884 protein-coding genes, 2 tRNA genes, 6 pseudogenes, 4 riboswitches and 3 other annotated features (1 of these 899 only partly in view) are annotated in these 922,746 nt (G+C 47.6%); of the genes and pseudogenes, 553 read left to right on the forward strand and 339 right to left on the reverse strand.

The features are described 5' to 3' along the window. Positions 1–278: 278 nt before the first annotated feature. Positions 279–351, reverse strand: a tRNA-Val gene (locus tag ACEN86_RS07975). Between the two features lie 125 nt (positions 352–476). Between ACEN86_RS07975 and ACEN86_RS07980 the strand changes: the two genes are divergently transcribed. The 3 genes from ACEN86_RS07980 to ACEN86_RS07990 all read left to right on the forward strand — a co-directional run bounded on the left by ACEN86_RS07980 (position 477) and on the right by ACEN86_RS07990 (position 1,541). Continuing rightward, positions 477–707: a hypothetical protein gene (locus ACEN86_RS07980; protein ID WP_495633758.1), complete on the forward strand. Its 231-nt coding sequence runs from the start codon at positions 477–479 to the stop codon at positions 705–707. Positions 708–785: 78 nt separating this feature from the next. Continuing rightward, positions 786–1,229 carry a GNAT family N-acetyltransferase gene (locus ACEN86_RS07985; RefSeq protein WP_495633759.1) on the forward strand — a complete coding sequence of 148 codons (444 nt, stop codon included), beginning with the start codon at positions 786–788 and terminating at the stop codon, positions 1,227–1,229. Positions 1,230–1,301: 72 nt separating this feature from the next. Beyond that, the gene (locus ACEN86_RS07990) at positions 1,302–1,541 is read left to right on the forward strand and encodes a DUF3892 domain-containing protein (RefSeq protein WP_495633760.1); all 240 of its coding nucleotides are present in this window, start codon (positions 1,302–1,304) and stop codon (positions 1,539–1,541) included. Between the two features lie 126 nt (positions 1,542–1,667). Here ACEN86_RS07990 and ACEN86_RS07995 read toward each other — a convergent pair whose 3' ends face one another. Then, positions 1,668–2,402, reverse strand: a complete 735-nt coding sequence (locus tag ACEN86_RS07995) for an MBL fold metallo-hydrolase (protein ID WP_495633761.1) — start codon at positions 2,400–2,402, stop codon at positions 1,668–1,670. A 142-nt stretch (positions 2,403–2,544) separates the two neighbouring features. On the opposite strand from ACEN86_RS07995, the gene ACEN86_RS08000 reads away from it, so the two are divergent. Together ACEN86_RS08000 and ACEN86_RS08005 are read left to right on the forward strand one after the other, a co-directional pair. Next, positions 2,545–3,102: a stalk domain-containing protein gene (locus tag ACEN86_RS08000; protein WP_495633762.1), complete on the forward strand. Its 558-nt coding sequence runs from the start codon at positions 2,545–2,547 to the stop codon at positions 3,100–3,102. A 102-nt stretch (positions 3,103–3,204) separates the two neighbouring features. Further along, complete coding sequence (locus tag ACEN86_RS08005; RefSeq protein WP_495633763.1) at positions 3,205–3,528, forward strand: DUF1292 domain-containing protein; 324 nt, start codon at positions 3,205–3,207, stop codon at positions 3,526–3,528. Positions 3,529–3,660: 132 nt separating this feature from the next. Here ACEN86_RS08005 and ACEN86_RS08010 read toward each other — a convergent pair whose 3' ends face one another. Beyond that, a complete protein-coding gene (locus ACEN86_RS08010; RefSeq protein ID WP_495633764.1) occupies positions 3,661–5,133 on the reverse strand; it encodes an aminotransferase class I/II-fold pyridoxal phosphate-dependent enzyme in 1,473 nt (490 codons plus the stop codon). 168 nt (positions 5,134–5,301) lie between these two features. Here ACEN86_RS08010 and ACEN86_RS08015 point away from each other — a divergent pair, with 168 nt between their 5' ends. Next, on the forward strand, positions 5,302–6,588 hold the full coding sequence (locus ACEN86_RS08015; protein WP_495633765.1) for an MFS transporter: 1,287 nt from the start codon (positions 5,302–5,304) through the stop codon (positions 6,586–6,588). A gap of 74 nt (positions 6,589–6,662) precedes the next feature. Here the strand turns inward: ACEN86_RS08015 and ACEN86_RS08020 are convergent, their stop codons facing one another. Further along, a complete protein-coding gene (locus tag ACEN86_RS08020; protein ID WP_495633766.1) occupies positions 6,663–7,286 on the reverse strand; it encodes a DUF1054 domain-containing protein in 624 nt (207 codons plus the stop codon). 275 nt (positions 7,287–7,561) lie between these two features. Between ACEN86_RS08020 and ACEN86_RS08025 the strand changes: the two genes are divergently transcribed. From ACEN86_RS08025 to ptsP, 6 genes are all read left to right on the forward strand, one after another. After that, the gene (locus ACEN86_RS08025; RefSeq protein ID WP_495633767.1) at positions 7,562–8,158 is read left to right on the forward strand and encodes a YkzI domain-containing protein; all 597 of its coding nucleotides are present in this window, start codon (positions 7,562–7,564) and stop codon (positions 8,156–8,158) included. A 174-nt stretch (positions 8,159–8,332) separates the two neighbouring features. Continuing rightward, complete coding sequence (gene gnd / locus ACEN86_RS08030; RefSeq protein WP_495633768.1) at positions 8,333–9,739, forward strand: NADP-dependent phosphogluconate dehydrogenase; 1,407 nt, start codon at positions 8,333–8,335, stop codon at positions 9,737–9,739. A gap of 140 nt (positions 9,740–9,879) precedes the next feature. Further along, positions 9,880–10,395 (forward strand): shikimate kinase, encoded by a 516-nt coding sequence (locus ACEN86_RS08035; RefSeq protein ID WP_495633769.1) that lies wholly within the window; start codon positions 9,880–9,882, stop codon positions 10,393–10,395. A 78-nt stretch (positions 10,396–10,473) separates the two neighbouring features. Further along, positions 10,474–11,769: a 3-phosphoshikimate 1-carboxyvinyltransferase gene (aroA, locus tag ACEN86_RS08040; protein ID WP_495633770.1), complete on the forward strand. Its 1,296-nt coding sequence runs from the start codon at positions 10,474–10,476 to the stop codon at positions 11,767–11,769. A 41-nt stretch (positions 11,770–11,810) separates the two neighbouring features. Then, positions 11,811–12,242 (forward strand): CoA-binding protein, encoded by a 432-nt coding sequence (locus tag ACEN86_RS08045; protein WP_495633771.1) that lies wholly within the window; start codon positions 11,811–11,813, stop codon positions 12,240–12,242. Positions 12,243–12,395: 153 nt separating this feature from the next. After that, positions 12,396–14,156 carry a phosphoenolpyruvate--protein phosphotransferase gene (gene ptsP, locus ACEN86_RS08050; protein WP_495633772.1) on the forward strand — a complete coding sequence of 587 codons (1,761 nt, stop codon included), beginning with the start codon at positions 12,396–12,398 and terminating at the stop codon, positions 14,154–14,156. A 79-nt stretch (positions 14,157–14,235) separates the two neighbouring features. Here ptsP and ACEN86_RS08055 read toward each other — a convergent pair whose 3' ends face one another. Next, the gene (locus tag ACEN86_RS08055) at positions 14,236–14,766 is read right to left on the reverse strand and encodes a type 1 glutamine amidotransferase domain-containing protein (protein WP_495633773.1); all 531 of its coding nucleotides are present in this window, start codon (positions 14,764–14,766) and stop codon (positions 14,236–14,238) included. Between the two features lie 147 nt (positions 14,767–14,913). Between ACEN86_RS08055 and ACEN86_RS08060 the strand changes: the two genes are divergently transcribed. From ACEN86_RS08060 to ACEN86_RS08070, 3 genes are all read left to right on the forward strand, one after another. Continuing rightward, entirely contained in the window at positions 14,914–15,351 is a 438-nt protein-coding gene (locus ACEN86_RS08060; protein WP_495633774.1) for a hypothetical protein, read from the forward strand. Between the two features lie 441 nt (positions 15,352–15,792). Further along, positions 15,793–16,809, forward strand: coding sequence for a catabolite control protein A (gene ccpA / locus ACEN86_RS08065; RefSeq protein ID WP_495633775.1), 1,017 nt, complete (start codon positions 15,793–15,795; stop codon positions 16,807–16,809). Positions 16,810–16,896: 87 nt separating this feature from the next. Then, a complete protein-coding gene (locus ACEN86_RS08070) occupies positions 16,897–17,598 on the forward strand; it encodes a 5'-methylthioadenosine/adenosylhomocysteine nucleosidase (RefSeq protein WP_495633776.1) in 702 nt (233 codons plus the stop codon). Positions 17,599–17,620: 22 nt separating this feature from the next. Here the strand turns inward: ACEN86_RS08070 and ACEN86_RS08075 are convergent, their stop codons facing one another. Both ACEN86_RS08075 and ACEN86_RS08080 read right to left on the reverse strand, forming a co-directional pair. Further along, on the reverse strand, positions 17,621–18,799 hold the full coding sequence (locus ACEN86_RS08075; protein WP_495633777.1) for an acetoin utilization protein AcuC: 1,179 nt from the start codon (positions 18,797–18,799) through the stop codon (positions 17,621–17,623). A gap of 28 nt (positions 18,800–18,827) precedes the next feature. Continuing rightward, positions 18,828–19,460 (reverse strand): GNAT family N-acetyltransferase, encoded by a 633-nt coding sequence (locus ACEN86_RS08080; protein ID WP_495633778.1) that lies wholly within the window; start codon positions 19,458–19,460, stop codon positions 18,828–18,830. A gap of 268 nt (positions 19,461–19,728) precedes the next feature. On the opposite strand from ACEN86_RS08080, the gene acsA reads away from it, so the two are divergent. Continuing rightward, positions 19,729–21,453 (forward strand): acetate--CoA ligase, encoded by a 1,725-nt coding sequence (gene acsA / locus ACEN86_RS08085; RefSeq protein WP_495633779.1) that lies wholly within the window; start codon positions 19,729–19,731, stop codon positions 21,451–21,453. 126 nt (positions 21,454–21,579) lie between these two features. On the opposite strand, the gene ACEN86_RS08090 is transcribed toward acsA, so the two are convergent. Continuing rightward, complete coding sequence (locus tag ACEN86_RS08090; RefSeq protein ID WP_495633780.1) at positions 21,580–24,711, reverse strand: transglycosylase domain-containing protein; 3,132 nt, start codon at positions 24,709–24,711, stop codon at positions 21,580–21,582. A gap of 166 nt (positions 24,712–24,877) precedes the next feature. Further along, positions 24,878–25,131: a binding site (T-box leader), on the forward strand. A gap of 59 nt (positions 25,132–25,190) precedes the next feature. Between ACEN86_RS08090 and tyrS the strand changes: the two genes are divergently transcribed. After that, complete coding sequence (gene tyrS, locus ACEN86_RS08095) at positions 25,191–26,444, forward strand: tyrosine--tRNA ligase (RefSeq protein ID WP_495633781.1); 1,254 nt, start codon at positions 25,191–25,193, stop codon at positions 26,442–26,444. A gap of 113 nt (positions 26,445–26,557) precedes the next feature. On the opposite strand, the gene rpsD is transcribed toward tyrS, so the two are convergent. Beyond that, the gene (gene rpsD, locus ACEN86_RS08100) at positions 26,558–27,157 is read right to left on the reverse strand and encodes a 30S ribosomal protein S4 (protein WP_495633782.1); all 600 of its coding nucleotides are present in this window, start codon (positions 27,155–27,157) and stop codon (positions 26,558–26,560) included. Between the two features lie 449 nt (positions 27,158–27,606). On the opposite strand from rpsD, the gene ACEN86_RS08105 reads away from it, so the two are divergent. The 5 genes from ACEN86_RS08105 (at position 27,607) to ACEN86_RS08125 (ending at position 32,581) form a co-directional block, all read left to right on the forward strand. Further along, positions 27,607–29,595, forward strand: a complete 1,989-nt coding sequence (locus ACEN86_RS08105; RefSeq protein WP_495633783.1) for a sensor domain-containing diguanylate cyclase — start codon at positions 27,607–27,609, stop codon at positions 29,593–29,595. A 138-nt stretch (positions 29,596–29,733) separates the two neighbouring features. After that, complete coding sequence (locus ACEN86_RS08110) at positions 29,734–30,564, forward strand: hypothetical protein (protein ID WP_495633784.1); 831 nt, start codon at positions 29,734–29,736, stop codon at positions 30,562–30,564. A 101-nt stretch (positions 30,565–30,665) separates the two neighbouring features. Then, positions 30,666–31,781 carry an aminopeptidase gene (locus ACEN86_RS08115; protein ID WP_495633785.1) on the forward strand — a complete coding sequence of 372 codons (1,116 nt, stop codon included), beginning with the start codon at positions 30,666–30,668 and terminating at the stop codon, positions 31,779–31,781. An 80-nt stretch (positions 31,782–31,861) separates the two neighbouring features. Then, on the forward strand, positions 31,862–32,107 hold the full coding sequence (locus tag ACEN86_RS08120) for an HPr family phosphocarrier protein (protein ID WP_495633786.1): 246 nt from the start codon (positions 31,862–31,864) through the stop codon (positions 32,105–32,107). Between the two features lie 186 nt (positions 32,108–32,293). Beyond that, positions 32,294–32,581 carry an Fpa/YlaN family protein gene (locus ACEN86_RS08125; RefSeq protein WP_251378214.1) on the forward strand — a complete coding sequence of 96 codons (288 nt, stop codon included), beginning with the start codon at positions 32,294–32,296 and terminating at the stop codon, positions 32,579–32,581. 99 nt (positions 32,582–32,680) lie between these two features. Here the strand turns inward: ACEN86_RS08125 and cax are convergent, their stop codons facing one another. Further along, on the reverse strand, positions 32,681–33,751 hold the full coding sequence (gene cax, locus ACEN86_RS08130) for a calcium/proton exchanger (RefSeq protein ID WP_495633787.1): 1,071 nt from the start codon (positions 33,749–33,751) through the stop codon (positions 32,681–32,683). A gap of 218 nt (positions 33,752–33,969) precedes the next feature. Between cax and ACEN86_RS08135 the strand changes: the two genes are divergently transcribed. Next, positions 33,970–34,332: an Asp23/Gls24 family envelope stress response protein gene (locus ACEN86_RS08135; protein ID WP_495633788.1), complete on the forward strand. Its 363-nt coding sequence runs from the start codon at positions 33,970–33,972 to the stop codon at positions 34,330–34,332. A gap of 100 nt (positions 34,333–34,432) precedes the next feature. Here the strand turns inward: ACEN86_RS08135 and ftsW are convergent, their stop codons facing one another. After that, positions 34,433–35,674, reverse strand: coding sequence for a putative lipid II flippase FtsW (gene ftsW / locus ACEN86_RS08140; protein WP_495633789.1), 1,242 nt, complete (start codon positions 35,672–35,674; stop codon positions 34,433–34,435). A gap of 10 nt (positions 35,675–35,684) precedes the next feature. Further along, positions 35,685–36,026 carry a YugN family protein gene (locus ACEN86_RS08145; protein ID WP_495633790.1) on the reverse strand — a complete coding sequence of 114 codons (342 nt, stop codon included), beginning with the start codon at positions 36,024–36,026 and terminating at the stop codon, positions 35,685–35,687. Positions 36,027–36,167: 141 nt separating this feature from the next. On the opposite strand from ACEN86_RS08145, the gene ACEN86_RS08150 reads away from it, so the two are divergent. From ACEN86_RS08150 to ACEN86_RS08185, 8 genes are all read left to right on the forward strand, one after another. Beyond that, complete coding sequence (locus tag ACEN86_RS08150) at positions 36,168–37,379, forward strand: M20 metallopeptidase family protein (RefSeq protein ID WP_495633791.1); 1,212 nt, start codon at positions 36,168–36,170, stop codon at positions 37,377–37,379. A gap of 121 nt (positions 37,380–37,500) precedes the next feature. Continuing rightward, positions 37,501–39,210: a DNA repair helicase XPB gene (locus ACEN86_RS08155; protein ID WP_495633792.1), complete on the forward strand. Its 1,710-nt coding sequence runs from the start codon at positions 37,501–37,503 to the stop codon at positions 39,208–39,210. A gap of 2 nt (positions 39,211–39,212) precedes the next feature. Next, positions 39,213–41,150, forward strand: a complete 1,938-nt coding sequence (locus ACEN86_RS08160; RefSeq protein ID WP_495634251.1) for a helicase-associated domain-containing protein — start codon at positions 39,213–39,215, stop codon at positions 41,148–41,150. Between the two features lie 81 nt (positions 41,151–41,231). Next, complete coding sequence (locus ACEN86_RS08165) at positions 41,232–41,672, forward strand: YlbF/YmcA family competence regulator (protein ID WP_495633793.1); 441 nt, start codon at positions 41,232–41,234, stop codon at positions 41,670–41,672. 30 nt (positions 41,673–41,702) lie between these two features. Then, positions 41,703–41,966, forward strand: coding sequence for a YlbG family protein (locus ACEN86_RS08170; RefSeq protein WP_127197957.1), 264 nt, complete (start codon positions 41,703–41,705; stop codon positions 41,964–41,966). 484 nt (positions 41,967–42,450) lie between these two features. Continuing rightward, on the forward strand, positions 42,451–42,888 hold the full coding sequence (locus ACEN86_RS08175) for a hypothetical protein (protein WP_495633794.1): 438 nt from the start codon (positions 42,451–42,453) through the stop codon (positions 42,886–42,888). 113 nt (positions 42,889–43,001) lie between these two features. Then, entirely contained in the window at positions 43,002–43,907 is a 906-nt protein-coding gene (locus ACEN86_RS08180; RefSeq protein WP_495633795.1) for a selenium metabolism-associated LysR family transcriptional regulator, read from the forward strand. Between the two features lie 32 nt (positions 43,908–43,939). After that, on the forward strand, positions 43,940–44,803 hold the full coding sequence (locus ACEN86_RS08185) for a PHP domain-containing protein (RefSeq protein WP_495633796.1): 864 nt from the start codon (positions 43,940–43,942) through the stop codon (positions 44,801–44,803). Positions 44,804–44,890: 87 nt separating this feature from the next. On the opposite strand, the gene ACEN86_RS08190 is transcribed toward ACEN86_RS08185, so the two are convergent. Continuing rightward, entirely contained in the window at positions 44,891–46,654 is a 1,764-nt protein-coding gene (locus ACEN86_RS08190) for an Rqc2 family fibronectin-binding protein (RefSeq protein WP_495633797.1), read from the reverse strand. A gap of 180 nt (positions 46,655–46,834) precedes the next feature. Here ACEN86_RS08190 and ACEN86_RS08195 point away from each other — a divergent pair, with 180 nt between their 5' ends. The 18 genes from ACEN86_RS08195 (at position 46,835) to spoVM (ending at position 68,773) form a co-directional block, all read left to right on the forward strand. Continuing rightward, the gene (locus ACEN86_RS08195; RefSeq protein ID WP_495633798.1) at positions 46,835–49,630 is read left to right on the forward strand and encodes a calcium-translocating P-type ATPase, SERCA-type; all 2,796 of its coding nucleotides are present in this window, start codon (positions 46,835–46,837) and stop codon (positions 49,628–49,630) included. Positions 49,631–49,696: 66 nt separating this feature from the next. Next, the gene (dapF, locus tag ACEN86_RS08200) at positions 49,697–50,533 is read left to right on the forward strand and encodes a diaminopimelate epimerase (RefSeq protein ID WP_495633799.1); all 837 of its coding nucleotides are present in this window, start codon (positions 49,697–49,699) and stop codon (positions 50,531–50,533) included. 172 nt (positions 50,534–50,705) lie between these two features. Continuing rightward, positions 50,706–52,601 (forward strand): bifunctional homocysteine S-methyltransferase/methylenetetrahydrofolate reductase, encoded by a 1,896-nt coding sequence (locus ACEN86_RS08205; RefSeq protein WP_495633800.1) that lies wholly within the window; start codon positions 50,706–50,708, stop codon positions 52,599–52,601. Between the two features lie 35 nt (positions 52,602–52,636). Then, the gene (locus ACEN86_RS08210) at positions 52,637–53,524 is read left to right on the forward strand and encodes a YicC/YloC family endoribonuclease (protein WP_495633801.1); all 888 of its coding nucleotides are present in this window, start codon (positions 52,637–52,639) and stop codon (positions 53,522–53,524) included. Positions 53,525–53,578: 54 nt separating this feature from the next. After that, a complete protein-coding gene (gene remA / locus ACEN86_RS08215; RefSeq protein WP_005548256.1) occupies positions 53,579–53,839 on the forward strand; it encodes an extracellular matrix/biofilm regulator RemA in 261 nt (86 codons plus the stop codon). A 13-nt stretch (positions 53,840–53,852) separates the two neighbouring features. Next, a complete protein-coding gene (gene gmk / locus ACEN86_RS08220; protein WP_495633802.1) occupies positions 53,853–54,425 on the forward strand; it encodes a guanylate kinase in 573 nt (190 codons plus the stop codon). A gap of 54 nt (positions 54,426–54,479) precedes the next feature. Next, a complete protein-coding gene (gene rpoZ, locus ACEN86_RS08225) occupies positions 54,480–54,710 on the forward strand; it encodes a DNA-directed RNA polymerase subunit omega (RefSeq protein ID WP_495633803.1) in 231 nt (76 codons plus the stop codon). Between the two features lie 77 nt (positions 54,711–54,787). Then, entirely contained in the window at positions 54,788–56,008 is a 1,221-nt protein-coding gene (gene coaBC / locus ACEN86_RS08230; RefSeq protein ID WP_495633804.1) for a bifunctional phosphopantothenoylcysteine decarboxylase/phosphopantothenate--cysteine ligase CoaBC, read from the forward strand. Continuing rightward, positions 56,008–58,566, forward strand: a complete 2,559-nt coding sequence (gene priA / locus ACEN86_RS08235) for a primosomal protein N' (protein ID WP_495633805.1) — start codon at positions 56,008–56,010, stop codon at positions 58,564–58,566. The genes coaBC and priA overlap by 1 nt, the downstream gene beginning before the upstream one ends. A 1,238-nt stretch (positions 58,567–59,804) precedes the next feature. Next, positions 59,805–60,365 carry a peptide deformylase gene (gene def, locus ACEN86_RS08240; protein ID WP_495633806.1) on the forward strand — a complete coding sequence of 187 codons (561 nt, stop codon included), beginning with the start codon at positions 59,805–59,807 and terminating at the stop codon, positions 60,363–60,365. 8 nt (positions 60,366–60,373) lie between these two features. Then, positions 60,374–61,315, forward strand: a complete 942-nt coding sequence (gene fmt, locus ACEN86_RS08245) for a methionyl-tRNA formyltransferase (protein WP_495633807.1) — start codon at positions 60,374–60,376, stop codon at positions 61,313–61,315. Next, the gene (gene rsmB, locus ACEN86_RS08250; RefSeq protein WP_495633808.1) at positions 61,312–62,763 is read left to right on the forward strand and encodes a 16S rRNA (cytosine(967)-C(5))-methyltransferase RsmB; all 1,452 of its coding nucleotides are present in this window, start codon (positions 61,312–61,314) and stop codon (positions 62,761–62,763) included. Before fmt ends, rsmB begins: the two co-directional genes overlap by 4 nt. Positions 62,764–62,892: 129 nt before the next feature. After that, positions 62,893–63,939: a dual-specificity RNA methyltransferase RlmN gene (gene rlmN / locus ACEN86_RS08255; protein WP_495633809.1), complete on the forward strand. Its 1,047-nt coding sequence runs from the start codon at positions 62,893–62,895 to the stop codon at positions 63,937–63,939. Between the two features lie 6 nt (positions 63,940–63,945). Beyond that, the gene (locus tag ACEN86_RS08260) at positions 63,946–64,719 is read left to right on the forward strand and encodes a Stp1/IreP family PP2C-type Ser/Thr phosphatase (RefSeq protein WP_495633810.1); all 774 of its coding nucleotides are present in this window, start codon (positions 63,946–63,948) and stop codon (positions 64,717–64,719) included. Beyond that, on the forward strand, positions 64,716–66,923 hold the full coding sequence (pknB, locus tag ACEN86_RS08265; RefSeq protein WP_495633811.1) for a Stk1 family PASTA domain-containing Ser/Thr kinase: 2,208 nt from the start codon (positions 64,716–64,718) through the stop codon (positions 66,921–66,923). The genes ACEN86_RS08260 and pknB overlap by 4 nt, the downstream gene beginning before the upstream one ends. Before the next feature lie 22 nt (positions 66,924–66,945). Further along, positions 66,946–67,848 carry a ribosome small subunit-dependent GTPase A gene (rsgA, locus tag ACEN86_RS08270; protein WP_495633812.1) on the forward strand — a complete coding sequence of 301 codons (903 nt, stop codon included), beginning with the start codon at positions 66,946–66,948 and terminating at the stop codon, positions 67,846–67,848. Positions 67,849–67,852: 4 nt separating this feature from the next. Next, positions 67,853–68,512, forward strand: coding sequence for a ribulose-phosphate 3-epimerase (gene rpe, locus ACEN86_RS08275; RefSeq protein ID WP_495633813.1), 660 nt, complete (start codon positions 67,853–67,855; stop codon positions 68,510–68,512). 180 nt (positions 68,513–68,692) lie between these two features. Beyond that, a complete protein-coding gene (gene spoVM, locus ACEN86_RS08280) occupies positions 68,693–68,773 on the forward strand; it encodes a stage V sporulation protein SpoVM (RefSeq protein ID WP_036621610.1) in 81 nt (26 codons plus the stop codon). Positions 68,774–68,837: 64 nt separating this feature from the next. Here spoVM and rpmB read toward each other — a convergent pair whose 3' ends face one another. Next, a complete protein-coding gene (gene rpmB, locus ACEN86_RS08285; RefSeq protein WP_082926854.1) occupies positions 68,838–69,026 on the reverse strand; it encodes a 50S ribosomal protein L28 in 189 nt (62 codons plus the stop codon). 193 nt (positions 69,027–69,219) lie between these two features. Between rpmB and ACEN86_RS08290 the strand changes: the two genes are divergently transcribed. The 19 genes from ACEN86_RS08290 to ACEN86_RS08380 all read left to right on the forward strand — a co-directional run bounded on the left by ACEN86_RS08290 (position 69,220) and on the right by ACEN86_RS08380 (position 90,355). Then, positions 69,220–69,579, forward strand: a complete 360-nt coding sequence (locus tag ACEN86_RS08290) for an Asp23/Gls24 family envelope stress response protein (RefSeq protein ID WP_127197937.1) — start codon at positions 69,220–69,222, stop codon at positions 69,577–69,579. 15 nt (positions 69,580–69,594) lie between these two features. Then, on the forward strand, positions 69,595–71,376 hold the full coding sequence (locus ACEN86_RS08295; RefSeq protein WP_495633814.1) for a DAK2 domain-containing protein: 1,782 nt from the start codon (positions 69,595–69,597) through the stop codon (positions 71,374–71,376). A 51-nt stretch (positions 71,377–71,427) separates the two neighbouring features. Further along, positions 71,428–72,294 carry a DegV family protein gene (locus ACEN86_RS08300; protein WP_495633815.1) on the forward strand — a complete coding sequence of 289 codons (867 nt, stop codon included), beginning with the start codon at positions 71,428–71,430 and terminating at the stop codon, positions 72,292–72,294. Positions 72,295–72,309: 15 nt separating this feature from the next. Then, a complete protein-coding gene (gene recG, locus ACEN86_RS08305) occupies positions 72,310–74,355 on the forward strand; it encodes an ATP-dependent DNA helicase RecG (RefSeq protein ID WP_495633816.1) in 2,046 nt (681 codons plus the stop codon). Positions 74,356–74,608: 253 nt separating this feature from the next. Further along, entirely contained in the window at positions 74,609–74,896 is a 288-nt protein-coding gene (locus ACEN86_RS08310) for a stage VI sporulation protein F (protein WP_495633817.1), read from the forward strand. Positions 74,897–75,091: 195 nt separating this feature from the next. Further along, on the forward strand, positions 75,092–75,274 hold the full coding sequence (locus tag ACEN86_RS08315) for a hypothetical protein (protein WP_495633818.1): 183 nt from the start codon (positions 75,092–75,094) through the stop codon (positions 75,272–75,274). Positions 75,275–75,381: 107 nt separating this feature from the next. After that, positions 75,382–76,128, forward strand: a complete 747-nt coding sequence (gene map, locus ACEN86_RS08320) for a type I methionyl aminopeptidase (RefSeq protein ID WP_495633819.1) — start codon at positions 75,382–75,384, stop codon at positions 76,126–76,128. 214 nt (positions 76,129–76,342) lie between these two features. Further along, the gene (locus ACEN86_RS08325) at positions 76,343–76,720 is read left to right on the forward strand and encodes a YhjD family protein (RefSeq protein WP_495633820.1); all 378 of its coding nucleotides are present in this window, start codon (positions 76,343–76,345) and stop codon (positions 76,718–76,720) included. Between the two features lie 20 nt (positions 76,721–76,740). Beyond that, entirely contained in the window at positions 76,741–77,982 is a 1,242-nt protein-coding gene (locus tag ACEN86_RS08330; protein WP_495634252.1) for a DNA polymerase IV, read from the forward strand. Between the two features lie 92 nt (positions 77,983–78,074). Further along, on the forward strand, positions 78,075–79,274 hold the full coding sequence (locus tag ACEN86_RS08335; protein WP_495633821.1) for an SGNH/GDSL hydrolase family protein: 1,200 nt from the start codon (positions 78,075–78,077) through the stop codon (positions 79,272–79,274). A gap of 955 nt (positions 79,275–80,229) precedes the next feature. Beyond that, complete coding sequence (locus ACEN86_RS08340; protein WP_495633822.1) at positions 80,230–82,446, forward strand: hypothetical protein; 2,217 nt, start codon at positions 80,230–80,232, stop codon at positions 82,444–82,446. A gap of 40 nt (positions 82,447–82,486) precedes the next feature. Further along, a complete protein-coding gene (locus ACEN86_RS08345; RefSeq protein WP_495633823.1) occupies positions 82,487–83,680 on the forward strand; it encodes a HEAT repeat domain-containing protein in 1,194 nt (397 codons plus the stop codon). A 43-nt stretch (positions 83,681–83,723) separates the two neighbouring features. Then, a complete protein-coding gene (locus tag ACEN86_RS08350) occupies positions 83,724–85,106 on the forward strand; it encodes a glycosyltransferase family 2 protein (protein WP_495633824.1) in 1,383 nt (460 codons plus the stop codon). A gap of 89 nt (positions 85,107–85,195) precedes the next feature. After that, a complete protein-coding gene (locus ACEN86_RS08355) occupies positions 85,196–86,002 on the forward strand; it encodes a response regulator (protein ID WP_495633825.1) in 807 nt (268 codons plus the stop codon). A 62-nt stretch (positions 86,003–86,064) separates the two neighbouring features. After that, positions 86,065–87,429: a nucleotide sugar dehydrogenase gene (locus tag ACEN86_RS08360; protein ID WP_495633826.1), complete on the forward strand. Its 1,365-nt coding sequence runs from the start codon at positions 86,065–86,067 to the stop codon at positions 87,427–87,429. A gap of 54 nt (positions 87,430–87,483) precedes the next feature. After that, complete coding sequence (locus ACEN86_RS08365; RefSeq protein WP_495633827.1) at positions 87,484–88,395, forward strand: hypothetical protein; 912 nt, start codon at positions 87,484–87,486, stop codon at positions 88,393–88,395. Between the two features lie 60 nt (positions 88,396–88,455). Beyond that, positions 88,456–88,872 (forward strand): MerR family transcriptional regulator, encoded by a 417-nt coding sequence (locus ACEN86_RS08370; protein WP_495633828.1) that lies wholly within the window; start codon positions 88,456–88,458, stop codon positions 88,870–88,872. 58 nt (positions 88,873–88,930) lie between these two features. Beyond that, positions 88,931–89,842 (forward strand): alpha/beta hydrolase, encoded by a 912-nt coding sequence (locus ACEN86_RS08375; protein WP_495633829.1) that lies wholly within the window; start codon positions 88,931–88,933, stop codon positions 89,840–89,842. Between the two features lie 15 nt (positions 89,843–89,857). Beyond that, positions 89,858–90,355 carry a Crp/Fnr family transcriptional regulator gene (locus tag ACEN86_RS08380; RefSeq protein ID WP_495633830.1) on the forward strand — a complete coding sequence of 166 codons (498 nt, stop codon included), beginning with the start codon at positions 89,858–89,860 and terminating at the stop codon, positions 90,353–90,355. Between the two features lie 150 nt (positions 90,356–90,505). Here the strand turns inward: ACEN86_RS08380 and hmpA are convergent, their stop codons facing one another. Beyond that, positions 90,506–91,705 carry an NO-inducible flavohemoprotein gene (gene hmpA, locus ACEN86_RS08385; protein ID WP_495633831.1) on the reverse strand — a complete coding sequence of 400 codons (1,200 nt, stop codon included), beginning with the start codon at positions 91,703–91,705 and terminating at the stop codon, positions 90,506–90,508. 497 nt (positions 91,706–92,202) lie between these two features. On the opposite strand from hmpA, the gene ACEN86_RS08390 reads away from it, so the two are divergent. Next, the gene (locus ACEN86_RS08390; RefSeq protein ID WP_495633832.1) at positions 92,203–92,865 is read left to right on the forward strand and encodes a YitT family protein; all 663 of its coding nucleotides are present in this window, start codon (positions 92,203–92,205) and stop codon (positions 92,863–92,865) included. A gap of 93 nt (positions 92,866–92,958) precedes the next feature. Here ACEN86_RS08390 and ACEN86_RS08395 read toward each other — a convergent pair whose 3' ends face one another. From ACEN86_RS08395 to ACEN86_RS08405, 3 genes are all read right to left on the reverse strand, one after another. Further along, positions 92,959–93,141, reverse strand: coding sequence for a DUF2188 domain-containing protein (locus ACEN86_RS08395; protein WP_495633833.1), 183 nt, complete (start codon positions 93,139–93,141; stop codon positions 92,959–92,961). A 63-nt stretch (positions 93,142–93,204) separates the two neighbouring features. After that, a complete protein-coding gene (gene msrA / locus ACEN86_RS08400) occupies positions 93,205–94,173 on the reverse strand; it encodes a peptide-methionine (S)-S-oxide reductase MsrA (protein ID WP_495633834.1) in 969 nt (322 codons plus the stop codon). 46 nt (positions 94,174–94,219) lie between these two features. Further along, entirely contained in the window at positions 94,220–94,828 is a 609-nt protein-coding gene (locus ACEN86_RS08405; RefSeq protein WP_495633835.1) for a TVP38/TMEM64 family protein, read from the reverse strand. A gap of 371 nt (positions 94,829–95,199) precedes the next feature. On the opposite strand from ACEN86_RS08405, the gene ACEN86_RS08410 reads away from it, so the two are divergent. After that, positions 95,200–95,892 (forward strand): TerC family protein, encoded by a 693-nt coding sequence (locus ACEN86_RS08410; protein ID WP_495633836.1) that lies wholly within the window; start codon positions 95,200–95,202, stop codon positions 95,890–95,892. Between the two features lie 57 nt (positions 95,893–95,949). Here the strand turns inward: ACEN86_RS08410 and ACEN86_RS08415 are convergent, their stop codons facing one another. Then, positions 95,950–96,774: an AraC family transcriptional regulator gene (locus ACEN86_RS08415; protein WP_495633837.1), complete on the reverse strand. Its 825-nt coding sequence runs from the start codon at positions 96,772–96,774 to the stop codon at positions 95,950–95,952. A gap of 186 nt (positions 96,775–96,960) precedes the next feature. Between ACEN86_RS08415 and ACEN86_RS08420 the strand changes: the two genes are divergently transcribed. The 8 genes from ACEN86_RS08420 (at position 96,961) to ACEN86_RS08455 (ending at position 105,205) form a co-directional block, all read left to right on the forward strand. After that, complete coding sequence (locus tag ACEN86_RS08420) at positions 96,961–98,052, forward strand: Gfo/Idh/MocA family protein (RefSeq protein ID WP_495633838.1); 1,092 nt, start codon at positions 96,961–96,963, stop codon at positions 98,050–98,052. A gap of 13 nt (positions 98,053–98,065) precedes the next feature. Continuing rightward, the gene (locus ACEN86_RS08425) at positions 98,066–99,148 is read left to right on the forward strand and encodes a Gfo/Idh/MocA family protein (RefSeq protein ID WP_495633839.1); all 1,083 of its coding nucleotides are present in this window, start codon (positions 98,066–98,068) and stop codon (positions 99,146–99,148) included. Positions 99,149–99,169: 21 nt separating this feature from the next. Continuing rightward, positions 99,170–100,138 carry a sugar phosphate isomerase/epimerase family protein gene (locus tag ACEN86_RS08430; RefSeq protein WP_495633840.1) on the forward strand — a complete coding sequence of 323 codons (969 nt, stop codon included), beginning with the start codon at positions 99,170–99,172 and terminating at the stop codon, positions 100,136–100,138. 268 nt (positions 100,139–100,406) lie between these two features. Continuing rightward, complete coding sequence (locus ACEN86_RS08435; RefSeq protein WP_495633841.1) at positions 100,407–100,721, forward strand: winged helix-turn-helix transcriptional regulator; 315 nt, start codon at positions 100,407–100,409, stop codon at positions 100,719–100,721. 55 nt (positions 100,722–100,776) lie between these two features. Continuing rightward, the gene (locus tag ACEN86_RS08440) at positions 100,777–101,343 is read left to right on the forward strand and encodes an FAD-dependent oxidoreductase (protein ID WP_495633842.1); all 567 of its coding nucleotides are present in this window, start codon (positions 100,777–100,779) and stop codon (positions 101,341–101,343) included. A 184-nt stretch (positions 101,344–101,527) separates the two neighbouring features. Continuing rightward, a complete protein-coding gene (ric, locus tag ACEN86_RS08445) occupies positions 101,528–102,229 on the forward strand; it encodes an iron-sulfur cluster repair di-iron protein (RefSeq protein WP_495633843.1) in 702 nt (233 codons plus the stop codon). Positions 102,230–102,389: 160 nt separating this feature from the next. Further along, positions 102,390–104,831, forward strand: coding sequence for a nitrite reductase large subunit NirB (nirB, locus tag ACEN86_RS08450; protein WP_495633844.1), 2,442 nt, complete (start codon positions 102,390–102,392; stop codon positions 104,829–104,831). A gap of 29 nt (positions 104,832–104,860) precedes the next feature. Then, entirely contained in the window at positions 104,861–105,205 is a 345-nt protein-coding gene (locus ACEN86_RS08455; protein ID WP_495633845.1) for a nitrite reductase (NAD(P)H) small subunit, read from the forward strand. A gap of 73 nt (positions 105,206–105,278) precedes the next feature. Here ACEN86_RS08455 and ACEN86_RS08460 read toward each other — a convergent pair whose 3' ends face one another. From ACEN86_RS08460 to ACEN86_RS08470, 3 genes are all read right to left on the reverse strand, one after another. Further along, positions 105,279–106,682 (reverse strand): HAMP domain-containing sensor histidine kinase, encoded by a 1,404-nt coding sequence (locus tag ACEN86_RS08460; protein WP_495633846.1) that lies wholly within the window; start codon positions 106,680–106,682, stop codon positions 105,279–105,281. Beyond that, positions 106,679–107,395: a response regulator transcription factor gene (locus ACEN86_RS08465; protein WP_495633847.1), complete on the reverse strand. Its 717-nt coding sequence runs from the start codon at positions 107,393–107,395 to the stop codon at positions 106,679–106,681. The genes ACEN86_RS08460 and ACEN86_RS08465 overlap by 4 nt, the downstream gene beginning before the upstream one ends. 188 nt (positions 107,396–107,583) lie before the next feature. Continuing rightward, a complete protein-coding gene (locus ACEN86_RS08470) occupies positions 107,584–108,300 on the reverse strand; it encodes a Crp/Fnr family transcriptional regulator (RefSeq protein ID WP_495633848.1) in 717 nt (238 codons plus the stop codon). 337 nt (positions 108,301–108,637) lie between these two features. Between ACEN86_RS08470 and adhE the strand changes: the two genes are divergently transcribed. From adhE to ACEN86_RS08520, 10 genes are all read left to right on the forward strand, one after another. After that, the gene (adhE, locus tag ACEN86_RS08475; RefSeq protein WP_495633849.1) at positions 108,638–111,250 is read left to right on the forward strand and encodes a bifunctional acetaldehyde-CoA/alcohol dehydrogenase; all 2,613 of its coding nucleotides are present in this window, start codon (positions 108,638–108,640) and stop codon (positions 111,248–111,250) included. A gap of 265 nt (positions 111,251–111,515) precedes the next feature. Next, a complete protein-coding gene (pflB, locus tag ACEN86_RS08480; RefSeq protein WP_495633850.1) occupies positions 111,516–113,777 on the forward strand; it encodes a formate C-acetyltransferase in 2,262 nt (753 codons plus the stop codon). 79 nt (positions 113,778–113,856) lie between these two features. Then, positions 113,857–114,597, forward strand: a complete 741-nt coding sequence (gene pflA / locus ACEN86_RS08485) for a pyruvate formate-lyase-activating protein (RefSeq protein WP_495633851.1) — start codon at positions 113,857–113,859, stop codon at positions 114,595–114,597. Between the two features lie 210 nt (positions 114,598–114,807). Continuing rightward, complete coding sequence (locus ACEN86_RS08490; protein ID WP_495633852.1) at positions 114,808–115,257, forward strand: Fur family transcriptional regulator; 450 nt, start codon at positions 114,808–114,810, stop codon at positions 115,255–115,257. 5 nt (positions 115,258–115,262) lie between these two features. After that, positions 115,263–115,517 (forward strand): membrane protein insertion efficiency factor YidD, encoded by a 255-nt coding sequence (yidD, locus tag ACEN86_RS08495; RefSeq protein WP_495633853.1) that lies wholly within the window; start codon positions 115,263–115,265, stop codon positions 115,515–115,517. A 41-nt stretch (positions 115,518–115,558) separates the two neighbouring features. Further along, positions 115,559–115,813 (forward strand) — a binding site (T-box leader). Positions 115,814–115,907: 94 nt separating this feature from the next. Further along, entirely contained in the window at positions 115,908–117,938 is a 2,031-nt protein-coding gene (metG, locus tag ACEN86_RS08500) for a methionine--tRNA ligase (RefSeq protein WP_495633854.1), read from the forward strand. A 144-nt stretch (positions 117,939–118,082) separates the two neighbouring features. Continuing rightward, positions 118,083–119,057, forward strand: coding sequence for a metal ABC transporter substrate-binding protein (locus tag ACEN86_RS08505; RefSeq protein ID WP_495633855.1), 975 nt, complete (start codon positions 118,083–118,085; stop codon positions 119,055–119,057). Positions 119,058–119,093: 36 nt separating this feature from the next. After that, positions 119,094–119,852, forward strand: coding sequence for a metal ABC transporter ATP-binding protein (locus ACEN86_RS08510; RefSeq protein WP_495633856.1), 759 nt, complete (start codon positions 119,094–119,096; stop codon positions 119,850–119,852). A 22-nt stretch (positions 119,853–119,874) separates the two neighbouring features. Continuing rightward, complete coding sequence (locus ACEN86_RS08515) at positions 119,875–120,678, forward strand: metal ABC transporter permease (RefSeq protein WP_495633857.1); 804 nt, start codon at positions 119,875–119,877, stop codon at positions 120,676–120,678. A 26-nt stretch (positions 120,679–120,704) separates the two neighbouring features. Continuing rightward, positions 120,705–121,418 carry a cytochrome c biogenesis CcdA family protein gene (locus ACEN86_RS08520; RefSeq protein WP_495633858.1) on the forward strand — a complete coding sequence of 238 codons (714 nt, stop codon included), beginning with the start codon at positions 120,705–120,707 and terminating at the stop codon, positions 121,416–121,418. On the opposite strand, the gene splB is transcribed toward ACEN86_RS08520, so the two are convergent. Further along, a complete protein-coding gene (splB, locus tag ACEN86_RS08525; RefSeq protein WP_495633859.1) occupies positions 121,415–122,488 on the reverse strand; it encodes a spore photoproduct lyase in 1,074 nt (357 codons plus the stop codon). The genes ACEN86_RS08520 and splB overlap by 4 nt on opposite strands. 203 nt (positions 122,489–122,691) lie before the next feature. On the opposite strand from splB, the gene mntR reads away from it, so the two are divergent. The 3 genes from mntR to ACEN86_RS08540 all read left to right on the forward strand — a co-directional run bounded on the left by mntR (position 122,692) and on the right by ACEN86_RS08540 (position 125,950). Next, entirely contained in the window at positions 122,692–123,117 is a 426-nt protein-coding gene (mntR, locus tag ACEN86_RS08530) for a transcriptional regulator MntR (protein ID WP_251378286.1), read from the forward strand. A gap of 128 nt (positions 123,118–123,245) precedes the next feature. After that, a complete protein-coding gene (locus tag ACEN86_RS08535; RefSeq protein ID WP_495633860.1) occupies positions 123,246–124,865 on the forward strand; it encodes a family 10 glycosylhydrolase in 1,620 nt (539 codons plus the stop codon). A gap of 119 nt (positions 124,866–124,984) precedes the next feature. Further along, positions 124,985–125,950, forward strand: a complete 966-nt coding sequence (locus ACEN86_RS08540) for a patatin-like phospholipase family protein (protein ID WP_495633861.1) — start codon at positions 124,985–124,987, stop codon at positions 125,948–125,950. A 4-nt stretch (positions 125,951–125,954) separates the two neighbouring features. On the opposite strand, the gene ACEN86_RS08545 is transcribed toward ACEN86_RS08540, so the two are convergent. Continuing rightward, positions 125,955–126,281: a hypothetical protein gene (locus ACEN86_RS08545; protein WP_495633862.1), complete on the reverse strand. Its 327-nt coding sequence runs from the start codon at positions 126,279–126,281 to the stop codon at positions 125,955–125,957. A 7-nt stretch (positions 126,282–126,288) separates the two neighbouring features. After that, positions 126,289–127,284 (reverse strand): DUF1385 domain-containing protein, encoded by a 996-nt coding sequence (locus ACEN86_RS08550; RefSeq protein WP_495633863.1) that lies wholly within the window; start codon positions 127,282–127,284, stop codon positions 126,289–126,291. A 192-nt stretch (positions 127,285–127,476) separates the two neighbouring features. Here ACEN86_RS08550 and ACEN86_RS08555 point away from each other — a divergent pair, with 192 nt between their 5' ends. The 32 genes from ACEN86_RS08555 to ACEN86_RS08710 all read left to right on the forward strand — a co-directional run bounded on the left by ACEN86_RS08555 (position 127,477) and on the right by ACEN86_RS08710 (position 154,344). After that, complete coding sequence (locus tag ACEN86_RS08555; RefSeq protein ID WP_495633864.1) at positions 127,477–128,004, forward strand: YqhR family membrane protein; 528 nt, start codon at positions 127,477–127,479, stop codon at positions 128,002–128,004. A gap of 53 nt (positions 128,005–128,057) precedes the next feature. Continuing rightward, a complete protein-coding gene (aroQ, locus tag ACEN86_RS08560) occupies positions 128,058–128,501 on the forward strand; it encodes a type II 3-dehydroquinate dehydratase (protein ID WP_495633865.1) in 444 nt (147 codons plus the stop codon). Between the two features lie 13 nt (positions 128,502–128,514). Beyond that, entirely contained in the window at positions 128,515–129,585 is a 1,071-nt protein-coding gene (locus ACEN86_RS08565; RefSeq protein ID WP_495633866.1) for a M24 family metallopeptidase, read from the forward strand. Between the two features lie 54 nt (positions 129,586–129,639). Next, positions 129,640–130,197, forward strand: coding sequence for an elongation factor P (gene efp, locus ACEN86_RS08570; protein WP_495633867.1), 558 nt, complete (start codon positions 129,640–129,642; stop codon positions 130,195–130,197). A gap of 183 nt (positions 130,198–130,380) precedes the next feature. Continuing rightward, complete coding sequence (locus ACEN86_RS08575) at positions 130,381–131,634, forward strand: aspartate kinase (protein WP_495633868.1); 1,254 nt, start codon at positions 130,381–130,383, stop codon at positions 131,632–131,634. A 148-nt stretch (positions 131,635–131,782) separates the two neighbouring features. Beyond that, positions 131,783–132,049 carry a YqhV family protein gene (locus ACEN86_RS08580; protein WP_495633869.1) on the forward strand — a complete coding sequence of 89 codons (267 nt, stop codon included), beginning with the start codon at positions 131,783–131,785 and terminating at the stop codon, positions 132,047–132,049. 96 nt (positions 132,050–132,145) lie between these two features. After that, positions 132,146–133,144, forward strand: a complete 999-nt coding sequence (gene spoIIIAA / locus ACEN86_RS08585; RefSeq protein WP_495633870.1) for a stage III sporulation protein AA — start codon at positions 132,146–132,148, stop codon at positions 133,142–133,144. Continuing rightward, positions 133,137–133,655, forward strand: coding sequence for a stage III sporulation protein SpoIIIAB (gene spoIIIAB, locus ACEN86_RS08590; RefSeq protein ID WP_495633871.1), 519 nt, complete (start codon positions 133,137–133,139; stop codon positions 133,653–133,655). The genes spoIIIAA and spoIIIAB overlap by 8 nt, the downstream gene beginning before the upstream one ends. A 58-nt stretch (positions 133,656–133,713) precedes the next feature. Next, positions 133,714–133,917 (forward strand): stage III sporulation protein AC, encoded by a 204-nt coding sequence (gene spoIIIAC / locus ACEN86_RS08595; RefSeq protein WP_068616922.1) that lies wholly within the window; start codon positions 133,714–133,716, stop codon positions 133,915–133,917. A gap of 11 nt (positions 133,918–133,928) precedes the next feature. Then, entirely contained in the window at positions 133,929–134,318 is a 390-nt protein-coding gene (gene spoIIIAD / locus ACEN86_RS08600) for a stage III sporulation protein AD (protein WP_495633872.1), read from the forward strand. Between the two features lie 21 nt (positions 134,319–134,339). Beyond that, complete coding sequence (gene spoIIIAE / locus ACEN86_RS08605; protein ID WP_495633873.1) at positions 134,340–135,530, forward strand: stage III sporulation protein AE; 1,191 nt, start codon at positions 134,340–134,342, stop codon at positions 135,528–135,530. Positions 135,531–135,556: 26 nt separating this feature from the next. Continuing rightward, a complete protein-coding gene (gene spoIIIAF / locus ACEN86_RS08610; protein ID WP_495633874.1) occupies positions 135,557–136,303 on the forward strand; it encodes a stage III sporulation protein AF in 747 nt (248 codons plus the stop codon). A 14-nt stretch (positions 136,304–136,317) separates the two neighbouring features. Then, the gene (gene spoIIIAG / locus ACEN86_RS08615; protein ID WP_495633875.1) at positions 136,318–136,965 is read left to right on the forward strand and encodes a stage III sporulation protein AG; all 648 of its coding nucleotides are present in this window, start codon (positions 136,318–136,320) and stop codon (positions 136,963–136,965) included. 31 nt (positions 136,966–136,996) lie between these two features. Next, on the forward strand, positions 136,997–137,752 hold the full coding sequence (locus ACEN86_RS08620; RefSeq protein WP_495633876.1) for a SpoIIIAH-like family protein: 756 nt from the start codon (positions 136,997–136,999) through the stop codon (positions 137,750–137,752). A 180-nt stretch (positions 137,753–137,932) separates the two neighbouring features. Then, complete coding sequence (gene accB, locus ACEN86_RS08625; protein ID WP_495633877.1) at positions 137,933–138,436, forward strand: acetyl-CoA carboxylase biotin carboxyl carrier protein; 504 nt, start codon at positions 137,933–137,935, stop codon at positions 138,434–138,436. A gap of 57 nt (positions 138,437–138,493) precedes the next feature. Then, positions 138,494–139,837: an acetyl-CoA carboxylase biotin carboxylase subunit gene (accC, locus tag ACEN86_RS08630; protein ID WP_495633878.1), complete on the forward strand. Its 1,344-nt coding sequence runs from the start codon at positions 138,494–138,496 to the stop codon at positions 139,835–139,837. A gap of 114 nt (positions 139,838–139,951) precedes the next feature. Then, a complete protein-coding gene (locus ACEN86_RS08635) occupies positions 139,952–140,359 on the forward strand; it encodes an Asp23/Gls24 family envelope stress response protein (RefSeq protein WP_495633879.1) in 408 nt (135 codons plus the stop codon). A gap of 71 nt (positions 140,360–140,430) precedes the next feature. After that, complete coding sequence (gene amaP, locus ACEN86_RS08640) at positions 140,431–140,970, forward strand: alkaline shock response membrane anchor protein AmaP (protein ID WP_495633880.1); 540 nt, start codon at positions 140,431–140,433, stop codon at positions 140,968–140,970. 14 nt (positions 140,971–140,984) lie between these two features. After that, positions 140,985–141,218: a DUF2273 domain-containing protein gene (locus ACEN86_RS08645; RefSeq protein ID WP_495633881.1), complete on the forward strand. Its 234-nt coding sequence runs from the start codon at positions 140,985–140,987 to the stop codon at positions 141,216–141,218. Positions 141,219–141,425: 207 nt separating this feature from the next. Then, entirely contained in the window at positions 141,426–141,872 is a 447-nt protein-coding gene (gene nusB / locus ACEN86_RS08650; RefSeq protein WP_495633882.1) for a transcription antitermination factor NusB, read from the forward strand. Between the two features lie 32 nt (positions 141,873–141,904). Next, a complete protein-coding gene (folD, locus tag ACEN86_RS08655; protein WP_495633883.1) occupies positions 141,905–142,762 on the forward strand; it encodes a bifunctional methylenetetrahydrofolate dehydrogenase/methenyltetrahydrofolate cyclohydrolase FolD in 858 nt (285 codons plus the stop codon). Positions 142,763–142,842: 80 nt separating this feature from the next. Beyond that, positions 142,843–144,168: an exodeoxyribonuclease VII large subunit gene (gene xseA, locus ACEN86_RS08660; protein ID WP_495634253.1), complete on the forward strand. Its 1,326-nt coding sequence runs from the start codon at positions 142,843–142,845 to the stop codon at positions 144,166–144,168. Next, entirely contained in the window at positions 144,146–144,397 is a 252-nt protein-coding gene (xseB, locus tag ACEN86_RS08665; RefSeq protein ID WP_495633884.1) for an exodeoxyribonuclease VII small subunit, read from the forward strand. The genes xseA and xseB overlap by 23 nt, the downstream gene beginning before the upstream one ends. Before the next feature lie 22 nt (positions 144,398–144,419). Continuing rightward, entirely contained in the window at positions 144,420–145,295 is an 876-nt protein-coding gene (locus ACEN86_RS08670; RefSeq protein ID WP_495634254.1) for a polyprenyl synthetase family protein, read from the forward strand. A 142-nt stretch (positions 145,296–145,437) separates the two neighbouring features. After that, positions 145,438–147,348: a 1-deoxy-D-xylulose-5-phosphate synthase gene (dxs, locus tag ACEN86_RS08675; protein WP_495633885.1), complete on the forward strand. Its 1,911-nt coding sequence runs from the start codon at positions 145,438–145,440 to the stop codon at positions 147,346–147,348. 39 nt (positions 147,349–147,387) lie between these two features. After that, positions 147,388–148,230, forward strand: coding sequence for a TlyA family RNA methyltransferase (locus ACEN86_RS08680; protein ID WP_495633886.1), 843 nt, complete (start codon positions 147,388–147,390; stop codon positions 148,228–148,230). 168 nt (positions 148,231–148,398) lie between these two features. After that, the gene (locus ACEN86_RS08685; RefSeq protein WP_495633887.1) at positions 148,399–148,854 is read left to right on the forward strand and encodes a hypothetical protein; all 456 of its coding nucleotides are present in this window, start codon (positions 148,399–148,401) and stop codon (positions 148,852–148,854) included. 29 nt (positions 148,855–148,883) lie between these two features. Beyond that, positions 148,884–149,333, forward strand: coding sequence for a transcriptional regulator AhrC/ArgR (gene ahrC / locus ACEN86_RS08690; protein WP_495633888.1), 450 nt, complete (start codon positions 148,884–148,886; stop codon positions 149,331–149,333). A gap of 22 nt (positions 149,334–149,355) precedes the next feature. Beyond that, entirely contained in the window at positions 149,356–151,074 is a 1,719-nt protein-coding gene (gene recN / locus ACEN86_RS08695; protein ID WP_495633889.1) for a DNA repair protein RecN, read from the forward strand. Positions 151,075–151,193: 119 nt separating this feature from the next. Continuing rightward, positions 151,194–152,537 (forward strand): SpoIVB peptidase, encoded by a 1,344-nt coding sequence (gene spoIVB, locus ACEN86_RS08700; RefSeq protein ID WP_495633890.1) that lies wholly within the window; start codon positions 151,194–151,196, stop codon positions 152,535–152,537. A 199-nt stretch (positions 152,538–152,736) separates the two neighbouring features. After that, the gene (gene spo0A / locus ACEN86_RS08705; RefSeq protein WP_495633891.1) at positions 152,737–153,552 is read left to right on the forward strand and encodes a sporulation transcription factor Spo0A; all 816 of its coding nucleotides are present in this window, start codon (positions 152,737–152,739) and stop codon (positions 153,550–153,552) included. A 261-nt stretch (positions 153,553–153,813) separates the two neighbouring features. Then, positions 153,814–154,344 carry a GNAT family N-acetyltransferase gene (locus ACEN86_RS08710; protein ID WP_495633892.1) on the forward strand — a complete coding sequence of 177 codons (531 nt, stop codon included), beginning with the start codon at positions 153,814–153,816 and terminating at the stop codon, positions 154,342–154,344. A 122-nt stretch (positions 154,345–154,466) separates the two neighbouring features. Here ACEN86_RS08710 and ACEN86_RS08715 read toward each other — a convergent pair whose 3' ends face one another. Next, positions 154,467–155,813, reverse strand: coding sequence for a GH1 family beta-glucosidase (locus ACEN86_RS08715; protein ID WP_495633893.1), 1,347 nt, complete (start codon positions 155,811–155,813; stop codon positions 154,467–154,469). A gap of 335 nt (positions 155,814–156,148) precedes the next feature. On the opposite strand from ACEN86_RS08715, the gene ACEN86_RS08720 reads away from it, so the two are divergent. Genes ACEN86_RS08720 through ACEN86_RS08730 form a run of 3 tightly spaced genes read left to right on the forward strand, consistent with a single transcriptional unit; the run spans position 156,149 to position 157,499 of the window. Further along, a complete protein-coding gene (locus ACEN86_RS08720) occupies positions 156,149–156,526 on the forward strand; it encodes a hypothetical protein (RefSeq protein WP_495633894.1) in 378 nt (125 codons plus the stop codon). A gap of 35 nt (positions 156,527–156,561) precedes the next feature. After that, on the forward strand, positions 156,562–156,744 hold the full coding sequence (locus ACEN86_RS08725) for a hypothetical protein (RefSeq protein WP_495633895.1): 183 nt from the start codon (positions 156,562–156,564) through the stop codon (positions 156,742–156,744). 26 nt (positions 156,745–156,770) lie between these two features. Next, complete coding sequence (locus ACEN86_RS08730; RefSeq protein WP_495633896.1) at positions 156,771–157,499, forward strand: SAM-dependent methyltransferase; 729 nt, start codon at positions 156,771–156,773, stop codon at positions 157,497–157,499. A gap of 68 nt (positions 157,500–157,567) precedes the next feature. On the opposite strand, the gene ACEN86_RS08735 is transcribed toward ACEN86_RS08730, so the two are convergent. After that, a complete protein-coding gene (locus ACEN86_RS08735) occupies positions 157,568–157,870 on the reverse strand; it encodes a DUF2627 domain-containing protein (RefSeq protein ID WP_495634255.1) in 303 nt (100 codons plus the stop codon). Between the two features lie 222 nt (positions 157,871–158,092). Here ACEN86_RS08735 and lpdA (ACEN86_RS08740) point away from each other — a divergent pair, with 222 nt between their 5' ends. The 5 genes from lpdA (ACEN86_RS08740) (at position 158,093) to lipB (ending at position 163,825) form a co-directional block, all read left to right on the forward strand. Further along, positions 158,093–159,511 carry a dihydrolipoyl dehydrogenase gene (gene lpdA / locus ACEN86_RS08740; RefSeq protein ID WP_495633897.1) on the forward strand — a complete coding sequence of 473 codons (1,419 nt, stop codon included), beginning with the start codon at positions 158,093–158,095 and terminating at the stop codon, positions 159,509–159,511. A 122-nt stretch (positions 159,512–159,633) separates the two neighbouring features. After that, the gene (locus ACEN86_RS08745; protein ID WP_495633898.1) at positions 159,634–160,662 is read left to right on the forward strand and encodes a thiamine pyrophosphate-dependent dehydrogenase E1 component subunit alpha; all 1,029 of its coding nucleotides are present in this window, start codon (positions 159,634–159,636) and stop codon (positions 160,660–160,662) included. Then, positions 160,662–161,648 (forward strand): alpha-ketoacid dehydrogenase subunit beta, encoded by a 987-nt coding sequence (locus ACEN86_RS08750; RefSeq protein WP_495633899.1) that lies wholly within the window; start codon positions 160,662–160,664, stop codon positions 161,646–161,648. Before ACEN86_RS08745 ends, ACEN86_RS08750 begins: the two co-directional genes overlap by 1 nt. 56 nt (positions 161,649–161,704) lie before the next feature. Beyond that, on the forward strand, positions 161,705–163,099 hold the full coding sequence (locus ACEN86_RS08755) for a dihydrolipoamide acetyltransferase family protein (RefSeq protein WP_495633900.1): 1,395 nt from the start codon (positions 161,705–161,707) through the stop codon (positions 163,097–163,099). A gap of 42 nt (positions 163,100–163,141) precedes the next feature. Next, a complete protein-coding gene (lipB, locus tag ACEN86_RS08760; protein ID WP_495633901.1) occupies positions 163,142–163,825 on the forward strand; it encodes a lipoyl(octanoyl) transferase LipB in 684 nt (227 codons plus the stop codon). On the opposite strand, the gene prli42 is transcribed toward lipB, so the two are convergent. Then, on the reverse strand, positions 163,826–163,924 hold the full coding sequence (gene prli42 / locus ACEN86_RS08765; protein ID WP_127197843.1) for a stressosome-associated protein Prli42: 99 nt from the start codon (positions 163,922–163,924) through the stop codon (positions 163,826–163,828). Between the two features lie 82 nt (positions 163,925–164,006). Between prli42 and ACEN86_RS08770 the strand changes: the two genes are divergently transcribed. After that, positions 164,007–165,131: a M20/M25/M40 family metallo-hydrolase gene (locus ACEN86_RS08770; protein ID WP_495633902.1), complete on the forward strand. Its 1,125-nt coding sequence runs from the start codon at positions 164,007–164,009 to the stop codon at positions 165,129–165,131. 90 nt (positions 165,132–165,221) lie between these two features. Here the strand turns inward: ACEN86_RS08770 and ACEN86_RS08775 are convergent, their stop codons facing one another. Then, positions 165,222–166,418 carry a tetratricopeptide repeat protein gene (locus ACEN86_RS08775; protein ID WP_495633903.1) on the reverse strand — a complete coding sequence of 399 codons (1,197 nt, stop codon included), beginning with the start codon at positions 166,416–166,418 and terminating at the stop codon, positions 165,222–165,224. Positions 166,419–166,495: 77 nt separating this feature from the next. Beyond that, entirely contained in the window at positions 166,496–166,639 is a 144-nt protein-coding gene (mciZ, locus tag ACEN86_RS08780) for a Z-ring formation inhibitor MciZ (protein ID WP_495633904.1), read from the reverse strand. A gap of 97 nt (positions 166,640–166,736) precedes the next feature. Between mciZ and ACEN86_RS08785 the strand changes: the two genes are divergently transcribed. From ACEN86_RS08785 to ACEN86_RS08860, 16 genes are all read left to right on the forward strand, one after another. After that, positions 166,737–167,306 (forward strand): NUDIX hydrolase, encoded by a 570-nt coding sequence (locus ACEN86_RS08785; RefSeq protein ID WP_495633905.1) that lies wholly within the window; start codon positions 166,737–166,739, stop codon positions 167,304–167,306. After that, positions 167,299–168,489: an endonuclease Q family protein gene (locus ACEN86_RS08790; protein WP_495633906.1), complete on the forward strand. Its 1,191-nt coding sequence runs from the start codon at positions 167,299–167,301 to the stop codon at positions 168,487–168,489. The genes ACEN86_RS08785 and ACEN86_RS08790 overlap by 8 nt, the downstream gene beginning before the upstream one ends. 74 nt (positions 168,490–168,563) lie before the next feature. Continuing rightward, positions 168,564–169,220 carry a stage II sporulation protein M gene (gene spoIIM / locus ACEN86_RS08795; RefSeq protein WP_495633907.1) on the forward strand — a complete coding sequence of 219 codons (657 nt, stop codon included), beginning with the start codon at positions 168,564–168,566 and terminating at the stop codon, positions 169,218–169,220. 94 nt (positions 169,221–169,314) lie between these two features. Beyond that, positions 169,315–169,794 carry a ferric iron uptake transcriptional regulator gene (gene fur / locus ACEN86_RS08800; RefSeq protein WP_495633908.1) on the forward strand — a complete coding sequence of 160 codons (480 nt, stop codon included), beginning with the start codon at positions 169,315–169,317 and terminating at the stop codon, positions 169,792–169,794. A gap of 187 nt (positions 169,795–169,981) precedes the next feature. Next, positions 169,982–170,218, forward strand: coding sequence for a DUF4227 family protein (locus ACEN86_RS08805; protein ID WP_495633909.1), 237 nt, complete (start codon positions 169,982–169,984; stop codon positions 170,216–170,218). A gap of 18 nt (positions 170,219–170,236) precedes the next feature. Then, positions 170,237–171,148 carry a site-specific tyrosine recombinase XerD gene (xerD, locus tag ACEN86_RS08810; protein ID WP_495633910.1) on the forward strand — a complete coding sequence of 304 codons (912 nt, stop codon included), beginning with the start codon at positions 170,237–170,239 and terminating at the stop codon, positions 171,146–171,148. A gap of 39 nt (positions 171,149–171,187) precedes the next feature. Continuing rightward, positions 171,188–172,012, forward strand: coding sequence for a purine-nucleoside phosphorylase (locus tag ACEN86_RS08815; RefSeq protein WP_495633911.1), 825 nt, complete (start codon positions 171,188–171,190; stop codon positions 172,010–172,012). 157 nt (positions 172,013–172,169) lie between these two features. Beyond that, the gene (locus ACEN86_RS08820) at positions 172,170–173,351 is read left to right on the forward strand and encodes a D-alanyl-D-alanine carboxypeptidase family protein (protein ID WP_495633912.1); all 1,182 of its coding nucleotides are present in this window, start codon (positions 172,170–172,172) and stop codon (positions 173,349–173,351) included. Positions 173,352–173,443: 92 nt separating this feature from the next. After that, on the forward strand, positions 173,444–173,797 hold the full coding sequence (gene spoIIAA / locus ACEN86_RS08825; protein ID WP_495633913.1) for an anti-sigma F factor antagonist: 354 nt from the start codon (positions 173,444–173,446) through the stop codon (positions 173,795–173,797). Beyond that, entirely contained in the window at positions 173,794–174,237 is a 444-nt protein-coding gene (gene spoIIAB / locus ACEN86_RS08830; protein ID WP_495633914.1) for an anti-sigma F factor, read from the forward strand. Before spoIIAA ends, spoIIAB begins: the two co-directional genes overlap by 4 nt. 11 nt (positions 174,238–174,248) lie before the next feature. After that, positions 174,249–175,004 carry an RNA polymerase sporulation sigma factor SigF gene (sigF, locus tag ACEN86_RS08835; protein WP_495633915.1) on the forward strand — a complete coding sequence of 252 codons (756 nt, stop codon included), beginning with the start codon at positions 174,249–174,251 and terminating at the stop codon, positions 175,002–175,004. 154 nt (positions 175,005–175,158) lie between these two features. Further along, positions 175,159–175,797 carry a stage V sporulation protein AA gene (locus ACEN86_RS08840; RefSeq protein ID WP_495633916.1) on the forward strand — a complete coding sequence of 213 codons (639 nt, stop codon included), beginning with the start codon at positions 175,159–175,161 and terminating at the stop codon, positions 175,795–175,797. Then, positions 175,794–176,222, forward strand: a complete 429-nt coding sequence (locus tag ACEN86_RS08845; protein WP_495633917.1) for a stage V sporulation protein AB — start codon at positions 175,794–175,796, stop codon at positions 176,220–176,222. Before ACEN86_RS08840 ends, ACEN86_RS08845 begins: the two co-directional genes overlap by 4 nt. A gap of 41 nt (positions 176,223–176,263) precedes the next feature. Then, the gene (locus tag ACEN86_RS08850; protein WP_495634256.1) at positions 176,264–177,886 is read left to right on the forward strand and encodes a spore germination protein; all 1,623 of its coding nucleotides are present in this window, start codon (positions 176,264–176,266) and stop codon (positions 177,884–177,886) included. Positions 177,887–177,995: 109 nt separating this feature from the next. Further along, positions 177,996–179,327: a diaminopimelate decarboxylase gene (gene lysA, locus ACEN86_RS08855; protein ID WP_495633918.1), complete on the forward strand. Its 1,332-nt coding sequence runs from the start codon at positions 177,996–177,998 to the stop codon at positions 179,325–179,327. A 112-nt stretch (positions 179,328–179,439) separates the two neighbouring features. Continuing rightward, a complete protein-coding gene (locus ACEN86_RS08860; protein ID WP_495633919.1) occupies positions 179,440–179,871 on the forward strand; it encodes a peptidylprolyl isomerase in 432 nt (143 codons plus the stop codon). A gap of 71 nt (positions 179,872–179,942) precedes the next feature. On the opposite strand, the gene tlp is transcribed toward ACEN86_RS08860, so the two are convergent. Then, positions 179,943–180,173, reverse strand: coding sequence for a small acid-soluble spore protein Tlp (tlp, locus tag ACEN86_RS08865; RefSeq protein ID WP_495633920.1), 231 nt, complete (start codon positions 180,171–180,173; stop codon positions 179,943–179,945). Positions 180,174–180,343: 170 nt separating this feature from the next. After that, a riboswitch (FMN riboswitch) is annotated at positions 180,344–180,496 on the forward strand. A gap of 273 nt (positions 180,497–180,769) precedes the next feature. Here tlp and ribD point away from each other — a divergent pair. The 17 genes from ribD (at position 180,770) to ACEN86_RS08950 (ending at position 196,563) form a co-directional block, all read left to right on the forward strand. Beyond that, positions 180,770–181,870: a bifunctional diaminohydroxyphosphoribosylaminopyrimidine deaminase/5-amino-6-(5-phosphoribosylamino)uracil reductase RibD gene (ribD, locus tag ACEN86_RS08870; protein WP_495634257.1), complete on the forward strand. Its 1,101-nt coding sequence runs from the start codon at positions 180,770–180,772 to the stop codon at positions 181,868–181,870. A gap of 107 nt (positions 181,871–181,977) precedes the next feature. Beyond that, positions 181,978–182,649 (forward strand): riboflavin synthase, encoded by a 672-nt coding sequence (gene ribE, locus ACEN86_RS08875; RefSeq protein WP_495633921.1) that lies wholly within the window; start codon positions 181,978–181,980, stop codon positions 182,647–182,649. 66 nt (positions 182,650–182,715) lie between these two features. Further along, positions 182,716–183,954 carry a bifunctional 3,4-dihydroxy-2-butanone-4-phosphate synthase/GTP cyclohydrolase II gene (locus ACEN86_RS08880; protein WP_495633922.1) on the forward strand — a complete coding sequence of 413 codons (1,239 nt, stop codon included), beginning with the start codon at positions 182,716–182,718 and terminating at the stop codon, positions 183,952–183,954. A 34-nt stretch (positions 183,955–183,988) separates the two neighbouring features. Continuing rightward, positions 183,989–184,456 carry a 6,7-dimethyl-8-ribityllumazine synthase gene (gene ribH / locus ACEN86_RS08885; protein ID WP_495633923.1) on the forward strand — a complete coding sequence of 156 codons (468 nt, stop codon included), beginning with the start codon at positions 183,989–183,991 and terminating at the stop codon, positions 184,454–184,456. 68 nt (positions 184,457–184,524) lie between these two features. After that, on the forward strand, positions 184,525–185,316 hold the full coding sequence (locus ACEN86_RS08890; RefSeq protein ID WP_495633924.1) for a segregation and condensation protein A: 792 nt from the start codon (positions 184,525–184,527) through the stop codon (positions 185,314–185,316). Further along, positions 185,285–185,890, forward strand: coding sequence for an SMC-Scp complex subunit ScpB (gene scpB / locus ACEN86_RS08895; RefSeq protein ID WP_495633925.1), 606 nt, complete (start codon positions 185,285–185,287; stop codon positions 185,888–185,890). The genes ACEN86_RS08890 and scpB overlap by 32 nt, the downstream gene beginning before the upstream one ends. Before the next feature lie 150 nt (positions 185,891–186,040). Next, positions 186,041–186,724 carry a DUF2953 domain-containing protein gene (locus ACEN86_RS08900; RefSeq protein WP_495633926.1) on the forward strand — a complete coding sequence of 228 codons (684 nt, stop codon included), beginning with the start codon at positions 186,041–186,043 and terminating at the stop codon, positions 186,722–186,724. After that, positions 186,697–187,230, forward strand: coding sequence for a GerW family sporulation protein (ytfJ, locus tag ACEN86_RS08905; protein ID WP_495633927.1), 534 nt, complete (start codon positions 186,697–186,699; stop codon positions 187,228–187,230). Before ACEN86_RS08900 ends, ytfJ begins: the two co-directional genes overlap by 28 nt. Positions 187,231–187,374: 144 nt before the next feature. Beyond that, positions 187,375–188,472 (forward strand): D-alanyl-D-alanine carboxypeptidase family protein, encoded by a 1,098-nt coding sequence (locus ACEN86_RS08910; RefSeq protein ID WP_495633928.1) that lies wholly within the window; start codon positions 187,375–187,377, stop codon positions 188,470–188,472. 40 nt (positions 188,473–188,512) lie between these two features. Then, positions 188,513–189,157 carry a nucleoside recognition domain-containing protein gene (locus ACEN86_RS08915; protein WP_495633929.1) on the forward strand — a complete coding sequence of 215 codons (645 nt, stop codon included), beginning with the start codon at positions 188,513–188,515 and terminating at the stop codon, positions 189,155–189,157. 51 nt (positions 189,158–189,208) lie between these two features. After that, positions 189,209–189,697 (forward strand): spore maturation protein, encoded by a 489-nt coding sequence (locus tag ACEN86_RS08920; protein ID WP_495634258.1) that lies wholly within the window; start codon positions 189,209–189,211, stop codon positions 189,695–189,697. Between the two features lie 114 nt (positions 189,698–189,811). Continuing rightward, positions 189,812–190,558, forward strand: coding sequence for a pseudouridine synthase (locus ACEN86_RS08925; protein ID WP_495633930.1), 747 nt, complete (start codon positions 189,812–189,814; stop codon positions 190,556–190,558). A 182-nt stretch (positions 190,559–190,740) separates the two neighbouring features. Further along, positions 190,741–191,265, forward strand: coding sequence for a redoxin domain-containing protein (locus ACEN86_RS08930; RefSeq protein ID WP_495633931.1), 525 nt, complete (start codon positions 190,741–190,743; stop codon positions 191,263–191,265). Between the two features lie 22 nt (positions 191,266–191,287). Next, positions 191,288–192,961, forward strand: a complete 1,674-nt coding sequence (gene resB, locus ACEN86_RS08935) for a cytochrome c biogenesis protein ResB (protein ID WP_495633932.1) — start codon at positions 191,288–191,290, stop codon at positions 192,959–192,961. Next, entirely contained in the window at positions 192,958–194,229 is a 1,272-nt protein-coding gene (gene ccsA / locus ACEN86_RS08940; RefSeq protein WP_495633933.1) for a cytochrome c biogenesis protein CcsA, read from the forward strand. Before resB ends, ccsA begins: the two co-directional genes overlap by 4 nt. Before the next feature lie 165 nt (positions 194,230–194,394). Continuing rightward, complete coding sequence (locus ACEN86_RS08945; RefSeq protein ID WP_127197807.1) at positions 194,395–195,111, forward strand: response regulator transcription factor; 717 nt, start codon at positions 194,395–194,397, stop codon at positions 195,109–195,111. Further along, positions 195,112–196,563 (forward strand): ATP-binding protein, encoded by a 1,452-nt coding sequence (locus tag ACEN86_RS08950; RefSeq protein ID WP_495633934.1) that lies wholly within the window; start codon positions 195,112–195,114, stop codon positions 196,561–196,563. It begins immediately after the preceding gene. Positions 196,564–196,706: 143 nt separating this feature from the next. On the opposite strand, the gene serA is transcribed toward ACEN86_RS08950, so the two are convergent. Beyond that, positions 196,707–198,299 (reverse strand): phosphoglycerate dehydrogenase, encoded by a 1,593-nt coding sequence (gene serA / locus ACEN86_RS08955; RefSeq protein WP_495633935.1) that lies wholly within the window; start codon positions 198,297–198,299, stop codon positions 196,707–196,709. Positions 198,300–198,483: 184 nt separating this feature from the next. Beyond that, positions 198,484–198,713, reverse strand: a binding site (T-box leader). A gap of 139 nt (positions 198,714–198,852) precedes the next feature. Here serA and ACEN86_RS08960 point away from each other — a divergent pair. Both ACEN86_RS08960 and ACEN86_RS08965 read left to right on the forward strand, forming a co-directional pair. Next, the gene (locus ACEN86_RS08960; protein ID WP_495633936.1) at positions 198,853–199,446 is read left to right on the forward strand and encodes a CPBP family intramembrane glutamic endopeptidase; all 594 of its coding nucleotides are present in this window, start codon (positions 198,853–198,855) and stop codon (positions 199,444–199,446) included. Further along, positions 199,443–199,832 carry a hypothetical protein gene (locus ACEN86_RS08965; protein WP_495633937.1) on the forward strand — a complete coding sequence of 130 codons (390 nt, stop codon included), beginning with the start codon at positions 199,443–199,445 and terminating at the stop codon, positions 199,830–199,832. The genes ACEN86_RS08960 and ACEN86_RS08965 overlap by 4 nt, the downstream gene beginning before the upstream one ends. 131 nt (positions 199,833–199,963) lie before the next feature. On the opposite strand, the gene ACEN86_RS08970 is transcribed toward ACEN86_RS08965, so the two are convergent. Beyond that, positions 199,964–200,872 (reverse strand): polysaccharide deacetylase family protein, encoded by a 909-nt coding sequence (locus ACEN86_RS08970; RefSeq protein WP_495633938.1) that lies wholly within the window; start codon positions 200,870–200,872, stop codon positions 199,964–199,966. 93 nt (positions 200,873–200,965) lie between these two features. Here ACEN86_RS08970 and ACEN86_RS08975 point away from each other — a divergent pair, with 93 nt between their 5' ends. From ACEN86_RS08975 to ACEN86_RS09240, 54 genes are all read left to right on the forward strand, one after another. Next, complete coding sequence (locus ACEN86_RS08975; RefSeq protein WP_495633939.1) at positions 200,966–201,301, forward strand: hypothetical protein; 336 nt, start codon at positions 200,966–200,968, stop codon at positions 201,299–201,301. 247 nt (positions 201,302–201,548) lie between these two features. Further along, positions 201,549–202,163 carry a genetic competence negative regulator gene (locus tag ACEN86_RS08980; protein WP_495633940.1) on the forward strand — a complete coding sequence of 205 codons (615 nt, stop codon included), beginning with the start codon at positions 201,549–201,551 and terminating at the stop codon, positions 202,161–202,163. A gap of 100 nt (positions 202,164–202,263) precedes the next feature. Beyond that, positions 202,264–202,953 carry a glutamic-type intramembrane protease PrsW gene (prsW, locus tag ACEN86_RS08985; RefSeq protein ID WP_495633941.1) on the forward strand — a complete coding sequence of 230 codons (690 nt, stop codon included), beginning with the start codon at positions 202,264–202,266 and terminating at the stop codon, positions 202,951–202,953. A 312-nt stretch (positions 202,954–203,265) separates the two neighbouring features. Next, complete coding sequence (gene ypeB / locus ACEN86_RS08990; protein ID WP_495633942.1) at positions 203,266–204,627, forward strand: germination protein YpeB; 1,362 nt, start codon at positions 203,266–203,268, stop codon at positions 204,625–204,627. 121 nt (positions 204,628–204,748) lie between these two features. Beyond that, positions 204,749–205,402: a flagellar brake protein gene (locus ACEN86_RS08995; protein WP_495633943.1), complete on the forward strand. Its 654-nt coding sequence runs from the start codon at positions 204,749–204,751 to the stop codon at positions 205,400–205,402. 71 nt (positions 205,403–205,473) lie between these two features. Next, complete coding sequence (locus ACEN86_RS09000) at positions 205,474–205,719, forward strand: hypothetical protein (RefSeq protein WP_495633944.1); 246 nt, start codon at positions 205,474–205,476, stop codon at positions 205,717–205,719. A gap of 97 nt (positions 205,720–205,816) precedes the next feature. Further along, on the forward strand, positions 205,817–206,524 hold the full coding sequence (gene cmk / locus ACEN86_RS09005) for a (d)CMP kinase (protein WP_495633945.1): 708 nt from the start codon (positions 205,817–205,819) through the stop codon (positions 206,522–206,524). After that, positions 206,521–207,102: a lysophospholipid acyltransferase family protein gene (locus ACEN86_RS09010; protein ID WP_495633946.1), complete on the forward strand. Its 582-nt coding sequence runs from the start codon at positions 206,521–206,523 to the stop codon at positions 207,100–207,102. The genes cmk and ACEN86_RS09010 overlap by 4 nt, the downstream gene beginning before the upstream one ends. A 132-nt stretch (positions 207,103–207,234) precedes the next feature. After that, positions 207,235–208,482, forward strand: coding sequence for a 30S ribosomal protein S1 (rpsA, locus tag ACEN86_RS09015; RefSeq protein ID WP_495633947.1), 1,248 nt, complete (start codon positions 207,235–207,237; stop codon positions 208,480–208,482). A gap of 250 nt (positions 208,483–208,732) precedes the next feature. After that, complete coding sequence (der, locus tag ACEN86_RS09020; protein WP_495633948.1) at positions 208,733–210,055, forward strand: ribosome biogenesis GTPase Der; 1,323 nt, start codon at positions 208,733–208,735, stop codon at positions 210,053–210,055. A gap of 11 nt (positions 210,056–210,066) precedes the next feature. Further along, positions 210,067–210,681: a glycerol-3-phosphate 1-O-acyltransferase PlsY gene (gene plsY, locus ACEN86_RS09025; protein ID WP_495633949.1), complete on the forward strand. Its 615-nt coding sequence runs from the start codon at positions 210,067–210,069 to the stop codon at positions 210,679–210,681. Next, on the forward strand, positions 210,674–211,714 hold the full coding sequence (locus ACEN86_RS09030) for an NAD(P)H-dependent glycerol-3-phosphate dehydrogenase (protein WP_495633950.1): 1,041 nt from the start codon (positions 210,674–210,676) through the stop codon (positions 211,712–211,714). Before plsY ends, ACEN86_RS09030 begins: the two co-directional genes overlap by 8 nt. Positions 211,715–211,784: 70 nt before the next feature. After that, positions 211,785–212,060 (forward strand): stage VI sporulation protein F, encoded by a 276-nt coding sequence (locus ACEN86_RS09035; RefSeq protein ID WP_433946421.1) that lies wholly within the window; start codon positions 211,785–211,787, stop codon positions 212,058–212,060. A gap of 105 nt (positions 212,061–212,165) precedes the next feature. Further along, positions 212,166–212,384 carry a DUF2768 family protein gene (locus ACEN86_RS09040; RefSeq protein WP_495633951.1) on the forward strand — a complete coding sequence of 73 codons (219 nt, stop codon included), beginning with the start codon at positions 212,166–212,168 and terminating at the stop codon, positions 212,382–212,384. 37 nt (positions 212,385–212,421) lie between these two features. After that, on the forward strand, positions 212,422–213,036 hold the full coding sequence (locus ACEN86_RS09045) for a nucleotidyltransferase family protein (RefSeq protein WP_495633952.1): 615 nt from the start codon (positions 212,422–212,424) through the stop codon (positions 213,034–213,036). Further along, positions 213,026–213,379: a 2Fe-2S iron-sulfur cluster-binding protein gene (locus tag ACEN86_RS09050; RefSeq protein ID WP_495633953.1), complete on the forward strand. Its 354-nt coding sequence runs from the start codon at positions 213,026–213,028 to the stop codon at positions 213,377–213,379. The genes ACEN86_RS09045 and ACEN86_RS09050 overlap by 11 nt, the downstream gene beginning before the upstream one ends. 39 nt (positions 213,380–213,418) lie before the next feature. Continuing rightward, entirely contained in the window at positions 213,419–214,162 is a 744-nt protein-coding gene (locus tag ACEN86_RS09055) for a YphF family lipoprotein (protein WP_495633954.1), read from the forward strand. A 383-nt stretch (positions 214,163–214,545) separates the two neighbouring features. Beyond that, positions 214,546–216,024, forward strand: a complete 1,479-nt coding sequence (spoIVA, locus tag ACEN86_RS09060; protein WP_495634259.1) for a stage IV sporulation protein A — start codon at positions 214,546–214,548, stop codon at positions 216,022–216,024. 214 nt (positions 216,025–216,238) lie between these two features. Beyond that, a complete protein-coding gene (locus ACEN86_RS09065) occupies positions 216,239–216,511 on the forward strand; it encodes an HU family DNA-binding protein (protein ID WP_068617082.1) in 273 nt (90 codons plus the stop codon). A 101-nt stretch (positions 216,512–216,612) separates the two neighbouring features. Continuing rightward, positions 216,613–216,843, forward strand: a complete 231-nt coding sequence (mtrB, locus tag ACEN86_RS09070; RefSeq protein ID WP_127197787.1) for a trp RNA-binding attenuation protein MtrB — start codon at positions 216,613–216,615, stop codon at positions 216,841–216,843. A 156-nt stretch (positions 216,844–216,999) separates the two neighbouring features. After that, positions 217,000–217,533: a hypothetical protein gene (locus tag ACEN86_RS09075; RefSeq protein ID WP_495633955.1), complete on the forward strand. Its 534-nt coding sequence runs from the start codon at positions 217,000–217,002 to the stop codon at positions 217,531–217,533. 123 nt (positions 217,534–217,656) lie between these two features. Then, positions 217,657–218,421, forward strand: a complete 765-nt coding sequence (locus ACEN86_RS09080) for a heptaprenyl diphosphate synthase component 1 (RefSeq protein ID WP_495633956.1) — start codon at positions 217,657–217,659, stop codon at positions 218,419–218,421. Between the two features lie 23 nt (positions 218,422–218,444). Next, positions 218,445–219,170, forward strand: a complete 726-nt coding sequence (locus tag ACEN86_RS09085; RefSeq protein ID WP_495633957.1) for a demethylmenaquinone methyltransferase — start codon at positions 218,445–218,447, stop codon at positions 219,168–219,170. Next, a complete protein-coding gene (locus ACEN86_RS09090; RefSeq protein WP_495633958.1) occupies positions 219,163–220,032 on the forward strand; it encodes a UbiA-like polyprenyltransferase in 870 nt (289 codons plus the stop codon). Before ACEN86_RS09085 ends, ACEN86_RS09090 begins: the two co-directional genes overlap by 8 nt. Further along, entirely contained in the window at positions 220,029–220,703 is a 675-nt protein-coding gene (locus ACEN86_RS09095; protein ID WP_495633959.1) for a UbiX family flavin prenyltransferase, read from the forward strand. The genes ACEN86_RS09090 and ACEN86_RS09095 overlap by 4 nt, the downstream gene beginning before the upstream one ends. Then, positions 220,663–221,526, forward strand: coding sequence for a menaquinone biosynthesis protein (locus ACEN86_RS09100; protein WP_495633960.1), 864 nt, complete (start codon positions 220,663–220,665; stop codon positions 221,524–221,526). Before ACEN86_RS09095 ends, ACEN86_RS09100 begins: the two co-directional genes overlap by 41 nt. Then, a complete protein-coding gene (locus ACEN86_RS09105) occupies positions 221,523–222,497 on the forward strand; it encodes a polyprenyl synthetase family protein (RefSeq protein ID WP_495633961.1) in 975 nt (324 codons plus the stop codon). The genes ACEN86_RS09100 and ACEN86_RS09105 overlap by 4 nt, the downstream gene beginning before the upstream one ends. Positions 222,498–222,596: 99 nt before the next feature. Then, positions 222,597–223,040 carry a nucleoside-diphosphate kinase gene (gene ndk / locus ACEN86_RS09110; protein WP_495633962.1) on the forward strand — a complete coding sequence of 148 codons (444 nt, stop codon included), beginning with the start codon at positions 222,597–222,599 and terminating at the stop codon, positions 223,038–223,040. After that, entirely contained in the window at positions 223,031–223,864 is an 834-nt protein-coding gene (locus ACEN86_RS09115) for a CheR family methyltransferase (protein ID WP_495633963.1), read from the forward strand. Before ndk ends, ACEN86_RS09115 begins: the two co-directional genes overlap by 10 nt. Positions 223,865–223,936: 72 nt before the next feature. Beyond that, positions 223,937–224,113 (forward strand): hypothetical protein, encoded by a 177-nt coding sequence (locus ACEN86_RS09120; protein ID WP_495633964.1) that lies wholly within the window; start codon positions 223,937–223,939, stop codon positions 224,111–224,113. 182 nt (positions 224,114–224,295) lie between these two features. Beyond that, a complete protein-coding gene (gene aroC, locus ACEN86_RS09125; protein ID WP_495633965.1) occupies positions 224,296–225,465 on the forward strand; it encodes a chorismate synthase in 1,170 nt (389 codons plus the stop codon). Further along, on the forward strand, positions 225,465–226,559 hold the full coding sequence (aroB, locus tag ACEN86_RS09130) for a 3-dehydroquinate synthase (protein ID WP_495633966.1): 1,095 nt from the start codon (positions 225,465–225,467) through the stop codon (positions 226,557–226,559). The genes aroC and aroB overlap by 1 nt, the downstream gene beginning before the upstream one ends. A 3-nt stretch (positions 226,560–226,562) precedes the next feature. Next, entirely contained in the window at positions 226,563–226,937 is a 375-nt protein-coding gene (gene aroH / locus ACEN86_RS09135; RefSeq protein WP_495633967.1) for a chorismate mutase, read from the forward strand. 355 nt (positions 226,938–227,292) lie between these two features. Beyond that, positions 227,293–228,846: an anthranilate synthase component I gene (trpE, locus tag ACEN86_RS09140; protein ID WP_495633968.1), complete on the forward strand. Its 1,554-nt coding sequence runs from the start codon at positions 227,293–227,295 to the stop codon at positions 228,844–228,846. Positions 228,847–228,868: 22 nt separating this feature from the next. Beyond that, on the forward strand, positions 228,869–229,909 hold the full coding sequence (trpD, locus tag ACEN86_RS09145) for an anthranilate phosphoribosyltransferase (RefSeq protein WP_495633969.1): 1,041 nt from the start codon (positions 228,869–228,871) through the stop codon (positions 229,907–229,909). Further along, positions 229,899–230,714, forward strand: a complete 816-nt coding sequence (trpC, locus tag ACEN86_RS09150) for an indole-3-glycerol phosphate synthase TrpC (protein ID WP_495633970.1) — start codon at positions 229,899–229,901, stop codon at positions 230,712–230,714. Before trpD (ACEN86_RS09145) ends, trpC (ACEN86_RS09150) begins: the two co-directional genes overlap by 11 nt. Next, entirely contained in the window at positions 230,707–231,369 is a 663-nt protein-coding gene (locus ACEN86_RS09155) for a phosphoribosylanthranilate isomerase (RefSeq protein WP_495633971.1), read from the forward strand. Before trpC (ACEN86_RS09150) ends, ACEN86_RS09155 begins: the two co-directional genes overlap by 8 nt. Next, positions 231,370–232,566 (forward strand): tryptophan synthase subunit beta, encoded by a 1,197-nt coding sequence (gene trpB / locus ACEN86_RS09160; protein WP_495633972.1) that lies wholly within the window; start codon positions 231,370–231,372, stop codon positions 232,564–232,566. Further along, the gene (trpA, locus tag ACEN86_RS09165; protein ID WP_495633973.1) at positions 232,563–233,369 is read left to right on the forward strand and encodes a tryptophan synthase subunit alpha; all 807 of its coding nucleotides are present in this window, start codon (positions 232,563–232,565) and stop codon (positions 233,367–233,369) included. The genes trpB (ACEN86_RS09160) and trpA (ACEN86_RS09165) overlap by 4 nt, the downstream gene beginning before the upstream one ends. Positions 233,370–233,438: 69 nt before the next feature. Then, positions 233,439–234,545, forward strand: coding sequence for a histidinol-phosphate transaminase (gene hisC / locus ACEN86_RS09170; RefSeq protein ID WP_495633974.1), 1,107 nt, complete (start codon positions 233,439–233,441; stop codon positions 234,543–234,545). Between the two features lie 80 nt (positions 234,546–234,625). Further along, a complete protein-coding gene (locus tag ACEN86_RS09175) occupies positions 234,626–235,720 on the forward strand; it encodes a prephenate dehydrogenase (RefSeq protein WP_495633975.1) in 1,095 nt (364 codons plus the stop codon). A 428-nt stretch (positions 235,721–236,148) separates the two neighbouring features. Then, positions 236,149–236,832, forward strand: coding sequence for an MOSC domain-containing protein (locus tag ACEN86_RS09180; protein ID WP_495633976.1), 684 nt, complete (start codon positions 236,149–236,151; stop codon positions 236,830–236,832). A 270-nt stretch (positions 236,833–237,102) separates the two neighbouring features. Beyond that, complete coding sequence (locus ACEN86_RS09185; protein WP_495633977.1) at positions 237,103–237,696, forward strand: RNA polymerase sigma factor; 594 nt, start codon at positions 237,103–237,105, stop codon at positions 237,694–237,696. Continuing rightward, complete coding sequence (locus ACEN86_RS09190; protein WP_495633978.1) at positions 237,693–238,295, forward strand: zf-HC2 domain-containing protein; 603 nt, start codon at positions 237,693–237,695, stop codon at positions 238,293–238,295. The genes ACEN86_RS09185 and ACEN86_RS09190 overlap by 4 nt, the downstream gene beginning before the upstream one ends. 111 nt (positions 238,296–238,406) lie before the next feature. Next, positions 238,407–238,994, forward strand: a complete 588-nt coding sequence (locus tag ACEN86_RS09195) for a histidine phosphatase family protein (RefSeq protein WP_495633979.1) — start codon at positions 238,407–238,409, stop codon at positions 238,992–238,994. 90 nt (positions 238,995–239,084) lie between these two features. Beyond that, entirely contained in the window at positions 239,085–240,188 is a 1,104-nt protein-coding gene (locus ACEN86_RS09200; RefSeq protein WP_495633980.1) for a hypothetical protein, read from the forward strand. A gap of 68 nt (positions 240,189–240,256) precedes the next feature. Next, positions 240,257–240,763, forward strand: coding sequence for a gamma carbonic anhydrase family protein (locus tag ACEN86_RS09205; protein ID WP_495633981.1), 507 nt, complete (start codon positions 240,257–240,259; stop codon positions 240,761–240,763). A gap of 21 nt (positions 240,764–240,784) precedes the next feature. Continuing rightward, positions 240,785–240,967, forward strand: a complete 183-nt coding sequence (locus ACEN86_RS09210) for an IDEAL domain-containing protein (RefSeq protein WP_495633982.1) — start codon at positions 240,785–240,787, stop codon at positions 240,965–240,967. 99 nt (positions 240,968–241,066) lie between these two features. Continuing rightward, positions 241,067–241,498, forward strand: coding sequence for a DUF2487 family protein (locus tag ACEN86_RS09215; RefSeq protein WP_495633983.1), 432 nt, complete (start codon positions 241,067–241,069; stop codon positions 241,496–241,498). Between the two features lie 175 nt (positions 241,499–241,673). Next, positions 241,674–242,219 (forward strand): QcrA and Rieske domain-containing protein, encoded by a 546-nt coding sequence (locus tag ACEN86_RS09220; protein ID WP_495633984.1) that lies wholly within the window; start codon positions 241,674–241,676, stop codon positions 242,217–242,219. A 16-nt stretch (positions 242,220–242,235) separates the two neighbouring features. Beyond that, positions 242,236–242,907 (forward strand): menaquinol-cytochrome c reductase cytochrome b subunit, encoded by a 672-nt coding sequence (qcrB, locus tag ACEN86_RS09225; protein WP_068617160.1) that lies wholly within the window; start codon positions 242,236–242,238, stop codon positions 242,905–242,907. A gap of 29 nt (positions 242,908–242,936) precedes the next feature. Then, a complete protein-coding gene (locus ACEN86_RS09230; RefSeq protein ID WP_495633985.1) occupies positions 242,937–243,827 on the forward strand; it encodes a c-type cytochrome in 891 nt (296 codons plus the stop codon). Positions 243,828–243,933: 106 nt separating this feature from the next. Continuing rightward, positions 243,934–244,569 carry a DUF1405 domain-containing protein gene (locus ACEN86_RS09235; protein WP_495633986.1) on the forward strand — a complete coding sequence of 212 codons (636 nt, stop codon included), beginning with the start codon at positions 243,934–243,936 and terminating at the stop codon, positions 244,567–244,569. 59 nt (positions 244,570–244,628) lie between these two features. Continuing rightward, positions 244,629–245,492 carry a sporulation protein YpjB gene (locus ACEN86_RS09240; RefSeq protein ID WP_495633987.1) on the forward strand — a complete coding sequence of 288 codons (864 nt, stop codon included), beginning with the start codon at positions 244,629–244,631 and terminating at the stop codon, positions 245,490–245,492. A gap of 64 nt (positions 245,493–245,556) precedes the next feature. On the opposite strand, the gene ACEN86_RS09245 is transcribed toward ACEN86_RS09240, so the two are convergent. After that, positions 245,557–246,426 (reverse strand): YitT family protein, encoded by an 870-nt coding sequence (locus ACEN86_RS09245; protein ID WP_495633988.1) that lies wholly within the window; start codon positions 246,424–246,426, stop codon positions 245,557–245,559. 150 nt (positions 246,427–246,576) lie between these two features. On the opposite strand from ACEN86_RS09245, the gene ACEN86_RS09250 reads away from it, so the two are divergent. From ACEN86_RS09250 to ACEN86_RS09365, 24 genes are all read left to right on the forward strand, one after another. Continuing rightward, positions 246,577–246,906, forward strand: a complete 330-nt coding sequence (locus ACEN86_RS09250; RefSeq protein ID WP_495633989.1) for a nucleotide pyrophosphohydrolase — start codon at positions 246,577–246,579, stop codon at positions 246,904–246,906. An 86-nt stretch (positions 246,907–246,992) separates the two neighbouring features. Then, positions 246,993–247,796 (forward strand): 4-hydroxy-tetrahydrodipicolinate reductase, encoded by an 804-nt coding sequence (dapB, locus tag ACEN86_RS09255; RefSeq protein WP_495633990.1) that lies wholly within the window; start codon positions 246,993–246,995, stop codon positions 247,794–247,796. A gap of 17 nt (positions 247,797–247,813) precedes the next feature. Continuing rightward, on the forward strand, positions 247,814–248,236 hold the full coding sequence (locus ACEN86_RS09260; RefSeq protein WP_185897133.1) for a methylglyoxal synthase: 423 nt from the start codon (positions 247,814–247,816) through the stop codon (positions 248,234–248,236). After that, complete coding sequence (gene bshB1 / locus ACEN86_RS09265; protein WP_495633991.1) at positions 248,233–248,922, forward strand: bacillithiol biosynthesis deacetylase BshB1; 690 nt, start codon at positions 248,233–248,235, stop codon at positions 248,920–248,922. The genes ACEN86_RS09260 and bshB1 overlap by 4 nt, the downstream gene beginning before the upstream one ends. Positions 248,923–248,995: 73 nt before the next feature. Continuing rightward, on the forward strand, positions 248,996–250,156 hold the full coding sequence (bshA, locus tag ACEN86_RS09270) for an N-acetyl-alpha-D-glucosaminyl L-malate synthase BshA (RefSeq protein WP_495633992.1): 1,161 nt from the start codon (positions 248,996–248,998) through the stop codon (positions 250,154–250,156). Between the two features lie 66 nt (positions 250,157–250,222). Beyond that, positions 250,223–251,539 carry a CCA tRNA nucleotidyltransferase gene (locus ACEN86_RS09275; RefSeq protein ID WP_495633993.1) on the forward strand — a complete coding sequence of 439 codons (1,317 nt, stop codon included), beginning with the start codon at positions 250,223–250,225 and terminating at the stop codon, positions 251,537–251,539. Positions 251,540–251,552: 13 nt separating this feature from the next. Further along, on the forward strand, positions 251,553–252,500 hold the full coding sequence (locus tag ACEN86_RS09280) for a biotin--[acetyl-CoA-carboxylase] ligase (protein ID WP_495634260.1): 948 nt from the start codon (positions 251,553–251,555) through the stop codon (positions 252,498–252,500). A 291-nt stretch (positions 252,501–252,791) separates the two neighbouring features. Beyond that, positions 252,792–253,628, forward strand: coding sequence for a 3-methyl-2-oxobutanoate hydroxymethyltransferase (gene panB / locus ACEN86_RS09285; RefSeq protein ID WP_495634261.1), 837 nt, complete (start codon positions 252,792–252,794; stop codon positions 253,626–253,628). Continuing rightward, the gene (panC, locus tag ACEN86_RS09290) at positions 253,625–254,530 is read left to right on the forward strand and encodes a pantoate--beta-alanine ligase (protein WP_495633994.1); all 906 of its coding nucleotides are present in this window, start codon (positions 253,625–253,627) and stop codon (positions 254,528–254,530) included. Before panB ends, panC begins: the two co-directional genes overlap by 4 nt. After that, entirely contained in the window at positions 254,523–254,906 is a 384-nt protein-coding gene (gene panD / locus ACEN86_RS09295; RefSeq protein ID WP_127197749.1) for an aspartate 1-decarboxylase, read from the forward strand. Before panC ends, panD begins: the two co-directional genes overlap by 8 nt. 110 nt (positions 254,907–255,016) lie before the next feature. Further along, complete coding sequence (locus ACEN86_RS09300) at positions 255,017–255,649, forward strand: tetratricopeptide repeat protein (RefSeq protein WP_495633995.1); 633 nt, start codon at positions 255,017–255,019, stop codon at positions 255,647–255,649. 176 nt (positions 255,650–255,825) lie between these two features. Further along, the gene (dinG, locus tag ACEN86_RS09305; protein ID WP_495634262.1) at positions 255,826–258,678 is read left to right on the forward strand and encodes an ATP-dependent DNA helicase DinG; all 2,853 of its coding nucleotides are present in this window, start codon (positions 255,826–255,828) and stop codon (positions 258,676–258,678) included. Between the two features lie 35 nt (positions 258,679–258,713). Further along, entirely contained in the window at positions 258,714–259,364 is a 651-nt protein-coding gene (locus ACEN86_RS09310) for a redox-sensing transcriptional repressor Rex (protein ID WP_495633996.1), read from the forward strand. Continuing rightward, positions 259,354–260,652 carry an amidohydrolase gene (locus ACEN86_RS09315; protein WP_495633997.1) on the forward strand — a complete coding sequence of 433 codons (1,299 nt, stop codon included), beginning with the start codon at positions 259,354–259,356 and terminating at the stop codon, positions 260,650–260,652. The genes ACEN86_RS09310 and ACEN86_RS09315 overlap by 11 nt, the downstream gene beginning before the upstream one ends. A 33-nt stretch (positions 260,653–260,685) precedes the next feature. Further along, positions 260,686–261,183, forward strand: coding sequence for a cell wall elongation regulator TseB-like domain-containing protein (locus tag ACEN86_RS09320; protein ID WP_495633998.1), 498 nt, complete (start codon positions 260,686–260,688; stop codon positions 261,181–261,183). Positions 261,184–261,451: 268 nt separating this feature from the next. Then, positions 261,452–261,985 (forward strand): hypothetical protein, encoded by a 534-nt coding sequence (locus tag ACEN86_RS09325; RefSeq protein ID WP_495633999.1) that lies wholly within the window; start codon positions 261,452–261,454, stop codon positions 261,983–261,985. Then, positions 261,978–263,480 (forward strand): AAA family ATPase, encoded by a 1,503-nt coding sequence (locus ACEN86_RS09330; protein ID WP_495634000.1) that lies wholly within the window; start codon positions 261,978–261,980, stop codon positions 263,478–263,480. The genes ACEN86_RS09325 and ACEN86_RS09330 overlap by 8 nt, the downstream gene beginning before the upstream one ends. A gap of 141 nt (positions 263,481–263,621) precedes the next feature. After that, positions 263,622–264,494 carry a 3-hydroxyacyl-CoA dehydrogenase family protein gene (locus tag ACEN86_RS09335; protein ID WP_495634001.1) on the forward strand — a complete coding sequence of 291 codons (873 nt, stop codon included), beginning with the start codon at positions 263,622–263,624 and terminating at the stop codon, positions 264,492–264,494. Then, positions 264,491–265,705, forward strand: a complete 1,215-nt coding sequence (locus ACEN86_RS09340) for an acetate/propionate family kinase (RefSeq protein ID WP_495634002.1) — start codon at positions 264,491–264,493, stop codon at positions 265,703–265,705. Before ACEN86_RS09335 ends, ACEN86_RS09340 begins: the two co-directional genes overlap by 4 nt. A 29-nt stretch (positions 265,706–265,734) precedes the next feature. Then, positions 265,735–267,030 carry an asparagine--tRNA ligase gene (gene asnS / locus ACEN86_RS09345; RefSeq protein ID WP_495634003.1) on the forward strand — a complete coding sequence of 432 codons (1,296 nt, stop codon included), beginning with the start codon at positions 265,735–265,737 and terminating at the stop codon, positions 267,028–267,030. Positions 267,031–267,080: 50 nt separating this feature from the next. Further along, positions 267,081–267,773 (forward strand): DnaD domain protein, encoded by a 693-nt coding sequence (locus tag ACEN86_RS09350; protein ID WP_495634004.1) that lies wholly within the window; start codon positions 267,081–267,083, stop codon positions 267,771–267,773. A 346-nt stretch (positions 267,774–268,119) separates the two neighbouring features. Beyond that, positions 268,120–268,638: an RNA polymerase sigma factor gene (locus tag ACEN86_RS09355; protein WP_495634263.1), complete on the forward strand. Its 519-nt coding sequence runs from the start codon at positions 268,120–268,122 to the stop codon at positions 268,636–268,638. Beyond that, positions 268,635–269,093, forward strand: coding sequence for a hypothetical protein (locus ACEN86_RS09360; RefSeq protein ID WP_495634005.1), 459 nt, complete (start codon positions 268,635–268,637; stop codon positions 269,091–269,093). Before ACEN86_RS09355 ends, ACEN86_RS09360 begins: the two co-directional genes overlap by 4 nt. A 154-nt stretch (positions 269,094–269,247) precedes the next feature. Continuing rightward, complete coding sequence (locus ACEN86_RS09365; protein WP_495634006.1) at positions 269,248–270,222, forward strand: hypothetical protein; 975 nt, start codon at positions 269,248–269,250, stop codon at positions 270,220–270,222. A 460-nt stretch (positions 270,223–270,682) separates the two neighbouring features. Here the strand turns inward: ACEN86_RS09365 and mtnB are convergent, their stop codons facing one another. The 7 genes from mtnB to ACEN86_RS09400 all read right to left on the reverse strand — a co-directional run bounded on the left by mtnB (position 270,683) and on the right by ACEN86_RS09400 (position 278,002). Further along, complete coding sequence (gene mtnB / locus ACEN86_RS09370; protein WP_495634007.1) at positions 270,683–271,327, reverse strand: methylthioribulose 1-phosphate dehydratase; 645 nt, start codon at positions 271,325–271,327, stop codon at positions 270,683–270,685. Further along, the gene (locus tag ACEN86_RS09375) at positions 271,324–272,001 is read right to left on the reverse strand and encodes a 2-hydroxy-3-keto-5-methylthiopentenyl-1-phosphate phosphatase (protein WP_495634008.1); all 678 of its coding nucleotides are present in this window, start codon (positions 271,999–272,001) and stop codon (positions 271,324–271,326) included. Before ACEN86_RS09375 ends, mtnB begins: the two co-directional genes overlap by 4 nt. After that, positions 271,998–273,209 (reverse strand): 2,3-diketo-5-methylthiopentyl-1-phosphate enolase, encoded by a 1,212-nt coding sequence (locus ACEN86_RS09380; protein ID WP_495634009.1) that lies wholly within the window; start codon positions 273,207–273,209, stop codon positions 271,998–272,000. The genes ACEN86_RS09375 and ACEN86_RS09380 overlap by 4 nt, the downstream gene beginning before the upstream one ends. Further along, complete coding sequence (gene proC / locus ACEN86_RS09385) at positions 273,206–274,084, reverse strand: pyrroline-5-carboxylate reductase (protein ID WP_495634010.1); 879 nt, start codon at positions 274,082–274,084, stop codon at positions 273,206–273,208. Before proC ends, ACEN86_RS09380 begins: the two co-directional genes overlap by 4 nt. A gap of 14 nt (positions 274,085–274,098) precedes the next feature. Beyond that, entirely contained in the window at positions 274,099–275,346 is a 1,248-nt protein-coding gene (locus ACEN86_RS09390) for a glutamate-5-semialdehyde dehydrogenase (RefSeq protein WP_495634011.1), read from the reverse strand. A 19-nt stretch (positions 275,347–275,365) separates the two neighbouring features. After that, positions 275,366–276,469: a glutamate 5-kinase gene (proB, locus tag ACEN86_RS09395; protein WP_495634012.1), complete on the reverse strand. Its 1,104-nt coding sequence runs from the start codon at positions 276,467–276,469 to the stop codon at positions 275,366–275,368. A gap of 342 nt (positions 276,470–276,811) precedes the next feature. After that, positions 276,812–278,002 (reverse strand): pyridoxal phosphate-dependent aminotransferase, encoded by a 1,191-nt coding sequence (locus tag ACEN86_RS09400; RefSeq protein ID WP_495634013.1) that lies wholly within the window; start codon positions 278,000–278,002, stop codon positions 276,812–276,814. Between the two features lie 177 nt (positions 278,003–278,179). On the opposite strand from ACEN86_RS09400, the gene ACEN86_RS09405 reads away from it, so the two are divergent. Then, positions 278,180–279,001, forward strand: coding sequence for a carbon-nitrogen family hydrolase (locus ACEN86_RS09405; RefSeq protein WP_495634014.1), 822 nt, complete (start codon positions 278,180–278,182; stop codon positions 278,999–279,001). 36 nt (positions 279,002–279,037) lie between these two features. Here ACEN86_RS09405 and ACEN86_RS09410 read toward each other — a convergent pair whose 3' ends face one another. After that, entirely contained in the window at positions 279,038–279,955 is a 918-nt protein-coding gene (locus ACEN86_RS09410; RefSeq protein WP_495634015.1) for a LysR family transcriptional regulator, read from the reverse strand. 219 nt (positions 279,956–280,174) lie between these two features. On the opposite strand from ACEN86_RS09410, the gene leuC reads away from it, so the two are divergent. From leuC to ACEN86_RS09490, 16 genes are all read left to right on the forward strand, one after another. Continuing rightward, positions 280,175–281,599, forward strand: a complete 1,425-nt coding sequence (gene leuC / locus ACEN86_RS09415; protein WP_495634264.1) for a 3-isopropylmalate dehydratase large subunit — start codon at positions 280,175–280,177, stop codon at positions 281,597–281,599. A gap of 32 nt (positions 281,600–281,631) precedes the next feature. Continuing rightward, positions 281,632–282,234 carry a 3-isopropylmalate dehydratase small subunit gene (gene leuD / locus ACEN86_RS09420; RefSeq protein WP_127197726.1) on the forward strand — a complete coding sequence of 201 codons (603 nt, stop codon included), beginning with the start codon at positions 281,632–281,634 and terminating at the stop codon, positions 282,232–282,234. 227 nt (positions 282,235–282,461) lie between these two features. Next, positions 282,462–283,352, forward strand: coding sequence for an NUDIX hydrolase (locus ACEN86_RS09425; protein WP_495634016.1), 891 nt, complete (start codon positions 282,462–282,464; stop codon positions 283,350–283,352). 30 nt (positions 283,353–283,382) lie between these two features. Next, positions 283,383–284,162: an SMI1/KNR4 family protein gene (locus tag ACEN86_RS09430; RefSeq protein WP_495634017.1), complete on the forward strand. Its 780-nt coding sequence runs from the start codon at positions 283,383–283,385 to the stop codon at positions 284,160–284,162. Positions 284,163–284,361: 199 nt separating this feature from the next. Next, a complete protein-coding gene (locus tag ACEN86_RS09435; RefSeq protein WP_495634018.1) occupies positions 284,362–285,888 on the forward strand; it encodes an N-acetylmuramoyl-L-alanine amidase family protein in 1,527 nt (508 codons plus the stop codon). A gap of 29 nt (positions 285,889–285,917) precedes the next feature. Then, positions 285,918–286,532, forward strand: a complete 615-nt coding sequence (locus tag ACEN86_RS09440) for a GerMN domain-containing protein (protein WP_495634019.1) — start codon at positions 285,918–285,920, stop codon at positions 286,530–286,532. A 333-nt stretch (positions 286,533–286,865) separates the two neighbouring features. Further along, positions 286,866–288,239: an N-acetylmuramoyl-L-alanine amidase family protein gene (locus tag ACEN86_RS09445; RefSeq protein ID WP_495634020.1), complete on the forward strand. Its 1,374-nt coding sequence runs from the start codon at positions 286,866–286,868 to the stop codon at positions 288,237–288,239. 25 nt (positions 288,240–288,264) lie between these two features. Then, positions 288,265–288,903 (forward strand): GerMN domain-containing protein, encoded by a 639-nt coding sequence (locus ACEN86_RS09450; protein WP_495634021.1) that lies wholly within the window; start codon positions 288,265–288,267, stop codon positions 288,901–288,903. 71 nt (positions 288,904–288,974) lie between these two features. Continuing rightward, positions 288,975–291,716 (forward strand): S-layer homology domain-containing protein, encoded by a 2,742-nt coding sequence (locus ACEN86_RS09455; RefSeq protein WP_495634022.1) that lies wholly within the window; start codon positions 288,975–288,977, stop codon positions 291,714–291,716. A gap of 78 nt (positions 291,717–291,794) precedes the next feature. Further along, on the forward strand, positions 291,795–292,475 hold the full coding sequence (gene nth / locus ACEN86_RS09460; protein WP_495634023.1) for an endonuclease III: 681 nt from the start codon (positions 291,795–291,797) through the stop codon (positions 292,473–292,475). A 25-nt stretch (positions 292,476–292,500) separates the two neighbouring features. Continuing rightward, on the forward strand, positions 292,501–292,782 hold the full coding sequence (locus tag ACEN86_RS09465) for an NAD/NADP transhydrogenase alpha subunit (RefSeq protein WP_127197719.1): 282 nt from the start codon (positions 292,501–292,503) through the stop codon (positions 292,780–292,782). Between the two features lie 189 nt (positions 292,783–292,971). Beyond that, complete coding sequence (locus ACEN86_RS09470; RefSeq protein WP_495634024.1) at positions 292,972–296,598, forward strand: dynamin family protein; 3,627 nt, start codon at positions 292,972–292,974, stop codon at positions 296,596–296,598. 165 nt (positions 296,599–296,763) lie between these two features. Continuing rightward, positions 296,764–298,536 carry an ABC transporter ATP-binding protein gene (locus tag ACEN86_RS09475; protein WP_495634025.1) on the forward strand — a complete coding sequence of 591 codons (1,773 nt, stop codon included), beginning with the start codon at positions 296,764–296,766 and terminating at the stop codon, positions 298,534–298,536. After that, a complete protein-coding gene (locus ACEN86_RS09480) occupies positions 298,533–300,377 on the forward strand; it encodes an ABC transporter ATP-binding protein (RefSeq protein WP_495634026.1) in 1,845 nt (614 codons plus the stop codon). Before ACEN86_RS09475 ends, ACEN86_RS09480 begins: the two co-directional genes overlap by 4 nt. Before the next feature lie 162 nt (positions 300,378–300,539). Then, positions 300,540–301,721 carry a formate-dependent phosphoribosylglycinamide formyltransferase gene (gene purT / locus ACEN86_RS09485; protein ID WP_495634027.1) on the forward strand — a complete coding sequence of 394 codons (1,182 nt, stop codon included), beginning with the start codon at positions 300,540–300,542 and terminating at the stop codon, positions 301,719–301,721. Further along, entirely contained in the window at positions 301,718–302,173 is a 456-nt protein-coding gene (locus ACEN86_RS09490) for a GNAT family N-acetyltransferase (RefSeq protein ID WP_495634028.1), read from the forward strand. The genes purT and ACEN86_RS09490 overlap by 4 nt, the downstream gene beginning before the upstream one ends. 131 nt (positions 302,174–302,304) lie before the next feature. On the opposite strand, the gene ACEN86_RS09495 is transcribed toward ACEN86_RS09490, so the two are convergent. Beyond that, on the reverse strand, positions 302,305–303,006 hold the full coding sequence (locus ACEN86_RS09495) for a hypothetical protein (protein ID WP_495634029.1): 702 nt from the start codon (positions 303,004–303,006) through the stop codon (positions 302,305–302,307). Between the two features lie 292 nt (positions 303,007–303,298). On the opposite strand from ACEN86_RS09495, the gene ACEN86_RS09500 reads away from it, so the two are divergent. The 8 genes from ACEN86_RS09500 (at position 303,299) to ACEN86_RS09535 (ending at position 313,297) form a co-directional block, all read left to right on the forward strand. After that, positions 303,299–304,957, forward strand: coding sequence for a response regulator (locus ACEN86_RS09500; protein WP_495634030.1), 1,659 nt, complete (start codon positions 303,299–303,301; stop codon positions 304,955–304,957). Continuing rightward, positions 304,954–306,741, forward strand: coding sequence for a histidine kinase (locus tag ACEN86_RS09505; RefSeq protein ID WP_495634031.1), 1,788 nt, complete (start codon positions 304,954–304,956; stop codon positions 306,739–306,741). Before ACEN86_RS09500 ends, ACEN86_RS09505 begins: the two co-directional genes overlap by 4 nt. Beyond that, the gene (locus ACEN86_RS09510; protein ID WP_495634032.1) at positions 306,738–307,718 is read left to right on the forward strand and encodes a substrate-binding domain-containing protein; all 981 of its coding nucleotides are present in this window, start codon (positions 306,738–306,740) and stop codon (positions 307,716–307,718) included. Before ACEN86_RS09505 ends, ACEN86_RS09510 begins: the two co-directional genes overlap by 4 nt. 91 nt (positions 307,719–307,809) lie before the next feature. After that, positions 307,810–308,631: an MBL fold metallo-hydrolase gene (locus ACEN86_RS09515; RefSeq protein ID WP_495634033.1), complete on the forward strand. Its 822-nt coding sequence runs from the start codon at positions 307,810–307,812 to the stop codon at positions 308,629–308,631. Between the two features lie 242 nt (positions 308,632–308,873). Continuing rightward, positions 308,874–309,896 (forward strand): galactose ABC transporter substrate-binding protein, encoded by a 1,023-nt coding sequence (locus ACEN86_RS09520; protein ID WP_495634034.1) that lies wholly within the window; start codon positions 308,874–308,876, stop codon positions 309,894–309,896. Positions 309,897–310,034: 138 nt separating this feature from the next. Then, positions 310,035–311,546, forward strand: coding sequence for a sugar ABC transporter ATP-binding protein (locus ACEN86_RS09525; protein WP_495634035.1), 1,512 nt, complete (start codon positions 310,035–310,037; stop codon positions 311,544–311,546). Between the two features lie 26 nt (positions 311,547–311,572). Continuing rightward, on the forward strand, positions 311,573–312,583 hold the full coding sequence (mglC, locus tag ACEN86_RS09530; RefSeq protein WP_495634036.1) for a galactose/methyl galactoside ABC transporter permease MglC: 1,011 nt from the start codon (positions 311,573–311,575) through the stop codon (positions 312,581–312,583). A gap of 174 nt (positions 312,584–312,757) precedes the next feature. Then, positions 312,758–313,297, forward strand: a complete 540-nt coding sequence (locus tag ACEN86_RS09535) for a CAP domain-containing protein (RefSeq protein WP_495634037.1) — start codon at positions 312,758–312,760, stop codon at positions 313,295–313,297. 159 nt (positions 313,298–313,456) lie between these two features. On the opposite strand, the gene ACEN86_RS09540 is transcribed toward ACEN86_RS09535, so the two are convergent. After that, positions 313,457–313,529 (reverse strand) — tRNA-Lys (locus ACEN86_RS09540). A 167-nt stretch (positions 313,530–313,696) separates the two neighbouring features. On the opposite strand from ACEN86_RS09540, the gene ACEN86_RS09545 reads away from it, so the two are divergent. The 6 genes from ACEN86_RS09545 (at position 313,697) to ACEN86_RS09570 (ending at position 321,787) form a co-directional block, all read left to right on the forward strand. After that, entirely contained in the window at positions 313,697–314,509 is an 813-nt protein-coding gene (locus tag ACEN86_RS09545; RefSeq protein WP_495634038.1) for a GDSL-type esterase/lipase family protein, read from the forward strand. Positions 314,510–314,534: 25 nt separating this feature from the next. Continuing rightward, positions 314,535–315,518, forward strand: coding sequence for an ABC transporter ATP-binding protein (locus ACEN86_RS09550; RefSeq protein WP_495634039.1), 984 nt, complete (start codon positions 314,535–314,537; stop codon positions 315,516–315,518). Next, positions 315,511–316,500, forward strand: a complete 990-nt coding sequence (locus ACEN86_RS09555) for an ABC transporter permease (RefSeq protein WP_495634040.1) — start codon at positions 315,511–315,513, stop codon at positions 316,498–316,500. The genes ACEN86_RS09550 and ACEN86_RS09555 overlap by 8 nt, the downstream gene beginning before the upstream one ends. A gap of 169 nt (positions 316,501–316,669) precedes the next feature. Further along, complete coding sequence (parE, locus tag ACEN86_RS09560; RefSeq protein WP_495634041.1) at positions 316,670–318,649, forward strand: DNA topoisomerase IV subunit B; 1,980 nt, start codon at positions 316,670–316,672, stop codon at positions 318,647–318,649. A gap of 11 nt (positions 318,650–318,660) precedes the next feature. Continuing rightward, a complete protein-coding gene (gene gyrA / locus ACEN86_RS09565; protein WP_495634042.1) occupies positions 318,661–321,096 on the forward strand; it encodes a DNA gyrase subunit A in 2,436 nt (811 codons plus the stop codon). Between the two features lie 253 nt (positions 321,097–321,349). Further along, complete coding sequence (locus ACEN86_RS09570) at positions 321,350–321,787, forward strand: MarR family winged helix-turn-helix transcriptional regulator (RefSeq protein WP_495634043.1); 438 nt, start codon at positions 321,350–321,352, stop codon at positions 321,785–321,787. Between the two features lie 62 nt (positions 321,788–321,849). Here ACEN86_RS09570 and ACEN86_RS09575 read toward each other — a convergent pair whose 3' ends face one another. Genes ACEN86_RS09575 through ACEN86_RS09585 form a run of 3 tightly spaced genes read right to left on the reverse strand, consistent with a single transcriptional unit; the run spans position 321,850 to position 324,369 of the window. Then, a complete protein-coding gene (locus tag ACEN86_RS09575) occupies positions 321,850–322,575 on the reverse strand; it encodes an RluA family pseudouridine synthase (protein ID WP_495634044.1) in 726 nt (241 codons plus the stop codon). 6 nt (positions 322,576–322,581) lie between these two features. Beyond that, the gene (locus ACEN86_RS09580; RefSeq protein ID WP_495634045.1) at positions 322,582–323,445 is read right to left on the reverse strand and encodes a class I SAM-dependent methyltransferase; all 864 of its coding nucleotides are present in this window, start codon (positions 323,443–323,445) and stop codon (positions 322,582–322,584) included. Between the two features lie 36 nt (positions 323,446–323,481). Further along, positions 323,482–324,369: a GNAT family N-acetyltransferase gene (locus tag ACEN86_RS09585; protein ID WP_495634046.1), complete on the reverse strand. Its 888-nt coding sequence runs from the start codon at positions 324,367–324,369 to the stop codon at positions 323,482–323,484. Between the two features lie 169 nt (positions 324,370–324,538). On the opposite strand from ACEN86_RS09585, the gene ACEN86_RS09590 reads away from it, so the two are divergent. The 4 genes from ACEN86_RS09590 (at position 324,539) to ACEN86_RS09605 (ending at position 328,536) form a co-directional block, all read left to right on the forward strand. Next, on the forward strand, positions 324,539–325,318 hold the full coding sequence (locus tag ACEN86_RS09590) for an ABC transporter ATP-binding protein (RefSeq protein ID WP_495634047.1): 780 nt from the start codon (positions 324,539–324,541) through the stop codon (positions 325,316–325,318). A 105-nt stretch (positions 325,319–325,423) separates the two neighbouring features. Then, complete coding sequence (locus tag ACEN86_RS09595; RefSeq protein ID WP_495634048.1) at positions 325,424–326,260, forward strand: prohibitin family protein; 837 nt, start codon at positions 325,424–325,426, stop codon at positions 326,258–326,260. Positions 326,261–326,453: 193 nt separating this feature from the next. After that, positions 326,454–326,825, forward strand: a complete 372-nt coding sequence (locus tag ACEN86_RS09600) for a hypothetical protein (RefSeq protein WP_495634049.1) — start codon at positions 326,454–326,456, stop codon at positions 326,823–326,825. Between the two features lie 274 nt (positions 326,826–327,099). Beyond that, positions 327,100–328,536 carry a M14 family zinc carboxypeptidase gene (locus tag ACEN86_RS09605; protein WP_495634050.1) on the forward strand — a complete coding sequence of 479 codons (1,437 nt, stop codon included), beginning with the start codon at positions 327,100–327,102 and terminating at the stop codon, positions 328,534–328,536. Positions 328,537–328,636: 100 nt separating this feature from the next. On the opposite strand, the gene ACEN86_RS09610 is transcribed toward ACEN86_RS09605, so the two are convergent. Next, on the reverse strand, positions 328,637–328,960 hold the full coding sequence (locus ACEN86_RS09610) for a hypothetical protein (protein ID WP_495634051.1): 324 nt from the start codon (positions 328,958–328,960) through the stop codon (positions 328,637–328,639). A gap of 78 nt (positions 328,961–329,038) precedes the next feature. Further along, positions 329,039–329,461: a MarR family winged helix-turn-helix transcriptional regulator gene (locus ACEN86_RS09615; RefSeq protein ID WP_495634052.1), complete on the reverse strand. Its 423-nt coding sequence runs from the start codon at positions 329,459–329,461 to the stop codon at positions 329,039–329,041. A gap of 158 nt (positions 329,462–329,619) precedes the next feature. Here ACEN86_RS09615 and ACEN86_RS09620 point away from each other — a divergent pair, with 158 nt between their 5' ends. After that, the gene (locus ACEN86_RS09620) at positions 329,620–331,065 is read left to right on the forward strand and encodes an MFS transporter (RefSeq protein ID WP_495634265.1); all 1,446 of its coding nucleotides are present in this window, start codon (positions 329,620–329,622) and stop codon (positions 331,063–331,065) included. A 108-nt stretch (positions 331,066–331,173) separates the two neighbouring features. Here ACEN86_RS09620 and ACEN86_RS09625 read toward each other — a convergent pair whose 3' ends face one another. Both ACEN86_RS09625 and ACEN86_RS09630 read right to left on the reverse strand, forming a co-directional pair. Further along, positions 331,174–332,694 carry a solute symporter family protein gene (locus ACEN86_RS09625; RefSeq protein ID WP_495634053.1) on the reverse strand — a complete coding sequence of 507 codons (1,521 nt, stop codon included), beginning with the start codon at positions 332,692–332,694 and terminating at the stop codon, positions 331,174–331,176. Then, positions 332,691–333,005, reverse strand: a complete 315-nt coding sequence (locus ACEN86_RS09630; protein WP_495634054.1) for a DUF485 domain-containing protein — start codon at positions 333,003–333,005, stop codon at positions 332,691–332,693. The genes ACEN86_RS09625 and ACEN86_RS09630 overlap by 4 nt, the downstream gene beginning before the upstream one ends. 204 nt (positions 333,006–333,209) lie before the next feature. Here ACEN86_RS09630 and ACEN86_RS09635 point away from each other — a divergent pair, with 204 nt between their 5' ends. The 10 genes from ACEN86_RS09635 to ACEN86_RS09680 all read left to right on the forward strand — a co-directional run bounded on the left by ACEN86_RS09635 (position 333,210) and on the right by ACEN86_RS09680 (position 343,723). Continuing rightward, positions 333,210–333,887, forward strand: a complete 678-nt coding sequence (locus ACEN86_RS09635; protein WP_495634055.1) for a response regulator transcription factor — start codon at positions 333,210–333,212, stop codon at positions 333,885–333,887. Further along, the gene (locus ACEN86_RS09640) at positions 333,884–335,260 is read left to right on the forward strand and encodes a sensor histidine kinase (RefSeq protein ID WP_495634056.1); all 1,377 of its coding nucleotides are present in this window, start codon (positions 333,884–333,886) and stop codon (positions 335,258–335,260) included. Before ACEN86_RS09635 ends, ACEN86_RS09640 begins: the two co-directional genes overlap by 4 nt. A 64-nt stretch (positions 335,261–335,324) precedes the next feature. Next, on the forward strand, positions 335,325–336,443 hold the full coding sequence (locus ACEN86_RS09645) for an ABC transporter permease (protein WP_495634057.1): 1,119 nt from the start codon (positions 335,325–335,327) through the stop codon (positions 336,441–336,443). After that, positions 336,440–337,138: an ABC transporter ATP-binding protein gene (locus ACEN86_RS09650; protein WP_495634058.1), complete on the forward strand. Its 699-nt coding sequence runs from the start codon at positions 336,440–336,442 to the stop codon at positions 337,136–337,138. Before ACEN86_RS09645 ends, ACEN86_RS09650 begins: the two co-directional genes overlap by 4 nt. Before the next feature lie 370 nt (positions 337,139–337,508). Continuing rightward, positions 337,509–338,564 (forward strand): CotH kinase family protein, encoded by a 1,056-nt coding sequence (locus tag ACEN86_RS09655; protein ID WP_495634059.1) that lies wholly within the window; start codon positions 337,509–337,511, stop codon positions 338,562–338,564. Between the two features lie 137 nt (positions 338,565–338,701). Beyond that, positions 338,702–339,025 (forward strand): DUF4190 domain-containing protein, encoded by a 324-nt coding sequence (locus tag ACEN86_RS09660; protein ID WP_495634060.1) that lies wholly within the window; start codon positions 338,702–338,704, stop codon positions 339,023–339,025. Positions 339,026–339,155: 130 nt separating this feature from the next. Further along, positions 339,156–339,593 carry a LytTR family DNA-binding domain-containing protein gene (locus tag ACEN86_RS09665; protein ID WP_495634061.1) on the forward strand — a complete coding sequence of 146 codons (438 nt, stop codon included), beginning with the start codon at positions 339,156–339,158 and terminating at the stop codon, positions 339,591–339,593. A 14-nt stretch (positions 339,594–339,607) separates the two neighbouring features. After that, the gene (locus tag ACEN86_RS09670) at positions 339,608–340,057 is read left to right on the forward strand and encodes a DUF3021 family protein (protein WP_495634062.1); all 450 of its coding nucleotides are present in this window, start codon (positions 339,608–339,610) and stop codon (positions 340,055–340,057) included. Positions 340,058–340,200: 143 nt separating this feature from the next. Beyond that, positions 340,201–341,529, forward strand: coding sequence for an alpha/beta hydrolase family protein (locus ACEN86_RS09675; protein ID WP_495634063.1), 1,329 nt, complete (start codon positions 340,201–340,203; stop codon positions 341,527–341,529). 112 nt (positions 341,530–341,641) lie between these two features. Continuing rightward, complete coding sequence (locus tag ACEN86_RS09680; RefSeq protein WP_495634064.1) at positions 341,642–343,723, forward strand: thioredoxin domain-containing protein; 2,082 nt, start codon at positions 341,642–341,644, stop codon at positions 343,721–343,723. 261 nt (positions 343,724–343,984) lie between these two features. Here the strand turns inward: ACEN86_RS09680 and ACEN86_RS09685 are convergent, their stop codons facing one another. Together ACEN86_RS09685 and ACEN86_RS09690 are read right to left on the reverse strand one after the other, a co-directional pair. Then, positions 343,985–344,551: a beta-class carbonic anhydrase gene (locus ACEN86_RS09685; protein WP_495634065.1), complete on the reverse strand. Its 567-nt coding sequence runs from the start codon at positions 344,549–344,551 to the stop codon at positions 343,985–343,987. 28 nt (positions 344,552–344,579) lie between these two features. Continuing rightward, positions 344,580–344,903: an iron-sulfur cluster biosynthesis family protein gene (locus ACEN86_RS09690; protein WP_495634066.1), complete on the reverse strand. Its 324-nt coding sequence runs from the start codon at positions 344,901–344,903 to the stop codon at positions 344,580–344,582. Between the two features lie 117 nt (positions 344,904–345,020). Between ACEN86_RS09690 and ACEN86_RS09695 the strand changes: the two genes are divergently transcribed. The 20 genes from ACEN86_RS09695 to glnA all read left to right on the forward strand — a co-directional run bounded on the left by ACEN86_RS09695 (position 345,021) and on the right by glnA (position 369,529). Further along, entirely contained in the window at positions 345,021–346,538 is a 1,518-nt protein-coding gene (locus ACEN86_RS09695; protein ID WP_495634067.1) for a carboxypeptidase M32, read from the forward strand. A gap of 201 nt (positions 346,539–346,739) precedes the next feature. Next, positions 346,740–347,744, forward strand: a complete 1,005-nt coding sequence (locus ACEN86_RS09700) for an ABC transporter substrate-binding protein (protein WP_495634068.1) — start codon at positions 346,740–346,742, stop codon at positions 347,742–347,744. A 19-nt stretch (positions 347,745–347,763) separates the two neighbouring features. After that, complete coding sequence (locus ACEN86_RS09705) at positions 347,764–348,546, forward strand: ABC transporter ATP-binding protein (RefSeq protein WP_495634266.1); 783 nt, start codon at positions 347,764–347,766, stop codon at positions 348,544–348,546. Position 348,547: 1 nt separating this feature from the next. After that, a complete protein-coding gene (locus ACEN86_RS09710) occupies positions 348,548–349,402 on the forward strand; it encodes an ABC transporter permease (protein WP_495634069.1) in 855 nt (284 codons plus the stop codon). A 133-nt stretch (positions 349,403–349,535) separates the two neighbouring features. Further along, entirely contained in the window at positions 349,536–350,507 is a 972-nt protein-coding gene (locus tag ACEN86_RS09715) for an aromatic acid exporter family protein (protein WP_495634070.1), read from the forward strand. A gap of 133 nt (positions 350,508–350,640) precedes the next feature. Further along, positions 350,641–351,189: an outer spore coat protein CotE gene (cotE, locus tag ACEN86_RS09720; protein WP_495634071.1), complete on the forward strand. Its 549-nt coding sequence runs from the start codon at positions 350,641–350,643 to the stop codon at positions 351,187–351,189. A gap of 142 nt (positions 351,190–351,331) precedes the next feature. Beyond that, complete coding sequence (locus ACEN86_RS09725; RefSeq protein WP_495634072.1) at positions 351,332–352,711, forward strand: putative amidoligase domain-containing protein; 1,380 nt, start codon at positions 351,332–351,334, stop codon at positions 352,709–352,711. Between the two features lie 59 nt (positions 352,712–352,770). Continuing rightward, entirely contained in the window at positions 352,771–355,557 is a 2,787-nt protein-coding gene (gene mutS, locus ACEN86_RS09730; RefSeq protein WP_495634073.1) for a DNA mismatch repair protein MutS, read from the forward strand. 28 nt (positions 355,558–355,585) lie between these two features. Then, positions 355,586–357,706, forward strand: coding sequence for a DNA mismatch repair endonuclease MutL (mutL, locus tag ACEN86_RS09735; protein WP_495634074.1), 2,121 nt, complete (start codon positions 355,586–355,588; stop codon positions 357,704–357,706). Between the two features lie 14 nt (positions 357,707–357,720). Next, positions 357,721–358,500, forward strand: coding sequence for a class I SAM-dependent methyltransferase (locus tag ACEN86_RS09740; RefSeq protein ID WP_495634075.1), 780 nt, complete (start codon positions 357,721–357,723; stop codon positions 358,498–358,500). Next, a complete protein-coding gene (miaA, locus tag ACEN86_RS09745) occupies positions 358,490–359,464 on the forward strand; it encodes a tRNA (adenosine(37)-N6)-dimethylallyltransferase MiaA (RefSeq protein ID WP_495634076.1) in 975 nt (324 codons plus the stop codon). The genes ACEN86_RS09740 and miaA overlap by 11 nt, the downstream gene beginning before the upstream one ends. Positions 359,465–359,489: 25 nt before the next feature. Next, positions 359,490–359,729 (forward strand): RNA chaperone Hfq, encoded by a 240-nt coding sequence (gene hfq, locus ACEN86_RS09750; RefSeq protein WP_495634077.1) that lies wholly within the window; start codon positions 359,490–359,492, stop codon positions 359,727–359,729. Positions 359,730–359,870: 141 nt separating this feature from the next. Then, positions 359,871–362,582 carry a transglycosylase domain-containing protein gene (locus ACEN86_RS09755; RefSeq protein ID WP_495634078.1) on the forward strand — a complete coding sequence of 904 codons (2,712 nt, stop codon included), beginning with the start codon at positions 359,871–359,873 and terminating at the stop codon, positions 362,580–362,582. A 159-nt stretch (positions 362,583–362,741) separates the two neighbouring features. After that, entirely contained in the window at positions 362,742–363,302 is a 561-nt protein-coding gene (locus ACEN86_RS09760) for a ribonuclease FAU-1 family protein (protein WP_495634079.1), read from the forward strand. After that, the gene (locus tag ACEN86_RS09765; protein WP_495634080.1) at positions 363,283–363,906 is read left to right on the forward strand and encodes a YdcF family protein; all 624 of its coding nucleotides are present in this window, start codon (positions 363,283–363,285) and stop codon (positions 363,904–363,906) included. Before ACEN86_RS09760 ends, ACEN86_RS09765 begins: the two co-directional genes overlap by 20 nt. A gap of 123 nt (positions 363,907–364,029) precedes the next feature. After that, positions 364,030–365,019, forward strand: coding sequence for an AAA family ATPase (locus ACEN86_RS09770; protein WP_495634081.1), 990 nt, complete (start codon positions 364,030–364,032; stop codon positions 365,017–365,019). Positions 365,020–365,061: 42 nt separating this feature from the next. Further along, complete coding sequence (gene hflX, locus ACEN86_RS09775; RefSeq protein WP_495634082.1) at positions 365,062–366,354, forward strand: GTPase HflX; 1,293 nt, start codon at positions 365,062–365,064, stop codon at positions 366,352–366,354. 57 nt (positions 366,355–366,411) lie between these two features. After that, complete coding sequence (locus tag ACEN86_RS09780; protein ID WP_495634083.1) at positions 366,412–367,665, forward strand: methionine gamma-lyase family protein; 1,254 nt, start codon at positions 366,412–366,414, stop codon at positions 367,663–367,665. An 82-nt stretch (positions 367,666–367,747) separates the two neighbouring features. Beyond that, the gene (locus tag ACEN86_RS09785; RefSeq protein WP_127197664.1) at positions 367,748–368,161 is read left to right on the forward strand and encodes a MerR family transcriptional regulator; all 414 of its coding nucleotides are present in this window, start codon (positions 367,748–367,750) and stop codon (positions 368,159–368,161) included. Between the two features lie 39 nt (positions 368,162–368,200). Further along, a complete protein-coding gene (glnA, locus tag ACEN86_RS09790) occupies positions 368,201–369,529 on the forward strand; it encodes a type I glutamate--ammonia ligase (RefSeq protein WP_127197663.1) in 1,329 nt (442 codons plus the stop codon). Between the two features lie 42 nt (positions 369,530–369,571). On the opposite strand, the gene ACEN86_RS09795 is transcribed toward glnA, so the two are convergent. Continuing rightward, the gene (locus ACEN86_RS09795) at positions 369,572–369,775 is read right to left on the reverse strand and encodes a DUF6199 family natural product biosynthesis protein (protein WP_495634084.1); all 204 of its coding nucleotides are present in this window, start codon (positions 369,773–369,775) and stop codon (positions 369,572–369,574) included. Positions 369,776–369,865: 90 nt separating this feature from the next. Further along, the gene (locus ACEN86_RS09800; RefSeq protein ID WP_495634085.1) at positions 369,866–370,444 is read right to left on the reverse strand and encodes a nucleotidyltransferase family protein; all 579 of its coding nucleotides are present in this window, start codon (positions 370,442–370,444) and stop codon (positions 369,866–369,868) included. 146 nt (positions 370,445–370,590) lie between these two features. Between ACEN86_RS09800 and lepB the strand changes: the two genes are divergently transcribed. After that, positions 370,591–371,145, forward strand: coding sequence for a signal peptidase I (lepB, locus tag ACEN86_RS09805; protein WP_495634086.1), 555 nt, complete (start codon positions 370,591–370,593; stop codon positions 371,143–371,145). 76 nt (positions 371,146–371,221) lie between these two features. Here the strand turns inward: lepB and lexA are convergent, their stop codons facing one another. Beyond that, positions 371,222–371,848 (reverse strand): transcriptional repressor LexA, encoded by a 627-nt coding sequence (lexA, locus tag ACEN86_RS09810; RefSeq protein ID WP_127197658.1) that lies wholly within the window; start codon positions 371,846–371,848, stop codon positions 371,222–371,224. Positions 371,849–372,035: 187 nt separating this feature from the next. Here lexA and yneA point away from each other — a divergent pair, with 187 nt between their 5' ends. The 6 genes from yneA (at position 372,036) to ACEN86_RS09840 (ending at position 375,549) form a co-directional block, all read left to right on the forward strand. Further along, positions 372,036–372,401, forward strand: a complete 366-nt coding sequence (gene yneA, locus ACEN86_RS09815; protein WP_495634087.1) for a cell division suppressor protein YneA — start codon at positions 372,036–372,038, stop codon at positions 372,399–372,401. Between the two features lie 125 nt (positions 372,402–372,526). Beyond that, on the forward strand, positions 372,527–372,700 hold the full coding sequence (locus ACEN86_RS09820) for a DUF896 domain-containing protein (protein ID WP_127197656.1): 174 nt from the start codon (positions 372,527–372,529) through the stop codon (positions 372,698–372,700). 93 nt (positions 372,701–372,793) lie between these two features. After that, entirely contained in the window at positions 372,794–373,786 is a 993-nt protein-coding gene (locus ACEN86_RS09825) for an aldo/keto reductase (RefSeq protein ID WP_495634088.1), read from the forward strand. 30 nt (positions 373,787–373,816) lie between these two features. Continuing rightward, the gene (locus ACEN86_RS09830; protein WP_495634089.1) at positions 373,817–374,332 is read left to right on the forward strand and encodes a hypothetical protein; all 516 of its coding nucleotides are present in this window, start codon (positions 373,817–373,819) and stop codon (positions 374,330–374,332) included. A 15-nt stretch (positions 374,333–374,347) separates the two neighbouring features. Beyond that, positions 374,348–375,154: an HAD family hydrolase gene (locus ACEN86_RS09835; RefSeq protein WP_495634090.1), complete on the forward strand. Its 807-nt coding sequence runs from the start codon at positions 374,348–374,350 to the stop codon at positions 375,152–375,154. Next, positions 375,151–375,549, forward strand: a complete 399-nt coding sequence (locus ACEN86_RS09840; RefSeq protein WP_495634091.1) for a FixH family protein — start codon at positions 375,151–375,153, stop codon at positions 375,547–375,549. The genes ACEN86_RS09835 and ACEN86_RS09840 overlap by 4 nt, the downstream gene beginning before the upstream one ends. 94 nt (positions 375,550–375,643) lie before the next feature. Here ACEN86_RS09840 and ACEN86_RS09845 read toward each other — a convergent pair whose 3' ends face one another. Next, positions 375,644–376,186 (reverse strand): acireductone dioxygenase, encoded by a 543-nt coding sequence (locus tag ACEN86_RS09845; RefSeq protein ID WP_495634092.1) that lies wholly within the window; start codon positions 376,184–376,186, stop codon positions 375,644–375,646. A 192-nt stretch (positions 376,187–376,378) separates the two neighbouring features. Here ACEN86_RS09845 and metH point away from each other — a divergent pair, with 192 nt between their 5' ends. The 24 genes from metH (at position 376,379) to ACEN86_RS09965 (ending at position 402,251) form a co-directional block, all read left to right on the forward strand. Then, positions 376,379–379,819 (forward strand): methionine synthase, encoded by a 3,441-nt coding sequence (gene metH, locus ACEN86_RS09850; protein ID WP_495634093.1) that lies wholly within the window; start codon positions 376,379–376,381, stop codon positions 379,817–379,819. Between the two features lie 97 nt (positions 379,820–379,916). Continuing rightward, the gene (gene rnz, locus ACEN86_RS09855; protein ID WP_495634267.1) at positions 379,917–380,849 is read left to right on the forward strand and encodes a ribonuclease Z; all 933 of its coding nucleotides are present in this window, start codon (positions 379,917–379,919) and stop codon (positions 380,847–380,849) included. A gap of 221 nt (positions 380,850–381,070) precedes the next feature. After that, entirely contained in the window at positions 381,071–381,862 is a 792-nt protein-coding gene (locus tag ACEN86_RS09860) for a TIGR01457 family HAD-type hydrolase (RefSeq protein WP_495634094.1), read from the forward strand. A 28-nt stretch (positions 381,863–381,890) separates the two neighbouring features. After that, positions 381,891–382,706: an Fpg/Nei family DNA glycosylase gene (locus tag ACEN86_RS09865; RefSeq protein WP_495634095.1), complete on the forward strand. Its 816-nt coding sequence runs from the start codon at positions 381,891–381,893 to the stop codon at positions 382,704–382,706. Further along, positions 382,696–383,550 (forward strand): deoxyribonuclease IV, encoded by an 855-nt coding sequence (locus tag ACEN86_RS09870; protein WP_495634096.1) that lies wholly within the window; start codon positions 382,696–382,698, stop codon positions 383,548–383,550. Before ACEN86_RS09865 ends, ACEN86_RS09870 begins: the two co-directional genes overlap by 11 nt. Before the next feature lie 33 nt (positions 383,551–383,583). Continuing rightward, on the forward strand, positions 383,584–383,934 hold the full coding sequence (locus ACEN86_RS09875; RefSeq protein ID WP_495634097.1) for a cyclic-phosphate processing receiver domain-containing protein: 351 nt from the start codon (positions 383,584–383,586) through the stop codon (positions 383,932–383,934). Between the two features lie 51 nt (positions 383,935–383,985). After that, on the forward strand, positions 383,986–385,050 hold the full coding sequence (locus tag ACEN86_RS09880; RefSeq protein WP_495634098.1) for an SAM-dependent methyltransferase: 1,065 nt from the start codon (positions 383,986–383,988) through the stop codon (positions 385,048–385,050). 187 nt (positions 385,051–385,237) lie between these two features. Then, positions 385,238–386,752 (forward strand): protein kinase domain-containing protein, encoded by a 1,515-nt coding sequence (locus ACEN86_RS09885; RefSeq protein WP_495634099.1) that lies wholly within the window; start codon positions 385,238–385,240, stop codon positions 386,750–386,752. Beyond that, positions 386,752–387,672, forward strand: a complete 921-nt coding sequence (locus tag ACEN86_RS09890) for an SAF domain-containing protein (RefSeq protein ID WP_495634100.1) — start codon at positions 386,752–386,754, stop codon at positions 387,670–387,672. Before ACEN86_RS09885 ends, ACEN86_RS09890 begins: the two co-directional genes overlap by 1 nt. An 18-nt stretch (positions 387,673–387,690) precedes the next feature. Further along, entirely contained in the window at positions 387,691–388,404 is a 714-nt protein-coding gene (locus ACEN86_RS09895) for a hypothetical protein (RefSeq protein WP_495634101.1), read from the forward strand. Next, positions 388,401–389,228 (forward strand): hypothetical protein, encoded by an 828-nt coding sequence (locus ACEN86_RS09900; RefSeq protein WP_495634102.1) that lies wholly within the window; start codon positions 388,401–388,403, stop codon positions 389,226–389,228. Before ACEN86_RS09895 ends, ACEN86_RS09900 begins: the two co-directional genes overlap by 4 nt. Then, on the forward strand, positions 389,229–391,016 hold the full coding sequence (locus ACEN86_RS09905) for a pilus assembly protein CpaF (RefSeq protein WP_495634103.1): 1,788 nt from the start codon (positions 389,229–389,231) through the stop codon (positions 391,014–391,016). After that, positions 391,006–393,090: a hypothetical protein gene (locus ACEN86_RS09910; protein WP_495634104.1), complete on the forward strand. Its 2,085-nt coding sequence runs from the start codon at positions 391,006–391,008 to the stop codon at positions 393,088–393,090. The genes ACEN86_RS09905 and ACEN86_RS09910 overlap by 11 nt, the downstream gene beginning before the upstream one ends. A 23-nt stretch (positions 393,091–393,113) precedes the next feature. Then, positions 393,114–393,599 carry an ABC transporter permease gene (locus ACEN86_RS09915; protein WP_495634105.1) on the forward strand — a complete coding sequence of 162 codons (486 nt, stop codon included), beginning with the start codon at positions 393,114–393,116 and terminating at the stop codon, positions 393,597–393,599. Then, the gene (locus ACEN86_RS09920) at positions 393,599–393,994 is read left to right on the forward strand and encodes a hypothetical protein (RefSeq protein WP_495634106.1); all 396 of its coding nucleotides are present in this window, start codon (positions 393,599–393,601) and stop codon (positions 393,992–393,994) included. Before ACEN86_RS09915 ends, ACEN86_RS09920 begins: the two co-directional genes overlap by 1 nt. Before the next feature lie 11 nt (positions 393,995–394,005). Further along, on the forward strand, positions 394,006–394,557 hold the full coding sequence (locus ACEN86_RS09925; RefSeq protein WP_495634107.1) for a hypothetical protein: 552 nt from the start codon (positions 394,006–394,008) through the stop codon (positions 394,555–394,557). Then, positions 394,544–395,533: a hypothetical protein gene (locus tag ACEN86_RS09930; RefSeq protein WP_495634108.1), complete on the forward strand. Its 990-nt coding sequence runs from the start codon at positions 394,544–394,546 to the stop codon at positions 395,531–395,533. The genes ACEN86_RS09925 and ACEN86_RS09930 overlap by 14 nt, the downstream gene beginning before the upstream one ends. 178 nt (positions 395,534–395,711) lie before the next feature. After that, on the forward strand, positions 395,712–397,265 hold the full coding sequence (locus tag ACEN86_RS09935) for an ABC-F family ATP-binding cassette domain-containing protein (protein WP_495634109.1): 1,554 nt from the start codon (positions 395,712–395,714) through the stop codon (positions 397,263–397,265). A gap of 103 nt (positions 397,266–397,368) precedes the next feature. Further along, positions 397,369–397,475, forward strand: a riboswitch (TPP riboswitch). A 170-nt stretch (positions 397,476–397,645) separates the two neighbouring features. Next, on the forward strand, positions 397,646–398,254 hold the full coding sequence (locus tag ACEN86_RS09940) for a thiamine phosphate synthase (protein ID WP_495634110.1): 609 nt from the start codon (positions 397,646–397,648) through the stop codon (positions 398,252–398,254). A 57-nt stretch (positions 398,255–398,311) separates the two neighbouring features. Continuing rightward, the gene (thiO, locus tag ACEN86_RS09945) at positions 398,312–399,442 is read left to right on the forward strand and encodes a glycine oxidase ThiO (protein ID WP_495634111.1); all 1,131 of its coding nucleotides are present in this window, start codon (positions 398,312–398,314) and stop codon (positions 399,440–399,442) included. Further along, positions 399,439–399,645: a sulfur carrier protein ThiS gene (thiS, locus tag ACEN86_RS09950; protein ID WP_495634112.1), complete on the forward strand. Its 207-nt coding sequence runs from the start codon at positions 399,439–399,441 to the stop codon at positions 399,643–399,645. Before thiO ends, thiS begins: the two co-directional genes overlap by 4 nt. 3 nt (positions 399,646–399,648) lie before the next feature. Next, positions 399,649–400,416, forward strand: coding sequence for a thiazole synthase (locus tag ACEN86_RS09955; protein ID WP_495634113.1), 768 nt, complete (start codon positions 399,649–399,651; stop codon positions 400,414–400,416). After that, positions 400,413–401,444, forward strand: a complete 1,032-nt coding sequence (locus tag ACEN86_RS09960) for a thiazole biosynthesis adenylyltransferase ThiF (protein ID WP_495634114.1) — start codon at positions 400,413–400,415, stop codon at positions 401,442–401,444. Before ACEN86_RS09955 ends, ACEN86_RS09960 begins: the two co-directional genes overlap by 4 nt. Before the next feature lie 87 nt (positions 401,445–401,531). Continuing rightward, positions 401,532–402,251 carry a response regulator transcription factor gene (locus ACEN86_RS09965; protein WP_495634115.1) on the forward strand — a complete coding sequence of 240 codons (720 nt, stop codon included), beginning with the start codon at positions 401,532–401,534 and terminating at the stop codon, positions 402,249–402,251. A 45-nt stretch (positions 402,252–402,296) separates the two neighbouring features. Here the strand turns inward: ACEN86_RS09965 and ACEN86_RS09970 are convergent, their stop codons facing one another. After that, positions 402,297–402,821 (reverse strand): C40 family peptidase, encoded by a 525-nt coding sequence (locus ACEN86_RS09970; protein WP_495634116.1) that lies wholly within the window; start codon positions 402,819–402,821, stop codon positions 402,297–402,299. Positions 402,822–403,104: 283 nt separating this feature from the next. Next, on the reverse strand, positions 403,105–403,746 hold the full coding sequence (locus ACEN86_RS09975; RefSeq protein ID WP_495634268.1) for a thiamine diphosphokinase: 642 nt from the start codon (positions 403,744–403,746) through the stop codon (positions 403,105–403,107). 135 nt (positions 403,747–403,881) lie between these two features. Between ACEN86_RS09975 and ACEN86_RS09980 the strand changes: the two genes are divergently transcribed. Further along, positions 403,882–404,517, forward strand: a complete 636-nt coding sequence (locus ACEN86_RS09980; RefSeq protein WP_495634117.1) for a trimeric intracellular cation channel family protein — start codon at positions 403,882–403,884, stop codon at positions 404,515–404,517. Positions 404,518–404,608: 91 nt separating this feature from the next. Here the strand turns inward: ACEN86_RS09980 and ACEN86_RS09985 are convergent, their stop codons facing one another. Then, positions 404,609–405,337 carry an alpha/beta hydrolase gene (locus ACEN86_RS09985; RefSeq protein ID WP_495634118.1) on the reverse strand — a complete coding sequence of 243 codons (729 nt, stop codon included), beginning with the start codon at positions 405,335–405,337 and terminating at the stop codon, positions 404,609–404,611. A 255-nt stretch (positions 405,338–405,592) separates the two neighbouring features. On the opposite strand from ACEN86_RS09985, the gene pdhA reads away from it, so the two are divergent. The 8 genes from pdhA to ACEN86_RS10025 all read left to right on the forward strand — a co-directional run bounded on the left by pdhA (position 405,593) and on the right by ACEN86_RS10025 (position 416,158). Continuing rightward, positions 405,593–406,660 carry a pyruvate dehydrogenase (acetyl-transferring) E1 component subunit alpha gene (pdhA, locus tag ACEN86_RS09990; protein ID WP_495634119.1) on the forward strand — a complete coding sequence of 356 codons (1,068 nt, stop codon included), beginning with the start codon at positions 405,593–405,595 and terminating at the stop codon, positions 406,658–406,660. A 137-nt stretch (positions 406,661–406,797) separates the two neighbouring features. Next, positions 406,798–407,778: an alpha-ketoacid dehydrogenase subunit beta gene (locus tag ACEN86_RS09995; RefSeq protein WP_495634120.1), complete on the forward strand. Its 981-nt coding sequence runs from the start codon at positions 406,798–406,800 to the stop codon at positions 407,776–407,778. Between the two features lie 30 nt (positions 407,779–407,808). Beyond that, the gene (locus ACEN86_RS10000) at positions 407,809–409,131 is read left to right on the forward strand and encodes a dihydrolipoamide acetyltransferase family protein (protein WP_495634121.1); all 1,323 of its coding nucleotides are present in this window, start codon (positions 407,809–407,811) and stop codon (positions 409,129–409,131) included. Positions 409,132–409,134: 3 nt separating this feature from the next. Continuing rightward, positions 409,135–410,550 (forward strand): dihydrolipoyl dehydrogenase, encoded by a 1,416-nt coding sequence (gene lpdA, locus ACEN86_RS10005; RefSeq protein ID WP_495634122.1) that lies wholly within the window; start codon positions 409,135–409,137, stop codon positions 410,548–410,550. Positions 410,551–410,712: 162 nt separating this feature from the next. Further along, on the forward strand, positions 410,713–411,507 hold the full coding sequence (gene thyA, locus ACEN86_RS10010; RefSeq protein ID WP_495634123.1) for a thymidylate synthase: 795 nt from the start codon (positions 410,713–410,715) through the stop codon (positions 411,505–411,507). Between the two features lie 59 nt (positions 411,508–411,566). Next, positions 411,567–412,067 (forward strand): dihydrofolate reductase, encoded by a 501-nt coding sequence (locus ACEN86_RS10015; RefSeq protein WP_495634124.1) that lies wholly within the window; start codon positions 411,567–411,569, stop codon positions 412,065–412,067. 210 nt (positions 412,068–412,277) lie between these two features. Then, positions 412,278–413,765, forward strand: coding sequence for a glutamate synthase subunit beta (locus ACEN86_RS10020; protein WP_495634125.1), 1,488 nt, complete (start codon positions 412,278–412,280; stop codon positions 413,763–413,765). A gap of 137 nt (positions 413,766–413,902) precedes the next feature. Beyond that, entirely contained in the window at positions 413,903–416,158 is a 2,256-nt protein-coding gene (locus ACEN86_RS10025; protein WP_495634126.1) for a type IA DNA topoisomerase, read from the forward strand. Positions 416,159–416,180: 22 nt separating this feature from the next. Here ACEN86_RS10025 and ACEN86_RS10030 read toward each other — a convergent pair whose 3' ends face one another. Together ACEN86_RS10030 and ACEN86_RS10035 are read right to left on the reverse strand one after the other, a co-directional pair. Continuing rightward, positions 416,181–416,948 (reverse strand): HAD family hydrolase, encoded by a 768-nt coding sequence (locus ACEN86_RS10030; RefSeq protein ID WP_495634127.1) that lies wholly within the window; start codon positions 416,946–416,948, stop codon positions 416,181–416,183. A gap of 62 nt (positions 416,949–417,010) precedes the next feature. Beyond that, positions 417,011–417,928, reverse strand: coding sequence for a helix-turn-helix domain-containing protein (locus ACEN86_RS10035; RefSeq protein ID WP_495634128.1), 918 nt, complete (start codon positions 417,926–417,928; stop codon positions 417,011–417,013). 179 nt (positions 417,929–418,107) lie between these two features. On the opposite strand from ACEN86_RS10035, the gene ACEN86_RS10040 reads away from it, so the two are divergent. From ACEN86_RS10040 to ACEN86_RS10060, 5 genes are read left to right on the forward strand one after another with little or no spacing between them, the layout of a single operon-like run. After that, positions 418,108–418,833, forward strand: coding sequence for a phosphonate ABC transporter ATP-binding protein (locus ACEN86_RS10040; RefSeq protein ID WP_495634129.1), 726 nt, complete (start codon positions 418,108–418,110; stop codon positions 418,831–418,833). After that, positions 418,834–420,117: a hypothetical protein gene (locus ACEN86_RS10045; protein ID WP_495634130.1), complete on the forward strand. Its 1,284-nt coding sequence runs from the start codon at positions 418,834–418,836 to the stop codon at positions 420,115–420,117. A gap of 34 nt (positions 420,118–420,151) precedes the next feature. Further along, positions 420,152–420,850 carry a response regulator transcription factor gene (locus ACEN86_RS10050; protein ID WP_495634131.1) on the forward strand — a complete coding sequence of 233 codons (699 nt, stop codon included), beginning with the start codon at positions 420,152–420,154 and terminating at the stop codon, positions 420,848–420,850. Further along, positions 420,847–422,265 (forward strand): sensor histidine kinase, encoded by a 1,419-nt coding sequence (locus ACEN86_RS10055; RefSeq protein ID WP_495634132.1) that lies wholly within the window; start codon positions 420,847–420,849, stop codon positions 422,263–422,265. The genes ACEN86_RS10050 and ACEN86_RS10055 overlap by 4 nt, the downstream gene beginning before the upstream one ends. A gap of 47 nt (positions 422,266–422,312) precedes the next feature. Then, entirely contained in the window at positions 422,313–423,407 is a 1,095-nt protein-coding gene (locus ACEN86_RS10060) for a GNAT family N-acetyltransferase (RefSeq protein WP_495634133.1), read from the forward strand. A gap of 121 nt (positions 423,408–423,528) precedes the next feature. Here ACEN86_RS10060 and ACEN86_RS10065 read toward each other — a convergent pair whose 3' ends face one another. Continuing rightward, entirely contained in the window at positions 423,529–424,749 is a 1,221-nt protein-coding gene (locus ACEN86_RS10065; protein WP_495634134.1) for a glucose-1-phosphate adenylyltransferase, read from the reverse strand. 188 nt (positions 424,750–424,937) lie between these two features. On the opposite strand from ACEN86_RS10065, the gene glgB reads away from it, so the two are divergent. The 5 genes from glgB (at position 424,938) to ACEN86_RS10090 (ending at position 431,380) form a co-directional block, all read left to right on the forward strand. Next, positions 424,938–426,935 (forward strand): 1,4-alpha-glucan branching protein GlgB, encoded by a 1,998-nt coding sequence (glgB, locus tag ACEN86_RS10070; protein ID WP_495634135.1) that lies wholly within the window; start codon positions 424,938–424,940, stop codon positions 426,933–426,935. Further along, positions 426,932–428,362 carry a glycogen synthase GlgA gene (glgA, locus tag ACEN86_RS10075; protein ID WP_495634136.1) on the forward strand — a complete coding sequence of 477 codons (1,431 nt, stop codon included), beginning with the start codon at positions 426,932–426,934 and terminating at the stop codon, positions 428,360–428,362. The genes glgB and glgA overlap by 4 nt, the downstream gene beginning before the upstream one ends. A 207-nt stretch (positions 428,363–428,569) precedes the next feature. Next, the gene (locus ACEN86_RS10080; RefSeq protein ID WP_495634269.1) at positions 428,570–430,012 is read left to right on the forward strand and encodes an ABC transporter substrate-binding protein/permease; all 1,443 of its coding nucleotides are present in this window, start codon (positions 428,570–428,572) and stop codon (positions 430,010–430,012) included. Continuing rightward, the gene (locus tag ACEN86_RS10085) at positions 429,999–430,721 is read left to right on the forward strand and encodes an amino acid ABC transporter ATP-binding protein (protein ID WP_495634137.1); all 723 of its coding nucleotides are present in this window, start codon (positions 429,999–430,001) and stop codon (positions 430,719–430,721) included. The genes ACEN86_RS10080 and ACEN86_RS10085 overlap by 14 nt, the downstream gene beginning before the upstream one ends. A 212-nt stretch (positions 430,722–430,933) precedes the next feature. Beyond that, the gene (locus ACEN86_RS10090; RefSeq protein WP_495634138.1) at positions 430,934–431,380 is read left to right on the forward strand and encodes an OsmC family protein; all 447 of its coding nucleotides are present in this window, start codon (positions 430,934–430,936) and stop codon (positions 431,378–431,380) included. 116 nt (positions 431,381–431,496) lie between these two features. Here the strand turns inward: ACEN86_RS10090 and ACEN86_RS10095 are convergent, their stop codons facing one another. Continuing rightward, on the reverse strand, positions 431,497–432,150 hold the full coding sequence (locus ACEN86_RS10095) for a glycosyltransferase (protein ID WP_495634139.1): 654 nt from the start codon (positions 432,148–432,150) through the stop codon (positions 431,497–431,499). Between the two features lie 169 nt (positions 432,151–432,319). After that, positions 432,320–432,495, forward strand: a riboswitch (cyclic di-AMP (ydaO/yuaA leader). Between the two features lie 7 nt (positions 432,496–432,502). Between ACEN86_RS10095 and ACEN86_RS10100 the strand changes: the two genes are divergently transcribed. Next, positions 432,503–433,198 (forward strand): 3D domain-containing protein, encoded by a 696-nt coding sequence (locus ACEN86_RS10100; RefSeq protein ID WP_495634140.1) that lies wholly within the window; start codon positions 432,503–432,505, stop codon positions 433,196–433,198. 57 nt (positions 433,199–433,255) lie between these two features. Here the strand turns inward: ACEN86_RS10100 and ACEN86_RS10105 are convergent, their stop codons facing one another. Beyond that, entirely contained in the window at positions 433,256–434,050 is a 795-nt protein-coding gene (locus ACEN86_RS10105; protein WP_495634141.1) for a polysaccharide deacetylase family protein, read from the reverse strand. Positions 434,051–434,196: 146 nt separating this feature from the next. Here ACEN86_RS10105 and ACEN86_RS10110 point away from each other — a divergent pair, with 146 nt between their 5' ends. From ACEN86_RS10110 to mobB, 8 genes are all read left to right on the forward strand, one after another. After that, a complete protein-coding gene (locus ACEN86_RS10110; protein WP_495634142.1) occupies positions 434,197–434,892 on the forward strand; it encodes a dihydroorotate dehydrogenase electron transfer subunit in 696 nt (231 codons plus the stop codon). Then, on the forward strand, positions 434,885–435,817 hold the full coding sequence (locus ACEN86_RS10115; RefSeq protein WP_495634143.1) for a dihydroorotate dehydrogenase: 933 nt from the start codon (positions 434,885–434,887) through the stop codon (positions 435,815–435,817). The genes ACEN86_RS10110 and ACEN86_RS10115 overlap by 8 nt, the downstream gene beginning before the upstream one ends. Beyond that, complete coding sequence (gene lpdD, locus ACEN86_RS10120) at positions 435,817–436,167, forward strand: prenylated flavin chaperone LpdD (protein ID WP_495634144.1); 351 nt, start codon at positions 435,817–435,819, stop codon at positions 436,165–436,167. The genes ACEN86_RS10115 and lpdD overlap by 1 nt, the downstream gene beginning before the upstream one ends. A gap of 103 nt (positions 436,168–436,270) precedes the next feature. Further along, positions 436,271–436,936: a PspA/IM30 family protein gene (locus ACEN86_RS10125; protein ID WP_495634145.1), complete on the forward strand. Its 666-nt coding sequence runs from the start codon at positions 436,271–436,273 to the stop codon at positions 436,934–436,936. A gap of 109 nt (positions 436,937–437,045) precedes the next feature. Then, positions 437,046–437,552 carry a DUF4178 domain-containing protein gene (locus ACEN86_RS10130; RefSeq protein WP_495634146.1) on the forward strand — a complete coding sequence of 169 codons (507 nt, stop codon included), beginning with the start codon at positions 437,046–437,048 and terminating at the stop codon, positions 437,550–437,552. 11 nt (positions 437,553–437,563) lie between these two features. Then, the gene (locus ACEN86_RS10135; protein WP_495634147.1) at positions 437,564–438,298 is read left to right on the forward strand and encodes a DUF4247 domain-containing protein; all 735 of its coding nucleotides are present in this window, start codon (positions 437,564–437,566) and stop codon (positions 438,296–438,298) included. Positions 438,299–438,440: 142 nt separating this feature from the next. Continuing rightward, positions 438,441–439,712, forward strand: a complete 1,272-nt coding sequence (locus ACEN86_RS10140; protein WP_495634148.1) for a molybdopterin molybdotransferase MoeA — start codon at positions 438,441–438,443, stop codon at positions 439,710–439,712. After that, positions 439,709–440,239, forward strand: coding sequence for a molybdopterin-guanine dinucleotide biosynthesis protein B (mobB, locus tag ACEN86_RS10145; protein WP_495634149.1), 531 nt, complete (start codon positions 439,709–439,711; stop codon positions 440,237–440,239). The genes ACEN86_RS10140 and mobB overlap by 4 nt, the downstream gene beginning before the upstream one ends. A 35-nt stretch (positions 440,240–440,274) precedes the next feature. Here the strand turns inward: mobB and xerS are convergent, their stop codons facing one another. Further along, entirely contained in the window at positions 440,275–441,357 is a 1,083-nt protein-coding gene (xerS, locus tag ACEN86_RS10150) for a tyrosine recombinase XerS (RefSeq protein ID WP_495634150.1), read from the reverse strand. 113 nt (positions 441,358–441,470) lie between these two features. Between xerS and ACEN86_RS10155 the strand changes: the two genes are divergently transcribed. From ACEN86_RS10155 to ACEN86_RS10180, 6 genes are all read left to right on the forward strand, one after another. Continuing rightward, entirely contained in the window at positions 441,471–441,965 is a 495-nt protein-coding gene (locus ACEN86_RS10155) for a GNAT family N-acetyltransferase (protein ID WP_495634151.1), read from the forward strand. Between the two features lie 239 nt (positions 441,966–442,204). Continuing rightward, positions 442,205–443,677: an alpha/beta hydrolase family protein gene (locus ACEN86_RS10160; RefSeq protein ID WP_495634152.1), complete on the forward strand. Its 1,473-nt coding sequence runs from the start codon at positions 442,205–442,207 to the stop codon at positions 443,675–443,677. A 337-nt stretch (positions 443,678–444,014) separates the two neighbouring features. Next, a complete protein-coding gene (locus ACEN86_RS10165; protein ID WP_495634153.1) occupies positions 444,015–445,007 on the forward strand; it encodes an aldo/keto reductase in 993 nt (330 codons plus the stop codon). Positions 445,008–445,333: 326 nt separating this feature from the next. Then, positions 445,334–446,254 carry a tyrosine-type recombinase/integrase gene (locus ACEN86_RS10170; protein WP_495634154.1) on the forward strand — a complete coding sequence of 307 codons (921 nt, stop codon included), beginning with the start codon at positions 445,334–445,336 and terminating at the stop codon, positions 446,252–446,254. 65 nt (positions 446,255–446,319) lie between these two features. Beyond that, on the forward strand, positions 446,320–447,411 hold the full coding sequence (locus ACEN86_RS10175) for a DUF3900 domain-containing protein (RefSeq protein WP_495634155.1): 1,092 nt from the start codon (positions 446,320–446,322) through the stop codon (positions 447,409–447,411). An 821-nt stretch (positions 447,412–448,232) separates the two neighbouring features. Continuing rightward, positions 448,233–449,783, forward strand: coding sequence for a 2-isopropylmalate synthase (locus tag ACEN86_RS10180; RefSeq protein ID WP_495634270.1), 1,551 nt, complete (start codon positions 448,233–448,235; stop codon positions 449,781–449,783). A gap of 138 nt (positions 449,784–449,921) precedes the next feature. Here the strand turns inward: ACEN86_RS10180 and ACEN86_RS10185 are convergent, their stop codons facing one another. Continuing rightward, the gene (locus tag ACEN86_RS10185) at positions 449,922–450,851 is read right to left on the reverse strand and encodes an L-lactate dehydrogenase (protein ID WP_495634156.1); all 930 of its coding nucleotides are present in this window, start codon (positions 450,849–450,851) and stop codon (positions 449,922–449,924) included. Positions 450,852–451,174: 323 nt separating this feature from the next. Between ACEN86_RS10185 and ACEN86_RS10190 the strand changes: the two genes are divergently transcribed. From ACEN86_RS10190 to ACEN86_RS10200, 3 genes are all read left to right on the forward strand, one after another. Beyond that, entirely contained in the window at positions 451,175–452,155 is a 981-nt protein-coding gene (locus ACEN86_RS10190) for a polysaccharide deacetylase family protein (protein WP_495634157.1), read from the forward strand. A gap of 71 nt (positions 452,156–452,226) precedes the next feature. Next, a complete protein-coding gene (locus ACEN86_RS10195; RefSeq protein WP_495634158.1) occupies positions 452,227–453,507 on the forward strand; it encodes a VPS10 domain-containing protein in 1,281 nt (426 codons plus the stop codon). A gap of 133 nt (positions 453,508–453,640) precedes the next feature. Beyond that, positions 453,641–454,069, forward strand: coding sequence for a DUF2500 domain-containing protein (locus ACEN86_RS10200; protein ID WP_495634159.1), 429 nt, complete (start codon positions 453,641–453,643; stop codon positions 454,067–454,069). Between the two features lie 131 nt (positions 454,070–454,200). On the opposite strand, the gene ACEN86_RS10205 is transcribed toward ACEN86_RS10200, so the two are convergent. Continuing rightward, a complete protein-coding gene (locus tag ACEN86_RS10205; RefSeq protein WP_495634160.1) occupies positions 454,201–455,526 on the reverse strand; it encodes an FAD-dependent oxidoreductase in 1,326 nt (441 codons plus the stop codon). A 293-nt stretch (positions 455,527–455,819) separates the two neighbouring features. Here ACEN86_RS10205 and ACEN86_RS10210 point away from each other — a divergent pair, with 293 nt between their 5' ends. The 3 genes from ACEN86_RS10210 to ACEN86_RS10220 all read left to right on the forward strand — a co-directional run bounded on the left by ACEN86_RS10210 (position 455,820) and on the right by ACEN86_RS10220 (position 458,401). Further along, entirely contained in the window at positions 455,820–456,242 is a 423-nt protein-coding gene (locus ACEN86_RS10210; protein ID WP_495634161.1) for a cell wall hydrolase, read from the forward strand. 34 nt (positions 456,243–456,276) lie between these two features. After that, positions 456,277–456,801: a spore coat protein GerQ gene (gene gerQ / locus ACEN86_RS10215; RefSeq protein WP_495634162.1), complete on the forward strand. Its 525-nt coding sequence runs from the start codon at positions 456,277–456,279 to the stop codon at positions 456,799–456,801. 298 nt (positions 456,802–457,099) lie between these two features. Beyond that, positions 457,100–458,401 (forward strand): hemolysin family protein, encoded by a 1,302-nt coding sequence (locus ACEN86_RS10220; RefSeq protein WP_495634271.1) that lies wholly within the window; start codon positions 457,100–457,102, stop codon positions 458,399–458,401. A gap of 102 nt (positions 458,402–458,503) precedes the next feature. On the opposite strand, the gene ACEN86_RS10225 is transcribed toward ACEN86_RS10220, so the two are convergent. The 3 genes from ACEN86_RS10225 to ACEN86_RS10235 all read right to left on the reverse strand — a co-directional run bounded on the left by ACEN86_RS10225 (position 458,504) and on the right by ACEN86_RS10235 (position 460,412). Next, positions 458,504–459,049 (reverse strand): hypothetical protein, encoded by a 546-nt coding sequence (locus ACEN86_RS10225; protein ID WP_495634163.1) that lies wholly within the window; start codon positions 459,047–459,049, stop codon positions 458,504–458,506. Then, positions 459,012–459,614 carry an RNA polymerase sigma factor gene (locus ACEN86_RS10230; protein ID WP_495634164.1) on the reverse strand — a complete coding sequence of 201 codons (603 nt, stop codon included), beginning with the start codon at positions 459,612–459,614 and terminating at the stop codon, positions 459,012–459,014. The genes ACEN86_RS10225 and ACEN86_RS10230 overlap by 38 nt, the downstream gene beginning before the upstream one ends. Positions 459,615–459,833: 219 nt before the next feature. After that, on the reverse strand, positions 459,834–460,412 hold the full coding sequence (locus ACEN86_RS10235; protein WP_495634165.1) for a TraR/DksA C4-type zinc finger protein: 579 nt from the start codon (positions 460,410–460,412) through the stop codon (positions 459,834–459,836). A gap of 304 nt (positions 460,413–460,716) precedes the next feature. Here ACEN86_RS10235 and ACEN86_RS10240 point away from each other — a divergent pair, with 304 nt between their 5' ends. The 7 genes from ACEN86_RS10240 to ACEN86_RS10270 all read left to right on the forward strand — a co-directional run bounded on the left by ACEN86_RS10240 (position 460,717) and on the right by ACEN86_RS10270 (position 467,333). Then, complete coding sequence (locus tag ACEN86_RS10240; protein ID WP_495634272.1) at positions 460,717–461,766, forward strand: ABC transporter substrate-binding protein; 1,050 nt, start codon at positions 460,717–460,719, stop codon at positions 461,764–461,766. A 94-nt stretch (positions 461,767–461,860) separates the two neighbouring features. Then, the gene (locus ACEN86_RS10245) at positions 461,861–462,709 is read left to right on the forward strand and encodes an ABC transporter permease (protein WP_495634166.1); all 849 of its coding nucleotides are present in this window, start codon (positions 461,861–461,863) and stop codon (positions 462,707–462,709) included. Then, positions 462,706–463,524, forward strand: coding sequence for an ABC transporter permease (locus tag ACEN86_RS10250; protein ID WP_495634167.1), 819 nt, complete (start codon positions 462,706–462,708; stop codon positions 463,522–463,524). The genes ACEN86_RS10245 and ACEN86_RS10250 overlap by 4 nt, the downstream gene beginning before the upstream one ends. Next, positions 463,524–464,600 carry an ABC transporter ATP-binding protein gene (locus ACEN86_RS10255; protein ID WP_495634168.1) on the forward strand — a complete coding sequence of 359 codons (1,077 nt, stop codon included), beginning with the start codon at positions 463,524–463,526 and terminating at the stop codon, positions 464,598–464,600. Before ACEN86_RS10250 ends, ACEN86_RS10255 begins: the two co-directional genes overlap by 1 nt. Positions 464,601–464,603: 3 nt before the next feature. Continuing rightward, the gene (locus ACEN86_RS10260) at positions 464,604–465,434 is read left to right on the forward strand and encodes a DeoR/GlpR family DNA-binding transcription regulator (protein WP_495634169.1); all 831 of its coding nucleotides are present in this window, start codon (positions 464,604–464,606) and stop codon (positions 465,432–465,434) included. Between the two features lie 4 nt (positions 465,435–465,438). Then, the gene (locus ACEN86_RS10265) at positions 465,439–466,272 is read left to right on the forward strand and encodes an alkaline phosphatase family protein (protein WP_495634170.1); all 834 of its coding nucleotides are present in this window, start codon (positions 465,439–465,441) and stop codon (positions 466,270–466,272) included. Between the two features lie 65 nt (positions 466,273–466,337). Beyond that, entirely contained in the window at positions 466,338–467,333 is a 996-nt protein-coding gene (locus ACEN86_RS10270) for a histidinol-phosphatase HisJ family protein (RefSeq protein ID WP_495630548.1), read from the forward strand. Positions 467,334–467,407: 74 nt separating this feature from the next. Here ACEN86_RS10270 and ACEN86_RS10275 read toward each other — a convergent pair whose 3' ends face one another. Both ACEN86_RS10275 and ACEN86_RS10280 read right to left on the reverse strand, forming a co-directional pair. After that, the gene (locus ACEN86_RS10275) at positions 467,408–468,640 is read right to left on the reverse strand and encodes an aminopeptidase (protein WP_495630549.1); all 1,233 of its coding nucleotides are present in this window, start codon (positions 468,638–468,640) and stop codon (positions 467,408–467,410) included. A gap of 98 nt (positions 468,641–468,738) precedes the next feature. Then, on the reverse strand, positions 468,739–469,272 hold the full coding sequence (locus tag ACEN86_RS10280) for a PadR family transcriptional regulator (protein ID WP_495630550.1): 534 nt from the start codon (positions 469,270–469,272) through the stop codon (positions 468,739–468,741). A gap of 416 nt (positions 469,273–469,688) precedes the next feature. Between ACEN86_RS10280 and ACEN86_RS10285 the strand changes: the two genes are divergently transcribed. The 3 genes from ACEN86_RS10285 (at position 469,689) to ACEN86_RS10295 (ending at position 473,178) form a co-directional block, all read left to right on the forward strand. After that, positions 469,689–469,937 (forward strand): hypothetical protein, encoded by a 249-nt coding sequence (locus ACEN86_RS10285; protein WP_495634273.1) that lies wholly within the window; start codon positions 469,689–469,691, stop codon positions 469,935–469,937. Positions 469,938–469,977: 40 nt separating this feature from the next. Next, on the forward strand, positions 469,978–471,060 hold the full coding sequence (locus ACEN86_RS10290; RefSeq protein ID WP_495630551.1) for an AI-2E family transporter: 1,083 nt from the start codon (positions 469,978–469,980) through the stop codon (positions 471,058–471,060). Between the two features lie 228 nt (positions 471,061–471,288). Further along, positions 471,289–473,178, forward strand: a complete 1,890-nt coding sequence (locus ACEN86_RS10295) for a hypothetical protein (RefSeq protein WP_495630552.1) — start codon at positions 471,289–471,291, stop codon at positions 473,176–473,178. A gap of 75 nt (positions 473,179–473,253) precedes the next feature. Here the strand turns inward: ACEN86_RS10295 and ACEN86_RS10300 are convergent, their stop codons facing one another. Then, positions 473,254–474,333 (reverse strand): permease, encoded by a 1,080-nt coding sequence (locus tag ACEN86_RS10300; protein ID WP_495630553.1) that lies wholly within the window; start codon positions 474,331–474,333, stop codon positions 473,254–473,256. A gap of 179 nt (positions 474,334–474,512) precedes the next feature. On the opposite strand from ACEN86_RS10300, the gene selD reads away from it, so the two are divergent. The 14 genes from selD to ACEN86_RS10370 all read left to right on the forward strand — a co-directional run bounded on the left by selD (position 474,513) and on the right by ACEN86_RS10370 (position 488,553). Further along, positions 474,513–475,565 (forward strand): selenide, water dikinase SelD, encoded by a 1,053-nt coding sequence (gene selD / locus ACEN86_RS10305; protein WP_495630554.1) that lies wholly within the window; start codon positions 474,513–474,515, stop codon positions 475,563–475,565. Positions 475,566–475,597: 32 nt separating this feature from the next. Beyond that, on the forward strand, positions 475,598–476,635 hold the full coding sequence (gene mnmH / locus ACEN86_RS10310) for a tRNA 2-selenouridine(34) synthase MnmH (RefSeq protein WP_495630555.1): 1,038 nt from the start codon (positions 475,598–475,600) through the stop codon (positions 476,633–476,635). Between the two features lie 172 nt (positions 476,636–476,807). Then, complete coding sequence (locus ACEN86_RS10315) at positions 476,808–478,067, forward strand: M48 family metallopeptidase (protein ID WP_495630556.1); 1,260 nt, start codon at positions 476,808–476,810, stop codon at positions 478,065–478,067. Between the two features lie 294 nt (positions 478,068–478,361). Continuing rightward, positions 478,362–478,913: a sulfurtransferase TusA family protein gene (locus ACEN86_RS10320; RefSeq protein ID WP_495634274.1), complete on the forward strand. Its 552-nt coding sequence runs from the start codon at positions 478,362–478,364 to the stop codon at positions 478,911–478,913. A gap of 33 nt (positions 478,914–478,946) precedes the next feature. Next, entirely contained in the window at positions 478,947–479,342 is a 396-nt protein-coding gene (locus ACEN86_RS10325) for a DsrE/DsrF/DrsH-like family protein (protein WP_495630557.1), read from the forward strand. Positions 479,343–479,360: 18 nt separating this feature from the next. Continuing rightward, a complete protein-coding gene (locus tag ACEN86_RS10330) occupies positions 479,361–480,509 on the forward strand; it encodes an MBL fold metallo-hydrolase (RefSeq protein ID WP_495630558.1) in 1,149 nt (382 codons plus the stop codon). Positions 480,510–480,524: 15 nt separating this feature from the next. Further along, positions 480,525–480,755, forward strand: a complete 231-nt coding sequence (locus tag ACEN86_RS10335) for a sulfurtransferase TusA family protein (RefSeq protein WP_495630559.1) — start codon at positions 480,525–480,527, stop codon at positions 480,753–480,755. Positions 480,756–480,809: 54 nt separating this feature from the next. Beyond that, positions 480,810–481,598 (forward strand): sulfite exporter TauE/SafE family protein, encoded by a 789-nt coding sequence (locus ACEN86_RS10340; protein ID WP_495630560.1) that lies wholly within the window; start codon positions 480,810–480,812, stop codon positions 481,596–481,598. A 77-nt stretch (positions 481,599–481,675) separates the two neighbouring features. Continuing rightward, complete coding sequence (locus ACEN86_RS10345; protein WP_495630561.1) at positions 481,676–481,993, forward strand: rhodanese-like domain-containing protein; 318 nt, start codon at positions 481,676–481,678, stop codon at positions 481,991–481,993. Positions 481,994–482,024: 31 nt separating this feature from the next. Next, the gene (locus tag ACEN86_RS10350) at positions 482,025–482,396 is read left to right on the forward strand and encodes a rhodanese-like domain-containing protein (protein ID WP_495630562.1); all 372 of its coding nucleotides are present in this window, start codon (positions 482,025–482,027) and stop codon (positions 482,394–482,396) included. A 28-nt stretch (positions 482,397–482,424) separates the two neighbouring features. Continuing rightward, entirely contained in the window at positions 482,425–484,080 is a 1,656-nt protein-coding gene (locus ACEN86_RS10355; protein WP_495630563.1) for an FAD-dependent oxidoreductase, read from the forward strand. Between the two features lie 207 nt (positions 484,081–484,287). Continuing rightward, positions 484,288–486,342 carry a molybdopterin oxidoreductase family protein gene (locus ACEN86_RS10360; protein ID WP_495630564.1) on the forward strand — a complete coding sequence of 685 codons (2,055 nt, stop codon included), beginning with the start codon at positions 484,288–484,290 and terminating at the stop codon, positions 486,340–486,342. A 116-nt stretch (positions 486,343–486,458) separates the two neighbouring features. After that, the gene (locus tag ACEN86_RS10365; RefSeq protein WP_495630565.1) at positions 486,459–487,172 is read left to right on the forward strand and encodes a response regulator transcription factor; all 714 of its coding nucleotides are present in this window, start codon (positions 486,459–486,461) and stop codon (positions 487,170–487,172) included. After that, positions 487,162–488,553: a sensor histidine kinase gene (locus ACEN86_RS10370; protein WP_495630566.1), complete on the forward strand. Its 1,392-nt coding sequence runs from the start codon at positions 487,162–487,164 to the stop codon at positions 488,551–488,553. The genes ACEN86_RS10365 and ACEN86_RS10370 overlap by 11 nt, the downstream gene beginning before the upstream one ends. Here the strand turns inward: ACEN86_RS10370 and ACEN86_RS10375 are convergent. Then, entirely contained in the window at positions 488,550–489,044 is a 495-nt protein-coding gene (locus ACEN86_RS10375) for a DUF6803 family protein (protein ID WP_495630567.1), read from the reverse strand. The genes ACEN86_RS10370 and ACEN86_RS10375 overlap by 4 nt on opposite strands. Positions 489,045–489,270: 226 nt before the next feature. On the opposite strand from ACEN86_RS10375, the gene ACEN86_RS10380 reads away from it, so the two are divergent. Continuing rightward, positions 489,271–490,857 carry a stalk domain-containing protein gene (locus tag ACEN86_RS10380; RefSeq protein WP_495630568.1) on the forward strand — a complete coding sequence of 529 codons (1,587 nt, stop codon included), beginning with the start codon at positions 489,271–489,273 and terminating at the stop codon, positions 490,855–490,857. On the opposite strand, the gene dapA is transcribed toward ACEN86_RS10380, so the two are convergent. Next, on the reverse strand, positions 490,836–491,732 hold the full coding sequence (gene dapA / locus ACEN86_RS10385; protein ID WP_495630569.1) for a 4-hydroxy-tetrahydrodipicolinate synthase: 897 nt from the start codon (positions 491,730–491,732) through the stop codon (positions 490,836–490,838). The two genes, ACEN86_RS10380 and dapA, sit on opposite strands and share 22 nt — an antisense overlap. A 113-nt stretch (positions 491,733–491,845) precedes the next feature. Here dapA and ACEN86_RS10390 point away from each other — a divergent pair, with 113 nt between their 5' ends. The 10 genes from ACEN86_RS10390 (at position 491,846) to ACEN86_RS10435 (ending at position 501,274) form a co-directional block, all read left to right on the forward strand. After that, entirely contained in the window at positions 491,846–492,745 is a 900-nt protein-coding gene (locus tag ACEN86_RS10390) for a LysR family transcriptional regulator (protein WP_495630570.1), read from the forward strand. A gap of 96 nt (positions 492,746–492,841) precedes the next feature. Then, complete coding sequence (locus ACEN86_RS10395; protein ID WP_495630571.1) at positions 492,842–493,375, forward strand: DinB family protein; 534 nt, start codon at positions 492,842–492,844, stop codon at positions 493,373–493,375. Positions 493,376–493,425: 50 nt separating this feature from the next. Continuing rightward, the gene (locus tag ACEN86_RS10400) at positions 493,426–493,974 is read left to right on the forward strand and encodes a GNAT family N-acetyltransferase (protein ID WP_495630572.1); all 549 of its coding nucleotides are present in this window, start codon (positions 493,426–493,428) and stop codon (positions 493,972–493,974) included. Between the two features lie 594 nt (positions 493,975–494,568). Further along, the gene (locus ACEN86_RS10405) at positions 494,569–495,099 is read left to right on the forward strand and encodes a dihydrofolate reductase family protein (protein ID WP_495630573.1); all 531 of its coding nucleotides are present in this window, start codon (positions 494,569–494,571) and stop codon (positions 495,097–495,099) included. Positions 495,100–495,406: 307 nt separating this feature from the next. Further along, positions 495,407–495,889 (forward strand): hypothetical protein, encoded by a 483-nt coding sequence (locus tag ACEN86_RS10410; protein WP_495630574.1) that lies wholly within the window; start codon positions 495,407–495,409, stop codon positions 495,887–495,889. 231 nt (positions 495,890–496,120) lie between these two features. After that, a complete protein-coding gene (locus tag ACEN86_RS10415; RefSeq protein ID WP_495630575.1) occupies positions 496,121–496,606 on the forward strand; it encodes an NUDIX domain-containing protein in 486 nt (161 codons plus the stop codon). Between the two features lie 578 nt (positions 496,607–497,184). Further along, positions 497,185–497,730 (forward strand): DNA topology modulation protein, encoded by a 546-nt coding sequence (locus tag ACEN86_RS10420; RefSeq protein WP_495630576.1) that lies wholly within the window; start codon positions 497,185–497,187, stop codon positions 497,728–497,730. Positions 497,731–498,004: 274 nt separating this feature from the next. Beyond that, entirely contained in the window at positions 498,005–498,631 is a 627-nt protein-coding gene (locus tag ACEN86_RS10425) for a hypothetical protein (protein WP_495630577.1), read from the forward strand. A 299-nt stretch (positions 498,632–498,930) separates the two neighbouring features. Continuing rightward, positions 498,931–499,284 carry a YrdB family protein gene (locus ACEN86_RS10430; protein ID WP_495630578.1) on the forward strand — a complete coding sequence of 118 codons (354 nt, stop codon included), beginning with the start codon at positions 498,931–498,933 and terminating at the stop codon, positions 499,282–499,284. A gap of 73 nt (positions 499,285–499,357) precedes the next feature. Continuing rightward, complete coding sequence (locus ACEN86_RS10435) at positions 499,358–501,274, forward strand: phosphoinositide-specific phospholipase C-related protein (RefSeq protein WP_495630579.1); 1,917 nt, start codon at positions 499,358–499,360, stop codon at positions 501,272–501,274. A gap of 61 nt (positions 501,275–501,335) precedes the next feature. Here the strand turns inward: ACEN86_RS10435 and ACEN86_RS10440 are convergent, their stop codons facing one another. After that, positions 501,336–504,467, reverse strand: a complete 3,132-nt coding sequence (locus ACEN86_RS10440) for an Ig-like domain-containing protein (RefSeq protein ID WP_495630580.1) — start codon at positions 504,465–504,467, stop codon at positions 501,336–501,338. 279 nt (positions 504,468–504,746) lie between these two features. On the opposite strand from ACEN86_RS10440, the gene ACEN86_RS10445 reads away from it, so the two are divergent. The 8 genes from ACEN86_RS10445 (at position 504,747) to ACEN86_RS10480 (ending at position 510,017) form a co-directional block, all read left to right on the forward strand. Continuing rightward, the gene (locus tag ACEN86_RS10445) at positions 504,747–505,055 is read left to right on the forward strand and encodes a PadR family transcriptional regulator (RefSeq protein ID WP_495634275.1); all 309 of its coding nucleotides are present in this window, start codon (positions 504,747–504,749) and stop codon (positions 505,053–505,055) included. Beyond that, positions 505,052–505,399, forward strand: a complete 348-nt coding sequence (locus tag ACEN86_RS10450; RefSeq protein ID WP_495630581.1) for a DUF1048 domain-containing protein — start codon at positions 505,052–505,054, stop codon at positions 505,397–505,399. Before ACEN86_RS10445 ends, ACEN86_RS10450 begins: the two co-directional genes overlap by 4 nt. A 13-nt stretch (positions 505,400–505,412) precedes the next feature. Further along, entirely contained in the window at positions 505,413–505,763 is a 351-nt protein-coding gene (locus ACEN86_RS10455; RefSeq protein WP_495630582.1) for a DUF1048 domain-containing protein, read from the forward strand. Between the two features lie 15 nt (positions 505,764–505,778). Continuing rightward, positions 505,779–506,537, forward strand: coding sequence for an ABC transporter ATP-binding protein (locus tag ACEN86_RS10460; protein WP_495630583.1), 759 nt, complete (start codon positions 505,779–505,781; stop codon positions 506,535–506,537). A gap of 2 nt (positions 506,538–506,539) precedes the next feature. After that, positions 506,540–507,307: an ABC transporter permease gene (locus ACEN86_RS10465; protein ID WP_495630584.1), complete on the forward strand. Its 768-nt coding sequence runs from the start codon at positions 506,540–506,542 to the stop codon at positions 507,305–507,307. Positions 507,308–507,466: 159 nt separating this feature from the next. Further along, positions 507,467–507,874, forward strand: a complete 408-nt coding sequence (locus ACEN86_RS10470) for an SRPBCC family protein (RefSeq protein ID WP_495630585.1) — start codon at positions 507,467–507,469, stop codon at positions 507,872–507,874. Between the two features lie 14 nt (positions 507,875–507,888). Continuing rightward, the gene (locus ACEN86_RS10475) at positions 507,889–508,341 is read left to right on the forward strand and encodes a MarR family winged helix-turn-helix transcriptional regulator (protein WP_495630586.1); all 453 of its coding nucleotides are present in this window, start codon (positions 507,889–507,891) and stop codon (positions 508,339–508,341) included. A gap of 173 nt (positions 508,342–508,514) precedes the next feature. Beyond that, the gene (locus ACEN86_RS10480) at positions 508,515–510,017 is read left to right on the forward strand and encodes an alpha/beta hydrolase family protein (protein WP_495630587.1); all 1,503 of its coding nucleotides are present in this window, start codon (positions 508,515–508,517) and stop codon (positions 510,015–510,017) included. An 82-nt stretch (positions 510,018–510,099) separates the two neighbouring features. Here the strand turns inward: ACEN86_RS10480 and ACEN86_RS10485 are convergent, their stop codons facing one another. The 3 genes from ACEN86_RS10485 to ACEN86_RS10495 form a co-directional block, all read right to left on the reverse strand. Continuing rightward, a complete protein-coding gene (locus ACEN86_RS10485; RefSeq protein WP_495630588.1) occupies positions 510,100–510,651 on the reverse strand; it encodes a PspA/IM30 family protein in 552 nt (183 codons plus the stop codon). Positions 510,652–510,677: 26 nt separating this feature from the next. Next, positions 510,678–511,772 (reverse strand): hypothetical protein, encoded by a 1,095-nt coding sequence (locus ACEN86_RS10490; RefSeq protein WP_495630589.1) that lies wholly within the window; start codon positions 511,770–511,772, stop codon positions 510,678–510,680. A 142-nt stretch (positions 511,773–511,914) separates the two neighbouring features. After that, complete coding sequence (locus tag ACEN86_RS10495; RefSeq protein ID WP_495630590.1) at positions 511,915–512,610, reverse strand: L,D-transpeptidase family protein; 696 nt, start codon at positions 512,608–512,610, stop codon at positions 511,915–511,917. A 206-nt stretch (positions 512,611–512,816) separates the two neighbouring features. Between ACEN86_RS10495 and ACEN86_RS10500 the strand changes: the two genes are divergently transcribed. From ACEN86_RS10500 to ACEN86_RS10590, 19 genes are all read left to right on the forward strand, one after another. Further along, on the forward strand, positions 512,817–513,344 hold the full coding sequence (locus tag ACEN86_RS10500) for a hypothetical protein (protein WP_495630591.1): 528 nt from the start codon (positions 512,817–512,819) through the stop codon (positions 513,342–513,344). 337 nt (positions 513,345–513,681) lie between these two features. Further along, a complete protein-coding gene (locus ACEN86_RS10505; RefSeq protein ID WP_495630592.1) occupies positions 513,682–513,855 on the forward strand; it encodes a lysine biosynthesis protein LysW in 174 nt (57 codons plus the stop codon). Positions 513,856–513,865: 10 nt separating this feature from the next. Continuing rightward, positions 513,866–514,759: a RimK family alpha-L-glutamate ligase gene (locus tag ACEN86_RS10510; protein ID WP_495630593.1), complete on the forward strand. Its 894-nt coding sequence runs from the start codon at positions 513,866–513,868 to the stop codon at positions 514,757–514,759. A gap of 23 nt (positions 514,760–514,782) precedes the next feature. Next, positions 514,783–515,445, forward strand: coding sequence for a degT/DnrJ/EryC1/StrS aminotransferase (locus tag ACEN86_RS10515; protein WP_495630594.1), 663 nt, complete (start codon positions 514,783–514,785; stop codon positions 515,443–515,445). Further along, positions 515,442–515,714: a hypothetical protein gene (locus tag ACEN86_RS10520; protein WP_495630595.1), complete on the forward strand. Its 273-nt coding sequence runs from the start codon at positions 515,442–515,444 to the stop codon at positions 515,712–515,714. The genes ACEN86_RS10515 and ACEN86_RS10520 overlap by 4 nt, the downstream gene beginning before the upstream one ends. Then, the gene (locus ACEN86_RS10525) at positions 515,660–516,763 is read left to right on the forward strand and encodes a DegT/DnrJ/EryC1/StrS aminotransferase family protein (protein ID WP_495630596.1); all 1,104 of its coding nucleotides are present in this window, start codon (positions 515,660–515,662) and stop codon (positions 516,761–516,763) included. The genes ACEN86_RS10520 and ACEN86_RS10525 overlap by 55 nt, the downstream gene beginning before the upstream one ends. Further along, positions 516,760–517,809, forward strand: coding sequence for an N-acetyl-gamma-glutamyl-phosphate reductase (argC, locus tag ACEN86_RS10530; protein ID WP_495630597.1), 1,050 nt, complete (start codon positions 516,760–516,762; stop codon positions 517,807–517,809). Before ACEN86_RS10525 ends, argC begins: the two co-directional genes overlap by 4 nt. Continuing rightward, positions 517,809–519,656 (forward strand): M20/M25/M40 family metallo-hydrolase, encoded by a 1,848-nt coding sequence (locus ACEN86_RS10535; protein ID WP_495630598.1) that lies wholly within the window; start codon positions 517,809–517,811, stop codon positions 519,654–519,656. Before argC ends, ACEN86_RS10535 begins: the two co-directional genes overlap by 1 nt. Continuing rightward, complete coding sequence (locus ACEN86_RS10540) at positions 519,657–520,466, forward strand: thiamine pyrophosphate-binding protein (RefSeq protein WP_495630599.1); 810 nt, start codon at positions 519,657–519,659, stop codon at positions 520,464–520,466. Continuing rightward, a complete protein-coding gene (locus ACEN86_RS10545; RefSeq protein ID WP_495630600.1) occupies positions 520,463–521,404 on the forward strand; it encodes a transketolase family protein in 942 nt (313 codons plus the stop codon). The genes ACEN86_RS10540 and ACEN86_RS10545 overlap by 4 nt, the downstream gene beginning before the upstream one ends. Beyond that, on the forward strand, positions 521,394–521,912 hold the full coding sequence (locus tag ACEN86_RS10550; protein WP_495630601.1) for an MFS transporter: 519 nt from the start codon (positions 521,394–521,396) through the stop codon (positions 521,910–521,912). The genes ACEN86_RS10545 and ACEN86_RS10550 overlap by 11 nt, the downstream gene beginning before the upstream one ends. After that, on the forward strand, positions 521,906–522,607 hold the full coding sequence (locus ACEN86_RS10555; RefSeq protein ID WP_495630602.1) for an MFS transporter: 702 nt from the start codon (positions 521,906–521,908) through the stop codon (positions 522,605–522,607). The genes ACEN86_RS10550 and ACEN86_RS10555 overlap by 7 nt, the downstream gene beginning before the upstream one ends. Positions 522,608–522,643: 36 nt before the next feature. Then, on the forward strand, positions 522,644–523,897 hold the full coding sequence (locus ACEN86_RS10560) for an ATP-grasp domain-containing protein (protein WP_495630603.1): 1,254 nt from the start codon (positions 522,644–522,646) through the stop codon (positions 523,895–523,897). Positions 523,898–523,951: 54 nt separating this feature from the next. Then, positions 523,952–524,515, forward strand: coding sequence for a flavodoxin family protein (locus ACEN86_RS10565; RefSeq protein ID WP_495630604.1), 564 nt, complete (start codon positions 523,952–523,954; stop codon positions 524,513–524,515). Between the two features lie 209 nt (positions 524,516–524,724). After that, a complete protein-coding gene (locus tag ACEN86_RS10570) occupies positions 524,725–525,300 on the forward strand; it encodes a dihydrofolate reductase family protein (RefSeq protein ID WP_495630605.1) in 576 nt (191 codons plus the stop codon). Between the two features lie 188 nt (positions 525,301–525,488). Further along, on the forward strand, positions 525,489–525,797 hold the full coding sequence (locus tag ACEN86_RS10575; RefSeq protein ID WP_495630606.1) for a hypothetical protein: 309 nt from the start codon (positions 525,489–525,491) through the stop codon (positions 525,795–525,797). Positions 525,798–525,940: 143 nt separating this feature from the next. Then, positions 525,941–526,093: a hypothetical protein gene (locus ACEN86_RS10580; RefSeq protein WP_495630607.1), complete on the forward strand. Its 153-nt coding sequence runs from the start codon at positions 525,941–525,943 to the stop codon at positions 526,091–526,093. Between the two features lie 199 nt (positions 526,094–526,292). Further along, positions 526,293–527,249, forward strand: a complete 957-nt coding sequence (locus ACEN86_RS10585) for a sigma-70 family RNA polymerase sigma factor (RefSeq protein WP_495630608.1) — start codon at positions 526,293–526,295, stop codon at positions 527,247–527,249. A gap of 76 nt (positions 527,250–527,325) precedes the next feature. Beyond that, positions 527,326–527,751 carry an SRPBCC family protein gene (locus ACEN86_RS10590; RefSeq protein WP_495630609.1) on the forward strand — a complete coding sequence of 142 codons (426 nt, stop codon included), beginning with the start codon at positions 527,326–527,328 and terminating at the stop codon, positions 527,749–527,751. A gap of 78 nt (positions 527,752–527,829) precedes the next feature. On the opposite strand, the gene ACEN86_RS10595 is transcribed toward ACEN86_RS10590, so the two are convergent. After that, a complete protein-coding gene (locus ACEN86_RS10595) occupies positions 527,830–528,246 on the reverse strand; it encodes a VOC family protein (protein ID WP_495630610.1) in 417 nt (138 codons plus the stop codon). A gap of 262 nt (positions 528,247–528,508) precedes the next feature. Between ACEN86_RS10595 and ACEN86_RS10600 the strand changes: the two genes are divergently transcribed. Together ACEN86_RS10600 and ACEN86_RS10605 are read left to right on the forward strand one after the other, a co-directional pair. Continuing rightward, positions 528,509–528,748 carry a glutaredoxin family protein gene (locus ACEN86_RS10600; RefSeq protein ID WP_495630611.1) on the forward strand — a complete coding sequence of 80 codons (240 nt, stop codon included), beginning with the start codon at positions 528,509–528,511 and terminating at the stop codon, positions 528,746–528,748. A gap of 88 nt (positions 528,749–528,836) precedes the next feature. Further along, a complete protein-coding gene (locus tag ACEN86_RS10605; protein ID WP_495630612.1) occupies positions 528,837–529,436 on the forward strand; it encodes a MarR family winged helix-turn-helix transcriptional regulator in 600 nt (199 codons plus the stop codon). An 8-nt stretch (positions 529,437–529,444) separates the two neighbouring features. On the opposite strand, the gene ACEN86_RS10610 is transcribed toward ACEN86_RS10605, so the two are convergent. Next, positions 529,445–530,335, reverse strand: coding sequence for a LysR family transcriptional regulator (locus ACEN86_RS10610; protein ID WP_495630613.1), 891 nt, complete (start codon positions 530,333–530,335; stop codon positions 529,445–529,447). A 378-nt stretch (positions 530,336–530,713) separates the two neighbouring features. Here ACEN86_RS10610 and ACEN86_RS10615 point away from each other — a divergent pair, with 378 nt between their 5' ends. The 11 genes from ACEN86_RS10615 (at position 530,714) to ACEN86_RS10665 (ending at position 539,553) form a co-directional block, all read left to right on the forward strand. Then, positions 530,714–530,986: a hypothetical protein gene (locus ACEN86_RS10615; protein WP_495630614.1), complete on the forward strand. Its 273-nt coding sequence runs from the start codon at positions 530,714–530,716 to the stop codon at positions 530,984–530,986. 35 nt (positions 530,987–531,021) lie between these two features. Beyond that, positions 531,022–531,735 carry a response regulator transcription factor gene (locus ACEN86_RS10620; RefSeq protein ID WP_495630615.1) on the forward strand — a complete coding sequence of 238 codons (714 nt, stop codon included), beginning with the start codon at positions 531,022–531,024 and terminating at the stop codon, positions 531,733–531,735. After that, positions 531,732–532,775 carry a sensor histidine kinase gene (locus tag ACEN86_RS10625; RefSeq protein ID WP_495630616.1) on the forward strand — a complete coding sequence of 348 codons (1,044 nt, stop codon included), beginning with the start codon at positions 531,732–531,734 and terminating at the stop codon, positions 532,773–532,775. The genes ACEN86_RS10620 and ACEN86_RS10625 overlap by 4 nt, the downstream gene beginning before the upstream one ends. An 89-nt stretch (positions 532,776–532,864) precedes the next feature. Further along, the gene (locus tag ACEN86_RS10630) at positions 532,865–533,056 is read left to right on the forward strand and encodes a nickel-dependent hydrogenase large subunit (RefSeq protein ID WP_495630617.1); all 192 of its coding nucleotides are present in this window, start codon (positions 532,865–532,867) and stop codon (positions 533,054–533,056) included. Positions 533,057–533,307: 251 nt separating this feature from the next. Further along, on the forward strand, positions 533,308–535,749 hold the full coding sequence (gene nirB, locus ACEN86_RS10635; protein ID WP_495630618.1) for a nitrite reductase large subunit NirB: 2,442 nt from the start codon (positions 533,308–533,310) through the stop codon (positions 535,747–535,749). A gap of 24 nt (positions 535,750–535,773) precedes the next feature. Beyond that, on the forward strand, positions 535,774–536,139 hold the full coding sequence (locus ACEN86_RS10640; RefSeq protein WP_495630619.1) for a nitrite reductase (NAD(P)H) small subunit: 366 nt from the start codon (positions 535,774–535,776) through the stop codon (positions 536,137–536,139). Continuing rightward, entirely contained in the window at positions 536,132–536,965 is an 834-nt protein-coding gene (locus ACEN86_RS10645; protein ID WP_495630620.1) for a uroporphyrinogen-III synthase, read from the forward strand. The genes ACEN86_RS10640 and ACEN86_RS10645 overlap by 8 nt, the downstream gene beginning before the upstream one ends. Positions 536,966–537,058: 93 nt before the next feature. Beyond that, positions 537,059–537,778 (forward strand): hypothetical protein, encoded by a 720-nt coding sequence (locus ACEN86_RS10650; RefSeq protein ID WP_495630621.1) that lies wholly within the window; start codon positions 537,059–537,061, stop codon positions 537,776–537,778. A gap of 298 nt (positions 537,779–538,076) precedes the next feature. Next, the gene (locus ACEN86_RS10655) at positions 538,077–538,514 is read left to right on the forward strand and encodes a GNAT family N-acetyltransferase (RefSeq protein ID WP_495630622.1); all 438 of its coding nucleotides are present in this window, start codon (positions 538,077–538,079) and stop codon (positions 538,512–538,514) included. Positions 538,515–538,674: 160 nt separating this feature from the next. Next, the gene (locus ACEN86_RS10660; RefSeq protein WP_495630623.1) at positions 538,675–538,965 is read left to right on the forward strand and encodes a hypothetical protein; all 291 of its coding nucleotides are present in this window, start codon (positions 538,675–538,677) and stop codon (positions 538,963–538,965) included. A gap of 138 nt (positions 538,966–539,103) precedes the next feature. Next, positions 539,104–539,553, forward strand: coding sequence for a DUF4345 domain-containing protein (locus tag ACEN86_RS10665; RefSeq protein WP_495630624.1), 450 nt, complete (start codon positions 539,104–539,106; stop codon positions 539,551–539,553). Positions 539,554–539,602: 49 nt separating this feature from the next. Here ACEN86_RS10665 and ACEN86_RS10670 read toward each other — a convergent pair whose 3' ends face one another. Then, positions 539,603–540,193, reverse strand: coding sequence for a TetR/AcrR family transcriptional regulator (locus ACEN86_RS10670; protein ID WP_495630625.1), 591 nt, complete (start codon positions 540,191–540,193; stop codon positions 539,603–539,605). Positions 540,194–540,383: 190 nt separating this feature from the next. On the opposite strand from ACEN86_RS10670, the gene ACEN86_RS10675 reads away from it, so the two are divergent. From ACEN86_RS10675 to ACEN86_RS10685, 3 genes and pseudogenes are all read left to right on the forward strand, one after another. Further along, complete coding sequence (locus ACEN86_RS10675) at positions 540,384–541,046, forward strand: nitroreductase family protein (RefSeq protein ID WP_495630626.1); 663 nt, start codon at positions 540,384–540,386, stop codon at positions 541,044–541,046. Between the two features lie 243 nt (positions 541,047–541,289). After that, a pseudogene (locus tag ACEN86_RS10680) lies at positions 541,290–541,793 on the forward strand (MIP/aquaporin family protein). 120 nt (positions 541,794–541,913) lie between these two features. Continuing rightward, positions 541,914–542,279 carry a GNAT family N-acetyltransferase gene (locus ACEN86_RS10685; RefSeq protein ID WP_495630627.1) on the forward strand — a complete coding sequence of 122 codons (366 nt, stop codon included), beginning with the start codon at positions 541,914–541,916 and terminating at the stop codon, positions 542,277–542,279. A 153-nt stretch (positions 542,280–542,432) separates the two neighbouring features. Here ACEN86_RS10685 and ACEN86_RS10690 read toward each other — a convergent pair whose 3' ends face one another. After that, complete coding sequence (locus ACEN86_RS10690; protein WP_495630628.1) at positions 542,433–543,143, reverse strand: alpha/beta hydrolase; 711 nt, start codon at positions 543,141–543,143, stop codon at positions 542,433–542,435. 256 nt (positions 543,144–543,399) lie between these two features. On the opposite strand from ACEN86_RS10690, the gene ACEN86_RS10695 reads away from it, so the two are divergent. After that, a complete protein-coding gene (locus ACEN86_RS10695) occupies positions 543,400–544,074 on the forward strand; it encodes an SOS response-associated peptidase (protein WP_495630629.1) in 675 nt (224 codons plus the stop codon). 70 nt (positions 544,075–544,144) lie between these two features. On the opposite strand, the gene ACEN86_RS10700 is transcribed toward ACEN86_RS10695, so the two are convergent. Genes ACEN86_RS10700 through ACEN86_RS10725 form a run of 6 tightly spaced genes read right to left on the reverse strand, consistent with a single transcriptional unit; the run spans position 544,145 to position 550,367 of the window. Further along, on the reverse strand, positions 544,145–545,533 hold the full coding sequence (locus ACEN86_RS10700) for an MATE family efflux transporter (protein WP_495630630.1): 1,389 nt from the start codon (positions 545,531–545,533) through the stop codon (positions 544,145–544,147). Continuing rightward, positions 545,533–546,357, reverse strand: a complete 825-nt coding sequence (locus ACEN86_RS10705; protein ID WP_495630631.1) for a sugar phosphate isomerase/epimerase family protein — start codon at positions 546,355–546,357, stop codon at positions 545,533–545,535. Before ACEN86_RS10705 ends, ACEN86_RS10700 begins: the two co-directional genes overlap by 1 nt. Before the next feature lie 51 nt (positions 546,358–546,408). Next, entirely contained in the window at positions 546,409–547,464 is a 1,056-nt protein-coding gene (locus ACEN86_RS10710; protein ID WP_495630632.1) for an oxidoreductase, read from the reverse strand. Positions 547,465–547,499: 35 nt separating this feature from the next. Next, on the reverse strand, positions 547,500–548,429 hold the full coding sequence (locus ACEN86_RS10715) for an AraC family transcriptional regulator (protein ID WP_495630633.1): 930 nt from the start codon (positions 548,427–548,429) through the stop codon (positions 547,500–547,502). 17 nt (positions 548,430–548,446) lie between these two features. Beyond that, positions 548,447–549,214, reverse strand: a complete 768-nt coding sequence (locus ACEN86_RS10720) for a sugar phosphate isomerase/epimerase family protein (RefSeq protein WP_495630634.1) — start codon at positions 549,212–549,214, stop codon at positions 548,447–548,449. Between the two features lie 43 nt (positions 549,215–549,257). Further along, positions 549,258–550,367 carry a Gfo/Idh/MocA family protein gene (locus ACEN86_RS10725; RefSeq protein ID WP_495630635.1) on the reverse strand — a complete coding sequence of 370 codons (1,110 nt, stop codon included), beginning with the start codon at positions 550,365–550,367 and terminating at the stop codon, positions 549,258–549,260. A gap of 227 nt (positions 550,368–550,594) precedes the next feature. On the opposite strand from ACEN86_RS10725, the gene ACEN86_RS10730 reads away from it, so the two are divergent. Then, positions 550,595–550,966 carry a hypothetical protein gene (locus ACEN86_RS10730; RefSeq protein ID WP_495630636.1) on the forward strand — a complete coding sequence of 124 codons (372 nt, stop codon included), beginning with the start codon at positions 550,595–550,597 and terminating at the stop codon, positions 550,964–550,966. A 25-nt stretch (positions 550,967–550,991) separates the two neighbouring features. Here the strand turns inward: ACEN86_RS10730 and ACEN86_RS10735 are convergent, their stop codons facing one another. The 8 genes from ACEN86_RS10735 to ACEN86_RS10770 all read right to left on the reverse strand — a co-directional run bounded on the left by ACEN86_RS10735 (position 550,992) and on the right by ACEN86_RS10770 (position 561,502). Continuing rightward, positions 550,992–551,432 (reverse strand): helix-hairpin-helix domain-containing protein, encoded by a 441-nt coding sequence (locus ACEN86_RS10735; RefSeq protein ID WP_495630637.1) that lies wholly within the window; start codon positions 551,430–551,432, stop codon positions 550,992–550,994. Between the two features lie 162 nt (positions 551,433–551,594). Then, positions 551,595–551,822 carry a sulfurtransferase-like selenium metabolism protein YedF gene (yedF, locus tag ACEN86_RS10740; protein ID WP_495630638.1) on the reverse strand — a complete coding sequence of 76 codons (228 nt, stop codon included), beginning with the start codon at positions 551,820–551,822 and terminating at the stop codon, positions 551,595–551,597. After that, the gene (yedE, locus tag ACEN86_RS10745; RefSeq protein WP_495630639.1) at positions 551,812–553,020 is read right to left on the reverse strand and encodes a selenium metabolism membrane protein YedE/FdhT; all 1,209 of its coding nucleotides are present in this window, start codon (positions 553,018–553,020) and stop codon (positions 551,812–551,814) included. The genes yedF and yedE overlap by 11 nt, the downstream gene beginning before the upstream one ends. Positions 553,021–553,150: 130 nt before the next feature. Then, positions 553,151–554,629 carry an Lsa family ABC-F type ribosomal protection protein gene (locus ACEN86_RS10750; RefSeq protein WP_495630640.1) on the reverse strand — a complete coding sequence of 493 codons (1,479 nt, stop codon included), beginning with the start codon at positions 554,627–554,629 and terminating at the stop codon, positions 553,151–553,153. Between the two features lie 345 nt (positions 554,630–554,974). Beyond that, positions 554,975–557,572 (reverse strand): phosphoenolpyruvate synthase, encoded by a 2,598-nt coding sequence (gene ppsA / locus ACEN86_RS10755; protein WP_495630641.1) that lies wholly within the window; start codon positions 557,570–557,572, stop codon positions 554,975–554,977. 288 nt (positions 557,573–557,860) lie between these two features. Then, on the reverse strand, positions 557,861–559,363 hold the full coding sequence (locus ACEN86_RS10760; RefSeq protein WP_495630642.1) for a malate:quinone oxidoreductase: 1,503 nt from the start codon (positions 559,361–559,363) through the stop codon (positions 557,861–557,863). Positions 559,364–559,627: 264 nt separating this feature from the next. Then, positions 559,628–560,296, reverse strand: a complete 669-nt coding sequence (locus tag ACEN86_RS10765; RefSeq protein ID WP_495634276.1) for a response regulator transcription factor — start codon at positions 560,294–560,296, stop codon at positions 559,628–559,630. 36 nt (positions 560,297–560,332) lie between these two features. Further along, positions 560,333–561,502 (reverse strand): sensor histidine kinase, encoded by a 1,170-nt coding sequence (locus ACEN86_RS10770; protein ID WP_495630643.1) that lies wholly within the window; start codon positions 561,500–561,502, stop codon positions 560,333–560,335. A 201-nt stretch (positions 561,503–561,703) separates the two neighbouring features. On the opposite strand from ACEN86_RS10770, the gene ACEN86_RS10775 reads away from it, so the two are divergent. The 4 genes from ACEN86_RS10775 to ACEN86_RS10790 are packed head-to-tail and all read left to right on the forward strand — an operon-like array spanning position 561,704 to position 564,802. Then, on the forward strand, positions 561,704–562,636 hold the full coding sequence (locus tag ACEN86_RS10775) for an ABC transporter ATP-binding protein (RefSeq protein ID WP_495630644.1): 933 nt from the start codon (positions 561,704–561,706) through the stop codon (positions 562,634–562,636). Positions 562,637–562,650: 14 nt separating this feature from the next. Beyond that, a complete protein-coding gene (locus ACEN86_RS10780; protein ID WP_495630645.1) occupies positions 562,651–563,484 on the forward strand; it encodes an ABC transporter permease in 834 nt (277 codons plus the stop codon). Between the two features lie 5 nt (positions 563,485–563,489). Continuing rightward, positions 563,490–564,587 (forward strand): ABC transporter permease, encoded by a 1,098-nt coding sequence (locus ACEN86_RS10785; protein WP_495630646.1) that lies wholly within the window; start codon positions 563,490–563,492, stop codon positions 564,585–564,587. Between the two features lie 38 nt (positions 564,588–564,625). Continuing rightward, the gene (locus tag ACEN86_RS10790; RefSeq protein ID WP_495630647.1) at positions 564,626–564,802 is read left to right on the forward strand and encodes a hypothetical protein; all 177 of its coding nucleotides are present in this window, start codon (positions 564,626–564,628) and stop codon (positions 564,800–564,802) included. Positions 564,803–564,991: 189 nt separating this feature from the next. On the opposite strand, the gene ACEN86_RS10795 is transcribed toward ACEN86_RS10790, so the two are convergent. The 4 genes from ACEN86_RS10795 to ACEN86_RS10810 form a co-directional block, all read right to left on the reverse strand. Next, positions 564,992–566,014 (reverse strand): serine hydrolase domain-containing protein, encoded by a 1,023-nt coding sequence (locus ACEN86_RS10795; protein ID WP_495630648.1) that lies wholly within the window; start codon positions 566,012–566,014, stop codon positions 564,992–564,994. A gap of 28 nt (positions 566,015–566,042) precedes the next feature. Then, positions 566,043–566,867 (reverse strand): MerR family transcriptional regulator, encoded by an 825-nt coding sequence (locus ACEN86_RS10800; RefSeq protein ID WP_495630649.1) that lies wholly within the window; start codon positions 566,865–566,867, stop codon positions 566,043–566,045. A gap of 79 nt (positions 566,868–566,946) precedes the next feature. Then, positions 566,947–567,705 carry a polysaccharide deacetylase family protein gene (locus ACEN86_RS10805; protein ID WP_495630650.1) on the reverse strand — a complete coding sequence of 253 codons (759 nt, stop codon included), beginning with the start codon at positions 567,703–567,705 and terminating at the stop codon, positions 566,947–566,949. Positions 567,706–567,829: 124 nt separating this feature from the next. Continuing rightward, on the reverse strand, positions 567,830–569,284 hold the full coding sequence (locus ACEN86_RS10810) for a glycoside hydrolase family 1 protein (protein ID WP_495630651.1): 1,455 nt from the start codon (positions 569,282–569,284) through the stop codon (positions 567,830–567,832). 206 nt (positions 569,285–569,490) lie between these two features. Between ACEN86_RS10810 and ACEN86_RS10815 the strand changes: the two genes are divergently transcribed. Continuing rightward, positions 569,491–571,005 carry a COG4705 family protein gene (locus tag ACEN86_RS10815; RefSeq protein ID WP_495630652.1) on the forward strand — a complete coding sequence of 505 codons (1,515 nt, stop codon included), beginning with the start codon at positions 569,491–569,493 and terminating at the stop codon, positions 571,003–571,005. Between the two features lie 113 nt (positions 571,006–571,118). Here ACEN86_RS10815 and ACEN86_RS10820 read toward each other — a convergent pair whose 3' ends face one another. From ACEN86_RS10820 to ACEN86_RS10830, 3 genes are all read right to left on the reverse strand, one after another. Further along, entirely contained in the window at positions 571,119–572,021 is a 903-nt protein-coding gene (locus ACEN86_RS10820; RefSeq protein WP_495630653.1) for an SDR family oxidoreductase, read from the reverse strand. 96 nt (positions 572,022–572,117) lie between these two features. Beyond that, on the reverse strand, positions 572,118–572,885 hold the full coding sequence (locus ACEN86_RS10825) for a hypothetical protein (protein ID WP_495630654.1): 768 nt from the start codon (positions 572,883–572,885) through the stop codon (positions 572,118–572,120). Between the two features lie 129 nt (positions 572,886–573,014). Next, the gene (locus ACEN86_RS10830) at positions 573,015–574,232 is read right to left on the reverse strand and encodes an MFS transporter (protein ID WP_495630655.1); all 1,218 of its coding nucleotides are present in this window, start codon (positions 574,230–574,232) and stop codon (positions 573,015–573,017) included. Positions 574,233–574,394: 162 nt separating this feature from the next. On the opposite strand from ACEN86_RS10830, the gene ACEN86_RS10835 reads away from it, so the two are divergent. Then, complete coding sequence (locus tag ACEN86_RS10835; protein ID WP_495630656.1) at positions 574,395–575,804, forward strand: amino acid permease; 1,410 nt, start codon at positions 574,395–574,397, stop codon at positions 575,802–575,804. Positions 575,805–575,883: 79 nt separating this feature from the next. Here the strand turns inward: ACEN86_RS10835 and ACEN86_RS10840 are convergent, their stop codons facing one another. The 13 genes and pseudogenes from ACEN86_RS10840 to ACEN86_RS10900 all read right to left on the reverse strand — a co-directional run bounded on the left by ACEN86_RS10840 (position 575,884) and on the right by ACEN86_RS10900 (position 586,937). Beyond that, a complete protein-coding gene (locus ACEN86_RS10840; protein WP_495630657.1) occupies positions 575,884–577,032 on the reverse strand; it encodes an NAD(P)/FAD-dependent oxidoreductase in 1,149 nt (382 codons plus the stop codon). A gap of 26 nt (positions 577,033–577,058) precedes the next feature. Further along, positions 577,059–577,787, reverse strand: coding sequence for a methyltransferase domain-containing protein (locus tag ACEN86_RS10845; protein WP_495630658.1), 729 nt, complete (start codon positions 577,785–577,787; stop codon positions 577,059–577,061). Next, positions 577,774–578,931: a type III polyketide synthase gene (locus ACEN86_RS10850; protein WP_495630659.1), complete on the reverse strand. Its 1,158-nt coding sequence runs from the start codon at positions 578,929–578,931 to the stop codon at positions 577,774–577,776. The genes ACEN86_RS10845 and ACEN86_RS10850 overlap by 14 nt, the downstream gene beginning before the upstream one ends. Positions 578,932–579,144: 213 nt before the next feature. Continuing rightward, entirely contained in the window at positions 579,145–579,273 is a 129-nt protein-coding gene (locus ACEN86_RS10855; protein WP_495630660.1) for a DUF6254 family protein, read from the reverse strand. 105 nt (positions 579,274–579,378) lie between these two features. Continuing rightward, positions 579,379–580,314, reverse strand: coding sequence for a hypothetical protein (locus tag ACEN86_RS10860; RefSeq protein WP_495630661.1), 936 nt, complete (start codon positions 580,312–580,314; stop codon positions 579,379–579,381). A 252-nt stretch (positions 580,315–580,566) separates the two neighbouring features. Next, a complete protein-coding gene (locus ACEN86_RS10865) occupies positions 580,567–581,301 on the reverse strand; it encodes an amino acid ABC transporter ATP-binding protein (RefSeq protein ID WP_495630662.1) in 735 nt (244 codons plus the stop codon). Beyond that, positions 581,294–582,733, reverse strand: coding sequence for an amino acid ABC transporter substrate-binding protein/permease (locus tag ACEN86_RS10870; RefSeq protein ID WP_495634277.1), 1,440 nt, complete (start codon positions 582,731–582,733; stop codon positions 581,294–581,296). The genes ACEN86_RS10865 and ACEN86_RS10870 overlap by 8 nt, the downstream gene beginning before the upstream one ends. A 149-nt stretch (positions 582,734–582,882) precedes the next feature. Continuing rightward, positions 582,883–584,091, reverse strand: a pseudogene (locus tag ACEN86_RS10875) (MFS transporter). 26 nt (positions 584,092–584,117) lie between these two features. Then, entirely contained in the window at positions 584,118–585,146 is a 1,029-nt protein-coding gene (locus tag ACEN86_RS10880; protein WP_495630663.1) for an ROK family transcriptional regulator, read from the reverse strand. 153 nt (positions 585,147–585,299) lie between these two features. Further along, positions 585,300–585,734: a VOC family protein gene (locus ACEN86_RS10885; protein ID WP_495630664.1), complete on the reverse strand. Its 435-nt coding sequence runs from the start codon at positions 585,732–585,734 to the stop codon at positions 585,300–585,302. Positions 585,735–585,841: 107 nt separating this feature from the next. Further along, positions 585,842–586,183 (reverse strand): cupin domain-containing protein, encoded by a 342-nt coding sequence (locus ACEN86_RS10890; RefSeq protein ID WP_495630665.1) that lies wholly within the window; start codon positions 586,181–586,183, stop codon positions 585,842–585,844. 28 nt (positions 586,184–586,211) lie between these two features. Continuing rightward, on the reverse strand, positions 586,212–586,463 hold the full coding sequence (locus ACEN86_RS10895; RefSeq protein ID WP_495630666.1) for an amino acid decarboxylase: 252 nt from the start codon (positions 586,461–586,463) through the stop codon (positions 586,212–586,214). Between the two features lie 24 nt (positions 586,464–586,487). Beyond that, positions 586,488–586,937 carry a V4R domain-containing protein gene (locus ACEN86_RS10900; protein WP_495630667.1) on the reverse strand — a complete coding sequence of 150 codons (450 nt, stop codon included), beginning with the start codon at positions 586,935–586,937 and terminating at the stop codon, positions 586,488–586,490. 181 nt (positions 586,938–587,118) lie between these two features. On the opposite strand from ACEN86_RS10900, the gene ACEN86_RS10905 reads away from it, so the two are divergent. The 5 genes from ACEN86_RS10905 to ACEN86_RS10925 all read left to right on the forward strand — a co-directional run bounded on the left by ACEN86_RS10905 (position 587,119) and on the right by ACEN86_RS10925 (position 592,429). After that, positions 587,119–587,814 carry a Crp/Fnr family transcriptional regulator gene (locus ACEN86_RS10905; RefSeq protein ID WP_495630668.1) on the forward strand — a complete coding sequence of 232 codons (696 nt, stop codon included), beginning with the start codon at positions 587,119–587,121 and terminating at the stop codon, positions 587,812–587,814. A gap of 219 nt (positions 587,815–588,033) precedes the next feature. Further along, complete coding sequence (locus tag ACEN86_RS10910; protein WP_495630669.1) at positions 588,034–589,242, forward strand: MFS transporter; 1,209 nt, start codon at positions 588,034–588,036, stop codon at positions 589,240–589,242. 101 nt (positions 589,243–589,343) lie between these two features. Next, positions 589,344–590,582, forward strand: coding sequence for an aspartate aminotransferase family protein (locus ACEN86_RS10915; RefSeq protein ID WP_495630670.1), 1,239 nt, complete (start codon positions 589,344–589,346; stop codon positions 590,580–590,582). A gap of 20 nt (positions 590,583–590,602) precedes the next feature. Further along, positions 590,603–591,640 carry a zinc-dependent alcohol dehydrogenase gene (locus ACEN86_RS10920; RefSeq protein ID WP_495630671.1) on the forward strand — a complete coding sequence of 346 codons (1,038 nt, stop codon included), beginning with the start codon at positions 590,603–590,605 and terminating at the stop codon, positions 591,638–591,640. Positions 591,641–591,676: 36 nt separating this feature from the next. After that, positions 591,677–592,429, forward strand: coding sequence for an HAD family hydrolase (locus ACEN86_RS10925; RefSeq protein WP_495630672.1), 753 nt, complete (start codon positions 591,677–591,679; stop codon positions 592,427–592,429). 65 nt (positions 592,430–592,494) lie between these two features. Here ACEN86_RS10925 and ACEN86_RS10930 read toward each other — a convergent pair whose 3' ends face one another. Both ACEN86_RS10930 and ACEN86_RS10935 read right to left on the reverse strand, forming a co-directional pair. Next, the gene (locus tag ACEN86_RS10930) at positions 592,495–593,331 is read right to left on the reverse strand and encodes an alpha/beta fold hydrolase (protein WP_495630673.1); all 837 of its coding nucleotides are present in this window, start codon (positions 593,329–593,331) and stop codon (positions 592,495–592,497) included. A gap of 185 nt (positions 593,332–593,516) precedes the next feature. After that, positions 593,517–594,566: an NAD(P)-dependent alcohol dehydrogenase gene (locus ACEN86_RS10935; protein ID WP_495630674.1), complete on the reverse strand. Its 1,050-nt coding sequence runs from the start codon at positions 594,564–594,566 to the stop codon at positions 593,517–593,519. Positions 594,567–595,129: 563 nt separating this feature from the next. Here ACEN86_RS10935 and ACEN86_RS10940 point away from each other — a divergent pair. Then, complete coding sequence (locus ACEN86_RS10940) at positions 595,130–595,573, forward strand: MarR family winged helix-turn-helix transcriptional regulator (RefSeq protein WP_495630675.1); 444 nt, start codon at positions 595,130–595,132, stop codon at positions 595,571–595,573. A gap of 110 nt (positions 595,574–595,683) precedes the next feature. Here the strand turns inward: ACEN86_RS10940 and ACEN86_RS10945 are convergent, their stop codons facing one another. The 27 genes from ACEN86_RS10945 to ACEN86_RS11075 all read right to left on the reverse strand — a co-directional run bounded on the left by ACEN86_RS10945 (position 595,684) and on the right by ACEN86_RS11075 (position 624,548). Next, positions 595,684–596,271, reverse strand: coding sequence for a DUF421 domain-containing protein (locus ACEN86_RS10945; protein ID WP_495630676.1), 588 nt, complete (start codon positions 596,269–596,271; stop codon positions 595,684–595,686). Between the two features lie 88 nt (positions 596,272–596,359). Next, the gene (locus ACEN86_RS10950; protein ID WP_495630677.1) at positions 596,360–597,499 is read right to left on the reverse strand and encodes a toxic anion resistance protein; all 1,140 of its coding nucleotides are present in this window, start codon (positions 597,497–597,499) and stop codon (positions 596,360–596,362) included. A 21-nt stretch (positions 597,500–597,520) separates the two neighbouring features. Next, complete coding sequence (locus ACEN86_RS10955) at positions 597,521–599,209, reverse strand: vWA domain-containing protein (RefSeq protein ID WP_495630678.1); 1,689 nt, start codon at positions 599,207–599,209, stop codon at positions 597,521–597,523. 10 nt (positions 599,210–599,219) lie between these two features. After that, positions 599,220–599,957: a hypothetical protein gene (locus ACEN86_RS10960; RefSeq protein ID WP_495630679.1), complete on the reverse strand. Its 738-nt coding sequence runs from the start codon at positions 599,955–599,957 to the stop codon at positions 599,220–599,222. Between the two features lie 209 nt (positions 599,958–600,166). Then, positions 600,167–601,588: an ATP-grasp domain-containing protein gene (locus ACEN86_RS10965; RefSeq protein WP_495630680.1), complete on the reverse strand. Its 1,422-nt coding sequence runs from the start codon at positions 601,586–601,588 to the stop codon at positions 600,167–600,169. Between the two features lie 60 nt (positions 601,589–601,648). Continuing rightward, entirely contained in the window at positions 601,649–602,908 is a 1,260-nt protein-coding gene (locus ACEN86_RS10970) for an ATP-grasp domain-containing protein (protein WP_495630681.1), read from the reverse strand. 15 nt (positions 602,909–602,923) lie between these two features. After that, positions 602,924–603,868 (reverse strand): DMT family transporter, encoded by a 945-nt coding sequence (locus tag ACEN86_RS10975; RefSeq protein ID WP_495630682.1) that lies wholly within the window; start codon positions 603,866–603,868, stop codon positions 602,924–602,926. A gap of 54 nt (positions 603,869–603,922) precedes the next feature. After that, positions 603,923–605,191: an MDR family MFS transporter gene (locus tag ACEN86_RS10980; RefSeq protein WP_495630683.1), complete on the reverse strand. Its 1,269-nt coding sequence runs from the start codon at positions 605,189–605,191 to the stop codon at positions 603,923–603,925. 14 nt (positions 605,192–605,205) lie between these two features. After that, positions 605,206–605,895 carry a B3/B4 domain-containing protein gene (locus ACEN86_RS10985; RefSeq protein WP_495630684.1) on the reverse strand — a complete coding sequence of 230 codons (690 nt, stop codon included), beginning with the start codon at positions 605,893–605,895 and terminating at the stop codon, positions 605,206–605,208. A 23-nt stretch (positions 605,896–605,918) separates the two neighbouring features. Further along, positions 605,919–606,335 (reverse strand): DUF6917 domain-containing protein, encoded by a 417-nt coding sequence (locus tag ACEN86_RS10990; RefSeq protein ID WP_495630685.1) that lies wholly within the window; start codon positions 606,333–606,335, stop codon positions 605,919–605,921. Next, a complete protein-coding gene (locus ACEN86_RS10995; RefSeq protein ID WP_495630686.1) occupies positions 606,332–607,252 on the reverse strand; it encodes a Gfo/Idh/MocA family protein in 921 nt (306 codons plus the stop codon). Before ACEN86_RS10995 ends, ACEN86_RS10990 begins: the two co-directional genes overlap by 4 nt. Before the next feature lie 28 nt (positions 607,253–607,280). Further along, positions 607,281–608,396, reverse strand: coding sequence for an Ldh family oxidoreductase (locus ACEN86_RS11000; protein ID WP_495630687.1), 1,116 nt, complete (start codon positions 608,394–608,396; stop codon positions 607,281–607,283). Further along, positions 608,389–609,708: a M20/M25/M40 family metallo-hydrolase gene (locus ACEN86_RS11005; protein WP_495630688.1), complete on the reverse strand. Its 1,320-nt coding sequence runs from the start codon at positions 609,706–609,708 to the stop codon at positions 608,389–608,391. Before ACEN86_RS11005 ends, ACEN86_RS11000 begins: the two co-directional genes overlap by 8 nt. Next, the gene (locus ACEN86_RS11010) at positions 609,705–610,583 is read right to left on the reverse strand and encodes a sugar phosphate isomerase/epimerase family protein (RefSeq protein WP_495630689.1); all 879 of its coding nucleotides are present in this window, start codon (positions 610,581–610,583) and stop codon (positions 609,705–609,707) included. Before ACEN86_RS11010 ends, ACEN86_RS11005 begins: the two co-directional genes overlap by 4 nt. Further along, positions 610,576–611,706: a DegT/DnrJ/EryC1/StrS family aminotransferase gene (locus ACEN86_RS11015; protein ID WP_495630690.1), complete on the reverse strand. Its 1,131-nt coding sequence runs from the start codon at positions 611,704–611,706 to the stop codon at positions 610,576–610,578. Before ACEN86_RS11015 ends, ACEN86_RS11010 begins: the two co-directional genes overlap by 8 nt. Then, a complete protein-coding gene (locus tag ACEN86_RS11020) occupies positions 611,706–612,836 on the reverse strand; it encodes a DegT/DnrJ/EryC1/StrS family aminotransferase (RefSeq protein ID WP_495630691.1) in 1,131 nt (376 codons plus the stop codon). The genes ACEN86_RS11015 and ACEN86_RS11020 overlap by 1 nt, the downstream gene beginning before the upstream one ends. A 4-nt stretch (positions 612,837–612,840) precedes the next feature. After that, on the reverse strand, positions 612,841–613,896 hold the full coding sequence (locus tag ACEN86_RS11025) for a Gfo/Idh/MocA family oxidoreductase (protein ID WP_495630692.1): 1,056 nt from the start codon (positions 613,894–613,896) through the stop codon (positions 612,841–612,843). Positions 613,897–613,919: 23 nt separating this feature from the next. After that, the gene (locus ACEN86_RS11030; protein ID WP_495630693.1) at positions 613,920–614,561 is read right to left on the reverse strand and encodes a phosphoribosylanthranilate isomerase; all 642 of its coding nucleotides are present in this window, start codon (positions 614,559–614,561) and stop codon (positions 613,920–613,922) included. A gap of 17 nt (positions 614,562–614,578) precedes the next feature. Then, positions 614,579–615,391, reverse strand: coding sequence for a tryptophan synthase subunit alpha (gene trpA, locus ACEN86_RS11035; protein ID WP_495630694.1), 813 nt, complete (start codon positions 615,389–615,391; stop codon positions 614,579–614,581). Continuing rightward, positions 615,388–616,581, reverse strand: coding sequence for a tryptophan synthase subunit beta (gene trpB / locus ACEN86_RS11040; RefSeq protein WP_495630695.1), 1,194 nt, complete (start codon positions 616,579–616,581; stop codon positions 615,388–615,390). The genes trpA (ACEN86_RS11035) and trpB (ACEN86_RS11040) overlap by 4 nt, the downstream gene beginning before the upstream one ends. Positions 616,582–616,599: 18 nt before the next feature. After that, on the reverse strand, positions 616,600–617,412 hold the full coding sequence (gene trpC, locus ACEN86_RS11045; protein WP_495630696.1) for an indole-3-glycerol phosphate synthase TrpC: 813 nt from the start codon (positions 617,410–617,412) through the stop codon (positions 616,600–616,602). Beyond that, on the reverse strand, positions 617,396–618,451 hold the full coding sequence (gene trpD, locus ACEN86_RS11050) for an anthranilate phosphoribosyltransferase (protein WP_495630697.1): 1,056 nt from the start codon (positions 618,449–618,451) through the stop codon (positions 617,396–617,398). The genes trpC (ACEN86_RS11045) and trpD (ACEN86_RS11050) overlap by 17 nt, the downstream gene beginning before the upstream one ends. Before the next feature lie 60 nt (positions 618,452–618,511). Next, positions 618,512–620,014, reverse strand: coding sequence for a MocR-like pyridoxine biosynthesis transcription factor PdxR (gene pdxR / locus ACEN86_RS11055; protein WP_495630698.1), 1,503 nt, complete (start codon positions 620,012–620,014; stop codon positions 618,512–618,514). A gap of 485 nt (positions 620,015–620,499) precedes the next feature. Then, on the reverse strand, positions 620,500–622,005 hold the full coding sequence (locus ACEN86_RS11060; RefSeq protein WP_495630699.1) for an alpha-glucosidase/alpha-galactosidase: 1,506 nt from the start codon (positions 622,003–622,005) through the stop codon (positions 620,500–620,502). Between the two features lie 141 nt (positions 622,006–622,146). Beyond that, positions 622,147–623,013 carry an AraC family transcriptional regulator gene (locus ACEN86_RS11065; protein ID WP_495630700.1) on the reverse strand — a complete coding sequence of 289 codons (867 nt, stop codon included), beginning with the start codon at positions 623,011–623,013 and terminating at the stop codon, positions 622,147–622,149. 133 nt (positions 623,014–623,146) lie between these two features. Beyond that, positions 623,147–624,169 carry an alcohol dehydrogenase AdhP gene (adhP, locus tag ACEN86_RS11070; RefSeq protein ID WP_495630701.1) on the reverse strand — a complete coding sequence of 341 codons (1,023 nt, stop codon included), beginning with the start codon at positions 624,167–624,169 and terminating at the stop codon, positions 623,147–623,149. Between the two features lie 22 nt (positions 624,170–624,191). Next, positions 624,192–624,548, reverse strand: coding sequence for a group I truncated hemoglobin (locus ACEN86_RS11075; protein WP_495630702.1), 357 nt, complete (start codon positions 624,546–624,548; stop codon positions 624,192–624,194). A 186-nt stretch (positions 624,549–624,734) separates the two neighbouring features. Here ACEN86_RS11075 and ACEN86_RS11080 point away from each other — a divergent pair, with 186 nt between their 5' ends. Continuing rightward, positions 624,735–625,070, forward strand: coding sequence for an ArsR/SmtB family transcription factor (locus ACEN86_RS11080; RefSeq protein ID WP_495630703.1), 336 nt, complete (start codon positions 624,735–624,737; stop codon positions 625,068–625,070). A 143-nt stretch (positions 625,071–625,213) separates the two neighbouring features. Further along, the gene (locus ACEN86_RS11085; RefSeq protein ID WP_495630704.1) at positions 625,214–627,004 is read left to right on the forward strand and encodes a SulP family inorganic anion transporter; all 1,791 of its coding nucleotides are present in this window, start codon (positions 625,214–625,216) and stop codon (positions 627,002–627,004) included. A gap of 6 nt (positions 627,005–627,010) precedes the next feature. Here the strand turns inward: ACEN86_RS11085 and hemG are convergent, their stop codons facing one another. Further along, positions 627,011–628,468: a protoporphyrinogen oxidase gene (hemG, locus tag ACEN86_RS11090; RefSeq protein WP_495630705.1), complete on the reverse strand. Its 1,458-nt coding sequence runs from the start codon at positions 628,466–628,468 to the stop codon at positions 627,011–627,013. Between the two features lie 165 nt (positions 628,469–628,633). On the opposite strand from hemG, the gene ACEN86_RS11095 reads away from it, so the two are divergent. The 4 genes from ACEN86_RS11095 (at position 628,634) to ACEN86_RS11110 (ending at position 632,765) form a co-directional block, all read left to right on the forward strand. Continuing rightward, positions 628,634–628,867 carry a DUF2249 domain-containing protein gene (locus ACEN86_RS11095; RefSeq protein WP_495630706.1) on the forward strand — a complete coding sequence of 78 codons (234 nt, stop codon included), beginning with the start codon at positions 628,634–628,636 and terminating at the stop codon, positions 628,865–628,867. A gap of 15 nt (positions 628,868–628,882) precedes the next feature. After that, complete coding sequence (locus tag ACEN86_RS11100; RefSeq protein WP_495630707.1) at positions 628,883–629,218, forward strand: hypothetical protein; 336 nt, start codon at positions 628,883–628,885, stop codon at positions 629,216–629,218. Positions 629,219–629,254: 36 nt separating this feature from the next. Continuing rightward, entirely contained in the window at positions 629,255–630,259 is a 1,005-nt protein-coding gene (locus tag ACEN86_RS11105; protein ID WP_495630708.1) for a multicopper oxidase domain-containing protein, read from the forward strand. 196 nt (positions 630,260–630,455) lie between these two features. Beyond that, positions 630,456–632,765 (forward strand): nitric-oxide reductase large subunit, encoded by a 2,310-nt coding sequence (locus ACEN86_RS11110; RefSeq protein WP_495630709.1) that lies wholly within the window; start codon positions 630,456–630,458, stop codon positions 632,763–632,765. A 107-nt stretch (positions 632,766–632,872) separates the two neighbouring features. On the opposite strand, the gene ACEN86_RS11115 is transcribed toward ACEN86_RS11110, so the two are convergent. Then, a complete protein-coding gene (locus ACEN86_RS11115; RefSeq protein ID WP_495630710.1) occupies positions 632,873–634,048 on the reverse strand; it encodes a TIGR04053 family radical SAM/SPASM domain-containing protein in 1,176 nt (391 codons plus the stop codon). A gap of 185 nt (positions 634,049–634,233) precedes the next feature. On the opposite strand from ACEN86_RS11115, the gene ACEN86_RS11120 reads away from it, so the two are divergent. From ACEN86_RS11120 to ACEN86_RS11130, 3 genes are read left to right on the forward strand one after another with little or no spacing between them, the layout of a single operon-like run. Further along, positions 634,234–634,647 carry a hypothetical protein gene (locus ACEN86_RS11120; protein ID WP_495630711.1) on the forward strand — a complete coding sequence of 138 codons (414 nt, stop codon included), beginning with the start codon at positions 634,234–634,236 and terminating at the stop codon, positions 634,645–634,647. A 20-nt stretch (positions 634,648–634,667) separates the two neighbouring features. Continuing rightward, on the forward strand, positions 634,668–637,085 hold the full coding sequence (locus tag ACEN86_RS11125; protein ID WP_495630712.1) for a molybdopterin-dependent oxidoreductase: 2,418 nt from the start codon (positions 634,668–634,670) through the stop codon (positions 637,083–637,085). Positions 637,086–637,128: 43 nt separating this feature from the next. Then, positions 637,129–638,814, forward strand: coding sequence for a glycoside hydrolase family 13 protein (locus tag ACEN86_RS11130; RefSeq protein ID WP_495630713.1), 1,686 nt, complete (start codon positions 637,129–637,131; stop codon positions 638,812–638,814). 53 nt (positions 638,815–638,867) lie between these two features. On the opposite strand, the gene ACEN86_RS11135 is transcribed toward ACEN86_RS11130, so the two are convergent. Genes ACEN86_RS11135 through nirB (ACEN86_RS11145) form a run of 3 tightly spaced genes read right to left on the reverse strand, consistent with a single transcriptional unit; the run spans position 638,868 to position 642,508 of the window. After that, on the reverse strand, positions 638,868–639,689 hold the full coding sequence (locus ACEN86_RS11135; protein ID WP_495630714.1) for a formate/nitrite transporter family protein: 822 nt from the start codon (positions 639,687–639,689) through the stop codon (positions 638,868–638,870). A 22-nt stretch (positions 639,690–639,711) separates the two neighbouring features. Then, entirely contained in the window at positions 639,712–640,050 is a 339-nt protein-coding gene (gene nirD / locus ACEN86_RS11140; RefSeq protein WP_495630715.1) for a nitrite reductase small subunit NirD, read from the reverse strand. Positions 640,051–640,087: 37 nt separating this feature from the next. After that, positions 640,088–642,508 carry a nitrite reductase large subunit NirB gene (gene nirB, locus ACEN86_RS11145; protein ID WP_495630716.1) on the reverse strand — a complete coding sequence of 807 codons (2,421 nt, stop codon included), beginning with the start codon at positions 642,506–642,508 and terminating at the stop codon, positions 640,088–640,090. A gap of 225 nt (positions 642,509–642,733) precedes the next feature. Between nirB (ACEN86_RS11145) and cobA the strand changes: the two genes are divergently transcribed. Next, positions 642,734–643,507, forward strand: coding sequence for a uroporphyrinogen-III C-methyltransferase (gene cobA, locus ACEN86_RS11150; protein WP_495630717.1), 774 nt, complete (start codon positions 642,734–642,736; stop codon positions 643,505–643,507). 116 nt (positions 643,508–643,623) lie between these two features. Here the strand turns inward: cobA and ACEN86_RS11155 are convergent, their stop codons facing one another. Next, on the reverse strand, positions 643,624–644,601 hold the full coding sequence (locus tag ACEN86_RS11155; RefSeq protein WP_495630718.1) for a glycoside hydrolase family 5 protein: 978 nt from the start codon (positions 644,599–644,601) through the stop codon (positions 643,624–643,626). A gap of 307 nt (positions 644,602–644,908) precedes the next feature. Between ACEN86_RS11155 and ACEN86_RS11160 the strand changes: the two genes are divergently transcribed. The 4 genes from ACEN86_RS11160 (at position 644,909) to ACEN86_RS11175 (ending at position 649,294) form a co-directional block, all read left to right on the forward strand. Further along, positions 644,909–645,154, forward strand: coding sequence for a hypothetical protein (locus ACEN86_RS11160; RefSeq protein ID WP_495630719.1), 246 nt, complete (start codon positions 644,909–644,911; stop codon positions 645,152–645,154). A 164-nt stretch (positions 645,155–645,318) separates the two neighbouring features. Further along, positions 645,319–646,926, forward strand: coding sequence for a spore germination protein (locus ACEN86_RS11165; protein WP_495630720.1), 1,608 nt, complete (start codon positions 645,319–645,321; stop codon positions 646,924–646,926). Between the two features lie 12 nt (positions 646,927–646,938). Next, positions 646,939–648,168, forward strand: a complete 1,230-nt coding sequence (locus ACEN86_RS11170) for a Ger(x)C family spore germination protein (RefSeq protein WP_495630721.1) — start codon at positions 646,939–646,941, stop codon at positions 648,166–648,168. A gap of 31 nt (positions 648,169–648,199) precedes the next feature. Then, entirely contained in the window at positions 648,200–649,294 is a 1,095-nt protein-coding gene (locus ACEN86_RS11175; protein ID WP_495630722.1) for a GerAB/ArcD/ProY family transporter, read from the forward strand. Between the two features lie 19 nt (positions 649,295–649,313). On the opposite strand, the gene ACEN86_RS11180 is transcribed toward ACEN86_RS11175, so the two are convergent. From ACEN86_RS11180 to ACEN86_RS11200, 5 genes are all read right to left on the reverse strand, one after another. Then, positions 649,314–649,712, reverse strand: a complete 399-nt coding sequence (locus ACEN86_RS11180; protein ID WP_495630723.1) for an NUDIX hydrolase — start codon at positions 649,710–649,712, stop codon at positions 649,314–649,316. Beyond that, positions 649,699–650,178 carry a DMT family transporter gene (locus ACEN86_RS11185; protein ID WP_495630724.1) on the reverse strand — a complete coding sequence of 160 codons (480 nt, stop codon included), beginning with the start codon at positions 650,176–650,178 and terminating at the stop codon, positions 649,699–649,701. Before ACEN86_RS11185 ends, ACEN86_RS11180 begins: the two co-directional genes overlap by 14 nt. Then, a complete protein-coding gene (locus ACEN86_RS11190) occupies positions 650,175–650,891 on the reverse strand; it encodes a Crp/Fnr family transcriptional regulator (protein ID WP_495634278.1) in 717 nt (238 codons plus the stop codon). The genes ACEN86_RS11185 and ACEN86_RS11190 overlap by 4 nt, the downstream gene beginning before the upstream one ends. A gap of 54 nt (positions 650,892–650,945) precedes the next feature. Further along, positions 650,946–651,371: a DMT family transporter gene (locus ACEN86_RS11195; RefSeq protein ID WP_495630725.1), complete on the reverse strand. Its 426-nt coding sequence runs from the start codon at positions 651,369–651,371 to the stop codon at positions 650,946–650,948. 114 nt (positions 651,372–651,485) lie between these two features. Next, positions 651,486–651,629, reverse strand: a complete 144-nt coding sequence (locus ACEN86_RS11200; RefSeq protein ID WP_495630726.1) for a lmo0937 family membrane protein — start codon at positions 651,627–651,629, stop codon at positions 651,486–651,488. A 157-nt stretch (positions 651,630–651,786) separates the two neighbouring features. Here ACEN86_RS11200 and tgl point away from each other — a divergent pair, with 157 nt between their 5' ends. After that, positions 651,787–652,575, forward strand: a complete 789-nt coding sequence (gene tgl / locus ACEN86_RS11205) for a spore coat transglutaminase TGL (RefSeq protein ID WP_495630727.1) — start codon at positions 651,787–651,789, stop codon at positions 652,573–652,575. Positions 652,576–652,605: 30 nt separating this feature from the next. On the opposite strand, the gene ACEN86_RS11210 is transcribed toward tgl, so the two are convergent. Then, positions 652,606–653,166, reverse strand: coding sequence for a YdhK family protein (locus ACEN86_RS11210; protein WP_495630728.1), 561 nt, complete (start codon positions 653,164–653,166; stop codon positions 652,606–652,608). A 175-nt stretch (positions 653,167–653,341) separates the two neighbouring features. Next, the gene (locus ACEN86_RS11215; RefSeq protein ID WP_495630729.1) at positions 653,342–654,622 is read right to left on the reverse strand and encodes an ArnT family glycosyltransferase; all 1,281 of its coding nucleotides are present in this window, start codon (positions 654,620–654,622) and stop codon (positions 653,342–653,344) included. Positions 654,623–654,712: 90 nt separating this feature from the next. On the opposite strand from ACEN86_RS11215, the gene ACEN86_RS11220 reads away from it, so the two are divergent. Continuing rightward, positions 654,713–655,987 (forward strand): CapA family protein, encoded by a 1,275-nt coding sequence (locus tag ACEN86_RS11220; RefSeq protein ID WP_495630730.1) that lies wholly within the window; start codon positions 654,713–654,715, stop codon positions 655,985–655,987. A gap of 3 nt (positions 655,988–655,990) precedes the next feature. On the opposite strand, the gene ACEN86_RS11225 is transcribed toward ACEN86_RS11220, so the two are convergent. Both ACEN86_RS11225 and ACEN86_RS11230 read right to left on the reverse strand, forming a co-directional pair. Then, a complete protein-coding gene (locus ACEN86_RS11225) occupies positions 655,991–656,713 on the reverse strand; it encodes a class I SAM-dependent methyltransferase (RefSeq protein WP_495630731.1) in 723 nt (240 codons plus the stop codon). Between the two features lie 112 nt (positions 656,714–656,825). After that, positions 656,826–656,927, reverse strand: coding sequence for a dihydroorotate dehydrogenase (locus ACEN86_RS11230; RefSeq protein ID WP_127197361.1), 102 nt, complete (start codon positions 656,925–656,927; stop codon positions 656,826–656,828). Positions 656,928–657,031: 104 nt separating this feature from the next. Between ACEN86_RS11230 and ACEN86_RS11235 the strand changes: the two genes are divergently transcribed. Beyond that, positions 657,032–657,730: a nucleotidyltransferase domain-containing protein gene (locus ACEN86_RS11235; RefSeq protein WP_495630732.1), complete on the forward strand. Its 699-nt coding sequence runs from the start codon at positions 657,032–657,034 to the stop codon at positions 657,728–657,730. 6 nt (positions 657,731–657,736) lie between these two features. On the opposite strand, the gene ACEN86_RS11240 is transcribed toward ACEN86_RS11235, so the two are convergent. Together ACEN86_RS11240 and ACEN86_RS11245 are read right to left on the reverse strand one after the other, a co-directional pair. After that, positions 657,737–658,744, reverse strand: a complete 1,008-nt coding sequence (locus ACEN86_RS11240; protein WP_495630733.1) for an LLM class flavin-dependent oxidoreductase — start codon at positions 658,742–658,744, stop codon at positions 657,737–657,739. Between the two features lie 118 nt (positions 658,745–658,862). After that, entirely contained in the window at positions 658,863–659,141 is a 279-nt protein-coding gene (locus ACEN86_RS11245) for a GNAT family N-acetyltransferase (RefSeq protein ID WP_495630734.1), read from the reverse strand. Between the two features lie 175 nt (positions 659,142–659,316). Between ACEN86_RS11245 and ACEN86_RS11250 the strand changes: the two genes are divergently transcribed. Together ACEN86_RS11250 and ACEN86_RS11255 are read left to right on the forward strand one after the other, a co-directional pair. Beyond that, positions 659,317–659,535 (forward strand): hypothetical protein, encoded by a 219-nt coding sequence (locus ACEN86_RS11250; protein WP_495630735.1) that lies wholly within the window; start codon positions 659,317–659,319, stop codon positions 659,533–659,535. 154 nt (positions 659,536–659,689) lie between these two features. Next, positions 659,690–660,337: a cupin domain-containing protein gene (locus ACEN86_RS11255; RefSeq protein WP_495630736.1), complete on the forward strand. Its 648-nt coding sequence runs from the start codon at positions 659,690–659,692 to the stop codon at positions 660,335–660,337. A gap of 14 nt (positions 660,338–660,351) precedes the next feature. Here the strand turns inward: ACEN86_RS11255 and ACEN86_RS11260 are convergent, their stop codons facing one another. The 9 genes from ACEN86_RS11260 to ACEN86_RS11300 all read right to left on the reverse strand — a co-directional run bounded on the left by ACEN86_RS11260 (position 660,352) and on the right by ACEN86_RS11300 (position 670,212). Next, entirely contained in the window at positions 660,352–661,290 is a 939-nt protein-coding gene (locus ACEN86_RS11260) for an ADP-ribosylglycohydrolase family protein (RefSeq protein ID WP_495630737.1), read from the reverse strand. Beyond that, the gene (locus ACEN86_RS11265) at positions 661,287–661,775 is read right to left on the reverse strand and encodes a DinB family protein (protein ID WP_495630738.1); all 489 of its coding nucleotides are present in this window, start codon (positions 661,773–661,775) and stop codon (positions 661,287–661,289) included. The genes ACEN86_RS11260 and ACEN86_RS11265 overlap by 4 nt, the downstream gene beginning before the upstream one ends. 177 nt (positions 661,776–661,952) lie before the next feature. Beyond that, positions 661,953–662,939, reverse strand: a complete 987-nt coding sequence (locus ACEN86_RS11270; RefSeq protein ID WP_495630739.1) for an aldo/keto reductase — start codon at positions 662,937–662,939, stop codon at positions 661,953–661,955. Positions 662,940–663,115: 176 nt separating this feature from the next. After that, positions 663,116–663,370, reverse strand: coding sequence for a YolD-like family protein (locus ACEN86_RS11275; protein WP_495634279.1), 255 nt, complete (start codon positions 663,368–663,370; stop codon positions 663,116–663,118). A gap of 95 nt (positions 663,371–663,465) precedes the next feature. Continuing rightward, a complete protein-coding gene (gene add, locus ACEN86_RS11280) occupies positions 663,466–664,494 on the reverse strand; it encodes an adenosine deaminase (RefSeq protein WP_495630740.1) in 1,029 nt (342 codons plus the stop codon). Positions 664,495–664,667: 173 nt separating this feature from the next. Continuing rightward, positions 664,668–666,389: an assimilatory sulfite reductase (NADPH) hemoprotein subunit gene (gene cysI, locus ACEN86_RS11285; protein WP_495630741.1), complete on the reverse strand. Its 1,722-nt coding sequence runs from the start codon at positions 666,387–666,389 to the stop codon at positions 664,668–664,670. A gap of 36 nt (positions 666,390–666,425) precedes the next feature. Continuing rightward, positions 666,426–668,255 (reverse strand): assimilatory sulfite reductase (NADPH) flavoprotein subunit, encoded by a 1,830-nt coding sequence (locus ACEN86_RS11290; protein WP_495630742.1) that lies wholly within the window; start codon positions 668,253–668,255, stop codon positions 666,426–666,428. 150 nt (positions 668,256–668,405) lie between these two features. Continuing rightward, on the reverse strand, positions 668,406–669,686 hold the full coding sequence (locus tag ACEN86_RS11295) for a copper amine oxidase N-terminal domain-containing protein (RefSeq protein ID WP_495630743.1): 1,281 nt from the start codon (positions 669,684–669,686) through the stop codon (positions 668,406–668,408). Positions 669,687–669,960: 274 nt separating this feature from the next. After that, a complete protein-coding gene (locus ACEN86_RS11300; RefSeq protein ID WP_495630744.1) occupies positions 669,961–670,212 on the reverse strand; it encodes a DUF2164 domain-containing protein in 252 nt (83 codons plus the stop codon). Between the two features lie 154 nt (positions 670,213–670,366). Here ACEN86_RS11300 and ACEN86_RS11305 point away from each other — a divergent pair, with 154 nt between their 5' ends. The 6 genes from ACEN86_RS11305 to ACEN86_RS11330 all read left to right on the forward strand — a co-directional run bounded on the left by ACEN86_RS11305 (position 670,367) and on the right by ACEN86_RS11330 (position 676,681). After that, a complete protein-coding gene (locus tag ACEN86_RS11305; RefSeq protein WP_495630745.1) occupies positions 670,367–671,821 on the forward strand; it encodes a spore germination protein in 1,455 nt (484 codons plus the stop codon). Beyond that, the gene (locus tag ACEN86_RS11310; RefSeq protein ID WP_495630746.1) at positions 671,818–672,957 is read left to right on the forward strand and encodes a Ger(x)C family spore germination protein; all 1,140 of its coding nucleotides are present in this window, start codon (positions 671,818–671,820) and stop codon (positions 672,955–672,957) included. The genes ACEN86_RS11305 and ACEN86_RS11310 overlap by 4 nt, the downstream gene beginning before the upstream one ends. 48 nt (positions 672,958–673,005) lie before the next feature. Next, positions 673,006–673,197, forward strand: coding sequence for a hypothetical protein (locus ACEN86_RS11315; protein WP_495630747.1), 192 nt, complete (start codon positions 673,006–673,008; stop codon positions 673,195–673,197). Positions 673,198–673,222: 25 nt separating this feature from the next. Beyond that, the gene (locus tag ACEN86_RS11320) at positions 673,223–674,317 is read left to right on the forward strand and encodes a GerAB/ArcD/ProY family transporter (protein ID WP_495630748.1); all 1,095 of its coding nucleotides are present in this window, start codon (positions 673,223–673,225) and stop codon (positions 674,315–674,317) included. Between the two features lie 127 nt (positions 674,318–674,444). After that, entirely contained in the window at positions 674,445–675,782 is a 1,338-nt protein-coding gene (locus tag ACEN86_RS11325) for an amino acid permease (RefSeq protein ID WP_495630749.1), read from the forward strand. Positions 675,783–675,943: 161 nt separating this feature from the next. Then, positions 675,944–676,681, forward strand: coding sequence for a spermidine synthase (locus ACEN86_RS11330; protein ID WP_495630750.1), 738 nt, complete (start codon positions 675,944–675,946; stop codon positions 676,679–676,681). On the opposite strand, the gene ACEN86_RS11335 is transcribed toward ACEN86_RS11330, so the two are convergent. Then, complete coding sequence (locus ACEN86_RS11335) at positions 676,682–677,956, reverse strand: erythromycin esterase family protein (protein WP_495630751.1); 1,275 nt, start codon at positions 677,954–677,956, stop codon at positions 676,682–676,684. A 170-nt stretch (positions 677,957–678,126) separates the two neighbouring features. On the opposite strand from ACEN86_RS11335, the gene ACEN86_RS11340 reads away from it, so the two are divergent. Continuing rightward, entirely contained in the window at positions 678,127–678,510 is a 384-nt protein-coding gene (locus tag ACEN86_RS11340) for an SET domain-containing protein (protein WP_495630752.1), read from the forward strand. A 95-nt stretch (positions 678,511–678,605) separates the two neighbouring features. Here ACEN86_RS11340 and ACEN86_RS11345 read toward each other — a convergent pair whose 3' ends face one another. From ACEN86_RS11345 to ACEN86_RS11360, 4 genes are all read right to left on the reverse strand, one after another. Continuing rightward, positions 678,606–679,025 carry an organic hydroperoxide resistance protein gene (locus tag ACEN86_RS11345; protein WP_495630753.1) on the reverse strand — a complete coding sequence of 140 codons (420 nt, stop codon included), beginning with the start codon at positions 679,023–679,025 and terminating at the stop codon, positions 678,606–678,608. Positions 679,026–679,027: 2 nt separating this feature from the next. Beyond that, positions 679,028–679,465, reverse strand: coding sequence for a MarR family winged helix-turn-helix transcriptional regulator (locus ACEN86_RS11350; RefSeq protein ID WP_495630754.1), 438 nt, complete (start codon positions 679,463–679,465; stop codon positions 679,028–679,030). A gap of 251 nt (positions 679,466–679,716) precedes the next feature. Further along, positions 679,717–680,532: a DUF2935 domain-containing protein gene (locus tag ACEN86_RS11355; protein WP_495630755.1), complete on the reverse strand. Its 816-nt coding sequence runs from the start codon at positions 680,530–680,532 to the stop codon at positions 679,717–679,719. Positions 680,533–680,657: 125 nt separating this feature from the next. Continuing rightward, positions 680,658–681,917: an ATP-binding protein gene (locus ACEN86_RS11360; RefSeq protein WP_495630756.1), complete on the reverse strand. Its 1,260-nt coding sequence runs from the start codon at positions 681,915–681,917 to the stop codon at positions 680,658–680,660. A gap of 207 nt (positions 681,918–682,124) precedes the next feature. On the opposite strand from ACEN86_RS11360, the gene ACEN86_RS11365 reads away from it, so the two are divergent. After that, positions 682,125–683,159, forward strand: a complete 1,035-nt coding sequence (locus tag ACEN86_RS11365; RefSeq protein ID WP_495630757.1) for a SepM family pheromone-processing serine protease — start codon at positions 682,125–682,127, stop codon at positions 683,157–683,159. 60 nt (positions 683,160–683,219) lie between these two features. On the opposite strand, the gene ACEN86_RS11370 is transcribed toward ACEN86_RS11365, so the two are convergent. Both ACEN86_RS11370 and ACEN86_RS11375 read right to left on the reverse strand, forming a co-directional pair. Next, positions 683,220–683,594, reverse strand: a complete 375-nt coding sequence (locus tag ACEN86_RS11370; RefSeq protein WP_495630758.1) for a rhodanese-like domain-containing protein — start codon at positions 683,592–683,594, stop codon at positions 683,220–683,222. Between the two features lie 383 nt (positions 683,595–683,977). After that, positions 683,978–684,877 carry a TetR/AcrR family transcriptional regulator gene (locus tag ACEN86_RS11375; protein ID WP_495630759.1) on the reverse strand — a complete coding sequence of 300 codons (900 nt, stop codon included), beginning with the start codon at positions 684,875–684,877 and terminating at the stop codon, positions 683,978–683,980. Positions 684,878–685,013: 136 nt separating this feature from the next. On the opposite strand from ACEN86_RS11375, the gene ACEN86_RS11380 reads away from it, so the two are divergent. Further along, positions 685,014–685,775: an MBL fold metallo-hydrolase gene (locus tag ACEN86_RS11380; protein WP_495630760.1), complete on the forward strand. Its 762-nt coding sequence runs from the start codon at positions 685,014–685,016 to the stop codon at positions 685,773–685,775. Between the two features lie 132 nt (positions 685,776–685,907). Here the strand turns inward: ACEN86_RS11380 and ACEN86_RS11385 are convergent, their stop codons facing one another. From ACEN86_RS11385 to ypfJ, 4 genes are all read right to left on the reverse strand, one after another. Then, a complete protein-coding gene (locus ACEN86_RS11385) occupies positions 685,908–687,110 on the reverse strand; it encodes a nitrate/nitrite transporter (protein WP_495630761.1) in 1,203 nt (400 codons plus the stop codon). A 20-nt stretch (positions 687,111–687,130) separates the two neighbouring features. Then, entirely contained in the window at positions 687,131–689,242 is a 2,112-nt protein-coding gene (gene nasC, locus ACEN86_RS11390; RefSeq protein WP_495630762.1) for an assimilatory nitrate reductase catalytic subunit NasC, read from the reverse strand. Between the two features lie 15 nt (positions 689,243–689,257). Continuing rightward, the gene (nirB, locus tag ACEN86_RS11395) at positions 689,258–691,648 is read right to left on the reverse strand and encodes a nitrite reductase large subunit NirB (RefSeq protein ID WP_495630763.1); all 2,391 of its coding nucleotides are present in this window, start codon (positions 691,646–691,648) and stop codon (positions 689,258–689,260) included. 339 nt (positions 691,649–691,987) lie between these two features. Further along, positions 691,988–692,830: a KPN_02809 family neutral zinc metallopeptidase gene (gene ypfJ / locus ACEN86_RS11400; protein ID WP_495630764.1), complete on the reverse strand. Its 843-nt coding sequence runs from the start codon at positions 692,828–692,830 to the stop codon at positions 691,988–691,990. A 217-nt stretch (positions 692,831–693,047) separates the two neighbouring features. On the opposite strand from ypfJ, the gene ACEN86_RS11405 reads away from it, so the two are divergent. From ACEN86_RS11405 to ACEN86_RS11425, 5 genes are all read left to right on the forward strand, one after another. Next, positions 693,048–693,968 carry an iron-hydroxamate ABC transporter substrate-binding protein gene (locus ACEN86_RS11405; RefSeq protein ID WP_495630765.1) on the forward strand — a complete coding sequence of 307 codons (921 nt, stop codon included), beginning with the start codon at positions 693,048–693,050 and terminating at the stop codon, positions 693,966–693,968. A gap of 6 nt (positions 693,969–693,974) precedes the next feature. Then, positions 693,975–694,985 carry a FecCD family ABC transporter permease gene (locus tag ACEN86_RS11410; RefSeq protein WP_495630766.1) on the forward strand — a complete coding sequence of 337 codons (1,011 nt, stop codon included), beginning with the start codon at positions 693,975–693,977 and terminating at the stop codon, positions 694,983–694,985. Beyond that, complete coding sequence (locus ACEN86_RS11415) at positions 694,982–695,992, forward strand: FecCD family ABC transporter permease (protein ID WP_495630767.1); 1,011 nt, start codon at positions 694,982–694,984, stop codon at positions 695,990–695,992. Before ACEN86_RS11410 ends, ACEN86_RS11415 begins: the two co-directional genes overlap by 4 nt. Before the next feature lie 170 nt (positions 695,993–696,162). Next, positions 696,163–697,038, forward strand: a complete 876-nt coding sequence (locus tag ACEN86_RS11420; RefSeq protein ID WP_495630768.1) for a GRP family sugar transporter — start codon at positions 696,163–696,165, stop codon at positions 697,036–697,038. A gap of 16 nt (positions 697,039–697,054) precedes the next feature. Then, a complete protein-coding gene (locus ACEN86_RS11425; RefSeq protein ID WP_495630769.1) occupies positions 697,055–697,840 on the forward strand; it encodes a glucose-1-dehydrogenase in 786 nt (261 codons plus the stop codon). A gap of 111 nt (positions 697,841–697,951) precedes the next feature. Here the strand turns inward: ACEN86_RS11425 and ACEN86_RS11430 are convergent, their stop codons facing one another. Further along, positions 697,952–698,854 carry a DMT family transporter gene (locus ACEN86_RS11430; RefSeq protein ID WP_495630770.1) on the reverse strand — a complete coding sequence of 301 codons (903 nt, stop codon included), beginning with the start codon at positions 698,852–698,854 and terminating at the stop codon, positions 697,952–697,954. 222 nt (positions 698,855–699,076) lie between these two features. Further along, a riboswitch (cyclic di-AMP (ydaO/yuaA leader) is annotated at positions 699,077–699,208 on the forward strand. 6 nt (positions 699,209–699,214) lie between these two features. Between ACEN86_RS11430 and ACEN86_RS11435 the strand changes: the two genes are divergently transcribed. Next, the gene (locus tag ACEN86_RS11435) at positions 699,215–699,952 is read left to right on the forward strand and encodes a CAP domain-containing protein (RefSeq protein WP_495630771.1); all 738 of its coding nucleotides are present in this window, start codon (positions 699,215–699,217) and stop codon (positions 699,950–699,952) included. A 116-nt stretch (positions 699,953–700,068) separates the two neighbouring features. Here ACEN86_RS11435 and aspA read toward each other — a convergent pair whose 3' ends face one another. From aspA to ACEN86_RS11455, 4 genes are all read right to left on the reverse strand, one after another. Next, entirely contained in the window at positions 700,069–701,505 is a 1,437-nt protein-coding gene (aspA, locus tag ACEN86_RS11440; RefSeq protein WP_495630772.1) for an aspartate ammonia-lyase, read from the reverse strand. Between the two features lie 214 nt (positions 701,506–701,719). Beyond that, on the reverse strand, positions 701,720–702,694 hold the full coding sequence (gene glpX, locus ACEN86_RS11445) for a class II fructose-bisphosphatase (protein WP_495630773.1): 975 nt from the start codon (positions 702,692–702,694) through the stop codon (positions 701,720–701,722). Positions 702,695–702,722: 28 nt separating this feature from the next. Further along, the gene (locus ACEN86_RS11450) at positions 702,723–703,526 is read right to left on the reverse strand and encodes a pyruvate, water dikinase regulatory protein (protein WP_495630774.1); all 804 of its coding nucleotides are present in this window, start codon (positions 703,524–703,526) and stop codon (positions 702,723–702,725) included. Positions 703,527–703,539: 13 nt separating this feature from the next. Continuing rightward, positions 703,540–704,157, reverse strand: a complete 618-nt coding sequence (locus ACEN86_RS11455; RefSeq protein WP_495630775.1) for a helix-turn-helix transcriptional regulator — start codon at positions 704,155–704,157, stop codon at positions 703,540–703,542. A 310-nt stretch (positions 704,158–704,467) separates the two neighbouring features. Between ACEN86_RS11455 and ACEN86_RS11460 the strand changes: the two genes are divergently transcribed. Beyond that, entirely contained in the window at positions 704,468–705,106 is a 639-nt protein-coding gene (locus ACEN86_RS11460; protein ID WP_495630776.1) for a GGDEF domain-containing protein, read from the forward strand. 57 nt (positions 705,107–705,163) lie between these two features. Here the strand turns inward: ACEN86_RS11460 and ACEN86_RS11465 are convergent, their stop codons facing one another. From ACEN86_RS11465 to fdhF, 3 genes are all read right to left on the reverse strand, one after another. Further along, positions 705,164–709,441, reverse strand: a complete 4,278-nt coding sequence (locus ACEN86_RS11465; RefSeq protein WP_495630777.1) for a glycosyl hydrolase 53 family protein — start codon at positions 709,439–709,441, stop codon at positions 705,164–705,166. 226 nt (positions 709,442–709,667) lie between these two features. Next, a complete protein-coding gene (locus ACEN86_RS11470; RefSeq protein ID WP_495630778.1) occupies positions 709,668–710,159 on the reverse strand; it encodes a helical membrane plugin domain-containing protein in 492 nt (163 codons plus the stop codon). Further along, a complete protein-coding gene (gene fdhF, locus ACEN86_RS11475) occupies positions 710,134–713,118 on the reverse strand; it encodes a formate dehydrogenase subunit alpha (RefSeq protein WP_495630779.1) in 2,985 nt (994 codons plus the stop codon). The genes ACEN86_RS11470 and fdhF overlap by 26 nt, the downstream gene beginning before the upstream one ends. Positions 713,119–713,334: 216 nt before the next feature. On the opposite strand from fdhF, the gene ACEN86_RS11480 reads away from it, so the two are divergent. After that, positions 713,335–714,462: an acyltransferase family protein gene (locus tag ACEN86_RS11480; RefSeq protein ID WP_495630780.1), complete on the forward strand. Its 1,128-nt coding sequence runs from the start codon at positions 713,335–713,337 to the stop codon at positions 714,460–714,462. A 90-nt stretch (positions 714,463–714,552) separates the two neighbouring features. Here the strand turns inward: ACEN86_RS11480 and mmsB are convergent, their stop codons facing one another. The 7 genes from mmsB to ACEN86_RS11515 all read right to left on the reverse strand — a co-directional run bounded on the left by mmsB (position 714,553) and on the right by ACEN86_RS11515 (position 722,664). Beyond that, on the reverse strand, positions 714,553–715,716 hold the full coding sequence (mmsB, locus tag ACEN86_RS11485) for a multiple monosaccharide ABC transporter permease (protein WP_495630781.1): 1,164 nt from the start codon (positions 715,714–715,716) through the stop codon (positions 714,553–714,555). Further along, positions 715,691–717,250, reverse strand: coding sequence for a multiple monosaccharide ABC transporter ATP-binding protein (gene mmsA, locus ACEN86_RS11490; protein WP_495630782.1), 1,560 nt, complete (start codon positions 717,248–717,250; stop codon positions 715,691–715,693). The genes mmsB and mmsA overlap by 26 nt, the downstream gene beginning before the upstream one ends. Before the next feature lie 17 nt (positions 717,251–717,267). Continuing rightward, a complete protein-coding gene (gene chvE / locus ACEN86_RS11495; protein WP_495630783.1) occupies positions 717,268–718,350 on the reverse strand; it encodes a multiple monosaccharide ABC transporter substrate-binding protein in 1,083 nt (360 codons plus the stop codon). A gap of 229 nt (positions 718,351–718,579) precedes the next feature. Next, positions 718,580–719,014: a helix-turn-helix transcriptional regulator gene (locus ACEN86_RS11500; RefSeq protein WP_495630784.1), complete on the reverse strand. Its 435-nt coding sequence runs from the start codon at positions 719,012–719,014 to the stop codon at positions 718,580–718,582. An 84-nt stretch (positions 719,015–719,098) separates the two neighbouring features. Further along, on the reverse strand, positions 719,099–719,806 hold the full coding sequence (locus ACEN86_RS11505) for a response regulator (RefSeq protein ID WP_495630785.1): 708 nt from the start codon (positions 719,804–719,806) through the stop codon (positions 719,099–719,101). Further along, positions 719,803–721,632 (reverse strand): cache domain-containing sensor histidine kinase, encoded by a 1,830-nt coding sequence (locus tag ACEN86_RS11510; protein ID WP_495630786.1) that lies wholly within the window; start codon positions 721,630–721,632, stop codon positions 719,803–719,805. The genes ACEN86_RS11505 and ACEN86_RS11510 overlap by 4 nt, the downstream gene beginning before the upstream one ends. A gap of 24 nt (positions 721,633–721,656) precedes the next feature. Then, positions 721,657–722,664: a substrate-binding domain-containing protein gene (locus ACEN86_RS11515; RefSeq protein WP_495630787.1), complete on the reverse strand. Its 1,008-nt coding sequence runs from the start codon at positions 722,662–722,664 to the stop codon at positions 721,657–721,659. 150 nt (positions 722,665–722,814) lie between these two features. Here ACEN86_RS11515 and ACEN86_RS11520 point away from each other — a divergent pair, with 150 nt between their 5' ends. Then, a complete protein-coding gene (locus ACEN86_RS11520; protein WP_495630788.1) occupies positions 722,815–724,809 on the forward strand; it encodes an S-layer homology domain-containing protein in 1,995 nt (664 codons plus the stop codon). 98 nt (positions 724,810–724,907) lie between these two features. Here ACEN86_RS11520 and ACEN86_RS11525 read toward each other — a convergent pair whose 3' ends face one another. From ACEN86_RS11525 to ACEN86_RS11535, 3 genes are all read right to left on the reverse strand, one after another. Then, positions 724,908–725,255: an HNH endonuclease gene (locus ACEN86_RS11525; RefSeq protein WP_495634280.1), complete on the reverse strand. Its 348-nt coding sequence runs from the start codon at positions 725,253–725,255 to the stop codon at positions 724,908–724,910. Beyond that, positions 725,255–725,962, reverse strand: a complete 708-nt coding sequence (locus ACEN86_RS11530) for a hypothetical protein (protein WP_495630789.1) — start codon at positions 725,960–725,962, stop codon at positions 725,255–725,257. The genes ACEN86_RS11525 and ACEN86_RS11530 overlap by 1 nt, the downstream gene beginning before the upstream one ends. A 791-nt stretch (positions 725,963–726,753) precedes the next feature. Further along, positions 726,754–727,677: an AlbA family DNA-binding domain-containing protein gene (locus ACEN86_RS11535; RefSeq protein ID WP_495630790.1), complete on the reverse strand. Its 924-nt coding sequence runs from the start codon at positions 727,675–727,677 to the stop codon at positions 726,754–726,756. Between the two features lie 320 nt (positions 727,678–727,997). Here ACEN86_RS11535 and ACEN86_RS11540 point away from each other — a divergent pair, with 320 nt between their 5' ends. Together ACEN86_RS11540 and ACEN86_RS11545 are read left to right on the forward strand one after the other, a co-directional pair. Further along, complete coding sequence (locus ACEN86_RS11540) at positions 727,998–728,186, forward strand: hypothetical protein (RefSeq protein WP_495630791.1); 189 nt, start codon at positions 727,998–728,000, stop codon at positions 728,184–728,186. Between the two features lie 148 nt (positions 728,187–728,334). Further along, positions 728,335–728,616 carry a YbjQ family protein gene (locus tag ACEN86_RS11545; RefSeq protein ID WP_495630792.1) on the forward strand — a complete coding sequence of 94 codons (282 nt, stop codon included), beginning with the start codon at positions 728,335–728,337 and terminating at the stop codon, positions 728,614–728,616. On the opposite strand, the gene ACEN86_RS11550 is transcribed toward ACEN86_RS11545, so the two are convergent. The 6 genes from ACEN86_RS11550 to ACEN86_RS11575 form a co-directional block, all read right to left on the reverse strand. Beyond that, a complete protein-coding gene (locus ACEN86_RS11550; protein WP_495630793.1) occupies positions 728,613–728,876 on the reverse strand; it encodes a pyrophosphohydrolase domain-containing protein in 264 nt (87 codons plus the stop codon). The two genes, ACEN86_RS11545 and ACEN86_RS11550, sit on opposite strands and share 4 nt — an antisense overlap. Then, positions 728,877–729,089: a hypothetical protein gene (locus ACEN86_RS11555; RefSeq protein WP_495630794.1), complete on the reverse strand. Its 213-nt coding sequence runs from the start codon at positions 729,087–729,089 to the stop codon at positions 728,877–728,879. Between the two features lie 240 nt (positions 729,090–729,329). Next, complete coding sequence (locus ACEN86_RS11560) at positions 729,330–730,241, reverse strand: hypothetical protein (RefSeq protein ID WP_495630795.1); 912 nt, start codon at positions 730,239–730,241, stop codon at positions 729,330–729,332. Positions 730,242–730,393: 152 nt separating this feature from the next. After that, the gene (locus ACEN86_RS11565; protein WP_495630796.1) at positions 730,394–731,383 is read right to left on the reverse strand and encodes an aldo/keto reductase; all 990 of its coding nucleotides are present in this window, start codon (positions 731,381–731,383) and stop codon (positions 730,394–730,396) included. Positions 731,384–731,482: 99 nt separating this feature from the next. Next, on the reverse strand, positions 731,483–732,313 hold the full coding sequence (locus ACEN86_RS11570) for an AraC family transcriptional regulator (RefSeq protein WP_495630797.1): 831 nt from the start codon (positions 732,311–732,313) through the stop codon (positions 731,483–731,485). Positions 732,314–732,494: 181 nt separating this feature from the next. After that, a complete protein-coding gene (locus tag ACEN86_RS11575; protein WP_495630798.1) occupies positions 732,495–735,092 on the reverse strand; it encodes a glycosyl hydrolase in 2,598 nt (865 codons plus the stop codon). 313 nt (positions 735,093–735,405) lie between these two features. Here ACEN86_RS11575 and ACEN86_RS11580 point away from each other — a divergent pair, with 313 nt between their 5' ends. The 5 genes from ACEN86_RS11580 to ACEN86_RS11600 all read left to right on the forward strand — a co-directional run bounded on the left by ACEN86_RS11580 (position 735,406) and on the right by ACEN86_RS11600 (position 741,985). Then, positions 735,406–736,716 carry an ABC transporter substrate-binding protein gene (locus ACEN86_RS11580; protein ID WP_495630799.1) on the forward strand — a complete coding sequence of 437 codons (1,311 nt, stop codon included), beginning with the start codon at positions 735,406–735,408 and terminating at the stop codon, positions 736,714–736,716. A gap of 181 nt (positions 736,717–736,897) precedes the next feature. Next, complete coding sequence (locus ACEN86_RS11585; RefSeq protein ID WP_495630800.1) at positions 736,898–737,791, forward strand: carbohydrate ABC transporter permease; 894 nt, start codon at positions 736,898–736,900, stop codon at positions 737,789–737,791. Positions 737,792–737,793: 2 nt separating this feature from the next. After that, positions 737,794–738,627 carry a carbohydrate ABC transporter permease gene (locus ACEN86_RS11590; protein ID WP_495630801.1) on the forward strand — a complete coding sequence of 278 codons (834 nt, stop codon included), beginning with the start codon at positions 737,794–737,796 and terminating at the stop codon, positions 738,625–738,627. A gap of 29 nt (positions 738,628–738,656) precedes the next feature. Next, positions 738,657–740,474 carry a cache domain-containing sensor histidine kinase gene (locus ACEN86_RS11595; RefSeq protein WP_495630802.1) on the forward strand — a complete coding sequence of 606 codons (1,818 nt, stop codon included), beginning with the start codon at positions 738,657–738,659 and terminating at the stop codon, positions 740,472–740,474. 11 nt (positions 740,475–740,485) lie between these two features. Continuing rightward, positions 740,486–741,985 (forward strand): response regulator, encoded by a 1,500-nt coding sequence (locus tag ACEN86_RS11600; RefSeq protein WP_495630803.1) that lies wholly within the window; start codon positions 740,486–740,488, stop codon positions 741,983–741,985. A gap of 72 nt (positions 741,986–742,057) precedes the next feature. Here ACEN86_RS11600 and ACEN86_RS11605 read toward each other — a convergent pair whose 3' ends face one another. From ACEN86_RS11605 to ACEN86_RS11630, 6 genes are all read right to left on the reverse strand, one after another. Next, positions 742,058–742,744 (reverse strand): response regulator transcription factor, encoded by a 687-nt coding sequence (locus ACEN86_RS11605; RefSeq protein WP_495630804.1) that lies wholly within the window; start codon positions 742,742–742,744, stop codon positions 742,058–742,060. Further along, on the reverse strand, positions 742,741–744,219 hold the full coding sequence (locus tag ACEN86_RS11610) for a sensor histidine kinase (protein WP_495630805.1): 1,479 nt from the start codon (positions 744,217–744,219) through the stop codon (positions 742,741–742,743). The genes ACEN86_RS11605 and ACEN86_RS11610 overlap by 4 nt, the downstream gene beginning before the upstream one ends. A 17-nt stretch (positions 744,220–744,236) precedes the next feature. Further along, positions 744,237–744,983, reverse strand: a complete 747-nt coding sequence (locus ACEN86_RS11615) for an ABC transporter permease (protein ID WP_495630806.1) — start codon at positions 744,981–744,983, stop codon at positions 744,237–744,239. Continuing rightward, a complete protein-coding gene (locus tag ACEN86_RS11620; RefSeq protein WP_495630807.1) occupies positions 744,976–745,713 on the reverse strand; it encodes an ABC transporter ATP-binding protein in 738 nt (245 codons plus the stop codon). Before ACEN86_RS11620 ends, ACEN86_RS11615 begins: the two co-directional genes overlap by 8 nt. A gap of 133 nt (positions 745,714–745,846) precedes the next feature. After that, positions 745,847–746,740 (reverse strand): hypothetical protein, encoded by an 894-nt coding sequence (locus ACEN86_RS11625; RefSeq protein ID WP_495630808.1) that lies wholly within the window; start codon positions 746,738–746,740, stop codon positions 745,847–745,849. 184 nt (positions 746,741–746,924) lie between these two features. Then, positions 746,925–747,065, reverse strand: coding sequence for a hypothetical protein (locus ACEN86_RS11630; protein WP_495630809.1), 141 nt, complete (start codon positions 747,063–747,065; stop codon positions 746,925–746,927). A 165-nt stretch (positions 747,066–747,230) separates the two neighbouring features. On the opposite strand from ACEN86_RS11630, the gene ACEN86_RS11635 reads away from it, so the two are divergent. Then, a complete protein-coding gene (locus ACEN86_RS11635; RefSeq protein WP_495630810.1) occupies positions 747,231–747,632 on the forward strand; it encodes an SRPBCC family protein in 402 nt (133 codons plus the stop codon). Continuing rightward, a complete protein-coding gene (locus tag ACEN86_RS11640; RefSeq protein WP_495630811.1) occupies positions 747,619–747,963 on the forward strand; it encodes an ArsR/SmtB family transcription factor in 345 nt (114 codons plus the stop codon). Before ACEN86_RS11635 ends, ACEN86_RS11640 begins: the two co-directional genes overlap by 14 nt. A gap of 106 nt (positions 747,964–748,069) precedes the next feature. Here ACEN86_RS11640 and ACEN86_RS11645 read toward each other — a convergent pair whose 3' ends face one another. The 5 genes from ACEN86_RS11645 to ACEN86_RS11665 all read right to left on the reverse strand — a co-directional run bounded on the left by ACEN86_RS11645 (position 748,070) and on the right by ACEN86_RS11665 (position 755,993). Then, entirely contained in the window at positions 748,070–748,453 is a 384-nt protein-coding gene (locus tag ACEN86_RS11645) for a nuclear transport factor 2 family protein (protein ID WP_495630812.1), read from the reverse strand. Between the two features lie 149 nt (positions 748,454–748,602). Continuing rightward, positions 748,603–752,115: an S-layer homology domain-containing protein gene (locus ACEN86_RS11650; RefSeq protein ID WP_495630813.1), complete on the reverse strand. Its 3,513-nt coding sequence runs from the start codon at positions 752,113–752,115 to the stop codon at positions 748,603–748,605. Positions 752,116–752,374: 259 nt separating this feature from the next. Further along, positions 752,375–753,664, reverse strand: coding sequence for an ammonium transporter (locus ACEN86_RS11655; RefSeq protein ID WP_495634281.1), 1,290 nt, complete (start codon positions 753,662–753,664; stop codon positions 752,375–752,377). Beyond that, on the reverse strand, positions 753,654–754,070 hold the full coding sequence (locus ACEN86_RS11660) for a hypothetical protein (protein ID WP_495630814.1): 417 nt from the start codon (positions 754,068–754,070) through the stop codon (positions 753,654–753,656). The genes ACEN86_RS11655 and ACEN86_RS11660 overlap by 11 nt, the downstream gene beginning before the upstream one ends. Before the next feature lie 180 nt (positions 754,071–754,250). Beyond that, positions 754,251–755,993, reverse strand: coding sequence for a tetratricopeptide repeat-containing diguanylate cyclase (locus ACEN86_RS11665; protein WP_495630815.1), 1,743 nt, complete (start codon positions 755,991–755,993; stop codon positions 754,251–754,253). 254 nt (positions 755,994–756,247) lie between these two features. Between ACEN86_RS11665 and ACEN86_RS11670 the strand changes: the two genes are divergently transcribed. After that, on the forward strand, positions 756,248–756,478 hold the full coding sequence (locus ACEN86_RS11670; RefSeq protein WP_495630816.1) for a hypothetical protein: 231 nt from the start codon (positions 756,248–756,250) through the stop codon (positions 756,476–756,478). Between the two features lie 105 nt (positions 756,479–756,583). Here ACEN86_RS11670 and ACEN86_RS11675 read toward each other — a convergent pair whose 3' ends face one another. Further along, positions 756,584–758,206: a stalk domain-containing protein gene (locus tag ACEN86_RS11675; RefSeq protein ID WP_495630817.1), complete on the reverse strand. Its 1,623-nt coding sequence runs from the start codon at positions 758,204–758,206 to the stop codon at positions 756,584–756,586. 197 nt (positions 758,207–758,403) lie between these two features. On the opposite strand from ACEN86_RS11675, the gene ACEN86_RS11680 reads away from it, so the two are divergent. Next, positions 758,404–758,964, forward strand: a complete 561-nt coding sequence (locus ACEN86_RS11680; RefSeq protein ID WP_495630818.1) for a DUF1003 domain-containing protein — start codon at positions 758,404–758,406, stop codon at positions 758,962–758,964. A 72-nt stretch (positions 758,965–759,036) separates the two neighbouring features. Here ACEN86_RS11680 and rbsB read toward each other — a convergent pair whose 3' ends face one another. The 12 genes from rbsB to ACEN86_RS11740 form a co-directional block, all read right to left on the reverse strand. After that, positions 759,037–759,951, reverse strand: a complete 915-nt coding sequence (rbsB, locus tag ACEN86_RS11685; protein ID WP_495630819.1) for a ribose ABC transporter substrate-binding protein RbsB — start codon at positions 759,949–759,951, stop codon at positions 759,037–759,039. A 15-nt stretch (positions 759,952–759,966) separates the two neighbouring features. Then, entirely contained in the window at positions 759,967–760,935 is a 969-nt protein-coding gene (rbsC, locus tag ACEN86_RS11690) for a ribose ABC transporter permease RbsC (protein WP_495630820.1), read from the reverse strand. A 1-nt stretch (position 760,936) separates the two neighbouring features. Then, entirely contained in the window at positions 760,937–762,418 is a 1,482-nt protein-coding gene (locus tag ACEN86_RS11695) for a sugar ABC transporter ATP-binding protein (RefSeq protein WP_495630821.1), read from the reverse strand. Between the two features lie 14 nt (positions 762,419–762,432). After that, positions 762,433–762,831: a D-ribose pyranase gene (rbsD, locus tag ACEN86_RS11700; protein WP_495630822.1), complete on the reverse strand. Its 399-nt coding sequence runs from the start codon at positions 762,829–762,831 to the stop codon at positions 762,433–762,435. A 2-nt stretch (positions 762,832–762,833) separates the two neighbouring features. Continuing rightward, complete coding sequence (gene rbsK, locus ACEN86_RS11705) at positions 762,834–763,712, reverse strand: ribokinase (protein ID WP_495630823.1); 879 nt, start codon at positions 763,710–763,712, stop codon at positions 762,834–762,836. 1 nt (position 763,713) lies between these two features. Beyond that, a complete protein-coding gene (locus ACEN86_RS11710) occupies positions 763,714–764,694 on the reverse strand; it encodes a LacI family DNA-binding transcriptional regulator (protein ID WP_495630824.1) in 981 nt (326 codons plus the stop codon). A 220-nt stretch (positions 764,695–764,914) separates the two neighbouring features. Beyond that, positions 764,915–765,982, reverse strand: a complete 1,068-nt coding sequence (locus ACEN86_RS11715) for an ABC transporter permease (protein WP_495630825.1) — start codon at positions 765,980–765,982, stop codon at positions 764,915–764,917. Continuing rightward, positions 765,979–766,854 carry an ABC transporter ATP-binding protein gene (locus ACEN86_RS11720; RefSeq protein ID WP_495630826.1) on the reverse strand — a complete coding sequence of 292 codons (876 nt, stop codon included), beginning with the start codon at positions 766,852–766,854 and terminating at the stop codon, positions 765,979–765,981. Before ACEN86_RS11720 ends, ACEN86_RS11715 begins: the two co-directional genes overlap by 4 nt. Continuing rightward, positions 766,835–767,680 carry a hypothetical protein gene (locus tag ACEN86_RS11725; RefSeq protein ID WP_495630827.1) on the reverse strand — a complete coding sequence of 282 codons (846 nt, stop codon included), beginning with the start codon at positions 767,678–767,680 and terminating at the stop codon, positions 766,835–766,837. Before ACEN86_RS11725 ends, ACEN86_RS11720 begins: the two co-directional genes overlap by 20 nt. Continuing rightward, positions 767,661–768,227: an RNA polymerase sigma factor gene (locus ACEN86_RS11730; protein ID WP_495630828.1), complete on the reverse strand. Its 567-nt coding sequence runs from the start codon at positions 768,225–768,227 to the stop codon at positions 767,661–767,663. Before ACEN86_RS11730 ends, ACEN86_RS11725 begins: the two co-directional genes overlap by 20 nt. A gap of 301 nt (positions 768,228–768,528) precedes the next feature. Continuing rightward, on the reverse strand, positions 768,529–768,999 hold the full coding sequence (locus tag ACEN86_RS11735) for an NUDIX domain-containing protein (protein ID WP_495630829.1): 471 nt from the start codon (positions 768,997–768,999) through the stop codon (positions 768,529–768,531). A 32-nt stretch (positions 769,000–769,031) separates the two neighbouring features. Beyond that, positions 769,032–769,232 carry a DUF4177 domain-containing protein gene (locus ACEN86_RS11740; protein WP_495630830.1) on the reverse strand — a complete coding sequence of 67 codons (201 nt, stop codon included), beginning with the start codon at positions 769,230–769,232 and terminating at the stop codon, positions 769,032–769,034. A gap of 152 nt (positions 769,233–769,384) precedes the next feature. Between ACEN86_RS11740 and ACEN86_RS11745 the strand changes: the two genes are divergently transcribed. After that, positions 769,385–770,431, forward strand: coding sequence for a UCP032817 domain-containing protein (locus ACEN86_RS11745; RefSeq protein ID WP_495630831.1), 1,047 nt, complete (start codon positions 769,385–769,387; stop codon positions 770,429–770,431). A 100-nt stretch (positions 770,432–770,531) separates the two neighbouring features. Here the strand turns inward: ACEN86_RS11745 and treR are convergent, their stop codons facing one another. The 4 genes from treR to ACEN86_RS11765 all read right to left on the reverse strand — a co-directional run bounded on the left by treR (position 770,532) and on the right by ACEN86_RS11765 (position 776,995). Then, positions 770,532–771,248, reverse strand: a complete 717-nt coding sequence (treR, locus tag ACEN86_RS11750; protein ID WP_495630832.1) for a trehalose operon repressor — start codon at positions 771,246–771,248, stop codon at positions 770,532–770,534. 102 nt (positions 771,249–771,350) lie between these two features. After that, entirely contained in the window at positions 771,351–773,303 is a 1,953-nt protein-coding gene (gene treP / locus ACEN86_RS11755; RefSeq protein WP_495630833.1) for a PTS system trehalose-specific EIIBC component, read from the reverse strand. A 39-nt stretch (positions 773,304–773,342) separates the two neighbouring features. After that, positions 773,343–775,034: an alpha,alpha-phosphotrehalase gene (gene treC, locus ACEN86_RS11760; protein ID WP_495634282.1), complete on the reverse strand. Its 1,692-nt coding sequence runs from the start codon at positions 775,032–775,034 to the stop codon at positions 773,343–773,345. A gap of 269 nt (positions 775,035–775,303) precedes the next feature. After that, positions 775,304–776,995 (reverse strand): M20/M25/M40 family metallo-hydrolase, encoded by a 1,692-nt coding sequence (locus ACEN86_RS11765; RefSeq protein WP_495630834.1) that lies wholly within the window; start codon positions 776,993–776,995, stop codon positions 775,304–775,306. Between the two features lie 228 nt (positions 776,996–777,223). On the opposite strand from ACEN86_RS11765, the gene ybaK reads away from it, so the two are divergent. After that, positions 777,224–777,688, forward strand: a complete 465-nt coding sequence (gene ybaK / locus ACEN86_RS11770; RefSeq protein ID WP_495630835.1) for a Cys-tRNA(Pro) deacylase — start codon at positions 777,224–777,226, stop codon at positions 777,686–777,688. Between the two features lie 5 nt (positions 777,689–777,693). On the opposite strand, the gene ACEN86_RS11775 is transcribed toward ybaK, so the two are convergent. Beyond that, complete coding sequence (locus ACEN86_RS11775) at positions 777,694–778,668, reverse strand: phosphotransferase enzyme family protein (protein ID WP_495630836.1); 975 nt, start codon at positions 778,666–778,668, stop codon at positions 777,694–777,696. 304 nt (positions 778,669–778,972) lie between these two features. On the opposite strand from ACEN86_RS11775, the gene katA reads away from it, so the two are divergent. Further along, the gene (gene katA, locus ACEN86_RS11780; protein ID WP_495630837.1) at positions 778,973–780,427 is read left to right on the forward strand and encodes a catalase KatA; all 1,455 of its coding nucleotides are present in this window, start codon (positions 778,973–778,975) and stop codon (positions 780,425–780,427) included. Positions 780,428–780,519: 92 nt separating this feature from the next. On the opposite strand, the gene ACEN86_RS11785 is transcribed toward katA, so the two are convergent. The 6 genes from ACEN86_RS11785 to ACEN86_RS11810 form a co-directional block, all read right to left on the reverse strand. After that, a complete protein-coding gene (locus ACEN86_RS11785) occupies positions 780,520–781,752 on the reverse strand; it encodes an aminopeptidase (RefSeq protein WP_495630838.1) in 1,233 nt (410 codons plus the stop codon). Between the two features lie 108 nt (positions 781,753–781,860). Continuing rightward, positions 781,861–782,388, reverse strand: a complete 528-nt coding sequence (locus tag ACEN86_RS11790) for a methylated-DNA--[protein]-cysteine S-methyltransferase (RefSeq protein WP_495630839.1) — start codon at positions 782,386–782,388, stop codon at positions 781,861–781,863. 4 nt (positions 782,389–782,392) lie between these two features. Continuing rightward, a complete protein-coding gene (locus ACEN86_RS11795) occupies positions 782,393–782,950 on the reverse strand; it encodes a bifunctional transcriptional activator/DNA repair enzyme AdaA (RefSeq protein ID WP_495630840.1) in 558 nt (185 codons plus the stop codon). 177 nt (positions 782,951–783,127) lie between these two features. Continuing rightward, positions 783,128–784,456 (reverse strand): extracellular solute-binding protein, encoded by a 1,329-nt coding sequence (locus ACEN86_RS11800; protein WP_495630841.1) that lies wholly within the window; start codon positions 784,454–784,456, stop codon positions 783,128–783,130. Between the two features lie 115 nt (positions 784,457–784,571). Continuing rightward, positions 784,572–786,236: a response regulator gene (locus tag ACEN86_RS11805; protein WP_495630842.1), complete on the reverse strand. Its 1,665-nt coding sequence runs from the start codon at positions 786,234–786,236 to the stop codon at positions 784,572–784,574. Next, positions 786,211–788,055, reverse strand: a complete 1,845-nt coding sequence (locus tag ACEN86_RS11810; RefSeq protein ID WP_495630843.1) for a sensor histidine kinase — start codon at positions 788,053–788,055, stop codon at positions 786,211–786,213. Before ACEN86_RS11810 ends, ACEN86_RS11805 begins: the two co-directional genes overlap by 26 nt. Before the next feature lie 209 nt (positions 788,056–788,264). Between ACEN86_RS11810 and ACEN86_RS11815 the strand changes: the two genes are divergently transcribed. From ACEN86_RS11815 to ACEN86_RS11825, 3 genes are all read left to right on the forward strand, one after another. Further along, complete coding sequence (locus tag ACEN86_RS11815; protein ID WP_495630844.1) at positions 788,265–789,152, forward strand: carbohydrate ABC transporter permease; 888 nt, start codon at positions 788,265–788,267, stop codon at positions 789,150–789,152. Then, positions 789,152–789,982: a carbohydrate ABC transporter permease gene (locus ACEN86_RS11820; protein WP_495630845.1), complete on the forward strand. Its 831-nt coding sequence runs from the start codon at positions 789,152–789,154 to the stop codon at positions 789,980–789,982. Before ACEN86_RS11815 ends, ACEN86_RS11820 begins: the two co-directional genes overlap by 1 nt. A gap of 94 nt (positions 789,983–790,076) precedes the next feature. After that, positions 790,077–790,208, forward strand: a complete 132-nt coding sequence (locus tag ACEN86_RS11825; protein ID WP_433943017.1) for a DUF4023 family protein — start codon at positions 790,077–790,079, stop codon at positions 790,206–790,208. A 105-nt stretch (positions 790,209–790,313) separates the two neighbouring features. Here ACEN86_RS11825 and ACEN86_RS11830 read toward each other — a convergent pair whose 3' ends face one another. Beyond that, positions 790,314–790,874 (reverse strand): NADPH-dependent FMN reductase, encoded by a 561-nt coding sequence (locus tag ACEN86_RS11830; protein ID WP_495630846.1) that lies wholly within the window; start codon positions 790,872–790,874, stop codon positions 790,314–790,316. Positions 790,875–791,036: 162 nt separating this feature from the next. Here ACEN86_RS11830 and clpP point away from each other — a divergent pair, with 162 nt between their 5' ends. Beyond that, positions 791,037–791,621, forward strand: a complete 585-nt coding sequence (gene clpP, locus ACEN86_RS11835; RefSeq protein ID WP_495634283.1) for an ATP-dependent Clp endopeptidase proteolytic subunit ClpP — start codon at positions 791,037–791,039, stop codon at positions 791,619–791,621. Between the two features lie 126 nt (positions 791,622–791,747). Further along, positions 791,748–792,179 carry a MarR family winged helix-turn-helix transcriptional regulator gene (locus ACEN86_RS11840; RefSeq protein ID WP_495630847.1) on the forward strand — a complete coding sequence of 144 codons (432 nt, stop codon included), beginning with the start codon at positions 791,748–791,750 and terminating at the stop codon, positions 792,177–792,179. Positions 792,180–792,228: 49 nt separating this feature from the next. Here the strand turns inward: ACEN86_RS11840 and ACEN86_RS11845 are convergent, their stop codons facing one another. The 9 genes from ACEN86_RS11845 to ACEN86_RS11885 all read right to left on the reverse strand — a co-directional run bounded on the left by ACEN86_RS11845 (position 792,229) and on the right by ACEN86_RS11885 (position 799,758). After that, positions 792,229–792,900 carry a GNAT family protein gene (locus tag ACEN86_RS11845; RefSeq protein WP_495634284.1) on the reverse strand — a complete coding sequence of 224 codons (672 nt, stop codon included), beginning with the start codon at positions 792,898–792,900 and terminating at the stop codon, positions 792,229–792,231. Positions 792,901–792,905: 5 nt separating this feature from the next. Beyond that, positions 792,906–793,598 carry a GNAT family N-acetyltransferase gene (locus tag ACEN86_RS11850; protein ID WP_495630848.1) on the reverse strand — a complete coding sequence of 231 codons (693 nt, stop codon included), beginning with the start codon at positions 793,596–793,598 and terminating at the stop codon, positions 792,906–792,908. A 44-nt stretch (positions 793,599–793,642) separates the two neighbouring features. Continuing rightward, a complete protein-coding gene (locus ACEN86_RS11855; protein ID WP_495630849.1) occupies positions 793,643–794,500 on the reverse strand; it encodes a carbon-nitrogen hydrolase family protein in 858 nt (285 codons plus the stop codon). 140 nt (positions 794,501–794,640) lie between these two features. Next, the gene (locus tag ACEN86_RS11860) at positions 794,641–794,970 is read right to left on the reverse strand and encodes an AzlD domain-containing protein (protein WP_495630850.1); all 330 of its coding nucleotides are present in this window, start codon (positions 794,968–794,970) and stop codon (positions 794,641–794,643) included. Next, positions 794,961–795,653 (reverse strand): AzlC family ABC transporter permease, encoded by a 693-nt coding sequence (locus ACEN86_RS11865; RefSeq protein WP_495630851.1) that lies wholly within the window; start codon positions 795,651–795,653, stop codon positions 794,961–794,963. Before ACEN86_RS11865 ends, ACEN86_RS11860 begins: the two co-directional genes overlap by 10 nt. A 142-nt stretch (positions 795,654–795,795) precedes the next feature. After that, positions 795,796–796,347: a glutathione peroxidase gene (locus tag ACEN86_RS11870; RefSeq protein WP_495634285.1), complete on the reverse strand. Its 552-nt coding sequence runs from the start codon at positions 796,345–796,347 to the stop codon at positions 795,796–795,798. 225 nt (positions 796,348–796,572) lie between these two features. Further along, positions 796,573–797,463: a carbohydrate ABC transporter permease gene (locus tag ACEN86_RS11875; protein WP_495630852.1), complete on the reverse strand. Its 891-nt coding sequence runs from the start codon at positions 797,461–797,463 to the stop codon at positions 796,573–796,575. Then, positions 797,463–798,392: a carbohydrate ABC transporter permease gene (locus tag ACEN86_RS11880; RefSeq protein ID WP_495630853.1), complete on the reverse strand. Its 930-nt coding sequence runs from the start codon at positions 798,390–798,392 to the stop codon at positions 797,463–797,465. The genes ACEN86_RS11875 and ACEN86_RS11880 overlap by 1 nt, the downstream gene beginning before the upstream one ends. Positions 798,393–798,420: 28 nt before the next feature. Beyond that, positions 798,421–799,758, reverse strand: coding sequence for an ABC transporter substrate-binding protein (locus ACEN86_RS11885; protein ID WP_495630854.1), 1,338 nt, complete (start codon positions 799,756–799,758; stop codon positions 798,421–798,423). A 179-nt stretch (positions 799,759–799,937) separates the two neighbouring features. Here ACEN86_RS11885 and ACEN86_RS11890 point away from each other — a divergent pair, with 179 nt between their 5' ends. Both ACEN86_RS11890 and ACEN86_RS11895 read left to right on the forward strand, forming a co-directional pair. Further along, the gene (locus ACEN86_RS11890; protein WP_495630855.1) at positions 799,938–801,131 is read left to right on the forward strand and encodes an MFS transporter; all 1,194 of its coding nucleotides are present in this window, start codon (positions 799,938–799,940) and stop codon (positions 801,129–801,131) included. Between the two features lie 125 nt (positions 801,132–801,256). Further along, positions 801,257–802,759 carry a methyl-accepting chemotaxis protein gene (locus tag ACEN86_RS11895; RefSeq protein WP_495630856.1) on the forward strand — a complete coding sequence of 501 codons (1,503 nt, stop codon included), beginning with the start codon at positions 801,257–801,259 and terminating at the stop codon, positions 802,757–802,759. A 117-nt stretch (positions 802,760–802,876) separates the two neighbouring features. Here ACEN86_RS11895 and ACEN86_RS11900 read toward each other — a convergent pair whose 3' ends face one another. Then, positions 802,877–803,749, reverse strand: a complete 873-nt coding sequence (locus tag ACEN86_RS11900; RefSeq protein WP_495630857.1) for a LysR family transcriptional regulator — start codon at positions 803,747–803,749, stop codon at positions 802,877–802,879. Between the two features lie 124 nt (positions 803,750–803,873). On the opposite strand from ACEN86_RS11900, the gene ACEN86_RS11905 reads away from it, so the two are divergent. After that, positions 803,874–804,788, forward strand: coding sequence for a DMT family transporter (locus tag ACEN86_RS11905; RefSeq protein WP_495630858.1), 915 nt, complete (start codon positions 803,874–803,876; stop codon positions 804,786–804,788). 131 nt (positions 804,789–804,919) lie between these two features. Here ACEN86_RS11905 and ACEN86_RS11910 read toward each other — a convergent pair whose 3' ends face one another. The 3 genes from ACEN86_RS11910 to ACEN86_RS11920 form a co-directional block, all read right to left on the reverse strand. Beyond that, on the reverse strand, positions 804,920–805,768 hold the full coding sequence (locus tag ACEN86_RS11910; protein ID WP_495630859.1) for a copper amine oxidase N-terminal domain-containing protein: 849 nt from the start codon (positions 805,766–805,768) through the stop codon (positions 804,920–804,922). Positions 805,769–805,797: 29 nt separating this feature from the next. Beyond that, the gene (locus ACEN86_RS11915) at positions 805,798–806,391 is read right to left on the reverse strand and encodes a YdeI/OmpD-associated family protein (RefSeq protein WP_495630860.1); all 594 of its coding nucleotides are present in this window, start codon (positions 806,389–806,391) and stop codon (positions 805,798–805,800) included. 393 nt (positions 806,392–806,784) lie between these two features. Next, on the reverse strand, positions 806,785–807,672 hold the full coding sequence (locus tag ACEN86_RS11920) for a PhzF family phenazine biosynthesis protein (protein WP_495630861.1): 888 nt from the start codon (positions 807,670–807,672) through the stop codon (positions 806,785–806,787). A 141-nt stretch (positions 807,673–807,813) separates the two neighbouring features. Between ACEN86_RS11920 and ACEN86_RS11925 the strand changes: the two genes are divergently transcribed. Next, positions 807,814–808,068: a WGxxGxxG family protein gene (locus ACEN86_RS11925; RefSeq protein WP_495630862.1), complete on the forward strand. Its 255-nt coding sequence runs from the start codon at positions 807,814–807,816 to the stop codon at positions 808,066–808,068. Positions 808,069–808,197: 129 nt separating this feature from the next. On the opposite strand, the gene ACEN86_RS11930 is transcribed toward ACEN86_RS11925, so the two are convergent. The 13 genes and pseudogenes from ACEN86_RS11930 to ku form a co-directional block, all read right to left on the reverse strand. Beyond that, a complete protein-coding gene (locus ACEN86_RS11930) occupies positions 808,198–808,614 on the reverse strand; it encodes an NAD(P)-dependent oxidoreductase (protein WP_495634286.1) in 417 nt (138 codons plus the stop codon). Continuing rightward, positions 808,600–809,085, reverse strand: a pseudogene (locus ACEN86_RS11935) (NAD(P)-dependent oxidoreductase); the annotation flags it as partial. The pseudogene ACEN86_RS11935 and the gene ACEN86_RS11930, both read right to left, overlap by 15 nt. Further along, a complete protein-coding gene (locus ACEN86_RS11940) occupies positions 809,082–810,218 on the reverse strand; it encodes an NADH-dependent flavin oxidoreductase (RefSeq protein WP_495630863.1) in 1,137 nt (378 codons plus the stop codon). The gene ACEN86_RS11940 and the pseudogene ACEN86_RS11935, both read right to left, overlap by 4 nt. A gap of 143 nt (positions 810,219–810,361) precedes the next feature. Beyond that, positions 810,362–810,766, reverse strand: coding sequence for a hypothetical protein (locus ACEN86_RS11945; RefSeq protein ID WP_495630864.1), 405 nt, complete (start codon positions 810,764–810,766; stop codon positions 810,362–810,364). Positions 810,767–811,028: 262 nt separating this feature from the next. Beyond that, positions 811,029–812,033: a diacylglycerol kinase catalytic domain-containing protein gene (locus ACEN86_RS11950; RefSeq protein WP_495630865.1), complete on the reverse strand. Its 1,005-nt coding sequence runs from the start codon at positions 812,031–812,033 to the stop codon at positions 811,029–811,031. Continuing rightward, the gene (locus ACEN86_RS11955) at positions 812,030–813,082 is read right to left on the reverse strand and encodes an SPFH domain-containing protein (RefSeq protein ID WP_495630866.1); all 1,053 of its coding nucleotides are present in this window, start codon (positions 813,080–813,082) and stop codon (positions 812,030–812,032) included. The genes ACEN86_RS11950 and ACEN86_RS11955 overlap by 4 nt, the downstream gene beginning before the upstream one ends. 279 nt (positions 813,083–813,361) lie before the next feature. Beyond that, on the reverse strand, positions 813,362–814,774 hold the full coding sequence (locus ACEN86_RS11960; protein ID WP_495630867.1) for an NAD-dependent malic enzyme: 1,413 nt from the start codon (positions 814,772–814,774) through the stop codon (positions 813,362–813,364). Between the two features lie 128 nt (positions 814,775–814,902). After that, the gene (locus tag ACEN86_RS11965; RefSeq protein ID WP_495630868.1) at positions 814,903–815,991 is read right to left on the reverse strand and encodes a DNA alkylation repair protein; all 1,089 of its coding nucleotides are present in this window, start codon (positions 815,989–815,991) and stop codon (positions 814,903–814,905) included. A 165-nt stretch (positions 815,992–816,156) separates the two neighbouring features. Then, the gene (locus ACEN86_RS11970) at positions 816,157–816,873 is read right to left on the reverse strand and encodes a class I SAM-dependent methyltransferase (protein WP_495630869.1); all 717 of its coding nucleotides are present in this window, start codon (positions 816,871–816,873) and stop codon (positions 816,157–816,159) included. 35 nt (positions 816,874–816,908) lie between these two features. Continuing rightward, complete coding sequence (locus tag ACEN86_RS11975; protein ID WP_495630870.1) at positions 816,909–817,136, reverse strand: DUF2188 domain-containing protein; 228 nt, start codon at positions 817,134–817,136, stop codon at positions 816,909–816,911. A gap of 49 nt (positions 817,137–817,185) precedes the next feature. After that, the gene (gene ligD, locus ACEN86_RS11980; protein ID WP_495630871.1) at positions 817,186–818,070 is read right to left on the reverse strand and encodes a non-homologous end-joining DNA ligase; all 885 of its coding nucleotides are present in this window, start codon (positions 818,068–818,070) and stop codon (positions 817,186–817,188) included. Next, on the reverse strand, positions 818,067–818,972 hold the full coding sequence (locus ACEN86_RS11985) for an ATP-dependent DNA ligase (RefSeq protein WP_495630872.1): 906 nt from the start codon (positions 818,970–818,972) through the stop codon (positions 818,067–818,069). Before ACEN86_RS11985 ends, ligD begins: the two co-directional genes overlap by 4 nt. A 3-nt stretch (positions 818,973–818,975) precedes the next feature. Continuing rightward, the gene (gene ku / locus ACEN86_RS11990; RefSeq protein ID WP_495630873.1) at positions 818,976–819,929 is read right to left on the reverse strand and encodes a non-homologous end joining protein Ku; all 954 of its coding nucleotides are present in this window, start codon (positions 819,927–819,929) and stop codon (positions 818,976–818,978) included. A 130-nt stretch (positions 819,930–820,059) separates the two neighbouring features. Here ku and ACEN86_RS11995 point away from each other — a divergent pair, with 130 nt between their 5' ends. Both ACEN86_RS11995 and trhO read left to right on the forward strand, forming a co-directional pair. After that, positions 820,060–820,668: a D-glycero-alpha-D-manno-heptose-1,7-bisphosphate 7-phosphatase gene (locus ACEN86_RS11995; protein ID WP_495630874.1), complete on the forward strand. Its 609-nt coding sequence runs from the start codon at positions 820,060–820,062 to the stop codon at positions 820,666–820,668. Between the two features lie 146 nt (positions 820,669–820,814). Continuing rightward, positions 820,815–821,708 (forward strand): oxygen-dependent tRNA uridine(34) hydroxylase TrhO, encoded by an 894-nt coding sequence (gene trhO, locus ACEN86_RS12000; RefSeq protein WP_495634287.1) that lies wholly within the window; start codon positions 820,815–820,817, stop codon positions 821,706–821,708. 79 nt (positions 821,709–821,787) lie between these two features. Here trhO and ACEN86_RS12005 read toward each other — a convergent pair whose 3' ends face one another. From ACEN86_RS12005 to yicI, 13 genes are all read right to left on the reverse strand, one after another. Continuing rightward, positions 821,788–822,333, reverse strand: a complete 546-nt coding sequence (locus tag ACEN86_RS12005; protein WP_495630875.1) for a DUF1697 domain-containing protein — start codon at positions 822,331–822,333, stop codon at positions 821,788–821,790. A 55-nt stretch (positions 822,334–822,388) separates the two neighbouring features. After that, on the reverse strand, positions 822,389–823,231 hold the full coding sequence (locus ACEN86_RS12010) for a hypothetical protein (RefSeq protein ID WP_495630876.1): 843 nt from the start codon (positions 823,229–823,231) through the stop codon (positions 822,389–822,391). Between the two features lie 168 nt (positions 823,232–823,399). After that, complete coding sequence (locus tag ACEN86_RS12015) at positions 823,400–827,272, reverse strand: PAS domain S-box protein (RefSeq protein ID WP_495630877.1); 3,873 nt, start codon at positions 827,270–827,272, stop codon at positions 823,400–823,402. 160 nt (positions 827,273–827,432) lie between these two features. Then, positions 827,433–827,810, reverse strand: coding sequence for a hypothetical protein (locus ACEN86_RS12020; RefSeq protein ID WP_495630878.1), 378 nt, complete (start codon positions 827,808–827,810; stop codon positions 827,433–827,435). Next, positions 827,807–829,222, reverse strand: coding sequence for a radical SAM protein (locus tag ACEN86_RS12025; RefSeq protein ID WP_495630879.1), 1,416 nt, complete (start codon positions 829,220–829,222; stop codon positions 827,807–827,809). The genes ACEN86_RS12020 and ACEN86_RS12025 overlap by 4 nt, the downstream gene beginning before the upstream one ends. Before the next feature lie 36 nt (positions 829,223–829,258). Beyond that, the gene (locus tag ACEN86_RS12030) at positions 829,259–830,020 is read right to left on the reverse strand and encodes a prolipoprotein diacylglyceryl transferase (protein ID WP_495630880.1); all 762 of its coding nucleotides are present in this window, start codon (positions 830,018–830,020) and stop codon (positions 829,259–829,261) included. 228 nt (positions 830,021–830,248) lie between these two features. After that, positions 830,249–832,276, reverse strand: coding sequence for a beta-galactosidase (locus ACEN86_RS12035; protein ID WP_495630881.1), 2,028 nt, complete (start codon positions 832,274–832,276; stop codon positions 830,249–830,251). Between the two features lie 15 nt (positions 832,277–832,291). After that, entirely contained in the window at positions 832,292–834,670 is a 2,379-nt protein-coding gene (locus tag ACEN86_RS12040; protein ID WP_495630882.1) for a glycoside hydrolase family 95 protein, read from the reverse strand. A 59-nt stretch (positions 834,671–834,729) separates the two neighbouring features. Beyond that, complete coding sequence (locus ACEN86_RS12045; protein WP_495630883.1) at positions 834,730–836,442, reverse strand: ABC transporter substrate-binding protein; 1,713 nt, start codon at positions 836,440–836,442, stop codon at positions 834,730–834,732. 87 nt (positions 836,443–836,529) lie between these two features. Further along, positions 836,530–837,429: a carbohydrate ABC transporter permease gene (locus ACEN86_RS12050; protein WP_495630884.1), complete on the reverse strand. Its 900-nt coding sequence runs from the start codon at positions 837,427–837,429 to the stop codon at positions 836,530–836,532. A gap of 15 nt (positions 837,430–837,444) precedes the next feature. Further along, complete coding sequence (locus tag ACEN86_RS12055; RefSeq protein ID WP_495630885.1) at positions 837,445–838,434, reverse strand: ABC transporter permease; 990 nt, start codon at positions 838,432–838,434, stop codon at positions 837,445–837,447. Positions 838,435–838,543: 109 nt separating this feature from the next. After that, positions 838,544–840,322 carry a cache domain-containing sensor histidine kinase gene (locus ACEN86_RS12060; protein WP_495630886.1) on the reverse strand — a complete coding sequence of 593 codons (1,779 nt, stop codon included), beginning with the start codon at positions 840,320–840,322 and terminating at the stop codon, positions 838,544–838,546. Positions 840,323–840,412: 90 nt separating this feature from the next. Next, entirely contained in the window at positions 840,413–842,737 is a 2,325-nt protein-coding gene (yicI, locus tag ACEN86_RS12065) for an alpha-xylosidase (protein ID WP_495630887.1), read from the reverse strand. Positions 842,738–842,871: 134 nt separating this feature from the next. On the opposite strand from yicI, the gene ACEN86_RS12070 reads away from it, so the two are divergent. After that, a complete protein-coding gene (locus ACEN86_RS12070; RefSeq protein WP_495630888.1) occupies positions 842,872–843,765 on the forward strand; it encodes a helix-turn-helix transcriptional regulator in 894 nt (297 codons plus the stop codon). 84 nt (positions 843,766–843,849) lie between these two features. Further along, a complete protein-coding gene (locus tag ACEN86_RS12075) occupies positions 843,850–844,785 on the forward strand; it encodes an S-layer homology domain-containing protein (protein ID WP_495630889.1) in 936 nt (311 codons plus the stop codon). Between the two features lie 58 nt (positions 844,786–844,843). Here ACEN86_RS12075 and ACEN86_RS12080 read toward each other — a convergent pair whose 3' ends face one another. Both ACEN86_RS12080 and ACEN86_RS12085 read right to left on the reverse strand, forming a co-directional pair. Further along, positions 844,844–847,669, reverse strand: a complete 2,826-nt coding sequence (locus ACEN86_RS12080; protein ID WP_495630890.1) for a glycoside hydrolase family 3 protein — start codon at positions 847,667–847,669, stop codon at positions 844,844–844,846. Between the two features lie 79 nt (positions 847,670–847,748). Further along, positions 847,749–849,320 carry a response regulator transcription factor gene (locus ACEN86_RS12085; protein ID WP_495630891.1) on the reverse strand — a complete coding sequence of 524 codons (1,572 nt, stop codon included), beginning with the start codon at positions 849,318–849,320 and terminating at the stop codon, positions 847,749–847,751. 323 nt (positions 849,321–849,643) lie between these two features. Here ACEN86_RS12085 and ACEN86_RS12090 point away from each other — a divergent pair, with 323 nt between their 5' ends. Beyond that, complete coding sequence (locus tag ACEN86_RS12090) at positions 849,644–850,948, forward strand: NCS2 family permease (RefSeq protein ID WP_495630892.1); 1,305 nt, start codon at positions 849,644–849,646, stop codon at positions 850,946–850,948. Between the two features lie 135 nt (positions 850,949–851,083). Here the strand turns inward: ACEN86_RS12090 and ACEN86_RS12095 are convergent, their stop codons facing one another. Beyond that, positions 851,084–851,263, reverse strand: coding sequence for a hypothetical protein (locus ACEN86_RS12095; RefSeq protein ID WP_495630893.1), 180 nt, complete (start codon positions 851,261–851,263; stop codon positions 851,084–851,086). Between the two features lie 211 nt (positions 851,264–851,474). Between ACEN86_RS12095 and ACEN86_RS12100 the strand changes: the two genes are divergently transcribed. Then, positions 851,475–851,633, forward strand: coding sequence for a hypothetical protein (locus ACEN86_RS12100; RefSeq protein ID WP_185897071.1), 159 nt, complete (start codon positions 851,475–851,477; stop codon positions 851,631–851,633). A gap of 140 nt (positions 851,634–851,773) precedes the next feature. Here ACEN86_RS12100 and ACEN86_RS12105 read toward each other — a convergent pair whose 3' ends face one another. The 4 genes from ACEN86_RS12105 to ACEN86_RS12120 all read right to left on the reverse strand — a co-directional run bounded on the left by ACEN86_RS12105 (position 851,774) and on the right by ACEN86_RS12120 (position 854,683). Further along, positions 851,774–852,349 carry a hypothetical protein gene (locus tag ACEN86_RS12105; protein ID WP_495630894.1) on the reverse strand — a complete coding sequence of 192 codons (576 nt, stop codon included), beginning with the start codon at positions 852,347–852,349 and terminating at the stop codon, positions 851,774–851,776. Between the two features lie 249 nt (positions 852,350–852,598). Beyond that, positions 852,599–853,141 (reverse strand): hypothetical protein, encoded by a 543-nt coding sequence (locus tag ACEN86_RS12110; RefSeq protein WP_495634288.1) that lies wholly within the window; start codon positions 853,139–853,141, stop codon positions 852,599–852,601. Between the two features lie 24 nt (positions 853,142–853,165). Then, entirely contained in the window at positions 853,166–853,462 is a 297-nt protein-coding gene (locus ACEN86_RS12115) for a DUF6509 family protein (protein ID WP_495634289.1), read from the reverse strand. Positions 853,463–853,723: 261 nt separating this feature from the next. Continuing rightward, positions 853,724–854,683 carry a hypothetical protein gene (locus tag ACEN86_RS12120; protein WP_495630895.1) on the reverse strand — a complete coding sequence of 320 codons (960 nt, stop codon included), beginning with the start codon at positions 854,681–854,683 and terminating at the stop codon, positions 853,724–853,726. Between the two features lie 164 nt (positions 854,684–854,847). On the opposite strand from ACEN86_RS12120, the gene ACEN86_RS12125 reads away from it, so the two are divergent. Further along, entirely contained in the window at positions 854,848–855,780 is a 933-nt protein-coding gene (locus ACEN86_RS12125) for a catalase family peroxidase (RefSeq protein ID WP_495630896.1), read from the forward strand. A 17-nt stretch (positions 855,781–855,797) separates the two neighbouring features. Here the strand turns inward: ACEN86_RS12125 and ACEN86_RS12130 are convergent, their stop codons facing one another. The 6 genes from ACEN86_RS12130 to ACEN86_RS12155 all read right to left on the reverse strand — a co-directional run bounded on the left by ACEN86_RS12130 (position 855,798) and on the right by ACEN86_RS12155 (position 862,203). Then, complete coding sequence (locus tag ACEN86_RS12130) at positions 855,798–856,373, reverse strand: acyl-CoA-like ligand-binding transcription factor (protein ID WP_495630897.1); 576 nt, start codon at positions 856,371–856,373, stop codon at positions 855,798–855,800. A gap of 29 nt (positions 856,374–856,402) precedes the next feature. Continuing rightward, positions 856,403–857,923: a DHA2 family efflux MFS transporter permease subunit gene (locus tag ACEN86_RS12135; RefSeq protein ID WP_495630898.1), complete on the reverse strand. Its 1,521-nt coding sequence runs from the start codon at positions 857,921–857,923 to the stop codon at positions 856,403–856,405. Positions 857,924–858,096: 173 nt separating this feature from the next. After that, entirely contained in the window at positions 858,097–858,882 is a 786-nt protein-coding gene (locus ACEN86_RS12140; RefSeq protein WP_495630899.1) for an ABC transporter permease, read from the reverse strand. A gap of 3 nt (positions 858,883–858,885) precedes the next feature. Continuing rightward, positions 858,886–859,692 carry an ABC transporter permease gene (locus ACEN86_RS12145; protein WP_495630900.1) on the reverse strand — a complete coding sequence of 269 codons (807 nt, stop codon included), beginning with the start codon at positions 859,690–859,692 and terminating at the stop codon, positions 858,886–858,888. Further along, positions 859,685–860,737: an ABC transporter ATP-binding protein gene (locus tag ACEN86_RS12150; RefSeq protein ID WP_495634290.1), complete on the reverse strand. Its 1,053-nt coding sequence runs from the start codon at positions 860,735–860,737 to the stop codon at positions 859,685–859,687. Before ACEN86_RS12150 ends, ACEN86_RS12145 begins: the two co-directional genes overlap by 8 nt. A 200-nt stretch (positions 860,738–860,937) precedes the next feature. Continuing rightward, positions 860,938–862,203: a polysaccharide deacetylase family protein gene (locus ACEN86_RS12155; protein WP_495630901.1), complete on the reverse strand. Its 1,266-nt coding sequence runs from the start codon at positions 862,201–862,203 to the stop codon at positions 860,938–860,940. A gap of 239 nt (positions 862,204–862,442) precedes the next feature. Between ACEN86_RS12155 and ACEN86_RS12160 the strand changes: the two genes are divergently transcribed. Then, positions 862,443–864,269: a glycosyltransferase 87 family protein gene (locus ACEN86_RS12160; protein WP_495630902.1), complete on the forward strand. Its 1,827-nt coding sequence runs from the start codon at positions 862,443–862,445 to the stop codon at positions 864,267–864,269. Positions 864,270–864,541: 272 nt separating this feature from the next. On the opposite strand, the gene ACEN86_RS12165 is transcribed toward ACEN86_RS12160, so the two are convergent. Together ACEN86_RS12165 and ACEN86_RS12170 are read right to left on the reverse strand one after the other, a co-directional pair. Beyond that, entirely contained in the window at positions 864,542–865,213 is a 672-nt protein-coding gene (locus ACEN86_RS12165) for an HAD family hydrolase (protein WP_495630903.1), read from the reverse strand. Between the two features lie 536 nt (positions 865,214–865,749). Beyond that, positions 865,750–865,907 (reverse strand): annotated as a pseudogene (locus ACEN86_RS12170) (aldo/keto reductase); the annotation flags it as partial. Between the two features lie 94 nt (positions 865,908–866,001). Here ACEN86_RS12170 and ACEN86_RS12175 point away from each other — a divergent pair. After that, entirely contained in the window at positions 866,002–866,916 is a 915-nt protein-coding gene (locus ACEN86_RS12175) for an AraC family transcriptional regulator (protein WP_495630904.1), read from the forward strand. A 300-nt stretch (positions 866,917–867,216) separates the two neighbouring features. Here the strand turns inward: ACEN86_RS12175 and ACEN86_RS12180 are convergent, their stop codons facing one another. From ACEN86_RS12180 to ACEN86_RS12260, 17 genes and pseudogenes are all read right to left on the reverse strand, one after another. Further along, on the reverse strand, positions 867,217–868,131 hold the full coding sequence (locus ACEN86_RS12180) for a DUF4367 domain-containing protein (protein ID WP_495630905.1): 915 nt from the start codon (positions 868,129–868,131) through the stop codon (positions 867,217–867,219). After that, the gene (locus tag ACEN86_RS12185; protein WP_495630906.1) at positions 868,103–868,681 is read right to left on the reverse strand and encodes an RNA polymerase sigma factor; all 579 of its coding nucleotides are present in this window, start codon (positions 868,679–868,681) and stop codon (positions 868,103–868,105) included. Before ACEN86_RS12185 ends, ACEN86_RS12180 begins: the two co-directional genes overlap by 29 nt. Positions 868,682–869,128: 447 nt before the next feature. Then, positions 869,129–869,632 carry a hypothetical protein gene (locus ACEN86_RS12190; protein ID WP_495630907.1) on the reverse strand — a complete coding sequence of 168 codons (504 nt, stop codon included), beginning with the start codon at positions 869,630–869,632 and terminating at the stop codon, positions 869,129–869,131. A gap of 135 nt (positions 869,633–869,767) precedes the next feature. Beyond that, a complete protein-coding gene (locus ACEN86_RS12195; protein WP_495630908.1) occupies positions 869,768–869,992 on the reverse strand; it encodes a hypothetical protein in 225 nt (74 codons plus the stop codon). A 156-nt stretch (positions 869,993–870,148) separates the two neighbouring features. Beyond that, positions 870,149–870,598, reverse strand: a complete 450-nt coding sequence (locus ACEN86_RS12200; RefSeq protein WP_495630909.1) for a hypothetical protein — start codon at positions 870,596–870,598, stop codon at positions 870,149–870,151. A gap of 156 nt (positions 870,599–870,754) precedes the next feature. Beyond that, positions 870,755–871,216 (reverse strand): GNAT family N-acetyltransferase, encoded by a 462-nt coding sequence (locus ACEN86_RS12205; protein ID WP_495630910.1) that lies wholly within the window; start codon positions 871,214–871,216, stop codon positions 870,755–870,757. A gap of 69 nt (positions 871,217–871,285) precedes the next feature. Continuing rightward, entirely contained in the window at positions 871,286–872,128 is an 843-nt protein-coding gene (locus ACEN86_RS12210) for a tyrosine-type recombinase/integrase (RefSeq protein ID WP_495630911.1), read from the reverse strand. 99 nt (positions 872,129–872,227) lie between these two features. Further along, the gene (locus ACEN86_RS12215; RefSeq protein ID WP_495630912.1) at positions 872,228–872,857 is read right to left on the reverse strand and encodes a histidine phosphatase family protein; all 630 of its coding nucleotides are present in this window, start codon (positions 872,855–872,857) and stop codon (positions 872,228–872,230) included. A gap of 555 nt (positions 872,858–873,412) precedes the next feature. Continuing rightward, a complete protein-coding gene (locus ACEN86_RS12220) occupies positions 873,413–874,270 on the reverse strand; it encodes an SDR family oxidoreductase (RefSeq protein WP_495630913.1) in 858 nt (285 codons plus the stop codon). After that, positions 874,267–874,773, reverse strand: coding sequence for a hypothetical protein (locus ACEN86_RS12225; RefSeq protein ID WP_495630914.1), 507 nt, complete (start codon positions 874,771–874,773; stop codon positions 874,267–874,269). The genes ACEN86_RS12220 and ACEN86_RS12225 overlap by 4 nt, the downstream gene beginning before the upstream one ends. A gap of 115 nt (positions 874,774–874,888) precedes the next feature. After that, positions 874,889–875,452 carry a MarR family winged helix-turn-helix transcriptional regulator gene (locus ACEN86_RS12230; protein ID WP_495630915.1) on the reverse strand — a complete coding sequence of 188 codons (564 nt, stop codon included), beginning with the start codon at positions 875,450–875,452 and terminating at the stop codon, positions 874,889–874,891. Between the two features lie 300 nt (positions 875,453–875,752). Further along, complete coding sequence (locus ACEN86_RS12235) at positions 875,753–876,181, reverse strand: hypothetical protein (RefSeq protein ID WP_495630916.1); 429 nt, start codon at positions 876,179–876,181, stop codon at positions 875,753–875,755. 231 nt (positions 876,182–876,412) lie between these two features. Next, entirely contained in the window at positions 876,413–876,931 is a 519-nt protein-coding gene (locus ACEN86_RS12240) for a DUF4275 family protein (protein WP_495630917.1), read from the reverse strand. 131 nt (positions 876,932–877,062) lie between these two features. Further along, positions 877,063–877,735, reverse strand: a pseudogene (locus tag ACEN86_RS12245) (HAD family hydrolase). Positions 877,736–877,984: 249 nt separating this feature from the next. After that, positions 877,985–878,905, reverse strand: a complete 921-nt coding sequence (locus tag ACEN86_RS12250) for an NAD-dependent epimerase/dehydratase family protein (RefSeq protein ID WP_495630918.1) — start codon at positions 878,903–878,905, stop codon at positions 877,985–877,987. Positions 878,906–878,956: 51 nt separating this feature from the next. Continuing rightward, on the reverse strand, positions 878,957–879,844 hold the full coding sequence (locus ACEN86_RS12255; protein ID WP_495630919.1) for a MerR family transcriptional regulator: 888 nt from the start codon (positions 879,842–879,844) through the stop codon (positions 878,957–878,959). A gap of 27 nt (positions 879,845–879,871) precedes the next feature. After that, positions 879,872–880,516 carry a TVP38/TMEM64 family protein gene (locus ACEN86_RS12260; RefSeq protein WP_495630920.1) on the reverse strand — a complete coding sequence of 215 codons (645 nt, stop codon included), beginning with the start codon at positions 880,514–880,516 and terminating at the stop codon, positions 879,872–879,874. Between the two features lie 240 nt (positions 880,517–880,756). On the opposite strand from ACEN86_RS12260, the gene ACEN86_RS12265 reads away from it, so the two are divergent. The 3 genes from ACEN86_RS12265 to ACEN86_RS12275 all read left to right on the forward strand — a co-directional run bounded on the left by ACEN86_RS12265 (position 880,757) and on the right by ACEN86_RS12275 (position 883,651). Then, positions 880,757–882,031 (forward strand): MFS transporter, encoded by a 1,275-nt coding sequence (locus ACEN86_RS12265; protein WP_495634291.1) that lies wholly within the window; start codon positions 880,757–880,759, stop codon positions 882,029–882,031. Positions 882,032–882,699: 668 nt separating this feature from the next. After that, entirely contained in the window at positions 882,700–882,876 is a 177-nt protein-coding gene (locus tag ACEN86_RS12270) for a hypothetical protein (protein ID WP_495630921.1), read from the forward strand. Positions 882,877–882,889: 13 nt separating this feature from the next. Then, positions 882,890–883,651: a hypothetical protein gene (locus tag ACEN86_RS12275; protein ID WP_495630922.1), complete on the forward strand. Its 762-nt coding sequence runs from the start codon at positions 882,890–882,892 to the stop codon at positions 883,649–883,651. Between the two features lie 783 nt (positions 883,652–884,434). Here ACEN86_RS12275 and ACEN86_RS12280 read toward each other — a convergent pair. From ACEN86_RS12280 to ACEN86_RS12290, 3 genes are all read right to left on the reverse strand, one after another. Then, entirely contained in the window at positions 884,435–885,328 is an 894-nt protein-coding gene (locus tag ACEN86_RS12280) for a DMT family transporter (RefSeq protein ID WP_495630923.1), read from the reverse strand. A 192-nt stretch (positions 885,329–885,520) separates the two neighbouring features. Continuing rightward, complete coding sequence (locus ACEN86_RS12285; RefSeq protein WP_495630924.1) at positions 885,521–885,757, reverse strand: XRE family transcriptional regulator; 237 nt, start codon at positions 885,755–885,757, stop codon at positions 885,521–885,523. A 97-nt stretch (positions 885,758–885,854) separates the two neighbouring features. Further along, positions 885,855–887,162, reverse strand: a complete 1,308-nt coding sequence (locus ACEN86_RS12290) for an MFS transporter (RefSeq protein WP_495630925.1) — start codon at positions 887,160–887,162, stop codon at positions 885,855–885,857. Positions 887,163–887,354: 192 nt separating this feature from the next. Here ACEN86_RS12290 and ACEN86_RS12295 point away from each other — a divergent pair, with 192 nt between their 5' ends. Both ACEN86_RS12295 and ACEN86_RS12300 read left to right on the forward strand, forming a co-directional pair. Continuing rightward, positions 887,355–888,047, forward strand: a complete 693-nt coding sequence (locus ACEN86_RS12295) for a futalosine hydrolase (protein ID WP_495630926.1) — start codon at positions 887,355–887,357, stop codon at positions 888,045–888,047. Further along, positions 888,044–888,895, forward strand: coding sequence for a 1,4-dihydroxy-6-naphtoate synthase (locus tag ACEN86_RS12300; protein ID WP_495630927.1), 852 nt, complete (start codon positions 888,044–888,046; stop codon positions 888,893–888,895). Before ACEN86_RS12295 ends, ACEN86_RS12300 begins: the two co-directional genes overlap by 4 nt. Before the next feature lie 270 nt (positions 888,896–889,165). Here the strand turns inward: ACEN86_RS12300 and ACEN86_RS12305 are convergent, their stop codons facing one another. The 8 genes from ACEN86_RS12305 to ACEN86_RS12340 all read right to left on the reverse strand — a co-directional run bounded on the left by ACEN86_RS12305 (position 889,166) and on the right by ACEN86_RS12340 (position 899,696). Then, the gene (locus ACEN86_RS12305) at positions 889,166–891,121 is read right to left on the reverse strand and encodes an ATP-dependent DNA helicase (RefSeq protein ID WP_495630928.1); all 1,956 of its coding nucleotides are present in this window, start codon (positions 891,119–891,121) and stop codon (positions 889,166–889,168) included. A gap of 188 nt (positions 891,122–891,309) precedes the next feature. Next, positions 891,310–892,575 carry a DUF445 domain-containing protein gene (locus ACEN86_RS12310; RefSeq protein ID WP_495630929.1) on the reverse strand — a complete coding sequence of 422 codons (1,266 nt, stop codon included), beginning with the start codon at positions 892,573–892,575 and terminating at the stop codon, positions 891,310–891,312. A 177-nt stretch (positions 892,576–892,752) separates the two neighbouring features. Further along, positions 892,753–893,664: a radical SAM/SPASM domain-containing protein gene (locus tag ACEN86_RS12315; protein ID WP_495630930.1), complete on the reverse strand. Its 912-nt coding sequence runs from the start codon at positions 893,662–893,664 to the stop codon at positions 892,753–892,755. A 130-nt stretch (positions 893,665–893,794) separates the two neighbouring features. Then, the gene (locus ACEN86_RS12320; protein WP_495630931.1) at positions 893,795–894,442 is read right to left on the reverse strand and encodes a phosphatase PAP2 family protein; all 648 of its coding nucleotides are present in this window, start codon (positions 894,440–894,442) and stop codon (positions 893,795–893,797) included. Between the two features lie 37 nt (positions 894,443–894,479). Next, positions 894,480–895,271 carry a polysaccharide deacetylase family protein gene (locus tag ACEN86_RS12325; RefSeq protein WP_495630932.1) on the reverse strand — a complete coding sequence of 264 codons (792 nt, stop codon included), beginning with the start codon at positions 895,269–895,271 and terminating at the stop codon, positions 894,480–894,482. 316 nt (positions 895,272–895,587) lie between these two features. Further along, positions 895,588–896,481, reverse strand: a complete 894-nt coding sequence (gene gnd / locus ACEN86_RS12330) for a phosphogluconate dehydrogenase (NAD(+)-dependent, decarboxylating) (protein ID WP_495630933.1) — start codon at positions 896,479–896,481, stop codon at positions 895,588–895,590. A gap of 43 nt (positions 896,482–896,524) precedes the next feature. Further along, entirely contained in the window at positions 896,525–897,976 is a 1,452-nt protein-coding gene (zwf, locus tag ACEN86_RS12335) for a glucose-6-phosphate dehydrogenase (protein ID WP_495630934.1), read from the reverse strand. A gap of 247 nt (positions 897,977–898,223) precedes the next feature. Beyond that, positions 898,224–899,696, reverse strand: coding sequence for a DHA2 family efflux MFS transporter permease subunit (locus ACEN86_RS12340; RefSeq protein WP_495630935.1), 1,473 nt, complete (start codon positions 899,694–899,696; stop codon positions 898,224–898,226). Positions 899,697–899,924: 228 nt separating this feature from the next. Between ACEN86_RS12340 and ACEN86_RS12345 the strand changes: the two genes are divergently transcribed. Further along, positions 899,925–900,551 (forward strand): TetR/AcrR family transcriptional regulator, encoded by a 627-nt coding sequence (locus tag ACEN86_RS12345; protein WP_495630936.1) that lies wholly within the window; start codon positions 899,925–899,927, stop codon positions 900,549–900,551. A gap of 61 nt (positions 900,552–900,612) precedes the next feature. Here ACEN86_RS12345 and ACEN86_RS12350 read toward each other — a convergent pair whose 3' ends face one another. Continuing rightward, complete coding sequence (locus ACEN86_RS12350; RefSeq protein ID WP_495630937.1) at positions 900,613–900,834, reverse strand: hypothetical protein; 222 nt, start codon at positions 900,832–900,834, stop codon at positions 900,613–900,615. Positions 900,835–900,863: 29 nt separating this feature from the next. Continuing rightward, entirely contained in the window at positions 900,864–901,982 is a 1,119-nt protein-coding gene (gene rpoD, locus ACEN86_RS12355) for an RNA polymerase sigma factor RpoD (RefSeq protein WP_495634292.1), read from the reverse strand. A 421-nt stretch (positions 901,983–902,403) separates the two neighbouring features. Here rpoD and ACEN86_RS12360 point away from each other — a divergent pair, with 421 nt between their 5' ends. Both ACEN86_RS12360 and ACEN86_RS12365 read left to right on the forward strand, forming a co-directional pair. Further along, complete coding sequence (locus ACEN86_RS12360; protein ID WP_495630938.1) at positions 902,404–903,426, forward strand: permease; 1,023 nt, start codon at positions 902,404–902,406, stop codon at positions 903,424–903,426. 16 nt (positions 903,427–903,442) lie between these two features. Next, positions 903,443–904,309: a TIGR03943 family putative permease subunit gene (locus tag ACEN86_RS12365; protein ID WP_495630939.1), complete on the forward strand. Its 867-nt coding sequence runs from the start codon at positions 903,443–903,445 to the stop codon at positions 904,307–904,309. Between the two features lie 37 nt (positions 904,310–904,346). Here ACEN86_RS12365 and ACEN86_RS12370 read toward each other — a convergent pair whose 3' ends face one another. The 8 genes and pseudogenes from ACEN86_RS12370 to ACEN86_RS12405 all read right to left on the reverse strand — a co-directional run bounded on the left by ACEN86_RS12370 (position 904,347) and on the right by ACEN86_RS12405 (position 910,813). Continuing rightward, positions 904,347–904,727 (reverse strand): DUF350 domain-containing protein, encoded by a 381-nt coding sequence (locus ACEN86_RS12370; RefSeq protein WP_495634293.1) that lies wholly within the window; start codon positions 904,725–904,727, stop codon positions 904,347–904,349. A 58-nt stretch (positions 904,728–904,785) separates the two neighbouring features. Then, the gene (locus ACEN86_RS12375; RefSeq protein WP_495630940.1) at positions 904,786–906,111 is read right to left on the reverse strand and encodes a glutathionylspermidine synthase family protein; all 1,326 of its coding nucleotides are present in this window, start codon (positions 906,109–906,111) and stop codon (positions 904,786–904,788) included. Positions 906,112–906,117: 6 nt separating this feature from the next. Then, positions 906,118–906,420 (reverse strand): hypothetical protein, encoded by a 303-nt coding sequence (locus ACEN86_RS12380; RefSeq protein ID WP_495630941.1) that lies wholly within the window; start codon positions 906,418–906,420, stop codon positions 906,118–906,120. Next, on the reverse strand, positions 906,420–906,854 hold the full coding sequence (locus ACEN86_RS12385; RefSeq protein WP_495630942.1) for a hypothetical protein: 435 nt from the start codon (positions 906,852–906,854) through the stop codon (positions 906,420–906,422). The genes ACEN86_RS12380 and ACEN86_RS12385 overlap by 1 nt, the downstream gene beginning before the upstream one ends. Positions 906,855–906,922: 68 nt before the next feature. Then, positions 906,923–907,546, reverse strand: a complete 624-nt coding sequence (locus ACEN86_RS12390; RefSeq protein ID WP_495630943.1) for a DUF1796 family putative cysteine peptidase — start codon at positions 907,544–907,546, stop codon at positions 906,923–906,925. Between the two features lie 130 nt (positions 907,547–907,676). Further along, a pseudogene (locus ACEN86_RS12395) lies at positions 907,677–908,573 on the reverse strand (DUF2167 domain-containing protein). A gap of 333 nt (positions 908,574–908,906) precedes the next feature. Then, the gene (locus ACEN86_RS12400; RefSeq protein WP_495630944.1) at positions 908,907–909,809 is read right to left on the reverse strand and encodes a C40 family peptidase; all 903 of its coding nucleotides are present in this window, start codon (positions 909,807–909,809) and stop codon (positions 908,907–908,909) included. A gap of 149 nt (positions 909,810–909,958) precedes the next feature. Next, on the reverse strand, positions 909,959–910,813 hold the full coding sequence (locus ACEN86_RS12405) for a DegV family protein (protein ID WP_495630945.1): 855 nt from the start codon (positions 910,811–910,813) through the stop codon (positions 909,959–909,961). A 287-nt stretch (positions 910,814–911,100) separates the two neighbouring features. Here ACEN86_RS12405 and ACEN86_RS12410 point away from each other — a divergent pair, with 287 nt between their 5' ends. Then, positions 911,101–912,003, forward strand: coding sequence for a hypothetical protein (locus ACEN86_RS12410; protein ID WP_495630946.1), 903 nt, complete (start codon positions 911,101–911,103; stop codon positions 912,001–912,003). Between the two features lie 441 nt (positions 912,004–912,444). After that, positions 912,445–914,556, forward strand: a complete 2,112-nt coding sequence (locus ACEN86_RS12415) for an Ig-like domain-containing protein (RefSeq protein WP_495630947.1) — start codon at positions 912,445–912,447, stop codon at positions 914,554–914,556. Between the two features lie 93 nt (positions 914,557–914,649). Here ACEN86_RS12415 and ACEN86_RS12420 read toward each other — a convergent pair whose 3' ends face one another. From ACEN86_RS12420 to ACEN86_RS12430, 3 genes are all read right to left on the reverse strand, one after another. After that, positions 914,650–915,969, reverse strand: coding sequence for a hemolysin family protein (locus tag ACEN86_RS12420; RefSeq protein ID WP_495630948.1), 1,320 nt, complete (start codon positions 915,967–915,969; stop codon positions 914,650–914,652). 74 nt (positions 915,970–916,043) lie between these two features. After that, complete coding sequence (locus ACEN86_RS12425) at positions 916,044–917,210, reverse strand: hypothetical protein (RefSeq protein WP_495630949.1); 1,167 nt, start codon at positions 917,208–917,210, stop codon at positions 916,044–916,046. Positions 917,211–917,403: 193 nt separating this feature from the next. Beyond that, on the reverse strand, positions 917,404–922,746 hold the 3' portion of the coding sequence (locus tag ACEN86_RS12430) for a HAMP domain-containing protein (RefSeq protein WP_495630950.1). 387 nt of this gene lie beyond the right edge of the window; the window shows 5,343 of its 5,730 coding nt (coding positions 388–5,730); its start codon lies beyond the right edge, outside the window — the gene reads right to left on this strand; the stop codon is at positions 917,404–917,406.

The following is a 922,746-nucleotide window of genomic DNA, read 5'->3' on the forward strand; positions in this document are numbered from 1 at the left end:
TCCTACATATGTAAAAGAAGTGACGTTTGTCTTTAGTTAAGAAGCACAAAGCCGTTTTCGCTCAGGGAACAAGGTATTTAAAATCGGAGAATGGATTGCACCCGATAAATAGAAGGAAATTGATGGGGTTTGAACGCTCAGCACGTCTGGACTGAAAGATCATAATCTTATTTCGCTGTCCAAGCTAGGAGAGTTTGGGGTGAGTTTTGGGTTATTCTGATAGAAATGAAGTTGAGTAGAAAGCAAAGAACCCTTACGCCGTAAGGGTTCTTCAAGTATGATCTGCAGTGGGCTCGAACCACTGACCCCCACCCTGTCAAGATGGTGCTCTCCCAGCTGAGCTAGCAGATCAAAAAATGGATTAGATAAATATTAGCATAGCAGGTTAGATAGCAATTGTCAAACAACAAGCGTATAGTTTTCCACCTGCAGGGGAAGGAATAGGAATTATTACTTCTTCTGGAGGTTGGACAACAATGGAGAATTTTCGGCTAGGTTTAAGGATGGCAATTGCCACCACAACGGTGATCTGCTCACTGGCATTTCTGAACGGCTGCGGCATGGATGAGTCGACAGGACCCGGGAGTGATCGGCAGCTGTTCTCTTTTCCGGTACCTGATGTGCCTGTAACCGAGGATGTCTATAATCCTTCCGTTATCGAGGATGTCTATTCGCCGGGCGGAGAGCAGTTAGAGTCCTGGCGGTAGTAGATATTTTTGTTGTATCCTGATTTTTTGTTATAATGATCCAGCTAGAGATTATTTCATACTAGAAGAGGTGACGTCTTGGCTGCTATCATTATACCGGTACATACCGAAGAGCAGTTGAATCATGGATTGGATATCCGTAAGGAAGTATTTGTGCAGGAACAGCAGGTTCCAGTGGATCTTGAAATAGATGAGTTCGATGTCATTGGTCCCGACTCCCATCATGTTCTGATTGAGTTAAATGGACGATATGCCGCCACGGGCCGGATAACGTATTACAAGGACAATGCTGCCAAGATTCAGCGGGTTGCGGTCCGTCAAGAGTTCCGTTCCCATGGCATCGGACGGGTTCTGATGCTTGCCCTGGAGCAGATGGCGAGAGATCTGGGCTTTGAGAAAGCTGTTCTCGACGGTCAGTGCCAGGCTGAAGGCTTCTATACCAAGCTGGGGTATAAGGTCGTCTCGGAAGAGCCTTTCTATGATGCGGGGATTCTGCATGTACGGATGGAGAAGGAATTGTAATATTCCTCTGAGCTTTTGGTAAAGCTACCTTCTATATAAGTGATTAGAAGAACCTTAAGGAGGAAGCTGACTATGCCAGAGACCAACCGGGAAGTGTTCGTAGCGGTTCAGAAGAATGGCGATGGGGATCTAGCTGCATTCAAAACCTCGACCGGACGCATCCTCTCCTATGAGGAAGCGCTGAAGGAAGTACAAGCAGGCTCAATTGCCGGCGTCAATGCCTTTAAGGGCAGAGATGGGGAGACTTATCTGCGGGGCGACGCGGATGGAGATCCGACCAACAATCTGGATGCGCTGCCTACATTTGAATAGACCGCAAATGCTAAATCAAGAGGCCATCCTATCTAGGACGGCCTCTTGGTGTTTTTAGCGCAGACACTTTTTCTTATTAGCCTCACTTACTGTGAAGCCGTCACTCACGACAAAGCTTCATTCTAATCAAAGATCATAAACCTCATGCTGGCGGAGGAACCCCATTTCCGCTGTCTTGCCTTGGAACTGTTCCATTTCATCCCCATAGTGCATGAGACTGATGAGGGAGCGGGTTGCTGGCGGCAGAGATAGAAGTTCATCCAATGTGGTATGAACAAAGCCTTCACCTGTCAGCTGCACTTCGTGATAAATTTTGCGGCAGCCTCGTTCCGAGATCAGCTTCTTCAGCAATTCCGGTTGAAACTTCATATCGGCACTATAGAAAAATTCCCCATTCAGGTAGAGTGAATAACTTTTCTTGCCTTCAATATGGGGTGTCCGGATAATCTCGACTTGAAGAGAATCATCTATGCTTGTCACTTGGCCTTCCCGCAGCACTCTCACCTCAAAGGCATCCTCTATTCGCTCAATTCCGTCCTGAGCGAGTCCTCCCTTTAGTGTATGCTCCCACAGAGGCTGAACGAGATCCTCGGCAATGTAGAGAACCGGCTTCCGCTGATAGACATATTTCATTTGGAAGGCGAACTCTTCCAGGCCGCCTACGTGATCCGCATGAATATGGGTAATCAACACGGCGTTGATGTCTGCCCACGTCTTGCCGAGCTGATATAAAGAAATGGGTGCCGTTACTCCACAATCTATAAGCAGCGTCTGGTGATGGGTATACAGCAGTGCATTGTTGTTGAAATATTTCTTGGCAAAGGCTCCTCCGGTGCCAAGCATTTGTATTCGCAGACTCATAGGCTCACTCCTTTTTCCTTATCTCTTTCATACTTTATCATGTCTATACCTGGTCGGACAAAATACAATTTTCAGCACCGCAACTTGATTGCAACTTTGAAGTATAAACATATACAACGAGATAATAAGGAGGGTATTTAGGATGAAGTGGAAGAGAGTAGCTGCGCTTGTCATGGCATTTTCCCTCTTGAGCAGTTCATTGATTTATGCCGATGCGGCTGTACAGAAGATTCGATTAATCATTAATGGTCAGGAAATAGATGATGGCGGGTATATGGCAGACGGGAGAGCCTATGTGCCGGTACGTGAATTGAATGGTCTGGTTGATTATGATGATGCGACCAAACGAGTGACCTTCTCTCAGCCGAACGTAGACCTCTTTTTGTTCAAAGGGGATACTCCTTTTGGGAAGGTTAGTGTCGGTAAGCTTAAATTCAATGTCTTTTGCCAAGTGGACAGCCTGAAGATGGATATCAGCTCGGTTAAGGTCACGATTAAGGGACCTGATGGTTCCGAGAGATCGATTCAATCCCAGGATCTGGGTAGAGAACAGAAAGATAACTTCTGGTTCAGGACCAATGACTATACTTATGATTTCAAGACTGCCGGTAAATATACGATAGGCTTTTATCTGAAGCCGAGCAAGAGTAAGGACTATGATCTGGTTAGTGAGAAGGTCATAAATGCAATCGGTAACTAGGCTTTAAGGAGCATATCCAAAATTGACCTCTATGTCTGGAAATGTTACGATACGAGAGTATGCGACAGTAATTAACAAATTAACCCGAAGTGAGGTATATCAATGAGCGATCACAAACATGAGCATGACGAAGCTTGCGGCTGCGGACACGATCACGACCACGATCATGAACATGAGGAGTTCGTGCTCACGTTGACAGACGAGAATGGCCAGGATGTGGAAATGGTTCTGGTTGAAACCTTCGATGTTAGTGAGAAGGTCTATGCTCTTCTGCTTGAACGTAATAATCCGGAAGCTGATGGCATTATTCTCCGTCTAGAAGAAGAAGACGACAAAATGGTGCTCTACAATATCGAAGACGAAGAAGAATGGCGTCTAGTTGAAGAAGCTTACAACGAAATTGTCTCCGCACAGGAAGAAGCTTAATTTATATTGTTGTAAGCCGAAAGCCCCCTACTGGGGGCTTTTTTGATATTCAGCAGAATCACTTTACTAAAAATATACAAAAAAAGGCCAAACTTGAAATCGTCTGGCCTGCACGTTATCCTCTTAATGTACCTAAAATATGGGATCTGCTTCAACAATAACCTTAACTTGGTGGATACTGCGATCTTCCGGACCTTTAACAGGAAGTCCGACATCAACGTGATCCACAATGTAATCAATGTTCTCCTGCGAGATAACCTCTCCTGGAAGCAGGATCGGGATACCCGGCGGGTAGACATAGATGAATTCCGCAATAATTCGCCCTGCCGATTCTTTGAAAGGAATGACCTCGGTATCCGCGTAGAAGGCGTCGCGGGGAATCAGAGAGAGCTGAGGGATCTCAGGTGTTTTTACAACCAGTTCATTGGCTGTGTTCACCGAATATTCGGCCGCCAGCTCACGAAGTGCCACAAGAAGAGTATCTACAGTTTCCTGCGTATCACCTGGAGTGATGAAACACAGAATGTTATACATATCACTTAGTTCGACTTCAATGTTGTAATGCTCACGAAGCCAATTCTCCGTCTCATATCCCGTGATTCCGAGGTGTCTAACATGAATGGTTATCTTGGTAGGATCATGAGCGAAGGTTGCTTCACCGCCAAGAATCTCTTTGCCGAAGCAGTAGAGTCCGTCGATCTTGTTCACTTCTGTTCTGGCATAATCCGCCAGCTTTAGTGTCTCCTCAATCATCTGTCTCCCGTTCAGCATCAGGTTCCGCCGTGCCGTATCCAGGGACGCAAGAAGGATGTAAGAGGTTGAGGTCGTCGTCAGCATACTGATGATTGTCTGTACCCGCTGAGGATTCACATAGCCGTTCTTCACGTTCAGATTCAGAACGGAGCTTTGGGTCATGGAGCCTCCCAGCTTGTGCACGCTGGTTGCGGCCATATCGGCACCGGCCGCCATGGCGGAGATCGGAAGCTCATCATGGAAATGAATGTGAACCCCATGGGCTTCATCGACAAGCACAGGCACATGGAAGCTATGAGCCAGCTCTACGATTTCCTCCAGATGTGCACTTATTCCGAAATAAGTAGGGTTGATGACAAGAACCGCTTTTGCATCCGGATGACGCTTAAGGGCTCTGCGAACTGAAGAAGTGGTTATCCCATGGCTGATCCCCAAATTCTCGTCTTGCGCAGGGGATACGAATACAGGCTTCGCTCCAGCGAAAATTATCGCTGACATCACCGATTTGTGAATGTTGCGCGGAACGATGATCTTGTCGCCAGGGGAGCAGATGGACATGATCATCGTCATGATTGCACCGCTTGTCCCTTGTACGGAGAAATAAGTATAGTCTGCGCCAAAGGCATCGGCCGCCAGCTTCTGGGCTTCCTCGATAACCCCGGTTGGTTGATGTAGATCGTCGAGTGGCGCAATGTTGATAAGATCTATAGAGAACGCATTATCGCCAATAAAATCACGGAATTCAGGGTCCACTCCTGCCCCTTTTTTATGACCGGGGATATGGAACTGGACGGGATTGCTAGCCGCATGTTGCTTCAAAGCCGTAAAAAGCGGCGTACGGTTATGATCCATGTTGAGCCGTCACTGCCTTTCTTGTGTAATATATAAACAAGCTTGAGTATAGCAAATAGGGGCGGGAATGCAAGCCTCGATTGAAGAAGGGTCCGTGTAAATTTGGATCTAAATGGGACAAAATAGATAGAGAGCCGATGTATCGGAAGGTAGGACAAGGAGGTAAGTATGGAACTTACAAAACCAAAAGGAGTTTCTAAAAGGCTGATTACTCCGGTTTTTATTTATTTATGGATCATTATGTTTCTGGTTGAATTTGTTAAAGGGGCTCTTCTTGTCACGATTCTGCCCGTATATATGGGGGATATTCTGCATTTGACCACCTTTGCGATCGGTTTATCTATTTCCATGCAGTATATTGGAGATAATCTGTTCCGGAGTCCTTCGGGCTGGCTGATCGAACGGATTGGATTCAGAATGACCATGGCTATTGGTCTTTCATTAACTTTTATTGCAGTAGGCATTATCGCATTTACTTCGAATACGGCTCTAATCGTTCTGGCTTGTGCTCTGCTTGGAATGGGAACCGCACCTCTTTGGCCTTGCATCATGATGGGCGTGTCGGCGGTCAGCGGGGAGAACAACAACTTTGCTACCGCCATGGGGATTATACAAATGTCCAGTCTCGGTGGCGCCGGGGCTGGCCCGATTGTTATTAATTTCTTTATTGGCGACGGCTCTTACCATAAAGTATTCTGGATTCTTCTGGGCTGTATGGCGCTTGTGCTGGCCGTATCCTTCCTGCTACCGGGTAAAAATAAAGCCAAGCTGGCTGATCCCCATGTGCTTCATCATGAGGGGGAGAGCAAGCTTATGGCAGGCGGAGTCAGGCAGCTAGGCGGTAATCTTCGCAGAACGATTGCCGAGATTAAGAAGAACCTGAATGTAAGCTGGATGCTGTATCCCGCTTTATTCCTGCAATCTTTTGCTATAGGACTTCTGACGCCTGTCATTACGCTGTATGTTCGAACGGTGCTTCATTTAACCCCGGCTAGCTACAGCGCGCTTATGGTGGTTGGGGGAGGGATTACAGTCATAGGTCTCATTCCGATCGGCAAGCTCGCTGACCGTCACGGGACAAAGTGGTTTCTGCATATCGGGTTCCTGCTTGCCGCAGTGTCGATCGGATTGTTCGCCATTAACCGCTCCATCCCCCTGCTGTGGGTCCTTGTAGCCATGATTGGGATAAGCTATGCCTTCATCCTGCCAACTTGGGATACCATGATCTCTCACATGCTTCCGTCTGGTGAGAAGGGGGCGATCTGGGGATTGTTCCTAACGATTCAAGGCTCTGGAATGGTATTTGGCCCGATGGTATCCGGGAAGCTGTGGGATTTATTCGGTCCCGGCTCTCCCTTTATGGCGAGTGCGATCGTTATGGGCATCATGTTCATTCTTCACCTAGCCTTGTCTCGCCAGCATGCCTACAATCAGCTGGAGACGAAGCAATCCTGATTGAGCTTAAAAAGGGGATGTCCCAGGTCAACAGACCATTTGGGACATCCCCTATTTGTTCGTGTAAATGGATCCTAGAAAGATGCTTTGTACAGGGGAAGGAGCTTCTCGAATGTATCCTCCACCTTCGCGATCAGCTTGTCCCCGTCAAGGAGAATCGGGTCGCCCTTATCTATCCGAAGACCGCATAAGATTTCAGATTTCTTGACTGAGCCGAGCTTTGCTGCCATGGCCTTGAAGTCGCTGGCAGTCAGATCTTGATGAAGCTTACCACCCGGATCCATGTGATCCATCGACCAGTAGAATTCACCCGGAACATTTTTTTTCACGCTGGAGGCGTGTTTTTCCAGATATTTGGCGAGAATGAGCTTATTGGGGCTTTCGTATATGACGGCAAAAATAATGAACAGATGCGAAGCGAACATCCCTACCTGGAAATGCGGAAGTGCCTTATAGCCGCGCTTGCTGCTTCCCCAAGCTACCCAGCTGTCATGTGGCGGATTGATCGTTCTCCGCGCATGCTTGGCCACATGTGGGAACATCTCTTCTCCGCATAGTGCTGACAGGTAAGGGCTTAACAGTCCGCCCAGCTCATCCAATTTAGGTCTTAGAACTTTAATTAAAGTCTCCATACGCGGTTCCAGTCCCGGAACGGTGAAGACATCGAAATCTTGGTTGGTGAAGCCGGTAAACGTCATGAGCGGTGCCCCCTGATTATGTATGGATTTGTGCTCACAATACAGTCTGTAAAATGTGCAGCAGCTTGATTATATCAAAATCCTGCCGTACATGCGTCACTCCTTAAGCTTTGCGGGTAAAAATAATCAAATAATCCAAGTTACCGTTACATAAGATGAAGTATAAGATAATGTAAACTGTAACCAGGACGATTGTAATTTCAAGCGTTTCATGCCCTGCAGAGTCTATGCATTCGGAGCAGTTTTGCTTAGCAAAACTTGAAGGAGGGAGTCCCATGAACAAAAGTTACGAAGTAGAATATTGCAATCTCGAACTACGTTTTGAACGTGTTCATATTCAGCAGTTGATCCGCGATTTGATTCAGGATGGCTATTCACTGTATTGGAGTGAAAGTGATTCCATCTTTATTGTCTCCGTCCGAACAGGCCGCAAGCTGACCAAGCTTCGTTTCCAGCGGGTACACCAAAGCTACAAGCTGGTAGGAGATTATATCATTAAGGACGCCAAGCTTGCAGAATGGCTCGAGAAATTAATCGGCGATCTGCGGGGGCATGCGGTGGTCAAGCGATTCAAGGATCGTCAGATTTTGATCGAAAATATTTTGTTCGGCGAAGTGATTCGTCTTGTTGAGGTATCCGGGGTTGAGCAGCGGGTGCTGTACCAGAAGGGTGTCGATCCAAGCTTTGAGAAGATGACGTATATGTATAATTCACAATCCGCTGAGCATGAGATCGAAAGTCTTCAGGGTGAAGTGGACGTAGAGCTCGAACGGCTCTATGAAGCCATGAAGTCCGGGGATGAGAAGGCTGCCGATACCAGTAAAGAAAAGCTGAAGAAACTCCGCCGGGGCCTGATGGAGCTTGAATGGTGATCAGGAGTAAAATAAATACGAAATGACCGAAGCACCTCAAAACATACGATTTGAGGTGCTTTATGCGGCTGCTGCTTTGACACATTAAAGCAACCGGGGGTTCACTTCTTTCCACAAAAGCATTAAAATGATATTATTGTCATAAAATATAGTCTGCAAAGGATGGAGAACCTGATGTCAAAACAACAGATAGGCGTCATCGGTCTTGCGGTGATGGGTAAGAATTTGGCACTGAATATTGAGAGCAGAGGCTTTACTGTATCTGTATTTAACCGTTCCCCCCAGAAGACTCACGAGCTGCTCGAGAATGAAGCCAAGGGCAAAAATCTATTCGGCACTTTCTCAATTGAAGAGTTCGTAGAATCTTTGGAAACACCACGCAAAATTCTTATCATGGTACAAGCTGGTGCAGCTACGGATGCAACGATTGAGCAATTGGTCCCTCACCTGGATCAAGGAGATATCATTATCGATGGAGGTAATGCATACTTCCCGGATACCCAGCGCCGCAGCAAGGAGCTTGAAGCTAAGGGCTTCCGCTTCATCGGTACAGGCGTATCTGGCGGTGAAGAAGGCGCTTTGAACGGACCTGCGATTATGCCGGGTGGACAAGAAAGTGCGTATGAACTGGTTAAGCCGATCCTTACGGCGATTTCTGCCAAAGTTAACGGTGACCCTTGCTGTACATATATTGGACCAGACGGTGCCGGACACTATGTGAAGATGGTTCACAACGGCATTGAGTATGGTGACATGCAGCTGATCGGTGAAGCTTATCATTTGCTCAAAGATACCCTGAACCTTGATGCTAAAGAACTTCATGAAATTTTCACAGAATGGAACAAAGGTGAACTCGACAGCTATCTGATCGAGATCACAGCCGATATCTTCTCCCAGTACGATGAAGAGACGGGCAAGCCTATGGTAGACGTGATTCTTGATGCGGCTGGCCAAAAAGGTACAGGTAAATGGACAAGCCAAAGCGCATTGGATCTTGGTGTGCCGCTGTCCATGATCACGGAATCCGTATTCTCCCGGTTCTTGTCTGCTATGAAAGATGAGCGCGTTGCAGCTAGCAAAATCCTCAGCGGACCAGCCAAGTCATTTGAAGGGGATAAGAAAGAATTTATCGAGAACGTTCGTAAAGCTTTGTTCGCAAGTAAGATTGTCTCTTACGCACAGGGCTTTGCCCAAATGCGTGCAGCTTCTGACGAATACGGCTGGGATTTGAAATACGGAAGCATTGCCATGATCTTCCGCGGCGGCTGCATTATCCGTTCCCAATTCCTGCAGAACATCAAGGATGCTTATGATCGTGATCCTGCTCTGAAGAACCTGCTGCTTGATTCTTACTTCAAGCAAATTGTTGAATCTTATCAGGGTGCATGGCGTCAAGTTATCTCCACTGCAGTTGCTAACGGGATTCCGGTACCAGGCTTCTCCTCCGCATTGTCCTACTATGACAGCTACCGGACAGAGAGACTGCCTGCGAACCTGCTTCAGGCACAGCGCGATTATTTCGGCGCTCACACCTTCAAGCGTGTGGACAAAGAAGGCGTATTCCACCATCAGTGGTTTTAATATAACCTTAATATCTGAGGGGCACCCCGGTCTGGCTTATTGCCTGACGGGGTGTCTTTTTGCTTCCTGAATAATGTGTTATGATATGACAAAGTTATTTTTTTGAGAGTTTTGAAGTGGGAAGATATAAAGTGGGTGACATGTTGAAAGAACCGAAAGACAACATTATTTTAATCGGAATGATGGGCACAGGTAAATCAACCGTAGGTGCACTTCTGGCGGCGGAGACCGGGCATGAACTAATCGATCTGGATCTAGAGATCGAGCGTAAGGCCGGCATGACGATCCCCCAGATTTTTGCTGACAAAGGAGAAGCCTTCTTCCGGGAGCTGGAGAACGCTGTTCTGCGGGAGGTTCTTCAGCAGGAGCATGTTATTCTGGCTACAGGCGGTGGATGTGTGCTTCGGGCCGAGAACTGCAAGGAGATGACGGCCCATGGCTGGGTGGTCTCTCTGAAGGCCGATGCAGAGAGCATTATCAGCCGGGTAGGGGACGATCCGAATCGGCCTTTATTAGCCGGTGGCGTACGTGAACGGGTAACTCGTCTTCTGGAGGAGCGAAGAGGTGCGTATGATTTTGCACATTGTACAGTGGATACAGCGGGGAAATCGGCAGCTGACGTAGCTTCGGAGATTTTAATGCATTACCGCGTCTAAGCTTCGTTCCATGAATTTGATGCAAGACTTTTATACCTGACAACAGCATAATTATACAAAAGGAGAGTACATAGACATATGGACATTATCGTTAGACCGACGCCTCAGCTTCAAGGGGAAATTCAGGCACTTTCTTCAAAAAATTATACTACGAGGTATCTGCTTGTAGCCGCGCTTGCTGAAGGGACCAGTACGATCTATTTCCCTGCACATAGTGAAGACAGTGATGCTATGCGGCGTTGTATCGCCGATTTGGGCGCAGTGATTGAGGAAGACGACGAGAAGATCGTGATCAAGGGCTTTGGTTCTAAGCCAAAGGATGTCAAGGAGCTTAATGTAGGCAATGCCGGAGCGGTGCTTCGGTTTCTTATGGCAGTCACTGCACTTTGCCCAGATGTTACTTTTGTAAATACTTATCCTGATTCGCTGGGCAAACGCCCGCATGATGACTTAATTGATTCCCTAACCCAAATGGGGGTAAAAGTTGAGCATAATGAGGGACGCCTACCTATCCGTATCCAGGGAGGTGCGCCTAAAGGCGGTAAGATTAAGGTGTCCGGGGAAGTCAGCTCCCAATACCTGAGCGCCCTGCTGTTCCTTACTCCGCTGCTTGAAGAAGATAGCGAGATTGAAGTGCTTGGGGACCTCAAGTCCAAAGTGGTTGTTGGACAGACGCTTGACGTGCTTGAGCAGGCGGGGATCCGGATTGAGGCTTCCGAAGATTACGTGCACTTTAAGGTACCTGGACGCCAATCCTACCAAGCTAAGACCTATCAGGTTCAAGGCGATTATCCGGGCTCAGCAGCCATTCTGGCGGCCGCAGCAGTGACAAAGTCCGATGTAACTGTAAAAGGTCTGGAAGAGCACAGCAGACAAGGTGAGCGGGCTGTAGTGGATGTGCTGAGAATGATGGAGGTTCCTTTAACGCACGAGAATGGTATCGTTCATATTCAGGGAAATGGTAAGCTCAAGGCAGTTGAATTTGATGGAGATGCAGCAACAGATGCCGTTCTGGCTATGGTTGCGGCAGCAGTATTTGCCGAAGGGACCTCAAGGTTCTATAATGTGGAGAATCTTCGTTATAAAGAGTGTGACCGGATTACGGACTATCTGGCCGAGCTTAAGAAGGCCGGAGCTCATGTCGAGGAACGCCAGGCTGAAATTATTGTTCACGGCCGTCCTGAAGGTGTAGAGGGAGGCGTAGAGATCAATGCCCATTATGATCACCGGGTGATCATGGCGCTGACGATTGTTGGACTGCGGTCCCAGAAGCCGGTAACCATCAAGGATGCGCATCATGTGGCCAAATCTTACCCGCAATTCTTTGATCATATCTCTGCACTTGGTGCTTCTGTGGAATGGCTAAATTCCTAATATTTATTCAATATCTTGAATAGGATGGGAGGTTATTAGCAATGGCATTTGAGAACCCGAGCCGTCAAGAAATCAAAGGAATTCTGGAGTCTGCTGGTAATATTGCTGTCGTTGGCTTGTCGGACAAAACAGATCGTACTTCCTACATGGTTGCGCATGCGCTCCAGCTCAGAGGTTACCGGATTATACCGGTTAATCCCATGGTAACGGAAGACATTCTTGGCGAGAAGACCTATGCAAGCCTGAAGGATATTCCAGAGCCTGTAGACATTGTAAATGTCTTCCGCCGGAGTGAATTTACTCCGGAAGTGGCTGAGGAAGCCGTAGAGATTGGCGCCAAAGTATTGTGGCTGCAGCTAGGGGTATTCAGCGACGAAGCCAACCAGATTGCTTCTAATAACGGACTTAAAGTGATTATGGACCGGTGCATCAAGGTGGAGGATGCAGTAACTTCACCAGCCCGAAGCCGATAATCTGCAAGAATACGATTGATTCCAGACTGGGCACTCAGGTTGAGTGCCCTTGTTATTTGAGCTTTTTTCTTTGACAAATGTTCAGGTGGGTGTATACCATATCTATATAGAGAGAGGATATCCTATGAGAAGTAGGAATTGAAGGGGGCTCATATGATACAAGGTATCGGTGCTTCGACTGGAGTTGCCATCGGAAGAGCGTTCGTTCTGCCTTCTTGGGAATGGGACGTGCCAGACCGGAGAATGGAGAACATCGATCTCACCAAAGAGTTTGATCGTTTGTATGAAGGTATCAAGACCTCCAAGAACGAGATTGAGATTATCAAGAACGAGATTAAAGAAATGGTGGGTTCTGAGGAATCGGGCATATTTGATGCTCATATCGCTATTTTGGAAGATCCCGTCTTTATGAGTGAAATCCAGGGGATCATTGAACGTCAATACAAGGCTGCCGAAGTTGCCGTGAAGGAAGCCATCGATCATTTTGTGACGATGTTTGATTTGCTGGACGATGAATATATGAAAGAGCGCGCTCTTGACATAAAAGATGTAGGCAACCGGCTTCTCAAGCATCTGCTGGGGACGCCGGACATTACCCTGCCTGCGGATACACAGCCTTATATCCTGGTAGCCAAAGAGCTATCCCCCTCCCAGCTTGTCCACCTGAATCCGAGCAATGTGCTCGGTATGGTAACCATGCTTGGCGGGAAGACCTCCCACTCGGCGATAATGGCCCGGGCACTTGGAATTCCGCTTGTCTCAGGCCTCGAGAATAAGCTGACCCTGCCGATTCAGACAGGAGATCTGCTGATTGTAGATGGTGATGAAGGCTGTCTATTCCTGGAGCCGGATGACGGGCTTGTGAATAAGTACTCCCAGCTTGCAGAGCGGCTCCGCTTACGCAAGGAGCAGCTTCAGCAGCTGGCTTCTGTGGCCGCGGTCACGCAGGACGGTGTTCAGCTCAGATTAGCAGGCAACATCAGCTCGCTGAAGGATTGCGAGATTGCCTTGAAGCACGGCGCCGAGGGTGTAGGCTTGTTCCGGACGGAATTCCTGTATATGAACCGGAGTACGTTCCCGACAGAAGAGGAGCAATTCGATGTATACCGTCAGGTTGCAGAGAGGTCTGGGAACCATGCCGTCGTAATTCGAACCCTGGATATAGGGGGGGACAAGGAGCTGGAGTATTTCTCCATTCCCGAAGAGGAGAATCCGGTTCTTGGATATAGAGGAATAAGAATCAGTCTGGATTGCCCGGAACTCTTCAAAACCCAGCTCTCCGCTATACTGCGGGCCAGTGCCTATGGCCGGATGAAGATACTGTTTCCGATGATTTCATCCGTAGAGGAAGTCGTTGAAGCGAAGCAGGTCCTCCGGGAAGTTATGCATGAATTGGATCTTAAGGGAATAGCCTACGACGCCGAGATTCCGGTCGGGATCATGATTGAAGTTCCGGCTGCAGCAGCTATCGCGGATCTCCTGGCTGAAGAGGTCGACTTCTTCAGTATCGGAACGAATGACCTGGTTCAATATGTACTCGCTGTGGACCGGATGAACGAGCAGATTGCTGAAATGTACCATCCTTACCATCCGGCTATTCTTCGTATGCTTCGCACTACGGCACATGCGGCCCAGGCGGCCGGGATAACGGTCAGTGTATGCGGAGAGATGGCCGGGGATGAGCGTTCGGTGCCGTTATGGATGTACTTGGGCATAAGTGAGTTGAGTATGTCACCACAGTCTCTGCTGCGTGTAAAACATACCATTCTTGGGAGTCATGCGGCCGAGGGGAAAGCTATAGGCGAGCATTGCTTCAAGCTGAGGACCAGTGCTGAGATCGAAGCTCTTCTAGAGCAACATGCAGCAAAGGAAACATTAAATTCAGACGAAGCTCAAAGGTGTCCGCTTAATTAGATTTCTAATGCGAGCTAAGTCACTAAGATGAAATAAAAACCGCCGACGATTATTCGTCAGCGGTTTTTTATTTCTCTGTTTATTGTCTGGCTGCAGCCAGCGCATCACAGAAAGCTGCGCCATACGGCGGAAGATCGGGAGGGCGACGTGCCGAGATAATATGACCGTCTGTCACCACAGGTTCATCCTTCCAATAGGCTCCAGCATTCTCCATATCGTCCCGGATTCCTGGTGTTGAAGTAACGGTAACCCCATTCAGAATCTTCGCTGATATCAGCACCCAGCCTGCATGGCAGATCTGCCCGATAGGTTTCTTGGCTTCGTTCATTTCACGAACGAGCTGCAGCACCTTCGGATACCGGCGAAGCTTGTCTGGCGCCCAGCCACCAGGAACTAGAATGCCATCATAATTCTGGCTTTCCACCTCTTCATAAGCATACTCAGCTCCGGCGGGAACGCCATACTTGCCAATGTATTTTTTGCCTTTCTCGGCACCGACGAGGTGAACCTCAGCCCCTTCCTCTCGAACGCGATATATCGGATACCAGAGCTCTAAATCCTCAAATTCTTCGTCTACTAAAGCGATGATCCTTTTTCCAGTTAGTCTCATATCTAACTCCTCCAGTCGAATTTGAGCATTGACGAAATCCTATTTCAGTTATTTAATTGTATCAAAAACTAAAACTTTTTACACATCACTTACGTTAGTAAGATTAAGACACAAAACTATGAAACAGAATGCAGATGAGGTGATGATGTGCGCAAGTCATGTGATTGCGGACAAGCAATGAGCCTGGATTTCAGAAAAGTTTTCTTTGAAGGGCGAATTGAAATTGAGAATGTACCAATCTTACTATGTGAATCCTGTTCAACTTATGAAGTGCTTCCTGAAGTGAAGTCGCATGTCCTGTCCCTGCTCGGAGAATGGAAGCAGATTGAGGGAAGCCGGGTCATTCATTTCAATGAAATGAATGAAGTTGCGAATCTTTTGTACGATGCTTTGTATACAGCGCCTGTAACCGCTTCAATCGAACACATATTGGAACAAAAGAAAGAAGAACGAATCAATCTTCTCCTCGATATTTATGGATATGCCAAAGAAACAGAAGACGGCATGTGGATGCAAGACATCACTCAGCGGCTATCTCAACTTACTCTGTTTCACACCGCTCGACAAGTTTCCAGAATAAAATGAATTTTTTCACCCCTTTTCAGCTGAATTTTCACGATAATTGGATTTTTTTCGCGTTTTTTGCTAAAATACATAGAGCATGAGGAACGGAAATGGATTCAAACCGTGTGAGAAGCTGAATATAAGACCTTGGCCTTGCCCACAATAACAAATGAAAAAGTGCTTGATCCCAAAGGGGAAGGCCGCCTTGCATACCTCCCATTCCAGTAATACCTCAGTTGCTTTTAGTAGGAAGCTTAAGGGTAGATATCGCGTTATCGATTGCACAAAATAGCGTTTTATCGTATCATAAATTTAATTCATATTATAGAGTAACTAAAGTCAACAGCCCAAATTAACTATTTTACATTACTTTGTGAAGGCCGCTGCTGATTTTAGTTCGTTCGGATACATCGACATCTACAGAATCAGAATGAAAAATTTATTGGCAATGGAGAGAAGAATGTGACGGTTACCATTTATGATGTGGCACGCGAAGCTGGCGTCTCGATGGCCACAGTTTCCCGGGTTGTTAACAACAATCCGAATGTGAAGCCGCAGACCCGGAAGAAAGTATACGAAGCAATCGAACGACTTGGATATCGTCCGAATGCTGTGGCTAGAGGCCTAGCCAGCAAGAAGACAACGACAGTGGGTGTCGTAATTCCTGATATCTCCAACTCGATTTTTGCAGAAATTGCGCGGGGTATTGAAGATATAGCGAATATGTATCACTATAACATTATTCTATGTAACGCAGACAAGAAGAAGGAGAAGGAGATCCGCGTCATTAACACACTGCTGGAGAAGCAGGTGGATGGCCTTCTGTTCATGGGCGGTACAGTGACGGAGGAACATGTACAAGCCTTCCAAACGTCTTCGGTTCCGATTGTTCTGTGTGCTACCAGCGATGAGAACGGAGTAATTCCTTCAGTCGATATTGACCACGAAGCTGCTGCTTTTGATGCGGTAAATACTTTAATCCGTCATGGGCACCGTGAAATTGCCATGATCAGTGGAACACTGCAGGATCCGGCTAACGGTTATGCCAGATTCCAGGGTTACAAGAAAGCGCTTGAATCCGCGGGAATTCCTTACCAGGAAGATCTGGTGAGAATTGGTAACTATCGTTACGAATCCGGTGTAGAAGCCATGAAGTACTTCCTTGGTCTCAAGAAACGTCCAACCGCTGTATTCTCGGCTACAGATGAGATGGCAATTGGAGCGATACATAGCATTCAGGACGAAGGACTTAAAGTACCCGATGATTTCTCAGTGATCAGCGTGGATAACATTCGTATGGCCTCGATGGTACGTCCTCAGCTCACGACTGTTGCTCAGCCGATGTATGATCTTGGAGCTGTAGCTATGCGTCTTCTAACCAAGCTTATGAAGAAAGAGAATGTGGAGAATCCCCGTGTGATTCTGCCTCATGAGACGATCCTGCGTTTGTCCGTGAACCACTTAGAGAACAAGAATTAATACAGAGATATATACAATATATGAAAAAGGTTATCGTAGAAGAAGCTCCTGTACAGGGGCTTCTTTTTGGGAAAGGAGCTTGATCAGATGACAACATTAGGATTATTGGGCGCTATGGATGAGGAAATAGCCCATCTGCTTGCTGATATGGACAATAAGGAGACTGTGCTTTTTAGTGGGATTACTTTTACCAAAGGCAGTTTGTACGGCAAAGAGGTCGTTGTCTGTAAATCGGGAGTAGGTAAAGTCAATGCGGCTGTTACTACACAAGTGCTTATTAACCGTTTTGGGGTAAGTGCGATTCTATTCACCGGGGTGGCAGGCGCAGCGGATCCAGAGCTGAACATAGGAGATATCGTAATCTCCTCCTCCTGTCAGCAGCATGATATGGATGTCACGGCTTTAGGATTTCCTAAAGGGATTATTCCGTTTCAGGAGGTATCCGACTTCCCGGCCGATCAGACTCTAGTAAAGCTGGCTGAAGCCGCATGCTGCAGGGTATGTAAGGATCATAAGTTTATCGTGGGAAGAGTGCTGTCCGGGGATCAATTTGTTGCTGATCACGCGCTCGTGAAATCCCTCTATGAGGACTTAGGCGGAGCTTGTGTGGAGATGGAAGGGGCTGCTGTGGCCCAAGTGAGCCACTTGAACAGCATTCCTTATGTTGTCTTGAGGTCGATGTCCGATAAGGCGGACGGAACCGCGAACGTTAACTTTGAAGAGTTCACGGCGGAAGCGTCTCGCCGTTCTTACGAAATTGTAAGAGATATATTAGAGCATTGGAATTAATGTAAGATCCGTGCCGCTTACCTTATGGCATATCTTGAAGTGCAACCGCGAGCGTCTCGCGGTTTTTTGCTGTGATTTCGTCTCTTCTGGGGATGGCATCCCAGCAGCTCAGATCATCCAGCCATTCGGAAGGCAGGGTTACGGGAGCTTGGGGCTGCCATCTTCCTGTCCATTCAACAGGAAGAGGGGAGAGCGGATGGGTCTTCAGCTGCTTCTTTAGCGGGTGATCGCTCATTTCCAGCCACAATAGACTCCAGGCACGCGGAACCACCTTCCAGATGTCGTAGCCGCCTCCTCCCACGGCCACCCATCTGCCTCCGCAATGGGTATGCGCCAGTTCATGGATCAGTTCAGGCATCTGGTTATAGATATTCATACTGCAGTGCATATGAGATAACGGGTCCATGGCATGGGCGTCACAGCCATGTTGGCTGATAATCAGGTCAGGCTTGAAAAATGCAGCAACACGGCGGATCGACTCCTTAAAACACTCCATCCAGGAGGCATCCTCGGTATAAGGCTCAAGAGGAACGTTCACCGTATATCCATAACCCAGATGCTCTCCGCGTTCGTTCACGAATCCTGTTCCAGGGAATAGATACTTACCTGTCTCGTGAATAGAGTAGGTGCAGACCTCAGGGTCCGAGTAGAAGCTCCACTGCACCCCATCACCATGGTGAACATCCGTATCGATATACAGTACCCGGGCTTTGTACTTCTCCCTAGCATATGAAATGGCTACTGCAGCGTCATTGTACACACAGAAGCCGGCAGCTTTCGCCAGCAAAGCGTGGTGAAGTCCACCACCCAGATGAAGGGCATGTGTGACGGAACCGGACATGACCGCTTCTACGGCCGTTAGCGTGCCTCCGGCTATATAGGACGAAGCTTCATGCATTCCCGCAAAAAAAGGCGTATCCTCATCAAGCAGCCCGTACTGTTCAGCCCGGGACAGCCACTGCGCAGCAGGAGCTTTTACACTAAGAGCCTGAACGGCCTTAATATATTCGAGACTATGTACACGAAGCAGATCCGCTTCGTCAGCTTGACGGGAGGAGAGCTTGGCTTCATCTGGCAGAGCGCCGACGGCGGCCAATAGGTCAATCGTGAGCTGCAGACGAATGGGATGGAAAGGGTGGCTGTCATGGAAATGATAACTTAAATCCTTGTCGTGATGAACGAAGCTTGCTGTTCCAGACATAGCTGAGCAATCCCCCTATCTTCTCCAATTAATACATAAAGCGCTGCTTAAATCTTATCTGATCGAATTGTTCTTTGGATTCGAGCGGCACATTCTTACCAATCCGCACCATTAGACAGTTAGCAGGATGAGAGCAGATTTCCGGATCGTCGGTTGCATACCATACCATATCCACGGTCTGCATCAACCGTTCCATCATTTTGCGGTAAGCCCATACATCAAGCCCGCTCGTCTTCAAATCCCAATGCCAGTAGTATTCGGTCGTAAATACAATGTAGTTCTCCATCTGAGTATCTTCAAATGCGGTACGGATCATTGCGCTCCCGAGGCCGAGTGAACGGTACTCATTCGCTACTTCAATCGCACCGAGCTCTATAAGATCGGGCATCTCACCCTGTGACCAGCGTTCCATTTCATCGGGGTAATGGAAGGTTACATATCCGACAATGAGGTCTCCATCGCGCGCTATAATCATACGTCCTTCAGGAAGGCCTGCAATTTCAACCAAGGCTGCATGCTGCTCTTCCGGTCTGCGGAAAGCGTCAAGTTCCGGATGCATATGGAGCCGCCGAAGTACGTCGGGTGCTACAGGTCCTTCCACCGTAATTTCCTTGGATGGATGAGACAGGATATGGGCGTGGTACATTTTAGGATGTTCCATCGTCGGTCTCCTTTCCTCTTTCCTCTCACTTATAGCAGAAAAATGGAAAATTGAAAAGTGTAGCCGCTTTCTTTTGCCTATGATATAATACCTTTTGACATAAATTCTTCACATTTCCAGACTTGACTTCATGCCTGTCTAAAGCCGAATGTGCCGTTTTTCGACAGCATTCGTGTAAGCGCTATCCAAGACTGAACCTGTTTTCTGTTATTCATGAATTCCAACTTACAATTTCCGGTTTCGAGAGAGGATTAAGGAGGATGAAAAGATGAACCAACTGCAAGGGGAAGTTATTTCAGCGGAGGCCCAATCAACTAATTTGGGCGACTATCAAACAACGTATGAAGGCTTCGATTGGAAGGATGTAGAGAAGGAATTCTCCTGGTACGAGACCGGTAAGCTGAATCTGGCCTATGAAGCCATAGACCGTCATGTAGATGCTGGCCGGGGCGGGAGAACAGCATTACTATACAGCGATGCAACACGTGATGAGGCATTTACTTTTGAAGAGCTTCAGAACTTATCCAACAAATTCGCTAATGTTCTAAGACAGATAGGAATTCACAAAGGCGACCGCGTATTTGTGTTCATGCCGAGAACGCCAGAACTGTACGTAAGTATTCTGGGGACCATCAAGATTGGCGCAGTGGTGGGACCTTTATTCGAGGCCTTCATGGAGACTGCCGTCAAAGATAGGCTTGAGGACAGCGGAGCGGTAGCGATCGTCACCACGCCTTCCTTACTTCCAAGGATTAAGCGAGATGAACTGCCAGAACTCCAGCATGTTATTGTCATAGGGGACGAGGTAGAGCCAGGCGAAGGGATCATTGACTTCAATTCTGCCATGGCGAGCGCATCTTCAGAAGCTGAGATTGAATGGGTTGACCGTGAAGATGGCTTGATCATCCACTATACTTCAGGTTCAACCGGCAAGCCAAAGGGAGTCTATCATGTCCACAACGCCATGATCCAGCATTATTATACCGGCAAGGTTGTGCTTGACCTCCAGGAAGGGGACGTGTATTGGTGTACAGCGGACCCCGGATGGGTAACAGGAACATCTTACGGTATATTTGCACCTTGGCTGAATGGAGCCACGAATGTTATCCGCGGCGGCCGCTTTAGTCCGGCCGATTGGTATGGGACCATCCAGAAGTATGGGGTCACAGTCTGGTATAGTGCGCCTACGGCGTTCCGTATGCTGATGGGGGCAGGCGAGGATGTAATTTCCGGATACGATCTGTCCAGCCTTCGGCACGTTCTCTCGGTGGGAGAACCGCTCAATCCTGAGGTAGTACGTTGGGGACTTAAAGTGTATGGCAAAAGAATTCATGATACCTGGTGGATGACCGAAACCGGCGGACAATTGATATGTAACTATCCTTCACTGCCTATGAAGCCTGGCTCTATGGGACGACCCCTTCCAGGTATCGAAGCGGCAATTATTGATGACATGGGTAACGTGCTTCCGCCTTACCGGATGGGAAACCTCGCGATCAAGACACCTTGGCCATCCATGATGCGTAAGATCTGGAACAACCCGGCTAAATACGAAGAGTATTTCCGTATCCAAGGCTGGTATATCTCGGGGGATTCGGCCTATATGGATGAGGATGGTTACTTCTGGTTCCAGGGCCGGATTGATGATGTAATTAACTCCTCGGGTGAGCGGATTGGACCTTTCGAGGTGGAAAGCAAGCTTGTTGAGCATCCTGCAGTAGCTGAAGCAGGGGTTATTGGCAAGCCGGACCCTACGCGGGGTGAGATTATTAAGGCATTCATCTCCCTTCGTGAAGGTTATGAACCTTCAGAAGAGCTGAAGGCGGATATCGCCAAGTTTGTAAAAATCGGCTTATCTGCTCATGCCGCACCTCGCGAAATTGAATTCAAGGATAAACTGCCCAAGACCCGATCAGGCAAAATCATGCGCCGGGTGCTTAAGGCGTGGGAATTGCAGCTGCCTGTTGGAGATTTATCTACAATTGAGGACTAATATTCACTTAATAGGACGACTGGACTTCGGTTCAGTCGTTTGATTTTGAATAAGTTAATAAAAAAACGGAATCCATCGCGGATTCCGTTTTTTTGTAACTATTTTAAGACTGACCGTGTCTCGGTCTTATTTCTCAATATGGAGCGCTGAGGTGGGTGTGGATTCCCCGGCCGCATTGATCGCTGTTACCCGAATATACCCGTTGATTGGGGAAGCTGTATATTCATACTGATTAGATTGAACGGTTCCGACAAGGGAATATACCCCGTTCTCTTTGTCCGCGTAATACACATTATATCCAGTAACACTCTCTGCTTTAGGATTCGCACTCCAGCTAACTTGAACACCACCGCTGGTTGCTTTGGCGTGCATCCGCTGAGGAGTGGTAGGGGCAGTGGTGACGGGATCAGATCCATCTGTAGTGCCGTTCCCATCGGTAGTACCAGTACCGTCTGTAGTCTCACTTCCGCTGTCAGCGCCTGAATTCGGATCCGGCTTCGGCGGCGTATTGCCCGGTTTCGGAAGTGGGGTTCCCGCCCCTTCCGAGGTGGCTACAGCACTAGGTGAAGACTCATGCCCGCCAACATCAACGGCTGTGACATAGTAAGAATAGTTATGTCCCGAAGATGTCCCATCCGTAAAGCTTGTGTCTGAACCGGCAAGAACTGCACTGCTGTATCGGAACGCGCTGCCATCTAGAGATCTGTACAGCCTATACCCAACGACATCCTTCTCGCTGTTCTTATTGAAGGTAATCGTGTTGTGACTGCCTCCGGCGATCGCCCTCACATTGGAAGGGGCAGCAGGAGCTCTGCCATCATCTTCACGGGGGTCAAGCTTGGTCGGAGCATCCTTGGATGCATCCTTAGGCAGATAGTAGCTGAGATCTCTATGTCCGCCCCTCATTCTGGAGAAGGCATTCTGAAGATCTTCAATCAATTCTTTGATGGGCTTGTCACGCCGCATAACCACTTTCTGCTGCACCATGTCTGAAGGCGTCTCGTCATGAGGAATATAATTCACGCCATCGTACGTAATATATTTGGCTCTCACGAGCACATCATCAGATTTCTTAGGTACATACTTCACATTGAAAATATCGGTGACCATCTTTCCAGCCTGCTGGGTGAGCGCAGTCGGCAGCAGACCGCTGAATCCGGATACGGTCCGTGTGACAATGCCGTCCGGTCTCGTGAATTTCGGTGTCTTGAATAGATCAGGCTTGCTATCACTGACCTCATTCATGACAAGAGCCCAAATGGATTTGGCCCTGGATTTGGCCTCTTTGGTCACGAGTGTATCCTTCTGTTCCTTATATCCCACCCAGACGCCAAGCGTAACATCCGGGGAATAACCCATGAACCAGACATCACCATAGTCTTGTGTGGTTCCTGTCTTGCCGACGACTGGAATCTGGCCGTATTTCTTGAAGTCACGGGCAATGGAATGACCGGTTGACCCGGCAGCCGAGATGACGGTACGCAGCATATCTGTCATCAGGTAGGCTGTCTGCTTGGAGAATACCTGTGTAGGTTCAGCCTTGTGCTGATATACGACATTACCATTTGAATCGGTAATCTTCTCGATCATGTAGGCATCATTAAATACCCCTTGATTCGCAATGGCTCCATATGCATTGGTCAATTCCTCAACAGTTACACCATATTTAAGACCGCCTAGGACACCGGTCTGGGCCTGGTAATCCTGTTTCTGGATAGTAGTAATGCCCAGCTTCTTGGCAAAAGCCCAGGCGTCATTAATTCCAACGGTATAGTTGAACAGCTTGAGCGCAGGGATATTCCGCGATTCATTAAGTGCGGTTCTCGCAGTAACAAGCCCTTTATAACCCCCGCTAGAGTTGACTGGGATGTGATAGCCTTTCTGTCCATCCCGGAATATTACTGGAGAATCATCAATAATGGTAGCAGGCTGGACAAGCCCTTTCTCCAAGGCAGGCAGGTAAGCTGCGATCGGCTTCATGGTGGAGCCTGGCTGTCTGACCATCTGGGTAGCATAGTTCATCTGCTCGGTATAGAAATCCCGGCCTTCGATCATGCCAAGAATACCGCCTGTTCTGTGATCGATCATCATACCGGCAACCTGTTCCAGGCCCTTTGTCTTGCTGTTCGGAGAGAAGTTGGCGCTGTTCTCGGCTACTTTATGCATCGCACTATATACTTTCTTATCAATCGTAGTATAGATGCGGTATCCGCCAGTCATAAGCTGCTGTCTTGCTTCCTCCAGCGTTTGGCTTGGAATCTTGTTCTTATCTAGAGACGGGTCTTTGAGCAGGGCAAGGACCTGTGCACCTTGACGCTCGGTTTCCAGCATAAGATAAGGGTAGGTTGCATAGGCTTTCTCAATATGCGGAGCAAGAGCCTTCTTGATATCAAAGGCCATGGCTTCATCATATTGGCTCTTGGTAATGGTGTTCTCCTCGAGCATACGCTGCAGCACCAGATGCTGACGTTTGACAGCCCGGTTGAAGTTGGACTTATTAAATTCCCCTTTGCCATTAAAAGCGGAGTAAGAAGAGGGGAGCTGAGGCAGGCCAGCCAGGTAGGCGGCTTCAGCAATGTTGAGCTTCTTAAGATCGGCGATTCCGAAGATTCCTCTAGAGGCTGCCTGGATTCCGAATACGTTGTATCCATTCGACCCGTTACCAAAAGGAACCTTGTTCAAGTAAGCGGTTAAAATTTGTTTCTTGTCCAAGAACCGCTCAAGGCGAAGCGCCAGAAGCATTTCTTTTACTTTCCGGTTATCCGTACGGTCCAGATTAAGGAACACCCGCCGGGCCAGCTGCTGGGTTAGCGTACTGCCTCCAGTCTGGCTGCTTTCCCGAAGGAGTCTTTCCTTGACTGCACGGAGAGTTCCCTTCACATCGACACCACTATGGTGCCAGAAGTTGTTATCCTCGATGGAAATCACGGCGTCAATCACAAGCTGGGGGATTTCCTCGTAGGTTACCGGGCGCCGATCCTCTTCAGAACGAAGCTGGCCGATCGGAGTGCCGTCGCGGAAATAGGCGAAGGCTGTAATATTATTAGTGCTTATTTTCTGCTCAATCATTGCCCTTGATCGGACAGGGTCATCCTTGACGTTGGAGGATACGAAGCCAAATAAAGCTCCTCCAACAAACAGAATCCCAGCAAAAGCAACAAAACCCAGCCATAGGAACACTTTCAGGGTTGTCCTGCCCCAATGTTTCCGGCGTTTCGGTTTTTGTTCTCCAGGATCCTTTTCGTGCACTTCTACCATAGGGTATCCTCCTTTTAACAGCAACATTATAGCATAAATGTACCCGTTTGAATCCATTTTTGAGATCCATGCCCTACCCAGAAGCGACTTTGACTCATGAGCTAGCGTTTGACTTCTCAAAAGTATATATGTTATAAGATATACAGTAATATACAAAAGCATATGGATAAAGGCTTTGAAAGATACAGTAGAAGGTGGAAATCTCTCCTCAGAGAATCGGTGGTTGCTGCGAACCGTGAGTGAACCTCCTTTGAATTACAATCTGGAGCCGTCCGGGGGAACACACAGAGGAATGGAGTGTCAGTAGTCCGGTACCGGGTAACCGTTATAGGAATGAAGTGAAAGCCGTAGTGTCTTTTTTTGGAATAGACATGGCTTTAATTAGGGTGGTAACGCGAGCAGCTCCTTCTCGTCCCTTGGGGATAAGATGGAGCTTTTTTTGTGTTCAGATATATTAATGTTAGAGGAGGCAGGACGTCATGAAATGGGAAGAATTATCTCTTGAACAGCAGGCTGAGGTAGAGCGTCAGCTGCAGGTGATTTCACGGGGCGTAGTTGAGATCGTTCCTGAGGAAGAATTGAAGAACAAGATTATGAAGTCTGTGGTAACAGGTGAGCCGTTAAAGGTAAAATTAGGACTCGATCCATCGGCACCCGATCTGCACATTGGACATACGGTCGTTATGCAGAAGCTGCGCCAGTTCCAGCAGCTGGGTCACCAGGTGCAGCTGATCATTGGTGACTTTACCGGCCAGATTGGCGATCCGACCGGCAAATCCGAGACAAGAAAACAGCTGAGCGAGGAAGATGTGAAGCGCAACTCGGAGACTTATTTTAAGCAGGCCTTCAAGATTCTGGATAAGGAAAAGACGAAAATCCATTTCAATTCAGAGTGGCTCGCGCCAATGACCTTTGCTGATGTCGTAAAGCTGGCTGCGAAGCTGACGGTTGCGCGTATGCTTGAACGTGACGACTTCACCAAGCGTTACCAGAGCGGACAGCCTATCAGCGTCCACGAGTTCTTCTATCCTCTGATGCAGGGTATGGACTCAGTTGCTTTGAAGTCAGATATTGAGCTTGGCGGAACGGACCAGAAGTTCAATCTGCTTATGGGACGTACGCTTCAGAAGGAATATGGCGTAGAGCCTCAGGTGGCCATTATGACGCCGATCATCGAGGGGCTTGATGGAGTCCAGAAGATGAGTAAGAGTCTGGGGAATTACATTGGCATCGATGAACAGCCTAACGAAATTTACGGCAAGGTGATGTCTGTACCTGATGAATTGATGCTGAAATATTTCCAGCTGGTAACTGATTTAACGAATGAGGAGCTGGCTGTGCTTGAAGAAGGAATGAAGGAAGGCACGCTGCACCCTCGGGATGCCAAGATGAAGCTTGCTTTTACACTCGTAAGAATGTATCACAATCTGGAGGATGCGGAAGCGGCTCAGGAGCATTTCGTAACCGTGTTCCAGCAGCGTGCGCTGCCAGACGATATACAGACTGTTGAAATTGCAGATAGCGAGCTGGCAAATGGCTCTATTGGCCTGATTAAGTTGCTCACGCTTCTGGGCTTCGCTGCATCCAATGGAGAGGCGAGACGCAGTATACAGCAGGGCTCGGTCAAGTTCAATGAAGACAAGCTGACAGACTTCAATGCAGAGCTTGAAATTAAAGATGGCGATGTAATTCAGGTGGGTAAGCGTAAATTCGCCAAGCTTGCGAGAAAATAGTACAGAGTAAGGAGCCGAGGTTGGCTCCTTTTTTGTATGTACTATTGTAGTTAAACATAAAAAAACCGGCCGAAGTCTTTGCAGACCAGGACCGGTTTGTGTGAGCTTTAATATTAACGGTTGTAGAATTCGACGATTTGTTTCTCATCGATGTCTTGGGAGAGCTCAGAACGCTCTGGAAGACGGATGTACTTACCTTCAAGGGAAGTATCGTTGAACTCAAGGTAAGCTGGAAGATGGTTGCGGTTCTCCAAAGCTTCTTTAACGGAGGAAAGGCCGCGGCTTCTTTCGCGAAGGCTGATTACATCACCCAGGTTCACGAGGTAAGAAGCGATGTTCACTTTCTTGCCGTTAACTGTGATATGGCCGTGGGATACCAATTGACGGGCACCAGCACGGGAGTTAGCAAAGCCAAGACGGTATACAAGGTTGTCCAGACGGGACTCCAGCAAGAACATGAAGTTTTCACCGGCGATACCTTGCATTTTGTGTGCTCTAGAGAAGAGAGTTTTGAACTGCTTCTCGCCCAAGCCGTACATGTGGCGAAGCTTTTGCTTTTCAAGAAGCTGCATTCCGTAGTTGCTTACTTTTCTCCGTTGGTTTGCACCATGTTGACCCGGAGGGAAAGGGCGTTTCAAATCTTTGCCTGTGCCGCTCAGGGAAATGCCGAGACGACGGCTGAGTTTAAATTTAGGACCAGTGTAACGTGCCATTGTATAGTAGACTCCTTCATAAATTAAATTTTAGGTGGGGCTACACTTGCGCCGGTTTTGTTTGTCGGGCGGGGGGATAGAAGAATAATCCGCTCTACTGACCGAAAAGTTCAGCCGCTGTCCAGTCAGCAACAAAAGCCGTGAGGGTGACACAATTTTACGCCCTAAGGTAAGACTCTATCCAGTCTTCATCAACAATAAATATTATATGAAGTTAGTATATAAAGTCAAGGCGAAGTTTTTGTTTGAAAAAGATGGTTTTTGTCGATAGGGCTTTTGCACCAAAAAAACCGGTTCAAAACCATGGAATTTAGGTGCAAAAACCCAATTATAATAGTAGAATACAATTATATATCTTATTCCTAGTATACCCTTAGAAGAAGTTTGTTGTTGAGCATATGTAAAGGTTACCATTAAGCCGTCGATGCGCGGTGCAGAAGGAGCCCCTTATGGCAGAACATCTACGAGAGGACCCGGTGATTAGCAATCTAACTTCCCCATCTCCAGATCTTGACGTTCACTCAAGCGAGATCGCCTGGCTGGAGCAGCTGGATATCACGGCACATGATTTTCCTTATTTGCATCCGCTGCTAAGTTCTGTATTTAAGGACTGGCTTCCTGCAGTGTCTTCATTCCAGGGCGGCGGACAGCTTTCATGGGTGCTTGCGGATTGGGCAGCACAATTCATTTATACCGAAGATGAGGCTGTGCTCGGCAGGTGGAATCAAGGTATGAACGAAGCGATGCGAGCTTGTCTAGACACCGGTAAGACTATTACGCTAAGTCTGTGTGCAGATGCTGCGGCAGAACCCGTTACAGTCGCAGCAGCAATCCCTATTCGTACAAAAAGCAAGGCCGAAATATTCTCAGTAATTGGCTGTGTAATTCAAGGCACTGCCGAAGAGACCAGCTTTGCAGCGCAGATTCTGGGTATGGCAGAACACCATTTTGTATCCTGTTTTTACCGCAGGTTCGAGAATACATTTTTCAAAGATTTCATTGCGATACAAGAACAGGCCAAGCGAGAGACGCTGAGAAGATCCTTCCTGGTCGAGATTGTACAAAGGCTTCATGACAAAATAGATGTTGATGCGGTGCTTAACGAGGTGCTGGACAGTCTTGTCAGGGTATATCCGAATGCACGGCTGGAAATTTTGATGTCCCAGGATCATCATAGTTCGAATTCCAGAGTGAAATCACTGCAGCTGCAGGGGGAGACGAGGCGGCTGTGTGTTCAGGCCTTTATGGAAGGAAGGCTTCTCCGTAACAGCTTCCAGACTGAGGATGGACAAGGATACCTGGAAATTGCAGTCCCGCTTAGCGGCAAGCAGGGTGTCTACGGGGTATTTCATCTATTCATCCCCTCAGAACAATTTGAAGAAGCGGATATCCAATTGGTTGGCATGCTGGCCGATACGGCTGGAACCGCATTCGAGAATGCCAAATTATACGAACAGTCTAATCAGCTCATTCATGAGCTCAGGTTGATTAATGAATTGACTCAGCAGTTAAGTCAGAGTTTGCAGCTGAAAGAAGTGTTCAAATTTGCAACAGAAGAGCTTCTGCATATATTCGGTGCTGAATACTGCTGCATCTCCCAGCTTGATAAAGCCAAAGAGTCCTTTGAAATGGTCTCCACAAACGTTGCTTCACTGACCAAGGAGATCTTCCCCAGAGATTCTGGCTTTTGCGGCTTGGTATACGCAACTAAGGAACCTATTATCCTCTCGGATTACAATAATTACGGAAGAGTATACTCCAAGCTAATGGAGCGGACTGGATCAAACTCCTTGATCGGGGCTCCATTAATGATTCGCGGGGAAGTCAGCGGGGCGATTCTGCTGGCGCACACCCGCCCACATTATTTTTCCTATGAGAATTATAAGCTGCTACAGGTGCTGTCTACTCACATTGGACTGGCTATTGCAAATGCTTCACTGCATGCCGAAGTCCGGCGGATGGCTAATCGGGACATGCTGACTGGATTGTTCGCCCGCCATTATCTGGACGATAAGATATTGGGATTTCAGCGCAGGGATGCCAAGGGCTCGCTGATCGTGGTAGATATAGATAAATTCAAGCAGATTAACGATACCCATGGTCATCAAATCGGAGACCAAATTCTGAAGCAGGTCTCTAATATCATTCAGTCCACCCTTCGCAAGGTTGATATAAGCGCACGGTGGGGCGGAGAAGAGCTGGCGATATACTTGCCGGATACGGAGCTTGAGGAAGGCTATCAGCTGGCCGAGCTCATTCGTGGCCGGATCTCGGCTGAGACGACACCGAGGGTTACTGTCTCGTGCGGCGTATCCAATTGGAATCGGATGGATGAGAAGATTAGCGTAGAGTCATTATTTTACCGGGCTGATATGGCGCTATACCGCTCCAAGAATAACGGCCGGAACCAGACCCAAATTGGCAGGACGGTTCAATAAGTCTATAGATTTGCTGCAAGGACACCCTTCGGGGTGTCTTTTTGTATGATCGCTGGCATCTCTCCCTGTATAAGTTGCTCTTTGTAGGAGAAATTAGGAGTAGCTTAGATATGTCCTTGAATGAGAGAGGTGCGGAGTATGACCAAAAAATCTGTTGTTCGCAAAGCTTCCGTAAGCATTATCGTGATTCTGCTGTGTACTTCCTGTTCTGGTCCGAGGTCCGCGCAGGACTGGTTCGACTTGACCTGGGCAGGACTTGCCGGAAGTGACACGCTTAGCTTCAAGGGTACAACGGTGCTGTTAAGGGCAGATCAGCTCCAGCCGGAGGGTAATGTAGCCTTCTCGGGAGAGCTTCAAAATCATCAGATTCTGACGCTGACTGCGGATTCTCCTGTAAAGCCGGCTGATTCTAATCTCGAGGCGGCAGAGGTCAAATCACGACGAAGCATCGCAAAACTTCAACTGAAAGGAAGAAGGTGGGTTGCTCTGACTGAGAATCAGGGGATGAGTGGATCCCAGCCGCTTACACGGGTTAATCCCCTGGCACAGCTTGAAGAAATTCATGATACCAAGTCTAAGACCATCCGACTCGAGAGTGGAGCGGCCAGAGGAACGAAGGTGCTGAGGGTTGAACTTGCACCGGAGGAAGCCAAGAGACTGCTCCGCAGACAGCTTAGCGATGAGATGAACCTTGTGCTTAACAACTATTCGCGGAATAGCCAGCAGCTGCTGCTGTCTCCCTCTGAGCGGAATGCACTGAACCGGGAAGTCCGGGAATTGTGGGATCAAGGTAACCGCCAGATGTCAACAAAGCTGGATCAGGCTAAGGTCAGCACCGTGTATTACTTGACCATAGACAAGAGATCGGGTCTGCCGAGACGTCTTACCTCCCATAACAAAATTACCTTTCCGGGGAATTCGAACTTGAGCAAGCCAGAGACACTGGTTACCGACTGTACCTTTAAATGAACGGATTCTCTTGTAATGCTGACTTCATATCATCAAAAATGATACAATAGATAAGAATCGACCATCGTTAAATTAATACAGCTATTGAGGGGGAACATGAAATGCGTGATCCAAGAATTGGACAGCTGGCGGCGAACCTGGTAGGGTACTCCGTTAACGTTCAGCCAGGAGAGAATGTGCTTATTGAAATGATAGGTACGGAACGGGATTTATTGAATGCCATTGTTGAAGAAGTAGGTAAAAAAGGCGGAAATGCATTCGTGCAGCTAACAGACAAGACCGTTCAGCGGGCCATGCTTAAATATGGGAACAAAGAGCAGATTCAGACTTGGGCTGAAATTGATCTCAATCGGATGAAGCAAATGCAGTGTTATATCGGAATTCGGGCCGGAGAGAATGTGAATGACCTGGCTGATGTGCCAGAAGAAAAAATGAAATTATACAATTCATTATATTCTCATCCTGTACATAGCGAACAGCGAGTTAAGCATACCAAATGGGTAGTGCTGCGCTATCCTAACGCAAGCATGGCCCAGCTGGCGAATACAAGTACAGAAGCTTTCGAGGACTTCTATTTCTCGGTATGCAATTTGGATTATGCCAAGATGGATCGGGCTCAGGATGCTCTGGCGGAACTTATGAACCGCACGGATCAAGTACGGATTGTGGCGGAAGGCACGGATTTGCAGTTCTCGATCAAAGGCATTGGAGCTATCAAGTGTTCCGGGCAGAACAACATTCCGGATGGCGAAGTTTATACAGCGCCGGTTCGTGATTCCGTAAATGGTACGATCAGCTTTAATACAGCGAGTCTATATAACGGGGTAACGTTCGAGAACATCAAGTTCCGTTTCGAGAATGGGAAAATTGTTGAGGCTTCGAGCAATGATACGGCCCGGATTAATGCCATTCTGGATGCCGATGAAGGTGCCCGATATATCGGCGAATTCGCCATTGGCTTCAACCCTTATATTCTTCATCCGATGAAGGATACGCTCTTTGATGAGAAGATTGCCGGCAGCTTCCACTTTACTCCGGGGCAGGCCTATGAGGTGGCGGATAACGGGAACCGGTCTTCCATCCACTGGGATCTTGTGCAGATCCAGCGTCCGGATTATGGAGGCGGAGAAATTTACTTTGATGGACAGCTGATACGCAAGGATGGACTGTTCGTAATTCCTGAGCTTGGGCCTTTAAATCCGGAGAACTTGAAGTAAGGAGATTTATCCTTGATTGGTAAGCGGATTCAAGGTATCATGAACATATATTAATATACTTAGAAAACGGAGGATATTCCATGGCGAACAACAATGCAGCGGTTGTAGAAATTGCACAAACAGCAGGAAGATTTACTTCTTCAATCGTGCTTCAGGCGGAGAACAAGTATATCGATGTTAAAAGTATTCTAGGTCTGTTCACCACTCTTGTTAGCTCCGAAAGCTATGAGCTCCATGTTCATGGACCAGATGCTGAAGAAGCTAAAGCGGCAGTAGCTGAAGCTTTTGCCAAACATGGTCTTAAGGTTCGCGTAGTCGAAGAATAGACTGGAACCGCATCACTCCTGCCTGATGGCAGGGGTGTTTTTTTATTCGCGGCGTTATGAGGTTTTCTTTGAGCGGGGATTATTTCGTGAGGTTCTTGTATTGGGGTTCATTTTCGTCTAATATTAAGTAAAGTAAATATAAATATGGTTAGACTGATGATTTTGTACACAGGGGGGGAAGATTGCATGACTTCATCTGATTTGCAGGAACAGTTGAATTTGAAAGCGCTGAGTCTTTTGCAAGAAGACGCAGATAAAATAGAGAAGCTCATTGAAGTGCAGATGGAGAATCTGGCAACACGTTATTGCCCTCTATATGAGGAAGTGCTTGATACCCAGATGTTCGGATTCTCGAAAGAGGTAGATTTTGCCGTGCGTGCTGGACTGGTTAATCCTCTCGTGGGCAAACAGATCCTAAGCAAGCTGGAACGCAATTTGGCCGTTCTTTATGAGGCCTTGAATACTAAAGAGTAGGCCTGTCGCAGGATGGGCATACATAGAGTACACAAATAAAGCGTATGATCCGGTCCCAGCCGGTCATACGCTTTTTTTGTGCTTAATTTTCTAACATGTCTATACCAGGTAAAAGGATACACCGAGGATACCATATACAGCCAGCAGTAAAAGTCCTTCATACCAGTTCGTAGAACCATCCTGTGTAATGGACTTGGCAATAAAGACGGATACCCCAATGGCTGCAAGCTCGATGACCGTGAAGACAATATCCATAGGACGCCCCATGAGATGACTGACGAAGATCAGAACTGGGGCTACGAACAGAGCGATCTGCAGACTGCTGCCGATGGCAATCTCAACGGAAGCCCCGATCTTGTTCTTCATCGCCAGCATAATGGCTGCACTGTGTTCAGCTGCATTTCCGACAATAGCTACCACAAAGGCGCCGACGAAGATTTCACTAAGTCCAAATTTCTCGGTAAACGTGTCCAGAGTATGTACCAGCCACTCGCTGACAAAAGCAACCATGACCGTAGCGACAATCAAATATACAATAGATTTGCCCTTCGACCACATTGGAGCGTGCTCATGAGGAAGCTGCTCTTCACTGTCCTCAGTTACATCGGCCAAGTAGTCTTTATGTGTAATCATGGAGAATACAAGCCACAAGAGGTAAGCCACGATTAGAATTCCGGCTACGACTAGGCTGACTACGTTCTTGTCTTCGCTTTGCAGCGCATGTGTATTCAGGAAGATAGCCGGTACGAACAAGGCGATAATTCCCAGAATCATCAGGGAACCATTAAGTCCGGCAAGGGAGACATTGAAATTCTGAATCTTGTATTTCAGTCCGCCTGCAAAAAGGCTGAGTCCAAGCACAAGCAGCAGGTTCCCGATAATAGAACCGGTTATGCTGGCTTTAACGATCTCGAATTGTCCGTTGCTGACCAGGAGAATCCCGATAATCAGCTCGGCCGCATTTCCGAAGGTTGCATTCAGGAACCCTCCAAGACGTTGTCCCGCATAGTGGGAGACGCTTTCTGTGGCCTTTCCAAGGAATCCGGCAACGAAGATGACCGCGATGGCGGAAATAACGAACTGCAAGGTAGGGTTCCAGTCGGCATAATGACCGATGGCGCTAAGTAAGAATGTAAGGATAAGCAAACTCGGAAACCAATACTTTTTCAAAAAAAGACACCTCAACTTTAAGTTATTTGGGATGGGCTTATATGAGTACAAAATCAATATAACCATTATTGTACCCAATATAAACGAGAAATGTGTGGTGCAGCGTAGTTGCTCAATCCGTATTATAAACGGAAGATGGAAGAATGGTCCATAGTTGCATTCAAACCCGGCACCTATTACAATTAGAAATAATTAGATTTTTTGGAGGAGGAATGACCATGACCGAGCAGTTACAGCTTGAATTAGGGACCATTCGAATCTCGGATGATGTAGTGTCCAAAATCGCGGGCATGGCCGCATTGGAAACTCCAGGCATCGCTGCAATGAGCGGAGGACTTTCTGAAGGCTGGGCGAAACGGCTTAGCGGGAAGAATGTGCAGAAGGGGGTCACCGTTGAGGTTGGCCAGCTGGAAGCCGCTATTGACCTGCGGATAATCGTGCTGTATGAGACCCCGATTCACGAGGTGTGCCGCATGCTTCAGCAGAATGTCCGTGTTGCTGTTGAGAGCTTGACAGGTCTTCATGTTGTTGAAGTGAACATCAAGGTCGAGGGTGTGGCCTTCAAAGATGATGAAATGTAGGCTGTAATACGTCCTGGAGGGTTAGGTACATAAATCGCTCAACGACCAACAAAAAAAAGGCTGGCCCAGGCAGATTCTGCTGTGGGTCAGCCTCTTTTGGTTATCGGCTAAAGCTCCTTCTGGCTGGTCTTTCGGACACGGCCTGCTTGACTACTACGGATTTGGTGCGCTCCTGGCTGACAGGCAGACTGGATTGCCGTGATATGCTCAGCACAATCCCCATACTTGCCATCATTACCATCAAGGAAGATCCGCCGTAGCTAATAAACGGAAGGGTGACTCCCGTGATGGGTATAGTATTGGTTACGCCGCCGATATTGATGAAAGCTTGAATCGCAATGAGTCCCATAATGCCAACGCCTACCAAGGTACCAAATGTGTCCGGACATCTCACAGAGACCAGAATACCTCGCCAGATGAAATAAATATAGAACAATAAAAAAAGCAAAGTGCCAATGAATCCGAATTCTTCACCAATGACCGAGAAAATAAAGTCATTGTAAGGATTCGGCAGGTAATGAAGCTTCTGGACGCTTTGACCAAATCCGGTACCGGTAGCTCCGCCATGCCCAATGGCTATCAAGGATTGCACTAGGTTATAGCTTACCCCTTGAGGATCCTGCAGAGGATCCAGGTAGGCTTGAATACGACCCGCCTTATAGTCCTTGGGATTATCATGATCACTGATCTTGTCGAACAAAAACTGGGCTCCAAGCACAATGCTGGCTCCGAGTACAAGCAGAGCAAGTGAGCCAAGGATATGCTTCAAATTGGCGCCGCCGGCAAATACAACAAGGCCCGCCGTCGCGACAAGAATAACGCAGGAACCGAAATCCGGCTGAAGCATAATAAGGCCGGCTACGAAACCAACGATCAGCATCACGGGAATATAGCCGGTGCGCAGATCGCGGAACCGCTCGCCTTTTTTGGAGATCAGGGCTGCCAAGTAGAGGATGATCGTGATCTTGGCCAGCTCGGAAGGCTGAACACCAAACGAGCCGAAACCGAACCAGCTTCTTGCGCCGTTAACATTTTGTCCTATATAAGGGACGAGTAATAGCATAATTAGAGTGACTATGAACACAGGCACAAACAGTTTCTTATATTTAGCATAAGGTATGTTCATAGTAACAAACATGCTCAGCAGTCCCAGTACGCCAAAGATCATCTGTTTCTTGGTGAAGTACATCGCATCGAAATTAAACTTGGGATTGACAATCGCAATGCTGGAGCTGGAGCTGAATACCATGACTAGACCGAATCCCACCATAAGCAGGGTAAGAATAAGTAATTGAAAGTCAGGAGTCCCTTTTCTGGTCTGGGTGGTTTTGTTATCATTCATAGCTCGGGCCTCAAGCCTCGAGCAATTTCTTTAATTCGTTCAGCTTCTGATTCGCATGGCTCAGAACTTGAGACGGAATTGGAGATTCATACTCGAGTCCATGAGGGAAGGTTGCACGGCCCATGTATACAGCTTCGATGGCCAGGACTGTATCCGGGCGCTCCAGCTTGCCGTCCAGGGCGCGAGTATTGATACGAAGAAAGTACTCGCTATTGTTGTCTTCTATTTTATAATCATATGTAGCGCGGTAATATTCCCATTGCCAACGTACAAATCCTACTTTCTCAGCGGATTCATCCAAATAAGCGAGATCACTTTTAATACCGTCCAAACCAGTGTTTTCAAAAATCATTGGGTCATTGTCCTCCCTTAACATACTGTATATTCATTCATGATAGTATGTTTCCCGTAGTTGTGCAAGCACTCTCAAGGCCTTACGCAAAAGACTTTTCGGCAGATGAATCGTGTGTGTTACAATGATTGCAGCGGGTTTATGACACGTGTAAGTGTGAACAAAGAGAAGGATGTGGCTGTAGTGAAAGATTTAGAGCTGTTAAGGTCCTTATTTCCGGATATGGTTAAGACCAGGCGCTTTCTGCATCGGAATCCGGAAGTTTCCTATAAAGAAGAGAAAACATCGGCATATGTCGCAAATATTTTGACGAAGCTGGGTATTGAAGTAAGAACTGGGGTTGGCGGCTACGGAGTAGTCGGTGTGATTAAAGGAAAGCTTCCCGGCAAGACCGTTGCCCTGCGTGCAGATATGGATGCTCTGCCGATCCAGGATGAGAAGGTGTGCGATTATGCGTCTGAGGTGCCGGGTGTTATGCATGCCTGCGGTCATGACGGTCATACAGCAGCGCTGCTTGCGGTAGGGGAGTACTTCTCAAGACGGCTGGACACACTTCAGGGAGAGATCCGATTGATCTTTCAGCCGGCAGAAGAGGTATGCCCTGGTGGAGCAGCGGCCATGATTCAGGATGGAGCCATTGACGGGGCGGATGTGATCTACGGCGTTCACTTATGGACTCCCATTCCTGTCGGCACGGCTGCCAGTGTCTCGGGTCCGCTTATGGCTTCTACCGATGAGTTCTTTATAGATATGAAAGGACAAGGCGGACATGGAGGCATGCCGCATGCAGCGGTTGACAGTGTAGTGGCGGGAGCAGCTCTTGTCATGCAGCTTCAGGCGATTGTCAGCCGATCTGTAGATCCGCTGGACCCTGCGGTCGTTACCATTGGTTCCATACAGGGGGGAACCGTGCAGAATGTAATTGCAGAGCACTGTGTCCTGTCGGGTACCGTCCGATGCTTCAAGGAGGAGACGCGGCACCTGATCCGCAGAAGAATTGAGGAGATGGCCGAGGGAACGGCCAAAGCCTACGGAGCGGAAGCGAGCATCGATTATGTCATGGGATACCCGCCGCTCGTGAATCTTGAAGCGGAAGTGAACCGCTTTTTCCAAGTGGCAGGAAAGGCCTACGGACTTCGCGCCGAAGTGTCTCCGAAGATTATGCCTGCAGAAGATTTTGCCTATTATGTACAGCAAATTCCGGGATGCTTTGTTCTTGTGGGAGCGGGAAATCCCGACAAGGGCGCCTCGTACCCGCACCATCATCCGAAGTTCGATCTGGACGAAGAATCCATGCTGTACGCAGCTGGGCTGCTGGTTACACTGGCCGAATCCTACTTGGGAGAGAACTGACGAATAGGTTTTGGACATTTCTGGATAACCTAATAGATGAAGCAGGAAGCTCGCTTAGCTGCGGGCTTCTTTTTGTCTGGAATAAATACCGAATCCGTAACACGGAAGAAAGGAAGTATGGATGAACGGAAAAGGTGCATGCTTGGTTCTGCGAGATTTCACGGTTCTTCTTGAGAAGGATCACCCTGGCTTTGAAGCGGCAAGACGGGAGCTATCCAGGTTCGCGGAGCTGGTGAAGAGCCCGGCTTCTTTTCATACCTATCGACTTACTCCTCTATCCATGTGGAACGCCGCGGCCCAAGGACTGGAGACGAATGATATCTTGGACCGGATCCGGGCTTTGTCCAAAATGGAAGTTCCAGCCCAAGTTATAAAAGATATTACGCTTTGGTTGTCACGTTACGGGAGATTAAAACTGAGCCAGTCTATGGAACAACCGGAGGTACTCTTATTGCAAAGTAAGTCCCCGGAATTTATCGATGAACTTCTGAAGCTCGATTCTGTACGGAAGTTGAATCTCAGTAGGGTCTCGGGAACCACGCTGACAATTCCGGTTAATAATCGGGGAATGATCAAGCAGGAGCTGACCCGGCTTGGTTACCCGGTACAGGACGAGGCTGGCTATCACAGCGGACAAGCCTTGTCCTTTGATCTACATGCTCAGGTGGCTGCGGGTCATCCGTTCTCCCTTCGGCCCTATCAAATCGAAAGTGTAGCAGCTTTCACCGGAAGCGGTCCCGGTACAGGGGGAGGAAGCGGAGTTCTCGTTCTCCCCTGCGGCGCAGGGAAGACGGTTATTGGGCTCGCCGCCATGGCCAAGCTCCAGTGTGAGACCCTGATTCTTACTTCAAACGTAACTTCAGTCAGGCAGTGGATTGGGGAACTGCGGAACAAGACGACGCTTAATGAAATGGAGATTGGAGAATACTCGGGAGACCGGAAGGAAGTCCGCCCTGTTACGGTCTCAACCTATCAGATATTGGCCCACCGATCCAAGAAGGAGGATGGCTTCAAGCATATGAAGCTGTTCAATGAGCGGGATTGGGGGCTGATTATTTATGACGAGGTTCATCTGCTGCCTGCCCCTGTCTTTCGTGTTACTGCGGAGATCCAGGCTACACGCCGGCTGGGCTTAACGGCGACACTCGTACGAGAGGACGGGTGCGAGAAGGATGTCTTTTCCCTGATTGGTCCAAAACTTTACGAGATGCCTTGGAGAGACCTGGAACAGGAGGGCTGGATAGCTCAGGTGAAATGCTGTGAAATTCGCGTACCCTTAAGCGAATCCCTTCGAATGAAGTATTCATTGGCCGGAGGAAGGCAGAAATTCAGAATAGCGGCGGAGAATCCCGGGAAGTTGATGGTGATACAAGAATTGCTGAAATCCCATGCTGACCGGCAGGTTCTCATTATAGGTCAGTATCTGGGTCAGCTTAAGCATCTATCCGATCAGCTTCAGGCTCCGCTGATTACGGGAAGTATGCCCCAGGAAGAGCGAATGGGACTGTTCCGTGCCTTCCGCAGCGGCGAACTTCCCGTATTAATCGTATCTAAAGTGGCGAATTTTGCGGTTGATCTTCCGGAGGCCTCCGTAGGAATACAGGTGTCAGGAAGCTTCGGCTCCAGACAGGAGGAAGCCCAGCGACTCGGAAGGCTGCTTCGGCCTAAGGCTGAGGATAACCGGGCCTTCTTCTATACCTTAGTCTCAGACAGAACCAGAGAACAGGACTTCTCACGCCGCAGGCAGCTGTTTCTTATTGAACAGGGTTATGAGTACTCGGTACTACCCTCGCAGGCAGATGGCGATTCAGGGAAGGAGGCAGCTCAGTGACCATGCGATCATGCCATTTAAAGTGGGCTGAGGAGCTTGAGGCTTCTGAGCTTGGTAAGCTGACTTTGGGGTTCATAATCCAGAACTATGCTGGACAACCCTTCAAGCTGGAACAGATTGAGAAGCTTGCAAGTGATGGAGTCAGCGGGGCTGAGCTGCGCCTGGGCGTTCTCTCTCTAGTGAAGTCGGGCGTTCTGTGTGCAGTGAAGAAGACTTGGGGGGAGAGGCTGTATTTCATTGACAGCCGTTTGTTCCCAAAGCTTCAGGCGGGTATTCTGGGACCTGTAGATCAGCGGGCGGAGGCGGTGAACCCTGGCTTGGTATCCCTTGACCGCGAAGGCAGGGCGGGAATAGAGATCGATATGTTCCGGGTGCTGGTATGGACCGGGCAGCATGGCCTGCCGATCACGGCCAAGGGCACGATCCATCAGAAGACGGTAACTAGACTTGGCGGGCTGATCCAGCTTGCGGAGGATGACCTCCAGCATATTTCGCTCCAATATCCTCACTGTGATGTCTATCCCACTAATACAGCCGTTGTGCTGGATCTGTTAGCGGGCCTGGGTCTAGTTGAAAAGAGAGGCAGTTGGACAATAAATGAATCTGCTGTGGAGGCTTGGCTCATACTGTCTCCAGTTGCTATGCGGCTTGCTGTGTACAAACAGCTGCTGGACAGGTACCTCCCTGCCGACCCGATTCTGCAGCATTACGTCTATGCTCTTAGCACGGAGTATATTGAAGAAGGAACCTGGTTTCACTTTGAGGAAATTATCGGCTGGATGGAGAAATATCATATACTCGTAAATCCCTTATCCGAGGGGCAGCATAATTTTACGCTGGGATGGCTGGAGATGCTTTGCGGCTTGGGGTTCGTGGATTTGGGCCGCGGAGAGAAAGGACAGGCAGCCTTTCGCTGGAGAGCCAGGCCGAAGATCCCGGAACAGATAGGATCAGCCGGTAACGAAGATAGGGATATCGAGCCATTCACGGCTCCTCTTGAAGGCAGATTGTATGTACAGCCGGACTTCGAAATCCTTGTGCCTTCTGATGTTTCTTATCTGATCAGATGGGAGCTGGAGTTGTGGGCAAAAGGCGTGACTTATGATGCGATGTCTGTGTATAAAATCAGCCGGGAATCGGCCGCGAGCGCCCTTGAACACGGGCGAACCCTGGATGAGCTTGAAGTATTTCTTGAGAAGTGGGCAGCATCGGGTATTCCGGATCCTATTCGGAGCGCGCTTCGGCAATGGGATAAGGAACTCGGCCGAGTCTTCATTGAAGAGCGGGTGCTTCTCCGCTGTTCGGATGAAGAGGCTGCGGAGATCGTGGCCAACTATGACGGAGGGCAGTCAAAGCTGGAGCGAATCGGACCTCTTGATTTCATTGTCCACGGACCGAATTTGAAAGAGATCTATAAGATACTTGAACAGCTTGATCTGGCTCCTCAGAGGCCATTTGATAAGGAATCCGCCGCCAAATATCCAAAGCTTAGACCGGATAGGATGGGCTCTGGCAATTCGTCAGGGGAGAAAGATGCAGCAAGGACGGATCAAGATCATCAAAGCCGCCCTGGAGAATTCAAGGGATGGATATTTAGCGGTGCAGCCATACATATCTATGAGCGGGACAAAGAACCTTTGGTGATCGCCGAGCTATTCCCTGGCTTGGATGAGATTCCGCCGGCTTGGTACAAAGAATTGAGAAGCTATCATGCCTCCACGGCCAAATCTTTAATCCAGCAGGCAATGTTGTGGCAGACCAAAATAAGACTGGGAATAAAAGATAAGGTTACCGAAGCCCTCCCTTTAAGGCTGCTGCACGGGAACCCTTGGCGGGCCGAGGTGCTGCTGCTGCCATCCCTTAAGAAGCAGGAGCTGTCCTGTACGGACTGGGACACCCTGCAGCTTATTTTGCCTGAAGATCCCTATTTTAAAGGTTAAGTCTTCTTATCGAATAGGGTTTATGATATGATTATCCTGTCTACCCCCGGGTAGAACATTCTTAGAATTGGGATGAATTTCATGAGCGTATCAGAGAAGAAGACGGTCGATATGGCCGAGATGCTTACTTACGCCTATGAATTAGGCGATATGATCAATAGCTCTGCCTGTGTTGCTGAATATCTTCATTGGAAGCAGCAGGTCGAGAAAGATACAGAAGTACGGCTTCTGGTTAAGAAGCTGGAGTCGAAGAAGGAACTGTTCGAAGAGACTCAGCGCTTTGGGCATTTCCACCCCAACTATCACGAGGCGATGGGACAGGTTGCCGAAGTGGAGCAGGAGCTCGAACAGATTGAAGCCGTAAGCAGGTTCAAGCAGGCGGAGAAGGAACTTGATGACCTCCTTCACCAGATGTCCGAGACGATTGCTTATGCGGTGTCTGACAGTATCAAAGTGCCAAGTAACGATCCGAGTCCCAAGGGCGGGGGATGCGGCAGCGGCGGCAAGTGCAGCTGCGGATAATTATTGCGGAAGAAAGCGGGGCAGGGCACCATGTTTCAGGAGCGTACAGGCTATATTATATGGGTCAGCGATATGAAGGCGGCAAGAAATCTGGATAAATACGGAAGCGTGCATTATTTGTCGAAGCGTATGCATTACGTGGTGATGTATGTGAATGCAGAACGGGCTGAGGATATTATGAAGAATGTCCGCAAGCTGTCATATGTTCGCAAGATTGAGAGATCTTACCGCAATGAAATCAAGACCGAATATACCAAGGATGTACCGGACAAAACACAATATTACGGCCTGTAAGCGATTAGGCTTACGGTTCGAACTCAACCTTTGCAGAGAGTGTGTCTTATGACACGGTCTCTGCTTTTTTTTGTTACCATCGGTTCAATGAAAAAAATGAAAAAATTGTTTTTTGACTTCATTTTGTCGAAAATGCTATATTTTGTCTAACGTGTTCACCGCGAAGAGGAATAACTCCATGATCTTACGGCATACCCCTTATCTATGCATAATCATTTCTAAGAAATGCAGGACACCACGCAGCCACTAATGACCCTTTTCCCCTATGAAAAAATGAAAAATAGGCATAAACTCTGTTGTATTTCATAGAATTGTAAAAAAAGAAACATAGTAACTGGTTATCCGTACTATAAAGAAAGCGATTTAGCGTATCAGCTTTATTTCGACATACAAGGTTGTAACTTGTGATTTAATAGGATTTCATGTAATATGATGGGTAAATATACTTAGATACAAAGACCTATTTTAGGTAGGGGGTGTAGTAGTGAAAGATAAGATCATGGAGAGATGGAACACGTATGAGGCCTTTTTCGTTCAGCTCGGAGACAAGAAGGTTGCCGATGTCATTATTACCAACCATGCCAATATCAGATATAACGACCGCATTGCCAAGAATCAAAGCTCGTCTGACACCATTGCAGCCTGGATTTGGGAATGTCTCAAGCAGAATCGGATGGTCCCATATTACCGGAAGGAAGAGGATGTCTATTTAATTGATGATGACATTGTTGTCGTCGCAGAGTTCACGGAGCTTCCAGGTGAAGTGGATGTGGCCGGTAATCAGTTACATAAGATGATCGTGGTTACTTTCCTGGGTAAAATGTCGGAAACCATAGAACTTCGTGATCTGAAATCCTATTATTCCTGGCTGCGTCATTCCCGTCGTATGACCTTAATGAAGAACAGCCGTAAGCGTAAATAGCTGCGGGTAGAATAGATGAAGACCTACAAGACACAAGGGATGAGATCCCGGGTGTCTTTTTTTGTGATCCTTGGCATGCTATTGTAGATAGACGAGGAAAGGACGGAGAACACATGGCACTTAACTATCATCAGCTTCACATCTTTTATACGGTAGCGGAAAAAGGGAGCTTCTCAGCTGCGGCGCAGGCTCTGCATATGACCCAGCCTGCCGTTACCATGCAAATCCAGTCGCTTGAAGATTATTTCGGGACGAAGCTGCTAGTACGCTCTACCAAACGAATCGAGCTCTCCGAGGCGGGAAGGGCGCTCATGCCTTATGCAGAACGCGGAATTGATCTGATGCGGGAGACAGAAAGCGCAATGGCCCGCTTCACTCATATGCTGGAAGGCCGGCTGCAGCTCGGAGCCAGTCTTACAATCGGGGAATATGTTCTACCACGCCTGCTAGGCCCATTCGGACAGCAGTATCCCCATATTAATATTGTGCTCAAAGTGATGAATACTGCCGAAATTCTGGAGCAGATTCTGCATCACCAGCTTAGCTTTGGACTAGTGGAAGCGGCTGTACAGCACCCGGATATGGTAATGGAGCCTGTTATGCAGGATGAGCTCAAACTGATTGTACCGGCTGAACATCCGTTAACCCGGCAGAGTGAGGTTCACCTTCAGGAAGTGCTGGATTATCCATTTGTCCTGCGTGAGAAAGGTTCGGGAACCCGGCAGGTGATGGAGGAGGAATTGACCCGCCTTCAAGTTGACCTTGACCTGGTGAAGACGGTAATGGATCTTGGAAGTACAGGAGCAGTGAAATCTGCTGTAGAAGCGGGCTTTGGAATAACCATGCTGTCGCCTTCCTCCGTAAAGCACGAGGTGGCTTTGGGCCTTCTGAAGGTGATCGATATTAAGGATGCGTCCTTTAGACGAAATTTCTATTCCATTCATTTGAAATCTACATTACTGCCTATTTCCGCAGTAACTTTTCTGGACTTCCTTAGGGCACAGAAGCTGCCGCTGTGAAGTCATAACCGTTAATAAGGAGGCGAGTTAACTTGAGTAATATACTTTCGAGTGAACGATACGATCTGCATACCCATACCCGGGCCTCTGACGGCATGAACGCCCCAGCCGAGAATGTTCACTTGGCCAAGCTCAAAGGGCTGGCGGGGCTTGCGATTACCGATCATGACACGGTAGCAGGGATCGTAGAAGCAACTGCGGCCGGTAAGGAAATCGGAGTGCAGGTGATCCCTGGAGTCGAGATAAGCACCCGGGCATCCGGCAAGGATATTCATATACTTGGTTACTATCTTCGTTATGAGGACGAAATACTTCGTTCGAGGCTGGAGAATCTCCGTACTGTGCGCGAGACGCGGAATGAGCAGATTGTTGGGAAGCTGAATGCACTGGGTATTCCGATCACGATGAATGAAGTTATCTCAGGACTCGGCAGGGATCTGGGTCCAGATGACAGTGTCGGCCGACCTCATATTGCGGATGTTCTGGTTCGCAAGGGAATTGTGGCTGATCTTCGCGAAGCCTTCGACAAATATCTGGCCGAAGGAGCCGCCGCCTACATATCACTCCCGCGAGTAGACCCTGTTGAAGCCATCGCTTGGATCAAAGAGGCGGGAGGGGCGGCTGTCATTGCCCATCCGGGACTGTATGGGGATGATGACCTTGTCCGGAAAATTATAGCAGAGGGCCAGCCTGCCGGAATTGAGGTTTATCATTCCGATCACGGACCTGAGGAAGAGGAGCGTTACCTTGCTATGGCCCGTGAATACGGGCTGCTCATGACGGGAGGCTCCGACTATCACGGTGTCCGCCGTGGACAAGTATTCCACGGGGATCTGGGCAGCCGCACGGTAGCGGCGGACGTGCTTGAACAGCTGCGGAGCCGAACTGGCCTGTAAGAGGCCGCTGCAGAGCAACTTTATTTAAACAAAAAAGGTATCCGGCTTATCTGTTTAAGCGCCGGATACCTTTTTTAATTAAGTAGGCTAGCCGTTCTTCACCGCACTCTTCAGACTTTTCACAAGTGCTTCGTCTGGTGTGACGAACAGGGTCTTCTGATGATCGTAAATGACGAATCCCGGCTTGGCCCCGCTTGGCTTGCGGACATGCCGGATCAATGTGCAGTCGACCGGTACGCTGCTGGACTCCTTCGCTTGGCTGAAATAGGCAGCAAGCTGAGCCGCCTCCTCAAGGGTGGACTCCCCAAAGGAAGTACTGCGGATAACTACGTGGGATCCGGGGATATCCTTGGTATGAAGCCAGGTATCATTTGAGTTCGCCAGCTTGTTGGTTACATATTCGTTCTGCAGGTTGTTCTTGCCCACATAGATTTCAATTCCCTCCGAAGAGGTATACACATGAAGTGTCGGACGATCGTTCTTTTTCTTCTTCCGGTTCTTCTTGCTGCGGTCACGCAAGTACCCCTGCTGTATTAACTCATCTCTAATTTCATCAATATCGCTTAAGGAGGCGAACGCGAGCTGTTGAAGCAGCCCCTCAACGTAGGCAATTTCATCATGGGTGATGCGCAGCTGCTCATCAATCACGGCCAGGCTGTTCTTGAATTTGTTGTACTTCTTGAAATAACGCTGGGCATTCTCTGAAGGCGTTAACAGCGGATCGAGCGGGATACGCTCCATGGCTTGATCTTCATCATAGTAATTCACCAGCTCAATCTCCTTGTCGCCCTTCTTGATCTGGTGGAGGGAGGGAAGCAGCAGCTCGCCCCAGATGCGGAAGCGTTCGGCATCCTTGGCTTCATCCAAATCTTCATCCAGCTTGCCCAATTTCTTGATGTTCTTCGTCCGCTCATTCTGAAGAAAGCGGATTAAGTCACTGACCTTCTGTTTAACCGTATCCCGCTCGGCCTTATCCCCATAGTAGTCCTCGAGGCAGGTGCTGATGGAGGAATAATGCTTGGTCTCCCCTTGGATCAGCGTAAGCGGAATGGCGGAGAATATGCTTTTACCTTTGGCATTAAGACCTGTAACAGGTTCGTAACGATGCTCGCGTACCCGGGTCATCAGGCTGTCGAAAGCCTCCCAAAGTGCTTCAATTCTGGCGGAAAGATCACCTGGGTTATGATCAAGCCCCGCACGGTGATGAATCTCCTGCGCAATCAGCGGGCTAAGCCCGCTAAAGGTATTAACGATCCAGCTAGGAACCTGATCCAGGGCAAGATCCGCAGAAGCTGCATGGTACGCCGTCACAAAGGCTTCTTTATCCGCAGTTAGCGGGTTCAGCTTATGCTGCTGCGGAGGCTCGGTATAGCTGAATCCAGGCATAACGACCCGATAACTGCTGATCGAAGGGGTCACATGGTGAATCCCGTCCAGCTGGGTCCCTGTTGCCGGGTCGACAATAATAATATTGCTGTGGCGGCCCATAAGCTCGATAATGATTCGCTTGCTCGAGACGTCCCCAAGTTCATCGCGCTGACGCACATCGATTTGAATCGTACGTTCCAAGCCGCTCTGGGTAATGGATTCAATTACACTGCCCTCACAATGCTTGCGAAGCAGCATACAGAACATGGGTGCTTCCTGTGGATTGAGGAAGGTCTGCTCCGTGAAATGAACCCGCGGATAAGTCGGATTCGCCGATAGAATCAGGCGCCGGGTCTCTCCTTGGGCTCTAAGATTAAAAATAATGTCGTTAGGTGAAGGCTGGTGTATTTTATTAATTCTTCCGCCAACGCAGAGCTGCAGCTCATGCACAATCGCGCGGGTTACAATTCCATCAAGTGCCATATTCGCAGATTCTCCTGTCTATCTTTACGTACTCCTCTACTATGATGCCATAGTTAGGGCAAAAACTTAAGGCCTTCCGGGTGATAATTTGGGACTTGTCTGAATACATTTACCCTAGTACAGGGTGGAAAAGCTCTCACACTGCCAAATATGCGGGAAATACGGGAGGGAAATGCGAGCATGGAACAAAAAAACTGGCACCAGTGGAGTGCCGATGAGCTCTTGGAACGGTTCGCCGTGGAGCAGAATCAGGGCCTTACCGCTGAAGAGGCGCAGCGGCGGCGCGAACAGAGCGGCCCCAATGAGCTGTCTGAGGCCAAGCGCATCTCACCGCTGATCCTTTTTCTGAACCAGTTTAAAGATTTTATGATGCTGGTCCTGATGGGGGCGACGCTGGTATCGGGTCTGCTTGGTGAATATCTGGATGCCGTCACCATTGTGGCGATCATTGTACTCAATGGGGTTCTCGGCTTCATTCAGGAATTTCGGGCGGAAAGATCGCTGCGGGCACTGAAGCAGCTGTCTGCTCCTCATGCAAGAGTACTGCGGGATGGAGCTGTAGAAGATATACCTGCTCGGGAACTAGTGCCTGGTGACATTGTCATGCTGGAGAGCGGAGACCGGATTCCAGCGGATCTGCGCTGGCTCAAGGTGAACAGCTGTGATGTCGAGGAGTCTGCGCTCACCGGGGAATCCCACCCATCGGGCAAGATTATCTCGGTTATTCCATCTGCTGAGGTACCGCTCGGGGATCAGAAGAACCTTGGATTCATGGGAACCATGGTCACCCGCGGTTCGGGAACAGGAGTTGTGATCCGTACAGGTATGGATACGGAGATGGGGAAGATTGCGGATCTGATCCAGAGCACGGAGACTCAGGAGACTCCGCTGCAGCGGCGTCTGGAACAGCTGGGCAAAATCTTGATCATTCTCTCTCTGGGCTTAACGATTCTCGTGGTGCTTGCAGGTATTCTGCATGGACAGCCTGCCGGCAGCATGTTCTTCGCGGGTGTGAGTCTGGCAGTGGCAGCCATCCCGGAAGGTCTGCCCGCGATTGTAACTATTGCTCTGGCACTGGGTGTACAGCGGATGATCAAACGCAAAGCCATCGTACGCAAGCTGCCGTCGGTCGAGACACTGGGCTGTGCCTCGGTCATTTGCTCGGATAAGACGGGAACTTTGACCCAGAACAAGATGACGGTGAAGCAGGTCTGGCTGGAAGGCCGGTCTTACGAGGTTACAGGAGATGGATATGAACCGGCAGGCTATGTGCTTTATCAAGGCAAGCCCGCCGATTTCAAGAAGGAGCCTTCGTTACGGAGACTGCTGCAGATCAGCGCTTTGTGTAATAATGCCGAGATCTATGAATCAGGGTCCGAGGAACAACGGGGCAAGAAGAAGGGGAAAGACGACTCAGGGCCGCAGTGGCAGCTAAAAGGTGACCCTACAGAAGGAGCACTCCTCACCTTGGCATCCAAGGCAGGCTTCTCTCCGCAGTCTCTGAGCGGAATGTACAGCCGGGAGCACGAATTTCCTTTCGACTCTGACCGGAAGCGAATGTCTGTGATTGTGAGCCATCAGGGAGGCAGACTTTCTTACGTCAAGGGAGCCCCTGACATGCTGCTCGACCGCTGCTCTTATATTTTGTGGGAAGGAAATGTAGTGCCGCTTACCGGGACTCTTCGGCAAAAGGTAGCTGCAGCGAACGAGAGCATGGCTCGCTCCGCGCTTCGCGTACTCGGTCTTGCTTACAGGGACTTAAGACCTCACGACAACACTTCCTCTGTTGACCAGGTTGAATCCCAGCTTATCTTTGCCGGACTGACCGGTATGATTGATCCGCCGCGCAAGGAAGTGCGAGAAGCGATCTCCGTCTGCCGCAGAGCAGGTATCAAGACGGTGATGATTACCGGTGACCATGGCCTGACGGCCGAAGCAATCGCGAATGAGCTGGGAATCCTGGTACGCGGAGGTCTCTCGCTGACAGGACAGCAGCTTGCAGCCATGAGCGATGAGCAGCTGGATAAGCAGGTCGACAACGTATATGTATATTCTAGGGTATCGCCCGAGCATAAGCTGCGAATTGTAAAGTCCCTCCAGCGTAAAGGGCACGTCGTGGCGATGACCGGTGACGGGGTCAACGACGCACCGGCAATCAAGGCGGCAGATATCGGGATTGCGATGGGCATTACGGGTACGGATGTATCCAAGGAAGCCTCTTCTCTGATTCTGAATGATGATAATTTCTCGACTATCGTGGCTGCCATTGAAGAAGGTCGTAATATTTATGAGAACATCCGAAAGTTCATCCGCTATTTGCTTGCCTCGAATGTCGGTGAAATTCTGACCATGTTCTTCGCTATGCTGGCCGGTCTGCCGCTGCCGCTGCTGCCGATTCAGATTCTGTGGGTGAACCTGGTCACGGACGGCCTGCCGGCCATGGCCCTGGGGGTCGACCAGCCAGAGAAAGACCTGATGGAGCATAAGCCAAGAGGGGCGAACGAGAATATTTTTGCCCGCAGACTGGGCTGGAAGATTATCAGCCGGGGTATCCTGATCGGGCTATGTACACTGGGCGCCTTCTGGGTGACGCTTCAGGTCGCACCTGACAGTCCGGAGCAGCTAATGCTGGCCCAGTCCGTTGCCTTTGCAACCCTGGTTTTGGCTCAGCTTATCCATGTATTTGACTGCCGGAGCTCCCGGTCGATCTTCCACCGGAACCTCTTCCAGAACAAATATCTGGTGCTCGCGGTCCTGTCCTCGCTGCTCCTCATGCTGGCAGTTTTCTATATTGAACCACTGCAGCCGATCTTCAAGACGGTTGCGCTTGGACCGCGCGAGTGGGCTATTGCCTTCGTAGCCGGCGGTATCCCAACGTTCCTGATGGGGGCTGGCAGCGTGCTGTCGACCAAGAAACCGCGCAAAACCGGGCCGAGCCGTGCGCTGCCGGTGAATAGTACAAATATTCGGGCATAAAATGAATAGCTTTTCCTCTCTCAAAAATATAGACTTGTTGCATAAGAGATAAAGAGAGGGATAGCTATGGAATTTACAAAGATGCATGGACTCGGCAATGACTTTCTGGTCTTTCATGGACACCAGGCTTTGCCGGATAATGTGAGTGAGCTTGCAGTGAAATGGTGTGACCGCTTCTTCGGCGTAGGCGGGGATGGACTGGTATTCATTCTGCCATCGGAGCAAGCGGACTTCCGGATGCGGATTATTAACTCCGACGGCTCCGAAGCCGAGCAGTGCGGGAACGCCATTCGCTGTGTGGCCAAATATGTATATGATCATAAATTAACAGATAAAGAGAATATTACGATTGAGACGCTGGGCGCCGGAGTTCAGCCGGTTAGCTTGAAGGTTGAGAACGGGGTAGTCCAGACGGTTAGAGTGGACATGGGTGAGCCGATTCTCGACGGACTAACAGTTCCAACTACGCTTGAAGGCAATCCGGTTCTGGACCGTCCGATTGAAGCGGATGGACGTGAATTCAATTTCACGGCTGTATCTATGGGTAACCCTCACTGTGTCATCTATGTAGAGGACGCCCCTAATTTCGATCTGGACACCTGGGGGCCGAAGCTGGAAGTTCATCCTTATTTCCCCCGGAAAATCAATGTAGAGTTCGCAACCATCACGTCCCGTGATCGTGTCGAGATGCGCGTATGGGAACGCGGAGCCGGTCCGACACTGGCTTGTGGTACAGGTGCTTGTGCGACTCTGGTATCCTCTGTTCTGAATGGGCTGACTGACCGGGCAGCCTGGATCGGTCTCAAAGGCGGAGATCTCTATATTGAGTGGAATGAGGAAGACAACCACGTCTATATGACCGGGCCTGCGGCTGCGGTATACAAGGGAACTATAGAAGCCTAAGACTCGCTGAGTGCTTTTGGTGTTCAATAAGGCAGCCTTTCTCCTTAGAGAGGCTGCCTTTATTTGTACCTTAGACTTGTGGCGGGTTAACCTTATCATCCTGCCCGATTTATGTTACATTATAGTGAATATTAAGAGGAACCTGTTCCGCTATAGGCTGGAGGATGTTTAAATGAAACCGGAATTTGATTTACGGGCAAGGCTTAATCGGGAAGTTCTGATCGGTGATGGGGCAATGGGCACTTATTTGTACCAGCTCGGATTTCCGGTAGGGATCTCTTTTGAAGAGCTGAATATGATTCGCCCTGAGGTGATCGGGGATATTCATAGACAGTATGCGGATGCAGGAGCACAAGTGATTGAGACGAACACGTTCTCAGCCAATTACTATAAACTTTCCAAATTCGGACTTGAGAGTAAGGTAGAGGAGATCAACCGCGCGGCCGTTCGTATTGCACGTCAGGCAGTGGGGGAGAACAAATATGTAATAGGCACTGTAGGTTCGATCCGCGGCGGCAAACGCATCAATGTATCGAGTAAAGAACTGAAGCATTACTATGAACAGCAAATAACAGCTCTGCTCGAGGAGCAGGTGGATGGCATTTTGCTAGAGACCTTCTTTGATTTGGATGAAATGCGAATCGCTCAAGAAATTGTCCGCAAGAACGGCGATCTGCCTGTAATTTGCCAATTTGCAGTAGATGATATCGGTAGAACGACGGACGGCTATTCCATTGTGGATGCCTTCTCTATCCTCCGTCAGGAAGGTGCCGACGTTCTCGGCTTTAACTGTCATTCCGGTCCTAAAGGAATTATGGGTGTAATGAGCAGACTGAATGGACCGCTTGATGTTCCTCTGTCCGTCTACCCGAATGCGGGTCTTGCTGATTATGTGGATGGCGAATTTATTTACGGGGCTACTCCTGAATACTTCGGAGAGAGCGCCGTTTCCTTCGCAGATCTCGGTGCCCGTCTGATTGGGGGGTGCTGTGGAACAACCCCGGATCATATCGCAGCAATGGCAGCTGCTTTGAAGAATTATATGCCTCAATCTTTGCCGGAGACCTCGGTGCTTTCTCATGAATCGGTGCCTAGAATTGTGGCCGAGCATGTGTTAGAAGAGAGGGAAGTCGCGGGCGGACGTCCGGAGGAACCATCCATTGTAGATCTCGTCAAAGAGCGCCATACCATTATTGTGGAGCTGGATCCGCCCCGTGACCTGGATATTACCAAGTTCATGAAGGGGGCAGCTGCCCTGAAAGAGGTGGGGGTTGATGCCCTTACACTGGCGGATAATTCACTGGCTGTCACTCGTATGAGCAACATGGCTCTTGGCCACTTGGTTCTAACCGAGACAGGACTGCGGCCGCTGATTCATATTGCCTGCCGGGATCGTAATCTCATTGGGACGCAGTCTCACTTGATGGGCTTTGATGCGCTGGGGATCGACCATGTTCTGGCGGTAACCGGAGATCCTGCGAGATTTGGAGATTTGCCTGGGGCAAGCTCCGTGTATGATATGACTTCTTTCGAGATTATTAGGATGATCAAACAGCTTAATGATGGTATTGCCTTCTCAGGCAAGCCGCTTAAGCAAAAAGCGAATTTTGTTGTAGGCGCAGCATTTAATCCGAATGTGAAGCATCTGGATAAGGCCGTTCAACGCCTGGAGAAGAAGATTGCTTCTGGAGCTGACTATATCATGACCCAGCCCGTATATGATGTGAAGCTGATTGCTTCTATTAAAGAAGCAACGGCACATCTGGACGTGCCGATCTTCATCGGGATTATGCCGCTGGCCAGCGGGAAGAATGCAGAATACCTGCACAATGAAGTGCCGGGTATACAGCTGTCTGACTCTGTACGCAGCCGCATGGACGGTCTCCAGGGCGAAGAAGGCCGGCGTGTTGGCGTTGAGATCGCCAAGGAGCTGCTGGATGTAGCGATGGACCATTTTAACGGAATATATTTAATGACCCCATTTATGTTTTATGAGATGACAGCGACCTTGACAAAATACGTAAAAGAGAAGTCGAAAGAGCGCGGGGCCCACTTGTTTCACTCATAATTATCAATTACAATAGTGTAACGGATGTGATGCCGATGTCATTCAGTATGACCGGATTCGGTCAGTCCGCCCAGCATTTTGGCGGCTATGTGATACAATTTGAAATTAAATCAGTCAATCATCGTTATTCCGAGATTGTGCTCCGCATGCCTCGGGAATGGACTTGCTATGAAGATGAATTGAAACGTATTGTACAGCGTCATATCAAGCGGGGACGGATTGATGTCTATATCAACAAGGAGAAGGAAGATGAGTCTTCCAGACCTTTTGTAGTGAACACTTCTGCAGCTAAAGCTTACCTCGATGCGGCCCGTCAGCTTGGAGAACAGCTTGGCGTGGATAGTTCGCTAACCGCCCACCAGCTCCTGACGATGCCTGATGTGCTTGTTAGTGAGGACGTGCTGCCTGCGAGCCTGCATCCTGATGAAGAATGGGAGAAGGTTCTTAAGGCCGGTCTGGAGCAGGCGTTATCTGGGCTGATCAAGATGCGGGAGAAGGAAGGCCAGCACCTGACGAAGGATTTGGAGGAGCGTCTGTCTAAGCTAGAGGAGTTCCATGCCGAGCTTACACGGCTGGCTCCTACGGTGGTTGGAGATTACCGGAACCGGCTGAGGCAGAGGGTCTCCGAGCTTCTTGACGGTACCCTGGATGAACAGCGTTTCAGCATGGAAGTGGCGATTTTTGCTGACCGGTCCAATGTTGATGAAGAGCTGACCCGACTGGGTAGTCATTTTGAGCAGTGTAGAGAGCTGCTTCATACCCGTGAACCGATTGGACGGAAACTGGATTTTCTCATTCAGGAAATGAACCGGGAAGTAAATACGATTGGATCCAAAGCCAATCATTTGGCTCTAGTGAACCGTGTGGTCGAAATGAAAGCGGAGCTGGAGAAAATTCGCGAACAAGCGGCGAATATGGAATGACGAAGATTCGTTTCGGCTTAAATGAGTCAAGTAAATAGGGGGATTAACCTGAAGATGGCGATCAAACTCATTAATATCGGTTTTGGGAATATCGTATCAGCTAATCGGATTATTTCTATTGTTAGTCCGGAATCTGCACCGATCAAGCGGATTATTCAAGAAGCAAGAGATCGGCATATGCTGATCGATGCTACCTATGGACGCCGGACGCGTGCAGTCATTATTACTGACAGTGACCATGTTATCCTTTCGGCTGTTCAGCCGGAGACGGTTGCGCACCGCCTGTCCACGAAAGATGATGACAACGACGAATGATATGGAGAGAACAATGGCAAAAGGGTTACTAATCGTATTGTCCGGCCCATCTGGTGTCGGTAAAGGAACAGTGTGCAGTGCACTCCGCAAGCGGGTTCCGGAACTTGTATATTCCGTATCCGCAACCACGCGTCAACCGAGAATCGGTGAAGAGCACGGAGTGAATTATTTTTTCAAAAGCCGGGAGCAGTTCTTGAGTATGATCGAGAACGATCAGCTGCTGGAGCATGCCCAATATGTGGATAACTTCTACGGCACCCCGCGTGACTTTGTAGAAGAGACCATCAATAGCGGCAAGGATATTATTCTTGAGATCGAAGTTCAGGGTGCGCTTAAAGTGAAAGAGAAATTCCCGGATGGCGTATTTGTATTCCTGCTTCCTCCTTCTCTTGAAGAGCTGAAGGACCGGATTCAAGGACGCGGTACCGAGAATCAGGCGACCATAGATCACCGGATGTCTGTTGCTCTGGACGAAATCAATCTGCTTGAGTATTATGATTACGCAGTGGTTAACGATCAGATTGATCTGGCCTGCAAGAGAATAGAATCTATTATAATCGCCGAACATTGTAAGGTGCGAAAGTAAGACCAATAGTCCGGGCGTAGATACATAATCAGCCCGAAAGAAGAGGTGTCCGTATTGTTATATCCATCGATTGATAAAATGCTGGAGAAAGTAGACAGCAAATATTCCCTAGTAGTTGCAGCCTCACGCAGAGCAAGACAACTGAGAGAGGGAGAAGGTTCTGAACTCAAACAGGCCAAATCCCATAAGCAAGTCGGTGTGGCGCTCGAAGAAATCTATGGTGACTACGTCCGCATCAAGCGGGATGGTCAGGACCTCGCGGAACTCGACAAACTAGACAAATAATGACTGGCCTTCGGGCCTTCCGACAACCGCAAGGTTGTTATTTTTTTCTATATATGTAAGGAGAGCGGGGGATCAGGATGTTAACCGGCAAAAAGATTTTGCTTGGCGTCAGCGGGGGGATAGCCGCGTTCAAAGCAGCTTCACTGTGCAGTAAGCTAGTGCAAAGCGGTGCGGAAGTCAAAGTGATCATGACCGAATCGGCTACAAAATTTATCACGGAGCTTACCCTGCAGGCCTTGTCGCGCGGGCCAGTCTACACGGACACCTTTGATGAGAAGGATCCCGCTGTCATCTCGCATATCGATCTTGCTGACTGGGCTGATCTGGTGCTTGTGGCTCCGGCTACGGCCAATATCATTGCCAAAATGTCAACCGGGATCGCGGATGATATGCTGTCCACGACGCTGTTGGCTACAGAGGCACCGATCATGCTTGCTCCGGCCATGAATGTCCATATGTATCAGCATCCCACTGTGGTTCGTAATCTGGCCGATCTGGCTTCCCGCGGCGTGATGATGGCTGAACCGGGTGAAGGTCTGCTGGCCTGCGGCTACGTAGGCAAAGGGAGAATGGAGGAACCGGAAAGTCTGGTTCGAATTGTGGAGGCTTTTTTTGATAGACAGATGAGACTCTCTTCCAAGCCTTTGAAAGGCCGGAGGGTGATCGTCACAGCTGGAGCTACCGTAGAACGCATTGATCCGGTCAGGTATATTACGAATGATTCCTCGGGCAAAATGGGCTTCGCGATCGCCGCGGCGGCTCGTGACCTGGGTGCAGAGGTTCATTTGATTATGGGGAGTACTCAAGCACCCCCGCCGCAAGGGATTCCCCAGACTCGCGTGGAGTCTGCTCAGGATATGTATAATGCCCTGCAAGAAGTGTGGGAGACTGCTGACATTGTCGTGAAAGCTGCTGCGGTGGCTGACTACCGGCCTAAGGAGCAGTCTGATCAGAAGATCAAGAAAACCGGGGATCATATGTCACTGGAGCTTGTGAAGACGATAGACATTCTGGAAAGTCTGGGCCGGGTGAAGACGACTCAGTTCCTGATTGGTTTTGCGGCTGAGACGAATGATTTGGATAAGTATGCCATGGATAAGCTAAGACGCAAAAATTGTGACCTGCTGGTCGCCAATGATGTGACCCAAGAGGGAGCTGGATTTGGAACAGATACGAATGTAGTCAGTATATTTGACAGCAGCGGACTTGTTGAGGCACTCCCGCTGATGTCGAAAGAAATGGTGGCGCTGCGCATCATGGAGCTGGCTGCGGAACGGTTAGCCGGAGCGTTACATTAATGTATACCATCGCCAAAGTCATTGTAGATGTTCCAAGCAGGGAGACTGACCGGCCTTTTGACTATTTGATACCGGAAAGCATGCGTGACTGGATTGAGGTAGGCAGCCGGGTTGCGGTTCCTTTTGGCCGCCGGACCGTTCAGGGATTCGTGATCTCGCTGGAGCATGAATCCAGCCTGGACAGATCCAGAATGAAAAAGATTCAGGAGTTGCTTGATCATCTTCCGCCGCTTCCGCCGGATCTTGTAGAGCTTGCCGAGTGGATGAGCCGGGAATATGCATGCAGCACGATCTCCTCGCTTCAGGCGATGATTCCATCGGCCCTGAAAGGGAAGGCCGAGCGCTATATCAGCTACGTAGAGCCTGACGAACGTCCAGAAGGTGACTCGGAGGATTCGATGGAGAATGGCGCGGGGACGGAAGGGTTATTCTCCTTGTCGCTGCTGCAGCCTGCGGAAGAAGCGGAAATTATTGAATACGTTAAGGCCGCAGGGCCGGTGACCTTCTCGCATCTCGATGCGCGTTATCCTGGCCGCGGGGCGATGATTAAAGGGCTGATGAAGCGCGGTGTGCTGACGGAGAGCCAGGCGATCAAGGATAAGCTTAGGATCAAAACGGTAAAAACCGTGTCGGCTGCGGTTACAGGTGAAGAAGCAGAGAAAGCATTGGCCTCTTTCACCGCTCAGGCTCGCCGGCAGCGAGAGGTGCTTGCCTTCCTGCTTGAGGTGCAGATTCCGATCGGGATGCAGGAGCTTCTGACCACGCTCGGCGTTACGGCGGGGACGGTCAAGAAGCTGGCGGAGAAAGGCTTCGCTGTGATCGAGGATGTTGAAGTGTTCCGTGATCCTTATAAGGATCGCCGCTTCAAGCCAACTTCGCCGCTGACGTTAACGCCAGAACAGCAGGGGGCTTTTGACCATATCGCCGCTCGCCTGGACAGCCATGAGCACGGAGTATTTCTCCTGCATGGGGTGACAGGCAGCGGAAAGACCGAGGTGTATTTACAGGCGATTCAGCGATGTATTTCCGAGGGTCGGCAGGCGATTGTCCTGGTGCCTGAAATCTCCCTAACACCGCAGATGGTCGAGCGCTTCAAAGGCAGATTTGGCGATAAAGTGGCTGTGCTGCACAGCCGCCTGTCCGGCGGAGAACGCTATGATGAATGGCGCAAAATCCGTGAAGGTAAAGTCGAGGTTGCTGTTGGGGCGCGCTCTGCTGTGTTTGCGCCTTTTCCCAATTTGGGGCTTATTGTCATGGATGAGGAGCATGAAACCTCCTATAAGCAGGAGGAGACGCCTAAGTATCATGCCCGGAATGTGTCTGTCAGACGGGCCCTGCAGCACGATGCTGTGGTGATCCTTGGCTCCGCAACGCCTTCTCTCGAAAGCTATCACGCGGCAAGATCGCAGGCAAGCGATGACTTTGCACCGGTTCTGCTTGAGATGAAGTCGAGACCAGCCGGAAGCGAGCTGCCCACAGTTCGGATTGTGGATATGCGTGAGGAACTCAAGGACGGGAACCGATCTATGTTCAGCCGTGACCTGCACCAAGGCATTATTGCCAGAATGGAGCGGGGAGAACAGACGGTATTGTTCCTGAACCGGCGGGGGTTCTCCACCTTTGTGATGTGCAGGACCTGTGGTTACGTTGCGGGCTGCCCGGAATGTGATATTTCGCTTACTTACCATCAGAAATCCAATAACCTGCGCTGTCACTACTGCGGTTATTCCGAGCCTGCCCCTTCCGTATGTCCGGAGTGCGGCAGTGAGCATATTCGTTATTTTGGAACGGGTACGCAGCGGGTCGAGGGCGAGCTTGCGAAGCTCTTTCCCGGGATTCGGGTGATCCGGATGGATGTCGATACGACGGTAGAGAAGGGGTCGCATGAGAAGCTGCTGAATGCTTTTCGGGAGAAAAAAGCGGATGTGCTGCTTGGCACCCAGATGGTTGCCAAAGGGCTTGATTTTCCTGATGTCACTTTGGTTGGCGTGATTGCTGCGGACAGTTCGCTGAACTTTCCGGACTTCAGGGCGGCGGAGAAGACATTCCAGCTGCTGACTCAGGTGGCGGGACGTGCAGGCAGGCACCACCTCCCAGGAGAGGTGTTCGTCCAGTCCTATACCCCCGATCATTATTCCATTATCCATGCCAGCCGGCATGATTATTTATCTTTTGTACGTGATGAACTGAAGCACCGCAGAACTCTTGGATATCCGCCTTACTGCCGACTTATTCTGGTTACTATGACCCATGAGAGTCTGCAGATTCTTGTGCGGATGGCTGAAAATTTCGTTAGTGATCTTAGAGGGAAGGCCCAGCAGAAAGGCTGGTTCGGCGGACTTGACCGGTTCACCTCCGATGCCTTTGATATTCTAGGTCCGATCGCTTCGCCGATACCGAGAATCAAGAACCGCTACCGCTTCCAGTGTATGGTGAAGTATCGCGGCGGAATCGATGCGGTTCAGCTGGTGCGGGATGTGAGTAATTTGACGCTGGAGCACTTGAAGGATGCTTCCCTGCAAATTAGTATTGATGTGGATCCGCAGATGCTAATGTAAGGGGTTCGAACCCACCCAAACCCTCCCTTCCAAGGGAGGGCCCCAAGGGCTTTGCCCTCTGGACACCCTGCCGAACTAACGTTGGTCTGGAAGAGACGGCGTTATGTGACTTTGGCGGTTGGATCGCTTGCCGTCCCTTCAGGACCCGCTTTCTGGTAGGTGGGGCCTTGTTACCTGGAAAGGTCGCTGTGGAGCGGCTGTAGGGGATGGGGAGTTAATTGGGTGCGGGGAGTTGCTTGAGGTTTCGAACCCACCCAAGCCCTCCCTTCCAAGGGAGGGCCCCAAGGGCTTTGCCCTCTGGACACCCTGCCGAACTAACGTTGGAGTGGGAGAGACGGCGTTATGTGACTTTGGCGGTTGGATCGCTTGCCGTCCCTTCGGGACCCGCTTTCTGGTAGGTGGGGCTTTGTTACCTGAAAAGGTCGCTAAGGAGCGGCTGCAGGAGCTGGGGAATTAATTGGGTGAGGGGAGTCGCTTGAGGTTTAGAACCCACCCAAACCCTCCCTTCCAAGGGAGGGCCCCGAGGGCTCTGCCCTCTGGACACCCTGCCGAGGAACGTTGGAGTGGAAGAGGCGGCGTTATGTGACTTTGGCGGTTGGATCGCTTGCCGTCCCTGCGGGACCCGCTTTCTGGTAGGTGGGACCTTGTTACCTGGAAAGGTCGCTGTGGAGCGGCTGTAGGGGATGGGGAGTTAATTGGGTGCGGGGAGTCGCTTTTCTCCCCTTTGGGGCACGCTTTACTGTTTGCGAATACTACTGTTTAGTGGAGTGTGGCTGCGGGAGCGTTTAACCTTGGGGTGAGCATAGAGCATAGTAGGGAATAGATATTGAGGTTAGAGATCCAGAGAGAAGTTAAGCCGTTGGAATGGCTTATCTCTATGACATGCGCTCAGTACGGAACAAGGACTAGAGTGCTCCGATGTTAAGGTTTTGTGGTGTGCAGACGGACCTAGCGTAGAGGGCGGAATCGTTCTGTAGAAGCGTCAGCGTTCGCCTTTGTCTCTAAATTTCTACCATTGAATATTAGGATAAAGGAAATTTAGAGACAACAGCGATCGGAAGAATGATCCGTCCTCGGAGCGTGCTCCATGATCGGAAGAACGATCCGTCCTCGGAGCGCGCTCCATGGTAGAAGAACACTCCGTCCTCGGAGCGTCACTTCAGCAAGCACTCCGCAACCGGAGTGTCTGCAATCAAGCTTGAGCTATTTTATATAGGATAGATGAAGGATGGTGCGTTATGGCGATTAGAGAGATTGTACTTGAACCGAATGAGGTGCTGCATCAGGTAGCAGAAGAGGTGAAGCAGATTACACCGGCTATCCGCAAGCTGCTGACCGATATGGCCGATACGATGTATGAAGCGGAGGGAGTGGGCCTTGCGGCTCCGCAGGTAGGTGTGCTGAAGCGGATTATTGTTATTGATGTGGGCGATGACAATGGGCTGATCGAGATGATTAACCCGGTGATCGTGGCCTCAGAAGGGGAACAATTTGGACCGGAAGGCTGCCTGAGTATTCCGGGTTACCGCGGGGATGTACGCCGTGCGAATCAAGTGACAGTCAAGGGGTTCGACCGTAAGGGTAAAGAGATTACAATTACAGGGACCGAATTGCTGGCCCGCGCTTTTCAACATGAAATTGATCACCTGAACGGTATTTTATATACAGAGCTGGCTGAGAATTATTATGAGATTCCTCCTGAGGAAGAAGAGGAATTTGAACAAGAGCAAGAACAAGCACAAGCACAGGAACATTTACAGACAACAGAGGCACAGGAACCTAACCAAGAGAAGGAGTGAACGAGCCGATGAATATCGTTTTTATGGGAACTCCTGATTTTGCTGTACCTTCATTGGAGACACTATTATCCGAAGGATACCATGTCGTAGCGGTAGTCACCCAGCCGGATCGTCCTCAGGGCCGGAAAAAAGTTCTCACACCCACGCCCGTCAAGGAAGCCGCACTCCGGCATGGATTGCCGGTCCTCCAGCCGCAGCGGATGCGGAGTCCGGAAGCTGTGGAGGAGCTTGCCGCTTATAAGCCGGATGTGATCGTGACGGCAGCCTATGGGCAGATTCTGCCGAAAGCCGTGCTTGACCTGCCGCAGTATGGCTGCTTGAACGTGCACGGCTCGCTGCTGCCGAAGTACCGCGGCGGAGCGCCGATTCAGCGGTCCATCATCAACGGAGAGAAGGAGACGGGGATCACTCTCATGTATATGGCCGAAGGCCTGGATACGGGAGATATGATCGCGAAGTCTGTGGTACCTATCGAAGACGAGGACACTTCGGGCACGTTATTCCAGAAGCTGAGTCTGGCGGGTGCAGCTCTTCTTAAGGAACAGCTTCCGCTGGTTATTGATGGCCGGGCTGAACGAATTCCGCAAAATGAGGAAGAGTCCACCTACGCCAGAAATCTAACCCGCGAGGATGAGCGAATCCCGTGGTCGGATTCATCACGAGCGATTTATAATCGCGTGCGGGGGTTGGTTCCTTTTGCAGGCGGCTTCACGCTTTGGAACGGCGAGGTATTCAAGGTCTGGGAAGTTGCGAAGCCCCAGGATGGAGCTTCAACTGGCGGAAGCCAGGCTCCCGGGACGGTGCTGGGCTTTACCGGCCAAGGCATCGAGGTCCAGACTGGAGATGGTTCGGTTATTCTGACTAAAGTACAGCCTGCCGGCAAAAAGGCGATGGAAGCGGCTGAGTTTTTGCGCGGCGGGGTTCTTAAGAAAGGCGAGGTTTTCTCTTGAGCAGTTCTAATGGAAACGGCAGTAATGAAAGTTCGTCACAGCAATCTCGCAGTGGAGGCCCTAAATCTAAAGGCCATGTGAATAAAAGCTCGGCCAAACCCTTATCCGCTCGGGAAGTAGCCCTCCAGGTGCTGACGCAGGTGGAAGAGGAGGGAGCTTACAGCAACCTCCAGCTGAATGGCGCACTGCAGAGAAGCGGCCTTTCCGGGCCGGACGCGGGTCTTGCAACTGAGCTCGTATACGGTACAATTTCTCGTTTGTCGACGATTGATTATTTTTTGGATCCCTTTGTATCCAAAGGAATTAAGAAGCTTCAGCCCTGGGTGCGCAATTTGCTCCGGCTGAGCTTCTATCAACTGCACTATTTAGACCGGATTCCATCCCATGCTGCAGTTAACGAAGCGGTGAATATTGCCAAGAAGAAGGGGCATCAGGGCATTTCGGGAATGGTGAATGGCGTTCTTCGTAATGTGTTGCGCCGCAAGGATGAACTGAGGCTGCCTGAAGGACTTTCCCCGCTAAAAAGAATCTCTCTGGAGCACGCCCATCCCGAGTGGATGGTTGGCCGGTGGATCAAGCAGTATGGGGAGCAGGAAGCTGAGGCTATCTGCCGTGCGAATAATGAACCGCCTTCGGTCAGTGTCCGGGTGAACCGGGCGAAGATCAGTAGAGATGAGCTTATAAAAGAGATGCAGGAGCAAGGTCTTGATGCTCAGGCCTCTGCCTTATCAGACGATGGCATTATTGTGCGCAGTGGCGGCAATATGGCGCTCACGGACTGGTACCGGCAGGGGTACCTATCCATTCAGGATGAAAGCTCCATGCTCGTGGCGGCGGCCGTTGACCCCGCGCCGGGAATGCGAATCCTGGATTGCTGCGCAGCTCCCGGCGGCAAGTCTTGTCATATTGCAGAGAAGCTGGATGGAGCAGGGGAGATCATCGCCAACGATGTCCATCCCCATAAGGCGAAGCTTATTGAGGATCAAGCTGCGAGACTTGAGCTGAACACCGTTCGGACAACAACCGGGGATGCTCTGGAACTTGCGGACAAGTACCCGCGTGAATCATTTGACCGGATACTTCTCGATGCTCCATGCTCCGGGCTTGGCGTAATCCGGCGGAAGCCGGATTTGAAATGGGCCAAGCAGCCTGAGGATATCGATGAGATTTCAACGCTACAGCTCAAACTGCTGGATGAGGTGGCAGGTCTGCTAAGGCCAGGAGGAATTCTAGTCTACAGCACCTGTACGGTTGAAAAGAGAGAGAATGAGCGCGTTGTCCAGGCTTTTCTGGGCAGCCACTCCGAGTTTGCAGAAGCGCCGGATTTTCCGGAGGGCTTGAAGCAGCTTGAAGCCTTGAAGCATAGAGAAGGCCCAGGAATCCAAATTCTTCCTCAGGATTATCATTCCGACGGATTTTATATTGCCCGCCTTCGCAAACTAGGTTAATATGTCAGAAGGCTTCTCCCGCTGGAACTTTCCAGCGGGTTTTGCGCTTTAGTCTGAACTGTGTTTATGATAAAATGGGAAGAATGAATATTAATTCGAGTCTAACTTAAATAGAACAGGTGTGTGATCATGAAACCTTTTATATATGATTTTACTTTAGAAGAGCTTCAGGAATGGGCTGTATCCCAAGGAGAGCCGGCTTTCCGCGGAGGACAGATTTTTGATTGGATTTATGTGAAGCGGGTTAATTCTTTTGACGAGATGACGAACTTGTCCAAGAGTCTTCGCGAGAAGCTTAATGAGAACTTCCAGTTCATTACTCTTAATGAAATAACCAAGTTCGAATCCAAGGATGGTACAGTCAAGTTTCTGTTCGGGCTTCATGACGACCATGCCATTGAGACGGTAATTATGAAGCATAATTACGGCAACAGCATCTGTGTAACTACACAGGTCGGCTGCCGTGTAGGTTGTACCTTCTGTGCATCCACACTTGGAGGACTGAAGCGTGACCTCACTGCTGGTGAGATTGTGGCTCAAGTTGTACGGGCCCAGCAGATTCTCGATGAACGCGGTGAACGGGTAAGCAGTATCGTTATAATGGGAACAGGTGAACCGTTCGAGAATTATGAAGCGACGATGAAATTTTTGCGTTTAATGATCCATGAGAAGGGCTTGAATATCGGACAACGGCATATTACTGTATCAACCAGCGGTATTGTGCCTAATATATATCGATTTGCAGATGAAGATACCCAGATTAACCTGGCTATCTCCATTCACGCCCCGAATGATGCGCTTCGCTCGAAGCTCATGCCGGTTAACCGCCGTTTTCCGTTCGATGATGTAATGGAGTCGTTAAGATATTACCAGGCTAAGACAGGGCGCAGAATTACGTTTGAATATGCGCTTATTGGCGGCGTGAATGATAGACCTGAGCATGCGGAAGAGCTTGCCAGTGTCCTGAAGAACATGCTGTGCCACGTCAATTTGATCCCGGTTAACTACGTGCCGGAGCGCAAGTACACTCGAACTTCCAGAAATGACATATTTCAATTCCAGCGCATATTGGCGGACAAGGGAATTAATGTTACGATCCGCCGGGAGCAAGGTCATGATATTGCAGCAGCCTGCGGTCAATTGCGGGCGAAGCATATGGAGTCTGGTGCGAGGTGAGAAGATTTGATAAAAACGGTGTATGTCAGTGATGTGGGACATGTTCGTTCAGTGAACGAAGATTCATCATGGGTAGCTGCTTTGGAACAGGGATTGACTTTGGGGATCGTTGCGGACGGAATGGGGGGCCACCAGGCTGGAGATACCGCCAGCAGGCTTGCGGTGGAGACGATTGTGTCCGATCTTAGGACTCTCTCGAGAACAACTTCCTCCGAGCTTCGCAGAGAAGCTCTCAGGAAGGCTATCCTGCATGCCAATGAAGTGGTATTTCGCACAGCTTCGGAAAGTGTGGAATATCACAACATGGGTACGACCGTTGTGGCCATACTCATGGATCGCCGTGAAGGGATTATCGGACATATTGGGGATAGCCGTGCTTATTTGTTCCGGCAGGGGAACATCACCCAGCTGACAGAAGATCACACCCTGGTTAATGAACTGGTAAAAAGCCGTCAGATCAGTGAAGAGGAAGCGTACAACCATCCACGCAGAAATGTGATTACCCGTGCACTCGGGACAGATGCGCAGGTGGCTGTGGACCTTATTCATGTTGCCCTAAAGGAAGGTGATATTCTTCTTCTCTGCAGTGACGGACTCAGCAGCTATGTCTCCAGACAACAAATGGCTCAGACCGTAGGACTGCCTAACGTATCCTTGAAGGACCGGGCAGACCATCTCCTTCAGCTTGCGCTCGATGCGGGCGGAGAAGATAATATTACTGTAGCTTTATTTGAAATATCAGGCACGGATGGGTCAAGTGTAAAGGAGTGGACAACATGATCGGACACGAATTGGGCGGTCGATATCAAATCATTGAACGAATTGGCGGGGGCGGAATGGCGCTTGTGTACAAAGCGCAGGATATTCTGCTTGGACGCAATGTAGCCATTAAAGTTCTGCGCCAACAATTTGTGCACGATGAAGAATTCATTCGCCGGTTCCGGCGGGAGGCACAGTCCGCCGCATCTTTGTCACATCCGAACGTCGTTAGTATTTATGATGTAGGACAGGAAGATGACATTCATTATATTGTTATGGAGTATATTGAAGGCCAGAATTTAAATGAAATTATAAAGGAACGCGCCCCGCTCCAGGTAGATGAGGCCGTTCGGATAGCTACACAAATCTGTGATGCTCTTGATCATGCACATCATAACCAGATTATTCATCGGGATATTAAGCCTCATAATATATTAATTGGCCGTAATGGAAGAGTAAAGGTTACAGACTTCGGAATTGCCCGGGCTGCTTCCTCGGCGACTATTACCCAAACAGGCTCCGTGGTGGGCTCTGTTCATTATTTCTCGCCAGAGCATGCTAAAGGTGTTGTAACGGGGGAGAAATCGGACTTATACTCACTCGGAATTGTGCTGTACGAGATGCTGACCTCCAAGCTTCCTTTTCTTGGTGAAAGCCCGATCAGTGTAGCTTTGAAGCATCTTCAGGAAGATTTTGAAGAGCCGCGGCTTGTTAACCCGCTTATTCCACAAAGTGTGGAGAACGTTATTCTAAAGTCGATGCGCAAGAACCCGAACGAACGTTATCAATCGGCTAGGGAGATGCTCAGGGATCTGGAGACCTGTCTTCTTCCAGAGAGACGGACGGAGTCCAAGATTATTTTTGATGACATGGATGATGCTGACAAGACACGGGTTATTCCGGCTATTAAGCCTGCTGTTCAGCGGCAGGCAGCTGGAAGAACGTCACGTGTAGAGGAGGATAACCCTTCCCCCAAGCCCCCGGCTGCGAAGAAAAAGGGCTGGGTCAAGCCCGCCTTATGGATTGGGATCACTCTGCTGGTTATCTTGTTCATGCTTGGAGTTGCCTGGTATGTCAATGCGAGTCTTAATAAGCCTAACGTTAAGGTACCCCAGGTCATTAACCTTCAGGAGGATGTGGCGAGAGCGGAACTTGCCAAAGCCGGCCTTACCGTTCAGGAGCCGATTACAAGGCAGTATAAGGAAGGCTTTGCGGCAGGAGTAGTCTATGAGCAGAGCAAGCCTGAAGGTACAGAAGTCAAACAAGGTTCAGCTATCGCCTTGACGGTGAGCGTGGATAAGCCGCTCAAGAAAGTTCCGGATCTTAACGGGCTGTCCTTTGAGGATGCCAGCAAGAAGCTGATCGATGAGTTCCAGATGAAGGTTGATCAGATTACCCGGAAGGACGAGTATAGTGAAGCTGATCCCGGCAAAGTCACAGGTCAAAGTCTTGCTGCAGGTTCAGACTTCGATCCTGCTACAGCTGCGATCGAGCTTACTGTAAGCAAGGGACAAGAGAAGGTTAGTATGCCTGATTTGACCGGGCTTACTCAGCAGCAGGCGGAAGCCAAGCTGGGGGAATATGGATTGAAGCTGGCCAAAGACGGGGTTGTTCAGGAATCGAGCTACAAGGTGGAGCAAGGTCTGGTATTTAATCAGCATCCGTATGCACCCAAGGAGCAGGTATCCCCGGGTGAAGAGATTACGATCTTCGTCAGCTCCGGATATCCGCCTGAGGCGATCAAGTACACTTATAATGTCCCGGTTGCACCTAAGACGGAAGGCAAGAACAGCAAGATTCGCCTAGTGTATACTGATGCACGCGGTGAGAATAGGGAAGCCGGTGTAACAACCATCAAGACCGCTCAGACTATCCCGGTTAACCTTGTGCTTGCACCTACTAAAGATGGGGCTATTCTGATCTATCAGGATGGTAAGTATCTGGATACCTTGCCGGTTTCTTATATTGATGCGAAGCAGGGTACCGTGCCAGTGCCGAGTACACCAATAGGACAGCAGCCTGTGGACACGGCTCCGCCAGATCCACAGCAAGATCCTAACAATACTGGAGATAATACTACTGGAGACTCCGCTTCTATCAACGGGGAATACAGTGGTGTAACAGAGCGCTTTGCTTCGGGATCTGATAAGCAGGTTAAAGAAGCCCGAAAAGCTGCCCAGAAAGCCGAGAAAAAGAAAGATAAGGATCAGGGAAAAGGCAGATAAACATGGAAGTGAGGCTGCATACATGCCTGAGGGCTTAATTGTTAAGGCTTTAAGCGGATATTATTATGTGAAAGAGACAGGCGGTGAACCGGGTGAACCGGTTCAGTGCCGGGGTCGGGGAGTGTTCAAGAAGAGAGGAATTACTCCGTTGGTAGGCGACAGGGTTATTTTTGAGCCTACGGAGAATGGAGAAGGGACGGTTACGGAGATTTTGCCGCGGGTGTCGGAGCTCATTCGTCCGCCCGTTGCGAATGCCCGTCTGGCTGTCCTGCTGTTCTCTCTTCGCGAACCCGATATGAATCTTCAACTGCTGGACAAGTTCCTGGTCCACATTGAGAATGAAGGGCTGCAGACACTGATTTGTCTAACCAAACGTGATCTATTGGATGATTCGGATACAGCTGATGAATTGACCAAACAGGTTAGTGAGCTATACAGTTCCATTGGCTATGAAGTTATCGTCACCAGTTCACATACGGGAGCTGGCACCGAAGAAGTGCTCAAGCGGCTTGCCGGGGAGATTAGTGTCTTCTCCGGGCAATCCGGTGTAGGCAAGTCTTCGCTCCTTAATGCCATGCTGCCAGGTCTTGGTCTGGAGACCAGTGCCATCAGCCTGCGTCTTGGTAGAGGTAAGCATACCACGCGTCATGTTGAGCTTATCGAGCTTGAGAACGGCGGCTATGTTGCGGATACTCCAGGATTTAGCCAGCTGGACTTCCTGGAACTGGGTGTGGAGCAGTTGTCGGAGTGTTTCCGTGAATTCGCTCCCTTTGCTTCGGAATGCAAATTCCGCGGGTGCAGCCATCTTCACGAACCTAGCTGCCAGGTTCGAGCTGCGCTCGGCGAGGGCAAAATTGCTTCCAGCCGATATGAGCACTATGTGCAATTCTATGAAGAAATGAAAGATAAGAAACGGAGGTACTAATCAAGTGATCTACATTGCACCGTCTATTTTATCTGCGGATTTCGCTAAATTGGGTCAGGAAATTGCTGAAGTGGAACAAGCGGGTGCCGAGTGGCTCCATGTGGATGTTATGGATGGGCACTTTGTTCCTAACATTACTTTGGGTCCGCTGGTTGTGGAGGCCATCAAGCCACATACCCGTATGTTTGTAGATGTACACCTTATGATTGAGAATCCGGATGCTTACATACCCGCCTTTGCCAAGGCCGGGGCTGATCTGATTACCGTGCATGCTGAGGCCTGTGTTCATCTGCACCGGGTGATCCATCTCATCAAAGAGCAGGGAGTTAAGGTCGGGGTTGCGATTAACCCGGGCACTCCGGTATCCGTCTTGTCTGAAGTGATTGAAGAGCTTGACCTGGTGCTTGTCATGACCGTGAATCCGGGTTTTGGCGGGCAATCCTTCATTCCAGGTACGGTTCGCAAAATCCGCGAGCTGAACGATATCAAGCAGCAGCAGGGGCTGAAGGACCTGCTTATCGAGGTAGATGGCGGGATTACGGCCCAGACTGCGCCGCTCGTGGTAGAAGCTGGTGCTGAGGTACTGGTGGCTGGAAGTGCGGTATTCGGCCGTTCTGACCGTGCTGGGGCTATTGCCGAAATTCGTAACAGCGTTAAGGCGTAAACGTAAAATGGGGACGACTTATAGCCTGGTTTAAAGGAATAGGGCAGGCGTAAGGCGCATAGAATTGTGTTACATGAGCTAAGGTTCTCATGTAACCTTTTTTTTTGTGAACGGAGCACACATGATGTGGGTTCGAGTCATAGAATAAAGTAAGCATGGGAAGTATGGGGAGGGTGAATAATGAAGTTTTACACATTTAAGTTGCCTAAATTTTTGGGAGGTTTTGTGAAGGCCGTTCTGAATACATTTCATAAGAACTAAAAAAGACATTAAAAAAGCACCTCTTATGAAAAAGGTGCTTTTTGTCTATATGCCTGGTTGAAGATTACACACGGGTAACTTTACCGGATTTCAAAGCGCGAGTGCTGACATAAACGCGTTTTGGTTTACCGTTTACCAGAATGCGGACCTTTTGGACGTTAACGCCCCAAGTACGGCGGTTACGGTTGTTAGCGTGGGATACATGGTTACCTGTGCTAGGCTTTTTGCCTGTTACATAACATTTACGTGACACGAAATTACACCTCCTTGTTCCAATACACCTGCATAAAACAATACTCGAATATCATATCACAGCAAAAAAAGCTTCGTCAACCAATTAGCTAACTTTATTTGAGGGACCACGGTCTTCTTTTATTTATTTCTCCTTCTTCTTATAGTACAATGTTGAATAGTCCATAATATTTTTAAGGGGGGAGTGAAGGATAGTGGCTATTGAACTGAATACCGAATATGGACAAATTGATATCTCGGATGAAGCGGTAGCGGTAATTGCCGGATCAGCCGCCATGGAATGTTATGGACTCGTGGGGATGGCAAGCCGAAAGCAATTTAAAGACGGTATTGCAGAACTGCTTGGACGGGAGAATCTTACCCGCGGAGTAGAAGTGAAACCTGATAACAATAGAATCGTAATCAATCTATATATTATAGTCATTTATGGGATCAAGATATCCGAGGTGGCCCATAACATCCAACAAAGAGTTAAATACGTATTGAACGATATAGTAGGACTTCAAGTTGATGAAGTGAATATTGTAGTCCAGGGCGTACGTGTATCAAGCTAGGAAGGGGATTTCTCATTGAGTAAGCGTTCTCTAAATGGAACAGATTTTTCAGCTATGGTATTGGCCGGAGCTGCTCAGCTTCAGCAGCATGCGGAACACGTGAATTCCCTTAATGTGTTCCCGGTTCCGGATGGGGATACCGGTACAAATATGAATCTTACCATGACTGCTGGCGTGGCGGAGTTAACCCGCAGTGGCGGCACTGGTGGTGTTGGCAGCCGGGCAGCGGTGTTGTCCAAGGGACTTCTGATGGGGGCTCGCGGCAATTCCGGAGTTATCCTGTCCCAGTTATTCCGGGGATTCAGCCGTTATTCGGCATCTTATGAAGAATTGAATACCATTCAATTCGCCTCAGCTCTGCAAAGCGGCGTAGATACAGCTTATAAAGCTGTGGTTAAGCCGGTTGAAGGAACGATTCTTACGGTGGCTAAGGAAGCCGCCAAGCATGCTGTTCATTACGCGCGCCGTACGACGGATATGCTGGAGCTGATGACTGAAGTTTTGGCCAAGGCCAAAGAAGCTCTTGCCCATACACCTGAACAGCTGCCTGTACTGAAACAGGTAGGCGTAGTGGATTCGGGTGGACAGGGTCTTGTATACATTTACCAAGGATTCTTTGATTATCTGTCCAATAACATTCAAGCTGCGGCGCCTATCGTGGAAGCTCGCGGACAAGCATCCGGTTCTGAGGCTCGTACAGAAAGTCATGCGGTCTTCAAGGCTGCTCCTGAAGCGCAGGGATCTGCGCAGTCGCGACTGGAGACAGAAGATATTGAGTTCTTATATGACATGGAATTCTTCATTAACCGCCAGCTTGGAGATGCCAAGGGGGCTATGTTTGACGAGAATCAGTTCCGTAAGGCCTTGGCTGTGAGTGGAGACTCCATCATTGTCATTGCAGACGATGAAGTCATTAAAGTTCACGTCCATTCCAAGGCGCCTGGTGAAGTTCTGAATTTGGCCCTGCGTTATGGCGAGATCACGCAAATTCATATCCTCAATATGAGAGAGCAGCATCGTGATCTGTTATCAGCAGGCATGGATATTGCTCCGGCTCCGGAGGTTTTTGCCGAGATTCCGGCCGAGAAGGCTTGGGTAGCTGAACCGGCTGTCCAACCGGCTGACGAAGTGGCTCCATACGGATTTATCGCGGTGGCTTCAGGCCAGGGAATCGCAGATATTTTTACAAGCCTTGGGGTAGATGCTGTGCTGTCCGGAGGACAGACGATGAATCCAAGCACTGAGGACTTCGTCAATGCGATTAACTCGATCTCTGCCCAGCATGTATTCGTGCTCCCGAATAACTCTAATATCGTTCTCGCCGCGCAGCAGGCCCGTGATCTGCTCGAAGGTGAGCGTAGCGTTACCGTTATACCAAGCAAGAGTATTCCTCAAGGAATCGCTGCGGCGTTCGCCTTCCAGGAGGAAGAGAGCGTGCAGATTAACACAGACAGCATGCTAGCTGCGGTCGGCCATGTGAAGACCGGCCAGGTGACTTATGCGGTGCGTGATACTCATTTTGATGATTTGGAGATTACAGCAGGTCATTATATAGGTATTGAAGATTCCAAAATCGTATCTACGGAAGAAGGTCTACTGCAGACTTGTCAGTCACTGCTTCAAAAGATGCTTGTAAGCGGGGATGAGATTTTGACCATCCTGACTGGTGAAGAAGCAAGTAAGGATGATACCCTGCTGCTGTTGAGCTGGCTGAAGGAGAATTATCCTGATGCTGAGGTGGAAATCCACGAGGGCGGTCAGCCGATCTATTATTATTTATTCTCTGTTGAATCCTGATTTGTATGTGAGGAGAACGTTCAGAGTACGGGGATGGAGGGTATTTCTGAAATGAATCATATTATTATTGTTACCGACAGTACGGCGGATATTCCGCAAAAGACGGTTTCAGAGTACGGCATTCATGTCATCCCGATGACGGTGAACTTCAAGGAACAATCCTTCATAGAAGGGGTTGACATTACGCCAGCCGAATTCTATGACAAGTTAACGAAGTCATCGGAGCTCCCTACAACATCTCAGACGTCTCCTGCCCAGTACGTAAATGTCTATCAAAGTCTGCTGGATCAGCACCCGGGTGCTTCTATTATTTCTATTCATATATCTTCTGGGATGAGCGGCACTTATCAATCCGCACTTTTGGCTAAATCTATGATGGAAGAAGAGGGCGCTGCGGCGGATATCACGATTATTGACTCCCGCTGTGCCTCGTATGGATTCGGGCTTCAGGTGGTTGCGGCTGCAAGGCTTGCAGCCAATGGAGCTTCGGTTCAAGAGATTGTAGATGAGGTGGAGCGGCTCCGTCAGGTTCGCCGATTGTATTTCCTTGTGGATACGCTGGAGTATCTGCAGAAAGGCGGGCGCATTCGCAGGGGTGCGGCTATTATAGGTACTGTCCTGAATGTAAAGCCGATCCTCTCCGTGGATGAGGAAGGCGTAATATATCCGGTAGATAAGGCTCGGGGGCGCAAGAAGGCGGTATCGCGTATCGTGGAGCTGTTCCGGAAGGATTTTGGTGAGCATAAGGATCTGAATATCGCAGTCTGTGACGGGGTTAACCCGGAGACGGCCGAAGATATCGTGCAGGAAATGTCACAGCATTTCACGCTGCATGAAGTGGTGCGAACGGATATTGGCGCAGTGGTAGGAACCCATGTGGGTCCCGGGATTGTAGCGGTATTCGTCTGGCCGGCATAAAGTGAGGGATTGAATATGGATATCAGTACGATATCCGTGAAGCAGGTCAGCGGCGTGAGTGCTCTCAAAGAGGGGGAGCTTCACGCCTTTGGCGTCTTTACGGTACAAGATTTACTTGAGTATTATCCGTTTCGTTATGAGGATTACCGGCTTCGTTCGTTAAGTGAAGTGAAGGATGGGGAGAAGGTAACGGTACAGGGCAAGATCATGGGACTTCCGGTACTTCAGCGGTATGGCAAAAAGTCCAGGCTGACCTGTAAAGTAATGGCGGACGATTGGATGTTCACGGCGACCTGGTTCAATCGGCATTTCCTGAAGGATCAGCTAACCCCCGGGCGGGAAATTACGCTGACAGGCAAATGGGACCAGCGCCGTGCGCAAATGACGGTCTCGGAATCGGAGTTCCCGGATAAGGGCGTGATTCGCAGCGGGAGCTTGCAGCCGGTCTATTCTGTCGGCGGTAACATCACCCAAGCCTGGATGCGCAAGACGGTAGGACAAGCACTGGTCCAGTTCGGGGAGATGATCCCGGAGATTCTGCCGGAGGATCTTATCCGCAAGTATGAGTTAATGCCGCGTAAGCATGCGATTCTTCGCATTCATCAGCCCCAGGATAGTGCCGAAGGACAGGAGGCCCGCAAGCGGATGGTGTATGAAGAGCTCTTCCTCTTCCAGCTGAAGCTTCAAGCTTACCGGGCCATGAATCACGAACGGTTGGATGGCGTTCAGCACACGGCAGACAATGCCACGATCAGAGAGTTCGTGCGAAGTCTTCCATTTGAGCTGACGGATGCGCAGAAGAAAGTGGAGCTGGAGATTTTGAAGGACATGCGCTCTCCCTTCTGTATGAATCGCCTGCTGCAGGGAGACGTTGGCTCGGGCAAGACCGTGATTGCAGCGATTGCTCTCTACGCTGCTGTGAAGTCCGGCTGTCAAGGCGCCTTCATGGTGCCGACGGAAATTCTGGCCGAGCAGCATGTGAGATCGCTCACCAAGCTGTTCGAGCCGTTCGGTATAACTGTAGGTCTTCTTACGGGAAGTGTGACGGGCCGGCGGCGCAAGGACCTGCTCGCCGCCTTGCAGATGGGACTGATCGATGTGGTGGTGGGCACCCATGCCTTGATTCAGGAGGAAGTGTATTTCCGCAGCTTAAGTCTTGTCGTAACCGATGAGCAGCATCGATTTGGTGTGAATCAGCGCAGCATTCTGCGGCGCAAGGGCTTTAATCCGGATGTTCTGACGATGACGGCTACGCCGATTCCGCGGACGCTGGCCATTACGGCATTTGGCGATATGGATGTGTCCACACTGTCCGAGCGGCCTAAAGGAAGAAAACCTATTTCTTCCTATTGGGTCAAGCATGACAAGATGGATCGGGTGCTTGGATTCATCTCGCGCGAGATCGGGCAGGGGCGCCAGGCTTACCTGATCTGCCCGCTGATTGAGGAATCCGAGAAGCTGGATGTGCAAAATGCCATCGACCTCTATGTGTCGATGTCGCAGGCCTTTCCAGACTTCAAGGTGGGACTGCTGCACGGCCGGATGACGGCGGCCGAGAAGGAAGAAGTGATGCGCGAGTTCTACGCGAACGAGGTGCAGCTCCTCGTCTCGACGACCGTAGTCGAGGTCGGTGTAGACGTTCCCAATGCGACGCTGATGATTATTATGGACGCCGACCGGTTCGGCTTGTCCCAGCTTCACCAGCTTCGCGGACGGGTTGGCCGGGGGGAGCACGCATCTTACTGCGTGCTCATCGCAGATCCGAAGTCGGAGGTGGGTCAGGAGCGGATGAAGGTCATGACCGAGACGGACGACGGCTTCGAAGTGGCCCGGCGGGACCTGGAGCTTCGCGGTCCCGGGGACTTCTTCGGCACGAAGCAGAGCGGCGTGCCGGAGTTCCGAATCGCGGACATGGTCAGCGATTTCGCAGTACTAGAGGCGGCGAGGGAGGATGCCGCCTCGCTGGTGGGCGAAGAGGCGTTCTGGACTTCGCCCGTGTACAGCCCGCTGCGGCATTATTTGCAGCGGGAGCAGATCCTGCAGGGCGAGCTGATCGATTAGTGATTGTGTAAGCCTGAACTTGGGAATTATCTATTGGTTAAAAGTGCGAAATGGTTTCCGAGAAACTTTAAGCTTCGCTTTTGTGGCTAGATTTCCATCTTAAATAATTAATCAATTAAATCCGGGAGAGCAGCGACCCTTTTTGATGGCTGATCTTTCTTGTGAATGTACCTTCGGCATTCCATTTTTGTGCACTATATACTCTCCTGCCGTCATATATTAGAACAGTGACGGACGGGAGGTGAGAAGCCGCTTGAATTATCAGCAGTTCGGAATCAGTCCGCAGCTAGTGGATCGGGTTAAGCTCAAGATGAAGAACAAGGCCGTCAAGGATCGGGTGAAGCAGCTAACGGAGAACCTTACCAGGGGAGATTTGCAGGATCCGGCCAAAGTACACAGGCTGGTGAAATCCGCTGCGGTGATCCTGAATGAGAGGCTGTCCGCAGTTCAGGAGCAGCAGATGGTTCAGTTCGTAATCACTCAGAAAATTGACCCGAAAAATACATTTCACTTGATTAAGCTGTGGGGAATGTTCAGGTAGATTGCAAAGCTCCAACACTTCAAGCTAACTTCCGGTCCTGCCGGAGTTAGCTTGTTTTGTTATGGAATTATGGGAAAGCAGGTTAGGATACTCGGATGCAGCTTATCACCAAATAACGAATAGTCTAAACCTTGATCCGGGACAATAAAGCATGAACTACCTACACTAATTGCTGTAAAGGAAGGAGACTTCAGTATGAGCTCAAGTTCAATTCATCCTGACAAAAACTTGATCAATACGGTCAAGGATCTGGAAGCCACACCGGTAACGAGTCAGCAAGCCCAGCAGTTCCAGCAGCAGAAAAATGACAGACGGAAAGAAATGCTCAAAACAGACAATGAAAAGTTCCAAAAAACGGAGCAAAATTCTTATAAGTAAATCAATCTTGGGGGCCCGGTAGATAATGACCGGGCTTGCTTTATCTGTTGTAAGGGAATAAGAGGCCTTATAAGACAGATTATAGAGATGAGAGGGGCCAGCTAACTGTGATTATTCTGAAATCCAGACAAGAAATCGAAGCTATGAGAAGGGCCAGTGAAATTGTGGCCGACTGCCACCGCGAAATTGCAAAGCTGATCGCGCCCGGGATCACTACTTTGGAGATCAATGATTTTGTAGCTAAACATATTATCAAGCTGGGGGGGAAGCAGTTCACCAAAGGATATAACGGATTTCCTGCGGAGACCTGTGCTTCGGTTAATGATGTCATCGCTCATGGATTCCCTGGTCCTACCCCGCTAAAAGAAGGCGATATTGCCAAGATCGACATTGTGGTGGAGTACGATGGCTGGTTCGGCGACTCGGCTTGGTGTTATGAAGTGGGACAGGTCAGCGAGAAAGCGAAGAAGTTAATGCAGATCACCCGTGAAGCCCTGTACCTTGGCATTCGTCAGGCGGTGCCGGGGAATCGTATGGGTGACGTGAATTCTGCCATCCAAACACATGCCGAGAAGAACGGATTCTCTGTTGTCCGGGATCTTCTCGGTCACGGAATCGGGCGTTCCCTGCATGAGGAGCCTCCAATTGAGCATGTGGGCGTTCCCGGAAAAGGAATACGGCTCACGGAGGGTATGGTATTTACGATTGAGCCGATGATTAATGAAGGCACGCACCGCATCAGCATTGATTCTGATGGCTGGACAGCCCGGACGGCCGATGGGAAGCTGTCTGCCCAGTATGAACATACGGTGGCGATTACAGCAGATGGACCGATTATTTTGACAGAACAATAAGTCTAATCCATTCCAGCCTATTCGAGGTGGATTCCCCAGTAATAACCTGTTGTCAAAGCGAATATTTGTTCGTATTATGAATATAATAAGAACAAATGTTCTGATAGTGGGTGAGTAGGATGAGGGTACTCGGATTCAAGAATGAGATTATCCTTAATAAGATTTATGATAGGGCCAGCGTAAATCCGGTCTCAGCGCGAAGAAGGAATGTGTCATGAAGCAGGTTCCTTACCGGACTGAGGAAGAGGCGGGATGGGTGAAGGAATTTCTTTTACTGCCGCTGATTCTCGATTTAATGGAGATGGACTTGAGATTGGTCTTATCAGGTTCGAGTCCCTTCAAGCTGCCTGAGCTTTATGGGGCTGTGCTTCGCGGATTGCAGTCCCGGATTACCCGGGAGCTGGGTCAGATTAGGCAAAAAATGCGTCAGCATGGAATCAAGGTATATGAGCAGCATCGTACTAGGACTGGGCTTGAAGCAAGATATTTGTGCCGAGGCTACCAATATGAATTCTCTATGCTGTGGAGCTTTGCCCGGGCGGAGATCGACAGACGGGTAACCTTTTATCTGGAAGAGGTGGTGTTCAAGTGAAGGCAGCCGAGCGGGTTATTATGCTTGGAGATTGTCAATCCTTTTACGCCAGTGTGGAGAAAGCCGATCATCCTGCTTACAAGGATCTTCCTCTTGTGGTTGCAGGAGACCCGGCCCGGAGGTCGGGAATCATTCTGGCCGCCTGCCCCCTTGCCAAGAGCTACGGAATAACTACAGCGGAGCGGCTGGGAGAGGCGCTTAGTAAATGTCCGGAAGTAGTTGTGGTTAAGCCTCGCATGCAGATGTATATCGACATTTCTCTTAAGATCACAAAAATTTATGAGCAGTATACCGACCTGGTTGAGATCTTCTCCATTGATGAGCAGTTTCTGGATGTGACGGGGAGTCTCAAGATTTTTGGTGATCCTTACACGATTGCGCGGACGATCCAGCAGAAGGTGCTTAACGAGACAGGAGTCTGGGTGCGATTTGGAATCAGCTCCAATAAGATGCTTGCCAAGGCGGCGACAGATATTTGGGCGAAGAAGAACAAGGAAGGCATCTACATTCTGGACCCTTCCAAGCTGGCCGAAACCCTTTGGGAGAAGCCCGTGGATAAAATGTTCGGGGTGGGATCCCGCATGCGGAATCACTTTTTAAACCTCGGGATGTATACGATTGGTGATGTCGCCAGAACGCCGCTGCCCCGGCTCAAGGAGAAGTTCCGCGCCAGGTTCGGCAAGCAAAGCGACATTCAAGCTGAGGTGATGTGGAGAACAGCGAACGGCATGGACGATTCTCCCGTGACACCGGCTACGTTCAATACGCCGCCCAAGTCTGTCGGTCATATGATGACTCTTCCCCAGGATTACACGGATGAAGAACAGATTAATACAGTACTCCTCGAAATTACGGAGGAGGTCTGCAGAGACTGCCGCCGCAAAGGGTACATGGGGCAGGTTGTATCTGTAGGCTGTATGTGCAGTCCTTATGAGACCCGCGCGGGTTTCTCGCGTCAGATGAAGATCCCGGACCCGACGAATGATACGAACACGGTATTTCATGCAGCCAAGGCGTTGTTCTATCGGCATTGGGACCGGATGCCCGTGCGTCAGATCGGAGTCACACTCAGCCAGCTGGCCAATGATGAAGAATACCAACTAACGCTGTTCGACGATCTGGCCAAATCCCAGGCTTTGAACAAGGCTACCGATTTCATCAAGGACAAGTACGGAAGCGCAGCTATTGTAAGAGCCGCATCTCTGACTTCATCGGGGCAGGCGCTTGAAAGATCACGAAAAATTGGAGGCCATTATAAATAAAGCCTCAGAATTGTGTAACATATGGGTTTGATAATATTAGTAATGACATCGAGCTCCTCGTATAATGCAAATAAACACAGAGGAGGAGAACGATGTCAGGACAAAATCAGCGGCAAGGGGAATTTTGGGATCAGGATTATGTAGCGGTTACATTACTTTCGAGCGCAGCCAACTTTATTATGAATGAATCCGTACGCTTTACGCATACATACCGGACCTATCTGCGTCCAAGGGAGACGGGACGGCTGCATATTCGGATATGGCACAGCAACTCGGTGGACTCCACTTGGGATATGGGGCAGGATGCGGTAGGAGGCGAAGCCGGTGGACCATGGAGAATTGAGTCGGCCTTTCTGGGAGACGGAGGACGGGAGAGAGACGGCAGTGCAGATGCCGGGTCACTTGTTCCGCTAACGTTCGGAGGCAGCCGCTCCAAAGAGGTAGCGGCAGGCGAGCAATTTTGGAGCGATGAAGCAATCGTAGATATTGCCGAGGGCCATGATCTGGTATTTACCTGGACGCTGTCCACATCCGGTCCGGGCAAATCCATTCCATATAATGTGGAGGGAATGCTCGCTTCCGCTTACGATGCCGAAGGACATTTGGCAGATCAATCCTCACTCCCGCCTGAGCGGGTATCGGAGCAACTTCTGGTCATGCCCTCCTTTATTGGGTACAAGAAGGAAGGCGCAAGGAAGCTTGTCCTACTTGGCGACTCGATCACCCAGGGAGTACGCACAGAGAAGGATGCTTACGCGTATTGGGCAGCTAGAATTGCCGAAGGCTTGGGACCGGAGTACGGGGTGTGGAATATCGGCTCAGGCTGGGGCCGGGCTTACGATGCGGCTTCTGACGGACCTTGGCTGCACAAGGCCAAGCAAGGGGATGAAGTGCTGATTGTGCTTGGAGTTAACGATATCGATATTGGAAAAAGATCGGCCGAAGAGGTTCTGCGTGATTTGAATACCATAGTTACTGCTCTTAGGGAGAATAGACCTGAAGGGACGATTCTATTAAGCACACTGCCGCCTTTTAACTTTACGGAGAAAAGGGAGATGATTTGGCGTACCGTAAATATAGAAATTCTGAATCATCCTCCCGCAGGTGTGGATCATGTATATGATATGGCCCGTGTGCTGTCACAGTGTGAACCGCAGGATCACCTGATTAAGCCTGAATATATGAGCGGCCCAGAGGATCCTCATCCTAACGGGCTAGCTGGAGCAGCCGTCGCAGAAGACTTTTTAAAGTGGTATGCTGGAATAAATGCAGAGAATACAAGTAAGAAGTAGAGGATTTGACCGGTAATAAGAATCTAATCTGGACTACAGAGGTTACCCTTAGCGGGTAGCCTCTGTTTCTGTCTGTTTAGCAGAATCAAAGGGGGGTATCACCCGCCTAGAAAGGAAAATCGGAAATTATCGATTTTGTCACAAAAGCAAGAAATTAAGGCAAAAAAGTAGTCGTAAAGACATTCTTGACCCACTTTTTGAGCTTGAATGAGAAAGTTCAGTCACATATGACACAGGAGTGAAAATGTCGAATGAAGAAGCATCGTATCGAATGAGGTAGAAAGCGTAATCGCACCTCGAAGGGGAGGGTAAACGGTTTGTTGATCTTTTTTACAGAAAAAAGGAAAAGAGGGAACCTAATCCTAGGAAAAAAGGAGGTCTAAACAGGACTTTGTCCCGGGGTAAGAGGGAGGGAAAAGTTAGCAATTTACCAAAAGACCCGATATAGGTCTACTTGACCCTTTTTTGAAACTGGAAAAAAATGAAAAACGTTGATATAGAGCGATTTTTAAGCTTTTTTCGCTAAGACTTTGGTATCAATTTTGTTACCACTTTGGAAAAGAGTGGAATCTTAACCACAACTTCGATATATCGTTAGCGTTTAATAATACATATAATGATCCTGAGACTCTAGAGCGTGCATGAGAAGTCCGTGCCAAAGCAGGGCTGTGCCAGTAATGATAAGGGAACTCAGGGTCTGTCGCATCAGGAAAAATCATAGTAATTTGGGAGTTTTTGTGTTAGACCGGGTTCGAATATTTTTGTAAGAAATGTTTTGTAATGTCGTGCAACTTTCATGAAAGTCCCGAAAAAAAATGCTCCCATACGCCTAGTTACATTAGGAGTTCACTTGGTTAATCATTAAGGAGTGATGACAGGAGTGGAGGTGTGAAGAGCCATACTATGATAATCGCCTGCATACAAAAAAATAGCGAGGTGAAGGGATTTTATATCGATGTCAAAATTAGCGCGCAAACGAATAATTTTATGGATTACGATTGGAATCATTTTAATTGGAGGGGTAACCTCCCTGGTATTCTTGTATCTTCCTCCATCCCACACAAGCTACGCTACCTCGGACGGAACAGAAATGAAGTTCCAAACTTCGGGAGACAAGTTCATGAGATACGACGGGAAAGGGAACTGGAAGGAAATCTTTGTTAAGGGTGTTAATCTAGGAGCAACGGTACCGGGTCATTTCCCGGGCGAGTTCCCGGCAACAGAAGAGGACTATCTAAGATGGTTCCAGCAAATCCATGATATGGGTGCAAATGTAATTCGGGTCTATACGATCCATAATCCGGTCTTTTATACGTCATTAGTCAAGTTCAATCGCGATAAGGGAGAGAATCCTCTGTATTTCATTCAGGGAGTCTATTCTCAGGAAGAGCAGCTGATTGAATCGAAGGATGCTTACGGTGGAGGGATTCCCAAAGCTTTCGAGCAGGATATCGACCGGGCCGTGAGTGCCGTATACGGGGATTTGGACATACCTGTTAATCCTGGCTTTGCTGGAGGCAAGTATACAACCAACGCAGGCGCTTACTTGATGGCGTGGCATATCGGAACTGAATGGGATCCGGAAATGGTAGAGAATACGAACAAGGTTCATGCTGGACAGGCTCCTTATCAGGGCAAATACTTCAGCGCGACGGATAAAGCTAGTCCGTTTGAGAGCTTCTTGGCCAGTATGCTGGACCATGCAGCAGCCAAAGAGCAAACCTACGGCTGGGAGCATCCAGTAACTTTTACCAACTGGGTAACAACAGATGTGCTAAAGCATCCGGGAGAACCTTTATTCCAAGAGGATCTCGTTAGTGTGGATGCCACACACGTCAAGCCAGTGAATTGGAAAGCTGGTTATTTTGCGGCATACCATGTGTATCCTTATTATCCTGATCTGTTCCACCTGGATAAGACACTGCAGACCATCCCTGATGGCAAGGGTGGATTCAATACTTACAAAGCTTACTTGCGGAAGCTTAAGGCATATTACAAGGATATTCCGATCATGGTTACTGAATACGGTGTTCCTTCATCTGTGGGTATATCTCACTTGGGTCCGGGAGGACGCAACCAAGGTGGGCACAACGAGAAGGAGCAAGGCGAGATTGACGCCTCACTTACTCAGGATATTTATGATGAAGGGTATTCAGGAGCTATCCTGTTCATGTGGCAGGATGAGTGGTTCAAGAAAACATGGAATACCATGCGTTTTGAGCTGCCGGCCGATCGTCGTTCCTACTGGCTTAATGTGCTGACGAATGAGAAGGAGTTCGGCGTCGTAGCCATGGGCTCTGGCAAGTCGGACAAGATTATTATTGACGGCAAGCTGGATGACTGGAACTCACTTCCGAAAGATCAGGTCACAGAGTGGGATAAGACCGCGCCAGGCATCTCTAAAATGAAAGTCACTCATGATGAAGCCTATGTCTACATCGGGCTTGAGCTTGAGAAAAATTTTGACCCGCAGAAGTCTCTGATGTATCTGGGTACAGATACGCAGCCAGGCGGCGATCAGCCTAAGAATGAGCTGCCGAATAAGACGCTCAGCGATGGGCTTGAGAATCTGATTGTCATCGGTAAAGACAATGAGACTCAGGTGAAGGTTGCTCCTTCTTATGACTTCCACCAAAGACTGTACGGAAAGTATGGGTATTGGATGCTTCCTGAGCAGAAAGCTGCGGATAAAGTAGCATTCCAGCCTTGGAAGCTGGCGGTCAGCTTAACCATGACTCCACCGGATACACGTACGGCCCATCCTTTCCAGGATGAGACGGTAGGAATCTTGAAGAGGGGCACCTCCAACCGGAGCAGTGCACAGTTTGACTCCCTGACTTCATGGCAGTACAGCGGTAAGCAGGTAGAGCTTCGTATTCCTTGGATGCTTCTTGGATTTGCGGATCCTAGCTCTCAGCAGGTCATTGACTACTCCCCACTCAAGAAGGGACGCACGTTCTCGACTTTGAAGACAGCGGGAATTACGTTCGTGCCGTGGATTGTAGACCGCGGAACGAAGCAGGTCTCCTGGCCGGGTGGTAATGAGAGCAAGCTGGATCTCAAAAATCAGCCAATCTATAAGTGGAATCCATGGGAGACTGTGGAGTATACAGAACATCTGAAATCAGGTTACAACAACCTGAAGGATGTCTACTCGAAAATGAATAAGTAGTACAGTAAATACGAACTCACAGAGGAGGTCTCATTGCATTATGTTTCAACATGTCACCGTGGCTATCTATTTCGTCTATGCGTGCCTCGGATTGATCGGACTGGGAATTGCAATCCTATTCTATATGAAGCTCAAATATCTGGCGACGCTTAAGAAAACGGAACAGTACCGGCTTAAGCATCAGGATTATTTCAGGTTTATCCAATCCCATTTGCATGAGGACAGCGATCTTCCAGTACTGCCGGGTAAATTGACGGCTCTGGAGAGAAGAGTGATACAAGACAAGTTTGCAGAATGGATCGAACAATTCAAGGGCGAGACTCGGAGCAGACTCGTAGAATTGTGCGAAAAGGCTGGATTTGTTAAAGACGAGCTTGAGCAGCTGGACAGCCTGTTCTTTGGGCGCCGGGTAGAAGCAGCTTACCGATTGGGTAATATGAGGGCCGCAGAAGCGGTTCCTCGCCTGCTTCAAATGCTGAAAAAGCAAGGATACAGCCCGCTGACCATCATTCTGGGACGGGCGATTGCCAAGAGTGCGAAGCAGGAGGAGCAATTGAGAGAAATGCTCGAACTCATGCTGAGACATGGCAAGCCTATTCACAATCTGGCAGCCGATGTGCTGCTGGAGACGGATCTTGATTCCAGTAAGCTGCTTCTGAAGCTGCTTGAGGACGGTAATGCGGATTTTGTAAAAGTGGCCCTCGTTGCCATGTGGGGACAGGCAGTACCGGAAGTTATCCCGGCTCTCGACCGTCTGGTTGGAGCGGAAGAAAAGGACGTCCGGGCCGAAGCCGTCAAGCTGTACCTCAGCTCTAATCCGGTTCTCAAAGATGAGACGATCAAGCAGCTCATGTCGGATAACAACTGGGAAGTCCGCGCAGCTATTGCCAAGTCACTTGGCTCGCTTCATGCAGCGGGAAGCATTCCTCTTCTCAGAAATGCGATGAGAGATGAGAACTGGTGGGTGCGGAATAACAGCGCAGAAAGCTTGGCTAAACTTGGGGAGACCGGGTTTGAGATTCTGTGCGAAACGGCACTTCGAGGTTCAGGTGTAGAGCGGGAGACAGCTCTATATCACATTGAGAAGGTTATGAGTGAAGGTACTGATCATCATGCGGTCGATCAAATGGTATCCTTCAATAAAAAACGTCTGCTCTATGACCGGTATTTCGGTGTTGCCGAGAGAAAACCGGTGCGTCAAGTAGCAGCAGTTGGGGGGGATTACTCTGCTTAGGGATATACTTCTCATTTATGGATTATTCGCGATTTATTATGTAATGACGGTTAACGTACTGTATTTCTCGGTGCTGGCCTTCTCTTTCCGAAACATTATGACGGTATTCCGCAGATCGGCGTATTCGAAATTTAATACGCTCTCCGGATCGGAGCTCGTACCGGCGGTATCCCTGCTGGTACCGGCCTACAATGAAGAAGTCACTGTTATCGAGAACGTAAAGTGTCTGTTGACATTAAATTATCCGAATTACGAGGTCATCGTCATCAATGATGGTTCCAAAGACGATACATTAGGAGTCCTGGTCAAGGAATTCGGTCTTGAGAAAATTCCGAATCCGGAGATGCGAAACGCCATTGACTGCCAGGCGATTACAGGAGTGTACTACAATCCTCAGTATCCCCATCTGTATGTAATTGATAAGCCTAACGGGGGTAAGGCGGATTCCTTGAATGCCGGCATTAATCTGTCGCATTATCCGCTTATCTCCTCCATTGATGCCGATTCCCTTCTGGAGAAGGACGCATTGATCCGGATGGCAAGACAGTACATGGAGAATCCCGAAGAGACAGTGGCTATCGGGGGAGACGTACGTATTGCCAATGGCTGCTTGATTGAGAACGGTCAGGTTAAGGACTTCTCCCTGCCGAACAAGATGTGGCCGATGTTCCAGGCGATTGAATATTTGAAGGCCTTCCTCGGAGGCCGGATTGGCTGGAGCTCGATTAATGGACTTATTATCGTATCCGGTGCATTCGGATTATTCCGCAAAGATTATGTAATCGCCGTAGGGGGTTACCGCGGTGGTTATCCGGGTGAGGATATGAACATTATCATTAAGCTTCACCGTTACATGCTGGAGAACAAGCTGAAATACCGGATTGCATTCTGTCCGGAAGCCGTATGCTGGACTCAAGCGCCGGATACCTACCATATTCTTTCTAACCAGCGTAAGCGCTGGGGACGTGGTAATTTGAAGAACATGATCGAGAACTATGACATGGCCTTCAATCCGAAATATAAGGTTATGGGACTTTTGACCATGCCGTACAACATTATTTTTGAAGCTTTGAACCCTTATTTCAAAATTACCGGTCTGATAGCTCTAGCTGGTTATGTAGCTCTGGATATGACCCAGTGGAAGATTCTGCTGGTGTTCGGACTGATCAACTTCCTAAGTGGATATTTGTTCAGTATCGGTGCGCTGCTGCTCGAAGAGCTTGCGTTCAAACGCTTCACCAAAATATCAGACTTGCTCAAAATGCTATTCTATGGCGCATTTAAATTCTTTGGTTATTCCCAACTGGGTACGCTCTGGCGTATTCAGGGACATATACAGTATCTGCAGAACAACAACTCATGGGGAGCTATGACAAGGCAGAGCTGGAAAGAAGAAAAAAGTGAGGCCCCAAGCAGTGCAGCATAAAAGATTCTGATGCTTCCCACCCCGGGAAGGAAGTGATGCTTACAGACGATCAACTAAAATTCAAACTACTATGAAAGGTGGGAATTGAAATGCCCAATTCGGCCACGCTCCAAAGGGGTATTCAAGAGAACTTATACCAGCACATCGAGGAATGGGTGAGAGGTGCCAAACATGAGGTATGCGGAGTGATATTCCTTCATGCCGAGAACGGTCCTGCTAATTTAGATGCCCAAGTCCGCGGGATCCTGGAAGCTCAGCCTGATCTTTCCTTTGAGGTTTGGAGTGATGACGAGAACAACACCTTGGCAGTAATATTGCCGGGACAAACTCTGGATGCTGTGCATTTTGAAGGCCTGCTATTAAAGCAGCGGCTTCAGGATATCAAAGCGGATTTGGATCCGCGGATTACCTTGGCCAGCTTCCCGGAACAAGGAGAAGCAACTGAAGCAGTCATGAAGCAGATGGCTGAGTCTGCAAGACGCAGCCTGTCGGGAGACATTCATATTTTCACAAGAGAAGAAGCAAAGGCTGCCCGCAGCAGCATTCTTATTGTGGACAATGATCCGACCATTCGTGAATTTCTGCAGATTCGCTTCCAGATGCAGGGTTATGAAACGTATGAGGCCAACGACGGACTCACGGCTCTTAATCTGATTGAGCAAATGAAGCCGGATCTTGTACTTACAGAGCTGAATTTGTATGGAATTGACGGGCTGCCGTACATCCATCATATCCAGAAGCTGAATGTGAACAAGTCGCCGAAGATTGTAGTTCTGACTGAACAAAAAGTAGAGCAGACGATTAGTCAATGCTTCCAAAGTGGAGTTGAAGACTATATTACGAAGCCATTCTCACCGGTAGAGCTGGATGCGAGAATTCGCCGCTGCTTCAATTAAGAGTTTTTTTTAAACTTATAATCCTATAAAAAAACAAATAGATAATTGGAGGCTGAGAGATTGTGAATAAAGAATACCATGACTTATTGGGTGCTATTGAATCGAAGAATGCCGTACTTGGTGTGGTGGGTCTGGGTTATGTAGGTCTACCGCTCGCCGTAGAGATGGTTAAGCAGGGATTCCATGTCATCGGTATTGATCTGGATATCTCCAAGATTGATAAATTATATCGTGGAGAATCTTATATTCACGACATTTCCAATGAGACGTTGGCAGAAGCGATTGCCTCCGGTCGGTTCAAGCCGACTGCAGACTACAGTACCATTCGCCAGATCGACGCGATCAGCATTTGCGTGCCGACGCCGCTCAGTGAGAATCAGGATCCAGATACCTCCTATATTGTGACTGTAGTGGACGAAATCAAGAAGTATATGAAAAAAGGCATTATGATCACCCTGGAAAGTACTACTTATCCGGGAACTACAGAAGAGCTCATTCAACACGAGCTGGAAGCCCTGGGCTATACAGCTGGCGTAGATTTCTTCCTGTGCTTCTCTCCGGAACGTGTGGATCCATCGAATACCCGCTTTAATACATTCAATACGCCGAAGGTTATCGGCGGTACTACTGAAGCCTGCCTTAAACTTGGTGAGGCGCTCTACAGCAAATACGTCCAGACCGTAGTCCCTGTCTCTTCTCCGAAAGTGGCTGAGATGTCCAAGCTGCTTGAGAACACATTCCGCAGCGTCAACATCGCCTTCATTAACGAAATGGCAATGATGTGTGATCGTATGGGTATCGACATTTGGGAAGTTATTGATGCGGCAAAAACAAAACCTTTCGGCTTCATGCCGTTCTATCCGGGCCCAGGCATCGGCGGTCACTGCATTCCGCTTGACCCGATGTACCTATCATGGAAAGCCAAGGGCTTCCGTTTCTACAGTCAATTTATCGAGCTTGCCCAGTCTACTAATGACAACATGCCTTACTATGTTGTGAACAAGACTTCCAAGATTCTGAACGAGTATGCTAAATCGGTCAAGAAATCAAACATTCTTATTCTGGGTATGGCTTATAAGCCAGACATCGCCGATCTTCGTGAGTCCCCGGGACTTGAAGTTTACGAACTGTTCAAAGACAGCGGCGCTTATGTAAGCTATTACGATCCGCATGCTACTACTTTCCGTGACAAGACTGGAAACACAGTTAGCAGCATTGCGTATGACGTGGAACAGCTCAAGAAATACGACTGCATCGTACTTATCACGAATCATAGCGATCTGAATTATAATGAAATTGCAAACTTGGGTGTACCGATTCTGGATACAAGAAATGCATTCAAGGGTTACGCTTACGAGAATGTGTACAAGATTGGTCATTCTGTACAGCAGGTAGTTGAGAAGGAAGAGCCAGCTCTAATTGTCTAAACCGGGTACAGGGTTTCAAGAAATAGGAAGGGGGATCAGACGATCAAGTTATTTATGATGAAGAATAAGGGTTATATCTTCGCTCTCTTGGTCATCATCATGGGTTTGGTCGTGCTTATTCCTTATCTTAACAAGCAGCCATCGGCAGCAGAGACCAAATCCACCTGGCTTTGGAACACGGATTTGATTATCAATCAAGCCGATGACATTGTGAAATTTTCTAAGGAACAGGGCGTTAAGATCATTTTTCTGCAAGTGGGAGAGAAGGTAGCTGCGGATCAATACCGCAGCTTTATCTCCAAAGCCAAGAAGGAAGAGATTGAGGTGCATGCCTTAAATGGCAGACCAGGCTGGGCTCTCCATGATCACAAAGGGGAAGCGGATGAATTCCTGAACTGGGTGAAGGACTATAACGCAAGCTCCAAACCGGAGGAGCAGTTCGCGGGCGTCCAATTCGATGTGGAACCTTATTTGTTAAAACAATGGAAATCCAGTCAGAAGGTTGTGCTTCAGGAATGGATGGGTAATATGAGGTCGTGGAGTCAAAGCGGTAAAGAGGCTGGTCTACAAGTTGGAGCAGCTGTGCCCTTCTGGCTGAACGGGGTAAATAACCCGAACGGAAGCGGCAATCAGCCCATGAGTGAATGGATGATCAGCAAGCTTGATTATTTAGCCATCATGGCCTACCGGGATAAAGCGGACCAAATCTATGATATTTCTGAACATATGCTTTCTGAGGCCGACTCACAGGGCAAAAAAGTATGGGTTGGTGTCGAGGTTGCACAAAGCCAGGAGGGCGAAGGGGTATCCTTTTATGCCCAGTCTGATTCGAAGCTTGATGAGGAGCTGAATAAGCTGGTCGATTTGGGGGACAAGCATAAGTCCTTTGCGGGTGTAGCGGTTCACAGCTATGAAGCTTGGCGAACCCGATTTGATGGGCCGAAGACAGCACTCAGAAATGACTAACTAAGAAGGCAGCCTTAGAGGCTGCCTCTTTTTTGAATAGAGAAGAGGAGGGGATTTGTAATGAACGGATTGTTGCGTGGGCAAGTGGCACGAATGGCCCAGCTGAATATGGAGACGATTCGGTATTATGAAAATTATGGCCTTATTGACACACCTCCCAGAAGTGATTCGGGATATCGTATATATTCGGAAGAGGTTCTTACCCGCCTGACTTTTATCAAGAATGCCAAGGAGTGCGGCTTTACACTCAAAGAAATCAGGAAAGCGCTTAAAGCCGGTAAAGACAGCATTCGCATTGAGGATTTCATAGCTTTGATAGACAGGAAAATGAGCAGCATAGAGACAGAAATAGAAAAGCACATGAACACCATGAATATGTTAGGCCATTTGAGAAGCAATTTGCAGTCCGTACATAAGCATCCGGAGATTCAGCAGGTCCTTTGGACCCTGGGGATTGAGGAAGAAATTCAGGCTTGACCTTGTACCCGGCTACAGGTTCTAGAGTAAGGATATCAAACCTGTAGGAGGCGTAAATATGAAACATACCCATCCAGAGCAGCTTGCCGGCATAAGGGCACATTTAAGACAAATGAGTGATCCGTTACGTCCGTTAGAACAGATAAGACGCGAAATGAGCGAAGCACCAAGCGGGCTTCCATGCATGGAGGGTCTACTTACCGAGCCAGTGAACATAAAGGGTCTACATGGGGAATGGGTAAGCGCGGCGGCAACTCATGAACAGACTGTCGTGCTTTATTTCCATGGAGGCGGATTTGTCGCGGGAATATGTCTCTTTTACCGGGATATTGCTGCAAGGATTTCGCATTACAGTGGAGTTAAAGTATTAGCCTTTGAGTATCGCCTAGCCCCAGAGCACCCTTACCCGGCTGCGAATGAAGATGCTCTAACTGCCTACTACTGGCTTAGGGAACAAGGTTATTCAGCCAGTCAAATTATGTTTGGCGGCGATTCCGTTGGGGCGACCCTGGCCCTGATGACTTTAATCACCCTGCGGGATAGGGGAGAAGATCTCCCTGCAGGAGCATTCCTGTTATCTCCTCATTCCGATCTTGTTCATTTGGACGGAGACTCCTATGTGACTAATGAAGAGAAGGATCCTACCGGCAGTCTGGAAGGGAATCAGCGAATTCTTGCTGCCTACCTCAGCAGCTGGCAGAGTGCGGCTCCAGAAATATTGTCTCCCCTGAGAATGAATCTTGCGGGACTCCCCCCGCTATTTATTCAAGTCGGGAGTATGGAGGTCCTGCTGAGTGATGCGGTAAGGCTGCGCGAGCGGGCTGAACAAGCAGGTGTAGACGTAACGCTTGAGATCTGGGACAATATGTGGAGTGTGTTTCACTTTCTGGCCTATATGCTGCCGGAAGCTGAGCAAGCGATCCAAAATATTGGTATATTTAATAGACAAAGGTTATCAGAATGTTATTGATAAGGGGAGATATGCATGATTTTGCACAAAGGAGAGATCTTGTTTCATCAGGGGGATGATGGAGCTTACTTGTACAAAATCAAGAGCGGCCTTTTTAAAGTAACCCGGCTTCATGAGAACGGGAACATGGTGCTGTTCAATATTTTATATCCAGGAGAGACGGTCCCACATCATTCCTTAATATCACCTAAGGAGACTCACGGAACTGCAATCGCATTGATCCGGAGTGAAGTAGAAGCTATTCCGGCTGACGAATGGTACCGGGAGCTTGAAGAGGATCCTAAGAAGCCGCTTGAGGTAGCCAGTCTGCTTCAGGAGAAGGTCAGATTCATGCAGCAGCGGCTGGATCATCTGACTGTAGGAACACCGGCTGAGCGATTAGAGCTGCTAACACAGTGGATGCATAGCTATTCACATGGGGTGCCATTGACCGATTTCCTGACCCAAGAGGAGATTGGCCAGCTGATTGGAGTACGCCGCGAGACGGTCAACCGTCTTTTGAGAGGACACTAACTATAGCATCAAAAGGCAGCAAAAAAGCTGATCTTAACCTGAATAAGGAGAAGGATCAGCTTTTTGGGTTTATTAGAGAAAAAGATAAAGGAGCATCCCGGGTCCAGAAATATGAAGAGACCGGAATGCTCACAAGTTTAGAAGATAATATTACAAGCTATCTGCTGGACCAAAGAATTCAAAATGCGTCCGTTCAGCCGGAATTCCCCAAGTCTTCAAAGCCTCATTGACTGCTCTCATAAAAGGAACCGGGCCGCAGAAATAGAAATCCGAATTCGGATCGGTTACCTGCTGAAGCCAAGCCAGATCAAGATAACCAATCTTGTCGCAAACCTCATCCTGGCCGGGTGCCTCATAGATTAGATAAGATTTGAGGTTCGTATGCTGCTTGGTTAATTCGGCTATGTGATCTTTCATCGCATGATAGACTCCACTGCGTGCGGCATGAATATATACAACCTCGCGTTCAGGATTATTCTTGAGCAGAGTCTCCAGCATACTAACCATAGGAGTAAGGCCCACACCACCGCTGAGAAGCACGATAGGCGTATCTTGGGTCTGATCGAGCACGAATACGCCCGCTGGCGCACTGATATCTAGAATACTGCCTTCCTCTACAGAGTTGTGTAAATAAGTAGATACGGCTCCTGCAGGTTTATCTGCGGCCGCGTCCTCACGTTTCACAGTGATCCGGTAATACTCTGGATTAGGTGCAGTGGACAGGCTGTAGTGGCGCAGATGGGTAAATTCCTGGCCTTCCGGCTTAACCCGGACGGTGATATATTGTCCAGGCGCGAAAGAGGCGATGGCTTTACCGTCAGTCGGCTTCAGGTAAAAGGAAGTAATCAGCTCGCTCTCGCGTACCTTACGCTCGACCACGAATGGACGAAAGCCATCCCAGCCGCCAGGCTGCTGCTCGGCTTCCTCGTACATTTTCTGCTCGACTCCGATAAAGGCATCCGCAATGACTCCATAAGCACGGCCCCATGCCTCAATAATCTCGTCTGTAGCTGCATCGCCAAGAACAGTCTTAATGGCTGCCAGCAGGTTCTCACCGACAATAGGATAATGCTCTGGCAGAATGCCAAGCGCCCGGTGCTTGTGAGCAATCTGAACTACAACCGGGAGAATCTCTTCCAGCCGATCAATATGAGCTGCCGCTGCATATACGGCGTTGGCCAAAGCGGCGGATTGTTTGCCTTGACGTTGGTTGGCATGATTGAAGATATTAAGCAGCTCAGGATGGTTTCTGAACATCGTCTGATAGAAGGTTTTAGTAATGTCTTGTCCGTGCACTTCGAGAACAGGGACGGTAGATTTGATAATATCGATGGTTTGTTGATCTAGCATTTGACTGTTTCTTCCTTCCCGTAATTGGACTTGAATTCTTACTAAGTATAGAAACTAAGCAAAAGGCATATTGTGATTCTCGTCACACGGAAAGTTGATACTTTGTGAAAATCAATAAAATGCAATGAAATTTATCACATTTGTTTTCAGAAATAATATTGTTTTTACATACAAGCTGTTTAGACATGATTATTGCTGTGGTATAATAAGATTAGTAAGCAGTAACGAAGCGGTCTGTGTAGTCAGAGCTTAGAATCGTTGCTGCAAAATGAACAAGAAAGGATCAGGATACCATGTGTCCCCGAAGGACAATTCCCCAAAGGACGATTTGGAAACGTTGTGATCTCTCTTATACTTAGCTTCTTTCGTGGATCGTCGGTGTACGGCTAATATCCCACGAAAGAAGAGTGTGACAATGCGAAGGACAATGTCCTCTCAGGCCTTCTTCGTAGGGAGTTGCCGTAAGGTTAACCAAACTACGATAAGAGGGATTCTGTATGAGGAAAAAGAAAAGAAGTTTAGTTGATTCGGAACCGTTGTTTATGATGCTGATCGGTACTTTTTTGCTGGCGTTTACGTATTATCATATTAATTTTCAGAACCACCTTTCAGAAGGCGGGTTTGTCGGCCTCTCTCTGCTTGGCAAGTATTTATTCAATTTCCCGCCGGCGGTGACCGCATTGGTACTGGATATCCCGGTATTTATCTTGGCTTTATTCTTGAAAGGACGCAAGTTCCTGACGAATACTTTGATTGCATCCATTGCTTTCTCTGGATTCTACGAGCTGTGTGACCGGTTCTCGCCGTTTCAATTAGATTTGCACAACAACTTGATGGTGGCTGCTGTCTTGTCCGGAGTATTTACCGGAATCGGCGCAGGGGTAGTTCTTCGTGCAGGCGGTGCGACAGGCGGGGATGATATTCTATCTCTGGTTCTAAGCCAACTCACAGGGATCAAGATCGGCACCGTATTTATCATACTGGATGCTGTTGTACTATTAATTTCTCTGGTCTACATGCCCGTACTTGAGACTATGTATACCATTGTTGCCGTATTGATCGCAGGCAAGGTAATTACCTGGACTGTGAATTATGGGAAGAATGCAGAGCCTAAGCTGCGTGTTCCTTACACTGTGAAAGAGAAGACCGTTCGTGTATAAGAGAAGGAGCATTTATCGGCTATCAAGCTGATGAATGCTCTTTTTGTTGATAAAGGAAAGAGGACCCCTATTAAACCCAGAGTCCTCTTTCTATTACTTTTTATGTGAGGGATGATTCTTATCCCATTCTTCTGCTTTGGAGGTCCCGATCGCAATAGCCCGGCCTTCATCGTAGCCTTCATCCAGTAGGGCATTGGCGATCTCCACAGCTTTATTTCTAATTCTTGTGTCCAGATTCTTCATCGAGGGCGGATAGTCATTCTTGCTCCAAGGCATATGAATCACTCCTTAGCTCAGTATAGTATACTAATTACCCTCCTGAAGCTTCTCTAAACCGTATTATGCGTTGAAAAGATAGCGGTACTCGCCATATCCCTGTTCCTCAAGCTCTTCCTTCGGAACAAAACGCAGGGCTGCGGAATTGATGCAGTAGCGAAGGCCATTCTCGCCGGGACCATCATTAAATACATGGCCAAGATGTGAATCGGCTTCCGAGCTTCGTACCTCAGTCCGCACCATGAAGTGGCTCAGGTCGGTCTTCTCTTTCACAGCATAATCACGCAGAGGCCGAGTGAAGCTGGGCCAGCCGCAGCCGGAGTCGTATTTATCCTTGGAGCTGAATAGAGGCTCACCTGATACGATATCTACGTAGATGCCATCCCCGTGATGATTCCAGAATTCATTGGCAAAAGCGGGTTCTGTGCCGTTTTGCCGGGTGACTTTGTACTGAATAGGGGTTAGACGCTGTCTCAGCTCATCCTCATTAACTTGGCCTGCCCAATGTGTCTCGATGAAATCTTGGCGACCGGAGCCTTTGCGATAGCGCTTGTAGTGCAGCGGATTCTTCCGATGATAGCCCTGGTGGTAATCCTCAGCTGGATAGAAAGGCGCAGCCGGGAGGATAGGCGTTACGATAGGCTTATCAAAGCGCCTGCTTTCGGCAAGCTTCTGCTTGCTGGCTTCAGCCAGTTCACGCTGCTCCTCATTGTGGTAGAAAATTGCTGTCCGATAGGAATCGCCCCGGTCATGGAATTGGCCGCCTGCATCGGTGGGATCAATCTGCTGCCAGAACAAGTCCAGTAATTTTTGATAAGGGAAAATCTCAGGGTTGTAAGTAATCTGCACCGCTTCATAATGACCCGTTGTATCAGAGCAGACCTGCTCGTACGTTGGATTCTCCACATGTCCCCCGGTATATCCGGAGACTACGTTCAGTATTCCTGGAAGCTCCTCGAACGGTGACACCATGCACCAGAAGCAGCCTCCCGCAAACGTAGCAAATTGTTTAACCTCGGATGAATTACTCATGTTACGATTCACTCCTTTATATTGTCGGGCTGATGATTATAATCGCTTATTTCGCTCTTGTCATTCTTTTATATCCCCATAGAACAGCACCCGTAAACAGCAGGTAGATGATCATGATCTGAAGCGAGAGAAGGGGGTTACTGACTAATGTGTCGCCGAGAAATGCGTATACGAAAATTCCAGGAAGCTTGCCAATCAGGGAACCAAGAATAAATACGCGAAGTGTAATTGTAGACACCCCGGCATACACATTGACCGCCATCTGGGGAAGCAGGGGAATCACCCTCCACAGGACAACCGATTCAAAAGGATGCTTCTCCACAAACCGTGTGTAGCGTTCAAGTAGCTTGAATTTGGACAACCAAATTCTTGCTTGTTCCCGAAAGGCATAGTGGACAGCAGCATACACAAGAACCCCGGCGGCTGTAGAGCCAATAAGACAGATCAGACCTCCGAGCCAGGCTCCGTACATGTAACCGGCCGCCCCAACGACCAGCTTGTAAGGAATAACGGGGAACAAGGCCAGCAAGGTTGTCATACCAAGCATAGCGGGTATGGGAGGGCGATGGTTGAACCAAGCGGTCAATTCATGTTGATACAATAGTGCGGCAAGGAATAGTGAGATATATACCGCAGCAGCCAGCCATCTACGCATTGCGGCTCCTTTCTCAGGGAAGGAATAACATACTGATATAGAGATATCATACCAAAGTGTGACCAGGTAATCGACCTCTTGTAGGAAATCCATGGATTTGCACTGGCGCCCCGTAGAAGACTTATGCTATAATTCTCTTAAGAAATATGCATGGTTCCCAAAGGGGAGTAGCTACTTACAATAAAGTCGTCATTACGGGATGAAATCCCCGGCTTTATTGACAACGAATTCGTTGTTAGCGAGACCTTTGCCCGGTGCTTGAACTTGGGTGAAGGTCTCTTTTGATGCGTAAAGCGTCGCGGCCCAAGTAAAGCCGTGACGCTTTTTTTGCGTGGACCGGCCATTATAACGAGAGTAAAGGGGAGAAGAGTATGGATTTTATGAGCTTGGATTTCTGGTCCATCTTATTGTCAATTATCTTGATCGATCTGGTTCTGGCCGGGGATAATGCGATTGTAATTGGGCTCGCTGCACGAAATGTACCCAAGGAGGATCAGAGAAAGGTCATTCTGTGGGGGACCGTAGGTGCCATTCTCGTACGTGTCGTCATGACCGTACTGGTTGTGCAGCTTCTTGCGATTCCAGGACTTCGGCTTGCAGGAGGGCTGGCACTGCTCTGGATAGCGTACAAGCTGATTGTGGATGATAAAGGACATGATATTAAGGCTGGCAATAAGGTCTCGGCAGCCATTCGAACGATTATTATTGCCGATACCATGATGGGGCTTGATAACGTGCTTGCTGTGGCAGGAGCGGCCCATGGGGATAATCTGATGGTTATTATAGGCCTGGCCATTTCGGTACCTATTATGGTCTGGGGAAGTACCGTAATTCTGAAGCTGACAGAACGATTCCCGATTGTTATTACTCTGGGGGCTGCCGTACTTGCCTGGACAGCGGCCAAGATGCTGGTGGACGAGCCGCTCATCTCAGCTTGGTTCAACCACGGAGTTGTCAAATATGGATTTGAACTTATTATGATTGCTCTTGTAGTAGGATTAGGTACTTGGGTTAAAAGAAGACAGGAAAGACAGCGTGCGATCCGCAACGTGGTTAGTGGTTAATTATCGCTCAAATAAGACAACACCGCCCTTGAAGGCGGTGTTGTTAGTTTCGTCATCTCAGCTGTTCATATTCTCCCGGCTAGCCAAGCGGAACTGCTTGGGTGACATTCCGAACCGGGACCGAAATACCTTATGGAAATAGTTATAGCTTGGAAAGCCGGAGCTCTCTGCGATATGTTCGAGGGATAAGGGACTGAAGATCACCCGCTCGCGGGCCATATTGAGCCTGACCTCAAGGGTATGCTGCATAATACTTGTTCCAAACGCTGCTTTGAACAAATGGACGGCTCTGGATACGCTAATACCCACATGGGCGGCCACATCTTCCAGCTTGAAAGCGGCGGATGCATTCTCTTCAATATACTGCTTAATCTGATAAGCCAGATAAGTTCGCGGCGTGGGAACCGGGAGCTCCTGCAGCTGTCTGTCAATATCAAGACATAGAATGCGGAGGTAATACTCGGCAATTTCGGGTGACGGATTGGAGATTCTCTGCTGCTCCAGTGTGATTTGGCGGAATATCCCGATAAAGCCCTCGGATAAAGGAACACGGATCTTATTAGGGCGCTTTCGCTGCTTCCACCATTCGTCCATCCACTTGCCTCGAAGGAGGATATAGTAATCTCCACTAAAAAGCGTATGATCTCTCTGCTTATTCTCGAGTGCCTCAATGCGCAGCTCATAAGGTTCTCCAGGCGGGAAGATCAATAGATCTCCTGCCTCTACATTCACAAGCCTTCCCTCACAGCGCGTCCGGCTTCGGCCTTCAGTCTGAATGCGGATTAGGTAATGCTCCAGTCCGCCCACGTCGCTCGAATAGTAGGGCTTGCGGTGCTGGGCATAACCGGCCGCCAATATATGCAAGTTCTCGCTTAAGTTCATGGTATATCTCCCTAACACATTACAAAATAATGACCAGATTGTTCAGGTTTCAATCATATTATTCATTTTACTGCAGCAGAATTAGGAATACCATATTACTTGTTAAATAGTTTGATTCAAAGTGAGGAATGCTCTTGTAAAGATCGTCCTTTTCGTATAACAACAGCACTTAAAGGGGATGAGACCATGAATAAACTTAAGGCAGGAATTATAGGCTGCGGCAATATAAGTCCGGCATATCTCACCTACTTGAGCAAGAGTCCATTTGTCGAGATCACGGCTTGTGCGGATTTAGTCCTGGACAAGGCGCAGGAGAGGGCGAAGCAATTCGGAATTGAAAACGTATACACCGTAGAGGGCATGTTAAACGCCCCAGAAATTGATCTCATCATTAATTTGACTATTCCTGCCTCTCACGGGTCAGTTAATCTCTTGGTACTTGAACATGGGAAGCATGTCTATGTGGAGAAGCCGCTGTGCCTTTCACTGCATGAAGCGAAGAATATTCTTGCGCTCGCTGCGGAGAAGGGACTTCGGGTTGGCAGTGCCCCTGACACATTTCTGGGAGCTGGAATTGAAACCGCGCGGGATGCGATTAACCGTGGCTTGATTGGCCGTCCCGTTGCTGCATCAGCCTTCATGATGGGCTCAGGTCCTGAATCATGGCATCCGAATCCGGATTTCTTTTATGCGGCCGGAGGCGGTCCTATGTTCGATATGGGGCCGTATTACTTAACAGCACTGATAAATCTGCTTGGACCGATCCGGAGAATAAGCGGATCAGCAGGTATCCAGGTAGCGCAGCGGACTGTACATACTGGAGAGAATGCGGGTAAATCGATTTCTGTTCAGACCCCAACCCACTACAGCGGAACTCTTGAATTTGCGGAGGGAGCCATCGGGACGATGATTATGAGCTTTGATATTTCAGGAGGAAGCATGCTTCCGTGGCTTGAAATCTACGGAACGGAAGGATCCCTGCATCTGCCGGACCCGAACTATTTTAATGGCGAGGTGAAGCTGAGAAGATCGGGTAATGATGGATGGGAGATCATACCTTCGTTATTTGAATCTGGAGAGAATGAGAGAGGCCGCGGGGTTGAAGATATGGCGAAAGCGATCCATGAAGGAGTAACGCACCGGGCTAATGGGCATCAAGCCTACCACGTCCTGGAAGCCATGCATGCTTTTGAACGTTCATCACGTGAAGGCAGACATATTCTGCTTGAAAGTACTGCCGATCTAGCTGCCTATTATATGCAGGCGAATAAATATTAAGGAGGATATAATCGTGAGCAAAGTGTTGAAAGTAGCCGTAATCGGCTGTGGAGGTATTGCCAAAGGCAAACATTTGCCGAGTTTGTCCAAACAGAAAGAGGTAGAACTGGTTGCCTTCTGCGATATTTTGGAAGACCGCGCTGTGGAAGCCAAAGAGAAATACGGTAACGAGAACAGTAAGGTCTATACAGACTACAAGAAATTGCTCGAGGAGAGTGGAGCAGAGGTCGTGCATGTATGTACGCCGAATGATTCCCATGCTGAGATCACCATTGCATCCCTGGAATCCGGCCGGCATGTAATGTGTGAGAAGCCCATGGCTAAGACTTCTGATCAGGCAAGAGCGATGCTGGAAGCGGCCAAACGCACAGGCAACAAGCTGTCCATTGCTTACCAGAACCGCTTCCGCAGTGACAGTCAATATCTCAAGAAGCTATGTGAAGACGGTGAGCTTGGAGATATCTATCTGGGTAAGGCGCTTGCCATCCGTCGCCGGGCTGTTCCTACCTGGGGAGTATTTCTCGATGAAGAGAAGCAGGGCGGAGGACCGCTTATTGATATCGGAACCCATGCCCTCGATTTAACCCTCTGGCTGATGGACAACTATGAGCCGAAGAGCGTTACCGGCTCGGTGTTCCATAAGCTTGGCAGCCGCAAAAATGCAGCCAATGCTTTCGGTTCCTGGGATCCGGAACAATTCAAAGTTGAAGATTCCGCGTTTGGATTTATCACGATGAAGAACGGGGCGACCATTATTCTTGAATCCAGCTGGGCTCTCAATGTGCTTGAGATTGGTGAAGCACAGACCATTCTTAGCGGAACAGAAGGCGGCGCTGACATGAAGAATGGTCTTCGTCTCAACGGAGAGAAGAACAGCCGTCTGTGGGAGACCAAGGTAGATCTTAGCTCGGGCGGTGTGGCCTTCTACGAAGGTGAAGAAGAGACAGATGCGTATCTGGAGGCCAAATCCTGGGTAAAGGCGGTTCTCGAAGATCATGAACCGCTTGTGAAGCCTGAACAGGCTCTGGTGGTTACTGAAATTTTGGAAGCAATTTATGAGTCTGCTAGAACAGGAAAGACGGTATATTTTGATTAAATAATAGGAGGGTGACAAGTTATGAAATTAGGCGTATTTCTAGTTTTGTTTGGAGACCGTTCTTTTGAAGAAGCATTGGATTTCGCTGCATCCCAAGGGGTAAAGGCGGTTGAGATTGGAACCGGGGGGAATCCGGGCACCAAGCACTGTAATCCGGATGAATTGCTCGAGAACAAAGCCGCAAGAGATCAGTTCAAGAAAGCTCTCGATTCCAGAGGGATTACCATCAGCGCGCTAAGCTGCCACGGGAACCCGCTTCATCCTCAGAAGGCGCTTGCCAAGGCGGATCACGAAGACTTTCTGAAGACCGTCAAGCTTGCGGAGCTGCTCGAGGTACCAGTGGTGAACACCTTCTCGGGATGCCCTGGCGATCATGAGGATGCGAAGTACCCGAACTGGCCGGTTGCCCCTTGGCCGAACGACTACCAGGAAATTCTGAAATGGCAGTGGGAGAATAAGGTCATTCCTTATTGGACTGAAATGGGGAAATATGCGGCTGAACATAAGGTAAAAGTTGGACTTGAGCTGCATGGTGGATTCTCTGTGCATACCCCTGCTACCCTGCTTCGCCTTCGGGAAGCGGCGGGCGAGGCCATCGGTGCGAATCTTGACCCGAGCCATATGTGGTGGCAGGGCATTGACCCTGTTCAAGCCATTCACATTCTAGGCCGCGAAGGAGCCATTCATCACTTCCACGCCAAGGACACCGTGATTGATCCTATCAATGTGAACAAATACGGCATCACAGATATGCAGTCCTATACCAACATGCTTGATCGCGCTTGGCAGTTCCGTACCGTAGGCTATGGTCATGATATCAAGACATGGGCGGATATTATTAGTGCACTGCGTCTGGTTGGATATGACTATGTAGTCAGCATAGAGCATGAGGACGGTCTGATGTCCATTGAGGAAGGGTTCACCAAGGCGGTACGCAATTTGCAGTCGATCATTATTGAAGACTCCAGTGCGGACATGTGGTGGGTATAACAGCAACAGATCGTTAATTTCTAGTATTCAAGACATAATTAAATAAGTTTAAGACAAATAAGCCAGACTAACTTTCGGAAGCTGCCGGAATAAGTCTTGGCTTTTTTGTTGGTAAACGTTCATTTTGTATACCCTTTCACGTATATATTGTATATAATCAGGTATTATCCTGGTTTTCTTTATAAGCAAAATGTTGTAAAATATATATACTAACTAAACGTAAGTTTTTTCGGTTATACCCTGACCGGATGACGAAGAGGTGATTGATATGGAGGGTCAAGGGAATTTGTGTCCGCGATTTGAAACTGCGTTCTCTTTTCTCGGGAAGAGATGGAACGGTCTGATCATTCAGACCTTAATGAGCGGTCCTAAGCGGTTCAAGGACATTTCTGGGCTTATTCCGTCTATGAGTGATAAGATGCTGTCTGAGCGTATGAAGGATCTGGAGTGTGAAGGTATCGTGGTTCGCCACGTGTATCCAGAGACGCCCGTCCGGATTGAATACGAGTTGACAGACAAAGGAAGAGCACTACAGCCCGTTATGGAGCAGATTCAATCCTGGGCAGAAGCCTGGGTAGAATAAAAAAAGCCAGTGTTCTTCCAAGCTGGCCTGATTATTATAGAAAGCAGGTGCTTTAGTGGCAGAGATCATCATTATTGGAGCCGGACCGGCTGGAGCTAGTGCAGCCTTGTTCCTGGCCAAAGCAGGCAAAGAAACCTTGGTAATTGACAGCAACACCAGTATGACCAAGCGGGCCTGGATTGAGAACCACTATGGCGTCAAAGACATCTCAGGTCCCGATCTTCTTAAGATTGGCCGTGAGCAGGCTGCTAAATTTGGAGCCAAATTTATTGAAGAGAAAGTCTCCGTGGTGGATACCAATGGCGGTAAATCAGTTACGATCAAGACGGAATCGGGCAGAAGCTATGAAGCAGCCCACGTAATTCTTGCTACGGGAGCGCTTACAGATTTGGCTAAGCATATCGGGCTGGAATTAAAGGATGGCATAGAACCGAGAATCAAGACCGTAATTGCTACAGATGGAGCAGGCCGGACAAGTAAGCCTAGAATATGGGCAGCAGGAGTAGCGGCAGGTGTAAGTGTTCATACGATTATTACAGCTGGCGATGGAGCTAAAGTGGCGATTGAAATCCTAAGCGAGCTAAATGGCGAGCGTTATGTGGACCACGATGTGTTGAAATAATATTAATTATTTACCCAAAGGCTTTTTGCAGCTAAATCTGCAGAAAGCCTTTTTATATTTTTACTGTGACGGAAATATGACTTTTTTTACAAATTCTATGTTACTCAAATCACACATGTCTCCCAAAGACTTGAAGTACGATGGATTTAAATAGTCAACTAAATTTATATAGGAGTGGATAGAGATGGGATTGGCTAATCTTGCTTTCAAAGCAGAGGACATGGTTAGAGACATCGTGATACGTTTTCCTAAGTCCAGTGATTATTTTCGCAGCCATCGTATTGACTTCTGCTGTGGTGGGAATCGCCCGTTAAACCAGGCTGTAACGGAAAGAGGACTGAGCACGGAGGAAGTTCTGAAGGATCTCCAAGAGCTGCAAAGTGAGCATCCCCATACCGAAGATCATGATGACTATCCGGCATGGAGTTCGAACGACCTGATCGCTTACATTGTAAATAAACATCATGCATACTTACGTGAAGAGCTTCCGCATATTGAGCAGAACGTGAAGAAGGTGTACCGAGTTCACGGGCAAGAAGGAGATCATTTGGCAGAAATTAATCGGCTGTTTGGACTCTTGAAGACAGATCTCCTTGAACATACAGATAAGGAAGAAGCCCATGTGTTCCCGAAAATGATCAACTGGGAATCTAGCCAAGAATCCGAGACACTGACCAAGCTTCGCTCCTCAATTACCGAGCTTGAGGCGGAACATGATACAGCTGGTGATATTTTGAAGAAGATTCGTGAACTTACACAGGATTTCACCCCTCCTGCTCATGCATGTACAACTTACAGAATGACCTATTCCAGACTCGAAGAATTGGAGTCAATGACCTTCCAGCATGTCCATTTGGAGAATAATATTTTGTTCCCCCGTTACTGAGAAAAGGTGATCTTCCCTAAGTGCACAGTAGAATGTGAAAAATATCACTATTGGTGTGAGGTTTATCACACCTTTGGGATTCGGTTGTAGATATACTTGATTCATCAGAGGGCGAAATCAAAATTAATCATGCCTGAAAAGCTAGAGGAGGCATTTAAATATGAATATAAATAAGAAAAAACTTGTTGTTATAGGTAACGGGATGGCCGGCATCAGTACAGTAGAACAAATTCTGAAGTTAACCACAAATTTTGAAATTACGGTGTTTGGCAGTGAGCCGCACCCTAACTACAACCGGATCATGCTCTCCTATGTACTGGAAGGCAGCAAGACGATCGATGACATTATTCTTAACGATTTGAACTGGTATGCTGATCATGGGATTACCCTTCATACCGGAACAACAGTTACACAAATTGATGAAGCCACAAGAGAAGTTGTTGCTGAAAATGGTCTTCGGGTTCCTTACGATAACGTTATTATTGCGACTGGCTCCAAGCCATTCATTCTGCCAATTCCAGGCAGTGATAAAGAAGGCGTCATCGGTTTCCGTGATATCGAGGATTGCAATCAGATGCTGGAAGCCGCTAAGAATTATAAGAAGGCAGCCGTTATCGGGGGAGGCCTGCTGGGACTTGAAGCTGCCAAAGGTCTTGTCCATCTTGGAATGGAAGTGACTGTAGTCCACCTGATGGATGATCTGATGGAGCGTCAGCTGGACACCACGGCAGCTGCAATGCTGAAAGCCGAGCTTGAACGCCAAGGAATCAAGTTCGCCATGGGAGTGCAGACAACAGAACTGCTTGGTGAGGAACGCGTACAGGGACTGAAATTCAAGGACGGATCGGTGCTTGAGGCTGACTTTGTAGTCATGGCAGTCGGAATCAAACCCAATATTACTGTTGCAGCTGCAAGCGGAATTGATACTAACCGAGGCATTGTTGTAAATGATTATATGCAGACCTCGATGGCTAATGTGTATTCTGTTGGTGAATGTAATGAACATAGAGGGGTATGCTACGGACTTGTTGCTCCGCTATTTGAACAAGGCATGATTCTTGCCAAGCACATTTCGAATGTAGATACAGCAGGTTATGAAGGCTCTGTCGTATCGACAAAGCTGAAGATTTCAGGCGTGGATGTATTCTCGACAGGAGAATTTATTGATGGTCCAGAGCATGTTGTCATTGCACAAAAGGATGAATGGAAGCGGACCTATAAGAAAATTTTGCTTAAAGATAATATCATGGTGGGGGCAGTGCTGTTCGGTGATATTACAGAATCCGCTAACTTGCAGAAGCTGATCAAGCAAAGAACAGAGATGACTGATGAGCTGTACGCTCAACTGATGGGTACTGGCTGCTGTGGCGGCGGAGATGCGAAGAAATCATCTTCTGTAGATACTATGGCTGATGACGAAATTGTATGCGGATGTAACGGGGTAACGAAGAAGGCAATCGTAGATGTGATTACGGAACAGGGCCTGACTACAGTGGATGAGATTAAAGCTTGTACGGGAGCGACACGTTCGTGCGGCGGTTGTAAGCCTGTCGTTGAGCAGATTCTGCAGTTTGTTCTGGGAGACGGGTTCAAGGAGACAGCCAAGCAGGGAATTTGTGGCTGCACAACCCTTAGCCGCGATGAAATCGTAGCCGAGATCAAGACCAAAGGTCTAACCACAACAAAGGAAATTATGCACGTGCTCGACTGGAGCCAGCCTGAGGGCTGCTCGAAGTGCCGGCCGGCTCTGAACTATTATCTGGGCATGATCTATCCGGATACCCATATGGATGAGAAGGAATCACGTTTTGTGAACGAGCGGATGAATGCAAATATCCAGAAGGATGGCACTTATACCGTTGTACCTAGAATGTACGGCGGTGTAACTACCCCAGAAGACCTTAAGAAAATTGCGGATGTGTCGCTTAAATATGATGTTAAAGCTGTTAAAGTTACAGGCGGTCAGCGTCTGGACCTGATCGGAGTGAAGAAGGAAGATCTTCCAAAGGTATGGGAAGAGCTGGATATGCCTTCAGGCTATGCATATGCCAAATCGCTGCGCACAGTTAAGACTTGTGTAGGTTCGCAGTTCTGCCGATTTGGTACACAGGATTCAATGGGGATGGGAGCACTTCTTGAGCGCAAGTTCGAGAGATTGGATTTCCCGGCCAAATTCAAAATGGCGGTCAACGGCTGCCCAAGAAACTGTGCCGAATCGTGCACGAAGGATATTGGTATTGTCGGTAATGATGGAGGATGGGAGATCTTTATCGGTGGTAATGGCGGTATTAAAGCCCGTCTCGCAGATTCGCTGTGCAAAGTGAAGACAGACGAGGAATTAATTGAGATTTGTGGAGCGGTTATGCAGTATTACCGTGAGACTGGCAAATATCTGGAGAGAACATCGGAATGGGTTGAACGGTTAGGTCTTGAACATATCCGTGCCACAGTCGTAGAAGATGAAGCCAACCGTAAAGCGCTGATGGAGCGTATCGAATTTGCGCTTGAGCAGGTAGAAGACCCTTGGAAGAAAGTAATAAATGACGAACGTACCCAAGCTGCTTTATATAATGAGCTGGACCCTACTTTGCTGCACAAATAAGGCTTTTAAATAGAAAGGAGAGAGTAGCCATGGAAGAAAAGCTTGCCTATTACCCTGTGGGAACCGTTAATGATTTTCCCGCTCAAATTGGTCGGGTTGCACATGTTGGAGAACTGGAAGTTGCGGTATTTTTGAGTTCAACTGGAGAGATGTATGCGATTGAGAACAAAAATCCTCATCCTAAGGGAGGGCCATTGGCAGAAGGAATCATCTCTGGAACATATTTATATGATCCGCTGTATGATTGGAAGATAGACCTTAAAACAGGACTTGTGCAGGCACCCGATGTGGGTCAGGCGAGAACCTTTCCCGTCATTGTTAAGGGAGGCATCGTGTTTGTAGGTGCCGTTGCTCTTGAGCCGGCGGCAATTTAACGATTAGATTGATTAAAGGATCCTTTCTATAGAAAGGATCCTTTATTTGTGTGCAACGGCTGTATGCTGGATGTTATCTAAGCGCCTCAGTTCCAGGTCTGGACAGTGTGATCTGAAAAGTGGTTCTTCCAGCCGTACTCAGCAGGGTCAGTTCCCCACCATGCAGTTCTATCGCTTTCTTAGCAATGGAAAGACCCAGCCCTGTCCCTCCATCGCTTGTCCTTGCAGCGTTACCCCGAACAAATGGATCAAAGAGGGTATCTCGAATAGATTCGGGAATTCCAATACCATTGTCACTAACCGTGAGAACAACCTTATCCTGGGCGTGGACAAGCTCAATATCTACCGAGGTTCCTTCCGGATTATATTTCAGAGAATTCGTAAGCAGATTGGATATCGCTCTGCTCATCATGGTAGGGTGGAGCCGGACCATTAGCTCCTCTATAGGGATGGATAGAGTCAGATTGAAATGCTTCTGCTCAAACAGATCGTAGTTCTCTGCGGCAATTTCACGCACCAGTTCGCCCAGATCGGTAACTCTAAACTCGCCTGCCAGTGGATAGTCAGCGGTATCCAGCTTGGATAGTTCGAATAAATCTTCAATAAGGGCCGTCATCAAATTGGCCTTTGCATAGATTAGATTCAGATACTTAAGTCTTTTCTCCTCATTATCAGCAAGGCCCAGCAGCAGTGCGCTGGCATAGCCCTGTATTGTTGTAATCGGCGTCTTCAAGTCATGAGAGATATCGAGAAGCATTCGCTGCTTGCTCTCTTTTAATAGCTCATTGGCTTGTTCGGTCTCTTGAAGATGCTCTGCCATATCGTTAAAGCACTCCTGAATGGTGGTTAGCTCCTCATTGGATCGGAATGCGAGGCGCTGATCGTAATTTCCTTTTCGCATATGCTTAATGGCTGCAGTGATCTGTTCCAGAGGAATGGTAAGGCGGGTGGAAGTCCACCTGCTGTAAAAATATGCGCTAATAACGGACAGGAGAAGGATCCCGTAGAAGCCACTTGTGAACGTAATGTTAATACTATTGGGAGGCTCAAGCAGCTTAAGTTCAGAGTGGCCTTGTTCTCTTGGTACTGCCACAAGACATAACAAGCTTATACCTTGACTGGATTGGAAGGGTGCAATCGAATACAGATACGCTCCTTTCTGACCGGAATACAGCATGGATGCCAGTTCGTCAGAAGAATACTGAGTTCTCTGGTCCTGCTTGTTTCCTTTAACATAGATGACTCTTCGCTGGTTATCCAGAATTTCCACCCAACCTCCGGACTCCTCAATCGGCTTGGAATTGATGGAAGTATAGTCAGCTTTGACAATCAGCGAGGCATCTACAGGATCGTCTGAATATACGCCGGACAAGCCTCCAGTGAATAATTGAACCATTAAATAAATTACCCCGAGCGTTAAAGCAAAGAATAAGTAAGATTTGACCAGCGAGTGAAATAGACGCCCCTTGGTTCTCAAAGGAAATCTTCCTTCTTGGCAAATTTATACCCAAGTCCCCGTATGGTCTTGATATAGACCGGCTGCCTTGGATCCACCTCAATCTTGTCCCGAAGCCTTGAAATATGAACCATCACCGTGTTGTCATCATTCCAGTAAGGATCGCTCCAGACCCTCTCGAACAGCTGCTTCTTCGTAAAAACTCTGCCCGGAGACTCCATAAAGGTCTTAAGCAGCTTGTACTCCGTAGAGGTTAGCTCGACTTCATTGCCATTCAGCGTAAGAACACAAGCCTCCAGGTGCAGATTCAGAGCACCGATTGCAAGATCAGCTGGAGGAGCTGAAGAGACTGGGTGTGCATCGTTGAAATCATAGGCTCTTCGTACCTGGGCTTGAATACGGGCTACAACTTCCAGGGGATTGAAGGGCTTGACTATGAAATCATCTGCTCCAAGGCTAAGTCCCAGAATCTTGTCACTATCCTGGTTCTTGGCAGACAGGAAAATAATCGGCATTTTATATACTGAACGAATCTGCTTCACCAGCTGATAACCGTCCTGGCCGGGCATCATAATATCGATAACCGCAAGGTCGATTTGTACGGATTGTATTATTTCCCAAGCCTGCAGCCCGTCATAGGCCTCCAGCACACGGTAATTATCCCTTTCAAGAAATAACTTCAACAGTTCTACTATATCGGGTTGATCATCAACAATTAATATAGTGGGATTCATGATTATAACCTCCAGAGAGTAAGATGCTCAGCTTCCATATGTATCCTTGTCAGTAATTCTATTCATAGGGGTTAAATCCTGTCCAGCTTAGGGGAATGTAAGTTTAATTTAAGGATTCCACCTTAATGTAGCACAAAAAAAGCAGGCAGGACCGGATTCCGGCGCTGTCTGCTCTTTAATTAACTCTACTAAATGCGGCAAATTTGGTGTGGACACAGCTCGCAGTGGCAAATATCCTGCAGCATGACCAAGTCTTTAATAATAATCAAGCCGTTCTCATATTCAATAGCATCTTTCCTACGCAAATCACTAAGCATCCGGTTAACACTTTCACGTGTGGCTCCAATCATATTGGAAAGATCGGTATGGGTAATCTTTTTGTTAATACGAATGGTATTGCCCTGCTTCTCACCATAAGAGTTGCTTAGACGGATTAGAGTAGAACAGAGAGCACCTGGCTTGCCGTACATCATCAGATCACGGAACTTGGTCTGGGTGAGACGATGGTGAATTCCCATCCATTTCATGAAGTCAATAGCGAAATCAGCATGCTGACAAATGATAATTTCCAGATCACGTTGTTCAATGATTCCAATCTCGCTATCCTCAATTACTTCTGCTGTGAAGCTGTATTTGGAACCAAAGAAGGGATCGGCCTGACCAACAAGGTCGCCGCTTTGATACATATATAGAATAAGTTCCTTGCCTTCATCAGTAGATTTAGTTAGTTTGATTCGTCCCCGCTTGATAAAAAACAGCTTGTCGGCTACATCTCCCTCCCAGAACAAATGAGATCCGGATGGATATAATTTGTCCTTCATCATTACTAGAAGCCGATTGAAATTCTGTTCGGTGAAGCTGCCGGTATTTCCTCGGGTCAAGGTGGTAGTCATATACTCATTCATAACCGATCTCTCCTTAGTCGTCCAATTTATTCATATTCTATATGGAGGGGACTAAAGGTCCGATCCATTTCTATGCCTCAATTATATAGCTAAATTATGCGGTTGAGGGGCCTGAACAGGGCTTAAAAGTGGCGAATAAACGAACATTGTGATTTATTTCACTTTGTTTATTTTTAGTGATATATGTCACAGTATGCGATTTCTCACCATGCTAAGATGAATGCGTAGAGAGAAGGAAGTCAAGCGTAAGGCTTTTAAGATCAAAGCACTTGTGAAAATATTCACGACTGTTTATTTCTTAAACCCCGCTTACCTAAATAATAGGAGGATGAGAGTAATGGCTGTTAAAACCGAAGTAAATGAACCAGTAAAGCCAACCGCTGAAGAACACATCCAGACACTAATCAACAAAGCAAAGAAAGCAACCGATGCCTTCATGAAGATGGATCAGGAACAAATCGATAAGATTGTTCAAGCTATGGCTCTTGCCGGTATGGATAAGCATATGTACCTGGCTAAGCTGGCTATTGAAGAAACAGGACGCGGAGTATATGAAGACAAGATTATTAAGAATATGTTCGCAACCGAATATATCTACCATAGTATCAAGAATAACAAAACTGTAGGTGTGATTGAAGATAATCCATATGACAACTTCCAGAAGATTGCGGAGCCAGTTGGTATTATCATGGGTATTACACCTGTTACGAACCCAACATCAACTACTATTTTTAAAGCTCTGATTGCTATCAAGACTCGTAACCCTATCATTTTCGGATTCCACCCATCTGCACAAGGCTGCTGTACAGAAACTGCACAGATCCTGCTCAAAGCAGCAGTAGAGAACGGCGCTCCTGCAGATTGCATTCAGTGGATTGAAGCTCCTTCCATGGATAAGACAAATGCACTGATGAATCACCCTGATGTTGCCTTGATTCTTGCAACAGGCGGTTCTGCAATGGTTCGCGCAGCATACAGCTGCGGTAAGCCGGCACTTGGTGTAGGCCCTGGTAACGTACCTTGCTTCATTGAGAAGAGTGCGAATATCGACCAAGCGGTGAATGACCTGATCTTGTCCAAGACATTTGACAACGGTATGATTTGTGCTTCTGAGCAAGCTGTCATTATTGAAGAACCTATCTTTGATCAAGTTAAGAAGAAGATGATTGCTAACGGATGCTATTTCGTAAATAAAGAAGAAGCTGCTAAATTGACAGCTGGAGCCATTATCGCTGACAAATGTGCGGTAAATCCTACAATCGTTGGTCAACCTGCTGTGAAGATCGCTGAAATGTGCGGCATTCAAGTTCCAGAAGGAACCAAGATTCTGGTTGCTGAAATTGAAGGGGTAGGTACTAAATACCCGCTATCCGCTGAGAAACTTAGCCCGGTACTCGCTTGCTACAAAGTAAGCAGTGCACAGCAAGGTATCGACCGCGCAGCAGAAGTAGTAGCATTTGGCGGTATGGGTCACTCTTCGGTTATTCACTCGAACAATGAGGAAGTTATTCAGAAGTACTCTGATCGTATGCCAACCTGCCGGATCCTGGTTAACCAACCATCTTCGCAAGGCGGTATCGGTGATATCTACAATACCAACCTTCCATCGCTTACACTTGGCTGCGGTTCGTATGGACGGAATTCAACTTCTTCGAACGTAACAGCAGTGAACTTAATTAACGTGAAAAGGGTGAATCGTCGTACCGTGAATATGCAATGGTTCAAAGTACCTTCCAAAGTCTATTTTGAAAAAGGGGCTACCCAGTACCTCGCCAAAATGCCAGATATTACACGTGTATTGATTGTTACAGACCCAATGATGGTGAAGCTTGGCTATGTTGAGAGAGTAGAACATTACCTGCGTCAACGCGAAACCCCTGTTGCCATTGAAGTGTTCTCACAGGTTGAACCAGATCCATCAACTACTACAGTACAACGTGGTACTGAGCTGATGAATCAATTCCAACCGGACTGCATCATCGCACTCGGTGGTGGATCACCAATGGATGCTGCAAAAGGAATGTGGTTGTTCTACGAATATCCAGACACTGAATTCAACAACCTGAAGCAGAAATTCATGGATATCCGTAAACGGATCTACAAATATCCGCGTCTTGGCCAAAAAGCTCAGTTCGTAGCTATTCCAACAACATCGGGTACAGGTTCGGAAGTAACTTCGTTCGCGGTTATTACTGACAAAGAGAATGGTAATACAAAATATCCACTGGCTGATTACGAGTTAACTCCAGATGTGGCAATCATTGATCCGGAATTCGTATACAGTCTGCCTAAAGTAGCTGTAGCTGACACAGGTATGGACGTACTTACCCATGCGATTGAAGCTTATGTATCTGTTATGGCTAGTGACTATACAGATGGTCTTGCTATCAAAGCTATCCAGCTCGTATTCGAATGGCTCGAGAAATCGGCTCTTACTGGAGATAAATTGGCTCGTGAGAAAATGCATAATGCATCGACTCTTGCCGGTATGGCGTTCGCCAATGCCTTCCTGGGAATCAACCACAGCTTGGCACACAAATGGGGAGGTCAGTACCACACTGCTCACGGCCGTACCAATGCGATCTTGATGCCACACGTAATTCGCTATAACGCTAAGAAACCAACCAAGTTCGCAGCGTTCCCTAAATATACGAACTTTGTAGCTGACCAGCGTTATGCAGAGATCGCCCGCATCCTGGGACTGCCTGCTCGTACAACAGAAGAAGGCGTGAAGAGCCTCATTAACGCTATTCGCGATATGAACAAGAAGCTCGGAATCCCAGAATCGTTCCAAGAGCTTGGCTTTGATCCAAAAGACTTCGAGAGCAGAGTAGACTACCTGGCAGATCGCGCATTCGAAGACCAATGTACAACGGCTAACCCTAAACTGCCGCTTGTTAAAGAACTGGCAGAAGTATATAGAGACGCCTTCTATGGCAGATTTGAGTAAGAAAAGATTAGCTGAATAGCACACTAAAAACAACGTGACAAATATCACCGAAAGAGTGATATTTGTCACATCCTTTTTACGGGGAAACCTCTATGATAAAAGTATAAAGAGTCCCAATGATACAGAGTTCGGGACATAGATGAAGTCACGAGTGGCACCTGGTTGCATAAATTGTGAAAACTATCACAAAAGGCTAAGATGTTTTAACTAAGTGATCTCACATGTTCCTGCTTGCATCAAAATTTATGTGATGGAGGGAAATATCATGTCGGTTATCGAGAGAGAAGTACAAACCGTACAATCCGGATGGAGAAGCTTCAAGAAAGGGAAATGGCAAAAAGAAGTCAATGTACGTAATTTCATTGATGATAACATAAATCCATATCTCGGCCGGGAAGATTTCTTGCAGGGTGCCACACAGAACACTAAGGAACTATGGGACATTGTCTCCGAGTTGACTAAGAAGGAACGGGATAACGGCGGCGTGCTAGATGTTGACGTTAATACCCCATCAACTATTATCTCCCATAAACCGGGTTATCTGGATAAAGAGAAAGAACAAATCGTTGGCGTTCAGACTGATGCTCCGTTCAAGCGTTCTATCCAGCCTTTCGGCGGAATCAGAATGATGATTGATGCTTGTGAGGCTTACGGATTCAAATTGCCTGAAGAAGTCATTAATATCTTTAACGGTATTCGTAAAACGCACAACCAGGGCGTATTTGATGCTTATACTTCTGATATGAGAGCAGCTCGTAAAGCCGGCATCATTACCGGTCTTCCAGATGCTTATGGCCGCGGCCGTATTATCGGTGACTACCGCAGAGTTGCACTGTACGGCGTAGATTTCCTGGTTAATCAGAAGAAGCAAGAACTCAAACAGCTTGAGCTTGATGTGATCGATGAGGATGTTATTCGTCTTCGCGAAGAACTGTCTGAACAAATTCGTGCGCTTGGTGAGCTCAAGGCATTGGCTGAAATGCACGGATTTGACATCTCCAAGCCAGCTAACAATGCTAAAGAAGCGTTCCAATGGGTCTACTTCGGTTACCTGGCAGCTATTAAGGAACAAAATGGTGCCGCTATGTCCCTCGGCCGCGTATCCTCCTTCCTTGATATCTACATTGAACGGGATCTGGCTGAAGGTACATTAACTGAAGAGCAAGCCCAGGAATTGGTTGACCATTTCGTCATGAAGCTTCGTATCGTGAAATTCCTGCGTACGCCTGACTATAATGATCTATTCAGTGGTGACCCTACTTGGGTAACTGAATCTATCGGCGGTATGGCCGTTAACGGACAGACTAGAGTAACTAAGAACAGCTTCCGCTTCCTTCATACGCTTTACAATCTTGGACCAGCTCCAGAACCTAACCTGACTGTATTGTGGTCCGAGAAGCTGCCGGAAGGATTCAAGAAATATTGCGCTAAGGTATCCATCGAGACCAGCTCCATTCAGTATGAAAATGACGATTTAATGCGTCCGATCTATGGCGATGATTATGGAATTGCCTGCTGTGTATCCGCTATGGAGATCGGTAAGCAAATGCAGTTCTTCGGTGCTCGTGCGAACCTGGCCAAAGCTTTGCTGTATGCAATCAATGGGGGTAAGGATGAAAAGTCCGGTGTTCAGGTTGGTCCTGAGTATCCTGCTATTACCGGAGAAGTACTGGATTATGCAGAGGTCATGAAACGGTTCAAGCCAATGATGGAATGGTTGGCTAAGCTTTATATGAATACACTCAACGTTATTCACTATATGCATGATAAATACAGTTATGAACGGATTGAAATGGCGCTGCATGACCGTGATATCCTTCGTACTATGGCTTGCGGTATAGCCGGACTTTCCGTTGCGGCTGACTCTCTGAGTGCTATCAAATATGCTAAAGTTAAACCTATTCGCAACGAGAATGGAATTGCTGTTGACTTTGAGATTGAAGGCGAGTTCCCTTGCTACGGTAACAATGATGATCGGGTTGACCAAATTGCCGTTGAACTGGTTGAACAGTTCATGAGCATGATCCGCAAACACAAAGCTTATCGTAATGCAATGCCAACACAATCTGTTCTTACTATCACATCCAATGTGGTATACGGTAAGAAGACTGGTACTACACCAGACGGACGTAAAGCTGGTGAACCGTTCGCTCCAGGGGCTAACCCAATGCACGGACGTGATAAGAAAGGTGCTCTTGCTTCGCTAAGTTCAGTAGCCAAGTTGCCATATGAACACAGTCTGGACGGTATCTCCAACACCTTCTCCATCGTGCCTAAAGCACTGGGTAAGGAACCTGAGATCCGCAAATCCAATCTCGTATCCATGATGGATGGTTATTTCGGCAGCAATGCACATCACTTGAATGTTAACGTATTTGACCGCGAACAGCTGATGGATGCTATGGACCACCCAGAGAACTACCCACAATTGACCATTCGGGTATCTGGATATGCAGTTAACTTCATTAAGCTGACTCGTGAACAACAGCTCGATGTCATTAACCGTACTTTCCACGGATCAATGTAAGACAGCTAGTCACGTAATCTGATGTAAAATGCAAGACCATAATCAGCTGCAGTTCCTGCAGAAAGGGATGAGACAAATCATGCTCACAGGTCATATTCACTCACTAGAAACTTTCGGAACCGTTGATGGCCCGGGGATACGGTTCGTCCTCTTTATGCAGGGCTGCCTGCTGAAATGCAAATACTGCCATAACCCGGATACTTGGAATCTAACGGGCGGCAAGGATATGCATATGGAAGAGGTGCTTGCCGAGATCGAGCCCTATATTAATTACTACCGTTCTTCTGGCGGCGGATTAACCGTGTCGGGAGGAGAGGCAACGCTGCAAGCCCATTTCGTTGCAGAGCTGTTCCGCGAGGTCAAGCAGCAGTGGGGGCTTCACACTACATTAGATACCAACGGTTATAATGAAGGGGACAAAATTAAAGATCTACTCGATGTAACGGATCTGGTCCTTCTCGATCTGAAGCATATTGACAACGAAAAGCATATTGAGCTTACAGGTAAGCCTAACGACCGGATGCTTCATATGGCAGAATGGTTGTCAGAGCATAACAAGTCAATGTGGATCCGACATGTACTTGTTCCAGGCATTAACGATGATGAGGAAGACTTGCTGCGTTTGGGCCGTTTTATTGGAAAGTTAAATGGTGTCGAGAAATTTGAAATCCTGCCGTATCACCAAATGGGTATCTACAAATGGGAAGCCTTGAATTGGAAGTACCCGCTTGAGAATGTACCGTCTCCTACGGATGAAGAAGTTCAAAGAGCTTATCAATTAGTAGAGGAAGGTCGTACTCAGAGCGCCCTGCAGGTATAGGCTGCAATGTTTCATCAATAGCGTGAGAATTAGTATCCAGGATACTGAGTCTCGCGCTTTTTGGTTGCTTTTGTATTCCTAGACGAGCGAATTAATTTAATTCGTGCTGAATATCCCTGTCCCAGCTGGCTGTACGGCTTCGATTGACTCAGGTATCTTTTTGCGGCATTATGAATGGTAGACAGATTTGTCAGGGCAGGAGGAAAATATATGCTGTCGACAGACGAGATTATTGGAGTTATGTCAAGTCAAGGGCTTCGGATCACGGATCAGAGGAAGACCCTGGCCAAACTATTTGCCGAAACAGAGGGTTATTTGACCCCCAAGGATGTCTATGACTATATGTGCAAAAAATACAGCGGGCTAAGTTTTGACACGGTCTACCGCAATTTGCGTGTCATGGAAGAGCTCGGTGTGATCGAGCAGATCGTCTTTGAAGATGGGCTTAAATTCAGGGGTGGCTGCAGCGAGGTGCACCATCATCATCATATGATATGCCTGCAGTGTGAGAAGACCTATCCAATTCATTTCTGTCCGATGTCACTCGCGGATACACCGGAGCAATTTCAGGTCGTTAAACATAAATTCGAAGTGTTCGGCTATTGTAAGGACTGCCAGGCAGCCAAGCAGGATTCGTATGAGTCCCAGCAGCAGGGATAAGCAATATGGCCATTATGCGTAAAGTTGTCCAGGGACCGATCCATGTCTACCGGAAGTTCATCTCTCCTCTTAAGCCGCCGACCTGCCGCTTCTATCCTAGCTGTTCGGCCTATGCGCTTGAAGCGATAGAGGTTCACGGTGCCTTGAAAGGTTCTTGGCTTGCCGCAAGGCGGATTGCCAAATGCCATCCGTTTCATCCCGGGGGGCTGGACCCGGTTCCACCGCGTTATGAAGATTCCACTGTTCAGGAGAAGACCTGACTTGACAAGCGCATACGAACTTTCATATATTTTAGATATATCAATTTCCTGAGAATGGATAAGTACGAAGCAGCCACCAGTACAGAGAGCCGGATGAAGCTGGGAACCGGTCTGGAGGGACTTTGGAAGATGGTCCGGGAGGAACTTTTTTCGAGCTAGCGGGATGCCTGCAGTGAGGGGAAAGCGCTGATCCAGCGTTAACGGAGCGTCTATATAGACGGTTAATGAGCCCGGGTGCTTAAGCTTTGATCCGGGGAAATTGGGTGGTAACACGTGAGATCTCTCTCGTCCCATTAGGGGACGGGAGTTTTTTGTTTTTTTGCCCTATTGCATGAGACTTTGGAGTGGCCCTGAGAGGCTAAGATTTAAATTCCAGGAGGAGGATCACTGATGTCTGACAAGAAAACTTTTTACCTGACTACCCCAATCTATTATCCAAGCGACAAGCTGCACATTGGCCATGCTTATACTACGGTGGCTGGGGATGCTATGTCCCGCTATAAGCGGCTGCGTGGATATGACGTCCGGTTCTTGACGGGTACGGATGAGCACGGTCAGAAGATCGAACAGAAGGCTCAAGAGAAAGGAATGACTCCCCAGCAGTTTGTCGATGAGATTGTTGCGGGAATTAAGGAACTGTGGAAGAAGCTCGATATTTCTAATGATGATTTCATCCGTACTACAGACGAGAAGCATAAGCAGATCGTTCAGGATATTTTTGACCGCCTGCTTCAGAAGGGGGATATCTACAAAGGGGAGTACGAAGGCTGGTACAGTATTCCGGATGAGACTTACTATACAGAGACCCAATTGGTTGATGTTGTGCGTGACGAGAAGGGGAACATCCAAGGCGCCAAAAGTCCAGACAGCGGACATCCGGTTGAGCTGGTTAAGGAAGAGTGTTATTTCTTCAGAATGAGCAGTTACGCGGATAGATTGCTCAAATATTACGAGGAGAATCCTGATTTCATTCAGCCGGAGTCCCGGAAGAATGAGATGATTAACAACTTTATCAAGCCAGGCCTTGAAGATCTGGCCGTATCCCGCACCACCTTTGAATGGGGAGTTAAAGTCAAGGGTGATCCAAAGCACGTCGTCTACGTGTGGATCGATGCGCTCTCTAACTATATTACTGCTCTGGGCTATGGCACCGACAATCCCGAGCTCTATAATCGCTACTGGCCGGCCGATGTGCATTTGGTAGGCAAGGAAATTGTCCGGTTCCACTCCATCTACTGGCCAATTATGCTGATGGCTCTTGATATTCCACTGCCGAAGAAAGTGTTCGGACACGGCTGGCTGCTGATGAAGGATGGCAAGATGTCCAAGTCGAAGGGGAACGTGGTGGACCCGAATACTCTAATTGACCGCTATGGTCTGGACGCAACGAGATACTATCTGCTTCGTGAGGTGCCATTTGGTTCAGACGGTCAGTTCACACCGGAAAGCTTTGTTGAGCGGATCAACTCAGATTTGGCTAACGATTTGGGTAATCTGCTAAATCGTACTGTAGCTATGGTGAACAAATACTTTGATGGCGTGCTGCCTGCCTATGTTCCTAACGTAACAGCCTATGATCAGGAGCTTACAAATGCTGCAAAGGCTGCGGTAGAGAAGGTAGAAGAAGTTATGGAGAAGCTAGAGTTCTCCATTGCCCTTACTGCGATCGGCCAGTTCGTCAGCCGGACGAACAAGTATATCGATGAGACTCAGCCATGGACATTGGCAAAAGATGAGTCGAAGCGTGATGAGCTTGCTTCGGTAATGGTGCACTTGGTCGAATCTCTGCGCATTGCTTCTATCCTGCTGCAGCCTTTCCTGACCCAGGCTCCAGCGAAGATCTGGGCTCAGCTCGGAATCGCCCAAGGCGAGCTCACTGCCTGGGACAGCGCGAAATCCTACGGATTAATACCTGCCGGTACGAAGCTTGGTCAAGGTGAACCGATCTTCCCGCGTCTGGATCCTGCTGAGGAAGTAGCTTATATTGTTCAAGCCATGGCAGGAAGCACGGCGGCCTTTGCTGAAGCGCAGCAGGCGCAAGCTCCAGCTAGTGGTGCTGCGGATGCCCTTGAAGCAGCTCCTGTTCCTGAGCTTAAGGAAGAGATCAGCATTGATGAGTTCGCGAAGGTTGAGCTGCGGGTGGGCCAGGTGATATCAGCGGAAGCTGTAGCCAAGGCTGATAAGCTGCTCAAGCTTCAGCTTGATCTCGGCTTTGAGCAAAGGCAGGTTGTGTCGGGCATCGCCAAGTTCTATAAGCCGGAAGATCTGGTTGGGCGCAAGGTTATCGTGGTGACTAACCTAAAGCCGGTGAAGCTTCGCGGTGAACTCTCACAGGGGATGATCCTTGCTGCGTCGCAGGGTGATCAGCTGACGCTGGCTACAGTTCCGGACAGCATGCCGAATGGCGCTGTCGTGAAATAGAAAGGTAGATATAAGACCTTCTTCAATATTGAAGAAGGTCTTTTTTTGAGTTAGCTGGGCACACTGGAACTCGGGGTTGACATTCATTTTACCGTGACCCTATAATTTAATTTGTAATTATTACGAATAGGGAAGGCGAATGAAATGAAATTTAATATGGGGCGGGCCTTAATAGGGCTATTATTTATTATTATATTGGCTGGCTGCGGGCGTGGGGGAACGAATCAGCTTGTTGAAGGGAAAGTGAACGTAGTTACGAGCTTTTATCCAATCTATGAATTTGCCTCCGCAATTGGTGGAGAGGATGCTAACGTGATCAACCTGCTGCCTACAGGGGTAGAACCGCATGAATGGACACCTCGGAGCAATGATATCATTACGGCTTCCAAGGCTCAGCTATTCTTCTATAACGGAGCCGGATTGGAAGGGTGGGTACCCAGCTTCCTGAAAGGGCTTAGTCAAGACTCCAAGGTCAAGACCGTGGAGGTCAGCAAAGGTATTTCGCTGATTGAAGCTGAAGCAGGTGCAGAAGACCATGATCACAGTGCTGAAGCTTCAAATGCCGAGGGATCACAAGCTGATGAACCTGCGGCGCATACCGTAGATCCCCATACCTGGGTGAGTCCCAAATCTGCAATGCAGATCGCAAAAAACATCAAGGACAGCTATATTCAAGTCGATCCGGCTCACCAAGCGGGTTATGAATCTCGTTATAAGAAGCTCGCGGATCAGCTGAATAAGCTGGATATGAAGTTCACAAGTGAGCTGGCGAAGACGAACAAGAAGGAAATTGTTGTATCCCATCAAGCATTTGGCTATCTGTGCCGGGATTATGGGTTAACCCAGCATGCGATTATGGGGCTGTCCCCGGATGCGGAACCAAGGGCCCAGGATATTATTGAACTGTCCAAAGTGGTGAAGCAGGAGAATATCAAGTATATTTTCTTCGAGGAGCTCGTATCTGATAAGCTGGCGCGGACCCTGGCAGGGGAGACCGGAGTTCAGACTCTGGTGCTTAACCCGGTTGAAGGACTAACCAAGCAGGAAGAACAGAACAAGGATAATTACTTTACTTTAATGGAGAAAAATTTGCAAAATCTCATTCTGGCTTTACAATAAAGTTAACTATCATATGGAAATGGAAGGCGGCCGGTTATGATTTCGGACAGCGGCACTACTGCACCTTATTGTCATCAAAATATTATCGAAATAGACCAGGTATCGTTCTCATACAGGGATCAGAAGGTGATTAAGGACCTGAGCTTCACGGCCAAGGAAAGAGACTTTGTTGGCGTGATCGGGTCCAACGGGACGGGCAAGACGACCCTGCTCAAAATGATTGTGGGACTGCTAGCCCCATCACAAGGGAGTATTAAGCTGTTCGGCGAACCTATTCAGAAATTCAAGGACTGGGAACGGATTGGGTATGTTCCGCAGAAGAATGCTTTTAATCCGCTGTTCCCGGCTACGGTGCGGGAGGTTGTCCTCTCAGGCTTATACAGCAACCGGAAGATCTTCCGCCGGATGGGAAGAGAGGATCATCAGAAGTGTTCCGATGCTATGGAAGTCATGCGCATAACTGATATTGCACATAAAAGAATTGGTCAGCTCTCGGGCGGGCAGCAGCAGCGTGTATTCCTTGCCCGGGCCTTAATTAATCATCCGGATCTGCTCATCCTCGATGAGCCGACAGTAGGGATTGATGTGCAGACCCAGGCTGATTTCTTCGAGCTGATCTTTCACATGCATGCGCATCATCATATGACCTTCTTGATGGTATCCCATGATATCGAGATGATCGAAGGATATCTGGGGAAGGAGCCGCGCGACCGAAGCGGCGGGATCAAGTTCCATGTTAGACATTCCCATGATACGGACTGTGAAATTCCGGATTTGCAGCATTCGCTTAACTAGCTTCTATAAGGAGATATGAACATTGGAGATATTAACGGTAGATTTTTTCCAGAGAGCACTTGCAGGCGGACTGCTCATCGGAATAACGGCACCCCTTATCGGGATATTCCTCGTCCTGCGGCGTCTGTCCATGATCGGAGATACGCTAGCTCACGTAACCATTGCGGGGGTGGCGCTTGGTTTCCTGATTAATGTGTATCCTATCGCGGTCGGACTCGTCTTCGCCATCGTGGCTTCCTTTGCCATAGAGAAGCTGCGCAAGGCTTATCGGGGCTATGCGGAGCTGTCCATCGCGATCATTATGTCCGGCGGGGTCGCCCTGGCTTCACTGTTCTTCACCCTGGGGATGGGATATAACACCGATGTAGTAAGTTATTTATTCGGCAGCATTTATACCTTGGATACCACGGATCTGTATGTAGTAGGAGCTGTCACCCTAATTGTGGTGATCGGAATCTCGCTGTTCTTCAAAGAATTCTTCCTGCTTACATTTGAAGAGGATGCGGCCGCGGTCAGCGGACTGCCTGTAAAATGGCTTAACCTGCTAATTACTGTGATGACGGCGCTCGTGATCAGTACCGCGATTAAGATTGTTGGCGCTTTGCTGGTGTCCGCACTGATCACCATTCCGGCGGCATGTAGCCTGTTCATTGCAAGAAGCTTTAAGAGCTCTGTGATCTTCTCGGTAGTCATTGCCGAAATTGCTGTTGTAGCCGGATTGATGGTTGCAGGAATCTGGAATCTGGCTCCTGGGGCAACGATTGTTCTGCTCCTGATTGCTATGCTCATCCTAACCCTGCTTGCTAAAAGAGGGTTTACCGCTTAATTGAACTGATACTACAGGAGGAACTTATGCCGGATCTCAATATTTGGGTGGCCTTCGCGGCCGGGATTGCCTCATTCATTTCGCCCTGCTGCCTGCCTTTATATCCTTCTTATCTATCCTATATCACCGGGATGTCGGTACATACCCTGCGTAATGAGCAGGACCGGCCAAACGTCCGGTTCAAGACGATGACCCATACGCTCGCTTTCATATTAGGGTTCTCTGCAGTATTCTATACGCTTGGATTTGGAGCTGGTATGTTCGGGCAGTTCTTCAATGAATACAGAGACCTGATTCGCCAGCTGTCTGCCATCTTGATTATCATTATGGGGTTATTCTTGTTAGGGTTATTCCAGCCGCAATTCCTGATGAAGGAACGCAAGCTGGAGTTCAAATGGAAGCCCGCTGGATACATAGGCTCATTCATTCTGGGGATTGGCTTCTCAGCCGGATGGTCTCCTTGTGTCGGACCGATTCTTATGTCAATTATTGCGTTGTCAGCAAGTGCACCCGGCACATGGCTTGGGCTGATTACGGCCTACTCATTAGGCTTCGCACTGCCCTTCTTCGTATTGGCGTTCTTCATCGGTTCAACGAAGTGGATTGTGCGATATTCAGGTCTGATGATGAAGATTGGCGGCGGCTTGATGGTGCTTATGGGCCTCCTGCTATTCACCAACCGGATGACCTACATCACCATTTGGCTTCAGAGCATCACGCCGGACTGGCTGAAATTTTAGGTGAAATAATCAATCTTGGCATAAGGAAAATGTTCAAAAATTCGCTCTGTGATGAATTCGCGCAGGGCGATTTGCTGTTCATCGGGATATACATATTTATATTGTCCGTAGCGGCCCCATTTCTTCTTGCGCTTCTCCATATCCATTTCCAGCTTGGTTTTGGGGTATCTTTTCTCAATCGTGGCTTTGGCCGTCTTGGTGAAGCGGTGCTGGATCATCTCAAAAGTTAAATCCTTCACCGGCTCTGCCGGCATGGCCTGCGCCAGCCGCTGAAGCAGGTCAGCGTAACCCTGCTCCCAGCCGTCATACCAAATGATTGGGGCTATAATAAAGCCTAATGGGTAACCGGCCTTGGCGATTTTGCCGGCAGCTTCAATTCGTTCTTCAAAGCTGGATGTGGCTGGCTCGAATTGACGAATAACATAATCGGAATTGATGCTGAACCGGACACGGGTATGGCCTCCGTGATTCAGATTCAGAAATGGGTCCACATGATGAAATTTCGTGACAAACCTCAGCCGTCCATACTGCTCCCCAGCCATGAAATTGATAAGCTCGGTTAAAGAACCGGTAATATGCTCAAGACCGACCGGGTCGGAAGTACAGGCCGCTTCAAAACGGGTGATCTCGGGGATGCGTTCGTCAATATACTTTTTGGCGGCCGCAATGATATCCCCAGTGTTCACATAGACCCGGATATAAGGCTTCGCCCCTAAGGTGGTCTGAAGATAGCAGTAATGGCAGTGGCCCATGCAGCCTGTCGAGATGGGGATAGCATATTCTGCGGATGGCTTGGATTGATCGAATGTTAAAGTCTTGCGAACGCCTACAACCAAGGTACGCTTGGCGTTCTTGTACTGCTGCAGCTCCGTATCTCCGGGAAGCCCGGTAATGCGGTTATGAGAAGTTGTCATTTTGAAAGGAATGTTCTGCGACTTGACCCAGTCCATAATTTGAGTGCCTTTGGGATATTCCAGAGCTCCAGGTTCAAAATATACAAAGTCAGGTACAAAAGGCTTGGTATGCATTTTGGGCTGAGCAGGGGGTTCGGCAGTAGTTAAGGCAGCCATCGTAATAACCTCCAGACCTGTTGGGATACAGCTATTGTGTGTGGAACAGCGGATTAAGAATCATGGCAATAATAAGTACATGAGAACATTACCAATGCCTATGCCGTCAGGACTTGCCAAGTCCTCTCCGGAACATGTATCATTACAAGAGCAGGTTTCACGGCACACAGGCCATTGTTGATAAAAAGAAAAGAGGGAATGACATGCCAACGCCCAGCATGGAGGATTATTTGGAGCGCATCTACAAGCTTATTGACGAGAAGGGGTATGCGCGCGTTTCGGATATTGCCGAAGGCTTGGAGGTTCACCCTTCATCCGTAACGAAGATGATCCAGAAGTTGGATAAGGACGATTATTTGATCTATGAGAAGTACAGAGGACTTGTCCTGACGAGCAAAGGCAAGAAAGTGGGCAAGCGTCTGGTTGACCGGCATGAACTGCTGGAAGAGTTTCTCGAAATGATCGGGGTACAGCAGGAGAACATTTATAAGGATGTTGAAGGAATTGAACATCATTTAAGTTGGGATTCTATTACCAGAATTGAAACATTAGTCGAGTTTTTACGTCAAGATAAACAAAGAATACAGCAGCTTCACGCTTTGCATGGTGAAGTGATTAGCGATTCGTGAATGAGGCATCTGTCCTTATAGACAGGTGCCTATTCTTTTTCATGGGAAAGTTCGCTATGGCTGTGTACTTTAGCTTTAGTGCTCTTTGGCATGAAAAAAATTTATGATTTTGGGAGGAAAAGTAGTATATGAAGTTTCGAAATCTGTTGATGCTGTCGCTATTGCTCATACTGAGTCTGTCGTCCCTGTCTCCGTCCGCGTTGGCCAAAGCCTCACAGATCACCCTGCTCCTGAATGGACAGCCCCTTCATAGTGACGTGTCCCCATACTTGAAATCCAACTTTACTATGGTCCCTTTACGAGTAATTAGCGAGGGGCTTGGTGCAAGTGTCGACTGGAACAATGGGACGAGTACGGCAACCATTTCGAAGGGTTCAGAAGTATTGGTGCTTCAAGCAGGCCGGAAGACGGCGAAGGTGAACGGCACAACGATCTCTCTGGACGCCCCTGTACAGGTCGTAAGCGGCCGTACTATGGTTCCTCTAAGGTTTGTTGGGGAGCATCTAGGTCTGCAGGTGAATTGGAATCAGGCGAAGCAGCAGGTTGCCTTAATTACCAAGAATGCCGGGGGCAGCCCAGCTATTCCAGGAACAACGCCGGATCCAACTCCGGGGACTACACCAGGGAATAGTAATTCGGCCCAGATTCGCGGAGCCTGGATTTCCACGGTGTATAATCTGGATTGGCCAAGCACTAAGTCTTATGGTAATGCAGATCAGCAGAAGGCCGAGTATTCGGCGCTGCTGGATAAGCTGCAGGACACGGGGATCAACGCTGTCTTCGTTCAGGTTCGTCCCGCTGCGGATGCAATCTATCCTTCCAAGCTTGTACCCTGGTCTCAGTATTTAACCGGGACGCCAGGCAAGGACCCAGGTTATGATCCGCTGGCCTTTCTGGTAGATGAGACACACAAGCGGGGTATGCAGTTCCACGCCTGGTTCAATCCGTTCCGGGCTAGTATCCTCACGGATGTCAGCAAGCTCCCAGCGAACAGTACGGCGCTGCAGCATCCTGACTGGATTGTGAAGCAGGGCGGGAAGCTGTATATTAATCCGGGTATTCCCGAAGCCCGCCAACAAATTATCGATTCCGTTATGGAAGTGGTGCAGAATTACAATATTGATGGTGTTCATATGGATGACTATTTCTATCCGTCAGGAGAAAGCATCAGTGACCCATTTAATGACAATAGTACTTTTGCGGCTAATAATCCGGATCAGATCAAGAGCAAAGGGGATTGGCGTCGCAGCAATATCAACACCTTTGTAAGAGATCTGGGACAGAGCATCCATAGGGTCAAACCAAGCGTAAGCTTTGGAATAAGCCCCTTTGGGGTATGGCGCAACAAGGCCACTGACATGACGGGTTCGGATACCAAAGCTGGAATCACTGCATATGACAGCATGTATGCCGATGTCCGCACCTGGATTCAGAATGGGTGGATCGATTATGTGGCTCCGCAAATCTACTGGAGTATGTCGTTCACAAATGCCCGTTATGACAAATTGGTGGATTGGTGGTCTCAGGAGGTTCGTGGAACGGGCGTCAAATTGTACATTGGCCACGCTCCATACAAGCTCGGTAGTCCGGAAGTAGGCTGGCAGACGGCCCAGGAGATCATTAACCAATTGGTGTACAACAAGCAGTCAGGAGAAGTGCAGGGAAGCATTTTTTATAGTGCCAAAGATTTGATCAAGAATCCGCTAGGCTTGCTGCCATTATTGAAATCTTATTTTCTTACAAATTAACGGAATTTCATCTGGACTGATGTCATAAACACAGCCCTCATCCTCATACATAAGCAGTAGACCGCCCCTTAACCTTGGGGTGTGGCCACTCTTATGCAGGATGGGGGCTGTTTGGCTGTATGCGGATAAATGGTGTATTCCAAGGCGGAGGGGTCAGAGGCATTTCCCTGGTAGGCGCTGTGCGTGCGGCAGAAATGCACGATTTCAAATTTGTAAGATTGGCTGGAACCTCATCCGGTTCCATTGTTGCGGCTCTATTGGCAGCCGGTTACAGTGCAGAAGAGATGAAGGAGCTCATTCTTGCGACGAATTTTACCAAGTTTCTAAAAAGATCAGCCATATTCAATACCCCGCTAATCGGTCCGGCTACGCGTATTATGTTGAAGAAAGGGTTGTATGCCGGAGAAGCTCTGGAGGACTGGCTCAGAAAGGCGCTACTCGTGAAGAAGGTCAGAACGTTCAAGGATCTGGAGAAGGGAAAGGTGACGATTATAGCTTCCGATATTACAAGCGGCAAAATTCTGATTCTTCCTGACGATTTGCAGAAGCTTGGGATCGATGCGAATCAATTTGATGTGGCTCACGCCGTTAGAATGAGCTGCAGTATTCCCTATTTCTTCGATCCCGTTCTGCTTCGGCTGCCGCCCAAGCTGTCCCGGGGCAAGACGTTCAAGGATCAATTTATTCATATCGTGGACGGAGGCCTGCTCAGCAATCTGCCGCTGTGGCTGTTCGATCAGGACGGGGTAAAAGCGGACGGCGAGATGATTCCAACGGTTGGCTTTCAAATGGTAGGGAAGAATTCGAACCAGCCGCACCGGATCGGAGGGCCTTTCAGCATGCTGCAGGCGTTGTTCGATACTATGTTATCGGCTCATGACGAGCGGTACATTGAACAGGAGAACCGGTATCGGACGGTCAAGGTGCCTATTCTTGGCATAGGGGTAACCCAATTTCATATTACACATGAAGAAAGCCTGCTGCTTCATGAATCCGGCTTCCGTGCGGGAAGCAAGTTCTTCGGTGACTGGAGTACCCAGTATTACGAAGAGGAATTCATAAAGTATTTTCAGCAGGCTTTCTAAGTCTTTAATGATATTTAGGCTGCTGCCCATCCTCATTTTTGCCTTTATTACCCTCGATAACTTGAAAAGGATAATGCTTGCGTTTGGGAGCGGCATCAGAACGGCGCTGGGGCGTCGTTTTTGCTATTTTTGCCATGGTTTTGACTGACGGCTTCACTTTAGGTGACTTCGAACGGTACTTGGCTGGCGGGAATTTATAGAGCAGGAATACGGCAGCAACCAGAACAACAGGGATCAGCCAATTCAGTATTCCGCCTGTAAGCATGCTGTTCGCAATGCCGATTGCTGCAAGTCCGATAAGGACCCAAAATATGAGGGCCTGTTTTCTCATCGATTCATCATCCTTTCACGGGGTCCAGATGGGTACCGAGCATTGAAAGCTCAGTCGAAGCATTCCGTTCCAGTTCAGCATCGAGCTCGCGCATCCGGTTAAAGGAAGCGATGGATACCTCGACTTGTTCATCATTAGGTTCTTTGGTGGTAAGCAGCTGCAGCCACAGTCCAGGGTAGCCAAGGTAGCGAAGCACAGGAATGTCGCGCAAGGAATTTGTAATTTTCAGTAATTCGAACGATACTCCGATAACAAGCGGAAGCAGCAGCAGGCGAATATACACCCGTTCCCATAAGTTATCCCAATGGAAGAAAGAATAAATAACAACACCTACAATTACAGTCAGTACCATGAAGCTGCTGCCACAGCGGTAATGAAGTCTGCTGTATTTCTGCACATTCTTGACCGTGAGTTCTTCACCGGCCTCATAAGCACTAATTACTTTATGCTCAGCCCCATGGTATTGGAACAACCGCTTAATCATCGGGGTTAATGAAATTGCCCATAAATAAGCGAGGAGAAAAATGATTTTGATTACACCTTCGAGCAGTGAATGCACAAATGTGCTGCTGAATACGTTCTGGAACAGGAACTGCTCGATCACCGCCGGCACCACAGTAAGCACCACTTTACCGAATACAAAAGAAATGATACCCATAATCGCAACGCCTAGAATCATCGTTAGCGAGAAGCTGGATTCTTGCTTCGCCTTCTGCTGGGCTCTTTCCTCCGGACTTAGCTCATCATCTGCCAAAGCCTCGGCGGAGTAATTCAGATGCTTTGAACCTTTGGCACTGGCATCGACAATACTCACAATGCCTCGAAGAAGTGGGACTTTACGAAGCCGAGTCACCCATTTCTTGTCTTTCTTGGGGACCTCAAGGAAAGTGATCTCTTGATTCTTCCGGCGGACAGCTGTGACATTCACATGCTTGCCACCGAACATAACGCCCTCAATAACGGCTTGGCCGCCATAGATGGCCGGACTTGATTGTTCAGGCAACAACTTCACCTTCCTAAGCTTAGTATTAGATTTGTCCAAAGGTCACAAATCTGTATGACTTTGTTAAGTCTATTGTATCTAACTTCAGCACTAAATTCTAGTTATTCGGCCTGATTAGCCTTTATCTAATTGCGCATACTACATGGAATGAAAGCGAGGATCAGGTATATTTCAGGAAGGAATGATGCAAGTATGGCGCAGCAGCAAAGAAGAAGTGAGAATACTGGAGTTCGTACAAATCCATGGTGGTTCGCTCTGGAGCTGGGTTTTTTTGCGGGAGTTATATGGGGAGGCGTTCATGGTGTGTTCTATTTCTTTAGATTCACATCGATAATTCCTGGATTTCTGGCGGAGCCCTTCTTCAAGACCACATTTCTCAAGACTCAGCCCGGTTATTATTTGGGATGGTTGTTCTTTATCTTTTTCTCCATCATAGCGGCCTTTCTGTACACCTTCATACTAAGAAAAGTGCGGGGCCCCTGGCTTGGAATGGTCTACGGAATAGCTTGGTGGGCTGTTATTTACTTTGCGGTCGGACCTATGCTGCATATGGTAAAGCCATTTAAACAGCTGCATTTCACTACGCATTTCAGCGAATTCTGCCTGTTCCTTCTATGGGGACTTTTTATAGGGTACACAGCCGCTTTTGAGTACACGGATGAACGCGACAGGGAGCCTAAGAAGCTGATGAGACAGCTCAAAAGTGCTTCTCAAGAATAACCATCCTATGGTAAAATAAGCTTTGGTTATTTTACGAGAGAGGGTGGGGAACGATGAACCGCATTCTGGTGATTAACGGTCCGAATTTGAATTTGCTCGGGGTTCGTGAACCTGGAATCTATGGCTCTTTAAGTCTGGCTTCTATAGAGGAGAATCTAAGTAAGCAGGCTGGGGAATTGGGCATTCAAATTTCGTTCTTCCAATCCAATCACGAAGGGCATATTATCGACCGCATACATTCGGCTATGGGCGAAATGGACGGAATTGTCATCAACCCGGGTGCACTGACCCATTACAGTTATGCGATTCGGGATGCCTTGACTACAGTGAAGATTCCGGTGGTAGAAGTACATATGTCTAACATCCATGCTCGTGAGGAGTTTAGACACAAGTCTGTAGTCGCCCCGGTAGCTGTCGGTCAGATTGCCGGCTTTGGGGATGAAAGTTACTATTTGGGACTTGCTGCACTGAACAGATACCTCGAGGGCAGGAATTAAGGAGACAAATAATATGGCGAACAAACGGGTAATAAAACTCAGGGAATCGCTGCGTCAGAGAAATTTGGAGGCGGTATTTATAACCAGTGCCATTAACCGCCGTTATTTGTCTGGCTTTACGGGTTCCTCAGGATATGTGCTGATCACACATCAGAAGGCATACTTGCTGACGGATTTTCGTTACATGACCCAGGCTCCACAGCAGGCTGCGGGCTTTGAGGTAGTTGAGCATGGAGTATCCGTATCCGAGACCCTGAAAGAGCTTCTTGCTGCTGAGCGGATTAGCGAAGTAGGCTTTGAGCAGGACGATGTTGTGTACTCTGCGTATCGCAAATATGAGCAGGAATTGGCTCCTGTTCAGCTTGTGCCAGTAACGGGCATCGTTGAATTATTAAGGGTCTACAAGGATGTAGAAGAGCTTGCGATCATGAAGCAGGCTGCTGATCTGGCGGATCGCACATTCCATTATATGCTGGAGATTCTTAAGCCGGGCGTGACTGAGCTTGAGATGGCCCTGGAAATGGAATTCTTCATGCGCAAGAACGGCGCGACGTCCTCTTCTTTTGACACCATTATTGCATCAGGTGAGCGTTCAGCCCTTCCGCATGGCGTGGCAAGCGATCGCGTGCTTGGCAACAATGAGTTCGTCAAGATGGATTTCGGAGCACTGCTTAACGGGTATTGTTCCGATATTACACGTACGGTGGTACTCGGCACGCCTACTGCAAGGCACCGTGAAATCTATGACATTGTGCTTGAAGCCCAGCTCCATACGCTAGAGCATCTGCGTCCTGGGATGACGGGGGCAGCGGCTGATGCGCTTGCGCGGGATATCATTACCAAGTACGGGTATGGTGAGCAGTTCGGACATAGTACCGGGCATGGCCTGGGTATGGAGGTTCATGAGTCGCCACGCTTATCGAAGCTTAGCGATACGATTCTTCAGCCGGGAATGGTTGTTACGGTTGAGCCGGGAATATATCTGCCTGGATTCGGCGGCGTAAGAATTGAAGATGATGTCGTGATTACGGAGAACGGAATTCGACGTTTGACGGAATCCACGAAAGACTTTATTGTTATTTAGGATGGCATCAAGCATAATTATTGAAGTACTTGTATAACTTGAGGAGGATTTTCTGTGATTTCAGTCAACGATTTTAAAACAGGCCTTACTGTAGAAGTAGATGGCGATATCTTTACCGTATTGGAGTTCCAACACGTTAAGCCGGGTAAAGGTGCAGCGTTCGTACGCTCCAAGCTGAAGAACCTTCGTAACGGGAACACCGTTGAGAAGACTTTCCGTGCCGGTGAGACGATTGGACGAGCTATGATCGAGAACCGTGAAGTTCAATATCTTTATGCAAGCGGTCAAGAGCATACCTTTATGGATAACGAGACTTATGACCAGTTCTCTCTGGATGCGGACCAGCTGGAATGGGAGCTTAACTTCCTGAAAGAGAACATGAACGTGAAGATCGTCAGCTACCAAGGCGAGATCCTGGGAATTAACCTGCCGACAAGCGTTGAGCTCAAGGTTGTTGAGACTGAGCCAGGCGTTAAAGGCAACACGGCTCAAGGCGCTACGAAGAGTGCTAAAGTTGAAACTGGGCTTAGTGTTCAGGTTCCTCTTTTCATCAACGAAGGCGATGTACTTCTTATCGATACTCGTGAAGGCAAATACATTTCCCGCGCATAGTCTTCTATGCCGCAGACATGATTCCTCCATCCTTCGGATGGGGGAATTTTTGTGCAGGTGCGCAAAAAGATTGACTTCCTAACTGACTTTCGTATTATACTGGTTTAAAGCGTTACTGGATATGGACTACACTATGCCAAACGCCATACTAGGAGTATTTTGATCAATGAGGAGTGAACCAACTTGGCTTTATACGTAATGAAATTCGGAGGGAGCTCTGTAGGCGATACAGAGCGAATGAAACGCGTAGCAAAGCGTATCGCTGAGAAACAAGACGAAGGACATCAGTGCGTTGTCGTCGTGTCGGCTATGGGAGATACAACAGACGACCTGATCGACCAGGCCAAGCTGCTAAATGCAGAACCGCCGGCTAGAGAAATGGATATGCTGATGACGAATGGTGAACAAATTTCAATCGCCATGCTGTCCATCGCGCTTCATGCTATTGGACGGAAGGCTGTTTCCTATACAGGTTGGCAGGCGGGCTTCCGAACTGAAGCGGTATTCGGGAAAGCACGCATCACGGACATTCGTCCGGATAAAGTGAAGCAATCGCTTGACGAAGGCGCGATTGTAGTCGTAGCCGGTTTCCAGGGCATGACGGAAGATGGCGAGATCACGACGTTTGGCCGCGGAGGTTCAGATACTACGGCAGTTGCGCTCGCAGCAGCGATCAATGCCGATGTATGTGAAATTTACACGGATGTGGATGGAATCTATTCTACAGACCCGCGGATTGTGAAATGTGCGCGCAAGCTGAGTGAGATTTCATATGACGAGATGCTAGAGCTCGCCAATCTGGGTGCTGCTGTTCTTCATCCCCGTGCGGTGGAGTATGCGAAGCATCACAAGGTCCGTCTGGTTGTACGTTCAAGCTTTACCCATAATGAAGGCACAGTTGTGAAGGAGGAAGTCAGCATGGAGCAAGGTGTTGTAGTCAGTGGCATTGCTTATGATAAAAATGTGGCGCGAATCAGTATTCTAGGTGTATCTCACGTACCCGGTGTACTGGCCAAAGTATTCGGTTCACTTGCGGAAGCCAAAATTGACGTTGATATTATCGTACAAAGCGGTGTACTGGACGGCAAAGCCGATTTCTCATTTACAGTAGCCCTTTCAGACCGTGAGAAAGCCTTGAATGTCATTGAAGGCCTTCGTGGAGATCTTCCTTTCAGTGAAGTGAACTCCGAAGATAACCTGGTGAAAATTTCAATCGTCGGCGCAGGGATGGTTAGTCACCCGGGCGTTGCGGCTCAAATGTTCGATGTCATCTCCAAAGAGGGAGTTAACATCAAGATGGTAAGCACATCAGAGATCAAAGTCTCTTGTGTCATTGATGGAGATAAGCTTGCTGAGGTTGTTAAGGCGCTTCACACCGCTTACCAGCTCGATACCGAGGAGCAGGTCTTTGTTGGCGGACCGCAAGACCGCAGATAACTCCTGCCTTCATATATGAAGCAGGTAATTGAATATCTTAGTTGGTTATAGAGAAGATTCACTGTTCAGACAGTGAATCTTCTTTTTTTTTCTAAAAAAACAATCAAGTGCATAAAGATAGATAGAGGACAAGAGCAAGGAGGGAATTATGCTTGATAAATTCGTAGCCAGTATGGCAACACTGCGCATCGTATCTGGAACTCTGGAGATTATTGCAGCCATTTTGATGATCAAATTAGGGCGAATTGACAAAGCGCTCGCAGTGAATACAGCCTTGGCTTTTGTAGGACCGACGGTACTGATTGTAACCACTTCACTTGGCCTGATGGGTATGGCTGACAAACTTTCCTGGGGAAAGATTGGCTGGGTGGCCTGCGGAGTCATGTGTCTCTTAATTGGGATTTTGAAAAAATGATAGATTTCCCGTCATACCCGGAAAAGTACAGGCATACACTTGTCATATGTAAAGTTACTAAAAAAGTTCTGAAACACTGAACGTGTGGGGGTAGGCATGAACCCAACTTGGTTATCCGTATTACCTGAACACATCTCAGGCATGCTGCGCCGGATTCCACAAGACCTTCTGACCCATCTGGAGGAGATTCGGATTAGAGAAGGGCGTGCGCTTGAAGTGAATGCCGGCGGGCGGCATTACTTTATCACTGCGGAGGGACAACTCAGCCGGAACCCGGAGGAGGCTTTCAAGCCAGGAAGAGAAGATACCCATCGGCTGCTTGACCAGATTACGAATCATTCCTTGTACACCATGGAGGAAGAGCTTCGAAGAGGATTTATCACAATTCCAGGGGGGCATCGAATCGGGCTTGCGGGTAGAACGGTTCTTAGCGGAGGCAAAGTTGAGCACATTCGGGACATCAGCGGCTTCAATATGCGAATTGCCCGTGAGGTAAAAGGGATCGCCGATGCTGTTCTGCCTCATCTGCTGGACTTCAGGCACAGAAGCGTGAAGCATACGCTGATTCTATCCCCTCCCCAGCAAGGGAAGACCACCTTGCTTCGCGATTTGGCCAGACAGATCAGCTCAGGGGCTTGGGGACATCCGGAAGCCAAATGGCCAGGGATGAAAGTAGGGATTATCGATGAACGCTCCGAGATTGCAGGAAGCCAGCGGGGAGTGCCGAGCTTTGATGTGGGACCGCGTACCGATATCATGGATGCCTGCCCCAAAGCTGAAGGGATCATGATGATGATCAGATCGATGTCACCCGAAGTGATCATTGTGGATGAAATTGGCCGCGCGGAAGATGGAGAGGCACTGGCCGAAGCCCTTCATGCAGGAGTAAGGGTAATCGCTACCGCGCACGGTACTGATGCAGCGGAGCTGCTCCATCGGCCCGCACTTGCGAAGCTGGCCGATCCACCCTTTTTCCAGATGTATGTAATTATTTCCAGAACGGACAAGGGTCTCGTCTATAAACTTCTGGACAGCAAGATGAGATCCTTACAGGTAGACGAAGTACGACGGAGAGGTAGTGACTCTCATGATTAAGATGCTCGGGGCAGTGCTTGTAATTGTCGCTGGTACCATGGCGGGATGGCTGAAAGCCCGGCAATTTGCCAATCGTCCAGACCAAATCCGCCGGTTAATTCAGGCTCTCAAAAGGCTTGAAACGGAGATCACCTATGGCTTTACCCCTTTGCCAGAGGCGCTTAGGCGAATCGGTAAGCAGAATAATGCCCCCATTCGTTCTATTCTGATGAAAGCTGCTGAGGGAATGGACGGACAGGCAGGCATGACCGCCCAGGAAAGTATGCATCAGGCGATCCGGGAGGAATGGGGGCATACCGCCATGAAGCCTGCAGAGCGGGATGTGCTGTACCAGCTTGCCTATTCGCTTGGGACAAGCGACCGAAGAGATCAGCTGAAGCATATTGAGACTGCTGTTCGCCAATTGGAAGCAGAGGAATGTGCCGCGAGAGAGGATCAGGCGAGGTACGAGAAAATGTTCAGAAGCCTGGGACTCCTGACAGCAGCTCTGATCGTCATTCTGATCTACTAGAATCCACTTCCGGGGGCATTGCTCCATCCGCTCTAATTTGATAGCGAGGTGCCTTTTCATGAATTTAGAAGTCAATGCTATATTCCAGATCGCTGGCATCGGCATTATTATTGCAATGATTCATACGGTGCTGAAGCAAATGGGCAAAGAGGACATGGCACACTGGGTGACCTTGATCGGATTTGTGGTTGTGCTGTTTATGGTTATTCGCATGCTGGACAGCCTGTTTCAAGAAATTAAATCGATATTTCTGTTCCAGTAGGAGGTCCGGCTATGGAGATCATCCAGATTGTCGGACTTGGGCTGCTGGCAGCGGTATTGATCCTCGTCATCAAAGAACAGAAGCCGATCTTTGCCTTTCTGATCGCTGCATTTACGGGCATTACGATATTTATGCTTCTAATCGGCAAAATCAGTTCCATTATTGATGTTCTTGAAGAACTGGCCAAAGCCTCCGGTGTGCAGATGATCTATCTCAAGACCATTCTGAAAATTATCGGAATTGCTTATATCGCCGAATTCGGTGCCCAAATTGTTCGCGATGCGGGACAAGAAAGTATCGCCTCAAAAATTGAACTCGCCGGCAAAGTATTAATCATGGTGCTCGCTATCCCAATTATCGGCATTATTATCGAGACCATTATGAAGCTTCTGCCGGTCTAGCAGAAATGGGGACAAGATGCAATGAAGCTCGACGACCTGAATTGGCAAAAGAGAACGCTGATCCTCTTCATACTCGGCTTTATGATCTTCTGGCCGGCGAAGCTGTTCGCACAGTCACAGGACGAAGGCTGGATGAAGCAGCAGGCGTCTGATCTGCCAACGGATCAGGTCGAGACTTACTGGAAGCATCTGATGAAGGATTACGGGGGATTCTTCCCGGACGAGAAGGTTCCTTCTTTCATGGATATGTTGTTGCCTGGAGGACAAGAGTTCAACATGAAGGCGGGACTGTCCGCCCTGCTCAAATACATGTGGCATGAGGTGCTGTACAACGGTCATATTCTGGTTACGATTGTAGTTCTGACCGTATTCAGCTTGATCCTGGAGACGCTGCAAACGGCATTTGAACGAGGAAATGTCAGCAAGGTAGCCTATTCCATCTGTTATATGGTCATTCTTATTCTGGCGATTAACAGCTTTAATGTGGCCATTGGATACGCTTCGGATGCGATCAAAGACATGATCGATTTCATGATGGCCATGGTTCCCCTGCTATTCACGATGCTGGCCTCCATGGGGAACATCGTGACTGTAACCGTCACACATCCACTGGTGGTATTCATGGTGCATACCGTAGGAACACTCGTCCGGACGGTGGTATTTCCGCTGCTGTTCTTCTCCGCGGTGCTTCACATTGTCAGCTCTCTGTCGGACAAGTATAAGCTGACGCAGCTGGCGAATCTCCTACGGACCATCAGCATGAGTCTCTTAGGCGTTCTGCTTACGGTCTTTCTGGGGGTTATCTCGGTAAAAGGAATTACCGGCTCAGTGGCTGATGGAGTCACCCTTAGAGCGGCCAAATACGTAACCGGAAATTTCGTTCCTGTTGTAGGTAAGGTGTTTGCAGATGCCACCGATACGGTCATCTCGGCCTCGCTTCTTGTGAAGAATGCAGTTGGTCTCGTGGGTGTCATCATCATCTTGTTCCTATGTGCTTTTCCAGCTATCAAAATCCTTACTCTTGCGCTGATCTATAATCTGTCTGCCGCCGTCATGCAGCCGCTCGGAGATTCCCCGGTTATTACTTGTCTGGAGACGATCGGCAAGAGCATGATCTATGTATTTGCGGCTATGGCTGCCGTCGGCTTGATGTTCTTTCTGGCCATTACCATCATGCTTACCGCGGGAAATATTACGGTGATGATGCGATAACGATGGACTAAGAAAGGAGGGGTTCCATGACCTGGATTGGCAGTTGGCTGAAGGAAATCATTTTTGTTGTCCTGCTCGCGGGATTTATTGACCTGCTGCTGCCTAACCGCTCGTTCGAGCGATACGTCAGGCTGGTGGTCAGTCTGCTCATTTTGCTAACGCTAATGTCTCCCGTGGTCAAGCTGATCGGCGGTGACCCGGCGCAGAAGCTGCAGACAGCCCTGAATCAAGCCGCCAATGAGTTTGACCCCGGGGCGGTTGGCAGCAGTACCGATCAAATTGTTCAGCAAGGCTTGGCACTTCGCAAGAAACAAGAAGCGCAGTCCCTGAAATGGGCGGGGCAGGAGGTGGCAAAAGAGATGGAGCAGCAGATCGAGAGCCAGACGGGAATCCAGGTGGAACGTGTGGAAGTCACTCTCGCCGTGAACAGACAGGCAGACTCTCAGCAAGAGGATAAGCAGCAGCAAGACGCCGACAAGCCTGTAATCAAACAGGTCGAGGTATTTCTGTCAGAGAATAATCAAACGCCAGCAACCGAAGCATCCCGGCCAAGTGAAGACAAGAATAATTCAGTCATCTCGGTTCCTGTAATCAAGCAGATCGATAAAGTGAACATCAGTGTGAAAGAAGATTCCTCTCAGGAAGCAAAGTCAGGATCGAAGGGGAACCCATCATCTAGAAGCCTGGAGATCATCGATCAACTGACGAAGAACTGGGGAATCGCGAGGACTATGGTCAAAATTCATGAACCTGAAGAGCAAGCCGGACAATAAGGGAGGCGGCGAGTGTGGCAAAATGGTGGAAGAAGCTCGAAGAGTGGCTGGGAGCCGGGCCTGATGGCGTCAAGAAGATAAACGCATTAAGACTGCTGATTATATTGGGACTCATAGGGATCGCTTTTATGCTGTTCAGCTCATTTGTAAATGTGAAAAAGATTGATACCGGCGGAGCAGGGCGTGAACCCCCTGCCCAGAATCCGGCACAGACCACATCAGCAGCCTCCCATCAGGAAGAGAGGGAGAGCGCTTTTGACAATATAGAAGGCAACCTGGAGAACCGAACCAAAGAGATTCTGGAGAAAATCGTAGGGGTAGGCACGGTGGACGTTATGGTCACAGTCGATTCAACAGAAGAGGTCGTAGTTCAGCGGAATATGAAAGATTCCCAGGAGCAGACCGATGAGACAGACGCCGGAGGCGGGAAGCGGCATGTAACCCAGTATACCCGGGATGGGCAGATCGTGACCTACGAGGTGTCGGGAGATTCCAAACCGCTGGTTACCAAGACGATAAAGCCGAAGATCCGCGGCGTGCTAGTTGTTGCACGCGGAGCCGAGAATCAAGTAGTCAAGCAGCTCATTGTAGATGCTGTCGAGAAGGGTCTGAATGTGGCGTCCTACCAAATTTCTGTAGTTCCAAGGAAGGGCACTCAGTAGGGAATTGAAATCATATTAGGAGGTATATTTAATGAAAACGAACAGACAAACAATTTGGCTCGTGTCCATGCTCAGCTTAATGGTGATTCTCTCTGCTTACTATCTTTTTACAGAAGATTCTGCTGTTAAAGCCCCGAAAGTAGCCGAAGGACAGCAGGTATCTGTACAGGATAAGACGGATGCCAAAGATACAGCGCTGACGCCGGCCAAGGATGAAGTCATCGTGACTGATGTGACAGACAGCAGCGACAAAACATCCGCCGCTGATCCAGGTACTGCCGATAATGCCAAGAAGGATATAGCGAAGAAAGATGCCGCTTCAGCCGATAATAAGAGCACAGACAAGACGACTCAGGCCGATAAATCAGCAGCTTCCAGCGATGACCAGCAGAAGGATGCCGAGGTGCTGAAGAAGCTCGAAGCCCAGGGGACAGCAGGCAACGATGCCATTACGAATTATCAGTATCAGAGAGAAGTACAGAATAATAAGCTCAATGACAAGCTCTTACAGACGATTTCCGACCAGACGAAATCAGCAGAGGAAAGTGCTCAGGCCCAAAAAGAATTGACAGCCTTGGAGGATAAAGAATCCAAAATTTCAGATATTGAAGGAAAGCTGCAGCAGCAGTATGCGAATGCAGTCGTGACGGAGAAGGATGATGGGTATACTGTGGTGGTGCTGAGTGACAAGCTTGAGGCCAAGCAAGCGGTGGGTATCGTGGATCTCATGATCAAAGAGCTTGGAGTTACTCAAGATAAAGTAAAAGTGCAGTATGTAACCCAGTAAAAAAGAGTGGATTTTGGTGAAATAACGCGATATACCAGCATTTATGAAGCATATAGCAAGGAGAGCAGCCCAAGAATCTTGGGCTCTTTCTATTTCTTGGACTTGTGATATAATACATAATGCTATGTTCTAAGAAGGCTCAGGCTTGTGTGTTACAAAGCTGAAGGAGTGAAATTGACAATGTTCAAATTAAATGAAATCAAAGAGCTTATTAAATTGGTGGATCAAACTTCGATTCACGAACTTGAAATTGAAAATGAGGGTACAAGACTTGCGATTCGCAAGCCGGGCAAGACTGAAATTGTGCAGGTACAATCTGCAGCAGCTCCCGTTACGCATGTAACTGCGGCGCCGTCAGCCGTTCACATTCAGCCATCGGCAGAGGCTGGAGCGGCAGCTGTGTCTGTTGAGGCTGCCCCGCCAGTGCAGGAGACGAATGCGAATTTACATACGATTGTCTCTCCTATGGTAGGTACATTCTATCGTTCCTCCTCGCCAGAGAAGGCTCCTTATGTCAATGTGGGCGACAAGGTCAGCGACAAGACTACGGTCTGCATTATTGAAGCGATGAAGCTGATGAATGAGCTTGAGGCTGAAGTCAAAGGGGAAATTGTTGAGATCTTGGCCGAGAATGGCCAGCTTGTGGAATATGGACAGCCCCTCTTTATGGTGAAGCCGGAGTAAAGAACGTAAGAAGGCGGTAATTCACGCTATCTTTAGGGTGCCAAGGAGGATGCAGACTTGAAATTTCATAAAATACTTATTGCCAACCGTGGAGAGATTGCGGTTCGTATTATTCGCGCGTGCCGGGAACTGGGTATCCAGTCCGTAGCGGTGTATTCGGAAGCGGACAAGGATTCCCTTCATGTCCGCTTGGCAGATGAAGCCTACTGTATTGGCCCAACTCTGTCCAAAGACAGTTATTTGAATTTTACCAATTTGATGAGTGTGGCCACCCTCACAGAGTGTGACGCCATTCACCCAGGTTATGGTTTTCTTGCCGAGAATGCCGATTTCGCAGAAATCTGTGGTTCCTGCAACATTACATTCATCGGCCCATCTCCGGATGCAATCACCCGAATGGGTGACAAGGCAGTCGCCAAGCAAACGATGATCGAAGCCAATGTCCCGGTTATTCCGGGTTCAGACGGTTTGATCGAGGATATGGATCAGGCTGTAATGGTAGCTCGTGATATCGGCTACCCTGTAATTATCAAGGCAACCGCTGGTGGCGGCGGGAAAGGGATCCGGATCGCTGAAGATGAAGATTCTCTAATCCAGCAAATTACTACTGCCCAGCAGGAAGCCCAGAAGGCATTTGGTAATGCGGGCGTATACCTGGAGAAATATCTTACAGGCATGAAGCACGTAGAGATTCAGATTATTGCCGACAAACACGGTAACGCAGCTTATTTGGGAGAACGGGATTGTTCCGTTCAGCGCCGGAGACAGAAGCTGGTCGAAGAAGCGCCTTGCCCGATTCTTAGTGCTGAGAAGCGTAAGGAGATGGGTGAAGCGGCAGTGAGAGCAGCACAAGCCGTTGACTATTCAGGTGCCGGAACGCTTGAATTCCTTCTTAGTCCTGATGGCCAGTTCTACTTCATGGAGATGAACACCCGGATTCAGGTTGAGCACCCGGTGACCGAGATGGTGACGGGGATCGATCTGATCAAAGAAATGATCTCTGTAGCTGAAGGTAATCCGTTGTCCTTCTCGCAAGAGGAAGTAGTGATCGACGGCTGGTCTATCGAATGCCGTATTAATGCCGAAGATCCAGCGCGTAATTTCATGCCGGCTGCCGGCAAGATTGGCTTCTATCTGGCACCGGGAGGTCCTGGTGTGCGGGTTGACAGCGCTGCTTACCCGGGTTATGTAATTACACCCTTCTACGATTCCATGATTGCCAAATTAATTGTATGGGCACCTACCCGGGAGGAAGCCATTGCCAAGATGAAGCGGGCGTTATCCGAGTTTGCTGTGGAAGGAATCCATACTACGATTCCATTCCATCAGAAGCTGCTGGAGCATCCGACCTTCGTACGCGGGGATTTTGATATTAAATTTCTGGAAGAAAATGAGATTTAATAACTTGGACGTTGTTTGTCATAATGAACCCGAAATGATATAGTATGTATAATAAGTGCGCTTGCCTACTAGTGAGACATCCGCAAACTTATTGAGAGGTGGATGAAGACGACGATGAGTACATTTCCTACTGAATATGAGAAAACCGAAATTGGTGAAATCCAGATTGCTCCTGAAGTCATTGAAGTCATAGCTGGTCTTGCTGCGGTTGAAGTGAATGGTGTTGCGGGCATGAGCGGTGGCTTTGCTGGTGGCATCGCAGAGCTTCTGGGACGCAAGAACCTGTCCAAGGGCGTGAAGGTAGAGGTCGGTCAGCTCGAGGCCGCAGTTGATGTTTCGGTGATTGTGGAGTACGGGAACCGTCTTCCGGAAGTGGCTACCGAAATTCAGCGTAATGTGAAGCGCTCCATTGAGAACATGACCGGGCTTACCGTTGTCGAAGTCAACGTACATATTCATGACGTTATCTTCAAGACAGCTGAGAAGATCGAGGAGTCGGAACTGAGCCACAGGGTGAAATAATGAATGCAGCGATTAACCCCTGACGATCAGCGTCAGGGGTTTACTATAATCTTAAGGTGGGTGCAGTTTCAGTGGCAAAAATCTTGGACAGACTTCTGCTGTTTATTTATAGTTTCAGCATTGGTATTCTATCCGTCATTGCGATTCTTCTCTTTACCGAAGCGATTCCCTTTAATGTAGACAGCAATCAGGTGAGGATGCTGCTGAATGTATCAATTGCGATAGCAGCTGTATTGTTCCTGCTTAGCATCCGGTTCTTCTATATATCGATCCGGCGGGACAGGGCTTCATTGCCTTCGATAGACCAGCGGACAGAATTCGGAGATATCCAAATCTCTGTGGAGACGATAGAGAATCTGTCCCTCAAAGCTGCGTCGCGGGTTAGAGGTATCAAGGATGTGAAGACCAGAATTAAGATTACCGAATCGGGGCTGAGCATTATCATTCGTGCGCTTGTGGACGGGGAGAGCTCGATTCCTTCACTTACAGAAGAAGTGCAAAGGCAGGTTCATGATCACGTTGAGGAAATTACCGGGATTCCGGTATCCTACGTCTCCGTGTATATTGCCAATCTTGTTCAGTCTCCTACGATCAAAAGCCGGGTTGAATAGGGGTGGATATCAGGGTGCTCTGGAAACAAATATGGGAGAGTCACAGAGGACGCATACTGGGTCTTGCGACCGCCCTGTTACTATGTCCAATCTATCTGTTTTTCGGGTTTTGGAATATGTTGTTCTGCGCGCTGCTCTTGTATGTCGGTTATACAATCGGTAAGTATAAAGATCTTGGCCAAGGCTCGTTCATCCCATGGGCGGAGATACGTGATTGGCTTGGTGCGCGCTGGCGTCCTTTTAAATGATTCCTGTGATATGCTTTCTCCGAAAAAAACTGCTGCTATACGGAATGCAACGTAATTCCGTATAATTCTGCTCATTTTTTTGTTGCGGAGAGCATTTCACGGGTTTTTTTCTGTCGTTAGTCATGCAAACTAGGTAAAGAACTAATAATAATCACATCCAGCAATTTTAAGCGGGATGTCCAGAGGTGAACCTCAAGGAGGAAATTAATGAAAAGACGATTAGCTAGAGAAATTGCGGTGCAGAGCCTGTACCAAATGGAAATGAATGATGTAGAAGCAGGTGAAGCTGTAACTATGCTTCTGTCCGAGGCTGGCGGGGAGAACGAAAGTGAAGTAGAGCTAAGTGACATGGGGACACCGGAGTTCGTTCTTGAGTTGGTCAATGGCGTATGGGAGAAGAAAAGCGAAATCGATGTTCTTCTTGGAGATTACCTGAAAGGGTGGCAGATCAGCCGTTTGTCCAGAGTGGACCGTCAAGTTCTGCGCCTGGCTGCTTACGAGATGATCTACCGGGAGGACGCTCCAGCCAAGGTTGTAGTGAATGAAGCCATTGAACTGGCCAAGCACTTTGGAACTACAGAATCCGGCAAGTTCGTAAATGGGGTACTGGGGAAAATGATCCAGGATATTGCCGAGCTAAAAAACAAGCAGTAGTACTATTTTATCTATGGAGAGGGAGAGAGTGTATGACAGCAGCAATTATTAGCGGTAAACAGGTGGCTGAGGAGATTCGTGAAGATCTGCGTAAGGAGATGGAGCGACTGGCGGACAAGGGGTTTAAGCCAGGTCTTGCGGTAGTGATCGTAGGGGAAGATCCAGCATCTCAGGTCTATGTCCGTAATAAAGATAAGGCATGTCATGATCTTGGTTACTATTCTGAAGTTCACAGATTGGAAGAGTCCACTAGTCAGGAAGAGCTGCTGGCTCTGGTAAACAAGCTGAACCATCAGGACAATATCCACGGTATTCTCGTGCAGCTTCCATTACCTAAGCATATTGATGAGAAGTCTGTAATTAATGCCATTTCCGTAGAAAAAGATGTAGATGGGTTCCACCCGGTCAATGTGGGTAATCTGGTTATTGGGGATGACAGTCTTCTTCCTTGCACACCGGCAGGTGTAATTGAACTGATTAAGCGTACAGGTCTTGATATTGCCGGCAAGCATGCTGTAGTCATCGGACGCAGCAACATTGTGGGCAAGCCGGTAGCTCTTCTGCTGCAGCGTGAGAATGCTACGGTGACCATGTGCCATTCCCGCACCGCTAACATGAAGGAGCTTACGCTTCAGGCGGATATTCTGGTTGTCGCTGTCGGCAAGGCTAACTTCATTGATGCTTCTTATGTGAAGCCGGGTGCGGTAGTTATTGACGTTGGAGTGAACCGTCTAGAGAACGGCAAGCTTGCCGGAGATGTAGACTTTGAAAGTGTAAAGGAAGTATCTGGTCCGATTACACCCGTACCAGGCGGAGTAGGTCCTATGACGATTACCATGCTGATGAATAACACCATGATTGCAGCCAAGCGCCTTAGCGGTCTGGAATAATCTATATTTTCTAACTAAAAGGGGGTATCCCCGTGAACCAAAAAATCTTCTCCGTCAAGGAATTGAACCGGTATATCCGGATGAAGCTGGAGTCGGACACACTGCTGTCCGAAGTGTGGATTCGCGGTGAGATCTCGAATTTCACGCATCACTCAAGCGGTCATATGTACTTCACCTTGAAGGATGCGGACAGCCGGATTAAGAGTATTATGTTCGCTTCCCATAACCAGCGGCTGCCGTTCATTCCCAAAGAGGGTTCAAGAGTAATTGCCAGAGGGAATGTATCCGTCTACGAGAGAGACGGGCAGTATCAATTCTATGCGACTCATATGCAGCCTGACGGCATAGGCAGTCTGTATCTGGCTTACGAACAGCTGAAGAAGAAGCTTGAAGACGAAGGGCTGTTTGATCAGTCCCGCAAAAGAACACTACCCCGTTATCCCAAGACGATTGGCGTAATTACGTCTCCTACGGGCGCGGCAGTGCGGGATATTATCATCACCTTGCAGCGGCGTTATCCGCAGGTGCCGATTATCCTGTATCCCGTACTCGTGCAGGGCAAGCAGGCAGCACCCTCAATTGTGAAGGCGCTGAGGATGCTGAACAGCATGGGCGAGGCCGACGTGATCATCGTCGGCCGCGGCGGGGGCTCACTCGAGGAGCTGTGGGCTTTCAACGAGGAGAGTGTTGCCCGGGCTATTTACGAATCGGCCATTCCTGTCATCTCGGCCGTAGGCCATGAGACAGACTTTACGATAGCCGACTTCGTTGCAGATCTGCGCGCAGCCACGCCAACGGCAGCGGCCGAGCTGGCTGTGCCGCATGCCGCCGAGCTGCGGGCGCTGCTCGGCCAGCGCGAGCGGGAGCTTCAGCAGGGGCTGAAGCACCGACTGGCTCGCGCCCGTGAGCGGCTCGCGCGCCTGCAGCGCTCGCCGGTGCTGGTGCATCCGCGGCGCAGCCTGCTCCAGCACGCCGAACGGCTCGACATGCTGAAGCATCGTCTCGCCACCCGCATGCACTCCCGCGCGCTCTTAACCAGCGAGCGGCGCGGCCGTCTGCATGCGAGGCTCCTGCGGTTCCATCCGCAGGAGCAGCTGCAGTACGCGAAGCGGCGTCAAGCGGACGCCGCAAGGCAGCTGCGCCATGGAATGCTGGCGCAGCTCAAGGACAGATCTGCCCGGCTGACGGCCGGAATTCGTCAGCTCGATGCGCTGAGCCCTCTCAAGGTAATGGGCAGGGGATACAGCTTGGTTTATGATGAACAAGGTTCACGCTTAATTAAATCGCTGGATGAGGTCCAACCTGGAGATATGCTGAAGATTAAAGTCACCGATGGTGAACTGGATTGTCAGGTATGGGGGATGCAGCGGGAAGGAGACGATCATGGAACAGGAGAAGGACATTAATTTTGAAGAGGCCATGAGTCAATTGGAAGAGATCGTATCCAAGCTTGAACATGGAGACGTTCCTTTGGAGACGGCAATTGATCTGTTTCAGCGGGGAATGCAGCTGTCCCAGCTCTGCGGTCAGAAGCTGACAGAAGTAGAACGGAAGATCGAGATGATTGTGGAATCGGATGGAGAGATTACGAAGAAGCCTTTTGCAGCTCCAGAAAGCGGGGAATCCGGTGAGTAGTCAGCCTTCTTTTGAATTATATATGGAAGACATCAATAAGCTGGTCACTGGGGGACTTGAGGAATTTATCCCGGGGGACTGGATCGTCCCCTCCTCCCTCTATAAGGCTATGAAGTATTCCCTGATGGCAGGCGGCAAACGTATTCGCCCACTGCTCGTCATTGCTGCGGCGGAGTCGCTGGGGGGAAGCCGTGAAGCGGCACTGCCCGTCGCCTGCGCCGTAGAAATGGTACATACGTATTCGCTGATCCATGATGATCTCCCGGCAATGGACAATGATGATTTCCGAAGAGGCAAGCCTACGAATCATAAGGTGTTCGGAGAAGCTTCAGCGATCTTGGCTGGCGATGGACTTTTGACCCATGCCTTCTACAGCATCGCTCAGGCAAGCCGGAGATACCACGTTCCTGCTGAGGACACGCTGGCCATTGTAGAAGAGTTATCGATCTTCGCTGGGCCTAGAGGGATGGTCGGAGGACAGGCTGCGGATATGGAAGGTGAGCAGGGGATTACGAGTCTGGACCAATTGAAATATATTCATCTTCATAAGACCGGTGACCTCATCGTCTTCTCGCTGAAGGCAGGGGGCCGAATGGCATCTGCTTCTCTGGAGCAGCTTAGAGCACTTGAGACCTTTGGACGAAGCATTGGACTTGCCTTCCAGATTCAGGACGATATTCTGGATCTGATTGGAAATGAGGCGAAATTGGGTAAGAAGACACAAAGTGATGTAGCCATGAATAAAGTGACGTACCCCTATTTTATTGGGCTAGAGGAGTCGAGGGCTGAAGTCGACCGGCTGACGAAGCTTGCCAAGGAAGCTATCGGAGGCGGAACCCTTCCTTATCCGGAGAGACTGCTTCAGATTGCTGATTTCCTGCTTAATCGCGATCATTAAAGGTACGAAATGGGACATTAGGAGCAAGCAGGCAGGCTAGGATTATTGCAGCGCTTACTTTTGTGGTATAATGATCACTATTAGCAGAGGGCAATCTGCACTACACCACGATAAATCCAAATTAAGAAAGCGGGGAAATCATGTGCTGCTTTCACAAATTCATGAACCCAAAGATTTGAAAAAATATTCTGTTGACGAGCTGGACAGCATCGCCTTGGAGATACGCCAATTCCTGATTCAGAAGCTGTCCGTTACGGGTGGGCATCTTGCCCCCAACTTAGGCGTAGTGGAGCTTACGCTTGCGCTGCATTACTGTTATGACAGTCCTGAAGACAAGTTTATTTTTGATGTCGGTCATCAGGCGTATGTTCATAAAATTTTGACCGGGCGGATGGATCAGTTCGATACGCTGCGCAAGTACAAAGGCTTAAGCGGATTTGTGAAGCGTAATGAGAGTGAACATGACGTCTGGGAAGCCGGTCACAGCAGTACTTCACTATCGGCCGCAATGGGAATGGCCTTGGCCCGTGACCTCAAGGGTGAGACCAACAAGGTTGTTGCGATCATCGGGGATGGGGCTCTTACAGGCGGTATGGCTTTTGAAGCGATGAACCATATTGGTCATGAGAAGAAGAATCTGATGGTTGTGCTGAACGACAATGAAATGTCGATTGCTCCGAATGTGGGTGCCATGCATAATTATTTGAGTAAGATTCGCTCCGACCGGACCTATCTGCGTGCTAAGGATGAAGTGGAGCTTCTGCTTAAGAAGATTCCGGCGATTGGCGACAAGCTCGCCAAGACAGCGGCTAATCTTAAGGACAGTCTTAAGTATATGATCATGAACGGTGTACTGTTTGAAGAGCTGGGGTTCACTTACCTGGGCCCTGTGGATGGACATGATATGCCTAAGCTGATCGAAGCATTTAAGCAGGCAGATAATGTTACTGGTCCTGTATTGGTACATGTACTGACCACGAAAGGTAAGGGATATTCACCGGCTGAAGCGGATTCGCACAAGTGGCACGGCGTCTCACAACCTTACAAGATCGAATCCGGTCAGGTACTCAAGGCTGTAGGCAATCCAATGTATACGGAAGTGTTCGGCCAGACTTTGATTGAACTGGCAGAGCAGGATTCACGTATTATTGCGGTTACTCCGGCTATGCCAGGGGGATCTGGTCTTCTGAAGTTCGCTGATCGATTCCCTGGACGGATGATTGATGTGGGCATTGCCGAGCAGCATGCAGCTACGATGTGCGCAGCCTTGGCTATGGAGGGAATGAAGCCCGTGTATGCGGTATATTCCACTTTCATGCAGAGAGCTTATGACCAGATTGTGCACGATATTTGCAGACATAATGCCAACGTTATGTTTGCCATTGACCGTGCGGGCTTTGTCGGCGCAGACGGAGAGACGCATCAGGGCGTGTACGATATTTCTTTTATGCGCCATATTCCTAATATCGTAATGATGATGCCTAAGGATGAGAATGAGCTTCGTCATATGATGAAGACTGCTCTTGAATACAATGATGGACCGATTGCGTATCGCTATCCTCGAACCAATGTGCTTGGAGTGCCCATGGATGTGGAGATGGTTCCTATTCCCATCGGTACCTGGGAGAAGGTTCGGGAAGGGGATGGAGTGGCCATCCTTGCGGTCGGGACAATGGTGCAGGTTGCGGAGGAAGCGGCGGAGCAGCTGAAGCGTGAAGGAATTCAAGCAGCTGTGATTAATGCAAGATTTATTAAGCCGCTGGATGAGACCATGCTGCTGGAGCTTGCCAAGACTCATGGTAAAATGATTGTCATCGAAGAATCCTCCATTGCGGGCGGACTCGGAAGCGCCATCCTTGAATTCTATGCCCAGCAAGGCATTTCAGGCCTGGACATTCGCTTGATGGGCGTTCCGGACAAGTTCATTGAGCATGGAAGCATCAAAGAACAGTGTCAAGAGGTAGGTCTAACCACCGAAGCCTTGATAGAGCAAGTACAAAAGCTGCGGAACGAACATCATTTCGCATTTGGTAAAAAGACGCTGCCTTCCTAGGCAGCTTCTTTGATTAAGTCAAGCATACAGGAGATGAACATGGCGGGTTCGAAGGAACGGATTGATGTCCTGCTGGTGGAGCAAGGTTTTTTTGAAAGCAGGGAGAAGGCAAAGGCAGCCATTATGGCTGGTCTGGTGTATGGGGATACGGAACGAATAGAGAAGGCCGGAACCAAGATTCCCCGTGAGACTCAGCTTACCGTGAAAGGGGCTATACACCCGTACGTCAGCCGCGGAGGCCTCAAGCTGGCTAAAGCAATAAATACGTTCGGGCTTGAAATGAATGGACGAGTTATGCTGGATATCGGTGCGTCGACGGGTGGATTTACGGATTGTGCTCTCCAGAACGGAGCAGCTTATGTCTACGCGATTGATGTAGGTTATAACCAGCTGGATTGGTCGCTTCGTAATCATGAACGTGTCAATGTAAAGGAAAGAATGAATTTCAGATACATGACTCCGGAAGATCTGGATGGTCCGGCTCCGGATTTTGCGAGCATTGATGTATCCTTCATTTCCCTCAAATTAATACTGCCCCCGCTCAAAACACTTCTTCAAAGACCAGCTGATATTGCTGCTTTGATTAAGCCCCAATTCGAGGCGGGAAGAGAGAAGGTTCCTAAGACCGGAGTGGTTCGCGATTCGAAGGTGCATCAGGAGGTGCTCGAGCAGGTGCTTTCTTTTGCGGCAGAGGAGGGCTTTCGGATTAAAGGACTTACGTTCTCCCCGATTACCGGCGGCGAGGGTAATATTGAATTCCTTGTTCATCTTCGCCTTGATGCTGAAGGGGAAGAGGACGAGCAGGAGCTTAAAGTAAATATAGCGGAGCTTGCACACCATGTAGTCCAGGAAGCTTCGAGCACATTTACCTCCCATAAATGAATGAAGCCGCTGAATACAGCGGCTTTTTTTTGGGATTGAAACATTTTTAAGAAATCCTGTATAATGAGAACAGATGTTTTGTTTTTGGTGAGGAACCGTATATTTATGTAGGATAAAAAGGAGCATATCCCGTTCTCGTCGAATTATCTGTTGAGGTGATGGATGGGTATGCAGACAGATGGATTTTTAATGGTTATTATTGTTGCCTTTCTGCTGTTCCTGATCTATAGAAGTGTCCAGTCCTGGCTGCGTAAGCCGGTAGCTCTAAGGCGGGGACTTGAGTTTGAGCTGAATGAAGATATTGAAGATCATCCTGAAGTGCAGTTGTTAAGGGAACACGGATATGAGGTAATTAGCGGCAAGCTGCGGGTTCCTCTTACTTTCATGGTCAATAACGCCAAGCTGAACAGCAGGCTCTTTATTGATTATGTGGCCACCCGGGAGGATGAGCTTTACCTGGTCAGAACCGCCCGTCCTAGACAGCCCATGGATTGGACAGGCAGCGGTGTTCGTAAAGAGCTGCTTCCGTATCTTTTGTTATATCCAGATTGTACGGGTTTATTATATATCGATGCCGAGCATAGTGAAATTAAAGTCATCTTACTGGATTCTGAGGATGAATAAGCCGAATTAGGGCATTTACGGAGGAATTTATGAAGGGTCAAAGACATATCAAGATTCGTGAAATTATTACCGGACAGGAAATTGAAACCCAGGATGAGCTTGTGGAAGCCCTGCGCCAAGCCGGTTATCAAGTAACGCAAGCTACGGTATCAAGGGATATCAAGGAGCTTTTGCTCATTAAAGTACCAATGGATGATGGCAGATACAAGTATTCGCTCCCTATTGATCAAAGAGCTAATCCGGTGCAAAAGCTGAAGCGTTATCTGGTCGACAGCTTTGTTCACATTGATTACACGGGGAACCTGGTGGTTATGAAGTGTCTGCCGGGAACGGCTAATTCCGTAGCCGTCCTAATTGACAATATGGAGTGGCCGGAAATACTCGGCACGATTTGCGGGGATGACACCATTCTGATCATTTGCCGAACGGAAGAGTACAGCAAGTCCATTATCAATCAAATTATGAGTTTTATTCCGTAAAAAAGCGGACGGAGGTGCGCTCATGTTAGTTCACTTGTCAATTAGAAATTTGGCCGTAGTTGAATCCGTTGATGTGACCTTCCATCAAGGGTTTCATGTGCTTACCGGAGAGACGGGTGCTGGTAAATCCATTATAATCGATGCTCTAGGATTTATTGCGGGCGGCCGAGGATCGGCTGATCTGATCCGGTATGGTTGCGACAAGGCGGAGATTGAAGCCTCCTTTGATCTTCAGCCAGCTCACCCGGTGTGGAAGACGCTTGAAGGATTAGGTATTCATGCCGATTCGTCCGAGGAGCTGATCATTCGCAGGGAGATCAGTGCTGCTGGTAAGAGTGTCTCCAGAATTAACGGCCAGATGGTGAATTTGAGTATGCTCCGGGAAATCGGAGACCAATTAATCAACATACACGGTCAGCATGAACACCAGACGCTACTTCGTCCCGAGCGTCATCTTCATCTGCTCGATGCCTTCGGTTCGGATACGCTAGCCCCGCTCAAAGCCAGTTACCAGGCAACTTATTCTTCATTTGTGAAAGTGGAGAAAGAATGGAACGAGCTGCAGAAGTCAAGCCAGCAGACGTTTCAGATGTTGGATATGTATCGATACCAGATTGAGGAAATTTCCGCAGCCAAACTAAAAGTTGGCGAAGATGAATTACTTGCAGAAGAAAAGGTCAAGCTATCCCATAGTGAGAAAATGATGGATTCCATCACGGGTGCATACGATCTTCTGTACGGCTCCCAAGGTCTTGAGGCAGTAGCGAAAGCAATCTCCCGCTTTGAAGATATTGCTGGGTATGACACCAAAGGGATTAGCCCCATCTTGGAACAGCTGCAGTCTGCTTATTATCAGCTTGAGGATGCCTCATTCGCTCTTCGCAGCTACCGGGATGGGATCGAAGTGAATCCTGGACGGTTGGATGAGGTACAGGAGAGGCTTGACTTCATCTCTACCCTGAAACGTAAATATGGCGACAGTATCGATCGTATCCTGGCTTATTATGATCAGATCAAGCAGGAGACCGATACACTTGAGAATAAAGATGAGATTCTGGAACAGCTGCGGGACAGAAGAGAGCAGCTCCTGACGAACCTGCTTGAAGAAGGAGAAGCCCTGAGTCAGGCGCGCCGGCGGTGTGCCGATGAGTTGGCTGTACAGATTGAGAATGAGCTTAAAGACCTTCAAATGGGCCGAACTTCACTTAAAGTCAAATTCGGCAGGCTTGAAGATCCTTCCGGAGTAGAATGGAAAGGTCAGCGCATCCGCCTCAGCCGGCAGGGGCTTGATACAGCCGAGTTCCTGATTTCGCCGAATCCGGGTGAGCCGCTAAGACCGCTCGGCAAGATCGCCTCTGGCGGAGAGCTATCCCGCATGATGCTTGCTCTGAAGAGCATTTTTGCAAGGCATGATGAGGTGCCTGTGCTTATTTTTGACGAGGTGGATACCGGGGTCAGCGGACGTGCAGCACAGTCCATTGCAGAGAAGCTGTACAAGCTTTCAGCGACGTGCCAGGTATTCTCAATCACGCATCTTCCGCAGGTGGCCTGCATGGCCGATAATCAATACCTGATTGAGAAGACGGTTCAGGATGGACGGACCATGACCCAAGTGGAAGCCTTGTCCGAAGAAGGTCGTGTCAAGGAGCTTGCCCGTATGCTCGGCGGAGTCGAGATTACGGAGAAGACCCTCCACCATGCACAGGAGATGCTGGGAATGGCAAGAGACCAGAAGGCTTAGGTTACTTGCCGGAGTAATGATTGACAGTAATAAATGGCCTTCTCGGGGGTATCTTATAGGTACGCAATTGGCGACCACCTTTTCGTCAAGCGAAAGAAGCTAAGGGAGCGTGACAGCCATTGAACCCGAACCTCAGGAAGAGACTGCTCGGCCTTTTATTTACCTTTTTCTTTTGTTTCTTAGGTACGGCAGCAGCAGGAGAGGTCAGCAATCCCCTCATGCCGGACGAACTTAGATTGTTCGAGGGCGAGCTTGCTCGCATCGAATCAGCCCTTCCGGTTCTGGCACAGGTAAGTGTAGATCGGCCGGATGTTGTACAGCTTGGAAGCCATAAGACAGCATCTACGGAACATGTTTCTTTCGGTAAAGGAAAGCCTTTGCTGCTTAGTTCACAATCCGCAGGAGAAGCCCACCTCAGCATGAAATTATTCGGTCAAATTCCTCTACGGACGGTAAAAGTAAATGTCATCCCCGATCTTAAGGTTATCCCGGGCGGACAGACCATTGGCGTAAAGCTGAAATCATCAGGAATTTTGGTTGTAGGACATCATTTGGTTAGCACGTCTGGTAACTCGAAGCAATCCCCTGGAGAAAAGGCTGGACTTCAGCTTGGGGATCGGATTACCCATATGAACGGCATCGAATTGAAAGATGTTAAGGATGTTGCTTCTATCGTTGAACAGGCAGGCAAGCAGAAGAAGCCGCTTGAAGTCACTTACAAGCGCGGGGATCGTATCCACACAACGCAGTTATCCCCTGTTTTTGATGAGCAGGATAAGACCTGGCGTCTTGGACTCTATATTCGTGATTCGGCTGCAGGTGTGGGAACCCTTACTTTTTATGCCCCAGAACAAGGGGTCTATGGAGCTTTGGGACATGTTATTACTGATATGAACACACAGACCCCGATTGTAGTGGGTAGTGGTCAAATTGTTGAGTCCAGTGTAACTTCCATCTCCAAGAGTGAGAACGGCGAGCCAGGGGAGAAGAGAGCACACTTTATTAAAGAAGGCCGCGTATTAGGGAATATAGAGCAGAACACCGATTTCGGTATCTTTGGCAAAATGTCGGTGAATCCGGATCACAGCCTCTATGGTGAGCCTATTCCTGTCGGATTTGCAGAGAACATTAAAGAAGGTCCTGCTGAAATTCTTACGGTTGTGAGCGGCCAGAAGGTGGAAAGATACAGTATTGAAATTGTTCATGTGTCTACTCAGAATGCACCGCAGACTAAGGGAATGGTCATCCGGATTACCGATCCTAGATTGGTGAATAAGACTGGAGGCATTGTTCAGGGGATGAGCGGAAGTCCAATCATTCAGAATGGCAAGCTGATCGGCGCCGTTACTCATGTCTTTGTAAATGATCCTAAATCCGGTTATGGGTGCTTTATTGAATGGATGCTGCAGGATGCTGGTGTAATGGCTAAGCCAGGACAAGCGAGAAATCTTAAGGCGAGTTAGTGCCTTAAGATTTTTTTTGTCGAAAAATAAGTTAATACGTCAGTTGGTGTAATAAATAAATAATTATAATATAGAGATTAAAAAAAATAAAGAAAAATAATTTTCGACGAAGGGATTCAGATCTTTGTGTCGAAACCATATATTAGGACAATAAAGATAAGCGACACCAATACAGAATATTTTAAGGAGGACATAGAAATTGCAAAACATTGAGGTATTGTTGGCTGACGATAATCGGGAATTTACGAATTTACTGGCTGAGTATATTTCTGGACAGGATGACATGACCGTTTCAGGAATCGCTTACAACGGAGAAGAAGCACTTCAGATGATCGAGAACGGTTCTAAGATTCCAGATGTCCTGATTCTTGACATTATTATGCCTCATCTTGATGGACTTGGCGTACTTGAGCGCCTTCGTGATATGAATCTGTCACCTCAACCCAAGGTAATTATGCTCACGGCCTTTGGTCAGGAGAACATTACCCAAAGAGCGGTTCTGCTTGGCGCTTCTTACTATATCCTCAAACCTTTCGATATGGAAGTACTTGCTCAGCGTATCCGCCAGTTGGTGGGGGTTCCTTCCCAAAGTCTTGGCGGTCAGATCTCATCTTCTTCGTCCTCCTTGTTCAAATCTAACGTGGTCCCTATGGCCAAAGGGAAGAACCTGGATGCGAATATTACATCGATCATACATGAAATTGGTGTTCCGGCACATATTAAAGGATATCAATATTTACGTGAAGCTATCACGATGGTGTACAACAACATCGAAATCTTGGGAGCCATTACCAAGACGCTCTATCCGGCAATTGCGGAGAAGTTTAAGACAACCCCTTCCCGGGTTGAACGCGCCATTCGCCACGCGATTGAGGTAGCATGGACACGCGGCAACATCGATTCCATCAGCCACCTGTTCGGCTATACGATCAATATCAGCAAGTCGAAGCCGACCAACAGCGAGTTCATCGCTATGGTAGCCGACAAGCTGAGAATTGAGCACAAGGTTTCTTGAAAGGGTTAGGGGTTGTGAGCGTTAGAATAGGCAGGAGCTTGTAGCATCTGGATATTCTGTGATAATCATTCCTGGAGGCAGCAGCATGGGCTGCAGCCAGGAGTGATTTTTTTATAGAAAATTTCTATAAATTTTTTGCTTAAGTTTATAACCAGCTGAGGCTAAAGCATGTTAAAGTATGTTTAAACCGGAAATAGTGGTAGGTTTAGTGGGATAAATATTTATGTCTACGTCTTACTAGGCATATGGAGGAGGAAAGATATGGCTAACAAGCAGGATCGAGTGATTATCCGTGATGCTGAGGTGGAAGATCAGGCATCGATAGAGAAACTTATGGTAGAAGCATACGGACAGTATGAGCAAAGCATGCCAGAGGATCGATGGAAACCGTATATTCAGTCGATTCGTGAATCTGTATATAAAGATGGCCCAGCAGCGCGAATTGTGGCCGAGTTGAATGGAGAAATTGTAGGAAGTCTGCTTGTATTCTTATCCTCCGAAGCGGCATATGGCCGCCCTGAGCTTCAGATTGAATCCCCAATCATTCGGTTGCTTGCAACTTCTCCGAAAGCTAGGGGGAGAGGGGTGGCAACCCAGTTGATCAGCGAAACGGTACGGCGTGCCAAGCTGTGGGGGGCAGATACCATTCATCTGCATACTTCTGATCTGATGGCACCCGCCATAAGATTGTATGAATTTCTTGGCTTTGAGCGAGCAAGAGACAAGGAAATCCATAATGGGGATATTCTGGTGAAGTGCTACCGGCTTCAGCTGCAGCCGATTGAGGTTTAGCCTACAATCTCGTGATAAGACGATTTATTGTGGGTTTATAGAGTTACCAAATGTATATACACAAAAAGAGCTTCTACACAGAGAAGCTCTTTTTGTGTGTGATTTTAATTCAAAACCAAATATTATACCTCGAAACCATGCGAAGCGATCATCTGTTGATACCAATAATAGCTGTCTTTTGGCGTCCGTGTGTAGGTTGCGAAATCCACATGCACGATACCAAAGGGTTTGCTGTACCCGAAAGCCCATTCGAAGTTATCCATTAGGGACCACAGCATATATCCCTTCACGTTAATGCCTGATTCGATAGCCCGAGAGAGCTGGAATAAATGCTTTTGCAAGTACGCGATACGCTTTGGATCGTGGTGCTTCCCGTCTTCGCTGGCTTCTGATTCATAATATGCCCCATTCTCAGTAATGTAGATCGGGATGGAGCCGTATTCCCGGTTCACCCACTCCAATACGCTTAAGAAGCCTTGAGGATAGATGTTCCAGTCGAAGTCAGTCGTATCAAAACCGCCGGCAACCGGTTCAAATTCCAATATACCGGCATCAGGATTGTTTCTTCCCACACCCCCGGTGTAGTAATTAATACCGAGGAAGTCGATGGGCTGATGAATGGTATCCATATCTCCCTGTTGAATTGGGGGCTCAAAGCCCTTGGATTTGTACCAGTTCAGAACTCTCTCAGGGTAGATTCCCTTGAATACGGGATCGAAGAACCAGTTGTTGAAGTACTCAAGCCGGCGCTGTGCAGCCTCCACATCATGTTCCTGCTGGCTGAATGGCTCGAACCATTCCGTGTTAGGGGCAAAGCCGATTTCTCCTTGAATTCCAAGCGATCTAAAAGATTTAACCGTCTTGCCATGAGCGACTAGAATATGATGCGCAACGTTCAGAGCAAGCTGGAAATCCTTGTTACCGGGAGCATGGTCACCAAGCTCATTGGAGAGGAAGGAGACGCACCAAGGTTCATTAAAGGTAATCCATTTATTGATTTTGCCGTCAAAAGACTTAAACATAGTCTCGGCATAACGTACGAAAGCATCTATTGTGTCACGAGAATCCCAACCGCCGCGTTCCTGCAGAGCTTGAGGAAGATCCCAGTGGTACAAGGTGCACATAGGCTCGATGCCATTAGCTAGCAATTCATCCACTAACCGGTGGTAATAATCCAGTCCGGCTTGGTTAACTTCCCCGTCTCCCTGTGGGAAAATACGCGGCCAGGCCACGGAGAAACGATAGGCTTTGGCGCCCAGCTGTTTAAGCAAAGCGACATCCTCTTGATAGCGGTGATAGCTGTCACACGCTCCTTCGCCTGTATCTCCATTAAATACTTTGCCTGGTGTTCGTGAGAAGACATCCCAGATGGATTCTCCGCGCCCATCTTCTTGGGTTGCTCCCTCAATTTGATAGGATGAGGTTGCGGAGCCCCAGATAAAATCCTGAGGAAAAGATATTTTTGTCATACAAAGCTCTCCCTTCCAGTTAACAAATTAAATAGTAAATTCAATATTGGCAGGCATCGAAACCGATTTCGTAAATTCGCCTGTAAGGCATATTATAATCTATGACCGAGCAATTGCCTACTGAATTTTCAGTTAATATTGCTGCTGAATTACAGATTAATTTGGAGTCGATTACCATAAAAAGGTTACAGACAGTAACTTTTCGGCTAGAAAAGCGTCAATATTGAAGTGGTTTCACAGTAAGACATCTGATAATATAAATCAGTATTATTCTTCACACTGAATAAGCTGACTGAACGTCCGATGTTAGCTGAATGTAAGAAAGGAGCATTACCATGGCTTACCAGGTTACTTACAAAGACAAGGATGATCATACGGAGCAGACAAAAACATACGCCAGCTTCGCCGCTGCGGAGCAGGAAGCTGAACAGCTTGATGCTAACGGACATATGAATGTAATGTTGGAATCGCCCCGTCGAAAATCCGCACTGCCTAACTTAGTAGGCATGATACTTAAAGTCATCGGAGTTTTATTTTTAGTAGGAGGAATTCTGGTCGGTGTGGTTACAGGCCGCGATAACTCTGCGGATGGCTTTGAACTTACGATTGCCATGGAATGGTGGGTACTTGCTGTAATGTGTGCTGCTTTTTTCTACGGTATGGGTGAAATTGTTAATCTACTTGACAGACTCGTAAAGAAAACTAATATTTAATTTAGTGGAGTCTTTTGATTCTGGAGGTCAAATATATGGAGAACACGGATCTTTACCTATCGGAACTAGATAGAAGAGTAAGCGACGAGATAGCTGAGCTGCAAGCTCAAATTGATCAACTGAAGGCCGAGAATGCCCGGCTGCGCACAGCATTGCTTAAGGCTTCAACCAGTCCATCCAAAATGTCTAGCAAGCTAAGGGATGCACTGTATGAATAAATGAATTTTTATGAGGTGAGCTTAAGGTGAGTAGAGATGAGATGAGCAGAGACAGCAAGAAAATGAATTTGGATTTGGACCGCATTGTATTCATAGGCAGGACCTATTCAGAATACCTGGATATGTTCGATCTTCACGAATCGGAGCTTGAGGGACGTACAATTCTCGACTGCCCCGCAGGTGCGTGTTCGTTCACTGCTGAGGGCAGCAGACGCGGATTTGATATTATGGCTGCGGATATTGCCTATCAGTTTGGACCGGATGAACTTGAATTAAAGGGTGTTAAGGATCTTGAACATGCCAAAGTGCGTCTGCAGGAGGCACAAGGAGAGTACATTTGGGATTACTATGGTACCGTAGAGGGCCATCAGAAGCATAGGGAAGAAGCGCTGTCACAAAGCTCTCAACATCGAAGACAGTTCCCGGAGAAATACATGTATGCCGAATTCCCGAAGCTACCTTTTGCGGATCAATCGGTTGACCTGACCTTGTCGGCGCATTTTCTATTTATGTATGCCGATCGGCTTAGCAAGCAGTTCCATGAGGAATCTCTGCTGGAGTTAATGAGAATTACCCGGGAGGAGATTCGCATATTCCCCTTGGTTGATCTTAGCAGCCGACGATATGAAGCTTTGGACGAATTAATCCAGCTGGCCATATCAAAAGGCTGGGTGGCAGAAGAACTGAAGTCGGACTATCAGTTTCAGAAGCATGCAGACCATTATCTCAAACTTACCAAGCGCAAGCTGATGTAAGACAAATATAAGAAGCCTCCAGAGGTTAATCTCCGGAGGCTTTTTGGCGTAGGCAGCGATATGAGTCGTTATGCGGAATGTTCGGTAGAACGATTCTTGTTCTTGGTCTCCTGGAAGCGCGGACCGATATAACCACGTTTGCGGTCACGGAAAAAAATCCAACCGCCGAGGAAGGAGATTCCCGCCAAGAACATGATCAGTCCTTCCGAGAAACTTAGCCAGTCAAACGAAATATGGGTTAGTGTATCATCACCATGCATGTATAAATATTTGAATAAAGCGTCTTTCATAAATAAAAATCCGATCATGGCAATGATTCCTGGAATTACAAGAATCAAGACGGCAATAAACCGGGCGGTGAGAGTTCTCATACTCATGTCTTGGCAACCCTTCTTTGTACATTCAGATTAGATAAAATAACGAATTGAACAGCATACGTCTGTTACTTTTATCATAACTTGTTCCTGCAGTCCTGTCTATTTGAAAGCTCCTCAATTTGCAGCCTTCATTCCATATCGAGTGAAAACGAGGTACAATATTAACCGAAGTATGGTAAAACTGAAGAACCAAGATTATGTTAGTGGAGGTCTCATATGACGATTACGTGCGATGTAGCTATATTGGGAGGCGGAACCGGTGGATATGTAGCGGCGATCCGGGCGGCTCAGCTTGGCAAGGAAGTTGTAATTATTGAACAGGACAAGCTCGGAGGAACCTGCCTTCACCGTGGATGTATTCCAAGCAAAAGTCTGCTGCGAAGCGCCGAACTTTACGCTCAAATGAAGGATAGTGAAAGCTATGGAATCGAGACCAGCGGGGTAACACTGGTGTTTCCCAAAGTTCAGCAGCGCAAACAGGCGATTGTAGACCAGCTGCATGGCGGAGTTAAGTATTTGATGCGCAAAAATAATATAAAAGTGATTGAGGGAACCGGCCGGGTTATCGGCCCATCGATCTTCTCTCCCAAGAGCGGAGCGGTTGCTGTTGAGCTTGCGGATGGGGAGATGGAGACCATTGTTCCCAATCATCTAATCATAGCTACAGGATCAAGACCACGTGTGCTTCCAGGCCTCGAACCGGATAACGGTTATATTCTCAGCAGCGATGAAGCGCTAACTCTAGAGGAGCTGCCGGACTCCATGCTGATTGTTGGAGGCGGAGTGATCGGGGTGGAATGGGCTTCTCTGCTTAACGATTTCGGGGTGGAAGTTACCGTTGTAGAAGCTGCAGACCAGCTGCTGCCTTCCGAAGATGCGGATATTGCCAAAGAACTGCAGAAGCTTCTTGTTAAACGGGGGGTTAAAGTAATAACGGGAACCAAGATTATCCCTGAGTCCGTACAAAAAGGGGATGGAGTTACGATATCGGCCCAGCAGGGGGAACAGACCTTGGAGCTTCATGCAGACCAGCTGCTGCTCTCGATTGGAAGGCAGGCTAATGTGGAGAACATTGGTCTTGAGAATACAGATGTTGGACTGAAGAATGGATTTATTCGAGTAAATGAACATATGCAGACCACCGAGCCGCATATTTATGCGATTGGCGACTGCATTGGAGGCTTGCAGCTGGCTCATGCAGCCAGCCATGAAGGCATTGCCGCTGCCCAGCATTTGGCAGGCGAACCTTCGCATGGATATAACCCGCTGCATATCCCGAGATGTGTATACACTCGTCCCGAGGTTGCGTCTGTTGGGCTTACGGAGGAAGAAGCCAGCTCAAAGGGATATACAGTCAAGACGGGGAAGTTCCCTTTTCAGGCTATTGGCAAAGCCCTCGTCTACGGAGACAAAGACGGCTTCGTCAAGATCATTGCCGATGCGGCAACGAATGATATTCTGGGTGTACATATGATTGGGGCTCATGTTACCGATCTGATCGGTGAAGCAGCTCTAGCCCAAGTGCTGGATGCTACGCCGTGGGAGATAGGCCAAGTGGTTCATGCTCATCCAACCCTCTCTGAGATATTGGGGGAAGCTGCGCTGGCTGTGGATGGACAAGCAGTCGGTATCTAGACATAAGGGAAATGTTTTCTTTTTGCAGAGAAACAGCTTATAATAGAGTTATTCCTAGTCTTAGTACCAGGTTATAAGATGAGGCTTCTACCCAAGTCTCAAATTGAAGGAGGTAACTCCCTGTGAATGCTAAATCTGATGTAAAGACAAAAACAAGACATGAGCAGCTCGGTCTATCCAATGCCGAGGTGATCGATATGTACAGATATATGCTGCTTGCGCGTAAATACGATGAACGCAGCCTGCTGCTTCAGCGTGCAGGCAAAATCAATTTCCACGTATCCGGTATTGGACAGGAGGCGGCGCAGGTAGGTGCCGCTTTTGCCCTTGACCGGGAACGCGATTACTTCCTCCCGTATTACCGGGATTATGGCTTTGTTCTTGCCGCTGGCATGACTCTTCGGGAGTTGATGCTGTCCGTGTTCGCCAAAGCGGAAGATCCTAACAGCGGGGGGCGCCAGATGCCCGGGCACTTTGGCAGCAAGCGTCTTCGGATCGTGACCGGATCAAGTCCTGTAACCACGCAGGTACCGCATGCGGTAGGAATCGCCCTGGCAGCCAAGATGCAAAAGAAAGATATCGTTTCTTTTGTCACATTTGGGGAAGGATCGAGCAATCAGGGGGACTTTCATGAGGGCTGTAACTTTGCAGGTGTTCAGAAGCTGCCAGTCATAATTATGTGTGAGAACAATCAATATGCGATTTCGGTACCGATTCAGAAGCAGCTGGCGGGTAAAGTCAGTGATCGGGCACTGGGATACGGTTTCCCTGGTGTTCAGGTCGATGGTAACGATGCGCTTGAGGTATATCGCGTTGTGAAGGAAGCACGCGAGCGCGCAGTGCGCGGAGAAGGGCCGACTTTGATTGAAGCCATGATGTACCGGTTATCCCCACACTCGACTTCAGATAATGATCTCGCCTACCGTACGAAGGAAGAGGTTGACGAGAATTGGAAGAAGGACGGTCTGCCGAAGATGAAGCAGTATTTGATCGAGTGCGGAATTTGGAGTGAAGAGCAGGATGCCGCGCTTTCCGCAGAAATTGCCCAGCAGCTCAAGGAAGCTATCGATTCGGCTGACAAGGCACCGTTTCCACTTCCGGAGGATACGCTGCTTCACGTGTATGCCGACAACGAAGGAGATGTTCGCTAATGCCGGTTATGGAATATATCGATGCCATTCGCCTCGCCATGAAAGAGGAAATGGAACTGGATGAGAATGTATTTGTGCTGGGGGAGGACGTCGGCCTGAAGGGCGGTGTGTTCACAACGACCAAGGGGCTTCAGGAGCAATTTGGTGAACAGCGTGTGCTCGATACCCCGCTTGCAGAATCCGCCATCGCAGGTGTAGCCATTGGGGCAGCAATGTACGGTATGAAGCCCATTGCAGAAATGCAGTATTCAGACTTTATGCTTCCGGCCACGAACCAGATCATCAGTGAGGCTGCCAAAATCCGTTACCGCTCCAACAACGATTGGAGCTGTCCGCTGGTTGTTCGCGCTCCAATCGGCGGCGGGATCTTCGGGGGGCTGTATCATTCCCAGTGTCCTGAATCGATCTTTTTCGGGACGCCGGGGATTAAGATTATAGCACCTTACTCAGCTTACGATGCTAAGGGACTCTTGAAAGCCGCAGTCAGGGATCCTGACCCGGTTCTCTTCTTCGAGAACAAGAAATGCTACAAGCTGATCAAGGAAGATGTGCCGCTGGACGATTATATTGTGCCGATCGGGAAAGCGAATGTCATTCGTGAAGGCTCGGATATTACGGTAATCGGGTACAGCCTGCCTCTTCACTTTGCGATGCAGGCAGCAGAAGAGCTGGCTGCCGAGCAGGGGATTAGTGCCCATATTGTGGACCTGCGGACCCTTCAGCCGCTTGATCGCGAGGCTATTATCGATGCAGCCCGCAAGACAGGCAAAGTGCTGATTATTCATGAGGATAATAAGACGGGCGGCGTAGGGGCAGAAGTATCGGCGATCATCTCCGAAGAATGTCTGTTCGAGCTTGATGCTCCGATTAAGCGCTTGTGCGGGCCGGATGTACCTGCGATGCCGATCAGCCCTCCGATGGAGAAGTTCTTCATGCTGAGCAAGGATAAAGTCAAAGAGGCCATGCTTGAGTTGGCCTTATATTAATAGACTTTCTGCAGAGCTTAAGTTATCTTAAGCTCTCTAATCATAGGAGTGAGAATATGTCATCGAACAAAACGTGGACGGATGTAGTTATGCCGCAGCTGGCAGAATCACTGGTGTCAGCAACCATCGGCAAATGGTTGAAGAAGCCGGGAGACCCGGTTGAACAATACGAGCCGATCTGTGAAGTGATCACAGACAAGGTCAACGCAGAGCTCCCATCTACCCTGGACGGAGTAATGGGTGAGATTCTGGCGCAGGAAGGTGAGACGATCGAGGTAGGAGCTGTAATCTGCCGGATCGGAGTGGAGAGTGCGGAGCAGGCGCAAGCTGACCCTGTAATCCAGCCTGATGTATCAGGGACTGCAGCAGCTACCACTGCTCAAGCTTCCCAAGCTGATGCTTCCCAGCGCAGCCGCTATTCACCTGCAGTGCAGACCCTGGCCGCTGAGCATGGCCTCAACCTTAGCTTGATTCAGGGAACTGGGATGGGCGGAAGGATTACCCGCAAAGATGTGCTGACCTATATCGAAAGTGGTGTTTCTGGTTCACAGCCGGCTGCTTCGGTACAGAGTATATCGCCATCGCAGCCACAGGTACAGACTCAGCCGCAACAGCCGCAAGCCCAGGTTCCGCAAAGCAACGTGACGGTGGCTCCAATGGTTCAGCAGGCGCAGGTGAATGAGCCAGTGCGTCACTCAGGTATCCATCTGAGCGATACACCCAAGATTCCAACCATTGAAGTGGAAGGCGGACAGGCTGAGCATTACATTGACATCACACCGATTCGCAATACGATTGCAACGAAGATGCGTCAAAGCGTGTCGGAAATCCCGCACGGCTGGATGATGATCGAGGTAGATGTAACGAATCTGGTACAGCTGCGGAACAAGCTCAAGAATGATTTTAAGGCCAAGGAAGGCGTTAATCTGACATATCTGGCTTTTATGATCAAGGCCGTTGTGAATGCAATTAAAGATTATCCGATTATGAACTCGGTCTGGGCGGTAGACAAAATTATCGTGAAACGCGATATTAACATTTCTCTTGCAGTAGGTACGGACGATTCTGTTCTGACTCCAGTGATCAAGAAAGCGGATCAGAAGAACATTGCGGGACTTGCAAGAGAGGTAGAAGAGCTGGCCCGCAAGACACGGGAAGGCAAGCTTAAGCTCGATGATATGCAGGGAGGAACGTTCACGGTGAACAATACCGGTTCATTCGGTTCGATCTTGTCCCAGCCTATTATCAACTACCCGCAAGCTGCCATTCTTACCTTCGAATCCATAGTGAAGAGACCTGTGGTCATTAATGATATGATCGGAGTTCGCTCCATGGCTAACTTCTGTCTGTCGCTCGACCACCGTATTCTGGATGGGGTTATCTGCGGACGTTTCATGCAGCGTGTGAAGGATAATATTGAGGCTTATTCACTGGATACTCAGGTCTATTAATCAGCGCAGCAGATACAATGAATAGAAAAGAGGCGACTCATCATGAACAGAACACTGGAAGTACGCTATATCCCTCTCATGGATTACGGGGAAGCGTGGGAGCTCCAGAAAGAAATCGTGAAGCGTGTCGACCGTGAGGAGCAGCAGGAGACCCTGCTGCTTCTCCAGCATCCGCCGACCTATACGATTGGTTCCCAGCGTCATCCTGAACATTTGCTGCTTAGTCCGGAACAGTTGAAGGAAAAGGGGATTTCCATTTTTGAGATCGACCGGGGCGGAGATATTACATACCATGGTCCGGGACAGCTGGTTGGGTATCCTCTTCTTGTCCTGGATGGATCGAAGGGTCTGGATCTGCATGATTACTTGCGCAGACTGGAACAGGTGATCATCAATTATCTTGCAACCTTTGGAATTGCAGGCAGCCGGAAACCGGAGTATACCGGGGTATGGATAGGGAATGTGAAAATCTGTGCCATCGGGGTTAAGTTCAATAAATGCAGGGGCAAAAGAGGCTTTGTAACAAGCCATGGATTTGCGTTCAATATCAAATCCGGCATTCAGAATGAAGGCTTCCAGGGGATTGTTCCCTGTGGAATCCAGGAATACGGAGTGACCTCACTGGAGGATATTACAGGTAAGGAATTTACAGTTGAACAGACCGCCAAAGACATCGTTCCTTACTTCACTGAGGTATTTGGATACGATGCCGTGTGGTCTGAATAATTAATTATTAAAAAAAGGCTCGAATACCATGAGTAATGTAGATCCAATCATGGCAAAAAGCATGAGGTATATGAAAATTTTCATCCATTTTTTCGGCATATCCTAGACTCCTTTAAAGTATATGTAATGGCTGGTCCCATACCTCATCATTTTAGCGTAAATCGGAAGGAGAAGAAAGTCGATGATCAAGAAAGACCGAGTGATTGACCTGTTTCTTGAGTTGGTACAGATCGACAGTGAGACCATGCAGGAGAGAGCGATCGCGGATGTGCTGACGAAGAAATTCAGGGACCTCGGACTCGAGGTTCTTGAGGACGATTCCGCGGCTGTAACCGGACATGGTGCCGGGAACCTGATTGCTACTCTTAAAGGAACTGAAGGGGTGAAGGCCGAGCCGATTCTATTCACCTGTCATATGGACACCGTCAAGCCAGGCATTGGAATAAAGCCGCAAATAGATAAGGATGGCTGGATCCGCAGTGATGGGACCACAATTCTCGGTTCTGATGATAAGGCAGGAGTGGCAGCCTTGTTAGAATTGATTCAGGTGCTTCAGGAGAATCAAATTCCTCATGGAAATATTCAGTTTGTCATCACTGCCGGAGAGGAATCAGGACTCATGGGTGCCCGTGTGCTCGATGCCAAGCATCTGAATGCCACCTATGGTTTCGCTCTCGACTCCAACGGCGAAGTAGGCGCTATCTGCGTAGCCGCTCCTACACAGGCCAGAATTGAGATGGAAATCTTCGGGAAGTCTGCCCATGCCGGGGTGAATCCGGAGGATGGTATTAGTGCTATCCAGGTGGCCGGTAAAGCAATTGCCCGTATGAAGCTCGGCCGTATTGATCATGAGACGACTGCTAATATTGGTAAATTCGAGGGCGGCGGAGCAACCAACGTGGTTACCGATTATGTGAAGCTCTATGCCGAAGCGCGAAGTATTGTCCACGAGAAAGTGGAGAAGCAGATCGCGGAGATGAAGCATGCTTTGGATTCAGCTTGCCATGATTATGGAGCAAGAGGGGAAATGAAGAGCACGATCATTTACCCTGCATTTAATCATACGGATGAAGCTTTCGTGGTTCAGCTGGCCAAGAGAGCAGCCACTCAATTAGGCCTTTCTGGCCGGACCTTTCATTCCGGCGGCGGTAGTGATGCGAATATCTTTAACGGCCTCCGTATTCCAACCGTGAATCTTGCTGTCGGCTACGAGAATATTCATACGACTTCTGAACGGATCAAAGCAGACGATATCGCCAAGGCGGCTGAGCTGGTGCTCGAAATTGTTAAAGCAGCTTATATCTAGAATTATCCAAATAGCAAACTGAAAGAGACAAGTCATGTTCAATCCGGAACAAGGCTTGTCTCTTATTGTATGCGTACCCATCTTAAAAGATCACAGCAGCCTGACTGAGGGAGGGAGGGACTTGTTGCGAAGCTGGGCGGGATTCCATTCCGTATGCCACTTGGAACGTTCTACGATATACAGGGACTGGGTAATCGTCTCCATATAATGCTGAGCCTTTTGGGTGCCCATAAGATCACGCGAGTTGAGGCGAAGGCGTTCCTCCATCTCCTCATAAGATTTCTTGAGGTAGCATGAAGCTGCCGCGAATCGGTAGGTCGCGGTGAGAGGGTCCTTTTCGATTAGTGACTCGAAGATATGTGCGGCGGAATCGTATACTCCTTCGTCGTATTCAATTTCTGCTTGAATGAACGCGAGATCTTTATGCAGAGGCTCGCTGTAATGGAGCGAGTATTCCGACAATAGACTGTGTAATCTCTTTTTGGCAGATTCCGTGTACCCCTCATAGTACAGCCGGAGTGTAAGCTCATTCTGCAGATATGCATCCTCGCCGGCTATGTTGGTGGCAAGCTCGTGCAATCCCAGAGCCACCGCACGCTTGATTGATTCAGATAGTAACTGTCTATTCTGAGCAGATGTATAATCTTCTTCCCCAAGAATCCAGCGGCACAGCAGAATGTCCATCGCCAGCGGATCGGTAAAAGCCGGTCTGAGCTGAGCCGCATCAACTGCTTTTGATGCATAGTGTATGGCCTGATCGTAGTCTCCGGCCCGAATCAAGCATTCGGTATGCAGCTGCAGCATTCGTTCATTGTTCAGGGAAGGATCGGCTTTCAAGTATGTATAAGCGGTATGAAAAGCTCCTATTCGGCACAGGATTTCAACCAGAATTTCGCTGCGGTTCAGGGAATGCTCCAATTTGCGATTCATTCTTTCGGCGATGATCTCATCACTATAGCCTTGTTCGTGAAGGAGGTCACCCCATTCGGTCAAAGCATCCAGTTCATGTCCTGCAAAAGCAATAGCTTGCTCAAAAGCATAAATGGCTTTCGCATGCTGATTGTTCTGGCGAAGCAGCTTCCCATACTCAGTCCAGCACTCTGCTAGGACTCCGTGTTCGGAAGCCTTGATGTACTCCCGGCCAAAAGCATTTAATAAGCCTTCTTCCAGGCTTGATAATGCTCGAGCTATGTCCCCCCGGTCTCTGTGCTTCAAGCTCTGCTGATATAGAAGGGATAAGGATTTGGATTCGGATCTATCCGAGTCGAATTGACGTTTTTTTTCCACTGGGCAACCCTCCTTTCTTCTTAATAACACAAATAGATATTAAATGTATTCGGATTTTGTCAAAATCGTAAAATAATTTACTTTTTTCGTACATTTACAGCAATAAGGTCCTTCACTGGCGTGGCTGAACCGATATTCTTCTTCCACATGGACAAAAGCACCCGTACCTGCCACGCTTTACCTGAAATATGAAAGCTTGTATCCGCAAAGTAGCTTTTCATGGGCCAATGCTCCTTTTTACAAACGATTTGGTATAATAACACCATATGTTCGCAAGGGACAAGTTATGTTCTTTAAAATCAAAAGGAGGCAAATTCCATGAATAAATCCCCGAATTCTGCATTGAACGAGAAGATCATCTCCACCAAGCCCGTCTTCTCAGGAAAGATCATTTCACTTCAAATTGATACGGTAGAGCTGCCTGACGGAAGCACGGGAGAGCGTGAAGTAATTAAGCATCCAGGCGCGATTGCTGTGCTTGCAGTCCGGGATGGACGTCTCCTGCTCGTGGATCAGTTCCGCACACCGCTTGGTCGGTGTGAGCTTGAGATTCCTGCCGGGAAGCTGGAGAAAGGTGAAGACCCGCTTGAGGCGGCAAAGCGGGAGCTGCAGGAGGAGACCGGCTATACAGCAGGCAAGATCTCGCTGCTTCACTCCTTCTATACCTCTCCAGGTTTTGCTGACGAGATCATCCATTTGTATTTGGCAGAGGATCTGAAGCTGGGCCAATCGGCTCCGGACGAGGATGAATTTCTGGAAGTGCACGAGGCGACGCTGCCGGAAGTGAAGCGGTATATCTCCGAGGGATGGATCTCTGATGCCAAAACCATGCTGGCCGTGTACATTTGGGAGCTCGCCAGTCATACGGGAAGATACGGGCATGAGTGAGACTTCGCTCCAGCGATATTACGCGGATCTGCATATTCATATCGGAAGAACGGAGAAGGGGGAGCCGGTGAAGATCAGCGGAAGCCGGAATCTGACTTTCGCCCAAATCGCCAGTGAAGCCAGCGATCGTAAGGGGATTGACCTTATCGGCATTATTGATTGCCATTCACCGGGTGTTCAGACAGATATCAAGAACAGTCTGGACAAAGGGGATATGAAGGAGATTGACGAAGGCGGTATTTCTTACGGCAGGACTACAATCCTGTTGGGTAGTGAGATTGAAATCCGCGAACCGGGGATGGGAGCGGCCCATCTCCTGGTGTTTTTTCCCCATCTGTACATGATGGAGTCGTTCACGGACTGGCTGTCCAAGAGAATGAAGAATGTCGGGCTGAGCTCGCAAAGACTTCATGCTCCGGCGCTTACTCTTCAGGAGGAAGTGATAGCCCGGGGAGGGATGCTTATCCCTGCTCATATCTTCACTCCGCACAAAAGTATCTATGGGAGCGCCGCTCCCCGGATGTCTGATGTCCTCGACTTATCAGGGGTCAGCGCCGTCGAACTGGGTCTTAGCGCGGATTCGGAGATGGCCGGCTATCTCAGTGAACTCGATGAATTCACTATATTAACCAATTCCGATGCCCACTCGCTGGGCAAGATCGGGCGGGAATATAACGAAATGGCGCTACAGAAGCCGAATTATAGGGAATTCGAGAAAGCACTGGCCAGGGTGGATGGACGGAGAGTAACTGCCAACTATGGTCTTAATCCAAGGCTTGGCAAATATCACCGGTCCTACTGCCGTGGCTGCCAGAGCATCATCGATGAACAGGATATCACCGTACAGCGGTGTTCCTACTGCGGAAGCACCAAGCTGACTCGAGGCGTGCTGGACCGGATTCATTCGATCGCCGATCGGGAAGAGCCGCAAGTGCCTGCACACAGGCCGCCTTACCATTACCAAGTGCCTCTGGAATTCATTCCGGGTCTTGGAAAGGCCAAGCTGGCTAAGCTGCTTGAGGCATTTGGGACTGAAATGAATATTCTGCACCGGGTTCCTCTGGAGGAACTCACCAAGGTGGCGGGTATAGAACTATCCACTGCAATTGGTGAAGCGAGAAGCGGTACTCTGCAGCTCATTGCCGGAGGCGGAGGCACATATGGTAAGGTTCAGAAAGGATAAGAAATTCGCATAGGGCCAACTCCTTGCTCATAGAATAAGAGAGAACTTCTATGGACAAGGAGGGGATCACCCTTATGTTTAGAACCTTCAGCCGCACATTGAAAGACCAGACACCGCTTTATGTGTTTGTCACCGTCCTGTTTTTGATGGGAGTAGTCTTCGGGGCCCTCATGGTTAATGCACTTACGCTGGAACAGCAGCAGGATTTGTCCCGGTATTTGGGTGATTTCTTCACGACCTTTAATCAAGACAGCTCCGGTTCGCCATCGGGACTTTCCTCGTTCTGGAGCATTGCGATACTTAATCTGAAATGGCTCGGGTTAATCTGGATCCTCGGTCTGTCTGTAATTGGACTTCCTGGAATCTTGATCCTGGATTTCTTGAAGGGTGTCTTGATCGGGTTCTCGGTTGGATGCCTGGTCGGACAATTCACCTGGAAGGGTATGCTGTTCGCCCTGATCTCGGTAGCTCCGCATAATCTGGTCCTGATTCCGGTGCTGCTGATCTGCAGCGTGGCTGCCGTAACCTTTTCACTGGGCATCATTAGAAGCCGTGTACTTCTGAAGGGGCACAGTTCCTTGTCGAAGCCGTTTTTGAATTACACGGGACTGGTCCTCGGGCTTTCCCTGCTAATTATTGCTATATCTTCCTTTGAAACCTGGGTTACTCCGGTGATGATGGGATGGGTAGCTCCGATGCTGGAACAGGCTTCAGCCGCCGCGTCGCTCTAGCAAAATGTTTGACTTTGTTAATCTTCAACCCCTATAATGAAAGAAGTGATTTGTGCCAGAAGTGGTTCGGCTTTTTTCCAAGGGGGAGGTTAACATGGAAGAACGGATCGATAAAATTAAGCAGCAGCTGCAATCCCATGGATACAAGCTAACACCCCAACGGGAAGCCACGGTAAGGGTTTTGCTTGAGAATGAAGACGATCATTTGAGCGCGGAAGATGTGTTCATGCTCGTTAAAGATAAAGCTCCGGAAATTGGTCTTGCGACAGTATATCGGACACTTGAACTGCTGAGTGAGCTTCATGTTGTGGAGAAGATTAACTTCGGCGATGGTGTTGCACGTTATGACCTTCGTACGGATACGACCAAGCATCATCATCATCATTTGATCTGTGTTCAGTGCGGTGCCATGGATGAGATCAGAGAAGATTGGCTAGGCCCTTTGGAGGAACGTTTGGAGAAGGAATATAACTTTACGGTTCTTGATCACCGGCTTGATTTCCAGGGGATTTGCTACCGCTGTAAGGACAAAGACAAAGATAAGAACGGGGACGCCGATAAGAAGATTGGTTAACAATCTTGGTGTTACCGGAAGCTCTCTTCGGCCGAATCGGCCGCCGGGGGCTTTTTTTTAGCCTATCTCGCAGGATAGATCACGGGCGTCAACGGAGGACAATCATAATGATCACGACTTGTCTGTATACATATTCTATACCGTCTTTATGGGAAGATGAAATTCGGGTATAGAAAGAGGGAGAGGTATGATCATTTCACTCCGCAAATGGCTGCTGTTCATTAAGCTGGTCATCGTGTTCCTGGCTTTATCGCTGCTATTTTACAAAATGATAGGCTGGTTCGATACATGGATATTTCCTGCTGATAAGTATGGTACACCCCATGGTGCAGCAGTGAAGGCTTTCCGTCATGGGGACGGAAGCTCCGCAGAGGGCGGTTCCCTTATTGAAAGATTGAAAATCTTTTATTGGTATGGGGAGTAGAAGTTAGGAGGAGGCAAGGTGAGGACGCATATCGCTTCTTTTATTGACTATTTACGCGATCATAAGGGGCTGAGGGCTGCAACATTGTCCTCCTATCAGAAGGATTTGGAGCAGTTCACCGATGCGATGCAGGAGCGTGGCCTTGAGGAGGCCGAGCAGGTATCCAAGGTACACTTGACGCTCTACTTCTCTGGATTAAAAGAAGCGGGCAGGGCAGCTGCTTCAGTTACCAGGGCCTCGGTTTCGATAAGGTCGTTCTTTCGCTATTTGACCCGTGAACGGATTCTGGCTCATGATCCATTTCTTCAGATAGACATGCCAAGACATGAGAAGAAGGCTCCGCAGATCCTCACAGAGGCTGAAGTAAGCCAGCTGCTGGACATGCCGGATGCATCTGCACCCGTGGGGCTTCGGGATAAAGCAATGCTTGAACTTTTGTATGGGACCGGGATACGGGTAAGTGAGCTCATACTTCTTGATGTGCATGATATCGATACCTCACTCCGGTTCGTCCGCTGCGGGGGAGATACGGGCAAGGAGAGAATTATACCTTTTGGTGAAGTGACAGCGGCCTGGATAATGAAGTATCTGGACGAAGCCAGGCCGATCCTCACTGAGAAGGAGGAGAAGGCGCTGTTCCCGAATCGGCTCGGCGGGCGCTTCTCGAGGCAGGGATTCTGGAAGACCATCAAGAAGTATGGGAATGAGGCGGGGATCGAGGCGGATATTACTCCTCATACCCTTCGGCATTCTTTTGCGGCCCATTTGCTGGATCATGGGGCTGATCTGAGATCGGTTCAGGAGATGCTCGGACATGCGGATATGTCCTCCACGCAAGTATATATCCGGAAGTCTAAGGAGAACCTGAAGTCTGTCTATCAGAGCTATCACCCCAGAGCGGGAATGCATCAGCAGAATCCGGAGCAATAGACACATGACAACGAATATTTGAAATGGAGAGATAGACTTATGACTACGTTAAACCAGGGAATTATTCAAGAAGCTGCAAATTATATACTGGAGAAAGCAGGGAGCAGACCGGAGGTCGGGCTTATTCTGGGATCTGGGCTTGGCATTCTTGCTGACCATATCGAGAATGCGGTCGTATTGGATTATGCGGATATTCCTCATTTCCCGAGATCTACTGTTGAGGGACATGCAGGTGAGCTGGTACTGGGTACAGTTGGTGGTCGTCAGGTCGTACTAATGAAAGGCCGCTTCCATATGTACGAAGGCTATGGTCCTGAGGTAACTGCATTTCCGGTACGCGTGATGAAAGCACTTGGGGCATCTAAGCTGCTGGTGACCAATGCCGCCGGCGGAGTGAACACCACGTTCAATCCCGGTGATTTGATGCTGATCTCGGATCATCTCAATCTGACTGGACAAAGTCCGCTTACCGGACCGAATGACAACGAACTGGGACCACGCTTCCCGGACATGTCAGAGGCCTACAGCCGGCGTCTACGCGCACTCGCCAAGGAGATTGCCAAGGAGCATGATATCCCGCTGCAGGAAGGGGTCTACGCCGGACTGATCGGTCCTGCCTATGAGACTCCAGCCGAGATTCGGATGCTTCGTACGCTTGGAGCTGACGCTGTCGGGATGTCTACGGTCTCTGAGGTGATTGTGGCCCGTCATGCCGGACTTGAGGTTCTGGGCATCTCTTGCATCAGCAATATGGCCTCAGGAATCCTGGATCAGCCGCTGTCCCACGATGAGGTCATGGAGACTACGGAACGCGTGAAAGAGAAGTTCCTGGGACTTGTAACCTCAATCATACCAAAGCTATAAGAGCAGCAAGTAGTATAATTCATCTCGTACTCAAGAACACAGACCTGACCGGCTTGCCGTATAAGGGTCTGTGTTTTTTTGTTGGCAATAGGAATATTCTGGACATCATCAGACGATACTAGACTATCAGTTAAAGTTCTGAGAGGGGGATATTCCTATGAAAAAGTGGCTCTTGACCTGCACAGCAGCGCTGTTGCTGGCGTCTTCGGCCGTGCCATCCGTTGGATTGGCGAAGGAAAATAGTATATCAAATGACGTATCTGATCTCGCACCCAGTGCTGGCTCTGCCATACTGATGGATGCAGACACAGGAACCGTCCTTTTTGAGAAAAAGAGTCATGAAAAAATGCCTCCAGCCAGTATTACCAAGATCATGACTATGCTTCTGACCATGGAAGCGATCAGTAAGGGGACCTTGAAACTCACCGATAAAGTTCCAACAAGTGAGTATGCGGCGTCGATGGGCGGATCGCAGATTTTCCTGGAGCCGGGTGAACAGATGACAGTGGATGACATGCTCAAAGGCATCGCAATGGCCTCTGGAAATGATGCTTCAGTGGCCATGGCTGAGAAGCTGGCCGGTACCGAGGTAGAGTTCGTCAAGCTGATGAATAAGCGAGCCAAAGAGCTGGGCATGAACGATACGCACTTCATGAACTGCAACGGTCTGCCTACAGACAACCATTATTCCTCCGCTCACGATATCGCAATCATGAGCAGGGAGCTGCTGAAGTATGACCGGATTACCAAGTATACCGGAGCTTATCAGGATTACCTGCGCAAAGACTCGGCGAAGCCCTTCTGGCTGGTCAATACGAATAAGCTGGTGCGCTTCTACAGCGGCGCAGACGGCTTGAAGACGGGATATACCTCTGAAGCCAAGTTCTGTCTCTCCGCTACGGCCCGCAGGGATGGACTCAGACTGGTTGCTGTCGTGCTGGGAGAACCGAATACGAAGACACGCAACAGTGAAGTGGGCAGTATGTTCGACTATGCCTTCTCCCAATATGCGGTTAAGCCTTTATTCAATAAGGGCGATATTATGGGCACAGTCAAGATACAGAAGGGCGATACCAAGGAGCTTCAGCTTGCCGCTTCCCAGCCGTACCGTATTCTTGTGAAGAAGAGTGAAGCTGGTGAGAAGATTACCCACAAACTTCAGATTCCGGCTGAAGTATCGGCTCCAGTGACGAAGGGACAGGTACTCGGCAAGCTGGTCATCTATCAAGGGAACAAGGTGCTGAAAGAGTTCGACCTTAAAGCGTCAACTGATATTAAGAAGGCGGGCTGGTGGACGCTGTTCAAGCGGACAACTTCCAAACTGTTTTTTGTAGATTGATAGGAGTTTTCTTCTAGTTTTGTCGGGGTGCAGGAATCGTTCTCCGAATTGTAGAAATGAGTGTTCATTGTCAGAGAGGAGAGTGAACAGACGTGAATCTTCAAATGGAAATGGAAAAGCACCGCGATACCCTCATCGTCAGACTTAGCGGGGAACTGGATCACCATACGGCTGATTCTGTAAGAATGCAGCTTGATGAGGAGATTGCCCGTGGACGCTGCAGAGATTTGGTGTTCAGCTTAAGAGGTCTGCAGTTCATGGACAGTTCAGGTCTCGGGGTCATCCTGGGAAGGTACAAGCTGATCAAGCAAAAGGGTGGACGAATGGTGATCTGCGACGTAACGCCTTCTGTATTCCGATTGTTCGAGATGTCAGGCTTGTTCAAAATCATGCCTGTTGTTGATAATGAGGGCGCTGCTCTCTCTGAACTGGAGGTAGCCCTATGAGCGAGAACTTTATGAGCCTGCAATTCGCGGCCAAGTCAGAGAATGAATCTTTTGCCCGCGTGACTGTGGCTGCCTTCGTCTCTCAGCTCGATCCAACCATGGATGAAATCACAGACCTGAAGACGGTGGTGTCCGAAGCCGTAACGAACTGCATTATACACGGTTACGACAGTGATCCAAGCGGCATTGTCTATATCAGTGTGGAGCTGGAAGGGGATGTAGTCTCATTGGTCATTGAGGACAAAGGCCGCGGGATCGAGGATATGGAACTGGCCAAGCAGCCTTTATATACCTCAAAGCCTGAGCTCGAACGTTCTGGTATGGGATTCACAATCATGGAGAATTTCATGGATGAATTCGAACTTGTCAGTGAAGTCGGCGGAGGAACCTCCATACGCATGAAGAAGAGGATTGAATCTAAGAAAGCTTTATACAATTAGGGGTTGGGTATATGAATGCCGATGTGAAGCAAACCTCACAGACCTACTTAGATGACGCGGAAGTGAAACGTCTGATTGCACTGAGCCAAACGGGTGATTCTGTTGCCAGAGACACATTAGTGAATTGTAATATTCGTCTTGTGTGGTCCGTCGTACAGCGGTTTATGAATCGGGGATATGAACCCGAAGATTTGTTTCAAATCGGCTGTATCGGCCTGCTCAAGTCGGTCGATAAATTCGATCTGAGTTATGATGTTAAATTCTCCACCTATGCGGTTCCGATGATTATCGGTGAAATCCAGCGTTTCCTGCGCGATGACGGCACTCTCAAGGTCAGCCGTTCACTTAAGGAAATGGCTAATAAAGTCCGCAAGAAGAAGGACGAGCTTGCCAAGGTGCTAAATCGCCTTCCGACGATTAAGGAGGTGGCGGAAGCCCTCGAGGTTACGCCCGAGGAGGTTGTATTCGCCCAGGAAGCGAACAAGCCTCCGACCTCCATTCATGAGACGGTCTTCGAGAATGATGGTGACCCTATTACGCTTATGGACCAGATTGCGGATGAGTCCCAGGACAGGTGGTTTGATAAGCTGGCCCTTCATGAAGCCATTGATGGACTAAGTGAAAGGGAGAGGCTTATCGTCTATCTGAGATACTACCGGGATCAGACTCAATCCGAGGTTGCGAGCAGGCTGGGGATATCACAGGTGCAGGTCTCCAGGCTGGAGAAGAAGATTCTTCAGAATATCCGGGATCAAATTGCCCAGTAAATAAGAGCTGCTTTCGAACGCCAATCGGTGTTCGAAAGCAGCTCTTTTGCATGATTCACGACATAACAGAGAACTCACTGAATCACTCTTTCAGATTAAAAAGTCCTTGTTCTAGGCATACTATGCGCAATTCGGCAGTTAAGGGGTGATCTGGATGAGCAACGATCCCGCTCCCACCGTCTATCTAAGGCTTCGCAAGAATGTCAGGCTTCATGAAGGCAGCATGATTCGTCTGGGTGACATTGCCCAGATTCTAGCTCCCGGCAATTCGGAAGAAATGTTGAAGCAGCTCGTTATGGAAAGACCAGAAAGGCAGGATGGTAACCGCATTATCATAGATATGCTGAAGATCATCGGCAAGATTCAGGCTTGTATACCCGGGTGCGTCGTAGAACACATTGGAGAACCGCATACGCTGGTTGAGATTGTCGGCCAAGAGAAGAAGCCTTCGATCGTGCTGTTTATTATGGTATGGCTGCTTCTCTTCTTCGGCTCTGCACTGACCATAATGAACTTCCATGCTGATGTCAGTATGCAGGAAGTACAGGTTCGAATTGTAGAGATGGTAACGGGTACACGGGACGAGCATCCCTATATATTTCAGGCGGCTTACTCCCTCGGAATAGGGCTCGGGATGATCGTATTCTTCAACCATATTTTCAAAAAGAAATGGAACGAGGAACCTACACCCCTGGAAGTTGAAATGTTCCTGTACCAGGAGAACCTGAATCACTATGTCATTACGGAAGAATATAAGAAGATTCATCAAGATTCAGGGAGGGAGAAGGGATGACGCCAGCACTGTCCTTGTTCCTCTCCATATTCTTGGGTTTGGCCGGAGGAATCGCAGTCGGGGGCGGGGTCATTGCCCTGTTCGTAGTTCTCGATATCATCCCGCGCCTGGCTCAGCTAAGCCGCTCCTACGACAAAGTCCATTGGTACGAAGGGGCCATGGTGAGTGGATCGGTAGTCGGAACAGTGGCCGACTTCTGGAATTTCAAGCTATATCTGCATTCGGAGATCATTAATGGGTGGATCGGGCTTCTGAACGGGATTTTTATCGGGATGCTGGCAGCGGCTTTGACGGAAGTCCTTAATGTGCTGCCCATACTAGCGAAAAGACTTCATATGAGACAATACCTATTTGGTCTGCTGCTGGCCATGGTTTTCGGGAAGGTGGCAGGCTCGTTATTTGAATGGTTCGTATATAACCGGTAGAACGGGCAGGAAGGATGGATCAAATAATGAGTGAACAAGAGATGGACCATCAGCAGGAGGAAATGCAGGGTCCTCCTCCGGAATTTGATCCGGGAGAGGATCCGGATGGAGCAGAATCGGGAGATAAGGATGCCAAAGGCCCCAACAAGGTTGAAGCTGAGCAGTCACGAAATGTCGAGGAGTCTGTCGTCTATTGGCAAAAGTCGGACCGGATCAGCAAGGATCTTAGCACAACCCGAAAAACATTGGTTAAAGTGATTGGGCTGGACGAAAGTTTTGATGTGAATTTCCGCGAAATGACTTATGGTGGACAGAAGACAGGATTGTTCTTTATCACTGGGTTTGCCAAAGACAACATCATGCAGGAAATTATCAAGAGATTAACCTATCTGACCCCGGAGTCCTTGTCCGGTGATACTCTTGAGGATTTCTTCGAATACTATATCCCTCACATTCAGGTCACCAAAGCGAAGAAGATGAGTGAAGTTATTAATAAAGTTATGACGGGAATGAGTGCGCTCTTCATCGATGGCGAAGAAGCCGCAATTGTCATGGATACAAGGTCTTATCCCGCACGCAATCCGGAGGAGCCGTCACTCGAGCGTGTTGTTCGCGGGGCACGAGATGGCTTTACCGAGACACTGCTTACCAATGTGGCGCTGGTAAGGCGTAGACTGAGAGACCCGGGACTGAAATTTGAATATATTCAGGTTGGCAGGAGAACAAGAACCGATATCAGCATAGCTTATATTGACGATATCGTCGACAAGGTTCAGGTCGATGCCATCCGTGAGAAGATCAAAGCTGTGGATATTGACGGTCTGCCTCTGGCGGATAAACAGCTGGAGGAGGCTGCGGTAAATAGTGGATGGAATCCGTATCCGCTAGTCCGGTATTCCGAGCGTCCGGATGTGGTGGCCGCGCATATTATGGAAGGCCGGGTCGTCATCATTGTAGACACCTCGCCGAGCGCGATCATTCTTCCTACCACATTCTTCGATTTGTGCCAGCATGCTGAGGAGAACCGTCAGACGGCTACGATGGGAACTTACTTAAGGTGGGTACGCTTCGCGGGAATATTTGCCTCGCTGTTCTTGCTCCCTTTATGGCTGCTTGTCGTTGTTCATCCGGAGATCAAGCCTGCAGCACTCTCCTTCATTGGACCTCAGACGAACGCAAAGCTGCCTTTGATCGTCCAATTTCTGCTGGTTGAATTTGGTGTCGATCTGATGAGAATGGCCGCTGTTCACACGCCGACCCCGTTGGCGTCCGCGATGGGCCTGATTGCTGCGATACTGATCGGTGATATTGCTGTAAAGACAGGACTGTTCGTGAATGAAGTAGTTCTGTACATGGCTGTGGCCGCCATTGGGATGTTCGCCACTCCAAGCTATGAGCTTGGGCTTGCGAACAGGCTGGTTCGGCTGTTATTGCTGATTGTGGTTGCGTTATTTGGAATCCCGGGGTTTGTCGGCGGGATGACCCTGTTCATTGTTCTGCTTACCATTCGCCGGTCCTATAACTCGTCTTATCTGTGGCCGTTTATACCTTTTAATGCAAAAGCGATGTTTGCCTTTTTGTTCCGCGTACCGGTAAGTTATTCGAAGAAACGTCCTTCTTTCAATAAAACGAGGGACAATACAAGAGTGCCTGACAAAGGCTGAGTGCAAGCCGGATAGATAAAAAACACAAATCAAATACGCAAAAATCCATTATTCGGTTTCTACTTGTTTGTTATACTGAGAAAAATCAAATTAATCGGAGGATTGCGGAATGTTTCTACACGGTACAAGCACAATTAATACTAAAGGCCACCTCGAAATTGGCGGCTGTGATACAGTTGAACTCAAAGAAAAATTTGGCACACCCCTATATATTGTTGACGAGGCGCTCGTTCGTCAGCGCAGCCGCGAATATGTGGAAGCCTTCAAGCAATCCGGACTTTCGTTCCAGGTAGCTTATGCAAGCAAAGCGTTCTGTACCTTGGCGATGTGCCGCCTGGCAGAAGAGGAAGGCCTCTCATTGGACGTAGTGTCCGAAGGAGAGCTCTATACAGCACTCCAAGCCGGCTTCCCGGTGGGCCGGATTCATTTCCACGGCAACAATAAGACCCCAGAAGAGATCCAGATGGCGATATCAGCCGGGATTGGCTGTTTTGTAGTAGATAACTTCACAGAGATTCATCTGCTTAACGCAATCGCCAAGGAGAACGGAGCTAAGGTGAATGTACTGCTTCGTGTTACTCCAGGCGTGGAAGCTCATACGCATGAGTATATTTCTACAGGTCAGACTGATTCCAAATTTGGATTCGACATCGGGAATGGTTCGGCATTTGAAGCCGTGAAGCTGTCCAGTGAACAATCCAACCTCAATCTGCTGGGCGTTCATTCCCATATTGGCTCCCAAATCTTCGAGGTGGAAGGCTTCCAGATGGCAGTTGAGCGGGTTGCTGCATTTGCCAAATCCGTTAAAGAGCAATTGGGAGTGACCTTCCAGGTCGTTAACCTGGGCGGCGGCTTCGGTATCCGTTATATGGAAGGCGATACACCGCTTAAGATTTCCGAGTACGTTAAGGCCATTACCGATGGCGTTAAGGAGCATTTTGCAGGGACTTATGACAAGCTTCCTGAGATCTGGGTTGAACCGGGCCGCAGCATTGTTGGGGATGCGGGTACAACTCTCTACACCGTTGGCACAAGCAAAGATATTCCTGGCGTACGCAAATATGTAGCTGTGGATGGCGGAATGACCGATAACCCGCGCCCTGCGCTGTACGAATCCAAATATGAGGCTATGCTGGCGAACCGTGGTAAAGATCAAGTGGAAGAGACAGTATCGATCGCTGGTAAATGCTGCGAGAGCGGAGATATGCTGATCTGGGACTTGGATCTTCCTAAAGTGAACAGCGGTGATCTTCTGGCTGTCTCCTGCACCGGTGCTTATAACTATGCCATGGCAAGTAATTATAACCGGATTCGTAGACCGGCCGTGGTCTTTGTCAAAGACGGAAGCAGTGATCTTGTAGTTAAGCGGGAATCGCTGAACGATATCGTTGCGAACGATGTTATTCCTGAGCGCATTCAGAAACAGCCTTCTTTTAATTAAGCCAAATAGGCGGGAGCTTCTGCTTCCGCCTTTAACTTTGCACTGGGACAAGTTTCATAGTACACTAATGTACGTTGAGTTGTACCCCATTCTGAAAGGAGATGCTTTACATATGGCAAAACAAGCAAAAATCAAAATGGAAAATGGCGGAGAGATCTTGATTGATCTGTTCGAGAATGACGCTCCAAACACTGTTGCTAACTTTGAGAAGCTGGCAAACTCCGGTTTCTATAACGGACTTACGTTCCACCGTGTAATCCCTGGTTTCGTAGCACAAGGCGGCTGCCCTAATGGAAATGGTACTGGTGGTCCTGGTTATACTATCGACTGTGAGATCAACCCGAACAAGCACGAGCGTGGTGTACTTGCTATGGCTCATGCCGGTAAGAATACAGGCGGAAGTCAGTTCTACATCACTTATGCACCACAGCCGCACCTGGATGGCGTGCATACGGTATTTGGTAAAGTTGTTCAAGGTCTTGAAGTGGTAGATGAACTCAAAGGCCGCGACAAAATGGAAAAAGTAGAAGTGTACGAAGCTTAATTCAAGCTTCTAATACACGTTGAACAGGAGTCCAAATGGACTCCTGTTTGTTGTGCATTCAGGGATAGCGATCAGCGTCCTGAATGCTTGGCTTCATCTTTAACTTCACGCCGGAAGCCGGCGATGCTTTCAAGGCGTCTGTGGTTCTTGGCCTCGATGTCGCTCTTCTCTTCCGAGGTGATTTCATCGGCATGCTCACTCAAATAATCCTGGGCTTCACGAAAATTCTCAATCGTGTCATGGATATGCTGCTGCAGATTTTCCACATTGTCTGAACGATCATCCGGTTTGGGTCTGGTCATGAATAAAGCCTCCTTATAATGAACTTAGTTAAATGTTCAGGTGAACGATTATAGACTTCCCCGTTTCGACGAACGGTACCCCAAGGGAGTTCAAGCATCTGAAGGCAGGAAATGAAAATGTTGCTTTTTTGGCGGAGCATATGTTAACATGACAATCAAGTTTAATAGTGTTAATCCTTCGGGGCAGGGTGAAATTCCCTACCGGCGGTGATGGTGCACTCGTGCACCTTAGTCCGTGACCCGGCGCAGCATGCAGATGCTTCGACGGCTGACCTGGTGTAATTCCAGGACCGACAGTATAGTCTGGATGGGAGAAGGAAGACGCGAACAGCATGATCAGGCTGTGCCTTATTGTGCTGATTTAAGGTATACGTTTATTTGAGCATCCTATTTATCCATGGACGTTCGCTTTTTGCGATGGTCTTGTCCAGCGATATGGCATAGTGGACCGCTCAGATGAAGGGATATGCTTTAATTTCGCTACATAAATCTCTCGTAACCCCATCGGAGTTTATCCGAATGGGGTTTTTTATACTTTGTCTTAGGATAGGCACTCGGATCTGCCTAGGAATGCAAGAATGGAGTTGGTGTCTCAGGTGGAATTCATGAATGATGAGTATTACATGTCTATGGCGCTGGATATGGCCGAGAAGGCACTTGGTCAGACGGGCACAAACCCGGTTGTGGGTGCTGTGGTAGTGAAGAGCGGAGCCATTGTCGGTATCGGCATTCATCTTAAGCAAGGAACGCCTCATGCAGAAGTGCATGCCCTTAATATGGCGGGTGAACATGCTGAAGGAAGTACGGTGTATGTTACTTTGGAGCCCTGCAGTCATTACGGATTAACTCCACCTTGCAGTGAACGTCTTATTAAAGAGAAGGTGGCCCGGGTCGTGATTGCTTGCGAAGATCCTAACCCCAAAGTTGCTGGACGCGGAATTGCCATGCTTCAGGCTCAGGGGATCGATGTTCAGGTGGGTGTGCTTAAGGACAGGGCGATCAGCTTAAATAAGAAATTCATCAAATTCATAACCACAGGTATGCCATACGTTACGATCAAATGTGCCAGTACGCTGGATGGCAAAATTGCCTCCAGGTCGGGCGACAGCAAGTGGATTACCAATGAGGAGTCACGGGCACGGGTCCACGTAATGCGGCATCAGCATCATGGAATTCTGGTTGGAATCGGGACTGTGCTCGCTGATAATCCAGAGCTGACTACCCGGCTGCCTGTTCCAGGGTTGTCGCCGGTCAGAATTATTGTAGATTCTCACCTTAGTATATCTGATCAGGCGAAAGTGATTACGGATAACCTTGCGAAGACCATCATACTTACAACTGCCCAAGCAGATCGTAACCGGATCAAGGAACTTGAGGATAAGGGGATCGAGGTCATGATCTGCGGCGAGGGTCCGAGGGTAGATATGAAGCTGGGTTTACACCATCTAGGCAGAGAGGGCATTTCTTCGATTCTGGTTGAAGGGGGCGGGAGAATTAACGGCAGCTTAATCCAGGAGAAGCTAGTGGATGAAATGGCCTTGTTCTTCGCACCCAAATTGATCGGTGGGCTGGCCTCAACGGGCAATTTTGTCTTTGATGGGTTTGATGAAATGAAAGATGCGGTTACCTTGGAGAACTTGTCCGTTGAAATGATCGGGGACAACGTGCTGATTAAGGGGACTCCGGTATGGAAATAGTAAAAATTGCTAAGCAGGCTGTGCTAAGGAATTATCGGTAGGCAAGTGTAATTTATTTTGGGAGAAGTGCAGCGTAAGGATTACAAGAGCAGTTAGGAGGCACAGGCATGTTCACAGGACTTGTTGAGGAAGTAGGAACTCTGAAGTCTGTTCAGCGCAAGGGAGAGGCCATGGTGCTGGATATACAGGCTTCCGTCATTATGGAAGATCTTAAGCTCGGCGACAGCATCGCGGTCAATGGCGTATGCCTTACAGCCGTGTCTAACCAAGGCAACTCCTTTGCCGTTGATGTGATGCCCGAGACCTATCGTCATACGAACCTGAACCATTTAAAGGTGGGCGCGAAAGTGAATTTGGAGCGGGCCATGGCAGCAGGCGGTAGATTCGGCGGTCATATCGTACAGGGTCATGTCGATGGTACGGGAATAATAACCGGGGTAACAAGGGACCAGAATGCGGTAGTGTATGATATCGCTCCGGCCCAGCGCACTCTATTCAAATATATCATTCCCCAAGGCTCCATAACGGTTGATGGAATCAGTCTTACGGTGGTTAAAGCCTCGCATGAGAAATTCAGCATTTCCATCATTCCGCATACGTTGGCCGAGACAGCCCTCTCCCTTAAGAAGTCAGGGGATAGCGTTAACCTGGAATGTGATGTGCTTGGTAAATATGTCGAGCATCTGCTGAATTATGGGAGCAGAGGCCAGGATGCGGAGTCTAATTCATCCAAACCGGCTATGGGCATGCAGTTTCTTGTTGAGAACGGATTTGCTTGACCTGAAGATATAAGTTCATTACCCGCAACATATAACTGCTGCTTTTATACAAAGGAGTGAGTAACAATGAGTGATATCCAGCTGGATTTAGTTGAAGAAGCCATTCAAGATTTGAAGGATGGAAAAGTGATTATTGTCGTCGATGATGAGGATCGGGAGAACGAAGGGGACTTTATTGCGCTGGCCGAGAAGGCGACACCTGAAGTGATCAACTTCATGATCAGTCAAGGCAGAGGCCTCGTATGTGTACCAATTACCCAGGAACGGGCGGAAGAGCTCGATTTAAGGCCAATGGTGGCGCAAAATACCGATTTTCATGGTACAGCCTTCACAGTCTCGGTAGACCATAAGGATACGACAACAGGGATATCGGCAAAAGAACGCTCGGTTACCATTCAGGGTCTGATGGACCCGAACGCGGGGCCTTCGGACTTTCGTCGCCCGGGCCATATGTTCCCGCTGATCGCCAAGAAAGGCGGAGTACTCCGCCGGGCAGGTCACACGGAAGCCGCAGTCGATCTGGCTGTGCTGTCAGGAGCTTATCCGGCCGGGGTGATCTGTGAGGTTATCAAGGAAGACGGAACCATGGCCAGATTACCCGATCTGATGCAAATTGCCAAGACACACGGGCTAAAGCTCATCAGCATCAAAGATTTGATACATTACCGCAATGAGAAAGAAAGATTGGTTAACCGTGAAGTGGAAGTCCGGATGCCAACTGATTATGGCGTGTTCCGTGCAGTTGCGTATTCCAACGAGGTTGATCAGAAAGAACATGTTGCCTTGGTCAAGGGCACCATTGATAGCAGTAAGCCAGTTTTGGTAAGAGTCCACTCCGAGTGCTTGACAGGCGATGTATTCCATTCCCACCGCTGCGACTGCGGTCCTCAGTTCGAGGCTGCGCTCCGCCAGATTGAAGAGGCGGGCAATGGAGTTCTGCTCTACATGCGTCAAGAAGGCCGTGGGATCGGACTTATCAACAAGCTGAAGGCCTACAAGCTGCAGGAGGAAGGACTCGACACGGTCGATGCCAATATCAAGCTTGGATTTGCTGCCGATCTGCGCGATTACGGGATTGGAGCTCAGATCCTTAAGGACCTTGGTGTTCGGCAGATCAAGCTGATGACCAACAATCCCCGCAAAATTAGAGGGCTTGAAGGGTATGGCCTGCAGGTTGTGGAACGTGTACCCATCCAAATGAAGGAGAATGAGGATAATACGAATTATCTTCATACCAAACAGGCCAAGCTGGGTCATCTTCTTAAATTTGATGATCTGGAACAGAATGAATCCGCAGAGAACTAGAACAATACTTTATAACCAGAAAGGTTGATAAAACATGGGGAACATTTTTGAAGGAAATTTGGTATCAGAAGGTCTTAAGTATGCGATTGTTGTAGGAAGATTTAACGAGTTTATTACCAGCAAGCTGCTTGGAGGAGCCCAGGACGCGCTTAAGCGGCATGGAGTTAAAGATGAGGAAGTTGACGTAGCTTGGGTACCAGGCGCTTTCGAGATTCCATTTGCTGCCCAGAAATTGGCAGAGAGCGGCAAGTACGATGCAGTGATCACGCTGGGAACCGTAATCAGAGGGTCAACCTCCCATTATGACTATGTATGTAATGAGGTGGCCAAGGGTGTGGCTGCGATTGGCTTAAAGACCGGTGTACCGACCATCTTCGGTGTACTAACGACAGAGAGCATTGAGCAGGCGATTGAACGGGCAGGTACCAAGGCGGGGAACAAAGGCTGGGATGCAGCGACCGCAGCAATTGAAATGGCAAACTTGACGAAACAATTAAAATAGTGCTTATTTAGTGTAGTACCATTATAATGGTACTACATTTTTATTTTTATCGGGCGGAGGAGCAACACGTGACAGTACTTTACAAGCTGGAGACTTTTGAAGGACCGCTTGATCTGCTGCTGCATCTTATTGATAAAGCGGAGATCGATATCCATCAAATCTCCATTAGCGAAATTACAGACCAATATTTAGCCTATTTGAACAGCATGCAGGAGCTGGAGCTTGAAATTACTAGCGAATTCCTGGTCATGGCAGCCACGCTGTTATCCATTAAGAGTAAGCAGCTGCTGCCAAAACCGCCCGTGATTGAGATAGAAGAAGATTATGCCTATTATGAGGAAGAAGAAGATCCGCGTGACGAGCTGATTCGCAAGCTCATCGAATACCGGAAGTATAAAGGAATCGCGGAGCATCTGCACGGTAAGGAGTGGGAGAGAAGCCTTATTTTCTCCAAGGAACCGGAAGATCTGTCCCCTTTTATGCCTGAGGTGCTTGAGAACCCGGTAAAAGGACTGCATGCTGCCGACCTGATCGCCGTCTTCCAGAAGGCTATTCGCAAGGCGGTCAAGCGGAGCACCGTGGCCCGAATACAAAGAGATGAGATTTCAGTTAAAGACCGCCTGCGGGAAGTGATATCGGTGCTTGAGCTGCAGGGGAAAGGCGGACGAATCCTATTCTCGAAGCTGCTGCACGAAGAGATGCACAGGCATGAGATTGTCGTTACTTTCCTGGCTGTCCTTGAATTGATGAAAATGAAGCAGATTGTCTGTTATCAGAACAAGCTGTTCGATGATATTGTGATGGAATGGAAAGGGGAAGGAAGCAAGAATGGATTTTCAGAAGATGAAATCGATTATTGAAGGCTTGTTGTTCCTGGCGGGTGATGAAGGACTCACCGTCAAGCAGCTCTCAGAGGTGCTGGATCAACGCAGTGAAGTCATAATCGATGCGCTTAAAGATATGAAGAAATCATTCAAGAAGGCAGGGCGCGGGCTGCAAATTATTTCGATAGCGGGAGGATATCAGCTGGCAACCCTGCCAGATCACGCCCCCTATTTCGAGAAGCTGGCTTACTCACCTTCGCGTTCATCGCTATCCCAGGCGGCGCTGGAGACCTTGTCTATTATCGCCTACCGCCAGCCCATTACCCGTATTGACATTGAAGAGATACGCGGGGTTAAGTCGGAACGGGCTATTCATACCCTGGTGAACAAGGATTTGATTGAGGAGGTCGGCAGAGCCGAGGCTATTGGACGCCCGATCCTCTATGGCACAACAAAAGCATTTCTTGATTATTTTGGCCTGGGAAGTCTAGTGGATCTGCCGGAAATGGATGAATTTGAGAATACCGAGAACCTGGAAGAAGAGACCCAGCTCTTGTTCCAGAAGCTGGAGGAACAACAGCAGCTTACGTTCGATGATGTGGACAAATAATGTTGGTATAATTGTGCTTATATAGTTCTGCTACACACAAGCCGCTCCTGCAGGAGCGGTTCTTTTTTTCCTCAATAAGCGAATATTTCCTTATCTTGGTGCCATACTATACGAAGTTTCTATTTCAGTCACCAGTATGGAGGGTTGCACGTGTGGATTTGGCTTGGAGGGTTGCTGCTCCTGCTGCTGATCTTGATCTTCGCGGCTTTGATCTCCAGAATCAAGCTGACCCTTAATGTGAATAAGCTCGGTAAGGACGATACCATATTAATTGAGGTCTCAGCTCTTTTTGGGTTATTTAAATATCACTACGAAATTCCCATGCTCAAATTCAAGAATCTCAAGCAAGGTTTGCAGGTGAAAGAAAAGAAGGAAGGCAATGTGATGAAGGATCATCACCAAGAAGCTGAGACCCATATCGACAAAGACAAAGTAGATACCTGGGTTGAGAATTGGAAGAGAATGCTTGCGTCTACGCATGATCTTAAGCTGTGGATGAGCCGAACGCTGAGACGGGTTAAGGTAAGGCATCTGGACTGGACCACAGAGCTGGGTCTGTCGGATGCAGTTCATACGGCTCAGTTAACCGGGGCATTATATGGGGTAAAGTACAGCCTGCTTGGGTGGTTGTCCTATAAGCTAAGGCTGCTGGTTCCTCCACAGGTATTTGTTATCCCGATATACGGAACTCAGCCTCATATTTCCACAAAAATGACCTGTATAGCCGAAATTCGCTGTGGATATGCTATGTATGCTGGACTGGTGCTATTAGTACGAGTGTTAAAAGTGAAAGGAGGAGCAAAGAAATGGCAGAACATCCTATTCAAGGGCTGATGCAGACCGCTCTTGAGAACATTAAGGAAATGGTTGATGTAAACACGATTGTAGGTGAGCCGGTCGAGACTCCCGATGGCAGTGTGATTCTACCCATCAGCCGTGTCGGCTTTGGCTTTGCAGCTGGAGGTAGTGATTTCAGTATCGAAGATGGGCATGAGAAATCTGGAACTGCTACAGATGGCAAGGTTCGGCCGTTCGGGGGCGGAAGCGGCGGCGGTGTGTCCATTAACCCGATTGCCTTCCTGGTTGTCGGCAAGCAGGGTGTAAATGTGGTGCCGCTCGACAATCAGACGCATGTCGTAGAGAAATTGATTGACGCGGTACCGAATGTCATTGATAAGATTCAATCCTTGTTCCCTAACTCCAATTCGAGCCAGAACCAGGGAACAAGCGGCTCGGGTATGAGCGGCTTGACCAACCCATCGAATGCTTACCCAACTGGGCAAATGAATATAAGCATAAATGATAATCCGAATACGCAGCACGGGCAATCCTTGCTCTAAGCCGCATAATGAAGTTGCCATGAATCCCTTCCTGCAGCAAGCGGAAGGGATTTTCATGTCCTAGAAAAGGGACATACTGTCTTGTCCCTTTGCATATTATGGTATAAGTATTTGGGCTTATCCCACTCGGAGGAATATAACAACATGCATATACCCAAGTCACTATTCTTAATTACGATATCCATGCTCCTTGCTCTATTCCCATCGTCACCTGCACTGGCAGGTACGCAGGAAGCTCGTAAGCCTATGCCTAATGAACCGTATACCCATGCCAGGGCAGCAGCATTAATCGATGTAACTTCAGGCAGGATGCTCTACAGTACGAGGGGAGAAGAGATTCTGCCTATCGCCAGTCTTACCAAGATTATGACCGCAATCGTAGCGATCGAGCACGGCCGGTTGGATGACAAGGTCGAGGTGGGGAAGAACGCTTTTGCCAAGGAAGGCTCCTCCCTGTACTTAAAGCTGGGCGAACAAATGACGTTAAGCAATCTGCTCTATGGTCTCATGCTTCGTTCCGGCAATGATGCGGCCTCTGCTATTGCTGAGCATGTCGGCGGTTCGGAAGAAGGCTTCGTGTATCTAATGAACGAGAAAGCAAGGCAGCTTGGGCTTACACACTCACATTTCGCCAATCCGCACGGGCTTGATGCCAAGGCGCATTACTCGTCTGCTGGCGATCTGGCCAAGCTCACAGCCTATGCCCTTCACAATTCTGTATTTAGAGAAATTGTCCGAACCAAGGTGAAGACTGCACCGAATCCTAATGAAGCCTGGGAATACAAGTGGGCAAATAAAAATAAAATGCTGCGTTTGTATGACGGAGCTGATGGTGTGAAAACTGGATACACCAAGATCGCCCGCCGGTGTCTTGTTAGTTCCGCTACACGTAACGGCCAGCAGCTTGCTGTAGTCACGCTTAACGATGGGGATGACTGGAATGATCATGCCAAGCTTCTGGATTATGGATTCACGACCTACCCGCTTAAGCGGATTGTGGAGAAGGGAGAACCTGTCCGCCAGAATGGGGATTGGGTGACAGGGTCAAGCTTTAGCTATCCACTGCGGGATGGGGAAGAGCATAAGATCGTGAAAAATCTCAAGTTGATCACACCGAAGCCCGAAGATTTCAAGCTGCGGGCACGAATGGAAATTCTGCTAGAGGATAAGTCTATTGGTTCTGTTCCTGTGTATACAACTGCTGAACCTGAAGATCGTGCTTCCGCAGCAAAGCATAGGTGAAAGGCTAACGATTGGAGTAACACATGGGGGAGGAGTTCAAATGGTTAACAAAATATGGCTTGCGTTTATTTTGATTGGATTTGCTTTTGCCGCGGTCAAGGGGAACATTGGCGTGGTGACCGAAGCGGCTTTTGATGGAGCTACGACCGGTGTGACTGTGTGCTTTGGCTTGATCAGTATCATGGTGTTCTGGTTAGGTATGATGAGACTGGCCGAGGACTCGGGACTGGTCAAGGGCATTTCCAGATTGCTGGGTCCGGTGGTCTCCTTCCTGTTCCCGGATGTTCCGAAGAATCACCCGGCGATGGGGTTCATTCTCTCGAACATGAGTGCGAACCTGCTTGGACTGGGCAATGCTGCAACTCCAATGGGAATTCGGGCCATGCAAGAGCTTCAGACATTGAATCCGGATAAGGAAAAAGCAACACCAGCCATGTGCACGCTGCTCGCGCTGAACACAGCAAGTATCACGCTGATTCCCACCACCTTGATAGCGATCCGGATCAGCTTCGGTTCAGCCAATCCGGCAGAAATTGTAGGGACGACACTTATGGCCACATTCGTAGCCACCCTCGCTGCTATTATGGCTGACCGCTGGTACCGCAGAAGGTATGTGAAAAGCCAGCGTCCGCCTGTCATACCGCCAGCAAATCCGGCCCCGGCCACATTGACCGTGGAGAGGTGAGGAGCCTTGCAAACCTTGATCCATGTATTCTCCAATTGGGCGGTACCGGTCATGATTGCCTTCATTCCTTTGTTTGCGTTCATCCGCAAAGTCCCTGTCTACGAATCATTTGTAGACGGAGCGAAGAGCGGATTCAATACAGCGATTGAAATCATTCCGCATCTTGTTGGTATGATGGTCGCAATCAGCGTGTTCCGCGCCTCGGGCGCCATGGATTTCTTCACCGGATGGATCGCTCCGCTCATGACCAAGCTCGGAGCCCCGGCCGAAGTTCTACCGCTAGGATTTCTACGGCCCTTAACAGGAACAGGCTCGCTTGCATTCACAACGGATCTGATCAAGACATATGGAGCGGATTCGATGATTGGCCGGATCGCTTCGACAATACAGGGGAGCACGGATACGACGTTTTATGTGCTGACTGTATATTTTGGCGCTGTAGGGATTAAGAACGGGATGTATGCCTTGAAGGTGGGGCTGTTCTCCGATGTGATCGGATTTGTCGCCGCGATAGCCGTATGTCTGATTGTATTTGGGTAGTTCTTGCGAAATGATTTTGGCGATCTTCAGCTTCCCCAGCTGCAGCCCTCTTCGGAGGGCTATTGTGATTTTATACCTTAGTGGGTATCATTAGGATGAGGTGACTTATAAGACATGGAAAGATTACAGAAGATATTAGCCCAAGCGGGTGTAGCTTCACGCAGGAAATGCGAGGAGATGATCCTGGCAGGGAAAGTACAGCTTAACGGAGAGACGGTGACGGAGCTCGGCACGAAGGCTGATCCGGCAGTAGATGAGATTACCGTCAACGGCAAGAGAATAGGGATTGAGAAGAAGCTTTATATTGTGTTCAACAAACCAAAAGGTGTGATCACTAGCGCATCCGACCCCAAGGGCCGCAAGATCGTAACTGACTATTTGAAAGGCGTAAATGAACGGGTATTCCCGGTTGGGCGTCTTGATTACGATACAGAAGGACTATTGCTGCTGACCAATGACGGAGACTTTGCCTATCTGCTTACGCATCCGAAGCATCACGTACCGAAGACCTATTTGGCCACTGTCAAAGGAGTTCCGCATGGTACGGATCTGGACAAGCTGAAGAAGGGCGTCATGCTTGAAGACGGAATGACGGCGCCGGCGGAAGTTGATTACTATGACATTGGTGCCGATGAGAAGGAATCCACTATCCGGATTACGATTCATGAGGGTAGAAATCGCCAGGTTAGACGGATGTTCGAATCGATTAATCATCCGGTTCAGCGGCTTAAGAGAATCTCGTTCGGTGAGCTTCACCTTGGGAATATGAAGCGGGGGCTGTATCGTCATTTGACGCCTGCCGAGATAGAAGACCTCAAGCGGAGCGCCAAGAAAGCGGACAAGCAAGGAAAACGTGACTAGACACATAATCTTCAAATAACGAAGCTGAAAATGTGGCAATATTCGTTATAATATTCATAGGATATTCACTGAATGTCCATAAATACAGAATGAACTATGACTAATCTCACATCTTTATCAGGGACATAGAGGTAGTTCAGTCTGTATTTATAATATTGCCATAGAAGGGAAGCTGCTTCGGTATGAAGAAATACAGGCGGCCGGTGCAAATCGTAATTTTGCTCTTCATTGTGATACTGGGTGGCTATGCGATCAGCTCAGCGGTGCTTGGCTCTCATAATACACTGCAGGTTGGCGACAAGGCGCCTTCTTTTTCACTGCTTGGAAGTGACGGCAGTGTTCATCATTTGAAGGATTATGAAGGCAAGGCCATGGTAATTAATTTCTGGGGCTCCTGGTGTAAGCCGTGTGTCAAGGAAATGCCCGCTCTTCAGCAGCAGTGGGAGAAGTGGAAGGACAAAGGAGTCGTGGTTCTCGGAATTAATGCCGGAGAAGACGAGATGACTGTGCAGAATTTTGCGGAAGACCGCGGGGTAACCTTCCCTATTTTACTAGATCCGAATAGTGATGCTGTACGGGATTACAATATCTCGCCTCTTCCTACGACCTTTTTTGTAAGCGCTAAAGGTAATATCACCTCCATTCATCAGGGTGAGCTTGATCTGAAGACTCTGGACAGCCAGATCGGGCAGTTAATCGCGCCATGATTACACAGGAGGGGAGATCAAATTGATAAGCAATACGAAATGTGAGTGCGGACACCAGAACCGTGTGGGTACTGTGCTCTGTGAGGCCTGCGGCAAGCCGCTGATAGAGCTGGGTGAAGCAGGGGAAGTGCTTGAAATGCGCTATGACGGCGCTGCCCGTCGTTCCCAGCGTGCCAATCCGAATTTTATTGATCGAATATGGAACTTTTTCTCTTCTGTCAAAGTTGCTATTTATCTGATTATTCTTACTTTACTCGGGGCCATGCTTGGAACTGTATTTCCGCAAGTCAGCACTTTTATTAATCTGCAGAATCCCGAAGAGTATTACAACAAAACGTATGGAACTCTCGGTGGAATCTACTACAGCCTGGGGCTTGCTGATACGTATAACTCTTGGTGGTTCATTCTGCTTCTGGTTCTGATCGGTTCGTCGCTAGTAATCTGCAGTCTGGACCGTGTGCTTCCGCTATACAAAGCCCTATCCAAACAGAAGATCATGAAGCATATGGAATTCCTGACACGCCAAAGGGTAGTGTACCAAGGTCCTATTCAGGAAAGTGCAGAAGAATGGATCCAGCGGGCAGCTCCGGAACTGAAGAAGAAAGGCTACCGCGTACATAGTGAAGGTACGGCTCTTCTTGCAGAGAAGCAGCGGTTTAGCCGCTGGGGACCTTATGTTATTCATATCGGACTAATTATATTCCTGCTAGCTGTTCTATTTAGAGGATTACCAGGGCTTCATATGGACGAATATGTCAGCTTCCCTGAGGGCGAGGCCAAACGGATACCAGGTACAACCTTTTATCTAAAGAATGAACAATTTACGGTCAATTATTATAGTGAGCAAGAGCTTCCTGAGGAGTTCCGGAACACAGGGAAGATGCTGCCAAAGTTATTCCAGACCAAGGCTGTGCTGTATGAGTGTACAGCGTACTGCAATGACCCTTCCAAAACTCCGGTGCTGAAGGAAGTTGCACGTCATGATATTGAAGTGAATAAGCCGCTTAATTACAAAGGCCTTGTAGCCTATCAGTATGACTTTGATCTGACACCCAAGCTCCGCTCCGTTAAGCCGGTGCTGGTGAACAAAGTGACCGGAGAAGAGTACGGGAAGTTCAAGCTAGATATGATGAATCCGAAGCGGAGCTATACACTTGGACCTTATACCCTGGAGCTCAAGAACAAGTATATGGACTTTATGCTGAACGATGATGGGGAGCCGACATCCAAGTCGCCTAATCCGAACGCCCCGGCCTTTCTGTTCCTGATCAAGGGTCCGGATCTTCCCAAGGAAGGCGCCCAGTTCATTTACTTTCCTAAGCAAATCGACAAAGCGCGCTTCCAGCAGGACCTGATTAATGAGAAGCTGGGCGGGGTTGAAAAGAAGCTGGATCTGGATGTTAAGGCGATGGGCGATGTGGACTTCGCCAAATCTACTAGCTTCCTCAACATACGTATGGATCGAGCGATGCCGTTCGTCTGGGCAGGACTTGCGATTGTCATGCTCGGACTCGTCCTCGGATTCTACTGGACACACCGCCGGATATGGCTGCGGATAGATGACGGTCAGCTTACTTTAGGGGGTCACACCACCAAGAACTTCTTCGGCCTCCGCCGGGAAGTGGTGTCGATCCTGAAGCCACTGGGTGTCGAAGTAGATGAGAAGTCTCTGGATAATGGGAGGAACCAAGAATGAGTACGCAGGATTTATTAGAAGTAAGTAAACAGGCCTTTATGTATTCCTTCTTCCTGTACTGTATAGCCTTTATTGCCTTTGCGATAGCTGTAATCGGGAAAAGCTGGAGAAATCGGGATCCCGTAAGACATGAGCGCAAATGGGGACGCATTTCGTTCTTCATTTCCTCAGTTGGACTGCTGGGACATCTTTTCTACTTTGGAACCCGGTGGGCTGGAGCCGGACGGATTCCTGTCAGCAACATGTACGAATTTATGTCTTTTCTATCCATGATGATTATGGTTGCTTTTACGGTCGTCTTTCTGATCTATCGTAAAACGCTGCTAGGCTTGTTCGCTCTGCCGATCGCGGTCATCGTTATGGCTTATGCGGCCGTATTCCCGGCTGAAGTTCAGCCGCTAATTCCTTCCCTGAAGTCGATTTGGCTGTATATTCACGTTACGCTGGCTGCTACGGGCGAATCATTCTTTGCTGTCGGCTTTGCGGCGGCATTCATGTATCTGCTTCGTACCGTGAATTTTGAGGGTAAGGATAAGGTAGACCGCCGGCAAAAGTGGTGGGTGGAGTTCACCATGTTCTCCATCATCATCGTCATCGGCTTCATAGTCGCTGTCTTTGCCTTCCGGGCTGCAGGATATCAGGCAGTGTTCTCAAGTGAACAGGTTATCACGGATTCAGCAGGTCAAACCACGACGAAGGAGGACAAAGTCGAGTACAATCTTCCTCCGATCGTGGCTCCTTATAACAGCAAGGTCGTGAGTATGCAGAGCTTCGCCGGTCTGGATCAGCCGCTTCTCCATGCTCCATCCTGGGTGGAAGGCGCATCGGCTGGACGCAAGCTGAATACGATTGTGTGGTCCATTATTGGCGGCGCGGTAATCTACATTCTGTTAAGACTGTTGGTCCGCCGCCCGCTCGGTAAGCTCGTGTCCCCTCTTCTAAAGGGACTTGACCCGGACGATCTTGATGAAATCAGTTATCGTGCGATAGCGATCGGTTTCCCGATTTTTACCCTTGGAGCATTAGTGTTCGCTATGATATGGGCCCAACAGGCCTGGGGCCGATTCTGGGGTTGGGACCCGAAGGAAGTCTGGGCACTCATAAGCTGGCTGTACTACAGTGCCTATCTGCATTTGCGTCTATCCAGAGGATTCCAGGGACGTAAAGCCTCCTGGATTGCCGTGCTGGGCTTCCTGGTTATCATGTTCACACTAGTTGGGGTGAACCTGGTTATCGCGGGACTGCACTCCTATGCAGGGACAAATTAATATTTTCTTCTAAATTGAACTAAAGATATTATATACTCAAGTTTGAGTGCTTCTTTCCGGGCACTCACTTGAGGTATACTGTCTTTAGTTCATTCCTTATTTTACAAACTGATTTTGGAATTACTCTTGGAGAGAATAGGTAAGAAGATAAAGGGGTTGTTGTCGATGTCAGATCAATTAAATCGCATTCTGGTGGTAGATGATGAGGAGCGTATCCGCCGTCTGCTCAAGATGTATCTTGAAAAAGAAGGCTACGAGATCGATGAGGCGGAAGACGGTGAGACGGCGCTGCGAAAGGCAAGCACAGGTGATTATGGCCTGATTTTGCTGGACGTGATGCTTCCAGGCATAGATGGGGTAGAGGTATGTAATCGGCTTAGACAGGTCAAATCTACACCTGTATTGATGCTGACCGCAAAAGGGGAGGAAATTAACCGTGTGCAGGGCTTTGAGGTAGGTGCCGACGATTATGTCGTGAAGCCATTCAGCCCGCGCGAGGTGATCTATAGAGTGAAGGCGATCCTGCGCCGATCCTCAGCTACGGCTTATCTGTCCAAGGAGAGTGGGACGAGCAATAATATCGTATTTCCGAACCTGATTATTGAACATGATGCGCACCGGGTGACCGCCAGTGGTCATGAAGTCAGCCTTACGCCAAAAGAGTATGAACTGCTTCATTACCTGGCTGTATCGCCGGATAAAGTATTTTCACGTGAAGAGCTCCTTAAGGATGTGTGGAATTACGAATTCTTCGGTGATCTTCGTACAGTAGATACCCATGTGAAGCGGCTGCGCGAGAAGCTGAACAAGGTATCTCCGGAGTCGGCGGGCATGATCACTACGGTATGGGGAGTCGGCTACAAGCTAGAGGTGGCCAAATAAGTGAAAAGATTCTGGAGGACGCTTGTAGGTAAGCTGTGGATTACGATCATTTGTCTAGTCGGTAGTGTCCTTATGATTCTGGGCCTATTCCTGCTGCCTTACATTGATACCAACTTTACAAATTCCGGGGCTATTAAGAAGCTGTTTACGCTGGTGTCTGTGATTGGGTTCTCAATGACTACGTTCTTTGCGCTAATTCTATTTAACAAGATTACACTTCCTATGCAGCAATTGATCCGGGCTGCTGATTCTGTACGAAAAGGGAAGTATGATACCCGGCTGTCTCTACGCACAAGTGATGAGATCGGAGAACTCGCCAACTCGTTCAACCATATGGCTGAAGAGCTGGAGAATACGATTAGAAGCTTGAATCATGAGAAAGAGCATCTGTCCAGTGTCCTTCGCAGTATGAACGATGCGGTGATTACTATGGATATCGAAGGCTCCGTCATACTTACGAACCCGCCAGGAGATGAGATTATGCAGTCCTGGAGAAGCTTAACAGAAGACGAGGACAGTCTTCCTCATTCCGCTTCTCTTCATCCTGGTCAATGCCGTGTGCCCAAGCCGCTCCTGCCGATGTTCACAAGCGTACTGAGCGATGGGGGAGACCAGAGTGCGAACGTGCATGTCAAGCAGAGTGTCTGGTCTGTTCATATGGCACCTCTGGCCTCGGATGGGGATATAAGAGGGGCTGTCGCCGTTCTGCGAAATGTAACGGAAGAGGTAAGGCTGGAGAAGATGCGGCGTGACTTTGTGGCCAACGTCTCTCATGAGATCCGCACACCCCTCTCCATGATGCAGGGTTATAGTGAGGCTCTGCTGGATGGGATGGCGGCATCCCCTGAGGAAAGTGAAGAGCTTGTGCAGGTCATCCATGATGAGTCCCTGCGCATGGGAAGGCTGGTCAAGGACCTGCTTGATCTGGCCCGTATGGAGGCTGGTCACACCGACATGGTCATGCGGCCGCTTGACGTGAGGGAGCTGCTTGAGCGGATGTATCGCAAATTCTCGGTAAGGGCGAAAGACCGTGAGATTGAGCTGATTCTGCATGATCTGAAGGACAACCTGATTCTGGAGGAAGCGAACGAGGACCGTCTGGAGCAGGTGCTGACCAATCTCCTGGACAATGCTTTCAGGCATACGCCGGGCGGCAAGAGAATTGAGATCAAGGCGGTCCAGGTGATCCACCGCGGTAAGCATGAGCTGCAAGTAGAGATTAAGGATGAGGGCGCGGGAATTCCGCCGGACGACCTGCCTTATATTTTTGAACGATTCTACAAAGCGGATAAAGCTAGGGTTCGAGAGGAATCCGGGGGCACAGGTCTTGGCCTGGCCATCGTGAAGAATATCATTGAAGCTCATCACGGAACGATTACGGCTTTCAGCGAAGTAGGACAGGGGACCACCTTTAAGCTCCTTTTGCCTGTCGAAAGATTGCAGTCTGAATAACATGACTAAGATAAAAAATGATTTTTGTTGAATGCGCAAGATTAATCTTGTTCAACGTGGAACATCACATGGTCTTTCACAAAGTAAAAGAGCTGTCCTTCATAGAAGGACAGCTCTTTTTTTGATGATCAATATCCGGTTGATTATGAAAGAACGATTTCCTGCGCAGCGTTAACTTCAGGTAGCTTGGTCAACTCAGCAAGGACTTCCTTGGACACGGCCTTATCGACAGTAAGAACCATAATAGCTTCACCGCCAACAATCTTGCGTCCAACCTGCATGGCAGCAATATTAACGTCGTTATTGCCGAGGAGAGTGCCTACCTTACCGATAATGCCTGGTTTGTCATTATGGGAAATGTAGATCAGATTTCCTTTTGGCTCAATGTCGACTGGGAACTTGTTGATCTGGACAACACGATCTCCATAACCGGACAACAGAGTACCCGCAACGCGCTGCTCTTCACCGCTTTGCAGCTTGAGAGTCACACTGATCAAGTTCGTGAAGTCTTGAGCTGTAGTCGATTTGGATACGACCACATTGATGTCACGAGCTTTAGCCAAATGCATGGAATTTACGATGTTTACGTCATTTCCGAAATGACGGGACAGAAGTCCTTTAACAATATAGCGGGTCAATGGCTGTGTGTCCACTTCAGACAAGTCACCGGCATAGTTAACAACGATTTCCTTGACAGCTTCGTTGTTAATTTGTGCTGCGATCGTACCCAGCTTCTCACCAAGGCCGAAGTATGGCTGAAGCTTGTTCATCACACTTGGCGCTACTGGAGGCATGTTCACCGCGTTCTTGAAAGGCTCATCTCTCAGAATATGCAGAACCTGTTCAGATACATCAATCGCCACGTTCTCTTGAGCTTCAATTGTAGAAGCACCCAAGTGAGGGGTTACGATGATCTTTGGATTGTTCAGGAATGGGTGATCAGCTTGTGGAGGCTCATGTTCGAATACGTCGAATGCAGCACCTTCCACGATCCCTTGATTAATAGCTTCCACAAGTGCATTCTCATCAATAACGCCGCCACGGGCACAGTTAATGATACGCATACCTTTTTTCATAACTGCAAACTGTGGAGTGGAGATAATGCCGCGTGTTTCCGGAGTAAGCGGAGTGTGCACTGTAATGAAGTCCGCATTGCGCACGATATCGTCAACGCTTGCGAGCTTAACTCCCAGCTTTTCGGCACGCTCTTCAGTAAGGAACGGGTCAAAGCCCAGAATGTCCATACCAAAAGCTTTGGCGCGCTTAGCAACTTCACTACCGATACGACCCATACCCAGAACTCCCAGGGTTTTGTTGCGAAGCTCAACGCCAAGGAAGGATTTACGATCCCAGGTACCGCTGATAGTTTTGGCATAGGCTTGAGGAATGTGTCTGGCAAGAGCCATCATCATGGCAAATGCGTGCTCACTAGTCGTGATGGTATTGCCATCAGGAGCATTAATAACAATAATTCCGCGCTGGGTAGCCGCTTCAAGATTAATGTTGTCTACGCCCACTCCGGCACGTCCAACTACTTTTAGACGCTCACCAGCTGCCATGATTTTCTCAGTTACTGTAGTCTGGCTGCGAACTAGAAGCGCGTCGTATTCGGGAATAATGCGGATTAATTCTTCCTCACTTAGCCCTGTCTTTTTCTCTACTACGACATCTTCTGCGTCAACGAGCTGCTGAATTCCCAAATCACTGATCGGATCCGATACTAACACCTTATACATGTTTGATTTCCTCCTCCAAGTAATTAAATGCGTAATATAGATTGAACTATATCCGACTTTTATTAATTAAAAGGTTCCGTCAATTGACGATTACCTTAAAATACACTCTTTACTCCATTATAGCAGCAACGCAACAAAGGGAAAATATAAATAAAAAACCCTCGATCCGCATACTACTACCGTAGTAAGGGACGAGAGTTGATCGTGGTACCACCCTAATTCACTGCGCCTTTGCAGGAACAGCCTCAGTTGTCTGGTTAAGACAAAATGATAACGGAGTTAATCCGATTACACCTACTATAATTTCAGTGTAATGACTCAGGAGTGCTAAAGTACGCATCTCAGCTGCCGGTTTCCAGCAACCACCGGCTCTCTGTAAGCATTAAAGCGACTTTTTTCCTTCAACGTGTTTGGCGAACTAATTTTTTCATAATGTATCACAGCCTCAGGAAGGGTGTCAATAGTCGAATTGGCACTCCTATGAGCCCGCCTTGAATCTCATGCCGAATTTGGTTATGATTTTTATATTATACTTAAAAGGACAGACACCTTAATGAAAAAATTTAAGTTCGGCAGAGTCAAGATTGAGCCTATTGAGCCGGGGCAGCTTAATGATCGGCTTCTTTTAATTAATTTGTACCTTACTCAGGCTCTCGCCTTAGTGATCGGTCTTATCATTCTCTTTTTCCAGAAACAAAGCCTTGTGAATTTAATGGTATTGCCCAAAGGCCTCAGTTTTATTTATTGGGGGGCGGGGCTTGCAGCCGTCATGTTCGTCATTGACCTGGTCTTATCCAAAGTTATCCCGGAAGAAAGCATGGATGATGGCGGGATCAATGAAATGCTTTTTCGTACAAGGCCGGTGTGGCATATTATCGTCATTGCAGCTCTTGTGGCGATATGTGAAGAGCTTCTTTTTCGCGGTGCCATTCAGCATGCCTTTGGTCCCTACTGGACAAGCATCATTTTTGCTATGATTCATATCAGATATTTGAAGCACTGGATTCCAACGGGCTGGGTATTCCTGAGCAGCTACGGACTGGGTTACATTTACATTCATTCAGGAACGTTATGGGCACCTATATTGTGTCACTTTATCATTGACCTGGTGTCCGGTTTGATCATACGACTGCGGAGGGAAAGATGAACGAGCGCTTGAGCAGAATGGAGCGGTACAGCCGCAAGCAGCACGAGAGAAGAGCGGTTCGGGAACAAGGGTCACATGTATCCAAGGAGAAGAGAGAGGCTAAGACAAGGCTGAGAAGAAGTGAAATCCACCGGGACTCAGCGGGAACAGGGGCACTAACGGCTCCTACCGAGCCCGATTCCGGCTTGGCCCTAACATCTGAAGACCAGATGCTTGAGGATGGAGTTTCAGCGGTAGATATGCCGTCCAGAAGAGAGTTATACCCGTCGCACCGGATTAAATGGACCAAATGGTTTTACAATTCTCTGGTGTTTATTTTTATCGCACTTATGATTCTATTGTTCTTTTGGGGTATGCAGCAATCAACCTGGGGCAAACATCAATAGAACGACAAACGGCAAGTCTCCTAATTACTGGAGGCCTGCCGTTTTTTTGTTTTAGCGTTATCCGGGTTACCTGGCCTATTCAGCCATTTCGAGGCAACAGCACGAGAGTATGTTGATTATTGGTTCAACTTTTATTTGCCCGTATTTGGCAAAGGCTCTGTGGATATGCTTGCGGGATCTACGAAGCTGTAGCCTTTGTCCTCAAGCTTGGTCAACAGCGTGTCGAGTGCGGCAACGGTCCAGGGAAGCTCGTGCATTAGTATGTTCGCACCGGGATGCAGCTGATCGAGCACATTTTTAACTACTTTATCCGGATTGCTGCTCTTGTCCTTGGTCTTCAGTGTCCAGTCAAGCGAACCGTTAGACCACGTCATATAGAGAAGCTTATTATCCCTGGCCACTTTGCGACCGACATCTCCTCCTTCGCCGAATGGAGGGCGGAAGAAGACGGGAGTCTCACCGGTGAGCTCTTTGACGATATTCTGCACATCTTCAATTTGCTTTTTCACCTTGGGTAAGGGCTGAGATTTAAGTGAAATATGATCCCAGCTGTGATTGCCAATGGGCTGTCCCCGATCGTGAATCAGCTTAAGCAATTCGGGGTTTTCTTTAATACGGTAGCCGTTGACGAAGAAGATCGCCTTGGCTTTATGCTTATCAAGCACATCAATTATTCCGTTAATCCACTCTTTGTTCTTGGGCCCGTCGTCGAAAGTCAGAAGCACGACCTTCTTCTCCGTACCTTCGTCATTAGGGACAATATTAAAAATCTTATTCATATGGTACTTAATTTCAGGAACAGCGCTTGTCTGTTCTTTGTTGTCCTCAGTAGGTTCAGCAGTTCCCTTATTGTCGGCCGTATTCTTATCACTCTTTTGTTCTTGTTCGGCCCCTGGGGCTTCCTTAACAGTTCCTGTCTTGGATTGGGTAGAACTGCTGTCCTTTGTACCCGAATTGCTTGGGAGCTGATCTGTTTGTTGTCCACATGCGCTTAGAATCAAGCACGCTGCAGCAATCACTAGAAGTTTTTTGTTCAACAAGGATCTCATCTCGCTTTCTGCATTACAGCCGCATGTATTGACGGCAATTGGCTAACACTACATACGATTCTAACATACAAGGAGGTGTTTAACGTGAATTCTTCCTCATTTATAGGAGGTCTAATTCTTGGAGCGGCAGGGGCTGTCTGGCTAACAAAAAGAAAATCTCACTTGTTAAGCTCATCTGGATCGCCAATCTTGTCCGGTCTCACGAAACAGAAGGATGAAAGCTCCTCCACGGGAGCTGGGACTTCAACTTACGGCTCTCATATGAGCCAGGTGTCTCCCAGTACAGCGTCGACCAGTTCGAATCATACGAAGGAATCCAACTTGAATACCATCAAGAGTATTATCAAAGGGAATCCCGGTCTTCACCGTGAAGTGGAGCAGATTCTGAAAGAGACAGGCACAGTTATACCTGGTTTGTAAACGGCTTTAACCCAAAAGAATCATTTCCGCTGCCTTCACGGCTGAAGGAAATGATTCTTTTTATAAATTTCTAACATTTCATGAATGTAACCAAAATTTAAGGCTTATTTTCTTGAGCTTAATCCTTATATTTACGTGCATTTGAAGAAAATAAATGATAACATACTTACATAGAACCATTTCCAGCACAATATATAAAACAGGTTGATAATCTGTTGATCACACGGCTTGGAGAGGAGGATCCTGTATGAAGATAGAAAGACTGGGCCAGGATAAGATACGGATTTTCCTCACTTTTGACGATCTTAGCGAGAGAGGCATTCAAAAAGAGGACATGTGGCAGGAAATTCCTAAAGTCCATGACCTGTTCACAGAGATGATGGATCAAGCTTACAGTGAAGTAGGCTTCGACGCCTCAGGACCTCTTGCCGTTGAAGTGTTCGCTCTTCCCGCACAGGGAATGGTCGTCATTGTGACACGGGGGAAATATGAGAATCATCAATTTGGTTCACTGCATGAAGATGAAATGCCGGAAGAAATTTACGAAATGGAAGTCACACTCGAACTTAGCGATGCTATTGTATATGCGTTTAGTGATTTTGAAGCATTGATCGAAGCCGCTCATGTTTTGCAGCCAACGATTACCGAAGCCGGCAGATTATTTAACTATAAAGGGAAATGGATTCTACACTTAGAGCCGGAAGATTTGGATGAAGGAAAGCACCCTGCACTTATTGCGGTTCTAGCCGAATATGGGGAAGCGACATCCGTAACTCCTGCGGTACTCGAAGAATACGGTAAGCTTGTGATGGCAGAGAATGCTGTCAATGTAATATGCGAACATTTTAAGCGTCAATCTTAAGGATAACTAAGGATTGCAGATATGCACCTGGAGCGGCGGTTACATGGGAACCGCCGCTTCCATTAGGTAAGGCGGCGATCAACAAAAGGAGGAGAAGCCGTTGCTTTGGTTTGCTATAGGAACTGCAGCGGTGGCTCCAGGGGTCGCGCTGCTTACCTATTTTTATTTAAAGGATAGATACGATTCAGAGCCTCTTCATATGGTAATCAAGATATTTCTGCTAGGATTCCTAATCGTTCTGCCGATTATGATACTGCAGCGCGGAATGACCTATTGGCTCGGGGACAATTCGTTCGTTGAATCTTTTCTCGTCTCTGCAGGTATTGAGGAACTCATCAAATGGTTCGTACTGTACCATATGATCTACAATCATATGGAGTTCGATGAGCCCTATGACGGGATAGTATATGCAACGGCAGTATCCCTGGGATTCGCTACGGTGGAGAATATCATATTCGCCCTGGCACATCAGGCTTCCGTAGGTACACTTCTAGTACGGGCTCTTCTTCCTGTATCCGGACATGCCATGTTCGGCGTCATTATGGGTTACTATTTGGGCAGAGCGAAGTTCTCGGAAGGACGCAGAAGTCACAAATTCCTGTTGTTCTCCCTGCTGCTCCCCGTATTCTGGCATGGGGTATATGACTGGATTCTTAATTACACGACGCAGTATTGGATATGGTACATCATTCCATTGATGGCTTTTCTGTGGTTTGGCGGGATTGGCAAGATGTATCGGGCTAATGACCGATCTCCTTTCCGGCTTACGGAAGCTGGAGGCAGCGATTAATACTGGTAAATATTGGGCACCCTAATCTTAAAGGCGATGTATTCATCCCATTAAGAAAGGGTGCTTTTATTTTATGCGGGTAAAAGTGAAAATTATATGTAAAAATTGCGGGGAACGGTTCGTGTTAAGGGGAAAAAAAGAGAGTGGACGCATTGAGACCGGATTCAAAATGTGTGTCTGTGACAATAAGGATCTGTTCGAGATTCTGGAAGAAACGCTCTGAAATCCAAGTCTTCCGAATTCATGCATAAACCTTCTTTCTTCTTGTCAAACTAATGGCAGTTAATTGAAGAAAGGAGCTCGTGAATCTGTATGTACAAGAGACTTAGTGCTGTTCTGTTCCCCATAAGTGCAATCTTGCTAATCGGGGCTCTCATCTGGGGCTATCAAGAGAACCAGGAGAAAAATTCGATCCTGATCAAGGCGGAGAACCAATATCAGCGTGCCTTTCATGATCTGTCCTATCATGTAGATCGCTTGCATGGGGAGATTGGGAATACGCTGGCCGTTCACTCCGCGTCTACGCCGATGCACCGCAAAGGGCTAATGAATTTATGGCGGATTACCAGTGAGGCGCAAAATGAGATCAACCAGCTGCCGCTGACGCTTTTACACTTTAATAAGACCGAAGAGTTTCTATCCAAGATATCAAAGTTCTCTTACCAGACCGCCAATCGGGATCTGACGAAGCAGCCATTGACTGACAAGGAACTTAAGAATCTGAAGGAACTGTACAAGAACTCTAACGAGATTTCATCTGAAATCCAGAAGGTACAAGGGAAGGTCATCAATAACCATCTGCGCTGGATGGATGTGGAGACCGCTCTTGCCAGCGAACATAGATCTCAGGATAATACGATCATCGACGGATTCAAAACTGTAGACAAAAAGGTTAGTGAGTACCCCGAACTGGACTGGGGCCCTTCCGTACTCAGCATTTACAACAAGCGTTCAGTTAAGAAGCTGAGCGGGGCTCCGACTACCATCGAACAAATCAAGAAAAAAGCTGCTGATTTTGCTGGCTATACCGTGCCTACGAATGTACAGGTTAGTGAGAATGGTAAAGGAACGGAATGGTCCTCATTCACGGCTGTGCTGCCGGGGAAAACAAAGGGCGACCGGATGTCCATCGATTTCACCAAAAATGGCGGACAAGTGATCGCTTACAACTATACTCGTCAAGTAGGAGCCCGCGCTATATCAGATGAAGAAGCTCACCGCAGCGCAGCTCGTTTCCTGGAGAGCAAAGGTTATAAGGGCATGCAGGCTATTGTCTATGATCCCTCGGATAACATAGCTAACCTGACCTATGTAACCAAGCATGATGATATATTGATATACCCAGAGAAGTTGTCCGTGCGCGTAGCCCTAGATAACGGCCAGGTTATTGGCCTGCAGTCCAGTGATTATGTATATGAGCATGAGAACATGCCAAAAGTCACACAGCCCAAGTTAACGTTAGCCCAGGCTCGCAAGTATTTGAATTCGGATCTCAAGGAGACGTATCACCGCAAGGCTCTTATTGAAAATGAGCAGTCTGAACGTGTGGTGACCTATGAGTTCGGAGGGCGGATCAACGGTTCCCAGTATCGGATCTTCATCAATGGAAATACCGGAGCTGAAGAAGCTGTAGAGGAAATTCGCTCTGGGCGTAAAGGAGCTTCGCTCAAATAAGCAATAAACCGGCACTCTTCCTTGTAAGGAGGGGTGCTTTTTTTGTGAACTTATCATTCACGTTCCCTGCCTGCATGCTATAATGTCAAATAGACAAAAATTCAGTGGGCGGGTGAAGAGGTTGCTTCCGAAAATCAATGATCTTGTATATATCCAGGTTGCCTCAGAAATAGAAAAGGAAGATACGATCGAGTATAAATCGCGTATTTCTGAAATCGAAGAAGATTCTTTCCTGATTGAGGTTCCGATTCCTGTTGAAGGCGGGGGGATGAAGAAGCTTTACATGGGGGATGAACTATCGGTTTATTTTATTACGGATGAGGGTGTAAAGAACTACTTCAATACCTACGTGCTAGGATTTGTCAGTGATAATATCAAGCTGGTTCGTATTCGCAAGCCCGATCCGGACTCGATTACAAGAATTCAGCGTCGTCATTTTCTTCGGGTAACCGCTGATCTTGAGGTGGCTGTGAAAACTTCGAATAACATAAGGTTTGTAGCTCGAACTGAAGATATTGGTGGAGGGGGTTTTTCGTTCTATTGCGAACCCCAGTACAGCCTGTTTGAGGGTGAAGTTCTTCACTGCTGGGTCCTTCTTCCTTATAAAAATGGTTCTATAGAACATGTTCCAATCGAGGCCGAGATTGTCCGCACCAAGAAGCTCGAGACGGGAAGGTCTCTTGTTATGCTGAAGTTTGAGAGCATATCTGACATGGAACGCCAGAAGCTGATTAGATACTGCTTTGAACGCCAATTTGATTTCCGCAATCGCTGATTCCGGGTTATGGATGATTTCTCTTTTTTCTGGGCACGGTAAGGCTAAATCCAGAGGAGATGAAGTTATCTATGGCACAGGAAGACAGCAATAATTTCTCACAGGAACAGGAATTTGATGGGTTATTTCTGAAGTTTAGCAACAAAATTCATAATCTGTTAATAAAGCTGCTGATCGCTCTGCTGATCGGCCTTTTTCTATGCCAGTCATTGCTGAGAATCCCGTCTTTCCGGATGATTCTATCGTCTGCTGAACACTATGAAGGTAAGGCCTTGCCGCCCCTGCAAGTGCTGCTTGAAAAATTTACCGACAACTGAACGCTTTTGCATCACCCTATGTTGTGTGGTATAATTTTCACGTCGCAGGCAATGCCTGCTTTTTTATTGAGGCCATTGTTTGAGGAGGAATACCCCGTTGGCAAGTCATAAGTCATACGAGAGCGGGAAAATCAACATCGCCATAGACGGACCTGCTGGGGCCGGCAAAAGCACAATCGCCCGAATGGTGGCAGCAGCGCTTGCTTATGTCTATGTAGACACAGGGGCGATGTACCGGGCAGTTACCTGGTACATGCTTCTCAAAGGAATTGAACCGGAAGAAGAGCAAAAAGTGCTTCAAACGGCTCAAAACATGGTTATTGAATTAAAACCGGGAGTAGATGGCCAGAAAGTGCTGGTTAACGGTGAGGACGTTAGCGACCAAATCCGTTCACTCGCGGTGAATGCCAAGGTGTCCCGATATGCGCAAATCGAGGGGCTGCGCAACCAGCTGGTTTCATTGCAGCGGCAAATGGCTTTGCGCAAAGGCGTCGTCATGGACGGTCGCGATATCGGCACTACAGTACTCCCTGATGCGGAAGTTAAAGTTTTTATGACCGCAAGTGTGCAGGAACGGGCACGGCGCCGTTATAATGAAATTAAAGATACGGCTGCCATCACCTTGGAACAGCTTGAGCTTGATATTGCCGAGCGGGATCGCCTTGATGAACAGCGTGAGATATCGCCGCTTCGTCAGGCGGAAGATGCTGAATTTCTGGATACAACGAACATGAGCCTGTCTGAAGTTACGGACGCAATCATTTCGATGTGCAGATCGTACGGGAAGGAAAGAGGACGGATATGATTTATTACTTAGTTCGCGGGGCGCTTAGGATTATTTACAAGTTTCTGTTCAGGCTTAAAGGAATAGGACTTGAGAATATTCCGAAGGAAGGCGGCGTGCTGCTTTGTTCCAATCATATCAGCAATTTCGATCCGCCTACGGTTGGGATTCTGTTAGACCGCAAAGTTCATTTCATGGCTAAAGCGGAGCTTTTCGAGGTTCCCGTACTCGGATGGCTCATTAAGCAGCTCGGAGCTTTTCCCGTCAAACGTGGAGGCGTGAGCAAAGAATCGATTAAAACCTCTTTGACGCTGCTGCGAAGCGGCAAAGTTATGGGTATTTTCCCTGAGGGAAGGCGTTCGAGCTCGGGGGAGAGCGGAGTGGCCATGAAAGGCGCAGCAAGTTTTGCGCTCCGCAGTGATGCGGCTGTCATTCCGGCTGCCATTATTGGGAATTATAAATTATTTCGCAGAACTAAAGTGATTTATGGTCCACCAGTGGATTTATCCGAATTCCGGGACACTCCGTCTGCGGATTCGCTCGAACTGGCCACTGAGAAGATTATGCACCACATTGCGGAGCTTAAAGCCCGCGGATAAAAGACCCGTATTTACGGGCCAAACCATGCATGAACAGTTGGAAGTTTGGAAAGCTACAATATAATGCATGTTTTGAACCACGCTAGCCGCGGGTTTAAATAAATGGGGTTTTGAATCGAGGAGGGTATTGAGATGTCGGAAGAAATCAAAGATCAGCAAGAGAATGCTGAAGTGACAAATCAAGATGAATTGGAGCAAATCGTGTCCTTGAAAAAAGGTGACACCGTCAAGGGTTCCATCGTTAAAGTTGAGGATAACCAAGCTTACGTAAGCATTGGATATAAATATGACGGCGTCATTCCTATCCGTGAATTATCTTCTGTTCATTTGGATAATGCTTCGGATGCTGTTGAGGTAGGACAAGAAGTTGAAGCTAAAGTGGTTAGCATCGATGACGAGAAAGAAAGACTGGTTCTTTCCAAACGCGCCATCGACAGCGAAAATGCTTGGGAAGTCCTTGCACAGCGCTTCGAGAACAAAGAAACCTTCGAAGTTACGGTTGCCGATGTAGTTAAAGGCGGTATCGTTGCCGATGTTGGAGTTCGCGGATTCATTCCTGCTTCTATGGTTGAGCGCCATTTCGTAGAAGATTTCAGTGACTATAAAGGCCGCACGCTTCGCGTTAAAGTGAAAGAAATTGACCGTGAGAACAATAAGGTTATTCTTTCCGCCAAAGATGTCCTTGATGAAGAGTTCGAGCAAAACAAACAACAAGTGATGGGCAACCTTAAAGAAGGACAATTGATCGACGGTAAAGTACAACGTCTGACTCAATTCGGCGCTTTTGTTGATGTAGGCGGCGTGGATGGACTTGTTCACGTATCCGAAATTGCTTGGAACCATGTTGACAAGCCTGCTGATGTTCTATCCGAAGGTGATGAAGTCAAAGTTAAAGTTCTAAAAGTTGATCCGGAGAAAGGTAAAATCAGCTTGAGTATTAAAGCTGCTGCACCTGGACCTTGGGAGACAGCTGCAGAGCTGTTCAAGACTGGCGACATCGTTAGCGGTGAAGTGAAGCGTCTGGTTACTTTCGGCGCATTTGTTGAAATTGCTCCTGGGGTTGAAGGTTTGGTTCATATTTCCCAAATCTCCCACAAACATATCGGTACACCTCAAGAAGTACTTAAAGAAGGCGAAACTGTCCAAGTTAAGATCCTTGACGTGAACCCTTCCGAGAAGCGGGTTAGCCTGAGCATCAAGGAGACTGAAGAAGCTCCTGCTCAAGAAGCTAAGCCGGAAAGAACGGAAAGAAGAGGCGGCGGTGCTGACCGTGTGAACCGTGAAGATATCAACAACAATCCTAACGTTTCCCTTAGCAATCAAGGTCTTAGCATCACTCTTGGAGAGCGCTTTGGCGATAAGCTGAGCAAACTCAAATAATACATTCTTACCATGAAGAGGAATCGGCGAACTCGTGACGGGTTCGCCGATTTTTTTGTAGCTAAAGCTTAAGTTATCCATGGATTGGTTAGCCAAGCAAGTTATTTTTTGCTATGATGAGTTACGAGTCAAAAAGACAAGGTTTACGATATTGATCTATATGGCAAAACTTCATGTAGTTGAGATGAATTACTTTCAGCTATCGTTATAAAGTTAAGCAGGCCTAAGTAAACATTTAGGAGGAGTTCATATGGCAAGACCCGTTGTGGCTATAGTGGGACGTCCAAATGTGGGAAAATCAACGATTTTCAACCGCATTATAGGCGAACGATTGGCCATTGTGGAAGATAAACCGGGAATTACCCGTGACCGTATTTATGGCATTGGGGAATGGAACGGTAAATCGTTCAGTATTATTGATACCGGAGGTATTGAGCTGGACGGGGAAGACATGATTCTTAAGTCGATTCGCATGCAGGCTGAGCTTGCCATCGAAGAGGCGGATGTCATTATATTTATGTGTGACGCCAAATCAGGCTTAACCCAATCGGACGAGGAAGTAGCTGCTCTTCTATACCGTTCAGGCAAGCCTATTATTCTCGCTGTAAATAAAGTGGATAACTTAAGCCGCGCGGATCACATTTATGAGTTCTACAATCTGGGATTCGGTGATCCTATCGGAGTCTCAGGCAGCCATGGAACGGGCGTTGGGGATTTGCTCGATGCGATTGTGGAGAATCTGCCTGAGCTTCAGGACGAAGAATATGATGAGGATGTCATTCGAGTGGCCCTGATCGGGCGTCCGAATGTGGGTAAATCCTCACTTGTGAACGCGATTCTCGGGGAAGAACGAGTTATTGTCAGTGATGTGGCCGGCACAACCCGCGATGCGATTGATACCCCTTTTGAGAAGGATGGTCAGCGCTACGTCTTGATTGATACAGCGGGGATGAGAAAAAGAGGCAAGGTGTATGAGACTACAGAGAAATACAGCGTAATGCGTGCTATGAAGGCTATTGAACGAGCTGATGTAGTGCTTGTCGTTATTAATGGAGAAGAGGGCATTATCGAGCAGGATAAGCATATTGCCGGTTATGCTTATGAAGCGGGCAGAGCCTCTATCTTCGTTGTTAACAAATGGGATGCTGTAGAGAAGGACGACAAGACGATGCACAACTTTGAGAAGAAGATCCGGGATCACTTCTTGTTCATGACTTACGCCCCTGTTGTCTTCCTGTCTGCGCTCACCAAACAGCGCCTACAGAAGCTGCTTCCTGTTGTTCAGCACGTGGCTGAACAGCACGCCAGACGTGTGCAGACCCATCTGCTGAACGATGTAGTCTCTGATGCGGTTGCCATTAATCCTCCTCCAACGGATAAAGGTCGCAGGATGAGAATTAATTATGTCACTCAAGTGACGGTTAAGCCACCGACCATTGTTGTCTTCGTCAACGATCCGGAGCTCATGCATTTCTCCTATGAGCGATATTTAGAGAACAAAATCCGGGCAGCATTTGACTTTGAAGGCACACCGATTCGGTTGTTTACCCGCCGTAAATCGGATGAAGGTTAGGAGAGAGCAGTGTGAGCTTAACATCTATTATTGCAGTAATTATTAGCTATTTGTTAGGTTCAGTCAGCTTCAGTGTGGTGCTGGCCAGAACTTTGAAAGGCATTGATATCCGCCAGCATGGCAGCGGGAATGCCGGTGCAACCAATACCCTTCGGGTACTTGGCAAGGGCCCGGCAATCCTGGTGCTTGTTCTGGATGTGCTCAAGGGGATCGCTGCAATCTGGCTTGGACGCTGGCTGGGTGACGGTTCCGATTGGGTGCCTGCCATCTGCGGAATTGCCGCCATTATTGGCCACAACTGGCCGATTTATTTCAGATTTCGCGGAGGAAAAGGGATTGCTACGACCATCGGTGTCATGGCGTCCTTAGCTTTCCTTCCTTCGCTAATTGCCGGTTTGATTGCCATCGTTACCATTGTTATTACCCGCTATGTTTCACTTGGTTCTTTGCTGTTTGTCGGTCTGACGCCTATTTTGCTGCTGTTTATGGGACCTGTCGGACCTTATTTCTGGACCAGCCTAATTATTTGTGTCTTTGCTTTCTGGAGACACCGCACGAACATTGTGAAAATTGCGCAGGGTAAGGAGAACAAACTGGGAGCCAAAGGGGGGAGCAGAGTTGTTTAGAAAAGCTGCTGTACTGGTTGCAGGAAGCTGGGGAACAGCTTTGGCTAGCGTTCTAGCCGATAAAGGGATTCAGGTATCACTTTGGACACGGAATGAGAAGCAAATGGATGAAATTAACCAGGAGCATAAGAATGAGCGGTTTTTGCCTGGTATTACTCTTTCGGCCAATATACAAGCTACAACAGATATGAAAGAAGCCGTGAGCGGGGCTCAAGCGGTAATTATGGTAGCGCCGTCTTCTGCGGTACGTGAGGTATCCCGGCAGTTAAAGCAGTATTGGACAGAGGATATGCTGGTCGTTCATGCTACCAAAGGGTTTGAGACAGAGACGCTGAAGCGGATTTCTACCGTAATATCCGAAGAGCTTGGATGCCAGGAAGGACATATAGTTGTCCTATCGGGCCCAAGCCATGCCGAAGAAGTCGTCAAACGCTGTCCAACCACCGTTGTAGTAGCTTCATTGGAAGAGGAACAGGCTAAGCGTGCTCAGGATTTGTTCATGAACAGCTTCTTCCGGGTCTATACCAACAGGGACATGGTTGGAGTAGAGCTTGCCGGAGCTTTGAAGAACATTATTGCTCTCGGAGCAGGGATGTCGGATGGTCTTGGCTTTGGGGATAATGCGAAAGCGGCACTTCTAACTCGGGGTCTTGCAGAAATTACACGAATCGGTGTTGAGATGGGGGCTAATCCGCTCACCTTCTCAGGACTTGCAGGCATTGGAGACTTAGTAGTTACTGCAACAAGTCAGCACAGCCGTAACTGGCGTGCGGGGTCGCTCCTTGGTCAGGGCAAGCCGCTGCCGGAGGTGCTGAATTCCATGGGAATGGTAGTCGAAGGGATACGAACAACGAAGGCTGCCCACACGATGTCTGAGAAATATGGCGTGCAAATGCCGATTGCAACTCAGCTCTATCATGTTTTGTTTGAAGATATGCCGGCAAAGACAGCTGTTGAAGCTTTGATGGGCCGGGATCGCAAGACAGAAATGGAAGTCATGTCCCAGGAAACCTGGGAACAGTGGCATACCTAAATAGAGGCCCACACCTTTTCTGTGCTGTAGTCATACATTAAGTGTGACGACTGCCGGAGGAGGGGAGAACTTGAACAAAAACATTTCTAAAGAAGCTCTGAATGCTATTAACAAGAAGACGGGAAAGCCGATTACGGAAAATGCGGTGAAGAAACTGGCGAGTACGGTTAAGCCTTCTACACTTCAGAGTGAGACGCAGCTGCGGCAACTGATTAAGCAGGTATCTGCTATGGCAAATGTACCCGTATCTGAGGCGACAATTTCTGAAATTGTTGGAGCTGTTAAGAAGAGTGGGATGAACCCTAGCAATATGGAAGCCCTTATGAAGTTAATGCTCAAAAAATAATACAGCCGCACTCCTCAATAGGTTTGAGAGAAGACCCGTGCCCTGGCTAGCAGCCGGCAGGGTCTTTTTAGTGCGCCGTAGCCCTTTTTTGGGGACAATGCTATAATGTTGATCATAATAAAGACACTGGGGGAACGAACACGCATGGATGCAATGACCAAAATGTGGCTTTCGATTGCGGCCATTCTTGTTATGGGACTATCCGTATTCCTGATTACATTTGCACGGGCCAAGACGACAGGCCTGATTAGAGGTTTACTTTCTCTAATTGCTTTTATTATTATGGTTGCAGGTTTTTTGGTAGGAGTTGTGTCCATCACATAGAGGGCAAGCAGGAAGTTCACTAGAAAGAGGTAGAGTGATGGAGGGACTTAAATATGCCCGCATTCCGGAGTTGATTGATGCCCTTCGTCAGTTAGCCAGGGAGTGGGGGAACAGCCGGGAGAGCTGGCTAGTGGGAGGAAGCTGCGGACTCTGGCTGCAGGGTATTGCACTGGAACAGGCACCCCGGGACATTGACGTGTATGCGGACCTAACAGGCGCCCGAGGCCTTCACGAAATTCTGGGGACCCGTTCCACAGATAAGCAGGTTTTGGATGAAAGTGGTATGTATGTCTCTCTCTTAAGCCATTACCAAATGGGCCCGTATGTGCTTGAATTGGTGGGCGGATTTGAGGTGAAGACCGGGGGAAGCCATTATAAGGTTGAGGTGGGAGAGCTGCTCTATGGACAAGCCCCTTCTGTTCGGCTGGATAACGAGTGGCTTAGATTAATGCCGTTAAGTCATGAATTTTTGTTCAATGTGCTGCGTGACAGGCCAGATCGTTACGTTCCGATCGGTAAGGCAATTGTTCTTCACTCGGAAGAACATCTTCCCCTGCTTCGGGTTCTGATCAAGCGCAATACATGGTCGAGGAAGCATCTGGAGCTCATTGCAAGCCAGCTGGGCGAAAGGGGTATTCTTGATGGATTGTGAAATCAGGTTTGAGCCTTCAGGCAAAGTTGTTAAGGCACGCCGCGGCACTTCTGTCCTCTCTGCCGCTCGTCAGGCGCGGATTCACATAGCTACCCGCTGCGGCGGGAATGCCGGATGCTTAATGTGCAAGGTTAACGTGCCCGGTCCGCAGGGGGAAGCCGGACTTTCGGCTCCTACTGATGCCGAGCGGCGTAAGCTTGGTTCTATGATTGATCAGGGAACTAGGCTGGCTTGTCAGGCCAAAGTTACAGGTCCGGTAGTAATTGAACTGCCTGAGGATCCGCTTAAAGCGGCCATACGCAGGCAGCTGGAGAAGCAGCAGGCGGACGATGAATTATGGTAAGTGGGCAACATTCATATTAGCAGATAAGGATGAGTAAGCTTGAACAATAGAACTGTGCAGTTGATCTACCGGTGTGGCGCTGTGATGCTCATGAGCACATTCCTTCTGGGCATATTGGGCGGGTGCATGTACCCAAGGGAGAGCCGTTCTGCTAATCAGGTGTCATACCGCGAGAGCGTGAACCGTCTGCAGCTTGCTGTAGACCAATTTCAGAAAGACCAGGGTATCCTGCCTATTCTGAATGCGGATGAGTCGACTCCCCGGTACGAGAAATTCAGAATCGACCTGGATAAGCTGAACAAAGCGGGATATATCGATGAGATCCCTGCCACGGCTTTTGAACAAGGGGGCTCGGCTTATTTCCTTATCCTTGATGAAGAGACAAAGCCTGTTGTGAAAGTTATGGAACTGACCACGGTACAGAAAGTCAACGATATACAGCGCGCGGTAGATAAGTACAAGAGCAGTCATCAAGGTAAGCTCCCGGTAGGGCAGGAACTGTACCCGGGCATATATTCTGTTGATTTAAAGGCGATTAACAGCGAGTCGCTCGCCTGGACCAGTTTTTACTCTGGGCAGGAATCAGCTTATATACTTGACCCAAGCGGGCAGGTGTACGTAGATTATGCGCTCGATATTATGCAGGCCGTAGAGAAGTCCGGAGTTACACCGGATGCCAACACAGATCTAAGAACCCTGCTTCTGGAGCACTCGTATTTTGTACCTGTCAAATCCTTGCCCTATCACTGGCAGAATAAACAGCCGGTTGCTGTGAGTCAATAAGGACCCGTAAGGGTCTTTTTTTTATGTAAAATCTCCTATATTGACGGAATAAAATTTATAGATTCACATACATATACAGCATGGCGGATTTTCCGGTGATCGTGGTCTAACCCTTTGTACCGGAACATAAATAATGGTTAGGCATTCTTTATATCTGTCATATTTACGCATCTGGTACATATGATGGTACTAGTCCTAAAGCATGTACGAGTTCACGCCGCTTCGTTCCTATCTCTCCAAACAGGCTTCTGGCGGCGGACACAGGTAGGGGCAACAACAGTGCTCTGCCGTTGCAATTTTGAATGACTCAGTGAATAACGAAGCGGATGCTCTCAAAAGGCATTTTTCCTTCGGCGAAATTTGAGGAGGGGATTTCATTGGCACTGGAAAAAGTAGATATTTTCAAGGACATAGCCGAGCGTACCGGAGGTGACATTTACCTGGGTGTCGTTGGAGCTGTTCGCACAGGTAAATCAACCTTTATTAAGAGGTTTGTAGAAACGGTAGTCCTGCCTAACATCACGAATGAAGCTGACCGCGTGCGTGCAATTGATGAGCTTCCGCAAAGCGCAGCGGGGAAGACTATTATGACCACGGAACCCAAATTCGTTCCGAATAACGCAGTTCAAATTAAAGTCGACGAAGGCTTGGAAGTTAATGTAAGGTTGGTTGATTGTGTAGGCTATGCTGTGGAAGGAGCAAAAGGATATGAGGATGAAAATGGTCCCCGTATGATCTCTACTCCTTGGTTCGAAGAGCCAATTCCTTTCCAGGAAGCAGCAGAAATCGGCACTCGTAAAGTAATTCAAGAGCACTCCACGTTAGGTGTGGTGGTTACTACGGACGGAACTATTGCGGATATTCCTCGCTATTCCTATGTAGAGTCCGAGGAACGGGTCATCGCCGAGCTGAAGGAAGTCGGCAAGCCGTTCGTGCTGATCATTAACTCCACCCGGCCGCGCAGTGAAGAGGCTCTTCAGCTTAGGGCCGAACTTGCTGCAAAGTATGACATTCCTGTTCTCACCCTGAGTGCAGCAAATATGACGGAAGAGGATGTAACCGGTGTTCTTCGTGAAGTGCTGTACGAGTTCCCTGTGCATGAGGTTAATGTCAATCTGCCAAGCTGGGTTATGGTTCTGAATGAGAACCACTGGCTGCGCAGCAATTATGAGAATTCCGTTCGCGATACAGTCAAGGATATCCGTCGTCTAAGGGATGTAGACCGGGTCGTTGCCAACTTTCTTGAGTATGACTTCATTGACCGTGCCGGCCTTAGCGGCCTGAATATGGGTCAAGGGGTAGCCGAGATTGATCTCTTCGCCCCGGATGAGTTGTACGATCAAATCCTGACAGACGTGGTAGGTGTAGAAATCCGCGGTAAAGATCATTTGCTTCAGCTTATGCAGGAATTCACCCATGCTAAAAAGGAATACGACCGCTTTGCAGAAGCGCTGGAGATGGTCAAGACCACGGGGTACGGTATTGCTGCTCCTTCGCTCGCTGAAATGGCCCTGGATGAGCCTGAGCTGATCCGCCAAGGCTCCAGATTTGGAGTGAGGCTCAAGGCAACAGCTCCATCCATTCATATGATCCGTGTGGATGTAGAATCCGAGTTCTCACCGATTATCGGTACCGAGAAGCAGAGTGAAGAGCTTGTGCGCTATTTGGTGCAGGACTTCGAGAGCGATCCGATCAAAATCTGGGAATCGGACATTTTCGGAAGATCCCTGCACTCCATTGTAAGAGAAGGAATACAAGGCAAAATAGCCTTGATGCCGGATAACGCCCGCTACAAATTACAGGAAACGCTGGGGAGAATCATCAACGAAGGCTCCGGCGGTTTAATTGCCATTATTTTGTAACCATGAGAATTATGACCGGCCAAGGTCCAACTTGGTCGGTTTTTTTACATGAAAAAGCGCTTGAATCCAGCGAAAACCCTTAAATGCCTTGAAATTCTGCTTTAGGTGTATTACTATAAGTTTGTTCTTCCGAAGATTAACGTATATTTTCGGTCAAAACGGAAACAAAGGATAGCAGAGCAGAAGTTATTCCTTTTCGGGGAGGTGAAACAGGATGAATAAATCTGACTTGATCGCACAGGTGTCTGAATCTACGGAACTGTCCAAAAAGGATGTTACTAAAGCCGTTGACGCGGTATTTGAAGCGATTTCAGAAGCACTCCAAAACGGAGATAAAGTGCAACTGGTAGGCTTCGGTAACTTCGAAGTTCGTGAACGTTCCGCACGTAAAGGACGCAATCCACAAACCGGAGAGGAAATCGAAATCCCTGCGAGCAAAATCCCAGCGTTTAAACCGGGTAAAGCGCTCAAAGACGGAATCAAATAAGATTTCTACATATTTCTTCCGTTACCAAAGACCGTGAGCTTTTGTTCACGGCCTTTTCTTTTGACGAGGGCAAGGCAATTCGAAGTGGGAGGTTCAAAATAGTGGATGAACAAAATGTGAACAATGGGGACTACTTTGTAGTGAAAGCCAAAGAGCAAGGGGTTCAAGTGATTGGACTTACCCGAGGAAGAGATACCCGGTTCCATCATACGGAGAAGCTGGATAAGGGCGAGGTTCTGATTGCCCAGTTCACGGATCATACCTCGGCTGTCAAAGTTCGCGGCAAAGCGATTGTCATGACCAAACACGGTGTAATTGATACGGAAGAATAGACCGCAGGCGCAGCCTGCTTTTTTTCATAGACAAGATTTAAGCTTCAGCAAATGTATAAAGACGTTCTTGTGGGCGTCAAGACTGTATAAAATGAGGTATGGACCCTGATTGTACTTGCCATCAAGGCAGGCACATGAACTGAAAGGGAGGATACCATGAGAAGATGGAAGCCAATTATCGCTGCATGCCTAATATCTTTGACCTTAGCATTTATGATGGCCGTGTTAACAGCCCGCGGAAGCACCTGGAGCGGTAAGCCAGCTTACAGCGTTTTTGCAGATAAGCAAGTGATCGACCTTACGGAAAATAATCTCGTGGATGAACTTTCACGGCTTCCTTTATCGGTACGCTTGTCCAAGGTGAAGCTGGACCAATCTATCCTGTCAGTAGATTTGAAGATTGGGGATGAGAGCTATCAGCCTTCAGTTCTATATCTGAATATGGCTGAGCTGATCCGGTTTTCATTTGAGCGGACGAGTAATGTCTCCCAGCTTTTGATCCGGCTCGTTGCTGAAGACAAGTGGGTAGGAACAAAGCATCTGCTGCTGGGTTCGGATGTCCGCCGGGGGGAGTGGCCGCCTTCGGCACTGGATGACTTGGAGAACTTAGGGGATCATCCGCTACCAGATGAGCTAAAGCAATATTTCCGGTTCACGGTTACAAGCCTATGGAAGAATCGATTTGAGTAGTGATTAGGGCGATTCCCCATGCTTCAGCTTAACTCCGTGCGTGCCGAAACAACATATGCTATAATATATTGGATTGTGACATGTAAATAGACATCGTCAGTATGAGCGGCCCGGAGGACAAGGATGAGAACCTATCGCATACCAGAATTAGCAAAAAAATACGTCGATTACGACATGATAACGACTCACACGGAGCTGCCGCCTTTTGCGAATGCCCGTGTTCGTTTGCTTTACACCTTCTTAAATCATCAAGACAGCTTTACCGACGCAGATGCTGAGAACATAGCCTTAGCCGTATATCTTGTTCAGCTGGGAATGGATACTCATGACCTTATAGATGCCGAACCGGTACGCAAGGAGGAGAGTGGGATGCGCTCCCGCCAGTTAAATGTGCTTGCCGGAGACTACTTCAGCAGCTTGTTCTATGAACTGCTCGCAAGCGCCGGAAGGACAGAACTTATCTCCGAGCTTAGTTCGTCAGTATGTGAAGTTAACCGCAAGAAAGTGAATTTGTATACAAAGCTAATGCAGCGCAGTCTGACTGCAGAGGCCCTCTTCCAAAGCCAGGTTGAACTTAACATGGAGCTTTATCTGCCCTTAAGTTCACTGCTGGATCAGAATTATCAGCATTCATGGCTGAAGCTGCTGCATGAAGTCAGCCGCTGCGAGAACGCGGTGGTTCAATTGAATCATGCGGGAGCGTTTAGTTTCGATGAAGAAGTGAGCGATTCGTCAGCTCAAGACTTAATGACAGCCGAGCTCGAGCAGTCACTGGAACGGATCCAGCGGTTAATCTCGGATTTGCAGGGTGAGAGCCTTCGTGAAGAGCTGGGTGAACTGATTGAGCCTTTTATCAGGGCCCTAAGAATATCGAAGCCTGTTTTATAAGGAAGGGAAAGTGAAAGAAATCAATGGAATCACAATCTCCTAATCAAAAGGAACAATTTGTGCACTCCGTCTTCGAGAGCATTGCTCCGAAATACGATCTTATGAATGACATCCTAAGCTTTCGCAGACATAAGGCGTGGCGCAAATTTACTATGAAAAAAATGGCCATGTCGCCCGGAGACACAGCCGTTGATCTCTGCTGCGGTACATGTGACTGGACGATAAGCATGGCGCAGGAAAGCGGCGGGCAGATCAAGGGTCTTGATTTTAGCGAGAACATGCTTCAGGTGGGAAGGGGCAAGGTTCATGCCCGCGGACTTGATGGAAAGGTTCAGCTGTATCAGGGCAACGCAATGGATCTGCCTTTTGAGACCGGCCAGTTTGACTATGCGACCATCGGATTTGGTCTGAGGAACGTTCCAGACCTGCATCAGGTGCTTCGCGAGATGAAGCGGGTTGTGAAGCCCGGCGGCATGGTCGTCTGTCTTGAATTGTCCAAGCCTACCTGGCAGCCGTTTAAAGGTATATATTATTTCTATTTCAACAGAGTTCTGCCGCTTTTAGGCAAAATGTTCGCTAAACGTTACGAGCAGTATAAATGGCTGCCGGACTCGCTCGTCCAATTCCCGGGACGGCATGAACTGGCTCAAATATTCCGTGACATCGGACTGACTCAGGTGGAAGCCTTTCCTCTGACAGGCGGAATCGCTGCATTACATATCGGAATCAAGGAGACGCCAGATGTTTAAGAAAACTGCTATTTTTCTTCAAATGATTAAATTTGAACATACCGTATTTGCACTTCCTTTTGCGTTTATGGGAGCTCTACTGGGCTCTGTTGCTGTAAATGGTCACCTGCCCAGCTGGGCGCAGATTGGCTGGGTGCTGCTTGCGATGTTTGGAGCAAGAAGTGCCGCCATGGGACTTAACCGCTTGATTGACAGAGTAAGTGACAAGAAGAATCCGCGCACGGCAGGCCGCGCCATTCCTGCTGGGCTGCTTCGGATCAGCGAAGTCGTTGTCTTTATCGCAGTCTCATTTATCTTGTTATTCTGGGCTGCATCACAGCTTAATCCGCTATCCGTCAAGCTGCTTCCTATTGCTGTTTTTATGCTGGTCCTATATTCCTATACCAAACGGTTCACCTGGCTCTGTCATGTTGTGCTAGGGATGACAATCGCCTTAGCGCCGCTCGGAGGCTGGGTAGCCGTAACAGGGACTATTGATGGACCCGCTTTGGTATTTTTTGTGACCATTACATTCTGGGTGGCGGGATTTGATATTATCTACTCTTGCCAAGATATCGAGTTCGACCGAAAGGAAGGGCTGTTCTCGATTCCGGCACGCTTCGGCGTGGCTAATTCACTCAAGATAGCCAGAGCTTTCCATATCATCACCGCACTCGGCTTCGTAGCGCTATTACTTATGACGCACTTGGGCTGGTGGTACATTACCGGAATGGTAATTGCTTATTTAATTCTATTCTACGAGCATACCATCGTCTCACCGAAAGATTTAAGTCGGCTTCAGACTGCATTCTTCCTGATGAATGGGGTTCTGAGCATTGTTGTATTCTCTTTCACACTTATTGATCTGCTGGTGAACCAATGATGAACGTTCACATCGATTCTAAAGCCGTGGAGCTCTATTCTTCCAGGGCTTATGTTGTAGGGATTACCGGGGCTAGCGGGTCTGTGTATGGTGTCAGACTGATCGAGGTGCTTCTTAAATTCGGAGTAACTGTTCATATTGTCGTCTCGAATGCCGGCTGGAGAGTTATTAAAGAGGAGCTCGGATGGAACACTACCAACCGGGAAATTCTTCTTGCAGAGAAGTTCGGCTCATACGCTGGGTCGTATCAGTACCATCCGGTGGCCGACATTGGCGCGTCCATAGCGAGCGGATCATTTCGAGTTGATGGCATGATCATTATGCCTTGCTCTATGGGCACACTGTCCTCGATTGCCCATGGATCGTCAGAGAATCTAATGACCCGGGCTGCAGACGTAATGATGAAGGAATCGCGTACCCTTGTACTTGTGCCGAGAGAGACACCTCTGCATGCCATTCACCTGGAGAATATGCTTACTTTGGCTAGGCTCGGAGTGCGGATGATTCCGGCAATGCCGGCCTTTTATTTCGGTCCGAAGAGTATGGATGATTTGATTAACTTCCTCGTGGGTAAAGTACTAGACAGTCTTAATATAGATCATCGCTTGTTTACGAGATGGGGGGATACAGATGGACAACAGGGAGAACAGAATCCTCATCGGACAGATTGACTACACCAATGTATGGCCGGTCTTTCATCATTTACATCCGGAGCACTTATCGAGAAAGGTGAATATGGTGACAGAGGTGCCTGCTTTACTTAACCGGCGAATGCTGGAAGGAACTCTGGATTTGTCTCCGATTTCATCATTTGCCTACGGACTCGGTCACGAGCAGTTTGTACTGCTGCCCGATTTGTCTGTAAGTGCCAGAAATGCGGTCAATTCGATTTTGTTATTCTCCAGAGAACCTCTTGATCGGGTAATTAACGGAAAGATTGCTTTGACAAATACGTCGGCCACCTCTATAAATCTGCTTAAGATCATTATTGAGAAAGCATACGGCGGCAAGCCTACATATTGGAATAGCGAACCGGATCTTGAGGCGATGATGCAGGAAAGTGATGCGGCCCTTCTTATTGGGGATCACGCGATACGCGCTTCCTGGGTAGATCATGGTTATAGGGTTACTGATTTAGGGGAAGTCTGGAAAAGATGGACGGGTTACGGTATGACTTTCGCTGTGTGGACAGTTCAGCGGACCTTTGCCGAGCATAACGCAGAGCTTCTTAGCGAGATTATCGATGCTTTTGCCTTAAGCAAGCAGCAAAGTCTTGGAGATTTGCGCCCCTTAATTAATCGATCAGTAGATCAAATTGGGGGTACTCCGCACTACTGGCGCCACTATTTCAGCAATCTGTGTTATGATTTCCAGGATGAGCAGCAGGCCGGACTTGCGCTGTATTTCAAATATGCTTATGAAATGGGTCTGTTAAAGACCGAAGTACCTTTAAATATATGGAGTGACAATAAGCTGACACGGGTGAAAGAATGAAACTATTGGATATTTTCGGGACACTAAAGAAAGATATGGATGCGGTGGAGCAGCAGCTGTACCGGAGCATTGACGTGGATCAGGAACTGCTGAAAGAGACCTCGCTTCATCTGCTTCAGGCAGGGGGGAAGAGACTGCGTCCTGTATTCGTGCTGCTTGGAGGCAAATTTGGCAACTACAATCTCGATCGCCTTCAGCATATTGCAGTTCCTCTTGAATTAATTCATTCGGCATCCCTGGTGCACGATGATGTCATTGATGATGCCCACACCCGCCGCGGCAAGCCTACTGTAAAATCAAAATGGGATAACAAGATCGCCATGTACACCGGCGATTATATTTATGCCAAAGCGCTCTCCCTCGTAACTAAACTGGGTAACCCGGAAATCCACCGGATTTTATCTAAAGCTCTGGTCCAAATGTCCATTGGTGAAATGGAGCAAATTCGTGATTTCTTCAATACCGGTCAATCGGTCCGCAATTATCTGCTTCGGATTCGCCGGAAGACAGCTCTCTTGATCGCTGTCAGCTGTCAGCTTGGAGCTATTGCCGCTGATGCACCGATAGAAGTAAGCAGAATGTTGTACAGATATGGCTATAACGTGGGAATGGCTTTTCAGATCCGGGATGATCTGCTGGATTTGAAAGGAACCGAGAAGCAGCTCGGCAAGCCGCCTGGCAGCGATATGAGGCAGGGGAACATCACGCTTCCCGTATTGTTCGCTCTTCAGGAAGAGAGACTGCGTGAACCGCTTTTGCGTGAAATTGCCGCCATTCATGCCGGGGACGGCTCTGCAGATACCTCGCGGGCCATTCGGATGATCCTAGACAGCCAGGGAATTTCCCGTGCCGAATTATTGGCTGACCGGTATATTGAGAAGGCGTTGTCCTCGCTTCAACGGCTCAAAGAGAACAAAGCGAAGAAGCATTTGCAGGACATTGCATATTTCGTCAATAGAAGAGCCTACTAAGCACTTATCACCCTGGCATTATTCTGCTAATATATGGAGTGAGTCCGCTAGATTCGCCTAAATACGAGAGAAAGCGGCGACACAACGGGAGGGTTACCGATGGAACGTACTTTTTTAATGGTTAAACCGGATGGCGTACAGCGCGGCTTGATCGGCCGGATTATTAGCCGTCTGGAAGACAAAGGGTTTAAGCTGGTTGCGGCCAAGCCTGTCCAAATCACACAAGAGCAAGCCAAGAGACATTATGCGGAACACGAAGGAAAGCCTTTTTTTGACAATCTGGTGAGCTTTATTACTTCGGCACCTGTGTTCGCAATGGTCTGGGAAGGCGATGAGATCGTCACCTTGTCACGCATCGTCATTGGCAAGACCAATGTTACGGAAGCACAACCGGGAACGATCCGTGGGGATTATGCCGCCCATACGCCGTCCAATCTCATTCACGGTTCCGATTCAGTCGAGAGTGCTGAACGTGAAATTGCTAATTTCTTTGAACCGCACGAAATACTTAACTATAAGAAGAGTACGGACTCGTGGATCTAAGTCGCAACCCTGCTCAAGTTGACCTGACGGAACAAGAGGGAACAACACCAGATCCCGACTATGTTGGTTTTATTCAAAGCGTGAAGCAGCACACCGGCATTGACCTGTCCCAGTACAAGGAAGCTCAGATGAAACGCAGGTTGACCACCCTAAGAACGAAGAATGGCCATTCAACGTTCAGTTCTTTCTTTGGTGCCATGATGGAGGATAAGAAGCTCTTCTACGAATTTCTCGATAAGATGACGATTAATGTCTCTGAGTTTTGGCGAAATCCGAACCGCTGGGAGGTTCTCAGGGACAAGATCCTGCCTGAACTGACTAAGAGCAAGCCGCGTCTGAAAGTATGGAGTGCGGCCTGTTCTACAGGGGAAGAGCCATACACGATTGCTATGATTCTCTCGGATCTGGGCCTGCTCCAAAGCAGCTATCTACTAGCGTCCGATATCGATGAAGGTGCCCTTGCGAAAGCTAATGAAGGTTTGTATCTGGAGAGATCTTTGAAGGATGTTCCGGAGGAAGTGAACCGCCGATATTTCAAGCCTGAAGGCAGTGCCATGTACCGGGTAGATGACAAGCTGAAGAAAGCGGTAACGTTCAAGAAGCAGAACCTGCTGCTCGATCGTTTCGAAGAAGATTTCGATCTTATCGTATGCCGTAACGTCATGATTTACTTCACCGAAGAAGCGAAGAGTGTCTTATATACAAAGTTCGCGAAGGCCTTACGTCCAGGCGGAATTCTATTCGTAGGAAGTACGGAACAGATTTTCTCGCCGGGCAGATATGGACTGGAAGCAGCAGATACTTTCTTTTACCGGAAAATGTAAAGGAATCACTAGTATATTCATGCGCCTAATCTCCGATACTGGTTATATGAGAATCCAATCGGAGGCAAGGAAATGGACAAAAGAAAAGTAATTCATGCGTACCAGCGCGGATTCCTGACCCTTCAGGAGTGTGCGCAAATCCTTGGTGTGGAGCGAAGACAGGTAGAAAGTCTGCTCGGCAGCAAGAGCGAAGAAGAAGAGAGTAATCAAGCAGACGCCGCCCTTCTCGGCAGAGAAACGGTCGGCTAGATTAGCCAGAATTCGAAACTTCCTGACGCACTGACTCCCATCCCGGGAAGTCGGTGCGTTTTTTGTTTTGGAACTCCTCCCTTGGCTTTCCTTGTCAAAAGCGCAGAACCTATACTATAATGAGCAAAGAATTCTCGGATTTTAGCCAATTACAGTTTAACAGTTTAAAGGGGGAACGCATCATGAGTTTACGTTATTTAACGGCAGGGGAGACGCACGGTCCCCAGCTCACTGCGATTATAGAGGGATTACCGAGCAATTTGGAGATTGACTTCGAGGCACTCAATTTCCAGCTTTTACGTCGCCAGAAGGGTTACGGCCGCGGCCGCCGCATGCAGATCGAGAAAGATACGGCAAAGATTGCCGGCGGGGTTAGACACGGTTACACCACGGGTGCTCCCGTTGCTCTTATTGTAGAGAACAATGACTGGAAGCATTGGCAGAATATCATGAATATTGAACCTATTGAAGGATCGGATGAAGAGAAGCGCCGTGTACACCGCCCAAGACCGGGACATGCAGATTTGAATGGCGGATTGAAATATAACCTGAAAGACCTTAGAAATGTGCTTGAGCGCTCCAGCGCGCGGGAGACTGCGATTCGGGTGGCCTGCGGAGCAATGGCTCGTCAATTACTGGAACATTTCGGCATTAAGATTGCCGGGCAGGTGATTCGGATTGGTGAGATCGAGGCTCCACCTCATAATTTGTCACTGGATGAATTGCGTGAAGCCACAGAGCAATCCTCGGTACGGGTTGTAGACGCCGATACGGAGAAGAAGATGGAAGCCTACATTGATCAGATCAAGCAGGATGGGGACTCCATCGGCGGGATTGTGGAATGTATTGTCGAAGGCGTACCTATCGGCCTCGGTAGCCATGTTCAGTACGACCGCAAGCTCGACGGGCGCATTGCTCAAGCCGTAATGTCGATCAATGCTTTCAAAGGTGTCGAAATTGGAATTGGATTCGAAGCGGGTACGATTCCTGGATCGAAAGTCCATGATGAAATTCTGTACAGCGAGGAACGGGGGTATTACCGTGCAACCAACCGTCTCGGCGGATTTGAGGGCGGAATGACGAACGGGATGCCTCTTGTAGTTCGCGGCGTAATGAAGCCGATTCCTACGCTGTATAAGCCTTTGCAAAGTGTGGATATCGATACGAAGGAACCTTTTACAGCTCAAGTAGAACGTTCCGACGCGTGTGCTGTTCCTGCCGCAAGTGTTGTTCTTGAGAGTGTAGTTGCTTGGGAAGTAGCGAAAGCCTTCCTGGAGAAATTCGGTGGTGACTCTATCGAAGAAATCGAGAGAAACGTACGCAGCTACAACGAGCAATTGGAGAACTACTAATGAGAACGCTTATGGTGGAATTGGGCGAGCGTTCCTACCCCATCTACATCGGAAGCGGTCTACTGAACGATTTGGGGAGCTATCTTCAAAAGCACGGGATTTCAGCCAAGAATACACTTTTGCTTGTTACAGACGATCATATTGCACCTCTATATCTTGAGAAGGTGTTACATATACTTCAGCAAAGCGGGTACCGGGTCGTAACCTCGGTCGTTACCGCTGGGGAGAAGGCCAAATCGTTATCCGTCTTTGAAAATGTAATGACCTCAGCAATTGAAGGCGGGCTTGACCGGAATTCTGCCGTGTTAGCTCTTGGCGGAGGCGTAGTGGGCGACCTGGCCGGATTCGTAGCTGCCAGCTATATGCGCGGAATCCGGTTTGTCCAGATTCCTACTACCATTCTGGCTCATGACAGCAGTGTAGGCGGCAAGGTTGCTGTCAATCACCCGTTAGCCAAAAATATGATTGGCGCTTTCCATCAGCCCGAATTGGTTCTCTATGATGTGGATACGCTGCAGACACTTCCGATCAGGGAAGTAAAGGCGGGTTACTCGGAAATGATCAAGCATGGTCTGATCTGGGATGAGTCATTCGCAGCCTGGTGCCTGAGTCATGCAGAGAGTCTATTGGCTCTGAACCGTGACGATTTGGCTTATGGACTGGAACGTGGCTGCGCGATCAAGGCAGCTGTAGTCTCTGAGGATGAGCGCGAGAATGGGCTCCGCGCGATCCTTAACCTGGGTCATACCATTGGACATGCGATCGAAGCTGTTGGTGGGTATGGCGAGTTTTTACATGGAGAAGCCATTTCTATTGGCATGATCGGTTCAGCTCTCCTGGCCGTGAAGCGTGGAAGAGATCAGTCGATCTACACGCGGACCAAGGAGCTATTCGTCAAGTTCGGATTGCCTACATCACTGCCAAGCCATTTGGATACGGATAGTCTTATTGATGCCCTGCTGCATGATAAGAAATTTAAGGATAACAAGATCGTCTTTGTACTTCCGGTTGCTATAGGCAAAGTGGATATCGTTACTGATATTACCTTGGATGAGGTTCGTGGAGTAATAGAGCAGTTGAAAGAGGAGGCATAACGGATGTATAACCGTGGTATACGGGGAGCTACGACAGTTACCCAAAATGATGAGAATGAGATTCTACGCGAGACCGTCGTGCTGTTAAAAGAAATTGTGGCCCTCAATGAGATTATCCCTGAGGATATTTGCAGCGTGTGGATTACCATGACACAGGATCTTGACGCGACTTTCCCTGCCCGTGCCATTCGGCAGATGAATGGATGGGATCTGGTTCCGCTTATGTGCTCAATCGAAATTCCGGTCAAAGGAAGCCTGCCGCTCTGTATCCGTCTGATGATTCAGGTGAATACAAATAAGAGCCAGCGCGAGATCAAGCATGTCTATCTGAATGAAGCTAAGGCACTTCGTCCAGATCTAACAGCTTCAGGGAATTAACATAGCAGGATCTGATTCTGAAAGTATTGCCAACCCGAAGGTGGCTGGTGTATAGTAAGTATAGTGTAATTCGTGTTATTAGAGCTGAGTAGAGTTGAGTTTGAGATGAGCAGAGTTGAGCTGAGCGAAGTCCTTCGGTAGATGAATCGGCACATGCCTGGTAATGGAAGAGGCAGTGACTAGCGATTCTTGATTGGCCCGGGTGTATTTTCTTGTATGCCAGGTTAATCCTAGTGATTTGGACGACGATAGGTTATTTCACTGTACATTCAAGCTAGCCTCTACTTCGGTAGAGGCTTTTTTATTTATCAAGCTCTATACATTTGATCTATTCATGATAAAGGAGTGAAGGACTATGACAACCCCGCGTATTGAAGAAGTAACCCAAATGGCCTCACAGTATAACCTGATTCCAGTCGTTCGGACGCTGATGGCGGATATGGAGACTCCAATCCGATTGTTCCAGCGGTTCGCACAGCGTGATCGGGCGTTCTTACTTGAAAGTGTAGAGGGCGGGTTACAATGGGCGCGGTACTCTTTTATCGGAACAGATCCCTTCCTAATGATCTCCGCGAAGAAGGGCCAGGTAATCGTAGAGCAGGCTGGAGAACAAAGAGCGCTGCCAGGCAAACCAATTGAGGAATTAAAAGCTATTCTTCGCAGCTACCGCAGCCCTGAGCTGCCAGATATGCCGCCATTTACAGGTGGGGCGATTGGCTTCTTCGGATACGACCTGCTCCAATATTATGAGAAGCTTCCTGCTCATGAGGTAGATGATCTGCAGATGCAGGATATCCAGTTCATGTTCTGCGATCAGGTCATTGTCTTCGACCATGTGAAGCAGCGGATTCTATTGGTAGCCAATCTCCATGTCGCCGATGGAGCAAAGGACGAGGACATAAAGGCAGCTTATGACACAGTTCTCACCAAGCTGGATGAGATGGCCGAGGTGCTTCAGCAGGAGGGGCCAAGCGAGAGTTTCAACCGGCGTCCTTTCCCCGAAGATGTGGAACTTGGCGAAATTGCTTCCAACATGACGAAAGAGCAGTACATCGGTAATGTAAAACAGGCACAGGAGTATATCCGGGCCGGTGATATTTTTCAAGTTGTTCTCTCGCAGAGGTTCCACATTGAGACAGAAGTGTCTCCGCTGCATGTGTACCGTGTCCTTCGTACATTGAATCCATCACCGTATATGTATTATCTCAAAATGGATGACGAGATTATTGTAGGAACCTCTCCGGAGGCTCTGGTGAAGGTAGAGAATGGGCGGGTGGCTACCAGACCTATTGCTGGAACCCGGCCGCGTGGTGCGAACGAGGGTGAAGACCGCGAACTTGCTGAAGAGCTTCTGCAAGACGAGAAGGAGCGTGCCGAGCATTTAATGCTGGTGGATCTTGGACGAAATGACCTTGGACGCGTCTCGGAGTTCGGAACTGTGAAATGTGATTCTTTCATGGAGATTGAGAAGTACTCCCACGTGATGCATATCGTCTCTAGTGTATCGGGGGAGCTTCGTAAAGATAAAGATTTCTTCGATGCTTTCTTATCCTGTCTGCCAGCAGGCACCGTCTCAGGGGCGCCAAAGCTAAGAGCGATGGAAATTATAGCTGAATTTGAACGGGAAGCACGGGGAACGTACGCTGGTGCAATCGGATATCTCGGCTTCTCAGGTAATATGGATTCCTGCATCACCATTCGAACCATTGTCTTCAAGAAAGGGAAAGCATACGTTCAAGCAGGGGCTGGGATCGTATGGGATTCCGTTCCGGAGAAGGAATACGAAGAGACGGTAAATAAAGCGAAGGCCCTTTTAAAGGCGATTCGGACAGCTGAGCACATGTTCCCGGTAACGGCAAGCAGCGACGGAGTTATAAATCAAGATTATCTTTATGAATACACGCCATAAGGACCCAGAGGAGGAGATATAGATGAGCGGATATGAGACACTGCAGACAGGGATTTCACGAGTAATTGCTGGACAGAACTTGGGCCGGGAAGAAGCTCGGGGTATAATGGAAGTGATTATGTCTGGGGTAGCAACGCCTTCACAGATCGGTGGACTTCTAACGGCACTTCGGATGAAGGGTGAGACAGTAGAAGAGATTACAGGATTTGCAGAGGCCATGCGGGGGGTTGGCAGCCGGCTCCATACGGAATCGAGACAGCTTCTGGATACTTGCGGAACCGGCGGTTCCGGAATTCATAAGTTTAACATATCCACTACTTCGGCCATTGTCGCAGCTTCTGTATCCGTCCGGGTCGCGAAGCATGGCAACCGTTCGGCTTCTGGACGTGCAGGAAGCGCGGATGTGCTCGAGGCACTAGGCGTTAATATACATTTGACGGCAGATCAGGCAGAGAAGTGCCTGGATGATATCGGCATTTGTTTTCTATTCGCACAAATCTACCATCCTTCCATGAAGCATGCCGCTGCAACACGTAAAGAATTGGGTGTCAGAACGGTATTTAATATGCTGGGACCTTTGACTAATCCGGCTTCGGCTGATCGTCAGGTGCTAGGCATCTACGACGGAAGCAAGACTGAGGTTATTGCCGAGGTCCTTAGAGAGCTTGGATCAAAACGCGCGCTTGTGGTTACAAGCCACGAAGGCCTGGATGAGATTAGTATTTCCGCACCAACCCGTGTATCTGAATTGAAAAATGGCATGATCCATACCTTCGATCTGCACCCGAATGATCTGGGACTTCAGATGTATCCGCTTGGCGATGTGATCGGCGGAGATCCTCAGGTGAACGCGGATATTATCCGCCGTGTGCTTCAAGGTGAGAAAGGCCCATATCGGGACGTTGTTCTAGCTAATGCTGGAGCATGTATCTATGTCTCGGGTCTTGCGGAGACCATTCAGGACGGGGTCCTTATGGCATCGGAAGCTATCGATTCCGGCAAGGCACAGAACAAACTTGAGCAGCTTATTCAAACGACAGGGGAAATCAGCTATGTATCTTGATCGCATTGTAGCAACTAAACATAAAGAAGTGGCCGAACTTGCCACTAATTTCTCACTATCTTCAGCAGAGCGCACCATTGCAGAACTGCCATCCACGCTCGGTTTCTACCGGGCGCTATCGGAAGGCCGCAAGCGTTCCATGGGACTGATCGCAGAGGTGAAGAAGGCTTCACCTTCGAAGGGACTAATCCGCCCTGACTTTAATCCTGTACAGATTGCGAAGAGCTACGCGGAGGCCGGCACGGATTGTATTTCGGTGCTTACGGACAAAGAGTACTTCCAGGGAAGCGGCGAATATTTGAAAGCGATTCGTCAAGCGGTTCAAGTTCCGCTCCTGCGCAAGGATTTCATTATTGATGAGCGTCAAATCTACGAAGCCAGACTGATGGGTGCAGATGCGGTGCTGTTGATTGCCGCTATTCTGACAGATCAGCAGTTGAAGCAGTTCGAAGCAGCAGCGCATTCGATCGGACTCGATGCACTGGTTGAAGTTCATGATAGAACAGAACTAGAGCGGGTGTTAAATATTGGCCTTTCCAAGCTGATTGGTATCAACAACCGTAATTTGAGAACCTTTGAAGTTAGCTTGGGAACGACTGAAGAACTAATTAATCTGGTTCCGCCAGGAATTACGCTCATCAGCGAGAGCGGTATCTCTACTCCTGAAGATATTCATTACCTTTCCTCGTGCGGAGCCCATGGGGTTCTGGTCGGTGAGACCTTCATGCGTAAGCCTCTAGTGGAGGAAGCTGTCCATGAATTAATGGGTCCTGTGACTAATGGAAGCGGGGCTGTTCATGGCTGAGGCATCGGTAAAAATATGTGGACTTCAGGACGTTGAAGTGCTAAAATCGATGATAAACTTGCCTGTTGAATATATCGGATTTGTGTTTGCTAAGAGCAAGCGGCAGATCACTGCTGATCAGGCTTCAGCGTTGATCCCCATTCTTAAGGAATGGGATAGCCCCGTGAAGCCGGAAAGTGTGGGCGTGTTCGTTAACCCTACAATAGAAGAGCTGGCTGATGTACTAGAGAAAGCGAACTTAAGTATCATTCAGCTGCATGGACAGGAATCACCGGAATTTTGCCGTGAGGTGAAGCAGCGGTTCGGCGTGAAAGTCTTCAAAGTCTTTTCCTTTAAGCAGGACGGGGATGTTGATGGCCTTGGCCCTGAAGCATACCAGGGAGTTCTGGATGGTCTGCTCCTGGATACTTATGATCCTAAGTATGGTGGAGGATCGGGTCAGACCTTTGATTGGAAGCAGATTGAACCCTATCGGAAATGGCCACAGCAGGAAGGGATTCCTCTTATTATAGCGGGTGGATTGAACCCGCAAAATGTTGGCGAACTGATCGAGAATTTCCAGCCTGATGGAGTAGATGTGTCCAGCGGCGTTGAGACCGATGGACTTAAAGATATCGTAAAAATTCAAGCTTTTGTCGAGAGGGTGAAACGCTAAATGGCACAGGTACCAGATGAGAACGGGCGATTCGGCGAATTCGGAGGACGTTATGTTCCCGAGACGCTGATGAACGCTTTAATTGAATTGGAAGAGGCTTACCGGCGTTACTCGCAGGAGCCTGCATTCCAGGAAGAAATCGATTATTTATTGAAGCAATATTCCGGCCGGGAGACTCCTCTGTTCTACGCTGAGCGTTTGACTAAGCATTTGGGCGGAGCCAAGATCTATCTTAAGCGGGAAGATCTCAATCATACAGGGGCTCACAAGATCAACAATGCGATCGGTCAGGGCATTTTGGCCAAACGGATGGGTAAGGGAAAGGTTATTGCTGAGACTGGAGCGGGACAGCACGGGGTTGCTACAGCAACGGTTGCTGCATTGCTTGGACTTGAGTGTAAAGTGTTCATGGGTGAAGAGGATATGAAGCGCCAGCAGCTCAATGTATTTAGGATGAAGCTGCTTGGAGCCGAAGTCGTTCCGGTTCTATCAGGAACCCGAACTCTTAAGGATGCTTGTAATGAAGCTCTTCGTTACTGGGTGAGCCACGTACAAGATACCTTTTATATTCTCGGGTCAGCTACGGGTCCTCATCCGTATCCTATGATGGTGCGTAACTTTCAGCGGATTATCGGGGATGAGACACGGCGTCAAATTCTGGAGTCGGAAGGCAGACTTCCCGATCTTATCGTTGCTGCTGTAGGCGGAGGAAGTAATGCGATTGGGATGTTCTATCCTTTCGTAGAGGATACTTCTGTGAAGCTGCTTGGTGTCGAAGCAGCGGGACACGGTGTGGAGACAGAGTATCATGCTGCAACCATGTCCAAAGGCACCAAAGGGGTCTTCCAAGGCTCGCTAAGCTACCTGCTTCAAGATGCCTTCGGCCAAGTATTGCCTGCACACTCCATTTCTGCTGGACTGGATTATCCGGGAATTGGTCCTGAACATTCATATCTCAAGGATATTGAGCGTGCCCGGTATGCTCCGATTACCGACCAAGAAGCTTTGGATGCACTTCAGCTGCTTAGCCAGACAGAAGGTATTATTCCTGCACTGGAATCAGCCCATGCAGTAGCTCAGGTCATCAAGGAAGCTCCGAAGCTTTCTTCTGATCAGATTGTCGTAATCTGTCTATCCGGCAGAGGCGATAAAGATGTGGAGTCGATCATGAGTTACCTGGGAGGTAATCCGTCATGAACTTAATGGATCAGAAATTTGCCGAACTTAAAGCGGCGGGTCAAACCGCCCTTATTCCTTTTCTTACCGTTGGTGACCCCGATCTGGATACTACTGTAGAATTAATTATTCAAATGGAAGCAGCGGGTGCCGATGTTCTGGAGCTTGGCGTTCCTTACTCGGATCCTCTTGCTGATGGACCTGTGATCCAGCGTGCTTCCGAGCGTGCTCTTACCAGTTCGGTTACAATCGGGACTTGTATCGATATTGCCCTTAAAGCTAGACAGCGCGGAGTAAAGATTCCGTTTGTGCTGTTTACTTACTTTAATCCCGTTCTGCAAATCGGGCTGGAGGCCTTCTTCCAGCAGCTGGCTGAACATGAGATTAGCGGACTGATCATACCGGATCTTCCAATTGAAGAATCAGGGGCAGTACTCACTTTGGCTGATGCTGCTGGAGTTAGCTTGGTGCCGCTTGTGGCACCTACTTCGAATGAGCGGATTTCCCGCATATTAAGCAATGCACGCGGGTTCATTTACTGTGTCTCATCGCTTGGGGTAACGGGTGAACGCAGCTCCTTCCACGAAGGAATAGAGCAGTTTATAAATGATGTTAAGTCTCGCACAGATCTTCCTGTTGCTGTAGGGTTCGGAATTTCCAACCGTGAGCAGGTGGAGCGATTCTCTTCCATCTGTGATGGTGTGGTGGTAGGAAGCGCGATCGTCCGCACTATCGAAGATACGATTCCGCTTCTCAAAGATTCCGAAAGTCGGGAGAAAGGTCTGTTGCAAATTCGTGAATTTGTGGCACAATTGAAAGTCTAGCATTTTCTTAGTTATAGAAATTAATAATAGACGCGACACTTTAGTTAATCAGGAAAGGAAGGGATTCGTATGCAGCCCAAACCGCAGATAGTGAATCTGCCTGTATATCAACCAGGCAAGCCGATCGAAGAAGTGAAGAGGGAATTAGGCCTCGACGAAGTCATTAAGCTGGCTTCTAACGAGAATCCCTATGGGGCTTCCCCTAAAGCTAAGGAAGCCATTCAACAAGAGTTAAGTCAGATCAGCATCTATCCCGATGGCAGTGCTGCTGAACTTACTGAGGTTCTATCGGGTCATCTTGGCGTTAACCGGGATCAGATTATTTTCGGCTGCGGTTCCGATGAAGTAATTGCTCTGATCACCCGGGCGTTCTTATTGCCCGGGGAAGAGAATATTATGGCGGATCAGACCTTCTCGGTATATAAAAGCAATGCGGATATCGAGGGTGCCGTAAGTATCGAAGTTCCGCTTCTTGATGGCACACACGATTTGGACAGTATGCTGAAGGCCGTAAATGATCGTACCAAGATTATCTGGATCTGTAATCCGAACAATCCAACGGGGACGTTGGTCTCACAATCAGCAATTGTTAATTTTCTCAACAAAGTACCGGAACGTGTACTTGTAGTGCTGGATGAAGCCTATGCGGAGTTCGTAACGGATTCTTCTTATCCTGATGGCCTAAGCCTGTTAAGCAAGTATCCGAATCTGATGATTCTTCGGACATTCTCAAAGATCTATGGACTTGCCTCCCTAAGAATCGGATATGGGGTTGGACACCCAAGTGTCGTTAAGCTGATTAATCAGGTTCGTGAACCTTTTAATACATCGAGATTGGCTCAGGCTGCAGCAAAAGCAGCTATAACAGATCATGAATTTATTGATGCCTGCCGTACCAAGAACCGCAGCGGTGTTGAATACTTAACTTCTGAATTTGACCGGCTTGGCCTTGAGTACTTCCCGGCACATGGCAACTTTATATTGGTCAATGTGAAGAAATCCGGCCGCGAGGTGTTCCAGTCTCTCTTAAAGATTGGCGTTATCATTCGTGCTGGCTTCGATAAATATCCGGAGTATATCCGTGTAAGTGTCGGTACTCCAGATGAGAATACTAAATTTATTGCTGCTCTTGAGAAGGTGCTTGCCTTCCAGGAAGAGCCGGTTACTGCGGAATAATCTCCGCAGTATCTTTTGTTTTATTCGAAGCCAGGCGGGTGTACTTGAAGACAAATTAGAGCAAATTGAGTGGGGAACACATGACTATTAAAATTGCAATCTTTGGGGTAGGGCTGATAGGAGGCTCTCTCGCGCTTAGCTTCAAAGGAAAACCGGGGGTTACGGTAGTCGGACACTGCCACACAAGTGAATCCCTGCAGCAGGTTAGGGATAGAGGGGTTGTAGACCAGGCAACTATGTCTATTGAAGAAGCTGCAGCAGACGCTGATTTTATCTTCCTATGTGTACCGGTAAGTCAGCTGGAGCCTTATTTACATAGATTAAGCAGCATGAAGCTGAAGCCCGGATGTATTCTTACCGATGTGGGAAGTACAAAAGCTTCGGTAGCTGCATGTGCTGAAGCCATTACACTTCCAGATGTGTATTTCATCGGAGGACATCCAATGGCTGGATCCGAGAGATCCGGCGTCGCTGCTGCTTCAGCTTTCCTGTTCGAGAATGCCTATTACGTTCTTACCCCTTCACCAAATGTACCGGAAGAAGCCTACAAGCAGCTGGAAGAGCTGCTGGTGTATACCAAGGCGCATATCGTTCGAGTGGAACCGGAGCTTCATGATGAGATTGTTGGAGCTATCAGTCATCTTCCTCATATTATTGCCGTAGCATTGGTGAACCAAGTCTGCGATTATAATGAGCATAATCCGTTATATCGGCAGCTTGCCGCAGGAGGATTTCGGGATATCACCAGAATTGCCTCAAGTGATCCGGTAATCTGGAGAGATATTCTGCTCAGCAACAGAGAGGTACTTCTGACGCTGCTCAAAGACTGGAAGCATCATATGGATGATTTCCTGGAGATGCTTCTTAATGACGACGGCACCGGAATAATGAAGGCTTTTGATAAAGCCAACCGCTTCAGGAGTGAACTGCCGGAACGTCGAAAAGGGGCTATAAGCTCCTTGTATGATCTGTACATAGATGTTCCGGATACCCCGGGTGTCATTGGTCATATAGCCACAGAGCTAGGCATACGGCAGATCAATCTAAGCAATATGCAGATTATCGAGAGTCGCGAGGATGTACCTGGGGTGATGCGCCTGTCTTTCAGACAGGAAGGAGACATGGAGCGGGCAAAGCAGCACCTGTTGACCTTGGGATATACCGTATATTTATAATTGTAATACCGCTGAATTTTCCAAGTGAAAAGCTCAGCGGTGTTTTTGTATTTAGGCAGATGGTAGGGAGAAAAAAAGAAATGTAAGCGTTTATAAAAAGTTGTTGACAGAATGTAAACGTATACAATATAATAAAAGTACAGTATGGTTTCTCTCCACTCCTATCCAATATAATTTGCTCAGGCTAGAGCAAGGCCACTTTCATTTGAAAGTGGTCTTTTTTTTTGCTTAACGGACTTTAGCTATAATTCATGCGGTGACAGTAAAAATCAGACTTCAATTGCGAGGAGGACGGTTGCCTTATATAATTAGGGAGAAACTTACAGTTCGCGAAGTAACCTGACATATACATAGTTGACCTAACATAATTAGCGGCAGCATGGATTTATACACTAATGCGAAATATCAAATTTAAAGAGGTGTGGCTAGTGAATAAAGCGGATATTGTCTCTATTAATGTGGGAACCCCGCAGAACATGCAGTACAACAATAAGGAAGTTTCCAGCGGAATATTTAAAAAAGGAGTTGAAGGTCCTATATTCCTCTCCTATCTGAATCTTGAAGGGGACGGTCAGGCGGATCTGAAGCATCATGGAGGAAGAGATAAGGCTGTGTGTGTGTATCCTCATGAGCATTACCCATACTGGGAAAGCCTGCTTGGGCGGCAGCTTGAGCTAGGAGCATTTGGCGAGAATCTTACTCTGCGTGGTTGGGTTGAGCAGGATATCTGTATCGGAGATATATTCAAGCTTGGGGAAGCGACGGTTCAAATTAGTCAGCCGCGGCAGCCATGCTATAAACTGTCGGCCAGATATGGTGTGTCTGATATTCCGGTACGCATGCAGGATACCGGTTACACCGGCTTCTATCTCAGGGTACTTGAGGAAGGATATGTTCGCCGCCAGGACGGCTTGATCCGACTTACTTCTCACCCTCTAGCTATTAGCTTGAATTTCGCCAACCAGATTATGCACCATGACAAGGAGAATACCCAAGTCATTCGGCAGATCCTTGAGGTGGATGCCTTGTCTTCCAGTTGGCGGTTAACTTTCGAGAAACGATTAGAAGGTCTGGTGAACGATACAACGGAACGGTTAACGGGCCAAAGTTAAATATTCATTGAATAATTTAATGTTATTAAAAGGCCATTTTATATGAAATGGCCCTTTACTTTTCAGCAGCTGGGGAACGGTTTAACAAATTTTTTTAATTCCTACTTGTATGGTATAATATTGCAGGGTTGGCTTAAGAATCATACACATACATTAGGATCACATCTGCATTTTTTGGAATGACCGAAACTTTTTATGTCCTGTTCGGTAATAATATACAGAATCGAACGGGGAAGATGCACATGGATGGGCGAGGAGGATCGCATTCTAATGACGGATTCCCAGATGATTCGAGATATCAAAGAAGGAAATACAGAACTTTATTCAGAACTCATGCGAAGGTATCAACGAAAGATTCTAATATTTATTTATCATATGCTAAAGAGCGCTCAATTGGAGCTTATGGCTGAGGATTTATGCTCGGAGACCTTTTATAAAGCCTTTCGAAGTTTGCATTCATTCAGGGAAGTAGACGCTTCCTTCTCCACATGGCTGTATACTATAGCCCGGAATACAGTGTTAAGCGAACTACGGAAGCAGAAGACGGGGCATGTCTCGCTCGATGAGAGCGGCTATACTCCGGCAGCTCCTCCTGATATTGTTCCTGAACAGGCGATATTACGGAATGAACGGGTGGGCATGGTCAGAGAAGCGATTAATAATCTTCCCGAGAAGCAGCGCAGTGCACTTATACTTAGGGAATATGATCAGCTGGATTATCAGGAGATCTCTTCGATACTCGGACAGAGTGTCAGTGCGATTAAATCCCTGTTATTCCGCGCCCGAAGCAGTGTCAAGAGTCAGCTTGAGCCCTACTTCTATGAACCGATCTATGAGCAATATGAAGGGATGAAAAGCAGATGAATTGTCGTGAAGCCCAAGAAAGTTTTGGCTTGATATGGGACGTATCTGAAGACGACCCCCGGCGTAAAAATCTGGAATGGCACGTACTTGGCTGCGAGAACTGTGCAGTGGAATATGAAATGTGGAAAGAGACCCAGGGCCTTATACATACTATGGAAGTTGATATTCAGCCCGAGCAAGCGGAAAGAATGAACAGAGCTGTGATGGATCGTATTTATGCGGAATCTCCCTGGCTGTTACCTACAGAACCGGGAGGAAGAAAGATTTCTTATGTCATGAGACGGCGTATGGCCATATGGATTGCTGGTTTTCTCGCTATTTTCCTATGCAGTCTTCTCTATTTCATGGTTCCGGGTTCCGAAGAAGCCGCTGCCCCAGCTGCACAAAATTCCGGTCTGCTTCCCATTGCGATTGCTGGCGCTGATACCGTGGTGAACACGGATCATGCGTACAGCATGCCAGATGTGTCCCGGGGGATTATAGATCCCTTGATTGTCAAAATGAGTCCCGTATATCCCGAATACTGGATGCTGCTATCCATGCTGGCTCTTGGGCTCGCCCTCTTCTCTTGGAGAGGACTTAGACGTATACGAAGATAGCAACGCTTGCGGCAAATGCCGCTTTTGCCCGCATATAGGACAAAGGTGGGATTTGCCACTTTTATTACAGGATCCTAACATAGAGTTAAGGCATAAGGAGGTCATTATTTCATGCTGGTTGGATTAATTCGTCATGGTTTAACGGATTGGAATGCACTAGGGAAGATACAGGGTCAGAGTGATATCCCGCTGAATGAGGAAGGCAGAAGGCAGGCAAGACAGCTTGCTGCAAGACTTGCAAGCGAGCCTTACAAGTGGGATTTTGTAATCACAAGCGGTCTTTCCAGGGCTCAGGAGAGTGGAGAGATCATTGCGAAGGAGCTTGGTATTCCGGTCTATGATCCGGATTCAAGACTCATGGAGCGAGCTTTTGGACAAGTGGAAGGAATGACCTCAGAAGAGAGAGAGACGTTATGGGGCATAGACTGGAGGCTTCAGGATCTAGGTCAGGAGAAGGATCACGAGGTTCAGGAGAGAGCGCTTGCCTTTCTGAAGGAGCTAGGCGAACGTTACAGTGACAAGAATGTACTGGTCATCTCACATGGCGGTCTGCTAGCCCAGCTGTTTACTGCGCTATACCAAGATAAATTTACGGAGAGAATCGGAAATCTCTCATTAACCATACTGGAGAAAAATGAACAATCATGGGACGCCAAACTGTATAACTGCCTGAAGCATCTTGAGGAGAACGAACAATAATCCGCGCCAGCGGGTTATTTTTTTGTTTTGGGCCGAATAAAAGTCGGAAACCTTCCCATAATGGTAGTAAAACGGTGAGGCGATGAAACTATGAATCTGGCGGAGATGCTTACTTATGCAGATATCGGGCACCTTAGCAAAATAGCGAATCACTATCAATGCAGCTGTAATGAAAATTCCAAGAATGAGCTGATTCAGTCCATACTGCATCAAGTTGGCAGAAAAGAGTTTGTAGAAGAACATGTGAGTAAGCTTAGTGCCGAGGATTTCCGTTTCCTGAATACGCTACTCTTTGATCATCGTCAGCATTACAGCCTGGAAGAACTCATGGCCTCAGCGCAGCATACCCGGTTCACTGAAGATGCCAAGGGGAAGGAGAATCCCCGGGATATCATAACCAGGTTCAGACAAAGAGGCTGGCTGTTTAACGGCTCTTCACAGAGCACGAAGTACTTGTTTGAGGTACCTGAGGATCTGAAGGCAAGATTCAGGGAGGTGTTAGGGCAGCATTTGAAGGCTGATGTTAGAAGCGGAGCTGAACCTGATGCTGTTCGTGAAGAGCATACCCTGGCTGCGGAAGATTTATATCTTATCCTGTTCTATATCTCCAAGAATGAAATTCCACTGAATCAGGATGGAATCATGTACCGCCGTAATCAGCAACAGCTGATGGAAACCCTGCATGTGAATGAGCCTTTGGTAGGGAAGGGCGGCTGGAGATTTGGCTATGGACGAACATTTAAATTCTATCCGGATCGCCTGTCCATTCTGTATGATTACGCCTACTCTCAAAGACTGATTGAGGAGAGAGATTTTCAGCTTAGACTTACTTCGCTCGGTGAGCTGTTTGTTTTGGAAGAAAAACGTGAGTCTTTGATGCATTTGATACGCTTTTGGTTAAAAACTTACAAAGCAGCAATTCCAAATCTGTTATCCCTGATGTACTGGATTTACCAGTGTACACAGGAGTGGGTAACGGTGACCTCGCTTAGCCAGAGTATGGACAGGCTGATTAAGCCCTACTATTACGATACGGCAGCATCCATCTTCGAGGAGCGTATCTTAAAAATGATGCTCCACCTGGGCTTAGTCAGAATAGGTGAAGATGAAGAGAGGGAGCGTTACGTGCAGATTACTGCTTTTGGCAGGATGGCAGTTCCCAAGCTTCAACAAGGTAACGATGAGCTTGTTTGACAAGAAAGTGTAGGCTTGCTAAGATCACTCCAATTCCAGAATGTATAAGATGGGGCGTGAGTGGATCGATGTATATTTCTTATATGGGGAAAACCCCTTTGGTGGATCCTTCTGTTTATGTAGCTGAAGGTGCGAAGCTGGCAGGAGATGTCCGGATCGGCAAGGATTCTAGTATATGGTTCAACGCGGTCCTTAGAGGGGACCTGGCTCCCATTATTATTGGAGAGCGCAGCAATCTGCAGGATGGTGTTATCGCCCATGTGAATACAGGGCAGCCCCTATTGGTTGCCGATGACGTATCGGTCGGACATGCTGCTATTATTCACGGCTGTACGATAGGCAAAGGCACTTTAATAGGGATGGGGGCTATTTGTTTAAACGGAGCCGAGATCGGCGAATATGCTTTAGTAGGAGCTGGCTCGCTCATCACGGAGAACTGTAAGATTCCACCCTATACTCTTTCTTTAGGTACACCGGCTAAAGTTGTTCGTGAGCTTACGGAAGAGGATTTGCGCAGAATGGCGCGGACTACAGACAGCTATGTGGTGAAAGGAAGAGAATATAGGAGCTCTTAACATTGGCTGGAGGTGCATCCTATGGATCAAATGAAGGTTACTTATGAAGTTATGCTGGGTCTGGCAGCTGAAATGGTGTGGGACGAAGCGTTGAAGAAATATCGGGCAGAGAAACTTCACTTTGAAATTGATTCTGCTTTGGCAAAAGGCGATGAGGAAGCATTCCGCCTCCTAACTGAAGAATTAAGAACACTGGAAAAATAGAAGAAATGCCTAGTGCATTTCTTCTATTTTTTCATGCTGTCCATTTGTTCTCAGCGGACTTTTTCCATGTATAATAGCAATAGAGAGAGGAGAGTAATAATGAAATTTAGTGAGATTAATCCCGCCGAGTGGGAAGAACTAAAGCCCTATCTAGACACCTGCCTCATCCCGGTAACCGGACTCAGAGGGGATGAACAGCCATTTGAAGTCGTATATGCACTTGAGCGGCTGAGAGATGTGATGGATTGGGTGGAAATTCCGTTCAAAGGGAGAGTTGTAACCTATCCCGCTTTCCAATATGGACAGGATGATATCATGGAACAGATTAATGCTGTGTGCGCTAATGTCAAGTCGGCAGGATTCAAATATGTCATCGTGATTTCCGCTGAGGTAGAGCTCGATCCCGAGATTATTTATGAAAGCGATTTAGTCGTTACCAGGGGCCGATTTGAGGCTGCTGACGAACAGGCTCCTTCTGTGGCTGTCATGCAGCAAATTCAGCAACTGTGGTTCAGCGGCCGAGACGTCTAAATGTGACGAAAAACCGACATTTTTACGAAATTGTGACCATAGTGTTAACGAACATGCACTGTAAATTCTTGACGCTCTAGAAAGCCTAATATATTATAATAATGTCCTAGTAATTCGTGTGATTTTTATCATTGAAATGGAGAGAATTGGTTCGGAAAAGGGGGTTGAAGACAGTATGAGCAATCAGCACGACCAGCATGAATCATCACACAAGCCACCTGAGCGAAGAAAAGAAATGTCTCGCAGACAATTTCTAACTTATACGCTGGGAGGAGCAACCGCCTACATGGCAGGTGGAGTAGTACTGCCGATGCTTCGCTTCGCTGTGGATCCTGTTCTACACAAGAAGACTGAAGGTAACTTTGTGAAAGTTGTGGAAGTTAGCAAGATCACCAATGAACCGCAGGAGTTCTCATTCGAACTGCATCAGCAGGATGGATGGTATGCAAGCACGGCATCACTGACCGCTTGGATCCGTAAAGATGAGAGCGGAAATATTTATGCGCTTTCACCAATCTGTAAGCATCTAGGTTGTACAGTTGGCTGGAATAATGACAAAGGCTTCCCTAATGAATACCATTGTCCTTGTCACGGCGCGCAGTACACCAAAGAAGGCAAGAACCTTGCCGTTGCACCAAAACCGCTGGATGAGTACAAGGTTAAGATTGATAAAGATTGGGTTTACCTAGGCGATATCGTTCCCAATACTCGAGCTAAATAAGGAGGCGTAGAGTCACATGTTGAAGAGTGTCTACAACTGGGTTGACGAACGTCTTGATATCACGCCGATTTGGAGAGATGTGGCTGACCACGAAGTACCTGAACACGTGAACCCGGCACATCATTTTTCCGCTTTTGTATACTGTTTCGGCGGCTTGACGTTTTTTATAACGGTCATCCAGATTCTGTCGGGAATGTTCCTGACTATGTATTATGTACCTGATATTATTAACGCATACGCCAGTGTCGAATTCCTCCAGACCAAGGTGGCATTTGGACAGATTGTCCGCGGTATGCACCACTGGGGAGCGAGTCTGGTCATTGTAATGATGTTCTTACATACCTTGCGGGTATTCTTTACAGGCTCCTACAAGGCGCCTCGCGAGATGAACTGGGTTGTGGGAATGCTGATCTTCTTCGTAATGATCGGTCTTGGCCTTACGGGTTACCTGCTTCCATGGGATAACAAATCTTACTTTGCAACCAAAGTTACACTGGAAATTGCGAACTCGGTTCCTGTTCTTGGACCGATCATCAAAGAGCTTCTGCAGGGCGGTACGATTGTAGGTGCGCAGACGCTGACGCGATTCTTCGCTATTCACGTGTTCTTCCTTCCGGCCGTGTTGCTTATCCTTCTGGTTGGACATTTCATTATGATCCGCAGACAGGGAATTTCCGGACCGCTATAAGATATTCTTGAGAGAAGGGAGGCCATTATATGGGTCACGGAGGCAAATCGAACGAAAAAGTCGTATTTGTCGGCGATTCAAGGGTGCGTAAAGGGAATGGTTTTATAACTCCTCCCGATTATACGTCTTACCCGGGGAAGTCCGAAGCATTTATACCTAACTTCCTATTAAAAGAGTGGATGGTCGGCGTAGTGGTTCTTGTAGGCTTCCTGGTTCTTACTATTTCAGAGCCTGCACCACTTGGTTTCCCGGCGAATCCAACCGCATCTGTTATTCCGATGCCAGACTGGTATTTCTTATTCTTGTATCAATACTTGAAGTATCCTTATGCTTCAGGAGATTTCATCGTACTGGGAACACTGGGTGTACCGGGTGTTGCTTTCGGTGGACTTCTGCTTGCACCATTCCTGGATCGCGGGAAGGAGCGCCGCTTCTACCGCAGACCTATCGCTTCTGCCCTCATGCTGCTGTCCCTGGTATCCATCGTATATTTGACGAACTTTGCCTGGACGCACTATAAGCATGAATTGGCTAAGACGGGGATCAAGCCGGAGGAAGAGCGCCGGATTGAGAAAGCCCGCGAAGCGCGCGAGAAGGGGCTTCCAGCACCTTCAAATGCGGTTCAGACCAAAGAGGTTGCGATCGTGGATAAGGATGATGCCGGAATGGAATCATTCAAGAAAGCAACCTGTATTTCGTGTCACGCAGCAGATTTGAAAGGGGCAAGCGGTCCTTCGCTTAGAGGCGTTGGAGATAAGCATGACAAGACAGCCATTTTGACCATCATCAAAGAAGGTAAAAAGGGACCTGACGGCAACATGCCTCCAATGTACGATACAGCCAAGGGCGCTGGACTCAGTGACAAGGATATTGATCATCTGGCTGAATGGCTTTCTAAGCAGAAAGCAGAAGCTAAATAATAATGAAGTATAGGGAACCTGACCGTGGAAGCGGTCAGGTTTTTTTAAGTCTTGTTTTCTATCCTTCATATCCGTTATTCTCAGAATAGATAAAGGAGGATTATAAGTGAATATATCTTACTGGTGGAGCCGAGAATTTCTGACTGGTCGCGGGTTTCTGTGGCTTCTTTTTATTTTTAATCTGCTGGGTACAATCTACGGCTATTACTGGTATGGTCACCAAATCGAATATACCATAGCCCATAATCCGCTTTGGCAGGTTATCTTCGTTCCGGACAGCCCTACGGCAAGTCTGTTCTTCACCCTGTCATTATGTTTCTTGCTTTGGCCCGGACCACTGAAGAAATGGGGGGCGATCCGTGTCCTTATTGAATCGCTGGCCGTTGTCACCAGTGTGAAGTATGGTGTGTGGGCTGTAAGTATCATTTTTGCGGGAGTATATCAGGGGAACATGATTGGCTGGCAGGAATGGATGCTGGTAGCGTCACATACCGCGATGGCCGTAGAGGCCCTGCTCTATGTCCGATTCTATAAATTTGGAGCCGGAATACTGGTTGGAGCTGGTCTATGGACCCTGCTGAATGACATGGTTGATTATACATACGGTGTATTTCCATGGCTGCCTGTTCAGCTGATGGACGACTTGACAAGTGTGCGTAACTTTACAGTGATCCTAACGCTGCTCAGTGTGCTGGCGGGCTGGCTCGCACTTCGTCATCGGGACCGCGCCAGACGTGCCTAATCCCCGGGTTCTAGGCAGGGACAGACTGTCATAGACATGGGGTATAGGAGGGGATGTCCGTGGAAAGAACAAGGTGGGGATGTCTATCTGTATGGCTAGGGTTAATCATCGTGGTTATATGGGTTACGCTGCCTGCAGGCAGGGCTGCTGCTCATCATGATGCTGCCCATACCGCCAGGATGAAAGAGCTTGATAGTGCTTCCGAGGCTCTGTACCGATATATGCAGGATGGAGACGGGGCCAAGGCGCAGCTTGAGATGGACCGAATCGTCAAGATCGTACAGACGCTTTCATTCCAAGGCCTGACTTCCGTTGAAGGGATTCACGCACTTTCTGAGACTATTATTGATACACGTGAGGCTCTTGCCCGCAGTCAATCACAGCCCGAGGAGTGGAGAGCCTCCTCCTCCCGGCTCCGGCTGGCCGTTGACAGCCTGCTGCACAAGGATCAGCCGCTCTGGATCCAGTATTACAAGCTGTTCACGGATGATCTTAGCCAGCTGTCCAAGGCAAGAACCGAAGCGGATGCTGCGGACGTGAAGCGGGCTTTCAATCAGCTCCAGGAGCATTATGAGACCATACGGCCTGCTGCTGTCATACAGCTGGATCCCTCTCTGGTCTCTAGAGCGGATTCATGGATGTCTTACATGGAGAGTCTCTGTAAGGGAAAGGTTGATGACCCCGATGCGCTCCAAGGGGCACTCGGCAATGGAACGGACTTGGTCAATGATCTATTTGGCAAGAAACGGACAGAACCGACTCTGCTTCCGCTTACAGGGACAACAAATCCCTGGCAATGGAGTCTGCTTATTGGGGGTTGGATTATTGTAGCGCTAACCTATACCGGTATCCGCAATTATAATGCCTATCAGGAAGTGAGACCGGCGGCAGGAAGCAAGGGGAGACACACCTGGAGGTTATAGCTTGACATGAACAAAGGGTAAGGTCCACAGTGTGCTTGCGGACCTTACCCTTTTTAGCTACTGGCTAATCTTCTCTAAACCCCTCGCCATGTACATCATGGACATCATTAATAATAATGAACGCTCTTGGATCTACGGACTTGGCAATCAGCGTAAGTCTTCGAATCTCTTGTCTTGCGACTACGCAGTAGGCCATGTGTTTGGCCTGCTTGGAGTAGGCTCCAATGGCGGGAATCAGCGTGACTCCGCGGTCCATGTCCTTCGTGATCAAGTCGGCAATCGCCGGTGCATGGTCACTGATAATAGTGAATGCCTTGGCCGAGTATGCCCCTTCCTGAATGAAATCAATGACCTTGGAAGCTATGAAGACCGCTACCAGCGTATATAGAATCTGTTCCTTCCTGATATAGAGCAGGGAGATGCCGATAATCAGTACGTCAAGCGCAAGAATGACCTGCCCCATACTCCATCCGTATTTCCGGTTGCAGATCCGCGCTATGATATCTGACCCACCCGTTGTGCCGCCGAAGCGAAAGACGAGACCCAGACCGGCTCCGAGGGTTACCCCGGCGTATAGCGACGCAAGTATGTAATCATGTTCTGTAGCAAAAGGCACAATCCAGCCTTTCTTAATCATCTGCTCGAACAGCCAGAGAAAGAAGGTCAGAGACCCAATACCGATGCCGGTAAATACGATTTGCCGGCTCCCTAGGACTTTCCAGCCCAGCAGAAAGAGCGGGATGTTCAAGATCAAGGTGGAAAGTGAAGGGGATATGGAGAACGCATATTTAAGGAGGATGGTAATCCCGGTTACTCCGCCTTCCATAAGTTTGTTGGGAATAATGAAGTAGAGCAGGCCAAATGCATAAATGGCTGTGCCGAGCAGGATCGGCAAAATGGTCTTGGAGACTTGGGTTAATCTGGTGGTAAGCATGCAATCCCTCGCTTGTTGAAAGATGGGGGAGCCTTGGCGTCCCAACCCTTAGTATACCTTTTTCAGCTGCGTTTAAAAAAGGATTTGTTTTCAAAACTTCTTTACGATAACATAGGGGTAAAACCTTCGGGTACCCTAGGGGGGATATAGATGGAGGAAAAATCACTCGCCGAGCTTCAGCGCGAGGTAGATCGGTACATATCCCAGTTCAAAGAAGGCTACTTCAGTCCGCTCGCTATGCTTGCGAGAATGAGTGAAGAGGTTGGCGAACTGGCCAGGGAAGTGAATCATACGTATGGAGAGAAGCCGAAGAAGACGACTGAGGCCGATAACTCCATAGAATATGAGCTGGGTGATATTCTGTTCATCACCATCTGTTTTGCGAATTCACTCGGGATCAACCTGACTGAAGCGCATGACAAGGTTATGCATAAGTTCAATACCCGTGATGCAGACAGGTGGACCCGGGTAGACACCTAATAGCCAGCCGAATCATATGCTGTAGGAACAGCACTGCAACATATATCGATCAATCATCATCCTAGTGGACAGTGAGGAGCATGAAAATGACAACGAAGATTAGAGTGGCTGTGGCAGGAGCTGCAGGCCGTATGGGGAAAGAAGTCGTTAAAATGGTGCTGCAGGACGCCGATCTGGAGCTTGCGGCAGCCATCAACCGATCCGGGGAAGGTACGGATGCGGGGACCTTGGTAGGTCTGCCCGCCTGCGGAATCAAGGTCCAGTCCGATCTGGAGCTTGCGCTGGTCGAAAGTAAAGCACAAGTGCTGGTGGATTTCACTACTCCCCAATTCGCTTATGTGAATACAGAACTTGCGATTCGCCTTGGTGTGGCCCCGGTAGTAGGAACTACGGGATTTACCCCGGAACAGATTGAGGATCTGGACAAGCAGTGTAAAAACAAAGGGATCGGGGGCCTGATCGCCCCGAACTTCTCAATTGGCGCCATCCTTATGATGAAATTCGCTGCACAAGCTGCCAAGCACTTTCCGAACCTCGAGATTATTGAGTATCATGGAGACCAGAAGCTGGATGCGCCATCAGGGACAGCGGTGAAGACGGCAGAATTGATCGCCCAGAACCGGGAAGAGCTTCGCCAAGGTAATCCGAACGAAGAAGAGACCATTGATGGTGCTCGTGGAGGTTACTATAACGGGTTCCGCATTCATAGCGTCCGTCTCCCAGGAGTCTTCGCCCAGCAGGAGGTCATTTTTGGCGGCTTTGGCCAGACCCTGAAGATTCGTCATGATTCCTACGAACGCGCGGGTTATATGCCTGGTGTGGCCCTGGCTGTGAAGAAGGTTATGGAGTATCAAGGCATGGTTTATGGTTTTGAACATTTTATAGACTAAAAAAGGGGTATAACGACATGTTGAATATTGCGTTTATCGCCCACGACCGGAAGAAAGAGGAAATTGTCAACTTCGCTATTGCCTATGAGCACGTATTCGAGGGTAACAATCTATACTCCACCGGTACAACGGGACAACGAATTATGGATAACACCAAACTGAATATACACCGGTTCCTATCTGGTCCTCTCGGTGGTGACCAACAAATCGGAGCCCTCATCGCCCAAAATCAGATGGATCTGGTGATCTTCCTGCGTGATCCCCTGATGGCTCAGCCGCATGAGCCGGATATTACCGCACTGCTTCGCTTGTGTGATGTGCATGGGATACCGGTAGCTACCAACGTAGCCTCAGCCGAAATTATGGCAAGAGCTCTGGACCGTGGAGATTTAAGCTGGCGTGAACTTGTTGAACTTCATCGTCCAAGGTTAGATAAATGAGTGAGAAGCTGGATATCCTGATCTTCGGAGCTCATGCCGATGATGCTGAAATTGGGATGGCAGGAACGATCGCGAAGCATGTTGAAGCTGGGCTGAAAGTCGGAATCTGTGATCTTACGCAGGCCGAGATGTCCTCCAATGGCACACCTGAGCTTCGTATGCAGGAAGCGGAAGCGGCTTCGAGCGTGCTGGGTCTTACTCTTCGAACCAATTTGGGACTGCCGGACCGCGGACTCTATATTACCCCTGAACATGTGGCTGCTTTAACTTCCGTCATCCGCGAATTTGCTCCCCGGGTTGTCTTCGCGCCTTACTGGGAAGATCGACATCCGGATCATGTGCAGTGCAGTAAGCTGGTGGAAGAGGCGGTATTCAATGCCAAGCTGCGCAGAATGTTGCCGGACAAGCCACCTGTTCAGGTGGACGAGCTGTATTTTTATTTCATCAATGACTGGAGAACTCCGGATCTCATCGTAGATGTTACCGGTTATTATGAGACCAAAGAGCAGTCTTTACTCTGTTACAAATCCCAGTTTACACCAGGGAAGGATGGAGTGACCACCCCGCTAACCCAAGGTTACGTGGAACGGGTCAAAGCCAGGGATGCGCTCCTTGGTCAGCGCAAGCTTATACCGTATGCAGAAGGCTTCGCGGTGAAGACGCCTTATAAAGTTCATCTATTTTAACCAAAATAATCATAGGATTTACTGATGGTATGATGAGATTTGAATGACTAACAAAGAAAGAGGTGCCCCTGATATGAGCCAAACCTTAAAAATCGGCATCACCTGCTATCCGACACTTGGTGGATCAGGGGTTGTAGCGACGGAGCTCGGCAAGCTGCTTGCCGAGAAGGGACACGAAGTGCATTTTATATCACATAGTGTTCCTTTCCGGCTAGGGGCTTTTCAGAAAAATATATATTACCACGAAGTAGAAGTGAACGATTATTATGTATTTCGTTATCCTCCTTATGATCTATCCCTGGCGACGAAGATGGCTCATGTAGCGAAGCGTGAGAAGCTTGATATCCTGCATGTCCACTATGCTGTGCCGCATGCGGTGTGCGCCTTTCTGGCCAAGCAGATGGTGGGATCTGACCTCAAGGTTGTAACCACGTTACACGGAACTGATATTACAGTTCTGGCCCAAGACGAGTCGCTGAAGGATCTGATCCGCCTTGCCATCAATGAGAGTGACGCTGTTACCTCGGTGTCCGAGGATTTGATGAGAGAAACTCGTGAAGTGCTGGAGATCTCACGGGATATCGACTTAACCTATAACTTTGTAGATAAACGGATATATTATCCGCGTGAAATAGATTCTTTGCGAAGTGATTTTGCAGAACCGGACGAGAAAATCCTAATGCATATCTCTAACTTTAGACCTGTTAAGAGGGTAGCTGATGTGATAGAGATCTTCTCTATGGTCAGCAAGGAAGTTCCTGCCCGTCTGCTGTTTGTCGGTGAAGGACCAGAGCTGCCGAAGATTCAGTGCAAGATCAAGCAGCTTGGTCTTGAGGACCGGGTCCATTTTCTAGGGAAACAGGATCAAATTGCCCAAGTCATCTCGATGGCCGATGTGCTATTGCTACCTTCGGAGAAGGAAAGCTTTGGTCTCGTTGCACTTGAAGCGATGGCTTGCGGCGTGCCTACGATCGGTTCAGAGGCTGGAGGTATACCTGAACTGGTGTCTCACGGCAAGACTGGATTCCTGGCACCGATTGGGGATACTAGGGCTATGGCCGATTATGCCATCAAGCTGCTAAAGGATGCCAAGCTGGCGGAACAATTATCGGAAGCCTGCTTGGTGCGGGCAAGGACCGAATTCAGCAGCGACCGGATAACCGAAGAATACGAACAAATCTATTACCGGGTACTTGGACGTAAAGTGCCAAAGCTTAAACCGGTATGCAGTTAACTACTCCGGGTGAGAAGGGGGCAACTCCTTTTCCCCGGAGTCTTGTGTGTGAGGAGATGAATAACCTTGGCGAAACAGTGGAATCAGGTTGATCCGCTCATGGTATCAGCAGGCGAAGAGGTGCTCAGGCGTATCGGAGAAGCTGGTTATGAGGCTTATTGGGTGGGCGGCTGTGTGCGGGATGAGGTCATGGGAAGAGCGGTGCATGATATGGATATTGCGACCTCTGCCAGACCTGAAGTGGTCACTCAGCTATTCGAGCGCTGCATTCCTACAGGACTTCAGCATGGTACGGTCACCGTACTCATGGAGAAGATGGCTTTCGAAGTGACAACCTTTCGCAAAGAAACCGAATATGAAGATCACAGGCGTCCGGCTTCGGTTGAGTTCGTGGATGCGGTTCTGGAGGATTTGAAGCGAAGGGATTTCACAATGAATGCCATGGCGATGGATTTAGACGGCCATTTGATTGATCCTTTTCATGGTAGGGAGGATATTAAGGCCGGGTTAATCCGGTGTGTGGGCGAGGCGGATGAAAGGTTTGAGGAAGACGCCCTGAGGATGCTCAGAGCGATTCGCTTTGTTTCGGTATTTGGGTTCGCACCCGTCCTAAGCACTTGGCGGGCAATTATCCAGAACAGGGACAAGATGGAGTATATTGCTATAGAGCGCATACGCGCTGAATTTGAGAAGCTCCTATACGGGCCTGATCCGCTGCGCGGCTTGGAGCTGCTCCGCCGAAGCCGGCTGCTTGAATATTCCAAGCTGCTGTTCAAGCCTGCAGAGGTGTATACTGAAATGCTGAAATGCCTTCACCTGCTTCCGGCCGAACCCGTAGAGCTTCGATTATCTCTTCTGGTTCAGGGACTTGGGATCGAGTCCCAATCTGTTCTCGGCCTATTGAAGCAGTGGACCTTCTCCAATCGGGATGCGGAGCAGGCTACAGCTATAGCCAGATTTGATCAGGAATTAATGGAGCATTTACATACCTTATCCAGCGTGCCCGACCAGGAACATGAGAACATAATACGTCCCTGCTGGATTTCATTACAGTTAACCTTTGGGCAACATACGGCAGGTCTATGGATTTCTAGAATGAGGATATTGCTTAGGTCTTCCAAGACAGTTAGCGGCTCATCTCTGTTCAGCGCGGAGCTGCTTGACCTCCTGGAGGCTTGGCACGTCAGCATACCCGTCCATCAGGTTCGCGAGCTTGTGGTTAAGGGTAATGAAGTCCTTGAGGAGGCTGGCAGACCAGGGGGGCCCTGGCTTGGAGTCTTGATGAAGCAGTTGTTGTACGCTGTGGCATCGGGGGATATACCGAATAACAAGGAAGCTCTCCTTAATGAAGTGAAACGGACGGTGAAATCTATTGAATCCTAAGACAGTTCTGGACATGCTGCTTCAGCATCCGGGTGAGTATATCTCAGGCGAAGAAATAAGCAAACGATTGTCAATCAGCCGTACAGCGGTATGGAAGCAGATTAACAAGCTTCGCGAGCAGGGGTATGAATTTGATGCGGTATCCCGTAAAGGGTACCGGCTGGTTCACAAGCCCGCACGCCTTGACCCCATTACCTTGATGAGTGCAATGAAATCCAATACTTTTGGCAAGCGTCTACAGATCCTGGAGGTCACTACGTCAACGCAGGAGGAAGTGAGAAAGCTGGCTGAGGAGGGTGCGCCGGAAGGTACCCTGGTTATTGCGGAAGAACAGACCGGGGGACGCGGCCGTTTAGGAAGAAAATTCTTTTCTCCTCGTGGAAAAGGAATTTGGATGAGCCTACTGCTTAGACCGGATCAGCCATTATCCTGTGCTCCCCAGCTGACCTTGCTGTGCGCCGTAGCGGTATGCAGAGCCATTAAAGGTGCAACCGGTATAGAAAGTGGTATCAAATGGCCGAATGACCTGCTGATCAAAGGCCGCAAAATATGCGGAATTCTCCTGGAGTCGGTGGCAGAGGATGAACGTATCCGGTACTGTATTGCCGGAATCGGAATCAATGCGAATTTGACCGAGGAGGATTATCCGGAAGAGCTTCGCACCATTGTGACCTCCCTTCAAATGGAGAGCGGGCAGGCTGTGGACCGGTCACTGCTTATTGGGGCGGTCATGTCAGAGCTTGAGCAGCTATACCAGCTGTATCTGGAAGAAGGTTTCTTACCGATTGCTCACCTGTGGGAAGCTCTCTCTGTAACCCTTAACCGGGAGGTAACCCTCAATACTTCAAGAGGTAAGGTAACCGGTTATGCCACTGGCATTGATGAGAACGGGGGACTGATTTTGGAGAATGGTGGAGAAAAGTTCACTATTTTCTCAGGAGATGTGCAACTTGGCGGTTGAAAAGTTAACCCGATCTGATATACTGACCGTACGAGGTGGTATTGGCTGGACCAAACTGCACTCCGTAATTGGTTACACTAAGTAAGACGTATCATGAATCTGGTTGCGTTGGATTCTGCTCTGAGCCGAAGGGACCGAGACAGAAGGGACGAACGATTGTTACTCTTCTATGGATCTATGGACTTTTCGGACTTTTTGGTGCACAGCTGAAAGGTTCTTTTTGCTGTGTGCGCATGCTTCTAATTTTGGGATACCCAAAGGAGATGAAAGTCCGTGCTAAACATTGTAAAGATGAAAAAAATGAAACAGGACGGCGAAAAGCTGACCATGATTACCGCGTACGACTATCCATCTGCAAGACTGGCTGAGGAAGCGGGCGTAGATATGCTGCTTGTAGGTGACTCGCTCGGCAACGTTGTACTCGGATATGAATCAACGGTTCCTGTAACTATAGATGATATGGTGTATCACTCCCGTGCGGTTAAGCGGGGAGCAGGGAATACTTTTATCGTGACGGATATGCCCTTCATGACTTATCATGGCGGCATGGACGAGACGCTTAAGAATGTGAGAAGAATTATGCAGGAAGGCCATGCCCATGCTGTAAAAATGGAGGGCGGGATGGAAATTTGCCTCGCGGTCGAGAGTATTGTCAAATCCGGCGTTCCCGTGCTTGGACATATAGGACTCACACCGCAGTCGGTGAACCAAATCGGGGGCTACCGTATTCAAGGTAAAGATGAGCGGGACGCCCGCCGTCTGATTGAAGATGCGAAGGCGCTCGAGAGAGCGGGTGCATTCGGAGTTGTGCTTGAGCTGGTAACAGAAGAGGTTGCTGCGGAAATCTCCAGGCAGCTTTCCATCCCAACCATTGGTATTGGGGCAGGAAGAGGCTGTGACGGCCAGGTGCTTGTGTATCATGATGTACTTAAGTACGATGCGGATTATCGGGATAAACGGTTCGTGAAGACCTTTGCTGACATTGGTAATGAAATCCGCCGCGGAATTCGTGAATATGTAAATGAAGTGAAGTCAGGTCAGTTCCCTGCGAAAGAGCATGTGTTCCATGCGGATGACAGCGTGGTTGACTCTTTGTACGGCAAAGGAAAGGTGGACGCCCGGCCATGATGGTCATAGATCAAGTTACAGAACTAAGGAAATTTGTGAAGCAGAAGCGGTTCGGCGCTGCCAAGACCGGTCAGGAACTGTCCGTAGGGTTCGTTCCTACAATGGGCTTTCTTCATGAGGGTCATGCCAGCCTGTTGAAGCAGGCCAGACAGCACCATGATCTGGTCGTTCTAAGCATCTTTGTGAATCCGATCCAGTTCGGTCCAAATGAGGACCTGGACCGTTATCCCCGCGATGAGAAGAGAGACTTGGCTCTCGCGGAGCGGGAAGGGGTTGATGTTGTCTTTTTGCCAAGTGTGCAAGAGATGTATCCTCAGCCTACGAAGACCAAGATTGCCGTGTCAGAACTCACCGAGGAACTATGCGGAGCTTCGCGCCCCGGCCATTTCGACGGCGTAACGACGGTAGTGGGAAAGCTGCTTCATATGGTATCTCCGGACAAAGCTTATTTTGGACTTAAAGATGCACAGCAGGTGGCGGTCATCCGGCAAATGGTGGATGATCTGAACTTTGACGTGGAGATCGTACCTTGTCCTATTGTCCGTGAGTCAGACGGGCTTGCCTTAAGCTCCCGGAATGTCTACCTGAAGGAAGAAGAGCGGAAGCAAGCTCTTATTCTGTCTCAGTCCCTGCGAGAAGCGGAGCGGGAGATCACGAGCAACCGAGCCGTTACCTTGTCCCAAATTCGCGAAAATGTTACTCGGAATATTAAGTCTCAGCCCCTGGCTGTTATCGATTATGTGGATATATTAGCATTCCCTTCGCTAACCTCAGTTCAGGAAGATGTATCCGCCCACGCTCTGGATGAAGAAATCTTGATTGCCCTGGCGGTTAAGTTCGGCTCAACGCGTCTGATTGATAATATTCTTCTTAATCCCAAAGGAGTGGTAACACATGTATAGAACGATGATGAAATCCAAAATTCACCGCGCGACCGTAACCGAGGCGAACCTGAACTATGTGGGCAGCATTACCATCGACGAGAACCTGATGGAGCGTGCCGATCTGCTTGAGAATGAGAAAGTTCAAATTGTGAACAATAATAACGGTGCCCGCCTTGAGACTTATGTGATTCCCGGTCCACGCGGAAGCGGTGTGATTTGTCTTAACGGAGCGGCAGCCAGATTGGTCCAGCCGGGGGACACGGTAATTATCATTTCCTATGCGCAGATGTCGCAGGAGGAAGTCCAGCGCCACAAACCTACGGTCCTGTTCGTCGATGAGAATAACCGGCCGGCCGAAACAGCCAGCTATGAGGTACATGCAACCGTTCGTTAATGGCGAACCCATTATTTAAGGTGGTCTCTCCAGAATGAAATCATTCGTCTAAACAAAAAATGAACATAGGGCCGCTGCTTGATTTCATTTTCGTTTAGGGTGGGATGCAGATGATGTTTCAGCATGTGTTTGCGGAAATGAATGATATGTTGGAAGAGATTGCCGAGATGTACCCGGTCGCGAAAGGCAGCCAGAAGCAAGAGCTGGCCAAGAAATGGCAGATGCTGAAGCAGATGAGCGATGGGATTATTGAAGAATGGCTTTCTTTTGAAGAGAAAATGAGTGTGGTACGCAAAAGCTGGGGATTAATGGACTCCGTTCAGCAAGTAGAGCTGCCTGAGATGAAGTCGGGCTCCTTCATTAAAGGACAGGGCTATTACAAGCTGATGATGTACTCCCATGCGGCCAAACATTTCAAGCGTACCACCGAGGAATTTCAGGATAGTCTGCTGGCCCGGATCTACTTGGCTATGTCCTACTTGAATATGAATGATACCCGGGAGGCGGGACGTCAATTTCAGTGGGTGCTGCCGCTAACTGACAACAAGCGGCTAAGATCCATTATTTATAATGCTCTTGGCTGTATCGAGGCCAAGCACAACCAAATGGACAAGGCGCAGGAATATTTTACTTTGGCCCATCATATCGATCCTTCTTTCACCGAGCCCTTGAATAACTTGGATGTGTGTCAACAAAAGCGGGGGTCGCTGCAGTTCGGGTCCCAGCTTGCTTCATTAATGTAATGGATCTTAATTTAATGAACGATGCGACCATTCAAATGGAAATTTTTCGCATCGTTTTTTTTGTATTTTTAGACGGGATGAGCGGTGCGAATATTTGTTTGCATGTCTTAATTTCCAAACCGAGTTTTTTTTGTTATGCTGTTAGAGAGACTGGAATGAAAGGTAATGAGTATATAATGAAATATGCCGTTCTCGATTTTGAAACGACAGGTAACCAGTCCTCTGATGAAATTATTCAAGTTGGGCTTGCTATTATAGATCACGATCGCACGATTGCTCAGGTATATTCCTCTTATGTGAAGCCGGGTGTACCGATTCCTCCTTTTATTACAGGGTTAACTGGGATTACTGAGGAGGATGTCCAGAGTGCTCCCTTGCTCGATGAGGTCATGATGGAAATGGTGCCTCTTCTGGACGATGTGGTTCTTGTCGGACATAATGTGGCTTTTGACTTTAATTTCTTACAGAGTGCTTTGGATCGAACCGGATATTTGCCGTTTACAGGCAGAATTCTCGATACCATGGATTTTCTTAAAATCATGTTTCCTTCACTTACATCCTATCAGCTTGGCTTTGTGTCAGGTGAATTTGAGGTCGTTCACGACCGGCCGCATCAAGCGGATTCCGATGCTTTGGCTACTGCACTTATTTTTGTTAAATGTCTCGAGGAAATTGATGACCTTCCCTTACTTGCTTTGCAGCGGCTGTCTGACCTGTTCTCAGGCGAGGACAGTGATTTGGGATGGTTCTTTGATGCTGCCCTTCAGGAAAGGGAGAAGGAGACGGATGCCTCTACGGATGGCTTCAATTATTATCGGCAGTTCGCTCTTCGTACCGAAGACTGGATAGATATCAAGCCGCCGCGCAGTGAGGATCTGGATAACCCACTGAAAGACAAGACATTCGAGCAGTTCATGGATGAGGTTCGGGCTAATCTGAAGGGCATACTCCCTGGGTATGAAGAGCGGGAAGCCCAGAACATGATGCTTGGAGAAGTCATGAAGGCTTTTGATGAGGATAAGCATCTCCTGATTGAAGCAGGCACAGGCACGGGGAAATCGCTCGGTTACTTGCTGCCGGCGATATATCACAGCGTTAAGTCTGAAGAGAAGGTTATGGTAAGTACGCATACCATTAACCTGCAGGAGCAGCTTCGGGAGAGAGACATTCCTCTTCTTACCGAGGTAGTCCCTTTTGCATTTCGGGCGGCCATCTTCAAAGGACGCGGACATTATTTGTGCCTGCGCAAGTTTGAACATAAAATAAACAAGAGAGATTTTGTGACGCCCAAGGAAGAAGTCATGACGGCTGCGCAGATGATCGTCTGGTTAACCCAGACAGAGACCGGGGATGATGAAGAGCTGAACCAGGGCAATCGGGGAGCGGATTTCTGGGAGACCGTTGCCAGTGAATCGGATTCCTGTCTAGGACGCTCCTGTCCGTGGTTCCGTAAGTGCTTCTATCATAAGGCCAAACATGAGGCTGGAGTTGCGGATGTAGTGATCACGAACCACTCCAAGCTGTTCACGGATGTGAAAGCGGGTCATCAGCTGCTTCCAAGCTATGAGCGCCTTGTCATTGACGAGGCCCATCATCTCGAAGAGGTTGCCGGCAAGCATCTGGGGATGAACATGAAGTACTTTACTGTCGTTCATACCTTGACACGCCTCTTCAAGGACAGCAGGACCGGACAGCTGCCGAATCTTCGATCCCAGCTTCAGAGCAGCGGATCGGAGAAGGCCAGCGAATGGATGAGTGTTATTGATAACCTGTATCCGGAGATTCTTGAGATCAAAGAGAACTGGGACCGCCTAAGCGATCAATTGTTCGGACTTATGCCGGAGCGAAGTGATGCTGCACCCGGGGATCCGGGACAGTTCGTGCTTCGTCTGCTTCCGAACAAGAAGCCCAAGAACTGGGATGCTCTAAGCGAGATAGAGAATCAGATGTATATGACCATGGGAACGGTAATCCGCAAAGGCGAGCGAATGGTGAATGAGCTCAAAGATGAGGATGACAACTACAGCTCAGAGAGCCTGGTGACGGATATCAGTGGTCTGTTTAAGGATTTAGGTGCGGAACGGGATAGTCTTCGCTCATTCATGAAGCTGGACAATGAGGAGACGGTCTACTGGCTAGAGGGCAACGGTCATTACCGCAGCCGTTCACTCCAAATCTATGCGGTCCCCGTCGAGGTTAGTGAACAGCTCAAAGCCCTATTCTTTGACAAGAAGAAGAGTGTCATCATGACCTCAGCTACCTTATCCGTAGATAAGTCGTTCCAGTACATGATCGAGCAGCTGGGTCTTGTGGAAGCTTCCGAGCAGGATCAACTGCTGACCTCACTGCTTCCCTCCCCGTTTAAGTACCGGGAACAGGCTCTGCTGGTCATTCCACGGGATTTCCCTAGCGTGAAGGGCAGTGTGGGGGATGACCATTTCGTCAATACGCTCGTAGCGTCATTAGCGGACTCGGCAGTCGCTACCCAGGGAAGAATGTTGGTCTTGTTCACCTCCTACCGGATGCTGAGACAAGTGTACGACCCTTTGAAAGAGGTTCTATCCGCGCAGGGGATCACGGTCATTGGACAAGGGGTAGACAGCGGGAACCGCACCAAGCTTACGCGAAGATTTCAAGGCCAGCAGGCCTCTGTTCTGCTGGGTACGAGCAGCTTCTGGGAAGGTGTGGACATACCGGGTGAGGCTCTGACAAGTCTTGCTATCGTGCGGCTGCCGTTTCAGCCTCCGAACCATCCTCTGGTGGAAGCGAAGAGCGAACGGCTGCAGCAGCAGAAGAAGAATCCTTTCATGAAGCTGTCCGTCCCGCAAGCGGTAATCCGATTCAAGCAGGGCTTTGGACGGCTCGTACGATCCTCACAGGATCGGGGTATCGTGATTGTATATGATACACGTATCCTGGAGTCTTATTACGGGAAGTATTTCCTGTATTCATTGCCAGGCCCGAAGATGGAGCATATGCCTACCAACCAGATGGTGCCCCGGATTTCGGAATGGCTTAACGACCGGTAATTGACCGGACTCAATCGCATTAGGGGGAAAAAGAAATGAAGTCGGAGAAAATTTCAGATGCGGTGGTACGAAGATTACCCGTATATCTGCGCTTTCTGAATGAACTGAGTCATCGGGAAGTCTCAACCGTCTCATCGCAGGAGCTCGGACAAAAGCTGGATTTGAACCCGGCCCAAATCCGCAAGGATCTTGCTTACTTCGGTGATTTCGGGCGCAAAGGGATTGGATACGATGTCGCCTATCTGATCGAGAAGATTCGCCAAATTCTCAACCTGGACCAGCAGATCAATGTAGCTCTGGTTGGAGCAGGGAATCTGGGCCAGGCCCTGTCCAATTACAATACTTACCTGAAGGATAACATGAAGATTGTAGCGGTATTCGATGCCTCGGAGAAGAAGGTTGGCCAGAAGATTAATTCGTTGACCGTACAGCCGATCGAAGATCTTGGAGCTACCGTCAAGAAGTTCAATATCCGGATTGGAATTATAACTGTTCCAGATTTTGAAGCACAGCGTGTAGCCGATCAGCTTATCGAAGCGGGAATTGAAGCAATCCTTAACTTTGCACCTACAATTCTGAAGGTGCCAGCCGATGTGCGCCTGCACGCCGCTGATTTCACGACGGATCTGCTCAGCCTCGCATATTATTTGGGTGATGGAAAGGAAGTACTGACACATGAGTCGTAAATGGTTAATCGAGAACGGTACTTTTGTCGTCTTGGAACCGGGATGTTCTGTAGTTAAGGGGTATATGTTAATTGAAGATGATCTGATCAAATATGTCGGCGAGTCCCGCCCCGAGATCGAAGAGGGTACAGATACCTTCGACGGCAGCGGCCTGCTGTTCGCCCCAGGGCTTGTTAATACCCATGGTCACGCGGCTATGTCCCTGCTCCGGGGTTACGGAGACGATATGCTGCTCCAGACCTGGCTGCAGGAGAAGATGTGGCCCATGGAAGCGAAGTTTACTTCAAGGGATGTCTACTGGGGGACTGCTCTGTCTGTAGTAGAGATGCTTAAGGGAGGTACTACAACCTTCCTGGATATGTATGATCATATGGATCAAGTGGCTAAAGTTGCCGACGAGTCAGGCATACGCGCCGTACTGATGCGCGGAGCGATTGGGCTGTGCCCGGAAGACGTGCAGCAACAAAAGCTGGAGGAAGCGATCAGGTTCGCTCAGGACTGGCATGGCAAGGCGGATGGACGGATTACGACGATGATGTCCCCGCACTCTCCCTATACTTGTCCTCCTGCATTTATAGAGAAGTTCGTTCAAGCGGCAAATGACCTGGATCTTCCGCTGCATACCCACATGTCTGAAACGGCGGCTGAAGTGCAGCAGAATATCGAGGAGTATGGACTCCGTCCTACGATGCACCTGGAGAAGCTTGGCTTCTTCTCACGTCCTTCAATCATTGCCCACGGTGTTCATTTGAATGACGAGGAAATTGAGATTCTGGCTGGACATCATGTGGCCGTCTCACATAATCCAGGGAGCAATTTGAAACTCGCGAGCGGCGTTGCGCGTGTAGTAGATCTGTTAAAGTCAGGTGTAGTTGTATCGCTGGGTACTGACGGAGCGGCAAGCAATAACAACCTCGACATGTTCGAGGAGATCAGGTTAGCAGCCTTGATACATAAAGGGGTATCGGGTGATCCGACCGCTGTACCGGCAGAAGAAGCGCTTAAGATGGGTACCCTATATGGGGCAAAGTCCGTATACCTTCCGAATACCGGTAAGCTTGCTGAGGGTATGAAAGCCGACTTTATTGCGATCAACACGGATCAAGCTCACTTTATTCCACATACGGATTTCATTTCACATATGGTCTATTCAGCGGGACCAAAAGATGTTGAGCACGTATGGGTGAACGGCAATCAGGTTGTGAAGCATGGCAGCTGTCTGACCATTGATGAAGAACGGGTACGCCGGGAAGCTCAAGCTTGTTTTGAAGGATTGCTCTCCCGCTAAGCGGAGCACTTCTGAGGGAAAGGAAGTGAGCGCATGAGGAAAAAAACGAAACGCATACTCATATCGATACTGCTGGCTCTGCTGATCTTGATAGGAATTCAGCAATACTATGTGTATACCATGAAGGATTACTGGAACGAGAAGGACGCAGCTGTTATAGTGGCCAAGCAGCAGGCTAATCTTGCTTCGCTCACGCGTGCCGACAAATCCGTGTGGGATGAAGTGTGCTGGGTAGTTGAAGGTAAGAACACAGCCGGAGAAGATATTATGGTATGGGTGGTTGATGGAAAGGTGGATCATCAGGAGCTGGCCAAGAATGGGGTCAGTCTGGAACAGATCAAGAGCAGCATCAAGTCGCAGATGCCGGACATTTCCATTGTACGCCTGGTTCCAGGTATTTTTGATCAAGGAACAGGGAAGCAATACGTATATCAATTGTTCTATAAAGAAGCGGATCACTATAATTATAGATTTTATAGATTCAACGATGGACAGGCACTGCCTGAAACCTATACTTTGCCGAATAGATAGGCGTTATGCCTAGTTTCTATACCAAAAAAGACCCTCAACTTAGTTGGAGGTCTTTTTTTGATTTGCGAACAAATATTGAACTTTTGAAGATTTTATCGAGATTTTCAATAATTTTCAAATATTCTCTTAGAAAAAAGTATATATTCTATGATATACTATTGCTTGTACATTTCAGTATATAATGATACGCAAAGAAGCGGAGAAATCCGCTGGTTTTTTAAAAATTTCATTCTATGTATAAGTTTAAAATGATTAAGGGGGATATGTATTGAAATTACGTCTTGTTCCATTGATTACTAGCGTCGTTATCTCCGCAGCAGTTCTTTTTGGTGGGTGGTTCGCTTATAGTCAGTTGGCTGTTGAGGCCCCGCTTAAGAAATTAGTCACTCAGTTTCAAGGTGTTAACAACGTTCAATTTGATATTAACCAGAAACAGGTGGACTTGAAACTTGATTTGGATCCAAAAACAGATTTAAGTGGATTAGTTGAACATTTAACAGTGGATGGCAAGTCCTTATTAGGCAGCCGCAAACTCAAACTTACCGTGGTTGACCATTCCAATCAGGTGCTTGATCAGTGGTGGTCCAAGGCTCTCTTCCCGGTAGCGGAGGCCATGGACAATAAGAAGTATACTGAAATTCCAGCTACATTAGAGAAGCTTAAGGCGGGAACACCTGGGCTAACAGTCAATACAGTAATGGATAATCAAAATATATATGTTTCTCTCTCAGACGGAAAAGCCAGCAAGTTCATCATCCTTCCGCGTGTGCCGGGTGAATTGGGGGTATGGAGTAATGTCTAAATTTATAAAGGAAATCGTCGTAGGAGTTGTCCTTGTCCTTCTCGTATTCCTGGCCTACATCGGAGTTAATATTATTCCCATCATTATTGGACTTGCCATGATAGGTTCCTTGTTCGCAGTGGTCCAGATGAAAGGCGGGATCACTGTAGGTGCATCCCAAGAGCGCAAGCGGAAGAAAGCAGGTCCGGCCAAGCTTACCTTTGAAGAAATTGGCGGCCAGGATAACGCGAAGCAGGAGCTTCGTGAGGCCCTGGATTTCATGGTCAGACATGAGGAGATTCAGAAATTCGGCATTCGCCCGCTGAAAGGGATCCTGCTTACAGGTCCTCCGGGAACAGGTAAGACTTTGATGGCTAAAGCCGCAGCGCATTATACCAAGTCCGTGTTTGTGGCGGCATCCGGCTCTGAATTTGTGGAGATGTATGTCGGTGTCGGTGCAGGACGTATCCGTGAATTGTTCAAGGAAGCTCGGACACGCGCCGCACAGGAGAAGAAAGAGAATGCCATTATTTTCATAGATGAGATCGATGTTATAGGTGGTAAAAGAGAAGGCGGCCAGCAGCGCGAGTACGATCAGACCCTGAATCAGCTTCTGACGGAAATGGACGGTATCTATAACTCGGATGCTCCTCGTATACTGGTCATCGCGGCGACGAACCGCAAAGAGATGCTGGACAGCGCGCTTCTGCGCCCAGGGCGCTTCGACCGTCACATTCAAGTGGAGCTGCCCGACAAGAAAGGCCGCAAGCATATCCTTGAGCTTCATGCCAAGAATAAGCCGCTGAATGCGGATGTCAGCCTGGAGAGACTTGCTGAAGAGACCTACGGCTTCTCTGGAGCCCAGCTGGAGAGCGTAATGAATGAAGGCGCCATCTATGCCATGAGGGAGAACCTTCAGCTTATCGATCAGCGTCACTTGTCCATGGGCGTGGATAAGGTCATGCTGGGTGAGAAGACGGACCGGGAATCTACCGAAGAAGAGAAGCGGAGAGTGGCTGTGCATGAATTGGGACATGCTGTATTGGCTGAAATTGTATCACCAGGCAGTGTGAATCAGGTTGCACTAAGTCCACGCGGGCAAGCATTAGGATATGTTCGGCATAACCCGCAGCAGGAGCAGTATTTATATACCAAGTCCTATCTTGAAGGACAAATTATGGTCGCTCTGGCAGGTGCCGCGGCAGAGGAGATCTATTACGGGGGCAGAAGCACCGGTTCACGTAATGACTTTGAACAGGCTCTGAAGCTGGTACACACCATGATGACTTCGGGCCTTACACGCCTCGGCATTGTCAATATGGATATGGTGACCAAGGAAGTGCTCATGAATGAGAACAGCCGTATTCTGGATGACCTTGCACTCCGCACCAAATCAGCACTGATTGAGCATGCGGCGGTATTCGACAAATCTCTAGAAATTCTAATTCATGAAGAACGTCTCTCCGGAGAGCAATTTCGTTGTCAATTTCGTGACAGCGTCCTGTTACCAGCCTGATTTTTTCAGGTTGGTAATTTTTTTTTACTTTTTATTCGTGCTAAGATATTATTATATGTTGGGTATAAAAAGATGTATTATTCGACATCGAGGGTATAATAAGATGTATGGAGATTAATACAAAGGATGGAGAGAGACACCATGTATTTTAAAAAAATAGGCGTTATCGGTGGCGGTACGATGGGCCAGGGCATTTGCGAAATGCTGGCGGCCAAGGGACTTGAAGTTCTGCTCGTTGAGGAAACCCCGGACAAATTGAACCATGCTTACAGCATGATAGAGACAAGCCTGGATAAGCAGCTTGAGAAGTGGGCAATCACCCAGGCAGAGAAGAAATTGATTCTTTCCCGTATTCAAAAAGTTACACATTTTGCCGAACTTGGATCATGCGATATGGTGATCGAGACGATTTCGGAGGATTTGAATGCGAAGAAAGAAGTGTTCACACAGCTTGATCAAGTCTGCCCAAGCAATATTATTCTTGCAAGTAATACTTCAACACTCAGCCTGACCGAAATTGCCGGAGGCACCATGTATCCGGAACGCGTCATCGGCATGCACTTTATTTATCCCGTATCCCGTATTGACCTCGTTGAAATCATTCGCGGGCTGAAGACTTCGGAAAGTACATTTGATAACACCAAACGTTTCGTGGAAGAGGTTGTTGAGAAGCGCGGCATTATGGTCTATGAATCCCCAGGCTTCGTAACTTCGCGTATCATCTGTATTCTTATTAACGAAGCGCTTCATGTGCTGGGTGAAGGTGTTGCCACGGCGGAAGACATCGACGATTCCATGCGTATCGGGTATCAGTTCCAATATGGGCCGCTCGAAATGGCTGACCGTTTCGGACTTGATTCCGTTCTTGCTGCCCTTGAACGCATGTTCCGTGAATTCGGTGAACTCAAATACCGTCCTTCCTTTGTACTGAAGAAAATGGTCCGTGCCGGGAACCTCGGTGTGAAGACGGGCGAAGGCTTTTTCAAATACGACAAGGATGGTGACCGGATATGAAAGTTCTCGTCATAAATGCGGGAAGTTCTTCTTTGAAATATCAGCTTTACAATATGGAGGATGAGTCAGTCCTTGCGAAGGGTCTTGTGGAGCGGATCGGTATGGATTCCTCTATTCTGACGCATAAACCTACAAACAAAGAGGAAGTTACAGAGGTAAGCGAGATTCTTGAACATACCACTGCAATCCGTAAAGTGCTTGATAAGCTGACGGATAAAGAGCACGGAGTGCTGGACTCGGTTGACGAGATTCAGGCTGTTGGCCACCGCGTCGTTCACGGCGGGGAGACGTTTAAAGGCTCTGCGCTGGTAACGGGTGAGGTTAAGGCTGAGATCCGCAGACTCTTTGATCTGGCTCCGTTACATAATCCTCCGGCTATTATGGGGATTAATGCTGCCGAGAAGAACATGCCTGGCGTTCCGCAGGTTGTAGCCTTTGATACCGCCTTCCATCAGACGATGGAGGAGAAAGTATTCTTGTATCCTATTCCAAGAGTGCTGTACAAGAAGCATCATGTTCGCCGTTACGGGGCGCATGGTACTTCCCACCAATATGTAAGCAAAGCGGCTGCTGCGTATCTGGACCGTCCAATTGAAGACCTCAAGATTATCACCTGCCATATCGGTAATGGTGCGAGTCTGACCGCAGTCAAAGGCGGTGTATCAGTGGATACATCAATGGGTCTAACTCCACTTGAAGGACTTATGATGGGTACACGTAGCGGGGATCTCGATCCTGCAGTCGTTACTTTTGTCATGAACAAAGAAGAGCTTTCAATTAGTGAAGTGAATTCCATGCTTAACAAGCACAGCGGATTGCTAGCAATCTCCGGTGTGAGCAGTGATATGCGTGACATTACGGATGGCATGGAAGCTGGAGAAGCCAACGCTACTCTTGCATTCGAGATGTATGAGTATCGCCTGCGCAAGTATATCGGTGCCTATGCTGCTGCGATGAACGGGGTAGATGTGATCGTGTTCACGGCCGGTGTGGGAGAGAACTCTGTAGTTGTCCGCGAGAAGGTCTGCGAGAATCTGTCCTATCTGGGTGTGGAGATCGATCCTGAGCTGAACAAGATCCGTTCGGGTGAGCCTCGCCGGATTTCATCTGCTAACTCCAAGGTTGAAGTACTTGTAGTGCCAACGAATGAAGAGCTTGTCATTGCCCGGGATACGAACCGAATTGTACAAGAAGCCAAGCAGGCTCAATAATATAGCAGTACTTAGAGGAGAGAGATAACATGGCGGTCAAAACAGTGATTCGTCAAGTAGGTAATCACGTCGGTGAGACAGTAACCATCGGGGCTTGGGTCAATAACAAGCGTTCGAGCGGGAAGATTCAATTTCTTCAGCTTCGAGATGGTACAGGGTACATTCAAGGCGTGGTGGTTAAGAGTGAAGTCTCCGAAGAGATTTGGGACAGAGCCAAGAGCCTGACTCAGGAAAGCTCGCTCTATGTTGAAGGAATTATCCGCGAGGAGCCGCGCAGCGCCTCAGGGTATGAACTGACTGTAACTAATATTGAGATCATTCATCTTACCGAGAACTATCCGATCACCCCTAAGGAGCATGGGGTTGATTTCTTGATGGATCACCGGCATCTATGGCTTCGTTCGTCGAAGCAGCGTGCCATCATGGTTATTCGGGCGGAGATTATCCGTGCAGTTCAGCAGTTCTTTGATGAGAATGGGTTCACTCTGGTGGATCCGCCGATTTTGACACCGACCTCAGCTGAAGGAACAACCAACTTGTTCCACACGAAATATTTTGATGAAGATGCTTATCTGACGCAAAGCGGCCAGCTCTATATGGAAGCTGCAGCTATGGCGCTGGGTAAAGTATACTCATTCGGACCTACCTTCCGTGCGGAGAAGTCCAAGACCCGTCGGCATTTGATCGAGTTCTGGATGATCGAACCGGAGATGGCGTTCACGGATCATGAGGAAAGTCTCAAGGTACAGGAGAACTTTATTTCTTATGTAGTCCAGTCCGTACTCAAGAACTGCCGCGCAGAGCTTGAGGCCGTAGGGCGTGATGTCTCCAAGCTGGAGAACATTCAAGTTCCGTTCCCGCGGATTACCTACGATGAAGCGATAGAATTCCTTAATACACAGGAATTTGATATTCCTTGGGGAGAGGATTTCGGGGCTCCACATGAGACGGCCATTGCTGAACGTTATGACAAACCTGTGTTTATTACCCATTATCCTAAGGATATCAAGGCTTTCTACATGAAGCCTGATCCGAACCGGCCGGATGTAGTACTCTGCGCCGATATGATCGCTCCAGAAGGTTATGGTGAAATTATTGGCGGTTCGCAGCGGATTGATGACCCTGAGCTGATGGAAGAGCGGTTCAAGGAGCACAATCTCTCTACAGAGACTTATCAGTGGTACTTGGACCTTCGTAAGTATGGATCGGTTCCTCACTCCGGATTTGGTCTTGGGCTAGAGCGCACTGTGGCCTGGATATGCGGGCTTGATCATGTGCGTGAGACGATTCCATTCCCGCGTACTCTGTATCGTCTGTATCCGTAAGTTGCAATGAAAGCCTTGCGTTGTTCCTGAATTAAAGAGGTGAATGTTGGATGGGAATGGGCGAAGGTTGGAAGGTGTGGGCAAATGGCATAGCTTACGGGCTGGAAAAGGGTTCAGCCAGTGTTCCGTATGCCCTGTTGGCTCATTACCGAAAGCTTAAACTAAGTGATACCGAAGTTATGCTGTTGATCCAGCTGCTGGCATTCAAGCAGCTGGACCAAATGGATTTTCCGTCAATGGAAGAGCTTGAGCGAAGAATGGGAGCGGCTCCTTCTGTAGTAGCCAGCGCAATTCGCAAGCTGATGAAGGATGGCTGGCTCGCCATTGATGAGGTGACTGACCATTCCGGTCTTCGTTCAGAGCGGTACAATCTGACCGGAATGTATCATAAATTAAGTGTATGTCTAGCAGAAGAAGCCGCAGCGGAACGCCAGAAGGAGCGATTCTCCAAGGTAGAGGAGCCTGCTTCATCGGAGGATCAGCAGCGTAACTTGTTCGTGGTGTTTGAGAAAGAATTTGCACGGCCATTATCACCGATGGAATGTGAGACGATATCGGGCTGGCTGGATCAGGACGGTTATCCTGATGAGTTAATCCGGCTTGCTTTGAAGGAAGCCGTGTTCGCGGGTAAAGTACATTTTCGGTACATTGACCGCATTCTGCTGGAATGGAGCCGCAACCGGGTTAAGACAGCCCAAGATGCGAAAGCCTACACCCAGCGATTCCGCGGTAATGGCAAGTGAGATGGTATACTAGAGGTTGTTCCATCAGCCAGAAGGCTGACAGGAGCAGCCTCTTTTTTACGTGAAGGTAAACGTTGTGAATGTTGCTTCAAGAGACAGGTAGTTGACCTGAGCATACTTCTGAAACTTACGAAAGTGTTGAGAAATGCAGGTTATAAGGAATCGGATTTCCTATTACATACTATATTTCGGCCATTTAATGAGATCCAGAAAACAAGTGATCTCGTTCGTTAATAGATTTTGTATAAAAACTAAAAATTTCTGCAGGGGTTCATCAAGGTAACGACGTCTATTTAGTTGGAAGGAGGGGAGAGCTATAGAAGAGGAGCTTCGGATCAGCCAGATCCTGCAGGGGAACCAGGATGCATTCAAGCAGCTGGTGAATGATTACGGTCCGTACCTTTACCGGATGGCTTACTCGGTTCTTCATGATCAGAAGGCAGCGGAGGACACCGCGCAGGAGACGTTCATCCAAGTCTATAAATCTCTCCCGGAGTACCGGTCTCAAGGATTCAAGACGTGGATTACGAGGATCTGTATCAACAAAGCCATTGACTGTAAGCGAAGGCTGGCAAGGCGCAGGGAAGATGAATGGGAGAGCGAAGTGGTACTCCAGCAGATACCGTCTCAAGATGAGGATACACTTGATCGTCTGGTAAGAAAGGAACGTATTCAGAGCGTGGCACGCCGGATTAATGAACTTCCGGATTCGCATAGGGAGATTGTCACTGCCTTTTATTTGAATGAGCAAAGCTATGAGGAGATTGCCGCAGATCAGAGCATTGCGGTGAAGACGGTGGAGTCCAGGCTTTACCGTGCCAGACATTGGATGAGAGAGCATTGGAAGGAGGAGGATTGGTCATGAGAGAGACGGACATACAGCGCCAGCAAATGTGGAGACAGTACATACTTGGTGAATTAAGCACGAACAAGCAGGTAGAATTGGAACGAATGTTGATTGAAGATGAAGCTGCCTTGATGGAATATATGGAAGCCTTCGAAAGTATAGAGAAGGAGCTTCCGCAGCTGCCGAATACGAATGATTTTACAGACCAAGTGATGAGAGCCCTGCCTTTTACAGATTCCTCAGCAGCTCCATTGCAGCCGATTAAGCCGGATTCCAGGCGGGCTTGGATTAAACATCCGATTACCCACTATACGGTTGCAGCGTCGATTACTCTTCTGCTAATAACCTCGGGATTCTTCGATCAGTTAACTATAAATGTCGATGATATGGTGAAGGAAGACAGTAAGCCCTATAGCGAGCAGTGGATGAACAAAGCAACAAGCTGGCTGGATACATGGAATAATCACAAGTAGGGAGAGGATGAATGAAATGCCGGTAATACGAAATCGGGTCACTGCTTTTTTTATGAACTTTTTGCCTGGACTGGGACATTTATATTGGGGAAAAAAGATTAGATGCTTTTTCTATATGTTGTTCTTCTGCGGATTTTTATTAGGAGGGTTCTCATTGGCTCTTCTAAGCAATCAAGGGGAACCATTTGTCTTTGGAATTGTCTGTGCGGCTATTGTATGGGGAGTAAGTATGTTTGATCTGTTCATTGTGCTGCTCAGGGACTATCCTGTTCAGGGAAACCCTCCAGGTTATGCCCATTCTGCTGAGCTTAGCGGACGGCAGGATGCAGAACGCTTTTTTACAATCCTGCTTTCCTTTGTACCTGGACTGGGTCATTTCTATATGGGACTGATGCAGAGAGGACTCTCTTTTCTGGTTGCCTTCTTCGGGACGATCACGATGCTCATCTTTGTTGCTGGGATTACGAATGACTCGGTTCTGGTCTTCCTGTGTGTCCTGCCTGTGATCTGGCTATATTGCATGTTCGATGCGGTTCAATGTATTCACCGTAAGCTATCAGGAGAAATATTAACAGACCGTACTTTGTTCAGCGATTGGGAGATTAGCCGGGAGAACGGTCGCCGGAGTAAATTCATAGCTACTCTGCTGTCGGTTGTTCCAGGTGTCGGACAAATGTACTTAGGACTTCAAAGACGTGGGATTCAGCTCATGATTCTGTTCCTGGGGACATTCTATATCATCGATGTGATCCGTCTCTCCTTGTTCCTGTTTCTGCTGCCTTTGATCTGGTTCTTCAGCTTCTTTGACGGATTGCAGCTGACCAGCAGATATGGAAGAGAGCCTTTGATTGACAAACCTCTGGTTGAGGGTCTTGGAAATCATAAGCGGCTGCTTGGAACGGTACTGCTTCTACTGGGGCTTTATTATGTCAGTATGAATTTGATTGTGCCTTACTTGGCCTCTCACTATCCGGGGCTTTGGATCGAATCTCGGATCAATAAATATCTTAAACCTTTTATTGTATCCGTAGTACTGATTGGCGGAGGCTTGAAGTTGCTTACTGGAACAAAACGCAGATCATCTGGAGTTCAAGTGGAGAGAAGGAACTTTGATGAAGATCGATTCTAACTCTTATAGTTCAGTGCAAACTCCCTATGTCAGATCTTATGAAATTCAGAGGACGAGTGCTGGAAAATGGCGGGTGGGCACACTTTCGATGGGCCTATCTCTGCTAATGGTGGGGATTGTCATCCTAATCTCGCACGTGTATGGTTATTCAAGCTGGGCAGCAGCTGGAGCGTGGTGGCCGATCTATTTCATTCTGCTCGGAATCGAAATCCTGGCTGACACAAGCTTACTTATTTCTTCTTGGACATTGACTCCTCCAGAATATACAGAATCACCATAACGAGGAGACCTTCAACGAACAGACTATCCGGATAAAAGAATTCCATACCGATCAGTTCCTTTCAATTCAGAATAGGAACTAAAGAAGAGGGGGCACTTGGTGCCTCCTCTTATTAGGTTGTATCGTAATTGTAACACAGCCGAAGTTATATTCCAATAAATGGATATCCTGTGCAGGTGATTACTTGCGAAGAGCCAGACTCCGGTAGATGTGCTCAAAAATAAATTCAAAGGACTCCAAATGACGCTTAGCCTCAAATGCATTCGCTCCCCAAGCATAGATACCGTGATTGCGAAGCACAATTCCCGGGATATCCGGATTCAGAGCTGCCGGAATCAATTCGGCAATTCTAGGAATCTCCGCATAATTTGGAACGACAGGAATTTCGATTCTCGCATTCTCTTCCCAAATTCCAAGTCCTTTAATGAGCTCGATCCCTTGAGCTGGAATAGCTCCTTTATCGCCGTAGCCTTCACTAATGATATTGTTATAAATGGTATGCACATGGAAGATGGCTCCGCATCCGGTGAGGCGATAAATCTCGGCGTGGATTAAAGTCTCCGCACTGGGCTTTAAGCTGGTGACTTCACATGGACGGCCCTGTTGGTCCACGAACAAGAAATCCTCCGGGGTATGCACGGATTTGTCTTTGCCGCTTGAAGTTACAGCGAAATGGAACGATTCAGGTGAGAAGTCACCAACCCGGATGGACAGGTTGCCGCTTGTCCCAGGGAACCAGCCGCGTGCCGCGAACTGTTCCTTCACCTTGTGGAGCTCTTCGAGAGCTCCCAGCTTCTCCTCTAAGGGAATATTCGTGAAACTCATCGTTTAGATTCGCCCTCTCTCTTTTTGAAATCCTCAGTAATCTCTACAAATGTCTCAAAAGGGGTATGCGGTACTCCGAGCTCTACACATTTCTCTGTCAAATGAGATCTGGAATAGATTCGGTCCGCCAGCTTTGCCGCTTCAAAGTCAGTCAGGCTGTCACCAATCAGAATACGTTCATATTGGTCAGCAGGGAACTTGCGCATTACGGTAGTCTTGCACATTCCGCAGTCATTGCTGCAGTGTTCGTCACAGAGGTGCGGCCAGGTAATCTCGATCTTGGCTCCTGTGAAGTCAGAACCGTTACAGTAGATGTGATCGGCAGGGATGTCAAAGGGCGCGAGAAGAGGCTCTAAGAAAAAGTCAATGCCTCCGCTCGTGACATAGAAGGGAATGTTCCTGCTTTTCAGATAGGTCAAGAACTCACCAAAACCCTCTCGTATACCCGCTTGACCAAGTACAAATTCCGTAATCTCCTCGCGTCGGTCAGAAGGAATGAGCGCGAACATGGCACCTACGCCTTCGTGGATCGACAGCTCACCAGCAACAATCCGCTCCATGATCGGTTCATAGCCCTCTGGCTTGAAATGCTTCATAATTGCTACAATATTGTCGCTTAGTGTGATGGTTCCATCGAAATCACAGAAGACAACCGGGTCTAAGTTGTTGGTCATTTCCGGCCTCCCCAGATCTTGAGAGCTTCATGAAGCTCGGGATTGGTCTTGGATGCTTCCTCCAGTGATATGCCTTTCAGACTGGCGTCAATCGCTTGAAGGAATGCTTGCCCGCCGGCCGAAGCTCCGCCCGGATGACCATGAATGCCGCCTCCCGCATTGACAACCACATCATGTCCGAAGTCAGCAAGCAGCTGCGGGACAAGACCCGGATGAATACCTGCTGAAGGAACCGGGAAGCTGGTCTTCTGCGGCAGGTCAGTCCGTGTGAGTTCCGCGCGGATAGCCAGATTCTCTTCCCGCGGCATAACTACGGACCCGTACGGGGAAGGGAAGAGAACCAAATCTGCTCCAGCTGTCCGCATCAGCTTTCCAAGCAGCAGGGAAGCAGCAATTCCATATTGAGGGGATGGATAGAATGCACCTGCCAGGGAAGGGTGAGCTGCGATAGGAATCTGGATATCAGGGTCGCCGCTCAGTTCCTGAAGAACGTCAAGCCCATATGCTAGAGGACTGAACAGCAGGGCAGTCGCCCCTGCGTTAATGGCTTTGAGGGCCTGACTGCGAAGCTGTGAAGTCGGACCGGTCAAGTTCACGGCATACAGCAGCTTTTTACCTGTCGTCCGCTCCGCTTCCTCGGCCGCCTTGCGGCATACCTCAGCTCTCCGCTCGATAGGGGTGAGCGGGTTCTCGAACAGAATCTCGTCATCCTTGATCAGATCTACTCCGCCCAAGGCCTGAGCTAAGAATTGTTCCTTCAGTCCTTCAAGGTCGTAGCCGACGACCGATTTAAAAATGCTCATGAGCAGAGGTCGCTCGGGCGCATTAAGAAGGCTGCGAATGCCCTCTATGCCGAATTTTGGACCCGGAAAGCCGGACAGGAAGTCTTCTGAGAAGCCGAGATCCAGCAATTTGATCTGGCCGTCCATGGAGATTTTGCCAAAGGCCGTGATCAGCAGGGCTGGCAGATCTCTCGTGAAGTTGAGATCCGGGTAGGCAATCGTTACATCAGCATAACGTCCTGCAGCGGATTCTTCATGTTCCTCAATGCTAACGACATGGCCAAGATGCTTGCGCATGCTTTCCTGCTTAAGCTGAGGCAGTTCTGTCCAGCTTCCGACGGTCATGCCAACTGCGATGGATTCTGCTTTGCGGCGGAAGTCTGCTTTAGGGTCATGAATGCGGTAAGTAGCCGTGCAGAAGCTCATGAGAGGGCCTCCTCTACAGCTGCCCCCATTTCACGGGAACGTTCTGCACAGCGCCGAACTGCAGCTTTGACGGTTTCTGTAAATCCGGCTCCTTCAAATACTTCAAGAGCAGCTTGAGTGGAGCCATTAGGTGAGGTGATGGCTTTGCGAAGGAGGGCCGGATCTTCACCTGTCTGGATCATCATGCTCGCAGCTCCGAGTACGGTCTGAACGGTAAGCTCACGGGCCTGCTCAGGGCTTAAGCCGCCTTCGGTTCCGCCAGCAATCATGGCCTCCATCATATAGTAAATATAAGCCGGTCCGCTGCCGGAGATCCCTGTAAGAATATCCATTTGCTCTTCTGGGATCACGCTTACGAGACCCACCGCTTCAAAGATTGAGAGAACCTGCTGGCTTCGCTCAGCCGATACTTCAGATGAGAAAGCAATTCCTGTTGCTCCTAGCCCAATCGAGCTCGACGTGTTAGGCATCGTCCGGGCAACGGGCTGCTTGCGTCCTAACAAGGCTTGAATGGTGTTGATCGAGAGTCCTGCAATGACAGAGATAATAAGCTGGTCTTCAGAGAGGAGGGGGCCAAGCGCCTTCAGCGCTTCGCCGGCATCCTTCGGTTTCATGGCAAGGACTAGGATGGAGGCCCCTTGCAGAAGATCCTTTTTGCTCTGAGCATCTCCAGCAACTCTTACCCCATAAGTGCTACGCAGGAAATCAAGACGTTCCTGGCTGCTCCGGTTGATCATGGAGATTTGCTCCGGCTTGGCTACGGATTTGTCGATAAGGCCCCGGACGATAGCTTCTGCCATTGAGCCAGCTCCATAAAAGGTGATGTTGAACTGATTTGTGCCGGTTCCGGATAAATGACGGGATTGTTCTGACATGCTGTGTTCCTCCTTTATTGACGTATTTGGCCGCTGCCTTGAATGATGTATTTGCTTGAAGTCAGAGCTGGAAGACCCATAGGTCCCCGGGCATGAAGCTTCTGGGTGCTGATGCCGATCTCTGCACCGAAACCAAACTCGAATCCATCGGTGAAGCGGGTAGAGGCGTTATGATAGACCGCAGCCGCATCGACTTCGTTCAGGAAGCGAACCGCATTCTCTTCATTCTCGGTGACGATACACTCGGAGTGCTTGGTGCCATACTTGGAAATGTGCGCCAGGGCCTCATCCAGGTGGGACACCACTTTGATATTAAGAATATAATCGTTATATTCTGTAGCATAATCCTGCTCAGTTGCTTCCTTGGCCCATGGCACGAGCTGCCGGGTTAAGGAACAGCCACGAAGCTCAACCTTAGCTTCCTTGAAGGCTTCTGCCAGCTCACTTAAGTGTGCCGCAGCGAAAGACTCGTGAATAAGCAGAGTCTCCATGGCGTTGCATACGGAAGGACGCTGGACTTTAGCATTGAGTGAGATTTCTTTGGCCATTTGCGGTTCAGCCGATGCGTCGAGATACGTATGGCAGATACCGGCGCCAGTCTCGATAACGGGAACAGTAGCATTTTGGACCACATTTTGAATTAGTGAGCTGCCCCCGCGAGGAATGACAACATCGAGGAGACCGTTCAGCTTCAGCATTTCATCAACCGAAGAGCGGTTAGCATCTTCAATGAGCTGCACGGCATGTGGCGGAATTGCTGTACCGGACAATGCGATATGAATTAGCTCGATGATTTTACGGTTCGAGGAGAGGGCAGCAGAACCGCCGCGCAGAACTACGGCATTTCCTGTCTTCAGGCACAGACCCACAGCATCGACAGTCACATTAGGGCGAGCCTCGTAGATAATGCCGATGACTCCAAGCGGAACCCGCTTCTTCACAATATGAAGACCGTTAGGGCGCTCTATAGTCTCCAAAGTATCGCCGATCGGATCGGGTAGATGAACAATCTGACGAAGTCCTTCGGCAATGCCGGAGATGCGTTCGTTATCAAGGGCCAGACGGTCGAGAAGGGATTCTGGAGTTCCGTTATCCTTACCGCGCTGCAGGTCTTCCTGATTGGCTTCAATGATCTCGGATGCCCCGTTAATCAGAGCGTCAGCTATGGACAGTAAGGCCTCGTTCTTCTGCTCCGTCGTCAATTGACTCAAGACCAACGCCGCAGATCCGGCCTGTTCTGCTTTATTTCTCACTTCACTCATCGTTATTGCCTCCTTAAAATTATTTAAGCGAAATCCACTCATCGCGGTGAATGACTTCAAGACGATGGATTCCATCCATCTTCTTCATGACTTCCGGGCTGGGGAGACCCAACACTTCAAGCAGGAGAGCAGCATCATAATTCACAATTCCGCGTCCCAATACTTCACGCTTCTCATTAATAACTTCAACGACATCCCCTGTATGAAACTCTCCTTCAAGCGCACGTACACCAACAGGCAGGAGACTGCGGCCGCCATAGATTAGAGCCGTCTCAGCACCTTCATCCACAATCAGCGTCCCCATTGGATTAGAGAGGAAGCCGAGCCACTGCTTCTTCATGGGCAGGGAGCTTAAGCGGGTATCGAAGTAAGTACCGCGGCCGTCTCCTTGTACAGCGCGAATCAGCTCGCCCGGCAGACCGCCTTTGCCAATAAATACAGGAACTCCGCCGCGAGTGGCAATTTTGGCTGCATCAATCTTGGAACGCATGCCTCCCGTGCCGACTTTGGAGCCGGAGCCTCCCGCAATAGCGTATATTTCATCGGTGAACTCGCTCACTCTCTCAATCCGGGTAGCCGCCGGATCAATCCGGGGGTCCTTCGTATACAGGCCTTCTGTATCGGTCAGAATGACCAGGTGATCCGCCTTTAGAAGGTTAGCTACAAGCGCTGAGAGCGTATCATTATCCCCGAATTTGAGCTCGTCGATGGAGACAGTATCATTCTCGTTGATGATGGGGAGGACGCCCTGCTTGAGCAGCTCTTCTACCGCCATGCTGGCATTGCCCATCCGCTTCCTGTTCAGAAAATCCGACCTAGTCAGGAGCACCTGAGCTGCCGGAATACCATGTACCTGAAAAGCCTCCCGGTACGACTGCATCAGCAGAGCCTGCCCCACGGCCGCCGCAGCCTGCTTCTCATGCAGCAGCTTCGGTCTTTCGGCATAGCCGATTTCACGAAATCCTGCCGCGACAGCACCGGAGGTGACAAGCAGCAACTGATAACCGGATTCGCGGAGCCCGGAGAGCTCGGCCGCAAAGAATTGAACCGCCTCCCGGTTAAGTCCGCCTTCAGGTGATGTAAGCGAGCTGCTGCCTATTTTGACAACGACGCGATGATGCATGACATTCACTCCTACAATAATTTAATTCGAGTCCATATAAATAAAAAAACTCCCGCCTTTGCAGCGCAAAGGACGAAAGTTCTGACTTCCGCGGTACCACCTTTATTGATGAACTGATCGTTCATCCAACTTACAGCCTGTTAACAGAGGCAGCTGTCCGGCTTGATTAAGCCAGCCGTTCAGGGATAGGGTTCTGAAGGGCGGACGGTAAATTCTCTCAGCCAATCGGAATTTACTCTCTGGAATACGCCGCGTTAACTTCGTACTGGTCCCGTCATCACGTTTCATTAATATATCGTTAGAATAACATGGGAAAAGTGGCTTTGCAAAGGGTGATCTTCTTTAGAACAGCGAGAGTCTGCCAATACGAAGTACGGCTTCGCGCAGTCGTTCCTCGCTGCTGAGCAGTCCCACCCGGACGAAGCCTTCGCCATGCTTCCCGAAGCCAACTCCCGGGGCCACAGCCACCTTGGCCTGTTCAAGCAGGAGCTGGGCGAAGCCCGCCGAGTCATAACCTTGCGGCACGGGAAGCCATGCGAAGAAAGAGCCGCCTGGCTTACGGGCCTTCCAGCCAATCTCATCCAGCGCGCCGAATAAGGCATTTCGTCTGGATTCATAGACAGCCACAAGGTCGGCTACGTTCTGCTGGCTTGCGGTCAGCGCCACCTTGGCGGCTTCCTGAACTGCACCGAACAAGCTGACATAGATATGGTCCTGCAGCTGGTTGATGAGCGAGATGATTCTCTCGTTGCCCAGCGCGAAAGCGACCCGCCAGCCCGCCATATTATAGGTTTTGGACAAAGTATAATATTCAATACCTACTTCTTTGGCGCCCGGTGCTTCAAGGAAGCTGACCGGACGATGTCCATCGAAGCCGATGGCGCCGTAGGCAAAGTCGCTGGCAACAACGATATTGTTCTCTGCCGCAAAGTTCACGGTATCCTCGTAAAAGGACAGCGGAGCCGTTGCGGACGTTGGATTGTTCGGATAATTCAGGAACATCAGCTTGGCCCGTCTCTTGTCTTCGACAGATACGGCCTCGTAATTCGGCAGGAAGTTGTTCTCTTCCCGCAGGGGAAGAAAGGACATCTCGGCTCCGGCCAGAGCTACACCTGACCAGTAATCCGGATATCCCGGATCTGGGACGAGACACAAGTCACCAGGGTTAAGCAAAATTTGGCTGATCTGCACAAGTCCAGTTTTGCCGCCGAACAGAATGGCAACCTCTTTCTCTGGATCCAGCGTAACTCCGTAATCCTCAAGATACCGCTGGGCCACAGCCTCTTTCAAGAACGAATGCCCTGTAAAAGGAGAGTATTTATGATAAAGCGGATTCGCTACGGCTTCCTTGGCAGCTTGTACAATATGATCCGGGGTAGGGCGGTCCGGGTTGCCCTGTCCCAGATTAATGACATCGTGGCCTGCTGAGATTTCTCGGTTTACATTTTGCACCAAGGTGGCAAAGAACTGCTTGGGAAGACGGCTCATGACGTCCGCCGGATTTATGGTAATGGAAGGCTTGGGAATATTCATATATCACACACTCCGTTCGGGGTACAGAAATAAACTTGATTGTTCCAACTTTGTTCCATATAATTTATCACGATTTAACCCAGCTGTATAGAATGGATTAGAGTGCGGGTGGATTGCATTTGAAGCTGAACAAGGGATATGATTATATTTAGATTGCTAGGAAGGGAGTAGAGACCTATGTCCGTAGAACAACCTGATTTAACACAGAACAAGTGGAATATCGCCTTAATTCAGTCTGATATTGTGCTTGGAGAACCCAAGGTGAATGCATTCAGATTGAAGCAGCTGATGGAGCAGGCGCTTCAGGCTGAGTCGAAACCGGATGTCATTGTACTTCCTGAAATGTGGAATACCGGTTATGCATTGTCGGTAATCGATGATATAGCAGATCTCCAGGGGATGGAGAGCAAGGCTTGGCTTTCGGATTTTGCAAGGGAGCATAGTGTCCAGATTGTTGGAGGCTCAGTTGCCCAGAAGACCGAGGGACGGGTGCGGAATACGATGTATATATTTGACCGTCAGGGTGAACTGGTGGGTGAATATTCCAAGATCCACTTGTTCCGGCTGATGGAAGAAGAGAAGCACCTCGCATCCGGTGAACAGAGAGTGACCTTTGAATTGGATGGAATTACCGCAGGCAGCTCGATCTGTTATGATATCCGATTCCCGGAGCTTGCCCGTTCACTGGCTCTTAGTGGAGCCAAGGCAATGTTTGTTCCCGCTGAGTGGCCGCATCCAAGGCTTCATCACTGGCGTACTTTGCTGACCGCAAGAGCAATTGAGAATCAGATGTACGTCATTGCCTGTAACCGGGTCGGCGTTAGCGGGAAAGATTCATTCTTCGGCCATTCCATGATTATTGATCCTTGGGGAGAAATCATTGCCGAGGGCGGGGAAGGCGAAGAGATTGTTACGGGCGAAATTAATCTCTCGCTTGTGGACGAAGTCCGCAAACGGATTCCTATATTTGAAGATCGCCGTCCAGATCTCTACATCTAAATGAGTTGCTAAGCAGATTGAATGACTCCGCGAGCCTTACAGCTCGGGAGTCATTCTTTGTTCCAGCACGTCCTTGAACGTGTCTATGAAAGCTTCCGCTGCTTTGGACAGATAACGTCCTTTTCGGTAAGCAATCACCAGGGTACGGCTGGGTACCGGATTCTCTATCGGAATGTACACCGGGATTAACTCACTTCGTTTGGCCCGGGCGATAAAACGGGGAACGAACGTTATCCCCATTCCAGCGGCGACAAGGGACTGAATGGTCTCAATGTTATTGCTCTCAAACACCACGTTCGGTTCAAATCCAGCAGTCCTGCACATATCAATGATCAGGGTGCGAAGCCCCTGTCCTTTCTTGAGAACGATAAATGGCTCATCTTGGAGCAGCTTCATTTGCTGAGTACTATCCAAGACGGATAATTCAGCAAGAGGATGATTGGGCGGAACTGCCAGATCGATGCGCTCTTCTCCTATGGGCTCAAAAGTCAACGAGGCTTCTTCCAAAGGAAGCGACAGCAGACTGAGGTCGGTGCCCCCTCCAGCCGTCAGCTTTTCGAGATTAAGTGATGTGTCCTCGAGCAGCGAGATTTGGATTTCTGGATAGGCCTCCTTAAAAGCTGGAAGTACATAAGGAAGCAAATGCGAGCCGGTGATCGGCATGCTGCCCACGACAACGCGTCCTTTGCGGAGCTGAGAAATATCATCCATTTCCTGACGGAGCTGCTCTACCGCGTCTACAATTTTGCGGGCATGAGTAATGAAGCTCTCGCCAGCGTGAGTGAGCTCTACGGTACTCGTGTTCCTCTGGAACAGCAGTACGCCAAGCTCCTTCTCAAGCTTAGACAGCTGCTGGCTGAGGGAAGGCTGCGCGATATGAAGCTTGTCAGCGGCTCTTGAGAAGTTACGTTCTTCAGCAATTTGAAGGGTATATTGAAGCTGTCTGAATTCCATTGTGGCCCCCTAAGTGCAAGATTATAAGCAGATCCATTGAACAATTATAGTATTCATTCTAACCTATAGGTTAAACCTATCGCAATTATAGATATCATATCTTGGATCAATTAGCTGACAAGTGTTATAGTTAATCCAACGAACGAAGCGGCATGTCTTAGTTAATAGTGTCACTTCGTCACCAGGTTCGCTACTATTGCAAATTTAGAGGTGATTATGATGAGTCAAAAGAAAACGATGTATGAGAAAATTTGGGATAATCATGTTATTCATCAGGAAGAGGGCAAGCCAAGCATTTTATATATTGACCTTCATCTAGTTCATGAGGTTACGTCTCCGCAAGCGTTTGAAGGACTTCGCTTAAGCGGACGCAAAGTACGCAGACCAGAGCTTACTTTTGCTACTATGGACCATAACGTTCCTACCAAAGACCGTTTCAATATCACAGATCCAATCTCCAAACAACAGATTGATACGCTGTCCCAGAACTGCCGCGATTTCGGAGTAACTTTGTTCGACCTCGATACAATTGATCAAGGTGTTGTGCACGTAATGGGTCCAGAGCTTGGTCTTACCCATCCGGGTAAAACCATCGTGTGCGGTGACAGCCATACTTCCACGCACGGAGCATTCGGTGCTCTTGCCTTCGGTATCGGTACAAGTGAAGTTGAACACGTTATGGCTACACAGTGCCTGCAGCAGGCCAAAGCGAAGACTCTTGAAGTGCGCTTCGTGGGTAAGCGGAATCCTGGCGTAACAGCGAAAGACCTTATCCTTGGTGTTATTGCCAAGTATGGTACTGACTTTGCAACAGGTTATGTTATTGAGTACACAGGCGAAGCTATCCGTGAACTGTCCATGGAAGAGCGGATGACAGTCTGCAACATGTCGATCGAAGGTGGAGCAAGAGCAGGCCTGATCGCTCCGGATGACACCACTTTTGAATATCTTCGCGGACGTCAATATGTACCTCAAGGTGCTGCTTTCGATGAAGCGGTTGCCCGCTGGAGAGAGCTTTCAACTGATGAAGGTGCACAGTACGACCGTGTTGTTGAATTCGATGTAGATTCCTTGATTCCACAAGTAACCTGGGGAACAAGCCCGGGTATGGGTACTAACATTAGTGCGTCAGTGCCGAATCCTGCTGACTTCGAGTCGGAGAACGAGCGTAAAGCGGCTGAGAAAGCCCTTGAATATATGGGTCTGACTCCAGGCACCCCAATGTCCGAAATTGAGATCGATTATGTGTTCATCGGTTCTTGTACGAACGGACGTATTGAAGATCTTCGCGCAGCAGCAGCTGTAGCTAAAGGACATAAAGTATCGGATAAAGTAACCGCTATTGTCGTGCCAGGTTCCGGACGGGTTAAGATTCAGGCGGAAGAAGAAGGTCTCGACAAGATCTTTACTGAAGCTGGTTTTGAATGGCGTGAAGCAGGATGCAGTATGTGTCTTGCCATGAACCCTGACGTTCTGCAGCCAGGACAACGCTGTGCATCAACTTCCAACCGTAACTTTGAAGGCCGTCAAGGACGCGGAGGACGTACTCATCTGGTCTCCCCGGCTATGGCAGCGGCAGCAGCAGTTGAAGGACGCTTTGTAGATGTACGTGACTGGAACTTCAAGTCTGAAGTTGTCAGCTAAGATAAATAGCAGGTAGAGGGGAGACAATAACTATGCAAGCTTTCACTAAATTAAACGGTATCGTCGGTCCTGTAGACCGCGTCAATGTAGATACAGATGCCATCATTCCTAAACAATTTCTGAAGCGTATTGAGCGCACTGGATTCGGACAATTTCTCTTCTTTGAATGGCGTTTTGATGAAGAAGGTAATGTGAATCCTAATTTTGAACTGAACAAACCACGCTATGAGGGAGCTTCCGTACTGATCTCCCGCGTTAACTTTGGCTGCGGCTCCTCCCGTGAGCATGCGCCTTGGGCCATTATGGACTATGGCTTCCGTTGTGTAATTGCACCTTCATTTGCAGATATTTTCTACAATAACTGCTTCAAGAACGGCATTCTGCCTATCGTGCTTTCCGAGGAGCAGGTAGAAGATTTGTTCCAGCGTACAGCTGCTCATGATGGCTACAAGCTTAACGTAGATCTTGAGAACAAAACACTGACTGATGATTACGGTCTAGTGATCAATTTTGATCTTGACGAGCATCGCCGCCAGTTCCTTCTTCAAGGCCTGGACGATATCGGTCTTACGCTTAAGCATGAGGACGAGATTACGGCTTATGAACAGAAGAACGCAGCGCGTCTGTTCGCTTAATTTGGAAATAGACGTTAATTGAAGAAGCACCTCCTGGAATACTGCGCTTACCCTATGGGTTTGGCATTAGGATTTCAGGGGGTGTTTTTTGTGTTGGCTGGATATGTCAAAGGATGCGGATAGGATCTGCTTGTTGCAGTTGTTAGTAACATTATATTATTATCAAAAGAGAGATGAATCTATTTGACAGTTATAGCAACTAATTCATGAACCAGGGGGTTAACTGAATGGAAATTCGGGATAGCAGCGGACTTACAGAACGCGAATTCATGGAGCAGTATCAGCCAGGGGACTACGAGCGGCCGTCTGTCGCGGCAGACATGGTGATCTTCACCGTTACGAATATGGAGGAGGACAATTATCGCAAGCTTCCGGAGAAGGAGCTGCGCATTCTGCTCATTCGCCGCGCAGGGCATCCTTTTCTCGGCAAATGGGCGCTTCCCGGGGGCTTTGTGCGATCGGATGAGACGACGGAACAAGCTGCGGCAAGGGAGTTGCAGGAGGAGACCGGCGTGAAGGACGTATATTTGGAGCAGCTGTATACGTTCAGCGATACGGGGCGTGATCCCCGTACCTGGGTCATGAGCTGCAGCTATATGGCCTTGATCAACAGCGGCCAAGTTCAGCTGAAGGCGGGGGATGACGCTGCCGATGCAGCCTGGTTCAAGGTAACCTACCGGATGTTGAGAGGGCGGAATGAGAAGGTTGGTGATGAGTACTTCAAGAAGCAGGAGTACGAGCTTAAGCTGAGTTCAGGGGATGAACAGTTTACCGCAGCTGTGGAGAGAACGGTGCCAATGAATGCGGCTGCTACAGGTGCGTCTTATGCCATTAAGTTCAATGAGGGACTTGCTTTTGATCATGCCAAAATTATAGCTTATGCGATCGAGCGTCTTCGCGGGAAGGTGAATTACACCGGTATTGCCATGAACTTGCTGCCGGAGATGTTCACACTGACAGAGCTGCAGCAGGTGTATGAGGTGATTCTGGATAAAGAACTGCGGAAAGCTGCCTTTCGTCGTAAAGTGGCGGATCTGGTAGTAGAGACGGATGAATATACTGAGAAAGCGGGACATCGGCCTTCCCGTCTGTATCGGAAAAATTGGGAAGAGATTTGACTGATTCAATTCTGGGGAGTGGTGATAGATTTGAATCAATTCTATGCAGAAATTAATATTGTACTTGAGAAAATGCAGTTCGCTTTGGCACGAACCAGGGAGCTGAATCCCTATTTCTATTCCAAGTATCCTATACTGCTATCGGCCGCAGCGGATACACAAGTGATAGAGAGTATCTCCGTCCAATGGACATTGCCTGACGAGTACTTGTACTTCTTGAAGCACTACGTGCCGGAGTCGGTCTCCTGGAGCACGGATGAATACATCAATCTGTACATTTACGGTGCCAAGGATTTGATGGGCGGCCAATCCGGGTATAACTACAATCCGGTTAAGAAAGAACCTATCCCCGAATGGCCGGCGGATTATTTGGTTATTGCCTCAGATGAAGGCGATCCGTATTGCATCGACCTCTCCAGAGGGGATACGGCAATTTATACAGCACCACATGGCGCGGGAATCTGGAATTTTTCACTTGCGTACGACAATCTTACCGATTTTCTGAACAGCGTTCTGAAGCCACGCAGCGACGAAGAAGAAGAGTTGGAAATGGGCGGACAGGAGCAGTACAGTTATAGCAAAGTGCTGATCACCGGCCCGGGCAGGGACAAAATAAAAACACTGGTATTCATCAAAAAGGTGTTCGAATGCGACTTTGAGGAGGCGAAAGCCCGGCTAGAGGCGGTCCCGCTGATCGTGTATAAAGGGATCGACCCGAGTGCAGCGAAAATCGTGGATCAACTAAGAAGTATAGGTGCGGACTATGAATCGCAAAAAATCAGTCTGGATGAATTTTTGGGATTTTCATAGATTACAAATCTGTTTCTTTAAAGACTCTATTAAATGAATTTTTTTCCTGATAAAATGATACTAATTAGCAACATTTAAGAGATTGTGACGTCAATGATGTCGTAAGATGTTGACCGATTTGTCCATGTTTCCCGTTGTTCTCAGGTGGATACACCTGATCGTCTTTTACAAACAATTCTGAGTAGGATGGTAGGGGTGAATGATGAAGAAACTTGGATTTTTGGCGTTTCTGTTTTTATTCTTATTGGCATTTCCCGGACAGGGGCATGCGGCATCAAATGACACGCATATTAAGCTGGACGGACGAGAGATTAAGCTGACTAAGGGCAGTCAGGTCCAGGAGATCTCAGGCAGCGTATTAGTACCGATTCGAGTCATTGTGGAAGAACTGGGTTACAGCGTGAATTGGGACAGCAAGACGAAGAAAATTGTTATTGAGCAGGATGGTACTACCCTGGATTTGACGGTGGACAAAAAAACCGCGCACGTCAACGGAGCCAAAATTATTATGCCTGCCGCCCCTCTACTTAAGGGAAATGTCACTTATGTCCCTCTTCGCTTTGTATCCGAGCAGACCGGTCTGAAGGTGCTGTGGGATAATAAGCTGAAAACTGCATTTCTTACTTCGCCAGAATCAGAGAGTGGGAATGGAAGCGGGTCGAACACGGGAACAGGGGCTGGAAATGTAAGCGCTAATCCGACTCCTGTTCCTGCCCCAAGCGGCGGATCGTCTGGAAGTGGTACTCCCTCTGGAAGCAGTGGGAACGGGACAGGCGGAACGGCTGGCAATGGCGGAACTCCAACAACAGCTATAGCTTCTGTAAATGGAATCAGCTTTAGCGACAATCGGTTAATTATCGCTATGGACGGGACTGCGGTCACGAAGGTCTCCAAGCTTACAGGACCTGATCGCATCGTAGTGGATTTGACAAATACGAAGTTCTCGGACACCTTCCTCAGCAGCCAGCCGCTTAATAACGCGGGTCAAGGCCTGCTTCCCGTTACGGATTATCCTGATGTGAAGCAGGTAAGGTACTCCCTGTTTAGCAGTACCCCTTCAACCGTACGTCTTGTTCTTGATTTGAACTACAGCAAGAGTTATCAGCTGCTTAACGCAGGTGATGGTCTGGTGATTGTGGACTTGAATCAGGATTCATCTGCTCCTGTAACTCCGCCTGGGGGGAATGGCAAGAAGCTAGTTGTCATTGATGCCGGGCATGGCGGGCAGAAGGATCCGGGAGCTATCAGTCTTACAGGTAAATATGAGAAGACCTTTACGCTGGCTGTGGTACTGAAGGTACAGGAACTGCTTAAGAATGATCCCGACATTGATTTTGTACTTACTCGCAGTGATGATACTTATCCTACACTAAGCGATCGGGTAAAAATTGCAAATGATCTGAATGCGGACCTATTCATCTCCGTGCACGGAAACAGCGCGGTAGCCACGGCCACAGGAAGTGAGACCTATTACACAAGGCCTGACAGTATATCGCTGGCTAATGTGATGCATAAATATCTCGTTGAAGCCACTGGACTCCCTGATCGGAAAGTGAGACAGAAGAGTCTTCAAGTGACCAGAGAGACGAAAATGCCGGCGGTCCTACTCGAAGTCGGATATCTAAGTAATAAGAATGATGAGGCGCTAATGTATGATGATGCGTTTCAAGAGCGTGTTGCTGAGGGTATTGTAGCAGGTATCAAAGAATATTTAGGCCTGCAGTAGACAAGAGCCGTTAAAAGGGGGTACGTGGCATGAAGAGACAGAGTATAACTACCGGGTTAGTGATCCTGTTAATGCTGGTTAGTACTGCATGCGGAACAAAGCCTCAAGCTGCTCCGCCGGTCAGTGACCAGAGTAGTGCTCCAACTATTACTAGCGCTAATCAGGAGAAGGAAGCTTCTTCAACCACTCAGCTAGGCACTAACGTTGCAGCGGCTTCACCAAGTGAGCCTTCTGATCAACCTAAGGACTCAGCTAACACGTTAACGATCAACAGTTATTACACGGACAATGACATGATGGAATTGAAAGAAGAGAAGAAGGAAATTACTTTCACGGGTGAACAGGGTAAGTATACCGAGGCCTTCAAGACTTTGAAGGATAGTGGTAATGATAAGCTGTTCGCTCTCTGGCAGAAGGTTGAGTTGAAGTCAGCAGCTCTGAAGGATGGAGAATTAACGATCGATATTCACCTTCCCGATGAAGCTAGACTGGGTGCAGGTGGCGAAACTTTGGCTATTGAGGCCTTGAAACGTACTTTCTTCCAATTCGAGGAGGTTAAATCTATTGAGCTTCTGGTTGACGGAAGCCAAGTGGACACCTTAATGGGCCATGACGAGTTGGAACATCCGATGACAAGATCATAAATGATGGTGACTGGTGTCCATTCAGAATCCGCATAGCGGGTTCTTTTTTTGTGGTTACATGGAAATAGAATCCATTAATTACATATTGATTGATAGGCTTACTTAATTCTCGAAAGCGGTTTAGAACCTTTATTGATGTTGATCTAAAGAATAAGAAAGGAATGTCGATAATAAAAAAGACGGGTATTCAGCTGGAAATTTTGCCGGGAAAGTTGGCATTAATTCGCAACTTTTAAGAGAAACCCGCGTCTAATAGTCGTCCAGGTGATGTCGAAGGATAGCACAATGTGTTGAAATCATCTCGGACAAATACAAGAATGGTAGGGGTGAAGGATGAAGAAATTAGGCTTTTTTGCAGTTTTGTTCGTCTTTTTGTTGGCTTTTCCCGGGATGGGAAGTGCGGCTGAAGCAAGTACGCATATTTATCTTGACGGGAAAGAACTGAATCTGACCTCTAGCAATCAGGTTCAAGAAGTCAATAATAGTGTGATGATTCCGATTCGTGTCGTCATGGAGGAACTTGGTTTTAATGTCAACTGGGAGAATAAGACAGGCACGGTAACCATAAAGAATGCGGATACCTCGATTAAACTGGTTGTGGGAAAGAAGACAGCTACAGTGAATGGAACGACTGCAATCGTTCCGGTAGCTCCTTATCTTAAGGGTGATACTTCCATGATTCCTCTGCGTTTCATCAGTGAGCAGATGGGGATGAAGGTCAACTGGGATCATACAACAAAATCTGTATATCTTATTACCCCAAGCAGCAATGGCGGAAACACTTCTCAGTCAGATGGGGATGCTGCAATTAGCGGGATTAGCTTCAGTGATAACCGTCTGATTATTGCGGCCAGCGGTAAGGTTACACCCAATGTATTCAAAATGACAGGTCCAGACCGAATTGTGATTGATGTGCCGCATGCACGGTTCGATAACACATTTCCTGCGGGAGTTCTGGACAGCAATCAGATGGGGTCCATTCAGATCAATGGATATCCCGACGTTTCACAGGTGCGCTTTTCACTATACAGCACTAATCCTTCGACAGTGCGCATCGTTCTCGATCTAAATTATGCCAAAAATTACGAACTCGTAAATGCCGGAGATGGTCTGATTATCCTTGATCTGAACAAAGGGTCATCTACTCCTGTAACACCTCCCGGAACTAGCGGCAAGAAGCTTGTGGTGCTGGATGCCGGTCACGGCGGAACAGACCCGGGCGCCATCAGTGTTAAGGGACGCAGAGAGAAGGACTTCAATCTGGCTGTTGTTCTGAAAGTGGAAGCTTTGCTCAAGAACAATAAGAACATTGACCTTGTCCTCACAAGAAGCGGGGATACTTATCCAACCTTATCAGACCGCGTAAAGATTGCCGAGAAGCTGAAAGCAGATATCTTTATCTCTGTTCATGCCAATTCGGGTGCAGCTGCGGCAACCGGGGTCGAGACTTACTACACACGTAATTCCAGTCTGGAACTGGCTAATGTGATGCATAAGTACTTAGTTAAGGCTTCTGGCCTTACGGATCGCAAGGTTCGTTATGCAAGTCTTCATGTAACACGGGAGACAACCATGCCGGCGGTCCTGCTGGAGTGCGGTTATCTCAGTAATACGAAAGACGAGGCCCTTCTTTATTCAGAGACATTCCAGAACAAAGTGGCTGAGGGTATTGTGGCAGGCATTAAGGAATATCTGAAAGTTCAATAGGTTTTCCTGAGAGGAGGAAGCGAAAGTGACAAGAAAACTTTGGTTCACTGCGCTGCTGGTTGTAGTTGTAGGAATAAGTGCAGGTTGTGGACAGAAGCCGCAGTCAGCAGCCGTGGCAGACAATACACAGAAGACTTCGGCACCTGCGACCGTTACGGATAACTCCAAGGAAACTTCGGGTACTTCGGATACTTCCACAGGAGGCACGACGCAGCAGGCAGCCACACCGACCACGCCAACGAATTCAGAGGCATCGGACACGAACTCCAAGACTTTGGCCATCGAAGCTTATTACACGGATGATCAAATGCTTGAACTGAAAAAGGTTCAGAAAGAGATCAAGTACGACAAGGACCAGGACAAATATGAGGCTGCCTTAAAATCGCTTCAGAGCAGCGGGGATAGCAAGCTGTTCGCGCTTTGGGAAAAAGTGAATTTTAAGTCGGTCAGCTTCAAAGACGGACTGCTGACGGTAGATATTCATCTGCCGGATGAAGCGAGATTGGGAGCGGGGGGCGAATCCCTTGCCCTTGATGCCTTGAAGAAGACAAGCTTCCAATTTGATGAGGTGAAAAGCCTAGAACTGCTCGTGGACGGGCAGCAGGTGGACACGCTGATGGGTCATGTCGAACTAACGCATCCCATGACAAGAGAACAAGAATAGTTAAAGGAATATGACTGCTGTATGTCGAATCTGAATACAGCAGTCCATTTTTTGTTAAAGGGGAGAATTTCATGTCATACAAAAGAAGCCGTAAGCGCCACTCGCATAAAGCGGTGTCTACAATGCTTGTTACCGCGATGTGCCTTAGCGGCGGTGCGGCTGCATTTGCGGATACGACTACTACGGCTGCCTCAACCAATACAACTACTTCTTCATCTCAATCTGCGGCAACAGCTTCGATCTTCAGTGATGTAGCCAGCGGTCATTGGGCCGAGAAGCATATTTATAAGCTTGCAGCAGAAGGTATCATTCTTGGTGATAAAGGAAAATTCCGTCCTGGCGACAACATCACTCAGGAGGAAGCGATTACTCTAGCTCTGAGGTTCATGAATCTGGACAGCAAGCTGCCCGCATCACCCGTAGTACCCGATAAGCTGAAGACCGGCAATTATTTCAAGCCCTATGTAGCACTAGCCCTTCAGCAAAAGCTGATCGACCAGACCGAAGAGGTCGCAGCGACAGGAGCCAAAGAAACATGGGGCTCTAAGAAGGCCTCACGCGAATGGATCGCCAAAATACTGGTTCGTGCACTCGGAAAAGAAGCTGACGCCAAAGCTGCAGCAGGTAAAGCGACTACTTTTGCTGATAACGCTAAGATTACGGCAGGAGCAAGAGGCTTTGTAACCGTGGCGGTTGATCTGGGTCTCACCAAGGGCGTGGAAGGCAACAAGTTCGATCCGCTCGGACTAGTAACCCGCGCGCAGATTGCAACCTTTTTCAGCCGCGGCCAGTCCTATCTGAATCCTGCTTATTCCGGAGTGTACGAGGGTGTGATCTCGGAGCTTACAGATTCGAAGTTGACCTTGTACATGAACGGTCAAACACGCAGCTTCGTTCTTGATAACCGAAGTGTGTATTTTACTAGCAGTTCGGAAGCCCGGATCTCGAAAAGTGATCTGAAGCCGTATACTAAAGTAGTTGCCATCGACAAGGTCGGATCTGCGGCCTACATTGAAGTAACCGATCCGAAGCAGCAGGTTGACAGTGTCGAAGGGACATTTGCCAAGATTACAGGAGGCAATACCATTTGGCTCAGTACAGCTGCCGGATATACTTCATACGGTTATGATGCGGGAACCCAATTCATCGATCAGAATGGTAAGGCTATAACACCTGCAGCACTGACTCCCGAAAGCACAATTGAAATTCAGCGTGAAACCTTCACACCCGACAAGAAGACCGTAGCAGTCAAAGTGAAATCGGGATTTGTTAATAAAACCAGCACCGGAACGATCCAGTCCGTTGATCTGAACGCCAAGACGATCACGGTCAAAGACGCATCCGGCTCCATTGAACAGTACAAGGTGGACGACTATACACTCGTACGTTATCAAAGCCAAATTATCAGCCTGGCGGAGCTGAAACCAAATTCCGTAGTGAAGTATACGATCAAGAATAATGTCTTCACTTCGCTTGAGGTAACTCAGAGTGTCGAGCGCACAGTAAGAGGAATGCTGGTTGACGTCAATGGAACGAGCAAGCTGGTTACATACAAAAGTTCCGGAGGCTCCCTAGAGGCTAAGTACTTAGCTGACAAGCCATCTATCCTCGTAGATGGAATTGCTGAAGCGGGCTTGTCTGATCTCATTGCGGATCCCAGTGCAGGTGATCAGGTTGAGATTACCCTGGATGCTCAGGAGAAAGTAACACGAATTCAGGTTCTAGGCCGCCAGTCAGAGCAGCTTACAGACCTGAATGTAGTGTCCTATGATAGTAAATACAAGGCACTTACGGTCGTGAATGCACAGAATAAGCTTGAAGTGTACAAGCTGGATGACAAGACCAAGCTGGACTACAATACTACTCAGCCTACACTGGCCGGTGTTGAGCCACTATTGACCAAGGATCGCAGAATCAGTCTTATTCATATCGGCGACCGGGTTCTGGCACTCCAGGTAATCTACAAATACGAAGGAACTTATGTGTCGGCAAATACGGTAGCTAAGACGGTGACGATTCAGCTGTCAAGCGGAAAGCTGCTTACTCTGCCTTACACCGGATACACACCTTCGATAGAAATCTATGGATTGGCCAATCCTACAGTGGCGGACATTAAGACGGGCGCAAATGTAACACTGCTCCTTACGGCCACTCAGGATGCTGTTCAGACCTTATCGGTGAAGACACCGGTGCAATTCGAGGTGGTCTCGGTTGATCCATACAATATCCGGATCCGGGCCAAGACCAAAGGGGTAACGGATGAGTTCTATGTTGACAAAGCCGTTCTCCTTGCGGAAAATGGACAATCCATTAAGCTTACAGACCTTACTGCAGGGCAGCTGATTAATGTTATCTTTAATGGTAGAACTGCTGCCACAGTTCAGGCCGTGAAGCAGGACCTCGGCAAAGTTCTGAGTAGCGATGGTCTATCTGTATCTGTTAAGAATTACACAGGCGTGACAACTTCATATTCAGTCTCGGCAGGAGTTAAAGTGGTGAGAAACGGTGTGGTAAGCACGAATCCGGGTTCGCTGACTACCGCCGATCATGTTGAAGTTCGCAAGGATGAGAATGGCCAGCTCGTGTTCACTGTGCTTAATTCCATTGTCCGTCCATTCAATTATTACGATTCTTCATCGAAAGAAATCTATGTAAAACATGACTTTAACGACAACAATTATCGGTATGGTGTGACTCTGGAAACGTATGTTCACCAAGGAGACATCACTTTAACCGTGCAATCCCTCAAAGAAAATGATAATATTGTATTATATTTCAACAATGACAAGCTGGTTGAGATCGAAAAACAATAAGTCATGTTTCTGAGATTGACCGTCTTGATACGGGATTCAGTCCCGTATCAAGACTTTTTTTTGCCGGGGGGAATGCACATGAATGCGGCTGCAGTCCGCCACATACTGGACACTATTGGAGCCATGTTTCCGGATGCACACTGTGAATTAAGCCACAGCAATGCATTTGAACTGACGATTGCCGTCCTTCTGTCAGCACAGTGTACGGATGCCACGGTCAACAAGGTAACGGCAGACTTATTCCAGAAGTACCATACTCCATTGGATTACGTATCTGTTCCGATTGAAGAATTGGAGCAGGATATCCGGCGGATTGGTCTCTACCGGAATAAAGCGAAGCACATCCAGAATCTGTGCCGGATCCTAATCGAACAGTACGAAGGCGAGATTCCTTCAGAGCACGATAAGCTTGTCCTCCTGCCTGGTGTAGGCAGAAAAACAGCCAATGTCGTTGTCTCAAATGCATTTGGGGTTCCTGCTATTGCAGTAGATACTCATGTGGAGCGCGTAAGCAAACGTCTTGGTCTCGCAGGCTGGAAGGATTCGGTCTTAGAGGTTGAGAAGAAGCTAATGAAACGGGTGCCGAAGGATGAGTGGACACTGACACATCATAGATTGATCTTTTTTGGGCGATATCACTGCAAGGCTGGGTCCCCGAACTGCCAGGTATGTCCACTGCTTGATGTGTGCCGGGAAGGCAAAAAGCGTATGAAAACTGCGCAGCTTAGAGAAGATAGAGAGAGTAAGGCCAAAAAATGATATTGATAGTAGAGGATGAGACTTCATGAGATGTATTTCCGTTTACACAGACAATTTCGAGTTATTCTCGGATATGTTTGAACAGGTGATTGAGATTAATTTGAACGAGAACGACGAGCGCGAGCTGGAAGGAATCACCATCAGTGACTCTGGTGAGGTTCCTGAGCATTACCTCGAACGCATGGCGAAGAAGCCGGAAGTTGTTGTTATGAAAGACAAGAACAGAGGAATTACGATTCTTCAACACGGTAAAGTATTCGAAATTCTAATTCCTTCAGATGAGAGCGAAGCTGTAACTGCAGGTTAGTAGTTTAGAATATTCACGTATGAATTGAATCATGGTTAACCCAGAAATGAAACCGAATTTTTTCGGTTTTATTTTTTTTTGCCCCTTGGCGGCTTCCAAGCGAGGATATCGAATGATAAAATGAACATATTTATATATTTAGGTTATGTATAGAACTTAGAAGAATGCAGTCAGGAGAGAGACTTTTTAATGAAAACGTTAACAGATCATAGCAGGCTCCCTGTAGAGCAGCTGCTTGAAAACTTGAAGGAGCATTTGAACCAGAGCGGAGATCATAAAGCAAGCAAAGATCTAGATGAGCTTACAATAAAGCAGCAGTCCGGAGAGCTTACGATTGCTTTCTGCGGGCACTTTTCTGCGGGGAAATCAAGCCTGATCAATACCCTGTGTGGCAAAAGAGTGCTGCCAGCCAGTCCGCTGCCAACCAGTGCGAACATCGTCATGATTCGTAATGGATCACCTCAGGTGCTGCTTACTCCTTCATCCGGAGGAGACCCTGTGCGTGCAGAATTGGAACAGCTGGAGCAATACTGCCGCAGCGGGGAGGACTATACCCGAATTGCAGTGTGGGATCAGATCCCTCTACTAGAGAACCAAGGAGTTCTTCTGGATACACCGGGTGTAGATTCTAATGACGCAGGACATGCGCTAGCGACCGAATCGGCACTTCATCTCGCTGATGTGGTGTTCTATGTCATGGATTACAATCATGTACAGTCCGAAACTAATCTGTCCTTTGCCAAGAGCCTGTCCGATTGGGGGAAGCCGGTGTATCTGGTCGTCAATCAGATTGATAAGCACCGCGATCAGGAGCTGGAATTCGATAAGTATCGACAGTCTGTGGAACAAGCCTTTGAAGTATGGCAGGTGAAGCCGGCCGGGATCTTCTACTTGTCCTTGAAGCAGCAGGATCATCCCCGCAATATGCTTCCTGAATTAAAGAGAATTCTTGCCGAGCTGATGGACCACAGAAAAGAGCTGCTGCAGTATTCGTTATCCTGCTCCGCCTTCCACTTGGCTGAGGCCTATCTGAAGCAGCTGGATAGCATGGAGGAGCCGGAACGGGAGCAACTGCTTCAGGAATTGGGCGGCGAAGAAGAGGCTGCTCGTGTCGGTGAAGAAATCGCCTCTCTCCAGCGTGCCTCGGAAGAGAATGAGACATTACCATCCCGACTTCAGTCTGAGTTTGCGGCCGAACTGGATAAGCTGCTGGGCAGTGCTCAGCTGATGACCCCTCCGATCAGGGAGGCAGCACAGCTCTATCTGGAAAGCCGAAGCCCCGGCTTCAAGATGGGCTTCTTGTTCGCCACCGGCAAGACGGAAGCGGAGAAGCAGCGCCGGCAGGATGAACTGTTCCAGAAACTGAGCGAGCAGGTCTCGGCGCAGGTGGATTGGCATGTTCGGGATCTGCTGCGCAAATTGGGACAGTCGAATCAACTGTGGCAATCCGAATGGGAGACCCGGCTGGACGAGGCGCTGCCTCAGCCGAGTCTGGAGTGGATCTTCGGCCCAGTGAAGGCCGGAGCAACCGTATCCGGCGAGTCGACGCTGCATTATGCAGCGGATGTCAAAGCCGTGATTACGTCGGCGTACCGCAGGGCCGCCATGGATCTTGCCGCCGAGCTGCTGGCCGGACTAGCCCCTCAGCAGGAGACCGTTCGCGGCGAGCTCGCGCAGCGCCGCGAGACCCTGCAGACGCGCGCGAACCTCGCCGCGCGTCTGCAGGAGCTTGACCGCGGCGCCGAAGCACGCGCCGCACAGCTGCGGGCGCTGCTGGGCGCGCCCGCGGCCCTCACCTCCGGCGTACTGCCGGAGGTGGGGGAACCCGCTGCGCCGCCGCAGACGCAGGCGGCGCAAGAGGCGCCAGCTGCCGCAGCTGTGCAGGCGGCAGCGCAAGCGGCGCCAGCCGCCGCGCCGATCCGGCGGCGGCTGGATGAAGCGGCCGCGCTGCTGGATGGCGCGGCCGAGGCGCTTGCGCCGCATCCCGCCTTCGAGGCAGGGATGCGTGCGCTTAAGGCGCGCGCCGGCGAGCTGCGCCGCGGGCGGTTCACGGTCGCGCTGTTCGGAGCGTTCAGCGCGGGCAAGTCATCGTTCGCGAATGCCCTGCTGGGGCATCGCGTACTGCCGGTATCGCCGCATCCGACCACCGCGGCGATCAATCGCATTTTGGCTCCGGAAGGAGAATATGCCCACGGCACAGCCGTTGTGATATTGAAGACGCCGGAGGCTATGCGGGAGGACCTGGCTTATTCCTTCAACGTGCTCCAGCTCGGAGCTTGGAAGGAAGCAACTTGGCTGGAGACCGTCAGGAAGCTGAAGGCCAAGGATATTCCGGCCTCCGGGCGCTCTCATTACAGCTTCCTGCAGGCAGCAGCGATCGGCTGGAACTCCTACGAAGGCAAGCTTGGAACAAGTCTGTCTGTCGATATGACTGAATTTGCTGCTTTTGTAGCCGAAGAGTCCAGGGCCTGCTTTGTAGCAGGAATCGATCTGTACTACAGCTGCCCGCTAACAGAGCAGGGGATCGTTCTCGTAGACACACCGGGAGCAGATTCCATCCATGCCCGGCATACAGGTGTCACCTTTCAATATATGAAAAATTCAGATGCTTTGTTATACGTAACGTACTACAATCATGCGTTCTCACGCGCCGACCGGCAGTTTCTTGCTCAGCTTGGCAGGGTAAAAGGGAACTTTGCCCTCGATAAGATGTTCTTCATCGTTAACGCAGCAGACCTTGCATCCTCTGCAGAGGAACTGCAGCAGGTTGTTGAACACGTGGATACCAGTCTGCGTACAGCCGGAATAGAGCGCCCCCAAATTTATGCCTTGTCCAGTATGAATGCTCTGGATGCCAAGCTTGCAGGGGACCACGGCTTGCTGTCTGCGTCGGGTTTTGAACCATTTGCAGGCGCTTTCGATACCTTTATTGGAAATGACCTCAGCGGCCTTGCCGCGGGCTCTGCGGCTGATGAACTGCATCAAAGTGTACTCCGTGTGCAGCAGAGACTCAGCGCGCTGTCACAGTCTTCACTGGAGCGTGACCATATTCTCCAGCAAATGGATACAGAGCGTCAGAAATATGAATTGTCGCTTGCTGAACTTGCGAACCGGGATCTAAGTAGTGAGATCATTCAGGAAACGGATGAGCTGCTGTTCCATGTCCGTCAGCGGCTTCGACTCGCCTCCATGGAGCTCTACCGTGAATTCTTCCATCCTTCGCTGCTTCAGGATGATGGGGGAGATTTGAAGAAGAAATTCGCTGTATCTATGCATGACTGGACGGCACATCTGTCCGGTGAGCTTGAGCGGGAACTGCAGGCCACATCTTTGCGGTTAGAGAAGAAGGTCAATGCTCTTGTGAAAAGAGAAGGCGACAGCTGGCTTAAGATGAATGAGCCTAGAGATTTCGGTCCTGTTCTTTATGCCAAGGAACCCTTGGCTTGGACTACTCCTGAAATCGGGGAAGGGCTGCTAACCGGAAAGCTGGAAGGGCAGACTTACTGGTCCTATTTCAGGAATCCCAAGCATTTCTTCGAAGGAAAAGGGAACACGGCTCTCCGGGAAGCTCTTGAAGCTCCCTTGGAGACGCTTGTCAAAGAAGCTGTTGATCAGATCCAAGTCTTGTATGCCCGGTATTACTGTGAGGGAGCGAGCTTCCGCACACAGAGTATCTGCGATCATTTCAAGAATTTATGGCTTGAATGGGAGAATGAGATACGTGAGCTAAGCGGTTCGAATGAGGAATCAGCAGCCTTGGAAGAGCTCAGCCAAACCCTGAGTAAGACCGAACAGCAGCTTAGGCAGATATACTGAGCATGAGAGAGCATTTAGAAGACGAAATCGGAATAGTATCATTTAAATAAGAAACAGACTTATATACTCATTAATATGAAGATATTTACTCTTTGCTGCCTCAAAGTCATGGTGGTAAACTGCTTAAGATTCCTAAATTGATGGAGGGCAGCGAGGAGGAGACATATGAATGTACTCAGGCAATTGCACGTCTATTATCGGGAGAAGAACCACCTTCTGATTCTCTCGATAATATGTCTTGCAGCCGCAACGGGATTGGGCTTGGTCTACCCCAATTTGCTAAGAAGACTGATTGACGACGTTATTGCACCCAAGCATTATGAGGAAGCTCCGTACCTTGCTTTAACAGCGCTTTCAGTCATTATTGTAAAGGCTTTCATGCAGTTTCTGAGCGGGTTCTTTGGCGGGCGGTTGGGGAATTACTTAGCCTATCGCTTGCGTAATGCCTGTTATGAGAAGCTGCAATTTTTATCATTTCGATATTATGATACGGCAAAGACAGGGGATCTGATGTCCAGATTAACCGGGGACCTTGAAGCAATCCGCCTCTTTATCGGTTTTGGCTTCGCCCAGCTCCTTAACCTGTTCTTCATGGTCAGCTTCGGTGCCGCCATGATGATGTCTATTAACTGGCAGCTAACAGTATTAACTCTAATTACAATGCCTTTTCTGGTTCTCGTTGCATGGAAATTTGAATCGAAGATTCACCCGGCATTCCAGGAGATGCGGCTTGCCTTAAGCTCTCTAACGACTTCCGTGCAGGAGAATATTACGGGAGTTAGAACGGTTAAATCTTTTGCCAGAGAGCCTTATGAAGTCGAGAAGTTCTCACAGCGTAACGAAAGATACAAATCGAATCAAATTTTCGCTGCCCTGCTGTGGAGCAGGTACTTCCCTGTTATGGAGCTGCTCGCTTCGGTTAGTGTTGCCATCCTGCTTGGGGTAGGAGGGACACTGGTTATACATAAATCTCTTTCTCTAGGGGAATTGGTCGCATTCTTTGGCTTGATCTGGTTCATTATTGGCCCGCTGTGGGGACTTGGATTCCATATTAATAACTATACCCAGTCCAAGGCATCCGGAGAACGGGTACTGGAAATTCTGAACCAGCCGATTGATGTACAGGATGATGCGGCTGCTCTCCTGCTGCCGGAAGATCAGATTAAAGGACATGTGGTCTTTGATAAAGTGACTTTCGCTTACGGTAACAAAATGCCCGCAGTGGCTGATATAAACTTTGAAGCCAAGCCTGGCGCTGTAATCGGATTCCTTGGCGGAACCGGTTCAGGCAAATCAACCATTATTCAGCTGTTGATGCGTGCCTATGACATCAATGAGGGCAGCATCACACTGGATGGGACGGATATCAGGAGGATCAAGGTCAGACAGCTGCGTGAACAGATTTCGACCGTGTTTCAGGAGACATTCCTGTTCTCCTCCTCAATCCGCAATAATATCGCTTATGGAATCAAGGATGTCTCTATGGATGAGATCATTCGCGCCGCCCGGCTCGCTAAGGCTCATGACTTCATTATGGAGATGCCGGATGGTTATGACACGGTGGTGGGTGAACGCGGAATGGGATTGTCAGGAGGTCAGAAGCAGCGGATTGCCATTGCCCGTGCTCTTCTGAAGAATCCCAAAATTCTTATTCTAGACGATGCAACGAGCGCGGTAGATATGGAGACAGAGCATGAAATCCAAACCGGATTCCAAGAGGTCATGCGAGGAAGAACAACGTTCATCATTGCTCACCGAATCTCTTCACTGAGACATGCCGACCTTATTCTCGTCATGGATCAGGGACGGGTAGTCCAGCAGGGAAGGCATAACGAGCTCATTCATATCCAGGGACCCTATCAGGATGTGTTCCGGATACAGTATGCGGATTACCTGTCAAGATTACCGGATAAGGAAGATGAGGTGAACCCGGTATGAGTACTCCAATTGAGGCTGCTGACAATCAGAAGCCAGGGTTCAAGAAGAAGCAGGAGCTGAAGGACAGATTTGTCTATAAGGACGATGATGCGATTGATAAGGCCTTCGACTGGAGGCAGTTCCGCAGGCTGTTCTCTTATATGCGGCCCTATGCCAAGCAGTTGTTGCCGTTAATTATTCTTATGATGATTCTTGGGACTATTACGAAGCTGACGGTGCCTTATCTAACGAGCTTGGCCATTGACAAAGCGATTGTGAAAGAAGGAAGTCTCCAGCTGCTGTATCTCATCACAGCATCCGTCATTGTACTGTATTTGATTCAATGGGCTGCGAGTGCTTACCGGATTAAATACACAAATATCATCGGTCAAAAGGTCATTTATGATCTTAGATCCGACCTGTTCCGTCATATTCAGAAGCTTTCCTTCAATTTCTATGACAAACGTCCGGCCGGCTCCGTTCTCGTACGGGTCACCAATGACGTGAACTCCCTGCAGGATCTGTTCACCAACGGGGTAGTGAATCTGATGATTGACTGTGTTCAGCTGGTTGGGATTGTAGTAATTCTGCTGCTGGTGAACTGGAAGCTTGGTCTGGCCGTAATGATCACGGTGCCGATCATGTTCTTCATCTCAACCAAGCTGCGTCAGACGATTCGAATTGCCTGGCAAGTGGTACGGACGAAGAACTCGCGGATTAACTCCCACCTGAATGAGTCCATTCAAGGTATACGAGTGACTCAGGCTTATACCCAGGAACAGGAGAATATGAGTTATTTCGATGTGATGAACAAGGACAGCAAGAAGTCCTGGGATAAAGCCTCTGCGATGAACCAGATGTTCGGTCCGCTAATTGAAATTACCGGCGGGATCGGCAGCTTCATTCTATTCTGGCTGGGCGCTTATCTTATTCAATCAGGGGAGATCACCATCGGGCTTCTTGTTGCCTTCAGCAACTATGTAGGGAACTTCTGGGACCCGATTAACCGGCTGGGTCAGATGTATAATCAGCTTTTGGTAGCGATGGCTTCATCAGAGCGGATATTTGAATTCATTGATGAACAGCCCTCGGTGAAAGATAAGCCGGACGCGAAGCCCCTTCCAACCATTAACGGAAATATTCATTTCGACAATGTAGTATTTGAGTATGAGAAAGGCCGTGCTGCTCTGAAGGGAATCAATCTACAGGTGCAGGCAGGGCAGTCCGTTGCGCTTGTTGGCCATACCGGATCAGGGAAGAGTACCATTATTAACCTGGTTAGCCGCTTCTATGATATTACACAGGGCAGGATAACCATTGACGGGTATGATATCCGCGATGTCACGCTCCAAAGTCTTCGAAGCCAAATTGGGATTGTGCTCCAGGATACGTTCATTTTCTCGGGTACGATCCGGGATAATATCCGTTTTGGACGTCTTGATGCGACAGATGAAGAAGTTGAGGCTGCAGCCAAGGCGGTTGACGCCCATGAGTTCATAACTCAGCTGCCAGGCGGTTATGAGACTGAGGTAGAGGAAAGGGGAAGCGCCCTCTCTATGGGACAGCGCCAGCTGCTGTCTTTTGCCAGAGCGCTGCTCGCCAATCCGCGGATCCTCATTCTGGATGAAGCTACAGCTAGTATTGATACAGAGACCGAACTGAAAATCCAGGATGCCTTGAAAGTCTTACTTCAAGGACGGACTTCCTTCATAGTGGCTCACCGGCTGTCTACAATCAGGCATGCCGATCATATCGTGGTTCTTGACCACGGAGAGATCAAGGAAGAAGGGAACCATGACCAGCTTATGAAGCATCAGGGAATTTACAGTGGGTTAATAGAAGCACAATTCAGATTTTTGTAACTAAATGTCGGAAAAGAATGGATTTTTAGCGGAGCACTCTTGCATTATGGACGAGAAACCCGGAAAATAGATAAGAAGAAACTACTTATCTTAATGGATGACTTTAAGCTGGTTTTACACTCGCTTAACTTCACCCATATAAACTAGGGGGATTTCAGACGAATGTGGGGTGCTCCTTTTTCTGATCATGCTAGAACTATGCTGCTGTTAGGCAGCGGAGAGCTTGGGAAAGAAGTCATCATTGAAGCCCAAAGATTGGGCGTAAGGACTATTGCAGTGGACCGGTACGAACATGCGCCCGCGATGCAGGTTGCTCATGAGTCCCATGTCATTGACATGCTAGATGCTGAGGAACTAAAGAGTCTGATTCATCAATTGAAGCCTGACATCATCGTACCTGAGATTGAAGCGATTGCTACGTCGGCGCTGATCGAACTGGAAGAGGAAGGATACCATGTGGTACCGACCGCCCGCGCAGCTCGGCTTACAATGGACCGGGAAGGCATTCGCCGGCTTGCAGCCGAAGAGCTTGGCATTCCCACAGCGGACTACCGATTTGCAGATAGTCTGGACAGCCTGAAAGAAGCCGTTCAGATTCTGGGCACACCTTGTGTGGTTAAACCGCTGATGAGTTCTTCGGGAAAAGGACAGACGGTATGCCGTACCCCGGGTGATGCTGAAGCCAGCTGGAATGCAGCTCTAGAAGGGGCCCGTGCGAAGGGTGCAGCTGTTATTGTCGAATCTTTTGTCAAGTTTGACAGTGAAATAACACTGCTTACGGTTCGTAGTGTCTCCGGAACGATCTTCTGCCCGCCTATTGGTCATATTCAAAAGGACGGCGATTACATCGAATCCTGGCAGCCACATTTCAACAGTGAGCAGGCACTTCAGGAAGCCCAGCAGATTGCGCGTACCATAACCGATGCGCTTGGCGGGTATGGTCTGTTCGGGGTGGAACTGTTCGTGACGGAGCAGGGCATCTTGTTCAGTGAGGTATCTCCCCGTCCGCATGATACCGGAATGGTAACTATGGTTACCCAGGACCTGTCCGAATTCGCTCTTCATGTTAGGGCCATTCTCGGTTTCCCTGTACCTTCGGTACAAGTGCTGACTCCCGGTGCTTCAGCTACACTGAAGGCTGACCGTGAGGGGCAATCTTTTGCAATTAACGGAGTTCATGAAGCACTTGAAATTCCTCGTACACAGATCAGAATTTTCGGTAAGCCGCTCAGTAAGCCGGGGCGCAGGATGGCTGTAGCACTCAGTGCAAGTGAAGATGTGGAGACAGCACGCATCCATGCCAAAAAGGCGGCAAGTCTATTAAAGGTGGAATGGGCTGAATGAGTAACCAGGTATGTGCTCCGGCACTCTTAATCCGCAAATGTTCACGTAAAGATGCGAAGGATATTACAGCTCTAATGAGACAGCTTCGTTATCCCACAACGGTCAGTGTTATGGAAGAAAGACTTGCGGCGTTCGAGAATCATCCGCATTTTCGTAATTTTGTAGCAGAACTTGATGGTGAAGTTGTTGGTACCGTCAGCCTAAGACAGCTGCAGACCCATGATATGGAGCAGCCCGTTACTCGTATTACCGCACTTGTAGTAGATGAGAATCATAGAGGCAAGGGCATTGGCAAGAGATTGATTCATGAAGTTGAATCCTGGGGGAAGCGTAAGGGCAGCCAGGAGCTGTTCCTGTCCACAGGGGATGAAGGGCGTACAGATGCCAAGCCGTTCTATGAACGGATGGGCTTTGAGTGTTCAGGATACCGTCTCTATAAACCACTGAAATAAATAACCTTTATCATACGTCATCCCCAAGGGATGATTTTTTTTGCCCTTTTTGCTATGGTGGCAGCGCAGCATAGACATGTATATAACAAAAACCGCCTGCTTCATAAGAAGCAGACGGCAGCTGACGAAGACTATTCTTTGATTGTGAAAGAATCGATAATATCCTTTAATACCGTATCCTTTGACTTCTCATAATCTTCTTTGGTGGATGAGAAGCTGACCACATAAGTATTCTTCTTGGCCGGTATAATCAGTTGAGACAGGATAATGTCGGCCTTCGTCTGTGTGCTGGTGTAGCTTGAAGTGGAGATACCCGCTTTGAAGCCGGAATGATCGATGTCTTTATAATCAATTTGTTTGTAATTGGCCATTCCATTCTCTTCGCCCTTCTCTTCCAGCATCTTGGTTGAGCTATCGGCAATTGCCTTAGCAGAATAGGAAGCATCCGCATTCATCGTTACGTTAATATTGGTTGCAAAGTTCCCGGTAGGTTTAGGATCATAGAAGGCCGCTTTAACCATAGGGTTATTCAGCTGCTTCTGATCATATGTACTCCAGCTTTTCGGATAGGATACATTGAACTGCTCGCTCTCGTAAGTTTTGAAATCCGCGGGGATTTCTTTCTTCTCGTCTGAGGTTTTGGCATCGTCTGTAGACTTTGCTTCTGAATCTGTAGAATTAGCAGCCGGCTCTGAAGGAGCAGGGGGCGTCGTGGTTTCAGACGTAGCAGGTGTATTTGTTCCTGTATCTGCTTTCTTCTCCGAGGTAGTGTTGTTACCGCAGGCTGATAATAAGCCCATTAAAATTACTGCCGCCATCCATTTCTTCAACATGCTGTTCTCCTTTGTCTTCTCAATAATGAGTTAATGTTATAGGAAGCCAAGATCATCGGCTGTCCCAATAGACTACATCGTCTATAATCCATATTTAACCAAAGATACATAGTTATCAAACATCTAAAATGAGAAATTATGGAATGATAACCGCGGTATGCAGCATCTAAAAATGATAAATTCGTTGAGGGTTTGAGAGTAAACGGTTACAATGATTGTGCATATTCCTGATGACTTATAGAATACTGTAATTTTATTGCAGAGAATCACACCATATCGAAGGATGGTTATCATGTACAAGTTAGTGTTAGTCGATGACGAATCAGATGTAAGAGAAGGATTGCTGACCGAAATCGATTGGGAAGCCTTAGGCTTCCTTGTGGCAGACACGGCTGAGAACGGCCGTGAAGCAGCGGAAATGATTGAGAAGCATCAACCTGATATCGTGGTGACTGATATTCAGATGCCTTTTATGAACGGCCTTCAGTTGTCCGAATGGATCAGAGAGAACTACCCGGCCACCAAAATCATCATATTAACCGGATATGAGGAGTTCGAGTATGCCCAGAAAGCGATCCGGCTTCAGATTGATGAATACGTTCTTAAGCCATTCTCCTCTCAGGAATTAATTGATATTCTGCTCAAGGTTAAAGGAGATCTAGATGAGGAAGCTGCGCAAAAAGAGAATATCCATCTCTTGACCGAGCATTACCGGAGGAATCTCCCGGTGCTGCAAAGTATTTTCCTGTCCTCACTGGTCACCCGCAGGCTCCCCCAGAATGAGATCCATGATAAAGTTCAGTCTTATTCGCTTAATCTGGAGGGCAGCAAATATATGGTATCTATTATACGGCTGGATCCGAAGACAAAAGAGAGGGAGAATCAGGCCTTAACTCCGGAGCAGGAGGTTAACTTTTCTATTAAAGAGACCTTTGACCATGATCTTGAGCTGTTCGCCGTGCTGAATATTACTTCTGAAATCGCCGCGAAATATGACAGCGGACATGCATTCATACACCATGATGAGGTTGTGGTGCTCAGTATAAGCGCAGAGAGTGATACGGAATCGGTAAGCCAGTCGTCGCTGAGAATGCTGGAAGAAATTCGGTTCAGTATAGAAAGATTTCTGAAGCAGACCGTCACCATTGGTGCGGGAAGCCTCCAGGATAGTCTTCAGAGGCTATATATGTCCTATAAAGATGCCGTGCAAGCGTTCGATTACCGGTTAATATACGGCGGGAATAAAGTAATCTGGATTGAGGATATGGAGAACCGTTCCTCGGAACCATTTACCTTCAGTGATTTTAATGAGCAAGAGCTTGTCAGGTGCCTGAAGGTGGGTACAGAGCAGGAGATCAGCTTACTGATGGACCAGCTGTTTAACCGGATTACAGACAACGGAATTTCATATCAGGAATTCCAAATCTATTTGCTGGAGATGCTGACGGCTGCTGTTAAGGTGGCCAAGGAGATCCATGTGGATCTGGACCGGCTGTTCGGAAATGGGTCAACGGGCCTCGGGGAGATAACGAAGTTCTCTCATGCACTTGAGGCCAAAGCCTGGTTCAAGGATCTATGCCTGAAGCTGAGGAACTCTATTGCGTCGGACCGGGAATCCAGCTATAACCGTCTTGTAGAGGATGCGAAGGAATATATTCGCCAGCATTACCGGGAAAGCGAGATTTCAATCAATAAGGTGTGTGAGCATCTGCACATTAGTACCGGGTATTTCAGTGCCATTTTCAAGAAAGAGGTCAAGATGACGTTCGTGAACTATCTGCTTGGCATAAGAATGGAAGCTGCCCAGGAACTGCTCCGGAATACGGAGTTAAAAGCCTTTGAGATTGCGGAACATGTTGGCTTTGCCGATCCGAATTATTTCAGCTTCTGCTTTCGCAAAAAGTTCGGAATTTCGCCCAAAGAGTACCGGAGCGGAGCTAAGGCACAATGAGATTCTGGAAGACTTTATTTCAGCCGCTCGGCCGGTTTCACTACAAGAAGATCCAGGTCATGATCACGTTATCCTTTATGTTCATCACTATAATTACCGTGCTCCTTGTGAGCGTCATGCTGTATAATAAATTCTCCAAATCCTCAGAAGAGAATACCTTCCTCAACATGGGTCAGATTATTGATCAGGTGAACTTGAATCTGGAGTTCTACGTATCCGGAATGAAAGATATTTTCGAAGTGGTAGAGGAGAGTGTAGGCAGCTCTTCGAGCTTGAACGGGGATCAGCTGGAGAGCCGTCTGAATACTATTCTCAACACCCGTGAAGACCTTGTATCGATTGCATTGTTCACCAAGGAGGGTGAGCTCGTCCTTAATACACCAAGCGCCGGGATGCGGCCTAATTCGAGACTGCCCAGGCAGGGTTGGTTCGAAGCAGCCCAGGAGCACCCGGGATTACTTCAATTTTCGGCGCCTCATATCCAAAATGTATTCAAATCGCCTTACCGCTGGGTAGTCAGCATGAGTAAAGAGATTAGTTACCTGGACGGGGGAATCAAGAAAAAGGGCATCCTTGCGGTTGATATTAACTTTCGGACTATTGATGAGCTGAGTAAGCGGGTAAGTCTCGGCAAGAAGGGTTACGTCTATATCATTGATGGGCTAGGCAACATAGTCTACCATCCCCAGCAGCAGCTCATTTACGCAGGACTTAAATATGAGAATCTGGAGCCAGTGCTGAATTATTCCTTCGGAAGCTATATTGATGACTCTACGGGAGAAGAACGGATTATTACGATCAAGACCGTTCAGCCGACAGGCTGGAAGGTGGTGGGCGTGACTTATGCCGATGAAATTATGACGACCAAAAAGGACATCAATGCCTTTATGCTCTGGTTCCTGCTTGTAATGCTTGGCATAGTTCTGGTTGTCTCTGTGTTTGTCTCCTACCGTATTGCCAAGCCACTCCGGAATCTGGAGAGATCGGTGAAGAAGGTGGAAGACGGGGACTTTGCCACCATTATTGATGTAAGCGGCGCTTACGAGGTGGAGCAGCTCTCCAAGAGATTCAATCTGATGATCCGCAGAATACGGGAACTTATGGACCAGATTATTCTTGAGCAGGAAGCGAAGCGTAAAGGAGAACTTGAGGTTCTTCAGGCTCAGATTAACCCGCATTTTCTATACAATACTTTGAACTCCGTCACGCGCATGGCCGAAATGGGCCGTAAAGAAGAGGTGGTTACGACGATCACGTCGTTATCCAAGTTCTTCCGTATCAGTCTTAGCAAGGGGAACAATATTATCTCGGTACAAGATGAACTGGAGCATGTGCGGAATTACTTGATTATTCAGAAAATCCGGTTCAAGAATAAGTTCCAGTATGAGATCGAGGCCCAGGATGAGGCCCTGAATTGTATGACCCTTAAGCTTATCCTCCAGCCACTGGTCGAGAATGCCATTCATCACGGGATCGAAATGATGGTGGATGAAGGCTTTATCGGAATTTACTCCTGGATTGAGGATGAATGTCTATTCATTCGGGTGACTGACAATGGGGTGGGTATGTCGGAAGATGTGCTCAAGGACGTATTAACAGGCAAGGCTCGGCAGGAGAGCGGATCCGGCGTTGGAGTAAGAAATGTGCATGAACGCATCTCACTCTACTATGGAACACCGTATGGGCTGACTTTTGAAAGCGAGCTTGAAGAGGGAACCACGGTGACGGTTCGGCTTCCCGTAATCCCTAGATCGGATACCCAAGGAAATGGAGGACAGCCATGAAGATAAGTAAGCTGATTCTTCGGTTCAGCGTCATGTTGATCCTCTTCGTCTCTGCCGGCTCCTGTTCCTCCCCTATGGATATTAGAGCGGAACAGGAATCGGTTACGCGGATCAGCATGATAGTCAAGATGGATCACGGGGACTATTGGAAGACGATCAAAATGGGGGCGGAGGTCGCAGCAAAGGAATATAACGTCAAGCTGGATTTCATGGCGCCCGCCAATGAGAATGACTACAAAGGACAGATCGCCTTAATGGAACATTCCATTCAGAATGGAACAGATGCGATTATTCTATCGGCTAGTGATTATATGGCGCTGGCTCAAGTTACAGATCAGGCTTCTTATTATGGCATACCGGTGCTATCCATGGATGCAGAAGTTGCTTCCGCGAAAGTGAAGTCCTATATCGGGGCAAATAATTACGAGGCGGGTCAGAAGGCAGCAGAGCGCCTGGTTGAGCTAACCGGTACGGAAGGTCAAATTGGCATTGTTAATTTTGTGCAAGGTGCCCGGAACGCAGATCAACGGGAAGAGGGCTTTATGGATTACATTGCCCGGTTTCCAGGACTTAAGATTGCAGATATTCAGTACTGCGGCTCAGATGAACGGTTAGCGGATACGCTGACGAAGAGCATGATTCGTGAGTATCCCAAGATAAAAGGTATTGTAGCTCTCAATGCGGAAGCTTCGATCGGTGCAGGAAAGGCAATTGACGAGCTTGGGTATGGCGGAAGAATCAAGCTGATTACATTTGACAACCCGCCTGAAATGCTGGAGAAGCTTCAAGAGGGAACAGTACAGGCTATGGTTGTGCAGAACCCGTATAGTAACGGGTATCTGGCCGTATCCTCGGCGGTACAACTGGCCGAAGGCAAGAGCATCCCTGAGCGCTTCGACACTGGAACGAAGCTCATCGACCTGGATAATATGCTCTGGCCGGATAATCAGAAGCTCCTGTTTCCTTTTATTAAATAGTCTATCTGCTTGCATAGGGTAATAGATCTGCCTGTCCCTGGGTAAATTACGTTTAACCTACGAGATTTACTTAGACTTGGAGTGATTCGAAATGGATGGTAAAGGTCTGCTGAAGACAGGTGCGATCGATAAGGAAGACGTAACCGGGGACGTAACATTTGTAAGGACGCTAATTGCGAATGTATGCTTTGTAGGCAAGCCCTCTCAGCGAGATTGGGTGCTGGTCGACACGGGTCTGGAGTCGACGGTCAATGCCCTGAAGAAGGAAGCGGATGAGCGTTATGGATGTCCGCCCAAAGCCATCATTCTTACCCATGGTCACTTTGACCATGTCGGAGGGGTAATTACGCTATCGGAACGTTGGCAGGTTCCTGTCTATGCTCATCCACTGGAGCTGCCGTTTCTGACAGGAATACAGGACTATCCGCCGGCTGATCCCCGTGTGGGCGGGGGAATCATGGCAGGAATTTCTCCGCTCTATCCGCATAAGGCCATTAATTTGGGTGGATCGGTGCATCCGCTTCCTAACGAAGGAAGTGTACCTCATCTTCCGGACTGGCGGTGGATTCATACTCCAGGACACAGTCCGGGGCATGTATCCCTGTATAGAGAAGCGGACGGGACTCTGATAGCAGGGGATGCTTTCATTACAGTGAAACAAGAATCTGCTCTATCGGTCATTTCCCAAGAGAAGGAACTTCATGGGCCTCCAGCCTATTTCACAACGAATTGGGAGCAGGCGAGAGATTCCGTGCGTAAGCTGGCAGCGCTGAGACCCCAAAGGGCAATTACCGGACATGGACAACCGGTGGCAGGAGAACAATTGAGGACTGGGCTTGATCATTTGGCCATAAACTTTGATGAGCTTGCCGTGCCTGAGCATGGCAGGTATGTAGACGATCAGAGCAAGTGATCTAAGATTAGAATCGTTCAAGCTAGATGAAGCGTCTCTTCCTATTGTGGAAGAGGCGCTTTATTATGCTCATTTAAGCAGATTAGTGAGAATTTTTATATAAACACATCAGAATTTTAGATTCGCAGAAGTTCATTATTCAGGCATAATGAAAACGTAACCAAGTGGTACACAAGACCCACACGGATGACCTAGATAAAGAAGAGGCAAATCATTTTAGACTATGGGAGGTCAACAGAAATATGAAGAAATTAAGCATGGTAGTATTGGCAACATCGGTATTGGGAGCAGCCTTGGCGGGTTGTTCAAGCTCTGGAAGCAGCGGTTCTTCCACTGAGCCGAGCGTAGGCGTAGCGATCTACAAGTTCGACGATACGTTCATGACTGGGGTACGTAACTCCATCGAGAAGAATGGTAAAGGGATTGCAAAAGTTGAGATCGTAGACAGCCAGAACTCTCAACCGACACAGAATGATAAGGTTGACTTGTTCTTGACCAAGAACACCAAAGCTCTTGTTATCAACCCGGTTGACCGTACGGCAGCAGGAGTCATCATTGATAAAGCCAAAACAAAAGACACTCCGGTTGTCTTCTTGAACCGTGAACCACTTCCTGAGGATATGAAGAAATGGGATAAAGTGTATTACGTCGGAGCCAAAGCAGAAGAATCCGGAACCCTTGAGGGCGGATTGGTTGTAGATTACTGGAAAGCTCATCCGGAAGCGGATAAGAATAAAGACGGCGTGCTTCAATATGTCATGCTGAAAGGTGAACAAGGTCACCAGGATGCAGAGCTTCGTACGAAGTATTCCATTCAGGCTGTAGAAGAAGCAGGCATCAAGGTTGAGAAATTGGCTGAAGACAATGCGAACTGGGATCGCGTAAAAGGTCAAGAGAAAATGGCTGCATTCCTGGCTTCACATGGCGATAAGATCGAAGCGGTATTCGCGAACAACGATGATATGGCACTTGGAGCTATCGAAGCTTTGAAAGCTGGAGGATACTTCACAGGCGGTAAATACATCCCTGTTGTAGGCGTTGACGCCACTGCACCAGCGCTTCAAGCTCTTTCAGACGGAACTATGCTTGGAACTGTTCTAAATGATGCGAACAACCAAGGTAAAGCGGCAGTAACACTGGCGTCCCTGCTTGGCCAAGGCAAAGAAATTACGAAGGAAAGCGTTGGCTTTGATGTAACCGACAAGCAATATGTATGGATTCCTTACAAAAAAATCACTAAAGACAACATGAAAGACGCTCAATAAGTGAATTAAAGCTTCTCGGCATCAGGCATAAGAAAAGGGAGGCTTTCTGCAGAACTGCAGGGAGCCTTCCGAATTTTATTAATCGCAAAGTATAAATAAAGTGGATAGGAAATGCGGTAGTAAGGAGGCGAAATGCAAATGGCTGAACAAGATTATTACCTGGAGATGAGAAGCATCTCCAAAGAATTCCCCGGCGTTAAAGCTCTAGATCAAGTAACCCTTCAGGTTAGGCCTGGAACTGTGCATGCGCTTATGGGCGAGAACGGGGCAGGGAAGTCTACCCTGATGAAATGCCTGTTCGGTATTTACAAGCCGGACGGTGGAGAAATATATCTGAATGGCAAAAAAACTGAGATCCTGAATTCAAGTGATGCTTTATCTAACGGGATATCGATGATCCATCAGGAGCTGCATCCAATCCCTTTCCGGGATGTTATGGAGAATATTTGGCTCGGACGATTCCCGATGAAGGGAATAGGGCCATTCAAATTCGTGGATCACAGCAAGATGTACCGTGATACAGAAGATTTATTCAAACAGCTGGATATTGATTTGAAGCCGGATACTTTAGTGGGTAAATTGTCTGTGTCGAAGATACAGTCCATTGAAATTGCGAAAGCGGTATCTTTTAACTCTCGAATTATCGTGATGGATGAACCAACCTCGTCGCTCACTGGTGTGGAAGTTGAACATTTATTCCGTATTATCCGTGATCTGAAAGCCAAAGGCGTCGCCATCATTTATATATCTCACAAAATGGAAGAAATTCTCCGCATCTCGGATGACGTTACCATCATGCGTGATGGCAAGAAGATTGGCACTTGGCCAGCGGCCGAGATGACAACGGACCTGATCATCTCTAAGATGGTCGGGCGCGATTTGACTCATCGTTTCCCTGAGCGCGACAACGTGCCGGGTGATGTAATTCTACAGGCGCACGAATTAACTTCACCAGTAGACAAATCGTTCAAGAACGTCTCGTTCGAGCTTAGAAAAGGAGAGATCCTAGGTATTGGCGGTCTGGTTGGTGCTCAGCGAACCGAGCTGATTGAAGCTTTGTTCGGCCTAAGGGAGCTGTCATCGGGAAGTATCTCGATTCACGGGAAGAAAGTCAAAATTAAGTCTCCCAAGGATGCTATGAAATATGGTTTGGCTCTATTGACCGAGGAACGCCGGACTACCGGGATATTCCCCGTACTGTCCGTGCATGAGAACGGGGCCATTGCCAATCTGGACCGATATATGACGCCATATCTGCTGCTCAACGAGAAGAAGAAGCAGACAGAGACCAATAAAATGATTGAGAAGCTGCGTACCAAAACACCGAATACGAAAGCGCTCATTATGAATTTATCCGGGGGGAACCAGCAAAAGGTTCTGCTTGCAAGATGGCTGTTAACCGAGCCTGAGATTCTCCTTCTGGATGAACCAACACGCGGGATTGACGTTGGAGCGAAATTTGAGATTTACTCCATCATTGCCGACTTGGCACGCCAGGGGAAGAGCATCATTATGATCTCCTCAGAGATGCCTGAGCTGCTGGGGATGTCGGATCGCATTATGGTTATGTCCGAAGGGAAAATGACAGGAATATTAGATGGAGAAACGGCCAGTGAAGAGACAATTATGCGTCTGGCTGCCCAGCATTAGAGGCGGGAGAGGGAGGAAACAGAAACATGAGTACTAGAAGAATTCAAGAGATCATTACTCATAATGCCATCTATATCGTATTGGTGGTATTGATTATCGGGATCGCGATTTATGACCCATCCTTTATCGGGATTAACGCACTGCGTGATGTGTTGAACCAATCAGCTACACGGACAATTATTGCCCTTGGAGTTGCCTTTATCCTGATCACAGGAGGAACGGATCTATCCGCAGGACGGATGGTGGGTCTTACCGCTGTTATCTCGGCTTCGATGCTGCAGATACAGGACTACCCAAGAAGATTCTTCCCGGGTCTTGTAGACCTGCCGGTTATCGTTCCGGTTCTGCTGGCCATTGCAGTTGGATTCCTGTTCGGTATGATCAATGGATTGATCGTCGCTAAATTAAGAGTCCCTCCGTTCATCGCAACACTGGGCACGATGGTTATTATTTACGGCGTGAACTCGCTGTACTTCGATATGGACCCGAACCACTCACAGCCAATTGGCGGACTAAGACCAGACTTCACCAAGTGGTGGGGCTCCGGAAGTATCGGATCGGGCCAATATTCCATTCCTTATATCGTAATTATTGCAATCATTGTAGCTATTATCGTATGGGTCATCTTTAACAAGACGCGTCTTGGTAAAAATATGTATGCCATTGGCGGTAACGAACAAGCTGCTAAAGTATCGGGTATTAGCGTATCCCGTAACCTGATCTGGATCTATTCCATCGCTGGTGCATTGTATGGTCTTGCCGGTGTAATGGAAGCAGCAAGAACAGGTGGAGCAACTAACAACTACGGTAACATGTACGAGCTTGATGCCATCGCAGCATGTGTGGTAGGCGGTGTGTCAACAACTGGCGGTATCGGTACGGTTCCGGGTGTCTTGACCGGGGTGCTGATCTTCACAGTCATCAACTATGGACTTACGTTCATCGGGGTCAGCCCGAACTGGCAGCTCATCATTAAAGGTATGATCATCATTGCTGCCGTGGCCTTCGATATGCGTAAATATGCAAACAAAAAATAATAATATGAAGCAACAAAACAGCCGCGGCAGAAATGCCGCGGCTATACCACATTTTGGTAATGCAAGGTCATTCTATCCATGTTAAAATGTTACATAAGGAATAACTCTCTTGAATGATACTGACAAGATGAGGTTAATGAATGTAAAGTTCCGCTTGGAAAGGGGAGATAGATCATGGACAAGCAACACGTAAGAGTATCGGCATCACGCATGATCTCTACACTACTGGCCGCCCTGCTGCTTACTGTGTGTTTCACCAATTCGGATGCAGCGGCTGCCACTTTATCGAAGGCTGGTGTAAGTTCCAAGCAGGCAGATCTTGCAGCGATGTACGCGAAGATTCAGGCTGATCGGGCAGCCAAGGTGGTTGAACTCGTTAACAAGGAACGGAAGGATGCAGGACTCGGCGCGCTAGTTGTTCATGACAAGCTTAGGGGACTTGCGAAGGATAAGGCGATTGACTTGTATAAGCATCATTATTTCAGCCATACCTCACCAACTTATGGGTCGCCGTTTGACATGATGGACGCTTATAACATTACGTTTCGTTATGCAGGTGAGAATATTGCCAAGGGACAGCGGACTCCTGAAGAAGTCGTTAAGGACTGGATGAACAGTCCGGGGCACCGGGCCAATATTTTGAACCCGCATTATAAGATGATCGGTGTCGGTTACTTTAACGGACTCTGGGTCCAAGAATTTATCGGAAAATAATACATTTTCTGCACTGCTGAGCCCGGATAGCAGTGCTTTTTGTTCTAACTAATCTCATCCAAGGCCCTGATATTCTGCGCTATCCCCGAACAGAATGATGAGCGGCAACAACAGAAGAAGCAGCGGAACATGTCCGCTGCTTCTTGCATCAATTAAGTATGGGTTATGCAGGGGTCGAACCTGCGACCTGCCGATTAAGAGTCGGCTGCTCTACCAGCTAAGCTAATAACCCGAAATATAACTTGGTGAGAATTATTATACGCCCTATTTACATAATTGTCCAGAAGTTAATCGAATGAATTTGCAAATTGTAAAAAGGTGATTTATGTTAATTACATAAGTCAAGACCAAGGTAATAGTGACTTAACACAACTAACTTTATTGAGCGGGAGGGCCATTATGAATTCTTCGTCAGGGTTATGGCGGACTATAGGAATAACCTCAGTTCTGGCAACGCTATTGCTGCTTGCCGGTTTTTTGTATGCGGTTAAAGACGTGATCTCACCTTCTAGCGGTAACCCGTGGGTTAGCGCTCCTAGCGGAAGCTTATCGAATGCAGCACCTTCAACGAGTGCCAAGGAGTTCAGTATTGTCTCTCTGGGTGACTCATTGGCTAAGGGGACCGGAGATGATACAGGGCAAGGGTTTGTCCGCAGAACGGTAACCGAGCTTCAGAAGGGCCAGAAGCTTCCGGTTAAACTTGTGAACAATTTAGGTGTGAACGGAATGACCACGAAAGGACTTCTGCCAACGCTGGATGAAGAAGGTGTGCAGTATGTTCTAAAGAACGCCAACGTGATTCTTTTGTCAATTGGGGGAAATGATCTGTTCCAGGGTGCCCAGAATGTTCAGACGGGAAAAGCACTTCCAACTTACAAGGAATTATCTTCAGAAGTTGAGAAGGCATCTCTAAGATTAAAGCAGATTGTCGATAAGATTCATAAGATCAATCCTGCTGCGCAGCTGGTGTATGTAGGGCTCTATAATCCTTTTAACGACCTGAAAGAAATGAGAATACCAGGGAACCAGGCGGTTACAGAATGGAACCTGAGAGCTTCAGAAATACTGAATACTTATGAGACTGGGCGGGTTGTATCGACCTTTGATATTTTCACGGGTAACACGCAGAAATACTTGGCGGACGATCATTTTCATCCCAATGATGAGGGATATCAATATATCGCTGAACGCATCGTTCAGGGGCTGCGTTAATAGATCAGGTTAGGAGTGAGATGAATTGGCCCAATACAGTGGTGAAGAACGCAGTAACTTAGAGACTGTCCTGTCTGTAGAGCATTTGCGGAAGAAAATCGGCAAGAAATGGATCATTGATGATGTGACTTTTGACGTGAGAAGCGGAGAGATCTTCGGATTCCTTGGACCGAACGGAGCGGGGAAGACGACCACTATTCGTATGCTCGTGGATCTGATTAAGCCTACTGAGGGCAAAGTCCAGATCTGCGGGTATGATGTGAATCGGGACCCGGAACGTGCGCTGGCTTTTGTAGGCTCCATTGTGGAGAACCCCGAGGTCTATCCCTACCTGACAGGGTGGGAGAATCTCCAGCACTTTGCCCGTATGCAGAGTGGGATCGATGAGCAGCGGATACAGGAGGTTGTCGATATCGTAAGGCTGGACCAGCGTATTCACGATAAAGTGAAGACCTACTCCCTGGGGATGCGCCAGCGCCTGGGGATAGCTCAAGCTCTTCTGGGACGCCCCAAGCTGCTTATTCTGGACGAGCCCACGAATGGACTTGACCCTAAGGGGATCAAGGAGCTTAGAGCCTTTATCCGGCGGTTGGCCGAAGAAGGGATGGCCGTGTTCGTATCCAGCCACCTTCTAAGTGAAATTCAGCTGCTCTGCGATCGGGTGGCGATTATAAGCCGAGGCAGAGTTCTGGCTGTTGGCGGGGTGGATGAGCTGGTCTCCGGAAATGCCAACTATGTGATCTGGCAGGTAAATCCAAGGGCGCGAGGCACTGAAATTCTGATGGCGCAGGGGGCGAAAATTGTGGCTGATCCCCATAGTGTGCTCGATGATTCCATTGCCGCAGGGCTTAATGAGAATTCCGTGGTTACACAATTCACCCGTGACTCCATTTCCACTATTGTTACACTGCTTGTGAACGCCGGGGTTGAGGTTAGTGATGTTCATAAGATAAATCCCACTCTGGAACAGCTGTTCCTCGAGATGACAGAAGGTGAATCCATTGAATAGTATTCTGCCGCTAATTAAGAACGAGACCATCAAGATGATGAAGAAGAAGAGATTCTATGTTGTCATCCTGGTTCTGCTCGTGCTCGTTCCTATCTTTGTATACGCACAGATGAAGATTGCCCAGAATAACCGTGAGAAATTCAATTCCGATTGGCGTCTGGCTGTTCGCCAGGCTATCACAGACAATCAGAATTCCCTTCAAAGCGCACGAGTACCTGAGGAATGGAAGAAATACAGAATTATATATATACAGCAGATGAAATATTATTTGGAGCATGATGTGAATCCTCAGGAGCCGGGAGGAGTAGGCTTCACCCGGCAGTTCATGGATAACGCAGCTACGCTGTTCATTCCACTGCTGATTATGGCCATTGCGTCGGATATCGTATCCTCGGAACGTTCTTCGGGTACGATCAAGATGCTGCTTACGAGGCCTGTGCGGCGATGGAAGGTGTTGCTGAGTAAGCTGATCACCCTTCTTATGTTCGTCTCATTGATCGTGGTCTCCGCCTTTGTAGTGAGTTATTTGATATCGGGGCTGGTATTTGGGTACAAAGGATTTAATATACCGGTATTTACCGGATTTAAGCTTAATGGCTCTGATGTTGATCTGTCTGGGGTACATGCTGTTCCGCAGTGGGCTTATATTCTGATGCAATGCGGACTCATCTGGTTCATGAGCATAACGGTAGCTATGCTTGCCTTCATGGTATCTGTTCTGGTACGCAGCACAGCAGCCAGCATCGTGATCATGATGGCCGCGTTAATTGCAGGAACCATTTTAACGAATATGGCGTCAGCTTGGACAAGTGCTAAATACCTGTTCATGGTGAATCTGGATCTAACCAATTATTTGGCGGGCTCTCCGGCACCTATAGAAGGAATGACATTAGGATTTTCTTTGGCAGTTCTGGCCATTTGGGCGGCCGTTTCGCTTATCATTTCATTCACTGTCTTTACGAAACAGGATATATTGAATTAAAATGGACAAGGATAACAAAACATCTGTTTGCATTTTGAAGGGTTTTGTTAATACAGTGTAACTTATGAAGACTCTCCCTTGGAGAAGTTTATCGCTTTGATAGCTTATCCAGGGGGATATTTGCTTCGGTACACTGTATACATAAAGTGTAAATAAAGGAGGAGCATGAATGGTCGACCAGATCGATTTGTTTGCTGAAGAACCTGTGGGCAGAAGCGGCTCAGAGGGTTACGGGGCAGACGACATTCAAGTGCTCGAAGGGCTAGTCGCAGTACGTAAGCGGCCAGGTATGTATATTGGGAGTACAAGCTCGTCGGGCCTACACCATCTCGTATGGGAAATCGTGGATAATGCAGTGGACGAGCATCTCGCCAAATTCTGTTCGCGAATTGATATTACTTTGCACAAGGACGGTTCTATTACCGTATTTGATAACGGGCGGGGAATCCCGACCGGTATGCATAAGACAGGAATTCCAACTCCTCAGGTTGTCTTCACCATTCTTCACGCCGGAGGAAAGTTTGGAGGAGCAGGCTACAAGAAGTCCGGTGGACTTCACGGTGTAGGGGCTTCGGTGACTAACGCTTTGTCGGAGTGGCTGGAAGTCGAAATTTTCCGGGAAGGCAAAATTCACAAGCAGCGTTTTGAATACTGGGTGGATGCCAAGGGAATAGAACACGTAGGGGAACCTGTTACCGGTCTAGAAGTCCTGGGCAATACGAACCGTACCGGATCGAAGATCACGTTCAAACCCGACATTCGAGTATTTCAAGGCGGCATTGGGCTGAATTATGATACACTCGCGGAACGTTTGCAGGAGATTGCTTTTCTGAACTCGGGCCTGAAAGTGGTTCTGAAGGATGAGCGATCCGATCGTTCCGACGAGTTTTTTTATGAAGGCGGAGCAAGACAGTTCGTTCAATTCTTAAATGAAGGCAAGGATGTACTTCATGATGTCATCCACTTTCTAGGCGAGAAAGAGGACGTGGAGGTTGAGGTTGCCCTGCAATACAATGCCGGATACACTGAGACGCTCGCGTCCTTCGTGAACTCGATTCCGACACGGGGCGGCGGTACGCATGAGACCGGGTTCAAGACTGCGTACACACGAATCATGAACGATTATGCACGCAAGAACGGGATGATCAAGGAGAAGGACAAGAATCTTGAGGGAACGGATCTTCGTGAAGGCATGATGGCCGTCATCAGCGTGAAGATGTCCGATGTCGAATTTGTGGGCCAGACCAAGGACCAGCTGGGCAGTGCCTCCGCACGCAGCACGGTGGATTCGATCGTATCTGAACGGATGCAGGTCTACCTGGAGGAGAATCCTCAGGTAGCGCAGGTGCTGATCAAGAAGGCTGTCCAAGCTTCCAGGGCACGGGAAGCGGCACGTAAAGCGCGTGATGAGATGCGCACAGGCAAGAAGAGAAGTGAAAGCTCGAATCTCGGGGGTAAGCTGACCCCTGCGCAGTCCAAAGACGTGACTCGCACGGAGCTGTTCATCGTAGAGGGAGACTCCGCGGGAGGTTCAGCCAAGCAGGGACGCGATTCCAAGATTCAGGCTATCCTGCCTTTGAAAGGCAAGCCGATGAATCCGGAGAAAGCAAAGCTTGCAGATATCCTGAAGAATGATGAATATCGTTATATTATTTCTGCCATTGGGGCAGGAATTGGAACTGAATTCGCAGTGGAAGACAGCAATTATTCGAAGATCATCATCATGACGGACGCCGATACGGATGGAGCACATATTCAGGTGCTTCTGCTTACATTCTTTTACCGTTATATGAAGCCGTTAATTGATGCCGGAAGGGTCTATATAGCACAGCCTCCGCTGTATAAGATTACACGAAGATCAGGTAAGCTGGAGACCGCAAGATATGCCTGGACCGATGAACAGCTCCAGAATTACCTGAAAGAGTTCGGCAAGAACTTTGAACTTCAACGTTATAAAGGTTTGGGCGAGATGAACCCAGAGCAGCTCTGGGAGACAACGATGAACCCTGAGACCCGCAATCTGCTGCAGGTCCAAATAGAGGATACCGCCAAGGCGGAACGCCGTGTCTCTACGCTAATGGGCGATAAGGTCGATCCTCGTAAGCGCTGGATAGTGGAGAATGTGGATTTCACAGAGTTTGAGGAATAGAAGGTGAATGAATGAGCTCGCTTGAGAATTTTTTGCCCGCTTATTTGGAAGAGGTTGTTGGAGACCGCTTCGGGCGGTATTCCAAATACATTATACAAGACCGGGCTATCCCCGATGTCCGGGATGGTCTGAAGCCGGTACAGCGACGTATCCTTTATGCGATGTACGATTCGGGGAATACGCCGGATAAGCCATATCGGAAGTCGGCGAAGACCGTCGGTGACGTAATGGGTAACTACCATCCGCATGGAGACTCTTCGATCTATGAAGGAATGGTCCGAATGGCTCAGCCATGGAAAATGGGACATGTCCTGGTCGATGGCCACGGGAACTGGGGCTCCCAGGACGACGACCCGGCTGCAGCTATGCGTTATACAGAAGCAAGGCTATCTCCGATCGCAATGGAGCTGCTGCGTGATATCGAGAAGCGTACGGTTCTGTTCAAAGATAATTTTGATAATACGACCAAGGAACCTGTGGTTCTGCCCTCACGTTATCCGAACCTGCTGGTCAATGGGGTAAGCGGCATTTCGTCCGGGTTCGCCACAGAGATTCCTACGCATAACCTGCGGGAAATTATTGATGCTTGTGTTGCTCTGATGGAGAAGCCGCAGATTGAGCTGGATGAGATTATGTCCTATGTCAAGGGTCCTGATTTCCCTACCGGAGGGACAATCATGGGTGAGAATGGCATCCGGGATGCGTATCAGACAGGGAAAGGCAAGATCTATATCCGGGCGAAGACGGAGATTGAATCCCTGCGCGGCGGCAAGCAGCAGATCGTCATCACCGAGATTCCATATCAGATTGTCAAATCCCGGCTGGTCACTTCCATGGAGAACATCCGGCTGGAGAAGAAGGTTGAAGGTATTGCCGAGGTTCGTGATGAGAGCGGGCGCGGCGGGCTTCGTATTGTGGTTGAACTGAAGAAAGATGCGGACGCCCAGGGGATCTTGGCTTATCTGTTCAAGAAGACAGATCTCCAAGTGACTTATAACTTTAATATGGTTGCTATCGTGAACAAGACACCGAAGCAGCTTGGAATTAAAGCGATGCTGGAAGCTTATATCGCCCATCAACGTGAAGTCGTGACGTTCCGTACGAAATACGAGCTTGAGAAAGCAGAGGACCGTGCACACGTGCTCGAAGGTCTGGTTAAGGCCCTCAACATTCTGGATGAAGTAATTGCCGCAATCAAGGCTTCCAAGAACCGGCAGGATGCGCAGAACAATCTCCAGTGGATGTTCGGATTTACGGAACGCCAGGCTGATGCGATTCTTACGCTTCAGCTGTATCGACTGACGAATCTGGAGATTACCTCACTTCAGAAGGACCTGGATGACCTGCAGAAGAAGATTAACTCCTTGAGAGCCATCCTGGAAAGCGATAAGAAGCTGACGAACGTGATCAAGAAGGAACTCCATGAGATTCGCGAGAAATACGGGATTGACCGCCGATCGGAAATCCAGGGTGAGGTGGAAGAACTCAAGGTTAACCTGGAAGTTCTGGTTACCCAGGAGGATGTACTGGTTACCTTGTCCGGCGAGGGCTACATTAAGCGGACCAGCATGCTCTCCTTCACCCGTTCCGGCGGTGAGCGGGATGGCTCGGGTGTGAAGGAAGGGGATTACATCAAGCATATTCTTGATGTGAATACTTTAGAGAACCTGCTAATTTTCACTCAGCGGGGACAATACTTCCTGCTGCCAGTTCATCAGGTACCAGAGTTCAAGTGGAAAGATAACGGAACAGCCATTGTAAATGTTATTCCGATGACGAAGGAAGATCGGATCGTGAGCGTAATCCCGGTCAAGAACTTCGAGGAGGATTCAAGCCTTGTCTTTGTAACCAAGCGGGGCCAGGTTAAGCGAACAGAACTTAAAGAATATCAATCCAAGCGCTCGGGAGCTATAGCTGCAGCGAAGCTGGGACCGGAAGATACAGTAATCTCGGTTACGCTGAGCCGGAATACACAGGATATTTTCCTGATTAGCAAGTTGGGTATGGCAATTCGATTTAATGAGCAAGAGGTAAGTTCCATGGGCAGAGTTTCCGGTGGTGTAAGGGGTATTCAGCTTCGTGAAGACGACGAGGTGGCCGCTGCCTTATGGGTCGAAGGAGAAGAAGGTGAGGTTCTCGTAATATCAGATCTTGGATATGCGAAGAGGTCCCTTCTGCTTGACTACCCTACACAAAGCCGTGGAGGCAAAGGCATACAGTCTTTCGAATTCAAAGAAGGAAAGCGTGTGAAGCCAAATGGCAGCCGGATTGCCGGTGCGTACTTCTGCCGGGAGCCCCTGCAGATTACTGCTGTAATCAAAGACGGCAAAACCTTTACTTTCAGCTCTGAACAGGCTCCGATCATGGACCGCAAATCGATTGGTAAAGCCATGAGCCAACTGGATAAGAGCGATGAAATTATTGATCTGCTAGTGAGTAAATCCTAAATAAGACAAGCCCTTCCGGCCGTTTTAAGGCTGGGAGGGCTTTTTATGTGCGGACATATTTAGGCTTTATTTGAAATTGACTTGTGCCCTGCTGCTGAAAGTGGGGGAACAAAGTTGTTCATTTAGAGGGAGAACGGAAGTATTTGGAGAAAATTGGGTCATGCCGGAAGGAAATTAGAGCCCCGTGGCGAAAGTTTATCTGATGAAGTAACACAGGAGCGAACTTGAGATCTGTTGATAACGGGGGGATTTAATGTACACGCAGGATTTCGCCCGCTTGTGGGCCAAGCTAACCAAGAACTACCAGATGCACATGGAGTCAGAGCTTTCGCCTTCACTAACTGGAGCTCAGCTCTCCGTATTGGAACTGTTGGAAGACAACAAGAAGATGAAGCCGTCCGATCTCATTCCTTATCTGGCTACTACTCCAGCCGCGGTTACGATGCTTCTGGATCGTATGGAGAAGGCGGGGCTGATCACAAGAGAGAGAGATCTGGAGGACCGCAGAATAGTCTGGATCTCCATCACAGAGAAGGGAAGAGAGGAGACGGATAGAGGACTTCAGATCCGTAATGACTTCCTCGGGAATGTTCTGGATCAAATCTCTTCCCACAACCAGCAGCTGCTGATCTTCCTGCTTAGCAAGATTACGTCGTCAGGCGAACCGGTTCTAAATAAAGAAAGAGCTTAAGCCAATTGGCTTAAGCTCTTCGTCTTCATGGATGAATGTCTAAGTTACGGAAGTCTAAGTTTCTAGAATGACCGGGCTGCTTGATCGTACAGAGCTCTTGGCCAATGATTCCAAGGGAACTCATCAGGTGGCGTCGATATAAGAGCTACAGGTTCCTTTGTAACCGGGTGCGGAAAGCCTACGTAAGCGGACCAGAGAGCGAGCTGCTGTCCGGGCTTGTTAAGCTTGGCTCCATACTTCTGATCGCCGTATAAGGGACAGCCCATATGACTTAACTGCACACGGATCTGGTGAGACCTTCCGGTCAGCAGTTCCACTTGAATAAGGCTTAGACCGTTCGTAAGTTGACCAAGCACCCTGTAGTCCAGGATAGCATGCTTGCCGCCGGGGGTTCCCTTGGATACTACCCGGACTGTATTCGTACGTTCATCCTTAAGCAGGGTATCCTCCAGCCGGCCCGAGGACGCTGAAGGAGAGCCATGAACTACCGCAAGATAAGTCTTGCTAAAGGAACGGCTCCGGACCGCTTCGGACAGCCTAGAGGCTGCCTTGGAAGTCTTGGCGAAGATCATCGCTCCCCCAACTGGCCGGTCCAGCCGGTGAACAAGACCGAGGTATACATTACCTGGCTTCTGATAACGCTCTTTAAGGTCCTGTTTGAGCAGGGTAAGAAGATCCGGATCACCGGATGCATCCTCCTGGGACAATACATTGACCGGCTTTACTATGCCTAGAAGGTGATTATCCTCGTAGAGAATAGGTATGGCTGAATGCTCATGAGCACACATAGGGAGCTATTCCTCCCATCGTCCCAATATCCCGCATGGCAGATTAAGTCCTGACCGGGTAACCGGCAGGCCTAGCTCACCGGAGGAGATCCGTCCGCCGAATCTTTTCTTCACGGTCATGTTCAAAATGTTGGTAAGTACGGTAGGTGAGATTCCCGTGGTGTACGAGTTGATCAGCATAAATAACGGTTGGTCTGACAAAATGGACATACAGGACTCCACAAACGGATATAAGCTAGTCTCCAGCTTCCACATCTCGCCGCCTGGTCCGCGTCCATAAGAAGGGGGGTCCATAATAATCGCATCATATTTGCTGCCGCGGCGCTGTTCACGCTGTACGAACTTGAATACATCATCGGTAATGAAGCGAACCGGCCGGTCGCCGAGTCCTGATAATTGCAGATTCTCTTTAGCCCACTGCACCATGCCCTTGGCAGCATCCACATGAACCACTGAAGCTCCTGCGGAAGCCGCTGCTACGGATGCTCCTCCCGTATAGGCAAAGAGATTCAACACGTTGATCGGCCGTCCGGCATTCGAGATCTTGTCCATCATCCAGCGCCAGTTGGCAGCCTGCTCGGGGAATAATCCGGTATGTTTAAAGTTCGTAGGTTTAATATGGAACTTCAATTTGTCATATGAAATTGTCCAGCGCTCTGGAAGCTTTTTCTTCATTTCCCACTCGCCGCCGCCTGAAGAGCTCCGGTGATAGTGGCCATGAACTTCTCTCCACTCCTGATTCTCCTGCTGGATCGGCCAGATGATCTGAGGATCCGGACGACGGAGGAACACATCACCCCACCGCTCAAGCTTCTCGCCGTTCCCCGTATCGATAACTTCATAGTCTTTCCAATCGTCTGCGATATACATAACATGCTCCATCCTTCGGTAAAATTCATTTAGACTTTATTGTACCTTATTTTGCGTATCTGATGCCATATTATCAAGGGAGAAAAGAGTGTGTCGATAATAATCCTGGACTTCCGTGATTTCAAATCCGACTGACTCGTACAAATTCATGGCTGCCGGATTATTGAGAGCTACCTCCAGACGAAGGCAATGTCCCATAAGGGCTGACTGCTGGATTAACTGTTGAAGAGCATTTCTAGCGAGCCCCTGCCTGCGATATTCCGGAAATACAGCTAGTCCATATATCCAGCTGACCTCAGCCTCATGTACAATTCTAACCTTACCCGCAGTTCTTCCACCTGCTTCAATGATGTAAGTTACGGAGTCCGGTGCTTCTATTGTTGCTTCATAGTACTGTTCTGCTGCAGAGTGAGGATAATTGAAGCATAGCTCGTCCAGCCGGATTAAATCTGCCCGGTCTGAGCGGTCAGCAGGCCGCAGATGAGCTATGGTGGAGCCGGGAACATGGACCTGAGGTATCTCATTACCAGCGAAATAAGTCATTTGGTATTCCGAAAAGGCATACTGAACGTCCAGCGACTTGAGCAGTCCTTTTGCGGATACTGAATTTGCAGGCGCATTCAATAATACTTCCTCAAGATCTTTCGTTCTATCTCCAGAAAGTGCCTGTTCCAGCAAGGAGGAGAAAAGGCCCTGACGCCGATAATCCGGATGAACCATGCCGCATACCTCGAGTTTTTTGCCAAAGCAGTACAAGCCAAGAAAGCCGACAATACGCCCGTTACGAAGAACGTAGTAATCATCATTTTGATCAGGTCTCCGGGCTCTGAGCATATCCCAGTTGAGCTTCAGATGAATACCGTCATGGCGGTTGCAGATTTGCTCCAATTCAGCTATTTGGTCCCACTGGGTGTTCGTAAGCATTCAATCTCCTCCTGGAAATACGGATTGCGAGGTCACAATTTGATTTTAAAGGATTGAACCGAGTGAGCACAGCCAATATATGGATAGGAAATCGGCGTGTGAGTTGACAAGTATCCTGTTGCGGGGGTAGTTTTGGAATAACGAAGACAAGGAGCAGGAGGTTACGGAAATGGAACATATCATTGAGATGAAGGGTGTCTCTTGGCTAAGAGACGGTAAATCTGTGCTCAAAGGTGTTGACTGGACAGTCTCTAAGGGGGAGAACTGGGCTCTACTGGGACTTAATGGATCAGGCAAAACAACCTTGTTGAATATGCTCAACGGTTATATTTGGCCTACGCAGGGTGAAATTTCGGTGTTGGGTCAAAAGTTTGGTGAGGTGGATATCCGGCAGCTTCGCAGATCAATTGGATGGGTCAGCTCTTCACTTCAAGAGAAGCTGTATGGAAATGAAAAGGCCGAGGATCTAGTAGTAAGCGGCAAGTATGCTTCTATAGGTTTATATGAGAAGCCTTCTGAGGAGGACTACACCCGTGCTAAGCAGCTGATGGAACAGCTGAGATGTTCCCATTTAATCGGACGCTCCTATCAGACTTGTTCCCAAGGGGAAAAGCAGAAGCTGCTCATCGCGCGTGCCCTAATGGGCTCTCCCAAGCTTCTCATTCTGGATGAAGCCGCGAACGGACTTGATTTTATCTCCAAAGAAGGCCTGTTGGATAGTATCGAAGAGCTGTCGAAACAGCCTGATGCGCCGCATCTCTTGTATGTCACCCATCACACGGAAGAGATTCTTCCGATCTTCAGCAAGACGCTGCTGATCCGCAGAGGCGAAGTGTTCGCCTCGGGGTATACCAAGGAAGTGCTTGAGAATGAGAGCCTGTCTGAATTCTTCGAAATGCCTGTACATGTATTATGGAATCAAGACCGCGCCTGGCTGTCAAAAAAATAAAGAATTATTTGCCTAATTTGCCACTTTCTCTGGATGTCTGCGTACTATTGGGTAAGTACGCTTTTGATAAGCGGAATAGACCTATAGACCAGTGGAGGGATATCTGTGAATCCAGGAACAGAACCGAAGAAGAGGGTAGGCAATCTGAGAGTAGGGATGGCAGCCATTGTAATTGCCATAGCAGCAATTATTGTGGGACTTAATTCGTATGCTACCGTGACCTATGGACATGTAGGGCTCTACAAGACTTTTGGCAAGCTGAATGACAACATTTTATCACCGGGGATTCATCTAAAGATTCCGTTTGTTCAGACGATTATTCAGGTCAATGTTCAAGTGAGTAAAGCGGAGACTGATACGACTGCTTCGTCCAAGGACTTACAGCCTGTATCCACTCATGTTGCCGTGAACTATTCCGTGAACAAGGATTCAGTGTATAACCTGATGAACAATATCGGGGGAAATTTCGATCAAGTTATCATTAATCCGGCAATTCAGGAAATTGTGAAGGAAGTTACCGCACGTTATCCGGCTGAGGATTTGATTGCCAAGCGGGATGTAGTTGCTGGAGAAATTAGTGAGCACCTGACCAAGCGTCTCTCGAAATACGATCTGGTTGTGAACGATATTAACATCGTTAACTTCAAATTCTCGGAAGCATTCAATCAATCGATTGAAGCCAAGCAGGTTGCTCAGCAGCAGGCGCTGAAAGCTGAAAATGACCTGAAGCGGATTGAGATTGAAGCCAAGCAGAAAATTGCCCAGGCCCAAGCGGAAGCGCAATCTTTGAAGCTGAAGAAGCAGGAAGTAACACCTGAGCTCGTGCAGCTGAAGCAGATTGAAATTCAGGAAAAGGCGATTGAGAAGTGGAACGGTCAAATGCCGCAGGTTACTGGCGGGGCAACCCCATTTATTGATGTGAACTCGCTGAACGGCAAGTAAAATAAACATAATAACAGTTACCTAGGACGAAGCAATCGCTTCGTCCTTCTTTGTGTATAGCAAAGTTATCTACCAGAATAAATTATTAACCAGTTATTATTAAGAGGTATAAATTTCTATAAATACTTTAAAAAAGTACCAATTATTGGTATAATTATCGTTAAAATTATACAATTGCGAGGGGGTATGAATTGTGAAAGCAAGAGTATTAATGTTGTCAGCTCTGGTCTTAGCACTGGGAGTAATTGCATTAATTGCTACTCCATTTGGTATTAAAAATTCAGGATTTGTAGTACTTGGCGGGTATGGATATGTCAAAATATACTTCAAGAATAAATCTAGCTCACCAGTAAAAGTAGTGGTTACCCACGATAAGACTAACAAAACGTATGTCGCAAAAACCATTCCCGGAAAAGGCTCATACACTTGGTATAGTACGGATGATTTTCCTCAAGGTGTGAGATCTGGGAAGTATACAGTGTTAATTAGTGATGACGGTAATGGATCGAAACCAGTGGATGCATCGTGGAGAGGCTTCACAACTAATTCGACTATTGTGCTGTGATACAACCTTAAAGTGCTGAGTAGAACCGCAGCTTGCTGAAGGCGTTTGTGTTGTTAGAAATCGAATTAATCAGGGAAATATTAACCAGTTAGATGAATCATCTGCTAAGAGTCTTTTATTTGCGATGTTCTTTCAGAAAGAAAATTATAAAAGTCTATGATTAAAGTCCTCCTAATGTTTGATAGGCAGGGTCTTTTTAACTAGACAATAGTTAATAGAATGAGATATTTTAGTAAAGGAGAGATAATCTACATCATGGGGGAATAAAGTCAAAATGAAAAGGTGGCTCATCGCAGGCGCTGCAAGTCTTAGCATCGCTTTCATACATACAGCAGGGGTATCTGCAGCTTCAAATATAGTAAATCCAAAGGAAACTTATACTTATGATAGAATGACCAAGGATATCAAGGAGCTTGCCAGTGAATATCCGGATCTCATTCATTATAAGTCAATCGGGAAGACTCCGTATGGGCGCGAGCAGTGGGCAGTAAGTCTTGGTACCGGGGAGTCCACCGTATTCTTCAACGGATCACATCATGCCCGGGAGTGGCTCACCAGCACGCTTAATATGTACATGATTGAGCAATATGCCAAAGCTTATGAGAGCGGCAGCAAATTTGAAGGTTATGATGTTCGAACAATATTGTCTGAGTCGACGATATGGTTCGTTCCGATGGTTAACCCGGATGGTGTGACACTTCAGCAGTACGGCCTATCTGCATTTCCTCAGCTGGTATGGTCGAACTTGATCAAAATGAATGAGGGAAGCCGGAACTTCAAGCGCTGGAAGGCGAATGCTCAGGGGATTGATCTGAATCGCCAATATCCAGCTCTTTGGTCAAGCATTAAATTTCCCGCCAAGGCGCCTCGCTGGATGAACTACAACGGCAAGAAGCCGCTGCAGACGAGTGAGAACCAGAGCATGGTCAAGTTCACTTATGCCATTAATCCTGAGATCGCTGTGTCCTACCATACCGCGGGCCATATTTTATACTGGAATTTCAATACTAAGCCGAGCAATTTGGCCCGTGATAAGAAGCTTGCGAATACGTTCACTGCAATTACCGGGTATTCTCAGGTCAAGCCAGTACCTAACCCGTCTGGGGGAGGATATACCGACTGGTTCATTACTACATTCGGCCGACCTGCGTTTACGCCGGAGATCGGCATCAAGGAAGGAGAGACGAATCTCTCCGTGTCCGTATTTGATTCCGAGTGGAAGCTTAACAAGAAAATTGGATTATGGATTGCGGATGAAGGTTACAGACTGTGGCTGAAGAAGAATCAAGCCAAGCAGGCTGTGCAGGAATTCCACAAAGACATCAGAATATCGGAACTCAAGCAGCTGTTTAACTCCAATAACTTTATATCGGGAACTGTCGGTACCATCCCACCACAGACGCTAACCGCAACTGCCAAGTCAGGCAATTGGTACAAGGTGAAGACCGATAAGGGAGACAAGTGGCTCTACGACAAAAACGCAGTCGTACGTGAACCGGCAGAGACTACCAAGCCAGCAGGGGAACCTGTAGATGTGGATCTCACATTGACACTTGGAGCGGAGACCGAGGTGTATTCCGAGCCTGCCGCGAAAGAATCACAAGCTACGATTACGCTAACTGAAGTGCATGCGATTCAGCAGTGGAGCAGCTGGTACAAGATCAATACTCCGATTGGGGACCTATGGATTTATCAGTCTCCTTCTAAGTAACACAGCAGATTTCCATCATAATACAAAAAGATCTGATAACGGACTAATGCAGACTTGTCCGTCTTTCAGATCTTTTTTGTACTCCGATTAGATTAATTACTTACTTCATGAGCATATACACAGCGAGCCCCGCTTCGAGCAGGAGCAGGAGAACGCAGACGGTCATGCTCAGCAGCGATAGTCCGCGAGCCGCTCCGGTTCTAAGTGCGTTGCGCCCGAAGAGCAGACCTGCAAGGCTGGCTGCCGAGGTGATGCCCATGGGAATCCAAATTCCTATGGTGTTTGGGGAAGTGTAATTCCGAAAGAAGATCAGCAGGGTAAATAGCGTCAATATAAAAGCAATTATCATAAGCAGAATGGATACAACGACGCTTCCCATACCCTCCCTGGATTCTTGCAGCTGGTTGTCCGATATGTTGTTCAACAAGTGATTCCTCCTTAGTTCATTGCCTTATATAATAACATGATTACCCTGCCATTCCAAAGGCAGGGACAGCACAATTCATTCTTCCGTCTCCAGATTCACTTTGTTCAGAAGTTCAATAAGCTGTAGATGCTCATCTTCCGTTAAGTTGCGGGTGAGCCGGTCATTATGCTCATCGAGAATGGATTGAAGCTTTGGCAGGAAAGCTTCAGCCTTCTCGGTAGGAAACAAGGAGAGCGAACGTCGGTCCTGATCATTCACAATTCTGCGAATATATCCGTCTTGCTCAAGCTGCTTGACGGCTCTCGCCGTTGTTGCTTTATCAAACTTCAGGTCATGGGTCAATTGGTCTTGATTAATACCTGGCTTAAGAAGGATGGTCTTCAAAAAGCTGTGCTGGCCGCCTCCTCCGAGGTCATATGCAGCAAGCCGTTTATTCAAGGTCTTCTGACTATGTCTATGGATCAGGGAAATCAGCTTCCCAATGGGTTCTTTCCGCATTCCGTTACCCCCTGCAATGGTTCCCTTACTCACATTGTTGTTACCTGAAATTTTATCCTACAATTGTTGCGCACGCAACTAACTTGGGATATAATCTGTGTACTGCATATCGTTGCGTCTGCAACTAAATACATAGGATAAGGAGTCGAGGTGTGAACATGAATGCCATTCCCCAAACCTATCAGGAGAATGAAGCTGTCCAGCGAAGGCGCTGGTTCATCCTGATCGCTGTTAATTTATTTACGTTCATGGCAACCTTGGATGGAAGCATTGTCAATATTGCACTGCCCGAAATATCGGCCAAGCTATCACTGGCTGTAGCAGAGACCGAGTGGGTGGCCACTAGTTACTTGATGGCGATATGTGCCGCGGTGCTTTTCTTCGGGAAGCTTGGAGATAACGTCGGCAAGATACGAATATTCAAAATAGGCACCGTAGTGTTCTTGATTGGCTCGTTGTTATGCGGCTTCAGCACCAGCTTGACCTTCTTGATCATATCAAGAGTTATTCAAGCTATTGGAGCTTCAATGACCATGGCGAATAACATGGGGATTATCACCGACATCTTCCCAGCGAACGAGAGGGGCCGGGCACTTGGACTGATCGGCACCTTCGTATCACTTGGAAGCATCGCGGGCCCTAGTATCGGCGGCGTCCTGGTCTCTTCCTTTGGCTGGGAGTATATATTCTGGGTGAACATACCGATTGGACTTATTGCTATAGTACTTGGCTGGAAGGTGCTTCCGGCAGATCTTGTTAAGACCAGAACCAGAATGGACCTGCCTGGCACCTTGCTGTTTGCTTTCTTTATCCTGCTCTTGTTCGCGGGGCTGCTGCTTGGCCAGCAGACAGGGTACAGTAACGGATGGATCATTGCCAGCCTAATCGTGTCAGGGGCTGCCTTCCTGCTGTTCCTGTGGGTAGAGAACCGGAGCTCGGCCACGCTGCTGCAGCTGTCTCTGTTCCGAAATTCATGGTTCTCGATAAGCATTCTCTGCGGTTTTCTCGTGTTCGTCTCTGTATTCTGCTTCAACATACTTGCTCCGTTCTATACCCAGAGCGTAATGCATTTGTCTCCTTACCATGCAGGATTTCTGCTGATGCTATTCCCAGTTACTATGGTGATCGTGGCTCCGCTCAGCGGGGCATTATCTGACAAAATAGGCTCCGAGCTGCTTACCTTTGCCGGGCTCCTTGTCATCGTGACTGCACTTTGTGGCATGGCCTCCCTACACGAAGGAAGCTCGCTCGGATTTGTTGGACTGTGGACTGCACTTCTTGGCGTGGGTAACGGGTTGTTCCAATCCCCGAATAATTCCTTGGTCATGTCCAAGGTGCCAAGAACCCAGCTCGGAACAGCGGGGAGCATTAATTCGCTAATTCGCAATATCGGGATGGTTGTCGGGATTACAGTAGCGACTACTACTCTATTTAGTGTAATGAGCAGTGAGGCAGGACATCGGGTTATTGGACTTATTCCGGGCCGACCGGATATTTTCCTAACAGGCATGCATACCGTATTTATCCTGGCTGCTTGTATTAGTCTGGCTGCTGCCCTGCTCACCGGATGGAGATTATGGGCCTCAAGAAAGCAAAAGCAATAATCACATAGAAATCAAACGCACCCCCTTAGTTACTTGGAGAGCCGGATAGGACTTCCTAGTAAAATTAGGGGGTGCGCTGTTTAGCCACGACTTCAGAGCAATATACTGTTACAGCCCGGTGTTAGCCTTCACCATGACTTCGGTATATTTATTCACGTCGGTCTTGGAGGATAGATAGGTGCCTATAATGGCTCCGATAAACCCTAACGGGATCGAGATAATGCCCGGATTGGTAAGCGGGAAGAGAGCATCTCCTGTGAAAATAGCTTTCCCTGCTGGATCCCAGACACTTGGGCTTACAGCCACAAGGAGAAGCGCGCTGATCAGGCCGGTCAGCATCCCGGTGATCGCACCGGCCGTATTGAACCTTTTCCAGAAGATCGTAAAGACCAGGACAGGCAGATTCGCACTAGCGGCTACGGCAAAGGCAAGCGAGACCAGGAAAGCCACGTTCAGCTTCATGGCGAACAGGGCAAGGATGATGGACAGCACAGAGACGCCGACCGAAGCCCAGCGGGCAGCCTTAAGCTGCTGCTTCTCGGAAGCGGTGCCCTTCTTGATAATGTGGCCATAGAAGTCATGGGCGAACGCCGAAGCGGCGGACAGCACAAGGCCCGTGACTACTGCCAGAATGGTCGCGAATGCGACGGCTGAGATGAAGGCGAAGAGGAAGTCGCCGCCCAGAGCTTTGGCAAGCAGCGGAGCTGCCAGGTTGCCACCTTTATCCTGAGCCGTGATGGCATCGGCCCCTACGAAGGCAGCAGCACCGAAGCCAAGGAATACAGTCATAATATAGAAAATGCCGATAATCCAGGTGGCATAAACCACGGAGCTGCGTGCGGTGGGTGCATCTTTTACCGTGAAGAACCGGATCAGAATATGCGGAAGACCCGCGGTTCCGAGCACAAGAGCCAGATTAAGGCTCAAGGTATCCAGCGGAACCTTGTATTTGTTGCCAGGATTCAGGAAAGCTTCGCCAAGCGGAGTGGCGGTCTTCAGTTGATTGAACATCTCGGTGAGTGAGAAATTGAACTTCGCAAATACGATCATGGAGATAATGAACGTACCAGCCATCAGCAGCACAGCCTTGGTGATCTGCACCCAGCTGGTTGCTGTCATGCCGCCGAAGACCACATAGACGGTCATCAGCACACCGACAATAACAATGGAGGTCACCGCATCCAGCCCGAGCAGAAGACGAATCAAGCTGCCGGCTCCAACCAGCTGTGCGATCATATAGAAAGTGGAGATTGTAATCGTATTGAGGGCGGCTACCCCGCGAATCTTCTTGTCGTCGAAGCGGGCGGCAATCATATCTGCCATGGTGTAGCGTCCGAGATTTCTTAATGGCTCTGCAATGAGGTACAGGACAACAAGGTAGGCGACCAGAAATCCGATGCTATAGAAGAAGCCATCAAAACCCGCAAGCGCAATGGACCCGGCAATGCCGAGGAACGATGCGGCAGACATGTAATCGCCCGCGATGGCAAGACCGTTCTGCCAACCGGTTAATCCGCCCCCGCCGGTATAGAATTCGCTCGTGCTCTTGGTCCGCTTGGAAGCAAAATAAGTAATGATCAGCGTAATGGCGACAATTCCGAGAAAAAGAGAGAAGGCGGTTGTATTCATGCTTGTGTCCTCCCAGCGGCTTCTTGCTTGATACGCTCAATATCTTGATCGAACTGAACGGATTTGCGGGAATAAAGGATACATAACGTCCAGGTCATGATGAACTGGGCAAAAGCGAACACCCATGCCCAGCTAATGGGCCCAATGGCTGGCTCATTCAGCGCTTTGGAATACGAGGTCAGCACAGGAAGCAGGAAATAGAATACGAGGAAGAACAAGGTCATCGGAAACAGAAATCGCTTTTTCTTGTGCATCAATCGTTTGAAATTTGAGCTTGTCGAAATTCGATTGTAATCCGGTTTCGGTTCCATGTCATTCCCTCCAGTCTTAAAATGTGAATATTGTGTGACAATATGTAAGCGCTTTAACAAGCATATTCACAAATGAGCCTTCTTAGAATAGGGCTTAAGTATAATTTTTGACAAAATGATGATGAACTGGGCTTAAGGATTACGAACTAGGTATAATGATAGCTGTGAAAGAGAAGTGGACTCACGAGAAACGGGGTTAACCATGTGAAGACGATACTTATAGCTGATGATGATCGGCATATCCTTACTTTATTGAAGCATGTAATGACCCTGGAAGGTTACAAGGTGGTCGAGGCCAAGGATGGTCAGGAAGCGAAGATGAGATTGAACGAGGAGGCCATTGATCTGGCGGTAATCGATATCATGATGCCAAGAATCGGCGGCCTGGAGCTGTGCGAGTATATCCGGAATGAGTATGATATTCCGATTATTTTGCTGACGGCCAGGGACCAGCTGCCCGATAAGGAGCAGGGATATCTGCGCGGAACCGATGACTATGTCACCAAGCCTTTCGAGCCGGAAGAACTGATGTTTCGGATTAAAGCGCTGTTCAGGCGCTATTCCATTGTCGCAAGTGATAAGCTTCGCCTGAATCGCCTAACGATTGACCGTCATAATTATGAGGTAACAGATGGGAAATCGACGCTTCTTCTCCCCCTTAAGGAGTTCGAATTGTTAGCTCAGATGGCTCAATATCCAGGCCGACTATTCTCCAGGGAAGATTTGATTCGCCTGGTCTGGGGTGCCGACTATGAAGGGGATGAGCGGACGGTGGATGTCCACATCAAGCGTTTGAGACAGCGCTTCACGGACTATCAGGAAGACTTCATCATTCACACCGTACGGGGAATCGGGTACAGATTGGAGGTGCCGGTGAGATGAGGTCACTCTACTACCGGGTATTTCTGATCACAATTGCCACGGTTATGGTCAGCAGCCTGCTGGGCTTTCTGGTCTCCAACATTTATTATCATGCCAAATTAAAGCCATATAATGATCAGAAGCTGGTGACGATGGCAGCCAGTATGAAAGGCTTTGCGGAAGCTCACCCGGACCTATCGAACCCATACTTCAAGAGTGCGGCGTCACTTGGATACGAGATGATCCTGATCTCTGAACAGGGAGTGGAGCGAGCGTATGGAAGTTCTTTTCGGGAAAAGGATCTGGCGGAGGATTCGATTAAGCTTGTGCTGAGTGGTCAGGTCTATCACGGGGTATCGAATTTCCCTAACTCTTTGTTCATTACAGGCTTCTTTGATAATCGCCTGAGCAATACCATCGGGATGCCGCTAACGTTAAACGGACAGAAGTATGCCCTGTTCATGCGCCCGGATGTTATCCTTCAGTTCGGAGAATTAAGGGAATTCTTCGCGTTGATCGGCGGCCTTACGATCATATTCAGCGTAATAGCCATGCTGATCAGTACGACATACCTGGTGAAGCCGATCACCCGGCTGACCGAAGCGACGAAGAGAATCGCCCAAGGCACTTATCATATTGAAATCCCTGTGCGCAGAAGGGACGAAATAGGACAATTGGCCACCCACTTTATGAGCATGAGCAGGGAATTGGAACGGGCCGATCAGGCACGGCAGGAGTTTGTAGCCAACGTATCTCATGAAATCCAGTCTCCCTTAACTTCAATCCAGGGTTTTGCCAAAGCCCTGACGAATCCGTCTCTGCCTAAAGAGGAATATGATCAGTATGTCGCTATTATCAATGAGGAGAGCCGTCATTTGTCGCTGCTCAGCAAGCAGCTGCTTCTTCTCTCGTCACTGGATCAAGCCTCGGAAGGACTTCATAAGAAGATCTTCAATCTGAGATCCCAGTTGAAACAGGTTGTACAGGTCATGCAGTGGCAGATGGCCGATAGAGGAATTGCACTTAGATTTGAAGTGCCGGAAGAAATCCAGGTTAACGGAGACGAGGTACTGCTCTATCAAGTATGGATGAATCTGCTGTCAAATGCGGTGAAGCACATTCCTGAGGGCAGATCGATTGAGCTGAGAGCCGGCATGAGGCACGATGTGCTTGTTGTTACCGTGAGCGATACGGGGGACGGGATCCCCAAGGATCAGCTGCCTTTGCTGTTCGATCGCTTCTACAGGGTTGACCCTGCAAGAGAACGGGCTTCAGGAAGTACAGGCCTGGGTCTGGCCATTGTGAAGAAGATTATTCTCCTCCATGAAGGAACTATTGAAGTGGCGAGCGGCAAGGAAGGAACAACTTTTACGGTGACCCTGCCCAAGTTGTAATTTGTTGTTCATACGCCGTTCATGTTCATCTCCTAAACTGTCTTAGACAAGGGAGGTTAGAGAAATGTATTTAGCTCTTAGAGAGATGAGATTTGCCAAAACGCGTTATGCCCTCATCATGACCATCATGCTGCTGGTTTCTTTCTTGGTCATGTTCGTAACCGGGCTCGCCAAGGGGCTGGCCTATGCCAATGCTTCCTCTGTTGAGAACATCCCGGCCGATTACTTTGTAGTCCAACAAGACGCCAGTCAGCGGTTCAGCCGTTCAGAACTCGGTACATCGGTGATTGAGAAGACTCGGAGTCATGTAGGGAACAGCAATGCGGCGGTGTTAGGTGTCCAAATGGCTACAGTGACTCGTGATGGATCGAGCCAGAAGATCGATGTGACCTTTTTCGCCGCTGAGACTCAGGGCTGGATCATGCCGGGGGCTGTTGAAGGAAGAGCAATAACCGACACTGCTGCCGGGGAGATTCTTGTGGATCAGAAGCTGAAGGAATCAGGCGTGCAGCTTGGCAGTATAATACGGGATCAAATCACCGGTTCGGCCTGGACGGTCGCAGGCTTTACCCGGAATGAATCATACAGTCATACTCCGGTAATCTTCATGAACGAGCGGGAATGGCAGGCCTGGAAGCATAAAATTGCGAATCCAGCGCAAGCCTCGGACACAGCCGCTTATAATACTATTGCGATTAAAGCAACCAGCAGCCAGGCCGAACAGCTGCAGGCTAAGCTGCCAGAGATGGAGATCATGAGCAAGAAAACAGCCGTGTCCGCTATTCCTGGCTATAAGGAAGAGCAAGGCTCCCTCTTAATGATGATTGCGTTCTTGTTTGTCATATCGGGATTTGTACTTGCAGTATTCTTCTATGTCATCACAATACAGAAGACCAGCCAGTTCGGTATACTGAAGGCAATAGGCACGAGCTCGAAATATCTTACAGCAAGTGTCCTGGGTCAAGTGCTGCTTCTCACGGTGGCCAGTCTGCTTATCAGTATTCTGATTATTCAGGCGGCTGCCCGCTTACTGCCAGCTTCTATGCCTTTCCAGCTCAGCAGCGGGACAATAGGGATTACAGGAAGTCTCTTCGTGTTGATGGCCATGGCGGGGTCAGTGATCTCCATTATTAAAGTGAACAGGGTGGATGCTTTGGAAGCCATAGGGAGGGTATCCGCATGACAAAGCCATTGGTACTTGACCGCATTTCCCATTCGTACGGGGATGGAGACTCCCAGCTGAAGGTTCTGGACCAAGTGAATCTGCAGGTACAAGAAGGAGAGCTTGTGGCTGTAATCGGCCCCTCCGGCTCTGGTAAGAGCACATTCCTGTCCATTGCAGGGGCTCTGCTGACGCCAAAGGAGGGACAGGTGATCATCGGAGGAGAGAGCCTGTCAGACTACAGTGCACATGACCTGGAACAGCTTCGTCTGAACCGGATCGGCTTTATTTTTCAAAGTGCGAACCTGATTCCCTATCTGAAAGTCGAGGAGCAGCTCCTCCTGGTATCCAGACTTGCTGGAATGGATAAGAGCCAGGCCTTGCCACGGGCAAAGGAGCTTCTTGTCCGCCTAGGGGTACAACACCGCCGGAAATCCTACCCTCATCAGCTTTCGGGGGGAGAGAGACAGAGGGTCGCCATTGCAAGGTCCTTGATGAATGACCCGGCGATTCTATTCGCCGACGAGCCTACAGCCAGCCTGGATGCAGACAGAGGCCATGCTGTGGTCAGCATGCTGGCAGAGGAAGTGAAAGCAGCAGGCAAAGCAGCGGTAATGGTCACCCATGATGAACGGGTACTCCATTTATGCGATCGAATCTTACGGCTGGAGAACGGGATCTTGACCGAACAGACCATAGCGAAAGAGCATGTATAAGTAGCCATATTCCGGCAATTCCTTTACAATAGGCTTGTAAGGGACACATGGGGGGATAAGGGTGCTGATCGTGTATTTCATGATCGTTGTAGTTGCGGTCTTTATAGTGTGGTCCACTTTTTGGGTCACGAAGAAAGCCTACTCCAAGAAGTGGGATCAACCGGAAGATTAAGCAGGCAATCAAAGATTTGGAAGAGGATGAATGCAGATTCGTGGCATTTGTCCTCTTTTTATGTTGTGGAACCCTTAAGGCCTAAGAACAAGTTCATGCAGACTGATTATCAGCAGTAGAGTCTAATATTTAGCCCAATCTAGGTTATCGGGGAATGCATAAGCTGTATCAGCAACTTGGGAAAAGAGGCGGTAGGGCATGGGTCTGCCAATATACCGGATTAATATGAAGAAAGCCGATCTCTCAAAGCTTAACCACGATATCTGGTCACAGGAGTTCGTCCGCGGTGAGCTGAGTATGAAGGGAATCCGCCAGCCAGCACGGATAAGATTCCGCGGGGAACATACCCGTGATTATCCGAAGAGATCTTTTGAAATCAGAACCCGTGAGAGGACCTACCATTTCAATGCTCAATATGATGATCCGTCCATGCTGCGAAATGCGCTGTCTTTTCATTTCATGGAGACCTTAGGCGTTCATGCTCCGGCTGCGCAGCACTGTGTGCTGTATTTGAACGGTGAACTGCTGGGGGTGTACCTAAGGCTTGAGGCAGTCAAGACAAGCTTTTTCCGCAAAAGGGGCATCCCGGTGAGGAGTATTTTTTATGCGATTAACGACAATGCGGACTTCTCCATGTTCGATAAGGACACAGGATATGTCAAAGATTCATTGTCCTCAGGGTACAGTCTGATTAAAGGCACGAGACAAGATCGGCGGAAGCTGGAAAAATTCATAGAATGGATGAATGAGACTACAGGGAGAGAACTGCTTCGCGGTCTGCAGGGCAGGGTGAATATGGACAATTACCTGGGCTGGCTGTGCGGGGCGGTCATGACCGGCAATGATGACGGGCTAAGTCAGAATTACACTTGGTATGAGCATAGGGTGACAGGGAAATACGGGATTGTCCCTTGGGATTATGAGGGGACGTGGGGGAGGAACTTTTTTGGAGCGCGTACAAATTCCAATGTAATTCCTATCCAAGGATATAATGAATTAACCGGTAAAATTTTATCCTTCCGCTCGCTGCGTGCCGAGTATAAGAGGTTGCTGAGGAACCATCTCAAGGCGAGGTTCAGGCCAGAAATAATATTAGCAATGGCAAAGCGTATGCACCGCCGTATCGCAGCCGATGTAAGAAAGGACCCGAACAAGCAGTCGAATATGAGCGCTTTCCACGGCGAGCTGGAAGTGATCCGGGAATACACGGAAGAGAGACGTGAATACTTGATCCGGCATTTGAATGATTTGTAAGGATTACAAGGGCACAATGGAGATGACGGAAGCCGAGTATGGCTTCTTTTTTTGTACAGAATAAATGAGAACTTTAACTCAAAAAGGGATTTTGTGGTAAATTTGTGTATACCAACCTGTGGGAGGTCTCTAAAGTTATGAATCAATCCTATCGTGACCCATTCCAGGATGAACGCTACCCGCCTCCGTCTCCAAGGACGAATACGAAATCCATTGCCAGTCTGGCTCTGGGCGTTTGTTCGCTTGCTGTGCCCTATTTCGGAGTTATTTTGGGAATCCTGGCCATTATATTTGCTCGGCTATCCTTCAAGGAGCTGAGAAGAAGCGGTGAGGAGGGAAAGGCTTTCGCGGTTGCGGGGCTGGTCTGCGGGATCGCAGGGACCGTATTTTATGGCACTCTTATCTTGTTATACATCCTGAGCTTTCTGTCCATCTTCAATTTTGCGTATAAAAGCTTCTGACCCGCTGCCGGCCCTTTCAGGGCCGTTTTTTTGTCGAGATCATCTCCAGATGACCTCGGACAATCTATCTTCGGCTTACCACTTCATGTTACGATGACGAATAGGACACTAGTCATATAGTGGGGGCATTATGAAGGTACTAATTGAAGAGGTCAGCCAGGACCGGGATGAAGAAATCATCATACGATGCCATGAGGTAAATGATGAAATTATCCAATTGTTAACCAAGCTCAAATCTGAATCAACCATGCTTCTAGGCTATGATCAGGATCATATTTACAGGCTTAAATTTGTAGATGTCTATTACTTTGAAGCTGTAGACAACAAGGTGTTTATCTACTGCAGGGACAAGGTGTATGAATCCAAGCAGAAGCTGTATGAACTGGAGGAGATGTGCAAGGGGAAGAGGTTTTTTCGCGCATCCAAATCGAGCATTATTAATTTAGCCAAAATGTCATCGGTGAAGCCTACCCTTAGCGGCAGGTTTGAGGCCAAGCTTGATAATGGAGAGACAGTAGTAGTCTCCAGACAGTACGTGCCGGTGTTAAAAAAGATGCTGGGTCTATAGGGAGGCAGCCAACAATGAAATGGATGGAACTGACCAAGAGGATAGCCAGAAATTATTTAAGTGTATTTGCGCTTATTGTGATATGTCTTACGGTACTGCGCCAGTTTTTTGCGAAAGGTCACTATTTTGAATTACAAGAAATATATATTTATATGTTATGTGCGTTATTTGGCACTTTGCCAAGCTTGATATTCTACTCTCCGAGAGAACTGCCGGAACATAAATTCCGGATCAGGGCAATGATTCATTTTGTGTTACTCGAGGCTGTTCTGTTGAGCTTTGGTCATGTTTTCGGCCTGGTAGAAAATGTTCAAAGTTCATTGATCCTGGCTGTCCAAATTGCCGGAATTTACGGGCTAGTCCGCTTTTTAACGTATCTGGAGGACAGGAAATCCTCCAATAAAATCAATGAACAACTCCAAATCTTAAGAACTCAATCCAGTTACAGCACGGAAAAAGAGTAAGCAGTCTTTGCAGGTTATCACTCCTTTTCAACCACTTACCTGTCTGTACAAGCAGGATACCCTTTAAGCCCTATGCAATCTCCGGTTAAGGTAGTATTCTGCAATCGTAGACAGAAATGTGAAGAAGAAGAGGGGCTTATCTAATGGGTTATGGACTACTTATCATCTCAGCTATTATTGAAATTTTACTCGCAGTATACTGCTTTACAGCTCGTTCTAATCAAAAAAGAGTCAGAAGCTGGGTCCGCATAGGGGAGATGGCGGTGTTTGGAATATTTGTTCTGGTCTCTGTCATTGAGTGGGGATTCAGATGGTATATCTTGGCCGCAGTTCTACTCGTCATAGCATTAATCAGCGCCATCTCACTTATACTCAAAAAGCAGGACGTTAATGGATTTAGACCTGTTCGTATTGTTCTTAAAGGCATTGGGATGTGGGTACTTGTGTTGATCGCATTGATTCCAGCCCTGATCTTCCCCCAGCATAAGCAGCCCAAGGTGACTGGTGAATATAAAGTGAACACGGCTGCTTATACATATACCGACACCCGTCGCAAAGAGACATTCAGCAATCAAGGGCTGAATAGGAAAGTGAATATCAAATTTTGGTATCCCTCAGCAAAAGGGAAGAAATTCCCGCTGATTGTGTTCTCGCATGGCGCTTTCGGGATAAGAGACAGTAATACTTCCACCTTTATGGAGCTCGCAAGCAACGGGTATGTTGTGTGTTCCATTGATCATCCCTATCACAGTTTGTATACGATAGACACAGACGGCAATTTCACTATGGTCAACAGCTCGTTCATGCAGGAAGTCATTGATGTCAACAATGGCGTATATGATGATGAGACTGCTTACAAGCTGGAGAAGAAATGGCTGAAGCTCCGGACAGATGATATGAACTTTGTACTGGATATGATTCTGAAGAATACGGCTGATAAAAGTTCGGACCAAGTATACCAGCTTGTGGATAACAGTAAAATCGGTTTGATCGGCCATTCCTTGGGTGGTGCAGCTAGTGCGCAGCTGGGAAGGGAACGTAAGGATATCGATGCTGTCATCAACCTGGACGGGGATCTGCTTGGGGAAGAAGTGGGATTTGAGAATGGCAGGCCTGTAATCAATCATGACATTTACCCTGTACCGTTACTTGGGATTTATTCCGATACCATGAAGGGGTTAATGGATGGCGTAACTGAACCGAACATTGTCCTTCCACAGAAATTGATAACGGCAACGGCACCAAATGCGTATGAAGTTTATATAAAAGGAACGAATCACCTGAGCCTCACCGACCTGCCTCTTGCCTCACCATTCCTTGTGAATATGATCAACGGCTCTATTAAGAATAGCGGGAAAATGGAAGAAGCGGACAAATACGATGTAATCAATAAGATGAACAGCACCGTACTGAAGTTCTTTGATTGTTACCTAAAAGAAAAAGGGAGCTTTAAGTCGCCGAGAGACTTATAGTTCAAATGGATATCGTTTATTATTACAGGAATTCCGTGTCTTTTTGGATACAATTGGGTAATATATGGGGCATAACCATGTAGGACACATAGGGTATGAGGAGGTTACATAAATGGAGAATAAAGAAGTCCAGCAACCGAATCAATTGATGCATGAAAAATCGCCTTATTTGCTCCAGCATGCCCACAATCCTGTGAATTGGTATGCTTGGGGAGAAGAAGCCTTTACGAAAGCCAAGCGTGATAATAAGCCTATCTTTCTATCCATAGGTTATTCCACATGCCATTGGTGTCATGTCATGGAGAGAGAATCCTTTGAGAATCAGGAAGTGGCGGATCTGCTGAACGAGCACTTTGTCTCCATTAAGGTAGACCGCGAAGAACGTCCCGATATAGACAATTTGTATATGGCCGTATGTCAGACGCTGACCGGGCATGGAGGATGGCCGCTGACCGTCTTGTTAACCCCGGAGCAAAGGCCGTTCTATGCGGGTACCTATTTCCCTAGAAGAAGTATACTGGGGCGGGTTGGTCTGATTGAAATGCTTGAACAGATCAAAGACCGGTGGGCCTCGGACCGGGAAGGCCTGGCCGAGCTAAGCGATGAGCTGATGGCTGAGGTTCAAGAACGTACGCTAAGCTCTCAGCCTGGACAGGTAGATGAGCAACTGCTGCATAATGCTTATCAGCACTATGAGAAGTTGTTCGACCCTTTGTATGGCGGATTTGGCTCAGCCCCAAAGTTCCCGTCACCGCACAATCTCTCTTATCTGCTGGCTTATGCCAAGGCATATAAGCAGCCCAAAGCTCAGGAGATGGCGCTACGTACTTTGGATGCCATGTACCGCGGAGGAATTTACGATCATATTGGCTATGGATTCGCCAGGTATTCGACTGATGAGAAGTGGCTGGTGCCGCATTTCGAGAAAATGCTGTATGACAATGCGCTATTAGCTATTGCCTATCTTGAAGCCTATCAAGCCACCGGAGAAGCGAAGTACGCTGAAATCGCCGAGTCGGTATTTCAGTATGTTCTTAGGGATATGACTTCCCCGGAAGGAGCATTCTATTCAGCTGAAGATGCGGATTCTGAAGGGGTGGAGGGGAAATTCTACGTATTCACCAGGGACGAGATTGAAGAGGTTCTAGGTCTTGAAGATATGCATACTTACTGCCATATCTATGACATTACACCGGAGGGGAATTTTGAAGGAGCTAGCATTCCCAACTTGATTCACCAATCCCTCGAACAAATAGCTGAAGAACGGAATATGCGGCTGCTTGCTCTGGAGAGCCGGCTTGAAGAATGCAGACAGCGACTGTTCAAGTACAGGGATCAGCGGGTGCATCCATCCAAAGATGATAAGGTTCTAACAGCCTGGAATGGGCTTATGATCGCTGCGCTGGCCAGGGGGGCAAAAGTGCTCCAAAAGCCGCTATATGCTGAGGTTGCTGAACGTGCGGCCGAGTTCATTTGGACATCTCTTCGTAGGGAGGATGGCCGCCTGCTGGCCCGCTATAGGGAAGGCGAAGCCGCATACGAAGCTTATCTGGATGATTATGCCTATATGCTTTGGGGCTGTCTGGAGCTGTTCGAAGCAACTGGCAAGCCGCACTTCCTGCAGCGTGCAATTTCGCTTAAGGACGATATGTTCAGCCTGTTCTGGGAAGATGAAGAGGGCGGGTTCTATTTCAGCGGACATGACGGGGAAAAGCTGCTCACCGGCTCGAAAGAAATTTATGATGGTGCCCTGCCTTCAGGCAATTCGGTAGCTGCCCTGCAGCTCCATAAGCTCGCCTCACTAACTCAAGACGCTGAACTTCAGAGCTTGTCGGTTCGTCACCTTCAGGCATTTGGCGGAACGGTACGAAAGTACCCGACTGGGTTCGCTATGTATCTGCAAGCAGCTCTGCAGCAGGTGAACGGCGGGCGGGAAATTGTGCTCAGCGGTAAGCCGGATGACCCGGTTCTCCACGAGATGATAGCTGCTGTTCAGCATGCTTTTAGTCCGGGTTCTGCCCTAATTGTGAATTATTTGGGACCCGAAGGAGATAGGCTTCGGCAAATGCTTCCACACCTCGGAGATAAGGGTGCAGTTAATGGTCAGGCCGCGGCTTATATCTGCGAGAATTTTGCCTGCCAGGCACCTATAACTACGCTTGAAGCGCTCAAGGAAGAGCTCAGAACTTCATGAGATCATAGCGGAAGCCCGTCAGCTATACCTACTGACGGGCTTCTTTGTGTTCCCAAGCTGCTTATTATGGTGAGCGGCATGAATGGATTGAGGTTCTCTTTTGGACCGGGCATCATACCACCGTTAGATCAGTTTCATCTGCATTGAAAGACAGGAGTAAGAGAATTTCGTCCGTTTGTTAACCCCAAGCGCTCAACCTGAAGTTGCTGGACAAAAAAATAGCACGGACGCAGCGTCCGTGCCAAAAGCATTGAGAGATGTCTAGTCCTGTTCACGATCGTCAACGACAAGCTCCAACTCACCTGTGGTCGAATCGATAACCATACCGTGTACAGGGAAATGGGGTGGAAGTAAAGGATGTTTCTTAATCATGTCCACAGTATGGATTACCCCCTCTTTTTCCGAGCTAAACCCGGTCAGCCATCTTTTTAATTCGATTCCGGAATTCTCAAGTGTGTCAAATACTTCAGGGGAAATGCCTCTCTCATGTACAGAATTAAGGATCCGATTCGAATTGATGGATGCCATACCGCAGCCTGTGTGACCTACGACGATCACCTCTTCGGCACCCAACTCATAAATGGCTACCAGCACACTACGCATAACACTGCCGAAGGGATGGGAAATAATGGCACCCGCGGTCTTGATAATCTTGGCGTCTCCGTTGCGCAGATTCATTGCTCTTGGGAGCAGCTCGACCAGACGGGTATCCATACAAGTTACAATGGCCAGCTTCTTGGAAGGGAATTTGTCTGAAATATAGCTTTCGTATTCTTTATCCTCGACAAACTGCTTGTTGTAGTTAAGAATCTCATTAAGGTTGCTCATTGACTTATTCCTCCAATATGTGTTGTTTTTAGTTACCGCGAATGTCGTTGAGTTTTACGTTTTGACCATATAATTGGGAGTCTCCTTCAAGACGGAACGATCCGTCCAGAGGATCACCTTTCAGTCTAAGCTGATCTTCATAGAATACAGCTCGCTGCGGATCTACCCAAAAGGGGAATGACTCATTCTCAATCGGAATGTCTGTGGGATCTGGCTGGCTAATAATCTGAAAAGAAGTGATACCGTAACATCCGCATCCTTCCGTATCATACAACAACCTGACTTGACCCGGCTGGCCGCCAATCTTCTTGGTGAGGATATCCTTCGCCTGCTGGTCCAAAGTAATTCTCATGATCTGCTCCCTCTCCCTCTAGTATGAGTTTTAACACCTTTTAAAAGTTGATTATATAGATTGTAATAAGTATCATCAAGAGGAACACCAAAATTTAGAATTGAGGTGAGCCTGAGCATGGAACAGGTTATTCAGCACAAACTGGAACAATTTAGGGAACTCAACAAGAAAATAAGAAGTTATTATGAAGCCGTTGCATTAATGGCATGGGATCTAAGAACAGGGGCGCCGAGAAAAGGAGCCGAGACCCGTGCGGAGACTTTGGGCATACTTTCCACGGAATCTTTCAAGCTTCAGACATCCGCGGAAATGGGCGAGCTTCTCAGCTTTCTGAACCGTCCGGAGATCTTGGAGCAGTTAGACGATGTGAACCGCCGGATCGTGGAGAATGTTCAGGAAGAATATGACCGCAGCATTAAAATTCCTGCTGACAAATACCAGGAATACGTTACGCTTACCTCACACTCGGAGACGCTTTGGGAAGATTTCAAGGAAAATTCCGATTTCGCTGGCTTTGAACCTTATCTTACCCAGATAGTGGCCAAGCTGCAGGAGTTCATTGATTACTGGGGACCTAGGGACACGCGCTATGACACGCTGCTGAATCTATATGAGCCGGAGCTTACTACCGTGAAGCTGGATGAAGTGTTCGGTCAGCTTCGAGACCGGCTTGTTCCACTTGTTGAAGCGATTCAAGCTTCGACGAGCAAGCCGGAGACCGAATTCCTGAATCAATTATTTGATAAGGAGCAGCAGGAGAAATTCAGTAAGTTCATGCTTGAGCAGATGGGCTATGACTTTGATGCAGGGCGGATTGATGAAAGCGTGCATCCTTTTGCCACAGGACTGAATCCAGGTGATGTACGGATCACTACCCACTACCTTCAGGATGATGTAGCCAGCGCTGTATTTAGTTCGCTGCACGAAGGCGGACATGCCCTCTATGAGCAGAACATCAGCCCGGAACTCACGGGAACACCGCTTGCTGAAGGTACCTCGATGGGTATTCACGAATCCCAGTCCCGCTTCTGGGAGAACATGATTGGGCGCAGTCGGCCGTTCTGGGATCGTTATTTCGGAGATCTGCAGCAGTATTTCCCTGAGCAGCTGGCTTCGGTCTCAGCAGGCGACTTCCACCGTGCAGTGAACCGGGTGGAGAATTCACTGATTCGTACCGAATCTGATGAGCTGACCTATAACCTGCACATCATTATCCGTTACGAACTTGAGAAGCAGCTGTTCAATGAAGGCTTGAGTGTAAAGGACCTTCCTAAAGTGTGGAATGAGAAGTATGAGAAATATCTGGGTATTATCCCGCCGAATGATGGAGTTGGTGTCCTGCAGGATGTGCATTGGTCAGGCGGAAGCTTCGGATATTTCCCTTCCTATTCACTCGGGAATATGTATGCCGCACAAATTGCGAACACCATTCGCAAGGAAATTCCGAATTTCGATGAATTGATCGCTGAAGGTAATTTTGCCCCGATCAAGGAATGGCTGACGGACAAAATCTACAAGTACGGGAAAAGCCGCAAGCCGGCAGAGCTGATCCTGGCGATTACAGGCGAAGAGCTGAACCCGAACTATCTTGCCGATTATCTGGAACAGAAATATAAGGCGATCTACAATCTGTAATCGTCCTTGCTAAAGTAGACCGAGCTGCGGGAGTTATTCCTGTAAGTTCGGTCTTTTTGGTCTTGTAGGTCTTTTTGGTCCTGTAATTCTTGATGCTCTTGTTAGTAGGTAACCTCTTAACCTTTTGGTAGGCTCATGCATACATTGGAGCATAGCCTTAGCTCATTGCAGCCGGGCAAGAAAGACGAAGGAGGGAAGCTAATGAGACATTCGCGCGCAGCGATATGGGTTGCGGTGCTGCTATTGTGCAGCTTAATAGTTGGCGGCTGCGGAACCCAGGGGAAGGACGCTAAGATTCAGCTTGGTGAAGTTACGCGTTCGGTGTTCTATGCTCCGCAGTATGTGGCACTGGAGAAAGGATTCTTCAAGGATAACGGGCTGGATGTGGAACTGAGAACGACTTCCGGAGGCGACAAGACTATGACTGCCCTCTTGTCGGGTTCCATCGATATGGCATTGGTTGGAGCAGAAACCTCCATTTACGTATATCAGCAAGGCTCGGATGATCCTGTCCTGAATTTCGCAGGTCTGACGCAGACCGATGGAACCTTTTTGGTATCACGGCAGGATGTACAGAATTTCAATTGGGATTCCCTGAAGAAGTCGGTATTTCTCGGTCAGCGTAAAGGCGGAATGCCCCAAATGGCTGGTGAATTCACCCTGAAGAAGCACGGAATCGATCCCCATCAGGATTTGAATTTGATTCAGAACGTGGACTTTGCCAACATCACCGCCGCTTTTATATCGGGAACCGGAGACTATGTCCAGCTGTTCGAACCCCAGGCGTCGATCATCGAGAAGGAAGGCAAAGGCCATGTCATTGCTTCCTTCGGTACGGAGAGCGGCAAGCTGCCATACACGGTCTATATGAGTAAGAAAAGTTATATTGACGGCCATAAAGACCAAGTACAGAGCTTCACGAACGCCATAGCCAAAGCCCAGCAGTGGGTGAACGAGCATACTCCGGAAGAGACCGCTAAAGTGATAGCTCCTTATTTCAAGGATACGGATCCGGCGATTCTTGCAAGTAGCGTCAAGCGTTACAAAGAGCAGGGAACCTATGCCCAGTCACCTGTGATTGACGAGAAGGCATGGAACAATTTGTTGGATGTCATGGATGCGGCCGGTGAACTTAAGGAGCGGATACCTGTATCCAAGCTGGTGGAGCCTTCCTATGCACATCAAGCCTCTGCAGCCGGGAAATAAGAGGAAGGGAGCGCTTGAAATGGATCCAGTTCTTGAACTACAAGGTGTTGAGCATGTCTATGTCACGGACAGAGAGGCTGTTCTTGCAATTGAAGGGATGAACATCACCGTGCAGCCAGGAGAGTTCATCAGCCTGGTGGGTCCCAGCGGTTGCGGCAAAACCACGTTGCTGTCAATCATGGCGGGTCTGCTCACGCCTTCCCGGGGGCGGGTGCTTCTTAATGGAAGGCCCGTCACTGGGCCAGATCCAGACGTGGGTTATATGCTGCAGCAGGATTATTTGTTCCCTTGGCGCCGAATACTGGATAACGCGTTGATTGGTCTTGAGCTTAGAGGTCAGCTGACCCCCCAGGGAAAAGAATCGGTCATTCAGCTTCTGGAAGGCATGGGGCTCGGTGGTACCGAAAATTTGTATCCTTCCCAGCTGTCGGGTGGCATGCGGCAGCGGGTAGCTTTGGTGAGAACGCTAGCTGCCGAGCCAGATCTGCTGCTGCTCGATGAGCCATTCTCGGCACTTGACTACCAGACCAAGCTGCAGCTTGAGGATCTGATAGCCGAGACGCTGCAGGCCAGGCACAAGACGGCAGTGCTGGTTACACACGACCTGGCCGAAGCCATTGCAGTAAGCGACCGGGTTATTGTTCTTGCTGCAGGTCCTGGACGAATCCGCAAGACCTTCAATGTACCGGACAATATCAGATCGGCACAGCCTTTCTATGCCCGTGAGCAGGAAGGCTTCAACGAGTTGTTTCATCAAATTTGGAAAGAGCTCGAGGCAACCGAGGGAAAGGAGGAGGCTTAAGATGAGGGTACGTGTGAGCTCGAACGATAATCCAGTGAGTCCACGGGGGGCGGACACCAGGGAATGGCTGCACAGTCTGTATCAAGACTACCAGCACCGGAAGCGGCGCAGCAGGCGGGTGGTACTGTTCACTCAGCTCTCGATTCTCTTTAGTCTGATTCTCCTCTGGGAGATAGCGGGTCGCCTTAAATGGCTGGATGTCCTGATCTTCAGCTATCCCAGCAAGGTGTTTGTTCAGATATGGAAGGATATTCTTAGCGGTGACCTCTGGCCGCATCTAGGAACGACCGTGCTGGAGACTGCTGCAGGCTTTCTGCTGGGCACCCTGGTGGGTACCCTGCTGGCTGTATTGATATGGTGGTCGCCTTTCCTTTCCAAGGTACTTGATCCGTATATGGTGGTCTTCAACAGCATGCCTAAAGTGGCTTTGGGTCCGATCTTCATTGTTCTCTTTGGTGGGGGCTTTACTGCGATTGTCATGACAACCTTGTCGATCACTGTGATTATCACCACGCTTGTGGTGAACAGCAGCTTCAATGAGGTGGACCCGAATCTGATTAAAGTCGTCAGAACTTTCGGAGGCAGCCGCAAGGATATTTTCCGTAAGGTCATCCTGCCGGCATCATTTCCGGCCATCGTGTCGACCTTGAAGGTGAACGTAGGCATGGCCTGGGTTGGGGTCATTGTAGGCGAGTTTCTCGTGGCAAAAGAAGGGCTTGGTTATTTGATCATCTATGGCTTCCAAGTCTTTAACTTTACTCTGGTATTGTCCAGTCTGGTCATTATCGCTGTAGCAGCGACAGGAATGTATCAGCTGGTTGTCTATATTGAACGCAGGCTAATCCGGGAGCGGTAAGGCTCCCGTTTTTGTTATATCTGCAAAGTTGACTACCGGAGAGATCTCCGTCACGTTTGTTGTGAACCCATGGTAAATCCTTTAGGATAGACAATATAGAGAGAATCATATTTTGAATAGTGGGGGGTGTACAATGGGCTTCAGGGTAATTAAGACCACTATTGCCACTGTACTTGCAATTCTCATTGCTCATCTGCTTGGAATTCTGAATCCCTTGTCCGCAGGCCTGCTTGCCATACTTGGTGTAGATGTGACGCGAAAGAGAAGCATCCAGACGGTTTCTTCCCGCTTCTTTGCCTCCATACTGGGACTGATGATGTCTTCTGCTTTATTTTACATATTCGGTTTTCATATCTGGGTGCTTGCTATATATATCCTGATTGGTTTTCCGCTGATCTCGAAGGCTAATCTGAAAGAAGGAATCGTCACCAGCTCTGTTGTGGTATTCCGGGTGTTCGGAGCAGAAGACGTCAGCTTTCATGCCTTGTTCACTCAAATCTTGCTGCTGATTATCGGTCTCGGAAGTGCGATGGTTGTAAATATGATCTACATGCCGAATGAAGAGGACAAGCTTGGTATGATCCGGACGAAAGTGGACGCTTTGTTCAGTAAAGTCTTCGAACGCATCGCCTACCAGCTTCGCTATCCCGATTATGCCTGGAACGGGCAGGAACTGATCGAAGCCAGTCAGGAGGTTGATCATGGGTTGTCCACCGCCAAGCGGGCCCTGGACAATCAGGTCATTTCCCCCAATGAAGCTTGGACGATCTATTTTTATATGCGCAAACAGCAGCTGGACCGAATCGAGAGTATGCTTCAGTTAATTTCGCAGGTCTATCAGAGAATGCCCCAAGGGGAGAGAGCCGCGGTTCTGTTCGACCAGATGTCTATTGATGTGAAGAGTGAGACTTACACGGGAACAACCGAACATATGCTGCAAGAGCTGGAGACTGAATTCAAAGCGATGGAGCTTCCGAACAGCAGGGAAGAATTCGAGATTCGCTCGGCCATTCTCCAGCTGTGCAGAGAGCTGGGCTTATATCTGGACGTCTCCAAGAAAAGCAAGTATCCAACCGGAAAGAATGAACGGCTGCGGTCGTTTTGAGCGGGATAATAACGTATTTAATACAGGTTGTATAAATATAATTCATTTCGGTGTCTCCAATTAATCAACATTCGCCTATGTCGTGCATACACTTGATAGTGAATGATTGATTTGTATGGAGGAGGTTCAAACCATGTCATCGAAATATCAAAGTAGAGAGATTATTACGAAAGCGATCTGCGGAAAAGGTCGTAAGTTCTCTACCGTAACACATACCGTGACTCCGCCTCAAAACCCGACGAGTATTCTGGGGGCCTGGATTATCAACCACCAGTACGAAGCGGTTGCTGCCGGTGACGGAATTGAAGTTATTGGGACTTACGATATCAACATCTGGTATTCGTACGAGAGGAATTCACAGACAGCGGTTGCGAAAGAGAAAGTATCTTATGTAGAGCTCGTTCCGCTTACTTATCTTGACTCCAGACACCGCTCTTCGTCGGTGGAGGTTTCCGCGGATGCAACGCAGGAACCAAGCACCGTCGAAGCCAGTGTATCCGGGGACGGCAGTGTTCTTATTCGCGTGGAACGCGAGTTTGCCGTTGAGCTTGTAGCTGAGACTAAGATCAATGTCCTGGTCGTACCGGGCGGCAGCGACTTTGAAGACAAAGACTTTGACTTCAGCGGAGATGGCGGGGATTATGAGGATCTGGATCCGGATCTCCTGGATGATGATCTGTAACTGAATACTCTAATGTATGCAGCTGCCTGAGCAGCGACGAGGGCGGGAGCCCTCTTTTTTTGTTGTTTTTTTCGTGGATATGGGCGGTTGAGTATGAAATATCAGGAATGGATTATACAGTTTTAAGTTAGGAGCTGGAAGAATGGAGTTAAAAATCATGGTGGACGACGACCGTTCTTCCCGTAGACTCCAATCGGCGTTGAAGCAGCTTGGCTGTCCAGATCTTATACTTTCAGCGCAGCCGGTACATGAACCGACTAAGAATCTATCCATGCTGGTTATGAATCAAGGCGCAGGGGTATTTCATGCGACTTCTCAGCAGGAAATGGAGCAGCGGCTTCGTGCAGCCGGTATGAAGGCCAATTTGCATTCCTCAGCTGCGAACAATTTACGCAGTTCCTATTTACGTCGATTTATAGTGCGTATCTTTCACCTTAGGGCTGTCGAGATTATACCGTGCGGCCTGGCGGAGCGTGCGTTCAATCTCTCGGGGGATCGGAGAGAACAGGGAGAGCAGGCGGGCCTGACTACTCTTGAGCGAAGACTGGAGAGATTGGCAGTCCGAGCGCTATATACGCTTGGCTTGGACTTCGGTGAGGTCGAGATAAGTGCAGGTGAGGGAGGAGCCATGGTTATTCAGCTAGTCCATGCCGTTCCCGGCCTGGCCGATGACTCCTCAGCCCTGAAATTTGCCAAGGCCATTGCGGAAGAGTCAGCACGTCTCACAAGGCAAGGGCAGGAACCGCTGAAGCTCGGTATGGATCCCGAATTTCTGCTCTATAACCGGACAGAACGCAAGATTGTGCCGGCCTCCAGGTTCCTTGAAAAGACTGGGATCGCAGGCTGTGATGCCGTTCGATCAGGCGATCGAACCCTTTACCCGATTGCCGAGCTGCGTCCCGCTCCAGGAACCGGTCCTGCCGATCTGCTTCGTAACCTGATGGGTGCCATGCGGTATGCCTCTAGGCATATTACTGATACCTCATTGCTGTGGCTGGCGGGCGGTCTGCCGCTTCCTGGGCTTCCGCTGGGCGGTCATCTGCATTTTAGCGGCCTGCCGCTAACGGCTGAGCTGCTCCGGACACTAGACAACTATCTGGCCCTGCCTGCTGCCCTGATGGAGGATGAGCGAGCGAAGGATCGAAGACCGAGGTACGGTTATTTGGGCGACCATAGAATACAGGGTCACGGGGGGTTCGAATACCGCACCCTGCCGAGCTTTCTTGTCTCCCCTTTATTGACCAAAGGTGTAGTGGCGCTTGCTGCCCTAATCGCAGAAGAGTACAGAGGACTTCTATCCAGACCCCTTATGCGGGGAGATGTCCATCAAGCATTCTATTTGGGTAATAAGACCGTGCTAAGAGAGGCCTATGGGTCAATTGAGGAAGAGATTCGGGCCGCGAAAAGTTACCCTGGCCTAGAGAAATATATTGAGCCATTTCTTAAGGCACTCCGTCTTGGGCGCACCTGGGATGAGAGCCGGGATATTAGAACTGTCTGGAAAATAGAGCGCCCCTCGTAAGCCCGCCTTCTTTTCTGTTATAATAGAAGTCTGTAGAAAGAAGGGGCTGGAGGTACATCATGGCTAAATATACGCCGATGATTGAACAATATTTGAAGGTGAAGGAAGGCGCCAAGGACGCTTTTCTATTTTTTCGCCTGGGAGATTTCTATGAGATGTTCTTCGATGATGCGATTCAAGCATCAAGGGAGCTTGAGATAACTTTAACCGCGAGAGATGGCGGAGTAGAAGACAAAATACCGATGTGCGGGGTTCCTTATCACTCTGCTGAGAGTTACATACATCGTCTGATTGAGAAAGGCTACAAGGTAGCCATTTGTGAGCAGGTAGAGGATCCGGCGGAGGCCAAGGGGATCGTTAGACGGGAGATTGTCAGGGTTATTACGCCGGGAACCGTGATGGAAGGCAAGACCATTGGAGATAAGGCAAATAACTATCTTCTCTGCGTCACGGAGCTGAATGGAGTTATGGCGGTCTCTGCTTGTGACCTGTCCACAGGAGAGTTATATGTGACCTCTGCACCATCGAGTTATGAGTGGCTAAGAGATGAGATTGGACTCTATTCACCCGCTGAGATAATCGGAGACACTTCCCTGCTTGATTGGATTCAGTCAACGGCTAATCCGGTGGGAAGACCTGTTGTGTACACGCCATGGGATAAGTCTAAGGAAGATCTGGCGCGCAAGCAGTTCACCGAAGCCGTCTGGATTCGGCTGGAAGAGCAGCGCAGACACAATGTCGGACTGCTTGTTGCCTATTTATCGGAGACGCAGAAGCGCTCGCTTGGTCAATTGACCCGAATTACGGCTTATGAACCGAATCATTATATGATTCTTGATCCGTTCACCCGCAGGAATTTGGAGCTCGTAGAGACGGTGAGAGAAAGATCGAAGAAGGGGTCTCTGCTCTGGCTGCTTGACCGGACCGAGACTTCCATGGGAGCAAGGCTCCTGCGCAGATGGATAGATAAGCCGCTGCTGCAGCGGAGCCGGATTGAAGAACGGCTTGAAGCTGTAGAACATCTGCACGCCGGGTATATCCTGCGTGAAGATTTGCGCGAACGTCTAGGCGAGATCTATGATCTGGAGCGTCTGGTTGGGCGGATTGCATTCTCGAGTGCCAACGGCCGTGATCTGATAGCGCTCAAGAAATCTCTAAGACAGATTCCATCACTCAAAGAATTGTGCGCCGCTTCATCTTCGGCTACGCTGAAGCGCATCGCGGATGAGCTGGACCGCTGCGAAGATCTGGCTGAAGCTATCGATGCGGCTATCGCGGATGAGCCTCCTGTCTCTGTGCGGGATGGTGGGATCATCAAGGCAGGCTACCATGAACATCTTGACTCCCTGAGGGAGGCCGGAATGAACGGCAAAAGGTGGATTGCAGAGCTGGAAAGCGCGGAACGCCAGGCCACTGGCATCAAGTCTTTGAAGATCGGTTACAACAAGGTATTCGGCTATTATATCGAAGTTACCAAGTCGAATCTTGCGTCTCTGCCAGAGGGCCGTTATGAACGGAAGCAGACCCTTGCTAATGCTGAAAGATATGTGACACCTGAGCTGAAGGAGAAGGAAGCTTTAATTCTGGAAGCTGAAGAGAAGATGGTGGACCTGGAGTTCGCTCTGTTCAGCGAGCTGCGTGAGCGGTTGAGTCAGGAGATTCCACGTCTTCAGCGATTGGCCGAGAAGATAGCAGAGATCGATGTATACCGGTCTATGGCTGAGATCAGCAGCGAAGGCAACTTTGTCAAGCCGGTTCTTACGGACGGATATGATCTCGTTATAGAGCAGGGGCGCCATCCGGTTGTCGAGAGCGTGATGGAGGGCACGGGCTTCATTGCCAACGGGACATACCTGCGCAAGGATGAAGCAGGGATCCTGCTCATTACAGGCCCTAACATGGCCGGGAAAAGTACCTATATGCGCCAAGTGGCCCTGATTGTCATAATGGCCCAGATGGGTTGCTTTGTTCCTGCTGTCAAGGCAGAAATTCCGATGATTGACCGAATATTTACCCGTATTGGTGCCGCCGATGACCTGATCGGGGGTCAGAGTACCTTTATGGTGGAGATGGCTGATATCCAGCTGATGACGGAGAAAGCGACAAAGCGGAGCTTGATCATTATTGATGAGCTTGGCCGGGGAACCTCGACCACAGAAGGGATGTCCATTGCCCAGGCCGTCATTGAATATGTTCATGATCATATCGGCTGTAAAGCCCTTGTGTCTACGCATTTCCACGAGCTGGCTTATCTGGAATCAAGCTTGAAGTCACTGAAGAATTACTGCATGGCCGTGCAGGAGAGCGGGGAGAAGGTTCACTTCTTACGCAAATTGATCCCCGGGGCAGCAAGCACGAGCTACGGCATCTATTGCGCCCGGCTTGCAGGTCTGCCAGGCAGCATTATCGACCGGGCCTACGGGCTGCTGCAGGGACTCGAAGAAGCGGCCCCGCTGGTGACGGCTGGAAGGGCTGCGGCTTCGGGGGACGCTATTGCCGGTCATATGACTGTCCGGGAGGATAAGGCAGCTATGTCGTCCGCATCGGCTGCATCTGCAGTTGTTCCGGTTGCGCCGAAGACCGGATCGCAGATGGATCCGAAGCCGCACGATACAGAGCGGATTACAAGTCCTGAAGGCACTGGACAATCAGAAGGAATAGCTCAGGTGCAGCAGCTATCGATTTTTGGAGATGAGTGGGCTTCGGACAAGCCTGAGCCAGCCAAAGAGGATGCCGGGGCCAAGCAGATCATCAAGCTGGTCAAGAATGCCGACCTGATGAATATGACGCCGATACAGGCGATGCAGCTGTTAAATGACTTGAAGATGAAAGTGAGAGAGATGTAAATTCCTTGAAGAGAGTGGGGGAGGCTAAATGGGACAAATTCAAATCCTGGATGAGCATATTGCGAACCAGATTGCAGCAGGTGAAGTGGTGGAGAGACCTTCATCTGTCGTGAAGGAGCTGGTAGAGAATGCAATCGATGCAGGTGCACAGCGAATCGATGTCACGGTGGAGGAAGGCGGATTGTCGCTAATCCGTATAACGGATAACGGCTCGGGGATCGAACCCGAGGACTGTGAGACCGCCTTTTACCGGCATGCCACCAGCAAGCTCTCTCTCGGCCGTGATTTGTTCCAGATCCGGACACTGGGCTTCCGGGGAGAAGCACTACCGAGTATAGCAGCCGTCTCTAAGGTCGAGCTGGTCTCATCGAACGGGGAACATGGGCTCGGACGCCGGATTATCATTGAAGGCGGCTCACTCAAAGAGAATGAAGACACACCAGCCCCACAGGGGACGGATATTTCGGTTAAGGAATTATTCTATAATACTCCGGCAAGGCTGAAATACATGAAGACGATTCAGACAGAGCTTGGACATATTTCGGATGTCATGTACAGACAGGCATTGGCACATCCCGAGATTGCGTTCACTCTGCGGCATAATGGCAACCAGCTGCTGCAAAGTCCAGGCAACGGAGATCTGCTTCAGGTGATTGCCTCCATTTATGGTACCCAGGCGGCTAAAGGCATGCTGGGGATTGACGCTGAGAATGCGGACTACAAGGTCACGGGCTTCATTGGTCGTCCAGACCTCACGAGATCGAACCGGGGCGCTATTTCCATGATGGTGAACGGACGTTATATCCGGAATCCGGGTCTTCAAGCCGCCATGATGAGAGCCTATCATACGCTGCTGCCGATCAACAGATATCCCATCGCTGTTCTCCAGCTTCATATGCACCCTACCTTGGTGGATGTTAACGTGCACCCCGCCAAGCTGGAGGTACGGTTCAGCAAGGAGCAGGAGCTCTATACTTTCCTCGAGGAAAATATCCGGGCTGTGCTGTCCCAGCAGGTGCTTATCCCGCATGTGGTCAAGCAGACGGTTACCCGTGGTGAAAGCCAGTCGATCATACAGGAACAGTTCAATTTCCATTCTCCAGCTAAGACGGACATGGATAATCAATCGGCAGGCCGGAATACACCCGGCTCCAATCCAGCTCCTGATAGGAACTATCATGCGGATTGGTCAACCCGTGATCCTAAGTCAGCGGTGGGTACAGCAGGGCTGCCATATGAGGGCTCAGCCCCAGAAGCTTATCAGGCGTCTGGCTCTGCATCCGCTGGAAAGGTTAAGGAGCCCGAGGCGAGGCAGTATCCTTCTTCCGTGTCGTCTGCTCAATCGAGTGAGGTCCGCGCGGGAGTAGACCCATCTAGTCCACGGCCCGATAACAGCTCGCAGAGTGTTGGTTCATACCGGGAAGCCTCGGTGGCCAATCAACAGCGATCCGTCACAGGACAGGCGGGGAGAGCGAACGGGTATGACGGAAGTTCCGCAAGATTACCAGCGAATCCGGTGCCGCCGGAGAAGCTGTACGGCTCTCCAGGCGACAGACCGGAGATTCCGGCCTTCCCCGAGCTTACTCTGATCGGGCAGCACCACGGAACCTATCTGATTGCCCAGAACGAGAATGGGTTATACCTGATTGACCAGCATGCGGCCCATGAACGTGTCAATTACGAATACTATTACGAGAAATTCGGGAATCCGGCTGATGCTTCCCAGGAGCTTCTCATTCCAATCACCTTGGAATTCACTTCTGCGGATAGTGAGAAGCTGAAGAACCGCTTACAGTGGTTCGAGAATGCCGGGGTCATACTTGAGCATTTCGGAGGCGGGACCTTTCGGGTGATCTCCCACCCATACTGGTTCCCGCAGGGTGAGGAGGCCTCGATTATCGAGGAGATGGCGGATTGGGTGTTGAGCGAGAGAGCCATTGACCTGGCCAAGCTTCGCGAACGGTCATCCATACTTTGTTCTTGCAAGGCCTCTATTAAAGCCAATCAGAAGCTTACAGCCGAAGAAGCAGGAACCCTTCTTGCAAGGCTCGCTGCTTGCAAGCAGCCGTATACCTGTCCTCACGGCCGGCCAATTGTAGTCTCCTTTTCGACATATGATCTGGAGAAAATGTTCAAACGAGTGATGTGAACGGAGGAAGCAGATTGATTATTACTACAGGAGACAATGAGGCTCCAGGGACGGTAAGCCGGGCCGAGGAGCTCTCTCTCGAACTCGGGGTCCCCTATATACGGCGGAGCCGGACTTCATTGTCCAAATTACTAACCCGTCACCATGCTGATGCCATATTGGTTATTCTGGAAAGCGGAATCCGTATCGTGAGTGCACATGGAGAGCCGCTTGAATTTCATCCGAGCATGTCTTTCGTTAGAGCCAAGCGGCTCATGAAAGGGGAACCCGATTCCATGCTTGAAATTTCGAGAGCAGAGCGTGGGGACAAGATCATAGATTGCACGTCAGGACTCGGCTCGGATTCCATCATTTTCTCTCTTGCGGCAGGGGAAGAAGGGCAAGTAACGGCCCTGGAAAGCTCGCTCCCTATCTATGGATTGCTCAAGGAAGGTTTAAGAACCTACCAATCTGGGTTAAAAGAATTTGACAAGGCCATGCGCCAAATTGAAGTCAAGCATGCCGATCATCTTCATTTGCTTGGTGAGCTGCCAGATAAAAGTGTGGATATCGTCTACTTCGATCCCATGTTCCGCGAACCAGTGAAGGAATCTTCCTCCATTTCCCCGCTCCGGTCTTTTGCAAATGGAAGCTCACTGGATATCAGGTCTGTTGAGGAAGCCTGCCGGGTAGCAAGAAAGACCGTGGTTCTGAAAGAGAAAAGGGACAGCGGGGAATTCGCCAGGCTGGGATTCACGGTTCGCGAACGGGCCCATACCAAAATAGCTTACGGAGTGATTACGCTTGACAACTGACAACAAACCCAAATTACTGGTCCTCGTCGGGCCAACCGCGGTCGGCAAGACCCGTATGAGTATTGATCTGGCTCATATGTTCAATTGCGAAATTATATCCGGGGATTCCATGCAGGTATACAAGGGAATGGATATAGGAACCGCCAAGATCACGACGCAGGAAATGGATGGAGTGCCCCATCATCTGATTGATGTGCTCTCTCCGGAAGAGCCGTTCTCGGTTGCCCTTTTTCAGGAATATTGTAACAAGCTGATCCCTGAGATCACATTCCGTGGACATGTGCCCTTCATTGTGGGAGGGACTGGACTTTACGTCGAATCCGTCTGTTATGAATTCAAATTCACGGACGCCGGCGCTGATGAAGAATTCCGGGATGAGCAGTTCAGATTTGCGCAAGAGCATGGGGCCGAGGCGCTTCATGCCAGATTGGCTACGATTGATCCCGAATCGGCAGACCGCCTGCATCCCAATGATCAGCGGAGGGTTGTGAGAGCACTTGAGATCCATCATTTAACTGGCCAGACCCTCTCGTCCCAGCTTGCCCTGCAGAGTAAGCAGTCTCCCTATGAGCTGTGTATCATCGGTTTGACAATGGACCGTCAATTGCTATATAACCGTATAGAAGCACGCATTGACGACATGATGGACCAAGGACTGGTTCAAGAGGTGGAGTCACTGCTCGGCAAAGGCTATTCCAGACATCTCGTGGCCTTGCAAGGACTTGGCTATAAGGAAATCGCTGAGCATCTGCTCGACGGGGTTCCGCTGGAGGAAGCCGTGGTCAAGCTCAAGCGGGACACGCGGAGATACGCGAAGCGGCAGCTTTCCTGGTTCCGGCATATGCATGACATTCACTGGGTTGATATGACATGCCCGGAAAATTACACGGAGAATTTGGCGAAAGTACGTGCTATAATAGCAGGAAAGTTCCATGAAGATCTTGAATTTACTTCAGAACACTAATTGAAACTCATTGGGGGTACCGCTAATGAACAAGTCCATTAACATCCAAGATACGTTCTTGAATCAACTACGCAAAGAGAATATCCCTGTTACCGTATTCTTGACAAATGGTTTCCAAATTAGAGGGACAATCAAGGCCTTTGACAACTTTACCATTGTCATTGACAGCGATGGCCGTCAGCAAATGGTGTACAAGCATGCCATTTCTACGTTCCAGCCGCAGCGCAACGTTTCTCTAATGCAGGAGACTCCTTCCGAGAACTAGGGTATCAGCATGAAACTTTTTTGAACAAAGCACGTTAAAAGGTATAAGATGAGGAGATGGAGCAACCTGAAGAAGGTTGTTCTTTTCTTTCCGTCCTTTATAGAGAGAGAAGATTGACATGAAGGGAGTCTGTATAGAACCATGTCTACGAATAATAACAGACCGCCATCAAGGCTTTCGAGGTCGAATCCAACTGATGGCAAGGAGAACACTAATAAGTCAAAGGTTCCGAAAAAAAAGAAAAAGATAACGACGAAGCGCGTGCTCTGGACGATGTTTTTCACCATGGCTTTTGCAGTAATCTGCGCAATTGGCGGCTATATATTTCTATCTGTAAATGGTGAAAGAATCTTGAGTGAGAATCAGGATAAGCTGACGATTTATGAAACCTCCAAGGTGTATGATCGTTCTGGTAACCTTATGGGAGAATTGTCTATTACCAAGAGCGAACCAGTGAAGATCAAGCAAATCCCTAAATTGCTGCAGGAGGCATTCGTTGCTACTGAAGACAGACGCTTCTATGAGCACTCCGGAGTTGACCTCTGGTCGATCGGGCGTGCGGCGGTAAAGGACGTTGTAGCACGGTCCAAGGTAGAAGGCGGAAGTACAATTACCCAGCAGCTTGCGAAGAATATGTTTTTGTCCCGTGACAAAACGTTCTTCCGTAAAGCAACTGAAGTGTCGATTGCAATGGCTCTTGAACGGGAAAAGACTAAGGACGAGATTCTCGAAATGTATCTGAACCGGATTTATTTCGGTCAAGGCTCTTATGGAATCAAGGCTGCTTCACAGCGTTATTTCGGCAAGAGTGATTTAAATGAGCTGAAATTATGGCAGATAGCTACACTTGCAGCACTTCCTAAAGGTCCTTCGTCTTATAACCCGGTGACGAATCCGGAGCTGTCGAAGACTCGCAGAGGTGTCGTGCTCGATCTCATGTTCGATCAGGGATATATCACCGCGGCTCAGCGTGATGAAGCCAAGAAAGCGGACTACGACTATACCCCTCCGAAGAAGAGTCAGAATTTCCTTGCCTTCAAAGATTTCGTGATGAAGGAAGCCGAAGCGAAGACAGGTCTTACGGAAGACCAGTTGAACCGCGGAGGCTACAAAATTTATACGACCATGGATAAGCAGGCTCAACTTGCTGTAGAGAAGGCTTTTGCAGATGACAGTAATTTTGAGAAAAGCAAGGACGATCAGCAGGTACAGGCTGCTGTTGTTATCATGAACCACCAGAACGGCAGCTTGGTTGCCCTGCTGGGCGGACGTGATTATGAACGTAAAGGCTTCAGCCGGGTTGAAGCGCGGCGGCAGCCTGGTTCCGCTTTCAAGCCGATTGTAGATTATGCTCCGGCGCTGGATACGAAGAAGTTCACACCAGATTCCCTGCTCAGCAATGAGAAGCAGTGTTTCGCAGGCGGAACTTATTGTCCGGGCAACCTGCATGGATACTCCAAGACTATCGGGATGACCGAGGCACTTGAAGAATCAGCGAATATCCCGGCGGTATGGCTCCTGGATCAAGTAGGGGTCAAGACGGGAGTGGAATACGCTAAGAAGATGGGAATTACAATGGATCCGAATGATGCGAACCTGGCCATCGCCCTTGGCGGTCTGACCAAAGGTACAAATACACTAGAGATGGCGGAAGCCTACAGTGTGTTCGCGAATGGGGGTTATCACAATCCTGCTTATTCCATCAAGAGTATTCAAGGCCCGGATGGCAAAGAAGTATACACCTATAATCCTCCGAAGCCTGAATCGGTGATCAACTCGGATACTGCTTATTATATGACCAAGATGATGGAACAGGTCGTGACCAGCGGGACGGGTAAGCGTGCGAGCCTTGGCGGTCGCCCGGTTGCAGGTAAGACAGGTACAACCCAGCATGGAATTAAAGGGCTGAACAGCAGCCGTAACCGGGATGCCTGGTTTGTGGGTTATACGCCAGAATGGACCGCATCGGTATGGATGGGTTATGACAAGCCGGACAAAGACCATCTCCTCAAAGGAAGCAGTGGTCAGTCTGCGGCCTTATTCGGAACCATCATGAAGGATGCGCTCAAAGATGTTCCGGTTAAGGATTTCCCTGTTCCAAATGACCTGAAGCAAAAAGAGCAGGAACCTGTTAAGCAGGCTACCTCGGTCAGCGGTCTTGCAGGTGCATTTAACCAGGATACAGGCACCGTACTGCTGAGCTGGAGCGGCGTCGATGTACCTAATGTGAAGTATCGTGTATATCGCAAGGAGGCTTCGGAATCCAACTTCACTCAACTGCTTGAGGCTGATTCAACCTCCGCAGAAGACGTGACGGTTATTCCGAATACGACCTATGAGTATTACGTTACTTATGTAGATCCGGCTACTGGCCTTGAAAGCGAGAAATCAGCCACGACCCAAGTGTCAACTCAGCAGGCGGAACCGCCCGCAGTAGATCCTAACCAGCCTGATCCTAATAATCCGGATGGTAATGGTAACAATACCGACCAAGGAAACAACAATCAGGATGGCGGTAACGGTAACGGTAATGGCAATGGTAATGGGAATGGAAATGGAAATAATGGTTCCGGCAGCGGAAAAGGCAGTGGTGGTGACAGCACTGGCCAAGATGGCGGAACAGGCCAGGATAACGTGAATGGGGGCACTGATCAAGGTACAGGAACTACGACTCCTGATAACACCACCCCGGGAACAACAACACCAGGAACAACAACACCAGGAACAACAACACCGGGAACGTCAACTCCTGGCACTACTACGCCGGGAACGACAACCCCAGGAACAGATACAGGAGGCACAACTACCAAAACTCCTGGAACGGATACCGGTACCCAGACCGGTGGACGATAACTCGTCCAATTAAATTGGGTATAGAGCCTCGTGATCACGATTTGTGATTACGGGGCTTTTGCTTTTGTGCATGCATGGTTGGAGAGAAAAGTGCAATTTGGTGCGTCTTAGTGAAATATGGTAAGCTGAATATAAGAAGAGAGTGAAAGGGTAATTTTCATGAAGCGAAAATTTGGAGACCGGGCGAATTGGCGCCGTGTGACCCGGCGCCAATTCACATCACGTTATGTGGATATTGAAAATTTCACCGGATATATCACATTGTACAGTATACAAGCACTGAAGGAGCCGCTGTGGAAGTCGTATGGCTCTCATACCTTTAGAATTGCCGACAAAGGCTACTCTTGGCTGCAGTATTATCCGAAGGGCTCTAATTTTATTGTGACGGCCATGTTTGATGATAGGCAGCAAATTATTGAATGGTATATAGATATTTGTAAGAGCCAGGGAATTACAGATCAAGGGGTGCCCTGGTTCGATGATCTGTATCTGGATATAGTTGTTCTTAAGAATGGGGAAGTGTTCCTGCTCGATCAGGATGAGCTAGATGACGCTTTGGCTAAGAGATTGATCTCACCTAGAGATTATGAACTGGCTGCCCAGATCGCACGAGAGCTGCTTCATGCCATTGATGCGCACACTTTTCCTTTTTTTCTAATGTCCCTGGAGCATAGGCGAAACGGATTCCTTGAGGAGAGAGATGATGAAGCGCTCAAATAAGCCGGGTATGATCACAAAGGTGATCCGCGGATTTATTATTGTGGCTGCACTGGTATGTCTCTGGTTAGGTTACGCATGGATTCAGATTTCCAGTATGGGCCCGGTAAAGGCGCATAAGCAGGCAGACGCGGGGATTGTGCTGGGCGCAGCCCTTTGGGGAGACTTGCCTAGTCCGGGGCTTAGAGAAAGACTTGATCAAGGCCTGACGGAGTTCCGTGCGGGCCATTTCCGTTATTTTATCCTTACTGGCGGCTTGGATACATCCAGATCAAGGCTTACCGAGGCTCAAGGCATGGCTAATTACTTGATTAAACAGGGTGTTCCTCGTGAAGCTATCCTGCTTGAGAATAAAGCGACCAGTACCTATGAGAATCTTCTCTTCAGCAAGGACATAATGGAGGACAGGCAGCTCCGAACGGCAGTCATTATTACTCATACTTATCATGGAAGACGGGCTAAGGAAATTGCCGACTCTCTTAATTACATAGATCCTCAGCTTTCCTTGGTAGAATCCAAGGTGCTCCCGAAAGTGCCCAATCATATAAGAGAGATTCTGGCCTATACCAAATGGACGCTGAACAGGCTGGGTGTACCTCTAGATTAATAAAGTTCTTAAGATGAACCGCCCCTAAGCTTCTATATGACAAACTTCTAATAACCAGCGCTCACCCTGAATAAACTCTTATAGTAGTTATCTGCCCCCTACTCTAAGAAGAGGTGATGCCGCATGCAAGGGCGTGTTGTGGCCGCTGGCGGCCGTTCTGAGGAGAGACCTTCCAGACAAATAAATGTCATTTTGCGAAATAGTGAGCCTCCGGTTATCTCACAGACACTTCCTGACGCAGAGCCTGCAGCAATCTCGAAGGCCGCAGGACAGCATCAAGGCGTGTATGCTGAGATACAGAAGGAACTGAATCAATTGATTGGCTTAGAGAACATTAAAGAACTGGTATACGAGATTTTCGCTTTACTCCAGGTTAAGCAGCTTCGGATGGAAGCCGGGCTGCTCACGGGCTCCCAAGTCTATCATATGATCTATAAAGGTAATCCGGGAACAGGGAAGACCACGGTCGCACGAATTGTTGCCAAGATGTTTCAGAAGATGGGCGTGCTGAGCAAGGGCCATTTCATTGAGGCCGAACGAGCCGACCTGGTTGGCGAATATATCGGACATACTGCACAGAAGACACGAGATTTGGTTAAGAAAGCATTAGGCGGTATTTTATTTATTGATGAGGCTTACAGCCTGGCTCGCGGAGGGGAGAAGGATTTTGGCAAGGAAGCTATAGATACCCTGGTTAAGGCGATGGAGGATTACAAGGATCAGTTCATCCTGATCTTGGCGGGGTATTCTGACGAGATGGAGTTCTTCCTCCATACCAATCCCGGACTTCCCTCACGCTTCCCGATCCAGATCGACTTCCCGGATTATTCAATTGACCAGCTTATTCAAATATCGGAAAGCATGGTTAAAGAGCGTGATTATATCCTTATGCCGCAGGCGATACTCAAGCTGAAGCAGCATTTGGCTGCTGAGAAGAGTGAAAGCCCTCATGCGTTCAGCAATGGCAGATATGTTAGAAACATAATTGAACGTTCGATTCGTCATCAGGCTGTTCGTCTTTTGAATCAATATTCGAGCGGTTCTCCGGGAAAGCTGGAACTAATGACGATACGAACAGAGGATTTTAAATTTGACAAGAATAGTAACAAGTAGAACTTACACTATATCGTTGTCGCTACAAGGGAGCAATAATCCATGAGAAATACAACAACATACGAAACGAAGACCACCCTACCGGATAAAGCGGTGCTGGTCAGTCTTGTAACCAATGAAGTTAAGCGCAGTGGTATAAATCCCGAATATTCCCTAAATGAGCTGGTTCAGTTAGCAGAGACTGCTGGTGTTGAAATTGCGGATGTGATTGTCCAGAATCGGGAGACACCGGATACAAGATGGTTCATCGGAAAAGGGAAGGTGGAAGAGCTGCGTGCGGCTATTGAAGCAATGGGTGCGAACACGGCCATCTTCGATCAGGAATTATCCGGCGCTCAGGTACGCAATCTGGAAGAGACACTTGATGTCAAAATCATTGACAGAACTCAGCTAATCCTAGATATATTTGCTCAGCGGGCCAAAACCCGTGAGGGTATCATTCAGGTGGAATTGGCGCAGCACAGTTATTTACTGCCCAGACTTTCCGGGCATGGCAAGAATTTATCCCGTCTTGGGGGCGGCATTGGGACCCGGGGCCCAGGGGAAAGTAAGCTAGAGACGGACCGCAGACATATCCGTAACCGGATCAGTGAGCTGAAGGCACAGCTTGACGAAGTGACCAAACACCGCAAGCTGCACCGGGAACGCCGTAAGGAGAACGGGGTGGTGCAGGTTGCGCTTGTAGGATATACGAATGCAGGCAAATCCACACTTCTCAAGCAGCTGACTGCTGCTGACGTGTACATCGAGAACCAGTTGTTCGCTACGCTGGATCCTACTTCTAGAGCCTTAATCCTGCCAAGTGGCAAGGAAGTTGTCTTGACGGATACCGTAGGCTTTATTCAGAATCTGCCTCATGATCTAGTTGCGTCCTTCCGTGCTACCTTGGAGGAAGCAAATGAGGCGGATCTGATTCTTCATGTGGTTGACGCTTCCTCAGACACCCGGGATGAGCAGATGAAAGTTGTGGACCGTATCTTGAATGATCTGGGCGCTAGCGGTACTCCTCAAGTAGTTCTGTTCAATAAAAAGGATCTATGCACGCCAGAACAGCTGGAGCTGCTGCCATCCGATGAGAATCACATCAAGATCAGTGCTTATGATGAGAAGGACCTGGAGAGCATTCGCGAGATCATCCAGGACAAATTGACCGGGGAGACGGTAACTTTCCGCATTCCAGCAGCGCGCGGTGATCTTAGCTCTGTCATTTATAGAGTAGGCGAAGTGATCGGACAGGATTTTGAGGAAGACGATTTATTGTTCGAAGTTAGACTAAATCAGGCAGATTATGAGAAAAGCGGTTACCTGCTGAAGGAATACGAAGTGCGCTCATAATTTTGTCTAAATGCATATATTTGTCACAGCGAATGGGATAACGAGAGGATAATGGGAATGGCCAGATTTTCAGAACAAGTTCTTAATTGGATGGAAATCGCCGAGAACAAGGCGGTTTCAAGATTTAAAGCGATTGACCGGATAGTAGATGCTAATCAGTGGAAGGTCATTGAAGCATTTCAAAAGCACCAGGTGAGTGATTTTCATTTTGCCGGCTCAACCGGATATGCTTATAATGACCGGGGACGTGAGGTCCTCGACCTTGTGTATGCCGATGTGTTTGGGGCGGAAGCCGCATTAGTCAGGCCGCATTTTGCTTCAGGTACCCATACTATTGCTACAGCCCTGTTTGGTGTACTGAGACCTGGGGATGAGCTTTTGTATATAACGGGACGTCCGTACGATACGCTGCACAAGGTGATAGGTAAGCCTGGAGACGGTACCGGGTCCCTTGGGGACTATGGTATCCTTTACAAGGAAGCTGCACTTCTGGATCATGGCGGTGTGGACTGGGACCTGGTAACCAATTTAATCACACCTGACACGAAAGTAATTGGAATCCAGCGCTCACGGGGCTATGATTGGAGAGATTCGTTCAGCGTTGACCAAATCGAAGAGATGGTTCAGCGGGTAAAAGAAATCAAGCAGGATCTCATTGTCTTCGTGGATAACTGTTATGGGGAGTTTACAGAAGATCGGGAGCCCACAGAAGTGGGCGCCGATCTTATCGCAGGCTCGCTCATCAAGAATCCCGGGGGCGGCCTTGCCGAGACAGGTGGCTATATCTGCGGCAAAGCCAAATACGTCGAGCTTGCTGCATACCGGTTAACCGCTCCTGGCATTGGCGCGGAAGTAGGTGCTATGCTGGGTACAACAAGAGGGATCTATCAGGGGTTATTCCTTGCCCCAACTATTGTTGGACAAGCTGTTAAAGGAAGTGTCATTGCAGCGGCTGTATTTGAACAGGCAGGTTTTGAGAGCAAGCCCGGGTGGGATGAACCGAGAACGGATCTGATCCAGGCTATTGCTTTCTCCTCGTCTGATCACCTGATCGCTTTTGTCCAGGGGATTCAAAGGGCAGCGGCGGTGGACGGTCATGTGGTTCCAGAAGCCTGGGATATGCCCGGTTACGAACATCCCGTAATCATGGCAGCAGGAACCTTTATCCAGGGCGGCAGCCTGGAGCTATCTGCGGATGCACCTATTCGTGAGCCTTATATTGCCTACATGCAAGGCGGCTTGACCTACTCCCATGTGAAGTACGGTATCCTTACGGCACTTCAAAATATGATTGATCATAATTTACTGTAAGCATTCCTTACATATGCTTGACACTGTAAGGCAATATGACATAGAATGGGATTATGATTAATTAAGTGGAAGGTTGAGAGCGATGGGTGATGAAATTCGTAGAAATATGGCCTTGTTTCCAATTGGTATCGTAATGAAGCTTACTGATCTATCGGCCCGTCAGATTCGCTATTACGAACAGCATCAGCTAATCGTACCGGCTAGGACTTCCGGTAATCAACGTCTTTTTTCTTTCAATGATGTTGAGCGTTTGCTCGAGATCAAAGCATTGATTGACAAAGGCGTCAACATTGCGGGTATTAAGCAGGTAATGAACCCGGTGAACAAAGAGTCACAGGAAGCGACAGTAATTACGAATGACACTGAGGAGAAACGCAAGGTTTTGACGGACTCGCAGCTCTATCGTATGCTCAAGCAGGAACTCGTTACAGGCGGCAAGAGACCAGGTCAGGTATCCCTGATTCAAGGTGAGTTATCACGGTTTTTCAAGCAATAACCATATATTTATAATTCAATCACAAAGGGAGAGGGTAAAGTGAGTTACACTAAAGAAGATATTCTTCGTATTGCCAAGGAAGAGAATGTCCGTTTCATTCGTTTGCAATTTACAGATTTGCTTGGAACAATCAAGAATGTTGAGATTCCTGTAAGTCAATTGCCAAAAGCACTCGATAACAAAATGATGTTTGACGGATCCTCCATTGAAGGATATGTCCGCATTGAAGAGTCCGATATGTACCTGTATCCGGATCTTGAGACTTGGGTCATTTTCCCATGGGTAACTGAAGATCGTGTTGCACGCCTCATTTGTGATGTATATATGCCAGATGGTACTCCATTTGCAGGAGACCCTCGTGGAATCTTGAAGCGTAACCTGGCTGAAGCCAAAGAGCTAGGCTACACTTCCATGAACGTAGGTCCAGAACCAGAATTCTTCTTGTTCAAGACTGACGAGAAAGGCAACCCTACTATGGAACTGAACGACCAAGGTGGTTACTTTGACCTTGCGCCTACTGACCTTGGGGAGAACTGCCGCCGTGAGATCGTTCTTACACTTGAAGAAATGGGCTTTGAAATCGAAGCTTCCCACCACGAGGTTGCGCCGGGACAGCATGAAATCGACTTTAAATATGCGGACGCTGTAAAAGCGGCTGACCAGATCCAAACTTTCAAATTGGTCGTAAAAACGATTGCTCGTCAGCATGGATTGCACGCAACCTTCATGCCTAAACCATTGTTTGGGGTTAACGGTTCCGGTATGCACTGTCACCAATCCCTGTTCAAAGGCGATGTGAACTCGTTCTACGAAGAAAGTGATACTCTGGGTCTTAGCCAGACTGCCCGTTACTACATGGCTGGTATCCTGAAGCATGCACGTGCCTTTGCAGCGATTACTAACCCTACTGTTAACTCTTATAAGCGTCTGGTTCCTGGTTACGAAGCACCTTGTTATGTGGCTTGGTCTTCGAGTAACCGCAGCCCGATGATTCGTATTCCAGCTTCCCGCGGTATGGGTACTCGTGTTGAGGTTCGTAACCCGGATCCGGCTGCTAACCCTTACCTGGCACTGGCAGTTATGCTTAAAGCTGGTCTTGACGGGATTAAGAACGAGATTCCTCTCGTTGACCCAATTGACCGTAACATCTATGTAATGTCTGAGGAAGAGCGTGTAGAAGAAGGAATTCCAAGTCTTCCATCCGATCTGAAGGAAGCACTCGGAGAGCTTATCCGCAGTGAAGTGGTAACTGAAGCTCTTGGTGATCATGCCCTGTCTCATTTCTATGAACTCAAAGAAATCGAGTGGGATATGTTCCGCACTCAAGTTCACCAATGGGAACGTGACCAATACATTACTTTGTACTAAGATAGACAGAACCCCTGACGCAATGCGCGTCAGGGGTTCTTTTTAGCCGGAGATTCCTTTGAGACATAGGATGAATCCAGCAACTATTCCGACGATCCCGCCTAATTGGGCCAAGGCCAGGTACGCTTCACTTGGTTCCGAATCTCCTTCAACCTTCCAGCCTTCGTTAATATACCATCCCCATCTTGGCTTGAGTAACTGTATTAGACCAAGAGCCAAGAATATGATCCCTATTATGATTAACATGAAGCATCCCCCTTTATATAATTACAACGAGTATTCAGGAAAAAAGTTCCAATCCGTTCTTGGGGGAACTACCTTCACTATGCTCTCCTTCTAATTATTCATCCCGATCACGGTAAGACCAGGCCACTGACGAGTCCATTGTTTCTCAATCATTCGCTGTTCGTAGATCCGGATCCTTTCGGGTGAGGAACTGAAGAAGGGGGTTGGCCTTATACCAAGCTGAACGAGATCTTGGACTCCCCATGGGGCAGCCACTTTGACTTCTTCCATAGAGTCCAAAGAAACTCCTATTGCAGTAGCTGTCTCAGGAAATTTGGAAATAGCATCCTCACTTGAGCAGTAAGGGAGAATATGGTTGACCTTATGCATACGCGCTTCATTCTTAACAGACCAGGGAAGATCTGGACGGAGCTTCAGCAGTCTATGTTCAAGATGCTTCTCATATTCTTCCTCAAGGTTATTAGGATCAAAATATATCACGTCAATGTCGTTAACAGGACTGCGTTCCGTATATCCATGAAGAACATCCCAAACTTTCGAACGGATCACCCCTGCACAGATCCACCAATCCGGTAAGTGTAATTGTGAAGCGGTGCGCAGAAGATCCATCAACCATTCATCATGTTTAACTAGCTGTATGATATCGCTCTCGGAATGTAATATGATCAAATACCTCCTTTTAATAAAATGTCTGTTCTGCTTAGGAGTAACATTCTTGGTGTAGGGAATAGAAGGGGGATTAGGAGAAATTTGTATTGTAAAAAAAGGAAATGCTATACTTAACTTAATACGTAAAAGGGAGGAAACCTGCAAGTATGAAGATCATAAAGGTAGTCACGAGTTATGTGCCCGCAGTTGCTCTTGCATTCGTTCTAAGTCTGTTTATTGGTATCTTTGTATTCCAGCCTTACAAAGTTGTCGGACAATCTATGGAGCCTACGCTTCAAGACGCACAGAGAGTATACACTTCCAAGCTGGCCCGGACTTTCTCGCATATGCCAGCCTATGGGGATATAGTGGTTATTGACAGCAGAGTGAACCGCGAGAGAAGCTTTATGGACAGTATTCTGGAACATCCGTTGATTCAGCTTATGAGAGGCACTAATGAAGATCATACCTTCTTTATTAAGCGGGTTATTGGGAAGCCAGGTGATGTAATTGAGATCAAAGATCAGCAAGTGTATAGGAATGGCGAAGCGCTGGTAGAGCCTTACATCAAAGAAAAGATGAACCCTGCTGAGAATGGTAAGTGGGTAATCCCAGATAACCACATCTTTGTTATGGGAGACAACAGAAATAACAGTAAGGATAGTAGAGAGATAGGGCCAATCCCATTTGATCATATTATGGGGATCGAAGAGATTAAATAGCTTTCAATGTTTAAGAAGAGGATGCCATCCGGCATCCTCTTCTGTTATGAATGATGGAAATAAATATGGGGGTACTCTAGTGAATGTCACGGAATAAGCCGACAACTTTGCCGAGAATCGTAACATGCTTAAGGCGAAGAGGTTCATAAGTAGGGTTCTCAGGCTGGAGCCGGATGTGGTCTCTTTCCTTATAGAAAGTCTTCACCGTAGCCTCATCATCTTCCGTCATAGCTACCACGATATCTCCGTTCTCTGCAGTCTGCTGCTGACGGACGATTACAAAGTCACCATTATGAATGCCTGCTTCTATCATACTATCACCCATAACGGAAAGCATGAAGATCTCTTTGTCACCAACAAAATGGTTGGGGAGGGGGAAGTAATCTTCAATATTCTCTGTAGCAGTGATAGGGACACCAGCAGTAACTTTACCAACAACCGGTACACGTGCAACCGTGTGGGCGAACAAATTATAATTATCCGAATCCTCCTGGCCTAAAAGCTCAATTGCCCGCGGCTTGGTAGGGTCCCGGCGGATGAAGCCTTTCTTCTCCAGTCTGTCCAAATGACCATGAACGGTAGAACTGGAAGCTAGTCCAACAGCTTCTCCAATCTCTCTTACGGAAGGGGGATAACCCTTCATTCTGACTTCATTTCGTATAAATTCAAGGATCGCCTGCTGACGACTGGATACTTTCGACATATGATATCAACCCCATTTAGTAACGTTTGGAAAAATTATAACATAGAACTACCGTTCGTACAAACGTAAGTTCTAAAATGTTGTCGAAATTATGGCGAACAATTGTTCTAAAAAACTATTGAACGAAACAAGTGTTCGTGTTATATTAATTTCATAAAACAAGAACAAACGTTTGGAGTGAGCGATAATGTTAAGATATTCTACATACCAAAGTATTCATGAGGCAATCCCTACTGAACCTAGTCTGAATAGATACCATTTGAAAGATTTGATTAACACAACTATATTTGCAAGATTGGCAGCCGTAGTATTGTTTATTGCAATTACATGTACGGGGATGATTACGGCTTTTGCATCTTCAGGCGATCATTCTGATTCTTCTAAGTTACTTCAAGTCATCGTGCAGCCGGGAGATTCTCTATGGAGCATTGCATCTGCTAATAAGACAGAGGACCAAGATATTCGAGATGTTATTCGCAGTATTAAGGAAGAGAACCAATTGGCCTCCAGTGAAATACAAGCTGGGGATGTGCTAGTCATTCCATCGTATTAAACCTCGTATCGCTAATTGTATTTTGTCCAGCTTAGAGAGCTTTTCTGGGATTTGACCATCCTTGACAAGCTCTTTTTCTCATGTCAAAGTAAGAGTTAATGCCTTAACTGAAGGAGGAGTCTCTTATGGATATCGATAGCCTGGTACAGCGCATCAATGAGCTTGCGCGAAAACATAAAGAATCCGGATTGAATGAGGAAGAAACGCTTGAAAGAGCGGAGCTTCGGGAAATCTACTTGCAAAATATTCGCAGGAATTTCCGTCAACAATTGGATTCAATTGAAATTGTAGATAAATAATACGTCCGGCCTTGTGCCGGATATACATAACCGGCGTATCCAATATCGAATGCCTGAATGAATGGAATCCCAAATGGATGAGGAGGAAATTTCATGAAATACACCTATCTGGGTAAAAGTGGATTAGCCGTATCGAAGCTGTGCCTGGGAACTATGACATTTGGTGGCACCACGGACGAGAAAGACTCTAAGGAAATGATCCACCGATTCCTGGGTCAGGGCGGTAACTTTATTGATACCGCGGATGTCTATACGGGCGGGCGGTCAGAAGAGATTGTAGGCAATAGCATTCGTGATCGTAGATCCGAAGTTATTTTGGCTTCCAAGGTCCGTATGTCTACTGCGGGCCACGTAAATGGCCAGGGTTCTTCCCGAAAGCATATCATGGACGGCATCGAAGCAAGCCTAAGAAGGCTGGGAACCGATTACATTGATCTTTACCAAATTCATGTATGGGATCAAGCAACCCCGGTGGAGGAGACGCTTCGTGCGCTGGATGATCTGGTCACCTCAGGAAAGGTTCGTTATATCGGCTGCTCGAACTATCTATCCTGGCAGCTTATGAAGAGTCTAGCTGTTAGTGAAGCCAAAGGATATGTGCGTTACGTATCACTACAGCAGCAGTATAGTCTGCTCAATCGTGAGGCGGATAGGGAAATGATGTCTTTATGTCTCGAGGAGAATGTAGGTATCATTCCTTGGGCTCCTCTTGGCGGAGGATTCCTGACTAATCGATATAAGCAGGGTGAGAAGCCTGTGCATGGACGACTGGGTTCGGCTAACGGCGGTGAAAGCTCATGGGAATACCGGGCTACGGAGAAGAATTTTGATATCCTCAACCAAGTCGTTAAGATTGCTAGCGAAATCGATAGAACTCCTTCACAGGTTGCGCTGAACTGGCTAATGGGTCATACAGGCATTACATCACCTATTTTTGGAGCGAGTACCCTTGATCAGTATAATGAGAATATTGGTGCTGTAGACTTTGAGCTTGCGGCTGAACATCGCTGTCTGCTTGATGAGGTTAGCAGTCTGCCTAACGAGTATCCTGATCGCTTCATTCGTAAATTCAAGAGACAGATTTAACAGGAGACCACCGAGGAGGAAAGTAGCAGTATGGCACGTTCATTTGAGAAGCAGGTTGAGAAAAATAAGCAAAAGCTGTTAATGCAGCAGAAGAAACAGGGAATACAGCCTGGGAAAATGGGGCTTAGCGGTGAAGGAGAGACATTCAGAGGCCGTAATTTCATCCTACCCTCGCTGCTTATCCTATTTGGGGTAGCGTATGGTGCACTTGGCTTTATAGGGGGAGGCAGTGATATTAATTCCTTCCTATACTGGCTTACCATAGGGCTCTACATTATGCTAGGTGTGATCACTTTCATCAGAAAGCCATACTTGCGAATTGGGAAGAATGCACTGTACACGTCCAAGTTCAACCGGGATCGAATGCTGTCCGCGGATAGTATTCAGAAGATCATTCTAAGTCAAGGGATTGTCACCATTGTTCCGAAAGGGAATGGACAAAAGTGGACTTTCCTTCGGTCTCGCAACCGATTCAACACAGAGGCCATGGGAGCGCGTCTGATTGAATTCGGTAAGCTTAACAAAATCACAGTAGAGAATCACTAATAAAGGGGAATCACAATGTCGATAAAGGCCGTTTGTTTTGATCTGGATGATACACTGTTATGGGATGAGCGCAGCATAGCCGAAGCTTTCGAATTCACATGTAAAACAGCAGCAGAAATTACTGAGGTCAATGCTTCGGCATTGGAAGAGTCTGTTCGTAAGGAAGCAAGAGCTTTATACGAATCGTATGAGACCTTCTCTTTCACCAAAATGATCGGAATCAATCCCTTTGAAGGTTTGTGGGGGAACTTCAATGCAGGTGAACAGCCTGAGTTCCGCGCTATGGAAAAGCTGGCTCCAATCTACCGCAAGGAATCTTGGAATCGTGGACTGCTTGCTCTGGGCGTAAATAATGAGGAGCTCGCTGGACAGCTTGCTGATCAATTCGGTGCAGAACGCCGCTCACGTCCGCATATTTATGAAGAAACCTTTCAAATTCTTAATGATCTGAAGGGTCAGGTTAAGCTTTTGCTGTTAACGAATGGTTGTCCGGCACTTCAACAGGAGAAGCTGGATGGTGTTCCAGAGCTAGCTTCTTACTTCAATGAAATCGTGATTTCGGGTTCCTTTGGTAAAGGGAAACCAGACCCTAGTATTTTTGAACATGCTCTGTCCCTGCTTGGTGTGAAGGCTTCTGAGGCTCTAATGGTTGGGGACAAGCTGACTACAGATATTAAGGGAGCATTAAGTGCAGGCATCCATTCCGTATGGGTGAATCGCGACGGTAAGACTCGCACAGACGAAATTATTCCTGATTATGAGATCAAGCATTTGTATGAACTACACGGGATTATTGACAGTCTAGGAGGTAGAGCTGGTTGAGTTTAGGGCGCTTAGGATTTGCTTCAGCGTTAATCAGCTTAGTTCTACTACTGTCAGGATGCGGGAATACTGATCATCATGAGGCTAATGAGATGCCCATACCGATCGAGGTTAAGCTGTCCGTGAGCCCGGTCACTGCAAAAGTGAACCAGAAAGTATCTTTCGAAGCCAAGGTGACCCAGGGCAAGTCGAATGTAGATAATGCCCAGGAAGTTACTTTTGAAATCTGGAGAGAAGGCTCGGAAAAGCACAGCAAAATTACGGTTGCTTCAGCAGGGGATGGAAAGTATATAATGCTCAAGTCATTTGATGAAGCGGGTTCTTATCATGTCATTTCACATGTCACCGCCGATAGTCAGCATACTATGCCATCAGCGGATTTTGAGGTCAAATAAGTACGGGGCAGGCCATATTGCCAAAATAAAAAGCTGTTTGCTTCATCTTGGATGAGGCGAACAGCTTTTTTGTATGCATTTGATTGGCGTAAGCTTAAGCCTTTTGGAAGGAAGGATCTTCAAATGGATGAGCAATCCAGCCATTCTCTTCCACGAACAGGCGAATAGCCACAACCTTGCGGTCATCAGTCAAAGTGAAGAAATGAACTGTGTTCTCTGGAACAGAGATAAGATCTCCTGGCAGGAGGTTAACATCAAAGTAACCAATTTCATCGGATCCTTTGATTACGAATGTTCCTGCGCCTCCAACGATGGCCCGAATCTCATCCTCGGTGTGGGTGTGAATTTGCTCAAATTTAGCAAGCAATTCTTCAATATTAGGAGTAGCTTCGGAAAGGGTAATGACATCCCAGGTACGGTAGCCACGGCGTGTAACCAGCTCTTGGATCTCAGAGTCGAATGTTGCAAGAATTTCGGACTTTTGCTCGTCAGTTAGAGAGAAGTTCTCCTGTAAATGTGCCGGCAGTTTGCTGACATCCCAATGTTCATAAATGACCTCAAATTGATTAAGGAAATCGCGAACATTTTCTTCGCCAGATATAATTTCGTTCGTTTTTCTAATTCTTATTTCCGCCATGGGATTACTCCCCTTTCTATAATATATAGTTAGAATTATAAAGGATTAATGAGGGTGTGTCGACCCCTTATTTAAGGCGGCAGGTCATGTGAGATAAGCGTTTTCACGTACAGTGGAATGAATACAATCCCTTTCCTAATGCGACTGATTCTGATAAACTTAATTTTAGCGTTTTACAGGGGGGATGAAATCTTGATTAAGCCAAGTCTGCAATCCAGATTAAAAGAGAAAATATTGATTCTTGACGGGGCCATGGGAACCATGATTCAACAAGAAGAGCTAAAACCCGAAGATTTCGGTGGAGAAGAGCTTGATGGTTGTAATGAGATGCTAGTTCTTACGCGTCCTGATGTCATCTCCCGTATTCATGAGAAGTATCTTGAAGCCGGAGCGGATTTAATTGAGACGAATACATTCGGGGGAGCTTCTGTAGTCCTGGCCGAGTACGATATTCAAGATAAAGCCCGTGAGATTAACTTGGCTGCGGCCAAGCTTGCGGTTGATGCTGTTAATAAATATTCTACACCCGAGCATCCACGTTATGCGGTTGGCGCCATGGGTCCGACGACCAAAACGCTTTCGGTAACGGGTGGTGTTACTTTTGACGAATTGATTGCAAGTTATGAAGAGCAGGCGGTTGCTCTGATTGAGGCCGGCGTAGATGCCATGATGTTAGAAACTTCCCAGGATACTCTTAATGTTAAGGCGGGAAGTATTGCTATTCGCCGTGCATTTGAATCTACAGGAATTACTTTGCCTTTAATGATCTCCGGCACAATTGAACCGATGGGGACTACACTTGCCGGGCAGAACATTGAGGCATTCTATGTATCTCTTGAGCATTTGAATCCCGTGTCTGTCGGACTCAACTGTGCGACCGGTCCAGAGTTCATGCGCGATCACATTCGTACACTTTCGGATATGGCGAGTACGGCCATCAGTTGTTATCCCAATGCAGGTCTTCCAGATGAGAACGGGAATTATCATGAATCTCCCGAATCCTTGGCGACCAAGATGGCAGCCTTTGCCGAGAAGGGATGGCTCAATATAGCAGGTGGCTGCTGCGGTACAACGCCTGAGCATATTTCGGCCATGGCTGAGAAGATGAATCAATACGAGCCGCGTAAGATGGATGAAGTGACCCATCCTCCGGCAATTTCGGGGATCGAACCCGTATATATTGAATCGGATAATCGCCCTTACATGATTGGAGAGAGAACGAATGTTCTGGGGTCCAGAAAGTTCAAACGGTTAATCGTTGAAGGGAAATATGAAGAGGCCTCGGAAATTGCCCGTGCTCAGGTAAAAGGCGGTGCCCAGGTTATTGACGTCTGTGTGCAGGACCCTGACCGGGATGAGACAGAGGACATTGAGAAGTTCCTTGAACTGGTTGTCAAGAAAGTTAAGGTTCCTCTGATGATTGATACGACAGATCCGGCAGTTATTGATTTGGCACTTAAATATTGTCAGGGTAAGTCAATAATTAACTCCATTAACCTTGAAGATGGTGAAGAAAAATTCGAGCTGGTTACACCTATTATTCACAAATATGGTGCGGCTATTGTAGTGGGTACGATTGATGAACGCGGTCAAGCTATTACTAGAGAGGACAAGCTGGAAGTAGCTATTCGCTCACATGATCTGCTTGTGAATAAGTATGGTCTGAATGCTGAAGATATTATTTTTGATCCACTTGTATTCCCTGTAGGAACCGGGGACGAGCAGTATATTGGCTCTGCCAAGGAGACCATTGAGGGAATTCGTCTGATCAAGGAAGCCCTGCCTGCATGTCACACGGTACTCGGAATTAGTAACGTATCATTCGGGCTTCCAGAAGCTGGACGTGAAGTTCTGAACTCTGTGTTCCTGTATGAATGCACCAAAGCTGGTCTGGACTATGCGATTGTTAATACCGAGAAGGTCGAACGTTATGCTTCCATTCCGGAAGAAGAGCGTAAGCTTGCCGAAGAACTGATATACAATACTAATGATCAGACACTGGCCTCCTTCGTTGCGGCATTCCGTAATAAGAAGGTCGAGAAGAAGGAGAAGATCAGCAATCTATCTCTTGAAGAGAGACTTGCTTCTTATGTGGTAGAAGGGACCAAAGAAGGTCTGATTCCAGATTTGGATGAGGCTCTTGGCCGTTATACGGCTTTGGAAGTAATTAATGGTCCGCTTATGGCCGGAATGGAAGAAGTCGGCCGTCTGTTTAACAACAATGAGCTAATCGTTGCTGAGGTTCTTCAGAGCGCTGAAGTGATGAAGGCGTCAGTAGCTTATTTAGAGCCTTTTATGGAGAAGAATGAATCCTCAGTTAAGGGCCGGATTATGCTTGCAACGGTTAAAGGCGATGTCCATGATATTGGTAAAAACCTGGTGGAAATCATCCTTTCCAACAATGGTTATGATATTGTCAATTTGGGTATAAAAGTACCACCGGAACGTATTATAGAAGCATTCCGTGAGCAAAAGGCCGATGCCATTGGCCTGTCAGGACTGCTGGTTAAATCGGCTCAACAGATGGTATCGACTGCCCAGGATTTACGAAATGCCGGAATTGATGTACCGATCATGGTAGGCGGTGCAGCATTAACCCGGAAGTTCACGAAGACCCGGATTCGGCCTGAATATAATGGCCTTGTCGTCTATGCCAAGGATGCCATGGATGGCCTTGATTTGGCCAACAAGCTTATGGATCCGAACTCCAGGGAGAAGATGCGTCTGGAATTTGAGGCGGAGAAGGAAGCAGGGGAGCAGGAGGTTGTTAAGACCGTATTACCTGAGCTTACCCGTGCTGTTCGTTCCAATATTTCACAGGATGCTCCAGTATATCTTCCACCAGATCTGGATCGTCATGTGATGAGGAACTATCCAATCAGCCATATTATTCCTTATGTTAATATGCAGATGCTCCTGGGTCACCATCTTGGGCTCAGAGGATCGGTAGAGCAGCTGCTCGCATCGAAGGATCCTAAAGCCGTTGAACTGAAGGAAACCGTGGATCAAGTACTGCATGAGGCGCTGACGAACGAGATTATTCAGGCACATGCCATTTATAGATTCTACCCCGCTCAGTCCAGCGGAAATGATATATTGATCTATGATCCTGAGGATCACAGCAAGGTTCTCAAAACGTTCAGCTTCCCACGTCAGAGAGTCGAGCCTCATTTGTGCTTATCCGACTACTTGAAGACCGTGGAGAGCGGAGTTATGGATTATGTCGGCTTTATGGTGGTTACCGCTGGCCATGGAGTAAGGAAATTGTCCGAGGAATGGAAGCTGAAAGGCGATTACCTTCGTTCCCATGTTGTTCAAGCCACTGCACTTGAAATTGCTGAAGGCTTGGCGGAACGGGTTCACCATATTATGAGAGATAGCTGGGGCTTCCCGGATCCGGCCGATATGACGATGAAGCAGCGTCACGGTGCAAGATATCAAGGTATTCGCGTCTCCTTCGGTTATCCGGCATGTCCGGATCTTGAGCTGCAAGAACCGCTGTTCGATCTTCTTAAACCGGAGGATATTGGTGTGGAATTAACGGAAGGGTTCATGATGGAACCAGAGGCATCTGTATCCGCACTTGTATTTGCCCACCCAGAAGCTCAATATTTCAACGTAGAGAAGTCTTAAGTTACAATGAGATAGATGTTGCCGCAAAATCCTCCGGGTAACGGGGGATTTTTGCTACATTTGAAATTAACCAAGAATGCGGAAGAAGGTTGAGATGATGGAACTCTACTTCATGGGAACCAATGCAGGTGTACCTTCCCTGCAGCGAAATGTCACTTCTCTAGCCTTGCGAATGCTCGAGGAGAGAAGATCACTTTGGCTATTTGATTGTGGTGAAGGCACGCAGCATCAGGTGCTGAAGTCGCCTCTAAAACTGAGTAAGCTGGAGAAAATTTTCATAACTCATCTGCATGGCGATCATTTATTTGGTCTTCCGGGCTTGCTATCAAGCCGTTCCTATCAAGGGGGAGACACTCCGCTTATCCTGTACGGACCTAAAGGGCTTGAACAGTATGTAAGGATGTCCCTCGGAATCAGTGAGTCACACATAAATTATGAACTAATTGTGAAGGAGCATAGCGGGGGCACAATTTTTGAAGATGAGACGTTTCGTGTGGAATCTGCTCTGCTCGAGCATCGCATTGATAGTTACGGATATCGTGTTACGGAGCTCGATAAACCTGGCCGGCTTGATTTTGAGGCGCTTGCAAAGCTCGGTGTGAAGCCCGGTCCCCTTTACGGCAAGCTGAAGAGGGGAGAGAGTATCGATACCGCATCTGGAATTGTCCATGCCAGAGATGTGCTTGGACTTCCCAAGAAAGGCAGAGTTATCACCATCCTCGGTGACACAAGGCCTTGCTCGGCAGCGGTCCAGCTTGCCAAGGATGCTGATCTGCTTGTTCATGAGGCTACTTTTTTACACGAGCTCGCCGAGACTGCGCATAACTACCATCATAGTACGGCGATTCAGGCTGCAGAGACGGCTTCAGCCGCTAATGCCAAAGAACTTGTGCTGACTCACTTCAGTTCCCGTTATAAGGACGATGAACAGCTTGGGATGCTGCTGGATGAGGCGCGCAGGATATTTCCCAACACTAGGCTTGCAAAAGAACATGAGCTTGTTCCCATAACCCGGGATGAACAGCAATAGGCAGGAAATATAGAGAATTATTTTCCGGGAAAGCGCAGGAAATGACACCGGGCTGCAAAGTTTTTCGCTGTTCCAATTTAAATCGTCTCAACCTTCGATAGAGTTCGACGCAAATATATAATTACTTATGCGGTCAGCGGGAAATGATTGAATTTGCCCGCACCGCTGCTTTCTTTTACAATGAGATTAGTAACGGGACTGAATTAAGGGAGAGAGCGGATTTGAACGAGGCTTGGAAAGCTTTTTTGATCGATTTGGATGGGACACTGTATCATGGAACACACATGATCCCGGGAGCAGACGAACTGATTCGGGCGTGTAATGATAAGGGGATTCCACTTTTGTTTGTTACGAATAATTCATCCCGGACACCTGAGGATGTAGCTCTGCACTTAAAGGGTATGGGAATACCGGCGGATGCTAGCCAGGTGTGTACCTCAGCCGTAGCAGCCGCGGAGTATATCGCGGAATTGTCTCCGGGCAGCCGTGTAGCCGCAATCGGGGAGCATGGGCTGAGAGACGCATTGGAGCAGGCGGGATTAGAGCTTACCCATGAACGTCCTGACTATGTAGTGCAAGGCATTGACCGCTCATTTACATACGAAACCTTAACTAAGGCAGCCCGCTTGATTCTTGGCGGTGCCAAGTATATTTTGACAAATCCGGATTTGTTATTACCTTCTCAGGATGGCCTTCTTCCCGGAGCAGGGACTCTATCGGCAGCGATCAAGGCGGCCACCGGTGCTGAGCCCATCGTCATTGGCAAGCCTTCAGGGATACTAATGAAATTCGCAACAGATCGACTCGGGCTGCGCGCGGAAGAAGTAGCCGTAATCGGGGATAATATGCATACGGATATTTCTGCTGGTGTGAATGCAGGATGCGGAACGATACTTACCTTAACCGGCGTTACAACGCAGGATAATTTGGATGATTTCCTGGCAAGCTCCGGTGTGAAGCCGGATATGATCTGCTCAGATCTCCATGAACTCAAACAGCTGATTACAAAATGAGATGTGAATGACGAAGGGAAGATGCATTATGCCGGAACTTCCGGAGATGGACAATTACCGTATACTACTATCCCAGCTTATCCTTGACCGACCAATTACGAACGTAGTGATAAATAGGGAGAAGTCAATCAATAAAGAACCTGAAGTCTTTATCCAGGAAGTGACCGGACGCCGGGTAATCTTCATTGAGCGCCGAGGGAAGCATTTGCTCTTCCATCTGGATAGCGGCCGCCGTCTGCTGCTGCATTTAATGCTTGGAGGACTTCTATATTTAGGAACTGAGGAAGATAAGCCTAACCGCAGTACGCAGGTCGAACTTAGCTTTGGAGATCAAACCTTGTATTTCATTGGCTTAAGGCTCGGATATCTGCATCTGTACAGCTCGAAAGAAACGGATGAGTTCTTATCGGATCTTGGACCTGAACTGCTGGACCGGAAGATGAATCAGGATAAATTCGTCCAGCTGCTCAGCAGACGACGGGGAGCAATCAAAAGTACGCTGGTCAATCAGCATGTCATTGCCGGGATTGGCAACTGTTATGCAGATGAGATCGCCTTCGAGGCTGGACTGAGGCCATCAGCCAAAATTCAGAACTTATCTGAAGAGGAGATTGCAGGCCTTTATCAAGCCGCAAGGAACGTATTTCACCATGCTATAGAGCATGGAGGATATATGGAACTGCCTCTAACCAAAGAAGATAACTTAACAGGCGGTTTCAATGAGCTCTGCCGGGTCTATGATCGAGAGGGCGAAGGGTGCATCCGCTGCGACGGGGTTATCGAGAAGAGCGAGATCGGCGGCAGAAAGATGTTCTACTGTCCGAAATGCCAGCATGACAGGTAGGCTAAAGGTTGGTGGTCACCTTAGCATACGCCGCGGGTATTACCATGCGGCACAGACGGCTTTAGATATGGGCGCAGGAGCTTTTCAGTATTTTCCCAAGAATCCAAGAAGCCTAACCATTAAGCAATTTGATCCGCGTGATGCGGAGAAATGCAAGCAGTTGTGTAAGGAGAACGGGATTGTGTCGGTTGCCCATACGCCTTATCCTAGTAATCTGGCTGTTGATTCCGCCAATGAACCTGATGCATTTCATAAAATTGTGAATTCTTTGAAAAATGATCTGGATATTGCCGACGCATGTGGTTCGCTTGGTATCGTCGTTCATTTTGGAACATATCGGGCAGGTAACCCCTTACAGGGATACAAAAATGTTATACAATGTATAAATGAGATTCTAAGTGGCTGGCAGGGCAGCGCCAAGCTGCTCATAGAGAACCAGGCTGGCGATCATGGCGACATGGGCATGACAATGGAAGAAATGGTTCAAATCCGAAATATGTGCGAGACACCTGAGCAAATCGGCTTTTGCCTGGATACCTGCCATGCGTTTGGTGCAGGAGTCTGGGGAGGAGCTGAGGATGACATATTTTTAACCAAAGGGATTGAGCTCGGCTTCTGGGATCATGTGGTAGCTGTACATTTGAATGACTCCAAGTATCCTTATGGCTCACGGAAGGACCGACATGAGCGTGTCGGCCAAGGATATATTGGCGAGGCAGGATTCAGAAAGCTGCTGGCGGCTGATGAGATTATAGATAAAGCCTTCATCCTCGAAAGTGAGACTGGGGAAGACGGTACATATACATGGGATATGGAGCAGGTAAGACGTTGGTCAGAAGCTTAGCTGAATACGCAACTGGGGAAAGGAAGAACAAATGTGATCCACTTATATATGGATGATATGCGGCGTTGTCCTGCGGGGTTCACCTTGGTACGAAGCGGTCAGGAGTGTATTGAGGTACTACGTACAACTCAGGTTGATATCCTTTCACTCGATTATGATATGGGACCGGATGGAATGACAGGGGGTGAGGTGGCGGCGGTAATGGCAAGAGAAGGCCTGTTCGCCCGCGAGATCTATCTTCATACCTCAAGTCTGCATGGGAAGATGAGTATGTATGAAACGCTCTACACTTGTAAGCCGGACCATGTCATTCTTCATAACGGACCGATACCTTTTGACCGTCTGGATGAGATCGCTCATCATATGGCCAAGAAGACAAAATAAGCTGCCGGATTTGCCTGGCGGCGCACTGCAATTTACTGGAGGTAAGAGCTTTTGAACAGTCAAGATGAGTTAGAGAACACACTCCCAGGGGTGTCATCAAGGTTTATTTGCACGGCTAATCACGGATTTGCCCCTTATGCCCAAGAAGAGTTAAGAAGAAAATTCGGTTCGGTAAAAAGTACGGTTCTCCTGCCGGGTGAAATCTTCTTAGGGACACTGGATGTCTCCAGCCAGGAGGCGATCGAGAGGCTGCGTACGGAGCAGCCGATCTTTCTGAGACATGTATTTCCGGTCCAATATCAAATCGGCATAGTGAATGAGGACAAAGATAATGCAATGCTGCAATTATCTGCATGCCTTAAGCATTTACCGGAGCTTCGCGGAGCTCAGGTGACCGTTCAGGCGCGTAAAGCCGGTCATAATGCCTGGGAAGGAACCTCCACAGACCTGAAGGAGACGATTCAAGAAGGAATGAAAGAGCTTGTGCATGAATTTGTGGTCAAGGATGCTGAATTGGTGGTCTCTGTCCTGGCTACAGATACAGCGCTATATGCAGGTATCTCTGCCCCTCAAGACAATTTGTCGGACTGGAACGGCGGCGCAGTAAGGTTTCAAAAGGAAGAAGGTCAAATCTCCAGAGCCAAATTTAAGCTGCTTGAAGCTGAGCGCGTATTTGGTATTGATTTCGCTGCGTTCGAAGAGGCTCTTGATATTGGAGCTGCGCCGGGGGGATGGACGTCCTTTCTGCTGGAACGTGGACTTCGGGTAACCGCGGTCGATCCTGCCAAGATGCATCCTTCTTTAATGGAATCGAATAGATTAACTTACTTGAACAAAAATGCAGACAGCGTGAAGTTTAAGGAGAACCAGTTCGATCTATTGGTATGTGATATGAGCTGGAGTCCTAAGCTGACCGCGAAGTTGGTTGCCGGCCTTCTGTATAGTCTTGTACCTGGAGGAACGGCAATTGTTACTGTGAAGCTGCTGAGTAAGAAGCCGCTAGCGCTTATCCGAGAAGTTATGGATACGTTTGATCAGGCCAATATGCAGATCCAGAGAGCAAAGCAGCTGTTCCACAATCGGGATGAAATAACTTTGTATATGATTAAATATTAATACCATTAACTAATTAATGTTAAATTTTTGCTTTACTTTCACGCTTTACATGCTCTATAATGATTCCAATATTATACAAATGACCGCTTAGGGAAAGTATCCCAAGTCTTCGGTATCGTTCGATTACGAACGCGCCGGAGCTTGGGGCTTTCCCTTTTTTGTGTTGGTCAAGAAAGGAGAAGATCTATTGCATTTTCCTTCTAAGCTTGAGCCGGGAGCCATCCTTGGGGGCAGATATCGGATTGAGAAATGGATAGCCTGCGGGGGGATGAGCTATGTATACTGTGCGTCGGACTTGAAGCTTCAGGACAAGAAGTGGGCGATTAAAGAGACTTTTACGATTGCCGAGCAGAATGCCAAGTTAGAAGAAGAAGCTCAATTGCTGATTCGGCTTAATCATCCCCGGTTGCCGCATATCGTTGACTTTTTCCCGCCCGATCAGGAGGGTTATACCTATCTGGTTATGGATTTTATTGAGGGTGTGACAATGGAGAACTATATTAGGGGATTAACTAGCGAGCCCAAAGTGGAGATGATCCTCCATATGGCAGCACAAGTATGCGAAGGCCTGGAATATTTGCATAACTTTGATCCACCCATTGTGTACAGGGATTTGAAGCCAGCAAATTTAATGGTAGATCGGGCGGGCAGCATACGGTTCATTGATTTTGGCATAGCCAGACAGTTTAAGTCAGATCAGCCGGAGGATACGGTGAAATTAGGCACGGTTGGTTTTGCTGCACCTGAACAGTATGGGGGCAAGCAGACAGATGCAAGAACGGACCTGTATTCACTTGGTGCGCTGCTCTTATATTTGATTACCGGAGGGCAGCTCAGTGAGTGGAAGGCAGATGCCCATCAGTTGATTAAAGTTAATGGCGACCAAAATACCATAGCTGCGTTGATGAAGGTAATCCATAAGCTGCTGCAGTACGAGCCGGAGAAGCGCTATGCATCGGTAAGTGAAGTCAGAAATGCACTCCTGCCGGAATTCAAACAACCGGCTGCCGCCAAGAAGCCAATTGAGCAGACTGAATCGGCCAGAACGAAGGTGATCGCCGTAATCGGGGTATCTGGAGGTGTTGGAACTACACATACGGCCATTATGCTGGCTTATTCTTTAACGAATCATTTTAAAAAAGTCACATTGCTTGAGCTCACTGACAAGTCTTGCTCATTCTCCAGATTACAGTCGGCAGCTTTTAAAGCTAAAGGAGCTGGGTCAGGATCTGCGGAGAGGAACTTTACGATCGAGGGAGTTCACTATTTCCGGAGGCCAACCAGGATGGAGATGCTGGATTTGATCTCTGGTGAGGGTGGGCTGGTTATTCTTGATTTGGGAAGCGACCGCAGCAAGGATACTTTTGAGGAGTTTGTTCGGGCGGATATTTCGCTTGTGGTGGGCTCGGGAGCAGAATGGAGATTTCAGGATATCGTATCCTTTTGCCGGATGTCAGCTTCATATTCAAGTAGTAAATGGATCTATACAATCCCTTCGGCTCCATTGCCTGTCATACAGCATCTTCGTAGGAAGCTCAGGACATCCAGATTGCTCCCTTTCCCGCATGAAACGGATCCGTTCCATCCTGCTCACGAGACCGTTACAGCGGTGGAAAATGTGTGTAGATCTCTTATCAGCAATGATCAGCCGTCGTGTTTTTTCAAGTTCGGATTTAAGAGAAGATGGGGAGGAGGAGTGTAATGTTGAAGCTAAGACAGAGAACCAGATACATGATTTATTCAGCGGTGGCGGGTGCAGGGATTGTCGGGATTATGTTCATCATTTATTTGATTGTGAATCAGGAGCATATTAAGAAGTCTGAGCAAGCCTTGGAACAAAGGTATGAATCCGAGATTAACCGGCTGAAGGCGGTCGGAACCACCCAAATTACTCAAGGCTGGGTAGCAGCCCGACTAATTGAGGCAGGTGAGAAATTGAAATCTTCTGATCTCGTACAAAAGGATTTCCCATCTGACCGAGTTCCAAGTGATCTTATTACAGCAAGAGACGATATTGTAGGAATGCTTACGAAGATTAGACTGAAGCCGAACACCTTGGTTACTGAAGCACTTCTCTATGAAGAAGAAGCAACGACTAATGATTTACGTAATCGTGAGATCAGCTTTGTAAAGATCCCAGCCGCTCTCAAATCTAAAGATGTTATTGATGTGCGAATTCAGTTCCCTACAGGTCAGGACTACATTATTTTATCGAAGAAGAAAGTGAAGGACCTGCAGGCATCCACTTTAACCTTGACCTTAACTGAACCGGAGATCTTGTCCCTATCCAGCGCTGTGGTTGACGCCTATTTACATAAAGCTTCTATATATGCACTTACCTATGTTGAGCCGGAGCTTCAACTGTCTGCTATACCCACCTACCCGGCCAATGACCAGGTACTCAAGCTGATTTCTAAAGATCCTAATATTCTAAAGCGAGCAGAACAGGGACTGAGCCACACTTCAAGGGCACTGCTGGAGAAGGACCTAAGCTCCTTAACACCGGAGTCTTCTTCAGATTTTGAAGGTAAGCAGGTTGAATATTTACATGCTGCACAGAAAACTGCACAGGGAAATCAGTCAGGTGAAGCTGACAATGCAGTATCTAAGACTGGACCATAAGGATTTGGAGGGGTGAAAGTGAAGCACTGGATTTTTGCCGGAGTCAGTGATAAGCGGGAACTATTATTGTATCTAAGTAAGATACTTACGATGAACGGGCATCGGGTAATGCTCGTTGATGCTACTGAGAAGGGTAAGTACAGATACTCTATAGGTAACCAAGAAGAGAGTTTGCCGCTAACTGAATTTTGCGGAATTGATATCGCATCGGGTTACGAGAATGCGCTGGATTTATATAGTGATCTGGATAGAAATGGCGAATCAGAGCTGTCTTATGACTATATCTTGTATGATCTCGAAGCTCTGGATTTCTGCGGTCAAGACATTTGGGCAGAGGCGAATGCCATAGTGTGGGTAACCAGCTTTGACAGATATGCCTTGGAAAAAAGCAAAGAGCAGTTCGCATGGCTGCTTGACCGATATCCTGAACTGCAAGGGATCAAAATGAGAAGGGTCTACGTTCAAAGTGTAGACAGCCATTTAAGTGAACCTTATATACGCAGCTTTGTCAGCAGCCTGCCTATTTTGTGGGATGAGGACTATATTGAAATGCCTTGGGATGAGACCAATGTTGCCGTTCGCTTAGAAAATGAGCATGCACGAACCATCGGTATTAGGAGGGTTACCCGACCTTATAAGAAAGCTTTGAAGGAACTGGTTGGACAACTGACTGAGTGGGATAGACCTTTGACTCGAAAAGTATTTCGTTCCGCTGAAAGGAGAAGAGCATGACTACAGTTGCCTTTTGGGACTACGGGCAGGTTGGAGCAGCAGAGGTCGCGGTGCCTCTTGCACTGATAACAAGTCTAGACTATCGTGTGAGACTTCTACTTACACAGACAGGTAAAAGAAGATGGGGAATTGACGAGGCATTTAGAGAAAGTAAAAGTTATGCTACCGATTTAGCTATGCGGGTGAACGAACAAGGCATGGATTCATTAATGCGTCTATCCGGAAGCGGGATCCTAGACAAAAATAATATTTCTGATTATACGATGCCGCTAATATACGACCGACTTGATATGGCCCCTGGGCCTGAATTCGGGGAAGCCGGATTGCAAAGATATCATGACTTTCAATTCAATCATCTGCTACAGATTGCCAATGAGCGTTATGATTTGGTATTCATTGATTCGCCTGGAACGGGAGCTTTTAATGAAATGACAATGAAAGCCGGGGAAGTTATGGTCGTCCTGCTTAGGCAGAACACTAGACTGCTCGAAACCTATTTTGAAGAGGCTAACTATAATCCGCTTCTTACCAACAAGCCGCATGTGCTTGTTATACATCATTACGATGCTGATCAGCACTGCTCAATCTCTAATATCAAACGAAAGTACAGCTGTAAGGCACCTATCATCGGAATCCCTTACAGTCGGGAATACGCAGATGCTTGGAATTCCCGTGATGTGATGGCTTTTGTACAACGTAATTGTAGTTCTTCACGCAGGAATGCTTCTGGCGCGAGATATATGGAAGTTGTCAGGCAATTAAGCCAAAACGTAATGGAGCTTTCAAATATTCAGGGCATCCCCTCTTCTGGCAGGGGGGCTTAGATGGATACGGGTTTAAATGGGATAGTTATCGGTCTCATTATCTTATTTATCTGCTTATTCTTAATACTCAAGTTATTCACGTTTAAACGCATCCCTAGTGAAGCTGGATATCAGGAGGAACGCTATACACTTGCTGCGCTCATTGAATATATCAAGCATAGTCTTCATGATCTTAGCCGAACAAAGATCGATGACTGGAAATATGGCGAAGAACAATTCAGAAGAATCCTTAATCAAAGGGCTGAGCTTCGTAAAGCTTTGAAGGGCTGCGTTTCCGGAGATCAGTCAGATAAGGAATATGTAAAGCTGTATATTGCTGATCTGCTGCAAAATTCCTATGGAATTGACTCTACCAATATTAATAGAATTATTCCTTTTGAGGAAGTCGACTTATTATCCATCCAGGATCGATTCGATATTCTGCTGTACTTGTACAAATGTAGCTATGGCGAGAACGCCATAAGCTCCCTCATTGAGCAATATGGTCTGGATAGAGCACGTACCTCAGCTGATCGTGAGGAACAGGTGTTTGAGATCACAGCCGAGGATATTAACCATGCTTTTAGTCAGGAGAATAGACCCCTCTTATTACAAGAAAAATTGGACATCATCGTACAGAGAATCTACCAGCATTATAAGGGATTCTCGGTGGCAGATGAACTTCGGGATCAACGAATAGACGGAGTGAGCGGCGGGGTAAGCGGGGTTCCTGCCCAAGATAGCCGGAAAGTAATGGAGAATAACACGGAGGGTTATGGTTCTTGGCTGCGCCCGAGCCGAGCACATATTCCCAAGAATTACGAAAGCCTGTGGATCTTTTATAAGGGCAAGTCCATTCATCTTCCTTTTCTGTCGTTCGGGAGTGAAAGCGAGCTTAAGCGGGTGTGCCAGAATATTTATAAATATAACCTCCCTGGCCAGCTATCCGAAACTAGCGGATATAAAGTGAACGAAATGAAAGATGGCTCTCGCGTAGTCGTGGTAAGGCCCCCCTTTTCTGAGTCATGGGCGTTTTTTGTGAGGAAATTTGATGTCAAATCCGCCGTGCTTGCCCAATTGATCAAAGATGACAATGCTGAGCTGCCGATTGAGCTTCTTAAATATTTAATGAAGGGAAGCAGAATTACTGCTATTACAGGCGCACAAGGCTCGGGAAAAACAACCTTGCTTATGGCAATGGTGAAGCACATCTATGCCTCATATACGCTCCGCGTTCAGGAAATGTCGTTCGAGCTTCATCTAAGGAGCTTATACAGCAGTCGCAATATACTCAGCTTTAAGGAGACGGATTATATAAGCGGCCAAGCCGGGCTTGATCTTCAGAAAAAAACGGATGGAGCGGTCAATATTCTGGGCGAAGTGGCCACAGACGAGGTGGCTACTTGGATGATTCAGATGGCACAGGTCGCCAGTCTTTTTACTGTATTTACGCATCATGCCAAGACATTTGATGACCTTATTCAATCTCTGCGTAATTCGCTGCTGAAATCAGGCATGTTCAGAGATGAGAGAATGGCAGAAAGGCAGGTCCTGAGTGTTATTAACTTCAATATCCATCTTCGTGCAGATATGAACGGCAAGCGCTATATTGAGAGGATTACAGAATGTGTAAGAGATAGCTCTGCCAAGGGAAGAAACATTGTTGAATATCGAAATGGACGTTATGTACCTTCAAGCCCTTTATCCAGCCGAAGTATTCAGGAAATGACAGGGCAAATGACCCAGGAAGACGCCAATAGCTTCCGTACATTTGTCAGCACATATTGGGGTGAACAAGTTGGAGCTTAAGCAATGGTTGATGTGGATCCTAGTTGTCTCCGGTATGTTATTCTTCAGCCTGATGATCACGTTAAAGCTATTACATAGAAAAAATTCTGCCGAAGGCTATCTTGCTTTTTCACAGCAGCCAGCCGCTTCGGGCAGATGGAAGAATCAGTTCAAAGTATGGATGCTGGTTATGTATCAAAGCAGTATGAAGCTTCCCTTGTTACGCACATACCTTCTAAAGGTTCGCAAAAGAATTGCTGGTGTGAACATTCATAATGAATTTGATCTTCGGATTCATACCATGTCAGCAGGAATGTGTATTCTAGGGACGTTTGGAATCAGCATAAGTTTTTTATTTTGTTTAAATCCGGACTTTATCTATTTATTAACGTTAATTCTTACTGCAATCATCCTTAATGGTATGTTTCTTGATTCATTTATTCATCGCTTCGAGAAAAAGCTGCTCCTTCAAATGGTCGATTACTACACCGAGGTAAGGCATGCCTATCACCGTCACGGTATTGTGGAAGAGGCCTTATATGATGCGGCAGAAATTGCAGAAGAGGAAATTGCGAGACATGGATTCGCCATAGCAGACGCGCTTGTCTCAGCTGAACCCGCCGAAGCTCTCGATAAGTACTATGAAACGTCACCCAATCGCTTTCTTAAATCTTTTGCTGGCATCTCATTTTTGATTATGGAATATGGGGACAAGGTGAAGAAAGAGGGCTCCGTATATTTAAAAGCGATCAGTAGTCTAACCCAGGAGATCCATTTGGATATTTTGCGACGCAGCAAACTGGATTACTTATTGAGAGGGCTGCATTTGATTGCTCTTATTCCCGTTTTTTTCACAAAGCCGATTGAGCTCTGGGCACGAAAAAGCTTTCCCTTAATGGATGACTATTATTTAGGGAAATACGGGATGCTCACCAAGATAATCATCTATCTCATTATCATTCTTGCTTATGTGCTGCTTCAGAAGCTAAGCAGTCTGGAAGATAGATTATATGAGACTGGACGAGGTCGTATACGTTGGGAAATCGTAATTTATCAACTTCCAAAGATAGGGAAATTGCTTGGGTTATTTATCCCAAGTCCTAATTCCCGCGCTTATCTGAAAGTCTCTAAGCTGTTAAGGGATACCAACCATCCAGCAAAAGTAGAGTGGATTTATGTTCGAAGAGTTGTCTTAGCGGCCGGTGCGTTTGTGATAACGCTAAGTACCTGCTTTGTCCTGCACTGGGTAGAACGGGATCGGATTGTATCGCAAAGTCCGAGAGAAGCTGTGGCTTTCGGCTCTATGTCCCCGGAAGAAATGAACAAAGCTCGCGTAGCAGCTGACGAGGATCGGAAATGGATCATTAGACTAAATAGTTCTGGCATGCGCTCTGGCTCATCAGATAATTTTGACCAAGCATTGAAAATGGTTGCAACAAGCGCAGAGTCAGATATGACTAAAGAGCAGATTGCGGCAGCAGCTAGCCGTATTGTCGATAAACTGAGTCGTCTCAATCAAGAGTACTTGAAATGGTGGGAAGTTCTTTTGTCGATGGGTACTGGATTTGCGGGGTATTATTTTCCTTTGTGGATGCTCATCTTCAGTAGAAGAGTCAGGTCGATGGATATGAAGCATGAAGTTTATCAGTTTCAGACTATGATCTCAATTCTGCGGGAGCTTGAACGGATCTCAGTTGAGGAAATTCTTGAATGGATGCTTTCGTACTCTGTAATATTTAGAACTCCAATTGAGAAATGCCTGCTGCATTATGAGCATGGGGCAGAGGCTTCCCTGCAGGGAATGAAGGAAGAATCGGCTTTACCCGAATTCACCAGATTGACAGAGAAGCTGCTGCTTGCGGTCGAGAAGATACCAATTGCTCAGGCTTTCGATGATCTGGAGAGTGAAATGGCTTTTCGGTTTGAGCAGCGGCGGCAGGACTACGATCGAATGTTGGAGACCAAGGCAAGCCTTGGCCGGATGATTGGCTTCACGCCTATGTATGCACTTATCTTCATGTATCTGGTTACGCCGCTAATCTGGATGAGTTTTGCACAGATGAGTCAGTATTATGATCAGATCCAAAAAATTTAAAATATCTGGAGGACCTAAATTTTATGAATAACGCTTCTACAGCACTTAAAGTTGCAGCAGGTATATTTCTCACCATAGCCTTAATAACTATTGTGGTCATTCTATTTATTTCTGCCCAAGAGGCAACAAAGACAGCGCAGAACAACTTTTCGGACATCCAAACAGAGCTCGCCCAAGCTTCTTTTACTGTCTATGACGATACTTCCATAAGTGGTTCTCAGGTTGTTAATGCGATCAGAAAATTTAAAGGGAAGGACCAATTTGGGATTAAAGTTCTCACGGGAAAGAATCAAAGCGGCGTGTGGTACGGCTCATCTCTGAACACGGCTGATGTGACAGATGGTGCGTATGGATCTGTGACAGGGAAGAGCACTACGGAAGTTACGAAATCTTGGGATGAAACAGACCCGAATTATGTAAATCCCAGCGGCAAGTTTAAAGCACAGGTTGTGAAGGACAGCTCGAACGTCGTTCGAGGTCTCATATTTATACAGAGCACGGCCAGATAATGTTAAAGACAACTAAGAAGCTGCTTTGGTTAGCGGCAGGGGTCACCTTATGGATCACCGCACTCATCTATACCTGGAGCGGAGTTAACATGGCTAATCAAGCACTGGACCGCGCCTCGGAAATTGGTCGATCACAGAATCGAAGCGTCTCTATAGGTGGTAATAGGGTCACGGCTGAGACCTATTCAGGAGCTGAGGTTCTTGTCTTTATGCAGCAGCGTTATGAGGAACACGTAGATGTAGAACTTCAAGGCCGGCTGTATCCCATCAGCCAGACTGGACCTGATCTGGATTTTCCGGCCGATGAGGTTAGCTTGAGCAGTACCTATAAAGTAGATTATGTCAGAGATACTTCGGGAGAGCTTAAGCAAGTGTCATTTAATAAGATGGATTAAGGGGCAGAATCATGATTAACTCCGTTTCCAAAATTGTTGCAGCGCTGCTTGCTGTACTGCTTCTCTATTTTGTACCAGCCATGCAGCATGCCAAGACCCAGGAGGACATATCAAAGCTAACAGCTTATCATGCTTTAACTGAATTTGTTGACTCTGTCAGGAACAAAGGATATATATCCCCGGAGATGTATGAAGATTTTCAAAAAGAACTAGCGGGTTCAGGAGACAACTTCGGTGTAGAGTTGGAACATCAGCACAAAAAATATCACCCCGAGTACTCCGACCCTTCGGATAGCTCAACTTTCTTGAATGATTATAGCGTTCAGTATGAAGGGCACTATACTGAAGAATTGGAGAAAGTCTTATTTCCGGATTATTTAGATGAAAAGGACACCAATAAGCGGAAATATTATTTGGAGACAGGGGACTATTTCACGGTTAGTATTCAGAGGCAGAATAAAGGTGCTTTGAGCATATTGTCAGGTTTACTCTACAATTCAGCTTCTGGGCAGGAAGAAAGCCCGCTGCATTATGGAGGCATGGTGTTAAATGAAGATTACTGATCTCGCTGTGGTGTTCATTCTTATTGTAGGGCCTTTCTTATGGGTAAGTTCACTGCACAAGCAGGAGAGGCTGGAAGCGCAAAGTCTAAGCAGCCGCTATACAACCGAATTAAGAACTGCTGCGCAGGATGGGGGAAGTCAGCTGAATGATAATGAGCTGCAGATGTATGAAGCGGGTTATGCCTCGGACAAGTACTTTCGTGCCAACCGAAATAAAGCGCTGGATACTATGCTTCATACTCTGTATTTGAATTTTGGAATAGGAGAAGATGCTGCTTCGCAGCGCGCCTTTCTGAACTATATCCCTGCTGTTGTAGTTCTGGATTATGATGGTTACTATGTCTATCAGTCAAGCGAATATGCTGGGGAGCTTTCTGAACCGCTTGCTGACCCTAGGTGGAGTTCTAAGAAGCCTTACGCTTACGCAGATAAGCAAGGTAACGTAATACATTTCACACTGGATCATTACGTGACCGTATATGATGCGGCAGCTGGGAAGTGGATGAGCGGACCGGTTGAGGAAGTAGCCGGGAACAGCAGTGTGCTGCTGCTGGATCAAGAAGATCTATATGAAGCCAAAAGACGGACTGTCATTGTTCAAAGTATTGAAGAGGATTTGGCGAATACAATCAACAGACACAATACATATACCTCAAAAGTAGGCATGACTTATCAATTCACACTGCCGATCATTTCTGGAGAAGATTGGAATAATACGCTGAATGATATCGGGATCCTTGTATTTCTACAGGGGATACCCGTAGGAGATGGATACTACAACAATTATGCGCTTGGTGGAGGAAGGGTGGTTAAGCGGTCTGTTATTATTGGCGGAATCAACCCGGCTACCGGAATTAAATATTATTACCGGAATTCGTGCGATTCGGGATACAAGCCTGAAGAGGTATTCGCAAGTGAACGGGAAGCGGCGGCCAAAGGATACTTTGAGTCAAGTGCATGCCTCAGTTCTCCTTAAGAGGACCTAGGTGGTAACTTTACTATATCCAGCAGCAATTATGCTAGCGATTTGCATTAAATTTTGCTCCAGTTATTTCGGGAATGCTCCTTCTTATGCTAAAATGAATTCTTGAATGTCTATATTGATGATTACAGAATTTATTAAATATATATGAGATAGGAGCTTGTTCTTTTTTATGAGTTTATTAACAGTTGAGAACGTATCACATAATTTTGGAGACCGCACGTTATTCAAGAATGTCTCTTTCCGACTCCTGGCAGGTGAACGAGTAGGATTGGTTGGAGCAAATGGCGTCGGTAAGTCGACGCTTATGAATATTTTGACAGGCAAGCTGCTTAAAGATAGTGGGAAAGTGGAGTGGACACCGAGAGTGCGCTATGGCTATTTGGATCAGCACTCCATACTTACCCCTGGCAAGACGGTTCGTGATGTGCTGAAGGATGCCTTCCTTCCACTTCTGGAGCTTGAGCAGGAAATGATGGAGATCACCGACAAAATGGGTGATGCTTCACCTGAAGAACTTGAGGAACTATTGAACCAGATGGGGGAAATCCAGGAACAGCTGGACATCGGCGATTTCTATCTCATTGATGTAAAAGTCGAGGAGATGGCGAATGGACTTGGACTCTCCGCCATTGGACTTGATCGCGATGTATCTGCTCTAAGCGGGGGGCAGCGTACCAAGGTGCTTCTGGCCAAGCTGCTGCTTGAGAAGCCAAATGTATTGCTGCTCGACGAGCCTACCAACTATTTGGACGTTGAGCATATTCAGTGGTTAACTAACTATTTGCAGAACTATCCTTATGCTTTTATGCTGATCTCTCATGATACCGAGTTTATGAATAAAGTAGTCAATGTAGTATATCATCTCGAGTTCGCCAAGTTGACTCGATATACTGCTAACTATGAGAAGTTCCTCGACATGGCAGATATGAACAAGAACCAGCATATCGAAGCTTATGAGAAGCAGCAGGAATTTATCAAGAAGCAGGAAGACTTCATTCAGCGAAATAAAGCTCGTTACTCCACATCTGGCCGGGCAAAAAGCCGGGAGAAACAGCTCGAGCGGATTGAACGTATTGATCGGCCCGAAGAAGCGGCTAAACCGACATTTGGTTTTAAGGAAGCTCGTGCAAGCGGGAAGACCGTGTTTGAGGGAATCGACTTTGAAATTGGGTATACCCATGCCCTGCTGCCCAAGATGTCCATGACGATCGAACGCGGAGACAAGATTGCTATTGTGGGATGTAATGGTGTAGGTAAATCTACGCTTCTGAAGACGATCTTAGGCAAAATCCGTCCAATCAGCGGGAAAACGTATCAGGGTGACTTTTTGTTCCCGGCTTATTTTGAGCAAGAGGTCCGCGCTGAGAATATTACTCCGATTGACGATGTGTGGAATGAATTCTCTCATCTGAATCAGCATGAGGTCCGTGCACATTTGGCACGCTGCGGGTTGAAGAATGAACACATTACCCGGCCGCTTAAAGCGCTGAGCGGGGGAGAACAAGCCAAAGTACGTCTTTGCAAGCTGATGATGCGTGAAACTAACTATATTCTGTTTGACGAACCTACGAATCACTTGGATGTGGTAGCCAAGGAAGAACTCAAGCGCGCTCTTAAGGAATTTAAAGGAACTGTGATTCTAGTATCCCACGAACCTGATTTCTACGAGGATTGGGTTACCAAGACTTGGGATGTAGAAGCTTGGTCCACCAAAAACGTCTAAATTTAATTGCTCACTTAAGAGAACTCTCAGTACTTTATTTATAAAGGTGATCTGAGGGTTCTCTATATTTCCAAAACATGTTACAATTGTTGTAACCTGAATAGCTACACACTAGGGGGGCCGATTCTGGCTGAGATGGAAGTCCATACTTCCGGACCCTTTGCACCTGATCTGGGTCATACCAGCGTAGGGAAGTGGTACTCGTGAATGACACAACCACAATTCAAGATATGGGAACTTATGATTAACCCTGCTGAATTTGGCCGTGATCAGAGCTCTCGCTTTGATATGAACGTGCTGCCGCTCTCTATGAGAGCGGCTTTTTTGCATGGAATTATACCACTTTTACTACATATCACCTGAAAGGAAGATGAAGATTAATGAGCTCTTCCTATGAAATCCACGTTATTTCCACTGGAGAGCAGAATCCTTCTGAGCTTATGTCCATTGCCGAAGCCATTCATCCTTACATAGATGCCTTTCACCTTAGAGAACGACTTTGGAGTGCTCGAAAGTTATCTTCCGCTGTGGAGAAGCTGCTAGAACTTGGAGTACCTCGTACTAAGTTATACGTTAACGACCGAGTAGATATCGCCCTGGCTTATGGTCTTGGAGGTGTGCAGTTAGGTGCAGAAAGTCTAAGCCTGATCCAAGCTAAAGCGATCATTAAAGATAAGCTTAGAATCGGACGCTCGGTTCATCAAGCCGAGGAGATTCAGGCTGCTTATTCGGATGGTGCGGATTACTGCCTCTATGGGCATATATTCCCTACCAACTCCAAAGCAGGTCTGCCAGGAAGAGGATTAACAGAGCTTGCTGTGAACTGCTCGATATCTCCGATTCCTGTAATAGCGATAGGCGGCATTACTCCGCAGCGTGTGAACGATATTATTCAGGCAGGTGCGTCAGGGATAGCGATCATGTCGGGAATTATGAATGCAGCAGATCCTGTTGCTGCAGCAATTGAGTACCGGAATGCGCTGATTTAAGGCTGTGCCGAGACATCTTGGTTAGCAGCACAGATACAAGAAGGAGAGTGAAGGTTCTTGGGCGCGCAACGTGAAATCATCATTATTGGAGGCGGGATTATCGGAAGCTTCCTAGGTTATCAGTTAGCCAAGCGAGGCAGGAAAGTTACGATAGTAGAACAGAAGGATCTGGCAGCAGGTTCTTCAGGGGCGGCAGCGGGAATGCTTGCAGCAGATTGTGAGCAGTTTGAGCATCCCGAACTGAAGATTATGGCCAGATTGAGCAGAGACGCCTTCCCTGCAGTGATTCGGGAACTAAGGGAGATCAGCGGTATAGACGCAGGACTGAACGTTCAAGGCTTCCTTACCCCTGCGAGAGACGAACAGGAAGCTGAAGAGCTTCAGGCCAGAATACTGGCTGATGGTAAGGGTGAGTGGTGGATGCCGGATCAGCTGGTAAGCAGTGAGCCTGCACTTATTCAGGGGCTGGCAGGAGCCATCTACCGCTCAGAAGAAATACAAGTGATTCCGTCCAAGCTTACAGAGGCGCTGGCTTATTGTGCTCAGGCCAAAGGTGCTGTACTGCTCCGTCAGACAGAGGCTGTAAGTCTTCAAGTGGAAGAGGAACGCGTACAAGGGGTTATGACTACTAGAGGCTTCCTTCGAGGCGATCAGGTTGTTCTGGCTGGCGGATGGAGATTAGAACAGCTTCTTCAGCCACTAGGTCTATCACTTCCTTTAGAGCCAGTAAAAGGGGAAATTGTAGAGGTACAGAGCGATACTCCTCTATTGCGAACTACCCTCTATGCCAAATCCATATATATTGTGCCAAAACCAGGCAACAAGCTGTGGATTGGAGCTACGAGCTTCCCAGGTGACAGTTCAAATGGCGTAGCTGCTGGAAGTGTGACAAGACTGCTTAGCGAAGCGGCAAAAATGATTCCTGAGATCAGCAATGCTCACTTTGTTAGAGCCTGGTCAGGGCATCGGCCGAAGTCCCCGGATGGACTGCCATACCTGGGTGAGTTTGCAGATGTGCGCGGCCTTTATGCAGCCGCTGGTCATTATCGGAACGGTATTCTTCTAAGCGCCATAACAGCCCGAATTCTCGCAGACGAGCTGGAGGGCATCGTTACACCTGGGATTAACCTGGCTCCGTTCAGCCCTGACCGGTTCCAGTATCAGCTTGAAGGGGGACTTCTTCAATGAAGCTGCGGATCAATGGGCAGTACATGCACCTGGATGAAGAGGCAATCAAATCGGTTGGAGATCTGCTTCATAGTCTGGATCTGGGCGTTAAGACAGTGGTTGTTGAGAGAAATCACGAGATTTTGCTTAAGGAACAGCATGCGGATACACCGGTTAAAGATGGCGATACGATAGAGATTGTACATTTTGTGGGAGGCGGTTAAACTATGTTAACAATTGGATCACATCAGTTTCATTCACGCTTATTGCTTGGAACAGGGAAGTTTCCGGATTTGGACATTCAAAGTCGGGCGGTTGAGGTATCGGAGACAGAGATTCTTACCTTTGCAGTCCGTCGTCTTAATTTATCTAATCCAAATGAGGAGAATTTCCTCGAGCGTCTTGATCTGAAAAGATATACGCTGCTGCCTAATACTGCTGGAGCTGTTAACGCGGATGAGGCAGTTCGCATAGCCAGACTAGCAAAAGCCTCGGGACTTTGTGATATGATCAAGGTAGAGGTAATCGGTGATTCCCAGACGCTTCTTCCTGATCCGCTTGAGACCTTTAAAGCCTGTGAAATTTTGCTTGAGGAAGGATTCATCGTTCTTCCTTATATTTCGGATGATGTGATTCTGGCCAAGAGGCTGCAGAAGCTGGGCGTACACGCGGTAATGCCAGGAGCTTCCCCTATAGGAACGGGACGCGGCATTATTAATCCTTTCAACCTGGAGATCATCATTGAACAAGCAGAAGTTCCTGTCATTGTAGATGCAGGAATCGGTTCTCCTAAGGACGCGGCCTTCGCAATGGAGCTTGGGGCAGATGGCGTGCTCTTGAATTCAGCAGTCTCCGGAGCCAATGACCCGGTGAAAATGGCTGAAGCCATGAAGCTTGCGGTTCAAGCTGGACGCCTAGGATATGAAGCAGGGAGGATACCGATCAAACGTTATGCTGCGGCAAGCAGTCCGCAGGAAGGGATGATCACGAAATGATGGATGGGGAAGACCGTTATTCCAGACAGGAACGTTTCACGCCAATTGGTCTTGAAGGCCAGAAGAGGCTGGGGGACAGCAGTATCCTGATTATTGGTGCAGGTGCACTGGGCACGGGAATAGCGGAGACGATGGTCCGCGCCGGAGTGGGGCATGTCCGCATTGCCGACCGGGATTACGTAGAATGGAGCAATTTGCAGCGCCAGCAGCTTTTCTCGGAGTCAGATGCAAGGGAACGCCTTCCCAAAGCCATTGCCGCTCACAGAAGGCTGAAGGAGATTAACTCGAGCGTGAAGATCGACGCGCATGTCATTGACGTTACTTTACAGGAAATTGAAGATTTGCTGCCCGGTATACAACTGATCCTAGACGCAACGGATAACTTCGATACGCGTCTGCTCATTAATGATATTGCTCAAAAGCATGGTATACCCTGGATTTATGGGGGATGCGTGGGCAGTTACGGTATTACATATACTATACTCCCCGGTGAGACCCCTTGTCTTAATTGTCTGCTGGGATCCATCCCGCTGGGCGGGGATACCTGCGACACAGCTGGTATCATTCCTCCGGCCGTACAAACTGTAGTTGCCCATCAGACCACAGAAGCATTAAAGCTGCTGACCGGGAACAAACAGGCACTCAGAGGGACTTTACTATCGTTCGATTTGTGGCGCAACGAGCAGGCCTCCATCAAGGTGGGCGGTGCAATCAAGCACGATTGCCTTTCGTGTGGTCCGAACAGAACGTATCCATTCCTGTCTGCAGCCAATCTGCAGAAAACCGAAGTGCTGTGCGGCCGGGATACGGTTCAGATTAGACCCCCTGTACGAAGAGAGATCAACCTTTCCCAAGTCGCAGCATCCTTCAAAGAGATGAATGAGGGAGCGGTGGAGAGCAATCCTTTTCTCGTCTCGATCAAGCTTCAAGATAAAAGGCTCGTTATATTCAAGGATGGCCGTGCCATGGTTCACGGAACCAAGGATACAGCTGAGGCCAAACGCATTTATCATCGTTATTTCGGTTAAGAAGTATTTTGAACAATATAGGAATAAACCTATCCATACTGCCATGGGGCAGTATGGATTTTTTGTATTGTGAGAAAATAAGCTCTAATGGCCTGTACGAAAAGGAGGTCGAAGACGGTTTCTCACAGAACGATTGTGATTGTTGGTGAGTTGAATGGAGCTGATCAGGTGCTTACAGCGGCACTGACAGAAGCTGGATTTGGCATAGAAAAGTTCGGACATACGGAGGAGGCTCTCCAAGCAGTTCGCCTAGAGACACCGTATTTGCTGCTGATCAGTACGCTTGTGGAAGAGATGGGACTTATTGATTTGTTAAAAGCACTAAGGGACGGTTCGCCTACCATGAAATTTCCGGTTATTGTACTCGCATCGGAAGCTTCTACCCCCGAGCTGGTTCAAGCCTTCGAGGAAGGTGCACATGATTATGTAGATCTTTCCGCGCCATATGAGGAGATAGTAGCTCGTGTTCATAAGCTGCTTGAGTTGTTCTACGGAGCAAGAGCGGGTACTGAATTGCTGTTATCTTTTGCGGATGTTGAGGTCCAGTTAAAGAGCCGGAAGGTGTACAGGGGGGAACAACTGATCAAGCTAACCCCCAAGGAATATGATCTTCTTTGTTTTATGCTTCGCCGAGTGAATCAGGCATGCAGTCGGGAAGAACTGCTTCAGGAAGTATGGGGATATGATTTCCGGGTAGATACCAATGTGGTTGATGTCTATATCCGCCATTTAAGAAGTAAGATTGACCGCGGATTTTCGCGAAAGATTATTCATACTGTTAGAGGTACAGGATATATTATTCACTAAAAAAGCCGATGTCCCTGGACATCGGCTAAGATCGTGCTGCTGATATTAGATTACGCGGCGCGCTTTCAGATACGTTCTGTCCCAGTTACCTTTGTTCAAGTTGGAAATAGTAACACCGGGTTTACCATAAGTGTGGAGAAGCTTGCCTCCGCCAATATATATAGCCACGTGAGTTACGTTTCTGCCGTTGGCACGGCTGCCGCTTGAGAAGAAGACCAAATCTCCAGCCTTCAGGTTAGAGCGGGACACGAATTTACCTACTTTAGATTGCTGAGCAGACGTACGAGGCAATTTAACGCCTACAGACTTAAATACATATTTAGTGAAAGTCGAGCAGTCAAAGTTACGAGTTGTATTGGTTGCTGCACCAAACTTATATGGAACGCCCATGAATCTTTTTCCTAGGTTAATCACCTTTTGGGCCTTCGATGTTGCTGTAGCTTGAGCGGTAATAGTTGAAGATGCTGCGTTAACTGAAGAAGCACCTGCTGCAAAGAATCCTGAGAATGTGATTGTGGCACACACCCCTAGAGTCAATACTTTTTGGAATAGTTTGTTATGGTTTCTCATGTAGTACCTCCAAATTTCTTTTCTTGTTGGGCATGGCTCTACTATATCAGGTTATTAAGCTACTAGATTATGGATAGGTGCCAACAAACTCATGCCTGGCAGTGCTTTGAAGGTGATTATTAAAATATCATTAAAGTTACAAAAAGTTTAACTAAAATAGCGCATACATCATCTGATTTAGAGAGTAAAACAAAAATAAACCCTTGATGTACAAGGGTTTATCAGCTTTCTAATTTGAAACATTGTTATCTCAATATGACAATATTGTTACCAGAGAAAAAGCTTAATCCTTGCTCTGAATAACGAGCAGCAGGCCGCTTTCAATTTGAACAGTTCCTTCAGGCCCGGTTAGCTGATTGCTGATTCCGAGTGATTGGCCCATATGAATCGTGGCATTCTCCAAAGGATACATAAAACCCTCCAGTGTAATCCCGGTGACTTCAGGCGTTAAAGGAAGAAGAGAGACGTAGGTGAATCCCCGCTCTTGTACCTTTAGGAAGGAACCGGTAAGCGAGATATAATTATGATCATCCAGAATAGAGCTAATTACTTTATGTTGAAGTCCTCTTAACATCATTTGGATGTTGGCCAGAGAATGATCGAGCCTCGATCCCACTGCTCCAATCATGACAACTTCCTCAGGCTGCTGATCAAGGGCCATGTCAAAAGCAAGTTCGGTATCTGTAAGATCCTTATCAACCGGATCGCAGGTGATTAACTTCCGGGTAGCCTGACGAATCCGTTCAAGCTCATGCTCGGTTACTGAGTCGAAATCTCCTACAGAAATATCTGGTTGTATGCCGTTGTCAACGAGAAACAGCGCCCCTTTATCTGCCCCTATAATGAAGTCATTTTCTTGGATCTCATGAATACTGTCCTTCTTAATATTACCGCCGGTAAAGATCAAAACCCGTTGTGGAGGCATTGATTTCATCCTTTCTTCCCCTGACATGACTACTATGATCAGTATAGGACAACTTTATGTCTTGCACAATTTTGGAGGTCAGGATTACAATGAAAAAGTCGTGTAAAGAGCAGAGAGAGTAGGGGCATAAGAGAAATGCATATATTTGATATTTTCAGCATAATTGGTACAATCGCTTTCGCCATGTCAGGAGCTTTTGTAGCGATGGAAGAGGAGTATGACATCCTTGGCGTACTGGTACTTGGGTTGGTGACTGCTTTCGGTGGAGGGATCATCCGTAATGTGCTTATTGGTGTACCGGTAACTACACTTTGGACCCAGGGGGACCTCATCATACTGGCGAATATGTCTGTACTTGTTGCTTTTGTGCTTCCGCTTAAATGGATCCAGCATTGGAAGAAGACGGAGGCTTTATTTGATGCCATTGGCTTGTCGGCGTTCGCGATTCAAGGTGCCTTATACGCCACCAATATGAAGCATCCACTAAGCGCTGTGGTCGTAGCAGCCGTACTAACCGGTATTGGCGGAGGAATTATCCGTGATTTATTGGCAGGCCGCAAGCCTCTTGTTCTGCGGGATGAGATTTACGCGGTATGGGCCATGGTCGCTGGTGTCGCAGTGGGTCTTGGAATGGCCAAGAATAACTGGGAACTGATCTTCTTGTTTGCGGTGGTAGTTATTTTCCGAATGCTCTCCGTGCTATATAGATGGAAGCTGCCCCGGCGTTCACTCAAAGAAAATCTGCCCGATTCACATTATTTGGATTCATAAAGAAGATTTTGCTTTAAATCTAATATAGGTTGTGACGAAGAAGCGCCGGATCGATGAGTATCGAACCCGGCGCTTTTGCATGAGTAAGGATTTATTTCAGAAAGTGGATCAGAGCAGCGGGCAGCTCCTTTTGCCAGAAGCCCCACAGGTGCTTGCCATCCTTCTCGAGATAATGCACCTGAGCTCCTCGTGCTTCGAGCAGTGCCTTGGTGTTCCGGTTAAGCTCGACGAAATCATAAATTCCCGTGTCGGTCTGGTAATCACGTTCTTGAAGTCCCACGATCATATACAGGGAAAGTCCGGTTAAGTCGGTCTCCTGAGCAACAATTTCCTGAGTAGGGATATAGAAGGCGCCCGACAGGCTGATAATTTTGGAAAACAGTTCGGGGTTTTTCATAGCCAAATGCAGCGATACGGTTCCCCCTAGGGAGTCACCAGCCAGAATACGCTCACTGCGTTCCTTCCTCACTGGATAATTGCGTTCCACAAAGGGAATGATCTCTTGTGTGAAACAGGAGGTATAAGCCTCAAAACGATGTCCGAATGGAGCATATTCAGCCGTACGAACCTTGGTGTCTACCTCTACTCCGACCACAATGAAAGGGTCGATGTTCTCATCGAGGATAAGCTGATTGGCAAGGGTCGCAATCCTTCCATAATTGAAGAATTCCTCTCCGTCCTGGCAATATATCACAGGGTAGCTCAGGATTTCATTATAGCCAGGAGGCAGATAAATCCGGAGATTTCGTTTCTCATTTAGGATGCTGCTGTCAATGACTTCTTTAACTATGGTCCGTTTTAAATAACGCGAATCTGTCATGCTAATGTTCACGCTCCGCCCGTTGATTTTTTGCTTTTGAAATTGCAATCAGGTAAGATTACCGATGAAGACATGTCATGGAAAAAGGGATTATTCCCCTAAGTGTTATACAATTATCGTTCTTCTGTTATACATACAAAAAACAGAGTAGAACACATTTTAAAGTATATCCTTTGACTTAATCGGTGAAACAGATGTATAATAATTCTATAACAGTGGAACATGATATTCAAATTTTTTGTCGAGGTGAAGATAATGAGCAAGGTTCCTTATGAAGTATATACGGAGGAAGTTGACACGCTGTCCGTGCTCTCGCCGGACGGTGAAATCGTAAACAAAGAAAAACTTCCTGATTTGACCGACGATCAACTGAAAGAAATTATGTATCGCATGGTATTTACCCGTACTTGGGATGATCGTGCAGTGAACTTGGGCCGCCAAGGACGTCTTGGTTTCTATGCACCGGTATCCGGTCAAGAAGCTACTATGGTGGGCAGTGAGTTCGCACTGGAGAAAGAAGATTTCGTATGTCCTGGTTACCGTGATATGCCGCAAATCGTATGGCACGGTCTTCCTTTGTATCAAGCGTTCCTGTACTCTCGTGGTCACCAGCATGGCGGGGAAATTCCTCAAGGTGTTAACGTACTTATGCCGCAAATCATCATCGGTGCACAAATCCTGCATGCGATGGGTATTGCTATGGGTTACAAACTCAGAAAGCAAAAACAAGTTGTTATTACTTATACAGGTGACGGCGGTTCCTCCGAAGGCGATTTCTACGAAGGACTTAACTATGCCGGAGTCTACAAGCTGCCGGTTATTTTCTTTGTACAAAATAATGGTTATGCCATCACAACTCCGTTCTCCAAACAAACAGCTGCGTTGTCCATCGCCCACAAAGCGGTTGCGGCAGGTATCACTGGCGTGAAGGTAGATGGAATGGACGTGCTTGCTGTAATCAAAGCGGTACAAGAAGCTGCTGAGCGCGGCCGTAATGGCGAAGGTGCAACCTTGATTGAAGCCGTAACTTACCGTTTCCGTCCGCATTCCCTTTCTGACGATGCTTCCAAATATCGTACCAAAGAAGAAGAAGGTCAATGGAATGAGAAGGATCCAATTGCCCGTCTTGCTAAATATTTGGAGAAGAAGGGTCTTTGGACTGATGAAGACACTGTCCGTGTGAAAGAAGAAGCAAAAGCAAAAGTGAACGAGCAAATCAAGAAAGCGGAACAAACGGAGAAAATGACCGTTGCCGGCTTGATTGACAGCATGTTCGAAACTACACCGAAGCATCTGGAAGAGCAAAAGGCTGACTTCCAATAATATAGAATTTTAAGACTCCCCAGAGTAAGACGATGATCGGACGGGGGAGTTCTTGCACTGCCGGTTGTACCGGTTGTCACGAAGCGTATTCATATGATTTCAGGAATCAAACCTGACTTTTAGGAGGATATCTAGCAATGGCACAAATGAACATGAAAGAAGCGATCCGCGATGCACTGCGCGTGGAATTGAACCGCGATGCCAACGTCCTGCTTTTCGGGGAAGACGTAGGTAATGTGGGTGGGGTATTCCGTGCAACTGAAGGTTTGCAAAAGGAATTTGGAGAAGAGCGCGTATTCGATACGCCGCTGGCTGAATCCGCAATTGGCGGTTTGGCATTTGGTCTCGGAATTCAGGGCTTCCGTCCTGTTGCCGAGATTCAATTCGTAGGTTTCATCTTTGAAGCACTGGACCAAATCCTGGTTCAAGCTGCTCGTCTGCGTTACCGCTCCGGTGGTCGTTATAACGCACCAGTCGTATTCCGCACACCATTTGGCGGCGGTGTTAAAGCGGCTGAGCTTCATACGGATTCCCTGGAAGGTCTGATCGCCCAAACTCCGGGTATCAAATTGGTAATCCCTTCTAACCCTTATGATGCTAAAGGTCTTATGATTTCCGCGATCCGCGATAATGACCCAGTATTCTACATGGAGCACCTTAACCTTTACCATGCATTCCGTGCAGAAGTACCTGATGGTGAGTACACTGTGGAATTGGGTAAAGCTAACATTGTAAAAGAAGGTTCTGACGTTACCATCATCGCTTACGGACTCATGGTACACACTGCGGTTAAAGCAGCTGAAGAACTTGAAAAAACAAAAGGCATTAAAGCCGAGGTTATCGACCTGCGTACCCTGGTTCCTCTTGATATTGATACAATTGTGGCATCAGTCAAGAAAACCAACCGTGCTATCGTGGTACAGGAAGCACAGAAATCTGCAGGTATGGCTGCAGAGATTATTGCACAGATCAATGAGAAAGCTATTCTTCACCTCGAAGCTCCAGTTCTTCGTGTAGCTGGTCCGGATACCGTGTATCCATTTGCTCAAATTGAAGATCAATGGCTTCCGTCTCCTGCACGTGTTATCGCAGCAGTGAACAAAGTACTCGAATTTTAATTTTTAACGAACTAAAGGGAGGTCCTCTAGGTGGCAAAATTTGAATATCGTTTCCCCGAACTCGGTGAAGGTCTGCATGAAGGCGAAATTATCAAAATGCACATCAAGCCGGGAGATAAAGTAACCGATGATGATATCATTATGGAAGTACAGAACGACAAGGCTGTAATTGAAGTTCCTTGTCCGGTAAATGGTACGGTCCAAGAAGTATTCGGTAAAGACGGCGCCATCTTCCGCGTAGGTGATGTTGTGGCTGTAATTGATGCAGAAGGCGAAGTGCCTGAACAGGAAGCACCTCCTGAGCAGCACGGCAGCCAAGAAGCAGACGCTTCCAAAGGTGGAGCGGATACAACTTCATCTCCGGCTTCCGACAGCCCTTCTGAAGCGAAGCAAGGAGAAGCAGCAGGAGCACCTGCACCAGCAGCTCCTAACAAAGAAGTTCTGGCTACGCCAAGCGTTCGCAAATTCGCTCGTGAACAGGGCATCGACTTGTCCCAAGTAAGCGGCACAGGTACTGCCGGCAAGATTACTCGTGAAGATGTAGAAGCCTTCAAGAATGGCGGCGGTGCAGCAGCTCCGGCACCTGCAGCTGGCGAAGCGAAGTCTGAAGCTAAAGCGGCTCCTGCTGCAGCAGCGGCCGGTAATGCTCATGTTGAAGAGGAACGCGTTCCATTCAAAGGCATCCGTAAAGCAATTTCGAATGCGATGGTTAAATCCGCCTATACGGCGCCGCACGTTACGATCATGGACGAAGTTGACGTGACTGAACTGGTTGCTTTCCGTACACGCATGAAGCCAATTGCCGAGAAGAAAGGCACTAAAGTGACTTATCTTCCATTCATCGTGAAAGCTTTGGTTGCAGCATCCCGTCAGTACCCTGCACTTAATGCTTCCATCGACGAAGAGGCTGGCGAAATCGTCTACAAGAAGCACTATGATATTGGTATTGCAACTGATACAGACAACGGCTTGATCGTTCCTGTAATCAAGGACGCTGACCGTAAGAGCATCTGGATGATTGCGGATGCAATTCGTGATCTTGCAGCTCGCGGCCGTGATGGCAAGCTCAGCGCATCTGAAATGAAAGGCAGCACGATCTCGATCTCTAACATTGGTTCTGCTGGCGGTATGTTCTTTACACCGATTATCAACTACCCTGAGGTAGCTATTCTGGGTACAGGACGTATTTCCGAGAAGCCAGTTGTGAAGAATGGCGAAATTGTAGTTGCTCCAGTAATGGCTCTTTCCCTGAGCTTCGACCACCGTCTGATCGATGGTGCAACGGCTCAGAACTTTATGAACTACATTAAATCACTGCTCGCTAACCCTGAGCTGTTGGTTATGGAGGTGTAAGGAATGGTAGTAGGAGACGCTTCTCTTGATATCGATACATTAGTAGTTGGTGCCGGTCCCGGCGGTTATGTAGCAGCCATTCGTGCTGCCCAGCTCGGACAAAAGGTAATCATCGTAGATAAATCGGAACTCGGCGGTGTATGTTTGAACCGCGGATGTATCCCTTCCAAAGCCCTGATCTCGGCAGCTCATCAATATGAAGCTGCCAAGCATGGCGATGCATTTGGTATTTCTGCTGACAACGTGAAAGTTGACTTCTCCAAGACACAAGAGTTCAAGAACGGTGTCGTGAAGAAGATGACTCAAGGTGTTGGCGGATTGCTGAAAGGTAACAAGGTTGAAGTATTTAACGGTGAAGTTATGTTCATTAACGAGAACGAGGCTCGTGCGTTCAATGATCATGAATCTCCACGTTACCGCTTTAAGCACTGCATCCTGGCAACAGGTTCCCGTCCAATTGAACTTAAGCCATTCCCATTTGGCGGACGTATTCTTTCTTCTACCGAAGCTCTGCAGCTTGAAGAGATTCCTTCAAGCCTGGTTGTTATCGGTGGTGGATATATCGGTGCTGAGCTTGGCCAAATGTTCTCCAAATTCGGTACTAAAGTAACGATCATCGAAGGTCTGGATACTGTGCTTCCTGGCTTTGATAAAGACATGACCCGTCTTGTTGCTAAGAGCATGGAGAAGACAGGCATCGAAATCGTTACAAATGCAAAAGCGGAAAGTGCTGAGCAAACAGACAAGAACGTTACTGTGAAATACTCCGTTAATGGAGAAAGCAAAGAAGTAACAGCCGATTACCTTCTGGTAACTGTTGGACGTCGTCCAAATACCGATGGGGATCTGGGTCTTGATCTTGCAGGTGTAGAATTGACTGACCGCGGTCTTGTCAAAGTCGATCACCAAGGCCGTACAAGCAATCCGAAGATTTTCGCTATCGGCGATATTGTTCCAGGTCTTGCACTGGCTCATAAAGCATCTTACGAAGGTAAAGTGGCAGCAGAGGCGATCTCCGGACTTCCATCTGTAGTTGACTACAAAGCTATGCCTGCGGTTGTATTTACAGATCCTGAATGCTCCAGCGTAGGTTATACGGAGAAAGAAGCCAAGGAGAAGGGTTATAAAGTGAAAGCCGGTAAATTCCCGTTTGCGGGTAATGGCCGTGCAACTTCCCTGAACGCACCTGACGGCTTTATCAAGATTGTAGCAAACGAAGAGAACAACGTTGTTCTCGGTGCTCAAATCGTAGGTATTGAAGCTTCCAACTTGATCGCTGAACTTGGTCTTGCTGTGGAAATGGGAGCAACTCTTGAAGATATCTCCCTTACCATACATGCTCACCCAACACTTGGCGAAATTGTTATGGAAACAGCAGAGCTTGTTGAAGGTCATCCGATCCACGTATTGTCTCGCTAATCTTCATGTAGCCTGTGTATCCAATCATAGGTCTCTTAAGCAAATGTGAATTTTTTAAGGCAAGAACGTACTGGCGTTCTTGCCTTTCTTTTTTTTGTCTGTTAACAAGATAGGCAGCCACGTGATATATTACATTAGAGGGAAAGTCGGAGGTGTGTTACGGTGCAAAGTTATTTAGATTTGCTTCAAGATATTAAAGATCATGGTACAAGGAAAGATGACCGGACAGGTACCGGCACGATTTCCGTGTTCGGACGTCAGCTTCGCTTTGATCTGAGCAAAGGCTTCCCCCTTGTGACCACCAAGAGAATTCACTTAAAGTCTGTCATACACGAATTGTTGTGGTTCCTTAAAGGAGACACCAACATCGCATACTTGAAAGAGCATGGGGTCCGCATATGGGATGAATGGGCAGATGAGAACGGAGATCTTGGCCCGGTATATGGCTCGCAGTGGCGCTCTTGGGAGACACCGGAAGGTAAGCATATCGATCAGATTACGAATGTGGTCGAGGCGATTAGACGAAATCCAGATTCTCGCAGACATCTGGTTAGCGCTTGGAATGTAGCTGAGATTGAGCATATGAAGCTTCCGCCTTGTCATTTTGTGTTTCAATTCTATGTAGCTGACGGCAAGCTGTCCTGTATGCTTACGATGCGCTCTGTAGATTCTTTTCTAGGCCTGCCGTTCAATATTGCCAGCTATGCGCTGTTAACACATATGGTGGCCCAGCAGTGCGATCTGGAGGTCGGCGAGTTCATTTGGTCTGGCGGAGATGTGCACATTTATACAAATCATCTCGAACAGGTCAATTTACAGTTAACCCGTGAACCTTATGAACTGCCTCAATTGGTTATCAAGCGAAAGCCGGATTCCATTTTTGATTATACCTACGAAGATTTTGAGTTCTTGAATTATAATTATCATCCGGCCATCAAAGCTCCGGTATCAGTCTGATAAGAGAACAGCGGAGGAGGGAAGGTTCCTTTTTCCGCGTAACAGGAGGTCGGTATGTAATGGGGATTACGCTTATATGGGCTATGGCACGAGGCGGCGTAATGGGCAAGGATAATAAGCTGCCTTGGCGGCTGCCGGCCGATTTGGCCTTTTTCAAGGCACAAACGTTAGGAAAGACCATGGTCATGGGCAGAAAAACCTGGGAATCTATTGGAAGCAAGCCATTGCCGGGACGGCGAAATGTTGTTCTTACTATGGACGAGCGTTATGTCGCTGAGGGCGGGGAGACGATCCACTCCGTTCAGGAGGGACTTGATCTGCAGCAGTCAGGTGAAGAGCTGATGGTGATTGGCGGAGCTGGCGTATTTGAGCATTTCCTTCCCTATGCCGATAAGCTGCTGGTTACCTTTATTGATGAGGACATTGAAGGGGATGTTATTTTTCCCGAATTGGATTGGTCCGAGTTCAAGGTGATTGAAGAAGTGCAAGGTGTCCAGGATGAGAAGAATCGCTATCCGTATCGGTTTGTGACATATGAACGCGTTAAAGCAGCTACGTAATAATGCAAACTATTATAGATAAAGTCCATTAATATGATTCGCACCGAATGATAATATATTTTAACATCAGGGTAAAATTCGACATTTATTATAAAGGGAACAGTTGATTTCTGTACGATTTGTTCTTTTTATTGTGGATGAGCTGGAGAGAAGTTAGGTTTAGTTCATTCCGTATAGATAAGCAAAACAAAGAGATGGGGGAAAAGTTAGATGTCTACACCTACGGGGTTTATGGAATTCAAACGACAGCTTCCGGGAGACCGCAGTCCCTCTGAACGGGTAAAGGACTGGGAAGAGTTCCATAAACATATGTCTGAAGAGGAACTACGGACACAGGGTGCCCGCTGTATGGATTGCGGTACACCTTACTGCCATACTGGTATTGATATGACTGGAGGAACTTCGGGCTGTCCGGTGCACAACCTGATTCCGGAGTGGAATAACCTGGTTTATCGCGGACAATGGAAGGATGCATTGGATCGTCTTCACAAGACGAATAACTTCCCAGAATTCACAGGACGGATCTGCCCTGCACCTTGTGAAGGTTCCTGTACGGTAGGTCTGATTGGTCAGCCGGTTACGATCAAGACCATCGAAGAAGCCATTATTGAGAGAGGCTTTGAAGAAGGTTGGGTTGTTGCAGAGCCGCCTGAGAAACGTACAGGCAAGCGTGTAGCTGTTGTGGGCTCCGGACCTGCTGGACTTGCATGTGCGGCACAGCTGAATAAAGCTGGTCACGAAGTTACCGTATATGAGAGATCCGACCGCGTCGGCGGTCTGCTGATGTACGGAATTCCTTCCATGAAGCTGGATAAATCAGTCGTGGAGAGACGGGTTAACCTTCTCGTAGAGGAAGGCGTTAAATTTGTTACCAATACCGAGATCGGTAAGGACATTCCTGCACAGCAGCTGGTTGATGAGTTCGATGCTGTTGTCCTGTGCGGTGGTGCTACCAAGCCGCGCGAGTTCAACATTGAGGGAAGCGACCTGAAGGGTGTGCAGTATGCAATGCCTTTCCTGAACAGCACCATTAAGAGCTATCTGGACTCCGGCCTTCAAGACGGACAATACATCTCTGCAGAAGGTAAAGATGTTATCGTTATCGGCGGCGGGGATACAGGCTCTGACTGTGTAGCTACGTCCCTGCGTCACGGATGCAGAAGCATTACTCAATTCGGTACGCATACCAAGGCTCCTTTGGAACGTGATCCGATCCAGAACCCTTGGCCGCAGTTCCCGAACGTCTATACACTTGATTATGCCCAAGAAGAGGCTAAAGCACTTTACGGTGAAGACCCACGTGAATTCTCCATCATGACCACTAAATTTGTTGGGGATGAGGAAGGGAATCTCAAAGAGCTTCATACCATCCAGATTCAACGTATCGTTGATGAGACTGGCCGTAAGATCTATCAGCCGATTCCGGGTACAGAGCGTGTGTTCCCTGCACAAATGGCTTTGATCGCAATCGGATTTGACGGACCTGAGAATACTATCATTAATGAGCTCTCGCTGGATACAGACCGCCGCTCCAATGTAAAAGCACAATATGGCAAGTACAAGACCAATGCAGATAAAGTATTTGCTGCAGGCGACATGCGCCGTGGTCAAAGTCTGGTTGTATGGGCAATTAACGAAGGACGCGAAGCTGCTCGTGAAGTAGATAAATTTTTGATGGGTGCCTCGGTTCTAGCTTAAGTCTAGTACTAGGAGGAATGTACAGACTGTTCATTCCTTCTACCGAATTATGATATAATATTAGAATGCAACGGGGCTGCGCTGTGCGCAGCTCTTTTTTTGCCGAAAAGGACTTGGGAGAGGGGAAGCGTCTCACCATGAAAACATTAGTAATCGCAGAGAAACCGGATATGGGACGAACCATTGCGGCCGTGATTGAGCCGAAGGCGAAGAATAACCGGTCCTATCTAGAGGGCGAACAATATATCATAACCTGGGCTATTGGCCATCTGCTTGGTCTGGCTGAACCGGATGCTTATGATCCTAAATATAAAAGATGGAATTTCTCTGATCTGCCGATTCTACCGGATCACTTCAAGATTGTGCCGAATCCGAAGACGAAAGATCAGCTCAAAATTATTGGTGAACTATCTAAGCGCTCCGATAAGATCGTGAATGCCTGTGACGCCGGGCGGGAAGGGCAGTATATTTTTGCCCTGATTCAGCAGCAGCTGAAGATTACCCAGCCGGTTAGAAGGCTGTGGATCTCTGATTTGACCGCAGAGAGCATAGCGAAGGGCTTTGCCGAGCTGAAAGACAGCTCGGAATTTGCGAATCTGACTATTGCCGCTAGGGCAAGAAGCGAGGCCGATTGGCTGGTCGGCATGAATGCTTCGAGAGCTTTTACAACTAAGCATAAGGAGCTGCTCTCCGTCGGGAGAGTTCAGACGCCGGTACTTGCGCTAATCTATGACAGACAGAAGGAAATCGAAAGCTTCGACTCACTCACTTATTACGAGATCAAGGCAGAATTTCAGCAGCAAGAGCGCAGTTATTCGGGCTCATGGCAGGGCGAAAGGATGACAGATAAAGAGAAGGCCGATCTGATTGCGAACAAGGTTCGAGGCAAAGAAGGCAGGATCACAGAGTACGAAGTCAAGGACACGAAGGAGTACCCATTCAAGCTGTATGACTTGACGCTGCTGCAGCGTGAGGCGAATGCGAAGTATGGATACTCAGCCAAGAAAACTCTGGATATTGCTCAGGCTCTTTATGAGAAGCATAAGGTAATCACGTATCCGCGTACAAGCTCGAACTATGTGACGGAGCAGAATATTGAGGGCATGCACAAGGCGCTCCACATGCTTAAATCGACCGGGTATCAAGAACTTGCCAGTGGAGCCCATCCCAATCTGGTTCATAAAAATAATAAGTCGATCTGTAACCCCTCGCGGGTTGAGGATCACCATGCCATTCTTCCTACCCTTAAGCGTGCAGGGACTCTAAGCTCAGAGGAACAGAACGTGTACGATTTGGTCATACGCAGATTTCTGTCCCAGTTCTACCCCCCAGCTGAGTACAAACAGCACACAGTACTTACCGAGGTAGAAGGCGAGACCTTCAAGACGAATGTGAAGCAGCTGGTCTCCTTGGGCTGGAAGGTCTGTCAAGGTACGGAAGAGGCGCGCAAATCGAGTGCTAGAGGCAAGAAGAAGGATGAGGAAGAGGAGACAGAGGAGCTTGTGAGTGAGCCGTTCAGTGTTGACCCAGGTCAACATGTCCTCTGCAAGTCATCCGAGGTGAAGGAGAAGGCAACCCAGCCGCCGAAGGCTTATACTGAGGGGACTCTGCTCAAGGCTATGGAGAGTGCCGGTAAGCAGCTGGAGAACGAAGAGCTTCGCGAAGTAATGAAGGATGCGGGACTCGGAACTCCGGCGACACGCGCAGCGACGATTGAGCGGCTAAAGAAGGTTGGGTATATTACCATGCAGGGGAAAAGAATCACCGTGACGCCTAAAGGCCGTACGGCTGTTGAATTAATACGCCATGCCGGCGTTGAGCTTCTAACCTCCCCGGAGATGACCGGACAATGGGAGCGGCGTCTCCATCAAATCTCCAAAGGCGAAGCAGCCGGAGAGAAATTCATGGAGAATGTTAAGAAGTTCACCGTCTCTATAATCGAGAAAGTCCGCAGTCAGCCGAAGGCTTCTGCTTCTCTATTCGAGGGTGAGGCGAATCCGACAGGACGACGGAGTGCAGGAACGCGGCAGGGTGAGGGATCGGCAAGCGCAAGAACGCGTAAAGGGAAACCCTCCGGGGATTCTGGCCTCAAAGTCAGTGCCAGTGCACCTGCCGAACGAATTGCTCTGGGAACCTGTCCCCGTTCCGGCTGCGGCGGTCAGCTTATTGAAGGCAAGAAGGGGTACGGGTGTACTCATTTCAAACAGGGATGCGGGTTTGTGATCTGGAAAGAATACTCTGGCAAGAAGATCTCTCATTCTATGCTGGCCTCTCTCATAGAGAAGGGGCAGACTCAGCTGCTGTCTTTTAAGGATGGAGAGCGTGAGTATAAAGCAAGAATTATGCTTCAGGACAAAGAGAAAGGCCAGCTTGAGCTCGAACGAGTGGAATAATCTACACAAAAAGACGGACCCTTTAAAGGGTCCGTTTCTTTTGTTTGGCGGCGATGCTTTCAGCGATGATATTTGGGACCTCCTCCAGGGAGGAGACGGTATACATAGCTGTAGTCGGTTCATTTTTCAGTTCAACCACATTATAGGACCATTCATTGGGCAGCTTGATATAGATGGTGTTAATGCCTGCTGCCAGAGCCGGAATGATATCTGTACGAAGACTGTTGCCAATCATCCAGGTCTGTTCCCGGTCGAAATGGCGGGAATTGAGAATCTGCTCTAAAGCTTCTTCGTTTTTGTGCTGACGGATATAGATTCGGTCATGGAAGTAAGAAGCAAGCTTCATCTGTTCAATTTTGCGTTCCTGAATGGCTTTCTCCCCGCCCGTGTACAGATTAAGCTCATGACCTTGACTCTCCAAAATATCAAGAGTCTCCACCATGCCCGGATAAGGTTCAATATTCTGATCATATACACTCATCCCAAGCTCCATAAGCTGGTTCTCTTCGGCCGTATCGACCTCCCGACCAGTCATTCTGGAGAAGTAATGATAGGTCTCAATCATGGACTGGGGAAAATGTTTGCTTGCAAAGCCGGTTTTCAGAACGCCTGCCACATCGATTTCAATTTGTTTGCTGCGAATTTCAGCTGTAGTTAGCTCATAGGCGCTGAACCAATTCAGCATTACATCAGCAAACTTGCTCAGGATCATCTCAAAATACTTGTTGCAGTGGATAAGCGTGTCATCCATATCGAATATAATCTGTTGGCGGTTATGATAATTGTTCATAGCAGGCTGCTCCTCTCTACAGTAGTACTTATCTGCTGCTTAGTATAACTAGAATATTGATATTATATTTGAATATACGTCTCCAGGAAAATCTGCAATTCGGAGATGCCGTCAGGGCGGAAGCAGAATCTCTCCTGATCATGGGTGCCCAGATGAACCCGAAGCAGTCCGGCGACCCGGAGCAGCCTTAGATGGTACATTAGAGTCTCTTCGGATTCATTCAGGAACTGCTGCATCTCGGGTAGAGATTTCGGTTCATTTGCGAGATAACGCAGCATTCGGAGCCGTTCCGGGGCCGCCAGAGCACGGGTTAACCGTAAAAGGTAATTCGGCGCTTCATTGGCATCCCCTGGAGGTAGATCAACAGGATATTGGATCAGCAGCATATTGTTGTAGAAACAATAGGTATTAATCGGGCGTAAATGGATTATCGGAAGCAGAATAACCTGCTCGATTGGCAGATCATCCGAGACGATCAATCCGCCGGAAGCATAATCGATGAGACTCTCGGGATCCATTTTGTCCAGCAGAGCGAGCTTCTCGGCAGCGTCCTCTTCAAGAAGAGGGACATACATAGACTCAATTTCTTTAAAGTACACATCGTACCATATCTGAAGTAAAGGCACATAATTATCGCGAATAAGAAGTGCTTTTTCAGCAGTCAACTCGGGTATGTATGAGTGAACCCTGTCACAAAGTTCTTCCGAAGACGTAGTCTGCAGGAAGTGAAGATAATCCTCAATTTGCTGGTGCTCCCCGCGCTCGATTGCCCATGCGTAGAGAACATCATAATCCTCAAAGGGCCATGAAGCAGCCTCGGCAAAAGCTGCACGAGTCGTTTCGTTAAGACGTGAATTGATGGTGTCGCTCCACTCAGGACCCATGTCGATATTATTCGTCCATTTGCGTACAATATGAACCAAGAAGCTGCCAAGCAGTTCATAGACCGGAGACACGTCTACTTTTACCGTATAAGCCATGTGAAAGGTGACCTCCCAAAAATAATGCTTTATTTTTTCATTATGGCTTGTTCGCTGACGAGTGTCCACTATAAACAATTGACCACTTGATTATTAACGCAGGGACGCTCCTTTCAAACAAGAAAAAGATAAGATAGAATAAGAAATAGAGATTTAGGGGCTAAAGGGGAGCTAAAGAGATGATTGAAGTCAGTCAGTTAAGTAAGGTTGTAGGAACAGAGAAGAGAACAGTTATAGATCAGGTTAATCTGAGCTTTAATCAGGGTGAGATGATCGGAGTTGTCGGCCCGAGCGGAAGCGGGAAGAGTACACTACTCCGCTGCCTGGCCCTACGCAGCCCGTGGACTTCAGGCCGTTACACTTATGAAGGCAAGGAAATTATTAAGTCGGGCGGACGAGGTTCCTCGGAGTTCCGTTCGAAGTTCGCTTACTTGGAACAAAATCCAGAGCTGAATTTACAGAAGACTGCACTGAAGAATGTAGTGATCGGTCAGGCCGGTCAGACCTCTTGGATAAGAAGATTAACCGGTTCGATCCGCTCGGACGATTACATGGGTGCTATGGATGAGCTGGAAAAGTTCGGGCTGCTCGATAAAGCTCATGTTCAAGCAGGCAAATTAAGCGGGGGTGAGCGACAGCGGGTGGCCATCTGCCGCGCATTAGTTCACGGTGCTCAGTTAATTGCTGCGGATGAGCCTGTAATCGGATTGGATAAGTATGCAGCTGAAAAGGTTCTTACCACGTTAAAAGAATTGTGTACCCGTGATAAAGCGACGGTGATCGCTGTCTTGCCGCTGGAACTTGCGGAGCAATACTGTTCCCGGTTATGGGGAATTAATGAAGGACGGCTGCAGTGGGATATCGAAGGAAGAAGATTAACCCAGGAAGAGAAGCAGCTGATCTAGATGGAAAGAGTGATTGGATTGGCTAAAGCAAGGTGGTTGAATATTGCGGCAGGTTGTCTATGTCTGGCTGTCCTGAGCGGATGTGATCTTATTACGGATCCTAAGATGTTAATGAAGCCTCCTCAGTTGACATCCAGTCAGCAGTCCCTGAGAAGTGTAATTGAAGCGCACACCCCGCCGGATATGCGTCTGCAGCCGCGAGGGCTTAATGACATCCAGTCGATCCAGACCGGAGATTTGGACAACAACGGTAACCTTGATGCGGTAGTGTTCTTCGAGAGTACGAAAGGGGACGCAAATGCTCAGGGTATGATCCTTGAAGAGACGGATGACACATGGGTCATCAAGCAGCAATTTGAAGGAGACGGGCGAAGTCTCGTGTCACTTGAATACAGAGATCTCAATCATGACGGAAGAATGGAAATTCTCGCCGGCTTCAGTAATGAAGATATGGATTCGCGTAAAACTCTTGCCGTGTATACTTTTACTGGGCAGAAGGTGGACAAGATTCTACTTGCTCCGTACTCCAATTATTTGGTTGAAGATTTGAATGATGATGATCTGCTGGAAATAACAACTGTAGATTTCAAGAAGAATGACTACAATCTAGTGACCTGCTATCAGATAAAAGCCGATCAAGCCATAAAGCTTGACACTCTTCAGCTTGGAGCTGGTCTAAATGATTATTTGAATGTAATGTCCGGCAAAGTAACTCCGAACCAGAGAGGAATTATTTTGGATGCTTCCTATTTGACACATTCAGCTTATTCAACGTTAATCATGATGAAGGATAATAAGCTGGTTAATGTGCTTGATCAGGATGATAATTTGAATGACCTTCCGATTCGGAGCGGGGACGTGAATGATGATGATATTTTGGAAATGGGAAGGCTTAAGATCCCGTCCGGCTGGGAGAAGATAATCCTGGATAAGCCGCCGCGGTTCCTAGATTACTACCAGTGGGAAGAGAAGGTAACTTCGGGAGACTTAAAGGACATGAAGTTCATCAAGGAGCAGTACATGGACCCGGACGGCAGATTCGTATTTGATTTCCCGGATAACCTGAAAGGAAAGGTTACGCTGGATCAGAACTCTGTCGTGGATCAATATTTGCGGTTCATCAGGATTGACAATCATGAACTGGTGGCCGAGATCAAATTCGTTCCCCTGTCCCAGTGGGAGAAGCTGAAGCCGGAATGGTCACTGCTTATGCGAGATAATGATCAGGTTATCGCTTATAAGACCTCATTCAATACGGAGATTATGAAGAAAAATTTGAGATAGCAGATCGTTTCAATTAGAGAGGATGTTAGTAGCTGTGAGTAAAGTTCTTATTATGGAAGACGAGGAGTCTATCCGCAGTTTTATAGTAATTAATCTGAAGCGTAACGGCTTTGAAGTACTGGAGGCCGCCGATGGAAATGAGGCACTCAGCAAGCTGACGAGTGTTCCGGATATTGATATTGCGCTGCTGGACGTGATGGTCCCGGGCATAGACGGATTTGAAGTCTGCCGGCGTATACGTGAGACGAATGAGCGCATTGGGATTATATTCTTAACAGCTAAGGTTCAGGAGCAGGATAAAGTATATGCTTTGTCTGTTGGAGCAGATGATCATGTGAGCAAACCTTTTAGCCCCACAGAGCTGATCGCACGTATTCACTCCTTGCTGCGGCGGGTTAATGTATATAGAGAGACAAGTGCGAAGGTTAGTTTCACCTCAGGACCTTTTACCTTGGATCTGATCACCAAGCAATTTAAGAAGAATAGCACGATGATTGAACTGACGCCTACAGAGTTCTCACTAATCCAGTATTTCCTTGAGAAGGAGAATACCCCGCTCAGCCGTGACCAGCTGCTTGATCATGTATGGGGCAAGGAGTATATGGGCGATCCGAAGATCGTGGATGTGAACATCCGAAGAATTCGTCAGAAGATCGAGGCCAACCCGTCAGATCCGTCCTATCTGCAGACCGTATGGGGACACGGTTATAAGTGGAAGGGCGAAGGTCAATGATTAGTAAAGGGATCGGTCGCCAGATCGTTCTTCATTATTTTATCGTGGTGTTTGTTACGCTGTTAATGGTTGAGATCATCTTTCTGTTCGCAATACGAACTTACTACTATGACAGCATTTATAACCATATTGCCAATCATGCGGCCATGGTAACCGATAACTTCCAGAATTCCGACAAGTCGGAGGTTCAGGAAGATACCGCTTTTTTCAGCAATATTATATCCGTATTCTCCCTGGCCAACACGGAGCTGCAGGTGCTTGACCGTCAAGGTAATATACTTATAACGAACAGCTCTTTCCAGTCTCATAGGCCTGTGGAGACGAGTGATCTGTCACAGGCACTTACCAACAACATCGGCAAATGGATCGGTCGTGAGCCGGATACCGGGGAAATGGTGATGTCGGTTTCAAGCCCAATTCAGTTATTGGGAGAGAACAAGTACGTTATAAGGTATATCACCTCCATGGAGCCGATTAATTCCAAGCTGCTGAATATCACTTTGCTTGCCGCATTAGTGGGTGTAGTCATCTTGGCTGTGGTGCTGCTGTTCAGCATGGGACTAGCCAACTCCATAGTAAAACCAATCAATAATATCCGGGCCGTGTCTGCGCAAATGGCCCGTGGGAGGTTTGACGTCCGCGTCAAAGGGGAATACAAATATGAGCTTGGAGAATTGGCCAGCACCCTGAATTATATGGCACAAGAAATTGTCCGGGGTAATCAAATCAAGGATGATTTCATTTCTTCCATTTCACATGAGCTGCGCACTCCGCTTACAGGAATTAAAGGCTGGAGCGAAACGTTGACCTCCGGCGGCTTTGATCCTGAGGAGACCAAGATCGGGATGCAGATTATAGCGAAGGAGACCGATCGGCTGATTGGTCTGGTTGAGGAAATGCTCGACTTCTCCAAACTGCAGCAAAATGAGATGAAGCTGGTTATAGTCTCGGTGAATCTCAAAGAAATTCTCCAAGAGACGATGCTGAATGTATGGGCTAAAGCCGAACAAAAACGGATTCAAATCAAACTGGATGACCATACCGATGCTGCCATTATGGTACCTGGTGATGGCAATCGGTTAAAGCAGGTTTTCTTGAATCTTGTAGATAATGCGATTAAATTCTCTACAGAAGATTCCTGGATTCATCTGGATATTCGTACACAGGATAACTGGGCAGTTGTTGAAGTTATAGACAGCGGGATAGGGATAAGCGAGGAGCACTTGCGCCGGGTTAAGGACCGCTTCTTTCAGGTGAATCATCAAGGTGGAGGTACGGGACTTGGACTTGCGATAAGTCAACAGCTCGTAGAACTGCATAACGGGGAAATGGAGATGCGTAGTGAACTGGGTGTCGGAACGACGGTAAGTATTCGTCTCCCTCTGCTGGATGAACTGAATAAGAATGAAGCTTAAGATTTCCGTTTAGGTAAAGAGGATTCGGGAGAAGAGGATGATCTGTCATGAGCAAGCCTGTAGGAATGCTGACACTGCCAGACCAACAGCTGGAAATTCATCTGGCGGACCAAGAAGATACTGACCTGATATGTCAAATGCTGATAGAAGCAGCACAATGGATGATCTCGCAAGGTATTTATCAATGGAATCCCGAACAATTCACAAGAGAAGAGATTTTGTCGTATTTTGAATATCGAGAAATCTACATGATCTACGCCCAGACGGAACCTGCAGCCATGTTTACTTTACAGCAGAGTGACCCTGATTATTGGGGGATGCGTAACAGCAAGGGATATAACTATCTACACCGCCTTACCGTAAGAAGAAAGTTCAGCAGTGCCGGGTTAGGCTCCTATATCGTTGACTGGGCCGCTGAGCGGACTCGGGCAAATGGAAGGAAGGGGCTTCGTCTTGACTGTCTGGCGCAGAATCTTAAGCTGAACAGCTTCTATCAGAAGCTTGGCTTCCGCTATATGGGGACGGCGCTGAAGAACGGGCGCGAATATAACCTGTATGAACAGTGGGAAGCTTCGGGTACTGACGGAGAGGACGAACCGGTAGATTTTGTCTATTTCAATGAAAAGGACTTCCACCTTCTGCAAAGCTGGTCGGCCTCCGAGGCATTCCAGTTGCAGTGGGCTGGCGGAAGATGGTCCTATCCTCTTACCGATGATGACCTGAATGCTTATATTATGGATGCTAACTTACCTTGGAAATCCCATTGCTTAATCTTCAAGGTGATTCACCGGCTCTCCAAGGAGATTATAGGACATATTAGCCTAAGCCAAATTGACCGTAAAAATCGTTCAGCGCGCATAAGCCGTGTAATTCTGGGGAATCCCGAGTACCGAGGACGCGGTATAGGCAAAGCCATGATTATGGAGATGCTCAGGATTGGATTTCAGTCTTTGAATTTGCACCGGATAACGCTGGGTGTCTTTGATTTCAACAGACCGGCAATCCAGCTGTACTTGTCCACCGGGTTCAAGAAGGAAGGGCTTATGCGCGAGAAGACACTGTATCGTAACGAATATTGGAGCTTGATAGAGATGAGCATGCTGCGCAGCGAGTGGGAAGAGCTATATGGTGAAGAACGATAGCGAGTAAGAGAGGGCGGACCTACATATCCGCTCTTTTTTGTGCAGGTAGGAAGAAGGTCCAGCTTACATGTATATGGATATACAAAAAAGAGCGGATCATAATGATCCGCTCTGATACTAATTAAGATGACATTCCGCCAGCCCGAAGGCGGCTCGCATTATCATAGACCTCTTTAAGAAGTCGTGCAGGCTGAGGACGAACAGCCGGCTTCGCTACAACGGTCTCACCTGGACCGATGACCATAACTTCATTGGCGTTGCCTTTGATGATTGCGCCGTCCTTGATCACGGCGCCTTCACCGATGATCGCACGCTCAATCACAACATTGCGTCCGATCTTGGCATGAGGCATGATAATACTGTCTTTGATTTTGCTAAAACGGCCAACTTCGGTACCACCGAACAGCACGGAACGCTCAGCATAACCTTCAAGACCGCAGTTATCGTGAACCATGGAAGAATTGGCTTGAATCGCACGATGTTTGACTCCAGACTTTCTAGTGTGCTGTTCATTCGTGTACATTGGCCAAGCTTCGTTGTGCAGCTTCCATTCTGCCGACTCATCGAGAAGGTCCATATGAGCTTCCCAAAGGCTGTCTACTGTACCCACGTCTCTCCAGTATCCTTTGAATTCATAAGCATAAAGGGGAGTGTTTCCGGCAAGCATGTTGGGTATAACGTCTTTACCGAAGTCATGGGAAGAATTCGGATTAAGGGCATCCTCGGACAAATGCTGTTTCAGATAGTCCCATTTAAAAATGTAGATCCCCATGGAAGCCAGATTGCTTTGCGGTTCCTTTGGTTTTTCTGCAAATTCAGTGATCCGATATTGATCATCTGTCGTCATCACACCGAAACGGTGAGCTTCATTCCAAGGTACCGGCATTACAGAGATAGTAGCGCTGGCACCGGATTCTATATGGAAATCAAGCATTTCACGATAATTCATATGATAAATATGATCGCCTGATAAGATAAGTACATGTTCCGGATTTTGAGATTCAATGTACTCCATATTTTGGTAAATGGCATCTGCTGTGCCAGAATATTCATCAGAACCTGTATTGTAAGAAGGAAGAAGTGCGATTCCTCCATTGTCTGTCTGTGTCAGACCCCAGGCATCACCATCACCGATATGGCTGTGAAGTGAATCCGCCTCATACTGGGTAAGAACTCCGATCGTATCAATACCTGAGTTAACGCAGTTACTGAGAGGAAAATCAATTATTCTGTATCGACCGCCAAACGGCACAGCCGGCTTTGCTTGCTTGGACGTAAGTGGAGATAATCTGCGACCTTCTCCTCCGGCTAGCAGCATGGCAATGCATTCTTTCTTGTTCATTACGTTTCCCTCCCAAGGATTATGTCAGTGTAGTATTTACATAAACGAAAAAGCCCATAGTTGAAACTATTTTATTGTGGATTCCATGAAAAATTACATTTTTATTTTCTTTTTGTAAATTCTTAATTCATTCCCTTATCATTGGGGTAATAAACTAAGTGGACTATGCTTAAAAAGGCGGTGGAGAGTTGTCAGAGAACCTGTATAAACAAAAAAAATCAATTTCGCCTCTGGACGTATACCTATTCCATGAAGGAACTTTATATCGCAGTTACCGTTCTCTTGGGGCTCATCTTACAGAAGAAGAAGGAATCTCCGGAGTTCGGTTCACGGTCTGGGCACCTCATGCACAGCATGTGGGTCTGGCTTCTGACTTCAATCAGTGGAAGGGAGAACACGATCCTTTATATAAGATGCCCGATTCAGGGCTTTGGAGTCGCTTTTTCCCGGGGATCACGGAAGGTACTTTTTACAAGTATGAAATTACGGGTCCGGATGGGCAGACATTCCTCAAAGCCGACCCGTACGCGTTTCATGCTGAAGTAAGACCTGCTACCGCATCTGTAGTAAGTTCGCTGGAAGGTTACCAATGGGGTGACGGCAGCTGGCGCCGGAAGAACAGGGCTCCTTACCAGAAACCGATGAATATCTACGAAATTCATTTCGGGACCTGGAAACAGAAGGAGGACGGGTCATTTTATACCTACCGGGAAATGGCGGATTTGCTGATTCCTTACATACAAGAAATGGGCTATACGCATATTGAAATTATGCCCCTGGCCGAACATCCTTATGATTTATCCTGGGGGTACCAGATTACGGGCTATTTCGCACCTACAAGCCGCTATGGAACGCCAAAGGATCTCATGTATTTTGTAGATCGCTGCCATCAGGCGAACATTGGTGTAATTCTGGACTGGGTGCCTGGGCACTTTACCCGTGACGCCCATGGACTGCGGCTGTTTGACGGTACACCTCAGTTCGAGTACGAGGATCCCCGTAAGGCGGATAAGCCCGGTTGGGGAACGCTGAGCTTCGACTTTGGCAAGCCTGAGGTTCGCTCGTTCCTCATCTCCAATGCCCTTTACTGGCTGGACATGTACCATTTCGATGGTCTGCGTGTAGATGCGGTAACTAGTATGGTGAGGCTTGATTTCGAGAAAAGTGAAGGCCAGTATGTGTCGAACGAGTTCGGGGGTTACGAGAACCTGGAAGCAACCGCCTTCCTCCGCCAGCTGAACGAAGCTGTATTTCAGGCGCATCCGCACACACTGATGATGGCTGAAGAATCCAGTGCCTGGCCGCTAGTTACGTCACCGGTTCATGAAGGTGGACTCGGGTTCAACTATAAATGGAATATGGGCTGGATGAATGATACGCTGGATTATGTAGAGACGGACTTTTACAATAGACCGCACCATCACAACCTGCTTACTTTTCCTATCGTGTATGCCTATTCCGAGAATTTCACGCTGCCGCTCTCGCATGATGAAGTGGTACATGGCAAGAAGTCATTACTGGACAAAATGCCAGGGAACTATGAGGAGAAATTTGCAGGTCTTCGCGTGCTGCTCGGGTACCAATTGACAAGTCCGGGCAAGAAGCTTCTCTTCATGGGAGGAGAGTTCGGACAGTTCATCGAATGGAGAGACCAGGGTGAGCTGGATTGGTTCCTGCTGGATTATGACGCTCATCGGCAAATGCTGAAGTACACGGCGGCCCTTAACCACTTTTACCTTCAGGAAAAGGCGCTTTGGGAGCTGGACCATGGAATGGAAGGGTACGAATGGGTATCCCCGCATGATGCTTCACAAAGTGTCATATCCTTTTTCCGTAAAGGTAAAAGACCTGGCGACAGCCTGCTAGTTGTCATCAACTTCCAGCCTGTGAACAGGGATCAGTACCGGCTTGGAGTTGCCAAGCCTGGGAATTATGAACTGGTCTTCACGAGTGACGCCAAGGAGTTCGGCGGCTCAGGACTGAGCCCATCGTCCATCAAATCGGAGAAGATATCTTGGCATAATCAGCCATACAGTATTGAAATATCCGTTCCTCCGCTGAGCATTTCGATCTGGAAGAAATCCGGTAGATCAGCCAAGAGGGAACAGAGCGAGCCGCTAAGCAGCAGTACGGCGCAAGAGGCTCCAAAGCAGCGTAAGACTACAAAGAGGAGGAAGTCGACATGAAAATTTTATTTGCGGCTGCAGAAGCCATACCCTTCGTAAAAACCGGTGGACTGGCTGATGTGATTGGAGCTTTGCCCAAAGCTCTTCTCAAAGCAGGTCATGATGTTCGAATTGTGCTGCCGAAGTACAAAGCGGTTCCGGATCAATTTCGGAGTCAGCTTGAACCGGTGGATATTATCCAGGTTCCCTTAGCCTGGAGGTCGCAGTATTGCGGCATCGAAGAGCTAACCTTTGAAGGAATCCCCGTCTATTTCATAGACAACGAATTTTATTACGGACGGGATGGAATCTATGGCTACGGTGATGATGGGGAGCGCTTTGCCTTTTTCAACCGGGCCGTACTTGAAATTTTGCCATACATCGACTTCCAGCCAGATGTGATCCACTGTCATGATTGGCATGCCGCACTCATTCCGGTATTACTGAGGCATCATTATTTACACAATCCTTTCTATCAGTCCGTAAGAACCGTATTTACGGTACATAACTTGCTCTATCAAGGCATATTCCCTTACGAAGTTATGCCCGATCTCCTTGACCTCCCGAATGACTATTTTACGCCGGATGGTCTGGAATATTACGGAAATGTCAACTACCTCAAAGCAGGACTGGTCTATGCAGACCATGTGACCACGGTAAGTCCGACCTATGCGGAAGAGATTAAGACCGAGTATTATGGTTATGGTCTTGACGGTCTGCTCAGATCGCTTGGAGGGAAGCTATCCGGTATTGTCAACGGAATTGATACCAAGCTGTATAACCCGGCAACGGATACCGAGATCCCTGCTAAATACAGAACCAGTCTTAACAAGAAGCGCGAGAACAAGCCATTCCTTCAGCAAGAACTGGGTCTACCTGTAGATCCCAAGATTCCTCTTATCTCCATGGTTACCCGGCTTGTGGACTCCAAAGGACTGGAACTAGTCAGAAGAGTTCTGGATGAGCTTTTGTATTTCGACAATATCCAAGTGGTGGTTCTGGGAACCGGGGAGTATGAATATGAGCAGTGGTTCAAGGAGGCGGCGAATCGTCACCCCAGCAAGCTGTCCGCCCAAATTAAATTCAATGATGGATTATCGCGGCGAATTTATGCGGGAAGTGACATCTTCCTGATGCCTTCCAAATTTGAACCCTGCGGGATCAGTCAGCTGCTGGCTCTACGCTACGGAAGTATTCCGGTAGTAAGAGAGACCGGAGGACTTAATGACACGGTTCAATCCTTTAATGAATTTACCGGAGAGGGGAACGGCTTCTCCTTCAACCATTACAATGCTCATGACATGCTGTATACTCTTCGGCGGGCTGTTCATATGTATCATCAACCTGATCAGTGGAAGAAGATTGTACGCAATGCTTTTGCCGGGGATTACAGCTGGAACGTGTCTGCGGAGAGGTATTTGGAGATTTATCAGAGTGTACTTAATTAGAAATGTATAAATTGTATAGAATAATGAAGATGAACAGACGGCATTCTAATGAATGTCGTCTGATTTGCTTACTGGGGTTTTTTTCCTGACGTTGGTTCGGACCTTTCTTATTGCATAATAATACATGATGTTTTATAATGACTCAGTCCTAATACAATAAATCCAAATTAGAAGCAAGGAGCGATAACAAAATTGAGAAAAATACAGATGCTGATCATAGTCCTGCTGTGCTTCGTCATGACTTACTCGGGGATAAATGGGTTGGCTTATGCAGAGGACAGCACAAATTCAGCGAAGAAGACGATCGTGCTGGGAACAAGTGCTGATTTTCCTCCTTACGAGTTTCATAAAGTAATAGACGGTAAGGATCAAATAATTGGTTTTGATATTCAAATTGCCAAGCAGATTGCTGCGGATATGGGTGCAGAACTGAAGATAGAAGATATGAGCTTTGACAGCTTGCTGCCAGCTCTGACCAGCGGACGGGTAGACTTCCTGATCTCGGGAATGAATCCTACACCGGAACGTAAGAAAAGTATCGACTTCTCGAATGTGTATTACCGTGCCAATCAGGCCATTATGGTCCGTAAAGCAGATAAAGATAAATACAACACGATGGATACATTAAAAGGCGCCAAGATCGGAGTTCAGAAGTCTTCTCTTCAAGAGGAGATTGGCCAGAAGATTGAAGGGGCACAATTAACTTCACTTGATAAAATTTCCGATATCCTTATGCAGCTCCAGACCAATCGTGTGGATGCCGCTATCATTGAGGGACCCGTAGCCCAGGCTAATCTTACGGAAGATTTCGCAATTACGTCCGCAGTTCCGCAAGTAGAGGATTACGGTTATGCCATTGGGGTCAAGAAAGGTAACCCTGAGCTGTTAAATAGTATTAATAATACCCTTGACCATTTAATTAAAGATGGTAAGGTTCAGCAGTTCGTTGATGAGGCCAGCAGCCTGGTGAATGGCCAGCAGAAGTCGCAGGACACATTCTCGTTCTTCCTTAAGTACAAAGATTACTACATTGCGGGGATCAAATATACACTTCTGCTGTCTGTACTTGGAGTCATTTTCGGATTCATTATCGGACTATTCATCAGTCTGCTGCGTATGAACCGGATCGCGATTCTTCGCTGGATCGGTGTAGCTTACATTGAAGTGCTGCGCGGCACGCCGATGCTTGTTCAGCTCTTCATAATACACTACGGGCTTGCGTTGACATTTCATATTAACTTCACAGCGCTTGAATCGGGGATCATTACCTTATCGATCAACAGTTCAGCCTATCTAGCTGAAGTGTTTCGAGCCGGCATACAAGGAGTGGATAAAGGACAATCGGAAGCTGCGAGATCGCTTGGTATGTCAAACAGTCAGTCTTTCCGTTATATTATTATGCCACAAGCCGTTAAGAGTGTATTGCCAGCGATTGGTAACGAATTTATTACTATTATTAAAGAATCATCGATTGTTTCTTTCCTTGGGGTGGCTGATCTGATGTTCCAGGCTCAGGTGGTTCGCGGTATTTCTTTTGCGGGACTCAATCCGCTCCTTGTAGCGGCCGTGATCTATTTCATCATGACCTTTGGACTTTCTAAACTATTGGGTGTTCTGGAAAGGAAGCTGAGAACAAGTGATATCCATTAAAAATTTGCATAAATCATACGGAAAACTGGAAATTCTCAAAGGCATCGACGCTGAAATCGAGAAAGGTGAGGTTGTCGTAGTGATTGGGCCGAGTGGATCGGGTAAAAGTACCTTTCTGCGCTGCCTGAATCTGCTGGAACAGCCTACGGCTGGTGAAATCCGTTTTGAGGGTGAACTCGTCACAGACAAGAAGCATAATATTAATCTTACACGCGAGAAAATGGGTATGGTATTTCAACAGTTTAATCTGTTCCCCCACAAGACGGTGCTCCAGAATATCACTTTGGCACCGATGCAGGTGAAGAAGCTGGACCGGACTAAGGCAGAAGAGATTGCGCTTGACCTGCTTCGTACCGTGGGACTTGAGGATAAAAAGGATGCTTTCCCAGCCCAGTTGTCAGGCGGACAAAAACAGCGGATTGCCATTGCACGGGCGCTAGCTATGCAGCCGCATGTCATGCTGTTCGATGAACCCACATCGGCTCTGGATCCAGAGATGGTTGGTGAAGTGCTGGATGTAATGAAGAAGCTGGCTGAGAAGGGAATGACCATGGTCATTGTTACTCACGAAATGGGCTTCGCCAGAGAAGTCGGTGACCGGATTCTGTTCATGGACCAAGGCAAGATTATTGAACAAGGAACCCCAGAAATCGTTCTGGGCAACCCAACCCACCCGCGTACCCAAGATTTCTTGAGCAAAGTATTGTAAGCGGGACTGCATAAACCTAGACTCTATCCAAGTGGATAGAGTCTATTTGGTATTTCGACCCTTACGCTGAGGGGGAAATGAACAACTGAACGGAGGATTAAATCGTTGACAGTAATAAACTGCATATTTTATAATACTTATAATACATAGTGGTATTATTGGTTTTATCGTAAAAAAAGCTACATATTATAGCGTTAAGGGAGTGTGTTTTAATGGCTAATATTCAAACCTTCAGAGCAGCTGCACATTTACAAGACGGCGTACAAGTTAAAGTAACTTCAAGAAACTTCGAGTTAACTATTGATGAACCTAAGAGCCTGGGAGGTACCGATACGGGTATGAATCCAGTCGAAGCTCTTCTTGGCTCACTAGGCGCTTGCCAATCGATCGTTGCCAGAGTATATGCTTCCAAATTTGGTGTGAAGCTCGATGACTTTCGGGTCGAGGTTGAAGGTGAACTGGATCTCGATGGATTTTTCGACAAATCCGATGTACGTCCAGGTTACTCCGATATACGGTATACATTCCGAATTAAGACCGATTCACCGAAGGAAAAGGTTGACGAATTCATTCATTTCCTAGAGAGCAAGTGCCCTGTTGGAGATACGATTGCCAATCCGGTCAACTTGAAATTAGAAAGTATCATTATAGAAAATTAAAATGAGATGCATAAGTAAGTAACATAAGCATAGAAAAGCACTTCCATTACATAAATGGAAGAGCTTTTTCGGTGGTAAACCCACTAAACTTTCGTTAACCCCGCTTAAATTCTCGTTTAGAATTTTTCAGGGAACTGTTTGATAATACCCTCGGTCAGGATATCGGCTAAATGGATCATATGGATCTCATTTTTGTCGGTTGCAGCAATGTCCGCTTTCCAATCTCCTTTGAGACAGTCGAGGACGATCTCGGTGATCAGCTGAAGGTGTGTATACAGCATTTCCTGCAGCTCTTTGAACTGCCAGTTCGGATTCGCTGTGCTTAGAAATTTGGCGATATCATCAGCATTATGGTGCCATTCCGCCTCAAGCTTCTTCACATCGGACTGATTACCTGCCTTAGCTGCCGCTACAATTTTACCCGCGATAAGAATATGTTCTCTAAGAAGATCAGCCAGCTTATTGCCGGCGGCTTCCCCGTAGAAGGGTTTGATCAAATCCCCAATATCCTGCTGGTTTTGTAAAAGCCGGTTTAATACATCTTGCTGATCAGGTCGATTTGATATGGCGCTGACAATATAGCTTCTTGTCCATATCGTGTGGTCGATCCAGACTTTCTGCAAGTCGGTTTTCAATTTAACCATATTTGGACTTAGGCAGGCCGAACTCTTCTCCTGAGCCGTTTCAGCTTGTGCTGATACCATAGCAGGTGAACTGCTAATTAAGAGTGCCAAGATTATCGGAAGTACCAGTGACCATTTGTTTTTCACATTGATCTGCTCCTCTGTACGTATATTGCAAAAGGCTGTCTTATTATGGCTAAATTTTCTGATATTATACAGATCTACGTTACCTATCTATATATACCTTGTAATGATTTGGATGTTTCATAAAGTGATTTCCAGCAATTGCTTGATTAATTGGTTACAAAATTGTGATATATTCGAATTGCCGAAACTTGCAACTTGAAGTGCGGGGGATGATTTATGGATAGCTATCTGCTGAATTGCGGGTAGGTCTTCCTTGGGGTGAAGCGCAGGAATTTATGACAGCGCCGGGTTGTATCCTCAATCCGAATCCGACAGCTAACTCCGCAGGCATGATTAAAAGGAGGATTATAGTATGTCATCTAAGAATTTAACATCGAACAAGAAAGCTCACAAACTGTCACTAGCCGCGAAAACGATTACAGCCGTGCTTGGCATGGCCGCTTTCCTTCACATGACACCCGTCCATGCTGATTCCGTACATACCGCAGTAGAGGGAGACACGTATTACACGCTTTCCAAGAAATACGGCATCTCTATCCAAAACCTCATGACTGCGAATCCGAAGATCAGTCCTGCCAATATCTATGCCGGCCTGACGATTAAGCTGCCAACCAGCCTGAAGGCTGCAAGTGTAAAAGGTAGCCTGATCGTGAAGAAAGCAGATCCGCTGGCCACACTGAAAGTGTTCACTTCGAACAAAGTGGTCGAAGCTTGGGGGAAATCTTTTAATTATTCGAAGACCATTAGTGTTGTCGCCACAGCATACTCATCTGATCCGAGCGAGAATGGATGGGGGCCGGTCGATTACTACGGCAAGCCTCTTGCACTGGGCACAATAGCTGTAGATCCGAAAGTCATTCCAATGGGCACCAAGGTGCTGGTGACAGGTCATAGTCATGCCGGTCTTCCTAAGAAGGCCTTTGTCGCGACAGCTACAGATCAAGGCAGTGCGATTAAAGGGAAGCGGATTGATATTTTCATCCCTGGCAGTCAAGCCAAAGTGAACACATTTGGATTCCAGAACGTTAAGCTTTACGTCATTAAATAATCTTCGTTGAACAGTGAGAGGGAAGGCTCCTACGTAAAGGGGCCTTTCCTCTTTTGCTTATTTAGATCCTTTTATATGTAGAAGTTCGCTCAGATCTACAAAGGTGTACCCCCGGTTTCTTAATGTTCTAATGATTTCAGGCAGAGCTTTAATGGTACCCGTGAGATTTGCACCGACTCCACCCCCGGCATGCTGAAGAATAATAGATCCGGGACCCGCAGCGCTCAAAATATTATGGCTAACCTGTGCCTGGTTTAAACCCTTCCAATCTTTTGAATCCACATTCCAATTAATTACCTTGTAGCCGCTATTTTTCGCCCATCTGAGCTGTTGCTCATTAATCTCTCCATAAGGTGGGCGTATGAATTTGGGACGGAAGCCTGTCAGAGTATTAATAATATTCTCAGTTCGAAGAATTTGGTCTTTGAAATAAGCAAGGTTCCGATTCTTGAATAGGGGATGGTTATAAGAGTGGTTACCGATCAGATGCCCCTCTCGGTAGATACGCTTAACTAACCCAGGATGCTTCTCAGCCCGCTGGCCCACCACGAAAAAAGTGGCCTTGACATGGTATTTAGCAAGAATATCGAGCACCTCCGGCGTGAACCGTGGGTCCGGAACATCATCAAAAGTAAGTGCGATTTGCTTCACCTTGGGTCCCCGGAATTTAAAGGTCTCGGCATATTTACGCCTTAGTTCGCCAAGCGTTAACGATTCATGTCTTGATGCAGCTTTGCTTGTGGAGCTCTGCTCCTCAGGGGACTGAGTTATCTTGCCTGCAAAAGCAGCCTTTGTAATCGGCAGCATGATTAGGACAAGCAGCACAAATACGAGTGCATATTTGTTACGCATCAAGATCTCTCTCCTTTTACAGGGCATATTACTCGTTGTTATTTCCTTGCTGAGGCTGTTTTATCCAGAGTTCGCCTGCGATGTGAGTAATATCACGGCGGCGGTATGGGAAAAAAGGCATCGTAATGTTCAGGGGGGAGTAAGCGATGGCTGAAATTTTGTCTAATATCCAGGTCTCACCTGGTGTGTATCGTATGAAGATAGCAGGAAGCTATAAGGGCCGAATCGGACAGTTCTATATGCTTAGAGGTTCGAGACTGGATCCTTTACTTTCTAGACCACTTAGTATATTTGATCTCAAGGAGCATTACATAGAATTCCTGTATCAAGTTGTCGGTGAGGGAACTCACTTATTCGCTGGGTTGAAGCGGGGAGACTCACTAAATCTGGTTGGTCCGCTCGGGAACGGATTCCCGGAGGTAGAAGGTAGAACGGCGCTTGTTGGGGGGGGGATAGGAATTGCACCGCTTTATTATGCTGCAAGACAATTGAGAGATGCAGATATTTACCTGGGCTTCCGGGAAGAAGCCTATTTGGTTCAGGAATTCAATTCAATCAGCAGCAGGGTATGGACTAGGGTTGGGGGGAGTATTCTGGATGATGTTGACTTTGCTGCTTATGATCACGTCTTTATGTGCGGACCTACTGGCATGATGAAGGCGGCCAAGCAGCAGCAGGACGATCAGGGTTATACCGGCAATCTCTATGTATCCGTAGAGAACAAGATGGCCTGCGGGATCGGAGCTTGTCTTGTATGCAGCGTCAAAGGACCGGAAGGAACAAGAAGAGCGTGCGTAGAAGGTCCAGTATTTCTAGCAAAGGAAGTGGACTTACATGATTAATTTATCAGGAAGCATCGCCGGTGTTCACTTCAAGAATCCGCTGGTAATGGCATCCGGAACCTTTGGATTCGGCAAAGAGTATGCGTCATATTACGATATATCAATTCTGGGCGGGATCGCAGGGAAAGGGCTAACGCTTAATCCCAAATTAGGAAATAAGGGACTTCGTGTCTTCGAGACCCCATCTGGCATGCTGAATAGTGTGGGCCTAGAGAATCCGGGTATCCGGCATTTTCTCGAGCATGAAGCTGTTTACTGGGAAGGCCTGGATCTGGCGAGAATCGTGAATCTGGGCGGAGACCATATTGGTGAATACATTGAAGGGGCATTGCTCATCAATCAGGATGCACGTCTTCGGGAGGCCAAAGGTCATAAAGCTGTGGATATCATAGAGCTGAACATCTCGTGTCCTAATGTCAAAGAGGGCGGGATTGCCTACGGGATTAAGACCGAGAAAGCCCGGGAAGTAGTGCGTGAAGTCAGGGCCGTCACTTCCCTTCCATTAATCATTAAGCTCTCTCCTAACGCGGAAGATTTGATATCGATGGCTGAGATGTGCGAGGAGGAAGGCGCTGACGGGGTTACGCTGATCAATACCCTATCGGCCATGAAGATTGACGTATATAAGCGCAAAAGCGTATTTAACAATTTATATGCCGGACTCTCAGGCCCAGCTGTGAAGCCGATTGCCTTAAGAATGGTGCACCAGGTTGCCAGAAGGATCAATATACCGGTTATTGGAGTTGGCGGAATAACAAGCGCCATGGACGTCATTGAGTTTATTATGGCAGGTGCCTCTCTGGTACAGGTCGGAACTTATAACTTCGTTAATATACATGCAGGAGAAGAACTACTCAGCGGCATTACAGACTTTATGCAAAAAGAAGGCATTCAGACGTTGGAAGAAATCAGGGGCATCATTTAATGAATGATGTACGTCTGGAATACCGTGAAATAGGACCCGACATCCTATTAATTATCACTGGGGGAGATGCACATATAGGTGCTGTATCAACCGCCTATGCTTCCCCGGAATCTTCGGTAGAGGTTCGTACTTCGTCGGTTCCCGGTCATAAGGAGTATTTGCTTAGCGAAGACTTTGCTCTTCGGGCATGTAAGCGGCTGAGCCGGACAGTAACGGTAGTGATGGGTATCCACTATGACAATTTGTATTCAGAGCAGATTGAACACGTGTGTCAGCTTGCAGAAAAGGCGTTCACAAATTTTTTGCAAATGGAGGCTCCTCCAAGGTATGATATGAACAGGATACAATAATTGGGATGGCTGGCAAGAAAATTTCAAGAAAATTGAAACGTTCTGCCACCAACCTGCGTAATTCATATCATAAAACATATTTATTCCTGGGAGGAAATTAACCATGTCTATTTTCAAAAGATTGCGTGATCTAACGATGTCTAACATTAACTCTCTTATCGATAAAGCCGAAGATCCAATCAAGCTGACTGATCAATACATTCGTGATATGCAGGAAGATCTTGAAGATGCCGAGAAGTCCGTTGCGGCCCAAATCGCAATCGAGAAGAAATTCAAGCAGCTCTATGAAGAGCAGGAAGCACTGGCTGCAAAACGTAATGAGCAGGCTCACGCGGCTGCGCAAGCGCAGAACGTTGACCTTGCCCGCCGTGCACTTGAGGAGAAGAAGGCTGCTGAAGTAAAGCTTGCTGAGTACAAGACCAGCTATGACAGCAACAAAGCGGCAGCAGACAATCTTCGTGACAAGCTGGAACAAATGCGCAAGCAGCTCACAGAGATGAAGAATAAGCGCGAGACCCTGGTAGCTCGTTATAACGCAGCCAAGGCTCAGAACGAAATTAACAAATCATTGTCTGGACTTAACTCGGATACTGCATCAGCCGGTTTGAAGCGTATGGAAGAGAAGATGCTCCAAATGGAAGCCCAGGCTGAAGCAAGCAACGAGATAAGCAGCAAAGGTAAATCCCTTGACGAAGAGTTCGCAGAACTTAATAAGGATAAAGCGGTAGAAGATGAGCTGGCGGCCCTGCTCAAGCAGTACGAGAAATAATAATCTGCGATATGCATGTAAGGGAAGGAGAGACAATTAATTGTTTCTCCTTTGCTTATGAATAGCAAGATTTGGGTAACTGCACATGAATCAGAAGGAGCCAGATGTCATGAATGTAATGAAGAGAATTGGCAGATTATTTGCCAAGCCCGAACCGCCTGCTCGTGAGAAGAGTATGCTGGATCTTAATCCTGGAGATATTTGCGAGGTATCTCTAGTCACCTACGAGGTCGTGGGAAGTGTTCGTAACTTTGGAAGAAATGCTGCGATGTTATCATTGCGGGATGGGAACGACATTCGTTATTTACACATTGAAGAACGTGAAATTTTGCAGTATGCTTTATACGATATGATAGACGGGCGTCTCGATAATCCTAATGAAGTGCCAACAACTATTGATTTGGATGATAGATCCTACCATCTTGAGGAAGAATATGCCGGTAACGTAATCATTAAGGGCAAAACTCCTTTTCGCCAAGGCGGAGAACAGCATGTATGGCAATTCCAGTCTGATGATTATCGCCTGTTAAGGATCGAATGGCAGGATGGAAGATTCATGCTTTATGAAGGAGATAAGACGATCTCCGGTGATGTAAAAGTCATCCGTGCCTCTTAGGAGTGATATTTGTGAAGAAAGGGTCTTCTTTATATGTTAAGTTAGCTCTGATTCTCAGCTTGCTTGTCTCGTTATTAGCAGGCTGCGGTTCACCTAATGTAAAGGAGAATTACCCGCTAGAATCGGTGAATCGAAGTGGGAACTCAACCTCGTATGTGTATAGGGCAGCCGGAGAGAAAGTTCCTGAGGTAGCAGCTGATCTAATTGCTGAACATAAGCCTGATCAGAAGTCGCCGGATAATGAGGATCATATGTTCCTGGTGTATGATAAGGAATATTATCATCTCCAGAAGGATCCAAATAAGCCCGAAGACACCCTGATTGAAGTGGATTCCGAAGAATATGTTCGAAGCAACTATGATTCAAGCTTCCTTCAAGGCTACCTTGCGGCTTCGCTAATTGGAAGTTTATTCGATTCTTTTGGTGGACATGGCTCCTACCGGGGATACTCAAGCAAGGATACTTATAAGCCTAGGCAGGACTATCATGCTCCTACGAAGGATGACAAGAAGGCCGCACCGCCACTGACTGTGGAGAAGAAAGGTTCTATTACCAGACGCGGAGGTTCAGGATCAAGCAGTGGAAGCTACAGCGGAGACAGTAGTTCTGGTTCTAGCAAGGGCAGCATCACGCGGAATAGGGATGGGGGAAGCTCGGATTCAGGTTCCTATTCATCACCGAAGAAGTCGATTACGAAGCCCAAGACCCGCTCCGGTTCTGGAGGCATTACTAGGAGACGGAGATAACGGAGAGTAGTAATTTAACACAAGTATACATGGGAGCATGCACATAGCTGCATGCTTTTTATGTTAATATAATTTGCAAATAGTCTTGAATCAGCGATAACATATATACATATTAAGAATCGTAGCCTAGGAGGGTTCACATATGGAGCAATCCAATTCATCATACAAGCAGCACAGGAATGCTATTCAGGTTCATGAAGCACAGGCGATTATTCAGTCCCATGTACATCGTGGAGCGTGTGAGCATATTGATTTGGCCGAGGCCAAGGGTCGCTACCTAGCTGAAGATATTAGGGCACCACATCCCTATCCGCATTTTCGCCGCTCAGGAATGGATGGATATGCAATTATAAGCAAGGATACGGCCGGTAGTTCATCAGAGAATCCGGTATGGCTGGAGGTCGTGGACGAGATTCCTGCAGGATCGCTACCCTCGGTAGCCCTTGTACCTGGTACGGTCTCAAGGATTATGACAGGGGCCAAGGTTCCGGATGAAGCTGACGCTGTAATCATGTTCGAAATGACAGAGACACTTGTTAATCAAGGCAGAACGACAATTCAGATTAAACGGGAAATTGAGGCGGGCAAGAATGTGACCCCAGTGGGACTGGAACTCCAAGAAGGGGATTTGATTCTTGAGCAAGGAACCCTCTTATCAACAGGTGAGATTTCCGTCCTTGCTACCTTCGGGGTTCATCAGGTTAGTGTCTACAAGCGGCCAACGGTTGCGATTTTCTCAACGGGTTCCGAGCTGCTTGGGGTAGAGGAAGCCATTCAGGACGGCAAGATACGCAATAGTAATACCTACATGCTGGCTAGCCAAGTTAAGGATGCAGGAGGAGAGCCTATCATACTTGATGCGATTCAAGATGATCTTCAAATCGCCAAGCAGCGAGTAGAAGAGGCGTTCCAGTATTATGATATCGTGGTGACTACTGGTGGAGTGTCTGTAGGGGATTTTGATATCATGGCAGATTTGGTGCGCGGCGATGAAGTTACGATGCTGTTCAATAAGGTAACTATGCGACCGGGTAGTGTTACGACGGCTGCAGTGAAGGAAGGAAAGCTTCTATTTGCACTTTCAGGGAACCCAGGAGCCTGCTTTGTAGGCTTTGAGTTATTCGTCAGACCGGCGCTCGGCTATATGCAGGGCAGCAGCCAGCCTTATCTTACTGAGTTAACTGCTGTTCTGGGGAGATCCTATGAAAAAATCAACAATTTTACGCGTTTTGTCCGTGGAAGTCTAAGGATAGAAGACGCTCAGCTTGTAGCCACACCCGCAAGTCTCGATGAATCCAATGTGATGATAACGATTAAGGACAGTGATTGTCTTATTGTAATACCACCTTCCTCCGGGGTGCTTAAAGCAGGGGACAAGGTGAAGGCATTAAGACTTCCGGGAAGCCAGTTATGAGTTCAATCTCTAGCCCGGTATACCAGATCGCAGGATATAAGAATACGGGGAAGACGCATTTGGTATCGAGATTGGTTGCCTATTTTGCAGCCGAAGGTATGCGTGTAGCTGTAATTAAGCATGATCTTCATGGATTTGAGATGGATAAGGAAGGGACTGACACTTACCAGCATCGTGCAGCAGGGGCAGCGGCGGTAGCCATTACCTCACCTGATCGCACAGCAATTTTGGAGGAAAAGGGAACCTTATTGTCAGATCTTATTGTTCGTCTTGCTGAGTATGATCTCGTTCTGGTCGAAGGGTTCAAATACGAGAAATATCCCAAACTGGTTATTTTGCGTGAGCGAGAAGACTTGGCTCTTCTTCAAGAGCTTACGAACCTGAAGGGAGTAGTAATTTGGCCTGATTTAGTCAAAATATTGGAGGAGTCTCAGCCTGATGTAAGCCTGCCGGGCAACTTACAAAGCTTCGATATTAACGATACTTCCCGAATCGCATCAGCTATTTCTATAGAACTCTCCTTGTAAAAAAAGAAAACCCAGGAGTGCTTGGCTCTATCGCCTTACACTTCTGAGCGTCTTTCAATCGCATCGGACATGGTTTTGTCGGTGAGATGGGTATAGACTTCCGTGGTTTCCGTTGAGGCATGTCCAAGCTGCTCCTTGGTTTTGTAGATATCATTCTGTAGATAATAATCGGTAGCAAAGGAGTGGCGAAGCTTGTGCACCGTTAAATAAGGCTTACCAAAACGGCTGGCGTACTTAATAATCATCGCCTGTATAGCTCGTTTGGTCATTCTTTTGCCTTCCTGGTGACCGTTTGGCAGGGCAACGAACAAAGCTTTCTCACGCTTTGGTGTCCGGTAACGAGTACTTCGAATAGCTAGATAATCGTTCAGCTCGTCTTTGCTTTGTTCCCGGAAATAAACGGGAGTCTTAAAAGTCTCATCATTGTTACCTTTGCGGTATACATAAAGCAACTTGTTCGCCGGATCAATATCATCAATGTTAAGGTTAACAACCTCGGATACACGAAGTCCAGAATTCAGAATTAGACTTGCAATACAGGCATCTCTTTCTTTATTTAGACCATAGTTATACAAAGCTTGTTTGTTATTCTCAATGTCTGTGCCGTAGCCTTCGAGTATATAACCGATGAACTCCAGCAGTTCATCTTCTTCGAGAATTTTCCCTTTAAGCTTGGCTGCTGTATCTTTGGGCTTGTGGATCCGCTTGATCTCGACTTTGGCCATGATATTGCGTTTCAATAGAGGGTAGAAATCTTCGTCTTCAGCAATTTGGCTCAAATAATGAAAGAGAGAGCGCAGCGATGACATTTTGCGGGATACGGTAACTTTAGAGTTATTGCCTTCCAGTCGGGTTGTTAAATGCAGTCGATAGCCCACAATGTTGTCCATCCTGAGCACTTCAAGTTCATGAAGCGTTACTGCTGCATTATTCTCAGCGGCGGACAAACCTTCACCTCGAAGCCAGCCGAAGAACTGCTCATAATCCCGGATATATTCCAGCAGTGTTGAAGGAGATAGATCCGGCAGCTTATAGTCAATGAACTGCTGTACGAACCACGGCATATGTATTACTCGCTCATCAAGCTTTTTACGGTCGGAAATCTTCTGAATGTTCATATCAATAAGCCCCTTTCTCCAAGTAGTACCGGCGATCAATCATTATTATTGTAACATACTCCAGTTCGGTGAGAGAAAGCGTGGTTTCAATTATTCACATGGAGGCAAGAGGGATGAGCATTATTGTAGAAGAAGCGGGTCAGCATACCAAAGAGATTTTTGCAAATCTGATGCAGTTCTATATCTATGAATTTAGCAGTTATCTTGAATTTGATGTGGATGAGAACACAGGGTTATTCGCTCAATACCCGGAATACGATAAATACTGGAACCAGGATGGAGAGCATATTCCGTATTTCATTAAGAGCGGCAGAAATATCGCCGGCTTCGCCATGGTTCAAGTGCTTAGCGGGCGCAGGAATGCAGATTACTACATGACAGAGTTCTTCATAATGAAGAAGTATCGAAAGCAGGGGATTGGAAAAGAGTCAGCGAGTCAGCTATTTCATAAATACAGAGGAAGATGGCTGGTCTCACAGATTAGCTCCAATCTTCCAGCACAATTGTTCTGGCGCAAAACGATCGGACAATACACCCAAGGGAACTACGAGGAAGAGAGCAGCTTGAATCATCGTCAGATTTCTCAGCGCTTTAGTTCACTTTTCTAGCTAGCAACGCGAATTTTTAAGATTCAAAAGCAAAATGTAGACACCCACCTGTTCAAGACAGAGTGGGTTTTTTAGTTTGAATTTAAGTAATTTTTAAACAAGGAGGTATGCTCAATTTAAGTATAAAAGATTAAAATTCTTGCATAAGGAAAGGAGGAAAGACGCTTAGTAGATACAATTGATGATATTTACATCATATGAAAAATTCACACTAGAAAATGACAGATACGGAGGAAACGATGAGATTATTCGAATTCATTCTGCTAATTAGCTGTTTGGCACAACTGCAATATCTAGTCTTTTTCAAGAAGAAGTCTAAGAAAGCGGGCATTCTATTGTCATTTATAGCCCTTGCGGCTGTGATCCTGCAGCTCAGCATGGAAGGCTACCGCTGGCAGATGCTGCTGATGTATTTAACAGCTTGTATGTTCATTGTGACCAGCTTGCTGCAAAACACAAATCATAATTATAGATCGAGGGCGCGAAAGCTGCTTGCCTATATCCTATACTTCATTTCTCTTATAGGCATTACGATCTCAGGTTTGTTATCCGTGTATTTACCGGTAGTCCAACTACCTAAGCCGGATGGGGATTATTCAGTCGGCACGCGGACTTTTCATTGGATTGACCGGGATAGAAATGAGGAGTTCACCGTAAATCCTTCGGATAAAAGAGAGCTTATGGTACAGATTTGGTATCCAGCTGCTCATCAAACCGGGGGTAAAACAGGTTCGGTGTTCCCTAAGGAGAAGAGTGCTTTCGATCAATATATTCAGGCCTACGCTTCGCAACTGCGAATTCCCAGTATGTTTTTGGACTATTGGAAGTTTTATAAGAGCAATTCCTATGAGAACTTAACTATTCTGCCTGCGAAGAAGGCATATCCCATAATCATTATTTCGCATGGGGAGGGAACTGGGCGAATACTTCATACCTCCCAAGCTGAATACCTTGCAAGTCACGGATATCTTGTTGCAGCAATCGATCATACCTACAGTACAATAGCTACGGCTTTTCCAGATGGGAAAGTAACCGGGATAGCACCAGAAGCAATGGCGATTGAGAAAGATATTTATTCTAGCGGCAAAAGAGTGGGCAAAGTGTGGTATGAGGATATTAATTATGTAATCCATAAGTTGGAGCAGCTGAATTCGGGTAAGGAGAATGCCGAATTTAAAGGAATGCTGGATATGGATCATATTGGACTAATCGGACATTCCTTCGGCGGGGCAACGGCTTTCCATGCCGTTCAGTTCAATCCAAAAATTAAAGCCGGAGTTAATATGGACGGGACACTCTATGATCTCAGTCTGCCAAAAGACAAGATAAAACCCTTCATGTTCCTGCGAGCTGAAGATTTTAACACATGGACAACACGTTATAGAGAGGGTTCCATTACAGATACCAATCTGAAACAAATGATCTCATCCGAACTGCAGGTCATGAAAAGAGTCCTTCGCAGCGGGGGACATGTAATGTATATCGAAGGAACAGCCCACTATAACTTTACGGATTTTCAGCTATATTCGAAGCTTATCAAGCTAACCGGAATGACAGGTAATATTGAAGGCAGTAGAAGTGCAAAGATCATTAATGAGTATGTGTTGGATTTTATGAACCAGCAGCTAAAGGGAGAGGGTGGAGATCTAGTGAGCAGCCCTAACAAATCATACCCCGAGGTGAAGTTTTGGAATAGGTATCAAGTTAATTAATGAGTAGAACCGTTTGTTTGTAATTCCAAATTCATCATATGAAAAATTCATAATAGTAATTCACAAAATGTCTAGAGTTCATACCTTACGTTATCATCCATACCACGTACCTAAATAAACAACTTAATGACAAAAGGAATCTTATTAACATATTAAATATTATGTAAACTAATCAACCAATAGTCTCACAAGCATTTAATTTGAATCGACATTTGTTTCATAATAAAAATTATGTAAACTAGTTGAGTGTTGGTACCTCCGCTTGACTTGATGGTAACTCAATATGGGATAATAAGACTGTAGATATGTGCATCCAAATGAGAGAGGATTGAAGGATATGGAATACGTGAAACTGGGTAATACTGGCTTGGACGTATCCAGGCTTTGTCTAGGCTGCATGAGCTTCGGCGATGTGAGCAAATGGACGCATCCCTGGATTCTCGACGAGGAACGCAGTCGCCCAATTATCAAAAGAGCTCTTGATCTTGGTATTAATTTTTTCGATACGGCTAATGTGTATTCGACGGGGGCTAGCGAGGAAATCGTAGGCAGGGCTCTGAAAGATTACGCGAACCGGGATGAGGTCGTCATCGCAACAAAGGTGTATTTTCGCATGAAGGAAGGACCCAATGGCGCCGGCCTTTCACGCAAGGCCATCTTGAGTGAAATCGACAATAGTCTTAAACGCCTTGGGACCGATTATGTTGATCTGTACCAGATACATCGCTGGGATTATAACACGCCGATCGAAGAAACCATGGAAGCATTGCATGATGTGGTTAAGGCTGGGAAAGCAAGATACATAGGCGCTTCTGCTATGTTCGCCTGGCAGTTCCTCAAAGCGCTCCATGTTGCGGATCATCATGGTTGGACCCGGTTCGTGTCCATGCAGAATCATTACAACCTTCAGTACCGTGAAGAGGAACGGGAGATGCTCCCGCTCTGTAAAGAAGAGAAGATCGGTGTAATTCCGTACAGCCCATTGGCATCCGGAAGACTGCTGCGTGATTTCGGGGATACGACACCAAGGTCTGAAACTGATCAGGCACAGAAATCGAAATATGACGCGATGATGACGGCCGACCGACCGATTGCCGATAGGGTTGCGGCGATTGCGGCGCAGCACGGTGTTCCCCGGGTTCAAATTGCCTTGGCCTGGATGTTACAAAAGGAGGTCATAACCTCACCGATCCTAGGTGTGACCAGTATGACCCAACTCGAAGAAGCGGTGCCGGCACTGTCCATCAAACTGACAGCAGAAGAAATCGCGTTGCTTGAAGAGCCTTATGTGCCACATCCCGTCGTCGGCGCTTTGATATCGAGTTCATAAGCAGAAGATGGTTCAATATTGATCAGAGGTTCCGTATAAATTACGGAGCCTATTTTTCGTTCAACTGGAATGGCTGAAATTCTGCCCATGTGGGTGCTGGATAAGCCTTCTTGGACCCTAACTATCCTAAATGAATAGCTTTCTATCAAAAACAGCGTATAATATATGTTATACGCTATTTCGCTTAGAATGAATTATAGTAAATGCTAACGGGGATTAATGCTATCTATGATGTCAATCTTCAATCATACTTAGTCCATAATTCTAAGGCGGTACGCAGTCCGCTATGTTAAAATGAAATACCGGTATGGAAGGAGCGAATCTTCTTGCACGACTCTAGTGAGGAATTATATAGTGAAGAGCTTGAAGCTTTTCATATTTGGATGAAAGACGCAGGCTACACCAGCTACACGCAGAAATCTTATCTTAGTGATGTGCATGAATTCCTTGGCACTTTAAAGGGCAAACCTTTGGGTACGGTCAAAAAATTTCATGTGGTCTCATTTTTATCTGCAGTACGTGAGAGAGGTGTTAGTGACTCAACCCGGAACCGCAAGCATGCTTCGGTCAATTGTTTTTTCAAAGCTTTGATTGAGCTAGAGCTGTATAATGACAACCCGGCAGCCGGAATAAAGAAATCTAAGATGGACAAGAACCGCGCGCCTGTTTTTTTGGATGAGGTTGATCTGAGCCGGTTCCTGCAATCTGTAGATGGCAAGCATCGACTGCGCAATATGGCCGTATTCCTGCTAATGTCCTATATGGGACTTCGGGTAGGAGAGGTGCACGCGCTGAATCTGGCTGATTTTAATCCGGAACGAAAGCTGCTTAGTGTATATGGTAAGGGGCGCAAGTGGCGGTCCATACCAGTTCCCGAGGCGGTTAATGAAATGCTTCAGCAAGCGATTGAGGAGCGGCTAAAACCCTGGAGGTCAAAAGAAACAGCGATGTTCATATCTCAGAAAGGAAGAAGGCTGTCCATTCGCTGTATACAGCAAATTGCAGCCGATACTTTCGAGAGATTTCAGCAAGAAGTACCTCCAGATCGCAGGGCCGCGTATTCAAGCCATAAGCTAAGGCATTCATTCGCCACAATGCTGCTGCGTAAAGGCGCAGATCTAAGAACGGTACAGGAACTGCTAGGACATTCCTCAATCCAGACCACGACCATATATACTCATATCACCAGTCGTGAGAAAGAGGAGGCCGTGGGAAGGCTAGAGATACAAATTCCAAAGTTTAATTAACATAATATTTGTTATGTAAACTTATTATTTTATCTACTACTATATACATGCAAAGGGGTCTATTCATGCAATTCTCTATTCAATTTTTGTCCTTCTTCGTTATTCAAGTGGAAGGGAGTGAATCACAGGGCACCCGGTCATATAAGCATTATCAGACCTTGGATGGATATGAATATATTGATAGTGAAATCAAGAAATTCCTGGACGGTGAGTTCACCCGCATTGCCAAACGTAAAGTTGAGAAGAATCCGTCTGCCGAGCAGGCACCCACAAAGATCGGAACTTTTATCGTTGAGCCAGGGCATGAGCTCGATAGCAACCCTAATTTCAATTTGTTCACTCGCCTGAGAGCTGCTGATGAGAAAGAGGATTTCAAGAATGCCTGTGATGACCTAATGCGCAGTTACCTGGATACCAGTGCAGTCAGAGGGGGAGCAATGATCATTGTACAGGCTGAGCTGGCTACCCACTCGGATACACCCATTATCTTTCTGCTCAAGTGTGATTTCGAGCAGAAGATCGCCCGGATCTCAGATGAGAAAAGCCTTGTTAACCAGGTAGAAATGGCCATAAGCGCCCGCAACATGAAATCGATTCAATATCCCTATATGCCCGAGGAGGGGATGTTCGAGGAATGGGAGCTTAAGATTCATCAATCCTCGCACGCTCGTTACTTTGAAGATTTCTTGAAATTTGTGACCTACGAGCAGTCCATTCCCGAGATCGTGAATGATCACGTGATGAATTTTGTTCAAGACTACGTGGAAACCAAGTGGCCGGATGAGACGCATGAGGAACGTCAGCATGTAGAGAGAGAACTGGAATTTTGGGCAGCTAGCGAGAAGCGAGATATTCAGGAGAAATGGGAACCGGAAGCCGTGGTCGAGGCAGCAGAGAGAATTATTGAAATTAAACCCGAAATCGAACTCAAATTCCGTATCGGAGATACCATGGTGCGTGGACGTCTTGCTGATTTCGGTGACAAAATACACATTGCAAAAGTGAATGGCAGATATGCCGTGATCTTAGAAGGAGACTCTTTTGTGTTCGATAAGGGGTTCTCTCCTGTCGAGCTGCTGCAGCCTGAATCCTTTGAAGTGGTAGCTGAGCGAATCCTGCAGAAGAAGGATGAGAGTACCGAAGAATACCCATTTTAATGGTAAATATTACGACTCAAATCGGGTAATTAACAACATTAAGTAATATTGTTAATCTTATTAACTAATTGTCTTAAACCCTTATATATCAAGGATTTGAATGTTCTCAAGAAAAATTTTCCCTGAAAAAGTTGACTAATAACTTCCAGCCTGCATATAATAACTTCAACCTTTCAAATCATCGGCATTGAAAAGGAGCAGGACTCGAATAATTATGCTGCAGAGAGTGGAGAGCATGCTGAGATCTCCACCATAATTCCGAATCCGACTCGCCTTGGAGCTGCTGTTCCCAAATGGATGAACCCACTAAGAACAGCCGATTTGCACCCGTTAACGTGCGAAAGCTAAGATTAGATTAGCTTTCATGAGGCAGTGCACCATAACCGGTCACTGTAAACATGGGTGGTACCACGGAAGATAACCCCTTTCGTCCCTGATCGCATTATCATATGCGAGGGATGAAAGGGGTTTGTTTATTTTCTAATACAGAATAATGCAATGACAAGGAGCAGGCATACGGGCACTTAAGTCCAGAGAGCGATGAGATTGCTGAGATCATCGTCTTAACCCCAAAGCCAACTCGCCTTGGAGCAGTTCCTCTGAACCCTGCCTGATTATGCAGGTTAGGATGAACCGGTTCGCACCCGTTATTGTGCCAGGTCATAGTTCAAGCTGTGATCTACTGAGACTGCAGAGCGTAGCGCTTTGCAGTGAATCAGGGTGGTACCGCGGAGGAAAAATCTCTCTCGCCCCTGTTGCACAAGCTGCAGCAGGAGTGAGGGAGTTTTTTTATACAAAAATAATGAAAAGGTGGAATGATGATGCGTAAAATCTATGTACTGGACACTACACTGAGGGACGGAGAGCAATCGCCAGGAGTCAGCTTAACTTCTCAGGAAAAGGTGGAGATCGCACTACAGCTTCAGCGTCTTGGGATTGACCGTATTGAGGCTGGATTCCCCATTACTTCAAGGGGAGAAGTCACGAGTGTTCAGGAAGTAGCCAAGGTCATTACCAATGCTACGGTCGTAGCCTTCTCCAGATCCAGAGAGCAGGATATCGATGCTGCAAGAGAAGCTTTGAGAGATGCTGTGGATCCATGTCTGCATCTGTTCCTGGCCACTTCTCCTATACACCGGGAGTACAAACTCCGCATGAATAAGAGTAAGGTGCTTGATACTCTCGAGGCAGCAATCCGGTATGGCCGGAAGTATTTTGATAAGCTGGAATTCTCAGCAGAGGATGCAAGCCGGACGGAGATTGATTTTCTCTGTGAAGTCACAGAGCGTGCCATTAAGGCTGGAGCAACGGTAGTGAATCTGCCTGATACGGTAGGATTCGCTACTCCGGAGCAGTTTGGGCGTATTTTCAAGACCGTGAAGGAGAGGGTCAAGGGGATAGAGCGTATTCAGCTCAGCACGCACTGTCATGATGATTTGGGCATGGCAACGGCCAATACACTGGCTGCGATTGAGGGTGGTGTAGACCAAATAGAAGGGACCATTAACGGAATTGGCGAACGTGCCGGTAATACAGCAATTGAAGAAGTGGCTCTGGCTCTGGAGACGCGGGGTGACAGCTATGGAGGAGCCAAAACTTCGCTTGTCCTTAGTGAAATCTACCGGACCAGCAGGCTTGTCAGCAAGCTGACGGGGATGACCGTACCCGGGAACAAGGCGATAGTCGGCGCCAATGCCTTTGCGCACGAATCAGGCATTCATCAAGACGGTATGCTGAAGAACCGTGCTACTTACGAGATCATTAGCCCTGAGACCATTGGGATCAGTGCAAGCAAACTGGTCCTCGGCAAGCATTCCGGAAGACATGCTTTTAAAGAACGACTGGTTGACCTTGGCTATTCATTGGATGAGGAAGGTCTAAATATTGCTTTTGCCAAATTTAAAGATCTGGCAGACCGCAAGAAGGAAGTACTCACTGAAGATATCCGGGCGATCATGGATGAGAATATGACCGAAGGTCCGGTTCCTTATAAGCTGGATAACATCCAGGTATCCTACGGTAATCATACGCTGCCAACCGCTGCTGTCCGAATAATTAAAGAAGATGGCAGCAGTGTGGAGGAAGCATCCATAGGCAACGGTTCAGTTGATGCTGTATACCGAGCGATTGATAAGGCGACCGGACTGACCACCCAGCTTGAGGATTACAAGATTCACTCCGTAACCCAAGGGACTGACGCACTAGGTGAAGTTCATGTTGTACTTCAAATGGAAGATAGGTCAGCGACAGGAAGAGGGGTAAGTACTGACATCATCGAGGCCAGTGCCAAAGCATATTTGGATGCCTTGAACAGGCTTGCTGCCCGCAGCAGGGATCCGGAGCGGGAAGGGAACATCTCGATTCAGTCTTAACTTAGTACTTAACGGATGCAGATGAAGCATAGTGTAGGAGAAGACATAATTATAACTTTGGGCGAAGCAACGGATCAGGCTATTACGCTTGGATAAAAAAAACAGACGGACGCATCATGCGTTCCGTCTGTTGCCCTGTTAAAGCTCTAGCTTCTCAATCTCGGATTTGAGCTTGTTCGCGGAAGCGCGAAGCTGCTCCAGTTCCTGGTCGTTAAGGTTGAGATCAAGGATCTCTCTAACGCCAGAGCGATCTACGACGCTTGGTACTCCCAGATATACATCGGAGATTCCTTTATAATCGGTAAGCAATGTAGATACGTTCAGAACAGAACCTTCATCTTGAAGAATGGATACAACAATTCGGTCCAATGCAAGCGCTATTGCATAAGATGTAGAGCCTTTAGCGTTAATAATCTCATACGCCGCATTCTTGGTACGGGAGAAGATATCTTCACGTTCTTGTTCTTCGAATTCCAGACCCACACCGGCAACGTTCGCAAGGCTCCACAGCGGCAGTTCAGAATCGCCATGCTCACCAACAATATGCGCATGGATACTGCGCGGATTAATTCCTTTATTCTGACCGATCAAATAGCGGAAGCGTGCACTGTCAAGCAGTGTTCCTGAACCGATAACCCGGTTGGTAGGAAAGCCGCTTTTTTTCCAGGACACATAGGTGAGAATATCAACCGGATTGGTTGCAACGAGAATAATCCCATGATCGTTATACTTCACAATGTTCTGAATAATGCTGTCGAAAATGCCTGCATTACGCTTGAGCAGGTCAATCCGGGTCTCACCCGGACGCTGGGATGCTCCAGCCGCAATAATTACAATGTCAGCATCAGCACAGTCACTGTAATCTCCAGCCCATAATTTAACCCCACCTGTGAAAGGCAGCCCATGATTCATATCAAGTGCTTCGCCGAGTGCCTTCTCATGATTGGCATCAATCAATACGAGCTCCGATACACGTTCTCTTAGTAGTAAGGTGTACGCGGTAGTAGAGCCAACCGCGCCGGTTCCAATAATTACAACTCTGCTGGAACTCATTTTGGATGTTGTCATTAAATCATCTCCTCAGGTAAAGGTATTTGCTAAGAAATTGTATTAACAATAAAGCTCTCCCCATTTATACCCAGAAAAAGAGGCTTTTACAACTTCTCAGGTTAACAAGAGTCTAACTTATGTATAGGAAAATGCTGTTAACCTAGCTCTATTGTACACGGAAACTTCAATAATATTAAGTTAAATAACATAATAATTATTATGTCAACTATACAAGTTGAAATGTAACAGATTAGGAGATTGTAACCATAGGTGTAACCTTTCTGTAAGATTCCCCCGAACTATTTATATTATTCTTATATTATAAAATAGAGAGGATAACGGTGAATTTTGTCATGGAGCGGAGTAATGAAACACGGATTGAGCGAGCACAACTAGTCAAGAAAAGAAGAAGACGTCTTATTCTCACGATTAATTTGGTTCTAATCAGTGCCATCGCCATTACAGCAGTATTTTCCTTAAAGATTAGACAGGAGCAGTCAGACTCAGCACTACCTAAGCTGTCTGCCCCAAATCCGAATCAGCCTAAGTCTATTAACCCGGCAGATGGGCCGAAACAGGTTACGAAGCAGGACCAGCAACTGCAAAATAAGCCAGAGAAAGACCAGCAGCTTACTACCGCGCAAGGTGAAACGTCGGCCGGCAAGGACCCTAATGCTGCCGCAGTCAACTCAGCTGATAATCAGCAAAAAACAAAAGTTGTCTATTTAACCTTTGATGATGGCCCTAACCAATATACAGATCAGATTCTGAATATTCTAAGCAAGAATGATATCCACGCCACTTTTTTCATGATAGGTTCACAGCTTAAGGATAATAAGTCTTCTGTCGAGCGATTGATCCATGAAGGACATTATGCCGGTCTACATAGTATGAGTCACAGTTATAGCAAGCTTTATAAAAGTGGTGGATCTGATCATTTCATTCAAGAGTTCAAGCAGGAACAGGCTTTGCTGTATAAGCTGACAGGGGTAAAGTCCTATCTAATCAGGGCTCCGTACGGCAGTGCTCCACAGATCGGCTATAATTTCCGTACAGCTATTTATGAGGCCGGATTTAAGATGTGGGATTGGACGGTTGATTCGAAGGACTGGGACTATAATGGAATGCCTAGCAAGGTGGTCGGACAGGTGAAACGCCAGATTCACCGGAAGCAGGAAGTCATTCTTTTACACGAGAAAAAACAGACTGTCCAGGCACTCCCGCAAATTATTGCCTATTTGCAGCATCAAGGCTACTCTTTCGCCGTATATAAGCCGGATCATCATGTCGTAGTTAACTTCGGGAAAGACTCCCGCTTGTAGTTGCTTAAAGTCATTATGATATAATATAGTTTATTAGTTATTTAACACTTCTTAGAGGAGGGGATTGTTCTTTGACCTCATGGCGTTCTATTACCTTGATTGTTCTAGTAATGGGTGTATTATTAACAGCCTGTTCTTCAGATAAACCGAACGAAGCTTCAGTCCCTGCACAGGATGAAATCCAAGACACTGGACAGACCATTACAGTAATTCAGCAGAATTCTACCAACAAAATTAATGATAAAGCAGAGCCTGCGAGTAAAGAAAAGTTCCAAATCCAGACGAGACTATCTGATTTCCAGTTGATCTCGGATACCACAGGAATCGCATGGGGATCAACGCGTAACGAGCTGCGGCTGTATCTGACCCAAGATAACGGAAAGGTATGGAAGAATATCTCGCCTTCCACTTCGGTCCAGTTCCAGATGAACCCTCAATATGGTAAGGATATATTCTTCATCGACTCTCTTACCGGCTGGGTTGTCCGCAATTCACAAGGGTCAGCCGAGACCGTTGTTCTAAGGACTGTGGATGGAGGAGCAAATTGGAAGCTGGCGTCGCTGCCTCAGCCGGCCAAATCTGCAGCCATTTTCTTCTTGTCCAAAGATGTAGGCTGGATAATCACAGAAGATGATCAGAACTCCGTTAATATGCATAAGACCCTTTACCGTACGAAAGACGGAGGGGTGAATTGGGAGAAAATTATGGACAATTCGGCCAGCGTCGAAATGAGAGGCGCCACTCCATCTCCTGCCATTGGTTCGTTAACAGGTATGGTATTCACGGACAATCAGCACGGATATGCAACCTCCTTATTGCTAGGTGAACCCCATTTGCATATGACAACAGATGGGGGACTTACCTGGAAGGAGAACAAGAACTTCTTCAATCTGGATAAATACCAGGCATGTGAACAGTTCACCAGCAGCGCTCCGGCTTTCTTCGGTGGAGGCGCACAAGAGGGATGGATCTCGGTAGGCTGTACCCGGAAAGATCAGACAAAATTTAACGCTTACTATACAGTTGATGCCGGGAACACATGGAAATTCGTATCTTTTCCAATAGGCTGGCAATCCGGCGTGAACCAGTTGTTATCCCCAACTTTCTTAAATAGCAAGGAGGGATGGGCTCTACAGTCTGGTAAGGTATTTCATACCATCACCCAAGGGAGCAAGTGGGAGGAATTGCCTGAAAGTCCTGTACTGAAGCAGACCATGAATACGTATCCGGAAGTGGTTAAGTTCCAGTTCTATTCTTCAAAAGTAGGCTGGCTGCTCGTCCAGAACAGTGAGCTTAAGCGTTCATTATTGCTTCAGACCCAAGATGGAGGGATTCACTGGCACGTGCTTTGAACAAGCCGTGTCTTTTTTTTTCATTATTGTCCATTACATGGACATATGGAATACAATTTTCGCTCAACCACGCATATATATGAGTAGTGCAAAGGGATTGCTTTCTTTGGTGTACATGGGAAGGGGGCAGTAAATGATGCAAACTGGCTTTGAGGTGCTCGACACGGCTGGATCCATCTTTCCAATATTCTTTATAATTATCATTTCAGTTCTTCTAGTCTCTGTGGCCGGATCGATATTCCGATGGTTTAGCAATAATAAGCAGCCAGTCTTGAGTGTCCATTCGGTTATCAGCAGCAAGAGAACAGCTGTCTCACATCATCATGACGCAAATTCAGCAGCTCATCATTCCAGTACTACTTATTATTTGACCTTTGAAGTAGAGAGTGGAGACCGGCTTGAATTCAAGGTAAGCGGAGAGGAATTCGGTCTATCCGCAGAAGGCGATGAAGGGATGCTTACCTTGCAGGGCAGCCGTTATCTTGGATTCGAGCGACACGGCCGAGCCCATACAGACACTTTAATGGAACGCAGAAACGCAAGAAGACATTCGCATATGTAAGGCATTTACGTCTTGACCACCGTCCTCTACTAGAGGAAGGTGGTCTTTTACTTTTACCACAGAGAGACAGGCAGGCTGTACTCAGCAAATAAAAAACCCCCGAAAAGTTCGGAGGTTGTGTACCTACGTTATTAAGATGTGACCTGCTCAGGCTTAATCAATTGATTGAGCAGCTTTAAGGCAACCTTACGACCGCTGGAGAATGCACGCTCGGCCAGTTCCCCTTTGCCTACACAGCCATCTCCACAGAAGTAGAAGGGTACGTCTGGCAGCCGGTTAGGCAGCAGCCGGTTCGTACTGATGTTCTTCACGCTCGAGACCATAGCTTTCTTCGAAACCCTCTTAACCTCGACCGCATCTCGCCAGCCCGGATAGTACTTGTCGAACAAGCCTTCCATATTCTCGGTCTTCTTGTCCATATATGCCTTCCGTTCTTCTTCATCCTGGAAGTCGTCCTTCAGATAAGCAATGCCCTGCAGCAGCTGTCCGCCTTCTGGGACTACCGTATAGTCTGTGGCCGAGACATCACTGATGAACATTTTGTTCGTCATGTCGCTGATATAATGGAACGGCCTTGCCACAACTTCCTTGAAGCCAAGATCATATACCATAACTTCAGTAGACGTATTGTCCTTGTATGGATCAAGATGGGCTGCCCATTCCGTATTCTCAAGCAGCTTAACAGCTTGTTGAACCGGTGTAGCAATGACCACCTTATCGAATTCCAGGGCTTCATGATTCTTGGTTCTCAGGAGGAACTTGCCGTTCTCCTGCGTGATCGTCTCCACAGGCTCTTTGAGGGCAATATTCCAATTTTCGTTGTGATTAATCTTGTCCTGAAGCTGATCTGTAATGGTTGCCCAGCTCCCGAGAATATAGTTCACGGGCTTGGAGGAGAGGAACAGATTGTGATAATACTCTGCGATTACTTCTCCTGATACTTTACGGGCATCCGATGGCGTGATGAAGAAGTTGGAGCAGACCAGGTGCTGCCATAACTCTTTCACATCTTCCGCAGCATGAGACTGATCCAAATAGTCACCCAGCGTGGCATAGTTCTTCAGGTGGTGAACATTCCCAATAATTGCTGCAATCTCAGCCACAAACCGAACCTTTTCCATGGCACTGAGTACATCAGTCTTCATAATATTCACAAAATCAAGTGGAGCCGGTGTTAAATGATCCTTCTTGGCATAGACGACTTTGCGCTTGTCTACCTGTTTGCTCACAAAAACCAGACCGAGGTCTTCTTCCATATGATGAAGCGTATGACGATCGATCCCATAGATGGCATGGGCTCCATAATTGAGGGTGAATCCTGATTTCTGGTACGTAAAAGCTCGGCCGCCGAGCTGTGGACTGCGTTCGAATACGGTGCCTTCCAATTCGCGGTTTTCGGATAAATAGGCGGCGGCGGTCAAACCAGCTAAACCTCCACCGATAATTGCGATCTTCATGAACGTACCTCCTAAAAGTTCTGCGGACTCAAATTAAACAATAGGATGAGCCATGAGAAACATGTCGAACTTCAGCTCATTTCCCTCAGTTGCAAACAAGAATTCATTATTAGTATATGCTATTCATGAAAGCGCGTCCATAGAAACGGTCACGATTTGTCCATACTTGGTATCGCAATCATTTCCTGAAATGAATCGAAAATAGTGAAAAATTAACTTATTTTCTAGTCACAAAATAGGCGAATGCACATAGGATATAACGTTGATGAAAGTGTTAGTAAGGAGGAAGCCGTGTGGCTGTCATCAAAACCAATTCAGAAGACGTAAAGCTGCTGGCCCGGCTGATGCGAGCTGAAGCGGAAGAAGACCTGGAGCCCGGGATGCTCATGGTGGGGAATGTGGGTGTGAACCGGATCTTGTCTAATTGTCTGGATTTCAAAAATATCCGGACAATGAAACAGATGGTTTTCCAGTCCCCCGGCGGATATGAATCGACTCAGAAGGGTTACTTTTACCAGAAGGCCCGTGACAGAGAGATCCGCTTGGCTAAAAGAGCCATTAACGGAGAACGAACCTGGCCAGCTAACAATGCTCTGTGGTTCTTCCGGCCTCAGGGAGACTGCCCAGACACCTGGTTCAATCAGGCGAATGTTGGACGTTATAAGGCTCACTGCTTTTTCGCCCCAACTGCCGAAGATTGTCCAAATGTGTACTAGAACCAAGAATTGATTTGTGAGGAGGAAGCAAGTTATGTATAATCCGCAATACCGTCCGGTTACTTACAGGGTTGGCAACAATAATAACATAGGTGCACCCATGGGCAGCGGCTCCGGGCAAGGCATGGGCTCTCCGATGGGCTCACCAATGGGTTCACAGAATGGTTCCCAAATGGGTGCCACTACAGGTCCTGCAGTTGGAGGAGCTGGTACTTATCCGCCGCCAATAAGCGGCAATCCAATTACACCTCAAGGAACCGTTATGGTATCCCCGCAGAACTTCACGGAGCAGTCCTTTATCGAGAATATTTTACGTCTGAATTTGGGCAAGATCGGCACGTTCTACATGACTTATGAGAACAATCGGGAGTGGAATGCGAAAATTTTTAAAGGCGTGCTGGAAGCTGCGGGACGCGACCATATCATCATCAGCGATCCCAATACTGGTATGCGGACCATACTGCTTATGGTGAACCTCGATTATGCTACTTTTGATCAGCCTTTAGTGTATCAATACCCTGGAGTTATTGGGAATCCGCCAGCACAGCCCACTAGATAAATACTTGTAAGTATACATTACTCCTATCACAATCATCACGCTAAGCCTGTGACTTATCGGCTTGGCGTGATTTTGCATATGCAGCCATTGCTAATTACCATGTAATAACTTAGATCCCTACCCAGAAAATTGAGTGTAGATGTCATATCCTGAAATTTGACTGTATAAGGTATAATAATATAATAATTATAGGAATGAAGTTAACGATCATGATTTGAATACCGAAGGAGGTGCACCTGTTCACCGCAGAGTGTAGCCGTGGACAGGAAACGTATTGGACAGTGACCCTTTACCAAGTATTTTGCAAGTGGGACTTATTGTATTATTAGTGGTGTTAAATGGATTCTTCGTGTCCGTAGAATTCGCTATGGTGAAAATCCGCAGCAGTCGTATTGAAGCATTGGCAGAGGAGGGGCGGCGTAATGCCCGGATCGCCAAACGGATTATCCAAAATCCTGAAGCTTACCTGTCCGCCTGTCAGCTTGGAATCACCTTGTGTTCTCTTGGGCTTGGCTGGCTGGGAGGACCGCTTGTAGCTGCTATGCTGAAGCCGGCCTTTTCTCTCTTCGGATGGGGGCCTTCCTGGTTAACGGGAGTGTCCTTTACCACTGCCTTTATTCTAATTACTGTACTGCATATTGTTCTGGGTGAGCTTGCACCGAAAGCCATAGCCATCCGCAAGGCAGAGAATATTACGCTGCTCTCGGCTGGGCCCATGACCATTTTTTACAAAGCGGTATATCCCTTCATATGGGCGCTTAATGGGTTGGCAAATGCTTTACTTCGGTTCATGCGCGTAGCTCCAGCTTCAGATCAGGATAATGTGCATACGGAAGAAGAGATCCGCGTTCTGATGAAGGAGAGTGGAGAGAGCGGACTGCTCGACAGTACGGAGCTTAAGCTGGTGGATAACATCTTTGAGTTCGCCGACACGACTGCCCGGGAGATTATGATCCCCCGTACGGAAATGATCTGTTTATACTCCCAAAATACACTTGATGAAAATTTGGAAATCGCGCTCGAAGGTATGCGCACCCGTTACCCGGTATGTGATAATGATAAAGACCATATTATCGGATTCATCCATATCAAGGATTTGATTCGTACAGGAAGCTCGGATTACCGGGATTTGCTTAGACCGATGATGACGGTTCCTGATTCTATCCCGATCAGTGATCTGATGAAGCGGATGCAGAGGGGAAAGACCCAGATTGCCCTATTGATTGACGAGTATGGAGGTACTTCTGGGATCGTCACCCTCGAAGATATTGTCGAACAGATCGTAGGAGAAATCCAAGACGAATTTGATGAAGAACGGCCAGGATTTGAAGAAATTGGCGATAATACCTACTCCATTGATGGACTTATGTTGATTGATGCCGTGAACGACCGTTTCGGTCTTGAAATGGATTCTGATGACTACGATACGATTGGCGGCTGGCTGTACTCAAGAATTGAGGTGCTCCCGCCGCGGATAGGTCAATCTGCCGAATATGGCGGCTGTACCTTCATCGTGGAAGAGACGGATCAGAAGCGTATTTCAAGGATTAAGTTGCTCAGACATGAAGCCTTTGAAGAGCTTGAGGAGGCAGGGGCTTAACCCCCAAGTGCTCAACATATATAGACTTAAGAACTGAACAACCCCAGCATATTATGCTGGGGTTGTTCGTTTTGCATGGGAGGTTCATATTGGATTGCCTGATCACTTGATCTTAACTTGATTCGCAGCCTCCAACCACACCTCATCGGTAACATGGTGATATATGTAATTCTGAATTCTGTGTAACACAACCTTCATATTCAGGGGATTTCCAAGGCAGTTATGATTAGAAGAAAGATTCGTTACTCTTTCGGCATGTTCGCTGCAATGTATGCCTAGTTCATGGCTTGGCTTCTCCTGGATGGTATGCTTAAAAGCTTCGTTTCCCCTTTCCACATGCGCAGTACCTGTTACAGTCTGCTCTACATGTCGATTAAGGGGCGAAACGGCCTTCGTCATCACGAGTGGGGACAAGAGGAATGCGCCAAGCGCGAGAGAAGCTGCGATGAGGCCGAGCCACTTAAATCTTCGCACCACGGAACGGAGCCGCTTATTTCGCTTAATATCCCGGCTGACTTTCATCCAGGATTCGCGTCTCAGTGTCTCGGCAGGGAGCGAAGTATGCGGTGATCTCATAAATGCATCGCGTATGAGTTCATCGAGTTCATCTTCATACTCGGGATCCCACTTTGGAGAATTTCTTCGCATGAATGTCTCCCCACTCCTTATACAGCATTTTTTTGATACTTTCCCGGGCCCGGTACAGCCTCTGCCTTACCACGTCCTCCTCGGTATCCAGCTCGTCTGCAATCTCCCTGTAGGAAAGGCCAAGCTTCCACCTGTACTCGATAAGCACCTTATATTCCGGCTTGAGCCGATCCAAGTAAGAGATAATGGCTTCTTCGAGCATCTTGGTCTCAACCGTCTGTTCAACAGAGGGTTCGGGATTGTGTGGTTCTATATTTATAAAAACACTGTCCGAGTCAAAGTGGTTACGGTGATTTTTATTTTTTCTCAAATAATTAATTGCCGTATTACGAGTTACGACCTTGAGCCACGACTTCATCTTCTGTTCGTTCTCGAACTGCGGCTTCTTGCGGATGACCTTTAAGAAAGCTTCCTGGATAATATCTTCTGCTGCCGAATGATCTTTCACTATGTACACAATGATGCCATACACGAGATCGTAAAAGTCATAGTATATCTGCTCTTGAATGATCTCGGTGAGATCATGAAAATTGGCAGCCAGAAGGTGATGCAACCTCTCCGGCATGATAATCTCCTCTCTACTTGCAGCACTTCCAAATGAAAAAACCACCTGTGAATGTGAGTAGATTCTAAAGCGGAAAGGGTGGTGTTATGTTCATATTTTACCTCATTTTTCCTAATAAAGATATGTATTACATAAATATATACACATTAAGATCAGCAAAAAAAGGGTTCTTCCTGGTAGAAGAACCCTCTTAAATCTATATATCTGTAAAGTAAGAAATTACTCCTCATCGAGTGTTAGTGAGTTATAGTCTTTGGCATCCCTCTTGGCAGCCATGGCTGGCGAATCGGAATTTCCGAATTCTTCAACCGTATGCCAGGCATCGGCATCATCAAATCGTCCGGCATTCTGCTGGCGATGCTCCCCAGCACCTTTGGGCGGAAGAGTCATCACTTCTTCTTCGACTGGTCGGTCATTAGAGACCGAACGTTCCGGTGTGTGATCAATACAGTATGCGGTATAAGGGATAGCTTCCAGTCGTTCAAAAGGAATATCCGTGCCGCAGGTTGCACATTGACCGTATTCACCTGACTTGATGCGCGCCAGAGCCTGATTAACCTGATCAAGCTGATTGTCCAAATTCTCATCGATAGCCATATCCCGGCTGCGTTCAAAGGTTTCGGTTCCCACGTCCGCAGGATGGTTATCCACTGCGGTTAGTTCCCCTGTTGACACGCGGAGTGAATCTGTACCTTCATCCTCATTTTCATTTTCAGTGAAGTGCTGCTCCAGACTTTCTTTCTCTTCCATAAGACTATGTTCAAGCTTGCTCAACTGTGATTTCGTTAAATGGCTCATTGTGTGTTTCCTCCTCAGGTTTTCTTATGCATTCTTACCCCTTACGTGGGCGGAGTGACACATTCCATCATTAGGCAGCATTTGTTAACCCTGTTCGCGTGGATTGTTTGAGCAGTTTTTTGCAAGCTTTTGAAAATTTACATCGTATTTACCTGCAGCAGAATTGCTGCTGATGTACGGCTTCTACAATGAACTCATACGGAAACAACAAAAAGTCACAACAAATCACATGAAGGCTTAAGGAGGAATAAGGTCAGTGAGAAAAGCGATGATGGGGTTAACTGCGGTGGTCCTGGCTGGGGCTATGCTATCCGGCTGTGGAAAGACAGAGACTACTACCGCAAATGCAACAGCAAATGCAGGTGCACCAGTAAGTCTTGAAGAGCTGCAAAAAAGTGCCAAGAGTGAAGGCTCTATTGTAAGTGTAGGGATGCCTGATTCCTGGGCCAACTGGAAGGACACCTGGAATGACATCCAAACGAAGTACAGCTTGAAACACACCGATACCGATATGTCCAGCGCCGAAGAGATCGCCAAATTTGATTCCGAGAAGGATAAGCCTACTGCAGATATTGGTGATGTAGGGATGGCTTTTGGACCTGTAGCGGTAGATAAGGGTGTTACTCAGCCATACAAAACTTCTCACTGGGACGAGATTCCTGATTGGGCCAAGGATAAGGACGGGAACTGGATCGTCGGTTATCAAGGGACCATTTCGATTCTGACCAATACGAAGAAGGTAGCTAATCCACCTAAGAGCTTCGACGATCTTCTTAAAGGAGATTACAAAATCTCCGTTGGTGATGTATCCAAGGCAGCTCAAGCCCAAAGCGCTGTTTTGGCAGCTGCGATTGCTTTTGGTGGTGACGAAACCAATATTGAGCCGGGTATTGCTTTCTTTGAGAAGCTTGCCAAAGCCGGCCGACTATCCAAAACCGAGCTTTCACTGGCTAACCTGGAGAAGGGCGAGATCGATGTCGCATTCCTATGGGACTTTAACGCCCTCGGTTACCGCGCACAGTTGGGACAGGATCAATATACCGTTACCATTCCTTCTGAAGGAAGTGTAGTCAGCGGCTATGCCACGATTATCAATAAATATGCACCCCATCCGAATGCGGCCAAGCTGACTCGGGAATATATTTTGAGCGATGAGGGACAGATCAATCTTGCCAAAGGATTTGCTCGTCCGATCCGTGATAATGTCAAGCTTCCTGATGATGTTGCGGCCAAGCTTCTGCCAACTGAAGATTACAAGACAGCCAAGCCGATTAAGGATTTCAAAGCTTGGGAAGAAACCTCCAAGCAGATCCCTGAGCTGTGGCAGGAACGTGTTCTTGTGCATTTGAACTAATTCAGAGCAGGATTTCCCTTACAAATTATAGCTGTACACCACTACAGTTACTTCCCCGCGGGAAGTAACTGTTTCGCTAAGAAGGAGACTTTCAATGTTGAAAAAGCGTGTGGACTTCAAGCTGCTTCTAGCACTGATTCCTTTCTGTATTCTGATTATCGGATTTGAGCTTCTTCCCGCTATTTCCGTGGTGATGGAAAGCTTCACAGGGGACGAAGGCGGCTTCTCCCTGGAACAGTACGTCTCCGCCTTCACCAAGATGTTCTATTTGCAGGCGATCAAGAATAGTCTCATGATCTCGGCCGTATCAAGCTGCATCGGGATTATTGCAGGGTTGTTCATTGCGTATGCGATCACCAAAGTATCCGAGAAGACCCGTACCCGGGTGCTCATGATCTCCAATATGACCTCCAACTTTGCAGGGATTCCGTTAGCTTTTGCCTATATAATTCTGCTTGGAAGCAATGGCATCTTCACGATCTTGTTCGAGCAGTGGGGTCTGCCGATCTTCTCGGGATTCAATCTCTATTCCTGGTCAGGACTCATTCTTGTCTACGTCTATTTTCAGATTCCCTTGGCGGCTCTGCTTCTATATCCGACCTATTATGGGATACGTGAAGAATGGAGGGAGGCTTCAGCACTGCTTGGAGCAAGTAATTATCAGTTCTGGCGCCGCATCGCGCTGCCTATTCTTCTTCCAGCTGCCGCGGGTACGTTTACCATTTTGTTCGCCAATGCAATGGGAGCTTATGCGACGGCTTATGCGCTTCTCGGAGGCAACTATAATCTGCTGGCAATTCGGATCGGGTCGCTGGTTGCCGGGGATGTCTTCACAAGACCCCAGCTAGGAAGCGCACTGGCTATGGTTCTTGGGCTTTCCATGGTGCTGTCGCTATGGATCAATGAGCGTCTGATGCGCAGAGTGAGGAGGGACCTCGGATGAAGAAGGGCCGTGCTTTTCCCAGAGTTGTTCTAACTGTTACCATGATCTATTTGCTGATCCCTTTGCTGGCAACCTTGCTCTATTCTGTTGCGAAGTCTTGGCAAAGCACGCTTCTGCCTGATTCTTGGACGCTGGGATGGTTCCAGGATCTATTCATGGATCCCAGATTCACCCTTTCGCTGTGGAGAACGCTCCTAATCTGCTTCCTGAGTGTGGCTTTAAGTGTATTAATCATGCTGCCAACGATCTTCATCGTCGTGGTCTATCTACCACGGTTGGAGAAGCTGCTGAATATATTAGTTCTAATCCCCTATGCTGCGCCCGGTGTGGTCATGGCGGTTGGGCTAATCAAGCTGTATTCCTCCGGACCGGTGGCTATTGCCGGCACCATGTGGATTCTTGTCGGAGTCTACTTCGTTGCTGTGCTACCGTACATGTACCAGGGCATCCGCAACAGTATGCGCACGATCCGCACGATCGATTTGATCGAAGCGGCTGAACTTCTTGGGGCCAGTAAGCTTGTGGCCTTCCGGCGGATCATCGTCCCGAATGTGCTACCCGGAATTCGGGTATCCATACTTTTGTCCTTTTCCATCTTGTTCGGAGAATTCGTACTGGCCAACCTGCTGGTAGGCGGACAATTTGAGACAATCCAGATCTACCTGTATCACCGGCTTAGCGAGAGTGGTCATTTAGCCAGCGCAGTTGTCATCTGTTATTTCCTGGTTATTCTTCTTCTCTCCGGCATACTTCTGGCCCTAAGCGGTCTCCTTGGACGTCAATCCACTCAAGCCCTCAAGAAAGGATCAAGATAATGAGCTACTTACGATTAGAAAATGTGAACAAAACCTATCATGATACCTCCGTACTGCATGAACTTAATCTTGAGGTAAAGGAAGGGGAGATGGTGACTCTTCTCGGGCCAAGCGGGTGCGGCAAGAGCACTCTGTTAAGATGTATTTCGGGTCTGACCGACATGGATAAAGGATCGGTTATCCTGGAAGGCCGGAATATCACCCCGCTTGTCCCCAAGGACCGGAACGTAGGGATGGTCTTTCAATCGTATGCCCTTTTTCCGAACATGAATGTATATGACAATATTGCCTTTGGACTTTCCATGAAAAAGAAATCCGCCCAGCAGATCAAAACCCGCGTTGAGGAGATGCTCCAGCTGATTGATCTGACAGACAAGGCGAAGGCTTATCCGCATGAACTGTCCGGGGGGCAGCAGCAGCGTGTGTCCCTGGCAAGATCGCTGGCGGTCGAGCCCAAGCTTATGCTGATGGATGAACCACTCAGTGCACTGGATGCGAAGATTCGCAAGCATCTTCGGGCCGAGCTCAGGCAAATTCAGAAGCGGGTTGGCATGACTATGCTGTTCGTTACCCATGATCAGGAAGAGGCGCTGACCATCTCCGATCAAATCTGCCTGATGAATCAAGGGCGTATCGTTCAGACGGGCACGCCTGACGAAGTATACTCTAGGCCCAAGGATGAGTTCGCCGCCCGGTTCATCGGCAGCTACAATGTTCTCTCTGGTGAGGACATGTCCAGGCTGCTTTCGGAGCCGGCCTATTCGAAATCGAACAGCAGCTTTGCTCTCAGACCTGAAGCGATCCATGTCCTATCAAGTGGTCTTGGACATCAGCCGCTATCCACGAGCACCAGCACCAGCACCATTTCAGTTCATGCAGCCGATATCTGCCTTGGGCATGTAGAAGAATCCGTTATGCTCGGCAATATCATTCGCTACCGGATTGAATCGAACGGAGTAAGGCTGTATGCAGATGTCCTGAACGGCGACCAAGCGATCAAGTTCCGTGAAGGCGATCCTGTTCAGGTCCAGTTTGACAGACAGGCTTGTATGCCTTTGGCTCCTTCAGGTACATAAGCGATGTCTGTGCTGGCAGAAGGACGAAAGAAACGAATCTTAAGCGAACTTGAGCGCGAAGGCAAGGTCATGGTCGTACCGCTGGCCCGGCAGTTCGATGTATCCACCGAGACCATTCGCCGAGATCTGCAGGTGCTAGAGAAGGAAGGGCATTTAAGACGTGTCTATGGCGGCGCGATTAAGTCTTCCTTCCGCAGTGATGAAGCTCCTTATAACCTCAGGCAGAAGATGTACACTGTTGAGAAAAGAGCGATCGGGGAGCGCGCAGCCATGCTGATCCAGGATGGAGCCACCGTCGTTATTGATGGCGGAACAACAACGCTTGAAATGGCTCAGGCCATATCCGGCCGGAGAGGACTTACGATTCTGACCAGCTCACTTCCTCTGGCAGCATGTCTTCTTGAATCTCTGAACCGTGAACAGTTCTCAGGCAAAGTCATCATGCTCGGAGGAGAAGTAAGTCCCCGGCAGCGCTCCATTACCGGGATACTGGGTGAACGGATGATGCGCGGCTTCAGCATTGATCAGGCGTTCATCTCCGTTGGGGGAGTATCCCTGACACACGGCTTCACGGATTTCGACCTCAGTGAAGCCTCCATGTCCTGCGCCTTCGCGGATGCCGCACAGGAGGTGATCGTACTCGCCGATCACTCGAAGTTCGGAATCAATACCTTCGCCCCCATCATGCCGATTGAGAAATGTGATTACATTGTCTCGGATCAGGTGCCTTCCCCCCAGTGGCAGGAGCATCTCAGAAAGCGAAAGGTCGAATGGATTACAGCCGCGGCAGAAGCTTTGCGAGGTTCCGCATTCACCAATTTCAGGGAGGATTAACGTGATGTCTAAAGTAATTATGATCGTGCTTGATGGCCTTAAGTATGAAACAGCCCGAGCATCGATGGGGTATTTGAATCATCTCGTCGAAGTATCCAAGGCAGCCTGCTATAAGGTACGCTCTGAACTGCCTAGCTTATCCCGGCCTCTCTATGAAGTACTGCTAACAGGAACACCCTGCTCCGTTAATGGGATTACAGCCAATCATATCGTCAGATTGTCCCATCAGAAGAGTGTGTTCCATCTAGCCGCAGAGCAGGGTCTTAAGACAGCTGCTGCTGCGTATTATTGGGTAAGCGAGCTGTATAACCGTGCTCCGTTCGACAGAATTGAAGATCGGGAGCAGCATAACGCGGAGTTACCCATCCAGCATGGGAAATTCTATTTTGACGATGGGTATCCAGACTCTCATTTGTTCGTTGATGCTGAAGTGCTCAGGCGTCAGCACGATCCGGATTTCCTGTACATTCATCCTATGGGGATCGATGATATCGGACATAAATTCACTTCGGATTCCAAGGAATATCGGGGAAAAGCACTGGAAGCCGACATGATTCTCGCCACCTTCCTGCCGCTATGGATGTCCCTTGGATATGAAATCCTCGTGACTTCTGACCACGGCATGAATTCAGACGGTCATCATGGGGGAACAGGGCACGAAGAAAGAGAGGTTCCTTTCTACGCGATAGGCTCCATGTTCGTACCTGGTGATTATCCGGATGAGATTCCGCAGCTTGCCATTGCACCGCTGCTTTGTCAAATGCTGTCCCTGCCACTTTCTAGCCCCATGAAGTTTGATCACGTGCCAGGCTTTAAGGCTAATATCCTAACAAGTTGAACTTTGGAATTAACTTATAAGTAGATCAAAGTATCAACTTATCTAGCATCCGGGAGGGAACTGATGTGAAGGTAGATTTTCATTTTCACTTGGAAGAAGGACCTTACACGCTGAACTGGCTTCAGCGAACCAGTCTTGCTTTGCAGCGTACTAGGAGAACGCCGGAGGCTGCTGGACTGAAAGACAGCTTGGAGTCGGCAGAATCCGTGGTCCGCGGACTGACCAGGCGGATGGAAGAAGGCTGCTTCTCCGAGCGCTGGATCACGAAATATATCGAGCAGGGAACGAAGCAGGGAATTGACCGGTTCGGAGTAGTGGATCATTTGTACAGATTTACTGAATTCAAGCCTTACTACGAGAAACATATGTTAATGGATGACAGTCCGCTTGGACAGCTGCAGCAGGCGTGGCTCGACAAAGTATGTGTGTATTCTATTCAGGAGTATTTGGACGGAGTTCGTAATGTCGCTCGCTTCTATGGAAGTCTCTCGATCGGAGTTGAAGCTGACTATTTCGAGAATGGGGAAGAGGAGCTTGGGAAGCTGCTTTCTTCCTATAACTTCGATTATGTTATTGGTTCTGTACATTTCGTAGACGGCTGGGGATTTGATAACCCGGAGACCCAGCATCTTTTTAAGACCCATCAGTTGAAAGATCTATATGCCCAGCATTTCGAAAATGTGATTAAGGCTGTGAACTGTGGTCTGTTTCATATCATTGCACATCTGGATAATCTGAAGGTATTTGGCTTTCGCCCTTCGGAGGGTGATCTGCTGGGTTGGTATGATGCGGTGGCCTCGGCACTCGCCAGTGCCGGAGTAGCTTCCGAAATCAATACAGGTCTTGCTTATCGCTATCCGGTTAAGGAAATGTGCCCAAGTCCGAATTTTCTAAGGGTACTTCACCGGCATGGTGTTCCCGTAACTTTGAGTTCTGACGCCCATTTTCCGGACGATATCGGAACGCTTCTGGACGACGCCATCATCATGGCCAAATCGATTGGATATGAGGAAATCGTATATTTCAAGAACAAACAGCGGTATTCACTGCCGCTTGATTAATAGACAAAAGGATGCCATCCGCCATCTGCCGTTCAGCAGATCACAGAGGCATCCTTTTTGCTTAGAAGCTTGGATTAGATGGCCCAGTTTCCTTTATTAAAGAGCTGAATTTTCTCACCGTCCGCTGTGATTCCGAAGATATCCATCTCGCCGGAACCCATCATAAAGTCAACATGAGTAATACTGGTGTTGAGGCCCCGCTCGAGCAGCTGCTCTTGAGACAGACCCTTGCCGTCCTTCAAGTTGAAGGCATAGGCACTGCCGATGGCCAAGTGATTGGACGCATTCTCATCGAACAGCGTGTTATAGAACAGGATATTGGACTGGGAGATAGGGGACCCATGAGGAACCAAGGCCACTTCGCCCAAATAGTGTGAACCCTCATCCAGCTCAACCAGCTGCTTCAACGTCTCTTCACCCTGTTTGGCTTTGACGTCCACAATACGTCCCTGCTCAAAGGTAATGGTGAATTCGTCAATGATGTTACCGCTGTGGCTAAGCGGCTTGGTGCTTGATACGGTACCATTCACCCCGGTTCTTAGCGGAGCTGTGAACACCTCTTCAGTCGGCAAATTCGCAAGAAAGGCGTGTCCCTTTTCATTTATACTGTCTGCCGCTACCCATAGGTGGCCTTCCGGAAGCTCGATGGTAAGATCAGTGCCAGGTGCTATGTAATGAAGCTTCTTGAAGCTCTTATCATTCAAATAATCGGCTTTCTGGGACAAGCTTGCAACGTGCTCTTCCCAAGCTTTAATGGTGTCCGGTTGATCTACACGGACCGTGCGGAAAATGGTCTCCCACAGCTTGTCGATCTGTTGCTCTGCCGGTGCATCAGGGAATACCTTAGCTGCCCAGGCGGCAGACGGTACAGCCACAATAGACCAGCTGAATTTGTCAGCCTGCTGATACTGGCGGAATTTACTCATGGCTTTGCCATAAGTTTTCTGGTGGTTCGTTAGACGTTCGCTTGCAACTCCCTTAAGCAGGTCAGGATCTGAGGAGATGACATGAAGGATAGCAGCGCCATTCTCAACCAGCTCAAGCAGTTCTCCCGCATACCATTTTGGCTCGTCAAGGAATGAATCCTCAGCAGCAAGCTGATAGCGAAGACGGGTTACCGTGTCGTCACTCCAGTTCACTTTAACGGTTCTAGCGCCTGCTTCATAGGCCTTTTCGACAATAAGTCGTACAAGCTCTGCACCTTCAAGGGTGGAGTTGATTACCAGGGTTTGACCTGGTTGAACATTCACCCCAACCTTGACGGCGAGTTCAGCATATTTGTGTAATTTCTCTTGAAAATCAGACATGGAATTGACCTCCATTCAATTAAGTTACAGGTACTATATTACAGGAAAAGAGAAAATAAAGAAAATTGTGTTCACCATTTCTACCCTGAACTTTTAGCTTAAATGATCATAGAGAGGACCCATTGGCACCAGGCCATTTCCTGCTGTTCCATGAGCAGCTTACGCTGATGGACAATATATCTACCAAAAATTTGATGCTCCTGATCCTTCAAATGTGTCCCATATTCGGCTTCCATCTCCTGAATTAGCTTCTCGCGGCGCAGGACTTTCTCCTTATAGAAGGAGAGCCGGTCTTCAAACAGCCTTTGGGCCGTAGCTGCATCAGTCAAAGAAATGGAGTAAGCCTTAATCAGAAATTCATCGCGGCTTACCGGGACAGAAGGGGCCTTGTCCATCCATAATTTCAAGGTTTGTCTACCCTCATGGGTAATATGATACAGCTTCTTGTTAGGTCTTCCAGTCTGTTCAATGTTCTCCGGAGTTAAATACCCGTCACTCTCAAGCTTGGCGAGAAGCGGATAGATTTGACTGTGCTTGGCCTGCCAGAATACTTCAAGCATTTCTGCCAATTCATAGCCTGAGCAGGGCTTGCGGACTAGCATGGCGAGCAGGGCATAAGCTAGACTGTTCATAGGTTCCTACCTCCTTAACAATATAAATGGGGCCATCCGATCGTTATTCGCCCTTCGGGATAGCGGTACAAGTCTTTTGTCGAGCGCAAAACCATATGAGAGTATCTTGGGTAAAGAGTGTGTTCGGCGAATCTTGACATCCGTCTGCAAGTGATAGCACCTCATCGATAACTGTAGATAGTTGTACGTTCATTAGAGCCTATAAAAAGCATGTATGGCCTCTTAAAACATGATACGATATAGCATGAACATTCTTCAATTTTTATTCATCTTTGGAGAAGGGCACCCATTCATTGTCCCATGCTGGTGCTGTCTTCTGATTATGCCAGTAAGACATTGGATATACAATAATATAGTGAAGTAGATACATGTGAAGGAGAGAATGTACATTGGAACTTGAATTAGTGAGCGCAGTAATGGAAAGACAGGAGGATCTCACCTACCTGGGCAAGACCATATTTAAAGTCAGCGGACACAAGGAGGAGTATGAGATCACATTCTTCAGCAAGCGGGGCAAGGACTGGGATTACAGCCTGCATTTCGCACATGAATCGGGTGACGAAGATCAGCTTCTGGCCGTAGATACCCGGATTGAAGAAGACGATGAATGGTTCGACACCCTGTTGGATGCGGCACTGGATACTTTGCCAGAAGAAAGTGAATAAGTATACAAGTCAAGAATAAATGAATAAAGGGGGCGCTTCCTTGCTGCAAAATTCGTTCTTCCGGACTTGTCTGGGAATTATTATGCTGCTTACGATTGTTTTTCTGCTGCATCAAGTCAAATTTATTTTTAATCCGATAGTCACCTTTGTCCAGATCCTTATCGTACCGATGACCATCTCCGGATTTCTCTATTACCTGCTTCGGCCTATCGTTCATTACCTGGATACGAGAAACGTAAACAGAATGCTATCTGTTCTGCTTATCTACCTCTGCATAGCTGGAATTATCACAATCTTCTTCTTCGTGGTATGGCCTCCGCTTACGCGGCAGGTGCAGGAGTTCATCAGCAATCTTCCAACCCTGCTAGACGGTGTGAAAAGTCATATTACAGCTATCCAGAAGAGTCGTTTCTTCTCCATGATTGATGCTGGTAACAGCCAGTTCTCTACAAAAATCACACAGTATATCAACGGTGCGGTAGAAATGGTTACCGGGTATATGACTCATTTCATTAATTTCATCAGTGATTTCATTGTTATCATAGGTACGGTTCCTATTATTCTCTACTATATGCTCAAAGAGGATAACCGGATCTCTCCAGCCGTTGTGAGAGTGATGCCAAAGCGATTTGCGCGTGATGGTGCACAAGTTGTAAGTGACATTGATGCAGCACTTAGCGGATTTATCTCTGGCCGTATTATCAGTGCTTTGATCCTCGCTGTAATGAGCTTTATCGGCTTCTGGATTGTGGGACTGCCTTATCCGCTTCTGCTTGCCGTGATCGGCGCGTTATTCAACTTCATCCCCTACGTGGGAGCTTTTCTCGGAGCAATACCGTGTCTAATTGTTGCTTATACGGTATCCCCATCTATGGCATTATGGGTACTTATTATCATTATTATAGCTCAGCAGGTTGAGGGGAATTTGATTGCTCCTTATATCTATGGCAAAACCATAAATATCCATCCGCTGACTACCGTTATCCTGCTCCTGATTGGAGGAGAATATGCCGGTATACTGGGCATGATTCTTGTTATACCCGTATACATGATTATTAAGATTGTTGCAGTTAGAATCTACAAATTATTCCTTTCCGAAAAGGTGGAAGAACTCGTAGATTAACCTATATTTCGTCAAATAAACCGATCCTTGTGATCGGTTTATTTGTATTTTGCTTGCAAACCAAGTTAGAATAAAGAGGCGAAGTACATAAAAATGAAAGAATTTAATAAAATTTAGGTTTATCTTGTAGAAAATGTTAAGTTCCACTCGCCAAATTCCGATAAAAAGAGACATGGGCCGATAAATTTCGCGGTTCACACATTTTAATTTTGGAAGAGGGGGAGAATAATGAAACGACTGTATTCTTGGACAGCTCTTGTCATTCTAATTTGTACTACATCACTGCTAACGGGGTTTGCAGCCAGGCATGATGTAAAGGCAACTTGGGTTAAACAGACGGAGCTGATCGAGAATGGCGGTGGCAAGCTGATAGATTATTTCATGGCGCAAGGTGTGAATGTTGTCTATTTGCAGATTAACAAATCACTGCCAAACAATGTGTATGGGCAGTTCATTGCCAATGCCAGCAAGAGAGGTATTGCAGTTCACGCCCTGGACGGAAGCCCGGATTGGGCCCTGGCGGAGAACAAGACTAAGTACACGGATCTCCTTAACTGGGTGAGTGCTTACAATCTTCAGGCACCGGCTGATCAGAAGCTGAAGGGGATTCATCTTCGGATTGAACCCTACTCCCTGGCACAGTGGAGTACTGACCCTGGTGCTGTCACAACTTCCTGGCGGGCTAATCTTCAGAGCTTCATTACGGCGTCAGCTTCAAAGCTGCCTGGAGTAGAGCTCGGTATTGATCTTCCTTACTGGCTAAGAGGGGATAAGCTTCCCGGAGGCGACACGACGCTGCAATGGTTCATTAAATCCTTTAATCATGTAACGATTCTCGACTACAAGACAGCGGTCTACGATAAGAATGGAATCATCGAAAGTGTACGTCCACAAATTCAATTAGCGAATTCTTTGGGCAAGCAGATTGTAGTCGCATTGAATACGAAAGAGGATCCAAGCAGCGCGGATGCTTCCTTCTACGGGAAAGACCCGCAACTGGTCGATGATGCTTTGTGGGAGGTCAATGATCAATTTAGCTCCGAGAGCTCTTATGCCGGATCAGCGATCAATGATGCAGAGAGCTGGGCGAAGCTGATGAAGGCGGATATCGTTACTCCACCTTCGGTAACAGCACCAGCACCAACGCCTACTCCTACACCAGCGCCTACACCAGCACCAACACCAGTGCCAGCGCCAGAACCAACTCCGACACCGGCACCAGTACCAGCGCCTACACCGGCTCCAGAACCAGTTCCTGCTCCTGCGCCAGAGGCGCCTAGCACCATGGTTCCAGAGGCCAAGCCGCTGGACCGAAGCCCGGAAGTAAGAGCGACTTATATCTGGGAAGCGGGAGATGCAGTGAACCGTCCTGATGAGGTTCTTGCCTTCGCCAAGAGCAAGCGTATCAATGTGCTGTATCTGCACATTAATACCGATTATAAGTTCGCCGCTTATCGTCCTTTTATGAAGAGAGCCTGGAATGCAGGCATAGAAGTGCACGCCATGGGAGGCAATGGGAGCCTGGCCTTTACCGAGAATCGTCCCCAAATCACCAAGTTAATTAACTACGTGAAGGATTATAATCGGCAGGCTGAGCCCGAAGAGAGATTCTTTGGAATCCATTACGATATTGAACCATGGGTACTGCCATTGTGGTATTCGGCCACAGACAGAGTTATCAGCGAGTGGACAGGTAACATGAATTATTTTATCGGGGAAGTGAAGAAAGACTCCAAGCTGCAGACCAGTGTTGATCTGGCCGCGTGGGTGGATCGTTATAAGGTGAATAATGATGGAGGGATCTCGATCAGCAAATGGTTCATTCAGAAGATGGATCATGTCACCATTATGGACTTCCGGAACTATGCTTCCGGCACAGGTGGAATTGCGGATATGGCCAAAGAAGAACTTGCCTTTGGCAATGAGCTCGGCAAGCCGATCATTCTGGCAATTGAGACTAAAGTAAGTACAGAAGGGCCTTATGTCAGCTTCTATCAGTTAGGCAGCGCAGTACTCGAAAGAGAGCTTGCGAAGCTGCCCGCACTGCTCACCCAGTATCAGTCCTATTCAGGTATCGCGGTACACGCCTATGAGTATTGGAAAGCATTAAAGCCATAAGTCATTATACATCCCAATTCTTATGTCTCAGCTTGAAGAAAACCCACAACCTAATGGTTGTGGGTTTTCGCTTTCTTAAAGAACAATAGTACTCAAAGCCCCGCATAGTATACCTAGCAAAACAACGGAGACTAAGACGAACCAAAGGACCTTACGCGGAAATGAGCGGGACACCATCAGCATCGATGGCAGGCTGACTGCTGGCAGAGTAATCAGCAGTGCCCCAGCAGCTCCCGTTCCAAAGCCCAGTGACAAAAAAGTTGCGATGATTGGGATTTCGGCAGCCGTAGGAATAACGAACAAGGTACCTGCAACTGCGAAGATGATGACGGCCAGAATGGCGTTCATACTGCCAGTACCGAGAGCCGGGAACATCCAGGCCCGTGCTGCGCCGAGCACAAGAACGGTAACGAGATAAGCGGGAACAATGGTAAGAAGCATAGTGCTCATACTTCTCATCCAAAGGCTAAGGAAGGAGCCTTGTGGTTCTTCCGGCTCGTTAACTACCTCGTCAACGGCATCTGGAACAGGGGTGCTGCCAGCGAATCGATTGGCGAAATAGCTTACTGCAAAGGTAAGCAGGATACCAAATACAAGCCGAAGCAGGGTGAATTTCCAGGATAGCACAAAGGTCATGAAGATCAAGGTAGCCGGATTAAGTACCGGATTTCCAATCCAGAAAGCCAAGCTTGCACCGACCGAGACATTCTTTTTCCGCAAACCTACAGCAATCGGAGCTGCGCAGCACGTACACATCATCCCTGGCAGAGAGGCAACCCCGCCGAGAGCCGTGCTTTTGAAATTAGTACGTCCAAGCATCTTAAGCAGCCATTTGGATGGGATCAGAACCTGTACCAGTGAACCAAGCAGTATCCCTAGTACGGCCGCCTTCCAGACTGACTTGAAGTATACCACTCCATAATCCCAGGCAGACTGTAGAGACGGGGAAGAAGCCGCTCCCTGGTCACTTGTCAGAATCGATGAGCCAATACTATGCTCGGCTGCCGCTTTAATGGCTTTGAAATAGTAAGGCCACCACTTGACATAAGTGAGTCCGGCAATTGCAATAATCAGGAAGAGGACGACATACAGCATGGTTCTGGTGTTAGTCGACTTCTTGCCTCCAATTAAATGATCGTTCGTATGTGATGACATATGTCTGATTGCCCCCCAGTTGTAGTAATTATCAAGGTTACAATTATAGCATTTGGAGATATATAAAGTAACTTGTTTTTTGTACAATAGTTGTAGTTTGGTGTAAAATAAAAGGTATTGTGTACTCGGTGTTAGAGGTGTACACCCTAACCTATTAAATTAATTAAGGAGCTGAGTTCATGTCTCAAGCTGGAAATATAAAGCTAACCTCCCTGTCCTCCAAAGGGGGCTGCGGATGTAAAATTGGTCCCGCGGATCTGATGCAGGTACTGCGCACGCTGCCACCTGCAGTTCCCAATCCGGATCTGTTGGTAGGTACCGACACGAGTGATGATGCGGGCGTCTACCGGCTCACCGATGATCTGGCTCTTGTGCAGACCCTGGATTTCTTCACGCCAATTGTGGATGACCCCTATTCCTTTGGTCAGATTGCGGCTGCGAATGCACTTAGCGATATTTATGCCATGGGCGGCAAGCCGCTGACGGTTCTTAATATTGTAGCCTTTCCTATTTCCGTTCTGGATAAAAGCATTCTTGCGGACATTCTTCGCGGTGCAGGAGATAAAGTGAAGGAAGCCGGGGCCACCCTGGTCGGCGGGCATTCCATCGATGATAAAGAGCCTAAGTTCGGCCTGTCTGTAACCGGAACGGTTCATCCGGACAAAGTCAGAACAAATGCCGGGGCACGGGCTGGTGACAAGCTGATCCTGACGAAGCCGATCGGGGTTGGCGTCTTAACTACATCGATCAAAAAAGACCAGCTGTCCGAAGAGGAGACTGCCCGTCTAGTCACCGTGATGTCTACGCTGAACAAGACTGCTGCAGAGATTATGGAACCATATCAGGTACATGCCTGCACGGACGTAACGGGCTTTGGTCTGCTCGGACATGCTTCAGAAATGGCCAAGGGCAGCAATTTGGGACTCATTATTCACAAGGAATCGGTTCCAGTTCTGCCTAGAGTTAGAGAGCTGGCTGAGAATGGCTTCGTACCTGGGGGAACCAAGAATAACTTCGCTCACCTGGAAGGTAGCATTCTATATCCTGATCAGATGGATCAGATCGACCGTTATATCCTATGTGATGCTGTAACATCTGGAGGGCTCTTGATCTCCGTTGCTCCAGAAGAAAGCGATTCGCTGCTGGACAAGCTAAAATCTGCAGGGGTAGAGGCCGCGCTTATTGGTGAAGTTACAGAAGATCATCCGGGCCAAATTAAAGTCAACGCATAAATTAGCAGCGAAGAAATAAGAGGTGAGCAGCATTGTTCCAAGATATTTCCCTTGAGCAATTGAGAGAACTTAAGAATAAGAAGAAGCTTACGGTGATCGATGTCCGTTCACCTTCTGAATATGAAGATTCCACATTTCCGGATAGTCTAAATATCCCTTTCTTCAATGATGAGGAACGGGCTGAAGTAGGGACTCTATATAAGCAGACTAGTGTCCAAGCTGCCAAAGACAGGGGCCTCGAGATCATTTCGTCGAAGTTACCCAGCTTCATTAAAGAATTTGGAGCGATAGAGGGTGAAAAGGCCGTATTCTGCTGGCGGGGGGGTATGCGAAGCCGCACGACTGCAACAGTGCTTTCGTTGATGGATATCCACGCTTACCGTCTGGTGGGGGGATATAAAGCTTATCGCAAATGGGTCATGGATGAGCTTGAATCCTTTGAATTTAAGCCAAAGTCATTCGTAATCCATGGAAATACGGGTACTGGCAAAACCAACCTGCTGCACCGCCTGAAGAAGAAGGGATATCCGGTGCTCGATCTGGAGGGACTGGCAGGTCACCGGGGTTCCATATTCGGACATATCGGGATGAAGTCGAATAACCAGAAGACCTTTGACAGCCAGCTGCTTGAGGAACTGATTAAGCTGAATGACTCTTCTTATGTCCTGTTCGAAGCGGAAAGCAAGAGAATTGGCAAGGTCGTTATGCCTAACTTCCTGGCCCATCAGAAGGAGACCGGAGTACAAATCTGGATTGAAATGCCGATTGAGGCGAGAGTACAGCAAATTTTGCAGGATTATCAGCCAGAGCAATTCAAAGCGCAGTATATTGCTTCTTTCCAAAGAATTAAGTCACGTATTCATGTCCCGATTGCCGCTGAGATTGACCGCTGCCTGCATGCGGATCTTTTCGCCGAGGCAGTAAGACTGATGCTGGAGTATTATTATGATCCCAAATATGACTTTACCTCACAGCAGTATGAAGATGTCAGCAAGGTTTCATTTACCGTGAACAACTTGGATGAAGCTGAAGCAGCCGTGATTAACTATTTGGCCAGTCAGGATATATAGCATCCTCCTTAAATTAAATTGCCCCTGTCCATAGAAGTAGGCTATGGTAGGGGCTTTTTGATGTGTATAACGAATAGTTGTCATTGTCTAGATCACGTTCTGGTCAAGCAGGAAAACCGGGATAGGTTATCGAATATTTGCTATGATTTTACTATTGTAATGAGGTGGCTTTGTGTCTGAGAAAGAAGAAATATGCCCGATTTGCGGTAGGGCCCTGCTTGTTCATCCAGGGTTCATAACATGGTGCGACAGCTGCCACTGGAATATCGATCCAGAGCTTGATTATGGGTATGAGAACCGCTTGTGGGATCAAATTAATAAACGTATGGGTTCCAAGATTAATACCTCCATTTATGAAGAGGTGCGAGAAGAAACGCAAAAGGAATTTCATATGTCGCCTTTACGCCTTGTTGCTTATGGCTTTGCAACCTTATGGTACGTGATGGTAATATGGCTCATTTATGAGACCATTAGAGTATTCTATCTCTATCATACATTAGGCGGATTGATTGTTGGTATCCTTCTTGCCGGAATTACCTATGTGATAATACCAAATGTACAACGTATCAGGGCACCTCAACTACAACGAAAGCAATACCCAGCCCTCTATGAAGTAGTAGACCAGACTGCTGCATTCCTTGGAGCTACCACCATTGACGGAATCGTCATTTGCAGTGATTATAATGCCAGTTATTCAATTTCGGGTATCAGCCGAAAAAGAATGCTGACGATCGGGCTTCCCTTTTTTGCTTCTCTCACTCCGGAAGAAAAACTGGCTATTCTAGGGCATGAAATGGGTCATCATGCCAATAAGGATATAACACGCAGTTCGTATCTTGCAGGAGTCCAGCTTGCTATTGGGAGGCTTTACATGGCCATTAATCCCAAAACGGACTATTCCATACTAATTTCTTTCCTTCATAATATCCAGTTTTGGATTCGTAAAGGATTATCTTATCCTATACTGCTTGCATGGTATGCTATGGGACTTGCGGTCTGGAAAGATTCCCAACGAGCGGAATATTACGCCGATTACGCAGCCGCATCCGTAGCTGGCAGGACTTTTGCTGTATCTGCTTTGAGAAAGCTTAATTATCATCCGACCTTTTTCAAAACCTGGGAAGCCATTGCAAAATATAGATACTCAAAAAATCTATTTGAAGATTTCCGTTCCCGTATTCAGGCAGTACCTGACAAAGAAACGGAACGCATCAAGCAGCTTACAGAGATTGGGCAAAATCGGATTGACGCAACACATCCACCAACCCGTTATCGTTTGTCGTACATATCGGAGAAATCAACAACTGATGCGCCTATTATTCCCCAGATACTTCTACGACAAATGGAAGAAGAGTTCCGATCCCTAGAATTGGAGTGGGAGACAGGAATGCTCGATGATTATCGAGCCTTATTGTATGATTCATATGAATAAGCGATCATCCGGCTTTGATCCCCTTGAAGCAGCATCCTATTGCTGCTGCTTCAAGGGGATTTTTCGGTTTCATTCATCCTTTGATCTTAGCTTGACAGATACATGGAATGATCCATGTTGACAAAAACCTCGTCAACTTATAATATACCTATAGGGGTATACGTACCGAGTTGATCGATACCTCATCTCAAATTATTCTCTAGGATCAACACGACGTAAGCTAAGCCCATCTTGGGCAGGCTAGTAATACCCATCCCAAAGGAGGTTCTAGAAGTGGCAGATATTAAAGCTAATATGACGCTTGATTGTAAAGGATTGGCATGTCCTATGCCCATTGTGAAAACCAAAAAGGCAATGGATCAGCTTGAAGCCGGTCAAGTCATTGAAGTTCAAGCTACAGATAAAGGTTCTCTTGCAGATATTCAAGGCTGGTCCAAAAACACCGGCCACTATTACCTCGGTACGGTCGAGGAAGGGGATGTTCTTAAACATTACATCCGCAAAGCCAGACCGAATGAAGCGAAAGAGGAGAAGAAACATCCTCATATTGTTGCTAATGATGAGCTAGAGAGAAAGTTGGCCTCACAGGGCGAGATAACTGTAATAGATGTTCGCGAGCCTGCTGAATATGCTTTCCACCGAATTAAAGGAGCTATTTCGATTCCTCTAGGAGAACTGGAGAACCGAATGAATGAGCTGAACAAGGAAGATGAAATTTATGTTGTATGCCGTACAGGAAGTCGCAGCGACCTGGCCTGCCAGCTGCTTGCGGAGAAAGGCTTCAAGCAGGTGAAGAACGTGGAACCCGGCATGTCGGGATGGGCTGGAGCAACGGAGCAGAATTAATCTTAACTCACACAATAAACGGAGGTTATATACATGAGTACAAAAGTAGCAATCATTGCAAGCAACGGTGGATTATTCGACGCTTATAAAGTATTTAATATCGCGACGGCATCCGCGGCGACTGAGGCTGAAGTAGCCATTTTCTTCACTTTTGAAGGTCTGAATCTGATTCATAAACAGGCACACCACAGTCTGCCTCTGCCGGCAGGTGCCGAACATTTCGCGGAAGGCTTCAAGAAGGCGAATATTCCGACCATTCCCCAGCTCGTTGAAATGGCACAAGAGCTTGGTGTTAAGATTATCGCCTGTCAGATGACGATGGATGTGATGAATCTGCAGAAAGAAGACTTTATCGAAGGAATCGAAGTAGGCGGTGCCGTGACTTTCCTCGATTTTGCAAAGGATGCTAATGTGAGCTTGACATTCTAACCAAAGGAGCAACAGACGATGAACTCTACAACTAGTCTAGCGATGATGACGGCCAAGGAACTCACACGCAAGGTCTTGGCGAAAGAAAAGCTATTTATCCTTGATGTGCGTAACGAAAATGACTTCAGTGATTGGAAGATCGAAGGCGAGAGTATTGAGATTATCAACATCCCTTACTTTGATCTCCTGGACGGAGTGGATCAGGCTCTTGATCAAATTCCAGAGGGTACTCCGCTGCTTGTAGTCTGTGCAAAAGAAGGTTCTTCCAAATTTGTTGCCGAGCAGATCGCCGAGGCGGGCCGAACTCAGGTGCATTACCTTCAAGGCGGTATGAAGGCATGGAGTGAGCATTTGGAACCCGTCAAGATCGGTGAACTAAATGGCGGGGGCGCTTTGTACCAGTTCGTTCGGATCGGTAAAGGATGCTTGTCTTACATGGTGATATCGAAAGGGGAAGCCGCTGTAATCGATACGCTTCGGATGACTCACGAGTTCGATCAATTTGCCAAAGAGCAGGGAGCCCAAATTAAGCATACACTTGATACCCACCTGCATGCTTATCATATCTCCGGTGGTCGTACACTAGCGGAGCGAACCGGTGCGACTTACTGGTTACCGCCCAAGGATGCGGAGGAAGTCACCTTCAAGTACGAGAAGCTTGAAGAGGGACGGGATATTTCAGTCGGCAGTACAACTATCCGGATTCAGCCGATTTATTCGCCTGGGCATACGATCGGGAGCACTTCTTTCATAGTGGATGATCAGTATTTGCTTACAGGGGACATTCTCTTCATTGAATCGATTGGACGCCCAGATCTGGCGGGCAAGGCGGAGGACTGGGTTGGTGATCTAAGACAGACGCTCTATAGCCGTTACAAAGGGCTTTCTCAGGATCTAATTGTTCTGCCAGCACACTTCGGGAAAGTAACCGAGCTTGGAGAAGGCGGCAGGGTAATGGCGAAGCTGGCGGACCTGTATCATAACAATCCAGGACTGAACATCCAGCAGGAGGATGAGTTCCGGCGTACAGTCACCGAGAATCTTCCGCCACAGCCCAATGCCTATCAGGAAATTCGTCAGACCAATATGGGAAGAATCACACCGAGTGAAGAAGAGCAGCGTGAAATGGAGATTGGTCCGAATCGCTGCGCTGTACACGATAAATAAGAGGAGGCTATACAGATGAGAACAGATATTGTAGTGGATACTAAAGGAATGGCATGCCCCATGCCAATTGTCAAAGCCAAGAAAGCCCTGGACGGACTAGAGCCGGGACAAGTGATGGAAGTACATTCAACGGATAAAGGTTCAGTGAACGATTTCCAGGCTTGGGTAAAGCAGACGAAGCATGTACTTCTAAAGTCCGAAGAAGAGAACGGAACCTTTAAATTTTACGTGAAGAAGGAACAGTAATAATAGATTCAGCGAACACAGCGTGTACAATAAATAGGCTCAGAAAGGAGGAGTTTGGATCCCGTGCTTATATTCCTGATGATCGTTCTGGGCCTGGTCGGTTCATTCTTCTCAGGCCTGCTTGGAATAGGCGGCGCCATTATTAATTACCCGCTGCTGCTGTATGTGCCCTCGGCCTTGGGAGCTGCCTACTTCAACGCACACGAAGTTTCTGCCATCAGCATGTTTCAGGTCTTATTTGCTTCATTTGCCGGTGTGATCGCTTATTGGAAGCGAAGCAAGACAGGTACTTCATATGTTAATAAGAGACTTGTCATATACATGGGAAGCAGTATTTTGGCTGGCAGTCTAATTGGCGGTTTGGTCTCAGGTCTGCTAGACAGCGGCGTCATTAATCTGGTGTATGGAATCTTGGCGGTTGTGGCCGTAATTCTCATGCTCATTCCAAGTAAAGGAACGGAAGAATATAAGGCAGATCTTCACTTCAATACATGGATAGCCATGCTGTCTGCGTTCTTGGTTGGAATCGTATCGGGTATCGTGGGCGCAGGAGGAGCTTTTATTCTAATCCCCATCATGCTCACTATTCTTCATATTCCCACAAGAACGACGATTGCTTCATCGCTCGCCATTGTATTTGTCTCGGCCATTGGTGGAGTGATCGGCAAGGTTGCAGGAGGACCGATTCCTATATGGCCCATTGTATTCACCGTTATTGGTAGCTTGATTGGGGCTCCACTGGGGTCCCTTGTAAGTGCCAAGATGAATGTTAAGCTGCTTAGATATGGATTAGTCGTACTAATTGCCCTAACGGCTGTAAAGATTTGGTCTTCAATTCTATGATAATTGTACATTGATTAATAATAGACAGCGCTTATATTCCCATACTAATCCCAACAAGACCAAGGAGAGATGATAAAATGGCTTTTCAAATACCGAAAGCAATTACACCACAAGAAGTAGCGCAGCAACTACAGCAGGGCAAAAAGCTTAATATGTTAGATGTCCGGGAACCCGCCGAGTGGAACGAGGGACACGTTGAAGGTGCAAGACATATCCCGGTTGGCATGTTAATCGAACGTCTGGATGAGCTGGATCCCGCGCAGGAGATCATAGTGATGTGCCGCAGCGGTAATCGCAGTGGTCTGGCTTGTGAACTGCTGCATGAAAAAGGTTTTAAAGTGGTTAACATGACCGGTGGATTAAATGAGTGGAACAGCGATCTGGTTCGAGACTGATAACAATAAATAGCCGGCAGGTGAAGGTAATATGAATTACGGTTTATATATTTTACTATTCTTAATATTATTGTGGATGCTATATAGACAATTTGCTTCTGTAAAAGGACTGCGCTCCTTATCCTCAGACCAATTCCTGAACGAATCGAATGGCAGTAAGGTGTTTGACATCCGGGAGGTTCATGAATATAAGAGGGGTCATATTAAGGGAGCTGTAAATATCCCCCTAAGCCAGCTTCAGCAGCGGATGACCGAGATCTCTAAGGATCGGCCTGTATATTTATACTGTCAAAGCGGAATGCGAAGCAGACAAGCCGCCAAGATTCTTGGACGTCATGGTTATACCGATGTTGCGGATTTAAAAGGCGGAATGATGGCCTGGAACGGCCCAACCCAGAACTAATACTTCAATTCAAGAAGGGTGACTCCCAATGAAAAAGAAAGTTCTTATCGTAGGCGGCGTGGCTGGAGGTGCTTCAGCTGCTGCCAGGCTAAGACGCCTGGATGAAGAAGCGGAAATTATTATGTTTGAAAGGGATGAACATATCTCTTTTGCAAATTGCGGTCTACCCTATTATATCGGAGACACTATTCAAGATCGTACTAAGCTTATGGTACAGACTCCGAAGAGCATGCAGGCCCGCTTTAATATCGATGTTCGTGTTCATAGTGAAGTAACGGGGAATCATACGGATAAGAAGACAGTTACCGTTACAAGCATGGAGAAAGGCATCTACGAGGAGAGCTATGATTTCTTGATCCTGTCACCCGGAGCGAAGCCGTTGAAACCTCCGATCCCGGGAATCGAAAGCAGCTTGATCTTCACATTGAGAAATGTCCCGGATACAGATCGCATCAAAGCTCATGTTGACCGGGAAGGTATTCAGCGTGCGGTTGTCATAGGCGGAGGTTATATCGGAGTGGAGATGGCGGAGAACCTCCGGCACCGCGGACTCGAAGTAACGATGGTCGAAGCAGCGCCGCATATTCTAGCTCCTTTTGACTCGGATATGGTAACATTTGCTGAGAAAGAGCTTCAAGACAACGGGGTTCGCCTTCTTCTTGGTGACGGCGTTAACTCTTTCAAAGAGCAGGAAGAAGGAATTACAGTTGCCCTGCAAAGCGGAAGGGAAATTCATGCGGACATGATCATCCTTGCGATCGGTGTGGTTCCTGATACCGGATTTTTGAGAGAATCGGGAATTAAGCTGGGAACAAGGGGTCATATTCAAGTAAATGAATCCATGCAGACCACCTGTGACGGTGTATATGCGGTTGGTGATGCCGTTGAGATCAAGGACTTTGTGTCCGGACAACAAGCGGCGATTCCACTTGCCGGACCCGCTAACAAGCAGGGGCGTATCGCAGCCGATCACATCTGTGGACTCCCCTCCGTTTATAGAGGGACCCAAGGTACTTCCATCATCAAGATTTTTGGGCTTACCGGAGCAAGTACGGGGAGTAATGAACGCACGCTCACGAAATTGAATATTCCGTATCGTTCAGTCAATGTTCACCCAAGCTCTCACGCAACTTATTATCCTGGGGCCAAGCCGATTGCCCTGAAGCTCTTATTCAACGATGAGGGAATGATTCTTGGCGCCCAGGCATTTGGCCAGGAGGGGGTAGATAAGCGAATCGACGTGATCGCCACCGTCCTTAGGTTGAAGGGTACCGTTAATGACCTTGCAGAGCTTGAACTTACGTATGCGCCTCCATTCTCCTCTGCCAAGGACCCTGTGAACATGGCAGGTTACTTGGCTCAGAATGTACTGAGCGGACGGAGCGAGGTGGTGACGCTGCAAGATCTGGAGAACTTCGATCCCGAGCAGCAGATTCTCCTGGATGTTAGGACGAAGGCTGAATATGATCAAGGGCATATTGAGGGAGCACTGCATATTCCTGTCGACGAGCTTCGTGAGAGACACGGGGAAATCGATCGTAACAAGGAGATCTATGCTTATTGTGCGGTAGGAATGAGAGGATATATCTCTTCGAGGATACTTGCACAGAAGGGGTTCCGTGTGAAGAACTTAACCGGCGGATACAAGAGCTATTCGATGTCAAAGTTCAAACCTACTGAGTAGACAGCCCAGCTCACTTAAATTCAAACTGCAGGTTATCATAAATTTTAATAGAACGATAGGTTATACGCTAACCTTTCGTTCTATTTTTTGTGAGCATTATTCCAATTTCGCTTATATGTGAAATAAATCACTATCATTCAATTAGTAAAGTTGTTTAATAAAATTGTATTTCGCAAACTTCATGTTCACTAGCAAGGAGACCATAAGATGGAGAAGACGGTAGAAACTCATTGTGCCTTTTGTGCTATGCAGTGTGAAATCACTCTAAAAGTAGACTCTGAAACAGAGCAGATTACGGGAGTAGAACCCCGGGATAGCGGGTCGATCAACCGGGGTAAGATGTGTGTGAAAGGAGCAGCCGTCTACCAGCAGATTCATCATAAAGAACGGATCATGCGTCCACTCATAAGGGAAAACGCGGCTCTCAAAGGCACGTCACTTGGATTCAGGGAAGCCAGCTGGCAGGAAGCCTATCAACTGATCGCCTGGCGGTTCTTAAGCCTGAAGGAGAAATTCGGGAACGACAGTTTATCCGTGCTAAGCGGAGTATCCATGACCAATGAAAAATGTTATACAACGGGGAAATTCGCAAGAATAGCCCTTCAGACCAGACATATCGACAATAACGGACGTTTTTGCCTCTCCAGTGCCGCGGCAGGATTTCACCAGTCGTTCGGAACCGATCTGGGATCAACTCTCCCGTGGAGTGAAATGGAACAAACCGATTGTATATTGTTAGCTGGCAGCAATACGGCGGAGTGCCATCCGACTTTTGTGTCAAGAATCTGGAAGATGATAGAGCGTGGAGGACAACTGATTGTAGTGGATCCAAGGAGAACGGCAATGGCCAGACGGGCGGCTGTACACTTGGATTTGCGTCCAGGCACGGATTTAGCTTTAGCTAACGGGCTGCTCCACCTATTAATTCAGAATGGACATATAGACTGGGAATTTGTAAGCAATCATACGGGCGGATTTGATGAAGCAAAAGAATTAGTAGTGGCGTGCACCCCTGAAATCACCAGTGAAATTACGGGTGTAGATCCACAGAAAATCAGGCAAGCCGCCGAGATCTTCGGTAGATCTCCGCATGCGGTTGTGATGTTAGCCCGTGGTGTGGAGCAGCAGCACAAGGGAGTGGACAATGTGTCGGCCTATGTGAATTTAGCGCTCGCAACAGGAAAGATAGGCCGGCCTAAATCAGGAGTAGCTACCTTTACCGGGCAAGCCAATGGACAGGGTGCAAGATTGCACGGACAAAAGTCGGATCTGCTGCCCGGAGGAAGGAAGATAACGAACCCGGAGCATGTGAAAGAAATATCCCGGATATGGGGGATTGATCCTCAGGAAATACCTTCGGCCGGGGTATCTTTTTACGAAATGCTGGGCCTTATGTCTAACAAAGAGATACGCGGATTGTATTTATTATGTACGAATCCTGCCGTCTCAGCCCCGAACCAGAAATTAGTGAGACAAGCATTAGAAAGCTTGGACTTTATGGTTTGTTGCGATTTCTTCCTTTCTGAAACAGCAGAGTATGCCGACGTGGTACTGCCTAGCGTAACCTGGGCTGAAGATGAGGGAACGGTAACAAATTTCGAAGGCCGGTTCATTACTATTAACAAAGCACTGGAGCCGGTCGGGGAGGCCAAACCGGATTGGCTTATCCAGGCCGAGCTAGCAGAATATCTGGGCAGAGGGGAGTACTTCAGACACTTTAAGCATGTCAGCGATATATCAGCTGAATTCACTTTAGCTGCTAACTTGACTGAGGAACAATTGGACCCCGGTTACAGCGGATTTGCACCGATGTTTATGGATCACCGGTTCAGTCATCCCGATGGAAGAGCCAGAATTCGCGCCGTTCCTTATCGTCCTCCTGCCGAAGAACCTTGCAAGGAATATCCACTACGCCTGACGACTGGCCGGGTGATCAGCCATTATTTATCCGGTAACCAGACCAGAAGACTCCCAGCTTTACAAGAGAAATGTCCTGAGCCCTATGTTGAGCTGAACCCTCTTACAGCACAGGTATATCAGGTTGAAGCTGGTGAAATGGTTCGTTTGTATACCCGCCGGGGAGAGATAAATTGCAGAGTCAAGCTTTCAAAGGGGATTCGGCAGGATACGGTATTTGTTCCTTATCATTTTGGACATGACCAGTGTATTAATCTTCTGACGATTGATGCGCTTGATCCCGTCTCCAAGATGCCAGAATTTAAAGCTTGTGCTGCTCAAATTGAGAAAATCGTTACAGCTTAGGGTATGAGACTTGTCCCTGAGATCTGTCCCTATTACTGGGTCGGAATATTGGGCTGGTTGGTACTTTGGCTCCTGAGTAACTGTTATTCCTCTTAAGAATGGAGCACGTGAGAACAATGTCGAAACTCCAAGTATTGATCGTAGATGATGAGTGGAATATGAGAAACCTACTTCGCATTTATTTGAAGACCGAAGGCTTTCTGATTCAGGAGGCTGCAACGGGGCAAGAGGCGCTATCCATGATAAAAAAGCACTCTTTTGACATGATATTGCTCGATATCATGATGCCGGATATGGACGGCTGGCAGGTATGTAGGGTCGTGAGAGAAACACACACTGTACCTATACTGATGCTTACGGCACGTATGGAAACGAAAGACAAAATTCATGGACTTGGACTGGGAGCAGATGATTACTTGACGAAGCCCTTCGACCGGGAGGAGTTATTGGCCAGAATCTACTCGTTATACCGTAGATCTACGATCACGCAAGTCATGCAGACGCGTCCGAATGTACTTGATTTCCCAGAGTTAGGTATTGTTCCGGAGGCGAGAGAGATCCATGTTAATGAGGTTTCTGTAGAGCTCACTCAAAAGGAGTTCAATCTCCTTCTGATCTTAGCCCGGAGCCAACCCCGTGCATTCACCCGTGAGGACCTGGTTGAACGGGTATGGGGACTCGAATATGAAGGTGAAACCCGGGTGGTCGATACGCATATCAAGAATATTCGCGAGAAACTGAACCGGGCCGGGATGACCTACAATCCGATTCAAACGGTATGGGGTGTAGGATACAAATTTCATGCGGCAGTGAAGCAAGATGAGGAATAATCGGATAGGGATCAAGCTGGGGCTTGTCATTATTACGGTGTTCTTGATTGTGTTGTTAATACTGGGCTTTGTCCTTAATACTATGTTCACGAATTTTTACACTGCCGAAATGCGAAAAGAAACCGAGGAGATCGCTTCACATTTTACAGTTATGGCACATGCGGCCGATAAGACATCCGAGCAGACTATGAAGACATTTGTGGAGTTTACTAATGTTAGTATCTTTCATATTTTGAACAACGGAAAAGTCATTCTGCACACGGGTGTCCATGACTCCACCGACCGGTCGTTCATCCGGCAAACAGACCTCGACCGAATATATGCCGGTAAGAAGGTTAGCTTGATGTATGAAGATCCCGATGGAAATCGATATTATGTAACCGGTCAGCCTTTGATAAATGAAGGGGTCATATCCTCAGCCCTTTATGTAATGGCGTCGACGAAGCAAATGGAACAATCACTTTCTGATGTTAGGGATGTGCTGCTGTTTTCCGGACTCGGAGCTTTCTTCCTAGCCATCGGAATGACATGGATTCTGGCACAGCTCTTATCACGTCCGCTCTTGCAGATGCAAAAAGCAACAAGGAGGATAGCCAGAGGTGAACTCGAAACCCGCCTCGAAATTAAAAGCCGGGATGAAGTGGGGAGCTTGGCAGAGGCGATAAATGATTTGGCGGTTGATCTCCAGCATTACCGAGATACCCGCCAGGAATTGTTTTCTAATATTTCCCATGACCTACGCACACCAATAACCTACTTGGAGGGTTATTCTAGAGTCGTTAGAGATCACCTCTATGAGACGGAAGAGGAGAAGGAACGATATCTGGAAATCATCCATCAAGAAGCGATCCGGCTGCAGCATCTAGTCGATGATATGTTCGATCTGGCCACAGTGGAAGAAGGCCGGATTACACTTGTGGAAGAAGAACTCAATCTGACTACTCTAGTAGACCAAGCTGTTCAAAAGATAGAGTTAAAAGCCAAAGAGAAGAGCTTAAGTCTTTCCTTCCAATCCGCCGGCTCGGTATCTTTGGTTCATGGTGATCCTAAGCGGATGGAACAAATTATCTTGAATCTGCTGGGAAATGCTATTCGTTACACCGAGAAGGGCGATATCCATGTGACCCTTCTGTATACCGCTGAATCCGTAATCTTAAGCGTGGAGGACACAGGCATAGGGATTCCTCACGAAGACCTGCCTTATATTTTTGAGAGATTCTATCGAGTGGAGAAGTCTCGTGCCCGTAAGTATGGGGGAACAGGACTCGGCCTATCTATTGTGAAGAAATTGGTGGAATTACAAGGAGGCACAATTGGAGTAACCAGTAAGCTGGGAAATGGAACCCGATTCGAGGTCCATCTCCCTTTGAACCGACCTTAATGATGCATGCCTTGCATTCCACCCATGCTGCTAACAATCTCGGGATTAACCATTCCGAAGATCATGGCAATGTGTGCTACCACCAGGAAGCCGCTGACAAGAATAAAGTGAAGTCTTAACTTCTCTTCTGCTGAACGTTTACGCCCAATTACCCCGAGATCCAGAAGCGCAAGAGGCAGGAGGAAGAATACACCGCTCAAATAAAATCCAACGGCAACCATGTCTACCCAGGTGTGCCATTCCCCATTTACCGTCAAAGGGACAAAAGCTGTAGGAAAGAGATATAGAAAGACTCCTGTAAAATAGAGACCTGCCAGGATGCTGCAGATCCTGTTAAATGCTTTTAGGCTGCTGTTGACCTTCTTGTTGAACAGGATAAAAAACTCGGTTACCGTTATTGTCTCAGCAAAAATAACCGGGATGGCCATGAATAGAATAAGATTCCATGGCTGATTGTCACTCAGAAGCGACATATAATGTGTCATGTTCATGAAATGATTCCTCCATAATCGTTTTGTTACTGCAAGAATGATTATAGAAGGAAGATGTGTGGAAAGTATGTAGAAGTCCAGTGGAATGTTAAAAAGCCTGATTCATCAGGCTTTTTGTAATTTATGCAGGTAGAAGAGAGGTAATTGCAAGAGTGTGGAGAATATACAAAGGGTGTAATTGTATATTTCTGTAAATAAAAACAATTGACTCTTTGGGAGTGTGAAAATGAACAAGCTCAAAACCATAACTCGTCTACTAATTCCATCTGTAACCGTGAGTGTGATGATATTATCATCAGCTTCCGCAACTGCTGCCCCTGGCAAAGCCGCTCAAAAACAACAGATCTTACAGTCTACTTCCTTAGTTATTGATCACCAAGCAGCAAACATGAGTGTCCCGCCTATCCTATTTAAGGATAATTTATTGCTTCCGGCCAAGTCCTTTTTTGATCTCGTTGGAGTCAACGTCACACTAGTTAAAGATAAGTTGACTGTATCTAAGGGGAACGTACGTGTGGAAGGAAAGTTAAACTCATTAAAAGCAATTAAAGGTAAACAAACCTTTGCTCTTCCCACAGCACCAGTTGTTCTAAATGGCCGCTTGTATGTGCCAGTTCGAATTGCTACCTTGATTCTTGGCCAGGAAATAACTTATGACCGCGCTAATAGACAGATCAAAGTTGGATATAGTGAAGCCCAAATGCATCAATTTCAAAGGCTGCTTTATGAAGCCGCCCGTAGTGGGGATACAGCAACAATAAAGACCTTGATAAGCCGCGGAGTGAACGTGAATCTAATATTAAAAGAGTATGGGGATAGTACAGCTCTGGATTACGCGATTTTTTTTAATCGGACAGAAGTTGCCCAAATTCTACTTGATCAAAGTGGAGAATTTAAGCCTAAAGATGCCCTTGGGGTGATTGAGTCGGGCAATGCAAAAATGTTGGAATTGCTCCTCAAGCATGGCCTGGATCCTAACTATAATTGGAACTCAACGGGTTCAATGTTAACTATAGCTTCCCAGGTAATAAATTCAGTTCAGGCAGATCATTCTGAAGTAGAGATACGCCCAAGCCTTCAACTTGTGAACCTTCTGCTAGATTATGGCGCCGATCCCTATGATGACGAATCACTTTCAGCCGCCGTTAACGCAGGCAGTTATGGAATTATACAAGCTCTACTGAATAAAGGGGCAGATCCTTACCGCCCAGATTCTCTAGGAGTTACTCCTTATGAAAGAGCACAGTCAAAAGGAATTGTTAGTTGGCTAACGCCTGGGACGACTCATGAAATCCCATCTTTTGCTATTCAGAATAACGATGGGACCCCTGCAAGGGAAGGTTCAGTTGCTATTACGAATAATAAAAATGGTATATCGGAAAAATCATTTGGATGGTCGGGAGATGAAGTCTTTCTTGATATTCCTGACGGAGACTATAAATTGATCAATGTGTTGCAGCGAAACACTTTATATCGGTTTCCGGTGAATTCATTTATTAGCATAGATCATGGAGTGATCAAACCCGCATCTTTAAAACTCCCAAAAATTAATATAAAAGGGACAATCACCGGAACAGGCCAGGACATTAAGATTGGAGTTTTATCCATTAAAGACAATAATGGGAGCTATTCCTTTTTTGTTATAGAGGATGGTCGATTTAATCTATCATTACCCCCAGGAACTTATCATCTTGGTGAATATTCAGCTCATCAACAAATGTTCAAATTGGAGGGCCCTACTGATTTTACAGTTAGCGAAGATTCTCCAGTCCAGCAGATGACTTTTAATATTCAATTGGATAGTTCCAAATGAGAGATCGAGTTCATCAGGCCCTGTTTTAACCGCTCCGTTGCTGGCATAAGCGGCAGACGTACCCGCTCAGTGGCGATTACCCCTTGCTGGGCAAGCAGCCATTTGAGCGGGGCGGGAGCAGGCTCCTCAAATATAAGTTGGATCATAGATTCCAGCTGATTAAACATTTCACCTGACCCGTTCTGATCTCCAGCTGCAAAACGCTGATATGCCTCAATAAAATGCTGGGTGTGAACATTAGCGGATGCAAGCATGCCGCCTGCGGCCCCTTGACACAACATCTCATGAAAGTAGGCATCCTCTCCGCAAAGTAATGGTTTTGTATCATACTGCTTCAAAGCTGTGAGCAGATCAAGTCCCCCAGAGCAATCCTTTATACCGATCACTTCTTCGATATCCATAATTCTTCTCATGGTATCCACGAGGATCCGAGTTCCTGTACGAGCAGGTATTTCATACACCATAACAGGTAAACCAACTTGCGATACCTTCCGAAAATGTTCCAGAATGCCTTCCTGTGTCGGCCTACTATAGTATGGAGTAACCACCATCGCTGCATCCGCTCCTAAATCAGCAGCCATTTCCGTTCGTGCAACTGTTAAATAAGTGTCGTTTGTTCCCGTTCCGACGATGATTGGGATGTTTTTATGCATAGTGACCAGAATGTCCTGTGCAGCTTTAATCAGTGTTATTACTTCGTCCCAGGTGACGGTTGGCGACTCTCCTGTAGTACCGTTAATAACCAGACCTTGAATATCGTAGGTGGCTAGATGAGTGATGTAATTTTGGTAAGAGTCAACATCAAGCTGGTTGTCATGCGTAAAAGGAGTAATTACCGGAATGAAAATACCATGAACATGTTGTTCGTTCAGCATGATAGAAAGATCCCCTTTCAGTTGAAGTGGATCTAATGTAACATAGTTCTCTGCATCATAGTTATCTATAATACTCGATGATTACTATCAATATTTTCGATGAGGTGGCATGTATGGATTTCATCTATCTGCGGACTTTCCGGGAAGTGGCGATCCGCCAGAGCTTTACAAGAGCAGCAGAGGCACTTGGCTATGCCCAGTCTAGCGTCACTGCCCAAATACAAAAGTTAGAAAAGATTTATCAAGTACAGTTATTTGAGCGTTATAGCAACAACAAAATCCGTCTGACCTCATCCGGGGAGGAATTATTCAGACTTGCTGGACAAATGCTGGAGCTTTGGGATCAATCCAGGGAGAAGATGGCCGCACAGGGAGGGGGTACAATGACTATCGGCAGTATAGATTCTATCGCTTCATATTTTCTGGCTCCCTTTATACAGACAACCCGACAGAAATATCCAGAGCTAAACGTACGCTTACATACAGATCGAGAAGAGCTCATTGTGCAGCAGGTAATCGAAGGTAACGTTGATGTGGGGCTTATTCTCGCTGATGACACCAATGACCCGACCTTACAATGGATCACCATTAGGGAAGAACCGCTGGTTCTAATTGTCAATCCCAAGCACCCGCTTGCGGACAGAAATCGCATTGAATTAACGGATTTTGTTGATGCAGAGTGGATCATGCCCGAACATACATGCAATTATCGGCAGCTCTTAGAGAGACTGCTTCGTTCTAACGGAATCGCTTATCGTATTGGTCTGGAACTTGGGAATCCCGAAGCGATTAAGAGGAATATCAAGACAGGTACTGGCATATCCATACTGCCCCAAATGGCTGCAATCGAGGAGATTGAGCGTGGTGAACTGAAGGTACTGCCCCTTAAAAATATTGAACTCAAGCTGGACATTCAGCTCGTTATGCATCCGAAGAAGTGGGTTTCAAACGCACTACGCTATTTTCTGGAACAATTACAAACAAATGAGACATTCGATTCTCGTTCAATTTAGAACAGATTACTCCGAACAGACCAGATGCGTAATCAAGCGTGTAATATATAAAGCCAGGATGACTATTTTCGAGATATTAATTTCTGGGGGGCCATCATGGTTGAACTTATTAAGGATGTAATGGAAGACATGAACAAGCAGCTAGACCGAATCGAACGAAGCTTAAATTTGCTGACCGACGAACTTATTTGGAAGCGATTGAAAGAATCCATGAATAGTATCGGGAATCTATGCCTGCATTTGGCAGGGAACGAATATCAGAATATAGTGAGCGCCATCGGCAACAAGCCATTCATACGGGAACGCTCACGCGAATTCACTACTACAGAAGGATTGTCAAAGGATGAGCTGATTGGTCTTCTGCGCAAGACTCGATCCGAATCGGGAAGTGTGTTACGTGCCTTGGAAAATGAAGATCTATCACGAGAGGTCACCGTCCTATATGGACTGGATGACTGGAGGAGAATGCACCGAATTGATTCTCCTGTCGATGAAGCCCGCGATACAAGATTAGTTGGCCGACTACTTGTTCAGGTCTCTGCACATTACGGGTACCATGCGGGGCAAATTGTAGTAATCACCAAAATGTTATGTGATACGAGTGAGAATGTAACGGGGCAATACCACTAACTCAAGCAAATAAATTTTTTAACATTAATAGTGAAAGGTATGATATTTTGATGATCCGACTTGAGCAGTTTGAACGTACTGACTTTGCCCAGCTTATGGAATGGATAGATACTCCAAAGTTATTATTTCAGTGGGGTGGTCAAACCTTTAGTTTTCCCCTAGATGAGCCTCAATTGAATAACTACATCAATAATACACAACCCCAAAACGCTCAAGTGCTTATATTCAGAGTCGTACTTGAAGAGAACAATGAGGTAATTGGGCACATCAATTTACAAGTTGATGGGGTGAATAAGTCTGCAAGAATAGGTAAGGTTTTGGTTGGAAAAAGAAGCTTAACAGGACAAGGTATAGGGCAATTGTTGATGAAAAAGGTTTTAACCATCGCATTTGAAGAATTAAAACTACACAGAGTTAGTCTGGGTGTGTTAGATTTCAATCATGCCGCTATTGCCTGTTATGAGAAGGTCGGGTTCGTTAGGGAAGGGGTAATCCGGGAGGCGCGGAACATGGATAATACATTCTGGAGTGTGTTGGAAATGAGTATGCTAGAAAATGAATGGTTTGAAAAAAGAGAAATTGTTAGTGTAGAGGCATGAAACGGGGGATACCCCGTTTAAGGGTATGGAGGTATATTGCATACAGTAAGCAAGTGACAGATATACATACTGATGCAGGTTTTAAAGTGACGTAAAACTATATAAACTTAAAGGAGTAACTCTCATGAAATTTAAGATTCGCAATTACAATAACAAGGACGCTTTTTTAACAAATCATATCCAGATAAACGAATAAGAATTAGCCGTACTTGTTCTTATATAGATCTAAATTCAATTGATTTTTATTACAATAAGGATTAATCACTCCTTAAATTACATGATCATGAGACGTTATTTAACAAAGCCACTCCCAGAGTACCAGGTTATTAATGAAATTGAAATTAAGAGATGGGCTATGGAGACGGCCGAAGAGAGAGAACTATATACAGGCTGAGAAGGATGGCTTTGATGGGGAGTATTGGAGTGCAGCTAGACTAAAGTGGTTTAGGAGTGGGTCAGAATGGGAACGTTATGCGCAATTACTTTAGTATTATACAAAGGTGATTTTCCACCGATATGTGAACTATAACAAGGCAGATGAATTTCTCGGGTGAGATAGATAAATTCAAAAAATGAGATTGAGGTGATGTTCGGATGAGACGGTTACGATATCAAGTTGCATGTAGTCTGGATGGCTTCATCGCAGGGCCTGAAGATGAGTTCGACTGGATTACTCCAGAGCCATCTTTTGATTTTGAAGCGCTTCATGCGCGGTTCGATACAATACTTATGGGTCGTCGGACTTACGAGATCGTACATTCTATGGGTGAAGACTTTCCCGGAAAGCAAGTGATCGTCGCCTCGCGATCACTTCGGCAAGAAGATCACCCTGATGTTGAGGTCGTGAGCGAGGGGCTTGAAGCGCGAGTTCGCGAGCTTCGCGCGCAATGTGGTCGAGATATCTGGCTCTATGGCGGAGGGGAACTCTTGTCCCAGCTTCTCGCGTGTAATCTTGTAGATACGGTTGAACCAGCGATCATCCCGATCCTTTTGGGAGGTGGGGTTCCACTGCTCGCTTCGGACGGAGTACGTCGACAATTGTTACTTGTTGGGCACCACGTTTATCCAAGCGGAATGGTGCTCCTCGAGTACGATGTGCAAAAGTCTGCAAATTCGAATAGTTAAGGCTGACCTGGATTATTATACAAGGAACAACAAAATAAGATATATGAGAACGGAAAATCGAAAGCCTAAATATAATTCAGGTAGTGCTTGATTTATGAAGGTTATTTGAAAGGGACAGTAACAGCGCATAACAGTGCAATACCACAGCGGTCGCTACACTCCCTTGTTCACCAAGAGGGACTTCTGTAGAAGTTTCAGGCGACATATCCAATCAGCTAAGTGGCGGGGCCCCCCGGACGTTCGGTCTTTAAGCCGTCTGGACGTCGGTAATGCACGAACGTAATACGAAATTCTACGGGAGAAAACTATGAAGAAGATAAAACTCTTATGTGGTTACTACTATATTGGACTTGTAATAGGATTCTTCAAAAAACAAGAAATTATTCAATGGGCTGATAGTGTTATCGAAAATGAAGAATTTCCTCATGAACTTATTGATTTATCACTGTCAGTAAACAAGTCAATTAGTGAAATTGCTTCCTTGTTAAAAAGATGTTATGGCGAGAGTCGAATTGTTGAACCACTGTATAAGATAATAGGTGAGCTTGTTTCTGAATATGAGAATGGCCAAATCACTGATGATAGATTTTTTTCTTATCTACAGAGTTTGCACCTTCAGGGAAACGCTTTTGAGATGGAAGAGGATTTATCATATAAATTGCATCGGTTAGATGATGGATATTACTTAGCAGCTCAAGGCATCTATGGAGATGTAAAGATTTTAAGACAAGAAGCACTAGAGGAATTAAGCGATTATAAAGAATATGTAGGTGTATTCGATAAACCGTAGAACTTAGTCCGACACCGTATTCTGGGCATCGATCTTGTGCCCCTCGGTCCGCCCGACGGATCTCGAGTAAGTGAAGCATGCGGACAACCCGCACATGACTAACTGCGAAAAGCACACCTACCCCTTCCGAAAGCTTAAGTCGGTGGGGTTCGTGAACACAAGAATGTTATACGAAATTGGGCAACCCGATATAGATCAAATTCAAATTAACACTATCAAGAGGTGTTTCCCTTGCCACATGTCAAAATTAGATGTACTGGCTTAATTATTAAAGATAATTTAATTCTATTAGTTGAGTATGATCATAATGGAATCCATTACAATCTACCCGGCGGAGGATTAGAGCCTGGAGAAACAATAGTTGAGGGTGTTATTCGAGAAGTATATGAAGAAACCCGCGCAGAAGTCGAAGTCGGTGAATTAGCTCTAATATATGAGTTTGCGCCTCATAAACAATCAGGCGACTATAATGTAAATGAAAGACATGGATTACATCTTATATTTGAATGCAAATTAATAAATAATTCGATCCCCAAACTTCCTCGTCAACCAGATCCTCACCAAGTCGCAGTTAAGTGGATTCCAGTAGATAAGTTAGAATCGCTACTTTTAATACCGAATATCTCGAAACAAATAAAAGAATATGTAAACAATAGAAGAACTATAGATCTTATTGAAGATCATCAATTAGAAAGTTTGAAGTTATTAGAAGAATAGAGAGCGGGTGAGTATTTCAAAGAAGGTCCCAGCTTCTTATAACACCATATTCACGCATCGGCCCATTCGCCCCTTTGTCCGGCAGAGGGATTACGGGGAAGCGGCAGCAATTGGACAACCCTGCACTGGCTAAGCCGTAGGACGCGAGGCATACGCCCCGTATGTAGGTGAGGGTTCGTGAATACAAGAAAGTTATGTGAAATTGATTAAGGGAGATAAACGATGTATTCAGAGCATTTATTTATTGGCATGGAAGAATACAGGAATGCTAAAGAAATGAAAGAATATTATAATGGTTCTAAATAATCAAGGTGTTGAAAATATTGATCAGAACTTATATTTATTGCAGGAATAAAATAATGGTTAAAGTAGATTAGAAAAGAATCAACTTCACATAACACAGTATTCACCTGCAGGACTTCCGCCCTTTGGTTGTCAGATGTATAATCATGGAAGAAGGTCAGACAGCAAACGACCCAGCCTAAGATAGGAACTATCTAAGGCTGGGTCGTTTCTTGAATACAAGAACATCATAGGAAATTTTCGCAAGGCAAAACCATAGAAAGGTAATAACTCTGATGAGGATAATGATCATAGGTTCAGGCGGTTCGGGCAAGTCGACTTTTGCTAGAAAACTTGGGGAGGTAACTGGGTTACCTGTACACCATTTGGATGCATACTTTTGGCGTCCTGGTTGGAATGCGACACCGAATGAAGAATGGGATGAATTTCAACTTAAACTAGTGAAACAAGACCAATGGATAATAGATGGAAACTACGGAAGAACAATAGATTTAAGAATGAAAGCAGCAGATGTGATCATATTTCTTGACATGTCCCCGATAATGAACACATATCGAGTGTTGAAAAGAAGGATTATAAATCATAAGAAAGCAAGACTAGATATGAATGAGGGATGTCCCGAGAAGTTAGATTGGGAATTTGTAAAGTGGGTATGGACGTTCAGAAAAATGAAAAGACCAGGAATATTACTAAAGTTATCTGAGTATTCAAGAAGTAAGCGAATTATTATTATACGCAAACACAAAGAGGTTGAGAAAATACTAAAAGAGATAAAGACCAGTAGTGTAGGATATTTCAAAGAAGACGAGAACATCCTATAACACCGCATTCAAGCATCGGGCTTCGCTACTCGGTCCGCTAGAAAGATTTCGGGAAGTGGATTCAGCGTATAACCCCGCACCACATAACCGCTTCTAATGTGGTCCTATCGGGATTTGAGATGGTGGGGCGTAGTGATTGTACCAACGTTATGGGAAAACAGTAAAAATCATCTAATCCCATTCAGCCACGAATCATCTCCTCAGTACGTTTTCAGCTAAATAAGAAAAGTCTATGCGATAAATTAATAAATTTATAAATAGGAGATGAATAAATATGAACGTTTTAGATAATTTGCCAGAACCGATAAAGTTGAAGAGACTTATGAAAATCCATGCTTTATTAAATATAGTTCTATGTCGTGAAGAATGGACTCGTTACCATAGTTATTTTCCAGAGTGGAAAGATAAAATTTCAATGGCCAAGATTGATAATGGAGCAGGTGATCATTTGTTTATCCTATTTGCTCCTCAGGGGACCATTATAAAAGGTTTTGATCATGAGTCGGAATTAAGTCCATATGCGCGAGATGAACATGAAATATGGCCAGGGATTTATGACGGAGTTCCAAAGGAATTATTCTTATTACTTGAGGATGAAGCAATAAGAAAGGAGGATGTTACTTTCTGTATATGGCGTAAAAATTGTGATCTTGTATGGCAAAAGGGAGAGGTAGAGATTCCAGATGCAGAAGAAGACGGTTCTAATTTTTTATTAGGTACAATTTTTCAAACACCAGAGGATTTTGTGATATTCGCGAAAGATTACTTTGACTTAACGCCTCCACTGGATATTGTTGCGAATATATATAATGGGAATCCAATTTCGGCAGAGATGATTCAGATGTTAAATCCAGATTGTGATGTAGAGGAAGTTCTTCAAGAGTTAACGTCATTAGACTAATTATGTTAAGTGACATTAACCTTAATATGATCAAGAAAATAGGTTACTTTCAAGGCGGTTTACGAGAATGGAGGAAGTATATCTATGAATATTGGTTATTCTGGCACGCCGCTAGTAAAAAGGCTTGGAAACCTCCAATGACATTGATCTAGTTCATATATTCTCTAAAACCCAAGAGGAATTGTTCCCTATGTTGTGCTATTGATGAAGTATGGTCAGGATTAAAACTAGTCATACCCTTGAAGAATAGAAAATAAAGATATTGAGTTCATTATAAATATAACGAAAGGAAGTGTTCCATGTTTAAAGCTATTAACCTGACTATACGATTTATTTTGGAACTCGTCATATTGTTTGCAGTAAGTTACTGGGGGTTTCATTTTGGTTCTAATCTAATAATTCAGTTTGTTCTAGGTGTTGGATTCCCGCTGATTACCGCCATAATCTGGGGCAAGTTCATATCACCAAAAGCGACAATTAAGCTGCCAATCATAGGAATCGTATTCATCGAAATAATGATTTTTGGAGCTGCATTTCTGTGTTTACTAAGTAAAGGATTCAAAGTCTTTGCAATAATCTTTATCCTCGTGTCCTTGGTGAATAGATTCATAATTATTAAGTTTAATCATAGGCCTGAGGATATACTTAAATAAATTTATTGTAAATAAATTATAACCATGTTATTAATTGGAATATACATATTTTTAGTAATTTGGAGGGAATTCTGTGGGACATGATTCATTACCAGTGAATGAGTATCTTCAACTTTATTATCGCGGAATGTACAGCCATTCTATCGTAGAAGCTTCGGAAGCCGATCAAGGTAAATGGACAGGTAATGAACCACTGAATTGGCCGAATTTCAGACCTTTGAGCTCACAGACGCCAGGTGTAGCTTTTTTTCAGTCTAAACTTTACATGGCTTATAAAGGGGATGAAAGCAACCGAATCTACCTTGCCGTGATGGATGAGAATGGATGGCATCTAAATAAGCCGATTCACGAACTGACAAATGGTAAATTGAATCCGCTTACCACTAAAAGCCCCAGCCTCATTGTATACAATGATGTACTTTATTGTTTTTTTGTCGGGGAGCATCTGAATATTAATGTAATTAAGAATAGGGGTATTTCGGACGAGGACTGGACCTTTTGGAAAGGCAGCGAGACTAAAATCGTGGTACAAGGAAATAAGGGTGAAACCAAGACGGATGAGAAGATTGCACTTGCTGTTTTTGACAACCTTCTATATTTCATATATAAAGGTCAAGGCAACAATAAAATATATTCAGCCTTTATGGATCCCGAAGACAATTGCCATGGCGATCAAACTATCGTGATACAGCCTGGAAAAATAATTACGGAAACTACTAAAACCCCGGCTGCTGTTGCATTTCAGGATAAACTGTACGTCGCATATACGGCGAAACAACATCCTCATATGATTCTCATTGATTTTGACGGAAACAGTTGGCGTTATAATGATCTGTTTAACCATGGAGCAAAAGACACATCAAAAGGCAGCCCGTCCGCAATAGTCTTTAAGGAGAGCATGTATCTCTTTTACGTTAAAAGCGACGATATCTTTGCTTATCACTGCTTTGATGGTGAGGCATGGAGAAGAAATATTCGATTTGAGGGCATGGATCCAAAATCTTATGAAGCGCCCCAGCCTGTAAATTGCAAGCTTAGCTTCAAGAAAAACACCGAGTGGATGCGCTACATTCCTAATTACACCTTGATCTGCGACATTGCGATTCCCGGTAAGCATGACTCGGCAGCGATTAATAGCTGGAAAACCCCTTATGCTACGCAAGGTCTGTCCATAACCAAACAGTTAGAAGCAGGCATACGTCTGCTTGACCTCCGAGTAAGCATTCATAAAACAGATGGTCAATATTCTTTCATGACTTGTCACGGGAACTGGTCGCTTGGAGCAGACGTTAATGAGTATCAAACTCTGGAAAGTTTCTTGAAGGAATGTGTAGATTTTCTGGATCGTTATAAGACTGAAATGATTGCAATCCTTATAAAAGTTGATGATTGGCACGGTCTTGATCATACAATGGATGAAAAAAAAGCTGCACTTGCAGCAATGGCAAGCTTCTTAGACCAGCATTGCGGGCAGAGATTATTTAAGAGCAAGGATATGCCCAAGCTTGAGCAGGTAAGGGGGCGTATATATCTGTTAACGCGCGAGAATGACGCCCATGAACTGGATTTGGGTGCCCCCGTCTCTTGGGGGAAAACTCCGGTCTTGTTATCTTCTGAAGAACGGCGTGCTTTCGAAGTGTATGTGCAGGATGAGTATAAGGGGGAAGGTTATTATTACAATAAAAAATGGAAGCTGTTCATAGAAAGTTTCGAACATAAGCAACCGGGGCAGCTGCTGATCAACTTCGCTTCAGCTGTAGAAGCTGGTCTTCGAGGGGTATATTTGAATAAAAGTTACCTAGAATATCTTGGAGCCTATACGAACCAAACCCGCCCAGCGAATATTGCCTGGAGCTTCTGGGACTCTCCAGACAGTATGTATGAGACTGACAAATACAAATTCATCAATAATATCGATATGGTTATTGCGTCCAATAATAGATATACTGGGTACCCGGATAAATTCACAGTCACTAGTTGGAGTTGGTAAAAAAAGGCCGTTTCCAGGTGAAATACCGGGAAACGGCCGAGATAATTACTTTGTCAGTTCTCTAGTTCGGTACGGAATCGCGTACCACCTGTACCAAAGCTCTATACGTCTTACCTTGGTACTCAGCATCGATGTAGGTAATCCCTGCACGAATACCGTTAATATTCCCGTCTTGATCATAATCAACGATCGCCGGGTTCTCACTTTTGAAGGTGGTCGCTTTGGTTATGTCATGAATTTTTCCGTCTTTATCTTTGAAGATGGCTACCGTATCAACAGAAGTGCCCACCGTTAAGGAGTATTCCTCAGAATCCAGATAGAATGTTCCTTCGGTGACGTCGTTAACTACAATCTGAAGCTGGGTCGTATGCCCTTGATAGACGGCATGGACTATTGTGCTGCCTGGCTTTATGCCTGTAATGACACCCTTGGAGTCTACGGTGGCTATCTTCTCGTCCTCTGAGGTGAAGGATACAGGTCCTCTAAAGACCTTTTCCGCTCCATTGGAGTAGCGGGCTTTTACGGGAGCAGTTGTTCGTTCGCCGATGACAAGTCTGGCATTCGGATCTGCGAATGAGATTCCAGTCACAAGCGGGTCACCTGGCGGCCCATCAGTTCCTGCGCTCTTGGTTACTTGTATCGCGAACTTATCCTCACCTGCTTCAACAGCTCCCATGAGTACAAATTTACCATCTGGGGATATGGTTCCTTGATCAAGTCCGGATAAATTGGGTTCGCTAAAATAAATGTTGGCTACAACCTGTCCATTGTCATCAAGCTTTAAATCAGCAGACCTGGTCTGCGTATTGGGATACTCTCCCGTTGTTTGATTACCAAGTAGTACGTAACCCTGGCCATAGGGGGAGACTTTATAGAAGTACTGGCCATCTAAAGCTTCATAAGACTCTTCCCACAACACTTTACCGGATGATTCCAGTTCGGTTAAGTAATTAATCCCGTCCGGCGCTCGGCTGGCGACTAAGTAATTACTCTGTTTTGTTGAAAGAATAGAATAGGCATCGCGACCAGCCGGGGGGAGCTTCTTGGTCCATAACTCATCCCCGTCTGGGCTAAGCTTGGTAATAATAGCTCTATCATTCTCATTGCTGCCTACATAAGTTGTGATCGTACCGACAGCAATGGAGCCGCCATCCGTTGTAGCTACGATATCATTGTAGTTCTGGTTGCTCTCGAACCGATAGCGTTTATCCCACACGAGCTGCCCATGGGCATCCGTCTTCAGTACATAAGCTAAGTCCTCACCAGAAATGGAGAGAGTTGCGCCGGTAACAACGAATCCGCCATCGGTAGTCTCGGCTACTGAGTTCCCCGACTTATTGCCTCCACCGTCAAATTCTTTCTCCCATTCCAGAACCCCTTGAGCACTGAGCTTAGCCAAGAAGACCTGGTTACGCGGACGATCGTCCTGGATTCTGGTGGTCCCACAGACCACAATCCCGCCGTCCTTAGTCTCAATAGCTTTCAAAGGCTGGGTGTATTCAGACAAGCCATGCTGAAGTTTTTGCTGCCATTCAATTCTACCAGCAGCATTCAGCTTAAGGATGTAGGCTCTGGTACTGCTGATGGATTGATCCTTACTGTCCGCTGTTACAATATAACCTCCGTCTGAAGTTGGGATAATGCTCCGTCCAAGTAAATAATACTGGTCTTTTCCGTATTGATATGACCAATGATCGGCATCTCCATGGTTCGGATTATCGAACACCTCTACGTTTAACTGGGCCCGGTAGCCTTTAAATTCTGCATGAATCGTAGTGCTACCCGGCTTAATTCCTGTTATGATTCCGTCGGGGTCAACCGCCGCTATTCCACTATCGTCTGAGGTGAGGGAGACGGAGTCTTTGATAGCTTCTTTGGACCCATCCGAATAATTAGCCATGATGATCGCCGCTGCGTGCTCCCCGACAGCTATTGTCTTACTGGTATCAGGAAAGCTGATCCCCTCCAAGATGCGTTCTCCAGGCTGGCTGTTTGGTCCTGCGAGCTTGGTCACCTGCATGAAGCGATTATAATCTGCGCCTTTCACCTCGCCTAACAGTACAAATCCACCATCTTGTGAAGCGGTTAACCCAGTCATGTGATCAAAGCCTTTGATGGTAAAATCCGATATGTTCCGCGTATCACCGGTATTATTCAACTTTAAAAGCTCATATTTTCTTTCTTGAACATCAGAGGTATTTGTCTTATATTCCGAGAAAAGGGCATACCCATCTTCAATCTGGACCACTTTATTTACAAAGTTACGGTCTGGTGAGGAAGCGAGCTTTTTCTCCCATTTTTTATTGCCGTTTGAGTCTATTCTGGTTAAATAATAATCATCCCTAGAAGATTTGCTATAGATCACATATCCGCCATCCCCTGAGGGGGCGATTGAGGAGGCTACGCGCAGGGAATCCGGTGTAGACATTCTCTTGGTCCATGCCTCAGTTCCATCTGCATTTAGCTTGGTGATAAGTGCACCCTTGTTAGGATCGTTGAAATAAAGGTCGTACTGGGTGCCAACGGAAATGGAACCGCCATCTGGCGTAGCGATAATATCCGTATAGGACTGCTCATCACTAAATTTAAGCTTTTTGAGCCACACCTGCTGCCCTTGAGCATCTGCTTTAAGGACAAAAGCTTGCTGGACATCCTGTCCGCCAAAGCTCTCACCCGTAATTACGAAGCCGCCATCTTTTGTCTCTGCCACGGCCAACGAGTGTACATTAAAACCAGAGTCAAATTCTTTCTCCCATTCCACATTCCCTTGAGCGCCAAGTTTTATTAGCAAAATATTGCTTATTCCGCTTTCACTTTGAGTACTCCCCGCAACTAGAAACCCACCGTCTTTCGTCTCAATGGTCTTATCGGCTGATGTAAATTGGCGATTATCATACTGAATTTTTTGTTCCCATTGGCTCTTACCCGCAGAATTCAGCTTCAGAATATAAGTTCTTCCTGTTGACGAACTGAAGTTGCCAGTAACAATGTAACCACCGTCAGAAGATGAGGTGATGCTGCGGCCCGTTAAGAACTGTTCATCCATGCCGAACTGGCGGGACCACTCGATGGCTGGCTTCTCATCATTTGATGAGGCGTAACCGACACCAGCTGAAATACTTAAAACAAGGGAAAGGCTAAGAAGAGCAGCACTACCTTTACGAATTAGGGTATAGAACACGACGATTGTCACTCCCTCCAAGATTTTGTTGATACGATGTTCTTGATCGAGGCTCTTCTCAATTATTCAGTAAGATCAAAAGATAAGATATCCCACTAACTTCATAAATTTGGTAAAAGTAGTGCCTTGGGATTAGAACAATGAATATGTCTTTTGTACAATTATTTTTTTGAGAAGCAAACACTATTGACGATCCAGCTACTACGTGTTACTTTGTAGTGGTAGTAAGTAACACTGAATACCAGTCTTACAGAGTAGCAAGGAGTGATCACGCTGGATAACCTAACGGAAATGCTCAAGGGAGTGCTGGAGGGCTGCGTTCTTGAAATTATTAGCCGCAATGAAACTTATGGCTACGAAATCACGCGGCGGCTGAATGCCCTCGGCTTCGCCGATGTAGTAGAGGGGACGGTATATACGATCTTGGTCCGGCTTGAGAAGAACAAGTTGGTGGAGACCACCAAGAAGCCATCCGACATGGGCCCCCCGCGAAAGTTCTTCGCGATTAATGAAGCAGGGCGTGAGGAGCTGAGAAGGTTCTGGGACAAATGGGCGTTCTTATCGTCAAAAATTAACGAGTTAAAGGGGGAGAAGTCATGAATTTCTGGGAAAAAATTACCGGCAGCGACATGACCAAGGAGTTTAAAGGCTTTGAATTACGAGCAAAGAAGCTGCCGGCAGATTATCAAGCTGCATGGGAAGAAATCAAAACAAATCTTTGGTCGTACTCTAATTTCACGGGTCGTAACCTCATGCCGATTCTTGACGGTGTCCTTGGTTTGCTTGAAGAATCGGCTGCGGACGGTCAGCGTGTAGAGGAGGTCTTGGGTGATGATCTCAAGGGCTTCTGTTCAGCTCTGGCCGGTGAAGAAGGGGCAAAGTCTTACCGCGACAAGTGGCGCCAACAACTCAATCATAATGTCGCCAAAAAATTAGGCAAATAGGAGGGCATTGAAGATGAGAATTCGAGATATCATCGAAGGCAAAAAAGAGTGGCGAGCCCATGTGGCCAGAGTCAGAGCGCTTCCGCAAGATTACCAGATCGTATATAAAGAAATGCAAAAATATTTCTTCAAAGTCGGCCCTGTGGAGTTAACCGAAGGAGCGGGTTTGCTGCAAGGGATTGTCGACCTATTTGAAGAGGGTGCAGCTTTGGGGAAAGGCGTGCTCGAAGTAACAGGTAGTGATGTAGCGGCTTTTTGCGATGAGCTGATCAAAGACTCAACAACCTACGCTGATGTCTACCAAGAATCCGTGAACCAGGAAGTTAACAGGGCCATTAAGAAAGCTACTGATAAAGCTAAATAAGAGGGGGGAAAGCGGATGGAGAAAGCAATTGAAGTAAAAGGTCTTAGAAAGTCCTTCAAGGACTTAGAAGTTCTGAAGGGCGTCGATTTGGAAGTGAAGCGAGGTGAGATTTTCGCCCTGCTTGGCTCTAACGGCGCTGGCAAGACGACAATGGTCAAAATCCTTGCCACGCTCTTAAGGCCCGATGGAGGCAATGCCGTTATTAATGGATTCGATGTGGCAATACAGCCTGACCTTGTACGGCGTGCGATCAGTCTGACAGGACAATTTGCGGCGGTAGATGAGATGCTTACCGGACGGGAAAATCTGATCATGATTGCCAAGCTGCGCCATCTCAATCATCCGCGTCAAATAGCGGACGATTTGCTGAAGCGCTTCGGTTTAACCGATGCCGCTGATCGTAATCCATCCACCTATTCGGGAGGTATGCGGCGAAGGCTCGATATTGCCTTGAGTCTGGTGGGTACACCGCAAATTATTTTCCTCGATGAGCCGACTACCGGACTTGATCCCGAGGCACGTATTGAGGTGTGGAAGATCATAAAGGAGCTTGCGGGCGGCGGCACAACCGTATTCCTGACCACACAGTATCTTGAGGAAGCAGAACAGCTTGCCGACCGCATTGCCATATTGCACGGGGGCCGAATCATTGCTAATGGGTCGCTCGCGGAGCTGAAGAAGCGGTTCCCGCAAACCCAAGTGGAGTATGTCGAAAAACAGCCGACACTTGAGGAAATATTTCTCGCAATCATCGGCAATAAGGAGGCCATTTAAAAATGGATACGGCTAAAAATCACTTTTTCGGCGATATGGCTGTTATGCTCGAGCGCTCCATGCGCCATATTCTTCGCAGCATAGACACCATCTTCACGGTCTGCATTACACCCATCGCGATGATGCTGTTGTTCGTCTATGTATTTGGCGGTGCCATCCACACCGGTACGGATAATTACGTGAACTACTTGTTGCCCGGTATACTGCTTATGGCAATAGCCAGCGGGGTAGCTTATGTGGCCTATCGCCTGTTCCTGGATAAGCAGCGGGGCATTATAGAGAGATTCCACTCCATGCCCATTGCGCGTTCTACGGTCCTGTGGGGGCATGTATTAACCTCGGTAGTATCCAATCTCATTTCGGTTGCCGTCATCATTCTTGTCGCCCTCGTCATGGGCTTTCGTTCGTCGGCAGGCGTCCTGTCCTGGCTTGCCGTTGCAGGTATTCTCGTGTTATTCACACTGGCACTCACATGGATCGCCGCTATAGCCGGACTGTCCGCCAAGACAGTGGAAGGCGCGAGCGCCTTTTCCTATCCGCTTATCTTCCTGCCCTTTATCAGCTCGGCATTTGTGCCGACCGAGTCGATGCCGACCCTCGTTCGTGCCTTCGCCGAGAACCAACCGGTGACTTCAATCGTAGAATCCATTCGTGCGCTGTTGTCAGGTCAGCCTGTGGGCAATGAGATATGGGCTGCACTTGCGTGGCTTGTCGGGATTTTGTTTGCTGCGTATTTCTTTGCCATGAGAGTGTATAAAAAGCAGGCTTAAAGCCGCAAGATCACTCGTTCTGGCTTTGCGTGACGGCGATGGTAACCAACCCATCGCTTTTTTGCCTTTTGAATAACAGATTATTTAATTGACAATGATTGGATTCTGAAATATAGTAAGTATACATATAATATATACACTTATAAAGGAGCTGCGACAATGGAAATCGGTGTTAAGATTGCTGTAAATGCGCCCAAAGAGAAAATCTGGGAGCACTATATTAATAAAGAAAAGCGTGTCTTATGGGAGGAGGACTTGGAAGATCTTCAATATGATGCGGAAGTAAGAACAGGAACTACAGGGCGAATGAAATTGAAGGACATGCCTGCCATGGACTTTGTTTTATCTAAGATAGTTGACAACGAGATCTATCACGATAAGTACTCTATACCAGACGTAGGCACAGTTTATTTTTGCCATGATATCACGGAGGAAGATGGACAACTGTATGTGAAGCATTCCATTACTTCTGATGAGGACAATGAGATGGCCTTAAATGTATTGACTCAAATCTTTTCGGACTTCCCTAAAGTGCTGTGGAAGCTCAAAAAAGTAGTTGAAGCATAATGGAATTTAACTCTATGTTCAAGAACGATGCTGATGAATCAACAGGATTGCTGTTTATTAGAACGTACAATAAGTGGCACGGTAAAATAAAATCAGCATTAAGCGATTTAGGAATCACACATCCTCAGTTTATTGTGCTTTGTACGCTTAACTATTTAAGTCAATTTGAGAAGCATATCACACAGGCCAAAATCTCGAGCGTGTCAGAAATTGATGTAATGACGATCTCGCAAATACTTCGCACACTTGAGAAAAATGGGCTTGTAATCAGAAAGCAAAGTCCAATAGACTCCCGGGCCAATTCCATTGAAATTGTCCAACAAGGGTTAGACATGGTCAGCAAAGCTATACTCGTTGTTGAGACGATAGATTCGGAGTTCTTCGGAACACTAGGATCTGAATTGGCACAGTTTAAAGATGCTCTGCGAAAGATGGCAAATGTTACTTCTGGAATGCAGATAGATTAAAGACTACCTACATATCGTTTTGAAGAAAGCCTGATTCTGTCAGGCTTTTTTTGTATTCCACAAGATCGAGTTACAAACTTGTAAGTTAGATGTAAGGCAAATCGATACCGTAGATCAGCCTGGAAATATAAGATTGGAACAGTTGAATATAGATTTTTAAAAGGAGAATCGAGATGAGGCTGTTTGAGCTGCTGCTACTCATGTCTAACATCAGTTTGTTTGCATTAACAGTCCTACTGAAAAAGGGACGTCGTAGAATTCCGGTATTTGTTGCAAGCGGAGTCGCTGCACTTGTCATGGTCATCCATTTGACGGTGGAAGGATACAGAATTCAGCTATTATTCCCTTATTGCATCACGATCATTTTTTTAGCCGTTTCAGGTTATAGCTATTTCAAGAGAACCGTCTCTAACAAAATTCCACGATTCATATGGAGTTTGGCTTATACCGCTGTAGCGATGATGTTGGTCGTAACCGCAGGTCTCATGTATGCTTTTCCTGTATTTGAACTACCTGGACCGACAGGCGCGTTAAAGGTAGGAACGCAAACTTTTCATTTCGTGGATACGAATAGAAAAGAAACTTTCGGAGAAGGAAGAGATGGCAAGAGGGAACTGATGGTTCAGGTATGGTATCCGGCTCAAGCTGGCACGGGCAAGTATGCACCCTTTATTCAAGACACCGAGATTTTACCTTATATGGCCGCGAACTATGGCCTTCCCGGGTTTACTTTTCAACATCTAAAGTACGTGTCCAGTCATACTTATCGCGGGGCGGAAGTCTCCACGGCACAGACCTCATACCCGCTGATCCTTGCGAATCCCGGTAATGGATCTTCCAGGTTCCTTCATACGTCGCAAGCCGAGAATCTCGCGAGTCACGGATACATCGTGGCCGTGATCGACCACACCTACAATACATTTGCAACCGAGTTCCCGGACGGGCTCATCACGACCAGCACAAGCGACAACCTATTCTCGCCCGAACATGATTACCGAATGGAAAGTGGGAATCGAGACAAGCTGGGTAAAGTTCTAACCGATGATGTGACATTTACACTGGATCAATTCGAGTTAATCCAATCGGGGAAGATTCCAAGTCATCTAAAAGGGAGGATCGATCTCGATCATGTCGGGGTATTCGGTCACTCCATCGGCGGAGCGACGGCGTATGACGCTTCATACGATCCGCGAATTGCGGCTCGGATCGATATGGATGGGGGGCTTTATCGACTGCGCGACAGAGAGGGTCTGCGTAAGCCGTTCTTGTTCATCAACTCGGAAAGCGAATTTGAGAGATTAAAGCTGGTGATGGATAACCACATCTACACGGAGGCAGAGCTTAAACGTATGGGCAACACAAGAGAGTGGATGGATCAAGTTACACAAGATAAAAAGCTGGAGCTGGAGCGAATGCGCGAAACGGTTCCTTCAGGGGGGCAATTTCTCTATATCGACCGGACGGAGCATTTGAATTTTACCGATGTACAGTTCATTTCTCCGATATTCAAGTTGCTGGGCATTACCGGAAGGATTGCGCCCGAAAGAGCGGACACCGTGATCAATGCCTATATGCTGCATTTCTTCGATAAGTATCTGAAGAATAGAGGAGGAGCCTTAATGAAGGGACCGGATAGCCGCTATCCGGAGGTGAAGTTCGTTAGCTCGCTACTATAAACTTTTTTGCTTGGAAAGCTAATATATCAATTAAAATGCCGTTTATCATTGTTGATAAGCGGCATTTTTTGAATTAAACAATCTATTTTGGTCGTGATCGCACTAACTCCGCCTTTGCTTCTGCTAGAAAAGTTTCTTCTTGCGCTCGCTCTAGAGCAGAAGAGGAGAATGATTCATTTATAGCTGAGTTCATCAGTAGCTGTGAATTAGCAGCTTCAAGTCGAAGTGTGAATTGCTGCCGCATCTCTTTAGCGGTCTGTAATTTATGCTCTAGTTGGGTTAAAGTCGCTTTCAATTGATCTGTGGTGTGCTGCAATCTCTCCACCTCAGGCTCTAACTTCGCTAAGTAAGTATCCTGTGAATGTGCTTGCATTAGCCAGTGTTTAGCCATCTCCACATTTCCAAGTTTAGCTTCTTGATCTGCCTTGTCCCTGTAATTAGCTGAATTGACAGTATACAAATTCATTTTTTCCTTTTGAATCAACCATTCCGATTCCGATCTGTTCACGGTTACGGAGAGTTCACGCAGTTTTTCTGTGTATGACTCGATAAACGCACTCAGCACTTGCAGTGGATGATCTTCCTGAGGGGTATTCGATCTGAACAGATCTCTAAAGCGGCCAAAAAGCCCCATCGGCTGACCTCCTTCAAACTCGTTAATTAATCTTCACAGTATTTCCTATCCACACCATTTTGAAAAGAATTTGCCGTAATAAACCTTCCAGGCGCTCCATCATCACCATATTCATATACAAAAACATGGCCTTGAGGAATTATCCTACCAAGCACATCAACCGACTTCCTAGATACCTTATACACGGAAGGGAAGGGACAGCAATACCAATAGCCATCTTCTCTGATAAGACCTTGTTTTAGTAACATTTCAACGGTAGTTTCATACTCGCGTTCTATCGGTGTTATGTCACAAGAGCCCCAATGTTCTTCCAAGTCTTCAACGGCTTGGGCATATTCGCCAGACTGAATAATATCTTCTCTTGCGGCAGACGAAGTCACTTTCCAAATGTCAGACGAATCAAGTTTGCAACGATAATTTGCAAATGAACTGTTGGAGGTGTTCAGGTTTTGACGCTTAATTAAGTCGGGTGCTTCAAGTCCCTGTGTGACAAGTAAATAATCCGAAAGTGCCATCCAATACTGCTCCTCGGCATCTTCGTGGCTCTCTGCAGATACTTTACGACCGTCTGAGATTTTTCCGACGATTGCATCTCCGGCTTGTTTGCGTGTTTTAGCCGATTCGTATAATAGAATAACTTCCTTGAACTTTTCCCCTTGATTCCGAATTGATTCAACAGCCTGTGCGGTCATCTCATCCATTTGTTCCGCAGAACGTCTCAAACCTGCCAGGTGTTCGACGGGGCAGGGGGTAGGACCCTCCTCTTGTTGACCAAGCTGAATGGGCAATTGAATGGCTGCAGTATCTGAGAACACCGCTTCTTGCCTTGTGGCCACCATCAAGTCTGGGATTTTGCCATACCAAATATCAGCTTGATTATGGGTGATAACCGGCACCGCTTTTGATACACTTAGGAACGCGTCTCCTAAAAGCGCATCTGCCATAGTCTGCATGCTTCGTGCAGCTTGTAGAAATGCACGAGCTCGGGGCATGTCGCATCTCGCGAGCTCCACATGCAAACCATATACTTGTTCTCCCAGACGCTTATAACTTTCAAGATGTTCTGGAGGACAGACTTTTTGTCCTGTAATACTTTCACGAATCCAATCAAAAATCCCCAATATGACACCTCCAAATAATGACCTGCTAGCATTCACCATTTTCAGCATTAATCTAATATACGTGCTGAAAGTGGGGTTAGTTTCCACATGTCATTATTATACCGGAAGTATTTTCCTGGGACAGTCAAAAGTTTACCTTTATCTATTCGACAAGCCCGAGTTCTTCATATACTTTGGATGAGACTACTCCGTTTGGTGTAAGATGGTGATCCCTTTGGAACTTCTTGAGGGCAGAGGTTGTATCCCAGCGAAACTTGCCATTACATATTCCAGTATAATATCCCGCACTTTTTAGTCGGGATTGCACCAATTGAACGTCTCCGCCGACGTCTCCCTCCGCCAATGCTCTTGCATCATGATTAAGATCACCCAGTACATGGCCGTAGATCGTAACTTTTGTTCCGATTGGGACAATATTGAACAATTCCAAAATATCGTGATTACGCATCCGAATGCATCCGTGACTGAGGTGCTGTCCAATTGAATATGGCCTGTTCGTACCATGTATACCATAGGTTCCCCAAGGAACATTCAATCCCAGCCACCGTGGCCCGAACGCTTCTCCCCAGTCCTTACCCTTATACACGATTTGGTATTCTCCAATGGGTGTGGGAGTTGAAGGATTGCCAACGGCGACCTTGTATTTCTTAATCGTGTGGTCTTTCGACCGTACAACCAATAGGTGGTCAGAAGGATATACTTCGATGGAGAGATCGCCTTGATCATCCGCCACAATGGGCAGGGTAGGCTCGGCAAAAGAGAGTTTATTTTCAAATGAAACCCATGTAAGTAAAAATACAATCGTGTAGAGGTGGAAAGAGTAGAGTATTCGTCTCATTTTTTTATCTCTTTTCGGTATGCTTTAGTTTTGGCTATTATTTAACAGCGGAATCTGATTTATACGGGGATTCAACCATCTGAAATATACATTAACCTTCACGTCTTTGTGAAAATTTGTTGACATAAAGCGTCGCCCTTCTGTAGAATAAAAAGCTGAGTAATTAACTCGGCTTTTGTTAGACAGAAAGGATGATCTCGCTTCTTATGTTTCTGCGTTCGCTAATCATTTGCTCCTATTTGGCAATTATCTATTGTGCAGCCAATCAAATTCCATCGCTGAAGATGGTATTTTTCCCGACTCTCGGCGCATTCAGTTTCTTGTTTATACACCGTGAGGGTCATATTAAAGATATCGGCAGGATTATTATTGGGGCGATCGTCGCCGCGACACTTGGAAGTCTTTTTTATGCAGTCGATTCCGGGGTGTTATCATTTTTTGCAACTGCGATCCTTACAATCTCGCTTATCAAGTGGTTCCAATGGAACGCTGCTCCAATCTTAGCCGTCTCGTTGATTCCTTACTTTTCCCATCCAGCTTCAATATGGGCATTACCCGCTGCTGTTATGGTCTCGCTAATCGGGCTAGTATTGACACTTTGGTTAATCGGTAGGATGGAACAGTTATCCTGGATTACAAGACTCGATCCCATCCTGCGAAAAATGACGTCAGTGGTAATGAGACTTGATAGACGCCAGGCAGTTACTGGGGTAACACAGGAATCAAGAAATTAGCTTGTGCTACTTCATTACTTATACATATTTCAGTTGAAGTCGTTCCTAATAGGATCGGCTTTTTTCTTTGAAAAAAGAGAAACGTAAATATAAAGTAGGTATGCTGATTTCTTCTATTTGCAAATAGATTTATCCTATTATCCATATACATCCAGTTAAGGTATTCTTTTAAATATAAATAGTTAACTAAACTGATAGGAATTATAAGAGAAAGGAATCGCATTAGGAAATGATGGTGCGTTCAACAAAGTGAACGAGACTATACTGTCAAGTAAGTTATAAGGGATATATTCCGTTATAATACATTTTTTTAATACCAATTGGAGGTGCAAGGAGAATGGCAGAGCTAAGCTGTCTCGTATGCAAGTCGGACATTGACGTAGAAGAGCGCGCGACCACGGGAGAAATTGTAGAGTGCGATTCCTGCGGCCAGGAGCACGAAGTCCAGGTTGAAGCGAATCGTGTCACCATCGCTTTGGCTCCAGAAATCGAAGAAACTTGGGGAGAGTAGGTATAAACCTATGGAGAATTCTAGCTCCATTCTACTGTGCGTCACGAAGCTAAGGGAAGAAGAGCGGCTTATTGTAGAACATCTTGATCGGTTGGACATCCGTGTTCAAGTAAATTTGGACTCCATGGATCTACCCATCGGAGAGGGAGATGTCCCGCCCTACGGACAGGCCCTTATTCGGTGCTTGTCCCAAAAAAATGCGCTTAGCCGCTCCCAGCTGCTCGAGCTTGCCGGATTTGAGACGTTGAATTCGGCCAAGGCTATCACCATTTGCACGAATAAAATCCATCAGGCAATTGTGTTTGAAAGACAAGGCATTCCGCAACCTCGTTATCAAATCGCATTCACCCCCGCGAAGCTATACGACGCACTATCGGACTTCGGAAATTTGTGCGTCATCAAACCAGCTACCTCATCATGGGGGCGGGGAATCGCCAGGATAACAGGAAAGGAATGCCTCGATGGATGGATCGCCGCAAGGGAATCGGTCGATCCGAGCCACCAATCATTTCCCGTTCTTGTGCAGGAATACGTGGAAAAAGGCGACTACGACATTCGTGTCGTTATTGTCGGACGCAAGCCAATTGCTGCATTTCGCCGGGTATCAGCCGAAAATTGGAAGACGAATACGCATCTGGGCGCAGAAATCGAACCGATCGAGATCAATGCCGAGATTGCTGCAATCTGCGGAGATTTGGTCAGCGTATTAGGAGAAGGCATTTATGGAGCTGATTTATTTTTCGATTACCAACAGCTTCGTTACGTTGTATGTGAAGTGAATCAGAATCCGGAATTCGCAAAATCATGGAAGGTGCATGGCGTTGATGTCGCCTATCATATTGCCAATTACGTAAAGGAGAAGATAGATAGAACAAATAAGGTAAACCTAGCAGTTAATTCATAGTATGTGGGGAGGAACAATTACAGATGGAGGACACCATAACGAAACCAGCAGCTCCAATCGAGAAAGAGCACTATTTTTCACTATCATTTGTCTTGTCCAGAGTGCTGAATTCTGGCGTTATTATGAGCATTGAAAAAAACGACCATGAGTTAAAAGGACTGGAAAAGTCAATCGCTAAGCTTACAAATACCAAATATGTTTCTTTGTTTAATAGCTTTACTGGCGCAGTTCATGGGGCATTCTGGGGGCAGGACATCGGCTACGGTTCAACCGCGCGTCTTGAGCATGCCAGCGAGCAGGAAAGGAAGTTTGCAAAGTGGCTGGGTATACAGCTCACGACGGATTCCTATGCGGGGGTCGCATATTCCAAGGTAACGGTGGATGGTCATAATCTCCACCGGTTAGAGCAGGAGGCACGAAGCTCTGCCGGTATGTCGCCCGTCCTTGTCCTAGATTTCACGGGACTAGGCTTTGGCCCGGTCGCCGCGATTGCGTCTAATGACGAGCTCATCTGGAAGAAGGCCGAGCGGCTCAAAATATTCGGCGCCTTCGACCTGCAGACGATGTGGACGCAGGAGGAAAGCGCGCCTGAACTTCAGCCAGCCGTGCAGTTCAATTACAGGCTTAGCCCGCTTGTGGCGGCCTGCGTTAAGATTTCGTTATTAAGGAGGAAATCATCCTCATGAAAACCGACTTTATCCGCAAACCGCTGGAGCTGCCCATTGAGGAATCGATCTGGTCTCCGCTCGCTGTAGATGGAGGACCGTCCATCATTCCCGAAGATGTACGCAGGACTAATTTTCCCATTATCACGAAAGAAGACGTTATCCAAATGTTTGTCTCCATTCACAAGACGGCGAAAGCGTCGTTGAGGAGTTCCAAGAAGCGTACCGCAGTTACGTGGGCGCTAATTACGCAATCGCCACGTCAAGCGGCACATCGAGTCTGCACTTAGCTCTTGTTGGAGTTGGGGTGGAGCCCGGCGACGAGGTCATTGTACCTGCCTTCACATTTATAGCGACTGCTCAAGCGGTCGTTGCAGCCAAAGCGATTCCGATATTTGTTGATATTGATCCTGTCACTTATTGTCTGGATCCTTCGAAGGTGGAGCAAGCGATCACCAGCAAGACGAAAGCGATCATGCCCGTCCATGTGCATGGCTTGCCAGCCGACTTGCATGCCTTGCGCCAACTGGCGGTTAAACATTCGCTGCGGCTTGTCGAAGATGCTTCCCATGCTCATTCCGCATCTATCTACGGCCGAGTGGCCGGCTCGATCGGAGATGGCGCGGGTCAGAGCCTGATGGCGGACAAGAACTTCCCCGTCGGAGGCGAAGGTGGCATCGCGTTCTTCCGGGAGAAGGAAGACTACCAGCGCTCGCTCGCTTTCCTTAATGAATCAGGTATCGATTACCGCATGTCCTGGATTGCCGCGGCATTCGGAATAAGTCAGCTGGATCGGCTGCCTTATTATGATGCGATTCGTGCGAGAAACGCTGAATATTTGACGAACGCCCTTAAGGAGACGAAGCTGTTCAGCGGACCATTCGTCCCGGAAGGCTATAAGCACAGCTACAATATGTATCGCGTTAAGCTGTCTCCGGAACGTCTAGGGCTTGGGGACCTGGAGGATTACCGGGTCAAACATGCGGTGGAGCAGCTGATTCATGCAGAAGGTGTATTCGCGAGGGAATGGCAGAACGTACCGATTCCCGGCCATCTTCCATTCAAGAACAGAAGGGGCTTCGGCAATGGCTATCCATTCTCGCTGTCGGATCGGCAAGATTTCGGTTACGATCTGAACCGGTTCCCCGAGACATTGAAAATGCTGCGCAGCACGCTCACGATCTGCCGGGAGCTTCGGACGCCGATCGAATACGAGCGAATTCAGGCTTACGCGTTGGCATTCAAGAAGGTCGACGCGAACCCGGATAAGATACGCGAGCTCGCGGAGCAAAGCGGCGACTTGAAGGTCGTCTATGAAAGAGATGCGAGGTTAGGATGAGCGGCGCAGCGCAATTGAAGAAAGCGGCCATTCTCGGTGGGAGCGGGTTCACTGGTGCCGAGCTGTACAGGCTGCTTCGCAGACATCCCGGCTTCGAAGTGACTTTTATATCATCCGAGTCAAATGCCGGTCTTCCGGTGGACAAGTATTACACGGCTTCGATTCACAGGAAAAAGCCGGGGGGACTCAAATTCAGCCGGGTTTCTGAGCTGGATGGACATTACGATGCAGTGTTCTCATGCCTGCCAACGGGCGAATTACCGAAGCTTATCCGTCAGATCTCCGAGCATGCGGACTACATCTTTAACGTAAGCGGCGATTATCGGATTTCCGATACGGCATTATTGCAGCGGTATTATCCGGAGACGCTCAAGCATGATTTCGAAGGCGGATGGCATTATTTCGTGCCCGAATTCAGTGAGATCAACCGGAGCAAGAAGGTCGTAAATTTGCCGGGCTGCATGGCGGTCGCGACGATCTATACTTTGTATCCCCTGGTAGCGAATGACCTCATCGAGGAACGGGTTATTACGGACGCCAAGACGGGCTCAAGCGGCGGGGGCAAGTCGACGAGCGAGCATCATGCAGAGCGCAAGAATAACTTCCGGGCATACAAAGTTCACGGCCACCGGCACAAGCCTGAAATCGAACAGGCGCTGACCTACCATTTGGCGCGAACGGTTGATCTACAATTTTCCGTATACAGTCTGGATTTACCACGGGGCATTATGGCAACTTCATATTCCTTGCTTAAGGAGGGCGTTACCGCGGTCGATGTGAGAAAAGCATTCTATGGCGCCTATGCGTCCAAGCCGTTTCTTCATTTCATCCCGCCAGGCAACGGCACTCCCATGATCAAGACGGTAAACGGGACGAATTTTGCGGAGATTGGAGCTTATGTTGACGGCAGAAACTGCGTGTCCTTGGCGACGATAGATAACCTGCTTAAAGGAGCGGCGGGGCAAGCCGTCCAGGCGGCCAATCTGTATTTCGGATTCCCCGAGGAAGAAGGATTGCCCCGTGAAGGCGAAGGAGCGTGGCCATAATGAGCAAAGGCAGTCTATATGTAATTAAGCTTGGCAGCAGCACGATCGTCAATCATCCTCTCATCTTCGAGGAGATTGGTCGTATCTCGCGTAGAGGAAACCAAGTCCTGCTCGTCGCAGGCGGAGCGGAAGCGATACGCCAGAAGTACGAAGACCTGTCACGGCCGATGCCCTTCCTGACGCTGCCCTCTGGCGACGAAGTACGCTATTGCTCACCGGAGGAGCTGCCCTATATCCGCGACGCCTATTATGAGAACATTTTGACGCCGGTCCGGGAGCGATTGAAGGAACAAGGGCTCAGCACATTTGCACAGCTTGGCGGCGACAACGGGCTTGTGCTCGGAAGAAAAGCTAAACCGATCAAGGCGATCCAAGGTGAGAAAACCGTTATCGTGCGGGATTCGTTCTTTGGACAATATACGGACAGCCATTCCTCGTTCCTGCACGATGCACTGAATCATTTCGATGTTGTATGCTTGACGCCTCCAATCTGGGATCCTGAACGATCATCGTATATTAATATCGACGCTGACGTATTAGCGGCAGAGCTTGCCGTAGAGCTTGAAGCGCATCATCTGCGCTTCGTGACCGGCACGGCGGGGCTGCTGCAGGATATCGCAGACGAAGGCTCCACGATTCCGGATGTATACGGGGACGAAGAGCTCCCTTCTGTCCAGGGACGCATGAAGCAGAAAGTAAGAGCGGCAAGGCTGGCGGCCGGACGTGGAATTTGCGACGTAAATATCTCCGGTCCGCACTCGCTAGAGAGAGGGGGCCGAACGTGGTTCTGGCAAGGTGAACGCGCTCCCGCCGCCTTCGAACTGCTGAACAAGGTTGTCCGCATACCCTCCGTATCCCAGGACGAACACGAGCTTGCCCGGTTCTTGCTTGGCGAGATTCAAGACCCCTCTGTGACCGGGCACGTTGACGACGCCGGCAACATTGTGTTCCGCAGAGGAAGTGGACCTCACACGCTACTACTTCTGGGCCATCTTGACACAGTTCCTTACGTGTGGCCTGTTCGATCGAACGCTGAAGGACTTGCCGGAAGAGGTGTCGTGGACGCCAAAGGCAGCTTCGTTAATTTCGTCCATATGCTGAGGGAAGCTGAGGTGCCCGAGAACGGTTCGCTGCTTGTCATAGGCGCCGTGGAGGAAGAGATCTCGTCTTCCAAAGGCGCATACTTCATCCGCGACCACTACCGGGCCGACGCGGTCATTATCGGCGAGCCTAGCGGCGAAGACAGCTTGACTCTGGGGTATTACGGATTGTTCAAGCTTCGGATAACTATTAGGCGCGCCCAAGAGCATACGGCGGCAAAGGACACCGTAAGCGCCATCGACGAGCTGTACCAAGTCGCAGCCGACATTCGCGGCAGAGTTCGGGATATTGATCCTCAGGGCTTGTCGTCCTTGATCGATATCGAACTTCGCAATGAGCGCGGTTATATCACGGTTACCGCGATCTTGAATTTCAGAATCTCGCCCGAAGCCGGCAACGGCTATAAGGACAAAGTCGATCTTTCCTTCGGTGATGCGATTACGGTCGAAGTACTTCGCGCGACTCCGGGTTTTGCTAATCCGCGTTCGGATACGCTGGTGAAGGCTTTTGTCCGAAGCTTCGCCAAGCATGGGAAGTCGATTCGCTACTTGAAGAAACGGGGAACGAGTGACATGAATACGCTGGCGTCGGCTTGGTCAACCGTTCCCATGGTAGCTTATGGCCCGGGCGATTCGAGTCTGGATCACACTAACGACGAGTATTTGCACTACGGGGAAGTAGAATCTTCGCGGGCCATTCTGAGAGAAGCTGTAAATGAATGGTTCCGACTGCGAACGGAGGATTAAATGGAACAGTCGATACCTGTATTCAGAGAACAGGAAATTGTGATTCCGTCACTAACCGAATTGGCTAAAGAAGCAAGGAAGCTAATCATTGATATGGCGGCCACGCCAACAGGCTGCCACATCGGAGGAAGTCTGTCGGTTATCGATCTGCTGGTTACAGCTTTGTCCAAATACGGACATGACAAGAACAGCTCCGTCATCCTAAGCAAAGGGCATGCGGCGGCGGCCCTATATGCGGCGCTGTATGTTCATGGGAAATTACCCTCCAATCCAGCGGAGACCTACGGCAAGCAGGGCTCGCTCTATACAGGGCACCCGAATCATAAGCTGCAGGGTATCCCATTTGCAACGGGGAGCCTGGGGCATGGCGTCGCTTACGCGGTTGGCTGGGCTCTGGCGCAAAAGCTGCAGGGAACCAGTGGACTCGGCATCGCGATCGGTGGGGATGGTGAGCTGCAGGAAGGTTTGATCTGGGAAACGGCACAAATCGCCCAGGCGAGGTCGCTGTCGAATTACATCTATATCGTTGATTGCAACGGTGGGCAGAACGACGGGTACGTCGAAGACATTTCGCCAATCCGGAATCTGAGGGAGCGCTTCGAGGCGTTCGGGTTTGCTGTTCGGGAAATTGACGGACACCGGCATGATGCCATCTTCTCCGCTCTCAAGCCGGACAGTGAGAAGCCGCTTGCCATTCTAGCTCGGACCATCAAAGGTAAAGGTGTTGCCGTGCTCGAGGGAAATCCGGATGCACACTATGCCAAAATCCCCGCCAATCTGGCGAAAAGATGGAAGGTGAGCCTATCATGACTGCGACCTTGTCAGGAAGGGATGCCTATAAGGACGAGCTTGCCAAGCTCGCGGATACCGAAGAACGAATTATTTGCCTCGAGGCGGATCTACGGGGTAAAAACCATCCTTTTCATGTCCGTCATCCAGAAAGGTTTCTCAATCTCGGCATCGCGGAGCTAGCGAGCGTGGATATCGCAGCCGGACTTGCTGAAGCGGGATATGTCCCGTTCATCTCTACCTTCGCCGCATTCGCGGCATTGCGGGCATCAGAGAGCGTTAAGCTATCAATGGGCTACATGGGGAAAAATGTGAAGCTCGTCGCTCCATACGGCGGCGTGTCCGGCGGATGGTTCGGCACGACTCATCATGCCTTGGAGGACATCGCGGTCATCCAGTCCTTTCAAAATATCCGGATTGCCTGTCCGCATGGGGAAGAGGAGACGAGGAGAGTCATCCGCGAAGCGGCTGCTTCCACGGAACCGTATTATATTCGTCTGTCCCGCAATGACGCGTTCGAAAGCATGCCGCGCGCTTCGGATAGTTCTTGCTGTGATCTGCTTATCGAAGACAGGAGTGAGGAAGTCCGAGCGGGGCTATGCCTGATTTCCGTCGGGGAACAAGCAACGGAACTGTGCAAGACGCTAACTAAGGAATTTGAATTTGTCGCGCACGCTCATGCATGTTACATCGATAGTCAAAGTTTGAAAGCTTACGTAGAGCCGTTAAAGGCGTTAGCCGATCGGTTCCTTGTCGTCGAGGAGCACCGGGCGACCGGTGGAACCGCATCCTATCTGGCCTTATTAATGCCTGAGCACCCCGTGTATTCCCATGACTGCGGAGAACAGTGGCCGACATATGGGGGGACGCATGCGGAAGTGCTTGCCGATTTAGGATTTGGCCTCGAGCCACTGCGGCAGCAAATCCAGTCTCTAGTAGGAGGTCCGAATGGTATTTAGCGTGCTAAAGACGAACAGGTTTCGCAACTATTTTATCTCGGACATCATATCCGGCTTCGGCGTAGGCATGAGCACGATTGGTGCTAATTGGTATCTAATGGACCGGACGGGTTCGATTACTGCTGTAGGGCTAATGCTTTCTTTAAATGTGATTGCCGGATTTCTTATTTCGGCTTTCGCTGGGACGTTTGTCGATAAGTGGAACCGGAAGACGATTTTGCTATGGGCCAATGTTGTAAGAGCTGCCGCTCTTCTGCTGATTGCCAGCGCGTTCTTTGGAACCGGATTCCACGTCGTGTATTTGTACGCCTTTGCCGTGGTGAACGGCATGGGATGGGCGCTCTACATGTCAGCTTCACGCAGCCTCGTGCAGGAGCTGCTGCCTGAGAATGAGCTGATCAAGGGCAATTCCTTAATTGAGATCAGCCTTCAGGTCGGCATGTTCATGGCGGGGGGCTATCCGGCTTCCTGTATAAATATATCGGCTTTGAAGCGATCTTGTTGTTGAACGCCGCGGCTTTTCTCGTGAGCAGCCTCTTTCTTAGCCGGATCTCCTATTCTGCTTTGACATCCGAGGAAGCCGATGCTTCGTTTATTGCATCGTTTAAGGCTGGCATTGGGTACTTGGCGAAGAGGCCTTCTATATTCGTACTGGGCATCGTGTCCATCATCCCGCTTGTGTCGACCATGGTGTTCAACGTGGTACTACCGGGTTATGTCAGCACGTCGGTTCAAGGGGATTCGATTGTATTCGGGCTGTCGGATATGTGCTACGGATTAGGAGGCTTGATGTCCGGATTCTTGGCTGCTCCACTAGCGAGAAAGCTGACCCAGCATGGAACGATTCTGATCATTTTCCTCATATCTGTCTTGAATCTCGTCGCCATTGCCTTTAATTCGACCGTTATTCTACTCTATATCGGAAGCGTACTCATCGGTCTAACGAATTCCTCGCTGCGTATTCTGATCACCACCGCACTAATGGAGTCGGTCTCCAAATCGTATATGGGGCGCGCGACTTCAGTCTGGATGGGCATTTCCTTGCTTCTGCAGACCGTCTCGGCCACGGGACTAGGTGTTGTCATCGACCGGTACTCGCCAGGCCTCGGCTTTATCCTGATGGCAGGCTTGATGTTCGCCGGACTCATCGTCTATTACATCCTGAACAGCCAGTCGCCGCAGAAACATACGATAGAGGCATAAGTTCTCTTAATTAATAATTGTAAAGGAGTGAATAACATGTCAACGGTTAAAACGGTGGCGTTTGTCGAGCCGAGCTTTTATGGTGTCAGCTTCGCCAAAGCAGCCTACGAACAGGGGCACCAGGTCATTTCGATCGTGTCGTCCAAGGATAATCCGGTCAAATACGGATATGAAGGCATCTACCATGACCTAATCGTTGCGGATATAAGAGACGAAGAATCGCTCTACCAAGCGATAACCGAATCGCCCTATGCGGGTAAGCTGGATGCGCTAATTCCGGCTACGGATTACGCTTCTCACCTGACAGCGAAAGTCGCGCAGAGGCTTGGCCTCAGGAGTGTGCCCTATGAAGCAGCACTGAAATCGCGGAACAAGGATTTGGCGAGACAGGCATATGCCGAACATGACGTGCCAAGTGCGAAATTCCGCAAAGTAAAAACATTTGAAGAAGCGGCCAATGCGGCCGACGAAATCGGGTATCCGGTCGTGCTGAAGCCAACTAACTGCGCCAGCAGCCAAAATGTTTATTTTATTAACGACAAGGCAGAGCTTCAGAGGGCTATGGACATCATTGTTGATTTCAAAGTGACATATATGGATTTCAAAGTGCGGGAGGAGTACTTGATCGAACAATATTTGCATGGACCGGAATTCAGTGTGGAGTTGTTCTTGCAAAGTGGCGAACCTTTATTCGCGGCCGTGACCGAAAAACTGACGACGCCTCTGCCATATTTCGTGGAGACGCTCCATACCCTGCCATCCCCGTCATTTACTGACCAACAGGAAGATATAATTAGAACGGCTGTTGACGCGCTTGGAGCGATCGGACTTACGAACGGACCTAGTCATGTCGAGATAAAGCTTACGCCGACTGGTCCAAGGATTATCGAAGTGAACGGCAGACCTGGCGGGGATAACATTTCCTCGGATCTCTTGGTGCTGGCTTTCGGGGTTGATATTTTTGCAGCGACAGTAAATTATTATCTGGACCTTCCGATCTCACTTGAGAAGAAGCATGTCCGGGCGGCATCGATCGCTTACGTCACTGCAGAACGTGACGGTGTGCTCGAACGGATTGATGGATTCGAGCTGCTGCCGGAGCATCCAGCTGTCGTTCGCGCTCATGTCACAGCAGTGCCCGGTGATCCTATTGCCCAGGCCAAGAGTTCAGATGACCGACTTGCTTATTTCATAGTCGAAAGTGATACGCCACAAGAAGCCAAACAAATAGCGCTTTCCTTGCTTGAAGGTTTGAAGGTTGTCTACCGGAGTCAAGCGGTGATCGCTTAGCATAGGGAAGAGGATTGTAATTAATTATATAGTACAGAGGGTGAGAGCTAACCTATGAGTATAGCTGTTATTTATGGAAGCTCAAGAAGAGACGGGAACTCGGAGCAGTTAGCCAAGCGGTTAACAGAAGGATTCGAGGCTGATCATATCTATTTGGCCGATTACAAGATTGAACCGATTCAGGATTACCGTCATGCAAAGAAAGAACCGTATCCTGAAGACGATTACCGGGCGGTCATAGATCGGGTGCTGGCGAAGGATAAGCTTGTGTTCGCAACGCCCATCTACTGGTATGGGGCTTCCGGGCTTACCAAGACTTTCATTGACCGCTGGTCGCAGTCGCTCCGGGAAGACAAGGATGGATTTCTGGCGAAGTTTGGGGACAAATCGGCCTGGGTGATTGGCATCGGCGATGACGACCCCCATCTTAAGGGAATTCCGCTGGTCCAGCAATTCCAGTACATTTTTGATTTTACGGGCACGAGGTATGAAGGATATATTCTAGGTAAGGCGAATCGGCCGGGAGACATTCTGGAGGATGTAAATGCTTTGGCTGCTGTGGAGCAAATTCGGAAAAAGTGGCACGCGGAGAAAAGGTTAACGGCTGGGAATCAGTAACGGCAAGCACAAGCAGATAGGTCACTAGATCACGTGGCCGCTGAGAAAGGCTTTTTTCTAAGTAATGGTACAGACCTTCAAGAAAATTGAAGCGGGCTGTACCTTTTTTGCTATATAATGGAGCTATTACAAAAAGTGGGTACCCAAGTGAAATGCCCTATAAGTAATTAATGTACATATCCCTCATGAACAAAGGAGAACTGCTGAAAATGAGAAAACTTGTTCTATTTTTGCACTCATCGCTTGACGGTTTTGTAGAAGGGCCGAACGGTGAAATGGACATTGGCTGGGTTGCCTACGATGCTGATTTGGAGAAACACGCCAGAGAAATTCTGAGTACTGCCGACACTGTCATTTGGGGACGTGGGACTTATCAGATGATGCACAGTTACTGGCCATCTGTGTCTTCGGATCCATCAGCTTCCCAGCATGAACTGGATCATGCCGAGTGGATCGAAAAGACAGCCAAAATCGTTTTTTCTACGACGCTGGAGAAAACCGAATGGAACAATTCCAGACTGGTCAAAGAAGATGTGGAGGAAGAGATCAAGAACCTCAAACAGCAGCCAGGCAAGGATATGGTTATCCTCGGCAGTCCTAGGCTCGCACACTATCTTATGCAGCTTAACTTAATAGATGAGTATAAAATAACGGTTTCTCCCATCTTGATCGGCAGCGGATTGCCGTTATTCCAAGGTCTTAAGGAGAAGGTCAATCTTAAACTAATCGAAAACAAGACATTTGATTCTGGAGCCATTGGCCTCGTCTACCAGACGGTTAGATGACCTTGTCTCCAAAAGTAGTTGACGCTAACGGGATCACGATAACTCAATGAACATATTTGAAGGCAGCCGACTCAAAAGCCGGCTGCCTTTTCGATATCCATTGACGCCCATCCACCCTTCATTGACAGAGGCCAGCTTAACGATTAAGGTAATGGGGGACAAGGTCAATTTATTTCTGGAGGATATTTATGAACCAACGCTTTCGAATTACGAGATCCATGCAACCAAATGCTGCTGATCAAGAGATTTCATTGGATGAATGCCAACTTTACTTCTCATCCAAGGCTGATTTTACTTATCAGACGGTGCTGACCGTGAAAGGGGAGGATAGCACCATGTCTATAGATGGGGATTTTTTTATGTGGAAACATGGAGAGGCTCTCATTCCATTCAGACACTATATGGGGGATTTGTATGTAGCCGTCTCCGCTCAAGAAATCGTGCCCCTCATGATCGAAATTGCAACTGATCTGCGGGCAGATATCGTGGAAGGGTAATAAGCTATTACGGAAAATGTCATATTGCATGAGCAATACATAGAGTGAAGCTTCTCATCACATAATACTACTTGAGAAAACAGTGCTTTTCTCAAACCGTTCGGATAATTACCGATTCTCACGTCATGGGGAGGTGTAATGAGATGAAGAATAGTAATGCGAAACATAGCTCTAAGCAAGTTGGGAAGAAAAATGGCGTTCCAAATCTTGATGCGGAATTTGCGACAGAAACAGGCGCTGCTGTATCTGGTGCAGGTGCAAAAGCTTCTAGAGGAGCGGCCCAAAAGACAAAGTAATAGCTATTGAAATGATGGTTGCTTTGATGAAACTAATATTTTGTCAGCAGAATAAGTATAAGACCACTGAACATAGTGGTCTTTTTTATGTGTGCGGCTTTTTAGCCACAAAAGCACACCCAATCATGATTGAGGCTGTCCGCTTCAATGCATATAATGAAGGTACAACCCTTCGGGGAGATCGTTAAGGGAGGCCGCGATGCACGAGACCGTATTTGACGAAACATTATTTGCAAGCTTGAAGCCGGGCTTAACCTCGTTCTGTTACCGAATGCTAGGCTCCATAGACGATGCGGACGATGCCGTCCAGGAGACCAGTATTCGGGTCTGGCAGAGCTGGAGCACGTTCAGACAGGACTCCTCGTTCAAAACTTGGGTCTATCGGATTGCCTCCAACCTATGCTTGGACAAGCTGAGACAATCCAAACGCCGTGCGCTTCCTGTTGACCTGCAGGGCCCGGCCGTCGCTATCGCCACGCCGCGCGACACATTGCCGGACTCTGCCTGGATCTGGCCGTCTCCCGACTTTGGTGGTAATCCGGAGGATCGGCTCGTCCGCAGAGATACCCTTCAACTATGCTTCATCGCTCTCCTGCAGACATTGCCTCCGCGGCAGCGCGCGGTACTCATTCTAAAAGATGTATTTGAGTGGTCTTCCAAGCAGATTGCGGAAACATTGGCGGTGTCGCCGGCAGCTGTGAACAGCGCCTTGCAAAGAGCCCGAGAGACGATGGACCGCGCGGAGCTTCGCTCCGATGAGCTCAGCAGCATGGACGTTCAACCGGATCAGCAGCTGCTGTCCCGTTATGTGGAGGCCTTCGAGCAATTCGATATTTCTGCGCTCGTCGCATTATTCCACGAGGAAGGCTGCATGTCGATGCCGCCCTTCGAGATGTGGATCCGCGGCAAAGTGGATCTGTCCGCTTTCTTTTCGCTTACTCGCTGGCATTGCGAAAGTTCGCGATTTGTGCCTATTACGGTGAATGGCGGTTATCCGGCTTTGGCCCAGTATATGCCTGACAAAGAAGGCTCTGGCCTGGTACCCTGGGGAATCCACGTCATCGAAACCAAAGAAAATCAAATCCTGCACGTTCAAAACTTCATTAGTACGCAATTATTTTCGCGATTTGGGCTTCCTGAGCGAATTGACCGATGAATTTCGTCATTGGCTTACGTCTATATTATTGAGAATAACCAAATGACGAATATCATGAGAGAGGTGTCTATTTAAAATGGAAACGAATCAACCTACGAAAGTAACCGTGCAAGCTATCATTCAAGCCCCTGTCGAAAAGGTTTGGCGCTATTGGACCGAGCCGGATCACATCACGAAGTGGAATCAAGCTTCTGAGGACTGGCATGCGCCGAGAGCCGACAACAATCTGCGGGTCGGCGGCAAGTTTCAGACACGGATGGAAGCGAAGGATGGCAGCATGGGCTTTGATTTTGGCGGCGTCTACGATGTCGTGAACCAGCATGAGGCGATTGGCTACACCATGGAAGACGGAAGAAGAGTGGATATTGCTTTCGTTGATCAAGGGAATGAGACTAAGGTCATTGAAACGTTCGACGCGGAAAGCTCAAATCCCGTCGAGTTCCAGCAAGCAGGATGGCAAGCGATCATGGACAATTTTAAATCCTATACCGAACAAAACTAGTCATCGCGAAGAAGACGCCGGGGGAGATACCCGGCGTCTTTCTTTTTGAACCCTAGTAAGAACGTGCTTCCGTTAGCTTTAAGCTTGTGTCCCATCCATGTTCATGTAGTTAATTGCCCACAGATGACCGTCCATGTCTACGAAGCCCCAATGATACATGGATCCATGATCTTCAGGTTCAGCGTGTAATTTCCCGCCTAAAGAGAGTGCGGTATTCACGATTTCATCGACCTTTTCCCGGCTCTCGAAGGCCAATGCGATCGTCATCTGCGCATACTTACTCGTATCGACGGATTCCTTCTCCGTGAGCGTATTAAAGAATGCATGATTGATCAGCATGACCTGCAGGTTGTCGCCGATCATAATGGCTACCGAATTCTCGTTGTCGGGGAATTGCGGGTTGAGCTCGAATCCGAGTCCAGTGAAGAATGCTTTCGATTGTTTTACGTTTTTTACTGGTAGGTTGAAGCTTGTGAATAAGGACATTAGTGCCATCTTCAAAACACCTCTTCGTTAAATTTTGTGTTCATTTATAACTTCGTTTATATAGACGATCGACGATCCGGGAATTAATCGGTCTTATGGATTCGGAAGCTAAATTTAGAAACGAAAATTGACTTTCGCTTCTGCAGGTGCATCTTTGTCATAGGCACAGCCAATCATTATGATTAGAAATTTGGAATTGTTTGGTATCTGCGGCTCGATTACGATATAAATGTAGCAAGGCTACATAATAAATTTAGAGGAGAGATGTATCATGGCAAAAGGAGTATTTTATCACGCGGGTTGTCCGGTTTGTGTAGAGGCAGAGCAAGTATTTCTGGAATACCTGGATCCGTCGAAGGTGGAGGTAGAGGTCGTACATCTGGGTACCGACCGTTCTCGGATCGAGGAGGCAGAGCAGGCTGGGGTGAAATCAGTTCCGGCAATCGTGATCAATCAGGTAGTTTACCACATCAATTATGGTGCGAGCTTGGACGCTGTAAAAGGAAGCTAATTAGGGGAAGGGGCTGCCCAGTGCGGCTTCTTTCCGCTTTTATCAAAGTCATTGTACAATTTCTTGCTAACGAGAGGCATGATGCCGGATGTTCTTCCATGCAGCTGACCGGGAAAAGCAGCCCTCCGCCCGGGTAAGTATGACACTATTTCGCGTAAGCCAGTCTGTGAAGAAAATTACTCAGATGGATAGCGATGCAGAGGGATTAAGTCCGGTACAGGTGCATGCGCTGTTCTTTGCCGGGCAAACCAGAGAGGACATGGCTACGGTTGGGCATTTCGCCAAGGCGATCGGCGCAAGCCATGTCACCGCTGTGAAGATCGTGAATGGGCTGGTGGTGAAGGGAATGCTTGACAAGATGCAGCACCCGGGTGACCGGCGGAGCACGATCATTCGCTTGACAGCGGCAGGCAAGCAGCAGATGGTGGCACTCGAACGGTGGGGGGAAGCGTTAGAGCGTACGATCGCTTCATTACCTACAGAAGCTCTTTCTATGCTGGAATTGGGGCTGGGAGCTGTCATTTCAGCCTTGCAGAGGGAGGGCTACTTGACGGTCGCGGAACCCTGTAGAGGCTGCGCCAACTTTCGGCCGAACACTGGAAGCGATGATAAGCCGCACTATTGTACGGCGCTGCAACGTTACTTGTCACACGAAGCCTCATTGAAGGAGTGTCCGGAGTACCAATAGCCGACTACCTAGGCTCTATAAGCGGTGCCGATTCTCTCCAGGAAGACCCTGCTCGCCGCGCATAAAAACTTGTGCTTCCGGTATACCATCCCAACCTCAAGCTGGAAACCGTCCTGTCCGAAAGGAGTGGCGGTAACTCCACTATAATGACTTTCTTGCAACAGACTGGAAGGTACGATGGCCAAACCCAAGCCCTCGCGCACCATGGCGATAATTCCTTCCAGGCTGTCTATCTCCATAGCTGGTGCGATCTCGGTCTCTGTTAACTCGCAAGCCTTTAGGATGATACGGCGAAGGAAGGGCTCTGCCGGTAATAGGCACGGGAAGCTGGCTATGGCACTAAGGGGCGGGGCATCCTCGTTCGCTAACGGGTGCTGCAGGGGAGTAATCAGCACAAGGCGTTCGGTGAGAAGCGGAATGCACTCAAGCTGATCCCGCTGGGCATGCTCAGGCTGAAGATAACAGAGCCCGACATCGATAAGATTCTCAAGCACGGCATCATAGATTTCTTCGCTTGATAGGTTGCGAACGGTCACTTTGATCGACGGGAACTCCCGGTGAAAGGCTGTAAGCACACTCGGAAGCTTGGCTGTGGCAAGCGTGGATAAGGCTCCGATATCCATTGAACCCCTTTGCAGCCCTTGCAGTGAACGAATGGCGACTCTGGCTTGCTGAAGTTCATGCATAATATGATAGCAATGCTGCAAAAGGATCGCTCCCGCTTCGGTGAGAGCGGTCTTTTTGCCTATACGGTCAAAGAGTGGAGTACCGAATTCGTCCTCAAGCAGCCGGATTTGCTGGCTGAGCGACGGCTGTGTAATACCAACTCTTTCTGCGGCGCGAGTGAAGTGCAGCTCCTCCGCAAGCGCGGTGAAATACTCCATATGTCTAAATTCCATTTCTTCCCTCCAAACGGTAATTAGTTCCATTGTAAGCTTGAGTGGTAGCGATGACAATATCACACTTGACGGGATGGACGGAAATGTCGAGGGAATAGAACATGGACTTAACGAAGATTTAACATCTCCTATCGTACAATGAAACTATCCAGAACGAAGAAGGAGGCGACAAGATGAACGCCATTATTTATTGCGTAGGTGCTGTGATTGTGCTGGTTGCAGGAATTATTTATTTCGTTCGCAAGAAAAGATCATAAAGGACATGCTCTAGACTAGTGAATTCAATCACAGATCTATCGGACATGTTGCCAGAGAGCTTTGGCAATTCAACGGAGTTGTTATAATCGCTTTTAGTACACATGAAGGGAGTTATTTACAATGGAGCGTCAAGAAGTGCAACAGAAGCGCAAAGGTATTTTCTGGATTGCAGTTTCTTTTCTCATATGTCCGTGCCACTTGCCATTTACCCTAACTTTGGGACTCAGCATGCTTGGGGGTTCGGCAATGGGCGTAATGCTCCGGGAGCATCTTATCCTCGCTGGCGTGGTGGTGACGCTTGTCTGGGGGGGAGGAACCTGGTACGGATTCCGCAAGCTGCGTACAGCGACCTGTAGCATCCCTGTTAAGAAGTCATCCAGCATGCTAAAATAGAAAAATATTCAAATTGCTCGACAAGGGGGGTGGGGATGATACGGATTTTACTGGTAGAGGATGAAGTAGATATGGCGCAGGCGCTGGCCAAGGGCTTGCGTCGGGAAGGGTATGCGGTTGATATTGCAGAGGATGGTGCGGTAGGGTGGGAGATGGCAGAAGTGACTCGCTACAATCTTGTGCTGCTGGATCTTAATCTTCCTGTAATGGATGGCTTCGAGGTCTGCAAGAGACTCCGACAATCACAACCCCGTCTTTCTATCATCATGTTAACTGCTCGTCACGATTCGTATAACATTATCAATGGGCTTGACATAGGGGCAGACGATTATATCGGAAAGCCCTTTCATTACCATGAGTTGCTGGCCCGGATTCGCGTGCAACTACGGCGGGAAACTCCACTTAAGGTTTCTCGCCTTGCTTATCGCGATCTGTTACTGGACTCGGCTGCTCGAACTGTCATGCAAGCGGGGAGGTACTTGCCGCTGACCCGCAAGGAATTTGCGATCTTGGAATATATGTTATTGAACGCAGAGGCAACGATATCAGCGGAAACTTTACTTGAGCACATCTGGGATGCCCATGCCGACCCGTTTACTACGACCGTACGTGTTCATATCAATTCATTACGCCGGAAGCTTGCCGCCGGAAGACTTGCCGATCATACGGAACCCTATATAATAACGGTGCAAGGTGAGGGATATCGTCTGCATTCAGGGGCTAATGTTGAGGCGGTGTGCTTCGAATGAAGAGATACCGCCTCTCTTTGCGTACTCGATTAGCACTCTACACCACCTCCGTTCTTATGATGCTATGTTTGATTTTTGCCGGTTTGCTTGCTATCTTTTCTCACTCCACCCAGATCTTGTCGAACATGCTGTTCAGCTTTGCTTTCACTGTAATTGCGGGGATGGTTAGCTCGTATTGGGTCTCAGGGCTTGCTTTAAGACCTGTTCGCGAAATGAGCGAAGCAGTTGCCGTAATCGATAGCCGTACCCTTCATACCCGGTTACGTTTGGAAGAATGGGAAGAAGAACTGCGCGACCTCGGCCTGTCATTCAACTCCATGCTGGATCGGTTAGAGGTTGCATTCCGTCAACAAAGCCGATTCATTAGCGATGCGTCGCACGAGTTGCGCACTCCGTTGGCCATACTAAGAACGCAGCTGGATGTGCTTGTTCTATCTCCGGATGATCCTGCAGATAGGGAAGACTTCCGACTTGCTGCGGATCGTATGTTAAGCCGTCTGGAATCGCTTGTTGAGGACTTGCTTCTTTTGTCCGACGGCAGATATGCCCCCGGAGATGAAGAGACTTTCGATTTGCGGCAGTTGCTGCATGATATCATAGTGGAAATTAAACCGATCTCACGAACGCTTGGGGTTTCTATACGGCTGGAAGTCCTTTTGCAACAACCTACGATCAACGTGGTCGGCAGTCGACATCTATGGTTCCATGTTTTTCATAATGTGATCGAGAATGCAGTTCGCTACAACCGACAGGGCGGTGACGTCAACATTCTCTTAACTTCGGAGGCCGAGAACTTGGTAGTACGTGTGAAGGACACAGGCATAGGCATTCGTGCTCACCAGAGAGATCTCATTTTTGAACGGTTTTATCGAGTAGAATCATCGCGTAATCGCAACCAAGGCGGCTCGGGGCTCGGACTCTCCATCGCGAGGCATCTGGCCGAGATGATGGGTGGGCAATTGGAGTTAGAACACTCAGGCGAAAACGGGAGCAGATTCAGAATTACACTTAAATCATTTGCTAGGCCAGAACGAATATGACAATGGAGAAATCAGCACGGTTACGTGTCAGACGACAATAACATATTTCAACAGAAGTCGCATAAACTGCGGCTTTTTTATTTTATGCCATGGTCGATAACCCTGATGACCCTATAGAACTTGGTCGGATATTGCGATCTTTTGATCCTTGCATGTCCTGTGCGACGCATGTTCACCCGGAAGGGCATGCAATCAAAACATTCCAGAATATATCCCAATCTAACTGCCTATTTACTGGACATCGAGGTAAATGCTCAGGAATATTGTATAGGATTGGATGAGAGCGTTAGTTCCTGTTAGGATGACATTCATCAGCAAGTCTTGATGAGCGTGAACACTTTGTTGAATAACTGAGTTACCACAAGATGAATCATTCAGTTAAATCAAAGTATGGGGTTTCTTTTATAACTCTCTTTTCTTATGATGGAAACAGAGAAAATCTACTAAAACTGGTTCGATTATACGTATAATGTTTACTAGGTTACAAGTTCTCTTTTGCATGGATTCGTATATTTATATAGGAGGTTTCTGCATGGTGAAAGTACAAGAACGTCGGCATCTAGTCTTGATTGGCAACGGGATGGCGGGTATCAACACGGTGGAACAGATATTAAAACTGGCGCCGAGCACCTACAGGATCACCGTATTTGGGAGCGAGCCTTATCCCAACTACAATCGTATTCAGTTATCGTATGTCCTAGAGAAGAGTAAAGCAGTAGAAGACATCATTCTGAACGACTGGGATTGGTATTTAGAGAACGGAATAGAGTTATATACAGGAACGACTGTAACGCATATTGATACGCAGCAAAAACTCGTGAAGGCAGACAATGGTATGGAGGTTCCATATGACACCCTCATCATGGCTACCGGTTCCAACCCGTTTATACTTCCTGTTCCAGGAGCAGATAAAGAAGGAATTGTAGGTTTCAGAGATATCGCAGATTGCGAGAACATGCTGCGTGCAGCAGATCAGTACAAGAAGGCTGCTGTTATTGGCGGGGGCTTGCTTGGACTCGAGGCAGCCAAGGGGCTGCTTAAACTGGGGATGGATGTGACCGTGGTCCATCTGTTCGAGGAGATCATGGAACGCCAGCTCGATCATACCGCCTCACTGATGCTACAGGCAGAGCTGGAAAGCCAGGGTTTGAAATTTGCTACCGGCAAACAGACTGAGGAGTTCCTGGGAGATGATCGGGTCAGCGGTATTCGTTTTTCAGACGGAACAACGCTAGAAGCGGAATTCGTAGTCATGGCGGTGGGGATCAGGCCAAACACTGCATTAGCCAAGGAGAGCGGCATTGAGGTTAATCGCGGTATTCTCGTGGATGATTTTATGCGTACTTCAGTACCGGATATCTACGCGGTTGGGGAGTGTAACGAGCATCGCGGTATTAGCTATGGACTTGTAGCTCCGTTGTTTGAGCAGGGAGCGGTTCTTGCGAAGCATCTATGTGGAGTGGATACGAAGCCGTATGAAGGATCGGTGGTGTCTACTCAGCTCAAAATATCTGGCGTAGACGTGTTCTCCGCGGGTGAGTTTATGGATGCGGAAGGGCTGTCTATTGTACGGGTGCATGATGACTGGCGACGTATTTACAAAAAAGTGCTGCTGCGCAGCGGACGGATCGTCGGCGGTGTTCTGATCGGTGACGGAAAGGAATCCTCCAGACTACAGCAGTGGATTCGAACAGGCACCGTGATGACAGAAGCCATTCATAATGCGATTGTGGGACAAGCTTCGATCGAAACTGGGAATACAGCCGCAGATCTGGCGGATGAGGAAATCGTATGCGGTTGTAATGGTGTGACGAAGAAGCACATTGTGGATGCCATTAACGAAAAAGGATTAACCACGGTGGAAGAGATCAAGATAGCAACAAGTGCATCTCGTTCGTGTGGAGGCTGCCGACCTGTTGTTGAGCAGATTCTACAATATGTGCTAGGGGACAAATATGATTCAGCGGCGGCGAAACAGGAAGCAATCTGTTCCTGTACCACTCTGAGTAGAGATGAAGTCGTGACAGCAATCAAAGAAAAGGGGCTGATCACATCCAAGGAGGTAAGGTATGCGCTGGAATGGGATAACCCGGAGGGCTGTTCCAAATGTCGTCCTGCGCTGAACTACTATCTGGGAATGATCTGGCCGACTGAGCATGTGGACGAGAAGGATTCGCGTTTTGTGAATGAACGGATGCATGCGAACATCCAGAAGGACGGAACATTTGGTGTTGTGCCGCGGATGTACGGCGGGGTAACCACACCGGAGGACCTCAGACTCATTGCCGACATTGCCGTGAAATACAACATCAAGCTGGTTAAGGTAACTGGTGGTCAGCGGCTTGACCTGCTTGGGGTCAAGAAGGAGGACCTGCCGAAGATCTGGCAAGACCTAGGCATGCCATCAGGTTATGCGTATGCAAAGGCGCTGCGTACGGTGAAGACCTGTGTGGGATCGCAGTACTGCCGTTTTGGCACGAAAGATTCGATGGGTATGGGCATCACACTCGAGAAGAAGTTCGAGCGGTTAGATATGCCAGCCAAGTTCAAGCTTGCCGTTAACGGCTGCCCACGTAACTGTGCGGAGTCATCAACCAAGGATATTGGGATCGTCGGCAATGAGGGGGCTTGGGAGATTTACGTTGGCGGAAATGGCGGGATCAAAGCCCGGCTAGCTGAACTGCTGTGTAAGGTACGAACGGATGAAGAACTTCTGGAGATTGTCTCCGCGTTCATGCAGTATTACCGGGAGACAGGCAAATATCTGGAGCGGACCTCGGAATGGATCGAAAGGATGGGACTTAAATCCGTCACCGAAGCTGTAGTCAATGATCTTGATAACCGCAGGGCTTTGGCTGAGCGAATGGAGGTCGCTCTGGCGCAGGTGAAGGAACCTTGGAGTGAAATCCTGAATAATTCAAATTTAAGGGAACGGATGTTTGAAGACATCAGTGTCTCTACGAAACAGGACTAGGATCAGGAAGGGGCGGGCTGCAAGATGGAACCGATATTGAACAAAGATGAATACACGTATTACCTAGTTGGCAATATAGATGATTTCACGGAGAGACTGGGACGGGTTGTGCACTTGGGTAAGGAAGAGATTGCGGTATTCAAGACAACGGACGGACAAATCTATGCACTTGAGAATAAAAGCCCTGGGCCGCGTGGAGGCACGATTGCAGAAGGAATTATATCCGGGGAGGTCCTGTTCGACCCGATCTGTGATTGGAAAATTTCGTTGACGGATGGTCAGGTGCTTGATCCTGATAAGGGACAGGTTCGGACTTATCCGGTTCATGTTGTCGGAAACGAGGTACAAGTTGGATTACTTAAGAATGGGGGAGAGCCGTTCCATGAGTAAAGACCTTCAGAACAAAAAAATTGTCATTGCCGGGTCGCAAAAGACAGAAGAAATGGCTGAGATTATTGAACGAAGAGGTGGGGTCCCCCTTGTCCGGTCACTTCAGGGATTAACGTATTCTGATCCGGTTGAAGTGGAAGAGGATGTAAAGCGTTTTATCAAACATGGGGCAGACTGGTTTATTTTCACGACAGGTATTGGATTTGAAGCCATGATTCACGCTGCGGAGAGGCTTAACGCTGTCTCTGAATTCGAAGAGAGATTGAAAGAAACCAAGATTGCCTGCCGCGGTTACAAAACAAACGCCTTTTTAAAGAAATCTGGTATTCATCCGGTCGTATGTGATGACGATGGAACGATTGCCAGCATGATCGAAAAGCTTGAGGTATTTGATTTTACCGATCAAAAGGTGTGGATTCAGCTTCATGGAGAGCTGTCGTCACAGTTATACCAGTTCATCAAAAGCAAGGGCAGCATGGAGGTTCAGGCTATACTGCCTTATCATTATCAAGCTCCTGAGCAGGAGACGCTTGCATCGATTATGAATGAACTGATTCAGCGGGAAGTGGATGCCGTTTGTTTCACGACAAGAGTTCAAGTCGGATATTTATTTGATTATGCGAGAGAACATGGACGTGAAGAAGAGTTGAAATCCGTCTTTGAACAGGATGTACTAGCTGCTGCTGTCGGCAAAGTAACGGCTGAAGCGCTTCGAGATAGAGGGATCAACCGGATTATTGTGCCGGAGAAAGAACGAATGGGTGCTTTAATCGTGGAAATCGTGCAATATTATGAAGGTCAGCAAAGTGGAGTAAAAGTAGATTAAAAGCGGAGAACGCAAACATATAGAGTAAAGATAGGAATACAAGGGCTGTCCCACTAATCACTTCATAAGAAGAAATCACTTTATGGAGGGATCATGATGAAATTGATAAACAAAGTTACAGCTGTTATTCTGCTGAGTATTTTGCTAACGATGGCACTGACGGGCTGTCAGTCCAATGATGCCAAGTCGCCAGAAGCGACGCAGGAATCGGCTGAAAAAAACACGATGAACGATCAGGCCAATGGCAAAGGAGCATCAAATTCTACTGCGCCTGCTTCAGAAAATTCGGAAGGAAAGAGTGCTGAAGCTATTAAGGAAGGTTCGATACAGAAGGAAGGCAATGCGGTGCTGAAGGAGCTTGCTTTTGTCTATAACAAGCACACCATTGCGATTTCGGATACAGCAAATGAAGATCAGATGGAACAGATGCTGGGCAAACCGGGTAACCTGAAATCTCATACGTACAGTGCCGACGATGGAACAAACATGGATACGTTAATCGGTTTTACAGAAAAGGTTTATACGTATCCTGGTCTGGAAATTAAAACAATCAGTATACCGGAGGGGAAACAAGACTCCATCTTTCATATTGAAATTACAGATCCTAAGTACGAGACAGTGCGAAACATTAAAGCAGGAGATAGCCTGGATACACTAAAAAATGCATACCCTGAGGGGAAACTGCTTGGTGATGGAGCCTCTAATCAGGAGGATGACTTCCGTTACGAGCCATCTAATAATGTTGATGTGATGTCGTTTCATATCAAGGATTCCATGGTGGAGAGCATTCAGATCTACAGTCTGCTGGACTAATACTTAGTAATTGATGTTGATAATGTTAATACCTGTCCCGGGATAGGGGCAGGTATTTTCTCGTATATATATTTACGCATTAACGATGATCATAAAATGTCGTGGGACAAGAACTTGTACCGATTGCCGAAATGAACAAGAACATGGTCCGATTACCGATTAGATAAATATCTAACTGAAATTTACAGCTATTTCATTGAGCTAAAGGGCAGATTAGCGTGATACTTCAAAAGGAAATGTATATGGTCGAAACGAATATAGATCACATAAATTACAATGTATGAGATGGGGATGCTCTATGAGTATTATTGTAAGAGACTGCACTATGGAAGACATTGACGATATCGCTTTCTTAATGGGTGAATTAGGCTACCCAACAAGTTATGAGGATATGAAAGGACGCTTCAAAAATATCTCTTCTGATTCAAGCTATTGTACATTGCTTGCAGAAGTCAAAGGTAAAGTTGTTGGAATGGTTGGTCTACAAAAATCCTACATTTATGAGAAAACTGGCATTAATGTGTATATCGTTGCCATGGTGGTACACAGTGATTTTAGAGGTAATGGGATTGGAAAACACTTGCTTTCAGAAGCTGAGAATTGGGCAATGAATCAAGGGGCAGTATCAATGTCTCTCAATAGTGGTAATCGTTCAGAACGAGAAGCAGCTCACCTATTTTACCAACGATTTGGGTTTACTCCAAAAAGCACTGGCTTTATTAAAATCATCGTGTGAGCCGCTGAACTAACGGGAAACGATAGTGTAGGAGTTGTATTTGTTGCGACTCCTTTTTGGTTTATTGAAGTAATGGGCAGGTTTGCATAATCACTTCACGAATAATGAATATATATGGTTTCGTGTTTAATCACTGCGAATACGGATGGAGGCTATTGATGTGAAGGCAATTGATAAACTCGTATTACTGATATTAGCTGTTTCGGTCATCGTTTCGATTGTAGGTTATGTACAACTCAATAATTCAGTTTTGTGGGGGAACCAGAAATTAAGCGACTATATAAGGGTGGAAATGGGGGGCAGTATGGACACTAATCAAGCCAATATATTTTTGCAAAATTTTATTGAACAATTTAAATGGAGTGGAAGCATACTGTTAGCTCTTGGTGGGATTACATGTATCATTTGTATCTTTACTTTATTGTTTAATAATCGCTCAAGATTAAGCTAACGGGATACTTTAGTTTAACTCTTCCAGGAGCAGTATGCCATGCCTCGGCAGCTGTTCTTTTTGTCGTTAAGCTATTAGGCAGATTACGCTGAATTGATATGTTATAATTTGGCTTAAAGGACCGATATATGGGCTGTAATGCATGTAATCTGCACAATAAGTTTAATCCTTTTTGAGGAGTTGACCAAGATTAACAGACGCCTACTTCAAATTGCTACAGCAGTCCTAGCTTGCGTGCCTACGGCCACTGGCCTGTTGGCCATGACTGGTCTAGATGATCCTCTTTACAGTACGCTGCAATTACCGCGGAACGCTACCCTCGACAGCAACCTTCGATTTTACGCCGGAGTCTGGCTTGGGCTAGGTGCAGCCGCCTTCTGGTTGCTTCCGCGAATCGAACGCGAAACGGTGTTATTTCGCTTCCTATGGCTGATGATTTTCATCGGCGGCATTGGACGTCTATTATCGCTGGCGCTGGCTGGTATGCCGCTCCCACCCTATATTGGCTTTACTATTCTAGAAGTAATAGGAGCACCTCTGTTCATCTGGTGGCAGTCACGAGTAGCCCATGCCGCAATCAAAAGTTGAATGGAATTGCTTATTAGAGAGCGACAGGATAATGCAATAGCGACGGGACCTAGCCCAATAGTTCTTTGGCTCCGTTCATCACTAAGTGCATGGTCTGTTTAACGAATGATTCAGCAGTTATTTGCCGCCCCTCGTTGTTCCAAGCATAAGCTGCCCCATACATCCCCCAACTTAACATGATGGAAGCAGTAGTTATTATTAATTGCGCGTTTGGACTTGAAAGTATCCTGTCTTTGTTTATAAAGGAGAGGAGTATAGTTTGAATTTTTTCCTTTATTTGAATTTCGAATACAGGTCCAAGCGATTTATAGCTTCTTTTACACAAGGTGCTCAGATCCTTGTGAAAATCGCATACTGCCAGAAAAACACTCTCAATGGTTTCTTCATTTAATACCTCATGACAACTTATTCTGCGAGTTATTATCGACATAAAAGACTCATTTATCTTGGATTCTAGGATTGCATATTTATCTGTAAAGTGCGCATAAAAAGTCGCTCTATTTACAGTAGCCTTCTCTGTGATATCCCTAACGGTTATCGATTCAAAGTCTTTTTCATTAATCAATGAAGTAAAAGCATCTTGTAAGAGTTGACGTGTACGTTTCACCCGAGGATCATTTTCATTTTTTGGTATTGTCATATATTAAGTCCTCCTAATGAAACAACATTATCGAAATGATGTTGTCTAAACAACATTTTAATAAAATTGATGATTGTGACCTCTCAACTATTATTATAACTTATAAATACAACAGCTGTTGTCTAAACAACCTAAGTTGGATACTGACTTTTACATTGACAGACCCATGTTCTAAGAGGAGGAGAGAACCTTGTCCGATTCACAACCGACGCAGATACTGGAGCGACAACTTTTTTTCGATACTATTCGAGAACGCCGATCGGTTCGCGGCTATAATTCCGAGGTCAAGATTTCGCGAGACGAATTGATCGAAATATTGCAGCAAGCCACGCTGGCTCCCTCAGCCGCCAACCTGCAGCCATGGCGGTTTCTTGTTATCGACTCTCCGGATCTGAAGCAAAGACTGCTTCCGATCACATTCAATCAACAACAAGTAGTCGAAGCATCTGCTATCATCGCCGTTCTTGGGGATTTGGAGAACATCCGGATGGCCGAGAAAATTTACAGCATGGCTGTCGATGCGGGTTTTATGCCTGCGGATACGGCTAAATCGTTTGTCGACCGCTATACCGGCATGTATTCAAGCATGTCGCCCGAGGAGGTCCGCCAAATCGTTTATACCGACAGCGGGCTAGTATCGATGCAACTCATGCTTGTTGCCCGAGCAAGAGGATACGATACGGTACCAATGGGCGGTTATGACAAACAAAAGTTCGTGAAAGCTTTCGGCATATCAGAGCAGTACGTTCCGATTATGCTGATCGCCATCGGCAAGGCGGCGAAGCCCGGTCATCCGACGGTGAGGCTGCCAATCGATGATGTAGCTTTCTTCAACGAAATGCATAAGGCTTAAGAAAATGCAAAATAACTTTCGCATCCGCATATGCAAAGGCAATTAATAAATCGGCTGTAGTCCGAGACTTTATTTTTCCAGTCCTAGTGCGCCGCTGTTTCTTTTTTAGGGTCATAACCGGGAGTGACTCATAGGTACCTACTTCTTGGTTTTTGCTAGAACAGGGCTATTGACATCAATAGCATAAGCATTACAAATAGTATATCGCATGCTGGCATTGCTATAACATTTGGCTTAGTAGTGATGGCGCTGATATATACCTTCGGGCACATTTCGGGAGCTCATTTTAATCCTGCAGTGACGCTAGGTTTTTTATATCGCAGGGAAATTTCAATGCGAGAAAGTCTTTCTTATGTTCTCACGTAATGTATTTCTGCCCTAGCTGCGAGTGGCACATTATATCTCCTATTTGGTAACATCGCTAATTTAGGAGCCACTTTACCACGATCTGGTGATGGGCAGTCTTTCACTCTGGAGTTTATTCTAACCTTTGTGCTTATGATGGTGATTTTAGGTTCTGCGGTTCATGCTAAAGCGGTGAAAGGTTTTGCTGGCTTAGCGATAGAAGGAACAGTAGGGTTAATGGCTATGTTTGCAGGCCCGATTTGCGGAGCCTCTATGAATCCGGCACGATCTTTAGGTCCAGCTATCATATCCGGGAATCTGCAGCATCTGTGGATATACTTATTAGCCACTATTCTTGGTGCAGTTGTTGCCTCCGGAGTGTATGGGATACTTCACGAGTAGACATAGTTAGTCACTCATATATATTTAATAATGTGATAATAGTTAATGAGATATCTGCAAATGAGAGTTAATCTTTCAAGAAGATCGTTGATATCTACATTAGAATCAGGAGGAGTTATTATGTTTTTGACTCGAAAGGTACAAGACGGAGATTGGGAAGCGATTAAATCGATTTATGAGGAAGGCATTCAGACCGGGAATGCAACTTTCGAGACAAATGCTCCTTCTAAGGAACAATGGTTTTCTAGCCACAATATAGATTGTAGCATTGTTTGTTTGGATGATGGAGAGGTCGTAGGGTGGGCTTCACTGAGCTCTGTATCATCACGTTGTGTCTACGCCGGTGTTGAAGAAGACAGCATTTATATAAAAGCGTCTGCACGTGGAAAGGGCATTGATACTTCTGGGCCAACTTGTAGAATTATCGGAGAAGAATGGGTTTTGGACAATTCAAGACCGGAATCAATAAAAAGAAAGGTAATGTAGTCAAATTAAACATATGTACAAAATACGGGTTTTGTGAAGAAGTAGTTAAATGAAGGATCTACGATTAGTAGTTTCTTCATTTATTCACTATTTTCAGTTTTATTACGCTTATTTGATTTTCCAACTTAAATCATCAATGCTCCGCTCCGTATCTTAGCTCCCAGGATAAAGTTCATAAATCTTGGAGACCAAGTCCTCTGAATTGGTATGGAACATTTCATTTGTATCGGTCCAGGCAGATCTCAGAAAGTACGATGCATGGAACCGCCAACCTTGATGAGTCGGATTAAATTCCATTTGGAGTTCGCGTCCTGGCCGCCCCTGGTAATGTCTGGAACCCGGTCTGCGCCAGCTGCCAATTTGAGTGATTTTATCGGGATTCTGACCTGTTATATATGTAAATCTTTGATTGTATGGGATATCCCTCAAAAAAAACTTTGGACATCCTACAGCAAATATCTGAGTTTGCTGAATGCCATACTCTTTTTCCAGGTACAGCCCAGTACGGTAAGCAATCACACCTCCGGCACTATGCCCGACTAGAATAAGATGTTCTGCGCCAGCTAACTGCTCGCGAATGATTTGCCCTGCCTGCCTAACCCTCTTAGATAAATCCCGTACGAGATCATAGCTTACCTTAGCAAGCTGACGGGCCAGCAGTCCGTATAAATTGGCACCTAAAGTACCATTTGCAGTTCCATACGGGAAAATGACGATAATCTTGGCATTACGATATTTTTTGGCTATCTCGCTGGCCGCATCCTCGAAATTATCCAAATATGTCAGTACACCCGCAAAAAAGCAAACTACCGTACTACACTCTGTCGTACATGTGCTGCTGGGGGATACATATGCTTCGATCATGATTGACAGCCCCCTTCTCTGCTTAGGCTCTAAGATTAGTTCCCTCTTCTCTATATATGGCGCCCGCTCATGTCCCTATACAGTATAGGCATAGATATTCCTCCCTATAATTTAAGGCAAGAAATGAAAAATGAATCTTCTAATACGCCCTCTCCAGTCATCTAATTTGACCAAATAATTATAGCTTATCCGGCGGCATAATGAATAATTTTCCTCCTCTGTCTAACAATATGAAATATAGGGAGGCTGATGCTTCATGTGTCAACGTTATTCCATGGCGGCAGAGCTGCCTGAGGTTCAGGAGCATTTTCAGATTGAACGTATGATGTATTACTACAAGAACCGCTATAACATTAGTCCAACTCAGCATACCCCCGTGGTGCTGCAGCAGAACGGCGAGCGTATTCTTGATGAGTATCGTTGGGGCTTCATCCCCTATTGGGGTAAGGATGCGATTAACGCAGATCTCCGTAATGTGCACAAGAATCCAAGCTACCGCAGAATGGTAGACAAGCAGCGCTGCGTGATTCCCTGCAATGGATTGTACTATTGGAAAAATGAAGGAAAAAAGGCTCATCCCGTCCGGGTAATCTTGAACAACCGGGGGATGTTCGGCATTGCCGGACTTTATGAAATATGGCGGGATACGCGCGGAGAGCCGTTCCGGACATGCACCTTGGTTATGACAGAAGCCAACCCGTTAATTGAAGAGTTCGAGAACCGTATGCCAGCGATCTTGTCCACGGATGACATGGCCCACTGGCTCGATGAAGAGACGAACGATCTAGATGCGCTGGATCTAATATTGAAGCCTCATGCCGCTGAGGAAATGCATGCCTACGCAGTAACGCCCCTGATTGACAACAATGAACATGATTCCGCTGAATGTATACAGGAAATGGATCTGGTTCGTGCCTGGGTGAAGCGGTGAATTCAACATTATTGCTGCAGCACATACAGGACCATTCCCGGATCGATTAGATTCCGAAAATGGTCCTGTATTAGTTCATACAATGATCTACTTCCTCAGGGCTATGAACAAGCGATTTGCGCTGCCAGGCCCTGCCCTTCCAGCGGAACCACAGCAGAATACCTCGCAGCCATTCATCTGCAATGAACGCTGCCCACACTCCGTAAAGACCATAGCCGCAATATACTCCGAGCAGGTATGTTAGCGGCACACTAAATGCCCATGTCACGGCAATAGACACCATCATCGGATATTTCACATCCCCTGCTGCCTGCAGAGAACGCTCAAGAATAATGTTGAAATTCCGGCCAGGCTCAAGAATGAAGCTCAGCACCAGCAAAGCTCCACCGAGTGAGACAATACCGGCGTCTCCAGTAAACAGTCGCAGCAGCGGCTCTCTGAAGAGGACCATAACCGTAACGGCTGCTAGTGTAATGAACTGGCTGCGGATCAGGTTGCCGAAGACCTGTTTATAAGCGGCATCCCTCTTGCCGGCCCCGATCATGTGCCCGACGATAATTTGCCCGCCTCGGCCAAGCGAGATTGCCAGAATCATCACGAAGAACATAATATTTTGCGTGTATATCTTCGTTGCAAGCATCGAAGCGCCAAGTGCTGAGATGAAGGCAGTGGTGACGAATTGATTGGCTGAATAGGACAGCGAAACAGCGGATGAAGGCAGACCCACCCTCAGCACCTTCTCCACATGGTCTCGACGCCAGTAGATCACTTGTTTCCAGCAGATTTGTACTTTGGCACGATGACGCAGCAAATACAGGTTGATAAGTAATCCGATGAACTGGGCAGTTGCTGTTGAGATAGCTACACCCACTACACCAAGCTTCGGGAATCCGCCCGGACCATAGATCACCATATAATTCCCCATGATGTTCAGCACATTCATACCGAGGGACACCAGCATCGTCTGCTTCGTATAACCATGGGATTGAATCATGGCAGTTACAACAGATAACAGAGCCTGGATAATCAACGCTCCACCAGCAACCACAAGGTAGCTCTCTGCCTGCTGCATGAGGCCGATCTCCAGGTGAAAGATGCCCAGCAGCGGCCCGCTAAATAGCATGACCAGCAGACTGACGAAGGTGCCGAACAGAAAGTTAAGCCCTAACGATGAGCCTGCCAGCTGACCAATCTCATGCGTGCGGCGTGCACCCAGGTACTGGGAGATCACAACAGCCGAACCCAGAGCTACAAAGTTAAACAGCAACACACCAAAAGAGATAATCTGATTAGCTACTCCTACGGCTGCTACTGCGTCATCAGACAATTTGCTTAGCATAAAAGTATCTGAAGTTCTGAGGAGCATCTGCAGTGCCAGCTCAATGAATATAGGCCATGTGATGGCAAAAAGGGACCGAGTCCCCAGCGACGCATGATCCAGCGCTGGCTTCCGGTCCATTATAGGCTGTACGCCTTTATCATTTTGGCCAGTCCATATTCTGCTGTCTGGACAGCGCTTCGGCTGCCATAGTCTTCCCGAAACAGCTCAAGCGACAGAAAGCCGTTATACCCGGCCTGATGCAGTTTGTCGGCAAAGTCAACCGATGGCAGCACGCCGTCTCCAGGGAATACTCGGTCCTGATCTCCTATCAGGTCTCTCGGCGGATTGGATGGATAATCATTAACATGAACGATACCAATTTGTTCACCGGAAATGGCTGCCAAGGAGGACAGCTCGCTACCCCCGGTATACATGTGAAACGGATCAAGCAGGATTTGCGTCTTCTCAACACCGCTCGCCTGCGCCACATATAACGCATCGCTTACACAGTTTAGCTGCTTAGCCCGGCCCCAGAATTCAAGATAGGGCTGAACGCCAAGCGCCCGTGCAATTTCCGCCAGTTCCGCATACGCTTCGGCAATTTGGTCAAGCTGCATCCCTTCTACGTCGCCATAAGGCGGAGCCGCTGCGGCATGACAGCCGACCGCGGCCAGAATATCCAGCTCCCGTCTTGCCTGCTTAAGACCTTCACTCCGGGACATTGGGTCACGATCCGCCCATGCCCAGAAGGCAATTGCATTCACCACTTCAATACCGCTATCCGAGATAAATCGTCTTAATTCGCGAAGACTCCCGCCTTCTGCCATGTAATCTTCGATATCTCTGACCCACAGCTCGATTCCTTGATAGCCTGCCTTGGCTGCAGTATGGATCTGCTCCTTCACACCTAGTGCAAAGGGGATCAGCGTAGATGTATTTAATGCAGGTTTGAAAGGAAACATTGTATCGCCTTCTTTTCTCGTTACTCTATATCCAGGTTTGATCTTCTCATATCAAGGAGAAAACTCCACTGTCCGCTGTTCACGGTGACTCTGCATACCCAGCTCAATGATTCGAATCGCCATACGAGCCTGTTCTGGCTGAACGGCAAGCTCAGCTGTCCCTGTAATATCCTCATAAATATTCTGATAGAATGCCTGATAGGAACCCGGCAGGGTACGGACATTACCCCGGCATTTCAGACCCCCGCGGCTGGTGTGCAGAACTCCCCACATCGATTCCGGTTCCTCTCCATATCCTGGCATCCCGGGAGTCATTCCCCTGAGCAGCTGATTTTCCTGGGGATCTTCACCATACTTGACGAATGCCCCTTCCGTGCCATATAGACGGTACCGGGAAGCGGGTTCTATTGCCATAAGGGAAGACTTTAAGCTTACCTTCAAGCCATTCCCGTATCCGAGTGACAGGTCGAAATAATCATATGCCTTCGCATGTTCCCGCTCGGTGCGCAGCTCCGCTCGAACAGATTGAGGCATCCCGAACAAGGTAAGAGCCTGGTCGATCAGATGGACACCGAGGTCATAGAACGTACCCGATCCCTCCTCGCCCGCATCCCGCCACCGCTCAGGATCCGCCTTGGGACTGAAGCGGTCCCAGCGCAGCTCCGCTTCGGTTATGCGGCCGAGCAGCCCTTGTGATACGACTTCCTTCAGAGTAAGGAAGTCGCCGTCCCAGCGGCGGTTATGGAATACGCTGAGCACTTTGTTCTGCCGGCGAGCCAGGTCAATCAGCTCATCTGCTTCCTTGGTCGTGGTTGTGAAAGGCTTCTCTACGACAACATGCTTGCCGGCTAGCAGAGCCTGCCTGGTGATCTCGTAATGGTTCGTACTGGGAGTGGTGATTACAACCAGGTCAATCTCTTCATCACCATAGAGTGCGGAGATATCCTTGACTGCCTGCACGCCGGGATATTCCTTCTCACAGGAACTTCCACTCCGCTGAACAATCTTGGTAAGGGCAAGGCCCTGAACCGAGCTGATAATAGGCGCATGAAAAGTACGTGCGGCGAAGCCATATCCCACAATGCCTACATTTAAGGTTTTTGACATGATAGCCTCCTTGTCTAAGCTATAAGCCCCGTACCCTACTTGACCCACACATTGAACAATATGCGATTCACCGGATACAGCGCCTCGGTTTCTTTGACGGGAACCAGATTCCGGTACACTGGATTGTTGTGTTTACGTCGGTAAGCGGATGCGGTGATTCCCTTTACATTTTTGAATAACCGGCTAAAATAGTTCTCGTCGTTGAACCCAACACGGTAAGCCACTTCCTTAATGCTCCATTCTTCATATAACAGCAGCTGGCAGGCCCGCTCAATACGCCGCTGGATAATCGTCTCCCTAGGCGTTCGCCCGAGATACTGCATGAACGAACGTGTAAAATGCTCATGTGACCAGCCGCTGCGGTTCGCGAGCATTTCTACGGAGAGGGTCTCCTCAATATGTTCGTCGATATAATCCAGCGCCTTTACGATTTGTGACGGCAGACGCTTGATTTGGGCCCGCTGCGGGTCGTCATAGATTTGACCGTTCAGTTCGGTCAGTAGGGTGAGCAGCATGGAGCTTCCCCGCTCCTGCAAGCGGTCCGGATAGGCATAAGCAATATATAAAATTTGCTTCATCATCAGGGCCAGCAGCTGATCGTCCGCCGGAATGCAGCTGGGCCCGTCTGGCCTAAGCATCGGAAGAAGCTCCAGAAGCTGTTCCTCACCGGGCAGGCCGAAATGGAGGAATAAATGCCGGGCAGGCTGCTGATTGTCGTACTCATAGGCATGTATCTCTCCCGGTCGGGTAATCACAAAGCTCGGTTCGTCCAAGGTATAGGCTTGATCTTTAATGCGGTAGATACTACGCGAAGCATCGGGAAAATACAGCAGCTCATAATCCTCAATCGTACGCGGACCGAGTCCTGATCCCGCTTTTTTGGCGATGTCACCTGCAATATGAATCATCGGAAGCTGAACAGGGGCCGATGCTGTACCTTTTACCGTATGATGAATAATGCCCATTGAACCCCCTCCTTCAGCTACTGAAGCTTATTGTCTATCAAGTCCATTGCCTTTAGATTACGATAGCTGATCTCAAGACTCTCCAGCGGGTTACGTCTGGACTGATCCTGCTCCACTACCAGCCACTGGGTACCCACCTGCTCAGCCGTCTGTGCAATTGCCCTGAAGTCCAGAATCCCTTCACCAATCTCGGCAAAAAAGGCCTCCTCCCCGTTCTCCATATCCTTAATATGCAGGAGCGGGCACCGGTTCTGGAGCTTACTCAGGTAGGCAACCGGATCGGCTCCGCCGCGCTTGACCCAGTATGTATCCAGTTCGAGCATGACGAGTTCGGGATCTGTCTCTCTAAGGAGAATATCCAGTGCATATTCCCCTTCGAACTGCTGAAATTCCCAGTCATGATTATGGTACAGAAACTGTACATTACGATTGCGAAATTGCTCACCTATCGTATTGAGCTTGGCTGCCTTGGCAACAACATCCTCCTTGGAGTCGAACCGCAGTGAGATCGCTGCGTATCTCCCTCCGTTCACCTCGTCCAGATAATCCGCAATGTCATCCGGATCAAAATCAAAGCTGTCGAATCCCGTATGCGTCCCGATGACCTGTAATCCAATACGGTCAAGAAGGGCCTTCTGCTCGCTGATGGATATGCCCTCCGGCGGCCGTCCCAGCTCAATGCCGCGATATCCGATCTCTGCAATTCTCTCAAGCGTACCTGTATAATCCTGGGCGAGCTGTTCGCGAACAGTATAGGGCTGAACCGCTATAGGAAACTTTTTCATAGTCAGCACTCCTTCATTCTACTAGTCTTGTATTTGAGGGCAGTTAATCTAACAGATAATGCTTCAGACCCATCGGCAAAGGCGCGGGGCGTTCAATGGAAGGCTGAAGATGTATATGACGCTCCGACTCCGAGGATTCGAACACGCTGAGTGAAATATCCAGTATATGTCTTGCCAACTGGCCGCTTGCCCGGTTCGGCCTGCCTTTCAAGATGGCGTAAGCCATGTCTGCAACTCCCATTCCGCGCCCCTCTTCAGCATAGGGGTGGGTATGCGGGATCTCTTGAGTCTTGCCATTCGGAAAATGAATGGAGACGGTTCCTCCGAAGAAGTTCGGGTCAGGTACATATAGAATTCCTTCGGTGCCGTAAACCTCCATCCGCGGCGAGTAGCCGAACGATTCCTTGGCCGCTTGAAGGCTACCTACAGCCCCATTTGCGAAGTCAAGTACCGCCGTCACGTTCGTCGGCGCCTCAATCGGGACCGTCTCTCCATAAGCCGGGGATTTGGGATTATTGACGATGATCTCCCGATGCAGCTGCTGTGCCGAACCGGTCACCCGGCTTACGGGTCCAAGCAGAGCAACCATAGCCGTCAAGTAGTAAGGACCCATATCCATAATCGGGTCGCCTCCGAGCTTCAAGAAGTTGCGAAAGTTCGGATGCATACCGTTCGAAGCATTCCCCATAATAATGGTAGCGCTTGCAGCATACGGGACTCCAATCCAGCCATCATCGATTAATTTGATACAGGTCTGTATCCCGGCTCCGAGGAAGGTATCTGGTGCACAGCCAACAAGAAGACCCTTGGATTCGGCAAGTGCAATGACTTCATCTGCATCCTCACGGGACAAGGCAAAAGGCTTCTCCGTATATACATGCTTCCCGGCTTCCAGCGCTCTTAGATTCAGCGGTGCATGAGCAGCAGGGGCGGTCAGATTCAAGACGATTTCAATTTCCGGATCGGCCAGCAGTTCGTCGACCGTATACACCTGCGGCACCTGGAATTCTTCAGCCCGCTGGCGTGCGAGCTCAGGGACCAGGTCGGCAACCGCTTTCACTTCAATAATATGGTCGAGCATAGTTGTAAGATTCTTAAGGTAAATATGACTGATCACTCCGGTGCCAATGACACCAACCTTGATTCTGCGCACGGTCTCATCCTTCTTTCGATTGAATTTGGGCGTGAACCCATTATCACCGATTGAGGATAACAACTCAATGGACTGCAGCTGACTAAAACTGGACTAACTTGATCTGTCTCACCATTTTTCAGGATTAATTGATTTATATATATCATATCAAAATTAATTTGTCGGCTGGGGAAAAATAGCTTACGATTGAGAAATAGAAAACGTATACATTAAAGGGGGAATAGACAGTGGATTCTATTATTTTCTGGATGGTGATCATCCTCTTGTTTGTTTTACTGATCTTGCTCAATAACAAGCATATCCTATCCGCCCCGCTGAGGGATAATGATAAGAGGCTGCGTGCATTAGTGGATAAGCTGGAGTCTGGGCAATCTTCCGCTACGGATCTCACCGAGTGGGAACGCGGTTTGGATTACTTGGAGACTCGTCCGAGTGAGTTCAACAAGCTGGAAATGGAAATAAGAATAAGGGCCAAGTTCGCATCCTATCTGGAGCGGCATTACCCAAATGACCCTAGACTGCCTGATCTTCAGGAAATAGCAAGTCACCCGAAGGATACGATTTGGGGAATGAAGATCAATATGTGGAATAAAAAATAACACAAGGGCTCTTAAGAGCCCTTTTTCATCTGCCATCTGGGTACCCGTGCTGCTCTCTATAATTCTTCCTCTCCTCTGTAAAATCCCACCATTGTTTACTGGAGCTTGGGTCGTTGGCATAATGAATAACTAGCCGAAATTGGTCTTCCACACAGGGATCGATAGTTACCCCGCATAATTGTTCCAGTTCTTCGAATAGCAGAGCTCCTTCCTTGTCTCTCAAGTCCTCAAGCGAATAATATCCTAGTTGAACGAGATCCTCAGCAAACTTCGGTCCTATGGAAGGAATGCTCTGGAATTCGGATAAAGCCCTGAGCTCTTTTGTCCTTTGTTCTGAAATGCTTAATATAGAGCTTAAATGCTGTGCACTGTAATTAATGATTTCGCTTATTTTTATTTGGTTCTTTCTTAAGACTGCTCTCTCTTGCATGTTCAAATTTAGTTTTGGCGCTTTATTCTTTGTCACTGATGGGAGCTCCTTTCAATAGACAATTGGCATTATGTATATAATCTTTAAAAATGAATCCTTTAAATCGAATATTCTATGAATGTATACAAATATAAGCCCGAGTTCATCGGGCTTATATCATAGAATTATTATATAGTATTCAATTCCTGTTCTACAAAATCAAACCTGAATAAACAGGCTGAATTCCTGGCCATTCTTAACTGGCTCCTCAGCCATCGTGTATCCATGCTTGACGACTTCCTCCGGTACATTCCGGAACGCGGACGGACAGTCAGAAATCACCTGCAGCGTCTGGCCTTTGCTCATCTCACGCAGGGTTTCGAGCGTGTAAATGACAGGATAAGGGCAAGATTCTCCCCGGATATCAAGTGTTAAATCAACGGACATCGGTGGTACCTCCTTTTTTGAATCCCTCGCCAAAACGGTAGTTCTTGTGCCAATAGGCAGCAATCGCGTACATGGCTCCGAGAACGAGCAGAGTTGCTATTATTGCACCCGCCGGACCCATAACCTTAATCAGGTTAATGGGTGATCCGCTCTTCACAAGCAGATTGAAGATTCCCATATGATCCCAAGCATAAGCCAACGCGGTGGCTCCAATAATGTTGCCGATGAATACGGGCAGGAAGACAATCTGTCCTTCCATGAGCCGGTACATCATCCCCGTCTCGCAGCCGCCGGCCATGACGATCCCGAGTCCGAACAGGATTCCGCCGATCAGGGTGCTTGGCGCGGCAATTTTCGTAATCGGGTCCATGCCATATACAAGAATAATGATGAGCGTAGCAATAGAGCTGACAGCCATACCCAGGGTGATCGCCTTGGTCATTGTGGCCCGTCCGCTGATCCACAGATCGCGGAATGCGGAGGTGAAGCAGATTTGTCCTCGTTCGATAAGAATACCGAATGCGGCTCCGAATATCGCCGCCGTTCCGAGCATGGTGCGGCCTACCGCAAATAAATAGATAATGATTCCAACGTAGACAATGCCTAGAATAGCACCGATCAGCGGCTGCCGACTGCGGCGTGATTCAGCTGCCTGGACACCACCGCCTTTGTGCAGAACGGGCTTTCCTTTCCACCATTTGGTGCTGACCAGCTTGGCACCCAGGAAGGTTCCCGCCCCTGTGGCAACGATGAAGATCCAGGAATGAAGAGAGAACTGAGGAACGCCGGTAAAAAAAGCTGCAAGATTACAGCCCAGAGCCATCCGAGCTCCAAAGCCGGCAATGATCCCGCCTGCTAATCCCTGCACATACCGCCGTTTCTGTCTCGGGATGCGAATCTTGAAATTACCACTCAGCAGAATTGTAATGAGTGCTCCGATGAACATCCCCCATACGATCCAGCCATCGGTCCGCGTCAAGGTCGTTCCTTTCATATGAACGAGCTGGAAATAGGCCCAGTTCGATATATCCACCCCGAAGAACTCTAGAATATGACCTCCCAACCGGGTAAACTCACCAGTTACGGCCCATACCGTATTGGTGATCCCGAAGTACAATGCACTTAGAATCCCCGCAACAGCCATTACCAGATAGGGACTCCAATAGCTTCCAAACCAGGCCGAATATAACTTTTTCAATTGTACAATAACCCCTTATCCGTCTAGAGCATTTATTTCTACTCCATATTAAATTCCACGGAATCCATTTTACTATAAAATGAACCTGCCGGTAATATAAATTGTTATTCTTCCCCAGTTAAGAAGCTGATTACAGCTTAACCATCTTCGTGGCAACACGATTGCAGAACTCTCTATCATGTTCGACGAATATCATCGTAGCATTATGATCCAAGAGAAGCTGCTCAATCTGCATACGGGAGAGAACATCGATAAAGTTAAGAGGTTCATCCCAGACGTGCAGGTGAGCCTTCTCACATAAGCTTTTGGCTATAAGCACTTTCTTCTTTTGGCCTCCGCTGTAGAAGGAGATATCTTTCTCAAATTGTATGCGGGAGAAATCCAGCTTCCGAAGGATCGCTTTGAACAGACTTTCGTCAATCCCCTGCTCCCTCGCATAATCGGTTAACGTTCCCTGTAAATGGGAGGTATCCTGGGAGACATATGAAATACTCAGCTGATTACCGATCCGAAACACTCCGGTATGCGAAATATCCTCTCCTACGAGCAACTTAAGGACACTCGATTTGCCGGATCCGTTCCTGCCGGAAAGTGCAATTCGATCGCCCCTTTCGATCGTAAAGCTTAGATCCGAGCACACCTCCGTATCTCCATAGCAGATCGATACATGACTTAGCTCGGCGAGCTGACTTTTGTGATAAGGGAGCTGCGACAGCTTAAGACTCTCGGTGCTTTCAAGGTTCTTCAAAAGAGCCGATTTTTCCTCAATAGCAGCCTGCTGGCGGTTCTCAAGAGTCTTGGACCGCTTCATCATCTTGGCTGCCTTGTGACCGACATATCCTTTGTCAACTTTGGAACCGGAATTGCGGGTACCATTCTTACTTTTCTCCACTTCATGTGACCAGCTGCTTGTTCGCTGCGCGGCCTTAGCCAGATGCGTAATGTCCTTCTTTAGCTTTTCATTTTCCGCGAGCTCGTAGTTATCCTGTCTCTCCTTCTGCTCCCACCACGCCGAGAAATTCCCTTTCTGAATATCAATACTCATTTTGTTAATGGATAGTATATGGTCTACGCAGTTGTCCAAGAACGCCCGGTCGTGGGATACCAGAATAAAGCCGCTTTTCGTATTCAGATACTGGCTCACCAGTTCCCTGCCTTCCAGATCGAGGTGATTGGTAGGCTCGTCAATTAACAGAAATTGATTCTCCTTCAGGAACAGTGCGGCCAGCATGACCTTTGTCTGCTCCCCCTGGGATAGTGAGCCGAACGGCCGATATAACACATCCTCAGAGATCTGGAGCAAGGAAAGTTCTCTTAGAAGCTCCCAGTGGACATAGTCCGGGTAAATTTCCTCAACCACATCCAAGGTGTTATGCTCCTTATTCTGGACAGAGTAAGGAAAATATTCAAACTGAACTTGGGCAGAAATCGATCCCTGATACTCGTATTTGCCCATTAATAAATTAAGCAGTGTTGTCTTCCCGCGGCCGTTCCTTCCCGTGAATCCCAGCTTCCAATCCGTATCTATGTTGAAATTTACGTCTTCAAAGATATTGTCGTAACTCCCGTCGTAGGCGAACGTTAAATGTTTGACCTGAATTAATGACATGTAGTGGTCCTCCCTTACAAATAAAAAAGCTACAAGAAAAGTTACTTTTCTCGTAGCTCAAATAAATATATGGCAAACCCAGGCTCCTTGGGAGCTGGACCCATGCCTATCCGTTTGAGTGGAAAAGAATAAGTAACTTTAATCCTGCTAATCCATAATAAAAACAAGGCGATGGCCGCATAACGGCATACCGCAAAATCAAGTTTTATCATGTTCATGATCAGCGAGAGAAAATTACATTATCCTCTTCAACTCCTTGGTTAATTTAAAGGCATCGTATCATATCCATACCCTGCGTTTCAACACACTCGGGGTGGAAAGTTTAATTTAAATTGTTTAGTACTACTACAATATCTCCACATACCCTTCTGTTCCATGCACGCGAATCCGTTGTCCATCTTTTATAAGTTTGGTAGCATTGTCCACGCCAACCACTGCGGGTATCCCATATTCCTGCGCGATCACAGCTCCATGGGTCATCAGTCCGCCCACTTCTGTGATAAGGCCTTTGATGGATACAAACAAAGGTGTCCAGCCAGGGTCAGTATAGGAGGTGACTAGTATATCTCCATCTTCCAGACCGGCATTTTCCATGTCTAAAATAACACGCGCTCTTCCTTCAATCATTCCTGAAGAAACAGGTATTCCTACAATCGCATTAGCTGGCAAGTTTTCTCGCTTGTACTTCCCTGTAATTATTTCACCATCAGACGTGATCACACGTGGCGGAGATAGTTTTGCAAATAAGTTGTAGTCCTCTTTTCGTTGGCTGATGATGGAGTAGTCCACTTTATTAGTGCGTACGACTTCGTGCAGTTCTTCAAAAGTCAGATAGAAGACATCTTCTTTGTCGTGAATAACGCCCGCTTGTACGAGCTGTTCGGCTTCTTTCAATAATGCCTGCTTATAAACGAAGTAGCGGCTCACATATCCGTATTTAGGATATTCCCGGTAACCGATGAAATTGCGAACGATGTCGATCATTTGTTTGGTTTCTTTTGCTTTTATTTCGCCATCAGGCAGCTGCCTCAATCGATTCAATAATTCCTGTTCTTTCTCTATAGCTTTTCGCCGTCCTTGCTCAAATTTCAGACGGCTTGCCTTAGCCTCAAAGTTTTTGAGGTTTCCTAAGATCAGCGGGACAAGGGTTGTTGGTTTCTCGCTCCAACGTGTTCGGGTAATATCGATTTCTCCGGCACATCGCATGCCGTATTTACCCAGAAAAGACATGATCGCGTCCCTTGTTTCCTGACCCCCATCAAACTTTAGCAGGTTATCCAAGAAGTTATCATCGTTATTCACATGACGTAAATAATGAACGACTTCCGGATAAGGACGAATCACATCAGCGACATCCATTAGCGCCAGACCCATTTCCGACGTAATGTTATTGGGTACTGATTGGGAAAGCGTATCGGCAGCGTTCTTTTCGCCTAACCACTCCATCATCTTCTCATTGATCCATGCTGAAGCGTTCATAGCTTTCATGAACACAGCCGTACTTTGCGCGCCAAATAAGATTTTCTTTAACTCCTGAATGTCTTCCAGAATAAAATCTAACAATTCGGATCCGGACTTCGTTTGAATGTTTTGTTTTAACTCTTCGATCGAAGTCTGACTACGCTTTATCAACTTGGATACGATTTGTGGATCATTTTCAATTTGTGTTTGAGAACCTGCGGGCGGCCTGCTCGGTCCTTTGTTGTCATCCGGGATCGTTTTGATAAAATTTCCTCGCTCGATTATGGTGATAAACGCGTCTTTTATGAGCGGATCGGTTTGCCCCAAGGTATTCAGGAACGTTTCTCTTCTAACTGGCGAAGCCAGCATCGGTGTAACATCAACAAACAACCTTCCGCCTGCTGTACGCATGGGCGCAGGCGTTATTAACAGATAGAAAGACAAGCCGAGCGGTTTGATCGGATCGGTCATCATTTGTTGATGTCCGACAGATACATAGACGTGATTGTCTTGATCATTCGCTTCAGGTATCGGAAATAAGGTCGTAATTGGCCTGCTCTGGACAATATAGAATATATCGTCAGCCAGGCACCATTCAATGTCCTGCGGGCATCCAAAATACGCTTCGATCTGTCTTCCGATGCGTGCCAGCTCTAATATTTGTTGATCTGTAAGGGTTTGAGTATTTTGCTGGTTAGGATGAATTTGCCGAGTCTCTGTTCCGCCTTCGTTCCGTCCATAAATAGCCACCTTTTTGGAGGCTATTCTCTTATCAACGATTTCCCCGCCCTGTACTTTATAACAATCTGCAGTTACAAGGCCTGAGACCAGCGCTTCACCAAGTCCGTAACTGGCATCGATGGTTAGCAGCTTCCGGTTTCCGCTAATGGGGTCAGCGGTAAATAATATTCCTGAAGCCCTGGGGACAACCATTCTTTGAACAATAACAGATAAATATACCTGTCTGTGGTCAAATCCATTTTGCATACGGTAGATGACCGCACGATCTGTAAATAAGGAAGCCCAGCATTTGCTGATATGCTTCAAGATGGCATCGGTGCCGATGATATTTAAATAGGTGTCTTGCTGCCCGGCAAAAGAGGCATGGGGCAAATCTTCAGCAGTGGCACTTGAACGTACCGCGTAAGCATGCTCCTCACCAAATTGGGCGAGATAGTGAGTCACAGCATTCACAACCTCGGTAGGAATTTCAACCTCCAATAGAAGCTGTCGGATTTCCCTGCTAATATTCCCAATCTGATCACGATCTTCAACTTTTAGTGTGGTTAGTTGATCTATCAGCACATGTAACTTTTCGTTTTGTTCAATTGCTTTTTGATATCCCACGGTTGTAACACAGTATCCTTCAGGTACTTGTATTCCTTCAATTTTGGATAATTCAACTAAATTCAAGCCTTTGCCGCCAACATGTATAAGCTGTGCACTATCCATCTCCTGAAACCCAAGAACCAAAGAACTCATTTAAACATCTCTCCTAACTATTTAATTGAAAAAAAATCATTTGACATGAGATGGCCAGCGTGGTAGAATTAAATTGTAAGATGTTACTACTATGTATTTTTAATTTGTTTGATACAATCTAATCATAACATTGCGCCTATTTGCATGCAATACAAGAGAACCTGATTCAATCATTCAGGTTCTCTTTTTTGATGTCTTTTTATCTAGTTAGACAAGAAAAGGCTGCACGATCCATTAGGATCGGCAGCCCTCCTCAAGAATACAGAGAAACAAGTTGAACCATCTTAATTAACTGAATACTGGCTCTTTCTTACTTAGGCCCAGCGTCTCTGATGTTGTATCATGAATCTCTTGTAGCAGCTCCGGGTTATCCATGAGAGACTTGCCATAAGACGGAATCATTTCTTTAATTTTGGGTTCCCAAGCTTGGATCTGATCAGGGAAACACTTGTTAATCACTTCCAGCATCACGTGTACAGCTGTAGAAGCACCCGGAGAAGCACCAAGCAAGGCAGCAATTGAGCCATCTGCGGAGGTAATTACTTCAGTACCAAATTGAAGCGTCCCTTTGCCACCAGCTTCTGTATCCTTGATAACCTGCACACGCTGACCTGCGACTACCAAATCCCAATCCTCGATTTTGGCGTTCGGAATGAATTCACGCAGCTCTTCCATACGCTTTTCTTTGGACAACATCACTTGCTGAATCAGATACTTGGTCAAAGACATTTCTTTGGCGCCTGCCGCTAACATGGTTAACACATTATTGGGCTTGACCGAGGTAATCAAATCTAACAGGGAACCTGTCTTAAGAAACCTTGGTGAGAAGCCGGCAAACGGACCGAATAACAATGACTTCTTGTTATCAATAAATCTTGTATCCAGATGCGGTACGGACATAGGTGGTGCTCCCACCTTGGCTTTGCCGTATACTTTGGCATGATGCTGTGCAATAACTTCCGGATTATTACATACCATGAAAATTCCACTTACAGGGAAACCGCCAATATGCTTACTTTCTGGGATCCCGGTTTTCTGGAGCAGATGCAGGCTTCCGCCCCCGCCGCCGATGAACACAAATTTAGCCGAATGGCGCTCCGTGCTGCCGCTTTCCAAATCACGAACCTTCAGCTCCCAAGACCCATCACTAGCACGCTTCACATGGTCTACACTATGTTTATAGTGAACCTCGACGTCTTTGGATTGTAAATGGTTAAATAACATCCGCGTTAAAGCGCCAAAGTTAACATCTGTACCCGTGTCAATCTTAGTCGCGGCAATCCGTTCATTAGTCGGACGATTCTGCATAATCAGCGGAATCCATTCCTTAAGCTTGGCTGGATCATCAGAGAACTCCATCCCTTGGAAGAGAGGATTGCTTGACAGCGCTTCAAATCTTTTCTTCAAAAAGGTCACATCTGCTTCGCCTTGCACCATACTCATATGAGGGAGGGGCATAATAAAGTCCAGCGGATTCTGAATCAGCTTCGACTTAACCAGATAAGACCAGAACTGCATCGATACCTGAAACTGCTCATTAATCTTGATTGCTTTGCTGATATCAACCCTGCCGTCTGGCTTCTCGGTAGTGTAGTTGAGTTCACAGAGTGCAGCATGACCAGTACCAGCATTATTCCATTCGTTAGAGCTTTCTTCGCCCGCCTTCTCAAGCTTCTCAAATACTTTAATATTCCATTCGGGCATTAGTTCCTTCAATAATGTCCCCAGAGTGGCACTCATGATTCCGGCACCAATCAAGATAACGTCTGTTTTAGTTAAGCTGTTGCTCATTTTAACCATCCTTATAGGCTAGTAGTTTAAAATAATTATTTCAAGATTATCATAACGGCGATTATCTGATAATTATAAACTATTTAATGCAGGTTAAAAAGTGAGAAGTTCGTCAAAATCTACTAGAAACAGACAAAAATTTAGCAGATCCGAATTTAAACGCGTGCGGCTCCCTTCCACTAACACAGTGTATGTGCCTAGAAGTGAGTTGGTGAATGCTAGCGAATAGTACGCTTATGGCAGAATGATTTGAAAGCTCATTTTCTAAAATGGCCCGAGACGTCCTAATCGTATAACGAGTTCCGTTCGGTTCCTACAGTCCAGCTTTTCTAAAATTCGGGACACATAATTTTTAATAGTTCCCTCAGTCACAAATAACGATTGTGCAATGACTTTATTGCTGCTGCCGGAAAGGATGTGCCTAGCAACATCCAGTTCTCGGGGTGTAAGATGAGCCAGTTTGTCCTTATACAGCTCGGAGGGATATCCGTCTTGAGTGGGAGATCCAACTAATGAAGATGTGGGTATGGACTCCATTATGGTCTCCGTTACACGTGAGGTCAGAAGCACGCTCCCCGTCATTACTGCTTTAATGGCGCTCAGAATTTCTGGTGAACCGGAATCTTTTAATACATAGCCATCCACACCATTTCTTAAGCCACTCAGAATATACTCATAATCATTAAAGGTAGTTAATATAATGACTTTCATATCGGGGCGCTGCTTCTTAACCTGCTTCGCGGCTGTAATTCCATCCATGACGGGCATCCGGATATCCATCAAGACCACATCAGGATTCAAATCATCAAGACAATTTAGTAATTCTTGTCCATTTGTCGCCTCATCAATAATTTTGACTTCTTTGTGCAGACTTAGAATCATTTTCAAACCTTCCCTGACAATTTCCTGGTCATCCACAATAACGACCTTAATCATAGTACCGTTCCCCTTTTTAAATATTCTCAGCCTTCAATCTACAAGAATTGAATTAATAGAGGGCAGTAGTACAACAATAGAAAAGCCCTTATCTGAGGAAAATTCGAAATGGCCCCCGAGGGACTTAATTCTGTTCTCCATCCCCAATAAACCATGTGATTTAACCACAGGGCTGCCACTTCTGCCGTTATTATGAATATCCATTCTTACTCCGTCCACACTCTTTCGCACCTTAATCGTAAACTCAGTAGCTCCGCCATGCCTAATTCCATTAGTTACTGCCTCTCGCGCAGTTTTAATAAGACACTCCTTCAGGCCGGAATGCTCCCCTTCGATCGATTGATCAAATTCAAATAGAAAATGAACCTTTGTGGTTTGCTCGAAATTAGCAAATAACCCCGTAAAAGAATCTCTCAGACTTTCTACTTTTAAAGCTTGATTCAAAGTATCCACGGCTTTCCTTAGTTGATCCATTCCATCCTTAGATAAGGCCAGTGCTTTTCCTAGCACTTCCTTGGTTTTGTCAGGATATATATCAATGATTTGATGGGCAAATTCGAGGTTCATGCTCAAAGCAACAAAGGAGTGACCGATGGAGTCATGCAGTTCCTGCGCTATTCTTGTTCGTTCCTTAGCGATCGTCAGTTCTTCGATTTTTGCCGAGTACAACTTTAACTTGCTGTTGGCGTCTTGAAGTTCCTTATATAGACTTACTGTTTCATCCTTATCGAGAATTATAGTTCTAAACAACATCCCCACAACTAAGAAGCCTGAAATATTAATGAAATCATTAACCATTTCGACATAAGACAAACTTGTTGACACATTCGAAATTATATAAGCCGCCAAGGTCAGACCAACAAGTAGATAGGACAGACGTTCACTGAAAATCAAAAGCTCGATTAATGTAAGTTGAATCATTGTGAGCAGGCTTCCAATAGGAAAGCATAAATGAAGGCCAGCCAATAGAACGATACTGATAGCCAAGGAATAAAAAAAATGTCGTTGCCGATGAGGAGATATCAATAAGCAGCGGCCACGAACTAAGTCATTCAAGCCAAGTAGAACTACTAGGAGCCAGGCTTGCCCCGAAACAGGATGTCCCTGGTTCGCCAAATTGCTCAGTACGTCAAAATACAGTAATCCTTTAAAAGTTAAAAAAATGTACACCCGATTGTTAACAGATGCAAATAAGCTCAGCATAAAATCTCCTTGTCTTACAGATATATAGACATTTGTTTTATTTTACCATGTTATGTTTAGCCGAAATAGATAACGAAAGTCATCGTTAACAAATTCCGAAGTCATATATCTGATTTGAGTACTTTCGTGAATTGGCGCGAATGAGCTTACTTCATACAATAAGTGTGCAATTCACAACGAATAGATGCGGAGGTTAAAACTATGCTAGAGCTTAAAAATTTAACAAAAAAGTATGGTGACAAGATTGTAGTCGATCATCTCTCTTTAAAAGTGGAACAAGGAGAAATCGTAGGTCTCCTAGGTCCCAATGGAGCCGGAAAGTCCACAACGGTCTCCATGATCTCGACGATATTGGCACCCGACAGTGGTGAGATATGGGTGGCAAATCAGTTATTAAGGCCTTCTTCATGCGAAATTCGAAAAATCATGGGCATTGTACCGCAAGATCTGGCTTTATATGAGGCACTAAGCGCCAAAGATAATCTAGAATTCTTCGGTACTCTGTATGGTATGTCCGGAAATGTATTAAAAGACAGAACTAAAGAGGTTCTAAAACTTATGGGTTTGTATGAAAAGTGCCATCAAAGCATTCAGGAGTTCTCTGGAGGAATGAAGAGAAGAATCAACATGGGCATTGCTCTGATGCATCAACCTAAGCTGTTAATCATGGATGAGCCTACAGTAGGCATAGACCCCCAATCCAGAAATTATATTCTGGAGACCGTCAAGGCTCTTAAGCAGGAGTATGGAACGACTGTAATTTATACAACCCACTACATGGAAGAAGTCGAATATTTATGTGATCGGGCAGCCATTATGGATCATGGTAAGCTCATTGCTTATGGAACTAAGGAAGAGCTGCAGCAGAGTTCTGCGGCAATGGATACTCTCAGACTGGCTTTTCAAGCAAACGGGTTGGAGAATCCCGATGACATATCGCAGATACCTGGTATCGCAAGAATTACGATGAACAAGAATGAGATGACTCTGCTCGTTGATCCTAAAGAAAGCAGCGTTATAGAAATATTAAACCAACTTCGAAATTCGGGAATTAACCTGACTTCTTTTCAGTATGAAAAAGTCAATTTAGAGAACGTGTTCCTTAAGTTGACCGGCAAATCACTTCGAGATTAGAGGAGGAACCTTCAATGAACACATGGATTCGCTTTATGATACTCGATATTAGGCTTTTAGCCCGATCTAAAGTGTTCTATTATAAGTTGATTTTACTTCCTATAGCTTTAATTTTTATTTTGGGTACGATTTTTGGGCCATCAACGGATTCTCCCTCTTCTTATTCTGGAGAAACTTTGTATCAGGCAAACTTCGGAATGAATATGGGCTTGGTTATCCCTGTTAAGTGGGTTATGTCTGAGAAGCAATCCGTTAGTCCCATGCAATATGAGGCTGCGGCCATGACTGTTCTCTTCTCCTTCTTAACCTCATTCGAGCTTGCCCATAGTCTGGTGCGGGACAAGCTCAACAACACCATGGATAGAATTCGATCGGCACCAATACCAATATGGCAATATGTCGTCGGCAAACTTCTCGGAATTTCCTTGGCCATTGTTGTTCAGATGACCCTCGTTATTCTGTGCAGCTGGCTGGTGTTCAGAGTAATCTGGGTTAATATTCCAGCAGTGCTCGGGGTTACATTTATATATGGCCTTGCAATTGGTTCTCTTGTGCTGTGCTGCGGTTTCTGGACCAAAGATCACTCGGCTATATCGAGTCTCACCGCTCCTGTTCTGTACGGACTCGGCTTCTTGGGAGGCAGCTTCTTTAGGACTGATGGATTCCCATTAGTACTAAAGAACATTCAGGAATGGACACCGAATGGAAAAGCTATCAATGCTTACCTGCATATTTTTCAAGGGGAAAGCTTGTCTACTCTCATTTGGGACATGTTGAGTCTCTCTGGATTAGCCGTGCTATTTTTTGTCTTAGCAATTAGGTCAGCAAAAATTAGAAAGGCAGGATGAGAGACATGGAGTTATTAGCCATCATATACAAGCAGTTGAAACTGATGCTCAACAACAGACTCGCCCTGCTGGCCATTATTGCTTCCCCATTACTTCTCGCCTATTTCTTTACGTTCTCCCAGGAAACAAAAACAACCGTCTATGTTGTAGATAAAGACTTTAGCATTTATTCCAGACAGTTGACACAATATCTCCAGAACGATCAAAGCAACCATGTCTTATTGATCTCGGAGCCAGAATTGACCCAACATATTAAGGAACATGGCACTTCTGTAGGCATTGTTATTGATTCTGGATTTGGAGCAAACGTAGGAAATCCGAAGCATCCTCATCATATCAATATAGTACTGAACAAGAATGATCCTAACCTTAAATCTAATCAAGATGCCCTATATAAGAGGATAAACGCCTTTCTCTCTCTTAATAACAACCACCTTCTTACTAATGAACGGACTAACCAACCGATTCCTGCTAAACGGAGTACAGCTGCAAGAGGGCTTGTTGGAATACGTCTAAACGGATTTATGCTGATGTTTCTGTGGTTTGTTGTCATTCAGAGCTTCCGCACCCTGATTGATGAGCAGGAGAATGGCCTTGAACGGAGAATTTTTGCGATGCCATTAACTTTTACTAGATATCTCTGGTCTAAAATCATTGCCGCCTATTTGTTCGGGCTAACTATAGCCGCGATTGTTCTAATTGCTGGAAATTGGATATTAAATATACCTCTGCTTGAAGGCTTGGGTGTTAAAACCGCGATTTGGGCCGCTTATTTATTCGCTCTGACAGGTCTGGTTATGCTATTAGTTCCATGGGTCAAATCCCATCAAAATTTTACGGTCAGCGGTTCTGTCATTATGGCTGTAGCAGGTATTTTTGGAGGGTCCTTCTTCACTATTGATGATCATTTCCCAAAATGGTTTCGTATTCTCTCCAAAGCCATTCCGGGAACATGGGCTGCAAAAGGTTTGAATGAAGCATATCCGAATGGCAATTCTGCTACAGCAATAATGGACATTGCCGGTGGCCTATGTTGTGTCGGAATATTGAGTCTATGTCTATCATTCCTGCTAATAAAACACAAAATAAGTAAGCAACTATAAAATAGATAATTGCTAATTGATCTGAGAGAAGGGTTCTTATGAATACAATGATTTTAGTGGGCATTATTGAAATAATTGCCGGAATACTAATTAATATCTACATTGGTTATCTAGCCAAAATTCTTTTTAAGAAGGATGGTACCGGCCCGCGGATTCCTCCCCGTGTTGCAGGTATTTATTTGATTATCAATGGATTCTCAAGACTAACAAGCTAATTATATCCTGACTATTAAGGAACTGACTTGGAAGAAGCCACAATTAAAAGTGTGCTAGTAAAAGTCATATTGAAGTAATTAAGCCGCAGCTTGTCCATAGAGGATACTGCGGCTTTCATTGATAATTTTCTCCATACACCTACATAAGACAAGAATACAATTAAATTTCACTCCAAACTGCTTATATTATTACCCTATGACTGCTGGAACAATAATTTCCTTGATCAGTTCCCATCGGTCGCGGGCGTGAAGTGTGAATTCCGATGCAATAGCTACCACGAGGTTTCGGGAGGGAATACAGCAGATTACATTGCCGCCGTCGCCCAGTGCTGAATAGGCATAAATCCCATCCTCTTGCCGCAGCCACCATAAATAACCGTATGTATTCGGGTTCATCGCAGTGGATTCCGCAATCCATTTCTCCGAAATAATCTGCCGACCCTTCCAGCTGCCGCCATTCAGATATAATTGGCCGAACCTGGCCATATCACGAGGAGATAATGTTACTCCCCAACCTCCAGTAGAAATTCCATGAGGATCATGGACCCAACCCCGCACCTGCTGCCCGAACAGGTCGTCAAACCCATATGACTTCATTTCGTACTCCGGGATTTCTATCATTCCGATTGGCCCAAATAGATGTTCATTGGCATATTCACGGGCGCTTCTTCCCGTGCTGCGCGTGATGACGGCTGAGAGCAGATGCGCTCCCGCAGTAGAATATTTGAACTCACCGATTCTCCCCTCCCGGCCGAGAATATCCAACGTGTACTTGACCCAGTCAGGCTGCATACACATCTTATCCAGCGGTTCGTGCCAATCCTGGAAGGAATGCGGAGCTGTCATGGTTAGCAAATGTCTCAGCGTGATCTCTTGCAGCTGTGTGTTCGCAGCGTCCGGTACATATTCCGGGAAGAAGTCCAGCACCTTTTGGTCCACATAAGCAATATCTCCCGTGTCTATGGCAATACCCATTAGAGCCGAGATGAGGCTCTTCGTAACAGAGGCCACATGGTGCGTATGATCCGGACCATAGCCATTATAGTACCTCTCATATGCAATGCATCCATTCTTGACAATAACGACTCCATTAATATTGCTGTAATCAGATTGGATCCTCGGTTCAAGCTCTGCAAGCTTGGATGAATCCAATCCCACGGCAGAAGGTTCTGCAGTCTGCCATTCTGAAGCCGGGTAACCGTTTTTTTGCATGACAAATAGCCCCCTATAGACGTACATGTTATTTTTTCTTAACAGGAAAATAGACTTCGGTAACCAAATCCTCGGGTGTGGTGACTTGATCCGGATCGGTCAGATAGATTTCATATGGGGGCTGCACCAGATCATATCCTTCGCGTTCAATCCATTCTCTCAACTTGGTGTACACAGAGGTTAACTCCGAATATGCACCCTTGATCACCGATTTCGCGCAGAGACCCCCAGCCAGATCTCTAGTACCTTGAACATACTCCTGGATAGGGATTGCAAATTCGGTATCATTGCCAGCTGGGTGGTACTCGGAACTATGATAGATTGTCATAGGCGTACCCAGCATCGTGAGCTTCCCGGCAGCAATTCTCTCATATAATCTGCCAAAATAACTTCCATACCCTGCTGCGTAGTCATCACTGCTCATCATCTGCCGTACATAAAGGATATTCTTAGGCTGAACTTCAACAAGCTGAACCTCGATATTGTCCAGATACGACATTACGGATACGCCCTTTTCTAAATTCAAGACATCCTCACTCATCTTCTTAACGGTGTACTCATAAGCCTTCAGCTTGTCTAAAATCTCCATTCGCTTGCGAAGAAGCGCTGAATGAAGCTTCTCTTCTAGCAGATCTTCTTCCAGACCGAGAATTACTTTCGTCTCTTCCAATGTGAAGTGATAGGATTTCAACCGCTGGATGAACAACATCTTGTGCAGCTGACTGACAGAGTAATACCTGTACCCATTCTCGGGATTAATCTCTTCCGGCTTAATCAAGCCGATTTCATCATAATATCGAAGCGTTTTGGTAGAGACTCCGCACATCTTCGAGAACTCTCCAATCGATAACAATGGCTCACCCCCCAACTGATCCGTGTACTCTTCTACTTAACACCTTACCCTAAGGGCAAAGTCAACACCAATATACAAACTAGCGCTGATTTAGCGCCGCTTTGAAGGAATCAAGCGATAAATCTCCGGTGATGAGAATCCGGTGCAGGCTGAACCTACCTTGCTTCGGATCGGCAGCTCCCGGCTCGGTGATGACAGCGAACGTATAGCCTGCCTGTTGTACCGCATTGATAGAACGCTGATCATAGAAGCCATACGGGTATGCGAGCACGCTTGCAGCATGCCCTAATCTATGTAGAATTTCTAGCCTGGAATTGACGAGTTCCTTCATCTTCTCCTCATCGCTAAGCGTGGTCAGGTTCGTATGCGTTACGGTGTGTGATTGGGTGTCTATTAAGCCAGAAGACTCCATCTCGTGCAGCTGATCCCAGGTTAATCGGCCCGGTAAGCCGATACTCCCTGTAACTGCGAATATAGTTGCCTTCATTCCTGTTCGGAGCAAAATAGGATACGCCGCAGTGTAGTTATCCTCATACCCGTCATCAAAAGTTATTAGTATCGGCTTGGCGGGCAAAGGCCGTCCGTTGTACCACCCCTCTTGAAGATCTTCGAAATGAATTGAGTGATACCCTTCATTCTTCAGATAAGTCATCTGTTCTTCGAACCGGGCTGGATTGATCTTGAGCGGATCCTCTTGATCGCTGGAGACCGAATGATACAGCAGGATTGGAACAGGAGTGAGGACAGCTTCCCGGTGCTGAACGAATAATTCTCTTGGCAGATTGCCGCCAATCAAGCAGAGCATCATCAAAGAAAGCCAAATAGGATATGTCCTCATGAAATCCCCCTCTTAATAGTGAAGTGTGATCTATTGTTTACAAGGAGCAGAAAATTCATGTAGGGCTTCATATATAAAATAAAAAAAGAAGACCCGCCTGCACTAAGCGGATCTTCCTTGTTGCTTATTTATCATTTGAAGTGAACAACCGTTCACCGTTCGTTCGAATGACTTCTTGGTACCAGTAGAAGCTGTCCTTTTTGATCCGGCGCAGGGATCTCTCATCGGTCTCATCCCGGTCAATATATACAAAGCCGTACCGCTTCTGATACCCGTTCAACCAGCTGAGCACATCGGTGAACGACCAGCTGCAGTAGCCGATCAAGTCCACCCCGTCGTTCATCGCCTGCAGGCACTGCACCAGATGTGACCTAAGGTAATCGATGCGGTATTTGTCATGTATCGTGTCATCCTGCTCCAGCTTATCAAATTCACCAAGTCCATTCTCTGTGATGAACACGGGCAGACCGTAACGGCTTGTAATGCGGCGCAGACCTATTCGCAGTCCGATCGGATCAATGGCCCAGTCCCAATTGGAGGTCTCCAGATTCGGATTGGCCGCCGTCTTATACAGCCCGGGCAGGCCGGTTGATTGATTGCTGCCTTTCTGGCCGGTCGTGTTCATCTTGCCTTCAGCCACACCGTCCAGCGGATTATGTTCGTAGGTAAGGGTCTGATAGTAATTGACGCCGACGAAATCCGGCTTTCCCTTGCGAAGGAGCTCTGCATCCCCTTCTTCGAAGACAGGAGCCAGCCCCTGCTCTTCCAGATACCGCAGTGGAATCTGCGGATAATGTCCCAGGCAGTACACGTCCAGCCACCAGAAGTTGGTGAATTCCTCTGCGTTCTCAAATGACAGCATATCCTCCGGCTTGCTTGAAGCCGGATAGGCCGGAGAGTACGCGAAGCTCGGACCGATTTTACCATCTGGCACATGGGTCCGAAAGGAATCAATGACCTTGGCATTGGCAAGAAAAGCATGGTGATTCGCCTGATAGAATCTTTTGCGGTCCTTGACACCCGGCGGATGCATAGCGGTGATAAATCCGTGGTTCGTATTATAATTTTGCTCGTTCAGCGACACCCAGTACTTTACTTTGTATCCATACCGCTTGAACAGCGTAACACAGTAATGATTGAAATCTTCAATGATCCGCCGTGATTCCCAGGCTCCGTACACGTCCATAAGCGCCTGTGGCACATCCCAATGATACAAGGTAAGCACCGGTTCGATGCCGTGGGCAATCAGCTCATCAATCACCCGGTCATAGAACTGAAGCCCTTCTTCATTCACTTCACCATATCCATTTGGATAAATGCGTGGCCAGCTCACCGAGAACCGGTAAGCTTTGAGACCCATCTCGGCCATGAGAGCAATATCTTCTTTATACCTGTGGTAGTGATCCATGGCCACATCGCCATTGCTCCCCTGATAGGTCTTGCCTTCTATCTTCGTAAATACATCCCATACGGACAGGCCTTTCCCATCTTCATTCCAGGCTCCTTCAATCTGATATGCAGCTGATGCTGACCCCCATAGAAAGTCTTTTGGAAAAGGACGCAAATTCGTATGAATCATCTGTATAATCCTCCTTGGGTAAGATGTCCTCTTAAAGTCAGTGTGCCCGAATAGTTATGCGTAAATAAAGTGTTGGCCAAAGGTTCAGATTCAATTTCTAATGCTACTCTAATGAGTTTCTAATCTGAGTGATGTAAATATATAAACAAAGGGAGAGCAAATTAAAAATGTGCGTTGTTGTAATTCAGTAAAGAAGGGGAAAAAATATGAATTCAAACCAAAACAAATTTGTACTTAGCAAGGTTCCGGAAGTAACTTTATTCTTCTGGATCATCAAGGTCCTCTGTACTACTGTAGGTGAAACATTTGCTGATTTCTTGAATTTCAGCCTTGGCTTCGGGTTGACGAATACTACAGTAATCATGGGAGTTGCGTTTTTCATTTTATTGTATTTTCAATTCCGAGCAACTAAATATGTCCCAAGTATATATTGGTTAACGGTTGTACTTATAAGCGTGTTTGGTACGTTGGTAACCGATAACTTGACAGATGTATTGGGTGTGCCCCTTGAGCAAAGTACCTTAGTATTCAGCGTATTGTTAGGGTTAACCTTTCTTTTTTGGTATCTTAGCGAAAAAACACTTTCGATCCACTCGATTCATACAAGAAAGAGAGAAACTTTTTACTGGCTGACCATACTGTTCACCTTTGCACTTGGAACAGCCGTTGGCGATTTGTATTCGGAACAACTCGGTCTCGGCTATCTTTACACAGGAATTTCAGTCGTTATCATAATAGCTTGCATATTCTTGGCATGGAAATATTTGAAACTGGATGGAATCTTGGCGTTTTGGATTGCCTATATTCTTACTCGTCCACTTGGAGCCTCATTAGGGGATTTCTTATCTCAATCCAAAGTCAATGGCGGGTTAGGTTTAGGGACAACCATAACCAGTGTAATTTTTCTCGCCGCAATTCTTGCGATAGTCATTTTTCTTGCAGTTACAAAACTGGATACAAGGGCAAAAAGTGATTCCGAAGAAATGAACCAAACTACGGGAAATAAGAAAAATGTGTTGATTCAGACCATTGGAGTGCTTGTTATTTTCCTAGCAGTTGGTATAGGCGGCTATGTTAAGTTAAACAATAATATCGCTTCGCAAACCGCTTCTCCACAAGCTACATTAGCAGGACAGTTATCGGATTTTGTTAACATTGAAAATAGGATGCTTACCAATGTTAATGCCAATGATTTTGCTTCAGCATCAAAAGGAGCCGATGACTTGGAGCATCAATGGGATACCGATGAACCTAAGCTAAGAAGTATGGATGGTACAACATGGACCAAAATTGACGGTACGATTGATGTCCTGTTGACAGCCGTGCGGTCAGGAAACCCGGACGCGAAACAATGCATAACTGCACTGAACAATTCGCTTAGCGTTTTGAACGGGGCAAATAAATCATCACCAAAAAAGTCCGCTTCTCCACAAGCTCCATTAGCGGGACAGTTATCAGATTTTGTTAACATTGAAAATAAGATGCTTACCAATGTTAATGCCAAAGATTTTGCTTCAGCATCAAAAGGGGCCGATGACCTGGAGCATCAATGGGACACCGCGGAACCTAAGCTTAGACGCTTAGATGGAACAACATGGACCAAGATTGACGGAACGATTGATGTAGCGCTGGCCGCCGTGCGGTCAGGAAACCCGGATGTCAGACAGTGCAAAACTGCACTGAACAATTCGCTTAGCGTCTTAAATGGGGAAAATAAATAATAATGAGAAAGGTCGTCTGACAACGGACGACCTTTCTCATTATTGGGGAATCAAGATCATTTTAATCCGTGTTGTACTCACCACAACTGCTACTAATTGTATTGTTAACGCTTTTAAGGGGTAGGTGTACCCCCATTGGCATTCAAAGTCTCTCCGGTAACATAGCTGGATTCCTGGCTGGCCAAGAATACATACGCCGGAGCCATCTCAGCAGGCTGACCCGGGCGGCCCATTGGCGTATTAGAACCAAACTCGGCGAGCTTGGACGTCGGTTGTCCGCCGGCCACTTGAAGCGGTGTCCAGACAGGTCCTGGAGCCACCACATTGACCCGAATCCCCTTGGTCGCGACCTGCTGGGCAAGTGCCTTGCTAAAGGTGTTAATTGCCGACTTGGTTGTCGCATAATCCAGCAGAATTGGTGATGGCTTATAAGCCTGGATAGAAGACGTGTTAATGATGCTGCTGCCTGGCTTCATGTGCTTAATCGCCGCCTTGCACAGCCAGAATAGAGAGTATACATTCGTCTTGAAAGTAGCATCAAATTGTTCTGTCGTAAGCTCCGCTATATCTTGGGCGAACTGCTGCTTGCCAGCCACGTTGGCTAGAATATCAATCCCGCCGAGCTTCTCCACCGCTTGTGTGATCAGCTGCTCGCAGTACTGCTCATCCTTCAGGTCACCCGGAATGGCTACAGCCTTTCGGCCAGCCTCTTCAATCAGCTTAACAACCTCTTTGGCATCCGCTTCTTCCTCCGGTAAATAGGAGAGTACCACATCTGCCCCTTCACGGGCAAAAGCAATAGCAGCCGCACGGCCAATACCACTGTCCGCCCCTGTCACCACGGCCTTGCGTCCGGTCAGTCTACCCGTTCCCCTGTAGCTTGTTTCTCCTGCATCAGGGGTAGGAGTCATCTTCTCCTGAAGTCCTGGCTCAGGCTGTGTCTGCTTCCACTCCGCAGTGGCCTTTGGATACTGAGATGCTGGGTCCTGCACGCTGTATTGGTCTTGATCTGGCATAATCAATTCCTCCTCTAGGCTTAGTGAATTAAGAGTAATTCATACTTGTAAGGTGCTAACTCTACTCTTTGTAACCGTGTTCGAGGAGGTTTAAACTTACTTGGCTAACTTTCTGATCTCTTCGCTGAGTCTGCGGTTCACCGGATACACACTTTCCAGGTAGTCCAGAATACGAAGTGCCGATTCAGGAACCCGGTTGTAGCCCAGCATCATGTCTCCAAGACGTTCTCCAAACCTCGGGAACCGTCTTTCGAGCCGTCTCTCATTACCGAAGCAATCCGGGAAGTAATTTTCTTCCTTCTCAAGCAGGTGCAGCACAGCAAGAATCGAATCAATGGCATACCCTTCAATGAATCTAACGGCAGACAGCTTCTCCCCACGGGCGTACCGTCCAAGACCCACATACAGATTGGTTAGTGCTTCATTAAGGGAATAATCAAGCCCATCCTTTCTTATGCTAGGAATTCGTTCAGAATTGCTGCTGTTAATGGATAGTTGAGCCGCTGTAGGGCTTTTCCAGACGACACGGCCGCCTTGGTAAGGGATATTCTCCAGCTCATTCACTTCAAATATCGCGTATTCTCCGTATATCCCGTCTTCAAACAAGATTTTATAACCGTCATCCGTATTTTTGAAATAATAGCCCAGGGGATGTGTGTCTTCAAGCCAGTCCAGCCGGTCAATAAATCTCTGTTTGAAGCCTGACTCCACGATTACGAAAAAATCCAGATCAGAATACTCATCGAGCCGATCCAATTCCTCACCGACAGACCCAACTCCGAGCAGAGCGAGTGCTCCTTCCTTCTGTGCAAGTGATTCTCCAATTTGATCTAGACGCTGCAGCAGTATTTCCGGTTGTGGCATAAGATCTTCTCCTCCTTAACGGATGCAAAAAAAGGGCCAACCTCATGTTGATAACGAGGTTGAACCCTACGGTTGCATTGCCTTTATTTGTATATACCAATACCATACATTCAAGAAGTATGTCAATACTTATTCCTCCGAAGCTGGCTGCCTTCTTCCATAAATGAGCAGATGACGCATGCTCAACCAGCCTAGCAGCGGCGCGGTTCCAAGTGCCAGCAGAACCCACGTCAAAGTGGATGTTGATCTGCTGATGGATAAGATTAGTATAAAAATCAGCGTCCCGGCAATTCGTCCAGCCATTATACTCAGCTCACGCAGGACGACCAGTTCTACTCTTTTCTCCACATTCGCCTTACTCGACCCCATCAAATCGAAGCCAGCCGATACCATAGGCAGGATATAGAGCGGCATGAACAGTGAGGTTCCAATGCCCCAGATGAGCAGAGTGCTGTAACTGACTTTCCACAGCAGAGGCAGAATAACCACTACAAGCAGCAGTGAACCGACCAACATGCCCGCACGGCGTAAGCGGGGTTTGAACCATTTCCCAACCAGCCAGTAGCTGCCGAGTCCCACTGCCGAAGTAATAAATGAAAATTGCCCCAGCTTCGATTCCTGAGTGGTAGCGACATACACAAGCAGATTGATCAGAAAGGAGAATACGCCTTCGCGGAGTCCCTGTGCCAGCAGTCCTGGAACCGCGTAACGCCAGGGATCGCCCTTTATTCTTAATCTGCGGAAAGGCTCCAGCCATTCATAACTTCCTTGAACCTTTCGCCTTTTCAAGAAAAAGCTCAGCACAACGGCAAGGGCGTAGATCACCAGTGAAATGGTGAAAATGACCCGGTACCCCTGATCATCGTGTAGTCTTGAAATGATCCAGCCAGACAGCAAAGGACCGGCTATTCCGGTTATAGAGCCGAGTAGTCCTACCCAGCCGTTAAACAGATCACGATTCTCGGCATCCGTCACTTCGAAATACACCACATTGAAGGCAAGCCAAAAAAGACCCAGCGCTGTTCCGAGTACAATCCCTAAGGGCCAGATATAATGAACAGCTTCCCTTCCAGCCCATAAGACAAGCAGATAAAATATTCCGGTTACCGCCGTTCCCATTCTTAAAGCATTCATTTTGTTGTGTTCCTTCACCCACTTTCCGGCTACCCAGAACGTTAAGCCCAGCGCAAGCTGCTGGCTAATCGTGAACCAGCCGATCATGCTGTAGTCCTGTCTGCTCCTCCATAAGTATACGTTCAGGAACGTACCCGATAGCGCCCCGGCAAGTACAAACAGTCCATTCACGCTAAGCAGCAGAATGGACTGTTTATTAAGCGATATCTTCATGGTGACCCTCCTTTGTACTCGACGCTCGTATCTTCCAAGCAATAATATGCCCCCATCTCCTAAAATTTACGCTGGTGCTTTAGCAGAAGAAAGTGTATCATGGTTACCTGTTGGTTTATTTTTATTGCAATCTAATATTCTTGTTAAAGGGGTTAATTCAACATGACCAGACATAAATTAGGCTTCTGGATCCTCACCGCCCTTGTGGTCGGCAACATGGTCGGATCCGGAATCTTTATGCTTCCCAGGTCTCTATCTGAAGCAGCAAGTCCTGCCGGTGTCGTCCTGGCCTGGGCGGCCACCGGTCTTGGCGTCCTTACGCTAGCGCTGGTGTTCGGCAGCCTGGCGGTCCGCAAGCCCGAATTAAGCGGCGGTCCGCAAATCTATGCGAAGGAGCTCTTCCGCGAGGGGTCGCATGGGTCCATACTGGCCGGGTTCATGTCCACCTGGGGATACTGGGTCGGCAACATCGCCGGCTTTGTAGCTGTAATCACGACCTTTGCCAGCTACCTGTCCACCTTCTTCCCTGTTCTAACCAGTGATAAGGTCTGGCTTGAAGTCGGCAGCTTTACGCTAAAAGCGGGGAATACCTTAACGTTTCTTGTCTGCTCGGTGCTGCTGTGGGGGACGAATGCCATCTGCCTGAAGGGGATGAACAGTGCGGGCCGGTTAAATTTTATCGCTACGGCGACTAAGGTTATCGGCTTTGCACTCTTTATTGTCATTGCCCTGTTCGCTTTCCAGCAGAGCAATATCGGGCCATTGCTGGCACCACGTAAGAACGAGAGCGGTGAGACAATCGGCCTGCTTTCCCAGGTTAACTCTGCTGCTATTGCGACCCTGTGGGCCTTCATCGGTGTGGAATCCGCGATGGTATTTGCTGCCCGGGCCCGCCGCAAGCAGGATATCCGCCGTGCAACGATCGCAGGACTTGTCATCTCCCTTGTCCTGTATGTCGGGATCAGCATTCTGACCATGGGTCTGCTGACACAAGAGCAGCTGATCGCTTCCCAGAATCCGCTTGTAGACGGAATAACAACCGTACTTGGACCTGTTGGGGGTAAGCTGCTTGCAGGACTAGGACTAATCAGTCTGCTCGGGTCCACCATTGGCTGGGTACTGCTGAGTGCTGAAGTTCCTTTTCAAGCGGCCAAGCTGGGTGTGTTTCTCCCATCGTTCGCCAAGGAGAATGGCAAAGGAATGCCGAAGGTATCCCTGTGGATCTCCAACCTGCTCGGTCAGATTCTGCTGCTCTCGACTATTTCGGGTTCCATCTCGGCGGCTTTTGACTTTATCATCCAAATTGCAACGCTCGCCTATCTGGTTCCTTATTTGATTGCATCCCTATATCACCTCAAGCTGACCTTGACTGGGGAAACCTATACCCTGCATAAAGAGCGGGTAACCGAGGGTATCATTGCTGCATTGGCCGCGATCTACTCCTTATGGGTCATTGTGGCCGGGACAGCGGACCTCAAGACTTTCTTGCTTGGGCTTGCCCTGATTGTCAGCGGCATCCTGTTCTATCCACTGCTGCTCAAGCACCGTAAAATAAATAATAAGCGGATATAAATTAAATCCCTCCTCTCTGGATCTTCATCAGAAAGGGGGGATTTTTCTTGTCTCCGTGTGGCTTGGAGATTACTAATCTTTACCGAATCGGATGGGTCTCCGATAAGCGTGTTGCCTTAACCACATACGATGCAAGACCCGGGAGAAGCCGAATAATACTGGGGTAGAGACGGTTGGTCTTGGCAAAAGCAAGCTTTTGCATCGCTCTCGCTCTTCTCAGCAGCTGGGTGAATTCGCGGTTCGCTTCCTCCGTATATTGGTTCTTCCACTCGGCAAGGCTGATTTCGTCTTTTAAGTACCTGTCCGTAGACCATGTGCATAGCCAGGATGAGCGCAGGGCAATAGACATTCCATCCCCGCAGAGCGGCGGAATCATGAGCAAAGCATCGCCTACATGCGGGAACTCGGACCAGGGCTCCGGCACATCCGATAGGTGGAGCGGCGCCACCGATACCTGAGTGCCCGGGATAGGTGTGCCTTGAGACAGCCGCTCTGCTAATTTGGAATTGGTGCGCGAGGCTCCTTCCAGGATATCCGGCACAGACTTGCCAAGACGCTGAACCACGTCAAGTGACAGCAATGCGGCAGCATTAACTGTTCCATTCTCGATCGGTGAGAGTCCGATATATCCTCCATCACAGAAATACAGCTCTACTTGTGCCGGGATGCTAAGACCGCTGTAATGAGATTTAACACCAACATACGCGGTACTGTCCCGCTGAATACCTGATGGAGGTGCGCCTTGAGGCCTCTTCGTTCCATAAGCGCCGATAACGGCCTTCGTCAGATACTGCACCTGAGCATTCCCTTGCCTAGTGTCGACTTCATATAATCCGGAGTCCAATTGCTTAATACTAGTGACCCTCGTATTCGTAATGATTTCAGCCCCGGCCTCCAACGCTCGCTGATGAAGAAGACGGTCCAGCTCGTAACGGCTAATTCCAATAGCCTCTCCAGGAAGAGGAGCCTCAATCTCTCCACCGTAAGGAAAGATGATCTTAGCTCCGTTCATCATGCCAGGCGTGAGTTCATTCCTGTTCGGGTTCACTCCAAGATATTCGAGCATCTCCTTTGTCTCCGGAGACATGAATTCACCGCACGTTTTGTGTCTCGGGAAGTTCTGCCGGTCAAGCAGTACCGTCTTGTGCCCCAGCCTGGATAGCTGGATCGCACAGCTGCTGCCAGCTATACCAGCGCCAATAACTACTACATCCGCTTGCTTCAGCATTTAAGATCACCTGCCTTTTTCTATCGCTAAAGCTCCAATCCATCTGTTCTAGGGATAACCACAGAGTACCGAAATAGAGGCTTCCAGGAGTAAGTCATCGTAGTATGCTTAAGCTTTGTCTTAAGATCACGCCAATCTCTGCCTTTGAACCCCTTGGCGACAGAGAGGGGTCCGTCATGGCGGATGTAACGATTGCGTGAGATTAGACGAGTTGTCAGCCAGACTGCTGTATAGGATACAGCATGTCTGTGAATATCATTAATGACTACCCCATATCTGGACGTTTGCAGCATATGGGCTACCATATCCACCAGTTCATCTCCATCAAAATGATGAATGAATTGGGAGCCTGTCACGATATCGGCAGCGCCTTCCTCCAATTCCATGACGTCTCCTTGCCGTACTATCACTCTCGGCTCATCTCGGAACAATTGCCTGGCTTCCTCGCAAGCCTCCATCGTCATATCGACAAGAGTAATTTGAAGTGAGATCCCCTTCCGATCTGCCCACTTTAACAGCTTCGTATTGATGTCTCCCGATCCTGCGCCCACATCCAGGATGCTGAGCGTGGGTGGTCTTCCATTGGCCTGCCACAGCTTCTCTACTCCATGAAGGATCGGCGCCGCCGCAGGAAAGATTCGGTTCAGCCTTTGCAAATGCTGAAGAGCTTCGCTTAACTCTTCTCCGCCCATAGAGAAGTCATCCATAAGTTCATCTTCCTTGGCCCGAACCGCCATGGTTCTAAAGAACGGCATGATTCTGCTCCTTATTCGCAGCCGCATAGGCTGGCATATAAGTAAAGCGCATAAGTTCAGCGGTTAGTCCAGGACCGAAGGCCATGGCAACTCCTTCCGCGCTTTTTTCGCCCATCTGCTTCATTTCCGTGCGCATCGCCTTCAGCACGAACATGATAGTCACCGATGACAGATTGCCCACGGTTCTTAGGATCTCCCTGCTGTATTTGGTGTCATCCTCAGTGAGGCTCATGACCTCCTGAACAGAGTCTACGATACCACGGCCGCCGGGGTGGATAGCCCAAAGCTCGGGGAGCTTGTCTCCTTCAAGAAGATTAGCGAGTTCAGTCTCCAGGTGTGTACCCAGCAGCTTGGGGATTCGCGGTGACAGATACAGATTGTAACCGGTATTCCCCACCTCCCAGGTCATGTCCTCTGTGGAGTCAGGCAGTAGTACGGAATAGCCTCTGCCGAGCTCCATATAATGTGAATGCTTCTCCATTGGACTTCCGATGATACAGGAGGCAGCTCCGTCCCCGAAGAATGAAGCCGCGAACAAAGCTTCTCTTTCCTTGGCGGGTTGAAAATGCAGACTGCACAGCTCCACACAGACCACCAGGACCTGTGACCCTGGGGCTCCCAGAACAACATCCCTTGCCATTCGAATGGCCTTGAGACCTGCTGCACATCCCTGGAAAATAAGTGGCAGCCGGTTAACGCGGGGGGATAGTCCCAGCTCACCGATCAGCATGACATCAAGTCCCGGCAAATACTGTCCGGTACAGCTGACCGTAATGAGATGAGTGATCTGCTCAGGGGACATGGAAGCTTCGTTCAACGCCTTCTTGGCTGCCTCCATCCCCAGCGGTAAGGCTTCTCTTTTATATGTATCCATTCGTTCCTTAGTGGTAGGAATATGCGAAATGTCTCCGGTAGGCAAGTAACGACAATCTTCCGGTGATCCCAGATAACTGGGTTCACAGGTGTATCTCGTTTCAACTCCGCATGATCTGAATATTCTTCTGGCAAAACGGGCTAAATCAGGGCTGTCCTGCAGAGAAAATGCAATCAGCTCGGCGATGTCATCTTGAGCAATAGAATGAGCGGGCAAAGCAGTTCCAATTCCCAGGATCGCAGCTGGGATATTGCTGGTTATTGACGTCATAGATTACTAACCTCCTGATATAAATGGGAAATTTATGCGGATGTGACTGTGTTACCCTTTCTTACCCTTAATCAACCCCATGCAATCGTGGAACCCGGAGAGCTATCTTTAAGATAACCCGTTCATACCAGGGAGTATCCATATTAACTCTGTATATGTAACAGCAAAGCGGCTGCCAAGTGATCTCGGCAGCCGCTTTGTATTGCAGTGAAACTAATGTGTAGTATGTTCCGCATCATACTCGTTGGATAATTCCTTCAACGATTTGATTTTACCATGGGGATTATCTTGCTGCTTACGTGACTTCCAGGCAGCTTCTTGTCTTCGCTTCTGATCAGCCATTTCGGGTATCCTCCTCTGGAATCATGCTTAATATACTACACGGTTAGCTTGTTACGGAGGAGCACAATTCATTCGTCAATCCCCTCAGTTTCCTTCATGACAAAGTTACTTTTTGCGATATACGTATACTTTTGCCGACGCTGTATGATCTCTGTAGTTAAAGGTCACAGTTGCCTCTCCCGGGCCAACAGCTAAAAGTTCTCCTCTGACATTGTTCACCCATACTACATTCGGATTGTCAGAGAAAGAAAAATCAAAATATCCTGGGCGAATAACTTCAACTCTTCCGTCCGGATGCGTAGCCGTAAGCTGGATGTCCAGTTGATCCCCTGCCAATAGGCTATATTCGTCCGAATCCAGTTTTAGCTTGAGATTGTTTTTGTAAGAAGTCACTTTGGCAGTCGCCAGTTTGCCATGATACAGCGCCGTTATTGTAGCTTCGCCCGGAGTATCACTCTCTATTTCACTAATGCCATCATGTCTATAGAATGAGGCTACATGAAAATGATCCGAATTTATAAATGCATCATCAGTTACATCTCTTACCACACCATCTTTTCCTTTGGCAGTTACCTTGAACTCTACAGGTTCCCAGGGAACCATACTGTACTCCTCAGAATCGAACTTAAGTTCAAGATCATCAGGAGGATCTCCTACTACCCGGACTTCTGCTAAAGCTGTATCATAAATAGTATTTTTATAACTTCCATATACATATGTGGTCCCAGGGTTTATTCCTTCAATTACGCCATGATCGAAACTCTTTGCAATATGAGTGTTATAAGCATAAATTTCTGTTTCTGCGTCGTTCGTAACATCCTCAACTTGATCTTTTCCCTTTAATAAAAGAGTTACATTGATCTTTTCTCCCAGCTTTACCTCGTATACATTTTGAGCAAATCCCAGGCCGTGACGGTCCTGGTTAACTTCAGCTTGTTCAGCTCTCAGTGGTTGAAGCCAAATCATACTTGTACCTAGCAGAATTACAAAAGCGGCTAACATCCTTGTCCAAAATGCTCGTGCAGCTGGCCGAATGAACATTGAATCACTCCTCTTCTTGGCTAAAGTCTGCTAACGATTCAAGTGTAGAATGAACGGACACCGAGTTATATAGGCTATTCCTATTATTTCACACTTGGTGGAGGTTGGAATTAATTGGGTGATACGGACTATATAGACACACAAAAAAACCCTACCGGGTCAACAACACCAAAGTCTGTCAAACTAATGACTTTAGCGTTATATTCCGGTAAGGGTTCTGATAGTTCACCGAATTCAAATAGGCTGCTAAAATTATGCCTTGAGTACTTTCTCCAAAAAGCTGATGGTACGCTCGTGCTTTGGACTGCCGAATACTTTCTCTGGCGATCCTTCCTCAACGATATAGCCTCCATCCATAAAGATGACGCGATCGGCTACCTCACGCGCGAAGCCCATTTCATGTGTGACGATCACCATGGTCATGCCTTCACGGGCCAAATCGTTCATCACGCCTAGTACCTCGCCGACCATTTCGGGATCGAGTGCCGATGTAGGCTCGTCGAACAGCATGATGTCCGGATTCATGGCCAGTGCTCTGGCAATCGCTACGCGCTGCTTCTGACCGCCCGACAGCTGGCTTGGAAAAGCATTTGCCTTATCCGACAGACCTACTTGATCAAGCAGCTTGAGTGCCGTGGCACGGGCTTCCTCTTTGGTCTGCTTGCCCAGCTCAAGCGGAGCGAACATGATGTTGCGCAGAACGCTGAAATGCGGGAACAGGTTGAAGTGCTGGAACACCATGCCGATATTCTCTCGGACCTTGTTGATATCCGTTTTGGGATCGTTGATATTGTAATTATCTACGATAACCGTTCCGTCCGTAATGTCTTCCAGCCGGTTAATACACCGAAGGAAGGTACTTTTGCCCGAACCCGAAGGCCCGATCACGCATACAACCTCACCTTCTCGAACCTCCATATCAATGCCCTTCAAGACCTGATTCGCACCGTAGCTCTTTTTGAGATTGTTAACTTTGATTTTAGCCATGACGCACCTTTCCTTCCAGACGGCTCGAGATTTTGGTCAGTATAGTAATGACGACAAGATACATTACGGCAACCGTGAGCCAAATATCAAATGAAGCAAAGGTTCTTGCAATAACGATCTTGCCTGATTGTGTCAGCTCTACGAGTCCAATGGCCGACAGAATTGACGTATCCTTCAGCGTGATGACCAGCTGGTTAATGAACGCCGGGATCATGACTCGGATCGCCTGTGGAATGATGATCTTGAACATGGCCTTCCGGTAAGGAAGTCCAAGAGATCTTGCCGCCTCCATCTGACCGCGGTCAATGGATTGAATACCTCCGCGAATGATCTCTGTCACATAGGCACCTGCATTAAGACTCAAAGTTAGAACCGCTGCCAGTAACGGCGGCATGGTAAAACCAAAAGCTTGCGGGATACCAAAGTAAATGAAAAATGCAAGTACAAGAAGCGGAATACCACGGAATAGATCTACAAATACTGTTGCAATGCCCCGCAGCCATTTATTACGTCCAACCTTCATGAATCCGAAGATTAATCCAAGAATAAATGCAAAGAATAGAGAAAGAAGCGTAAACAAGAGTGTCTTGCCAAGACCAACAAAGAGAGCTGGCAAAGAGCTCTTAATCAGCCCCCAGCGGCTTTGGTTCGCAGCAGTCTCAGCATTTTTGCCAAGGTACTTATCCAATAGCTTCTGGTACTCCCCATTAGCACGCAGGTTAGCCAGGCCCGCATTGAATTTATCAAGCAGCTCTTTGTTCTGACCTTTGCTTACAGCGAAGCCGTAGGAAGCGCCTTTCTCCTTGTCTGTAACCGTCTTCAGCCCATTCTTCTGCTTCACCCCATAAGCCAGCACGGGATAGTCATCAAAACAAGCGACAGAGTTCCCTGTCTTCACGTCATCATACATTTGAGCGGAATCATCAAAGGGTACGATCGTGAAGCCGTATTTGGATGAGACAGATTCAGCAAAAGTATAACCTTCCGTCCCCGTCTTGACGGCCACCTTCTTACCTTTCAAATCTTCGTACTTGGTGACCTCATTGTTGTCCTCACGAACGGCCATGATTACACCGGAATCAAAATATGGATCGGAGAAGTCGAACTTCTGCTTGCGTTCCGCGGTAATACTCATTCCCGCAATGACGCCATCCACCTGATGAGCTTCGAGAGCCTGCACGGCTGCATTAAAACCCAGCGATTTGATCTCGAACTTAAAGTTCTGATCTTTGGCTATGGCCTCCATCAATTCCATGTCAATTCCTACATATTTGCCATTCACATCCTGGAACTCAAACGGAGCGAATGTAGTATCTGTACCGATCTGGTAAATTTTCTCCGAAGCCGGTGCTGCCTCGGTTGTTGCTGTTCCATAAGGGACTCCAGACAGAGCCATGAACAGCAAAGACATAAAGATTAAGAATGTACGCATTGTTCTCATTTAAGTCCTCCTCTTGTTCTTCCACATCTTATGAATGTTACCCAAAATTCCTTCCCTGTTAAACAGGTAACTAACGGAATCCATAACTGTCCAAAATATATCTCAAAATGAAGCGAATTACTATTTCCAATTTTTTACCATTAGGCATGAACCTTATAATTTCTTCTGCTCAGGAAAGCGTTCAATCTCTCCGAAAATAGAAACATCGCTGCGGCGCAGATTACGATAAAGTAAGGAAATACGCCTATGCTCCAGAAAGAAGCGAGCAGTCCCAGAAGCGGGGGCATAAATGTGCTGCCTGTATAGGCTACGGCCATTTGGTAACCCATTATTTTCTGCGAATGTTTAGTTCCAAACCGCACAGGGGTTTCATGCAGCATACACGGATATATTGGAGCAAGCCCTAATCCTATGACCATAAAAGCAACCAGAGGAAAAACGGCTGGCAAGGGAAGGACTAGCAGAACAGCTCCGAACAGTACGGTGAGTTGGCCTGCGCGTATAAGTTGACGGTTGCTGAGCTTGAAGGTGATAAAGCCTGTAATGAACCGGCCAACTGTAATCCCTCCATAATAAAAAGATACCCAGCTTGCGGCTTCGGCCGCTGGCAAGCTCTTGAGGCCCACCAGAAAGCTGCTTCCCCATAGGCCTATTGCAGCTTCAACCCCGCAGTACACAAGAAAAGTAATCATCGACAACTTGACCCCTTTAATCTGAAGCGGTTTCGTTGGCTTGCCGAGCAGTTCTTCTTCTGTGTCTCCTGCCCCGGCTGTATCAGAGATCTTGACTCCACTATGGCTGGCAACACGGTCTCATAAAGGAAGAGAGAAGAACAAAATGATAACCAAAATGCCTTGGATTCCCGCCACCGTAAGGTACCCCTGCCTCCACAAGTGCTGTCCATTGATGAACTGGGCCATAATGACGGGCCCCATTGTCGCTCCTACGCCCCAAAAACAATGAAGCCAGCTCATATGATGAGCTTTGTAATGAGCGGCAACATAATTGTTGAGGCCTGCGTCAACGGCCCCTGCTCCCAGTCCGAGCGGAATGGCACACAGAATCAACCAGATCAGTGAGGGGGAGAAAGCAAAACCCGTTAAGGCTCCGGCTGTCATGACACAGCTGACGAGGGTCACTTTCCCTGTTCCGAATCGCTCTAGCAGCGAGCCACTTAGCAGACTGGATACGATCGTTCCACCTGCTACGATCATAAATAACAGGCCCGCCGTCTCCAGAGGGGCGTTGAAATCCGTCTGCATGACCGGCCAAGCCGAACCCAGCAGGGAATCCGGCAGCCCTAGGCTAATGAACGCCAAATAAATGATAATCAGAAAAAAAGTAGCCAATATAGTACACCTCTAACTGTAGTTAATTAATTATGTGCTTCCGAAACCATGATTCCCACTCCCAGGGTCTGCAGTCCGACTAAATAATCCTGTGTCCAGTCACTTGCCGTCAGCTCGGGAAGATTCTCCTTAGGAATATAAGTTGCACTTTGCGCCGCAATCTGACTTAGCATGGCCGGGTTCACCTCATCCTTGCTGAAAATAATGGTATGTGGATTGACGATAGCTGTAAACGCTGCAATTAAGCGGCTGATTGCGTCTACCCTCTTACTAAGCATAAGAGCTTGGTCCTGATCTCCTGACCGACTCAAGGCCTGATAAAAGTTATGGTGGTCATACAAGGGAACAAAAGAAACCTCTCCCGCGAAAAAGGAACTTCCCCGAACCAGTTCCCCGTTAACCATAATGCCGGAACCCGGGCCGTTATGACCAAAATACAAATATATTAATGAAGGTCGATTTTGACCCCCCCTGTTATATTGATATCCGAGAACCGCAGCATTCATATCATTTTCCACAACCACCGAAACCGAGAGCTTCTCCTCCAAATAGCTCTTGATGTCTAAATTATGAAACTGCTCGTAATCCGGTATATAGAGAATCCGGCCATGATTAACAACTCCAGGAACTCCAATCGCGATCGATCTGATCTTAGGGTTCCTTGAGATAATATCCTCAATCTGGATCACAAGTTCCTCCAATTCTCCCGTCAAAACACTTGAAGACTGCCCCTGCTCCAATATCTCTCCCCTGCAATTAAAGATTGTATAGTGCGTATCCTTCTTCTCCAGAAGAATGGCAAGACCAAGCATATAATCTGGATTATAGGTATACCGCTTCGCTCTTCTTCCGCCGTTTGATTCATCCATACCGACAAGAATAATTTCTCCGTTCTTCTCCATTTGTGCAATGAACTTGCTTATTGTAGGAAAGCTTACTCCTAACTTTTCCATCAGTTCAGCCTTTGTCGCACTTTGAACTTCGAGAAGCCGCGAACGTATGTCCCGGACGATAGCTTTTTGAATTTGTTTCGGATGGGTAGTTAAATCACTCAATTTCTCACCACCTTTAGACGCCTTAATAGACTTAATTAATACATTTAATAAGTTAACATGATGATAACAGAGACTGATTTTGTAGGCAAGATTAAGAATAGGCTATATATTAAAAGAAAATAAAAAAAGCTGCCGCGGCAGCTTTGTCAGTAATCATGATTTGTAATTGTCACCTAGTGTGGATACCTGCCAGGTTACACCGAACTTGTCGGTTAACTGTCCATACAGAGGACTCCAGAAGGTTTCTTGAAGCTGCATAATCACTTGCCCGCCTTCCTGAAGCTTGCCGAAGATCTCTTCAGCCTTCTTGGCGTCATTAACGGTTAATGCAATCGTCACTTGTGAACCAATCTGATAGGGTTGTCCCGGGAAGTTATCGGAGAGCATCAGATCCGTATTGCCTACCTTAAGATGCGCATTGAGCACAAGGTTCTTGGCTTCCGGCGGTGTGGGATGCTCAGGATGATCCGGCATATCTCCAAAGGTCTGTACGTTCAGTACTTGAGCCTCTAGAGCCGCTTCATAGAATTTCACAGCTTCTTGTCCATTCCCATTCATGACTAGATAAGGATACATTCCGACGATCATACCGCACCTCTTCTGGTTTATTTGAAATGCCGAACAGACATTCCTATTTCATTTTACTGGAATTTCCATTGAGGTGCAAACTTCCAGAGTCTGCATTCTCCGCAAAATTATACTTCTTGTGCGTACCGTTCATCAGGTATTTTCGTCAGAACCACATACAGACTTGATGGCTCACTGCCCGTATTGGTATATGCGAATAACTCTCCGCCTTCAACACGAATTACCTCTGATTTGGTCACGCCAATTACCGCCTCATCAATCGTCATCTCGCCGCTTCCCTCGGTAACGAGAATATAGACATCAGCTCCAGGATGCTTGTGGGCAGGCAACGACTGGCCAGGCATGAAGTGCAGCATGAATACCACATTGTCACCTTGTTTGAATAGAATTTTCTTAGTGAACGACTCACTGCGGAACTCCGTATAATCAGCTAAAGTTTTCTTTTCCATTTCTATTTCCTCCTAAAATTTAGTTAGTTCACTTATCCATTATTACACACATCATCCGGAAATGATCAGGGCCGAGCTGATGAGTCACGGCTGGATACCCAATCGCCTCGAGTGCGGATGCCAAGGGCATTGCGGGATGCGGAAGATGCAGTTCAAGAATCGTCCCCTTCTCCGCCTTTTTGGCAAACTCCATGACTTCTGACTTAGGATGCTCTCCCTTTAAAATGTTTTTTCTCAGATCGATTACCGCGATTTGCCCTTTGTACTCAATGTCAAGCATACAGGTTCCTCCATCTCTTCAACATCATTTGTAACGAATTTCATATTCACAATGAGAGTGGCCGCTTACATTACACTTGGTTTCTCTTACCGTCACCCTTTTGTCCCAAATTCTTGTTAAAGCGCCTTCCATTATTGCGCCCTCCAGATCACAGACCATTTTCTCATCCAGCACCGGGAGTCCCTTACAAAAACAATCTTCCATTGCAATGCGAATGAGCCCAGGCTCATTGCTGAGCACATGCGGGATTCCGATCTGCAGCTGCTCAATCAAGGCAAGCAGCTCTTCGAGGCTGTTAACCGGCAGGCTTTCACCAATCTTCCGGCCGACCGTTAACGTTGTCCCTTTTCCCCCCATAGGTAATCCCTGGTGCATTCCAATGAGACGAATCGTGCGAAACAGCTCAAGCGGAACTTGACTGCCAAGCTTCTCTCTCTGAATTGATCCCATATCTTGAAAAGTGAATGTATCCATCTTGTTCCTCTCCCAACTGCTCATCTGTTCTTTACAAGACTTATCATGCCATGTCCTTATGAAATGTTCCTTGATCCAGATCAAGTTTTCAGGAAAACGTGTGACCTCCCTCACGATGGGCAGCTTAATAAGATAGTACGCTAGTCTCAACACTACAAGAGCTGCAAGGAGGTGCTTGATCATGTGTCAAGCCGCTGTAAGCTGCGACAAATCCATGTCCTGCATACACCATGTCCCCGTATTTGAGAAGCTGAGTCCGGATCAGAAGGAACTATTAACCTTGATTGCCCAGTCTGCTCCCCATGCTAGAGGAAGCTATGTATTCCATGAAGGAGAACAATCGGAATCCTTATATGTTCTCAGCCAAGGGCTTGTGAAGCTTACCAAAGTCTCGGATAACGGGAGGGAACATATTCTGCGCTTCCTCTTCCCCGGTGATTTCTTTGGCCAATTCGCTCTGCTTCAGGACAAACAACATTATGCTACGGCTGAGGTGCTTGAACCTTCCGTGATCTGCCGCTTGCACAAGGATGATTTCAGGCCTTTACTCGAGAACCATCCACAGCTCAGTTACAGCTTCTTGCTGGCGATGAGCGAGCAGCTTCAGCAGGCGGATGAGTGGGCCGGGGCTATGCATGTTATGGATGTAGAGCAGCGGCTTGCGAGGATGATCGTATACTACTGGCAAAAACAAGATCCAGACGGCTGCCGCGTTGTCCTTCCGGCGGCGAAGAAAGAGCTGTCCTCCATGATCGGGACCTCACCGGAGACGTTAAGCCGAAAGCTGACCCAATGGGTGAATCAGGGTATTATTCATATGAATCTTCGTACTCTTAATATTCTTGATCCTGATCGTCTGATTGAGCTGTCGACCTAATTTAGGTTTATGATCTATAGAAGCTGCTGTCACTTAATGACAGCGGCTTTTTTTGGTATTTTCGTTCTATTTCGATCGTTTATTTTACATATATTACTATAAAATGGAACTAATTTTACAAATTTAATATATACTTTTCGGTAAAAATGGTATAAATTGTATTCAGTGATATTTTTCATATTTTCTTTCTACTCACCTTTATTCTAGGAGGACCCTGTTGTGAAAAGGATTTTTGCCCTAAGCTGTGGATTTTACTTGTTAATTGGCGTTACCAGTGTAGTTATGGGTTCTCTGCTGCCTGAGTTATTGTCACATTATGGACTCGGTTACAGTGATGGTGGAACCTTGTTATTCGTACAGTTCATTGGCTTCTTGGCAGGCGTTATCGTCTCCCCGCTCATGTCGGCCTATATCGGCAGAAGAAGTATGTTATTGATTGCACTGTGCTGTATCACAGCTGCCTGTCTGGTGATGGGCTTCCTACCATCCTGGTTATGGATCATCTTGATGGTTCTATTCATCGGGTTTGGTTCGGGAATCATTGAGTCCTCCATTGGGGCCTTCACGATTGAGTACGCTGAAGAAGGCAAAGCCGTGGCGATGGCTAAGTTGGATGTGTTTTTTGGAATCGGTGCTCTGCTGATCCCTGCCGTAGTGAGCATGTATATCACCCTCAAGGTCTGGCCGTATACCTTCTTCACGGTGTCCGGGATTACTTTAGTTCTGATTCTGTTATGGATGACCATGCCCGCGGCCAGCTCAAGCAAGCTTCACACGGATGGTCCTTCCGATATGAACACGCAAACCCTCCCTACTCGCTATACTGCAAGACAAGCGCGGCTGCTGGTTATCTTCATCATTTTCTTCTTCGTATATATGGGACTGGAGCTCGGGTTCATGAACTTCCTACCTTCCATATTAATCGAGACCATACATATACCTAAGTCACTCGCCTCTCTTAGTGTAACCTTCTTGTGGATTGCCATGGTTATTGGGCGTTTATTCGTAGGCAGAATTGCCGAAGCCGTAAAATATCTGCCATTTCTGTTCTGGAGCACGCTTGGCTCACTCTTTTTTATAATCGCCATGGCTTTGAACTCAAGTGAATGGGCTACCTATTTATTGATTTTTGGGATAGGCGTCTTCATGTCCGGGTTATTCGCGATCGCTCTGGTCTATGCGAACTCACTGATACCAGGCATGACCGAAAGTACAACGAGCATTCTGATTGCCTCTGGCGGTATTGGGGGTGCGATTTTACAGTATGTCATCGGGTGGAGTATGTCGTCGTGGCCGGTCACCTATACGGTATGGATATTGGCAGGCTTTACTGTGGTTCTGCTTCTAACCATAGGACTTTCCCATCAATGGAACTTGGGGAACAGACGCCTAAGCAGTTCAATCATCCAGCAAAGAAATGAATTCTAATAGGGAGCTAGGGATTTGGTCATTTGGGGAGGTGAGGCCGAAAACGCTTACGTTATAGCAACTAGTCTGCAAGCTATCAATCTAAATTTGGAGGGATGATTATGCAAACGTTAACTAAAGACCGATTCAGATATGGCAAAGGAATCCGCTTGATCGACGATTCAGGTAATGAGTATTTGGATGGAGTATCCGGAACTTTCAATCTTTCGCTCGGTTATAATCACCCCCATGTTGTGGAGAAGGTACAGGAACAAGTGGGGAATCTTACGCATATGTCATCTACCTTCACTGAGCCATATGTAGATGAGGTTCTGGCTCATCTGGTAGAATATGCGCCGAACGGCATTGATGCTGGATGGATGAGAGATATTACAGGCTCTACGGCTAACGAATGTGCAACAAAAATCGCCCAAAAATATACCGGTTCCACCGATATCATAAGCCTGTTCCTCTCCCATCATGGTCAGACCCAGTTCGCAACGGGGATCTCCGGGAATGCCTTCCGCCGCAAAAAGTTCCCAAATTCAGCAGTTCCCAATTCCCTGCACGTCCCTGCTCCCTACTGCTACAGATGCCCTTTTAATTCTTCCCAGCCCAATTGCGGGTTTCAATGTATAGAAGCCATTTCCGATCAAATTGAATATGCAAGCTCAGGCTCTATCGCTTGTATGATTATAGAACCTATTCTCGGGAACGGAGGTAATATTATTCCTCCCGATGGGTATTTCCAGCGCCTTCGCAAGCTCTGCGATGAACATAACATGATCCTGATCGCCGATGAGGTCCAGACTGGTATTGGACGGACAGGCTATATGTTCGCCAGTGAACTGTTCGATATCAAGCCCGATATGATCACCTTGGCTAAAGGCCTCGGAGGGATTGGCGTTCCTGTGGCTGCGGTACTCATGCAGTCTCGTCTGGACGTCCTCGAGAAGCACGAGCACTCCTTCACCTCGGGCAGCAATCTCATTTCCGTGACAGCAGCAAAGTCTACCTTGGAGGTCGTATCCGAACCTGGATTTCTGGATGAAGTCAAATTGAAGGGTGAAATATTAGGAGACCTGTTGGGTGAGCTTACTATGAAATATCGGAGTATTGGTGAAGCCCGCGGAGTCGGACTAATGTGGGGACTTGAAATTGTGGATTCTGATGGAGCTCCTGATGTAGCCAAAGCCAATGCGATTATCGAGCGCGCCTTCTCCGATCAACAACTTATTCTAAGAGGATCCCGGTATGGTTTTGGTAATGTGGTGAAAGTAAGACCATCCCTGACGGTTACCGAAGAAGAGATCGCTCAGATCGTAGATAGACTGGACGCGGTTCTAAAAAGCGTAGGTTAACTATAGAGGAGGTAACATTCATGCTTGCATTAATCTATAAATCTGCCTGGGACGTCGCTCTGGAGGAGAGACCCGTACCTGAAATTACAAGAGATAATCAGGTTCTCGTACGTATTCACGCTACAGGAGTGTGCGGCACCGACCTCGGTATTGTTAGTGGAAGGTATCACGCCTCGTCTTCCATTATTTTGGGCCACGAATCTGCCGGTGAAGTGGTTAGCATAGGTAAGGCTGTGAGCACATTAAAGCCTGGGGACCGGGTCGTGATTGATCCTACTTATTATTGTGGTCACTGCGAGATGTGCAGAACCGGACGTCAGAATCACTGCCTCCATAAGGCTGTCACCGAGACTGGCGTTAGTGCCGACGGAACTTTTACCGATTATTATATTACGGAAGACCGGTTTCTATATAAACTAGCGGATCATATCAGCTATGAAGAAGCCACTTTAACTGAGCCCCTGAGCTGTATTCTTACCGGCATTAACCAGATTAAGCTTCTTCCCAATTTCAGAGCCATTGTGCTGGGTGCTGGTCCTATCGGGATGCTGTACAGCTATGCACTGGCTTCCAAAGGGGTCACCGGATCGATTGTGGATATTTCGAAGGATCGCCTGAACATGGCCAGTTCAATTACGCCCGAACGCTGGCAGACCCATGATTCTTTCGAGTCAGCTGTAGAATCCATGGCTCCATCCAATCATCAGGTTGACCTTATTATAGATACGACTGGAGTAGTGGGAACCCAGGTACTTTCCAATTTGGCCCACGGTGGTTATTTGATGCTGGTAGGCTTAAGGGATGGAATTAACAGCTTTAATCCTAAGGAGATTGTCGACCGGAGTCTCAAAATTATCGGCTCTATCGACTCACTGGGAACTTTCTCGACTGCTCATTACTTGATAGAACAGCATATTGTCCCGGCCAAGAAAATAATTACCCATACGTACCCGTTAGATCAATATGTGGAGGCGTTCTCGGCTTTGGGCTGCGATCTGAACCAAAAAACTCTTAATCCATCTTCTAATGCCATTAAAGTTATTTTACAATCCAGCTAAAGGTCATATCTAAATTACATTTGCGGAGTGATAAATATGCATTTACCAGATGAACAGAAATGGCAGAAGGAACCGATTGAAGCCGTCATATTTGACATGGACGGGGTACTCGTGGATAGTGAGCCCATCTATTTCGAAATCGAACGAGCCTCCTTCGCCCACTTTGGAGCCTATCCGGATGAGCTGGAGCACCATGGATACGTAGGTGTTACTTTGGAAACGATGTGGCAGCGTGTCCTTGAGAAGCATCAGCTGAACTTCTCCCTGGAAGAAGTCCTCGCTTACCATAAGAATAATGTGATGGAGATTATGAGTAGTCATAATCAGCTTAAGCCTATGCCTCATTTGGAATCTTGGTTGGATTGGCTTAAGAATAAGCAGGTTCCGGTGGCGGTAGCCTCCTCTTCCCCCAAAGTATTGATCGAACTGATTATGGACAAAACGGGCCTCGGGCGTTATTTCAACATCAAGGTGTCCGGTGAGGAGGTGCCTCACGGGAAGCCGGCGCCGGATATCTTCCTTCATGCAGCCGAGCTTCTTGGCATAAAGCCCTCTGCCTGCGTCGTGATTGAAGACTCTCGCAATGGAGTTAAGGCCGCCAAAAGCGCCGGAATGCGCTGTATTGGATACAACAATCCGGGTTCAGGAAGCCAGGATTTGTCCTTGGCCGACCTATCCATTACGGGATATGAACAGCTGTGGGCACTGAGAAATACGCTGCCGATCAGCCCATCCCCGCTTCATGCAGATAAGCCCGGCGCTTTGGTTCATGCGCCATCTGGACTTTAGTTGCTGAATTAAAAAACTGCCCTCTCCAGTGGAGAAGGGCAGTTCTATTTATAACCTGGTCTTAATTAGCTTCCCAGGAATTCAATAAGCGCTGAGTTGAAAGCATCAGCATGCGTAGCATTCAACCCATGCGGACCGCCTTCAATAATAACAAGCCGGCTGCCGGGAATCGCCTCATGACTTCTTTGACCGCTGACTTCAATAGGAACAATCGCGTCCGAATCCCCATGAATAATGAGGGTTGGAATATTGAAATTAGCCAGGTCATCACGGAAGTCAGTACGGCTGAATGCTGCAATGCAATCCAGTGTACCTTTTGGAGATGCAAAAGCTGCAAGGTCTCGGTTATAAATTCGGAAGGGTTCGCTTACCAAGTCGGTTCGGTCTCCGGCAGCGAAGAATCCCTTGGTGAAGTTGTCAAGAAAGGCAATTCGGTCGCTCTTCACTCCATCTTCAAAGCCCTTAATTGCCGCATCGTCCAGCCCTCCCTCAGGATTGCTGTAAGATTTGTACAGAAACGGAGGAACAGCAGCGGCCAATACAGCCTTGGCTACCCGTCCGCTTCCATAAGTGCCAATATATCTAGCGACCTCACCGCCTCCCATGGAGAACCCGACGAGTACGGCTTCGCGGAGATCCAGATGTTCCATGAGCTTGTTGAGGTCAGCCGCAAAAGTATCATAGTCATAACCGTTCCAAGGCTGTGATGATTGACCAAACCCGCGTCGGTCATATGTAATTACCCTGTATCCAGCTTCGATCAGTGCGGGAACCTGTTTCTCCCAAGAGCGGCCGCTCAGGGGCCATCCATGAATAAGCACGATCGGCTTACCTGTACCAAAATCCTCGTAATAAATTTCAATTGGCGCATCATTCTCAGTACCTACAGTTAACTTGGGCATGCTGATCTCCTCCAATTTTTAAATTTTACGAAATTATATTTTGCAAAATATTTTACAGGTATACTCTAGTTTATAATACATAATCTGTCAACTATTAGTTTCCTAAAGCTGTACCCTTCTGATTATCAAGTCTGTCACCTCAAGTAAAAAAAGGCACGCCAAACAGGCATGCCATGATTAATTCATTATTCGTTCTCCATCGTGCTGATGTTGATTACAAATCTATACCGTACATCGGAAGCTAATACACGCTCCCAGGCTTCGTCAATCTGATTGGCGGAAATAACCTCGATCTCAGGTGCAATGTTGTGTTCAGCGCAAAAATCCAGCATTTCCTGTGTCTCGCGAATGCCTCCAATCATCGAGCCAGCGAACGACCGGCGGTGACCGATCAAGGAGAATACGTTAACTGACAACGGCTCTGCTGGCGCCCCGACATTAACCATCGTGCCATCCAAAGCAAGCAGCGAAAGGTAGGCACTGATATCGATCTTCGCGCTTACCGTATTGATGATGAGGTCGAATGTGCCTGCAAGCGTCTTGAAAGTCTCCGCATCGCTAGTGGCGTAATAATGATCCGCTCCCAGCTTCAAACCATCCTCTTTCTTCTTCAGCGATTGAGATAGAACCGTAACTTCCGCTCCCATGGCATGGGCAATCTTCACGGCCATATGTCCAAGCCCGCCAAGTCCAACCACTGCAATTCTTTTGCCCGGAGCAGCTCCCCAATGACGCAGCGGCGAATACGTCGTAATTCCGGCGCATAGCAAAGGTGCAGCGGCATCCAGCTCAATACCGTCAGGAATTCTGACCACAAAGTCTTCTGTGACGACGATATGGGTAGAATAGCCTCCTTGTGTATATTGGCCGTATCTGTCAATTGCTCCGTAAGTACCCGTATTTCCTTCGAGGCAGTACTGCTCCTCCCCCTTGTGGCAGTTCACACATTTACCGCAGGAGTCAACCATACAGCCGACCCCTACCCGGTCTCCTATCGCATACTTTGTGACTGCAGATCCTACCTCAGAGACGATACCTGCGATCTCGTGCCCAGGGACGAGCGGATACTTCACCGGCCCCCACTCTCCGCGTGCGGTATGGATATCGGAATGGCAGATCCCCGCATATTTAATCTCAATCAGAATATCATGCGGCTCTAGAGCCCTGCGCTCGATTGTAGTCAGTTGAAACGGACCCTCCGGGCTAAATGTAGCACGTGCATTCGCTTTAATCATTAATTTCTGCCTCCTATTTACTATGAATGGATGATAGGTAATCATAAAGCTTGTCTTTAACCAGAACGCGGTTTAGTAGGAGTAAGATGGCGGTTTCTCAGTCCAATGACTGCCACACTTAATAATAATGTCAGTTGTCCCACCCCAACAACATATGGCTTACCCGGTTCAGATATAAATAGCCCGCCAACTTCCGCGCCCAAGGTGGTTCCCATATTGCAGGATGATAGAAATAATCCGTTGGCGAACTCAGGAGCTTCAGGAGCTGCAGACGTCGATGAAGTTCGAAATGGCATTTGGGTACTTGATCTAAATTAACCGAGGCAGCAGCAGTGGTAAACGCCCATGAACAATATACTTGATGAAAAGAGCAGTTATCAAGCTTACGAAATCGCCAATCAGTCCTTTTTCCTAATTAAATTAGATTAGTTTAATCAACTTCTGTCTATTATTATAGGTGAATAAAACCATGGCTCATCACAGCAAAGTAAATATTGAATTCTCCCTAAGGTCTGATAAGATGAAGCTACCATTATCAATTTTTTAACAATTACGGGGGCACTATGAATATAGAACATAAATTAAAGCTGGACGACCACCTCTGCTTCTCTCTTTACGCCTGTTCCCGCGCAATTCTTCGGTTGTACCGTCCTCTTCTGGATGCGCTCAATTTAACCTATCCGCAGTATTTAGTACTGCTGACACTCTGGGAGAAGCCGAAGTGCACCATAAAAGAAATTGGCGAAAAGCTCGATCTGGATACCGGAACGCTGACTCCTATGCTTAAGCGGATGGAGACCGCCAGACTGTTAGAGCGCCGCCGGGATCCTTCCGACGAACGGGTAGTCATAGTCAGTATTACGGAAGAGGGGGCAGCTCTTCAGGAACAAGCGGTGTGCATACCTGAATCCATGCTCGGAATCGCGGGAATGGATGAAGCGGAAATCCAGTCTCTGAATTCAGCAATCAAGAAATTGATGAATGAAGTGAATGAAAGAGCGAAGTAATAGCCCTTCAACTGAGGTTGGATAATGCAAAATTCAGGTAGATCATAACAGTGGATGCATTCATGAGAAAAAGCAGACGGCAACCGTCTGCTTTTTCTAGTCTCTATGGATCACTGCAGGTATTTGGAATGATCAGGGTTATCGGATTCCTTGTATACCTCGCTAAAAATATTGTTATGGCTGGGTTCAGGTGGAATCACGATATTAGGGAAGTTGGCCTTCAATAGCTGCTCCAGATCCCCCATGGTAACAGGTCTGGCATGGCGGTATAATTCATAACCAAGTTGTCCGTTCTCTTCTATCGTCCCTGACTTAACATCTTCGAGCCGGGTGATTCCTAGCAGCCTTAGACGCTTCTCCAGATCGTCTACGGATATTCTTAACTTCTTCATGTTATCAACCAGTAGTTTTCCTTCCGCTATGACAGGCGTCCCAAAGCCTTTAAGCATCTTCTCTGCACGATTAAAACGCAGCGAAATCCATTCCGAGCCTATGAGGAACATGATGAGAAGGAACGAGCCAAACAGGGATAATCCTAGTCCTTTTCCTCCAATCTCTGAGCCAAGGACTGTTCCAACCATTAATAGTATGGTTACCTGGGGAGCCGTCATTTCAGAGATGGACTTTCGTCCAGCGATTCTAAGGAATATCGTGCCAGCCACGGCAAGCACGATTGCATTCCATAATACGGTCCACATAGAATACCTCCAACAACAGGGTACGGTTAGCTTTACCCCTGGTATCCTGTTTCATTCATGGATAGAATCTCTTTACTATTTCTTAACTTTATAGACCCAGCTTATGACCCTTCTCAAGCCGCTGGATTTGACTCTCCCCGCTATCTGCGAGTTCCCTGAACTGATTAATCGTCTCACGCATCTTTGGCAGAGCTTCCTGTTTATAGGTGCTGATTGAATCCAGTGCGGATAATACATCTGTGAAAGCCTGCTTCAATGTATCTACAGAAATACTGGTCTCAAGTGACTGTTTGTGTATCTCTGCTCCCTGATTCTTTAACATACGGGACGTGCCCGCAATTAGTTCATTAGTCGTCTGATTCAGTAGTTCGATCTTCTTCAGGACAATCTTCTGATTATAGAGTGCACTGGCCACGGTGACGGAGATCTTGAGGGCTGAGATCGTCACATTCTTCGCCCGGTCCACCCCGCGAATCAGTTCTTTGTTGTTCCGGATAATTACCTCAATGGCCATTATCCCCTGCTGGTTAACTACGAGCATCTGCTGTAAATCCATTACCCGCTGACGGAGTGGGAACAGGACTTCTTCCGTAATAAAGCGGATTCGGTCCGGATCTTCATTCCGTACTTTCGCGGCTTCAATCTGGGATTCAATAGATGCGTCCATCAAACTCCCCAGCTCAATCTCCTTCTGGAGCTTCTTGGTTAGGTCACGCAGAGTCTGCTGTTCGATCTCAAGGGTGGTGTTATCATTCCTCAGCGTTGCCTTCCCTTTATCCAAAGATGTAACAATATCTGCAATGACAATATCTGCTTTTTGAAATTTCAGAAAATAAGCTCGTATCGGGTTGAAGAACATCCCGAGCAATCCTTGTTTGGCGAAATCGATCACGCTCGGGTCTAAATCCTTAAGCTGCATATGCAGCTCAGCTAGACCTTTCGCCACTTGGCCTCCCTCATCCCCTGTTTTTGACAACTTTCCTACGGACACCTGCAGGAGCGTATTCTTATCCGAGGACATTTTCATTGTATTTAATCCAAATGAATCAATAGACTGAAGTATTTCCCTGCGTTTATCCAGGGAATCCAGATCAAGCTCCATGATGGCGGCTACATTCGATTCTGCTAGTTCTTTAAGCTTCGCAACCTCTTCGGGTACAGGTTTGACTTCCTCCTCGATCGCTGCCTTGATTTCTTCCGGGCTTGCTATTTCTAATGAAAATGACATGGTATTCCCCCTCTATGATTGTTACATTTGAACATTGAATAAATTGCCAATCTTGTAGACCACATCATCCGTATCCGCGTTGATACTGGCTGCCTCGTTAATGCTTGAAATACTCTGGAGAGCTTTGATATTCGCGTTATATCCAATCGTGTAGATGGGAATCTTGTAGGTTTCAACAATTCCTTTAATATCATCCAGGGAGTATCCCTGGTTCGTCTCGCCGTCGCTTAGCACGAAGATGATGGGCTTAACACCCGGATGCGCTGCCAGCTCATCCTGAAGCATCTTAAGAGCTACCACGATCCCATCGAAAGTGGCAGTTCCGCCGCTGGCCTGGAGGCTGTTCACTGCGCCTACGAACATGGACTGCTGATTCGTGGTGTATCGTCCAATAGGTAGATTGATGGTTACATCATCTGAATAAGAGACAAGCCCTATACTGTTGTCTTTTCCTAAATACTTCTGACCTTTAATCAGGGATTCCTTCAGTCTGTTCAAAGGCTCCCCTGCCATACTGCCTGACACATCCGTTACAAATACAGCTGCAATCGGTTTATTTCCGTTCTTCTTCTCTTTCCAGAGCTGCTGTGCTTGGGACAGAAGACTACCATCTACGGCTGCCATTTCCGGTTTATAGTTATCTAGATTGTTAAATCCCTTGTCCTTGGCTGCTTTCTGATATTTATCCCCGGCAACAAAGTCCGCGAATTTCTTAAGGATGTCCTGCTTGGTCTTCGGCAGATCACCCAGGGCATACAAGGGACTGTCATGCCGTACACCAAATGGAGTGAACACATACCCGTTCTTCAGGTCTTCCGCATTGATGTAAGTCTGATATTCCAGCACGAACCCGTCCAGTCTGCCTGATTTGGCTGCATCACGCATTTGTATCGTTGTAGAGGCTGTAAAGGGAACGTTGGACTGGAATTTCTCAAACCCTTTAACGGCTTTATCTCCCAATATATTTGTGCTGTCAAAAGTATTCAGAGCGGTCAGTAGAAAATTCAATCCGGTAGAGCTCGCAAAGGGATCTGTATAGCCCATGGAGAAATCATTGCCTGCAATGGCTTCGGTAAGGACTTTGACGTTGACAGATCCATACTTATTCACCAGGCTGTCGTATTTAGACTTGGCAATAACAATGCCGGGGACGTTTCCAACCAGACGTTTGGAGATCAGCTGTGTCTTAACGCCACTGGCCTTAACCATCTCCCCCCAGAGCTCATTGGAAGGCGTATAGGCATCCGGTACATATTTGCCCGATTTGATATAGTCTGCGGCTGTCCCGGAAGCTATGTTACGAATCTTTACCGAAGCGGGCTTTCCATCCACCACGATACCGGCATTATTAAATTCCGCTGCAGCTTCACTTAACCAGCCGTCCACACCCGTACCCGATTTTTCAGTTGAGGAGAATATCTCTACGAAGTTTTCTGTCGAAGGGTCAACCGTTACCTTGAACTTAGATATATCCGGAAGTGAATCGCCAACATCGGTCGGGTTGAGATCAATTTGGCCTTTTACTGGCTCCGCCTTCGTAATAGAAATGCCCGAATACAGCTTGCTCAGGTCCTTGGCTGCGTCTTCGGAAGCCACTTGTGTCCCCGTCTTCCCTATATTCGAGGTTAATTTAATTCCGAAGTATACCAAAGCAAATACGACGATTAAGATGATGACGGAGATCATGAAAAACCTGCTCTTTTTAGCCATACTGCACCTCTCAATGTTTATAGTATTTAGTCTGCTTGATTAATGAATCAATTTCCTGCATACAAGGCATATTCTCGATCTCCCCAAAGTCAATACTATCCAGGCTTGATATTTCAAGCAGAAGCTTATCCAGCTTAAGAAGTATCTCCTCGTTGGTCTCCAGCGAATCCTGCAAGAAAACCATGAACTCGTTGTAGACCTGTGTCTTTTCCTGAAGAAGCTCCGGCGAGAGTTGGACTGGCCGTGAGCTCATCACCCGCTGAAATTCTGTCTCATCAAACACATGAAGCCGGTTCAGAATACTTTTTACATTCAGGTAAAATAATTTCTCCACCTCGTTCGTTACGGAAGCGAACTTCTTGTAACTCAGCTCCTCCTGATCAAACCGCTGTGCCAGAACGAGAAATAATTTCTCTTTCTTCCTCCTGATTCGTTCCATCTGCTCAAGCGTGAGACTTATATCAGCTTGCAGCGGTTTAACCCGTCGGTAATGACTTAAAGCCTCAACATAATCTTCGTGCGTTCGGATGGGTCTGGCAGTTAGCGGAGCAGGCTGCTTGAATAGCAGCATATAACTCCCATACAAAAGCCCCATAGCACTTCCAACCAGTAAAGTTACCCCGAGTGCTGTAGATAACGCGCTCCCTCCGATCTCAAGCCCTATGAATCCGGGGGAGAGTACGATAATATTGAGGCCTATAACACCTACTATCAATCCTATTAGCTTTATGTACCTGAACAAGCTCAACTACGACAACCCCCTCTGCCACCATCAGGAAATCCAGGAAGTAAGTTCCTTGTCACTACAGGAAAATTGTACCACATGTTCACAGATTAGTGAGGATCTATGACAAAGATTGAAGTAAATTAGGATAAGTCCCAAGTTTATATGTATAACAAAAAACCGGACGCGAGTCGGGATTACCTTCGCATCCGGTTATTTTCTGATATGAGAATTTAGACTTTGACTTCTATCTTCATTCCTTCCAATTCAGTAACCTGAAGTCTGACTCCACTCCGTATGTTGGAGACTGATTGAGCCAAATCTCTGGGGTGTGAACCTTCCAGATCCAGCGTAGATACAAAGCTCATAGCATTCAGGTGGGGGTTGCTGCTCACAACTGTTCCTTTTGGAATTTCGGTCTCTGTAAGGATTCGGGTGCCTTCCCCCAGCAAATGATCCAGCTTCTCGTAGCCCGTATATTGGTACTTCAACGAAGGATCCAAGGGGTTGTCCTCCAAATAAATACGCATATTGCAGCGCGCTTTGTTGGAGACCTTCAGCAAATGATCCGGCAGGTTCTGAGAGCTGCCATAAAGCAGCACTTCAGCCCATATACGCGTCATGTCGATTCCAAACACATCATTAATCTGAGGAATGATATTCCATCCACCGAAGCGGGCCGCGGTCTCTATGATTCCTACCTGTCTGTTCTTCATCAGCTTGACCTCTGTGTGCGTCGGACAATTCTGAAGGCCTAGGCCTTCATTGGCTTTGCGGCAAGCCTCCACAATGAGGCTCTGCGCTTCGTGGTCCAGCACACTAGGTACAAGATGGGAAGTCTCCGTAAAGGAGGAGAGCATTGGAGTCTTATCCGTAATGGCTACCGGGTGATATATTCCGTCTACCATCATTCCTTCTACGGAGACATAGTCAGCATATAGATCATCCGCGTACCAATCCGCATTGCAGCCTTCCATATACTGTTCTACCAGAAATAAGCACTCTTCACTGAACAGCAGCGAATCTCCTGTGTTCTCCTCAATATCTCGCTGAACTTCACGGAACACCTCTACCGGGCTTCTGCTTCCGTCCAGCAGAGTTACCCCAATGGAGCAGGCCAAATACGTAGGCTTGAGAACTAAAGGATAACCAAGTTCACTAACAGCGGCCAGCATATCTGCCTCTGAATGGATCGCCCGGAAATCTGGTGAGGGAACCCCGGCACCACGGAATTTATCCCTCATGGTGTATTTATTGCGGGCCAGCCGTGCGGCTTCCACACCAGCTGAACGAAGTCCGAGTGCTTCAGCCGCCTTCGCCACGGATAGTACCATGTTCTCTGCCCCGCCGAACATAATGGCTTCCGCCTTGAACATGCGGGCATAGCGGATAATTTGCTCTACGACTTCATCTTCTGAGAGCGTATAGGCCTCTGCTCCAGTAAAAGTCACCCACTCAGGATGCTCATATCCGCCGGAACCACCGGGGATGCCCTCCTTCACCACACCCGCTGCATACCGGTTAATGGATGCCATGTACCGGCTGGTTACCGCGCTGGGGCGCGGAATATATACATATACATTGGCGATCTTCGCTAATGATTCCAAGGATGGCGGAAATCCACCCAGGTCGCTGACAAGCAAGATATTTTTCATATGAGGGTCTCTCCTCCATTTAGGGATATGATCCTAGACGAATGATCCATTATAGACAAGTTACACTGCAGATGGCTCTAGAGGTTTGGCTTCAATATGGAACAGTTCAATGGCTTTATGAATAGCTGCTTCAACTTCAGCTTCACTGTTCCCCCGGAACATATATCTACCGCTGATATGATAATAGGATCCTTTGCCGTCCATAATTTCCCCAGGCTGTGGTATTTGCTCATGGAAAATCTCCGGGATTAAGCCTTTGATGCTGGTCACGTGAACCACTTCTGCCGGTACACAAGGAGGTTCAGGGAACTGCAGCAGTCCACCGTGGATACCGGTCTCGGGGATGGTTAATTTCTCGAAGTTCCCAAGCTCGATTCGAATCCATTCTTCGCACAGATTCACTCCATATAACTCCAGCGTAAGGAATGGTGTCTCCGCTCCGCCCATCCGAGCACCGATTTCAAGGAATACCGCTTCCTGTCCGTCCCGGTCAATAACTTCAAGATGAAAGCAACCATTCTGTAGTTCAAGAGATCGCAGAACCTCTTCTGTAAAGCTAGTCAGCCGATTCTTCAAAGGAAGCCTGTCCGTTACAATAAATGAACCGTTAGGCATTCCTTGCGAGAAGGCAAAACATCCATTCACATATTGGGAGATGGCGATGAATTGCAATTCACCCTTCTGGATTAATCCATCAATATGGAATATTGGACCCGTCACGAACTCTTCACATTGGAAGTCTTCTGATTCATTGGCAGCCTCAATATTAGCAAGAATCTCTTCCAGTTCTGCCCGGTTATGGGCTTTGTTCACACCCTGACTGGCTGCACCGAGCTTGGGCTTAAGGATAACGGGATAACCCGTCTCCTCTGCAAAGGTTATGGCTTCAGCGGATGTTCGATAATCCAAGAATTTAGGAATCCGCAGGCCGTCCCCCTGGAGACGCTTCTTCATGACGATTTTGTCACGGTACAAGGAGATTTTCTCTTCGGAAATGCCCGGAATGTTGAACCTTGTTCTCAGCTTCGCGGCGTTAATCAGATCAAATTCAGACATCGCGAGCATAAGATCAACCTGCCCATACTCGGCAGCAATACTCTCCATCGCTGCTTCCAGTGCCGAGTAATCCTCGATATCAGACAGTTCATGTACAGCAGCCGCCTGATCCTTGTAATCTTGAATATCTTGATGCCCTCTGGCGTTTACCAGATACACAACCTGGTTCTTGCTGTGATCAATGACATTTGCGTAGTTAACAAACCCACCAAGAACGTAATCGCCAAAGCGGTGAATTACGACTATCACTTTGCCTTCCTTCATATAGAGAACCTCCGTTTATCTGATTAATGGGTCTTCCTTCTCCTCATAGGCTTGCGAGGCGAGCTGGGGTTGGCTCTCCGACCGGGCAGACAAGATTATGGCTCCAATGACAATCCCCATCCCGATCAGATGATTCCAGCCCATCGGCTCATGCAGTAAAAGGCTTGAGAGAACAAGCGAAGAAACAGCAATGATCCCTGTAAAAGAAGCGGAAGTACTCGTTGATACTGCCGAAACGCCGTAGTACCAAAGCGCGAAGCCAATCACGGTGACGACAACAGCCAGATAGACGAGGCTGAGCCAATCTCCCATGGAAGGGATACTGAAATCAAACGTAACGGCCTGATATAGACCAATTGGAAGAAAAAGAACAAATCCCCACACCGTTACAAAGGTTGTAATTGCCAGCGGGGACAATCGGTCGGACAGTCTTTTTCCAATGAGCGTGAAGAGCGCTTCGCTAATTACAGCTATACCCAGCAAGGCGTAGCCTGGCCAGGAGAAGCCACCAGATTCAGCGGTAGAAGAAGAATGATCAAGCAGGCGTATGAGAACTATTCCGATGACTGCCAGAATAACGCCCGACCAGGCTTTTACCGGAATTTTGTCTTTGAACAAAATCACTGACAGCACCGAGATGACAAGCGGCGTCGTGCTGGTAATAATCCCGCCTTCAACAGCAGGTGTCCATCTGAGACCAATCAACAGGCAAATATTGAACAGAAAAATTCCGGTTAAGGATTGCATTAGCAAGAGGAGAAGCTCCCTCCCCGTAATCTTGGGAATGCCCTCAACCATAAGCAGAATTATGATCAGCAGTACGGAAGCCAAGCCAAATCGAATTAGAGAAGCGAGAAACACAGGAAACACGATGGTCACCCATTTGCCCACCACTATGGAACTACCGACAGTGAACATGGCGAAAGTCATCGCAATATAAGCTTTGAAGCTGCCTTTCATCCTGGTTCCCACCCCTCGTTATCTCTGACCTGTGATCTCTTCTTGTATATGGGGTTAAGTCGAGAAACTTTCCTCATTTCTAACCGTTAAAGGAGACATATCCGTCTGCATGACCGCCTGCTTCTGCTTTCTTAACCATTTGAGCAGAATAACCTGGGCTGCGCCCGTAAGAATAAACACGAGCCCCAGAAGCATGAACATAACCGTACCATTCCAAGCGGTATAGATAAGTCCCCCTACAACAGGACCAAAGGCCAGCGGCAGCTGCAGATGTAACCCGAAGATCGCGAAGTAGAAGCCCCTCTTCCCTTCCGGGGCTAATCCGGATATCTCATTCTGAAGCTGCGGACCAATCAACATCTCGCCTATAGAAAAGATGAATTCAATTACAAACAGAACTGCGATGTAGCGTGACCAGCCATAGCCAAAGGCTACAACGGCATACAGCGCATAGGAGAGTCCGATCACCCGATAAGCGAGCATGAGCTGGGTCTTCTTCGTAACCCAAAGCTGAAGAGCGATGACCATAATCCCGTTAAAAGTCATTAGCGCGGCCAGAATATCCGCTGAATGTTCAAAGTGATCGGACAAATGAAACGGAAGAACCGAAATGACCAGTGCGTAGATCATGCCAACTGGCATCGCCAGTAACGTGATTCCATACAGAAGCTTATGGTCAAGCCAACGGCCCGAGGTGCGTATCATCGGTGAAGATGATGCCTGAACAGGATTCCGGTTAACGGATTCGGGCACTCTCCACAATACAAGCAGCAGATATGCCAGCAGAATCAGTGCATTAGTAATGAACACCAGAGTGCTGTCCCATTGGAACAAGAGAAGACCAATCACAGGTCCGAAGGCCGCTCCGACATTCGATGCCGTGTGCAGTAAGGCGAACACCTCGGTCTGCTGCCTGGCATCGACTACATCTGAGATCATCGCGTTCGCAGCCGGATTAAATAAGGCTGAGCCCACACCCATAATGGCTGTAATCACCGCAAATGCCCATACATTATCTGCAAGCGTATAAGCACCGAGACCCAATATTTGAATTAGCAGGGCTATGATCATCACCGGCTTACGTCCGAACCGGTCACTAAGACCGCCTCCGAATATACCGGTTAACATGCCTGCAAAGGGCTGAAGGCCAATGACAAGCATGGCGCTGACCAGGGACCCCCCCAGTTTGTCGAACAAATAAATAGCCAGAAATGGCCGGATAATGAACGTCGTCATCGCATTTAGCGCATTGCCGAATATCCGGATCCAGATCGCTAAGTCGTAGCGCTTGAATAGAGAAGGCTGCCTACCGCTAGCATTCATTCAAGCCCCCCCTTTCAGCCTGCATGGATCTGTCTCAGCTCACATTGGTAAGCTCGTCCAATCAATTCGAGACCCGCTGACAACGCTTCTTTGACTGCCGTCTCATCCACGCCAGGGACTTGACAGCCTAGCAGCCAGACTTGCTTAGTCGCATCCGTCACCTTCTGAACCTCGCTGTCCCGATAGCAGAATCTCGACAGAGTCTTCTCGTCATCGGCAAGCACAAGCAGTCCTTCAGGAAGAGCTTCCGGCTCGCTTTCCCCTAATCCCTGAAAGGCCTCACCGCCCTGGGTAAAGCTCAGGTGAATATCCCCGCTCACGCATTCAGCATCAAAGACACCAAGTGGAATCAGGTGCTGAAGAGCAGCCACATTCACGGCATCCACAATTGGATGAATTAGGGGAAGCCGATCCAGGTCTTCTTTGATGAAGAACCGCTGGATTAGGTTCTGAACTGAAGGAGGGTATTTCTTGGGATTTAACCCGATCAGCTGATAAAAGTTCTGATAAGCCGCCATCATCGGAGCCGCAGCGACTTCTGCCTTGCTTTTCCCGCGCCAAGCCGCATGGATCTGCTCCCATTCAGGTGTATAGTCGGCCTTGGCACCGTCACCCCTCGGCGTAAGCTGGAGATGAAGTCCATATACCTTAACCCCATCCAGGTTGTGCTCTACGTCTGGGCTCATTTTGATTTGATTGTACATTGCCGTCCTCCTGTAAAAGAAACCTATTTGAGTTCATCCTTATCATTCAACGATCCAAATATGATAGAGCTCTCGACTTCCAGATTCAGATCTTCCGCTGTCCAAGTCTCCTTCGTTGCGATCAGAATATTATAGTGATTCGGGAAATGACAATCGTCAAATCCGAGCACGTGACCGATCACCTGATTATGGATGACAACGGGATCTCCGCGGCCAATGACTCCTCCACAATTCATTTCAGCGAAACCAAGAAAGCCTACCCGGTTGATTAGATCCCCTGCCACACTGTCCGAGTGTGTGGTGGTCACGATCTCATGGATCTCCCCTTGCCGTACACAACGTGTCTCGAACTCGATCAGACGCATGCCGCGCTCTTCCTGTTTATGAAAGAGCAGGGCAGCGAATGCGCCTTGAACGGCCCGCTTGGCCGGTAGACTCATATCTTCATAGTCTCCACTTGATACGTGTCATGGACGAGTCTTACTGCATCTCTGCCGTCTTCTCCGTGACATGTGCCATCGGCCGCCTTGGCCGCAAAATCAAGCAGGATCTCTTCATACTCGTGATACAGCGAGGATTTGAATTCTGTAAACCCGGCTAGCATATCTGCTTCAATAACGCGGCCGCTTTTCAGATGAATGATGACATCCTTCTGTTCGCCGTTCGGATATGCCCAGTCCAGATGAACTGACACGGGAACGCCAGAAGCGGTTACGAGCTCCACCCGTGCTTCAATGTCCACGCCCTGCTCATTGCGGGAAATATCCGCAGAGACTACTTCAAGATGTCCCAGGAAAAAAGCCAATGTATCATAAACGTTCGGTCCGTTATCAGCGATACATCCGCCTCCGCAGCGGTCCGGCTGCAGATACCATTTGTCATCTCCGGCATGTTCTTCGATCTTCTCCAGATAACTCGCGGTCACCTTGACGATCTCATCGCCTGGCTCAAGCTGCTTCAGCGCATCAACAAAGTGGATATTATATCTACGGTGAAAAGCGGTGAACATGGTTCGCTCCGAAGCGGCGGATACGCGGACCAGATCGTCCGCCTCTTCCATATTCATGGTCATCGGCTTCTCACAGCAGACATGCTTGCCCATGAGCAGGGCATCGCGGCAGATCTCATAATGCTTGTCATTAGGCACATTTATGATAACTGCATCAATATCATCCCGCTTCAGCATTTCCTTGTAATCCTGGTAGCAGGGGATGCCTTCATTCATGAACGGCGAAAGACGCTCTTCACTTAAATCACATACTGCCGTGAGCACAGGATTGCTCAGCTTGTGCTGCAATGCGTGAACGTAAAACTTGGAAATGACGCCCATACCGATGATTCCAACTCGAAGATTCATGAATAAGTTCCTCCCGATTCGATATATTTCACTTGGCGTGAACTTCTTCCCCAGAAGACAGCGAAGCCACATTCAGCTTAAGTCCCAAGCGTTCAAGCTGTTCAAATACAATTTGATCAATAGCTACCTCATCGGTAGCCTCACGACCGGAGGCTTCCAGATATCCAGGGTATACAACCTTCCGCTCTGGAGATACCGGAGGACAGTCAAGGAGGGTCTGAAGCATCTGATCCATATGGGAAGTGAAGTCTTCCTTTGGACGGAACGCATCGACCTGGATGGCGAGGAAGAAGTGCCCGATGTTCTGGTCTTCCTGGCCAGCAGCGCTTTGCTCAGGCTTCAGCAGCCTAGGATCCGGGCCGACATCCGCTCCAGACAAGACACCACACAGAATGTCCACCATCAAGGCCAGTCCGTAGCCCTTGGCTCCGCCCGTAGCCAGCGAACCTCCAAGCATTTGCAGATGTCCTGTACCCTGATCATAAGCAGCGGGATCCGTAACCGGATCTCCGTTGTCATCAATAAGCCAGCCTTCCGGGATCGATTCGCCTCTTCGTTCGGCGGCCCGGATCTTGCCTGTGGCAACCACGGTCGTACTCATGTCGAGGACAAAAGGAGGCAAATTCTCTGCAGGTGCACTGACTGCAATCGGGTTCGTGCCCAGCATATTCACCGTACCGTTCAGCGGTCGGGCTATGGCCTGGGTGCCCAGATTCGTCATGGCCATGCCGATCATTCCCGCCTCTAAAGCCTGTCCGGTATAATACCCGGCACTACCGAAGTGGGAGGAATTGCGAACCACGACGCATCCGATTCCGGTCTGCTTCGCTTTCTCAATGGCAAGTGCCATGGCTCTAACACCAGCTGACAAGCCCAGCCCATGATTGGCATCTATCACGGCGGTAGCAGCTGATTCTGCAACTACTTTTTGCTCTGCAGATGGATTCACCCGCCCATCCAGCAGCCTGGATACATAGATCCTCTCCAGGTTAGTGACTCCATGTGTATCGAAGCCGTTCTCATCGGCATAACACAGTACACTTGCCGCCATACGGCTGCTTTCGTCGTCAACACCGCACGCTTTGAATACATTGGTTACGAAATCTTGCAGACGATCTTTCTTCACTTTAACTTGGTTAACCATGTCTATTGACCACTTCCAATCGATTCATATTTCTACGTAATTTATAGAAAGCTGTCATCAAATCACGTATATCCGCCGCATAGCGTTCCAGCTCTTCCAGCGTGATATATTCTCCTTCTGCGTGAGCATGGTGGCTGCCGAGACCTCCGGGTCCATACACAATCGTGTATGTTCCTGGTCGCTGTGCCCACATGGCATCACAGGTGAATGCCTGATGCAGCTGATCCTCTGGGTTGCGGACCCAGCCAATCTCACTCAGGCTTCGCTCCCACTCCGAATGCCGATTATTCAGAACCGGAAGTCCCTGTTTCACCCAGGTCAGCTCACAGATCTCTGCGGCCGAGCTCGCTGTATAACGTGCTGGAGCCAAATTTTGATATTGCATTGAGAACTCATTGAGGAGATCCTGCATAACTTCTTCAACCAAATGACGTATTTGCCGTCCACCTTCAGTAGAATGATAAGCAAAATTCATAAGCAGCCGACCGGAACCATATACCTTGTTGTGCATGGACCCAGTATGCATACCGGCAAGGCACATCTTCCCTCCTATTGACTCAATAGGTTCAGACAGCCTGGCCAGCATGTTCGAGGCGAGAAAGCCCAGCAATAGAGTTGCGTTATGACCGGCTTCCGGTGCATCATCGGTTGAATCCTGCCCCAGCACCTCGATTCGGGCGGTCATCGATGTCGTGGAGCGGTCGAAGAAGACACCTTCCGACGGCTCAGCGAATACGTTCAAGCTGCCGAGAAGGCCGCCATCAACAAGCAGCTTTGTGCCATATACGCCCATGGCTCCGCCTTCCTCCCCGGATACACATTGGAGCAGCAGGCTGCAATCTTCCGTCCAGGAGGGGTTTTCCTTCAGAGCAGCCTCAATCCCTGCCAGCAATGCGACGCCCGGCCCCTTCATATCAACTGCTCCCCGGCCTGTGAACCTGCCGTCTTCGTAAGTGACCGGAACATGCCCATCTACGGTATCCATATGAAAATTGAACATCAGCGTATCTTCCAGCGGTCTTTTGGCTCCCCATCGGAGTACCAGATTGGGCTGCGAATCCCAAAAGGCTGAACCCATCTCGGCAGCGCGTTCCCGTACGCTGAGAGGTACATCCCCGCTTTCTGCAACTTTCGGATCGGGTGAACAATGATATAACATCTCGCATCCCAGCTGTTCATAGGCGAACGCGGCATACTCCGCTTGGGCTTCTCTTATGCTGGAAGGCAGCCCGGTTTCCATAGGTGAGATCGTATTAAGCCTGAGAAGATTCAGCAATAAATCGGAATATTTGTCCGTAAATAAAGAACTCATGCCTCCGTCTTCACCTTCTCTCCGCTTACTTCAATCTCTTGCAGAAGCATCTCCAGCCGTTGACCGTAAGTAATATAGGAATCTCTGTACCCCGCGGAGTTCTGTCTTTGGCGCAAATGGGGGATCAGATGCAGATGCGGTTCAATGGACAAAATTCCTTGGTAATTGTGCTCAAGTAGCCACTTGAGACACGATTTTACTTTGGAATGACCTTCACCTGGCAGAGTGTAGACCTCCTTGCCGTCCTGCAATATGCCATCCTTGATATGAACATGCTCTACATACGGCCAGACCTTGGTCAAATACTCAAAGGTATCGTATCGGTAGGCAATGCCATTCCCTGTATCGAATAGAAGCCTAAGGTTCGGACTATCCACTTCCTCTACCAGCTGAAGTGCTCGTTCCGCATCTGTCCCTGCCCAGCCTGAACAGTTCTCATGCAGCAGGACGATGTCCGCCTCCCGGGCCAATTCCGTTAATCTGTACATACGTTCGAATACGCGCTCCCGCCATTCTGCTTCAGGCAATCCGTCATTCGGGTAAGACATAATCCGCACATATCGGGCTCCCAGATCATGCATACGATCAGCGATCTTCCCTAGCTCATCCAGATCCTGTCCGAAATCACCCGTAATGGGTCTCTCCCAGTTGGCAATCCGTGATGCTACGGCAGTTACTTTCAGAGATGCAGCTGAGATACGACTGCGCAGCTGACGGAATAGTTCGGAATCCAAGTCTGCCAGGGCTTGTCCCTTCACAGTCCGAATCTCGATCTCATTCCAGCCAAGCTCCAGATGGGTCTCAATCTGCTCCGTTATTTCCGGTCCGGCTTCATCACTTAGCCCCGACAGCTTGATCCCGTGCAGTTTAGACATGGAGTTTAACCTCAGCATAGAACTCGGCTACAGCTTGAATGACTTCGTCCACCTGCTCATCCGGCATTTCAGCATACAACGGGAGAGCCAGGGATCGTCCTGTAATGGCTTCCGAATTCGGGAAATCACCCGGCTGATGTCCCAAGTAAGCAAACGCCGGCTGAAGCGGCAGAGCCGAAGGATAATAAATCTGCGTCTCAATTCCGCGGGACTGAAGATGCGAGCGCAGCTCGTCCCTTTTCTCGGCTTGCAGTACATAAGTGTAGTAGACTCTCTCGGCGTGGGCCTCCGTAACCACCTGAACCATTGGAGCCAAGCTTCCAAAGGCTTGGTTATACTTCGACGCAATCTCGCGGCGCCGGTTCAACAGGTTGTCGTAACGCCCCAGCTTATGCGACAGATAAGCCGCTACCGTCTCGTCCATCCGGTTGTTATAACCGAGCATATGATGATAGAAGCGGGTAATGCCGTCCTGACCATGGTTACGAAGCATCCGGCTGATTCGGCCAAAATCATCGTTATCCGTTACGATCACCGCTCCATCACCGATTCCACCTAGTGGCTTAGCCGGGAAAAAGGAGTACAGACCGGCATCGCCAAGCAGGCCTGCCATGCCGCCGTTTTGACGCGCTCCCAAAGCTACGGCACTATCTTCCAGCACGATCAGATTATGCTCTCTGGCAACTTCATTAATGGCAGCCATATCCGCCATCACAGAGAACAGATGCGTAGGAATAACTACCCGGCTTGCCGGAGTAATTCGTCTCTTCAGGTCTTCAGGATCCATCATTCCTGTATGTGGATCCACATCCACGAACACAGGTGTACCGCCAAGCAGTGCAATCGAACTTGCTGTGGAGATGAATGAGAAAGCAGGAGTCAGGACATCCACCCCTGGGCCGACACCCATCGCTTTAAGCAGAATCGTAAGTGCGGTTGTTCCGTTCGCAACCGCAATGACATGCTTCGCCCCTGTATATCTGCCGATCTCTTCCTCGAATTCATTCACGCGTTCCTTCAGAATGAAATTATCCGAAGTCCCCACGTTGTATACAATTTCCTTAATCTTCTCCCGATCTTCCGCATAGCGGTCAGCGTAATTGAAGAAAGGAACCTTCATCATTACACCTCCTTTTCAAAAAAATGACGAATATGTCCGCATACCTCAGTGACTTGCTCTTCGGTCAAGTCCGGATAAAGCGGCAGTCCAACTGCTCTTCGCGCTGCCTGTTCGGCCGCAGGCATATCCCCTTCTTGATAATTCAGATGAGAGAAGCAGGGCTGAAGGTGCAGCGGATGAGGATAATAGGTCTCAGTTCCAATTCCCTTGGAGTTCAGGTAAGCAACCAGCTCATCCCGCTTCTCGGTCTCAATCAGGTATACATAATACACAGCGTTAGCTGCTTCACTCGGGCGTTCCTCTACAATCGGCGTGCTTACCTGAGGAATGTCCGCCAGCTTCGTATTGTAGCAAGCTGCCAAATAAGCACGGCGTGCGATTTCCCGCTGCAAATATTGAAGACGAACCAGAAGGATAGCGGCCTGAATATCATCCATTCGGCTGTTGTAGCCCACGGAATGATGAATATAAGGTGTTCCTTCATCTTGTCCATGAATTCTTAGCCGTCTTGCCTCATGAGCTATCGAATCATCGTTCGTGAGAATCAGTCCGGCATCTCCAATGGCTCCCAAGGTTTTGGTAGGGAAAAAGGAAATCACACCCGCGTTGCCGATCAAGCCAGCGTGTTGTCCTTCATGGAACATACTGATCGCCTCAGCACTGTCTTCGAGTACCAGAAGATTGTGCTTCTGAGCAATTCGGCTGATTGCATTCATATCCGCCAGATGAGTGAATAAATGTACCGGCATGATCGCTCTGGTGCGAGGGGTAATTCTCTGCTCGATCTGCTCTACATTGATCATGTAGGTCGATGGATTAATATCACAGAAGACCGGTGTAGCGCCTACATGGGCGATACTGGATGCAGAAGCGAAGAATGAATAACAAGGAACAATGACCTCATCCCCGGCACCGATTCCCGCAGCACGCAGCATGATAATCAAAGCGTCGGTTGCATTTCCGACAGCTACACAGTGCTTGGCCCCGGTAAAAGTCTCAAGTGCCCGCTCCAGCTCCTGAACCGTAGGGCCATTGGTGAACTTCCCCTCATCCAAGATTTGATCCAATTTATCTGAGATCAGAGGCCACTGCTGCTTGAAAGCTTCAGCCCCTGAGAAAAAAGCAACACTCATTCGCTCACCCCATATTGACCATATTGTAAGTTAGACTGACATCCGAAGGTTCTGGTTCGTCTGTCATTAGCCCGCATAATCTCTTGGCCTGGCATATTAACGTGACCACCTTGGCGTTGAAATCGAGGTCACTTACCGGCTTCTCTCCTATACCTGCAAAGTACTGATAGTACTCAATAAACACGGCGGATAGTGGATCATCATGCAGAATCTGTTCGTCCAAGAGACGTCCGTTCCCATCACATATTTCCAGCCAGGCGTGGCTGTCATCCTGCGCAGATGGGTAATAGCCGAAGACTACATGGCTGTCAAAATTAAGTTGAATTCTCCGCTTCCGTACGGGTGTTGCCAAGTTGGAACTAAGACGGGAGACAAGTCCATGATCCTGGTCAAGGGTCAGCTTGGCCATACCCATATTTGGAATTACGTGATCTCCAAAGAGCATATCTTTAACCTCAGATTCCTTGATGCTCGCATTCGTTCCGCCTAACAGCAAGGCCAGGGCGACCAGATGCGGAATTTCAACATCAAAGGCATTCTGATGGCTGGGATTGGCCAAGGTACGGGATAGACGGGATTTATTCTGTTCCGCAGTCAGGTAACGCAGCGGGCCAAAGATATTGGATTTGATCAGCGTATGGATACTTTTGGTCAAAGAACTTGATAACCAATTCGCCACAACCAGAACTTCACACCGGTATTTACTCTGGATGTCCCGAATGACTTCCAGTTCCTTCTCGGTTGTGGTCAGCGGCTTTTCCATAATAATTTTGCGGTAACCCTTTTTGGCCACATCAAGCAGTGAAGCCGTATGAAGTTCAGGCGGTGTGCAAATATGCACGACCGTATTCTCGGGTTCGAACCCCTCCACCTCATCCAGGCTGGAGAAGCCCGTCAGCTTGGATTGACCAAGACCAAGAGCACCTATATTCGGATCCACAACTCCAACCTGAGGATGGAAAAGGCTCGTATGACTTCCCGTTTGGTTTGCTTTACGAAGGCAGTGGTAATGGAGACCTTTTCCCGCTCTTCCAAATCCGATAATCAAAGATTGAAGCATACACGAACCTCCTTTTGTACGTATTAGTGCGGGTCTCCCACAGCCAACTGACAACTCCGGACAGCCTGAACGAAGTCCTGCATTTTGACCGGGTCCTTCAGCCCGTTCGTCTCCACCCCACTGCTTACATCAACAGAGAATGGCTGTGTCAGACGAATAGCCTCCGCTACATTTCCGGCATGGAGTCCTCCAGCGAGAATGATGGGTGTCCTAATACGCATCTTCTGTACACTTTCCCATGGGAAGGTCTGCCCTGTGCCACCGGTTGCACCGGCTACAAAGGTATCCAGCAGGAATGCCCGCACCCTTTCACCATACCTGTTCTGGATATAATCATCATCGTGAACTCCTGCACCCATATGAATCGTCTTGACAACCGGCCGGACGGCACGATTGCAGTAATCGGGGGATTCGTCACCATGCAGCTGGAGAAGGTCCAACCGGCAAAAATCAGCAATCTGATTGACCTGATTCAGCTCTTCATTTACAAAGACACCTGTCGTCGTGATATATGGGGGAAGTGAGCGGATAATCTCCCGCGCAAGCACGGGAGTGATCCTGCGTCTTCCCTCCGCAAACACAAACCCCACCGCATCAGCACCTGCCTCGACCGCAGCCCAGGCAGCTTCTTTGCTGGTCAAACCGCATATTTTAACTCGAACCATTGGATTCTCCTTCTTCATTAGATCGGGGTTGCAGCTTTTCTAGTTGCTTGCTTCAAAGAGCGGATAAATTCACCAGCTTTAGCCTCGATCTCATGGGGCTCTGAATGTTTAATGACATTAATTAGAGCACTCCCAACAATCGCTCCATCCGCATATTCACTGACCTCGCGTACATGCTCCTCATTGGAAATACCGAAGCCAACCGCCAGCGGCAGGGTGGTAACCTGTCTGGCTTGATGAATGAAATCCCGCAGTTCCGCAGGCAGTGACTTTCTCTCCCCGGTTACTCCCGTAACGGAGATGCAGTACAGGAAGCCTTGTCCCTGCTCAACAACCGCAGCCTCTCTCGCTTCACTCGTCGTCGGCGCGAGGAAGAAGATATTCTTGAGTCCTCTGGCTTCGAATATTTCCACATAAGGCTTCGCCATGGTTGAAGGCAGATCCGGAATGATGAATCCGTCTATGCCGGCTTCCTTGGCATCATCTGCAAGCTTGTCCAGCCCGTATGCGAGAAAAGAGTTGCAGTACCCCATCAACACGATTGGCGTTTCGAGCCCTTTGTCCCGAAGTGTACGCACCATAGAAATACACGACTTAAGATTGATCCCATTGGATACCGCCTTTAAGCTTGCCTCCTGGATAGTCGGGCCGTCGGCCAACGGATCCGCGTAAGGAACACCAAGCTCAATAAGATCTGCGCCGGATTCGGCAATCGTGCGGATCAAGGATTCTGATCCTTCCGCCGTTGGGTATCCTACAGGAATATATGGAATTAATGCACACTCTCCTTGTTCCTTCAGGCGGGCGAACATTTGATCAATTCGGCTCATACCAGCACCTCCGAGTTCTTAAGTTGATCCAAGGCAGCTATGGCCTGGCTTAGATCCTTGTCTCCTCTGCCCGACAGGTTAACCAGCACCAGGGCATCTTGGGGCAGCTGGCTTACCAGCTTCAGGGCATAGGCTACCGCGTGTGAAGATTCTAAGGCAGGAAGAATGCCTTCTTTCCGGCATAATTCCTCGAAAGCCATCAGGGCCTCCCGGTCATTCACAGAGGTATATTCCACTCTTCCGGTATCTTTTAGATAACTATGTTGAGGTCCGGCCCCTGGATAATCCAGGCCTGGAGCAATACTATGCGTTTCTAGAATTTGACCGTCTTCATCCTGGAGCATATACGTCAAGCTGCCTTGGATAATACCATGAGTACCTTTTAGCAGCGGTGAAGCATGCTTTCCTGATTCAAGTCCCTCACCGGCAGCCTGCACACCGACCAGCTTCACATCAGCATCATTCAGGAACGCGTTGAACATTCCAATCGAGTTGCTCCCCCCACCAACGCACGCAATCACATAATCCGGCAATCTTCCTTCAGCCTCAAGGATTTGCTCCCTGGCTTCTTCTCCAATCACCGACTGGAAATCACGGACCATATTCGGGAAAGGATGCGGTCCAACCGCAGAACCAAGCAAGTAATGCGTATCTTCAACATGGGTAATCCAGTCGCGAATCGCTTCACTGATCGCATCTTTAAGGGTCTTTTGCCCGCTATGCACCAGATGAAGCTCCGCACCAAGCAGCTTCATGCGCTGTACATTCGGTGCCTGACGCTCCGCGTCCACGGCTCCCATATACACAACACAGGTAAGTCCAAGCAGACTGCAGGCTGTCGCCACGGCAACACCGTGCTGTCCCGCTCCTGTCTCAGCCACAATCCGTGTTTTGCCCATTCGTTTGGCAAGAACTGCCTGAGCCAGCGCATTGTTAATTTTGTGGGCTCCGGTATGGGTCAAATCCTCACGCTTGAGATAAATTTTGGCTCCGCCAAGTTCAGCGGTAATGCGGTGAAGCGCAGAGATAGGCGTAGGCCGGCCGACAAAGTTTTTTAGAAGCTGCGAGATTTCTTCCCGGAAGTCTTCCTCGTCCTTGATTCTCTCGTACTCCCCGTACAGTTCCTCCAAATTACGAATCAATGTCTCCGCAACGTAAGCCCCGCCATATTGTCCGAAAAAACCTTCCATATTGATCAACTGCCTCTCTTATCGATTGGATTGGTGCTCAGCGACTTCCAGACCTGCGAAGCCCCTGATGCTCTTGGTTATGTCTTCCGATTTAAGCAAAGCCTCTCCCACCAAAATGGCATCGAATCCATGCTGCTGCGCTTCAAGCGCATCGGCTGGTGTCTTAAGTCCGCTCTCGCTAACCGTTAGAGCTCCCTCAGGAATTACGGATCTGATCTCCTCGGAACGCTTCAAATCGACTTCGAATGTCTGAAGATCCCGATTGTTGACCCCTATAATACGTGCTCCGGCTTCGACTGCATCAGCCGCATCCTCTGCCGTGAAGCACTCTACTAATGCCTGCATCCCAAGGTTATGAACGGTTCCAATCATGTCTGCGAGTTTAGCCTTATCAGCAATACTGCGAACAATCAGCAATACAGCATCTGCCCCTACTGAACGGGCTTCAAAAATCTGATAAGGATCAATAATAAATTCCTTATACATGACAGGCAGATGTACGCCAGGATCATTAGCAACCCTTTCAACCACATGGGCCCCGCCACCAAAAAATTTCTCGTCAGCCAGCACCGAGATGGCTCTCGCACCATTCTGGCAATATAAATGTGCTAACTCGGCAGCAGGGATTTGTACGGGAAATTCACCTTTGGATGGTGATTTCTTCTTGATTTCTGCAATTAATGAAATTCCGGGCAAACTGAGAGCATGATAGAAGTCTCTGACAGGTCTGGCTTCACGCAGCTTTCCCTGAAGATCTTCAAGGGGGTGAAGGCGTTTCTTCTCCTCAACTTCGAGCAGCTTGTTTGCAATGATTTCATTCAGCATGAACATAATTTTGAGCCTCCTCATATATTTGGTTACTGCTGTTCACAAGTTCCTGAAGCTTTACACTCGCTTTCCCAGATGAAATCGTCTCTTCGGCCAGCCAGTAACCGTCCCGGAGCGAATCTGCAAGCCCTGAGATCATAAGTGCAGCGCCCGCATTCACGCAGGTCACCTGACGTATGGCAGTGACTTGGCGGCTTCCTTCAAACAGCATGTTCAAAATGTTCACATTATCTTGTACCGTCCCTCCTTTTAATTCCTCGATATCAACATACTGGAGTCCTATCGATTGCGGCTCCCATAAAGATCGTGTGACGGCTTGTCCCTTGATCTCATAAAGCACCGTTGGTGCAGAAAGACTAATCTCATCCATCCCGTCCATGCCTAAGGCTACAAGCGCATGCTCCGTACCGATGGAGGAAAGAATGTCGGCATATAAGGGAGCAAGTGCCGCACTGGACACCCCCATTAACCGTCTTGATGGCAGGATTGGATTACCCAGAGGCCCCATAAGATTAAAGATTGAACGGAATCCAAGACTGCGTCTTAAGCTGGACCAGGAGCTGATTGAAGGATGAAACTGAGGGGTGAACAGGAAGGCGAATCCATGCTCACGCAGCCAGCTGTCAGCCTCACTGCTGGACAATTCAATACGGACGCCTGCTGCTTCCAGAAGATCTGCGCTGCCGCAGGAACTGCTGGATGAACGGTTGCCGCACTTCGCAACCTTGGCACCGGCTGCACTTACAATCAGAGCGGCTGCCGTGGAGATATTGAAGGAGCCCAGCATATCTCCCCCGGTTCCGCAAATATCCACGACTTGCCCGGTTCGCTCAACCGGGATCATTTGGGACCACATGGCCTTCAAATAACCCAGCAGCTCCCCCTTCTCTGTTCCTTTGGCCTCGGCAGCACTAAGGAAGGCCGCAACCTGTAAAGGATCAGCTGCTCCGGACAGAATATGATTCATGCAGGATTCCGCCTCTGCCCCTGAGAGAGACTGTTTGCTTAGCAGCTTCTTCAAAGCTCCTTTTAGCAATGACATACACCTCCTATGGAATGTGTGAGACAAACGCATTAAGCAAGTCGATACTCCTAACCCTACTCAGACCGTGATCACCTCCCGGCTGGCGCACTCCATTTCGGCCTTGGCAAAACACCGGATCCCCGTATCGATTTGCTCTTCGCATAAGTTCGAATACCCCAGAACAAAGGTAGGATTGTCCGGCTTGTCCCCTGCGAAGTAACCTCCGGCTGGGTAGACTCTTACCCCATAATGCTGGGCCCGGGCAGCTATATCTTCCTCGGAGGCGCTTGATTCAATCTCTATAAGGAGATGAAGCCCCGCCTGATCACCGAAGACACGGACTTTATCGCCAAATTCACGCTCCAGAGCAAGAATAAGGGCGGACCGCTTGGCTGCATACAATTTGCCCATATGATTCACATGCTTCGCGTACTGTCCATTTCGGATGAAGTCCGCGAGCGCCTCCTGTTCTATGGAGGGAGTCATTCTATCGGTAATCTGCTTGATACCCAGGAACGGTTGTAAAAGAGCATGTGGCAGGACGGCATAACCGATGCGCAGCGCCGGGAACAGAATTTTACTAAAGCTGCCTACATATACAATTCGGCTGGATACATCGAGCCCCGCTAAGGCGGAGACCTTCTTCCCTACATACCGGTATTCACTGTCATAGTCATCCTCAATAATGTAGGCCCCTTCTCTCTCAGCCCATTCAATCAGCTCTAATCTTCGTTCCAAGGATAGCGTGACTCCCGTTGGAAATTGGTGAGAAGGTGTGACGTAGACCAGCTTGGCTGGACTTGTGCTCTGCCCCTGTGCCTGTACAAAGTTGTCAATCTGGTCAACACACAGCCCTTGCTTATCTACGGGTACTGAGATAACCTGGGCTCCAGAGAATTGAAAGATATCGCGCAAAAAGCTGTGTGCCGGATCTTCAACAATGACCTGATCACCAGGCTTGATGAACAGCCGGGCCAGAATATCAAGGGCTTGAGTTGCACCTGTCGTAATTACAATCTGTTCCGGCTCTACCGGAATCGATCGGCTGGAACGAAGAAGCCGGGCAATCTCCTTACGTAGGGTAAGAGATCCCTCTGCAGGGCCATACCCTAACAGTTCCGGAGTAGCTTTGCGGCAGGTTCGAATCAGGGATTTTTGCCACTGATCCATGGGTACGACGTCCCAGGCGGGCACCCCGTGTCTGAAATCATATAAAACAGAGAAATGGTCGTTTTTTGCGGTTTCTGTTGAGGAGCAATCGATCAAGTTAAGACTAGAATCTGCTTTCTTTCGATTCTGTTCATGCTTGGATTGTGTTAAGTGGAGTACGGCATTGTCGGCGACAAAGGTGCCAGATCCTTTTCGCATAATCAGGTAGCCTTCTGCCTGAAGCTGTTCATAGGCTTGAATAATGACCGAACGTGACACTTCAAGCTGTTCGGCAAGCTGCCTGGTTGGCGGAATTAGATCTCCTTTATGCAAGGTGCCAGTTAGAATCGCTTTACGAATTTGATCATAAATTTGGCGATTTAGCGGAATGTTCATTGTTTTATCGATATCTATTAAGAGCTCTTGCACCATGATGGCCTCCCTAGCTTTTAGCGTTCTTGGAAGTTCTGGGGTCGATCTGATACAATTTGTAAGCAGGTAACTTTATTACATAAATACATTAACGTTACAATACATTAAAGTGACAGGGCGTTAATATGTTAAAACTACGTAAAATTATGTTAAATCTCTATAAATCTCTCTCTTTTGACGTCTTTCTTGTTCCCATGGAAAATTATAACTACTAAAATCGGATATTGGAACAACCAATTTTACTTCAGTTGACCATACCAATTATAGTTCTGGATTGCTTCGATTTATTCTTTCTCTTGCACCCTCCCTCTTCTATTTTCCACTATATTACATTAGTTACATTTAATTTACAAATACATTTCTTATATATTTGCAACAGTTTTATGACAAAAAAAAGAGCCACTCACGTGGCTCCTTTCTATATTTCTTTATACTTGTTCCGTCATTTGGTTCAGATCAGCAATGAGCTTAAGATAAAAGCTATTCTACGAATTCGCCGCAGGCCGCTCCTTCGCTTTATCGGATTCTCCTGCATTCCGGCTGGCTTCTTCCCGATTCTCCTTCATCTCATCAACACTCTTGGTCTTTAATCTGGCTGCCCCTTTATAGTTCCTGGTCGGAATCAGGCTGCCCCCAGCCAGTCGTTCTTTGGCCTTGTCTATAGCTTCGGCATACTGAGGAAGCCACTGTTCCTGAGCTGCCAGCATCTCATCAACCAGCTGCCAGATCTCCTTCGGATTACATACGGCGCCGACCAGCGGATCCATCATCATCGCCTGGCGAAGCAGCAGATCATCTCCAGTTATCGCCGCTTCCACGGCGAGCCGCTGCACGGATATACTGGCGTTGCAGACAGCCGCGCATCCTAGCGGAAGATCGCCAACATGCGGCATGGAAATCCCATTGCGATCAACATAACCCGGTGCTTCAATAATAGCGTCATCCGGTAGGTTCGAGATGACTCCATTGTTGACTACGTTAAAGTGCCCGCGGTAGACTCGGCCGGTCTCCAGCCCTTCAATAATATAAGATCCATGCTCTTGACCGCGGTTCTCTTCTGTATACTTTAGGGCAGGCTCCTTCATCCAGTTCGGGAAGTCCGTCTCGAACCAGCTTCGTCCTTCCGTACATACTCTCAGATACCCGCCTGTCTCCCCGTTGATCCAGGTACCCAGATCGATCCATTCTTTGATCTCCTCTGGCCGCTTGCGGTACCAAGGCACATATTCGCTCAGGTGTCCATTCGACTCCGTGCTGTAATAGCCGAAGCGTCTAAGCATATCGATACGCACTTTCTCGGTCACCTTGAACTCAGGGTGGTTCTCGAAGGCTTCCAGAAGCTTACCCGTCATATCGACACCGTTATGCTTGACCTGAACATACCACGTCTGATGGTTAATCCCGGCACAGACGATATCCACTTCCTTCTGCTTAAGACCCAGAGCTTCAGCGATCTGCCAGTGCCCCCCTTGGACACCGTGGCATAAACCGATGGTACGAACACCGCCATATTTATTGCAAGCCCAGGTCAGCATCGCCATCGGATTCGCATAATTCAGAAGCAGGCAATCCGGATCGGCCACCTCGCGAATGTCTTTGCATATATTCATCATTTCTGCGATGCCGCGTTGCCCGTACATAATTCCCCCGGCACACAAGGTATCGCCAACGCATTGGTCAATACCGTACTTAAGCGGGATATCCACATCCATCTGGAAAGCTTCAAGTCCACCAATCCGCACAACGGTAAAGATATACTTGGCACCCTTGAGCGCTTCCCGGCGGTCAAGCGACGACTGAATCTGAATCTCGAGTCCATTCTCATCAATGTCTCTCTGGCAAAGTTCTGTGACCATATCCAGATTGTGCTGATTGATATCGGTAAAGGCAACTTCAATATGGTTAAATTCAGGAACAGTCAACAAGTCCCTCAGCAGACCTCTTGTGAACCCGATACTTCCCGCTCCTATAAATGCAATCTTGAACGACACCCTAACGCCTCCCTCTAAATGTTCCAAAGAATATAAGAGTAGAAATGTTCATGACCATTTCTTATATTTCGGATTTTAGCAGCTTGGTCAGGAAAGCGTTATCAAAATCCTACCCGGTTATCACTTTCATGTTCAAAATCCTCACTTTGGATTCCGGTATTCCAGCGGTGTCTTGCCGGTTATCTTCTTGAATAGCGTACTGAAATACTGAGAACTGTTAATCCCCACATAGTCTGAGATCTCCACCACCGGAATATCCGTATGGGTAAGCAGCATCTGTGCCTTCTCCATACGGTATGTAGTCAAGAATTCAGTAACCGTGCGTCCGGTACTAGCTTTAAAAATACGATGGACGTACCCAGGATGCAAATTCACCGCAAGGGCAATGTCCTTGACTTGGATATCCCGGTCGTAATTCTGATAAATATACCGGATCATCTCATTCACATACTCGTTAGATTCAGAGGCACTGCTTGCTGTGACCTCTACAGCCACAGTGGCGATACGAATAATTAACTGGGAGAGCAGAAGACTGATCATCAGCTGATTGTCAGCTGCCTTGGCATCCATCTCGTGAATTAAGTTCTTGAGAGTGGCATACACATCACCATTCTCTCTTAACAGCACATAAGGAACCTTCAAAGCAAGAAGCTGGGCAACGGCCCGGTTCCCTTCTGCCATGGCTTTCATACTCGGAGCTGCCGAACCCGCATCAGCAAAATGAAATTCTACATTCAGCATTCGGCAGGGGCTGCCTTGATCGACATGGAGCTTATGGGATACATCCGCATCTATAAGGATAAAATCACCCTTTTTCATCTGAAAAGAGCGGGATTCCGTATCTACCCGGCAAGTACCGGATATGACGTACATGACTTCCACACGGTTATGCCTATGAAACTTCATTTCAAAGCCATCCCACTGCTTATAGTAATAAGCCGCGATCTGTGGAAAATAGGCTCCTTCGAGCAGCTTGGACTCATACAGGCTGTAGCTTAAATTATGCATATCCTCCCCCCTCTAATCTATTATAGTAGGTTAGCTTGGCGAGTTCACCAGATCGCAGAAAAAAGCCCCGTATGATCACAGGACTGAACCTTCTTGTGAGAGAGGCTAAGCCGTTATCATACGGGGCAGAGTGTCACTGCTGAGCGCTGAGATCCAGGACAATTCGTCCTTGGATTTCACCATGCTCCATTTCAGCGAACACCTCGTTAATGTCTTCCAGAGTGCGTGTCTCGATATTCGCCTTCACCTTACCTTCTGAAGCGAACTGCAGCGCTTCCTGGAGATCCTTCCGGGTGCCCACGATAGAACCAACTACTCGGGTTCCATCAAGTACGGTGTTAAATATCGGAATTTCCATTTTTTCTGGAGGTAATCCCACCAGTACCAATGTCCCTCCGCGCTTAAGAGAGTTGTATGCACTCTCGAACGCCTTGGCGGTGACAGCCGTTACAATGCTGGCCTGAACGCCTCCCACCTGCTCTTTTACCGTCTCTTCCACATTCACTTCCTTCGGATTGAAGGTCAGATCGGCTCCCAGCGACTTGGCAAGCTGCAGCTTCTCCTCAAATGTATCCACTGCAATTACGTTAAGCCCCATGGCTTTGGCATATTGAACGGCCAAATGGCCTAGCCCACCAATGCCGACGATCGATACCCACTGACCCGGACGGGCCTCGGATACCTTAAGGGCTTTATAGGTCGTTACTCCGGCGCAGAATAAAGGGGCAGCTTCTTTATAACCGAGGTTATCCGGGATTTTAACTACATAATCAGCCATGGCCACGCAGTATTCCGCAAAGCCTCCATCGACCGAGTAGCCGGAATTTTGCTGTTCGAGACACAAAGTCTCCCGTCCGCTAAGGCAGAACTCGCAGTGTCCACAAGCTGAGTACAACCATGGAATGCCGACGCGGTCGCCGACCTTAAGATGGCGAACGCCTTCCCCGACCTCAGCAATCTCCCCAACGCCTTCATGTCCGGGAATCAGAGGAAGCTTGGGCTTGACAGGCCAGTCCCCGTTGGCCGCATGCAGATCCGTATGGCATACACCGCAAGCCTTTATATGCACCAGAACTTGATTGGGACCTGGCTTCGGTTGATCTACCTCAATAATCTGAAGCTTATCTTTGAAACCTTTGGTTACTGCTGCTTTCATGTCCGTTTCATCCTCCTAAAGACTACTTATGGATAATATCCCCACGAAGAGATTCAACCTTATCCAGTGCAGCGGAAATATCTTCTTCACCCACGCCAAAATGCGCCAGTGCCTCACGCAGGTGCTTGACTATCGCATCGAAATGCTCTGGTTGAAGATTCATGCCGGTATGAACTTTCGTCATGGCACCGCCGGAGTATTGGTTCGGTCCGCCCAAGGCGTAGCTGATAAATTTGGTTTGGTGCGCGCGCTGCTTGGCCATGTCCGTATTTTCGAAGAAGTGATTCACTTCAGCATCAGCCAGCACCAAATCGTAGAAATAGTCAACCACTTTAGCAATCGTACCTTCTCCGCCTAATTTCTCATACAAATTACTCATATTCTCATCTCCTCATTATTAATTAATGGTTAACCTACCCATTTCCATCAATATAATACATTAACCCAGTATACATCCAATTACGCTTAGCGAGTCTCCATTTCTCAAGCCGTAGTGTTGCCTCATTCCTTACTTGTGATAATATATTCATATATTCAAAAGTTTGAAATCAAGGGAGTCCTGGTCATGAATCAGTATCAAAGTCTTCAGCTGTTCAAAGCGGATTTCTTCAAGGCCCTTGCTCACCCGATGCGGATTCATATTCTGGAGGTACTAAGCAAAGGCAGTAAAACGGTAAATGAGCTGCAGTCCATTCTTGGATCGGAGGGCTCCGCAGTCTCCCAGCAGCTGGCGGTGCTTCGCAACAAGAATGTCGTGTTTGGCACCAAGGAAGGAACCACGGTTCTTTACTCTCTGCGCGATCCTCTAATTAAGGAGCTTCTGGATGTGGCAAAGCGGATATTTGATAATCACCTCGTGGATGCGATTACTCTACTTGAAGACATTCGTAAAGAGAACTAACAAAAAACAAGGCGATCCGACAACAAACGGACAACCTTGTTTTTTTGTTGGAAGAGGAGCAAATGCCGTTGACATCCCCCTTTCCCCAGCGTACTATCTTCATATATTCAAGAAATCAAATATATAAAGAAGAAGGAATTTGAATGAAATGGACAGGACGCTTTGAAGGCTATACTCTTGCAGCTCTGCAGAAGGATCTTATCTCGGGTGTCATCGTTGGCATCATTGCCATCCCACTCGGAATGGCTTTTGCCATTGCCTCCGGGGTCAAGCCGGAATACGGTATATACACAACCATTGCCGCAGGAATACTCATATCCCTGTTAGGCGGTTCAAGATTTCAAATTGGAGGCCCGACCGGCGCATTTATTCCGATTCTGTTCGCCATTGTAATGCAGTACGGATACAACAACCTGCTGATTGCGGGCGTCATGGCGGGGATTCTCATGGTGCTCATGGGGCTCTTCAGACTCGGGGCCTTAATTAAATTCATACCACGGCCAGTGACGATAGGCTTCACTTCAGGGATTGCCGTCACGATCTTTAGTGGTCAAATCGCGAACTTCCTGGGACTCACCCATCTGGAGAAGCACCAGGATTTTCTGCCGAATATGAGAGAAATTCTCGTCCATTTAGGTTCCATGAATGTCTACAGCATCATTACAGCAGGGATCAGCCTTGTGGTCATTCTGCTAACCCCAAGGTTTCTGCCGAAAGTACCGGGCTCTCTGATCGGGCTTGTTGTATCTACCTTGGTTGCTGCCCTCTTCTTCAAAGATCAGGTGGCCACCATTGGTTCATCTTTTGGTTCAATTCCAAGTACCCTTCCCCATTTCCAGATTCCCGAAGTCACTTGGGAGCGGATTAGCCAACTGATACAACCTGCGTTCGTCATCGCTATGCTGGGCGGAATTGAATCCCTCTTGTCAGCCGTCGTTGCAGACGGAATGACGGGAACAAGACATAACAGCAACCGTGAATTGATCGGTCAGGGAATTGCTAACATTGTGACACCGCTGTTCGGAGGCATTCCGGCGACGGGTGCTATTGCAAGAACCGCAACCAATATCAAGAACGGCGCCGTATCCCCATTTTCCGGAATCATCCATGGTGTAGTTGTATTTCTGATCCTCATTCTGTTCGCTCCGTTCGCTTCGGCCATTCCGCTGGCCAGTATGGCTCCGATCCTGATGCTGGTTGCTTGGAACATGAGTGAACGGCGAGAATTTGTACATGTGCTTAAGACAAGAACCAGCGATTCCATTGTACTGGCTATTACCTTTCTGCTGACTGTGTTCACCAACCTGACCACGGCTGTAGAAGTAGGTCTGCTGCTCGCAGTTCTGCTGTTTGTCAAAAGAATGAGTCAGATCTTGTCTGTTGCCAAGGTGCTGCCTGATCCAAGCTCTGAGAAGGTACACCCTCACATGGTTACGGAAGGTCACGACTGTCCGCAGCTTAACATCTATACGATTGAAGGACCGCTGTTCTTCGGCGCGGCCAACCTGTTCGAGAAGTCTATCCTGGATACAATCCATTCTCGTCCGCGTATTCTGCTGCTAAGGCTTGCCGGTGTACCTTTCCTTGACACAACCGGGGAAGCCAATCTGTCGAGTCTGGTACAGCATTTCAACAAAGAAGGCGGGATTGTATTGATCTCGGGGATACAACAGCAGCCTATGGAATTTCTTAAGAAGACTGGACTCTACGACAAAGTCGGTCCGCATCATTTCTATGCCCATACAGGCGAGGCTATAGACTATGCTCTGCATCAGCTGGACATGAACAAGTGTCTGGGCTGCAAGCATTTTGCGTTTCGTGAGTGTGCCTCCCTATCTAAGGGAGAGGATCATCAAGCGCCTATCAAGAAGCGTAGTAACGGGTTATCCGATCCATCTCACTTAGTCCCCGGCTTAAGTCCAAATATGAAATAACCTCGACTATTGGGCAAGCAATCTGCTTGCCAGTGCTTCTGCGGCTCGTTCGCCATGCGAAATACAATCGGGGATCCCTACTCCGTCGTACCCTGAGCCGCAGATCAGCACACCTGGATAATGGGCTTGCATCGCTGTCCGAAGACGGTCAATTCTGTCCTTGTGACCCACCCTGTATTGAGGCATGGATCTGGACATATGGGAGACAACACATAGCTCGGGTTCAGCATCAATCCCCATAATTTCACGTAATTCTCCCCTTACTTTGCCAACCAATTCCTGATCGTCCATATTAGAATCAGCTTCAGCACCAGCCCGGCCAATATAAGCTCTAAGCAGGATTTTGTCGTCTGGTGCGGTATGCAGCCATTTGGAGGAAGTCCACGTGCAAGCGGTCATTAATCTGCCTTCTGATCTCGGGATGACGAATCCGGATCCGGTAAGATCCGAAGTGATCTCACTCGCCTTGTAGCCTAGGGCTACATTGGCAACAGATACGTATGGCACGGTATCGAAGGTATCCGATTCATCAAAATCCTTCAGCAGCTTGGCACAGGCAAAGGCAGGAACAGCCAGGATCACACCATCTACCACATAATGCTCACCCGTATCCAGCTTCAGCTTATAAATATCCCCCAAGCGGCTTATCGATTCCAGTCCGCATCCTTTCAATATATTGGCTGAGGATAGTTCGCTTTCCAGTGATTCTATAAGTGTAGACAACCCATTCTTGAATGTGAGAAACATACTCCGCTTAACCTTCTCCGGCAGCTCTCTTGTGTGCCCAGGAACTGAAGGAGCAGCCTTCGGTGCTGGAGGTGCCGTTCTCCCGGCAATCATCCCGAGGATTAAACTCCGGTACTTGTGTTCGATCTCATGAAACTGGGGAAAGGTGGACTGCAGGCTCAGCATTCCGGTATCTCCTGCGTAAATACCTGCTAGCAGGGGCTCAACAAGGTGTTCAAGCACCTCCTTGCCCATTCTGCGCTCGATGAAATCACCGAGTGCCTCATCCTCGTGTGACTTCCTTTTAGGAAGTAACAGATCCATCGCAGCTCTCGCTTTGCCTCTAACGGAGATTAAGTCGGTGTGGATAAAGGGTCCCACCTTGGTTGGAATTCCAAGCGCGAGCCCGGCTGGCATCTGACGAAGCTTTCCTTGATGCAGAATATAATTGGTTCTCGCTGCCGGATTCGTGCCGGTTAATTCATCCTCCAGGCCAAGTGACTGTGCCAGATGCAGAGCGGCTGCCTTACGGCCAATGAATGAATCCGGGCCCTTCTCAATAATGTAGCCATCTTGGCGTAATGTACGGATTTTGCCCCCTAACTCATTACTCTTCTCAATAATTGTAAGTTCAAGAGGTTGTCCTAACTTTTGAAAATTCATCTTCAAATAATAAGCGGCACTAAGCCCGCTGATTCCTCCGCCAATTACGGCGATTCGCTTGGCATGAACAGACATCTTACCTCTCCTTATCCTGCAAATTTTTTGTTAACGTAACATAAGTAAATTTGAGCACTTGTGATAGAAATCACAAGACGACTCCGTCAGTAATTTATAATCTAACTATGAGGAACGGCAGTTACCCGTCCTCGGTACTCAACCAACCCAAGGAGGAAGACCAAAATGAACGAATATACAGCTACCGTAAATGCCACCGAGTATCCACCGCAGTTGAAGCACAAAGTGATTTTTGAGACTTTTGACGATTTGGAGCCAGACCAAGCCATGCTGCTTATCAATGACCACGATCCGAAGCCGCTGTATTATCAATTCTCGGCCACCCGTGGTGAAGAGTTCAGCTGGGAATATATTGAGCAAGGTCCAGAATGGTTCCGGGTTAAGATCACCAAACATTGAATCGAGGTCATAATCATGGCTGATATACAAATTGTCGACGAACGTACCATCAAGATTACGGCCGGAATCCAGGATGCGCTGCATATGATTCACGAAGCCAGATCGGATGTTCCCAAGTATGCTCAGGATATTGTGACTATATTTGAGAAGATGCCGGAGTTCGATTATACCTACTTCTGTTTCTATGCTTACAACAGCGCCATGCTGTTCGAGGACATGCTGGGTATCGACCCCAAGCAATATACCTCCTTTAGCATGAATGCCCCGGATGCCTTCTTCCATACCCTGTATGGCGGTATGGCCGGACTGTACGAGGAAGCCAACCGCTGTCTCGTACCGCTTACCGAATAGATTATGGATAGAACTCCCTGTTCCCTAATAAGGAGGATGATCGAAATCCCAGGAAAGTATTTGAAGTCTATGAAAGTACAAGCTGTCCTACTGGTGACCACCATTCTGCTATTAAGCAGCGGCTGCGACTGGAGTACGGGAAATAATTCTGAAGCTCATTCCGAAGCCAAGACGACGTCCACCGCCAAGACTGAAGTCCAGCGGCTTGATCAGACCCCGGTTCCGCCTGTAATTACACGCAAGGGACACGAGGTTACCATTGAAATGACCGCTCAAGTTACTCAAGTTGAGATCGCCAAAGGTGTACCCTATGAAGCATGGACCTTTGACGGAACTGTTCCCGGACCGGTAATCAAGGTACAACAGGGTGACACGATTCATTTTACTCTTAGGAATATCGATCCACAGATGCCTCATTCAATGGACCTTCATGCCGTGCATGCCGCCCCCAATCACAAGTTCATTGATGTGATGCCAGGCAAGAAAGGCACATTCACCTATTCGGCGGATTCTCCGGGCGTGTTCATGTACCACTGCGGAACCAAGCCTGTCCTTCTGCACTTGGGCAATGGAATGTACGGGATGATTATCGTAGAACCAAAGAACGGATATCCTTCAGATAAGCAGGTCGACCGGGAATATACGATAGTCCAAAGTGAATGGTACAAGGAGAATGACTACCAAGCTTTTCAGAATGAGAAGCCCCGCTATGTCGTATTTAATGGGGACAATTATACTCTGACCGAGCATCCTCTGACGGCCAAAGCCGGAGAGCGGGTTAGACTCTATGTTCTGAATGCGGGTCCCAACGAAGTATCGTCTTTCCATGTGGTCGGGACACTGCTGGATACAGTCTACCTCGATGGCAATCCAGCAAATGTTCTTCATGGGATGCAGACCGTGCTGCTGCCCGCAAGCGGCGGGGCTGTTGTGGAGTTCCAACTGACCGAAGTCGGTGATTATACTATGGTCAGCCATCAGTTCAATCAAGCATCAAAGGGAGCTTCCGGTCTAATCCGAGTCACTCCCAGCGGTAAATAACCCTTCTACGCTCTGCTCATACCGAAAGGCTGACATCCGTGTCAGCCTTTTTTTTAATATAGATGAACATTGTTGAATTTTTAGTGATATTTTTCACGTTAATTAAGTTAGATATTTCACAAATGTAACTCAAATCACTCTGGCCCTCCTTTTTTGATCTTATGCTTGGTTCAGCGAACGAAAGGAGATGGCAATCATGGCAAAAAACAAAGCTCAAAATTCATTTTTAAAAGGGGTGCTTATATGTACACTCTTACTCAGCTTCACCGTGCTGATTGCGGGGGGATACTGGATATTTAAGACGAAGGCGCCTACGCCTCTTAAGATGGTAGACAGTCAAGGCACCGTTCTCACTACGCAGGAGCAGATTACGGGAGGGCAGGCTGTTTTTCAAAAATATGGATTAATGGACTATGCCACAGTGCTGGGTCACGGCTCCTATCTGGGACCTGACTATACTGCTCAATCTCTCAAGATCATGGTCGATGCGATGCATGAACAGCACGCCCAAGCTGATTATGGTAAAGCTTACACCGAGCTAAGCGATGATCAGAGAACACTGATCGTTGATAAAGTAAAGAAGGAGATGAAGCAGAACCGCTATGATAAGAATACACAGGTCTTAACCTTGACGGATGGTCAGGCACTGGGTCTAACCAAAGTTAGAGCCTTCTATGAAGATGTATTCACCAAGGGAGACGGCCTTGGCATTCAACCGAATTTGATACAGGATAATCAGATGCCCAAAGATGACCGTGCCTATATCGCCCCTGGAGACATGCGGAAGCAGATAGCTGATTTCTTCTTCTGGACGGCATGGCTGTCCGGTACCCAGAGACCTGGAGATACAATCACCTATACGAACAACTGGCCTTATTTCGAGGATGCTGGCAATACGATGTCCTTCTCAGCCATTGTCTGGAGCGGGGTCAGCGTAACGCTGCTGATCATGTTCATCGGAATCATTTTATACATTTATAACCGCTACAAACTGCATATGCATGAAGCCTACGAGCCCGGCAACTTCCCTGTTCTGGATCTGTATAAGATGCCTGTAACACGGAGTCAGGTCAAGACCGGCAAGTATTTCCTGGTCGTGGTCCTGCTCTTCCTCATCCAGTCGGCACTCGGCGGGCTCCTGGCTCACTATTATACCGAGCCCAATACGTTCTACGGGATGGACTGGATAGCCAAATGGATTCCATTCAATATCGCTAAATCCTACCACCTTCAGTTGGTTATTCTCTGGGTTGCTACGGCTTGGCTGGGGATGGGGATATACGTCGCACCGCTTGTTGGAGGCAAAGAACCAAAGCGCCAAGGACTGCTTGTTGATATTCTGTTCTGGGCTCTAGTCGCATTGACAGCAGGCAGTACGATTGGCGAATGGCTCGGGGTTAAGGGCTATTTAGGAAATCTGTGGTTCTGGCTTGGACACCAAGGCTGGGAATATCTTGAGCTCGGTCGGTTCTGGCAGGTGCTTCTCGTAATCGGAATGGCCATATGGCTCTATATTGTCTTCCGGGCCATCCGCTCAGCCCTTCGCAAAGAAACGGATAAAGGCGGATTAACGCACCTATTATTCTATTCTGCTATTGCAGTCCCTTTCTTCTATATCTTCGCCTTCTTCTTCAATCCAAGCACTTCGTTCACTTATGCAGACTATTGGAGATGGTGGATTATCCACCTGTGGGTTGAAGGCATCTTTGAAGTATTCGCCGTGGTGGTCATCGGGTTCCTAATGGTCAGAATGAAGCTGGTAACCCGGGCCTCTACTGTACGCTCCTTGCTGTTCCAACTCATATTGCTGCTGGGGAGCGGGGTTATCGGAATCGGGCATCACTACTATTACAACGGCTCCTCCGAAATCTGGATCTCACTGGGCGCTGTCTTCTCAGCTCTCGAGGTTATTCCACTTACACTACTCATTCTTGAAGCTTACGATCAATACAAAGTGATGCGTGACGGGGGTACGTCTTTCCCTTATACTTCCTCCTTCCGCTTCCTTATCTCTACAGCAATCTGGAACCTGCTGGGTGCGGGGGTTCTCGGCTTCCTCGTCAATCTTCCCGCTGTGAGCTACTTTGAGCACGGAACCACATTAACCACGGCCCATGCTCATGGTTCCATGATGGGGGTATATGGCATGTTCGCTATTGCAGTCCTGCTGTATACGATGCGTAATATTGTTGAACCGGATAAGTGGAATGACAGGCTGCTTCGTCTCTCCTGCTGGGGTCTCAACATCGGCCTTACCGGCATGATTGTTATCACCCTTCTCCCTGTCGGTTTTATGCAGCTTAAGCATTCCTTCGACTTCGGTTACTGGTCAGCACGGGATTTCTCCTTCTATCAAGAGGGCCCAGTGAATTTGCTGCTGTGGCTGCGGATCATTCCGGATACAATCTTCATCGTGCTTGGTATTCTGCCACTGGTCTATGCGGTGGTACGATCCATGTTCCACCTGCGCAAGCCAAATGTTGAAGAAGAGGAAGTCTTTGAATAGCATACAAGGTTAAGCCAAAAAACCGCTCCGGTGCTGATAAGTTACTTTTCAGCCCGGAGCGGTTTATTTCGTTATATATCCAGGGACCCTAATCGGTCCCTTTTGATTTACTGCTCAGCTTTTGCCATGGCGAGGGGGATATAGGCACAATAAGGGTCACTCTCCAGATAATCGCCTGTCATGGCGTATGCTCTGGCCCGTGATCCACCGCAAAGCTCTTTGAACTCGCAGACCCCGCATTTCCCTTTCAAAAGTGTTTTGTCACGCAGTTCCTTCATCACCGCAGAATTACGATAAATCTCTCCAAGCGGCTGCTCGCGCACGTTCCCGCTCACAACCGGCAGGAACCCACTCGGATAGACATCACCAATGTGGCTGATGAACACGAACCCGTCTCCGTCATTCACTCCTTTCGGAGCCCTTCCAAGCAGATCCTTACGCTTCATCACTGGGCTTGGAGCAGAATTCGAATCTCTAGAGAACTGAAGACTTTCCTTGCTTGTAAGGCGCGAGGCCGCTGCCTCCAATGAAGATTGCTCTTGGCGACGGCGGTTCATTTCCTGAACATATACCCTCCGATAGTGAGGAGCTTCGGTAGCCTTGATGCCATAGGGAACTTTACCGGATAGCTCAGCCAGCCATTTCATGACCTCCTCATGCTGATCAGGGGTAATGATATCCTTGACCATCCCCCGGCCGGTTGGGACCAGAAAGAACACGCTCCACAGCACGGTGCCCATCTCCTGCACTTTTTGCGAGATGGCTTCAAGATCATGGAGATTATAATTCGAGACCGTTGTATTAATCTGAATGGGCAGTTCCAGCTCCTTGAGCCATTCAATGCCTTTCATAGTCTGGTCAAAAGAACCCTTGGTTCCGCGGAAATGATCGTGAATTTCCGCACATGATCCGTCAAGACTGAACGCCCATCTGGACAATCCCGCCTCTTTCGCTTTCTCAATGGCCTGCTTGGTAACTCTGGGTGTAGCGCTTGGCGTCATGGAGACCGACAGCTGCTTCTCATTCACTGCGTACTCGATTAGCTCATATAGATCCGGACGCATCAAGGGGTCTCCCCCGGTAAAAACAAACAAAGGATTGTCCAGTTCTGCGATCTGATCGATCAGCCGCTTCCCCTCTTCAAAAGTTAACTGACGCGGATCCGCCGTATATTGTGCCTCAGCCCGGCAGTGAAGACATTTAAGCGCGCAGGCGCGTGTTACTTCCCAAATGACGATAAAGGGTGACTCTGAATAATCCCTGTCCTTGCTTATCATATTCATGCTGATTCCTCCTGTCCAAGTCTATGCTATTTGAAACTAACACAGTAGGTTAGACAGCAGAGTGATACCTGTCACTTTGTTGAAATTAACAAGTTCTGAGCTACCTATGTACTTGGTTATGATCAAGCGGGCATGGGTAATTTTAGACATATGTCTTCTTAATTGAGACCCTAAGGAGGAGTGACATGCGCAAACTGCTTGAAGTACTGACAGATGTGGAAGATCAAGTAAATCAGACCTTGGATGAAATTGAAGAAATGGAGCATCCCCTGGTTATATTGTTCCGGACTTCGCTGAAGGAAGAGCAATCAGCGCTGGCGCGGCTGTTGCCCAAGCTGAAGGGAACAGAACCCCCGATAGAAGAAATCAAGAATGACCTTTCGATTGTATATCAGAATGATGAGATCGTAGAACCGACCTTTCGGGCATGGCTGCGAGCGGTAAAATGGATGGACCACAAGGATTCTGAAGAAGCGAAGAAGCTGGAGAATCGGTTCCCAGGCATAAAAAAACTACTTAAGGAAGCAGGATCAGAACTTAAGGAAATCTACGGAGCTCCAGTCGTCAAGTTCGTCGTACCGGCCTATTATCAATCTTAAATCTAGAATGGAGGTTCGTCATGAGTTGGGATAATGAGCGTATTGATATGAATGTCTACAGCCAGGGCGAGGTGGACCGCTGGGTCTACAGCACATGCAATCTATGTTCAGTAGGCTGCGGCTGTCGTATTGCCGTCAAGGATGAACAGATAGTCGGCATTAAAGGGAATGGAGATCATCCCATTAACCGCGGCCGGTTAGGACCTAAAGGTGAGAACCAATGGTACGCGAACAGCAGCACAGATCGGCTGCTCACTCCCCTGATCCGTAACTCTAAGGGAGAGCTTGCTCCGGCAACATGGGATGAAGCCATGGAGCTTATCGTATCTAAAGTGAAGGCTTCCCAGCAAGAGAAAGGTAATAACAGTATTGCTATCTATTCTACGGGCCAAGGCTTTCTTGAGGATTATTACACGATTGCCAAAGTAGGCCGTGCCGGTCTGAAGACGCATTTGCTGGATGCCAACACCAGGCTCTGTACAGCCACCACTGAATTCTGTCTTCTGCAGTCGTTCGGGGCTGATGGAACCCCCGCTTCCTTCGATGATGTGGATCAGGCAGATACCCTGATGTTGTTCGGGCATAATGTTGCGGAGACGGGCACCGTGCTGTACGAACGAATCATGCAGCGCAAGAAGCGCACCGGCAAGCCGTATATCATCACGGTAGACCCTCGCAAGACGTTGACGGCGCGGAGCTCGGATCTTCATCTTCAGCTTATTCCCGGAACGAACGTTCCTTTGCTGAACGGCTTAATACATCTGATTCTGCAGAACGGGGCTGCTGAGAAGAAATTTATTGAGCAGCATACCATCGGCTATGAAGAGATGGAGGCCAGTGTTCTGGAATGGACACCGGAACGTACAGCTCAGGAGACAGGAATCCCCATGGAGAAGATTATCGAAGCTGCTAATGTGCTTTCGAAGACAGCTTCCCTCGTGACTACAACTCTGCAAGGTGCCTTCCAAAGTGCTGATGCTACGACAGCCTGTGTGGCAATTAACAATCTTCATCTGCTCCGCGGTCTTATTGGCAAGCCCGGCTGTGGTCCCCTGCATATGGCTGGACAGCCGAGTTCGTCAGCGAACCGGACAGCCGGAGGCGTAGGTACCTATCCAGCTCACCGAAATCCGATGAATCCGGATCATCTCGAAGAGATGGGACGCCTGTGGAATATAGATCCGATGCTGCTGCCCGCTGGCCCCGAGAAAGGAATCGAGGAACAGCTGGAGATGATGGAGCGCGGAGAAATTGAGGTGTTCTGGAATATTGGTACGAATCCACTGGTCTCACTGCCGAATCGCAGACGGGCTTTGGCGGCGCTGGAAAAGGTATTTGTGATCGTACAGGATCACTTTCTGACCGAAACATCAAGAGTTGCCGATGTGGTGCTCCCTGCGGCTATGTGGGGGGAAAAGGAAGGTACGATGGAGAACGCAGACCGAACTATCAACCTGCTTCGCAAAGCGATTGATCCTCCCGTTGGGGTGCGTACCGATCTTCAAATTCTTCTGGATTTCGCTAGACGTATGGACTTCCGTGATCAAGACGGGAACGCTTTAATCACTTACTCTACACCCGAGGAAGCCTTCGAGGAATGGAAGCGGGTATCGAAGGGCCGTCCCTGTGATATGACGGGGATTACCTATGACAAGCTGGAACAAGCGAATGGCCTTCGCTGGCCAGTCAATGATGCCCACCCAGAAGGAACCCCAAGGCTCTATGCCGATCTAATGTTTCACACTACACCGGAGTACGCGCAGAGTTATACCAAGGATCAATTTACTGGACGAGCCTTGACTCAAGAAGAGTTCGCTTCCAAAAATGCAAATGGACGGGCCATCCTTCATCCGACTCGCTACAACCCGGCCTCCGAAAAACCGGATGAGCATTACCCAATGTGGTTAACTACGGGCCGATTGGTATGGCATTGGCATACCCGTACGAAGACCGGACGCTCCCCTTATCTGCAGATGGCTGCGCCGCACGGCTATGCTGAATTACATCAAGAGGATGCCGACAAATTGGGGATTATCGAAGGAGAGCTTGTACGGATATCTTCTCCCCGGGGCTGGATTGAAGTTCCCGCCCGAATTAGTGATGTCGTTCAGAAGGGACTCATCTTTGTACCTTTTCACTATGGAAGCTGGGAAGGCAATCAGGCAGCGAATGAGCTCACCGCCGATTTCGTAGACCCCTTATCGAAGCAGCCCACTTTCAAGCACTGTGCCTGCCGAATTGATAAATTACGCAGTGAGCATATCGTAAGGGGTGACGAGACTGCCGAGACCATCGCAGAGCGTTACGGTCTTAGCCTGTCGAGCCTGCTGCAGGCTAACCGGCTTGAGACGCCCTACGATATTCAGACAGGCCTTACTCTGGAGGTTCCTGCCTCCATTATGAATGTCCCCCTTCCGCCTTATTTGCCTTTGCGCTGATAAGTTACGCCAAGTACATTCTCACTTAAAGGAGGAATCCAAAATGAATTCAACCTGGTGGAAAGAAGCCGCAGTCTATGAGATCTATCCAGCCAGCTTTAAGGATTCAGACGGTGATGGTAAAGGCGACCTCAAAGGAATTATATCTAAGCTGGACTACCTTGAGGATCTCGGAATCGATGTCTTATGGATCTGCCCGATCTATCAGTCACCCGGGGAAGATAACGGATATGATATCAGTGACTACTACGAGATTAATTCTGAGTTCGGCACGATGGAGGATTTTGACGAGCTGCTGAAGGAAGCACATGCCCGCGGACTCAAGATCATGATGGATCTAGTTCTCAATCATACTTCGGACCAGCATCCTTGGTTCATTGAATCCCGCTCGTCAAAAGATAACCCCAAGCGCAGTTATTATATCTGGCGTGAAGGTGTCAATGGGCTGTATCCGAATAACTGGGAGTCTTATTTCAGCGGTTCGGTATGGGAACATGACGACAAGACGGATGAATACTATATGCACCTATATTCCAAGCATCAGCCGGACCTCAATTGGAGGAATGATGAGGTCGTTCATGGTCTGTATCAAATGATCAGGTGGTGGCTTGAGAAGGGCGTTGACGGCTTCCGGTTCGATGCTGTAGCCCATATTGTAAAAGCCAAAGGACTTCCGAACGCGAACAACCCTCAGCATCTTCCTGTTGTCCAGGCTTATCAGTTGTTCTCTAATCTGGAGAAGGTCCATCTCATGCTTCGTAAATTAAATGAAGAAGTACTCATGGATTACGATATTATGACGGTCGGGGAAACTTCGGGACTTGGCCCCGAACAGGCCTTGGAGTATGTTGGGGACAAGCGTCATGAACTCAACATGGTGTTCCAATTTGAGCATATGACGTTGGATTCCGCTTCTAATGGTACGGGAAAATGGGATATGCGCTCCTGGACCTTACTGGAGCTTAAGAAAATTATGAGCAGATGGCAGACCACTCTGCATAACAAGGGATGGAATGCGAATTACATGGGTAATCACGATCAGCCCAGACCCGTATCCCGATTTGGGAATGATCGTGAATATCGCATCCACTCAGCCAAGATGCTGGCCACTTGGATGCTTACCCTAGAAGGAACACCCTATATTTATCAAGGTGAAGAAATTGGGATGACGAATATAGCGTTCGATACAATCAGCGACTACCGCGATGTAGAGACACTCAATTACTATGAACACGCCAAGCTGCAGGGCATTCCGGACGATCAGATCATGGCTGCCATCAGAGCGAAGAGCCGGGATAATGCCCGGACCCCAATGCAGTGGGACGATACAGCCCAAGCAGGTTTTACTTCGGGTGAACCGTGGATAAAGGTCAATAAAAACTATACCGAGGTGAATGTCGCTTCTGTGGTTCAGGATCCGAATTCAATCTATCATCATTACCGTAAGCTCCTTGCTCTTCGCAAGAAGCATAAAGTATTCGTCTATGGTGAGTATAAGCTGCTGCTCCCCCTCGATCCGGAGTTGTATGTTTATACCCGAACGCTGAATGATGAGAGACTTCTTGTTATTCTTAACTTTTTCGAGGGTACTCCTGTCTTTCAATGGCCTGATAACTTAAAGAGTCTATCCAGAGAGCTGCTAATTGCCAACTATGAACAACCTGCTGAGGAGAACAAGGATAAGTTCACACTACGACCTTATGAAGCTCGCGTATATAAATTAGTTTAAAATCATAAAGAACCCGCCGAACTGGCGGGTTCTTACTATGAAAGCTTCGGCATTTATGCTGCTTTAGTGCTGGGTTTGGCTTGCGAAGTTTCGGTGGATCGGTGAGTAATATAGAGCATAATTCCTGTAAATAACACCCCGCCTGCCAGGTTACCCAGCAGTACCGGAATTTGATTCCACAGCCACCAATCTGCAACACTCACCTTGGCTCCATACATGATTCCGGCTGGAATAACGAACATATTCACAACGGCATGTTCAAAGCCTTGGGCGAAGAAGGTAAGAATGGGCAGCCACATCGCCAGAATCTTCCCCGTTGTCGAGGTGGAGGTCATAGCCATGACCGCGCCTAGGGTAACCATCCAGTTGCATAATACCGCCTTCACAAATACGGTAATCATCCCATCACTGCCCAGAGCTGCGTAGCCATTAGTCTTAGTCTCAGCTAACTTGATGATGTATTTGATTACAGGCTGATCATGTATATGCCCAAAGTTGGTTACCGCCACGTAGTATAAAGCTGCATAGAAGATAGAGCCCAGGATATGTCCAACAATTACCCAGAAAAAGTTCTTGAGCATGCCTCCCATCGAAGCACGCCGGGCCATAACTGCGATAGGCGCAAGGGCGAATGTACCTGTGACGAGCTCAAGCCCAAGCAGAATAATTATGACAAATCCTACGGGAAAGACCAAGGCTCCTACTAGTCCAAGCCCCGTCTGGGTGGTTGCCGTGAATGCCAAAGTAGTGGCAAAGGACAGGATAGCCCCGGCAAGAAATCCCCGGATGAGAAGATCCTTGACTGATAGATTAGATTTAACAGCTCCGGCTTGGATCATTTGAGTCAATACTTCCTGCGGCTTTATATAATTCACAGTAACTCCCCCTTTCCAACCTTTAAGAGACCTTTGTGGACTCCTTGCTCTCTACATAAAGAATGATATTGCCTGTGCTCTCTTCAACCTCCACATGATAGGACTTCACGCAGCCTTCATCAGGTGCCTGAACCAGGCCATCATTTAAATTAATCTTCCAATCATGAAGCGGACAGTACACATGATGATCGCACACCATCCCTTCAGACAGCTTGCCGTTCTTGTGCGGACACAAATTCTCAATCGCACGCAGTTCTCCGCCGGTTAATTTAAATATGGCGATCTCCGTGTCCATTATGTGGACCACACGTGCCCTCTTCTCTTCAATTTCGCTGGCTTGACCGATGACAAATCGCTTCATATCGCAGTTCCCCTTTATGGATAAAATTGAATTCGAATTAAACTTTAAGCGGCTGAAGTGGTTGGTAGTTCTTGTTGAGGCGTTCCTGCTCGATGATTTCTTTCCAAGGATCCTGAGTAAGACCTGCGCTAAATTCATAGCGCTGCTGCAGTTCCTTACGGCCTTCTTGTGAAGACAAGGCCTCCATTACGAACTCTATACCTACGCGTTCGATCCATTTGGATGTTCGCTCGTTGTAATTGGCATTCTCGCGGTACAGCTGGAAGTAAGCCAGCGTCCATTCCACAACCTCATCTTCCGTCTTCAGCTTGACCAGCAGCTCGGCCGGCCGTACATCTGTGCCTCCATTGCCTCCAACGTAGATCTCCCAGCCCCCATCTATCGCTACAACGCCCAAGTCTTTGATTGTCGCCTCGGCACAATTTCGCGGGCAGCCGGATACAGCAACCTTTGTTTTGGCAGGGGTGCTAATTCGTTCAAGACGCTTCTCCAGTTCAATGCCCATGCTCATCGAATCCTGGGTTCCGAATCGGCACCAGGTAGAGCCTACACATGTCTTGACCGCACGGAGAGATTTCCCGTAAGCATAACCGGAGGTCATGTCGAGCTCTTCCCATACTTTAGGCAGATCTTCCTTCTTGATTCCATATAGACCAATCCGCTGGGCACCCGTGATTTTCACAGTTTCCACATCATACTTGACTGCGACATCCGCGATCTTCTTCAGATCCTCCGCGGTTGTAACCCCTCCATGTATCCTTGGAATGACCGAGTAGGTTCCATCCTTCTGGATGTTGCCGTGATTGCGCTCATTCACAAACCGGGATTCCTTCTCATCGGTGTGCTCTTCAGGCCAGATCATGCCCAGATAGTAGTTAAGCGCAGGTCTGCACTTCGAACACCCTTCAGGGTTCTTCCATTCGAGTACATGCATAACTTCTTTGGAAGAAGTTAGCCGCATGTTCCGAATAGCCTCAACCACTTCCTCGCGTCCAAGTGGTGTACAACCGCAGATCCCTTCCTTCACAGCCGTTACCCCACCCTCGCCGAGTGCGTAGGTCAACAGATCGGCAACTAACGGCTTACAACCGCCACAGCTTCCTGTTGCTTTGGTGCAGTACTTCACATCGTTAACACTAGTGCAGCCCTTCTCCTCTATAGCACTGAGAATGGTACCTTTAGATACACCATTACATCCGCATACAATTTCGTCATCAGACATGGACGCCACGAATTCAACACCTGACTTAGACTTGCTTGATCCCTGTACACCGAGCACCAGCTCCTTCTCCTGGCCGGTGATATCCTGTCCTGCGCGAATCATCGAGAAGAGCTTGGATCCGTCAGTGGTATCACCGAAGAGTACAGCACCAACCAGCTTGCCTTCCTGAACTACAATCTTCTTGTATACCCGATCAAAATCATCCTGGATTCGGAACGAGCGTGTCCCCTCACTATCCACGAATTGTCCTGCTGAGAATACGTTCACTCCAGACACCTTTAATTTGGTAGAGACAACTGAGCCTTTATATCCTGCAGACGGAATACCCGCGAGCCTCTTAGCCAGTTCACCACCTTGATCGAAGAGCGGAGCAACCAAGCCGTACACCACTCCGCCATGTTCCGCACATTCCCCAACCGCATACACATGAGGCGTTCCCGTCTCAAGATAATCGTTCACCACGATCCCTCGGTTGACCTCGATCCCGCTCTCCTTAGCCAAGGCCACATTCGGCCGGATACCCACAGCCATAACCACCAAATCGGCCTTCACTTCACTGCCATCCTTGAACCTGACACCCGTTACCCGTTCATCACCTAATATGGAATCCGTGTTCTGCTCCAGCAAGAAATTCATTCCCTGGCTCTCGAGCTCAGAGCGCAGCATATCAGAGGCTGTCGCGTCTAGCTGACGTTCCATCAAGTGCTTGAAGATGTGGACTACGGAAACCTCCATGTTCAAATTAAGAAGGCCCCTGGCTGCCTCAAGACCTAACAATCCGCCACCAATTACAACCGCATGCTTAAATTGCTTCGCGGCATGGATCATGGACTCACAATCCTGGATGTCGCGGAAAGCAATGACCCCTTCCTTATCCGCACCTGGAAGCGGCAGCATAAAAGGAAGTGAGCCTGTAGCAATAATCAAGTCATCATAATTTGCAGTTAGCCCTTTATCGGTGGTTACCCTTTTCATCTCTGTGTCTATATGGGTTACTGTCTGACTGGTGTGAAGCGTTATACCATTGTCTTGATACCAATCCATATCATTAATCACGATGTCCTGAATGGTGGCATCACCTGCAAGTACCGAAGATAACAGGATGCGATTATAGTTGGGATGAGGTTCACTGCCAAATACGGTGATTTCATACATGTCAGGCGCCAGCTTAAGCAGCTGCTCAATTGCGTTAACACCTGCCATACCATTTCCGATGAGTACAAGCTTCTTTTTCATTAGTCCACTCCTTAATGTTAGGTATGTGTTAGATTAGGCAAAATTAATTTCGTTTTTAACCTCGTGTGATGTTATATAACATAATCAGTGACTATAAATTACAACTTTTTAGATGAAAAATCAACCATTTCTTAAAAATTGCTTGAAAACCCTACGTCTGTCCTATATATTGAGATCATTATTGATGTAATATATACTGACATAATCTATTGGGGAGTGGGTACCATGAAGCATGTGGGAAAGGTATTCTTTGTGGGGGCAGGTCCTGGTGATCCGGATTTGATTACCGTCAAGGGACTGAAATGTATTCAAAGCTCAGATGTAATCATTTATGACAGGTTAGCTAACCCTGAACTTCTGGAGTATGCGCGCGCGGGTACGGAACTGATCTACTGCGGCAAGCATCCTAACCATCATTCGATACAGCAGACTCAAATTAACGAGTTGATTATAGAGAAGGCCCTGGAAGGCAAGACGGTAGCGCGATTAAAAGGAGGTGATCCCTGTGTATTCGGCCGCCTTCAAGAGGAGCTTGAAGGCTTGAAGCAGCTTGGTATCCCATACGAAATCGTACCCGGTATTACAGCTGGAATTGCAGCACCCGCTTATGCGGGAATTACTGTAACGCAGCGTAAGGTCGCAGCCTCATTCGCCATGATTGCTGGTCATTTATGTCATGGTAATTCCATCTCGGACGAGAAATGGAAAGCTTATGCAAAGGGAATTGATACCTTGGCCTTCTATATGGGGATCGGTAATATCACATATATTCGGGATCAGCTCGTTACTCATGGCAGGAATCCTGACACTCCGGCGGCTATTATCTCTTGGGGAACAACGGCAGATCAGCGTACTTTAACAGGAAAACTTCAGCATCTTCCCGAACTTATCCGAGATCATCATATCCAGAACCCCGCAATTATACTTGTCGGAGAAGTTGTAAGCTTGCATGACCAGTATGCCTGGTTCCATGAACAGCCGGCTAAGATCTTCAGTTAGCGGGGAGAAATCCGTTCACGCCTTTCACTGGTAACACGAATAAGCTCCCGGGAGTGATCATATCCCGGGAGCTTAAGGTGTGCTCGTATCAAGCTATAATAATTTAATCGCTAAGATTAATAGATTCCTGCTTTTACCGAAGTTGTCTTAATCCCATTCGTTCCGTTAACAACGGTGTTGCCCCAGCTTGTAAGACTTCCTGCCGGTCCTGTTGCCATATCAAGATAAGATAAATCCGAGCTGTTCCCGTACCATGACCAGGCCAGCCAGCCTACACCCTTCTCTTGGCCGTATTTCATAATTGCGGTCTCATCTACATCCGCACCTTGGTGGTAACCACCAAATTCACCAATAATCAATGCTAGCCCTTTATTCAGCACATTCTCCATATTGGCTTTAACGGTGGCCGCATCTTTCCCTGCATATTGATACATATGGATAGAGAAGACGGTATTCTTGAGTGAATCTGTGGCAAATACAGATGTCCCATAATCCACAATGGATTGCGGATATTGTCCCCACCCCGCACAGTCCACAATCAAAGTATTCTTAATTCCAGCATTTCTTAGCTTCGGTATGGCCTGCTTATATCCATTCGCCCAGCCGTTTCCGTCCCACGAGCCATACCATTCATTAGCAATATTAACAAGGACACGGTCTTCTTTGCCTATGAGCGCATCCTTGATACTGATCCAATAATTTACCGCGGCATCAAGAGAGGCCGTGTCATCTTTCCCGGTGGCATCATGAACCTCAAGTACCGCAATCATTTTATATTGAGACACAAGTGAAATAATGTTCTTAACGGATGTCAGATCATCCTTGGTATATTGGCTGCCATTCGACAGCACGATCCGAACCGTGTTGGCCCCCGTCTTGGCGATAGCCGGAATCGCGGTATTCAGATCATTCTTATACCAACTATGCGCATGATTTACCCCCCTCATTACAAAAGATTTACCTGTAGAGTCATAGAGTTTGGTACCGCTTACATAAAAACCGGTAGCTGCAGACGCTTTGGGAATTGCACTGCTCATACCGACAAGCACCAGAAGAGCCACCAAGGAAGTCAGAAAACCTTTGCGTAATGACATTTAGATATATTCCTCCTAATCTTCTATTGTTGTTCCTCGCGAGATTAAGACTGTAACATAATACCAACTAGCTGGTCTAAAGCCATTCTATCATCCCTATTTGTGTATAACATTGGTTTTGTTTGTGGTCATGGATAGTTCAATTTCGTCTTTTATATGATTTTTTTATGCTATATGGATATATTCCTTAACCATTACATTAGGGACCCACTCCAAGAATGGATTCGCGGCACAGGGGTACACTATGGCTCAGACTGCGCTGGTCTGCCAGCAGGTCTCCTATCTCATCACGAGGGAGTGACAATGAATGGCTGACAATAACAACAACCGTAATCATGACAGCAAGGATGGTGTTGACGCGGGTGAAGCAGTTGGAACCGTCGGCGGTGCAGCAGTAGGCGCTGCCGTAGGTTCAATTCTGGGTCCACTCGGAACCGTGGTTGGCGGCGTTGCAGGAGCAGCTCTCGGCAACAAAGCCGGCGAAGGTGCTGGGGACAATGGTAATCCGTCCAGCGAGGGTAACAAAGACAGATCGTCATCTGACCGGCGGTAACACGTATCCCTGGTATGAAGAAGGAGAACAGCAGACTGCTGTTCTCCTTCTTTAATTTTCAGGAAATATAAAGCATGCACGCCCTTCATTATCGATAGGTGAGAATAAAAACTCCCATTTGGGAGCAAATTACATGGAAATAAAGTGTAAAAGGGGTACTTAGGGTGTTCGAGCTCTTAAAGCTGCTAATATTCCGTAACCGCCGGGGCAAACCGCAAAGTGGCGCCAAGCACCAGGATCACGCTTCTCCAAGTGCCAAGTTCACTTCCGAATTAGGCGATAAGCTGGCTGTACTCCGTGAGCGAATGGGGAATAGCTCCGACTTTATTATTCGTGAAATCGGCAGTATCTCTGCCGGCCCCTATTCCTTCGCCTTGTGTTATATCGACGGATTAACCGATCCCAGTCTTCTTGCCGACTTATTGGACTCCTTAACTACGGACTTCGGACAATCCTATCATGGTGAGGCTGATCCTACCGCTTGGTTCAAGGATAAAATTCCGGTTGGCAATCTAAACGTGATCTCCTCCGAACAACAAATGGTGAATTCCATTTTGGAAGGGCGAGTTGTCATTATGGTCCATGGTGTGCAGGAGGCCTATGCTGTGTCTATCCTGGGGGGCCAGCGGCGATCCGTAGAGGAACCAACCTCCCAGACCGTAGTTAGGGGACCCAAAGAAGGCTTTACTGAGGATATTTCCACCAATATCTCACTGTTAAGACGTAAGATCAGATCTGCCGATCTGCGTATTGAGTCCAGAAGCTTAGGGAAATTCACGCAGACCAAAATATCCGTTGCCTATATAAAAGGAATAGCCAACCCTGATGTCGTGACGGAAATTATGTCCAGGCTCGATAAGATTGATACGGATAGTATCCTTGAGAGCGGCTATATTGAAGAGTTCATCCAGGATGGGGTGAGGTCTCCCTTCCCAACCATTTATAATACAGAGCGGCCAGATACGGTTGCTGGAGGGCTGCTGGAAGGATTGGTTGCCATTTTGGTTGATGGTACGCCTTTTACCTTGATCGCACCCGTAACCTTCTTCCGGTTTATTGTCTCAAGCGAAGATTATTACCAGCGATATGATCTTGCCACTTTTCTCCGCTTGATTCGATTTATTTCCTTTTTTGTTGCCCTGCTCCTTCCGTCTATTTATATCGCTACAACTACATTTCATCAGGAGATGCTTCCCACCACGCTGCTAATTACATTGGCGGCCCAGAGGGAAAGCACTCCTCTGCCGGCTTTATTGGAAGCGCTGGTTATGGAGATTACCTTCGAGGTTATTCGTGAGGCTGGAGTACGAATGCCACGGGCAATTGGACCGGCGATTTCAATTGTAGGTGCACTCGTGCTGGGTCAGGCCGCCGTTCAGGCGGGGATTGTATCGGCCGCCATGGTAATCGTAGTCTCTTTTACGGCGATTTCCAACTTCGTTCTTCCTGCTATCAATATGGCAGCTTCGGTAAGACTGCTGCGGTTCATCTTGATGTTTCTTGCGGGAACGCTGGGCTTATTCGGCATTCTTGCCGGCCTCATCCCCCTGCTGGCGCATCTGGCCTCTCTTCAAAGCTTTGGAGTTCCTTATCTGATGCCGCTTGCTCCATTCAACAAGGCCAATCTCAAGGATTTCCTTCTCCGTGCACCTTGGTGGAAGATGACAACCCGCCCCGTAGACATCGGAGACGAGAATCCGGTGAGAGAATCTGCAGAGCTAGATTCCTTTGCTGAGCAGGCCGCTAAACACAAAAAAGATCCTTTGAAATAAGGGGGGCTTAGCATGCGCCGTATTGGAGCAGGTTTGGTCGCACTGCTGCTGATGATGACCTTGACTGGCTGCTGGAATCGAATTGAGCTCAATGAGCTGGGAATTGTTGCAGCAACGGGAGTTGATTTCGCAGACGGAGAGTGGACCATTACTTATCAGATCATTGTGCCCTCAACCATGTCATCAGGGAATGGCGGTGCTGCCGGAAGTTCATCTCAAGCGGCCATTCACTGCTTCTCCGTGACTTCCAAGACGATCCATCAGGCACTCAATCTTAGCAACCTTGAGAACCCACGGCGGATTTATGTAGCGCATAACAATATTGTGGTCATTGGCAAAAATGCGGCAGAGCACGGACTTGGCGAATTAATTGATTACTATTTCCGCAATACAGAGCCCAGAGAGACCGTTCAGATGGCTGTAACGGAAGGTACTGCACGTGAATTGCTGAATAAGCTTACTCCGCCGGAGAAGCTGCCCGGAGCCAGCTTATCGGAAATGCTGACTAAGGAAAGCAAGATGGTGTCTGTTTTTCCGATCATCAATATTATTAAATTTGCAATGAAAATGAACTCTGATGCCAAGGGGTTGGCTGTACCTGTTGTTAATTTGGTTGGAGAAAGGTCAGAAGCCAATGAAGAGAATCTGAAGTCGCAGGATATTCTCAAACAGACGGAACAGCCTCTGAAATTAAAAATCACAAAGCTGGGAATCTTTCAGGGAAGCCGTCTGGCAGGATGGCTTGATTATGAGGAAAGCTTTGGACTTTCCTGGATTACAGGTGAAATCCATAATTCCGAAATCTTTTTCCCTTGTAATAAGGACAACCCCGGCGGGGAGCGAGCCGCCTTAAGTGTAATCTCTTCCAAGACCAAGGTAACTCCCAAGAAGTCTGGTTCCCATTACATCATGCAGATTAAGGTCAAGGTTAAAGGCAACCTAAGGGAATCGAACTGTCACAAGGATCTAAGCAACCCTATGGAGATCAGAGAATTACAAGGTCAGATTGAACAGGAAATTTCAGGTTACATCAACACCGGGTGGTCTGCCTTGAAGAAACTCAAGACGGATGCAGTAGGTTTTGCGGATAAAATTCATAAAAAATTCCCCTCTGATTGGAAAAATATCAAAGACAATTGGCAGGATGAATTCAATCAAATGGATTTGGAAGTCCAAGTCCAAGCTACCATAAGACGTACGGGGCTCCTACAGAAATCGTTGGAGCAATCGGATCAGAACTAATTAGCGACGTCTTCACAAAGGAGTTTCATTGATGGACAAAAATCCCGCACGTATATCTGGACTGGCCATTACACTTTCTTTGTTCGAATTGGGAAGTACCACGCTTTTCCTGCTGGGAGGAAAGGCTAAACAGGATGCATGGATGGCGATGTCTATAGCGGCTGCGATCGGGCTGATCCTGCTGCTCATCTATCTCCTGATCTATAATCTTGATGCCAAGCACGATTTGTTCGAGCTGTTCCGGAAGTATTTCGGTAAAATCATCGGAAGTATCCTCAGCCTGTTATTTGTTGCTTACTTCACGTATGAAGCTTCACGGAATCTGCGTGATTTGGGCGAATTAACCTTAACCACACTGCTGAATAGAACGCCATTGTTCTTTGTTCTGCTGGTTACCATTATGGTTGTTGGCAACACCGTACGTTATGGGCCGAAGGTTCTCTTTCTCATGTGCACCGTCCTGATGCCTATCTTAGTTGTAGGCTATGGACTGCTCGTCCTGTTTATTTCTTTTACAGGCATACTGCATCTGGATTTCTTCCTGCCCATATTGGATGACGGATGGCGACCCGTGTGGTCGGCTGCCATTCCTGAGCTGGTCTCGTTCCCCTTCGGGCAGACCGTGCTCTTCCTGGTCTTCTTCAGTTATGTCCCGAAAAGTAAACACATGAACAAAAGCATATTATTCGCCTATGGGATCACTGCCTTTATACTGGTGATTCTGAATCAGCTCGAAATTCTGGTGCTGGGACCTGATATAGCCTCGATTAGCACCTATCCACTGCTGCAGGTCGTTCAAATCATACAAGTGACCAAAGTGCTGGAGAGAACGGATGCGCTCTTTACGCTGATTCTCTTTCTGGGACTCGGAATAAAAATAGCCCTTTTTTATCTTGGTGCGGCAATCGGTCTTTACAGAATTACTTCACTCAAGTTAAAAGTATGGGTAATTCCTCTGGGGATCACAATTCTATCGCTCTCGCTTTTATCCAAAAGCTATACTGAATTTATCTGGGTAGGACTTCATTTCACGGTGAACCGAGTATTTCCCTTTTTTCAAATTGCGCTGCCTTTCCTGCTGCTCTGCGTGATGCTCCTGCGCAAGAAAAAAAGAAAAGAAGGCTGAATATCAGCCTTCCTACATGTTAGCCCAGCTGCTTCGCCGCATACAGCTGCTCGAAGATCAGCTGGCTCACTTCAGAGACGCGATGACGGTCATCGTAGTTCAACCAGTCGATCTCCTCGATCTCCGAGGCAGGGCAAAGTGTGCCAGCGTAATCTGCAGTATAGCAAGTCATTCTAACCTTCACCTCTTCCGACTTCCCGTGAGCCCTTGCTACAAATGTTCCATAGTAATTGAGGGTCTCCTGCTCAATTTGAACGGATAACTCTTCTTCAATCTCCCGCTTGAGCGTATCCGTATCACTTTCTCCCGGATCTCTTTTGCCTCCTGGCAGGAAGTAGCTATCTTGACCTTTGGACCGTGCACACAGGATTTGGCCGTCTTTTAGATGAATCCAGGCGATTTTGTCAATGGTTCTCATGCTGGCCCCCCCTATTCTCAGGTGTACTCCGCGTACCCCTCATTTTAAATACAAGTATACCTCCAAGAAGGATCAGTACACCTACCAACTGATTCCAGCTGAAAGGAACCTTTTGCAGTCCAAGCCAGCCCATTGAGTCCCACAATAAGGCAAATCCGAGCTGGGAGGACATCACGATGGATATCGCCAAGGTGGGACCGAGCAGCCGGACCCCTTTAACCAGGCAGATGACTACACCTACGCCAATCATCCCGCTAATCCAGTACCAGGGCTGCATGTTCTGCAAAGTAAACGTTCTTCTACCCTCTACAATCAGACAAATGAGCAAAGAAGCAGCGAAGCCCATCCCTAACACAAGGGTGGTGGTTGCCCAGGATCCTGTATGTTCATTCACCTTGCTGTTAAATATATTCTGCAGGCTGACCAGAGCTCCGGCCACTAGTGCCAGTATAAGTCCGAGTATCATGGCTTCCCCTCCTCCCATTCGTAGATGTTCCGGCTTGCCAGTTCGCTAAGCCCTATCCGGTTCTTAACCTTTATACTTCCTTTGCTGCGTTCCACTAACCCGTCGGCACAGTATTTCTGGATAATCCGGTTCAAGTGCCTGTAGCTGGTTCCTATTAAATTCGCTGCATCCTTCAGGCTCAAGGAGATGGGTTGATCTGCTAACTTGGAATCCGAGTCTTCGTAAGAGACGGATAACAGGTAACTCGCTAACCTCACTTCCACCGGATGCATCAGATTAAAGCTTAGAAAATTGGATTTGAGGAAAAACTTCTGGGTAATGATCCTCAGCATAAATTGGAGGAAAGGCGGATAGTCTTGTGCATATTTGACCAGCCACCTGTGATGAATGCCAATCATCTCTACTGAGGATACGGCCTCTACAGTATTGATAATGTCGATCCCCTGTACGTATTCAATATCTCCAATAACATCCAGCGGAGTCTTGAAGGAAAGGATTAAGGTCTTACCTTCGGATGAAGTCGTATAGATCTTCACTTTTCCTTTAACCAGGACAAACAGATTCTGGGCCGCCTCTCCCTGCGTACAGATCAGTTCCCCCTGCTCGAAGCTGTACAAAGACAAATGAGGAAGCATCCGTTCATCAAATACAGAATCCAATTGATATAATTGCAAATAGGACCTAAGCCTGCCCTGGTCATGAATTTCCTTCACTTCGATCACACCTTCTCCGCCTATCAGCCTGGGTATTTCCAAGACTTCATTCTATCAAAATTTCATGATCAGCACACCTGCGATCATCATGCCAATCCCAACAAACTGTGGTATCCGCATCTTCTGCTTCGCCATACCGAACCACCCGTTAATATCGATCAGGAAGGTCAGACACAGCTGAGCGATCAGCAGCGCAGAGATCGTAAAGGTCACTCCGGTCTGCTGAATCGCGGTCACTTCACTGAATATGATCAGAGCGCCAAATCCTCCGCCCAGCAGATACATCGGCTTCACCAGCTTGAACTGCGGCCAAGCTCCGTCCCTTACAAACATCAAGATTAACAGCGCCAGGATAAATCCGGTTAATTGAGTAACCGCTGCAGCCTGCCAGGTTCCAATGTCCTGACTGATTCTTGCATTCGCTACACCTTGAAGGGTAATGCAGGCACCGGCTATAAAAGCAAATATACTTCCTTTCATCGCTTCTCTCCTCAGTTAAGTTCTGTTCCATAATTCTAAAGATTTATCCTAACCATAGAGAAGGACATATGTCCTGAAATATAAAAAAGCTGCCGAATTGTTCGGCAGCCTATGCTAGCTTCGTCGACCACGTATGAAGTTGATGATCAGCATAATCACCGCAATGACCAGGAGAATATGAATCAAGCCTCCTGCGATGTGAAACATGAACCCCAGCAGCCAGAGTACCAGCAGGATAACAAATACCGTCCAGAGCATAAGCCACGTCCTTACTTCTATAGAGTTGTCACATCAAGAAGTTTCTCCCATTCTGGACCTAAGTATGCATGCCGTCACTTTCATGGACTCATTTAGTCACCAAACATGGGTCATCTGCCTACAATAGGGTAAGCCCACATGATTGGAGGAGCGAAGCATGATTGTCATTGAGGATCAGACGCCAAATGAGCAGATCTATAAGTTGCCCTTGTCCGAGCTCGAAAGATCCATAGTCACACAGAAAGAGAAGAGCTTGATCACATATCGTTATCCCACGCTGGAAGCCCTGAGATTTGAATTGCAGATGAGACAGGAAATCACATCCGCAGCCAGACAATTAAATGCCAGCGGTGCCAAATTCGCCAAATTCAGCAATTCACGCTGTAATGACGCTTTCTGGATCCGCGAGAGAAATGGCGGCTTCAGGCTAAGAAGCGGGGTTAAGCCCTCGGATGCTATTCTTGATATATACAGAAATGGACCGCTATATGCTTTTGAATGCGGAACCGCTATGGTGATTGTCTGGTACAAAGCCGTGATCGAATCAATCTCACGAGACTCCTTTGACGCCTATTTCAACCATCTATTCCTATATGATGGAGAGCATGATCCCAATCTGGCCCTTCTCACCAGTGATAAAGGCAAAGAGGCCTTTCCTGGCGATGTCCAGTATTTCGAGAACCCGGATGTCGCAACGGAAAAGCCTGAGTGGCAGGGTGAGAATGTGGTTCTGCTGGGACCGAACCTCTATTATGGTCACGGAATCGGCATTGCAAGCGCGGAGACGATCACCGCTGCACTGAACCGAAATCGCAAGCCGAACAGTCAGACCTCAGCATTTCTGACCGAGTATGTGGTTCAGCCTGACTTTGAATTTATGAGAAAGTTTCAGACCAAGCCGGTTACTGCCCGAATTGGAGATCTCTCGCTGCAGGTATGTGTCTAAGACTAAATTCAAGGTTTAATTTTCAAGTTATTACTTCGCTGTTAGCTCACTCTCTGTTACCCATTTATGATTGGTCACCTTGGAGCCGCCTGTTGTAGGCGTGTAATCGATCATGTAGACGGTTGTCTTCTCGGCTGAATCGATGGTGGCCTTGGCGCCCATCATTCCAGGCATATGATCGGCTTCGAGTACAACCTCATCACCAGGCTTATAGGCTTCGCCTTGCGGATCTTTCAGTTCTTCATGAACCACCCATTTATGATTGGGAACCTTGTCTCCGCCAGTAGTGGGAGTATATGTAACGGCATACGCTATGGTGTCGTAAGCACCCGAAATGGTTGCAGTCGCACCCTTCATTCCCGGCATATGGTCAGCTTGAACAACAGCTTGACTTCCTACTTTGAAAGTCGGGTTTTGTGCTTCTTTCAGCCCTTTCGGAACCTCACTTGAACCCGAATGATTCATTTCCGCCATGTCAGCATGGCTGCTTGAAGTACTGCCGGAGGAAGTACCCTCCTGCTGTGAACTGTTGCCGCATCCGCTTAAAGTGAGAATTAGGGCAGCACCGATTACTAGCCATTGTTTTTTCATCCTACACACTCCTCTGTTATTTTTCGTCACCTATTATACTATACCCTCCTACGGTATATGGCAAACATTAAATTAATATCTTCGAAGAGACCTTAAGGATATCTCCGTCAGATCTCTTCGTTATATCCTATTATTGCCTTATAAAACGCCGTTAATCACTTCTAACCCGCTTATCTTATACACCTAGATCCAAGCCGCTTTCAGTAGTGGAGGCTGGGCGAATTCTACGTCGGTTCATAGGAAGCACACTCCACTGCTCCATGTAATGGGCTAAGGGTATCATCATTAGCAGCATCGTGGGATAGAAGTATCGCTCCATGGTAATAAACGGCAGATAAATCACCACAAAATAAGCAGCTACCGCCAAAAATCCATAATGAGCGGATGTTCTAAGCCGCAGCATCTTCCACAGCCCCGCAATACTGAAGATCAGGTATAATACGTGCTGCATGGCGGCCAGCCAATAAGGAATTCCAAATATCGGTGCCCAGTAGAAAGGAACAATGATCAACCGGATCAATTTGCCAAAGATCAGCCAGGCTCCATATACGATGGGATGATGGGTGATCTGATATTTGAATATCATTATCGCCAATTCCTTCTGCTGCTCTTCACTTCCGTTACGATAGGTCTGGTAGATCTGCTTATGATCCCGAATGAAATCCTGGGGCTCTTCTCCGTTGACCAGCATGCCCAGCAGCAGCGGGTTGGCAGATGAGTTCGTTAAAGGTATAAATTGATGAAATACCTGATAGTTGCGGATCCACCAAGGACTTAGACAGATGATCAAGGTTACGGAGAGGATGATTGTGTTTCTAAAAATAAGCCTAAGCCTCTCTCTCCGGAACAGCCAGACCACCCCGATCACCAAGGGCAGCAGGGCCGCTGTAGGTCTGAAATATACAGCTCCCGCAATTGCTAGCCCCAGATACACATAATCCCGCTTCCGATTCTTGCTCAGTGCAATCAAGAACCAATACGCCAGCAATAATAAACAAAAGGTGAAGCAGGTCTCCGTTAGAATTAAATCACCTGCATAATAGATGGGGACATAAGCTGCACCAAGGATTACTGCGAACCTGGTTGTCCGCTTGCCAAATAGATGATTGGCAATGAAATATAATAGACCTATGGAAGATGCGGTCAAGAGCGCTTGGAACACGCGAAAAGCATAAATTCCCGTCTCCCCTGTTCCGAACACTTTCATAATACCGGCTATCAAGATCGGCAGCCCAGGCATGATAAAAGCAGATGGTGTGGTTACCGGATTATAGTAGATTAATTTCCCGTGTTCCAGTAAATACTGTCCGCTGCGCAAATACCTGACATCATCGTTATCCAGCTTCCCCAAGGTCCCGAGCAGCAAGGAATTCTGGTGAATAAATATCGTCACTACCCCTAATACAAATGCCCCCAAGCATACCCATAACACAAACCAGTCTCTCTTCTTCTCCATTTATCTCTCGCTTTCCAAATAAGTCAGTACAATACATATTTTAAACTTTCCCGGAAAGTTTCTCTACCCTGATGTATGTATATATCAAAAATGCATCTTTTTTGCTATGCGATCATAGTCATAGTTATTGTGCTGCTTTATATCGTCATGGGGGGTGTCTATCTGAGAACACGATCCTTCTTCTATGCAGCCTTCATCTTCCTGCTGTTATGCTGCTGTACAGGAGATATCTCTGGATCAAATTCTAATCAACTTCAGCAGGCACAGACCAAATCCTGCTGTCTGCCCGGAAGGTTGTTCACTACTTCCCCACCAGGCTCGTCCACCATCACGCTACCCATAAACCACGTACCCGTGATTACCAAAGCTTCACTTGCTGCTGTCGGGGATGTGTTGATTCTTAGCCCGGTCTACAAAGATGCTGCAATCTCAAAAGGCAAATACAATTTCAACCCGATGTTCGATCAGGTTCGAAAGCTTACCCAGGAGCCAGATATCCTGGTCGCGAACCAGGAATCCATGATCGGCGGTACGGAACTCGGACTTTCAAGCTACCCTTCCTTCAACAGTCCTCATGAAATTGGAGACGCGCTAAAAGCGGCGGGCGTCGATGTTGTGACTCTAGCAAATAATCACACGCTGGACCGGGGCGAGAAAGCGATCCGCAGCGCTTTGGACTATTGGGATAAATTGCACATGCCATATACCGGAGCTTTCCGGTCTGAAGAAGACGCTAGCAATCTGCGCATCTTGACCCGGAACAACATTACATTTGCTTTTCTCGCCTATACCTATGGCACCAACGGAATTCCTGTACCTAAAGGGAAGCCTTATCTGGTGAACCTGATTGATGTTGGCAAAATTAAAGCTGACGTGGATAGAGCCAAAAAGCTCTCGGACGTTATTGTTGTATCGATGCATTGGGGAATAGAATATGAGACTATGCCTAACCGGGAGCAGCAGCAGCTTGCTCAGCAGTTAGCCGATATGGGAGTACAGGTCGTAATCGGGAATCATCCGCATGTGCTTCAGCCCCCTGCCTGGGTACAGGGCAAGAATGGGAACGAGACCTTTGTGATGTATTCGCTCGGGAACTTTTTGTCAGCCCAGGAGAAGACCGAACGCTTAATCGGCGGTATTGGAACTATCGAGGTGGTCAAGACCGTAACGGGGGACAGGAAGACAATTACGCTTAAGCATCCCGCCTTCTTACCTACTTACAATTACTACAAGAATCACCGAAATTTCAGAATCATACCGATGAGTACGTTGAAATCCAGTGACAAACTTAAGAATGCAGTTCAACAATTCGAGAAAGTCAAACAGCATATGTCTGCGTTTATTCCAGATTTAGCTTTCCGCTAAAGATTATTTTACGGCATAAAGGGTCCCATACTCCAGAAACTCCTTATTATCCATTATCAGATTGGAAGACTGAATCCCGCATTCCAGTATATTCTCGTCCAGCAGGGCCCCATCGTCAAAAAATTGATAATCGTCCGGGTATTCATACTGCTGTTCTAACTTGTCATCCTTCATTTCATTCACGTCAAGAAATTGGATCTGGGAAAATCCGCAGTCCCGAAGTATATCTCTCCACTCTGATATCTTCATAAGGGAGGGCATGCGGAAGAAGGATTTCATTTCATCCAGACGCTCGGCGGGAGCAGAAGCTCTGATGAACATTTCACGATCATAGAGAACACCGGTCTGCTTCAGAACACGATAATATTCGGGTACGGATCGATCTGCTTGTGTAAAGCTGGTTACAGATTCAACCAGAATAGTATGGAACGTATCGTCTGGAAATGGCAGCGCATGCGCATCAGCCAGGCAGAAGTCCACTTGTACCCCCATCGCTTCTGCTCTTTTTTTGGCTTTTGCCAAAAGATGGGGATCTACATCTGTAGCTACGACCTTGTACCCCTGTTCAGCCAAATAACACGCAGTGCGGCCTGTACCGCAGCCTATTTCAAGTACTGTTCCGTTAACCGCCGGCTTATATTTTTCAAGCTGCTGGGTGGTTGCCAGAAATCCTCCGGGGTGCGCGCTGCCGATACCGAGCCGGGCTACCATTTCCAAATAATTCATTGTAATCCCCCTTAATTTTTTAATCCCGCCTATGTACAGGTACTGTATCCATTCTGTTAATAGGGATTAATGCCCCCCTGATTGCTCAAGGAGGCATCAATGCAAGTTCATACTATACCCATACACCAGCGCTAAGAATAATTACCAGCAAAATGTAAAGAACGAGGATTGCACCAGTAGAAGTGAAACCACCATAACCTTTAACGTGACTCATTGTTTTCACCACCCTTTTGTATAGGTTAATCTACATTATTCAGATGGCTGGGAGTGCGCTTGGGCTATAGTGGAATTGATCAATAACCTTTCGGAGGAACTCGGATGCGAATTCAAGCAAAAGAAGCAGCGGAGCGGTTTATTCTTCATCATTTCCCTAAATGCTCGCTTGCCGTTTTGGGCGGCAGCGGAAGCCGGGATGATTACAATACCCACTCTGATCTGGATCTGGTTATTCTGGACGATAGTGCGGAGATTGCTTGCCATAAGACAACTCAGGCATATGAATGGATCATAGAGTGCTTTGTCCTAACCAGTTCCAGCTACAGGGAAATCTTCAACGAAGGAATCTATGCCGCGAACCCTTCACTACAGAGAATGCTTGATGAGGGATATATCTTAAGATGTGAAGGAGAAGGAGTACGAGTCCTGGAAGAGGCTCGGGCCGATTTAGCATTCGGGCCCATGCCCTGCTCTTTGAACGAGATTAACTTTCAGCGTTATGTTATTACGGATTTGTTGGAGGATATTAGAGGCGGAGAACCCTCAGCAGAACTGTGGTTCTCCGTGAATAAACTGGTTGTGGTCTTATGTGAATTTCATTTGCGTGTCAATCAGCAGTGGGTGGGTGAAGGCAAACATCTATTCAGAGCTTTAAAATCCTTTGATCTATCCATGGCAGATGCACTTGATCTGGCACTTCAGTCACTATACTTGATGGGGGACCCTGCCCCTCTTGAGGCACTAATACTCAGCACCTTGGCACCTTATGGAGGAATCCTGCTAGATGGATTCGAGCAGTAATTCCAATTATTTCATCCCAAAAGCCTCGGCAATCAGTCGGTAGGAATGAATTCTCGCTTGTTCATCATAGATCGGACTGGTTATGAGAATTTCTCCTGCGCTATAATCATGACCCATCTGAATCAGCTTCTCTTTCACCTGATCGGGTGTGCCGATGATCCGCCGGGTTCGTAGCTGCTGGATATGCATAAGGTCGGCTTCTGTGTAAGGGTAATTCTCTGCTGTCTGTACGGAAGGCAGATAAGGAATCTCTAGGCCTGTTCTTATTCCCAGGAATAACAGATCACTGCTGAAAGCCAGCCGATTGGCCTCCTCCTCCGTCTCAGCACAGATGGCCAGCGTGGCAATCATAGAGCGCGGTTGTTCCGGGAGCACATCATTTGGCTCAAAATGCTCGTTGTAATATTTCACCGCCTGCTGTCCCCCGGGTGTTCCGAAGAATTCAGCGAACGCATACGAGGTTCCCAGCATAGCAGCAAGTCTTGCACTCTCCCCGCTCGAACCGAGCATCCAGATCTCGGGAGCTGTCGGGATAGCCGGCGATGCCAGAAGCTTCTCAAAAGGATGTCCGCTCGGAAGTGAGCCATGCAAATAACCTATGATATCAAGTACCTGCTGCGGGTACTTGTTCACATCTACGTATTTATCCTGCTGGAGTGCTTTTGTGGCGAGCGGCATGCCGCCGGGTGCACGGCCAAGACCCAGATCGATTCGCCCCGGATGCAGTGCCTCCAGCAGCCTGAAATTCTCTGCGACTTTATAGGCACTATAATGCGGGAGCATGATGCCTCCAGAACCTACACGAATTCGGGATGTCGCTGCGGCCAGGTGCGCAATCAGGACCTCCGGGCTGGAGAAGGCCAGCGCTTTCATGGAGTGATGCTCGGACACCCAGAATCGGGAGTATCCCAGCTCCTCTACAGCCTGTATCAGGCGAGTGGACTGCTGCAGTCCTTCCGTGGCTCCGTGACCTTCAGAGATATAGACCTGGTCAAGTACTCCTAACGTAATCATATTGAATCTAACCCCGCTTTCATTAACCTCTAAATTTAAAAAAAGCCCTTCCTGAAAAGGGCTCCCTATTCTATCCGTAAATTAAATTATAACATTTCATTCTATGAAAGAATATCCGCTACGATTTCTGCCAGACATCCTCGTATTCCTTCCGGCGCCGGAATTGTGCGTCTGCATAGGAACAGGCAGGGATTATTTTATGGTTGGTCTCGCGTGCATGCTCGACCACTCGCCGAACAAGGTCCTCGGCCAGCTTCTGGCCCCGCATTTCTTCTGCTACATAAGTATGATCAATTAGGAGGACCCCTTCACCTGCTGGCTTGAATGTCACTTCAGCGATGACGCTGCCATCCTCCTTGATCACAAAAGCATTGCCTTCCTGAACCGTTTCTCTCATCTGAACTGCTCCTCTCTTGTTCGTAGAACCTCTCTAGTTATATACCCGCCCTCCATCGCTTTCATACATGTTATAGTCCTTACTCTCCTTCAAGCCAGATGTTTAAATCCGCGGGGATCGGGTAAATTCCTATACATAGCACGGCAACAGACTTTATCAAAAGGAGTGTTCAACTATGAATAAGAAACTGATGTTTACTGCAGCAGCCATGGGAGCCGCTTACTTGATGAGGAATCCGGAAGCCCGTCAGAAGCTTATGGGTCAGGTTCAGAACTTTACGAAATCCGGTGCAGGCGGAATCGGTAAGTACCTGAATCAATTTGGAGGCGGTAAAGATAACAGTGCCGCATCGGTAGTAAGCCCATCCACACCAAGCACAATCAGCCATAATTAAGCTATATTAGACTCTAAGCTGAGTTCAGCCATGTACAGGGACACCTTCGTGAAGCGAAGATGTCCCTGTATTATTGCCTGCATTTGGGCCATAACCTAACCGCCCGCATATACTGCACTAACCTGACAACAACTATAGGAGGGTGCAGACGATTATGAATAGTTACATGGATTTCACATCGCCTCATGTTCAGTATACTTATGACTTGAGCAGCAATCCTTTTTTCAAGAAAGATTCCAGCAACTATATTAATTCCCTGTCCGTGAATCAGCTCAATACCTTGGGGAATGTCTCCCTGCTGGATATTTATCTGAGCAAGTCCAATGTCGTCGAGCCTCACTACCACCAGAATGCAACCGAATTGGTCTTTTGTATCACCGGGGCAGCCTTGGTCTCTTTGATCAACCCATTTACCAAATCACTTATCAATCTACCCATTACTCCTGGCCAAGTCGCCAATGTTCCTCAAGGCTGGTGGCATTATGAAATCGCAACAGAAGACCAAACCCACCTGCTCGCTATTTTTGATGCGCCGATTCCGGAATTTATCGGGGGTTCCGACCTGCTCAGACTCACACCGGCCAGCATACTGGCGCATACTTATTGTCTTGATGAATCTCAGATTAAAGCGGCCTTAGCACCTATTACAAATACCGTTGTCATTGGCCCCCCTAACGATTGTTCTCCCGAACACAAAGTCACACACGCTGTTCAAAATACCCCCTCGGCACCCCTTAGATCAGCCTCTCCGATGCCTCAGACCATTGGAAATGGGTGGAGTTATCCAGACAATACGCGTTAATACTTGCGCCTTGACTAATTCTTCATGGCTGCTTCGAACTGCTCGCACAGTGCATCGATGTCCGCAACTCTCGCCAGACTCTGTATCCAGTGCTGAGGAATCCCGTCCAGCCCGTAATAGATTCCCGCCAATCCCCCGGTCACTGCGCCGGTTGTATCCGTATCTTCTCCAAGATTGATGGCTCTTAGAACGGCTTCCTGGTAAGAATTCGTCGTTAACAAGCTCCAGAGACTTGCCTCAAGCGTATGGATCACATAACCGGAGGACTCAACCTCCGGCTCTTTCAGCTGTCCGATCTGACCAGACAAGAGACGCTCATACCGCTGGATGAAAGGGTTAGCCGCTGCAGGGAAAGTCTGCTTCATGTAGTCTACAGTCTGAAGGTAGCTTTCCAGCAAATTCTGGCCTCTGATTAAATACAAGGCATACTTAACATAGAAGACACAGGCAAGAATGGATATGGGATGGCGGTGGGTTAGGGAAGACACCCGAGTTATGGCTGATATGAAGTCTTCCTCATCATGTACATTCAAATAATAGGCCAGTGGCAGTATTCTCATCAAAGACCCATTCCCATTGCTTAATTCATCCACGCCACCTGCCATTTCTGGTAAGGCAGATGCCTGTGCAATTCGTTCTAATGCTTGCCGGGTCGCAATTCCGATATCAAACACCTCACCGCGGGGCGTCCACCTCGTTCCTCTTAGCCAGTCCACGCATCTAGCCGCCAGATCAGGAAGATGAATACCTCCGCACTCAGCTAGACTGTCCAGCAGACATAAGGTCAAGGAAGCATCATCAGACCAGGTGCCTGGTGGCTGATGATGAGTGCCGTAGCCAACCATATCAGTTAAAGGCTTCCTTCTTAATGCCTCCCGATCCAGAAATTCAACCGGAACTCCGAGGGCATCACCAATACACAGCCCCAGGATACCATTTTTGACTTCACTCATTTAAGGTCACACATCCTTAAGTAGATCAAATAGTCTGTTGGTGTACCTGTATAACCCAGATATCTAAGCATTGTCGATATATTACCTCTATGGTAGGTTCCATGATTCACGACATGCTGCAAGATTTCCGATACTGAATTTTGATACGCATGACCCTTGGAATCCTTATAAGAGACAATCCGCTCGGCAGAATCAATAGTTAACAAATACTCTCTCATCCGGGAGTTCAAATGATCAAAATAGATTCTCGCTTCCCCTAGATTAGTTAACTGAAGCGGCTTAATCAATGCGTCCCTCTCTTCTTGAATCCGGGCCAACCAAATCTCATCGGCTGACGCCAGGTGGCTCACTATTTCGGCAATGGAGCTAAACCCCAAATCTATTTTTTTGCCAAAAATATCACTTGGCAGTGTCGCAAGATGGTCCATCACTCTCTCATTCGCCCATACATGGTATTCATATTTATGAATCACTTGTTCGTTCATCGCCTAACCTCCTATGCTTTACTTATGAGTAACGCCATAATTAAATGTTAGAGGGACTTCCACTTATAACCATATGATAGCATAATGTCTATCCTTCCTAACTTTAATCTGATAACAATAAAAAGTCCGCGCAGCCGCGCGGACCTTAACTCTCTTATATGCTTGTTCGTTCCTAAATTATCTGTCCAGGCTCTTCATGGACGCCTCTGGATAACGCTGACCGGCTGCTGCGCCCTGCGGGGCAGCTTGTTCGATCCGCGCCTTATCCTCGTCAGACAAAGTTATTTGCAGCGCTCCGAGGTTCTCCTCAAGGTACGCTCTACGCTTGGTACCTGGGATCGGAACAATATCATCACCCTGGGCAAGCAGCCAGGCCAGTGCCAATTGAGAAGGCTCGCACCCTTTCTCTCCGGCTATCTCGCGTATCCGGTCTACGAGCTCCAGGTTCTTGGTGAAATTTTCACCTTGAAAACGCGGCGAATAACGACGATAATCATCCTGGTCCAAATCCTCGAACTGCTTGATCTGCCCGGTAAGAAATCCTCTTCCCAAAGGGCTGTAAGGAACGAATCCAATCCCTAGCTCACGGCACACCGGAAGAATCTCATCCTCAACATCACGGCTCCACAGCGAGTATTCTGTCTGAAGGGCCGTAATGGGATGAATGGCCTCTGCTTTCCGAATCGTATTGACCGAAGCCTCGGATAATCCCAAGAAGCGCACTTTACCTTCCTTCACCAGATCAGCCATGGCACCAACGGTTTCTTCAATTGGTGTCTTCGGATCCACACGGTGCTGATAATATAAGTCGATATGATCTACGCCGAGCCGCAGCAAGCTGGCTTCACAGGCTCGCTTGACATACTCGGGGCGCCCATTGATGCCAAGCATTGCCCCGTCCGCTGCCCGAACATTGCCAAATTTGGTAGCCACAATAACATCATTTCGCCGTCCTTTGATCGCTCTTCCGACCAACTCCTCATTGCGCCCCACGCCATACATATCGGCTGTATCCAGGAAGGTTACACCCAAATCGAAGGCACGATGGATCGTCTGAATGGATTCGTCATCATTACGTCCACCGTAGAAGTCGGACATGCCCATACAACCTAAACCCAAAGCGGAAACCTGCAAACCTGTCTGTCCTAACGTTCTTGTCTGCAACCGGATCATCCTCTTTTCTTAGTTCGAATGTGTTATTGCCAGTAAATTATAACATCCTCCACGCCCTTTCCAAAAATCCCTCATTCCCTTCCAAATACAAAAAAACCAGCGTATATATTACGCTGGTCTAAGTATGATTAATCCGCAGATACCACAGGTTCGTCATTATAGCTCTGCTAATCTCTTGGGTATTCCACATTCATAATATCCATAAATGGAATCTTGAGCAGTACTTCCTGCTGCATCACGTGGACCTTTCCTGTACGAGAATCCATCTGTACAATCTGTCCTCTCACGGACTCTTCCCAGCCCCACACGATTAAGACAATTTCCGATTTCTCTTGAAATGCCTCAGTTAACTGATTACCTAGTTCTTCCAGAACGAACTCATCACGGGTTGGCCTCTTGGCAACCTTTGCTTTAGCCATTATATCCTCCAATTGTCTAATTAATTAGGTCTCAAATTCTTACTATTCTATTATACTTCTCCCTACTAAAAAAGGAACTATGCCTCTTGCTCGGTTCTTTAAGAGAGGATCCCCAACGCCCGATACTCATCCCGAAAATGATCAAGCAGGCGCTGCTTCTCCGCACTCTCGAGAAATGAGGCCTGCACAGCATACAAATTCATCTCCGCTAATTGTGCAACTGAAAAGTTGTGCAGCTCCATAAGCTTTTCGTATTCATTGGATAGCGTCGTACCGGATACAGTCAGATTGTCTGTATTCACGGTAACCCTAATTCCCTGCTCGAAATACTCTTTGATCGGATGATCCGCCCAATTCTCTACGGCTTTGGTCTGCACATTGCTGGATGGGCACATCTCTAGCACAATATGGTGATCCTTCACCCACTGCATTAAGGCCGCATCATCTTGGAGTCTGACCCCGTGCCCGATTCTGGCTGCATACAGATGCCGAAGGCTCTCATCAATGTTAGCTGCACCGGCCGCTTCTCCCGCATGGACGGTGACTGGGAATCCGTACGCATGAGCCTGCTCGAATACTTTGCGATGAATTTCTGGTGGATAGCCCGCTTCATCTCCCGCTAGGTCCACACCTGCTACACCTTTTCCGAGAAATCCCCGGGCAGCCTGAATAACCTCTAGATTCTTCTCCACAGAGTGACTTCTTAGGCAAATAATAATTAACCTGGCAACCGTACCCCATTCTTGTGCACCTTGATTCATTCCACTCAGCACATGGGTAACCACCTCTTCAATAGTGAGACCCTTCTCCATATGCAAAAGAGGTGCAAACCGAATTTCTATATACTTTACATGATCCCGGCTTGCATCCTCAACCAGCTCGTAGGCCGCTCGCCGTAATGACTCAGCAGTCTGAAGACACTGAAGAGGCAGCTCAAACTTAGATAAGTATTCGGTTAGACTGCCGCACTGCTCGGTTACCTGCAGATAAGGAGTCAGTTCAACCGGATCATTAACCGGGAGTGTGAAGCCCTCTTCTTGAGCGAGGCTTATTAGGGTCTCTGGCCTTACACTCCCATCCAAATGAATGTGCAGTTCTGCTTTGGGCATCAGCTTAAGTATGTTCATGTATGTCTCCCCCACTTCTTCTAGGTCGAAGCTATTTGTGAAATAATACTCTCCCCACCTATGCGTGTCAACTAAATTAACATACAAAAAACGAAAAAAGGCTGATATCCCAGTTCGACAACCAGGACATCAGCCTTAATGTTATTTAGGAATGAAATTAGAATCGAAACGTATTAAGCGTGGAACTGCTGCCCATCCAGAACCTCAGAGACATAACCCGCACGGATTACAAAGTCACCAAAATGCTCTCCGATATTCCGTTCTTTGGCATAATGTGCAAACAGCTGCTTCAGACTTTCGAGAATCTCGGCTTCACCAATATTCTCTTTATATAGCTTGTTCAATCTTTGACCCGCAAAGCCGCCGCCCAAATACATATTATATTTTCCTGGGGCTTTGCCGATAAATGAGAGCTCTGCAAGTGCAGGTCTTGCGCACCCGTTCGGACATCCGGTCATCCGGATGATAATATCTTCGTCCTGTAAGCCATTCTCAGCCAGGATCGGATCAATCTTATCCATTAGGGATGGCAAGTACCGTTCTGATTCGGCCATAGCCAACCCGCAGGTTGGGAGGGCAACGCAGGCCATAGAGTTTCTCCGCAGTGCACTGTAATGGTTCCCGTCAGTTAAGCTGTATTCCTTGATCAAGGATTCGATCTTCTTCTTATGCTGCTTAGCTACGTTGGCAATGATCAAGCTCTGGTTCGGCGTAAGACGGAAATCTCCAGTGTGGACCTTGGCAATTTCGCGAAGTCCTGTCATCAGAGGGTATCCTTCCTCATCCTTGACACGGCCATTCTGAATGAAGAGTGTGAAATGCCACTTACCATTGCTGCCTTTCACCCATCCATAGCGATCGCCATTATGGTCAAAGTGATAAGGACGAGCTTCGGCTAGTTCCCAGCCGAGACGTGCAGTCAGTTCCTTCTTGAACCAATCCAGCCCGCGGTCGTCAATCGTGTATTTGAACCGGGCATGCTTACGAACAGAACGATCCCCATAGTCTCTCTGGATAGTAACTGTCTTCTCTGCTACGTCAATCATCTGCTCTGGAGTGCAGAAGCCGATCACTTTGGATATTTGCGGATAGGTCTTCGGATCTCCATGGGTCATCCCCATTCCGCCGCCAACAGAGACATTGAAGCCCTTAAGCTGCCCATCCTCAACAATCGCGATAAGTCCCAAGTCCTGAGAGAACACATCCACATCATTGTTAGGAGGAACGGCAATACCGATCTTGAATTTCCGCGGAAGGTAGACATGGCCGTAGATCGGCTCCTGTTCTTCTCCATCCCGGCTGTCTACAATCTTCTCCCCATCCAGCCAGATTTCATGATAAGCGCGTGAACGTGGATCTAAATGATCACTAACCTTGCTGGCCCAATCATAGACTTCGGAATGAATCTCAGACTGATGAGGATTGGGGTTGCACATTACGTTACGATTCACGTCACCGCAAGCGGCGAGGGTGCTAAGCATAGACTCATTAACTTCACGAATCGTATTCTTCAAATTCCACTTCAAGACTCCATGAAGCTGGAAAGATTGACGGGTAGTCAGACGGATCGTACCGCTGGAGTATTTCTTCGCAACACGGTCCATCATCAGCCACTGTTCAGGTGTAACTACGCCGCCCGCAGCACGCACGCGGAGCATGAATTGGTAAGCGGGCTCAAGCTTCTGCTTGGCACGCTCATTACGCAGATCACGGTCATCCTGCATATAGCTGCCGTGATGCTTCATTAACCGGTTATCATCTTCGGGGATTGACCCCGTTATAGGATCTAGAAGTGTCTCTTCCAGGCTCCCGCGCAGATAATTACTTCTGCGCTTGATCTCTTCCACATCACTGTGCGGAGCGCTGTTAGGCGACAACAAATTATTTTCGGACATAGCTTAATTCTCCTCTCGCAATCTTCGGATTGCCAATTAATAGACATCCCGCTGATAACGTTTCTGCTGTTGCATTTGTGTCAAATAGTCTGCGGCTTCCTCAGGGCTGAGGCCGCCTTCCTGTTCAAGAATAGCTGCCAGTGCTGCATGAACGTCATGAGCCATCTTCTTCTCATCTCCGCATACATAGATCGCGGCGCCTTCCTGCAGCCATTGATAAAGTTCTTTGCTTTTCTCGAGCATCCGGTGCTGAACATATACTTTCTGATCGGTATCACGTGAGAAAGCAACATCCATGCGAGTCAGCACGCCTTCTTGAAGCCAGCGCTGCCACTCAACCTGGTAGAGGAAGTCGGTTGAGAAATGCTGATCTCCATAGAACAACCAGGTTTTGCCTTCGGCTCCTGTCTCTTCCCGCTCACCGAGGAAAGCGCGGAAAGGCGCTACGCCAGTACCAGGACCAATCATGATAATAGGTGTGTCACTGCTCTCCGGCAGCTTGAAGTTCGGATTATTCTGTATAAATACAGGCAGGGTGTCCCCAGCTTCTACGCGCTCTGCCAGCTGTACTGAGCAGACACCATACCGTTCTCTGCCTTGATTCTCGTATCTTACAGTACGTACTGTAAGATGTACTTCATCCGGGTTCGCTTTCAGGCTGCTGGCGATTGAATACAACCGGGCAGGAATCTTGCGAAGCAGCGCTGTTAGCGAGCAGGCGGATACGCCTTTAAGGTTGAAATCTTGAACCAGGTCGAGCAGATCATGCTCGGCAAGATAAGCTCTAAGCTCGGCTTCTTGTCCGGCACTCAACAATTTCACCAATTCCGGATTAGAAGTAAGTTCTGCCACTTGGGTAAGAAGAGGCTTGGTTAGAACAGTAATCTCGTAATAACGAAGCAGCGCTTCTCTGAGAGAAAGCTCTTCCCCATTCTTTCCTACAGGTACGGACTCATCTGCATTCCACCCAAGCGCCTCGATCAGCTCATCAACAAGACGCGGATGATTCTCAGGGTATACACCCAGGCTGTCACCTGGTTCATATTGAAGACCTGAGCCTTCTAGTGAAAGCTCAACGTGGCGTGTCTCCCGGTCCGATCCACGGCCGTTCAAATTCAAATTCTCCAGGACCTCTGCACGGAAAGGATTCGTTCTGGAATATTCCGACTCGACTTCAGTAGAAGTGGCTGGCTGGCTTACTGCTCCTGCTGCCTGTGCTGATGAACCCTCGCTTAATGCGCCAAGCACCTGGTTCATCCACTCAGCTGCCGCCTCATCAAAGTCTACATCACAATCCACACGTGGAGTGATCTGCTTGCCTCCGAGTTCTTCCAGACGCTTGTCGAAGTCCTTCCCTGTCTGGCAGAAGAATTCATATGAAGTATCTCCCAGGGCAAGAACGGAATAACGAAGAGTGTCCAGCTTAGGCGCTCTCTTACTGTGAAGGAATTCATAGAAAGGAATCGCATTATCCGGCGGTTCACCTTCACCTTGTGTGCTTACTACAATCAGGAGATTCTCAACCTTCTTCAGGTTATTGGACTTATAACTTCCCATAGCGGACACGGTTACCTGGAAGCCGTTCTCTTCAAGCTTCTTGGTCAATTTCTTGGCCAACCGGTCACTATTGCCGGTCTGTGAACCGAAGAGGACCGTTACCTCTTTGGAGATTGCAGGTGCACTCTCTGTCAGAACTGCTAGCGGAGCACTCGCAGGTGCTGCAGATGCCGCAGCTGCTGTTCCCAGTGAAGCTGCAATATAACCACCAAGCCAAATCCGCTGGTTATCCGTTAGCGTAGGCAGAAGACGATTGAGCAGTTCAGCCTGCTCTTGATTAAAAGGACTATTTGTTACTTGGAGTTCCAACAAAATCCACCTCACGTAGCATACTTAGATTTAATTCCTAGAATTATGATCAACTTAATAAATCTACTTACTTGAACCTACCATACTAGGCAGGAAGGGTCAATTTGAATGATTTTATAGGAATCATCAGTTTATCTGATAAAGGGAAATCTAGTTAGCATAGTCATCGCCATAAGGATCATTCAGGACTTCTTGATCAAGCTGCACAGAATTGTTGGGAAGAAGACGCCAATTGCCATCAGGAAGCTTGGTGACCTTATGCAGAGTGTAGTTTCTCAATTCAAATCCGCTATCTGTATACCGATTCGTCTGAACCAAGTAGATTGTAGCAGAATCTTGGGTATACGATACGATCGACATACTTTCCGTTTTAATTTCCACATCACTTAGCGCAAAAATTTTGAATAGCTCGGTTTTATATTTCTTAATATTTGAGGAATCAACAGATAGTGTATTTAACGCCGCATCAACATTTTCCTCATTTAAAGCTTTAGTAAAGGCCTCTACCAAAGCACGGATCGCTGTTTGATCTGTTTGGGGCACGTCAGCTTCTTTTTTCAAGACTTCTTTGTAATTGATATATTCAATTTCTGAATCTAGGTAATCAATGGTCCACTTATAATTCTGATCAAGCTCCATATAGATGCTTAGATGCTCAACACGGTCAAGAAGCTCGCCAGGGCCTTTAGGAATATAGATGTTAGCGTTAATCTTCTTAACCATATAATTGCCGTCTGCTGAAATATAATCAAGTACAGGGGTAAGTTTGTCTAACGAAGTATACCCTGCGTATTTAGTAAGCTTAGTCGGATCGCTTAATACTTCATCATAAAATTCATAATCTGAGTCCTTGTTAATAGTAGACAAATAACCTTTGGAATCGCCATCTTTAATGGCTTTGAACATTTTTTTAATTACAGCGTTCATCTCTCTTATATCTGCTTTCAAAGGTTTACCTGTAGTTGATTTGTGAACCTTAATCGTTCTGTTTGCTTTATCCCAGTCTGACTCAAGACCGGTGGCATAATCAAGAAATTCCAGGTCTACGAATGTGCTGGCTCCGCCAATAATAACAAGGGGATTCTTGGGATCTTTAGGGAAAGCTTCTCCGCTCAAATTGGACTTACCTGATTTCAGATCTATCTTGATCGTCTTATCTTCAGATACTGCCGAGAACACCTTCTTCTTATCATCGTAACTCAGCGTGTAGCCTAATGTTTTAAGAATACTGCGAAGCTCCACGAACACTCGGCCATACCTTTCAATTGGAGCTGAACTAGGGTGGATTTCCTTATTGTGCACGTAGACCTTGATGGTCTTCTTTACCGGAGCAGATGCAGCTGCCGCAGTATACAGGTTCAGCGTGGGAGTTAGGGTTAACCCTAGACTAAGAAAAGCAATTAATATGTACTTCATCACATTTGACTTCATTTTATCGCTCCTACTTTAAGTTAATATTCCGGTGCTAAATAGATATAAGAAGACTCCTTGGTGCCAGCTCTATCCTTTCTATATTTTTCATAGGGGAAAAATTACCCATACTTCCCATCATACTTTGAGCCTACTTGGTAGATCAATGACTATTTTTTGTCGAAACTCAGGTTGCTTCCCACCCATGTAAAAAGTATCATTCAGCAGCAAAGCCCCCGCCTTTATAAATCTCAAAGGCTAGGGGCTCTTGTTCTCTTTATCCGCGTTCTACTTACTACCTTTTACTTATCGTCTTTTCCAGCGAATACAGTTCATCGTCCACTTGGTTGATCTTATCATGGATCATACTCCGGGCATCCGCGATGGCTTGGTTATAGATATAGGGCCCAAGCTCCTTCACCATAAAGTCTATGAATTGCTCCGCGCCTAACTCCCCAATCGTCTCTGACCGCTCTTTTTCGAAAAAATTCTGCACATGCTGGATCAGAAGTTCCTTCTCTTCTCTTGGAAGCTTAATGATATTCAAATGGGTCCCTCCCGACTACTGGATTTTTACATAATATTCCTCACTATCTTACTTCATGGGGACATGTTCTCAAAGATAAATTTGTATAACTTGAAGAGTTATTTCGCATTCTATACATACCAAATAATTCTGTAGGTTAGGAGCTGAGAGAACCATGAAGAAGCCGAAGCATACAAAATTGGATGAAATTCAAGAGCTGCTGGCTGACACCGAAGATGTCATCTACCAACGGTTCCTCGTTCATGGCTACACTTGTGTCCTCATCTATATACAGGCAATTATAAATGTTCCCGTTCTTCAGGAGCGGATAGCTTACATACTGGTCAAGGAAGCTGCCGCAGAACAAGGCGAACTAGATCTAATCGATAAGATAGATCAAGGCGTACTCTTCCCGATCCCCTGTTCCGCAGCGGAGTCTTATCAAGATGCCTTGAATCAGCTCGTCAAGGGAAAGGCTCTGTTATGTATCAATGAACCCGATCGGGTGTATTCTTTTGACTTGGTAACTTATCAGAAGAGAGCCGTGTCCGAGTCCCAAAATGAACTTGTCGTGATAGGGCCGCAGGAAGCCTTTATTGAAGATATTAACAGCAATCTCTCCCTGCTTAGGCACAAGATCAAGCATCCTGATTTCAAAACCATCCGCTATGAAATCGGCGAGTATACGAAGACAACCCTATATCTGATCTATATTGAAGGCTTATGTCGACCGGATGTTGTCAGTGAGATGGATCAGGCGATTCGTGAGATCTCCATTGATGGAGTGCTTGGGATCAGCTACGTTGCCGAGCAGATGAGGAAAGGCAACCGCACACCATTTCCGCAATTTCAATATACAGAAAGACCGGATTCCGTAGCGGCATCCCTGCTTGAAGGCAGAGTAGGAATTTTACAGGACGGCACGCCTTCCTCCCTGCTTGTACCCGTTACTCTGCTGGCTTTGCTTCAGTCATCAGAAGATTACTATCATAATTACCTGGCAGCCAGTTGGATCCGAATCGTACGGATCTTGTTTGCTGTAATCTCCATGCTGCTTCCGTCTCTTTATGTCTCGATTACTACTTTTCAACCTGAAATGATCCCATCTGACCTGCTGCTCACCATCGCGGCAGCCCGGGAGAACATTCCCTTCTCAGCTTTGACGGAAGCACTGATTATGGAAATGACTTTTGAAGGCTTACGTGAAGCAGGTACTCGTATCCCTAAGCCAGTGGGACAGACCATTTCCATTATTGGAGCCATTGTCATTGGTCAGGCTGCCGTACAGGCAGGGATCGTATCCACCCCGATGGTCATTGTGGTATCCATCACAGGGATTGCTTCGTATATCATCCCACACTTTGAATTAGGCTTGGCCTTTCGGCTGATGCGATTTCCCCTCCTGATCATTGGCGGAACCACAGGTCTGATTGGTGTATTCATCCTGTCCTTTCTCGTGTTTGGCCATCTCGCCAGCATGTCATCATACGGCACTCCCTATATGCAGCCCTTGGCGCCACTGATCTTGAAGGAATGGAAGGATATCTTTGCAAGGGTTCCTTCTCCCTCCATGGTGAAGAGGTCCTCTGCCTACACAAGCCGTAACCCGAGGAGACAAAAAGAGAAATGAGATGGTTCAAGGTACTATGTATTCTAATCCCGGTTCTGCTGCTAACTGGCTGCTGGTCCAAAGTAGAAATTGACGAGCAGACCTTTATCTTCGGTATGTATATTGATAAGGGTGATTCTCCGGGCACCGTCAAGGTTTCGATCAGTAGCCCGCTCCCTAACCGTATGATGTCCGGGCAGCAGGCTGGAAATAGCGGGAATAGCGGCAAACCGTATGCCATAGTTACAAAGACAGATGACACAATCCCGGATGCGCTTCGCAATATCCAGAAGGACCTGACCCGGCGTCTGAATTTCGGACATACCCGTGTAGTCGTCGTTAGTCATGAATATGCGGAGAAAGGGATAAGTGAACTTCTGGACTGGATTAACAAAGAACCGAACTTTCATCTCAGCGCATTCTTGGTTACTGCTCCGGGGACGGCCAAAGAGATTACAGAATTAGTCCCGCTCTATGAACAACTGCCTGCAGAAGTTCTGCGGAAAATGATATTACAGCATTCTTTGTTAAGTACAAGTGTAAAAGAATGCTTAATTGCTCGTGCATCTGCCATGGGTTTTGCAGTCAATCAGCTGTCATTCGGAACTGAGTTCATGCCGAGTGAGAACAATCAGCAAGAAAAGTGGGCCGGTCTTCAAGGGCTTTCCCTGTTTCAAAAAGACAAGCTTGTGGGGACACTGGAACTGGACGAGTCTATAGCCTTGGCCTGGGCAAACGGAACTCTTGGAAGGCAGGTGATGAGTATAATCTGGGATGATGGGGCAAGCCGGGCCAGCATACTATTCACACAGCTTAAAGCCAAAAAACATCTGCGCATGACCGATGAAGGCCCAAGGTTTGAAATAGAGCTTACAGGCAAGGGAGATTTGCTCAGTATCCAAGATAACCGTCATCAAGATGCCAACGAGGTGAATCAGCTGATAGAAGAACGGCTGGAGAAGAAGGCTCTGAAAGATCTTGATGCTGCCATAAAAAGTACGCAAAGAGCACGAGCAGATGTGCTGAGTCTTGGTCTGCTCATGGAGTGGAACTATCCGAAGCAGTGGAAGAAATATAGTCAAGAGGACTATTATAACCGGATTCCCATTAAGACCAGTGTCCATATTGATGTGAAGAACAATATTAATGAAACCTAGAATTAACCAGGCTTCCTTTATCAGACAATGAAGAGGTTGGTGGTAGGCGTGCTTGCGATCAGTTTGGCTGTAATTACAGTGGCGGAATGGCTTATGACCAAGAATAACAACAAACATGATAGACATCTATTCTGGTGGCTCTTCGCCCTGTTCTTCGCATGGAATTTGGCTGGTAATTTCATTCCGTGGTGGCCTCAGCCTAATCAACTCATCAAGTTGATATTTGGGTGGGTGAAATAATGAATTAAGGGAAGGAGCAATATGTATGCGAACCACAACGTATCAGGCTTTTCGTTTTGCCTGTATTTATATGATATCCGTACCCATTGCCTTTCTCATTGCACCCTTAATCTCCAGCTCGGGTTATCAGGGATGGATGGCGATCCTGGCCGGTGGAGCCATCAATATGATCCTGATTGCCTGTACCGTTCGCTTGGGCAAAATGGCACCTGGACAATCGTGGCTGGAATTTGGGGAACGTATTGTCGGAAAATGGCTTCATCGAAGTATCTTAGCTGTGGTTGCTTTCTGGTGCATGTACTATATTGCTCTGGATCTAGAACAGTTCACCCTCTTCTACGGTTCTGTCTATATGAGAGAGACACCTCCCTGGTTCCTCCATATTCTGGTTGGACTTGTTATTATCATAACCTGCCACTGGGGTCATTCCACGGTTGTATATCTGGCTGATGGATTTTTTCTCATTTCCATTCTGGCCATTGTTTTTTTTCTCGCCGTCTTCTCGGCTGATGCACATTTTCAAATGCTCCCTGCTCTGCTTACCCACCATAAACTTGGCTTGGCCATGAAAGATACCTTTAGCACGGTGTCCTGGATCGGAGAGTGGTTCATCTTTTTGTTCCTTGCACCCCAACTGAAGTTCGAGAATAAGATACTGAGCAATCTATTGCTTGCCAACCTGCTCGTAACCCTGGCGATCTTATTCACTTGGCTGATCAGTCTGCTGAATTTCGGTGCGCACTTCGGTGCCCAGATTAAATACCCGGTATTGGAACTAATCCGCGGGACTTCCTTTACGGGCCTGCTCGGCAACTCTGATCCCCTGCTGATCGGACTCTGGTCTACATCCATGTTCATCCATGATTCTTTCCTTCTCTATGTGGGTTCAGTCTGCCTGGGCAAGGTGATTGGCTTTAGCCGTCAGAAAGTCATTGTCACTCTGATCGGAAGCTCGGCAATAATAACCGCGTACCAATTCTCCAAGGACGTTGCTCAATTTCAGAAGGACCTGAACTCGTTAAGTCTGGGGATGTTCTGGGTCTTGGTCGATAGCCTACCTATTTGGTATGTCCTGATTGCCTGGGTAAGGAACCATTTTGGCAAGAAGAGTATTCCTTAGCCTACTCATCAGCACTGGCTTATCCGAATAGCCGTCCATCCGTTATGTTTTTCATTTAACACAATTATGTTTTAATGTATGATGGACAGGCATCGCTACACACATTTTCAGGCAGGAGGATTGAACTTTGAAATCAAATGAGGGATCTCTACAAAAAAAGCTGCTTCCCCGCCATATTACTTTTATGGCCATGGGCGGCGTCATCGGTACGGGGATTTTTAAAGGAAGCGCCGAGACGATAAACCTTGCAGGACCCGGAGTTATCTTCACCTATGTCTTTGCAGGACTTCTTTTGCTGGTCGTAATGGGAGCCATTGCAGAAATGGCCACAGTCTATCCGAATCGAAACATGAAGGATTTCATACGGGAAGCCTTTGGAGAACGGTTATCCTTCATAATTGGCTGGCTGTACTGCTTCATGTGGCTGGCTGTATGTGTAATTGAGGTAATTGCCGCAGGCAGCTTCCTTCAGTATTGGCTTCCGGGCGTTCCGCTATGGATCCTGAGCCTTGCCAGCGCAGCATTGATCATTCTCATTAATATGATGAATGTCCGCGGTTATGGTGAGATGGAATTCTGGCTGGCCGGGATCAAGATCTTCATGATCATTGTATTTATTGTATTAGGGGCTTGTGTCTTATTCGGTATCCTCCCGGGACCGGGCTCTAAAGGACTTAGCAATTATACAGAGCACGGGGGTTTCTTCCCAAATGGCTGGACCGCGATCTTCTCTGCCCTGCTGATCGTCATGTTCTCATATGGCGGATCTGAACTCATTGGCCTAACCTTGAAGGAGACGGAAAATGCGGAGAAGGTTCTGCCTAAAGTAGTTAAGAACTTCATCCTGCGTGTCATTCTATTCTACACGCTGCCGATTCTGATTATCTGCGGCATGATTCCTTGGAATCAGCTGAATGAATCCGAAAGTCCTTTTGTTCAAGTTCTGAGTTCTACCGGATTACAGGGCGCGGCCCATGTGATGAACTTCATCCTTTTAACTGCCGTTCTATCAGCAGCTAACTCGGGAATCTACGGTGCGACACGCATGCTGCATTCCATGGCCAAGGATGGAGAGGCTCCAGGTTGGCTCAAACGGGTAACTTCCGGGGGAGTTCCCATCTATAGTCTGTATTTCTGCGCGGTGATCCTGCTGATCGGCTCCATGATTGCTTACCTTACACAGGAAGGATTATTCCGCATCTTGATGGCTGTACCGGGCTTTGTGGTTATGCTGGTCTGGATCTGCATTTGTCTCTCCCAGATTAAGCTTCGCAAATTATATCCCAAGAAGCCGTCCTTCCAGTTGTGGGGATTTCCTTATATCACAGCTCTAACTGCCATCACACTAGGAGTAATTGCTATTCTTTTCGTGCTTGATGCCCAGAACCGGGTTAGCATTAGTGTGTGTGTAGGCTTAGTAATCTTGCTGGGCGTGTGGTCCTTATTCAAATTCAAGAAACAATAAAAGTTAACTCTAAGAGCCCCACTACTCATACGGTAGAAGGGCTCTTGTATTTGGTGAGATTACTGCAAATATGATTTAATCTCCCCTGCAGTCTATAGCTTTAACTCGAATAATTTGAGATGTATACTGTTCCCTATAACCCTTGAAAGGAGGACTTGAACATGCATTTCCTATTCCAAGAGGCGCAAGAGAATCAGACAATAACCGTCTATGAGACGAATGAGTTATTTGGGGAGAAAGGCAGTTTCCGGGTGCTGGAATTTGCGAATGAGGCGATTCAGGGTGCCATGGATCTGAAGGACCCCAAGCGGATTATTTTTGAATACCCCAGAGCCATGATTCACCTAATGGAGTACAACGATCCGGCATTTGAGGATGTATTCGTTATCGGTCAGGGAATCGGTGCAATACCCGGACACTTTCCGGACAAACACTTTAAAGTGGCTGAGCTAAATGAGACTGTGGTGAATATAAGCCGGAACTATTTCGGTTACAACCAGGACAACATCGAGATCGGTGATGGCCGGCAGATCCTCTTAGGGGAAGGTCAGCATACGTATGATTACATTATTCTTGATGCTTTCACCGAACAAGGAACCCCTCTTCATCTAATTTCCAGAGAATTCTTCCAGATAACTAGAGACAAGCTGGATGCTGAAGGGTCATTAATCATGAATGTAATGGGAAAAGGAGCGAACGACAAGCTGATTCATGCCGTTCACACTACGCTAAGACAAGTGTATGCTTATACGCTTGCCTTTCTCCTTCCCTCCGGGAACTCCAGCGATATCAAGAATATGATTATGGTCGGCAGGAACCTTCCCATCGAATATCAAGGCCGGCACATGTCAGGCTTTAAAGAGATTGAACTCAGCGAAGGTCACATTATTACTGACTAACTATGAGCTTAGAGAACCTACTGTAATGGGGGCTAGCGCGTGGGTCTGATCCAGATAGATAAAAGCATCATAACGCTTGGCGATCCGCGTTGGTACATAGTTACCCCGCTCCCACTCCGGATGGTACACGACTCCTATAGCGCGGTGCCCAATTACCGTTTCCCCAAGAACAGGTTCATCCGAATGGAAGATTAGCAGCTTGTCCTCGGCTCCGGCCCGGTGCAGCAGCTCCTCCCAGCTGTTCTTGATCGCACTCGGAACTCGCATTTCCTCCTGAGGAGCTCCCCAAGATTTACCCGCAATCACGGTGCCCTTGTATGTCCCAAAGCCAAGTGCGAATACAGCCTTCCCGTACTTCTCCCGAAGCAGCTGACCTACGTTAACCATCCCTTCCTCTGCCATATCCGTTGCCCTGGCATCCCCGATATGGGTGTTGTGCTCCCACACGACCGCGCGGGCATCCTGACCGTGATATTCCATCAGCTTCTCCAAGGCTTCCACCATGTGGCGATCCCTGATATTCCATGATTCCGTATCATGTCTAATCATGGTTCTGTAATAGGCTTCTGCTCCTTTAACAGCCCGTGCATTCATCTCCGCACTCAGGGCATTCTCCCGGTCCTCAGGATATGTATCTTTCCATTTATCCTGCAATCTTCGGAGGAGTGACACGATCTCATCCTCACATCCTTCATCATATAAGGAAGCCGAAATCCCGTAAGATTGCTCATTCCGATCATGAGGTTCAAAGCATTCGAATGCCTGTTTTGCAGCTGCTAGATCGCCTTCATCCCGGGTGCTCAAATAGGTCAGAATCTCATCCATCGACTCCCAAAGACTGTATACATCTATCCCATAAAATCCTACCTTCTCCTCATCAGATCGGCCCTGATTATATTCCCGGAGCCAATCGGCGAAATCAATCATGTCTTGATTGGCCCACATCCATGTCGGCCAGCGTGTGAAATCCCGCATAGCCTCCGCCGCATTAAAGCCGGAGCCTTCATATCCCTTCACATAGCGGTTCAGGGTATAGCAGGACGGCCAATCCCCTTCAACGGCGATGAACCGTATGCCTTTCTCCATAATGAGCTGCCGGGTCAACTCGGCACGAATGCTGTAATACTCTGAGGTGCCATGAGAAGCTTCTCCCAGGAGCACATACCTGGCCTCTCCGATTTGCTTCACCACTTGCCCAAGCTCATCACGGCTGAAAGGTACCGCTGCCTGAGTAATCGAATCTAATATGGATGAGTACAGCCTATCGTCTTTCACAGTTCTCTCCTCACCTTCCGCATAACATTTGAGTGTTCCTAAAGAAAGTGTGCACCCAAAACCAATCCAGCATGCACCAGCCCACCGATCACTTGTTGCTCTATTTGGACGCTTGGGTTAAAATTAATCTTTCTATAAAGAATGAACACATGAGATGGCGAGGTAAATCAATGATTGAGATAAAAATTTCTTCACTTAGCGGCGGAGAGTTCAAAAGAGGGGTATTTGCAACGAGAAATATTGCTAAAGGTGAACTGATCCATGAAGCGCCTGTCATTCCCTACCCGAATGAACAGCATGAATTTATTGAAAAGACAATACTTTCAGATTATGTATTCGAATATGGAATTAACCATACAGCGGTCCTATTGGGTTACGGCAGCTTGTTCAATCACTCCTATCAGCCGAATGCCGTTTATGACATTAACTTTGATCAGCATACGTTCGATTTCTATGCTTATACGGACATTGAAGCTGGAGAAGAAATTCTAATTAACTACAATGGGGAAGCTGATTGTGACGACCCATTATGGTTCTATGAAGAGCAGGAATGAGATCACTCTGAGTTATCTCCGTTCTATCTTGCCGAAAATGGAAAAGAGTCTGTCCTCAATGAAGAGGACAGACTCTTTGTTGTGCTGTTACATATTTAGATTACCTCGATAACGACATCCACATTACCGCTTATAGCCTTGGAATAAGGGCAGTAGGCGTGGGCCAGCTCTACATATTTCTTAGCAGAATCGAGATCAAGACCTTCAATATGAACCTCCAGCTGGATTCCGAGCTTGACTCCCTGATCTTGCGCGTCGGTTAACAACTGAACCGTTGCAGCGACCGAGCTCTTCTCGATGCTGATACTATGCTTCTTGAGCTGAAACTCAAGCGCACTGTTGAAGCATGCGCTGTATCCTGCCGCGAACAGCTGCTCGGGATTCGTCGCCGTCGTATACTCTCCGCCCAGCTCCTTCGGTGCGGCTACGTCCATGTAGAATACATTGTCAGGTGAATGCACATTTCCGTTTCTTCCTCCTGTATTGACGATCGTTGTTTCGTATAGTGTTTTCATATTTATTTCGCTCCTTTAGTTCTAATTTGCTTCGTAAGCTCGTGCAGTTTGTTCATGAGAGCAATGTCCTTTTCAAAAATACTGCACAAACTGAGCTGATACTGTATGGCTTCCAATATATCCTTCTGCTGCTCCCAGGCTTTATCTTCGAGCCGGATATATACCTTGCGTTCATCTTCCGCCGACCTTTCTTTTCGAAGCCAGCCGTGGTTCTCCATTCTCTTAAGCATGGGAGTTAGAGTTCCGTTGCCAAGCGAAAGCTGCTCACCGAGCTCTTTCACAGTTACCCCATTGTGCTCCCATAGAGACAGCAGAACCAGATACTGCGGATAAGTCAGTGAAAAAGGGTTCAACGCTTTGGAATAAAGCTTCTGCAGCTCATTGCCTGCTTCATAAATGGCAAAACAAAGCTGATTGCTCAATGTTTGGGGTGATTGCAAAGCTATCCTCCTTCCTTCCGAGGTTGGATTTATATATATCGCCCATGACTATATCGTACACGATGTATTAGGAATGCGCAAGTTTTAGTTCTAATTTCTTTACAACCATTAACAGCCATTGAGATACATGTATGAACAATCTGAATTATGTTTTAATGCAAAAGTCAACCTCCTCTGATTCAGTCAAATATACATTCACCCGCACAAAGTTAAAAACCTCGTTTCTTCAAACGAGGTTTGCAGTAAATAATTTAATGATGGATCATAGGGGTATTGCCTTTCCCTGTTAAGGAGTTCTCGAACATATCGATAATTTCCAGAAACCGTTCTGCTTCACGGAATACATGATCTGCTAGCAGCGGATGTATAATGCTTTTTATTCGGCACTGATCAATGAGATCGCGGGCGGTTTTCTTAAAATCCCTTAAAGATTTAACGGATACCCTGTTTTGATCTAGAAATTGATTTAGAATAGGGGCGGTTTGGGACTGAGGCCTCATGGATTCGATATCTCGGGCCTGAAATAACAACTGATCAAAATCATGACTAAATTCCCGTGCCTGATCAACAAGCTTTCGTTCAGAAGGATCCAGAAGGTGCCCAATAAATTTGGCATGGTCCGCCATAATCCGTAAGAAAAATACATTTTCGTCAATGATCGCATCATATAAGGGTTCTAACTTGCCTTCATTTAGCTCTTCCAAACGATTTCTGAAATAATTGGCTTCTCTACTTACATGATCAACTAATAATGGAAAGTTCGTTCCACCTGGAAGCTTACAAGCCAGAATTAAGCCAAGTATTTTTCTTTTAAATGCCCAAATGTGGCATACAGCGGTATGGACTTCCTGATTAAATTGATAGATCGTTGCTGGATCTACATCAAGGCTGAAGGCGTGAACTCGTCGTTCAATATCCTCGAAAATTCGGTAAAAGTGATGGGCTTCATTAAGTAGAGCCGTATCTTCTGCCCGAAAACCTAACCCAAGAAAAAATGAATGTTCTTTCATGATCCTCGACCAGAAACTGATTTCTTCAAGCGATTGTGCTACAAATCGATCTGCCATTAAGCTCCCTCCCCATTATCTCTTCTAAACCCTATGCTGGCTATGCTTGGATTAATTCACGAAACTATTATCCTTAAACAACGCCTTATGCCCTTCAAGAGTGATCCAAGAGGAAAAAGTTCCTATTAACTTACAGGTTCTAGTGGAAGCTTGATGATACAGATCGTCCCTCTTCCAACTTCGCTCTCATATAGAACGTTCCCCTTCATGGCATCAATAATCCGGAGAGCCACTGTGGTTCCAAGTCCGGTGCCATTCTCCTTCGTTGTATAGAATAGAGTCCCAATTCTTTGAATCTCCACCTGAGTCATTCCTTTTCCTTTATCCATAATCCTGATCTCGGCATAGCTTCCTTTCAGCGATACCTCTACGAGCACAACTCCATGATCGCGCGAGGCTTCAATCGCATTCTTGATCAGGTTCACCAAAGCCTGCTGGAGCTGGCCGGGATCTGCGTGCATACTTACATTGTGTCTCACGTGAATCACTAAACGAATGGATCGTTGGTCTGCAATCGGGGTTAGTATGATATGAATGCTCTCAATTAAATGGGGCAGGGAAATTTGATCGTAGTTCATCCGGGTGGGACTTGAAAAGTTCAAATATTCGTAGATGACGGCTTCAGCTCTTGCCAATTCATCCAAGGCAATCTGCAGATATTTCTGATTATTGACTTCATTCATGTTCGACCTCATTAATTGAAGGAATCCCTGAACCGCAGTTAGCGGGTTGCGAACCTCATGAGCAATGGAAGAAGCGACTTCACCTAGAGTCTTCAGCTTTTCAGCGCGTTCTATTACTTCTCTCATAGCTGATCTTTCAAGATATAGCTCCTGAAGGGCCGCCGATAACCAGGTAGCAAGAATTTGAACGAATTCAAAAAGCAGAATGGCTGGAACAGGGGAGAAATCTATAGAATTCATAGGAGATTTAATCAACAGTGCGAACGTTTGCACAGTCAGCATAATGCAGGAAGGAATAAGCGAAATAAGGGTGACTGCTCTAATTCGCTGGCGCCCGATGGTTCTATGGGCACGTTCAGCGAACAATACAGATCCTAAGTAGGCTATCGCGATACTCGTCAAGCCCATCAGAAGACCAGGTCCACCGAGATAAGTTCTAATGGGAACTAACATGAGAACATCAATCAGACCGGCAATCGGTCCTCCATATACGGTTGCGATCACAAGCGGAACATATCGAAGATCCCAATATAGATCGAGGGCTTGATAAGAGAACAGCAGACATAATGAGGAGGAGATGCCCATAATAAATCCAATTTCAATACGGGACTTCAAATGTTTACGGCTATCTCCAAAGGCGGTATATATTAGAATCGGTGCCAAGACAAACAGAATATTAAGAATTAATTTTTCGAGTACCATAACCAGATTCTAACCCCTTATAAGAAATATATAATGGCAGAGCATGAATATGAGGTCTGTACTGTATATATAAATCTAAAATACTAAATTTTCATCGGAAAAGCTATCCATTTTACGGTAACTAGCTGACTTTATTTTAGAGGCCTGGCCATTAAAGATGACTGCCTGATGTAGTATACTAATTAAAAACGAAAGGAATCCAGACCATTGAAGCCATTACATAATAGAATCCGCAAATCCGCCCTCGTTCTCTTCGCTTGCGTGATTTTACTTGTAGCCTTGTACCTGATCCCCCTCCCTTATTATTTGAAGGAACCGGGAGATCTCGAGGCTCTAGCCCCCAGGATCACAGTGGAGAACGGACACAAGAATGAGCAAGGGAGCTTTTACCTGACTACCGTCTTCTCTAGCAAGCTGAATGTCTACAATTGGATAGCTTCGTTATTCAGAGACGATGTGCAAATCGAGAAATCGAAGGATGTAAAAGGAGGCTTGTCTGATGCAGAATACAGCTTCCTGCTTAGACATATGATGAGTACCTCCCAGCAGAATGCCATCATTGCTGGCCTAAAGGAAGCGGGAGTCACAGTAACGACTCACCATAAAGGAGTCTTTGTAACCAGTATAATCCCCGAGTCCAACCTGGCGGATAAGCTTGCTGTTGGGGATGTTATTACGGCTATAGACGGCCAGCCTACCCAGAAAGCCTCGGAAATGATTGATTATCTTCGTCACAAGAAAGCCGGGGAAGCTGTCCGTCTCTCCTACCGTCATCAAGATAAGGATTATACCGAATCCATCAAGCTTATTCAGCTTCCGAGCGGCAAACCCGGTCTGGGTGTAATGCCGGAGGATGAATATGACATCAACTCGCCGCGTAAAGTAACGATTCTGGCCTCGGACATAGGCGGCCCTTCTGCCGGGCTGATGTTCTCTCTTGAGGTATACAGTCAGACGTTGTCCAACTATGACCTGACCAAAGGGTATCATATTGCCGGCACAGGAGCTCTGGATGTTCAGGGAAATGTACAGCAGATTGGCGGCATCCGGGATAAAATTGTCGCTGCCCATGCAGCAGGAGTGGATATCTTCTTCTCACCCGCTGATGTCAAACCCGGGGATAGCAATACGAAGGATATTATGGATGAAGCTAAGAAGCGGGGATATTCCATTAAGATTGTTCCTGTCAAAACAACGCATGAGGCGGTAGAATACTTAAAAAAGCTTACCCCTAAGTCCTAATATCAATAAAAGATTCTGATACAACAACAGCCAACCCCATCATGAGGTTGGCTGTTAAATTTATCTAAGAAGATATCTGGCAGAATCACAAGTATCTCCACGCAGGGCCTTCAGCTGTTGAAAGCCATGTTTCTTCAATATTCTTGCCGCCTTTCTGCTCTTGCGCATGCTGTCCGCAAGAATAAGGACGGAATCCTCGGCCGAAATATCCTTTCTCCATACGAAAGGCAGCCTTCCAATCGAAATATTAATCGAGCCTTGAATATGGCACTTCTCATAATCATAAGCATCCCTAACATCAAGAAGTTTATGGTGTGACACCGCGGTCTCTCGAATTGAATCGGCGTCAACATAGGAGAGTCCTTTTACCGGCCATAGACTCCTTATATACCATACCAGTGCTACAAACATAAGCAGCAGCAGTAATATCATCATAAGCCTCCTCAAACCCGTTATTTATAGCTTTCACTGCATTAATTATATACCCATACGGGTATTATATATGACCTTTTTCAACCTATCAACTGAAATTATGGTTAGAACACAAATTTTACACTGTACGAATAAATAAGATTGCGCTATAATTAATCCAAGTAATTTCATAAGAAATAGGTGATAAGTGATGCTTAATAAGGTGAAACGCTTATTTGAAAATAAATGTCCCAAATGCAGTGAGACTTTGAGCAGCAGTTATGATGCGGTTAGCTTTCTCAAGCACTGCCCGAAATGCAGCTACAAAGAAGAGAATTATCATTCTCTTGGCGTCACAATCGTATATGATCCAGCAAAATAAGCGAACACGCGGACAGCGTGTTCGCTTATTTCATCTCTTCCCTCTTCATCAACAGCTTCAGCTGTCTGACATAAGTACGAAGCTCAGGCGCCGTCTCAAGAAACGTCATGTACACATGAATGAGGGTCGGGTTAGGTGAAGACTGATCGTTCTCCTTACGCAGCATTGCCACCACTTCAAGTAGTTCTTGACGAAGAGGATCCGTTCTTCCGGATTCCTGGGCTACCTCGGTCATCGTATCTAATAGTTCCTGAACAGCCGTCCTCCTTACCTCTGATAGCTGAGAATCCTCTGAATTCATCAAGAGGTCAGATTCTAGAAGGATTGGAGCTGTCTTCTCGTCACTAAGATCCTTGACGATGGCATGTAATCGACCAACAATAAATCCGGCAATCTCGGCAGTCGGCTGTGCAATCACCCCTTGTTGAAGAAGCGACAAATATTCCTTCATTATCCCTCGGTAAATGATAACGATATCCCAGATGCAAGCCTCCCCCTGCTCTCCATACCTGTTAAGAATGAAATTCCGGTGCCACCTGAGCATATAATCTTGCTTCTTCGTCCTAATGGAAATAAACTGTTCGTTGGTCTTGATAGGCAGCTCCTTGAATTCCATCATCAGAAAATAGTGCTCGGTTATATACTCCAGCTGAAACGCAATATGCCGCTGAAAAAGTTCTTCCCTAGACCATCCTTCCCGGTCTGCCTTTCGTTCCAGATCTTCAGCAAGTTCGAACATTTGTAAATGACAATCCTCGAAGACGGCGATGAATAACTCTTCTTTGGATGGAAATAGCTTATAGATACTCCCTTTTGCCATACCGCATTTCTCAGCTATATCTTGCATGGAAGCATTCACATATCCCTTGTCTTTGAATACCTCCATTGCCCTATTCATAATTTGTCTTCTCTTCATCTGTTCCATGGATTGCCCCCCTCTCACATAGTGACAGGTTCAATTTCAGTCGTCAACCGGATGCGGGATTGACACTCAAAACTCCGAAGTCATATAATGAACTCGTGAGTTTTCAAATTTTTGAAGGAGGTGAACCCAAAGCTAAATGCTTTGGTCTGCGATGAAAATTGCCAATGGAGTTGAAATGTTAAGTATCTCCTATCAGTATGGAGAGCAGTCTCTAGTCATTCACCCGGTTGTCATCTATGATAATGAGCATATGGTTCTTATAGACACAGGTATGCCTGGCAGCAGAGAACTCATTCTTAAGCAGATTAGTGAAGCCGGGCTTGCCCCTGAGAAGCTGAGTGCTGTCATACTTACACATCAAGACATCGATCACATTGGAAGCCTTCCTCAGTTTCTTGGAAGTGATTATGCACGTCCCACCGTCTACGCCCATAGAGAGGACCAGCCGTATATTGATGGGAATGTACCACTAATTAAATTTCCCCCGGATAGACGTAAAATGCTGCTGGGCTTACTGAGTGAGCAGGATCGCACTCAATTTGAGCGCTCTTTCTCTTCGAGTTCAGAGGCGAATGTTAATGTCCTGGTGGAAGATGGGCAGACCTTATCTTTTGGCGGAGGTATAACCATCATTGAGACTCCTGGACATACGCCTGGACATATTAGTATCTACCACAGCCCTAGCCAGACCCTGATTGCCGGTGATGCCCTGATGGTTCGAGATCATGCCCTTAGCGGACCCAACCCGAACACGACCCCGGATATGGATACCGCTATAAGGTCTATAAGCAAATTCCTTGAGTATCCGGTTCAGAACGTAATCTGCTACCACGGAGGCTTCCTGAATACCGATGTTCAGGAACAGATTGAAAAGCTGACGCTCCTTCACAAAGCATAAAAGCTGATAGATACCTTGAATAGATACCCTAAGAATCCTCATCACCTAAGAAGTTACTCATCGCACAAAAGCTGCAGGATCCACCTATGCGGATCCTGCAGCTTTCTTTTCTAAATACATATAATCAGACACCTAGACTTGCCTTGTCTGGAAAGCAAGTACCGTTCCGCTTCCTTCACTCGCAGGCTTCCTGAAATATTTGACATAGAGGAGTGCAATCACCAGACAAAGCCAGGCATATCCGCTCATCATGATGAAGCCGAACATATAATTCCCAGTAAATCCTTTGATCAGATTAAGGCATAGCGGCGGGAAGAAACCGCCCAAACCGCCGATTGCCGAAATAATTCCGTTAGCCACACCTGCCTCACGTACAAAGTACAGGGGCACCAATTTGAACACAGCCCCGTTGCCAATCCCGGCCAATAAAGCGATACCCATGGTGGCCGCTGTATACACCCCGATGCCCGGTGAGAAACTGAGCACACACGAAGCGATCCCTATTCCGGTAAAAACGAAAGCTAACAGCGTATAGGGGTTCATTTTGTCAGCAATAAAGCCCCCAACTGGGCGGATTAAAGTGGCCAGGCCAATGAAGCACGCCGTATATATACCTGCCTGAGGCTTGGATAAAGCAAAAGAATCGACAAGGAAATTCGGGAGAAACACGGTAAAAGCGACGAACGAACCGAAAGTAATAAAGTAGAACAAGCTAAGCACCCATAAATTTGACTGCTTGGACAGCTCCTTGATCTGCTTCACGAGCGGCTGGTGGACCTTGGATTCCTCCCGGTCTCCTGTCTTAAAGACGATCAGAGCCATGAGCAGCATCACGCCCATGTAAATCCACGGCGCATTGCGCCAGCCGAGAGACGCAACCAGAAGCGGCAGACCGAAGGTGGTCAGTGCGGAGCCCAAATTGCCAAGTCCATAGATCCCGTTAACTACCCCCATTCGTTCCTTCTGGTAATACTTAGGGAGTGATGTGACCCCAACTGAGAACATGGATCCCCCTACTCCCAGGAGCAGTCCGATGCCAAGCAGTTCTTCAAAGTGATGGGCGGATGTCAGCCACAGCATCGGAACAATCAAGATGAGAAATCCAGTCATAAATATGACCCTCGCTCCATAACGGTTCGTTAAATAGCCAGCGGGGATACGTAGAAGCGATCCTGAAAGCACGGGAATAGCTGTAATCCAGGCAATTTGGCTTGGTATTAGATGGAGTTCCACTTTAATAGTAGAGATCATGGAGGACAATAATACCCATGCGGCAAAACCCAGTATCAGACTCAGGGTCTGAAGAGGAAGCTGAAATACTCGCTTATTCATCATTTCCACTCCTATCTCTTGATCTACACGTATGATTGAATTCGTACAGCGCACACTTTGAACCCCGGCATCCGGCAATAAGGATCCAGAGCCTGATTCGTCAGACGGTTCACATTCTGACTGTCTCCCCAGTGCATAGGCGTAAATAAAGTGTCCTCCCTGATCTGATCGGTGACTCGGCACCGCAGGGCGGCACTTCCTCGCCGGGATTCCACAGTAACCCATTCTCCATCCCGAACTCCGCAGCGTCTGGCTGTATTGGGATGGATTTCTACGAAGGATTCCACATTTCTCGCCGCCAAAGAAGCACTTCTTCGGGACTGTACCCCGGACAGATAATGGGCCAGCACGCGCCCTGTGGTCATGTAGAGTGGATACTTGTCATCGATCTCCTCCGGTAGATCCTGTACAGGAACACAGACAAATTCAGCTTTGCCATCCGGATGAGCAAAGCTCTCTTCAAACATCCTGGCTTCACCCGGGTGTTCCGCCTGCGGACAGGGCCAGTACACCCCTTCCTCCTCCCGGATCCGATCATAACTAATCCCGTAGTAATCGGCTGCACCGCCTCTGCTGGCTTCTCTGAGCTCATTGAAAATTTGCTCGGACGACTCGTAAGCGAAATATTCCGGCTTGCCCATCTTCCGGGCAACCTCCGAGAGAATCTGCCAATCATGAAGCACTTCTCCCGGGAGCGGGCGATCCGCCTGGCGGAGCAGCACCCTCCCTTCCAGATTCGTCAGGGTCCCTTCATTCTCAAGATAAGAGGACACGGGGAGGATCAGATCCGCCAGTCGGGCCGTTTCGGAGAGGAACATATCCGCAACAACCAGGAAATCCAGCTTCTTCAGCCCTTCCTCAACAAAACCGGCATTCGGGTTCGACACGATCGGATTAGAGCCCATCACGAATAAGGAGCGGATTTCTTGCTCATGAATCTTCTCCATCATTTCGTAAGCCGAGACTCCCTTCCCTGGAAGAAGAGCCGGATCTAGTCCCCATACCCCGGCAATATACGCACGGTCTTGCTCGTTCTCGATCATTCGGTAGCCGGGGAGCTGATCCGCCTTCTGTCCATGCTCCCTTCCCCCCTGACCGTTCCCCTGGCCTGTTATCGCCCCGTATCCGCAGGCTGCGCGGCCGATTTTGCCGGTGGCTAACACAAGATTCAAATAATTGCGGACTGCAAGATGTCCATTGGTATGCTGTTCCACCCCTCTTGCCGTGAATAACATCCCCGTCTCGGAAGTTCCGTATTTCACAGCAGCTTTTCGTATATCTTCAGCGGGAACTCCAGTCAACTCAGCAAGCTCTTCCAGACTGGAAGATTCTAAATGGCTACGCAGCGCAGGGAAACCATTCGTTCTGCCTTCAATAAAGCTCGCGTCTACAAGTCCCTCTTCCAGGATTACCTTGAGCATCCCGTTCGCTAGTGCCGCATCCATCCCCGGCTTGATCTTCAAATGCATATCGGCCATAGCCGCCGTCGCCGTATTCCGGGGGTCGATGACAATAAGGTAAGCGCCATTCTTCTGCGCCTCTGTGAAATAGGGCATCAGTGTAGGCTGACACTCGGCGATGTTCGTTCCCGCCAAAATGATACAGCGGGTGTTCGCGATATCGGAGAGCGGATTGGTAAGTCCCCGGTCGAGTCCAAATGTCTTAATTCCCGCCGAGGCGGCGGATGACATACAGAATCTTCCGTTATAGTCGATATATCGTGTTCCGAGAGCAACTCTCGCGAACTTGCCAAGCAAATAGGCTGTCTCATTGGTTAATGATCCGCCTCCATATACCCCGAGCGCATCCTTTCCATACTTGGCTTGTATAGATGAATATTGCTCATGAATCAGCTCGAACGCTTCATTCCAAGAGACTCTGATGAAGCTCCCGTTATGCTTCTTAAGCGGATATAGAAGCCGGTCTGGATGCACAGCATGCTGGTGGGCATTCAAGCCTTTGATGCATAACCTCCCCTGAGAAGCTTGGTTGGGTGTGGGTACCACAGAATATGTGGAGCGTCCACTACCCGTCTTCTCTTCGATGACCTGCATCTTACACTGGACACTGCAGAAGGGGCACTGTGTATTCATGACAAATCGTTCGGCAGCTAAAGCTTGCTCGCTAACACTCATTAACAATTCACCTCCCTAATGGATTGAAGTCAGTTCGGATCTTAAATGGTTAAGATCTTGGTCAGAACTACCCGAATGCCCAGCATAAGGCTGTTCTCTCCAGCGCTTGGTAAGCTCATTTCTAAAGTGCCCATCGAACAACTGCTCACGCAGCTTAATGATGCCGCCCATGCGCTGGATCCATGTCCAGCTTGGCTCCAGGAACCACGCTGACTCTCTGTACCACTGCAGGAAGGCTATCGCAAGCTCCACTGCTTCCTCTTGACCAGCCTCAACAGATAGAAGCTGCCCCTGTACAACAGGCTGCTTGCCGCTTCCTCCCACATACAACTCCCATCCGGCCGGAACAGCTGCAAAGCCCAAATCCTTGATCAAGGTTCCTGCAGAATGCGCGGGACTCCCGGACACGGCAATGAAGAGAGGACTTGGCATCTGAATGTTCCCAAAGCTCTTCTCAAGCCGGGCCGCCAATTCGCTTGCTTTATTGCCGGCCGCATCGCCTGAATCCGGGTCAACGCAAGTCGTAACCGGAGGAAGAGGATATCCGTAGCTATGCTCCAGAAGCTCTAACTCCAGATACTGGATTAGAGAATCGATATTGGACTCCTGAATCCCGGACAGTTCTATACCTCCATTCGTAAGACGAGTCTGTGGAATTTCGTACTTCCTCACCGCTTCGGCTATGGCTGTCAGCTCCTGTTCGCGAAGAGTTCCGCCTGGAATTCGCGGAATCACCGTATAAGTCCCATCATCTCTTCTCAAGGCTCCTAACTTCTCGCGGGAATGATCCGCACTGAACCTGGAGGTGTTCTGAACTCCAAGATAGTATCGAAGAGCAGGCCGGCATGTCGCACAGCCCGCTGGTTCATGCCAACCGAGAGAAGCCATGAGCTGATATTCATCTTCGTAGGCACTCGAGTGAGCAGCCTGCTTAACCAAATCATGCGAGGATGTCGTACAGCCACATATAGCCTCTGCGTTCGGAAGGCCTGATTCCTTATTCGTGCGTGTATATTCCAGAAGCGCGTCGACCAGCGGCCGGCATCCTCCACAAGTACCGGTGGCCCTAGTGCAATCCCTTATCTGCTCAACCGTCTCCAGTTCATTTTCACGTATAGATGTCATAATTGCTGACTTGCTCACCCCGTTACAGGAGCAGATCGTATCATGATCAGACATTTCGGCCACCCGCAGCTCATCAGATGCCAGATCCATGCCCTGATTCACCGTGGTGTACAGAATGGATGCATCCGCTTGCCGGCGAATATGCTCAAGCAGCTTGCTTCCCTCCCGCACATCCCCGAACAGTACTGCGCCAGCCAGGGTACCACTTCGGGAGATAACAATCTTCTTGTAGGTTCCTTTGTGACCGTCATAGGAAATGACGGACTGTTCGGCCGTTTCTTCTTGAATTTGACCGGCCGAGAATACTTCAATGCCCGCTACCTTTAACTGGGAGTATAAGGTCGAGCCAAGGTAAGGAGCTGTTTGTTGTCCGCACACCTTGCGGGCAAGTACTCTCCCTTGTTCATATAAGGGAGCGACAAGTCCATAAGATATGCCTCGATGCTCGGCACATTCACCTACTGCGTAGATATTTGGAGTACCAGTCTCCATATAATCGTTCACTACAATTCCGCGATTGACCCGGATACCGCTTCTAAGAGCCAACTCCACATTGGGCTTTATACCGACCGCCATAATGACAAGGTCGGCCGAAATGTGAGTTCCGTCTGTGAACTGCAGCCCGCCAGCCCGCTTTCGTCCCGTGATCCGCTTGGTGTTCTTATCCATAAGAAAGTTCATACCTTGAGCTTCCAGTCTCTCTTGAAGCATCCGCGCAGCCGTACTATCGAGCTGCCGGTTCATCAAGTAGGGGGAGTTATGGATAACATCTACCTCCATACCTTGGTTCAGTAAACCCCGGGCTGCTTCGAGACCTAACAGGCCGCCTCCAATCACTGCTGCTTTGCGGTAAGTCTTCGCTGCTTCCATTATTTGCAGACAATCTGTAATACTCCGGAAACCCATAACCCCTGGTTTGTCTGCACCAGGAAGGGGAAGCATGAAAGGAATCGAACCCGTGGCAAGAATCAGGACATCATAACCACGAATACGACCGGAATCCGACAGTACGGTCTGCCTCTCCGGGTCAATATGCATTACCTTCTCGCCAGTAAACAGCTGAATACCGTGCTTGATATACCAGCCTCTGTCATTCAGAACAATATCCTGAATTCCTGAATCACCCTGTAACACTTTAGATAATAGGATGCGGTTGTAATTGGGATGAGGCTCACTGCCGAAAATCGTGATCTCAAAATCATCCGGTGCGAGCTGCAAGATTTCTTCAATACACCGGACTCCAGCCATTCCGTTGCCTACCAGTACGAGTCTTTTTTTCATTCCTGCTCACTCCAATGCCAGAGAAACCTAAGAATCAAATATAGACAAAATTTATGTCAGATAAACTTACACAATGAAAATGCAATGTCACTTTTTCTTCTAACTTTTAACAAATATAGACCTTAATTAAAGAAATGGTCAATGTTTATGTTAGTTATTGTGACATAAATCATTTTGTTCATCCATATTCCATAATTTTATCAGCCATAGATATGACCGGATGTGTTACATATATGTCAATGTAAATGCACGCAAAAAAAGCTCCTCCGGCGGAACTGCCGGAAGAGCTTAATCATTTTCATATTCACAATGAACTTCTCTCTTGAATAAGATTTATACCTACAAATTCTTGGCTGCGAAAGTGTCTCCGCCTTCTATAGTTCCGCTTTGAAAGCCTTTGTAGAACCAGCTTTTCCTCTGCTCAGAAGTACCGTGGGTAAAGCTCTCAGGAACTACATAACCCCTGGCCTGCTTCTGCAAAGTATCATCACCTACTGCGCTTGCTGCGGTAAGGGCTTCATCCAGATCCCCTTCCTCCAGAACTCCCATCCCTTGAGCATGGTTGGCCCATACACCGGCCAGATAATCCGCCTGAAGTTCAAACCGCACAAGGTATTTATTGAACTCGGTCTCGCTCAGCTTCTGGCGGAGCGGCATGACTTTGTCGCTTGTTCCAAGCAATGTCTGTACATGGTGCCCCACCTCATGCGCGATGACATATGCCATGGCAAAGTCACCCGGAGCTTTAAACTTCTGCTTGAGCTCGTCATAGAAACTTAGATCAATATAGAGCTTCCGGTCCCCTGGACAGTAGAAAGGTCCCACAGATGAGCCCGCTGTTCCACATGCAGATTCCACACTTCCTGAATACAGCACCAGAGTTGGATTCTGATAAGTCATTCCTTTCTCCTTAAATACCTCAGTCCATACGTCCTCCATGTCGGCCAGGACGACCGAGACGAAATCTTTGAGCTCCTGTTCTTGCTGTGTAGGGGCATAGGATGAACTGCTATCGGCTCCAGTCCCCGTTATATTATTGAGCAGGTCACCGCCATTCCCGCCAAGTAAAGTGACGAGCAGCATGATAATGATCCCGCCGATTCCCCCTCCTACGAGGGTTTTGCCGCCCATCCCCCTTCGGTCCTCGACGTTGGTGCTTTCTCTTCTACCTTTCCACTGCATACGGTAACCTCCTCTATGTCATCGATTAACCATTCTAAATGTATAAGTGTTTATACCCCGAAATCAGCGTGATTCACACTCCATTTACTGGAATAGGCCAACATATTAAAAAATTACATATTGACAACTTTTAAATATGGTTATAAAGTTACCCTTGTATTGATACTGATAATCATTATCACTAGATCAATCGAATATAATTAAAGGAGCTTGAAATATGCGAAAATTATTTATCCCGTTCATCCTGCTTACGCTAGTTCTGGTAAGTGCATGCAGCAGCACCGCTTCAGAAACACCCAAGAAGGAAGCTGTTACAGATGCGAAACCGACTACCATTACATACCAATCTGAAAATGGACCTATCCAGGTTCCTGCCAATCCTCAGCGCGTCCTTGTCCTCTCTTCCTATGCCGGAAATGTTATGGCCCTGGGTGTGAACCTTGTGGGTGTTGATTCCTGGTCCAAGATGAATCCCCGGTTCGATAAGCTAAAAGACGTGCAAGAGGTCTCGGATGAAAGTCTTGAGAAGATTATTGAGCTGAAGCCCGATCTTATTATCGGTCTATCCACGATCAAGAATATAGAGAAGCTGAAGCAGATCGCACCTACGGTGACTTACACGTATGGGAAAGTGGATTATCTAACCCAGCACCTGGAAATCGGCAAGCTTCTTAACAAAGAGAAAGAAGCCCAGGCCTGGATCGACGATTTCAAGACACGGGCTCAGAAGGCCGGGGAGGAGATCAAAGCAAAAATCGGAGCGGACACAACCGTCTCTGTCATCGAGAATTTTAATAAGCAGCTGTATGTATTCGGCAATAACTGGGGCCGGGGCACGGAGATTCTTTTCCAGGAAATGAAGCTCGCCATGCCGCAAAAGGTGAAGGACATGGCCTTGAAGGATGGATATTACGCTCTATCCACCGAAGTATTGCCTGAATATGCCGGTGATTATGTCATCCTGAGCAAGAATCCGGATACGGACAATTCTTTTCAGCAAACCGACATTTACAAGAACATACCGGCTGTGAAGAACAACCATGTCTTTGAAGCCAATGCGAAGGAATTCTATTTCAATGATCCGCTGACCTTGGACTATCAGCTGCAGTTCTTCATTCAGAAATTCCTGGGGAAATAAGCTGCAATGAATAGATCTGGCAAGCGTTCAATCCCTTTTGCTTATAAAATGGTTGGCGGTATTCTCTTCATGGTACTCATGTTCATCCTGGCTATGATTCTTGGTGCAGCGGATGCGACAATCCAGGATATCTGGTTGGCTCTTACCTCCAGCCGGACCAGCAATGCCATCTCCATGATCCGGGATCTCAGGCTTCCCAGGGAGGTTGCGGGAATGTTTGTCGGTTCTGCCCTCGCGGTATCGGGTGCAATCATGCAGGGCATGACACGCAATCCGTTAGCCGACCCGAGCTTGCTCGGTCTGACTTCAGGCGCAAATGCTGCCCTGGCATTTACGATGGCTTTTATACCGGCTGTTGGTTACTTTGGAATCATGACGGCTTGCTTTGTTGGTGCAGGAGTCGGAGCGCTGTTAATCTTCGGGATTGCCGCTATTCGGTCGGGCGGCTTCTCCCCTCTGCGGATTGTACTGGCTGGTTCTGCAGTCTCCGCATTTCTCTATGCGGTTGCCGAAGGCATTTCCTTGTATTTCAAGATTTCCAAGGATATCTCCATGTGGACGGCAGGCGGATTAATCGGAACGACTTGGGAACAGATCCAAGTAATCGTCCCTTTTATCATAACGGGTACTCTGGTCTCCATTGTGTTATCCAAGCAGCTGACAGTTCTTAGTCTCAATGAAGAAGTAGCGACCTCGCTTGGGCAGAGAACCACAGTGATCAAGGCCGTTCTAATTGTTGTTATTGTCATGCTGGCGGGTGCATCCGTCGCGCTGGTCGGGAACCTCGCCTTTATCGGATTAATGATTCCCCATATTGCGCGTGCGTTAACGGGTACGGATTACCGTTATATCATTCCAATGTCGGCCGTGCTCGGAGCTTCCTTTATGCTGCTCGCGGATACCATGGGGCGGGTGCTGAATCCTCCATACGAGACACCCGTAGCTGCAATTGTTGCGATGCTCGGTCTGCCCTTCTTCCTTGTTATTGTTCATAAGGGAGGTAAAGCATTCACATGATTCATCAAGCGAGCTTAGTGAGAAGACAGCGACTTATCCTAATGGCGCTCTTAATATTGACAGTATTAACTACGGTGATGGGAATGGGTATGGGATACGCATCCCTTTCCTTTGACCGGCTCATTCCTACACTGCTGGGACAGGGAACATTTGCCGAAAATTTCGTGTTATTCTCGGTGCGGATACCTCGGATGCTGATCACTTTGTTATCAGGTATGGCGCTCGCAGTATCCGGAGCCATCCTACAGGGGATTACCCGCAATGACCTCGCGGATCCGGGAATCATCGGAATTAATTCGGGGGCTGGTGCAGCCATTGCCTTATTCTTCTTATACTTCCCGCTTGAGGCTGGGAACTTCATCTATGTGCTGCCCTTGGTAGCCTTTATCGGAGCTTTAGTAACAGCAGGCTTGATCTATTTGTTCTCGTATTCGCGATCAAGCGGCCTTCAGCCCGTAAAGCTTGTATTGATCGGCGTAGGCTTCTCCATGGCTCTCTCGGGCATTATGATCATCATCATTTCTTCAGCCGAAAGAGAGAAGGTTGATTTCATCGCCAAATGGCTGGCCGGAAATGTATGGGGAACGGATTGGCCGTTCATCTGGGCGCTGCTTCCGTGGCTATGTGTTCTTATCCCTTTCACCTTGTACAAAGCAAACCGCCTTAATCTGCTGAGTCTGAACGAACCTGTAGCAATTGGGGTGGGGCTCTCTGTGGAGAAGGAACGCATAGTTATGCTGTTGACTGCCGTAGCTTTGGCTGCTTCCGCAGTCTCCGTCACCGGTGGAATTGCCTTCATCGGACTTATGGCGCCGCATATAGCCAGAGCCTTGGTCGGTCCGAGACATCAGCTTTATCTTCCGATTGCTACGTTGATCGGCGGGTGGCTGCTGGTCTTTGCCGATACGGTGGGTCGCAATCTCATAGACCCGGACGGGATTCCCGCCGGGATCATGGTATCTTTGATTGGAGCCCCCTACTTTATTTATCTATTATTGAGAAAATAATTACCTATCCCTCCCCGGTCTAATTGGCTGGGGAGTTTTTGCACTGCATCAGCAATATGGATCTGTAACTTGAAGCCTTATGCCTTGATTCAAATTATGGCGAATAAGTTACTGATATATGAACCACATTATGCTGTAACAATGCAGTGAAGGAAGAAGGAATTAGAACCATGTATCTATTATTGGCGCTCCTTCCGGCTGTCTGCTGGGGAAGCATTATTTTCTTCAATGCCAAACTGGGCGGAGATGCCTACAGTCAAGTACTCGGAACGGCCATAGGCGCGCTGATATTCTCGGTCGCCTTATATGCGTTCAGTTCCCCGGCCTTATCCCCGCTGATCTGGATCGTCGGCGTGATCTCAGGTCTGTTCTGGTCGATTGGGCAGAGCAATCAGCTTAAGGCCGTTCAATATATGGGCGTATCCCGTACGGTACCCCTATCCACAGGAATGCAGCTCGTCTCAACGACACTGGTCGGAGTCATTGCTTTTCATGAATGGAACAATCTGGTGACGATTCTGCTCGGTACGACTGCGATACTATGTATTATTCTGGGCGCAGTCTTCACGGTCATCGGTGACAAGAAGGCGGCCAATCCGGATGCAAAGGACGCAAAGGACGCAAAATCAAAAGTAAGCCGCGGTCTTGTCATTTTACTTGTGTCTACCGCAGGTTATCTCATCTATGTCAGTCTTCTCCGCTATTTCAATATTAATGGCTGGGCAGCTGTTCTTCCTCAGGGAATCGGGATCACTTTAGGAACCTTGCTGTTAACATTCAAGCATGATCCGTTTAATAAATATATGACGAGGAATATTCTCACGGGGATCTGGTGGGGGATAGGCAATTTAGGCCTGCTGCTATCTCTCCCCCATATCGGACAGGCAACCAGCTACTCTCTCTCCCAGACCGGGATTATTATCTCCACACTTGGGGGTATCTTTTTTCTGGGCGAGAAGAAATCAAGGCGGCAGATCGTCTTCGTCATTATAGGCTGCTGCCTGATTATTGCCGGAGGCATCATGATGGGATTCACCAAAAGATAATTTAGGAGATGCTTACATGTACAAAGATCTTGAAGGAAAGACTGTAATCATTACTGGAGCCTCAAGCGGGATAGGCAAGGCTATGGCCCTTCGCTTCGGGCAGGAGAAAGCCAATGTAATCGTGAATTACCGCTCTCCCAGCAAAGATCTGGATCAATTGATCGAAGACATCAAGCAAAGCGGCGGTAAGGCCGTGGCCGTGCAGGGGGATGTAACGAAAGAGGACGATGTTAAGAAGCTGATTCATTCTGCAGACGAAGCCTTTGGCCGTGTCGATGTCTACATCAACAACGCCGGTGTGGAGAATGAGGTTCACTCTGAGGAGTTATCGCTCGAGGACTGGAACAAGGTGATTAACGTGAACTTGACCGGTGCTTTCCTCGGGAGCCGTGAAGCCATTCATTATATGCTGGAAAAGAAGATCAAAGGCTCTGTGATCAACATGTCCAGTGTCCATGAGAAGATTCCTTGGCCCCATTTCGTGCACTATGCCGCGAGTAAGGGCGGAATTAAAATGTTGACGGAGACTCTTGCTCTTGAATTTGCGCCTCATGGCATCCGGGTGAACAGTATAGGTCCTGGAGCCATTAATACGCCAATCAATGCCAAGAAATTTGCCGATCCTAAGATCAAGGAAGATGTCGTCTCCATGATCCCGATCGGTTACATTGGGGAGCCCCATGAAATTGCTGCCGTTGCCGCTTGGCTTGCGTCATCCGAAGCCAGCTACGTAACCGGAATTACACTCTTCGCGGACGGCGGTATGACCAAGTATCCAAGCTTTCAGGGAGGACGCGGATAAGCCGGTCCTTCACATCAAGAGAGGATGCCCAGTAGCCATTATATGGACTACCGGGCATCCTCTCTTGTTGATTCAAGCCTATATTTTCCGAGGCAAAATTGATCCACTGCGCTACTTAGCGGCCTCCCTTTTCCTGATGGGCTGTCTTCCGCTTCGGCTTGCAATGAACACACCGCCAAGTATGAGAATCAGCCCAGCTACGAGGTTCCATCCAATAGGCTCATGCAGCAGAGTATAGCCCCATATCATGGCTGATGCCGGGACAAGGTAGGTTACCGAGGTGGCAAACTCCGGGCTTCCTCTGAGCACCATATAGTTGAACAGAATATAAGCTACCCCTGACCCCAGAACGCCCAGTCCGAGAAGTCCGAACAAATTGGCCGGGACTGTTATTTTGCTGAGGTTCACCCCTTCTGTTGCAGCGGCGAGTATGCCGCTTCCCAACATCGCACCCAGCAGCGTTCCAAATGTTAACTGATACATGTTAAGGCCGCCTAACTGTCTTTTGGATAATTGGGAACCTACTGCATAACAGAGTGTAGCTGCAATCATCGCGCCGAATCCGAGTAGATCCACCTGAAGAAATGAACCGGGCCGGATTCCGACCAAGACGATCAAGCCCACTAGCGCAACCCCCATTCCAAGCCACTGAATTCGCCGGAATCTTGAGCCGAAGAACGCAAGCCCCACAAGCATGGTCCATATCGGGGTCGTTGCATTCAGCACGGAGGCCATACTGCTGGCCAGTCTGGTCTCGCTAAACCCAATTAACGTCCAGGGAAATGCCATATTAATCATGGCTACAATCAGGGTGGGAACCCATTTGATCTGCCGCACAGCGAACGGAATTCGCATAATCAGCATATACGCCGTAATGAACAAGAATCCGAAGGTTGATCGCAGAAATGCGATTTCCCAAGGACCAAAATCATGGAGCAGATTTTTGATAAAAAAGAACGAGCCTCCCCAGATCAAGCTCAGGAGGACTAGTGAAATATACAGTGAACGCGCCAACGATTTCCCTTCTTTCTATGTGCAGAACTCCTATGGTTATGTCCCTATATGTTAACTGATTTTTGAGAAGATGCACAGTAAGTACATGCGGCATTCGCTGCCAGCTGCTCATGTGCTTACTCAGGATGGAAACTTTTGACCAATGAACTCCCGGTATAGGCATGCTACAATTTGTAGCGAACTTGATTCTAGTAATTTAGCTGTTCGGAATACTAGAATCCAAGTAAATAAAGGCCGAAGCTTACTTTAAGCACGGGGGACCCATATACTGGGGTGAAGCTACTTATGTGGCGGGGTGATTACTCTTTGACCCTAATCCGTCAGCTAACCTCGCAGGCTGTTAAAAGGAGAAATGTCAACATGAGATTCACAAAAAGTCTAATTACCGGCGCACTTGCGCTTAGCATGGTTGTAGGAACCGGAGCGGCATCCGCATCCGCCAATACCACTACGGGAAGTTACAAAGTCTGGACCTACAGCACGAACCAAACTTTTACCAACCAGAACTTCTCCTGGGAGAACTTTCTGCAGCAGTTCGAAGATTTGAATCGTAAAGGGTCAGCCAAAGTTGGGCAGGGAACTGGCAATCAGGCACAGACGAACACGAAGACAAACAACAACACAACACAGGCTAACACAAACACTGCACAGAACAGCACCAAGACTACGCAGACTACTACAACTGCAGCCCAGAACAATACGAACACAACTCAAGCAAGCACTTCAAAGACTGCTTATGCCGCTCAGGTTGTATCATTAGTTAACCAGGAACGTGCCAAAGCTGGCGTGAAGCCGCTCGCCGCAGACCAAGCCTTGGCTGCTATGGCGCTGGATAAAGCCAAAGATATGTACAACAAAGGTTATTTCGATCATACATCACCTACCTACGGTTCCCCATTTGATATGATGAATGCATATGGAATTCATTACACTTATGCGGGAGAGAATATTGCCAAGGGCCAGAAGGATCCTGCAGAAGTGATGGCAGCCTGGATGAACAGCCCCGGACACAAACAGAACATCCTAAGTCCGAATTATACAAAAATCGGTGTTGCCTATTATAACGGCGAATGGGTTCAGGAATTTATTGCGAACTAATTAAGCAGCTTTGAGCAAATAAAAGCTTCACAGCAAAAAGACTATTCAGGCATGGCAACAGGCCGAATAGTCTTTTTTGCTGTGAAGAATGATTAACTTATATACTTGGGCGAAGGTTAATTCTTCTTCTCATCTCTATAGAAGACTTCCGCGCCCGCAATACCGGGATGCGTCATCTCATAAGGATCCAGAATCAAATTCAGTTCCTCTTCGGTAAGGACATTATATTTCAGACACAGTGCTCTTACGGACTCCCCTGTGAGAATAGCCTCGCGGGCAATTCTGGATACGACCTCATAACCCAGATGCGGGTTCACGGCGGTAATAATGCCCACGCTTCTCTCCACATCCTCCTTCATCTTGTCCTTATTCGCTTCAATTCCCGACAAGCAATAGTCTGTAAATACCCGGAACGAATTGTTCATCATGCTGATGGACTGAATCAAATTAAAGACGAGCACCGGCTCCATTACATTTAGCTCGAGCTGCCCTGCTGATGAGGCGAGACATATCGTGTGATCGTTGCCGATGACCTGGAATGCCACCTGATTAATGACCTCGGCCATAACCGGATTGACTTTGCCTGGCATGATCGAAGAGCCCGGCTGCCTTGCAGGCAGAGAAATTTCGTTAAATCCCACACGTGGACCCGAGGCCATGAGTCTCAGATCGTTAGCGATCTTGGACATATTCATCATGCAGACTTTAAGCGCTGCGGAGACTTCCGTATAGGCGTCCGTATTTTGCGTAGCGTCCACGAGATGAGATGCCGTCTCAAGCGGAAAACCGCTAATCTCCGCCAAATATTCAACGACGAGCTCAATATATTTGGGATCCGCATTGAGCCCGGTCCCCACGGCAGTTGCACCCATATTCACTTCATACAGATGCTGTCTCGAATTCTCAATCCGGAGAATATCTCTCTCCAGCACCCGGTAATAGGCTTCAAATTCTTGCCCAAGCCGGATCGGCACTGCATCCTGAAGATGGGTTCTGCCCATTTTGATCACATGGTCGAATTCTTTCGCCTTGGCAACAAATACCTCATGCATATAACGCATGGTGATCAAAAGCTGCTCCATCAAAGACAGGACGGCAATATGTATAGCTGTTGGAAAAGCATCATTGGTCGATTGCGCCATGTTCACATGGGAGTTCGGGCTCAGGAAAGCATAATCGCCTTTCTCCTTACCAAGCAGCTCAAGCGCACGGTTCGCTATCACCTCATTCGTATTCATATTGAGGGACGTCCCGGCACCCCCCTGGATCGGATCAACGATGAATTGGTCATGCCATTTCCCCTCGATGATCTCCTCGGCCGCTTGAACAATGACTTCCCCATGTCCTGCATACAATCTGCCAATCTTCATATTCGCCAAGGCCGCCGCTTTCTTCACCATGGCCATGGATTTGATTAACTCAATATGTACTCTATAACCTGTAATCGGAAAGTTCTCGACCGCTCGCAGCGTCTGAATTCCATAATAGGCACTAGCCTCTACTTCCTTGGTACCCAAGAAATCCTTCTCGGTACGAAATAAGGGTTCTGTCACACAACATTCCTCCGAAATTCAAGGTGTAAGACTGGAACGAAAATCGATGTCCATATGCTTTCTTATAACATACTCCCGGCAAGAAAGAAACCGCTCCATGAGACCCGCCGCACACAGATTGGAGAACGACAAACCGATAGGATTCCGCCAAACAGATTGGAAAACGCCAAACAGCAAGTCTCCATAGGCCTGGAGACTTGCTGCCATGTTAGGTTTATACAACAGCTGCTTTCGGTAGGTCCATCTGCTCCGGATCATAATGAAGCGTCTTCAGATAGCTGATGGTTCTTGATGAAGAATGCATGACGACGGAGTGCGTCTCAGCTTGTTCACCTGGTAAATATCTCACCCCGGTTAGGAAGTCGCCTGAGGTTACTCCTGTTGCTACGAACAGCACGCTCCCTGAGCCTACCATATCCACCATACGCAGCAGCTGATCAGGCTGCTTAAGCCCCATTTGCTTGCAGCGCTCCACATCTTCCGGACCCTCCGTCAGCAGCCTGCCCTGCATTTCCCCGCCAAGGCATTTCAAGGCGGCTGCGGCCAGCACCCCCTCTGGCGCTCCCCCTGAACCCACATACATATCTACTTCATGATCCATGGCAGCCTCGATGGCGCCCATCACATCTCCATGACTGAGCAGCTTGATGCGGACACCCGCCCGTCTGAGTGAAGAGATCATCTCCCTGTGCCGTTCACGGTCTAAAATGGATACGGTCATTTCGGATAGAGGCTTGCCCAGAATTCTCGATGCCTTGGCAAGCGTGGTCTCTATAGGATCATCAAGAGAAAGCTGCCCTGCAAGCAGTGGGCCGACGGCCAGCTTCTGCATGTAAATATCCGGGGCATGCAGCAGATTGCCCTTCGGCGCGGCTGCAATGACTGAGATTGCATTGCTCAGTCCATTTGCTACCGTCTCTGTTCCCTCAAGCGGATCGACAGCCACATCCATCCCCGGACCGCGGCCGCTCCCTACTTTCTCACCAATATACAGCATGGGAGCTTCATCCATTTCGCCTTCTCCAATGACTACAGTGCCGTCAATAGCTATAGAATCAAACTTGCTGCGGATAGCTGTAGTTGCCGCTTCGTCGGCGCTATGCTTGTCGCCCCTGCCAATCCAGCGCCCGGATTTAAGTGCTGCCGCTTCCGTAATTCGTACCAATTCCAAAGCTAAATGACGTTCCATATGAATTCCCTCCACTCAAATGATGTATCTATAAGTACTTCATGATCAATCCGGCTGTCTCTTCGATCGCTTTGTCGGTTACATCAATAACTGGACACCCTATTGAACTGAACAGGGCCTGCGCATAGCTTAGTTCCTCTTCTATTCTTTCAAGCGTGGCATATTGAGCACCGTTCGGCAGCCCCATAGCCTTGAGTCTTTCCGTACGTATCTTCATCAGATGCTTCGCATCAATGGTCAATCCAATGATTTTGTTCGGGTTAACCTCACGCAGCTGAGCCGGCGGAATTAATTCCGGTACTACGGGATAATTCACAACCTTCTTGCCTTTATGAGCCAAAAAGATGGAGAGTGGCGTCTTGGAGATCCGCGACACTCCAAGCAGCACGACATCAGCCTTCAGTATGGCGCTGACATCCTTGCCGTCATCATTATTGACGGCGAACTCCACCGCTTCAACCCGGCGGAAGTAATCCTCATCCAGCCGGTGAAGCAGACCGGGAGTCCGTTTGGGTGAATCTCCAAAGGTATCAATGAACGCCTGCATCATGGGCCCCATGATGTCCACGGCCCGAACATTAAGACGAACCGCTTCTTCCTTTATCGCTTCCCGCAGCTCGGGCTGGACCAGAGTATATACCACGAATCCTTCGCGCCGCGAGACCTCTTCCATTAATAAGGAAAGCTCGTCTTCATGACGAACATTCATGAATCGCTTGATCTCTGTGTTCGGAAGCTCGAACTGGCGAAGTGCAGCCTGAACGACAGCCTCGGCTGTCTCCCCAATGGAATCCGAACAAATTGCTATGAAATGAGCTGGAGCCTGATTCATCCCATTCCTCCCATTAATCCTCTGCTACCGTCTCAAGTAACATTTTGATGATGTTAGTTTTTGTTATGCGTCCAACTACATTCCATTCTCCAGGCTTGCCAGATGGAGCTGGTACTACCACAGGAAGACTATCAATCTGATGTGTAATAATCTTGCGGGCTGCTTCGAGAACTGTATCTTCCGGTGAAATCGTAACGACATTGGCACGCCGGGTCATAATTAAGCTTACCGGCATGGTAGAAGCCGCTGCATTTCCGAGGGTAACCTTGAGCAGATCTTTGCGGGAGACAATTCCGGCTAATCTTCCCTCATCATCGGTAACAATCAGATTCCCTACATTCTCAAGGAATAGGGAGACGACCGCATCATGGATGGTCGTGGTCTCGCGGACAACAACCGGCACTCCATGAAGATCCCCTACCTTCATATCCAGCAGCCGGACCTTGTTCCCGCTTTCGGCGGCCCCTCTCTTCCCGAGGAAATAGCCCACCTTCGGCTTGGCATCAATATGATCGAGCATCACGAGGATGGATAAATCCGATCGGATGGTTGGACGCGTTAAATTTAGCATTTCCGCGATTTGTTCCCCGGTGATCGGGGCGTGTTTTTTGACTATATTAATGATCTCCAATTGACGGGATGTCAGTTCGATAATAGATCCCTCCGCTTCCGGATATATTCGCTCCTAGTATAACATTGCCCCGGAACCAAATCTGAGGCAGAAGCGAATTCTCAGTTCCTCCTTCCTTTAGAGATTGTTTCCTGGGGATATAATACGTCATATATAATTTAAAATCAATATATAATACACATTATTTATTTATTAGGGTGATTTATTATTTTTCTCAGTCTTATTTATTTCACTGATCACCATAATCAAGTACAATAGCTTGTAGACAGCTGACGCTAGATTCTACATACATCAAGGGAGTTATATCAGCATGAAATATTATGGCAGGATCTATACAGTGCTTATTGTAATCGGATTTCAGCTCGTTGACTTTTTGAATCGGCATTATAATCATCTGGGATTCAATTTCGTAGACGTTCTATCCTATTCCCTTACGATTACAGCCGGATTTCTAATAGGACTCAAATATGACCAAGCCGTCTTCTATTCCCAAAGGGATGAACTAACCACCCTGTATAACCGCCGTTACTTAAGCAAATTCTTCAGCAAACTTTCTCCTTCGGGACATACCAAGTATTTCGTACTGGTCATCGACTGTGATAATTTTAAGACAATTAATGATTCTTACGGCCATCATATAGGAGATCTGGTTCTGCAGAAGACTGGAGCCATTCTTCTAACTTCCACCCGCAAGCAGGATATAGTGGCACGCTGGGGCGGGGATGAATTCGTCATTATCGGTCAGTATGAAGATAAGGAAGCCATGAGAAATTTCATGCGGCGACTGAATGGTGAGTTCCAATCCATGTCCTCCTCTCTTGGATTTACAGCATCGATCTCAATTGGTTACTCCCTCTATCCTGATCATAGCGAAGAACTTCAGGAGCTGCTTAAGCGGGCTGACCACAATATGTATGTGTCCAAAGAAGGCAAAAAGAAGCCATTCTAATCCCACATTGGGGTCAGAATGGCTTCTTCTCATTTGGCTAAAATCCTTCTGTAGCAACTATTTGCTCATAGCTTCCAGTACTCGGTTCAAGAGCACTGCAGCTTCAGCCCGGGTAGCAGTCCCATAAGGCACAAATGCCCCATGATCTCTGCCCTTGATTAACTGGGTCTGCTGTCCGTATGTCACAGCCTCAGCGGCATAGTCCGAAATACGGGCTGCATCGCTAAATGTCCCGGTAAGAGGCTGGCTGATGAGCTTCACGTCCGCTTTCTGAAGCACTTGATAGAGCATCACAGCCATATCCTGTCTTGTGATAGCTTCATTGGCACCGAAGCTGCCATCTGGGTTGCCTTTAACGATTCCTAGCAGCTGAGCTGATTGTATAGCTTGATAATACCATGCGTCCGGCTTCACGTCCGCGAAGCCCGCAGCCTTCCCTTCTCCTGTCAGATCCAAGGCCTTCATCAGCATTTGTAGGAATTCAGCTCTCGTTACCGCCTTATCGGGCGCGAACTGCCCCTGTCCCATACCCATCAGAATACCTTTGGCGGCCATGGCTTCTACAGCATCCTTCGCCCAAGGCAAGGCTGCTAGATCCGAGAATCGATTAGGGCTGCTAAATGCGGTATATTTGCTGAAATGCTCGGGACGGAAGGTCACTCTTCCATTACCTATGTCAAAATATACGGCCTTAACAGGTTCAAGATTGCCCTTCTCATTCACATGATAGACCACGACCTGACCCGGGTGCTCATCATGATTCAGCTTATACGGAAGAGATACCTGTACATCTCTATTAGTCCAAGTCAGCTTTCGTCCATCGAGCAGCAGATTAAAGTCATACACCGGATGGCTGCCGATTGCTGAAGCGGATTGCAGGGGAATAGAGGACGGGCTTACCGTCGCAATAGAGAGTTGAAGCTCGCTGTTCTCATTCAGCTGATAACCGCTGAGAATATTTCCATTAAGCAATACGGCTGCGCAGTTTATGTTAACAAGCAGACTCTGATTCTGTGAATTCGCCTGCTCTGCAAGCCATTTGGCCGGTACAGCAACCGATTGCAGCTTCTCCGTATGAGCTGATTGAACGACGATGGAGACCTGACCGCCCGTATGTTGGGCTGCAGCTTCACGGAGCTGCTCCATGCTAACCTGAATATCACCCGTTGTATTTCCCGCCTGGATCTTGATATCCGAGCCGCTGACCAAAATTACCGGCTGATTTGCCGAGGGATCAGACTGCGGACCAGTTGAACCCGGTATAACTGGAGCATCTCCGGATGGGGAACCTGAACCCGTGCCAGCCGGGACCAGTCCCTTAATCGCGTCATTCAGGCTGGCGACTGCATGATCCACTTCACTCTGCTGAGCCTGCGGATCGGCAGCCGTCTCTTTGGCTGGCAATAAAGCCTGTTGCAGCAGGTTCCAGCTTGCCGCTGTATACGAAGCTGAAGCGAATCCATTTGCCTTGTCGATTAGCTGTATAAGCTGAGATTTGTCCGGGATAGCCAGACCATAGGCTTTGAATTCACTGATACCGACCCAAGTCGGCCCGCTAACAATAGTCACCTTCACATATCTGGCCTTCGTATTATCCGGCAGCACATGCTTCGGTGTCATAGTAGTAATAACATCGCTTGTTGTATCGATAACCTTAATGTACGTATCATTGTCTTCTGAAATTTCAATAGTGTATTTCAATCCGCCGCTCCAGAGCAGCATCTCCACCTTGCTGAGCAGCTTGGATTCTCCGAAGTCAATCTTCCACCAGCTTGGGCCGCCTTGGTCGGTGCCCCAAGAGGTCGTGGTATTATTGTCAATTGCTCCTTCAGGTGAATTGGCCTTTCCGCCTCCAGAGCCTGCATTGCTCGAAGAAGTGACCGCTGCACCTGCAGTCAGCGATTGAAGAGGAACCAAACTGGCGATCGCGCTTTGAAGCGCAGTAAGCGCGGATTCCACCTCAGACTGAACCGCGTCTGACTTGGCAGCAACCGCTTCAGCTGATGAAATTGCATTCAGGAGCTTGTTCCAGCTTGACTTGGAATAACTCGTTGAATCCATGGTTTTCGCTTCAGCAATCCGGGCAACCAAAGTGATCTTATCGACATTCGACAGACCCGCTATGGCGCTCTGAAGACTGGCTGCCGCAGTATTAACTTCCGTCTGTGTTACCTTGTTGTTCACATATACACTTTCCGCCTTGGATAATGCCGTCAGTAAATCGGCCCAGGTTACCGCGCTCCAATCGGCCTGCTTCAAAGCTTTAGCTTCGTCAATGGCCGACTTCAGAACCGACTTGTCTGGCGTATTAATCTGAAGACTGTTCATAGTGGCAGACAGCGACTCTGCCGTAGAGTCCGCATCAGCCTGAGTTAAGCCGAGTTGATTATACCTGCTTTGAGCATTCGCTAGAACCGGCTGTAATATCTCCCAGCTTCCTGCAGCAAAGTCAGCTTGAACGAGAGATGAGGCTTTAGCTATAACCGCGGCCAATTCCGCACGATTCGTGGGCATTACAGGAAGCCCAAGCTTATACACGTCTAGAGAATTCAAGGCATAACCCGCATAGGACTGACCGCCATTGGCAGGGTATTCCTTGTAATCGAACATGGCCTGATTCTCCCAGGCATCTCCTTCACTAGCCACCCAACCAACATTTGCCGTGATCCAGGCAGGCTCCCAATAGAAGAATCCGGCCCCTTTCTGATCCGGCACCTGAACCAGTGCCTCCATCACAGCTTTCATAGCATCATACTGGCCTTGTACGGTTGCCGGGAAGGTAGCGCCGCCGATCAGCTTGGATGGAGAATTGATCACATTCTCATGAGCATCCCCTTCCTTAAAGGTGAATGGATAAGAAGTCTCAGCGATGACCACTTCCTTACCGAACTCCTGCGCCATCCCGTTCATCGTCTTCTGAACGTCAGCAAAGGTCCCGTGCCAAAATGGATAATAAGACAAACCGATGATATCGTAAGGTACACCTCTCTTGTTCAGCTCACCGAAATACCATTTGAACGTGTCGTATTTCCCGCCTTCAGCCAAGTGAATCATAATCTTCACCTGCTCTCCTCCGGCGACGTCTCGTACACCCTGAATCCCGCTCTTCAGAAGTGCAGCGTTCTTATCGAAATCCGGGGTCGAATTAAGTCCATTCAAGAGACCGCTGTTAATCTCGTTCCCGATCTGAACCATATCCGGCATCGCGTTCACCTGCTTCAGATCATTGACGACCTGCCGGGTATAGTCATGAACGGCTGTCTCCAGATCACTTTGAGACAAGTCTTTCCATGCAGCAGGCGGTATCTGCTGTCCAGGGTGGGCCCACTCATCAGAATAGTGAAAATCCACCAAAAGCTTCAGACCCTTGGACTTCACTCTTTGAGCCAGCTTGATCACATCGGCTTCATTATTGTAACCGCCCGATTTCTTGGGATCATTCCATAGACGGAGCCTAACATAGTTCACTCCGCGGTCTTTAAGAATATCCAGCAGATCCCTCTGAACTCCATTACTGTCAAAATATCGTCCTCCATGATCTTCAATGGCGGTTAGGGTGGAGATATCCACACCACGGATGAAATCATCCCGATATCCGCTAACCGTGATGGATGCCTCTGGCTTTATTAAAGAGCCTTCCACGGTTCCTTTCACGGTAATAGTTCCAACCGAAGAGTAGGAGCTTGCAGGTATGGAATCCCAGACCACATTCACTTTCCCGGAAGAACCATCCTGGTAATAGGCGAGAACCTCGGCCGGCAATGAAGGCGCAGCGCCGGTACTTGTGCTGGAGGTTACAAGCTCATACCCAGTGATTTCAGCGGGATCCTTGACCTCTTGCTTCTGCCATATTTGCAGCTCCTTAATTCCCGGCCACGTCCCTGTCTCCCCATACTTATTAACAGTGAGACGAACATACCGGATGTTAAGGGAATCGAACTTAAGTGCTGCGAGCTGCTCCGCATTCGCATTCCCCATCTGATCAGCGACCACCGTCCAGTTCTGATTATCGGCAGAAGCCTCTATTTTGAACTGAACAACTACTTCGTCCTTCCACAGCACATCGGCTCCGGACAACGAATATGTATCACCTAGATCCACTTCAACCCAGCTGCCCGGATTAGCGTTGGATGCATTCCAGTGGGTCCCTGTGTCTCCATCCACAATATGTTCCTTGGCACTGCCCCACTCTGTATATTCACTGCTTGTGGTTACCGTCTTGTTCAGCGCCAGATTCACTGCCGCCGCCTCAGCGGTGGATGCTGAGATGCCAAAGTAAGGCAGTAGTAATGTAATTACGATTATACGGCTTACCCATGCTCTACCTCTCTTCATCGCCAAAATCTCCCCTTTACTAAATGTGCATGTAATGCCACTTTAATTGTAAGCGCTACCGGGATAACACTTACAGGATACAAAACAAACATTCCTGCAGTTAATCCAACCTTCTTCGGAATGTAGGGCACTGTACAGGAAGATGAATCAGCACGAATAACCCCCAAAGTGCATTTACTGCACCTTGGGGGCTGGGCTTCATTTATCTTCTCTTATTTAGCTCAGATTAAGTTGTTCTCTCCTCGCGGGTTCTCAGTTCCTCGCCCATCCCTCTGAGAAAATGAAGGGCAGTGGAAATGGATGCAAGTACATCCGGGTCACGGAACTGGCCGACAAGTCCCCACATGGTTGCGGGCTTCTCCTGTTCCTGCATTGCCTGGTCCAACCCCTTTCCAAGGCCTGCCATAAGCTTCTCGGTTCTCATGGGATCAAGCTTGCCCAGGAATTGGCTCACCAGAATCACGTTCTTTAGCATGCCCGGGATATTGGCCACGTTGATGAACTCAAGTCCGATTTTCTCCAGACTCTTGCGATTCTGAAGGACGCCATGACCAATATCAAGCACACCGGCTTGATCAAGCTCGCCCAGAATGCCCAGAAATGAGACGATCGTATCTCGATTAGAGCTAAGAGCATCAAGGATTTGCTGTACCGCTTCATCTTGGGCTTCCTGCTTGGTAGGAACGATTCGCTCAATGGTTCGAATGGGTTTGGCCATGTTCTTCCCTCTCTTTACGAATAGTCTCCTCAACGGGCTCGAAATCCGGACGGTTCCATTTCTCCTCCACCTTGACACCGATCTGCGGGTTGCGCTTGGCGAAGCGATGATTCACTCTTGGCAGCGGAATTTCCCCCTTCGGTTCAAGAACCTCCATCTTAACATTCATTTCTTTATAGTTCGGAGTATGGGTATTCTTGTCGTAATAGCTGCTCGTCAGACGGTTAACCGCCTCATTCTCGTCCATGGTATTCATCGGCAGGTACAGCTCCTTGCCTTTTACCCGGTCTGTGACGATCACGGATACTTTCACTTGGCCGTAAGGGGAAGTAAGGCGAACTTTGGTCCCGTCTTCAAGCCCTCTTTCCGCAGCCAGCTCGGGTGAGACCTCCAGCCAGGTGCCTGGAACTTTATGTTTGATCGCTTCGGATCGATAAGTCAGATTCCCCTCATGGAAATGCTCAAGAATCCGGCCATTGTTCAGATGAAGATCAAAGGATTTGTCATCCGGTACAAATGGAGGTGTCCAATCCACCGGATACAGGCGTGCTTTGCCGTCTGGGAAAGCGAATTTGTCTTCATACAGAATCGGGGTCCCTTGGCCATCCGGATGCACCGGCCATACCTGGGTGTTCCAGCCTTCAAGGCGTTCATAACTTACTCCTGCGAACATCGGTGTAAGGCTGGCCGCCTCGGCCATGATTTCACTTGGATGCGTATAATTCCAGCCCTCTCCCATCCGGTTAGCCACTTCCTGAATGATCATCCAATCCGGCTTCGATTGTCCCATCGGCTCGAATACTTTGTAGAATCGCTGAATGCGCTTCTCCGTATTGGTGAACGTTCCGTCCTTCTCCAGGCTCGGCGCGGCTGGCAGCACGACGTCAGCGAACTGAGCAGTACGGGTCAAGAAGACATCCTGTACCACGAAGAATTCGAGCTTCTCGAACATCTCCTCCACAAAGTTCGAGTTCGAGTCCACGAACGCCATGTCTTCTCCGAACAGATACAGTCCCTTCAGATCTCCATTCTGGATTCCGTCTACCATCTGATGATTATCGTATCCAGGTTCCTCCGGCAGCTTGGTATTCCATGCCTGCTCATACCGTGCACGCACGGCTTCATCCTTCACGAATTCGTACCCCGGGAAATATGCCGGCATGGTTCCGAAATCACATGCTCCCTGCACATTGTTGTGCCCCCGCAGCGGATAAGCTCCTGTTCCTGAACGTCCGAAGTTGCCTGTAATCAGAAGAAGATTACAGATGGCCGTACTTGTATCGGTAGCACCCATATGCTGCGTCACACCCATGGCCCACAGAATACAAGTTGAGCCGGATTCATGAATGAGGGTAGCCAGTCCAATCAGCTCATCCATTGAAAGCCCGGTCATTTCAGAAGCGTATTCCATCGTATATTTGCTGAGAGAAGCCACATATTCCGCATATCCATTCACGCGCTGGGCAATGAACTCATCCGCCTGCCATCCTTGATCAATAATATATTTTGTTATAGCCGACAACCAGATCAGATCCGTCCCCGGCTTAGGATGGATATGGAGATCAGCGCGCTGCGCCATCTCATTCTTCCGGATATCCGCAACAACCAGCTTTTGACCATGAAGCTTGTGAGCCCGCTTGATCCGCGTTGCTAGCACCGGGTGGGATTCAGCCGGATTCGCCCCGACGATAATCACCAGCTCGCTGCTTGCAATATCGTGCATAGTACCGGAATCCCCGCCAAGCCCTACGGTTCTAAGCAGACCCGCCGTTGCCGGCGATTGACAGTACCTGGAACAGTTGTCCACATTATTGGACTGCATAACAGAACGAGCGAATTTCTGGAAAATATAGTTCTCTTCATTGCTGCATTTGGAAGAGGCAATATAGCCAATGGAGTGAGGACCATAGGTATTCTTGACCTCACCAAGCTTGCTCGCAATCAAATCCAGGGCCTCGTCCCAGGAAGATTCCACAAAGGTGTCGCCTTTGCGAATCAGCGGCTTGGTCAGCCTTTCCGGGCTATTTACGAAATCCCAGCCCCACTTGCCCTTCACGCAGGTGGATACTCCGTTAACAGGCGCATCAACCGTTGGTTCGATCTTCAGAATGTGTCTATCCTTCGTCCATACCTCAAAGCTGCAGCCGACACCGCAGAAGGTACATACGGTTTTGGTTCTTTTTATTCTCGATTTGCGCATAGCGGCTTCCATCTCGGAGATCATGAAGATTTCACGATAACCCGGCTCGATTTCCTTGGTAAGATCAATCATCGGCTCAAGCACGTCTGATCCGATTCCCGTCAAGTAGCCCGCTTCGCCCAGCATCGATTTCTCCATAAGCGCATTACATGGGCACACGTTGACACAGTGGCCGCAGGAGACACAGGAAGACTGATCAATCGGAACATCCTGGTCCCAGATCACTCTAGGTCTCTCTCTTGTCCAGTCTATGGAGAGCGTCTCGTTCACCTGCAGATCCTGACAGGCTTCAACGCACCGACCGCACAAGATACACTGGTTCGGATCGTACCGATACATCGGGTGAGACATATCCACTTCATACGGCTTCTTCTCAAAGACGTACTTCTGATGGTCCATCTCCAGCTTCTCCGTCGTGTTATGTACAATGCAGTTCCCGTTATTATTGTCGCACACTGTACAATAGAGCTCGTGATTCTTCAGAATTCGCGACATTGATTCCATCTGAGCTTCCTTCACAAGAGTGGACTCGGTCGATATTTCCATCCCGTCCTGAACAACCGTGTTGCAGGCTCTGACTAACTCGCCGTTCACTTCTACTAGACAGGTGTCACAGGTCTGAATCGGCCCTAACTGAGGGTTGTAGCATATACTTGGCACATATACATCACTCAGTGAAGCGGCCTGAAGCAGGGTCTGGCCAGCTTCGCATTCCACCTCTTTACCATTCATGCGAATTTTCACGTTAACCGTTTCCATGAGTTCACCTCTTGTAAGGGCATATTTTTCACCACTATTACTTACCCGGATGGATGGATGTCCGAACTAATTATTATACAAATCTTTAAATAGATTATGTCCAAAACTCCATGGTTTTATTTGCTAGGGAATCGATTTAATGGTTTTCAACCTGTGTTTTATAATTTACAATCGGTGATGTTGATATTTCAAAGGTAACTTATGATGGAGGTTCACATGGACAGACGATTATATTATCTAGACAACCTGCGTGTGTTTCTGACTATGCTGGTTGTGGTGTTTCACACTTCGATTGCCTACGGTGCAGGAGGATCATGGATTCTGGAGGACGTGGATAAGAGCCAGTTCACGCTATCCATGGTCCTGCTCACCATTTTCACTCTTGTTAATCAGGCTTACTTCATGGCTCTCTTCTTCTTTCTGTCTGCCTATTTCATTCCGGGTTCTTATGATCGTAAAGGGCCTTTGCAGTTCATGAAAGACAGGTTAATCAGACTGGGTATTCCTCTTCTAGTCTATTATTTCGGCATAGGACCTATGACGATCTGGTATGCCAGGTATCGCGGGATGGAGACGCTCGGAGAATTCTATGCCAGCCGGGTGTTCAGCTTTCAGACTACGTTCTTCGGTCCTGCATGGTTTCTGGAAGCCTCACTCTGGTTTGCGGTAATTTACACCTTATTACGTCTAATACTGAGATCTTACGCCAAGGACTCCGATCGAAGGTATTCTGCTAGTTTCCCAACGAACAGAATACTACTAATCACCGCGCTGTTTGCCGGTATTACAGCTTTTGGGCTACGTCTAATATTTCCAACGGGTACGGGACCTCTGGAACTGCAGCTCGGTTATTTCCCTTTATACATACTTCTATTCTGTGCAGGTATTATTGCGCGTCGGAACAACTGGTTAGATCAGATTCCTGCAAAAATGGCGGCAGCATGGCGGTGGATTGCCATTGGAGTGATTCCCCTGCTTCCGATCGGCCTCATTCTAACCGGCGCGCTGGAGGGTAACCTGCAACTATACGGTGGAGTTAATATCCAGGCCTTGCTCTATGCGATATGGGAGCCTTTCGTCTGCTTCGGAATTATTCTGGCACTTCTGGTCCGGTACCGGACAAGGTACAACAAGACGAGCGCTTTCCGCAGCTGGCTCTCCAAGCACGCCTATACGGTCTTTATTATTCATCCTCCTGTCATTGTAGGCTGGACGATGGCGTTCCATGGTCTCCCCCTTCCTCCGATTATGAAATGGGTGCTTGTCTCGGGACTTGCGCTGGTCACTTGTTTTGCTGCAGCCGGCCTTATTCGTGCTGTTCCAGGGACGCAGAAAGTATTATAATCTGGTCTTATTCAGGTCCTATCTTACTAACAACAAAAACAGCAAGGTCAGCACCAACTGTGCTGAGCCTTGCTGTTTTTTGAAATGTGATTATACAGCTCTCTTGTTCTTGTTGTAGATATCGAACGCTACCGCCAGCAGCAGGACAAGACCCTTAATTCCCTGCTGCCAGTCAATACCGAGACCGACCAGAGACATCCCGTTATTCAGCACGCCCATGACCAGACCTCCGATGATGGCTCCAAATACCGTGCCGATCCCGCCTGAAGCGGAAGCGCCGCCAATGAAGCAGGCTGCAATCGCGTCAAGTTCAAAGTTCGTACCTGCTTTTGGAGTAGCTGCATTCAGACGAGCTGCGAAGATCAGACCGGAAATGGCGGCAAGCACTCCCATATTAACGAAGACCCAGAACGTAACTTTCTTCGTCTTGACCCCAGACAAGCCGGCAGCCTTCTCGTTGCCTCCAAGTGCGTAGACATGACGGCCCATAACCGTCTTATTCATGACGAAGGAATAGATTACGATCAGCAGGAACATAAGAACAAGAATGTTCGGTATTCCTGAATAGGTGGCGAGCATATAGGTGAACACATTAATAACCACAAGCAGAATGACCAGTTTGGCGATGAACAGCCCCTGTGGAATCACATCGAAATTATATTTCCGATGCTGGGCCCGGTCACGCACCTCATTAATCACATAGATCACCGACAATACAATCCCTGCAAGCAGAGCTACTAGATTCAATCCTCCGCTGCCCAGATCAGGGATGAAGCCGGAACTGATCTTCTGAAAGCCGTTCGGGAATGGAGAGATCGACTGTCCTTCAAGAACGATCATGGTCAGACCCCGGAAGAGAAGCATTCCGGCTAGAGTTACGATAAAGGCAGGTATCCGCACATAGGCCACCCAGAATCCTTGCCAAGCGCCGACCAAGGCGCCGACCAGCAGAGATACAATGACTGCGAGAACAGGTGACAGGTGCATATTCACCATCAATATAGCCGATATCGCTCCAACAAAGGCAGCAATAGAACCGACAGACAGATCGATATGACCGGTAATAATAACAAGAACCATACCTATAGCTAGGACAAGAATATAACTGTTCTGAAGAATCAGATTCGTAATATTGATCGGCTTAAGCAGCAGGCCGCCGGTTAACACCTGGAACAGCACCATGATGAAGATTAGAGCGATGATCATCCCGTACTGCCTGATATTATTTTTAAACAGTTTGGTTAGCGTTTCCATGTTGTGCCCCTCCCGTTCTGGTCATATACTTCATTAAAGTCTCCTGTGTTGCATCCTCCCGCTTCACTTCTCCGGTTATCCGCCCGGCGCTCATCACATAGATGCGGTCGCAGATTCCCAGAATCTCCGGCAGCTCGGAAGAGATCACAAGGACACCCTTGCCCTCATCCGCCAGCTGGTTAATGATGGAGTAAATTTCATATTTGGCCCCCACATCAATCCCGCGGGTCGGTTCATCGAGAATCAAGATATCCGGTTCGGCAAAAATCCACTTGCTAAGTACGACCTTCTGCTGATTCCCGCCGCTCAAATTCCCAGTCTTCTGCAAAATATTCGGCGTCTTAATCTTCAGCTTCTTCCTCATCTCTTCAGCAACGAGGATCTCCTTCTTGTCATCGACCACCATATTGGATGACAGCTTGCCAAGACCGGTAAGCGAGATGTTGCGCTTGATATCATCCATCAGAATAAGCCCGTAATTCTTCCGGTCTTCCGTGACATAGGCGAATCCGTTCTCTATAGCTTGATTCACTGTATGATTCTGTATCGGTCTGCCATCTTTGAACAGCTGGCCGGTAATGTTCTTGCCGTAGGCCTTGCCGAAGATACTCATAGCCAGCTCCGTCCGTCCTGAGCCCATAAGTCCGGCTATCCCCACAATTTCTCCCTTGCGGATATTCATGTTAATTCCATCCAGTACTTTACGACCAGTCTGCTGCTCGTGGTAGACCGTCCAGTCCTTCACTTCCAGGATGACCTCACCGATCTTGGATTGATGAGCCGGATAACGGTTCGTCAGGTCACGGCCCACCATTCCACTGATAATGCGATCTTCAGTTATCTCATCCTTATGCATATCCAGTGTCTCAATGGTCTGCCCATCCCGGAGAATGGTCACTGAATCCGCAACCTTGGAGATCTCATTCAACTTGTGCGAGATCAAGATTGAAGCGATGCCCTGTCTCTTGAATTCCAGCATAAGCTGCAGCAAATTCTCGCTGTCATCCTCATTCAGCGCAGCTGTAGGCTCATCCAGGATTAATAACTTCACCTTCTTGGATAACGCCTTGGCGATTTCAACAAGCTGCTGCTTGCCGACTCCGATACTGCCCGCGAGCGTAGTTGGAGACTCCTTAAGTCCAACCTTCTCAAGCTGCTCCCGCGTCTGAAGGATCGTCTCTTTCCAGTTCACAATGCCGCCGCTCGCACGCTCATTACCAAGGAAGATGTTCTCGGCGATCGATAGATAGGGAATCAGGGCCAGCTCCTGATGGATGATCACGATGCCAAGCTCTTCACTCATCTTGATGTCCTTGAACTGACAGACATTTCCCTCGAATCGAATCTCCCCTTCATAGGTTCCATAAGGATATACGCCGCTAAGCACCTTCATAAGTGTTGATTTGCCGGCGCCATTCTCACCGCACAGTGCATGAATCTCGCCAGCGCGGACTTGAATGTTAACATTCTGCAGCGCCTTGACGCCGGGAAAAGTCTTGGTTATATTTCTCATTTCCAGAATAACTTCCGACATGAAATACCCTCCTCCACTTACTTAAGTCCAATCTCTTCCTTGGTGTAATAGCCTGCGTCCACGATTTCTTTCTGCACATTGGAAGCGTCTACAGAAACCGGGTCAAGCAGGTAGGCCGGAACGACCTTGACGCCATTGTTATAGGACTTCGTATCATTGACTTCAGCCTGTTCGCCTCTGAGAATACTTTCCGCCATGTCTACCGTCTTCTCAGCCAGCTTCCTCGTATCCTTGAAGACGGTCTGAGTCTGTTCTCCAGCCACGATGGATTTGATTGAAGCGAGCTCTGCATCCTGACCTGTCACGACCGGAAGGGGCTTGTTCTTCGTTCCATAGCCAACCCCTTTCATAGATGAGATCGCTCCAATACTGATCCCGTCATAGGGTGACAACACTGCATCCAAATTTTCACTGGAATAATAGGCGCTGAGCAAATTATCCATACGTGACTGGGCCAAGGCGCCATCCCAGCGCAGGGTAGCAATCTGAGCCATGGTTGTCTGCTTGCTTCGTACAACAAGCTTGCCTGAATCGATATAAGGCTTCAGGACGGACATCGCTCCGTCGAAGAAGAAGTAGGCGTTATTATCATCAGGTGAACCTCCGAAGAGCTCAATATTGAACGGCCCTTTCCCTTCCTTCAGCCCAAGCGCCTTCTCAATATAAGACGCTTGAAGCACCCCAACCTTGAAATTATCGAAGGTGGCATAATAACTGAGGTAATCGGTATTCTTGATCAGCCGGTCATACGAGATGACCTGAATGCCCTGGGCATGCGCCTTACTGATGACGTCCGTAAGCGTATTACCATCTACCGGAGCAATCACAATAACCTTGACTCCTTTAGTGATCATGTTCTCAATCTGTGAAATTTGGTTCTCAATGACGTCCTCCGCATACTGCAAATCGGTCTTATAGCCTCTCTCCTGAAAAAGTCTGACCATATTCTGTCCGTCAGCCACCCAGCGCTCTGACGACTTCGTTGGCATGGCGATGCCGACATAACCCTTATCGCCGCTCCCTTTGCTCTCTGCATAATTGCATGCCGTGAGTGCCACGAACATGGCAAGCACCAGGAGCAGGGTTAACCCTTTCTTCATAAAGAACTTCCCCTTTCGCTGTACACGCCGCAGGACAGCGCTTACACAATGACCTGCTGCTCAACGGAATTTCGCTTTGCAAGAATTATGGTAACACCCGGCCTGCTGGCGGGTCTTTGCACACAGGCAACCTTTTTTATAAAAATCAGACTTCGTATTTCTGAGCAGCAAAAAAGCAGCCATGACGAATTTCTTCGTTCATAGCTGCTCGATTATGAAAAATGTATAATTACCTGCTATCCGGGATTTCGCTAAAGGCAGCTCCCTTACGGTATTGATTGGGAGAGACGCCCATGACTTTCTTAAAGGCCGTGCTGAAATAATGCTGACTATCGTAGCCGACCTGTTCGGCAATCTCAAGAATGGTCAGCTCCGTAGAATTCAAAAGCTGGATCGCCCTGCGTATTCGCAAATGCATAATGAACCCAACAAAGGAGGTGCCAAGTTCCTTCTTCAGCATCCGACTAAGATAGACCGGGGATACTTGAAGCGTTCTAGCAAATGCCTCCAGGGTAAGATTAGGATCATGATAGTAATCATGAATATACTGCCTTGCCCGCCTTACTAACGGAGAGAGCTGAGATTCCTTATAGACCTTCTCCAGACATGTCTTATAGATAAGACCGACGGCGCCAATCTCTTCATGAACTTCTTCAAAATGCACGTTCACAGCAATCTTTAAGTACTGCTGAGCGGCTCGCTCGATTTCGCTGATCTTGTCCTCAGGTAGGATATCCCATAGACAAATTTAGATATTACTTCCTGAATCCCGGAACATCACTTTTTCATAGGGCTGAAGCAGCTCAGAGACGACATTCTCAAGTGCAAAGAGAAATAGCTGCCGGTCACTCTCCTTCGTAAGCGGCTGGCTCGCTGTCATTTCCGGCCACCGGACGATGCCGAACTGGCGCGGATTGTCATCTGGAAGCTGCAGGAACTGAAGCTGCTCGTAGATTTTCTCCTCCGTCAGCTGGCCTTCGATCCATTCAAGGCAGAATCTTTCCCTGAGCAGCGGAATATTTTTCCCAATCTGGTCGGAAGCAGCCTTGAGATATTGATTCTGTTTGTGAGCACTTTCAAGCTCTGCGGCCAAATGCTCAAGAACCTGAAGAAGATGATCGGTATTCACGGGCTTCAAAATATAGTCTTCAACCCCAAGCCTGATGCCTTCCTGAGCATAACTGAACTCATCATGCCCCGTAATGATGATGTACCTGCATTCCGGCAGAATTACACGCAGCCGCTTCATCAGAGTGATTCCATCCATTAAGGGCATATTCATATCGACCAGCAGGATATCAATTTCGTATTTCTCTGCAAGCTCCAGTGCTTCCTCCCCATCTTCTGCCTCACCGATCACTTCCATGCCCAGCTTCTGCCAGTCTACGGAATCTCGTATTCCTTCCCTAATAATCGGTTCATCATCGGCTATTAATACACGCCATAATGGTTTCACTGGGAATACCCCTCCTCATGTGACTGATTTCTTGGATACTCGCGCATTAAAGGCTGCGTGATTGTAACAAGGGTGCCTTGACCCTCTTCGCTTTCCATCGTTATTCCGAATTCCCTTCCGAACGCCAAGTGAATCCGGGCCTGAACATTGAGCATGCCGTAACTGCGCCCACCCTCCGGTTCCTGTCCTTCCAGTGAATTCAGGGGATCGTCCAGCTTCCTGCGAAGCTCCTTAAGACGTTCCGGGGAGATACCTGCTCCGTCATCATACACGGACAGAATAAGCTGATGATCTTCCAGCCGTGCCCGAATCTCTATTCTTCCGGGTCCACGTCTTGCTTTGATGCCATGATAGATCGCATTCTCCACAATAGGCTGGAGCAGGAGCTTCTGGACGAATAGCTGCTCGGCAGCCGGGTCAAGCTCTATGCTGTAATTCAATCGATCACGGTACCGGGTATGCTGGATCTGCAAATAGCTTGAGACGTGCTCCAGTTCCTCGGTCAACCGGATAATATCTTCCCCTTTATTTAGACCAATTCGAAATAGTCGGGACAGAGCCTCTACCAGCTCAGATACCTCGTCCGCCCCCTTTTTCTTCGCCATCCAGTGAATGGTATCCAAAGTATTATATAGAAAGTGCGGCTTAATATGAGCCTGTAAACTACGCAGCTCGGCCTCGCGCTTCTGCCGCTCCTTGAGTTCATTCAAGGTGATCAGCTTGCGAATCTGGTTCAGCATTCGGTTAAAGCTGCGTCCCAGCATCCCGACCTCGTCACTCCGGTCTCCCCAATAACGCTGAGCCATATCCCCGGATTCGGCCTTCTGCATGAAAGACATCAGCTGATGAATGGGACGCGAGATCGATTGGGACAGCAGATATGAAGCCGTCAGACCGAAGAAGCCCACCAGATAGAGAAAACAGATCACATAAAACCGGATCTCACGGGCTCCTAGTGCCGATTCACGGGTTAGAAACACGCCTACCGTACGCCAACCCGTGTAGGAGGAAGTTCCATAAATGAACTGAAGCCGCTCCCCGTGAACATCCTTACTGAAGCTGCCCGCCGCCTCGCTGCCGAACCACGTGCTGGGAATATGATCGATAATTGGATCGGCTGGAACATAGATGTTCTCTCCATTAGAATCGGAGACCATAAGATAACCCGTCTTACCTAACGTTACGTCCTTTGCTGCCTGTGAGATGGCTCTAAGCTTAAGGTCAATCAGGACAGCACCGGTAACCTGCTGAGTGTCCGGGTCAGTAAAAGAGCGAACCACCGAGATTACCTCCTCATTCCGGTAGTTCACATGGGTCGTAACATTTCGGGCTGATGGATGGCCGAGTATCGTGAAGATCCCTTTATTTCTAACCGCTTCTCTGTACCAGTTCTCTTCAGTCAGACTCACCGGCTTTCTAGCATACATTTCATTACTGACATAGTCGCCTTTACTGTTAACGACCAGAATCCCGGCAATCTCGGGATAAAGTGACGTAAAACCTTGGAGAAACTGCTTCGTCTCATACATCCGGGTATCTGTCATCTGCTGTTTGGCAAGGAAAGACTTGATCAGCGGATTGAAATCGATTAAATAAGTCAAGTTTTGCAAATTTTCCACAGTGCCATCAAGCGATCGGTTTACTTTCCCAATCAGCTGCAGCGTATTGCCCGCCACCTGCCGTTCGATGATGCGGTCTACAGTCCAGTTCACCAACGTGCCAAGACCTATCGAGGGCAAGATACTGAACAGCAAAAAAAGTATACTAAGCTGATAACGAAGCGGCATATTCTTAAGCTTAGGCGTGCGCCATTTCTGCCTGTTCATGATGCAGCACCTCTCATCATCCTGCTATTTGGCATAATAGTTCTCCACATTGTCCTTAGTCACGACAGATACACCCGTATCCACCTGGACTGGTAGAGGAGATACGTCCCCGCTCTTGGATGGAGCAGGAACAGTCATGCCATGATGTAGGTGAAACAGATACTGAAGGGACCAATAGCCCATATTCCAGGTCCCTTGTGCAAGAGTTGCTGCTATCGTCCCCTCCTTAATCATATCGAGAGTTCCTTTATTGGTATCAAAGCTAATAATCTGCAGAGGCACTGAACGCTTTAAGGATTTGGCCGCTTCACCCACACCGATTCCCCCGGTGGCTTCCGTAACAAATACGCCTGCTAATTTCGGATGCGCTTTCATTATTGATAACATCACATTCCTGGAAGCCATCGAATCCCCTTTACCATCAGCTACAGCTACCACTTTCATTGCGGGATAATTGTTCTGGATCGTCTCTCTAAACCCTCGAACCCGATCTTGATGGTTCTGCTGACCCGGAAGTGTAATCACGGCGACCTCACCCTGCCTACCGGCTAGCTGTGCCATTTTCTCAGCAGCAGTTACTCCTGCATTGTAATTGTTCGTGGCAAGCAGTGAATAAGCTTTACTGCCCGGCGCTCCGGAGTCGAACAGTACAACGGGAATACCGGCCTCGGCTGCTCGGTCGATGGTTGGTGTCAGCGCATGAGGGTCAATCGATGACACGGCGATACCAGCCGGCTTCTTCGCTATAATTTGTTCCAGCACAGTAATCTGCTCACGCACATCATACTGAGTCGCTCCCCTATACTCTACCGATACATTTAACGCGTCGCCCGCGTCCTCGAACCCTTTCAGGCAGCTCTTCCAATACTCCAGGCCAGACTGAAAAGTGACCATGACGTAATTCTCACCGATCTCTCCGTGGAGACCTTCTTCCTTCCACATTCCCACTTGCGGGTCTTTGGCGTAATACTGGAAAACATAGACAAGGAAGGCTCCGATCAGCAGAAAATAGACGACCAGCATTTTTTTCATATCGAATTCCTCCTATCAAGGCTGCTCGTAATAGGCATTATAGCAAATTACACAAGAATAGATCATCTATAAGATTATCTACCAATTTTTTCTTCTATCTTCTATAATTATTGGAAAATCAATTAAAAAACTCACAGAAGGGTTGATTCAATGAAAAAGATTATGTACTCTGCAGCAGCTGCGCTTCTGCTTACTCTGTCTATTCCCCTCTCCCAAGCTTCTGCGAAGACTGCGGCAGATTTCACCGATCTGAGTGAACTGGATGCCGCAACCAAGGCCAAGTTTGATGCCATGATCAGTGCAGGCGTATTTGATGGGGTTCAGAACGGTAAATTCGGTCTGAATGACGAGATGACCCGGGCCCAATTTGCAAAAGTACTTGCCCTTATCATGAAGCTGAACGTCAACACAGACCTCAAGTCCTCCTCCTTCCAAGATGTAAAGGCCGATGATCCGGTTAATGGTTATGCTCTTCCTTATATTGAAGCTCTTAAGAAAACAGGCATAACTCAAGGTGAATCGCCCGAATCATTCAAGCCTGCTGGCAAGGTGACCAAAGAGGAATTGGCAACTTTCCTGGTTAGAGCCCTGGGTCTCACGATCAAGCCTAACGATAACCACAGTGATGTAGGCAAAGTCAGTGATTGGGCGGCCGGATATGTTGCACAAGCACTCCAATATAAAATCATTCCACCACAGCAGAATTCCGATTGGCAAAGAAGTGCTAACCGGTCCGATCTTGTATTAAGCAGCTATGAGACAAAGACGCAATTTGACCCGCTCAAGCTGGTGGCTGCGGCTGTTACAGAGCAGCATGAGCTAGTCCTTTCATTCAGTGCTTCCCTGAAGGAATCCCAGGTCGATTTGTCCAAAATTCTGATTGGCGGAAAACCGCTGGACAGCGCCAAGGCACATTTCAAACTCTCCGCGGACGGCAAGACATTAACCATTGTCTTCGACGAACCACTTACTCCTGAGCTGTTGAACCAGCCTGCGATTTCGATTAGCGGAATTCAATCCATCACAGGGAATCAGTTAAAAACTGACAATCCCGTTCCAATCGAGAAAGCAAATCTGCTTCCTTCAGCGCCAGTAAGTCCACCAACCAGCTATAACCCACCAAGTGCCGACACCACTGCCCCTCAGCTGCAGAGTGCCAAGCGCCGGGGAAGTGAGAAATCTGTTGTACTGACCTTCTCAGAAGAACTAAATGGAACTCTGGCTGTCCAGAAAGCGAACTACAAGCTGCAAGCGAAGGGCGATTCTGTAACAACATTCCTGGATCTGCCAGAAGATACAACTGTTCATTTATCTGCAGACAAAAAGCAGGTCACCCTGACTTTTCCCGAGATATTTGCATACAACGATACTGAGTATTCCGTACCGAGCTACTTTACAGGAGATGTAGGGATCCAGGTATCCGGGCTCAAAGACCTGGCCGGGAATGAAATCTCGCCAAGCAACAAGCTTGTTGAAGCCGTGAATCCTGGTCTAAGCAGTCCAGTGACTTTCAGCAAGCCCGATGATATAAATGATAATTACAACAAGACAAAAGTTGAATTTGAGGCAGTCGAAAATCATATATACAGATATGTACTATCTGAAGAAAATGTACCTGTTGTGATTGGACTACCATTCGGCACGGGGATCAATGGGGACTCCTGGGAAGGCGCAGGACTTCTCTCATCTGACTCACTTATCCCGATTGATGGCAGCCATCCGACCATCACGGTCATAGACTATGACCAAGCAACTGGTGTTGTCTATGGTTATCAGAGCTTTGCAATTTCTGAAGACCAGGTGCTGCGAGCACCCACGATCTCAGATACACTGTCACAGACCGTTACTTTCCATGAAGGATTACCCGGTACTTGGACAGCAAGCTTCGGTTCCCTTGCCACTGGACATTCTTACTATTACCGAGTGTCAAACACTCCAATTAATGTAGATGTTCCTTATAAAGAATTGGACTACTCATGGGCTCATGCTTATCCTTTGACAACCGACTCTACCATTCAAGCTGCAATTGGCCAATATGTAACAGTTATTGAGGTCAAACCAAAGTCTGAGGTTTCAGATCAAATCCTTGCAGCCCAATCCTTCCAGCTAACCTCTACAGCTTCAAACGAGACTACCGGCGAGTAACCTTTACTTTACCAGCAGTCAAGAACTCTCAAACTATTTCTTCCCTAGTTATCTGTATATGATCAGGAGAATAGGTCCCCCGGGCCCCGAAATTCATTTCAAATGGGAGCGGGGGACCCGCTCTTTCCACCTGTTCCCTGCTCTGTCAGCTCGTGTGAAACTCTTTCATGCATCGAGTCGTGACAAGGATTGCAGAGGCTAACCAGATTCCAACTCACTAAGGCAAGCTCTGGATAGTTTTCTAATGGGTTACAGTGGTGCACTGTTGCTGTTGCTGTTGCTGCTGATGTTGTCTTGCCGTATCTCTTGCACTCTTGGCAAAGGTACTCGTCTCTCCTCAATACCCTCGCTCTCTTGTTCTTCCACTTACAGGATTTGTAGAATGGTTGCGTTATATCTCTTACCCCTTCTATAAAAAGAGAGCCGCCCTTAAGACGGCCCTGCATTACTGTTTCCAAGCAGCCAAAGCCATCCGCTTCCAACTGTTAGGTGCAACATATATATACAGGTAATCTGTATCCCAACAGATATCCCCTTCGTTACCGGCTGCTGTTTCGCTTGCTGGTGTCTTCTTAGTTCTTAGTCTAATTGTATAACCATTCACATCTAGTGGAGCCGTGGGCGCTGTTGTACCTAAGCCAATGTACGTATTAGAACGCTTGATAAAGAATGACGCATCTTGTGCCACACCTGCATCAGAAAACCGTACAATCCCCAAGTCAGATCCAGCATTACCACCAGACTCAGCGGTGTTATCTACCCGAATCTCAAAGCGTCCCTGGAATATCATATTGGAGTCAGGCGATCCGTACGCATTCGCTGGTATCTCTTTTGAGTTGGCTTGTCCAAAGGTGAGCCCTCTGTTTGAGGCAGCTCCACCCATGATTCTCGTTTTACCTTCCACCACAGTGAAGTTACTATTATGTGTTTGTTTCTCACAAATGTCTGCATCAAAAGGAAGCTCAAACCGTCTGAACAGTTCATCAGGATTGACACCGGTCGGGCTCATTGCTGTTTCGATGGAAATATGACGGTGATCTATCTGACTTGAGTCATTTGCCTTGTAGTGAGCGATAATAGCGGCTTTATCTCGGCCTTGCTCATCACACCATACTAGCGCTGGAACCTTGAACATCAATTTCGTAAAATCCATTTGCCGTTATTGTGCTGTTCGCAACAAATCCATTGGCTGCAATATTCCACATTTGCAGAGGCCTATATGTGCCGCTTTCGCCCGCTGCTTCAATCTGTATGGTAAAAGAACCTGCACTCCACGCCTCGATCCTCAACGTCTTTTTAAATCCTATTTGCAGCGGCTATCCTACTCCACTGCAGTCACACTGCTTAACAACTTGGTTTTGCTATGCGAAAGCATCATTTCACACCTTTCTTTTATAGGTTCATAATTTCTAGGTGACTTGTCTTTATGTATACAAACTTAAAAAGCCACCTATTGGCGACTATTCTTGTAAAGTTGTTCTATCGTCCAAATCTCCATACTATTTTCCGGTTCAGTTCTACCTTCCTTTTTACAGTAATGGAGTATTTCATAAGCACCAGAGTATCCTTTGCTGGTTAAAAATTCTGCACAATCATATCTTGTCTGTTCTATTCCTCCAGTAATAGCATCCTTCAAATCTTCGAACACTTTAAACAACTCGTGGTCTTTGTATATTCTACGGTTTGTATATATACCACTTTCCGAATCACCTCAATGGGTTAAAATTATACTTCTTTTCCTGCCGTCTCTCATCCGATTAAATTTATCCCTGTAAATCTCCATGGGTCTCAAACCTCCATTAACATGATCTGTAAATAACATATCACTAAAAATAGCACACTTTTAAAAGGTTTCCCAAATCCCCGGCATTTACTTGCGCAGCCGGCTGCGCCTACGATTAACTCTTTAACCCCTTACTTTCAAGGAAATAGAAAAAGCACCGGTTAGGGCGCCTCAATTAACTCAAGTCTATTCTCTTTAAAATTTAGTGTTAGTACCTCAAAGTTATTAAAGCCGGGGCCTGTAACTTTCCAGGCAACATAGTATGTGTCCCCCACGTCCTTAGGAGTATCAAGTTCCAAGTCATCTAAAAAGAAGGTTTGATCTTCCCAAATAGGGACCTGATGAGGAACTGAACAAACTCTTGTTAGGGATATTGCAGGGATACTCGGTTCATCGCCTGTACAAAAAAAGTCATCATTAGCATCTTTTACAAAGCCATTTTCATTATATATATTTATTCTTTTATCAAGTAAAATCCGTACTGCATAGTACTCCGCTGGGATTGAAGATGTATTAAAAACAGCTATATTTAATCTTACCCTGGAAATCCCTTCATCAGCATTTTTCAATAGCGATAACTTTACTCTCAAGTTCGAAACTTCCATCCGTCTTCTCACATCTCGAACTTCATAATCTTCCATAGGAACTGACTCAAAGTTAAACCTTTTATAATACCTTTTGTCAAATGCCATATGAGGCGCGTCAATGCTTTGAGGAATACTGATCACATAGATGACCTTTCCCGGATTAATTTTATGCAAATCCACTTGATATATTCTAATGCCGTCTATACGCCTTTGTATACGACTATTGATGACTTTCTCAACCCATTCACGAGTTATAACATTCGGGTCATAACCTTCGTCAATTCTTTCAGGCTCATTCCCTTGTTCTACAATACCGTAAATTAACAGACCCCCGTCCGAATTAGCAAAAGCTGAAACATCTTTAGATAATTCATTTTTTGTTTTATCCTTTAAATCTAATGAGGCACAAGCCTTATAATCGAGATGAATGCTTTCTTTAACTCTATTCTTTACTAATTTTAAAATTTCATCTTCTGTCCACTCTTTTGTATCCTTCATACAACCCTCTCCTCCGACCTTGTTATAACAAACTTCGACAAGAGGGGGATATTTCCTGCAACCTAAATGCCGGCACCCGAAGGCACCGGCAAGAACGGAGTTAATATGTTAATGGTTATGATACCGATATGGACTCGCCCACAACCAAGTGAGCGCTTTTTGTACAGATAACACGTTTGAAGGCACGCTATCTTTTTTAGTGGGTTTTACCCCTATATATAGGTGGCAAGTGTATGACAAAAAATCAAAAAGGGCTCCCCGAATTGTGATTTACCTCTTCTTATCTTTCATGTATTCTGTTTTATATTGGAGGTGGGTTTTTGGTTACTTATAAACAAATTACTGAATACATTAAAAAGGAATATGGCTATACAGCTCAAACTTGTTGGATTGCTCATATGAAAGAAATTTGCGAACTAATTCCTAAAAAGCCTTCAAGAATTAAACCATGTCCAACTAGCAAACAGAAAGACTTTATAGAAACCTTTAAGCATTTTAATATGATTTAGTTCCTTCAAGCTTAGCCAATGCCGCTAAGCATTTTTTTTGGCTTCGCGGTAGCCTATAGGGTTTGCATAAGGCTTATCCCAACATTTGGAACAAAACTCTGGTGATCTCGTATATACTTTTGTCATATTATTTTAGGAGGAATGAACTATGTTTTTTAGAAAGAAGAAAGAGGAAAATCGCTCAAGAGCCCCTTTATATACCGCTATTGATCCCCATATTAGATTTGCGGCTCTTCAAACAATCGTCTCTACTAAGCTAAATATTTACGACATGATAGAAGATTTAGAAGAACAAGCAGCTGCCCTCGGAGCAGATGCAGTAATTGGATTAGTTTTCCGTCCAGGTGTTGCCGATGGAACTTCTTATGCTTTTGCTACTGCTATTGAATTCCTGTTAGATGAAGAAGGAAATATTGATGAGGTTTTTTAGTTCCTCAACAATTCTGGGCTCTGGGCGTGATTTTGCGCCCATCCATCCGGCTTTACAATCTTGCCCTGCTCGTTAAATCTTGGCTTTCCATCCTTGTGCAGTTTGCCCATGTTGGCAGCGTGTACGATATCAAAGAATGGTTCAGGTTTTACGCCCAAGAGTGTAAAGGTAACAATTTCGAAGTAAATCAAGTCGATCAAAGCATCTGTCTGCTCTACCAAGGAATCTGCTGCCGCGAACTCTGTTGGCTCCTCCAACATTCAGGAAACACGCTCTGCAACCATTCCACCTATATCTTTTTCGTCATACTTTGTGGATGAAATAGCCTTTATTTCCTTTGTCAGATCATGTAACGGACTAATTAACCAGTTATTTGTCATTAGTGGCCCTTGGTCAAGTGTTGTTGGCTTATTCGGCATTTCCTGACTAAACGCCTTGTGAAACTCCCTAACTTGCTCATATTGTCTGTTCATACTTTCCTCCAAAATTTGCATTTGATCAAACATCAGTTCTATTTAAGAGTGAGACAAGGCCGTGAACGATCTCTTATACTCCATATGCTCGTTTCTTCTACTTAGCTGTAGGCTACATAATGGAATCTAGAACGTCTTTCTGGTACTCGTTAAATAGTTAGAAGCCAGCTAAAGTTTGTGAACCCGTCAAGAAGACAAAAAGCCGCTGCGAACATCAGCGGCTTTTTGTCTTCTTATACATCAGGCTACTTCATCTGTCTTGGAAATCAGCTTCTGCTGCAGCATAGCGGCAAGCTCCTCCTCCAATTCATATACCATAGGGCGTATATGCTGGGAGGGAACCGCCAGAGGCTCTTCTTCCGATTGTTTGACTGTCCATATGATCTGAGTATTCAGCCCTTCAGCAATACCGGCTGCAAAATATACGGCAGGCGAATGCGATGTGATATCGGCAATCACAAGCTTGCTGTCAGAGATAAGCTCTCCAAGAGGCATATCCCGGTTCACAGACCAGACTTCATGAATGAGTCTGGGATTGTATCCACACTGCTCTAGCCGGGGAAGAATCTTCTCCGCCCAAGCCGCTCGCATGGACTCCTGATCGGGGAGCAGCACATAACAGGACTTCAACTTTCGACCGCCGCTTCTGGCCGCGGCTTCATTCCAACCCTTGTCTGTCAGCTTAAAGATTCCGCCTTCTCTTGCGATGAGCTCCTCTCCTCTTAATTTGTCAATAATATAGACAAGCTCTTGCAAGTTGGGGGAGTAAGTCAGATTATAGCTGCTTGATAATGGACGTATCGCCACCGGATAACCAGCCTCTTCAGAGTGCCGGTACAAGTACAGCAGAAGCCGGGTTCCTTTATCTTCGAGTGTAACGGGGATTTCAGTTGAATTCAGGATCGAATCCATGTCCTCAAGCGTCAGATTCACTTTCTCGTCCAGGTCCGTCTTCTCCCGAATATAAGCGGAGATTACGGGAAAGGTCTGTCTTTTTAGTACATGGGAGAAATTTTGAATAGGAGTGTAGCTGCTTCTCAAGAGTGAATAGTATCCGTCTGGAGAGCAATGGCATCCTATGAATCTATCTGAATCCCCATGTGATTCAATAGGAACGATTACATCACAGAACAAACATAACTTCTTTGCCATAGCAGTTCATCTCCTCTAGTTAGTCGTTGTTAATACCTTAACAATAATTAACCAGAAAGTAGATAAGAAGATATTTCCTGCTCAGAGAAAGAGAGATCCCCGGTCAGTGACCTAATGGAATCCCCCTGCTCTCATGCTGCATCCAGTTATGGTTAAATCAAAATATCGTCGATCAGCTTAAGTTCATCTGCAGAGAATTCAGCATTGCCCAGTGCCCCTACAGCATCTTCAATTTGGCTGACTTTGCTAGCCCCGATTAATGCCGAAGTCACTCTTCCCCCTCGCAGAACCCATGCAAGGGCCATCTGCGACAGCCTCTGGCCGCGCTCAGCTGCCAGATCATTCAATCTGGATATCTTGCTGACGACTTCATCGGTGATATCCTCCGGACGCAGGAATACACTTGGCCCCGCCGCGCGGGAATCCGGCGTAACTCCATGAAGATATCGGTCGGTCAAGATTCCCTTCTGAAGCGGTGAGAATACAATTGATCCGATCCCCTCTTCATCCAGAACATCCTGAAGCCCATCTTCAATCCACCGGTTCATCATCGAATAACTAGGCTGGTGAATCACGCAAGGGGTACCCAGCTCCTTGAGGATCTTGGAGGCCTTGCGGGTCTCTTCGGGTCCATAGTTGGATATTCCAACATAGAGCGCTTTCCCTTGACGAACAATCAAATCTAGCGCAGACATCGTCTCTTCAAGCGGTGTATCCGGATCTGGACGGTGATGGTAGAAAATATCCACATATTCAAGCCCCATCCGCTTTAAGCTCTGATCTAGACTTGAGACCAGATATTTCTTCGAACCCCATTCTCCATAAGGTCCTGGCCACATGTAATACCCGGCCTTCGTCGAGATGACCATCTCATCCCGGTACGGTGCAAAGTCTTCCTGGAGCATTCTGCCGAAGGATACTTCCGCCGAGCCCGCAGGCGGGCCGTAGTTGTTCGCCAGATCGAAGTGGGTAATGCCTAGATCAAAGGCTCTTCTCACCATCGCCTTTCCGTTCTCGTATGTATCGATCCCGCCAAAATTATGCCACAGACCCAGGGATATCGCAGGCAGCTTCAAGCCGCTTTTCCCGCTGCGGTTATATGTCATGGATTCATATCGTTCATTACTTGCCTGATAGGACATGTTCTCGCCTCCATTAAGAGTTTATGAGACAACTATAGCCCAGTACGGCCCGAATTCCCATGTCAAGAAGGCTGTTAAATATGGAACAAAGTCATATCCTTATATATTGGAGGACCTGTAAGTCTTGGGAGAGACACCCATCATTTTCTTGAACATTTTGGAGAATAACAGCGCATCTTGGTAGCCTACAGAACCTGCAACCTCACTGATCGCATAGTTGCCTTTCTTCAGAAGCCCGCAAGCCCGCTCCATCCTGTAACGAAGAAGGTACTGCCTTGGAGGCAGGCCTGTAGCATCCTTGAAGATGGTCGACAAGTACTTCCGGTTAAGGCCCAAATTGGAAGCCAGCTTAGTAAGAGAGACATTCTCGCAATAATGGCTGTGGAGATACTCAAGAGAGCGGTGTATATATTCATCCTTGGAGTTAGCGTATGGTTGTAAATTAGAGGACGCGGGTGCGGCATCGATAAGCACAGACAAGAAGTCAGCCATGACGGCCAGCAGGCGCAGATCTCGGGTGATCTGATGATCCGCCGCTTCGTTAAGTAGATTATACAAATCCGGCATGAGCCGCGTATCCATTGGAAATACCGGGTGTTCAGGGGTCAGATGAGTGCGCGACAAGTAATCCTCAATTCGGCTACCCTGAAAGGCTACCCAGGAATAAGTCCAAGGCTGACTCTCATCCGCCTGGTAATAGATGACCTTTCCCGGATAACTGAGAAAAGCCTGCCCCGCGCTGAGCTCGTAAGTCTTGCGCCCGACTCTCACCACACCTTCACCGGAGTGGATGAAATGAATTTTGTAGACATCTCGCACCCCTGGACCGAAGGAATGACCCGGTGTGCAGTTCTCTTTTCCCCAGTAGGACAGGAGTATTACATTATATTCGCGTTCAGGACGATCCGTATTATAGTGAAAAGTAGCCATATCTCATGTAATTCCCTTCCGTATCTTGCATTCTACGAATCCAGCGTATCATACTTCGAAAGCCCTTTCACCCTGTTGCTGCTTCCAGATCTTGTTCTGATCATATCCCAAGAAGAAGGAGCTGTGCCCGGCAGCCATTTGAATGGTTACCAGGACAGCCCCTTGCTTGTGCAATCTTAGCTTAATTGGATGAGATGGCTTCAATACCATCTATATAAATGGTGCTTTTGAACGGATTATCCTTGGTGTAGCTCTCACCGGCCGGGGCATTCACATACACGGAGAACGCCTGGACTTTGGCTGCGCTTGCGGCATCCAGCTTCTTACCTGCATTGCTTGTGTCCCAAGAAGCTACAACGAAGTCCGAGAATGGAATCTCCACCCACCGCGGAGTTGTATCTGCCAAGGAAGGATAATATTCAAAGGAGACATCGCTAGCTTTCACCTGGATCACCAGCTTCTTGTTCTTGCCATCCGGTTCTAGCCACAACTTCAGCTTATTGCGGGATGACCAGTCACGGCTCCCCAGATTGAGGGTGACCCCGGTATACCCCTGGCCAGCCAGGGTATAATCCAGCTTCATTCCGTATTCGCCTGACGCCTTATGTGCGGTATCCAGCGAGATGGTATTGGTATCTCCGTTAGGACTGTAGGCTGCACGAAGCAGATCCGTACTTCCCTTGTAACCTTCATAACCATCTACCAGATAAGGATCGGTGGACTCCCCCGTGTAGGCATTAATCAAGCGTATGTTATCCACATAGATCGGTCCCGAATATTCAAGACCACTGCCGATTAACGCAATCGATAGTCCTTCTGCAGCTTGTCTGAGCTTGTCGTCAGTAAGATCTATAGAAGCTGTATATTTGCCATAGACGGTTCCTCCCACCGTAACGGTATTCAGTTCCGTCAGCTTGGAAGGAGCCTTTGTCTCGAATTTGGAGGTGCTTGGCGGCAGTTCGGCCGCTCCGTGCACACTGGCTTCCACATTCTTGGATCCAGCAGACACAGGAATCCATGCATCAAAAGAAACGCGGTTCACGTTCTTGAGGTCCTTAGCCGTGATCTTGCTCAGTCCGATCTTCAGTTCCTGCCACGAATCGGAAGATACCATATTCTTCACGTCAATTCTTAGCTTTCCGTCATCTGCAACTTTGGCATAAGAAAACTGGGATTCCATGGTAGTCGGCCAAGTTCCGTTGTTACGAACCTCATCAATTCCTTGATCAAAAGTTAGAGTCTTGAGCGGAATCTCAGGAATTCCCACATACACCGTAATCGTCTGCTTGAGTATTGTCTTATTCTTAGCATAGGTCTTAACGGTTAGCTCAGTCCCTTTGCCATTCAGGTCTGCCGATGGCGTCCATTCTGCCTGGTAGTAACCGTTCTTGGCAAGTGTCATCGGGTATTCAGCGGTTGAATTGCCGATAGAGTACACGACCTTGGACACATTCTGGTTCAGCACTCTTGCCCGGATTGTTGTGGTATTTGTCCGGATGGTCTCTTGTCCGGTCGGCGAGACGATATGCATGAAGGGCTGTTCTTTTACAGTGACAGCTTTGTTCTTATATACATTCTTCAGATCGCGGCTGAAATAGGTGTATGGATCTTTATAATAATTCACAAAGTCAGGAAGAAGCTCATGATCCCCGTATTGCGCGGAGTTCCGGTAAGGCACAAAGATCGAGTCATAGTTGAAGTTCGCCCAAGTCAGCATGTATGCCATACGGCTGGCATCAGGATCGGACTGCATGGCCCGGATTAACTTCGTATAGAAGTTCTTATCCGCTGTACCCGCAGGCTTCACGCCAGAATAACCAAACTCCGTAAAAGCCGCTACTTTTCCCTTGGCATCCGCCAGCTTGGAGATCAGCTTCGCATCATCTACAACCGTATCGAACCAGCCTTGGTTGCTGCCGTCGTAATACGTATCAAATCCCAGGATATCCACATAGTCATCTCCCGGATAAGTCTTCAGATACGTAGTATCGAGGTTGTTAAATGGGCTGCCCGGGGAGAAAGCGTACAGGAAGTTGTGTACACCCTTAACATCCCTTAAGTATTCCACCGTATAACGATAGATTTCAATATACTGCTCCTTGGTTGCATACGGAGCTCCCCACCAGAACCAGCCTCCATTCTGTTCATGGAACGGCCGGAAGATGACCGGAATGTTATTTCCCTTCCCATCCTTAAGATGGTGGGCGAAGTCCGCAATTTGATCCAGGAATGCATTGTATTGTGCGTGCTTGTCCCCGCCAGGCAGGATGTGACTTACCACGTTTCCGGTAGTATCATAGAAGTCCTTGCCAGTTACAAAGTTAGGCATATGAGAGCTCAGGGTCAGCACGCCGCCCATGTCATAGGCCTGTCTCATACTCTTCACAAGATTATCCCGGTTCTGTGCTGGTGTGTTGGCAGCGGTTCCGGGCTTCTCAAGGCCTTCCAGACTCAGCGTATCCCATCCGAACAAGGCCGGATAATCACCGACCGCGCTTTTGGCATCGGAAGCGGGCCCCGTACCTGTCTTCGCAGACAGGGCTTCATCCGTTGCATGCTGATGACCGAACAGCGTGTGCTGGCCCCGGATACTCTGCAGGTATACAAATAGGGAGCGTGTACTGGCCGTGGCTTCAGAGTCTGCCAGATTGATCTTCTTCTGCGTTCCCGAAGATTGTCCTATCTGCTTCTTGGCGCTGGAAGCCAGTGCCGGTGACATCGCGGTCATCATGAGCATAACGGTGAGCAGAGTAATCCATGCTTTCTGAAAGTTCTTCATAATTACCTCCTTAACGTATTCATGTGGAATGGTAGAGAAAACCGCGTCACATCTATAATGTAAGCGGTTTAATAGGGATTGTAGCAAGCCATCTCCAATAAATATAGGGACTGTATTTGTTTTTATATAACTCTCTTGTCTACCTTTATGATTCATTGTATTTTGTTATAGTTGTGTATAAGCTGAACCTCTATCTCTGCTCAAACAGGATAATTCAGAACAATAAATCACATTTGAGTACCTTTAAATCAAAATCAAAACAGCTATATAATGACCATGTAAACGCTAACAAAAATGAAAAGGGGCGAATGAATTGAAGAAAAAATTGTTCTCATCGGGGATATCCATGGTAATGGTTATGTCCATGCTGCTGTCGGGCTGCGGTTCTGATAGTACAAGCGGCGGTGATTCAGCCGCGAAGACGGACACGAACACTTCAACGAAGACGACGGCGAAGGAAGGCGCTGACATCAGCGGCAAGATCACCTTCCTTACCAACCGGACAGATATGATCGGGAAGGAATACGACGATTACCTCAAACGGTTCCATGAAAAATATCCGAATATCGAAGTCGAACTCGAGCCTTCTCAGACAGATTACAACCAGCAGGCTAAAGTTAGAATGGCCAGTCAGGAGCTTCCTGACGTCATGTTCATCCCAACCATTCCGAACTCAGATCTTCCTAAATATTTCGCTCCTTTAGATGACCTTGGACTTAATGACCGTATTACATTTAAAGACTTCAAAGCAGCTGATGGTAAAGTGTACGGAATTACATCCGGTAACTCTACTTCAGGGATTGTATATAACAAGAAAGCATTTGCTGATGCAGGCATCACGGCTGTTCCCAAAACATGGGATGAATTCCTCGCAGCCTGCGAGAAGCTGAAGCAGAAAGGCATCGTCCCTCTAGCTTCCAACTTTAAGGATAAATGGCCGCTGAACAACTGGGTCTATGATCTACCTCGTCTGATCGAGAACAATCCTAGCTTCCCGAATGACAAATTGAACACCGATACGCCATTCACCATGGACAACGGATACGGTAAAGCGATGAGCTTGCTTCGTGAGCTTAACGAAAAGGGTTACCTGGAGAAAGACATCAACTCGACGAATTGGGAACAGTCCAAGAAAGACATTGCTTCAGGCAAATTCGGCATGTACTTCCTGGGTAACTGGGTCATTAACCAGGTTATCGGAGCCGGAACCACTTCGGATAACGTAGGTTTCTTCCCACTGCCATATGATAACTCAGGCACTCCTTCTGCAGCACTCAGTCCAGACTTCTTCTACGCTGTAGCCAAGGACAGCGAGAATGTTGATGCGGCAAAGGCTTTCGTAAAATGGATGCTCGAGGATTCGGGCTATGAGGATTTCGCTGGATTCATTCCTCCACTCAAGGACAAGGAGTCCAAGCTCCCGCAACTTAAAGAGTTCCAGTCCGGCGGAGTTAAGCTTCAAGAAGGTACAGTCGATGATCCTGTAGTTACAGACATCAGCAACAAAGCACAGCTTGATCTGCCTGCTGTTGCCCAAGAATTCGTACTTGCTTCAGATCCACAAAAGGTACTCGACAAATGGAACGCGGCCTGGGCTAAAGCAAGAAAAGAAGTAAAGCACTAATCTAGATGGAATGAACTTAAGATATGAATGTATGGATTATGGCTAGCGCTTGTTGTTCAAGAGAATTAACCACGCAGTCTTTAGTTCAATCCATCTAGTCACAAATATGAAAATGGATTATCTCCTTCGGATAATCCATTTTCATTTAAAACCTGAAGATTTGAGAAAGAAGGTCTGATCGATGTTTGGAACCATGTCCTACAATAAGCAAAAAACGATCATTATTGTGTCTTTCCTGACCATTCCTCTGCTCCTGCTAGGCGTGTTCACCTACTATCCGGCGATCAAGCTGATCTACTTCAGCTTCACCAATTGGGACGGCTACAGCCCTGAGAAGCCATGGGTTGGACTGGCGAATTACCGTGAGGTATTCAGCAATCCGGATATCTTTAAGGTCTTTGAGCACAACTTTGCTTATTTCGTCATGGGTGTCGTGCAGAACATTATCGCGATTTATTTTGCAGTCATTCTGAGTAATCGGCTTCGCGGGAAGAACTTCTTCCGCATTCTATTATTCTTGCCTTATATCATGAACGGCGTTGCGGTAGCCTTCATGTTCGGTTATGTATTTGACACAACGAACGGCTCCCTCAATCTTCTGCTCGGGAACCTTGGCCTGTCCGGTCTCTCCCAGACCAGCTGGCTCGGTACTGAAGGCTTGGTCAATTACTCCCTGGCTTCAACAGGATTGTGGCGTTTTATGGGTTATAACATGGTTATTTATATCGCTTCCCTGCAGGCGATTCCGCGTGATATCTTCGAAGCAGCCAAGATAGACGGAGCTGGCTCCATGCAGACCTTATGGAGAATCACACTTCCTAATATGAAGCCGGTTATCCAGCTAAATCTGTTCCTTACCGTTACAGGTGCGCTTGAAGTATTTGATCTTCCTTTCGTCCTGACCAAGGGCGGTCCAGCAGGTGCCAGTCAGACTTATGTACAGCGTGTTGTCGAGACCGCCTTTGCTTACAACAACTACGGACTCGCTTCGGCCATGAGCATCATTCTGCTGTTCTTTGTCGTCTTTGTCCTCTTGATTCAGCAGCTTGTTCTTAACCGGGGAGGTAACAAATAGCCATGGGAAAATCAAAATTTCGAGTTATCGATATCATTAAATACTTAACCCTGCTCGCAGGCGTGTTCGTGGTGCTCTTCCCACCTTACGTTGTGCTAGTAAATGCCTTCAAATCTACGGATGAATTTAACACTACTAATTCAATGGCGCTTCCCAAGAGCTTTTTCAATATGGATAATTTCCTGATCGTGTTCAAGCGGGGACATTTGCTCAGCGGCTTTGGCAATATTCTCATCATTATAGTCGTTGCTCTGGCTCTAAACATTCTGTTCGGTACGATGGTTGCCTATGTACTGGGACGGTTCAGCTTCAAGCTGAAGCCGGTTATCTTCGGCGCTTATCTTGTAGCCACCATCATTCCAAGTATCACAACTCAAGTCGCTACTTTTGGTATTATTAAGAGTCTGGGCTTGTACAATACGCTGGGAGCCCCTATCATTCTATATATTGGCGCCGATGTGATCCAAATTATCTTATATCTTCAATTCATCCGGAACATTCCCGTAGATTTAGATGAAAGCGCCATGGTTGAAGGAGCTTCTTTATTTAAAATTTACCGGTCCATTATATTCCCTTTGCTGACACCCGCAACAGCTACACTGGTCATATTGAAGACAATTAGCATCTACAATGATATGTATATTCCCTACTTATACATGCCCAAACAAAGCCTTGGCGTAGTAACCACGGTACTTATGAGATTCCAGGGTGTAAATACAGCGGATTGGAATCTGATCTGCGCAGCAATCCTGGTGATACTTCTGCCGACCGTAATTCTGTATTTCTTCCTGCAGAAGTATATTTTTGAAGGCGTGACCAGCGGTGCGGTGAAGTAGGCTTAAGGGATGGAAAGGAAGGCCACGAAGTGAAGTTCTCAATAATACGTGCTGCCCTGCACCGCGGATGGTTGTTCCTAGCCAACCTTTCCATGCAAAAAAAGCTGATCGTCATCTTTGTCTTTCTCATTTCATTGCCGATCACCTATGTCAGCTACCTTTCTGCCCGCTCGACCCTGGAGTCCGTTCTTCAGAATGCCACGAATAATGCGGCTCAAATGACGACCAATGTCTCCGATACGATCGACAGTTATGTAGCCGATTTGAAGCGCTATACCGTTCTTCCTTTGTATAACAAGGATGTCCAGTATTATTTGGAACAAAAAGTTACCAATTGGGATAAAAACGTGAGTATATCCATGTTCCTCAGCTATCTCAGCCATACCAAGGACAAGATTACTGCGGTCTATATTGTCGATAAATACGGTTCGGTCTTCTATGACAAGAATACGACCATTAATGAACTCTATCCCTATGAACAGAGGGGCATGTGGAACAATTTAATCCGGAATAACGGCTCCACTCCCATTCTGACGGGCAAGCATACGATCCGGGTCAATCTGAATGGAAGCAAGGACGTGTTCAGTGTGGTCCGGACGATCAAGTCCGCAAGTACACTCAAGGATATCGGGATTATTGTCTTTGATACAGACACGAACATGCTGAGTGAAATTCTGGACCCTGTGAATCAAGTTACTCGAGGCAGCTCCATCATTGTGGATTCCCAGGGTAAAGTGCTATTTGCCAGCAAGAACAGCAGCTTTGACCCTTCGAAGCAGCTAAAGAGCTTAGTGCGGGAAGTCAAGGCGCCCAGAGGCTCTTTCCAATCCGACATTGAAGGTCATTCCTATTTAACGGTGTACAATGTATCCCCAGTAACAGGATGGGTGACGCTTGTTAACATTCCGCTGAGCCACATCCTTTCATCCTTTGAACAGAACCGCTCAGCATTAATTGTGACTACCTTGATTATTATTGGGTTTGCCTTATGTGTAGCGACCGTGATCTCCTACGCGCTTACCAAGCCGCTCAAATCCATGGTCCGCTTAATGAAGCAGGTTCAGCGCGGGAACCTTGGGGTATCCCTGAGTCCCAAATACAATGACGAGATTGGACTGCTCGGCGGTCAATTCAACAGGATGATTAACCGGATTAAAGATCTGCTGGAGGAGGTCTCTCTTACCGAGAAGCGTAAGCAAAAGGCGGATATGCGCGCGCTTCAGAGCCAGATCAATCCGCATTTCATCTACAACACGCTGGAATCCATCCGTATGCTGGCAGAGAGTAACGATGACCCGCGTGTGGCAGAGCTCACCTATTTGCTTGGACTGCAAATGAGATACAGCATTGTCCGTAGTGAAGAGACGGTTACGATCGCTCAGGAGCTTGATCATGTCAGGAATTATTTTCAGCTGCTGCAGATTCGTTTCCCAGGCAAATTCGAACTATTGATTGACGTACCGGATGCTTTCCTTGATCTCCCCGTTCTTAAACTGGTCTTTCAGCCCATTGTAGAGAATGCGGTATTTCACGGACTTGAGAAGAAGTTTGGCACCGGGCTTCTTACGATCTCCACCTGGCGTGAGCAGGATACAGTTCTGTTCTCGGTTACAGACAATGGAGTTGGCATGGATCAGGAGAAACTTCAAGCGCTCAATCAAAATCTTCGGACCTCAGACGCCGGAGAGAAATTCGGAATCGGTCTTCGCAATGTAAATGAACGCCTCTGTCTCCATTACGGCTATTCTTATGGTCTTCAAGTAGACAGCACACCTGGAGTAGGCACAACCGTAACGCTCAGGATTGATGGATTGTCCAACACAACAGAGATGAACAATATAGGATAGGGGGAACCCCATTGCTGCGTATTGTGATTGTAGATGATGAGGTCTTAATTCGTGAAGGCCTTGCCCATATGATCCACAAAGAAAGCCCCGATTTCCAAATTACAGCCAGCTGCTCGGATGGTCAGGAGGTGCTGGAGAACATTAATTTGAACGAAATTGATGTCATCCTCACCGACATTCGGATGCCCCAAATTGGAGGCCTTGAATTAATTCGGGAGCTTAAAGAAAGACGTCCTCAAATTCGCTCCATTCTAATGAGCGGTTTCACAGAGTTCAATTATGCCAGGGAAGCGATCAAGTATTCAGCTGTAGATTATTTGCTTAAGCCTATCAATAAAGATCAGCTGTTCGAACTTCTATACCGGCTCAGCGAGGAGAAAGCAGCAGCCCGGCTCAAAGAGGATCGGCAGCGCAGAGGACTTCTCCTGTCAATCCTGCTAAGCCGGGCTCCTTCATCCCTGCTGCTGCCAGAGCTTATGCTACCTCGCCCCTGCTTCACGCTTGTCGCCATCAAAATGAGCCGCCCGGGAGACCTGCAAATTGAGCAGACGAACACGCCTCTGTTGATTGACCGGCTGGATCTTCAAGAAAGATTGCAGATAATGGTCTGTTATTCCGAGAAGGAGCTTACCGATCACGAGCTTCGGACTTTCTGCAGCTCTATTGTCTCTTCCGTACCGACCAGGCCTACTCTCCACATAGGAATCAGCCGTTCCTATACAGAACTTGCAGACTTCTATCCAGCCTATTTGGAGGCCAAGCAAGCTTGTGATCGGGGCATTTATAGCGATTCCTATCTGCACATTGCCAACATTCAGGATATGGACCTTCGCTCACCATGTACCCTTGACAAGTTAACCGGCGGCAGATCCGAACTGATTCACGAGCTGCAAATCCTGAATCTTGAGAATATTATGAGCTGGATTACTAAAGGACTTGCAGCCTTGAAATCCGAATACGCCGAGCCCGAAACCTACCTGGAGTACGCACAGTGGATCAAAGAAATCGCAGCCCATGAGCTGCAGGAATTGGATTTGATCTATCATACTAACGCTGAATTAGAGAGAATTCTGATGGCAAGTATGACGTATACCGAATTGGAACAGCAATTTATCAATGCGTTCCACTCCATGTTCACCGAGATTCGAACCCGGCGGATGTGCATGGGAGCAAATGCCGTGGAGACAGTAAAGCAATGGATCACCGCTAACTACAATCAGCAGGCCGACCTTAATGAGCTAGCCCAAATGGTGTTCTTGACTCCCAGCTACTTAAGTAAGCTGTTCAAGCAGGAGACCGGACTCACCTTAACGGATTATATGATTGAAGTCCGCATTAACAAGGCCAAGCATCTTCTTAAGACGGAGCCAGGGATGAAGATTCACAGTATTGGTGCAGAGGTTGGCTATGCAGATCCTGCTTATTTCAACAAGCTCTTCAAGAGGATTGTAGGGGTTACTCCCAATACCTACAAACAAATTTCCAGACAATCCGGCCTAATCTCCCGTTAATCGTCTAACGGGCGGCAGCATGCCAATCCAGTAATTTGCCCAAAATAAAAAGCCTGAATTTTCAGGCTTTTCTTAGTTTCGGAAACGGTATCCAGCTCCCCACACGGTCTCAATGTATTCTGTTCTCGATGGACCGGTCTCGATCTTCTCGCGCAGCTTTCGGATATGAACGGTAACGGTCTGGGCATCACCTAAGGAATCGAAGCCCCAGACACTGTCGAACAGATGATTCTTGCTAAAGACCCGGTTCGGATTCTGGGCAAGGAATTGAAGCAGATCGAACTCCTTCGTCGTCAGGGTAACTTCGTTCTCCTGAAGAAACACTCTTCGGGAATCGGCATCAATCCGTAGATCCCGGATCCGAATTTCGTTCGGCACGGCCTTATCTCCGATTAGCCGCTCATATCTGGCAAGATGCGCCTTCACTCTAGCTACCAATTCTCCTGGTTTGAAAGGCTTCGTAATGTAATCATCCGCACCCAGACCCAGTCCTCTTATGACGTCAATATCTTCCTTCTTGGCGGTAACCATAAGAATCGGCACATTTGAGACGGCGCGAATCTGTCTGCAGACCTCGAAACCGTTCATCCCGGGCAGCATCAGATCCAGGAGGACCAAATCATACTGTCCGCTAAGCCCCAGTTCAAGTCCCTTCTGCCCGTCAAAGGCAATCTCTACCTGATAGCCGTTTACTTCAAGATAATCTCTCTCAAGTTCCGCAATAAGCTGTTCATCTTCTACAATTAGAATACTTTTCAAGCTATGTCACCCTCTTGATATGGTATAAGCGGGAGGGTAATTCGTATGCTGGTGCCAACACCCTTCACACTTTCTGCCTGAATACTACCCCGATGCCCTTCAATCATCTGTCTCGCTATCGCAAGGCCCAGTCCACTCCCCCCTGTAACGCTGTTCCGCGATGGATCTTCTCTATAAAATCGTTCAAACACGTAAGGGAGAGCCTCTGGAGCGATTCCCTGCCCATTATCTGTAATGGAGAGAACCAGATGTCCTCTCGCTTCATAAGCTTTAAGCTTAATTTCTTTGTCAGTTTTGTCCATGTATTTCAAGCTATTGCTGATGATATTCGAGAATACCCGCCGGATCTTATCCCGGTCTATAGAGATCTTCGTCCCTTCAGCCGCCTGAATATCAGATTCGAACTGGATCCCCTGTTTGTTAAGCTCGAACCGAAGTTCCTCGGACCAATCGGCAAGAAAGGAACGCAGGTTAATCTGTTCGAAATGAAAGGGAAGACGGTTAAGATCCAGCTTGGAAAACAGAAACAGCTCATCAATTAAATGGTCCATCTCCTCTGCCTTGAGAGAGATAATATCCATATATTTCTTCACTTTATCTGGAGTATCCGCTACTCCATCTCCAATCCCTTCCAGATACCCACGGATCGCCGTAAGCGGCGTTCTCAGATCATGCGAGATATTTGAGACTAGCTCTTTGCGGTTCTCTTCATATTGAAGCTGGGTTTCAATGGATTCCTTGAGCTGTACCCGCATTTGCTCGAAAGCAAGACTCAGTTCTCCTATCTCATCTTTGTTCGTAAATTGAAGCTCGGAGTTCAGATCCCCTGATTTGATCCGCTTGGTGGCATCTTTTAATTTGTTCAAAGGCCGGATGATGCTTCTGGATACGAAATAAGTCAGCAGACTGTGAGTTAGTATAAGAATGAAGATCAGACTTAGGAATAAAATAAAAGCGAATTTTTGCACAAAATGAATTACTGGATTCACACTGGTAATTACATATACAGTTCCTGGCTGATGATCTGCAAAAGTGAAATTGTAGAGTGTCATGTTAATCGACTCTTTGTCATACTTGAGGGATTCATTCTTCCGGGTCGTACCTTCCACCTGATACTTATCCAGTACCGATAGAATACCCTTGTTCTTCAGGGAAGGTGATACATAAATGAAATGCCCCTCCTTGCGGACAATCAGATTGGAATTGGTAAGATCAAGCTCATCTGAAAGCTCTCTAAGATAGCCGGAATCCGATAACATGGCGGGGCTGCTCTTCGCGGTCCTGCCTATTTCCTTCACCAGACGTTCCAGACTGTGATCCTCATAATAGTCCTTGGAATATCCATACTTCTCATGCAAAGCCTGAAGATCTCCCTTGAATACAAAAGTGAGCAGTAAAGCCGTAATCACCATCAAAATTAACGGGACTACCAGCATAGCTGCGTAAGAGAGGATTAATTTTAACCGGATGGACATTTACATCTTCCTTTATCTTAGACCTGTGTGCGATCAAACTTGAAGTAGCCCAGTGAGAAGAACAAGACACTGCTGGCCAGCAGGAACAAGGTGCCTGTAGCTAGCGTGCCTGGCCGCACATAGGAACTAAGCCATAGCCTATGCCAGTCTGTATAGTTCAAGGGCGAAAAAGCCGAGAAAGAACTTATCAGAAACGGTGCAATTTTGAACACTGCATACAGTATGAGCGCTGCAATGACGAATCCGCTGACGCTTTTGAAGAATTGGGCTATGAATACAAAGACGGCGCTTATCGCTAGCATGGCGACAAATGCGGCAGCAAAGGCTTTCAAGTTACTTAGAACTTCGCCGGAGCCATTCAGAGTTCCTGCAAATAGAGTGCATAACAATGTCGTGATGAACAGAATCACCAGAATTCCACCGACTGCTGTAGCCAGCACGGCGGCCCTGCTCATGAACACCTGCAGCCTTGTAACAGGTCTGAGGAAAGCAAGCTTAAGCGTTCGGGATGCGATCTCATTTGGGAAGAGATCTGCGGTAAGCGTCAGGATCACAAGGGGGATCCATAAGCTCGTGTACAGACTCAGCATTTCAATTGGAAATGAGGATCCTACGGCAATCAGGGCAAGCAGCGGTTCAAGTCCTTTAAGTGCCAAGGCAACCAGCACCGGGAGAACTGCCGAGACTATGGCGATCAGATAAGCTTTTCTCCGATAAAATAACAGATTAAGCTCATTCATATAAGAAGCCTTCCACTTATGCATGCCGAATCTCCTCTCTCTTGCCTTGTAGCTGCTCAATATAGAACTCCTCCAGGGACTGATTATGTGCCAGCAGGTCTGTGACATAACCTTCCTTGATCAGCCGCCCTTGAACGACAACGCCTACCCGATTGCAAAGCTGCTCGAGCTCATGAATCATATGGCTGGATATCAGGAAGGTGGTCTTCTTCTGCTCATTCATGCTCATTATCAGCTTTCGGAACATAACAACCCCTTCGATGTCCAGACCATTCGTAGGTTCGTCAAGAATGACTAACTTTGGCTCCGGCAGTACGGCGGCCGCTAGCGCAAGCTTCTGCTTCATCCCGGCTGAGAAGCCTTTAATCTTATCCTTACGCACGTAGGCAAGCCCGGTGTATTCCAGGAGCTCATCAATCCTACTGGCCTTAACATGAGGATAGAACCTGGCAACACTTTGAAGATACTGCCTGGCACTGAGGAACTCATGGAAGTCCGCGGATTCGATCATGCATCCCACCTGCTCAAGGCCTTTGCCATAGCTGACAACGCCTTCCTCACCAAATAAGGACACGGTCCCGTGGTCATAACGGATTAATCCGGTTATAGCCTTCAGAAATGTAGTCTTGCCGGCCCCGTTGGGACCGAGCAAGCCATATACATCCCCTGTATGAAGCTCCAGCTCCATCTGATATATGCCCCTGTCATTTCTATACCGCTTGCCCAGGTTAACTGTCTTCAGTACAGATTCCAAATGAAATCCCTCCAAGTAAGAAAATAGGGACAGACAGGCCGATAAAAGGTGCCTTTCCTGTCTATCCCTTCTGTCCCTTCTGTTCCAACCGTAAATCAAGTTATTTGTTCTTGTTATCTGCCTTAAAGACGCCTTATCGGCTCGATTTCAAGGTTTGAACCTTCTTGCCCTTTAAATCAAGGGTATCCGGTGTGGTACTGTTAAACCCAGTGAAGTCGGTCTGCAAATGAATAACCAGTTGATGAGCCGTCCCGGCGGCATCTTTACCGGACACCGTCAAGTCCGCTTCCTGGTGCTGAATATAGTTCGAGGCATTGACAGTTGCTTTTACGGAGACATGATCAATCTTAATATCTTGGGTTAGCTGTGGCAGTTCATCTTTTAGAAGATGCTTATGGAAAGGGAGAACCTGGGATGTGCTGTCTTTAGACTGCATCTCATCCCTGTGCTTTGTTGCTTCTTTGATAGCAAGGGGAGCAATCGCATTGACAACAGCAGGAAGCTGCGCTTGATCAAGCTGCATGGAGATCATCTTGGTCCCATCTGCAGCCGAGTCCAAGTTCACATAATCTTTCAGATTACCGACCAGAGCATCAATGACCGTCCCTATTTGGCGGGAAGTCTCTGGATCAGTAGAATGATCCATTTTCTTGAAATGGGATTCATTCTTATCCTGCTTCACATAGTAAGTATCACTGCCGTCTGTTTTTAGAATCGTCTGATTATTCTGGTTATAGATACTAAGCTTCTGATGCTCTCCTCCTGCCGCGATATCCGCCGTCCCGCTCATAGCCCCGCTCTGCCCATTCATTTTGAATTCGGCATTCGCTGTCTCCAACACTTTTCCATTATCCTGAATGGAAGCGGCACCTTGTAAAGTGACACTCTGGATTGTTCTTGCGTTCTTCAAAGCAGACATGTACGCTTCATAACCTGAAGAGCTTGCCATCGCACTGAGTCCTGTTGTCACCATAAGCGCCGCACTAAGACCCACCGTACTACCTAACACCAGCCATTTCTTCTTCATATTGAACCTCCTGTGATTGTGATTAACTTCAATTGCTATGATAAAAGCAAGAAATAAATTGCCAGTGAACCATTTATTAAAATTTTCTTAAATAACATAACGAGCTATGCCAAAAGAAATCTCCTATAAACAAAACAGCAAGCCTCCAATAACTCGGAGACTTGCTGTAATTTGCTGCACGTTCCTACTTCTCTTCCCGTCTAGATGTATTGCCCTTACCAACTTTGGTTACCATATCCTCCGCAAGCTCCTGTCCGAACTGATCAAGCCGGCTGGGACTGGCTGCTGGACCTGTATTCTTGGGCTTATTGTTTCTACCTGACAAATCGATCACCTCCATGTATTAACATGATCGACTTGGTCAGGTTTCATGCATTGACACGAAACCTAAGGGTGTCCTATAATCACAATATGAAACCTTTTGGTTACATAACAGATTGCGATTAAATAATCAGGTTGTCTACATCATAACATTCGGAGGTTACATCACATGAGCAATTTAAGTTCAAATTCACTGCCGGACATTCGGCACACCTTTACATTTAACGCCCCGATTCAGAAGGTATGGGACGCTGTTGCTACTGCGGAAGGAATGGCCGCCTGGTTCATGCCCAACGACTTCAAGGCTGAGCTTGGACATGAATTTCACCTTGATGCTGGTCCCTACGGCAAGAATCTTTGCAAAGTAACTGAGCTTGACCCCCCTGCCAAGCTTTCATTCAGCTGGACCAAGAACTGGGCAATTACTTTTGAATTAAAGGAACTGGATGGACAGACCGAGTTCACCCTAATCCATGCCGGCTGGGATGCTGCAGATCAGGTTCCTTATAACAATATGAATCACGGCTGGGCGGAGATTGGGCAGCGACTTGGCAGACATGTCCAAGCCTAGTGGGGATGCCGCGTCTGCGAAGCATGATGTCTTTCAGGCTATCGCGGACCCCACCCGGCGCAGCCTGCTTAAGATGCTCGTAGACCAGGAGATGCCAGTGACGGCCATAAGCGGTCACTATCCGATCAGCCGAACAGCTGTATCCAAGCATTTGAGAATACTGGCAGAGGCAGGCCTTGTCAAAGAGAGAAAGGTCGGACGGGAAACCCGTTACCGCCTCGATCCCGAGCCGCTCACTGAGTTGAAGCGTTGGCTGAGCTTCTACGAACGATTTTGGGACAACAAAATGGCTCTGCTCAAGAACTATGTGGAGTCTGAGGATACCAAGTAAGATCGAATTAGCATCAGATCAAAGGAACACTTTAGCATAACTGCTGTAGTTTTCAGGTCGCCGAGAGGTTCTCGGCGGCCTTTTCCAGCTGTGTAGCAACACCTTATCAGCTGTAATCTTCTATTACGGACAATTTACCTTCTTGGCTCTGGAATACAGACTTCCCTTGCAGCTGAATTTTATCGCCCGCCTTTAGGCCGTTCGGCAGATCAACAGCCAGAACCCCTTCATAGTCTATCTGCACCTCTGCTTTGTCACCGGAAGATATGTAATCCGTCACGGTCTGGCATCGGCTTGAGAATATCGTAGTCGACTTCTCCGCCAGCGCTCTGAACTCTTCAATTCCATGGGTCTCTGTGGTAACTTCTCCATTTGAAAAGTTCCGGAACAGAACCTCTTTATGTAACAATCTGACCATACCCTCGATATCGAAGGCATTGTATGCCTCAATATATTTATCTACAATTTCTTTCATCAAATCCCTGTTCATCCTCATTCTCCTCTCCTCTCTCCCCCCTATATATTCACCAGTAATATCCAGTTTCCTTCCTTTATCAGCAACTATCCTGCAAAAATAAACACCCCGGTCTAATCCATACGGATATAGCCGGGGTGTTATTAATCAATATTTACCAAAGGTTACGGAGTGTGACTACCAAAGAATTGCAGCGTATTTACCGGGTACGAGTTCCATTCTCCTGCCTGGCTAAAGGAAGACGAACCCGATCTAATTCCACTTTTACGTACAATTGTACCGCCATTGGGCATGAATTGGGTTGTTCCGTACGGATCACCCAGCACGTCAATGATCTGGCCGTTCTTTTTCAGAACATAACCGGTAGTGAAATTTGTGTTGGACTGGAATAGTCCCAATTCATCGTTGTAATACCACGCATTAATGATATCAAAAAAGTCATAAAAAATGGTATCAATAAAGATATATGGCATTCCTTTATAAAACTGAAGAAGAGGCTGGCTCCATACTTTTGGCGTATTGGTTGCTGGATTGTACTGATGAATTTCTAGTTCGTATCCGCCTGCAATCGGTTGAGAGGTGTCACCAACTGGGTTGAAGTACAATTCAATCGCTGTACGGGTCTTATCAATTGATAAATACTGTGAGAAATACAGATCTTCAGGACCTTGCACCTCAGCTGTAACATGAATGACAACAGCTGATCCATTCGCACCTACAATCCAGAACGATTGCGACGTATCTCCATTCCACGTCCAGATTGTCCCATTTAAGATACTTGGGCCTGTAAAGGTAGAGTCAGGAGTTCCTGTATACACCTTGAAGGATGTTTCATTTGGAAAATAGGCTGATAAATCATAAGTAACCGCATCTCGCACCGACTGTTTCGTACGAATCTCGACTTTACCATTGGTCACGAGCGGAGCATTTCGAACGGCTAAGTCATATGTCGCTGTCCCACCGTGACCATCGTCCGCTGTAAGGGTTACCTGCGTATTCCCCGCTGAAGAACCAGGAGCAAGAGTCAACATGTCTCCATTAATCCCGGCATTCACAGCATCAGCTGACTGAGAGACAGCTGTATAGGTTAAGTGATCCCCCTCCTTATCCTGGAACAATTGAGTCAGATCAAAGGTTCTCGGATTGGTAACGCCCACAGTTAACACTTGCTCAAACACGGAGCTTACCACTTCTGGCGCCTGATTTGCTCCGATTGGATTCGGACTAGGATTCGGGTCCGGATTCGGAACTGGACTCGGATCCGGATCCGGGGTTGGATCTGGAGCCGGAGTTGAAGGAGATGTGACTTCAACCTGGAAGCTTGTGTTCTCTTCATTTCCGGAACCGTCAAGGGCCTTTAGCTGGATCGTCGTTGATCCTGGATTCAAGGCGTGAATTTGTAACAGTGCCCCATTTATCTCAGCTGAAGCGATATTTACATCAGTAGATACAACTTGATAACTCAGTGTATCATGCTCAGGGTCGGCAAAAACGGATCCGAGGTCTAAGGAATAGTCTGTGTCTCCTATAATAAGCGACTGGTTCGCCGGAGCTTGTGTCACGGTCGGCTTTTGATTCTGTGCCACAGGTGCCGTTACAGTCAGCTGAAAGCTCTGGCTTAGGCTGCCACCTCGGCCATCAGAGGCCTTGACTGTAACATTTGTGTTCCCTGCCGCTGCTGGCGTGAGCACAAGCTTATCCCCTACAAGAGAGTACGCTGCAATGGTTGGATCGGCGATGGTTATATCATAGGATAATGGATCATGCTCTGAGTCTGTGAATAAAGAGCCCAGTAATAAGATGACATCCCCGCTTCCTAGCTCCTTGTTCTGATCCGGGATTCCTGCCGAGACCGGAGGCTCGTTAACCTTAACTTTGAATGTAGTTCCGGTTTTTTTGCCAGCCAGGTCATCAGCTGCCAGGGATATCGTTGCAGTTCCTTTTCCGACCGCTTTAATGATTAAATTTGTACCTTCCACCTTCACCGTACATACTGCAGAATTCAATGACACGGCTGTATACTTCAGAACCGTCTGCTCAGCATCCGTAAAATGACCGAGCAAATCAACCTGTGAATCCGCACTTCCTACAGTAACCTCTTGATCGCTATATTTTGTAGTCAATAAGGGGGCTGTATTAGCCATGGGTGTAGTCGTTGTTCCTGTAGCCGCCGCCGTACTACTAACAACCGCTGATGATGTTACGCCAGGCGCAAGAACGGTGTTCATGACATTCGTCGCAGAACTCACATTAACACTTGCAGATGGATTATTCACTTGTAAATTAGCGATGGTTCCTGTAAAGGCAAGGTTAACCGGTGCGGAATTGTTAACAACTAGTGATTCAACCGCCGCGTTGCCAGTCAGTTTAGACGGCTGGTTACTAGTGACCGTTAACTGTTTTACAGTTCCCTGCAATTCAACTTGCTGTGCCCCTGAGGCAAGAGTAACTTGCTGAAGTGTGGAGGACGTGTCATTTTCAATCGTCGCATCGCTGATGACGGTCATTTGCTGCACAGTAGAATCATTTTGCGTAATTACATGAACATTGGGCTTAGATACCTCTGCAGCTTGAAGCTGGGAGGAGTCAAATAACACGGTATGCTGGTCACCGCCCTGGATTCTCGAATCCCCATGAACCTTTAGCTTGTAGGCATAGAAGTCATGCCCCAGCTTCGGCGTAATCGTGAAGTCGTTAATTACCTCCAGATTCTTCACTGTTACAAAATCTCCTGCAATGGTAAGGTCTCCATCGATAGCTGCGCCTAGACCATCCAGCACGAGGTTACTACTGAACTCAGGAGCTGAGCTAGGCGGGGCTTGGCCACTTGATCGAATCTCAAGCTTGGTAATGGACCGAATCGTGTGCTGATCTGCGGTGAACTCAATGCCTGCGTCCTTTAGAACGTCACTGTTGTCTGAATTCAATACACCTTTAACGGAATCGGCAAGCTTGTATTCTATACCGTTAATCCGCACTTTCCCGTCTTCCACGCGCTGAAGATGGGCCAGATGGTCCTTGGGAATAAATGTTGAAAGCAGAATCCGGGCCATTTCTCCCCGCGTAACCTTGTTCCTGGGATCGAATTTCCCATTAGACGTACCCAAGGATCCCGAGTTCAAAGCAGTAGTTACGTACGGTTTAGCCCATACACTTACCTGCTCCCAGTCCGCTGTCTTCCGTAACTCGCTTGTGTCTGTTCCTGAGGATAGCTGAGACGCCCGAATGAGCAGAACAGCCATCTCTTCTCTTGTTACTTTGCCCTTGGGCCTGAATTTTCCGTCGCCGTCACCATTCATAAGCCCCGCTTGATGAACCGCTTCAATATAAGGGCTGGACCAGCTTGAGCTCTCTACATCGGTAAAATCACTCTTGACCTTCTTAGCGGGTAGATTTAGAACCTGGGTTAATACCATCGCCATTTCTTGACGAGTTAGAAGATCAAATGGACGGAATGCTCCATTAGGGTCGCCATGCAGAAAGCCTGCTTGAACAGCTTGCCTAATACCTGCTTTTTGTTCAGAAGTCATCTTGCCGATGTCTTGAAATGGAAGGCCTTCTCTTGAATTGTCAACAGTAATCCCGCTTGCTGCTACGGCCGAAGATGGAGAAGCTGCCGGGGCTGTGAGGACAATGAGTGCTAAGGCAATAAGCCACTTTCTTGGTGTTGGCCTCATATAATTCCCTCTATTCTTTATTCATAAAGTTATAGTGGATGCAATTACTAAGTTAACTAGCAAAAAGTAATCAGATCTCACATGTTTTATCGGTTTCCAGACTCAAAGTGTAAAGAGATTTTGATGAAAAATGTATATTTGTATCGAAAATAGTCGAATTATTTGCAGGCAACAAAAAAACAGCCTGATTCATATCAAGGCTGTTCATGTATGTAAGTCCATCTCAATAGACTTAAGCTATATATGGTGGAGTTCTATATTATCTGTTCTCCTCTTGTTCACGGATAATTTCCTGGAACAAGCGTTCCTCATCGTCAATAAAATCATGTGCCTGGTGGGCGGCCATCACACCATGGTAGCTGATGTCCAGTCCAATCTCTTCTTCTTCCTCGGTTGAACGTACAGGAATCCATTGGTTGATGAGTTTGAGTCCAAGCCAAGTTAAAGTGAAGCCCCAAGCACATAGCACCGCTAAGCCTAGAACCTGTACACCCAGCAGATGCCAGCCTCCGCCGGTTAATAGTCCACCCTCTTGGGCGAACAAGCCAGTAGCCAAGGTTCCCCACATTCCCGACACGGCGTGAACAGGGAACGCACCGACAGGATCATCAATCTTCCTGGCTTCAAGCCAGTTCGTGGCAGCCATCATAAGAAGGCCCGACACGGCTCCAATGAATATGGCAGCTCCATCACTTACAAAAGCACATCCAGCAGTGATCCCGACAAGTCCAGCAAGAGACCCGTTAATAACTGAAGACGCATCGGACCGGTTATACCGGATCAGCGTATATACTAACGTGATCGCACCGCCAGCTGCTGCCGACAGCATCGTGACCACAGCGATATGACCGATTCGCACATCAGACGCCGTCAAGGTGCTTCCGGCATTAAATCCGAACCAGCCGAACCACAGCAGGAAGGCCCCAACCGAGGCTAAAGGCAGATTGCTGGGAAGTGCAATGGTACTTGAGCCTTTGGCGGTGAATTTACCTTTGCGCGGCCCAATTACTATAGCGGCTGCTAAAGCAGAGAATCCCCCGAGCGCATGAATGACGGCCGAACCGGCAAAATCCCGCATCCCCAGAGCGCCAAGCCAGCCGTTCCCCCATACCCAATGACCTGCGATAGGATAGATCAATGCCGTCATAAGTACAATGTACAGCAGGTATACGCGGAAGTTAATCCGCTCAGCTACCGCTCCGGAGACGATCGAGATAACCGCAATGGCAAAGGCCGCTTGAAACAGCCAGTACGTATCTATAGAGATTGAGAACTTCAAGTGGGAAAGGTCACCATGCAGCAGGAATCCGCTGGTTCCGATAGCGCCCCACATATCTTTCCCATACATTAAGGCGAATCCGAGGACATAATAACACAACGTTCCGATCGTAATATCGGCAAAAACTTTCATAATGATATTTACATTATTCTTGTAACGGACAAACCCGGCTTCAACTAACGCGAACCCGCCTTCCATAAGGAGGATCATGGCTGCCGTAAGGACCACCCACACGGTATCCAGGCCGGAGTGCAAAGTCTCAACGTTCATCATTCTGATCCTCTCTTTCCTGCTGGGTAAGCTGATTAATGAGATGATTAGACAGAATAATTTCGTCGGAGTGAGGATCTTCCTCTATTCGTTTTACTACCCGTTCCAATTCTCTAATCTCTCGCTTTATCACTTCAATCTTCTTGAAAGGTTCCTTCACATACACCATGTATTCCACTGCAGTATGATGACTCGGTGGCCGTCCGGTAAAAAGCTTGCGAATCGGAGACAGCGACTGGTACATCGCTTCTTCCTTTCTCCTTTTTTGCTCATACTGCGCAATTTTATTCTTGATGTAATCAATATCCGCTTGTTTTTTCTGGACCAGTGATTGTATGATAAGAATGAATTCATCCGCATCAATTTGAAATGCAGTACGCTGGTATAATTCATCTATGACATCCATGTCAGGTCTCCTCACACGTTAAGTTACTTACCTGATTGTATTTTCATTTTTCTATTATGTCAACATTTATTACATAGGTTTTTTGGCCCAATTACCAGAAGAGGCTGCTCATCTCCTTATTCACAAGGAGTGAGCAGCCTCTTCTATCTAATCTTTGCCCAAATGACCTAGGTCATTCACTTACACGGTCACGATGTTCATTCGGGATGCAATGACGCGATTTCGTCCAGATCGCTTGGCTGTATATAAATTATGATCTGCTGCGCTAAGAAGGTCTTCAACTTTCGTGCAGCCTCCCGCCGAGGTGCATACACCAATACTTGTAGTAACCTTCAGATGCCCGGCAATTTCATCCCATTGGGCTGAGCTGATCGCCACACGCAGTTCCTCAGCCAGCTTCGCTCCTTCTTCCTCATCTAGCCCTGAGGCCAGGATGACGAATTCTTCGCCTCCGAAGCGGGCAGCTACCGCCGCTGCTTGTTTGGCTGTATTTCTCAGGATTCCAGCTGCTTTAATCAGAACCAGATCCCCGATTTGATGGGAATAGGTGTCGTTAATACTCTTAAAGTGATCAAGATCAATGAGCATGGCGGTTACAGATTCCCCATTCATCAAGGCTTTCTGGATAAATCCTTCTAGGTGCTCATCAAGGTACCTGCGATTGTGCAGCCCGGTCAGGGCATCCCGGAAGGCCATCTCCCGAAAATGCTCGCTGGCCCGTCTGGCTTCCTTGGTATCGAAGACGGTCTGAAGAATATTGGCCCTTGTCCTGCTCTCATGCGAACGGAGATTCTCCGTTTCGTCATGGAAAGCAACGTGCTCCTCATACGCCTCCCGGTATCTCCCCGAGGCTGCATAGATCCGGGCTTGCTCCAGTCTTACTCGGACTTTCTGCCCTTCAAAGCCATGCTTCTCACACACTTCTCTCGCCTGATCTACGACGGTCTGTGCCTGTTCAAGCTTGCCTTGCAGCCGCATAGCCTCGGCGGCCGTGAGCAGGCACTCGGGAAAGCCTGCCATCTCACTAATTAAGCTGCCTGTTTGATCCTCAAGCACAGTCTGCAGCGTTAACTCTGCTGCCTCGGGCTTCCCGAGCATGAGCTCAATACGGGCGATCGTATCCAGCTTCAATCCGTCCAGCGGAACCCCGTGCTTCTCGGCAAGCTGTCTAAGCTGATTCACAAGGGCCCATGCTTCTTTTACATCTCCCGTCTCGCCGCAAGTGTACGCTCTATTGTTAAGGGCTACTAGACTTAAGTGAATGTCCTGAATATTCTCGGCAATATCCATGACTTCCTTATACTTCGTTAGTGACGCGGCAGAATGCCCGGTCTCATCAAGCATCATCGCATGGGCAAGAATATGGTCTGCCCGTATTCGCTGCGGAGCAGATTCCTCCGTATGCTCAACGGCTCGGATGGAATGCTCGAACGCACTTGCCGTCTCCCCGATCCGCCTGAAGAAGCCCATCAGCAAGCGGTGACTTCTTGCCAAAATATAAGCGTGCTGCTGCTCAGTGGCCCATGCTTTGACATCGAGCAGAATTGTCCCCCCCTCAGCAACATATCCTTGTCGCCCGAGCACATCAGCTTTCACAAGCAAGGCCCGCTGCTTCAAGCCTTCTATTCCTAATTCTGAGGCTAAGTCGAGTGCATGCCGTGAGGGACCCACTGCGGATTCGACATCCTGAAAAGGCATAACCTCCAGCCTATCCAGCGCAAGCTCCAGCCACTGTGCTGTGTAATCCCCTGAAGGTCCTAGACTCAGAGTCATCCCCCAGTAATCCGTCATTTGCGATAAACACTGCGGACAAATACCTGCCGGTCCCTCATCAAGCGCTCTGATCACCCTCGTATGGCACTGGTAACAAAGCTGATTATAGGAAGTTACCGGATTTTCGAGCTGAATCAGATGTGTTTCCATATGTCCTTCTCCCCCAAAGAATCTCTGGCTCTATAGTGTCTAATTTGTTCCATCAATGCGCTAATTGGATAAAATATCAATACTAAATAGAATAACACGAATGTTCTGTTTCTACGATGTTATATTTAATAAAATTTGGAAACCTGGTCAATCAAGAGTATCTATAAGTAGGCAAATAACTAAATGTTAGTGTATACTTATATTCACGCATCCCTGTAACGGGATGGACTTAAGTAAGGCTGGGAGGTGATATCATGGAACAAGAAATGCTTCGTTATACTTATGCCTACCAAGTCATTTCTACGGGTAAAGAAGAACAGATCAGCGTTCTGGCAGGTAGCAAAGAGAAAGCCCTTCAGCTGGCTTTGGAGACGGCATATGACTATGAATTTACTTCAGAGGACGACATTAAAATGGGTGATCTTCTAAGTATTAGCAAAGCCGTGGGTGACAATTATATCGAGTGTGCAGGTTGTGCCTCATAATAAATAAGGAGATAGCTAAAAAGGCGCCACAGGGCTATAACCCTTGTGGCGCCATTCTCCATTAATGGTCCATTGCGACTCCTGCAACATGTGGTATAAGAGAAACTAGCGGGTTTGTATCCATTTGGTTATGTCGTCGATAACATATTCGGGAACATTGCCCGGCTTGAAATACTCCGCTGGTGTACTGAGTCCGCCTTCCCCCTCGGAATAAAAGTGGTTCAGCTTCGGATATAGTTTGTATACCACATCGGAACGATTCTTAAGTGCATTCTTCCAGATATCCAGCTGCTTAGCAGGAACCTGATAATCCCGTTCTCCCTGAAGAACAAGCATACGCCCGCTCAGGGTCTTCGCCAATTCCGCAGGTTCATATCCCCGCAGATCAACCCACCACTTCGGAAGAATGAAATCTTTTGGCGGCTGTGCTGGATCGAAGTCTTTGTTATTTAGCAAAGCGAACTGGGTCTTAAAGAGATCCAGGGTTGTCTGAGGCATTTGGTGCAGACCTGCCAAGTAGGTGAATTGTTCAATCAACAGATCGAAAAAGTTACCGCCGGGACCAGACATGATGACTGAACCTGCAATTTGGTGACGTGTATCCGCCTGAAGAAGTCTTGGCATCATAAACCCACCCTGACTATGCCCTAGTATGTAAATAGACCCCGAATCAATTCCCTCCGTCCTGGACATCAGATCCACGGCTGCCAAAGCATCATCCATTGCTTCCTCTTTGATCGTTGCCGAGAGATTGGCTGCGTACTGATGCGGGTATTCACGGGTTCTTTTCTCATAACGAAGAACTGCAATTCCCTTTGAAGCTAGGCCTACGGCAAGATCCCGGAATGGCTTCAGCGCGCCCAGTGATTCATCCCGGTCATTCGGACCTGATCCCTGCACAAGAATCAGAACTGGGAACGGACCTTTGCTTGATCCTGCGGGAAGAGTCAGTGTACCCGGAAGAGCCCATGTCCCCTGGCCAATAACTACTTCTTTCTCCGTATAAGTCTCAGGCTTATCATACCCAGGTCTGATGTAAGGAGCTTCTGCTCCGGTTGTATTAAAGAAGATATCATCAATCTCCCCTTCTGACTTGAACCGAATCGTTACAGGCATGGAAGTTCGTTCAAATGAAACATTCAATGTCACATTCCGATGAACAGAATTAGAGTCAGTTGCTGCGCTTTCGATTCCTTTGTAGGCTCCAAGCTGCCCTGTCAGAGCAGTGATCTCTTTGCTGAGTACGTCAGCAGAAAGTGCGGATTTCAGATTGTCACTAAGCGCAAGAGTCGGAAGTGCAGATGGATTATTAAACACCTGCTGTGTAAATATGATCGCTTTATCGGTTACATCCTGTTTGTCAATAATGACCCCGTTCTGCGGGTCCCATCTCGCTGTTGTACCCAGAGCCTCCTGCAAAAATTGAAGTGATACATATGTAGTTCCCTGCTCTGTAACTGGGGGAGTAATACTTTGAACTTTACCGTCGACAACTGCCTCTTTCTTCCCAATGGAGACCGAATAGGTGTGGCCAAGCCGGTAAATAGTCGCTTTCCGGGCCCCCGCGTCCCATTTTACCTTTCCCCCCAGTTTCTCAGCATAGACACGAAGAGGTACCAAGTTCTTGGGATTCGTCCCCGTCTCTGCAAAAACAGCACCTGCGGTTACACTCAGCGAGAGAACTAAAGTTACCAATCCCGCTCTCGTTAATAGATTTCCCTTCATCATAATCCACCCTTCATGGAATTTTTGCTCATTCGTGATTCACAGAACAAATCTTATTATGGTAGCCTTTCAACCTCCTTTCGCTATTCTTAATTTTACCTGAAAAATACATTTGGATAAAAGAGGAAATTAATAATAGTATTTAACTTTCACAAAACGGGTAAAGAGAGAAATATCCTTTCTAGAGGGAGGAACGAATTATGAGAAATGATAGTCATCGTCAAAGAACCGATACGTCTAAGTCTGAATTAGATGCGGATGAGCTGCTCCTTCGTGAGCTCGAACATTTTCCCGATGGAACGCCGGATACTCACGATATACATCGACTTGCCAAAATGGTGAACGAATACCAAGGTAATATCAAATCTAGTCTATATGAACAGCATGAGAGGAAGGCCGGTACTGGAGCCCGGTTCGCAGACAAAGTGGCCCTATTCGGAGGCAGCTGGAAATTCATATTCTCTCTTGCAGCTATCCTGAGCTCTTGGCTGATCTGGAATCACAGCCGATCCTCATTGTTCATCCTAAGCTTCGTTCTTTCTATATTCACGGTGTTTCAAGCTACTTTGATCCAGATGAGTCAGAATCGGCAAGCGGTGAAAGACAAACAGGAACAGATTATGGATATTGCAATCAATTATAAAGCTGAGAAGGAAAATGTAGAGATTCAAAATCATCTTCACCAGATGGAAGAGAGACTTAAATATATGGAAATCGCCTCATTGAATAAACGCAGGCACATTAGAAGAAATCAATCATGATGAATCGATTGAATTACAGACCAAAAAGCCATTTCAGTAGAAACAACCTGAAATGGCTTCTGTAAAACTTACTTATTCGGTTACCAGCTTCAGGGGTGCTGGGATTGATTTCTCTACCTTCTTGCCCTGAAGTACATCCTTGGCTGCCTTGACTGCCAATTGGCCGATCAGTTCCGGCTGCTGTGCTATAGTGGCTGTCAGCTTGCCTGCCTTGATCGAATCCAGCGCATCCTTGTTCCCGTCAAATCCGATGACAGGAATGTTCTTGCCTGAGCTTTGGATGGCTTCGATTGCTCCAAGTGCCATCTCGTCGTTATGGGCGAAGACAGCCTGTACATCTGGGTTGCCTTGAAGAAGATTCTCCATGACGTTGAGTCCTTTGGTCCGGTCGAAATCGGCTGCCTGCTTGGCAATGACTTTCAGCTGCTGATCCGCAATTTCATGGAACCCTTTCCCCCGCTCACGAGTGGCCGAGGCACCTGGAACACCCTCAAGCTCAATCACTTTGGCGTTCTTGCCCAGCTGGTCCACAATATACTGTGCGGCCATTTTGCCGCCTTTGATATTATCCGAAGCAACCAGTGCTTTGATGTCGCCTTTATCAGCGGAACGGTCGAGTGTAATGACCGGAATGCCCAAATTATTAGCGGATTGAACCACTGTACTAATCGAAGCCGAGTCCGTTGGATTTATCAAAAGCGCGTTAACTCCCTGTTGAATCAGGTCATCCACATCATTGCTCTGCTTGGCCGAGTCGTTCTGTGCATCCACGACAATGACTTTGATACCCTGCTTGGCCGCTTCACTTACGACCCCATCTTTGAGTGAGACAAAGAAAGGATTGTTCAAGGTGGATATGGACAGCCCGATCTTGGCATTCTTCAGGTCACTCGCGGCCTTGGGCTTGGCCCAGCCGGGAGGCTCCAGTGAACATCCTGTCATTAGAACAAGGAGTATGGATACAAGTACTAACGTAACTTTTTTCATAATAGTCGTCTCCTCTTAAGCAGATTTCTTGCGGTCTATGAGTACAGCGATGACGATAACGATCCCCTTAACGACCATTTGATAAAAGGAAGATACGCCGAGCAAATTCAGGCCGTTATTCAAGGTTCCGATAATGAGCGCACCGATCAAAGTTCCTACAATTCGTCCGCGCCCGCCCGATAAGCTGGTTCCGCCAAGAACAACGGCGGCAATGGCATCAAGCTCATAAGAAGTACCCGCTGTAGGCTGGGCTGAGTTCAGACGCGAAGTAAGAATTGCCCCTGCAAGAGCTGAGAGCAGTCCTGCCAGCGAATAGATCATGATCTTGACTTTGTCTACTTTAATACCTGATACAATGGAAGCCTTCTCGTTACCACCGATAGCGTAAGTTTTGCGGCCGAATGGCGTTTTGTGCAGAACAGCCCAGAGCACAGCGAAGGTAATGATCATGGTAATGGCAGGTACCGGAATTCCGAATTGATACCCTCGTCCGAACAATTGGAACACTAGGCTGTTCCCAAGCCCGGTAATTGGATTTCCGTCCGTATACACCAGTGTAAGTCCTCTAAATACAGTCATAGTTGCCAATGTAGCGATAAATGGTGCCATTTTACCTTTGGTGATCATAAGGCCGTTCACCGCACCCATCACACCCCCAGCCAGACATCCGATAATAATGGCTAGAATCGGGTCAAACCCGGAGACCATCAAATTGGCTACAAATGCACTCGATAATGCTAATATCGAACCGACAGACAAATCAATTCCGCCAGTAAGAATAACAAAGGTCATTCCGAATGCGATCAGTGCATTAATCGATACCTGACGAAGCAGATTCAGGATATTCAGCGGCTCAAGGAAGCTTGGATTCAAGACGGAGACGATAATGATCAGGATAATCAGCCCAAGAAGCGGTCCGAGCTTCTGAGTCAATTGGGATACGTCAAACTTTTTGGTCGTTTTGGCTTCATTTATGGTGTTCATGTTATTGTCCTCCCGTTGCTAATGTCATGATTTTCTCCTGGGTAGCCTCATCACGGGTTAGTTCCCCGCCTAAATGACCTTCATGAATCACAATAATCCGGTCGCTCATGCCCAGCACTTCAGGAAGCTCTGAGGAGACCATAATAATGGCAACCCCTCTGTCGGTCAGCTCATTCATTAACTGGTAGATCTCACGTTTGGCCCCTACATCCACTCCGCGAGTGGGTTCATCCAGAATAAGCAGGCTCGGGCCGATCCCCATCCATTTCGCGATAACAACCTTTTGCTGATTCCCCCCGGACAGATTCCGTGCAGCCGTCTCGCCCGACTGGGTCTTGATCTGAAGACGCTTGATCAGCATGTCTACGAAATCCTGCTCCTTGCTGCCAGAAATAAATCCCTTGGTGGTGAAGCTTGACAGGCTTGGAAGAGCCATATTCTCACGAATCGAGAAATCCAGCACCAGCCCTTCATCCTTGCGGTCTTCTGTAATAAATCCGATGCCATGCTTAACCGCATCCTCAGGTCTGCGAATGCTCACTCTCTTACCCCGGACCCACACTTCCCCTTGATCCAAGGAGTCTAGCCCGAATATCGCTCTCATAATCTCGGTTCTTCCCGAACCCATCAGTCCCGAGAATCCTACGATTTCACCGGCTCTTACCTGAAAGCTGATGTTCTCGAATTGATTCTTCCTGGAAGCTTGTTTGACCTCAAGCACCACGTCTCCAAGCTTGGCCTGTCTCGCCGGGTAACGTTCTGTCAGCTCTCTACCCACCATCTTCTTGACCACTTCATCAAAGTGGGTATGTGGAATATCCTTGGTATCTACGGTCTTACCATCCCGCATGATCGTGATCCGGTCACAGATCGCGAAGATTTCCTCCATCCGGTGTGAAATGTAGACAATCGACACCCCATCTTGCTTGAGCGCTTCTATTACCTCGAATAGCTTCTGAATTTCACGCTCGGTCAGTGCCGCGGTAGGCTCATCCATGACGATAACTTTGGCATGGGTCATTAAGGCCTTGCTAATCTCAATCATTTGCTGCTGTCCGACGGATAATTCGCCCGCTTCCCGGTGGAGAGGAATGTCGACGGATAATTTGCGGAATTGCTCTGTTGCGAGCGTTTTCATTTGTCTTGTATTTAAAAATCCTGATCTAGAAGTGACTTCCTTACCAATGAACAAGTTATCAAGGACGGTCATATCCGGCCAGACATTCAGCTCCTGATGAATAAAGGCAATACCGTACTCCTCAGCTTCCTTGGGAGAAGAGAAATACTTCTCCTTACCATCTATAACGATCGTCCCTTCATCCCTCTGGTGAAGACCTATGAGTATGTTCATCAGAGTGGACTTCCCGGCTCCGTTCTCCCCCATTAACGCGTGAACTTCCCCTTCTCTAAGCTCGAAATCCACGCCAGAGAGCACCCGGTTGGTACCGAAGGATTTATGAATATTGGTCATTTGAATCTGCATAATGGACTTCCTCCTTAACCGAAATGGACACCCGCCTGTAAAATGCAGTTGGCATAAGGTGTAGCTTCACCCGTCCGAATAACCACTTTGGCGTATCGGGTCAATTCCTTGAATTTCTCATGGGAACACCAATCAATTTGGCTGCCTGAGAATTTATTCTCCAGATAGTTCGCCTGTGATGGATTGTCAGTCCGAATTTCTTCTGCAAGGATAACTTTCTCAATGACCATATCGTCTGCAATCAGGTCAACGACCTGTTGAAAAGCCGGTGTTCCATAGGTTAGAGCCAGATCAATCTTGGGTACGCCGCTTGGGATTGGAAGACCGATATCCGCAACGACAATGTAATCCGTATGCCCGAGATCCGTCAGTATTTTGGAAATGTGACTGTTCAAGATGCCTTGCTTCTTCATGTTTAAAGACTCCCCTCTACTTCTTCACGCGTTGGCATACCGCCCTGGGCCCCAAATTTAGTCACCGATAAGGAGGCTGCACGGTTAGCGAACCTCACACTCTCGAAGATAGGCTTGCCTTCAGCTAAAGCTACGGCAAAGGCCGCATTAAAAGTATCGCCAGCTCCCGTCGTATCTACCGCTTCAACCTTATAAGCAGGAACAAGCACTTCTTGCTGCCCATCATAGTACCTAACTCCCTGGGCACCTTCAGTAATGAACAATTTGTTAGGATATTTCCGAAGGGCTTCCGCCTTACTCAATCCATCAAATAACAAAGCTGCCTCATGCTCGTTCGGTGTTAGATAAGCTGCATTCTCAATTACAGAAGGATCTACAGCCCGGGCAGGCGCCGGATTGAGCAGAAGCGGAATGTTCATCTCCGCACAGAGCTGACTGACAAGAACTACGGTCTCCTCAGGAATTTCCTGCTGAATCATGATCATATCCATCTCCCCAATCACATCCAGCTTTTGCTTGATATATTCGGGAGTTACGAGATCATTAGCCCCTTTGACAACGACTATACTGTTATCCCCTTCAGCCAGTACAATATGGGCCGTTCCACTTTCACGATGTGTAACCGGTTCCACATGGCTGACAGAAATACCATTTGATTTGAAATTGTTCAAAATAATCTCGCCAAAGTTATCTTCTCCAACCCGGCCGATCATAACTGTCTCAGCACCAAGCCGTGCGGCAGCAACGGCCTGATTGGCCCCTTTTCCCCCGGGAACCATCTTGAAGCTTTCACCGAGAACGGTCTCCCCCGCTGCCGGACGTCGGCTGGAAGTCACGACCAAGTCTACTGCACAGCTGCCTATTACACCGATCTTAACCATATTAATCCACCTTTCTTGTCGTATCCCGCTCGGCAAAGCTTACGGGCATTTGTATATTATATTGAGGGGCGTACCCCTGCTCCATAAGTTCTATTAGCAGACCTGCTGCTTCCCGGCCCATCTCGTAAGCAGGCTGATGTATAGTAGATAAGGACGGATATACCAGGCTGCTAAGAGGAATATCATCAAATCCTATAATCTGTAACTGATCCGGTACCTGCTTACCCAGTCGAAGCGCTTCATGAAGAACGGCCACCGCAGCGATATCGTTACTTGCAATAACCCCATCCGTATCCGGGTATTTCTCAAATAATTCCCTGGCGCTTGCCCCCGCTTGCTCATAGGAGAAGGAGGACGTCTGAACGACCTGATAGGGCGTTCCGGATTGCTCTAGAATCTCAATTGCTCCCTGATAACGGTCTTGAGCCGGCCGAACATGTGCGGGTCCTTGTTGAATCGTAACGTTCCGGCTTCCGCGTGCAAGTATTTCCTGAGCCGCTATTCGTCCGCCTTCACGACCATCCGCATAGACTGATGGCATATCATTAGAAGTTCTATCTAGAAAGACTACCGGGATCTTCAGCTTCATATAAGTATCCGCGTTCGGGTCGTTCGTCGAAGATATCACGCCGACCACATTGTTCTGGACAAAAGTCTGAATGTAATCCCGTTCTTTATGTTCATCCTCATCGCTATTGCCGAATATCAACCGGTAGCTGCTTTCCTGCATCCGATCCTCAACCCCGCGAGCAAGCTCCGGGAAGTACGGGTTCGTGATGTCAGGCAGAAGAAGGCCGATTAATTTCGATTTCCGTTTAAACAAAGAACGTGCCACTTCATTGGGCGAATAATTTAATTGTCTGATCGCTTCGTCAACTTTCTGACGAGTATCCTCATGAACATAACCCGTATCGTTAATGACTCTTGAAACCGTAGCCACCGATACACCTGCGTGGTTCGCGACATCTTTAATTGTTGCCATTGTCTTATCACCTCTTAATGTGTAACCGGTTACCTATTCAAAATAACACACTGATTCCACTTTGACAAGCCATTTTTGTCAACGCTTTCACTGGGTATTGTTTCCAAACCCATGTTTAACCAGCTTGGATTAGTATCTTTTCGCCCTATTGCATTTCTCTACATAAAAAAGCCCGCATCAACTGCGGGCCTTGAACTATTGGATTTAAACATATATCATCTCAAGAAAACACTTCGCGACTTCGGAACGTACGATATGTACCAAGTACTACCCCAACTGTTATGATCGACATCACGATTAGATACAAGTTCAGATAGGACAGCTCCAGCCCGAACATGGAATAGCTTGCCGGAGTTTGAAAAAGCTTCGTTACCCTCATCATCGTGCTGAACGAAAATTCCTCAATCCACTTGGCCCATCCCGGATTAAAATTCATCACATCAAATGCCACATAAGGCACCCCTACAATCGCTGCATTCACGACCATAGCAATAAACGATGTGGAACTTAAGGCAGACACCAACAATACAATACACCCAAAGATCAGGCTGCCCACCAAATGTGTAATCAGCTGAACCCCATAGTACTGAACTGCGGTGAACTTATAAGGTGAGAACTCATAACCAAAGCCGACAAAGTACATCCCCACACTCTGTAATGGTGTATCCGCTCCGGCCAGATTGCCAAACCTAAGCCAATACACCAGCAAGTTGACGCTTGTGAATACAGCAATACATACCACAACATAGAACAGGGACGCCATGAGTTTTGCCGATACAAGCTGCCCTTTTCCACGTTTACTGCTTCGCAATAACGCCGCTGTTCCTAGTGCATACTCCTCTGCAAATACCGGAGCCAAACCCAGTAAAATCATGACTATCATAAAGAGCGGACCAAATTGATCAATGTATTCAAGCAGATAGCCCCATGGTTTATTGTAGTGAATTTGGGAAACTGTTACCGTGCGCTCCATGACTTTGCCGCTCTCGTCATATCTTATGGAGTTCTTGTTTGATTCAGGCGAAAATATAGAAATATCATAAAATACACCATCACGATTCTGGGTTTCTTCACTATAACTTGAGTTTCGAAAATGGTCCTGTGCGACTTTTACCTTTTCGGCTGTAATGGAGCCTTCATAAGGTTTGTAATACGATGTCCCGTTCATTGGCCCGGAATGTCCGAAACAGGCATATAAGACAAGCAGCGAAATGAGCCCGGCAAGTGCCAGATAAATGCTTTTACGCGTAATAATTTTAACAAATTCAAATTGGGTTAAACGAATCACGGTGTCGCCTCCTCGTCAAAATAATGCATATATACATCTTCGAGCCGAGGCGGCTCTGGTACAGCTTGCGGGACAGGACGTTCTTTGGCCAGGATTCTGGCAACGATCCCGTCTTCCTGATAGGACAAACCACTTACCTTGAAATGAGATGTAAGTTCGGCAAGTTCCTGCTCTGTTAAGATCGCTTTCCATACACTGCCCTTCATCCTGTTCATAATCTCTGCCGGGGTATTCCGGGTAATAAGCTTGCCTTCGTTCATCAGGATCATTTCCTTACACGAAAATTCCAGGTCCGAAATGATATGTGTCGATAACAATACAATCCGGTCTCTTCCCAGCTCGCCAATAATATTGCGGAATCGAATGCGTTCCTTCGGGTCCAGCCCAGCCGTGGGTTCGTCGAGAATCAGAATCTGCGGATCATTTAGAAGGGCCTGGGCGATTCCAAGCCGCTGCTTCATGCCACCAGAGAATGTGCGAATTTTATGCTGTGCCTGCTTCTCCAGATCAACCATACGTAATGTCTCCTGAACACGGATAGTGGCCTGTTCCACACTCAGCCCTTTCAACGAACACATATACATAAGAAATTTATGGGCGCTGAAACGGTTATAAAATCCAAAACGCTGTGGCATATATCCCAATATGCTGCGATAACGATCTCCCAGCTGTTCAATGGGTTGCCCATCCAACATAATTTGCCCAGATGTTGGCTTGGAAATGTCTACAAGCATGCGAAGCAACGTTGTTTTGCCTGCTCCATTCGGTCCGAGCAGACCGTAGACTCCACCGCTGGAAAGTTCGAGCCAGAACGATTGCACGGCCCACTTGTCTCTATACTTCTTGGATACGTTATCCATGGTCAATATCAAAGGAATAACCTCTTTCTGTCTGTGATGTATATTTTCGCGCCATCTGGTAGATCTGACTGATCAAAAGAATCACTCCGCATAAGGCGGCCGTTAGGAGTACTGACGGCTGGATCGATTGAAGTAGCCCAATGAATTTGGGATTACTTAATGCAAGCCATATCAGTCCGAACCATAGTGTCAAAAAGATACTGACAGCTCTTCCACCTCTGACACGCATCGCCAGCCAAAGACTGGCCCCTGCAGCGATCAACAGCTGTGTGTACCATAGACCGACTCCGCTCCATAAGATAGAACTGCCTGTTCCACCGGATATCGCCAGCATAAGCAGAAATACAAATGCCATATTCCCTGCGAGCACTACGATCAGACGGGTCAGCATCAGCTGCTGTGCCGTAATTTTGCAGATCAGCTCGATTTCCATGAGCCCCTGATCCCTGCCTTTGAATACTTCCAGCAATCCAAGAACAAAAGGTACAGGAACCAGAACGAGACCGCTCATGAAAGGATCGATTTTACTATGTGTTCCCAGCCAAAATCCGAGCAACAAGAGCAGTGAACAAACCAACCAGTATGATTTGTGGAAAACTGCGATTTCACCCCGAACAAGCTGGAATAATTCTCTCATTGACCTTCCGTATGATTGTTTCGGACGGACACTCGCATGATCCGGCATATAGGCATCCAGTACCCTGATCGTTCTGTCGATCTCCATTTCGGATGGAAAATCGACCGCAAACTCGTCCAGATATGAAGCAATTTCGTTGTACTCCTCTATCTCCAATTCAGCTGCTTGATTTCGTTTATCTCTATGTCCTCTTCGCTTCATCCCGTTCACCTCCCAGAATGATTTCCCTTAATTTTGTTATGCCCAAGCGTATGCGTGACTTCACCGTTGATTCCGTTGCCCCCGTCAGCTCGGCAACCTCCCTGATCTTTAGTCCGTTGTAATAGTTCAAGATAACCGCGTCCCTCTGGTGCTCGGGCAAACTTAATACCGCCTGCCTGACTTGTTCGTTCTGAAGCCGTTTATGGAATATGTTCCATACATTCTGGTGTTCACTGGCAGGGAGCGCCTCTTCCTTTAACTCACTCTCTATCTGCTGTTGTTTGAAATCGCGACCACGAAAATAATCCAGGCAATGATTTACTGCAATTTTCAGCAGCCAGTGACTGAATTTTCCGGTGTCCCGATACTTGTCCAGTGAACCCATCATTTTTACAAATACTTCTTGGGTTAGATCATAAGCGGTATGATAGTCTCCAGTTTTCCGGTATACGTAAGCGAATATGGACTTATAGTGCCGCTTCACAAGCACTTCCATGGCAGCCCGGCTGCCTTCATGAATTTCTTGTATAAGCTCTTCATCATTCAACGCTCCCTCACCCCCTCAATTCAAATAACGATGCTTCGATCGTAAAAGATCAAAAATAACACAAAAATCCACTGAGAATATTAAATTCATCCTGATTATTCGGAATAATCAATTCTAAATTTAAAAAAGATGGCTCCCGTCAGTACAGGAATCACCTTTTAAGTGCGACCTAATTCTTTTTTTCAAAATGTCCTTAATAGAGGAACCGGGTATTACAAGCCGGATAGGAACTAACCGAGCAGTTTAACCAACTAGTAAGCTGAAATTGAGTTGTCGATTTACTGTCCTGCCGAGATCGGTCCTAGAATATTATTTGCTCTGAGTTACTTTGGTAAAAGACTTCTCTTGGGTAAGGCATAGCTAGCTTGGGTATTGACTCAACATTAAAAAATTGTAACTCCGCAGATTCGCCATCAACTGATTCTATATTCCCACTATTAATAATGCATTCAAATATGATAATGATATATTCCACCTGATTGCCGTCAGGATAAGTAAATCTAAAGTTTTCCCCTCCAAAAACACCAATTACTTTAGTAGGATTTACTTTCAGTCCTGTCTCCTCCCAAACTTCTCGAACAACAGCCTCTGCAGGTGTTTCACCAAGTTCAACGGCACCTGCCGGCAAACTCCAGATGTCACTATAAAGAGATGGTCGCTGAAACAGTATCTCCCCTCTTTGGTTACGAATAATGGCAGCAACAGCTGGATTAAAAATTAATTCGGTTCCAATCTTCTTGCGCAAATTCAAATAATACTCAGACATTGGCAAGCGATTCACCCCCTTACTAATTTTTATAACAACTACAAAACGAGTCTTCTTTTAAAAACAACAAGAATATCTCGGGATGCACCCTCATATTGAGTTGTATCAAAACAGGACACAAGCTCCCATCCGTCTTGACCATGAACGTTCAGTTCATCCTGGAACTTCTCTTCGTTAATCTTACCGCCCAGAAATCCACCCGTTTTGAACTTTATCGTTCTGTATTCCCACTTGTCCATTCTACTCAACCTTTCTGCTTTACTTCATAGATTAGATTCATATACGCTAATTATATCCGGCAAGAAATGGTAGAAACAACTGTGACATTCTTTGCACCGCTTCAAAAATTTGTAATAATGTAAATAAACACACTACCGAGGAGAGAGTTATATTGAACACTATCGTCTCAGTCCTGATCTGCCTACTCATTGTCCTGTTTGTATTCTCCCTAATTCGCAAAGCAGGCGGCAGAAGGAAGCTGCACCTGCTTAATCCGCTAGCCCGATCGTTCCGCAAAGCGCCTGAAGCCCCTTCTCTGGCTGAGCCAGATAGCCCGGCCTATGAACTGGCTGTCAAGCTGGAGAATTCCATCTCGGCAAATTGGGCCAATTCCTTGAAGCAGCGGGTTCTTGCCGAGCATCCGTACATTTCCGAACGCGAATATGAATGGCGCTGGGTAGAACTGAAGCGGTTCTTTGTCATGTGTTCCGTTATGAAGCAGGTTCCCATGTTCAGCCGGGCCGTTGACGAAGTCTGGCATGAAATGCTCATGTACACCCATGAATATCACCAGTTCTCCAACCGGTTCCTGGGTCAGATGCTTCATCATGCTCCTAATGGGGAGCCTTCGGTTCCCCTGCCGAATGAACGCGCCTGGTTCGATCTGGTCTATGTAGAGCTGTTCGGCTGGAATTATCATAGTGCCCTGATCTGGGGAGCTTTCTTCAGAAATCCCCTTCCCAAGGAGGAGCTTGAGCGTTACAGTCAACCCGGAAGTGTGCTCGATCCTCTAAGCCGATTCAATGCATGGGCTTATGAGAAATCTCCTGAGGCGCGCCGGACCATTGACAAGGTTATGGATAATCTGCAGCTCCGTATCGAACTGGCTGAACAGCAGCTTGCTCCAGACCGCAAGATGGATTTCCGGGACACGGATTTGCTGCTGACATCAGCCGTATTCTTCTCATTCAATGATCCCGATAACTTTGTGGATCACATGGTGCCCGAGCAGCTGGCTAATCGAAAAGACACATCTGGCTGCACCTCCGCTTCAGCCTGCGGCTCCGGTGGAGCAGATTCCAACAATCCAAGCTGCTCTTCGAGCCACTGCAGCGGATCTCACTCCGGCGGTTCTCACTGCAGCAGTTCATCCTGCAGCAGTTCTTCATGCAGCAGCTCATCCTGCGGAAGTGGATGCGGGGGCGGAGGCGGGGATTAATTGGCAGGATAATACAACCTGTTAATTTCCTAGGTTTTAATAAAGAGAAAAGACCCTTGTCTATGACAAGGGTCTTTCCTTATATTGCTCCTAATTTTGCTCACCGTATCCGCCGGGCAAAATCAACAAACTGAAACTTGTCCAGCCGGTGCCTGGACTCCGTGTACTGGAACAACGTGGTATCTTCCAAATAGACGAAATTGCGTACCACAACTACATGAGACAAGCCTTTCAGATCCATCAGCCTACGATCTTCCTCTGTCGCTTCTTCAACTGAGATTTCCTTCTTGGCATAGCTGATGACCAACCCTAAGGTTTGCTCAAGATAATCATAGATGGACCCGGCGGCAATCTCTTCGGTCATTGACTTCACAGCTTCCGGGATAAAGTAATCTTTGTCCAGAATGACACGCTCATCTTCGATCTCTCTGGCCCGTATCACTTCCCAGACAGGCGCCTGAGAAGGAATCTGGAGGTAGTTCGCGATATCTTTGGTGGCTTCGATCAGGCCTGTATGCTCCACGATCGTTCTCGAGGGCCGGCCAATCTTCTCTGACATCTCCTTGAAGCTAATTAGTCCTGTAACTGGGAATTTCATACGTCCAATATCAAGCACAAATGAACCTTTGCCCATCATTTTGTGGATATAACCATTCTGGGAGAGTAAATGGAGGGCTTTCCGGACCGTCTCCCGGGTTGTGCCATACTGTTCAGCAAGCTCGCTCTCCGAGGGTAACTTCGTACCTGGCTCCAGCGAGCCGGTCTGGATTTTCTCCGCGTATTCATTATAAATGTTGAGGTATATGTTCTTCTTCATTGTTAATCACCGTCCCCATCTTAACACAACCCGAAGAATGAAAGAAGCGCCGTCCACTTGGGACTGCGCTATCTAACACTCTATTCTATGGTTATGATCTGACTACGCCTTCAAGCGAATGCTTAATATCACATCTTGATTTAGTGTAACGGATCTTGAGCCCATCTCCTCGATCTGCCCTACTACTTCTTGTCCATCCGGAATCAGAATAGGGGTGATCACTGGTAATCCGGCCGCTCGAATCGCCTCCATATCGAACTCAATCAGCAGCTGACCAGCCTTCACCTCATCGCCGGTTTGAACATGTGAAGTGAATCCATTGCCTTTCAGGGAGACCGTATCGATTCCAACATGAACCAGAATTTGCAATCCTGAAGTATGCTGCAGAATTACAGCGTGCTTGCTCTTGATCACATGGGCCACAATTCCATCAAATGGAGCGACAACCCGTCCTTCAGTAGGCTCAATAGCGACCCCCTGTCCCATCTGTCCTTGGGCAAAGGCCGGATCAGGTACTTGATTCAAAGGAACCGTTGTCCCGGTAAGAGGTGAGCGAATCTCAAGGATGCTGCCGCCGGATGGTGTCTTCTCGGTTATTGACTCATCCTTAACAATTTCCTCCGAAGCTGCCGGTTCGTTCTGCTTGTTCCGGTTAGAGAATTTACCGTATAGCACGGTTAATCCAAACGGAACTATTAAGACAATCCCCATACCCGCGAAGAATACCAGCCACTGGTTCGGGAAGATGGATAGGAATCCAGGTATCCCGCCTACTCCGATCGAGGAAGCCAATACATGGTTGAGCGTCAGCAGAATTCCGCCAAGCGCAGAACCGACCATACCAAAGATAAAGGGATATTTAAACCGGATGTTCACCCCGAAGATCGCCGGCTCTGTCACGCCGAGAAAGGCAGAGACAGATGATGTGACCGCGAGACCTTTGGCCTTCTGATCTCTGAGCACGAAGAGCATCGCAAGTGCCGCCGCTCCCTGGGCAATATTAGATAGTGCAAGCATCGGCCATAAGAAGGTTCCTCCCTGACTGCCGATCAGCTGAACGTCAACTGCAAGGAACGTGTGATGCATCCCGGTGACAACCAGCAAGGCGTAAAGTCCTCCGTAGAGCAGTCCGCCCAGGAACGGGAACGCGTGGAAGATATACACAAGTCCCGAGGTTATTGCGTTCGCAATGGCGAAGGTAACCGGTCCAATGACAGTGAAGGCAAGAAAACCTGTAACAAGCAAAGCGACCGGAGCCACTACAAGCAGCTTGATAGAATCCGGAACTCTCTTATTCAAGAAGCGTTCAATCCGTGCAAGTACATACGAGGATACGAGTACAGGCAGAACTTGTCCTTGATATCCAATCTTCTCAATATGCCAGCCGAACAGGTTCCACATCGGTATGGTGCCTTTGGCTGAGGCTTCCGCGTAACCATAGGCATTCAGCAGATCCGGGTGGACTAGAATCAGCCCCAGCACGATCCCGAGCAGCGGGCTGCCTCCGAATCTGACTACCGCAGACCAGCCAATTAGAGCTGGCAGGAAAGCAAACGCAGTACTTGCGATCAGATTAATGATTGACGCGAAATCCGCCCAGGCAGGATAGACCTGAACAAGGGATTTGGCCTTGAAGAAGATATCCGGCCCGGTCAGAATATTATTAATCCCCAGCAGCAAGCCTGCTGTTATGATGGCAGGAAGAATTGGGATAAAGATATCGGCCAGCGTCTTGATCGCCTGCTGAACAGGATTCTGCTTCTTGCCGGCAGCGGCCTTTACTTCATCTTTGGAAGCACGCTGACCGCCCGTTATGGAGATCATTTCATCATATACTTTGTCTACCAGCCCAGGTCCAATCACCACCTGAAACTGTCCTTGAGTTGAGAAATGCCCCTTTACGAGGTCGTTCTGCTCAAGTAATTTCTCGTCGACAATCGAATCATCGACTAATACCAGACGAAGCCGGGTCACACAATGTGTGGCCGCTTCTATATTTTCCCGTCCACCGACTGCCTGAACGATTTGTTCAACGCTTTTTCTGTCGATCGCCATGTTCTCAACTCCTAACATATTATTCTTACCTGAAACTGGTTATCGAATTAGCCACATATAAGAGGCATAGGGGGTTAGCTCAGTCTGTGCATGCAGAGTTGGTTCCAACTTGGTGTTCCCAATAATCAGCTTCGAATGCCTGCCCTCCACATATTTGGCTTGGAAATCCTCCGGCAGCTGAAGAACAGCGTCGCGGTCACTGAAGTTCGACATCACAATCAGTGTCTCCAGCTCGCTAACTCTCGCATAGGCAAAGACCTGTGGATGCCCTGCATCCAACCGTATATACTGCCCATCCGTTAACACCTGAAGTTCTTTTCGCAGCGCAATCAGCTTCTTATAGTGATGATAAATTGAACCCGGATCATTCAGCTGCTGCTTCACATTGATGTCCGGATACCGTTCATCCACCTTAATCCAAGGCGTTCCGCTCGTAAATCCTGCCTGCGGTCCATCATCCCACTGCATCGGAGTTCTGGAATTATCCCGTGAGCGTTCTCGGATGATATTCATGGCTTCCTCCGCAGATTTACCATTCTGCTGTAGAATTCGATACATATTCTTCGATTCAATGTCTCTGAGCTCGCTGATATCCTTCCAGTTAGGATTCGGCATACCAATCTCTTCCCCCTGGAATACATACGGAGTACCCTGAAGACCGTGAAGCGTAGTTGCGATCAGCTTGGCACTTTCAATCCGGTACCTTGTATCATCCGTGAACCGGGACAGAGCCCGGGGTTGATCGTGATTATTGAAGAACAGTGCATTCCAGCCGCCACCCTGCTGCATGCCTGTCTGCCAATCGGATAACAAGCGCTTAAGCTGTTCAAAATCATACGGCATGAGCTCCCATTTCTGACCATTCGGATAATCCACCTTCAAATGATGGAAGTTGAACGTCATCGAGAATTCATTCTCTGCAGGGTTCGAATACCGAATGCAATTGTCCATCGTAGTGGAAGACATTTCTCCTACCGTCACCAGATTGTAAGGTCCAAATACGCGCTCGTGCATCTCTTTCACATATTCATGAACTCTTGGTCCATCGGTGTAGAACTTTCGTCCATCCCCTGGCTGCACGGTTCCGTCATCATTCGGGAATTCCTGATTCTTAGAGATCAGGTTAATGACATCCATTCGGAAGCCGCTGACCCCTTTCTCAGCCCAGAAAGTCATCAGCTTCACCACTTCTTCGCGAACCTTGGGATTCTCCCAATTCAGATCAGCCTGAGTCTTATCGAACAGGGTCAGGAAATATTGACCCGTGCCTTCGTCATACTGCCAGGCCGGTCCGCCGAACTTGGACTGCCAGTTGTTAGGAAGACCGCCATCCGGTGCCGGATCCTTCCAAATATAATAGTCCCGGTAAGGATTATCCTTAGACTGCCTTGATGCCTGGAACCATGCGTGCTCTGTAGATGAATGGTTAACCACAATATCGAGCATGAGGTGCATGTTCCGGCTGTGGATCTCCGCGGCCAACTCATCAAAGTCCTCCATTGTCCCATACTCGGGATTAATCTCGCAGTAATCGGCAACATCGTAACCGTTATCATTTTGCGGAGACACATATACAGGCTGCAGCCAGATAATATCAATACCCAAATCCTGCAGATAATCGAGCTTCTCAATAAGTCCGCGGATATCTCCTTCTCCGCTGCCCGTCGTATCTTTGAAGCTCTTTGGATATACCTGATATACCGTTGATTTACGCCACCAGTCCTGCGTCATACTATTCTTCAAGGTTGATTCCCCCTTTGTATCATGGACAAAGTAAGTTTGGAACGCTTACATTAACCTGTATATACAAGTTATTTCATTTGTTTATACTAAACCTGTATATACAGGCTGTCAAATCTTATTTTTTCCACCCCAATGGATCAAAGTTCTACGGGTCATTAAAAAACCACATGCGCTAATTCGCATGTGGCTGCCTATGGGTTAACTTACAACTTCTTTTGGACTATTAGATTGAACCCTTCCTAATCTTACTGATTCACTTATACTGCTCCATTAGGAGCTGATGGAGAAGAATTATTCTTAGCATGTAATAACAGGCTAGGCTTTGATGGACGGCTCATCAGCGGATAGAGAAGCGTTAAAGCTAAGGCTGGCAGGACCATAACCGCCGGCGCCACTTGCAGTGTGGCCAAAATATAAACGATATAACAGATCGGCGTCATTAACAGGAATCCCGGTAAGGAGAAGAATAGTGAGAACCAGGTCCAGCTGCCCTCTGACAAGACAAGCGTCAAAATCAGCCCAATTACACTAAATATCAATGGCCAGACGAACAGATAGCTTCCACCCGGCAGGTAGAGCGCCGTCATTACCGAGAGGATTGCCCACAAGAGAAGCGTACCGGCCCATAGATTATTGGTTCTTGAATAGCCCGATAACCACCGAATTAGAGGGATTACTATAACCAGCATGAACACAAGCAGACCCACAAAGCAGTACAGACTTACTTCCGGGGTTAATCTCGATGTTATGAGCTGACCCTGGTTTATTCCGAAGACGAATACTCCCCATATTAGGGTAACTAAGACGCATACAACAAGTAGACTTAACAGCGATATGAAGAAACCGCCCAGTGTCCCTCGCACACTTAATTTTTTGCGGGAGATCCCATATCCAACAGCAGCAAGATACAACAACAATCCAAAGCCCGCTAGCCAAATGGCCCATGACTCAGGGTAGCTGACCATGTTATATCCAAATAGATTGAAATAGATCCGGTTCTCTTCCGTAATATGTCTTAGATCTAACTGACCGAAATGGCGCGTCAAACTCAGCATGTACTCCCCTTGGTGCTGCAGACTGGATGGATCCAGATTGTCTACCGTATCTATGGGCTGGTGATAGGCATTTACCCCTATGCCAAAAGCAAAGTTGAGACCGTTCAAGCCGCCTAAGCGAAATACAGACAAATCGGTATCATTCGGCATTAACTTGTACACATTGTAGATCAGCGAGTAAGCGATCGGCTGGGGCGCTGCCTTTATAAATTCCTTGATCAGCCAGCCATTCTGATCACTTGTCTCGAACATGAAGGAAGGCCCTTGATTGCCCCTCGCTTCAAAATTAAGTACAAGACCTGCATCCTTAGCCCATGCATGCTCTCTCATGAAAGCCTCTGCGCCTAACATCCCCATCTCTTCTCCATCCGTCATGAGGATGATGAGATCGTTCTTCAGTGGAGCAGAATTCTTAAGAGCACGTAACGTCTCCAGCATGGCCGCAATGCCGGATCCATCATCTGCTGCACCAGGTCCTCTCGCGACCGAATCGTAATGTGCCGTGATCATGATCGCTTTGCTGTTATCTGTTCCGGGTATTCTCGCAACGATATTCTCGAGGTCTACCGATGCGGTTCTGCTGTTACCCTCGTCGTAGATTCCGACACTCGATTTATGTATTTCTGGGTTAAGACCAAGCACTATCAATTGAGATAAGAGGTAGTCACGGACGTAATCATGAGCTGTGCTGCCCGCAGGATGCGGCTCCTGGGCTATCGATCTCAGCTTCAACAACGCTCGGGATGAGGAGAACTGATCCGGCGGAGCCTCTGATGATACCGGACTGGGAGCGTGAATAGGCAATAAACCCAGAAATATAGTTCCTATTAGAAGTAGAGCTATGACTGCCCTTCTCCCCCACCTTACAAGTGCAGGATGCCGAACTTCATACACATCGCTTGCCTCCTTTTTCACAAATACGGGTTGCAATCCCTTTGATTCTACTCACTATTGTCAAAAAAATCCATCTTAATTTTGTTGAAATACGTCTCCAAGCAGCGCCCTTCTAATCGGCTCTTTCTCAGGGAATCCCTCGAACTTAGCCGTAAGATTTGGTAATATTTAAAGAACGGAATCTGGTAGTGATTCCATGTTACCTACTTCCCGAAAGAAGGCTGAATCATGCAAAAGACCAATGCCATGCGAATTCTGGACAGTCGCAAAATTCACTACACCCTGCATACTTACGAAAGTGAAGATGGACTCCTTCACGGGACGGCAGTAGCCCAGAAGATCGGTCTCGTGCCTGAGACCGTATTCAAGACTCTCGTAGCCCATAACAAGAACGAACTATTTGTATTTGTTATTCCTGTCGAGTCTGAGCTTGATTTGAAGAAAGCTGCCAAAGCCTCCGGGCAGAAAAAAATCGAAATGCTTCCTTTGAAGGACCTGACTTCACGGACCGGATATATTAGAGGAGGCTGCTCGCCTGTTGGAATGAAGAAGCTTTATCCTACCTTTATCGATAGTTCAGCCTCTCATTTGGACACGATAGCGGTCAGTGCGGGGAAGATTGGCATGCAAATGGAGCTGAAGCCCACCGAGCTTGCAGTGAGCATCAGCGCAGATTATGCAGATTTAATTTGACCCGTTTATCCAACAAATAAAAACCGTACGTCCTGAAGATATTTGCTGCACCAAGCATCTGCTATAGCAGGTACAATTTCGGACAAGTATTCCCTCTCTTCGGGATTATCCGAATGGAAAGCGAAGCCTCTTATCACTGCCCACAGTATGAAGGCTTCCAGCAATCGATCCGCCTGATCTGGAAGCTTGCGCTGCTCTCCATAGGCATGAACCAGAATTCTACGATTCTCCCGGCTTAAATGCTGGCAGGTCTCTGCAAGGTCAAGTAGATAATACCCAAAGCCGCATGCCGAGAAATCCATAGGGCTGACTCTGCCTTGGTGGACAACATAGTTGCTCTCGTGCAGATCTGAGTGAATCAATCCGAAGTTCTCTTCCGACTTTGTACATTCGGCGATCTCCTTCTTCATCTTCTTCACAGCCTCTTGGTAGGTGATATAGACCGTATCATCGATGATCCCTTGTGTGACCAATATTCCCATCTTCAGAAAGGAAGCCTCCAATTGGTCAAGATCATACGAGATCCGGCTAAACCCTTCAGGCCTTCTCCAATGCCGGGCGTGCTCGTGAAGAGCAGCCAGAAGTCTAGCCAGAGATTTAACCTCATCTTCGGTTGGTTCCCTGTCCAGCACCTCCCCTTCTATCCACTTCTGAATAGTTACAAGATATGGAATGTCTTCTCTTATGATCTCAGTAACCAATCGGCCATTATGATTAAGACAAGGCTCCTGGACTACCAAATCCGTATCTTCCTTAATTGCTTTCAGCCACATTAGCTCGGATTCAACGCTCTGGCGGGTTTGAGCCTGATTATGTATTTTGAGAAGATGGGTACCCGAGCTTCCTTCAACTTTGTAAGTGACCGTATCACTTTTTTGCAGAAAATCCACTGTATTTCCGGTCAAGTTATAGTGCTTCAAAGCCTCATGTACGAGCTCATTGTAAAATTCCCCTTCATGTTCTTCCATCTTTATGCTCATTGCTGGTTCTGCTCCTCTTCCGCCTTTGGATACATTATCCCATACGCACTCCATGCCTTTATATAGAAAAATAGATTATATTCATCTGTTCCCTTGATAAAAATAACATCTATTTCGCTGGTATGACCTACAGATCACCTACATAAATATGGAGGTGATGAACGACTGAGAGGAAGATCACATTTTCATCAAAAGCTCATCTAAAGATCATGATGAAGAGAAAGAGAGCATGCTATAATGATTCCATTGATTTAGATTAAGTCTAAAAACAAATATAATTATGAATGGAAGGATGATCCCTTACATGGATAACCAAAAGCCTCTTACGACCAGCACCGGAGCACCGGTTGGTGACAACCAGAACTCAATGACTGCGGGACACCGCGGCCCTACTCTGATTCAGGACTATCATTTGCTCGAGAAATTAGCACACTTTAACAGAGAACGGGTGCCAGAGCGTGTCGTTCATGCCAAGGGAGCTGGAGCCCACGGATATTTTGAGGTCACGAGCGATCTATCACAGTACACCAAGGCGGCCTTTCTATCCGAAGTAGGGAAACGCACTCCGATCTTCATCCGCTTCTCCACTGTTGCCGGTGAACTGGGTTCAGCGGATACAGTCCGCGATCCACGAGGATTCGCGGTGAAATTCTATACCGAGGAAGGGAACTATGATCTGGTTGGCAACAACACGCCCGTATTCTTCATTCGTGATGCGATTAAATTCCCGGATTTTATTCATACTCAAAAGCGTCACCCGCAGACGCATTTGAAGAATCCAAATGCGATCTGGGATTTCTGGTCCTTGTCTCCGGAATCCCTGCATCAGGTTACGATTCTCATGTCTGACCGAGGAATTCCGGCCTCCCTCCGCCACATGCACGGATTTGGAAGCCATACATTCAAATGGGTGAATGCTGAAGGTCAGGCCGTATGGATCAAGTACCATTTCAAGACCGAGCAAGGTGTGAAGAACATGGACGTGGCTGTTGCTGCGAGACTCGCTGGGGAGCATCCGGATTATCATACAGAAGACCTGTTCAATGCGATCGACAAGGGCGATTTCCCTGCATGGAAGCTTTATGTTCAGATCATGCCTGTTCAGGATGCGGATACTTATCGCTTCGATCCATTCGATGTTACGAAAGTATGGTCCCAGAAGGACTATCCTCTAATTGAAGTAGGTCGTATGGTTCTGGACCGGAACCCGGAGAATTACTTTGCTGAAGTGGAGCAGGTTACTCTATCTCCCGGCAATTTCGTGCCTGGCATCGAGGCTTCCCCTGACAAAATGCTGCAAGGACGTATCTTCGCCTACGCCGATGCTCACCGCTACCGTGTAGGTGCGAACCATAACACCCTTCCGATTAACCGGCCGATTGCTGAAGTGAACAATAATCAGCGTGACGGAGCCATGAGAACTGACGGGAATGGGGGCTCATCAGTCTACTATGAGCCTAACAGCTATGGCGGTGCAGTGGAATCTCCTGCCCACAAGCCTGCACCTTTTGCAGTATCCGGCCTCGCGGACAGCGTTCCTTATGATCATAATGATCATTACACCCAAGCAGGTGACCTGTACCGCCTGTTGAGTGATGAAGAGCGTCTGCGTCTCGTTGCCAATATTGTGGCAGCCATGACTCCAGTAGATAAGGACGAGATCAAAATCCGCCAAATTGGGCATTTCTATAAGGCAGATCCGGAATACGGAACCCGCGTCGCTGAAGGCCTGGGCCTGCCTGTCCCACAAGGCGTTTAAATAAATGTAGCACCAAAGAAGCCTTCCTTTATGGGAGGCTTCTTTGGCTTACTTAACTACCGGTAGAAGTGAATGACTTATTCCGGAATCATTTACACCCAGTTACCATTACGGAAAACGGGTTCTACAGTACCGTCCTGCAGCTCTCCGTCAATCTCAAGATCTGCAGATCCGATCATAAAGTCCACATGAGTCAAGCTTACATTGGCCCCATTCGCCAGAAGCTCCTTCTTGCTCAGCTTGGTGCCTCCTTCCAGATTCACGGGATAGGAGCTGCCGAGCGCAAAGTGACAGGAAGCATTCTCGTCAATGCCCGTATTGTAGAAGATTCTTCCCATTCTAGAGATGGGGGAATCCTGAGGAACCAGGGCCACTTCACCCAGGTAAGATGCCCCTTCATCGGTCTCCAGCAGGGAAGCGAGATCCTCCCTTCCCGTATCGGCATCGAATTCCATCACTTTCCCGTCCTTGAAGGTTAACCGGATTCCGTTAATCAAACGGCCGTTCAGATTAAGCGGCATCTTACTGCTAACGGTCCCGTTAACCCCTGTACGCAGCGGCATCGTATAAATTTCTTCTGTGGGCATGTTCGCCACAAAATATACGCCGGCAGCATTCTCATCCCCGCCGCCAAGCCATAAGTGCTTCTCGGGCAGCTCCACCCGCAGATCCGTACCAGGTGCTCTATAATGCAGGCTCTTATACCGCTTTTTGTTCATGCGTTCCTGACTTTGCTTCAGATGCTTGATATGTTCACGCCAAGCTTCAACCGGGTCTCCTTGAAGGCTTACCCGGTTCATCTGGAATACAGCCTCCCACATGGCTTCAATACGCTTCTCTTCAGGAAGATCAGCAAACACCTTATCTGCCCAAGCCCTTGTTGGAGCTTTGATTAACGACCAGCTGACCTGATTGCTGCGCACATAGGCAGAGTATTTCTCGCGGGCGACGGCCGCTGCTCTGACCGCTCTTGATACTTTGGAGGATTCGATTCCCTTGAATAGCTCGGGATCAGGAACCTTAATATGCAGCACGGCCCCTCCTCCTTCTGCGAGCTGCTCCATCATATCAGCCTGCCATTTCGGATAATAATCGAAGGATTCATCCCCGGCTTTCTCATACCGGATCCGGGTAACCTGCTCGTCCTCCCACTCTACCTGTACGTATTTGGCACCAGCCTCATAGGCTTCCGCAACGATTAATCTAGTCAATTCCGCAGTCTCGAGCGGAGCTTGAACAATAAGCACTTGACCCGGCTGTATGTTAACCCCAACCTTTACAACCAGCTCAGCATACTTTGACAATAATAATCCGAACTCATTCATAAATACGATAACCTCCTGGGACAGAATCTTGTTGTCTTATATTATCACGGCTTAACCTTGAGCTCCAATTTCGGAGATCATCACATTACTATTAGACATGCGGATTCCCTATAATGTGACATACGCCTGTTCAAGATCAAGCAGCTTTGTCTTCATCTCAAGTCCCCCGCGATAGCCTGTCAGTGATCCATTCTTGCCAATCACCCTGTGACAAGGAACGGTAATTAACAGGGGATTTGCACCAATGGCCGTCCCTACAGCCCGGACTGAAGCAGGTCTCTGGATGTGAAGCGCAATGTCGGAATAAGAGCGGGTCTCGCCGTATGGGATCTCACACAAAGCGTTCCATACCTCCATCTGAAAGGGAGTTCCTCTATAATCCACCTGTGCGGCGAACTGCTTACGTGTTCCTTCCAAATACTCCTTCAGCTCAGACACATAACACTCCAGCCTGGCCTCATCCTGGATTAACGAGCTGCCCGGCAATCGGCGGCTAACCCACTCAGCCATCTCTTCGAAGGGTCTCTGATCTGAGCCGACATAACTGAGTCCCTGGGAGGTTGCTGCCATATATAGGCTCCAGTTGTCATTCTTGAACCGGGTCCAGTAAATCTGCGGCTTCGACGATTCAGTCATCTAATCACACCTCCATTGCTGATTCTATATATATCTGCCTATATTCGGCAGGAGTCAATCCGGTCATTTTCTTAAATAAGGTAATGAAGTAGGACGAACTTGGAATGCCTGTCAAGACGCCAATGTCTGCAATGGTATGCTGTGTCCCGATGAGCAGCTCTTGTGCCTGCTTAATCCGGAGTCTTTGAATATATTCAACCGGGGTTAAGCCAGCTATACGTTTAAATGTACGATGGAGATGATAAGGACTTCCATGACACATGTCCGCCAAAATATGAAGAGAGAGCCGCTCATTATAATGAGAATTAATATACTTCGTTATCTGTTCTACCCAATCTTCGTCGGGCAGAGTTTGACCCGTGGGCTTGCATCTTTTGCAGGGGCGATAATCAGCCTGAATTGCCTGCTCGGCAGACTTGAATATGCGAACATTCTTGCGGCTGGGCTCTCTGGATTTGCAGGACGGCCGGCAAAAAATCCCCGTAGTCTTGACCGCATACAGGAATTGATGATCATAAGAGGCGTTGTTCGTAATAATAGCCTCCCAATATTCGTCTTTCATAGGCTTCGCCTCCTCTTGACGTTAGACGGATGAATACTATACTCAGTATACCCCTGATCCAGCATTTTGGCAGGTAATCCCGAATGGAAAAGCAAGATTGCGAAATCCCGGAACATAGAATTGAACCCTGCACCAAATGGTGCAGGGCTCTCTTTTTTACTTAGTCACATAAGCTGTTTATTGGGCAGAACCCAGCTGAATCCATGCCTGCTGAATCTCTTCGATGACTTGATCCTTTGTCTTGGTCTTGCCGATATAGGACTGCATGAGCTCACCGAATTTCTGATGGAACGTATCCAGTGAGTAGTTCACAGACAAATCCCCGGACTTCCCGGTCTTCAGCATCTTGTTCATTTCTTTAGGCATATCCAGATCCGGAAGAGGAGCATCCTTGATCGGTGGAATGACCTTGGCCACGGTGGAGAACCAGCCTTTCCCGTAATCGGAAGTGTACAGCCAGTTGAAGAATTCTACCGTTTCCTTCACTACAGCCGAATCTTTGTTAATTCTTAAAGCCTGATCCGCACCTGTAATAATCTGAGCCTGTTCAGCCTTCTCGCTGACCGGATAACCCATAATACCCAGCTGGAAATCCGGTGCTATCTTCTTAATCGCCTCTTCATCCCATGCACCTTTACCCGTCATCATGGCCGCCTTGCCGGAAGCAAAGTCACTAACTTCCGCGTTGCTGTCTCGTTCAAGCGGTTTGGAAGTGCCGTGTGCTACGGTCAAATCAACAAAATTGAAGAAGTTGTTGTACAGCACGGGATGATCCTTAAATGTCGTCTTGCCTTCTATGAAAGCATTCACGAGATCCTTGGCGCTTTGGCCGGAATCTTCTGCAGCTGCGTCAACAAAGTGCTGGAAGATATGCTTCCATACCCACCACTCCTTATAAGCATTGGCAAAAGGAGTAATTCCCTTGGCCTCAAGCTTCTTGATGGCCTCGTTAAGCTCTGTCGTTGTTTTTGGAGGCGTCGTGATTCCGGCATCCGCGAACAGCTTTTTATTATAAATCAGTGTGAACAGGTTGCCTTTTACGGGCAGCCCCAGCACTTTGCCATCACTGGATGACATATTCGCTCTTACCGCATCGGTCATGGCCGCAGCCAGCGGCTCGTTCGTAAGATCCGCGCTGTATTCAGCAAAGGTATCAATATCACCGCCAGCTGTAGTCTGGAAAACGTCTGGTGTGCTGCCTGCCGCAATTTTGGATTTAAGCACCGTATTGTAGTCAGATTGCATAATTTCAAGGTTAATCGTAACGTTCGGCTTTACTTTTTTGTATTCTTCGATGTAGGCATTGAAGGCTTGCGTATACTCTGGTGATGCGGTGAACATGTTGATGGTAACCGGTTTGGACGAATCTGTCTCACTACCGCCCGCACCCTGCTTCACATTGGAATCGGCGCCGGATTTCTCTTCGGTACTTCCGCTGCCACAGCCTGCAAGCATTGCCATGATCATAATCAGGCTGATTGATAGCGCCATCATTTTTCTCATCATCTACGCCCCCACTTTCATAATCTGCTTTAACTTACGATGCTATTGTATCGGGACTTGGGAGAGTTCGGAATGTAGATAAGTGAATTGTTAAGGGTAAAAAAGTGTTATTACCTGCTTATCCTCTGTCTGCAGTGACGCTACGCGCCCGATATTCGGTGGGCGAGGTGTCATAATAATTACGGAACGCTTTGCTGAAATAATTCTTGTCCCTATATCCGAGTATCTCTGAAATTTCCTGGATTTTCAGTTGGGGATCGCTTAGCAGCTCTGCTGCCTTCTCCATTCTAATTCTCTGCATGTACTCATGGATGCCGAATCCATACTGCTGCTTGAACAGCTTCATCAGATACTCCCTGCTCAGATAATACTTCTCGGTGAACATGGAGATCTTAATGTCCTCATAGTAGTAACGATCAATATATTGTTTGACATCCTCAATATGAAAAGCACGGCTGCCCGCCACCCTCTGGCGAATCAGCTCACCATAATTCTTAAGAAGCTCGCCCATCAGAGAATGGAATTGGTCGAAATTCAGGTAATCATGTCCAGGCTGTACCGAGTCTGATATTCGCAGCAAGCCTGATTCCCGGAGCGCAGAGACCGGAACTCCCAGCTCAATCGCAAGATCGCTCAGCAGAATACGAAAATCATGCAGCATCCAGTCAGCCTCACCCAAGGTGAATACTTCAAGGTTCTTAACTGTGCTCAAATAATCATCCAGCATGGTTCGGGCCTGCCCCATGTTCCCCGCTTCAAGCGTACTCCGAAGCAGCGCCACCCGGCTGCCCAGCGATAATTCCTTTGATTCTCTGTGTTCTCCGCTTTTAAGCTTGATTGGGCCCTTGCTGATCATGCTTCCCGAAAGCCTCAGCAGATCGGTCCCTTGCACAGCTGAAATGGCTTCTTCATACGAATCTGCCAGCTCTGTTACCTCTTTGCAAGGTGAACCCATGCCAGCTGCGATCTGCATATCAAATAACCGGCCCAGCGTACTCACCGCTTTCTTGACCAGGAGGTCTGCCTGGAAAGAGAAATCCTCCAAGTATTCACACGTTGAGGTATAGACAACGATCATTTCCCTCGCCCGCTTGGGATTCGCAAAGCTGAAGGCCTGCAAATTCGCATGGGACACATCGCCAAGCACATTGGCTACTGCATACTGAAGCAGGGAAATTTCCCCTTTGAATCTCTGGCTGCAGACCACACTTTGGTTCATAATCCTTACTACAGCGGTAAGATAGCAGCTTGGTGAACCAACCGCTTCAAAGAGAGGCAGAACCCCTTCGCTGGATTGTTCGTTGTAGGAACGCTCCAGAATGGATAAATAGATATTCTCTTTTAGTCTTGGAAGAGACATGTTAAGTGTAATATTGCGGGTAATCTGCTCAATCTCACTTGCGCGCCTGGACTCCATGATTCCAAAGGCTTTGCGCAGAGCCTGGTTCAGTTCCTGCCGATTCACCGGCTTGAGCAAATAATCAACAACCTTGGAGCGGATCGCTTGGCGAGTGAACTGGAAATCGTTATACCCGCTGATCACGATGGTGAGCAGCTGCGGATAGATCTGTTCTACCAGCTGGAGAAATGCGTCCCCGCTCATTTCGGGCATTTTCATATCCACCATCACCAGCTGCGGCTGGTACTTCTCGAACATGGCAAGGGCCTCCTTGCCATCGGCAGCTTCATAGATCTGGGTAACTCCAAGATTCGCCCAGTCGCCCAAGATGCGAATGGCTTCGCGCACCGGCTCCTCATCATCCACGATTAATACTGTATACATTCGAGCTTTCCCCTTTCGGCAGGAACATTGTCATTCTGACCCCACGATCCATGGCCTCGATCTGTAGGCTGGCCGCTTCGCCGTACAGCAGCTTTAAGCGCATTTGCAAGTTATGGAGACCAATGCTTTCTCCCTCCCGATCTTCAAAGCTTGCTGACATTCTTTGCTGCACCTCTTCCAACCTTTCCTTGGAGATGCCAGGTCCGTCATCCTCCACGACAATCACGGCCTGTTCACCCTTAGAATAAGCCTTAATCTTAATCGTAACAGAACTGGACACCCTCTCCACTCCATGTTTTACGGCGTTCTCTACGAGGGTTTGGAGCGAGAGCTTGGGAATGTAGAGTTCCTTCAAGGATTCATCCCATTCCGTTATTACTTGGAGACGACTGCCGAAGCGTGCTTTCTGGAGCACCCAATAACGCTCGATATGCCCAAGCTCCTCATAGACCTGTACCGTTTCCCTGCCGCTGATACAATACCGAAGCGTCATTGCAAGGGCATCAACCATATCTGCGACTTCATCTGTTCCGTGCTTAAGGGCCTTGGTCGAGATCGCCTGTAGGGCATTGTATAGAAAATGCGGGTTAATCTCAGCCTCTAGCGCCTTAAGTACAGCGTTCTTCTGGGCAATCTTCATCTTGTATCGCTCATTAATCAGCTCATTGGTCCGTTCTACCATCTGGTTGAACCGCCGCGCCAGATAGGCAATTTCATCGCGTCCCTTAACTTCAGCTTCTGCATTGAACGTCCCTTCACTGAACCTGCGCATCTGGTAGGCAAGCTTCTTCAGCGGAAGAGTAATGGCATTAGACGTAAAAATAATAAGAATAACAGCAAGAAAGAGAAAGATAGCCCCGATCAAATAACTGGCATTACGGGTCTTCGTCGCAGCCTCGTAAATTTCCTGATAAGGGATCGCCTTTACCAGAGACCAGCCTTGGTCCGTACCGGCATGATGCACCACAAGGTAACGGTTGTCCCCTTTTCCCCAGTTGTATTGACCTTCGCTCCTGCCGTTCATGCCTTCAAGCATTCCAGCCCCACTTGCCTTCGTATAGAAGGCCCGATCATCTACATAGAATGGAATCTGCTCGGGACTAAGCAGGGTGACGTGCTCCCCCTGGCCTAATGGGATATCCTTCATCGTCTCACTCAGGCCTTTGGAGTTGAAGTAGAAGGACAGAACCGCCTGCGGTTCACGGGTAGCAATCGAACGGAGCACCTTATGGAAAGCCATAGTGATCTTGTCCTTGTTCATGACATATCCCGTCTGCTCCCCAGGCTTCAGGAAAGATTGATACGCCCGGTTCTGCTTGCTGAGCATCGTCTGCTTATACCATTCCTGCCGGGCGAGAGAGGCATCCGTTCCTGACCGACTCGATATCGTGTAAGCTTCCCGGTAGATCGCATAATACTTCTTCTCTCCAACCAGGTAGAGATAGATCGCTTCGAGATCATTTCGTGAGAAGAACAGATCCCGCAAGTAGTTCTCCAGATACTGCCTCGAGGCATATTCCCGGGGTTCATTCTTGATTGCATGCATAATATCATCATAGCGAAGCTGAGGCTGTGATAGCGCTTCCATCCCGTTTAAATAGGCCTCTAAATTCTTGTTCACCAGATGCAAATTATTCGTCGTGCTCGCGATGCTGCTGTTCACGGATTCCTTCTGGATAATCTGGTAAGAAATGAAGGTCAGCGAGCCCACAACCAGCACAATCGTGGTGGAGAACAGTAGAATTAATTTGTTGACAAGCCTGCGAGTCGCCCTTTCAACTAAGGCTGCAGCCCATTTTTTGAGACGGATCATGATCATCAGACTGCCCTCCCGATCTTTTCACAGTTCACCTTTTTACCCTTAACTGTTCCCTTAAATCCATTCTGCGAGAGAGACCCGCTAATTTATAATCCATTATAACGAGATCCACCCGGTTGTACAGACCGGCAGCACATATCGCTGACCTTACTCTCGCGAGACAAGACATGATGGATGATGGACAGTACAGACAAAAAAAGAGGTGCTTTATGAGAAGATTAGGAAGAAAATGGACGGAAAAACTAGAGTTTGGTTTGTTCACACTTCCCGTAATGATTTGTGTGTTCGTTGCATTCTATATCCCGTTTGCCTTGACCATACGGTACTCTTTCACGAAGTGGAACGGGATTTCCAAGCATCCGAAGTTCATTGGCCTGGACAACTTCAAGCAAATTTTCATGCATGACGCGAACTTCAGCTCTTCCGCTTGGTTCACAATCAAATACGCTTTGCTGTATATCGTGCTTGTGAACGTGCTGGCAATTCTGCTGGCTTTGGTGCTCGATATGAAGCTTCGCGGAGCGGCATGGCTGCGAGCTGCCTTCTTCATCCCTTATATTCTAAGTCTTGTCATTGTGGGTTTCATATGGAAGTTTATATTTATGCAGGGCTTTGAGTCGCTGGGGAGCAGCACAGGCTGGGGTATCTTCCACTTGAGCTGGCTAGGTGAGCCGGGGCTGGCTTTTATCTCCATCCTAGGGGTATCGATCTGGCAGTCCATCGGGTTCTATATGGTCATCTACATTGCCGGTCTTCAGGCTGTACCTGATGATATGAAAGAAGCTGCTGTAATGGATGGTGCAGGACCTTTCCGGAGATTCTTCAGCATTACCCTTCCGCTTCTCGCTCCGTCCATTACCATTTCGGTATTTATGGCGCTGACGAACTCGATTAAGGTGTTCGATGTCATTCTATCCTTGACCGGCGGAGGACCGGGTGGTACTACCTACAGCGTGGCTTATGATATCTACCGCGATACGTTCCAGAATAACCTGTATGGTTACGGAACGGCAAAAGCACTCCTATTGTTCGTAGCCGTGCTGCTCGTCACCATTGTACAGTTAACTATTTTCAAACGTCGGGAGGTTGAAGCATAATGAAACGGAATCAAACCCTACGTGTCCTGCTAGAAGTCGTAATGTTTCTTGTCTCACTGCTGTTTATTCTTCCTCTGATCTTAACGATCCTTAACTCGTTCAAGAGCTTTCAGGAGGTTATGACCGATGTCATCGCTCTTCCGCATAAGTTGTCTTTCGCCAACTATTCTTATGTATGGAATTTCATTAACTATCCAAGACTATTCCTCAATAACACGATCATCACCGTACTCGGTCTGGCTGGGATTATTCTCGTCTCCTCCATTGCTGCCTACAAGCTGGGACGGACCAAGACCAAGTATAGTGCTGTAATTTATCTGCTGTGCATTATGCCCATGCTGATTCCTTTTCAATCGATTATGCTTACCGTTCTGCAGCTAGCCAAGGACATGAAGCTTTCGGAAAGCACTTGGGGACTTGGACTGCTGTACTGGGGGTTCGGCGCACCTCTTGCCGTCTTCATTTATCATGGTTTCATCAAAGGTATCCCAAGGGAAATCGACGAGAGTGCTACGATTGACGGAGCTTCCGGATTTAAGCTGTTCTTCTTGGTCATCTTTCCACTGCTGAAATCAGTCACCACAACCATCATCATTATCGATGTCATGTGGATCTGGAATGACTTTCTTCTGCCTCTGCTTATGGTTAATGGCTCTCCTGTCACAAAGACGCTTACGCTTGCAGCCTATACTTTTGTCGGGCAGTATACCTCGGATTGGCAGTATGCCATGACTGCGATGGTAATGGCTGTGCTCCCATCCATCATCGTGTTTATTCTACTGCAGAAGTATATTGTCAAGGGTGTTGTGGCAGGGGCCGTAAAAGGCTAAATTGCTGATATCAAGATACACCGTGCTGGCCCTCTCATCAAAATCCTTACTTTGGTTATAGTAACAACGAACCCTAAATTAAGGAGGCAATCACATGACTGAGGACCTGCATGAATTTGTTGAGAAAGTGCATGATAACCAGAAGAAAGCCGAGAAGAACAAACACCGGGCCAAAGGGAATCCCGGCTCCCAGCTCCCGAATAAGCAGCACAGTACGAACAAATAGCCGGCTTTACACGAGGCACTAGTAAAAGGGATGTTCAGGGCCGTACCCCGAACATCCCTTTTCTTATTAAGCCGTATCCAAAGATACTATTCCAACTCCTGATCCTTACTGTCTGCCAAGTTCACTACGAAGCGCATTGAGGAGTCCCTGCAAGGTAAGTCTTAGCTCTGTATCGGTCACTTCGCCGTCAGGACCTAACTTATTCCTGCTAGCCAGGGGAATCCGGACGATCCCTCCATCGAACAACCTTGCGTCAATCATCCCTAACGTCAGCTCCAGGGATTCGAGCGCCTTGGCTCCGCCCTGCATGGAAGGTGAGGCACTGATTGCCGCGACTGGCTTGTTCATTAATTCTCCAGAGGATACCACCCAGTCCAGAGCGTTCTTGAGGGTTCCCGGCACCCCTGCTGCATATTCCGGCGTACAGATTATAACCGCATCTGAAGTGCGCAGCTGTTCCCGAAAATGATCAACCGTCTCGAAGGCATGCTCTGTATCTAGTTCAGGATTGAAATGAGGCAGCTCGCTCAGACCGTTATAAAATTTGAATTCCATATTCATATCCTTACCGGACAGCAGAGAAAGACCATTTAGAATGGCAGTATTGATTGATTCCTGCTTCAAACTTCCCGATATCATCAAAATTTGATAGTGACGGTGACTCACCCTAACCCCTCCTTATTCGTTCAGTTCTTGCTTATTCTAGCATGTGGCGGACTGAAAAAAGTCCGGATCCGCGGAAGTTCATCGTACCTTCACGTATCCTTCATCCTCTGCTCTTCGTTAAGTAGATGTAACGACAATATCACTTAACACGGAGGTAGGATGATGAACCAATATGTTCCCTATGTAGTTGAACAGACGAGCCGGGGTGAGCGAACTTACGATATATACTCTAGACTGCTTAAGGACCGCATAGTCTTCGTGGGGTCGGCCATTGATGATCAGCTTGCCAATAGCATTACGGCCCAGCTGCTATTCTTGTCGGCAGAAGATCCGGACAAAGACATTTACATGTACATCAACAGCCCGGGCGGTTCTACCACCGCTGGATTCGGCATCTATGATACGATGCAGTATATTAAGCCGGATATCCATACGATCTGCACCGGTTTTGCAGCCTCCTTCGGATCACTGCTGCTGCTTGCCGGGACCAAAGGCAAAAGATTCGCCCTGCCGAACAGCGAAATTATGATACACCAGCCCCATGGAGGTGCACAAGGACAGGCCAGTGATATCGCAATAAGTGCCCGGCGAATTCTGCTTGTTCGCCAGAAAGTGATTCAGATTACCTCGGACAGAACCGGCCAACCGCTGGGTAAGGTAGAGCGGGATATGGATCGCGACTATTTCATGTCGGCTGAGGAAGCTGCCGAGTACGGGATCATTGACAAGGTGATCACCTCTCTATAGAGAAGCCTGATCCCCCCTGAGTTCTTTCCTCCTTGAGTCCTAAAAATCTTAGTGATATTATGATTAAGAATAATGAGGACGAACAGATGAACCCTGCGAACCTACACCGCCCTGAGGGGGATGGACATGAACCGATCAGAGCTTCTGAAGAATTTAGCCCGGCTCTACGAATGCCATTATCAAATGTGGCAGAAGGAATGGAACAAGCGAAATACGAACGGATTATCCAGAAATCACGAACTTATACTGGGCCTGCTTCATGAGGAAGGTCCTCAGAGTCCCTCCAGACTGGCTGCAAGCCTGAAGGTTACCACCGGAGGTATTACCGGACTTGCGGACACACTGGTGAAAGCGGGTCTCATCCACCGAACCCGTGGAGAAGAGGACCGCAGGTCCGTCCAGCTTGAGCTTACCGATGCCGGACGGGATATGATTGCCAAGACGCGCCAAGAAGGAAATTCCCAGTTTACCAGCTTTTTTGATAGGCTGACAGATGAGGAGCTTCAACAGTTATCGAGCTTATATAGGAAGCTAGTTGGCGATCCGGTACAACAATAAGAAGGCTCCTGCCAGATGCAGGAGCCTTCTTATCTCTTCCCATCTATGTTTACAATGGGAGCAGGCGAACTGTAACTTTCTCCTGTAGCCCATTAATCATGTCATACCAAGCCTTGGGCTTATTCGGGAGAACCGTATAATAGCGAGTCAGGAAGTCAACAACCAGTGAGGCTGGAATCTCATCTTGATTGTCGTCCGCCGGCATGAATCCGAGATCCAGGCCCTCGACGCCCTCTCCGTCATTGTTCCACGAAGGGTGAACATAAGCAAGATCGAGCTTTTTGTACCCTAGATGAGACAGGACTTCCCGGCGGACATAAGGGTCCATGGTCTTCACGCCGCCAAATGTATGCTCCTTCACCCGGTAAGGATCATAGATCTCTGCGAACATGCCATACAGATCTTTGCCGTTCTCCTGACTTAAGCGATCAAGGTCTTCCTGTCTCTTCTTCCACAAGAAGCGCCCGATTCCAAGTCCAGGCTTGCCTACAATAGTGAAATCCGTCATGGCCACGTTGAAGTCCGTGTAATAACGATATTCTGTAGTCCCGACGACCTCCCCATTATAAATGGCGACGAACACCCGGATTCCCGGGTCTTCCAAGGGCTCTTTCCACAGATCAAATTCGAGTACCTCTTCGTCCGGGAATACCTCCTGCATCAGCTGATGCATTTGGGGAAACAGCGGGCTTTCGATGCTTGTAATGCGTTCATATGCCAGCTTGCTCATGCTTCATTCTCCTTCCTTTTCGTGGCTGTCTGGAACGGATTCTTCCACTCCATCAGTAATCCGTAGTTCAGGGACTGCTCATCTTCCAAGTAATTCGGAACCACCTGGACCGGCGTCCGTCCGCATCTCAGCAGGAAGGAGATCACCGGATCTTGAAGCTCTCCAGTGATAACTGCACCCGCATATTGGTCTGCGGTCATCTCGTCCTTCTTCAAATGATAACCCGGCATTCGTCCACCGCCAAGCAGACGTTCGAGCTGAAGATGAACCACCGTCTCATACATCGAGAACATGAGCCACTTTCCTAGGCTCAGCTTGCGATACCGGGGCCTGACACTAATATCCACGACATAGAGGGTGTTCCCCTTCGGATTATGGTTGCGGATATAACCCTGATCGGTAATATCCTCCCAGGTATGCAGCGGATGCCGGTCATCGAAGTCCACAATCAGGCCGGTCATGGAACCGGCCAGTTCCCCATTCAGCTCCACACATAAAGCCCCTTCAGGGAACCGTGTAATATGGTTCCGGAGCTGCTCCTCATCCCACCAGAGTTCAGATGGAAAAGGCGGTGGAAAGCATTCCTGCTGAATCTGAATTAAGCCCGCAAAGTCCTCTTCCTTGTAGCTGCGAATGACTGCTTTTACCGGACGGCCTTGATCATATACAAAAAACTCTTTACGGTACAATCTATCGTCCTCCTTGGGCGGCTGCTGCTCTATGCAATCCGAAATTACTCCCAATCCGGATACAAATCCGTACGCCGGTCTCGCCAGGTAGTTACAGAGCCCCGCTCCCGAACCTCATATAGAAGCTGAAGATCCAGATCCGCAGTAACGATCATATCGTCGTTAATTTCACCTTGAACAAGAATGCCCTGCGGCGGAAATGGTACATCATTGGGGGTAATCACCGCTGCCTGTCCAAAGTTCCCTCTCATGAAATCAACGGTGGGAAGAGACCCGACTGTACCTGTGGTGACTACATATACCTGATTCTCAATGGCTCTGGCATGACTCGTGTAACGCACTCTATGGAAGCCGTGGCGGTCGTCCGTGCAGGACGGGCAGAAGATAACATCGGCACCTTTCGCCTTCACCATACGTACAATTTCAGGGAATTCGATATCATAACAGGTCAGCATCGCAATGGTTCCCTTCTCGGTCTCGAATACCTGAACCCCCTCGCCTGCAGACATATTCCATTCGTGTACCTCAGTAGGTGTAATATGCAGCTTGGCCTGCTCTGCAACACGCCCATCGGGGTAGAACAAGTGGGCTGTGTTATATAATTTGCCGTTCCGCTCTGTTACATGGGTCCCGGCAATAATGTGCATGTCCGCTTGAGCTGCAAGCCTGGAGAACAAATTACGGTAATCCTCCGTGAAGCTGGGGAGATCTTGAATAGGTAAGGCCTCCCCCTGCTCATTACCTATCGACAACAGCTGGGTAGTGAAGAATTCAGGGAATAACAGGAACTCCGTACCGAACTCTTCGGCGGTCTTGACATAGTGTTCCGCCTGCTTGGCAAATTCCTCAAAGGATCGAATCGTATGCAAACGGTATTGAACCGCGGATACTCTAAGTTTCATGTGTCCTCCTCTGTTATCGCAATAGTGATAACTCTCATTATGCTTGGCGATGTTTTTCTTAACAAGTACTGACATTCAAGTAACCTAGTGTGGTAAAGGATACTGTCAACGATTCTTCAGCTCGCCCCGCAAATCTGAATTCATGAGTTCACAAGGAGCCGTAATACCATGGCAAATAAGCATCCCATCACCACAGTCCACAACAAATTGCGGGTCTTGAGAGCAACAGCAAACGTAAGGATACCGGCAGCAAGGTCCAGATGCTCACTAAATTGAAAGCCGCGATCCATCTGGATGAGCTCTTGTCCCACTAAGGCCGCCATCACCGCAATCGGAATATGGCTTAGCCATCTCAGAAGCGGCTCCGGCAGTGCAATTCGGCTTAACAGGACGAGCGGCACAACTCTTGGCAGCAGCGTAACCACCGCGCAGCCTGCAATAAGCAGGAATATATCCCACCTTACTTCCATCTTTCGATCACCGTCCCAACCGTCGCCGCAACCAGAGTTGCAGCAATCACACCGACACTTTTGGAAATGAAGTATCCGCAGAGCACGCCTACCAGAATAGCAGTAAGGCCAACAACGACATCGAGAACATACTTCTTCCGGTGCATGATTTGCAGAACGAGCAGACCCACAAACATAGCCGGCAGCGCAAAATCAAGTCCGAGCTTCTCAGGATCCGTAATCCATACTCCCAAATACGCCCCGGCCAGATTCGCGGCAATCCAGTTCAAATAAGCCGTCAGATTCAGCCCCTGCATCCAGCTGTTATTCAGCCGGCCGGACCGTGCAACCTCGCTTGAAGCCACCCCGAACGTCTCATCGGTAAGCAGTACACCAATCATAGCGTTCTTCACCGAAGACAGCTGCCGGAAGTAAGGAGACAAGGCGGCGCTCATGAGCAGGTGACGGAGGTTAATGAAGAACACGGTAGTGATGATTCCAACTAACGAGCCCCCTGTGCTCACCATTCCGGCAAAAATAAACTGGGCGGACCCCGCATAGACAAGGACGCTAAGCAGACCAATCTCCATGATGCTGAGTCCGGCCGTTTTCTCAATGATTCCTGCGGCGAATCCTATACTTAGATACCCAAGTAAAGTAGGAACACAATCTTTTACTCCCCTGATAAATTCTTCTCGATCCACGATACTTTCTGCCCTTTCTTCTCATGTTGTCCATAACAATTGAATTTATATTATAACATCCAGTCTGGAAAAGGACATTTCCTGTACATGGACGGCAAAAAGCTCTTGCAGCGCAAGAGCCTTATGGACATTATTCTAATTATCAGGCTTGAAGGACACTCTCAATATCCTGTTCCATATCGAGCGGATCGGTCGTAGCTTCAAATCTCTTGGCGACTTCCCCTTCTTTATTAATCAGGAATTTCGTGAAATTCCATTTAATCGAGTCTCCAGTCATATACTCGGGGTGCTTCTCATTAATAATGTCCATCAGAATTTTGGCGACCGGATGTGAATGGTTAAATCCCTCAAATGGCTTGCTGGAGGCCAAATAATTGAACAACGGATGAGCGTTCTCTCCACGAACCTCCACCTTCTGGAACATGGGAAAAGATACCCCGTAATTCAGCGTGCAGAAGGTGTTGATCTGATCATTCGTCCCCGGATCCTGGTCTGCGAACTGGTTCGACGGGAATCCCAGAATCACAAAGTCCTTCTCCTTATACCGGTCATACAAGCGTTGAAGGTCCTCATACTGGAATGTGAATCCGCATTCACTTGCCGTATTCACGATCAATACAGTCTTGCCTTTATACTGCTCCAAAGAGATTTCCTTACCATTCATCGCCTTAGCGCTAAAATTATATATACTCATCATTTGTTATCCCCTTACGAAAAGTTAATCACAATCATATAATAGCTAATATGAATCAGCGGCACCAGTAAAATTATTGAAGTTCCGGGAATTAATATAGCTCATTTGATAAATATGACTATTCATAAGGCAAGCTATTGATTCTCAGTTTAATAGCCATGCAACACAAAGAACACCAAGCAGGCTTAGCCCACTCGGTGTTCTTTGCTGTCTTTCCTCTTCCGCTCAGCCCTTCGTACCAGCCGTGATGTTCATCCCTTCAATAAAGTACTTCTGGAAGAAGAAGAATAGCAGCACTACCGGCAGCAGCACGATGACCGAACCGGCCATCAGATAATGCCACTGGGTTGACTCCGTGCCTTTGAAGGATTGAAGTCCAATCTGCAGATTGAATAGAGATTCTGAGTTGATATAGATCAGAGGCCCGGTGAAATCATTCCACGCCCCTTGGAAGGTCATGATTGCTACGGTTGCAATCACGGGCAGCGACAGTGGAAGCATGAGCTGCCACCAGATTCGGTAATGGCTAGCGCCGTCCACCTTCCCTGCTTCAATCAACTCATTCGGAATGGTCAGGAAGAATTGACGAATCAGGAAGATCTGAAAGGCACTGCCGAAGAAGCCTGGTACGGTAAGCGGGTAGTAGGTATTGATCCATGATAATTTCGAGAACAGAATATACTGCGGGATCAGAGTAACAAAGCTTGGAATCATCATCGTACCGAGCATCACCGAGAACAACAGTTTTTTGCCGGGGAATCTGATCTTGGCGAATCCATAAGCTACGAACGTATTCGAGAGCACATGGGAGAACACGCCAACGCCTGCCAGCAGCAGTGTATTCAATGTATATCTCGCAAAGTTCCCTTTCTCCCACGCATGCTGGTAATTCTCCCAGTGGATCACCTTAGGGAACAAGGTTGGCGGGTACGACATGATCTCCTGCATGGACTTCAAGGATGTGGAGAGCATCCAGAAAAGTGGTGTCAACAGAAGCAAACCTAAGCCGATCATGATAACGTATAAAATAACCGCCGCCCATTTGCTCTTCACCTTTCTCTGGGGGGCACTTAGCTTCTTCACGCGAGCTTGCTCCTGTGCAGCCAAGAGACTCATCAGCGCTCTCCCCCTTCATAGTGAACCCAGAATCTGGACAAAGTCAGGTTAATCAGGGTTAGGACAAGTACGATCAGGAACAGGAACCAGGCCATGGCCATGGCATAGCCCATATCGAACACTTTAAAGGCTTTAAGGAACATATGCAGATTATAAAAGAGCAGTGAGTTCATCGGCGCTCCCGGGTCATTGTTATAACCCATAACATAGCCCTCTTGGAAGATTTGGAATCCTCCTATCATGCCCGTCACGATCTCGAAGAAAATCACCGGGGTGATCATCGGAAGAGTAACATGCCAGAACTTGCGTAACTTCCCTGCTCCGTCCAGTTCAGCCGCTTCATATAGCTGCTGGGGAACGGCTTGCAGGCTTGCCAAGTATAGCAGCATCATCCCGCCAGCTCCCCAGATCTTCATCAGGATTACGGCATTCTTGGTCCAAGCCGGATCGGTTAACCAGGCCGGGCCGTCGATCCCTACCCAGCTCAGCATAAGATTGACAAGCCCCGCACTTGGCGAGAGAAGCATCATCCACAGTACATACACGCCAACCCCTGACAAGATTGAGGGCAGATAGAATACTGTACGGAACAAGCGGATGCCTGCCACCTTCCGGTTCAGAATCACAGCAAGCAGTAATCCCCCAGCGGTCTGAAGTGGCACACTGATCACAACGAAATATAGGGTGTTTCTTAGTGACTTCCAGAATAAAGGATCGTGATTGAACATCGTGTCATAGTTCTGTATTCCGATCCAGTCCATCCTGGAGGTAATATCGTAATTCGTAAAGCTCGCGTACAGGGAGAACAACAGAGGACCCGCCGTGAATAGCAGAAATCCAACAATCCAGGGGCTGGCAAAAATATAACCCTGCCAAGCTTCCCTGCGTCTGAGAGAGCTGCCCTGAGAACTTGCCGCTGTTCGGGCCATGATCCTACCTTCTTTCTATATGCTTGGCTTATTTGTTGTTCGAAATTAACTTCTCCACATCGGCCTGGGCCTGGTTAAGGCCATCTGGGACTGATTTCTCTCCAAGCATAATCGCATCCCGCTGAGGATTAATCAGATTAATATAGTCCGGCGCAAATAACGGGTTCGGCGTCATCTTGGTTACAGCCAAATTATCAACGGATGCTTTGTATACCGGATTCTTTTGCAGCTCCGGATTGTTCGAAGCTTCCTTGTTGGCTACGTTGTCAAAGTTCTTCTGCGCCCAATACGTCTGCGCCTGAACATCTGTCATATATTTCAGGAATTCAAAGGCTTCATCCGGATGCTTGGATCCGTAAGGAATCTCAATAACGAAGCCCCCACCGACACTGTAATGACCTGAGCCCGGTTTGGTCTCCGGAAGTGGTGCGACACCAAAATTAAGATTTGGTCCGTAATCCCGGATTTGGGTGTAGAAGTTCGTTACGTCTGTCCAGATCGACACTTTGCCTGCGATGAACGGATTGGCCTGCTTGCTGCCAAAGTCAGCTTTGAAGGCGTCAATATTGCTTTGGCCGAGGCGCTTGGCATTATCCAGAATGTACTGCATGGCTTCTGCTTTGGCCGGCGCATTAACGACTGGCTTTCCGTTCTCATCGAAGAAATTGCGGCCTTGATCAAAATTAAGCTGAAGCAGATTCCAGTCCGAGTTGAACTGCGGCGAGTACCCGATATGGGTGAACTTGTCTCCATCCTTCTTGTCCAGCTTGGCTGCGACCTTGTCCAGCTCCTCCCAAGTGGTAGGGAATTTCTCTGGATCAAGTCCGGCTGCCTTGAAATCATCCTTGTTGTAGAACATCATCCGGGTGTCTGTATTGAAAGGCAATGCGTACGGCTCTCCCTGATACAGTACCGTGTTCCAGAGTTCCGGGAAGAACCGGTCCTTTACTTTACTTTGCTCGACGTATTTGGATAAATTGATTGCCTGCTTCTTGCTGGCACGCTGCTGTACCGTATTAATATCGTTCATCATAATGTCTGGCGGATTGCCTGCACTTACCGCAGCAAGCTCCTTGGTGAAAATATCGGAGAAAGGATAATAGCTGTGTTTCACAATAATTTTATCCTGTGACTTATTGAAATCATCGACCAGCTTCTCCACAATCGGTCTGCGTGTCTCAGAGCCCCACCATGTCCAGTAGTTCAGCACCACTTTGCCATCTTCTGATTTGCCATTCGTCTCGTTCGTAGAGGCCGTACCGGCAGGACCTCCTGAGCTGCCCCCTGAACAAGCAGTTAGAACTGAGAATGAACAAAGAATAGCTAGTGTGATAGCCCAGGATTTGATATTTTTTCCAAACTTCATTATATGTCCCCCTATTTTGTAATCAGCTGTATACACTACTTAACCAAGCAAGCTCGAATTGTATCAGATTATGTATTTTCCAAAAATTGTAGAGCCGCTTTTATTCATTTCCAAGCAGCAAATTCCGATGTAAACCAGTGCAAACCTTTTTAAACAGCGAAATACTTCTAGGAGATGACATGTTGAAGCCCGAAACCAGGATTTATATTGATGCCGTTCTGCAAAATATGAAAAATATTTTGTTTTTTATGTTCCTTCCCATATTAATTGCGAGACTTGGAGCTTCACCGCTCGAAATTACACTTTCCACTTCGCTCCCGCCGCTGATGTCTGCGATCTCGGTCGTCTTTGTGACGCGGCTGCTGCCCTGCAACTTCAAGGTCTATTATTCTGCCGGTATTCTGCGGCAAATGGCTTTTCTGTGCATCGCATTTGCCGTTCTGCTGCCTCATTCGATTGCCTGGATTCTGGTCTTCTGGTCGGTTAACTGCATCGTGGTCATGATTCTGAACGTGCAGCAGCACTCTCTAATCAAGCACAATGTGGCTGATTCGAACATGTCGACATTGTTCGGTAACATCCGCATTATCGCCATTCTGGTTACCATCGTATGCTCCTACAGTGCCAGTACGCTGCTCGACCGTTATGATACGATTTTTCCCTATAACTACTTCATCTGCATGATCATTGGAGCGGTGTGCACATTCACCGGGATGAATCTAATGGCCCGTCTGGCGCCAAAAGAATCGAAGAAGATCAAGCTTAAGTGGAAACCCCCGCTACGCAGACTAAGTCCGTTCCTCATTATGGTTGGCTTCATGTCACTGGGCGGCGCTCTCCCAGGCTCGCTGTGGGTGATCTACCATGTTAATGTGCTGCATTTCAGCAATATGCAGATTGCGCTGTTCTCCATCTGCTCGGGTGTGGTATCTGCGATATGCATCCCGCTCGGACGCCGCTTGATCAAGCGGTTCTGTTATCGAAATACGCTGCTGATCGGGTATGCCCTGCTGATGTGTACTGTCAGCTTATATGGCCTTTCCCACACTTATGCGGTACTGCTCGGCCTTCAAATTGTCCGCGACCTGATTGGCAGCTTTACCGGGATCGCTCAGGAGACGCTGTCGATTGAGGAATCCAGAAAGCATGAGGACGAGGCCGGGTTTTTCTCGGATGTGGCTCTGCTTACCAATGTCGGGGGTGCTCTCGGTCCGTTCGCAGGCATGCTTATGCTGCAAATGTTCAATATTCAGACCTGCTTTGTTCTACTCGGGGTTATTGCTCTGGTTCCAGCGGCATGGTTCGTATTCCGGATGAACGAGAAAGACCAGCCAAAATCAGGACCAATAGAAATGGTGCCTATAGTTAAATAAGGACTTGAATCAACAAAATTTCATCCTTTTGTCCTGAAGGTAGACACGAAAAATGTCGTATATTTCCTTAAAATCCTATGCTATTATGAACACATATAATTTAATTTGATAGGGGAATGGAGAGAATGTCAGGAGAGCAGCAGAATTCCAGCTTATCAACAATTAGAAAGGAGGATGTACGCAGGAAGAACGATTTAATCTTTAAAGCGCTGGCCGTGACTGTGGTGCTTGCGGAAGCTACGTATCTTTCCGTTAACCAGAGTATGAATATCAAGATTCTTATGTCTATTCTTGATCTCGTTGTGCTCGCGGTTATTGGAGTCCTGCATTACGGCAGAAGATTAGAACAAGCCATACCTTATGTAGCCATCGGCGGTATTATCGCTATTTTCACAGTATCAACGATTTATATGCCCAGCATCTCTAATCTGTTTCAGGTGTTCTTCATATTAGCCGTATCGCTAATCTATATGGACAACAAAGTTCTCATTACCGGCTCAGTCGCCGGAGCCTATATTCTGTGGTTGAACATGTTCAAGAATGCCGTTACATATGGACTTAATAAAGATAGTATGATTGGACTTTGGTTCTACTATATCATTGTGGTTGTGATCTTGATTGCCTTCCAGAAGGTTGCCAACCGAATGATCAAGAATTTGGCCGAGACTCAAACAAGAACAGAAACGCTAATGGCGCAAATTACCGAGCATGAGAAGTCACTTCGTGAGAATGTAAGAACGATCTCCGAGAATATGGAGCTCATTTCACAGGGAAGCAGCGAGAACGCAGTCTCCTTTGGCGAGATGAATAACGCCTTTCATGAAATTACGAAAGGGGTCGTATCCGAATCTGAAGTTCTGGTAACGATTTCGGAATCGGTGAAGAGCAGCAACTCCCAGCTTGAAGATATGTTCCAATCACTGGGTCAGCTTCGTGCAGGCATCCAGGATGCTGCGGATTCCTCCGAACGGGGAGATGCCACGGTGGATGAGATGTACCTGATGATTAAGGATTTCAGCGGACAAATTCAAGCCGTAAGCGATCAGGTGAATGACCTGGCTGCCCAGATCAAAGGCTCCTCCGAGCTGATTGTCACCCTGCAGGACATTGCTTCACAGACTAATCTATTGTCACTGAATGCAAGTATTGAAGCCGCAAGAGCCGGTGAGAGCGGACAAGGCTTCGCTGTTGTAGCTTCTGAAATTCGTAAGCTCGCCGATTCATCTGCAAGAGCTGCGGACGAGATCTCCAGCAACTTACTAGCTGTCATTGATCGGTCCGGTCAGACCCAGGTTCATATGAATACGATCTCTGATCAGATGAAGGATTGTCTGGCAATGACGCTGGAGACCCGGGACGTGTTCGCAGAGATTAACAACTCCGTTAAAGAGATCAATGAGAGAACAACTCATTATGATAAGTCCATTACAACCATCCAGTCCTCCTCCCGATCCATTGAGGAATCCTCGGAGCATTTGGCATCGGTTAGCCAGCAGACTTCTGCGACGCTGGAGGAACTATCGGCCACAATTGAATCCTTAGTCAATCAGAACAGCATTGTGCTTGATCGAATCAAGCGTAACGAGACAGCACTAAGCAATCTGGCTCAGACACAGGAAGCAGTGTAGTATGTAAGGTTAGGGACACTCATATTAACACAGATTCAAATAAGCAGCGGCAGCCCAAGGACTAGAGCACTAGCCTTGGGACTGCCGCTTTTTAATGTGCTATTCTCTTCGAAGGAGTTACATCCGAATGCTCTCCTGCTCTCTCGTCATCATTCGCATCAACTCCTGCAGCGAGCTAGGGATAAAGCTGTCTCGCCGGGTAACAAAAAATGTTGACGAATATCTGTATTTCTCGGGAATCGGGTGCAAATGAACGAGTCCGGCCTCAGCCGTTCGGCTGATGACCGACTTCGGCAGGAGCGAAATGCCCAGTCCGGCGGTGACCCCGCCGATTATGGCCTCCAGAGTACCAAACTCCATTACATTGAACGTGAAGATTCCACGCGACCGCAGCCATTCCTCCAACAGTTCACGATAGGAGCAGCCTGAGCTGAACACGAGGATCGGCTTGGTCAATGCCTCATCCAAGGTCTGAATTCCTTGTTCTGAGACGATAAGCCGCTCTTCCTCAAACACGGGTACTGCATGGATGTCAGCGTTTCGGTCATGCAGAGCCACGAAAGCTCCATCCAGCTCGTAGTGCAGAACCTTTTCAATAAGTTCCCGGGATTGACCCGTAGTCAGGGATAGTGCAACTTCCGGATACTTCCTGTGATAGGCGCTCAAAAGCTTAGGAAGCCGAACCGCCGCGGTTGTCTGCAGCGATCCGAGCCGCAGCGGACCACTCGGTTCCGAGGACACCGTCATCGCGCGAGAAGCCTCCTCCAGCAAGGAGACGACCCGTTCCGCATACATAAGCAGATTGTCTCCGCTGGAAGTCGTCTTCATTCCCCGATTATGACGATGAAAGAGCACAGTCTGCAGCTCGGCCTCAAGCTGTTGTATTCTTGCCGTCACATTGGACTGGACATAACCCAGCCGTGCGGCGGCCTTCGTGATCGATCCTTCCCTGGCAACCGCTAAGAATACACGAAGATCGGCACTTTCCATATTCACTCCTCCTGTCTTTGATATCGTTATAAGTGATCTCAAGATTCATTTATAATCATTTTACATGAAACCTGTGTGAAATTACAATGACTATACTACCAACAATCAGATGGAGGGATTTGGAATGAGCAATCAGAAATATTACGTGCTAATCATCTTTACTACCTTGTTAATGGGCGTGGCATTTCCTGTCGGGAAGATAGGGATGGCTTATATAGCCCCATTCCTGCTGATAGGGATAAGATTTGTCTTGGCCGGAGGCATCCTGGCTGGCTGGACTATAGTGAGGAAGCTGCCTCAACCGCAGCACTTATCGGGATGGATGAAGGCTGCTGTCATCGGCTTGGTTCAATCTGTGGGAGTCATGGGCTGCGCCTATTACAGCATGCACTGGATTACATCGGGTGAGTCGGCCATCATTACAAGCTCAAGCCCGCTGATTGTAGTTCTGTTCGGAACTCTGTTTAACGGTGTTCGCTATCAACCGCTTCAATGGCTTGGTGTTGCGCTCGGGTTCACCGGAATTGCTCTCAGCTTTGGATTTCATATCGGCCTTCAGCCGGGTACATGGATCGCGTTACTCGGGGCACTTTGCTTCGCGGTGGCTACCCTGCTCATCAAGCGTTGGGGCAGCCAATTCCATATGACCGTACTAGCCGCATACCAGATGTTGTTCGGAGGGATCATTCTTCTTCTATTAAGCCTTCTGACGGAGCATGTCTACTTGTATATAAATGTAACTTCAATAGTAGTTGTAGTGTGGCTTGCTATCATGTGTTCGATCGTACAATTCTCCGTCTGGTTTTACCTACTGAATCAAGGAGAGCCCGGCAAAACAAGCTCTTTCTTATTCCTGGCGCCTATCTTCGGTGTTCTCAGCAGCTGGATACTCTTGGGAGAACATGTTGCTTGGGAGGCGGTGGTTGGATGTGTATTGGTCTGCCTAGGTATTTATTGGGTTAATCGGGGCGATTCCCCTAGAAGAGTGCCTAATTTAGAGCATGGGTTAGGTGACAAGGAGTGTACAACTGTCTCGTAATGACTGAAGTATCCAACTTTCGGATAGACATGTCTGAAAGAAATTCTTTAATTAAAAAGGGCTCCCGGCGGGTGCCCCTTTTTGAGATATGATCAAGGCACTATTTGGGTGCCCTTCGTGAGTTGAATTATCTAAGCAGCCGTATTGCTGATAAGCTTCACAAATCCGTTAAGATCTGCCGAGTTAATCAAAAGATCGATGGATTCTAACGCGGTCTCGTTAAACAAATACCATTGATGCTCAGAACTCTCATACACCAAAACACGAGGATATTCCTTCACAGTGTCATTTGAAATAGAACCCGGAGGTATGGTGTAAATATCGAAGCGCTTCACGCTCTTTCCTTTCTGGTCCAGGAAGTCATATTGTACATTTTTGTAATAGGAACCCGGTACATCTAGGTTAAGACTCCATGAGTAATTAGCAGGAGCATCGACCTGGGTACCTAAGTTATGTACAAACATATTGTAAATGGCCCTGTTATATGCGTTCCCATAAATTTGCTGTACGACACCGCCCATAGTCATATGATATTCTTCCTGCAATGCCTTCACTTGCCGGACTTCTATGATTAATGGAGCCGTATCGACAGTTACACCAGACTTGCTGTAATTTACCTTGCAGCCAAACGTTTCTGCGATAAAACGGAGCGGAACGTAAATGCGATTATTTTTGACATACGTCTTAACATCCAGCTTCACAGTTACCCCATTCTGCACAACCGTGCTGCTGTTCGGCTGCAAAGTCACTCTAATACCATCTGCAGTTAAAGTTACTTGAGACTTCGAATATTCGATCTTAGCTCCCAAACTCTCACCAATAATACGCAAAGGCACCATCGTCCGATTGTCCTTCACTTCAAGCCTCACGTCAGATACGACAACAATACCATCAATTTTGATCGACAGGTCTGCTGCATAAGCGTATGGCGATGTGAAAATCGTTAATGCGAGAATAATTAGCGGGATAAATTTCTTCATTTTTGAATCATTCCTTTACTAAATATTCATTAATCATTTAATCCCTTTCCGTCTAAAATCTTCTGCGTATATTTCTCAATCCGTGACTCGCGGGTTTTAGATTGTTTGGGTGCAGCAAAATAATGAAGGTATGCTCTCTGCCGTCCCGGTGTTAATGCTTCAAAAGCAGATTTTAAAGCGGGCAAATGACTGAGTTTATTTTGAAATTTTTCAGGAATGATGTAATCTTCAGTTTTTTTGAAATCTACTTCCAGTCCAGATTTTTCAACTTCGATGGCTTCATGAATGTAGGTTTTCAAGATGGACTCCATCTCTACGATTTCCTGAACATTCCTGAATCGAACCTGGCGTGCCGCCTGGACATTTTCCGTTTGCTGAATTAGAATCCCATGGGCATCCTGTAACAAGACACCTTTGTGAAACAGAAGCGCACAGTACTCTTTGAAACCATGAATTAACACTATGTTCTTATTCTCATATGTATAGCAAGGGTGCATCCATTTGAATTCTTCGGTCAGGTCACAGTCAAGAACAATCATTCTCAACTTCTCATATTCTTCCTTCCACTTATTAGATCGACTTATAAATTCATCGGCCTTAGGATTCAATCTGCTGCTCGTCATCACGTATGCTCCCTCTATGATTATTTCGATTTACGGAGTCTAACATTGACTATTTCTCATTCAAAATCTCTTTCCTCTTTAGTGATATTCTTCATTATAATGACCTCATCCTTCAGACAAATCCAGCTTGTCCCTCGGATATTGTAATCAACCGGCGGGTAATCTTTCTTAATGCTAATATAAAACTCGTAGCTTCTCTTCAAGCCTTGTATTTCCAAAAAGCTGTCCAGCAGCAGGTGTTAAAACAGGAAAGCTGCACTCAAGGCTAATAATCCAGGAGAAACAATAACAATGCGTCTTTTTCGCCGCATTTCAAATCCTCTTTTCCTGAACCCTGTTCAATGTTAAAACGCTAGAAGTTCTTTAAAAGTTATGGGACAGATGCGGTCTGTTTTATTGAACATACCATTCACCCTGCGCAACTTTCTCTACTTTTCCTCCTACACGAACGCTGATGTTACCATTGTTATTAACTGCCTCCAGGAACAATAAAGAGGGTCTTTCAATTTCGTATCCTTGTTCGACACGGATGTTAATGTAATGGTTGTCATAATAACGGTAATTGACCAGGTAAGCAGCTAAACATCCATTCGAACTACCCGTTGCCGGATCTTCGGGAATGCCATAGTACGCAGCAAAATCCCGCACGTTCAGGTCATTTATCGCATGATACGTTTCAGGAGCGAAGACCATAATGGCTTTTGCCTCCGTCTGATCAATTAATTCGAAATATTTCTCCCTATTCAGCTTCACTTTCTTGACAACTTCCAGCGATTTCAAAGGGACAATGATAACGGGCAGCCCTGTTGAAACCTCTTGGACAGGAAATCTGGAATCTATATCTTCTTTGGCCACATTAAGAACTTCTAGAATATGATGGGCATCTAAAATCCGGCCAAAAGTAGGTTCGTTTTGGGTCATCCATAGGACCCCTTCTTGAGGGTTAAAGGTAACTGGAATTGGGCCGCCTTTAAAATTTAAAACAACTTTTTCCATGGGTTCCTTTAGAAGTTCCTTTTGAATAACATAAGCCGTTCCTAAAGCCGGATGACCAGCAAATGGAATCTCTTCCTTGGGTGTAAAAATACGCACGTCATAGTGATTAGTTTCTGACTCAGACACAATAAACGTAGTTTCAGAATAATTAATTTCCTTTGCTATTTGCTGCATTTCATGATCAGATAGATCACCCGCATTTTTGAAAACTGCGAGCGGGTTCCCTGTATACTTCCCTTCCGAGAAAACATCAACAATAGAATACTCAAGCATATTTTTCTCCATTAGTCCTCCTCGTAATCTATTTCATTTTTCCAGCTTAATTCGTTTGAATTAGGATTATCAAACTTCCTCATCTGATTCATGAGAAGTGATAAAGGTTAGATACTAAACAGACATCATACTAACCTAGAGGAGCTGATTATTATGTTAAAAGTAAAAACAATGTTTATGACCGTGTTAATCGTATCGAGTCTGGGGACAACTTCGGCCTTTGCTGAAACATCGGATACAAATACAACTTCAGATACCGGCGCAAATACAGCTCAAACTCAGTCTACCAATAATGACGATGATCACGGGAACTGGGGTCTGCTTGGTCTGCTAGGTTTGGCCGGATTGGCGGGTCTGAAAAGACGCGACCGGGATGATCACGTAACTCGCACCACAGATAGACATTAATAAAGGTTTGAGGAATAAATAACTTTAATATATTCAATGAATCAAAGGGAGCTTCACATCGTGTTAGCTCCCTTTCTTATTGCCATCACCATACTCATATCACACACTAGCAATTCCCGCTAAACCAACTTACATATTCGCCCACTGTTCGTAGCACTTGTATACAGAACTCATATCTTCTTCACTAAGTCCGGTATTGCATGCAGTCTGAAATATCTGCTTTACAGACGCGGCGGCGGGAAGCGGCAAGCCAAGAGAATCCGCAAGGCGTACGGCTAGACCTAGATCCTTATGCATAAGCGCGGTCATGAATTGGGGCGAGAAATCTTGTTCAATCATCTTCGGACCCTTCATCTCAGCCACACCACTGCGGGCGCCGCCGCCTGCAACAATATCTAGGAATTTCGCCGAATCGAGACCGGCTTTACGAACCATAGTCAAGCTCTCTGACAAGGCAATGACATGAGTAGCCAGCATCATATTGACGGCTAACTTGGCGGTAGAGCCAGCTCCATAGCCTCCCATATATACTGCCTTGGTCCCCATTAATTGTAGTAAGGGTTCTATCTCCTCGAACACTTCCTGCTTGCCTCCTACAATAAATGTGAGCACCCCCTGTTCGGCCTGCGGCTTGCTACCAGAGACAGGAGCATCCAGCTTATCTATCCCAGCTGCTTCTAGTGCTTCCGCTGTCCGAATGCTAAGATTAGGATCGATTGTGCTGCAATCAATCACAATGCGTGGCTTATCTGTCTTATGGGTACCTCTACTTAGAATACCCTCCTCACCAAAATACACTTGCTCCACCGCATCATCATTGGACAGCATGGTGAACAAAACTTCCGACTTCGAAGCTGCTTCTGCCGGGGTGGAGACGAACGTAACCTATTCGTTACCCACCCATTCCTCTGCACGGCCCGCACTTCTATTGTAAGCCACGATCTTATGACCGCCATCTAGAAGATGACCTGCCATTGGCTTGCCCATCGTCCCAAGACCGATGAATCCTACATTCATTTCTGATCACCCTCCACGACTGGAAACCAGCCGGGTGCGTTCATAATCCCTTTCCAGAGCGGATCAGGAATTACCAGTTGCTGCTGATCCTGCTTACTTAGCGTAGTCTTGATCTCATTTACTTGGCCTTCAACAATCTTCTGTACCCAATCCGGTTCCATAATCAGTTCCCGGCCCAGTGCAACCAGAGCAGAACCCGTCTGCAGCACTTCCAAAGCCTCTTTCCGGGTATGAACCGAACCGACACCAATCACTGGGGTCCGACCAGCAACCGTATCTAATATCCATTCCAGTCTGGATTTACTATCGTCAGCCCCTACCCGTGGCTTGGATTTATACTCCATTAAAGAAACATGGAGGTAATCCAATTGTTTGTCCGCAAGGACGTTAACTAGTTTGAGCGTATCATCCATTGTAATACCGTTCTCTTCCGGCTCCTCAGGCGAGAAGCGGTACCCTACAGCAAATGGCTGCTTCGCATGAGCGGCAACCACACGTTTCACCTCATCAACAACGGCCAGCGGGAAACTTAGACGTTTTTCGAAATCTCCACCCCATCGGTCGTTCCTCCGATTGGTATGCGCGGAGAAGAATTGTTGAAGCAAATATCCATTGGCTCCATGAATTTCAACACCGTCATAACCAGCCTCAATGGCCCGTCTTGTGGCTTCTCCGAAATCACGTACAATCGCTTCAACTTCCCCGTCCGTGAGAGATCTGGGCACAAGATTGCCGTTCTGATCCGATGGAATATCACTTGCGCTTACGAGGTCACCACCTGGAATTAGATCGGGCGGACACATACGACCACCATGAAATATTTGGAGCAGCGCCTTTGCTCCTTGTCCCTTAATCGTTGCAGCAAGGCTGCGAAGGCTTGGAATCATGTCATCCGTGTCTCCGCCGAATTCACCAGCAAAGCCTTTTCCGTTACGAGTTACATAAGTACATGCCGTTATAACCATGCCTACACCGCCTGAACGGCGTTCGTAATAGGCAAGCTCTTCCTCCGATACCGTTCCGTCCTCATTAGAAGACCAGTTCGTCATTGGAGCCATAACGACTCGATTCTTCAATCGAATTCCGCTTCTTAATGTGAGTTCTTCAAATAGTGGTGTTAAGTTGCTGTTCATATGAGCATTCCCTCCATATTGTAGAATTTGACATTAAATATTGTGTTCATAGACGAGGAAAAGATGTAAGGACAATAAAGAGAGCTTCTATGCATATGGCAGTAGTGGATACAGTCACACAACGCAGGGATGGCCGCAAGTGATTAATCCAGCTTCATCGATGGATGTCTATAAAATTCAATCGTATCGATATAGTTAACCTTAAAGTGCTTTAAAATCTCAACTAAATCATACATTTTACCTTGTTCCTCACTGTTTTGTGTGAATACAAAGTCATGTCTGAGATGATCCATGGGAATTTTCCCGATAAATCCTCCCTCGTACTCCTGGTATTTTTTCCTGAAGTCTTCATCGAAGGAGAGAAGCACCCGAAAAGATGCTTCAACAAATGCATTAACTAACGTGAGCTCTCCCTCATGGACATGAACGGCTCTATAATAATTCCCTCGTTCATCGTGGATCAAATCTATAAGCAGTTGTATTTCCATTTCTAGTTTCATCTCTCTTTCGATGTTTTTAATACTTGTTCTAGCATACTTGCCCACCATACACAAATCCATCCCTGCTGTCTTAAGCGTTAAGCAGCTTAGTTTTTACCCAACATAAGAAAAAACCGCCTTATGACGGTTTAAAGGGAACTCAAAAACTTCTATTTATTTTCACTCTCTTTAATATCTGTTTCTCATCCTTCTTGAGCTAACGATCCTTCATCGATATTACAGGTTGTCCAATAGTAACAGGCTGCTATTCACATAATAAAAAAACAGGTCTCCATCTTATGGAAGACCTGATATGACCCCAGTACAACTGCTAGACCACCAAATACCCCTTCTCCTCCGCAATCCCAATCCTCGCCTCAATCCCGGAGTTGAACTCCAAATAGTCACTTTCAACTCCATCACTGAAGATCACCCCATCCTCTGGCATCTGCGATACGATTCTCAGAGGTTCATGCTGCTCAATTCTGCCAAAGACTAGCTCAGCCTTAGTCGTTCTGCTTGGAAATGGTTCTCTTACTGTAAAATAAAGATTAGAAGATTTCCACATAGCCCGCGAGTCAGTCGCACGTCTCTCGTTCCTATCGGTCTCTATACCCTTTGCCTCTGCACCAAGAACCGTATCCGGAGTAAGGGTTATCTGCTGATGAATGGCGCTTCCCACAATTCCAGCCGCTCCGGCAAGGACGCTCTTGAACCAGCCTGTCGAGCCAAGCCCGGTCGAAATAATGATTCCGCTTGAGGATTGCTGCTCCGTGAATAGACCCATGCTGAGCTGGTAACGTGCCGAGACATGCGTGCGGCGGCCCACGAACAGATCATTCACACCATAGAGACATTGTCCGTCATTCAGCTGAGCCTTGGCCAGTGTCACTTCCTGGATCTGCCGCCTCCGCTGTATCACATCCCTAACGACTAGCTTGACATCCCTCACGGTAAAAGGAAGCAGCACCCCGTCCCATCTTCCCGGGTCAGGGTTCACCCCGATTAAGGGCTGCCCGTCCGTATATTTAAGGGTATTGGCGACCAATCCGTCCTGGCCCAGCACAAGGATGATATCCTCCCTCCCAAAAATAAAGTTCGGCACATGCTCCCGATCCAGGATCTGGACCCTGCCCATCGTACTCAGCTCACTAATCGCTGTGTTCAGACTTTCCTTGTAGATCCTGTCCTCTTGCACATAATCACTAAAATCTGCCCCAAGCCGCTCGATATAGAATTCGGCCTGCTGAATGGTATTATAGCGGACGACCAGCTCCTCGAGCCGGGTTCTCCGCTTGACCAGTACAATCTTTCGTTCGGTTAATGGGCTGTTCATCTGGTACCCGCTCCTCTGCCTCCCTGGCTGACCGTTCCTTGATCCGCCATCAGACCTTGAAGAAGGTCGGGGGTAATATTAAGCTGACCAATTTTGCCGGCATTCTCGGCAAGCTCCTGGAAGGCTATCGCAATCAGCTTATCCGGCTTCATATCCATATTCGTAAGCGATTGAAGCACATTTGGCTCTACATCCTGAAGCGACTTCATGACCACAGCAAGCTCGTAAGCCTTGGCATCGGCTTCAGCCTTCTTGTTCGCCACGGTGAGGCCGATTAACTCCTGCTTCTTCTCTTCGAGCTCTGTATCAAATCGCAGCTGTTCTTCCTTCATTTCGTTCTGCTTCTGCTTCATCGACCGTTCCGCATCCAGCTGAGTCTCCCGAATCTGTCTCTTCTTCGTCTCCACCGCAATCTCTGTATTCAGCTCATTCTCTTTGACCTTACGTTCCTGCTCAATCGAAGCATTTCTGCGTTCATACAGCGCTTCATCTGCTCTTCGCAGAATTTCTTCACGGGCCTGTGCCTCGAGAGCGCGAATCGTCTCCCTGTTAGGAAGAATGGCTAGAATGGATAGTCCCATTAGCTCGATCCCCAGCTTCTCAATCTCTTCATGAGTCCGGATCTCCCGGGTTACGTTCTGGGCCAGCCGCTCACTTGCTTGTATGGCTTCCTTAAGGGGCATGTTCTCCAAATGCTTCTTGGTCTGCACCTTGGCAATATTGATGACCCGCTGGGCCAACCTGGCCGGATCGTCCGAAATGTAGTTATTCTTACGCAAATTGTAGGTATAGTTCAGGATCTGCGTGATTTTCTTGTAGTCCATAATTCGATAAGTCAGCTGCCCTTGAACCGTTACAGTCTGAAAGTCATTGGTTATTTCTTCAAACATAAAGGGAACATCAATCGAAGATACAGGAACCACAACAACCGAGGTCGTGGGAGCATAATAGTAAAAAGACAGCCCGACACCTTCCCGAACAATCTTGCCATTTCGGACTTTCATAACGTACTCGCTGGGTTGAAACTTAACGAATTTGTATCCAAACATATGAATTACCTCACTTTCCTGTCATTGTTAGTATCAACTTGTTAATAACAAAACCATAACACACACCATTGATATTATCAATATGTTACTAACAATTTCAATGAAATTATTCTTCGTTTGGCTGAACCGTAGCTTAACCTGTTAAACACATAACTCGTTAAATGCAAATAAACCCGCCCATTTCAGAGCGGGTTAAATTATTGAATTCAGTTCCTAGAATGATCGGGAATTGACGAGCTGCCCTATCTTGAGCTGCAGCTGATGCAGTCTGCCCAAGGTTCAGTCAAGGGGTTTCAGGTCAGGCGGTATTCTTCTGGCCACGCCCGTGCGCATAGCCGCCTCGATCACGGCACGGCGGACATTTTTGACCACCTTCTCATTAAAAATGCTAGGAATGATATACTGTTCATGCAGCTCGGAAGCCGACACTACTTCCGCAATCGCGTGGGCTGCCGCAAGCTTGATCTGTTCATTAATGACCTTGGCCCGGCAATCCAGAACGCCGCGGAACAATCCCGGGAAGACCAGAACATTGTTAATCTGATTCGGGTAATCACTTCGTCCGGTAGCGAATACACTTACGAGCGGAAGCGCCAGCTCCGGGTCAATCTCCGGCTCTGGATTGGCCATGGCGAAGACAATTCGAGCAGGTGCCATAAGCTCTACATCCTCCGCTGTGAGTACGTTCCCTCGTGACACACCGATGAATACGTCTGCACCCGATATGACCTCATGCAGAGTCCCCGGCTTGTCCTCTACCTGCGGCTGTGACGCCAGCCACTGCCACATCGGATGGGTGTACTCACCGCCGCGGATAATGGCCCCCTCCCGATCGACAGGAGTGAGATGCTGAACTCCTGAGGCCAGCAGCATTTTACAGATCGACACACCCGCAGCTCCGATACCATTGACTACCACGCGAATATTCTCCATCGATTTGCCTGTTACTTTGAGAGCGTTAAGAAGCCCTGCGATAACAACAATGGCCGTCCCATGCTGATCATCATGAAAAATAGGGATGTCGAGTTCTCCAGCCAGCCGCTCTTCAATCTCGAAGCAGCGGGGCGAACTGATATCTTCCAGATTGATGCCTCCAAAGATCGGACTGATCGCTTTGATCGTCCGTATGATTTCCTCAGTATCCTTCGTATCCAGGCAGATCGGGAAGGCGTCCACCTCTGCAAGCTGCTTGAACAGCATCGCCTTGCCTTCCATTACCGGAGCAGCCGCGTGAGGACCAATGTCACCAAGCCCAAGGACAGCAGTACCATCCGTCACTACGGCAACAGTATTTCTTTTGATCGTAAGAGAATAGGCCTTGTCTATATTGTCATGGATCGCCATGGAGACCCGTGCGACGCCAGGTGTGTATACTCGTGAGAGATCGTCCCGGTTACGGATGGGCATGCTCGGCTGAATCGAGATTTTACCGCCCAAATGGGCCAGGAAAGTACGGTCAGACACGTTAATGATATGAATTCCCGGCATGGACCGAAGAGCATCGACCACCAGCTTCTCTCGTTCATCTGCCACCTGAACCGTGATATCCCGCACTGAATTGTCAGAACCTGGCCTGATCACGTCGATCGAAATAATATCTCCACCGGCATCACTTACCGCTGACGCTACCTGACCGAAGCTTACAAGGGTGTGGTTAAGTTCCAAACGCAGAATGATACTGTTAAAAGCCATAAATTCTGACCCCTTCCCTATCACTGTGATGAAAGCGCTTCACACTTATAATATCCTCTTCGCATCAAACTCACAAGGATGCACACAGCAAGTCACTAAATAAGTCTGCAAACATCCAGATCCCAGGCCTAACTCAGGTCGGCCACAAGCTCGAACCGCACAGAAGCCATCTCTTGTCCGTTCACGACAATACCCAAGCGATGCTCTCCTGGATAGTACTTACGTGTGGTAATCGGCTTGAACGAGTGCTTTTTCGATATGATCGTGGATCCCTGGCCGTACATCTTCTCGGAAAGCTTGAAGCGCTTAGGTGATAACTTCCCATTGCTTCTCATATAACCGATCTCATATTCTATGCGGACTTTTCTGGTCTCGTCTGACTGGTTCACCATTTCAAAAGAAAAGCAAAGGTCATCACCTGCTGCAACTCTCTCATTAACCACATGCAAAGCCTGTACATTCAGGTTGGCACAGTTCCCTAGGCCGAACAGCTCAAGCGCCTCAGGGTTCCCTTTCTTAATCAGAGAGCGCAGACCATGTCTGACAATCCAGTCGGTGAGCGGATTTCGTCCGTACCACTCCCGCGCAAGCTGGAGGACAAGTGCCGGGTGATCCCTGGAAATGTCGTTCAGATTATTCGCTACACTTTTGCGGACATATTCGGAAGGATCCTCTCTAAGCCTAGTTAGAATCGGCAGAATAGGCTGAGGCTCCTGCTTGAATAACGTTAAGCTGATTCCCCAAGGCAATCTTGGTCTGCAGCCTTCGGTAGCCAGCCTGCGCACGTGCTCATTCTCATGAGAGGCCCAACTTCTCATTTGCTGCATCATACGCTCGGGATCCTGGATGATGAAAGGCCGCACAGCAAACTCCGCGCTCGAGTATACAGTGAATTGCTCCAGAGCACGAATCGAAGTCTCAACATGCTCCAGCCCATTTAGCTCTACAAAATCCGGGAAAAATAAATATTCAAATCCCCTGCATTGCGGTGCAATCCCGGTAAGAATACCGATCGCTGTCTCATAGTCAGGAGGAAGGGTACGCGTCAAGGTCATTGCAACATGCCGGATTCTCTGCTTAAGCTCCCGACCCTCCCATCCATCATCATAAATGAGATTCAGGAAGTTCTCTTCGTCGAACGAGGCATAGGCTCCTTTCACAATCGGTACAAATTGTTCAAAAAAAGCTCTTGAGTACTTATCCTTCATGGCCTCCATCAGGCTTCGCCCCCTGTCTTTGCACTGATAATACCTGAAAAGGTCTGCAGTGTCTATTCGGGCGAGCTCGTACCTCCAAGCGCAAAAGAGACCCACAAGCCATGTTGGCTTCATGGATCTCCTCAACAAATAGGATTAGGACTTCATGCACGTTCTGCTTCTAATCTACTTAATGCGCTGGACAGCAAAACTAAGAGACTGCGCCCGAAACTCTGTAGGCACATCGTACTTCTCCTCTTCAATAGACTGCAGAACCGCCTTCTGGTCCAGTACATTCCAGTCTTGATAGACCTGCTCCAGAATCTCTACAGCTCGTGTAGAGGACAGATTCAGCTCGATCAGAGTCTTAATTTCCTTGCCTGAATCCATTTCCACTTCCTGAACATTGGTATTCATGGCGATACAGTGGATTCCTCCCAGCCGGGTACCCTGCTTCATCCGCTCCAGAACTTGAATGAACGCCTCTTCGGAGGAGACATGCTCCAGACAGCCGCAGGCTACGATATAGTCATATTCCTCACTACCGAAATCCGTATGCTCCGCGTCGCCTTTTCGGGCTTCAATCAGTGACTCTACCCCATACTCGGCTGCATTCTCGCGAAGCTTGTACACGGCCTCATCCAGCAGATCAATCCCTATGACTTTACTGGCCGATCCCTTCAGTCTAAGGGCCAAAGGTATCGTATTCCGGCCAGCTCCGCTGCCCAGATCCATTATGTTGATGTCCTGCTTAATTTGCAGCAGACGTTCCTGAAGCTCCATAACCAGGGGAATCGGCTCAGACATCCATGTTCCCGGTTCCAGGATCTCTTTCTCACTATATAACTTGCTGTGATAGTCCTCTTCCGCCTTACGGGCTTCCTCAAAATTAGCCTGGTCCATATGTTCACTCCTACTCTCTGATTTCTCGCTTATGCTCAGCCTTTTGGCGGATAAGGATCATTTCCATAGCTATTGGATTCGGAAATTTTGCCATCCATATTGTGAATCTTGTGTTCCGTCTCACCCTTCTTCGCTTCCTTCCGGCCTCGCTCTTCGGCCTCCGCCTTGGTTCTATGATGGCTTATCTTCTCCCCATCCTGCTGATTATCCCAGCCGCCATCCGGGTTCGGTGTAGTATGAATGAACTCATTGATTTTGGACATGATCTTCACTCCCTGTTAGATAGTAGTCATTATTACCCGATTAGACGGCTTATTTCACAAAATGAAGCACATCATCCAGCGACTGCTTCGGCGTCTGGGCAATCAGATCGCCGTATTCAATCAGACGCGCCTCGATGTTCAGCAGATTAAAGTCTTTCGGATCCACGCCCCTGCGAACCTCATCCCATAATAAAGGGGTCGAGACCGTCGCATGCTCCCGGGCCCTTGGCGTATACGGCGCCGAGAGACTTTTGCCTGCAGCGTGCTGTACATAGTCGATGTAAATTTTGTTCCGCCGTTCCTTGATCATCCGTTCGATCGTGAACAGATCAGGATACTTCTCGGTTAGGAACTTGGCAAGAAATTGCCCAACCTTGCGCAGCTGGCCAAAGGTATATCCTTTCTTCACTGGAATGATAATCTGTACCCCTGTCGCCCCGCTGGTCTTGGGAATAGACTGAATCCCCATGGAATCCAGCGCCTCACCAATTAAGGCAACCGCCTCCATTAGTCTTGGCCTAAGCTCTTCACTCGGATCAATATCGAGTACCCACTCGGCCGGCTCTTCCCCGCCTATATATTCAAAGGAGGGATGGAACTCGAGCGCAGCCAGATTACCAAGCCATAACAAGACGGGAAGTGAATCCAGATTAATATAGTCGACACCTTCATTTCTGGCGGTATGGACAAAGTCCGGAAGCGGCTCGGGGGCATTTTTCTGGTAAAAAGATTTCCCGCCCACCCCATTCGGATACCGAATCGTGGTTAAATACCGGTTGGTGCAGTAGGGGAGCAGGTAGGGAGCCAGCATGATCAGCTTCTGCAAATACATGGCTTTATGGATCCCAAGCTCCGGCCAGAGCATCTTATCCGGATGGGTGACGGTGATCTCATGTCCTTCTACCTCAAGAATCCCTGAGTTCTCTCGGGTCATAATGGCACTCCTCCCAGGTCAATCAATTTGGGGTGACGAAGCAGTCCAAGCGCTGTGGTCTCCCTGCCGCTGACCCTGGCTTCGAGCGGAGATTCGAGCCATCGGATATCTGCATTTCTGATTCCCTCAGGAAGCTCTGGGAAATAATCTTCCAGACTCCCTCGATCAGGCAGCTCCCTCAGTCTCTTCTTCACCCGCTCGTTCAGACCTGAGGAGACACGCCCGAAATATAGTCCATCCTTACGCATGACCAGACTCGACACTCTGCCTTCCTTCCAGATCACACCCACAATGTCCACGTCGAAATGAAGAATCGTCTTTCGCTTGAACCAGTCCTGGTGCTCCTTGCCTTCCTTGTACTTACTCGGGCGCTTCTTGCATACCATGCCTTCCCATCCCTGCTGAACTACCCAATTCCACAGCACCTCGCCGTCCCCAAATTCATCAGCAAGGTACAGAGGGGATTCCCATCCAGCAGTCAGCTCCTCTAAGTGAGCCCTTCTCTCTTCATACGTTAGACTGCGAAGATTCTTATTTCCAAGCTGCAGGAGATCGAACATGATATACTGCACCGGGTTTTGTTCGGCCGACCGTCTTATAAGAGAAGCATCTGATAGCTTGTCTCTACGCTGCATAAGCTGAAAGCTGGGCTGGCCGGTAGCCTGGTCCAGAATGACCGCCTCTCCGTCTAGCAGAAATGTTCCGGAATAACGGGACAAGGCCTGCACCAGATCCGGATAACTTTTGTTCCGCAGCAGCATCTTTTTGGAGTACAGTTCGACTTTTCCATCTTGAACCCAAGCAAGAATTCGGAATCCGTCCCACTTCAGCTGATAGACCCACTCGTCCCCATAAGGGATCTCGCCGGTAAGAATGGGCGACATGGGAATAAAGGGGCGCATCGTTTAAGATCCTGTCTTTCTTCGGCGCGGCTTGGCCGTTGTCTTAGAAGCTGCACTTGTCTTGGCAGACTTGGAAGACGCACTGCGTGTGGATGATTTGGATTTGGTCTTGGATGTTCGCTTGGCTGCCGGCTTGCTTGCCGAAGGGGTCCCGGATTGACCTGCGTCTTTTTTCTTCGCTGTACCCGCTTCTTGACTCTGCTTAAGACTCGCTTTCAGCGCGTCCATCAGATCGATGACATTCGTCTTCTTCTCTTCAGGTGCGAATTTCACTTCTTTGCCTTCCACCTTATCCTCGATGGCATCCATCAGACGCTCTTTATACTCGTCTTCGTACTTCTGCGGTTCAAATGGGGCTGCAAGCTGGTCAATCAGCATCCGCGCCATCTCAAGTTCCCTTTCATCCACTTTACTCTGCTCCGGCAGATTTGGAATTTGCTCCTTGGAACGAATCTCTTCCGCATAATACATGGTAGACATCGACAGGACACCATCGATGATCCGGATAGCAGCGAGACTGCTCTTGGACCGGATACTTACATTAGCGATGCCGATTTTCTTCGTATCGAGAAGAGCCTCCACCAGCAGATTGTAGGCATGCTCCCCGCTTTCTTCTGGAGCAAGATAATACGTCTTCTGATAATAAATCGGATCAATTTCGGCCAGATCGACAAAGTCCAGGATCCGGATTTCGCGCGAAGTCTCTGACGCGAGCTTATCCAGTTCTTTTTTCTCAAAGGTGACAAAATGCCCCGGTTCGTACTCGTATCCCTTCACGATTTCATTCCAGCTAACATTCTCCTCACACTTTGGACAAGTCCGGTGATATTGGATAGGAACATTAAATTCTTTATGCAGCATCTTCATCGGAATATCGTTGTCATGGGTTGCCGTATACATTTTGACGGGAACATTCACGAGGCCGAAGCTGACTGCGCCTTTCCATACGGTTTGCATAATTAGCCCTCCCTTTGGTCACTTCCCGTTCGGGTATGATTACTTCGTATATAACCTCAAGGAATCCCCTGTTAATCAGGAAAGACTTAGGCATTGCTATGGCAGGCTGGGTAATGGATAGAAGATCATCATGAAGTTACTGAGATGGCGGGAGGAAATGGAGATGGACAGAGCGGTATTTCTGGATAGAGACGGAGTGATCAACGAAGTGCACAGCCACAGGGTTCGCTATGTGAACCACCCGGATGATCTTCATCTTCTGCCCAATGCGGCCAAAGCAATTAGACTGTTGAATGAAGCGGATTACAAGGTGTATGTAGTTACGAATCAGGGCGGGATTGGGCTTGGCTATATGAAGCTCGAAACCCTGCTTGAAATCCATATTGAGCTGGTGCGGCGGCTAACCCACGCCGGGGCCTACCTGGATGATATCGCTTATTGCCCTCATAAGCCGCGTGCCGGATGCTCATGCCGGAAGCCAAAGCCGGGAATGATTCTGGAGCTTGCCTCCAAGTACAACATCTCTCTCGCAGATAGTTATACGATCGGGGACATGGATACGGACATCAAGGCAGGGAAATTGGCGGGAACCAAGACTATTCGGCTGGGCATCCGGACAGAACGGACCAGGAATCACGCTGTACAAGCCGAGAAAGCGGATCATCAGACCACCTCTTTGTGGAAGGCAGTTCAGTGGATATTGGAAAAGGAAACGGGGATGCTAAAAGGATTGAACTAAGGACTGTAAGATTGTCTACCTGGCACAGTAAGCGGCTACCTGAATCCAAACATTTCCTTCTTTAGTTCATTCCATATAAATTGACGAATGCCCGAAATGGGGTTAAAATCTAATTTTAGCTTTTAATTTACTAACAAGTTAGGGTGATTGCATTGTCAAGTCCATACCAGATCCTATTATTTTATAAATTTGTTAATATAGAAGACCCGGAGACTTTCACTGCTGAACACCTTCAATATTGCAGAGACCTGGGCGTCAAAGGCCGTATTCTCATTGCAAAAGAAGGCATCAACGGAACTCTTTCCGGCACGGTGGAACAGACCGAGAAGTACATGGCTGATCTGCGGGCCAATCCTCTCTTTGAAGACATGGTCTTCAAGATTGATGAGTCCGAAGGACATGCCTTCAAGAAGCTGTTTGTACGTCATAAGCAGGAGCTTGTGACCTTCCGGGTTGATGACAGGGAGCTTGATCCGAACAAGATCAGCGGGAAGAGACTTTCCCCCAAAGAGTGGCATGATACGCTAGAGCGTGATGATGTTATCGTGATTGACGGAAGAACGGATTACGAGTATGATATCGGCCACTTTAGGGGTGCGATTCGGCCAGAGGTAGAGTCATTCCGCGAATTCCCGGAATGGATTAAGGAGAACCTGAGTGAGCACAAAGACAAGACCATCTTAACGTACTGCACAGGCGGGATCCGCTGCGAGAAGCTCTCCGGGTATCTGCTGACAGAGGGGTTCAAGGATGTGGCCCAATTGGAAGGCGGGATTGTTACTTACAGTAAGGATCCCGAAGTACAGGGCCGTCTGTTTGATGGAAAGTGTTATGTCTTCGATGAACGGATCTCCATTCCAATTAACCATACGGATGAGGATGTAGTGGTCGGAAAGTGTTACCACTGCGGCACGGCCAATGACCATTATATTAATTGCCCAGTCTGCAACCTGCAGCATATCAGCTGCCCGGACTGCGAAGAGAAGCATGAGCACTACTGCTCCGACGCCTGCCGTGAGAAAGCTGAAATGGTTGTATAAATAGCTAAGGGCGGTCCCGGGATAATTCCCGTGACCGCCCTTTTTGTGTCTGTACATATAAGCACTTTATTAACTGAACTTACCCCTGAAGCTGCATTTCCTCTGCCAGAGCTTTGAGCTTATTCATCGTATTCCAATTGCGAGAAGTAGAAGGAACCTTCAGTCTAGCAAGCGCATCCCCCAGCTTGGAATCCAGAATACTCTTGTGGAACAAGAAATACACCTCTCTGCCTTGAACTGCATACTCATCTTGTCTCTTCTCTGCCTGCTCGAGCTTATGAATTCCCTCCTCGTTCAGCGGTTCCGATAGAAGCGAGACGTACAGGCTTTGTTCACCGCTGAGCTCCCTGCCCGCGAACGGCGAATTCACCATAAGCTGTACAAATTCCTCCGAGGTTCGCAGCATGACTTTGAGCGTGATTTGGAAGGTGGTCAGGATTTCATCTTCAATCTCCCTCACCAGTGTGTGTTCATCCTGATCGGACTCAAAAAGTATATTCCCGCTTTGAATATACGTTTTGACCCGCTTCAGCCCCCGCTGCTCCAAAGCCTTCTTCAGATCAGCCATCTTGATTTTATTTTTTCCCCCGACGTTAATTCCTCGAAGCAGAGCAACATAGATCATTTATTATCCTCCGATATGAATACACATATGCCGGCATTTAACCGGGTAAATTCAGCTACTTGGCATAGGTCTGAGTAATTGCCTGCATCGAGGCAACATCTTCTTCAGCAAGCACTTTCACCTTGCTTACCAAACTCCGCCCCCGGATATACCGGTTAAGGACGAAGGTATTTCCCTCGCCGGCACTCACAAAGTCAAATCCCTTGCCTTCCTTATGCCACACCATAACGGGAGTATCCTCGTAAAGCACCGGAGTTGCAATATCAAGCAGCATTTTGCGGTCAGTCTGGTAGAGAGCGACACTGCTCCGGGTCCCATCTCCATAAGCTAGAGCTAGGTGGTTCCCGCTAGGTGCCCACCGATATGAATGGATGGTGTCTACTGTACCTCTGCCATTCCTGCTCAAGTAATCGTTAAGCGTATAATAGTCCCCATTCGTCAATTTTACAATAACCAGTCGATGTCCTTCGTTATATTTAAGGTGCATAGCGAGATACTGGTGATCGGATGACAAGGAGACGGATGAGATCGACTCCGGCGCTTGCGCCAGTTCAATGGGATAACTGTGATCATTTCTAGTAATCCTTATCGAGCTAATTCGTGAAGAAGCCTCTGTCTGATTAGACTGAACCGCCTGAGCAGACAGTGAGACACCATCCTCCTGCCAGATGATCTGCGTTTGATCCTGAATTTGGACCGGGCTTACTTCATGGGTATCGTACATTTCCTTATCAATTGGAGCGGCGCCCTGATCTATGCTCTTGTTCACCGCATGCTGATCAATGGCAGGAGTCTGCAGCTCTTCTGCCTCAGCTACATGAGAACTTCCCTCATCGGTACATCCCAGGACCAGAGATAAGGTCAGAATGATTACTGCTGAACTGAAGAAGAATCTCATTTGCCTGCTCCCTCCTCATATTGCGGGGATTTCCCCCAAAGTTTGTCCGAACTTCTTCCTTACTGCCTGGTTCTTATTCTACACATTTCGTATTCAAAAGAACATTCGCTGTCCGTTAATCCTAGCATTTCCTTGGGAAGGAAAATAAAACCTACCCCATATTCAAGGTTATTCTTGAGTCTGCCGGTCATCCCTCACGGACCATACCTTCAAGATCCGGTCGATTTCAGCTAGATAAATCGGCTTGGCGATGAAATCCTGCATTCCGCTGGCCAGGCAGCTTTCTTTGTCCTCCTTCTTCGCGAAGGCCGTAACTGCAACAATAATGGGCTTACTAACATGTTCCGGATGTCTGCGAATGGTATAAGTCGCCTCCAGCCCGTCCATGATCGGCATTTGTACATCCATGAAGACCAAATCATAATTCCCTTTAAGGACCGCCTCTACGGCTTCTTTGCCATTAGGCACAATATCCGCATTGTAACCTCTTCGGGCCAGAATGGTATGAAGCAGCTTTTGATTCACCGGATGGTCCTCTGCAATAAGTATACGAAGCCCCCCCTGCCCGGCTGGGACATCAGCAGGCTGGCTGCCTGAGGCCGGAGCCTTAGCGAGTTCTATGGGCTTGGCCTCCTCATATGGATTAGAAGGATCCCTATACTGACTTGAAAGTATGGTGAACCTGAAGGCAGATCCCTGACCGGGTTCACTGTCCACGCCAATTGTTCCTCCCATTAGCTCCACCAATTTTTTGCTGATGGCTAGTCCGAGTCCAGTTCCTCCGTATTTACGGTTGATAGAAGGGTGAAGCTGGGAGAAGGACTGGAAGAGCTGGCTCTGCAGATCCAGAGGGATTCCTATCCCGGTATCCTGAATTACAAATTCCAGGACCAGCGAGTCCGGTGAGCTTCTAATCTTCTTAGCGGAGACAGATAACTTAATCGTTCCTTGATCCGTGAATTTGACCGCGTTGCTGACCAGATTAATAAGAACCTGACGAAGCCGCAGCTCATCCCCCATTACGGGACTTGGAACAGAAGGATCAATCTCGCAGATCAGCTTAACCTGTTTCTCCTTGGCCCGGGGTTCGAATAGCTCGGCAACACTATGGATTACCTGAATAGGACAGATGGGATCGTGGCTCAGCACCATTTTACCGGCTTCGATCTTGCTGAAATCCAGGATTTCATTCAAAATATGCAGCAGTGAATTGCTGCTCTGCACAATGATATCCGTATATTCCTGCTGTTCCTCATTGAGCTCCGTTGTGGCCAGCAGCCCGGTCATACCGATAATCCCGTTCATCGGGGTCCGCAGCTCGTGGCTCATAATGGCCAGGAACTCTGATTTGGCACGATCCGCCTGCTCTGCGGATTCCTTGGCGCGGATAATCTCCTTCTCATCCGTCACATCCCGGAAAACAATAACGGCTCCTTTACGCTGACCTTTGTCGACCAGAGGACTGATCCGGTACTCAACCAGAAAGCTGGTTCCGTCGTTCTTCCAGAAGATGTCTTCCTTACTTTGATACCAGCGGCCTTCCTTGACAGCCTTGTAGATGGGTGTCTCTCCAGGGGCATAATAAGTTCCGTCTCCCCGGGTCTGCTGAATCCAGTCCAGATGAAACTCACCAATGATATCTTTGGCATCCAGACCCAGCATCGCGGCTGCAGCCGGATTAATAAAGGTGGTCTTACCCTCATTGTCCACGCCAAAAATCCCTTCGGACACCGAGCTCAGGATCAATGTATATTCATTACTCAGCTTCTCAATCTGCTTGATATAGTCATTGCGATCCGTAATATCACTGGATATTCCGTACACGCCCACAATCTCATCATCAATAATAATCGGGATATTGGCTACCGAGATATCGACCAAATGACCTTGCTTATGCTGAATCGAGATTTCATAATTTTGAGGAAATCCCTTGGCAGCCAAAGAGAAGTGATGCAGAGTCTTACTGGTAAAAGCTTCTGGAACGAGCGGGCCGAAGTATTTGCCTATCAGCTCATCCATGGTATACCCCGTGAGCAGCTCAAGATTCTCGTTAGCCGTTAAATAGTCTCCATCCAGATTCATCGAATATACCGCCGAAGGGTTGTACTCAAATAAGGACTTGTAACGGCTTTCACTCTCTTTCAGCATGCGCTCGGACTGTTTGCGTGAGGAGATATCATTGGCAATTCCATAGGCCCCGACAATTTGGTGATTCACAACTATGGGCAGCAGAGTCAGACCAATGTCGACCAGCTGTTCTCCCTTAGATAGAATCCTGGTCTCATAGGACCTTGTATTTCCGCGGAATACATTCAGGGTACTTCGCTTGAATTCTTCCTGGTCCTGGACATCGAAGAAGTGCAGAAGCGGGCCTCCCATCACTTCTTCACGAGAGTATCCAATGAGCGCCTCCAAGCTGGTGTTAATTGAGATTATTGTCCCTTCCAGATCAATCGCAAATATACCTGCTGGGTTATATTCAAATAGTGACTTATATCGGCTCTGACTCTCCTGCAGCCGCTGCTCAATCAGTCTGCGCTCCGTAATATCCCGGGAGACCGCAATGATGGCTTCGACCTGCATGGAATCATCATAAGCAAAGATCGAGGTGGTCTCGAACCAGACATACGAACCATCCTTACGTAAGAACCGGAATACCACGGTCTCCGGGCCGAGGCCCAGCTGATTCATTTCCAGATAATATTTGACCGCATCGCGGTCTTCTTCGTGAATGAAGGAGAGACCAGGGAATCCGATCAGCTCGTCTGGCTCGTATCCCAGAATTGTCCGGCAAGCAGGTGACGCATAAATGAACGTGGCCTCCTCATCGGCGGCATGTCTGGAGATAAAATCATGAGAGCTTTCCGAAATTAATCTGAAATGCCGCTCGCTCTCTTTCAGCTTGTCGATGGTCTCCTTGCGTTCTGTAATATCCTGAACGGTTCCCAGCATTTGAACAGCCTGTCCGCTTACCGGGTCTACTTCCATTCTCCATCTCGAGAAGAGGGTTCGGATGATGCCATCGGGCCTGATCACGCGGTATTCCGCTTCTCCATCCAGTCCTTTGGATATCGTGCTCTCGTACAGCTCCCTGATTCTCTCAAGATCCTCCGGGTGGATAATTTGGTTCATAGGAGCCATCGTATCCACCGGCTTCACGCCGTAACTAAAGATCTTTCTCATTTCCTCCGAAAAAGTGACCTTATTGCTGGGAATATCCCAGTCGAAGGTTCCCATATTCGCTATGCTTTGAGCCTCAGCAAGCATTTTCTCGAAATTCACTCTGTCCGTAATATTCCGGCCTATAGCCAGGATTTTCTCAATTTGATTCAATTCATTCCGAATAATTTGAAATGAAGTCTCGATCCAGAGGTAATGACCATCCTTATGCCGGACTCGTCTTCTATACACGTCATGATCCGAATACAGGGTGTTATCGCGCACCATTTCATCGGCATCGTGAGGGTGATAGAACTGTGTACGGTGCCTGCCGATCATTTCACTCGGCGCATACCCCAGCATAGTTACACAGGAAGGCGAGATATAAGTGATATATCCATCCGGTGTGCTCATTGTGATCAGGTCAGGGGTATTCTTCGTAATTAATTCATACAGATCAAGATTGATATCCAGTTCCTCTTCGTTCCATGATTCAGCAGGTATCTCGGTGTAATGGACAAGCAGACACTCGGGACTGCCTGAGGATTCTTCTATAATCGGGAATATATCCAGCTTAAGAGTCAACAGCTTACCGGATTTATGAATATAACGTCCTCTTGTCATGATATCGCCTTGATTCTTACTTGAAGCAAGCAGGTTCGTAATCCCTGAAGAAGCCTCCGCTGCCTTGTCATCCGGATGCTGAAGTTCAGCCGGCTCCACAGTTAAAAGTTCCTCTTCCTGGTATCCAAATAACTTGCACAGCGCAGGATTCACCATCATGAACCGGCTTCCATCTGGGGCTACAACGGCTATACCTATGGGTGAACGTGTATACAATTGTTTGAATAGTGCCATTTGAGTAGATGAGGATACCGTCACTACATAGGCCTCCTTATACTTAGATCATACTTAACTTGGTTGATAACTTAAGTATACGATATTCTCAATTGAAATTCTTGATATTACGTAACAAGTATATATATCCTAAAAAGGGCCCCGATGAAGCATCGGGACCCATCTTTTTTAGTTGTAAAAACTATTAGAACGCGGATATGGACAGAAGGCCAAAACAGGCGGCATTCAGCAGGAAGGTAATTACTCCTCCGAGGATAAGCCCTTGGGCAATTCCAGTCCTTTTCTTGACAAGCGCAAGGATTATGGCGGGAATCAGATAGACCAGCTGAGCCACACCAATCCCGAAAAATGCAAGTGGAAACACCACCCAAATTACATGCAGGAGAGCTAACAGCAGAACACCCTTAAAGACTTCTTTACCATGCTGCTGCTTCTCGTAAAGGTAGTGAAGTTCATTACGGTTCGCATGGTTCTGTTCATCTGGCTGAACGGACTCCGAATCATGCCGGGAATCATGCGACGAATCCTCTGTTAATCTGTTCCTGTCTAGGTCATCATTCATGGCCTGGCTCCTTCCAGTTCTGACTTTATGTCGTTCAGCCGGTCCTCCAGATCCCCGCGGTAGAACATATTGTAGGTATCGAAAGGAATGATTCTTCCATCCGGATGAACGATGTGCACGCAGGATTTCTTGACTGAACGAACATCGAAATGATAAGGGTCAAGAAACTGCATAATGATTACCCGAAAAACATTATCATAACTAATCGTCTCAGGCACCTGGACCAGAGGAAGACAGCACAGAAGACTCTTTAATGAGAGAGCAGAGGATTCAGGTGAGTGACTTGTGGAGAACAGGTCGAATATCCGGTTCTTGATATTCTCATCCTGTTCGAACACAATCGTGTTGCGTCCACCTTCCAGCAGAATTTCCGGGTCCATCATGCGGGTTAATGGAATGACCTGATCATCCAGCTTAAGCGCATATCCCATTGCCAGGCAGTCCGGGTGACAAGGAACCGGGATCATATCCTCGGCTTGGAACAGGTTGGACTGGTCAATGATCTGCTGCCTGACTTCACTTAAGGTAAGCCGGTCAGTGGCTGGATCGAACTCTTCCAACCTCCCCGCGGCTTGAATCGGCTGGAAAGTTACCCCTCTGACCGCACGCTGCTTGAGTCCATACTGGATAATCTCGCCAATCTCGTGATCGTTAAGACCTTTCTTCAAGGTGACAACCAGGGTTGTCGAGATGTTGAATTCATTCAAGTGCTCAATGGCTTTGCTCCGAATCTGCCTAAGGTCTGCACCCCGCAGCTCCTGCAAGGTAGATTTCTCAAAGCTATCAAATTGCAGATAGATCTCCAGCCCCGGGGTGAACTCAGCCAGCTGCTTCACGAATTCACGGTCCTGGGCAATCCGGATTCCGTTCGTATTAATCATTAAATGCTGAATTGGTCTCGCTTTGGCCAGCCTCAGTATATCGAAGAATTGCGGATGGATAGTCGGCTCTCCTCCGCTGATCTGGACGATGTCAGGCTCTCCCTCGTTACGTACAACGGCATCGAGCATTCGCTCTACTTCTTCCAGTGAGCGCCATAATTTCTTCTCCGGCGAGGAGTCGGCATAACAGATCGGACATTTCAAGTTACACTGATCAATAATCTCGACTATCGTCAGACAACTGTGCTGTTCGTGATCCGGGCAGAGACCGCAGTCGTAAGGACATCCATACTTGATCGGCGTGTTCCAGTGCAGCGGCATCTCCGAAGGCTTAATGAATTCACGGCAGCGCTTGTAATATTCTACGTCGGTGGAGATCAATACTTTCTCCCGTCCATGCTCGAAGCAGTATTTAGACAGGTACACGCAGTCATTCTCAATAATAACTTTGGCTTCAACCTTCTTCATGCACTTGGAGCATATACTATTTGTTAATTCATAGAACAAATACGGTCTGTTTTTGGTTGTCATATGGACTAGAAACTCCCCTTATCTTATGAAAATAGACTAGAGTGCACGCTGATGCGGCTTTTGCGGCTTATAGATAAATGCGAAATAGATCAAGCCAAGCAGACAGGCGACTTGAATATTGTTAAGCCCCAGATATAGATGTGGGGTGGGCTTGATGAAATCAACCCAGAATCTGAAGAACAGATATCCGAGCATGGACCACTGATAGACTGCCCCGTCTGGAAGAGGGTGGTTGTGAGCAAGTCTCACTTTTTTAATGACATATAAGATCAAGACGTATAACGACAGGAAGGTAATTTCGTATAGCTGTGTTGGATGTCTTAAGATACCGTCCCCATAGTCAAAGCCCGTAATCCAATCGGTCGGAATGCCATGTGTATGATCATCCAGCCCTGTCAGAAAGCAACCCATGCGGCCAATCGCAATGGCGATTAATAATGGAAAGGCGAAATCATCCCCGGTGGATCGGGTGATGCCAACCAGCTTCTTGGCCAGCTCTACGCCAATAAGTCCGCCCAGCAGACCGCCAACAATTGTTTTGCCGCCCAGCAGTTCCTTCCCATGATCCCAGGGGGATAATAGAATCGACGGATTCTCGAACCAGCACAGCAGCTTGGACCCCAGCGCTGCACCCACTGCAGCTCCGACAATAACCCAGAACATATTTTTCGAGGGGACCTCTGTCTTGCGCCGGGTCCATAGATAGATGCGGAAGCCTAGGAAATAAGCTAATGATTCGAATAGCACATGCGGATGAATAATCAAGCTGCCAATATGTATGTAGACTGGAAAATGCACGTTACCTCTCTACCCCTTTAGTTCAATCCGAATAATTGGTTAATTTAGGATATTCAAGTCTTCATTCTATCATATCAATGATTCCGCGTGGTAGATACTTTTAAAATGAGTATCATAATACACCACTACCTCGTCCTGTCAGGAGAACGAGGTAGTGGTGTATTATAGGCCAAGCTTTATTGCAGATCATGGACTGCGTTATATAGATTATAATTCCGCTAATTATTACTACTTCTGTTCAAAAATCATTACACCCCGGCCTGGAACTACGGCCTTTCCCTGAACCTGCGTACCTGTCAGCAGCTCATGCAGAGCATGCTCGCCGACTTCGATCTCAGCCTCATCAGCATTATGGTTAAGCACGAACAAATAACTTGAAGACCCCTTCACCCGCGAGGCAGTCTCTACGCCCTCTGGCGTATGAAGCAGCGGTGCAATCCCCTTCTCGTCGCAAAGGTTCTTCATGAATCCTTTCATGAAGGTGTCATCCGGACTGCTGGCAACGTAGTAGGCATGCCCTTGACCCCATTTGTTGCGGGTCAACACGGGCATTCCTTTATAGAAATCTTCTCCATATTCAGCCAGAACTTCAGCGCCTTCCGGATGAATGAGGTCGCAGAGCAGATCGCAGGTATAGCTGCCGCTTAGACTATCCCAGTCTTTCTTCATCACTACACGGTTATGATGACCCGGGTACAAGGCATCGATCTCTTCAGCCCAGATGCCCATGACTTTGCGAAGCTCGCCCGGATATCCTCCTGTCGTAACCAGGTCCGTCTCGTTCACGATCCCGCTGAAAAAGGTCGTTACAAAGGTGCCGCCGCCCTCAACGAAGCGCTCCACTTTAGATGCAAATCCCGGCTTAATCATATACAGAACCGGAGCGATCACGATATCATACTTCGAGAGATCTTCCGCGATCCCGATCATATCCGTCTGAATATTCAGATCGAAGAGAGCGTGATAATACTTATGAACTTCCTTCACATAATCCAGCGCAATGGTCGGACCGCTGGACAGCTCAATCGCCCATCTATTCTCCCAGTCGTACAGAATTGCTACCTTGGCCTGACTGCGCGAGTCTAGCAGCTGATCGGACAGACCCTGGAGCTCCCCGCCAAGCTGGGCACATTCCCGGAACACTCGTGTATGTTCGTGTCCTACGTGCTCAATCACAGCACCGTGATATTTCTCGCAGGCACCGATGGAGCGCCGCAGCTGGAAGAACATGACGGTATCCGCTCCTCTGGCAACGGCTTGATAGCTCCATAGACGCATAACCCCGGGGTGCTTCAAGGAGTTATAAGCCTGCCAGTTCTGCTGACTTGGCGTCTGCTCCATGAGCATGAATGGCTGACCCTGCTTCAGGCCTCTCATCAGATCGTGGGTCATTGCGGTCAAGCTGACCGGGGTGTCCAGCGAAGGGTAATTGTCCCAGGATACCACATCCATATATTTAGCCCATTCAAAATAATCAAGCTCCGGATAAAGCCCCATCAGATTCGTAGTCACGGGATTGTCAGGAGTGTGCTTCTTGATCGCTTCATATTCCAGCTTGTAGCATTCCAGCAGACTATATGACATAAAGCGCCGGTAATCCAGCGAAATGCCCTGGAAGTTCGTGCGGTTATGCCCCCACTCTTCACTTTGTTCATTTGGAGGTACGATCTCGTCCCAATCATAGAACGTGTGACCCCAGAAGCGGGTATTCCACGCTTTATTCAGAGCTTCCAGACTTCCATAACGCTCCTGAAGCCAGGTCCGGAAGGCCGAAGCACAGTTATCGCAATAGCAATAGCCCCCATACTCATTGGATACATGCCAGATGACTAGCGCAGGATGGTCCTTGTATCTTTCCGCGAGCTTCTCAGCAATCAGCGCCGAATATTTCCGGTAGGTCGGACTGTTCGGACAGGAGTTATGTCTTCCACCAAACGCTCTCTTGTTACCCTGTTTGTCTACACGCAGCACATCCGGATGTCTCTTCGCCATCCAGGCGGGGTGCGCTCCTGTACTCGTGGCCAGACATACATATACGCCCGTTCGGGAGAGTCGATCCATCTGTTCATCCAGCCAGGTAAAATCATACGTCTCTTCACTGGGCTGATTAAGTGCCCATGAGAAAACGTTAAGAGTGGCTACGTCAATTCCGGCCAGCTTGAACATCCGTTCATCCTCGCTCCAGGTCGCGGGTTCCCACTGCTCCGGGTTATAGTCACCGCCGTACCAAATTTTTGGCAGTTTAGAATTAATCATTCCATCATCATCCTCTCAAGATTTCTTGGCTTGAATCGTATATTCCACACCAGGCTCCGCGCTGAAAGTCACTTCTTGCCCCCCCTGAATGTCCGGTTGACCAATAACATCAAGGTAATGATTCGTATACCGGACCCGGCAGACACCGCCTGCACGGGAACGAACGGTGGCATGAAGCAGCAGCCCGTCAGCCCACTCCATACCCACAGTGAATCCGCCTCTGGCCCGGAGTCCCTTCACGCTCCCATCCCGCCAAGCCCTTGGCAGGGCAGGCAGCAGTTCTATACTGTCCGCGTGGCTCTGCAGCAGCATTTCAGCAATTCCGGCGGTTCCTCCAAAGTTCCCGTCGATCTGGAATGGAGGATGCGCATCGAACAGATTCGGGTAGGTCGAGCGGCTTAATAATGTCCTGATGAACTCATGGGCACGATCCCCATCATATAGGCGGGCGTATAGATTAATGATCCAGGCACAGCTCCAGCCGGTATGGCCCCCTCCTTGCTCAAGCCGAGCTTGCAGAGATTTACGAGCCGCCTCTGCAAGCTCCGGTGTATGGCGGGGATGAATTTCATTGCCTGGATAGAGTCCATACAAATGGGAGACATGCCGGTGTCCCGGCTCTGCTTCCGGGAATGGCTCAGACCATTCCATCAATCTGCCGTCCTCTCCAATTTGAAGCGGTCTTAGCCTGCCTTTAGCCTGCTGTACCGAGCTAATCCAGGCTTCATCCTCCTTAAGAATATGGGCAGCCTGTATGCAGTGATGGAACAGTTCCCCGATCAGGGAAATATCCATCGTTGAGCCTGCGGAGACGCTGCACACATTTCCAGCCGGGGTAATGAATTGATTCTCCGGTGAAGTCGATGGACTCGTGATCAGCCTTCCCTGTGTGTCCTCTATCAGCCAATCCATACAGAACTGGGCAGCGCTTTTCATTAACGGATACGCAGTATCCTTCAGAAACGCTAGGTTATCTGGCTGATACAGGTACTGTTCCCAGAGATGACGGCACAGCCAGACTCCGCCAAGCGGCCACATGGCCCAGCTGGCCTTCCCGTCCGAGGGACCTGCCGTTCGCCAGATATCCACATTATGATGAGCGACCCATCCATCTGCCCCGTAATGAATACGGGCTGTTCTCTTCCCCGTCATGCTCAGATCCCGGATCAGATCTGTCAGCGGCTCATGGCACTCACGGAGTCCGCATACCTCTGCGGGCCAATAATTCATCTGCGTATTAATATTCGTCGTATACCCGCAGTTCCATGGCGGCTGGATATGCGGATTCCATATTCCCTGTAGATGCGCAGCCTGAGTTCCGGGTCTGGAAGAGGCCATTAACAGGTAACGGCCATACTGGAAATACAAGACTTCAAGACCCGGATCCTCTGCACCCTCGCTGTACTTCCGAAGACGCTCGTCTGTAGGAAGCTCTGCATGGCCGGCGGCAGGTTCACCCTGTGCCTGTGCTCCAAGCCTCAGCTGCACCCGGCTGTACATCCCGCGGTGATCTTGAATATGAGCTGCCCGCAGAGCGGAATATTCTTGGCGGGCCGCTGCTTCCAGCACTGACCTAACTTTGAGAGCCGGGTTCACACTGCCGGGAACTTGTTCATAATGCTCGAAATTCGTTGCAGCTCCAAGCAGCAGCGTAACAGAGCGCGTCCCGGTAATTCGCATCCGCCCCTCACCGACTACGTCGATTTGTCCGCCGTAGATCTGTACAGCAGCATGTGCGGCAAAAGAAATGCCCCTGCCCTCTTCGTACAGCACCGATTGAGGGTGATCCCCCAAATAGTTATCCGCAATATGTACAGGAGCATATCCGGTCAGCACAAGCTGCCCGTGGTCATGTACAGATTCATGCCGAAGCGGGGAGGATAACCATGCGGTGATATCCAGTTCGTCTTCGCCTTCCAGCCTCATGACCAATACCTGATCCGGTACGCTGGCAAATACTTCATGGTTGAATCTGGCTCCTCTGTATTTATACTGGACAGAGGCTATACCGGTATCCAGATCCAGTGAGCGCTCGTATTCAGTAACGGCATCACCGTCGTGATTATGAGAGACCCACAGGTCTCCCAGCGGCTGATAAGACTCTGTCCGCCGCCCCAGCATACTCTGCTCAATCAGCTTCTCAGCCTCTTCATAACTGCCCTTCAAGACAAGGGCTCTCACCTTCTCCAGGTGACGAAGGGCGTCATAGTTGTTCGTGTCTCTTGGGTAACCCGACCATAAGGTGTCCTCATTGAGTGAGATCCTCTCCACCGGAGTGCTGCCATATATCATCGCACCAAGCCTTCCGTTCCCGATCGGAAGAGCTTCTTCCCAGACCTCAGCAGGCTGGCGGTACCACAGCCGGTCGCGAATTTCCATCTTGTCCTGCTTCATGAGCACCCTTCCCTCCTATGAAGTAAAGCCCGGACAACTGCCCGGGCTTACAGAAGTAATTATTTAATCTCTTTACCAGTCCACAAGGATACTCTTGCTTTTACAAGTGAAGTGTACTCAGCTTCCATTTTTGGAGCTCCGGCTTTATCTAGGTTAGCCAGGAAATTATCATACACTTTGTCAAAGTCAGCTGGTTTGCTCAGCACGGCTTCTGGAATACTTTTACGCACAATGTCTTGGGTCTTCTTCCAGATCACCTGATATTCACCATCTGTTGGAACAGTCATATTGTATGCTGCGCCCCAATCCTTAACTGGGAAGTCTTTCTCACTAGGGAACAAGTCCTTCCATGTTGTTGCGTTGTACCCTTTGAGGGACTCTTTCTCTGCATCGGAATAGCTGGCTACGATTTGTTCAGGGAAATTCGTAGTATAGTAATTGCCTGTTGAATCCTTCACACCGTCACCATAACGACCACTTAATGCTGTGTAGAGACCAATACCTGTCTCTTTAGAGAAAGTCGAAGCATCATTCACTTTGCGGTTTTGAATATCTGCAGGGATTACACGCTTGCCATTCTCAACTTTGTAGTGCTTGCCTTCAATTCCCCAGTTTCTCAACACTTGACCTTCGTCAGAAGCAAGCCAGTCAAGGAATTTGATGGCACGAACCGGATCTTTACAAGAAGTAGTAATGGAAATGCCATAACCGTCAAAGCCTACAGATTGCATCGATTTGTCTTTGACATCCTCGGACATGGTTACTGGGAAGTGAGCATAAGTATACTCATTCTTGTTAGCGGATTTCAGCGCATTCTCCGCATCCTGATAGTCCCACTCCTGATCGATCAGACCGAGTACACGGCCGCTTGAAATCTTGGCTTTGTACTGATCGTCTTTTTGTACGAAGGTGTCTTTGTCCAGAAGACCTTCATTGTACATGTGGTTCAGCCAGCGGAAGTATTCTTTCTCCTCAGGTCTCTTGTAGTGAAGCTTCGCTTCATAGGTTGCAGGATCAATGTAATACTCGCCGTCATCCGGTGCACCGGTGGCTTGGAAAGCCGGGTTGGTCACCGTGATCATAATTTTCCAGTCATCCGCATTTAGCGTCAGCGGAATTGTAGGCTGTCCATTGGTAGTAGGATGCTTGGCCACATATTGCTTCAGGACATTTTCGTAGTCCTGTACAGTTTTCACTTTAGGATAGCCCAGTTCCTTCAGCACGCGATGCTGGATCTCAAATCCCCCGGTTGCATCAAATACCATGTTATCTACACCGGCGTTGGTAGGAATAGAGTATATTTTGGGATCTTCATTGCTGTATTTGAGACGGTTCATATTGCTGCTGTACAATTTTTTGAGGTTAGGAGCGTATTTATCGATTAGATCAGTCATATCAATGAGTGCACCGGCGTCAATCAGCGTGCTAAGACTTCCTTTTGCATAAATCAAGTCCGGATATTCGCCACTGGCTGCCATCAGAGAAATCTTCTGATCCCCACCGCCGCTGCCTACATCATATTCAGCATTGATGGTAACTCCAGTCTTCTTGATAATTTCCTGGCCTACATCATCCTTCATGTTATTCCAGTTCGGGCTTGCATCTGCACCGAAGAAGGTGAACGTTACGGGAGCTGTTGAATTAGTATCGGCCGCATTCCCACCATCAGCTGCCCCTGAAGAACCTGCGTCTTTGGAGCTTGAACATCCAGCCAGTGCTAAAGTACCGGCCAGAACAAGAGTTAAGAGCTTCGTCGTTCTGAAATTCTTCATCTTTATCCCCCTCTGTAGGCTTGAGTCAATTCTTTATGTGATCAGGCTGAGCCTGAGTTCACCAAGGTTAAGGATCTGAATCATGAATTAGGATTTAACAGCACCCAGGGTCATCCCGCCGACAAAGTATCTTTGCAGGAACGGATATACCACGAGGATTGGAATGGTGACCACGATCGTAATAGCCATCTTGATGGAATCCGGTGAGACGTGTGCGAGCTGGGTGGCTAGATCGTTGGCATTCGTCATATTGCCGCCCTGCTGTGTACTTTGCAGCACCTTCATTAATTCATATTGAAGTGTAGTCCACTGCTGCTTGGTGCCATTATATAGGTAAGTATCGAACCAGGAGTTCCATTGACCCACCGCAAGGAATAAGGAGATCGTGGCCAGCACGGGCTTGCAAAGCGGGAGAATGACTCTGTAGTAGATCGTGAAGTCATTGGCACCATCCAGCTTGGCCGACTCCTGCAGGGCGAACGGCAGTCCGTCAATGAAGGAACGGATGATGAATACATTGAAACCGCTTACCAGGCCGGGTAAAACATACACCCAGAATGTACCGATTAAGTGAAGGTCTCGCATCAGAATGTAAGTGGGTACAATGCCTCCAGAGAAATACATGGTCAATGCGACAAAGGTAGAGATGAACCTTCTGCCTCTGAAATCTACCCGGCTGAGCGTAAATGCCAGCATCGAGGCTGCGATAAGACCGAGCACTGTTCCGACAAGGGTTCGAAGTATCGAGATCTTCAGGCCTTGAATCAGTCCAGTGTAATTAAAGATCGTCTGATAATTGTCCCATGTGAATGCACGGGGCCATAAATATATTCCACCGCGTACCGTATCCGTTGAGTCATTTAGCGAAATCGCCAGCACGTTAAGGAAAGGATACAGGGTCACAATCAGCACCAGAGTCAAGAATGTGTAGTTGAACCAATCGAATATCTTCTCAGAACGCGTAGAATTAAATGCGCTGCCTGCCATGTGTCTGCCTCCCCTCTACATGATGCTTTCTTTCGCAAATTTCTTGAACAGTCCGTTGGCCGTGAACAAGAGTATGATACTTACAATGGAGTTGAACATCCCGATAGCTGTACCATAGGAGAATCGGTTAATTTGTATACCGTATTTCAGGGCGTACAGGTCAAGGACCTCGGAATAATCGGTGACCAGGCTGTTGCCGAGCAGCATCTGCTTCTCGAAGCCGATACTGGTGAGATGACCGATCGAGAGGATGAGCAGGACCATAATTGTAGGTCTGATACCAGGCAAAGTGATGTTCCATATTTGACGGAACCGGCTTGCCCCGTCTACACGCGCTGCCTCGTATTGTTCCTTGTCAATCCCGGTGATCGCTGCAAGGTAGATGATGGCGTTCCAACCGGTTTCTTTCCACACATCGGAAGCGGTTACAATTCCCCAGAACCAATTCCCTTTGGCCATGAATTGAATGGGTTGATCAATAATATGAAGGGATAACAGGATCTCGTTCACAATCCCTCCATCAATCGACAGCAGCTTCGTGATGATCCCGGCAACAACTACCCAGGACACGAAATGCGGCAGATAAGACACCGTCTGAATGGTGCGCTTGAACTTCATGGATCTGAGCTCATTCAGGAGTATGGCGAAGACAATCGGTACGATGAAGCCCACGATAATCCCCATGAGACTCATGGCCAGCGTATTCCGGAGCACCAGGTAGAATCGTTCATCCTGGAACAGCTCAACGAAATTCTTGAAGCCTACCCACTTCTGGTTGGAGAATGACTTAGCTGGTTTGTAATTCTGGAAAGCCATTGTCCATCCCCATAAGGGTACATAGCTGAATACAAATAACCAAATGACGAACGGAATGGACATAAAATATAAGTACTTCTGCTGCCCAACACTCTTCCAGAAATCCCCCTTCCTAACCTTTTTTCTCTTAGGTGATTTAGGGGTTACGCTTTCATGTTGGAGGCGGTCATCCACTGTTAGCGTTTTCATATCTGGTTCCCTCCTCTGCTATATTCACATTGTATAGCAGGAACTTATCCGTAAATACCCGACAGATTTGACCGAAAACCATGTGAAAATTAGAGATTCTATCCCCCGCTTACTCGTGAGTGGGAATAACGAAGGAAATTCGGGTCCACTCTCCATACGAACTGGATATTTGAAGCCCGGCTTTGTGCCCGAATACCATCGTGAGCCGCTGATGAACATTTCGCAGTCCAATACTGCGGTTCTCCGAGTCCTCCGTTCCGGTGATATACTGGATGATCTCCTCCATGCGTTCTTCCGTAATGCCTGTTCCATTGTCCTCGACAGCAATGTAAAGCCGGTCATACCTGGCTTGAATGGTTACACTAACCTCGACGCCATCAGCTTTATTCTCCATCCCATGTACGACGGCGTTCTCGACCAGGGGCTGAATGATAAGCGGAGGAATAAGAATAGACTCGGCCTCTGGATCGATTGTAATCGTGAAGTTCAGCCGCTCCTCATAGCGGAATTTCTGAATCTCAAGGTACGAGCGGATCATCTCGACCTCTTCATGAAGTGTCGTCTTCTCCCGTCCTGCTTCGAGGTTCTTCCGCATCAACTTGCCAAGCAGTCTGACAATATGGGCAATCTCCTTCTCGCCCTTCAGCAGTGCATTCATCCGTATGGATTCCAGCGCATTGAACAGGAAATGGGGATTGATCTGGCTGGCCATCATTTTCAGCATAATTTCCTTCTGGGCAATCTCAAGCGCATTATTGTATTCGGTCTTCTCCACGACCTGGTCCATTAATTGCTGAATGCTGCTTACCATGTAATTGAACTGGCGGGATAGCTGGCCAATCTCATCATTGCCGTCGATTCTGGATACCACATCGAACTTCCCAAGCGCCACCTGGTTCAATTGACGGCTTAATTGGAGCAGTCGTCCAGTTGTTAGAACCGAGACAATATAGACAAAGAGCAATGCGATCACCAGCACGAGCAGCATGAACAAGAATCCCATCAAGCTGACACGATTCGCATCTTTTACGATGCTTTCTGTTGTGAATATGGATATAATCCGAAGGCCATTCATGCTGGAATCGGGCACCAGGCTGTCTGTAATTACATAGGAAGGACTTCCTTTGATCACCTGATTATAAGTGCCTTTATTCACGGTCTCCGGCTTCAGTCCCAGCTTCATCTGCTGCAGGGTTTGTCCTACCTTTGCCGGATTGTTCGCTGCAATGACGAAGCCCTGCTCATCCACGATAAAGGTGTCGAACTGTTCCTGCTTCAGCATTCCGTTCAGTCCGTCCTGATTCAGCTCGACCATCAGCACTCCGCTTGAATGATACTCAGGGTACGATACCTTCCGGACCAGGCTAAGCCTGTGGATCGGTGACTCCTCCTCGTCCGGGATATAGAACCAGCCAATAATTTTGCTGCTCATGGCCTTTTGATACCAATCTGCCTGCTTAATCTGGTCATTCAGAGGAATATACTCCGAGTTATTGATCAGAGTCGGATTATCCATATAGAACCGGATGGCTGACACTTCCTTGTACTGCCGGACATAATCACTGAATTTGGTATAAGACAGATAACTCTTGGTTAACTCGAGTGCACTGGTGTATCTAGTATTAATGAGCTGCTTCAAATTCTCGTCAAACAGAAGGAGATTCGACACATCCGTGGGCACCCTCAGCATCGTGAGGGTCTGCGACTTGATCTTCTCGACGTTATTGGTGGCTTGATTAATTGCATTATCCAAAGCCTGCTGCCTGAAATAGAACGTGACAGCTCCGCCGATAATAAGTACAGGAGCCATTACGATTAGAACAAAGGAAAGGATCAGCTTATTCTTCATTTTGAGATTATTGGATAATCGGGCGATACGGTGCAGCATGGTTATCCCTCTTTCACATCAAGTCTTCCTCCCGATTATAGCAGATAAGCGAAGTCCCCTTTCACTTTGGTAAAAGGGGACTTTTTGCCTCTATTGTAATTTAATGCGAATATGAATCTCGTCTTTCCAGCCGTCAACCCGGATTTCAGGGCTTGCTGATCCTGCTGCCGCGTCATCCAGTAGACTTAGGCTGTCTCTTCCATTCACGCTGAGCCGGAAGGCCTTGCCCGCGCCGGAAGCTCGTATTTCTATCACGTCAGCTTCTCTGGTAGCCGTGACCAGAAGCTCGGCCTCACCTGCCGTATTGCGTACAACAGTACGTGCTTCTGCACCTTCTTCAAGCTCGTAGATGACCAGCTTCACTTCATTTGCCAGATCATAGTCTACCTTCGTATTCTCAGCTCCGAAGGATAGAATAGAGTTCGGACGCACGAAGAGAGGTAGACTCAAGAAGTCATGAGTTTCCTTTCTCCACTTCCCGCCGTCTACAGCTTCGCCTGTGAGCAGATGAGTCCATCTTCCTTCAGGCAGGTAGTATTTCACATCACCCGCTTCACTAAATACAGGGGCTGCAAGAATGGAGTCGCCAAGCATATACTGCCGATCCAGCAGTTCGCAGGCCGGATCATCCGGGAACTCCAGAAGCATTGCCCGCATCATAGGCACCCCTTGTTCTGCTGCTTGTACAGCGGAATTATACAGATAAGGCATCAGGCTGCATTTCAGCTTGGTGAAGAAGCGTGTAACTTCAACAGCTTCTTCGTCATAAGCCCAAGGCACCCGGTAGGAGCTGCTGCCATGCAGACGGCTGTGGCTGGACAGAAGTCCGAATGCCAGCCAGCGCTTGAACACATGGGCCGGCGCTGTGTTCTCGAATCCACCAATATCATGGCTCCAGAATCCAAAGCCTGACAGCCCCAAGGATAATCCGCCGCGCAGACTTTCCGCCATGGACTCATAATCTGCATAGCAGTCGCCGCCCCAGTGAACCGGGAACTGCTGACTTCCTGCTGTAGCCGAACGCGCGAACACGGCAGCTTCCTTTTTGCCCAGCTTCTCTTGAAGTACTTCAAAGACAACTTTGTTATATAGGAATGTATAGTAGTTGTGCATCTTCTCGGGATCTGAGCCATCATGGTACACCACATCAACGGGAATTCGCTCGCCGAAGTCGGTCTTGAAGCTGTCGACGCCCATGTCCACTAGCTGCCGCAGATATCCAGCATACCAATCGCAGGCATCCGGATTCGTGAAGTCTACCAGCGCCATCCCCGGCTGCCAGAGGTTCCACTGCCATACGTCTCCGTTAGGACGCTTCACGAGATACCCAAGTCTTTTGCCCTCCTCGAACAAGCGGGAACGCTGACCAATGTAGGGATTGATCCAGACACAGATTTTGAGTCCTTTGGCCTTGAGTCTGGTGAGCATCCCCTCAGGATCCGGGAATACCCGCTCATCCCATTTGAAGTCCGACCAGTGGAACTCCTTCATCCAGAAGCAGTCGAAGTGGAACACGTGCAAGGGAAGATCACGCTCGGCCATCCCGTCGACGAAAGAGTTCACGGTCTCCTCGTCATAATTTGTTGTAAAAGAGGTGGACAGCCATAGACCAAAGGTCCATGCAGGCGGAAGCGCAGGCTTCCCGGTGAGATTGGTATATTTGTTCAGCACATCCTTGGGCGACGGACCATCCAAGATGAAATATTCCATCGTCTGGCCTGTGACACTGAACTGAACCTTCTTCACTTTCTCGGACGCGACTTCATATGAGACGAGTCCAGGATGGTTAACGAACACACCGTAGCCCCTGTTGGTCAAGTAGAACGGAATATTTTTGTAAGCTTGCTCGGAGCTCGTTCCCCCGTCCTGATTCCAGACATCGACAATCTGCCCGTTCCTTTGGAAGGCCGTAAAGCGCTCTCCAAGTCCGTACACCCATTCCCCGACACTCAGATCGAGTTCTTCCCGCATGTAGGCATTTCCCTGGGTGTCGTCCACGTGGGCAGCAGACTTGAACCCGCTCCCCGTGAGTCGCTCCGTACCCCGGTAGAAATCGAAGGACCAATTGCCGCCTTTGGCAATATGGACGCTAAGATCTCCGCTGTGCATCACGACTTTCTGCTCATTCTCCGTAATTCGGACATGCTGATCGCTATCCTTGTTAAGCTCGAAATTCGGACCCAGATCACGTTCTCCGTCCCAGTGAATTAACTTGACTCCAATTACACCGGGAGCGGGGGAATGGAACTTCACGGTTAATAGAATCGTGTTAATCATCCCTCCGCGATCAGCGATAGGGGTAGTGGATACATAGGCGGTCACACTATTATCCGTAATCTCAAAGTCATGCGCCTGGACTGCACTCAATAGCGAGAAGCCTTCTTTGATTAACCAGTTACCATCCGTAAACTTCATCTTCGTCACACGACCTTTTCTATTTACTTTTACAAATTAGAATGTAAGCGTTATACTCGCATTATACTGATACCAAACTTATAAAACTTACATTATAGAATGTTTATATAGCACTATTTTGATGAGGTGATCATATGGACCCAAGTCTCAAAAGCTCGCTTAAAGAAAGCCGTATACACGGGGAGCACCTGCAGCCTTTCGGGGCTTACTGGATGGATTTCGGACCTAACGAGCATGTACTGGATTGCCACTGGCATGATGAATCCGAGATTTTCATCGTTCTTGAGGGTGAGGTGCTGTTCCAATTGGATGAAGAGCACTTCCCTGTTCGTGCGGGAGAGGCTGTATTTATTGATGGCGGTGATATTCACGCCGGGCATGCACTGGGAACCGAAGGGTGCAAGTTTTTTGCACTCGTCTTTGGTGCTCAGCTTCTCGCAAGCGCACAATATGATGCCATTCAAGACCGGACGGTACTTCCTTTTCAGGAGCGAAAAGCGACCTTCCCCCGCTTAATCAGGCCTGACACACCCGAAGAGATCTGCTTATTGGCCCATATTTCGGCCATCATGGAGGCCTGCCGCTGCGAGCTTCCAGGCTATGAAGCCGCGGTCAAAGGCAGGCTGCTGATCATGCTCTACGAGCTGGCAGCGAGCGGGCTTGTATGCAACCGCAGCATGAACGCTTCAGGAGGAGCGGCCAGAATTGAGCGGCTCAAGAAGGTCATTCTCTATATTCAGCAGAATTATGACCGGCCTATAAGGCTGAGTGAGCTGGCTGAATTAATACCTATGAGCGAGGGGCAATTCTGCCGATTTTTCAAATCGATGACCAGACAGACCCCCATGGATTACGTGAACAGTTACCGAATCAGGCAGGCGGCAGAGATGCTTAGGGTGGGAGACCGCAAAATTTCGGACATTGCTCTCGAGGTCGGTTTTGATAACATCAGCTATTTCATCCGCGTATTCCGCAAGATGATGAAGTGCTCCCCGTCAGCCTTCCGCAAAGGTTCAGCCGAGATATAATCTGCTGGAATTGCAACATTCTTCCCAGCATGCTCGTCTAGGAAGGCAACAGGAATATTACTCCAAAAAGGGGCTATGATGATCATGAAAAAGAAATATAGTATGCTGCTGCTCAGCACGGTATTGCTGCTGAGTGCAGCTCTGCCTGTCAGCGCACTTCAGGATACGACTCCTGACCTAACAGCTAACAAAATTAACGTCATCCAAATTCCGGGAAGCAACCTGGACCCCCAGCAGAAGCTGGATTTCGCATCGGGTATTTACTCCATCGTCAAGGGGCTGGATCTTAATCTGGATACTTACCGATTTATCAAGATGCCCGTAGCCTCTGATTATTTCACCAAGATCAGCAATTCGGCCTGGTATTCTGAGGCGTTCGTCATTGCCCAGATTCATGGTCTGGACATCCCGAAGAACATCACCGCAGATACGATCATGACCCGCGAACAATATGCATACTTTCTGTCCCAAGCGATTCAATTACAACAGAATGGTTCCATCGTGAACCGCGATATTACAATTACGGATGAGAGCAGCATCACTCCGGCCTATGCGAGAAGCATTCAGAGCCTGCTGAACCTGGGGATTTCCCTTCTTGATCCTAAGCTGAATTTCAATCCCAAGTCGCCGATTACCCGCAGCGTAGCGGCAGGCTGGCTTAACGAAAGTGTGGAAGCGATGAAGAATATCCAAGATCAGATGGACGGACGCCCGCTACAGGAATATGCCATGAGCACCCAGGCCGTTGATGATCAGGTTACAGAGGTGGTGGTCCGTGCACAGGCTCCGCATCCTGGTTATGGACTCCGTATCTCGTCGATTCAGTACGATGAGGTCAATCATGTCGCCATGATCTATACTGAGGTGATCAAGCCTAGACCTACCGGCATGTACGCCCAGGTTATTACCGAGGTGCGGGATACCGCCTATATCCCGGCGGGGTATAAGATCAAACTGGCAGTTGCCGAGTACACTTCAGGCACAGAGACAACTACTGATTCAGGCAGCACTATCAAATAAAAATGGCCAATAGACAAGCGGCTTCCCCTTATACCAGGGGAAGCCGCTTGTCTATTATTTATTCGAGATGAAATCTGCTGATCCAGACGGATCCTTTGAGCAGCAAGTATACGCTGTGCTGCCCTTGGATGCCTTCGAGCGGAATTTCTAGAGTGGTCCATGCCTGGCTGCCTCCCGTTAGTGGAACAGGACTGCGGCCAGCAAGCCGGCCAGCTTCCTCGTCAAGCCGGACTTCGATCTCGGCGCCCGGATCCTTGCATGCGACTCTCACTTTGAGAACACCGCAGTCCTGATCACCGAAGTCGACATTCGCGAATGCTATCCAGCCGCTATTCGCGCGGGTATGGACACTGCTGCCGCCTTCGATGCATTCATCCAGAAATACACCTTCATAATCATCATAATTCTCTGCCTTAACCGGGCTGATCAGCGATCTTGGCGGCACGGCTTCACCCTGCGCGGTGACCACAGCAACAGCTCGAATATCGTTAGATGAACTGCCAGCCATGATCGTATACGCGCCCGGGTCTACTGTATAACACTCCCGGGTTACATCCCAATAGGATAAATCTTCATAAGAGATTTTGAACTCTACCGTCTCCGATTCTCCGGGACGGATAGACAACCTTTTGAATCCGCTTAATGTCTTGAGTGGTCTCTGTACCCGGGACTGATCCGCACGCACATATACCTGTGCGACTTCTTCCCCTGCGAGGCTTCCGGTATTGGTAATGGTGATCCTGGCGACAAGCTCATCTTCCTTCGAAATCTCGGATTTGCTAAGCTGAAGCTCACTGTATTCAAAATCCGTATAAGAAAGCCCATGACCAAACGGATACAGGACTTCGCCTTCGAAATACTGATATGTCCGCTTTCCCTTGATAATATCGTAATCCATAATATCCGGGAGCTGATCCTGCGAGCGGTACCAGGTCATAGCCAGACGGCCAGCTGGATTGTAGTCCCCGAATAGAACTTCAGCTGCGGCAGAGCCCAGCTCAGGACCGGCATGGGAGGTGTAGAGTATGGCGGGAACATGCTCCTGCTCCCAATTGACGGCAAAAGGATAGCTCCCTACCAATACCACAATGGTATTGGGATTAGCCTCCATCACCGCTTGAATGAGCTGCTGCTGGGCCGGAGGGAGCGTAATGTCCTTCCGGTCTACCTCTTCTTTTCCGTTAATGAAAGGAATGTTGCCTGCGAACACAATAGCGGCTTCCGATGCCCGTGCGGCTTCGACCGCTTCTGCAATTCCCTCACTTACGACTTCAATCGCGAATCGGCTCTCTGCTGTCTCGGCAGATCCATTTACTCGGAGTTCATGGTCTTCGCCAATACTCACCGGTATTCCCTTCCAGTTCGCAATCCCGCTTGATCCATCTTCCTGAGCCTTAATCTGGAACACTTCCTTAACGAACCATCCCTTGGCCTCTTCAGCGGAAGCCGACAGACTGCCCTCCTCGGTCTCCGTCACAAATCTACCCTTTGCAGCTTCCCGGATCGTCTCACTTCCCCAGCCCCAATCCGTTCTGCTGAAGACAGTGGCTTTCTCCGGACTCTGTTCTTCAGCTTTCAGAGCGTGACCCTGCTCTTCATCTCCAGCTACGACGTATTTCCCCGTCTCCAAGGAGCGAATTCGGATCCGGTCGTTACCATCACAATATCGGATCCTTCCCTCGCTTAATTGGGAGAGAATACCCTCCAGCGGGGTGATCCGGTACTTGGGTGTTCCACTGTACCAGTCCGTGAGAACCTCATTAGCCATCGGGCCGATGACAGCCACACTTCCAATCTCCTTGCGCATAGGAAGAATGCCTGTGTTCTTAAGCAGGACTATCCCTTCAAGCGCCGCTGTCTTGGACAGCTTGGCATGCTCCTCGGCACATAGCTTGGATTCGTCCACATGCGCATAGGGACTTCGCTCAGCCGGGTCGAACTCACCTAGACGAAAGCGGACACGGAACGTATTCTGAAGCGCATGATCCAGATCAGCCTCCGTTAAATAACCTTGCTCAAGCGCATCCCGCAGTGCCCGGAACGAGATATCCTGATCATCCGTTATGCTGTCAATTCCATTCTTCACAGATCTGGCTACGGCCTCGGCATAGGACTGAACATAATGATGATCATTTACGGTACCCAGCACGTCACCGGCATCACCGACCACAAATCCCTTCATGCCCCATTCGCCTTTGACAATGTCATTGATCTCGGGATTCACATTGCAGGGAACCCCATTGATCCCGTTGTAAGCCGTCATCATGGAGGCAGCTCCGCCCTCTTTAAATGCAGGCTCGAACGCTTTCAGGTAATACTCCCGCTTATTGCGGGGATCAATACTGACCGAGGCGCTTCCGCGATCCACTTCGTTATTGTTGGCATAGAAGTGTTTTAGCGTGGCCACCGTCTTGTAATAAAAAGGATCCTCACCCTGCATCCCCTTCACCAGCTCGGTTGTAAGTCGGCCAGTGAGATAAGGATCTTCCCCGTATGCTTCCTCCGTACGGCCCCAGCGCGGATCGCGTTCCATATCTACCGTGGGCGCCCAGATGGTCAACCCGTTGATCTTCGGATCCTTTTGGTAATACACTCTCGCTTCGTCCCCAATGACGGAGCCAATTTCACGCATCAGTTCAGGGTTCCACGTACATGCAAGCCCCGTATTTTGCGGAAATACGGTTGCCTCACCCAGCCAGGCCACTCCATGCGCACCTTCGGTTCCGTGCTTGTAAGCCTGTATGTTCAGCCGGGGAATCTCGGCTTGATATTGACACATCTGCTCAATCTTCTCGTCCAGAGTCAGTCTGGATACCAGATCAGCCACACGCTCTTCAAGCGGAAGATCCGGATTCATGTAGGGGTAAGCGTTTGCAGAAATCATGGTTATACCTTCTCTCTCTTTTTGAAGCTATCATACCGTTCTGCTTTTCGGCTTAGTACCCTTACAATTAGCTCTGATTTCATATAGAAATTTGATGCTTACCCGCTTCATCCCCCTGCTTCCGATAGTTCGATGGGGAGATTCCTACATATCTCTTGAATTTGCTGTGAAAATAATCGGCGTTCGTATAGCCAACCTTCTCTGCCACCTGATATACTTTCATGCCCTCCTGCAGCATCCGCTTAGCCTGCTCGATTCTCACCTTATCCAGATAAGTGTTGAAATACTCTCCTGTCGCATTCTTGAACAGCTTCCCCAGGTAAGCATTGTTATAGTTCAGTACACCCGCCATGGTCTCCAGCTTCAGATTATCTCCATAGTTCCGGTGAATCATATCCAGCATAACCTTCAGATCCTGGTTCTGACAGCGGTCAATATGGCTCGTCACCTTCTGAAGAATCTCGGCAGCATGCCGGGTAAGCAGGTACAGGCTGCGCTTCTGGTATAGATGAGCGATACTCTCAGTATAAAGTCTAAGAATACCGTCCAGCTCAGGATTCCGCGTGGATAACTTACTAATCAGACCTGTGATCAGCTCTGCGAAGTAACGCTTGATCTCTTGTTCCGTTCTCCCCTGTGCCGCCAAATAGTTCCCCGCCGTCTTCATGAACTCCGGAATTGGAGCCGGATTCCCCAGATCAAGCGCATAGTACATCTGTTCTTCAAGCGAGCTGATATCCATAGATTCATGAACATTCAATTCAAATCTTGGTTCCGCACTTGGATCCTGGTACATTACCCCTTCTTCTGCACAGAAAAATTCACATTCGAGAAGCTCTTTGGCTTTATGATAAGAAAGTGAAATCTCCGTCATGCTTCTAACGACCTGTCCGAGTGAAGCGGAGAACTTCACATTCAAGCACTTCAAGATTCCTTCGAGATCCCGGCTGAGCTGCTGACGCATCTGCAATCCGACGAACGGCTTACTCAGCAGTACGCCCCTCTGTGCGTACAGCTCAAAGCTCACTCCAAGCTTCATTTGGTCAACATATTCCTGCAGCCGCTTGGCCGCCTCCCCAACCGCCGAGTGATTCTCCCCTTCACACATATACAGATCCACCAAGAGGATCTGGTACTCCTTCGAGCCTAGACCAAGCGACACAGCATTGTTCTCTAAGGCTGCCGCTTCCTCACTGGTTCCGGTTAGCAGAGATTTCACCATACGCTCCCGGCTCGAGTCCAGCACAGTATCCGTCCATTTCTGCCGTTCATTCTCTTCCTTCCATTTCTTGCTGATCCTCTCAAGGTAGCCCATTAACTCATCTTCATCAACCGGCTTGAGCAGATACCCATCCGCTCTGCTCGCGATCGCTTTCTTCGCATAATCGAAATCTGCATATCCGCTAAGAATCAGAATATGCAGCTTCGCGTCTTGTTCCCTTAATTTCTCAATGAGCTGAATTCCGTCCATACCCGGCATACGGATATCCGCCACCACCAGGTTTGGCTGCAGCTCGTTATATTTCTCAAGAGCTTCGAACCCATTGGCAGCTGTACCTACCACCGTAAAGTTCAAGGAATCCCAAGGAATCAGCTTCGTAAGACCTTCTCTTACTTTAGGCTCGTCGTCTACAATCATCACTTTAATCATAATTCAACCCCTCTTGCTTGATTAGTTGGATATACACCCGCCTAATATATTGTTAAGCGCTTTCATTTAGATAGGAACAAAACCCTCCGTCAATAATTTATACTTTAGAAATGGAATGTACTTTAGATCATTCCTCATATTTTCATTATAAATAATCAGGACGTAAATCTCTAACATTATTCAAAGCGCATGTTGCACAATCCTATCGATTTGGGAATACAAGCTCATGGGTATACTTACAATTAATGGCTTGCTTATCCTTGCCTCCGATTGTATGCTTACTCTTGCTGTCAACTTGATGAAAATGAAATGGAGGCCTATTTATGAAACAAAATCTGCTGTCCAAAAGTCTGGGCTATCAACCTGGACAGCACGATTGGAGACAAGAAATTAGTTCCGGCTTGATTTCTTATTTTGCGGTCGTATATATCGTCATGGTGAACGCAGCGATCTTGAGCGATGCGGGCATGCCGCTCCAGGCAGCCATGGTCGGCACCCTGCTGACCTCGATCGCCGGCTGTCTGCTCATGGCTTTCCTTGGCAAATCACCTATAATCGTTGTTCCGGGAATGGGGATTAATGCGTTCTTCACCTACACCCTGGTGCATTCTATGAAGCTGACCTGGCAGGAGGCCCTTGCTGTAGTCGCTGTGGCGGGACTGCTGTTCGCCATTGTAGCTTTTACCACCTTATATAAAAAGATCAGCGAAGCCATTCCGCACAATCTTCAGCACGGGATCAGCGTGGGCATCGGATTGTTCCTGACCTTTATTGGCCTGCAAAAAAGCGGGATTGTCATCGCTCATCAGACTACTTTTGTTACGATAGGTCATTTCAGTGATCCAAATGTCATCACAGCCTGTGTCACCTTGCTGCTGGCTCTGGTTCTCTTCGTACGTAAAATCAAGGGAGATCTCTTGATCAGCATACTTGTGGGGACTGCGCTGGCTTATGTTCTAGGCGCCGTGCATCCAAGCGCAAGTGAGCCCGGCGGCAAACCTTTAGAGCAATATGGAGAGATCTTCGGTAAGCTTTCTGTGTATCCGGGAATGATGACCTTGGCCTTCTGGATTGCCGTCTTCCTGCTCCTCCTTATTATTGTCTTTGAGAACATTGGGCTCATAGGTGCACAGACCCGCATGATTGAACGGCCAGAGACCTTCAAGGGAAGCTTACGCGCACTGGCGTTATCCAATATCGCGGCCGGCATCTTCGGCAGCAGCCCCACCGTGGCTGCAGCAGAGTCAACCGCAGGGATCGCAGCCGGAGGACGAACCGGCTTATCTCCATTGATCACAGCCGTAATGTTCGGTGCAACCTTCTTCTTCATTCCGCTGCTGACCTATATTCCAGACAGTGCCATTGCTCCGATCCTGATTATTATCGGAAGCTTGATGGTTCAGAACATCAAAGACATGAATTTCAATGATTTCACTGAAGCTTTTCCTGCATTCCTGGTCATGGTCATGATTCCGTTCACCTATAGTATTGTCGACGGCATGGCTTTTGGCTTCATCGCCTATCCGATTGCCAAGCTTGCGGCCGGACGTGGCCGGGAAGTTAAGGTGGTTATGTATGTCATCACCGTGCTATTCCTTGCTAATTTCGTTCTGCATGCTCTAATGTAGATTGAATATCATCGCATAGGCAACGCTCGGCGAACGGAGCGTTGTTCCAATAGATCGCCTTCTCAAGTTTCCAGTTAGATATGGGATCATATGAAGGCGATCTATATTTGTGTAAGTTGCATCCTGAATGAAACTTTAGATATAGCGTATGACTCTAACTTTGGCTCTCCTTGCCGTCTTCGGGTTGTCCAATTCGCTGTGACTGCCATCCTGAAATTGCTTGTGACCGGACAAATGAGCCCTAACCAGCCGTTTACTCTTGGTCAACCGGCCAATCTCATTTCTTAACTTACGAATACGATACTTTTTATTCATGTGTTCACCACCTTTTCAGACTGCACGTAATCTGTCTCAGCCTAGGCTGGGCAGATTCCCTGTCCTCATGCACAGTCTATGCCCTGGTGACAATATGACCACGGCGTATGCCCACGAATAAGAAATTAACGTTTGCAAAATCCAGTTTCGGGTAACTATAAATAAAGGTTGTGCAAGTTTGAAGACAAGCTATTCTAAGGAGGGATTACACATGAATCAGAAATCCGAAGATCAAGTGCGTAATGAGCAGGATAAGAACCGTGATTCTCTGGCGGAGCAGAAAAAGATGGAGAATGGCGTAGATATTGAGCCGGAAGCGGATGAGTGGGTTGCTAAGCCGGTTCCCTTTACCAATGAAGATTTGAAATAACCGACTACAATCTATATGACGCCTCTCCAGCAAGTCGTTTGCTAACAACGCGTTCATATAGAAATTGGAACACCCCAAAGAACACCGCTTTCGTCAATCGACGGAGGCGGTGTTCTTTGGTATTCCCTTTAGACTAACAGTTACTTGGCTGTATCCTTCGTCCAGCTGATGGACAGATCCATTCCCTCAGATGCATCCCCGGAAGGACTTCCTGAGATCGAGATCATGTTCCCTTCCAGCTCTCCCGTGAAGAGGAGAACATCCGATTGAACCATCTGCATGGAATTGCTGACGTTGTTATCTTTGAAATATTGTTTATACATGGATTCAAGCTCACTAAGCTCTTTCTTCGTATGAAGGGTTACGACGATTGATTCCTTGCCATCGGCACTGGTCTCAATTGAACCGGTAGTCTCCGCATCGTCTGGCAGCGGTATGTCTTTCGGGAAGCTCGCAGGAATCTCCTTGCTGCTCTTCAGGGTAGTCTTGCCTGCAGTCCCATCGCTTTTGGTGCTTTCGATCTGTACAGTATTCTCATCCTGACTTTTGATCGTTGTCGTGTCGCCTTCCTTCGTGTTCATGGTGATCTCGCTTCCGTCCTTCTTCACCTCAGTAGTTCCATCCTCCGACTTAATGGTTGTGGAGTTCCCACAGGCCGTCATAGCCAGAGTAAGAAGGAGACAAGGCAGCCACATCAGCATCCTCGGTTTAACCATCTTCCCCTCAACTTCCTTTCCCAATCACAAAATTCTCCATAAATTCACATATGCAGTCAATCCAGATTATGCCATATGGACAATGTTGAGTAAAACCATTTCGTGAAAATTCGGGAAAAATAGGTAATTTGTATAGGAGCTAAGCAGGCTGAGTCACCTGCCGGGTAATAACTGAGACATAAGACCTATCTAACTGCAAAAAGAAAGAACAGCATAACGAGATCTATGCCCCGCCTGCTGTTCTAGTCTTTATTCCTTGATTAACGACTCACGAACCGTCTTCCATCTGTGCCGATACTTCTCAAGATTGGGATGCAAATGCTCGGGCTCCCTTGGCAGCAAGAGTCTCAGCTTCACAATCCACTCCTCAAATGAGGAGTAGGCTGCAATCTGATTGGCCGTCTCCGGCGATACATACAGGAAAAAGGGCGACGCATATTTGTCAGTCAGATGCCTGAGCGCAGCTTCAAGCGGCGTGTACTTTTTGCGCTTCCCTTCAAAGCTTTCGACAACCACAACATTCGAATGCGAGGAATGATTCTTCCAGTCGTAGAGCTGCTGCTCACGCTTATGAAAGGCCCTTACCGTTTCCTTGGACATTCTTCTTACAGTCTCCTCGTGAAGCGGATACAGGACAAGCTTCTTGAAGTCGAGCTTCTTAACAAGATCTGCGGCCGCTTCCAATTCCTCGTCTGTACAATGTTCGAATGTATCGTAGTAAATCAACGTACCTTTTCTAGTCTCTTCGGGCGGTTCATACCCATAGGGCACTGAAATGCTGCTGCGTTTCACGTCCACCCCAGCCCTTCTTTAAGTTTATTGTCCAGCTTCATTGAGGTGATTCTTGCAGAAAGCCTCTACCTCAGCAAGTTCATCCTCTTCCAGGTCAAAATCCATATATTTGTCGGTTACTCTCTCGTGGATATGGTATTTCACAATCCCCATACTGCCCTCTTCACCGCCATAGATGACCCTTAGGTAAATCCCATTCTCCGAGTAAAGCTCATCCTCTTCATCGATGTCCAGATCCAGAATGAACTCGTAACGCTTGCCGGTCAAAATCCCAAACGGATCCTTAACCAGCTCTACACTGTAAGCTGTAATATTATCCATCATCTTCGCCCTTTCCATACGGCGGCTCATCCACGTTCTTGACGCTTCTCTAGAGAAGCGGGATATGAGCCCCACGCAGCTGCCTATTACATGATTCGTTATCTTATAATAATCCATTCGGGCAGGCAGGTACAACCCGGTTAAGGGAATACTCGGAACTGATGGCAATCATAAAGGGGGCGGAAAAGGCTTGCACCTTTCCACCCCCTCTTGGTTAGATCCTCTGCACTACTCTTAGCCGGAACTTAATCGGGACTTTGTTTACAGTCCGATCTGCTTCTTGAGGTAGCGATCTAACTCCTTCGACCACTTCCCGTCATTGCTGTCCAGCAGCTTCAAAGCCTGCTTGATGGCTTCCAGCAGCTGACTGTCCGCGGTTCCCTTCTGAACTGCCGCCTCATAAGCTTTACGTACCTTAGGAAGCAGATCTGTGAATTGATGCTTGCTGTTCTCAGTATAAGCTGGCGTGTTGCTCGAACCGTAGAAAACATTAAACTTCATGTTCTCATATTCCTGCTTCACTGCTTTCGCCCGGTTGGATTTCGGATAATTCTTCACGAATTTCTCCATCGCCAGCGTTCGGCTGATTAATTCATTCCAAGTGATAACAATTGCTGCATCTGAGAGCGCCGGCTGGTTCGTCTGTGCCGCCATAATATCAATATAGGCTGCAATATCCTTGGTTATATAGGATTTGAGGGGCTTATACCCTTCATAATCCATGGTCAGGAAGTACATCCCCTCTCCGGTTCCAACTTTATAGCCTTTGTCGCGTGCTTCAGCTAGAAGAGAGCGGATCTTGGAGTCTTTTACCAGACTGAGCAGGGTCTCATAGGACAAATCCTTCTTCTTGCGGTAGACCGTATCAATGGCCTTCTGGACCTTAGCAGGAAATATCTTCTCGTTAGATGAATCTAACTGTGCCCGCTGGGCATTCTCCAGATGAAGAGTCATAATCATCGCAGGGTAAGCTTTGACTTTGCTGATATTCTTCAGTAAATATTGTCTGGCAGCGGCAAGTTTGGTCGGCTTCTTGATGTAGGATTCGAACACCTGAAATACCTCATTCGAGGATTGATCGGTCACGGTCGATGCGGCTACTGCCTGCGCGGAGGCGCTTGTACTAAGAGATGCACCGGCCAGGCTGGCCGTTACAGTGGCAGACAGGCTGAGCAGGAGAATCTTTCTAAGCGTGTGGTTCTTTACAGGTTGCCATTTCATTTGATTTCCTCCTAAAGTCAGATTTATCCAAGAGCTATATCCAACAGACGAACCTGACTTGGAAAAAGTTTCATAACTTGACGGCGGACTGGTTCATTTCAGTCAGATCACCTTATTTAGTAAGTAACCTTCTCATCCATATTGAACTATAAAGGAGTATTGCTATGCATCCACATCGACCCGATCCACGTACCTTGGCCCAGCAGGCCGTTGACTCGATTGAAGAGTTCGATGGGCCTTACCGCGGATTTCGCCGTGCCCATGCTAAAGGAGCCTGCTTCCGTGCAGTCTTCACTCCAAATGGCAGAGCCGCAGCCTTAACTACAGCAGCCCATCTTCAGCAGCAGGAAGTTCCTGCCGTCGTGCGTTTCTCGGGCAGCAATCCAGACCCCGGCATGGCAGATCTGCTGTCTCCGGCCAAAGGCATGGCCGTTCAATTTCAATTGCCCGACGGAGACGTGACGAATATCGTTGCAGCTACCATCCCTGTGTTCTTCGCCCGCACCCCGGAGTCATTCATCGATATTATGAAGACTGCAGCCGCATTCAAGCATAAGGAGCTCTCTCTGAGAGAGAAGATTGAGGCTGTAATCGAACACTTCTCCGAGAGCAAGAATGCCTTCCTTCACCTCGGGGCATTGAAGCCGCCCGTCAGTTATGCGGCCATCCGGTACTTTTCAATTCATGCCTTTTACCTTGTAAATGACCAAGGACAGAGACAAGCGGTCAAATACGAATGGGAACCGGATCTTGGGGTACATACCTTATCTGCGAGCGAGGCCAAGTCTCAGTCATCCGATTATTTGGAAGAAGACCTGATAAAGCGAACGGCACAAGGAAAGGTCGATTTCAAGCTCAATCTGGTACTTGGTGAGCCAAGCGATCCCACAGACGATCCTACTGTGATCTGGCCGGATCAGCGTACGCGGCTGGAAGTCGGAACGCTCTCCATTACAGGTCCGATCCCTGAGCCGGAGGGCTTGGTTATGGACCCGACCCGGATGACTCCGGGAATAGAGCTGTCCCAGGATCCAATCCTAAATTTCAGGCATGAAGCTTATGCTATTTCCCATCACCGGCGGAGTTTGAAGGAATAGAAAAAGACCTGCCGCAATCAAAGCGGCAGGCCGGATTCCAGGCTGGTCATAGCCTCCTCAAGCAGATCAGCGAATTTCTGATCCGGGTGCGCTGCATGATGCATCATGACCGAGATATTCACCCCAATGATAGCACCTGCCAAAGTGCTTACAGCAAAATCATCCGGGCGGCTGCCCGAACGTTTGGCCACCATTGCGGTAATCATCTCCATAGTATGCATCATATTGTTAAGCAGCGCAGCTCGAAGCTCAGGCACGCTCATGACCAGCTGATTTCTCTCCCGCATGGCGGTCAATTCCTCATCTGACATACCCGAAACACCCGACAACATGGCTGCCTTTATCGCCTGAAGCGGACTTAAATCGGGCGGCTGCTTCTCAAAGGCTTCAATCAATATCGGATCATAGTTATCCGTAATGACCACATCCTCCTTGGTAGAAAAATATCGAAAGAACGTGCTTGGAGAAATTTCCGCCGCTTCCGCAATTTGTTCCACTGTAGTCGCGTTATATCCGAATTCTCGAAACAAACGCAGGGCATGCATTTGAATCGTTGCCATCGTCTTGGCTTTCTTTCGTTCACGCAGTCCCATACCCCTTTGTTCTCCTGATGCCAACTTGCTCACTCCCCGAGATTAGTAATCCCGAATTCCTCAGTCTCCTTCCGTTCAGAGCTTGAACGCAGGAATGCCAGAACAAGCAGAAGTCCCAACATAGCGATACCTGCGCATACCCACAGCATCATGTCCATTCCATGAATAAATGCCGTACGTACGGAATTCAGAAGGTTCACCGAATGTAACTGCTCTGCAGCAGCTGTACCCGCTGATACACTTTGCTGCACTGCCAAAGCCGCTTGACCCGGTATTTCGTCTAGCTTCAGTTTATCATGATATCCGTTACTAAGCACAGTACCGAGCAGAGCAACCCCAATCGCTCCGCCGACCTGCCGCAAAGCCATGATCAGAGCCGATCCTACACCGCTTCTCTCGGCTGATAGAGTGGAGATCGCAATATCCATAGCGACTGGGAGAACAAAGCCAATACCAAGCCCTACAATGGAGATCCAGATGGACGTGAATCCATAATCATGACCTATATGGGTTGTCGCACCTAGACTCATTCCACCTGTCAGCAGCAGGAATCCAATGGTTAGGGTCCATTTCCCACCCTTCCATGCAGTAATGGCATCTGATACTTTCGCTCCGATGATGAGCCCGCCTATGATAGGCAGAAGGCGTAGACCTGTCCCCATGGCGTCAACGCCCTCTACAGCTTGGAAATACTGCGGAGTGACGAACAGGATTCCGAACATGGCAAAGGAGACCAGGGTCGCCAGAACCGAACCCCATGTGAAATCCGGAGAGTGGAACAATGAAATATCAATTAGAGCGTGGACAGACCGTCTTTCCCACCATATAAATCCTGCCAATAACACAATTCCAGCCAGGATAAATAGCAGCGATGAGATGTCTCCCCATCCCTTCTCACCTACCTCAATGACTCCGTACGTAAGCCCGGATAAGCCGATACTGGACAGAAGCACACCGGGTAGATCCACACGCGGTGTCTTTGAACTCCGCGACTCAGGAAGCAGTATCGAGACAGCCAATAACCCGACGATGATAATGGGAATATTGATGAGGAATACAGACCCCCATGAATAGTTATTTAATAACCACCCCCCCACAATAGGTCCAAGCGGAATTCCAATCGAATTAGCAGTTACCCAGATTCCAATGGCTTTGGAGCGTTCCTGTTCCGTGAATATCACGGGAATAATAGACATGGACAGCGGAAGCAGGAATGCGGCGCCTAGCCCCAGTGCAGCACGTCCGGCTATCAGCTGTCCTGCTGTATGGGCATACGCGCTTGCCGCAGATGCAGCTCCGAACAGAATTAACGCGATAATTAGGATTCGTTTCCGTCCCAGACGGTCTCCAAGGAGACCCGCTGGAAGCAATGCCGCAGCCAGAACCAGATTATAGGCATCTGCGAACCACTGAAGCTGACTGTTTGACGCGTGAAGATCTTCCGCAATTGTAGGCAGAGCCAAATTCAATACAGTCAAATCAAGCCCAACGGTAAGCAGACTTACCGCAAGTGCACCGAGCACCCACCATTTCCGTTTTCCCAAATCCATCTTATTCTGTTCCACCTTTCATTATTCATATTTTGACACTTAGTATCTTTTGATAGTCTATGTCATTTTATAGTTACCGTCAACATTCGTTTTTGGAATACAAAAAACCGTTCCTCGAAAGGAACGGTTTCTCTAATAGTTACATTATTTTGCTGCGTATATCATCTGTTAAATTAGGATCCTGCACCCCTGTATTTCTTCACACCATAATTCCAAGCAGTTAACCCGATCGCGAAGAAGATAATTCCCATAACCGGAGTCAGGAAAGCCATCCTCTGCATTTCCTCCCGGTGGAGGAACAGTGAAGCAGGATAGATACCTACGAAAGCAAACGGCATAATCCAGGTCAGCAGCACCTGAATGGCACGGTTATAGATCGTTACCGGGTAGCGGCCATAGCTTTGAATGTTATACATCAAGGGAAGAATCCCCGTAGGTGCATCCGAGTAAAAGGATAATGAAGTCAAAGTAGTATAGATTCCGGTATATATGGCCACCGCGCTTAACGTCAGAATAATCATGGCTGGAATGGTCCACCACTCCATAACAAGGCCCAAATTGCTTCCGCTGATTACCATGATTATAATCCCTATCACGGAACCGACGAGAGCAGGCGGGTCTACATTCTCCAGGAAAATCTGGAACAGATTATGAGCCGGTCGGGTCATGATCCGGTCCATCTCCCCTTTGACAATATACCGCTCGCTGAATCCCCACAAGTTGATAAAGCAGCTGAATATCCCAAAGGGAACCATGAAGAACCCGTACACAAATACGACCTCGTTCTCACTCCAGCCGCCAAGGCTATTGGTATGCATGAATATAACGAAGATGAAGATCAGATTTGTGGCTTGAAAGAGCAGATCTGAGATTACCTCCACCCAGAAATCTGCGCGGTAGGTCAGCCTGGTCTTCATATAATTTTTCATATATTCGTTGATTAGGCCTAAATAGTACATGTTCTAACCTCCTTGCACGAACAAGCGCCGCCGCGCCAGTCCGTAGAGCCAGATCATCGGAATTAACAGCAGTGCGAACCAAATGATCTGAATGCCCAGTACGTTCCAGATCCCTACACCCTTGACCCGCCCTGTGAACACGGATCCAGGCAGATAGGTGATCGCCTGAAAAGGCAGGAATTCCAGCACTTTGGCAAGCCAGCCTGGAAAGAGGCTGATCGGCACGATCAGACCTGAGAAAAGGTCCACAATAACCCGCTTCATCCGCATCATTCCCTCGTTGTTCTCCACGAAGAAAGCCATAATTCCTGTAATAACATTAATCTGTGAATTGATCAGGAAACTGAAGAACAGCATGACCAGGAATCCTGCCCAGGAAGACCATGCCGTCGGCAGATCAATGGGGTACAGCAGCAGAGCCACCGCCATTCCTGGAATCATGAGCAGCAAGAATCTGAACATTCCTTCACCCAGCCCTTGCATCATTTTCACGAGCATATAATTGTATGGGCGAATGAACTGGATGGCGATACTGCCATCACGAATGTCGGTAGAAATCTCCCTGTCCAAATTATTAAAGTAGAAGGCTCGGGCCATCCAGGATACGGCAATGTACGTTGTCATCTGGATGGCATTGAAGCCGCCCAGATCTCCTCCGCTCCCGAAGATCGCTTTCCATGTGAAGTAGTACACCCCGATGTTGAGGGTATATATCAGTATTCCTGAATAATAATTGACGCGATACGCCAGCATAGTCAGGAATCTAATGCGGATGAAATCCACATAGGCACTGGTTCTTAGTCTAGACATGAGCCACCTGGTCCTTCTCCGGCTCTGCCTCAGCGCCGTCCATCTTCACAGCCGAACCGGACTGGTAAATGCTTCTGACGATGTCGTCGGTGTTCGTCTCAATTATTTTGATATCCGTAATATCTGCCTGTCCTACCACACGACCCAGCACATCGGAGACATTAATCTCGAGAGGAATCCAGACCTTCGCATTCAGATCATTCTCGGCAGACCATTTCACCGGCAGCTGCTGAGTCCAGGCTTCGAGCTGAGACAGCTTGGTGCTGCGGCCGAATTGGAACAATACTTCACGACCCGTACCCCAGCGGTTCTTGAGTTCTTCGAGTCCTCCATCATAAATAATCCGCCCATCATCAAGCATAATGACCCTGGAGCAGAGAGCTTCGATATCCTGCAGATCATGGGTGGTCAGCAAAATCGTCGTGCCGTGCTCACGGTTCATATCTCTTAGGAAATCCCGAATTTCGGATTTGACCACGATATCGAGACCGATCGTAGGCTCGTCCAGAAACACAATAGAAGGATTATGGAGCAGAGCTGCCACAAGCTCACAGCGCATGCGCTGACCCAGGCTCAGCTTACGGACAGGACGGCTGAGCAGATCCTGGAGCTGCAAGCGCTCCACCAGTTCATCCAACCGCTTCTTGAAGTCCTGCTCCTGGACCTGATACACTTTGCGCAGCAGCTGAAAAGACTCAATTACCCCAATATCCCACCACAGCTGGCTGCGCTGTCCGAAGACAACGCCTATATTCTTAACAAACTTCTCCCTTTCCTGATAGGGAACGTACCCGCCTACAGACAAATGTCCAGACGTAGGCACAAGGATGCCTGTCAGCATCTTGATGGTCGTTGATTTGCCTGCACCGTTCTCCCCAATATAGCCGCAGATTTCTCCCTGGGGTATTTGAAATGAGATATCCTTCACCGCGGTCACTTCTTGGTATTGACGCTTGAACAAATCCTGGAATGCGCCTTTAAGGCCCTCCCGGTTCCGCTGAACTTTAAATGTTTTTCTTAAATCCTCAACCTCTATCGCTAGCAATCTATTCACCAACTCTCTGTTAATGTTCCAGTATGAAATTATAGTGCAATTCTTTCACAAGCACCACCTCTTTGGACAATTTCCGTTGCTTCGAACTGAGTGATCATACAAAGATAGCCACCCAAGTAACATTCCTCGGGTGGCCTTAGCATTCCATTTATGAGGGATAGTCTTATAAATATTTGGACTTGCCCCCCCGATTAACGCTCATCATGCCAGAAATTCACAGGTGTCAGTTCCGGCGTAATCAGTTCAAAGCTGTAACCCTCGCGCTTGAGCTCACTTAAAACACTAGGAAGCACCTTCAGCGTATCCGCCTGGTCATGGAACAAGATGACAGGTGCAACGCCCTTCTTGTGCTGGGCATGAACCTGGCTCATCACGCGGCTATAGATAGCCTTGCTGTTGCTCTTATATTTCCAGTCTTCGGAATCCACATTCCAATCCCACAAATGATAGCCATGGGTGAATAGCTTATCGCGGAAGGCCTGGAGGAAATAAGGCTTGCTGCCATATGGAGGACGAACAAGCTTGGACTTCACCTTCACAGCCTCATAGAGATGCTCATTGTCGTCATCCATTTCCTTGAGGGCCGCAGCCGGAGACAGATAGAACTTCGACTTCACATGCGTCATCCCGTGAAGAGCGGGCTGATGACCTTCCTGAACCAATCGTCTAACTGAAGCCGAATACTCATCCATATGATTGCCAAGCATGAAGAATGTTGCCTTGGCGCCGTATTTAGCCAGGATATCAAGCAGCTGCTCCGTATGAGCCGTTGGACCATCATCGAAAGAAAGATAGACCGGTTGTTTGGCCACTCCTTTACCCGTTACCGGCTTCTTCTCGCCAGTTTTGTCCTTCTCCTTCTGCTCCTGCTTCTGCTTATCCTTCTGCTCCTGTTCCTTCCTCAGCTTCTCTTTCCTGGCCTGTTCAGCCTTGCGCTCATTCTCAGCCTTCAGCTCTTGGTCGAGCTGCGCATTCTTCTCTTCGTTCTTCACTACCGCGTCTTGATATTGCTGGACAAATATTTCGTCTGTCGATACACCTGAAGCGTTGACCAATCTTAACAGCTTGGATTCGGCCAGATAATTCACCAGGTAACCGAATTCTCTTGCGATGGGTGCCACAGGAACCATCGTCTTGCCCGTCTCTATGAGAAGCTTGATGGAGGTCTCTGTACCGTCCGTCTTGTTCATAATGCCGACCGCCGGCTTCAATGTGATGCTGGTATTGTTCTCATCGGTCAGGATAATTTCATCAGGAGTACCCGCAACCTGCACATGAAGAGCAGCTGCCAGGTCTCTAACCGGCATGTAGTAATTTCCGTCAATTAATTCTGGCTGAGTCTCTGATAAATTGTCATTCACGCCAAGAAGAGCGGTATGATTACCGGCAGCCGCCGCAGTCTGCGCCAAAGTCAGACAGAGGATAAGCACTAGGACTGAAGTGAGTTTTTTGTACATGGAACTAGATTCCTCCGATTTATCTATTAATCTACCTTCTTAAATTTATACCAATCTCTTCAAAAAAGGTAGAGTCGGAGTTCATTAATTCAGAGATGGTTCTTTCTCCCTATCTTGGAGGTTCAGCTCAAGTAGGACAACATTAAGCAGGTAATCAGCTTGCTTTCAGCGGATATTCAGCCAGCCAATGCATAATCGTTCCGTAAAAGCCGAAATCCACGTAGAAGGAGGGTTCTAGATTGAAGCTAAACTTAGGAAAAACAGCTTGTCTGAGTATACTTGTGCTGCTGCTGTCGATAGGACTAGCTGTATATTCCGTGATGAGCTATACAGGAAGCCCGTCCGCAGTCGGCGGCTGGAGTGATTCTGGGAGAATGCATAAGTCTGCACAATCACAGCCTGGCATACAAAGGGAAGGTGCAGGTCCGCCTGGCCAAACAATCGGAGGTGATGGGAACTTCATTCGTGGAGACGCGAACCGGAAGCTGCCAGATGCCGGGACTGAACAGGAATATGGCTCACCGCAGAGCGGAGCTGTCAACCCACAAGCTCCTTCCTCGCCAGATTCAACCTCAAGCAGCACTTCACCAGAATCGACTCCAGACAGCATCTCACCAGATACAGCTTCTGGAGGATCTTCTTCTGGTTCAGGTTCAGGAGGTGCTGCCTCGAATTCCGCAGGGGGATCCATGAGGAACGACAGGGTACCTTCCGGAGGCGGGAGATTCGGGGAGAGCAGCAGCTCCTCCAATTACGCCTGGCCGCTCGCCCTTTACTCCATAGTATTCTTTGCTCTGGTCACGGCTGCCTATATCGTGATGAGGAAGACAAAGTTTGAAATCCGGCTGACAGATCGAAAGATCCTGCTGTGGAGTCTGCTCGGAACCGGGCTGCTGATAAGGATTGCCGCCGCTCCCTGGATCGCCGGACATCCCTTTGATACCAATCTGTTCAAGAGCTGGTCTGGTTCAGCGGCCGCGGATTTGACCGGATTTTATCTGAACGGGTCGAGCGACTATCCACCATTGTATGTATATATTCTATATGTCATCGGACAGCTGACAAATACAGCCGCGTTAAATGTATACTCCACCCTGCTGATCAAGCTTCCATCCATTCTCGCTGATGCTGCAACGGCTTTCTTGCTCTTTAAGGCAGCAAGTAAATATTTATCTTATCAAGCTGGTCTTCTGATCGCTCTATTCTATCTATTTAATCCTGCCGTGCTGATAAATTCGACATTTTGGGGACAGGTGGATTCCTTCTTCACTCTGCTGGTTGTCGCTGCAATCTATCTTCTGTCAGAGGGGAAGCTGGTCTGGTCCACGGTCATCTTGACCTTATCGGTACTTATGAAGCCGCAGGGGATTATCTATTTGCCGGTACTTTTCTTCGCGCTGGTCGCATCCAGGAGATGGAGTTCCTGGTTCGCAGCAGCAGCTTCGGCTGTTCTGGCTATGCTTATTGTCGTACTGCCCTTCTCCATGGGGCAGGATCCGTTGTGGCTGTATGACCTGTATACCGGAACCGTGAGCGAGTACCCTTATGCTTCGGTCAATGCATTTAATTTCTTCGCTTTCCTTGGTGCCAACTATACAGCGGATAGCGATACGCTCCTTATCTTCAGCTATCACACCTGGGGACTCATCTTTATCGTGATCAGTACAATTTTCTCTTGGTGGTTGTATATTCGGACACGCAGCGTTCGCTTCGCATCGGCCTGTGCGCTCCTGCTGATTGCCATGGTATTCACCTTCTCTTCGAGTATGCACGAAAGGTATTTGTTCCCCGCCGCAGCGTTAGCTTTGCTGGCCTATACGTACCTGAAGGATAGGCGGCTGCTCTGGCTGGCTGGCGGGTTCAGCCTGACGATCTTTGTGAATACCTATTATATCTTGTACAACTCTACCAATGGGGGAGCTTCCTATGGGTTAACGCTCTTCCTCACTTCATCCCTGAATATCGTGCTGTGTATCTATCTGGCCAAAATCCTGTTGGATTGCAGTTCAGCACGTGGTCAATCGAACAAGCAGGAGCTACTTATTAAAGTAAGAGAAATCTCGTGAGTGCACAACAGGGTGTCCCGGCTGCCATGGAAGCGGCTGATCGGACACCCTGTTGTTGCTTCATGAATGTCAGTCCCAGGTTCAATTTGTTTCTTCATTTCGTTCATTCCAAGATTAAAGTAACCTCCCTCACCCGGCCGTCCTTTAAAGGATTTTCATTTAGTGTCACACATTAAAAGGCTATTGTTTTTCACATTTAAAATAAAAGTTTCTCCTCTGGTCGACCAGACGCAAAAAAGCCGGCTTGTCCGGCTGCTGTTTGTCTTGTTGTGCTAAAGTTTCCCGTTGTTCAGTACATACTGGCTTAGTTCCCCTAAATCATCAATAATAATTTCAGCGTCAACTCCCGAAGAAACTGCATTATTCCGTTTCCATGCGGCTTTCATACCTACTGCTTGACTCGCTCTTATATCATTTTCAGGATGGTCTCCTACGAATAGCGCTTCCTCTGGTTCGACACCGAGTTTAGATAATGTTCTCATAAAAATTGCTGGGTTAGGCTTTCGTAATCCTTCCCATTCCGAAATAAGAGTCTCATTGAATAAATGAGCGATACCCAATGCTTTAAAATTATCATATTGGAACTGTCCAAAACCGTTAGAGACGAGTGCCAACTTTATACCGTTGTTTTTTAGTTGGGTAAGCATATTTAGCAAATTGGGAAAACCGATGCAATGTCTTTGAAAACTACTCAAATAATCATTTAGGAGGTCGGTCCACTCTATTCCCTGTATAGAGAACTCAGCTATAAGCTGCTGATAAACTTTATCTTTCCAAACGTATCCATGATTATCAAGCTCAATAAAACGCTGCACAAAAACATCCTTTTTAACAGTTTGAAAATGTGGGTATCGGTCGTACTGGTCACGAACAAATAGCACAAGAGAAGTATCACGGTCCAATAACGTACCATCTAAATCAAAAAGCACCGCTTTAATTTCCACAGAACCACGCCTCCTCAATTAGCCTACAGTATTCGTTATGAACAATCGTAATCCTTCATATTTCTTTGAACAAGTCTGCTCGTTAGCGCAATAAAAATAGAGCAGCTGTCGGCAGCCGCGCTTTTCCGTTCTATCCCTCGACTTGGTACCATTACCCGATCGGTGATAGGCGTCTTTGCCGTGTGTTCATCGCAAATGAACGAATGACGGTTGACTTCTTTTTTCATATTGTGCATAGTCATCCGCTATCTCAAAGAGTCCATTGGCATTTGTCAATAGGCACAATGCAATCCTCCCGCATGATGGCTATGTGATTCGGATTATCATGCCAATTGTTCGGTGTCCCGTTAGCTTAATGACATCCGTACAAGTACCGTTTCGTCTTTAAGCGGATAATCTGAACTTTCCCATCAACCGTCCAAAATTCTTGTATTAACTTGTTTTTCGAATCTTGATAAGTGTAAACTTTTGCTCCTTGTTCGATACGGGTGGAGTATTTCTTTCCTAATTTTTTATGACCTTATCCACCGAGTCCCCAGCATATCCCGTTCCTCTTCGCGGTATTGAAGGTCGAAATGATTCTGCATTGACACAAATCAGGTCAGCCATACCGATCCACAACATGCAGAGCTTTGAAGAACTGTTACGCAAACATTGCGAAAGCGCCTATGTACCTTGCCTTCCCTACCGTCACAGACTTTTTCAACGAGGTTAAAACTCCACACATTTCCATTTTTCCCTTATAATAAAATAAACATATAGCGACTGGGGGTATAGTAGTTACGTTTATGAAAAAGGAATATATAGCTCATATCACTAGAGTGGTTCATCATATTGAGCAGAACTTGGCTTCTCCCTTTACCATTGAGGAACTAGCAGGTATCTCAGGATTTTCACCCTATCATTTCCATCGTGTGTTTAAACGAGTGATGAACGAGAATGTTTTTCAATTTATCAATCGGCTAAGGGTGGAAATGGTCATGAAATTCATCCATCATGAACCTGAACGTAATTTAACCGAAATCGCACTCGTTTGTGGTTTGCAGTCACCCGCTCACTTGTCAAGGACATTCCGCCGTTTTGTAGGAATGAGTGCTACCAAATATCGGCGACAATTCTCCGTTGATCCGACCAAAGCGCATTTCGATTCGCCGTTAGCCTTGGTAGAAAACGAGGATGTGCTAGTTGCTGAAATGGAAGAGAAGTACTGTAATTTAAGAGTTGCAATACGCAAGCTTCCTGAAAAACACGCTGCCTGCATCCATCGTATAGGAACGATCATTCATGATGTAGCTGAACATGTCGTTGAAGCGGAGTTCGGCAGACTTCATACATGGATGCAGTCTAAGCATTTGATGGAGGAAGACAGTCAAGCGATTGGACTCATATTCGACGACCCTTATATTACCCCAGAGTCGAAGCAGCGGTATGCGGTATGCTTTACGACTTCCAATACGTTTCAGCCCAACATGGAAGTACAGTCTATTACACTCCCCGGCGGAATGTATGCGGTATTTACACTTTGTGAATTACCCCATGTGCTGCACCAACTTATTCATATCGTATCCATCCGTTGGCTTCCGCTCAGTCCCTATTTGTGGGATGAAAGCCGGCGTATGATGGCCATATTCCCTAATGACCCACTGGGAACTCCACCGGGGCAAGTTCGAGTTGAATTTTGCATCCCCGTCCAATTGAAATAAAGCAAGCATTACATATAAGAAAAAAGGAAACCCAGCCGTCTTGAAATAAGACGCCGGGTTTCTTCACAATTTTTATTTCTTATTGTCCGGATGTATTGGTAGACCAAACAATCGTTGAGCCTCCGCCTGCTAATGAATTTCTGATAACGACATTCCCATCACCCCCATCTTTATAAAGCTGGGAAACATCATATGCAACGGTTCCGGCTCTTCTTCTCTATGAACAATACGAGCTCACAAAAATAGAGCAGCTGTCGGCGACAACTGCTCCAGGTGCGTTCTACTATCGTTTAAATGAACTTAATCAGAAAGGATGTTTTTTGCAATTTTCAACAGTTCACTTTTGCTCGCGGTTGTACTACTCAAGACAAAATGAGCTGTTCTCCCATTCTCTTTTTTAGCCCACACCAGCTCCTGTATATTCTTTTCACCATAATAATAGGTGTCCACATCATTGATAACCGTTTTAGCATCCACTGACAGAGAACTATCGAAAAATATTTCTTTTTCCATTTTTGAGAAGTAAGTTGAATAGCTTACTTCATGCTCGCGATTCGTATAAGTGATTACAATGCAGGATGGTTGATTTCCAATTTTCTGCGTATAGTAACCAAGCTCTTGTCCATTTGAAGCTGTACCAAAATTCATCTTCCCTTTTTTACCGGCTCCGATCTTAGGGTTCATATAAATTGATGCTTCTTTAAATTGGTATCCTTCTGAGAGAATAGGCTGAAATTGACTCGATTCGAATGGAGCTGCAATCGCCTTTATAAATTGACTAAAATCAGTGTATTTATACGGCGAAACGGTATGCATGACCTGATCTGTTTTTTTGTTCAGAATATCATCTTTACTACCAAACCAGACTGTAGCATTTTCCCCAGGAGAAATCTTATTCTGGATTTCTTCGAGTGCTTGTTGATAAGCAGGTAAGACTTTACTATCTGTTGGTCTTACCTCTATAACAACGTTTCCGTTTTTGTCCTTTAACTCGACCCATTTTGTTGCTGCATAGGTGAAGCCGCAGAGTATTCCCACGATCGCGAGAACGAATACAGTTCGTTTAAAAACATTAGGTTTTAAATTCGTTTTACATTCCCGTTCATCAATAAGGTTTATTATTCTTGTAGAAAAATCCTGTATCGGCAAATCCGGTTTATTAAATAGAATTTTCAACTCTTCCACATCATCTTCGAAATGCTGTTTTTGGGTCACTTGAACACTCCTCTAATTGAATAATTTTCATCTTCAATTTTTTGCGAATACGCTCAAACCTTTTACGTACTGTTGTCGGTTTGCAGTTCATAATCCTGCTAATTTCATCAAAGCTTTGGTCTTCCCATACTCTAAGCACAAGCAAGTTTCTGTCCTCGGCAGATAGTATGCCTAATACGTCATGAATAGATAATGATGCATCATCTACTACTTCCTGCTTTGCTTGAGCCAGATGAGTACGATAAAGTGTTATCAACTTATGGCGTAAACTTCGCTTCTTTAGTAAATTAATGCAGTGATTATATGCAACTGTATACAACCATCCGGAAAAGGACGTTCCTTGGGAATATTGGTGTATCTTTTGGTAACACTTTAAAAAGATTTCCTGAACCGCATCCTCAGCCTCTTCTTTATTCCTAAGCATGTGGTAACTATATACGTGAATTTTACGTTGGTATTCACAAACAAGCGCTCGAAACGCTTCCTTGTTTCCGTCTTTTATTTGAGCCACAATAATATCTATTTCTAACTCTTCGCTTTTCTGATCCATATATTCTCCTTCCATACCAGGGCCCTGTTGATATGGGTAATAACAATCAAAATAGATGCTTTGTGACATCTTTATAATTATTTTTTGAAGATATGAATAAAACATATCAAAAAGACAGTTCCTCCGGCCATGTCAAAGACATTAATTAAGCTATTACAATGTTAGCTTTCCCTATGCTAAACAGCCCGTTAGCTTAATGACATCGGTTACTTAAGCAGATATGTTATTGTCCTCTGATATACGTACCAGTAGACCCACCTGAATGCAGGCAAATTTGTGCATTTTACCTTGACACAAATATACCTACATAAAAACAAAAAAAAGCCTGATAAATCAGGCTTTCACTAAAATTAATATGTAGGTTACTTTATGTCATTAGACAACGTGTTGATTGACACAAATCTCCCTTTATCAAGAAGAACAAAAACTAGCTTCTCTATTTCCCTGTTACTGCTCAGCTTGCCAATTGAAAGAAATTTTTTTCCCCGTCTCCGCATCATAAACATTGGTTATCAACGGATTTTTTACCTTTTTTCCTTCATAGTCCAACTCTTCATTCGATTTAACTTGAGTCACGTAAACCATACGGTCTGGATCAATTGAATAGATTATCTGATCTGTATATCCTAAGTTATAGCTTTCCTCATACGTCATAAGCTTTTTTAATTTGTACTCAGCATTCTTCAGTTTTTTAACAGGAACAACACCGGGAATATCCTCCACATTTTTGAGGCTACTTAGATTTTTATCCTTATTTGCCTTAAGTTTCACATCATCAAACTTTTTATCCTTGTCAATCTTCACTTCTTCTTTAGCTTGCTTATAGGATTTGCCACCCACAATGTCCTTCACAAGCCCCTGTGCCGTATCATTGCTTGCATACGCCGCAACACCTGCAACAAGAGTAGCTGCAATCGTTAAACCAAGAATAGCAATTTTTTTGATCTTCAATTTGGTTACCTCCTGTAATTAAATCAGTTTAGCGAGATTGTATTATTGGCTTTATCAAATGAAATAGCGCAATAGGAGCCAGCATCCGTGGCTACCGGTTCTTTATCTTTGAGCTATAGTATCCCGTTAGTTCAATCATTTTTCTTCAAGATAACCTCTGATAATTAGTATAAATCCTAAGATTATTAGAACCACTGATACCCCAAGTGAAAACCAGCTTATATTTTCAATTACTAATTTACCGCCTCCACTAATTGGTCTCATTCGGGCTTCATCATATATTACACCTGCAACCAAACGAAGTGAGTAAAGAATAATTCCGCTTATAAAAAAAGTGCAACCAACATAAATGTTTTTCATTATCTTACCTCCACTACACATTTAACATACTAACAACAATAACGCAAACCACGATTTCAAAGATGCAATACTGCCCGTTATGCCCGTTAGCTCAAAAAACGGCAGCCGATTTTCTGGTCGACTGCCACGGCATCCTTATTCAACTATCGTTCTCCTTTAGCTTAGCGGTTTCTCGCTATTTTCTTGGTATACCTTTTCGGGATTACCTATAATTTTCGTTTTTCGTTTATGGTCACGAACAAGCCATGATTCTTCATCTGTTGGGTCTGAGACAAACGTTTTTAAATACAAACCGTCTTCCAGTTCAATTGTTAAATCATTGCTTCCATTTTCGATATGTATGCATTTCACTCGTTTCTTGACCATGCTTCCTAGTATATGTGAAAGAACTTCACGCTCTTCATCATCCTCTATCTGAGCCTGCCTTGAGCCAGTAAGAACCTTATCAAAATTTCTAAAATGCCAAGTTGGTTCAAGCCAAATGCTGGCGCCTTTGTCTGTTTCACCTGGCAAACACTCCAAATATAAGATTAACGAATTACCTGCAAGCCTAACAAATAAAACCTCTTTATTTTCAAGCATCTTAATCTCGTTTATAAGTTCCATGATTTCACCTCGTTTTTTATCTTAACTATATCCTAACTGATTAAGCTAGTCTGCCCGTTAGCGCAACGAGGCTGCCATATATATTCTTGGTAGCCTCGTCAGTTTCCTTTATTCAAATAACTTATCCCGTTATTTCAATGCCTTCTTGGTATGTCATCACCAATGTTTTTCCATTGCTTCATCACATCGAGCAAATCCATTTCTTGTATAAAACTGAACACTAGTGCTACTTGGCCAAAGAATAAGAAATTCAACATCATTTTCTTTGGACCATTTTTCCATTGCCATGTGAATTTCGGCTCCTATACCTTGGCTTCTAAAAGCTGGGCGAGTATAGACATTAGTAACATATCCGTAAAAAGGGTCACGAGTTTGCCCCGGTCTCGGTACTTTATGTATCAACTGTAAATACATATGTGAAACTATGTTTTTTTTAACTTCTGCCACCCAAATATACCAATCTCCGTTTTCAATCGCTCTAACTAAAAACTCGCTACAAATCTGGTGAAACTCCTCAAAACTAACCGTACTAACCCCATAATCCTCCGTAGAAAAATCCCAACGCATTCCAACAAGTTCATCTACATCGTCTAATGTCGCTAATCGTACAATAGCCATACACTCATCCTCCTGTTTCGGTCTATGTAACATAACTGCCCTTTAGTTCAGTACCGTTGGTTGATCGCATTAGAAATAACGACGGTATAGCTCTCGTCTGCGTTCTCCACGGAGTTTAGCATATATCTGCATAGTCGATGCCTTCTCATGCCCTAACATGCCTTGAATAAAGTCTAACGGTGCTCCGTTATCGAGCAGTTGACAGGCATAGGTATGACGAAACCGGTGAGGGTATACATTAGCTTCAATTCCTCCCCGTTCGGCAAGTCGTTTCAATGCCCACCTGATCGTGGGTATGGCCATACGGCGCGTAGGTTGAGTATCCGTTACGAACAGTGCCTTACAAGCGTCCTCGCGTGATGCCAGATACTTTTTTAGCCACACTTTGCACTCGGCTGTAAAATAAACTTCTCTCTGTTTTGATCCCTTACCATTAACAATCGCAGAACAATTCTCCCAATTCAAGTCTTCAATATTTAATTGTACAACTTCCCCGATTCGGCAACCGGTACTGTATAGGAACTCAAGCACTGCCCTCTCCCTAAGTGAGTGACAGGAAATCTTCAAATGAATTACATCTTCCTCAATCAAGAACTTTGGAATTCGTTTCTCCATCTTGGGTTCACGTAGTTTCAAGGAGGGGTTGGATGTGAGGTATGTTTTCTCATATGCAAAGCGGAAGAGGGAGCGTACGAAGCGAATGCGGTGTCCAAGACTATTTGGCTTTAAGCGATCAGCCTGTTTGGCTAAATACTCCTTCAACAACTGCAGTGTTATTTCTGAAATAGCAAGATCACCAAGTTCTTTAATCAAAATCCTGAGTTGCAAGGCGTATGCCTTCAGTGTATTCGGGCTAAAGCCTTGGATTCGCTTTTCAGATTCATACGCTTGCCATAGTTCACTCAAAATCATATTAAAACCTCCTACGAGAGCAGTGTTTATAGTCTAGTTTGCTCTTGTAGGAGGCTTTTAAGCTATTCGTTTGAACTGCCGTTGAGCTAGCGTATCCCGTTAGCGTAACACAGACAAATGGGAGGTATCGTTAAATAGGTTCAATGAATTCTGTCCAAATAAGTTCTTGCTCAGAGTTGAAATACTTGCAACCGACGAAGAAAAATGCGTCTTAGGTAACAATTCTGGTGGGAAATTCATCCACCATGACACGATGTACGCGACTGTTCCTCCGTGAGTTACAATCACTAAATCCTTGTCGTTATCTGAAGCATAGATTCCATCCATACAACCACATACCCGAGCATAAAATTGTCTAGCAGTTTCACCTTCTTCAAACTCCTGATGGTCTATATCAAATACGTCTCCTGTTCGGGGCTTCCTGTTTGCCTTTGCCCACTCTTTTGTTTTACCCGTTGCAACACCAGTGTTTATTTCTCGAAGTCCACTGTTTTTAGTGGTTTCCAGTTCCAGGTGTCTTCCGATAATTTCAGCCGTTTGTGACGCTCTTAATAAATCAGAAGAGTATAGGATGCAATCATTGCTGTTTATCCTTTCTTTCAGTTTCAACCCTATTTGTTCCGCCTGTTTCCGTCCTAGGTCAGTTAGAGGAGTATCTGTCCACCCACCAGACATATCGTTAATGTGATGTTCTGACTGGCAATGTTGTACCAAGATAATCCGCCCCATACAAATCCTCCTCAGTTCTAAATTTGTCACTAACCTGCCCGTTACGGAACAGGCTTGTCGTTGTATACTGGCAAGCCTGTTTTCGTTGAAGCAACGTATCCCGTAAGTTCAGTCCTAAATATATGTATCTATTGAAGACCATAGTGTAGTATTTGATACCTAATAGCTTCATTTCCTAATGTGAACCATAATAAGAGCAACCAAACAATAACTCCCATAATTAAACTAAACCAAGCAAAATATCGATTTTCCTTGTATATCAAAGGAAAAAGTGCAATTAACAAAGCCCCAAACCCAAATGTAAGTACAACACTAAGCTGTCCTGTCAAAGTTTCAAAAATTATCATCAACCCCTTTTTCCACTCCATATTAACACACTTCTACCTTTTGTTGTAAAAATATGTCGCCCGTTAGCGCAATAAAAATTGAGCAGCTGCTGGCGGCAAACTGCTCCATGGTGCGTTCAACTAACGTATCCCGTTAGCTTAATGACTTGTCTGAAATCGGAACAAAATGCTGCCAACGACACAAATTTGAAATAGGTGGACTCCGCCTCTACCGGAAATACTCATGCAGAAAGGCGTCTAACGTGCGTGGCTCTCTGCCGAGCAAGCGCTTCACAGTGTCATTTGGACTTTCTGGCACCAGCGTAGACATGGTTTGAATTTCCACAACGTGGTTCGCGAGCCAAGGAGGCATATGCCCGTGCTCGATAAGATTGCGGAGTAGTACTTGGGGTTCCATGTTGATGTAGCTTATCGGCCGATTAAGCAGGGCGGATAGTTTACTCGCGATCTGGGGATAACTGAAAATCTCCGAACCAGTAAGCGTATATATTTGGCCTGATACCTCACGGTTGGTCAGGACTTCTGCGGCAACATCTGCGATGTCGCGACAGTCAATGAAGTTACAGGGTGAATCGCCCATGGAGCCATAGAAAACATTTCGGGTAGTGATTGTTGGTGCAAGGCGAAGTAAGTTTTGCATGAACGCATAAGGACGCAACACGGTGTGGGCGAGACCCGATTCGCTCAGTGTTCTCTCGATCTCTTGATGCCAGCTCGCCACTGCCACTGGAGAGCTCTGCTCAAAGGCAGGACTGGATATTTTTACGATGTGTTTGGTTCCAGCTTCGGATGCAATCTGAATGATCGAAGTTTCCAATTCGACTTGTCTTGGACTATTGGTCATGGCAAGGAAGACTTGGCTAGCTCCTGTAAACGCTCGGCGCAGCGATTCGGGGTCGGAAGCATCAGCAGATGCGACCTCGATAGTCGACCGGCCTTTTTCTCCAATCTGATCACGCAATTTCTCAGGATCTCTGCTCAGCGCCCTGGCGGGTACGCCAAGATCAACCAAACGTTCTAAAAGCGCACTGCCTATCGTACCTGTTGCTCCCATAATAACTATCATTTTTTTCTTCTCCTTTTGGATGAAAAATTAGTTGTGACGGCAAGACGCCACCGCCATGTCACTATCGTGCCTACTATGAATCCAGACACCGGAAAATCAATCCAGATACGATCGAACCAGGCCAAGTGATTGCTCGGAATCATAATTTCTAGTAAACCAGATGTCACCCATGCGGCGTATAGGCCAAACGAGGACCCGGCCAATGCGAACACCCCTACCACAACCAAGTGAGGTGCACCGATGACCCATCGTATATGGCCCACTCGGCTGCGCAACAAAAGGCCAATCAACAAGGCCATCAAGGCCGAGCCACCGCCGATTGTGGTCAATGCCCCTATTTGAAGACCCCTATCGGCAGTAGCCAATCCCCCGATACCTGCCATGATGGCAGGAGCAGCATAGGCCATTGCAACTTCACGCCATAGTACAAAAGTCTTTTTCTTGAAACCAGCAGCCTTGATGCCGTAAACATCTGTCTGATTCGGGTATTTCATTTTGTTCATTTAGTTGCTCCCTTCTTCTTTGAAATAGTTCCATGATTGCTTTCAGTGAGATATAATTAGCCACCTAACTATATAAGAATAAAAATAGGCTAGCTTCACTAGCCCATTTTACTCATTACTGATGTTTCCCTTTGGTTTCTATCGAGCCTAGTTCGCCCGTAAGTGCTGAGATGCCTTGTGTAACTCGACCTAGCAAGTCGAGAAATACGCTGCGCTCATCGATATTGAGTAAGCCCACCATTGCTTCCAGCCGAGCGAAATGCTCAGGAGCCATATCACGGAGCTTCTTCGCTCCTTCTTCCGTCAAAATGACCGATCTCTGACGGCCATCGTCTGAGCTTGCTCGCCGAGATACTAGCCCATCTCGTTCAAGAATGTCGATAAGACCTGTCACTGTAGCACGTGTAACGCCTAGATGCTCCGCTAATTGCGAAGGCAACTCTTCTCCTTCGTTATCTTCAAGGTCTGCCAATAAACGATATCGACCTGTTGATAAACCGAATCTAGAGAAATGAATCTCCGAGGCATGTGCAAGCTTGGCCCCCGCTGCCATTAGCCTAGATGCGACGAGTATAGCCTGTGCGTCTATGTCTAGGTTATAGCGATCAATCTGACGCTTGGATTGTGCAAGTGAGGGAATAGCGTCAATGTCATTTATTATTTTATTATTGTTATTCATATATATAGTATGGTTCCTAATTACTTTTGTGTCAACACATTTTTATAACACATCAACACCCCTCCTTTCTTCATATCTGGAACTGTATTCCTCCTCGGCCACTGCAAAAGGCTCGATCTCTCTTTTATTCCAAATCTAGTTAGAGCTGTTTGATCCTCATCAACCGAAGATTATAACAAGCATAATGGAGTTATCTAGTTGTATTTGATTATGCATACTGCCCCGACAAAAGGAGCAGCTGCCGCGGCGGCAAACTGCTCCTGGATCGCTGTACTAACGTTCCCCGTTAGCTTAATTCTATTATTTTACAATTTCCATTGAAAATCCCTGAATGCTTCCGAGATTAACTATTTCCTGCTTCGTCATGTCTTTAGTATCGAGAATTAATTCTCCTTTTATCTGATAGTTAGCATTGGGGTCTAACAATTGGTTTACGTGGAAGACGGTGTCACCTGATAGCATGTGTGAACGAAGTGAGTTAGGCAGCTTCATACTTACGTCTTTTACATAGGCTTGTTCTGTACTATCATTCCAAATACTTGCCGTAAAAGTCAGCTTCTGATTATCAAGATTTGTTGTATTCTCATCCGCTGCACCCATTCCACTGTTCCAACTACTAATGATAACGCCTTTATGCTGTATATCTGGTGACCATTTATGGTTTTGAAGCCATAATGCCCCGACCATTACTATTAATATTATGAGCCCAACAGTTTTCTTATTTGACAAATATGTCTCCCCTCCTCAGTTACTTTCACTCTCAATATATACACCTACGAAGATGGTAATAATTGGTTTCGTTTCATGTTGAAAAAATCTGCCCATTAGCTTAATGACAGAAATAGCAGTTTCCTCGGCGGCAAACTGCTCCTGGAATCGCTGAACTAACGTTCCCCGTTAGGTTAATCCCATCTCTTCTGTCCAAATGAGGGAGCCTGTTGAAAAGATGTTTAACTATCCCTAAACAATTTTATAAAAGTATGGTCCGCACATTGATTCATGAGTGTGTATGTACGTCCATGTAAAATTCTTATCAAATATATATATATCGTGTTCATAATCAAAATCGGATGCGACAACATCATTAGCGTTATTATATTCAAATACAATATCTGAAATATGTTGATACATGACATATAATTCATTTTTAGTCATAGCATCAAATGCGTTTCTTGCTGCTTCTTTTTCAAAAAATTCTTGCTTCTTATAACTAAAAATATGCCACTTATACTGATTATAACGAATTTTACTTTTGGTCTCGTCGCTAATATTCTTTGCAAATGAGCTATCCCAAAGGTCCATAATTCCATGCTCTTTTTCCAATAAGGTTAAAATAACTACCCCTTTATCAAGCATGTTTTTAGTAAAGAGATATTGTTGACGGATTTCTTCAATGGACCCGTAAACTTTCACTAATTCTTCATCAGGTAAACTGTCTATCATTTGATTAATTTCTTTTCTATACATACTAAAATTCATTATAATCCCTCTCTTCGCTACCTATATCTGAACAACATATATACGAAAATGGGAAGAAATGGTTGCGCTAAACTGCCCGTTAGGTGAGAAAACCGGCAATCTCCCGTGGCTACCGGTTCTTTACCTTTGAGCTATAGTACCCGTGAGTTCAGTACATACTGGCTTAGTTCTCCTAAATCATCAATAATAATTTCAGCGTAAACTCCCGAAGAAACTGCATCATTCTGTATCCATGCCGCTTTCATACCTACTGCTTGACTCGCTCTTATATCATTTTCAGGATGGTCTCCTACGAATAAAGCTTCCTCTGGTTCGACACCGAGTTTAGATAGTGCTCTCATAAAAATTGCTGGGTTAGGCTTTCGTAATCCTTCCAATTCCGAAATAAGAGTCTCATTGAATAAATGGGCGATACCCAATGCTTTAAAATTATCATATTGGAACTGTCCAAAACCATTAGAGACGAGTGCCAACTTTATACCGTTGTTTTTTAGTTGGGTAAGCATATTTAGCAAATTGGGAAAACCGACGCAATGTCTTTGAAAACTACTCAAATAATCATTTAGTAGGTCGGTCCACTCTATACCCTGTATAGAGAACTCAGCTATTAGCTGCTGATAAACTTTATCCTTCCAAACGTATCCATGATTATCAAGCTCAATAAAACGCTGCACAAAAACATCCTTTTCAACAGTTTGAAAATGTGGGTATCGGTCGTACTGGGTCACGAACAAATAGCACAAGAGAGGTATCACGGTCCAATAACGTACCATCTAAATCAAAAAGCACCGCTTTAATTTCCAAAGAACCACTCCTCCTCAATTAGCCTACGGTATTCGTTTGAAACAAGTCGTAATCCAGCATACTTCATTGAACAAATCTGCCCGTTAGCTTAATGACATCGGTTACTTAAGCAGATATGTTATTGTCCTCTGATATACGTACCAGTAGACCCACCTGTATGTGGGCATTTTGTGTCATTAAACAGCCGTCCTAGAGAAGTTCATCGGTATTCCCCTCACACAAGGATTCGCTATAAGTCTCAGCAAGTTCTCAAGCTCTGGATTGATACCAGTTAACCGTCTTTGTTATGGATTCCTCCAAAGGTGTGGCCATCATCCCAAATTTGGAACTGAACTTGCTGCTGTCTACGATAAAGTCATTCTCGAATTGATAGAGCATTTCAATGCTCTCTCGGGCAGCCGGGATAAAAAGCCCACCGATTCTAAGCATCATTCTACCCATAGGCTTAATGCCGCAGGAGACACCAAGCACTCCCCCGACAAGCTCGGCGAATTGACGTGTAGTAACGGCAGGTGCACTAGGAACATGCCATACTTCGCCTAGTGCCTCTTCATGAGACCCAAGCGTAACCAGGGCCCGCCCAAAATCCTCTATAAAAGTATAAGTATGCTTCTTGTCCGGATCACCGAATATGCTTGAGGGTTTGCCATTTAGAAGGGGGATGAAGAACCTTCCCCCTACAGCTGAGTTCACTACTCCAGGCCCGAAGAAATCAGAACCCCTTCCAATCGCCACCTGAAGCTTGCCTTCTCTATGTGCCTTGAGAAGCCCCTCAGACATTTCACCTCTGACTCTTCCTTTCTTGGTTCTGGCTGCATAGGGAAGGTTCTCCTTCATAGCTGATTCGACCAGTCCGTACATATAGAGATTCTCCCCCACAATCAACTTGGCACCCGACGCCGCGGCCCCATTAACAATATGATCCTGCATCCTGCCAAAGAGCTGGTCCCATTTATGGTACGCTGGCGAAGCACACTGATAAATTACCTCAGCCCCCTTCATCATCTGCCGGGTCTGGCCTTCATCCATCAAATCGGTCTGAATCACCCGGACTCCCTCAAGCTGCGGTCCCTTTCCGCTTGAGTTCACCATGGTTACCTGTTCACCTCTTCTTAGCAGTTCTTGCATTACAGATAAGCCGAGCGGTCCTGTACCGAGTATAAGGTTCATCTTTTGTTGCCTCCCTATTCTTTGTTGAAATAAAAATAAACCCTATAGCAACTATAGGGTCAATCTTTTTCTCACAGGAACTTGCAGCTCGACTATAAATTCTTCAGGCTTCATCATTTGGGACATATCTACAAGGTACTGCTCTATCGCCGGCCCACAGGCCTCGTAGTCACCCTCGTCAATCCAGGTTAATAGACGATGATATATTTGCTTGCAGGATTCGGCATTGGGGATCCCGCAGTAGAGTGCTGTTATGTAGTTCCCTTCAGGGATAATATTAAGGTAATCCGGCTGCTGCCCGGCAGGCGCTTCTAGTTCTTCATGCTCATGACGGATTGGAATGCATCTCTCAAGGTCAACATCATCGCGGTCAAAAGTAAGCAGGTCTTCATGGTATATGGTCATGATGTAACCGTCAGCCTGGAGTCCCTCTTGCTGCTCTATAAAGTGATAGAGCTGCGTAAATCCAGTCACGGAGGCTTCCAGACCACAGCCCGAACGTTTGCGGAGGGAAGCTACCCTGCGCCGCGGTATATATTTAAGCTCGACCAGGACATCTTTCTCCGGAATTCCGTGACCCAGCTCCTTTAAGAAATCAAGCTGACCGATTCTCTGCTCAAGAGAACCTGCGACCTGCCTAAGCGCATTCAACTTGTACAAGGTTTCTTCTCGCTTCTGTATCATCATCGACCGGATTTCATCCAAGCTTCTAGATACGATGACCTGACCGATCTCCTCCAGCGAGAATTGCAGCAGCTTCATATCCTGCACAATTTTAATGTGCAGAAGATTAAGATTAGAATAATACCGATAACCCGTTAAATTATCGGTCTCACCGGGCTTTACCAAGTTTATTTTGTCATAAAATCTAAGGGTCTGAACGGAGACGTTACAGATTTTCGCGGCCTGGCCGATGGTATAGAGCTGGTCTTTCGCCATATTGGACAATTTCTCCCCTTATCTTAGCTAATGCAGACTGTGAGAGGACTCTGGTGCCGAATCCGTTCTCTCCGGCTGATCTCTTCTCGCGAACCAAGCCTCAATCCGTCTCATGATCCATAGAGAACCCGCAACAAAAATAACAATATAGATCAGCTCCACCGGGTGCTTCAGATACTTCGTTACATCAGAGCCAATCCAGGAGACCGCAAAGGTCATGATTCCTTTGCCTACCAGTACGGCAAGCAGGAAAGAACGCAGCTTCATTCCTGAAAGGGCTGCTGCGATGTTAATAACCACGAAGGGGCCAACCGGAAATAGGCTTAACAGGAATACGTAGCTAAATCCGTTACTTTGAATCCAATGTCTAGTCTTCGCTACCTTAGGCTTGCTCACAATCCGTTCCAGCAAAGGATGACCGCCAATTCTCCGAACAATCAGGTAAGTGAGCATACAGCCTGCAACCATACCCACCCAGGAATAAAGGAACCCCAGCCATAATCCATATACCGCTGCATTCACGCCGACAATTACCAGAGTAGGCAGCGGAGGAATGAATGATTTCAAAAAGGGCAGAAGAACACCCGGAAGAGGTCCGAGAGAGCGAAACTGCTCAATCCAGCTCTTAAGATTCTCTTCTGTCATATAGGACAGGATTTCCGATATTTGCATAGGACCTCCAAGCATCTTCCTTGTAATTGATTGCTATTAGCAAGCATACCTCATCGGGAACAGCCTTGTCATCGAATAAGCCGTTTTGACACAAGGTTGCCCAAACTATACACATATCTGGTATATTAATCTTATTAATTATATGTTGGTCAATAATATGAATAGGATTCTCTGTATCGGCTTCGTACTGAGCAGAGAGCTGGAATAACGGAGGAACAAGCTGTGCAGTTTATCGCTAACATGATCTCAGAAGTACGGAGTTGGTCACGCAATATCCAGTTATTTTTCCTGGCCAATATATTCTATCAGATCGGAACGGGCATCTTCTCCCTGCTGTACAATCTGTATATTCAAGGACTGGGTTACGGAGACACCATGAACGGCAGGGTAGTGAGCATCCAATCTTTGGCTACCGCCATCATGTTCATTCCCATTGGTCTAATTGGAGACCGGACCAGCCGCAAGCGTCTCCTCATTATCGGAGGACTGTTCAGCGGGGTCCTTTTCCTTGGTCGTTCCTTCCTGGGATCCGAGAATAGTCTGGTTATTCTTGCGGTCCTGACGGGGTTATTTGCTTCAATCTTTCAAGTGCTGGCTATTCCTTATCTTGCCGAGAATATCGATAAAGCGCAGCGTCTTCGTATGTTCAGCTACTTCTCGTCGGTCGTTCTGGCCGCGCAAGTCTTCGGTAGTATGGGTGGAGGTGTTATTGCCGACCTGCTGCAGGCAGTTGGCGTCACCCGTCTAATGAGTCTGCGGGCTGTTCTTCTGACTGGAAGTATCACAACCCTAGTGGCCGTGATTCCCCTGCTGTTTCTTACTGAAGCTGCGAGTACACTACATAGGAACTTAAAGGTATCAGCCGACCCCAATACAACCGGAGCTGAGGATCGGATGCCTCGGAGGGATAAAGACAAGGATTCCTCCAGAGACTCCAAATTCATCTCACGGTTTGTCGTCGCACAGCTGCTTGTGGGCTTAGGCTCGGGACTAGTTGTTCCCTATCTTAATTTGTATTTCACCAATCGCTTCTCGGTGTCCCTCAGCGCCATGAGTGTGCTAATCTCGCTGGGGCAGGTGATGACCATTTTCTCCATGCTGATTGGTCCTTCACTTGCAGCTCGGGTAGGCCCCGTGAAGGCTGTAGTAATCTTCCAGATCCTGTCCCTTCCATTCCTGCTGCTTACGGGCTTCACCCATTTCCTGATGGTTGCCTCAATCAGCTTTCTCTTCAGGCAGGCTCTTATGAATGCGGCCAACCCGATTCAGTCATCCATCATGATTGACAGAGTATCAGACCGCAGACGAGGGGTTGCCAATTCACTGATGCAGACCGCCTTTATGCTCGGCTGGGCAACCATGGGTCCGGTTCAATCGTACTTTGTGACCAGCTACGGTAACTACTGGGGCTATGCCATTACCTTCAGTATTACAGGAGTATTATATATCGTCTCCTCGCTGATGTATTTCTTCATGTTCAGAGAGCGGCCTTCCAGATCTGTGAAGACAGCTTGATAGAACAATGCAATCAACAAAAAGGGAGTCCCGAGGTCGTCTGACCTAAGGCTCCCTTTTATTTAATCTTGGCAACTACAGCTCGGGCTCTGGGCCTCCATCAAAAGCAAAATGTCCAAGTAACCATTATTCTCATAAGACATTGTGTCGAAGATTAGTCGAACAGAAGCGGAGGCCCTATGGTTGCTGATATCCTAATCAGTAAAGCTTAATCCCCGAACAATGATGTAAGGGAACAATGAATCGTCCGGATCATTCGGGTCAATGACTTGATTGTTTGGGGAAGGCGGAATTACGCCTGGCAGTGTAGGAGGAACACCGCATTTACCGTCTTAAGTGGCAGGTAACCCTCATAAACAGTAGGAGCCCTCCTATTGTCGCCAAATGACAATTCCCGGGTATGTTGCTCAAGAACAACTTCAGCTCATGAAGCAATATCGTAAGCGTCACGACTTCCCACCTCCAAGCACTCGGTCCATCTCATGTGTTATTCAGTCCTCAAACCCATGTTTGTACTCAGCCTAGACTTATTATTTTCTCAGTATATGGGACTTCTTACGACTTTTTAACTAATTTTGGTAAAAACTTGTAAATATATTTACAATTAATAGGAAATTATGTACAATTATGAAGAAATGAATTCTTAATTTGATAAGGAGGTGTTCGCTTTGTCAAAAAAAATTATAAGTTCAGGATCGCATTCCTTCACCTTTTCAGGAATGGTTTTAATTTTTTTAAGAATTCTTTCAGTTGCTACTTTCCGTAAAGTCAAATCTATCGAGAAAGTGAAACAAAAATTCCAAGACATAGTTGAGAAAGATGCAGTTTTAAAATTAACCAATTGATTAGGAAAGTATCATGAGTATTAAACAACGCTTATTATCAATAATACTAATGATCACTGTAACGTTTGGTTTTAGTGTTCAATCAACCACAGCTAATGGGTTGATATTATCTTCAAAAGATGAGTTTTTAAATAATGTTAAAACAAATGAGTATTACCTAAAATATAAGAATATTCTTGTATCAGAACAACCAATTATCTTTAAACCACTTGTAAATGAGGAAAAAAAAGAGATTGGTTTCTTAGCACAATTTGAAGTTAAGTACAACTATGATAAACAAGGTGCGGGAAAATTAACCTCTTTACTTAGCTTTGTTTATTCAAAAGAAACAAAAGATCTAAACGCTGCAATTATCGACTATAGTAAAGTGATGAAAAATGATAATGTCTATATTAACGACCTTAAAACTAACAAAGAAACCTTCGCATTCTCAATAGATAAAAATAAAAATTTACAAGAAATGAAACAATCTGTAGCAATTAAAGTAAAAGAGCTAAAGAAACAATCTTCCTCTAAAGGTGAAATAGGCACTAATTCAAGCGATATTTATTGCTGGCACTGTACTCGGACCGAAAGTTATGGGGGAGATCGAAGTGGAGACTGTGAAGGTTTGATTGGAACTTTGTGTAAGCTCGGAAATACAACGATTTACACTAAACTCGCATGTCAATCCAGCGTTATAGTCTTATGTTATGTTCCAAAATATACAATTTGCGCTGAGGGTTACTGGACTAAAACTTGTTACTCCCCAGATGCAAGTGGAGATAAGACATGACTTTTCTAAAAACAATAACCCCCGTAGTGCTTTTGCACTACGGGGGTTATGTTTTGTAATTAGAATTTTACGGATTATCTTCTGCAGAAATTATTATTGCATAGACCCCTTTATTGTCGTGCTTCAAAAGAACCATAAACGTTCCAGGCTTTAAATCTACTTTATTTATCAAAGGAACTTAGTTGGTTGGCAAGTATCTTACTCTCATGCTGAACCACATCGTGGTTCTGATCGGCTTTGTAATCTTTTACTTTTACTGCATCAGTTGGCATAATGGTTTTTGCCTCTCCTAATGATTCAGCAATTTTTTACCAAGATTTCCAAAATTAATAGTAACGTTAACTGCAATATTATTATAGTACATAACAAGGAGCGAATAATTTCTATATGAAGACATACCTGGGTCGGATAAGGCCGTGAATGTACCGATTCTCGTGAAGACATGACCCGGTAATTTCTCGTCCCGGAACTCTTTCCCAAGAATTGTTGTTTGTCTAAATCCACATATACTTGAATATCCTTTGAGGAACCAATACCTGTATGCTTAAAGGTAATTGAGTACACTTCTTTTCCACTAAAGTGCTCACCAATAAGTGCAGCCAGCTCTTCATGAACCCTCACTTTTGCTACAACTGAATCCTTTGGGCTCACTGGAATGCGGGCTTGCTCCTGGTCACTAAGACTGCTAAAAGCAGTCATTTCAAGGGGGATCTCACGATTATTGGATGAATACCACGTTATCTAAATAACGGGACCCGGGCGAAATAAGTTGCGAATTCTTCATCAACCAAGTGAACGCGAGCGAATTCTTCCAGTGGCATTGACCAGAATAATACTGCCCACAATCATGACAAAGCCGATAATCAGATTCATCGTCAGGGATTCACCCATGAAGATCACACTGCAAGCTATGGATATGACCGGAATCAAGAAGGTATAGGATCCTACGGTACTGGCTTCCCCCGAACCCACCAATTTGAAGAAGATCAACCAGCCGACGGCAATAACGAATATCGCGATGAACAGAGTATCCAGCATAAATGACCCGTTCCAGACGATCGCAGACCAGCTTTCTGTGAAGCTTCCCAAGATCAGCAGAACTATACCTCCGATCAGAATTTGAAGGGTTGCAATCCATATGGAGTCTACCTTTCCGGTAATTTTCTTCATATATACGGTACCCAGTGTCCAGCTGACTGCACTGCCCAGAGCGAGCATGACGCCAACCGGCGACAGACTCCCCGTAAGGCCTCCGCCGCCGATAACCCCAACACCAAGGAATCCAAGTACCAGGCCTGCGATCTTAAGTCCATACATCCTTTCTCCCAGCCATAACCAGGCACATATCCCAAGCAGAACCGGCTGAAGGAACACAATCGCGGAGAACAATCCTGCCGGCAGATAATTAAGACCGATCGTCTGAAGGCCATAATACAGGATTATATTAAATAGCGCTGAGATGAAATAAAGTGGCCAGGTCTCCTTGAACCTCAGCTGTCTATACCTGGGGATGGCGATAATCAGCAGCAGAATGCCTCCGATCAGCAATCGCAGACCTGCGAACAACAAGGGCGGCGAGTATAATAATGCATGTTTGGACAAAGGCCAGTTGATTCCCCATACAAGAACCAAGAATATTAAGTACACCACTGTCCGGGTGCGGGATAACATAACCAATCAACTCTCCTTCATTAATTCTTCCTTCCAACAGCTTGGATATTATATCCCTCCGACCCAACACTATGTCAATACTTATATAAAATTATGCAAAATTAAAGATTTAGACCGATTCATAAAAAGAAACAGCAGCAGCCTCGGACGGGAAATTAAAGTCCTAGACTGTTGCTGTATGATTGAGCAAAGGTGGAGTCAATGAGCTCCCTTTCCAACCTCTCCATCTGGAATGAGTTCATACAAGGCCCGAACATCACAACCGATGGAATCGGCAATGGAGATGGCAGCTTTGAGCGGCATCACTCTTTTGTTTTCAATATAGTCATTGACTCTTTCCGGTTTATATAGCAATTCTTTTGCCAGCCATTCTACTGACCTTCCGGTTTCTCTCAATCGTTCATTCAGCAAGCAGCGTCCCAGTTCAAATTTCATGAAGCGATGGCCTCCCGTATAAAAACTCTAGATCATCTTAAGCGTTATCCATTGCCAGAATGCCTATACATAATTTAGGGAGCCCTTAGGCATGGAATTATTCCTTCTTCCTCGACCACAGGACAATGGGGATCAGGAGCAAAGACAGGAATCCTCCAGCCAAAGAGAGCGTCGAGTAACTGGAATGTGCCACCACCATACCGGATAATGCACCTCCCGACGCCCCGGCGAGGGCGATTAGAACATCCACTGTTCCCTGTGTCTTCGCGCGCGTTTCGGGAGACGTAGCATCGACGATGGTTGCTGTCCCGCTAATAAGACCGAAATTCCACCCTAGCCCTAGCAGAGCCAGCGCAAGAACCATAAGTACCATGGAGTCACCTGGTGCGAATGCAGAGAGTAATCCGGCTAAGAGCAGCGTGACACCAGAGACATAGGACATCGGCTTCCGGCCAAACTTATCGACAAGAATGCCCGTTAGCAGGGAAGGCAGGAACATGGCTGCAACATGAATTCCGATGACAGTCCCAACCTCTCCGAGCCCATGGCCGTGCTGCTTCATGTGAACCGGGGTCATGGTCATAATGCCTATCATCACAATCTGGGTTAACACCATCACGGACGCCCCAACGACGATCCCTCGTCTATTCACACTCGATGCCGGAGTATCCGATTGCGGAGTCCTGCTTCGGCTGTCATATCCACGTTGCATGTCTGCAATAGCTTTAGCCACAAGTAATGGATCAGGCCTCAGGAAGATGAGAAGTACAAATCCAGCCAATAGATAAGCAGCAGCTGCCAGCATGAATGGACCGGATAACACAGGAGCGCCCATTGAAGCCGCAATCCGGCCCGTAAAATTCACGAGATTGGGTCCGGCAACTGCGCCAAAAGTTGTGAAGACCATAGCCGTACTAATCGATCTGGCCCGCTGTGTTGGGAGTGCGAGATCCGTACCGGCATATCTGGCCTGCAAGTTGGTAGCTGTTCCTGCTCCATAGATCAGCAGCGATACGAAGAGCAGCGTGACACTATGGAGAACCGCAGCCAGGACCACACCTGCCGCACCGATTCCTCCTGTTAAGAAACCTGCAGCAAGTCCCACACGACGCCCCATCCGCTGAGACAGACGGCCGACGATGAGTGCTGCGGCAGCGGAACCTAATGTGAACAGCGCGGTCGGAATACCGGCATAACTGTCGGTTCCAAGCATGTCCTGAGCCAGCAGGGCCCCTACTGTGATTCCGGCTGCCAGCCCTGCTCCGCCAAACATCTGAGAAGCAATAACGGTGATCATCGTTCTTCTGTACAACTGACGCTGTTTTTCAGTTGAATTCACATATGGCTTTAGTGCTTCTATTCTATAATCTGTTGTTTCTCTTACGAATGCCGTATCGTTCGACATCGTCTCCCCCCTGCTCTGTAAACCATCCATACTTCCACAAGATTTGCCCTATCATAACACGCAGAGAACATCCAAAACCACATCAAAATTGAATAGCATGATAACCAGGATATCCCTATCCGAGTTGTCGGCTAATGAAATTTGGCTTACACTGAATAGATCAGCACCTAACCGATCTAAGGAGATTATGATATGAATCCCACTTCCAATCTGAACCTTCCCGTCATTAGACGTGTCTTAATCATGACCGCTGTCCCTGCCGAGCAGGAAGCTGTTCAGCGGGGGCTGCTTGCCGGCCCTGGCGCCGTAGCGGCCGATGTTCAGCTGGCCGGAGTCGGCTCCGCCGCCGCGGCGGCAAGCACCGCCAGGATCCTCGCTACCGCAGCGGATAGCTACGATCTGGTCATCAGCGCCGGAATCGGCGGCGGCTTCCCGGGCCTAGCCGAGATCGGCACGATTGTCGTGGCGAGCGCCATTACCGCAGCCGACCTGGGCGCAGAGACCCAGGAAGGCTTCACAAGCGTGGACGAGCTAGGCTTCGGCTCGTCCCGCATTGCGGTCCAGGCGGAGCTTGCCGCCCGCTTGACCGGCACCCTTCAGGTTGCGGGAGTCTCCGTTCAATCGGGACCGATTGTCACGGTAACGACCGCAACCGGAACTGCGGCCACGGCCGAGGCGATAGCCGGCCGTGTTCCTGGGGCTTGCGCCGAAGCCATGGAGGGCTTCGGCGTAGCCACTGCTGCAGAGCAAGCCGGCCTGCCAGTTCTTGAGATTCGCGGAATCTCAAATTCAGTGGGGCCGCGCGACCGATCCGCCTGGCGGATCGGCGATGCTCTTGCTGCACTAGAAGCCGCATTCACTCAACTTCAGGAGGTACTTTCATGAACATAGCATTCTCTCCGTGTCCCAACGACACGTTCGTCTTTCACGCTCTGGTTCACGGACTTATACCGGGTGCACCCGAATTCGAAGTCACCTACGCCGATATTGATATTACGAATAACTGGGCCATCGACCGTACCGGTCCGGAGATCCTCAAGATCTCTTATGCTGCCCTTCCATGGGTACTTGACGACTATGCGCTTCTCCCCTGCGGCGGCGCCTTGGGCCGGGGATGCGGCCCATTAGTCCTGACCCAGGGTGGAAGCACCGGCAAGCCAGATCCTGCAGCCCTAAGCGGTCGCCGCGTAGCAGTTCCAAGCGAGCGTTCCACCGCTTATCTCTTATTCCGGCTGTGGGCAGCAAGAAACGTTCCTGGAGGCGTGGGCGAGATTGTCGTCATGCCTTTTGATAAAATTATGCCTGCAGTCCGAGACGGACAGATCGATGCAGGACTTGTAATACATGAAGCCCGTTTTACTTATCCAAATTACGGGTTAGCCATGATGACCGACCTTGGCAGCTGGTGGGAAGAGACCACAGGTCTTCCCATTCCGCTCGGCGCCATAATCGCCCGCAGATCCCTGGATTTGAAGCGCATCGCCGGCTGGATTCAGGATTCGGTCCGCTACGCCTGGCAGCATCCTGAAGTATCCCGAAGCTATATCGCGAGTCATGCCCAGGAGATGGCTCCTGAGGTGACCGAGGCTCATATCGAGCTTTATGTGAACGAGTTCACCTCAGAGCTCGGTGATGAGGGCTATGATGCGGTCCGTGCCCTGCTGAATCTGGCTGCAGACGAAGGCCTCGTTCCACGAATCGACCCGGCACGGCTGATCTGGAAGCCGGAGTGAATAGATAGAATCCCAAAGTAACAACGAAGAGAAGCATTTAGACCCTGTCTCTAGGGCATAAATGCTTCTCTTCGTGTACTTACTATCCTTATCTTTTACTTGAGCCTGCCAGACACTTCCGAAGAAGGCTTGGAACCGAAGCGTACCTACCCCTTCAATTCTAAGTTCGGCACTCCAGCTTCTACCCGATTGTCGTAGACAAAGGTGCATTCTTGGTAAAGTCCAGCTTATCTATGCTGTACCCTTGCCCCTATACGGCAAACAGCTGGGCTACTCGCTAAGAACGCTCAGTGATACGCCCGGCGGGAGTACCGAGATAACGTGTCTGGCTACCTCGGAATCCGCTTCATGAAGCGTGCCTCCCAGGATGGCAGCTATGCCTTGATCCGTTGATGTCCGGATCAGCCGCCCCAAGCCTTGTCTAAGCCGCAGCTTCATGTAAGGAAGATCTACCTCCATGAACGGGTTCTCCGCAGACTGGTGCTTGGCCATGAATACGGGATCCTGTGGAGGGAACGGCAGTGACCATATGATGACGTTTGATAACGACGGGCCAGGCACATCCAGACCTTCCCACAAGCTGACCGCGCACAGAATGCTTTGCTCTTCGGACTGGAACCTTGCGATCAGATGACTGATCTCCTGATCTCCTTCGTAATAGAACTGAAATGAAGCCAGCTCCCCATTCATCCGGGATTGCTCCTTGAACTGACGAAGATCTTCCATCGTCCGGAACAAGATCAGGGCTCTGCCCTCGGTCTGTTTCAGCAGATGAGTGGCCAGCTTTATCTTCTCCGCAAATGGACCCTCTTCTCTCCAAGCAGGCGCATAAATCTTCATTTGGCTTGAATAATCATAAGGGGATGCCGCAGAGAAGGAAAGATAGTCCTCTATGCCAAGGCTGTCAGCGACATAATCGAATGAACCGTCCACAGACAAGGTGGCCGAGGAGAACACAATCGGGATCTTCAGATTGAAGACCCGGTCCCTCAGCACTTCTTTCACCGTCTTCGGCATAATAGAAAGAGTCAGACCTTCCTTATGCAAGGTGGTCCAGCAGATCGGGGGCTCCTCCCGCTGGAAGAGACTTAACGCCTTCTGAATCATCTCCAAATGTTCTTCCACAATTCGCAGCTGATAGTCATTCAGCGTATAGAGTTCTCCCTCAAATACAAGCTCTTCTTCAATCTGATCAAGCAGGCCCCGGAACCTTGCAATCCCGTTCAGAAGCCGGCCGTTCAGGTCTACCTTCATCCGGTCAGAACCCGGCACTTCGGTACTGCTGCTCTTTAGCAACTCGAACATGATTTCGCTCTGCTCTATCGCCTGGTCAATAAGCACAGCCAAGCTCTCCCGGATCTCACCCTGCAGCAGCCGGACGATAATCTCCTCAAACACCGTATGCTTCAAATTATAGCTCAGCGCCTTCTGCGCAGCTGTTTCAAGCAGATGCCCTTCGTCGAATACAACCGCGCAGTGCTCCGGGAGCAGCGGCAGCTGCCCCTCCTGCTTGCGGCCTTCATAGGTCCAGACATGCTCCATATAATAATCGTGTGAACATATAATCAAATCCGAAGATGCCCGGTAATGATCACGGGACAAAGTCTGCCCGCAGCGATGCCTGCGGTCACAGACGAAGCAGTCCTGGAAGGAGTCCCAGCTGATCTTGTGCCACTGCTCATCATTCAGATCCGGGTAGTCCTTCCGGTCACCATAAGCGTGGAACGACTGCATGGTCTGTGGGGTCCGTACGAACTTCGGCAGACCCTCATAAATTTCATCATAATGTGTGCCTTCCATTTCCCTCGCTCTTGCCTCATCCAGCTTAACCAGACATACATATTGATCCGGCGATTTGCCAAGCCGAGCATCAATAGCAAAGTTCAAATGCTTAATCAGCTTCGTGATATCACCCTCCGGCTTCACAAGCTGTTCGATCAGCGATTCATCCGCACACGCAATAATTGCCGGCTTCCTCGTATAGCGGGCATAAGCCGCAGCATAGAGAAGATAGACCAGGGTCTTGCCGGTACCTACCCCTGCTTCTGCAAAAATAGTCTTTTTCTCCGCAAATGCTCTTTCGAGCTGGTACGCCATATATATCTGCTCATCCCGGACTTCAAATCCGGACTCCGGCAATATATCGTAGAACACATCCGCTATCCATTCACCAAGCTGGGGAATGAAGGGTTGTGAGAAATCAAATTCAAAAGGATAACGATCCACTCTGTCTGCCTCCAAATTAAAATCAGTATGGCCAAGCCATTCATACACCGAAGCATAATTATCACACGCCTGCCGCCAAAATACAATGTGACAGGTAATATAGAACTGGAATATACGCAGATAGGCATTAAAAAAAGATGTACACCGGGAACCAGTCCGGAGTACATCTTCTAGCCAATCTTTCCGCCTTAGACTAACGCTCTTATCAGGCTGAGTCCAACCCCTACCAGAAATCCGCAGATCGCTCCGTTAATCCGGATCCACTGGAGATCTCTGCCCACCTTACCTTCGATGAAAGTAACCAATTCCGCATTGCTAAGCTTATTCAGATTCTCTCTGACCAAAGCTCCAATCTTGGAGTAATGCTTCTCGATCAGCTGCACCGCCTGCTGCTGAATCCACTGTTCACCCTGCTCTATCCGATCCGGGCTCGCTTCCAGCTTCTCCACCATAGTCATCAGGAAAGGCGTCAACCATTGTTCCTGGAACTCCTCGCTCTCCAAGTACACCTTAAGCCGTTCGATCAGCGATTCTATATAAGCCTCAATCTTCTGGGCGGCACCGAGCTTATCCAGCAGATTGTCCTTCAAGCTTCTAATCTCCTCCAGCAGCTCTGGACGCTCCAGGGCATTTTTCACCTCGACATGGAGGATCGCAAGAAGCTTCAACCGGTTCAAATTATCCGGATCTCTGTAATTCTCAACCTGCTTCAGGATGAAGCCCTGAATGAGATCTCCCATCTTATCCTCGCTGAGATACCCAAGAAAGGCGTTAACAGCGAACTGCATCAAGCCGCCAAGCTTGATCTGCTGGATCTGCTCAATGCCGACTCTACCCAGCATATCGCGTGTAGAAGCCTCTCTTGCCCAGGCATCAGCCCGGTCCAGTGCGAGATCCAGTACCTTCTCATCATAACCGCGTGAGATGATCTCGTCCCAGATACGTTGCATTATCGCACTCTCATCAAGCCGGTTCACCACCTGTTGAGCTTCGCGCATGATCATTCCGGTCACCTGATGGACCGGGATATTCTGGATCACGGACGAGAGTACAGATGAGATGACGTGATTATACGAGCCCGCTTCTATTCCCGCTTTGGCTTTGCCAAGTGCAAGTTCGGCAATCCGGATGCTTCTAATCTTCTCGCCGATGCTTTCCTTGCGCAGCAGCTCCGTCTCGATCATCGCGATCACGGCTTCCGTCAGCTTCTCCCGGTTCTTCGGCAGTAGCGCCGTATGCGGCACAGGAATACCCAGAGGATGCCTGAACAAGGCGGTGACGGCGAACCAGTCCGCCAGTCCGCCGACAAGACCCGCCTCGAAGCCGCCCTGCAGAAGCCTTAAGCCCAGGGCACCCTCATGAAAGGGAAGCGTTGCGGCGAATCCAACCCCCATCACGCCTAGAGACACGCCTGCTATATAATTTTGTTTCGGTTTAGTTGTTTTAAGTGCCATTATTCTACCTCACTTGATCATCTGCCGTATAAATCCAACTGCTCTATGACATCATAGCACAAATTTCTCACGTAAAAAAAAGACTGTCTCTTATTACCCGAGAGACAGCCTTCCGAAGAACGAATCATCGAAATTTTTATATTTGCTAGTAAATAAATCGTATGATACCCATGCTCCTCATGAAGAGCTTAGCGCTCCAGCTTCACCTGGCTCCAGATCGAACCGTTTCCGATAGCCGCATTTGCGGCACAGCTCTTCCTTCACTTCCCGTCTGGAGAAACCCTCGTACAGGTTGTTCGCCCGCTCACCCTCAATAATCTCGGAGAATGACTTTTGATGGATATTTCCGAGGTTAATTACCCCTTCACCATCCAGGCAGCAAGGAATGACGGTACCATCCACCAGCACTCCGGCTTGATTGCGAAGTCCATGACAGAATCCCGGACTGTGATCCTCTTCTTCCTTCAGGTCAGGCCATTTAAATTCATAATCCTGGTTCAGGTAGATGCGGTCTGCAATCTTGACTCCGCTGCCGGGCGTGACCTTCTCGATGATTTTGAAATCCAGATTAAATTCGCGTTCAATGTACTCTAATGTCTCCCGGTTGCGATTTCTCTGCAGGTTGGTGAGGTTATCTTCACTAAGATTCCACAGCCGCAAAGATATAATAAGATTCGACTGTGCCACAGCTTCCTTCACAAAGTTAAGGACGCTTGAGATATAACCGTCACGATCCGTAGAGCCCTCATGGCCATCAAAGCTATGCAAGGAGAAATTCATTTGCCTAAGAGCCGGCTTGTTCAGGAGCTTGTCCCTGTTCTTATTAATCAGGGTTCCATTGGTTGTAATATTGACTTTAAAGCCTTTCTCATGCGCCATATCCAGCATTTCACCAATCTTGGGATGAAGCAGCGGCTCACCTTTGACGTGGAAGTAAATATAGTCGGTATGAGGCTTTATCTGATCCAGAGTCTTCTGGAAATCCTCAAGTTTAATAAAGTTAGCCTGCCTTTGGGTAGGCGGACAGAACGAACATGCCAGATTACAAATACTCGTAGTTTCAATATAGAACTTTTTAAATTTTTTCATCAGGTAGAAGCTCCAATTCTCTGCAGGTTATCATTAAGTAGAATGCTTATTACATCTATGCAGAAAATAGTAGCGCAGTTAGACTATCTTAGCAAGCTGTAGTCCTCCGCCAAATTATGCGCGGGTAGGCTTAAGTTCGCCTCTTTCTGCGCTCCAGGTACCTTTGATAGTACCAGATGAATATCGCCAGCACGCTTGCGCTGAGCAAGTAACCGCCAAGCACATCGCTTGGATAGTGGACGCCCAGATAGATGCGGCTAACTCCGATCATCAGGATCAGCACGACACTTGCTGCTAGAATAAGTATACGCCCGATCAAGGACGGAGCATGCTTCCAGAGTAGGAAGGCAAGTCCACCGTATAAAGCTATGGTTGCCATCGCATGGCCGCTCGGGAAGCTGAATCCGTTCGCTTCGGCGATCCGGTGCAGCGTTGGCCTGTCCCGCTTAAAGATCCGCTTGATCACTGAATTAAGCAGGGAGGAGGTGATGGCAAGCGAAGTCAGGAAGACAAGCTCACTCCGGTGTCCGAGGACAAAATATAGAATGACGAGCGTTGCCAGCGTGATGACTGTGACAGGTATACCTGATCCAATCCAGGTAAATGCCTTCATTACTGCCGTTAGCCCCGGCGACTCCAGCCCCTGGACAGATGCAATCACGGTCTCATCAAATCGGTGAATTTGGTGATCACTGATCCAATAAGCAATACAGACAAACCCCAGAACACATATCAAACTCAGGGCAAAAGCCTTTGTGAACCACTTTTGTCCATTCATATTATCCCTCTTTCATGTCAGCGAGAACTCTCGATAGTTATTTATTCTCTTGCCTGATTAACTCAGAGACAGTGACCATCGTATAGCCCTGCTCTTTCAGCCACTTAATCTCTTCCGGTAAGGCTTGAATCGTATTATGGACCTTCTTGCCGCCGAAGCTGTGCTGAAGCACGATGCTTCCTGGCCGCACCTCATTCTTCAGATTGGCAATAATCATCTCCGGTGATGTCGTCTTCCAGTCCCTTGTATCCACAGACCAGTTGATCAGCATCAAATGTTGACGCGCGAGGACGTCCTTTACCTGCTCGGAAGCATTTCCATAAGGAGAACGAAATAACACCGGCGTGTAGCCTGTCAGCTTCTTGATTTTGGCATTGTTATTCTCAATCTCTTGCGTGATTTCCTCAGGGTCCATTTTGTTCAGATTAGGATGATTTACTGTGTGGTTCCCGATTTCGTGTCCTTCACTATAGATACGCCGAACTACACCTGGATCCTTATCGATCTGACGACCTACCAGAAAAAATGTCGCGTGTACCTGATTAGCCTTCAGTATATCCAGAATCTGCGGGGTATATCGGTTATCCGGTCCATCATCAAACGTGAGAGCTACCTTCTTCTCTTTTGTCTTCACTTCATAGATTTCCCGAAAAGAGTATTTAACCTCCTTAACAGGAACCTCCTTGTTCTGCGCAGTCTTCTTAATCACCGCCGTCTGCTGCTCCTTACTCACAGCTTCTCTATGGAGTACAGCAATATGATTAATTATGGAGAGAAGAATAATGAGGCCGCCGATAATAAGAATATAATGGTATCTCTTTAGTGCCATTCTAATCAGACTCCTATCTCTAATTTAATACAGAACCCGACAGTCTATAGAAAGGACGCAGTCAAATAAAACACCCCGCCGAGCCAAAAAGAGCCGACAGGGTGCCCTGCATTCAACCAGCAATATATTCCATTATATCTTATATATCGACGCAGAGTTAAACAAAAAGGTAACAATTCGGCAAATTGTGAATTAGATTACAGCCAGCCACCATCCTATTGTTGATAATATTCTTGATGTATAGGCCACCTGGCACTTGCTCTCAGAGAGCAAAGAGGCCTTACCCCGACATACCGGGATAAGGCCATTTAATTACTTAGTTCTTCTCTACTGCATGTCCGCCAAACTCATTACGCAGGGCTGCAACAACTTTACCTGTGAACGTATCATTGTCCATCGAACGGTAGCGCATTAGAAGTGACATGGCGATAACCGGTGTTGCGGTCTGCAGATCCATGGCTTCCTCAACGGTCCATTTACCTTCACCGGAAGAATGCATAACCCCTTTAATACCATCAAGCTTGCTATCTTTGGAGAAGGCATTCTCAGTAAGTTCCATCAGCCAAGAACGAATGACTGAACCATTATTCCATACCTTGGCTACTTTCTCATAATCGAAATCGAAAGAGCTCTTCTCAAGCACTTCAAAGCCTTCACCAATCGCGGCCATCATGCCGTACTCGATTCCATTGTGAACCATCTTGAGGTAGTGGCCGCTGCCGGATGGGCCGGCATACAAATATCCATTCTCAACAGAAGTGTCACGGAACACTGGTTCAACAACGCTCCATGCTTCAGGATCTCCACCAATCATGTAGCAAGCGCCGTTACGTGCCCCTTCCATACCGCCGGAAGTTCCTGCATCCATGTAATAAATACCGGCTTCTTTCAATTCATCTGCACGGCGAATCGATTCTTTGTAATGGGAGTTGCCTGCCTCAATTACAATGTCTCCCTGGCTAAGAAGCGGCTTGATTTGCCCCAGAACCGTGTCGACTACGCCATGGGGAACCATTATCCAAAGTACACGCGGTGAGTTCAGCGATTGAACCATATCCTGCAGGCTGGAGTAGCCTTCTGCACCATACTCTTTCATTTCAGCTACGGCAGTCTCATTCAGGTCGAATGCAGCCACCTCGTGCTTATGATCGATCAAGTTTTTGCCCAAGTTAAGACCCATCTTACCTAGACCAATAAGTCCGATTTTCATATTGTTTAGTCCTCCTGATTAAGTATTAATACCAAATTATTTATTACCACCACTGATTACCATCTTCAGCTAACAACTTGTGAGCCGCCTCTGGGCCGTTAGTCCCAGCCGGATATTGATGCAGTGGAATGATATCTTCTTCGAAAGCTTCCAGTACAGGTTGAATCCATTTCCAGGACAATTCAACTTCGTCCCAATGGGCGAAGAAGGTCGAATCCCCAAGCATAGCGTCGTGAATCAAGTTCTCGTAAGCTTCCGGCGCATCTTTGGAATTGGAGGAGAAGTGCATTTGAATTGGCTCGAGCTGACCGTCGCTTCCTGCACCCTTCGTATTCAGCTGCAGCGTAATACTCTCCATCGGATTGATTTCAATGGTCAACAGGTTAGGTGAGTTAACCTCTTCACTGTCCGAAGACATTTTTAAAGGTTCCTTGAACTCAACGACAATCCGTGTAGATTTCTCATGTGTTCTTTTCCCGGTACGGATATAGAATGGCACCTCACTCCAGAATGGAGTATCAATCCATACTCTGGCGGCAACATAAGTATCGTTCCGTGACCCCTCCTCAATGCCCTTCTCATCCAGATATCCAGGAATTGGCGATTGATTAAGTTCTCCAGCACTATACTGCCCACGAATCACATGGTTAATGACCTCATCCTTGGCAATAGGCCGCAGAGACGCCACAACATCACGCTTCTTCATTCGGACTTCTTCCGGAGTGCTGCGTTTAGGCAGGTGCATGGTCACCATCATCAGAATTTGCAGCATGTGATTCTGGAACATATCTCTTATCGTGCCTGCTTGATCGAAATAGGCGGCCCGATCCTCAACTCCCACAAGCTCATTCGCGGTAATTTGAACGTTCGCAATATAACGGTTTGTCCACAAGGCTTGAAGTACCGGATTTGCAAAACCAAGCACCTCCAGATTCTGAACCATCGGCTTGCCTAGGTAATGATCAATTCGGTAGATCTCTTCCTCGGTAAAAGCTTGGTCCAAGCTTGCATGCAGGGCTCGTGCAGTTTCCAGATCATGACCGAATGGCTTCTCGATAATGAGCCGTCTCCATCCTTTAACCGTACCAAGTCCACTTTGATTTATATTTTGTGCAATGGTCCCAAAGTATTCGGGCGCTACGGAAAGATAAAACATCCGATTTTCGGGAATTTTCAGTTCATTTTCACGTTCTTGCACAGCAGATAACAGCTTACTATAATCTTCCACGTTGTTCACATTAAGGGCACTGTAACGGAATGAACTCAAAAAAGACTCCAACCGGTCTCCGATACCTAGCCGTCTGGAGAACTTGTGGAGCGAGTCCCTTACGCTAGCCTGGAAATCCTCATTCGAGATCTCTCTTCTCCCGAGTCCAAATACAGAGAATCCTTCCGGCAGCTTGTTATCAATAAACAGATTATACAATGCTGGATAAATTTTTCTTTTTGCTAAATCTCCAGTGGCTCCAAACAATACAAATGTCATAGCATCCACGACTATCCCTCCAGAAATTTCTCTCTATGAACTATAAAAAGTATATATGGTTACTATCTGATAGCTTCATAAACTCAACTTAGCTAGTTTACACCTGTAGTTTTTATACGTCAATAACTATGTCAGGTCTGGAAGATGAAGAATTCATGAGATAACAGAAGGTTTTCATAACACAAAAACCCTTCCAGCTTACAGCCAGAAGGGTTTAAGAGTTACAATGAAACTATCAAATTGAACAAATCATTTTTTAGTGATTCATCATCATAGCAGAGTTCGATGAATCAGAACCCTCTGCAGGGATTTCAGCTTGAGGTTTGGGTCTGCGCAAAATGAGACCCAGAATTGCTCCTGCAGCAGCTATGCAGGCTGCCACAAGGAAAGTATCTCCATACGCCGCAACGGAAGCCTTGATTAGATTTTTGGTCTCTGGCATATAGTCGGTAATTCTTGAAGTCAAATACCCAGTTAACCCAGCTACTGCAAAAGATACCATTACCTGCTGAGCTGCCGTGGTGAGCGGGGTAACCCGGCTGACCAGCTTTCTCGGAGCGGACTGAAGCACATGCGTATTGATCGCCATCATGGAGAGTCCCATTCCGGATCCCATCATGACAAGGGCCGTGATAATGAACCAGGATTCCGTATCTACTGCAATATTAGAGAGCATGAATAAGGCTCCCGTAATGACCGAGAGACCGATAATGACGAGAGGTCTTGCACCGATTTTATCGAATAATCTTCCTCCGATCGGCATGAACAAGCCTGAAGCCAAGGCCTGAGGCAGTACGGTAAGGCCGCTCTCAAGCGGGGTATACTGTCTGACCTGCTGCAGATAAAGCGGCATTAATAGAATTGCACCGAAGAGGGCGATTTGAGATATCCAGGCAATGAAGATTCCCCTTGTAAAGTCACTGGATCGGAATACACGCAGCTCAAGTAGCGGCTGCTTTTGCGACATTTCAATAAAGATAAATAACAATAAGGCCACACCACCTACACCCAGACCGATCAGGGTTTCCATAGAAGACCAGTCCTTACCTCCCTCACTTACTCCATAAGCGAGCATCGCAAAGGCGATTGGGGCAAGAATGATTCCCAGGATATCCAGTGAAGGAACCTCTTTGCGTTCGAATTTCGGCAGAAACCTTATGCCTACAATCATCGCAAGTATCCCTACTGGAAGATTAATCAGGAAGATCCAGTGCCAGGAGACATACTCGACAAGGTATCCAGATAAGACTGGACCAAGCGCTGGCGCAAGCAGCATGGGCACTCCAAGCACACCCATGATCGAGCCCATTTTCTCTGGAGGAGCCAGCCTGAAGACCATTGCCATACCGATAGGAGCAACCATACCGCCCCCGAGGCCCTGAATCACCCGGTAAAGTATGAGCTGTTCCGGCGAAGTTGCCAGTGAACAAAGCACTGAGCCCAGTGTAAACAGTGCGATGGTAATCAAGAAGATCTGCTTGGCTCCAAAACGGTCCGTCATCCACCCGGCGAGGGGAATTACGGCCGAGAGGGCCAGCGTGTATCCAGTAACTGTCCACTGAATGATAGGCACAGTAGTGTGGAAATCAGTTACCAGTTTAGGTAAAGCCACATTCACAACGGTGCTGTCCAGGATAACCATGAACATACCGATAATAACAGCCATAAGCGGTGCGATCAGCTGTCTGATCGTAACCGGCTTGCGGTCTGCTGTATTACTCGAACTCATTTACAGTCCTCCATCTCCTATGTTTTCTCTTGATCTAACAGAGCGATCTATTGTTCCTGCTGCGTGAATATGCAATTATGATAATAGACGATATGTTCATTAACGCTCACTTTGTTATTGTAGATAGTCGTTCATTCATTTGCAATAATCAGATTATTGCGTAACTGGTCATTAATGAACAAGTCAGCACCGGTGTGTCGATTATATCGGATGAAAGGAGTTGGAATCATGTCAGAGATCATAGACCGCAGGATCATAAGAACCAAGCAAATGCTAAGAGAAGCCCTTATGGAGCTTATTGAGCAAAATGGTTATGACGGCATAAGTGTCTCTCAGTTGACCGAGAAGGCCGGTCTCAACAGAGGTACCTTCTATTTACATTATCGGGATCTGCAGGATTTGCTGAATAAATGTGCGGATTATATGGTAGAAGGCTGGATAGCCGTGATGAAGGATTTCAATCCTCTTGAGGCCCAGAACAGCAAGTTCTTGCATGAGCCCAACCCTCAGATTGTGAGGATTTATGAATATTTCAAACAAAATGCCTGGTTCTTCAAAGTCATTCTTGGACCCAAAGGGGATCCTGCCTTTCCTCTGCGCATGAAGCGAGTCATGCATGAGCATTTGGAGAGCAATCGAATCAAGTTTGCAATTCATGAGGAAGATTGTCTTGTTCCGTCCGACTACATCCACGAATATATCCTTTCTGTAAATATGGGGATTCTTCAGCATTGGTTCGAGACGGATATGTCCAAGACACCTGAAGAGGTTGCCCTTATCTCTACCAGGCTGGCTCAACTGGGTCCGCTAGGCTCCTCTGGTGTGAAGAAATTGAAAAAGGCAAACAAGCCATGAAGGTCATCCATTAAGATGACTTTCATGGCTTATTTGTTATGTTAACATCCGGCGTGAACCCTTAGGGAGTTAGCTTCCACTCCACAATGAACTCACCTTCAAAATCTTCACCCTCAAAACGGCTGTGTTCTTCAAGGGCATTTCCACATTGACAGGAAATCTGATCAGCCCCGTAATTGTCTGTGCCAAATTCAATAGCTTCATTACGATGGCTGCGGCGTCCTGGAATGATGGTATGCTCCTGTCCGCATTTCAAACAGCGGATCATAAATCCGGTATTCATAGGGTACACCTTCCCTGTCTCAAGAATTTTTACTCGAGGAAATCTTTGAGACGCTTGCTTCTGCTTGGATGTCTGAGCTTGCGAAGTGCTTTCGCTTCAATCTGTCTGATCCGCTCACGGGTTACCCCGAATTCCTTACCGACTTCCTCTAATGTACGTGTGCGTCCATCATCAATACCAAAGCGCAGACGAAGCACGTTCTCTTCACGTTCAGTGAGAGTATCCAGCACTTCTTCCAGCTGTTCCTTAAGCAGTTCATAGGCAGCCGCATCTGCTGGAGCCATAGCGTCATGATCTTCAATAAAGTCGCCCAGATTGGAGTCATTCTCTTCACCAATTGGAGTCTCTAGAGAGACAGGTTCCTGGGCCGCTTTCATAATCTCGCGGACCTTCTCTACACTAAGGTCCATTTCCTTCGCAATTTCTTCAGGTGAAGGCTCGCGCCCTAGATCCTGAAGAAGCTGTCTAGAGATCCGGATTAACTTGTTAATCGTCTCCACCATGTGAACAGGGATCCGTATGGTTCTTGCCTGGTCGGCAATCGCACGTGTAATCGCCTGACGAATCCACCAGGTTGCATACGTACTGAATTTGAAGCCTTTGTTATAGTCGAACTTCTCAACTGCCTTGATCAGACCCATATTCCCTTCCTGGATCAGGTCAAGGAAAAGCATGCCACGTCCAACATAACGCCGGGCAATACTCACGACCAGCCGCAGGTTCGCCTCAGCCAATCGGCGCTTGGCTGCTTCATCTCCTTGCTCAATACGCTTGGCAAGTTCCACTTCCTCAGTCGCTGAGAGAAGGGGTACACGTCCGATTTCTTTGAGGTACATCCGCACGGGATCATCGATCTTAATGCCTGGTGGCAAGGAAAGATCGTCATCAAAGGTCATTTCATCGTTCTTCGAGTCATCAGAATTAAATCCGCTGTTCTCTTCAACGTCATTGTCAAGATCTATCCCATTCTCCGCCAACTGTTCAAGAAACTCGTCAATTTGATCCTGATCCTGATCGAACGGAGCGAGCTTACTTAAAATTTCTTTATAGTTTAGCGAGGAATCCTTCTTACCTTGGGCAAGTAATTGATCCTTCACCTGCTCAAGTGTGAGATCTGTGTCTAGTTCAGTATGCTGTCCGTTCTCCATCATCCCGCTCCCTTCAACCAAAACAACTTATATATTTCAATTCAGTAAAGCTCAATTATGATAAGGTGAAAATTAAAGCTTTAGCTGTCTTAGTCACCTAATTTTACGGGCTTCTTGTTTGACAAATCGGAAAATTTATGGTAATATAAAATTACATATTTTCCAAATTCAATTGCCATGACATATCTTTAATTGTACCAAATGTCTTATTTTTTTTCAACTCTATTATTTGTAAATTCCCGACCTGCTGGTCGGTTTTTTTATTTTATGCCTTTCCTTGGCATTGTGCAACACCCGGAGAGTCAAGCAGTACCTCTCTCTAGGCTGCCTCCTTAGTAATTCATATCGTCTTTGTTCTGACCAGACTCCTCTTTACATAGATTAATAGAGATAGAACTTATCTCGGCCAAGGAGATCTGAAATGAACAACCCTTCTTCTATTTCCAAATTTACTGCTCTATTAATTCCTCTTTCCTTCTTACTGGTCAGTATAATCATGCTCGCGCCTTCAGGTCTTACGCTATTAACTACAGATACCGCAGCTACCTTTAAAAATATTTTCAATGGGATATTTCTCGAAGCCATCCCTTTTGTTCTGGCAGGAGCACTACTCTCTTCCATCCTCCATATTGTTATCCCTGAGCATATGATTAGCCGCTGGATACCAAAGAATCCACTAGCTGCCATCTTGTTCGCTTGCTCTATAGGCATTGTATTTCCTATCTGTGAATGCGGGATGATTCCTTTGGTGCGACGCCTTATTCAAAAAGGAATGCCAGTCTATATGGCCATGGTATTCATCCTTGCAGGCCCTATCTTGAACCCTATTGTATTCGGTTCCACCTATACAGCCTTCCGCACACATCCCGAGATCGCTTATTCCAGAATGGGACTCGCCTTGCTCGTCTCTATTTCGATCGGCTTCATCATGTATATTACCTTAAAGGAGTCTCCCCTTAAGCCATCTAATTTTATTAAACACAATGGATCTGGCAGCCAACATCATCATGAACATGAACATGATCAAAAAAATCGGTTATCCGCCGTGCTTGTCCATACAGCAGATGAACTGTTCGGGATGGGTAAATATCTGATTCTAGGCTGTCTTCTGACCGCCGGAATTCAGACTTTTATCGCCAAGGAAAGTCTTACCGCCATAGGAGGACACCCTCTTGGAGCCTATGCCTTTATGATGGGTTTCTCCTTTGTGCTGTCCCTCTGTTCTACTTCAGATGCCTTTGTAGCATCAACCTTTCTGCACTCCTTTTCTCCCGGGTCCCTGCTTGCCTTCCTGGTTCTTGGGCCTATGCTGGATTTCAAGAATTTCATGATGCTCCTATCAGCTTTCAAAGTCAAATTCGTACTATTCCTAATGTTCCTCATATTATCCTTGGTATTTATCTTCTCATTTCTTGGAGAACTGATCATCCAGCATTTAAATTAAGCGAGAGGTGAACAAGATGCAACCATCTTCACTCATTCGTGCTCACTATCTGACACGTGCCTTTATTCTGCTATCTCTTGCTGTGTATATATACCTTCTAGACCGCAGTAATTCCCTGCATTATTACATTGCTCCCAAGATGGAATTGTGGGTTCGCCTTTGTCCCATTCCACTAGCGTGCATTGGACTCAGCCTATTTATACAGGCTCTATTCAGACACAGACAGAGTACATGCGCTTGCGACCATCCTCTTTCTTCCTCTGTAATTCGAAATGCTGCTGTCTACGGTTTATTCACGGTTCCCTTACTGCTGGGCTTTCTGCTTCCCAATCAAGCACTGGGTAGTGCTGCCGCCCTGAAGAAAGGAATGGCTTTAAGCGGTCAGTATAGTACTGAACAGACTCTGAAAGAAAAATTCAAATCCCCGGATATTTACAATGAGGAATTTACTGAATTGGCTAGACTGCTGTACACTGAGCCTGTGATTAAAGTGAATGAGGATATATTTTATGAGACCATTGGAGCCATCGATCTGTTCAAAAAAGAATTCGAGGGCAAACCCATCCGCCTAAGCGGTTTTGTGTACTCAGACCCGTCTCTCGATAAGCGTCAAGCCTTCGCGCTGGGCCGCTTTCTGGTTCTGTGCTGTACTGCCGATGCTGCTCCATTCGGAGTATTTATCAAACCCGAGCATACAGTCCATTTCCCCAAAGACACTTGGGTAGAGATAGAGGGGCATATCCACGTTACTCAGAACCAAGGCAAGGAGATTCTTAGTATCAACGCTGCACAAATTCGGAAGATCAAGCAGCCCAAAAACCCCTATATCTATCCAAGTGATGATTCTGTAGCCAAGCTGAAAAGAGAACTGGCCAAAAAATGATCCCAACTAATATATGCCTAAAATGAATTACCCTGTTTTACATTAGAAATGTACCGATTACCAGTGACACCCCAATCACAATTCCACGCAGCAGCTGAGCCACGGCCATATTGCCTTTTGCAATCTCATCTCCAAGCTTTGTCTTGGGAGTTACCAGATCGAACACAATATATACTATACATAACGCGGCAATTCCAACCGCTGACCAGATCAACATGGAAATCCATGAATGACTGCTGAAGGAGACCATAGCAACAATAATGCAAAGACCCAGCATCTTGCTGCCCATATACATCCCAGCGGCTTCATTGCCTCTGGCTATTTCCTGATTGTCTTTGAACTTGGTCAATAGGCTGAAGATTCCATAACCTGCAAACAGAATAACAAATAGAATCAAAATTCCGATACCGATATCCATCAAATCCCAACTAAATTCCTTCACGATGTATCGCCTCCTGGTTATGTAATCAAGTTACTTATTGTGAATTAATTGCCGCCGGACAATAGTATGCCAAGTCCCCGGTTACTTTGGCGCCAATACGTGATAGTACGCCTGCTGACTTTCCATTTAATACATATACTCCTGTAAGAAGATATCCTTGATATTCGCCAAGCTCAGTCGGAACCGCTGCTTGTGACATGGGGTATAGACGCTGATAGATCTTGGGCATGGAGCCATAGTACTCAGCCTCTTCCGGATCTGCCTCTTCCATAGGGCTGGATTTCTGTTCATTATGCGCCACACTGTCCGCATGTCCGGATGGTTCGAACAAATCTGTTCCTTTCCCTTCACGTCCCCAGTATCCCTTGGCTGCATAAGGCTCACCAGTAAGCAGAAACGGCTCGTTAGTGAAATAAGTAGGCAGTAAATACTTGGAGATTGTCTGCATATCTGCAGAATCAAACAGCGTGAAGCCAAGATATTCGTGGGTCAGCTCATTTCTTTCATATAGTGACCAGATCGTCGCCATGAAGCCTTTGCTTTGCGTAATAATATTTTGCGGGGGATTGATGAGTCCGATCTTCTCTTCGGCTGCCAGCTTCATAAGCTCCTCACCCACAAGAACTCCGCTGCCCTCTTCCCGGTCATGGATTAAGAATTCAAGCGGATAGAGCCGGTACAAGATGGTAATTCTCTCTTCCCCATGATACAGTCCTTCTCCTGGAACAATTCGCAACTCCTCAAGTGGTGCGTAATCGACCTCAATATCTGCTTTTTCACATCTACGCATCAGATATTTCGTATTTGTGCTGTCTTCCAGAATATCCCCGGTACATGTAAAAGTAACTTTGCTCCCAAGTCCTCTTGCCGCATATTCAGCAACAATTTCCTTAAAAGTCTGAGTTAAAGTGTTGTCCATATTAGAGGAGGGACCCGAAGCAGCCCTATAGCGATCCAGAAGCTTTCTCTCCAAATAAGCTGCTTCCGGGATGCCTGTTGGAGTCTCTGTGTTATTCTCGATACATTTCATGCCATGTTCACCGATAATCCAGTCCTGGCGTTGAATCCCGCTCCAAGGAAACGGAATACGGGCTGCAGGAATCATCGCGGGTTCCAGGCCAAGCTGCTTAATTAAGTAGTGATCAGGCAAATACTGCTGAGCGAATCGAAGAGCCTTCATATAAATTTGGTCCACGGCTTCGGAAGCAGCCTGTAGCTCCTCAATTTCATGCTGATCATATAGGACAAATGAAGGCAGGCAATACTGCTTTCCATACATGCGATAATACGGAATTTCCTTGGCAATCTCCTCGTCAAACACCTCATCATAGACAACCTTGGGTGTGTAGATCTGTCTCATCGCAACTTACCCTCCAAAAGAAGAGTGCGAGCTCCCGCTTCCAAAGCCGCTGTGACTGCCATCACTGGAACTGCTGGAGCTTCGCGAAGAACCTCCATAATACCCTCCGCCTCCATAGAAGTAGTGACCGCTGCTTGAGTCATACTCGCAGCCCGTATCATAATCGGGATCGCATTCGTCCTGCTGACCACAGCCGGAGAGCGCTGCCGGAACAGTCAGGAGCAGGGCAAATGCCACTAACTTGGTCTTGGAGACCAAACGGTCGTTCTTCTTTGATTCTGGTTGTCTGGGTTGATGCTCCCGCTCCATTACAAGTCCACCTCTTCCTTCAGATAAAAAACAATCTTCTTGCGGTCCATATCCAGCACGGTATAAATAATTTCATACGTAATTTCATTCCTCACTATATAGTGATCCAGAAGCATTCTTGAGATCTCCATCGTGATCAGGGAGGGATAGCCTCTCTCCTCCTGGGAAATGAATTCGTGCCCGTTCCAATACACAAATTCAGGTGCGAGTATCGAAGTCACCTGCACCTGTTCCAGCGCTTTCTTGGCAACAGCCTGCCCATATATATCGAGCGAACTCTCGCTGAACGGGCTTACATACACATAGTGAAGCGCATTGTCTTCCGTCTCGTTGGAGATATGTGCCCACAATTTGTTATGAATCATTGTGGCGTCGACCAGTTTGTGAACGAACAACTCATCGGAGGATATATCCAAAGTTTGTACGGTACGCACGACTTTCCGACTTTCTTCAGACCATTCCTGATACTTTAGCGAGAATAAGATAGCCCTCACATTCCTCTCTAGTTCTTAACTGTAATGTTCTGCATCAGCTGCTCCCAGCCCTTGTCATCTCCGCGCCAATCCGAGCCCTTGTTGATTACTGCGGTAATGATACCGTGTCTGGACTCTGGACGAATGTCTGTGACTGCTTCCTGAGTTGTATTTACAATTAGCAGTGTAAAAGGATGAGTGGTTAACTCAGATAAAGTGCGCTGAAGCTGCAAGGCCTCTTCCGGAGATGAATTAAGGCGGACGAACAAGATCCGGTTCACTGAACTTATCGCTTGCAAAAATCTCTCCTGTCTGCGAATCTGCCTCTGATGAAATTCCGGATAAGCATCCGCCCAACGCTCCTCAGGGAGCTGGGTCGGGAAATCATGATAGCTGAAGATTCCATACTTCTCATCTTTAATGCAGTAACAAGTCTTAAATTGTCCTACGAGCTTCATGTGATCAAGTTTCATAAAGTCTTCGAAGCAGTTCTCTAACACAGCAATAAGACCCGAATTATGACTTGTAATGAACCAGTCAAAGGGACCGGCACAGCTGCGCAGCCCAAGCCTTCTCAGCTGATAAGCCGTCTGACAATTAGCTCCCAGACTAAATACTGCATGATAAGTGCCCTCTAAAGGTGAAACTATCATTCGAATCCCTCCATATGCTTGCGAAAGTAAACTCTTTCTCTCACACTATGCAAGCTATGGCGTGTTGGAACAGGCCCCTTGATCATACGTAACACCCGGCTGCTCGGCTGCCGGGTGTTATCAGGATAACTTATCTTATGTCCATCCCATGGTCGGGAGGATTAGATGAAGGAGGGTTCTGTGGACGATTCATATCGTTGTAGATTTTGTTTTTCTTTCTCTTACCGCGAATTAGATTCCACAGGAACCCAAAACCCGCCACAATAATAATCCAACCTTTCTTGAGCAGGACCAGAAGCAAAGCAAGAAGACCCGTCTTCTTGGCGACAAATATACCTGCTCCGCCGAGAATCAGTCCAGTAAGACCGTACTCAGCCGTCTTATCCGTCGATTTATCATAATCTTCGTAACGCTTACCAGGCTTCATAGTTAAGGTAGAAATGATTTGACTTTCTACCACGGATTTGGCTCCAGACAGCATACTTGGATCACAAGCAAGTATGGCTGAGATTTACCCTTCGCGAGTAAGCAGCCGAATCTCATGGTTGATTAGCGGCTCATTCTTAGGCGTATGCATAAGAAGCGACCAGGTCAAGCTATGTAAGTTCTCATCATAATGGGGCGGGGTCTCCCACTTATCCACGAATAATTGATTCTCAGGACTCTTCTTCTTGTTCGCTTCCTCAGTCCCATCCTTGTAGCTTTGAAGAAGAGCATCGGCATCAATGTCATCCTTCTCATCATCCGCTACATGTCCAGGCTCTTCGTAATCGAAATACAAGACCCAGCTTTCATCATCGGGAATGATCGAGCCAATTTCTCTGCCGGTAATCAGATCTCCAATTTGAGTAACGAATTTTTGCGTGTTCTCTTTATCCAGGAAATTAAAGCCTTGATTCAGCTTCAGTTCTGCCAGATTGCTCCCAAGATCTATCTTCTGGCCTTTTCCTATAGTGTAATCCAAATTCGGTGCTGTCCCAGCTTCCTCTGCACTAGCCTGATACGGCAGACTTAATCCCATAAGCATAATAACTGCAATAATTGAGGCTCCCAGCCTCTGTGTAACCCCTCTTCTTCCCTTCAAACCTGCACCTTGCCTTTCATAAATTATTCAAAAAATAGGATAACAAAGGATAGCATATACCAATATTAACCTGCCCGACAACGTATAAATCACATTTTTCCCGTAAATTTAAGCGAATAGGCCTACACAAAATCCACGTATTAAAAAATCACCTAGCCCCTTGAACCTAAGAAAATCATAATAACAAGTCCTATTTTTAACAAAAAAACCACTCCTTGTAAGAGTGGTTTGCAGTAAAGAATCATATTTTACTAGGTCCATTAACGGACTAGTACCTTAAAGAACTCTTCTCATCGATAAAATAACCCCATGCCAATACCCTGAGTCCAGCGGGCTAATCTGTACACCCGGGCCACCCCAGGTATGAATAAACTTTCCGTTCCCGATATAAATACCTACGTGACCCGGAATACGATCATTTTTAAACCGGCCTGGCACTGTAAAGAAGACAAGATCCCCAGCTTTGAGATCGCTGCGCCCGACATCCCTACCTTCCTTGGCCTGTTCACTTGCTAAGCGGGGCAGATCTACATTGAAATGACCGAATACATGCTGGGTAAATGAAGAGCAGTCGAAAGTCTTCGAATTCGAGTATGCATCCGCACCGAACTCGTAAGTCACACCGAGAAATCTCTTAGCGTAAGCTACAAGCTCCTGAGTGTCCACAGCGCTCAGGGTGGAGAGTCTGTCAGAGCTGTGGCCCGATGACTCAGTTGGCTGCTGAACGGGTGGCAGTTTGGAAATTTCCAGTTGCCCGGTCTGGTTGTTCCATACTGCTGTTGTCCCCAGAAGGGTGGATAGATCAGCAATACTTATGCAGAGCTGTCCCTCCCGGCGAACAGGTCTGTCTTTAAGCGTAATCTTGCTGCCTTGGGATACAGCTGTATTTTGGTCTGCATATACCTCATAGACCGGATCACTAAATCCAATCAGGGCAGTGTCGCCAACCTCCTTATACTTCAGTCCCAGGGTATGTGCTGCCCCGCGCAAAGGGATCCAGGTCATCCCCCCGGAATCTCGGTACATATTTTTTTTAATGATGGAGGCCTTGGACTGCTGTAATGCTTGAGATCTAGGGTCTGCTGAATTAGGTCTGCCTGTGCTGCAGGCTGTCACTAGTACAGCCAGGCTTCCAATTACGAGCCATCTGGGTATGCTCCGAGTGTAATGATTAGTCATCGTGATGAAATCTCCATTCTTTCATAAGAGTTACTTGAAGTATGCGGAGAGATCCAAATATTATGTATGCGAAACCACAGATATTTTGGCGGCACTTTATTCAACAAAAAAAGCCTTAATTTATAAGGCTTCTTCAGCGTATTTGAGCGTTATATCTGCACAGCCGGCTGATTGCGTATCCACGCCATGGCCACAGTGCCTTCCCCGGCAAGTATGCCTACCACCGGAATGAACGTCATAATTTCTGTTCTAAGTCCCGGATCGAGAATTGTCAGTTCACGTTCCAGTTCCTTGGCTTCTGGGAGATTGTTAACATGCATGATACAGACCTCTTTGATCTTCCCAAGATCTGACTTCAAATGATCAAGCATGCGCTGCTTCGTCTTCTTGAAAGTTCTAATCTTGTCTTCGACCAGAACCTTCCCTTTCTCAAATTTTAGCAATAGATGAATCTTTAGCAGCTGGCTTACAAGCAGCTGTGTTCCCGACACTCGGCCGCTGCGATGCAGCCTTTGCAAGCTAGCTGGAATTACGTAGAATGCAAGGTTTTGGGCCATTTGCTCAATTCCTTCTTTAATCTCCTGGACTGATTTCCCCTGTTCGTGCCACTTAATACCGTGTAAGATCATTTCTCTTAGCGGGAAAGCCCCAGCCCAGGAATCAATTGCCGTTACTTGGACCTCAGCCATTTCAGCAGCCTGAAGCGAGGTATTCATAGTGCCGCTGAGTTCAGAAGAACAGTGAATTACGATGATTTCATCATAATTATCTTTAAGAAATTCATACAGCTCGACAAATTCTCCTATCGGGGGCTGAGAGCTCCCGGCTTTCTCATGATCTCTTAATTGCTCGTAAAACTGTTCGGCCGTGATATCTACTGTTTCCCTATAACACGCTTCGCCTATCATCAAGCGCAGTGGAACAATATATATATGATTCTCCTTGGCATAAATGGGATCTAGGGTGCAGGTACTGTCGGTAACCCATGCAATGGATTTTTTCAAGAATTCATACCCTCTCTTCTATGATAGTTATACTCACTTTTTAGACTATACGACATATATTAAATCAAAATACAAAGCATTACGATATATTGATTCCAAAGGCCTATGAATTTAGGTAGAAAATGTGTCGAAATTATAATTATACACTTCATTCGACTTACGAATTTCCACAAGTTGGATCAAGGGGTAGGAGAACCGAATCATATTGATTATATCGGAAAGGTGGGCAAATAACTCAAAAAATAACACTTAGGCAGGATTTACTACATCTTAAGGAGAGAGCTATCATGAAATTAAAATTCATCCGTCCTATGTATTTGCTCATTGCAGCCTTGCTCATGACCTTCACACTGGGAGGTACCCCGTTGACAACAGTTAATGCTGCTACAACAATCCAGAAAGCATCGTGGTTATGGGATACAAACCTAATCAAACAATCTGGCTCAACTGTTTTGACCTTTTACAAGAATCAAGGTGTAAACGTTATCTATTTGCAGATTAACCGCAAGCTTAATGTCTCGTATTACAAGAACTTTATTCGGCAAGCTACCGCACAAGGAATTGAAGTGCATGCATTGGATGGGAACTCTACCTGGGCACTCACATCTCAGCGTACTCAATTGACTACCGTGCTTAAATGGATAGAGAACTACCAGATTGGTGCCGCGGCCAACGAGAAATTTAAAGGGATTCATTTCGATATTGAACCGTATCTGCTGCCAGACTGGAATACGAACCAACAGTCGATTGTAACCCAGTGGCAGAGCAACGTGCTCTACATGGTTCAAAGAGCGAATGAAATCAAGCTTCCTATTGCCGCAGATCTTCCCTTCTGGCTGCACACGATTAAAGTGCCGGATGGAACCTCCACACTCAGCAGCTGGATGCTCAAGCAGTATAATTCTGTAACGCTTATGTCCTACCGTGATACAAGTGACGGTATATTCAATGTTGCTAAAGTGATTCTTGATGAAGGCGTTGTCTTGAATAAGAAAGTATTCACAGGCGTTGAGACCAACAACACCTCGGAAGGGGATGTAATTTCCTTCTACGAGGAAGGTGCCAATTATATGAATCAAGAGCTTAGCAAGCTTGTTACACTCACATCAGGCTATACTTCGTTCGCCGGCATTGCCGTTCATGACTATTATGGCTGGAAGACCTTGGTTGAGAGTTCAACTGTGAATTAATCGATTTGACTATAATAAAAGGCTGAGGAACCGAGATCTTTCCAAGTGAAAGACTCGGTTTTTTTTGGCTTAAAAGGACGATATACGGAGATTGTTGTTGATAGAAGATCGCTCTATGATAGCGGTACACATCTTCTATAACCCCCAACAGAATATCAAAAAAAGGAGGCGGCTTTAATGCTGCAGGCCAGACCGACGTTTAGGAAGTTGCTGTCAGTCCCCCAGCTCACGAAACTTGTTGTCGTCCTTTCCCTCATCTGTTCCCTTCTCCCAATATACTTGCCTAATCTCCCTAAAACCTATGCCGAATCAGCAATCACTATCGATTCACCGACCAACGGCTCCACTCCTTCTGACAGTATTGTCCGAATAACAGGCCACTATTCCGAAGTCTATAACATCAGTCTGGTTATTAACGGAACTCGCAAAGAGGATGTTCACATGGAGGATAATGCCTCTGGAACTGAATCAGGTACCTGGTATTATGATTTGGACACTTCAGTCTATGACGGTGCAATTGAGATTGCAGCCGGAGGTCAGCGGCCGGATACACGTTATGGAATTTCTACCCCCTTCGTCGTCTTCAATGTAGACCATCCGGAAGCCAATAAACCTGTCGTTGAGATTGTCAGCCCGGAAGATGGAAGTACGATCACCGGAGTTCAATTAATTAAAGTAAAAGCAACCGGCCGCAATCCCCTGAGTTCTGTGCAAATTAGAATCAATGGAGGCAGTTGGAATAATACAATTTTAAAAGGAAACCTTTATGAATACGCTTACAGTCCTGTGCTCAAAGGCGATCAGACCTTAAGCATTGAAGCCAGAGCCACAGACGATCATAACAATCTTGGGAAAAGCTCGACACGTTACGTCTATACGGGCAAGGGTATCCACGAACCGGTTATTGTTGAGAAGCAGGATCGAGCTATGTGGCTTTGGGAGAAGGCTGCCTATAATTTAATCCTGAATCCCGGGTCCAGATCCGCACTGGAACAGTTCACCAGCGACACTTCTACCTTCAACTCAGGTGCAATCACTACAATTTACATGGGTGTATTCCCTCATGAAGGCGTAGATATGCTGGAAGATAAGCGAAAAGAAGTCCGTAAGTTTTTGAAATGGGCACATGAGCACGGACTCAAAATTCAAGCCTGCATCGCAGGTGGAACCATCCCGCCTTATTATGGCAGTTACAAGAGATACAACAAATACGCTATCAATGAAATCGAGAGAGTAATTAACTTTAATCTATCCTCTCAGCCAGGTGAACGCTTCGATGGGGTGAATGTCGATGTGGAGCCTTATATTCTTGGAGAATTTGGTTCCTCCAAACCCCAGCTCCAAATCGATTATCTGGATCTGCTTCAGACCATGATGGATCGCAGAAACCTCTCGGGTCTCAACCTTCCGGTTGGTCCTGCCATCCCAAGATGGTATGACACATCAAATGCAGCTAACGACATTACATGGCATGGGCAGACCAAGTGGATGTCCCAGCACGTCCAAGATATTACGGATTATATCTCCATCATGGACTATACCGATAGCAGCAAAGGAATTATTGATGGAGCACAAGGTGAGATTGACTATGCTAACTCTATAAATAAGCCCAATTCCGTTATCGTAGGTGTAGAAACCCTGGATATTGCGAACAGCGGTGACCCCGAGTCCATTACCTTCCGAGAGGAAGGCAGAACCTATATGGAGAGCCAGTTGGCCGCTGTATATCAGAAATTTAATGGTAGTCCGGGATTCGGTGGTATCGCTATGCATCACTATGATTCCATCAGATGGCTTCCATCCGAATGGGGACCAAGTGCGGTATTATGGAAGCCGCAAATTGCTGATACAACCCCGCCAACTCCTATTAATAAAGCGCCTGAAGCCGTCACTTTCGATTTCCAGACCATTAAGCTGACCTACGGCCGGGCAATGGATGATTCGGACATTGAGGAATATCGAATTTATAGAAGTACTTCACCAGACTTCACGCCTAACGCATCCAATTATGCCGGTAAATCCTACAATCTGGATTATACAGATGAAGGGCTGCTTCCTAATACGACTTATTATTACAAAGTGGCAGCAGTAGACATTAGTGGTAATGTCGGCCCATATAGCAGCGTCACTTCAGCAACTACTGGCGAGACTCATTTGAAACCCATGGTAATTAAATCTATGAGCGTATCGCTTAATGCGGGTAAAGTTAGAGCTACACTTAAGGTAAAAGACTTCAATACGAATGAAGAGCTCTCAGCTCTTGTCTATGGGCGGTTCACTTATATGGCGGGTAAATATGTAAGCCTCCGGCTAACTCCGGGTACTACGGTTACCGTCGACTCGGAAGCTGTTCCCACTGCTTCTGGGAAAGCCGGATTCGCTCCACAAAGAATCATAGCGCCAGGCTACTACTGGGCATCTGCTTATGATACACCGCACGAAGCTGCTATAATGTGGCCGCAGCAGCAATCAGTAACTGCAGAAGACAGTAATTCAAGTTCAGTTCCTATGCCGGATCAGGAACCAAGCGAGAATTCAGACTCACAGCCGTGATAATAAAATAACTATGAACAACTTCATTTCGGCTGATGCCTACTGAAATAAAAGACCAACAAGACCCGGAAGAATCCTCCGGGTCTTGTCCTCTTACTCTATTTGGGCAGCCTCTTTATCGATAATCTCAATCATTAAGTACCGGTTCTTCTTCCTCTTGCGAACGGTATAACGATAGTCGCCGTGAACCAAGCTCTCACCAACCGCGAGCTCACTGTTCTGGGCGAACAGCCAGCCGCCTATAGTATCCCATTCGCCAGAGTCAAGCTCGCTCGTCAGATGACTGCTCACTTCCATTACAGATACCTTGCCGTTAACGGTCAAATGACCAGGTGCCCAGACTTTAACATCTTCCTCTTCCTCGGTATCGAACTCGTCCCTGATCTCCCCGACAATCTGCTCAAGAATGTCTTCAATAGTAACAAGCCCCGATGTTCCGCCATATTCATCAATTAGAATGGCCATATTGGTCCCGTCCTTCTGAAGACGCTTCAGCAGAGTGTTCACATGAATGAATTCAGGTACAGCCATAACCGGCTGAATCAGGGTCGACACATCCAGATCGGGATTGTCTTCATAGGCAAGGAAGAACTGCTTGGTGTTAATAATCCCAATTACGTTGTCCTTGCTCTCTTGAACGACGGGGAACCTTGTATACTGCTGTTCCTTGATGATCTCCAGATTCTCCTGCCTTGTCTTGCCTGTATATAAACAGATCATGTCCGTTCTTGGAACCATAATGTCCTTTGCCATCAGATTATCAAAAGCAAAGATCCGATTCACATAGCCGAATTCGGCTTGGTTGATCTTGCCGCTCTCCAGACTTTCACTAAGAATGATCCGAAGCTCCTCTTCAGAGTGCGCCTCTTCGTGTTCCGAAGCGGGCTTAACTCCAAAGAGCCTTACAAGCTGATTGGCAGATCCATTCAGAGCCCAAATAAAGGGATACATGATTTTACTGAACCAAATAATAGGCCTTGCTGTAAGTAGAGCGATGGACTCTGCTTTTCGGATAGCTAGGGTTTTGGGAGCCAACTCACCAATGACAACATGAAGATAAGTGATAAGGGCAAATGCGATAATTACAGATAGTACGCTTCCCAAGCTTTCCGGGATCGCAAGAGTGCTGAATAATGGATGCATGATCGCTTCCATGGTGGGTTCCCCCAGCCAACCTAATCCCAGCGCTGTAATGGTGATGCCGAGCTGGCAGGCAGATAAATAACCATCCAGATTGTCGAGCACCTTCTTCACGGCCCCCGCATTCTTTCGGCCTTCAGCGATTAATTGGTCCACTCGGCTGCTCCGCAATCGAACCACAGCAAATTCCACTGCTACAAAGAAAGCTGTTAAAAAAATCAATAAAGCGATTAAAACCAAATTTAAACCATACCTGTCACTTTCCACAAACATCTTCTCCTTAAATTGTGTGTTAAAAAACGATATCTGAATATATACGAAGGAGAACCTTGCTTGGTTTCATATCTTTACTGTGGATTTAACCTGGTTGCTTTCACTGTACTATCAGCACTACCAATTACCAGGTAACCCTCTTCGGACGAGTTAACCAAGATACCGCGATTTACATTCTCGGTAGTACGTTCGATTACTTTAGTCCAAAGTACCATACCGGAGTTATTCAGGCGCTGAACAAATTCTTTTGAAATGGTCCCATGCCAATCTTCATTTGCTTTCCCTGTAATAATATATCCTCCGCCTGTAGCAAGCTGAACATCATTAGCATAACTTCGATCAAGGGTGCTTTCAATAGGATGACTCCATAGAAGATTTCCTTGCGCATCCGTTCTTAAAATATATCCGGTCGTTAAATTTCGGATACTGTTCATAGGATTAGGGTGATTGTAGAACCCGGTGATCGCATACCCACCATCCTTATCTTGAACAAGAGCGGTATTCCACAAATTCTCATTATCCGCTGAAGGTACAAGAGATTTTCCCCATTCCAGCTTATTGGTGCTGCTGAATTTGGCCAGCGAAATCCTACTGATTCCACTGCCTGCTGAAGATTCCTCGCCGAGTAGAACAAAGCCGCCATCCTCAGTATGTTTAACCAGAGTTACAGAATCTTCTGTAGGCTTGCTTTGAGTTCTCTGAGATATCACCGTTCCGTTGCCCGACATCTTGAGCAGGATCGGATCCCATCCCTGCCCCTGGGCGCCCGGCGTAGTCCCTGCAACAATATAACTGCCATCCGCCAGCTGATCCACGGACACCAGATAGGTGCTTGGCAAAGGTACAGTATACTCCCATTCCTTATCCCCTTGCTCATTCACCTTAAGAATTTCGTTCCCTCCGACAACTATATAGCCGCCTCCTTGACTGTGATGAAAGGAAGCCAGATAGGCAATATTATTCTTTGGAAAAGAAACCTTTTCCTTCTTGATGCCTCCAGCGTTGATGGAGTTCACTGTTATCTTGTCATTTTGAAGAGAGGCCGCAAGGATGTCATGCTCGCTATGCTCAAAGACTGAATCCTGAGGAAGATCTACATCCTTATCCCATACGATACGTGGAGCCTCCCTGGTCAGACTGCCTGCAGATACAATGGGTCCGGCTGAAAGTGCGAGGGCTAATGCGATGACTGGATACATTACTATCCGTAACCTTTTACTCCTGGAAGCTCTACTGTTCATTATTATTTCTCCTCCTTCAATTAATATGTCTACCCACTCTCATTATGTTTCGTCATTATCCTTAATAACAAGCGGATAAAGACTTACTTGCAGGAAAATTTCTCCTCTAAATCCGGTTACTAATGACCTAGTTCAGAACGAATAAGGCTCCCAAAAATGGCACTAGACCATCTTAGGGAGCCTTAAATGTTATTTACTCACTGGATCCTTCTATTGCTGCATTCTGTTCTCCGTCAAGCCAGCTTCGGATCATGGACAGAAGCTGAGCGCTGTTCACCGGCTTCGTAATGTAGTCTGAGGCTCCTGCCTCTATACACTCTTCCCGGTCTCCCTTCATGGCTTTCGCCGTAAGGGCAATAATCGGAAGATCCTTGAATTCTTCCTTCTTGCGAATAGCTCTCGTTGTCTCATATCCGTCCATGACCGGCATCATGATATCCATCAGGACGATCTCGATATCCGGAGTTTCCTCCAGGATCCGTATCGCCTCCTGCCCGTTCTCCGCAGGAATCACTTTCATATTATGCCGTTCCAAAATAGTCATAAGCGCAAATATGTTACGGACATCATCATCAACAACAAGAACCTTCTTGTATTTGATCATTTCGTCTGACTGATGAAGCTTAACGAGCTTCTCCCTTGTGCCGCTCGGCAGATCTTCCGTTCGGCGGTGAAGGAACAGACTTGTCTCATCCATGACCTGATTGGACGTCTTCACTTCTTTGATTACTGCAGTCTTAACGAGTTCTTCCAATTCATTCTCTTCCTCGCTAGCCCATTTCTTGCTGCGGTGAAGAACGATAGGAACATGCTTGTTCTGCAGGTTCTTGTACATTTCACGAATTAAAGCCAGGGCGCCGATATCGGCTAGATCATTATCGATCAGCACACAATCGAATTCCTTCGTCTTGAGCTGATTCAATGCTTTTCTCGAAGTATCCACGGCAGTAATCTTCAGATCCTTGCTGTTGATCATCTCCACGAATTCTTTGCGGCGCTGCTCTTCATGGACTACAACTAGAAGCGTACGAATCTTTCTGTCGGCAAAGGCATTCAGCTTATCAAGTGTGCTGTCCAGCTCTTCATTGGTAACCGGTTTGCACAGATAGTCATGTACGCCCTTCTGCTTCAGCTCAAACTCGTCTTCCTCTACAGTGATGACACATACCGGAATATGTCGTACTTCCATATCATTCTTAAGGTGCTCAATGACAAGCCAGCCGTCTGTATCCTTTAGACGCAGATCCAAAGTGATGGCAACAGGCATATACTTGCGGGCAAGCTCCAACGCATTCGAGCCCTTGGTTGTAATTACTGCCTTGATGCCTTTGCGGTGAAGAGCATCCAGCAGGATCTCATTGAACTTGAGATCATCTTCTACAATCAGAAAGACACGATCCTCCGGCCCAATATTATCCCTATCGTCCTTCACTTCACTGCGAGAACTGAAGCGGTGAGCCTCAGGAGGGGCTACATCAATTACCTCAGGAATGTACTTTGGTATATTGTCGGATTCCGGAGCTTCCGCATCCACAGGGAGATAAAGATTGAAGATACTTCCCTTATTCAAGACACTGTAAAGCGTGATTTCTCCGCCGAGCATCGCTGCAATTTCACGTGAAATTGCAAGCCCCAGTCCAGTTCCGCCATATTCACGATTCGTACTTCCGTCTGCCTGTTGGAAGGCTTCAAAAATAATACTTTGCTTGTCGTCTGCAATTCCGATTCCGGTATCACTTACAGAGAAGCATAGAACCATCTTGGCATCATTCAATGTCTCGTTATCTTCGCTCCAGCCATCCAGTGCCTTGCGCAGGTGAAGGGAGATTTGACCCCTCTCGGTGAATTTGAAGGCGTTGGACAGCAGATTCTTGAGTATTTGCTGAAGTCTCTTCTGGTCCGTAACAATTCGATTCGGTACATCTGAATCGGATTTAAGTGTGAAATCGAGCTCCTTATCTCCAATCAATGGTCGGAAGGCTCGATTAAGTCCTTCTAGCAGATCGCCAAGTGATACTTCACTGAGATCGGCTGACGCTGTACCCGATTCGATCTTAGACAAGTCAAGGATATCATTGATCAAATTCAGCAGATCAAGCCCCGAGTCCTGAATCGTCTTCGCGTATTTCACTTGATTGTCTGAGAGGTTCTCATCCGGATTCTCGGCAAGCTGCTCGGCAAGCAGCAGAAGCGAGTTCAGCGGAGTACGAAGTTCATGCGACATATTGGCCAGGAATTCGGATTTGTAGCGAGAAGTCAATGCCAGCTGCTCCGCTTTCTCTTCCAGGAAGCGCTTCGCGACTTCAACTTCATTGTTCTTGCTCTCCACTTCTGCTTTCTGAATAACCAGAAGCTTGGCTTTGTCTTCAAGCTCCTCATTCGTATTCTGAAGCTCCATTTGCTGCTTCTGCAGTTCTTCCGTGAGGGACTGCGACTGCATAAGCAATTCTTCCGTACGCTGATTCGCCTGCATCGTATTGATCACGATTCCGATAGACTCTGTCAATTGATCCAGGAAGGCAAGGTCAATTTCGTTGAACTGACGGAATGAGGCAAGCTCAAGTACAGCCAGGACCTGATCTTCAAAAATAATCGGCAGAAGTACAATGTTCAGTGGAGTAGCCTCTCCAAGTCCCGAAGAAATCATGACATAATCGCCCGGTACATTAGTCAGCAGTATCCGCTGTTTCTCAATAAGACATTGACCCACTAGACCTTGTCCAGCACGGAACTCATTGGATAGATGCTTGCGCTGCTGATAAGCATAGCTTGCGAACAGCTCAAGAACAGGTTCTCCATTCACCGGTTCGTTAATGTAGAATACGCCATGCTGCATCGATACCAGTGGTGCAAGCTCGGACAGGATCATGCGGCTGACCGCATACAGGTCACGCTGGCCCTGAAGGAGACGGGAGAACTTCGCTAAGTTGGTCTTCAGCCAATCCTGCTCTGTGTTAATCCGTGTAGTCTCTTTCAGATTGCGAATCATCTCGTTCACATTATCCTTGAGCGCGGCGACTTCACCGGCCGCGGCCACATCAATGGTACGGGATAGATCTCCTTTGGTTACGGCGGTTGCTACATTCGTGATCGCACGAACCTGTGTCGTAAGCGTACTCGCCATATAGTTAACGTTATCGGTAAGATCACGCCACGTTCCTGCCGCACCCGGAACACTTGCCTGTCCGCCAAGCTTACCTTCAGCTCCTACCTCTCTTGCTACGGTGGTAACCTGATCGGCAAATGTAGCAAGTGTATCGATCATATTATTAATCGTATCGGTCAATTCGGCAATTTCACCTTTGGCCTCGACAGTCAGCTTTTGCTTCAAATTCCCGTTCGCTACGGCTGTAACGACTTTGGCAATTCCGCGGACCTGATCCGTCAAGTTCGTCGCCATGATATTCACGTTGTCCGTGAGATCCTTCCAAATCCCGCCTACGCCGCGAACCTGAGCCTGGCCGCCCAGCTTACCATCTGTACCTACCTCGGAAGCCACACGGGTTACCTCGGAGGCAAAGGAGTTGAGCTGGTCCACCATCGTATTGATCGTGTTCTTAAGCTCCAGAAGCTCCCCTTTAACGTCGACTGTGATTTTCTTGGATAGATCTCCATTCGCCACCGCTGTCGTTACTCCGGCGATATTGCGCATCTGAATGGTCAGGTTGCTCGCCATATAGTTAACGGTATCCGTCAAGTCCTTCCAGGTACCCGATACATCCTTCACTTCCGCCTGGGCGCCCAGCTTCCCTTCGGTTCCCACTTCACGAGCTACACGGGTAACCTCGGACGCAAAGTTACTGAGCTGATCCACCATCGTATTCATCGTGTTCTTCAGCTCAAGAATTTCTCCCTTAACATCTACCGTGATCTTCTTCGAAAGGTCCCCTTTCGCAACCGCGGTAGTCACGTCCGCAATGTTACGCACCTGATCGGTCAGATTGCGGGCCATGCTGTTAACTCCTTCAGTCAGGTCCTTCCAGGTTCCGCCTACGCCCTTAACCTGCGCCTGGCCGCCCAGCTTCCCTTCCGTACCTACCTCGTTGGCTACGCGAGTTACCTCGGAAGCAAAGGTAGAGAGCTGGTCCACCATCGTGTTAATTGTAATCTTAAGTTCAAGGATTTCGCCTTGAACATCTGCGGTGATTTTCTTGGACAAGTCGCCGTTCGCTACCGCTGTAGTCACTACAGCGATGTTACGCACCTGATTCGTCAGGTTGCTCGCCATATAGTTAACGCTCTCCGTAAGATCGCGCCACGTTCCTGCCACACCTTTTACCTGAGCTTGGCCGCCCAGCATCCCGAGTGTTCCTACCTCACGGGCTACACGGGTTACCTCGGAAGCAAAAGTGCTCAGCTGATCCACCATCGTATTAATCGTGTTCTTAAGCTCCAGGATCTCACCCTTGGCATTGACAGTAATATGCTTGGATAGATCCCCCTTCGCTACCGCTGTCGTGACCTCTGCAATATTCCGCACCTGATCCGTAAGTGTACCCGCCATGAAATTAACGCTGTCCGTCAAGTCCTTCCATGTTCCCGATACATCCTTAACATCCGCTTGACCGCCCAGCTTGCCCTCTGTCGATACCTCTCTGGCTACACGGGTAACCTCAGACGCAAAGTTGCTGAGCTGATCCACCATGATGTTGATCGTACTCTTCAGCTGAAGGATCTCTCCTTTGGCATCGACAGTGATCTTCTTGGACAAGTTACCTTGGGCAACCGCAGTTGTCACCTCAGCGATATTCCGCACCTGATTCGTCAGATTGCTCGCCATGTAGTTAACGCTTTCGGTCAAATCGCGCCATGTACCCGCAACCCCGCTAACCTCGGCCTGGCCGCCCAGAATCCCTTCGGTTCCTACTTCACGGGCCATACGGGTTACTTCCGATGCGAATGTGGAAAGCTGATCCACCATCGTATTAATCGTAATTTTGAGCTCAAGAATTTCCCCTTGAACATCTGCCGTTATTTTCTTCGAAAGATCCCCGTTCGCAACCGCAGTAGTTACTACCGCGATGTTACGCACCTGATCGGTAAGGTTGGAGGCCATATCATTAACGCTTTCCGTAAGATCTCTCCATGTGCCCGAGACATCTTTAACGTTCGCCTGACCGCCCAGCTTACCCTCAGTTCCCACCTCACGAGCCATACGTGTTACCTCAGAAGCAAAAGTCGAAAGCTGATCCACCATCGTATTAATGGTATCCTTCAGTTCCAGAATTTCACCCTTGGCGTTAACGGTAATCTGTTTGGACAGATCCCCTTTCGCAACGGCAGTTGTAACAGCTGCAATATTCCGCACCTGATCCGTCAAGTTCGTCGCCATGTTATTTACGCTGTCCGTGAGGTCTTTCCAGGTGCCGGATACCCCTTTCACATCAGCTTGTCCGCCGAGTATACCTTCTGTACCTACTTCGCGGGCAACACGGGTAACCTCGGAAGCGAACGTGCTGAGCTGGGTTACCATCATATTAATGTTGGTTGCTGTCCGCTGGAATTCACCCGTGAGCGGTCTGCCCTCAAATTCAAG

This window comes from Paenibacillus sp. Paensp111 (genome assembly GCF_059492195.1).

Coding starts and splice junctions, on each gene's coding strand:
- ACEN86_RS11550 (WP_495630793.1), bottom strand. CDS start 728,876: ATGTTGGAGGAGCCAACAGAGTTCGCGGCAGCAGATTCCTTGGTAGAG.
- ACEN86_RS08370 (WP_495633828.1), top strand. CDS start 88,456: ATGAACGGATTGTTGCGTGGGCAAGTGGCACGAATGGCCCAGCTGAAT.
- ACEN86_RS10230 (WP_495634164.1), bottom strand. CDS start 459,614: ATGCCGGAGAGGTTGCATCACCTTCTGGCTGCCAATTTTCATGATCTC.
- ACEN86_RS08345 (WP_495633823.1), top strand. CDS start 82,487: ATGTTTCAACATGTCACCGTGGCTATCTATTTCGTCTATGCGTGCCTC.
- ACEN86_RS08785 (WP_495633905.1), top strand. CDS start 166,737: ATGAATAAATCCCCGAATTCTGCATTGAACGAGAAGATCATCTCCACC.
- ACEN86_RS09510 (WP_495634032.1), top strand. CDS start 306,738: ATGAAGATAAGTAAGCTGATTCTTCGGTTCAGCGTCATGTTGATCCTC.
- ACEN86_RS08160 (WP_495634251.1), top strand. CDS start 39,213: ATGCGATCATGCCATTTAAAGTGGGCTGAGGAGCTTGAGGCTTCTGAG.
- ACEN86_RS10355 (WP_495630563.1), top strand. CDS start 482,425: ATGAAAAAGAAAGTTCTTATCGTAGGCGGCGTGGCTGGAGGTGCTTCA.
- ACEN86_RS11235 (WP_495630732.1), top strand. CDS start 657,032: ATGCGAATTCAAGCAAAAGAAGCAGCGGAGCGGTTTATTCTTCATCAT.
- ACEN86_RS08670 (WP_495634254.1), top strand. CDS start 144,420: ATGGAAGACATCAATAAGCTGGTCACTGGGGGACTTGAGGAATTTATC.
- ACEN86_RS11785 (WP_495630838.1), bottom strand. CDS start 781,752: ATGAATGAGTTCGGATTATTATTGTCAAAGTATGCTGAGCTGGTTGTA.
- ACEN86_RS10155 (WP_495634151.1), top strand. CDS start 441,471: ATGAGCATTATTGTAGAAGAAGCGGGTCAGCATACCAAAGAGATTTTT.
- ACEN86_RS11800 (WP_495630841.1), bottom strand. CDS start 784,456: ATGATGAGAAAAATGATGGCGCTATCAATCAGCCTGATTATGATCATG.
- ACEN86_RS09975 (WP_495634268.1), bottom strand. CDS start 403,746: ATGCCTCCACAACGGGTTTTGATCTTTACCGGCGGTAATATTAAGAAG.
- ACEN86_RS11660 (WP_495630814.1), bottom strand. CDS start 754,070: ATGGATGTCATAGATGAATTATACCAGCGTACTGCATTTCAAATTGAT.
- spoIIM (WP_495633907.1), top strand. CDS start 168,564: ATGTTTAGAACCTTCAGCCGCACATTGAAAGACCAGACACCGCTTTAT.
- ACEN86_RS10370 (WP_495630566.1), top strand. CDS start 487,162: ATGAGGAATAATCGGATAGGGATCAAGCTGGGGCTTGTCATTATTACG.
- bshB1 (WP_495633991.1), top strand. CDS start 248,233: ATGAGTGAGAAGCTGGATATCCTGATCTTCGGAGCTCATGCCGATGAT.
- ACEN86_RS08635 (WP_495633879.1), top strand. CDS start 139,952: ATGAGTACATTTCCTACTGAATATGAGAAAACCGAAATTGGTGAAATC.
- ACEN86_RS09580 (WP_495634045.1), bottom strand. CDS start 323,445: ATGTATATCGCAGACGATTGGAAAGACTATGAAGTTATCGATACGGGG.
- ACEN86_RS12310 (WP_495630929.1), bottom strand. CDS start 892,575: ATGGCACTTAAAACAACTAAACCGAAACAAAATTATATAGCAGGCGTG.
- ACEN86_RS10180 (WP_495634270.1), top strand. CDS start 448,233: ATGCGTAAAATCTATGTACTGGACACTACACTGAGGGACGGAGAGCAA.
- folD (WP_495633883.1), top strand. CDS start 141,905: ATGACAGCAGCAATTATTAGCGGTAAACAGGTGGCTGAGGAGATTCGT.
- ACEN86_RS10060 (WP_495634133.1), top strand. CDS start 422,313: ATGAGCAAGCCTGTAGGAATGCTGACACTGCCAGACCAACAGCTGGAA.
- ACEN86_RS12040 (WP_495630882.1), bottom strand. CDS start 834,670: ATGAAGCAGGACAAGATGGAAATTCGCGACCGGCTGTGGTACCGCCAG.
- ACEN86_RS10395 (WP_495630571.1), top strand. CDS start 492,842: ATGGTTGAACTTATTAAGGATGTAATGGAAGACATGAACAAGCAGCTA.
- ACEN86_RS11940 (WP_495630863.1), bottom strand. CDS start 810,218: ATGAACAGCAACTTAACACCACTATTTGAAGAACTCACATTAAGAAGC.
- recG (WP_495633816.1), top strand. CDS start 72,310: ATGGATATCAGTACGATATCCGTGAAGCAGGTCAGCGGCGTGAGTGCT.
- ACEN86_RS12290 (WP_495630925.1), bottom strand. CDS start 887,162: ATGTCGAACGATACGGCATTCGTAAGAGAAACAACAGATTATAGAATA.
- rbsD (WP_495630822.1), bottom strand. CDS start 762,831: ATGAAGAAGCAAGGCATCTTGAACAGTCACATTTCCAAAATACTGACG.
- ACEN86_RS08980 (WP_495633940.1), top strand. CDS start 201,549: ATGAAGATAGAAAGACTGGGCCAGGATAAGATACGGATTTTCCTCACT.
- ACEN86_RS11820 (WP_495630845.1), top strand. CDS start 789,152: ATGAAACGGAATCAAACCCTACGTGTCCTGCTAGAAGTCGTAATGTTT.
- ACEN86_RS10710 (WP_495630632.1), bottom strand. CDS start 547,464: ATGTCAAAAACCTTAAATGTAGGCATTGTGGGATATGGCTTCGCCGCA.
- ACEN86_RS09570 (WP_495634043.1), top strand. CDS start 321,350: ATGTACACGCAGGATTTCGCCCGCTTGTGGGCCAAGCTAACCAAGAAC.
- ACEN86_RS10030 (WP_495634127.1), bottom strand. CDS start 416,948: ATGAACAATTATCATAACCGCCAACAGATTATATTCGATATGGATGAC.
- ligD (WP_495630871.1), bottom strand. CDS start 818,070: ATGACCCGAGAGAACTCAGGGATTCTTGAGGTAGAAGGACATGAGATC.
- ACEN86_RS08025 (WP_495633767.1), top strand. CDS start 7,562: ATGAACAAAAGTTACGAAGTAGAATATTGCAATCTCGAACTACGTTTT.
- lpdD (WP_495634144.1), top strand. CDS start 435,817: ATGAATGATGTACGTCTGGAATACCGTGAAATAGGACCCGACATCCTA.
- ACEN86_RS09220 (WP_495633984.1), top strand. CDS start 241,674: ATGAGCAATCAGCACGACCAGCATGAATCATCACACAAGCCACCTGAG.
- spoIIAB (WP_495633914.1), top strand. CDS start 173,794: ATGAGCGAGAACTTTATGAGCCTGCAATTCGCGGCCAAGTCAGAGAAT.
- adhP (WP_495630701.1), bottom strand. CDS start 624,169: ATGAAAGCAGCAGTAACCAAAGGTTTCAAAGATAAGCTTCAGATTATT.
- ACEN86_RS11250 (WP_495630735.1), top strand. CDS start 659,317: ATGAATAAGAAACTGATGTTTACTGCAGCAGCCATGGGAGCCGCTTAC.
- ACEN86_RS09360 (WP_495634005.1), top strand. CDS start 268,635: ATGAGAGAGACGGACATACAGCGCCAGCAAATGTGGAGACAGTACATA.
- ACEN86_RS08000 (WP_495633762.1), top strand. CDS start 2,545: ATGAAGTGGAAGAGAGTAGCTGCGCTTGTCATGGCATTTTCCCTCTTG.
- ACEN86_RS12185 (WP_495630906.1), bottom strand. CDS start 868,681: ATGGATCAGAAAAGCGAAGAGTTAGAAATAGATATTATTGTGGCTCAA.
- yneA (WP_495634087.1), top strand. CDS start 372,036: ATGTTAAGATATTCTACATACCAAAGTATTCATGAGGCAATCCCTACT.
- ACEN86_RS10485 (WP_495630588.1), bottom strand. CDS start 510,651: ATGGGGCTTTTTGGCCGCTTTAGAGATCTGTTCAGATCGAATACCCCT.
- ACEN86_RS12230 (WP_495630915.1), bottom strand. CDS start 875,452: ATGAATAACAATAATAAAATAATAAATGACATTGACGCTATTCCCTCA.
- ACEN86_RS11920 (WP_495630861.1), bottom strand. CDS start 807,672: ATGGAGAAAAATATGCTTGAGTATTCTATTGTTGATGTTTTCTCGGAA.
- ACEN86_RS09820 (WP_127197656.1), top strand. CDS start 372,527: ATGGATATCGATAGCCTGGTACAGCGCATCAATGAGCTTGCGCGAAAA.
- mciZ (WP_495633904.1), bottom strand. CDS start 166,639: ATGAAAAGCTACTTTGCGGATACAAGCTTTCATATTTCAGGTAAAGCG.
- rbsC (WP_495630820.1), bottom strand. CDS start 760,935: ATGAACACCATAAATGAAGCCAAAACGACCAAAAAGTTTGACGTATCC.
- pdxR (WP_495630698.1), bottom strand. CDS start 620,014: ATGGTGCAAGAGCTCTTAATAGATATCGATAAAACAATGAACATTCCG.
- ACEN86_RS10770 (WP_495630643.1), bottom strand. CDS start 561,502: ATGCTGAGCTTATTTGCATCTGTTAACAATCGGGTGTACATTTTTTTA.
- dapB (WP_495633990.1), top strand. CDS start 246,993: ATGACAACGAAGATTAGAGTGGCTGTGGCAGGAGCTGCAGGCCGTATG.
- ACEN86_RS10245 (WP_495634166.1), top strand. CDS start 461,861: ATGTTGAAAAAGCGTGTGGACTTCAAGCTGCTTCTAGCACTGATTCCT.
- ACEN86_RS10840 (WP_495630657.1), bottom strand. CDS start 577,032: ATGCTGAAGCAAGCGGATGTAGTAGTTATTGGCGCTGGTATAGCTGGC.
- prli42 (WP_127197843.1), bottom strand. CDS start 163,924: ATGCCGAAAAAATGGATGAAAATTTTCATATACCTCATGCTTTTTGCC.
- ACEN86_RS11320 (WP_495630748.1), top strand. CDS start 673,223: ATGCGAACCACAACGTATCAGGCTTTTCGTTTTGCCTGTATTTATATG.
- ACEN86_RS08420 (WP_495633838.1), top strand. CDS start 96,961: ATGAATAAACTTAAGGCAGGAATTATAGGCTGCGGCAATATAAGTCCG.
- ACEN86_RS08330 (WP_495634252.1), top strand. CDS start 76,741: ATGCTTGGAGATTGTCAATCCTTTTACGCCAGTGTGGAGAAAGCCGAT.
- lpdA (WP_495634122.1), top strand. CDS start 409,135: ATGGTAGTAGGAGACGCTTCTCTTGATATCGATACATTAGTAGTTGGT.
- ACEN86_RS09410 (WP_495634015.1), bottom strand. CDS start 279,955: ATGGAATTCAGACAGCTTCAATATACCCTTCAAATTGCTGAAGAACGT.
- ACEN86_RS12260 (WP_495630920.1), bottom strand. CDS start 880,516: ATGCAAATATCGGAAATCCTGTCCTATATGACAGAAGAGAATCTTAAG.
- ribH (WP_495633923.1), top strand. CDS start 183,989: ATGGGGAACATTTTTGAAGGAAATTTGGTATCAGAAGGTCTTAAGTAT.
- ACEN86_RS12285 (WP_495630924.1), bottom strand. CDS start 885,757: ATGAAATTTGAACTGGGACGCTGCTTGCTGAATGAACGATTGAGAGAA.
- ACEN86_RS10700 (WP_495630630.1), bottom strand. CDS start 545,533: ATGGACCGGAAGCCAGCGCTGGATCATGCGTCGCTGGGGACTCGGTCC.
- ACEN86_RS12200 (WP_495630909.1), bottom strand. CDS start 870,598: ATGGAACTTATAAACGAGATTAAGATGCTTGAAAATAAAGAGGTTTTA.
- trpB (WP_495630695.1), bottom strand. CDS start 616,581: ATGGAAGGTTTTTTCGGACAATATGGCGGGGCTTACGTTGCGGAGACA.
- ACEN86_RS10560 (WP_495630603.1), top strand. CDS start 522,644: ATGTCAACGGTTAAAACGGTGGCGTTTGTCGAGCCGAGCTTTTATGGT.
- ACEN86_RS09390 (WP_495634011.1), bottom strand. CDS start 275,346: ATGAGTGAAGTGAGAAATAAAGCAGAACAGGCCGGATCTGCGGCGTTG.
- ACEN86_RS08565 (WP_495633866.1), top strand. CDS start 128,515: ATGGCGAACAAACGGGTAATAAAACTCAGGGAATCGCTGCGTCAGAGA.
- ACEN86_RS12250 (WP_495630918.1), bottom strand. CDS start 878,905: ATGAACCTTATACTCGGTACAGGACCGCTCGGCTTATCTGTAATGCAA.
- mutS (WP_495634073.1), top strand. CDS start 352,771: ATGGCTAAATATACGCCGATGATTGAACAATATTTGAAGGTGAAGGAA.
- ACEN86_RS10375 (WP_495630567.1), bottom strand. CDS start 489,044: ATGAACATGACACATTATATGTCGCTTCTGAGTGACAATCAGCCATGG.
- ACEN86_RS12210 (WP_495630911.1), bottom strand. CDS start 872,128: ATGATTTTGAGTGAACTATGGCAAGCGTATGAATCTGAAAAGCGAATC.
- ACEN86_RS11885 (WP_495630854.1), bottom strand. CDS start 799,758: ATGAAGTTTGGAAAAAATATCAAATCCTGGGCTATCACACTAGCTATT.
- ACEN86_RS11115 (WP_495630710.1), bottom strand. CDS start 634,048: ATGAATATGATAAGCAAGGACAGGGATTATTCAGAGTCACCCTTTATC.
- ACEN86_RS11525 (WP_495634280.1), bottom strand. CDS start 725,255: ATGCAGGGCCGTCTTAAGGGCGGCTCTCTTTTTATAGAAGGGGTAAGA.
- ACEN86_RS09405 (WP_495634014.1), top strand. CDS start 278,180: ATGTCCGTAGAACAACCTGATTTAACACAGAACAAGTGGAATATCGCC.
- rpsD (WP_495633782.1), bottom strand. CDS start 27,157: ATGGCACGTTACACTGGTCCTAAATTTAAACTCAGCCGTCGTCTCGGC.
- ACEN86_RS08430 (WP_495633840.1), top strand. CDS start 99,170: ATGAAATTAGGCGTATTTCTAGTTTTGTTTGGAGACCGTTCTTTTGAA.
- ACEN86_RS11465 (WP_495630777.1), bottom strand. CDS start 709,441: ATGAAGAGAGGTAGAGCATGGGTAAGCCGTATAATCGTAATTACATTA.
- fdhF (WP_495630779.1), bottom strand. CDS start 713,118: ATGGAAACGGTTAACGTGAAAATTCGCATGAATGGTAAAGAGGTGGAA.
- ACEN86_RS09465 (WP_127197719.1), top strand. CDS start 292,501: ATGAGATGTATTTCCGTTTACACAGACAATTTCGAGTTATTCTCGGAT.
- ACEN86_RS10460 (WP_495630583.1), top strand. CDS start 505,779: ATGGAGAAAGCAATTGAAGTAAAAGGTCTTAGAAAGTCCTTCAAGGAC.
- ACEN86_RS11460 (WP_495630776.1), top strand. CDS start 704,468: ATGAAATATTATGGCAGGATCTATACAGTGCTTATTGTAATCGGATTT.
- ACEN86_RS09680 (WP_495634064.1), top strand. CDS start 341,642: ATGGAGAATAAAGAAGTCCAGCAACCGAATCAATTGATGCATGAAAAA.
- ACEN86_RS09490 (WP_495634028.1), top strand. CDS start 301,718: ATGAGTAACCAGGTATGTGCTCCGGCACTCTTAATCCGCAAATGTTCA.
- recN (WP_495633889.1), top strand. CDS start 149,356: ATGTTAGTTCACTTGTCAATTAGAAATTTGGCCGTAGTTGAATCCGTT.
- ACEN86_RS11895 (WP_495630856.1), top strand. CDS start 801,257: ATGTCAGGAGAGCAGCAGAATTCCAGCTTATCAACAATTAGAAAGGAG.
- lysA (WP_495633918.1), top strand. CDS start 177,996: ATGTTTCTACACGGTACAAGCACAATTAATACTAAAGGCCACCTCGAA.
- ACEN86_RS10945 (WP_495630676.1), bottom strand. CDS start 596,271: ATGTGGACCGTATTATGGAATGCAATCGTGCTTGCCGTGGCTGGCACG.
- ACEN86_RS12390 (WP_495630943.1), bottom strand. CDS start 907,546: ATGATAGTTTCACCTTTAGAGGGCACTTATCATGCAGTATTTAGTCTG.
- ACEN86_RS11560 (WP_495630795.1), bottom strand. CDS start 730,241: ATGGCAAAGAAGTTATGTTTGTTCTGTGATGTAATCGTTCCTATTGAA.
- ACEN86_RS11915 (WP_495630860.1), bottom strand. CDS start 806,391: ATGACGAGCAGCAGATTGAATCCTAAGGCCGATGAATTTATAAGTCGA.
- ACEN86_RS10350 (WP_495630562.1), top strand. CDS start 482,025: ATGAATTACGGTTTATATATTTTACTATTCTTAATATTATTGTGGATG.
- ACEN86_RS11345 (WP_495630753.1), bottom strand. CDS start 679,025: ATGAAAACACTATACGAAACAACGATCGTCAATACAGGAGGAAGAAAC.
- ACEN86_RS10825 (WP_495630654.1), bottom strand. CDS start 572,885: ATGCCACAACCGGAAATACTGCTGCAGCGTCTAGATCAAATTGGAGAA.
- ACEN86_RS12060 (WP_495630886.1), bottom strand. CDS start 840,322: ATGCTGCACCGTATCGCCCGATTATCCAATAATCTCAAAATGAAGAAT.
- ACEN86_RS08685 (WP_495633887.1), top strand. CDS start 148,399: ATGCAGACAGATGGATTTTTAATGGTTATTATTGTTGCCTTTCTGCTG.
- ACEN86_RS09445 (WP_495634020.1), top strand. CDS start 286,866: ATGAAGAAATTAGGCTTTTTTGCAGTTTTGTTCGTCTTTTTGTTGGCT.
- ACEN86_RS11030 (WP_495630693.1), bottom strand. CDS start 614,561: ATGGTTCGAGTTAAAATATGCGGTTTGACCAGCAAAGAAGCTGCCTGG.
- ACEN86_RS10655 (WP_495630622.1), top strand. CDS start 538,077: ATGAGTATTATTGTAAGAGACTGCACTATGGAAGACATTGACGATATC.
- ACEN86_RS08045 (WP_495633771.1), top strand. CDS start 11,811: ATGGCATTTGAGAACCCGAGCCGTCAAGAAATCAAAGGAATTCTGGAG.
- ACEN86_RS12140 (WP_495630899.1), bottom strand. CDS start 858,882: ATGTACTATTTAGGCCTAATCAACGAATATATGAAAAATTATATGAAG.
- leuD (WP_127197726.1), top strand. CDS start 281,632: ATGCAAGCTTTCACTAAATTAAACGGTATCGTCGGTCCTGTAGACCGC.
- ACEN86_RS11415 (WP_495630767.1), top strand. CDS start 694,982: ATGATTCATCAAGCGAGCTTAGTGAGAAGACAGCGACTTATCCTAATG.
- ACEN86_RS10510 (WP_495630593.1), top strand. CDS start 513,866: ATGGAGAATTCTAGCTCCATTCTACTGTGCGTCACGAAGCTAAGGGAA.
- ACEN86_RS11480 (WP_495630780.1), top strand. CDS start 713,335: ATGGACAGACGATTATATTATCTAGACAACCTGCGTGTGTTTCTGACT.
- spoIIIAC (WP_068616922.1), top strand. CDS start 133,714: ATGAATTTAGAAGTCAATGCTATATTCCAGATCGCTGGCATCGGCATT.
- rpsA (WP_495633947.1), top strand. CDS start 207,235: ATGTCGGAAGAAATCAAAGATCAGCAAGAGAATGCTGAAGTGACAAAT.
- ACEN86_RS11330 (WP_495630750.1), top strand. CDS start 675,944: ATGCATTTCCTATTCCAAGAGGCGCAAGAGAATCAGACAATAACCGTC.
- ACEN86_RS10165 (WP_495634153.1), top strand. CDS start 444,015: ATGGAATACGTGAAACTGGGTAATACTGGCTTGGACGTATCCAGGCTT.
- ACEN86_RS08965 (WP_495633937.1), top strand. CDS start 199,443: ATGAACGAGCGCTTGAGCAGAATGGAGCGGTACAGCCGCAAGCAGCAC.
- ACEN86_RS09585 (WP_495634046.1), bottom strand. CDS start 324,369: ATGCTTACGAACACCCAGTGGGACCAAATAGCTGAATTGGAGCAAATC.
- ACEN86_RS09615 (WP_495634052.1), bottom strand. CDS start 329,461: ATGCGGAAAGAACCCATTGGGAAGCTGATTTCCCTGATCCATAGACAT.
- ACEN86_RS10580 (WP_495630607.1), top strand. CDS start 525,941: ATGAAGAATAGTAATGCGAAACATAGCTCTAAGCAAGTTGGGAAGAAA.
- lipB (WP_495633901.1), top strand. CDS start 163,142: ATGAACAGAACACTGGAAGTACGCTATATCCCTCTCATGGATTACGGG.
- ACEN86_RS11855 (WP_495630849.1), bottom strand. CDS start 794,500: ATGAAACTTAGAGTATCCGCGGTTCAATACCGTTTGCATACGATTCGA.
- ACEN86_RS09175 (WP_495633975.1), top strand. CDS start 234,626: ATGACTATTAAAATTGCAATCTTTGGGGTAGGGCTGATAGGAGGCTCT.
- cobA (WP_495630717.1), top strand. CDS start 642,734: ATGAAGCATGTGGGAAAGGTATTCTTTGTGGGGGCAGGTCCTGGTGAT.
- ACEN86_RS10750 (WP_495630640.1), bottom strand. CDS start 554,629: ATGTCATTAATTCAGGTCAAACATTTAACGTTCGCCTACGACGGGAGT.
- ACEN86_RS10970 (WP_495630681.1), bottom strand. CDS start 602,908: ATGAAGGAAGGCAAAGTGATAGTCGTAATTCACCGCTTTGGCGATTAC.
- ACEN86_RS10100 (WP_495634140.1), top strand. CDS start 432,503: ATGTCATCTAAGAATTTAACATCGAACAAGAAAGCTCACAAACTGTCA.
- nirD (WP_495630715.1), bottom strand. CDS start 640,050: ATGAAGCGATTTGTCATCGGTCAAGCCAGCGAAATTGAAGAGAAGAGG.
- ACEN86_RS10905 (WP_495630668.1), top strand. CDS start 587,119: ATGTGTCAAGCCGCTGTAAGCTGCGACAAATCCATGTCCTGCATACAC.
- chvE (WP_495630783.1), bottom strand. CDS start 718,350: ATGAAGAAAGGGTTAACCCTGCTCCTGGTGCTTGCCATGTTCGTGGCA.
- ACEN86_RS10160 (WP_495634152.1), top strand. CDS start 442,205: ATGAGATTATTCGAATTCATTCTGCTAATTAGCTGTTTGGCACAACTG.
- ACEN86_RS10990 (WP_495630685.1), bottom strand. CDS start 606,335: ATGAGTCTACCGGCCAAGCGGGCCGTTCAAGGCGCATTCGCTGCCCTG.
- ACEN86_RS08180 (WP_495633795.1), top strand. CDS start 43,002: ATGGCACTTAACTATCATCAGCTTCACATCTTTTATACGGTAGCGGAA.
- coaBC (WP_495633804.1), top strand. CDS start 54,788: ATGTTAACCGGCAAAAAGATTTTGCTTGGCGTCAGCGGGGGGATAGCC.
- ACEN86_RS09245 (WP_495633988.1), bottom strand. CDS start 246,426: ATGCTTACCACCAGATTAACCCAAGTCTCCAAGACCATTTTGCCGATC.
- ACEN86_RS08355 (WP_495633825.1), top strand. CDS start 85,196: ATGCCCAATTCGGCCACGCTCCAAAGGGGTATTCAAGAGAACTTATAC.
- ACEN86_RS11890 (WP_495630855.1), top strand. CDS start 799,938: ATGTTGAAGCCCGAAACCAGGATTTATATTGATGCCGTTCTGCAAAAT.
- ACEN86_RS12095 (WP_495630893.1), bottom strand. CDS start 851,263: ATGAATAAAAAGTATCGTATTCGTAAGTTAAGAAATGAGATTGGCCGG.
- ACEN86_RS08455 (WP_495633845.1), top strand. CDS start 104,861: ATGGAAGAAAAGCTTGCCTATTACCCTGTGGGAACCGTTAATGATTTT.
- ACEN86_RS09920 (WP_495634106.1), top strand. CDS start 393,599: ATGTTAAAGACAACTAAGAAGCTGCTTTGGTTAGCGGCAGGGGTCACC.
- ACEN86_RS10965 (WP_495630680.1), bottom strand. CDS start 601,588: ATGAAAAATATCTTGCTTGTCAGCGACCTGGGTGGATTTCCGCCATCC.
- ACEN86_RS12035 (WP_495630881.1), bottom strand. CDS start 832,276: ATGATTAATTCTAAACTGCCAAAAATTTGGTACGGCGGTGACTATAAC.
- ACEN86_RS10505 (WP_495630592.1), top strand. CDS start 513,682: ATGGCAGAGCTAAGCTGTCTCGTATGCAAGTCGGACATTGACGTAGAA.
- adhE (WP_495633849.1), top strand. CDS start 108,638: ATGGCTGTTAAAACCGAAGTAAATGAACCAGTAAAGCCAACCGCTGAA.
- ACEN86_RS10540 (WP_495630599.1), top strand. CDS start 519,657: ATGGAACAGTCGATACCTGTATTCAGAGAACAGGAAATTGTGATTCCG.
- ACEN86_RS10275 (WP_495630549.1), bottom strand. CDS start 468,640: ATGTCTGATTTTCAAGAGAAATTACACAAATATGCTGAACTCGCCGTC.
- ACEN86_RS08755 (WP_495633900.1), top strand. CDS start 161,705: ATGTCATCGAACAAAACGTGGACGGATGTAGTTATGCCGCAGCTGGCA.
- ACEN86_RS11555 (WP_495630794.1), bottom strand. CDS start 729,089: ATGAACAGACAATATGAGCAAGTTAGGGAGTTTCACAAGGCGTTTAGT.
- ACEN86_RS11370 (WP_495630758.1), bottom strand. CDS start 683,594: ATGATGATATTACTGCTGCTGCTTATGTTTGTAGCACTGGTATGGTAT.
- ACEN86_RS09755 (WP_495634078.1), top strand. CDS start 359,871: ATGTCTACGAATAATAACAGACCGCCATCAAGGCTTTCGAGGTCGAAT.
- ACEN86_RS10260 (WP_495634169.1), top strand. CDS start 464,604: ATGTCTGTGCTGGCAGAAGGACGAAAGAAACGAATCTTAAGCGAACTT.
- spoIIIAA (WP_495633870.1), top strand. CDS start 132,146: ATGAACCCAACTTGGTTATCCGTATTACCTGAACACATCTCAGGCATG.
- ACEN86_RS08815 (WP_495633911.1), top strand. CDS start 171,188: ATGACTACGTTAAACCAGGGAATTATTCAAGAAGCTGCAAATTATATA.
- fmt (WP_495633807.1), top strand. CDS start 60,374: ATGAATATCGTTTTTATGGGAACTCCTGATTTTGCTGTACCTTCATTG.
- ACEN86_RS09215 (WP_495633983.1), top strand. CDS start 241,067: ATGAAATTTAGTGAGATTAATCCCGCCGAGTGGGAAGAACTAAAGCCC.
- ACEN86_RS11670 (WP_495630816.1), top strand. CDS start 756,248: ATGGAACAAGAAATGCTTCGTTATACTTATGCCTACCAAGTCATTTCT.
- ACEN86_RS08190 (WP_495633797.1), bottom strand. CDS start 46,654: ATGGCACTTGATGGAATTGTAACCCGCGCGATTGTGCATGAGCTGCAG.
- ACEN86_RS09050 (WP_495633953.1), top strand. CDS start 213,026: ATGGATTGTGAAATCAGGTTTGAGCCTTCAGGCAAAGTTGTTAAGGCA.
- ACEN86_RS09000 (WP_495633944.1), top strand. CDS start 205,474: ATGGCACAGGAAGACAGCAATAATTTCTCACAGGAACAGGAATTTGAT.
- thiS (WP_495634112.1), top strand. CDS start 399,439: ATGAAGCTGCGGATCAATGGGCAGTACATGCACCTGGATGAAGAGGCA.
- ACEN86_RS09375 (WP_495634008.1), bottom strand. CDS start 272,001: ATGACCAACAACTTAGACCCGGTTGTCTTCTGTGATTTCGATGGAACC.
- ACEN86_RS11860 (WP_495630850.1), bottom strand. CDS start 794,970: ATGGAAGTAAGGTGGGATATATTCCTGCTTATTGCAGGCTGCGCGGTG.
- ACEN86_RS09085 (WP_495633957.1), top strand. CDS start 218,445: ATGGAATCACAATCTCCTAATCAAAAGGAACAATTTGTGCACTCCGTC.
- ACEN86_RS11910 (WP_495630859.1), bottom strand. CDS start 805,768: ATGAAGAAATTTATCCCGCTAATTATTCTCGCATTAACGATTTTCACA.
- ACEN86_RS11355 (WP_495630755.1), bottom strand. CDS start 680,532: ATGGCAGATCGATTTGTAGCACAATCGCTTGAAGAAATCAGTTTCTGG.
- ACEN86_RS11565 (WP_495630796.1), bottom strand. CDS start 731,383: ATGTCCTATCAGGCAAGTAATGAACGATATGAATCCATGACATATAAC.
- ftsW (WP_495633789.1), bottom strand. CDS start 35,674: ATGAATGATAACAAAACCACCCAGACCAGAAAAGGGACTCCTGACTTT.
- ACEN86_RS09980 (WP_495634117.1), top strand. CDS start 403,882: ATGCATATATTTGATATTTTCAGCATAATTGGTACAATCGCTTTCGCC.
- gnd (WP_495630933.1), bottom strand. CDS start 896,481: ATGAAAATCGGACTTATTGGTCTAGGTAAGATGGGTCTTAACTTGGGC.
- ACEN86_RS09075 (WP_495633955.1), top strand. CDS start 217,000: ATGAGAAGATGGAAGCCAATTATCGCTGCATGCCTAATATCTTTGACC.
- ACEN86_RS08315 (WP_495633818.1), top strand. CDS start 75,092: ATGAGCTCAAGTTCAATTCATCCTGACAAAAACTTGATCAATACGGTC.
- lepB (WP_495634086.1), top strand. CDS start 370,591: ATGAAGATCATAAAGGTAGTCACGAGTTATGTGCCCGCAGTTGCTCTT.
- acsA (WP_495633779.1), top strand. CDS start 19,729: ATGAACCAACTGCAAGGGGAAGTTATTTCAGCGGAGGCCCAATCAACT.
- ACEN86_RS08880 (WP_495633922.1), top strand. CDS start 182,716: ATGAGTGATATCCAGCTGGATTTAGTTGAAGAAGCCATTCAAGATTTG.
- lexA (WP_127197658.1), bottom strand. CDS start 371,848: ATGTCGAAAGTATCCAGTCGTCAGCAGGCGATCCTTGAATTTATACGA.
- ACEN86_RS08335 (WP_495633821.1), top strand. CDS start 78,075: ATGTCAGGACAAAATCAGCGGCAAGGGGAATTTTGGGATCAGGATTAT.
- asnS (WP_495634003.1), top strand. CDS start 265,735: ATGGCGGTCAAAACAGTGATTCGTCAAGTAGGTAATCACGTCGGTGAG.
- ACEN86_RS11815 (WP_495630844.1), top strand. CDS start 788,265: ATGAGAAGATTAGGAAGAAAATGGACGGAAAAACTAGAGTTTGGTTTG.
- trpE (WP_495633968.1), top strand. CDS start 227,293: ATGACAACCCCGCGTATTGAAGAAGTAACCCAAATGGCCTCACAGTAT.
- ACEN86_RS10475 (WP_495630586.1), top strand. CDS start 507,889: ATGTTCAAGAACGATGCTGATGAATCAACAGGATTGCTGTTTATTAGA.
- ACEN86_RS10285 (WP_495634273.1), top strand. CDS start 469,689: ATGGAAAGACAGGAGGATCTCACCTACCTGGGCAAGACCATATTTAAA.
- ACEN86_RS10620 (WP_495630615.1), top strand. CDS start 531,022: ATGATACGGATTTTACTGGTAGAGGATGAAGTAGATATGGCGCAGGCG.
- ACEN86_RS10980 (WP_495630683.1), bottom strand. CDS start 605,191: ATGAATGCTAGCGGTAGGCAGCCTTCTCTATTCAAGCGCTACGACTTA.
- ACEN86_RS08465 (WP_495633847.1), bottom strand. CDS start 107,395: ATGAATCCCACTATATTAATTGTTGATGATCAACCCGATATAGTAGAA.
- treR (WP_495630832.1), bottom strand. CDS start 771,248: ATGAAGAAGAACATATACCTCAACATTTATAATGAATACGCGGAGAAA.
- ACEN86_RS11875 (WP_495630852.1), bottom strand. CDS start 797,463: ATGAGTCTCTTGGCTGCACAGGAGCAAGCTCGCGTGAAGAAGCTAAGT.
- lpdA (WP_495633897.1), top strand. CDS start 158,093: ATGACGATTACGTGCGATGTAGCTATATTGGGAGGCGGAACCGGTGGA.
- def (WP_495633806.1), top strand. CDS start 59,805: ATGGCGATTAGAGAGATTGTACTTGAACCGAATGAGGTGCTGCATCAG.
- ACEN86_RS09310 (WP_495633996.1), top strand. CDS start 258,714: ATGAAGTCGGAGAAAATTTCAGATGCGGTGGTACGAAGATTACCCGTA.
- ACEN86_RS11610 (WP_495630805.1), bottom strand. CDS start 744,219: ATGTCCATCCGGTTAAAATTAATCCTCTCTTACGCAGCTATGCTGGTA.
- rsgA (WP_495633812.1), top strand. CDS start 66,946: ATGCCTGAGGGCTTAATTGTTAAGGCTTTAAGCGGATATTATTATGTG.
- tyrS (WP_495633781.1), top strand. CDS start 25,191: ATGAAATGGGAAGAATTATCTCTTGAACAGCAGGCTGAGGTAGAGCGT.
- ACEN86_RS09830 (WP_495634089.1), top strand. CDS start 373,817: ATGGCACGTTCATTTGAGAAGCAGGTTGAGAAAAATAAGCAAAAGCTG.
- ACEN86_RS11570 (WP_495630797.1), bottom strand. CDS start 732,313: ATGGCTACTTTTCACTATAATACGGATCGTCCTGAACGCGAATATAAT.
- ACEN86_RS11905 (WP_495630858.1), top strand. CDS start 803,874: ATGAGCAATCAGAAATATTACGTGCTAATCATCTTTACTACCTTGTTA.
- ACEN86_RS10935 (WP_495630674.1), bottom strand. CDS start 594,566: ATGATTAAAGCGAATGCACGTGCTACATTTAGCCCGGAGGGTCCGTTT.
- ACEN86_RS10645 (WP_495630620.1), top strand. CDS start 536,132: ATGAGTAAAGACCTTCAGAACAAAAAAATTGTCATTGCCGGGTCGCAA.
- ACEN86_RS11520 (WP_495630788.1), top strand. CDS start 722,815: ATGAAAAAGATTATGTACTCTGCAGCAGCTGCGCTTCTGCTTACTCTG.
- ACEN86_RS10360 (WP_495630564.1), top strand. CDS start 484,288: ATGGAGAAGACGGTAGAAACTCATTGTGCCTTTTGTGCTATGCAGTGT.
- ACEN86_RS08015 (WP_495633765.1), top strand. CDS start 5,302: ATGGAACTTACAAAACCAAAAGGAGTTTCTAAAAGGCTGATTACTCCG.
- metG (WP_495633854.1), top strand. CDS start 115,908: ATGTCTGACAAGAAAACTTTTTACCTGACTACCCCAATCTATTATCCA.
- treC (WP_495634282.1), bottom strand. CDS start 775,034: ATGACGCAGGACTGGTGGCGTAAATCAACGGTATATCAGGTATATCCA.
- ACEN86_RS12275 (WP_495630922.1), top strand. CDS start 882,890: ATGAGTATTAAACAACGCTTATTATCAATAATACTAATGATCACTGTA.
- der (WP_495633948.1), top strand. CDS start 208,733: ATGGCAAGACCCGTTGTGGCTATAGTGGGACGTCCAAATGTGGGAAAA.
- ACEN86_RS09835 (WP_495634090.1), top strand. CDS start 374,348: ATGTCGATAAAGGCCGTTTGTTTTGATCTGGATGATACACTGTTATGG.
- ACEN86_RS12115 (WP_495634289.1), bottom strand. CDS start 853,462: ATGGATAATATTACAGCTTACAGTGTAGAGCTGGTTAAGGATCCGTTT.
- ACEN86_RS11095 (WP_495630706.1), top strand. CDS start 628,634: ATGAACGAATATACAGCTACCGTAAATGCCACCGAGTATCCACCGCAG.
- ACEN86_RS10500 (WP_495630591.1), top strand. CDS start 512,817: ATGTTTCTGCGTTCGCTAATCATTTGCTCCTATTTGGCAATTATCTAT.
- trpB (WP_495633972.1), top strand. CDS start 231,370: ATGGCACAGGTACCAGATGAGAACGGGCGATTCGGCGAATTCGGAGGA.
- ACEN86_RS09320 (WP_495633998.1), top strand. CDS start 260,686: ATGAGGAAAAAAACGAAACGCATACTCATATCGATACTGCTGGCTCTG.
- ACEN86_RS10040 (WP_495634129.1), top strand. CDS start 418,108: ATGATTGAAGTCAGTCAGTTAAGTAAGGTTGTAGGAACAGAGAAGAGA.
- pdhA (WP_495634119.1), top strand. CDS start 405,593: ATGAGCAAGGTTCCTTATGAAGTATATACGGAGGAAGTTGACACGCTG.
- ACEN86_RS11255 (WP_495630736.1), top strand. CDS start 659,690: ATGAATAGTTACATGGATTTCACATCGCCTCATGTTCAGTATACTTAT.
- tlp (WP_495633920.1), bottom strand. CDS start 180,173: ATGACCAGACCCAAACCGGATGATCGTTCAGACAATGTGGAAAATCTG.
- ACEN86_RS11420 (WP_495630768.1), top strand. CDS start 696,163: ATGTATCTATTATTGGCGCTCCTTCCGGCTGTCTGCTGGGGAAGCATT.
- ACEN86_RS09870 (WP_495634096.1), top strand. CDS start 382,696: ATGACAGGTAGGCTAAAGGTTGGTGGTCACCTTAGCATACGCCGCGGG.
- ACEN86_RS10625 (WP_495630616.1), top strand. CDS start 531,732: ATGAAGAGATACCGCCTCTCTTTGCGTACTCGATTAGCACTCTACACC.
- ACEN86_RS11085 (WP_495630704.1), top strand. CDS start 625,214: ATGAAATGGACAGGACGCTTTGAAGGCTATACTCTTGCAGCTCTGCAG.
- ACEN86_RS10265 (WP_495634170.1), top strand. CDS start 465,439: ATGTCTAAAGTAATTATGATCGTGCTTGATGGCCTTAAGTATGAAACA.
- proC (WP_495634010.1), bottom strand. CDS start 274,084: ATGTCAGAACAATCCCGTCATTTATCCGGAACCGGCACAAATCAGTTC.
- yidD (WP_495633853.1), top strand. CDS start 115,263: ATGGCCATTATGCGTAAAGTTGTCCAGGGACCGATCCATGTCTACCGG.
- ACEN86_RS08055 (WP_495633773.1), bottom strand. CDS start 14,766: ATGAGACTAACTGGAAAAAGGATCATCGCTTTAGTAGACGAAGAATTT.
- ACEN86_RS11640 (WP_495630811.1), top strand. CDS start 747,619: ATGTCCAAGCCTAGTGGGGATGCCGCGTCTGCGAAGCATGATGTCTTT.
- ACEN86_RS09915 (WP_495634105.1), top strand. CDS start 393,114: ATGAATAACGCTTCTACAGCACTTAAAGTTGCAGCAGGTATATTTCTC.
- ACEN86_RS09455 (WP_495634022.1), top strand. CDS start 288,975: ATGTCATACAAAAGAAGCCGTAAGCGCCACTCGCATAAAGCGGTGTCT.
- ACEN86_RS08170 (WP_127197957.1), top strand. CDS start 41,703: ATGTTTCAGGAGCGTACAGGCTATATTATATGGGTCAGCGATATGAAG.
- ACEN86_RS09380 (WP_495634009.1), bottom strand. CDS start 273,209: ATGAGCTTCTGCACGGCTACTTACCGCATTCATGACCCTAAAGCAGAC.
- add (WP_495630740.1), bottom strand. CDS start 664,494: ATGAACATACTTAAGCTGATGCCCAAAGCAGAACTGCACATTCATTTG.
- ACEN86_RS10925 (WP_495630672.1), top strand. CDS start 591,677: ATGCATTTACCAGATGAACAGAAATGGCAGAAGGAACCGATTGAAGCC.
- ku (WP_495630873.1), bottom strand. CDS start 819,929: ATGCAAACCGTATGGAAAGGCGCAGTCAGCTTCGGCCTCGTGAATGTT.
- panC (WP_495633994.1), top strand. CDS start 253,625: ATGATGGTCATAGATCAAGTTACAGAACTAAGGAAATTTGTGAAGCAG.
- ACEN86_RS11645 (WP_495630812.1), bottom strand. CDS start 748,453: ATGAACAGGGATTTGATGAAAGAAATTGTAGATAAATATATTGAGGCA.
- mntR (WP_251378286.1), top strand. CDS start 122,692: ATGCCAACGCCCAGCATGGAGGATTATTTGGAGCGCATCTACAAGCTT.
- ACEN86_RS08155 (WP_495633792.1), top strand. CDS start 37,501: ATGAACGGAAAAGGTGCATGCTTGGTTCTGCGAGATTTCACGGTTCTT.
- ACEN86_RS09795 (WP_495634084.1), bottom strand. CDS start 369,775: ATGTTAATCATAATAGGGATCATATTCTTGGCTCTTGGTCTAATACAG.
- spoVM (WP_036621610.1), top strand. CDS start 68,693: ATGAAGTTTTACACATTTAAGTTGCCTAAATTTTTGGGAGGTTTTGTG.
- ric (WP_495633843.1), top strand. CDS start 101,528: ATGGGATTGGCTAATCTTGCTTTCAAAGCAGAGGACATGGTTAGAGAC.
- ACEN86_RS10520 (WP_495630595.1), top strand. CDS start 515,442: ATGAAAACCGACTTTATCCGCAAACCGCTGGAGCTGCCCATTGAGGAA.
- ACEN86_RS08580 (WP_495633869.1), top strand. CDS start 131,783: ATGCTTGATAAATTCGTAGCCAGTATGGCAACACTGCGCATCGTATCT.
- ACEN86_RS08365 (WP_495633827.1), top strand. CDS start 87,484: ATGATGAAGAATAAGGGTTATATCTTCGCTCTCTTGGTCATCATCATG.
- ACEN86_RS11950 (WP_495630865.1), bottom strand. CDS start 812,033: ATGAACAGCCCATTAACCGAACGAAAGATTGTACTGGTCAAGCGGAGA.
- ACEN86_RS08350 (WP_495633824.1), top strand. CDS start 83,724: ATGACGGTTAACGTACTGTATTTCTCGGTGCTGGCCTTCTCTTTCCGA.
- ACEN86_RS11795 (WP_495630840.1), bottom strand. CDS start 782,950: ATGAAAGACGAATATTGGGAGGCTATTATTACGAACAACGCCTCTTAT.
- ACEN86_RS10235 (WP_495634165.1), bottom strand. CDS start 460,412: ATGAGCCATTTAACGAAATCACAGTTGAGCAAGCTTGAACATAGTCTT.
- ACEN86_RS12345 (WP_495630936.1), top strand. CDS start 899,925: ATGTCAGAGATCATAGACCGCAGGATCATAAGAACCAAGCAAATGCTA.
- nirB (WP_495630716.1), bottom strand. CDS start 642,508: ATGAAAAAGAAGCTTGTACTCATCGGAAATGGTATGGCAGGTGTTAAC.
- ACEN86_RS09785 (WP_127197664.1), top strand. CDS start 367,748: ATGGGTGATGAAATTCGTAGAAATATGGCCTTGTTTCCAATTGGTATC.
- ACEN86_RS11210 (WP_495630728.1), bottom strand. CDS start 653,166: ATGAAAAAACAATGGCTAGTAATCGGTGCTGCCCTAATTCTCACTTTA.
- ACEN86_RS08380 (WP_495633830.1), top strand. CDS start 89,858: ATGATTTTGCACAAAGGAGAGATCTTGTTTCATCAGGGGGATGATGGA.
- ACEN86_RS10930 (WP_495630673.1), bottom strand. CDS start 593,331: ATGCCCAAGTTAACTGTAGGTACTGAGAATGATGCGCCAATTGAAATT.
- ACEN86_RS11000 (WP_495630687.1), bottom strand. CDS start 608,396: ATGGTTAACCAAGTTAAAGTGAAGAAAGATCGTCTGCAAGATTTCGTA.
- remA (WP_005548256.1), top strand. CDS start 53,579: ATGGCGATCAAACTCATTAATATCGGTTTTGGGAATATCGTATCAGCT.
- ACEN86_RS11005 (WP_495630688.1), bottom strand. CDS start 609,708: ATGAGTTCTTTATTTACGGACAAATATTCCGATTTATTGCTGAATCTT.
- ACEN86_RS08920 (WP_495634258.1), top strand. CDS start 189,209: ATGATTGCCTTCATTCCTTTGTTTGCGTTCATCCGCAAAGTCCCTGTC.
- ACEN86_RS08470 (WP_495633848.1), bottom strand. CDS start 108,300: ATGAATGAGTATATGACTACCACCTTGACCCGAGGAAATACCGGCAGC.
- hisC (WP_495633974.1), top strand. CDS start 233,439: ATGCAGCCCAAACCGCAGATAGTGAATCTGCCTGTATATCAACCAGGC.
- ACEN86_RS08620 (WP_495633876.1), top strand. CDS start 136,997: ATGAAAACGAACAGACAAACAATTTGGCTCGTGTCCATGCTCAGCTTA.
- ACEN86_RS10400 (WP_495630572.1), top strand. CDS start 493,426: ATGATCCGACTTGAGCAGTTTGAACGTACTGACTTTGCCCAGCTTATG.
- ACEN86_RS09715 (WP_495634070.1), top strand. CDS start 349,536: ATGGGCTTCAGGGTAATTAAGACCACTATTGCCACTGTACTTGCAATT.
- ACEN86_RS09480 (WP_495634026.1), top strand. CDS start 298,533: ATGAGTACTCCAATTGAGGCTGCTGACAATCAGAAGCCAGGGTTCAAG.
- ACEN86_RS09470 (WP_495634024.1), top strand. CDS start 292,972: ATGAAAACGTTAACAGATCATAGCAGGCTCCCTGTAGAGCAGCTGCTT.
- ACEN86_RS09905 (WP_495634103.1), top strand. CDS start 389,229: ATGGATACGGGTTTAAATGGGATAGTTATCGGTCTCATTATCTTATTT.
- ACEN86_RS10495 (WP_495630590.1), bottom strand. CDS start 512,610: ATGAGACGAATACTCTACTCTTTCCACCTCTACACGATTGTATTTTTA.
- ACEN86_RS11225 (WP_495630731.1), bottom strand. CDS start 656,713: ATGAATTATTTGGAAATGGTAGCCCGGCTCGGTATCGGCAGCGCGCAC.
- ACEN86_RS09495 (WP_495634029.1), bottom strand. CDS start 303,006: ATGTTGAAGAAATGGATGGCGGCAGTAATTTTAATGGGCTTATTATCA.
- ACEN86_RS10995 (WP_495630686.1), bottom strand. CDS start 607,252: ATGAATCTTCGAGTTGGAATCATCGGTATGGGCGTCATTTCCAAGTTT.
- ACEN86_RS11675 (WP_495630817.1), bottom strand. CDS start 758,206: ATGATGAAGGGAAATCTATTAACGAGAGCGGGATTGGTAACTTTAGTT.
- ACEN86_RS09525 (WP_495634035.1), top strand. CDS start 310,035: ATGGCTGAACAAGATTATTACCTGGAGATGAGAAGCATCTCCAAAGAA.
- panD (WP_127197749.1), top strand. CDS start 254,523: ATGTATAGAACGATGATGAAATCCAAAATTCACCGCGCGACCGTAACC.
- mtnB (WP_495634007.1), bottom strand. CDS start 271,327: ATGAGTTTCACGAATATTCCCTTAGAGGAGAAGCTGGGAGCTCTCGAA.
- ACEN86_RS12105 (WP_495630894.1), bottom strand. CDS start 852,349: ATGGTTAAACCGAGGATGCTGATGTGGCTGCCTTGTCTCCTTCTTACT.
- ACEN86_RS11615 (WP_495630806.1), bottom strand. CDS start 744,983: ATGCATAAGTGGAAGGCTTCTTATATGAATGAGCTTAATCTGTTATTT.
- ACEN86_RS11175 (WP_495630722.1), top strand. CDS start 648,200: ATGGACAAAAATCCCGCACGTATATCTGGACTGGCCATTACACTTTCT.
- ACEN86_RS09845 (WP_495634092.1), bottom strand. CDS start 376,186: ATGGCGGAAATAAGAATTAGAAAAACGAACGAAATTATATCTGGCGAA.
- ACEN86_RS11245 (WP_495630734.1), bottom strand. CDS start 659,141: ATGAGAGAAACGGTTCAGGAAGGCAATGCTTTTGTGATCAAGGAGGAT.
- ACEN86_RS10920 (WP_495630671.1), top strand. CDS start 590,603: ATGCTTGCATTAATCTATAAATCTGCCTGGGACGTCGCTCTGGAGGAG.
- ACEN86_RS09605 (WP_495634050.1), top strand. CDS start 327,100: ATGAAAAGGTGGCTCATCGCAGGCGCTGCAAGTCTTAGCATCGCTTTC.
- ACEN86_RS09500 (WP_495634030.1), top strand. CDS start 303,299: ATGTACAAGTTAGTGTTAGTCGATGACGAATCAGATGTAAGAGAAGGA.
- ACEN86_RS09045 (WP_495633952.1), top strand. CDS start 212,422: ATGGAGGGACTTAAATATGCCCGCATTCCGGAGTTGATTGATGCCCTT.
- ACEN86_RS10610 (WP_495630613.1), bottom strand. CDS start 530,335: ATGGAATTTAGACATATGGAGTATTTCACCGCGCTTGCGGAGGAGCTG.
- ACEN86_RS10255 (WP_495634168.1), top strand. CDS start 463,524: ATGAGCTACTTACGATTAGAAAATGTGAACAAAACCTATCATGATACC.
- ACEN86_RS12215 (WP_495630912.1), bottom strand. CDS start 872,857: ATGGGGCGGATTATCTTGGTACAACATTGCCAGTCAGAACATCACATT.
- ACEN86_RS09725 (WP_495634072.1), top strand. CDS start 351,332: ATGGAGTTAAAAATCATGGTGGACGACGACCGTTCTTCCCGTAGACTC.
- ACEN86_RS11775 (WP_495630836.1), bottom strand. CDS start 778,668: ATGAGCATAAAGATGGAAGAACATGAAGGGGAATTTTACAATGAGCTC.
- ACEN86_RS10585 (WP_495630608.1), top strand. CDS start 526,293: ATGCACGAGACCGTATTTGACGAAACATTATTTGCAAGCTTGAAGCCG.
- ACEN86_RS09780 (WP_495634083.1), top strand. CDS start 366,412: ATGGCCAGATTTTCAGAACAAGTTCTTAATTGGATGGAAATCGCCGAG.
- dinG (WP_495634262.1), top strand. CDS start 255,826: ATGAAATATGCCGTTCTCGATTTTGAAACGACAGGTAACCAGTCCTCT.
- msrA (WP_495633834.1), bottom strand. CDS start 94,173: ATGAGTAATTCATCCGAGGTTAAACAATTTGCTACGTTTGCGGGAGGC.
- ACEN86_RS10420 (WP_495630576.1), top strand. CDS start 497,185: ATGAGGATAATGATCATAGGTTCAGGCGGTTCGGGCAAGTCGACTTTT.
- ACEN86_RS08845 (WP_495633917.1), top strand. CDS start 175,794: ATGACGCCAGCACTGTCCTTGTTCCTCTCCATATTCTTGGGTTTGGCC.
- katA (WP_495630837.1), top strand. CDS start 778,973: ATGGATAACCAAAAGCCTCTTACGACCAGCACCGGAGCACCGGTTGGT.
- ACEN86_RS11425 (WP_495630769.1), top strand. CDS start 697,055: ATGTACAAAGATCTTGAAGGAAAGACTGTAATCATTACTGGAGCCTCA.
- nusB (WP_495633882.1), top strand. CDS start 141,426: ATGAAAAGACGATTAGCTAGAGAAATTGCGGTGCAGAGCCTGTACCAA.
- ACEN86_RS12400 (WP_495630944.1), bottom strand. CDS start 909,809: ATGACTAATCATTACACTCGGAGCATACCCAGATGGCTCGTAATTGGA.
- ACEN86_RS10760 (WP_495630642.1), bottom strand. CDS start 559,363: ATGAGCAACAGCTTAACTAAAACAGACGTTATCTTGATTGGTGCCGGA.
- hflX (WP_495634082.1), top strand. CDS start 365,062: ATGAGAAATACAACAACATACGAAACGAAGACCACCCTACCGGATAAA.
- ACEN86_RS11575 (WP_495630798.1), bottom strand. CDS start 735,092: ATGAAGAACTTTCAGAAAGCATGGATTACTCTGCTCACCGTTATGCTC.
- ACEN86_RS12195 (WP_495630908.1), bottom strand. CDS start 869,992: ATGAAAAACATTTATGTTGGTTGCACTTTTTTTATAAGCGGAATTATT.
- ACEN86_RS09960 (WP_495634114.1), top strand. CDS start 400,413: ATGATGGATGGGGAAGACCGTTATTCCAGACAGGAACGTTTCACGCCA.
- ACEN86_RS10955 (WP_495630678.1), bottom strand. CDS start 599,209: ATGGCTAAAAAGAGCAGGTTTTTCATGATCTCCGTCATCATCTTAATC.
- xerS (WP_495634150.1), bottom strand. CDS start 441,357: ATGAACATTCAGAAGATTTCCGACCGTAAAAAGCTTGATGAGCGAGTA.
- ACEN86_RS10325 (WP_495630557.1), top strand. CDS start 478,947: ATGAGTACAAAAGTAGCAATCATTGCAAGCAACGGTGGATTATTCGAC.
- ACEN86_RS09690 (WP_495634066.1), bottom strand. CDS start 344,903: ATGAGAATTACTTTGGACCAGCAGGCGAAGGATATCCTCACCAAGAAG.
- ACEN86_RS11065 (WP_495630700.1), bottom strand. CDS start 623,013: ATGCATAATTTAAGCTACAGCCTGTATGAGTCCAAGCTGCTCGAAGGA.
- ACEN86_RS10640 (WP_495630619.1), top strand. CDS start 535,774: ATGGAACCGATATTGAACAAAGATGAATACACGTATTACCTAGTTGGC.
- ACEN86_RS11840 (WP_495630847.1), top strand. CDS start 791,748: ATGAACCGATCAGAGCTTCTGAAGAATTTAGCCCGGCTCTACGAATGC.
- ACEN86_RS10465 (WP_495630584.1), top strand. CDS start 506,540: ATGGATACGGCTAAAAATCACTTTTTCGGCGATATGGCTGTTATGCTC.
- ACEN86_RS08020 (WP_495633766.1), bottom strand. CDS start 7,286: ATGACGTTTACCGGCTTCACCAACCAAGATTTCGATGTCTTCACCGTT.
- ACEN86_RS11220 (WP_495630730.1), top strand. CDS start 654,713: ATGCATCTTTTTTGCTATGCGATCATAGTCATAGTTATTGTGCTGCTT.
- ACEN86_RS10405 (WP_495630573.1), top strand. CDS start 494,569: ATGAGACGGTTACGATATCAAGTTGCATGTAGTCTGGATGGCTTCATC.
- ACEN86_RS10630 (WP_495630617.1), top strand. CDS start 532,865: ATGGTCGATAACCCTGATGACCCTATAGAACTTGGTCGGATATTGCGA.
- ACEN86_RS09660 (WP_495634060.1), top strand. CDS start 338,702: ATGAATCAATCCTATCGTGACCCATTCCAGGATGAACGCTACCCGCCT.
- ACEN86_RS10775 (WP_495630644.1), top strand. CDS start 561,704: ATGCTAGAGCTTAAAAATTTAACAAAAAAGTATGGTGACAAGATTGTA.
- ACEN86_RS10595 (WP_495630610.1), bottom strand. CDS start 528,246: ATGGCACTAATGTCCTTATTCACAAGCTTCAACCTACCAGTAAAAAAC.
- ACEN86_RS11985 (WP_495630872.1), bottom strand. CDS start 818,972: ATGCGCCCCTTTATTCCCATGTCGCCCATTCTTACCGGCGAGATCCCT.
- ACEN86_RS08405 (WP_495633835.1), bottom strand. CDS start 94,828: ATGCGTAGATGGCTGGCTGCTGCGGTATATATCTCACTATTCCTTGCC.
- ACEN86_RS10940 (WP_495630675.1), top strand. CDS start 595,130: ATGAATATAGAACATAAATTAAAGCTGGACGACCACCTCTGCTTCTCT.
- nirB (WP_495630763.1), bottom strand. CDS start 691,648: ATGAAAAAAAGACTCGTACTGGTAGGCAACGGAATGGCTGGAGTCCGG.
- ACEN86_RS11010 (WP_495630689.1), bottom strand. CDS start 610,583: ATGTCTAAACTGCACGGGATCAAGCTGTCGGGGCTAAGTGATGAAGCC.
- ACEN86_RS09190 (WP_495633978.1), top strand. CDS start 237,693: ATGAATTGTCGTGAAGCCCAAGAAAGTTTTGGCTTGATATGGGACGTA.
- ACEN86_RS09925 (WP_495634107.1), top strand. CDS start 394,006: ATGATTAACTCCGTTTCCAAAATTGTTGCAGCGCTGCTTGCTGTACTG.
- ACEN86_RS10855 (WP_495630660.1), bottom strand. CDS start 579,273: ATGGCTGATCAGAAGCGAAGACAAGAAGCTGCCTGGAAGTCACGTAAG.
- ACEN86_RS10705 (WP_495630631.1), bottom strand. CDS start 546,357: ATGTTTCCTTTCAAACCTGCATTAAATACATCTACGCTGATCCCCTTT.
- ACEN86_RS12145 (WP_495630900.1), bottom strand. CDS start 859,692: ATGTCTAGACTAAGAACCAGTGCCTATGTGGATTTCATCCGCATTAGA.
- ACEN86_RS12380 (WP_495630941.1), bottom strand. CDS start 906,420: ATGGAGCGGGAGCATCAACCCAGACAACCAGAATCAAAGAAGAACGAC.
- ACEN86_RS09640 (WP_495634056.1), top strand. CDS start 333,884: ATGAGGTCACTCTACTACCGGGTATTTCTGATCACAATTGCCACGGTT.
- ACEN86_RS11110 (WP_495630709.1), top strand. CDS start 630,456: ATGGCAAAAAACAAAGCTCAAAATTCATTTTTAAAAGGGGTGCTTATA.
- ACEN86_RS11535 (WP_495630790.1), bottom strand. CDS start 727,677: ATGAAGGATACAAAAGAGTGGACAGAAGATGAAATTTTAAAATTAGTA.
- ACEN86_RS09695 (WP_495634067.1), top strand. CDS start 345,021: ATGGAACAGGTTATTCAGCACAAACTGGAACAATTTAGGGAACTCAAC.
- ACEN86_RS11590 (WP_495630801.1), top strand. CDS start 737,794: ATGGGAAAATCAAAATTTCGAGTTATCGATATCATTAAATACTTAACC.
- ACEN86_RS11545 (WP_495630792.1), top strand. CDS start 728,335: ATGTTTTTTAGAAAGAAGAAAGAGGAAAATCGCTCAAGAGCCCCTTTA.
- ccsA (WP_495633933.1), top strand. CDS start 192,958: ATGAGTACGCAGGATTTATTAGAAGTAAGTAAACAGGCCTTTATGTAT.
- ACEN86_RS10410 (WP_495630574.1), top strand. CDS start 495,407: ATGAAGAAGATAAAACTCTTATGTGGTTACTACTATATTGGACTTGTA.
- ACEN86_RS10200 (WP_495634159.1), top strand. CDS start 453,641: ATGATGCAAACTGGCTTTGAGGTGCTCGACACGGCTGGATCCATCTTT.
- ACEN86_RS12240 (WP_495630917.1), bottom strand. CDS start 876,931: ATGAATTTTAGTATGTATAGAAAAGAAATTAATCAAATGATAGACAGT.
- ACEN86_RS11470 (WP_495630778.1), bottom strand. CDS start 710,159: ATGGCCAAACCCATTCGAACCATTGAGCGAATCGTTCCTACCAAGCAG.
- ACEN86_RS09995 (WP_495634120.1), top strand. CDS start 406,798: ATGGCACAAATGAACATGAAAGAAGCGATCCGCGATGCACTGCGCGTG.
- ypfJ (WP_495630764.1), bottom strand. CDS start 692,830: ATGCAGTGGAAAGGTAGAAGAGAAAGCACCAACGTCGAGGACCGAAGG.
- ACEN86_RS10055 (WP_495634132.1), top strand. CDS start 420,847: ATGATTAGTAAAGGGATCGGTCGCCAGATCGTTCTTCATTATTTTATC.
- ACEN86_RS09105 (WP_495633961.1), top strand. CDS start 221,523: ATGAAACTATTGGATATTTTCGGGACACTAAAGAAAGATATGGATGCG.
- ACEN86_RS10605 (WP_495630612.1), top strand. CDS start 528,837: ATGTTCTTCCATGCAGCTGACCGGGAAAAGCAGCCCTCCGCCCGGGTA.
- ACEN86_RS11585 (WP_495630800.1), top strand. CDS start 736,898: ATGTTTGGAACCATGTCCTACAATAAGCAAAAAACGATCATTATTGTG.
- ACEN86_RS10240 (WP_495634272.1), top strand. CDS start 460,717: ATGCTATCCGGCTGTGGAAAGACAGAGACTACTACCGCAAATGCAACA.
- ACEN86_RS11405 (WP_495630765.1), top strand. CDS start 693,048: ATGCGAAAATTATTTATCCCGTTCATCCTGCTTACGCTAGTTCTGGTA.
- spoIIIAB (WP_495633871.1), top strand. CDS start 133,137: ATGATTAAGATGCTCGGGGCAGTGCTTGTAATTGTCGCTGGTACCATG.
- ACEN86_RS08390 (WP_495633832.1), top strand. CDS start 92,203: ATGAGGAAAAAGAAAAGAAGTTTAGTTGATTCGGAACCGTTGTTTATG.
- ACEN86_RS11360 (WP_495630756.1), bottom strand. CDS start 681,917: ATGGTACTCGAAAAATTAATTCTTAATATTCTGTTTGTCTTGGCACCG.
- ACEN86_RS09515 (WP_495634033.1), top strand. CDS start 307,810: ATGGATGGTAAAGGTCTGCTGAAGACAGGTGCGATCGATAAGGAAGAC.
- ACEN86_RS11160 (WP_495630719.1), top strand. CDS start 644,909: ATGGCTGACAATAACAACAACCGTAATCATGACAGCAAGGATGGTGTT.
- ACEN86_RS10870 (WP_495634277.1), bottom strand. CDS start 582,733: ATGCGTACATTCTTAATCTTTATGTCTTTGCTGTTCATGGCTCTGTCT.
- trpA (WP_495633973.1), top strand. CDS start 232,563: ATGAACTTAATGGATCAGAAATTTGCCGAACTTAAAGCGGCGGGTCAA.
- ACEN86_RS11995 (WP_495630874.1), top strand. CDS start 820,060: ATGAAGTTACTGAGATGGCGGGAGGAAATGGAGATGGACAGAGCGGTA.
- ACEN86_RS10080 (WP_495634269.1), top strand. CDS start 428,570: ATGCTGATCATAGTCCTGCTGTGCTTCGTCATGACTTACTCGGGGATA.
- ACEN86_RS07990 (WP_495633760.1), top strand. CDS start 1,302: ATGCCAGAGACCAACCGGGAAGTGTTCGTAGCGGTTCAGAAGAATGGC.
- ytfJ (WP_495633927.1), top strand. CDS start 186,697: ATGGCAGAACATCCTATTCAAGGGCTGATGCAGACCGCTCTTGAGAAC.
- ptsP (WP_495633772.1), top strand. CDS start 12,396: ATGATACAAGGTATCGGTGCTTCGACTGGAGTTGCCATCGGAAGAGCG.
- ACEN86_RS11340 (WP_495630752.1), top strand. CDS start 678,127: ATGATTGAGATAAAAATTTCTTCACTTAGCGGCGGAGAGTTCAAAAGA.
- fur (WP_495633908.1), top strand. CDS start 169,315: ATGGAAGAACGGATCGATAAAATTAAGCAGCAGCTGCAATCCCATGGA.
- ACEN86_RS10845 (WP_495630658.1), bottom strand. CDS start 577,787: ATGCCGTTCTTTAGAACCATGGCGGTTCGGGCCAAGGAAGATGAACTT.
- ACEN86_RS11810 (WP_495630843.1), bottom strand. CDS start 788,055: ATGATCATGATCCGTCTCAAAAAATGGGCTGCAGCCTTAGTTGAAAGG.
- ACEN86_RS11510 (WP_495630786.1), bottom strand. CDS start 721,632: ATGAACAGGCAGAAATGGCGCACGCCTAAGCTTAAGAATATGCCGCTT.
- ACEN86_RS09080 (WP_495633956.1), top strand. CDS start 217,657: ATGAGAACCTATCGCATACCAGAATTAGCAAAAAAATACGTCGATTAC.
- ACEN86_RS10175 (WP_495634155.1), top strand. CDS start 446,320: ATGCAATTCTCTATTCAATTTTTGTCCTTCTTCGTTATTCAAGTGGAA.
- ACEN86_RS08340 (WP_495633822.1), top strand. CDS start 80,230: ATGTCAAAATTAGCGCGCAAACGAATAATTTTATGGATTACGATTGGA.
- ACEN86_RS12005 (WP_495630875.1), bottom strand. CDS start 822,333: ATGATCTATGTTGCTCTGCTTCGAGGAATTAACGTCGGGGGAAAAAAT.
- ACEN86_RS11880 (WP_495630853.1), bottom strand. CDS start 798,392: ATGGCCCGAACAGCGGCAAGTTCTCAGGGCAGCTCTCTCAGACGCAGG.
- ACEN86_RS10105 (WP_495634141.1), bottom strand. CDS start 434,050: ATGCGTAACAAATATGCACTCGTATTTGTGCTGCTTGTCCTAATCATG.
- hemG (WP_495630705.1), bottom strand. CDS start 628,468: ATGTCTGTTCATGCCAAGCGAATCGCCGTAATTGGCGGAGGAATCAGC.
- ACEN86_RS08715 (WP_495633893.1), bottom strand. CDS start 155,813: ATGACAAAAATATCTTTTCCTCAGGATTTTATCTGGGGCTCCGCAACC.
- ACEN86_RS08005 (WP_495633763.1), top strand. CDS start 3,205: ATGAGCGATCACAAACATGAGCATGACGAAGCTTGCGGCTGCGGACAC.
- ACEN86_RS09575 (WP_495634044.1), bottom strand. CDS start 322,575: ATGTGTGCTCATGAGCATTCAGCCATACCTATTCTCTACGAGGATAAT.
- ACEN86_RS10365 (WP_495630565.1), top strand. CDS start 486,459: ATGTCGAAACTCCAAGTATTGATCGTAGATGATGAGTGGAATATGAGA.
- ACEN86_RS09200 (WP_495633980.1), top strand. CDS start 239,085: ATGAATCTGGCGGAGATGCTTACTTATGCAGATATCGGGCACCTTAGC.
- ACEN86_RS12135 (WP_495630898.1), bottom strand. CDS start 857,923: ATGGATTTGGGAAAACGGAAATGGTGGGTGCTCGGTGCACTTGCGGTA.
- ACEN86_RS08925 (WP_495633930.1), top strand. CDS start 189,812: ATGGAAAGATTACAGAAGATATTAGCCCAAGCGGGTGTAGCTTCACGC.
- nirB (WP_495630618.1), top strand. CDS start 533,308: ATGGTGAAAGTACAAGAACGTCGGCATCTAGTCTTGATTGGCAACGGG.
- ACEN86_RS09930 (WP_495634108.1), top strand. CDS start 394,544: ATGAAGATTACTGATCTCGCTGTGGTGTTCATTCTTATTGTAGGGCCT.
- ACEN86_RS08710 (WP_495633892.1), top strand. CDS start 153,814: ATGGCTAACAAGCAGGATCGAGTGATTATCCGTGATGCTGAGGTGGAA.
- ACEN86_RS11185 (WP_495630724.1), bottom strand. CDS start 650,178: ATGATACTCGGACTTATACTGGCACTAGTGGCCGGAGCTCTGGTCAGC.
- ACEN86_RS08300 (WP_495633815.1), top strand. CDS start 71,428: ATGAATCATATTATTATTGTTACCGACAGTACGGCGGATATTCCGCAA.
- ACEN86_RS08535 (WP_495633860.1), top strand. CDS start 123,246: ATGAAGTTTCGAAATCTGTTGATGCTGTCGCTATTGCTCATACTGAGT.
- ACEN86_RS08720 (WP_495633894.1), top strand. CDS start 156,149: ATGGCTTACCAGGTTACTTACAAAGACAAGGATGATCATACGGAGCAG.
- yedF (WP_495630638.1), bottom strand. CDS start 551,822: ATGTCCGTTGATTTAACACTTGATATCCGGGGAGAATCTTGCCCTTAT.
- ACEN86_RS09205 (WP_495633981.1), top strand. CDS start 240,257: ATGTATATTTCTTATATGGGGAAAACCCCTTTGGTGGATCCTTCTGTT.
- ACEN86_RS12125 (WP_495630896.1), top strand. CDS start 854,848: ATGCATCCACATCGACCCGATCCACGTACCTTGGCCCAGCAGGCCGTT.
- ACEN86_RS08110 (WP_495633784.1), top strand. CDS start 29,734: ATGACCAAAAAATCTGTTGTTCGCAAAGCTTCCGTAAGCATTATCGTG.
- ACEN86_RS09425 (WP_495634016.1), top strand. CDS start 282,462: ATGGAAATTCGGGATAGCAGCGGACTTACAGAACGCGAATTCATGGAG.
- nth (WP_495634023.1), top strand. CDS start 291,795: ATGAATGCGGCTGCAGTCCGCCACATACTGGACACTATTGGAGCCATG.
- ACEN86_RS08680 (WP_495633886.1), top strand. CDS start 147,388: ATGGCGGGTTCGAAGGAACGGATTGATGTCCTGCTGGTGGAGCAAGGT.
- ahrC (WP_495633888.1), top strand. CDS start 148,884: ATGAAGGGTCAAAGACATATCAAGATTCGTGAAATTATTACCGGACAG.
- ACEN86_RS10205 (WP_495634160.1), bottom strand. CDS start 455,526: ATGAAGATCGCAATTATCGGTGGAGGTTTAGCTGGTTTGACCGCCGCC.
- ACEN86_RS08205 (WP_495633800.1), top strand. CDS start 50,706: ATGAAACCGGAATTTGATTTACGGGCAAGGCTTAATCGGGAAGTTCTG.
- panB (WP_495634261.1), top strand. CDS start 252,792: ATGAAAAAAATGAAACAGGACGGCGAAAAGCTGACCATGATTACCGCG.
- ACEN86_RS11180 (WP_495630723.1), bottom strand. CDS start 649,712: ATGAGAACCATTGACAAAATCGCCTGGATTCATCTAAAAGACGGCCAA.
- ACEN86_RS10470 (WP_495630585.1), top strand. CDS start 507,467: ATGGAAATCGGTGTTAAGATTGCTGTAAATGCGCCCAAAGAGAAAATC.
- ACEN86_RS10065 (WP_495634134.1), bottom strand. CDS start 424,749: ATGAACAAGAAAGAATGCATTGCCATGCTGCTAGCCGGAGGAGAAGGT.
- ACEN86_RS12425 (WP_495630949.1), bottom strand. CDS start 917,210: ATGAACAGTAGAGCTTCCAGGAGTAAAAGGTTACGGATAGTAATGTAT.
- ACEN86_RS11130 (WP_495630713.1), top strand. CDS start 637,129: ATGAATTCAACCTGGTGGAAAGAAGCCGCAGTCTATGAGATCTATCCA.
- ACEN86_RS10780 (WP_495630645.1), top strand. CDS start 562,651: ATGAACACATGGATTCGCTTTATGATACTCGATATTAGGCTTTTAGCC.
- gerQ (WP_495634162.1), top strand. CDS start 456,277: ATGTATAATCCGCAATACCGTCCGGTTACTTACAGGGTTGGCAACAAT.
- ACEN86_RS09535 (WP_495634037.1), top strand. CDS start 312,758: ATGGACAAGCAACACGTAAGAGTATCGGCATCACGCATGATCTCTACA.
- ACEN86_RS08545 (WP_495633862.1), bottom strand. CDS start 126,281: ATGAGAAAACAGGCCCTCATATTTTGGGTCCTTATCGGACTTGCAGCA.
- ACEN86_RS09400 (WP_495634013.1), bottom strand. CDS start 278,002: ATGAATATTCCCAAGCCTTCCATTACCATAAATCCGGCGGACGTCATG.
- ACEN86_RS10250 (WP_495634167.1), top strand. CDS start 462,706: ATGAAGAAGGGCCGTGCTTTTCCCAGAGTTGTTCTAACTGTTACCATG.
- cotE (WP_495634071.1), top strand. CDS start 350,641: ATGTCATCGAAATATCAAAGTAGAGAGATTATTACGAAAGCGATCTGC.
- leuC (WP_495634264.1), top strand. CDS start 280,175: ATGAGTCAAAAGAAAACGATGTATGAGAAAATTTGGGATAATCATGTT.
- ACEN86_RS09935 (WP_495634109.1), top strand. CDS start 395,712: ATGAGTTTATTAACAGTTGAGAACGTATCACATAATTTTGGAGACCGC.
- ACEN86_RS08415 (WP_495633837.1), bottom strand. CDS start 96,774: ATGAACTTAAGCGAGAACTTGCATATATTGGCGGCCGGTTATGCCCAG.
- sigF (WP_495633915.1), top strand. CDS start 174,249: ATGAATGCCGATGTGAAGCAAACCTCACAGACCTACTTAGATGACGCG.
- ACEN86_RS10590 (WP_495630609.1), top strand. CDS start 527,326: ATGGAAACGAATCAACCTACGAAAGTAACCGTGCAAGCTATCATTCAA.
- ACEN86_RS10790 (WP_495630647.1), top strand. CDS start 564,626: ATGAATACAATGATTTTAGTGGGCATTATTGAAATAATTGCCGGAATA.
- ACEN86_RS10900 (WP_495630667.1), bottom strand. CDS start 586,937: ATGGATACATTCACTTTTCAAGATATGGGATCAATTCAGAGAGAGAAG.
- purT (WP_495634027.1), top strand. CDS start 300,540: ATGTGGGGTGCTCCTTTTTCTGATCATGCTAGAACTATGCTGCTGTTA.
- rpoD (WP_495634292.1), bottom strand. CDS start 901,982: ATGGAGAACGGACAGCATACTGAACTAGACACAGATCTCACACTTGAG.
- nirB (WP_495633844.1), top strand. CDS start 102,390: ATGAATATAAATAAGAAAAAACTTGTTGTTATAGGTAACGGGATGGCC.
- ACEN86_RS11970 (WP_495630869.1), bottom strand. CDS start 816,873: ATGGACCAGGCTAATTTTGAGGAAGCCCGTAAGGCGGAAGAGGACTAT.
- ACEN86_RS11380 (WP_495630760.1), top strand. CDS start 685,014: ATGCTTTGGTCTGCGATGAAAATTGCCAATGGAGTTGAAATGTTAAGT.
- ACEN86_RS09520 (WP_495634034.1), top strand. CDS start 308,874: ATGAAGAAATTAAGCATGGTAGTATTGGCAACATCGGTATTGGGAGCA.
- ACEN86_RS11900 (WP_495630857.1), bottom strand. CDS start 803,749: ATGGAAAGTGCCGATCTTCGTGTATTCTTAGCGGTTGCCAGGGAAGGA.
- ACEN86_RS09210 (WP_495633982.1), top strand. CDS start 240,785: ATGGATCAAATGAAGGTTACTTATGAAGTTATGCTGGGTCTGGCAGCT.
- ACEN86_RS08010 (WP_495633764.1), bottom strand. CDS start 5,133: ATGGATCATAACCGTACGCCGCTTTTTACGGCTTTGAAGCAACATGCG.
- priA (WP_495633805.1), top strand. CDS start 56,008: ATGTATACCATCGCCAAAGTCATTGTAGATGTTCCAAGCAGGGAGACT.
- ACEN86_RS12205 (WP_495630910.1), bottom strand. CDS start 871,216: ATGGCTATTGTACGATTAGCGACATTAGACGATGTAGATGAACTTGTT.
- ACEN86_RS08520 (WP_495633858.1), top strand. CDS start 120,705: ATGCCGGATCTCAATATTTGGGTGGCCTTCGCGGCCGGGATTGCCTCA.
- ACEN86_RS11240 (WP_495630733.1), bottom strand. CDS start 658,744: ATGATTACGTTAGGAGTACTTGACCAGGTCTATATCTCTGAAGGTCAC.
- ACEN86_RS10685 (WP_495630627.1), top strand. CDS start 541,914: ATGTTTTTGACTCGAAAGGTACAAGACGGAGATTGGGAAGCGATTAAA.
- ACEN86_RS11295 (WP_495630743.1), bottom strand. CDS start 669,686: ATGAAGTCAAATGTGATGAAGTACATATTAATTGCTTTTCTTAGTCTA.
- ACEN86_RS12315 (WP_495630930.1), bottom strand. CDS start 893,664: ATGAAAAAATTTAAAAAGTTCTATATTGAAACTACGAGTATTTGTAAT.
- ACEN86_RS11025 (WP_495630692.1), bottom strand. CDS start 613,896: ATGCTTCAATCTTTGATTATCGGATTTGGAAGAGCGGGAAAAGGTCTC.
- ACEN86_RS10430 (WP_495630578.1), top strand. CDS start 498,931: ATGTTTAAAGCTATTAACCTGACTATACGATTTATTTTGGAACTCGTC.
- ACEN86_RS08850 (WP_495634256.1), top strand. CDS start 176,264: ATGGACCATCAGCAGGAGGAAATGCAGGGTCCTCCTCCGGAATTTGAT.
- accB (WP_495633877.1), top strand. CDS start 137,933: ATGTTCAAATTAAATGAAATCAAAGAGCTTATTAAATTGGTGGATCAA.
- ACEN86_RS08210 (WP_495633801.1), top strand. CDS start 52,637: ATGTCATTCAGTATGACCGGATTCGGTCAGTCCGCCCAGCATTTTGGC.
- ACEN86_RS10345 (WP_495630561.1), top strand. CDS start 481,676: ATGGCTTTTCAAATACCGAAAGCAATTACACCACAAGAAGTAGCGCAG.
- tgl (WP_495630727.1), top strand. CDS start 651,787: ATGATTGTCATTGAGGATCAGACGCCAAATGAGCAGATCTATAAGTTG.
- pflB (WP_495633850.1), top strand. CDS start 111,516: ATGTCGGTTATCGAGAGAGAAGTACAAACCGTACAATCCGGATGGAGA.
- ACEN86_RS11195 (WP_495630725.1), bottom strand. CDS start 651,371: ATGAAAGGAAGTATATTTGCTTTTATAGCCGGTGCCTGCATTACCCTT.
- ACEN86_RS10015 (WP_495634124.1), top strand. CDS start 411,567: ATGGGGATTACGCTTATATGGGCTATGGCACGAGGCGGCGTAATGGGC.
- argC (WP_495630597.1), top strand. CDS start 516,760: ATGAGCGGCGCAGCGCAATTGAAGAAAGCGGCCATTCTCGGTGGGAGC.
- ACEN86_RS08090 (WP_495633780.1), bottom strand. CDS start 24,711: ATGGTAGAAGTGCACGAAAAGGATCCTGGAGAACAAAAACCGAAACGC.
- parE (WP_495634041.1), top strand. CDS start 316,670: ATGGTCGACCAGATCGATTTGTTTGCTGAAGAACCTGTGGGCAGAAGC.
- ACEN86_RS11965 (WP_495630868.1), bottom strand. CDS start 815,991: ATGGAGGCCATGAAGGATAAGTACTCAAGAGCTTTTTTTGAACAATTT.
- ACEN86_RS10975 (WP_495630682.1), bottom strand. CDS start 603,868: ATGAAAGGCAGCTTCAAAGCTTATATTGCGATGACTTTCGCCATGTTC.
- mutL (WP_495634074.1), top strand. CDS start 355,586: ATGGGACAAATTCAAATCCTGGATGAGCATATTGCGAACCAGATTGCA.
- ACEN86_RS09280 (WP_495634260.1), top strand. CDS start 251,553: ATGCTGCTTCAGCATCCGGGTGAGTATATCTCAGGCGAAGAAATAAGC.
- serA (WP_495633935.1), bottom strand. CDS start 198,299: ATGTATAAGGTGTTAGTATCGGATCCGATCAGTGATTTGGGAATTCAG.
- ACEN86_RS08555 (WP_495633864.1), top strand. CDS start 127,477: ATGGCGCAGCAGCAAAGAAGAAGTGAGAATACTGGAGTTCGTACAAAT.
- ACEN86_RS11790 (WP_495630839.1), bottom strand. CDS start 782,388: ATGACTGAATCGTCGAAGCCGCAGATTTACTGGACCCGGTTCAAGAAT.
- mglC (WP_495634036.1), top strand. CDS start 311,573: ATGAGTACTAGAAGAATTCAAGAGATCATTACTCATAATGCCATCTAT.
- ACEN86_RS08930 (WP_495633931.1), top strand. CDS start 190,741: ATGAAGAAATACAGGCGGCCGGTGCAAATCGTAATTTTGCTCTTCATT.
- ACEN86_RS09970 (WP_495634116.1), bottom strand. CDS start 402,821: ATGAGAAACCATAACAAACTATTCCAAAAAGTATTGACTCTAGGGGTG.
- ACEN86_RS08120 (WP_495633786.1), top strand. CDS start 31,862: ATGGCGAACAACAATGCAGCGGTTGTAGAAATTGCACAAACAGCAGGA.
- ACEN86_RS09760 (WP_495634079.1), top strand. CDS start 362,742: ATGAAGCGAAAATTTGGAGACCGGGCGAATTGGCGCCGTGTGACCCGG.
- ACEN86_RS09090 (WP_495633958.1), top strand. CDS start 219,163: ATGTTTAAGAAAACTGCTATTTTTCTTCAAATGATTAAATTTGAACAT.
- ACEN86_RS12120 (WP_495630895.1), bottom strand. CDS start 854,683: ATGAAATGGCAACCTGTAAAGAACCACACGCTTAGAAAGATTCTCCTG.
- ACEN86_RS09965 (WP_495634115.1), top strand. CDS start 401,532: ATGGCCTGTACGAAAAGGAGGTCGAAGACGGTTTCTCACAGAACGATT.
- ACEN86_RS10045 (WP_495634130.1), top strand. CDS start 418,834: ATGGAAAGAGTGATTGGATTGGCTAAAGCAAGGTGGTTGAATATTGCG.
- trpC (WP_495630696.1), bottom strand. CDS start 617,412: ATGTTCATGCTGAATGAAATCATTGCAAACAAGCTGCTCGAAGTTGAG.
- ACEN86_RS08435 (WP_495633841.1), top strand. CDS start 100,407: ATGGAGGGTCAAGGGAATTTGTGTCCGCGATTTGAAACTGCGTTCTCT.
- ACEN86_RS10125 (WP_495634145.1), top strand. CDS start 436,271: ATGTCTATTTTCAAAAGATTGCGTGATCTAACGATGTCTAACATTAAC.
- ACEN86_RS09330 (WP_495634000.1), top strand. CDS start 261,978: ATGTCTAAATTTATAAAGGAAATCGTCGTAGGAGTTGTCCTTGTCCTT.
- ACEN86_RS08860 (WP_495633919.1), top strand. CDS start 179,440: ATGGCAAAACAAGCAAAAATCAAAATGGAAAATGGCGGAGAGATCTTG.
- gyrA (WP_495634042.1), top strand. CDS start 318,661: ATGAGCTCGCTTGAGAATTTTTTGCCCGCTTATTTGGAAGAGGTTGTT.
- ACEN86_RS10115 (WP_495634143.1), top strand. CDS start 434,885: ATGATTAATTTATCAGGAAGCATCGCCGGTGTTCACTTCAAGAATCCG.
- ACEN86_RS10025 (WP_495634126.1), top strand. CDS start 413,903: ATGAAAACATTAGTAATCGCAGAGAAACCGGATATGGGACGAACCATT.
- ACEN86_RS12320 (WP_495630931.1), bottom strand. CDS start 894,442: ATGAATGGACAAAAGTGGTTCACAAAGGCTTTTGCCCTGAGTTTGATA.
- ACEN86_RS09985 (WP_495634118.1), bottom strand. CDS start 405,337: ATGACAGATTCGCGTTATTTAAAACGGACCATAGTTAAAGAAGTCATT.
- pknB (WP_495633811.1), top strand. CDS start 64,716: ATGATCGGACACGAATTGGGCGGTCGATATCAAATCATTGAACGAATT.
- ACEN86_RS08165 (WP_495633793.1), top strand. CDS start 41,232: ATGAGCGTATCAGAGAAGAAGACGGTCGATATGGCCGAGATGCTTACT.
- ACEN86_RS11215 (WP_495630729.1), bottom strand. CDS start 654,622: ATGGAGAAGAAGAGAGACTGGTTTGTGTTATGGGTATGCTTGGGGGCA.
- ACEN86_RS11450 (WP_495630774.1), bottom strand. CDS start 703,526: ATGAATCAGGCTCCAGCTCATTTCATAGCAATTTGTTCGGATTCCATT.
- ACEN86_RS10895 (WP_495630666.1), bottom strand. CDS start 586,463: ATGCTTGACATTGAGTACAAAGGGCAAATCGCGGTAATCGATCTGAGA.
- ACEN86_RS08135 (WP_495633788.1), top strand. CDS start 33,970: ATGACCGAGCAGTTACAGCTTGAATTAGGGACCATTCGAATCTCGGAT.
- ACEN86_RS12080 (WP_495630890.1), bottom strand. CDS start 847,669: ATGATTTCTGCAAACGCTTACCCCTACATGAATCCGGATCTTCCGCTT.
- xseB (WP_495633884.1), top strand. CDS start 144,146: ATGGAACAGGAGAAGGACATTAATTTTGAAGAGGCCATGAGTCAATTG.
- ACEN86_RS10090 (WP_495634138.1), top strand. CDS start 430,934: ATGGCTAATATTCAAACCTTCAGAGCAGCTGCACATTTACAAGACGGC.
- ACEN86_RS09300 (WP_495633995.1), top strand. CDS start 255,017: ATGATGTTTCAGCATGTGTTTGCGGAAATGAATGATATGTTGGAAGAG.
- ACEN86_RS11625 (WP_495630808.1), bottom strand. CDS start 746,740: ATGAAGAAGAAATGGCTGGTGTTAGGTAGTACGGTGGGTCTTAGTGCG.
- ACEN86_RS08115 (WP_495633785.1), top strand. CDS start 30,666: ATGCGTGATCCAAGAATTGGACAGCTGGCGGCGAACCTGGTAGGGTAC.
- ACEN86_RS10130 (WP_495634146.1), top strand. CDS start 437,046: ATGAATGTAATGAAGAGAATTGGCAGATTATTTGCCAAGCCCGAACCG.
- ACEN86_RS11930 (WP_495634286.1), bottom strand. CDS start 808,614: ATGGGGACCAAGGCAGTATATATGGGAGGCTATGGAGCTGGCTCTACC.
- hfq (WP_495634077.1), top strand. CDS start 359,490: ATGAACAAGTCCATTAACATCCAAGATACGTTCTTGAATCAACTACGC.
- ACEN86_RS07995 (WP_495633761.1), bottom strand. CDS start 2,402: ATGAGTCTGCGAATACAAATGCTTGGCACCGGAGGAGCCTTTGCCAAG.
- ACEN86_RS09705 (WP_495634266.1), top strand. CDS start 347,764: ATGGATCCAGTTCTTGAACTACAAGGTGTTGAGCATGTCTATGTCACG.
- aroC (WP_495633965.1), top strand. CDS start 224,296: ATGAGTTTACGTTATTTAACGGCAGGGGAGACGCACGGTCCCCAGCTC.
- ACEN86_RS10695 (WP_495630629.1), top strand. CDS start 543,400: ATGTGTCAACGTTATTCCATGGCGGCAGAGCTGCCTGAGGTTCAGGAG.
- ACEN86_RS10820 (WP_495630653.1), bottom strand. CDS start 572,021: ATGCCAGATCAAGACCAATACAGCGTGCAGGACCCAGCATCTCAGTAT.
- ACEN86_RS12045 (WP_495630883.1), bottom strand. CDS start 836,442: ATGAAGAATTTCAGAACGACGAAGCTCTTAACTCTTGTTCTGGCCGGT.
- ACEN86_RS10795 (WP_495630648.1), bottom strand. CDS start 566,014: ATGCAAAAAAACGGTTACCCGGCTTCAGAATGGCAGACTGCAGAACCT.
- ACEN86_RS09955 (WP_495634113.1), top strand. CDS start 399,649: ATGTTAACAATTGGATCACATCAGTTTCATTCACGCTTATTGCTTGGA.
- ACEN86_RS11695 (WP_495630821.1), bottom strand. CDS start 762,418: ATGCAGATTCAAATGACCAATATTCATAAATCCTTCGGTACCAACCGG.
- ACEN86_RS11260 (WP_495630737.1), bottom strand. CDS start 661,290: ATGAGTGAAGTCAAAAATGGTATCCTGGGGCTGTGTATTGGTGATGCC.
- ACEN86_RS12175 (WP_495630904.1), top strand. CDS start 866,002: ATGAAAAAGGAATATATAGCTCATATCACTAGAGTGGTTCATCATATT.
- ACEN86_RS10335 (WP_495630559.1), top strand. CDS start 480,525: ATGAGAACAGATATTGTAGTGGATACTAAAGGAATGGCATGCCCCATG.
- spoIIIAE (WP_495633873.1), top strand. CDS start 134,340: ATGAAGCTCGACGACCTGAATTGGCAAAAGAGAACGCTGATCCTCTTC.
- ACEN86_RS12085 (WP_495630891.1), bottom strand. CDS start 849,320: ATGATTAAAGTGATGATTGTAGACGACGAGCCTAAAGTAAGAGAAGGT.
- rlmN (WP_495633809.1), top strand. CDS start 62,893: ATGAAACCTTTTATATATGATTTTACTTTAGAAGAGCTTCAGGAATGG.
- ACEN86_RS11635 (WP_495630810.1), top strand. CDS start 747,231: ATGAGCAATTTAAGTTCAAATTCACTGCCGGACATTCGGCACACCTTT.
- ACEN86_RS10850 (WP_495630659.1), bottom strand. CDS start 578,931: ATGACGTCAATAACCAGCAATATCCCAGCTGCGATCCTGGGAATTGGA.
- proB (WP_495634012.1), bottom strand. CDS start 276,469: ATGCATCATCGCGTCGTTGTCAAAATAGGCAGCAGCTCGCTTACATCA.
- ACEN86_RS11385 (WP_495630761.1), bottom strand. CDS start 687,110: ATGATGAATAAGCGAGTATTTCAGCTTCCTCTTCAGACCCTGAGTCTG.
- ACEN86_RS11945 (WP_495630864.1), bottom strand. CDS start 810,766: ATGGTGGGCAAGTATGCTAGAACAAGTATTAAAAACATCGAAAGAGAG.
- ACEN86_RS11125 (WP_495630712.1), top strand. CDS start 634,668: ATGAGTTGGGATAATGAGCGTATTGATATGAATGTCTACAGCCAGGGC.
- ACEN86_RS12090 (WP_495630892.1), top strand. CDS start 849,644: ATGAAACAAAATCTGCTGTCCAAAAGTCTGGGCTATCAACCTGGACAG.
- ACEN86_RS09670 (WP_495634062.1), top strand. CDS start 339,608: ATGAAATGGATGGAACTGACCAAGAGGATAGCCAGAAATTATTTAAGT.
- ACEN86_RS11120 (WP_495630711.1), top strand. CDS start 634,234: ATGCGCAAACTGCTTGAAGTACTGACAGATGTGGAAGATCAAGTAAAT.
- ACEN86_RS09630 (WP_495634054.1), bottom strand. CDS start 333,005: ATGGAACCGAAACCGGATTACAATCGAATTTCGACAAGCTCAAATTTC.
- ACEN86_RS12415 (WP_495630947.1), top strand. CDS start 912,445: ATGGAGGATAATGCCTCTGGAACTGAATCAGGTACCTGGTATTATGAT.
- ACEN86_RS10035 (WP_495634128.1), bottom strand. CDS start 417,928: ATGGCTTATACGGTAAAAGTAGACGTGTCTCCGGTCTATGAACTGCTT.
- ACEN86_RS09335 (WP_495634001.1), top strand. CDS start 263,622: ATGTATTTTAAAAAAATAGGCGTTATCGGTGGCGGTACGATGGGCCAG.
- ACEN86_RS09475 (WP_495634025.1), top strand. CDS start 296,764: ATGAATGTACTCAGGCAATTGCACGTCTATTATCGGGAGAAGAACCAC.
- ACEN86_RS08070 (WP_495633776.1), top strand. CDS start 16,897: ATGACAACATTAGGATTATTGGGCGCTATGGATGAGGAAATAGCCCAT.
- ACEN86_RS08735 (WP_495634255.1), bottom strand. CDS start 157,870: ATGAGAACTCTCACCGCCCGGTTTATTGCCGTCTTGATTCTTGTAATT.
- ACEN86_RS09040 (WP_495633951.1), top strand. CDS start 212,166: ATGTTGATCATAATAAAGACACTGGGGGAACGAACACGCATGGATGCA.
- ACEN86_RS09195 (WP_495633979.1), top strand. CDS start 238,407: ATGCTGGTTGGATTAATTCGTCATGGTTTAACGGATTGGAATGCACTA.
- ACEN86_RS11925 (WP_495630862.1), top strand. CDS start 807,814: ATGTTAAAAGTAAAAACAATGTTTATGACCGTGTTAATCGTATCGAGT.
- bshA (WP_495633992.1), top strand. CDS start 248,996: ATGAGCCAAACCTTAAAAATCGGCATCACCTGCTATCCGACACTTGGT.
- ACEN86_RS09825 (WP_495634088.1), top strand. CDS start 372,794: ATGAAATACACCTATCTGGGTAAAAGTGGATTAGCCGTATCGAAGCTG.
- ACEN86_RS10110 (WP_495634142.1), top strand. CDS start 434,197: ATGGCTGAAATTTTGTCTAATATCCAGGTCTCACCTGGTGTGTATCGT.
- ACEN86_RS10690 (WP_495630628.1), bottom strand. CDS start 543,143: ATGATCGAAGCATATGTATCCCCCAGCAGCACATGTACGACAGAGTGT.
- cysI (WP_495630741.1), bottom strand. CDS start 666,389: ATGTCCGAAAATAATTTGTTGTCGCCTAACAGCGCTCCGCACAGTGAT.
- treP (WP_495630833.1), bottom strand. CDS start 773,303: ATGGCGATCGACAGAAAAAGCGTTGAACAAATCGTTCAGGCAGTCGGT.
- ACEN86_RS11825 (WP_433943017.1), top strand. CDS start 790,077: ATGACTGAGGACCTGCATGAATTTGTTGAGAAAGTGCATGATAACCAG.
- trpD (WP_495630697.1), bottom strand. CDS start 618,451: ATGTCATTGCTAAAAGGAGCTTTGAAGAAGCTGCTAAGCAAACAGTCT.
- aroH (WP_495633967.1), top strand. CDS start 226,563: ATGTATAACCGTGGTATACGGGGAGCTACGACAGTTACCCAAAATGAT.
- ACEN86_RS08805 (WP_495633909.1), top strand. CDS start 169,982: ATGATCATTTCACTCCGCAAATGGCTGCTGTTCATTAAGCTGGTCATC.
- ACEN86_RS09675 (WP_495634063.1), top strand. CDS start 340,201: ATGGGTTATGGACTACTTATCATCTCAGCTATTATTGAAATTTTACTC.
- ACEN86_RS10380 (WP_495630568.1), top strand. CDS start 489,271: ATGAACAAGCTCAAAACCATAACTCGTCTACTAATTCCATCTGTAACC.
- ACEN86_RS09010 (WP_495633946.1), top strand. CDS start 206,521: ATGATTTATTACTTAGTTCGCGGGGCGCTTAGGATTATTTACAAGTTT.
- aroQ (WP_495633865.1), top strand. CDS start 128,058: ATGAACCGCATTCTGGTGATTAACGGTCCGAATTTGAATTTGCTCGGG.
- ACEN86_RS08490 (WP_495633852.1), top strand. CDS start 114,808: ATGCTGTCGACAGACGAGATTATTGGAGTTATGTCAAGTCAAGGGCTT.
- ACEN86_RS12300 (WP_495630927.1), top strand. CDS start 888,044: ATGAACATAGCATTCTCTCCGTGTCCCAACGACACGTTCGTCTTTCAC.
- ACEN86_RS11725 (WP_495630827.1), bottom strand. CDS start 767,680: ATGAAGCGAAGAGGACATAGAGATAAACGAAATCAAGCAGCTGAATTG.
- ACEN86_RS08770 (WP_495633902.1), top strand. CDS start 164,007: ATGATCAAGAAAGACCGAGTGATTGACCTGTTTCTTGAGTTGGTACAG.
- ACEN86_RS12255 (WP_495630919.1), bottom strand. CDS start 879,844: ATGGCGAAAGACCAGCTCTATACCATCGGCCAGGCCGCGAAAATCTGT.
- ACEN86_RS11100 (WP_495630707.1), top strand. CDS start 628,883: ATGGCTGATATACAAATTGTCGACGAACGTACCATCAAGATTACGGCC.
- ACEN86_RS11650 (WP_495630813.1), bottom strand. CDS start 752,115: ATGAGGCCAACACCAAGAAAGTGGCTTATTGCCTTAGCACTCATTGTC.
- ACEN86_RS10815 (WP_495630652.1), top strand. CDS start 569,491: ATGAATTCAAACCAAAACAAATTTGTACTTAGCAAGGTTCCGGAAGTA.
- rnz (WP_495634267.1), top strand. CDS start 379,917: ATGGAACTCTACTTCATGGGAACCAATGCAGGTGTACCTTCCCTGCAG.
- ACEN86_RS10915 (WP_495630670.1), top strand. CDS start 589,344: ATGCAAACGTTAACTAAAGACCGATTCAGATATGGCAAAGGAATCCGC.
- ACEN86_RS10020 (WP_495634125.1), top strand. CDS start 412,278: ATGTCTACACCTACGGGGTTTATGGAATTCAAACGACAGCTTCCGGGA.
- ACEN86_RS09065 (WP_068617082.1), top strand. CDS start 216,239: ATGAATAAATCTGACTTGATCGCACAGGTGTCTGAATCTACGGAACTG.
- ACEN86_RS12370 (WP_495634293.1), bottom strand. CDS start 904,727: ATGGATATCGGTATCGGAATTTTGATTCTATTTGTTATTCTGTTTGCA.
- ACEN86_RS08075 (WP_495633777.1), bottom strand. CDS start 18,799: ATGTCTGGAACAGCAAGCTTCGTTCATCACGACAAGGATTTAAGTTAT.
- glpX (WP_495630773.1), bottom strand. CDS start 702,694: ATGGAACGTCATTTAGCTTTGGAATTGGTACGAATTACGGAAGCGGCA.
- ACEN86_RS10890 (WP_495630665.1), bottom strand. CDS start 586,183: ATGGAAAAGAAAACTTTAGCTGATTATACGGAGTTCCGCAGTGAGTCG.
- ACEN86_RS11230 (WP_127197361.1), bottom strand. CDS start 656,927: ATGAGTCACGTTAAAGGTTATGGTGGTTTCACTTCTACTGGTGCAATC.
- ACEN86_RS12020 (WP_495630878.1), bottom strand. CDS start 827,810: ATGAATGATGACCTAGACAGGAACAGATTAACAGAGGATTCGTCGCAT.
- ACEN86_RS10830 (WP_495630655.1), bottom strand. CDS start 574,232: ATGAAGATATCGCTTAATAAACAGTCCATTCTGCTGCTTAGCGTGAAT.
- ACEN86_RS09095 (WP_495633959.1), top strand. CDS start 220,029: ATGATGAACGTTCACATCGATTCTAAAGCCGTGGAGCTCTATTCTTCC.
- ACEN86_RS08510 (WP_495633856.1), top strand. CDS start 119,094: ATGATTTCGGACAGCGGCACTACTGCACCTTATTGTCATCAAAATATT.
- ACEN86_RS09340 (WP_495634002.1), top strand. CDS start 264,491: ATGAAAGTTCTCGTCATAAATGCGGGAAGTTCTTCTTTGAAATATCAG.
- ACEN86_RS12055 (WP_495630885.1), bottom strand. CDS start 838,434: ATGAAAACGCTAACAGTGGATGACCGCCTCCAACATGAAAGCGTAACC.
- ACEN86_RS12360 (WP_495630938.1), top strand. CDS start 902,404: ATGAACAACCCTTCTTCTATTTCCAAATTTACTGCTCTATTAATTCCT.
- ACEN86_RS11375 (WP_495630759.1), bottom strand. CDS start 684,877: ATGGAACAGATGAAGAGAAGACAAATTATGAATAGGGCAATGGAGGTA.
- mmsA (WP_495630782.1), bottom strand. CDS start 717,250: ATGTCGGAAGTTATTCTGGAAATGAGAAATATAACCAAGACTTTTCCC.
- ACEN86_RS09710 (WP_495634069.1), top strand. CDS start 348,548: ATGAGGGTACGTGTGAGCTCGAACGATAATCCAGTGAGTCCACGGGGG.
- ACEN86_RS08960 (WP_495633936.1), top strand. CDS start 198,853: ATGAAAAAATTTAAGTTCGGCAGAGTCAAGATTGAGCCTATTGAGCCG.
- ACEN86_RS09100 (WP_495633960.1), top strand. CDS start 220,663: ATGGACAACAGGGAGAACAGAATCCTCATCGGACAGATTGACTACACC.
- ACEN86_RS11075 (WP_495630702.1), bottom strand. CDS start 624,548: ATGAGTAATTTGTATGAGAAATTAGGCGGAGAAGGTACGATTGCTAAA.
- pflA (WP_495633851.1), top strand. CDS start 113,857: ATGCTCACAGGTCATATTCACTCACTAGAAACTTTCGGAACCGTTGAT.
- mobB (WP_495634149.1), top strand. CDS start 439,709: ATGAGTTCAATCTCTAGCCCGGTATACCAGATCGCAGGATATAAGAAT.
- ACEN86_RS12155 (WP_495630901.1), bottom strand. CDS start 862,203: ATGTACAAAAAACTCACTTCAGTCCTAGTGCTTATCCTCTGTCTGACT.
- ACEN86_RS12220 (WP_495630913.1), bottom strand. CDS start 874,270: ATGATAGTTATTATGGGAGCAACAGGTACGATAGGCAGTGCGCTTTTA.
- glgA (WP_495634136.1), top strand. CDS start 426,932: ATGAAAATTTTATTTGCGGCTGCAGAAGCCATACCCTTCGTAAAAACC.
- ACEN86_RS10575 (WP_495630606.1), top strand. CDS start 525,489: ATGAACCAACGCTTTCGAATTACGAGATCCATGCAACCAAATGCTGCT.
- aroB (WP_495633966.1), top strand. CDS start 225,465: ATGAGAACGCTTATGGTGGAATTGGGCGAGCGTTCCTACCCCATCTAC.
- clpP (WP_495634283.1), top strand. CDS start 791,037: ATGAACCAATATGTTCCCTATGTAGTTGAACAGACGAGCCGGGGTGAG.
- ACEN86_RS09350 (WP_495634004.1), top strand. CDS start 267,081: ATGGGAATGGGCGAAGGTTGGAAGGTGTGGGCAAATGGCATAGCTTAC.
- ACEN86_RS11655 (WP_495634281.1), bottom strand. CDS start 753,664: ATGAACGTTGAGACTTTGCACTCCGGCCTGGATACCGTGTGGGTGGTC.
- ACEN86_RS09250 (WP_495633989.1), top strand. CDS start 246,577: ATGGAGGAAAAATCACTCGCCGAGCTTCAGCGCGAGGTAGATCGGTAC.
- ACEN86_RS11170 (WP_495630721.1), top strand. CDS start 646,939: ATGCGCCGTATTGGAGCAGGTTTGGTCGCACTGCTGCTGATGATGACC.
- ACEN86_RS09315 (WP_495633997.1), top strand. CDS start 259,354: ATGAGTCGTAAATGGTTAATCGAGAACGGTACTTTTGTCGTCTTGGAA.
- ACEN86_RS10280 (WP_495630550.1), bottom strand. CDS start 469,272: ATGAACAGTCTAGCTTATGCCCTGCTCGCCATGCTAGTCCGCAAGCCC.
- ACEN86_RS11200 (WP_495630726.1), bottom strand. CDS start 651,629: ATGCTCTGGACGGTATTTGTTATCCTGCTGGTACTCTGGCTGCTGGGG.
- ACEN86_RS11955 (WP_495630866.1), bottom strand. CDS start 813,082: ATGTTTGGATACAAATTCGTTAAGTTTCAACCCAGCGAGTACGTTATG.
- ACEN86_RS08145 (WP_495633790.1), bottom strand. CDS start 36,026: ATGATTTTTGAAAACACTGGTTTGGACGGTATTAAAAGTGATCTCGCT.
- ACEN86_RS10445 (WP_495634275.1), top strand. CDS start 504,747: ATGCTCAAGGGAGTGCTGGAGGGCTGCGTTCTTGAAATTATTAGCCGC.
- ACEN86_RS08790 (WP_495633906.1), top strand. CDS start 167,299: ATGAGTGAGACTTCGCTCCAGCGATATTACGCGGATCTGCATATTCAT.
- ACEN86_RS10140 (WP_495634148.1), top strand. CDS start 438,441: ATGGAGCAATCCAATTCATCATACAAGCAGCACAGGAATGCTATTCAG.
- ACEN86_RS11665 (WP_495630815.1), bottom strand. CDS start 755,993: ATGGAAACACATCTGATTCAGCTCGAAAATCCGGTAACTTCCTATAAT.
- ACEN86_RS09765 (WP_495634080.1), top strand. CDS start 363,283: ATGATGAAGCGCTCAAATAAGCCGGGTATGATCACAAAGGTGATCCGC.
- ACEN86_RS09940 (WP_495634110.1), top strand. CDS start 397,646: ATGAGCTCTTCCTATGAAATCCACGTTATTTCCACTGGAGAGCAGAAT.
- ACEN86_RS12010 (WP_495630876.1), bottom strand. CDS start 823,231: ATGAGATTCTTCTTCAGTTCAGCAGTAATCATTCTGACCTTATCTCTG.
- ACEN86_RS09890 (WP_495634100.1), top strand. CDS start 386,752: ATGTTGAAGCTAAGACAGAGAACCAGATACATGATTTATTCAGCGGTG.
- ACEN86_RS08195 (WP_495633798.1), top strand. CDS start 46,835: ATGGAACAAAAAAACTGGCACCAGTGGAGTGCCGATGAGCTCTTGGAA.
- ACEN86_RS12420 (WP_495630948.1), bottom strand. CDS start 915,969: ATGTTTGTGGAAAGTGACAGGTATGGTTTAAATTTGGTTTTAATCGCT.
- ACEN86_RS11265 (WP_495630738.1), bottom strand. CDS start 661,775: ATGAACGAACAAGTGATTCATAAATATGAATACCATGTATGGGCGAAT.
- ACEN86_RS09230 (WP_495633985.1), top strand. CDS start 242,937: ATGGGTCACGGAGGCAAATCGAACGAAAAAGTCGTATTTGTCGGCGAT.
- ACEN86_RS12265 (WP_495634291.1), top strand. CDS start 880,757: ATGATCTCAGAAGTACGGAGTTGGTCACGCAATATCCAGTTATTTTTC.
- splB (WP_495633859.1), bottom strand. CDS start 122,488: ATGGCTGCCTTAACTACTGCCGAACCCCCTGCTCAGCCCAAAATGCAT.
- ACEN86_RS09545 (WP_495634038.1), top strand. CDS start 313,697: ATGAATTCTTCGTCAGGGTTATGGCGGACTATAGGAATAACCTCAGTT.
- ACEN86_RS10615 (WP_495630614.1), top strand. CDS start 530,714: ATGGAGCGTCAAGAAGTGCAACAGAAGCGCAAAGGTATTTTCTGGATT.
- ACEN86_RS10785 (WP_495630646.1), top strand. CDS start 563,490: ATGGAGTTATTAGCCATCATATACAAGCAGTTGAAACTGATGCTCAAC.
- ACEN86_RS09185 (WP_495633977.1), top strand. CDS start 237,103: ATGACGGATTCCCAGATGATTCGAGATATCAAAGAAGGAAATACAGAA.
- ACEN86_RS10600 (WP_495630611.1), top strand. CDS start 528,509: ATGGCAAAAGGAGTATTTTATCACGCGGGTTGTCCGGTTTGTGTAGAG.
- ACEN86_RS10650 (WP_495630621.1), top strand. CDS start 537,059: ATGATGAAATTGATAAACAAAGTTACAGCTGTTATTCTGCTGAGTATT.
- ACEN86_RS12075 (WP_495630889.1), top strand. CDS start 843,850: ATGAAAAAGAAATATAGTATGCTGCTGCTCAGCACGGTATTGCTGCTG.
- ACEN86_RS10835 (WP_495630656.1), top strand. CDS start 574,395: ATGACCAGACATAAATTAGGCTTCTGGATCCTCACCGCCCTTGTGGTC.
- ACEN86_RS10450 (WP_495630581.1), top strand. CDS start 505,052: ATGAATTTCTGGGAAAAAATTACCGGCAGCGACATGACCAAGGAGTTT.
- ACEN86_RS09770 (WP_495634081.1), top strand. CDS start 364,030: ATGCAAGGGCGTGTTGTGGCCGCTGGCGGCCGTTCTGAGGAGAGACCT.
- ACEN86_RS10715 (WP_495630633.1), bottom strand. CDS start 548,429: ATGGGCATTATTCATCATACGGTAAAAGGTACAGCATCGGCCCCTGTT.
- ACEN86_RS10300 (WP_495630553.1), bottom strand. CDS start 474,333: ATGTCATCACATACGAACGATCATTTAATTGGAGGCAAGAAGTCGACT.
- ACEN86_RS12350 (WP_495630937.1), bottom strand. CDS start 900,834: ATGAATACCGGATTTATGATCCGCTGTTTGAAATGCGGACAGGAGCAT.
- ACEN86_RS08395 (WP_495633833.1), bottom strand. CDS start 93,141: ATGCCTTGGAGCAAGAATGACTATCCGCCCTCGATGAAGAATCTGGAC.
- ACEN86_RS08505 (WP_495633855.1), top strand. CDS start 118,083: ATGAAATTTAATATGGGGCGGGCCTTAATAGGGCTATTATTTATTATT.
- ACEN86_RS11960 (WP_495630867.1), bottom strand. CDS start 814,774: ATGGCTTTTAACAGTATCATTCTGCGTTTGGAACTTAACCACACCCTT.
- ACEN86_RS10885 (WP_495630664.1), bottom strand. CDS start 585,734: ATGATCGTCGGAATGTATCCTTATCTAGTCATGAATGGGAATGGACAA.
- ACEN86_RS11710 (WP_495630824.1), bottom strand. CDS start 764,694: ATGGCAACAATTAAAGATGTCGCGAACCACGCAGGTGTATCGGTGGCT.
- ACEN86_RS12375 (WP_495630940.1), bottom strand. CDS start 906,111: ATGAGACAGATCTACACACCCAAGGTTGTCTATGATGAGGTGTTTGAC.
- ACEN86_RS08750 (WP_495633899.1), top strand. CDS start 160,662: ATGCCGGTTATGGAATATATCGATGCCATTCGCCTCGCCATGAAAGAG.
- ACEN86_RS09685 (WP_495634065.1), bottom strand. CDS start 344,551: ATGAGCAACCTTAATGAGATTCTTAACTACAACAAGCAGTTTGTCGAG.
- ACEN86_RS11015 (WP_495630690.1), bottom strand. CDS start 611,706: ATGATGAAGGTTCCTTTCTTCAATTACGCTGACCGCTATGCGGAAGAT.
- ACEN86_RS09650 (WP_495634058.1), top strand. CDS start 336,440: ATGACAAAGCCATTGGTACTTGACCGCATTTCCCATTCGTACGGGGAT.
- ACEN86_RS11870 (WP_495634285.1), bottom strand. CDS start 796,347: ATGAGTATATATAATTTTAGCGCTAAGGCGATGAATGGTAAGGAAATC.
- ACEN86_RS09505 (WP_495634031.1), top strand. CDS start 304,954: ATGAGATTCTGGAAGACTTTATTTCAGCCGCTCGGCCGGTTTCACTAC.
- ACEN86_RS09440 (WP_495634019.1), top strand. CDS start 285,918: ATGAAGAGACAGAGTATAACTACCGGGTTAGTGATCCTGTTAATGCTG.
- ACEN86_RS11310 (WP_495630746.1), top strand. CDS start 671,818: ATGAGATGGTTCAAGGTACTATGTATTCTAATCCCGGTTCTGCTGCTA.
- mmsB (WP_495630781.1), bottom strand. CDS start 715,716: ATGGAAACGCTAACCAAACTGTTTAAAAATAATATCAGGCAGTACGGG.
- trpC (WP_495633970.1), top strand. CDS start 229,899: ATGTATCTTGATCGCATTGTAGCAACTAAACATAAAGAAGTGGCCGAA.
- selD (WP_495630554.1), top strand. CDS start 474,513: ATGTCTCAAGCTGGAAATATAAAGCTAACCTCCCTGTCCTCCAAAGGG.
- ACEN86_RS09655 (WP_495634059.1), top strand. CDS start 337,509: ATGGGTCTGCCAATATACCGGATTAATATGAAGAAAGCCGATCTCTCA.
- ypeB (WP_495633942.1), top strand. CDS start 203,266: ATGTACAAGAGACTTAGTGCTGTTCTGTTCCCCATAAGTGCAATCTTG.
- ACEN86_RS10720 (WP_495630634.1), bottom strand. CDS start 549,214: ATGAAAAAGTTTCCTATAGCGGTTCAGCCCTATACTGTTCGCGAACAG.
- ACEN86_RS08945 (WP_127197807.1), top strand. CDS start 194,395: ATGTCAGATCAATTAAATCGCATTCTGGTGGTAGATGATGAGGAGCGT.
- ACEN86_RS10670 (WP_495630625.1), bottom strand. CDS start 540,193: ATGACAATACCAAAAAATGAAAATGATCCTCGGGTGAAACGTACACGT.
- ACEN86_RS10550 (WP_495630601.1), top strand. CDS start 521,394: ATGGTATTTAGCGTGCTAAAGACGAACAGGTTTCGCAACTATTTTATC.
- ACEN86_RS11305 (WP_495630745.1), top strand. CDS start 670,367: ATGAAGAAGCCGAAGCATACAAAATTGGATGAAATTCAAGAGCTGCTG.
- ACEN86_RS11975 (WP_495630870.1), bottom strand. CDS start 817,136: ATGTCCAAAATCAATGAGTTCATTCATACTACACCGAACCCGGATGGC.
- gnd (WP_495633768.1), top strand. CDS start 8,333: ATGTCAAAACAACAGATAGGCGTCATCGGTCTTGCGGTGATGGGTAAG.
- ACEN86_RS08080 (WP_495633778.1), bottom strand. CDS start 19,460: ATGGAACATCCTAAAATGTACCACGCCCATATCCTGTCTCATCCATCC.
- xseA (WP_495634253.1), top strand. CDS start 142,843: ATGAAGCTGGAGTCGGACACACTGCTGTCCGAAGTGTGGATTCGCGGT.
- ACEN86_RS09435 (WP_495634018.1), top strand. CDS start 284,362: ATGATGAAGAAACTTGGATTTTTGGCGTTTCTGTTTTTATTCTTATTG.
- ACEN86_RS08540 (WP_495633861.1), top strand. CDS start 124,985: ATGCGGATAAATGGTGTATTCCAAGGCGGAGGGGTCAGAGGCATTTCC.
- ribE (WP_495633921.1), top strand. CDS start 181,978: ATGTTCACAGGACTTGTTGAGGAAGTAGGAACTCTGAAGTCTGTTCAG.
- ACEN86_RS11805 (WP_495630842.1), bottom strand. CDS start 786,236: ATGTATACAGTATTAATCGTGGATGATGAGGAGCCGGTGCGCGAAGCC.
- nasC (WP_495630762.1), bottom strand. CDS start 689,242: ATGAGTGTTAGCGAGCAAGCTTTAGCTGCCGAACGATTTGTCATGAAT.
- ACEN86_RS08375 (WP_495633829.1), top strand. CDS start 88,931: ATGAAACATACCCATCCAGAGCAGCTTGCCGGCATAAGGGCACATTTA.
- ACEN86_RS08125 (WP_251378214.1), top strand. CDS start 32,294: ATGACTTCATCTGATTTGCAGGAACAGTTGAATTTGAAAGCGCTGAGT.
- ACEN86_RS10950 (WP_495630677.1), bottom strand. CDS start 597,499: ATGTCATTTTCATTAGAAATAGCAAGCCCGGAAGAAATCAAGGCAGCG.
- ACEN86_RS10665 (WP_495630624.1), top strand. CDS start 539,104: ATGCATGTAATCTGCACAATAAGTTTAATCCTTTTTGAGGAGTTGACC.
- aroA (WP_495633770.1), top strand. CDS start 10,474: ATGGACATTATCGTTAGACCGACGCCTCAGCTTCAAGGGGAAATTCAG.
- ACEN86_RS10860 (WP_495630661.1), bottom strand. CDS start 580,314: ATGTTCATTCGGCCAGCTGCACGAGCATTTTGGACAAGGATGTTAGCC.
- ACEN86_RS09625 (WP_495634053.1), bottom strand. CDS start 332,694: ATGAATACAACCGCCTTCTCTCTTTTTCTCGGAATTGTCGCCATTACG.
- hmpA (WP_495633831.1), bottom strand. CDS start 91,705: ATGCTAGATCAACAAACCATCGATATTATCAAATCTACCGTCCCTGTT.
- ACEN86_RS09620 (WP_495634265.1), top strand. CDS start 329,620: ATGAATGCCATTCCCCAAACCTATCAGGAGAATGAAGCTGTCCAGCGA.
- ACEN86_RS12410 (WP_495630946.1), top strand. CDS start 911,101: ATGAAATTAAAATTCATCCGTCCTATGTATTTGCTCATTGCAGCCTTG.
- rbsK (WP_495630823.1), bottom strand. CDS start 763,712: ATGGTTAAGATCGGTGTAATAGGCAGCTGTGCAGTAGACTTGGTCGTG.
- ACEN86_RS10225 (WP_495634163.1), bottom strand. CDS start 459,049: ATGCGAAGAAATTCTCCAAAGTGGGATCCCGAGTATGAAGATGAACTC.
- ACEN86_RS11435 (WP_495630771.1), top strand. CDS start 699,215: ATGAGATTCACAAAAAGTCTAATTACCGGCGCACTTGCGCTTAGCATG.
- yicI (WP_495630887.1), bottom strand. CDS start 842,737: ATGAAGTTTACGGATGGTAACTGGTTAATCAAAGAAGGCTTCTCGCTA.
- ACEN86_RS08725 (WP_495633895.1), top strand. CDS start 156,562: ATGGAGAACACGGATCTTTACCTATCGGAACTAGATAGAAGAGTAAGC.
- ACEN86_RS11020 (WP_495630691.1), bottom strand. CDS start 612,836: ATGAGTGTTGCTTTTTTCTCAGGGGCTGAAGCTTTCAAGCAGCAGTGG.
- ACEN86_RS09665 (WP_495634061.1), top strand. CDS start 339,156: ATGAAGGTACTAATTGAAGAGGTCAGCCAGGACCGGGATGAAGAAATC.
- gmk (WP_495633802.1), top strand. CDS start 53,853: ATGGCAAAAGGGTTACTAATCGTATTGTCCGGCCCATCTGGTGTCGGT.
- ACEN86_RS12070 (WP_495630888.1), top strand. CDS start 842,872: ATGGACCCAAGTCTCAAAAGCTCGCTTAAAGAAAGCCGTATACACGGG.
- ACEN86_RS12295 (WP_495630926.1), top strand. CDS start 887,355: ATGAATCCCACTTCCAATCTGAACCTTCCCGTCATTAGACGTGTCTTA.
- ACEN86_RS11680 (WP_495630818.1), top strand. CDS start 758,404: ATGAGAAATGATAGTCATCGTCAAAGAACCGATACGTCTAAGTCTGAA.
- ACEN86_RS10480 (WP_495630587.1), top strand. CDS start 508,515: ATGAGGCTGTTTGAGCTGCTGCTACTCATGTCTAACATCAGTTTGTTT.
- ACEN86_RS11740 (WP_495630830.1), bottom strand. CDS start 769,232: ATGGACAAGTGGGAATACAGAACGATAAAGTTCAAAACGGGTGGATTT.
- ACEN86_RS10985 (WP_495630684.1), bottom strand. CDS start 605,895: ATGTACAATCAAATCAAAATGAGCCCAGACGTAGAGCACAACCTGGAT.
- ACEN86_RS10805 (WP_495630650.1), bottom strand. CDS start 567,705: ATGAGGACATATCCTATTTGGCTTTCTTTGATGATGCTCTGCTTGATT.
- dapA (WP_495630569.1), bottom strand. CDS start 491,732: ATGCTGAACGAACAACATGTTCATGGTATTTTCATTCCGGTAATTACT.
- ACEN86_RS10330 (WP_495630558.1), top strand. CDS start 479,361: ATGAACTCTACAACTAGTCTAGCGATGATGACGGCCAAGGAACTCACA.
- ACEN86_RS08915 (WP_495633929.1), top strand. CDS start 188,513: ATGGTTAACAAAATATGGCTTGCGTTTATTTTGATTGGATTTGCTTTT.
- ndk (WP_495633962.1), top strand. CDS start 222,597: ATGGAACGTACTTTTTTAATGGTTAAACCGGATGGCGTACAGCGCGGC.
- ACEN86_RS08035 (WP_495633769.1), top strand. CDS start 9,880: ATGTTGAAAGAACCGAAAGACAACATTATTTTAATCGGAATGATGGGC.
- ACEN86_RS12130 (WP_495630897.1), bottom strand. CDS start 856,373: ATGGGACTGCGTGAACGAAAGAAAGCCAAGACGATGGCAACGATTCAA.
- ACEN86_RS09155 (WP_495633971.1), top strand. CDS start 230,707: ATGGCTGAGGCATCGGTAAAAATATGTGGACTTCAGGACGTTGAAGTG.
- ACEN86_RS10865 (WP_495630662.1), bottom strand. CDS start 581,301: ATGGCTAAAATCAAAGTTAACAATCTCAAAAAGAGCTACGGTGCGAAT.
- spoIIIAD (WP_495633872.1), top strand. CDS start 133,929: ATGGAGATCATCCAGATTGTCGGACTTGGGCTGCTGGCAGCGGTATTG.
- ACEN86_RS10455 (WP_495630582.1), top strand. CDS start 505,413: ATGAGAATTCGAGATATCATCGAAGGCAAAAAAGAGTGGCGAGCCCAT.
- scpB (WP_495633925.1), top strand. CDS start 185,285: ATGGATTTTCAGAAGATGAAATCGATTATTGAAGGCTTGTTGTTCCTG.
- ACEN86_RS10570 (WP_495630605.1), top strand. CDS start 524,725: ATGAGAAAACTTGTTCTATTTTTGCACTCATCGCTTGACGGTTTTGTA.
- ACEN86_RS08150 (WP_495633791.1), top strand. CDS start 36,168: ATGACACGTGTAAGTGTGAACAAAGAGAAGGATGTGGCTGTAGTGAAA.
- ACEN86_RS08820 (WP_495633912.1), top strand. CDS start 172,170: ATGAAAAAGTGGCTCTTGACCTGCACAGCAGCGCTGTTGCTGGCGTCT.
- qcrB (WP_068617160.1), top strand. CDS start 242,236: ATGTTGAAGAGTGTCTACAACTGGGTTGACGAACGTCTTGATATCACG.
- ACEN86_RS11410 (WP_495630766.1), top strand. CDS start 693,975: ATGAATAGATCTGGCAAGCGTTCAATCCCTTTTGCTTATAAAATGGTT.
- ACEN86_RS12025 (WP_495630879.1), bottom strand. CDS start 829,222: ATGACAACCAAAAACAGACCGTATTTGTTCTATGAATTAACAAATAGT.
- ACEN86_RS11530 (WP_495630789.1), bottom strand. CDS start 725,962: ATGGATTTTACGAAATTGATGTTCAAGGTTCCAGCGCTAGTATGGTGT.
- ACEN86_RS08325 (WP_495633820.1), top strand. CDS start 76,343: ATGAAGCAGGTTCCTTACCGGACTGAGGAAGAGGCGGGATGGGTGAAG.
- dapF (WP_495633799.1), top strand. CDS start 49,697: ATGGAATTTACAAAGATGCATGGACTCGGCAATGACTTTCTGGTCTTT.
- trpD (WP_495633969.1), top strand. CDS start 228,869: ATGAGCGGATATGAGACACTGCAGACAGGGATTTCACGAGTAATTGCT.
- ACEN86_RS12340 (WP_495630935.1), bottom strand. CDS start 899,696: ATGAGTTCGAGTAATACAGCAGACCGCAAGCCGGTTACGATCAGACAG.
- ACEN86_RS12365 (WP_495630939.1), top strand. CDS start 903,443: ATGCAACCATCTTCACTCATTCGTGCTCACTATCTGACACGTGCCTTT.
- ACEN86_RS10295 (WP_495630552.1), top strand. CDS start 471,289: ATGAAACGACTGTATTCTTGGACAGCTCTTGTCATTCTAATTTGTACT.
- ACEN86_RS09645 (WP_495634057.1), top strand. CDS start 335,325: ATGTATTTAGCTCTTAGAGAGATGAGATTTGCCAAAACGCGTTATGCC.
- ACEN86_RS10185 (WP_495634156.1), bottom strand. CDS start 450,851: ATGACAACATCCAAAATGAGTTCCAGCAGAGTTGTAATTATTGGAACC.
- ybaK (WP_495630835.1), top strand. CDS start 777,224: ATGCAAAAGACCAATGCCATGCGAATTCTGGACAGTCGCAAAATTCAC.
- ppsA (WP_495630641.1), bottom strand. CDS start 557,572: ATGAGTTCTTTGGTTCTTGGGTTTCAGGAGATGGATAGTGCACAGCTT.
- ACEN86_RS09865 (WP_495634095.1), top strand. CDS start 381,891: ATGCCGGAACTTCCGGAGATGGACAATTACCGTATACTACTATCCCAG.
- ACEN86_RS09120 (WP_495633964.1), top strand. CDS start 223,937: ATGGACAAAAGAAAAGTAATTCATGCGTACCAGCGCGGATTCCTGACC.
- ACEN86_RS09260 (WP_185897133.1), top strand. CDS start 247,814: ATGTTGAATATTGCGTTTATCGCCCACGACCGGAAGAAAGAGGAAATT.
- ACEN86_RS10390 (WP_495630570.1), top strand. CDS start 491,846: ATGGATTTCATCTATCTGCGGACTTTCCGGGAAGTGGCGATCCGCCAG.
- ACEN86_RS09700 (WP_495634068.1), top strand. CDS start 346,740: ATGAGACATTCGCGCGCAGCGATATGGGTTGCGGTGCTGCTATTGTGC.
- ACEN86_RS11105 (WP_495630708.1), top strand. CDS start 629,255: ATGATCGAAATCCCAGGAAAGTATTTGAAGTCTATGAAAGTACAAGCT.
- spoIIIAF (WP_495633874.1), top strand. CDS start 135,557: ATGACCTGGATTGGCAGTTGGCTGAAGGAAATCATTTTTGTTGTCCTG.
- ACEN86_RS11515 (WP_495630787.1), bottom strand. CDS start 722,664: ATGAAAAAAATGCTGGTCGTCTATTTTCTGCTGATCGGAGCCTTCCTT.
- ACEN86_RS08910 (WP_495633928.1), top strand. CDS start 187,375: ATGCATATACCCAAGTCACTATTCTTAATTACGATATCCATGCTCCTT.
- ACEN86_RS10320 (WP_495634274.1), top strand. CDS start 478,362: ATGACGCTTGATTGTAAAGGATTGGCATGTCCTATGCCCATTGTGAAA.
- ACEN86_RS10810 (WP_495630651.1), bottom strand. CDS start 569,284: ATGATTCATACGAATTTGCGTCCTTTTCCAAAAGACTTTCTATGGGGG.
- ACEN86_RS10535 (WP_495630598.1), top strand. CDS start 517,809: ATGAGCAAAGGCAGTCTATATGTAATTAAGCTTGGCAGCAGCACGATC.
- ACEN86_RS11080 (WP_495630703.1), top strand. CDS start 624,735: ATGAATCAGTATCAAAGTCTTCAGCTGTTCAAAGCGGATTTCTTCAAG.
- ACEN86_RS07980 (WP_495633758.1), top strand. CDS start 477: ATGGAGAATTTTCGGCTAGGTTTAAGGATGGCAATTGCCACCACAACG.
- rbsB (WP_495630819.1), bottom strand. CDS start 759,951: ATGAAAAAAGTTACGTTAGTACTTGTATCCATACTCCTTGTTCTAATG.
- ACEN86_RS08105 (WP_495633783.1), top strand. CDS start 27,607: ATGGCAGAACATCTACGAGAGGACCCGGTGATTAGCAATCTAACTTCC.
- ACEN86_RS12325 (WP_495630932.1), bottom strand. CDS start 895,271: ATGGCACTAAAGAGATACCATTATATTCTTATTATCGGCGGCCTCATT.
- ACEN86_RS10565 (WP_495630604.1), top strand. CDS start 523,952: ATGAGTATAGCTGTTATTTATGGAAGCTCAAGAAGAGACGGGAACTCG.
- ACEN86_RS08840 (WP_495633916.1), top strand. CDS start 175,159: ATGAGCAACGATCCCGCTCCCACCGTCTATCTAAGGCTTCGCAAGAAT.
- ACEN86_RS12225 (WP_495630914.1), bottom strand. CDS start 874,773: ATGAACAAAATGAAATACCCGAATCAGACAGATGTTTACGGCATCAAG.
- ACEN86_RS12050 (WP_495630884.1), bottom strand. CDS start 837,429: ATGGCAGGCAGCGCATTTAATTCTACGCGTTCTGAGAAGATATTCGAT.
- ACEN86_RS10545 (WP_495630600.1), top strand. CDS start 520,463: ATGACTGCGACCTTGTCAGGAAGGGATGCCTATAAGGACGAGCTTGCC.
- trpA (WP_495630694.1), bottom strand. CDS start 615,391: ATGAGCCGAATTGATCAAATGTTCGCCCGCCTGAAGGAACAAGGAGAG.
- ACEN86_RS09900 (WP_495634102.1), top strand. CDS start 388,401: ATGACTACAGTTGCCTTTTGGGACTACGGGCAGGTTGGAGCAGCAGAG.
- ACEN86_RS09590 (WP_495634047.1), top strand. CDS start 324,539: ATGGAACATATCATTGAGATGAAGGGTGTCTCTTGGCTAAGAGACGGT.
- ACEN86_RS12100 (WP_185897071.1), top strand. CDS start 851,475: ATGAATCAGAAATCCGAAGATCAAGTGCGTAATGAGCAGGATAAGAAC.
- ACEN86_RS11155 (WP_495630718.1), bottom strand. CDS start 644,601: ATGTCATTACGCAAAGGTTTTCTGACTTCCTTGGTGGCTCTTCTGGTG.
- ACEN86_RS10515 (WP_495630594.1), top strand. CDS start 514,783: ATGGAGGACACCATAACGAAACCAGCAGCTCCAATCGAGAAAGAGCAC.
- ACEN86_RS10425 (WP_495630577.1), top strand. CDS start 498,005: ATGAACGTTTTAGATAATTTGCCAGAACCGATAAAGTTGAAGAGACTT.
- ACEN86_RS08410 (WP_495633836.1), top strand. CDS start 95,200: ATGGATTTTATGAGCTTGGATTTCTGGTCCATCTTATTGTCAATTATC.